Source organism: Raineyella sp. LH-20 (assembly GCF_033110965.1).
GTDB lineage: Bacteria > Actinomycetota > Actinomycetes > Propionibacteriales > Propionibacteriaceae > Raineyella.
Map to the genome: position 1 here is coordinate 2,072,887 of NZ_CP137003.1, position 922,746 is coordinate 2,995,632.

The window sequence follows — 922,746 nt, forward strand, 5'->3', positions numbered from 1 at the left end:
GCCGACAAGCTCATCGCCCGGCATCCGTACATCTTCGCGGCCGAGGACGTCCCCGACGACCTCGACGCGACCTGGGAGCAGCGCAAACGCCGGCTGAAGGGACGGACGTCCGCCTTGGACGGCATCCCGCAGCAGCTGTCCGCGATGCACCGGGCGAACAAGGTGATCGGCCGGGCCGCCTCCCACCAGGTCGACCTGGCCGGCCAGGGCGTCGACCTGCCGACCGACCCGATCGACGCCGAGGAACTGGGGCGTACGATCCTCGGCCTGGTGAGCCGGGCCCGGGCCGGCGGCGTCGACCCCGAGCAGGCCACCCGCGACGCGTTGCGCCGCCTCGAGGCGGCGGTGGTGCGCGCGGAAGCGGCTGAGGGCGCCGAGCCCGTCGGGTCGGCGGTCGTCGCGGACACCGAGACCGACTCCGAGGATCTCTGACCCCGAGGGGGTCCCTCCACCGGGTGGAACCCATGTGTCTAGGCTGGGACCTGAGCGCGGGAGTGCTGCCTCCGGCAGTCCCGCCGCATGTCAGAGGCTGATCGAAAGGCAACCACCGTGGCAAGCATCGAATTCATCGACGCCCGCGAGATTCTCGACTCGCGCGGCAACCCGACGGTCGAGGTCGAGGTCATCCTCGACGACGACACCCAGGGCCGTGCCGACGTCCCGTCCGGCGCTTCCACCGGACAGTTCGAGGCGGTCGAGCTGCGTGACGGCGATGCGCGCTACGGCGGCAAGGGCGTCCTGAAGGCCGTCGAGAACGTCATCGAGCAGATCGCTCCCGAGCTGCTGGGCCTCGAGGCCTCCGAGCAGCGCCTGATCGACCAGGCCATGATCGAGCTGGACGGCACCCCGAACAAGGCCAAGCTGGGCGCCAACGCGATCCTCGGCGTCTCCCTGGCCATCGCGCACGCGGCCGCCCAGTCGGCCGACCTGCCGCTCTACCGCTACGTCGGCGGCCCCTCGGCGCACATCCTCCCCGTGCCGATGATGAACATCCTCAACGGTGGCGCGCACGCCGACTCCGACGTCGACGTCCAGGAGTTCATGATCGCCCCGATCGGCGCCTCCACCTTCCGCGAGGCCCTCGAGTGGGGCGCCAGCGTCTACCACGCCCTCAAGAAGGTCCTCAAGGACAAGGGACTGTCGACCGGTCTGGGCGACGAGGGCGGCTTCGCCCCGAACCTGCCGGCCAACGTCGCCGCCCTCGAGCTGATCTCCGAGGCCATCGTGGCCGCCGGTCTGAAGCCGGGCGAGGACGTCGCGATGGCTCTGGACGTCGCCTCCTCCGAGTTCCACAAGAACGGTGCGTACGTCTTCGAGGGCTCCGAGAAGACCGCCGACGAGATGATCGCCATCTACGAGGAGTGGGTCGACCGCTTCCCGATCGTCTCCATCGAGGACCCGCTGGACGAGGAGGACTGGGAAGGCTGGAAGAAGATCACCGCCAAGATCGGTGACAAGGTCCAGCTGGTCGGCGACGACCTGTTCGTCACCAACGTCGAGCGCCTGCAGCGCGGCATCGACGAGAAGGCCGCCAACGCCCTGCTGGTCAAGGTGAACCAGATCGGTTCGCTGAGCGAGACCCTCGACGCGGTCGACCTCGCCCACCGCAACGGCTTCCGCACCATGATGTCGCACCGCTCCGGCGAGACCGAGGACGTCACCATCGCCGACCTCGCCGTCGCCTGCGGCTGTGGCCAGATGAAGACCGGCGCCCCGGCCCGTACGGACCGCGTCGCCAAGTACAACCAGCTGCTCCGTATCGAGGAGGAGCTGGACGAGGCCGCCGAGTACGCCGGCCGCAGCGCCTTCCCGCGTTTCCAGGCGTGATTTCCTGACCTGATCGGCCACACTGGAGGACGTGGCGGAGCAGGGACAGACCAGGACGGGAGCCGGACCGGACCGAGGGGCACCTCGGGATCGGGCCGGCTCCCGTTCGTTGTCCGCGGGGGAGGGCTCCGGCGACCGCGACCGCACCGGCTCGTCCGGCTCGTCCGCCTCGTCCGCCTCATCCGATCCCGGTCGTCCCGGCGACGGCTCCGCTGACCGGGCCCGTCCGGGCGGTCCCAGCGCCGCCCTGCGGCTGGTCCTGCTGGGCACGGTGGTCGGGGTGCTCGTCATCTCCGCGGCGGCCAGCTTGCAGATCTACTTCCGCCAGCAGCGCCAGCTGGCCGAGCTGAGCGTCGAGATCACCCAGCGCCGGCAGGCGATCGACGATCTGAACCGTCAGATCGCCGCCTGGGACGACCCTGCGTACGTCCGCCAGCAGGCCCGGCAGCGTCTCGGCTGGGTGATGCCGGGGGAGACCGGCTACCGCGTCATCGGCGCCGACGGCAAGCCTCTGGAAGGCGCCCGGCTGGACAGCCAGCGCTCCGACCAGGCCACCCCGGCCACCGACGCGTGGTGGATGAAGATGTGGGGCAGCACCACCACCGCCGACCGTCCGACGCCGGCGACCGATGTGCCGGTCGGCACGTCGACCCCGGATGCCGCCGACCCGACGGCATCGCCTGCGGCCGACAGCGGGAGTGCCGGCAAGGGCCCGAGCGGCTCCCGTACGCTCACCTCGGTGCCGGAGACCGGGCCCACCCCCTGAGCGGGCCCGCTCCCTTCCGGTGCCTGGTGCCCGGTGCTCCGAGCCGTCGGGCGCCGCGGGTGTGTCGGGGGTGTCGGCATCGGGCCCTGTGGTCGCATCGGGTGCAGTGGTCGCATCGGGTGCAGTGGTCGCATCGGGTGCAGTGGTCGAGGCGGCCCGGCCGTACGCCGACATGGGAGACTGGGCGGCATGGTCGAACCGATGAGTCCCCACGACGAGCAGCTGATCGCCGCCCAACTCGGCCGGATGCCGCGGGGCGTGGTCGGGGTCGCCTGGCGCTGCCCGTGCGGCAAGCCCGGTGTCGTGGCGACCGAGCCGCGGCTGCCGGACGGCACTCCGTTCCCGACCACGTACTACCTGACCTGCCCGCGGGCCACCGCCGGTTGCTCGACTCTCGAGGCGTCCGGGTTGATGACTGAGATGACCGATCGGCTCGGCGCCGACCCCGACCTGGCCGCCGGCTACCGACGGGCCCACGAGGCCTACCTGGCCGATCGCGAGGCGCTCGGCCACGTCGAGGAGATCGACGGGATCAGCGCCGGCGGGATGCCGACCCGGGTCAAGTGCCTGCACGTGCTCGCCGGCCACGCGCTGGCCGCCGGACCGGGGGTCAACCCGCTGGGCGACGAGACGCTGGCGGCGCTGGGCGAGTTCTGGGCGCACCCGTGCCTGACGGACGGGGCGGCCAGCGCTGTCGCGGCGGGGGACGCCGGTTCGCGGCCCGACAGCGCGGAGGGAGACGCCGGTCCGCAGACCGACAGGGCGCCGCGGCCCGACAGCGCGGAGGATCGGGCCTGATGCGGGCCGCGGGGATCGACTGCGGGACCAACTCACTGCGCCTGCTCCTGGTGGAGCGTGCTCCGGCCGGCGGTGCGCCGGTCGAGCTCTCCCGCCAGCTGCGGATCGTCCGGCTCGGGGAGGGGGTCGACGCCACCGGCGCGTTCTCCGCGGCCGCGCTGGACCGTACGTTCGTCGCGCTCGACGAATACGCCGCCCTGATCCGGGAGGCCGGGATCGACCCGGCACACATCCGGATGGTGGCGACCTCCGCTGCCCGCGACGTCTCCAACCGCGACGTCTTCGCGGCCGGGGTCCGCGAGCGGCTCGGTGTCGAACCCCTGGTGATCTCCGGTGACCGGGAGGCCGAGCTGTCCTTCACCGGGGCGGTCCGCGGTCTGCGCGCGGCAGGGGTGGAGGTCGTCGGCCCGGTGCTGGTCACCGACGTCGGCGGCGGTTCGACCGAGTTCGCCCTGGGGGACCCCGACGGCGCGGTCGACTTCCTGGTCTCCCTCGACATCGGGTCGGTCCGGCTGCGGGAACGTACGCTGCCCGGCGACCCGCCGGACGCGGCACAGCTCCGGGCCACCCGCGACCTGGTCGACACCGCGCTCGACGCGACCGGCATCGACTTCGGGTCGGTCCGCGAATGGGTCGGCGTCGCCGGCACCGTCACCTCCTTGATGGCCGCCCACCTGGAGCTGCCGGCGTACGACCGTGACGCCGTCCACGGCGCCCGGATGCCGCTGCCCGCGCTGCGCGCGCTGGCCGACCGGTGCTGCGCAAGTACGGTCGCCGAGTTGTGCCGGATCCCGTCGCTGCACCCGAAGCGGGCCGAGGTGATCACCGCAGGCGCGGTGATCCTGGAACGGATCTCCCGCCGGCTCGACGTGCCCGGGCTGCTGGTCTCCGAGACCGACATCCTGGACGGGGTGGCCGCTTGGGCGTTGCGCGGCGACTGACCGCCCCGACCGTACGATTCGTCGTCAGCGATCCGTCGGTAGGATCCACCGGTGCCGGGATCCGCGGAGGACGTACGATCCGGCCTGACGGCCCCCGTAGCCCAACGGCAGAGGCAGGCGGCTTAAACCCGCCACAGTATGGGTTCGAATCCCATCGGGGGCACCTCAGGCGTCCTGGCCGTTGACGTTCCTGTTCGCCGGATCAGCTGTCGGGCTCGCTGTCGTCAACAGTCCTCTGATGGCGCTACGGGATCCCGAGGGTGCGGCGGAGGAGCTGCGCAGGATCCGTCGGGTCCACTGACCCCGTCGTCGTTCCTTCCTCGGGGGCCGCCGAGTCCGGCCGCTTCACGACGCTGTTCGGTCCGCGGTGCGACTCAGCCCAAGGTGCGACGCTCGACGGCCGACCTCTGCGTTCCGTTCATGCGTTGGTGCGTGATGACACACACGAACGCATCGACAGAACGCATGACCGCAGGGAGGCGAGGATGTGGGGTGGCTGCGCCGGCCAGGGGGTACGTGTCGGGCGCCCGATCAGCCCCGCGGCGACATCCGGCCGCTGAGGTTCGCCATGCGCCCGAGCTCGTCCAGGTCGAGGCGTACATTGCCGCTGGCGTCGGCGGTGCAAGAGCGCAGCAACCCGTCGAGCCGGCGGATGCCCGTCCTTGGGTGCGTCCCGATGAGACTCCGGTCACAAGAATCTGGTCCGCCCTCTTGCGCCCGTCTTCTCTGTAGCCCAGAATCATGTTCTGAACAGCAGAGTCGAAGGAGATTCTTGTATGCGTGATCAGGAAGCCGTTCTGGAAGCGGTGCGGGCGGGCATGCTGCCTGCGCACATCTACAACGACCGCGAAGTCTTCGAGGCGGAGAAGGATGCCGTCTTCAGCCGCGCCTGGCTCTTCGTGGCCCATGAGTCGGAGATCCCGAACGTCGGGGACTACGTCGTCCGCCGGGTCGTGGACAACTCGTTCATCGTCGCCCGTGGCAACGACGGTGAGGTACGCGTGATGTTCAACATGTGCCTGCACCGGGGCATGCAGGTCTGCCGCGCCGAGGTCGGCAACGCCTCGCACTTCCGCTGCCCCTACCACGGCTGGTCCTACCGCAACGATGGCCGGATCGTCGGTCTGCCCTTCCACCAGGAGGCGTACGGCGGCGAGGAGGGCTTCGCGCGCAAGGGTCAGACCCTGCTGCAGGCCCCGTCGGTCGATTCCTACAACGGTCTGATCTTCGTCAGCATGGATCCGGACGCCGAACCGCTCGAGGACTTCCTCGGCGACTACCGGTTCTACCTCGACTTCTACACCAAGCAGAGCGCCGACGGCGTGGAGGTGCGCGGCCCGCAGCGCTGGCGCGTCAAGGCCAACTGGAAGGTCGGCGTGGAGAACTTCGCCGGCGACATCTACCACACCCCGCAGACCCACATGTCGGTCGTGGAGATCGGCCTGTTCCGCGAGCCCAAGGCGGAGAAGCGCAAGGACGGCACCACCTACTGGGCCGGCAACGGCGGTGGCACCACCTACAAGCTGCCGCAGGGCACCCTCGAGGAGCGGCTGGCGTACGTCGGCTACCCCGACGAGATGATCGCCCGGATGAAGGAGACCTGGTCGCCCGAGCAGCAGGACATCATCGGCGAGAACGGCTTCATGATCTCGGCGTCCTCGCTCTTCCCGAACCTCTCCCTGGTCCACAACTGGCCCAAGGTCGAGGACTCCGACGACGTCCTGCCCTTCGTCTCGCTGCGTCAGTGGCAGCCGATCAGCGAGAACGAGACCGAAGTCCTGTCCTGGTTCCTGGTCGACAAGAACGCCCCGGAGGAGTACAAGAAGCTCTCCTACAAGGCGTACCTGATGTGCTTCGGATCGTCCGGCATGTTCGAGCAGGACGACATCGAGAACTGGGTCTCGCTGACCAACACGGCCGGCGGCTCGATGGCTCGCCGCCTGCACCTGAACGGCCGGATGGGCATCAAGATGGACGGCTCCGAGGTCGTCGCCCCGCTCGGCCCCGACAAGTGGGCCGGTCCGGGGGTCTCCCACGTCGGCTACGGCGAATACAACCAGCGCCACCTGCTGGACTGCTGGGCCGACCTGATCGAGCAGGGCCCGGCCGACGCCGGCAACGTCTCCCTCGGCGGCGCGATCCGCGGCACGATCGCCGGCACGACCTGTGACACCGACTGTGACGACATCGCCAACACCGAAGAGAAGATCGAGGTCGCGAAGTGACGACTCATTACCCCATCGACGGCACCCGCTCCCAGCTCGGCGGCTACGCGTCCACCACGACCCGGGTCGGTGTGACCCTGGCCTTCGACGATTCCCGCCACCTCGCCGCCCAGCGCTGGATCGTCGACGAGGCGCACCTGCTCGACCAGCAGCGCTACGAGGAGTGGCTCGACCTGCTCACCGAGGACGTCCACTACTACATGCCGGTCAAGGTGACCACCGCCTTGGGCGCCGGCTTCGACACCGCGACCGAGATGGCGCACTACGACGAGAACAAATACTCGCTCTCCCGGCGGGTGGCGCGCTTCGCCACCGAGCATGCCTGGACCGAGGACCCGCCGTCGCGGCTGCGTCACTACGTGACCAACGTGCGCACCTTCGCCACCGCCACCGACGACGAGATCATCGTCGACTCCGCCGAGCTGCTCTTCCGCAGCCGCGGCGACATGAACGAGCCCTCGATCATCTCGGCCGGTCGCGAGGACCTGCTGCGGCAGACCGCGGACGGCTGGCGCCTCGCGCGTCGTCATATCGCGGTCGACGAGTCGGTGCTGCGTACGCAGAACCTGGCGATCTTCCTGTGAGGCAGTGATGAAGAGACTTGAATGGGAAGGCGAGGAGGAGGACCGTCAGGCGGCGCTGCGTGCGGCGCAGCAGCGGGCCGAGTTCCTCGAGCATCAGGTCGGTGAGCCGCTGGTGATCTCCAACGAGTTCGCCGAGATCCGGGTGATCCGGGTGGAGACCCGCAACGGTGCCCGGCTCATGATCGACTCACACAAGTCGGGCCAGTGGATCACCCTCGATCCGCTCGAGCTCGAGGCGCTGACCTGGCAGAGCACCGCCACGATCTCTGCCATGGTCGGCCACCCGTTCGGGTCGCTCATCGCGGAGGACCAGTGACCGGCTGGCTCGAGGGCCGCCGGGCGCTGGTCGTCGGCGCCGGTTCCGGCATCGGCCGGGCCGTCGTCGACGCCTTCCGTGCCGAGGGTGCGGCGGTGGCCGTGCTGGAGAAGGACGAGGCGAAGTGCCACGCGCTGGCCACCGAGCTGTCGGACGTGCCGGTGGTCCAGGGCGACGCCACCACCCGGGAGTCGAACGACGAGTCTGTGGCGGTGGCCGTGGGGCGCTTCGGCGGCCTCGACGTGCTGGTCAACTGCGTCGGCATTTTCGACTTCTACCGAGGCCTCGGTGACCTCGACGCGGACCTGCTGGACGACGCCTTTGCGGAGATGTTCTCGGTCAACGTCAAGTCCCACCTGCACGCGGTGAAGGCGGCGCTGCCGGCGTTGCGGGAGTCGGGCCGAGGGTCGGTCATCCTGACCGAGTCGACGTCGGGCTACTACCCGGGCCGCGGCGGCATCCTCTATGTGGCCTCCAAGTTCGCCGTACGCGGTGCGGTGACCTCGCTGGCGTACGAACTCGCACCGGAGATCCGGGTCAACGGCGTGGCGCCGGGCGGCACGCTCAACACCGACCTGCGCGGCCTCGACTCCCTGGGCCTGAAGGAACAGGTGCTCGGGAACGCTCCCGGCCGCGCCGAGGACCTCGCCGCCCGCACCCCGCTGCACGTCGCGCTCAGCGGGCAGGACATGGCCTGGAGCTACGTCTACCTCGCCTCCGACCGCGCCCGGGGCATCACCGGCGGCGTCGTCCATCCCGACGGCGGCATGGCCGTCAAGCGCTGAGCCGATCGATCCCGCATCGCGCCGGCGACATCCCCATCAGGAATTCAGAAGGAGTACGTCAGATGATCAAGGTGGCTGCCGACCTCGAGGCATGTCAGGGCTACGCGAACTGCATCGTCGCGGCCGAGGACATGTTCGATATCGACGACGACGGCAAGGTGATCCTGCTCAGGACCACCATCCCGGAGACCGACCGGGCGCGGGTCGAGGAAGCGGCGCGCACCTGCCCGGTGTCCGCCCTGTGGCTGGAGGACGAATGAGCCGCACCGTCATCGTCGGCGGCTCGGTCGGCGGCGTCCGCACCGCTCAGGCGCTGCGATCGGAGGGCTACACCGGCGAGATCGTCCTGGTCGAGGCCGAGTCGCAGCTGCCGTACGACAAGCCGCCGCTCTCCAAGGCACTGCTGCTGGGGACACAGACCCCTGAGGACGTCGCGCTGCTGACGGCCGAACAGGCCGCCGCCGACGACATCGAGCTGGTGCTGGGGGCACGGGCCACCGGCGTGCGTCGTACGGAGCGCCTGCTCGAGATCGCCGGCCGCGAGCCGATCGCGTACGACCATCTGGTGATCGCCACCGGCGCCGAGGCGCGCCGCGGTCCATGGGGCGTCCGGCCGGGCATCCATGTCGTCCGTACGCTCGACGACGCCCGGGAGCTGCGAGCCGATCTCGACGCCGGTGGTCCGGTGGTCGTCATCGGGGCCGGCTTCATCGGGGCCGAGGTGGCCGCCACCGCCCGCACGCTGGGACTCGAGGTGGTCCTGGTCGATCCCCTCCCGACGCCGATGAACCGTGCGATGGAGCCCGGGATCGGGGACATCGTCATCGGGCTGCACCGGCGGCACGGGGTCGACTGCCGCTTCGGGCGCTCGGTCGCGACGATCGAGGGTGAGCGGGGCGCGTGGATCGTCACCCTGGACGACGGCTCCTCGATCCGGGCCGGGAGCGTCGTCGTCGGAATCGGCGCCGCGCCGGCGACCCGATGGCTCGAGGACAGCGGGCTCACCCTGCAGGACGGCATCGTCTGCGACGCGACCCTGCGCTCCGTCGACGACCCGGCCATCCATGCGGTGGGCGACATCGCCCGCTGGACCGAGGCCGGTGGCACCGGCACCGCACGGGCCGAGCACTGGACCAACGCCGTCGACCAGGCGGTCTGTGTCGCGGCGGCCATCGCCCATCCCGACACCCCACCGCGCGAATACCACCTGGCGGAGTACGTCTGGACCGACCAGTACGACTGGAAGATCCAGGTCGTCGGCCGGACCACCGGTGCGGCGCGCGGTCTGGCGATCGGCGAGGACGACGGTGACCGGTTCGCCGTCGGGTACGGTGACGCCGACGGCGGCTTCGTCGGGGCCGTGGTGGTCAACTGGCCCCGCGCGCTGGTGACGTTCCGCAAGGCGCTCAAGCATCCGTCGTCCCTGGCCGACGTGATGGCGGCCGTTCCCGGAGTGACCGAGGTCAAGGAGGTGTCCCAGTGGTGACGTCGAGCGCGTACGGCGACCTGACCACCGCCCGGGCGGAGATCGCGGCCGCGTGTCGGGTGCTGGCGGCGCGGGGTCTGGCCGACGGCATCCTCGGGCACATCAGTCTGCGGGTCGGTGAGGACGCGATCCTGGTCCGCTGCCGCGGGCCGCGCGAGCGCGGGCTCGGCTTCACCACTGCCGAGGACATCCGGCTGGTGACCCTTGACGGGGCCGCGCTCGGTGAGGGGGAACTGGACGGCTACTCGGTGCCGAACGAACTGCCGCTGCACGCCGAGGTGCTCCGGGCCCGCCCGGACGTCGAGGCGGTCGTCCACGCCCATCCACCGGCCGTCGTGGCCGCGGACCTCGCCGGGATCCGGATCCGCCCGATCGTCGGCGCGTACGACATCCCCGGGACGCGGCTCGCCGCCGGCGGGGTGCCGGTCTATCCGCGCGGCGTCCTGGTCCGCAACCAGCGCCTCGCTCTGGAGATGACCGCGGCGATGGGGGAGCGGCCGGTGGTGCTGCTCCGGGGCCACGGACTGACCAGTGCGGCGGCGAGCGTGGAGCAGGCGGTGCTGCAAGCGGTGAGCGTGGACACCATCGCCCGTCTCTCGCTGACCATCACCGCCTCCGGCGGCACCCTGCTCGATCTGCCCGACGAGGACATGGCGGAGCTGCCGGATCTCGGCGCGGGGTTCACCACCGGAGTCGCCTGGCGACACGAACTGGCCCGGGCCGAGGGATCGCTCCGGCAGGCCGACTGACGACCGACGACCTCACGCAGGGAGGGGGGCAGGTGATGGCGACAGCTAGGCTGCAGCCCGTGACCACATCCGCGGATGCCTTTCCGTCGGCCCCCGAGTACACGGAGGCGCCGCAGTACCCGATCGAGTCGGTGGACAACGCGCTCCGGCTGCTGCTTCTGCTGAGCACGCGGCGGTCGCTGCGGCTGACCGACGCCAGTCACTACCTCGACGTCGCCTCCTCCACGGCGCACCGACTGTTGGCGATGCTGCAGTATCGCGGCTTCGTCCACCAGGACCCGGTGTCCCGGGCGTACGAACCGGGGCCTTCGCTGGATCGGATCGCGTTCGCCCTGCTGCGCCGACTCGACATCCGCGAGCAGGCCCGGCCGACCCTGGAGCGGCTCAACGAACGCACCGGGGAGACGGTGCATCTCGGGGCGCTGGACGGCACCGAGGTGCGCTTCCTGGAGTCGATCGAGAGTCCGCGTGCCGTACGGGTCGGCTCGAGGCTGGGACGGATCCTGCCGGCGCACTGCACCTCCACGGGCAAGGCGATGCTGGCCGGGCTCAGCGAGGTGCAGCTGCGGGTGCTCTATCCGAGCGAGCAGCTGCCCCAGGTCACCTCCCACTCGCTCGCGACCCGGACGGACCTGTTGGCCGAGCTCGCCCAGGTGCGCGCCCGAGGGTACGCGTCGAGCGCGGAGGAGAGCGAGGACGGGGTGTGCTCCGTCGCGGCCGCGGTGCCGAACAGCATCCAGCCGGTGGCGGTCAACGTGTCCATCCCGATCAACAGAATGACGCCGGCGCGCCTGGAGGAGCTCGCCGAGCTGGTCCGCGATGCAGCCACCGAGATCGCGGCAGAACTCAACTGATCCCTCCCGCGGTGTTCCAGTGATCCCTTCCACCGGCACACTGATCCCTTCCACGCTCCTCCACTGACCCTCCGCCCCGGGGGGCCTCGACCGACTCTGCCGGGGGCTCGACCGCCCTGCTGACGGGCCGCCGGGGTGGCCGCCCTCGGTCGCTCGGCCCTCCGCCGGGCCGACTCGACCTCCGTCCGCCAGAGCTGTGCGACGTCGTCGCACAGCCCTGAGCCGTTTTCTGCACACCAGAGATCTATGGGCCATGGCGGCCTGTCCTGTTGGTTCACCCTGAAAGAACAGGCTGTTGACGTGTGGTGCATGTCACACCTATAACAGAGGGCAGTTCTTCAGAGAGGAAAAACTACGGTGGTCTTTCGAGCCTTCCCGCGACGCAGGACAACAGCCTGCGTCGCGCTGACCGGGTCGCTCCTGGCATTGGCCCTCGGTGGCTGTGCCGCGACGACGGCCCACGGTCAGGATGACTACACGATCGGTCTGATATCGAGCCAGACCGGCCCCGGGAGCCAGCTCGGTGTCGGGGAACTGCGGGGCGCCCAGCTCGCCGTCGAGCACCTCAACGCCGAGGGCGGCGTCAACGGCCACAAGGTGCGGCTGATCAGCGCCGATGACCAGAGCAACCCGTCCCAGACTGTCCTCCAGGCCCGCAAGATGCTGGGGCACGTCGACGGGCTGATCGGCTCGTCCACCTCCGGCCCGTGCAAGGCCATCGCACCCCAGGCGATCCGTGGTCAGATCGTCGACTACTGCCTCTCGCCCGGCATCAAGCCGGCCGGTTACCAGTGGTCCTCCAGTGCGGCGACGATCGACCTGGCCCGGGAGCTGGTCGACCACTGGCACGGGCAGGGGATCACTCGGATCGCCCTGCTCAGCACCACGGACGCCTCCGGGATCGACGGCGCGGACTCGGTCAAGGAGGCGATCAAGGAGACCCCGGGGATGGAGCTGGCCACGGCCGCGACCTTCACCCCCGACGCGGTTTCGGTGGTCTCCCAGGTGCAGCAGATCTCTGCGTCGAAGCCTCAGGCCGTGGTGGTCTGGTCGACCGGTGCCGGTGCCGGCGTGGCCTTCCAGGGCATGGCGCAGGCCGGTCTGGACCTGCCGGTGGCGACCACGGACGGCAACCTGACGTACGCCTTCCTCAAGCGGATCAAGGCCTTCCTGCCGGACCCGTTGCTGATCCCGGCCACCCGGGACTTCTGGGTCGACTCGGCCTGGACCGATCCGACGGTCCGGGAGCTGGAGGACAAGTACCACGCGGACTACCTCACCAAGTACGGCGAGCAGCCCGACTTCGGCCCCGGTGTCGCGTACGACGCGGTGCTGGTGATGGCGCACGCCATCGACAAGGCCGGCGGCGACCACACCAAGGTCAAGGGGGCGCTGGAGAGCACCCAGGGCTTCCCGGGCGTCGTCGGCACCTACTCCTTCTCCGCGAAGGACCATCGAGGACTGACACAGAAGGACGTGGGCATCGTGCAGGCGACCAAGGACGGTTTCAGCTACCTGGGAGGTGGCGGCGAATGAGCGGCTTCATCGAAGTTGTACTGGGTGGCCTGATGGCGGGCTGTGTCTACGCCCTGATCGCCACCGGCATGTCGGTGGTGTACTCCATCAGTCGGATCATCACCCTCGCCCAGGGCGGTTTCGTCGTCCTCGCCGCCCTGACCGGCGCCTCGCTGCACAACCGGCTCGGCATCCCCACGCTCGCCGTGGTGCCGATCGTGATGGTGGTCTTCGCCGTCGGCATGGCGCTCCTCGACGTGGTCGTGATCCGGCCCGCCGCCAAGCGCGCCACCCCCGACCGTCTGTTGCTGGTCACTGTCGGCATGCTGCAGGCCGTCGGCGGTCTGCTGCTGATCGGCTGGGGCAACCTGCCGTACACGATGCCCGCGTTCACCGGCACGCAGCCCCTCGTCTGGGGCGGCATCCACCTTCCCACCCAGTACTTCTGGATCGTCGGCTCGCTGGTCCTGGTGGTCGTGGTGATGCTGCTCCTGCTCGCCAGGACCGAGCTCGGCCTGGCGATGCGGGCCACCGCGGAGAACCCGATGGCGGCCCGCCTGCAGGGCATCCGGGTCGAGCGCATGCGCCTGCTCGCCTTCGCCATCGCCGGTGCGGTGGCCGGCCTGGCCGGCTGCGTCATCCTGCCGATCACCTTCCTGCAGTTCACCACCGTGACGCCGTACGCCGTGGCCGGGTTCATCGCCGCCGTCGTCGGTGGCCTGGGCAGCATCTCCGGTGCCGTCATCGGAGGTCTGCTGCTGGGTCTGCTCCAGGGCGTCTTCAGTCGCTACTGGAACGCCGACCTGGCGCAGCTCACCGCCATCGCGATCCTCGTGGTCGTGCTGGTCCTCCGGCCGCAAGGCATCCTCGGAACCGCGGAAAGGGTCCGCCGATGACGACCACCACGACCTCGCCCTCGCCGGCCCCCACTGCCGGTGTGAACGTCCCGCCCTCCCGGGGCACCCTGTCCGTACGGTGGGGAGGCGGTGTGCTCGCGGTCATCGTGATCGCCCTGTTGCCGCTGATCTTCCCGTCCCAGACCAGCTTGCTGGTCACCGTCGGGATCTTCTACCTGGCCACCATCGGTCTGACCCCGCTGGTCGGTCAGTCCGGCCAGGTCTCCCTCGGCCAGACGTTCTTCATGGCCATCGGCGGCTACGGCGCCGGCCTGCTGACCCTGAAGCTGCACTGGCCCACCGCGGTCGCGGCCATCGTGCTGGCCGTCGTCTGCGGTGGTCTGGCGCAGGCGTTCGGCGCCGCGTTCCTCCGGCTGCGCGGCTACTACTTCGCGCTCGCCACCCTCGGCCTCGCCGTCGCGACCGCCTCGATCAGCTCGGCCTGGATCGGGGTGACCGGTGGCCCGTCGGGGATGACCGGCATCCCGAGTCTCAACCTCTTCGGCTGGACGGTGTTCTCCGACCGGGCGAACTTCTACGTTCTGCTCGTCCTGGGCCTGATCGCCGCCTGGGTCACCACCAACATCCGCACCTCGCAGACCGGCCGGGCGCTCGCGGCGGTCGGCAACGATGCGGTCGCTGCCGGCATGCTCGGCATCCAGGCCTCCCGCTACAAGGCGTCCGCCTTCGGCATCGCGGCCGTGACCGCCTCGCTGGCCGGCAGCCTCTACGCCTACTACCTCGCCTTCTTCTCACCCGACATCGTGTCGGTCACCGCCGCCTTCGGCATCGTGATCATGGTGGCCATCGGTGGCTCGCGCAGCGTCGTCGGCCCGCTGGTCGGCGCGCTGGTGATCCAGGGGCTGCCGCAGGTCGGCCAGACCTTCACCACCTGGGAGCCGCTGGTCGCCGGCGTCGTCCTGATCCTGGTGATGACGTACTTCCCGGCGGGTCTGTGGGGCGCCATCCGCACCGGCGTCGCGGCGCTGGCCCGGCCGGTCACCGGTCGTACGAACAAAGGAGGGGACCGATGAGCACGCTCCTGGAGGCGCGCGACCTGAGTCGTAGCTTCGGCGGCGTGGCGGCCGTACGCAACGCCGACGTGGCCGTCGACGAGGGGACGATCCGCGCCGTCATCGGCCCGAACGGCGCCGGCAAGACCACCTTGCTCGACCTGATCACCGGCTTCACCAAGCCCGACAGCGGCACCGTCACGTTCGCGGGCAAGGACATCACCGGGCGCTCGCCGCGTGAGCTGCCGGAGCTCGGGCTGATGCGTACGTTCCAGTCGGCGCGCCTGGTGCCGTCGCTGACCGTCAGGCAGAACGTCATGCTGGGCGCCTATCGGTTCACCCGGGCCCGCTTCCTCTCCGACGCGTTCCAGCTGCCGCGGTCGCGGCGCGAGGAGCGCGAGCTGGCGAAGCGGGCCGACGAACTGATCGACCTGATGGACCTCCAGCGGTTCCGGGACGCCTCAGCGAAGACCCTGCCGGCCGGCGTCCAACGGCTGGTCGAAGTGGCGCGCGGCCTCGCTGCGGCGCCGACCCTGCTGCTGCTCGACGAGCCGGCGGCCGGTCTGGACGACACCGAGACGCGCGAGCTGGCGGACGTGCTGGTCGCGGTCCGCGACGCCGGGGTGTCGATGCTGCTGATCGAACACAACATGGGGCTGGTCCTCTCGGTCAGCGACCGGGTGACGGTGATGGACGCCGGACGCGTCATCGCCGAGGGCCGGCCGAGCGAGATTCGCGAGGACCCGGCGGTCCTCAAGGCCTACCTGGGGGTGGCGGAATGATCGAAGTGAAGGACCTCACCGCGAGGTACGGCCAGCTGGCCGCGCTGCGCGACGTCGGATTGACCCTGGCCCCCGGCGAGGTGGTCGCCCTGCTGGGCGCCAACGGCGCCGGCAAGACCACCCTGCTGCACAGCGTGGCCGGCCTGCACCGCACGCTCACCGGCCAGATCCTGTTGGACGGCAGGGAGATCACCGGCCAGGAGGCGGCGGAGTCCACCCGGCAGGGCATCTCGCTGGTGCCCGCCGGTCGGCAGGTCTTCGCCGGCCTCACCGTACGGCAGAACCTGCAGCTCGGCATGCACGGCGCCAGGCTGTCACACGCCGACAAGGAGCACCGGATCGTGGACGCGATCGCGATGTTCCCGATCCTCGGTGAGTTCGCCGACCGTCCGGCAGGCCTGCTCTCCGGTGGTCAGCAGCAGATGCTGGCCATCGCCCGGGCCTTGGTGCGCAAGCCGGCGTACCTGCTGCTCGACGAGCCGTCGCTGGGTCTGGCGCCGCAGATCGTCAGCCAGATCCTGCACGCCGTCGGCCTGCTCACCCAGGACGGCATGGGGATCCTGCTGGCGGAGCAGAACGCCACCGCGGCGCTCGGTGTCGCCGCTCGTGGTGTCATCCTCGAGAACGGTGTCGTGATGCGCACCGATGCGGCCAGGGTGCTGCTCGACGACCCGGAGGTGAGCAGCCACTACCTCGGCACGGTCGAGGAGGAGGCCGCCGGACGCCGGCGCCGGGTGCTGCCGCCGGACATCCTCACGCCGATCCTCGGCTGAGCCCGATCCGACCCGCCGGCCATCGGTCCGCCGGTCGGGTCGTGGACAACAGGCCCCCTCTCCTCGCCCATCGGGCGCGGGGGAGGGGGCCCGTTCGGTGTCCGGAGGGGTTGCCATCCTGCTACTCAGCGCTACTATGTAGTGGTAGTCAATGAAACTGAGTAGTGAAGGAGGTGACCCATGGGCAAGCAGGTGACCGAGATGCTCAAGGGCACCCTGGAGGGCATCGTCCTCGCGATCCTGGCCGTACGCCCCGCGTACGGCTACGAGATCACCGCCTGGCTGCGGGACCAGGGGTTCGCCGACATCGCGGAGGGCACCGTCTACGCCCTGTTGGTCAGGGTCGAACAGCGCGGCCTGGTCGATGTCGAGAAGGTCCCCTCGGAGAAGGGGCCGCCGCGCAAGGTCTATTCCCTGAACGATCAGGGCCGCGACCACCTCGACGAGTTCTGGAGGACCTGGAGCTTCCTCTCCGAACGACTGGAACAGCTCCACAAGGGAGGCAACTGAGATGGCACCGAAGTGGCTCGAGCTGGTCACCGGATCGCTCGAACAGAAGAAGCAGTACAAGCAGCTCCGCACCCGGATGGATGCGCTGCCGGCGCCGTACGCCGCGGCGGCCAAGGCACTCCACCGCTACTTCATGAGCGGTGCCGCCGGGATCCCCGAGGACGATTCGGTGGTGACGATGATGCGCGACTTCGTCGAGCTGTGGGAACGCGCCGCCGCCGACGGCACCCCGTTGCGCGACATCGTCGGGGAGGATCCGGTCGAGTTCGCCGACCTGTTCGCCCAGGCGTACCTCGGCAAGCGGTGGATCGACAACGAACGCGCCCGGCTGACCCGGGCGATCGAAGCCCTCGAACAGACCGACGGAGGAGAGCAACCATGACCACGACAGCCATCCGGGTGGCAGGCCTGGAGAAGTCGTACAAGAAGCTGGAGGTGCTTCGCGGCGTCGACTTCGAGGTCGCGCGGGGCAGCATCTTCGCCCTGCTCGGCGCCAACGGCGCGGGCAAGACCACGATCGTCCGGATCCTCGCCACCCTGCTCCGGGCCGACGCCGGAGAGGCGTCGGTGAACGGTTTCGACGTCGCGACCCAGGGTGTCGACGTACGGGCCTCGATCAGCCTCACCGGGCAGTTCGCCGCCGTCGACGAGATCCTGTCCGGCCGGGAGAACCTCGTGCTCGTCGCCCGCCTGCGGCACCTTCCCGATCCGGGGCGGGTGGCCGACGACCTCCTCGCGCGCTTCGGGTTGGCCGAGGCGGCGACTCGCAGGGTCGCGACCTACTCCGGCGGGATGCGCCGCCGGCTCGACATCGCGATGAGCCTGATCGGGGATCCGCCGGTGATCGTCCTCGACGAGCCGACCACCGGTCTCGACCCGCAGGCCCGCCTCGAGGTGTGGCAGGCCGTCCGGGGCCTCGCCGCCCGCGGCACCACGGTGCTGCTCACCACCCAATACCTCGACGAGGCCGAACAGCTCGCCGACCGGATCGCGATCCTGCACGGCGGTCGGATCATCGTCGACGGCACCCTGGCCGAGCTCAAGCACCTGCTCCCGCCGGCCACGGTCGAATACGTCGAGAAGCAGCCGACCCTCGAGGAGATCTTCCTCGCCGTGGTCGGTGAGGACACCGCCGATCCGGCCGGACCCGCGGCGATCGGAGCGTCGACCGCGACCGCCCCGTCCGTACCCACCCCTGAGGAGCGACGATGACCACGCACGCCATCGGCGACACGGCTGTCCTGCTGGGACGGTCACTGCGTCACATCTCCCGCAGCCTGGACACCATCATCACCACGACGATCATGCCGATCGCCTTCCTGTTGCTGTTCGTGTACGTCTTCGGCGGCGCGATCAACACCGGCACCGGCACCTCGTACGTGAACTACCTGCTCCCGGGCATCCTGCTGATCACGATCGCGTCGGGCATCTCCTACACCGCGTTCCGGCTCTTCACCGACCTGCAGAGTGGCATCTTCGAGCGGTTCCAGTCGATGCCGATCGCCCGCGCGTCGGCGCTGTGGGCGCACGTGCTGACCTCACTCGTCGCCAACCTGGTCTCGCTGGTGGTGGTCGTCGCCGTCGCCCTTCTGATGGGCTTCCGGTCGGGGGCCGGGGTGGTGGGCTGGCTCGCGGTCGCCGGGATCCTGGCCCTCTTCACCTTCGCCCTGACCTGGGTCGCCGTGATCCCCGGCCTCACCGCCAGGTCGGTGGACGGTGCGAGCGCGTTCTCCTACCCGCTCGTCTTCCTTCCGTTCATCAGCTCGGCCTTCGTACCGACCGGCTCCATGCCGGGCCCGGTGCGCGCCTTCGCCGAGCACCAGCCGGTGACCTCCATCGTCGACACCCTCCGGGCCCTGCTGGCCGGTCAGCCGGTGGGTGGCGACATCTGGGTCGCCCTCGCATGGTGCGTCGGCGTCCTGGTCGTCGCGTACGTCGTGGCGACCCTCACCTACCGCCGCAGGATCTCCTAGCGATCCTGGTCCTGCGGCGGACCCAGACCGACCTGGCGCCGGTGACGGGCTCCCGTCACCGGCGTCAGTTGTGCAGGACCGCCCGCGAGCGGAGTGCGCCCCGGGAGAGCAGGTCGAGGGCCCGGTCGGCCTCGCTCATCGGGAAGCGCTCGGTGACCGTACGGATCTTCCCCTCGGCGGCCAGCCGGAGGACCGTACGCATCTGGTCGCGGCTGCCGAGGATGGAAGCCTTGATGGTCTGGCCCTGGTTGAAGGGGAAGCCGGTGAGGTTCAGCGGGACGGCGGTGACCAGGGTGCCGCCCCAGGCGAGGGTCTGCAGTGCCTGTGCGGTGACGGCGTCGGAATCGGCGAAGGTCAGCACGGCCTGCGCGGTGCCGGCGATCGCTGCCAGCGCGTCGGGATCGGTGGAGTCCACCCCGCGGGTGGCGCCGAGATCGAGGGCGACGGCCAGGTGTTCCGGGGTGCGGCCGACGGCGATCACGTCCGCCCCGGTGAGCCGGGCGAACTGGACGGCCATGTGGCCGACGCCGCCGAGCCCGAAGACGGCGACGGTGTCGCCCGGGCCGACATCGAGCTTGTCGACCACGCCGTACGCGGTGATGCCGGGGCAGAAGAGCGGTGCGGCGTCGATCAGGTCGAGGCCCGCCGGGACGGCGTACGTGTGGGCCGCGGTGGCGAGCATGAACTGGCCGTAGCCGCCGTCGACGTGCTCACCGGTGATGACCCGCCGGTGGCAGAGGTACTCGCGCCCGCTGGTGCAGTATTCGCACTCCTCGCAGGTCCACCACAGCGGCTGGACCCCGACCGAGTCCCCGAGCGCGAACTCGGTCACTCCGTCGCCGAGGGCGGCGACGTGGCCGGTGACCTCGTGGCCGGGGACGATCGGGTGGATCGCGGGGATGCCGTCGTCGGCCCAGTCGCCCTCGATCATGTGGAGATTGGAGCGGCACACACCGCAGGCCACCACCTCGATCAGCAGCTGGCCGGGGCCCGGATCCGGGCGGGTCGTCTCGCGCCACTGCAGGGGATGGGTGGCGATCGGGGCCGGTGTGTCGAGGGCGTTCGCATACATGGAGGTCATGGCTCGACGGTAGGGGGCCGGCCGCGATCATGCGCTGTGAAATGCGTCTCGTGTCGCCGCCCTGGTGCTCCGGGGTCCTCGCGGTGGCCCTGCCTGACGCGGGTCCGGCGCCTGCCGCGGGTCCGCTGGAAGGGCTGTGGTGGGCCGACGACATGGCGGCCTTCGCGGCATCGCGGGACAAGTCCCGGTGGGACTGGACCCTGCTGATGATGGTGCCGGAGTGGATCGACCAGGAGATGTTCGCCGCGGCCGTCGCAGCCGCCGGAGCCAAGAACCGGCCGGATCGGCTGGGCGACGTACGGCTGGAACGACTCGCCGAGGGGCTGTGCGTCCAGACCCTGCACGTCGGGTCCTTCGACGACGAGGCGGCGGTGTTGGCGCGGCTGCACGACGAGTTCATCCCCGAGCAGGGATGGGCCAGGGTCGGCCGACATCACGAGATCTACCTCAGTGACGTCCGCAAGGTCGCCCCCGAGAAGCAACGTACGATCCTCCGGCAGCCGGTCGGCCCACCGGAGTCCGGTCAGGCCTGAGGTGCGCCCCGGAACCTCCCTGCACGGCCTCCCTCACACACAAACGCTCAGCTCTGCACCTCGCCCACGCGTTGGTGCTGAATGACGGACACATGTGCACGGGCGACGCGCAGAGGTCGTCGAATGTGTCTGAGCCGGTGGGCAGGATGAGCTGCTCCGAGCCCCACGTGCCCGGCCTCTTGTCACTCTTGTTGTACATCTGTGTACGAGTTATCGTGGTGGCGTCCCGTCCGATGCTGTCCGAGACCGTGGAGGTGTGATGGCGACGACCCCGACCCTGCCGGCGCCCGAACGGGCCGACGGCCCCAAGCGCGCTGACGCGCGGCGCAACATCGAGGCGATCCTCGAGGCCGCGACGGACTGCCTCAGCATGGATCCGGACGCCAGCGTCGCGGCGATCGCCCGGGCTGCCGGGGTCGGCCGGGTCACCCTCTACGGGCATTTCGCCGGCCGGGCCGACCTGGTCGATGCGACCGTCGCCCGGGCGATCGAGCGCGGCGATGCGGTGCTGGCCGCGGTGGACCTCGACGGTGACCCGACGGAGGCGCTGGTCCGGCTGATCCGGCAGAGCTGGTCGCAGATCGTACGGATCGGTGCGCTGATGACGGTCGCCAGTGCGACGCTGTCGCCTGAACGCATGCTCGAGTTGCACCGCCGCCCCGCCTCGCGGGTGGAAGGGCTGATCGAACGCGGGCGGACGGCAGGAGTGTTCCGGGCCGACCTGCCGGTGTCGTGGCTGGTCGGCACCCTGCACCGGGTGATGCACGGGGCGGCGGAGGAGATCGCGGCGGGCCGGCTCGACGCCGACGCCGCCGGCTGGACGATCGCCGCCACGGTGGTTGCCGCCTTCACCCCACCCGGGCGGCCGGTGCCGCGGATCGACAGGAGGTGACGCCATGGCTGACACTGACACCCGCCTCGCCGCGGTGGCGCGGCGCTGGCCGACCGTGGTCGGCGTCGTGTTCGCCGCCCTGATGATCGGACTCTCCGCCGGCCGGGCCACCGAGGTGCTCACCGCAGCCGCTTTCGTCTATCTCGGCTCCGCCGCACTGGGTCACCGGGCGGCGGCGTGGCCGCTGTTCGGCCTGACCTTCGTGCTGATCGGGGTCGGCTTCGCCGTGCCCGGGTTCTCCCCGTTCTGGACGATGCTCGGACTCGGCGCGGCCCTGGTGGTCTACGGGGTCATCCGGGGAGCGCTGCGGCCGGGCTGGGGGCTGCCCCTCCAGACGGCGGCGATGGTGGTGGTCGCCGCGTTGGCCCTCGCCGCGATGGTCACCGGTCTGCCCTGGGCGGCGCTGATCGTCGCGGCCGGTCTGCTCGCCCATGCCGGGTGGGACGTCCACCATCTCCGTACGCAGCGGGTGGTCGCGCACTCGATGGCCGAGTTCTGTGCCGCGCTCGACACCGTGCTCGCCGTGGCTCTCGCCGTGACGGCGTGGGCCTCCTCGTGACGGCGTGGGCCTCCTCGTGACGGCGTGGGCCTCCTCGTGACGGCGTGGGCCTCCTCGTGACGGCGTGGGCCTCCTCGTGACGACCCTCGCCGCCTGACGGTCCGGCGGTATCCGGCGGGTATCCGCCGCGATCAGCCGGCGAGCAGCCGGGCCAGCGCGGCCTCCGCGTCGGGACTGCCGGCGTCGGCGAGGCGTTGCAACTCGATCAGATCGCGCTGAGCCACCGCCCGGCGGGTGAGCAGCCGACCGGCCTGCAGACTGCCCTCGTCGAGCAGCTCGGAGAGCTCGGTCAGGTCGTCACGGGCGTCGGCCAGGTCCGCGAGCCGGTCGAGCGCCTGCTCGTTGCCCTCGTCGGCCAGAGCGCGCAACGTCGCGTGGTCGAAGGTGTTCCCGGTCATGCGTGGTCCTCCTGCCGGTTCGCGACCGTTCCAGGGCGAGCAGACTCGTCCTCACGGCCATACCTCCACGGTAATCGCCGAGCTGACGTCGGCGCGGGCGGCCCCGGGGACAGGGGACCACACTCGGCGATGGGTCGGTCAGGCCGGCGATCCCGGGACGTACGCTCCCGGTCCCGATCCCTGACGCCGGTGCCAGTCCCGATCACGACCAGACACCCGAGCTGCCCCGTCGGTGCGAGCCGACCAGATGGGTGTCGAGCACGCCGACCGATTCCATCAGGGCGTACATCGTCGTCGGGCCGACGAAGCGGAACCCCTCCCGCCGCAGTGCCCGGGCCAGTCCCTCCGACTCCGCCGACGTGGTCGGTGCCTCGGACAGCGTGCGCGGGGCGGGCGTCTGCGCCGGCCGGAACGACCACACCAGTGCCACCAGTCCACCGCGCTCCCGGAGCGCGACGGTGGCCCGGGCGTTGGCGATCGTCGCCTCGATCTTGCGGCGATTGCGGACGATCCCCGGATCGGCCAGCAGCCGCGCCACGTCCGCCTCGGTGTAGCCGGCGACCCGATCCGGGTCGAAACCGTCGAACGCCGTGCGGAAGGCCGGGCGCTTGCGCAGGATCGTCAGCCAGGACAGGCCGGACTGGAACGCCTCCAGGCTGAGCTTCTCGAACATCCCTCGCTCGTCGCGGATCGGGACGCCCCATTCGGTGTCGTAGTACTCCCGCAGCAAGGGGTCGGTGGCGGCCCACGCCGGGCGGGCCAGGCCGTCCTCGCCGACCACCAGGTCGGGGGAGACGGGGACGGGGCCGGTCGCGGGGGTCGCCATGGCCCGATCGTACGTGCCGCTCGCGCCGTGGATCGTACGCCCACACGCCCCGCGCCGTGGATCGTACGCCCACACGCCCCGCGCCGTGGATCGTACGCCCACACGCCCCGCGCCGTGGATCGTACGCCCGTGCCCGCGCAGCGGATGCCCGGTGCCCCGCCGATCCGCCGCCGACGGTGTGACCCACAATGTCCCCATGCCCATCCTCAACAAGGACATGACCCTCTGCATCTCGCTGTCGGGCCGGCCGTCCAACCTCGGCACCCGGTTCCACAACTACCTGTATGACCTGCTGGGCCTCAACTACATCTACAAGGCCTTCTCCACCGACGACATCGAGGGAGCGATCCGGGGCGTCCGCGCCCTGGGCATCCGCGGCTGCTCGGTGTCGATGCCGTTCAAGGAGGCCGTGATCCCGCTGGTCGACGAGATGGAGGAGTCCGCGGCGGCGATCGAGTCGGTCAACACCATCGTCAACGACGGTGGCCGGCTGTCGGCCTCCAACACCGACTACGAGGCGGTCGCGAGCCTGCTGCGCAGCCACGCGGTCGATCCCGGCCTGCCGGTCCTGGTGCGCGGGTCGGGCGGGATGGCCAAGGCCGTCGTGGCCGCCTTCCGGGGTGCCGGCTTCGACGACCTCACGGTGCTGGCCCGCAACGCCACCGCCGGTCCCGCCCTCGCGGCGAAGTACGGCTACCGGTGGACCGCCGAGGACCCGGCGCCAGGGGCCCAGGTGCTGGTGAACGTCACCCCGTTGGGGATGGACGGCCCGCAGGCCGACGTCCAGTCGTTCTCGGACGCCCACCTGGCCGCCGCGAGCGTGGTGTTCGATGTGGTCGCGTTCCCGGTGGAGACCCCGCTGATCCGCGCCGGCCGGACGCTGGACAAGCAGCTGATCACCGGGGCCGAGGTGGTCGCGCTGCAGGCCGCCCGGCAGTTCGAGCGCTACACCGGGGTGGCCCTCACCCCGGAGCTGGTGGCCGAGGCCTCGGAGTTCTCCCGGGCGCAGTGACCAGCGGATCGTACGGCTGACCGGCCCGGCGCGCCATGCCGGGCCGGCGCCGCCTCAGGGGTCCTCCGGGTTTGTCCCGGGTCCGCGGCACGTCCTCCCGGAAGGGGCTGCCGGCTCCGTACCATGGGTCGCGTACCGCCCGAACAGCCTGACCAAGAAGGAATCACGCGCATGCGTACCAAGAACCCCGTGCTCAATCGCTCGGCCTCGTTCAACCCCCGGGCCGGATACCAGGGCTCGGTTCCGCAGTACCAGGGCCAGGGCTTCGATCCGTACGCGGCCCTGCAGACCGTCGACCGGATGACGATGGACGACGTGATCACCAAGACCGCGCTCACCCTCGGGACGGTCGTCCTGACGGCGGCGGCGTCCTGGTTCCTCGTCCCGGCCGCTCTGGTCGGTGTCGCCTGGATCGGGTCGGCGATCGCCGCCCTGGTGGTCTCCTTCCTGGTGGTCGGCCGTCGTGGCGTACGCCCCGGCATGGTCGTGGCGTACGCCGCCCTCGAGGGTGTCTTCATCGGCATCTTCTCCCGGTTCCTCGAGGCGATGTTCCCGGGCATCGTGGTGCAGGCGGTGGTCGCCACCTTCGTCGTCGCCGGTCTGGTGCTGGCCAGCTACAAGATCTTCAACCTCAATCGCTTCGCCAACCGGATCTCCCGCGGCCTGCTGATCGCCACCGGAGCCCTTGCGGTCGTCTACCTGGTCAACTTCGTGCTGTCCCTGTTCGGCGTGCACACCGGCCTCATCGGCTTCGGACCGCAGGCCGGCGGACTGGCCTTCCTGGTCACCGCGGTCGCCATCGTGCTGGCCACGATGAACCTGCTGGTCGACTTCGCTGCCATCGAGGACGGCGTCCGCAACGGTGCCCCGGCCGACCAGTCCTGGGTGGCCGCCTTCGGTCTCACCGTCTCGATGGTGTGGCTCTACACCGAGCTGCTCCGCCTGCTCTCCTACTTCCGGCAGAGCTGACCCCGGTCCGCGATGGACTTCAACGAGAACGCCCGGCTGGATCCCTCCCGGTCCACGTCCGGTGGTGGGAGCGGTGGCGGACGGATCGCGGTCGGGGGCGTCGGCGGCCTGGTCCTCATCCTCGTCGCGCTGTTCTTCGGCATCGATCCGGCGAACATCCTCGGCAGCCAGACGATCGACCCGACCAGCAGCGTCTCCACCGGAGCGAACACCCTGCAGAAGTGCACGACGGTCAAGGACATCGAGACCACTCCGCAGTGCCGCTTCGTCGCCTACCAGAACTCGCTCGACCGCTACTGGGGCAGCGTGGTGCAGGGCTACACGCCGGCCGAACAGTTCGTGATGTTCTCCGGCCAGGTGCAGACCGGCTGTGGCACCGCGACCTCGGAGGTCGGTCCGTTCTACTGTCCCGGCGACGAGAAGGTCTACCTGGACGAGTCGTTCTTCAGCACGCTCGAGCAGCAGTTCGGCGCCACCTCGACCCGAGCGGTCGAGGCGTACGTGATGGCCCACGAGTACGGCCACCACGTGCAGAACCAGATCGGCGTCCTCGGCCAGGTCAGCCGGGGCGGCACCGGGGCCGACTCGGCCGCCGTCCGGTCCGAGCTGCAGGCCGACTGCTTCGCCGGCGTGTGGTTCGCCAACGCTGCCAAGGACACCCAGGGGCCGATCGCGCAGGTCAGCGAGCAGGACATCAGGGAGGCCCGGGCCGCCGCCCAGGCCATCGGCGACGACAGGATCCAGCAGAACACCACCGGCCGGGTCGACCGTGAGTCGTGGACCCACGGCTCCTCGGCGCAGCGGGAGAAGTGGCTGCTGCAGGGCTACCGGTCCGGCGACCCGAACACCTGCGACACCTGGTCGGCGCGCACCCTGTGACCGTTCCCGCCACGTGATCAAGTACCTCGGGTCCAAGCGCACACTCGTCCCCGTCCTGGGCCGGCTCGCCGAGGCCGTCGGGGCGCGGACGGCGGTGGACCTCTTCACCGGCACCACCCGGGTGGCGCAGGAGTTCTGCCGGCAGGGGGCGTACGTCACCGCGGTGGACACCGCGGCCTACTCCGAGGTGTTCGCCCGGACGTACGTCGAGGCGGACGCCGCCGCGGTCGATGTCGCGGCGGTGCAGGCGGCGATCGACGAGCTCAATGCGCTGCCGGGGGTGGACGGCTACGTGACGGAGACGTTCTGCCACCGCTCCCGGTTCTTCCAGCCGCACAACGGGCGGCGGATCGACGCGATGCGGACCGCGATCGATCGGCACTGGGCCGGCACCCCGCTGTGGCCGGTGCTGGTGACCAGCCTGATCGAGGCGGCCGACGCGGTCGACTCGACGGTGGGGCTCCAGATGGCCTACCTGAAGCGGTGGTCACCGCGCTCCTACCAGGACATCCGGCTCGAGGTGCCGGCCTTCACCCCGGGGACCGGGCGGGCCGTCCGCGGCGATGCCATGACGGTCGCCGGGGCACTGCCACCGGTCGACCTCGCCTACCTCGATCCGCCGTACAACCAACACCGCTACTACACGAACTACCACATCTGGGAGACGCTGGTCCGCTGGGACGAGCCGGAAGTGTACGGGGTGGCGTGCAAGCGGGTCGACTGTCGCGACGAGGCGACCAAGAGCCCGTTCAACAGTCGTCGGACGATGGCATCGGCGCTGGCCGCGGTGATCGGTGACCTGCGGGCGGACGTGATCGCGGTGTCCATCAACGACGAGTCCTTCGTCAGCCGCGCCGAGGTGGAGCGGATGTGCCGTGACCGGGCCGAGCACGTCGAGGTGCTGGCGTACGACGCGCGGCGCTACATCGGCTCGGTGATCGGGGTGTACGACGACAAGGGCCGCAAGGTCGGTCGTCCCGGCGCCCGGTCGACCACCGAGTTCATCGTGCTGGCCGGGGACCGCGACCGGATCGCGGCGAGCGAGGCCATCGCCGGGGGGTGCAGAGCAGGGCGCTAGGGTGATCCGCATGAGTGAGGAGCACGAGGTCCTGACGTATCCCGATTTCGGCATCGCCGTCCGGGAGGTCGCCCAGATGATCGTCGACGACGGATTCATCCCCGACATCATCATGTGCATCGCGAGGGGTGGGCTACCCTTCGGCGGCGCCCTCGGCTACGCCCTGGACATCAAGCAGATCACCGAGATGAACGTCGAGTTCTACACCGGTGTCAACGACCGCCTCCCGACGCCGATCCTGCTGCCGCCCAGCCCTCAGCCGCACGACCTGCGCGACCTCAAGGTGCTCATCGCCGACGACGTCTCCGACACCGGCACCACGCTCAAGTTCACCCAGGACTTCCTGCAGCAGTACGCGGCCGAGACGCGTACGGCGGTCATCTACGAGAAGCCGCACACCCGCCTGCACGCCGACTTCGTCTGGCGCTACACCGACCGCTGGATCGACTTCCCGTGGTCGACCCTGCCGCCGGTCACCCGCCGCAGCCGGGCCGAGGCCGAGGCGTCCGCGGGAGCCGAGGCTGCGGAGGCCCGGGAACCTGAGGCCGACCCGGCCTGACCCCGGCCGGCCGCAGACGACCCGGTCCTCCCGGACCGGTCAGCGTACGACCGACGCCCGGTCGGATCCCCACCGACAAGGGATCCGACCGGGCGTCGGTGTCGTACGGGCCGCGTGGTCGTCCGGCGACCGTACCGGCCGGGCCGTTCAGAGCGCGGCGATGATGTCCTGCACCCGCTCCTTGGCGTCGCCGAACAGCATCTCGGAGTTGTCGCGGAAGAACAGCGGGTTCTGCACGCCCGCGTAGCCGGGGTTCATCGAGCGCTTGAACACGATGACCTCCCTGGCCTTCCACACCTCGAGCACCGGCATCCCGGCGATCGGGGAGTCCGGTTCGTCGAGCGCCGCCGGGTTGACCGTGTCGTTGGCGCCGATCACCAGCACGACGTCGGTGTCGTCGAAGTCGCCGTTGATCTCGTCCATCTCCAGGACGATGTCGTACGGCACCTTGGCCTCGGCCAGCAGCACGTTCATGTGGCCGGGCAGCCGGCCGGCCACCGGGTGGATGCCGAACCGCACCTGGACGCCGCGGTCGCGCAGCTTCTGGGTGAGCTCGGCCACCGGATACTGTGCCTGGGCGACAGCCATGCCGTAGCCCGGCGTGATCACCACCGACCGGGCGCCGGCCAGTTCGTGGGCGACGTCGGAGGCGCTGGTCTCGCGGTAGTCGCCGTACTCGCGGGCCTCACCGCTGCCCTTGCTCGTTCCCTCGCCGAACCCGCCGAGGATGACCGAGACGAACGACCGGTTCATCGCCTGGCACATCAGGTAGGACAGGATCGCACCGGAGGAGCCGACCAGGGCGCCGGTGACGATCAGCAGGTCGTTGCCGAGCATGAACCCGGCGGCGGCCGCGGCCCACCCGGAGTAGGAGTTCAGCATCGAGACGACGACGGGCATGTCGCCGCCGCCGATCGAGGACACCATGTGCCACCCGAGGAGCAGGCCGAGCACGGTCATCAGGATCAGCGGCAGCAGGCTCGGGGCCAGGACGAACCAGACGCCGAGGGCGACGCAGACCACCAGAACGAGCAGGTTGATCAGGTTGCGGCCGGGGATCATCAGGGCCGTGGACTTGAGTCGCCCGCTCAGCTTGCCGAACGCGACCAGCGATCCGGTGAGGGTGTAGGCGCCGATCAGCACCCCGGCGAAGACTTCGATCAGGTGGGCGACGGAATAGTCGGCGTCGACCTCGAGGAAGGAGTTGAAGCCGACCAGGACGGCCGCCAGACCGACGAAGGAGTGCAGCATGGCGATCAACTGGGGCATGCCGGTCATCTCGACCGTCCAGGCACGCCAGGTGCCGATGACGGCGCCGATCAGCATGGCCGAACCGATCAGAGCGGCCGTGATCATGAAGCCGCGCGGTGCGGTGGTCACCGCCTGGGTGATCACGCCACCGAGAGCGATGAACATGCCGAGCATGCCGGCGACGTTGCCCAACCGGGCTGTCTCGTGGCGGGACAGTCCGGCCAGGGCGAGGATGAACAGGACGGCCGCGATGATGTAGGCGGCCGGCACCATGGAGGTGAGTTGCATCGCTCAGGCCTTCCGGAACATGGCGAGCATCCGGTTGGTCACCAGGAAGCCACCGAAGACGTTGATGGATGCGACCAGGATCGCCACCCACGACAGGATCGTCACGGGCACGCTGGAGCTGCCGACCTGCAGCAGCGCACCGACCATGATGATGCCCGAGATGGCGTTCGTCTCGGCCATCAGCGGGGTGTGCAGGGCGTGGGTGACGTTGGAGATCACGTAGAACCCGACGAACACCGCCAGCATGAGGACCATCCAGTGCCCGAGGATCCCGAGCGGTGACAGCCCGCCGATGATGAAGAAGATCACCATGGCCAGTCCGGCCGCCACGAGGTTACGGGTCCGCTTGCGTCGGGCCAGCTCGGCCGGGGACTCCGTCGGCTTCGCGACCTCGGCTGCGGGCGTCGCGACCGGGGCGGGGGCCGCGGCGGAGACCTTCACCGGTGGCGGCGGCCAGGTCACGGCGCCTTTGCGGGTGACTGTCATCGACCGGACGACCTCGTCGTCGAAGTCGAGGACGAGCCGGCCGTCCTTCTCCGGGGTGACCAGCTTCAGCAGGTTGACCAGGTTGGTGCCGAGCAGCTGGGACGCCTGCCGGGGCAGCCGGCCGGCCAGGTCGGTCCAGCCGATGATCGTCACCCCGTTGTCGGTGACCACCTTCTCGTCGGCCCGGGTCAGCGCGGTGTTGCCGCCGGTGGAGGCGGCCATGTCGACGATGACACTGCCGGGCTTCATCGCCGCGATCATCTCGGCGGTCAGCAGGATCGGGGCGGCCTTGCCCCGGATCTGCGCGGTGGTGACGATGATGTCGGCGGTGCGGGACTCCTCGGCGTACATCCGGGCGGCGAGCTCGGCCTGGTCGGCGGTCATCTCCTTGGCGTAGCCGTCGGAGGAGACGTTCGTGTCGACCGCGCCGACCTCGACGAAGGTCGCGCCCATCGACTCGATCTGCTCACCGACCTCGGGGCGTACGTCGAACGCCCGCACCTGGGCTCCCATCGAGCCGGCGATGCCGATCGCGGCCAGACCGGCGACGCCGGCGCCGACCACGAACACCCTCGCCGGGGGCACCTTGCCGGCGGCGGTGACCTGGCCGGTGAACATCCCACCGTAGGCCTGGGCGGCTTCGATCACCGCGCGGTAGCCGGCGATGTTGGCCATCGAGGACAGCACGTCGAGTGCCTGCGCGCGGGAGATCCGGGGCACGGCGTCGAGCGACAGCGCGCTGATCCCGGCCTCGGCGTACCGTTCGGCCACCTCGGGATGCAGGGCGGGGGAGAGCATCGACACCAGGGTCGCTCCGGGGAGCATCAGGGCGAGTTCCTCGTCGGTCGGCGGATTGCACGCCAGCACGACGTCGGACGCCCAGACCTCGGGGGCCTCACCGAGTCGGGCCCCGGCCTCCGTGTAGGCGGAGTCGGGGAAGTCGGCGCGCTGACCGGCTCCTCGCTCCACCACCACGTCGTAGCCGAGCTTGAGTAATTGCGGGACAGTTGACGGAGTCGCCGCCACCCGGGTTTCGGATGGTGAGGACTCCCTGGGCACTCCGATTTGCACCGTGGACCTCCTTCAGCACTACGAAGCGTAGTGGACGTACGCAGTGTTCGCTAACTCACTGTCCTGGCCCCTTGCGGAGGCGGTCTGCCGGGGGCAGGACAGGCGTTGCTGACCACCACTATTCCGCAGGTCACAACGGGCCTGCAGGCAGGTCGGTCAGCCCTGCCGAGGCGGTGTCGTGTGGTCCGGCTCCCGGGCGTCATCCTCCGCGGGGTCATCGCTCCCGGGTGTCACCGCTCCCGGGTGTCACCGCTCCCGCGTGTCATCGTCCACGGGGTCACCACCGAGTGCCGGCAGGCCGATCCCGGCCAGGTGGGCGCCGACGAACTGCAGCACCACCACCGACCAGGGGTCGGCGACGTACGTTCCCGCGTCGATCGCGGTGGCCCGGTCCGGCGACCAGTGGTTGGCGGACGACTCGGCCCATGGTGCGGTGTCGATGATCCGCTTCCAGGCCCCGCCGTCGGCCTCCGGCACCCGGAACTCCTGGCGGTGGTCGGTCATGTTGACCAGCAGCGTGTAGTCGTTCCCGCCCACCGAGGAGCCGTCGATGCCGAGGGTCAGCGCCCGGTCGGCCGGCGCCGGCCAGTCCTGCAGGTCGGTGCGGCGGAAGACGTAGCTGACGTCGCCGTTGTCGACGGTGAGATCGCCCCAGGCACGTTGCCGCAGGCCGGGGTCGTCGCGGCGGATCCTGGCCACGGCGGCGGCGAAGGTGAACAGCGGGTTCGAGCCTTCACCCGCGGTCCGGCCGACCACGTCGTGGTAGTGGTACGCCTCCGGATGCCGCGGATCGACCGGCAGCAGGGTCGGCGCCTCGGACACCGCCTGGGCCCAGTTGTTCCAGATGCCGACCGTGTTGAGGGCCCACGGGTTGTTGTTGCCGTTCTGCGTACGGCCGTACTCGTCGCCGGAGACGACCATCGGCACGCCCCGGGAGAAGAACAGCAGCACCCAGAAGTTGCGCCATCGGGCCCGCCGCAGCGCGTGGTCGCCACCGGAGTCCCAGGAGTCGTTCGTGTCGGTCCCGCCGTCGGACGGGCCGAACGGGAACGGCTGGTCGTTCCGCTTCGCGTTGTACGAGACCAGGTCCATCATGGTGAAGCCGTCGTGCGCGGTGACGAAGTTGATCGACCGCTGCGGTCCGCCCTGGTCGGCGAAGTGGTGGTAGTCGCCGTTGAGCATCGCGGTGAACGTCGCGGCGTCGCCGTCGCCCTTGGCGTACCGGCGGATCGCGTCGCGATATCGTCCGTTCCACTCGGCCCAGCCGGGCGGGAAGTTGCCCACCTCGTAGCCCCACAGGTCCCAGGCCTCGGCGATCACCTCGACCTGCCGGGCTTCCGCGAGGGTGGCGATCGCCTCCAGCAGCGGGTGCTGCGGGAAGAACCGCTTCTGGTCGGCCCAGTCGTCGGGTCGCCACTGCAGCGGCGTACGTCCCAACACCGGGGCCAGGTCGAAGCGGAAACCGTCGACTCCCATCACGTCGGTCCAGTAGGCCAGCGCATCGGTGACCAGGTCGCAGGCCGCCGGGGAGGAGAAGTCCACCTGGTTGGAGGTGCCGGTGGCGCCGTCCACCAGGACATGATCGCCGGTCATCACGTAGTACTCGCCGGCCGCGAAGCCGCCCAGGCTGGTGAAGCCGGTGGTCTGCGGATCGCCGTGCCAGCAGCCGCCCTCGGCGGTGTGGTTGAAGACGACGTCGAGGTAGATCTCCAGTCCGGCGTCGTGGAAGGCGCGGACCATCTCCTTGAACTCGCGGGTCGGCCCACCGGGCGACTTGTCGGCGCTGTAGTCCCGGTTGGGTGCGAAGTAGGCCATCGTCATGTAGCCCCAGTGGTTCGACCCGCCCTGGGTGTCGCCGAGGTCGTCGGAGTCGGTCTGCTGGACCGGCAGCAGCTCGAGCGTGGTGAAGCCCAGGCCCTTGAGGTAGGGCGCCAGCAGCGCCGCCGCCCGGTAGGTGCCGCGCAGCCGGTCGGGGATGTCGACCACCTCCTCGAAGCCGGGCAGTCCGCCGAGCAGGTCCCCGAGCTGGGCCGCGGAAGGATGCAGGGTGAGGTTCTTGACGTGGGCCTCGTACACGGCGGCCTTGTGGGCGGGCAGTCGCGGACGCTGACCGGACGAGGTGTCGTCGACCACGACGACCCCCTTCGGCGCCCACGGCCCGGTGTCGGCCTCCCGGCGTGGCCGACCGTGGAAGTCGTCGCCGCCGGTGCCCCAGCATCCGCTGTCGCCGCCGATGTCCTCGATCACCGGATCCATCGGGGCGTGGGTCACTTCCCGGGCGTACGGGTCGAAGAGCACCTTGTTGGGGTTGAAGCGGTTGCCGTCCTCGTCGATGTCGGCGAGGAAGCCGACGCCGCTGCCCGGCGTCCACGCCGGATCGTACGGCCAGTTGCGTCCCCAGCAGCGGAAGGCGTAGAGCGCGCCGTGGCCGAGACCCTCCACCTTGCCCGCCAGACCCCGGTGGCGTCGCGGACCAGTTCCACCGCGTCCTGGGCGGCACTCCCCAGCGGCGTGGAGTAGCGCTCGAGCAGCACTCGGGTGGCGGCCGGGGCGTGCACCGCCACGGTGGTGAGATCGGGGGTGGTGAGTTCGGTGGTGAGATCGGGGGTGGTGAGTTCGGCGGAGGTGGCAGCGAGGGCGGTGGGGCCGGTTCCGGGGACGACGTGGGCGCCGAGGGGCCAGTCCCCGTCGGCCCAGCGGTCCCGATCGACAGCGCGCATCAGGCTCATGGCGCCCACGGTGCCATTCCGGCGGCGTCCCGTCGACTACGGGACGTCGGCGTGTCCGGCGTCTGTCGGATCTGGCCGATCAGGACGCGCTCATCCGGCCCGCCCGGTCGAGCCGCGCGTCGTCGTCGACGACAGGCGGATCGCTCGGTCCGCTCGGCCACTCGGTCCGACAATTGCTGATGCCGGGTGTGTGCCGCCTGCGGCGGCGTTCAGGCGCAGGTCACGCCGGTGGCGTGGATCGGGCAATAGCCGCCCGGATTCTTGATCAGGTACTGCTGGTGGTAGTCCTCGGCGTACCAGAAGGCCGGTTCTCCCGACGCCTCGTCGAGGCGGGTGATCTCGGTGGTGATCTGCCCGTAGCCGGCGTTCGCGTACGCCTCGGCGTACGCGGCGAGCAGCCGGCGGGCGACCTCCTCCTGGGCCTCGGAGACCGGGAAGAGGGCGGAGCGGTACTGGGTGCCGACGTCGTTGCCCTGGCGGTAGCCCTGGGTCGGGTCGTGCGCCTCGAAGAACTGCCGCACCAGCGCCTCGTACGTCACCCGCTGCGGGTCGTACGCGACCCGGACCGTCTCGGCGTGGCCGGTCCGCCCGGTGCAGACCTCCTCGTACGTCGGGTTCGGGGTGAAGCCACCCTGGTAGCCGACGGCGGTGTTGGTGACGCCGTCGGTGGCCCAGAACATCTTCTCCTCGCCCCAGAAACAGCCGAGCGCGAAGTAGCCGATCTCCGAGCCCTCCGGGGTGGCGTCGTCGGGCACGCCGAACACCAGGTTGTCCGGAGCGGGCGAGGGCAGGATCCGCTGCGTACGCCCCCGGAGTGCCTGCTCGCGGGTGACCATGGTCGGCTCCGGTCGCTGGAAGAGGAACATGCCCCGAGGGTACGTTCTCGCTCGCGCCGCGACCAGGGCCACGCCGCCCGGTCAGTCGTACATCGCGATGAACCGACCGATCACCCCGCCGGTACGCAGCGCGTCGATGGCCGCGGGGATGTCGGCCTGGGTGATGTGGTTCATCGGCGGGGTGAGGGCGCCGGCGCGCATCAGCTCGTAGATGCCGGCCAGGTCCTCGACCGTCCCCGACTTCGAGCCCTTGATGGTCAGCTGGTTGATGATCAACGGGTAGGTGTTGATGGTGGCCTCGAGCTTGCCCATCCCGACTTGGACGAACGTGCCGAACTCGGCCAGGGTCTCGATGCCCTGGGCGGTGGTGGTGCCGAAGCCGGCGTAGTCGACGATGAGGTCGAGATCCTTGTCCTTGAACGCGGTGATCGTGTCGGCGACGTCGGTGAGACCGATCTCGCCGGCGAGTTCGCGGGTCTTGGGGGCGACCTCGGCCGCGTAGACCTCGGCGCCGGTGAGCACCGCGACCCGGGCCCCGATGTAGCCCAAGCCGCCCAGGCCGATCACTCCGACCTTCATCCCCGGACGGCAGCCGCCGGTCGTCATCATCGCGTGATAAGCGGTCAGCCCGGCGTCGGTGGCCATCGCCCCGAGGTCGTACGGCACCTCGTCGGGGAGCCGCACCAGATTGGCCTCGGTCGCCAGCAGCCGGGGACCGAATCCGCCGTCCCACTGGCCGTAGCCGATGGCGTCCCCGTCGGGCATCACCGGCGCGACGCCGACGCGGTCACCGACCTGCCAGCCGTCCATGCCGTCGCCGACCTCGGTGATCACGCCGGCGTTCTCGTGGCCCATCGTCCGCGGGAGCACCGGGAACAGGGGCATCCAGCCCGGATCGTCCAGGGCGGTCACGTCCGAGTGGCAGACGCCGGCCGCTTTCACCTCCACCACCACGGTCCCTGGGCGGGCCTGTGGTTTGGGCACGTCGTTGAGTTCGAGCGGGGTGTCCGTCCCGGTGAACTGCCAAGCCTTCATCGGAGTCTCCTTCGACGCTGTGGCCCACCCGGTGGTCGCCGACCACGCGGAGCGGCGGGTGGACCGCGCCCACGGGCTCCTTCAGGATACGGGTGGGGGGATCACCTGGCTGGCCTTTCACTGCCCTTTCACCTGCCACTGCCGTTTCAGCTGGCCCTTCACGGAGCTGTCCGGGCCCCTGGCGGCGACGTGACGGGGACGACGCCAGGATGCCCCCTGGGGCATCCCGTCGAGTCGCTACGATCCAGCCATGGAGCTCACCGCCAACCTCGTCCCGCTCGCCCGGCTCGTCGGCACCTGGGCCGGCGAAGGCGCCGGGGAATACCCGACCATCGCCCCGTTCACCTACCACGAGGAGATCACCTTCGCCTTCGTCGGCAAGCCGTTCCTCGTCTACACCCAGCGCACCCGCGCCGCCGACGGCAGCCCGCTGCACATGGAGACGGGCTATCTGCGCCACACCGGCGACGGACACCTGGAGTTCGTCCTCGCCCTGCCGACCGGCCAGGTCGAGTTGGCCGAGGGCGCGCTGCGCACCACTGAGGACGGTCTGACGGTCGAGTTGGACGCCCAGGTCTGGGCGACCTCGACCGCCAAGGACGTCTCCGCCACGCGGCGTACGTACCGGATCAACGGTGACGTCCTGGAGACGGTGCTCGACATGGCCGCGGTCGGCCGGCCGATGGCCCGCCACCTGGAGTCCCACCTGGTGCGCACCGCCTGAGGGACGTCGCGTCCGCCGGGAGATGGCCGGACGCGGACCGGGGCCGACGGCGGACCGGGGTCGGCCGCGGGGTGCGACGCTGTCAGGAGCGGTGCCGCAGGTCCCAGTCGACCGGCGTGCCGCCCTGCTCCGCCAGCAGGGCGTTGGCCCGGCTGAACGGCCGGGACCCGAAGAAGCCGTTCCGGGCGCTGAGCGGTGAGGGATGGGCGCTCTCGATCACCGGCACAGGCGTCAGCAGCGGCGCCAGGTTACGGGCGTCGCGCCCCCACAGGATGGCCACCAGCGGTCCGCCGCGCCGGGCGAGGGCCCGGATCGCCGTCTCGGTGACCTCCTCCCAGCCCTTGCCGCGGTGCGAGGCGGGCTTGCCGGGCTGGACGGTCAGGCACCGGTTGAGCAGCAGCACGCCCTGCTCGAACCAGCCGGTGAGGTCCCCGTTCGGGGCGGGCGCGATGCCGAGGTCGGCCTGCAACTCGGCGTAGATGTTGCGCAGGCTCGCCGGCAGCGGCGACACGTCGGGGGCCACCGAGAAGCTCAGCCCCACCGGATGGCCCGGCGTGGGGTACGGGTCCTGGCCGACGATCAGCACCCGGACGTCCGCCAGTGGGCGGCTGAACGCGCGCAGCACCCGGTCGCCCGCCGGCAGGTAGCCACGTCCTTCGGCCATCTCGGCGCGCAGGAAGTCACCCATCCGGGCCACCACCGGTTCCACCGGGGCCAGCACCTCGGCCCAGTCGGGTGCCACCAGGTCGTGGAGCGGAAGACGGGTCATCGTACGGTCTCCTTCGGGGGCGCGGTCGGGGTCCGGCGCGGCATCCGTACGGAGGCGAGCGCCGCCAGGCCCATCAGCAGGGTAGCCGTGACGTACGCGAACGGGATGCCGGCTCGGTCGGCGATGACTCCGGCGAGCACCGGGCCGAGGATCTGACCGGTGTCGGAGGCCATCGAGAAGACCGCGACCGGCGTCCCGGAGCGGGGTCCGGCGATGTCACCGACCGTCGCGGCGGGCGCGGTCCCCATCAAGGACACCGCCAGCGCATTGACGCACAGCACGAGGATCAGGGTCCAGATGTCGGGGACGAACGCCACCGCCAGCATCGCCACCGCAGCGATGATGCTGCCGGCGATCATCGCCGGGCGCCGGCCCACCCGGTCGACGAACCGGCCGGCCGGCCGCAGCGCGACGGTCTGGACGACCGAGGCGACCGCGATCGCCAGACCGGTCCAGACCGGATCGCGATGCAGCACCTCGACGACCAGCACCGGAGTGAGGGAACTGCGGATCCCGAGCGAGCTCCAGCCGTTCGCGAAGTTGCACACCAAGGCGGCCTGGTAGCGCGAGTCGGCGAGGATCTGCCGGAACGGCCGACTGTCCGACCGCGCCGTCCCGGGGGCGCCGTCGGGGTCCGTCGTCGGCCGTGGACCGCGCAGCCGGAGCAGACCGACGAGCGCAGCGGCGACCAGGGTGGCGGCATAGAAGTAGAACGGGGCACGGATCGAGACTGCCGCGAGCAGGCCGCCCAGCGCCGGGCCGGCCATGTTGCCGATCAGGAAGCCGGTCTGGAAGGTGCCGGTCGCCCGGCCGCGGTGGGAGTCCGGCACCGAGCGGATCAGCAGGGTCATCGCGGAGACGGTGAACATCGAGGAGCCGATGCCCCCGGCCGCCCGGAACAACAGGAGTTGTTCGTACGACTGGGCGGCGCCCATCGCCGCGCTCGAGGCCGCCACGATGAGGATGCCGACCGCGAGGACGGTCCGTTCGCCGGCACGTCCGATCATCCGGCCGGTGAACGGGCTGGTGACCAGGCGCATCACCGCGAAGGCCGAGACGACGAACCCGGTCTCCACCTGACCGACGCCGAAGGACCGGGCGAACACCGGCAGGACTGGGATGACGACCCCGAAACCGACCGCCACGAAGAAGGAGATGACCGCAAGCACGTACACGTCGGCCGGCAGGCGGCCGGCGCCGGTGCGCGGTGCAAAGGTGGGAGGGGTCACTGGGGGCATGTTAGTGCGCCGGGCGGTGGGGTCGGATGCCGGCGGGGCGGGAGCCGGACGGGCCGGGTCGCCGGATGGGGCGGTTGCCGGATGGCCCGGTACGGAGGCCGGCACGGTGACGGGTAGCTTTGGGGATGCCACACCAGCGACGTTCCAGGGAGTCACCGCGTGGACCAGATGACCGACCAGGAAGCTGCGGAACCTGCCGCAGGAGCCCCTTCAGGGGCCGCGGCCACCGTGCCCGAGCCACCGGACGCCATCGACCGGCAGCGCGGTGGGCCGGCGGGGGGCGGCACGGGATCGGGTGAGGTGGGATCGGCAGCCTCCGTGCCCGGCCCGATCAGGGTCGCGGCATCGTGGATCTGGCGGCTGTTGCTGATCGGTGTCGGGATCTTCGCGCTGGGCAATCTGCTGCGCTACTTCTCGGGCCTCACCGTTCCGCTGGCGGTCGCCCTGCTGCTCGCCGCGCTGCTCACCCCGGCGAAGGCCTGGCTGGTGCGCCGCGGCATGCCCCAGGCGTTGGCGGCGGCGCTCACCCTGGTGGTCGGCCTGGTGGTCGTCCTGGCGGTGCTGTCGGGGATCGTCCTGCAGGTGGTCGGCCAGGGGCCCACTCTGGTGAGTTCCTCCCAGGCCGGCGTGATGAAGCTGATCGACTGGCTGAGCAACGGCCCGTTGCAGCTCGCCCCGGAGCAGGTCCAGGGTGCGATCGGCCAGATGTCGACGCAGATCCCGCAGCGGCTCGAGGGGTGGGCGGGCCAGATCCTCGGCGTCGCGGCCGGCGTCGGCTCGTCGGTGGCCAGCTTCTTCGCCGGGATGTTCACCGCCCTGTTCGCGCTGTTCTTCTTCCTCTACAGTGGCCGGTTCCTGTGGGCCTCCTGCCTGCGGATCGTGCCGAAGCGGGCCCGCCCGGCGATCGACCGCGGTGCCACCCTGGGCTGGCGAGCACTGATGGACTACGTACGGTCGACCGTCCTGGTGGCCGCCGTCGACGGCATCGGCATCATGATCGGGGCCTTCGCCCTGCAGGTGCCGATGGCCGGAGCGATCGGTGCGTTGACCTTCCTGGCAGCCTTCGTGCCGATCGTCGGTGCCGTTGTCGCCGGGGCGATCGGCGTGCTCATCGCGCTGGTCACCAAGGGCTGGGTCGCCGCGCTGATCATGCTCGGCGTGGTGATCGTGATCCAGCAGCTGGAGGGGAACGTGCTCCAGCCCTTCCTGATGGGCAAGGCCGTGTCGCTGCATCCGCTGGCCATCCTGCTGGGCATCAGCATCGGCGTCACCCTCGGCGGGATCGCCGGTGCGGTGGTGGCCGTGCCGGTGGTCGCGTTCGTCAAGGCCTTCTCCGACTCGTTGGGCGCACGCGACTGGTTGCGGCTGGCACCTGCTGCCGATCTGAGGCTGGGGCGTCACGACATCGTGGCCAGTAACGCCCTGGGCGGGGGCACCGAGGAGACGCTGCGGCGGCAGCTGGATCCGACCGCCCCCACCACCGCCGACCTCGAGCGCCGGCAGCGTCGGTCGCGGCGGACGCCGAAGGACTGAGCCACCCGGATCGTACGGCCGGGACCGGACCCTGAGCCTGCCCTGATTCGGTCCGAGCCGGGGTGGGGTGCGCCGACCGGCGCTCCTATGGTTGACGCATGGACACCCCTGACCTGAGCCGGATCCTGGCAGACCTGGCCGCCGGCACGATCGACACCGCGGAGGCCAGCCGGCGGATCGAGGAGCTCCAGGGCGGCGCGTCGCGACCTGCGGCACCGGCACCCGACGACGCCGGCCAGTCCGGGGCCGCCACCGGCGGTGGGGCCGAGGCCGCGGGCCCGGACGCCGACGGCCCGACCAGCAGCGGCACGTCGAACGATGCCGGCACCGGTGACGGCGCGGCTGCCACGGCAGCCGGATCCCACGACACCTCGGGGAGCGGCCCGTCCAGCGCCGAGACCTGGGCCCAGACGGCCAGCGCCGCGCAGGCTGCCGGCGACTACCTGCGTGACGTCTTCCGCAGTGCCCGCCAGGCCGCGGTCAAGGCGGCCGACGCGGCCGCCGAGGCGGCGGGGAGTCGCCCGCGCAGCGGCAATCCGGAGAGCCCCACCACCGAGGCGGGTGGTGCGGCCGGTCGGCCGACCGGCGTGCAACGGGTGTCGGTCCGGGTGACCGGCAAGCGGGTGCGGATCGTCGTCGACCCGTCGGTGACTGCGTGTCACGTGACCGGCGACCATGTCCTGCGCCGCCACCCCGATCTGATCGAGGTCACCGCCGAGGGCGACTTCCGACCCCACCTGAGCGGGGTGAAGCTGCTGCCGTTGCCTCGCCGACTCGACGACCTGTGGCGGGCGGGACGCGGGGACGGACTGTTGATCCGGGTGAATCCGGCGATGGTGCTCGACGTCGAGGTGACCGCCGGCAACCTGCACCTGTCGAATGTGCCGCGACTCGGCCGGGTGCGGCTCACCGCCGGCGGTGCGAGCATCGAGGGTTTCGAGGTGGTCGAGGACGCCTTGCTCCAGGCGGCGATCGTCCAGATGAGCGGGACCGTACGCTCGGGCCGGTCCCGGATCCGGGTGGAATCGGGACAGCTCTCGCTGCGCCTCGGCGACGAGTCCAACGTGACGGTGGTCGCCGACTCGCAACTGGGGCGGGTCACCTGGTCCGGGCAGCACACCGGCTCGGGTGACCAGGTGGTGATGGGCAACGGCTCGGCCCGACTCGACGTGGGCGTGGTGATGGGCCACGCCGGGGTGAAGATCGGCGGCGACCCCGCGTCGGAGGCCTGATCCCGGCCGGCGCTGAGACTGGCCGCCGAGCCGCGCAGGGCAGGGGCCCCGGGGACAGCAGTGGCTGAGGGGTGGCAGTGACGGAGTGGTGGCCGTGGCGGAGGGGAACAGCACGAGGGGCGTACGACCCGGTGATGACAGACACCGGACCGTACGCCCCTCACTGTCCAACCCTCAGAGCTGTCGACCCCTCACGGTGTTGATCCACGCTGTTGACCCCCGAGGCTGTTGACCCCGGGAGCTGGCGAGCCCCAGCGGTGCGGCCCCCGAACGGTGCGGGGCCCCGACCGTGTGGTGGGGCCCCGTGGGTGTCAGTGCGCTTCGATGTTGAGGATGGTGACGCTCGCGATGGCGCCTGTGGGGGTGTCGAACTGGACCGCCTGCCCGACCGCCGCGCCGAGGACGGCCTGGCCGATCGGGGACTGCGGGCTGTAGACATCGGTGTCGGACAGCGAGGGATCCAGCTGTGCGTTCTCGCGCGACCCCAGGAAGAACGACTCTGTGTCGTCCTCGTCGCCGTCCCAGGCGATCGTCACGACGGTGCCGACGCCCACCACATCCGTGTCCGCGGGGCCCTCGCCCACCTGGGCGGTGCGCAGGATGTGCTCGATCTCGGTGATCTTCGCCTCCTGCTGGCCCTGCTCCTCACGCGCGGCGTGATAGCCGGCGTTCTCGGAGAGGTCGCCCTCTTCGCGGGCCTGGGCGATCTTCTTCGAGATCGCCTCCCGGTTGCCCTTCAGTGCCTCCAGGTCGGCGGTGAGCTTGTCGTAGGCCGCCTGGGTCAGGAACACGGTGTCGGTAAGGTTCTCTGCCATCCCCGCAGTCTAGCCCACCCCTGTGACCCCGCCCCGGGATCGGGTCGCCGATCGGCCGGTCGGCGCACCGGGATCTCAGGCCAGTCGACAGCCCGCCACCGAGATCGCGTCGGCCCGGCGTACGGTCCGCAGGGTGCCGTCGACGGTGACCACTTCCTGGTCGGCGGGGGGGACGGTGATCTCGGCGTCGCCGATGTGCTCGTAGTTCTGTGCCTGGGCGCGCACCGTGCAGACCGCGGCGCGATGCGGATCGGTCCGGGCGACCTGCAGCGTGAAACCGGCCTGTTGGTCGTCGATCACCCAGTGTGCGGTCAGTGTCGCCTCCACCGGCGGTCGCTGGGAATTGTGGAGGGCCAGCTGCAGGTACCACCCCAGCGCCACCACGACCGCGACGGCGATCACCACGCGGAGCAGGGTGGCCCGGCCGGCCCCGCCCGGATAGCGGCGCGCGATCCGGGCGATGTCGGCGGGGTCGTCGGTCAGTGCCCGGATGCTCGTACGTGCCACCCGCCCATTGTGCCCCGCGACCAGGCGGCCGGGCGCCGCGCGGAGCGGCACGGACCCGAGCCACCCGGCACGGCCGGTGAGGCGGACCGGCGGGGGCGCGCCCGATCAGGTCGGCGTGGCAGGATGCACAGCGTTGCGATGGACCGGGAAGGACAGGGCTGGAGGGAGTGTCGATGAGCACACGGCAGGAACCGCACGAGGACCATCCGAGCGTCGGAGGGTGGAGTCCTGCGCAGCGGGTCGACGCGCTCGGCCAGCGGCTGCGCCTGCTGCATGTCCATGCCCACCCCGATGACGAGTCCAGCAAGGGTGCCGCGACGACGGCCCGCTACGAGGCCGAGGGCGTCGACGTCGTCGTGGTGACCTGCACCGGCGGGGAGATGGGCGACGTCCTCAACCCGGCGATGGACCGCCCCGAGATCGTCGCGGACCTGGCCGAGGTGCGACGCCGCGAGATGGATGCGGCCCGCGACATCCTGGGGATCGACCAGATCTGGCTCGGTTACCACGACTCCGGACTGCCCGAGGGCGATCCGCTGCCGCCGCTGCCGGAGGGGACGTTCGCGACCCTCGACCCTGCCGAGGCGGCTCGGCCGCTGGTCGGGATCATCCGGCGGCTCCGCCCGCACGTCGTCACCACGTACGACGAGAACGGCGGCTATCCGCATCCGGACCACATCCAGACCCACCGGGTGGCGATGGAGGCGGTCCGGCAGGCGGCCGATGAGTCGCTGCACCCCGAGCTGGGCCCGGCCTGGCAGGTGCCGAAGGTCTACTACCAGATGACCCTCACCGCGGGCCGTTGGCGGGCGCTGAACGACGCGATGAAGGCGCACGGCCTGGAGGGGGCGTACGACGAGCGGCTCACTCATCGCCCCGTGGACGAGGCCTACCAGCGGCGCATCACCACCCGGGTGCCCTGCGCCGACTACTTCGAGGTGCGCAACCGGGCGCTGCTCGCCCACGCCACCCAGATCGACCCCGACGGGATGTGGTTCGCCTGCCCGCTGGAGATTGAGAAGGAGGCGTGGCCGACCGAGGACTACGAGCTGGTGATCAACCACACCGACGCCACTGTGCCGGAGGATGACCTGTTCGCCGGGATCGCGGCGCCTCACCCGACCGTCCGCTAGGGTCGGGGCCATGCTTCAGCTCGAGGTCAACGGCGGTGCGGCGAGCGGCTCGACCGAGATCATCGTCTTCGGGGTGCTCGCTCTGGCCATCGTGGCGATCGGGCTGCTGCTCTTCCGCTCGCTGCGGAAGATCGACGTGCCGTACGCCGCCGACCTGCGACAGGGCGGGGGACAGCCCGGCGCGCCGGAGTCGACCGGCTCCGGCGAGGCGAGCGGGGACTCCGGCGAGGAGAGCGGGCCACACGGTGCCGACCGACCCGACGGCGCCGAGGAGGCCGACCGGCCACACGGTGCCGAGCACGCCGTGGCGCCCGAGGAGACCGATCGGCCCGACACTCCCGAGGAGCGTCCACAGCAGGGCTGACCGCTCGGCGGGATCCTTCGTACGCCTGCGCGTCTCGTACGCCTGCGCGAGCGTGGTGCTCGACGTGGTCGCGTCCGCCCGGTGTGGGACGGCAGGTGGGTCCCCGCTCGTACGCGACAACACGACGAGGGGTGCATGCGGTGTTTCAGCAGTGTTACTTGGTATTTCAGTGCTGTTAAACCCTTGCCGTTCCACGGCGGATGGCGGCCCTGCCGCCGGCCGGCGCTACGCCGCCGGGCGCTAACGTGTGGGGCGTATCGCCGCCCGGGTGGTACGAACCAGATGGGACAGCCATGCGACATCTCTTCGATCGGCATCGTCGTGCCCCGGCCGTTGTGGCCCTGACGGCGATGCTGCTCCTGCTCGCCGCGCCGTTCGCGCGAGCGGCGACGCCCGCACCGAACCCGAACAACAAGCCGGCGCAGGGCAGGCACTACGTGATCGGCACCGACACGACCTTCGCCCCCTTCGAGTTCCGCTCGGAAAGCGGCGAGATGGTCGGGATCGACATGGACCTGCTCCGCGCCATCGCCAAGGACCAGGGGTTCACCGTCGACATCCGGTCCCTGGGCTTCGATGCCGCGGTGCAGGCGCTGCAGTCCCGTCAGGTGGATGCCGTGATGGCCGGCATGTCGATCACCGATGCCCGCAAGCAGGTCTTCGACTTCTCCGATCCGTACTACGACTCGGGCGTCCAGTTCGCGGCGTCGAAGTCCTCGTCGGTGGCTTCCATGGAGGATCTGCGCGGCAAGCGGGTCGCGGTCAAGACCGGCACCGCGGGGGCCGACTACGCCGAGTCGGTGAAGGCACAGTACGGCTTCACCACGGTGGCGTTCGGCCAGACCGCCGACATGGTCAACGACGTGAGCGCCGGCAGCTCGGCCGCGTACGTCGACGACTTTCCGGTGGTCGCCTACTCGATCCAGCAGGGTGCGCCGATGAAGCTGATCGGTGACAAGGCGCCCGCCGGCTCGTACGGTGTGGGCGTCAACAAGGGGACCGACCCTGAGCTGATCGAGGCCTTCAATCAGGGTCTGGCGAACGTCCGGGCCAACGGCCAGTACGACCAGATCCTCGCAAAGTACCTCGGCGAACAGGGTGCCACCGAGCGTTCCGGGTTCTTCACCCTGCTCGCCGACACGTTCCCGACCCTGATGAAGGGTCTCGGGATCACCGTCGCCGCTGCTGCCTTCTCCCTCGTCATCGCGATGGTGCTCGGCATCGTCTTCGGCTTCCTGAAGGTCTCCGGCAACGCGGTGCTCTCCGGTCTCGCCTCGGTCTACGTCTGGATCTTCCGGGGCACCCCGGTGCTGGTCCAGGTGTTCTTCTTCTACTTCGGCATCCCGGCGGTCACCGGGGTGACGCTCACCGCGCTCACCGCCGGTGTGATGACGCTGAGCCTCAACGCCGGTGCGTACATGACCGAGATCGTCCGCGGCGGCATCCAGGGCGTCGACCGCGGCCAGATGGAGGCGGCCAGGTCGCTCGGCCTGCCGTACCTGAAGTCGATGCGCAAGGTGGTCCTGCCGCAGGCGATCAAGATCATGACGCCCTCGTTCATCAACCAGTTCATCATCACCCTGAAGGACACCTCGCTGCTGGCGGTGATCGGCCTCGCCGAGCTCACCTACATGGGCCAGCAGATCATCGCGCGCAACTTCCGCTCGTTCGAGATGTGGCTGATCATCGGCGTCATCTACTTCATCGTGATCGGTCTGCTGACGGTCGCGTCCAACCAGGTCGACAAGAGGTTCAACAAGTGAGTACTGCACAGGAGCCCGCCGGCGCCGGCACCACGGGACCGAATCGCCGGCCACTGTCGGAGCGGCCCGACATCATCGTCGTCACCGACCTCGCCAAGTCCTTCGGTGACAACCACGTCCTCCACGACATCGATCTGACGATCAAGGAGGGCGAGGTCGTCGCGATCATCGGCCCCTCGGGCGCCGGGAAGTCCACCTTCCTGCGCTGCCTGAACAAGCTGGAGGACGTCACCTCCGGCCACGTCCTCGTCAACGGCCACGACTTGACCCTGAAGGCCACCGATCTCGACGTCGTACGGCAGGACATCGGCATGGTGTTCCAGCACTTCAACCTGTTCCCGCACATGTCCGTGCTGGAGAACGTGATGCTGGCCCCGGTCGAGCTGCGCCGGGCCGGTCGTGAGGAGGCCCGCGGCCAGGCGATGGAGCTGCTGGCCAGGGTCGGACTGAGCGAGAAGGCCGACGCTCGCCCCGGCCAGTTGTCCGGCGGCCAGAAGCAGCGGGTGGCGATCGCCAGGGCGCTGGCGATGCGGCCCGACATCATGCTCTTCGACGAGGCCACCAGCGCGCTGGACCCGGAGATGGTCGGTGAGGTGCTGGCGGTCATCCGGGATCTGGCCGATCAGGGCATGACGATGGTCCTGGTGACCCACGAGATGGGCTTCGCCCGTGAGGTGGCCGACCGGGTGGTCTTCATGGCCGACGGAGTCATCAAGGAGCAGGGCACCCCGGAGGACATTTTCGACCGGCCGCAGGACCCGCGGACCCGCGACTTCCTCAGCAAGGTGCTCTGAGCCCGGCGCAGACGTCGACGAACACCCCGTCCAGCTGGGTGGGCTGACCGTGTCCCATCCCCCACAGCACGCGCAACGCGCTGTGGGGGATGAGGCGGTGCAGCTCCTCGGCCTCGGCCAGCGGGATGACGTCATCCTCGTCGCCGTGCAGGATGGCCGTCGGGACGGTCACCCGGGCGAGGTCCGCCGACCAGTCGGGGGTCCGCGCCATCGCCAGGTCCTGCCGACGCTCGCCGGCGGGATCGTGGTCGCGGGCGTAGAGCCGGTGGCCGAGCCGGATCAGCGCCTGCGGGTCGTACGGGTAGAGCGAGCCGCCCAACGGCAGGACAGAGTTCACGAAGTCCTCCACCCACTCGGCCTCGGCGGGGAGGGGCCACCCGCTCTCCTCGTCGGATGTCGGCGTCTGCGCGCTCCTCGACGCCGCCCGTCCGCTGCGGGCGGCGGTGTAGAACAGGCCGAGCGCGGCCGTCAGGTGCGGATGGCGCAGGGCGACGAGTTGGGCGACCATGCCGCCGAGTGACCGTCCGCAGATCGTCGCCGGTTCCCCGCCGAAGATCTCGATCAGTCCGGCGACGTCGTCGGCCATGGCCGTCAGGTCGTACGCCCGGCCGGGGAACTTCTGTGAGTGCCCGGCGTCCCGGTTGTCGACCCGGACCACCCGGAAGCCGCGCGCCGCCAGGTCCACGCAGAACGCCCGCGACAGGCTGATCAGCTGCGCACCCCTGCCTTCCAGCTGCACCTGCAGCGGGGCGTCGGGGGTCCCGAACACCTGGATGCAGAGCCGGGTGCCGTTCATCGCCTCGACCAGCGTGTCGATCCCCTCCGGGATGTCGTGCACAGGCCCGTCCCACACCGGCAGCTGGTTCATGGCGCCGACGCTACTCCGGCGATGTCGGACCCGCCGGGCACAATGACGACCGTGACGAACTCGCTGACCATCCGCCCCGCCGTCCGCACCGAGCGGCGGACCGGGCGTCTCGGCGCCCGCGAGGTGCCGATCGCCCACTACGTGGCGTTGCTGGTCGACGGAGTGCCGCTCGATGTCGCGGTCGTCCACGGCGCCGGGCTGGTCACCCCGCTGCAGGGATGGTGGCTGCTGCGCACCTCGCCGGTGCTCGACGAATTGGCCGGTCGCACCGAGGACTTGCGACTGCCCAGCGGGTTCGCGCCGATCCGGTACCTGGCGCCGGGGCGGGTCCCGCTGCTGGTCTGTCCGTACGACGACGACATCGCCTGCGGCTGGCTGACCGCCCGGGTGTCGCTCGACGAGCGCCGAGCGACGTGGACCGACTTCCGGTGGGAGAACGGCGGCACCGGCCGGGCCGCGCCGGTCCGGGGTCTGCCCGCACGGCTGACCTTCGAGCGGGACGCCTATCTGGCGACCCTCTCGCGGGCGCGGGAGCTGGTCGCCGAGCTGCCCGAGGTCGACCCCGACGGCTCCTGGCGCGACGACGAACCAGTGCCCGGGGTGCCCGTCGGTCTGGAACGGGCCTGGGGCGCCTGGGCCCGCTGGCGCCACCGCGGGGTGACCCGATGAGCGGCGGACGGGCGACGGATGCATCGATCGGGGATGCCTCGACCGCGGACGCCGAGGCGTCCCGACACGGTCTGCCACCTGGCCCGGAGCCGGCGGATCCGACGGAGTGGGCCACGGAGACCGCGGCGCTGTACGCCGCCGAGGACCGGCTGATCCGGTGGATCGAGGACGGGAGCGTACGTCTCGACGGGATGACCTGGCTGCCCGAGCCCGACCCGCTGTTCCGTGACGTCCGGGAGGTGGCCCGCTTCTGTGATGCGGCGTGTGATCGCCTCGGGGTGCCGCGGGTGGACGTACGCGCCCGGAAGGGCCCGACCCGGGCCGAGTACCGGGCACCGTTGATGGAGATCGCCGTGCCCACCGCGGAGGTCGGCGGCGCCTGGGCCCTGCGCGGACTGATCGTGGTCCACGAGTTGGCCCACCACCTGGTCGCCGTCGGCGGGACCCAGCAGGGCGGACCGCATGGGGAGTCGTTCCGGCTGCGGATGACGCACGCACTGGAGGTGCTCGGGTTCCCCGGGCAGGGCCGACTGCTCGGGCTCGCGCTGGCGACCGATCATGCGCCGGCGGAGCAGACGGTGTGGCGCGAGCGGATCGCCGCGATCCTGCGCCAGGCGGAGGCGACGACGCACCGGGCGGAGGCCGAGACATTCGTGAGTCGTGCCCAGGAACTGGCCACCCGGCACGCGATCGACCTGGCGCTGCTGCAGGCCCGGGACCGAGCCGCCGGCGAGGCCGCGCAGGGCGCGGAACTACCAGAGGAACAGAGCGTGGTGATCGGCCGGCCGGGCCAACGCTGGCTGCGCCTCTACTGCAGTCTCTTCATGGCGGTGGCCCGGGCCAACGACGTCGAGTTCCTGCTGGCCCGCGACTCCACCCGGATGTACGCCCACGGGATGCCGTCCGACATCGCCATGACGGTCGCCCTCTATGAGTCGTTGCGGGCCCAGATGGTCGCCGCCGGGACCCGCTGGATGGCCACCGGGGCGTGGAAGCAGACGACCACCCGGCGCCGGAACGGGCGTCGCGTCGAGGAGGTGCCGGTGCACTGGTCGACCGCGAAGACCTCCTTCTACGAGGGCTTCGTCGTCTCGATCGCGGAACGCCTCGACGAGTCCCGTCGTCGTGCCGAGGAACAGGCCGACCGGGCGGTGTCCACCGGTGCCGGTGTCCCGCCGCCCGCCGACCCGGCAGGCACGCACAGCACTGCGCTGCACAGCACGGCCATCGTCCTGGCCGCGAAGCGGGAACAGGTGCGGGCCTTCCACCAGCAGGTGGTCGACCGGATCCGTCCCGGACGGTGGCGCGGCAACGACCGCGGCCCGTCCGCCTGGTCCGAGTCCGGGGCCAGGGCCGGCCGGGAGGCCGGTCAGCGCGCGGCGGTCGGCCGGGCCCGGGGCGAGTTGCTCGGCCCGCCCGGGGAGCGCCGCCGCTAGGCCGGCGGCATGGCGAACAGCCCAACCCGCGTGGTCCTGGCCAGGGTTCGCGGTAGACGTTGGGCGCTCGCTCCCTTGCGAAAGAACCTCATGCGACGACCTCGGGGCATGCGGTGCGGGTGATGTCGTGCAGCGTCTCGACGATGACCTCTACGTCGGCATCGGGGAAGAAGTAGTCGGGGCCCGTGGGGGCGTGGTCGGTGTAGGGAGACTCGAAGAGGCGCTGAGGCTCCATGACACCGTTCTTGGTCAGCTCGTCGACGATGAGGTTGACGAATCGGATCTGGTCGGCGGTGAACTTGGTGCCGTCGAGATAGCGCTCGAATGCTTCGATGGCAGCGGCGTGGTCGAGCCCGACGAGACCGCGGACGAAGACACCGAGGCCGCCGGTCTGCTGGTTGGCCCAGGCGATCTCGGCCTCCTGGCCACCGGAGGCGACGAGCATCTGCTCCAGCGCGGTCAGGTCGGCCGGCGTCAGCTGTTTGTTGCGGCGCAGGCGTTGGAGTGCGAGGGCGTCGAGGTGCCCGCGGAGGTACGCCTCCGCCTTCGCGCGGAACCGCTCGAAGTTGGTGCCGGGCGTGATGCCGGGGAGGGCGACTTCGACACCCGTACGGAGGGTGTCCTCGAAGTCGGTGTACACCGGATTGCGCGCCGTCTTCTCGATGAACCGCACCAGCCCGCGCAGACGTAGGCGGGCGACCTCCAGCATGGGGAGGGTGACGTCGATCCACCACTGGTCACCGGCGACGGATTCCAGCAGCACCGCCTGCGCGGCCACCGAGGGGATCGCGGTCTTGCCCAGGAGTGCGGCGGCGATGTTCTGGATCGTGTCGCGGAGGCGCTCGGCGAGGGCGGTGTCGTCGTCCAGTTGGGCGAGCTGGCGCTGCAGCACCAGCAGATCGAAACGTTTGGCATCCTCGTCCTCGTCGTGGACCGAGGACGGCAGCCCGGCCAACGTCCACGCGACCTCGGCATCCTCACGAGTCAGGGCCGCCCACGCCGAGGCATCAGCGAACCGCTGGACGGCCTGTCGGTGCTTGCGGACCACGAAGTTGTCGAGGGTCATCCCGGCGACGATCTCGTGCAGTGTCGCCGCCGTCGAGGTCCGCAGGTCGGGCTGGTCCTCGCCCAACGCGGTGATCAGTCCGAGTCGGGCCTCGAAGAGCCGCTGCGAGAGCGACTTCTGGAGCTGTCCCTCGGAGCCCGGCAGGTCCTGGCCGAAGTACTCGAGGTTGCCGCAGAAGTCGAAGACGAGGAAGTCCCGCTTGTCGTCCCCTGGGCCGAACAGGTCAGGGCACAGCCCGGTGCCGCGGCCGATCATTTGCCAGAACTTCGACTTCGATCGCACCTGTTTGAAGAACACCAGGTTGACGACCTCGGGGACGTCGATGCCGGTGTCGAGCATGTCGACGCTGATCGCGATGTGGGGCGCTTTGTCCTTGATCGAGAAGTCGTCGATGAGCGATTGGGCGTACGGGGTGCCGTGGGTGATGACCCGCGCGAAGTGACCGGCGAGTTCGGGGTAGGCGAGGTTGAACCGCTGCTCGATGAATGCGGCGTGGCGCTGACTCTTGGCGAAGATGATCGTCTTGCCGAGGCGGTCGCCGCCGGCCACCGCGTAACCCTGCGTCATGAGCGTTTCGAGGACCTTGTCGACGGTGTCCTCGTTGAAGAGGAATCGATTCAGCTCCTCGGCGCCGACTTCGTCAGGCGGATCGTCCTCGCCCCAGTCGAGGGCGTCCCACTGGTCCTTCTCCTCGTCGGTGAGGTCGTCGTACCTGATGCCCGAGCGGAGGAACTGCGTACCGACGCTGAGTCCCTTGGGCGGCACGAGATAGCCGGCGTCGACCGCTTCGTCGAGGCCGTACACGTCGGTGGGGACGCCGTCTTCGAGGTGGAAGCGCCGGTAGGTGTTGTGGTCGACCTCGTCCTTCGGGGTCGCGGTCAGGCCCACGAGCATCGCGTCGAAGTAGTCGAAGATCGCGCCGTACTTCGCGTACACCGACCGATGGGCCTCGTCGATGACGATCAGGTCGAAGTAGCCCGGCCCGAAGCGGCGCAGCCCGTCGTCGGTCTCGTCGATGAGGTTCATCATCGTCGGGTACGTCGACACGTAGACCCGCCCGTCGGTGACCTTCTCGGTCACGAGGTTGACCGTGGTCGAGCCGGTGAGGTGCTGCTTGAAGGCGTTGGCGGCCTGATTGACCAGGGCGGTGCGGTCGGCGAGGAACAGCACCCGCTTGACCCAGTTGGCCCTCTGTAGCAGGTCGACCAGCGCAATGACCGTACGGGTCTTCCCAGCGCCGGTGGCCATCACCAGCAGCGCCTCGCGCTGCTTGCGGTCGAACGCGTCGCCGATCGCCTTGATGGCCCGCACCTGATAAGGCCGTCCGGCGATGTCGGTGTTCACGGTCGCGGTCGAGAGCGGGAGCTTGGTCTGGCGGCGCTGGATCAGCAGTTCCAACTCGTCGCGGGTGTAGAAGCCGTCGACTTCCCGCGGCGGGTAGCCGCCGGCGTCGTCCCAGATTCGATGCTCGTAGCCACTGGTGTAGAAGATGACCGGCCGCCGGCCGAACCGGGCCTCGAGGCAGTCGGCGTACAGCGTGGCCTGCTGCTGGCCCACCTCGGGGGACTTCGTCGTACGTTTCGCTTCGACCACGGCGAGCGGTAGACCGTCGGCACCCCAGAGGACGTAGTCGACGTAGCCCTTGCCTTCGGCGTTGGGCATGCCGGTGACTTCGTACTCCCGGTCGCGCGGCTGGTCCAGTGGCCAGCCGGCTTCGTGCAACAGCACGTCGATGAACAGGTCGCGCGCGTCCGCCTCGCTGTAGTCCCGGTCGTCCGGCTTCGCGGCCGCCTGCGCAGCGGCGATCTGGGCTTTGAGGGCAGCGATCTCGGACTCATTGGCGGCGAGAAGTTCGTCCTTCTCTGCCAGCGCTGTGGCGTGCGCCTCGTCCTGGGCCCTGAACTTCGCCGCGAGCCGTACGACCTCCTCGCGTGACAGCGGGGCGGCCTTCGCGGCGAGAGTGGGATCGAAATGGACCTGGAGCGGGACGACGTCCGGGTGTGGGGAGTGGTGATACGACGTCCACACCATGACGTGGAATAGCTCCCGCAGCACCGCAAGCGACACGTCGGGACGGATCTGGCGGTTCTCGTGCACCGCCGTGTTCGCGAGGCGGCGGATCATGGTCAGCTTGTCGGTGATGCCCTGCGGCACCTGTGCCTTGAACCCCGGATCGCCGATCTTGGCTGCCAGGTCGTTCTTGTAGGGCGTACGCAGCGAAAGGACGTCGTAGAGATAGGAGACGACCCCCTCGACGACGCGGCGGGCATAGAAGCAGGCCGACCGAGGGTCGGAGGCGAGGTAGGACTCGGCGCGGACGCAGTCGGCATGCACCGACGGGAGCGTTTGGCAGACGAAGCTGAAGTTGGTCACACGGGCCCGGCTTCGTTGAGGGCGCGTTCACCGACCGTGCCACGCAGCCTGTCGGACGCGACGACGTCGACGGCACGACGTTCGGTGCGGGGGGCCATGGAGAAAGCGTAACGAATGGTCGTCATGACTACTCGAAAAAGTCCTCGTCGATCTCGACGATCTCAATGCGCTGCTTGACCTGAACGCCAACACCGTAGCGGATCATCAGGCGGGCGAGGCGCTCTCCGTCGATAAGGATCACCCGGGTGGCAACGGACTCGGCGTAGGTGATAGCTGTCCGAGCGAATCTGCTCGTCGTGATGAAGACACCCTGGTTGGCTTGGTTGCCGGCCAGCGCTCCGACGAAGGCCTGGATGGCCTCGCGGCCCACGGGATTGTCGGCGCCGTAGCGTTTGGCCTGTACGTAGATCCGGGACAGACCGAGGGCATCCTGGTCGATAATCCCGTCGATGCCGCCGTCGTTCGAGAGTTGGGTACGGGTGGCTGTGCCCTCGGCACCGCCATAGCCCATCGCCATCAGAAGGTCGAGGACCGCCTGCTCGAAGAACACGGGGTCTTGGGCCAGAATTCGGGTGAGGAGTTGGTTTGCCACGTCCGCGGTGATGCGGGCGAGACCGGACGCGATCTGCTCCTCGGGATCGAGCACGGAGTCTTCCTCGTCGGCGGATTCGATGGGCGATGTCGTACCGGGGAAAGCCTCCGACCCGAGTTGCGCCACTTTAGTGACCACCCTGGAGAGTATCGAGGATTTCTTGGGCATCGGGTGGGATGGCGGGCGGGATGGTGATGGTTTGGGTGCCGGTGTTGATGACCGCTGAGTGCAGGGGCCGCAGGATCTGCAGGAACTTCTTGACCGAGACACCGGTCCGGGCCTGGATCGTGCGGGCGATGGCGAGGGCGGCGAACACGACGGTGAGGTGGGCCTCGATCGAGTCGCGGGTGTGGTGGAAGATCGGGCGGGCGGCCAGGTCGGATTTGGCCATCCTGAACGACGCCTCGACGTGCCACAGGTCCCGATAGGCCGCGACGACCGCCGGCCCGTCCAGCGTCACGGCAGGGATGTTTGAGACGTACCCTTTGAAACCCGCGGCTGCGCGGGCGCGCTCGACCAGGGGCCAGTCCACGCCCTTGGTGGCGCCCTCGAGCTTGATGAAGCGGTGTTTTCCGATGGGTGCTTTGCCGGTGGCGATCTTCTCGGCGCGTTCGATCTGCTTATTCAGCGTTTGCTGGTCGCGCCGGGCCCTGGCGGCGAGGTAGTGCCAGACGACCCGGCGGTCGCGCCGGTCCTTCCCGACACCCATCGGGCGGGTGACCTCGAACGTCGCACCGTCGGCCAGGTAGTTGCCGTGGGCCTCGAAATGGTCCTCCAGCTCCGCGGGAGCCTTCGATTGCCGGGCGGCGACGATGAAGGAGAAGCCGGCGTCCTCCAGCGCGTTCAGGTTCGCCGCCGACAGCATGCCGGCGTCGGCGACCACGACCAGATCACTGACCTGGTGGCGGGCCTGGAACGCTTCGATGACGGGCAGGAGGGTGGTCGTCTCTGCTTTGTTGCCCTCGAAGACGTGCAGGTCGAGGGGAAAGCCGGAGGGGTCGACCAGTAGTCCGACGGTGATCTGCGGGTCGACGCGGCGTTCCTTGGACATGCCGACCTTGCGCAGCGAGTCCTCGTTCTCGGCCTCGAAGTACAGCGTGGTCACGTCATACATGACCAAGGCCACAGCACCATGGGCGCTGACGTGGCTCCAGCAGGCCGTCGCAAGCTGGTCGCGGTAGTCGCCCTTGTTGATCCGCGGCAGAGCCCGGGTGATCGTGCGCAGCGAGGCCGGCGTGATGCCCAGCCCCTCCAGGACCCGGATCGAATCGGCCTTGCTGGTCGGTTCCACGACCCTCGCCAGGACCAGCTGGCGGAAACACTCATCGGCCAGGACGTCGAACCCGAGGTGGTCGTAGACCCCGACGAGCGCTTCCCACAACACCGTGGAAGCGGTCGACTCGACCACTGCTTGGCCGGGCGGGCGACCCGCAGGCTCCCAGCCTAGATCGAGCTGGTCCTGGCCCAGCGCCAATCGTTCGCGGGCGACCTGCAACAGCAACTCGAGTTCGGCCTGGTCATGGGCCGAGCCGATGTGGTCGATACCGAGGCGCTGCTTACCGCGCTTGTGCACGATCTGGACCGCGGTCGCTCCGGACGCGGTCTTCACCTTCCGCACGAACGACCCCACCCCGACAGGCTACCGGGGCGACTTCTTAGTGCACACTTCCCGAGACGTAAGCCCTAGTCACCAGCACATCGGTCCTCAAAAACAGGCAGGGTGGCGCAAGTCGGGTCCGATGTGGGTGATGCGTGGGGATATCCGGGCAGCGCTCGCAGGTGCTTCTCGGTGATCCCGTCGGGGTGCTCCGCCAGAAGCTCTCGACCGGCATCGGTGATCCGATAGTTGCCGCGCGTAGGACGTTCGACCGCACTCACTCTGGAGAGATAGGACAGTGCCCAGTTGCCACGATTGCGGTATTGCTGCTGGCCGGACGGGATCAGAATCTGGCGCTGTTCAGCTGTGACACCGAGCAGGTCGGCTGCAGCCTCGACGATCTCTCGCGCGCGCTGCACCTCCCCGTCGGAGAGAACCCGCAAGGAAGGTGCCATGTACTGATCCCAGGTGGGAACGGTCATCAGAGGTCTCCTCGGAAGGCGCGGGACTGGAGAGAAGCGAAGAGTTCCTCACAGTATGTGAGGGCACGCGCGGCGATGGAGCGCTGGCTGGTCATCGCAGCGACACGCTGGGCGAACTCGTGCTGAGAGTCGGAGGTGGGGTACAGAACCCGAATTGATTGGAACGACGACTTGTTGACGAGACCCTTCATGCCGCCCGTCGACTTCGCGCGGACAAGTTGAGGCGACACCTTGAGCTGGCCGAGAAGGAACGCCGCCATCACGCGCGGAGACGGCAGGATGGCGTTGATCTGTTGGTTGAAGGCCACGTCGCGGTCAACAAGCGAGGCCTTGCCGATGCTCGTTGGACTTCCAGCGATGCACGTCACGAGGATGGAGCCTGTCGGCGCGATCCGAGCCCTTGCCCGACCATGCTCCGACAGCCACTCGTCAGCGCGTGTTGCGGTGTCGCCGCCCAAGTTGTCGGACTTGATCCACTCAATGGACTGCCCGAAGTTGCTCGCTTCGGCCCGCGACGGGGAGTTTCCCGTGACGACTTCCGCAAGATCACCGATGGCGGCTGTCGGCAACCCGCGGCTGTTCGTGACTGGGTCGCCGAACATGTCATGGAACATGGCCTGAGTGAGGGAATCGAGGTGCGCGAGGACCTGGCGGCGCTTGGTCCGCAGGGCGTCGGCTTGGTCGAGGATCGCGGCGATTCGGCGCTGCTCGGTAAGGGATGGCAGGGGAACCGGGATCTTCTCGGTCGTCTTTCTCGACAGCTCCTTGAATGTGGCGCCGTTGCCAAGTGACTGGAGGTAGTCGGTCTTCGACCTCAGCCAGTGATACAGGTACTTCGCGTCGAGACCGGGCCCGGGCACCAAGCTCTTGAATCCCTGATTTGTCGCCATCGGGACCGTGTTGATAGCGACGTGCCCGATCGGTGCGCGCGAGCTGAGGAGCACCGAGCCCTTGGGCAAGATGGTTGTCGCGCAGCTTCGGACGCCAGCCTGGGTGATCTTCCGCGGGGTTGTCGAGATGTACGCCCCGTCGAGTTTGCTGAGGTCTGCGGGAGTAGCCCATTCGACGTCCCCGTCCCAGAACTCAGCGACGCCGGTTTTCGGAGTCGCGCCGGAGACAACCTCGGCAATCTCGCCGAGGGCAACGGTCTTCACGAGAGAGTCGCCTTCAGCTTGGCGAGGCCCTGGGCGATCTCGCCCTCCAACTGTTCGATGTCGGCGATGATCTCAAGCGGCGGGCGGTGCTCGACCTCGTCGTACTCGATCTCCTTGTAGCGGTTCAGGGAGAGGTCGTAGCCCTGGGCGACGATGTCGGCCTTCGGGACGAGGAAGGACTGCTCGGTGCGGGCCCGGTCCTTCTCGCCAGCGAGGTCGCCCCAGCGGGTAAGCACATCGGGCAGGTCGTTGGCCTCGACCGGGTTGCGCTTGTCGTCCAGGGAGAAGCCGTCGGCCCGGACGTCGTAGAACCAGACGTCGTCGGTGCCGCCGGAGTTGGTCTTGGTGAAGAGCAGGATCGCGGTCGAGACGCCTGCGTACGGCCGAAAGACGCCGGAGGGCAGCTTCACGACGGCGTCGAGCTTCTGGTCCTCGACCAGCGTTTGACGAAGCGTCTTGTGGGCCTTCGACGACCCGAAGAGTACGCCGTCGGGCACGATGACCGCGGCTCGGCCGCCGGGCTTGAGCAGTTTCAGGAAGAGGGCGAGGAACAGCAACTCGGTCTTCTTGGTCTTGACGACCCGCTGCAGGTCCTTCGAGGTGGCCTCGTAGTCCAGTGACCCGGCGAAGGGCGGATTGGCGAGGATCAACGTGTACTTCTCGGCGTCCTCGCTTGCGCCCTCGGAGAGGGAGTCGCGATAGCGGATGTCGGGGGAGTCGATGCCGTGCAGCAGCATGTTCATGCTGCCGATGCGCAGCATCGTGGAGTCGAAGTCGTAGCCGTGGAACATCGACGCGTGGAACTGTGACCGTTGGGCCCGATCGAGCAGGGCCTCGGCATGGGTGTGGCGGACGTACTCGCTCGCGGCGACGAGGAAGCCGGCCGTGCCGCACGCCGGGTCGCAGATCTCGTCGCCGGGCCGTGGCGCGGTCATCCGAACCATCAGGTCGATGATGTGGCGCGGCGTACGGAACTGCCCGTTGACGCCGGCCGCGGCGATCTTGGCAAGCAGGTACTCGTACAGGTCGCCGTTCGTGTCCCGGTCGGCCATGGGAATGTCGGCGAGCATGTCGACGACCTTGCTCAGTAGCGCCGGGGTCGGGATGGTGAAGCGCGCGTCCTTCATGTGCCCGCTGTAGGTCGTCCCGTCACCCAGGCCGCGCAGGAACGGGAAGACCTGGCCGGCGACGGTCGTGTACATCACCTCGGGCGAAGAGTTCTTGAACTGGCTCCAGCGCAGGTGTTGCTGGTTGGGCCGGAACACCGGACGTGCGATCTCGCCGCCGGTGACGCGGGCCTTCTTCTCGGCCAGCGTCTGGATGTCGTCGAGGCGGCGGATGAACAGCAGGTAAGTGATCTGCTCGATCACTTCGAGCGGGTTGCTGATGCCGCCGGACCAGAAAGCGTCCCAGATGCGGTCGATCCTGCTCCTCAGCTCACCGGTGATCACGACGGAACCTTATATCCCGCATGCGGCCGCTCGTCCGGACGCGGGGTGGTTGCCGTCCCGGCGAGCCGACGGCGTGCGGGGCGAGGTTGGTGCGGCGCTGGGGCTCAGCCTCCTGTGGATCTCTCGGGCGCACATCTCCCGGGTGATGTCGGTGCTGACTGGGAGACTTCAGGCATGAGAGAGTCCACGCCGTCGAACCCGGAGCGTGACAGCAGCCCTTCATGTCGCCCACCGACGGGCGCGCCTGCAACGGGGGAGGACTTGGTCGAGCAGTTGTCGTCGCTCATCGACCAAGCTCGCGAGGCGATCGCCTCGTACGCCAACGCGACTCTGACGATGACCTACTGGCGGGTGGGCGCGATCATCGACTCCGAAGTGCTCAACGAGGAGCGGGCTGAGTATGGGGCGCAGACTCTGGTGACACTGTCACAGGAATTGACCGCTCGCTTCGGTAGGGGCTTCGACGAGCCGAACCTCAACCGGATGGTCAAGTTCGCCAGGTTGTTCCCCGACACCGAGATTCTGGTGACGCTGTCACAGAAATTGAGTTGGTCTCACTTCTTAGCACTCCTGCCTCTGCGGAGTGCCGATGCCCGGGGCTTTTACGCTCGGGAAGCAGCTGCTGGGCGATGGACTGTCAGGGAGCTGCGACGTGCGATCCAGCGGAAGGCCTACGAGCGTCGCGAGATCGCCGATTCCCAGATCGGGCCAGGCTCGATGGTTCCGGTCGACACCTTCAGTGATCCGTACCTGCTCGACTTCCTTGGTCTCCATGATGGCTTCGCCGAGGCAGACCTGGAGGCGGCGATCCTGCGGGACCTGGAGGCGTTCCTACTGGAGGTCGGCACCGGCTTCACGTTCGTCGAACGCCAGAAGCGCATGGTCATCGATGACAAGGACTTCCATCTCGACCTACTGCTCTACCACCGGTCGCTGAAGCGACTGGTCGCCGTCGAACTCAAGATCGGTGAGTTCGATGCGCGGCACGAAGGCCAGATGAAGCTCTACTTGAAATGGCTCGACCGGTACGAGCGGAAGGAGGGGGAGGAGGCGCCGATCGGCCTGATCCTCTGCACCGAGGCCAGCCGCGAACAGATCGAACTCCTGGAGATGCACAAGGACGGCATCGTCGTAGCCGAGTACTGGACCGCACTGCCGCCCAAGCACGAACTTGAAGCGCGGCTACAAGCCATGCTCCGCAGCGCCCGCGAGCGGCTCGTGCGACGTCAGCTGCCATCGCAGCTCGGCGTCGACTGAGCTGTCCAGTTGGCGGCTGGACAGCTCATCCCGCAGATTGTGGTGACGCTGGCACACACCACAATCTCCGTCACCTCGCCTCCCGTCGCTGCTGTGGCTGGGAGGAGAAGGTCGGTGGTGAGCTGAGGCCGACCCCTGAACTAGCATCACTGAACGACAACCCCGCGAGCTCGCACTGGTAGGAGCGACAGGACATGGCGAACAGACTGGCCGGCGCGATCAGCCCGTACCTGCTCCAGCACGCGAGCAACCCCGTGGACTGGCAGCCCTGGGGAGCGGAAGCGTTCGAGGAAGCCCGTCGGCGCGACGTACCGATCCTGCTGTCGGTCGGCTACGCGTCCTGCCACTGGTGCCACGTGATGGCCCACGAGTCGTTCGAGGACCGCCAGACGGCCCGGCTGATCAACGAGCACTTCGTCGCCGTCAAGGTCGACCGCGAGGAACGGCCCGACGTCGACGCCGTCTACATGTACGCCGCGCAGGCGCTGAGCGGGCAGGTCGGCTGGCCGATGACCGTCTTCTGCACCCCCGACGGCGAGCCGTTCCAGGCGGGCACCTACTACCCACCGGAGCCCCGCCAGGGCATGCCGAGCTTCCGGCAGCTGCTGGACGCGGTGACCCGGGCCTGGACCGAGCAGCGCGACGCCGTCGTCGACTCCGCCCACGAGGTGGTCGACCACGTCACCAACAGCACGGTCCTCACCGCGGCGATGATCCCGGCCACCCTGGGCGCCGAGGACGTCGAGATGGCGTGGGACCGGCTGCTGCCGGAGTACGACCCGGTTGACGGTGGGTTCGGCCGGGCGCCGAAGTTCCCCACCGCGATGGTGCACGAGGCGCTGCTGCGGATCTCACAGGCCGATGCCCTGCCGCGCCACCAGCGTGAGCAGGCCGCCGAGATGGCCTTCGATTCGCTCGAGGCGATGGCCCGCGGTGGCCTGTGCGACCAGATCGGCGGCGGGTTCCACCGCTACAGCGTCGATGCCCAGTGGGTGGTGCCGCACTTCGAGAAGATGCTCTACGACAACGCGCTGCTGCTGCCGGCGTACGCTCACGCCGCCACCCTCGTCAAAGGCCCGCGGAAGGCCCTGTTCACCCGGGTGGCCGACGACCTGGTCGACTGGCTGGTCCGGGAGATGACCACCCCGGAGGGTGCCTTCGCCGCGGCCCTGGACGCCGACTCCGCCGACCCGCTCGGCCAGCCGAGTGAGGGGGAGTACTACATCTGGAACCCGGCCCAGATCCAGCAGATCCTCGGCGACGCGGACTACCACGACGTGCTGCGGATGTTCCACGTCACCGATCCGGGCACCTTCGAGGGCTACGCCTCCACGCTGCAGCTGCCGGCCGACCCCGAGTCGTACGGCGCCGGTGGCGTACGCCTCTACCAGCGGGCCCGGGCCGTGCTCGCCGAAGTGCGGCAGCACCGTGCCGCACCCGCTAGGGACGACAAGGTCGTCGCCTCCTGGAACGGCTGGATGGTGTCGGGGCTGGTCCGTGCCGCCCGGTGGCTCGACCGCCCGGCCTGGCTCCAGGCGGCACGGCGGGCCGCCGAGGTGGTCTGGGACGTCCATCGGGTGGACGGGCGCCTGCGCCGGGTGAGCCGCGACGGCGTGGTCTCCGAGGCGCCCGCGACGTTGGACGACCACGGTGCCCTCGCGGAGGCGTACGGCCTGCTCGCCGAGGCCACTGGGGAATCCGTCTGGGCGGACCGTGCCCGGGACCTGGTGGCACTGGCCGAGGAGCACTTCGCTGCCGGTGACGGTGGTTGGTGGGACACCGCCGACGACGCTGCCGGGCTGTGGATGCGACCGCGGGCGATGGACGACAACGCGACCCCGTCAGGGGCGTCGGCGATGGTGGCGGCGCTGCGTCAGCTCACCCGGGTGACCGGCGAGGAGACGTACGACGCCCGGGCCGACCGGGCGGTGCGCACCCAGGCACAGCTGCTGCGGACCGCGCCGCGGTTCGCCGGGACGGCACTGGCCGACACGGTGGACCGGCTCGTCCAGGACGCCTGAGTGCCCCGGGACGCCTGAGTGCCCCGGGACGCCCGCCCGGGCAGTGTTTGATCGAGCTGGGCCTGATCGAGCTGGGCCTGATTGAGCTGGGCCTGATCGAACGTCAGGCCCGGGCGATCGCCAGGCCGATGGCCACCGCGTGGCAGATCGCGGCCACCGCGGTGGCGGCGTGGAAGATCTCGTGGTAGCCGAACCATCGGGGGCTCGGGTCGGGTGACTTGCGGGCGTAGACCACCGCGCCCGCCGTGTACACCAGACCGCCGGCCATCAGCAGGACGACCACACCCGGCCCGCCGACCCGCCAGAACGTCGGCAGCCACCACACGGCCGTCCAGCCCATCACGATGTAGAGCACGGTGTAGAGCCAGCGCGGCGCGGAGAGCCAGAAGACGCGGAACAGCACGCCCAGCACCGCGGTCCCCCAGACGATCGACAGCAGCAAGACGCGGCCGGTCCCCTGCAGCATCGTCACCGCCAGCGGGGTGTAGGTGCCGGCGATGAAGACGAAGATGTTGGAGTGGTCCAGCCGGCGCAGCACCGCAGTGGCCGCGGGGCTCCAGTAGAACCGGTGGTAGAGCGCCGAACAGCCGAACAGCTCCAGCGCGGAGAGCATGTACACCGCGACGGCAGCGCGGACCGGCAGATCCGGCGCCCAGATCAGCAGGCCGATGCCGGTGAGCAGCATCAACGGCGCCATCACGGTGTGGATCCAGCCGCGGACCACGGGCTTCGCCGGACCGGCGAAGTCGACGGGCCGGGTGAGTTGGGGTCCTGGCATCGAACGCCTCCTGAGGCTACGTGCCCGTAGGCTACGGACTCGTAAGTTACTGTAGTCGGCGGGGGGCCGGATCCGAATCGGTCCGCAGCATCGACCTCGTTAGGCTTGACCCATGTCCCGACTCGACAGCCTCCGTGAGCTGGTCGACCGACTGCACCCCGCCACCTTGCTGTACTCGACCTACGAGCACCGGCTGACGGCGGAGCTCGATCCGACGGCCCTTCCGCAGCACGTGGCCGTGCTGGCCGACGGCAACCGGCGCTGGGCACGGGCGAACGCGCCGGGTCAGCCGCTGGTCACCGGCTACCGGGCGGGGGCGGCGAAGCTGGAGGAGTTCGTCGAATGGTGCGACGAGGTCGGCATCCCGGTCGTCACCCTGTGGGTGCTGTCGACTGACAACCTGCGCCGCGCGGCGTCCGAGGAACTGGAACCGCTGCTGGAGGTGATCGCCGACCTGGTGGAGGGCATGGCCGCCACCGGACGCTGGCGGGTGCAGCCGGTCGGGGCGCTGGATCTGCTGCCGTGCGCCGTGGCCGACCGGCTGCGGGCGGTGGAGCGGGCCACCGTCGACTCCGACGGCATGCACATCAACGTCGCGGTGTCGTACGGCGGCCGTCAGGAGCTGCGTGACGCGGTCCGCGAGCTGCTGCGGGAGAAGGCTGCCGAGGGTCGTACGATCCAGGAGGTCGCCGAGACCCTCGACATCGACGAGATCGGCGAGCACCTCTACACCGCCGGCCAGCCGGACCCGGACCTGATCATCCGCACCTCGGGGGAGCAGCGGCTGTCGGGCTTCCTGATGTGGCAGTCGGCGCACAGCGAGTTCTACTTCTGTGAGGCGCTGTGGCCCGACTTCCGCAAGGTCGACTTCATCCGCGCCCTGCGGTCGTACGCCCAGCGGGAGCGCCGCTACGGTCGCTGAGCGGCGTCGTACGCGTCGGCGGCCGGCGTTGCACCTGCCGGCGTCTCACCGGTCGACGCCCCAACGGTCGGGACGTCAACCGTGACGTCAACCCCGGACCGATGACGGTCCTGTGACGGTCCGGTGGGTGCCGGATTAACGGCTGGTGAAATTCCCGCCACACCGACGCCGTGAACGTCGACAGGTTGTCCACGTGGCTACGTTGTTCGTACGGGCGGAGGGGAAGCCACCCGTACGGAAGGAACATTGATGACCCCCTGCGGACCATCGATGCGGGACCTTTCCGAAGGCACCGCGGTCTTCCGGCCATCCACGTAGCTGCATGGCCGGGCGTGACTGGCGCGCGGCCATGTCGGAAGGGAAACATCGTGCACGAGACCACCTCAGCCGGGCGTCGCACCTACGTGATCGACACCTCGGTGCTGCTCAGTGATCCGCGGGCTCTCTCCCGATTCGAGGAACACAACGTCGTCGTCCCGATCGTGGTGATCACCGAGCTGGAGGCGAAACGCCACCATCCGGAACTGGGCTACTTCGCCCGGGCCGCGCTGCGCTTCCTGGACGACCTGCGGGTGCAGTACGGCCAACTGGGCGCCCCGGTGCCGGTCAACGACCAGGGCGGGACGCTCCACGTCGAGCTCAACCACACCGATCCCGAGCGGCTGCCGGTCGGCTTCCGGCTGGGCGACAACGACTCGCGCATCCTCGCCGTGGCGATGAACTACCAGGCCGAGGGTGCCGACGTCACCTTGGTCTCCAAGGACCTGCCGCTGCGGGTCAAGGCGTCCGCGGTCGGTCTGGAGGCCGACGAGTACCGCAACGAGCTGGTCACCGACACCGGCTGGACCGGGATGACCGAGCTCGATGTCGCCCCGGGCGATCTGTCCCGCCTCTACGAGGAGGGGACGATCGATCTCGACGCGGCCCGCGAGCTGCCCTGCCACACCGGTCTGGTGCTGCTCGGCGGCGGGTCCTCGGCGCTCGGCCGGGTCACCCCCGGCAAGCAGGTCCGGCTGGTCCGCCCCGAGGTGCAGGCCTTCGGGATCCACGGCCGCTCGGCCGAACAGAAGATCGCCCTCGACCTGCTGCTCGACCCGAGCGTCGGCATCGTCTCGCTGGGCGGCCGGGCCGGCACCGGCAAGTCCGCGCTGGCGCTGTGCGCCGGCCTGGAGGCGGTGCTGGAGCGCGGTCAGCACGAGAAGGTGGTCGTCTTCCGGCCGCTGTACGCGGTGGGCGGCCAGGAGCTCGGCTATCTGCCCGGCAGCGAGGGGGAGAAGATGGCGCCCTGGGCGCAGGCGGTCTTCGACACCCTCGGCGCGGTCGCCCATCGCCACGTCATCGACGAGGTGCTCGACCGCGGGCTGCTGGAGGTGCTGCCGCTGACCCACATCCGCGGTCGTTCCCTGCATGACGCCTTCGTGATCGTCGACGAGGCGCAGTCGCTGGAACGCAACGTGCTACTGACCGTGCTCAGCCGGGTGGGCCAGAACTCGCGGGTGGTGCTGACCCACGACGTCGCCCAGCGTGACAACCTGCGGGTCGGCCGGCACGACGGCATCGTGGCGGTGGTCGAGAAGCTCAAGGGCCACCCGCTGTTCGCGCACGTGAAGCTGAACCGCTCCGAGCGGTCGCCGATCGCCGCCCTGGTCACCGAACTCCTGGAGGATCCGCTGGTGTGACCGATCTCATCACCGAGGTCGTCGCGCCCTGATACTGCGGGGTGATGGTGCCGCCCGGAGCGTTCATCCTGGCGGCACCATCACCGGCCCGGATTTGATAACAGTTCGGTAAATGTCACAGGATGGTCACGATGAATGTACGTCGTGCCCCCCTGCTGGCGACCGCAGCCGCGTCCGGTGTCCTGGCCGCGGCCGTCGCGGTACCCCTGGTGCTGAACCGACAGTCGTCCCTCGAAGCCGTCCCGGCCCCACCGGTGGTCGCCGCTGCCGCGACCGACGCGCCCACTCCCACCGCCGAGGATCTCGCGGCGCGGGCCGCTCAGGACTCCCGCGACCTCGACCGTCCGGCGGTGGACCGGATCGCCGGGGACCGGGTCGCCGCCCAGCAACAGTTGGCCGCAGCGATCGGTGCCAACCAGCAGGCGTTGAGCGACCAGGCGAAGGCCGACGCGAGAGCGGCCGCGGAGAAGGCCGCCAAGGCAGCGGCCGCCAAGGCTGCGGCGAGCAGCGGAGGATCGTCCTACACCGGCGCGCCCCGTGACATCGGCCGGACGATGGCCCAGGCCGAGTTCGGCTGGGGTGCGGCACAGTTCCAGTGCTACGACCAGATCATCATGCACGAGTCGGAGTGGAACCCGAAGGCGACCAACCCGTCGTCCGGGGCGTACGGCATCCCGCAGGCGTTGCCCGGCTCGAAGATGGCCTCCGCCGGATCGGACTGGCGCACCAACCCCGTCACCCAGATCCGCTGGGGGCTGGGCTACGTCAAGGAACGCTACGGCACCCCGTGCCAGGCCTGGTCGTTCAAGTCGGCCCACGGCTGGTACTGAGTCGGGTCAGTAGGGGAGCCCGCAGCCGCTGTCGATCAGCGGGCCGACAGCGAGCCGGCTCCCGGCGGGGACGGCTGTCATCCCACCAGGGCATTCCGCAGCATCGCCGCGGCGTCCCGTGGGCGAGCGGCCTGGGTGATCGCCCGGACCACCACCACTCGCTCGGCGCCGGCGGCGCGCACCTGGCCGACCCGCTCGACGTCGATGCCGCCGATCGCGAACCACGGCTTGTTCCCGATCTCGGCCGCATCGGCGACCAGGTCCAGCCCGACCGCCGGGCGGCCGGGCTTGGTGGGCGTCGCCCACACCGGCCCGACACAGAAGTAGTCCAGCCCCGGATCCTCGGCTGCCTCGCGTGCCTGGGCGAGGCTGTGGGTCGAGCGGCCGATCACCACCTCCGGACCGAGGACCGTACGGGCCTGCGCCGTCGTCAGGTCGCCCTGCCCGACGTGGAAGACGTCGGCGCCGACCAGCAGGGCGATGTCGGCCCGGTCGTTCACCGCGAACATCCGACCGTGTTCGGCGGCGATCCGGGCCAGAAGCCCCAGGGCTGCGATCTCCTCGCGCGCCTCCAGCCGCTTGTCCCGCAGTTGGATGATGTCCACGCCGCCCTCGTACGCCGCGTGGAGGAAGGCCTCCAGGTCGCCCTGCTCGGTGCGTGCGTCGGTGCACAGGTAGAGCCGCGCCGCGTCCAGCGCGGCCAGCCGGTGGGAACGGGGGGATCGAGGGGGGAATGGGGTGGGGGTCGGCGACGAGGTCACGGGCCTATAGTAGGGAGGACTTCCGCGGGAGCCCCACGAGATGAGGGCTGAGAGGGCCACGTGCCGACCGCTGCACCTGATGCGGATCATGCCGCCGTAGGAAAGGAATGCTCGTGGGTGAGCAGAGTGCTGGCGATCCCGGATCGCAGCCGACCAGTGGGGCGCGCCCGGCTCCCGGGTCACGTTCCGTCATCGTCGTGGGCGCCGGCATCATCGGCCTGACGACCGCCTGGGAACTCCTCGACGCCGGATGGGCGGTCACCGTCTGCGACCCCGACCCGATGTCGGGCGCCAGCTTCGCCGCTGCGGGGATGCTCGCGCCGGCCTCCGAAGTGGTCTGGGACCAACCCACCCTCTACGGCCTGATGGTTTCCGCCGCCCAGCTGTGGCCCCGGATTGCCGGGCGGGTCGCTGCCGCGGTGGGACGCCCGGTCGGACACCTCACCACGGAGACGCTGGTCTGCGCCGGCGACGGCGCCGATCGGCGGGCACTGGCCGACCTCGTCGTGCTCCAACGCCGTCTCGGCCTGGACGTCGAGGAGATCTCCTCCTCCGCCGCCCGCGCCCTCGAGCCGGCCCTGGGACCGGGCGTGGTCGGCGCGGTGCATATCCCCGACGACCACCAGGTCGATCCTCGCCGGATGATGGCCGCCCTGCTGGAGGTGCTCGAGCAGCGTGGCACCGTCGTCCGGCAGCGGGTGGACGGAGTGTGGTGGACCGGGCCGGAGAGCGGCGGGGAAGCGGGCGCCGCGCGGCGGGTCGGTGGCGTACGCCTCGCGGACGGCCGCACCCTCGCAGCCGACGAGGTGCTCGTCGCCGCCGGGCTCGCCTCCGGAGACCTGACCGGGCTGCCGGACGACCTGGACCTCCCGTTGCGCCCCGTGTGGGGCGACATCCTGCGGGTGAGGGTGCCCGAGCGGCTGCGACCGCTGATCACCCGTACGATCCGCGGACTGGTGCACGGCGTCCCCGTCTACCTGGTGCCGCGCGAGGACGGCACGGTGGTGATCGGCGCGACCTCGCGCGAGGACGGCCTGTCCGGCCCGAGCGTCGGCGGGGTGTACCAACTGCTCCGTGACGCGCAGCGCCTGGTCCCCGGGGTGCTGGAGTGCGAGGTGCTCGAGGTCACCGCCCGGGCCCGGCCCGGCACCCCCGACGACGTGCCGTTGATTGGTCGGGTGGCCCCCGGCCTGACGATCTCCACCGGGTACTTCCGCCACGGCATCCTGCTCAGCGCCCTCGGCGCCCGCCTCGGGGCCGATCTGGTGACCGGCCGCGGCACGGAACCGGAGACGGCCGGTGCGGTCCACCCAAGCCGCTTCGCCCAGGCGGCGGGCCGATGACCACCACCGTGAACGGGGAGGCGTACGTTCCCCGGGACGGGGAGACCGTCCTCGACCTCATCGCCGCCCGCACCGGCCGTCCGCTCGGGCCCGACGGCCGCCCGCTCGACGGCGACCGGCTCGGGCTGGCCGTCGCGATCGATCGGGCCGTGGTGCCGCGCGGCAGCTGGGCCCGCACCCTGCTCGCCGACGGCCAACAGATCGACATCGTCACCGCCGTCCAGGGCGGCTAGGAGCACCATGACCACCGCGTCCGCCGGCCCTGCCGGCGATCCCCGCGTCCCTGCCGATGATCCAGGTCTCCCGGTCGGCGACGCGGCCGCCTCGCTCGTCCTCGGCGGGCGGTCCTTCGGCTCCCGCCTCGTCATGGGCACCGGCGGCGCCACCTCGATGGCGACCCTGGAGAAGGCGCTGGTCGCCTCCGGTACCGAGCTGACCACCGTCGCGATGCGGCGGTACGGGACGGGCGGCCGCGAGTCGATCTTCGCGCTGCTCGACCGGCTCGGGATCAGCGCCCTGCCCAACACCGCCGGCTGTTACACCGCCCGCGACGCGATCCTCACCGCCGAACTCGCCCGCGAGGCGCTGGAGACCGACTGGGTGAAGCTCGAAGTGATCGCCGACGAGGACACCCTGTTGCCTGATCCGGTGGAGCTCTCCCGGGCCGCCGAGGACCTCGTCGGGCGTGGGTTCGTCGTGCTCGCCTACACCAACGACGACCCCGCCCTGGCCCACCGGCTGGAGGACCTCGGGGTCGCCGCGGTGATGCCGGCCGGCGCTCCGATCGGCACCGGTCTGGGCATCCTCAACCCGCACAACATCGGTCTGATCGTCTCCCGGGCCGGGGTGCCGGTCATCCTCGACGCCGGCATCGGCACCGCCTCCGACGCCTGCCTCGCGATGGAGCTCGGCTGCGACGGGGTGCTGCTGGCCACCGCGGTGACCCGGGCCCAGGATCCGGTCGGGATGGCCACAGCGATGCGGGCGGCGGTCGACGCCGGTCACCGGGCTCGGCTCGCCGGCCGGATCCCGCGACGTACGCTGGCCCTGGCCTCCAGTCCGCTGGAAGGGCTGGTCACCGGATCCCGCGAGGAGGACGCGTTGTGAAGCCACTCGTCGAGCCCGGCGCGCCGCTGAGCGCGGCCGAGGCGGGCCGCTACGCCCGCCATCTCACCCTGCCCGGTGTCGGGGAGGAGGGGCAGCGCCGGCTGCGGGCCGCCCGCGTCCTGGTGATCGGTGCCGGGGGTCTGGGCGCGCCGACCCTGCTCTATCTCGCCGCCGCCGGGGTGGGCACCCTGGGCGTGATCGACGACGACGTCGTCGACCTGTCCAACCTCCAGCGCCAGGTGCTGCACCGCACCGAGGACCTCGGCCGGCCGAAGGCCGAGTCGGCCCGCGACGCGCTGCTCCGGCTCGATCCCGCGCTGCACGTCGAGGCGTACGTGGACCGTCTCGACGGCGACAACGCGCTGGAGCTGTTCGGGGCGTACGACCTCGTCCTCGACGGGGCGGACAACTTCGGCACCCGCTACCTGGCCAACGACGCCGCCGAACTGACCGGCACCCCGCTGGTGTGGGGGTCGATCTTCCGGTTCCAGGGACAGGTCAGCGTGTTCTGGCCCGGTGAGGGGCCGATGCTGCGGGACCTGTTCCCGGACATCCCGCCGGCCGGGTCGGTGCCGTCCTGTGCGGACGGCGGCGTCTTCGGTGCGCTGTGTGGGTCGATCGGGTCGGCGATGGCCACCGAGGCGATCAAGGTGATCTGTGGCCTCGGGGAGCCGCTGGTCGGCCGGGTGCTGGTGCACGACGCGCTGCGCGCCGAGCAACACACCCTGCGGCTCGTCCCCGACCCGGACCGCCCGCCGGTGACCGAGCTGACCGAGGCGATCGAGGCCTGCGCCGCGACCGCCCAGCCGCGGGTCGACTCCGTCACCGTCACCGAGGTGGCCGCGGCCCGCCGTGAGGGCGCCGCCCCGGTGCTGCTGGACGTCCGTGAGGAGTGGGAGCGCCGGATCGTCACCGTGCCGGACGACCGGTGGGTGCCGCTCGACCAGGTGCGTACGGGCGGCTGGGCGTCGGTCGCCGCGGCGGTGGACGGCGCCCGCGAGGTGATCGTCTACTGCCGGTCGGGCGTACGGTCGGCGCAGGCCGTCGGCGTGTTGCAGGACCAGGCTCCCGACGGGGTGCGGGTGCGGAACATGACCGGGGGAGTGCTGGCCTGGAGCCGGGAGTTCGGCGGACCGGCGTACTGACGGGGCTTCGGGAGCGGCCGACTCTGATAGCGGAGCTGGCCTCGGCAGACCGGCGTATCGGCGTATCGAGAGGCCGGCGTACCAAGAGACTCGTGCTGCGGTGTGCACTCTCGCCCGCGCGTGTCGACCACCAGACAGACACACGTGCGTGGGCGAAAGTCACGGGCAGACGCAGTGGTGGAATCGGCCGGGCCACGGGCCACGGGCCACGGACCATCGACCATCGACCACGGACGACAGTGGCGCCTTCCGGCCGATCTGTGATGATGGGACGTATGGCCGATCACACCGTCAGCCCGCAGGTGTCCCCGCGGAAGATCAAGAAGCCCAAGACGATCCGCGACATGTTCCTGTCGTTGGCCGTGATCATCGTGCCGCTCCTGCTGCTGACCTGGCTCTACACCAACAATCTGCCGGACTATCCGGTGCAGGCGGTCGACCCGGCGCCGGTGGTGGCCCAGGCACGTGAGGAGGCCCCGTTCCCGATCTACGCGCCGGCAGGGCTGCCGATCGGCGAGGGTGGCTGGACCGTCACCCAGGCCTCCTGGGTACCCCGGGGCGGTCAGGCGCGCGCCGGCGCGGGGGTCTCCGGCACCGACGAATGGCTGTGGGGTGGCCTCGACCAGTCGAAGATCTACTACGCCGTCAACCAGTCCGACGACGAGCCCCGTACGGTCATCCAACGGGTCAGTCGTGACGGGAGCCCGGACGGGTCCTCGGCGGTCGCCGGCCAGCAGTGGGAACGGTGGCGTTCGCCGGACGGCCGCACCCGGGTACTGGTGCTCCGCGAGGACACCTACACGCTCACGGTGACGGCCGATGCGCCGTACGAGGGGCTGGAGGCATTGGCCTCGACCCTCAGCACCGACTGACGAGACCCGGTTCGACGCGACACGGTTTGACGCGATCCGGTTCGACGCGACACGGTCGTCGCCTCCCGCCGGACGTGCTACTGCTCCCCGGCGGGGGAGCGCCGATCCCTGGCAGCGTCGATCCGAGCCCGCGCGCCATCCAGCCAGGACTGGCAGACGTCGGCGAGGTGCTCGCCGCGCTCCCACAGCGCCAACGACTCCGACAGGCCGGCCCCGCCGGACTCCAGCTTCTGCACGATCTCGACCAACTGGTCACGGGCCTGCTCGTAGCTCAGCTCCTCGTGACGCTGTTCCTCGTGACGCTGGTCACCCACCGGGCGTTCACTCATCGAACCGTCCCTCCTCGAATCCCTCGTCGTCGAACCCGTCCGGACGACCGTCGATCTCCACCACCTGCACCACCATCGTGCCGTCCGCGAGATGGGCGGTGAGGCCGTCGCCTTCGTCGATCTCGGCGATCGAGGTCACCGGCCGTTCGTCGGCGTCGAGCAGGATGGCATAGCCCCGCTCCAGCGTCGAGCGCGGCGACAGCGCTCGTCCCCGCTGCCGGGCGTGGTGCAGACTGATCTCCTCGGTGCGCAGCCGGCCCTCCACGGCGCGCAGGGCACGCTCCCGCAGCGCCGTCAGTCGCTCGGCGTGCAGGTCCAGTGTGCCGGTCGGCGCGCGCAGCACCGGTCGGGACCGCAGCGCGGCCAACTGCTCGGCCCGGCCGGTCACTGCCCGCTGCACGGCCCGATCGAGGCGTCCGCGGACCGTGCTGAGGTGGCCGAGCTCAGTGGCCGCGTCGGGGACCACCCGTTTGGCGGCGTCGGTGGGGGTGGAGGCCCGCAGGTCGGCCACCAGGTCGAGGATCGGCTGGTCCGGCTCGTGGCCGATGGCGCTGACCACCGGGGTCCGGGCGCGGGCGACCGCACGCACCAGGCCCTCGTCGCTGAACGGCAACAGGTCCTCCAACGACCCGCCGCCGCGAGCGATGATGATCACCTCGACGTCCGGCTCGGCATCGAGGTCGGCCAGCGCGGCCATCACGCCGGTGGCGGCCTGGGGGCCCTGCACCAGGGTGTGGCGTACGGTCACCTCGACCGCCGGCCAGCGGCGGCGCATGTTGTCCAGCACGTCGCGCTCGGCGGCCGAGTCGGCGCCGGTGATCAGTCCGACGCGGCGGGGCAGGAACGGCAGCGGCTTCTTGTGCAGCGGGTCGAAGAGGCCCTCGGCCTGCAGCATCCGCTTGAGCTGCTCGAGGTGGGCGAGCAGCCGGCCCTCCCCGGACGGGCGGATCTCCATCAGCTCGTACGTCAGCCGCCCACTCTTGTACCAGTAGCGGGGCCGGACCCGGGTGACGACCGTGGTGTTGACGGTCAACGGCCCGGCGACGTCGAGCACCGCGACCGGGCAGGACGCCTGGACCGACACTTCCTCGGTCAGATCGCGCAGGGTCAGGTACGCGGAGCCGTTGCGGTGCCGGTTGAGCTCGATCACCTGGGCCTCGACCCACACCTCGCCGAGGCGCTCCACCCAGTTCCGCACCGCCTGCGCGATGGTGCGCAGGGGCTGCGGGTTCTCCGGTGTGGAGGTCAGCTTCCGGTCGGCAGGCACGAGGCTCACCCTACGACGACCCGCCTACACTGACTGCCATGACGACTCCCCCCACGCCCGACCGGACCCCCGCCCCGCAGCCGGCGGCCGCGAAGCGGGTCGTGGTCGCGGCGCCGCGCGGCTACTGCGCCGGCGTCGACCGCGCCGTCCAGACCGTCGAGAAGGCGCTGGACGCGTACGGGGCACCGATCTACGTCCGCAAGCAGATCGTGCACAACAAGCACGTCGTGGAGACCCTGTCGGAGCGCGGCGCGGTCTTCGTCGACGAGTTGGACGAGGTGCCGGACGACTCGCTGGTGATCTTCTCCGCCCACGGCGTCTCGCCGACGGTGAAGTCCGAGGCGGAGGCGCGGGGGCTGCGGACCATCGACGCCACCTGCCCGCTGGTGACGAAGGTGCACCACGAGGCGAAGCGCTTCGCCCAGCAGGGCGTGCAGATCCTGCTCATCGGCCACAGCGGCCATGAGGAGGTCGAGGGCACCTCCGGTGAGGCGCCGGAGCACATCACCCTGGTGGAGCATCCGGCCGACGTCGACCAGCTGGTCGTGGCGGATCCGGAGAAGGTGGCCTGGCTGTCGCAGACCACGCTGAGCGTCGACGAGACGATGGAGACCGTCGACCGGCTCCGGGCGAAGTTCCCGCAGCTCATCGACCCGCCGAGTGACGACATCTGCTACGCCACCCAGAACCGCCAGTCGGCGGTCAAGCAGATCGCCGCACACTCCGATCTCGTCATCGTCGTCGGGTCGGCCAACTCGTCCAATTCCGTCCGCCTCGTCGAGGTCGCGCTGGAGTCCGGCGCCCGGGCTGCGCACCGGATCGACAAGGCGGAGGAGATCGACCCGGCCTGGCTGGTCGGGGTGTCGTCGGTGGGCGTGACCTCGGGTGCCTCGGTGCCGGAGAACCTGGTCGAGGGCGTGCTGAGCTACCTGCAGCAGCAGGGGTTCCCGCCGGCCGAGCAGGAGCAGCTGGTCGAGGAGACGCTCACCTTCGCGTTGCCGCACGAGTTGCGTACGTCGCGTCGGGCCGCCCGCGGCTGAGACGTCGGCCGCCCGACGAGCCGACCGCCCGACGAGCCGCGCCGAGCCGGCCCCGCGGCCGCCCCACGAGCCGATCGACCGACGAGCCGATCACCAGGAGTCCCGAGCACCCGCCCAGGAGGGGTCATGACAGAGCAGTCGCCCGCACCGATCCAGATCGTCCATCCGCGCGACGTCGTGCTCGCGCCCTCGGGCGGGCTCAGCGTCCGGCGTACGTTGCCGGACCGGCACCGCTCGTTGATCGGTGCCTGGTGCTTCCTGGACCACTTCGGCCCCGAGGACCCGGCCGTGCACGGCGGCATGCGCGTCGCGCCGCACCCCCACACCTCGCTGCAGACGGTGACCTGGCTGTTCTCCGGTCATGTCGAGCACCGCGATTCGCTCGGCACCAGGATGGTGGTCCGGCCCGGGCAGCTCAACCTGATGACCGCCGGGCGGGGGATCAACCACTCCGAGTACTCCACCCCGGACAGCCCGGTGCTGCACGGCGTCCAACTGTGGACCGCTCTTCCGCACGATGTGCGGCTGTGTGAACCGCGGTTCGACCATTTCGAGCCGGAGCCCTTCGAGATCGGCGACCACCGACTGAGCGTCTTCCTCGGTCAGCTGGCCGGCGGGTCCTCGCCGGTCGGCACCTTCAGCCCGTTGGTGGGTGCCGAGATCGTGCTCGGCGAGGGGGAGCTGACCCTCGAGATCGAGCCGAGCTGGGAGTACGGCCTGCTGGTCGACAGCGGTGCGATCAGTGCCGACGGCGAGCCGATCGGCGACAACGAACTGGGCTTCGTCGCCCCCGGGCGCGAGCGTCTCGTGCTGCGGCGGGAGTCCGCCGGTGCGCGGCCCACGCGCGTTGTCCTGATCGGTGGTGCGCCGTTCGGGGAACAGATCATCATGTGGTGGAACTTCGTCGGGAGCACACACACCGAAGTGGTCAACTACCAGGCGAACTGGCAGGCGGCGATCGGGCACAGCGACGGCCGTGGCACCAATCCGCGCCAGTTCGGCCCGATCACCGCGCTCACCGACGGAGAGCGGCCGATCCCGGCGCCGCCGCTGCCACCCGGGCACCTGCGCCCCCGCGGCTGACCTCGGACGCCGCCGACGTCGGCGGTTCAGCCGCCAGCGACCAGGAAGCGGTACGCCGGGCTGTTCGCGGTGAGTCGTTCGCATTCGATGGGGGAGGCGTCCATCCGGGCGAGCAGTGCGGCCAGGTCGGTCGGTTCGCTCAACTCGATCCCGACCAGCGCCGGGCCCAGCTCCCGGTCGTTGCGCTTGACGTACTCGAACAGGACGATGTCGTCGTTCGGGCCGAGCACCTCGTCGAGGAAGGCCCGCAGTGCACCCGGCTCCTGGGAGAAGTTGACCAGGAAGTAGTGCTTGCGGCCCTCCCACACCAGGGAGCGCTCGATCACCTCGGCGTACCGCGACACGTCGTTGTTGCCGCCGGAGACGATGGCAACGACGGTCTGGTCCTGGCCGACCATCACGCTGGTGCGCAGCGCGGCCGTCGCCAGCGCCCCGGCAGGCTCGGCGATGATGCCGTCCACCTGGTACATCTCCAGCATCTCCGAGCAGACGGCGCCCTCCGGCACATTCACCGTCAGCGGGCGGCGCAGGGCGGCCACGGCGTACGTGCAGTCGCCGACCCGGCGGACGGCGGTGCCGTCCACGAAGGTGTCCAGATGCTCCAGGTCCACCGGCCCACCGGCGGCGAGGGCAGCCGCCAGGCTCGCCGCACCGGTCGGTTCGACCGCGATCACCCTGGTGTGCGGGGCGCGTTCCCGCATCCAGGTGAGGATCCCGCCGAGCAGGCCACCGCCGCCGACCGGCACCAACAGGATGTCGGGGGCGCTGCCGAGCTGTTCGACGATCTCCTGGGCGACGGTGCCCTGACCGATGACCGTCCGGGGGTCGTCGAAGGCCGGGACGATCGTCGCCCCGGTGCGCTCGGCCTCGGCTGCGGCGTACGCGGCCGCCTCGTCGTACGTCCGGCCCCTCAGCACGACATCGATCATGTCGCCGCCGATCTCGACCATCCGGTCCCGCTTCTGGCGGGGTGTGCCGGTCGGGCAGACGATCCGTCCCCGGATGCCCAGCGCGCGGCAGGCGAACGCCACGCCCTGGCCGTGGTTGCCGGCGCTGGCGCAGATCACGCCGGCGGCCCGCTCGGCCTCGCTCAGGCCGCTGATCAGGTAGTAGGCGCCGCGCAGCTTGTAGGAGCGGACCGGCTGGAGGTCCTCCCGCTTGACCCACACGTCCGCGCCGGTGCGGTTGCTCAGCCGCTCGTTCCGCTGCAGCGGCGTACGGCGGACGACGCCGCTGAGCCGGGCGCTGGCCTCCTCGACCGCGTCGGCACCGACGCGGATCCCGTTCCACTGGAAGGTCGGGGGTATCTCCATGGTCACCGGCCCATTGTGCTCTCAGCTCGCCTCATCGCTCAGCAGGTCGGCCGTGGCGTCGAGGCGGGCCGGCGGCCGGCCGGTCCGCTCCGCATCGGGGGAGTGGCCGATGACGTCGTCGAGCGACGGGCCGACGCCCTCATCCTGGCCGGTGCCGATGACGTCGGCGCGGGAGTCGGCGAGGAGCTCGGGGGCACTGGGGGTGCGCAGCGGTTCGTCCACCGGCGCGGGCGTGGCGAGGGTCTCGCGGGAGACCTGCAGATCGCGCATCCGCCGGGCGCTGACCAGCACCCGGCTCTCCAGGGACCCGACCGCCGCGTTGTAGGATCGGACGGCGTTGCCGAGACCGCGGCCGATCCGGTCGACGTGGTCACCGAAGGTGGCCAGCCGCTCGTACAGCTCGCGGGCGATGGCGTACACCTCGGCGGTCGAGGAGGCGAGGGCGACCTGGCGCCAGCTGTGGCTGATCGTCCGGAGCATGGCGATCAGGGTCGCCGGGGTCGCCAGCACGACGTCGCGGGCGGCGGCGTACTCGTGCAGGTCGGGCGCCTGTTGCAGTGCGGCGGCGAGGAAGGCGTCCGAGGGCAGGAACAGCACCACGAACTCGGGGCTCAGCCCGGCCAGCCGCCAGTAGCGCTTGGCGCCGAGCTGGTCGATGTGGGTGCGCACGTGGCGGGCGTACGTGCTCAGCAGCTCGTCGCGGGCCGGCGGATCGTCGGTCTCCATCGCGTCGAGGAAGGCGGCCAGCGGCACCTTGGAGTCGACGAAGACACAGCGCCCGCCGGCCAGGTTGACCCGCATGTCGGGCCGCAGCGTGCCCTCCTTGGTGGGGATCGAGACCTGCAGGTCGACGTCGCAGTGCTCCACCATCCCGCTGATCTCGACGACCCGCAGCAGCTGGGTCTCCCCCCAGGCGCCGCGGACCTGCGGCTTGCGCAGGGCGGTGGCCAGCGCCGCCGTCTCCCGGCGCAGGTGCTCCCCGGTCGTCCGCACCTCGAGCACCTGGTGGCGCAGGTCGGTGGTCATCGCGACCCGTTCCTTCTCCACCTCGGTGAGCCGCCGCTCCAGCCGGTGCAGCGACTCCTGCAGCGGCTGGAGCACCTCGGCGGTCGCCGACATCCGCTGATCCGCCGCCCGGTCGGCACTGAGTGCCTGGCGCTCCAGCGCATCGGCCGACAGCGCCCGGAAGCGCTGGGCCAGGGTCTCGTCGCCCTGACCGGCCGGGGCCATCCGGCGGGGCAGCAGGCGGCCGGCGGCCAGCGCGAGGAGGAGCCCGGCGAGCAGGCCGATGACGATGCCGAGAACGAGGGAAGTGGGGTCGAGACCCGTCGTGATCATGGGGCCAGTCTGCTGGGTGCCGCTGACATCGCCGCGAGGGCGCCACCGACGCGGCGACCGGAGGGGGTTGAATGGGGACCATGCCGACGACCACGCCCCCGGATGCGCACGCGCTGACCCACCTGGACGACCTGGGCCACTTCGTGCAGGCCGCCCCCAGCCCGTTCCATGCCGCGGCGGAGGTGGTCCGGCGGCTGGACGTGGCCGGGTTCGTCCGTCAGGACGAGACCGAGGTCTGGGACGCCGCGCCGGGCGGTCACTACCTGGTCCGGGGCGGGGCGGTGGTGGCCTGGCGGATCCCCGAGGGGGCGGGCGCGCACTGCGGGTTCCGGGTCGTCGGGGCGCACACCGACTCCCCGGCGCTCCAGGTCAAGCCGGCTCCGGACAGCGCCTCGGTGGGCTACCAGCTGGTCAACGTCGAGGTGTACGGCGGCCTGCTGCGCAACTCGTGGCTGGACCGCGAGCTCGGCCTCGCCGGCCGGCTGGTGACGACCACCGGCCAGGAGCTGCTGGTGCAGACCGGGCCGTTGATGCGGATCCCGCAGCTGGCCATCCACCTCGACCGTACGGTCAACGACGGGCTGGTGCTCGATCCGCAACAGCACCTGCATCCGGTCTGGGCGGTCGGCCGTCCCGGGGCGTCCGTGCTGGGTCATGTCGCCGCGTTGGCCGGGCTGGCGGCGTACGACATCGCGGGCTTCGACCTGCGTAGCTTCGACGTCCAGCCCCCGGCGACGTTCGGAGCCGAGGGGGAGTTCCTCGCCTCCGCCCGGCTGGACAACCTGCTCAGCGTCCACGCCGGCGTCACCGCCCTGCTCGACGCCCCGGCGACGCCGGGGGAGATCCAGGTGCTGGCCTGCTTCGACCACGAGGAGATCGGATCGGCGACCCGCGCGGGGGCCGCCGGGCCGCTGCTCGAGGACGTCCTGGTCCGCACCGGTCACGCGCTCGGCGCCGACGTCGACGGCCTGCACCGGATGTACGCCCGCTCCAGTGTGGTGTCGAGCGACGGCGGGCACGCGGTGCACCCGAACTACCCCGAGCGGCACGACCCCGCGCACCAGCCGGTGCTGAACGGCGGCCCGCTGCTGAAGGTCAACGCCTCGCAGCGCTATGCCACCGATGCGGCGGGCGCGGCCCTGTGGACCCGGGCGTGCCGGGCCGCAGGGGTGAAGGGGCAGGTCGTCGTCTCCAACAACTCGGTGCCCTGCGGGTCGACGATCGGCCCGATCACCGCCACCCGGCTGGGCCTGCTCACCGTCGACGTCGGCGCCCCGATCCTGTCGATGCACTCGGCCCGCGAGATGTGCGGGGCGACCGACCCGTACGCCCTGCGGCGGGTGCTGGCGGCCTACTGGACCGGTGCGTGAGCTGTGAGCGGCGTACGGCGACGGTCGCGGTGCCCCCGGCACTGCGGGAGCCTCATGCTAATGTCGCATCACCCGGCCCCGGAACACGCCGAGGGGCTTCCTGACCGACCGATCTGGAGCGTTCATGACTGACTACGATCCGTCCTGGAGTGGCGACTGGGAGGCCGATCCCGCCCACTCCACCATCCGTTTCACGGCCCGCCACGCCATGGTGGCCAAGGTCAGTGGCACCTTCGACGACATCGAAGTGAAGATCCACGCGGATGCCGAGCGGCCCGAGCAGTCCACCGTGTCGGTGCGGATCGGCGTGGCGAGCGTGAACACCCGCAACTCCCAGCGCGACGACCACCTGCGCAGCGCGGACTTCTTCGACGTCGAGAAGTACCCCTACATCACCTTCGTCAGCACCTCCATGGAGGAGGTCGACGACATGGCCTTCATGGTGACCGGCGAGCTGACGATCCGTGACATCACCAAGACCGTGGTGATCCCGGTCGACGTGATCGGCGTGGCCAAGGACCCGTTCGGCGCCGGGATCCGCGCCGGCTTCGCCGGCAAGCGTCGGATGAACCGCCGCGATTTCGGACTGGAGTGGAACGTGCCGCTCGACACGGGCGGCGTGCTCGTCTCCGAGAAGGTCGAGCTCGACTTCGAGATCAGCGCCATCAAGACGGGGCCCTCCGCGGGCGCCGGTCAGTGACCTCGGCCGACTGATCACTGAAAGGGAGACGATGGCCAGCATCGAAGACTTCGAGCCACAGAACATCCGTCGCAAGGAATTCAGCGTTCGGATGCGGGGCTACGAGACGACCGAGGTGACCGACTACCTCGCCGATCTCGCGGACCTCATCGAGGACCTGCAGGACGAGAACGCACGACTCGTGCAGACCAATCGTGATCTGCGCGCCGAGCTCGAGTCGTACGGCGGGACCCCGCCCGAGGGCGCTGCACCGGCCCCGGCGATGTTCTCCGCGCCCTCACCGGCCCCGGTCGAGCCGGGTGTCTCGGCCGGCGGCCAGGCCGAGGCCATCCTCACCCGGGCGCAGCAGATGGCCGACCAGCTGATGGCGGACGCCGAGGTCGAGGCGCGCCAGCGCGTCGCCGACGCGGCGGACGTCGACCTGGTCGACTACGTCCGGACGTACGCCCGGGTGACCCACGACCAGATGAAGGGCGTCGTCGACCAGCTCAACCAGCAGCTGGACCGGCTGCACGACCTGGCCAGCCGCGACGCGCACGGTGCCGCCTGGGACTCCACCCACCAGAGCTGAGCGTACGAGGACCCCGCGGATGATCCGCGGGGTCCTCACTCGTTCTGGTCCGTGGGCCCGTGGGCCCGTGGGGCGTGCGTGTTCGGCGTATGGGTCTTCACGCGTTCGGGTCAGCACGCGTCACGACGCCGGCTGGAGGTGACGATCGGCGGACCGGACGAGCCGCTCCGGGGCGTTTCGGGGCCCGCATCGGTCGGCCGGAGGGGCTGCTCGCCTCGGCTAGACTGACCTGTCGTGGCACTCACCATCGGAATCGTCGGTCTCCCCAATGCGGGCAAGTCAACGCTGTTCAACGCGCTGACCCGCAACAACGTCCTCGCGGCGAACTACCCGTTCGCCACGATCGAGCCGAACGTCGGTGTGGTGGGGGTGCCGGATCCGCGGCTGAAGGTGCTGGCCGGGATGTACGGCTCCGCGCGGATCCTGCCGGCGACGGTGTCCTTCGTCGACATCGCCGGGATCGTCAAGGGAGCCTCCCAGGGCGAGGGCATGGGCAATGCTTTCCTCGCCAACATCCGTGAGGCCGACGCGATCTGCCAGGTGACCCGGGTGTTCGAGGACGCCGACGTCACCCACGTCGACGGAGCGGTCAACCCGGGCAACGACATCGACACGATCACCACCGAGCTGATCCTCGCCGACCTCCAGACGCTGGAGAAGGCCATGCCGCGCCTGGAGAAGGAGGCGCGGATCAAGAAGGAGTCCAAGCCCAAGTACGAGGCCTGGCAGCAGGCGTACGCCACGCTCTCGGAGGGGATCGGGATCAACGCCGCGGGTCTCGACCTGGAGCCGCTGCGCGAGCTCTTCCTGCTCACCGCCAAGCCGTTCATCTACGTCTTCAACTGCGACCAGGACGAGCTGGGCGACGAGGACATGAAGGCCCGGATGCGGGCGCTGGTGGCGCCGGCCGAGGCGATCTTCCTGGATGCGAAGTTCGAGTCCGAACTGGTCGAGATGGATGAGGACGAGGCCCGCGAATTCCTCGCCGAGATGGGCGTCGAGGAGCCGGGTCTGGATGTGCTGGCCCGCGTCGGGTACGCGACGCTGGGGCTGCAGTCCTACCTGACCGTCGGCCCCAAGGAGGCCCGCGCCTGGACCATCCACCAGGGCTGGACCGCCCCGCAGGCCGCCGGGGTGATCCACACCGACTTCGAGAAGGGCTTCATCAAGGCCCAGATCGTCTCCTTCGACGACTTGGTCGAGGCCGGCTCCGAGGCCGAGGCCAAGGCCCGCGGGAAGCTGCGGCTCGAGGGCAAGGACTACGTGATGCAGGACGGCGACGTGGTGGAGTTCAGGTTTAACGTCTAGCGTTATTGACGCGTCGCGTTATATGATCCCTGTGTGATCAGGTCGTTCGGTAACAGGGACACCGAACGACTGTGGCGTCGTGACCGCGTGCCGTCGATCGATCCTCGGATCCACTCGACGGCATTGCGCAAGCTTCGCCAGGTGGGATCCGCTGAGTCGCTCGATGACCTTCGGACTCCACCCGGAAACCGGCTCGAGGCGCTGAAGGGCGATCGAGCCGGACAACACAGCATCAGGATCAACGACCAGTGGCGGATCTGCTTCGTGTGGACGGACGCTGGACCAGAGGAGGTGGAGATCGTTGACTACCACTGACAAGATTCCCCCGATTCACCCGGGTGAGGTCCTCATGGAGGACTTCATCAAGGGCTTCGAGATCACGCAGAACAAGCTTGCTGTTGCGATTGGGGTGCCGCCGCGGCGGATCAATGAGATTGTGCATGGGAAGCGTGGGATCACCGCAGATACCGCGCTGCGCCTGGGGCGTTACTTCGGCGTCTCTGCGCAGTTCTGGCTCAACCTGCAGACGCGGTATGAGCTGGACCTGGCTGAGGATCGCGCGGCTGAGCAGATCGCGGCGATCACGCCGCTGAGGGCCGCGTGACCCGCTACGAGACCGTACGTCGTCGCGGTGTGTCGATCGCGGTCACTGATCTGGGCGGTGATGGACCGGCGGTGCTGCTGCATTCGTGAAGCCGCCGGGGCTCGTCCTGAGGCCGGACGACTCTTTCGCATCCGGGTGGTTTCCAGCGGTCATCGCAACAGCGGGTGTTTTCGGGAGGCTAGCAGGTCCGCGAAGAGTTCTGCTGGTGTTCGGTCGCCGAGGATCATGCGGGGCCTGGCATTGAGTTCCTGCTCGACGCGGGCGAGGTCGTGGGGGGTGTGGACCGACAGGTCGGTCGACTTGGGGAAGTACTGGCGCAGCAGCCCGTTGGCGTTCTCGTTGCTGCCGCGCTGCCATGGGCTGGCGGCGTCGCAGAAGTAGACAGGGATGCCGGTGTCGCGGGTGATGTCGAGGTGGCGGGCCATCTCGGTGCCTTGGTCCCAGGTCAGGCTCCTGCGCAAGGGTGCGGGAAGGGCCCCGAGGCTGGCAACGAGGGCGGCGTGCAGGGTGGCCGAGTCCTGGACGGGTAGGTGGAGCAACTTGACGTAGCGGGTCTGACGCTCGACCAGCGTGCCGATCCCGGAGCGATGGTTCGGCCCCACGATCAGGTCACCTTCCCAATGCCCCGGCTGTGAGCGATCCTCCGGCTCGAACCCACGGTCGTGGACACTCACCATCGGCGCCGCAAACCGTCGCCGGGACCGGACAGGTCGGGTATGGCCGCGCCGGTGATCCCGCCCGGTCCGCAACGGAGACGGCTCGGGTCGGCGCAGCAGACCGGTCTCGGGCCGGTAGATCGCCTGATAGATCGCCTCGGTTGAGATCCGCATCCCCGGCTCCTCAGGATGCGCGTGGGGCAGGGCGCGGCTGATCTGCTGGGGACTCCACCGCTGGCGCAGCTTGTCGCGCACGAACTCGCCAAGTCCCGCATTGAGCGTGAGCTTCAGGGACCGTGGCCGGCGGCGACGGGCGGCGGCCACTGCGTGAGCGTGGAAGGGACGGTACTGGCCGGTCGGGTGCAGGTTGCGGCGCAACTCGCGACTGATCGTCGAGGGCGAGCGCCCCAGCTCTTTGGCGATCGCGGTCGGGCCAAGTCCGATGGAGGCCAGGTCAGCGATCTGGACCCGCTCCTGTTCGGACAGAAACCGGGACGAGATCACTCGTGTCGACAGGGGCTCCAACGGTGGCACGACCTTGACGGTGCCATCCTTCAACCTGATCGTGGTGCCGTTCTTCCAGTTGTGGCCTGTTGTCCTGCACACACCGACCTCGCGACAGGCAGCGCGCATCGACCAGCCCTCGGCCAACAACTCCATGAACCGGCGACGAGCCAGCGACTTCGGCCGCCGACCAGGCCCCTTAGGGACACGACGAGTAGACAACGAGACCTCCAGATGACGTCACGTTGCGACCACCGGTAGAAACCACCCCGTTGAATACTGGAGTCAGGCGTGCTCGTGTCGCCTCTTCCTCGCGGCTCGGCTGCGGGTCGAAGTGCCGCCGGGCCCGAGGACAGCGTCCGCCGGCCATCCTCCCGAGTGCTTGCGCGAGGGAGCAACGAGCATTGCGGTGGGGAGCGAGATGTCGTCTCAAGACCGGATCCAGCAGCGTCGTCGATACCTGATGTGCCGGCCGGACCATTTCACGGTCAGCTACGAGATCAATCCGTGGATGCACCGGGCGCATCCGACCGACACGTCCAGGGCGGTGCGGCAGTGGCAAGCGCTCCACGACACGTACGTGGGGCTGGGGCACCAGGTCGAACTCATCGATCCGATCCCGGGCCTGCACGACATGGTCTACACCGCCAACAGCGGACTGGTCATCGACGGCGTGGCTCTGGGCTCAAGATTCAGCGTCAGCCAGCGTCGGGGTGAGGAACGCCCGTTCCGGGAGTGGTTTGCGGCCCACGGGCTCGATGTCGTCGAGCCCGTCGCGACGCAGGAGGGCGAGGGGGACCTCATGCTGGTGGGCGAGACGATCCTCGCTGGCTACGGCTTCCGGTCCCAGCTGAACAGCCACGCCGAGGTCGCGCGCGTGTTCGGGCTCGAGGTGGTCTCGCTGCGGCTGGTCGACCCGGTCTACTACCACCTTGACACCGCCCTGTGCGTTCTCGACCCGGTGCAGGGCCCGGGCGGTGTCGAGCGGGCGAACATCGCCTACCTGCCGTCGGCCTTCGACGAGCGCGGTCGGGCCGACCTCGTCGAGCGTTTCCCCGACGCGATCCGGGTGCCCGCCTCGGTGCCCGCGACCCTCGAGATGAACGCGATCAGCGATGGCCGCAACGTGGTGCTCTCGCCGCACCCCAACAGTTTCGTCGCGCAGTTGCGCGAGCGCGGCTATCACCCCGTGCCGGTCGATGTGTCCGAGCTGCACCTCGGCGGTGGCGGGGTCAAGTGTTGCACCCTGGAATTGCGAGGAGCCAGACCATGAGCACGACGACGAACCCTGACACGCCGACGGCGCGCTTCATCCACGAGGAGGAGGAGCACCTGGCGCGCAACTACGACCCGTTGCCGGTGGTCGTGTCGACCGCGGAGGACGTCTGGGTGACCGATGTGGAGGGCAAGCGCTACCTCGACCTGCTGTCCGCCTACTCGGCACTGAACTTCGGGCACCGCCATCCCGAGCTGGTCAAGGCGGCCGTCGATCAGATCGGCCGGCTCACTCTGACCAGCCGGGCGTTCCGCAACGACCGGCTCGGCGCCTTCGCCACCGCCCTTGCCGAGCTGTGCGGCAAGGACCTTGTGCTGCCGATGAACACCGGCGCGGAGGCCGTCGAGACCGGCATCAAGGCCGCACGCGCCTGGGCCTACCGGGTCAAGGGAGTGCCTGCCGACGCCGCGCGGATCATCGTGGCGGCGGGCAACTTCCACGGCCGTACGACCACGATCGTCGGGTTCAGCGACGACCCGGTGACCCGGGACGGGTTCGGGCCGTTCACGCCCGGTTTCGTCACCGTGCCGTACCAGGACGCCGCCGCGATCGAGGCGGCCATCGACGAGAACACCGCCGCCGTGCTCATCGAGCCCATCCAGGGCGAGGCCGGCGTCATCATCCCGCCGCCGGGCTATCTGCGGGCGGTCCGCGAGCTGTGTACGCAGCACAACGTTCTCCTCATCGCCGACGAGATCCAGTCCGGCCTCGGCCGTACGGGCACGACGTTCGCGTGCGACCGCGAAGGCGTCGTCCCCGACCTCTACCTGCTGGGCAAGGCACTGGGCGGCGGCATCCTGCCGGTGTCGGCCGTCGTCGGTGACCGCGACGTCCTCGGGGTGTTCAGTCCCGGCGAGCACGGGTCGACCTTCGGTGGCAATCCGGTCGCCGCGGCGGTCGGGCTGCGCGTGGTCGAGCTGCTCCGCACCGGCGAGTTCCAGGAACGCGCGGCGACGCTGGGTCACCACCTCCAAGGCCTGCTCGACGCGCTGCTGGGCCACGGCCTCACCGAGGTCCGCGTGGCCGGCCTCTGGGCGGGCGTCGATGTCGAACCGTCGCGCGGCACCGGCCGCGACGTGGCTGAGAGACTGCTGGCCCGCGGCGTGCTGGTGAAGGACACGCACGCCCAGACCATCCGCCTCGCACCTCCGCTGACGATTCGGGTCTCCGACCTGGACTGGGCGGTCGAACAGCTGGAGCTCGTCCTGCAGGCGCGGTGACGGCCCCGAAGGTGATGACCGGATCCCGCGCCCTGACCTCCCCACCGTGGTTCACTGACGCCATGGATGACGACGTCCGGCGCGAACTGGCGCCCACCGGCGTGTTGCGCGCCTCGATCAACCTGGGGAACCCGGTGCTGGCTCAGGGCAGTCCGTCGCATCCCTCCGGGGTGACCGTGGATCTGGCCAGGGAGCTCGGCCGACGACTGGACGTACCTGTCCAGTTGGTCTGTTTCGACGCGGCGCGCAAGTCCCTGGCCGCGGTGGTCGACGGCGCGGCTGACCTGTGCTTCCTGGCGATCGACCCGGCCCGTGCCGAGGTCCTCGCCTTCACCGCGGCGTACGCCCTGATCGAGGGGGTCTTCGCCGTGCCGCAGGACTCCTCGATCCGGACGGTGGAGGACGTGGATCAGCCGGGGGTGCGGATCGGGGTGAAGCAGGGGTCGGCCTATGACCTGTTCCTGTCCCGGGAGCTCCGGTTCGCGGAGATGGTCCGCGGTGCGGAGGGCACCACGGTCTTCCGCGATCACGGGCTGGACGTGGCCGCCGGGATCCGCCAACCGATCACTGCCTTTGTGGCCGCCGGCCCGGGTCTGCGCCTGATCGAGCCGCCCTTCATGCAGATCGAGCAGGCGGTCGCGGTGCCGGCGGGTCGTACGGCGTCCGCGGTGCGATGCGTACGTCGCTTCGTCGAGGATGTGAAGGCGTCCGGATTCGTCGCCGATGCGCTGCGGCGTTCCGGGCAGGACATCGCGGTCGCGCCCGCGGTTGACGGGTGAGCTCGGTCCTTCCACCTCAAGGGACTGGTCGTCGAACGGGCGGGTGGTGAGTGCCGAGCTGTCCTCTGATCGGCGGAACGAGGCCGAGTCCCGATGCAGGTCGTCGCGGCAGGCCGGGCGCCGGACCGGCGTCGTGGAGCTGGTCAGCTGATGGATCCGGTCGGGTCGAACCCGTACCGCGCGCCGCTCGGCGCGATCGCGCCGAGGACGTCGAGATGTGCGGGCGACAGGCACACGTCGGCGGCGGCGAGATTGTCCTCGAGGTAACGGCGGCGCTTGGTCCCCGGGATGGGGATCACGTCCTCGCCCTGCGCCAGTAGCCACGCCAAGGCCACCCGGCCCGGGGTGACGCCCAGCTCGTCCGCGATCGCCCGGACGGTGGCAACGGCGGCGACGTTCGCGGTGACGTTGGCACGGCTCCATCGGGGCAGGAACCGACGGTAGTCGAGCAGCGGCAGGTCCGTCGTGGCGGCCGGCGATCCGGTGAGCATCCCCCGTCCGAGCGGGCTGTAGCAGACGACGGCGATGCCGAGTTCGCGTGCCGTCGGGATGACCTCGGTCTCCTTGTCGCGCGAGAACAAGGACCACTCCAGTTGGGCTGCGGCGATCGGGTGGGTGGCGTGCGCTCGTCGGAGTTCGTCCGCGGTCACCTCGCTGACACCGATCTCTCGCACCTTGCCTGCGGCGGCTGCTTCCGCCAGGGCTCCGACGCTCTCCTCGATCGGGACGCAGGGGTCGACCCGATGCAGATAGTAGAGGTCGATCCGATCCGTGCCGAGACGGCGCAGCGACGCATCCACGGCTCGCCGGATCCGGTCTGGTCGGGCATCGACTCCGCGGGGGACTCCGACGCCGGGGACGGTGAGGATGCCGGTCTTCGACGCGAGCACCACTTCGTCCCGGTACGGTGCGAGGACCGTGCCGATGAACCGTTCGTTGTGGCCGCTGCCGTACATGTCGGCGGTGTCGAACATGGTCACGCCCCGATGCACCGCGTGCACGAGGGTGGCTGCGGCCTCGACCGGGTCGGGTCTGCCGTACACAGCGCTCATGCCCATGCAGCCCAGTCCCAAGCGGTTCACCTCGAGCTGGCCGATCCTCGTCATGGTTCCTCCTCTGATAATGCGAGTCACCACTCGCATATCGGGAACAATATGAGCGACCGCTCGCATCGTCAAGAGGGCGCCTAGAATCTCGACGTGGATTCCACTCCAGAGCGCCTCGTACGCCGCCAGGCCCGTGGTCTGGCGCGCATCGAAGCGCTCCTCTCGGCCGCCGCTCGCGTGTTCGCCCGCGACGGCTACGAGCGCGCCAGTACCAATGCGATCGCCGCCGAGGCCGGAGTGTCGCCAGGCACCTTCTACCAGTTCTTCAGGGACAAGCAGTCGATCGCCATCGCCCTGGGGCAGCGGTATGCGGCCGCGCTCGATGAGGCTCATCGGGCGGCGTTCGTCGGGATCGACCTGCAGGTGGCCGACCTGCGGACCCTCCTGGACCGGGTGCTCGATCCGATGGTCGCGTTCAAGGAGAAGCATGCCGCGTACGTGACCCTGTTCGCGCGACCGGACACCCCCGGTCTGCTCGGCGGCCCGGTGGCGGACGCCGAGTCGGCGTTCGAGCGGCGCGTCGCAGAGGTTCTGCGGAGCCGTGATCCCGCGCTGGATGCGGACGACGCAGCCACGGCGGCCCGGACCGTGTTCGCCGTCATTCGGGGTGGCATCGCGGGCCTGCGTGTCGGGTCGTCCGAGCTCGCCGAGCTCAAGACGGTGATCGTCGGCTACCTCCATGAACGCGGTATCCGCTGACCGCCCAGGGCGGCACTGATCCGTGATGCGTGCTCGCGCCGGACCGTCCGGCGCGAGCACGTACGCTCCGGCTTTCTCAGGCGGTGATGTTCTCCAGGTCGGCGAGCAGCGAAGGATGGGTCGGGGTCCATCCCAGCATGTCCCTCGTCCGCCGGCTGGACGCGGGCTGGTCGGCGGCGAAGATCGGCCCGAGCGGCCCGAACGTCTCGGCCGGAACGGCAACGACCGGGAGTCCGAGCCGTCGGCCGATGACGTCGACGATGTCGCGGATCCGATCACCCTCGTCGTCGACGGCGTGCCAGGACGACCCGGCCGGCGCCTTCTCGAGTGCGAGACGGAAGAGTGCGGCGGCATCGGCCGCATGCACGGCGGGCCACCGCTGGGTGCCGTCGCCCGGGTAGGTGGCCGCGCCGTTCTCGCGCGCGATCTGGGTGAGCAGCCCGGCGAAGCCGCCGGTGCCGTCCTTGTGGACCGTACGAGGCAGTCGGACCGCCGAGGCGCGGACGCCGTGCCCGGCGAGACTCAGCGCGGCAGTCACGGCGCGGCTGCGGCCGCCGACCGGGCCGTCGAGCGAGAGCGGGTCGTCCTCGGTGGCGGGCCGTCCCTCGGCGACCGGGGTCCCCGAGCAGGTGACCAGGGGACGGTTGCTGCCGACGAGCGCTGCCCCGATGACCTCCAGGGCGGCCGCCTCCTCGGCGATGCCGGCAGCGAGCGCCTCCGGGCTGCTGAAGTCGTTGCTGAAGGCGAGATGAATGACGCCGTCGACCCCGGCGATGGCGGCTCGGAGGACGTCGTGGTCAGCGAGGCTGCCGCGGACCGGTTCTGCTCCGGCGGCCCGCAGCTTCTCGGCAGATGCCTCCGAGCGCGCGAGAGCGAGGGCCTGGTGGCCGTGGTCGAGGAGTTCTGTGACGACCGCCGAGCCGATCAGGCCGGTGCCGCCGGTGATGAAGACGCGCATGGGATCCCTCCAAGTGATGTCAGCGTGTGACATGACTCTAGCACGGTGATGACAGGATGTGACATCACTTAGGATGGAAGCATGGGTCGATGGGAGCCGGATGCCGCCGGGCGGTTGCGCGCCGCAGCGCTGGAGTTGTTTACTGCCGTGGGCTACGAGGAGACGACCGTCGCCGCGATAGCTGACCGCGCCGGCGTCACGTCCCGGACCTTCTTCCGCTACTTCGCCGACAAGCCCGAGGTCTTGTTCGCAGGCTCGGAAGGCCTGGAGGTGGCGATGGCGGCCGCACTCGCGGCCGCTCCCGAGGACGCCTCGCCCCGGGCCGCTCTGGATGCGGCCCTCGACGAGGCCGCGGCACTGCTGGTGGAGCGCTCCGACTTCGCCCGGCGCAGGCACGCCGTGATACTGCGCAATCCGGCGTTGCTGGAGCGCGAGACGATGAAGATGGCCAGGCTGACCGAGTCCCTCGCCGCGGGTCTGCGCGATCGCGGCGTCACGGACCCGGTCGCGACCATGATGGCCCACGCCGGCGTCGCGGCGTTCCGTGTCGCCTTCAGCGCGTGGGTCGACGAGCCGGCGATCGACCTGCGGCACACCATGGCGGACAACCTGGGCGCTCTCGCCCGGTACATCGGCTCCAGTAACCCTTGACAGGGATCAGACCGGTTCCGCAAGGTGGGGCCATGGCACGCGTGATGCAGTTCGACCATGTCGGGATCACCGTCGCGGACCTCGAGGCGGCCACGGCGTTCTTCGCCGGACTCGGTCTCGAGGTCGAGGGCCGCACCTTTGTGGAGGGTGAGTTCATCGACACGGTCACCGGCATCCCGGACTCGCGGACCGAGATCGTCATGCTGCGGCCGCGTGGTGGCGGGACCGGGGTGGAGCTTTCGAGCTTCGTCAGGCCCGACCACACTCCCGGATCACCCACCGCGATGGCCAATGAACTGGGGCTGCGCAGTGTCTGCTTCGAGGTCGATGACCTCCGGGCGGCCCTCGACGGTCTGGCCGCCGAGGGATACGGGGTGATCGGCGGGATCGGTGAGTACGAGAGCACCTGGCGGATGGCGTACGTACGTGGACCGGAAGGAATCGTGGTCGCGCTGACCGAGCGGATCGACTGACGTCCGATGCGTGCCCGCTCCCCACGACGCGTGCGGGCGAGCGGGTCGGCGGTCGAGGTCGGTCAGGCGGGTGGGAGCTTCCCGGGGTACGGGACCTCGGGCCGCAGTGCCTGCAAGCGGGCGATCTCCTGCCGGGTCAGTTCACCACGGCGGGCCCGGGCGGCCAGGGCCATCGACTCGCGATCACGGGAATGGTGCCCAGGTGTGTGCCGCTGCATGATCACCCATGCGTACACCGCCCGCTGCTCGGCCGAACTGCCCCGGTATCTGCCCACCATCCAGAGCAGCACGATGAGGAAGGCGACACCTGCCAGCAACAGCATGACCCCCGCGCCGGGTTCCCTCTCGCATCCACCGCGAGGGCAGGTCGCCGACTCCGGCGCGAAGAGGATGAAGAGACCCCCGCCGAGACAGGCGACACCGAAGAGCGCCAATAACACGAACTGGCCGACCCAGTATCCGGTGCCTCGGTATGCGTCCTTCGGCCTGTCCATCGCCACCCTTTCGAGTCCGGTGAGCTCCTGGACCCGAACCCTACCGTCGGAATGTCAGGTGGATCGTGCCGCTCTCGGCCGTCTCGGCGGTGACGTCGTAGCCGGATTCGAGACCGCGCAAGCCATCCCACAGGCGGATGCCGCGACCGAGCAGGATGGGCGCGATCGCGACGTGGAGCCGATCGACCAGCCCTGCCTGGAGGAAATCGCGTACGACGGTGGCTCCGCCGCCGACGCGTACGTCCTTGCCGCCGGCGGCGTCGAGCGCCCGGTCGAGTGCCTCGTGCGGTGATACCGCGAGGAAGTGGAAGGTCGTGCCACCGGCCATCTCGATCGAGGGCCGCGGAGCGGTGTGGGTGAGGACGAACACCGGGGCCCGGAACGGCGGCTCGTCGCCCCACCAGCCCCGCCAGTCCGGGTCGTCGGGGAAGTCGTGCAGACCGAACATCCCCGCGCCCATGATCTCGGCGCCGACCTCGGCGAAGTAGGCCCGCGCGTATGTGTCGTCGACGCCGGTCGTGCCCTCACCCGAGGTGTCGTGCAGGACGCGTTCGCGGAAGGTCCTGGTCGCGGCGTACGCGCCGGTCAGGCGCTGCCAGTCCTCACCCATCGGATTCTCCGGGTTCTCCGGCGTCTGATCGGTCGTGGTGACAAATCCGTCCAGTGAGATGTTGAGATCAACGCGAACGGCCATCGGAGCCTCCAGCCCGGTGTTGGGTGATGCGCATCACGATACTGACGGCTCCCGGGGCGTCAAGGGTGTCGTACGGTGCCCGCGGCCTCGAGCAGGTGACCCGCTGCCGAGCCTCACGGCTGCCGGTGACGGCATGGAACGATGTGCCCATGCCGAACTACTCCCGCACCGAGATCGTCGACGCCAAGCCTTCCGACATCTTCGCCATCCTTGATGACGTGACCCGTACGCCCGAGTGGCTCACGCGCTGCACGCAACTGGACAAGCTGTCGGAAGGGCCGACCGCCGTGGGCACCCAGCTGACGTACCACTACAAGGACGGCAACCGCACCGGCGTCATGGACGGCGCCGTCGTGGCTCGGGAGCAGGACCGCAAGCTGACGCACCGATTCACCGACTCCATGATGGACGTCACGGTCGATTTCGATGTCGAGCCCGGCCCGACCGCCGACCAGACCAAGCTCACCCACACGATCACGATCGCCACCAAGGGCTTCGGCAAGATCTTCACCCCGATGATCAAGCGGCAGCTGCCCGGCCAGACCATCGGCGCGATGACGGCGCTGAAGGCCCTGGCGGAGTCAGCACAGGCGTAGTCGCGACCCGCTCGGACGACCGACGGATGGCAGGCCCTGGACGACCTCGTCGCGTACGGTGAGGATCGTGGACGTTCTGGGCGTGGTCGAGGGAACCACGAGCTGGGGTGAGCTGGTCAAGAGATCGCAGATCACCCGGACCGCACGGTTTCTCGACCTGACGGTCAACGGCGTGCCGCTGCGTGATCAGGTGGGCACGGAGGTTGTGCCGCCCGACAACTGCACGCCCCTCAGGTCGGAATGGCTGCTGAGCGAGGGGCTGGCCTGGCTGGACCAGCTGGCGGATCCGCACCGTGATGGGCAGTCGGACGGACGCGTCGCACTCTTCGTGTGTGGGCTCTGTGGCGATCCGGACGACGGGGTGATGAGTGTCGAGATCACGCGGGCCGACGCTGTCGTCCACTGGCGGAAGTTCGGGTGGGAGAACTGGGAACCGGGCGTTGAACTCGTCGATGGGGCGCCGGAGTTCTCCTTCGCGGCCGAGGCGTACGACGAGGTGCTGCAGGCCCTTCGGGTACGGGTGATCGAACGCAGCGTCGAGATCCCTGTGTCGGGGCATCTGTGGTGGAAGACGGAGCGCAGGGTCGTCATCGACGTGTGACGCCTCGTCACCAGATGCGTGGCGTGTCGTCACGCTGGATACGGCAGACTCACGGTCCGTGATGACTTCCCGCCGTCGGCGTCGGCCCGCCGTCGTCTGTCTCGTCGCGATGATCGTTCTCGCTGTGGCCGGGTGCGCGCCAGCACTCGAGGGTGACGCCTTGTCGCCGTCGGCGGACGGCGTGGGTGCGCCGTCTGTGGCGGACGATCCGGGAGACGGCTCCGACGACTGGGTCGTCCTGACGTTCCGGGGCACCGAGGAGGTCGACGACCAGCTGATGGCGGCCCTGGAACAGACCGAGCATGAGGCAGACGAGGCGCTCCAGCGTGCCGGCGTGGGAGCGATCGACGGCAACGAGATCGGGGACCACGAGTATCAGCTGTACTTCGTCGGGAAGGACCGCGACGAGATGTGGCGGATCCTTCGCCCGGTCGTTGATCGTGCGCCGGTGGCCTGGGAACGGGCGGAACTGAGGCACACCCTCGACGATCCGCAGCCGTGGGTGGTGGCCCACCCCTAGATGGTCCCCCAGGTGGTGCGGCGGTCGCCGCGCCGGCGATCGCTCAGACGTCGGGTCGCTGCGGGACGTCGGGTCGCTGCGGGACATCGCGCAGCAGCGGGACATCGGGTTCCTGCCGGGCGTCCGGTGCCGGCAGGCCCAGCACACCCATCAGCGCTGCCACGTCCCGGCCCGCCTGATCGGCGTCGGCGGCGGTCACCACCAGGCCGTACGCCGCACGGAGCGCCCGGAAGAGATCCTCGAGAGTGAGCGCGGGGTCGACTGATCCAGCCTGCCGGGCCTCGTCCAGCAGTGGCGCGATGACGACCGTCAGACGTTCCCGGGGCGGTGCGGCGACGGCCGTACGATTCGCCTCCACCGCCGTCTCGACGAAGGCGACGTCGGTGACGATGAGGGCCACCACCTCGCGCCAGACGCGATCGAAGAGGTCCGGCCCGCCGGATGCGGCGGTCTGTTCGATCCGGGTCAGATTCTCGTCGACCACGGCCAGCGCAAGGGCCATCCGGGTGGGGAAGTGCCGATAGAGCACGCCCTGCCCGACGCCCGCGTCCTGCGCGATCGCGGTGAGCGGGACGCGGAACCCGCGGGTGGCGAAGAGGCGACGGGCAGACTGCAGGATCGCCGTACGGTTCTCCGCCGCCGCGGCCGGACCTCGGTTCGCTTTCGCCCGTCGCTGTTCCATTCCCTGGACTATACCCAACCGGACACCGTCATCCGGTAATGACCGACCGATCAGGGACAGGGTGGTTCGACGATGGCAGACACAGGGGATGAGACGTACGACGTTCCCGGTCCCGGCTCGACCATCGGCCCGGCCTCGGTCGTCGGCGTGCGCGGCGCCCGCCGGATGGCGAAGGAGGCGCCGGTCGGCTGATCGCCGGCGGGACGCGCGGTCGGTTCGTCGCCGGGCAGGCGTGCCCTCCGCGCCGGGGCACCCGTGCCCGTCCGCCGGGAAGGTGACTCGCCGTCGGCAGGGGTAGGGTCCCGGGGTGACCGAAGACGAAGAGATCCCGTGGGCGATGCAGCTCGTCGTACGCCGCGACCGGCACGTCCCGACCCGGGAGGTCGACGTGGCCGAGGCGGCCGCCCGGGCCGTCGTCACCCTGCTCGCCGACGAACGTACGGCGCCCGGCGGGCCGTGGTACGACGCTGTCGCGTACTGGTCGGACGACCGGATCCGCAAGCTCGTCCGCCGCGCCGACGGAAAGCGCTGGGACGACGTCCAGGCCCTCGCCGGGGTCACCGTCACCCAGCCGGGACCGGACGGCCATGCCACCGCGGCGGTCCGTGCGTTCGTGCCCGGACCGGTGCGCCCGCTGCCCCGCGAGCTCGACAAGCTGCAGGTGTCCGGCACGCAGTTCGCCCCTGCCGGGGAGAGCCTGACCGCGGATGCTGTTGTGGTGATCGAGGTCAGTCCGCTGATCGAGCTGACCAGCGGCAAGCTGGCCGCACAGTGCGGTCACGCCGCTCAGCTCGCCTGGGAAGCGATGGACGTGGCGACCCGGCGGCGGTGGCGGGCCGACGGCTTCCGGGTGCGGCTCGACCGCCCCGACCCGGCCGCCTGGGCGGCCACCTCGCGCCCCGTCTCCGTGATGGACGCCGGCTTCACCGAGCTCGACGGGCCGACGGAGACGACCCGGGCCTGTTGGTGACCGCGGGACGACCATGCGGCGGGTCTGGTGGGTCGCGGGACGGCCATGGGGCGGAACCGGTGAGCCGAATCTGACCTCTCAGCCGGACGTGAAGCCTGGTCGCTCCGGCAGATCCGCGCCAATCCGTGGATCCGGTCCCTGGGCCGGGCGATGGCTGCGGCTGAGCCGCCAGGATCGGCTCACAGCACGTCGGCCGGTCCCGCTACGGTTGGTCTCCGGGGGTCCTGACTGGAGGCATCAGGTGACAGACGACGACCGGCGCGACGAGCAGATCCGTGCGACGGATTTCCGGGCTGTTTTCCGGCGGCATGCCGGTGGCGTCGCCGTCGTGACAGCCATCGGTCCCGACGGTCCACGCGGTTTCACCGCCACATCGGTGGTCTCCGTATCGGTGGAACCGCCCTATTTCGCCTTCTCGGTCAACGCGTCCTCGTCGTCGCGCGCGGTGATCGAGGCCGCCGACAGTGTCGTGGTCAATCTGCTTGCTGCCGGTCAGGCCGATGTCGCCGCGCGGTTCGCCGCCCCCGCCCAGGACCGGTTCGCCGGGATCGCCACCGAGACGCTGCCCGGTGGCGACGTGGTCCTCACCGGCGCGGTCGGCTGGGTGCAGGGCCGGATCGAGCAGCGGATCGATATCGCCGGAAGCCTGTTGGTGGTCGTACGGGTCCTGCACGCCATGTTGGGGCCGCAGGCCTTTCCCCTGATATACGTCGATCACGCCTACCACCGGCTGACCGAGGACACCCGGATCGGCTGATCCGTCCGCGATGATCCGCCCTCGATCGACCCGCCTCCGGCTGATCTGACGGGTGCTTCGGCCAGGGAGCAGGGTCGTACGGTGCCGGCCCAGGTGCTTCGTGTCTGCCCTCAGCGCACGCCTGCCCTCAGCGCACGCCTGCCCTCAGCGCACGCCTGTCCTCAGTGCTGGGCGGCGAGCGCTGCCGTCCGCTCGAGCGTGGCCGGGAACAGGACGTTGTTCTCCCGGTGGATGTGCAGATGCAGGTCGCGCTCCATCGCGGCCAGCTCGTCGTACAACGCCCGGTAGGAGCCGCAGCCGTCCTCGGGAGTGCGGTAGCCGTCGGTGATCGTGTGCAGCTCCATGACGATGTCCCCGACGACGTCGTGCTCCTCGATCAGGGCCGCGACCAGGACGTCGAGCGGGCCCTGGACGGTCGCCGGTGCCTGACCCGTACGTTCCAGTCGGGTGATCGCCGGGAAGACCACCCGCTCCTCGCGCGTCAGGTGCGCCTCGAGATCCGCCTCCGCGGTCAGGAAGAGAGAGCGCACCCGGGCGAGCTCGGGATGTCGTTCGCCGTGGACCCGGGTGACCTTGTCGGCGAGCGCGTGCAGCCGCGGCATCTCCTCCCACAGGTACGCGTGGTGGGTGTCGACGATGTCGTGGGCGAGTGTGGACAGCGACGTGTCGGCGGCATCCGGACGGGAGCCCGGCGCCTCGCCGGTCGACGGCGCGGCGGGCAGAGCGAGGGCGTCCGCCACTTCGGCCAGGTCCAGTCCCGCCTCGGCCGCCGCGGCGGTGAGCGTACGGTCCCCGTGGCAGCAGTAGTCGAGCCCGAGGTCCTCCAGCACCCGGGCCCGCCGGGTGTCCGCGGTGACGAGCGCGGCGAGCGTCGCCCGCAGGTCGATCGGGGCGGCGGTGAGGCGGTCGGGCTCCGGTCCGCGGCGGGACGGGCCGGCGATGGTCGAGCCGCGCCCGTGGGTGGTCGAGCCAGGGTCGTGGGTGGTCGGGGTGGGTTCGGGGGTGAGGTCGGTGGCGGTCATGGGTCCATCCGTTCCAGGCGTGTCATGGTGGCCGGCCGACTCTGCGTCGCCCGGGCACTTCCGACAGTAGGCAGCTGCCGCCGCCGGATCCTTGACGTACGTCAAGGGGCTTCCATCGCCTCCTGACCGTCCGGTCGGCTGGGCGGGAGGCTCAGCGCAGGACGGCGCCGGCCTCGGCCATCTCGGCGAGTGCGGCGCGCCCGCGGGCGGCGTCCACCGCGGCGATCTGGTCGGTGAGCACGGTGACGGCGAAGCCCTCCTTCAGGGCATCCAGCACCGTGGCACGGACGCAGTGGTCGGTGGCGACGCCGACGACGGTGAGGTCGGTGATGTCGCGCTCCCGCAGCGCGGCGGCGAGCGGCTGGTCGTCGCCGGTGGTGCCCTCGAAACCCGAGTAGGCCGCCTTGTGCTGGCCCTTGCGCACCGCCAGTCGGGGCAGGTCGACGTGTTGGGCGAGGGTGGTTTCGATCAGCGGGGCGAGTTCGGCGCCACGGGTCCCGGCCTGGCAGTGCACCGGCCAACTGTCGACGTAGTCGGGGGTCGCCGACCAGTGCGGGCCGGGATCGATGTGCCAGTCCTGGGTGGTGACCAGCAGCCGGTAGTCCGCGGCGTGCGCGGCGAGATGGGCGCGCAGGTGCTCGTACGCCACGGTGGCGCCGGCCACCCCCAGGGAGCCGCCCTCGGTGAAGTCGTTCTGGGCGTCGACGATCAGGAACGCCATGGCTGACATACCTGGAGTGTAGGTCGGCCGGAGGGGTCATCGGCGTCCCCCGACCGATGACCGTGACCGGCGGTCGGACAGCGCCGAGGGTGGTCGTACGGGGACCGGCGTGCTACAGGATCAGCGGCACGAACGCGTACAACCCGTGATGGGTGTCCATCAGGCGCCCCGATTCCTCGCGGCGGATCCGGTGCATGACCGATGCGACCGGGATCACCATCACCCCACCGGGGGCCAGCTGGTCGACGAGCTCCATCGGCAGTTCGTCCGCGTCGGCCGACACCAGGATCCGGTCGTACGGCGCGCCGTCCGGCCAGCCGAGCCGGCCCGGGACAGCCTGGTGGATCTCGACCCACGACATGTCCAGTGTCGCCAGGGTCGCGGCGGCCCGGCCGGTCAGATCGGGCACTCGCTCGACCCCGATCACCCGGCCGGACGGCCCGACCAGGCGGCCGAGGATCGCGGTGGTCCACCCCGAGCCGGCGCCCACATCGAGCACCGACCCGCCGACCGGCACCTCGAGCAGTTCCACCATGGCCGCCACCGTGGACGGCTGGGAGTTCGTCTGGCCGTGACCGATCGGCAGCGGGGCGTCGATGTCGGCGTACGGCTGGGCTGCCGGCGGGAGGAACGGGACGCGACCCAGCGCGCGCATCACCCGCAGGATGTCGGAAATCGTGGCCACGGTGCTCACAAGGTCCATAATGGCCGCATGCCGGAAGCCCCCGAGCTCGACGCCGCCGCGGCCTTCCTGCGGGAACGCACCGTGGGGCGGACGATCGAGCGTATCGACCTCGGCTCATTCTCCGTGCTGAAGACGGCCGACCCGCCGCACACCGCCCTGGTCGGTGCCCGGATCACCGACGTCGGGAGGCGCGGCAAGTTCCTGCTGCTGAGTTGTGCGGACGCAGGGTCGGCGGCGGATGCGGACGTCCACCTCGCCGTCCACCTGGCCCGCGCGGGTTGGCTGCGCTGGCACGCCACCAACCCGAAGACAGTGGTCAAGCCCGGCCGCGGCCCGCTGGCCCTGCGGCTGGTGCTGGACTCCGGGTCCTCGGTCGACGTGACCGAGGCCGGCACCAAGAAGGGTGTGGCGGCGTACGTCACCGCCGACCCCGCGACGCTGCCGGAGATCGCGCGGCTCGGACCGGAAGCGGGTCGGCTGTCGGTCGAGGACCTGGCGGCGATCCTGGCCGGCACCGGGTCCCGGATCAAGACGGTGATCACCGACCAGGCACTGATGGCAGGCATCGGCAACGGGTTCTCCGACGACATCCTGCACGCGGCGCGGCTGTCGCCGTACGCGACGGCGAAGGCGCTCGACCTCGACGAGGTCACCCGACTGCACACCGCGATCGGGCAGGTGCTTGGCACCGCCGCCGAGGCGATGGCGGGGCGTCCGCTGGACCGGATCAAGGACATCAAACACGCCGGCTATCGGGTGCATGCCCGCACCGGGGTGCCGTGCCCGGTGTGCGGCACCGACATCGCCGAGGTCTCCTTCGCCGAGCGGTCGCTGCAGTACTGTCCGACCTGCCAGACCGGGGGCCGACGGCTCAGCGACCGGCGGATGGACCGGTTGCTGAAGTGACCCTCGCTCAGTTCCCGGCGGTCCCGGTCCGGCTCCGCCGGGCCTGGCGCAGGGCACGCAGGTCCTCAGCCAGCGGACGGTACGTCGCCACCAGCAGCACCAGGGCGGTCGGCACCAGGAACGCGAACCCGATCCACAGGTAGCCGGCCGCACCGATCACGCCGCCGAGGAAGAACAGTCCGACCAACGAGGCGAGCATCCCGAGCTTGTTGCGGTCACCGACCACCGGGTCGGCGTCCCGGAGCCGGTTGCGGTAGGCGAACTTGCCGAGCTCGATGCCGATATCGGTGACCATCCCGGTGACGTGGGTGGTGCGGATCTGGGCCCCGGAGATCTTGGTGATGGTGGCGTTCTGCAACCCCATGGTCAAGCACAGCACCGCGATGAACACCAGACTGCGGTGTTGCCAGGTGAGTTCCTCGGCGAGCAGCCCGAACAGCAGCATCAGCCCGCCCTCCACCAGCAGCACGTTGGCGTAGCGGCTGTGCATCCCGCGGCGGCGGCCCCAGTTGAAGATCACCGCGCAGGCCATCGCCCCGACGACGAACGACGAGATGGCGACGACCCCGCTCAGCACCACCGCCGGGCGCCACATCACGATGGCATCGGCCACCGTGGCGGTCAGCCCGGTCATGTGCGAGGTGTAGAAACTGACCGCGACGAAACCGACCGAGTTGAGGATGCCGGCCACCAGCGCCAGCAGCAGCGCGAGATGGCGGTTGAGCTCGGGTGTACGGCGGGCCCCGGCCACCTCCAGCAGGTAGTCGGCCACTCGGGTCCTCACATGCGCTCCCTCTGCCCGGTGTGATGCTGACGACATTGTGACGCCTGGGGATCCCGCGGAACAGCCCCACGTGCCACCCGCACCGGATCGGCGCCGGCACGGATGGTCGCGTGGACGTGTCAGGCGGAGACCTCCCGCAGCACGAGGTCCAGCGTCTCGGTGAACCGGTCGACGTCGTGGGCCGCGAAGGGCAGCGGTGGGCGCAGTTTCAGGACGCTGCCGTGCGGCCCGCAGACCGAGGTGAGGATGTGGTGCCGGAGGAGGGCGTCCACCGTCTGTCCCGCCAGCCGGCCGTCCGGCGTCTTCGAGAGCGGATCGGTGACCAGCTCCAGGCCGATGAACAATCCGTCGCCGCGGACGTCCCCGATCGTCGCGTGCCGATCCTGGAGCTCGCCCAACTGGGCCCGGAAGTAGGCGCCCACCCGGGCCGCATTCTGCTGCAGCCCCTCCTCACGGATGATGTCGAGGACCGCCTGGGCCGCGGCGATCGCCGCGTCGGTGCCGCCGAACGTGTTGAAATAGGGCACCTGTGCGGCGAAGGTGGCCAGGACATCCGCCCGCGCTACTACGGCGGCCACCGGGTAGCCGTTGCCCATCGGCTTGCCCATGGTCACCACATCGGGGATGACACCGTGTCGGCCGAACCCCCAGAACGAGGTGCCGGTGCGGGCGAAACCCGGCTGCACCTCGTCGGCGATGAACAGACCACCCGCGGCCCGTACGGCGGACACCGCCCCCGTCAGCAGGCCGGTGGGGGAGGCGTACACCCCATCAGAACTGAAGATCGTGTCGACGATGAGGGCCGCGGGCCGCACGCCCCGCTCGGCCATCTCGGCGAGCGCACCTTCCACCGCTGCGGTGAAGCCGGCCGCCGCGCCCTCCGGCCCGGCGTGGTAGCTGTCCGGTGCGGGCACCGTCCAGACGTCGGGACCCAGCGGCACGCCGGAGCCCAGGGCCGGCGAGATGCCGGTGACGAGGTCGGTGTTGCCGTGGTAGGCCTCCTCGGTGATGATGATGCCGCGTCCGCCGGACGCCGCCCGGGCGATCCGGAGGGCGAGGTCGTTGGCCTCCGAGCCGGTGCAGGTGAACATGACCTGGTCGAGCTCCGCAGGCATCGTGGCGAGCAGGTCCTCGGCGTAGTCGAGGATCGGCTCGGCCAGATACCGGGTGTGGGTGTTGAGCGTGGCGGTCTGGCGGGCGATCCGCTCGGCGACGCGAGGATGGGCGTGTCCCACGCTGGCCACGTTGTTGTAGACGTCCAGGTACTCGGTGCCGTCGGCGTCGAACAGGTGCACGCCGGCTCCGCGGACGAGGTGCACGGGCCGACGGTAGAACAGGCGATATGCCGGCCCGAGCACCCGTCGGCGGCGTTCGATCAGCTCACCGGTCTCGTCGCCGGTGGGGGTGTCGGCCCGGTACGTGTTCGCGTCGAGGATCGTCGAACGGTGCGCTGGCATCTGTCTAGCGCTCCTTCGTCTCGTCGAGAATGACCCGGCCCAGGCGTTCGTAACGCGCAGGGGAGACCCGCTTGAGGACGAGGGCCCAGACCACGCCGGCGACGGCCACACCGACGACGATGTACGGCGTCGCCGCGAAGACGGGGCTTCCGGCCGCAGCGCCCGCCGCGAACTTCGCGTTGGCCATCAGCAGGTAGACCACGTAGATCATGCCGATGGCGCCCAGCCCCGGAGCAACCAGCGTGCGGAACCAGTGCCGCGTCTCAGGGTGGTTCCCGCCGATGTGGAAATAGCCGATGACGGCCACCGCTGCGGCGGCCTGCACGATCATGATGGCGCTGGTGCCCAGGATGGCCATCAGGCCGTACAACGCACCGTACGGATCCTGCCGAGTGACCGCGAAGAGCACCACGATCACGGTCGCGACGGCGGTCTGCACGAACCCCGCGACGAAGGGGGAGCCGTGCACCGGGTGAGCGCGGCCGATCGTACGGGCCAGTCCGGGGGCGATGTCCTCGCGGCCCAGGGCGTAGAGATACCGCGCGGCACTGTTGTGGAAGGCGAGGCCGCAGGCGAAGGAGCCGGTGGCCAGCAGGATGTGGAAGACGACGACCGCCCAGTCGCCGAGGTGCTGCTGCACCGGCAGGAAGAAGATGTCGCCCGCGGTGGCGGAGTCCTGGGCGAGGGCGACCGCCTTCTGTGCGCCGACCCCGACGATGCCCAGCCAGGACACGAGGACGTAGAAGACGCCGATGCCGACCACCGAGCCGATGATGGCGATCGGGATGATCTTCTTCGGGTTGCGTGACTCTTCGCCGTACATCGCACTGGACTCGAAGCCGACCCACGACCAGAAGGCGAAGAACAGGCCGATACCCGCCGAACCGGTGGCGGCGATCGTCCCGGCGCCGTTGGCGGCGGGAACGGTCCGGTGGAGATCGACGAAGGCGTTCAGGGGATTGAGCGAGGCGAGGGACCAGCCTTCCGGGCCGCCGCCGGCGACGAGGACGGAGATCGCCATGGCTGTCAGCATGAGGATCTCGGTCACCAGGAAGACACCCAGGACCTTGGCCGCGAGATTCACGTCGTAGTAGCTCAGCAACGCGTTGGCGGCGAGCATCAGCAGAGCGAACACGATCCACGGGACGGTCAGCCCGAACAGCGTCTCGACCAGTCCGCTGGTGAAGAAGGCGAAGATGCCGACGAGTGAGGCCTCGAAGACCATGTAGGCGACGGTGGTGAGGAGACCGGCGCTGAGCCCGGCGACTCGGCCCAGTCCGTGGGAGATGTAACCGTAGAACGCCCCGGTCGCGGTGATGTGCCGCGACATGGCGGCATAGCCGATGGCGAAGAGCGTCAGCACGATCGTCGCCACGAGATAGCCGGCAGGGGCTGCGGCGCCGTTGCCGAAGCCCACGGCGATCGGCACGTTGCCGACCATCGCCGTGATCGGTGCTGCCGTGGCGACGGACATGAACAGGACGCCGACGAGCCCGATGGCGTTCGGCTTCAGGCGCTGTGGTTCAGCGAGCGCCTCACCTGACGGTGGTGCGACGATGACGTCGGTATTGGTCATTGCGTCCTCCATTATTTGGTCTGGCCGGTCCCTGGCGTCACTGTGGTGGAGTTCTTTCCATTTTGTCAAATTGGCAGTTCTGGACGGTGGGCCCAGTGTTTCCGTGGTGTAACAGCGGGGGCTGATGCGTTACGAATACGGAAATCCGGTTACGAGTCCGTGAAGGAGTGGCCTATTTGGTATCGCTGACTTTGTTAATGGTCTGCTGCTCGGTTTCTATGGAGCCATGGTCGTCACGCCGGAACGCGAATATGCCGCCTTCGCCCGCGCTGCCCTGCCCAGATACGGGTTCGGGGCCCGGGCCCACGTCGAGTTGCTCAGCCTGAGTGAGAACGGCACCTTCCTGATCAGTGAGGGCGCGCGTCGCCTCGTACTGCGGGTGCACCGTCCGGGCTATCACACGCGTACGGCCATCGAGTCGGAGCTCACCTGGATGCAGCGGATCCGCGAGGACTGCGGCATCGCGACGCCCGTCGTCATCCCCGCACTGAGCGGCGAGGCGGTGACGACGGTCGAGTGGGCCGGTGAGCGACGTGAGGTGGACGCCGTCAGCGTCATCGACGGCCGTACGGGCGAGGAGTGCGGCTGTCCCGTCCCGTACGAGGAACTGGGCAGGATCAGCGCCCTGATGCACCTGCACGCCGAGCACTGGCCGCTGCCGGACGGATTCGAACGGTTCCGCTGGGACTTCGAGAGCTCACTCGGGCCTGCCGCGCGCTGGGGACGACTCACCGGCGCGCCGGGCGTCGAGCGGGCGGACAATGCCGTGCTGGCCGGCGCCGTGGCGAGTATCGAGAGGGCCCTGCGCGACTACGGATCAGGTCGGGACCGGTTCGGGCTCGTCCACGCCGACCTGCGGATGGCCAACATCATGGTCGACGCGCGGGGTGGGATCACGGTCATCGACTTCGACGACTGCGGCTTCGGCTGGTACCTGAGCGATCTGGGCTCGGTGGTCTCCTGGGTGGAGCACGAGGCCGAGACCCCGGACATCGTCGCGCGGTGGCTTCGCGGATACCGGCCGGTGCGGCCCCTCGGGGACGAGGACCTCGGCATGATCCGCGTCTTCGTCATGATGCGCCGTCTGATGTTGACCGCCTGGCTCGGCACCCACCCGGCTTCGCCTCCGGCGAAGGCGCTCGGGACCGACTACGGGCGCGGCACTGGGGCACTCGCCGCACGTTTTCTCGACGACCCTGACTGGTTCCGCTTCGGTGACCGTGCCCTCGCCGCCTGACCGGCTGCCGGTGTCCGCCCGCCCTGTGTCCGCCCGCCCTGTGTCCGCCCGCCCTGTGTCCGCCCCGTACGACACCCTTCTTCTCGACCGCATCCCACGCCCGCCCGACCTCTAGGAGCCCTCATGTTGTTCGACCTCGCCGACCGTCGCGTCCTCGTCACCGGTGGATCCAAGGGCATCGGACTCGGCATCGCCACGACGTTCGCGAAGGCGGGAGCGGCGGTGGCGGTGACCGCGCGCGGTGAGGCCGACCTCGCTGCCGCAGCCGAACGCCTCGCGGCGGCGGGCGCGTCCGAGGTCGTCACGGTCGCAGCGGATGTCGCCGACCGGGCCTCGACCCGGGCGATGATCCGCGAGGTGGTCGAGCGACTGGGAGGCCTGGACGTCCTGTGCGCGAACGCCGGGGTCTTTCCCGAGGCTTCGCTCGCGACCATGACCGAGGAACAACTCGACGACGTGGTGGCGGTCAATCTCAAGGGGACGGTCTGGTCGGTCCAGGCCGCGGCACCGGCTCTGGCGATCTCCGGACGCGGACGGGTCATCATCACGTCGTCGATCACCGGGGCGATCACCGGCTATCCGGGATGGGCCCACTACGGCGCCACCAAGGCCGCACAGCTCGGATTCATGCGCACCGCAGCCCTCGAATTGGCGCCCCACGGGATCACGGTGAACGCTGTGCTGCCGGGCAACGTCCTCACCGAAGGCCTGGTCGGCATGGGGGAGGGCTACCTCGCCGCGATGACGCGTGCGGTGCCCCTCGGTCGGCTCGGCACGCCCGAGGAGGTCGGTGCGACCGCGGCGTTCCTCGCGACGACCGAGGCCGGCTACCTGACCGCGCAGGCGATCGTGGTCGACGGCGGTCAGATCCTGCCGGAAACGCCAGAGGCCATCCTGGCCTAGAGTGAACGGGTGGCATCCGAGAGCGAAGGCGGCCCCGTCGCCGAGGAGATCCGTCGGCGCATCCTCAGGATGATCGCCGCGGGGACTCTCCCGCCGGGGTCCCGCCTCGGGTCGGAACGGGAGGTCAGTGAGCGCTTCGGCGTGTCGCGGGTGACCATTCGCAGCGCGATCCTTCCGCTGACCCGGGCCGGGGTGCTGGAGCGTCGTACCGGGCGCTCCGGGGGCACCTTCGTCCGTTCCGATGTCATGGGTCGGGAGGCCGCTGAGCAGCTGGGACTGCCCGAGCGATTGGCCGCAGGCGGCCACAGCGCGTCATCGACGGTGCTGGCGACCCGTCGTGCCCCGGCCACCCCGCTGGAGGCAGAGGCACTCCGGGTGCCGGTGGGCGAGGAACTGGCCGTCATCGAGCGGCTGCGCAGCGCCGAGGGCATCCCGCTGTCTCTCGACCGGGCGCATTTCCCGCTCGCCCTGGCTCCCGACCTGCTCGACCAGCCGCTGAGCGGATCTCTCTATGTGCTGCTGCGCGACCGCTACGGCCTCCGGCCCGAGAAGGTCGAGGAGGAGATCATGGTCGTCGGGGCCAGCCGGCGGGAGGCCAAGTTGCTGGAGGTCGCCGAGCGGTTCCCCTTGGTGCAGGTCGTACGGGTCGCGGAGGATGCCTCCGGCCGGCGCTTCGAGTATTCGGAGGACCTCTTCCGGTCGGATCGGGTGCGCCTGATCGCCCGCCGCTCCGGCGGTCGGACACCGGTGGAGTCGCGGTCCGCCGACGGTCTGATCGAGCTCACCGTCGCGCCGTGACCTCGCACAGCCGGCGGTGACCCGGAGTTCGAAGCCGTGGTGGGTCACCGCGCGGACCACTACGGTGGAGGCATGCGGGAACAACAGGAGCGGCCGATCGGCTACTGGGCCAAGCATCTCGACTCCCTGATCAACCAGGCGTTCGAGCAGGCCCTCCATGACGACGACGTGACCCGCCGTCAGTGGCAGGTGCTCAGCACGCTGTCCTGGGGCACCCGGACCGTCGCGAGTCTGCGCGAGACGCTCGGCGCGTTCCGCTGCGACCAGGAGGACTCGTTGGAGACCGCGCTGGAGGTGCTCTCCACCCGCGGCTGGATCGACGACGACGGCACAGTGCTGTCGCTCACCGAGCCCGGCGTGGCCGCTCACGACACCATCGGCGGTCACGTCGACCGGGTCCGGCAGAGCCTGGCGCGCGGGATCAGCAGCGCCGACTACCGCACCACCGTGGACACCCTGCGTCGGATGTGCGACAACCTGGCGGCAGGGACCCCGGAGGCGGACTGAGCCGACCGGTCGACCGTCGTGCCGACGGTGGGTGACAACGCCGGCTCCACGGGCCCGTCGCCCGGGAGGCCACGGGTCGGACTGGTGCTCAACCCGCTGGGCCGCCGGGCCGACCGTGCCCGCCGCGAACTCGCCGCGGCACTCGCGGCGGCCGGCGCACCGGCCCCGACCGTCCTCACCACCACCGTCGAGTCACCCGGCGCCGAGCAGACCCGACGGCTGCTCGCCGCGGGCGTGGACCTGGTGGTGGTCGCCGGCGGTGACGGCACCGTCCGTGAGGCGGCCCGGGTGCTCGCCGGGACCGACGTCGCCTTGGGCATCCTGCCGACCGGGACGGCGAACATCGTCGCCCGCAACCTGCGGCTGCCGCGCCGCGACGTACGCCTCGCGACGGCGATCGCCTTGGGTGCCGGCGAGCTGCGGATGGACCTCGGGCGGGCTCGGATGACCATCGCTGCCGGGGGAGTGGTCGAGTCGGTCTTCCTGGTGATGGCCGGGATCGGCCGTGACGCGCAGACGGTGGCGGCCACCGGCGCACGGCTCAAACGGTGCCTCGGCTGGCTGGCCTACTTCGCCGCCGGGATCCGCCACGCGGTGTTGCGGCCGCTGCCGATGGTCGTCGAGCTCGACGGACACCCGCGGCGCGCGCGGACCTGGACGGTGCTCTTCGGCAACCTCCCGCGCATCCCCGGCGGGATCGCCGTCTTTCCCGACGCCGTACCGGACGACGGGGTGCTGGAGACGCTGGAGGTGCCGCTGCGCGGGCCCCTCGACTGGGCCGCCGTGGCGTGCACCGGCCTGTTCCACCGCCCCCGTCGGACCCGGGCGCTGGCATACGGTCGGGCCTCGGCCGCCCGGGTCACGCCGCCCGGGCCGCTGCCGGTCCAGCTCGACGGCGATGTGGTCGCCGACGTCGTGGACCTCGAGGTGGGGCTGCTGCCGTCAGCGCTGACCGTACGATGCCCGCCGCACCGACCTCGGTCAGGCGACCCTAACCGTACGACATTGTCCGGATAAGCCGCGAATCAGCTGTGAGACGACTCACAGATCCCTACACTGAGGATCACTCCAGCGCCACGATCCCTCGGGTGGGCCGTCGGACACGGTGTCCACACTCGCACGGGAGGTCGCCATGTCCACTGTCATCCCTGACCGGTTCGCCGGTCGGACCATCATCGTGACCGGTGCCGGCTCCGGCATCGGGAGGGCCACCGCCACCAGGCTGGTCGCCGAAGGGGCGTACGTCGTCGGGGCCGACCTCTCCGAGGAGCGGCTCGCGGCGGTGGCAGAGGACCTCGGGTCGCCCGGTTTCCGGTATGTCGTCGGGTCGATCACCGACCAGCAGATCGTCGACCGGATCGTCGCCGAGGCCGGCCCGGAACTGTGGGGTCTGGTCAACAACGCCGGGATCATGGACGACTTCCTCTCCGTCGCGGAGATCGACGACGCCACCTGGCAGCGGGTGTTCGACGTCAATCTGACCGCGATGATGCGGATGAGCCGGGCGGCGATCCCGGTGATGTTGACCCGCGGGGCGGGGGCGATCGTCAACATCTCCTCCGAAGCCGGCATCCGGGCCGGCGCCGCGGGGGTCGCCTACACCGCGTCCAAGCACGCGGTGATCGGGCTGACGAAGTCGACCTCGCTCTTCTACGCCCGCAAGGGGATCCGCTGCAACAGCGTGGCGCCCGGTGGGGTCGCCACCAACATCCAGGCCAAGATGGAGAGCCCGGGCTTCGCCGAGGTGATCGCGCCGTTGCTCGGCGCGATGATGCCGCCGACGGCGACCGCCGACGACCTGGCGGCGGCGATCACCTTCCTGCTCAGCGACGACGCCGCGAACGTCACCGGCACGGTGCTGATGTGTGACGGCGGGTGGAGCGTGATCTGAGGCGGGGCAACGGCGGCGGAGCCGACCGGCCGGAGGCGGCAGGAACGCCGGACGGCGCCGGGGATCCCTCCCCGACGCCGTCCTGGTGTCGTACGGTGCTGCGGCCCGGAGCCTCAGCCGGCCTCGCCTTTCGGCTCAGCGTCGCTGGGACCGGTTCGGCCTTGCGGCTCGGCTTCGCCGGCCGTGGTCAGCCCAGTTTCGCGATGATCTCGTTGAACGTGGCCGACGGGCGCATCACGGCGGTGGTCTTCGCGTCGTCGGGGCGGTAGTAGCCGCCCAGGTCGACCGGGTGGCCCTGCACCGCGATCAGCTCGGCGTCGATCTGCTCGGCCTTGTCCGCCAGTTCGGCGGCGACCGGCGCGAACGCGGCCGACAGCTCGGCGTCCTCGGTCTGCGCCGCGAGCTCGCAGGCCCAGAAGTTCGCCAGCCAGAAGTGGCTACCGCGGTTGTCGATCTGGCCGACCTTGCGGGCGGGGCCCTTGTTCTGGTCGAGCAGGGTCTCGGTGGCCTTGTCGAGGGTCGCGGCGAGCACGCCGGCCTTCGCGTTGCCGTTGGTCGCCTCGTGGCGGAAGGACTCGGCGAGCGCCATGAACTCGCCCAGCGAGTCCCAGCGCAGGTAGTCCTCGGCCAGCAGCTGCTGGACGTGCTTCGGGGCCGAGCCGCCGGCGCCGGTCTCGAACAGGCCGCCACCGGCCATCAGCGGGACGACCGACAGCATCTTCGCGGAGGTGCCGACCTCGAGGATCGGGAACAGGTCGGTGTTGTAGTCGCGCAGCACGTTGCCGGTCACCGAGATGGTGTCCTCGCCGCGACGGATCCGCTCCACCGAGTACTGGGTCGCCTCGACCGGGGACATGATCTCGATGGTCAGCCCGTCGGTGTCGAACTCGGGCAGGTACGCCTTGACCTTCTCGGCGATGTTGCGGTCATGCGCGCGGGTCGGGTCGAGCCAGAAGATCGCCGGGGTCTGCGAGGCACGGGCCCGGGTGACGGCCAGCTTGACCCAGTCCTTGATCGGGGCGTCCTTGGCCTGGCAGGCGCGCCAGATGTCGCCGGCCTCGACCTGGTGCTCGATCAGGACGTCACCGGCGGCGTTGACGACCTGCACGGTGCCGTCGGCCGGGATCTCGAAGGTCTTGTCGTGGGAGCCGTACTCCTCGGCCTTCTGGGCCATCAGACCGACGTTCGGCACCGAGCCCATGGTGGTCGGGTCGAAGGCGCCGTGGGCCTTGCAGTCCTCGATGACGGCCTGGTAGACGCCGGCGTACGAGGAGTCCGGGATCACCGCGAGGGTGTCGGCCTCCTTGCCGTCCGGGCCCCACATGTGGCCGCCGATCCGGATCATCGCCGGCATCGAGGCGTCGACGATCACGTCGGAGGGGACGTGCAGGTTGGTGATGCCCTTGTCGGAGTTCACCATCGCCAGGGCCGGGCCGTCGGCCAGCTCGGCGTCGAAGGACGCCTTGATCTCGGCCCCGTTCGACAGCGCGTCGAGACCGCCGAGGATGGCTCCCAGGCCGTTGTTGGCGGACAGGCCGGCCTCGTCGAGGGCGGCGCCGTACGCGGCGAAGGTCTTCGGGAAGAAGGCCTTGACGACGTGGCCGAAGATGACCGGGTCGGAGACCTTCATCATGGTGGCCTTGAGGTGCACCGAGAACAGCACGCCGTCGGCCTTGGCTGCGGCGACCTGCTCGGCGAGGAACGCGTCCAGCTTCTTCGCGCTGAGGAAGGTGCCGTCGACCACCTCGCCGGCGAGCACCGGCAGCGACTCTTTGAGGACGATCTCGCTGCCGTCGGCGGCGACGAGCTTGATCTGCAGGACGTCGTCGGCCGGCAGGATCACCGACTTCTCGTTGGCGCGGAAGTCGTCGGAGCCCATGGTCGCGACCCGGGTCTTCGACGCGGCGGTCCAGGCGCCCATCGAGTGCGGGTGCTTGCGGGCGTAGTTCTTGACCGCCAGCGGGGCGCGCCGGTCGGAGTTGCCCTCGCGCAGCACCGGGTTGACCGCGGAGCCCTTGACCTTGTCGTAGCGGGCGCGGGCGTCCTTCTCGGCCGCCGTCTGCGGCTCGTCGAGATAGTCGGGCAGCGCGTAGCCGAGGGCCTGCAGCTCCGTCACCGCGGCCTTGAGCTGGGGGACCGACGCGGAGATGTTCGGCAGCTTGATGATGTTGGCCTCGGGGGTCTTCGCGAGCTCACCGAGTTCGGCCAGCGTGTCGGCCACCTGCTGGTCCGCGGGCAGCAGATCGGCGAAGGCCGCCAGGATCCGGGCGGACAGCGAGATGTCACGCGTCTCGACCTGCACACCCGCCGTCGAGGCGAAGGCCTCGATGACCGGGAGCAGGGAGTACGTGGCCATCAAGGGCGCTTCGTCGGTGTGGGTGTAGATGATCGTGGCCATGTGCTGGGCATCTCCCTGGGGTCGTACGGGTGCGTTGCGGACGCTCTTGGCTGGGTCAGGTTATCCGAAAGGCCCCCGACGGACCGTGCCATAGCGGCGTGATGTGCCGTACGGCAGCAGCGTCCGGTGTGATGTCACCCGTTGTCAGGCCCGGGGAGCCAGCACCAGGTTGTCGATCAGCCGCGGTGCGCCGACCCGTACGGCCAGCGAGGCCAGCGCGCCGACCGCCGGGTCGACGGCGGTCAGTTCGGCCAGGGTGCGCGGATCGGCGACGCTGACATAGTCCACCACGGCCCGTGGCTCGGCGGTGATCACGTCGCGGAGGATGGTCCGCAGCGCCTCCGCATCGCCTTCGCCGTCGGCCCAGGCCCGTCCGGCCGCCTGCAGGGCGCGGGAGAGCACCAGCGCGGCCGGCCGGTCGGCGGCGGCGAGGTAGGTGTTGCGGCTGCTCATCGCCAGCCCGTCCGGCTCCCGGACGATCGGGCAGGCGACGATCTCGACCGGCAGGCCGAGGTCGCGGACCAGCTGGCGGATCACCGCGACCTGCTGGGCGTCCTTCTGGCCGAAGTAGGCCCGGTCGGGGGCACACAGGTGGAACAGGATGCTGATGATCGTCGCGACGCCGCGGAAGTGGCCGGGCCGGCGGGCGCCCTCCAGCACGTCGGCGACGCCGCCGGGGGTGACGTACGTGTCGAAACCGGCGGGGTAGACGTCCTCGACCTGCGGGGTCCACACCAGGTCCACCCCGGCGCCGTCCAGCAGCGCGAGATCGTGGTCGAGGTCGCGCGGGTAGGCCTCGAGGTCCTCCGACGGCCCGAACTGGGTCGGGTTGACGAAGATCGACACCACGGTGGCGTCGTTCTCCTCGCGGGCCCGGCGGACAAGGCTGAGGTGGCCCTCGTGCAGGAAGCCCATCGTCGGCACCAGGCCGACACTGCGTCGACCGACGCCGCTCGGACGGGCCGCGCCCGCAACGGTGATGTCTCCGCCGGCCGTGTCCGGTCCCACCTCCAGCTCGGCCCGGGCAGTCCGGAGCTCCTCGCGTGTGGTGACGACCTTCATCCCTCTGCCTCCTGCTGGTTCGCTGTTCACCGCTCCTGGTGCAGGACCGGCGGGTCCCGGCTCGGTCGGTCGCCGATGTCGGATCCCTCGGCCCGGGGCGCTCAGGCCTGTCGCTCGGTGGGCCGGTCGAGACCGGCGAGGGCCTCGGCCAGCACCTGCGGGTCCATCCCCGCGCTGTTCTGCTCGGTCGGGAACGCCCCGGAGCGTACGTCGTCGGCGTACGCCTGCAGACCGCCCACCACCTCGTCGCCGAGGGTGCGGTAGCGGCGGGTGTGGCGGGGGACGAAGTCGCTGAACAGGCCGAGCAGATCATGCCAGACCTGCACCTCCCCTGAGCACCGGGGACCGGCACCGATGCCGATCGTCGGGATGTCCAGTCGGGCGGTCACCTCGGCGGCCAGCGGTGCGGGGATCAGTTCCAGCACCACGGCCCATGCCCCGGCGTCCTGCAGGGCGAGAGCGTCCTCGATCAGGGCCCGGGCCGCGGCGGACTCCTTCGCCTGGACCCGCATCCCGATCTGGTTGACCGACTGCGGGGTGAAGCCGAGGTGGCCCATCACCGGGATCCCGGCCTGGACCAGGCGGCGTACGGTCGGGGCGATCGGTCGGCCGCCCTCCAGCTTGACCGAGGAGGCGCCGCCCTCCGCGAGCAGCCGCCCGCCGTGACGCAGCGCATCGGTCTCGGTGGCGGACGCCAGGAACGGCAGGTCCGCGACGACCAGCGGGGTGGCACAGCCGCGGACCACGATGCGGGTGTGGTAGACCATGTCGTCCACGGTGACCGGCAGCGTCGAGTCGTGACCCTGGATCACCATGCCGAGGGAGTCACCGACCAGGATCATCGGGACGCCGGCCCGCTCCACCAGTTGGGCGCTGGTGTAGTCGTACGCGGTGATCATCGGGACGCGCTCACCGCGCAGGTACGCCGCCCGGATGTCGGCGATCGAGGTGCGCATCGTCAGGCCAGCGCCGCCGGCATCGGGCCGTGCAGTGCCATCGGATCGTTCACGTCGGTGATGACCCGGGCGATCGAGTTGTCGGTGGAGTCGACCAGCACGACCTTCGGGTGCCAGCCCTCCGGGACCGGATCGGTCACCTGGGTGTAGGCCATGATGATGACCAGGTCACCGGGCTGCACCAGTCGGGCCGCCGCACCGTTGAGCTGGATCTCGCCCGAGCCACGGGCACCGGCGATGGTGTACGTCTCGAGACGCTCGCCGTTGTTGAGGTCGACGACCTGGACCCGCTCGAAGGGCAGGATGTCCGCCGCGTCGAGGAGGTCCTCGTCCACGGTGATGCTGCCGACGTAGTCGAGGTCGGCCGCCGTGACCCGTGCGCGGTGGATCTTGCCACTGACCATCGTCCGGAACCGCACGTGTGTACCTCTCTGCCGTGTGGTGTTCGGATCGAGTTTACGTGCTACTCCCAGGATGATCGGCGCAGTCCCGCAGGGCGGCATCGCCGTGGGCCGGCGGGGCGGCATCGCCGTGGTCCGGCGGGGTGGGGTCGCCGTGGGCCGGCGGGGTGGGGTCGCCGTGGTCGTGTCGGGCGGGCGCATCGGGGTCGCGGAAGGCGGCGTCGATCGCGGCCAGGGTGGCCGGGTCCATTCCCCGCGCGACCAGCAGGTCGTGTGCCGCCAGTCCCACGGCGCGGTAGAGCGCCGCGGTGTCGGGGCGGGCGGCGAGGGCGGCCAGATGGCGGCGGATCGTGCCGACGTCGCCGCGGACCGCCGGGCCGGTGAGTCCAGCGGGCAGACCGACATCCTGTAGTCCGTCGAGGGTGCTGCGGACCAGGGGGAGCAGAGCATCCAGCGCGCTGCGGGCGTCGAGCCCGCAGTCCTGCAGCAGCCGGGCCGCGTGGTCGACCAGGACGACGGTGTAGTTGGATGCCATCGTCGCCGCCGCGTGGTAGCGGGCCCGGTCCTCCGGGCGCAGCAGCACCGGACGGCCGCCCAGGGTGGTGGTCAGCTCGGCCAGGACGTCGCGGAGGCCGGGGTCGGCCGTGATGCCCCAGGTGACACCGGGGGCGATCGGGGTGTCCACGGTGGCGAAGGCCTGCATCGGGTGCCAGGCGCCCAGCCGGTGGTCGGCGGCCAGCGGCGCCAGGGGAGTGAGGTCGAGGGCGCCCGAGCAGTGCACCACCCCGTGTCCGGTGGCGGGTCCTTGTTCGTCGCCGGCCTCGTGTTCGTCGCCAGCTTCGTGTCCGGCGGTCGATCCGTGTCCGGCGGCCCGGGCCGCAGCGTCGGTGGCGAGCGCGTCGGCGACCGGTCCGATGGCGTCGTCGCTGACCGCCAGCACGGTCAGGTCGGCGTCCAGCGCGCGGGTCCGCTCCGGGCTCCTGGCCGACAGCATGGTGACCGGCACGCCGCGAGCGGCGAGGGCGGTGGTCAGGGCGTGGGCGAGCCGGCCGGTGCCCAGCACGGCAACGGTCACCGCGGGGGCCGGGGAGGCCTGTGTCGTCATTGCCGTCCTCGGGGCATCGTCCTCGGGGACGCTGTCATCGGCCCTGTCCGTCCTCGACCGCGGCGGGCGTACGGGCGGCGAGCGCGGCGGCCCGGATGTAGCTGGCTCCGGCGACGACGTGCAGGGCGGACCCGGCCCAGATCAGCAGTCGGCCGAAGATCGCCGCCGGCGGGTAGAACGCCAGCGCGGCGATCAGGGCGACGATGCCGATGAAGAGCACTGCCGTACGGAACTTGCCGAGCAGGTGCACCTTGATCCGCCCCCTCGCCGCGGCCCGACCCGCAAGCAGGCCCGTCGTCAGATCGGTGACGACGACGATGCCGACCGGCCACCACGAGACGTGGCCGCCCAGGGCGAGGGCGAGCAGCACCGCGCCGATGCCGATCCGGTCGGTGAGCGGGTCGAGCATCTCGCCGGTGCGGCTCACCTGGTGCAGGGCACGTGCCAGGAAGCCGTCCACCCAGTCGGTGGCGGCCCACAGGGCGAGCAGTCCGACGACCAGCGGGCTGTCCCCCGGTGTACGCACCAGCAGCCAGCACACCGGTGCCAACAGCAGCAACCGGAGCAGAGTGACGGCGTTGGGCAGAGTCAGCCAGTCGGGTCGGGCGGAGGTGGTGGGCGTGGGGCTCACGCCTCCCGTCACGGGGTGCGGGTCCATGCGCCCATTGTGGTCCGCGGGCGGTCAACCGGTCAGAGTTCCGGGGTGACCTGCTCGAATCGCTGCTGCCACTGGGTGTTCTCCCGGACCCACAGGGCGGTCCGGAGTGTGGCGGTGGTCGCCTGCGTGGCGCGGCTGAGCAACAGCACCTCGTCGGCACGCAGTCGACGCGCCTCGAGGATGTCGAGGCTGCAGACGTCGGGGGAGAGCACTCCGCTGAGCACGTCGCCGCGGTGGTCCAGGGTGCCGTCCGCGCGGACCCGGAACCACCCGGGATGCAGCAGACCGGCCCACTGTGTCGGGTCCTCGGCGGGCTCTGCGCTGTGCAGCCAGCGCTCCAGTTCGGCGACCTGGTCGATCTCGGGCAGGTCCAGCTCGGGCTCGGCGCCGGAGAAGAGATCGGGCTGCAGGTAGTCCTCCTCGAGTTCGGACTCGTCCTGCTCCTCGCCCCCGGAACGTACGGCCGCGGAACGTACGGCCGCGGAACGTACGGCCGCGGAACGTACGGCTGCGCCGGCCGTCGGATACCCCGGTCCCGGGTCGGGCTCGCGGCTCTGCTGGTAGGCGGTGGCGGCGGCCCGGGCGCGGGTGTCGGCCGCCTCGTTCAGGGAGTGTCCGTTGTGTCCGCGCACCCATTCGAAGGTGACGTCACGCCCCTGCATCGCCTCGTCGAGGGCCTTCACCAGGTCGACGTTCAGGACGGGTTTGCCGTCGGCCTTCTTCCAGCCCTTCTTCTTCCAGCCCTTGGTCCACTTGGAGATCACGTTGATCGCGTACTGGCTGTCGCACAGCACGTGCAGAGGCTCGTCGACGTGCGCGGTCTGGTGCAGCAGGTCGAGCACCGCCATCAGCTCGCCCATGTTGTTGGTGCCCCGGGGCCAGCCTCCGCTGGCCCAGCAGTCGTCATCGACGTACCAGGCCCAGCCGGCTGGTCCTGGGTTGCCGAGCGAGGATCCGTCCGCCGCTGCTGTGATCGTCACGGGGCCGATTCTCACACATCGCACCGACACCCGGCCCTGACGAGCCTGCTCGGCCGGGGCACAGAATACGGCTCGCCGTCGCCGACAGTTCGCGGACGGTTCGAGCATTCTTCACGGAGATGTGGAAAGAATGTCGTGTGAGTACTGATGGACCTCGCCGTTCGCCCCACCCCGTGGAGTCGACGGCGTACGGACCCTCCGACGACATCTCGGCGCGGGCCGGCGGGGATCAGGCACCGCGGCGGTGGGCCGAACGTCGACCCTGGCGCGACATCCTGACCTCGGTCGGTCTGGTCTGCATGGCGATCGTGTTCTTCGAGTCGGTGGCGGGCATCCTCCCCGACGGGACGATGTTCTGGCTGATCACGCCCGTCCGGGCCGTGCTGATCGTGGGTCTGGTGGCGATGGCGCTGGTGGTCCCACATCCCTCCGCGTGGCGGACCTGGCTCGACATCCCGCTGCTCGTTCTGGTGCTGACCAGCCTGGTGGCGTCGTTCGGCCGGACCGAGAGCATGGCCGCCTGGCGATGGCTGCTGACCGAGGTCGGGCTCTACTACCTGGTCGTGATGGTGCGGCGCCAGCACCGCGACAGCCACCGTGCAGGACTGGTCCTCGTGCTCGTCGGCGTGGCCACCGCGGGGGTCCTCGCCCTGCAACAGGCTGCGAGCCAGACTCCCACGGGCTTCTGCCGTGCTCCGGGCCAGGGCATGGCCGACGGCTGTGAACAGCCCGGCGCCCTGGTCCGGGTGGTCGGCACGTTGAACAACCCGAACCTGCTGGCGGCCTTCCTGCTGCTCTTCCTCCCGCTCGCCTGGCTCGCGGTCGACGAGTGGCTGAACAGTGCGAGCCGGCTGGCCGGGGTCGTGCTGGTCGCCCTCGGCTACCTCGCCCTGGTGCAGACCTGGTCGCGGGCCGGTCTGGCCGCCGGCATGCTGGGGATCGTCGCCCTCTTCACCCTGGCCCGGCCTACCGGCCGTCGGCTGCGGATCGGCGGAGGACTGTTGGCCGTCGGACTGGTGGTCGCGGTCGCCATGGCGATCGTCTCCGGGGCGGGTGTCCGTACGAAACTGTGGACGGCCGCCCTCTCGCTGGCCGTCCACCATCCGTTGGGCGTCGGACTGGGGCGGTCGGGAGCCCTGCTCACCGAGGCCGTCCCGGATTCCTTGCAGTTCCAGCACGCCCACGACACCTGGCTGAACTGGCTGGTCGAGGCCGGCTGGCTCGGTTTCCTCGCGGTGATGGCGATCACCGCCCTGGTGTGCTGGCGGGTGTGGCGCTCGACCGTCGAGGGGTCCAGGATCGCCGCCGCGCTGGGCGCCGGGCTGCTCGGCTTCGGTCTGATGAGCCTCACCGACCACCCTGCCAACGCGTTGCGGATCGCCCTGGCCCTCGCCTTCGCGATCGGCCTGGTGATGGCCTCCCCGGTGGCGGACCAGCGGATCCTGGTCCGGCCCTCCGATGTGGTCGTACGCCCGGAGGACCGGGAGCCCGTCGCCGCCCAGGTCTCGGTGCCGGTCACGGCCCAGGTCCCGGTGCCGGTCACGGCCTCGATCCCCGCTCCGGACGACCGGGGCCGTGCACCTGAGGACCTGGCCGATCCCTACCGTGACGTCCCGAGTGGGCGGCGCGACGACATCCCTGGCGGACAGCGTGACCTCGGTGCGCAGGGCGACCCGGGCGGGCAGTGGGACACCGAGGCTTGGCAGCCGACTGTCCCCGGCGGTGACCACCGGGAGGTCGCCGCCGGGCGGGACCCGTACGCCGCGGTCGAGGACCACGGCTGGACCGAACCGGCGCCCATGGTCGCACCCGCGCAGGTCCAGCCCGTGCAGGCCGAGCCAGCCTGGGGTGAGCAGGCTGCGGTCGAGCAGACGTGGGGTGAGCAGACGTGGGGTGAGCAGACGTGGGGTGAGCAGACGTCGGCCGAGCCCGGCTGGGGCGAGCAGGCTCCGGTGGAGGAGACGTGGGGTGAGCAGGCTCCGGTCGAGCACACCTGGGGTGAACAGGCTCGTGGTGGATCCTCCTGGGGCGAACCGACCTGGGGCGGATCGTCCTGGAGTGATCCCGCTTCCACCGATCCTTCCTGGAGTGATCCGACCTGGACCGATCCTGGCTGGAACGATCCCTCCCGGGCCGAACCCGCCGGCTTCGAGCCCATGCCGACCGCCTCGCGCGCCGAGCCCACCCGCGCCGAGCCCACCGGTGCCGGGCACGCCTGGGGAGAGCCCGCGCCGGTCGAACCGGCACGGACCGAGCCCGTGCCGGCGTACGCCTCGTGGGGTGCTCAGGCACCTCGATCCGCGCCCGTCGAGCCGTCACGGCCTGCACAGAGCCCGGTATCGTGGGGTCGACCCGACGATCCCGAGTCGTGGGCCCGACACGGCGCCCACCGCGCCACCGAGCGGAACCGGCCGCGGGGTGGCCGGGACGGCGGCTGGCGAGGCTGACCGGAGACCGCTCCTCTGGGCGTGCCGACCCAGGAGACTTGCTGCGGAGGGTGAGGGGGTGAGGGATATCGAGATCAACTGCATCGCCGCCAGCCGGACCTGGCGGGGCGGCGTGGTCGTCGACGACGACGTACGCCCCGATGAGGTGGCCGCGGAGATCCGCGACCCCGACAACCTCGTCTGGATCGACCTGTTGCGCCCGGACGTCGGCGAACTCGCGGTGCTGGTCCACGAGCTCGGCCTGCCCTCGACGGCCGTCGAGGATGCCTTGGCACCGTTCGAGCGTCCCAAGGTGTCACGGCATGAGGACTACCTCTTCTTCACCGTGTACGCGACGCGCCTGAAGCCGCACGACCATCTCGACCCGACGAAGGGTCGGATGGAGTTCAGCAGGGTCTCCGGCATCATGACGCCGCACGCCCTGGTGACGATCCGCCTCGACGACGGCTTCGACATGGCACGGGCGGAGCAGAGCTGGCGCGAGGACGTGGACCTGATGCAGTACGGCGCCGGAGCGCTCGTGCACGGCCTGCTCGACGTGGTCGTCGACGGACATTTCGACACCATCCAGGCGCTCGACGACGAGACCGAGCAGCTGGAGGACGTCCTGTTCGGCGCGAGCCACCCGAACGCCGGCTTCATCCGGCAGCTCTACGGGCTGCGCAAGGACCTTGTCGACCTGCGCCGCGTCGTCCTGCCGATGCGTGAGGTGGTGAACGGGGTGCTGCGCCACCGCACCGGCGACCACCCCGAGCTCGACTCCTGGTACGACGACCTCTACGACCATGTGCTGCGCGCCGCCGAATGGACCGAGTCGCTCCGTGACATGGTGGCGACGATGTTCGAGACCCACCTGTCCCTGCAGGACTCGCGGCTCAACCAGATCATGAAGAAGCTCGCCGGTTGGGCCGCGATCATCGCCGTCCCGACGGCGATCACCGGCTGGTTCGGCCAGAACGTCCCCTACTGGGGGTTCAACCAGCCGTGGGGCGTCGGGCTCAGTGTGGGGCTGATCCTGGTGTCCTCTGTCGGGCTGTATCTGCTCTTCCGGCTCAACGACTGGGTGTAGATGAGTCGCGGACACTTCTACGCGGACGGCGACATCGCCGAGATCTACCGCTGGTTCGCCGCCGAGGCGGCCGCCACGTCGCCGACCTGGCAGGCGGTCTCGGAGTGGGTCGCTCGGACCGCGTCGATCGCCGACCGTCTTGCCGGGCTGCCCGGCATGAAGCGCCAGCCGCAGCTGTTCCTGGCTGCGCTGCGCCGACTCGACGCGCCGCTGACCCCGGGTCCTGCACTCGAGGGCTGGATCGCCCACCATTGGGACGCGGTGCAGCGGACGATCCTCACCCACTCCACCCAGACCAACGAGGTCGGCCGGTGTGCCGTCCACCTGCCGCTGCTCGCCGGGCTGGCCGCGGAGTCCGGGCCGATCGCCCTGGTCGAGGTGGGATCCTCGGCCGGTCTGTGCCTGCTGCCCGACGCGTACGCCTATCGCTACCGCTTCGACGATCGGCCCGAGCTGACGCTGGGGGCGGGCACACCGGTGATCCCGTGCCGGATCAGCGGGGCCACCCCGGAGCAGGTGACGTACGCCTCGCCGGCCATCGCCTGGCGGTGCGGGATCGACACCGCTCCGCTCGACCCCACCGACCCGGAGGTCGCCGCCTGGCTGCGGGCGCTGATCTGGCCAGGACAGGCGGAGCGCGAGGACCGCCTCGCCGCCGCGCTCGCGACGGCCACCGCCCTCGGCGCCGCCACGGGTCGGCCGCCGGTGCCGGTGGTGACCGGCGACGCCCTGGAGGCCCTGCCCGACGTGGTCGCCGAGGCCCGCAGGCATGCGGACACCGTGGTGGTGATGCACACCGCCACCCTGTCGTACGTGTCCCGTGACCGTCGGGCCCGCTTCGGAGCACTGGTCGGTGGACTCGGGGCGCGCTGGATCTCCTGTGAGGGGGAGCGGGTGGTGCCCGAGGTCCGTGACCGGCTGGCCTCCGGGACGTACGACGGGCCGCCCTGTTTCGTGCTCGCCCTCGACGGTCGACCGTTGGCCCGGGTGGGCCAGCACGGCGGCTGGATCGACTGGCTCTGAGCATCGGCGTCCCGAGGAGGCACCGCCCGGCGCGGGTGCCGCCGGCATCCGGCGGATCCTGGCCAGCCCGTCCTCGGGTCTGCCCGGCGGGCGGTGTGCGGGGTCACACTGGAGGCATGACCGAGTACGTGGTGAAACGCATCCACGACGATCCGGAGGCCACCGACGGCCTGCGGGTGCTCGTCGACCGGCTCTGGCCGCGGGGCATCGCGAAGGAACGCGCGGCGTTGGACGACTGGGCCAAGGACCTCGCCCCGTCCCCGGAGCTGCGGATCTGGTTCGACCACCGGGCGGACCGGCTGGAGGAGTTCTCCGCTCGCTACCGCGGCGAGCTGGACGCCCGGCCGGAGGCCGCCGGACGGGTGGCGCAGTGGAGTTCCCTGGGACGGGTGACCCTGCTCTACGCCGCGAAGGATCCGGTCGTCAACCACGCCGTGGTGTTGCGCGACTGGCTGGTCGAGGCCGCGTCGGATCGACCTGCCGACCCGACCTGACCAAAGGGCGACCCGACCTGACCAAAGGGCTTGGGGGATCCTCCCGGGTGTCCCCTGAGTGCGAAATCGGTGCCCGGCGGGAATGATGGGGGCATGATCTGGCGCTGGTTGGTGAACTCCCTCGCCGTCGCGGCCGCTACCTATCTGGTGGCGGGCATCACCGTGACCGCACCCGACACGACCGGCATCGTGCTCACTGTGGGCCTCGTCGCGCTGTTGCTGGGCGCGGTGAACACGGTCGTCAAGCCCATCCTCGCGACCCTCACCGGTTGCCTGGTGGTGGTGACCTTCGGACTGTTCCTGCTCGTCGTCAACGCGCTGATGCTGATGCTCACGTCCTGGCTGGCCGGACTGGTCGGTCTGGGCTGGCACGTCGACGGCTTCGTGCCGGCCTTCTGGGGGGCCCTGGTGATCTCGATCGTCAGCTTCCTGCTCGGTGCCTCCCCGTGGCGCCGGGAGCGGGCATGAGCCATCGCTGCGCCGGGGGGCGGCACCCGACGGCCCGGCCGCACCGGATCGCCGCCGATCGGCCGAGGGAGTCGATGACCGGCTGGTGTGCCTACCGCGGCGGGCTATCCCTAGACCCGGACGCCGCCTGTCGGCACCACTGGCTGTTGCTCACCGGATGGCTCAGGACGGACACCGAGTGGTCACGGGAGCGGGGACGCCGCTAGGGTCGGTCCTGCCGGTCGAGTGACCGGCCGGTGCCCGCGTGGGTGCCCGCTCGTAGGAAGGTGGCGGCGTCGTGCTCGTGCTGTTCGACTTCGGGGAGGTCCTCGGACTGCCCCAGACGCCCCGCGATCGGGTCCGGATGGCCGCCGTCGCCGGTGTCGAGCTCGAGGCGTTCAACCATCGCTACTGGGCGAAGCGCCAGGCGTACGACAAGGGCGACCTGACCGCGGGGGAGTACTGGCACGCCATCGCCGGCCGCGGCCTGGCCGAGGAGACCATCGAGGAGCTGGCCCAGCGCGACATCGACAGCTGGCTGCACCTCTCCGAGGCGGTCGTGGCGCTGCACGCCGACCTCGTGGAGCGGGGGATCCCCACGGCGCTGTTCTCCAACGCCCCGGTGTCGATCGCGGACGCCATCGACGACCTGCCGGAGCTGTCCACGATGCAGGCCCGCCTCTACAGCTGCCGGATCCACCTCGCCAAGCCCGATCCTGCGGCCTACCGTGCGGCGTGCGAGGAACTCGACGTCGCTCCCGAGTCGGTGATCATGATCGACGACCGGCCGGTCAACTGTGAAGGTGCCCGTAGCACGGGGATGCAGGCCGTACGGTTCCGCAACCCCGAGCAGTTGCGCGCCGATCTGGAGCCACTCCTCGTCGGCTGACCCCGCGGCGTACGACATGGGACACTCGGCACCATGACTGGAGCGGACACCGGCGGAGTGGCGCCGTCCCGGGCCGAGCGCCTCGACCGGCTGCCCTACACCCGACAGCACCACCGGCTGCTGATCGGCTCGGGCGTCGGCTGGGCCCTCGATGCGATGGACGTCGGCCTGATCTCGTTCGTGATGGCGGCCCTCGCCGTCGAATGGCACCTCGGCGCCACCACCCTGTCGGTGATCGGGTCGATCGGCTTCGTCGGCATGACGATCGGCGCGGCCCTCGGCGGTCTGCTCGCCGACAGGTACGGCCGGCGGCAGGTGTTCGCCCTGACCCTGCTGGTCTACGGTGTGGCGACCGGGGCCGCCGCGCTGTCCTGGTCGGTGGCTGCGCTGGTCGCCTTCCGGTTCGTCGTCGGGCTGGGGCTCGGTGCGGAACTCCCGGTCGCCTCGACTCTGGTCAGTGAGTACGCGCCCCGCCGGATCCGTGGCCGGATGGTGGTGTTCCTCGAGGCGTTCTGGGCGATCGGATGGATCCTCGCCGCACTGGTCGGCTACTTCATCATCCCGGCCTTCCCCGGCGGATGGCGCTGGGCGCTCACCGTCGGCATCGTGCCGACCGTCTACGCACTGGTGGTCCGCTGGGGCCTGCCTGAGTCCGTGCGCTTCCTGGAGCAGCGTGGCCGTACGGCAGAAGCCGAGCAGGCGGTCCGACGGTTCGAGATGTCACCGCCGATGCTGCGCGGCGTCCGGGCGCCACGGGAGCTGCCGGCCGATGTCGACGACATCCGGGCCGGGTCGATCTGGACCCGGCCGCTGGCCGGGCGGACGGCGGCGTTGTGGGTGGTGTGGTTCACCATCAACCTGTCGTACTACGGCGCCTTCACCTGGCTGCCCACCCTCCTGCTCGGCCGTGGTTTCACCCTCACCCGGTCCTTCGAGTACACCCTGTTGATCACCCTGGCCCAGCTGCCCGGCTACCTCGCCGCGGCCTGGTTGATCGAACGGTGGGGACGGCGGATCACCCTCGCGGTCTTCCTGCTCGGTTCCGCCGTCGCGGCGGTGACCTTCGGGCTGGTGTCGGTCGGCGCTCGGCCGGCCGTCGGGGCGGTGCTCGGCGCCGGTGCCATGCTGTCGTTCTTCAACCTGGGCGCCTGGGGTGCGCTCTACGCCATCGGCCCGGAGCTCTATCCCACCCGGCTGCGCGGGACCGGCACCGGGGCGGCGGCCGCGTTCGGGCGGATCGCCTCGATCCTGGCTCCGCTGTCGGTGCCGGTGTTCCTCCGCTGGGGTGGGGAACCGTACGGCTTCGTGCTGACCTTCGCGGTGTTCGGGGTGGCCTTCCTGATCGGCGCGGTCGCGGCGGTCACGTTGCCCGAGCAGCGCGGGCGGACCCTGCTCTGAGGTGCGTCGTCCGGGGTCGGTGGGAGCCGATCGGGCCGGCCGGCGGGGCGCGGTGTCGGAGGCCGGAACGGCCGAGGCGCGACCACAGGCCGACGTACGTTCGCTGTCCTTCGTGCGAGGAAGCCGCTGGTGGCCCCGAAAAGCCACATCCCGTGAAGGTTTCTGTGCCAATCGGGTAACAAGATGTGACGTAGGAGACAATCATCTCGACGTGGGGCGATCGTCCCGGTAACGTCCGCTGCAGCCCGAGGGTCCGTGCCGTGTACTACAGTCCACGTACAACCTTCGTACCGTCCGGAGGTCGTGGAGAGAGCTGCCGGACGAGGCAGTGCAGGACACCCGACCGACCGTCCGGGTGCGCGGACTCGGTGCCAAAGGGGGCGCCGAACCTAGGAGGAAGTTCATGCGTCGAAAAGTTCGTGTGGCCACACTCGCAACAGTGGCCGTCGTATCCATGCTGGCGGCCGCGTGCAGCGGTGGCGGTGGCACCAGTTCAGCCGCCGGCGGCACGGGGGGTGAGATCACGGTCCGCGGGTGCACCCCGCAGAACCCGCTGGTGCCGGCCAACACCACCGAGACCTGTGGCCACTACGTGCTGACCACCCTGTCATCCCAGCTGGTGCACTACAACGTCGACACCGCAGCGCCCGAGATGGACCTGGCCCAGTCGATCGAGACCACCGACAACCAGACCTTCACCGTCAAGCTGAAGCAGGACCGCACCTTCCACGACGGCACCCCGGTGAAGGCCCACAACTTCGTCGATGCCTGGAACTACGACGCGTACGCCCCCAACGGACTGAACGGCAGCAGCTTCTTCGAGCCGATCCAGGGCTTCGACGATCTCCAGTGCCCGACGACCGACACGAAGTGCGCGACCCAGAAGCCGGCCGCGGACAAGATGTCGGGCCTCGCTGTGGTCGACGACTACACGTTCACCATCAAGACGACCGAGCCGGTCTCGAACCTCGCGCTGCGGCTCGGCTACGACGCCTTCGCGCCGCTGCCGGATTCCTTCTTCAAGGATCCCAAGGCGTACGAGGCCAAGCCGATCGGCGCCGGCCCGTACAAGTTCGTCTCCCAGGACGCCTCGAACATCGTGGTGGAGAAGGATCCCGCCTACAAGGGCCAGTGGCCCGGCCACACCGACAAGATCACCTACCGGATCTACCAGTCGACCGATGCGGCGTACGCCGACGTGGTGGCCAACAACCTGGACGCCACCGACGAGGTGCCGACCGGCATGCTGGTCAACGACCAGTGGAAGAGCGATGCGGCTGACCGCAACCTGACGGCCAAGGAAGGCGTCATCCAGGTGGCCGCCTTCTCCCCGGTGGACGAGCAGTTGAAGAACCCGACGCTGCGCAAGGCGATCTCGATGGCGATCAACCGGCCGGAGATCACCAAGCAGGTCTTCCTCGGCACCCGCGCCCCGTCCGACTCCTGGGTCGCGCCGACGGTCGACGGCTACAAGGCCGGTGCCTGCGGTGACACCTGCACCTACAACCCGGACCAGGCCAAGGCGCTCTACCAGCAGTCCGGCGGCTACCAGGGCACCCTCACCCTGGCGGTGAACGGTGACGGCGGCCACAAGCCGTGGGCCGACGCGACGTGCAACTCGATCAAGAACACCCTCGGCCTGGACTGCCAGGTGATCGTGACGCCGGACTTCAAGACCCTGCTCGACCAGATGGAGAACCGCGAGCTCAAGGGCATGTTCCGCTACGGGTGGCAGATGGATTACCCGTCCATCGAGGACTTCCTCACCCCGATCTACCAGACCGGCGCCTCGTCGAACTACTTCAACTACTCCAGTGCGGAGTTCGACGGCCTGTTGAAGGCGGGGAACACCGCGAAGACCTCGACCGAGGCGAACGCGAAGTGGCAGGAGGCCGAGCAGGTGCTCGTGAAGGACCTGCCGACCGTGCCGCTGTGGTCCACCACCCGTCCGGTGATCTGGTCGACGAACGTGACCAACGTCAAGGTCGACCCGTTCGGCGTGATCGTCTACTCGGCTATCCAGAAGAAGTGACGCCGGGTCCACGGTGATTCCCTGACCCGTGACGCATCGGCCCGCCGGGACCACACCCGGCGGGCCGGTGCGTGCACCATCCGACCGCGGCCCGATCCGGGCCGCGGTGTGGGTGGGGACACGGTGGCGTACGCCGCGGATCTGCGCGTACGCCGGGGATTCCGCCCGGTTCGAGAGGAGCAAGCATGGGTACCTACATCGTCCGCAGGTTGTTGCAGATGATTCCGGTGCTGATCGGGTCGACGTTCCTGATCTTCCTGATGGTCTTCGCACTGCCCGGCGACCCGGTCGCCGGGCGTTGTGGCGAGCGGGCCTGCCCGGAGGCGTACGTCGCGAAGTTCACCCAGGACTACCACCTGGACAAGCCGGTCCTGGTCCAGTACGGCTACTACGTCGGCAAGCTGGTCCGCGGTGACCTGGGCACCAACTTCTACGGCAACTCGGTGCTCCACGAGCTCGCGGTCCGGTTCCCGACCACCCTGCGGCTGGCCGTCATCGCGATCCTGTTCGAGATCGTCGTCGGCATCGGCGCCGGGGTCTGGGCCGGGATGAGACGTGGGCGGTGGCCGGACACCGTGGTGACGATCGGCAGCCTGCTGATCATCTCGGTCCCCATCTTCGTCATCGGCGCTCTCGCCCAGCTGATCTTCGGCATCAAGCTGGGGATCTTCCCGGTGACCTCGACCTCCGGAACGTGGTGGCAGTTGCTGTTGCCGGGTCTGGTGCTCGGATCGGTCTCGGTGGCGTACGTCGCCCGGCTGACCCGGACCAACCTGGTCGAGAACCTGCGGGCGGATTACGTACGCACCGCGAAGGCGAAGGGCCTGGGACGCGGCCGGTCGATCGGTCTGCACACCCTGCGCAACTCCCTGATCCCGGTCGTCACCTACATCGGCGCCGACTTCGGCGCCTTGATGGGCGGCGCGATCGTCACCGAGCGGATCTTCAACATCAACGGGATCGGTAGCTTCATCTTCCGCTCCATCTCCCAGCGTGACGGCGTGTCGGTGGTCGGCGCGGTGGTGATGCTGGTCTTCGTCTACCTGCTCATGAACCTGCTCGTCGATCTGCTGTACGGCGCGCTCGACCCGAGGATCAGCCATGAATGACCGTCAGGACCTGGCCGCGACCGAGCTGGAGGACGACCGCCGGTCCGCCTTCGCCCCGCAGGACCGGGTGGCCGTGCTGGAGGACGCGATCATCCCCTCGGCGGGCGACGCCGACCTCGGCCAGGCGCGGTCGTTGTGGTCCGACGCCTGGTACGAGATGCGCAGTCGGCCGCTGTTCTGGATCTCTGCGGCGCTGATCCTGTTGGTGGTGCTGATGGCGATCGTGCCGCAGCTGTTCACCTTCTTCAGCCCACAGCCGGACCCGCAGTACGCCGACCTGTCCAAGGCGCGGCAGGCGCCGTCGGCCCGGGCCTGGTTCGGGTTCGACGCCCAGGGCTACGACGTCTATGCGCGGACCATCTGGGGTGCTCGTTCCTCGATCCTGGTCGGTCTGGGGGCCACCCTCGCGACCACCCTGATCGGTGCCGTGATCGGCATCTTCGCCGGCTACTTCGGCGGCTGGTGGGACATCATCCTGTCCCGGCTGGGCGACGTCTTCTTCGCCATCCCGCTGCTGCTGGGCGGCATCCTCGCCCTCTACACCTTCCCCAACACTCTGGACACGCCCTACCTGGTGATGGTCGCCAAGGTCGTCCTGGCGCTGGGTATCCTCGGCTGGCCGAACATCGCCCGGCTGATGCGCTCCTCGGTGCTGCAGGTCAAACCGCACGACTTTGTCCAGGCCGCTCGGGCACTCGGTGCGAAGCCGGGGCGGATCGTCTTCTCCCACATCCTGCCCAACGCCATCGCCCCGGTGATCGCCGTGGCGACGATCAACCTGGGCATGTACATCGCGCTGGAGGCGACGCTGTCCTTCCTCGGCATCGGCCTGGCACCGCCGGCCATCTCCTGGGGTGTGGCGATCTCCGACGCCTCGGGGATCGGGCTGGTCCGGTCGACCCCGCACATGCTGCTCTTCCCGTCCCTGTTCCTGTCCGTCACCGTGCTGGCGTTCATCCTGCTCGGCGAAGTCGTCCGTGACGCCCTCGACCCGAAGCTGCGCTGAGAGGAGCGAGCCATGACCACCACGAACCCCCCGGCCACGCCGGCCACCCCCGTCACTTCCCCTGCTCCCACGCTGCCGGCCGGGCCTGCGGCCGCGGCCGTGCCGACCACGCCCGGCACCCGCGCCGCCCGGCGCCGACAGCGCCTCACCCGGGCCTGGACCCCGGTGGACCGTACGTTGCTGCAGGTCGAGGACCTGCACGTCGAGTTCCGCACCCGTGACGGCATCGCCCGGGCCATCAACGGGGTGAGCTTCGATCTGCACCAGGACGAGACGCTGGCCGTGCTCGGCGAGTCCGGGTCGGGCAAGTCGGTCACCGCCCAGGCGGTGATGGGCATCCTCGACTCACCGCCGGCCTTCGTCACCGGCGGTGCGGTGAAGTACTGCGGCACCGACCTGCTCACCCTCGACGAGAAGGTGATGCAGACCGTCCGTGGTGCCGAGATCTCGATGATCTTCCAGGACGCGCTGAGCTCGCTGAACCCGGTCTTCACCGTCGGGTGGCAGATCGCCGAGATGTTCCGCGTGCACCGCGGGATAAACCGTCGCGACGCCGAGGACCAGGCCGTCCGGTTGATGGAGCGGGTCCGCATCCCGGCGGCCCGGGAGCGGGTGCAGAACTATCCGCACCAGTTCTCCGGCGGCATGCGCCAGCGCATCATGATCGCGATGGCGATCGCGCTGGACCCGCACGTCCTGATCGCCGACGAGCCCACCACCGCCCTGGACGTCACCGTGCAGGCCCAGATCATGGACTTGCTGAAGGAACTGCAGGCCGAGTCGCACATGGGGCTGATCCTGATCACCCACGACCTCGGCGTGGTCGCCGACGTGGCCGACCGGATCGCGGTGATGTACGCCGGCCGGCTGGTCGAGAAGGCCGACGTCTTCAACCTGTACCGCGATCCGGCCCACCCGTACACCCTGGGTCTGCTGGAGTCGATCCCGCGCCTCGACCAGCAGGGCGAACGGCTCACCGCCATCGGCGGCCTGCCACCGAACCTCACCCGGATCCCGGCCGGTTGCCCGTTCAACCCGCGCTGCCGGTTCGCCACCGACATCTGCCGGGTCGGCCAGCCGCCGGAGCTGCTCGAGGTCGCCGCCGGACGGCGGGTCGCCTGTCACCACTACGACCACGTGCTCGGCCAGGGCCTGCTCGAGGCCGACCAGCGCACCGAAGGGGGCACCCGATGAGCGCCGAACCGATCCTGAGGGCCGAGGGACTGAAGAAGTACTACCCGATCCGCAGGGGTGTCACCCGCCGCCGGGTCGGCGACGTCAAAGCGGTCGACGGAGTCTCCTTCGAGCTGTTCCCGGGCGAGACGCTCGGCGTGGTGGGGGAGTCGGGGTGTGGCAAGTCGACCCTCGGTCGTCTGCTGGTCCAGCTCGAGCAGCCGACCGAGGGGAAGGTGTGGTTCGAGGGCCGCGACATGTTCTCGCTGTCCGCCGACGCGCTGCGCCGTGCCCGCCGCGACATCCAGATCATCTTCCAGGACCCGTACACCTCGCTGAACCCGCGGATGACGGTCGGCGACATCATCGGCGAGCCGCTGGAGATCCATCCGGAGGTCACCCCGAAGGGCGGTCGGCGCCGACGCGTCCAGGAACTGCTCGATCTGGTCGGGCTCAACCCCGAGCACATCAACCGCTACCCGCACCAGTTCTCCGGCGGGCAACGCCAGCGGATCGGCATCGCCCGGGGCCTCGCGGTCAACCCGAAGGTGATCGTCTGCGACGAGCCGGTGTCCGCCCTCGACGTGTCGGTGCAGGCCCAGGTGGTCAACCTGCTCCAGGACCTGCAACGCGAGCTGGGTCTGGCGTACGTGTTCATCGCCCACGATCTCTCGGTGGTGCGCCACATCTCGGACCGGGTCGCCGTGATGTACCTCGGCAAGGTGGTGGAACTGGGCGACGAGCACCAGATCTACGAGCGGCCGACCCATCCGTACACCCAGGCGCTGCTGTCGGCCGTGCCGGTGCCGGACCCGTCGGCCCGGGAGACGAAGCAGCCGATCCTGCTCACCGGCGACGTGCCCTCGCCGGCCAACCCGCCGAGCGGCTGCCGGTTCCACACCCGGTGCCCGCTGGTCCAGGCGCACCCGGAGTTCCTGGAGCGTTGCAGCACCGAGGAACCGCCGCTGGACCTGCACGACGACGAGACCGGCCGGCACCCCAGCGCCTGCCACTTCGCCCGGCGGTTGGTGGACGCCTAGGCTGGCGGGCGTGACTTCCACCACGCCTGCCGCTGACCGCCGACTGATGCTCGTCCACGCCCATCCCGACGATGAGGCGCTGATGACGGGCGCGACGATGGCGTCGTACGCCGCCGACGGGGTGGCGGTGACCCTGGTGACCTGCACCCTCGGGGAGGCGGGCGAGATCGTCAGCGACGATCTCGCCCACCTCGCCGACGGGGGGCCCGATGCCCTCGGCCGGCAGCGGCTCGGCGAACTGGGCGAGGCGATGGCCGCGCTCGGAGTGACCGACTTCGTCCGGCTCGGCGGCGACCACCGATTCCGGGACTCCGGGATGGCCTGGGCCCCCGACGGGACGGCGACCGTGGCCGACACCACCGACGAACGTTCCTTCCACGCCGCCGACCTCCTGGAGGCCGCCGACGAGCTGGTGCCGCTGATCCGGGATCGCCGCCCGCAGGTGCTGATCACCTACGATCAGTTCGGTGGCTACGGCCACCCCGACCACGTCAAGGCTCACCGGGTGGCGACGTACGCCACGGCCCTGGCGGCGGTGCCCAGCTACCGCCCCGACCTGGGCGCACCCTGGCAGGTCCGACGGCTGCTGTGGACGGCGATGAGCAGTTCCCAGATCGCCCGCGGCATCGCCACGCTCGACGCCCGAGGCCTCGCCGAGGTGCTCGACGGCATGCCCACGGATCCGTCCTCGCCGATGCTCAGCAGTGACGACGAGATCGCCGTCGAGATCGACGCCCGCGCGCAGGCGGGAGCCAAGCTCGCGGCCCTGCGCGCCTACCGCAGCCAACTGCGCGCCGACGAGGGCTTCCTGAGCCTGCCCGAGGACATCGCCCTGGAGTTCTGGGGCCGGGAGCACTACCGGTTCGCCGGCGGTGAGCCACTGCCCGCCGGAGGGTGGGCCGACGACGTCTTCGCCGGCCTCTGACCGATCGGCAGAGCCCGGATCCGTGGGGCCTGATCGTCGCGACTCGGATTCGTTGGATCCGAATTCGTTGGGATCCGGATTCGTTGCGACTGGGTCACAAGTGGGCTGTGGGCCGGCCCTGAGGCTGTGACGAAGCACAGCCTCACCTACGATGTGGCAGTCCAGAGTCGTCCGAGAGGAACTCCCCGCGCATGTCCATCGATCCGAGCGTGAGAGACCGTCGAGTGCGGATCACCGCGATTGCCGCCGGAGGTGTCGTCGCCCTGCTGGGGGCGACCTACCTGGCGACGTACGCCATCGCGGGCGACGCCGTCCCGCGGTCGGCGACCGTCGCCGGGGTGGCGATCGGCGGCCAGAGCCCCGACCAGGCAGCTCGCACGCTGGAGGACGCGCTGGGGCCGCGGGCCACGGCGCCGGTGACGTTGTCCGTCGGTGACTTCTCGGTCGCGGTCGTCCCGGCCGACGCGGGCCTGTCCGTCGACGCGCCCGCTTCCGTCGCCGCCGCCGGGGCGGGCCGGAGCTGGGCGCCGGGCCACATCTGGAAGGCGCTGACCGGCGGCGGAGAGACCGCTCCGGTGCCGGCGATCGACCGGGCCGCGATGGACCGGACGACCACGCAGGTCTCCGACGACGGCAAGGCCGATCCCCGCAACGCGACCCTGACGTACGACGACAACGCCCAGCCCCAGATCGAGCCCGGCGTGCCCGGTCGGACGATCTCCCCGGCCGCCGTCGAGCGTGCCCTGGTCTCCGCCTTCCCGGTGTCGAACGCCGCCACGCTCGACGCCGAGGCACCCGAGCCCGAGGTGAGCACTGAGGAGGCGGAGCAGGTCCGCCGCGACTGGGCGGATCCGGCGGTGTCCGGGCCGGTGACCGTCAACGCCGGAGACGCGGGCAGCTTCCAGGTGACCCCGGCGATGATCGCCTCCTCGACGTCGTTCGTGGTGCAGGACGGCACGTTGGCTCCGCGGCTCGACGCCAAGCGCCTGGAGACCGCCACCAAGCCGGCGGTCAAGCAGCTCAAGGGCGTCCAGGAGGGGCAGGACGCGACCTGGCAGCTCGGCGCGGGCAAACCGACCATCGTGCCGTCCAAGGACGGGCGGGGCGTCCCCCGCGACGAGCTCGTCAAGGTGCTCCAGCCGGTGTTGACGGCGCAGGGCGACCAGCGTCGGGCCTCGGTGACCGTCGGCTCGGTGCCGGCGGCGTTCACCACCGAGGATGCCCAGAAGGCCGACGTGGCCGGTGTCATCGGGCAGTTCACGACGTACTTCCCGCACGCCGACTACCGCAACACCAACCTCGGCCTGGTGGCCAGCAAGATCAACGGGTACGTGGTGCTGCCCGGCGAGACGTTCTCCCTCAACGACGTCGTCGGACGACGGGACGCCGCCTCGGGCTTCGCCGACGGCTGGGTGATCCAGGGCGACCGTGAGGTCAAGGAGGTCGGCGGTGGCGTCTCGCAGAGCGCCACGACGATCTTCAACGCTGCCTTCGCGGCGGGCCTGGAGGACGTCGAGCATCATCCGCACACCCTGTACTTCGACCGTTATCCGGCCGGCCGGGAGGCGACGGTCTACTACGGCTCCCTCGATCTGCGGTTCCGCAACGACACCGACCATGTGGTGGTGATCGAGGCGCATCGGGTGGCCTCCACCCCCGGGAGCCAGGGGTCGCTGACGGTGAAGCTGTGGGGCGACTCGCCGTACGACAAGGTGATCACCTCGGACCCGGTGAAGTCCGGCTTCACCACCCCGGGCAGCAAGACGATGAGTGGTCCGGACTGCAGTGCCCAGCCGGCCTTCCCGGGTTTCACCGCGAGCTACTACCGCGCCTTCATCAAGGACGGCGTGGAGGTGAAACGGCAGAACTACACCTGGAAGTACTCCACCGGCGACGCGATCACCTGCTCCTGAGTCCGTACGCGGTGAACCCCGGCAGGAGCCGGTCACAGCCGCGCACCTGGACGTTGCGGGCGTCCCGGTAGGCCGCCCAGCGGGCCAGTGCGGTGACGACCTGCTCGGCCCGATCGCCGTCGGCCAGTCGGACAGTCGCCCACTCACCGACGACGATGGCGCGGCCCACAGCGGTGCCGAGCGCACAGGCGGCCGTGCCGTCGCCGGTGTCGTATGCCTCCGGCCGCTGCGTCGGGACGTCGCCGCCCAGCAGGTCGCCGAGCCGCGCCACCTGGCACAGCTCTCCCGACCCGCGGTCGGCAGCGTCTCCACCGTCGGGGTCGGGGTCGTCGGCGCCGGGGTGGGGATCGGGGTCGTCAGCGCCCAGTCGCCGGTCGATCGCCATCCTGTCGAGCAGCACCCGGTCGGCCGCCTGCGGGTCGCGGCCGCGCGGCACCTGCGGCACTCCGCGCCAGGACTCGAGGCTCGGCCAGCCGAGCAGTCGGGGCGTGAGGGTGCGGTCGAGAAGTGTCAGGCCCTCGGGGTCCATCCGGTGCACGTAGCCGATCAGTTCGCGTGGTCCTCGATCGTCGTGCCAGCGCAGCGCGATGCGCTGCCCGGGGACCGGCAGGTCACCCATGACACACTCCTCTCGTCCGGCGGTGACGCGCAATACTAAAGTCAGCGTGACGGGCGGTTGGGTCGACCGACCGGCGAGGCTGGGCGGTGTCCCAGGCCCGTCACTACCATCGTGCCCCTCGGGCACTGTGAAATAGAGGAGCTCATTGTGACGTACATCATCGCGCAGCCCTGTGTCGACGTGAAGGACCGTGCCTGCGTCGACGAGTGTCCGGTCGATTGCATCTACGAGGGCGATCGCATGCTGTACATCCACCCTGAGGAGTGCGTGGACTGCGGCGCCTGCGAGCCCGTCTGCCCGGTCGAGGCGATCTTCTACGAGGACGACCTGCCCGAGGAGTGGAAGGACTACTACGACGTCAACGTCCACTTCTTCGACGGGCTCGGGATGCCCGGCGGCGCCGCCAAGCTCGGCCCGCTGGCAAAGGACCACCCCGCGGTCACCGCGCTGCCGCCGCAGAACAAGGACTGACCGGCGGCTCGTACGGGCGTACGCCTCCTCCTGGGGGCGTACGCCCGCGTCGTCTCGGCGGGCGTGCGGCCGGAGCAGGTCGCAGGAGCAGGCCGGCAGGAATCAGCAGCAGGGGCAGGTCCAGCCGGAGACAGCGGCCGCGGGGGACCGGATCGGCCGGAAACAGCGGCCGCACGGGACGGTGGCGGCACCGTCGTATGATCGGGCGGTAGCCGACTGCCGACGTACGCCCCGCGGACGCCCTGACCCTGAGGACCGACCTGACATGACCTCCCGACCGAGCCCTGCGCGCACCACGATGCCGACGGGACGGACGGGCCGGCGCCGCGTCGCCGACGTGCTGCCGGACTTCCCCTGGGACACCATCGCCGGAGCCCGGGCGACCGCCGCGGCCCACCCGGACGGGATCTGCGATCTGTCGGTGGGCACCCCGGTGGACCCGACCCCCGAGCTGGCCCGCCGCGCACTGGCGGACGCCGCCGACGCGCATGGCTACCCGACGACGATGGGCACGGCCGCGCTGCGCGACGCGATCGTCGACCAGATGACCCGCCGCTGGGGTGCGGTGGGGCTGGGCCGCGAGGGAGTCCTGCCGGTGATCGGCACCAAGGAACTGGTCGCCTGGCTGCCGACCCAGCTCGGGCTGGGCCCCGACGACACCATCGTGGTGCCTGCGGTGGCCTACCCGACCTACGCCGTGGGCGCCCGGCTGGTCGGTGCCCGGATGGTCCCGGCGACCGACCTGGACTCGCTGCGGGCCACCCTCGGGGATGTCCGGCCGGCGCTGATCTGGCTCAACTCGCCGTCCAACCCGACCGGCGAGATCCTCGACGCCGCCGCCATGCGCGGCTGGGTCGGGTACGCCCGGGAGACCGGTGCGGTGCTCGCCTCCGACGAGTGCTACGGCGAGTTCGGCTGGGACGCCGAGCCGTGGTCGGTGCTGCACCCCGAGGTCTGCGGGGACGACCACGCCGGGCTGCTGGCCTGCCACTCGCTGTCCAAGCGATCCAACCTGGCCGGCTACCGGGCCGGGTTCGTCGCCGGTGACGCCGGGATCGTGCAGGACCTGCTGGAGCTGCGCAAGCACACCGGGATGATGATGCCCGGACCGGTCCAGGCGGCGATGGCCGCGCTGCTCGGCGACGATGCCCACGTGGCCGCGCAGCGCGAGCGCTACCTGGCCCGTCGGGCCGTGCTGCGCCCCGCCCTGGAGGCCGCCGGCTACCGGATCGACCACTCGGAGGGGTCGCTCTACCTGTGGGCGACCCGCGGTGAGGACAGCCGTACGACACTCGACCGGCTGGCCGCCCTGGGCATCCTGGCGGCTCCGGGCGACTTCTACGGCACCGCAGGCACCCAGCACGTACGGATCGCCCTCACCGCGACCGACGAGCGGATCGCCGCTGCGGCGGCCCGGCTCACCGCTGCTGTCTGAGCGTCGGACGACTCCGACACTGGCGCCCGACCCGCCGCGGGATTGGCCGGCCGGGGCGGGCTTCGTTCTTCCTGGCGTCCTCGGGTCCCTGGCATCCTCGGGTCCCTGGCGTCCTCGGGTCCCTGGCGTTTGTTTGGGTTCCGGGCGTGGTCTCGGCTCGTGGGCGTGGTCTCGGCTCGTGGGCGTGGTCTCGGCTCGTGGGCGTGGTCTCGGGTCGCGGGCGTGGTCTCGGCTCGCGGGCGTGGTCTCGGCTCGTGGGCGTGGTCTCGGATCGCGCGGGGGCCGGGGGTGTTTCGGGTCTGGCGGTGCCTCGGATCCCCGATCATTCTCGGGTTGGCCGACGGTAGAAGTCTTCCCCGACGCTATTCGGCCGTAGAAGGTCGGGGTTCCTTGCGAGGGTCGGGGTTCCTGGGCTTCGTCGGGCACCGTAGCTTCGTCGGGCACCGTAGCTTCGTCGGGCACCGCAGCTTCGTCGGGCACCGCAGCTTCGTCGGGCACGCACGACTCGTACGACCAGAAGCAGTGCCTCATGATCGGCCCTCGATGAGCAGCGTGCCTCAGGCGCGGGGCGTTGCCGAGCCGCTCGGGGCCAGGAAGGTCACGGTGACCGTGCGCGCGCCGCCGGTGGCGGTCACCGTGGTCCACTCCGGCAGCTGACCGGCGGCCCACTGCCACTGCCGGTCGCCCAGAGTCACCGTGGACACTCCCGATGTGTTCGCGTTGACCACCGCGTGGGAGGCGATCGCCCAGGCCTGTTCGTCCGACGTCCCGGTCGCGGTCAGCGTGGTGCCGTCCGCGCTCACCTTCGCGGTCACCCCGAGCGCGCGGCGCATCGAGGTCGCCAGTCCGGAGGGATCGGCCGCGGACGGCGACTGGTAGCCGCAGGTGACGCCCGCAGGGGTCTGGCCGGAGAGCACACTGGCGATCGTCCGGGCGTTCTGCTCGTGCTTGCGGTAGGCCTCGGGGTGGCCCGACCGCTGCACCGTCTGGGCCACGGTGGTGATGTCGCCGGTCTGCCAGCCGTCGACCTTGACCAGGCCGGTGTAGAACGCGTCGGTGGCGTAGTACGGGTCGAGGATCTGGTCCCGACTGCCCCAGCCCTGCGAGGGACGCTGCTGGAACAGCCCGACCGAGTCCCGATCGCCGTAGTCGAGGTTGCGGATGCCGGACTCCTGGTAGGCCGTGGCCATCGCGATCGACCCTGCTCGGGGAGGCAGCCCCCGCGCGACCGCTCGGCCGACGATGATGCCGGCGTAGTGGGCCTGCTCGGGGTCCAGCACGGTGGTGGCGTCCCCGATGGAGAGCCGACAGCGGGGCTCGAGCGGCGTGGGCTGGATGTACTCGTTCGCCCGCAGCCAGACGATGCCGCCGACCAGCCCGACCAGGACGACGAGCACCATCACCCCGGCCGCGACACCGCAGCCGCAGCCGGTCCGCCGCTCCCGGCCGGTCCGCCGCGCCCGCCCGGCCCGGTGGGACGGGTCGGAATGGCCGGCCGGGCCGGGGGCGTCATCGGTCGCGGGACTGGGCCAGGGCACGGACGTGACGTCGGGGATCGTACGGTCCGGGTCGTAAGGCTGACCGGGGGAGGACATCAGTTCGCGTGCAGTGCCGCGTTCAGCTCGACGGTGCGGCCCTCGCGGGAGCGCACCTGCACGGCGCCGGTGAGTGAGTTGCGGATGAACAGCAGGCCGTCCTGACCGGACAGCTCGGCGGCCTTCGCGGTGCCGCCGTCGGGCAGCTGGACCTTGGTGCCCGCGGTGACGTACAGCCCGGCCTCGACCACGCAGTTGTCACCCAGCGAGATGCCGATGCCGGAGTTCGCGCCGAGCAGGCAGCCCTTGCCGATCGACACGCGTTCCTTGCCGCCGCCGGAAAGGGTGCCCATGATCGAGGCGCCGCCGCCGATGTCGGAGCCGTCGTCGACGACGACGCCCTGGGAGATCCGGCCCTCCACCATGGAGTGGCCCAGCGTGCCGGCGTTGAAGTTGACGAAGCCCTCGTGCATCACCGTGGTGCCCTCGGCCAGGTGGGCTCCCAGCCGGGCCCGGTCGGCATCGGCGAGGCGTACGCCGCGGGGGACGACGTAGTCGATCATCCGCGGGAACTTGTCGACGGAGAAGACCGTGACGTGACCGAGCCGGGCGCGCAGCCGGGCCCGGGTGGCCTCGAAGTCCTCGACCGCGCACGGGCCGGCGGAGGTCCACACGACGTTCGGCAGCACCCCGAAGATGCCGTCGAGGTTGATCGTGTTGGGCCGCACCAGGGTGTGGCTGAGCAGGTGCAGCCGCAGGTAGGCGTCCGCGGTGTCGGCCGGGGCGGCGTCAAGATCGATCACGGTGAGCACCGCCTCGGTGCGGACGCCACGGGCCTCGTCGGTCACGATGCCGGCGGTCACCGACGCCGGCGCACCCGCGCCGTCGGGCTCGCCGAGCGCCGGAGCGGGGTACCAGGTGTCGAGCACCTGACCGGAGGCGTGGACGGTGGCCAGACCCCAACCATGGGCCGTACGTGCGGTGTCACTCATGGCCCCGACTCTACCGAGTCGGGCCCAGCCGACACGCACCGCGAGCACCCCTCGGAGCTGTGCTTCGGCCGTGACCCGAGGACCCGGTCACGGACCCCGGCGCGGCCGGCCGGGTAGGGTGCAGCCATGGCCCTGGACCTGCGCGCGGACGTCATCGACCTGCTCGGCACGATCGTCGACATCGAGTCGGTGAGCGGCCACGAGGGCCCGCTGGCCGACGAGGTCGAGGAGGCCTTGCGTGGCTGCGCCCACCTGGACGTGGTCCGCCTGGGCGACACCGTCATCGCCCGCACCCTGCTGGACCGCCCCGAGCGGGTGATCGTCGCCGGCCACCTGGACACCGTGCCGCTGGCCGACAACCTGCCGTCGCAGCGACGTACGGTCGACGGTGAGGAACGGATGTACGGCCGCGGCACCTGCGACATGAAGGCCGGCGTGGCCGTGGCCCTCTCCCTGGCGGCGGAACTCGAGCGGCCGACGCGCGACGTGACCTGGATCTTCTACGACAACGAGGAGGTCGAGGCCTCCCGTAACGGGCTCAACACCGTCCAGCGGGAACGACCCGACCTGCTGCAGGCCGACTTCGCGGTGCTCGGGGAGCCGTCCGGGGCCCGCGTCGAGGGCGGCTGCCAGGGCACGATGCGCTTCACGGTGACGCTCGCCGGCGTCGCCGCCCACTCGGCCCGTGCCTGGCGCGGTGTCAACGCCATCCACCTGGCCGGCGACGTGCTGGCGCGCCTGGCGGCGTACGTCCCGCGACGGGTCGTCGTCGACGGTCTGGAGTACATCGAGGGGCTCAACGCCGTGCGGATCGCCGGCGGGACGGCCGGCAACGTCATCCCCGACCGCTGCACCGTGGAGATCAACTTCCGCTTCGCGCCGGACCGTACGCCGGAGCAGGCCGAGCGCTTCGTCCGCGACTGGTTCGAGGGGTATGAGATCGAGGTGACCGACCTGGCGCCGGGGGCGCGGCCCGGGCTGGACCTGCCGCTGGTCCGTGACTTCCTCGGTGCGGTCGGCTCGGCGCCGGCGCCGAAGTACGGCTGGACGGACGTCGCCCGGTTCTCCGCGCAGGGCGTGCCGGCGGTGAACTACGGTCCCGGGGACGCCCTCAAGGCCCACCAGGACGACGAGTACGTCGCACTCGGGGCGGTCCGGCAGGTCCGGGCGGCCCTCGCCGCCTGGCTGGGGGAACGGTGACGGTGACCGGACATCGGCGGGCGAACGACGGCGACCTGCAGACGATCGTCCGGCCGGCGGAGAGGGTGATGTCAGGGGGTCGGCGATGATGCCCTGGCTGTTGGTCGGCCTCGCCGTGGTGGTGCTGGTGCTGACCGTCCCGGCCGCTCGCGGCGCCTTCGGCGAGATGCCCGAACCGCCGGTGGTCGACGACCCGCCGACCTCCCCGGCTGCCCCTGACTTGCCCGATGCAGGATAATAGGACCGGTTTGTACGTTCCAACGAGGTGAGGATGCACGATGGCAGCTATGAAGCCCCGGACCGGCGACGGCCCCATGGAAGTCACCAAGGAAGGCCGGGGGATCGTCATGCGGGTCCCGCTCGAGGGGGGCGGCCGGCTGGTGGTCGAGATGAACCCCGCTGAGGCGTCCGAACTCGCTGGAGCACTGGCTGCCGTCGTCGGCTGACCATCGTCGCGGGCGCCCGCCGTACGGCTGCGGCCCCGCCACCGCGCAGGCCCCGGGTCTCGACCCGGGGCCTCGGCATGCCCGCCCGGTCCGCTCCAGCCCCGTTCCGGACGGGCTCACGGCGAACGTCGGAGCTCAGCCTTGGACGGCCCGCAGCTCCGGGTGTGCCGCGTAGTACTCGATCGCCTGCTGGTAGACCTCGACGGTCTGCCGGGCGATCTTCTCCCAGGAGAACACCTCCACCGCCCGACGACGACCGGCCTTGCCCATCGCCTCTGCCCGCGCCGGATCGCGCACCAGGTCGTTGAGTCGGGCCGCGAACTGTGCCTCGAAATCCTTGACGTACGCCGGGTCGCCGGCCTGCGCCGGGTCGTACGGCACCAGCAGGCCGGTCACCCCGTCGTCGACGACCTCCGGGATGCCACCGACGGCACTGGCCACCACGGCGGTCTCCGAGGCCATCGCCTCGAGGTTCACGATGCCCAGCGGCTCGTAGATCGACGGGCAGGCGAACACCGTGGCGTGCGCCAGCACCTGACGTACGCTCGGCCGCGGCAGCATCTCCTTCACCCACGTGACGCCGCCGCCCCGCACCTCCTTCAGGTGGGTGAAGGCCTCGTCGAACTCGGCGGCGATCTCCGGGGTGTCCGGAGCGCCGGCCAGCAGCACCAGCTGGGTGCCGGGATCGAGCTGCTCGGCCGCCCGGACCAGGTGCACCAGGCCCTTCTGCCGGGTGATCCGGCCGACGAAGGCGACGTACGGTCGGGACAGGTCGATGCCCAGGCCCTCGACGACGTCGGTGTGCGGGTCCGGGGTGAACTCCTCGGGGTCGATGCCGTTGAGCACCACGTGGACCTTCTCGGGGTCGAGCTCCGGGTAGGCCGCCAGGATCGACCGACGCATGCCCTTCGACACGGCGATCACTGCCGAGGCGCCGTTGTACGCGGTCCGCTCCGCCCAGGAGGACAGGTTGTAGCCGCCGCCGAGCTGCTCCCGCTTCCACGGGCGGTCCGGTTCCAGCGAGTGGGCCGACACGACGTGGGGGATCTCACGGAAGATGCCGCCCAGGTGACCGGCCAGGTTCGCGTACCAGGTGTGGGAGTGCACCAGGTCGAGCCGATCCGGCAGGGCCGCCACCATGGACAGGTCTGCGCCGAACACCCGCAGGGCGGCGTTCGCCCCGGCGGGGTGGTCCTCCGCGTGCGCGGTGGCCCCCTCGCGGGGCTCGCCCATGCACTGGACGTCGACGTCGATGAACGCACGGAGCTGGGGGACGAGCTGCTGGACGTGCACCCCGGCACCCCCGTAGATGGTCGGCGGGTACTCCCTGGTCAGGACCGAAACACTCAGGCTCATGGAAGGATGCTCGCACACCTGGACGGCCGGTCCGCAGGGGTCCGGACAAGTCCGCCTGCACTCTCGGCAAATCGCTTGTCCGTGGCCTGCTGTGGTCATAGGTTCATGCCATGACGTCCCGCCCCAAGGTCTTGTCCATCGTCCTTGCCGGTGGTGAGGGCAAGCGACTGATGCCCCTCACCCTCGATCGCGCCAAACCGGCCGTCCCCTTCGGGGGCACGTTGCGTCTGATCGACTTCGTCCTGTCGAACCTGGTCAACTCCAACCTGCTCCAGGTCGCGGTCCTGACCCAGTACAAGTCCCACTCGCTCGACCGTCACATCACGCTGACCTGGCGGATGTCCCAGATGCTCGGCCAGTTCATCACTCCGGTGCCCGCCCAGCAGCGGCTCGGTCCGCACTGGTACCAGGGCAGCGCGGACGCCATCTACCAGTCGATGAACCTGATCAGGGACGCGGACCCGGACTATGTCGTGGTGTTCGGGGCGGACAACATCTACCGGATGGACATCCAGAAGATGCTGGAGGCGCACATCGACTCGGGTCTGGGGGCGACCGTGGCCGGCATCCGGGTGCCGCGGGCGGAGGCGAGCGCGTTCGGCATCATCGACGCCGCGCCGGACAAGAAGATCCGCGAGTTCCTGGAGAAGCCGGCCGATCCGCCGGGTCTGCCGGACAGCCCGGACGAGTCGTTCGCCTCGATGGGCAACTACATCTTCACCCGGTCGGCCCTGGTCGCCGCCCTGGAGGCCGACGCCGCCGACGAGAACGCCCGCCACGACATGGGCGGCGACATCATCCCGGCGTTCGTCTCGAAGGGCGAGGCGCAGGTCTACGACTTCACCGAGAACAGTGTGCCGGGGGCGACCGAGGAGGACCTCAACTACTGGCGGGACGTGGGCACCATCGACGCGTTCTTCGACGCGCACATGGATCTCGTCGCGGTGAAGCCCAACTTCAACCTCTACAACGACGACTGGCCGATCTTCAGCTACCAGCGCCAGTTGCCGGGGGCGAAGTTCACCCTGCGCGGCACCGCCGAGGACTCCATCGTGTCGGCCGGCTGCATCATCTCGGGCGGCGACGTCGACTCCTCGGTGCTGTCGCCGAAGGTACGGGTCGACAAGTGGGCCAAGGTCGAACAGTCGATCCTGATGGACAACGCCAGGGTCGGCCGCAATGCGGTGGTCCGTCGCACCATCCTGGACAAGAACGTGGTGGTGGAGAGGGGTGCCGAGGTCGGCATCGACCACGAGGCCGACCGGGCCCGCGGGTTCACCGTCTCCGCCGGAGGGATCACCGTGGTGCCGAAGGACTGCGTGGTCCGGGCGGTCTGACCGTCCGGCGTTGCAGCTGCGGGACATGCGTGGGCCCCATCCGATCCGGGTGGGGCCCACGGCCATGTCGTGCGCACGAAGCGGTGGCGTACGTACGAAGCGGTGGCGTACGTACGAAGCGGTGGCGTGCGTACGAGGCGGTGGCGTACGTGCGAAGCGGCGTACGCCACCGGGTCAGGAGGCGCGGCGGGAAGCCACCAGCAGGCCGTTGCCGACCGGCAGCAGGGCCGGCACCCACGCGTCGTCCATCGAGGAGACGGCGTCGAGGGCCTCGCGGATGACGATGGTCTCGTTGTCCTCGTTCTCCGGGTCGGCCACCAGGTTGTACCAGAGGGCGTTGTTGACGACCAGGACACCGTCGGGCCGCAGCAGCCGCTGGGCCTGCTCGATGTACTCTCCGCAGTCGAGCATGTCGCCGTCGACGAACACCAGGTCGTACGCCGCGTCGGACAGCTTGGGCATCACGGTCAGTGCGTCGCCGCCGATCAGCCGGATCCGGTTGGACGGGATGCCGGCGTCGCGGAACATCCGGCGGGCGACCCGCTGGAGCTCGGAGTCGGAGTCGATGCTGGTCAGCACGCCGTCCGGCGCCATGCCGGCGTACAGCGCCAGCCCGGACACGCCGGCACCCGAGCCGATCTCGACCACCGAGCGGGCCCGTGCGGCACGGGCGAGGAAGGTCAACGTGCTGGCCACGCCCGGGCTCACCGGCACGGTGTCCAGCTGCTCGGCAGCCTCCCGGGCACGAGCGATCTCGGAGCGTTCCCGGTGGAAGCCCTCGGCGTACGCCCAGGTCGCCTCGTCCGGGCCGGACACCGGCGCGCCCGCCGCGGAGCGCGCGTCGTCCGCGGTCGACTCGGCGGGGCCGAGCACCGGCGGGGTGTCGGGGGCGGTGGGGGCGAAGATGTCGTGCATCCGATCGGAGCTCGCGGTCTTCCGTGTGGACCCCGCACCGGCGGCAGGCGTCTTTGCCGCCGAACCCGTGGCGGCAGCCTTCTGGGTGGTCTTGCGAGTGGTCACGCGCCCAGCCTAACCAATGAGGGCCGCAGCGGAAGGGGGACGCGCGCCCGGAGAGGTATCCGGTCGCGGTCCACGGGGCGTCCCGGACGACCCGTCCCGCCGGTCCCACGGCATAGAATCGCGCCATGACCGACCCCACGCACACTGCCACCGAGCCGCCTTTCGGCCGCCTGCTGACCGCCATGGTGACGCCGTTCGACGACAAGGGCGACCTCGACCTGGCCACGGCCCGGGCTCTCGCCGCGCACCTGGTGGACGACCTGCGTCACGACGGTCTGGTCATCAACGGGACCACCGGGGAGGCCCCGACCACCACCGACGAGGAGAAGGCGGCACTCATCGCAGCCGTCGTCGCCGAGGTCGGCGACCGGGCCCGGATCGTCGCCGGAGTCGGCACGAACTCCACCCGGCACACCTGCGAGCTGGCCCGCCAGGCGGCGGCCGCCGGGGCGGACGGCCTGCTGGTCGTCACCCCCTACTACTCCCGCCCCCCGCAGGAGGGCCTGCTGGGCCACTTCCGCACCGTCGCCGACACGACCGACCTGCCGGTGATGGTGTACGACATCCCCAGCCGGGCCGGCATCCCGGTGCAGACCGAGACCCTGGTCGCGCTGGCCGAGCACCCCCGGATCGTCGCGGTCAAGGACGCCAAGGGACAGATCGTCGAGTCGGCGAAGGTCATCGCCGCCACCGGCCTGGCCTACTACGCCGGCGACGACGCCATCACCCTGCCGTTGCTGTCCGTCGGCGGAGTCGGTCTGGTGGGCACCTCGACCCACTTCACCGGCGTGCTCGCTCGGCAGATGATCGATGCCTGGGCAGCCGGTGACGCCGCGACGGCGCTGCAGTTCCACCAGCAGGCCCTGCCGGTCTTCACCGGGGTGTTCGCCGCCCAGGGGTGCAGCATGGTGAAGGCGACGTTGGCCCGCCAGGGACGCCCCGTCGGCGGCCTGCGCGCCCCGCAGATGCTCCCCGACGACGACCTCGTCGAGGCGTACGTCGCTGCCCTCCGCGCCGTCGACCTCTTCTGACCCCGACACGATGACCGCCCCCGACGGCGACAGCGACGCCGCCGCGCCCCGTGGCGGCACCCGGGCCGGGACCCTGGCCCTCGCCGCGGTGACCGCCGTCGTCGTCGCGGTGCCCGCCGGGTACGCCGGCGCCCACCTCGGCGCGGGGGCGGCCGAAGCACCCTCACCGTCCGCCCGGGCGACCCTGTCCGTCCCGGGGAAGGCCTCGACCGTTCCGGGTCCGACCGGATCATCGAGCATCGCGGGCACCGATCCGACGCTCGCCCAGGACACCGCCCCCGGCCCGGCCACCCTCGACGCCGCGGCGCTCGCCCCGGACGCGCTGCACTCCACCGTGGCGATCCGGGCCACCGGCTCCAGCGGTGAGGGCACCGGCTCGGGGATCGTGCTGGCAGGGGGACGGGTGGTGACGAACAATCACGTGATCGCGGTCGCCGCGCGGGGCGGGCGGATCGAGGTCACCGGCGCGGACGGTCGGCACACCACTGCCACGGTGATCGGCACGACCCGGGCGTACGACTTGGCGCTGCTCGCGGTGGACCTCTCCGCCCTCGGCGACGCGGTCACCCCGGCACGTCTCGGCACCGCGACCGGGCTGACCGTCGGCCGGCCGGTGATCGCGGTCGGCGCGCCGTACGGTCTGCAGGGGACCGTCACCGCCGGCATCGTCTCGGCGATCGGGCGTCCGATGCAGGTGGCCGATCCCACCGCCGGGACAGATGCTCCCACCGCCTACATCGATGCCATCCAGACCGATGCACCGATCAACCCGGGCAACTCCGGCGGTCCGCTCCTCGATGCCGGCGGACGGGTGGTCGGCATCAACTCCGCGATCCTCACCGCCGACGGTGCGCCGGCACGCAGCGGGAGCGTCGGCCTCGGCTTCGCGATCCCGGTGGACGAGGCGGTGCCGATCATCACCGCCCTCGCCGCCGACGGCAAGGTGTCCTATCCGGTCCTCGGCGCCGCGGCGGAGGCGACGGCCGACGGTGTCGGCGTACGACTTAGCTCGGTCGACGCCGGCGGGCCGGCGGCCGCCGCCGGCCTGCGGGCCGGGGACGTCGTCACGACGTTCGGCGGGGTCCAGGTGGGCGACGGCACCGCGCTGATCGTCCAGGTCCGTCGGCATCGGCCGGGGGACACTATGGCCGTTGACTACCGGCGGGACGGGTCCGCCGGGCAGGCACTGGTCACCCTCTCAGGCCGGGTCGGATAGGTTAGGGCCGTGTTCGGACTGGGTGCGGGTGAGATCGCGGTCATCGTCGTCCTCGCGGTGATCCTGTGGGGCCCCGACAAGCTTCCCGAGCTCGCCAAGAAGGCGGCTCGGCTGATCCGCTTCTTCCGTCAGGTGGCCAACGACGCCCAGGTCACCGTCCGCAACGAGCTCGGCCCCGGCTTCGAGGACTTCGACATCACCGACCCCAAGGGCTCGGTGCGGCGCTACGTGATGAAGCAGGGCGGGCTGGACGGTGTCCAGGACCTGGTGCAGACGCTGCGCGAGGCGTCGGACGAGCTCGACGAGGCGGCCGCGGACTTCCGTCGCACCATCGACACCGACGGCGACGGCGTGATCAGCCCCGACGAGGCCGAGGCCGCCGGGCTCACCCTGCCGGGTGCCCCGTTCGACTCCGAGGCCACCTAGGCCGTCGACACTCTCAGCGTCGACACACTCGGGCCGGGACAGCCACCGGATCGTCCGCGTCGCGGAAACGCAGAGGCCACCCGGGTCCTGACGACCCGGGTGGCCTCGTGACGATCAGCCGCGGACAGGCGTGACGCCCAGCTGGACGCCGGCCAGCCCGCGCGACTCCTGCGCCAGCTCCCGGGCGACCGTCTCGATCACCGTGGCGGCCGGACCGGCCGTCTCCGACCCGACGACCGGGGTGCCCTCGTCGCCCCCGGCGCGCAGCGCGAGGTCCAGCGGGACGCGGGCCAGCAGCGGCACCTGGTAGCCCAGCCGGGCCGACAGGGTCTGCGTCACCGTCTCGCCACCACCGGTGCCGAAGACGTCGACCTCGTGCACCTCGCCGCAGTGCGGACAGGTGGTCTCCAGGAAGGACATGTTCTCGATCACACCGATCACCCGCTGGTGCAGCATGTCGGCCATCGTGCCGGCCCGTTCGGCGACCTCTGCGGCCGCGGCCTGCGGGGTGGTCACGACGATCACCTCGGCGTTCGGCAGCTTGGCGCCCAGCGACATGGCGACGTCGCCGGTGCCCGGCGGCAGGTCGACGACGAGGAAGTCGAGGTCGCCCCAGTACACGTCGGCGAGCATCTGTTGCAGTGCCCGGTCGAGGATCGGGCCGCGCCAGGCGATCACCTGGTCACGGCTCTGCTTGAGCATGCCGATCGACATCACCGCCAGGTCGCCGTACGGCACCGGCATGATGTACTCCCCGACCATCGTCGGCTGGGAGTCGGCCAGGCCGAGCATCGGCGGGATGGAGTGGCCGTAGATGTCGGCGTCGAGGATGGCGACCTTCTTGCCCGCCCGGGACAGGCCGAGGGCGAGATTCGCGGTCACCGAGGACTTGCCGACGCCGCCCTTGCCCGAGGAGATCAGCAGCACCCGGGTGAGGCTGCCGGGCTTGGCGAACGGGATCTCGTGCTGCTGCACCCCGCCGCGGAGCTGGACGTTGAGCTCCTTGCGCTGCTCGTCGGTCATCACCCCCAGGTCGACCTTCGCCCCGCCGACCCCCGGGATGCCGCCGACGGCCCGCTGGACGTCGGCGCTGATGGTGGTGTGCAGGGGGCAGAACTGGACGGTCAGCAGCACGTGGACGGTGACCACGTCGTCGGCGTCGATCTCGATCCGGGGGATCATGCCCAGCTCCATCAGCGGGCGTTTGATCTCCGGGTCCATCACACGTGACAGCGCGGCCCGGACGGCCGGCATCAGGGGGTGGTCCGGAGGGGTGGTCACGACATCAGACATGGTCCACAGGCTAACCGGTGGGTGCAACGGGCCTCAGGGCCGGTCGGATGGCGTACGCTCCTCGACCGTCCGCCGCTCCTCGTCCAGCTCGGCGAGCAGCTCGCGCAGCTCGTTGCGCAGCTCGGTGCGGACGTAGTCGCGGGTCGCCAGATCGTTCACCGAGGAACGCAGGGCGGCGATCTCCCGGGCCAGGAAGTCGGTGTCGGCCCGGCTCTGCGCGGCCTGCTTGCGGTCCTCCGCGAGGCGTACGTGGTCCCGGTCGGTCTGCCGGTTCTCCGCCAGCAGGATCAACGGGGCCGAGTAGGACGCCTGGGTGGAGAAGAACAGGTTCAGCAGGATGAACGGGTAGGGGTCCCACTTCAGGCCGAAGATGCCGACCACGTTGAGGGTGCACCAGATGATCACGAAGATCGTCATCCACGCCAGGAAGGCGGGCGTGCCCATCCACCGGGCGAACGTCTCGGCGAACCGGCCGAAGGCGTCGCTGTCCTCCGAGGCGGTGCGCCGCCAGCGCGAGCGGCCGGGCGTGTTCAGCCGATCATCGGCCATCGGTGGTCCCCTTTCCGGCGGACCGGGAGCGGCGCAGCTCGAGGTCGCGGGCCACTCGGTCGGCGGCCCAGTGTGCCTCGCTCGGGGCGAGGCCGTCCATCTGGTCGCCGCGCCAGTCGTCCGGCAGCATCGCGTCGAGCACGTCGTCGACGGTCACCGCACCGAGCAACTGGCGGTCCTCGTTGACGACCGGCGCGCAGACCAGGTTGTAGGTGGCGAAGTAGCGGCTCACCGTCGAGATGTGCGCGCCCGGTTTCAGTGGTTCGAGGTCGCTGTCGACCAGCCCGGACACGTAGAGCGACGGGGGCTCGCGGAGCAGTCGCTGGATGTGGACGGCGCCGAGGAACCGGCCGGTGGGCGCCTCGAGCGGGGACCGGCAGACGTAGACCATCGCGGCCAGGGCGGGGGTGATGTCCTCGGCCCGGACCCGGGCCAGCGCGGTGGCGACGGTGTCGTCGTGGGCGAGGATGATCGGCTCGGGCGTCATCAGACCGCCGGCGGTGAACTCGTCGTACCTCATCAGCCGGCGGACGTCCTGGGCCTCCTCGGGCTCCATCCGGTCGAGCAGCTGTTCGGCCACCTCCGGGGTGAGCTCGGCGACCAGGTCGGCGGCGTCGTCGGGGTTCATCTCCTCGAGGATGTCCGCCGCGCGCTCCACCTCCAGAGCCTGGATCAGCTCGACCTGGACGTCCTCCGGCAGCTCCTCGAGGGCGTCGGCCAGCGACTCGTCGTCCAGGGCGGCGGCGATCTCCTCGCGGCGCTCCGGGGTCATGTCGTGCAACTCCCGGGCGACGTCGGCCGGTTTCATGTCCTCCATCCGGGCGAGCACCTCCCGGGTGGACCGGCCGGCCCCGACGACGAACACGTCGACGTCGCTCCAGTCGACGATGGTGTCGTACGTACGGCGGGCGAACGGCCCGCTCGAGGAGCGCAGCGCCACCTCGTCGATCTCCCAGTCGTGGGACCGGGCCTGGCGGATCGACACGTCGTACACCCAGGACGGCTTGTCCGCCCCGCGGCGGCGCACCGGCGAGTCGAGCAGGTCCTGCTGGATGAGGATCTCCGAGTCGCGCCGTTCGAAGCGCCGGGTGTTGAGCACCCCCGAGATGGTCACCTGCAGCGCCGAGATCGTCCGGACCCGCACCATCGGCACGAACACCCGGTGCTGGGCGAAGAGCTCGACGACCAGGCCCTTCGCGCGCGGCGCCCGCCCGGCGGATCTGACCTGGACGACGACATCGCGGACGATCCCCAGCTTGTCGCCGGCGGTGTCCAGGACAGGCAATCGGCGCAGCCGGGAGACGAAGATCGAGGTGCTGCTGGCGCTCACGTGGGGGAGAGTACCGTGCTCCACCGCCCGGGGCCTAGGGTTGGGGTGTGACGACCGCAGACAGCCCCGCCATCCGCCGCACCGTTCTCGCGGTGCCGGGGTCCAGTGACCGCTTCCTCACCAAGGCTCTCGGGATGGGGGTCGATGCGGTCTTCCTCGATCTGGAGGACGCGGTGGCGCCGGCGGCGAAGGCCGAGGCCCGCAGCCGCGTCGTCGAGTACCTGCACCGCGAGTGGACCGCCCCGACCGTCACGGTCCGGGTGAACGACTGGACCACCGAGTGGACGTACGCCGACGTGATCCAGGTCGTCCGGGACGCCGGGTCCCGGATCGACGCCCTGGTGCTGCCGAAGGTCCAGGGGCCCGACCACATCCGTGCCCTCGATCTGCTGCTGACCCAGGTGGAGCGGACCCACCACCTGCCGGTCGGCCGGATCGGCATCGAGGCGCAGATCGAGGACGCCCGCGGCCTGCTCAACGCCGACGCGATCGCCGGCGCCTCGCCGCGGATGCGGTCCCTCGTCTACGGGCCGGGCGACTTCGCCGCCTCGATGGGCATGCCGAGCCTCAACGTCGGCGCCCAGCCGGCCGGCTACGAGCTCGCCGACGCCTACCACCATGTGCTGATGTCGATCCTGGTCGCCGCGCGCGCCCACGGCATCGCCGCCATCGACGGGCCGTACGTCGCGATCCGTGACGTGGAGGGCTTCACCGCAGCCGCCCGCCGGTCCGCGGCGCTGGGCTACGACGGCAAGTGGGTGCTGCACCCGGCCCAGGTGGAGGCGGGCAACGAGGTGTTCTCGCCGGACCAGGCGGCGTACGACCGGGCCGAGCGGATCATGGCCAGCTACGCCGAGGCGACGTCCGCGGCCGGCGGGGCGGTGGGTGCGATCGTGGTGGATGATGAGATGGTCGACGAGGCGGGCATGAAGCTCGCCGCGGTCGTGGCGGCGCGGGGTCGTGCCGCGGGTCTGACCGCTTCCCCGGTCGAGGAGGTCTGAGATGTCGTTGCCCCCTCCGCCCGGTGGGCTCAGGTCACCCTTCGAGCTCGAGTTCCCCCAGCTGCTGGGGACGTACGCCACCTACGAGGAGGCGCAGCGGGCCGTCGACTACCTGTCAGACCACCACTTCCCGGTGCAGAACCTGTCGATCGTGGGCACCGACCTGCGGTCGGTCGAGCGGGTCACCGGCCGGCGGGACTGGGTCACGGTGGTCAACCGCGGCCTGGCCAACGGGCTGTCGATCGGCCTGCTGTTCGGCATCATGGCGATGATCTTCTACCCCCCGCAGTCGAACCCGTACTTGCTGGCGGCCATCGGGGTGGGCGTGGGCGTGGTGATCAGCGTGGTGTTCGCGCTGATCGGCTACGCGTTCACCCGCGGCAAGCGGGACTTCACCTCGATCACCCAGACGTTCGCCACCCGCTACGAGGTGCTCTGCGAGCACAAGGTGGTGACCAAGGCCCGCGAGCTGTTGGCGCAGATGCCGGGAGGGCGACGCCTCGGGCCGCAGTGACCGGAGCGGGCCCAGCCGGCGCGGGGAGAATGACCCCATGGATGCGCTTCGTCCGTTGGAGCTGTCGACCTGGTCGCGTCGGGAGTACTTCGAGCACTATCGACACCGAGTCCCCTGCACGTACGCCCTGACGGTCGACCTGGACGTCACCAGCATGGTGACGGCGCTGCGTGCGACGCGCCGGAAGACCTACATCGCACAGGTCTGGGCGCTCGCTTGGGTCGTGAACCAGCATGACGAGTTCCGGATGGGGCTGACGGAGCAGGGCGCCCCGGGCGTGTGGGACACCGTCCATCCGGCCTTCACCGTGTTCAATCCGGACCGTGAGTCGTTCGCCAGCGTGTGGACGCCGTTCGACGCAGACTTCGCCGCCTTCCATGAGCGTGCTGCCCAGGTGCTGGCGACTTACCGTACGGCGACGTCGCTGTTCCCCCAGGAGGACGTCCCGCCCAACGTCTTCGACATTTCGAGCCTGCCGTGGATCTCGTTCACCGGGTTCTCGCTCCACATCAAGAACGTCTGGGACCACTTCCTTCCGATCTTCACGCTCGGCAAGTACACCACGCACGGCGATCGGACTCTGCTGCCGCTGTCCGTCCAGGTCAACCACGCCGCGGCAGACGGATTCCACACCGCCCGACTCGTCCAAGAACTCCAGACACTGCTCAGCCGGCCGAGCTGGATCACCTGACATCGGGTGCGGGGTGCGGTGCCAGGCGGGAGGCGTTGCGGATGGTCCCCATCTTGACTGAATCGAACACTCGTTCGATCATGGAGGGGTGTCCTCCCGTGCCGCGACCGCAGCCTCGCCGTCCCCGGAGCTGATCCGTCAGCTGCGGGCGCGGACGGACGCCGCCGTCGACCGGGCCCCGCAGCGGGTGTTCGCCGTGCCCTCAGGGCTCAGTGGGCTGCTGCCCGACGCGGGACTGCGGTCGGGCTCGGCCTACACCCTGGACACCGCCGGCGCCCTGTTGTTCGCCCTGCTGGCCGAGCCGTCCCGGGCCGGTGCCTGGTGCGGGCTGGTGGGCCTGCCGGAGGTGGGGGCGGAGGCGGCCGCCCAGGCCGGTGTGGTGCTGGACCGGCTCGCCCTGGTGCCCCGGCCGGGGGACCGATGGCTGGCAGTGGTCGCCGCGCTGGCCGAGGTGATGGGCGTGATCGCCGTACGTCCCGGCGGCGCGGTGCGTCCGGCGGACGCCGCCCGGCTGGCGGCACGTCTGTGGGACCGGGAGGCGACGCTGCTGGTGGTCGGGGAGTGGCCGCGGGCCGAAGCGTCGCTGCGGGTGGAGGCACCGCACTGGTCCGGCGTGGGTGCCGGTCACGGCTACCTGACCGGGCGGGAGGTGAGCCTGACCGTCACCTCCCGGCGGGTCCCCCGGCCGCGGAGCGTACGGCTGCTGCTGCCCGGCCCCGACGGCCGACTGGACACGGTGGTGCCGCCGGCCACCGCAGTCGGGCGGCTGAAGGCGGTGGGGTGATGGCCGTGACGCGTTCGGGGCAGCCAGCGGCTGGACCTTCGGGGCGGCTGGTGACCGGGGTCCCCCCGGTGCGTTGTGGTGTGCTGTGGTTCCCCGAATGGCCGGTGACTGCGTGGGCCCAGGCCGAGGGCGGCGGTGTCAAGGGCGGCGGTGTCAAGGGCGGCGGTGTCAAGGGAGGTGGGGTCAAGGGAGGTGGGGTCAAGGGAGGTGGGGTCGAGCGAAACGGTGCCGACGCCCCGGTCGCCGTGGTGGAGGCCAACCGGGTGGTCTCCTGCTCCGCGGCCGCCCAGGCCGAGGGCGTCCGCCGGGGCCAGCGGCGTCGGGAGGCCCAGGCCTGCTGCCCGACGCTGCGGGTGGTGGCGGCCGACGTCGACCGGGACCATCGGCTGTTCGCGCCGCTGCTGGACCTGCTGGAACAGGTCAGTCCCGGCGTCCAGGTGATCCGTCCGGGGCTGGTGACGCTGCGGATGCGTGGCCCGGCCCGGTACTACGGCGGTGAGCAGCCGGCGGCGGCCGCCCTGTTGGCTGCGATGGACGGCGCCGGGGTGACCGGGGTGCGGGCCGGTGTCGCCGACGGGATGTTCACCGCCGAGCAGGCCGCTTACGAGTCGGCCCCGCGCGGCCCCGCGGCCGAGCCGACCCGGGGCGGCGCGGGCGAGCCCGGGCCGATCTGCATCGTGCCCCCGGGGGCGGCGGCCGAGTTCCTGGCGCCGCTGCCGGTGAACCGGCTCGGCGACGCCGAACTGGCCGAGTTGCTGCCGAAGCTCGGCATCCGGCGACTGGGAGAGTTCGCCGCCCTGGAGGTCCGGACGGTGCGGGATCGCTTCGGCGAGCGGGGCGTACGGCTGCACGCCCTCGCCGGTGGCGGGGACTCCCGCATCGTGCAGCCCCGCACCCCGCCGCCGGTGCTGACTCGTACGGTCGAGTTCTCCCCTCCGTTAGAACTGGTCGACCAGGTCGCCTTCGCCGTCCGGGCGGGCGCCGAGGACTTCGTCGCCGGACTGGCGGAGCACCAGCTGGTGTGCACCGAGCTGAGGGTGGAACTGACGGCCGAGGAAGGCGAGCGGGCCGAGCGGGTGTGGGTGCATCCCGCGGCGTTCGACCCGGCGGCCGTGGTCGACCGAGTGCGCTGGCAGCTGCAGGCCGCCGCAGGGAGCCGGATCACCAGCCGGGTGATGCGGGTCCGGCTCGAACCGGTCGCGGTGGACGACAGCGCCCACCACGCACCGGGGCTGTTCGGCACCGGTCCGGACGAACGGGTGCACCACGCGCTGTCCCGGGTGCAGGCGATGCTGGGGGCGGACGGCGTGGTCACCGCGGTGATCGGTGGTGGTCGGCGGCTGGCCGAGCGCCAGGTGTCCGTCCCGTGGGGGGACCGCGCGATGCTGCCCCTGCCGGCGGATCGGCCCTGGCCGGGGCATCTGCCGGCCCCGCTGCCGGCGACCGTGTTCGAGGAACTGCCGGGCGTGATCGTCCTCGCCGCCGACGGCTCCGGGGTCGGGGTGGACGGACGTGGTGCCGTCTCGGCTCCGCCCGCCGTGCTGGTCGAGGGCGGTCGGCGGCGGCCGATCGTCGCCTGGGCCGGCCCGTGGCCGCTGGACGAGCACAGCTGGGACCCCGTCCGTCGGCACCGGGCCCACCGGTTCCAGGTGGTCGACGACGCCCAGATCGCCTGGCTGCTGGTGTGCGACGACGACGGCGGCTGGTGGGCCGAGGGGAGGTACGACTGATGGGCTTCCACAACCCGCCGATGCCCTGGGCCGACCTCGAACGTACGCTCAGCGACCGCCCGTTCCCGCCGACCGGGATCGACGTCCCCTACTCCCGCAAACGCGGCCGCTACCGCCCGCCGCCGGTCGACCGGCCGACGGACCCGGTGCCGTACGCGGAACTCCACGCGCATTCGTCCTTCTCCTTCCTCGACGGCGCCTCCGCACCGGCCGATCTGGTCGTCGAGGCCGAACGGCTCGGGCTGTCCGCGCTGGCCCTCACCGACCACGACGGGCTCTACGGGATCACCCGGTTCGCCGAGGCCGCCGAACCCACCAAGGTGAGGACCGTCTTCGGCGCCGAGCTGTCCCTGGAACTGACCGCGCCCCAGAACGGTCGGCCCGATCCGGAGGGCAGCCACCTGTTGGTGCTGGCCGCCGGCGAGGAGGGCTACCACCGGCTGGCCCGGGCGATCACCCATGCCCAGCTCACCGGCGCCGAGAAGGGACGACCGGTCTACGACCCGACGGAGCTCGCGGACGCCGCCGACGGGCACTGGACGGTGCTGACCGGCTGCCGCAAGGGAGCGGTCCGCCAAGGACTGCGTACCGGTGGGGCCGTGGCGGCCGGACGAGAACTGGACGCCCTGGTCGACCTCTTCGGCCGTGAGCGGGTGTACGTGGAGCTGACCGACCACGGCCACCCGCTGGACTCGACCGACAACGACGCGCTGGCCGCGCTCGCCGCCGACCGTGGGCTGCCCACCCTGGCGACCGGGAACGTGCACTACGCCACCCCCGCGCAGCACCGGCTCGCGCAGACCGTCGCGGCGATCCGGGCGAACCGGAGCCTGGACGACCTGGACGGCTGGCTGCCGGCCGCCGGGACGGCCTTCCTGCGCTCGGGGGCGGAGATGAACCGGCTGTTCGCCCGCTACCCGGGGGCGGTGGAGCGCACCGTGGAGCTCGCCGACGAGCTGGCGTTCCCGCTGCGACGGGCCAAGCCGGCGTTGCCGAGGCAGGAGGTGCCGGAGGGCCACACCCAGATGTCGTGGCTGCGGGAACTGGTCCACCGGGCGATCCCGGAGCGTTATCCACGGCTGGACGATGCCGGCCGGGCGCGGATCGAGCGGGAACTGGCGGTGATCGAAGCGAAGGACTTCCCCGGCTACTTCCTGATCGTGCACGACATCGTCGCCGAGGCCCACCGCCGGGGCATCCTGTGCCAGGGCCGGGGATCGGCCGCCAACTCCGCGGTCTGCTACCTGCTGGGCATCACCGCGGTGGACTCCATCAGGTACGACCTGCCCTTCGAACGCTTCCTGTCGGCACTGCGGGACGAGGAACCCGACATCGACGTGGACTTCGACTCCGACCGTCGCGAGGAGATCATCCAGTGGGTGTTCGACCGCTACGGGCGCGAGCGCGCCGCCCAGGTCTGCAACGTCATCCAGTACCGGCCGAAGAACGCGATCCGGGACGTCGCCAAGGCTCTCGGCTACTCGCCCGGCCAGCAGGACGCCTTCGCCCGCCAGGCCGACCATTGGTCGCTGCCCGGACAACCGGGACAACAGGGGTCCCCGGGACAACAGGGACGGTCGGCGTCCCCCGGACAGCCAGGACGGTCGAGGGGCTCGGACGCGTCCGCCGAGCAGTCGTCCGGCGTCCCGCAGAGCGTGCTCGACCTGGCCGACCAGCTGCTGAAGGCCCCCCGGCACCTGGGCATCCACTCCGCCGGAATGGTGCTCACCGAGCGCCCGGTGGGGGAAGTGGTGCCGATCGAGCACGCCCGGATGCCCGGTCGGACGGTGATCCAGTGGGACAAGGACGACGCCGCATGGATGGGGCTGGTGAAGTTCGACCTGCTCGGCCTGGGCATGCTCGCCGCCTTGCAGCACTCCTTCACACTCATCCGCGACGGCACCGGTGAGGACTGGGGGCTGGCGAGCATCCCCAAGGAGGAGCAGGAGGTCTACGACATGCTCTGCCGGGCCGACGCCATCGGGGTGTTCCAGGTGGAGTCCCGTGCCCAGATGGGGCTGCTGCCCCGGCTACGACCCCGCCGGTTCTACGACCTGGTGATCGAGATCGCCCTGATCCGGCCCGGGCCGATCCAGGGTGGGGCGGTGCACCCGTTCGTCCGCCGCAAGCTCGGCCAGGAGCCGGTCACGTACGCCCATCCGAAGCTCGAGCCGGTGCTGAAGCGCACCCTCGGCGTGCCGATCTTCCAGGAGCAGCTGATGCAGATGGCGATGGCGGTCGGGGAGTGTAGCGGTGAGGACGCCGACCTGCTGCGCCGGGCGATGGGCTCCAAGCGGGGGATCGAGCGGATCGACTCCCTGAAGAAGAAGCTCTACGACGGGATGGCCGGCAACGGCTTGGTCGGTCCGGCCGCCGATCATCTCTACGCCCAGATCCAGGCGTTCGCGAACTTCGGCTTCGCCGAGTCGCACTCGTTGAGCTTCGCGCTGTTGGTGTACGCCAGCTCCTGGCTCAAACTGCACTACCCGGCCGCCTTCCTGGCCGGGCTGCTGCGGGCCCAGCCGATGGGGTTCTACTCGCCGGCCACGCTGACCGCCGACGCCCGCCGCCACGGGGTGGAGGTTCGGCGGCCCGATCTGCGGTGCTCGGGGGTGGACGCCGGGCTGGAGCCGCTGGATCCGGGCCCGCTCGACCCGGCCCCGCTCGATCCGGGCCCGCTCGACCCGGGCCCACTCGATCCGGGCCCACCCCAGGGTCGTCGTGCCCCCACCGGCCTCGACTCCTGCCTCGACCCCGAGCAACCACCGGTGGGGGAGTACGACCCGGCCGCCCCCGACACCGGTGCGGAGCACCGCCGGGACGGCAACCTCGCCGTACGCCTCGGCCTGGCGGGGGTCCGCGGGATCGGCCGGACGGTGGCCGGTCGCATCGTCGCCGCCCGCGACGCCGACGGGCCGTACGCTTCCCTGGAAGACCTCACCCGCCGGGCCGGCCTGACCGAGGAACAGCTGTCCGCGCTGGCCACCGCCGGGGCCTTCGACGGTCTCGGCCTGACCCGTCGGCAGGCGCTGTGGCGGGCCGGCACCGCCGCGCTGGACCAGGCCGGGACACTGCCGGGCCTGGTCACACCGCTGCAGCCACCGCTGTTCGGGCCCCCGACCGGCCTCGAGACGCTCGCCGACGACCTGTGGGCGACCGGGATCTCGACCACCGACCACCTGCTCGCCCATCTGCGGGCGCGTCTCGACGAGCAGGGCGTACTGACCTCGGCCGCGGCGCGGGCCGCCGAGGCCGGTCGACGGGTGCGGGTCGCGGGGTTGGTCACCCACCGGCAACGGCCGTCCAGCGCCTCGGGAATCACCTTCGTCAACCTCGAGGACGAGCACGGCATGGTCAACGTCATCTGCTCGGCCGGGGTCTGGACCCGCTACCGCCGGCTGATCCGTGAGGCCCGGGGACTGATCGTCCGCGGCATCCTCGAACGGTCGGCCGAAGGTGTCACCAACCTGGTCGCCGACCATGTCGAGCCGCTGCCGGTCACCGTCCGCCACACCTCGCGCGACTTCCACTGACGGCGCCGGGCGGATCACCGGGCGGCTCGGTCACCGACGTCCGGGCCCCGCCTCGAGGCCCCGCCGTCTCACAACCAGTTGTTGCGCCGGAACAGCACGAACAGGGTGCCCATCAGGGCGATGATGACGCCCCAGAGGATGAAATAGCCGTACACGTAGTGCAGTTCCGGCATGTTGTCGAAGTTCATCCCGTAGATGCCGGCGATCAGGGTGGGCACCGCAGCGATGGCGACGAAGGCCGAGATCTTGCGCATGTCCTCGTTCTGGCCCACCGACAGCCGGTTGAGCGAGGCGGCGAGGATGGTGGACAGCACTTCGTCGTACGACTGGATCGCTTCACGAGCCTCGGTGTGGTGGTCGGCGACCTCACGGAAGTACGCCTGCGCCTCCGGCGGGATCGCCCGGTACGGCCGGGTGGCCAGGTTGTGCAGTGGCACGCCGAGCGGCGCGACCGCCCGCTTGAACTCGATCAGCTCACGCTTGATCTGGTAGATCTGCTCCACCTCATGGGCCCCCTCCGAGGAGAAGACCGCCGCCTCCACCTCGTCGACGTCGTCCTCGAAGTCGCCGACGACCTGCTGGTAGTCGTCCACGACGGTGTCGAGCACGCCGTAGAGCACCGAGGCCGGGCCGTGCAGCAGCCGATCCGGGTGCTTCTCCATGGACTTCCGCAGCCTCTTCAGCGAGGTCTGTGACCCACGCCGTACGGTCATCACGAAGCCGGTGCCGACGAAGACCATGATCTGACCGGTGGTGACGATCTCCGAGGTCTCCGGGCGTTCCCGCTGCGGCACGTACGCCACCGTGGAGACCACCAGGAACAGGGTCCGGCCGAACTGCTCCAGCTTGGACCGGGTGTGGCCCTCGACCGCGTCCTCGATGGCCAGCGGGTGCAGGTTGAACCGGCGGGCGAGCCCTGCCATGTCCTCGTCGTCGGGGTCGTGCAGGCCGAGCCAGACGAACCCCTCGTCGGCCAGGGCGTGCGCGGTGGCCTCCGCCAGGCTCTCGCAGTCCTGTCGGGTGCCGTCGACGTACCAGCCCCAGTTCACCACCGAGTCCGGGATCTCCTGCGGGAAGTCGACGCCGTCCCAGTCGCCGCGCCGGCGTTCCGGGAGCGTACGGGGCGGGTCCATCGGTCCCGGGGACGGCAGGCCGGGGGCCATCGGAGGGCGCTGGCCCGGGGCGACCGGGCGGCGGACGGGGAACAACGACCAGGTCATCTCTATCCCTCCAGCAGCGGTTCCATCCAGGCCTCGATCTCCTCGGGTCTGCGCGGCAGCGTGTCCGAGAGCACTCGAGGGCCGTCGGCGGTGATCAGGACGTCGTCCTCGATCCGTACGCCGATGCCGCGCAGTTCCTCGGGCACCAGCAGATCGGTGGACTTGAAGTAGAGCCCGGGTTCCACGGTGATGACCATCCCCTCGCGCAGGGTGCCGAGCCGGTAGTTCTCGTTGCGGGCCTGGGCACAGTCATGCACGTCGATGCCGAGGTGGTGGGAGGTGCCGTGGACCATCCAGCGCCGGTGCTGGCCGCCCTCCTCGGAGACCGACACCTCGGGCGTCACCGGCAGCAGACCCCAGGCGTACAGGCGCTCGGCGAGGACGGTGATGGCGGTCTGGTGCACGTCCTTGAAGGTGGTGCCGGGACGGCAGACGGCGATGGCGGCGTCCGCAGCGTCGAGGACGGCCTGGTAGACCTTCCGTTGGGCGTCGCTGAACCGGCCGTTCACCGGCAGGGTCCGGGTGATGTCGGCGGTGTAGAGGGTGTCGACCTCGATGCCGGCGTCGATCAGGATCAGGTCGCCGTCGCGGACCTCGCCGTCGTTGCGGATCCAGTGCAGGGTGCAGGCATGGTCACCGGCGGCGGCGATGGTGTCGTAGCCGACGGCGTTGCCCTCGTGGCGGGCGTACAGGCCGAAGACGCCCTCCACCCAGCGTTCCCCGCGGCCCTTGGCGACGGCGTCGGGGAAGGAACGGACGACCTCGGTGAAGGCGGCGGCGGTGCGGTCGCAGGCCAGCTGCATCTGGTCGACCTCGAAGGCGTCCTTGGTGAGTCGCAGCTCGGACAGGGCGGTGGCCAGTTCGTCGTCCGGGGAGGACTGCTCGCTGTCGGCCGTCCACCGGACGCCGTGGTCCTCGCGCAGCGTGTCCACCTGGGCGGTCAGCTCGGCGTCGGCCTCGCGGACGATCCGGATCCGGGTGGAGCCGGCGTTCTTGGCCAGGGCCGCGGGCAGCTGGTCGATCGGCGCGCAGGCCAGTCCGGTCATCGCCGCCATCTCGTCCAGCGACTCGCGCTGGCCGACCCACATCTCGCCGTAGCGGGAGCTGGCGTAGAACTCCTCGTCCGTCCGTGGGGCGCGGGGCTTGAAGTAGAGCGTCGCCTCGTGGCCGCCGTCGGTGGGCTCCAGCACCAGGACGGCGTTCGGCTCCCGGTCGGTGCCCAGCCCGGACAGGTGGGCGAAGGCGGAGTGCGGCCGGAACCGGTAGTCGCAGTCGTTGTTGCGGACCTTCAGGCCGCCGGCCGGGACCACCAGCCGCTCACCGGGGAAGGCCGCGCCGATGGTGCTGCGGCGGACCGCCGCCGGATCCGCGGCGGGCAATCGGTCCGGAAGATCGGAGGAGTACGGGGCCCACCCGTCGACGATGAACGTGCGGAACGCCTCGGAGAACGGGCTCTGGCGGTTCGGCAGCTTCTCGGTGGTGGTGACCTCGTCTTCAGCCATGGCCCCCATTCTGACACCGGGCCCGGAGGAGCCGGCCCTGCCACGTCCCCGGAGAAGGGCGTCGTCGCCCGGAGACGGCGTCGTCCCTGGGGAAAGACGTCCGTGGTGCGGGGGCGGCGTACGGTCGCGGGTCGATAGAGTGGGAAACCACATCGGAACAGCGGAGGACGAATGGCGATGAAGGCCCCGGCGAGCGCACAGCGCAGGCTCCTTGACCTGAACAAGGTCGACACCACCCTCCTGCGGCTCGCGCACCGGCGGAAGCATCTGCCCGAGCATGCGGAGGTCCTGCGCATCCAGGCCGAGCTGGCCACCATCGACGACGAGCTGACCGCCGCCGAGACGGCGGTCGCCGACGGCGAACTGGCGCAGCGGCGGGCCGAGGCGGACCTGGAGCCGGTGCGGGAGCGCCGCGCGCGCGACCAGGCGCGGATCGACGCCGGGGACGTCGACGCGAAGGCCCTGCGCGGGCTGGTCGACGAGGCGGCCCACCTCGACCGGCGGATCGGGGAGCTGGAGGACCTCGAGCTGGAGGCGATGGAGCAGCTCGAGCAGGCCACCACCGTCCGCGACGAGGTGGCCGGACGCCGCGCCGGGCTGGACGCCCGGCTCAAGGAGGCGGTGGCGGCCCGGACGAAGGTCGCTCAGCAGATCGACACCGAGGCCAAGGGACAGCTGGCGGTCCGCGCCGGCTACGTGGCCGAGGTCCCGGGCGACTTGTTCGCGCTGTACGAGAAGATCCGCCAGCATCTCGGCTCGGGGGCGGCCGCCCTGGTGGCCCGCCGCTGCGAGGGGTGCGGATTGGAGGCCAACGCCTCGGACCTGCGGTCGTACGCCGCGGCCGCCGCCGATGACGTGGTGCGGTGCGCCGAGTGCGGCCGGATCCTGGTCCGCACCGCGGAGTCCGGCCTCTGAGCTCTGGCGGCACGGCGGGTGAGCCCTGGCGACTCGGCGGTGTGAGCCCCGCCGGCATGGCAGTGTGAGCCCCGCCGGGACGGCGGTGTCGCCACCCCCGCGCGTAGGGTGGGCACATGCCAGCGCGCCATCTCAACCTGCATGGCGTCGTCCCGTCCGCGCTCGCCGAGGGGGTCGCCCGCCTGCAGTCGCGGCTTCACATCCCGGATGCCTTCCCCGCCGATGTCCTGGCCGCCGCCGACGAGGCCGCCCGGGCGCCCAGCCTGCCGACCCTCGATCGTACGGACCTCGACCTGGTCACCATCGACCCGCCGGGCTCGCGCGACCTCGACCAGGCGGTCCACATCACCCGGGATGGCACCGGCTACCTGGTGTCGTACGCGATCGCTGACATCGCCGCCTTCGTCCGGCCCGGCGATCCGATCGACACCGAGGCTCATCGTCGCGGGCAGACGTTCTACGCCCCGCACCGACGGTTCCCACTGCACCCGCCCGTCCTGTCGGAGGGGGCGGCGAGCCTGCTGCCGGGCGAGGTGCGCCCGGCATTGCTGTGGCAGATCAGGTTGGACTCCGACGGGGCGACGGTGGAGAAGCATGTCGGCCGGGCCCTGGTCCGGTCCCGCGCCCAGCTCAGCTATGACGAGGTCCAGATGGAGCTGGACACCGACCGGGCGGACGACTCCCTCGACCTGCTCCGGGAGGTCGGCCTGTTGCGCGAGGAGCGTGAAGCGGCGCGCGGCGGGGTCAGCCTCAACATCCCGGAGCAGGAGATCGAGGTCCGTTCCCCCGGCCGCTGGCGGTTGAAGTTCCGTCGCCCGGTCCGGATCGAGGACTGGAACGCCCAGATCTCGCTGCTCACCGGGATGTCCGCGGCCCGGATCATGCTCGACCACAAGGTCGGCATCCTGCGTACGCTGCCGCACGCCGAGCCGACCGCGTTGTCCAAGCTGAGGCGTACGGCGGCCGCCCTGGAGATCCCCTGGCCGACCGGCCAGCCGTATCCGGAGTTCGTCCGGACCCTGGACATGCAGCGGCCCGAGGACGCGGCGATGGGGTATGCCGCAACGATGCTGTTCCGTGGCGCCGACTACGACGCGTTCGACGGGACCCATCCGCTGCTCGACGTCCACGCCGCCCTGGCCACCGAGTACGCCCACGTCACCGCACCGTTGCGTCGTCTCGTCGACCGCTACACCGAGGAGACCTGCGTGGCGCTGTGCTCCGGGCGGCCGGTGCCGGAGTGGGTGCTCGCGGCGTACGCACGCCTGCCGGAGGAGATGAACGCCTCCAACAACCGCGCCGCCACCTTCGAGCACGCGATCATCGACATGACCGAGGCACTCACCCTCTCCGGTCGGGTCGGCCAGGAGTTCGTCGGCACGGTGATCGAGCTGCGCGGGAAGGCCCCGGAGCGGGCACGGGTGATGATCAACAAGCCGGCCGTCGAGGCCGACGTGGTCGGCACCCCGCAGCTCGGCGAGCGGCTGCGGGTCCGGCTCGACCGGGTCGACGTCGCCCAGGGGCGGACGGAGTTCAGCCTCGTCGAGCACGTGCTGGGCCCCAGCCGCCCGCGCGGGTGAACCGACCGGTCGGCGGACGGGCGGGGATGGCGTAGACTGGTCCGTCGGACGAGTCGGGCGGACGGCCGCGGCACGCGAGTGCTGAGGAAAGTCCGGGCTCCACAGAGCAGGGTGGTGGGTAACGCCCACCCGGGGTGACCCGCGGGACAGTGCCACAGAAAACAGACCGCCCGCCTTCACGGCGGGTAAGGGTGAAACGGTGGTGCAAGAGACCACCAGCACCCCAGGTGACTGGGGTGGCTCGGTAAACCCCACCCGGAGCAAGACCAGACAGGGAGCGTTCGAGGGCTGCTCGCCCGAGCTCCCGGGTAGGTCGCGCGAGGCCGCTGGTGACAGCGGTCCAAGATAGATGGTCGTCGGCGCCTTCGGGCGTCACAGAACCCGGCTTATAGCCCGGCTCGTCCCCACACCTTGCCCAGACGGGTCAAGCAGCGGTGCATGAACCTGCACACCCCTGTGCATACGTGGTTCGGCGGCATCAGGCCTCACGTCGCTGTAGTTTCTGCACATGGACTGCCTGCGGGCGCCCCTGCCCAGCAGCAAATGGAGTTCCGGCGGCAGGACTGCGCAGGAGAGGACGACCAGGACCAGGGTGGGGACCAGGAGTAGTTGGCATGTACCGGGGGGATCGGGCGGCGATGGTTGGCCGGGTGGCTGATCGAAGACTGAGAATTTCGGCAACCAGCTTGCCGGATCCAGGTGTTTAGCGTTGACTAAACACGGCGAACGTGAAGTGCACGTCGGGCTGGCTGTCCGAGTCGTAGCGGTCGTCCTGCCGGACGGATCGTGTCCGTTCGACGAGTACATCGAAGGCCTTCCGGTACGCGCGAAGGCTGCGCTGGACAGCAGACTGGAGATGTACTCGCAGGTCGGTCGGTTGCGACTCACCGACCAGATGAATCGGGTGGAGGCCTCCGGGCAGAAGTCAAGAGGGAAGCGAGCTGGGGAGACACTGTGGGAGATCAAGCATGCCGACGGCCCGGGCCGGCGGCTCTACGGATACCGGGTGGGGAGTACGTTCGTCATCACCCATGGTTCCGACAAGCGGCATCAGAAGAAGCTTGCCGCCGAGGTCAAGCTGGCTCAGAAGTACTACGAAGGGTGGTGCAGTGATGTCCGTCAGGGATGAGGGTGCCGACTACCAGGAGATGGTCGCTGAAGAGCGCCTGGTCGGTGATGTCACTGAGCACATCGCCGAGGCCATGGAACAGCGAGGCGTCAGCAAGGCCGATCTCGCGAAGCTCTGTGGCGTCGGGCGATCTGCTATCACCCAGCGCCTGACAGGCCGGACCAACCTGACACTTCGCATCGTCGCCAGCACCTTGTATCGTCTCGGCTTCGGACTCGAAGTCGCCCTCGTCGATCGTCAGCACGAGAACCGCACGACAAGGCTCCGCGACTATGAAGCCGAGTTCGCCTTCGCTGAAGACCGTGCCATCGATGGATCTGATGGCGTCGTTGTCAGACTCCCTGGGATCCCTTGGGAGGCGCCAGTCACCGGTCAGCGTGGCACTCAAAGGAGTGAGCAGCTTGCCTGGTGACGGAGACGAGCAAGCCGCCGTACCGCTCGGGGCCAACCTGCTGCTCTGTCGATATGCCGAAGCGAACGATGGTCTCCTCACCATTGTCGGTGGCGGCATCATGGTCGCTCCGTCGCCCGGCTCCCCTTGGTACCTGGCTGGATCGATCGATATTCCGAGCCGTTCAGTGGCGCAGGGTTTCCATCTCCGCTTGCTCGGTCCAGACCGACTTCCGGTAATCGGTGAAGGCGGTGCCTTCATCGAGGCACGCGTCAGGGTCTCTTCCGGCAACCCACAGGATTCACCGCCGGACGATGGTCGCATGCTGAGGATCCCCCTCGTGGTCCCGCTCCCCACGACTGAGCACTTTCCCGCCGCCGATTCTCTGGGGGAGATCCAGTACTGGGAGTTCTCGGGGGAAGCGATCCGCAGCGTCCTGCTTCCCTTCCGTATGTCATGGACCGGTCCGGGGGAAGAGAATCAGGATCCGGATGAGGATGACCGGTGATCCGCCGGGAGGACAGCCCCAAGTCTTCGGCACCGTGCATGGACCTGAACCGTCGGCCGTGGTTCATCCCGAAGCGCCAGAGCAAGTAGTGCAATGTGGATCGTCGCGGGTGGCCGGGTGAATGAGGGTGAGTCAGCAGTCCGACGTGGCGGGCTTCCAGGATGCGCAGTGAGTGGTGCTGGGTCCGATGATGCCGGCGTGCCGCGCGACGAGGGTCGTCACGTTCGGTCGGGTCCGATTGAGGGCATCGGTCGCATCACTCGGAATGTGGTGCTTGGTCTGCGCCTCTCCCAGAGTCCAGTTGGAGACGCTGGTTCTGAGAGGTTGCACGCGTCTGTGTTCGTGCCGGTCCCGCCCTGCAGAACCTGAGACCGTTAGGCTCCGGCTATGAACAGGGAGCGTTGGGGAAACGTCGGCCTCGTCGTTCTGGCCGTGGTGACCGTGGCGGCCGTGGTGTTGACCTTCCTGAAGATGGAGCGCGCCACCGCCGAACCGGCGACGGCCCTGCCCGCACCGACCGCCTCGTCCGCCGCCACCCGCCCGCGGGCGGTGTTCCTCGGCGATGCCTACACCACCGGCACCGGCAGTGACGGGACCCGATGGACGACCCTGGTGGCCGAGCGGATGGGCTGGGACGAGGTCAACCTCGGCCACGACGGCACCGGCTATGTCACGTCCGTGACCGGCGACCTGGCCAAGAAGTACTGCGGTCTCGACCGCTGTCCGTCGTACGGCGAGACGGTCGACGACGTGGTGGCGGCGAAGCCGGACATCGTCGTGGTCTCCGGCGGCCGGGTCGACGGGACGAGGAAGGTCTCCTCGGCGGCCGCAGCCTTGTTCGCCGATCTCAGTTCGAAGGTGCCGGCGGCCCGCGTCATCGTGGTCGCGCCGTTCTTCGACGATGACCCTGTCCCGGCCTGGTTGACCGCGCAGGCGAGCGCACTCGAGGCTGCCGCGGCCGAGGCGGGCGTCGACTACATCGACGCCGGGCAGCCGCTCACCGGGCACAGCGAGCTCCTGTCGGGCGATGGGGTCCGGCCCAATGCACAGGGCCACGGGGCTCTCGCCGATGCTGTTGCTGAGAAGCTCGGCGACTGACCTGTGGGATCCGGCAGGCGAAGACACAGTAGGCTCACAGGTCATGGGGTTGGGGCTGAAGACGCGCGCCCGGCGGATGGCCGAGGCGATCGCGTTCTCCGGGATGGTCAGCATGCGATCGAGGTGGAAGGTGCTGCGTCGACTCGGCTGGTCCGGGATCGGCCCCGCGCACATCCGCGACGGCTGCTACATCAACGGCACCGACCTGACCACCGCTCCGGGCTGCTACTTCAACCGCGAAGTGCTGATCGACTGCTCGGCCGCGGTGACGCTCGGCAGTCACGTGCAGATCGGTCCCCGGGCGATGATCATGACCGCCACCCACCAGGTCGGCGAACAGTGCATGCGGGCCGGAGCGCCGGATCCGCGGCCGATCACCATCGGTGACGGCGTGTGGATCGGAGCGGGCGCGATCGTCCTCCCCGGGGTGACTGTCGGGGACGGGTGCATCATCGCCGGCGGCGCGGTGGTCACGACGGACTGCGCGCCGGACGGCCTGTACGCCGGCTGCCCGGCCGTACGGCACAAGGACCTGCCGGTCGCGAGCCACGGGGAGTAGGCCTGCAGTCCGGACCGCGGGTCGGCCGGCGGCTAGCTGGTCGGCCGCAGACGCGTACGGATCGCTTCGTCGACCTGGTCCTGGGTGGGCAGCCCGGCAAGGCCTCGGTCGGTCCGGTAGACCCGGCAGGCCAGGTCGTCGGTGCGTCGCCCGGGGAACAGGTCGACGCCGTCGACCAGGATCGTCGGGGAACCGGCGAACGCCACCGCGGCCGCCTCGGTTCGGGTCTGCAGGACGACGTACTCGACATCCACCTCGGCATGCCCGGCGGCGTCGAGGGCGCGACGGATCATCGCGCCGGCCTCGGCCCAGTTGGGGCATTCCTCGATGTGCAGCACCTGCACCGTCGGCCCGGCGCCCCCGGTCGGGGAGGGCTGCGGGGGAGTCGGGTCGTCGGTGGGCATCGGGCTGTCGGTGGGTATCGGGGGTGGGCCGATCAGCCGAGCTGGGCCAGCGCGGCGGTGAGGTCCGCGGCGGACAGCGGGGAGCCCTCGATCGTCCGGGCGATCCTTCCCTCGTCGAGGACCAGCACCCGCCGGCAGCTGCGTGCCAGCTCGTCGACGTCGGTGGAGATCAGCAGCACCGCGGCGCCGTTCTCGGCGGCGTCGGAGAGCTTGCCCCGCAGCACGGCACGGGCGTCGAAGTCGAGGCCGCGGCCCGGCTCGTTGACGATCAGCACGTCGGCGTCCTGGGTCATCAGTTCGTCCAGCAGGACCATCTGCTGCTGACCACCCGACAGGGTGGAGCCGGCTTCCTCCGGCTTCACCCCGTGGCGCAGTGCGCGGCGGCCACGCAGCCGCTTGGTGGCCGAGTGGAGCTTCTCGAGGGCGCCGAGGATGGTCGCGATCCCGTCGACCTCCGATTCGAAGCTGGAGCCGTCGGCCCATCCGCCGGTCATCATGGCGCGGGCGACGGACCGCTTCCGCTCCTCGCCGGTCTCCTCGTCAGGACCGGCCAGGTAGGCGATCTTCAGCAGGGCGGCGTCCTCCGCGGACGAGATGGAGCGGTTGTAGCCGTTGATCCGCAACGTCCGGAAGGTGCCGGGGGCACGGCCGTTGAGGGCTCCGACGATCGCATCCTGCCCGGCCCGGCGCGGCCCGGTGATCCCCAGCACCTCGCCGGAGAAGACGCTGAACGAGATGTCGTGGACGGGGTGACCGCTCGTCCCGGGGGCGTCCAGACCGGCCACTTCGAGGACGACCTGCTGGGACTCGTCGACCGACTCGTCGGCGTACGTACGCCCGTCGTCGGAGGCGATCGCGCGTCGACCGCCGCCGACGGGGGCTGCGGGCGCTGCCGGGCTCGGCGAGGTCGGGGTGGCGGTGGAGGCCGGCTCGGTGAACCAGGCCGGGGTCGTCTCGGCCGCCGGGGCGTCGATCCGGGCCGGCGCGGCCTTCGTCCAGGTGGTGGTCGGCGCGCTCGGGGTCGCCCACATGGTCGTGGAGGCGGCGACCGGCTGCGAAGCCGCCGGCTGTGAGGGAGCGACCGGCGCAGGGGACGGTGCGTACGACGTCGACGAGGGCGTGTACGTGGGCGAGAAGGTGTGACCCGGGGTGAACCCGCGGGCCGACTCCGTGTGAGTCGGCCCGCTGTGGGTCGACTCTGTGTGGGTCGACCCTGTGTGGGTTGGCTCGGCGTGGGGCAGGTCGGTGGGGGAGGGGTCGGTGAGCGGCGGCAGGGCGCGGGTCGGCGAGGCGGTCTCGGTCTCGGCCTCCTCGACGGCGAACTCTTCGTCCAGCCGGTCGGGGAACCAGGCGCGGCGGGCCGCGCGGGTGCGCATGTGGGCGGCGATGTCCTCGGCCGACACCTGCCGCGGATCGAGGACCTCGGGGACTCGGCCGTTGCGGACGACGGCGATCCGGGAGGCGACCGCCTGCACCTCGTGGAGACGGTGGGACACGTACAGCACGGACCGCCCCTGGCGGGTCAGTCGGCTGATGATGAAGTGGAGCTGGTCGATCTCCTTGACGTTCAGCGTCGCCGCGACTTCGTCCATGATCACCAGTTGGGCGTCCTCGGCCAGCAGCCGGACGGCCTCGACGAGGCCCTGCTCGGCGTGGGCGAGCTCGCCCAGCGGAGTGTCCGGGTCGAGGCCTACGGCGGCGTCGTCGAGCAGCCACTGGGCCGGCCGGATCAGGGCCCGCTGGGGGCGGTCGGCCTGGTAGGTGTTGCGGAAGATGGCGCGGGCGACCGTCAGCGTCGGGTCCAGGCTGAAGTCCTGCTGGATGATGCCGACTCCGCGCGACTGCGCGTCGGTGGCGTCCTTGGGCCAGTACGGCGCGTTGTTCAGGCGCATCGTCCCACCGTCGGCCTGCAGCAGACCGGAGAAGACCGACATCAGTGTGGACTTGCCGGCGCCGTTCTCACCGACGATGCCGACGACTTCGCCACGCCCCACTGACAAGTCGACACCGTCGAGGACGCGATTGCTGCCGTAGGACTTGGTGATGCCGACGATGTCGAGGAGCGTGTCCACGCGTTGTCCTCCTGGGGAAGCTGGATGCCTGGGGCGGGTCGGGGTGCTCCGATGCGCGCCGGGCCCAATCTAGTCGACTCGGCCCGGGTCAGCGATCCCCGGCCGGGTGGTCGGCGACCGTCAGCACCTCGGCACCGTCGTCGGTGACGACGAGGGTCTGTTCGAACTGGGCACAGACGCTGCCGTCTTTGGTCAGGACGGTCCATCCGTCGTCCCATTGGTACCAGTCGTAGCTGCCCAGCGTGATCATCGGCTCGATGGTGAACGTCATCCCCGGCTCCATCACGGTGGTGGCGAACGGTGAGTCATAGTGCGGGATGACCAGGCCGGAGTGGAAGGCGGTGTGCACGCCGTGGCCGGTGTAGTCGCGGACCACCCCGTAGCCGAACCGCTTGGCGTACTTCTCGATCGCCAGGCCGATCACGTTGATCCGGCGTCCCGGCTTCACCACCTTGATCGCTCGGTCCATCGCCTCCTTCGTACGGTCGACCAGGTCGACCACCTCGGGGGCGACGTCACCGCAGAGGAAGGTGTAGCAGTTGTCGCCGTGCACGCCGTTCTTGTACGCGGTGACGTCGATCTTGACGATGTCACCGTCCTCCAGCGGTCGCTGGTCGGGGATGCCGTGGCAGATCACCTCGTTGACCGAGGTGCAGATCGCCTTGGGGAAGCCCCGGTAGTTGAGCGCCGACGGGTAGGCGCCGTGGTCGCACATGTACTCGTGGGCGATCCGGTCCAGCGTGTCGGTGGTGACCCCGGGGGCGACCGCGCGGCCTGCCTCGTGCATGGCGTTCGCGGCGATCCGGCTGACCTCGCGCATCTTCTCGATGGTCTCGGCGCTCTGCACGTCGGAGCCCGTGTAGACGTCGATCGTGGGGTCGTCCTTCGCCTTGGCGGCGTACTCGGGACGGTCGATGCCGGCCGGCACATGAAGGACTGGGGTCACGGGGAACTGCTTCACGGGCGTCACGTGGGACAGGGTACTCGGCTGGTCGGCGGCATCCGGGGCCTCGCTGCGGCCGACCGGCGGGTGTTCGGGGTGGGGTCGGCGTCGACGCGACACGCCGGGCGGGACCCGGTGGGATGCTGGAGACAACGGCACGTCGACGCGCCGTCACCCGTCGTCAGGAGGGCACCGTGACCGAGGTGGAGGACACCTGGTGGTACTGCATGAAGCACCACGCGGTGGAACGTTACGAGGGATGCCGCTCGGCCGACCGGCTCGGTCCGTACTCGACGCGCGATGAGGCGGTCCATGCGCTCGAACGTGTCCAGGAGCGCAACGAGGCCTGGGACGAGGACCCGCGCTGGAACGACGAAGAGGACGAGGACGAGCGCGGCGACCGGTAGCTGGGCGGTCAGCGGCGCCAGGGATCGTCCGACCCACCGGTCTGCGGGGCGTACGTCTGCCGGTCGTACGACTGTGGGCCCTGTGCCGGCGGGGCGTACGACTGCCCCGGATAGGACTGCGGGATGTGCGGTTGCTGTGCGTACTGCTTGGACGGGTACTGCTCGGGTGGGTACTGCTGAGGCGCCTGCGGTTGCCGGGCGTACGTCTGCGGGGCCGGTGGCTGTCGGGCGTACGGCGCCGGGGCGCCGGACGGGGACGGATAGCCGACGCCCTGCCGGTCGGTGGCCGCCGGATCGGGAGGTGGGGTGTCGCGGATGGCCGGCATCTGGATGGTCGAGGCGGAGTCCTCGTCCCACTGACCGACGGAGACCAGTGCCAGGCCGCCACCCAGCGGGACCACGCGCGGGTCGCTGATCGGCGGTGACTGTGGTGACGGCGGTTCGGGGCGGACCGGGGCGCTCTGGCCAGGTCTCGACGCGGGGGCCGGTGACGCCGGACCTGCAGCCGCCGCTGCGGTGGACCCGGACCACGAGGGGCCCGAGGATCGGCGGGCCGTGGTGACACCTGGGTAGGCGGTCGGTGCCGGTCGTGCGGAGGGCGCCGGTCGTGCGGAGGGCGCCGGTCGTGCGGAGGGCGCCGGTCGTGCGGAGGGCGCCGGTCGTGCGGAGGGCACCGGAGACGCAGAAGGTGGCGGGTAGCCGGCCTGCGCCGGGTAGGGCGGTGCCGGTCGGTAGCCGGCGGGGACCGGGGTCGCCGATGTCGAGGGGCGCGGGAACGTCGTGGCATGAAGCGCCCACGGCCCGACCACCGTCTCCCGGCCGCGGGCCTGGGGACGAGGCAGCACGGCCCATGGCGCGGGACGATCGTCCCGGCTGTGGCTCCATCCCGGAAGGCGCCTCTGGATCACAGCACGACTCTACCCGGGGACCTCCCCCGGGGGTCTCCGGGCAGCCGGCCGGACCGTTCTCCGGCATGCCGCATTCCGTTGACCGTCACACCCCGCAGGTCGTCACACCGCTGAAACACAATTAGCGGCAGACTGTCAGCATGGACAAGCAGACCGAGTACGTGCTTCGTTCGCTCGAGGAGCGCGACGTCCGATTCGTCCGACTCTGGTTCACGGACGTGTTGGGGTTCCTGAAGTCCGTCGCCATCGCACCCGCCGAATTGGAGGGGGCGTTCGACGAGGGGATCGGTTTCGACGGATCAGCCGTCGAAGGCTTCGCCCGGGTCTACGAGTCCGACATGGTCGCCCACCCCGACCCCTCGACCTTCCAGCTGCTGCCGTGGCGCGAGGAGGCCGGTGGGACCGCTCGGATGTTCTGCGACATTCGCCACCCCGACGGGTCACCGTCGTGGGCCGACCCCCGCTACGTGCTCAAGCGTGCCCTGTCCCGTGCCTCGGACATGGGCTACACGTTCTACTGCCACCCTGAGATCGAGTTCTTCCTGATCGAGGCCGACCGCCAGCCGGGCCGGGAACCGACGCCGATCGACCACTCCGGCTACTTCGACCACACCGCGCAGCCCCAGGGCACCGACTTCCGGCGGGCCGCGATCACCATGCTCGAGCAGATGGGCATCTCGGTCGAGTTCTCCCACCATGAGGCGGGGGCGGGACAGCAGGAGATCGACCTGCGCTACGCCGATGCGCTGTCGATGGCCGACAACATCATGACCTTCCGGGTGGTGGTGAAGGAGGTGGCGATGAGCAAGGGTGTCCGGGCGACGTTCATGCCCAAGCCCTTCACCGAGGAGCCCGGATCGGGGATGCACACCCACATGTCGCTGTTCGAGGGGGACAACAACGTCTTCCACGACGCCTCGGCGGAGTACAACCTGTCCAAGACCGGCCGGCACTTCATCGCCGGCCTGCTGGCGCACGCCGCCGAGATCACCGCCGTCACCAACCAGTGGGTCAACTCCTACAAGCGGCTGGTGCACGGCGACGAGGCCCCGTCGTTCATCAGCTGGGGACGCAACAACCGGTCGGCACTGGTCCGGGTGCCGATGTACAAGCCGACGAAGGGCAGCTCCGCCCGGGTCGAGCTGCGCTCCATCGACTCGGCGGCGAACCCCTACCTGGCGTACGCCCTGACGCTGGCGGCCGGCCTGGACGGCATCGAACGGGAGCTCGAACTGCCCCCGGAGGCCGAGGACGACGTGTCGTCGCTGACCGCCCGGGAGCGTCGGATGCTCGGCATCAGGACCCTGCCGCGCAGCCTGGAGGAGGCCATCGAGGTGATGGAGGGCTCCGAGCTCGTCGCCGATACGCTCGGCACCCACGTGCACGAGTTCTTCCTGCGCAACAAGCGTGCGGAGTTCGATGCCTACCGACACCGGGTGACCGCGTTCGAACTCGACACGATGCTGCCCAACCTCTGACCGAGCGATACAGACTGAGGCGATACGGCCCGGGCCGAGGCGATACGGCCCCGGCCTCTGCGCCGCCGGGCCGCTGACCGAGGCCGCACCGCAGCGCTCACCAGCTGCCCGGTCGCTCCGCTGTCCGTCCCGACGGGGCTCAGCTGACCAGCGGCAGCAGGGGCGACAGGTCGGTGCGCAGCCCGGACGCGACGATGGCGTGCTCGGCCACAGCCTCGCCCCAGTCCCGACGGCCGGTCATCACCCGGAGGAACGTCGTCGGGTCGGTCTCGATCACGGCCGGCGGCGTGCCGCGGGTGTGAGCGGGCTCGGGGATGACCACCCCACCCGGCGTGGCCCGGGCCGGGTCGCCGATCTGCACCGCCGCGTACGGCGGGACGCGCACCTCGATCGCCTTGCCCGGCGCCCGGGCGGCGAGGACGTCCGCCAGGGCTCGGGTCGCGGTCGCGGTGGCGTCGGACGGCGGGGGCGTCACGGTCCGGCCGGCCTGCTCCAGCGTGCGTGCCAGGTCGTCGTGGAGGAGCACGATCTCCAGGGCCCGGACCCGCAGGTAGTCGAGCAGGCTGAGCTGGCCGGCGCCGGTCCCGACCAGTGGGGGCAGGTCGCCGGCGCCCAGCAGGGCGAGGACGTCCGCGATGACGGCGACGAGCTGGGGAGCCAGCACCGTGCCCGGGTCGCTGCCCGCAGTGTCCACCGCCAGCTCGTAGCGGCGCTGCGTCGTCGAGGTCAGGTGTGCGGCATAGCGTTCCAGGGTGACCGGGCGGGTCGCCGCGGGGCACTGCAGCTGGGTGACGACCTGGGTCAGCCGCCACAGCGACCCCGCGCACAGCAGGCGTACGTCCCAGCCGGGCCGGACCGCGGGCAGCAGGTGGTCGGCCGGTTCGAGTCCGGCGACGACGTCCTGCACGCTCCGCAACGCTGCGGCGAGGGTGTGCCGCAGCTTCTCGGTCTGGCGCTGGGTCTTCATCGTCGATGCCACCCGATCGACGCTACCGTGGCCGAGTGTCGGTCGTGTGGCGATGCGGAAAACGAGGGTCGAACGAGTGCCGTCCGGCGGTGCGTCGGCACGCGGGAGGGCGTGCGGCACGTCGCCGTCCGGCGGGGCGAGGGGACGTACGATGCGAGGCATGGATCGGCTGGAGACGAGGGTGGGACGGCTGGCGCGGCTCGGCTTCGCCGAGGCGGGCCGCGCCGAGAAGCTGCTCAGTGCCTGGCCCCACGGTGCGGACGCCTGCATCGACCTGCTGGCCGACGCGGCCGATCCCGACCTCGCGCTGACCGGACTGCACCGTCTGGTCGAGGAGGACCCCGATCTGCCCGAGCGGATGACGGACGATCCGGACCTGGCCCGGCGCCTCATCCAGGTGCTCGGCGCCAGCCTCGGGCTGCAGCTCCACCTGATCCGGTTCCCCGGCGACATCGGCGAGTTGGCCGGCCGACTGGAGCGTACGCCCGCCGCCGCGCTGCGAGCGGATCTGCTGTCCGCCGTCGGCGCCGACGAAGGGGCGGTGGCCCCGGTCGCTGACCGGCTGAGCGGCGACGAACTGCGGATCGCCTACCATCGGGCGCTGCTGCGGATCGCTGCCCGCGACCTGTGCGCCACGGACCCGAGTGCCGTCCAGCCGTCGGTCTCCGCGGAACTGGCCGACCTTGCCGACGCGGTGCTGGAGTCTGCGCTGGCCATCGGGCGCGGAGAGATCGGCGCCGAGGAGTCCGCTCGGATCCGGCTCGCCGTGATCGCCCTCGGCAAGACCGGCGCCCGGGAGCTCAACTACGTTTCCGACGTCGACGTGCTGTACGTCGTCGAGCCGGTCTGTGACGCCGCCGGTGCCCCGCTGGTCGGCGGCGACGCCCTGGCGACGCTGGGGACGAAGCTGGCGTCGGCGTTGCAGCGAGTGTGCTCGGCCCACTCGGGGGTCGGCACCATCTGGCCGGTCGACGCGGCGTTGCGGCCGGAGGGCAAGGCGGGGCCGCTGGTCCGTACGTTGGCGAGCCACCGCACCTACTACCAGAAGTGGGCCAAGGCGTGGGAGTTCCAGGCCATGCTCAAGGCCCGTCCGGCCGCCGGTGACCTGCCGCTCGGGCAGGCCTTCGTCGATCTGGTCGCGCCGATGGTGTGGCAGGTCGGTGGCCGCGAGGGCTTCGTCCACGAGGTGCAGGCGATGCGCAAGCGGGTCGTCCGCCTCATCCCCGCCAAGGAGCAGGGCCGGCAGATCAAGCTCGGCGAAGGGGGCCTGCGCGACACCGAGTTCACCGTTCAGTTGCTCGAGTTGGTGCACGGGCGGGTCGACGACAGGGTCCGCCAGGCAGGCACCCTGTCCGGCCTGGAGGCGCTGGTCGAGCACGGCTACGTTGGGCGCGAGGACGGCGCGGAGATGGCGGCGGCCTACCGGTTCCAGCGCACCATGGAGCATCGGGTGCAGCTCTACAAACTGCGACGTACGCACCTGATCCCCGAGGACGAGGCGGACCTGCGCCGCCTGGGCCGGTCCCTCGGGTTCCGCCGTAATCCGGCCGAGGAGGTCGTTCGGGCGTGGCGGGAGAGCACTCGCCAGGTGATCGGACTGCACCAGCGGGTGTTCTACTCCCCGCTCCTGGAGGCGGTGTCGCGGATCGCCACCGAGGAGTTGCGGCTCACCGCGGATGAGGCCGAGGACCGGCTGCGCGGTCTCGGCTACGCCGATCCGCGGGCGGCGCTGGCGCACCTGGCGGCGCTCACCCAGGGGATGACCCGGCAGGCCGAGATCCAGCGCCAGATCCTGCCGGCGATGCTCGGCTGGTTCGCCGACGGTCCCAACCCGGACGCCGGGCTGCTGGCGTTCCGCAAGGTCTCCGAGGGGCTCGGCCGGACCTCCTGGTATCTGCGGGCGCTGCGGGACCGCGGCGCGACGGCCGAACGCCTGGCGCTGATCCTGTCGACCAGCCGCTACGCCACCGACATGCTGTTGCGCTCGCCGCAGTCGGTGCAGATGCTCGCCGACGAGGCCGAGGAGCTGCCCCGGCCGTTGGAGAAGCTGGTCGCCGACTTCACCGCGACGGCGCTGCGCCACGACGACGCCCGGTCGGCGGCGGATGCGATCCGGGCATTGCGGCGGGCCGAACTGCTGCGGGTGTCGATGGCCGACATCCTGCACCGGATCGACGTCGAGGATGTCGGTGACGCCCTGTCCACGGTGGCCGCAGCCACGCTGGAGGCGACCCTGCAGGTGGTCGCCCGGGAGGCTGCGGAACGCGGCGAGCCGCTCCCGGCGATCGCGGTGATGGCGATGGGCCGGTGGGGCGGCGGTGAGATGTCGTACGCCTCCGACGCCGACTGCATGTTCGTCATGGAGGACACCGACGACCCTGAACTGCAACGGCGCGCGATCGCGGCGATCACCCGGCTGCGGGAGGTGTTGCGCCGGCCCGGCGCCGATCCGGCGCTGGAGATCGACGCCGACCTGCGTCCGGAGGGCAAAGGCGGGCCGATGGTCCGCTCGCTGGAGTCCTTCCGCGCCTACTACCACCGGTGGTCGTCCACCTGGGAGGCGCAGGCGCTGGTCCGGTGCGCCGTCGGTGCGGGTGATCTCGCACTCGGCGAACGGCTGCTCGCCGAGATCGCGCCGTTGCGCTGGCCGGAGGGCGGGCTGACCGAGGCCCAGGTGCGCGAGATCCGTCGGCTCAAGGCCAGGATGGAGGCCGAGCGGCTGCCGCGCGGCGTCGAGCGGTCACGGCACACCAAGCTGGGTCCCGGCGGTCTCAGTGACGTCGAGTGGGTGGTGCAGCTGATCCAGTTGCAGCACGCGTACGAGCATCCGGAGCTGCGGACCACCCGGACCTTGCCGGCGCTGCGGGCGGAGCGTGACCTCGGGCTGATCAGTGCCGCGGACGCCGCGGTGCTGGAGGAGGCGTGGCTGTTGGCCAGTCGGATCCGCAACGTCATCATGCTGGTCAGGGGGCGGGCGTCCGACACGCTGCCCACCGACGGGGCGGACGCGGCGGCGGTGGCGGCGACGATGGGCTTCGAGGGATCGGGCCCGTTGAAGGCGCACTACGGCGAGGTCACCCACCGGGCGCGGGGCGTGGTCGAACGGCTGTTCTGGGGCGACTGAGGGGCGCGGGGCGGCGTACGACCACGGACATTGCATCGGGGGGAATGGCGGTGAGGGGGAAAATGCATCGGGGGCCGGCGCCGTCCTGTGACGGCCCGGCCCCCGACGACTGACGTAGGGATCAGGATTTTGCCTTGTGGTCGCAGTTCGGGCAGGTGCAAGCGGCTACCGTCGCTCCGCATCCGCACTGACACAGCGGCTCGGCATTCTTCGTGCTCTCACTCATCCGGTCCCCTTTCGTTGCGCCCTGCAGTTGTCCCAGTCTGCATCGGATACGGGGTGTCGGCGCGGGATGTGACCGGACTCTCGCTGCGGTCGCCCGTGGTGGTCGCCGGCCCGCCGGGGCGGCGTCCCGTCGTCCGGCACGGTCGGCCGCCGTGTGGTCCGGGGGTCCCTGGTGGACCGGGGTACCGTACGGGGGCGACAGCCTTCTCGCCGTCGATCCCACCCCCCAGGAGATCGTCATGACCATCGCAGTCCTCGGCACCGGCCGGGTCGGGCGCACCCTCGCGGCCGGCCTCGCGGGGCTCGGCCACACCGTCGTGGTCGGCACCCGTGACCCCGGCACTACTCTCGCCCGCACCGGCCCCGACCGGATGGGCACCCCGCCGTACGCCACCTGGGCGGCGGAGCACCGCGACATCCGGCTGGCCACCTTCGCCGCGGCCGCCGCAGAGGCGGAGATCGTGGTCAACGCCAGCAACGGGGCAGCGTCCCTCGACGTGCTGGCGCTGACCGGCGCCGACAACCTGGCCGACCGGCTGCTGATCGACGTCGCCAATCCGCTGGACTTCTCCGCCGGCTTCCCGCCGACCCTGCTGCTGAAGGACACCGACTCGCTCGCCGAACGGATCCAGCGGGGCTACCCGCGGACCCGGGTGGTGAAGACGCTCAACACCCTCACCGCCGACCTGATGGTCCACCCCGAGACGCTGCCCGAGGAGACGACCGTCTTCGTCTCCGGCAACGACGCCGACGCCAAGGCGACCGTCACCGCCCTGCTGACCTCCTTCGGACACACCGACGTCGTCGACCTGGGCGACATCACCACCGCCCGCGGCACCGAGATGTGGATGCCGCTGTGGCTGCGGCTGGCGGGCGCGCTGGGGACGCCCTACTTCAACCTGAAGATCGTCCGCTGACCGGTCACTCCCGCAGGTCGAAGCCCAGGTCGAGCACCGTCGCCGAATGGGTCAGCGCGCCGACCGAGATGTAGTCCACCCCGGACGCACCGTACGCCGCCACGTCCGCCAGCGTCAGGCCACCGCTCGCCTCGGTGCGGACCCCTGCCGGGTGGGCGAGGTCGACGGCGGCGCGTGCGGTCTCGGCGTCCATGTTGTCGAGCAGCACCAGCTGGGCGCCGGCCTCGATCGCCTCGGCCACCTGGGCGAGGGTGTCGCACTCCACCTCCACCGCGATCTGCGGGGCGTGGCGGCGGACGGCGGCGTACGCGGCGGCCACCGATCCTGCGGCAGCGACGTGGTTGTCCTTGATCAGGGCGGCGTCGCCGAGGCCCATCCGGTGGTTGACCCCACCCCCGCAGCGCACCGCGTACTTCTGCAGGACGCGCAGCCCCGGCACGGTCTTGCGGGTGTCACGGACCCGGGTCGGGGTGCCGGCCAGGGCGTCCGCCCAGGCGGCGGTGGCGGTGGCCACGCCGGACAGCTGGCAGAGCAGGTTGAGCATGCTCCGCTCGCCGGTCAGCAGGGTGCGCAGCGGGCCGCTGGCGGTCAGCACCCGGTCACCGGGCCGGACCCGGTCACCGTCGGCCGCCACCAGGTCGACCTGCACCGTGGTGCCGTCGCGGTGGGCCTGGGTGTGCAGCACGGCGGCCGCGACCGGCACTCCGGCCAGGCAGCCGGGCTTGCGGGAGACGACGTCGGCGGTCCCGGTGGCCTCGGGCGACAGGGTGGCCTCGGAGGTGACGTCCGGTCCCCAGGAGAGGTCCTCGGCGAGCGTACGATCCGCCACCTCGGCGACGTGCCGGGGATCGAGGCCTGCGGCGGTGAGCGCCGCAGTGATCGTGTCGGGCCAGGGGAAGATCGCGGTCATGCCAGTGCCTCCAGGGGGAGCGTACGGGTGGGGAGCGATGCGTCGGCGAGTGGCTGCCGGGTCACCACGGGGGCGCCGTCGGTGCCGAGGGCGAGGCACAGATGGTGCTGCCAGTCCGCGACCGGGTCGGGATGGTCGGCCCGCCGGTGGCAGCCGCGCGACTCGGTGCGGGTGATCGCGGCGGTGGCGACCAGGGTGGCCACGGTGTGCAGGTTGGTCATGTCGAGGATGGCGTCGTCGAGCACGCCCCCGCCCGGCCGGCCCGCGGTTTCGAGCGTCGGCAGCGCGGCGAGGTCGGCCAGGGCGCCGTCGAGCGCCGCAGCGGTCCGGGACACCTCCACCCCGCGATCCATCACAGCGCGCAGCCGGTCGCGATGGGCCGGGTCGACCAGCGGGGCGAGGCTGGGGGAGCCCGGGCGGTCGCGGCCCGCACCCTGGTGGGCGAGGCCCGGCGCAGCCGGCGGGAGGGTGGCCCCGGACGGACGCGACGCGGCCGGCCGTAAGGTCCCACTGCGCCAGTCGGTGGCCAGCAGGGCGCCGACCCGGTCGCCCGCGACCAGGCCCTCGGTCAGCGAGTTCGAGGCGAGTCGGTTGGCGCCCTGGACGCCGGTCGCGGCCACCTCGCCGACGGCGTACAGGCCGGGCACGTCGGTGTGGCCGTCGAGGTCCGCCGCGACGCCGCCGCACAGGTAGTGGGCGCCCGGCCGGACCGGGATCGGGGTGGTGACCGGGTCGATGCCGCGCTCGCGGCACATCGCCAGGATCGACGGGAAGCGCTCGCTCCAGGTCCGCTCGCCGAAGCCGCGCCCGTCGAGGAGCAGGTGGTCGGCCCCGGTGCGCGCCATGTGGGCCTGCATCGCCGCCGAGACGACGTCCCGGGGAGCCAGATCGGCCAGCGGGTGCAGCCCCGCCATCACCCGACGCCCCGCCTGGTCGATGATCACCGCGCCCTCGCCCCGGACGGCCTCGGAGACCAGCACACCCCGATCACCGGGCACCCGACGGGCAGGGTCGATCCACAGCACGGTGGGGTGGAACTGGGTGAACTCCATGTCGCGGACGGTGGCGCCGGCCCGGTAGGCCATCGCGATGCCGTCGCCGGTGGCCACCGTGGGATTGGTGGTGAGCGGCCAGACCTGGCCGATGCCTCCGCTGGCGAGAACGACCGCGGCGGCCGACCAGTCTCCGATGGTCCCGTCGTCCTGACGGACCCGGACCCCGCGCACTCGGCCGGCCGGATCGGTGAGGACGTCGACCGCGCGCAGGTGCTCCAGCACCTCCACCGAGGAGCCGGGCGCGCCGATCGCCCGGCGCAGGGCGGCGGACAGCGCCCGCTCCACCTCGTGGCCGCTCGCGTCACCGCCGGCGTGCAGGATCCGGCGAGCGTGGTGGCCGCCCTCCAGGTGCAGGTCGTACGCTCCCTCGGCGTCCCGGTCGAACCGGGCGCCGAGCCGGACCAGTCGGCGGATCGCCGCCGGGGCACCGTCGACCAACTCGCGGACGGCGGCGGGCTCGCACAGACCGGCTCCGGCGACCAGGGTGTCCTGCACGTGGCAGTCGGCGGAGTCGGTGGCGTCCCAGACCGCGGCGAGGCCGCCCTGGGCCCAGTCGGTCGAGCTGTCGGCGAGGCCCGCACGGGTGAGCAGCACGGTCGGCACGCCGGCCGCGGCGAGGTGGACCGCGGCGGACAGACCGGCCGCCCCGGACCCGACGATGACCACCCCGGTCGAGCGCTGCCAGGCAGGGCGGGGGGTGGGGAGACGTACGGTCATCTCACTCGCCCCGCCCGGTCCGACCGATGGCGACCATCCGCTCCACGGCGGCACGAGCCTTCGCCGCGACGCCTGCGTCGACCTCGACCTCGTCGGTGCCGTTGCGCAGGCTGGCGAGCAGCTTCTCCGGGGTGATCATCGCCATGAACGGGCAGGCCGCGCGCGGGTTGACCGGCTCGAAGGTGGTGCGCGGGTTGGCGGCCCGCAACTGGTGCAGCATGCCGATCTCGGTGGCGACCAGCACCTTCTCGGCCGTCGCGGTCCGGGCCAGGTCGAGCATCCCGCCGGTGGACAGCACATGGGTGCGTTCTGCCGGGAGCTCGCCGGACTCGGCCAGCCACAGCGCGCTGGTGGTGCACCCGCACTCGGGGTGCACGTAGAGCTCGGCGTCCGGGTTGGCATGCACCTTGTCGACCAGGGCGGACGGGGAGATGTCGGCGTGGACGTGACACTCGCCGAGCCAGACGTGGATGTTGTCGCGGCCGGTCATCCGGCGGACGTGGGCGCCGAGGAACTGGTCGGGGCCGAACAGCACCGGGGTGTCGGCGGGGATCGAGGAGACCACCTCGACGGCGTTCGACGAGGTGCAGCAGATGTCGGTCTCGGCCTTCACCGCCGCGGTGGTGTTCACGTACGACACCACGACCGCACCGGGGTGCTCGGCCTTCCATGCGCGCAGCTGGTCGGCGGTGATGGTGTCGGCGAGCGAACACCCGGCCTGCGCGTCCGGGATGAGCACCCGCTTGTCCGGGGCGAGGATCTTGGCCGTCTCGGCCATGAAGTGCACCCCGCAGAAGACGATCGTGCTCGCGGCGGAGGTCGCGGCGATCCGGGACAGTGCCAGCGAGTCGCCGACGTGGTCGGCGATGTCCTGGATGGGAGCGGCCTGGTAGTTGTGCGCCAGGATCACGGCGTCCTGCTCGTCGGCGAGTCGCCGCACCTCCGCGCGCCAGGCGTCCCCGTCGGGGGAGGCCCAGGTGCGCCGGTCGGGGCCGAGGTCGGTGATGGTCACGGATACTCCTTCGTTCGGTTTTCGACTATAAGGCGAAAACTGAGGTGAACTGTAGCATGCGATCCGTGGGTGTCGACAAGGAGTCTGGCCGCGGACCGCTGCGGGACGATGCGGGGGTGGCGAAGTACCGGCACGAGGCGATCGCCGCGGTGCTGCAGGTCCGGGTCGATCCGGTCACCGGGGCGATGGTGCTGTCGGTACTGGCGACCCGCCGCCGACGGGCGCCGTACGCTCGGCAGTGGGCGCTGCCCAGCGGGCCGGTGGAGGTCGACGAGACGATCGGGCAGAGCGCCCGCCGGCACCTGGCGGCGAAGGTCGACCTTGCCGAGGTCGCACATCTCGAGCAGTTGGAGACGCTGAGCGACCCCGGCCGCGACCCGTACGACCGGACGATCGCCACCGCCTATGTGGGGCTGGTGCCGTGGACCAGCGACCCGGCGCTGCCGGCCGCGGCGGGCTGGCTGGCGGTCGACGCGTTGCCGGCGATGGCGTTCGACCATGCCGCGGTGGTCCGCCATGCGGTGGCGCGGATGCGTGCGAAGCTGTCGTACACCAACATCGGCTTCGCGCTGGCGCCGGAGGAGTTCACCATGGCCCAGTTGCGCGACGCGTACGCCGCGGCCCTCGGCCACGAGGTGAACGCGACCAACCTGCAGCGGATCCTGGTCCGGCGGGGACAGCTGGTGGCGACCGGCTCGTTGTCCGTGCCGGGCAGCGCCGGTGGGCGACCCGGGAAGGTGTTCCGGTTCGCGACCCGCGGGCTGACGGTGACCGACCCGTTCGCCACCCTGCGACCGGCGGGGGCGGCGGGCCACGGCGCGGCGCCCGGAGACTGACTGAGTCCTGCTGTTGTCGGCCTGCTGTTGTCGGCCTGCTGTTGTCGGCACGGTGGCTTCCTGCAGGGTGCAGTGGAAGGATTGGTCCATGACGGAGGCGACATCGGAGCACAGGAAGTTCGGCGCCGGGGCTCTCGGGAGCAAGGCGGGCAGCTGGACGTCGGAGAACGGCCATGTGAAGACCACCCATGGCCACGACAGGTCCGATCGCGGCCGCTCTGACAACGCCGAAGCGGGCACTGGACACGACGCGGATGGGCACGGTGTGTCGGGCGACGGGAAATCCTCCGGCGGCGAGAAGTCCGGCAACGGCAAATCGGGGAACGGCAAATCCGGGAACGGCAAGTCCGGGAACGGCAAGTCCGGCAACGGTAAATCCGGGAACGGTAAATCCGGCAACGGCAATGGCAAGAACGGCAAGCACAAGGTGATGGATCGCAAGATCTACGAGTCCGAACTGCTACGTCTCCAGGCCGAACTCGTCGAGATGCAGGAGTGGGTCAAGACCACCGGCCAGCGGATGGTGGTGATCTTCGAGGGGCGCGACGCGGCGGGCAAGGGCGGCGCGATCAAGCGGGTCAGTGAGTACCTCAACCCGCGCCTCACCGAGATCGTCGCCCTCCCGGCCCCCACCGAGCGGCAGCGTACGCAGTGGTACTTCCAGCGCTACATCGAGCACCTGCCGGCCGCCGGGGAGATCAAGCTGTTCGACCGCTCCTGGTACAACCGCGGCGGTGTCGAGCGGGTGATGGGCTACTGCACCCCCGACGAGTACGTCCGGTTCCTGCGTCAGTGCCCGATCTTCGAGCGGATGCTGGTCGAGGACGGGATCATCCTGCGCAAGTACTGGTTCTCGGTCTCGGCGGAGGAGCAGTACCGGCGGTTCGAGTCGCGGCTGACCGACCCGATGCGGCGGTGGAAGCTGTCGCCCACCGACATCGAGTCGCTGACGAAGTGGGAGGACTACTCGCGGGCGAAGGACGAGATGTTCGTCCACACCGACCTGCCGGAGTCCCGCTGGCACGTGGTCGAGTCGGAGGACAAGCGGGCGGCCCGGATCAACATGATCGCCCATCTGCTCGCCTCGGTGCCGTACGAGCACGTCGAGCACCCGAAGCTCACCCTGCCGAAGCGTCCCGAGTCGACCGGCTACCGGCGGACCGACCGGGAGCTCCAGCACGAGGTGCCGGACTACGCCGCGAGCCTGACCGACGAGAACGTCCCGTCGCCGTACGAGGACCCGGAGGACTTCGCCCGGTGAGATCGGCCGGATGACGCCTGTCGGGCCCACCCGGAAAGGGCGGACCCGACAGGGGCGCGATATCTCGATGTATCGGCGGCGGGGCGACGCGGCCGACGGGTCGGATCAGTTCGCCGGCTGTGCGGAGAGTTCCCGGTCGAGGAGATCGGCGACGGTGCCCGCGGGCCCCCATCCGAAGGCCGTCCGGAAACGTACGTCGTCGACCAGGAAGTCGCGGTCACTGAGATAGGCCATGTCGTTCGAGGCCCGCACCAGTGGGCTGACCCAGCCGGCCACGGTCAGCACCGCCGGCGGGAGCACCGCCGGTACGACCTCGTGCCCGGACCGCTGCGCCAACATCCCGCAGATCTCCCGGCCGGTGACCGGCTCCAGCGCGGGCAGCAGCCAGGTCGGCTGCGACGTACGCTCCTCGCAGGTGGCCAGCGCGACCAGGGAGCGGGCGACCTCGTCGGCGGAGGCGTAGCTGTGTGTCGTGTCCGGGTCACCGATCCAGGCCAGCCGGGTGCGGCGGTCGCCGGCGCGGCCGGCCTTCTCCAGGGTGCTCCACCGGAGCAGGGTGGTCTCGACGCCCGGGCCGAGGAAGTCGGCCGCGCGTGCCACCGTGATCGGCGTCCCGTCCGCGACGGCTGTGGTGAGGATGTCGGCGACCTCGGCCCGGACCCGACCCATCCGGGAGCAGGGCGCGAACGCCGTCTCCTCGGTGATCGGCGCGGTGGTCTCCCCGTACGGGTAGCAGTTGTCGAGCCAGACCATCGGGACCTCCGCGGCGCGGACGGCGGCGATGACCGACCGGGTCAACGGACTCCACTGTGCGGTCCAGGTGGCGATGTCGTAGTGGAGACCGAGGGTGGCGACGACGACGTCGGCGCCGCGTAGGGCGGTGGCGAGCTGGTCGGGGTCGGCGGCGTCGACAGCGCGCCAGTCGACAGGCGGGGCGGTCGGCGGGCGGCGGGAGATCCCCACCACCTCGTGGCCGTCGTGGTGGGCGGTCTCGATGACACGGGCACCGATCTGGCCCGTGGCGCCGATGACGGCGATGCGCATGGTTGTGTTCCTCTCAGGGAGTGTCGGTGGGGCTGGGGGTCGCCACGCAGCAGGTCAGGTCGCCGAGGCACCGGTGGGTCAGCGATACGCCGGCGGCGAGCGGTGGACGAAGGGACGTGAGGCGGGGTCTGCCGGCGGGGGAGAGCAGGCGTCCGTTGGCGAGCTTGGTCAGGGCCTCCACCGCGGTCCAGACTGCCAGGTCGGAGGGTCCGTCCCCAAGGAGGGGAACGTACGGGCCGGCGGTGTCCCGGGCGCCGGCGTCGGCGCGGGCGTGGTCCCCCTCGTGGTCCGCGCACAGCAGGGCCCGTTCGGCCGGGGTGAGCACCAGGGGCAGTGCCGACCGGATCGAGTCGCCCCGGCCCTCCGCGCACAGGTCGAAGCCGATCCCGCCGTCCCGATCCGCCGGGCTGGCGGGACTCACCGCGAGCCCGACCCGGCCGGCCTCGTGGGACGCCGAGACCCGGTGGCGCCGGGTGCCGTCCCGCCCGACGATCTCGAGGAGCGTACGGTCGACCACCTCGATCCGGACCGGCGGGGCGCCCGACCCGGCCAGGGCCCCGGCGAGGCGCCCGAGCAGGGCCGGGTTGTCGGGCCAGTGACCGGGCCGGTCGGGAACGATCACCACGATCGCCCGACCGACCCGGGCCACCGTCACGCAGACGCGCCGACGAGGGTGGCGTCGGAGATCTCGGCCAGCGCCTCGAGGGCGGCGTCCAGGTCCTCCCGGGTGTGCATGGCGGTCACGAACACCCGCAGCCGGGTGAGCCGTTCGGCCACCGCGGGCGCCAGGATCGGGTTGATGCTGATCCCCTTGCGGTAGAGGGCGTTCGCCACCCGGAGCGTACGGGCCGAGTCGCCGTAGATCACCGGCACGATCGGCGTGCCGGCGCCGTCGCCCCAGTCGAGACCGAGCCGGTCCACGCCCGTCCGGAAGTAGTCGGCGTTCGCCAACAGTCGCTGCACCCGCTCGGGTTCCCGGCGCAGCACCCGCAGGGAGGCCAGCGCGGCGGCGGTGTTGGCCGGCGACAGGCCGGCGCTGAAGACCAGGCTGGACAGGTTGTAGCGGAGGAACTCGACGAACCGGTGCGAGCCGCCGATGTAGCCACCGCAGCTGGCCATCGACTTCGACAGGGTGCCCATCAGGATGTCCACCTGCGAGGGCGAGACGCCGGACGCCTCACAGATGCCGCGGCCGGTCGCCCCCATGGTGCCGAAGCTGTGCGCCTCGTCCACCATCAGCAGCGCGCCGTAGCGTTCCTTCAGCGCGACGATCTCCGCCAGCGGGACGGTGTCGCCGTCCATGCTGTAGGCGCCCTCGACGCAGATCAGCGCCCGCCGGTAGCTGCCGCGGCGACGTGCCAGGGCGGTGCCGAGGGCGTCCATGTCGTTGTGCGGGAAGCTGTGCCGGGCGGCCCCGCTCGCCCTGATGCCCTGCTGGATGCTGTCGTGGGCCAGGCTGTCGTGGAAGACGATGTCACCGGCGGCGACCACCTGCGGCACGATCGACGCGTTGGTGGCGTGCCCGCCGACGAGCACCACCGCGTCCTCGCTGCCGAGGAAGTCGGCGATCTCGTGCTCCAGCTCGTCGTGCAACGGCCGATTGCCCGACAGGATCCGGGCGGCGGAGACCGAGGTGCCGTAGCGGTGGACGGCGTCGACGACCGCGGCCTGCACCTGCGGATCCTCCGACATGCCGAGGTAGTTGTACGAGCTGAACGAGATCATCGGGTGTCCCTCGATCTCGGTGTGGTTGGAGATGATCCCGTCGTGCGGCAGGTAGTAGGGGACCAATGCCTCGGTGGCCGCGAACTCCGCCTGCTTGCGTTCGAAGGCCGCCAGCTCCGGGAACGAGGCCAGGGTGCGCTCGCAGCTGTCGGGCAGTACGAAGGCCTCCGGTGCCGGGTGGGCGTCCATGTCCGGGGTCGGGCCGCTGCTCGCGCCGACCACCCGGGCCAGTTCCGCGGTGAGGTCGTCCAGGGTCCGTACGTTCTCCAGGGCGAGGTCGGTGGCCCGCAGGTCGGGCACCTGCTGGGACAGCCGGCGCAGCGTGTCGGCCATCAGCAGGGAGTCGAAGCCGAGGTCCTCGGCGAGCCGGCCGCCGCGGGCGATCTCGGCGATCGGGGACGAGGAGGCCTCGGCCATCGCGGTGAGCAGGGCGGTGCGGATCGCCTCGAGCGACACCGCGTCGGGCTGTGCCGCAGGTGCCGCAGCAGTCGTGGGGAGCGGGTCCGCGATCGGGAGGCCGCGGGTGGTGATCCGGGAGCGGTCGGCGGTGGTGTCGTGGGCGGTGGCCGTGGGGGCCGTGGGGGCCGTGGTGCGCTCGGTGCTGCCGGTCATCCGGGGCGTCCTGTTCGCGGTGGGGACGGGGTGTGCGGGCTGGGTCGGCGCCGGATCGTCGGCGCGGTGCGGCGCGACGGCGGACAGCTTGATCACCGAGTGCCGGTCGAGGCGTACGTCCTGCAGACGCCAGCGGGCGGCGACGCCGCTGTGGGCGAGCACCGGGGCGAGGTGGATCCCCGGCAGCGTCACGAACAACCGGGCCAGGCCATGCAGCACCGCGTCGCGGTTGTCGTTGGTGCCGCCGAAGCCGACACCGACGAAGGACGACTCGGGATGGTCGTGGCGCAGCATCCTGAGCAGCGACTCCCCGCCGGACAGCTGGACGACCACGTCCGGCGCCGCGGCGAGGATCTCGACGCCCGCTGCCCGGAAGTCCACCGGTGTGGTGACCTGGTCGGCCAACCGCTCCCGGATCGCCGCCGGGTCGGTCTCGGCGTGTCCGGACACCGTGGACACGAAATGCCCGGTGGGGGCGGCGAGGGCGGCGTCGTCCAGCAGCGCGGCGAAGTCGGGCCGGCTGGCGGCCATCAGCGGCGTGTGGAAGGGCCCCTGGGCGGGCAGCGGCGTGGCGAGGATGCCGGCCGCGCGACAGGCCTCGACGTACGGCTCGAAGGCCTCCTTGGTGCCGCCGTACACCGTCTGGTGCCCGTCGTTCCAGCAGGTCGGATACACACCGGGAGCCGACTCGGCCAAGGCGGCGGCCTCCGCACCGGAGCAGCGCAGCGCGACCATGCCGTACTCGCCGTCGGACAGCTGGGCGCGCATGATCCGGCCGCGTTCCGAGGCGAGGCGTACGGCCTCCTCGGCCGTCAAGCCGCCGACGGCGTGCAGCGCGGAGAACTCACCGACGCTGTGCCCGGTGGCCAGGCCGGGACGTACGCCCAGCCGGGCGAACAGTTCGGTCGCCGCGACGCCGAGCACGGTCAGCACGGTCTGGGCGGCATCGGTCATGTTGATCGCTGTGTTGTCGAGAGGCGCGCTGTCGAGAGGCGTACGGTCCTCGGTCTCGGGCCAGCCGGCCGTCATCAGGGGCTGCAGGCCGGGGACGACCGACGAGTCGAGGAGTTCGGCGCAGCGATCGGCGAACACCGGGTCGAGGGTGGCCAGGATGCGCTGGTCGCCGACCCGCTGGGCGCCCTGACCGGGGTAGAGGAAGGCCACCCGCTGCGGGGTGTCGGTCACCGTGGCGGCGTACCAACGCCCGGAGTCGGCGGCGTCGGTGGGATCGGCGGGGTCGTCGGGGAGGTCCGGCAGGTCGGGGAGCAGGTCGATCGCCCGGTGCAGCGCCCGGCGGGTCTCACCCACCGTGGACACGACGACAGCGAGACGGTGTCGACCGGGGGTGGCGACCGCGAGGCGCGACTGCAGGTCGTCGAGGGAAGCGGAGTGGTTGGCGTGGTCGTCCAGGGAGGTCAGGACGGTCTCGCAGCGGGCCCGCAGGTCATCGGTGGTGGCGCCGGAGAGGAGCAGGAGGGAGGAGTGCGTCGGGTTCATCTCTGGGTTCCTTCGGGATGGGAGACGAGCAGGTGGCCGTTGGCCCCGCCGAATCCGAAAGAGTTGATGGCGATGCGCCGTACGTCGCGGTGGCGGTCGCGGTGGCCGGCCACGTGCAGCCGGGTCGACGCGAGGCCGGGGTGCACGCCGGTGCGCACCGGCGGCTGGGGCGGGACGATCTGGTGGCGGATCATCTGCACGGCTTTGACCGTCGACAGGGCACCGGACGCGGCCAGGGTGTGCCCGGCGATGGCCTTGACCGAGCCGATCGGCAGGCCGGGGCCGTCGGGGTCGGGATCGGTGCCGGAGACCGAGAGGATTTCCTGGGCGTCACCGACGGTGGTCCCGGTGCCGTGACCCTCGATGTAGTCGACCGGCAGCTCCCCGCCGGCGCGGCGCCGGGCGGCGCGGATGGCGCGCACCTGTCCCTCGCTGGTGGGGGTCATGATGCCGGGCGCCCGGCCGTCGGAGCTGGCGCCCCAGCCCTCGATGACGGCGTAGATCGGGTCGTTGTCGCGTCGGGCGGCGTCGAGGTTCTTGAGCAGCAACAGGGCGCCGCCCTCCCCGAGGGTGAAGCCGTCGGCCGCAGCGGTGAAGGGCCGGCAGGTGCCGGTGGGGGAGAGGGCACCGACCTGGGCGAAGCCGATCAGGACGTCCGGAGTCAGCGCCACGTAGACGCCGCCGGCGAGGCACTCGTCGACCTCACCGGACTCGATCAGGGTGCAGGCGAGGTGGATCGCGGTGAGGCCGGAGGAGCAGGCGCTGTCCACGGCGAACGAGGGCCCGTTGAGGTCGAACTGCTGCTGGACCACCGAGGGGATGATGTTGTTCAGCACCCCGGACATCGAATAGCCGCCGATCCGCTGGATCCCGGACGAGGCCGCGGTCATCAGGCCCTGCTCCACAGCGGGATCGTCGACCCCGAAGGAGCCGTCGGCGGTCATCCGGGCGATGACCGGGGCGACCGTGACCAGCCGGTAGTCGTTCGAGCTCACCCCGACGATGGTCGCGATGCCGCGCCCGGCCACCGACTGCGGCGTCCGGCCGGCCCGGTCGAAGGTCTCCCGGGCGAGGGTGAGGGTGAGGCGCTGCTGGGGATCCATCCCCCGGGCCCGGGCGACCGGGATCCCGAAGCCCGCACGGTCCCACCCGTACGGATCCTCCAGCGCGGCCATGGTGTTGGTGTAGGAGGTAAACGGACGGCTGCGTTCGTGCGAGAGGACGGAGTCCTCGCGCCATCGATCGAAGGGGGCGGGGGCGAACTGCGGCACCGCGCCGGCCACGATCTGCCAGAATTCGTCGGCGTCGGAGGACCCGGCGGAGCGTGCGGAGAAACCAACCACTGCAATCATGCGATTCTCGATTCTGGAGCGCGGACGAGCCACTCCTGCGCACCGCGGTGGTGGCCCCGGGGACATTCGGGACGTGCACGCCACTCCGTGTGGCCCTGCACCGGAGGCGACGTCGCAATCCACAGACGGGTCTACCGAGGCAAGGTGAACGTACTCAACCGGTAGTTGACGCCCCTGTGACGGGCGAGCCAACTCGGCTTGGTCACACGATCGGCGCGAAAGGTGTCCGAAAGGTCGCTGTGGAGCGGAGCGGCGGGGTGGTACGCGCTGCTGCGGGAACCTGTGGGTCGACTGGGAGTCGGCCGCGAGGGTCTCTCAGGAGCGTCTGGCGGTCGTTACCAGCCGTCTCGGTGGCCGGCGGGAGGCGCCTGGCGATGACGTCATCGGCGCCTGCCGGAACAGGGATGCAGTGGGTCGTACGACGACGAAAACGGCGGCTGACACTGGACGACGCCGAGAAGCGTTTCCAGGGTCAGCCGCCGTTTCGGCGACTACCGGCAGGGGCTGAGAGCCCCCTGATCAGATGTCGAAGTACAGATCGAACTCGTACGGGTGCGGGCGCTGACGCAGGGCGGCGATCTCGCCCTCCTTCAGCTCGATCCAGGTCTCGATCAGGTCCTTGGTGAACACGTCGCCGGCGAGCAGGTACTCGTGGTCCTCGCGCAGCGCGTCGAGGGCGCCCTCCAGGGAGGCCGGGACGGTGGCGATGTCGGCGTGCTCCTCGGGCGGCAGCTCGTACAGGTCCTTGTCGATCGGCTCCGGCGGCTCGATCCGGTTCTGGATGCCGTCGAGGCCGGCCAACAGCATGGCCGAGAAGGCCAGGTACGGGTTGGACGACGGGTCGGGGCAGCGGAACTCGACGCGCTTGGCCTTCGGGTTCGGGCCGGTGATCGGGATGCGGATGCAGGCCGAACGGTTGCGCTGCGAGTAGACCAGGTTGACCGGCGCCTCGAAGCCCGGCACCAGGCGGTGGTAGGAGTTCGCGCTCGGGTTGGTGAAGGCGAGCAGCGACGGGGCGTGGGTCAGCAGGCCACCGATGTACCAGCGGGCGATGTCGGACAGGCCGCCGTAGCCGTTCTCGTCGAAGAACAGCGGCTGGCCGTCCTTCCACAGCGAGGAGTGCACGTGCATGCCCGAGCCGTTGTCGTTGAAGACCGGCTTCGGCATGAAGGTGGCGGTCTTGCCGGCCTCCCACGCAGTGTTCTTGATGATGTACTTGAACTTCATCACGTCGTCACCGGCGGACTGCAGCGTGTTGAAGCGGTAGTTGATCTCCTGCTGACCGGCGTTGCCGACCTCGTGGTGGGCCCGCTCGAGGGTCAGCCCGGCGCCCTCGAGGTTGCGGACCATGTCCTGGCGCATGTCGGCGAAGTGGTCGACCGGGGCCACCGGGAAGTAGCCGCCCTTGGTCTTCACGTGGTAGCCACGGTTGCCACCCTCCTTGGAGGTGCCCGTGTTCCAGGCGGCCTCTTCGGAGTCGATGTGGTAGTAGCTCTCGTGTGCGTTGGTGTCGAAGCGCACGTCGTCGAAGATGTAGAACTCGGCCTCGGGGGCGAAGAACGCGGTGTCGGCGACGCCGGTCGACTTCAGGTAGGCCTCCGCCTTGCGCGCGATGTTGCGCGGGTCGCGGCTGTAGGGCTCCTTGGTGATCGGGTCATGGACGTAGAAGTCCAGGACCAGCGTCTTCGCCTTGCGGAACGGGTCGATGTAGGCGGTCGTCGGGTCCGGGAGCAGGGCCATGTCCGACTCGTGGATCTTCTGGAAGCCGGTGATCGAGGAACCGTCGAACGCCAGGCCTTCCTCGTACGCGTCCTTGTCGAACGACTTGGCGGGGACCGCGAAGTGCTGCATGACGCCGGGGACATCGCAGAACCGGACATCGATGACCTCGACGTCCTGCTCTTTGATATAGGCCAACAGGTCGTCAGCTCCCTGGAACATTGCGCCTCCGAAGGGGTAGGTAGTGGTGAACTGCGTGAACAGCCTAGGAATCACGGATTTCTCGGTCGTTGCACGACTATTGCGGACATGTTACGGCTGGCGTGTCCGCGCGTGATCGATCGCACCATGTCGGCAGCACCATTCGGCACGGCCGACCGTGATCAGCGGGCTGGTCAACAGCACCGTACGCCCCGACGGCGCAGGTAGCCTGTCCGGGTGACCAATACCACCCCTGGCACCACTCGTGACGAGGACTACCCCGGCCGTTCCCTGGGCCTGCCCGCTGACGGGCGCGGCGCACTGGCGTCCTGGGGGCAGCGGATCACCGCCCTGGTCCTCGACTGGGCGGTGGCGATGCTGGTGGCTTCGCTGATCACCTGGGGGGCGGTGCTGTCCAGCACCGGGCCGGAGAAGTTCGCCACGCTGATCGTCTTCTTCGTCGAGAAGGCGCTGCTCACCGGGCTGACCGGCTCCAGCCTCGGCCAGCTGATCGTCCGGATCGGGGTCACCCGGACCGACGGGCAGCCGATCAGCTTCTGGGTGGCGATCGTCCGCACTCTGATGATCTGCGTGGTGATCCCGGCGGTCGTCATCGGGGCGGACCGGCGCAGCCTCAACGACATGCTGTTGCACACGATGGTGGTGAAGCGGCGCTGACCCACCGGTGCGGGCGGGGGCCAGCGCCGCTCCTCGGGTCAGGTGGACTGTACGTACGCGACGAGGTGGTCGCGCTCCTGGCGCAAGTCGTCCAGGTGGGCCTTCACGACGTCACCGATGCTGACCAACCCGCTGAGCCGGCCGTTCTCCACCACGGGCACGTGGCGGACGCGTTGGTCGGTCATCAGCGCGGCAAGGGCTTCGACGTCCTCGTCGGGTGCGCAGGTGTGGACGTCCGTGGTCATCAGATCGCTGATCGGGGACTCGGGGGCGACGATCCCGAAGGCGTGGGAGATGTCGCGTTCGGAGACGATGCCGGCGATGGCGCCGGCGGGGTCGGTCACGACGACGCAACCGATGCCGTGGTCGCGGAGGACGGTGACGGCGTCGGCGACTGTCGCTGTCACGGCAAGGGTGAGAACGGTGTTCCCCTTGCGTCGGAGCAGGTCGCGGATCTTCATGGCTCAGGGTAACCCGCGCTCGCCAGTGTGGTCCAGATCACGTTTGGGTGACAGTCTTCGGGCCCGACGGGGTCCTCGGGGCAACCCCGGGCACCGCTGGGCGGGCCCATGGATCCCGTGTCTGGCGGACGCCGCGGAGCCGGTGGGCCTTGGCGGCGTTGGCATCCGCGGTGGTTCCCGCGTTTCCTGGCGGCGTTGGCATCTGTGGGTGGCGTTGGCATCCGCGGTGGCCCTCGCCTCCCCGGTGGATCTCGCATTCCCCGACGATTCTCAGGCTCCGCGATCTTGCGCGGGTACCCCGACCGTATTCGGTCGGGGTACCCGCCGTACATCGGGGTAGCTGAGATTCGTCGGGGTACCTGAGAATCGTGGCGGTGGCGACTGCTGCCGGGGTCGGGCGCCACTCCTGGCTGTCTGGCCGGCCAGGTATGTCGCCGCCCGGTGGCCCTCTCGCCGGTAGCGTCTCGGTATCCGGAAGAGTGTGGAGGTATCCATCATGTCCACCGACACCCACGACACTGGCATCGACAAGGCCCGTGCCGTCATCCGTACGGCCTGGGGGATCAGCGGTCTCGTCGCGCTCGTCATCGGCCTACTGATCCTCGTCTGGCCGGGCAAGACAGCCGCCGTGGTCGCCGCGATCATCGTCGTCTACGCCATCATCACCGGCCTGGTCTATCTGGGCCTCGGGATCTTTGCGCAGCGGTTTAGCCCGCTGGCGCGGATCGGCCACGCCGTGCTCGGCGTCCTCTTCATCGCCGGCGGCGTGGTCGCCCTGATGAACCTGCGGACGACCACCGTGGTCCTCGCGCTGTTGCTCGGCATCATGATCGGCATCCTCTGGATCGTCGAGGGTGTTGCGACGCTCACCCTGCTGGGCGGGGTGCAGTCGGCGACCTGGGTCATCGTCTACGCCGTGATTTCGATCCTCGCCGGCATCACCCTGCTGTTCTCCCCGGGCTACGTGCTGACCCTGTGGTGGCTGCTCGGCATCTGGCTGGTGGTGATGGGCGTGGTCCACATCGTCCATGCCCTGCGGACCCGGGCCGTACCCGCCTGATCCGCGCGCGGGCGACGAGGGGGCGTACGCCGCCAGCGGTCCCTGCTTGGTGTCTGGGTCGGCCTGGTGTCTGGGTCGGTCTGACGTACTGGGCCGACCTGACGCACTGGGGCCGACCTGACGCACGGGGCCGACCCGACGCACGGGGCCGACCCGGCGTTCCCGGTCGCCCGGTGCTCCTAGTCGAAGAGGACCGACAGCTCCAGCCAGCGCTCCTCCAGGGTCTCCGCCTCGTCCTCCAGCCGGGTGATCGTGGCCATCTCCGAGGCGAGGCGCTGATAGTCGGACTGGTCGAGGTCGGCGAGCTGCGTACGCGCCGCGGCCGCCTGTTCCCGTAGCCGTTCGACCCGCCGTTCCAGCGAGGTGAGCTCCTTCTCGGCTGCTCGTAGCTCCCGGCCGGAGAGGCCGCCCGCCGCCGAGGTGTCGGCGTCGCGCTGCCCGGTCCGGGGTGCGGGACCGGCGGCCTCGGCTTCCGCCTCCTGGGCCGCCCGCAGCTTCAGGTACTCGTCGACCCCTCCCGGCAGGTGGCGTAGCCGGCCGTCGAGGACGGCGTACTGCTGGTCGGTCACCCGCTCCAGGAAGTACCGGTCGTGGGAGACCACGATGAGGGTGCCCGGCCACGAGTCGAGCAGGTCCTCCAGTGCGGCGAGCATGTCGGTGTCCAGGTCATTGGTCGGCTCGTCGAGGATCAGCACGTTGGGCTGGTCGAGCAGGATCAGCAGCAGCTGCAGTCGACGCTGCTGACCGCCCGACAGGTCCTTCACCGGGGTCGAGAGCTGGGCACCGGAGAAGCCGAGCCGCTCCAGCAGCTGTGCCGGTGTCAGTTCCTGGGCCTTGGATCCCGATCCGAGGGTGTACGTCGTCCGCAATCGGCCGATCACCACCCGGACCGGCTCGTCGAGGAACTCCTCGAGCTCGTCCAGCCGCTGGGTGAGGGTGGCGGTCTTCACGGTCGTGCCGCGCTTGACCCGACCGCCGGTGGGCGGCACCGACCCGTCGATCAGCCCCAACAGGGTGGACTTGCCGGCGCCGTTGACACCGAGGATGCCGGTCCGCTCGCCGGGCGCCAGCCGCCACTCCACGCCGCGCAGCACCTGCTTGTCCCCGTACGCCACGGAGACGTCCAGCAGGTCGACGACGTCCTTGCCGAGCCGAGAGACCGCGAGCGACTGCAGCGCGACGGTGTCCCGGATCGGGGGGACGTCGGCGATCAGGGTGTTGGCGGCCTCGATGCGGAACTTCGGCTTCGAGCTGCGCGCCGGTGCGCCGCGGCGCAGCCAGGCGAGCTCCTTGCGGGCCAGGTTCTGCCGGCGAGCCTCGGTGACGGCCGCCTGCCTGTCGCGCTCGACCCGCTGCAGGATGTACGCGGCGTAGCCGCCCTCGAACGGCTCGACGATCCGGTCGTGCACCTCCCAGGTCGTCGTACACACCTCGTCCAGGAACCACCGGTCGTGGGTGACCACCAGCAGGCCACCGGCGTTCGCCGCCCAGCGGCGCTTGAGGTGGTCGGCCAGCCAGGTGATCGCCTCCAGATCGAGGTGGTTGGTCGGCTCGTCGAGGGCCAGCACGTCCCAGGTGCCGGCCAGCAGCGCGGCCAGCGCCACCCGTCGGCGCTGGCCACCGGACAGCGTGGCGAGGGCGGCGCCCCAGTCCAGGTCACCGAGCAGGCCGGCGATGATGTCGCGGATCCGCGGGTCGCCGGCCCACTCGTACTCGGGCGCGTCGCCGACCACCGCATGCCCGACCGTCTCGTCGTCCGGCAGCGTGTCCGCCTGGTCCAGCACACCGATGCGTACGCCGTTGCGGACCGTCACCCGGCCCCCGTCCGGCGTACGGCGCCCGGCGAGCATCGCGAGCAGGCTGGACTTGCCGTCGCCGTTGCGGCCGACGATGCCGATCCGGTCGCCCTCGTTCACCCCGAGGGTGACCGCGTCGAAGACCAGCTTGGTCGGATATTCCAGGTGAAGGGCCTCGGCCCCGAGCAGATGCGCCATAACCCCTCAAGAGTAGTCAGGGGCGAGGACGGTCAGGCGTGGCCGCCGACCGGTCGTTCCCCAGCGCGGTCCGGCCGACGGATGAAGAACGCCGGGACGATCGCCAGCGTGCTGAGGATCGCGCCGACCAGGAACGCTGCGCGGATCCCCGCCGCCTCGGCGACGATCGGCTCGGTGCCGCCGCTGCCCCAGCGGGCGGCGGTGGCCGCCATGGTGGAGATGAACAGCGCGGTGCCCGCCGCGCCGGCCACCTGCTGGACGGTCGACACCGTCGCCGACCCGTACGCGTAGAGACGCTGGGGCAGCGACCCGAGGCTCGAGGTGAACAGCGGGGTGAAGATCAGCGCCAGGCCGATGCTGAGCACCACGTGGGCGGCGAGGAACACCGGCCACGGGGTCCCCGGCGCGCTGATCCGGGTGAACGTCCACAGCACACCGGCCACCAGAACGGTGCCGGGCACGAGCAGCGGCAGCGGGCCGACCCGGTCGAAGATCCTGCCGACGAGCGGCGCGAGCAGCCCCATCACCAGACCGCCCGGCAGGAGCAGCAGGCCGCTGTCCAGGACGGTCATCCCCAGCACGTTCTGCAGGAACATCGGCAGCAGGATCAGGGTGCCGAAGAGCGCCATCATGCTGACCACGAACATCGTCACCGAAACGGCGAACGTCGGGACGCGGAACGTACGCAGGTCCAGCAGGGCCCGGTCGGCCCGTTGCAGCGTCAGCTGGCGCCAGATGAACAGGCCGAGCGCCAGCGCGCCGATCGCCAGCGTGCCGATCAGGGTGATCGGCACGCCATCGCCGGTGGAGGCACCGAGGCTGCTCAGGCCGAACACCAGCCCGCCGAAGCCGAGCGCCGACAGCACCACCGAGGGCACGTCGATCGGCGCGTGCTCCGGCTCGTTGACGTTCGGCATCCGCAGGGCGCCCACCACCAGGGCGGCCAGCGCGATCGGCAGCACCAGGACGAACATGAAGCGCCAGCTCAGCACACTGAGGACCAGCCCGGAGATGGTCGGGCCGATGGCGGGTGCCACCGAGATGACGATGGAGATGTTGCCCATCCGCTGTCCGCGCACCTCCGGCGGCACCAGGGTCATCACCGTGGTCATCAGCAGCGGCATCACGATCGCCGTCCCGGTCGCCTGGATGATCCGGCCGGCCAGGAGCACTTCGTGCCCGGGCGCGGCCGCTGCCACCGCGGTGCCGAGGGAGAAGAGCGACATCGCGGTGATGAACAGCCCCCGGGTCGGGAACCGCCGGATGAGCATCCCGGTGACCGGGATGACGGTGGCCATCGTCAGCATGAACGCGGTCGTCAGCCACTGCGCCGCCACCGCGGTGACGTGCAGGTCGATCATCAGGCGCGGGATCGCCACCCCCATCACCGTCTCGTTGAGGATGACGACGAACGCGGAGACGAGCAACAGGTTGATCACCAGGTTGTCGCGCCGGGTGGTGGATCCGGGGTCGGCGGAGCTCGACCGGGAACGGAGGGCGGTCTGGGACACGGCTGGTACTCCAGGGATCGGGCCACGGGTGGGGACATCCGGCTCATCCGCCGAGGCGGGATGCTGGGCCGGGGCCTCGACGCTGAGGAGAAACGGACACCACGGCCGGTGTGGCGCCGGCCGATGTGACGCAGACAACTCTACAGGGCGGTGCAGACACCACGGATCCCCGTCGCCCCCGCCCGTCGTCGCATCCCGGAGGCCGCATCCTCGCGGAGGTGGCGCCGGCCTGAGGGTCATCGGTGGGCCGCCCGGAACGCCGATCCGCGTGTGCCGGGCGTACGTCGCTCGGCACACGCGGATCGTGGCAGCAGAGGGTGTGTCCGGGGTCAGCGACCGCGCAGGGCGCGCCGGCTGCCCTTCACCTGGCGGGCGTTGGTCGGCATCGGGCCCTTCGGCATGGACATCCGCGGACGGATGGCGTCGAGTGCCTTGACCCGCGAGGAGACCTCGGTGATCTGGTACTTGTCCAGTGCCTTCGGCAGCTTCCGGATGTACTTGGCGAGGTCGTCGAGGGAGACCTGCCCGTCGCGGTCGCCCATCTGGACCACCCACACCGGCAGGTCGGTGACGAGCTGGGCGTGCTTGCGCTCCTCGGAGGCGAGCAGGATCTTGAGGCGGCCGGGCTCGCCCTCACCGATCAGCACCACGCCGGACGGGCCGATCACCCGGTGCACCAGGTCCTGCTGGCGGGTCCCGGTGATGCCCAGCTCGTGTGTCCACACCTTGTCGTTGAGCATGCCGAGGGCTGCGGCGGCGGAGCCGACCTGCCCGCGGGCCTGCTCCAGGGTGGCGTGCTTCATCCGCCGGGTGAGGACCAGCACGGCCAGCACCAGGCCGGCCATCACGCCGGTGATGATCCACATCACCCATCCGCCCCGGAGCAGGGCGGCGACGATCACAGCGACCAGGATCGGCGCCACGAACGCGCCGATCATCCACAGGGGGAGCTGCTTGTCGACCTTGGCCGTCGCCTTGTAGGCGTAGACGATCTGCTTCCACCAGCCCCAGTCGCGGGGGTCGTCGCTGGAGCGCTTGCGCTCCTTCTCGGCGCGGCGCGCGGCCTTCTGCTTGGCGGCCAGCTCCTTCGCGGCCTCACTCTTGGCCATCAATCATCACCTTGCTGTCGTGCTCTCGGTTCGGTCGTCGGCGTGTCCGCCGGTGCCGGGCGGTGCCCAGCCGGAAGACGATGGGCCCGGACGTACGTCATGGTGCGGTCCCCGGCGATCGTCGCACCGATCGTACGGGACGCGGACGGTGCCGTACGCCACGGACCGACGGGTCGGTCAGGCGTTGCCGCTACTGGTCGGGTTGACGCCGTGGATCTTCATCACGGCGCCGCCCTGGCCACGCGCCTCGGTGGCCTGACGATACAGCCGTCCGGCACGGTAGGAAGACCGGACCAGCGGGCCGCTCATCACACCGGTGAAGCCGATCTCGCGGGCCTCCTCGGCGAACGCGTCGAACCGTTCCGGGGTGACCCACCGGTCGATCGGGTGGTGCCGCTCGGACGGGCGCAGGTACTGGGTGATGGTGATGATCTCGGTCCCCGCCTCGTGCAGTTCGCGCAGGGCCTGGGAGACCTCGTCGTCGGTCTCGCCCATGCCGAGGATCAGGTTGGACTTGGTGACCATCCCGGCCGACCGGGCCCGGGAGAGCACGTCCAGCGACCGCTCGTAGCGGAAGGCGGGACGGATCCGCTTGAAGATCCGCGGGACGGTCTCCACGTTGTGCGCGAACACCTCCGGCTGGGCGTCGAAGACGGTCTGCAGCGCGGCGGGATCGCCCTGGAAGTCGTCGACCAGCAGCTCGACACCACAACCGGGGATCAGTTCGTGGATCTGGCGGCAGGTCTCGGCGTACAGCCACGAGGCGCCCTGCGGCAGGTCGTCGCGGGCGACACCGGTCACCGTCGCGTAGTGCAGCCCCATCGTCTTCACCGACTCGGCCACCCGGCGCGGCTCGTCACGGTCGTACGCCGCAGGCTTGCCGGTGTCGATCTGGCAGAAGTCGCAGCGTCGGGTGCACTGGTCGCCACCGATCAGGAAGGTGGCCTCGCGGTCCTCCCAGCATTCGAACTGGTTGGGACAGCCTGCCGACTGACAGACGGTGTGCAGTTGTTCGGCCGCGACGAGGTCTTTCAGCTCGCGGTAGTTCGGGCCGAACTTGGCGCGGGTCCGGATCCACGACGGCTTGTCCTCGATCGGGGTCTGCGCGTTGCGGACCTCGAGACGAAGCATCTTGCGTCCCTCTGGTGCGATGGTCACCCGCGAGAGTCTACCCGGTGGGGTCGGATCGGCCGGGTCCGCTCGTGCCGCCCGGGGCCGGCTCAGCCGGTCAGGCCGTACGTGACGGCGGGGCTCAGACGGTCAGGCCGTACGTCACGGCCGGGGCTCAGACGGTCAGGCCGTACGTCACGGCCGGTGCTTCGTCGCCGCTCGGGGCGGCTGGACGGCGGTGGTGGGCGGTCTGCGGGTTGTCCGCGTGTTCCTCGCCGACGTCGGGGGAGGCCTCGTACGGCTCGTAGCGGAGCATCTGGTCGAGGTGCGGTCGCACCCGCGCGGCGAGGTCCGCGAGGCTGGGGGAGGACCCGAGCTCCCGGGCGATGCTGGTGACGCCGGCGTCGCGGATGCCGCAGGGGATGATCCGGTCGTACCAGCTCATGTCCATGTCGGCGTTGAGGGCGAAGCCGTGCATCGTGGTCTTGCGGGAGACCCGGATGCCGATCGCGGCGATCTTGCGCTCCGGCTGGGGCGCGATGCCGCGGGCCGGATCGCCGGCGGTGGCGCCGAGCCACACGCCGGTGCGGTGCGGCACCCGGCCGGCGGTGATCCCGAGCTCGCCGAGCGTACGGATCAGTGCCTCCTCCAGCCGGCGGACGAAATCGACGACGCCGATGCCGTTGGCCGGCAGCTTGACGATCGGGTAGCCGACCAGCTGGCCGGGGCCGTGGTAGGTGATGTCCCCGCCGCGGTCGACGTCGATCACCGGCGTCCCGTCGGTCGGCCGGTCGGCGGGATCGGTGCGCTTGCCCGCGGTGTAGACCGGATCGTGCTCGAGCAACAGCACGGTGCCGCGATCGCTGCCGTCGACCACCCGGGCGTGCAGCTCGCGCTGCAGCTCCCAGGCCTGTGCGTAGTCGGTCGTCTCCGTACGCTCCGGCCACAGGCCGAGCGTGCGGTAGGTGATGCCGAGGGGGGAGACGATCGAGACGTCGGCGCCGGGCACATTGATCGGGGAGGCGGACATGCGGCCGAGTGTACGCGGCGGCCTCGCCATCTCCCTGGCATGCGGGCGCCGGTGGTACGGCGCCTGGTGCCCTCCGAACGTCCGACGTCGAGCATCGAGCATCGAACGTCGAACGTCGAGCGCTGAGCCGCGCTGGGGCGTACGGACGTGATGGTCCTCGTACGGCTCGGAACGGAGACACCGGTGGCCGGCACCGTCGGTCACTGACCAACCGCGCGACCGGGCACGCGGATCGTGTCGGCACGTCGTAGCCTGCGACTGTGCTGATGATCGGGCTGACCGGCGGGATCGGATCGGGCAAGTCGACGGTGGCCCGGCTGCTCGCCGAGCGGGGGGCGTTGGTGGTCGACGCAGATGCCCTCGCGCGGGAGGTGGTCGAGCCGGGGACGCCAGGACTGGCGGCGGTGCGGACCCGTTTCGGGGCCGGTGTCGTACGGTCCGACGGGTCGCTGGACCGGGCTGCGCTGGGGGCGATCGTGTTTGCCGACCCGGCCGCCCGCCGCGACCTGGAGGCGATCACCCATCCGTTGATCCGGGAACGTACGCGGGGGATCATCGCCGCGGCACCGCCTGGCACCGTCGTGGTGCACGACATCCCGCTGCTGGTGGAGACCGGGGTCGCCAGCAACTATCACCTCGTGGTGACGGTCGATGTGGACGTCGAGGAGCGGGTGCGGCGGCTGGTCTCGTCGCGCGGGCTGGCGGAGGATGACGCGCGCGCCCGGATCGCCCACCAGGCCTCTGAGGCTGAGCGGCGCGCCGTCGCCGATGTGGTGATCGACAACAACGGGGCGCCCGATGCCGTGGTGCCCCAGGTCGACGCGCTGTGGCGGCGCCTCATTGCCTTCGAGGGGAACCTGGGCGCCGGTCGCCCCGCCGTGCCGACCGCTGTGGGCACGGAGCCCACCGGTGCCACCGAGAGGGGTGCTGGGGCGGCCGGTGCCACCGAGGGAGGCGTGGCTGCCACTGAGAGGGCCGCGGCTGGTGCCACTGAGAGGGGGGCCTACGAGGCGCAAGCCGCTGTCACGGCGGATGCCGGGAGCACTGAGCGAGACGTCAGTGGGGTGCGTGCTGCCGCGGTGGTCCGGGTGTTGGCGCGGGTCGCTCATCGGCTGGGGCCTGTGGTCGGGCCGGACGCCACGTACGACAGCATCCGGTCGGCGGACGCGCCGGTGACGGGCGCCGGTGAGGTCGATGACCCGGTGGCGGATGAGGTCCTCGACCTGGTGGTCCGGGTGCCCGACCTCGAGTCCGTTCCGTGGGATCGGGTGGGGAAGGCATTGGTCCTGGCCGGCTTGGTGGAGACAACCGACGGCACGTACGCATCGGCTGATCCTGGGCTTCCGGCACGACTGAGGGTCCTCGCCGCCCGGTGAGCCGTGACCCGGCGGAGCACTGCCGACCTCTGGCGTCTCGCGCCTCCCTCAGCCCCGTGTCCGTCTGCTTGTCTGCTTCCTCGGCCCCCTGCCTGTCGCATGCGCGCCTTGGCCTCGCAGGGGTGATGCGTTGTGCTCATGCGTTGGTGTTGGAAGACACGCACCAACGCATGAGCACAACGCAGAGGTGGGAGACGCAGCCTCGTCAAGCGCAACGCTCGCTCGTGCCACGGGAGTGGTGGGTCGGTCGGTGTCGCTCGTGTCACCGCCGTGCCCGGTCGGTCGGTCGGTCGGTGTCGCTCGTGTCACCGCCCTGCCCGGTCGGTCGGTGTCGCTCGTGTCACCGCCCTGCCCGGTCGGTCGGTGTCGCTCGTGTCACCGCCCTGCCCGGTCGGTCGGTGTCGCTCGTGTCACCGCCGCGCCCGGTCGCCGGCCTCATGTTGTCCGCTGTCACCCGCAGCGCTCGCAGAGCATGCGTCGTCCGTTCCATCCTCGGCGGCGTAGCGTGATGTCCAGCACGCCGGCGACGGCACAGGGCCGAGTCATCACGTCGCTCCAGCCGAACCGAAGGGTCACCAGGCCGTTCGCGGCGCTGACGTTGTCGCGGTGGAAGTCGCGGAATCGGTCGGGTCCCCAGTGCCCCAGACGGCCGTCGAGTTCGACCACCACGCAGTGCTCGTCGTACAACAGGTCGTGGACGTGCCCCGATCGTGCCGCCTGTCGGATGCCGGACGGCAGGCCGTGCGGCCGCAGGACCCGCTCGTCGAACCGATACTCGAGCACGCTGTGGAGGCCGGAACTGTCCCGGACCATCTCCAGGAGGAGTGACTGCCCGCTCCTGGGACGTCGTTCGAGGACCGCGATGAGGCCGGCTTCGGTGGTCAAACGTTGGCCCAGGGCGCGGGTCACCACGTCGATCATCTCGCCGGCACCCAGCTCGGGGCACAGATCGGCCAGCAGGTGTTCGATCGGGATGGTCGCCGGATCGCCGAGGGATCTCCCCAACCTGCCCTGACCGTCCTGGTGGAAGAGCCACCTCCCCGTCGGCCGTCGTGCCCGTCCCTCGGGCACCCAGACGTCGATCACCGGCGGCAGCGTGGTCGAGGTGGCCAATCCCAGCAGATGCGCGGCTGCCCACCCGCCGATGGCGGACCCGGCGCCACCGCGGATGAGGCCCGCCAGGCACAGGTCCGTCACGGTGGGATCGGTGGCGCGGGCCAGGACAATGCCCCGGGTGAGGCGGTGCCACGTGCCGTCTCGCACATAGCGGCGGATCGAGGCGTACGGAAGGCCCTGCTCGAGAGCCTGGGCGACGGTGATGACGTCGTGCTGATGGCGGGCGATCTCGCGAAGTTCCGCGCAGGGGACGGCAGCTGGTCTCATGCCTGGAGGGTGGGCCAGTGGGGTGCGTACGGGGACGATCGGGCCGTCAGCTGTGGACGGGGACAATCGGGCCGTCAGCTGTGGACAACTGGAGCCGATGCAGACGTGCGGAGGCCTTCCCAGCGAACTCGAGCGATGCCGGGTGCTCGCGGGGCTGGTCGGCATCGACACACCGGCACCACTTATGCGTTGTGCTCATGCGTTGGTGGGTGTCATTGAGCACCAACGCATGAGCGCAACGCATGAGCATGTCGCTCTGGCCCGATGCGGTGGCGAGGTGCCGCAGTCCCGAGGGTGATGCTGCCAGAGGACGACGCGGTCGCGAAGGCGATGCAGGAGCTGACAGCGATGCTCCGGGCCCGAACGGCCAGGGATGACACAGGGCCCCGGGGATCACTCCCGGGGCCCTGCTGCGTCAGGTCGATGCTGCGGTCAGGCCTCGACGCCGAACTCTGCGCCGAAGTCGCCGTCCTCCAGGCGGTCCTTGATGGCCACCAGGAAGCGGCCCGCGTCGGCGCCGTCGATGATCCGGTGGTCGTACGACAGATTGAGGTACATCATGTCGCGGATCGCGATGGTCTCACCGAGGTGCTTGTCGACCAGCACCACCGGGCGCTTGACGATGGCACCGGTGCCCATGATCGCGGACTCGGGCTGATTGATGATCGGGGTGTCCCACAGAGTACCGACCGAGCCGTAGTTCGTGATGGTGAAGGTGCCGCCCGACAACTCGTCCGGCGAGACCTTGCCCTCGCGGGTACGGCTGCCGAGATCGCCGATCGCCTTGGCGAAGTCGGTGACGGTGAACGCCCCGGCGTTCTTGAGCACCGGGACCATCAGGCCCTTCGGGGTGTCGACGGCGAGGCCGAGGTTCTCGTTGGCCGGGTAGCTGATCGTCTTGTCGTCCATGTTCACGCTGGCATTGACGATCGGGTACTGCTGCAGGGCCTCGACGGCGGCCTTCGCGATGAACGCGAGGTAGGTCAGGCCGACCCCGTGCTGTGCCTTGAAGCTGCTCTTGATCTGGGCCCGGAGCCGCGAGATCAGGGTCAGGTCCACCTCGACGGTAGCGGTCAGCTGGGCGGCGACGTCCTTCGAGTCGCGCATCCGGCGGGCGATCGTCTGGCGGATCCGCGACATCTTCTCGGTGGTGCCGCGCAGCGGCGAGACCTCGCGAGCGGCGGCCTCGACCGGGGCGGCGACCGCGGCGGCCGGAGCGGCCGGAGCCTTGGCGGCGGCGGCCGCGGCCAGGACGTCCTGCTTGCGGATCCGGCCACCCACGCCGGTCCCGGCGAGGGCCGTCAGATCCACGTCGTGCTCGGCGGCCAGCTTGCGGACCAGCGGCGTGACGTACGCGGCCTCGGCGACGTCACCGCCCGCAGCGCGCGGGGCGGCGACCGGGGCGGCAACCGGTGCGACCGGGGCGGCAACCGGTGCGACCGGGGCGGCAACCGGTGCGACCGGGGCAGGGGCGACCGGTGCCGCAGCAGGGGCGGGGGCGACCGGGGCCGGAGCCGCGGGGGCGACCGGGGCCGGAGCCGCGGGGGCAGCCGGGGCGGCGGTGGCGTCGCCGATGACGGCGAGGACTGCGCCGACCTCGACGGTTTCGTCCTCGGCGACGCGGATCTCGAGGATGGTGCCGGCGACGGGGGAGGGGACCTCGGTGTCGACCTTGTCGGTGGAGATCTCGACGATGGGTTCGTCGATGGTGACGGTGTCGCCGACCTTCTTGAGCCAGGTGGAGACGGTGCCCTCGGTGACGGACTCACCGAGCGCGGGCAGGGTGACCTGGGTGCCCTGGGCGGGAGCGGCCGGGGCCGCAACCGGTGCCGCGGGGGCGACGGGGGCCGGAGCAGGGGCGGGGGCGACCGGAGCCGGAGCCGCGGGGGCGGCAGCCGGAGCCGCGGGGGCGGCAGCCGGAGCCGCGGGGGCGGCAGCCGGAGCCGGGGCGACCGGGGCAGCGGTGGCGTCGCCGATGACGGCGAGGACTGCGCCGACCTCGACCGTCTCGTCCTCGGCGACGCGGATCTCGAGGACCGTGCCGGCGACCGGTGAGGGGACCTCGGTGTCGACCTTGTCGGTGGAGATCTCGACCAGCGGCTCGTCGACGGTGACGGTGTCACCGACCTTCTTGAGCCAGGTGGAGACGGTGCCCTCGGTGACGGACTCACCGAGCGCCGGCAGGGTGACCTGGGTGCCCTGGGCAGGCGCAGCAGGCGCGGCAGGTGCAGCGGGTGCAGCGGCCGGGGCCGGTGCCGCGGGGGCCACCGGCGCAGCCGGAGCGGGGGACTGCGCCACCGGAGCAGGAGCGGCCGGAGCCGGCGCGGAGCCGGCCTCGCCCGGTTCGCCGATCACGGCCAGGACTGCGCCGACCTCGACGGTCTCGTCCTCCGCGACGCGGATCTCGAGGACCGTGCCGGCCACCGGTGAGGGGACCTCGGTGTCGACCTTGTCGGTGGAGATCTCGACCAGCGGCTCGTCAACGGCGACCGTGTCACCGACCTTCTTGAGCCAGGTGGAGACGGTGCCCTCGGTAACGCTTTCCCCCAGGGCCGGGAGAGTTACAGAAGTCGACATGATCGCTTTGGACTCCTTCGGAACGGTGACGACGCAGTCAAGTACGTCGTTACCCTACCCGCAGGCGCCCGGACCGCGAGCGACGTTCCGATGACTCACCGGGGCGTCCTGCATCCCGGCACACCGCGCCGTGGTGCCGATCGACGCCGATCGCGACGCCGTGACGGCCGGTCATTCCATCGTCAGGGCGAGGTCCACGAGGGTCCGTACGCCGGCACCGGTGCCGCCGGTCGAAAGGTGCCCGTCCGCGGCGCCGTCCCGCCAGGCCGGGCCGGCCACATCCAGGTGGGCCCAGTTGCGCTCACCCGCGAAGTGCTCGAGGAACGCCGCCGCCACCTGCATGCCGAGGTAGCCGTCGGTGGCGGACGAGGCGAGGTCGGCGTACGGCGTACGCAGCTTCTCCCGGGCTTCGTCGGTCAGCGGCAGCTGCCACATCGCTTCGCCGCTGGTCTCGGCGGCGTGCAGCAGACGTCCGGCCACCGTGTCGCTGCTGGCGACCAGGCCGATCGTGTTCAGGCCCAAGGCCCGCATGCACGCCCCGGTGAGGGTGGCGATGTCGACCACCAGATCGGCGTCGTCGGCGGTCGACAGGGACAGGCAGTCGGCCAGGACCAGCCGCCCCTCGGCGTCGGTGTTGGTGACCTCGACCGTGGTGCCGTCGTGCATCGTCAGCACGTCCGAGGGGCGATAGGCGGTCCCGGACGGCATGTTCTCGGCCATCCCCGCGTAGGCGATCACCTCCAGTCGCAGTCCCAGGTCGGCGATCGCCCGGGTGGCGGCCATCACGGCGGCCGCGCCACCCATGTCGCACTTCATCGTGAGCATGCCGGCGGCCGTCTTGATGTCGAGTCCGCCGGCGTCGAAGGTCATCCCCTTGCCGACCAGCACCAGTCGCTGGGTGGCACCGTCGGGGGCGTACGAGGCGCGGACCACTCGAGGGGCGTGCGCCGAACCGGCGCCGACCGCGAGAATGCCGCCGACCCCTTCAGCGGCGAGCTGCTGCTCGTCGCGGACGGTCACCTCCACCGCACTCCCGTCGAACCAGTCGACCACCGCCGCGGCGAACGTCTCCGGGTAGAGCAGATTCGCGGGGGTGTTCACCCAGTCGCGGGCCCGTGCGACGGCGGTGCTGGTGGCAGCGGCCAGGCGGAGCGCCGGAGCGTGGTCGTCCGCGTACGCGTCCAGCACGACGACCTCGGCGATCTTTGCGGCGGCGACCTCGCCGACCGGGCGGATCGGGTCGTAGGTGCCGAGCACTGCGCCCTCGGCGGTCGCCCGGACCGCGTCGAAGGCCGAGATCGGCATGACCACCGCATCCTCGTGGAGGGACACTGCGACGCGTACGCCGTCCCCTGCGGCGACCCCGCCGCTGATCGTACGCAGCGCCGCCCCGGCCGCCCGCCGCAGCACTTCGGAGGTCGGCGTGACGGAGCCGAGGCCGACCGCGACCACGCGGGTGCCCCCGGCCAGTCGGCCCAGTGCGGTCACACTGCCGATCTCGGTGCGCTTCTTCGGCCCGACCGCGAGCAACGCGAGGTCGAGAGTCGAGGTGTCCACCCCGTCGGGCAGCCCGTAGACGGTGCCCCGGTCCTCGGCGAGCCGTGTCCCCACGACCAGGTAGTCGATGCTGTCGGGCAGTTCCTCTGCCAGACGGAGCCCGGGCAGGGTGGTGATGTTCACGGTGGGTCCTCTCAACAGCAGCGGCCGTCGACGTCCGCCGGGTCCGTCCCGGAGCGTACGGCGGTGCGGGCGGAATGACCGGCGCACCGCTCCGCCACGCTAGTCCGTCGGCGGGACGGTGCCCGCTGGGGGTGCCACTATCGGCCCGGGGATGTCGCGATCCGGCCCGGGGGCCTCACTGTCGGTGACGGGGCGGTCAGGCGCTGAGGGCCATCGGCCCGTACACGACGACGTCCCCGTCGAGCAGGGTGACGGACTCGACGCCGGCCTCGTCCAGGTCGGTCCAGTGTTCGGCGAACCACGCCTCCGCGGCCGCCTGGGTGGCGAAGGAGGCTCCGAGCCCCACGGCGGTGTTGGTGTCGGCATCGAGTGCCGGGTCGGTGGTCCAGGTGAAAGACATGGTCACCTCAGATCTTGTCGCCGCGGCGGACACGGGGGGCGGGCATCCGCCAGCGGCGGAGCTGGAGGCAGCGGTTCATCCCGTACATGAACAGCCCCCGCTTGGGATGGCCGGGGTGACGCTCCTCGAGGATCTTGGTGAACTGGCGCCACATGAAGGCGATGTCGATCAGCACGGCCAGCACGATCAGGTAGAACAGGGCCATCACGTAGTTCGCCAACTGCGGGGTCTTGCCGACGAGCAGGCTGGCCGCCAAGGTGACCAGCAGCAGCGGCATGACGATCTCGCCCAACCGGAACCGCGAGTCGACCACGTCGCGCATCAGGGTCCGGCCGACGTCGGAATCGCGCTTGCGGACGTCCTCCTGGCGGGCCCGCCGGTCGGCCTCGATGTCGCGTTGGCGGCGCTCCTTCTTCGTCAGCGAGGGGTTGACCCGGGCCTTGCGAGCGGCCTCCGCCTCCTTGCGGGTGGGGGTGGGGCCTTCCTTCTTCCGGTGCGCGGTGGGGACCGGCGCCACCGCCTGCGCATCGTGCGCGGCGTCCTTCTTGGCGGAGTCGTCTTTCTTGCTGAACAGTCCCACGTCGGCCCTTCTCGTCCGTCCTGCGCTCCCGGGACGCACGCGGCTGACGTACGCCCTGTCCCGACCCGCCACCGTCGGCGGTGGATGGTCCGTCCTCAAGAGTAGCGGGCCACGCGGTGGGCATCGTCGTCAGGACGGAGCCGTGCCGAAGAGGTGTCTGCGTCGCCCGGCTCAGGGACCTCACCCCCTGGGCCCCGAACCGGAGGCCGGGGGCTCGTGTGTCGGCTCCCGAGCCCCTAGGCTGGACGGCGTACGTACGACCCGAGAGCCCAACGGAAGGACCAGGGACCGTCTATGAGTGGCATCTTCCAGAGAATCTCGACGATCTTCAACACCAAGGCGAACAAGGCCCTGGATCGGATGGAAGACCCTCGCGAGACCCTCGACTATTCCTATGAGCGTCAGCTCGAGCTGCTCCGCAAGGTCCGCCGGGGCGTCGCCGACGTGGCGACCAGCCGCAAGCGCATCGAACTGCAGGCCAACCAGCTCGGGCAGCAGGTCGACAAGCTCGACCAGCAGGCCCGCCGGGCACTCGAGATCGGTCGGGAGGATCTGGCCCGCGAGGCGCTGACCCGCAAGTCCGGTCTGGCCTCCCAGCTCACCGATCTTCAGGCCCAGCATGCGCAGTTGCAGGAGGAGGAGGAGAAGCTCGTCCGCGCCTCCCAGCGTCTGCAGGCCAAGGTCGATGCCTTCCGCACCAAGAAGGAGACCATCAAGGCCACCTATTCGGCGGCGGAGGCGCAGACCCGGATCAGCGAGGCCTTCTCCGGGATCGGTGAGGAGATGGGCGACGTCGGCCTGGCCATCCAGCGGGCCGAGGACAAGACCCTGCAGCTGCAGGCCCGGGCCGGCGCGGTCGACGAACTGCTCGCCTCCGGTGCCCTCGACGACGTCACCGGGTCGGCCCAGGACGACCTCACCCGCGAGCTCGACCAGCTGGCCTCCACCTCCCAGGTGGAGAACGAACTGGCCGCGATGAAGCAGCAGCTCGCGCTCGGGCCGTCCACGCCGGCACAGCAGGCGATCGGACAGGGGCAGGGCTACCGGGCCGGTCAGCCGCAGCAGCTGCCTCCGGGGCAGGCCCAGCAGGTGCCGCCGCCCACCCCGCAGGCGTCTCCGGCCCCGCAGGCGTCCCCCGCCCAGCAGGTGCCCCCGGCCCAGGCTCCCGAACAGTCGTGGACCGTACGTGCGGAGCAGGTGCCCGACACGACGGTGCCGGCCCAGGGCCAGCCGTTCGGCCAGCCCACTCCCGCCTCCCCGAATCCGCCGCGGCCAGAGGAGCAGCAGTGATCGTCCGCATCCTGAACGAAGGCCAGTTCCGACTCTCCGAGCAGGCGCTGACGGCGCTCAACTCCTTCGACGACGACGTCGAGCGGGCCCTCAACAGTGAGGACCAGGCCGCGTTGACCGCGGTGCTGAAGGCCCTGCTCGAGGACATCCGGACCCGCGGGGAGCGGGTGCCGGACGACGAATTGGCCGACTCCGACCTGATCCTGCCCGACGCCGAAGCGACCCTGGCCGACGTCCGCGCATGGTTGAGCGACAGCGAAGAAGGGCTGATCCCTGACTGATCCTGTCGTGGGCGGTCGCCCGACGCGCGTCGCATTCGTCACCGACCGGATCGGCACGCTGTCGGCGGCCGAGGCCGGGGAGTCGTTGGCCGCCGGCTGGATGTCCCGGCGGCCGGACGACGACCTGGTGGTGGTGCCGCTCGGTGCATCCGGTGCTGGCCTGGCGGAAGCGTACGCCGCACTGGTGCAGCGTCCCGTGTCGGTTGCGCCGGCGGTCCGGGCGACCGGGGCCGATCGGCCGGCTGCCGACGCCACCCTGTTGCTCGAGGTGGCCGGGCCGGAGGCGGTCCTGGTCGCCGTCGAGTCGGCCCCCGCTGCCCGGGTGCCGGGTGTCGATCCCAGCAGGGAGGCCAGCTCTTGGGCCTGGGGCGAGGCGATCGCCCGGGCCCTCGCCGAGCATGAGGACGTACGTCGCCTCGTCGTCGACCTCGGCGGCATGCGGGCACGGGACGGCGGCGCGGGATTGCTCGCCGCCCTCGGCGCGACCGCGGACGTCCCGCTGGACCGGGGCATCGCCGGCCTGACCGGGCTCACCACGCTCGACCTGACCGCGCCCCGGGCGGCGTTGGCCGGGATCGAGGAACTCGTCGCGGTCGTCCCGGCCGACCAGGCCGATCGCGTCCTGCTCGGCATCCAGGGGGTCACCTCCCTGCACGGAGTGGTGCTGCGGGAACAGGGACTGCCCTGGGACCCTGCGGACCTCTTGGCGGCCGACGCCACGCTGCAGCGCCTGGCCGCACTGGCCTCCCCTCGGCGGACCGATGCCCCCGGTCTGGGGGCCTGTGGCGGTGTGGCGTACGCCCTGGCCGCCCTCGGTGCCACCGTCACCACCGGCCCGGCCTGGCTCGCCGGTCTGACCGGGCTGGAGGAGACCCTGGCCGCTGCCGATGTCGTCGTCACCGGCAGCGGGGCGTACGACTTCGCCCATCGCGGCGGGGAGACGGTCGAGGCGGTCGTCGGGATGGCCGGTCGGGCGATGCGGCCGGTGGTCGCGGTGGCCGGCTACGTCACCATCTCCGCCCGTGAGATGAGGGCGCACGGCCTCGACGCCGCGTACGCCGTCCACGACGGGGTGCCCGGAGCCAGCGTGCTCGTCGACAGGGCCGACCTGGAGCAGATGGGCCGACGGATCGCCCGCACCTGGGCCGGCGCGACGCCCCCGGGGGTTGGAACCCCCGGGACCGCGTCCTAGACTGAAGTCCGCGGTTGCCCTGTCAACCAGATGTCGTCAACACCCCGGATCCAGACGGACCGGCAGCACCACCGATGACGGCCAGCACCGATCGTCACGACCGCGACCGGACGGCCGGAGGAGAAGCGATATGACCGTGCAGAACGAGACCCTGGCCCAGCAGGGCGTCATCCTGACCACCGAGGCCGCCGCCAAGGTGAAGTCCCTCCTGGCGAGCGAGGGGCGCGACGATCTCGCCCTGCGGATCGCCGTGCAGCCGGGCGGTTGCTCCGGCCTGCGCTACCAGCTGTTCTTCGACGAACGTGAGCTGGAGGGCGACATCGTCACCAGCTACGACGGCGTGAACGTGGTGACCGACCGGATGAGCGCGCCCTATCTGGGTGGCGCCACCATCGACTTCATGGACACCATCGAGCAGCAGGGGTTCACCATCGACAACCCGAACGCGCAGAGCTCCTGCGCCTGCGGCGACAGCTTCCACTGATCCACGCCATTCCGGCACGTGCCGGATCCTGGCACGTACCACACGCGGGGTCCCGCCCATTTGGGCGGGACCCCGCGTCGTCCAAGTCACAGTCCGGCGCTATTACCCGACATTGACCGTGATTCATGTCACTTCGAAGCGGTACGGTGAGCGGGAACGATGACGAGTCCGCATCGACGCCAGCCGCCGATGCCGTACTCAGTTACTGTGGGACAGACCGAAAGTGGCAGCAGGGTTGTGCCCTGCCGCCTGGGTGTGATCGGAAGGGTGTGACGTGGGTCTGAAGGGATGGCGGCGGCCACGAACGTGGGCTGCCCTCGGTGCCTCGGGGCTGGCGATGCTGCTGGCTGGGTGCGGCGACGCGCAGCAGGGAGCTGGTCAGGGCCGGAACTTGGGTCTGCCCGAGGCTGCGAGCGATCGTGCTCCGGCCATGGGGCAGATGTACGTGGGCTCCTGGATCGCCGCTTTCATGGTCGGCGCCCTCGTGCTGTCGATCCTCATCTACGCCCTGATCCGCTTCCGGCGGCGTGATCCGCAGGAGGTGCCGCGCCAGGTCCGCTACAACCTGCCGCTGGAGTTCGTCTACACCCTGGTGCCGATCATCATCGTCTGTACGCTCTTCTTCTACACGGTGAAGACGCAGAACCTGGTCCAGGCCAAGGCCGACTCGACCAAGGTCCACCAGATCGACGTGGTCGGCTTCAAGTGGTCGTGGGCCTTCAACTACGTCGAGGAGAAGAACCCGGCGGTCGGCGCGAACGTCAACGCCATCGGCACCATCGAGTCGCCGCCCACCCTGGTGCTGCCGGTCAACGAGCCGGTGCGGTTCCACCTCTACTCGCCCGACGTGATCCACTCCTTCTGGATCCCGGCTTTCTACTACAAGCTGGACGTGATCCCGGGACGGTCGAACACATTCGACGTCACCCCCACCAAAGTCGGGACGTACGCCGGTAAGTGCGCCGAACTGTGCGGCACCTACCACTCCGCGATGATCTTCAACGTCAACATCGTCCCGGTCGAGCAGTACAACGCGTATCTCAAGGGGCTGCAGGCCGAGGGCCGTACCGGTACGTTCTACGGTCCGCTGCAGGCCAACCCCCAGCTCCAGAAGGAGGGCAACTGACGATGACGACTCTCGCACGCGTCGCCACGACGTCTGAGACCCGTGAGAAGCCCGCCGTCTCCGCCGGCGCGCGGATCATGGAGTGGCTCACCACGACCGACCACAAGCTGCTCGGTCACATGTACCTGATGGTGGCGTTGTTCTTCTTCGCCGTCGGTGGTGTCCTGGCCCTGTTCATGCGCGCCGAGCTGGCCAACCCGGGTCTGCAGTACCTCAACTACGAGACCTACAACCAGTTCTTCACGATGCACGGCACGATCATGCTGCTGATGTTCGCGACGCCCGCCTTCGCAGGCTACGCCAACGCGCTGATGCCGCTGCAGATCGGTGCTCCGGACGTCGCCTTCCCGCGGCTGAACTCGTTCTCCTTCTGGCTGTACGTCTTCGGCTCGATCACCGCCTGCCTCGGCTTCTTCACTCCTGAGGGTGCGGCGAGCTTCGGCTGGTTCGCGTACGCCCCGCTGTCGAACTCGATCAACACCCCGGGCGCCGGCGGCGACCTGTGGACGGCCGGCCTCTACCTGCTGGGCCTGTCGTCGATCATGGGCTCGGTCAACTTCGTCACGACGATCATCACCCTGCGCGCGCCGGGCATGACGATGTTCCGGATGCCCATCTTCACCTGGACGGTCTTCGTCACCGGCATCCTGGTGCTGGTCACCTTCCCGGTGCTGGCCGCCGGCCTGATGGTGCTGTTCGCCGACCGTACGCTCGGGACCCAGCTCCTGGATGCCGCGAACGGTGGCCCGCTGCTGTGGCAGCACCTGTTCTGGTTCTTCGGTCACCCCGAGGTGTACGTGCTGGCGTTGCCGTTCTTCGGCATCACCTCCGAGATCGTGCCGGTGTTCAGCCGCAAGCCGCTGTTCGGCTACGTCGGCCTGGTCATCGCGACCATCGCCATCGGTGGCCTGTCCTTCACCGTGTGGGCGCACCACATGTTCGTCACCGGTGCGGTCAGCCTGCCGTTCTTCTCCTTCATGACCTACCTGATCGGCGTGCCGACCGGTGTGAAGTTCTTCAACTGGCTGGGCACCATGTGGGGCGGTTCGATCTCGCTCGACACCCCGATGCTGTGGGTGATCGGCTTCATCACGACGTTCCTCTTCGGTGGTCTGACCGGCATCATGCTGGCCTCCCCGCCGCTGGACTTCCAGATGTCCGACTCCTACTTCGTGGTGGCGCACTTCCACTACACGCTGTTCGGCACCGTCGTCTTCACCTTCTTCGCCGGTCTCTACTTCTGGTGGCCGAAGTTCTTCGGACGCATGCTGAACGAGACGTGGGGCAAGATCCACTTCTGGCTCACCTTCGTCGGCTTCCACACCACTTTCTTGGTGCAGCACTGGCTGGGCATGGAGGGCATGCCGCGGCGCTACGCGGACTACCTGGTCACCGACCACTTCACCACGCTGAACCAGATCTCCACCGTGGGCGCCTTCATCACCGGCATCTCGCTGCTGGCCTTCGTCTGGAACCTGTGGATCTCCCGCAACAACCCGCGGGTCCAGGTCGACGACCCGTGGGGCTGGGGCCGTTCGCTCGAGTGGGCCACGTCCTGCCCGCCGCCGTCGTTCAACTTCCTGTCGCTGCCGAAGATCCGCTCCGAGGCGCCGGCCTTCGACCTGCACTACCCCGAGATCGCTCGTACGGTCCACGGCCACAGCCTGGACGATGAGCCCGTCGTCGCGACCAAGGAGGTCACCAAGTGAAGGCCGAACAGTGGGTGTTCTGGGGGATCGCGATCTACCTGGCCATCATGAGCCCGGTGTATGCCCTGTCCACCTGGATGACCGAGGGATACGTCGAGATCATCGGCACCGTCGTGCTGATCCTGACCTTCATCTTCACCGCGATGATCGCCGGGTTCATCGCGATCACCGGTCGCCGGATGGATGCCCGCCCGGAGGACCGGATCGATGCCACGATCGCCGAAGGCGCCGGACCGATCGGCTTCTTCGCCCCCGCGAGCATCTGGCCCTTCTGGTGCGCACTGGTCGTGATGCTGATGTTCCTCGGCTGGATCTTCGGCTACTGGCTGACCATCATCGGTGCCGGGATCGGCGTGTGGGCGGTCGCCGGCTGGTCGCTGCAGTTCTACCGCGGGGACTACGCCCACTGACGTACCTCAGCTGCTGACCTCACGAAGGGGCCCGGACGGATCGACCGTCCGGGCCCCTTCGGTCGTCTACGGAGCCGAGGGCGGTGCCGGTCACCAGCTCTGCAGCAGTGGGCGTCCCTCCTCGTATCCGGAGGAGGACTGGACGCCGACCACGGCACGTTCGTGGAATTGCGCCAGGTTACGGGCACCGGCGTACGTGCAGCTGGAGCGTACGCCCGAGGTGATGAAGTCCAGCAGATCCTCCACGCCGGGACGCCGCGGATCGAGGTACATCCGCGAGCTGGAGATGCCCTCCTCGAACAGGCCGGCGCGGGCCCGCTCGAAGGCGCCCGTCCCATGCGTACGGCTGCGGACGGCTCGGGACGAGGCCATGCCGAAGCTCTCCTTGTAGAGCCGCCCCTCCGGATCCACCTGCATCTCGCCGGTCGACTCGTGCGTCCCGGCGAACCAGGACCCGATCATCACCGAGCCGGCGCCGGCGGCGAGGGCGAGGGCGACGTCACGGGGGTGGCGTACGCCGCCGTCGGCCCAGACGGCCCGGCCCTCGGCGCGGGCGGCCTCGGCGCATTCCAGCACGGCACTGAACTGGGGGCGGCCGACACCGGTCTGCATCCGCGTCGTGCACATGGCGCCCGGCCCGACGCCGACCTTGAGCACATCCGCGCCGGCGGTGATCAGGTCGAGGACGCCGGAGGTCGTGACGACATTGCCGGCGACGATCGGCACCCGGACACCCGTACGCTCGACCACCTCGTCGCGGACCGTACGGACCGTTTCGAGCGCCTGCAGCATCCGGTCCTGATGTCCGTGGGCGGTGTCGACGACGAGGACGTCGGCCTCCGAGGCCAGCAGGGCGCGCGTACGGCCCTCGACGTCTCCACTGATCCCGACGGCGGCGCCGACCATCAGGCGGCCCTTCGCGTCGACGGCCGGCTGGTAGATGGTGGCCCGGACGGCGCTCTTGCGGGTCATGATGCCGAGCAGCACGTCACCGTCGGTGATCACGGCGACATCGAGGTGGTGGTCCTCCAGCGCTTCGAACACGGCGGTGGGGTCGGTGTCCGGCGGGAGGGTGAGGAAGTCGGTCCGCATCACCTCGTGTGCCTGGGCGAAGCGGTCCACGTCGGAGGCGTTCTGCGGCTCCAGCAGCCCGACGGCCCGGCCGTCCTCGATCACCACGGCCACCCCGTGCGCGCGCTTGTGGATGACCGCCATGGCCTGCCCGACCGTCGTGTCGGAGGTGACGTGGATCGGTGTGTCGAAGACGGTGTGAGCACGTTTCACGCGACGGATCGACCGGTCGATCTGGTCGGTCGGGATGTCCTGCGGAAGGATCGCGATGCCACCACGCCTGGCCACCGTCTCCGCCATCCGTCGGCCGGCGATGGCCGTCATGTTGGCCACGACGATCGGCAGGGGAGTGCCGATGCCGTCGGTGCTGGTGAGGTCGACGTCGAAGCGAGAGGTGACGTTGGAGCGGCTGGGCGCCATGAACACGTCGCTGTACGTCAGGTCGAACGTGGGCTGCTCGGTGAGGAATCGCACGGGCCCATTCTTGCCCATCGCCCCCAGGGCGCCACGTGTTTCGACGGGAGAGCCGCGGCACCGGCAGGAACCACAGGGGCCCCCGCCGTGTGGCGGGGGCCCCTGTGAAGGCCTTGCGGACGCTCAGTGTTTCTCAGAGCCCTCGAGCTCACGCTCGGGTGCGGCGGGTGCGGCGGCGACCTCCGGCTGGGCCGGGGCCTCCTCCACCTCGTGCTCGCCGTGGGCGTGGGCGGCCTCCAGCTCGTCGCGGGTGGGGTGCGGCAGGTTGCTGCCGGACCACCACTGCGAGGCGCGGGCGCGAGCTGCAGAGACCTGCTTGCCGTCGCGCTGCACACCCCGGGCGTCGGTGTCCGCACTGCGGTCGAGCGCCGGAGCGTGGTCGACGGAGGTGAGGGCGTACGCCTCGTCGTGGCTGATCGGCACGTGCGCCTCGTAGTAGCCGCCCTCGGCGTTGCGACGCATGTCGCCGGACGCCGAGCCGTGCAGCAGTCGCTCCTGGTCGCTCTTCTTCATGCCCAGGCAGATGCGCTTGGTGACCCAGAAGGCGATCACCGGCACGACGAAGATCGCGAACCGTAGGAACCAGGAGATCGCGTTGAGCGACAGCTTGAAGTGCGTGGCGATCAGGTCGTTCGCACCACCGAACTGGAGCAGCAGCATGAAGGTGATGATCGCGACGCCGAACGCGGTCCGGGTCGGATTGTCCTGCGGGCGCTCCAGCAGGTTGTGCGGCTGGGTGTCACCGGTGAACCACTGTTCGATCCAGGGCCACAGGGCCATCACGGTGAAGAAGGCGCCGAGCAGGATCACGCCGGGGATGAAGATGTTCCAGGACCAGGTGGTGTGACCCCAGTGGGACTCCCAGCCCGGCATGATCCGGACCGCACCCTCGACCCAGCCCATGTACCAGTCCGGCTGGGAACCAGCGGTGACCTGCGCGGGGTTGTACGGGCCGTAGGTCCACACCGGGTTGATGGTGATCAGGGCGCCGAACAGGGCGAGGGTGCCCCAGGTGAGGAAGAACAGCCCGCCGGCCTTGGCGATGTACACCGGGAAGGCCGGCTCGCCGACGACGTTGCTCTCGGTTCGCCCGGGGCCCGGGTACTGGGTGTGGTGGTAGTAGGAGACCAGCCCGACGTGGGCGGCCACCAGCGCGAGGATCAGCGCCGGGATCAGCAGGATGTGCACCATGTAGAGCCGGGAGACGATCAGGTCGCCGGGGAACTCGCCGTTGAAGACGAAGAACTCGACCCAGGTGCCGACCAGCGGGATGGAGCGCATCAGGCCGTCGGCGAACCGCAGGCCGGTGCCGGACAGCAGGTCGTCGGGCAGCGAGTAGCCGGAGAAGCCGCCCATGGTGGCCAGGAAGAGCAGCCCGACGCCCAGGATCCACTGGATCTCACGAGGCTTGCGGAAGGCTCCGGTGAAGAAGACCCGGGCCGCGTGGACGAAGGCGGCGGCGACGAAGAGCAGGGCGGCCCAGTGGTGCATCTGGCGGAGCAGCAGGCCACCCCGGATGTCCATCGAAATATGGATCGTGGACTCGAACGCCTGGGACATCATCATGCCCTTCATCAGCTGGTACGAGCCGTTGTACTCGACCTCAGCCATGGAGGGCTTGAACCACAGGGTCAGGAAGACACCGGTGATCAGCAGGACCACGAAGCTCCACAGCGCGATCTCACCGATCAGGAAGGACCAATGGTTCGGGAAGACGTAACGCAGCACGGCCTTCCCGATACCGGCGATGCCCGACCGGTCGTCCAGCCATCGGGCCGTCCCGCCCTGGTTGACCAGGGCGGGGGGCAGGTCGATGTCCTTCGCCGACGCGGTGCGCGTGGTGGTGGCCGCGTCGCCCGGATTGCGGGGTTCAGAGACGGATGCGGGCTTGGCCATCACGCGTCACCTTCCTGGAAATCGTTGCGCGAATCGCGTTCGAAGAAGCTCGGCCCCACCGGAACAGTGAAGTCCTGTGTCGCGATGAGGTAGCCCTCGGTGTCGACACCGATCTTGAGCTGGGGGAGCGAACGGGCCGCCGGCCCGAACACCACCCGGCCGGAGTTGCCGAGGTCGAAGGTCGACTGGTGGCAGGGGCACAGCAGGTGGTGCGTCTGCTGCTCCCACAGCGTGATCGGGCAGCCGACATGGGTGCAGATCTTGGAGTAGCAGAGGATGCCGGACACCTGCCAGTCCTTGCGGGAGGCCGGGATGTTGATCGAGGCCGGGTCCATCCGGACCAGGATGATCGACGACTTGGCCTTCTCCTGCTGGTACTCCACCTCGTGGTAGTCCTGCAGGTTCTCTGGCTGGGCGTTGATCAGCTGGCCGATCTCGACGTCGGCCGCCTTGATCGGCTTCCAGGTGATGTCGTTGACAAGCCGGATCGGCTTCTGCGGGGTCGCCTCGGCGAAGATGGTCCGCTCGATCGTCTGGGCACGCTTGCGGCCGGTCGGCCACGGACCCATGTCGGCGAGGGTGACCACGAGCGGCAGGGCGAACAGGCCCAGCGCGCCGCCGAGGCTGGCGAGGATGACCTTGCGCCGGGCGACGCCCGAGGCGCGGATGCCTTCACTCAGCGTCACCAGGGCGTCGGTGCGGGCCTCCTCGGACGAGGGCGGGGCGTGGCGCTCCTGGGCGACCTCGTCGTCGTCCATCAGGTTGCGACCCCAGGTGACGGCACCGACACCGATCAGGAAGATCGCCAGGCCCATCGTGGTGCCGAAGACCACGTTGTGGAGGCTGCTGTGGAACGAGCCGATCTTGATCTGGACGTCGAGCGGGATGGCGAAGTACGCCACGACGGAGGCCAGGGCGGACAGCGCCGACACCGCGAACGCCACGACGACGCGGCCCTCGGCGTGCTTCGCCGCGTGCGGATTGGTCGAGACCCAGCTGGGGGCCTCGACCCCCAGGCCCGGATCGTCCACCGGTCGCTGCTGGAGCTGGTTGGTCGTGTTGTCGTTCACTTGGAGCGTGCTCCCTTCGAGGTGACCCAGACGGCGAGCACGATCAGGCCGCCGATGCCCGCGACCCAGGCCCACAGGCCCTCGGTCACCGGGCCCATGCTGCCGAGGGACAGGCCGCCACCACTGCTGCCGGCGCCTCCGTTCACGCTCTTCAGGTAACCGATGATCTCCTGGGCGTCCTGGTCGGAGATGACGTTCTTGGAGAAGACCGGCATCTGCTGCGGGCCGATGCGCATGGCTTCATAGATGTGCACCGAGTTGACGTTGGCCAGGGTGGGGGCGAACTTGCCGTTCGGCAGCGCGCCGCCCTTGCCGGTGATGTTGTGGCAGGCCGAGCAGTTGGTGCGGAACAGCTCGCCGCCGCGGGCGATCTGCTCGTCGGTCAGGTTCGTCGGGTCGATGACCGTGGCCTCCGGGATCGCGGGGCCGGGGCCCAGCGTCGCGACGTACGTCGAGATCGCGGAGATCTCAGCCTGCGAGAACTCAGTCTTCTTGCGTGGCGCCTGCTGGCCCGGACGGGCCATCGGCATCCGGCCGGTGCCCATCTGGAAATCGACGGAGGCGGCGCCGACACCGACCAGGGACGGGCCCTGGGTGGTGCCCTCACCGTTCATGCCGTGGCAGGAGGAGCAGGAGACCTGGAAGAGGGCCTTGCCCTCCTCGGCCTGCTGGGACAGGCCGGGGGCGGCGGAGACCCGGGTGCCCGGCATGACGAGCGCGTACACGGCTCCGACCAGGAACAGGGCGAGCACCAGGATGAGTGGCTTGGCAGCCGGGTGTCGCCTCCGCGTGGACAGATACTTCACAGCAATGTGCCTCTCTGTGGGGTGTGGTCCGTGACGCTCGTCAGTGCAGGAAGTAGATCACCGAGAACAGGATGATCCACACCACATCGACGAAGTGCCAGTAGTACGAGAGGGCGATCGCGCTGACCGCCTGCTCGTGCGTGAAGGTCCGCGCGAGGTAGGTGCGGGCCGTGATGAACAGGAAGCCGACGAGGCCACCGAGCACGTGGAGGCCGTGGAACCCCGTGCCGAAGAAGAAGACCGAGCCGTACGCGAACGACTGCGGGGTGAGGCCCTCGGAGAAGAGGGTCGCGTACTCCATGATCTGACCGGAGATGAAGAAGGCACCCATCACGAAGGTGAGGGTGTACCACTCCCGCATGCCCCAGCCGGCGATGTTCACCAGCGACCCGGTGCGCTTCACGCGCCCGTGCTCGGCGGCGTGGACACCCAGCTGGCAGGTGATCGACGAGGCCACCAGCACGATGGTCACCGTCGTCGCCTTCGGGATGTCGAGCCACTCGGCCGGGGTCCAACCACCCGTACCGGCCGCCGCGTGGATGTTGCGCATGTTGAAGTACGCCGCGAAGATCGCGGCGAAGAACATGAGCTCGGACGCCAGCCAGATCCACATGCCCACGGCGAGCGGATCGGGGCGGCCCGGCAGACCGCGGAGTCGGGTGTTCGGGACGGAATGGAGGGCTCCGGTGGGAATGGCCCGCCCGGTGCCCAGCAAGTCAGATGAAGAAGCCACGTGTGCATTATGGCCGGAATCACTCTCCGGCGCTCCTCCTCCGGAGTGACGGGGCAGTTTGGTTGGGTGATCGTTACAGGAACCGGTGTGATGTAGGACGATCTCTGTGGTGACGGCGAGCACAATGTGTTCGCCGTCACTTCTGGCGCGGCGTGATATTTGCCGTCAGATGGCACGGAGGCGTCGGCGACAGGTCGGGCGGCGGTCGGAGCAGGGCGGTCGCGGGGCTGACGCTACGATGCATCTGTTTGCTGGAGCCGAGTCCCGAGGAGGGCAGATGAGCGCAGACGCGTCCGCCGCAGACAAGACGGTGACGGTCCTGCTGTACTCCGATGACCGTCAGGTCCGTGAGAGCCTGAAGCTGGCGCTGGGGCGCCGGGTGGCCGCCGATCTGCCCGAGGTCGTGATCGTCGAGACGGCCACGCACGCCGCGGTCGACCACGCCATGCGCGAGGGAGGTGTCGATCTCGCGATCCTCGACGGGGAGGCCGCGCCGGCGGGCGGGATGGGCATCTCCAAGCAGTTCAAGGAGGAGATCGCGGACTGCCCGCCGATCCTGCTGCTGGTGATCCGCAAGGACGACGCATGGCTGTCGGCATGGTCGCTGGCGGACGCCGTCGAGCGGTACCCGATCGACCCGGTCGCGTTCCCGTCGACCGTCGCCGACCTGCTGCGTCGGCGACTCCAGGCCACCGGCGTCTGAACCATCCGGCGCCCGGGGGAGTCGCCCCCGGCGCCGGCCCAGCGGCCCGCGCTCCGGTGACGGGTCGCGATCACCCGAGGAGGAGTGACATGACCACGAGGAGTCACAGCTGGCCGGACGTACTGACCGGCCTCCTCAACGGCGAGGACCTGACATCCGAGGCGACGGCCTGGGCGATGCGCGAGATCCTCGGGGGCAACGCCACCCCGGTGCAGATCGCCGGGTTCGCGGTGGCCCTGCGGGCGAAGGGGGAAACGGTCGAGGAGGTGACTGCGCTCTCGGACGTCATGCTGCAGTTCGCTCGCCCCGTCCATGTCGAGACCCGTGCGGTGGACGTCGTCGGGTCGGGCGGCGACCGTGCCAACACGGTGAACATCTCGACCATGTCAGCCATCGTCGCCGCTGCGGCGGGAGCCAAGGTCGTCAAGCACGGCAACCGGGCCGCGTCGTCGCTGTGCGGCACCGCGGACTGTCTGGAGGCGCTCGGCCTGGTCCTGGACCTCGCGCCGGAGAAGCAGCAGCAGGTGATGGACGAGGAGGGGATCGTCTTCCTCTTCGCGCCGCTCTACCACGGCTCGCTGAAGTACGCCGCGACGTCCCGGCGGGAACTGGGCATCGCCACGATCTTCAACTACCTGGGTCCGCTGTCGAATCCGGCCCGCCCACAGGCCCAGGCCATCGGGATCGCCAACGAGACGATGGCCGGTCTGCTGGCCGGAGTGTTGGCCGCCCGGGGCAACCAGGGCATGGTCTTCTACGGCGGCGACGGGCTCGACGAGCTCACCACCACCACGTCCTCGACGATCTGGCTGATTCGCGACGGCAGGGTCGTGCCGACCCACCTCGATCCACTGGATCTGGGGATCCCCCGCGCCCAGAAGTCCGATCTGGTGGGCGGCAAGCCCGCGGTGAACGCGGAGATCGTCCGGGAGACGTTCGGTGGGAAGCCCGGGGCCGTCCGCGACATCGTCGTGCTGAACGCGGCAGCCACGATCCTGGCGTACGACGGCCCGGATCTCGAGGCGGACGTCACCGAGCAGTTCCGGGCGTACGTCGATCGTGCCCGGGAGGCTATCGACAGTGGCCGCGCGCTGGCCCGGCTGGAGAGCTGGGTGGCGACCACCCGGCGGCTGGCCGCCGAGCACTGAGCGCCCGGACGGCGGCCCGGCCGAGGTCTGAGCCGCCCGGCGGCCGGCGCGCGGCGTCGGCCGGCTGCCGGTCGTCAGCCGAGCGGTCCCGTCGCGTCGAGCAGTACGGACGCGACGGGGCCGAGCCACATCCAGGGACCGTACGGGAAGGGGCTGCGGCGACCGGTCAGTGAGCGGGCGATGCCCCACAGCGCCCCGAGGAGGCTGCCGGCGAGTAGTGCCACCCACCAGCCGGTCCACGACACCGACGCGCCGAGGGCGCCGATCAAGGGGCTGATCCGTACGTCACCGAAGCCGAGGCCGTGGCCGAGGCGCCACAGCACCAGATAGAACAGGGCGGACGCCAGGGCTCCGAGGAGCACCCGTGCGGTCTCGGCGGACCGGACGGCCTCGGTGGGCCCTCCGGGGTCGGTCAGGGCCGAGACGGCGATGGCTACGGCGGTCAGGATCCAGACGACGCGGGTCAGGCGGAGCGGCAGCCAGGTGGTCCGCGCGTCGACGGCGACCAGCAGGGCGAACAAGGACGACCACACCAACCACAGCGGCAACCACCCGGCGGGCGCCAGGGTGAGTGCTGTGAGCGACGCCGCGGCGGTGAGGCCGCCACAGGTCAGGGCGAAACCGGGGGTGGCGAGATCGGGGTAGTGCGGGGGAGCATCGTCGGTGATCTCGGTGATCTCGGTGATCTCGGTGATCTCGGTGATCTCGGTGATCTCGGTGATCTCGGTGCGGGGAACGGGTCCGCTCGTGGGGACACCGCCACCAGCGAGGACGGTGGCACCCGGCGGGGTGGGATGACCCACAGGAGTCGGATCGGCTGCGGCAGCGGGCTCCGGCAGCCGGCGCAGCACCGGGCCGGTCAGCAGCGCGACCAGGCCACCGATCGCCAGCGCTCCGATGACCGGGACGACGATCGGCGGGATCGCGAGCAGGGCGATCGCGAGCAGGGGCGTGATCATGGGCGCGGTGGCCGAGGACGTACGGCCCGTCGGGACGTCCCGGATGAGGACGGCCGACGGAGGCGGTGGGGGACGGCAGACGAGGGGCGGGGGGCCATGGTGGTCCCTCCGCCCCTCATGACCGCAGATCCGCGGGTCAGCGGGTGGCCTTGGTGAACCCGGCGGCCGAGGCAGCCTCCTCGGTGGCGAACCACACGTCGGTGACGGTGCGCTCGTAGGAATCGGATCCGGGCAGGTGGTACTTCATCGAGCGCGGGTTGCCCTTGATGATGTACTCCGCCGGCGGCTTGGTGCCGACGAACGAGTCGGGGCCATAGCTCGTCGCAGTGTCGGTGGACACCGCGCGGTCCGCCTCGGTGATCCCACCGCCCTCACCGATCATCTCTGCCTCGGCCTCGGCGGTCTCGTCGTCCATCTCGTCCGACACCTCGACCTCCTCGGCGGGGGCGGGCTCCTCGGCGGGGGCGGGCTCCTCCGGACGTGCCGGAGCCGGCGGGGTCGGCTGGTAGTTCTGCCAGGCGTCCTCCTTGGGGGAGCCGAGCTTCTTGGCGACGAGGATCCCGATGCCGATCAGACCGGCCAGCACCAGCAGCACCTTCCAGGTGCCACCGCCCTTGCGGCCTTCGCGCGCCGCGAGCTTCTCCTCGGCGAGGGCGAGCTTGGCCTGTGCCTTGGCGAGCTTCGCAGCCGCCTTGGACTCCTTGCGGGCCTTCCGCCGGCCCTTCGCGGGCGCCGGCGCCGGGTCGACAGCAACGGCCTGCGAGGCGACGGTCTCACCGGCGACCGCCTCGGCCGCCTTGTCGAGGAGCTTCTCGGCGCGAGGGACGACATCCTCCTTGATCCGGGTGGCGGCCTCCTCGGCGAGCGGGCCGACGGCGAGCAGGGCCTGCTCGAGGCGAGGAGCCAGCGTGTCGAGGGTGCCGCGGGCACCGGCAACACCACGGGCCTTGGCCTCGCGGGCGACCGGCGCGAAGCGCGCCTGGGCCTCCTGGGCGACCGGTGCCAGCCGGGCCTGGGCCTCCTGGGCGTACTCAGTGATGATCTCCTGGGCCTGTTCGGCCAGCGGGGCGAGGCGGGCCTGCGCCGTCGCGGTGAACGGGGCGATCCTGGTCTGGGCGTCCGCGACGCGCGCGGCCCCGATCTCACGGGCCTGATCGATGTACGGGGCGGCCGCCTTGATGGCCGCGTCGACAGCGTCGACGCCGACCTCGGTGAGGGACTTCGGCGTCTCGGCCTCGACGACCTTCTGGGTGTTGCTCTTCACTCTTACCTCCGAATTCGTCTGTCAGCGCCTGTCACGTCCGGGCCGCTCGGACCCGGGGACGGGCGGCGCCCCTCGGCGTAGCTCCAGCCTAGCGACCGCCATTCCACATCCGACAGATTCAGGGAGGCTTCTTCGTGGAAACGCCACAATCCGGTGCCCCGACCTCGCGGACGCGACGGGCCCCCGCATCGATCGCGGCACGGCGGTGCTCCCGTCGCCGTTGCCCGCCGCGAGGGGCGTGACAAGATGGACAGGACATGACCGTGTCGTCGGGTCGCCACCCGCCGACCCGACGAAAGGCAGCTCGTGGGCAACTCCACTGCAATCCTGCACACCAACCATGGGGACATCTCCATCACCCTGTTCGACGACATGGCGCCGAAGACCGTGGCCAACTTCGTGGGTCTGGCCGACGGGACCAAGGAGTACGTCGACGCGAAGACCGGTGAGCGGGTGACCGGGCGGTTCTACGACGGGCTCGGCTTCCACCGCATCATCCCGGGCTTCATGATCCAGGGTGGCTGCCCACTCGGCACCGGGACCGGCGATCCCGGCTACAAGTTCGCCGACGAGTTCCACCCCGAGCTGGCCTTCAACAAGCCCTACCTCCTGGCGATGGCCAACGCCGGCCCCAACACCAACGGCTCGCAGTTCTTCATCACTGTGGACCAGACCCCGTGGTTGAACCGCAAGCACACCATCTTCGGGGAGGTCGCCGACGAGGCGTCCCGCAAGGTCGTCGATGCCATCGCGGCGGTGCGGACCGGCCGCGGTGACCGTCCGGTCGAGCCGGTGGTGATGGAGTCCGTCGAGATCGTCGCGGGCTGACCCGACCGTGTCCCAGCCGATGGGGAGCCCGGGCCTCGACGGCCCGGGCTTCCGCCCCTGTTACCGGCATCCCGACCGGATGACCGGCATCACCTGTCAGCGGTGCGGACGGCCGATCTGCGGTGAGTGCATGATCCCGGCCTCGGTCGGGTTCCAGTGCCCGGAGTGCGTCGCTCGCGCCCGGTCCCGGGAGCGGGCGACCCGTACGACGGCGCGGCGGACCCATCCCGCCGGGCAGGGCACGTTCGCCACGCTGGCCTCGCAGAGCGGCACCATGCTGCTGCTCGGCCTGATCGTCGTCATCCAGGCGCTGGACAGCATCCTGTTGGGTCGGGTCTCGCGTCTGCTCGCCTACTTCGGCCAGGCCGTGCTGGCCGGCGAGGTGTGGCGCCTGGTGACCCATGTGCTCGTCTCCGGCGGGATCCTGGCCCTGGTGATCAACGGCTTCGTGCTGTGGATGTTCGGCCGGACGATGGAGATGATGTGGGGTCGGTGGCGCTTCCTGGCGACCTACTTCCTGGCTGGTCTGGGCGCTGCGGCGTTGATGCTGATCGCCGGGCCGACGGGCGCGGTCCTCGGTGGCGCGTCGACCTCGATCATCGGGCTGCTGGCCGCGAACGCAGGGGCCAAGTTCCATGACCGGGAGGATGCCAAGGCGGACCTCATCCTGCTCGCCATCCTGATCGCGTTCAGCGTCTTCAGTGCCCCGGTGATGGTGATCGCCGACGTGGGGGCGATCCTGGCCGGCGGCGCGTGCGGCTGGCTGTGGTCCACTGCTCCCGGTCCCGGCTCCGGGCGTCGACGTGGATCGCTGACCCGCTCCGACCACCTGCACCTGACGGGTGCGCTGGTGATCCTCGGGGTCTGCCTCGTGCTGGCGGGGGTGGCGTTCTTCGTCCGTTGACGTCGTCGTCAGGGGCGGGGCGTCGGTGCATACGGCGGCACCCCGCCCCTCACTCCGAGGTGGCCCTCACTCCGACGTGGGCAGGACGGGAACCAGCTGGCAGGCAGGGACAGATCAGCGGGATCAGAGGGGATCAGTTACCGAGGCTGAAGGCCGCTTCGAGGTCGTGCTTGGAGAAGGCACGGAAAGCGATGTGCGTCTCGGTCGAGATGATGCCGCCGACCTTGTTCAGCCGGTCGGAGACCACCGCCGACAGATCGTCCAGCTCGCGGACCCGGACCATCGCCACCAGATCGATCGTGCCGGTGACGGAGTAGACCTCGGTCACACCATCGAGATCGGCGATCTCCTGGGCGACCTCGGGGATGCGGTCGGTCTCGGCGTTGACGAACACGATTGCGGTGACCATGGCCGTCATCCTAGTGCGCGCCCGACCGCCGCGGCGGGGACGGGCGTCGATCCCTCATCCTCCAGCGCGTCGCCCACGACGCCGGTGCGTATGGGGGGCGGTCCGTCATCGCGGGGATCCGCCGGGACCGGGACCGTGTCTCCGCGCAGCCCGGCCAGCACCTGCGGCAAGGCGTCCGGGGTGACAGTAGCCCGCAACGGCCACATCCAGTCGCCCTGGATGTCGATCAGGCGCACGCCGGGTTCCTCCAGCCACGACGCGATCAGCCCGGTCTCCTCGGGGATCGTCGCGTCACCGCGCCGGGCCGCCGGGACGGACTCGGCGAGCAGGACGGCCTCTTCGGCCACCCTGACCGCGGACTCGCCCGGGCGGGTGCGAGCCGCGCCGGCCAGCCGCCCGTGCCGGATCACGTGGATCTCCCATCCGGGGCGTCCAGCCGCGCCTGCCGGCGCGAAGGTGTCGGTGGTCCGACGGGCGGCGACGAGCTGTGGGCAGTCGACCAGCGAGGCGATCCGGTGGTGTCGGCGGCTGGTGTCCAGGTAGTCCTGCAGACGGGCGCGCACCTCGTCGGCCTCCTCGTAGCGTTGCTGGTCGCTCAGCGGCCCGATCCGGTCGGCGTGGGCCCGCACCACGGCGGCCACGTCGCCGGCCATCGCGGTGACCACGTCCCCGACCACCAACGCGTAGTCCTCCCGGGATATCCGGTGGTCGCACGGGGCCGGGCAGCGTCCCATCTCGGCGAGGGCACAGGCGGCGGTGGGGCGACGTACGCTCAGTCGGGTGGTGCAGCGGCGGACCGGGAACGCCTCCTGCAGCGCCTCGACCACCGGCTGGGCGGCCTCGCGGCCGGGGAACGGGCCGAACCGCACCTTGTCCCCGGGATCGCGTACGACCGAGAGCCGCGGGTAGGCCTCGTCGGTGAGCACGATCCAGACCGGATGGGCCGCTCGCTTGGAGCGGCGGTTGTAGCGCGGTTGGTGGGCGGTGATCAGGCGCACCTCGCGCACCCTCGCCTCCAGCGGCGTACGACACTCGACGCAGTCGACCCCCTCGGCCTGCCGGATCATGTCCTCCATCCGGGCACGCCGCTCCGAGGCGGTGAAGTAGCCCTGGACCCGGCGGCGGATGTCCACGCTGGTGCCCACGTAGAGGATCTCCCGCGGTCCGTCATCGGGCCGCTCACACGCGGCCGGCCCGAGGGACCGGTCCGGCGGGGTGGCGGGCACCAGCGCCGGCGCGGCCGGATCCGTCGCCGGGTCCGTTGTCCGGGGCGTACGCCGGTCACCGCGGTAGAACCAGTAGACGCCGGGCGCGTGCGGCAGGTCCTTGGCCCACGGGGCGCGTTGCCGTCGGGCAGGGGAGACCGGCCGCATCATGGCGACCAGGTCCTCCAGGGTGGAGACCCCGCGATTGCCGACCCGGGCGATCAGGTAGTGCAGCAGGTCGACCGTCGCCCGGACGTCCTCCAAGGCCCGGTGGGTCGGGGTGGTGTCGGCCCGCACATGGGCGGCCAGGGTGCCCAAGGCGTAGTTGCGCACCTCGGTGCGGGGGATGATCTGGCGGGCCAGGGCCAGGGTGTCGAGCACCTGGCGGGGCTGCCAGGGATAGCCCAGCGCGTCGCACCCGCGCCGCAGGAAGCCCATGTCGAAGCGGGCGTTGTGCGCGACCATCACGCAGCCACGGCTGAACTCCAGGAAGGCCGGCAACACCATCGGCAGGGTCGGTGCGCCGCGCAGCAGCCGCGGCGTGATGCCGGTCAGCGCACTGATCTCCGCCGGGACCGGGCACTCGGGGTCGACCAGTGTCTGGAACTCCCCGACGACCTCGCCCGCCCGCACGTGGGAGGCGCCGATCTCGGTGATCGCCGCGTCGCGGCCGGTGCCCGTCGTCTCCAGGTCGACCACGCAGAAGTCGACCGCCGCCAACGGCTCGCCCAGGTCACCGAACGACGGCTGCAGGTCGTCGGTGATCCGGGGAGGACCGTCGAGGGGGAGCTGGGTGATCACGGACAGCAGGCTAGGCGGGGCCTCTGACATCGGGCCGTACGGCTCGGCGGGCGATCTCGCTGGCCGGACACCTATCCTGGGGGCCGACGCGACCGTACGGCGAGGAGGACGGGTGCACGCAGGATCCGCGCGGGACCGGGGGAGATGGGCGCTCGTCGTCGGGGCGCTGGCCCTCGGCGCGGTGTCGATCACCCTCGCGCCTGCTCCGGTGATCCCTGGGCGCGATCGGACCGTGGCGCCCTTCCTCGCCCGGACCGATCCCCGTCCGATGACGACGCGGCGACTCCCCGACGGGACCACGGTCGCCTGCGCCGCCGGCGCCGACTGCGCGGTGTGGGCCGCCGCGATGACCCGCGCCGAGGAGGCGCTCGACCCGTTGCTGCCGGCCCGGCCGCCGGTCGGGGACGTCACGGTGGTGGCGCCGACGTCGGTCGTTCAGGCGGCGCTGCTCGGGGTGGCGATGACCGCGCGACCGGCCGCGACCACGCTGATGGTCGACGACGATCTCGTCGCGCGCGGGTTCGCGCCGGCCGACCAGCGGGGACGGACCTGGATCGTGGTGAATCCCGACATCGCCCGGGCCGGTGGCGATCTGCCGACGCAGGTGCTGACCCACGAACTCGTCCACGCCCGCACCCGGGCGCCGGAACTCACCGGGCCGCTGTGGGTCGAGGAGGGCTATGCGGTCGCCTTGACCCACCGGGCCCTCGGCCCGCAGGCCGGACCGGTCCGGCCGCCGTCGGCCGCCGGTGACTGGCCGTCCGACCGGTGGCCGCCGCGCACCACCGACGACTACGGTGTCGCCGGACAGATCGTCACCGACCTCGCCGCGCGCATCGGGTGGGACGGCGTGGCACGCTGGTACGCGGCATCGGAGGCGGGCGCCGGATCGCTCGCCGCCGCCGGGGCGGAGCTCACCCGCCCGGACGGCCCCGCGATGCGAGGGTGAGGAGACAGACATGCCCACTGCGGACCAGCGGACGGCCATCGGGATCGACATCGGCGGATCCAAGGTCGCCGCGGCGGCGGTGGCTCCCGACGGACAGATGCTGGGGCGTCGTACGATCCCCACGCCCACGGACCGGGCGGACGCCGTCGAAGAGGTGATCGTCGAGCTGGTCGATGCGCTGGCGGGGGAGCATGCCGCCTGCGCGGTCGGGATCGGCGCTGCCGGCTGGGTGGACGAGACCCGTCGGAAGGTCCGGTTCTCCCCGCACCTGGCCTGGCGCAACGAGCCGCTGGCCGATCGTCTCGAAGCGCGACTCGACCTGCCGGTCGTGGTCGACAACGACGCCAATGCCGCGGCCTGGGGCGAATACCGGTTCGGCGCCGGCCAGAGCAGCGAGTCTTTCGTGATGATCACCCTCGGGACCGGGATCGGCGGCGGACTCGTCCTCGACGGCGAGGTCCACCGCGGCCGCTGGGGTGTGGCGGGCGAGTGGGGCCACCTGTGCGTCGTCCCCGACGGCCAGATCTGCCCGTGCGGCAACCGGGGCTGCTGGGAGCAGTACTGCTCCGGGGAGGCGCTGCGGCGCGAGGCGGTCGCCCTGGCTTGGACCGGTTCGCCGCGGGCGCTGCCGCTGCTGGACCGCGTCGGGGGCGACCCGGCCGCGATCCGCGGATACCACGTCACTGCCGCCGCCCTGGACGGCGACCCGGCCTGCGCAGAGATCCTCACCGGGGTCGGCGAGTGGCTCGGGCGTGGCCTGGCCGGCCTGGCCGCGATCCTCGACCCGGAGCGGTTCGTGATCGGCGGCGGCGTCAGCGAGGCCGGCGACATGCTGCTCGACCCGGCCCGCACGGCGTACGCACGGCACCTGACCGGGCGTGGTTTCCGGCCGATGGCCGAGATCCTCCCGGCCCGGCTGGGGAACGACGCCGGGCTGGTCGGCGCCGCGGACCTGGCACGGCGTGGGGCGTGCGCCGGCTGAGCGCCGGCCTCCGGTCGGTACGTACGACCGGCTGACCGGAAGCGGAAGCCGCCACTCAGCGCCGGGCGACGAACCGGTCGAAGAAGGCCGCCGTCCCGGTCCGGATCTGCGGGGCGTCGTTGTCGAGGGTCGCCACGTGGTAGGAGTCCTCGAGCATCCGGACGGTCAGGTCACACGGTGCGGTCCGCAGCACGCCCAGCGAGGTGTCGTCGACCACGTGGTCGACGGTCGAGCGGAACAGCAGCGTCGGTGCGGTCAGCCGGTCCAGGTGCACGGTCACGTCGCGCCACAGCGCGCGCAGTGAGTTCGCCGCCGCCAGCGGCGTACGGTCGTACGCGAACTCACGGCGTCCCGGCTTCTTGATGTCGCTCGCGATCCCGGCGATCGAGCCGATCAGGCGGGACAGCACCGGCAACAGCACGTACGTCGGGTCGGACGTGCCCAACGAGGGGTTGACCAGGGCGACGGCCGGGATCTCCGGATGCTGCTCGGCCAACCGGACGGCCAGTGCCCCACCCATCGACAGACCGCCGACGAACACCACGTCATGGTCAGTCGCGAGCCGGACGTACTCCTGCTCCACGCGGTCGTACCAGTCGGTCCAGACGGTCCGGGCCATCTCTTGCCAGGTTGTGCCGTGGCCGGGCAGACGCGGCACCGCGACGTCGTAGCCGCGGGCGGCGAGCCCCTCCGCCCAGAGACGCAGCGACGCGGGGGTGCTGGTGAAGCCGTGGCAGAGCAGCACCGCCCGGGCGCCCGGGGCCGGACGTACGGACGACACCGTCGCACCGGACGCCGTGGCGTCGGACACCGTGGCGTCGGGCACCGGGGTGTCGGCTGAGGGGGCGTCGGCTGACGAGCTGCCGGCGCGATGGGCTCCGTCCACCGCGTGCAGGCGATAGCCCCACGCATCGGGGTCCACGGTGACGACCGGCCGGACTGGGCGGGTGACCATGGTCCGACTGTAGCCGGACCAGCCCACGCCGGCCGGACGACGATCGGACCACCGCCGACGGGGTCCGATTGGATAGGCTGAGTCGTCCCTAGATCCGTTGCCGCAGCGACGCACGGGTCGGCCCTGACCACCGGAGGTGTCCGTGTCCGAGATGGCGTACTCACTCTTCAAGCGGCTGCTGTTCCGCCCGGCGATCGCCGGGCTGTGGCGGCCGTGGGTCGAGGGCGAGGAGAACGTCCCCGCGGTGGGGCCTGCGCTGATGGCGAGCAACCACATCTCGGCCGGAGACACCGTCATGCTGCCGGCGATGATCCGCCGCCGGATGGTCTTCCCGGCCAAGTCCGAGGCCTTCCACGGCAAGGACATCAAGTCCCGGGTGGTCGCCTGGTTCCTCAAGGCCGTCGGCATGCACCCGATGGACCGCTCCGGCGGTCGGGCCAGCGCCGAGAGCCTCGCCGAGGTCTCGGAGGTGCTCGGCCAGGGTGACCTGCTCGGCATCTACCCGGAGGGCACCCGCTCGCCCGACGGCCGGCTCTACAAGGGCAAGACCGGCGTCGCCCGCCTGGCGCTGGCGTCCGGTGCCCCGGTGATCCCCGTCGCGATGATCAACTCGCAGCTCGTCAAAGGCCCCTTCGGCATCCCGCTGATGCGCAAGCCCGGGATCAGGATCGGCCGGCCGCTCGACTTCTCGGAGTATCGCGGACGCGACAACGACCGCGAGGTGCTGCGCTGGATCACCGATCGGGTGATGGCCGCCATCGTGGAGCTGTCCGGGCAGGAGTACGTCGACGTCTACGGCACGAGCGTGAAGTCGGGCAACTTCACTCCTGAGCAGCTCGCCGCCAAGGTGCAGGCCCGGCCCGGGATCGGCGCCCGCAAGCCGCCGATCGAGGTCCCCGGACCCGCCTCCCAGGGCTGATCCCGCGCCGGCACCGGCGCCTGCCGAGGGCGGGTCCGTCCCGGTCGTCGGGGTGTCCCGTCCGGCGCCCACGATTCCCGGGACGACGGAGGAGCGTTGGCGTTTCCGCCTAGACTCGTCCGCGTGTCTGATGCATCACGAATCCCCTCCCTCGGTCAGCTGCACGCCATGAACCCTGCCCAGCAGCCGAGCTATGCGGATCAGGCCGAACTGGCCGACGTCATCGCCCAGCTGCGGACCCGCCCGCCGCTGGTGTTTGCCGGGGAGTGCGACGACCTGCGGTCCAAGCTCGCCGCCGTCGCCCGCGGCGAGGGATTCGTCCTGCAGGGCGGGGACTGCGCAGAGACGTTCGCCGGAGTCACCGCGGCCAACATCCAGAACAAGCTGCGTACGCTGCTGTCAATGGCTGTCGTGATGACGTACGCCGCCCAGGTCCCGATCGTCAAGATCGGCCGGATCGCCGGGCAGTACGCGAAGCCGCGCTCCAAGGACACCGAGACCCGCGCGGGCGTCACCCTGCCCGCCTACCGCGGCGACGCGGTGAACGGCTTCGACTTCACCGCGGAGTCCCGTCGGCATGACCCGAAGCGACTGCTGGAGACGTACAACTCGTCCTCGGCGACGATGAACCTGGCCCGTGCCCTGCTGACCGGTGGTTTCGCCGACCTGCGGACGGCCCACTCCTGGAACGCCGACTTCGTCCGGTCCGCCCCGGTGAACGAGCGTTACACCGAGCTGGTCGGCGAGATCGACCGCGCGCTGGCGTTCATGGTCTCCTGCGGCATGGACGCCGAGGCGATGCACACCGTCGACTTCTTCTCCTCCCACGAGGCGCTGCTGCTCGACTACGAGCACGCGATGACCCGAATCGACTCGCGTACGCACACGCCGTACGACGTGTCCGGCCACTTCATCTGGATCGGCGAGCGCACCCGCCAGCTCGACGGCGCCCACGTCGAGTTCCTCCGGCACCTGCGCAACCCGATCGGCATCAAGCTGGGCCCCAGCACCTCGGCGGCGGACGCACTGGCCCTGGCGGACAAGATCGACCCGGACCGTGAGCCCGGCCGGCTCACCCTGATCACCCGGATGGGGGCCGACAAGGTCCGCACCGTGCTGCCGCCGGTGATCGAGGAGGTGATGGCGTCGGGACGCCAGCCGGTCTGGATGTGCGACCCGATGCACGGCAACACCTTCACCACCGACAACGGCGTGAAGACCCGCGCGTTCTCCGACGTCGCGGACGAGGTCGACGGGTTCTTCGGCGTGCACGAGCAGTGCGGCACCTGGCCGGGCGGCATCCACATCGAGCTCACCGGTGACGACGTCACCGAGTGCGTCGGCGGTGTCGACGAACTCGGCGAGGACGACCTGGGCGAGCGCTACGAGACCCTCTGCGATCCGCGGCTCAACCGCAACCAGTCGCTCGAACTGGCCTTCACCGTCGCGCAGCGGCTGACCGAGGGGCGGATCAAGCGGGCCAACCCGGTCCAGGAGTACACCCCGAAGACGTTCTGAGTCGTGGTCGGTCAGGAGGGACAGCGGATGGCCGCACCGTTCCGGATCCTCACCGTCTGCACCGGCAACGTCTGCCGGTCCCCGGTCGCCGAGTTCCTGCTGCGCCACGCACTCGGCCCGGGGGTCGAGGTGGCCAGCGCCGGCGTCGCGGCGCTGGTCGACGCGCCGGTGGATCCGCCGATGGTGGATCGTCTGCGCACCGGTGGGGTGGTCGACACCGCGGGCTTCCGGGCCCGTCGCCTCACCGCGGCGATGATCCAGGAGGCGGACCTGATCCTCGCGATGACTCGCGACCACCGGGCCGACGTGGTGACCGAGGTGCCGCAGGCGTTGGGACGTACGTTCACCCTCACCGAGTACGCCGCGATCCTCGCCCGGTGGGCGGACGGTCGGACCTTCTACACGGTCCGGACGTCGGACCGACTGGCCGAATTCACCGCGGAGGCGGCCCGGCTGCGAGGCACCGTACGGTTCGACGCGCCGGCGGAATACGACGTCCCCGATCCGTTCCGGGCGGCGCCGGAGGTCTACGACCTGGCGTACGACCGGATCGGTGCGGCCGTCGCCGCCATCGCGGCCGTGCTGCGCCGGGACAGCGGCCCCGGCGGGACGGGCGTGCCGGGGACGGCCCCGAGGAGAGCGATCGAGGTCGAGCCGGACTCGATGACTGCGCCCTCGGGAGAAGGGCCCGCGGCGCGGCCGCGGCCGGAGATGCCCCGGGAACCCGTGGCGGAGCGGTCGGATTCAGGCCAGGGCGGGCTTCGCGGCCTGTTCCGGCGCCATCGTCCGTGACCGCGTCTGGGCGGCGACGTCGGTCGCCGCTGCCCGCACGCTGGTCGGGTCGGTCAGGTAGCTGTTCATGTGGACGTCGAAGCCGTGCAGCATGTTCGACGGCGACGCGCTGGACACGGTGAAGTCGCACACCGAGTCACCGGTGTTGCAGACCGTGTGCCACCGATCCGGATGGTCCCAGAAGGTGTCCACGTCCGAGGTCGTCGGGCGGAAGCGGTTGCCGGCCATGAACGGTGCGGCGTACGAGATGCCGTAGTGCGCAGGCCCGGTGGCAGTGGTGCCGTAGAGGTGACCGGAGTCATCGGGGAGACGGTCGGGATCGGCGATCGCCAGGACTCCGTCGATCCGGTCCATCAGGCCCGGACCGTACGCTTCGGGGTGGGCGGCCATGTCGGCCATTGCCCGATGGGTGACGATCGCACCCTGTGACTTCCCGGACAGCACGTAGTGCTCGGTGGGGCAGCCGGCCGACCGCTCGGCGAGCACCGCTTCGAGCTTCGTCACCCCGGTGTCGATGCTGCGGAAGAAGTCCTGCGAGGAGTACGGGGACGCCAGGGTGGTGACCGGGGTCGAGGGGTAGTCGATCGACATCGCCGAGGCGGCGTGGCCCGGGATCTCCAGCCGGTACTGCTGCCACGCCAGGGCCGACTCGGGGCCCATCCCGTAGAGGCTCGACTCCGGCGTCTCGCCGGAGCCTCGTACGCCGATGAACATCACGTCCTGGCACGGGATGACAGTGGTCATCTCGGGGGCCGGAGCCGTCCGCGTCGCCGCATCCGCAGGCAATGCGACGACCGCACCGTAGAGCGCGAGACCTGCGCCGAGCCCGGCCGCCACGCGGCGACGCCGACGACGCCTGAGGGACTTCCGCTCGAGGGCGGCGGACCGATCGGGACGGCGCACGTCGGCGAGGGGGGTGAAGCGGATGAAGCGGGGGAGGCGCACGCAGTGTTCCTGTGGTCGGCGCGGGCGTGTGCCCGGGGCGAGGCCCCGGTGCCCTGGTGAACGTCTGTGATCAGAGTACGGGGGCAGATCGCCGAACAACGAATCGTCACCGGCCGGTGGCACAGGAGAGACTCAGGAAAGGCTGTCGGTCGACCGCGGTCGGTGCCCGGCCCGCGCGGGCTCGGCACCGGGATGTGACGTGAATCACCATGGCGGTGGCACGCCGGGAGGCGGTGTCAGGTCAGGAAGAGGGGATCAGGTCAGGAAGAGGGGATCAGACCAGGAAGAGGGTGATGACGCTCCCCTTCGCGATCATCGCGCCGGGATCGGAGGACGTGCGGGCGACGTAGCCCAGACCGAGGTAGTTGACGTCGACCGGCTGGGTGGTGGACTGGAACCCGGCCTGCGCCAGCGCGTTCTGGGCCTGCTGGGTCGACATCCCCTTGACGTCCGGAACCGGCGCCTCCGGAGCCCCCTTGGAGATGGTCAGCGCCACGGTGTCACCGCGGTACAGCGTGCCGTCGGACGGCGTCTGGCCCATCACCTTGCCGGCCGCCACCTGGTCGGAGAAGTCCTCCCGAGTGACCACCCGCAGGCCCTTGCCCGCCAGCGTCGCCACGGCGTCCTTGGCGTCCCGGTTGTACCAGGTGGTGATCGTGATCGGCTCGCGGCCCTTGGAGACGGTCAGGTCGATGGTCGTGTCGGGCCCGACCGAGGTGCCGGGCTGTGCCGAGGCGGAGGTCACCAGGCCCTGGGCGGTGTCCTCGCTCCAGGCCTCGGTCACCCGGCCGACGGTCAGGTGGGCGGCGCGCAGTGCGTCCTGGGCGGTGGCGATGTCCTTGCCGACCACGGCGGGCACCTCGTAGCGTTCCGGCCCCTTGGACAGCACGGCGGTGAGGGTGCCGCCCCTGGCGATGTTCTCACCCTGGGCGGGGACGGTCCCGATCACCCGACCCGCCGGCACTGTCTCGGAGAACTCCTCGGTGGTCGCGAAGGTCAGCCCGGCCGCTTCGGCGGCGGCCTCCGCCTCCGGCTGGGTGAGGCTTGCCACCGCGGGAGTGGCCACGTAGCGGCCGGCGGCGAGCCACCACACGCCGACGACGAGGGCGACGGCGGTCGCCAGGGTGAGGGCCATCGACGTCAGGCGCCGGGCGCGGCGGCGACGTGTCTCGCGGGCGATCTCGTACGCCCCCGAATCGGCCCATCGGGTGTCGTCCATCGCCGGGCGGTCGGGCCCAGAAGGCTCCGCCGTACGGGTCCCGGTCCGGGGAGCGGCCGAGGCGGCGGTCCTGGGCGCGGTGGTCGTGGTGGTCCTGGTCGGGACGGCGGTCCGGACCGAGGTGGTCGATGCTGCGGTGGTCGATGCTGCGGTGGTCGGGGCTGCGGTGGTCGGGGCAGCAGTGGTTGGGGCAGCAGGAGTGGTCGGGACGGCAGCAGTGGTCGGGGTGGTGCCGGACGCGGTGGTGCGCCGTACGGTCAGGTCGACCTCCGGCGTCTCGGCCGGTGCCGGGCCATCCACCGCGGGCGCGGCCGAGGCCGCGGTCGGTTCGGCCGCCGCCGCGACCGCGTGGGCGGCCGCCAGTGCAGCCAGGGCCCGCCGGGTCGGCGTGTACTCGATGTCGACCGGCTCGGTGTCGTCGAGGGAGTTCGGATCCGAGAGCAGGGTGGTGAGGTGCGGGTCGTGCATGATCCCCGACGACAGGGCCTTGCGGGCGCGCCGCACCCCGTCGAGGAAGGCCCGGGCGTCGCGCGGCCGGCGGTCGGGGTCGCGCGCGGTGGCGGCGCGGACCAGGGCGTCCAGGTAGGGCGGGATGCCGTCGGGGGACCGGCGCCAGTCGGTGTCGACCCAATCCGACGGCTTCGGGACGTCGCGGTGGACGTGGGCGTACGCCACCTGGATCGGCGTGTCCCCGGTGTGCGGCTTCTTGCCGGTCAGCATCTCGAAGAGCATGATGCCGGCCGAGTAGACGTCGGAGCGGGTGTCGGCGTAGCCGTGCTCGACCAGTTCCGGCGGCAGGTAGGAGACGGTGCCGACCAGCAGACCTTGGGTGGCGGCGGCCGACTGGGCCGTCACGGCCCGCGCGAGGCCGAAGTCGGCGACCTTCAGCAGCCCGCGGCGCGAGATCAGGACGTTCTCCGGCTTCATGTCGCGGTGGATCAGACCGGAATCGTGGGCGGCGGCAAGCGCCGACAGGATCGGGTCGATCAGGTCCAGCGAGCGGGTCGGGGTCAGCGGAGCATCACGGCTGACCAGCCGGCGCAGCGTCGAGCCCTCCACCAGCTCCATCACGATGTACGGGCGGCCGAAATCGTTGCCCTGATCGAAAACAGAGACTATGTTGGGGTGCGACAGGCGCGCGGCCGCCCGGGCCTCGCGATCGAAGTTCCTGGCGAAGTCCTGGTCGTCACCCAGATCCTCGTGCATCACCTTCACCGCGACCGTACGGTCGAGCCGCCGATCCTCCGCACGGTAGACGGTGGCCATGCCGCCGCGCGCAAGGCGCGCGACGATCTCGTAGCGATCGTCCAGTGCCCGGCCGATCAGGGGGTCGACGACAGTGCTCGAATGGGTCACGTCTGCTCCTAACACGGTCGAAAGGGGAAGGGGCCGTGTCAGCCTCGACTCAAGAGTCTAGAGGTGGGGTCGAGAGTCTCCCGGGTAACGACACGGGGAAAACTCACAGGGTTCACTCAGGCGTCGGCTCTCCGTCAGCTCGGGGAACGCCTGTCCGGCGGCGCGTCAGAGGCTGCGGCGGACCGCGGCGTGGGCCAGGCCGATGAGCGCCGTACGACCCTCGTCGCCGATCGGTGCAGCCTCCAGAGCGGTGAGGGCACGGTCCAGATGCGACTCGATGTCGGACTCGACCTTGTCCCGGGCGCCGCTGGCGACGATGATCTCGCGCGCCTCGGCGATGCCCTCCTCGCTGAGGTCGGGGGAGCCGACCAGGCTGAGCAGCCGGTTGCGGCCGGCGTCGCGGGAGCCGGCCAGGGCGTACGCGAGCAGCAGGGTGTGCTTGCCCTCGCGCAGGTCGCCGCCGGACGGCTTGCCGATCACGCCCTCGTCGCCGAACACGCCGAGCAGGTCGTCGCGGTACTGGAAGGCCCGGCCCAGCGGGGAGCCGTACGCGGCCAGCGCTTCCTGGGCGGCGTCGTCGGCCCCGCCGAGCGCGGCACCGAATTGGACCGGTCGGCGCACCGAGTAGCGGGCCGACTTGTACTCGACCACCCGGCGGACCTGCTCGATATTGTCCTGCAGCCGGTCGGGGCGCAGATGCTGGGCCTGGGCCACCACGTCGAGGAACTGCCCGCAGGTCACCTCGGTGCGCATCGCGGTGAGATACGGCAGCCCGCGCTGCAGCGACTCGGGGGACAGGCCGGCCGCGTGCACCATCTCGTCGGACCACATCACCAGCAGGTCGCCTAGAAGGATCGCCCCTGCCCGGCCGAACTGCTCGCCCGAGCCGGCCCAGTCGTGAGCATCGTGCAGATCGGCGAACTGCAGGTGCGCGGCGGGCACGCCACGGCGGGTGTCGGAGTTGTCCATCACGTCGTCGTGCATCAGCGCAGACACGTGCAGCAGCTCCAGGCTCGCTGCGGCCCGGACCAGGGCGGCGTACGCCTCGTCGTCCGGTCGCCCGGCCGCCGCCACGTAGCCCCACACGGCGAACGCCGGGCGCAGCCGCTTGCCGCCGCCGGTGAACACCTCGGCGAGGGAGGTCATCGGGTCCAGCTCGGTCCCGATCGCGGCCAACACCTGTCGCTGCTCGGTGAGGAAGCCGGTGAGGGCGTCCTGCACGTCCTGACGGAACGGCGCGGCGAGCGGCTGGGCGGGATCGAGTCGGTTGACCACGGACTGAGCCTAGGACGTCGGCCCGGAAACGGCCACATTATGGTGTGCGCCATGGAGCCCCGGACGATCGACGAGATGCTGCGCGCTGGTGACCGTACGCTGCATTCCTTCGAGTTCTTCCCGCCGAAGACGCTCGAGGGCGACGCGATGCTGTGGCAGTCCCTGCGCGAGCTCGACGCCCTCGAGCCCGACTTCGTCTCCGTCACGTACGGTGCCAACGGCTCGCGCCGCGACATGACCGTCACCATCACCGCCCGGTTGGCCCAGCTGATGAACGAGCGGCTGGCCCGCGACCCCGAGGCCCACGTGATGCAGGTGATGGGACACCTGACCTGCGTCAGCCAGCCGATCGACGAACTCGCCGAGGTGATCGACAAGTACGCCGAGGCGGGGATCGACCACATCCTGGCGATCCGCGGCGACATGCCCGGCGGACCGAGTGCGCCCTGGGTGCGCCACCCGCACGGGCTGGACAATGCCACCGAACTCGTCCGGCTGATCCGTCGGCGCAACCCGGCCGCGGTGATCGGCGTGGCGGCGTTCCCCGACCTGCATCCCGACCGGCGCGATGCGGCGCTGGACGCCCGGATCCTGGTCGAGAAGCAGGAGGCCGGGGCGTCGTTCGCGATCACCCAGCTCTTCTTCGAGCCGGACCGCTACTTCGAGCTGGTCGACCGGGTCCGCGCCCTGGGCTGCGACCTGCCGATCATCCCGGGCATCCAGCCGGTGACCAATCTGGGCCAGATCGAGCGTTTCGCCGAGCTCTCCGGCGCGGCGCTGCCGGACCGGATCGTCGCGCGGCTGCGGGCCGTCGGGGACGACCCCGACGCGGTCCGTCGGGTCGGGGTGGACATCGGTGTCGAGCTGTGTGAGCGGCTGTTGGCCGGCGGTGCGCCGGGGCTGCACTACTTCACGCTGAACCGGTCCCGGGCGACCCGGGAGATCTTCTCCCGGCTGAAGCAGGGCGTTCCCGGGGCCTGAGCGGTCCCGGCGGCGCACGCCGGGCCCGATCGGGCCGATCGGGCCGGCGACCGGTCCGCCCCGGGGCAGGCCCCCGAGCCAAGGGCCCCGGGTCAGACACCTGCCAGCACGGTCACATGGTTGGCGACCGCCAGCCCTCCCATGTTGTGCACCAGGCCGAGGTGCGGCTGCGGCAGCTGCATCGCCCCGGCGGTACCGGCCAGTTGTCGGGCCACCAGCACGTGCTGGGAGACACCCGTCGCGCCGACCGGATGTCCCTTGGCCTTCAGCCCGCCGGACACGTTGACCGGCAGCCGACCGTCGGGCTCCACCCAGCCCTCCTCGATCGCGCGCCGCCCCTGTCCGGGCGCCGTGAGCCCGAGCATCTCGTAGGCGACGAGCTCGGCGATGGTGAAACAGTCGTGCACCTCGGCGAGGTCGAGATCGTCGAGGGAGATGCCGGCCATCGCCAGCGCGCCGGCGACGGCCCGGCGGCCGCCGGCGAAGTCGGTCAGGTCGCGCCGGTCGGTCTCCAGGGCGTCGTTGGCGTGGCCGATACCGACGATGGTGGCCAGCGGACGGGCTGGGTCCCGGCGCAGGACGAGGGCGGCCGCCCCGTCGCTGACCAGCGAGCAATCGGTGCGGCGCAGCGGCCCGGCGACGATCGGGTTGCGGTCCGACACCGTACGGCAGAACTCGTAGCCGAGGTCCTTGCGCAGCTGTGCGTACGGGTTGGCGCAGCCGTTGCGGTGGTTCTTCGCGGCGATCCGGGCGAGGACGTCGCCGAGCCAGTCCTCCGCGTGGTAGCGCTGTGCGTACGCCGTGGCCACCTCGGCGAAGCTGCCGGCGAACCCGGTCGGCGAGTCGGTGCCGGCCCGGAGCAGGTCCGCGCCGAGCAGCGCGCGGGCCACCGTCGGGCGGTCGGCGTGGGTCATCTTCTCCACCCCGATCACCAGCACGGTGTCGGCGAGGCCGGAGAGAATGGCCCGGACGGCCTGGTGCACAGCGGCCGAGCCGGAAGCACAGGCGTTCTCCACCCGGGTCATCGGCTTGCCCCACAGCCGGGGCTCGCGACTGATCGGCAGCGAGGACGGAAAGGCGAACGGGGTGAGGCCGCTGTTGAACTGGGAGACGTACACCTCGTCGATCTCCTCCGGTTCGAGGCCCGCATCGGCGATCGCCGCCACGGTCACCTCGCCGACGAGGCTGTCGACGGTCTCATCGGTCAGCTTGCCGAACGGGGTGTGGGCGGTGCCGACGATGCCGATGCGGACCGGCAGGGTGGTCGATGCGGGCATGGTGCTCCTCGGGTCGGGATGATCGGGTCGGGATGATCGGGGCGGCCTGGAATGGTCGGGACGTCGGCGGGAACGGCCGGAGGACGGCCGGACAGGGATCGGCGTCAGAGCGTGATGCCGTACCGGTGGAGTTTCCGGTAGAGGCTGGACCGCGACACCCCGAGCTGGTGGGCGGCGGCCTGCCGGTTCCCGCGGGACGCGTGGAGCGCGGCGGTGATCGCGTCGCGCTCGGCGGTCTCGAGCGGCGTCAGCGGGCGGTCCTTGCTGGTGTGGCAGTAGCTCGGCAGGTCCTCGGCGCGGATCTCGCCGACCGGCCGGTGGGTCAGGGCGTGCTCCAGTGCTTCGCGCAGCTGGGTGACGTTGCGCGGCCAGGCGTAGCGGGCGATCGTACGGTGCGCCTGCGGTGACAGGCGCACCCGACGGTTCGGTGCGAGCTGGCTGAGCAGTCGGGTGACGATGGTGTCGAGGTCCTCCGGCCGACTCCGCAACGGCGGCACGGTCACCGCGGTGGTGAAGTGGTCGAGCAGCGCCCGGAACGGCAGGTCGGCGTCGAGCCGGGCGTCCGAGAGCGTCACCGCCACGCTGACCCGTCCGCCGGTGCCGGCCAGCACCGGGAGCAGCCGGTCGAGCACCGCGACCCCCGCGGGGGTGGCCTGGTCGATGTTGGGGACGATGCACAGTGTCGGCTGGTGACTGGTCGGCAGCGTGTCGAGGTCAACGTCGACCGGTGCCGCGTCGTCCAGCTGGGCCGGATCGATGGTCATGCTCCGGCCGCTGGGATGCGTCGCGTGGAAGACCTCGGCGACCAGGGTGAACTTGCCGGACCCGGTCTCGCCGAGCACGATCGTCGGCTCCCCGTTCGCCAGCGCGGCGCGCAGCTGTTCGCCGGCCCGCCGCCAGGCCGGGGCCCGGCCGTCGACGATCGGGACGTACGGTCGGCGCAGGTCGTCGACGAGCTTCCGGGCGCGCGGATCGGGTGCCGCGACCGCCACATCGGGCAGGCGTTCGATGGTGAATGCCTCGCCGCCGGGGGCGCCGTCGCCACCGGCGCGCGCGTCGCCGACGGTCGACACCGGGCTGCTGTCGAGGCCACCCGGGGACGTCGGCTCGCTCGGGCGGGGGATCGCCGGATCGAGCACCTCGACGATGACGACCAGACCGGCGGTCTGGCCGCCGGCCAGGATGCGGGTGCCGCGCAGCCGGATCCGTCGCCCGGACGACAGCTCGATCGTGTCGCTGGCGCGGTCGCGACGAGTCATCACGAAGGAGGCGTGGCGGCGGATCGCCCGCTGTTCCTCGCCGGAGAACAGCCCCTCGGCCGCCGCGTTCAGCATGGACGTCGACTCGCCGAAGGCGAACACCGCCTGCCGGGTGGCCCGGGCGTCCGCCCGGACGTACGTCTCGAACAGCGCCTGCTGGGCCTGGCTGCGGTCGAGCAGCAGGTTGCGGCTGATGTCCTTGGCGGCGGACTTCACCAGTGTGTGCATCAGCGGGCTCCAGGAGCCGGCCAGGGTGGACAGGTCGAGGATCCCCTCGACCCGGCCGGTCAGCGGATCGATGATCGGCGACCCGGTGCAGGCGAACGCCTGGAGCTGCTCGGAGTAGTGCTCCGGACCGACGATCGACACCGGCTGTCCCGACTCGATCACGGTGCCGACGCCGTTCGTGCCGACCGAGTCCTCGGCGTACGCGAAGCCCGGCAGGAAGTCGACCCGGTCGAGCATCCGGCCCACCCGGTGGGAGGAATCGCGGCGCTGGATGATCCGGGCGTTGCGGTCGGTCAGGGCGATCACCACGTCGACGTCGGCGGTGTCGTCGTGCAACTGGGTGAGCACCGGCTCGGCGCAGCGGGCCAGCCGGCAGCCCGGGTCGAAGTCCGGCGCGAACGGCGCGTCCCAGCGTGCGGCGTCCACTCCGGCGGCCCGGCTGCGCTGCCAGGACGCGGCGAGCAACTCGGGCACCCCCGGGTCGGCGGGCTCACCCCGCTCGAGGAACTCGACCCGCGCCGACGCGATGCGGCGCAGCCGGTGGTCAGCATCCGGCATTGTCACCTCCTTGTGACGAGCCCGCACTGTGACGTGCGGCACAACCATGGTCGCTGCCTGAGGGTCGCCAGACCAGTCGGAACGGTGTCCCAACTTGGGACATGGCGCCAGGTGTGAACCCCATCACGCTGGAGAGCACCGTCACCGACGCCGGTCCGCCCAGAGGGCGTCGCGTGCCGACCACACACCTGACCCGAGGAGAGGGCATGGACACCCTGATCAACATCGACAACGGCGGAACGCTCACCGACATCTGCGCGTGGGACGGTGACGCGTTCACCTTCACCAAGACCCTGACCACACCGCAGGACCTCTCGGACTGCCTGTTCACCGGCCTGGAGAAGGTCTCTGCGGCGCTCTACGGTGAGGCCGATCTGGAGCGACTGCTGCACGGCACCCAACACCTCCGCTACTCGACCACCCAGGGGACGAATGCCCTGGTGGAGCGCCAGGGACCGATGATCGGCATCCTCACCACGATGCCGGGACTGGCCGACCTGATGCGGGGGAGCGACCCGGAACGCGAGCTGTTCACCGGGCTCGTCGGCGACCGGCACGCCCGGATCGATCTCGACGCGGGCAGCGCGGAGGAGGCCGACCGCGAGGCCGTCCGCCTGGTCACCCGGCTCACCACCTTGGGTGCCGGGCGGGTGGTGGTCGCGGGACACAGCCAGGAGGAGGAGCACCGGCTGCGCCACGTGCTGCTGCGCAGGTTCCCCCGCCACCTGCTCGGCTCGGTGCCGCTGCTCTATAGTTGGGACCTCGCCGGCGACCGCAACGACGCCCGCCGGGTGTGGTCGTGCGTGATCAACTCCTTCCTGCACCCCACCATGGAGCGGTTCCTGTACGGCGCCGAACGCCGACTGCGGTCCTACCGGGTGGTCAATCCGCTACTCGTCTACCGCAACGACGGGGCCTCGTCCCGGGTGGCGAAGGCGGTGGCGCTGAAGACCTACTCCTCGGGGCCGCGGGGTGGTCTCGAGGGCACCGCGGCGCTGGCCCGGGTCTACCGGCTGGCACACACCGTGATGATGGACATCGGTGGCACCACCACCGACGTCGGTGTGGTGCAGGGCGGTCGGGTGGCACCCGACGAGCGGGGCACCGTCAAGGGGGTGCCGATCTCCTACCCGATGAGCAACGTGCACTCCAAGGGCGTCGGTGGCTCCTCGGTGATCGCCGTCCGCGACGGGGTGATCACCGTCGGCCCGCGGTCGGTCGGCGCCACCCCCGGCCCGGCCTGCTTCGGTTTCGGCGGGCGGCAGGCGACCATCACCGATGTCAACCTGTTGCTCGGCGTGCTCGACCCCGACACGTACATGGACGGCACCTTCCGCCTGGATCCGGAGCGATCCCGCGCGGTCATCACCGAGACCATCGCCGCGCCGTTGGGCATCCCGCTCGAGGACGCCCTGATCCGGATGGAGCAGGCCTACTTCGCGGCGCTGGCGGACAGCTTCGCCCACGTCGTCACCCCGGAGACGACGCTCGCCGCCTTCGGCGGTGCCGGACCGATGAGTGCCGCCGGCGCCGCGCGGATCGCCGGCGTCCGCGACGTGCTCATCCCCCGTACGGCCGCGGTGTTCTCCGCCTTCGGCATCTCCTTCTCCGACATCGGGAAGTCGTACGAGGTCGGCGTCCCGGTCCCGACGACCGAGGCGGTCCACGCCGCCCACGACGATCTCGTGGCGCGCGCCGAGCGGGACATGTTCCAGGAGGGATACGCCCTGGAGGACTGCCGACGTACGTGGACCCTGACGATCGAGGAGCCGGACGGCACCCTCGTCGAGTCGCGCGACTACCACCCGGGAGACCCGATCGACGCCGCCGGACGCCAGGTGTCCCTGCGTCTCACCGCCGCGGCACCGCTGCCGCACCCGGTGCTGCCGGACGACCGGGCGGTCGACGCCCGGACCGCGGCGGCCCACGACACCCGGCAGGTCCGCTCGGCCGCCGACCAGGTCGACACCGTGCCGGTGCACGTCCTTGACGACCTGCGGCCGGGCGACTCCGGGGCTGGCCCGGCGATCGTCGAGGGCCCCTTCTTCACCGCCCGCGTGCTGCCCGGCTGGGACTTCCGGGTCACCGCCGCCGGCGACCTGCTGCTCCGCGACGCCCGCTGAGCGAGCCCGATCCACCAGAGCCCGATCATCCGACCAGAAAGGACCAGACCATGCGAGTGCCCATGACCGAGTACCTCGTCATCGACCTCGACACCGAACGGTGGGTGTGCCGCGTGTGCTCCCATGACATCGGCGACGCGCGAGGCGACTACAAGCGCGGCACCCTCGTCTACGACCGCGATCCGCGGGAGATCCACCAGCCGATCATCGATCCGGACCGCTACGAGTACACCTTCTCGCCGGACCCGGCGTTCTGCCGGATCCTCGAGTACTACTGCCCCGGCTGCGGCACCCAGATCGAGGCCGAATACCTGCCGCCGGGCCACCCGCCGACCGTCGACATGCTCATCGACGTCGACGCGCTGCGCGGTCAGTGGGAGATCCGCGGCGTGGACGCCGAAGCCGTTCACAACTACGGCCCCGGTGACGATGCCGAGCGCAGGACCCCGGTGCCGCAGTCGCTGGGTCACCTTCACTGAACGGCCCGCAGACCACCATCACTCCAAGGAGACCCCATGAAGCGTATCTCCGTCGACATCGGCGGCACGTTCACCGACTGCTTCTTCGTCTGGGATCAGCAGTACGTCGAGGCCAAGGCCCTGACCACCCACCACAACCTCGCCCTCGGCTTCAACGAGGCACTCGACCTCGCCTGCTCGCGCGCCGGGCTCGACCGGTCCACCGTCCTCAGCGGCGTCGACTCCGTCCGCTACGCCACCACGCTGGGCACGAACGCGCTGATCGAGCGCAAGGGACCGAAGGTGGCAGCGATCGTCACCCACGGTTTCGAGGACACCATCCCGTTGTCCCGCGGCCGAGGCTACGGCGAGGGCCTGGACCAGGCCCTGCAGCAGAACCTCCCGGCCGCCGAGCGGCCCGAACCGATCGTGCCGCGCCGGCTGATCCGCTCGGTGAAGGAACGGGTCGACTCCGCCGGCCGGATCGTCGCCCGCCTCGACCCCGAGGACGTGCGGACGGTGCTGCGCGAGCTGGTCGACGCCGGCGCCGAGGCGATCGTCGTGTCCCTGGTCAACGCCACCGAGAACCCGGCGCACGAACTGGCCGTCCAGGAGATCTTCCTCGACGAGTTCCCGGCCCACGAGCTCGGCGCCATCCCGATCCTGCTCGGCCACCAGGTCTCGGGCCGCAAGGGCGAGTACGTACGGTCCACGTCGACGATCATCGACGGGTTCCTGCACGAGATCATGTTCCACGCCCTGTCGCAGCTGTCGAACAACCTGCGTGGCTCCGGCTACGACAAGCCGATGCTGGTCATCCACAACTCCGGTGGGATGGCGCAGATGAACTCGACCGACGCCCTGCAGACCATCCACTCCGGCCCGATCGCCGGGGTGGGCGCTGCCGAACACCTCAGCGCCGAGACCGGGCTGGGCCACGTCATCTCCACCGACATGGGCGGCACCTCGTTCGACATCGGCCTGGTGCCGGAGGGCGGGGTGAAGCACTACGACTTCCTGCCGACCATCGACCGGTGGCTCGTGTCGGTGCCGATGGTCCACCTGGACACCCTCGGCGCCGGCGGCGGCTCGATCGCCAGCTATGACCGGATCCACCACTCGATCAAGATCGGCCCCGAGTCGGCCGGCTCCAACCCGGGCCCGGCCTGCTACGACCGCGGCGGCCTGCGGCCCACCGTCACCGACGCCGACCTGCTGCTCGGCTACCTCGACCCGGACAACTACGCGAACGGCTACATCAAGCTCAACCCGCGCCGTGCCCGGTTCGCCATGGAGGAGGCGCTCTGCGATCCGCTCGACCTCGACGTCCTCGACGTCGCCCGGTCGATCAAGGACGGGGTCGACGAGCAGATGGCCATCGGCATCGGCAAGGAACTGCGGGTCCGGGGCTACCTGCCGGAGGACTTCACCATGCTGGCGTACGGCGGCAACGGGCCGCTGCACGCCTGCGGCATCGCCCGGCACGCCGGCATCTCCCGCGTGCTGGCGCCGCCCTTCTCCTCGGTGTTCTCCGCCTGCGGCGCCGGCAACATGAAGCAGCTGCACTTCCACGAGCGCGGCGTCCACGTGACCTTCTACAACGCGACCACCCGCGGCCTCTACGACGACTACGCCGAGTTCAACGCCGTGGTGGAGGACCTGGAGGCCCTCGGCCGGGAGGACCTCGTCCGCCAGGGGTTCGCCCCCGAGGACGTGCGCTACCGCCTGGAACTGGACATGCGCTATGGCAACCAGCTGCTCACCCAGGCCGTCACCGTCGAGGACATCGACCGGGTCCGTGGCGTCGGTGACGTGCTGCACATCATCAAGAAGTTCGGCGACGTCTACAGCCACCGGTTCGGGGCGAGCAGCGCCGCCCCGGAGGCCGGGATCCGCTGCAACACCATCCGGGTCGCGTCGTACGTCGCTGGCGACGTCGTCCGTTTCGACTCGCTCGACGCGGGCGGCCCGCGGACGGTGCCCGAGCCGGTGTCCCGACGAGACGTTGTCTTCATCGGCATCGACGGCCACATCGACACGGCCGTCTACGACGACAGTGCGCTCACCCCGGAGCACGTCATCCCGGGACCGGCGATCGTCACCACCCAGAACACCACCTTCCTGGTGGAGCCGGGCTGGCGCCTCGAGCCGACCCGCCAGGGCGCGGTCTGGTTCCTCCAGGACTGACCGCCACCTCCACCGACCGTCGCAGCGCAGGTGCGCCGGCACCGCGTACGCCACCACCGCGTACGTCACCCGTGTGCATCAGAACCGCGTGCATCTGCATCTGCATCTGCATCAGAACCGTGTGCATCACATCGCGTGCATCAAAACAAAGGAGTCTTGATGACCATCACCGACGACACTCCGACCACCGTCCTCACTGCGCAGGAGCAGCAGTGGGTGGACGAGTTCATGGACGAGACGACCCTGTTCCTGGGACCGGATCCCGAGATCATGCGCAGTCACAGCATCGCCGACCGGACACCCCGCGAGGACGAGGCCGTCGCCGCCGGCGTCGACCGCCTGGTGGTCGAACGGATCCGCAAGCGGATCGCCGGAGCCCTCGACGAGGGCTACGAGATGTGTGAGGCCCAAGGGGCGGCGCCCGGCGCGAAATGGGGCGACCTCACCACCGCGATCTACACCGCCCAGGGCGACGTCTCCTACCTCTCCTGCCACGGCGTCATCGCCTTCAGCGCGATCCTGCACCACCCGATCCGCTACATCATGAAGTACTGGAAGGACGAGCCGACCGTCGGCATCCACCCCGGCGACGGCTTCATCCACAACGACGCCCGGTTCGGCAATGTCCACAACACCGACCAGTCGATGATCATGCCGGTGTTCCGCGACGGTGAACTGATCGCCTGGGTGGCCGCCACCATCCACGAGGGGGAGAACGGCGCCTGCGAGCCGGGCGGCATGCCGTCCGGCTCCGAGACACCGTTCGACGACGGGCTGCGGATGAGCCCGTTCAAGATCGTCGAGCAGGGACACCTGCGGCGCGACCTGCTCACCTTCCTGCAGCACTCGGTGCGCGATCCGAAGCTGCAGCTCGCCGACCTCAAGGTCAAGATGACCGCGGTCCGCAAGATCATCGACCGGATCGACCGGCTGATCGACGAAGTGGGCGTGGACGCCTTCATCGCCGCGCTGCGGATCACCGTCGAGGACGTGGACGTCGAGGTGCGCCGGCGGATCGCGGAGCTGCCCGACGGCACGTACCGGATGGACCAGTTCATGGACTCCACCCTCAAGGAGAACATCCTGATCAAGTTCGCCTGCGAGATCACCGTCAAGGGCGACCACATGACGGTCGACCTGCGCGGCACCGGCCCGGAGATCCTCAACCGTGCCATCAACTCCCCGCTGTGCTCGGTGAAGTCGATGATGATGCAGGCGATCCTCGCGTTCTGGTGGCCCGACCTGCCGCGCTGCACCTCGGCGATGAGCTGCATCGACATCGTCTCGGACGAGGGCAGCTGGGCCGACGCGTCGTACGACGCTCCGATGGGCCAGTCGCTGCAGGCGTCCTTCCGCGGCTTCTCCGCCCTCCAGGCGCTCTACAGCCGAATGTCCTTCTCCACCCCGCACAAATACAGCAACGTGGTGGCGAACTGGTTCAACCAGATCAACACCTTCCTGTGGGGTGGCATCACGCAGCACGGCGACGTCGTCGGCAACCTGTGCGCCGACCTCAACGGCATGCCGGGCGGCGCCAAGCCGTTCCGCGACGGCGAGGACGCCGTCTCCCCGCTGTTCTGCGCGATGGCCGACACCGCCGAGCAGGAGGTGATGGAGGAGGAGGTGCCGTTCATGCAGCTGGTGTCCAAGCGCCTGGTCCGCGACAACATGGGCTTCGGCAAGTTCACCGGTGGGATGGGCTACGAGATGATCGTGGCCGCCGAGGGCACCCCGCAGTGGGGCTTCATGACGGTCACCTCCGGCGCGAAGTTCTCCTCCATCTACGGCATGTACGGCGGCTACGGCTGCGGGACGTACCCGCTCGCGATGGTGAAGGGGACCAACGTCTACGAGCACATCCGCCAGGACAACACGAAGTTCGACCTGTCGATGTCGAAGGTGATGAACGAGCGCCCGTTCCCCGAGGGCCGCTACTCCACCTACCACATGGGCCTGCAGTTCGACCTGGCCAAGGACGGCGAGCTCTACATGATCGCCCAGGGGGCGGGCGGCGGCTACGGCGATCCGTTGGAGCGTGACCCGCACGCCGTGATCAAGGATCTGGAACTCGCCCGGATCAGCCGGAAGGTCGCCGAGGACATCTTCGTGGTGCGCTACGACCCGGCCACCCTCCGTCTCGACGTGGACGGCACCCGGGAGGCCCGGGCGGAGGCCCGTCGGGCCCGGCTGCGCCGCGGCCGGCCGTACGACGAGTTCGTGGCGGACTTCGTCACCGACGAGCCGCCGGCCGACCTGGCGTACTACGGCTCCTGGGGGCCGGACCACACCGCGATCACCGCGACCATCTTCGGGATCGACGGCCCCGAGCGGGTCACCGCCCCGCTCGGCGAGCTCCCGCCGGTGATGGTCCCGGACCGCCGCGAGGTGAAGATCGCCCAGCTCGAGCAGCGCCTCGCCGAGCTGGAGACCAGGCACGGCGAGAAGGTGCACCGCCTCGTCTGACCCGCTGACCGGTGCCGTCGGTCCCCAGCGGCCGCGGCACCGGTCGGGCCCCCACCATCGCCCCACCGCACCCTCCCGGGAGGACAACGTGACCAGCTCCTTGCAGTCGCTCATCGCGGAGCGACCCCGTGGCCGCCGGCGGCCACTCCTGATCGACCATGACGCCTACGCGACGGCGGTCCTCCGCCAGGGCGCCGCCGTCCCGTGGACGGACGCTCCCGCCCTGGTGAGCCACCTCGCCCAGGTCACCGGCCTGCTCGACCCGGACGCCGTGTGGGTCGACATCGCCGCCCTCTACCGCGCGCGCTGCGCCGAACAGCCCGAGGTGGTCGCCGCGATGGGCGCCCGCTCCCGGCCCGGCGTCGCGCTGCGTACGCTGCTCGGCGACCAGCCCGGCACCGGACTCCTCGTCGACACCCTGCGGACGATCGCGGCGACCAGCCATCGTCCGCTCGTCCTGTCCCTGCCCTCGCCGGCGCGCTGGCTGCTCTGGGCGCACCAGGTGGCAGGCACGCCGCTGGAAGGGGTCGATGAGGAGCGCGCCGACGCCGCCTCGGTCTATCTCGCCGAATGGCTCGGCCACCTCGGCGAGCTGCCGGTGGCCCTGGTCGTCCTCGACGCCCGGGCCGAGGACGACGTGCCCGGAGCCGTGGAGCCGGAGTCGCTCGCCGCGTACGCCTCCGTGACGAACGTCGCCGGCCACTTCGGCTGGTCGATCGCCCTGCGGACCGACCGGGGCCTCGAGCTCGCCGAGACCGAGGCACGGGTCGCCGTGCTCACCGAGGCGTTCTGGACCGGTGCCGACGAGGTGCCCGAGGCGGACGCGCTGGTCGCCCCGATCCCGGCATCCGCCGTGCCCGAACAGGTGCTCGACCGCCTCGCCCGGCTGTCCTGATCCCCAGATCGGGGGCCGTACGCCCCCCAGGCCGTACGCCCCCCAGGACGATCGAGGGCCGTACGACCCTGAACGAACCAGAAAGGAACGAAGGAGATGGACAAGACCGTTGTCGAGGCCGCCCCGGCGGTCACCGCCGTACGATCCGGGGCGATGCTCGCCGCCGGAGGGTTCGGCGTGTGCGGCATCCCCGCGGTGCTGCTCGCCGCGCTCAGCCGCACCGACGTCCGTGGACTCACCCTGGTGTCCAACAACTGCGGCATCGAGGGCACCGGCACCTCCCTGCTGCTGGAGAACCGGCAGGTGCACCGGCTGATCGCCTCGTACGTCGGGGAGAACAAGGAACTCGAACGCCAGTACCTCGCCGGGGAGGTGGAGATCGAACTGAACCCCCAGGGCACCCTGGCGGAGCGGTTGCGAGCCGGCGGGGCGGGCATCGCCGCCTTCTACACCCGGACCGGCGTCGGGACCGTCGTCGCCGAGGGGGGCATGCCGATCCGCTATGCGGCCGACGGCTCGGTGGCCCTGGCATCGGCGCCGAAACCCACCGAGCTGCTGCCCTGGGACGGCGAGGACCAGGTGTTCGTCCGCGAACTCGCCCTGCGTCCCGACGTCGCCCTGGTGCGGGCCTGGCGGGGCGACCGGTTCGGCAACCTGGTCTTCCGGGAGGCGGCGCGCAACTTCAACCCGCTGTGCGCGATGGCCGCCCGGCACACGATCGCCGAGGTGGAGGAGCTGGTCGAGCCCGGGGAGCTGGATCCGGACGCGATCCACCTGCCGGGGGTGTTCGTCGACGCCGTGCTGCCGCTCACCCCGGAGCAGGCCGCCGACAAGGTGATCGAACGCCGGGTCGTCCGGCCCCGCCCGGACGGACGGCCAGGGACGACCGTTACCGCCGGAGCGTACGCCGGACCGCTGGCCACCGTGGGGGTCGCATCATGAGCTGGACACGCGACGGGATGGCCGGCCGCGCCTCCCAGGAGTTGGCCGACGGCGACTACGTCAACCTCGGCATCGGGCTGCCCACCCTGGTGCCCGGCCATCTGCCGGACGGGGTGCACATCGTGCTCCAGTCGGAGAACGGCATCCTCGGCCTGGGGCCCAGCCCGTACCCGGGGGAGGAGGACCCTGACCTGATCAACGCCGGCAAGGAGACGGTGACCACGGTCACCGGGGCGAGCTTTTTCGACTCGGCGATGAGCTTCGGGATGATCCGTTCGGGCCGGATCGACGTCGCGATCCTCGGCGCCATGCAGGTCAGCGAGCGCGGCGACCTGAGCAACTGGGTGGTCCCCGGGAAGCGGGTCAAGGGGATGGGCGGGGCGATGGACCTGGTGCACGGCGCCCGCCGGGTGATCGTGCTGATGGAGCACCTGACCAAGGACGGCGCGCCGAAGCTGCTGCGCGAGAACACCCTGCCGGTGACCGGGCGCAGGGTGGTCCGCCGGATCATCACCGACCTCGCGGTGCTCGACGTCACGCCGGAGGGCCTGCGTCTGGTCGATCTCGCCCCGGGCGTCGATCTCGCCCGGGTCGTCGCCGCCACCGAGGCGCCGGTGCTGGTCTGAGCCAGGGGCCCGGTCGGCTCAGCGCGTCGCGCTCTCCAGCGCGGCGCGCCACGGGCCGGGCTCCAGCGGCGCCCCGTTCGGCACCAGGTCGAGCGTCATCAGCCGCTGCGTCGGGCGGGTGAGGGCGACGTAGAGGATCCGCGTCCCGCCGATGTGCTCGGCAATGATCTCGTCGGGGGCGATCACGATCACCGCGTCGTACTCCAGGCCCTTGGCCTGCAGGGTGTTGACCACCGCGATCCGGGCACCGAGGGACTCGTCCAAGCCCTGTCCGACCAGTTCCTCGATGTCGTACAACCGCGACGGCGGGGTGATCACGCCGATCGTCCCCTCGACCTGCCCGCCGAGGTCGGTGAGCGCCTGCTCCAGGGTCTCGGCCAGCTCGCCGCGGTGGATCGTCCGCAGGTCGGGGTCGACACCCGTGGAGCGTACGGCCCGCGGCAGGTCCGCATCGGGGACGTCGCGGGTGACCACCCGGGCAGCCAGGTCGAAGACCTCCGCAGGGGAGCGGTAGTTGGTGCTCATCCGGAACGTCCGCCGCTGCCCGAGCCCGACCAGCGCCTCGATCTCGGCGTCCAGCTCGTGGCGATCCGGCCAGGAGCTCTGCGCCGGATCACCGACGATGGTCCAGGACGCCTGCGCCCCGCGGCGCCGCAGCATCCGCCACTGCATCGGGGTGATGTCCTGCGCTTCGTCGACCAGCACATGGGCGTACGTCGTGAAGCGGTCCGCGTACGGGTCGTCGGAGCGCTGGCGGGTGAGCCGGTCGGAGACCGTCACGATCTCCTGCACGGTGGCGCCGGCGGAGAGGAACAGCGGCTCGTCGGGATCCTCGTCGAGCGGGGTGCCGAGCAGGGCGACCAGCTCGTCGAGCAGTGCCGCATCGGCGACCGACCAGTCCTCGTGGCCCTCCTCGCCGAGCTCGGCGAAGGACTCCAGCAGAGTCCGCTGCTCGGTGGCGTCGAGGATGCCGTCGGCCACCCGGGCGACCACCTCCGGGTAGGAGAGCCGGCGCAGCTCGCCGGTGGCGTGCTGGGTGGGCCACCAGGTGTTCAGCGCATCGACGAACGCCGGATGGTCGGTGACCAGGTCCGGAAACTCCTCACGGTCGATGGTGTGGTCGTCGGGCATCAGATCCCAGAGTGCGGCCACCATCGCGTCCCGGCCGGCCCGGCGGGCGTGGTTGGCCTTCGCCTGGCGGATCGTCTGGCGGCGCAGGCCGAGCAGCGCCCGGCCGGTCAGCCGCAGCGCGTTGCCCTTGACAGTGAGCAGCAGGTCGCGGTCGAGCTTCGGCTGGTGGCCGGTGCGACCGATCACCTTGACCGTGGCAGGCACCTGGACCAGCCGGGTGAGCACATCGACCATCCGCACCGATCCCTTGATCGCTGCGGCGGCGGAGGCGTCCGTACGGTGCGACGCGATCGGCAGCACGTCGGAGGGGATGTTGCCCACCGACCGCAGCGTCACCGCGTCCTCGCCCAGTGACGGCAGCACCCGCTCGATGTAGGTCATGAACACGTCGGAGGGGCCGACGACCAGCACCCCGCCCTGCTCGAACCGGCGACGGTGGGTGTAGAGGAGATACGCCGCGCGGTGCAGCGCCACCACGGTCTTGCCGGTGCCGGGGCCTCCGGCGATGATCGTCACGCCCTGGTGCGGTGCCCGGATCGCCTGGTCCTGCTCGGCCTGGATGGTGGCGACGATGTCGCGCATCTGGTGGCCTCGGGCCCGGGTCAGGGCGGCCAGTAGGGCCCCTTCGCCGATCACCGGCAGGTCCGCCCGGGCCGACGACCCGTCGAGCAGGTCGTCCTCGATGCCGATCACCCGGTCGTCGCGGCAGCGCAGCACACGGCGACGGATCACGTCCATCGGATCGGCGGCGGTCGCCCGGTAGAACGGCTCGGCGGCGCGGGCGCGCCAGTCGATCACCAGCGGTTCGTAGTCGTCGTCGTGGACCCCGATGCGGCCGATGTAGTCGGTGTCGCCGTTGGTGAGGTCCAGCCGGCCGAAGACCAGGCCGTCGTGCTCGGTCTCCAGGACCGCCAGCCGCCGGGCCGCCTGGTAGGCGAAGACGTCCCGTTCGTAGACACTGGTCGCGTCCTCCTCGCGGAGGTAGTCGCCACGGTCGCTGGTGTAGTGCGATGCCCCCGCCTCGGCGGCTCGCTGCGCATCCTGGGTGGCGATGGCCAGGCGTTCGTAGACCTTGTCCACGTGGGCCTGTTCGACGGCGAGCTCGCGGGCCAGGTCCGACGAGATGTCATGAGAAGTCAAGTGCGTTTCGTCCTTACCGGGAGTGACTCTGAAGTCTAGCCCGACGGGCTGACGCCACGTCGCCGCGGTCCGCCCCAGATCACTGGTCCTTGTTCGAGGGGTGGGTGTCCTGGCCGGTGAGGTCGAAGTGGGCGTCGTACGTGGCGAGGGCCGCAGACATCAGGACGCCGGCCAGGTCGTCGCCACCGCGCCCCCAGGGCCCGGCCGAGTACAGCCGCTCGCCGAGCCGGACGGGCAGCCGACGCAGCCAGGAGTCCGCCCCGTTCCAGCCGGGACCGGCCGCCGGGTCGGCCGTGGCGGCCCCCCAGTCGTGGACGAGCGTACGGTCCGCGGTGGCCCAGCTGACCTGCCGTGCAGTGTGGTCGACGGTTTCGGCGACGCCGTCGGTGATCGGGGCGTCGGCCGGTCCGGTGGCCGGGCCCTCCGGTCCGCCGGCGGGCGAGGCGGTGTACGTACGCCGGGGTCGCAGCACCGGGGTGAGGGTCCGCACCTGTCGGGCGGCGCGGGTGCGCAGGCCGTACGTCGCCGTCGGGTCGTGCAGGCCCTCGGTGAGCACCACCGCGTCGGGGCGTACGTCGGCCGGCAGCAGTTCGCCGACCGGGACACCGTCCGACCCGTCGACGGGGCCGGCCAGCAGCATGCGCCCGTCGGGGTGCCGGGTCGATCCGTCGAACCGCACCTGCTGATCGTGCCTGACCACCTCGACACCCCGGGCGGCCAACCGGGCCTCCAACAGGTCGAGCAGCCGTTCGCTGCCGGCGGGCCGTCCCTCGGTGTCGACGACCGTCCAGCGGCCGAACGTACGCTCCACGTTCAGCCGGCTCGCGACGAAGGCGGGCGTCCGGGCCGGGTCATGGCCCTGTCGCCAAGCGCTCGCCTCGACCAGGGCGCGCAGATGGGGGTGGGGCTGGGTGGCGGCCAGATCGGCCACCGTACGCCCCCACATCAGCGTCTGCCGGTGCGGACGGAGCTGGCGCCCGGACACCAGGGAGGTTTCCAGTCCGAGGGTGCGGACCCGGTGCCAGACCGGCTCCAACGAGTCGACCAGGTCGCGCCAGGCCTCGGCGACCGGCTCTCCGTAGACGGCGACCATGCGATGGAACTGTTCCCCGCGGTCCCCGCCCAGGATGAGTTCCTCGCCGCCGGCGAAGACGTGCCGGGTCGGCGGCGCCGGCACCAGGTCGAGCCCGGCGCGGGCGAGCTCGGCCGGCAGGATCCGGCCGGACTTCTTGAACAGGTCGCGCCACGGCGCAGGGAGGGTGAGCACCTCCGGCAGGCGGCCGGGGCCGTCGGGTCGATCGGGACGCCAGTCGGCGCCCAGCCGTTCGGTCCGGTGGAGCAGCGTCACCCGGTGGCCGCGCTTGGCCAGCCGGGCCGCCGCGGCCATCCCCGCCAGCCCGCCGCCGACGATCACGACGGACCGTCGCGGTGCGGGGTCCCTGGGGACGGCCGGGGGCCGGGTCACTTCAGGGCCGCAGCGACCGTGGCCACCCACAGCTCGGCCCCCTGTGGGGTCGGTCGGGCGCCGATCACCAGCTCGGGGAGCGGGACGGTGGACTGGGCGAAGGCCGTGTGGACGTCGACGGCGGGCAGACCCAGCCGGTCCGCGGTGCGGGCGAGGTTCCTCATCCGGGTGTCCTGCAGGCTGGTGGTGGCGGTCTCCGGGTTCTGCAGCATCACCAGCCCCAGTGGGGTCTGCTGAGCCGTGACGGCCTGCCACAGTGCGGTGACATCGGCATCGAAGGTCGCCGGGTCGTCCTGGTGGCCGAGGTTGAGGATGACGATGTCGGTGGGCTGTGGGTAGAGGCTCGCGAGGTCAGTGGTGTCCTTCGGAGCGGTCGCGCTCAGGTAGGAGGCGTTCCAGACGTCGACGGTCGGCCCGTTGGCCGCCAGGGTGCGTGGTGCGGCGTAGCCGGTGCCCCGGCTGTACTCGTGGTAGACGACCGTGTGATCGGCGCCGAGGGTGTCCCGGGCCCACAGGAACACCCAGCCGTTGTCGCCGGCGGACGAGTCGTCGCCGAGCACGGTGATCGACAGTGGCTGGCCGTCACCGAGGCGGGCCTTGACCCTGCCGATGCCCTGGCCGAGAGCGCCTGCACCGGTGACGCCGCCGGGCGTCGGCGTGGCCGTTGGCGAGGAGTCCGGGGTGGTCGGTGCGGTGGCGGTCGCCGCAGTGGAGGGGGGTGTGTCGGGGTCCGGCTCCGCCGAAACGGCGCCGCCGATCGTCCCACCGGTCGCGAGCGCGGTAGCGGCCACGACGACGGCGATGACGACGGCGACGACGACGATTCCGCTGATGGCGGTGTTCCTGACGTTGTCCCCGGGGTGCATGGCCCCGATCGTACCCATCTGGTCCGACAGTGGTCCGGACCATGAGCAGCCGTCGGGCGGAGTGTCTGACCGGACCCGTACGCTCCTTCTCGATCGAACAATTGTTCGATAAAATGGGTTGAGGTGGTCCGTCGGGCGGTCGGACCGAGCCTGATGCGAGGGGAGTCGACGATGAGGAAGTACGACGAGCCGATCGAGGCGTGTTTCGGTGCGGGCAGTTTCTCCACGCTGGAGGTGGAGCTTCCCGGACTTCCGGCGGAGTTCCGCTGGCGGAGTCACACCTGGCGGATCCGGGAGGTCGAGGGGCACTGGGCGCTCGCCGATCCCTGGCAGGAGTGGGGCCGGGTGGGGGTGTTGGCCGAGCACTGTGACGTCTGGCAGGTCCGTGCCCGTGACCCCTGGCGGGAGCGGGAGGGCGTCTTCCAGATCTACCGCCACCACGCCAGTGGCCGGTGGTCCCTGCTCGCGGTGGTGGACTGAGATGCGGCGCCAACACCTCGCACCGGCGGGCGCGCGACGGCCCGGGGAGTCGGGGACGTCGACGGGCCGACTGGGTAGGCTCGGACCATCTGCAGCACCGATGCGGTGCTTCTCCCGACGAAGGACGCGCCATGACCCGACCCGACCAGCCGATTGCGACACCTTCCCCCCTCGCAGTCGACAAGAAGCGTCGGTCCTTGGGCGGTCTGTTCACTCTCCGGGTGATCCTCGAACAGGCACACGTATGGCAAGGAGATCGGCCGGCAGAGGAGATCCGGGTGGTCGACCTCGGTGGCGGCGCCGGGGGCATGGGGGTGCCGCTCGCCCGCGAGGGGTACGACGTGACCGTGGTCGATCCGAGCCCCAACGCCCTGGCGTCCCTGCAGCGCAGAGCGGCGGAGGCCGGGCTGTCGGGTCGGCTCCGGGGGATCCAGGGGGATGCCGCCGATCTGGTCGACCTGATCGGCCCGGGGATCGCGGACCTGGTCACCTGTCACGAGGTCCTCGACGTGGTCGAGGACAAGCCGGCAGCCATCCGGGCGATGGCGACGGTGCTGCGTCCCGGCGGGGCGGTCAGCCTGCTGGTGCGGCAGCGGTACTCCCGGGTGATGCACAAGGCGCTGGCCGGCAACTTCGCGGAGGCCCGGGCGGCACTGGCCGATCCCGCTCGACTCGACCAGGGGCGGACCCGTGCTCTGGTGGAGGAGGCGGGCTTCACCGTGGTCGAGACCCGGGGGATCGGTGCCGTGCTGGGGGCGGTCAACGAGGAGTTCCTCGATGTGCCGGGGGCGCGCTCCGAATTACTCGCTCTGGAGGACGAGATCAGTCGTACGCCGGACATGTGGTCGCTGGCGACCCAGTTGCACGTCCTCGCCTCTCTCGGCTGACCCGCTCACCTGCGTCGGCCGGCTGGGCCGGCTCGGCCCGGGAGGGTCCGGGAAGTCCCCCGGTCCTGGGTGACCGGCGGGGGCCCCAGTGACCGGGCGGGTGATCGCCCATCTCGACCTGGACGCCTTCTACGCGTCGGTCGAGTTGCGGCGTCGTCCCGAGTTGCGCGGCCGGCCGGTCTTCGTCGGTGGCCAGCACCGCGGTGTGGTCCTGTCGGCCAGCTACGAGGCCCGCGCACGAGGGATCCGTTCGGCCATGCCATCGACGACGGCCCGGCGGCTGTGCCCCGAGGCGATCGCCATCCCGCCGGACATGGAGGCGTACGTCGAGGCTTCACGGGCCGTGTTCGCGATCCTGGACACCGTCACCGACCTGGTCGAGAGCGCCTCGGTCGACGAGGCCTACCTCGACCTGACCTGCACCCGGAGCCGCCTCGGTCGACCCGACCTGGTCGTCGCCGACCTGCGGGCGAGGATCCTCGCCGAGCAGCGACTGCCCTGTTCCGTCGGCCTGGCGCCCAATCCGTTCGTGGCGAAGATGGCCTCGGTCGCGGCCAAACCCGACGGGATGCTCGTCGTCCCCCCGGCCCGGGTCACCGATTTCCTGTGGCCCCTGCCGGTGGCGCGGATGTGGGGGGTGGGGGAGTCCACCGCCACCGGCCTGCACCGGCTCGGCCTGCGGACCATCGGTGATCTGGCACGGGCCTCGCCACAGACCGTGCAGCGGGCGTTCGGATCGCACCAGGGTGGCAAGCTCGTCGCACTCGCCAATGGCCGGGACCCGCGGCGGCTCGCCGATCGCCGACCCGAGGAGAGTGAACGCAGCGTCGGTGCCCAGGAGACCTTCCCCGTCGACGTGGACGACCCGGTGGTGGTCCACCGGGAGCTGCTGCGGCTGGCGGAGCGTACGGCGTCCCGTTTGCGCCGGGCACGGCTGCTCGGCCGTACGGTCACCATCAGCCTGCGGTTCACGGACTTCACCGGCCTGACCCGGTCGATGACGCTGCCCGAGCCGACCGATCTGACCGACGAGATCCATCGCCGGGCGGTCGTGCTGTACGAGAGGGTCGGCCGGCCGCGGGCCCGGGTGCGCCAGGTCGGGATCCGGCTGACCGGGCTGCGGGCGGCTGCGACGGTGAGCCTGCAGACCGACCTGTTCGCCCCCGAGCACGGCTGGCGCGAGGCGACGGTCGCGATCGACCGTGCCAACCTGCGATTCGGTCCGAAGACGGTGCAGCGGGCGTCGTTGACCCGCGCCTGGTGACGGATCAGATCGAGGGGATGGGTGGGACCGACGCTGCGCCCGTGCGTGGAAGTCTTCCCCGGCCGTCATCGGCCGGACCGCTGGTGGTGCGGTGCGCCGCGCCGCAGCTAGGCTGGGGATCCGCGATGCCGTTCCGGTACGGCCTGGCGGGCACTAAACTGTAGTCAGAAGGCGCCGGGGGGCGGCGATCGCCGTTCCTTCGAGCACCCCTAGGACGGTCGGAGGTAGTGGTGGCCCTCTCAGAGCACGAGCAGCGGCTGCTCGAACAGATGGAAGCTGCCTTTGCTGCCGAGGATCCCAAACTCGCGGACACCCTCAGCGGCAACAGTGGGCGACGCGTCGAGACCCGTATGGCCATCGGCGCAGGTCTTGCGTTCGTCGTCGGCGTCGTCCTGTTGCTGGTCGGGATCAGCGTGCCGAACCTCTGGTTGATCAGCGTCCTCGGTTTCCTGGTGATGCTCGCCGCCACGGTCGTCGGACTGAGCGCGTGGCAGAAGCAGGATGCGCTGTCCCAGCGCAAGAAGGGGCGCGCCAAGGTGCGGGTGAGCGCCGAGGACCGGCGCATCATGAACAAGTTCGAGGAGCGGTGGAACCGTCGCCAGGAGGGCAACGATCACTGATCGGGCGCCGGGCACCCCGGCCGACGATCCACCCGAAGACGCGAGTGCCGCACGCTGACGCGAGCACCGTACGCCACCCCGCCCCATGATCGTCGCGGGTGATCCCGACGATCTGATCCCCGTGATCGCCGTCCGTCGACGCTTGCCCGGCACGGTCCGCACTGCGCCCGGCCGGGCCGACCCGCTTGACGTCCCGTAGGAGCCCGCACAGGGCTTCGACGGGACGTCTGTGCTGTCCGGGTCCCGTCTGCGCAGTTCAGGGCGTCCGTTCGGTGCGTCCGTGCTGCCTGGCACGGCCGTGCGTCGGGACGGGCCGCCGACCGATCCGCCCGCCGACGGGGTCCACGACCGTTGAGGCATGGCCGCCCCGGACGACCGCCCCCGGCGTCAGGAGCGGTCGGCGCGCCGGCGGGCGATCATCGCCGCCACCCGGCGGCGCAGCGCCGACCAGGCCAGCGACTGTCCGAGGGCGTGCCACCACGATCTCGGCCACCACTCGCCGATCAGGCGGGCGTCCCAACTGGTATCGGTTCGCAGGCCGTCACGGATGGTCCCCACCATCGCGGCGAGGTCACCCGAGTGGACTGCGCCCTGCGCATAGCGCGATCGTTCGACCTGCCGAGACAGTGTGACCAACGCCACGGCGGCGTCCTCGGGCAGCACTGCAGCCGCCAGTTTGCCGACAGCCCGCGGCGACCCGGAGGGCCAGCCGTGACCGTAGTCGACGAAGCTGTCGCGCAGCTCCTCCCAGGCAGCGTCGACCGCTTCCTGGGAGGAATCCACGCCACTGCCCGCCACCGGGGTGAGGCGACGTGTACGCAGCCGATGACGCAGCAGGCCGGGCAGGGAGAGGATGCCGGTGATCAGCGCCAGCAGGACGATCGCCACACCGATCCGGGCGAGGATCGCCAGGACGTCCACCACTGGCCTGGCCGGGGCCACCGGTGCCGGTGACGGTGACGCAGAGGCCGATGCCTCGGGAGTCACCTCCGGGGTGGGCTCTGACGCCGGCGTCGGGGTGGGTGTCGCGTCCGGCTGCTCGGGTGCGGTCATGGTCCAGGCCGGCGGCACCGCGACACCCGGAGTCGGCTCGAACCGCACCCAGCCGACACCTTCGAAGTAGAGCTCCGGCCAGGCGTGCATGTCGTGCAGGGTGACGGCGTATCCGTCGCCCTGCTTGGTGCCCGGCAGCCAGCCGACGGCCACCCGGGAGGGGATCCCGACGATCCGCGCCATCGCCGCCATCGAGCCGGCGAACTGCTCGCAGTAGCCCTTGCGGTCCTGCAGCAGGAAGCGCTTCATCGCGTCGTAGCCCGTGCCCGGTTGGGGCTCGAGGCTGTAGGTGAACTGGTCGCTGCGCAGGTACGCCTGGATCGCGGCGGCCTTCAGCGCCGGTGTCGGCTCCGCCTGGGTGATCTTCAGGGTCAGGTCGACGATCTCCTGCGGCATGTCCTGCGGCACCGTGGCGGTCAGGTTCGCATCGCTCGGGCGCCCGGCCATCGCCGTCGACAGGGTGGCACCGTCCGGCGTCGGATCGACGCTGGTGACGTCGTACGACAGGTTGCGGGTGGCCGCCGTACGGTCCTGACCGGTGGCGACCACGACGAGCGAGTCGGTGCCGAAGGCCCACTGCCCGTTGGCCTCGAACCGCTTGGGGGCGTACGGCAGCGGCAGGTACTCCGAGCGGAAGTCGCCGATGGTCACCTGGGTGCGGACGTCCTGGCCCGGGGTGTCCTGACCGGGCGGCGGGGGAAGGGTGTTGCCCTGGGTGAGGTGGAAGGACGCGTTCTGCCAGCCCTTGCTGTCGAAGACCGACAGCGAGGCCATCCGCAGGTACTCCCCGTCCGGGGCGGTGGTGGTGTAGGACAGCACGTCGGTGTCGGCGGGCTGGGACAGGTTGCGCCGCATGTCGAGCATCGGGTCGGCGAGTTGGACCGGACCGGTGTCCTGGTTGAGCTGTCCGCCGTTCAGCTGGTGTGACGGCGGCAACGGGACGAAGACCCCGATCAGCAGGGTCGCGGCGAGCGCGGCGACGGCGACGACGGTGCCCATCCGCGCTGCCAGCGGCGTGATCCGGCCGGTGAGGCGTACGGTCCGCTCGAGGTGGCGTGGCCACTTCTCAGCGGAGTTGATCCCGTCGGCGAGCAGGATCCACAGATAGCCGAGCGCCAGCGCGACGACCGTCCACCAGGGGATGTCACGCAGCAGGCCGACCGCTCCGATGAGGTAGAGGGTGACGGACGGCAGGACCGCCCAGGCCGGCCGATCGACGCCCTCGGCGAGCAGATCGGTGAGCAGGGTGGTGACGCCGACCGCGCCGACCAGGAGCATCGTCAGACCGGGATTGGCGATCATCGGCGTGGTGTGGGTCGCCATGTGCTGTACGCCCTCGGCGAACAGGCCGGGCAGGCCCAGACCCGGACCCGCCAGGGACAGCGAGATGGCGAAGAGGTACACCGCCAGCAGCACCAGCTGGGCCAGGAAGACGATTGCGTCGTTGATCCGCATCCGGCGCAGCCACAGGCCGATGCCGCCGATCAGTACAGCGAGCGGGATCGCGCTGATCAGATACGACGGATCCTGGGTGAACGGCAGCAGGATCAGGGCTGCGAGGAGCGATGCGCCGACGACGGCGCCGGCGGTCCGGACGAGAGGGCGGATCACAGCACCTCTCCCATCCGGGTCATCCTCACCCAGGCGTCGTTGACCGACATCTGCGAGGTCACCCGGACGACCCGCCAGCCGGCCTCCTGCAGCAACGTGACCGCCCGGTCATGGTCCTCGAGGACGGTCGCCGGCGTACGTTCCGCGCTGCCGTGCTCCGACGCGTCCGTGCCGGTCGCGCCGTTCGCCCAGCCGTCGACATCCAGCACCCAGGCCATCGCGTACGCCTGGTTGCGGTGCATCTCGACCAGCTGTGCGGCGTCGGACGAGGACATCAGGCCGAGCACGGCGATCGTCATCTGCGAGCCGACACCTCGCAGGGTGGCCTCCGCGGCGCGGCTGAGATCGGTGGCGTCCGCCAGCGTGACGTCGGTCAGCTGGGTGATCGCCTCCCGACGGCTGGTGGCCTTGCCGAGGTCGCCCAGCTGCGGGTCGGCCAGCGGGCCGTCGGCGCCGAACAGGGTGATCACGTAGCCCTCGGCGAGGAAGTGCACCGCCAGCGACGCCGTCAGCGACACCGCCCACTCGAAGGAACTCTGTGGTCCGCTGCCCCGATGGGCCTGGGTGCGGGAGTCGAGCAGCACCGTGGCGCTCGGGTCCCAGGCCTGCTCCTCCTGGCGCACCATCAGTTCGCCGTGCCGGGCGGTGGAGCGCCAGTGGATCCGGCGTACGTCGTCGCCGCGGACGTAGTTGCGGACGAGGATGTCGTCCTGGCCGGACAGGCCGAGCCGTTGTGGGCGCGCCTCGCCGGTGCTGCCGGTGCCGCCGGCGTTGCCCATCGAGTCGAGCGGGACGATCCGGGGGGTCACCATCACCTCGCTGGTGGCCGTGAACCGCCGGTCCAGGGCGGCCATCCCGAACGGATCGGACACCCGCACCAGTAGCGGTCCGGTGCGGAACCGGCCGCGCTGGTTGCCGGTGAGTGTGTAGGTCACCTCCCGGCTCCACTCCGCCGCGAGGTTCTGCAGGGTGAAGCGGGGGCGCGGACCCAGTGCCGCGGGCACCCGGTCCTCGAAGCGGAGCACCCCCACCGGCAACCGGCCGTGCCGGTCGAGGGCGAGGGTGCCCGTCATCTGCTCCCCGATGGCGGCCCGTCCCGGGGCGACCTTGCGTTCACAGGAGAGCTTCAGTCGCGTACGGTCCACGAAGACCGCCGCGGCCAGCGGCAGGAGGAACAGCAGCAGTCCGAGCAACAGCGCGTCGCGCTGGCCGAGCAGGACCGACACCGCGGCGAGCACAGCGCCGACGGCAAAGGTCACCTTGCCGCGCAGCGTCATCAGGGCCCAGGGATTGCGCAACGCCAGGCGCATCAATCAGCTCCGGTCGGGGATCGAGACCGACCGTACGCAGCTGCCGATGATGTCCTCGACGGAGCGCTGGGCCAGCTGGGCCTCGGTGGAGGCGAGCACGCGGTGGGCCAGCACCGGCACGGCAAGGGCGGCGACGTCGTCGGGGGTGACGTAGTCGCGCCCGGAGATCGCGGCCAGGGCACGGCAGGCGCGGAGCAACTGCAGGCTGGAACGCGGCGACGCACCGAGCCGCAGGTCCCGGGTCGACCGGGTCGCCCCGACCACCTGGACGATGTAGCGCTCCAGCGCCGGCGCGACGTACACGGTGCCGACCGCCTGGACCAGGCCGCTGATCGTCTGCCCATCGGTCACCGGCCGCAGATCGGCCAGCGGCGGACGCCCGCCATGGTTGCGGAGCATCTTCACCTCGGCCTCCTCGGCCGGGTACCCCATCTCGATCCGCGCCATGAAGCGGTCACGCTGGGCCTCGGGGAGGGGGTAGGTGCCCTCCATCTCGATCGGGTTCTGGGTTGCGATGACCATGAAGGGGCTGGGCAGCGCGTACGTGGTGCCGTCGGCCGACACCTGCCGCTCCTCCATCGCCTCGAGCATCGCGGACTGGGTCTTGGGTGAGGCCCGGTTGATCTCGTCGCCGAGCACGATGTTGGCGAAGATGCCGCCCTGCTTGAACTCGAACGCCCGCGTCGCCTGGTTGTAGATGGACACGCCGGTGATGTCGGTCGGCAGGAGGTCCGGGGTGAACTGCACCCGGTTGACCCGACAGTCGATGGCCTTGGCGAGGGCCTTGGCCAGCATGGTCTTGCCGACGCCGGGCACGTCCTCCAGCAGCAGGTGGCCCTCGGCGAGCATCACCACGAGCGCAGTGTCGATCGCGCCCCGCTTGCCCTCGATGACCGTCTCCACGGCGTCGCGCACCCGGCCCATCACGGTCGCGACCTCGGCGAGCGTGTGGCTGCCGGTGACGACGGGCCGGGAACCGGTCGGGTAGCCGGCCATGCTCTGGGCGGCGGTGGCCGGCGAGTAGGCGGACGCGGCCGGGCGGCCGGTCGTCGCGGGCCGGGTGGCCGCTGCCGGCTGGGTGAGGCCGCTCTGTCGGGGGACGGCCGGCTGCGGTGCCGTCGGGTAGCCGGTGGTGGCCGAGTGGGCGGTGCCGGTCGGCCGACCGGTGGGAGGAGGGGCGGGGGTCGTACGCCCGGCGCCGGTGGTCGGGGTGGTGTAGCGGGTCGCCGGGGGCGTTGCCGAGCCGGTCGAGGTCGGCGTCCACGGCGCCGGAGCGGCCGAGCGCTGGGGCGCCGGAGCGGCCGAGCGCTGGGGTGCCGGGGCGGCCGAGCGCTGGGGTGCCGGGGTCGCCGAGCGCTGCGGGGACGGTGCGGCGGAACGCTGCGTCGCCGGGCTCGCCGACCACGGGGACGCGGGGGCCGCGGAACGCTGGGGAGCCGGGGTCGCCGAGCGCTGCGGGGCGGGTTGCCCCTGGTCGCCGAACGGGGTGGAGCTCACTGTGCCTCCCAGGGTCGTGAGGTGTGTCGCCTCCTCACCCTACATGCCACCTCGCCGCCGGGCTCGGTCGCGATTCCGTCGACGGCACCCGTCGTAGTGACGGTGGTGGGCGGCCGACACGCCGGGACATCCCGCAGTCCCGGGGCGGGACGGCGGCCCGTACGTCCGGGTTTCGGCGGGGCCGGCCGGGGGAAGCGGTGGGGGACGGTGGGGCGTGAGGGTGGCCAGGTGGAGGGAAATGGCTTAAGGTGGAGGAAAGTGGAGGACGGTGGTCCAGAAGGTCGGGTCAGGGGGTGGCCGATATGTTCCTCGGCACGTTCACCCCGAAGCTCGATGAGAAGGGCCGCTTCGTCCTACCGGCGAAATTCCGCGAGGAGCTCCAGAACGGGATCGTCGTGGCCCGGTCGCAGGACCGGTGCCTCACGATCGAGACCGTCGAGGCGTTCACCGCACGGACGAAGGAGTTGGCAGACGCCCCGATGACGGTCCGGCAGGTCCGCGAGTACCAGCGCATGCTGGCCGCGACCGCTTTCGACCAGGTCCCCGACAAGCAGGGACGCGTGACGATCCCCCCGAACCTGCGTGTCTACGCAGGACTCGACAAGGACATCGTCATCACCGGAGTGATCAACCGACTCGAGATCTGGGACGCCGCCGCGTGGGAGGAGTACTCCACCGAGCACGAATCGGCGTTCGCCGAGATGAACGAAGAAGTTTTCCCGGGGGCCTAGGCCGCCGGGGGATCGGGACAGGCCGTACGGTCCGGCCCCGACCCGAGGGGTGAGCACCCTGACACAACTTCCCCTGTGTCAGGTGGCACTTCCCGCGCCCCTCGGGTCGGAACCAGGTCGTACGGCCGTCCGCGTCGAAGGCGCGGAGAGCATACGAGCGAGGGCAACCGAAGGGCAGGACCGACAGCATGGCTTCCACGCGGCGACCCGACGCGACCCCCGACGGCGCGAACCCCGGTGACACCGGGCCCGGCCGGGCCCGCCCGGAGGCCGTCCATCTGCCGGTGATGCGTGACCGGATCGTCGCGCTGCTGGCCCCCGCCCTGGAACGCCCCGGCGCGGTGGTCGTCGACTGCACCCTCGGCCTCGGCGGCCACACCGCGGCCCTGCTCGACGCGTGCCCCGAGGCACGGGCGATCGGACTGGACCGCGACCCCGACGCACTGGCCACCGCGGGGGAGCGGCTCGCCCCCTACGGCGACCGGGCGACGCTGGTCCGCGCGGTCTACGACGAGATCGGCACCGTGCTGGCCGACCTCGGGATCGCCCGGGTCGACGCGGTGCTCGCGGACCTGGGTCTCTCGTCCCTGCAGATCGACGCCCGCGACCGCGGCTTCGCATACGCGGTGGACGCCCCACTGGACATGCGGATGGGACAGCAGGGATCGACCGCCGCCGACGTGGTCAACACGTACAGCGTGCCGCAGCTCGCCCGGATCCTGTCGCGCTACGGCGAGGAGCGGTTCGCCGACCGAATCGCCCGCGCCGTCGTCGCGGCCCGGGAGGAGGCGCCGTTCACCACCTCGGCCCGGCTGGTCGAGGTGATCGCCGGCGCGATCCCGGCGGCGGCCCGACACACCGGGGGCCACCCCGCGAAGCGCACCTTCCAGGCATTGCGGATCGAAGTGAACCGCGAACTCGAGGCGCTGGAGGGGATGCTCCCCGCAGCTCTGGACAGCCTCGCCGTCGGCGGGCGAATGGCCGTGCTGGCCTACCACTCGCTGGAGGACCGCCTGGTGAAGCACGCCTTCCGCGACGTCTCCACCAGCAAGGCCCCCCGGGACCTGCCCGTCGTGCCCGACGAACTGCAACCCACCTTCGCGCTGCTGACCAAGGGGGCCGAGAGGCCCTCCGACGAGGAGATCGCCACCAACCCGCGTGCCGCCTCGGCGCGACTACGAGCCGTCCGACGTATCAAGGAGGAGTCCCGATGAGTGCCCTGCTCTCCCCGGCCGCCTGGGGATCGCGGTCCGGCTTCGCCGCCGCCGCCCAGCGCCGCCGCGCGCAGTTGCGGGTCGTCCCGCGACTCGCCGCCCGGATCTCCCAGCGCTCCTTCTGGGCCCTGCTGGTCGCCGTCGTGGTGGTCGGCACCTCGCTGCTGCTGATGCTCAACGTCACCCTGCAGAACCAGGCTTTCCGTCTGCGGACGCTGGCCGCGCAGGAACAGGTCCTCCAGAACGAACAGGCCGACCTCCAGCAGGAGCTCTCTCGCACCTCGTCGTCTGCCCGGCTGGCCCAGCGGGCCGTCGACATGGGCATGGTCCCGGACTCCGAGCCGGGCTTCGTGACGGTGCCCAGCGGCACGGTGGTCGGTGACGCCAAGCCGGCGACCGCCGGTGGACCGTACGCCGGGCTGCGGACCCCCGTCACTCCTGTCACCCCGGTCACCACGCAGCCGCCGGCCGACCAGCCCTCGGCATCCGCGACGCCGCAGGCGGACGGCACGGCCCAGCCCCAGCTCTCGGCTCCCCCCTCGCCAGGAACCGGAGCGGAGTCCCCGTCCGCCTCGACCCCCACCACGGACCAACAGCCCGTCGCATCGACCCAGGGGTGATGACGATGTCGGACAACCCCGTGTCGGACAACCCCGTGTCGGAGAACCGGGTGCCGGAGAACCGCCACCGTGGCGCCGCCTCGCACGGACGTCCTCGGCCGGCCGACGCCGACCGTGAGCCTGGTGCTGGGCGCAGGAGCAGGGACGGTCGCGGGAACAACGACGGTCGTCGGAGCAACGACGGTCGTCGGAGCGGGGCCGGCCGTGGGCGGGCGTCGTCCGGCGAAGGTGCTCGTACCGACCGGGGCGAGGGGAGCCGTCGGCAGGACGGCCGCGGCGCGGGCAGCCGCTCGGCGGCGGGGCAGGCCCGCTCCGCCGGCGACCGCGGCCGGGCCACCTCGCGTCGTTCGGCAGCGGGCGACCGCACCGCGACCAGCGACCGGATGTCGGGGAACCGCAGCGGATCGGACCGTCGGCAGGCCGAGGACCGCCGGCGTCCCGACCGGACCCGGGCGGACCACCACCGGGCGGACCACCACCGTGCTGATCACCACCGTGCTGATCACCACCGTGCTGACCACCCCCGCACGACCCAGAACCGTACGAACCAGGAACGTACGGACCAGCGACGTTCTGATCAGCACGCAGATCAGCGTCGTACGGCCCACCCCCGCTCCGACCAGCACCGTTCCGGTCGCCGTCCTGTGCACCACCGGTCGGACCGGGGTCGGGTGGGTGGCGCCGGCCGATCCACCCTTCAGGCCCTGCTCCGCAAGCCGTTGGGCCGGGGACGCACCCCCGGGCGGATCAAGTGGTTGGTCGTGCTGGTCGTCTGCGCCACGATCTTCTCCAGCGGCCGATTGATCCAGATCCAGGGCCTCGACCCCCAGGCGTACGCCGCGCAGGCCGCCTCCCTGGTCAAGCGCAGCCAGCCGCTGCCCGCCGTCCGTGGGACGATCACCGACCGCAACGGGCAGGTGCTCGCCGAGTCCAGTCCGGCGGTCGACATCACCGCCGATCCGACGGCCACCGGCCCGCACGCCACCACCATCGCCGGGATCCTGGCCACCCATCTCGGCGGGAGCCCGGCCGACTACCTGGAGCCGCTCACCCGGCCGAACACCCGCTACGTGATGATCAAGCGGCAGGTGCCGGCCCACACGTACGACCTGATCCGGGCCGACCTCGCCACCGCCGGTGACGACAAGCAGTACGCCGGCGGCATCTGGACCTCGACGAACTCGATCCGCACCTATCCGGGCGGGTCGGTCGCCTCGAACGTGGTGGGAGTCCTCAAGCAGGACGACGACGGGGTCTACCGCAGCGGTGCGTACGGCTTCGAGTACGCCCGGGACACCCAGCTGGCCGGCAAGGACGGCCGGGAGGTCTACCAGGCGTCGCCGGCCGGCACCCGGATCCCGCTGGGCACCAACGAGATCACCCCGGCCGAGAACGGGACCAGCTATCAGCTCACCCTCGACTCGGAACTGCAGTGGACCACCGAGCAGTCGCTGAAGAAGGTCGTCGACTCCAGCAAGGCCCACTTCGGGTACGCCATCGTGATGAACGTCAAGACCGGCGAGATCCTCGCGATGGCCAACTACCCCTCGTTCGACGCCTCGGACCTCAAGAAGGCCAAGGCCGACGACATGGGCAACCGGGCGATCAGCGACTCCCTGGAGCCCGGGTCGGTGGAGAAGGTGCTCACCTTCGCCGCGATGGCCGACGGCGGCTGGATCACCCCGGACACCGAGGTGCACGTGCCGGCCTCGCTGAAGTCCGCCGACCTGACCATCACCGACTCGGAGGACCACGGCGACCTGCGGCTCACTGCGACCGGCGTGCTCGCCCAGTCCTCCAACATCGGCACCGTGCAGCTGGCCCGCCAGATGCCCAAGGCCGACCTGATCAGCCACCTGCAGAACTTCGGGCTCGGCCGCAAGACCGGTGTCGAACTGCCCGGTGAGGCCTCCGGCTGGGCCCCGAAGACGACCCTGCCGGACTACTCCCGCGACCAGGTGGCCTTCGGCCAGGGCCTGTCGGTGACCGGCCTGCAGCTCGCCTCGGCGGTCGCCGGGATCCTCAACGACGGCGTCTACAACACCCCGACCATCGTCGCGTCGGCCACCGACGCGAACGGCAAGACGGTCGCCGTCGACCGGCCCCAGCCGCGGCGGGTGATCAGCGAGCAGGCCTCGCAGATGGTCACCCAGATGATGGAGGCCGTCACCGGCAACGGCGGCACCGGCGCACAGATGACCCTGCCCGGCTACCGCTCGGTCGGCAAGACGGCGACGGCGCAGCGCTACGACCAGACCTCCGGCAAGTACGTCGGCTACACCGCCGGCTACATCGGCGCGGCCCCGGCCGAGGACCCGCAGATCCTCACCTACGTCGTGGTGGACAACCCGGTCAACGGGCACTACGGCTCCACCGTCGCCGGCCCGGCGTACAAGGAGATCATGCAGTACGCCCTGCCGCGCTACGGCGTGCTGCCGTCGACCACCAAGGCCCCCGTCGCCAAGCTCGACTGGTGAGGATGCACATGTCGTACGCCCCCGCCGCCCGCTGGGCGGATCGCCTCGGCCGTGCCCGGATGGGTACGGTCTGACTGTGCCGCTCTCCACCGGACCGCTGCGTCCTCGTTCCACCTGCCCGACCGCGCTGGCGGCGCTCTGCGCCCTGGCCGACGACCTGGGACACCCGGCTGCGCTGCGCGACGCCGACCCGCAGGTCGTCGTCGGCGGCATCACCCTGGACTCCCGCCAGGTCCGTCCCGGTGACGCGTACGTCGCCTTGGCCGGCACCCGCACCCACGGCATCCGATTCGCCGCCTCGGCCCTCACCCAGGGCGCGGTGGTCGTCCTCACCGACCCGACCGGGGCCGGTGACCCGGCCGCCGAGGGCCTGCCGCTCGTCGTGGTGGACCGACCCCGCACAGTGATGGCCCACTGGGCCGCCGAGGTGTACGGCCGGCCCGCCGACCAGCTGGCGATGTACGGCATCACCGGCACCAACGGCAAGACCACCACCGCCGTCCTGCTCGCCGCCGGCCTGACTGCCGCCGGACGTACGGCCGGCACCATCGGCACCCTCGGATTCCGGGTCGGTGACCAGTCCCTGGACGCCTCCCGCACCACCATCACCACGCCGGAATCGGTCGACCTGCACGGCCTGCTCGCGATGATGCGGGAGGCCGGCGCCGATGCGGTCGCGATGGAGGTGTCCTCCCACGCGATGGTCTTCGAACGGGTCGAGGCGGTGCCCTTCGCCGTCGCCGCCTTCACCAACCTGGGCCGCGACCATCTCGACTTCCATCCGACGATGGAGGACTATTTCCAGGCCAAGGCGAGCCTGTTCCGCCCCGAGCACACCCGCGCCGCGGTGATCAGCATCGACGACGAGTGGGGCGCCCGGCTCGCCCGGGAGACTCGCAGCGTGCTGGACCAGGTGTGGACGACCAGCTTCGACGACCCCTCGGCCGACTGGTACGCGCACCGGGTGGAGCCACTGCCGGCCGGCGGTTCCCGGGTGTCGGTCCGCACCCCGGCCGGCCCGCTCGACCTGGAGGTCGGCCTGCCGGGGCTCTTCAACGCCCGCAACGCCGTCACCTGCGCGGCGATGCTCGCGATGACCGGGGTCGATGTCCGGGCCGCGCTGCCCGGACTGGCCACCGCCCAGGTGCCCGGTCGGATGCAGACCGTCGATCTCGGCGATGCCGCGCCGCTGGCCGTCGTCGACTTCGCGCACACCCCGCAGGCGGTCGCCTCGGCGCTCGAGGCACTCGCCCAGCGCGCCACCGGCCGGCTGATCGCGGTCCTCGGCTGCGGCGGCGACCGCGACCACGAGAAGCGAGGCCCGATGGGGGCCGCCGCCGCCACCTGGGCCGACCTCGTCATCGTCACCGACGACAACCCGCGCTCCGAGCAGCCGCCGGCCATCCGCACCGCGGTCCTCGCCGGTGCCACCGAGGCGCTGCGCTCCGGGGCCGTCGACGCGGCGCGTCCGGGTCACGCCCGCACCGTCGAGGTCATCGACGGTGGCGACCGCGCCGACGCCATCACCATCGCACTGCGGCTCGCCGGACCGGACGACACCGTCGCCGTGCTCGGCAAGGGCCACGAACAGGGCCAGATCGTCGGGGAGCGCGTCATCCCGTTCGACGATGTCGAGGCTATCCGTACCGCTTGGCGCACCATGGAGGACTGACCGTGCAACCCCGTTCCCTGACCGAGATCGCCACCGCGATCGGAGCCCACCTCGTCCCGCCGGACGGGGACGGGGCCGCCCTCGAGGACGTCCTCGTCGGCCCGGACGTGGTGATCGACTCCCGGCGGGCCACCCCGGGAGCGCTGTTCGTCGCCTTCCCCGGCGAACGGGTCGACGGCCACGACTACGTGGCCGCAGCGGCGGCCGGCGGCGCCGTCGCCGCGGTCACCCAGCGGCCGGTGCCGGGCGGCGTGCCGTGCCTGGTCGTCGACGACCCGCAGCGTGCCCTGGCGGCCCTGGCCCGGCATGTCGTCGACACCAGTGCGGGGCTGTCGGTGGTGGGCGTCACCGGCTCTTCCGGCAAGACCTCGACCAAGGACCTGATCGCCCAGGTGCTGCGCACCGCGGGGCCGACCGTCGCCCCGGTGGGCTCGTTCAACAACGAGATCGGCGCCCCGCTCACCGCCACCCGCTGCGACGACGCCACCCGCTACCTGATCACCGAGATGGGCGCCCGCGCCCTGGGCCACGTCGCCTACCTCTGCTCGATCACCCCGCCCACGCTCGGCGTGGTGCTCAACGTCGGTCACGCCCACCTCGGCGAGTTCGGCTCCCAGGACGTCATCGCCCGGGCCAAGGGCGAGCTCGTCGAGGCGCTCGGCGAGGACGGCTGGGCGGTGCTCAACGGGGACGACCCCCGGGTCAGCGCGATGGCCACCCGGACCCGTGCCCACATCGCCCGGTTCACCGTGGGGGAGCGGCCCACCGACGGTGGCGAGATCCTGGCCTGGGCCACCGACGTGGCGGCCGATGAGCTGGATCGGCACCGCTTCACCCTGCACCTGGAGAGCCGTGGCGCCACCGGGGAATTCCCGGTCGCCCTGGGCCTGCTCGGTGCCCACCAGGTGCCGAACTCGCTGGCGGCGGCCGCTGCGGCGTACGCCCTGGGCCTGGACGGTGCGCAGATCGCCGCGGCGCTGTCCGGTGCACGGGCCCTGTCGCGCTGGCGGATGGAGTTGCACGAGCGCGCCGACGGCGCCGTCATCCTCAACGACAGCTACAACGCCAACCCGGACTCGATGGCCAGCGGACTGCGCACCCTCGCCCGGCTCGGCGCTGCCCGGCGGGCCCGGGACCCGCAGGCCCGGACCTGGGCACTGGTCGGCGACATGCGTGAACTCGGCCCGGACGCTGCGGAGGAACACCGCCGGATCGGTGCGCTGGCGGCCGAACTGGGCATCACCGACCTGGTCGCCGTGGGCGACTTCGCCGCTGACATCGTGCGTGGCGCTGGCGCCGCGAACGGTGGCATCCGGGCGTCGGTGGCACCTGATAAGTTCGCCCTGATCGCCGCCGCGACGCCTCTGGGTGCCGCGGATGTGGTCCTGGTGAAGGCCTCCCGCGGGCTGGCTCTGGAGACGGTGGCCGACGAGCTCGCCGGCGCGACGGATGGTGACGAGACTGGAGGCGTACGGTGACGACGATCTTGCTGGCCGGTGCGATGGCCCTGGTGGGGACCCTGCTGGGCACCCGGGCGGCCATCGGAGTGCTGGTGCGCAAGGGCTACGGGCAGTTCATCCGTGACGACGGGCCGACCTCGCACCACACCAAGCGCGGCACCCCGACGATGGGCGGGATCGTGATCATCATCGCGGTCGTCCTCGCCTACGGCCTGGCCCACCTGATCACCTGGCAGCCGCCGTCGGTCAGCGCCCTGCTGGTGTTGCTGCTCTTCGTCGGCACCGGCATCGTCGGCTTCCTCGACGACTGGATCAAGATCTCCAACAAGCGGTCGCTGGGCCTCACCCCGTGGCAGAAGCTGGCCGGCCAGACCGCTGTCGCGGTGGTCTTCGGCGTGCTCGCCCTCAACTTCCCCGACGAGCGCGGCGTCACCCCGGCCTCTCCGTTCGTGTCGTTCCTGCGGGACATCCCCTGGCTGGGCCTGCCGCTGGTGCTGGCCGCCGTCTGGTTCCTGATCCTGATCCTCGGCACCTCCAACGCGGTCAATCTCACCGACGGACTCGACGGGCTGGCCGCCGGCGCGTCGACGATGGTCTTCGCGGCGTACGCGCTGATCAACCTGTGGCAGTACAACAAGTCCTGCGCCTGGGACGGCGCCGCCTCGGCGACCTGCTACAACGTCCGCAACCCGCACGACCTCGCGGTCGTCGCGGTCGCTCTCGCCGGCGCCTGCTTCGGCTTCCTGTGGTGGAACGCCAAGCCGGCGAAGATCTTCATGGGTGACTCCGGGTCGCTGTCGCTGGGCGGCGCGCTCGCCGGGCTGGCGATCTGCAGCCGCACCGAGCTGCTGCTGGTCATCCTCGGCGGCCTGTTCGTCATCATCACGCTGTCGGTGATGATCCAGACCAGCTGGTTCAAGTTCACCAGATGGCGCACCGGCACCGGGCGGCGGGTGTTCAAGATGGCGCCGTTGCAGCACCACTTCGAGATGCTCGGCTGGTCCGAGGTGACCATCGTGATCCGCTTCTGGATCATCGCCGGCTGTTTCGTCGCCCTCGGCATCGGCATCTTCTACGGCCAATGGGTGACCGGATTGGGGCTCCAGTGAGTCGCGTACGTCCCGACTGGATCGGCACCGCCGGTCGCTTCTCGGCCTGGCCGCAGGCCCACGTCGTGGTCGCCGGGCTGGGCACCTCGGGCTTCGCCGCCGCCGACGCGCTGCTGGAGTTCGGCGCGCAGGTGACGGTGCTGGACGAGTCCGACCGGACCGAGATCGTCGAACGGGGCACCATCCTCGAGGTGCTCGGCGCGGACGTCCGGCTCGGCGCCGGTTCGACGGCGACCCTGCCCGACGACGTCGACCTCGTCGTCACCTCGCCGGGCTGGCGGCCCACCACGCCGCTGCTGGCCCAAGCCGCCCTGCGCGGCGTGCCGATCTACGGCGAGGTGGAGCTGGCCTGGCGTCTTCAGGACCCCGACCGGGCCCCCGCCTGGCTCGCCGTCACCGGCACGAACGGCAAGACGACCACCACCCAGATGCTGGAGTCGATGCTGCAGGCCGCCGGACTGCGGGCGGTCGCCTGCGGCAACATCGGCAAGCCGGTGATGGAGACCGTGCTCGACCCGGAGCCGTACGACGCTCTGGCCGTCGAACTGTCCAGCTTCCAACTGCACTGGTCGAACAGCCTCGCGCTGCACTCGGCGGCCGTCCTCAACGTCCACGAGGACCACCTCGAGTGGTATCCCTCGATGGCCGAGTACGCCGCCGACAAGGCCCGCATCTACCAGCGGGTCACCCACTCCTGCGTCTACAACGTCGCCGATCCGCAGACCGAGCGGATGGTCGAGGACGCCGAGGTCGCCGAGGGCGCCCGGGCGATCGGTTTCACCCTCGGCATCCCCGGGCCGTCGATGGTCGGCGTCGTCGATGACCTGATCGTCGACCGGGCCTTCGTGGAACAGCGCCGGACCTCCGCCCTGGAGCTCGCCGCGGTCTCCGACGTGCAGCCGTACGCCCCGCACAACGTGGCCAACGCGCTGGCCGCTGCCGCCCTGGCCCGTTCCTACGGGGTGCCCGCAGTGGCCGTACGCGACGGCCTGCGCGGCCTCCACCTGGGTGGCCACCGGATCCAGACCGTGGCCGAGAGCGGCGGCGTACGCTACGTCGACGACTCCAAGGCGACCAACCCGCATGCCGCCCACGCCTCGCTGATGGCCTTCGACCCGGTCGTCTGGATCGCCGGCGGGCAGGCCAAGGGGACGGCGTTCGACGACCTCGTCGCCGGAGTGGCCGGACGGTTGCGCGGGGTGGTGCTGCTCGGCATCGACCGCGAGGTGATCGCCGAGGCGCTGCGCCGACACGCGCCCGACGTTCCGGTGGAAGTCTTCGATTCGACGGACACTGAGGTCATGGCTCAGGTCGTGGCCGCCGCCGCGCGGATGGCCAGGCCCGGCGACACGGTCCTGCTGGCACCCGGATGTGCCAGCCGGGACATGTGGCCGGACTACGCGGCCCGCGGCGACGATTTCGCCCGCGCGGCACGGGGATTGGGCCAGGCCTGACCAATTGTCGGGCCGTGACCACCAGGTGACCGGCACGACGAGGAGGACGACAGGGCATGGCCTTCGAGACACGCAATCTGGCCGACGGCACCCGGGGCTGGGTCGCCGACACCACGGCCACCGTGCGTGGCTGGCTCGACCACCCGCGGGCGAGCCAGGCGCTGCTGCTCACCTCGGTGGCCCTGCTTCTCTTCATGGGCACGATGATGGTGCTGTCCGCATCCAGCGTGCTGTCGTACACCCGCTACAACGGCAACTCGTACACGATCTTCCTGCGCCAGGAGGGGTTCGTCATCGCCGGGGTGATGTCCGCGGTGCTGCTCGCGGTACTGCCACCGGAGCGGATCCGCCGGATCTCGGTGCTGCTCGTGCTGGCCAGTTTCACCGGCCTGTTGCTCACCTTCACCCCGCTGGGGATGACCGTCAACGGCAACCGGAACTGGCTGGTGATCGGGCCGATCCAGGGCCAGCCGTCGGAGTTCGCCAAACTGGCCATCGTCTGGTGGGGGGCGCTGTTCCTCGCCGACCACGACCGTGAGCTGGACCAGCTGCGCCGGATCCTGCCCTACCTCAGCGTCTCCGGGCTACTGATCGCACTCACCGTGCTGCAGGGCGACCTCGGGTCCTCGGTGGTGATGGCGGCCATCGTCGGCACAGTGCTGTGGGTGGCCGGCGTCCCCCTGCAGATCTTCCTCGGCATCGGCGGCACCGCCGCGGTGGCCGTCGGCATCCTGATCGTCACCACGCCCTACCGGGTGATGCGGATGGTCGCCTTCCTCCGGCCACCCTCGGGCATCACCGACGCCAACTACCAGGCGATGATGGGGACGTACGCCCTCGCCTCCGGCGGCTGGTGGGGGCACGGACTCGGCGGCAGTGTGCAGAAGTGGGGTGGCCTGCCGGAGGCGCACACCGACTACATCCTCGCCGTGATCGGTGAGGAACTCGGGCTGTGGGGCACCCTGTCGGTGGTCGCCCTCTTCGCCATGCTGGGCTGGGCCGGCATCCGGATCATGCGCCGGTCGGTCCGCCCCTACCAGCGATTCCTGGCGGCCGGCGCCACCGGCTGGATCCTCTTCCAGGCCTTCGTCAACATCTCCGTCGTGCTGCGGGTCTGGCCGGTGATGGGGGTGCCGCTGCCGTTCATCTCGGCGGGAGGGACGGCGGTGGTCGCTACGCTGATGGCGGTGGGCCTGCTGATGTCGTGCGCCCGGACCGAACCGGGCGCCATCGCCGAACGCGAGCGGAGGGCCCGCGCCCGGGCGCACCAGCACAACATCGGCCGGGTCAGTGCGGTGGTCGACGGCCGGGGCGGCCCGGTCGACGGTGCCACCGGATCGAGTGCGGAACGTAGGAGCAGGACCGAGGGACGCGGCACCGCGGCGTCCGGAGGACGTCGTCAGAAGGGAACGGGAAGAACCAGATGACCAGTGTCGTGCTCGCCGGAGGTGGCACCGCCGGCCACACCTCGCCGCTGATCGCCACCGCGCATCGTCTGCGCGAGCGTGAGCCGGGCGTGTCGCTGGTGGCCATCGGGACCCCGAAGGGCCTGGAGTCCAGGGTGGTGCCGGCCGCAGGGCTCGATCTCGAACTGATCGATCCGGTGCCACTGCCGCGGCGGCTGACCACCGATCTGGTCAAGGTGCCCTACCGGCTGCGGCGTGCGGTGAACCAGGCCCGCCGGATCCTCACCGGCCACCGGGCCGACGTCCTGGTCGGATTCGGCGGCTACGTGTCGATGCCGGCCTATCTGGCCGCCCGCGAGCTGAAGATCCCGATCGTCGTCCACGAGCAGAACGCGATCCCGGGGCTGGCGAACAAGGTCGCCACCCGGCTGACCGACCGGATCGCGGTGACCTTCCCCGGCACCCCGCTGCGCCATGCGCGGGTGATCGGGATGCCGCTGCGCAGTGAGATCACCGAGCTCGACCGGGAGACGGTGGCCCGGGCGGCCCGGGTCGAGTTCGGGCTGGAGACGGGGCTGCCGACGGTCTTGGTCAGCGGCGGGTCGCAGGGGGCCCGCAGCATCAACACGGCGATCGCCGGTGCCTACCCCGAGCTGATCGCCCGCGGGATCCAGGTGCTGCACGTGCTGGGGCCGAGGAACTTCCGCGACGACATGGTCCCGGTCGTCGACGAGGCGACCGGCGCGTCCTACCGCCCGGTGGCGTACGTCGACGCGATGGAGAAGGCGTACGCGGTGGCCGACCTGATGATCGGCCGGTCCGGTGCCGGCACCGTGATGGAGACGATCGCGGTGGGGCTGCCGTCGGTGCTCGTGCCGCTGCCGCACGGCAACGGTGAACAGGCCCGCAACGCCGACGCCCTGGTGGCGGCCGGCGGCGCCATCCGACTGCCGGACGAGCGGTGCACCGGCGACGCCCTGGTGGACCTGGTCGGGCCGCTGGTCACCGACCCGGAGCGGCTGGCCCGGATGCGGGCGGCCGGGCGAGGCATGCTGCCCGGCAACGCCGCCGACCTGCTGTGCGACATGATCCTTGAGGCGGCGCGCCGATGAGTCTGGTGACGCCCGTTGAGCTGGCCGACCCCCGCGAGCTCGGTCCGGTCCACTTCATCGCCGTCGGCGGCGCCGGGATGTCCGGCATCGCCGCGCTGTACGCCGACCTCGGGTTGGTCGTCACCGGCTCGGACCGGGTCGACTCGGCCAACCTGGAGATGCTGCGCGGCCATGGCGTACGGACCTATCTCGGCCACGACCCGGACCAGCTCGGACAGGCCCGCACCGTGGTGGTCTCCTCGGCGGTCAAGGAGGACAACCCCGAGCTGGCCGAAGCACGCCGCCGCGGTCTGAGAGTCTGGCACCGCAGTGCCGCTCTCGCCGCGCTGATGATGGGCCGTCCCGGCGTCGCCGTCGGTGGGACGCACGGCAAGACGACCACCTCGGCGATGATCGCGCACCTGCTCGTCGCCACCGGTGCGGACGGCGGCTACGTCGTCGGTGCACCGCTGGCCACCGGGGAGAGCTCCCGTCTCGGCGCCTCCGATGCGCCGTTCGTGGTCGAGGCCGACGAGTCGGACGGGTCGTTCCTGCAGTACCCGGCCCGGATCTGTGTGGTCACCAACGTCGAGGCCGACCACCTGGACAATTGGGGCACCCCCGAGGCGTACGCCGACGGGTTCGTCCGGTTCGCGGCCGGCGCGACCGAGCTGGCCGTGGTCAACGTCGACGGGCCCGGCGGGGTGGCCCTGGCCGCCGCGCTGGCCGGCCACCCTCACCTGACGTACGGCAGCGTGGCGGACGCCGATGTCCGGATCACTGAGGTCACTCACGACGCCGGCGGTGTCCGCGGCGTCGTCGGGCTGCCGGGCGGCGCGGTCCGGGTGTCGCTCGGCGTCCCCGGCCTGCACAACCTGGCGAATGCCACCGCGGCGCTCGTGGCGACGACTGCCCTGGGGATCGACCCGGCGGCGGCCGCGACGGCGCTGGCCGACTTCCGGGGAGCCCATCGCCGTTTTGAGCAGGTCGGGACGGTCGACGGCATCCGGGTGGTGGATGACTACGCCCACCACCCGACCGAGATCGACGCTGTGCTGGCCGCCGCCCGGGACGCCGTCGGGACGGGACGGGTGGTGGCCTGCTTCCAGCCGCACCTCTACTCCCGCACCCGCGACTTCGCTCCGGCGTTCGGCCGGGCACTGGCCGCCGCCGATGAGGTCGTGCTGATGGACATCTACGGCGCCCGTGAGGACCCGATGCCCGGGGTGACCACCGCCCTGATCGGGGACGTGACGGCCGAGGCACTGGGCGCCGGACGGGTGCACCCGGTGCACTCCCACCGGGAAGCGGCCGAGACCCTCGCCGGACTGGCCCGGCCCGGCGACCTGGTGTTGACCATCGGGGCCGGCGATGTCACCACGGTGGGCCCGGACCTGCTCCGTACGCTGACCGGCTCGGGACGGTGATGGCGCGGGGCCCGGCCGACCGCTCCGGGGCCCGCGCGGATCGCGGTCGTGGGGCGGATCGGCGGGACGGTGTCGCCGATCTGACCGGGCCGATCCGGCTGCGCCGCGAGCGGGCCGTCCGACGGCAGCGGCGCCGGCTGGCGGTCGGCCTGGTGCTCAGTGTGCTGGTGGCCGCTGGGGTGTGGGTGGCCGCGTTCTCGCCGCTGTTCGCCACCCAGACGGTGGACGTCCGCGGCACCGCGCTGCTCACCCGCGAGCAGGTCGTCCGCACCGCCGCGGTGCCGACCGGCGTCTCCCTCGCCCGGCAGGACACCGCCGCGATCGCCGCGCGGGTCCGCACCCTCGCGCCGGTGCGCGACGTCTCCGTCGTACGCTCCTGGCCCGGCACGATCACTCTGGTGATCACCGAACGCACCCCGACGGTCGTCTTCCCGGTGGACGGCACCTTCCTCCTGGTCGACGCGGACGGCCAGGCGTACGCCCAGGTGTCGACCGCGCCCAAGGGCGTCCTGCAGGCCGACGGTCGGGCGGACGACCCGACCGTCACCGCCGCGGTGGGTCGCGTCGTCGCGACGCTGCCCCCGGCGATCCGCAACCAGGTGCGTACGGTGCGGGCCGACTCGCCGGCGGCGGTGACCCTCGGTCTCGACAAGGGCCGGACGGTCGTCTGGGGCGGCCCGGAGGACGCCGAGCTCAAGGGTCAGGTGCTCGACGCGCTGCTCAAGCAGGCGAGCGGGGCGAAGGTGTACGACGTCTCCGCGCCGGCCTTCCCGGCCACCCGCTGACCTCGACGGGGACGGTCGTTCGCGGCGCGACAACGGCGGACATTCCTAGAGTTGAGGTTGAGACTCTCGGCGAGTCGACAGGGGCCTTGTGGACTTTGCTGCTGCGATCCTCCTAGCCTGAACAGCAGCCTGGGGTGGCAGCGCGCCCCAGAGCTCGGACAGGTGAACGGTGTCCGGCCCATCCTCCGAGGGCGCGTCGGGCTTCCCCTCACCGGGAGACCTGTTGGAGTCCAATATCAGAAGCGAGGCGGGAACCCCGTGGCGAGTGCATCCCAGAACTACTTGGCCGTGATCAAGGTCGTCGGTGTCGGCGGCGGCGGTGTCAACGCCGTCAACCGGATGATGGAGGCCGGGCTCCAGGGAGTCGAGTTCATCGCCATCAACACGGATGCCCAAGCACTGCTGATGAGTGACGCCGATGTCAAGCTCGACATCGGCCGTGAGCTGACCCGCGGACTCGGTGCCGGCGCTGACCCGGACAAGGGTCGTCAGGCCGCCGAGGACCACGCCGACGAGATCGAGGAGGCGCTGAAGGGCGCCGACATGGTCTTCGTGACCGCCGGTGAGGGCGGCGGCACCGGGACCGGTGGTGCACCGGTCGTCGCCAGGGTCGCCCGCGCTCTCGGCGCACTGACCATCGGGGTGGTCACCAAGCCGTTCAAGTTCGAGGGCAAGCGGCGTAGCCGTCAGGCCGAGGACGGCATCGCGACGCTGCGCGAAGAGGTCGACACCCTCATCACCATCCCGAACGACAAGCTGCTGGACATGACCGACCAGCAGGTCGCCATCCTCGATGCGTTCCGCCAGGCCGACACCGTGCTCTACCAGGGCGTGTCGGGCATCACCAACCTGATCACCACCCCGGGCCTGATCAACCTCGACTTCGCCGACGTGAAGTCGGTGATGGCGAACGCCGGTTCCGCGCTGATGGGCATCGGGATGGCCCGCGGTGAGGACCGGGCCCGGATCGCCGCCGAGATGGCCGTCTCCTCCCCGCTGCTGGAGGCCAGCGTCGACGGCGCCCACGGCGTGCTGTTGTCCATCGCCGGCGGCTCCGACCTGGGCCTGTTCGAGGTCTCGGCGGCCGCCGACCTGATCGAGCAGTCCGCTGCGGACGACGCGAACATCATCTTCGGCACGATCATCGACGACTCCCTCGGCGACGAGGTGCGGGTCACCGTCATCGCCGCCGGCTTCGACGGGGGAGAGCCGCCGAAGCGCGAGCAGGGCGTGACCCGCCGGACTCAGGAGTCCGCGCGTCCGGTCACCCCCCAGCCCGCCGCCCGACCGGACCGGCCGAGCCCTGCCCCGGAGCGCTCCCAGCCGGCGGCGCCCGCCCCCGCACCGGCCCGCGGCGAGGCCCGCAACGGCTTCGGCCCCTCCCCGTCGGCGCCGCAGAACGACCTCGCCGACATCGACCTGCCCGACTTCCTGGGCTGACCGTCGGTCCGTGTGGGACTTCCTCAAGCGCCCCGGCAGCGGGCCGGCGTACGGGATCGGCGTCGGCTTCACCGACCGTGACGGCGGAGTCACCCCGGCGTCCGGATCGCTCAGCTTCGGCGCCCTCGACGGCGGGCCGGCGGCACGTGCGGAGAACTTGCGCCGGATCCGCACCGACGCCGACCTGGACCGGGTGGTGACCCTGCACCAGGTGCACTCCGCCGCGGTGCACGTCGTCGACGAGGACTTCCTGGCCGGCTGGCGGGAGGATGCCCAGCCGGAGGGCGACGCCCTCGTCGCCGGACCGGGACTGCGGAGGACGGCACTGGCGGTGCGCGCCGCGGACTGCGTCCCGGTCGTGTTGGCCGATCCGCAGGCGCGGGTGATCGGGGCGGCACATGCCGGCCGGGCCGGGGTGCTCAGTGGGATCGTCGCAGCCACCGTCGAGGCGATGCACCGGCTGGGTGCACGGGAGCTGACCGCGTGGGTCGGCCCGCACATCCACGGTGAGTGCTACGAGGTGCCGGCGGAGATGGCCGAGGCGGCCGCCGCGCAGGTGCCGCAGACCCGGGGCACCACTCGCTGGGGGACTCCGGCGATCGATCTCACCGCCGGGGTGCGGGCCCAGCTGCGGGCCGCCGGCGTCTCGGTGGCGTACGTCGGCCCGTGCACCCTGACCGCCTCCTCGCTGCACAGTCATCGTCGCGACGGCGCGGCGGCCGGTCGCCAGCTCGGGCTGGTCTGGATCGCCTGACGGGCCGCGGGCGGGCGTGTCGCCGTCGGGTTCCCCGGGGGATCGGAGTCGCACGGTATCGTCCTTGAATGATCGGACGACACTGATCGATCGGATGCCGTGCACGCCCGGTGCACCCCGCAGCGGACGACTCGGAGGAAGGATCTCGGATGGCTCAGTGGGTGAAGCGCGCCAGCGAGTGGATCGGCCTCGGCCCTCGGGAGACCGATCGCTACGACGACTACGACGATGAGCTCGCCCACGACCGCGGCGACGAGCGGGTGCTCGGTGACGACTACGGCGACGAGTCCGAGACGTACGAGGACAGCGGGGCGTACGAGGAGCTCTACCACCAGGACATGGACGACGTCGACGAGCCGTCCCCAGAGCACACGGAGGTCACCGAGATGGTCCCGGCACGTGGTCCGCAGGGGCGTACGCCCGCCGTCGTGTCGGCCCCGGTGCATCCGGACGAGCCGGAGCAGTACCGCGAGCGACCGGTGGAGCCGTCCCGTACGGCCGACATCAACCGGATCATCTTCATCACCCCGAAGACGTTCAACGAGGCCCGCAGCATCGGGGAGAACTTCCGCGACGGCTTCCCGGTGATCATCAACCTGTCCTTCATGGAGCACGACCACGCCCGGCGGGTGGTGGACTTCGCGTCCGGCCTGATCTTCGGGCTGAACGGTTCCATCGAGAAGGTCGACAACGGTGTGTTCCTGCTCTCACCGCACAACGTGCGGGTGACGACCGAGGACAAGCAGCGTATTGCGGAGGGCTTCTACAATCAGAGCTGACCACTCACTCTGCTGATCGGAACCCCATGCTGACCACTGTCGGTCTCGTCATCTACGCCGTGCTGTGGCTCTTCATGGCGATGCTGTTCGTCCGGATGATCCTGTCCTGGGTGCCCCTGCTGGTCCCGCAGTGGCGCCCGAAGGGCCTCGTCCTGGTGGTCGCCGAGACCACCTACAGCGTCACCGATCCGCCGCTGAAGTGGTTGGGCCGGTTCATCCGCCCGGTCCGGATGGGCGCCATGGCCTTCGACGTGTCCTTCCTGGTGCTCTATTTCGTGGTCTGGCTGCTGATGCGGCTGAACGCCGCCTTCCTGATCGCCGCCTGACCTTCCCGCACCGCCGACGTGTGGACCGCAGACATCCGGACGGCCGACCTCTCGGGCCGTCGACCGGCAGGAACGGCACGCCAGGACGGCCTCAGGTCAATAACCTTCAGGTGATGCGTGAGGGTTTTCGCCGGTCCGGTTGCGGCCCGCGCCGGGGCTGAATACGGTAGCCACGTACAGACGGACGCTACCTGTTGGGGTAGGCTTTTGGGCCGACCGCAGTAGCCGCGCCGAGGCGGGCCAATGCTTTCCGTTGGACATCCGGTCCACTGGACGATTTCGAGGTGAACGTATGACCACACTGACGCTTGACGAAGTGCGCAACACAAAGTTCCACATGGCTCGGCGTGCTGGCTACGAGGTGACCGACGTCGACCTCTTCGTCGATCGGGTGGAGGCGTCCTTCGCGAAGCTGGTGGAAGAGAACGAGATGCTGCGGCGTCAGGTCGAGGCGCTCCAGCTGGCGGCCGAGAACGCCGCCGAGGCCCAGCAGGCCACGTCGCAGTTCCAGCCGGTGGTGGAGGTGCCCGCGCCGGCGCCGATGATGGCCCCGACGCCGATCCCCGCTCCGATCGCGCCGGCCCCGCTGATCCAGGGTGGCGTCGAGCGGATCGTGGTCACCACGTCGGCCGAGGCCAGCCCCGCCGTGGTCCGCCTGGTCCAGATGGCGACCGAGCAGGCCGAGCGCCTGGTCACCGAGGCCGAGGCCGAGGCGCACAGCACGATCGAGAGCGCCAACCGTCAGGCCGCCGACACGATCGACACCGCCAACCGCCAGGCCAACGACACCGTCGCCTCGGCCAACCGGCAGGCGAACGAGACGGTCGACATCGCCAACCGCCAGGCACACGAGATCAGCACCGACGCCCAGACCCGCGCCGACCGGACCGAGTCCGAGGCGCGGATCAACGCCGAGCGGCTGTTCGCCGATGCCCAGAACCGCGCGAACAACCTCGACAACGAGGTCAACATGCGTCGTGCCGAGCTGTTCAGCGGTCTGGAGGACGAGCGGGATCAGCTGCAGCGCAACGTCGCCGAGCTGCGGTCCCACGAGAGCCAGTTCCGCGCCAGCTTCACCGACCACCTGCGCAAGCAGCTGGCCGCGCTGGAGAGCACCTCGTTCGAGGGGGGCAGCCGGCCGATCCTGGCCCAGAGCCACGATCCGCGCCAGCCGATGAGCCAGCCCAGCTCCGCCACCCCGCGCCTCGACGCGCTGATGGGCGGCAAGTAGACGGTCGCGCGGTCAGCATCACTCGGGCGTACGCTCCGGCCGTCGGAGACGGTACTGGTGACGGCCATCGGAGATGATGCTGGTGACGGCTGTCGGAGACGGTACTGGTGACACGCCACGACGATGACACGCCACGGAGGGCCCCGCAGCTGCGGGGCCCTTCGTGTACTCTCGGCCCACGAGTTCGTACGGAAAGAGACGAGACCTTACTATGCCCACCACTGACGCAGCGCTGCCGGCTGATGACATGGCCTGGCGCGATGCCCTCGATCCCGCTGCCTTCCCTGTGGAGCCGGACGAGGACCCCTGGACCCTCGAAGAGCTCCAGGAGGTGGTCGACGAACTGGTGTCCGACATCAAGCGCCAGCGACAGATCATCGAACAGACCCAGGCGGAGCTGGTCGGCATCCGCGACGGTTCCGACGTGACCGGCAGGGACCCCGCCGATGTCGGCTCCGCGAACTTCGAGCGGGACCACGAGATGTCGTTGGTCCGCAACTCCGAGGAGTTGCTCGACCAGTCGGAGCGCGCGTTGGCGGCCATCAAGCGCGGCTCGTACGGTCGCTGTGAGAACTGCGGCCAGCCGATCGGCAAGGGCCGGCTGCAGATCATCCCGCGGGCGACGCTCTGCAAGCCCTGCAAGGAGCGGGAGGAGCGGCGATAGTGCCGCAGCCGACGCACACCGGGGTCGTCACGCCGTGGCGCGCCCGGACCATCCTGCTCGGGGTCGCTGTGGTCGGGGTCGTCCTCGACCAGGTGGCCAAGCAGGCCGCGGTCGCCGCCCTCGTCCCGGAGCGGCCGGTGCCGCTGGTGGGGCGTCTGCTACAGCTCTACCTGATCCGTAACTCGGGGGCCGCGTTCAGCCTCGGCGAGGGGGCCACCTGGGTCTTCGCGCTGCTGGCCAGCCTGGTGCTGGTCGGGCTGCTGGTGGTCGTGCTGCCGCGGGTCCGGCACTGGGGCTGGGCGGTGGCGTTCGGCCTGCTCGGTGCGGGCGTCGCGGGCAACCTTGTCGACCGGGTGGTGCGCCCCCCGGCCGCGTTCCGCGGTCATGTGGTCGACTTCCTGATGCTGCCGCACTGGCCGATCTTCAACGTGGCCGACATGATGATCGTCGCCGCCGCCGCGGTCATCATCGCGCTCAGCTTCTTCGGGCATCGGGGCCCGACCGGCCGGGCGTACGACCGGGACGACGCGAAGGTCACCGCATGAGGTCACGGGTGCTGCTGGTGCCGGACGGCCTCGAGGGTGACCGGGTCGACGCCGCCGCTGCGCGGATGCTCGGCCTGTCGCGCAGCTACGTCAGCGACCTGATCGCCGAGGGGGCGGTACGTCTCGACGGCGACGCGGTCGCGAAGTCCGACCGGGTACGGGGTGGGGCGATGCTCGAGATCGACCTGCCGGACGAGGATCCCGGTGTCCGGGTGATCCCGCGGACGGTCGAGGGCATGCGGATCGTGCATGACGACCGCGACATCGTCGTCGTCGACAAGCCGGCCGGTGTCGCCGCCCATCCTTCGCTCGGCTGGGACGGGCCGTCGGTGGTGGAGCACCTGGCGGCGGCCGGCTTCCGGATCTCCACCTCGGGCTCGCCCGAGCGCCAGGGCATCGTCCAGCGCCTCGACGTGGGCACCACCGGACTGATGGTGGTGGCCAAGAGCGAGATCGCCTACACCGTGCTCAAACAGGCCTTCCGGGACCGTACGGTCGACAAGACCTACCACGCCCTGGTGCAGGGACACCCGGACCCGTTCTCGGGGACGATCGAGGCGCCGATCGGGCGCCATCCCGGCCACGAGTGGAAGATGGCGGTGGTCGCCGGCGGACGACCCAGCGTGACCCACTACGAGACGCTGGAGGCGTTTCCGGGGTCGACGCTGCTCACCATCCACCTGGAGACCGGGCGGACCCACCAGATCCGCGTCCACATGGCCGCGATCCACCATCCGTGCGTCGGCGACCCGCTCTACGGCAGTGATCCGGTGCTGGCCGCCCGCACCGGGCTCGACCGGCAGTGGCTGCACGCGGTGCGGTTGGGGTTCACCCATCCGACCCGGGGGGAGTACGTCGAGTTCAGTTCGCCCTATCCCGCCGACCTGGCGCAGGCACTGGAGGTCGTGGCCCGGGACTGACAACGCCCGGGGCCAGGCCGTACCGGCGGGGCGCAGGCTGTACCGGCGGGGCGCAGGCTGTACCGGCGGGGCGCAGCATCCCTCGGGATTTGGTGCAGCATCGGACAAATGACGGCCCGGTCTGCCGGTGTTCAGGCGGCTCCGATAAGGTCGGACCGTGCGTAGAGCAAAGATCGTGTGTACTTTGGGCCCGGCATCCTCCGACGCCGACCGGCTCTTCGAGATGATCACGGCGGGCATGGACATCGCCCGCTTCAACATGAGCCACGGCTCCTATCCGGAGCACGAGGAGAGGCTCAAGAACCTCCGCGAGGCGGAGGCCCGGGCGGAGCGGCCGATCGGCCTGCTCGCCGATCTGCAGGGGCCGAAGATCCGCCTCGGGACCTTCGCCCACGGCACCGTCACCCTGACGGCCGGCCAGGAGTTCATCGTCACCACCCGGGACGTCCCCGGCGACGAGCACATCGTCAGCTGCACCCACCCGGGTCTGCCCAACGACGTCCACTCGGGTGACCAGATCCTGGTCGACGACGGCAAGATCCTGATGGTGGCCAAGGAGGTCACCGACACCGACGTGATCTGCACCGTCATCGTCGGCGGCCCGGTCTCCGACCACAAGGGCTTCAACCTGCCCGGTGCGTCCGTCTCCGTGCCGGCGATGAGCGAGAAGGACGCCAACGACCTGCGGTGGGCGCTGCACAACGGCTTCGACATGATCGCGCTGTCGTTCGTCCGCACCGCCGCCGACGTCGATCTGGTCCGCCAGGTGATGGCCGAGGAGGGGCGTACGGTCCCGGTGATCGCCAAGCTGGAGAAGCCGCAGGCGATCGAGAACCTCGACGACATCATCGACGCCTTCGACGCGTTCATGGTCGCCCGTGGTGACCTCGGCGTGGAGCTCCCGCTGGAGGAGGTGCCGCTGGTGCAGAAGGAGATCATCACCAAGGCCCGCCGCTGGGCGAAGCCGGTGATCGTCGCCACCCAGATGCTGGAGTCGATGATCGGCAACCCGCGCCCGACCCGGGCTGAGGCCTCCGACGTCGCCAACGCCATCCTGGACGGCGCCGACGCCGTGATGCTGTCCGGCGAGACGTCGGTCGGCAAGTATCCGGTCGAGACCGTGGGCACGATGGCGAAGATCGTCGACTCCACCGAGGTCCACGGGATGGAACAGATCTCCTCCATCGACTGGGACCCGCACACCACCGGTGGCGTGATCTCCAAGGCAGCGGTCGACGTGGCGGAGCGGGTCGGCGCCGCCTACCTGGTGGCCTTCACCCAGTCGGGTGACACTGCTCGCCGGATGGCGCGGCTGCGGCCGCGGATCCCGATCGTCGCGTTCTCCCCGCTGCTCAAGACGCAGCGTGAACTGACGCTGTCGTGGGGGCTCCGCACGGTGCTCACCGCGACGGTCGAGGCCACCGACGACATGGTCCGGTTGGTCGACCGGACCCTGAAGGAACAGGGCCTGGTGCAGGACGGCGAGCGTGTCGTCATCGTCGCCGGTACGCCGGCCGGGCGACCCGGCCGGACGAACTCGCTGCGGGTCCACAAGATCGGCAGCGTGTAGGAACCCGGCGGCGTGTAGGAAGATGAAGACGGACGCGGGGCCGAGGCCCCGCGTCCGGTGGTGCCGGGAAGGGGAGTCGAACCCCTACGTCCTGTGAGGGACAGACGGGTTTGAGCCGTCCGCGTCTACCATTCCGCCACCCCGGCGCACGAAGGATCACTATACCGGATCCACTCGAACCGCTCCGGCGTCCGCGCCGGAGCCTCATGACAGGTGATTTCACGATGACGACAAGCGATAACACCCCCCTCGACGGCGAGGAGGACGTCGCCGCGGCTGCCGGGGAGACGGCACCGGCGGCTGCGAAGAAGACACCGGTCAAGAAGGCCGCGGCCACGAAGGGCGCCGCGAAGAAGACCGCCACCAAGAAGACCGCGACCAAGAAGGCGACCGTCGCTGAGGAGGCCGCGCCGGCAGCTCCGGCGAAGAAGACCACTCGCAAGGCGGCGGCCAAGAAGACCGTTGCCGCGGTGACCGAGACGGTTCCTGAGGCCCCGGCGACGCCCGCGCCGGCTGAACCCGTCAGCGAGCCGGCCGAACCCGTCAGCGAGCCGGCGTCCGTGCCTGCTGCGGCCGAGGTGACGGAGACCACCGCCCTCTCGGTCGAGGACCTGATCGCCGCGGCGTCCACTGCCGCCGGAAGCGAAGGGGCCTCGAAGACCCGTGTGGTGGTGGCCGAGGACGAGGCGCTGATCCGTCTCGACCTGGTCGAGCTGCTCCGCGACGAGGGCTACGACGTGGTCGCCGAGGTCGGCGACGGCCAGGCGGCGGTCGAGAAGGCCCGCGAGCTGCAGCCCGACCTGGTGGTGATGGACGTACAGATGCCGCGGATGGACGGCATCTCGGCCGCCACGATCATCGCCGGCGAGCGGATCGCGCCGGTGGTCATGCTCACCGCCTTCAGCCAGCGCGAGCTGGTGGAGCGGGCCCGGGAGGCGGGCGCGATGGCGTACGTCGTCAAGCCGTTCGAGGCCTCCGACGTGGTGCCGGCGATCGAGATCGCGCTGGCCCGGTTCCAGGAGATCCGTGCGGTCGAGGCCGAGGTCGAGGACCTGGAGGAGCGGCTGGCGTCCCGCAAGGCCGTCGACCAGGCCAAGGGCCTGCTGCAGACCGGCATGGGGATGACCGAGCAGGAGGCCTTCCGGTGGATCCAGAAGACCGCGATGGACCTGCGCCGGCCGATGCGTGAGGTGGCCGAGGGCATCATCTCCCACGCCAAGAAGCCGAAGAATCAGTAGCGCTGCCGGTGGCCACGGGTAAAGTCGCCGCGTGGCCACCACGACAGCACCCAGCATCCCTGCGACGACGACCGAGGACGACCGGCCGAAGCTCTTGCTGATCGACGGTCACTCCGTCGCCTACCGGGCGTTCTTCGCGCTGCCGGTGCAGAACTTCTCCACCAGCACCGGCCAGGCGACGAACGCCGTCTTCGGATTCACCTCGATGCTGATCAATCTGCTGCGCGACTGGCAGCCCACCCATCTCGGTGTCGCCTTCGACGTCTCCCGGCACAGCTTCCGCACCGAGGCGTACGAGGACTACAAGGCCACCCGCAACGCTTCTCCGACGGAGTTCCGCGGTCAGGTCGAGCTGATCAAAGAAGTGCTCGACGCCATGCGCGTCCCGCACCTGGAGAAGGACGGCTTCGAGGCGGACGACCTGCTCGCCACCCTCGCCACCCGGGCCGAGCGGGACGGGATGGACGTCCGCGTCTGCACCGGTGACCGGGACAGTTTCCAGCTGGTCACCGACCGGGTACACGTCCTCTACCCCCGCAAGGGCGTCTCGGACCTGCTCGATCTCGACCCGGCCGGGGTCGAGGAGAAGTACCTGGTCACCCCTGGGCGCTACCCGGAGCTGGCCGCGCTGGTGGGGGAGTCCTCGGACAATCTCCCGGGCGTGCCGGGGGTCGGACCGAAGACCGCCGCCAAGTGGCTCAGCCAGTACGACGGCCTGGAGAACCTGTTGGCCCGGGTCACCGAGGTGAAGGGCAAGGCCGGGGACAATCTGCGCGACCACCTGGCCGACGTACGACGCAACCGTGACCTCAACCGGCTGATCCGCGATGTCGAGATCGATGTCACTCCGGCCGATCTGGAGCGCCACGCCGTCGACCGTGAGGCGGTGCATCAGCTGTTCGACCAGCTCGAGTTCCGGGTGCTCCGCGACCGGCTCTTCGACCTGCTGCCTGCTGAGGACGCGGCCGCCGCAGACCGTCCCGCGACCCTCGACGTGGCCGACGACACGCCCGCCGCGGGGACGCTGGGCGACTGGCTGGCCGCCCACACCGCGGACGGTCCGAGCGGTCTCGACGTGACCGGCCGGTGGAGCGCCGGCACCGGGGACATCGTTTCGCTGTCCGTGGCCGGAGCCGACGGGCACGCGGTGACGGTCGATCCCACCGAGCTGTCGCCGCAGGACGAACGGGCGCTGGCCGACTGGTTCGCCGATCCGGCCCGGCACAAGGTGATCCACGACGGCAAGGGCCCGCTGCTGGCCTGCTGGGCGCGGGGCTGGGCGCCCGAGGGTCTCTGGTCGGACACCGCACTGGCCGCCTACCTGCTGCGGCCCGACCAGCGGACGTACGATCTCGCTGATCTGGTCAGTCGATCGCTGCACACCGAGCTCGTCGTCGACGAGGCCGGCCAGGCGCCGGCACAGCTGGCCCTGGACCTGGGCGACGAGACCGACTCGGCCGGGCACCAGGCGCGGATCCGGGCCGAGGCGGTCCGCCGGCTGGCCGGGGCGCTGGAGGAGGACCTGGACAGCCACCAGGCGACCGGCCTGCTGCATGACGTCGAACTGCCGCTGATGCGGGTGCTCGCCGGGATGGAGCGCACCGGCGTCGCCCTGGACACCGGCCTGCTCGACGGACTGCACGGCGACTTCGACGCCCGCGTCCGGCGGGCGGCCGACGAGGCGTACGAGGTGCTGGGTCACGAGGTCAACCTGGGGTCGCCCAAGCAGCTGCAGGCGGTGCTGTTCGACGATCTCAAGATGCCGAAGACGCGACGTACCCGGACCGGCTACACCACCGATGCCGAGGCGCTGCAGACCCTCTACGAACAGACCGACCACCCGTTCCTCGCCCACCTGCTCGAGCACCGCGACGCGATCCGGCTGCGCCAGACCGTGGAGGGTCTGCAGAAGGCAGTGGCCGACGACGGGCGGATCCACACCACCTTCCTGCAGACCGTGGCGGCGACCGGACGACTGTCGAGCACCGACCCCAACCTGCAGAACATTCCGGTCCGTACCGAGGAGGGCCGGCGGATCCGTGAGGCGTTCGTCGTCGGCGACGGGTACGACTGCCTGCTGACCGCTGACTACTCGCAGATCGAGATGCGGATCATGGCCCACGTCTCGGGCGACGACGCGCTGATCGAGGCCTTCCGGTCGGGGCGGGACTTCCACGCGGTGACCGCCTCGCATGTGTTCGGTGTCCCCGCCGACGAGGTGACCGGCGCCCAGCGCGCCAAGATCAAGGCGATGAACTACGGCTTGGCGTACGGCCTGTCCGCGTTTGGGCTGTCCAACCAGCTGCGCGTCCCGGTCGCCGAGGCCAAGGAACTGATGGCGGACTACTTCGCCATCTTCGGCGAGGTGCACCAGTACCTCACCGGCGTCGTCGACGAGGCCCGCCGGTCCGGCTACACCGCCACCCTGCTCGGTCGCCGCCGCTATCTGCCCGACCTGACCAGCTCCAACCGGCAGCGCCGCGAGATGGCCGAGCGGATGGCCCTGAACGCGCCGATCCAGGGATCCGCGGCCGACATCATCAAACTGGCCATGCTCCGGGTCGACGCCCGGCTGCGGGAGGCGGGCCTGGCGTCCCGGATGCTGCTGCAGATCCACGACGAACTGATGTTCGAGGTGGCGCCGGGGGAGCAGGACCGGGTGGAGGCGCTGGTCCGCGAGGCGATGGGGTCGGCGATGGATCTCGCCGTGCCGCTCGACGTCTCGGTCGGCAGCGGCCGGTCCTGGCACGAGGCTGCGCACTAGCCGCGCTCGAGGTCGCGGTGCAGTGCGGGGCGGAGGGCCACGTCGGCTCACGCCTCCCGGCACCGTGACACCTCCCGGCACCGCATCGCGTGGACGGGAGGGGGCGGATTGACCTCCCGGAGACCCCCGAGGTAACCTTGTCTCGCGTTGTGGCCTGCGTGTCTTCGGACGGAGTGGGACGCGCTCGTACGGGGTTCCTGGGTTTGACCGACAGAAGATGTCCACGTTTGTTGAGTTGATCGCTGGCCCGGTGTGAACAGGGCCGCCAGCGTGACGCATCACCATCCACACCGGAGCCCTACTACATGACCTCCTCCCTTGAGGCTACGCCTCAGGTCGCTGTCGACGACTTTGCTTCCGCAGACGAGTTCGCTCAGGCAGTCGACGGCACTATCAAGTACTTCAACGACGGTGACATCGTCACCGGCACCGTGGTCAAGGTCGACCGTGACGAGGTCCTCCTCGACATCGGTTACAAGACCGAGGGTGTTATCCCCTCCAAGGAACTCTCCATCAAGCACGACGTGGACCCGTTCGAGGTCGTCCAGGTCGGCGACGAGATCGAGGCTCTCGTCCAGCAGAAGGAGGACAAGGAGGGTCGGCTCATCCTGTCCAAGAAGCGGGCTCAGTACGAGCGCGCATGGGGCACGATCGAGCAGATCAAGGAAGAGGACGGCGTGGTCACCGGTCGGGTGATCGAGGTCGTCAAGGGTGGCCTGATCGTCGACATCGGCCTGCGTGGCTTCCTGCCCGCGTCGCTGGTCGAGATGCGTCGTGTCCGTGACCTCCAGCCGTACGTCGGCCAGGAGCTCGAGGCGAAGATCATCGAACTGGACAAGAACCGCAACAACGTGGTCCTGTCCCGTCGCGCCTGGCTCGAGCAGACCCAGTCCGAGGTCCGCCACAACTTCCTCAACCAGCTCCAGAAGGGCCAGATCCGCAAGGGTGTCGTGTCCTCGATCGTCAACTTCGGCGCGTTCGTCGATCTCGGCGGCGTCGACGGCCTGGTGCACGTTTCCGAGCTCTCCTGGAAGCACATCGACCACCCGTCCGAGGTCGTCGAGGTGGGCCAGGAGGTCACCGTCGAGGTCCTGGACGTCGACATGGACCGCGAGCGTGTCTCCCTGTCGCTGAAGGCGACCCAGGAGGATCCGTGGCAGGCGTTCGCCCGTCTGCACCAGATCGGCCAGATCGTCCCCGGCAAGGTCACCAAGCTCGTCCCGTTCGGTGCGTTCGTCCGCGTCGAGGAGGGCATCGAGGGCCTGGTGCACGTGTCGGAGCTGGCCGAGCGCCACGTCGACATCCCCGAGCAGGTCGTGTCGGTCAACGACAAGGTCATGGTCAAGATCATCGACATCGACCTCGAGCGTCGCCGCATCTCGCTGTCCCTCAAGCAGGCCAACGAGAGCATCGACATCAACGCCGAGGACTTCGACCCGACGCTCTACGGCATGGCCGCCTCGTACGACGACCAGGGCAACTACATCTACCCCGAGGGCTTCGATCCGGAGACCAACGACTGGAAGCCGGGCTTCGAGGAGCAGCGGGCCGCGTGGGAGTCGCAGTACGCCGAGGCCCAGCGCCGCTGGGAGCTGCACAAGCAGCAGGTCGTCGAGGCCGAGAAGGCCGAGGCCACCGCTGCGGTGGATTCGGGCACCTCGTACTCCAGCGCCGTCCCGGAGTCCGACGAGCCCGCCGAGGGTTCACTGGCCTCCGACGAGGCCCTGCAGGCCCTGCGCGACAAGCTGACCGGCTCGCACTGAGCGTACGGTCCGGCTCGTACGGTCCCGGCTCGACCGGGTCACCGCGTGACACCGATCGGGTCCACGGCTGAGTGGTGTGCATGATCGACGAAGGCCCCCGCCTTGGGCGGGGGCCTTCGTCGTCCCCAGAGAACCGCTGCGCTCCTGTGGGGGTGCCCCACGGCACCGGCCTCAGACACAAACGCTCAGCTCTTCACTCCGCCCGTGGGTTCCTGCTGAATGACAGACACCTCTGCACGGGCGAGCTGTAGAGGTCTGCGAAGGCGTCTGAGGGCACCGCCGTGAGTGGTGTCGGCACTGTGTGTGGTGTCGGCACTGTGTCTGGTGTCGGCACGGTGGTGTCAGCACGGTGGTGTCAGCACTGTGTCTGGTGTCGGCACGGTCCCGGGTGTCAGTGCTGCGTCTGGTGCCACCCGCGTCTGAGGCACCGCCCGGGCTTGGGGGAGGCCAGTGGCCCGGGGGTCGTGACGGTGCGGCCAGCCCTCAGGTGCGTCCCATCCGCTGCGCCCACAGGTCGGCGGCGGCCGTTGTCAGTGCCGACGCGTACGCTCGGAGCATGCGTCCGGTCAGTCACATCACCCGTCGTGTCGCCCCGTTCCACGTCGTCAGTGATTTCGAGCCCGCGGGCGACCAGCCGCAGGCGATCGACGAGTTGCAGCGACGGCTCGACGCTGGGGAGAAGGACGTCGTCCTGCTGGGCGCCACCGGCACCGGCAAGACCGCGACAGTCGCCTGGCTCGCCGAGCGGCTGCAGCGGCCGATGCTGGTGATGCAGCCGAACAAGACCTTGGCCGCCCAGTTCGCTTCCGAGCTGCGCAACTTCTTCCCCGACAACGCCATCGAGTACTTCGTCTCTTACTACGACTACTACCAGCCGGAGGCGTACGTCCCGCAGACGGACACCTACATCGAGAAGGACTCCTCGCTGAACGAGGAGGTGGAGCGGCTCCGACACTCGGCGACGAACTCGCTGCTGACCCGCCGCGACGTCATCGTGGTCGCGACCGTCTCGGCGATCTACGGCCTCGGTACGCCGCAGGAGTACGTCGACCGGATGCTCACCCTGACGGTCGGCGAGGAGTACGAGCGCGACGACCTGATGCGGCGGCTGGTCGAAATGCAGTACGCCCGCAACGACCTGGCCGGCACCCGCGGCACGTTCCGGGTGCGCGGCGACACGGTCGAGATCTTCCCGATGTACGAGGAGTACGCGGTGCACGCCGAGTTCTTCGGTGACGAGCTGGAGTCGCTCTCGACGATGCATCCGGTGACCGGGGAGGTGCTCAGCGAGGACCACGAGATGTACGTCTTCCCGGCGACCCACTACGTCGCCGGTCCGGAGCGGATGAACCGCGCGCTCAAGGGGATCGAGGCCGAGCTCGACCACCGGCTCGTCGAACTGCACGACCAGGGGAAGCTGGTCGAGGAGCAGCGACTGCGGCAGCGGACCGGCTACGACATGGAGATGATGCGCCAGATCGGCACGTGTTCGGGCATCGAGAACTATTCGCGGCACATCGACGGCCGCGGTGCCGGCACACCACCGAACTGTCTGCTCGACTACTTCCCGGAGGACTTCGTCCTGGTCGTCGACGAGTCGCACGTCACCGTCCCGCAGATCGGCGGCATGTACGAGGGCGACATGTCCCGCAAGCGCACCCTGGTGGACTTCGGCTTCCGGCTGCCCAGCGCGATGGACAACCGGCCGCTGAAATTCGACGAGTTCGTCGAACGGATCGGGCAGACGGTGTACCTCTCCGCCACCCCAGGAACGTACGAGCTGGAGCGGTCCGATGGTGTGGTCGAGCAGATCATCCGGCCGACCGGCCTGGTCGACCCCGAGGTCATCGTGAAGCCCACGAAGGGCCAGATCGACGACCTGATCGGCCAGATCAGGGAACGTACGGCCCGCGGGGAGCGGGTGCTGGTCACCACGCTCACCAAGAAGATGTCCGAGGACCTCACCGACTACCTGCTGGAGCACCAGATCAGGACCCGCTACCTGCACTCCGAGATCGACACCCTGAAACGGGTGGAGTTGCTGCGTGACCTCCGGTTGGGAGCGTACGACGTGCTGGTCGGCATCAACCTGCTCCGGGAGGGCCTCGACCTGCCCGAGGTGTCGCTGGTGTCGATCCTCGACGCGGACAAGGAGGGCTTCCTGCGCTCGGATCGGTCGCTGATCCAGACGATCGGCCGCGCGGCCCGCAATGTGGCCGGCCAAGTGCACATGTACGCCGACCGGATCACCCCGTCGATGCAGGTCGCGATCGACGAGACCAACCGGCGCCGGGACGTGCAGATGGCCTACAACCGGTCGCACGGCATCGATCCGCAGCCGCTGCGCAAGAAGATCTCCGACATCACCGAGATGCTCGCCCGGGAGGACGCCGACACCGACGAGCTGATGGCCCGGACGACCGGCCGCGGGTACCACACCCTGGACGGGCCCACGTCCCCGGCCGTCGAGTCCGGGGCGGTCCGGGACCTCTCCGGGGTGCCGTCGATGGAGCTCGCCCAGTTGGTGCAGGACCTCACCACGCAGATGCACGAGGCGGCCAAGGAACTGCAGTTCGAGGTCGCGGCCCGCCTCCGCGACGAGATCGCCGAGCTGAAGAAGGAGCTGCGCCAGATGGTCGAGGCCACCAGGTGACCGGGCCCGCCGACGCGGTCGACTGGGACCGCCGCTACGCGGAGCGTGACCATCTCTGGCGCGCCGATCCGCACGAGGTGGTGGCGTCGATCGCCACCGGCCTGACGCCGGGCCGGGCGCTCGACGTCGCGGCGGGGGAGGGGCGCCACGCGATCTGGCTCGCCCAACGCGGCTGGGAGGTCACCGCGATCGACTTCTCTGCGGTGGGCCTGGCCAAGGGTGAGGCGGAGGCCCGGCGGCGCGGACTGGAGATCACCTGGGTCGTTGACGACATCACCACCTGGGAGGCGCCGCACGACTACGACCTGGTGTTGGTCTCCTTCATGCACGTGACCGCCGACGTGTTCAGCACGCTCCGCGAGTACGTCGCTCCGGGCGGGCATCTGCTCGTCGTCGGACACGCCCGCCGCAACCTCACCGATGGCGTCGGCGGGCCACAGGATCCGGCCATGCTGCTGGATCCCGACCAGCTTCGGGCCGCGGCGGGCGACCTCACCGTGCTGCGACTCGAGGAGGTCACCCGGGAGACGCCCGACGGCACCGCCATCGACATCGTCCTCGACGCCTACCGGGACTGAGCCGGGCGTCGGGTCACGGCCCCAGGGCGGTGTCGGGTCACGGGCTGCGGACCAGCGGCGGTCACCGGCCGCGATCACTGGGCGCAGATCACCACCCGCAGATCACCACCCGCGGCGTCGCCACTCGTCGAGGTGCGGCCGCTCCCGGCCGATCGTGGTGCTGTCGCCGTGCCCGGGGTGCAGCACCGTCGGGTCGGGGAAGCGGTCGAAGACCTTGCCGACGGCGTCGCCGAGGAGAGTGGCGAAGTCCTCCGGCGAGTGGGTCCTGCCGAGGCCACCGGGGAAGATCGCGTCGCCGGTGAGCAGATGAGCCGGACCGGTCTCGGGGGTGATGACCAGGGCGATCGACCCCGGCGTGTGGCCCACGAGCCCGATCACCGCCAGGTCGAGGTCACCGCACTGCACCCGATCGTCGTCCCACAGGCCGGTCTGGACGGTGCCGGTCCGATCCTGGATGTCCGTACGGTCCGGCTCGCCACAGACCAGCCGGGCACCGGTGCGCGCGGCCATCTCGGCGAGCACCCGGACGTGGTCCGGATGCCGGTGGGTGGTGACGATGACCCCGACCGTACGCCCCGCGAGCACCTCGCCGAGCCGGTCCGGGTCCGCAGCGCAGTCGACCAGGACGACCGGCCCGTCACCACGGGCGATGACGTACGCGTTGTTGTCGGTCGGTCCCACCGAGACCTTGGTGACCGTGGTCCCGCCGAGGTCGATCACCAGTGCCGGCCCGCCGGGCGTGACGTGGAACTCGGGGGAGCCGTGGGGCGCCGGGGAGAGGGGATCGTGGGGACCGGAATCGGCCGCGGGCGTCACCACCTGGGGACCTCGACCTCGTCGGCGCCGGAGACCGCGTCCGCGCCCAGTCGGCCGGCCAGCCAGCCGAGCAGACGCTGGGGGGTGCCGGAGACCTCGACGACAGCACCGGGCTGCTGTCCGGACGCCGTGCCGGGCTCGGCCGTGGCCTGCTCGGCGGTCGTGCTGGGCTCGGGTACCGCGTGCTCGGCGGCCGGGGTCAACCACTGCCGACCGTCCGACGCCACGAGGCGCAGCGCCGGCGCCCCGGGCTTGTGGCCGATCCGATCGACGGCCCAGTCCATGATGACGGCGGCGACCACCGGATCCAGGTCGTCGAAGCCTGTCCCGATCTCCAGGTCGATGTGATGGAGGACGACCTCGGCCAACCGACCCAGTGGCAGCGTCGCCACCGGCACCCGGGTGTCCCGGAAGGGCACCTGCACGGCCCAGTCCGTCACCTCGTCGAACGCCTGCTCCAGGCGACCGCAGGCGGTGTCGAGATCTTCCTGGATCTGCAGACCGGTGCGGCCGGCGCCGGTGCGGATGCCGGCGTCACGGGCCTCGGGCGACGGGTACAGCGCGACGTCCTCACCACGCAGGGCGCCCTCCACCACGCCACGGAGGGCATCGGCGTGGCGGGCGATGTGGGCGGCCAGTTCGGCGCGGCTCCAGTCGGGGAGAGCACTGGGCCGCGCCCAGTCCTCGTCGCTCACCTGGATCGTGGCGCCCAACAGGTCGTGGGTGGCCGTACGGAGGGCGGGGCGTACCTGGGAAAGGGTCTTGAGGCCGGGGCTGTCGGTGCTCACCGGTCCACCCTAACCACAGGCCGCCGGCGGCCTCCACACACGGTCGGACACTCCCCGACGATTCTCAAGATCCGCGATCTTCGGCGGGAGCACCGATCGTATTCGGTCGTGCTCCCGCGGAGCACCGGGGTTGACGTGAATCGTCGGTCGGGCTGAGAGTCGTCGGGGTTCGCGGTCGCCGGTTCGTTCGGGTCGACCACCGGCCGCCGATTGTGCCCGGACGCCGTACCGCCGCTCAGTCCATCCGGCCGGGTGCCGCATACCGCCGGGCGTGGGCCAGCGCGATCCCCAGCAGCTCACCGGCCAGGTCCGGCGGGCGGCCGCCCTTCGGCCAGGCGACCTGCAGCGGTCGGGACAACCTCAGGTCGGCCACGACGACCGGGGTCACCCGTCCGGTCCGGATCCACGGGGCCGCGTCGAGGCCGCCGACCACCCCTGGGGCCCGGCCCGCAGCGACCGCGGCGAGCACAGCGGAAGCCGTCGCGGCCTCCTGGCGCGGCGGAACCGGGTCGTACGCCGCGAGCGCACGGTCGACCGCCCGGCGGGTCGACGTGTCGGTGGTCTGCAGGACGAGGGGCGTACGGGCCAGCTCCGCGACGGGGACCGGGGACTCGCGGCGGGCCCACCGGTGGTGCGGGGCGACGGTGACGACCAGCCCCTCGGTGCCGAAGGTCAGCACCTCCAGCCCGGCGGCCCGGGCCGGTTCCTCGGTGAATCCGAGGCTCGCCTCGCCGTGCGCGACGAGATCCAGCACCTGGCGGGAGTCGGCCACGGTGAGGTCCACCTCGACCTCGCCGGCCGCGGTGACGGTGGGGCTGGCCGTCGGCGCGCCGCTGCGGTACCACTGCGGCGCCCGGGCCCGGGTGGTGCTGCGCAGCTCGGCGACCCACATCGGCAGCAGGTGTTCGGCGATCAGCGGCGTCGCAGCGACGGCGACCCGGGCGGTCCGCTCCCGGCGCAGCAGCGCCACCCCGTCGACCAGGGTCTGCGCCTGACCGAGCATGCTGCGCGCCCAGGTGACCACCAGCGCCCCCTCCGGGGTGAGCGTCGAACCCTGCGGCGTACGGTGCAGCAGGTCCAGGCGGAGCGTACGTTCCAGCGTCCGCAGCGTACGGGAGGCGTTCGGCTGGGCCATGTCGAGTGCCCGGGCGGCAGCGCCCACACTGCCGTGCTCGGCCACCGCGACCAGGAGTTCGAGGGCGTCCGGGTCGGGCCAGCGATGCGTCATCGGCGCCGACCCGCCGTCGTACGTCGATCGCTGCGCCCCGCCCGGTTCACCTGCGCCTTCCGCTCCTGCGGTGACGGCGCAGGGACGGCCGTGGTACGTCGATCGGTGCGCACCGCCCGGATCAACTCCACTGTCCGTCGACGAACGAGGTGGCCGAGGTCCTGACCTCGACGATGCCGTACGTTGCGCCCGGGCACTTCTCCGCCCAGGCCAGTGCGGTGGCCCGATCGGGGACGTCCAGGACGAACACGCCCATCAGCGGTTCGGTGGCCGGGGCGAACGGTCCGTGTCGGGCGTCCACCGCCCAGGTCCGCCGGGTCAGGCTGGTCCCCTCGGCGGGCGAGGTCAATACTTCCGCGGCGACCAGCACACCGGCGGCCTCCAGTTCCCGGCCGTACGCCCCGAACGCCTCCTGCATCGCGGCGATGGCCTCCGGTGATACTTCGCCGGGCTTCGGCTCGGCATTGTTCAGCAGCAGCACGCAGCGCATGATGACCTCCTTGTCTCCCAGGGTGACCCCCGTCGGCGGTGCTGGCAATGGTGTCGGTTCTGCAATGGTGTCGGTCCTGCAATGGTGTCGGTCCTGCAGTGGTGTCGGTGCTGGCGATGCCGCCGGGGCGGACGGGGCTGCTACGGCGGCCTCCACGGCTCCGGCGGTGTGACGCGGTCGGGCCGCCCGATCCCCGGATCTGGCCCTGGAACGCGGTCATGATGGAGGCATGGCTGTTCCGCTGCAAGGACCTGACGTGGTCGAGTACCCGGTCGTCGTCGAAGGCGCCCCGGCTCCCGCAGTGTCGCGTGGGCTGTGGCTCGTGAAATGGCTTCTCGCCATCCCCCATCTGATCGTCCTCTGCTTCCTCGCGATCGGCGCGGTCTTCGTGTGGATCTGGGTGCTCGTCTCCATCCTGGTCACCGCGGAGTACCCCCGGTGGGCGTTCGACTACCTGCTGGGCGTCATGCGGTGGGCCTGGCGTGTGCAGTACTACATGTACGACGTCGCCGCCACGGACATCTACCCGCCGTTCACCCTGGCCGACCGACCGGACTACCCTGCCCGCCTCGACGTCCGCTACCCCGAGCGACTCTCCCGTGGGCTGGTGCTGGTGAAATGGTGGCTGCTGGCCATCCCGCACTACATCATCCTGGCCGTGCTGTTCGGCACCTCGATCGGGAGCACCTCCAACGACGAGGGCGTGCGCGTCAACTGGCCCGGCGTGGTCCCGATCCTGGTGCTGATCGCGCTGATCGCCCTGCTGTTCGGCGGGCGGTATCCCCAGCAGCTCTACGCGCTGGTGATGGGCTTCAACCGCTGGAGCTGGCGGGTCTCGGCGTACGCCCTGCTGATGACCGACCAGTACCCGCCGTTCCGGCTCGACCAGGGGCCGTACGAGCCGGGTGGTCCCCATCTCGGCGAGGGTGCCACGGCGCCGTCCGCCGCCGGTCCCGGAGAGGGGGACGCGACACCGCCTGCCCAGTGATCGCGGGGGCCCGTCGCGCATGCCGCGGGCCGCCTGGCGTGAGGATCCGGAGTGTCAGAGGTCTGTGCATAGGATTGCCGGGTGAGCCCAGTTGATACGTTCGACACCCGCTCCTCCGAGTTCGCGTCGGCCCCCGAGCCGGGTGCGCCGGGGGAGCCCGCGGTGTTCGGCAATGCTGCCGCTCGTCCCGCGGCCGTTGCCGGGCTGGATCGCATCGTCGTCCGCGGGGCCCGCCAGCACAACCTGCGCAATGTCTCGTTGAGCCTGCCACGGGACGCGATGATCGTCTTCACCGGACTGTCCGGGTCGGGCAAGTCGAGCCTGGCCTTCGACACCATCTTCGCCGAGGGCCAGCGCCGCTACGTCGAGTCGCTGTCCTCGTACGCCCGGATGTTCCTCGGCCAGATGGACAAGCCGGACGTCGACTTCATCGAGGGGCTGTCCCCGGCCGTCTCGATCGACCAGAAGTCGACCAGCCGCAACCCGCGCTCGACCGTGGGCACCATCACCGAGGTGTACGACTACCTGCGCCTGCTGTGGGCCCGTGCCGGGCACCCGCACTGTCCGGTCTGCAGCGCCCCGATCAGCCGCCAGTCGCCCCAGCAGATCGTCGACCGGTTGATGACTCTGGACGAGGGCACCCGGCTGCAGGTGCTCGCCCCTGTGGTCCGCGGCCGCAAGGGCGAGTACGCCGACCTGTTCCAGCAGCTCACCACCCAGGGCTACGCCCGGGTCCGGGTCGACGGCGCGCAGCACCAGCTCACCGACCCGCCAACGCTGGCGAAGCAGAAGAAGCACGACATCGACGTCATCGTCGACCGGGTGGTGGTGAAGCCGAGCGCTCACCGCCGGCTCACCGACTCGATCGAGACCGCCCTGGGCCTCACCCAGGGTGTGGTGGCGATCGATTTCGTCGACCGCGACACCAAGGATCCCGACCGCGAGGTCCGGTTCTCCGAGCATCTCGCCTGCCCCAACGGGCACGACGTCAACATCGACGAACTGGAGCCGCGCCAGTTCTCCTTCAACTCGCCGTGGGGCGCCTGCGCCGAGTGCGGCGGCATCGGCACCCGGATGGAGGTCGACCCGGATCTGGTCATCCCCGACGACCAGCTGTCCATCGCCGCCGGCGCGATCGCCCCGTGGGCCGGGTCGCACACCAGCGACTACTTCATGCGCCTGCTGCAGGGGATGGCGAAGGAGGAGGGGTTCAGCCTCGACACCCCGTGGCGGGAGCTGCCCGCCGAGGTGCAGGGGCTGGTGCTGGGCGGCCACGGCGCCCCGGTCTATGTCTCCTACCGCAACCGATTCGGCCGGGAGCGCAAGTACACCACCTCGTACGAGGGTGTGGTGCACTGGATCGCCCGCCGCCACGACGATGCTGAGACCGACACCGCCCGCGACCGGTTCGCCGGGTACATGCGCGAGGTGCCCTGCACCGCCTGCAAGGGCGCCCGGTTGAAGCCGAGTTCGCTCGCAGTGACCGTGGGCGGGCGGTCGATCGCCGAGGTCGCCGACATGGCGATCACCGACGCCGCCGACTTCCTGGCCGGCCTGCAGCTCAGCGAGCGGGAGACCCAGATCGCCGAGCGGGTGGTCAAGGAGATCGGGCTACGGCTGCAGTTCCTGGTCGACGTCGGCCTGGACTACCTCACCCTGTCCCGCTCGGCCGGCACGCTGTCCGGCGGCGAGGCCCAGCGGATCCGGCTGGCCACCCAGATCGGCGCCGGACTGGTCGGCGTACTCTACGTCCTCGACGAGCCGAGCATCGGGCTGCACCAGCGCGACAACGCCCGGCTGATCCAGACCCTGGAGCGGCTGCGCGACCTCGGCAACACCCTGATCGTCGTCGAGCACGACGAGGACACCATCCGCGCCGCCGACTGGGTGGTCGACATCGGCCCCGGCGCCGGTGAGCACGGCGGCGACGTCGTCGTCTCCGGACCGTACGAGGAGCTGCTCGCCAACCACCAGTCGCTCACCGGCGCCTACCTGGCCGGTCGCCGCTCTATCCCGATGCCCGGGGTCCGCCGGCCCCGCTCGGCCGGACGTGAGCTGATCGTCCGCGACGCGTACGAGAACAACCTGCAGCACGTCACGGTGACCTTTCCGCTCGGCACGATGACCGTCGTCACCGGGGTGTCGGGGTCGGGCAAGTCCACCCTGGTCAACCAGATCCTCTATCGCTCGCTGGCCAAGCAGCTCTACGCGGCCAAGGCGGTGCCCGGCAAGCACCGAGCCGTGCAGGGCGTCGACCAGATCGACAAGGTGATCCACGTCGACCAGTCACCGATCGGCCGCACGCCGCGGTCCAACCCGGCGACCTACACCGGGGTGTTCGACCAGGTCCGCAAGCTCTTCGCCGAGACCCCCGAGGCGAAGATGCGCGGCTACGGTCCCGGCCGGTTCTCGTTCAACGTCAAGGGCGGCCGGTGCGAGGAGTGCCACGGCGACGGCACCCTGAAGATCGAGATGAACTTCCTGCCCGATGTCTACGTGCCGTGCGAGGTCTGCCACGGCGCCCGGTACAACCGGGAGACGCTGGAGGTGCACTACAAGAACAAGACGATCGCCGAGATCCTCGACATGCCGATCGAGGAGGCGTTGGAGTTCTTCGAGCCGATCAAGCGGATCTCCCGGCACCTGCAGACTCTGGTCGATGTCGGCCTGGGCTACGTACGTCTCGGCCAGCCGGCGACCACCCTCTCCGGCGGCGAGGCGCAACGGGTGAAGCTGGCCGCCGAGCTGCAGCGCCGGTCGACCGGGCGTACGGTCTACGTCCTCGACGAGCCCACCACCGGCCTGCACTTCGAGGACATCCGCAAGCTGCTCGGGGTGCTCGGCCGGCTGGTCGACCAGGGCAACACGGTGATCGTCATCGAGCACAACCTCGACGTGATCAAGTCCGCCGACTGGATCATCGACATGGGCCCGGAGGGCGGGCGCCGCGGCGGGTCGATCGTCGTCGAGGGCACCCCCGAGGAGGTCGCCGACTGCGAGGACTCGTGGACCGGCCGCTACCTGCGCCCGATCCTGGGGCACGCCCGGACTACTTGACGCCCTTCACGACGATCTCGTCGCCCTCTTCGGCGAAGGTGGCCCGGGTCAGGCCGGTCGGCGCCGGGCCCTCCAGGACCTTGCCGTCGGCGACCGCGAAGTACGAGTTGTGGCACAGGCAGTGGATCCGATGGTCCGGGGTGATCTGGCGGACCGGGCAGCCCGCGTGGGAGCAGACGTCGGAGAACGCCTCGAACTGGCCCGCGACCGGCTGGGTGATCACGTAGCCGTCGTCGGGGTAGATCACGCCCGACCCGACCGGGACGTCCGACTTCTTCACACGCAGCTGGCGGTTGTTCTTCGTCCGCGTCCGGGCGTTCCCGCCGGTCGGGTCCGCACTGCAGGCCGACAGACCCAACGGGGCCGCCACGGCGAGGCCTCCGGCGAGCGTGAAAACGGTGCGGCGCTGCGCTTGCATCCAGTTCCTCCTGGGTGGTGGCGACCGGTTCCCCGGCAATGTGGGCCCGATGGTAGCCGGTGCCACCTGATCGTGCCCGGCGCGGACCGTGCCGCGGCACTCTTGTGAAGAACTTCACATGAGAGAAGGGTCACGGAGCTTCTACTACATCCCGTCATAGCCTGGATACATCGGCCGTCTGACATCTCTCGCAAGGAAGCCAGGATCACATCATGACGGATCACCTTCGCCTGCCGCGGGCCTCGGCCCGCCGCACCTCACCGAGTTTCCCTCCGCATCGGCGGATCGCCCTCGTCTCCACCGTGGCCCTGTTGGCCACCACTCTCGCCGGCTGCAGCGCCGGCGGTGGGGGCGCGGCCGCCTCAGGAGGTGAAAGGATCGGTGGCGAGGCGAATCTGTCGCTGCCCGATCTGTCCCAGGTCGGCTTCCTGGGCGGTGTCGACGGGCGGATCCTCCTCGCCGTCGGCCTGGTGGTCTGCCTGTTCGGCCTGCTGTTCGGCGTCGTGACGTACGCCCAGCTCCGCAAGCTGCCGGTGCACCGCTCGATGCACGAGATCTCCGAGCTGATCTACTCCACCTGCAAGACCTACTTGCAGACCCAGGGTCGCTTCCTGCTGATCCTGTGGGTGATCATCGGTGCTGTCATCTTCGCCTACTACAAGTTCCTCGTCGGCTTCGGCTGGGGACGGGTCGCCATCGTCCTGCTGTTCAGCCTGATCGGCATGGCCGGGTCGTACGGCGTCGCCTGGTACGGCATCCGGGTCAACACCTTCGCCAACTCCCGGGCGGCCTTCGCCTCGCTGAAGGGCAAGCCGCACCCGGTGCACTCGATCCCGATGCGCTCCGGCATGTCGGTCGGCATGGTGCTGATCTCGGTCGAGCTGTTCATGATGCTGTTCATCATGCTGGTGCTGCCGGGGGAGATCGCCGGCTCCTGCTTCATCGGCTTCGCCATCGGCGAGTCCCTCGGCGCCTCGGTGCTGCGGATCGCCGGCGGCATCTTCACCAAGATCGCCGACATCGGCTCCGACCTGATGAAGATCGTCTTCAAGATCAAGGAGGACGACGCCCGCAACCCGGGCGTGATCGCCGACTGCACCGGTGACAACGCCGGCGACTCGGTCGGCCCATCCGCCGATGGTTTCGAGACGTACGGTGTCACCGGCGTCGCGCTGGTGACCTTCATCCTGCTCGGCGTCCACGACGTCGCCGCCCAGGTCACTCTGCTGGTGTGGATCTTCGTGATCCGCGCGGTCCTGGTGATCGCGTCGGCGGTGTCCTACTTCATCAATGCCGCGATCACCCGGTCGCGCTACGCCGACGCCGACCGAATGGACTTCGAGGCGCCGCTGACCAGCCTGGTCTGGCTCACCTCGCTGATGTCGATCGCCTTCACCTTCCTCACCAGCTGGGCGCTGATCCCCGACCTCGGTGCGGGCCTGTGGTGGAAGCTCGCCACGATCATTTCCTGCGGCACCCTGGCCGGCGCCCTGATCCCCGAACTGGTCAAGGTCTTCACCTCCACCAAGAGCCGCCACGTCCAGGAAGTGGTGAAGTCCTCCCGGCAGGGCGGGCCGTCGCTCAACATCCTGTCCGGTCTGGTCGCCGGCAACATGTCCGGCTACTGGCTGGGCGTCGCGATCATCGGCCTGATGGGCGTCGCGTACGGCATCTCGACGACCGGTCTGGACGCGCTGATGCTGGCGCCGTCGGTGTTCGCCTTCGGGCTGGTGGCCTTCGGGTTCCTCGGGATGGGCCCGGTGACGATCGCCGTCGACTCGTACGGTCCGGTCACCGACAACGCCCAGTCGGTCTACGAGTTGTCGACCATCGAGGAGATCGACGGTATCGACGACGAGATCGAGCGTGACTTCGGCTTCCGGCCGGAGTGGGAGAGCGCGAAGCTGATGCTGGAGGAGAACGACGGCGCCGGCAACACCTTCAAGGCGACCGCCAAGCCGGTGCTGATCGGCACCGCCGTCGTCGGCGCCACCACGATGATCTTCTCGATCATCATGGGCCTGACGAACGGGATGACCGAGGGCATCGAGAACCTGTCCCTGCTGCACCCGCCGTTCCTGCTCGGCCTGATCACCGGCGGCGCCGTCGTCTACTGGTTCACCGGTGGCACCATCCAGGCCGTGACGACCGGCTCGTACCGTGCGGTGGAGTTCATCCGGGACAACATCCGCCTCGACGACACCATCACCCGGGCCAGCGAGACCGACTCCAAGAAGGTCGTCGAGATCTGCACCCAGTACGCCCAGAAGGGCATGCTCAACCTCTTCCTCGGCATCTTCTTCGCGACCCTCGCCTTCGCCTTCGTGGAGCCCTACTTCTTCATCGGCTACCTGATCTCGATCGCGGTGTTCGGCCTCTACCAGGCCATCTTCATGGCGAACGCAGGTGGCGCCTGGGACAACGCCAAGAAGATCGTCGAGACCGACCTGCACGCCAAGGGCACCGCCCTGCACGACGCGACGATCGTCGGCGACACCGTCGGCGACCCGTACAAGGACACCTCGTCGGTCGCCCTCAATCCGGTGATCAAGTTCACCACCCTGTTCGGCCTGCTGGCCGTGGAGCTCGCGGTGGCCCTTACCGGCCGCGGGCTCGGAGCCCTGGTCACTGTCCTCGCCGTGATCTTCTTCCTCGCCTCCGCGTTCTTCGTCCGCCGCTCCTTCTACGGCATGCGGATCACCACGGCCCTGGAGGACACCGGCGCCGAGGAACAGGAGACCGAGCAGCCGATCGCCGAGCGCGCCGCAGCACCGGCCCTCGAGGTCGTCCGACCGTCGGCCGATGTCGCCGAACCGGGCAGCGACCGTGCCGCGGTCCCGGTGCCCCGCCGCGGCGCGCCGACCGACCGACCCACCGACCCGATCCGGAAGGGATGAGCGCCATGTCTGTTCCTCCGAAGGCCCCCGCCAACGCGACCAAGCGGATCGCGGTCAAGTTCGGCGCACTCAGCCACGAGCCGCTGGTCGATGCCGACGGCGACGTCATCGGCAGGGGTGCCGGGCCCACGCTGGTCCGCCGCCTGCTGCGGTTGTTCCCCGACCCCGTCCTGATCGGGCCCGAGGAGCGCCGCTGCCGCGGGTTCGTCCAGATGCCGCTGCAGTTCGTCGACGGCGACAGCACGGTCGTGATCAACATGGACGTCCTCGACTCTCCGCTGGTGTGGACGGTGCTCAAGGAACGCGCACGCACGCCCCAGGTGATGAATTTCCTGTGGCAGAACGTGTCGGAGTACCCGGAGACCGTCCGGCAGGCCTCGTTGGGGCTGTCCTTCGGGCTCTTCCCGACCTTCGCCAACTCGGAGCGCACCGCGACCGAGGTGCGGGAGGTGCTGGACACCTGGACCGTCCCGGCGCTGGCGGAGAAGGCGGTGATCGGCTGGGAGAACCTGGGCATCCACCTGCAGCGGGTCCGCCCGCGCACCGCCACCAAGATCCCCGTCGTGCTCTACCCGGCGGTCACCCTGGCGGCCCGCAAGCGGCCGGAGCTGTTCCTGCGGGTCGTCTCCGCGGTCGCGGCCCGTACGCCCATCACGCTGGAGATGCGCCTGCTGGAGAAGGATCTGGTCACCGAGAAGGCGATGCGGATCTCCCGGGAGAAGTGGACCTGGGTCGGGCCGATGGCGTCCCGGGAGGACTACTGGGACCGGCTGGCCCACACCACCGCGTTCCTGGCCACCTCGCTGGACGAGTCGTACGGTCTGCAGTACCTGGAGGCGCTGGCGGGCGGCGCGATCGGCGTCTTCCCGAACCTGCCGTGGGCCCGTGCCCTGCTGCCGGAGGGCTACCTCTACTTCTACGACACCGAGCAGCAGGCCGAGGAGATGCTCTTCCATGCGGTGACCGATCCGGAGGGATGCCGTCGGGAGACCGCAGCCGCCGCCGGCGACATCGACGCGTGGATCCGCAGCAGGCACAGTGACGACAGCTTCGAACGGGCGATCGCCCGGTGCACCGCCACCTGGTTCGGCGCCTGAGGACCAGGGTCACGGTCAGGGAGCCGGGCGTGACCCTCGACGGACGGGCGGGGTCGGTCCTGGGGGGCCGGTCCCGCCCGCCCGTCCGTCCCGTCCGGGGTCACTGCCCGCACCTATGCTGGGCGTCATGGCCGATCCGTCCACCTACCGCCCGGCGCCCGGGTCGATCCCGCTGGAGCCGGGGGTCTACCGGTTCAGTGACGCCCACGGCCGGGTGATCTACGTCGGCAAGGCCAAGTCGCTGCGCCAGCGGCTGAACTCCTACTTCGCCGACCTGTCGAATCTGCACCCCCGCACCCAGGCGATGGTCACCACGGCCGCCCGGGTCGACTGGACCGTGGTGCAGAACGAGGTGGAGGCGCTGGGCCTCGAGTACACCTGGATCAAGGAGTACGCCCCGCGGTTCAACGTGATGTACCGCGACGACAAGTCCTACCCGTGGCTGGCGGTGACCTGGTCGGAGGAGTACCCCAGGGTGTTCGTCGGGCGCGGCAAGAAGCGCCGGGGCTGGCGCTACTTCGGACCGTACGGCCACGCCTGGGCCATCCGGGAGACCGTCGACACCCTGCTGCGGGTCTTCCCGATGCGTTCCTGCACGGCCGGCACCTTCCGCGCCGCCCGGGCGGCCGGCCGGCCCTGCCTGCTCGGCTACATCGGCAAGTGCGTCGCACCGTGCGTGGACCGGGTGACCGCCGAGGAGCATCGGGCCGTCGCCGACGACTTCTGCCAGTTCATGGCGGGCCGATCCACCGGGCTGGTCCGGCGGCTGGAACGGGAGATGGCCGAGGCCGCGGGCAACCTCGAGTTCGAGCGGGCCGGGGTGCTGCGTGACGACATCGCCGCGCTCAACCTGGCGATGGAGAAGAACGCGATCGTCCTCGGCGACGGCACCGACACCGACGTGATCGCGATGGTCGCCGAGGAGCTCGAGGTCTCGGTGATGGTGTTCCACGTCCGCGGCGGCCGGGTCCGCGGGCGCCGCGGTTGGGTCGCGGACCGCACCGCCGACCAGACCGAGCCGGAGCTGGTCGGCAGCTTCCTCACCCAGCTCTACGGTGCCGCCGGGGAACTGGAGGTGACCGACGGGGAGGTCAACGGCGAGGCCCGGCCGATCCCGCGGGAGGTCCTGGTGCCGGTGCTGCCCGATGACGCCGAGGTCTACACCGACTGGCTGTCCGAGCGGCGCGGCAGCCGGGTGTCGCTGCGCGTCCCGCAGCGCGGGGACAAACGCACCCTGATGGACACGGTGACCCGCAATGCCGAGGAGGCGCTGGCCCGGCACCGTACGAAGCGCTCGGTCGACCTCACCGCACGGACCCGGGCGCTGGAGGAGATCCAGGAGGCGCTGTCGTTGCCGACTCCGCCGCTGCGGATCGAGTGCTACGACATCTCCAACCTGCAGGGCACCAACGTGGTCGCGTCGATGGTGGTGTTCGAGGACGGCATGTCACGCAAATCGGAGTACCGGCGCTTCACCATCAAGGGGGTCGAGGGGCAGAACGACGTCGCGTCGATGTACGAGGTGATCACCCGCCGGTTCAGTCGGATGCTGCAGGAGCAGGAGCTGCTCACCGGGGAGGGGGACGGCCCGTCGCTGGTCGACCCGACCACCGGCAAGCCACTCCGGTTCGCGTACGCCCCCTCGCTGGTGGTCGTCGACGGCGGACCGCCGCAGGTCGAGGCGGCACGACGTGCCCTCGACGATCTCGGCATCACCGACGTCGGACTGTGCGGTCTGGCCAAGCGGCTGGAGGAGGTCTGGCTGCCGGAGGAGGACTACCCGGTCATCCTGCCGCGGACCTCCGAGGGCCTCTATCTGATGCAGCGGGTCCGCGACGAGGCGCACCGGTTCGCCATCACCCACCATCGGACCCGGCGGAGCCGGTCCATGCTGGAGTCCATGCTCGACGACATCCAGGGCCTCGGCCCCGGGCGCCGGGCCACCCTGATGAAGGAGTTCGGGTCGGTGAAGAGACTGCGGACCGCCACCGAGGACGAGATCCGCGCCCTGCCGGGCTTCGGACCGGCCACCGCACGGGCCGTGGTCGCGGCGGTCGGCGCCGCGCCGGCCCGCGAAGTGCTCAACACGGCCACCGGCGAGATCACCGAGGAATGAGCGCAATGACGACGGAAGCAGTGGGGATGGACCCGATATTGAATAATGGCCCCGTGGCAGCACAGGAACAGGAGCAACGGGTCCTCATCGTCACCGGCCTCAGTGGAGCGGGCCGGTCCTCTGCGGCGAACGCCCTGGAGGACGCCGGGTGGTACGTCGTCGACAACCTGCCGCCGAAGCTGCTGCCCGAGCTGACCCGGATGCTGGGCGCCGCCGGGATCCACAACCTCGCCGCCGTCCTGGACGTCCGCAGCCGTGCCCTCTTCGCTGACGTCATGCCGGCCCTGGCCGAGATCCGGTCGACCGGGCTCGACATCGACCCGGAGATCCTCTTTCTGGAGGCCAACGACGAGGTGATCGTACGACGCCAGGAATCGGCCCGCCGCCCGCACCCGTTGCAGGGCTCCGGCCGGTTGCTCGACGGGGTGAAGGCCGAACGGGCCCAGCTCGGCGCGCTGCGCTCGGTCGCCGACCTGGTCATCGACACCTCCAACCTCAACGTGCACCAGCTGCGCGACCGGGTGTCGCACGCGTACGGCGGGGAGGAGCGGAAGTTCCGCGCCACCATCGTCTCCTTCGGCTTCAAGCACGGTGTGCCGGTCGACGCCGACCTCGTCCTCGACGTACGCTTCCTGCCCAACCCGCACTGGATCCCGGAGCTGCGGCCGATGACCGGGATGGACCAGCCGGTCCGTGACTACGTGCTCTCCCAGGACGGGGCGGGGGACTACCTGGACCGGGTCGAGGGGCTGCTCACCGAGATCGTCATCCCCGGCTACTGCCGCGAGGGCAAATGGCTGATGACCATCGCTGTCGGCTGCACCGGTGGACGCCACCGGTCCACCTCGATGGCCATCGACCTCGGTCGTCGACTGGGCCTGCGGGGCATCCCGACCTCGGTCGTGCACCGGGATGCGGAGCTGCTCTGACATGCTGGCCGCAGATCTGGGATTCGACCGTCGCCCCGCCGTCACGGCACTGGGTGGTGGGCACGGGCTCTTCGCCAACCTCTCCGCCCTGCGGCGGATCACCGACCGGCTCACCGCGGTGGTCACCGTCGCCGACGACGGCGGGTCCTCCGGCCGACTGCGCCGGGAGTTCGACATCCTGCCCCCCGGCGACCTACGGATGGCGCTGGCGGCGCTCTGCGGGGACGACTCCCAGGGCCGGCTGTGGGCGGAGATCCTGCAGTCCCGTTTCGCCGGCCACGGACCGCTCGGCGGGCATGCCATCGGCAACCTGCTGATCGCCGGCCTGTGGCAGAAGGTCGACGCCGTCACCGGCCTCGACATGGTCGCGTCGCTGCTCGGCAGCCGCGGTCGGGTGTTGCCGATGTCCGCCGTCCCGCTGGAGATCGAGGCCGATGTGATCGGCTACGACCCGCTCCACCCCGACGAGATCAGCGTGCTGCAGGGGCAGGCCCGGGTCGCCACCACCCGTGCCGAGGTCGCCGGCATCCGGCTCGTTCCGGAGGGCCCGCCGGCCGTGCCGCAGACCCTCCAGGCGATCCACGAGGCGGATTGGGTCATCCTCGGGCCGGGCTCGTGGTTCACCTCGGTGATCCCACACCTGCTCGTCCCCGACCTCGCCGACGCCCTGGTGCACACCCGGGCCCGCCGCATCCTCACCATGAACCTGCGGCCCTCCGGCGAGACCTCGGGCTTCACGCCGTCGCGTCACCTCGAGGCGCTGGCCGATCACGCCCCGCAGCTGCGGCTCGACGTGGTGCTCGCCGACCCGCGGTTCGTCGGCGACGACCGGGGCCACCTGGAGGGGTTCGCCCAGTCGTTCGGCGCCGAGCTGGTGGTCACCGACATGGCCATGCGCGACGGCACGGCCCGCCACGATCCGCTGCGGCTGGCCGCGGCGTACTCCGAGATCATGGGCCTGTAGCCGGCGTACGGCCCCCCGAACGGGGGTGATCGGGCCCCGGCGGCACTTGGCCTGCGGCCCGCGACCGTCGCTGTGGGAGCATGGGGCAATGGCGATGACCCAACAGGTGAAGGCAGAACTGTCGACGGTCCAGGTCACTCGGACGGCGTCCCGCGTCGCAGAGACGGCGGCGGTGCTCCGCTTCGCCGGCGGTCTGCACCTCGTCGGGGGACGGATCGTCATCGAGGCCGAGCTCGACACCGGAGCGGCCGCCCGCCGGCTGCGGTCCGCCATCCAGGAGGTGTTCGGCTATCCCACCGAGCTGGTGGTGGTCAACGGGTCGGGCCTGCGCAAGGCGACCCGGTACGTCGTCCGGATGACCGCTCACGGCGACGACCTCGCCCGCCGGACCGGTCTGATCGATCCGCACGGTCGTCCGGTCCGGGGGCTTCCGCCGCAGATCGTCGGTGGTGACCTGGAAGCGGCGGTCGCCGCCTGGCGGGGCGCCTTCCTGGCCCACGGGTCGCTGACGGAGCCGGGGCGGTCGATGGCGCTGGAGATCACCTGCCCGGGCCCGGAGTCGGCGCTGGCGCTGGTGGGCGCGGCGCGCCGGGTCGGGATCGGCGCCAAGGCGCGGGTGGTCCGGGAGATCGACCGGGTCGCCATCCGTGACGGTGACGCGATCGCGGCGATGCTCACCCGGCTGGGGGCGCACGAGTCGTTGTTGGCCTGGGAGGAGCGTCGGATGCGCCGGGAGGTGCGGGCCTCCGCCAACCGGCTGGCCAACTTCGACGACGCCAACCTCCGCCGGTCCGCCCAGGCCGCGGTGGCGGCCAGCGCCCGGGTCGGCCGGGCGCTGGAGATCCTCGGCACCGAGGTGCCGGAGCACCTGCGGCGCGCCGGCGAACTGCGGATGGAGAACAAGCAGGCCAGCCTCGAGGAACTCGGCCGGCTGCACGAACCGCCGCTGACCAAGGACGCCATCGCCGGCCGGATCCGCCGCCTGCTCGGGATGGCCGACAAGCGGGCCGTCGAGCTGGGCATCCCGGACACCGAGGCCAGCCTCACCCCGGAGATGCTCGACGAGGAGCAGTGACGGGCGTGAAGGAGCGGTGACGTACGTCCCCGTGGCGTACGACCGTGCATCGAAGGGCCCGGCGAGACCGGGTGCAGGTTCAGCGGGCGGGACCTCAGTAGGCCCGGGGCATCCCGGCGGTGTCCGGGGCCCGGTCGCCGAGGATGTGGGCGACCTGGGTGCGGCCCGCGGTCAGCAGCAGACCGGAGTCGCTGCTCGGGTTGACCATGTCGGCGCCTTCGTCGGCCCAGTACTTCGCCTCGTCGGCGTCGGCGCAGTAGATCGCCATCTTCAGCCCGTGCTGGTGGCTGCGGGCCAGGATGGTGCGCACCATGTCGACGATCTGCGGCGCCATCGGCCCGCCGGCCGTCAGTCCGATGCTGAGGGCGAGATCGTTCGGCCCCACGAAGACGCCGTACAGGCCGGGGGTCGACATGATCGCGTCCATGTTGTCGTACCCCTCCTTCGACTCGATCTGCGGCCAGACCTGGATCACCTTGTCGGCCTCCTGGAAGTACGTCGGGCCGGCGTAGAGGGTGCCGCGGGTCGGGCCGAGCGAGCGAGTGCCCTTCGGCGGATAGAAGCACGCCCGGGACACCGCCTCGGCCTGCTCGCGGGTGGCGACGTCGGGCACGATCACGCCGTACGCCCCGGCGTCGAGCAGCCAGCCGATCTCCCGCGGGTCCTGGCCGGGGGAGCGGACGAACGGGCTCGCCGACCCGGCGGAGACGGCCTGCAGCATCGACATGATCGCGTCGCGGCCGAACATGCCGTGCTGGGCGTCGATCGTCACCGAGTCGAAGCCCGCATGGGAGAGGATCTCGGCGATGTAGGTCGACTCCATGGTGACCCAGGCGTTGACCGCTGTGCGGCCGGAACAGATGGCGTCGTCGACCCTGTTCGTGCGGAGCATCGATGGTCCTCTCGGCATGCGGTGGATCAGGGCCTGTGGCCCGCCGACCGACGTGGTGGCGATGCGACCCCGCCACATCTTATCGGTGATGGGAGGGGGGTACCCCGGGTACCGGGCGGTCAGGGCGGGTTTATAGGCTTGCCTTGTCCGTCAGGGTGGACGGGCTGATCCTCATCCACCAGTCGTCTTTTCTAGGAGACACACATGACCGTCAAGGTTGGCATCAACGGTTTCGGCCGTATCGGCCGCAACTTCTACCGAGCCCTGGTCGCCTCCGGCGCGGATGTCGAGGTGGTCGGCGTCAACGACCTGACCGACAACCAGACCCTCGCCCACCTGCTCAAGTACGACTCGATCCTCGGCCGCTTCGAGGGCGAGATCACGTACGACGACGAGTCGCTCACGGTCAACGGCCACAAGATCATGGCGTACGCCGAGAAGGATCCGGCCGCTCTCCCGTGGGGCGAGATCGGTGCCGACATCGTCATCGAGTCGACCGGCCGCTTCACGGACGCCACCAAGGCCAAGGCCCACCTGGAGGCCGGCGCCAAGAAGGTCATCATCTCCGCCCCGGCGAAGAACGAGGACAAGACCATCGTGATCGGCGTGAACGACGCCGAGTACGACCCGGAGAAGCACACCATCATCTCCAACGCGTCGTGCACCACGAACTGCCTCGCCCCGATCGCCAAGGTGCTGAACGACGAGTTCGGCATCGTCAAGGGCCTGATGACGACCATCCACGCCTACACCGCCGATCAGAACCTGCAGGACGGCCCGCACAAGGACCTGCGCCGCGCCCGCGCCGCCGCCCTCAACATCGTCCCGACCAAGACCGGTGCGGCCCAGGCCGTCGCCCTGGTCCTGCCGGAGCTCAAGGGCAAGTTCGACGGGTACGCCCTCCGCGTCCCGACCCCGACCGGCTCGGTCGTCGACCTGTCCTTCGAGGCCGGCCGCGAGACCACCATCGAGGAGGTCAACGCCGCGGTGAAGAAGGCCGCCGAGGCCAACCCGACGGTGATCGCCTACACCGAGGACCCGATCGTCTCCAAGGACATCGAGACCGACCCGCACTCGACCATCTTCGACTCCGGGCTGACCAAGGTGATCGGCAACCAGGTCAAGATCGTCACCTGGTACGACAACGAGTGGGGCTACTCCAACCGCCTCGTCGACCTGGCCGTCCTGGTCGGCTCCAAGCTCTGAGCTGATCGGTCCCCGGCCGACAGTGCACATCGCAACGGGGTTGGCCATCGGCCAGCCCCGTTGTTCGCACCCGGCCTCGTTGTCGCACCCCGCTGTTCCCACACCCCTGAGGAAGGTACGAAGTGAAGTCAATCGAAGATCTGGGTGATCTCCAGGGCAAGCGGGTCGTGATCCGCTGCGACCTGAACGTTCCCCTGGACGGTGACACCATCACCGACGACGGCCGCATCCGTGCGTCGCTGCCGACCCTCACCGCGCTCCGGGAGGCCGGTGCCAAGGTCGTCGTCCTGGCTCACCTCGGCCGCCCCAAGGGCCAGGTGAACCCCAAGTACTCGCTGGCCCCCGCCGCGAAGCGGATGTCCGAGCTGCTCGGCGTCGCGGTCCCGCTCGCCGGTGATGTCGTCGGCCCGGAGGCCGAGGCACTGGTCGCCCAGATGGCTCCCGGTGACGTCGTGATGCTGGAGAACGTCCGCTACGAGCCGGGCGAGGAGTCCAAGGACGAGGCGGAGCGCCAGGCGCTCGCCGACAAGTACGCCGCCTTCGGCGACGTCTTCGTGTCCGACGGCTTCGGCGTCGTGCACCGCAAGCAGGCCTCGGTCTACGACCTGGCCAAGAAGCTCCCGAACGCCGCGGGCCGACTGGTCAAGGCGGAGATCGACGTCCTCAAGCAGCTCACCGAGGAGCCGGCCCGTCCGTACGTCGTCGTCCTCGGCGGCGCGAAGGTGGCCGACAAGCTCGCGGTGATCGACAACCTGCTGAAGACCGCCGACACCTTGGTGATCGGTGGCGGCATGGCCTACACCTTCCTCAAGGCCAAGGGCTACGAGGTCGGCACCTCGCTCCTCGACGAGGAGAAGGTCGAGGTCTGCAAGGAGTACATGGAGCGTGCCGCGGCCGAGGGCAAGCAGCTCCTGCTGCCCGTCGACACCGTGGTGTCCCCGGCGTTCCCGTCGGGTGACGGCCCGTTCGCGTCGACCGTGATCGACTCGGACAAGCTGCCCGCCGATCAGATGGGCCTCGACATCGGCCCGAAGAGCGCCGCGCTCTTCGCCGAGGCGATCAAGGGCGCCAAGACGGTCTTCTGGAACGGCCCGATGGGTGTGTTCGAGGTGGCCGGCTTCGCCGATGGCACCAAGGCCGTCGCGCAGGCCCTGACCGAGGTCGACGGCCTGTCCGTCGTCGGTGGCGGCGACTCCGCTGCCGCCGTGCGCGAGCTCGGCTTCACCGACGACCAGTTCGGTCACATCTCCACCGGTGGCGGCGCCTCGCTGGAGTACCTCGAAGGCAAGACCCTGCCCGGCCTCGACGTCCTGGGCTGAAGGAGGAATCACTGATGGCAGCACGCAAGCCCCTGATGGCGGGCAACTGGAAGATGAACCTGGACCACTTCGAGGCCACCACCGTGGTGCAGAAGCTGGCCTGGGCCCTGGCGGACGCGAACTACGATCCGGAGCAGTCGGAGGCGGTCGTTCTGACCCCGTTCACCGACATCCGGTCCGTGCAGACGCTGATCGAGTCGGACAAGCTCCCGCTCGGCTTCGGCGCGCAGGACATCTCCGAGCACGATGCGGGTGCGTACACCGGTGAGGTGTCCGCGACCATGCTGAAGAAGCTCAACTGCACGTACGTCGTGGTCGGTCACTCCGAGCGGCGCCAGTACCACGCCGAGACCGACGCGATCGTCAACACCAAGTCCCGCAAGGCGCTCGACGCCGGCATCACGCCGATCGTGTGCGTGGGCGAGGGCCTCGACATCCGCAAGGAAGGGCGCCACGTCGCCTACACCGTCGCCCAGGTCGAGGGTGCGTTCGCCGGCTGGACTGCCGACGAAGTGGCCAAGGTCGTCATCGCGTACGAACCCGTCTGGGCCATCGGCACCGGTGAGGTCGCCACCCCGGCCGACGCCCAGGAGGTGTGCGCGGCGATCCGTGCCAGCCTCGCGACGTCCTTCGGCGCCGATGTCGCCGACGCCGTCCGGGTGCTCTACGGCGGTTCGGTGAAGGCCGGCAACGTCAAGGAGATCATGGCCCAGCCCGACGTCGACGGTGCCCTCGTCGGCGGCGCCAGCCTCAAGGCGGAGGACTTCGCGCCGATCGTCACCTTCTACGCCTGAGCGCAGCACCTGATCCGGCGTCCGTCGGCTGGCGCAGGTCGACGTACGCCGGCTGGCGTGCGGCACGGGGATTGTGCCGCGGCCCGGGTCCTCAGGCCCGGGTCATCAGGCCCGAGGCGGGTGCCCGGTTCGCCGGGTGCCCGCCTCTGTCGTGTCCGAACGGTTCCCGTGATGCTCGGGGAGCATCGCTGAACGGACAGACACATTTGCAGAGCTCTACATTTCGCCCGTGCAAAGTTGCGCGTCATTCGGCACCTTTGCACGGGCGAGAGTGCTCACTGTTCTCAGCGTGGGAAGGATGGGCGTTCCCTACCTATGCCCCGGGAAGGACGGGCGTTCCCTACCTATGCCCGGGGAAGAATGGGCGCTCGCTGTCCACACTCCATCGGGCGCGGACGAGGCCATCCACAGAAATGGCCGTAGCGATCCTGTCGCCGCGTACGCGTCTCACCCTTCAGACATGAGACCGCTTGCTCGTCCGTCCGACACTCTGTCCGGCATCATCCGCAGCCAGAACGGCATCATCACTGTACGTCAGGCGCTCGACGAGGGGTTCCCGTACGCCTCCATCCGTCGTCAGGTCCGCTCCGGCAACTGGCAGCGTCTGACGCAGGGGGTCCTGCTGGCCGGCCAGGCCGACCCCACCCTGGAGCAGCTCTGTGCCGTCGGCGTGATCCGGGGCGGTGCGAGCGCCGCCATCGGGGGCTGGGCCGGTGCCGGACTCTGCGGACTCAGGGTGACAAGCGAGTTGCCGACAACCATCGACGTCTGGGTGCCTGAGGGGCACAACCGGCGCCCGACAGGCAGCTGGCGCTTCCATGAGGACGGCCAAGGGAGGCTGGCCGGTGCCTCCGGACGGCCACCGGTCATCTCCGTCGAGCATCTGATCTGTGACCTGACCATCGATCTCAACGAAACCGAGATCATCGACCTGGTGACCAACTGCCTGAGCCGGCGTCTGACGGACGAACGTACGCTCATCGCGGTGGTGGACCGTCGGCCGCGACTGTCAGGGCGCAGGTTCCTCATTGACCTTCTGCACGACAGCGGAGGTCTCGACAGCGTCCTCGAGTATCGGTTCGACGATCGGGTGCTCAAGCCCCACGATCTCCCGACGGGAGCACGGCAGGCGGCCCGATCCGGCTTCTTCCATGACCTCCTGTACGAGGCATTCGCGCTCATCATCGAACTGGATGGGCGGCTGGGGCACACGGGGTCGGCGAAGTTCCGCGACTTTCGACGTGACAATGTCGGCGCGGTGAACGGTCGAGTGACCCTGCGCTACGGCTGGGACGACGTCATGTCCCGACCATGTGCCGTGGCCGGCGAGCTTGCCACCGTGCTCCGCAGGCAGGGTTGGCAGGGCCGTCGTGCCTACTGTCCCCGTTGTCGATGACTCCTGATGCGGAAGTCGGGTGCCTGATAGTGGTGTAGCGCGGGTTGCCGGGATCGTCCTCGAGTGTGTGGTGCGGCGGGCTCACGGGTGACCCGTGCCGGGTGTCGCGTGGCTCGTGGACTCGTCTCCTGTGGATGGACGTGAGGTGGCTCTCATCCCTGTGGACAAGTCGTCTCAGGGGCTTGTTGTGGACCACCTGTGCGACAGGCTGTGCGGAGCGCGAGTCGAAGGGGATGAGACGTGGCGTCGAGACGTGTCTGCGGGTTGATGGTGGCGTGGGTGATGGTCGGTGCTGCCGGCTTGTTGGCCGGTTGTGGCGGTGGTCCTGGGGTGGCGCCGAGTCCGACGCCGTCCTATTCGTGTACGCCGGATCCAGGGGGCGCGCCGTGTACGCCAGAGCTGGCTGCGGCGCAGGCTGAGGAGGCCAAGGCGTACGAAGAGGCGATCTTCGTGTACCAGGAGTTCACCAAGGAGCGAAGCAGGGTCGCGATGGCGGGTGGGAGTCCCACGCCTACGCCGACGATGGAACGGTTGGCTTCAGGATCCTATCTTGAGATCATCTCATCGTTTCTGGCGTCGGATTATTCGGAAGGGGTGTCTTCCAGTCGACCGGTGGAAATCGTCTACGTGCACGGAATGAACTATTCGGGAGACTCGTTGCAGTTGAAGGTCTGTGAGGATGGGACAAAGATCGAGAACCTTGATCGGCAGGGTCATTCTCTAGGAATGGGAAGCAAGGGAGTTATCCTTCTGGACCTCAGTCGCATGGAGGGGCAGTGGGTGATCGTGAGGGGAATCTCGTTGGAGGGGGAGTCGTGTATGTGAGAGCCGGCGGGATTGTCGTTCTTGCAGGTGTTCTCATGTTGTCTGTCCGGCCGGATGTGGCCCACGCGTCCCCCGTCCTTACGGACACTTTCAGAGATCAGTTTGTGGAGCTGTCCGATGATCAATCAGCAATTGGCACCGTTCGCAGTGGCGGTGTCCCGGTTAAGGGGGTAGGTGAATCTCGGGATGGTGCTGGCGGGTCCGCGGGGCCTTCATCTCCAAGGTTCCATTCTAGAATCGAGTGGCGGGCGGGTGTTGATCCGTCGTCGGTGTCGGGTGAGGAGTTGCGTCGGCGGTTGTTGGAGCATCAGCGGGCGTATTTGGGGTTGACGGATTCGTCGGATTTTCGGTGGAACAATGTGGTTCCGTTGGATCCGCCATCGGTGGGGGCGGTCGATCCGGCGGTGCTCGCGCGGCAGGCATCGGCGACGTTGCGGCTTCCCGGGCAGACGGTGCGGGTCGGGCCGGATCCGTCGTTGAATGAGTGGAACATGCTGGCGGTCGGGTTTCCGGTCTGGTTGTGGTGGGAGGGTGACAGCACGACCAGTCAGACGGTCACTCTGGACGGTGTGAGGCTGGAGATGGTTGCTCGTCGTCAGTCGTCGTCGTTCGAGATGGGTGACGGCACCACTGAGACGTGCGCGGTGTCGACGCCGTGGGTGGCGGGGGCGCGGCCGCCGGGGTCTCCGTCGCCGACGTGTGGTCATGTCTATACGGAGCCGGGTGTTTACACGATCACCGCGACGCATCACTGGCAGTTGTCGTGGACGGCGTTGGGCCGGTCGGGGGTGTTGCCGATGTCGAACACGTCGTCGGCCGAGCTTGAGGTCGGGGAGCTGGCCGCCGTCATCGTCGAACGCTGACGACCCGGGCAAAGGACGCATCTGGTGTCGGCATCGGAACGGGGTTCATGACGCCTCCAGAGCAGGCGGTTGTTTCCGGCTTGGCGTCGTACACCACTCTGTCGGGGATCACTGGCATCCCTGTGATGTCCACTTACCGCGCCCGTGTCGGCTACTGATGATGCTGACCGGACCCGGCCCGGCCACCTCAATGCAGGACTGACCACTCCGGGCATCTCACGCATAATCGGCCAGCTCTACGTTTCGCCCGTGCAGACGTGTGCGTCATTCAGCAACTTTGCACGGGCGAAACCACCCAGCAGGCGAGTGTCAATGAAGGTTGACATACACTCACCTGTCAACTACGGTTGACGCATGACCGATGACGTGACGCTGGTGCGGGAGGCCGCCGGGGACGACCCGGGGCGAGGGCTGCGTGCGGTCCGGTCGCTGCGGGTCCTGGCGGATCGTCTGGAGGCGCTCCAGGTGGCGCGGGCGCGGCGGCTGGGCTGGTCGTGGCAGGACATCGCCGACGAACTCGGCGTTTCCCGCCAGGCGGCGCACAAGAAGCATGGGAGACACGATGTTTGAGCGATTCACCGAGGAGGCTCGTCGGGTGGTTCGGCGTGCGGAAGGTGTGGCCGACGAGCTCCGATCCGCTGAGATCGGCCCAGGGCATCTGCTGGTCGCCCTGGTGGAGACCTCGCCCGCGGTGCGGACTGCGCTCGTCGCCAGCGGCGCCGACCCTAGGGCCGTCATCGCGACGGGGCGTGAGGTGCTGCGGGCCGGCGGCCTGGACTCGGAAGCCTTGGCGAGTCTGGGTGTCGATCTGGAGCAGGTCCGCCAGCAGGCGGACGCCGTGTTCGGCGACGGCGCACTGGATCGGGTCGGACGGGGTGGGACCGGACGGTCGAGATTCGATCGCAACGCCAAGAAGACTCTCGAACTCGCGCTGCGGGAGACGATCCGCCTGCAGGACCGGACCATCGAGTCGCGCCATCTCTGTCTGGCCGTGCTCAGGGAGGGTGGCGAGGGCCGAGTCGTGCTGGAGCGGTCCAGCGTGGACTCGGCGACGCTACGGTCCGCTCTGGAGACGCCACAGCCGCCGACGTCGGCGTGATGAGAGGCCCGCGCGGCGGATCGTTGTCGTACGGTGGCTGGTGGCTGGTAGCAGTACCACCGGTGAGATCGTCGGCTCGTACGGTGCTGCTACTGGTGACCGGGCCGGGGGCTGAGATCGACGGCGATCGGCGTCGTCCGTGGTGACCGCCGTTTTCTGAGCGGGATCACTGCTGGGTTAGGGTTGTCGTCATGTGGTGGCCCATCCTGACGCTCTCCATCGTGCTCGTGGTCCTGAGCGTGATCCTGACCGGGTTCATTCTTCTGCACAAGAACCGTGGTGGTGGGTTGTCCGACCTGTTCGGTGGTGGCATGTCCACCTCGATGGGCGGATCCTCGATGGCCGAACGCAACCTCGACCGACTGACCCTCGTCATCGGCATCATCTGGTTGGCGTGCATCGTCGCGCTGCTGGTCCTCTACCGGCTCCATCCGGGCCTGTGACCGGCCGTACGACAAGTTTCTGGGACAGGGAGAACAACAAGTGATCGGTGGTAGCGCGATCCGCGGGAGCCGCGTCGGGGCCGGACCGATGGGGGAGGCCGATCGCGGCGATGCCGCCCCGCGCCGGTACGTCTCCTACTTCTGCGCGAACGGGCACGAGACCCGGCCGGCCTTCGCGGCCGAGGCCGAGATCCCGGTGGAGTGGGACTGCCCGCGGTGCGGGCTCCCGGCGAACACTGACGAGCTCAACCCGCCCCCGCCGCCCAGGACTGCGGTCTACAAGACCCACCTCGCGTACGTGAAGGAGCGTCGCTCCGACGACGAGGCCAAGGAGATCCTCGCCGAGGCGCTGCAGTCGCTGCGTGCCCGGCGCGCCGCAGGCGAGGTCATCTACTGATCTCTGGGCTGACCCCGCCGCGGGCCAGTGACGAGCGCCGCCGGGCCCGATGCCTGGCGGCGCTTTGTCGTCCCTGGGGCCTTGCCGGCGAGGCCGGTCGGCTGCTGCGCTCAACCGACCGCCGCGCCGCGGTGCTGGCCGACCCAACGGCCGACCTCGCCCGTGGTCAGGCCAGCGTCGCGCCGCGGTCAGGCCAGCGTCGCGCCGCGCCGGGACAGGTCGAGGGCGCACTGGCCGTTCTGGCGGACCATCTCGGCCAGCACCTCGGCCAGCACCACGTCGTCGTCCATCCGGCGCAGTTCCTCGGTGATCAGTTCGTCGACGTTGCGACGCCGCAGGGCCACCTTGCGCTCGGGCTGACCGGGCATCCGGTAGGCGGTGTCATCGAGGCCGGTGCGGACGATCTCGACCGCTCCCGCCGGGGTCTGCAGCCGGGCGGCGGTGATGCCGGGGCCGGCGGTCTGGATCACGGTGACCTCGACGCCCAGTTTGAGCCCGAGCCAGGCGGCGAGCAGACTCGCGGGGGCGTTGTCGGTGCCGGCCTCGACGGTGGCGGAGGTGACCGGCTGGCGGACCTGGTCGAGGGCGGCGGCGAGCAGCGCCCGCCACGTCGTCGTACGGGTCCAGGCGAGGTCGGTGTCGCCGGCCGAGTGGTAGTACGCCCGGTCGATGATCGCCTGGGTCGGGTTCACCGCGCCGAGGGCATCGGTGATCCGACGATTGGCCAGCTTGCCGATCCGGTCGGTGAGCAGGTCCTCGGGGGCCTCATTGGGCCACCACACCACCACCGGCAGATCGGGGACCAGGAGCGGGCGCAGCACCGAGCCGGGGTGTTCCACGGTCCGCCCCCGCATCGTGATCACGATGACGTCGCCGCGCGCCTCGGTCTCGGTCGCGGTGTGGATCGAGGCGTCCAGCCCGTCCGGGGCCTCCGGGTCGCGGATCACGATGAGGATCCGCGAGGGGTGCTCGCGGTTGGCGGCCAGCGCGGCGTTGTAGGCCTCCCAGTAGTCGTCGCGGTCGGTGGCGACGATGAACGTGTGCACCATGCCGCTGCCGGCGTTGCCCATCTCGTGGTGGTGGTGGAGCAGGGCGCCGGACACCTTGCTGGCGGTGGTGTTCTTCATTTCGATGGTCATGTCGACTCCTCCTCAGCAGCGGATGGTCAGGGCCGGCGCCAGGCGACGCCGTCGCGGGCGAGCATCTCCCGGGCGGATGCCGGCCCCCAGGTGCCGGGCCGGTAGATCTCGGGCTGGGTGTTCAGGCCGGCCCAGTAGTCGAGCACCGGGTCGAGGATCCGCCAGGACTCCTCGACCTCCCGGCTGCGCGGGAACAGCGGCGGATCGCCGAGCAGCACGTCCAGGATCAGGCGTTCGTACGCCTCGGGGCTGGACTCGGTGAAGGAGGATCCGTACTCGAAGTCCATGTTGACCTCGCGGACCTCCATCTGTGTGCCGGGCGCCTTGGCACCGAACCGCAGGGTGACCCCCTCCTCGGGCTGGATCCGCAGCACCAGGGCGTTCGCCCCGAGGGTGGAGGTGTCGTGCGCGTTGAACGGGACGAACGGCAGGTGCTTGAACTGCAGCGCGATCTCGGTGACCCGGGTCGGCATCCGCTTGCCGGTCCGCAGGTAGAACGGGACCCCGGCCCAGCGCCGGTTGTGCACATCGACGCGGATCGCGGCGTACGTCTCGGTGGTGGAGTCGGCCGGAATGCCGTCCTCCTCCAGGTAGCCCTTGACGAGCTCGCCGCCGGACCAGCCGCCGTCGTAGATGCCGCGGGCGGTGTGCTGGTCGAACCGGCGGGTGGCGCTGGTGGCCTCGAGCACCTTCTCCTTCTCGGCCCGCAGGGCGTCGGCGCCCATCCCGGTCGGCTCCTCCATCGCGGTGAGCGCGAACAGCTGCAGCAGGTGGTTCTGGATCACGTCCCGGGCCGCCCCGACGCCGTCGTAGTAGCCGGCCCGCCCGCCGATGCCGATGTCCTCGGCCATGGTGATCTGGACGTGCGACAGGTAGTTGTTGTTCCACAGCGGCTCGAACATGGTGTTCGCGAAGCGGAGGGCCAGCAGGTTCTGCACGGTCTCCTTGCCCAGGTAGTGGTCGATCCGGAACACCTGGTTCTCCTGGAAGGCCGACGACACCACCCGCTCCAGCTGCTGGGCGCTGGTCAGGTCGTGGCCGAACGGCTTCTCGATCACCACCCGCTTCCAGGAGGTGTCGGACTGCTCGGCCAGGCCGTGCTTCTTCAGCTGGTCGATCACCACCTCGAAGAATTTCGGCGGCACCGACAGGTAGAATGCGTGATTGCCGCCGGTGCCCTGGGTGCGGTCCAGGTCCTCCAGGGTCGTCTTCAGCCGGTCGAACGCCTCGTCATCGGTGAACTCGCCCTGGACGAAGCGGATGCCCGCCAGCAGCTGCTGCCAGACCTCCTCGCGGTAGGGCGTCCGGGCGTGCTCGCGGACCGCCTCACCGACCACCTGGGCGAAATCCTGGTCCACCCAGTCGCGGCGGGCGAAGCCGACGAAGGCGAACCCCGGCGGCAGCAGCCCCCGGTTGGCCAGGTCATAGACGGCGGGCATCAGCTTCTTGCGGGCCAGGTCGCCGGTGACGCCGAACATCACCAGGACCGAGGGGCCGGCGATCCGGGGCAGCCGCCGGTCACGCTCGTCGCGCAGTGGATTGAGATAGCGGGAGACATCCTGTGGCGGTGCCACCACAGCGCTGTCCTGGGTCATTGTTCTCCTTCACGTCGAGGCGTCCACGTCGGAGGGTCGTCCCCACCGCAGATTTGCTTCAGTGTTCAACAACTCTAGTGTTCACCACCAGGGCGACCGGGAGCCGTCCCGCTGGGGGCATGGCGTCGTGTCCGTCAATCAGTCAATCAGAGTGTCCGTCAGTCAGCTGGTGTCCGCAGCCGGGGACGCCACAGGGGCCGGCACCCATCGTGCCAGCCCCTGCGTTCCCTCGGTGAGGGTCAGGCCCACTGCGTCCCTCGGTGAGGGTCAGGCCCACTGCGTCCCTCGGTGAGGGTCAGGCGTCGTCGAGGGCGGTCCGGACCGTCTCGATTAGCTCGTTCCAGGAGACGATGAACTTCTCCACGCCCTCGGTCTCCAGCACCCGGTAGACGTCGTCCAGGTCGATCCCGGCGGCCGTCAGTGCGTCGAAGACCTCCTGGGCCTCGGCGTAGTGACCGGTGATGGTGTCCGGCTGGGTCTCCCCGTGGTCGGCGAAGGCCATCATCGTCTTCTCCGGCATCGTGTTGACGACACCGTCGACGACCAGGTCGGCGACGTACATGGTGTCCGGGTAGGCCGGGTTCTTCACGCCGGTCGAGGCCCACAGCGGTCGCTGCGGGTTGGCGCCCCGGGCCGCCAGCGCCTGCCAGCGGTCGGAAGCGATGGTCTCCTCGAACAGCTTGTACGCCAGCCGGGCGTTGGCCAGGCCGGCCCGTCCGGCGAGCGACGCGTCCGCCCCGGCGGCCTGCAGCCGCTTGTCGATCTCGGTGTCCACCCGGGACACGAAGAACGAGGCGACCGAGTGGATCGTCGACAGGTCCTTGCCGGCCGCCGCGGCCTGCTCCAGACCGGCGACGTACGCGTCGATGACCTGCTGGTAGCGCTCGACGGAGAAGATCAGCGTGACGTTGACGCTGATGCCCGCGGCGATCGTCGCGGTGATCGCCGGCAGGCCCGCGAGGGTGGCCGGGATCTTGATCAGCACGTTTTCCCGGTCGACCGCCGCATGCAGCTCGGCGGCCTGGGCCACGGTGGCCTCGGTCTCGTTCGCCAGGCGGGGGTCGACCTCGATCGACACCCTGCCGTCGAAGCCCTTGGAGGCGGCGTACAGGTCGGTGAAGAGATCGCAGGCGGCGCGGACGTCGTCGGTGGTGGCGGCCCGGATGACTGCGTCCACGTCGGCGCCGGCGGCCTTGAGCTCGCGCACCTGGGCGGCGTACGCATCACCGTGCGACATCGCGCCGGCGAAGATCGTCGGGTTGGTGGTGACCCCGCTCACCGAGTCGTTGTCGATGAGATCCTTGAGATTGCCCGAGGTCAGCCGGGCGCGGGACAGGTCGTCGAGCCAGATGGACACCCCGGCGTCGGCCAGGGACTTCAGTCGTGCATTCATGGTGCTCCTTGGTGAGGATGCCGGAGGGGGATCAGGCGCCGAGACGGGCCGGGCCGGAAGCCGCCCGACGGTTCGTCAGCGCAGGGCCCGCGGCCGCGGCGGCCAGCGACTCCTTGGCCGCGGCGACGACGGCCTCGGCGGTGATGCCGAACTTCTCGAACAGCAGGCCGCCGGCGGCCGAGGCTCCGTAGTGGTCCAGGCCGACCGTACGACCGGCGTCGCCGACCAGTTCGCTCCAGCCCAGCGGCAGACCGGCCTCGACGGCCACCCGCGCGCGGACGTCGGTCGGCAGCACGGCATCGCGGTAGGTGTCGTCCTGCTCGTCGAACCACTCACGGCACGGCATGGAGACGACGCGGGCCTTGACGCCTTCGCCGGCCAGCTGCTCCTGGGCGGCCAGTGCCAGCTGGACCTCGGAGCCGGTGCCGATCAGGATGACGTCCGGAGTGCCCTCGCAGTCCTTGAGGACATAGCCGCCCTTGGCCGTCTCGGTGGCCGGGGCGTACCCGTCGGTGCCGCGCGGCACGATCGGCAGGTTCTGCCGCGACAGCACCAGGGCCGCCGGCCGATCGTTGTGGCGCAGGATCTGGGCCCAGGCCTGGGCGGTCTCGTTCGCGTCGGCGGGACGTACGACGTCGAGGCCGATGATGGCGCGGTAGGCGGCCAGGTGCTCGATCGGCTGGTGGGTCGGGCCGTCCTCGCCGACACCGATGGAGTCGTGGGTCCACACGTAGGTGACCGGCAGCTTCATCAGGGCCGCGAGCCGGACCGCACCGCGCATGTAGTCGGAGAACACGAAGAACGTGCCGCCGTAGACGCGGGTGTCGCCGTGCGCGGCGATGCCGTTGAGGATCGACCCCATGGCGTGCTCGCGGATGCCGAAGTGCAGCACCCGACCGTACGGGTTGCCGGTGAACTTCTTCGACTGCCGGTTCTCCGGCAGGAAGCTGGGCTGCCCGTCGGGGGTGGTGTTGTTGGAACCGGCGAGGTCGGCCGAGCCGCCCCACAGCTCGGGCAGCACCGGGGCGAGAGCGGACAGCGTCTTGCCCGAGGCGGCACGGGTGGCGATGCCCTTGGCGTCGGCGGCGAAGGTCGGCAGCGCCTCCTCCCAGCCCGCCGGCAGGTCCTTGGCGGCCAGCCGGTCGAAGAGGGCCTTGTTCTCCGGGTTGGCCGCGGCCCAGGCGTCGAACGCCTGCTGCCATGCCTGGTGGGCCGCCTGGCCACGGGCGACCAGACCGCGGGTGTGCGCCAGCACCTCGTCCTCGACGATGAAGTGCTGGTCGGGGTCGAAGCCGAGCAGCTCCTTGGTGGCGCGGATCTCGTCCTCGCCGATCGCGGAACCGTGCACGCCGCCGGTGCCCTGCTTGTTCGGGGCCGGCCAGCCGATGATGGTCCGCAGCCGGATGAACGACGGCTTGTCGGTGACCGCCTGGGCGGCGAGGATCGCCCGGTGCAGGCCCTCGACGTCCTCGACGTAGTCCTCGCCGGGCTTGCGCCAGTCGAGCGTCTGCACGTGCCAGCCGTACGCCTGGTAGCGCTGGGCGACGTCCTCGTTGAACGCGATGACCGTGTCGTCCTCGATCGAGATCTCGTTCTCGTCATAGATCACGATCAGGTTGCCGAGCTGCTGGGTGCCGGCGATCGAGGAGGCCTCGCCGGAGACGCCCTCCTCCAGGTCGCCCTCCGAGCAGATCACGTACACCCGGTGGTCGAAGGGGGACGTGCCGGGGGCCGCGTCGGGGTCGAACAGGCCGCGCTCGCGGCGGGCGGCCATCGCCATGCCGACGGCGTTGCTGATGCCCTGGCCCAGCGGGCCGGTGGTGGTCTCGATCCCGGCGGTGTGGCCGTACTCGGGGTGACCGGGGGTCTTCGAGCCCCAGGTGCGGAGCGCCTCGAGGTCGGACAGCTCGAGCCCGAAACCGCCGAGGTAGAGCTGGACGTACTGGGTGAGGGAGGAGTGGCCCGCGCTCAGCACGAAGCGGTCACGGCCGACCCAGGCGGTGTCGCTCGGGTCGTGCCGCATGATCTTCTGGAACAGCGTGTACGCGACGGGAGCGAGGCTCATCGCCGTGCCCGGGTGGCCGTTGCCCACCTTCTGGACGGCGTCGGCGGCCAACAATCGTGACGTGTTCACCGCCTTCTCGTCGGAAGCGCTCCATTCCAGGGCACTGGTGGTGGAGGTAACGGTCATTCTGCGTCCTTTCGGCCAACCCTTCGGGACGTCCCGGCGTAGGGTGTCCCCGACATCACACCCCTGAGCCTACGCACGTCCCACGAGCGGTCGTCACCGGGCTGCCGTGAGATCGTCGCCCGCACCGGCCGGGGCGGGACGTGCGTGCCCCTCGGTCGTGTGCCGGCGATGGAACCGACACTGGGTGCGGCGCGCCTTCGCAGGTAGGGTGAGCCGAGCAGGTCCGGGGGTCGCGGACCTCCGGAAGGGAAATGTGTCAGTAGTGGACGCCCAGTCGAGGCCGGACTCCCCGGATGCAGGAGCTCTCACGGCCCCCGCGCGCGCCGGATTCATGGATGTCGTCGGGGCGTACGTACGGCTCACGAAACCTCGGGTCATCGAACTGCTGCTGATCACCGCCGTGCCGGCCATGTTCTTGGCCGCCCGCGGTCTGCCGAACTGGCAGGACGTGCTGGTGGTGCTGATCGGTGGGTACGCCGCAGCCGGCTCGGCCAATGTCTTCAACAACGTGTACGACCGCGACATCGACGAGCAGATGCGCCGGACCCGGCGACGGCCGATCCCGCGTCACGAGATCTCCGGTCCGGCGGCGCTGGCCTTCGGCGTGGTCCTCGGGATCGTCGCGCTCGCGGTGCTCGGCCTGGGGGGCAACCTGTTGTCCGGCGCGCTGGGTCTGGCCGCGATCCTCTTCTACGTCTTGGTCTACACCATGGTGCTGAAGCGGCGGACCGCCCAGAACATCGTCTGGGGCGGCATCGCCGGCTGCTTCCCGCCGCTGATCGCGTGGACGGTGGTGACCGGCTCGATCGGCTGGGCGCCGCTGGTGATGTTCCTCATCGTCTTCTTCTGGACCCCGCCGCACACGTGGGCGCTGGCGATCCGCTACCGCGAGGACTACGCGACGGTCGACGTGCCGATGCTGCCGGTGGTCCGGCCGGCCCGAGTGGTCGCCGACCAGATCCTCGTCTACTCCGTGATCACCGTGGTGGTCACCCTGGTGCTGTGGCCGGTCGGGGGCACCGGCTGGCTCTATCCGGCCGTCGCCCTCGCGGGCGGGGCGGCCTTCCTCGGTGAGGCGATCGCGCTGTGGCGACGGGCTCGTCGTGGCCTGACCGACGCCGCGCTCAAGCCGATGCGACTGTTCCACTGGTCGAATTCCTACCTGGCGCTGGTCTTCCTCGCCCTGGCGATCGATCCGCTGATCTTCTGACTCTGTCGTCCGTGCTGCGTCCCGCCGGGTGACTCCGCCGGACGTCGGCGGCGAGTGCTTCGCAATCGTCCCGGAGCGTCGGATGGTCCGGTGGTGTGGTTTCTCGTACATCCTGTGGAATAATTGCGCGCAGGTCGGGGCGCCGCCGGTGCCCCGGGCCGGTGAGGCAGTGCCCGTGGTGACAGCGCGGGCCCCGCTCCCTGAGACCGCGACGACCGGATCGACCGCGGCGGGGTAGGCGGGCCGCCGTCTCCCGGAGACCACCAGCTTTGTGACGCGTCGTGTGTCGTCCGCCCGCCGAACCATCGGTGCCGGCGCCGGAGACCCGCCGCGACACCTGTCACCGGTGCGGACGCCGCACCGGGTGAAGGAGAGCCATGCTCGAGAACGAGCAGACCGCCGCATCGTCGGCCGATACTGCACTTCCGCTTGATACTGCACGTCCGCTCGACGACGGACTGCCGAAGCCGCCGGCGGGACGCCGGTCCCGTCGCCGCCCTGCCGGACCGCCCGCGGAGGCCGCTGCGCCGGCCGAGCGGACCGCCGAGGTGGCGCCGGTCGAGACCCCAGCTGCCGAGGTGGTTGCCGCGGAGCCGGTCGAGGAGGCCGAGACTGCCCCGGCCGCTGAGTTCGTTGCCGCTGAGCCGGAGGTCGCCGCCGACGAGTCCGCCGTCGAGGCGGATGCCGAGGCGAACGAGTTGATCGAGATCGAGGCGGTGGCCGAGCACGCCGACGAGGCCGCCACCGAGCAGCCCGACGACGAGACCGAAGCCACCCATGAGACCACCGCGCTCGAGGCCGAGGCTGAGCCGACCGAGGGCGAGGACGAAGAGGCCGACGAGGGCGAGGAGACCCAGGCGTCCACGGCGCCCCGTCGTCGTCGGCGCCGCCGTGGGGGCCGTCGACGCCATGGGGGAGAGGGCGGCCAGGCGACCGCTGACACCGAGGAGTCCGACGAGACGACCGAGGGCGAGCAGCCCGTCGCTGTCGGCCAGGCCGCTCCGGAGGCCGCTGCCGAGGGCGTCGCGAGCGAGACCACCACGGCGGAAGCCGCCACGACCGAAGGCACTACCGAGCAGGGTGAGGCCGCCGCTGACCAGACCGCGGTCGCCGAGCAGGCCGAGGCCGCCGAGCAGGGCGAGGGGGAGGCTGCCTCCTCCGGGTCGTCCCGTCGGCGTCGGCGTCGGCGCCGCCGTCGCGGTGAGGATGCCAGCACCGGGTCCGAGGACGATCCGCCCGAGGTCGTCGTCAAGGTGCGCGAGCCCCATGCGGCTGCCGGCGATCAGATCCGCGCCGTCGAGGGGTCGACCCGTCTGGAGGCCAAGCGTCAGCGCCGTCGGGAAGGACGCGCCGCGGGCCGCCGCCGCGCACCGATCGTGTCCGAGTCGGAGTTCCTGGCCCGGCGGGAGTCCGTCACCCGCCAGATGGTGGTGCGCCAGGGCGAGGAGTACTCCCAGATCGCCGTCCTCGAGGACGGCGTGCTCGTCGAGCACTACGTCGACCGGGAGTCGTCCTCCTCGCTGATCGGCAACATCTACCTCGGCAAGGTCCAGAACGTCCTTCCGTCGATGGAGGCCGCGTTCATCGACATCGGCCGCGGCCGCAACGCCGTGCTCTACGCCGGTGAGGTCGACTGGGACGCGTACGGTTCCGGCCACTCCGAGCGGCGGATCGAGAACGTCCTGAAGTCCGGCCAGACCGTCGTCGTGCAGGTGACCAAAGACCCGGTCGGGGCCAAGGGTGCCCGACTGACCAATCACGTCTCCCTGCCGGGTCGGTACGTGGTGTACGCCCCGGGCGGCCACCTGTCCGGCATCTCCCGCAAGCTGCCCGACGTCGAGCGTAAGCGGCTGAAGCACATCCTCGCCGAACTGATCGAGGAGGGCGCCAGCGTCATCGTCCGTACGGCGGCCGAGGGTGCCACCCAGGAACAGCTCGTCCACGACGTCAGCCGGCTCAAGTCGCAGTGGGACACCATCGAGAACCGTGCCAAGCACGGCGGGGCGCCGCAGCTGCTCTACAGCGAGCCCGACCTGACGATCCGTACGGTCCGCGACCTCTTCACCGAGGACTTCGCCGAGCTCATCGTCGACGGTGACGGCGAGGACGACGACGCGTACGACACCCTTGCGGACTACTTGACCCACACCGCGCCGCACCTGGCGGATCGGGTCGTCCACTGGGACCGTGCGGCGAAGGGCGACGTCTTCGCGCACTACCGCCTCGACGAGCAGATCGCCAAGGCACTGGAACGCAAGGTGCACCTGCCGTCCGGCGGTTCGCTGGTCATCGACCGCACCGAGGCGATGACCGTCATCGACGTCAACACCGGCAAGTTCACCGGCCACGGCGGCAATCTCGAGGCCACCGTCACGGCGAACAACCTGGAGGCGGCCGAGGAGATCGTCCGTCAGCTGCGGCTGCGTGACGTCGGCGGCATCATCGTCATCGACTTCATCGACATGGTGTTGCCGAGCAACCGCGAGCTGTTGCTGCGCCGGCTGGTGGAGTGCCTCGGCCGGGATCGTACGCGTCACCAGGTCTCCGAGGTGACCAGCCTCGGGCTGGTGCAGCTGACCCGCAAGAAGATCGGCACCGGTCTGGCCGAGGCGTTCACCGAGCCGTGCGAGGTGTGCAACAACCGCGGCTACCTGATTCACGACATGCCGGTGGCCACCCAGGCGCCGGCCGACGGCGGTGACCGACAGGGCCGCAACAGCCGCAAGCGCAGCCGTGGCAAGTCGACCGGACAGGCCTCCGTGCCGACCCCGGCCCCGGCCAAGGAGACCGAGACCGAGCAGGTCTCCGTCGAGGCCCGGGCGGCGGCACAGGCGGCGATGAACGCTGTGGCGCACGCCGGGTCCAAGCCGAAGGTGGCCGAGCCGGCCGTCGAAGCCGAGGATCGTACGGCTCCCGCCGCTCCGGCCACGGAGGGACACCTCGAGCAGGCGACGGAGACCGCGGTCGAGGCCGTGGCCGAGGCGCTGACCGGCGCCGGCACGAGCTCGCGGTCGCGGCGCTCCAGCCGATCGCGGGGGAGCCGTCGCCCGGCCGGGGCGCCGGGTGCCGCGGCCGAGGAGGTGTCGTCCGCGGCCGGGTCGTCCGAGCCTGTGTCGTCCGATACGGGCGAGGCTCGGACAGCGGTGCCGCAGCCGGTCGCGGCCGAGGCGAGGGTGACGCCGCTGCCTGAGGCTCCCGCGACGGTGCCCGCCACCGAGGCCCCGGCCAGCGGCGGCACGGCTCCGGCCGACGCCCTGGCGGAGATCGTCGCGGCGCTGGTCGCCGGCGGTGAGGAGGCTCCGGCGCTGATCGACGCGGCCCCGGCGGAGGCACCGGCGGCGAAGAAGTCGACGACCCGCACGTCCGCGGCGAAGAAGTCGACCGCCAAGACGACTGCGAAGAAGTCGACCGCCAGGAAGGCCACGGCCAAGAAGGCTGCCAGCGGGAAGGCCCCCGCCGAGGCGGCTGTCGAGAAGGCGGTCACCGAAGCAGCTCTCGAGACCGTGACCGTGGTGACGCCGGAGGACGCGCCGGCGGTCGAGAAGCCCGCCGCGAAGAAGGCGGCGGCCAGGAAGACGACAGCCAAGAAGGCGACGGCCAAGAAGGCGACGGCACGGAAGACGACGAAGCGGGCCGCCGCCACTCCGGCGACCGAACAGCCGGTCACCGGTCAGGCGGCCGAGCCGGACGCGGCGTCCCCGACCAGCACGGAGTCCACGGAGGCTGCTGCCACGTCGCGGCGTACGACCACCAGGAGCACCCGGAAGACGGCGGCGAAGGCCACCTCCGGGTCAGGCACCCGCAGCCGGGCCCGCAAGGCCGCCGCCGACCCGACGGACGCCCCGGCGGCGCTCTCGACGGACGCTCCGGTGCAGGACGCCTTCGTGCCGGCACCGGTGACCGAGCCGGTGCAGGACGCCTTCGTGCCCGTCCAGCCCGTGCTCGACCCGCCCGAGGGCGGTTCGGACCACTGATCGGTTGATCGGTTTGACCGGGACGTCCCCGACTGCGTAGTCTTGATCCTCGGCGCATTCAGGACCTCAGGGCTTCGCAGCCGGGGGCGTTCCGATCGCCGCACGACGGATTGAGGGCAGCCGGGTCGACGACCCGTGCTGCGTACGTCTCCGGGCCCCCGCGCGGGATGCGGGCACGGCGGGACACGGTCCGGGTGAGACAGATTCGACGAAGAGAGAAGGTTCAGGCGTGTACGCGATCGTGCGCAGTGGCGGCCGCCAGCACAAGGTTGCCGTGGGTGATGTTGTCGAGATCGACAAGGTCGCCGACGAGGTCGGTTCCACCGTTCAGCTCCAGCCGCTGCTGCTGGTCGACGGCGAGACCGTGACCTCGGATGCGGACGCCCTCGGCAAGGTCGAGATCACCGCCGAGGTGCTCGCCGAGACCAAGGGCCCGAAGATCCGGATCCTGAAGTTCAAGAACAAGACCGGTTACACCAAGCGCCAGGGGCACCGTCAGCGGTACACCCAGGTCAAGGTCACCGACATCAAGGCCTGAGGGAGGACCGAGCATGGCACACAAGAAAGGCGCGTCCTCGACGCGCAACGGTCGTGATTCCAACGCGCAGCGCCTCGGCGTGAAGCGTTTCGGTGGCGAGTCCGTCAACGCGGGGGAGATCATCCTGCGCCAGCGCGGCACCCACTTCCACCCCGGTGACGGCGTGGGCCGCGGCAAGGACGACACCCTGTTCGCCCTGGTCCCCGGCAAGGTCGAGTTCGGCACCCGTCGCGGGCGTCGCGTGATCAACGTCAAGCCGGTGGAGGTCGCCGCTGTCGCCGAGTGAGCGACACTGGCACCACCAGCAACGGAAGGGCCGCCCCTGCGGGGGCGGCCCTTCCCGCATTCACCCCGCCGTCACCACACTTTTCCCACTGCAGTCGCTCCGGCGTACGCGCGCTCCTCGGCCCGCCCCCGCTGCGTTTCCCCTCTGCCCGCCGCACCGCCCTTGGTAGGCTGGCGGCCCGTCCCCTCCCCATCCGCCGGCGACCTCGGGTTGCCGCACCCTCCCAGTCAGGAAGCCCCATGGCCATTCCCTCCTTCGTCGATCGCGTCACCCTCGAGGTGGCCGGCGGAAACGGGGGCCACGGGTGCGCCTCCATCCACCGGGAGAAGTTCAAGCCGCTCGGTGGGCCCGACGGTGGCAACGGCGGCGACGGCGGCTCGGTCGTGCTGCGGGTCGACCCAGGGCTGACCACGCTGGTGGAGTTCCACCGCCAGCACAAGCGCCATGCCGGCAACGGCGAGCCGGGCCGCGGCGACCACCAGAACGGCGCCAACGGCGACGACATCGTGCTGCTGGTGCCGCAGGGCACGGTGGTCACCGACGTCGCCACCGGCACGATGATGGCCGACCTGTCCACGCCGGATGCCCAGGTGGTCGTCGCGCAGGGCGGCAAGGGCGGCCTCGGCAACGCCGCGCTGGCCTCGTCCACCCGCAAAGCCCCCGGCTTCGCCCTGCTCGGCGAGGACGGCGAGGCCCACGAGGTCGTCCTGGAGCTCAAGGTCGTCGCCGACGTCGGCCTGGTCGGCTTCCCGAGCGCCGGGAAGTCGTCCCTGATCGCGGCCATCTCCGCCGCCCGCCCGAAGATCGCCGACTACCCGTTCACCACCTTGGTGCCCAACCTCGGCGTCGTCGTCGCCGGCGACACCACCTACACCGTCGCCGATGTCCCCGGCCTGATCGAGGGCGCCTCCGAGGGCAAGGGACTGGGACTGGACTTCCTGCGTCACATCGAGCGCTGCGCGGCGATCGTCCACGTCATCGACTGCGCCACCTTCGAGCCGGGTCGCGACCCGGTGAGTGACCTGGAGATCATCGAGGGCGAGTTGCACGCCCACGGCGGTCTGGAGGACCGCCCTCGCCTGGTCGCGCTGAACAAGATCGACGTCCCCGACGCCCGCGACCTGGTCGACCTGGTCCGCGCCGACATCGAGGAGCGTGGCCTGCGGGTCTTCCCGATCTCCACCAAGACAGGGGAGGGTCTCAAGGCGCTCCAGTTCGCCATGGCCCAGCTGGTGGAGGAGCGCCGGGCGAACCAGCCGGCGCCGGCCGCGCCGCGCATCGTCCTGCGGCCGCAGGCCGTGGGGGAGACCGGGGAGCAGTTCACCATCCGCCGGATCGGTGACGGCAACGGCGGTTTCCTGTGGCGGGTCCGCGGCGCGAAGCCGGAACGCTGGGTGCGCCAGACGGACTTCAAGAACGCCGAGGCGGTCGGCTACCTGGCCGACCGGCTCAATCGCCTCGGCATCGAGGAGGCCCTGCTCGACCGTGGTGCGGTCGCCGGCGACGCCGTCGCGATCGGTGGCGACGATGCGGTGATCTTCGACTTCGCGCCCCAGCTCGAGAGCGGTGCCGAGATCCTCGCCCGCCGCGGGCGTGACCAGCGGCTCGAGGAACAGCGGCCGGCCGTCGGCCGGCGACGGGAGAAGGACGCCGCCTACCACGCCGCGCAGGACGAGGAGGCGTACGTCTTCGGCCCGTGGACCGTCCCGGATCGACCGGAGCCGGAGGAGGACGACGAGCCGGCCGAGGGCGGCGCCCCCGACACCCAGGCGGAGCGGTCCGCGACCCAGCCGGAGCAGACCGCCGCGCAGGACGGGGAGCACGAGGAGCCCGAGCGGTGAGCAACGGCGTCGAGACGTCCCTCGACCGATCCACGCTGTCCTCGTGCGATCGGCTGGTGATCAAGGTGGGCTCGTCCTCCCTGACCCGCGCCGACGGCCACCTGGACGTGATGCACATCGCGATGCTGGTCGACACCATCGGCGCCGCCCGAGCCCGGGGCCAGGAGGTCGCCCTGGTGTCGTCCGGCGCGATCGCCGCCGGCCTGCTGCCGTTGGGGCTGAGCCACCGACCGTACGATCTGCCGACCCAGCAGGCTGCCGCGGCGGTCGGGCAGGGCCAGTTGCTGGAGCTCTACACCGCGCTGTTCCGTCGGTTCGGGCTGTCCGCCGCCCAGGTGCTGCTGACCACCGGCGATCTGGAGTACCAGGAGCGCTACCACAACGCTCGCGAGACGCTGGACCGGCTGCTGGAGCTCGGGGTGGTGCCGATCGTCAACGAGAACGACACCGTCGCCACCCAGGAGCTGCGGTTCGGGGACAACGATCGCCTCGCCGCGCTCACCTCCCACCTGCTGCATGCCGACGCCCTGCTGCTGATCTCCGACGTCGACGCCCTCTACACCGCTCATCCGGAGACGCCGGGTGCCCGGCGGATCGGTCTGGTCCGGTCGGCCGACGAGCTGGCCGGGATCGACATCTCGCGGCGCGGCAGCACCGTCGGCACCGGCGGGATGGTGACCAAGCTCGAGGCGGCCCGGATCGCCACCGGCGCCGGGATCGCCGTCGGGCTGACCGACCTGGAGCATCTCGCGAGCCTGCTCTCCGGGGAGGACGTCGGGACGTTCTTCATGCCCACCGGCAAGCGTCGCCCGGCCCGGCTGCTGTGGCTGGCCCACATCAGCGACCCCGACGGCGCGCTGGTGCTCGACCAGGGGGCGGTCCGCGCCGTCGAACAGCGCAAGGCGTCCCTGCTGCCGGCGGGGATCACCGCGGTGCGTGGCACCTTCGACGTGGGCGACCCGGTCGACCTCGTCGACGAGCGCGGCACCGTCGTCGCCCGTGGCCTGGTCAACTACGCCTCCGCCGACCTGAAGAGCATGATCGGCCACCACACCTGGGACCTCGCCGCCTCGTACGGGGAACGCTTCCAGCGGGCCGCCGTGCACCGGGATTCTCTGGTGGTGCTGCGCTGATGCGACGGGGGTCGGTGCGGCGACAGGGGGCGGGGCGGCGGCGGGCGCGGAGCGCGCGACTCCGCGTCGGGACCCTCCACCCGGCCACCCGCGCTCCCCGGGTCACCCGCGCTCCCCGGGTCACCCGTGCTCCCTGGATCACCCGTGCTCCCCGGGTCGCTCTGGCGCTGCTCACCGGCACGGCCCTGGTGATGCTCAGCGGGTGCGGCCGGCCGGGCGCCTCGCCCACCCCGTCCGGCTCGGCGGACGCATCCGGTCAGGGCACGTTCGTCGTCGCCGCGGCGGTCGACCCGCTGGCGCTGGACCCGGCCCTGGTCACCGATCCGGACAGCCTGCGGATCGCCCGACAGATCTTCGAGACGCTGGTCACCCTGCCGGACGGGGCGGGCGCCGCCACTCCGTCGCCCACCGCCGGCGCCACTCCCGGCGGTGCGACGCCGACCCCGACGGCCGCGACCGCACCGGCCCAGGTGGACAACGCCGTCGCTCCCGGTCTGGCCACCGCGTGGACGGCGAGCCGTGGCGGACGTACGTACACCTTCACCCTGCGCCAGGGCGTCACCTTCCAGGACGGCACTCCGTTCGGCCCCGCCGCGGTGTGTGCGAACGTCGACCGTTGGCTCACCCTCTCCGGGCGGGCCGCCGACCCCGACGTCTCCGCGGTCTACCAGGAGGTCTTCGGTGGCTTCATCGACGCTCCCGGCACCCGGTTGGCCGGCTGCACCGTGCTCGGCACCCAGCAGGTGCGGATCGACCTCACCGGCCCGATGCCCGGGCTGCTCACCCAGCTGACCCGCCCGCAGTTCGGCATCCAGAGTCCGACCGCGATGGCGACGTACGGGGCGTACGACACCGGTGGTGATCCGCGCGCCACGGCGTACGCCACGGCCCATCCGACGGGCACCGGACCGTTCCGGTTCGGCGCCTGGGAGGCCGGGGTCCAGGTCGTCCTGCTCCGCAACGCCGACTACTGGGGCGCGAAGGCGACGGTCGAACGGGTGCTGGTCAAGACGATCAACGATCCCAAGGCGCGCGGCGACGGGCTGGTCAAGGGCACCGTGGATGCGTACGACCAGATCACACCGCTGGAGGCCGGCTCGCTGACCACCGACCCGAAGGCCGGCACCAGGGTGCTGCCGCAGGCCCAGCGCGACCTGACCTACCTCGGCATCGACCGCAGTACGAAGGCGATGCAGGACGAGCGGGTCCGGCGGGCGGTCGCGATGGCGATCGACCCGAAGGCGCTGGTGGTGCGCACCATGCCGCCCGGTTCCGAGGTCGCCGACGACCTGGTGCCCGGCCGGTCGCGCGAGCGGGCGTACGCGTACGACCCGCAGCAGGCCCGCCGGCTGCTCGACGAGGCCGGCGCGACGGCGCTGACGGTCCGGATCGCCTACCCCAGCGGGGTGCAGCAGAGCTACCTGCCCGCCCCCGAGGACCTCTACGTCGCCGTCGCCGACCAGTTGAAGGCCGTCGGGATCACCGCCGAGCCGGTGGCGATGTCGTGGCCGGCGTACCTGCAGATGCTCGGCACCCCGGCCGGCAGCGCCAACCGGCCCGACCTGCAGCTGATGGGCGTGGCGATGGACACCCCCGAGCCGTCCTCGACGGTCGCCCAGTTGGTGTCGGCCGGGGCGACGGAGTTCGGCCTGGACCCGTCGTGGACCTCCGACACGCTCGCCGGTCTGGCCGCGCTGCCCGCCGGCACCGAGCGCGATGCCGCGATCGTCGCCGCTGAGGACCATCTGGTCACCGATCCGGTCGTCGTGCCGTTGGCGGCACCGGCCGACCGGGTCGCCCTCGGCCGGCGGGTCAAGGAGTTCGCCGTCCGGCCGTACGCCGACGAGGTGTGGACCTCGGTCCGGCTCGGAGGCTAGCGGATATCCTGTCCGGCATGGAGTTCCGTGACCAGGCCCTTGCCGCTCGTGACGCCGCCCAGGTGCTCGCCGTGACCCCGACCGGGGTGAAGAACGCCGCCCTCCACGCGATGGCGGACGCACTGCTGGCGGACACCGAGCCGATCCTGGCCGCCAACGCGGAGGACGTCCGTACGGCGGAGGCGAACGGCACCACGGGTGCGATGATCGACCGGCTGCGGCTCACCCCGGAGCGGATCGCCGGGATGGCCGACGGGCTGCGTCAGATGGCCGGCCTGGCGGATCCGGTCGGCGACGTGGTGCGCGGCTGGACCACCGACAACGGGCTGCGGATCCGCCAGCTGCGGGTGCCGTTCGGCGTGATCGGGATCATCTACGAGGCCCGGCCCAACGTCACCGCCGATGCCGGTGGCATCTGCCTGAAGTCCGGCAACGCGGCCCTGCTGCGCGGCTCGTCGTCCACGTACGCCTCCAACCTCGCGGTCGTCGCTGCCCTGCACGCCGGTCTGCGCAGCGTCGGGCTGCCCGAGGAGGCCGTCCAGCTGGTCGCCGGTCCCCGCGAGGTCACCGACCAGATGATGACCGCCCGCGGTCTGGTCGACCTGCTCATCCCGCGCGGCGGCGCTGGGCTGATCAACCACGTCGTGCAGGGCTCCACGGTGCCGGTGATCGAGACCGGCACCGGCAACTGCCACCTCTACGTCGACGCGGCCGCCGACCTCGACATGGCGTACGCGATCATGGTCAACGCGAAGACCCAGCGGCCCAGCGTGTGCAACGCGCTGGAGACCCTGCTGGTGCACCGCGACGTCGCCGACGCCTTCCTGCCGCGGGCCCTGTGGGGGCTGGGGGAGTGCGGCGTCACGGTCCACGGCGACGAGCGGACGGCCGGCTACAGCGGCGCGGTGGTGGCGGCCCAGGCGGGCGACTTCGACGAGGAGTGGTTGTCGCTGGATCTGTCGGTGAAGGTGGTCGACTCCCTCGACGAGGCGATCGGGCACATCCGCCGCTACACCTCGGGGCACTCGGAGACGATCATCACCGATTCGCGGACGGCGGCCGACCGGTTCGTCGCGGCGATCGACGCGGCCGCGGTGCTGGTCAACGCCAGCAGCCGGTTCGTCGACGGCGGCGAGTTCGGCTTCGGGGCCGAGATCGGCATCTCCACCCAGAAGCTGCATGCCCGCGGCCCGATGGCGCTGTTGGAGATGACGTCGACGAAGTACGTGGTGGAGGGCGAGGGCCAGGTCCGGAGCTGACCGCGGCGCGGGGGTAGGGGCCCGGTCGGCTCCCGGTGGAACGTACGCGTCCCGCCTCCGGGCCCCGGTGGGACAGGGCCGACGTGTCCCGCCACCGGATCCGGCCGGGACACGATCGGGCCGAGCCGCTAGCATGACCGGCATGACCAATGCGCTGGTACTCCTGCAGGCGGGCGAAGGCCTCGTCAACCCGCTGCCGCTGCCCGAGTGGGCCTTCTTCGCCATCCCGTTCCTGATCCTGGTCGGGCTGATGCTCGCCGTCCAGCTGATCGGCCGGACCCACCCGCACAGCTGACCACTCGGTTGGCCACCACGCAGACCGGCCTGGCGCGCCGCCGTGACGTCATGTACGGACGGCGGTATCGCCTGGGGGTGATGGGCGGCACGTTCGACCCCATCCACCACGGCCACCTCGTCGCGGCCAGTGAGGTCGCCGCCCGGTTCGCCCTGGACGAGGTCGTGTTCGTCCCGACGGGCACGCCGTGGCAGAAGAAGGACCGCAAGGTCTCCTCCGGCGAGGACCGCTACATCATGTCGGCGATCGCCACCTCGTCGAATCCGCGCTTCACGGTGAGCCGGGTCGACATCGAGCGGCCCGGCGACACGTACACCGTCGACACGCTGAAGGATCTGCGGGCCGAACGGGGCGACGACGTCGACCTGTTCTTCATCACCGGTGCCGATGCGCTGGGCCAGATCGTCACCTGGCGCGGCGCCGACGAGTTGTTCGACCTGGCCCACTTCATCGGCGTCAGCCGCCCGGGCACCTCGCTTGCCCAGCCGTCGGTGGACAATCTGCCGTCCGATCGGATCACCCTGATCGACGTGCCGGCGCTGGCGATCTCCTCCACGGACTGTCGCCACCGGGTGCGGGACGGGCTGCCGATCTGGTACCTCGTGCCGGACGGCATCGTGAACTACATCAACAAACGTGGTCTCTATCAGGAGTTGTGATTTCTTGACCGCCACCGAGCGTTCCGTTCATCTCGCCCGGGTCGCCGCCCAGGCCGCCGCCGACAAGCTCGCCACCAACCTCGTGGCGTTCGATGTCTCCGAGCAGCTGGCGATCACCGACATCTTCCTCGTCGCCACCGCCGCGAACGACCGCCAGGTCGGCGCCGTGGTCGATGCGATCGAGGAGGCGTTGCACCGCGAGGACGTGAAACGTACCCGGATCGAGGGGGACCGGGACCAGCGCTGGGTGCTGGTGGACTTCCTCGACCTCGTCGTCCACGTCATGCAGCCCGACGAGCGGGCTCTCTACGCGCTGGAGCGGCTGTGGGGTGACTGCCCCCGGGTCGAGCTCGCCGTCGAGGAGACGCGGTGACCGCCTCCCGGCTGATCATCTGGCGGCACGGCGAGACGGACTGGAACCTCACCGGCCGCTTCCAGGGCCACCACGACATCCCGCTCAATGCGGTGGGTGAACAGCAGGCCCGGACGGCTGCGCCGTTCCTCGCCGAATGGGAGCCGACCTCGATCGTCTCCTCCGACCTGGCCCGGGCCCGTGGCACCGCCCAGGCCCTGGCGGACATCACCCACCTTCCGGTCTCCGTCGACGAGCGGCTGCGCGAGATCAATGTGGGCGACTGGGTGGGTCGTACGATCCTCGAGATCATCGAGGAGGACCCCAGCATCGGCGTGCGGATGCGCAACGGGGAGGACGTCCGCCGGTCGGAGACCGGAGAGACCTCCACCGAGATGGGGGAGCGGATCGCCGACGCGCTCGTCGACATCGCCGAGGCGGCTGAGGACGGCGAAACCGTCGTCGTGGTCACCCACGGCATGGCGGCGCGGATCGGCTCGGTCTTCTTCGTCGGCGGAACGTACGTCGACACCCGTCTGCTCGGCGGCGTACGCAACTGTGCCTGGATCGTGATCGACACCGGCCGGGACGGCGTGTGGCGGATCCGGCAGTACAACGTGCACGTCTGAGCAGAGGGCCGGCCGGAACGGCACCGACCGGGCGCGGTGGCGCGTGACGGGAGTGCTGTCCGGGCGGCCTCGGCGGGCACGGATGCCCTCGGATCGGCGATTTGGCGCGGTGGGGGATTCGCGCTAAGGTTCTCTGGTCGGTCCGCGCAGGACGGGCACCCGCAAGGGGCATTGGCGCAGTTGGTAGCGCGCTTCCATGGCATGGAAGAGGTCAGGGGTTCGAATCCCCTATGCTCCACTCTCTGTTTGCTCGGACGTTTCCGGGCGGCCGGAGGTCTCCGTACGGAGGTATCCGGGGCATTGGCGCAGTTGGTAGCGCGCTTCCATGGCATGGAAGAGGTCAGGGGTTCGAATCCCCTATGCTCCACCCTTTTGACCGATGTTTCAAACCCCCGACATTCAACATGTCGGGGGTTGAGTTCGTTTCGGCTTCTTGTTGGCATCGCTGGAGCCAGGGTCCGCGCGGTGGGCCGAGCCGCCGTCGCCCTTCGCGCGCCGCTGCGCAGCCTGCCCGGTAGCTCGCCGATCACGTCGTACATCTGTGACGGGCTAGCGAGGGCGCGCGTCGCGTGGGCGAGCGTGCGTAGCGCCTGCCGGGTCTCTTTGCCGTCAGCCCGCGGATCATCGAACGTCGGCATCTCGTACCTCCAGCCGAGCGGAGGAGAGGTCGTACGCCGTCCTCGCGGCGAGGCGGAGGGTCGGAACCGACGAGTGTCCGTACGCGCCGGTAACGTCTTGGGCGTGGGGCACAAGGAACCAATGACAATCGCGACAGCGCTGAAGCTGGTCCAGAAGAACGAACTGATCCTCCCGGCCATTCAGCGTGAATACGTGTGGAAGCCGTCGCAGGTGATCAAGATCTTCGACTCTGTGCTCCGCGGCTACCCGGTCGGCAGCTTCTTGTCGTGGAAGGTGCTGCCGGAGACGGTGAGCAAGTTCAAGTTCTACGGCTTCCTGAAGGACTACAGCGGCTTCGACAAGAAGCACAACCCGGTCGTCGACATCCCGACCGACCGCGAGGTGATCGCGGTGCTGGACGGCCAGCAGCGCCTCACGTCGCTGAACATCGGGCTGCGCGGCACCTACGCCTACCGCAACCCGCGGGCGTGGGCGAACAAGGCGTGGTCCTACCCGGAGCGGCGGCTCTACCTGAACCTGCTCGGCGAAGCGCCCGAGAACGAAGCGGGGCTGAAGTACCACCTCGCGTTCCTCACGAGGGCGCAGGTAGAGCAGGCCGTCGAGGACGACACGAAGAAGTGGTTCCCGATCAGCGACATCTTCGAGGCCGGCGAGGCGTTCCAGATGGCGCAGATCCCGGTGAAGTACGGCGTCGGCAATGACGCGAAAGCCGTCGAGATGATCAGCGTCCTGTGGCAGGAGGTGCACCACAACCAGAGCCTGCACTTCTACGAGGAGAGCGATCAGGACATCGAGCGCGTGCTCGACATTTTCGTGCGCGTGAACTCCGGCGGCACCGTGCTGTCGTATAGCGACTTGCTGATGTCGATCGCGACTGCCCAGTGGAAGGAACGAGACGCCCGCGCGGCGGTCCACGACCTTGTCGATGCGCTGAACGCGACCGGGCAGGGCTTCGGATTCTCGCAGGACACCGTGCTGAAGTCCGGCCTCGTGCTCGCCGATGTCGGCGACGTCGGGTTCAAGGTGAAGAACTTCACCACAGCGAACATGGCGACCCTTGAGGCGAAGTGGGATGACATCAGCACGTCCCTGCGCATCGCCGCTGAGCTGCTGGCCGACTTCGGTCTCTCCGGCGGCACCCTGACCGCCGACAGCGTGCTCATCCCCGTCGCGTACTACGTGCACCGCCGCGGGCTCACGCCCGCCTACCGTGTCTCCGACAAGAAGGATGACCGCGAGGACCGTGCCGCGCTGCGCTCGTGGATACTGCGCTCGCTGATCGTTCGCGGCGTGTGGGGCTCCGGCCTGGACACGCTGCTGCGCGACCTGCGGGTGGTCATCCGTAGGGACGGCGCCGACCGGTTCCCGTTGGCAGAGATTGAGTATGTGATGGCGCTGCGCGGCAAGTCGCTGGAGGTCACCGACGCACTCGTCGAGGACGTGCTATCTCTCGGGTACGGCGGTGGCCGCACCTGGGCGGTGCTCGCGACCCTTTTCGATCACGTCGACACCCGGATGCAATACCACGTCGATCACGTCTTCCCGAAGTCGCAGCTCGACGCCCGAGTGCTGAAGGCCGCTGAGAACGCGGACGGTAGCCGCCGCTACAGCGACGCCGTGGTCAACGACCTGGTCGACAAGCGCGACCTGCTCCCAAACCTCGAACTGCTCCCTGGGCCGGAGAACGTCGGCAAGTCCGACGCCGCGCCCGACACGTGGCTTGCCGAGCACTACGCCGGTGCCGACGAACGAGCGGCGTTCACCAAGGCGAACGCGCTGCCAAGCGTGCTGCCGCACGATGTCGACGACTTCTTGGCCTTCTCCACCGCCCGCCGCGAACTGCTCATCACCCGCGTCAAAGACAAGCTCAAAACCCAGGGCGCCGCGGTCGTATCGCCCGTCGAGACAACCGTGCCGACCGACATCGACGCCGAACTCGGCGAGGGAGACCTCGATGACTGACGTCGCTCCCTGACGGAGCGGACCTTCAGCCTGGTAGGTGCTCCGCGCACAACCCGATGCGCTGCTGCTCGTCGTTGTCGAGGTGGGCGTCGCAGCGGATGCACGCCACGCCGCGGAAGACCTCATTCGGCTGGTCTGGGTCGGCTTCGACGGGCGTGGTGTCGTACGCTTCCGCGAAGCGTGTGGTCAGGTGCGGATGCCGTCGGCCGAGAACCCGGTGGAGTTCCGCTTCGGTGCGGGCCGGATTGCTCTGGACGGCGGCGAGGAGGCCGACCCCCTTGCGATAGGCGTTCTCGGTAAGGCGCAGCGCCATGAAGTAGTCCGGGTTCACCGCGCTCATCTCGTGCGCGGCCAGGTCGGCGAGGGCGAAGTCGTCCACGTCAGTGGTGATTAGGTACCGCGCGCCGGCTTCGATCGCGTCGGCGATCACCTGACGGTCCTTCGGGTCGGTCGTCAACCCGTTGGTAGTGGATGCGGTCGGGGAGAGTTCGGTTTGGAGGATCGTCGCGCGCACCGTCGACGTCGGCATCGACTGGCCGCGTGCGTGATCGTCGGCTTCGGCCTCGACGTAGGCCGACCACGTCCACCTCAGCCCGTCGGCCATCGTCCCGGCGATGATGAGGGTGCGGGTGACCGGCGAGGCGAGCGTGTTGGCGTCGAGGAAGAGGAGCGGTGACTCACTCACCGAACAGCTCGGCCTCGATGTCGGCCGCGGACGCCTGGGCCATGCGGAGCATCAGATCGTCGCTGAAGCGCTCGTACTCGGCCAGCGTGATGCGGTGGTGGGTGCCGACCTTGATGGCCTTGAGGTCGCCGTCGAGAATCCGGCGGCGGACGGTCGAGCGGGACATCCCGAGGCGCTTGGCGACCTCGCCCGGGGTGAGCATCTCGACGCGGCTCGACAGGTCGACGACTTCGCCCTTGGCGCGCGCGGCGTCGAGGAACGCGCGTACGCGTGCCCAGTCGTCGTCGCTCAGGTGTGACGGGTTCACCGTCAACGTGTCGCTCATGCCACCATCGTAGCCGGTCGTGGACACTTGATCGAGAATATCTGTCCAGGCAGTCATGGCTCACACCACGCTGCACGGCGGCAGCGCCCGCGACGCCGAACTGCAAGACCACTCGTGGCGCTTCGCGAAGGGGTAGGCCTCGGACAGCGCGGTGAGAGCGATCGGAGCGACGCTGGCTGACCGGATGGAATCCCCGGCGCTGAACGCGTCGCATTCCGGGCACAGCTGCCGGTCAGCACCAGCGACAAGCGCCCCGATTTGCCGTAACCCGGGCCGTTCGCCCAATTCGCCGTCCGGCCATAAGTTCTGACCCCGGTCTTACCTCTGGTCGTTAGCGTCGTCAGCGTCCGACCTCCAACGACAAGGGGAGACATCGATGAATACCTCATTCAAGCGCACCACCGCTCTGTTCGCCGTCGGCCTGGCTGTGCTGGCCGTCAGCCCTGCCGCGGCTGTGGCAGCGCCCAAGAAGGATGCGCCCGCCAATGCGCCCGTGCAGCAGCAGACCGCCGAGAATCTGCTGACCGCCATGCAGGGCGAGGCGTACGCGAACGCCAAATACCTCGCCTTTGGCGACATCGCCCGCAGCTCCGGCGACAACAAGGTGTCCCACCTGTTCACCAAGACCGCCAAGGTCGAGGTGGGCCAGCACTTCGCCGAACTGGCCGATGAGGCCAGCTTCGTCGGGTCCGTCGAGCAGAACCTGCAGGCCGCGATCGACGGCGAAAGCTACGAAACCACCACGATGTACCCGACGTTCGCCCGTGAGGCGGCGGCCGCCGGCGACACCGCAGCGGCCGAGCTGTTCACCGAGATCGGCGCCGACGAGACCACCCACGCGCAGAACTTCCAGGCCGCCCTGGACTCCCTCACCACCGGAGCCAGGGTGCCGGCCGGGCCGACCGCCTCGCGCGCGGCCGTGGTGGCGGGCGGGTCCGGCGCCTCGGCCGGGACCCTGGCCAACCTCGACACCGCGATGCACGGCGAGTCCTTCGCGTACGCGAAGTACATGGCCTACAGCGAGCAGGCCCGCAAGTCCGGCCACGCCGCGATCGCCCGCCTGTTCGAGCGTACGGCCGAGGTCGAGCTGACCGAGCACTTCCGCGAGGAGGGCAACCTGTCCGGTCTCGCCGGCGACACGGTCGCGAACCTGACCAGCGCCATCGACGGCGAGTCGTACGAGACGACGACCATGTACCCGACCTTCGCCCAGCAGGCGATCGAGGCCGGAGACCTTTCTGCGGCCTCTCGCTTCCTGGAGATCGGCGCCGACGAGGCCGACCACCGCGACGCCTTCGCGAAGGCGCGGGCGAACGCCACCGACTGACCCCGGCAGGTGACGGGCACCGCGCAGGGATCCGTGCGGTGCCCGTCCGCTCGGCGTACGGTCCTCTCCGGCGATGCACGCCCACTGGTCGACCTCAGTGAGCCCGTCCCTGCGGCGCACGGTCCTCGTGACACCAGCCGTCATTACGATCGGCGCCATGCGGCTCCTGGTCATCGAGGACGAACGGACCCTGGCTGACGGGGTCCGGAAGGTGCTGCGACGAGAGGGACACGCGGTCACCGTCGCCTACGACGGTCCGTCGGGGGAGTCCTTGGCGCTGACCGGAAACTTCGCGCTGGTGCTCCTCGACCTCATGCTGCCGGGCAAGAGCGGGCTGGAGGTGCTCGGCACGGTGCGTCAGCGCCTGCCGACCCTTCCGGTTATCGTGCTGACGGCCCGCGGCACGGTCGCCCAGAAGGTCGAGGGGTTGGACCGTGGCGCCAGCGATTACGTCACGAAGCCGTTCTCGCTCGAGGAGCTGCTGGCCCGGGTGCGCGCGCAGCTGCGCGGCCCCAACCAGCCCGTCTCGTCCGCCCTGGACGACGCCGGCATTCATCTCGATCTGCGCACCCGTCGCGTGCAACGCTACGGGCACGACGTGCATCTGACGACTCGCGAGTTCAACCTGTTGGCCTTCCTGATGCGCCATCCCGACCAGGTGCTGTCGCGCAAGCAGATCCTCAACGCGGTCTGGGGGCTCGACTTCGACCCGGGCACCAAGGTGCTGGAGGTGTACATCGGCTACCTGCGCCGCAAGCTCTGCGTCGACAACGGCGGCCCGCTCGGTGAATGGACCAGCCGCGGTGGGGACCCGTCGCCGATCGAGACGGTCCGGAGCGTCGGCTATCGGCTCTCGACCCGCCATGCGTAGCCGCCTGACGCACCTGGGACTCCGCGCCCAACTCGCCCTGGCCATCGTGGTCGTCACCGTGGTCGGCGTCACCGCCAGCTTCCTCGCGCTCTACGCCGACACCGGCCGGCACATGAGCGCCCAGATCGACTCCGACCTCGAGCGGCAGCTGCGCGAGTGGAACCAGTTCCGTGCCGAGGGCGAGGCCGCGGGGGTGACCGACCTGCGCTCGTTGGCGCGGCGCTTTCTCGAGAGGCAACGCCTCGACCCCGCCTCGCTGATCGTCGTCTTCGACGTCACCGGCGGGCCCGTCATCACCGACAACGCACCGGTGGTCGAGCTCGAGCGGCAGCAGACGGTCCGTGATCACGCACATGTCGGGCTGATCAACGCTCCGCCGGGGCGGTCGTCGGTCGAGGTCGCCGGCGTGGGTGCCATGCGGGTGCTCGTCGAGCCCATCGAGGCGTCCGGCGGACAGGCCGGGGTGTTTCGCGTCGCCGATTCGGAGCGGCCGATCGAGCGTGCGCGAGCCAGCCTGCGACAGACGTTCGTCGTCGTCGGGTCCATCACCACGGCGCTTGCGGCCGTGGCCGGGCTGTGGCTCGCCGGGGTGATCGCCGCGCCGCTGCGACGTATGGCCGGAATCGCCCGCGACATCGAGGCGGGCGACATGTCGGTGCGCGCCGGCGCCGACGCGTCGGGCCGCGAGGTCGAGACCCTGGCGTCCGCGTTCGACGGCATGCTGGACCGGCTGGAGCAGTCCTTCACTCGGCAGCGCGACTTCGTGTCGGATGCCTCCCATGAGCTGCGCACTCCGTTGGCCGTGCTGCGGACCCAGGTGGAACTGCTGGAGTGCGACCTGACCGGACGTCCCGAGCACCGCAGCACGGTGGCGCTGCTCCGGCGGCTGGACGAGATCGACCGGCTCGTCGGCGACATGCTCACCCTGACGACGGTGGAGGCGGGGCAGCTGGTCGAGCCCCGTGCGGTGGATCTCGACGACTACTTCGAGGACCTGCGGCGGGACCTTCCGCTGTACGGCGACCGCCGGTTCTCGGTCGAGGCCGTCGGGGGAACGCTGGACGTCGATCCGGAGCGCCTGACCCAGGTCATCGGCAACATCGTGCGCAACGCCGTACGACACACGCGGGCCGGCGACACCATCGCCGTCCGTGCCCGGGCGTACGACGGCCTGCTGGACCTGGCGATCAGCGACACCGGGCCGGGCATCCCGCCGGACCAGCTCACCCACATCTTCCAGCGCTTCCACCGGGTCGACGAAGGCCGTTCGCGGGATCGCGGTGGAAGCGGGCTCGGTCTGGCGATCGCCCGGGCCATCGTCGAAGCGCACGGCGGGCACATCCGTGCCGAGTCACCACCCGGCGAGGGCGCCACCTTCCGGATCCAGCTGCCGCATTACCACCGCTGACAGCCGTACGGGAGTGGATCTGACCTGCCAAGGTGTGATCTCGGGCACAGGGTGTTCATGTTGGCGCCTGGCGCATGTCATCGGGTTGTCATCCAGCCGCTACTTATGCGCTTTTAAGTTTCCCTGGTAGTTCACCCGCGCACCCCATGACTCCAGGAGGTCAGAGCTCGATGGCTCTCACTCGTAGAAGCGTCCTCAAGGGCTCGGCGATCAGCGCCGGCCTCGTTGCCTTCTCCGGCATCGCCCAGGCTCCGGCGGCGATGGCCGCCCCCGGCAAGATCGCCAGCGGCACCGGCACCGTCAATGCGTTCGGCGACCTGATCACCGACCCGAACGGCCTGCTCGACCTGCCCCGCGGCTTCAGCTACAAGGTCGTCTCCAAGGTCGGCGACATCATGCCCGGCGACGGCCGTCGCCTGCCGGACCGCTTCGACGGTGCCGCCGTGTTCGCCGGCGCCGACAAGTCGCTCGTCATGGTGCGCAACCACGAGCAGTACGACGCACCGACCACCGCTGGCATCGCGGCCCAGGATTCGGCCGATCCGGAGTTCGTCTATGACGCCGGCGCCCGCCTGGTGAACGGCACGTCCATCTACGCTGCCAACGGCGGCACCAGCACCGTGACGCTCGACAAGCAGGGCGCCACGGTCGATGAGTACGTCAGCCTGGCCGGCACCTACTCCAACTGCGCCGGCGGCGCCACCCCGTGGCACACCTGGCTGTCCTGCGAGGAGACCGAGTCCCCGAAGATCGGTCAGAACGGCGCCACCAAGGCTCACGGCTACGTGTTCGAGGTCGACCCGTTCGACAAGGACAACAACAAGAACCCGTTCCCGCTGAAGGCGCTCGGTCGCTTCCCGCACGAGGCCGCGGTCGTCGACCCGCGCACCCTCGAGGTCTACCTGACCGAGGACGCCTCCGGTCCGTTCGGCCTGTTCTACAAGGCCATTCTGGTGTCGCCGAAGGCGCAGTACGGCGGTCTCCGTGGCGATGGTGACCTCTACGCCATGAACTGCTTCCTGAACGGCACTCAGCAGCCGACGCTGCACCCGTTCTCGAAGGTCGGCACCGTGCTCGACGTCGAGTGGGTCAAGATCCCGGATCCGGACGCCACCACCACCTCGACCCGCAAGCAGCTCGCCAACGACCAGGTCACCCGCAGCCAGAAGATCGAGGGCGCGTGGTTCGGCAACGGCAAGGCGCACTTCGTCGTGTCCTTCGCCGACGGCTTCCACGAGGGCCAGGTCTGGGCGTACGACCCGATGACCTCCACCCTCGAGCTCGAGGTCTACTACCCGACCGTCGTCGCCGGTGGCGGCGCCGAGGACTCGGTGCCGGACCGTCCGGACGGCATCACTGGTTCTCCCTTCGGTGGCCTCATCATCTCGGAGGACTCCAACGGCGGCCAGAACGTCCTCGCCGTGGCTGAGGACGGCAGCACCTCGCTGCTCGCCCGCAACCGGCGCGACATCATCAAGCCGACCGCCGAGGGCATCTCGGAGATCACCGGCGTGACCTTCTCGCCCGACGGCAAGACGCTGTTCTTCGCCTTCCAGGAGCCGGGCATCACCTTCGCCGTCTCCGGCCCGTTCGCCCAGATCAAGCACTACAAGTGATGCGGTGCTGACCCGGTCGCCGGGTCAGCACTGATCTGCGGAGTCTCCCTGAAGGGGTGGGCCCCGAGCGCCGCCAGGCTGGACGTCTGGCGGCGCTCGTGCTTCCTTTCCGGTGGCCTGCGGCCGTGCGAGCAGGGGTGTTCCGACCGTCGCGGCTCGGCGCTGTCGTCACAGTGCCGGCATGTGTCAGGCTGGGCCCATGGATCTGAGCAATCTGGGCAACATGATTTCCGGTGAGAACGGCAACCCGATGGAGGCCCTCGGTGGTCTCCTCCAGTCGGCGAACATCCAGGATGCGGGCCCGGCCCTCGACTGGGCCCGTACGGTGCTCGAAGAGCGGCACATCGATCCCGCGGACATCCCGCAGGTGATCGCGGCGCTGCGTGAGGCCAACCCCCAGCTCGAGGAGCAGGCGGCCGGGCTGGTCGCCCAGCTCCTCGGCAGGTAGCACCCGCGGAGCGGCCCCGTCGTCCGGATCGTCCGGGGGCGGGGCCGCCTCGGGTCTGCCGGTGGCAGGTGGAGCCGCGCACACTGGAGATGAGGTGGCTGCCACGTCACATCGGTCACGTCTGCCGGCACCGCCGGAGAGGAGCTCATCATGAGTGGGAGCCAACCCGTCCTCGTGGTCGGGGCCACCGGCTACGTCGGTGGCCAGGTGGTCGACGAACTGCTGGCACGGAACAGACGCGTACGGGCGCTGGTCCGCCCCGGGACCGACGCCGGCCGGCTCGAGGCACTGGGCGTCGAGGTCTCGCGCGGCGACATGCTCGATCTCGGGTCGTTGGAGACCGCGATGACCGGTGCGGACGCCGTGGTCACGACTGCCGCCGGATACACCCGCGGGCTGCCGAACGCCGACGAGGTCGACACCATCGGCCAGGCGAACCTGGGGACGGCCGCCGCCCGTACGGGTGTCCGGCGGTTCGTCCTGACCAGCATCCTCACCTGCGACCAGACCCCCGAGGTCCCCCACTTCTGGCACAAGAAGCTGGCCGAAGACCACCTCGAGGCGATCGGGATGCCGTTCGTCGCGCTGCGCCCGGGCGCGTTCCTCGACAACTTCACCCGCTACGGTGCCGACCCCTTCGCCACCGGACGACTGATCCCGACAGGGCGGCCCGACGCGGTGATGACCTTCGTCCGCACCGCCGACCTGGCCGGCTACCTGGCCGAGGCGGTCGACGCACCCGGCGTCGATGGCGAGCGCATCGACATCGGCTGGACCCGCCCAGTCTCCGCGTCCGAGGTCGCCGAGATCGCCTCCCGACTCCTCGGCCGGCGGATCGAGGTGGGCGCCGCGGCGGACCTGCCACGACCGGCAGGCGGTTCGGGCGGCCGGACGTGGACGATGACCGCGGACATGCAGGCGATGATCGACTGGTTCGACAGTGGCAAATACGTCGCCGACCCCACCCGACAAGGCCAGGTGTTCGGCACGGTGCCGACTCCCGAAGAGGCGATCGCCAGGTTCCTCGTCGGCCTCGGTCACGAGGTACGCGGCTGACATGACACCTCATCCGGAGGGGCCGGATCGACACGTCCTTCGCGTCGACCGGTTCGGAGCAGCCCCGTCCCCGAGCGGGGAGACCCTCTCACACCGCCGGCTCCTCGGGTGCGCGCTCGTGCAGGTCACCCATGCCTCGGTCGGCATCACCGATGCGATGGCGGTGCGGGGAGACTACGTGCTGCACCCGCTGCCGGGGTTCGTCCCCGGCTACGACGTCGTCGGCACCATCCAGTCCCTCCCGGCAGGCACCGACACCGGATTCGCCGTCGGGCAGCGGGTCACCGGCATCCTGCCCCGGATGGGCGCCCACGCCACCCTCGTCGCGATCGACCCCTCCCTGCTGGTGCCGGTGCCGGACGGTCTGGACAGTGCCACGGCCGCGACGCTGCCCTTGGATGCAGTGACCGCGAGCCTCGCCCTCCGGGCACTGTCCCCGGATCGGGGTGCCGTCCTCGTCCAGGGTGCCGGCGGCGCCGTCGGCGCCTGGGCGGTGCAGATCGCCCGCGCGGCCGGTCGTACGGTCTACGGCACCGCCTCGACGCGCTCGGGCCCGCTGGCCGAACACCTCGGGGCAACGGTGGTCGACTACCGCGACCCGACCTGGATCGACCGGGTGATCGCCGCGTCTGGGGGTGGCGTCGCCGGGGTGATCGACCACACCGGTGACCGCTCGATCCGGCGCGCCGTCCGCGGCGACGGCAGGATCGTACGGATCGCTTTCGGCGGAGTCCCGGGCCGGCAGCGCGCGGCCGCCGCGAGGGGTGCCCTCCTCACCGGCCTGCACCGGTTCGCCCGCCCGAGTGAGCGGATCGTGTCCGTGCCGGTCAGCGTCGCCGTCCACCGAGCCGGCTACCGGCAGATCCTCGGCGAGGTCCTCCGCCGGGTGAGCACCGGGGAGCTGACCGCCCCGCGACCACAGGTGTTCCCGCTCCGTGACTACCGGTCGGCGCTGTCGGCGGCCGCGGCCGGTGAGCCGGGCGTCAAGGCTGTGCTCGCGTCGGACGACTGAGCGTACGTCGACCGACCCGTGGAGCGGCGAGACCGGCCGTGGACCGTCCGGTGCTTGACTGGGGCCATGGATGCTCGAACCTGGTTCACCACCGCTGCGGCGGGCTATCTGCAGGTCGTCGAGCGGATCGATCGATCCGCCCTCGGCGATCCCGGGCTGGGGGAGTGGGACGTACGCTCCCTCCTGGGGCATTCGGCGCGGGCCTTCGTGACCATCGAGTCCTACCTCCGACCCGGGCCGACCACCCCACCGGAGCTGTCCACAGCCGCTGACTATTTCATCGCCGTACGTGCCACCTCCGCTGATCCGCAGGGGATAGCTGAGCGCGGACGACAGGCAGGCATCGCCCTCGGCGAGGATCCGGTGGCGGCCGTCCGGGCGATCGCGGATCGCGTCATCCCCCTGGTCGAGCGGACCCCCGACGACTGCCTGGTCGAGTGCCCGTTCGGCACCATGTGGCTGAAGGGTTACCTGCCGACCCGCGCCTTCGAACTCACCGTGCACGGCATCGATCTGGCCCGCGCCACCGGTCAGCCGGTCCCGGCCGCCCTGGTGGAGGCGACTGTCCCGGCGATCGCCCTCGGCGCGGCGATGGCGCCGGCCGAGCAGCGGATCGGACTGGTGCTGGCGATGACCGGACGGAGTGGGCTGCCGAGCGGCTTCAGCGTGCTGTGAGCCCTGTCGGGGGCCGGTGAGCCTCGTCGGCCTGGTCGGTCGTCCGGACGACCAGGCCCTCGGCGGTCGACTCGACCCGGCAGGCGGTCAGGTCGGCGATGACCTGATCGGCGGCGCTGAGTTCCGCAGCCGGGTGGGACGTCGCGACCGCCAGCACCTGGGCGCCGGCGGCGCGCCCGGCGCGGATCCCGGCGGGGGCGTCCTCGACGACGAGGCAGCGGCGGATGTCGAGGCTCAGGGTTGCGGCGGCCAGCAGGTAGCCCTGGGGATCGGGCTTGCCGACCGCGACATCCTCCGCCGAGACCAGCACCTCGGGCGTCGGCAGGCCGGCCGCCGCCAGCCGCGCCAGCATGAGGCGTCGCGACCCGGAGGTCACCGCCGCCCACCGATGTGCGGGCAGCAGGGGCAAGAGTCGCTGCGTCGCGGGCAGGGCGATCACGTCGCCCAGATCGGCGAGTTCCATCTGCTCCAGTTCGATCACCGCGGCCGCACGGTGCTCCGCGGGCAGCAAGTCGGCGATGGTGTCCTCGCTGCGCCGACCGTGGCAGACGCGCAGGATCTCCTCGGCGTCGAAGCCGTGCGCCCCGGCCCAGGTGCGCCAGGTGCGAGTCACCGCCGCCGTCGAGTCCACCAGGGTGCCATCGATGTCGAACAGGATGGCGTCGACGTGAAGAAGCATGCTGTGAGCCTAGGTGAGGCGGTCGTGCAGCCGGTCGGGAGGCGCTGCTCGTCCCGGCGGATCGTCGGGCCGCCGTGATCGCTGTGCCGCCGTGATCGCATCGCGTTGCGCCGCGCTGAGCGGTTTCACCGCTTCGCGTACGGTGACTCCGGAAGCCCGCCGGGCGCGGGGGAGCAGCCAGTCGAACACCAGCTCCGGGCGTCGGCGGCCGGTGTCGCGGAGGACCCAGCCGATCGCCTTGCGGACGAAGAACTCCTTCTCCTCCAGCATGGTGTCGGCATAGCGGGCGAACCGGTCGAAGTCGCCGTCGCCTCGACGCAGGGGGCCCAGGAGGGCCAGCAGGGCAGAGCGGCGGATCCAGAAGTCGTCGTCGGTGGCCCAACGATCCACCACCGCGCTCAGCGTCGGGTCGTGCTCGACGAGCGAGCCGACCACCGACGCGGCAAGTCTGTCCACCAGGGCCCAGGTGCCCGACGCGCGCAGCAGCCGCTCGAGCAGTGCGATGTCGTCGGCCCGCAGCAATCCGACGGACGCGACCAGCACCTCCACCGCGGCCGCCCGACGCTCGTGGACCGGGACCGCCCAGAGCGCCTCGACCAGCGCGATCAGGTCGTCGTGCGCGAGCCGGCCCCGCCCGACCAGGGTGCGTACGGTCGCACGGATCGCCGGCATCGGGGTGCCGTAATGCTCCAGGTCGCTCTTGAGGTAGGCCTTCTCGGCGGCCGCCCGCCCGGGGCGGGCCTGGGCCCGCAGTGCCGCGTCGATCTGTTCGGCCAGGGCGAGGGGATCGGTCACCCGGCGTGCTCGGCGCCGCGTTCGATCCGCAGAGCACCCGACGGGCAGCGGCCGACGACCTCGATCACTCGGGCGGCGCCCTCCGGGGTCGAGGCCGGGGCGAGGTTGATCCACGGGCGAGCCGCAGTGTCGAACACCTCAGGCATCCCGCGGACACATTCCGCCGCGTGCTGGCAGATCTCCCCGTCGAACGAGACATCGACGAGCGGACCGGTGTAGAGCTTGCGTGTCACGCGGTCAGGCTAGCAAGCAGGCGAGGGGTGGGAGGGCCGAACGGCGGCAGGGGTGGACGGTGAAGCATCCCGTCGCTCAGTCCTTCCGGCGGCCGCGTAGGAAGTAGAGGATCGGGCCGATGAAGTCGATCGCGATCACCGCGGCCCAGACGCCCTTGCTGCCTCTGACGTCCTTCGCAGGGCGGCGGGCCAGATCCGCCCACGCCGTCGCGGCCAACGAGAGCTGGACCGAAGCCAGTGCCAGCATCGCCGCCTGCTGTCCCTTGGTGAGGTCCCGCCAACGCTTCTTCGCCATCACGTCCCCCTTGTCGAGATGCCTCCATCCTGGCACCGTGAGGCGTCGGGCGGGACGCTATCTCTCCGACTCAGCCCAGAAACGCTCCAGACGGGCCCCGAGCGGGCCGGCCACCTGCATCGGCAGCGCGGCCATCGCCGCCTCGTACGCCTCGACGTATTCCAGGCGCCCCCGTACGGTCCGGAAACGACCGATCCGGTGGCTTCGGCCGGCGGGAGCGCCGCCACGGAGGTCGCTCATCGCGGCGGCGGGGCCCAGTGAGCGGTGGTTTCGGTGACCGGCGCGCTCGCAACGGCCATCGCATCGGACTGGAAGACGCCACAGCGGTTCCACCGCTGCCACGTCACACCTTCGCCGCGGATGATCCGCAGGATGCTACGGGCGAGTGCCTGGAACTCCACGACGTCGACGAGATAGAGGACGCACCACGCCCCGGGAGCCAGGAGCAGGAGATTCAGGTTCTGTCGGCGTTCCGGGTCGGTCAGCACCTGGAGGGTGACGAGCACGGCGGTGAGCCCCGCGTAGAGGAGGATCGGCGCGTAGTCCTGGGTGTGCGCGGTGTACCAGAAGAAGATCGCGAGCAGCGCCCACTCGAGGAGCAGCAGCGCTTCCGAGATCACGGCGACAGGCAGGATCAGCAGCGTCAGTGGTGCACTGTGATGGCGCCGGAGGCTGAAGAACAGCCAGCGATATCTGGCGAACGTCAGCAGCCGACCGTACTTCCACCGGAGGCGCTGCCGGCTGAGACCGCGAAGATCCTCGGCTCCTTCGGTGTAGACCACGGCGTCCGCTGCGTAGGCGATCGCGTAGCCGGCCGCCTGGATCCGGGTGGACATCTCGATGTCCTCGGTGATGATCGAGGGATCGAACCCTCCCACCTCGTCGAAGACCCAACGCCGGTACGCCGCGGCCGCGCCGCCGACGATGTAGATCGAGTTGAGCAGCGAATCAGCCTTCTTGAAGTAGAAGCCGTAGAGGTACTCGAGCTGCTGCACGAGCCCCAGCGTGTGGCTTCGGTTCCCGATCTTCACGTTGCCGGCGACCGACATGACCCGCTCGTCCTCGAAACGCCGGACGATGTTGGTCAGGGCGTCGGCCCGGAGCACGCTGTCGGCGTCGACCGTCATCACGATCTCGCCCGACGCGAGGCCGATCCCGTGGTTGATGGCCGTCGCCTTGCCTCCGTTCGGTTGGACGTCGTAGATGATCGGGATGCGGTGTCCGGAGAGCTGGTGTTCGTGCAGGAAGGCCCGCATCACGCGGTCCGTCCCGTCGGTCGACCCGTCGTTCACGACGATCAGTTCGACGTCGGGGTAGCGACTCGCGAGGACGGATCGTACGGTGGTGAGGATCCCGACCTCCTCGTTCCAGGCGGGCACGATCACCGAGATCCGGGGCTGGTAGGTGCGTGCCCTCCGAGCGGGCGTCCGGCTGCACCGGGCGCGCCACCACGCCGTCAGTTCGTACCAGGGGGCCACGCAGATCTGGACGAGGTACTTGAACAGGCTGGGGATGAACAGCAGGAAGATGACCAGACGCAGGGTTGCGTACTCGTCGGTGGGCCGTGCGTGGTGGGTGAAGGTGAGGACGGCCAGTGTGGCGGTGACGACGTAGGTGCCGAGGACCAGAAGGGCCCGCCCCATCAGCGCCTTCCTCCGGCGAGCGGCCCGTCGTCACGGGTGGACGGCGTCGGCTCGGGCACAGGACGAAGGCGGGACTGCATGGCGCCATCGTAATCTTCCCGTGACCTTGGCCACGGCAGATGTCGCTGTGAAGTCCCCCTGAACGGCGGTCCTTGACTGGCGTTTCCTGAGCGTGCCCGGTCCTGTGCGATGGCCCCGGCCCTGATCAGAGCCGGGGCCATCGCTTCTGTCATCGCAGGTCGAAGCGATCCAGCTCCGACACCTTCACCCAGGCCGCGACGAAGTCGCGGACGAACTTCTCCTTGGCGTCGTCGCTGGCGTACACCTCGGCGACGGCGCGCAGCTCGGAGTTCGCACCGAAGACCAGGTCGACACGGGTGCCGGTCCAGGTGGCCTCGCCGGTGGTCGCATCGGTGGCGCGGAACGTCCGGGACTCCTCGTCCGCCGGCGCCCAGACCGTGTTGAGGTCGAGCAGGTTGACGAAGAAGTCGTTCGTCAGTGTGCCTGGCCGATCGGTGAGGACGCCGTCGGAGGATCCGTCCCAGTTGGCCCCGAGCACCCGCAGCCCGCCGACCAGCACGGTCATCTCCGGGACGGTCAGGGTGAGCAGATTGGCGCGATCGACCAGCAGGTGCTCGGCCGGCATCCGGTGCACGCCCTCCTTGAGGTAGTTGCGGAAGCCGTCGTGGCTGGGCTCCAGGTAGCCGATCGCCTCGAGGTCGGTCTGCTCCTGCACCGCGTCCGTACGACCCGGGGTGAACGGCACCTGCACCGTGACGCCGCCGGCGGCGGCCGCGGTGCCCACCGCGACGTCCCCGGCCAGCACGATCAGGTCGGCCAACGACACCTGCTTGCCGGTGTTCTGCTCGGCCTGCGTGGTGTTGAAGTCGCGCTGGATCGCCTCCAGGGTCTCGAGCACCCGGGCGAGCTCGCCGGGACGGTTGACCTCCCAGCTGCGCTGCGGTTCCAGGCGGATCCGGGCGCCGTTGGCGCCGCCCCGCTTGTCGCTGCCCCGGAAGGAGGCGGCCGAGGCCCAGGCGGTCGACACCAGGTCGGCGACGCTCAGCCCGGACGCCAGCACCGCCCGGCGCAGCGTTTCCAGGTCACCGGCGTCGATCAACTGGTGGTCACGGACCGGCAGTGGATCCTGCCAGATCAGGTCCTCGGTCGGCACCTCGGCGCCGAGATAGCGGGACTTCGGGCCCATGTCGCGGTGGGTGAGCTTGAACCATGCCCGGGCGAACGCCTCGGTGAACGCCTGCTGGTCGTCCTTGAACCGCTGCGCGATCGGCCCGTAGATCGGATCCACCCGCAGCGCGACGTCGGTGGTGAGCATCCGCGGCTCGCGGCGGCCCTCCGAGTGGGCCATCGGCACCATGTCCTCGCCGCCCTGCTTCGGTCGCCAGTGGTAGTGGCCGCCCGGTCCCTTGACGACCTCCCACTCGTACGCGTAGAGGATGTGCAGGAACTCGTCGTCCCAACGGGTCGGGTGGTAGGTCCAGGTGACCTCGATGCCGCTGGTGATCGTGTCGTCGCCGGCGCCGGTGCCGTACGAGTTCTTCCAGCCCAGGCCCTGCTGCTCCATCGGAGCCGCCTCGGGGGCCGGGCCGAGGTGCTCGGCGTCCGGCGCGGCGCCGTGGGTCTTGCCGAAGGTGTGGCCACCCGCGATCAGCGCGACGGTCTCCTCGTCGGTCATCCCCATCCGGGAGAAGGTCGTACGGATGTCCTTGCCGGCGGCCAGCGGGTCGGGCACCCCCTCGGGACCCTCCGGGTTGACGTAGATCAGGCCCATGTGGGTGGCAGCCAGTGGCTTGTCGAGCTCCCGGTCGCCGGTGAACCGTTGATCGTCGGCCAGCCAGGTCGGCTCGGCGCCCCAGTAGACGTCGTCGTCGGGCTCCCACACATCGGGGCGGCCACCGCCGAAGCCGACGGTCTGCAGGCCCATGATCTCCAGGGCGACGTTGCCGGAGAGCACCATCAGGTCGCCCCAGGACAGCGCGCGGCCGTACTTCTGCTTCACCGGCCACAGCAGCCGGCGCGCCTTGTCAAGGCTGATGTTGTCCGGCCAGCTGTTCAGCGGGGCGAACCGCTGCTGGCCGGTGCCGCCACCTCCGCGGCCGTCGAAGACGCGGTAGGTGCCGGTGCTGTGCCAGGCCATCCGGATGATCAGCGGCCCGTAGTTGCCGAAGTCGGCGGGCCACCACGGCTGCGAGGTGGTGAGCACGCGGGCGATCTCCTGCTTCACCTCGGCAAGGTCCAGGCCGAGGAAGGCCTGCTTGTAGTCGAAGCCGGGATCCATCGGATCGGCTTCCTGCGGATTCTTCGCCAGGATCTTGAGATTGAGCCGGTGCGGCCACCACGACGGATTGGCCGAGGCTTCGGTGGGGTGGGGCAGCTGGGGGATCGGGTCGTCGGACATCGTTGTCAGCCTTTCGTACGAAGGGGTGCTCACGGGCGGTCGGCGGAACCGGAGGGGGACAGGGGGAACGTACGGCCGGTCGGTGTCGTACGGTCGGCCGTCGCAGGGTCGACGGGAGGCGTACCGTCGGCCGCCGCGGCGTCGGCCAGGGCGGTCTCGCACCCCGAGCACACCCCGCGGAAGGTGACCTGCGCCTCGAGGACGCGCATCCCGTGGGTCTGCGAGGGGGTGAGGCAGGGGGCCTGGCCGATGACGCAATCGAGGTCCTCGATCCGGCCACAGACCACGCATTGGATGTGGTGGTGGTTGTCGTGGACCCGGGTCTCGTAGCGCGCGCTGGTCGAGGCGGGGAGGTCGACCCGCCGGACGAGGCCACCCGCAGCCAGGTCCCGGGTGATGTTGGTGATCGACTGGACCGACAGGGTGGGGAACCGCTCGGTCAGCCCCGTGAGGATCTCGGCGACCGAACTGTGCGGATGCGCCTCCAGGTGGGTGAGCGTGGCCAGACGGCCCGGGGTCACGCGCAACCCCGCGCGGTGCAGGTGCTCCTGCCACTCGCCGACACTCGTCCCGGACGACGTGGTCACGACTCCATAGTCGGACCACATTTGAAGGATGTAAAGATACGAATCCCGGCGATCTGGGGGGCTGTGGACGCGACGCCCGGGCCGGACCCGGAGGCCGCCCTCGACCGGGTCGAGGCTCCCCTCGAGGGGACCTGACGCGGTGACCTCGCACAGGGTGACGGCAGCACAGTGACCTCGGCAGAGTGACCTCGCCACAGTGACCTCGCCACAGTGACCTCGCCACAGTGAGCTCCGCACGCTGAGCAGCGACGGGGTCGGCCGTCCTCGGACGACCGACCCCGCTGCCTTGTGGTCCGGGTCCCCGGGCTCAGATGCCCGCAGACGTCACTGCCCGTAGACGTTCTGGTAGCGGTCGTAGAGCCGGTCGATGTCGGCCTGCTGCATCGGTACCGGGGTGCCGAGCTGGCGGGCGAAGTGCACCGTACGGGCGACGTCCTCGAGCATCACGGCGGCCTTCACGGCCTCACGGGCGGTCGCGCCGATGGTGAACGGACCGTGGTTGGCCATCAGCACCGCGCGGGACCGGCTGGCGCGCAGGGTCTCCACGATGCCCTGGCCGATCGAGTCATCGCCGATCAGCGCGAAGGGACCGACCGGGATCTCCCCGCCGAACTCGTCGGCCATCATCGTCAGCACGCAGGGGATCGGCTCGCGTCGGGCCGACCAGGCGGTCGCGTAGTCGGAGTGGGTGTGGACCACACCGCCGATCTCCGGCATGTTCCGGTAGACGTACGCGTGCGCGGCCGTGTCGGACGAGGGCTTGCGGTCACCCTCGACCAGAGTGCCGTCGAGATCGCAGACGACCATCGCCTCGGGGCTGAGGTCGTCGTACGAGACGCCGGACGGCTTGATCACCATCAGGTCGGCCCCCGGGACCCGGGCGGACACGTTGCCCGCGGTCCACACGACCAGGGCGTTGCGGGGGAGCTCGGCGTGCAGGTCGGCGACCTCGGCCTTGAGGCGGTCGACGACGGCGCGCAGCTCGTCGGGGACCCCGGCAGGGGCTGTCGTGCTGGGCGCGGGGGTCTGGGACATGGGTGCCTCCCTGTGCCGGGCTCCGATGCCCGGTCTCGTGTGTGGGTCCGGGACGGAGGGCCCCTGCCCAAAGGTCCGGGGGGCTGTTCCTCCGCTCATGTGAACGGTAACATTGTCGTCGTACGAGGTCCAGTGCACCTCTGTGCGGAACGTGTGTGCTGGCGTGGCATGCTCGTGTCGTCGGTGGACGTCGTGCCGCCACCACCAGGAACGACCAGGAGGATCAACGATGATCGACCCCATCACGGACCAGGCCCGGGAGGCCATCGCCGCGGGGAGGGCGGTGCTCGGCATGGAGCTGGGCTCGACGCGCATCAAGGCCGTGTTGATCGGCCCCGACCACGAGCCGATCGCGGTGGGTAGTCACGCTTGGGAGAACCGGTTCGTCGATCGCCGTTGGACGTACGCCCTGGAGGACGTCTGGGCGGGCGTACAGGCCTGCTATGCCGACCTCGTCGCCGACGTACGCCGCCGTTTCGACCTGGAACTGACCGGCCTCGGTGCCCTGGGCGTCTCCGCGATGATGCATGGCTACCTGGCCTTCGACGAGGCGGGGGAGTTGCTCGTCCCATTCCGGACCTGGCGCAACACCTCCACCGGGCGGGCAGCCGACGAGTTGACCGAGCTCTTCGACTTCCACGTGCCGCAGCGCTGGAGCATCGCCCACCTGCGCCAGGCGATGCTCGACGGCGAGGAGCACGTCTCCCGGGTCGCTCAGATCACCACGCTGGCCGGCTACGTCCACTGGCGGTTGACCGGCCGGCGGGTGCTCGGCGTCGGTGATGCCAGCGGCATGTTCCCGATCGACTCCTCGACCGGGACGTACGTCGCCGGGATGGTCGACCGGTTCGACGAGGTGGCCTCCGCGGAGGGCATGCCGTGGCGGCTCGGGGACCTGTTGCCGACCGTGCTGTCGGCCGGTGAGGACGCCGGCACGCTGACGGCGGACGGTGCGCGGCTGCTCGATCCGACCGGCGCGTTGCAGCCCGGTGTCCCGATGTGTCCGCCGGAAGGCGATGCGGGGACGGGCATGGTCGCCACCGGCTCGGTCGCGCCACTGACCGGCAACGTCAGCGCCGGCACCAGCATCTTCGCCATGGTCGTCCTGGAGCGCGAGCTCAGCCAGCGCTATCCCGAGCTCGACATGGTCACCACCCCGTCGGGTCACCCGGTCGCGATGGTGCACTGCAACAACGGTGCCAGCGAGGTCGACGCCTGGGCCGGGGTCTTCGGGGAGTTCGCCACCGCACTGGGCGCGCCCGCCGAGCCGTCGCGGGTGTTCGAGACCCTGTTTCGGGCGGCGCTGTCCGCCGACGCCGATGGGGGCGGTCTGGTGACGTACAACTTCCTCTCCGGTGAGCACAACGTCGGCCTGGCGGAGGGCCGCCCGATGGTCGTCCGGACTCCCGACAGCACGCTCAACCTGGCCAACTTCATGCGGGCCCAGCTCTTCGGCATGCTTGGCACGCTGCGGCTCGGGATGGACGTGCTGACGGCCGAGGGCGTACGAATCACGTCGATGTACGGCCACGGGGGCTTCTTCCGGACCGAGGGTGTGGGGCAGCGGATCCTCGCTGCGGCGCTTGATGCGCCGGTGACGGTCGGGTCGAGCGCGGGTGAGGGTGGGGCCTGGGGTATCGCGGTGCTGGCGGCTTTCCTGCGTGACCGGGCTGGCGATGAGTCGCTGCCGGACTATCTGCGGACGACGGTTTTCGCCGGGGCTCAGCTGGCGGCGATGGACCCCGATCCGGCCGATGTTGCTGGTTTCGCCGCGTTCATGGAGCGCTTCCAGCGCGGTCTGGACGTCGAACGAGCGGCCGTCGAGCGGCTCTGACGCGGCAGGAGAGATCCGCCCGACCGTCACCGATCGGCCGGGCGGATCCCCTCGGTATCACCTCCAGAATGCAGCGAGCTGCTCGGCACAGGCCCGGCCTTGCCGGTAGCCGGCGCGGGCAGCCGCCGGACGCAGCGACAGGTCCATGGCATGGGCGCCGAACAGGTGCTCGGAGTCGTCGTCGGGGACGATCGTTTCGACCCGGCTGCCGTGGGCTCGCAGGTCCTCGACCTGGGTGGACAGGTGCGTGCCCCACTCCTGGGGGTGGAGCGATCGGCCGCCGAAGGGCGACAGCACCAGCACCCGGGCATATCCGGCTGCCAGATCGGCATTCTCGGCGTTGGAGCGGTAGCCGCCGTCGATGTACCGGCCCTCGCCGGTGGCGTACGCGAAGCTGCTGGAACAGCTGGCGGCCACGGCGTCCACCAGGTCGACCCCACTGTGGCGGTCGAACACGACGGGTGCACCGCTACGGGCATCGACCGCGGTGATCAGCAGCGTACGTTCCGGCCAGTGCCGGCCGGGCAGGCGCGCGGCGACGGTTTCGCGCCAGCCCTCCTGTCGGGAGCTGCCCTGCGCGGCAGCCGCCTCGAGCGCGGCCACACCCATGCGGCGGCGCAGATCGGCAGCATCGTCAGCGGCAGCGATGATGGCTCTCAGCCGCTCCAGATGGTCGGTCACCGGTCGATTGCCCACGCGTCCTCCGGCGGATCCGCCCGGGCCGGTGGGTTGCCGGGGTGCGGCGTCGAGGATGGCGGCCAGCAGTTCGGTGGGGGAGGCACCGGTGAGCTGCGCCGCGGCCGTGGATCCGGCCGACGTCCCGATGGTCAGATCGGCCCCGGTCACGTCCAGTCCGGCCTCGAAGAGACCGGCGATGACGCCGATCAGCCAGGCGTTGCCCGTGGATCCTCCGCCTCCGAGGACCAGGGCTCGTTCGCCTCCGGGCACTCGCCCGGTGGCGTCGACCTGCGGCTGGTCCTGGTCGGACGTCGGTCGGTCGGAACTCGTCGTCGTAGCGCCGTACGGAGTGGGAGTAGGTGTGGTGTTCATGGGAGTCGCCCTTCGCGAGGTGCCTGTACGGGCGCTCCCGGTGTGGCGACTACCTCAGTCGCGCGATCGTGGCTGGCGGGGGAGCACCCACTGCGGATACAGCGTTCATGGGACTCACCTCCTGCCGATGGATCACGATCGTCGAAAACGTAGCATGCCGGTGACGCGACGTGCCACCGTCGGCGGGTCCCGCCCGGCGTCCGCTGGGGTGCCGGCGTCCGCTACACCGCCCGGGTGGATTCCCGGATGACCAGGGTGGGGTCGATCCGGCGCGGCATCGCCGGGACGTCCTCCCCGAGCAGCGCCAGCAGCACGGTGACCCCGGCGACACCGAGCGTCTCGAAGTCCTGATGGATCGTCGTCAGGGGCGGGCGGAAGTGCGGGCTCTCCGGGATGTCGTCGAAGCCCACCACGCTGATGTCCTCGGGGATCCGCAGTCCTCGATCCGACAGAGCGTGGATGAGTCCCAGCGCCATCTGGTCGTTCGCCGCGAAGACCGCGGTCAGGTCGGGGATCTCCAGCAACTGGTCGGCGGCGGCATAGCCGGCGTCCGGGCTCCAGTCCCCGCGGGCGGGCGTCGGCGTCGGCAGGCCGGCCTGCTCGAGGACGAAGCGCCACTCCGCCTCACGGGCGCAGGAATCGAGCCAGTCCCTGGGGCCGGTGACGTGGCCGATGACACGGTGGCCCTGGTCGAGCAGGTGCTGGACCGCGAGCCGGGCGCCCTTGGCCTGGTCGACGCCGACCCGGGGGAGTCCGAGGTCGCGGGCCGGGTCGTCGGCCCGGCCGGCGAGCGAGCCCAGCAGCACGCAGGAGTCCGGCAGGTCCAGCTGGCCGAGGGACTCGAGCGTCTCGGTCCGGGGCACGATCACCACCAGCCCTTCGACGTCCTGCCCGGTGAGGAAGTCCACGCCCTCCCGGAAGTCCTCGATCGAGTCGGGGGTGACCGTGTAGGTGGTGGACGAGTAGCCCGCCTTGCGGGCGGCGACCTCGCTGCCGCGCAGCATGCTGATCGGGCCGTAGTGGCTCGTGGACTCGATGATCATCCCGATCCGGCGGGTGCGCCCGTGGGCGAGGGCCCGGGCGACGGCGCTGGGTCGATATCCGAGTTCGGCGATGGCGGCCTGGACCCGTTCGCGGGTCTCCGGCCGGATCTGCGGGCTGTCGTTGATCACCCGTGACACGGTCTGGTGCGACACCCCCGCCACGCGGGCGACGTCGCGCATGCTCGGTGCCCTGCCACCCTCAGCCGGCATCGTACGATCCTCTCCCTGACGGTGCGGGCCCCGGGTGTCAGTCGACGCCGGGACCCGCAGGCTTCTTGTCACATTACGCGATACCGGCCGGCGTCGGGCCTCCACGGAAGGTCGACTCCAGATGCAGGGTGCGCTCGAAGACCGGCATCGTCGTGTGCTCGTCGATCAGGGCGATCTCGACCCCGGCCATCCGGGCGAAGTCGACGAACACCTCCGGCGTCAGCGCCGTGCTCATCACCGTGTGGTGCGCCGCCCCCGAGGCGAGCCACGCCTTCGCCGAGGTGACGAAGTCCGGCCGAGGCTGCCACAGCGCGCGGCCGACGGGCAGCTGGGGGAGTGCCGCCCGGGGCTCGACCAGATCGATGGCGTTGGCGATCAGCCGGAAGCGGTTGCGGACGTCGACCATGGCGACGACGACGCCCGGGCCCGGGTCGGCCGTGAAGACCAGCCGGCACGGGTCCTCCTTGCCGCCGATGCCCAGCGGGTGGATCTCCAGGGTGGGCCGATCTGTGGTGAGGTTGGGTGAGACCTCGAGCATGTGCGCCCCGAGGATCACCTCGTCGCCGGGGGTGAGGTCGTAGGTGTAGTCCTCCATCAAGGAGGCGCCGCCGGGCAGGCCGGCGCCCATCACCGCGGCGAGGTGGATGAGGATGGCGGTCTTCCAGTCACCCTCGGCGCCGAACCCGTAACCGTCGGCCATGAGTCGCTGCACACCGATACCGGGCAGCTGACGCAGCGTGCCGAGGTCCTCGAAGCTGTCGGTGAACGCCTGGAAGCCCCCCTCCTCGAGGAAGTCCCGCAGGCCCAGCTCCTGCTGCGCGGCGACTCGGAGCGACTCGCGGCGGTCGCCGTCGGGCCCCAGCTCGGGAACGACGTCGTAGAGCTCGTCGTACTCGGCGACCAGCGCGTCGATCCGCTCCTCGCTCACCGCGTCGACGCGGGCGATCAGGTCGTTGACCGGCCAGGTGTTGATGGACGCCCCGAAGACGGTCTCGGCCTCGGTCTTGTCACCCTCGGTCACGGCCACATAGCGCATGTTGTCACCGAAGCGGGCGACCTTCATCCCCCGGAGGGCGGCCAGGCCGGCGGCGGCCCGCGACCAAGCGCCGATCTCGGCGGCGACGCGCTGATCGGACGCGTGGCCGATGACCGACTTCCGCTGCACGCCGAGGCGGGACAGGATGTAGCCGAACTCACGGTCGCCGTGCGCGGACTGGTTGAGGTTCATGAAGTCGAAGTCGAGGTCGGCGTACGGCAGCTCGATGTTCGCCTGGGTGTGCAGGTGCAGCAGCGGCTTCTGGAGCGTACGCAGCCCGCGGATCCACATCTTCGCCGGCGAGAACGTGTGCATCCAGGTCATCACGCCGATGACTTCGGGGTCGGCATTGGCCTCGCGGACGGCCTGGACGATGCCCTCGGTGTCCTTGAGGACGGGCATCCAGACCACCTCGACGGGGATCTCCGCGGCGGCGTTGAGCTGGGCGACGATCGCCTGGGACTGCTCGGCCACGCGCCGCAGCACATCCTCCCCGTACAGCTCCTGACTGCCGATCAGGAACCAGACCTTACGCGTCGAGAGATCCGCGATGATGCTTCGTCCGGGCATGGGAAATTTCCTTCGTCAGATGGGTGCACCGTGGCCGGGGGTCTCGGCCCGCTCCGTGCGGGCGGCCGTGCCGCGGCGACAGAGGCCGCCAAAGGGTCCCGGCAATGATGGTGGTGCAGCCACAGGGTGCGCGTCGCGGCGGCCCTCGGGCGGGTCGCGCGGCGCATGACTGACTCCCTTGTCCGGACCCTTGTAGGGCCTGCGTCATCCAGGATGTTACCGGTAACATTTTGTGGGAGTCAAGCGTCGGTCGACGGTCGTCCGCCGCGGCTCGGCGGGGTGCAGCCCCTCGCGTTCGGTGGATGAACCCGTCCGGTAGCGTCGCTCTGCGGTCGCAGCGGAGCCGGATCGGCGCCACCTGCAGTCCCCTCTCGCGCAGGGCTTGACAGAGCCCGGGTGCAGGGTGTGAAAATACTGCTACAGGTCGATGTTACCGGTAACATGGTGACATCGGACCAGGACGGCCCGGGTTCCCGCGGACCGCTTCAGGGGTCGAATGTCGCCGTCGCATTCGCGAGCGTGTGCGGTGGAGTCAATCGATCCCGCGACCTACCACTCGTTCCGACACCCTCCTGTCCAGCGCTTCGACGAACGGCCGGTCCTGACCGGCCCTCGCTCGAGGATCTGGCTCGGGGCCAAACAAGCCGGCCGTCCCGTGCAGTCAACGTGCCGGACCGCCACCTGCCGCCTCCTCGCTCCGGGGCAGTAGGCACGACCCACCGCCTCCCCGGGGGATCCCGGGCAGGCTCGATCCGATCTCGCAACGATGCGTGATCGGGGAAAGAGAGCAATCATGCGCAAGCTTCTTGCGATCATCCTCGCGGGAATCATGGCCCTCGCCATGGCCGCCTGTGGCCGGTCCACGGACTCGGCACCCGCGGGCTCGACCACGACGAAGGGGACGATCGGTGTGGCGATGCCCACCAAGACGTCCGAACGCTGGATCAAGGACGGCGACAACATCAAGAACGCCCTCGAGGCGGCCGGCTACAAGGTGAACCTCCAGTACGCCAACGACGACATCCCGACCCAGGTGACCCAGGTCTCCGACATGGTGACCAAGAAGAACCAGGTCCTCGTCGTCGCCGCCATCGACGGTGTGGCCCTCAAGGGTGCGCTCAAGGACGCCAAGGACGCCGGCATCCCGGTGATCGCGTACGACCGCCTGCTCCGTGAGACCGACGCGGTGGCCTACTACACCACCTTCGACAACTACAAGGTCGGCGTGCAGCAGGGTGAGTCCCTGGTCAAGGGACTCGAGGCCAGCGGTGCCCCCAAGCCGTACAACGTCGAGGTCTTCGCAGGCTCTCCCGACGACAACAACGCGACCTTCTTCTACAAGGGTGCGATGAGCGTCCTGCAGCCGAAGATCGACTCCGGTGAGCTCAAGGTCCGCTCCGGTGAGACCGACTTCAACACCGTGGCGACCCTGCGCTGGGACGCCGCCACCGCCAAGAAGCGGATGGAGAACCTGCTGACCAAGTCGTACACCTCGGCTGACGTCAACGGTGTGCTGTCCCCGTACGACGGCATCTCCCGCGGCGTCATCGCCGCCCTCAAGGGCGCCGGCTACGGCTCCGGCGGCAAGAAGCTCCCGGTGGTCACCGGCCAGGACGCCGAGCTCGAGTCGGTGAAGAGCATCCTCGCGGGTGAGCAGTACTCCACCATCTTCAAGGACACCGGCAAGCTCGCCGACGCCACGGTCACCATGATCCAGCAGATCGCCAGCAGCCAGACCGTCACCACGAACGACACCTCCTCGTACAACAACGGCGTGAAGGTCGTCCCGACGATGCTCCTCGACCCTGTCTCCGTGGACAAGTCGAACATCCAGCAGGTCCTGACCGACGCCAAGTACTACACGGCCGACCAGCTCAAGTAGTCCGGATTCCGTACGGCCGGGGGCTGTGACCCGGCTCCCGGCCGTACCGGAAACCACGTCGGCACCACGAGGAAGGCATCATGACCGACACCCTCCTGTCCATGCGCGGCATCACGAAGACGTTTCCCGGGGTCAAGGCCCTGTCCGACGTCAATCTCGAGGTGCGCCGGGGCGAGATCCACAGCATCTGCGGCGAGAACGGCGCGGGTAAGTCCACCCTGATGAAGGTCCTGTCCGGGGTGCACCCGTACGGCACCTACACGGGCGAGATCGAATACGACGGCCAGGAGTGCCACTTCCGCAACATCCGGGAGAGCGAGCACGCCGGCATCGTCATCATCCACCAGGAGCTCGCCCTGATCCCTGAGCTCACGATCACCGAGAACATGTTCCTCGGCAACGAGCACGCCAAAGGTGGCGTGATCGACTGGCAGGAGAACCGGGCTCGTGCCCTGAAGTACCTCCGGATGGTGGGCCTGGACGAGAGCCCGGACACGCCTATCCGTGGCATCGGCGTCGGCAAGCAGCAGCTCGTCGAGATCGCCAAGGCGCTCGCCAAGGACGTGAAGCTGCTCATCCTCGACGAGCCCACCGCCGCCCTCAACGACACCGACAGCACGCATCTCCTCGGCCTCCTCAAGGGGCTGCAGGCCGAGGGCATCACCAGCATCATGATCAGCCACAAGCTGAACGAGATCGAGCAGATCTCCGACTCGATCACCATCATCCGCGACGGCCACACCATCGAGACCCTCGACGTGGAGGCCGGCGAGGTGAACGAGGACCGTATCATCCGCGGGATGGTCGGCCGCGACCTCCAGCACCGCTACCCGCCGCACGAGTCGCACGTCGGCGAGGTGATGTTCGAGGTCAAGGACTGGACCGTCGCCCACCCCGACGATCCCCACCGACTCGTGGTCAAGCACGCCAACCTGTCGATCCGCCGCGGCGAGATCGTCGGCCTGGCCGGCCTGATGGGTGCGGGGCGTACGGAGTTCGCCCGCAGCCTGTTCGGGCAGAGCTACGGCCACAAGGTGTCCGGCGAGGCCCGTCTCGACGGGCGGCTGCTCAAGCTGCGCTCCGTCGAGGGAGCGATCGAGGACGGTCTGGCGTACGTCACCGAGGACCGCAAGGTGCTCGGCCTCAACCTCATCGACACGATCCGGCGGTCCATCCCGTCCGCGAAGCTCCGCAAGATCTCCCAGCGCGGCGTCCTCAACGCCAACCTCGAGATCAAGGCCGCCAACGAGTACCGCACGTCGCTGCACATCAAGGCCCCCTCGATCGAGGAGGGCGTCGGCAAGCTGTCGGGCGGCAACCAGCAGAAGGTCGTCCTCGGCAAGTGGATCTTCACCGACCCCGAGATCCTCATCCTCGACGAGCCCACCCGAGGCATCGACGTCGGGGCCAAGTACGAGATCTACGAAATCATCAACAAGCTCGCGGACTCCGGGAAGGGCGTGCTCGTGATCTCCTCCGAGCTGCCGGAACTCCTCGGCATCTGCGATCGCATCTACACCCTGTCGGCCGGAGTCATCACAGCCGACGTCCCGCGTGAGAACGCCGACCAGGAGACTCTCATGCGCTACATGACCCAGCGAAAGGCCGATTGACATGGCAAAGATCAGCTCCGAGACGGGGAGCAGCGGGACCTCGGTCCTGAAGAAGCTCCGCGACGCGGTCGGTGGGGGCGGCCTCCGCCAGTACGGCATGATGATTGCCCTGGGCCTGCTCGTCCTCCTCTTCCAGTTCCTCACCAACGGGCTCTTCCTGCAGCCTCGCAATGTCACCTCGCTGCTGGTGCAGAACGGCTACGTCCTGATCCTCGCCATCGGCATGGTGATGGTGATCATCGCCGGCCACATCGACCTGTCGGTCGGCTCGGTCTGTGCCTTCGTCGGCGCCACGGTCGCCACGAGCATGTACTCCTGGCACTTCCCGTGGCCTGCGGCGATCCTGCTGGGCCTGGCGCTCGGCATCCTGGTCGGCATCTGGCAGGGCTTCTGGGTGGCGTACGTCGGCATCCCGGCCTTCATCGTGACTCTGGCGGGCATGCTGCTCTTCCGCGGCCTCGACCTGATGATCCTCAACGCCCAGTCGATCCCGGTCCCGGAGGCGTTCCAGAAGATCGCCAACGGCTACCTGCCCGAGGTCGGCCCGAACACCGGCTACCACAACATCACCCTGCTGCTCAGCATCCTTGCCGTCGTCGCCATGGTCTGGTTCGAGTTCCGCCGCCGGGCCGACCTCAAGCAGCACGAGATGCCCCTGCCGTCGATGGTCGGCTCCGTGATCAAGCTGGTCGTGCTCGGCGCCCTCATCATGATCTTCGGCATGCTGCTCGCCTCCTACCGTGGCGTGCCCGTTGTCGGCCTGATCCTCCTCGCGCTGGTCATCGCCTACACCTTCGTCACCCAGCAGACCGTCACCGGGCGCCGCATCTACGCGGTCGGTGGCAACCGGCACGCGGCCGGCCTGTCCGGTGTCGACACGAAGAAGATCGATTTCTTCGTGATGGTCAACATGAGCTTCCTCGCCGCGATCGCCGGCATGGTCTTCACCGCCTATCTCAACGCGGCCAATCCCAAGGACGGCCAGAACTTCGAGCTGGATGCCATCGCCGCCGTGTTCATCGGTGGTGCCGCGGTCGCCGGCGGTGTCGGCACCGTCGCCGGCTCGATGATCGGTGGTCTGGTGATGGGCGTGCTCAACCTCGGCCTGGCCAACATGTCGGTCGACTCCAACTGGATCCAGATCATCAAGGGCCTCGTGCTGCTGGGAGCGGTCGCCTTCGACGTGATCAGCAAGCTGCGCGGCAAGTCGAGCTTCATCGACATGATCATCAGAGCCGTCGGCGGGGGCCGCGGCGGATCCGCCGAGACCGGCCCGGCCCTGGGCTTGCCGGCCACCGGCTCGGAGACCGGTGAGACCCCGGTCAAGGGCGACGGTGCGACCGTCAACACCGTCAGCGGGTTCAAGAGGATCAACGGTGCCTCGGCCGGTGCGACCCGGCGCAAGCGGGAGACCGCGGGTCGCTGACGGCCTCGCTTCCTCCGCTCCATGACGATGGCCACCCGGGCAACCGGGTGGCCATCGCCTGTCGGTCGGATGGTGGACCATACTCATTTCTGCGGTGCAGAAAATTGGAAAGGTGATCCGTACCGTATCGAGGCCTGTCAGCCGCTCGTCCCGATGACCCGGACTCCGACCCGGCGCGCCAGGTCCCCGAGACGACGATCGACGGTGAGGAGAGTGGCCGCGGCGCGCCGGGTGGCGACGACGTAGAGCAGGTCGTAGACCGGATGGTCGAGGCGCACCGATTCACTCAGGGCCTCTGCGCCGAGTGTCGACAGTGGCAGGAGGTCCGTGACGAGGTCGAGGGCATCGGCCAGTCCCGTCAGTGCCCGGTCGAGGTCGAGTTGGCCTGCTCGGACGTACTTCCACAGCGCGTTCCCGACCTCGGCGGACAGCAGATCGGGAGCGATGACCGCGTCCGCGGAGCTGAGCGCGGGGGTGATCAACCCGGCCTTCGGCCCGTTGAGAACGACGTGGACGGCAGCGCTGGCGTCGAGCACGACGATCATCGATCGCGATCCTCACGGATCAGATCGGCAGGCTCCGTCAGCCCTTCCCAATCCATTTGCGGCTGAGCCGCCAATCTGTCGAGCAGCGCCTGACGTCGCGCACGATCGGTCGCGGTCACCTGCAGCGCCTTCCGCAGTTCGACGACGGTCTGCTGGGCGACACTGCGGTGTTCCGCTGCGGCGGCGCGGACGAGTGCAGTGTGGACGTCCTCCGGCAGATCGCGGACCTGAAGCGATGTCATCGCCCCTCCTCTGGTAGGTCAGCTAGGTCAGCTAGTCAGCGATGCCAACTATGCAATCATCCTGCGTCACGCATGCGCGGCGGACAAGAGCGCTCCGGCCCGGCTGGGGTTGCCACGAGCGCCGTTCGCTGTCGTGTGACGCCCGCTCCCGATTACGCTCGAGGTCGTGGACAGTGTCACGCTGCGGCTGCCGTTCACCGGGCGCTGGCGGGCGCTCAACAGCCCTGCTCGCCGCGTGCCCAGTCACGGCAGTGCGCTCTACGGCGAGAGTCATGCGATCGATTTCGTCGCGGTCGACGAGAGGGGGCGTACGGCCGCGATCCGCGACTGGCGGACCGTCCTCGCCACTGAGCCTCCGGAGCGGTTCGTCGGTTTCGGCCGCCCGATCCTGGCGCCGGTCGCCGGTCGGGTGATGGTCGCCCACGACGGTGAGCCCGATCACGCCGCCCGGCGCTCCCAGCCGGCGCTGCTCCGGTACGCGCTCGGCCAGGCCGGACGGATCCGCCAGGGGGTCGCGGTGATCGCCGGCAACCACGTCATCCTGCACGACCCGGCCAGCGGAACGTACGTGGCCCTGGTCCACCTGCGGGCCGGGTCACTGGCGGTGCGCCCGGGGGACGAGGTCGCGGTCGGCCAACTCCTGGGGGAGTGTGGCAACTCCGGCAACTCCACCGAGCCGCACGTTCACGTGCAGGTGATGGACGCCCTCGACCTGCGGGTCGCCCGCGGCGTGCCGCTGCTCTTCGCCGACTTCCGGGAATGGCCGGCGGGCCGTCGCCGCGCCGTCGACCGCAGCGCCTGGATCCCCGCCGAGCGGTCCGTCATCGCGCCCCTGTGAGTCGGTCGGTCCGCTCAGCGCTGACCGGGATCGTCAGGGACGTCGGCGTCGGGGAGGGGCATCCCTCCCTCGGAATCCTCTTCCGGACCGCTCATGGCGTCCGCCACAGCGAGTCGGTGATAGTGCCGGTTGCGGGTGCTGAGGACAGCCGAGGCCAGCACGGCCGCGAGGACGGAGGCGGTCAGGATCGCGGCCTTCGCGTGGTCGTGGGCCGGCTCCCCGGGCACGAAGGACAGCTCGGCGACCAGGAGGGAGACGGTGAAGCCGATCCCGGCCAGTTGTCCGACGCCGACCAGATCGATCCAGCGCACGGTGGGGTCGAGGCGTACGCGCATCACCCGGGTGACCAGCCAGGTGGTGGCGAGGATGCCGACGGGCTTGCCGACCACCAGCGCCGCGATGATGGCGAGCGTCACCGGATCCCGCAGTGCCCGGACCATCCCCTCGGCACCGCCGAGCGTGACCCCGGCGGAGAAGAAGGCGAACAGCGGGACGGCGACCCCTGTCGACAACGGCCGGACCTGGTGCTCGATCGTCTCGGCCAGCCCGGGCCCGGTGAGCGACGCGCGGTCACGGCGATGGTGCAGCACCGGCACGGTGAAGCCGAGGAGGACACCGGAGATGGTCGAGTGGATGCCGGAGGCGTGCATGAAGCCCCAGGCGACCGCGCCGATCGGCAACAGGATGAACCACACCGCAGCCGGGTGGTCGCCGAGCCACCGGCGCCGCAGCTGGGCGAGCAAGCCGTACGCCGCGATCGTCACCAAGGACAGCGCCAGCGGAACGAGGTGGATCCGGTCGGTGTAGACGATCGCGATGATGCCGATCGCGATCAGGTCGTCGACGACCGCCAGGGTGAGCAGGAAGATCCGCAGCGAACTCGGCAGATGGGAGCCGATCAGGGCGAGGACTGCCACGGCGAAGGCGATGTCGGTCGCGGTGGGGATCGCCCAGCCGTGGCGCAGCGCGGGGTCACGCCCGAGGAGGGCGAGGTAGATCAGCGCCGGCACCGCGACGCCGCCGGCCGCCGCGACGATGGGGGTGATCGCGGTGCTGAGGCGGCGCAGGTCACCGGCCATGAACTCGCGCTTGAGCTCCAGGCCGACGAGGAAGAAGAAGACGGTGAGCAGACCGTCAGCGGCCCAGGCACCGAGGCTCAGGTCGAGGTGCCATGGCGCGTAGCCGAGGGTGAGGTCGTGCAAGGCGTGGTAGCTGCCGGCGGCCGGTGAGTTCGCCCAGAGCATCGCGATCGCGGCCATCGCCACCAGCAGACCTCCGCCGACCGTCTCCTTACGGAGGAGCGTGATGATCCGCAGCGTCTCGGTCGTGCTCCCGCGACCCGGGAACAGACCGGTCCAGTGGGCGAGTCGTGAGTGGTGAGCCGGGCGAGCCATGGGGCTTCCTTCGGGGTCGGTCGACAAGGAGACTGTCGACCAGGCTTCCCGACGCACCGGGAATACATCCTAGATCGCGTACGACTCAGATCGCGTACGACTCAGATCGCGTACGACTCAGATCGCGTACCACGCCGCCGACCCCAGGCCGTGATGATCGCCCGGGCGGATCGGCACCGCCCGGGCGTCGGGGCTTTCGTCAGAACTCGTCGATGACCAGCTTCTTCATCGCCAGCATGTGCTGGTAAGCGTTCGGGCGGGCCATCAGCGTGCCCATGTCGGCCGGGACGACCTGCCAGCTGACGCCGAACTGGTCCTTGCACCAGCCGCATTGTTCGGACTCGGGCACCTTCGACAGTTTCTCCCAGTAGTGGTCGATCTCGGCCTGATCGGCGCAGCTGATGCTGAACGACACCGCCTCGTTGAAGGTGAAGTCCTGGGGTGCGCCGGAGTCCATCGCGGCGATCCAGACCCCGCCCAGTTGCACGTCGCCGAACATCACCGAGCCGGCGGCCGCCGGACCGGTGGCCTCCGGGTAGGGGACGAGCAGTCCACGACGGGCATCGGGGAAGACCGAGAGGTAGTAGTCCATCGCCTCGGCGGCCCGGTTCTGGGCGGTGTGACCGAACAGCAGGCACGGCATGATGCTCGGCCGCCAGTCGCCCTCGGGATCGCCCATGATCAGCTGCCAGCTGAGCCCGTACTTGTCCTGCACCCACCCGTAGTGCGGGCTGAACGGATACTCGCCCAGCGGCATCAGCTCCTTGCCACCCTCGAGCAGGGCGGCCCACAGCTCGTCCAGGTGCTCCCGGGCCTGGGGATCCCGGCCGGTGTCGAAGCCGACGAAGAACGACGTCGCCGGAGTGAAGGAGAACTCCGGGCCGGCATTGATGGCGCTGAACGGCTGACCGGCCAACTCGAACTCGACGACCAGCGGCTGGCCGGCGAAGTCCTTCTGGAAGTCCGGCAGGCCCTCGGTCGGGTAGCGGACGACGCTGGTGATCCGTGCCTCGGGAAACACGGAGGTGTAGAACGTGGCGGCTTCTTCCGCGACGTGGTCGAACCACAGGTTCGGGACGATCTTCTGCACGGCCACTCCTCGGGGCTCGGCGATCAGGTCTGTCCTCGACACTACGCGAGGGTGCCGGACAACGGCAGGGGGCGGCTGCTGTGGATCGCCCGGGGCTTCACGAACCGTTCATCGGGTCGGTCGAGATCGTAACGCTGTCGTCATCCGACGACTGCCGGTGCCGCGGTCCGCCGCCTACTGTCAATCGTTGTCAGTACGCAGATCGCAGGAGGAATCGGCATGTCGCTCATGGAAGACTTCGCCCAGGTGTCCCGCTTCGGAGCCGGGGAAGACGGTTCCGTCGAGCGACAGGCAGCCGGGCCGGCGGACGGTGAGCAGCGGCGATGGTTGTGCGACCGACTGGTCCGGGCCGGGGCCAGTGTCGTCGTCGATCCGGTCGGCAACATCTTCGGGCTCTTCAGCTGGATCGACGGAGCCGACTGGGTCATGTGCGGGTCCCACCTGGACAGCCAGCCCAACGGCGGCCGGTACGACGGGGCCTATGGCGTCGTGGCCGCGGTCAATGCTGCGGAGCAGCTCAATCGCCGGGTCCGGGCCGGCGACCTCGTTGCGGTGCGCAACCTTGTGGTCGTCGACTGGACCAACGAGGAGGGCGCACGGTTCCAGCCGAGTGTGATGGGCAGCTCGGTGCACTGCGGTCTGCTGCCCATGGAGGAGGCCCTGGGATCCACCGACGCGTCCGGCGTCACGCTGCGCGAGGCACTGTCCGGGATCGGGTTCCTCGGGGACGAGGAGTTCACCGGCACCACCGTGCGCTACGCCGAGATCCACGTCGAGCAGGGCGATCGGATGGAGCGCCAGGGGCTCGACATTGCGGCCGTGAGCGGCAACTGGGCCGCCGGCAAGTACGACATCCGGATCACCGGGGAACAGAGCCACACCGGATCCACCCCGATGCCCCAGCGGAGGGACGCCTTGGTGGGGCTGGCCAGAGTCATCGCGGCGATCGATGACTTCGCCCGACGTCACGAGGAGCAGTTCCATGCCTCCGCGACCGACGTGGTGACCTTCCCCCACTCCCCGAACGTGGTGACGTCGGTGGCCTCGGCCCACCTCGAGCTGCGCAGCGCCGAACTCGACACCGTGCTCCGCGCCGAGCGATGGCTCGAAGAACTACTGTCCACGATCGCCGCCGAGTACGGGCTGACGATCGACGTGGTGCGGCGCTCCGTTCGTGGGTCCGACGTGCTGTGGCCGGAGGGCGTCGAGCTGACCCGTTCCGTCGCCCGGTCCCTCGGCTTCGCCACCGGAGAACTGCGGACGATCGCGGGCCACGATGCCGTCGTCGTGGCCCGCGTGATGCCGACGGTGCTGATCTTCGTGCCCAGCAGTGGCGGGCACGCCCACTCGCCCAAGGAGCACACCGATCCCGCCGACCTCGAGAACGGCCTGGCGACTCTGACCGGTGTGCTCGCCGAGCTCACGGCAGGGTACTGAGCCCTCTCGCGGCGCGGGCCTGTCTCCACAGCTGTGCTATCCCGTGAGGCGTGGTGCCTGCCAGCGTCTCGGTCAGCAGCGCTCCGGGCACGGCACCACCGGGAGCGCTGGGCACCAGCAGGGTGGGTAGGCCGGCCGCGACGGCGCTATGGGCGCCGGTGGGCGAGTCCTCGACGGCCAGGCAGTCCTCCGGCCGCAGCCCCAGGGCGTCGACGGCGGTGAGGTAGGCCTCGGGGTGCGGCTTGCCGTGCCGCACCTGATCCCCGGCGACCACCGCCCGGAACGGTGACGGTCCCTGGACCGCCAGTGATGCCAGGAACACGTCGATGATCGCCCTGGAGGACATCGAGACCAGGGCCATCGGAGTGCCGGCCGCCCCCAGCTCGGAGAGCAGCGACTGTGCCCCCGGCCGCCAGGGGGTGCCGTGCGAGGTCAGACGCTGCTGGACCGCCGTGCTGATCTCCCTCATCACGCGCTCCTCGGGGAGCCCCACACCCAGGCCGATCACGACGCGGGCCGTGTCGATCAGCGACAGGCCGACCAGCGCGGTCTCCTCGTCGACCCCGAGCTCGCCGCCGTGGGCGCGGACCAGTTCCTGGCACGCCTCGATCCAGTAGGGCTCGGTGTCGACCAGGGTGCCGTCCATGTCCCACAGCACGGCCGCAGGTCCTTGCCGGGGCTTGAGAGCATCAGTCGCAGAGGTCATCTCACTCCTTGGATGGTGGGATACGAGTGTGCCCGGGCCTGCTGCCACCGGCGGAGCGCGTGTCGGGCGATCGCTTCCAGTTGGCGCCGTACCGCTGGGTGTGGACCCGGGTTCGGTCGGCCCGGAACAGGTCATGGGCCAGTTCGAACGGGGCGTCGTCCATGTCGTACGCGATCCTTCGGATCTCGATCAGCGGGTGTCCGATGGACACCTCCAGCAGCATCGCCTGGTCGGCGTCGGCGAAGGCGACCTCGAGGGTCTCTTTGGCCGTCGAGGTCCGGGTCGCGTAGTGCTGCTCCAGGATGCCGTAGAGCGAGCCCGTGTAGTCGTGGGTGGCGATGCCAGGGAAGCGGCGTGCCGGCATGGTCGACCTCTCCAGCGACCAGGGCCGGCCGTCCACGACCCGGAGTCGTTCGAGTCGGAACACCCCCGTCCCGGGCTCGATGTCGAGGTTACGGCACTCGTACGGTGTCGCGAGCGCGATGTCGCCACGGATGATGTGCGTCTCGACGCTCTTGCCTTGCTGGCGGAGCAGAGCGGGCACACTCTCGGTCGTGTTGAGCTGGCGCTGGATGCGGCCGTCGTCGGCGAACACTCCGCCGGTGCGCCCGGTGGCCCGGCGGATGCGGTGCTCCGCCTCCAGCTCGTCGAGCACCCTGCGCAGCCGTTCGCGGGTGGTGCCGAGGGCGGCGGACAGCTGCCGCTCACTGCCGACGCGCTCCCCGGGATGGAAGCCCGCCTCCCGGATCAGGCGCAGGAGCGCGTACTTGACGTCGTCTGTGGACGAAGCCTCACGTGGTGGCACGGGGTCCTCCCGTCGGTGGGGTGAGAGCCGGCCCGGTGTCGGCCCTGCGTCGAGGGCACCAGACCGGCTGCGAGCCTTCCCGGTCCTCCGGCGACCCGAGGGGCAGGGACGGGCCGGAGGACCAGGAAGGGGATCAGTGTCCCAGTGCAGTCAGGGATTCATCCAGGGCGTCCGCGACCCACATCACGTCCTCGGCGGAGAAGGGCAGCGGAGGCCTGAGCTTGAGCACGTTCCCGAACGGCCCTGCGACCGACGTCAGGACGAACCGGTTCCGCAGCTCCTCGATCAGGTCGAGGGCGAGGGACTTGTCCGGCTGCCGGCTCTCGGCATCCCGGACCAGCTCGAAGCCGACGAACAGGCCCGCCCCTCGGACGTCACCCACCACGTCTGGATGCTCCCGGGCGACCCCGCGCAGCGCTTCAAGAAACCGGCAACCGACCTCTTGGGCGTGCCGCTGCAGGTCCTCGTCCTCGATCACGTCGAGGACGGCCTGGGCAGCGGCCATCGCGACCGGGTTGCCCCCGAAGGTGTTGAAGTACGGCACCTGGTCGCTGAACGCCTGCAGCACCTCGTTGCGGCCGAACAGCCCCGAGACCGGGATCCCGTTGCCCATCGGCTTGCCGGTGGTGACGAGGTCTGGGACCAGGCCGTGGCGCTGGAAGCCCCAGAAGGACTCCCCGGTCCGGGCGAAGCCCGGCTGGACCTCGTCGGCGATGAAGATCCCGCCGTTGGCATGGACGAGGTCGATCGCCTCGCGGAGCATGCCGGGCTCGTTGGGCAGGACGCCGTCGGAGGAGAAGATCGAATCGGCGAGGAACGCGGCGAAGCCGACCCCGGCGCGGCGCAGGTCGTCGATCTGCGCCTGCAGCTCCAGGGCGAACCGGTGCCCCAGGTCCTCGGCGCCGTGGCGATAGGGATCCGGCGCCGCGACGGTCCTCGCCTCCGGGGAGAGCCGTTGGCCGCTGCCGAGCGCCGGTGAGAGACCGGAGGTGAGTTCGCTGGTGCCGTGGTACGCCTCGCGGGTGACGATGATGCCCCGGCCGCCCGTGTACAGGCGGGCGACGCGGACGGCCAGGTCATTGGCCTCCGACCCGGTGCACATGTACATCGCCCGGTCGACCGGGGACGGCATGGTGGCCATGATCCGCTCGGAGTAATCGAGGATCGTCTCGTGCATGTAGCGCGTGTGGGTGTTCAGCGAGCTCATCTGCCGTGTCACCGCCTCGATGACATGCGGGTGGCTGTGGCCGATGCTCGCCACATTGTTGTACACGTCCAGGTAACGGTGTCCCTCCGCGTCCCACAGGTACTGTCCTCGACCGCGCACGAGGTGGACCGGCTTGCGGTAGAACAACCGATAAGCACCGCCGAGGAGACGTTGGCGACGCTCGATGAGCGCGCGTTCCGCGGCCGGAACGGACGAGAAGTCCTCCTCCCGGAAACTGTTGGTGTCCATGATGGTGGATCTGGTAGCCACACGTCCTCCAAGAATCCTTCGACCTGATGGTGCCGGCCCGGCGCATTCTCGGCGGACGGGTCGGAATCGTTTCGTGTCGAGTTGTGTGCACCGATGTCGAGCCGGTCGTCACGCCCGTGCTCGGTGGCTGAGTGGACATGATGGCTCGGCCGGGATTCGACACCGGTGCTGCTGAGTGTTTCGCGCCGCGGGATCGTGGGTCCAGTTGATTCGGGCGGAAGAGGTGATGTCAAAAGTGTTGTTCCCGTCGGCGTCGGTCGGGGGCCGCCAGGTGTCGTTGGGGTAACGTACGAACGCCTTCCTGTTAACGGTGTGTTACCCGCCTGCGGGGCGGCGAGGAATCAGGTGAGGACTTGTCCTCGGCGTCTCCATTCGTATAGTGTTCGGGCAGTCGCTGATCGTGGGTCCAGCTCCTTCGGGTTAACCAGACAGAAGGAGTCACGATGTACGCCACTCTCCCGTGCCCTCCGGGGCGCGTCCGCCCAGATGCGGGTGGACGCCGACTTCGGCAGTCCGTGCGTCCTGTCGGGAGGCCCTGACATGAAGGAATTCGCTCGTTCCCTGTCGCCGCGGTCGATCATGACCGGATCTATTGCGCTGTACGCCGTCGTTCTCGTGATGGTGTTGTTCCCGCCGGCCTACATGTCAGTGAGTGGGATGCGTAATCCGGTGATTCTCGGCCTGCCCTTCGTCGTCTTCTACTACATCTTCAACGCCGCCCTCCTGGGCGTCGGCCTGACCGTTCTTTACCACGTCGAAGATCTCCGTGGCGAGCTTGATGAGCGCCGCGTCCAGGAAGGGGAGTGAGTCCCATGGCCGTTTCTCTCGGAATGCTTACCGTTTTCTACCTCATTGTCATCGGGATTCTCTACACCACTCGACGCAAGGAGGTGACGAAATCCTTCTCCGAATATGCCGTCGGTGGTCGCGCGTACGGGCCGTGGTTCGTGGCGATGTCGTACGTCAATTCCTGGTGGCCGGGGTCGACCTTCATCGCCTTCTTCGGCATGGCGGCCGGTGCCGGAATCTTCGGGTTCTACGGTCTCGCCTATTCCACCCTCGGTGTCGGCCTGATGTACTTCCTGGCCACTCGGGCGTGGCGCTGGGGGGCCGCGTACGACCTGCAGTCCCAGCCCGACCTGCTCGGGAAGCGGTTCGACTCCCATGCGGTGCGGGTGATCTCCAGCGTGGTCGGCGTGATCGCGGTCTTCCCGTGGGTCGTGCTCGGGATGCAGGCACTCGGCGAACTGTTCCACGTCGCCAGTGGCGGCACCTGGTCGGTCGCCGTCAGCCTTGTCGTGGGCATCGCCGTGATCGTCATCCGCCAGATCTGGACGGTCAACATGGGCATGCGCGGTCTGATCATGACCGACATGTTCCAGGGCATCGTCGCCTACGGCGTGTCCACCCTGATCGGGGTCATCATGCTGACCGGCATGGGCAACAGCCCGATCTCGCTGTCGACGCTGGCCACTGTCCCGGAGAAGTTCCTCAGGATCCCCGGCGACGGGGGCACGTACGGCCCGCTCTACTGGTTCGCCCTCATCTTCACCGGCGTGATCGGTGCCCTCTGCTGGCCGATGAGCTTCCAGCGCATCTACACCGCCAGCAGTGTTCGTGCGGTCAAGGCCTCCACGACCCGGACGATGCTGATCAGCGGCGTGTTCTACACCGTGCTGATGCTCGTCGGGATGGCAGCCGTGAGCGTCCCCGAGGTCGCTGCCGACCCGCAGGGTGGTTGGTTCACCCTGCTCGACAAGTTCGGCGGCACCTGGTTGACCGGCCTCGCCGTGGTCACCGTCTTCGCCGCCGCGATGGGCCACATCGACGGCTCCGTCCAGGTCTCCGGACTACAGATCGCCAACGACATCGTCCAGCGCCCCGGCAGGCCCCTGTCGGACCGTCAGCTGACCTACATCGCCAAGGGCAGCATGGCTGCCTTCATGCTGCTGGCGACCGTGGTGGCCTTCAGCACCTTCAACATGACGCGTCTCCAGCTGCTCGCCCAGATCTCCTACCAGCTGGTCGTGCAGATCTCGGTCCCGCTGTTCCTGGGCATCTTCTGGCGCGGCGGCAACAAGTACGGCGCGGCCGCCGGCATGGTCCTGGGGTCGCTCGTCGCCTCCATCATGACCTTCTTCTTCCCCGACGACATCCCCGCGCTCGGCAGCCTCACCGGCGGCATCGTGGGGCTGGTGGTCAACCTCGTGGTCTACCTCGTGGCGTACGCCGTGATGGGCCAGACCGCCGAGGAGCGCGTGCGGGTCGCGGAGTTCTTCGAGGCGGCGCAGCATCCGGCCCATAGGGTCGGCGCGGCAGCGGTGGCCGAGCCGGTCCTGGTGGCCAGCGGGGCCGACGAGGTGCACGAGGAGCGGGAGTCGTGATGTCGATCCGCGTGGCCGAGCAGATGAGTGCGCGTTCGCTGACCCGGCGGTTCTCCACCGGGGAGCTGACTCCCCGTGACGTCGCCGAGCAGCAGTTGGCACGGATCGCCGAGGTCGATCCCACCCTGCACGCGATGGCCTTCGTGGCCGAGGGGCCTGCGCTGCAGGCCGCCGACGCCGCCACCGAGAGGTGGCGGCTCGGCCGGCCGCGGGGGCCGATGGACGGCGTCCCGGTCACCATCAAGGACAGCATCCGCGCTGAGGGGATGCCGTGGCGCCACGGCACCCTGCCCAATGCCGACCTGCCGACTGATCGTACGGACGCGCCGCCCGCCCGGGCCCTCAAGGAGGCCGGGGCCGTCATCCTCGGCAAGACCGCGATGCCCGACCTGGGCATGATGGCCGCGGGCGTGAGCTCGCTCTACGGCGTCGTACGCAACCCCTGGAAGCTCAGCTGCAACACCAGTGGCTCCAGCGCCGGTGCGGGGGCTTCGCTGGCCGCAGGCATCGGTGTGGCGGGGATCGGGACCGACATCGCCGGGTCCGTGCGCCTCCCCGCGGCGAGCAACGGTCTGGTCGGGTTGAAGCCGACCCAGGGGCTGATCCCCCATCTGGCCCCCAGCACCATGCGGTCCGCAGGTCCGATGGCCCGGACCGTGGACGATGCCTGGGACCTGCTGGACGTCATCACCCGGGCCGATCCGCGCGACAACTGGAGCCTGCCCGCACTGCCGGACAACCGGCGGGACCTCGGGCCGGCGGGTGTCACCGGCCTGCGGGTCGGGGTGCTCACCGATCTCGGCTACGGCATCCCTGCCGAGGGGCCGGTGATCGAGACCGTCGAGCGTGCGGCCCGGGTACTGCGGGCTGCGGGCGCGGAGGTCGAGGTGATGGCACCACTCTTCGACCACGACCCGTACGACCCGCTGGATCGGGTGTTCCAGGTCCGCGCGGCCGCCGAGATCGCCGGCCATGGGCACGCCGGTCGGTTGGTCCATCCGGCGGTGCGCGAATGGTCACGGCCGGGGGCGACGCAGTCCGCCGTCGATCACGCCGCCGACCTGGCCGCCATCGAGGCGGAACAGCAGCGGGTGACCCTCGCCACCTCGGTCTACGACGTCGTCCTGTCGCCGGTCCTGCCGGTGGTGTCGTTCCCTGCCGAGTCGGTCGGTCTGGACGAGGACCGTCCGCTCTACCACTGCGGCTTCACCGCGTGGTTCAACCAGACCGGCCAGCCGGCCGCCACGCTGTGCTACGGCCTCCACCAGGGTCACCCCGTCGGGGTGCAGATCATCGGGCAGCGGTTCGCGGATTACCGGATCATGCGGCTGGCCCGCTGGCTGGAGCAGAACCGCCCGTTCGAACTGGTCTTCCCCACCGACCCCCAGGAGTGACATGTCCCTCATCGACACCTTCGAGACCCAGTCGGTCGAGGAGATCCCTCCGCTGGCCAGCCCGAGCTGGTGGGGTGCGGACTCCATCCGTCGGCGGGTCCGGCTCGCGGACGGTGGCTCCGTCCTTCTCCGGCAGATGCATCCGGACGCCCGGGCGTACGCCTCGCCGGCCGTGGTGGTCGCGGCGGCCAGGGCCGCGTCGGAGTCAGGACTGGGGCCGCGCGTCCTCGCCTCCGATGCCGCCACCGGAGAACTCGTGCTGGAGGACCTCTCCGACCGGATGCGGACGGCCACGATCGACGACTTCCTCGATGGAGCCGCCCTGCAGCGGCTGGCCGATCTGTTGGGTCGGATCCGGGCCGAGATCACCGTGCCGGCTCCCGCCGCCACGGTCTTCGACGACATCCGCGGGCTGCAACGGTTGATCGGTTCCGCAGCGCCGGCTCTGCCGCGCGACATCGCGTGGATGGCCGCACGGGTCGCCGACCTGGAGGCCTGGGTGGAGGGTCGGACGGGGGAGCGGCGGTTCTGCCACAACGTCGGCGACGTCTCCAACATCCTGCTGTCCGACGATCGGATGGTGGCGGTCGACTGGGACCTCGCCCGGTGGGCGGACCCGCTGCAGGACATCGGCCTGATGCTCGACGAACTGGCGTACCTGCCGCTGGAGCCGGAGGACGTCTTCACGACCCTCCACCAGGGGTGGGACCCCGTGGCGTACGCCACCGCCCGCGCCTTCGGGATCGCTGAACACCTCCGGCAGGGCTTGATCGGTGTGGTCCGTGACCTGCGGGAGCCAGGGACCATCGAGTACAGCAAGTTCGCCGACTGGCACTTCCTGCACCTGCGGGAGGCGCTGCTCGACCGACGTCACGACGGGTACGTCGCGGCATGACCGCGCGGCAGAACGTCCGATTGGAAGCACCAGGAGGCACGAGATGACGGAATCAGCACAGGCCGAGGCGGCGGCACCCCACGCGGTGGCGACCGGACGAAGGGTCGGCGACGCCCGGACACCGGAGGAACGACGCGTCGAGGAGGCCATCGCGGCTATCGCGGAGTGGCGGTCGGCGGAGGTGTCCTTCTGTCCGGTCAGCGGGGGCATCTCCAACAGCAACTGGCGGATCGACGTGGTCGGCGACCCGGTCGCCTACTTCCTGAAGATCCCCGGCGAGGGCAGCGAGGAGTACATCGACCGGGTGAACTCGCACGAGGCGGCCCGCCGGGCAGGCGCGATGGGTATCGGGCCCCGGGTGGTACACGTCGATTCCGAGACGGGGGTGGAGGTGATCGAATTCCTCGAAGGTTATCGGGCCTGCACCAACGCAGACCTCAAGAACATCGACATCGCACGGAGGATCATCGGGCGGCACCGGGAGTTCCAAGCCAGCGGGCTGTTGCCGCACACGAAGACCGTCTTCGACACCATCGACGGCTATGTCCAGCAGATCCACACGCTCGGGGTCCGGCTGCCGAACTTCGCCGGCCGGGTACTGGCCGAGTACGCGAGTGCCCGGGACGCGTTCATGGCCTCGGGCCTCGACATCGTGCCCTGTCACAATGATCCGATGCCGGGCAACTTCCTGGTCGCGGAGGGTCGACCGCTGCGGATGATCGACTTCGAGTTCGCGGCGAACAATGAGCGGGCGTACGAACTGGCGGTGATGACGACCGAGTTCTTCTACGACGAGCCGACCTTACTGGCCTGCGTCGAGGAGTTGTACGGTGAGACGTCCTGGAAGACCGTGGCCCGGGTCCGGGTCGCCGGTGCGATGGCGGACGTCAACTGGGGCCTGTGGGCCTTTCTGAAGCGCCAGTACGACACGTCCACGTTCGATTACTACAAGTACGGTGCCTGGAAGCTCGATCGTGCCCGGGCCACAATGAACGACGTGCGATGGGGGCAGTGGCTGCACTCCCTGTGATCGATCGTCAGGACGCAGGGATCGCACGACCGGGACCTTGCGGGGGTGCACCTCTGTGTAGAACGTGTGTGCAGGCGTGGCATGCTCGTGTCGTCGGTGGACGTCGTGCCGCGACGACCAGGAACGACCATGTTCGAGACGCTGTTCCGGGCGCTGTCTGGTGACGCCGGTGGACCCCCATCCGGCCGATGTTGCTGGTTTCGCCGCGTTCATGGAGCGTTTCCAACGCGGTCTGGACGTCGAACGGGCGGCCGTCGAGCGGCTCTGAGCGGGGCGGCGGTCGACACCAGCATCGGTGTGCGACGGTGCCACGCCTGTCACCGCTCCGCGGTCGCCCAGTAGGCGAGATATGACCGGTGCAGCCAATCGTCCACCCACCGCCGGTCGGGCTCATCGGGGACCGACGCGTCCGCGCCGGCCGCCACGAGCCGTGCCTCGGACTCCTCGAGCGCGGCCAGCACCTCCGGCAGCGTCACCTCGCCGTGGCGGACCGCGCGGAGGAACGTACGATCCGGCTCCGGCACGGGAAGGGTGATCCGCCCCGTACGCAGCAGTTCGACTCCCTGGACGCCGAGCCGGAGCGCGTGCATCGCGAACTTCGTGTCATAACCGTGGACGGCGACGAGCTCGGGCCGGTTCGTGTGTGCCCCTGACTCGCCCAGCATCGCCGCCTTCTGGCTCTCGAGGTAGCCGAGGAACCGGGCCGCCGCGAGTTTCGAGACGAACCGGTGGGCGTTGTCCACCAGTTCAGCGCCGACGCTGTTGCGGAACACGGTCTCCTCGTCCGGGACGAAGAGCGCGAGCAGCACCGTCGGGTTGCCGGCGAGCGCGAGGCGGCACCATTTCCGGGCCGAATAGACGACGACGTCGAGATCGCCGTGGCCCGAGCGGTTCGCGAGTCCGCCGGGCCTGTCCCAGGCCGTGTGCCGCTGGTACTGCTCGAACTCGACCTCGGCATCGCTGTCGATCCCGCGCGGGACACGAGCCAGGCCGGTGACGAACGCGCGGGGCTCCAGGCAGATGCCCATCTCGTCGCGATCGTCCTGGCCGCTGATGGACGTGCCGTGCACACCCGAGCCCACCTGCACGCGCAGGATCAGTCCTGCCTCGGCGATCGCTCGCGCTTCCTCGGAGGCATGCGGATGGTCGAAGCCGGCCGGCAGTGACCGGCTGCCCAGGATCTCGATCGAGTTCCCCACCCACGGAACGTTAGCGCCTCGGGCCGACGGCCGACCGGCCGGACCGACCCGGAAACAACGAATGGCCCGAACCTACGCAACGTAGGTTCGGGCCATTCCGATGTCCTGGGACATCACATCGTGGCGGGGAGAGGATTTGAACCTCTGACCTCTGGGTTATGAGCCCAGCGAGCTACCGAGCTGCTCCACCCCGCGTCGGCAACGAAGAGGAACTCTACCCCGGCGTCGGTCGGAAACCAAACCGGCGACGATCATCCTGTGTGTTGGCCCATCCGTGTGTTGGCCGCCCACCCGCGAGGTCCTGCACTGCCAGCACCTCCTCACCACCTCGGCCAAGGACAGGGCCGGTGGCGGGGAGCACATCTCGCTGCACCGGGTCAGACACATTCGACGACCTCTGCATGTCGCCCGTGCAGAGGTGTCTGTCATTCAGCACCAACGCACGGGCGAGGTGACGAGCTGAGCGTTTGTGTGTGAGGGAGGGGCTGACGGAGCCTGCGTAGCAAGGTTTCGCGGCCGACCCGACGTGAGGAACCGCTCCGGGGCACCGGGCCGGGTGAAATCGACAGGAGTGATGTGCGGCCATCATGGCGTGCCGAGGTCGACCGCCAGGATCCGGTCGTCGTCGGCGGCGGGGGTTCCGCGGCCGTCGGTGTTGTTCGTGAGGATCCACAGTCGACCGTCCGGCGCCACCGTGACGTCGCGGAGTCGGCCGTACGTGCCGCGGTAATGATCGGTGGCCGTGCCGGGGGAGGCCACCGGCACCGTGCGGAGCACCTGTCCGCGCAGATTCGCGATGAAAAGGGTGTCGCCGGCCCGAGCCAGGCCGCTGGGACTCGCCTGGTCGGTGCGCCACTGCTGCACCGGGTCGCGGAAGCCCCGGTCCGTCCCACCGCGGCCTTCGACGACCGGCCAGCCGTAGTTGCCGCCGGGGACGATGACGTTGAGCTCGTCCCAGGTGTTCTGGCCGAACTCGGTGGCGAACATCGTCCCGTCACCGGCCCACGCCAGGCCCTGGACGTTGCGATGCCCATAGCTCCAGATCAGCGACCCGGCGAACGGATTGTCCGGCGGCACCGCCCCGTCGGGCGTCATCCGCAGGATCTTGCCGCCGAGCGACGTACGGTCCTGGGCCAGGGTGTTCTGCCCGCTGTCGCCGACGCCGGCGTAGAGCATGCCGTCAGGGCCGAAGGCGATCCGCCCACCGTTGTGGATCCCTCCGGACGGCAGATGGTCGAGGACGGTCTCCACCGGCCGACCGAGTCCGAGGGACCCGGCTGCGCCGGTGAGGGGGAAGCGTTGGATCCGGTTGCCGTGCTGGCCGGTCGAGTAGACGTAGAGGCGTCGCTGCGGGTCGACCGCCAGGCCGAGCAGGCCGCCCTCGCCGCCGTGCACCACTCCGGGGACGGTGCCGACCTCGCGGTGCGACCCGTCGGCACCGATCTCGAGGATCCGGCCGGTATCGCGTTCGCTGACCAGCGTGACGCCGTCGACGAAGACGATCGACCAGGGTGCGTCCAGCCCTGAGGTGACGGTCGCCGGTCGTCCGCGGGGGACGAGTGCGCCCGCCTGCCCGGAGGATGGCGACGCGGTGACCTTGGTGGACGGCGTCGTCAGGGGTGTGTCGGAGGCCCCTGGCGTACGCGGCGTACAGCCGGCCAACAGGCCGGCGAACAGTGCGACGAGGGCGACGCCCGCGACGGTGGGCCGGAGCGGGATGCTGGTCGTGACTGCTCGGGTGGATCGAACCGTCATGGGTCGAGTATCGGACCGAACGGCGACTGCGCGGGAGGGCCGACGGTCAGTTCACCCGGGCACTGGACGATCGATGCGTACCAGGAGTGGCTCGTGGGGCAGTTGTCGGCCGCGCTGCCGGCGCGCTGAGCCTGCGCTGAGGAAAGGGGTGAGCGCCGTACGTCCCGACACGCGCGAGCGCATTGACCGTCTCAGTGAGGGCACCCTAACCTGAAGGGAGGATCTGGGCTGCCGGCGGCGGCACGGATCACCTCCAGTTCCTCCGGGATGCGCTTCGCTGCGCTCCATGGGCCCTCGGTGGGGAGGTCGGTGTGACACTCTCGGCGCTTCGGTCCGGTGCGGCGGTGCTCCCGGACAGTGATCTCACCTCGCGCGGTCCACCGGGCGTCGACGGATCCTGGTCAACGGGGGAATCTCCCCGGCCCTGGCGGAAGGGCGCCTTCCGTGTGGTCCCAGGGTGTCGTCCGTCGACCGTGACCGGACGGCGATGACATCGCCCGCACCCCCCAGGTTGGAACCGCCATGTCCAAGAAACTCATCAAGCTCGTCATTGCGACCGTCGCCGCGCTCGTCGCGGTCCTCGGCTTCGCCGCGACCTCGGCCTATGCGGCCGAGCACTACGTCAAGGGCCCCACAGTCACCGTCAGCGGCAACAGCCTCGTCGTCTCCTGGAAGGCCGCCGGCCTGGGGAACACGGTGGAAACCGCCGACTTCGCCCTCACCGGCACGGTGACCGCGACCGCTCAGTGCTTCACCAAGAGCGGCAACCCCGTGAACGGTGTCCCCAAGACCGACACGACGACCGTCAACACCACCGGGACCTTCCCGGTCCGCAACGGTCAGGTGACCGGCTCCTTCACCGTGTCGCCGTTGACCACCCTCACCTGCACCGGCAAGCAGGAGGTACGCATCCTCAGTGTGGCGTACGACCTGACCCTGACCGGTGACTCCCTGCCACCCGTCCATCTGAGCAACTGACCCCCCCGATGACCCGCTCGACCGAGCGGGAACAGCAGGCTGGGCACGACGCCGGCCGCGGGAAGCCCTCGCGGCCGGCGTTCAGTCCGTCCCAATCAACTGCAGCATCCGGCTGCGATCGGTGGCGTACGTCAGGGTGAGGTCACGCAGATCGATCGCCTCGCCGTCGTACAGCGTCCCACTGGCACGATCGGTGCCGGCCGTCGCGGTGAGTGAGACACCCCGCTGCCCGTCCTTGCGTCTTTCCGGCAGCAGTGTCACTGAGGCAGCGCCGTCAAGGAGTGCGAGGGCCATCCGGCGGCCGCCGAGGCGGTGCTGGTCGAGGATGTCACCCGCCTGGCGGACGGTGAGCACGCCGGTCAGCCGGGGGCGGGTCGCCCACCACCCGGCCCAGGCACCGGCAGCGAGCAGGACCAGGAGGAGCGCCACACCCGCCAACTGTGTGACCCGGCTGTGAGTGAGGGCTGCCCAGCGGGTGCCGGCGCCGGGCACAACGGTCAGAGACGCCGGGTCGGCGGCGAGCGTCGGGGCCCAGGACATCCCCAGATCGCCGGTGATCACGGCCTGCCAGGGGCTGGTCACCGTGCCGCTCAGCTGCAGCGGCACGGAGGTCCCCGGTGCGGCAGAGGTGGTGACCTGCACCTCGGTGCTGACGGTCGCCCCGGCGGGGATGTCCACCGATTCGGCGGCCCCGGTGACGGTCACGGCCGAGGCGGGGTCCGCGGCCAAGGCCAGCCCGGTGATCTGCAGCGGGATGACCGGATCGGTGTTGTGCAGGGTGATCGTCACGCCGTGCGGCGCGGCGTCGCTGGTGACCCGGAGCGGCTGCTCGAGGACGGCCCGGACCGGGTCGGCGAGGTGGCCCTGCAATCGGCCGGATGCGGCCGCCTTCATCACGTCGGTGGACACCTGCGGCAGGTAGGTGCCCAAACGGGCCGAGGGCACGTCGGTGACGTTGCTGAACACCTGCCGGAGGACGGTCGCATCGGTGTTGGAGGTCAGTGCGATGGCCAACGGGGCGATGTCGTGGCGCTGCTGCAGGGCGCTCGCCCGCTGCTTGAGCGCCGCCCACCCGGGGGTGTCGGCGGTGGCGTACGCGGACCCGGGGGAGGTGTCGATCCTGCCGTCGGTAAACAGCAGCACGGCGCCCTGTTGGCGCAGGTCGCCCCGCTCCATCAGGTCGACTGCCGAGCCGAGTGCGGCGCCGATGTCGGTGGCGGTGCCCGACGGTGTCGCCGGCAGCGACGACACGATCGTCTGTGGATCGGCACCGATCGGGGTCAACCCGCGCCGCACCTGCGGAGCGGAGTCGAAGGTGATCACCGCCAGACGGTCATCCGGCGCCAGGGAGCCGACCATGTCGACGAGGCCGGACCGTACGAGCTGGTAGCGGCCCTGGTCGATCATCGAACTCGACGTGTCGACGATGACGACGTAGTCCGCCGGCTCCTGGGTGATCGACAGCGCCGACAGCACGTCGGGCAGCGCAGCCTGCTGTGGTGGCGTGGCCGATGGCGGCGCGGCGGCGGCCGGCGGGATCACGGGAGCGACGGACGTCAGCAGCAGGGAACCCAGCAGGGCGGCGCCGACCACGGCCGGGCCGAGCACGGTGGGCCTGAGTACGGGGCGCCTGAGTACGGCGGTAGCGAGCAGGCGGATCATCCGTCGCTCGGCGTCCTGGCGCCGCCCGCTGTGCTGCGTCATGTCCGTCCCCCTGCCCCATTGTTGGCGGCAGGCTAGCAGTCGGTGCGCGGCGCCGACAGGTCCACCAATCTTGTGATGAGCTGTGAGAAGACGCCGGAAACCTGTGATTCAAGCGGGAACCTGTGATTTTTCAAAGACGGTTGACGGGTGCCTGTGATTCACGTCAATCTTTCCTCGACCCCCTATTCGGGGGGGAGCTGTAAATGGGGGGTCGTTCTCGACCCGGAACAGACAAAGGGGACAGCTATGACCAAGTTCGCTGCATTCGTCAGTACTACCCTGTTCATGCTGAACAGCCGCCTCGAGAACAAGGACAAGGGCGCCACGATGGTCGAGTACGGCCTGCTGGTGGCCCTGATTGCGATCGCTGCGATTGTCGGAGTCACGGCGGTCGGGACCGACTTGTTGGCCTTGTTCAACAGCGTCGCCGCGAAACTCTGAATCCGGTCGAACATCCCAGGGCGGGTGGCCTCGCCGCCCTTCCTTCGAATTGCGTCACTGCAGGGGGGATGATGCGGCAAGCGGATCGCGGGGCCGAGATGGTGGAATTCGCTCTCCTCCTGCCCGTGCTGATGGCGTTGGTGTTGGGCATCATCGAGTTCGGATTCGCCCTCTTCGCCCAGGCATCGCTGGCGGGGGCGGCGCGTGAGGCGGCCAGAGAAATGGCTATCCACAACGACGCCGCCCAAGCACGAACGGCGGCAGTGAACGCGGCTGCACCCGCGGTGACCCTGCCTGCCGGTGAGGTGGGCATCACGGCGGACTGTCCCTCGGCGGCCGGCCAGGTCGTGGTGGCGATCGACCACCCGTACGTCGGGCTGACCGGCTGGCTACCCGCCGGGATCGTCCTTCATGGCCGTGGGGTGATGCGATGCGGTGGCTGAGCCGCGGGCCGGCGACCGATCGCTCGATACCGGACCGCTCGACGCCCGATCGTGGTGCCACCGCCGTCTTCGTGGCCATCTGCATGGTGGTCCTCGTCGGCTTCACGGCGCTCGCGGTGGATGTCGGGGCGATGTGGAGCGACAAGCAGCAGTTGCAGAACGGTGCCGACGCCGGTGCGCTGGCCATCGCCCAGTCGTGTGCAGGCGGGGACTGCAATTCTCCGGTGAGCGCGGCCGGACAGGCCGCGAGCTATGCCGGATCCAACAAGCTCGACGCGAACGCCGCCGGCGTGGTGACGGATCTGAACACCGCCGCCCACTACGTCACGGTCCGCGACTCCAGCACCCGCCGGCTCTGGTTCGCGCCCGTCATCGGGATCGACACCGCCGACATCGCGGCGACTGCGACCGCGCGGTGGGAGAACACCTCGGGCGGCAACTTCCTGCCACTCGCGTTCTCGCTGTGCGCGTTCTATGCCCAGACCGGCGCCGTCGTCGGGGATCCGATCCCGAGCGGCACCGAGATGACTCTTCTGCTCAAGTCCAAGAAGGACCAGAGCGCCGCCATCACCGCGGAGAACGTGGACGGCCAATGCCTGCCCAATACGTCGGCGGCGCACAACGAGGTTTCCGGCGGATTCGGCTGGCTTCAGCCCGACGGGGGTGCTGGGACGTGTCTGCGCTCGGTGAAGGTCGGCGACTGGGTCGCCTCGAAGCCCGGCGGATCGGTTCCCTGCTCGATCGGCGACACCTTGCAGGGGAAGACCGTGGAGATCCCGATCTTCAACGATTGCCGTCGCGACGCCAAAGGAAATTGCCTGAGTGGCAACAATGCCGCCTACCTCGTCTACGCCATCGCCGGTTTCGAGGTGACCGGCTATTGCTTCAGCCCGCGTACCGACGAATGGAATGCTCCGGTCTGCAATGACAGCAATCCCTGGATCAGTGGTCGATTCGTGACCTTCACCTCGCCCGACTCATCGTCCCCTTCTGATCCCGGTGCCCCCGACCTGGGCGCGAACCAGGTCGCTCTCATCAACTAGGAACCCAGAGACCCGAGCATGCACACACGCCGCATCGTCGCCGCCATCGTCGCGGGAGTCCTGACGATCCTTGCCGCCGCCGTCCTCATCCTCTACGTCGGTGGCGCGGACCGCCGCGCCACCCGGGCCCTGGAGCCGCAGTCGGTCCTGGTCGTGGTCGCCCCGGTCGCCAGGGGCACCGCGGCCGATGCGCTGGGCAGCGCCGTCCAGGAGAAGCAGCTGCCCGGGTCGGCCAAGGCAGAGGACGCGGTCGCCAGCGTGGCGGACCTCGGGAAGAGGATCGCGGCGGTGGACCTGGTCCCTGGCGAGCAGGTGTTGGCCTCGCGTTTCGTCGACCCGGCCGCCCTGGAGTCGGCCACGGTCCCGGACGGTCTGCAGGAGGTCAGCGTCCTGCTGACCTCCGAACAGGCGTACGGTGGCCGGCCGGCCCCGGGGGACCGGGTCGGGGTCTTCCTGTCGTCGAACGACACCCCCAAGCCCACCCGGCTCGCCCTCGGCAACACTCTCGTCACCCGGGTGCAGGGCGGTGTCCAGTCCTCGGCGAAGACGGCGGCGGGGACCGCGGCGGCCGTGCAGCCGAGCTCCGCGCCCGAGGTCAAGGTGATGGTGACCCTGGCGGTGAGCACCCACGACGCTGAAAAGGTGGTCTGGGCGGCCGAGCACGGCAGCATCTGGTTGTCCCTGCAGAACAAGGCCACCGACACCACCGGATCGAGCACCGTCACCTCGGAGAACTTCAGCAAATGAGCCACTTCCTGGTCATCACCGACTCCGCGGACCTCAGCCAGAGCGTCGCCTACGCGGCCGGCGTGCAGATCGGCGCGATCCCGGCCACCCCGATGCCGGCCCGCCCGGAGGAGCTGCCCGGCTACGACGCGGAGCGGCCGGTCGTCGTCCTGGATGCCGGTCCGGACGCCGACGCCGCGCTGCGGCTGACCGCCGGCTGCACAGCGGTCGGGATGGTGGTCGTGCTGGCCTCGGAGGAACCGGAACGGATCGGCTTCGCGGCCCTCAAGGCAGGGGCCGCCGATGTGATGTCGGTCTACGCCTCCATCCCCGAATTGCGTGCCTCGCTGGCCCGGGCCGACCGACTGGCCACCGAGCGGGCGTACGCCACGGCCGGCCAGCAGGGCGCAACGACGGAACCGCCGAGGCCGCAGGGCCGGGTCGTCACCGTGGCCTCTCCCAAGGGCGGGGTCGGCAAGACGATGGTGGCGACCAACCTGGCCGTCGGGCTGGCCCGCCGGTATCCGCAGTCGACGGTCCTGGTCGACCTCGACGTCCAGTTCGGGGACGTGGCCACCGCGCTGGGGCTCTCCCCGCGCTACAGCCTGGTGGACGCCACCCACGGTCAGACGCCGTCGGATCCGCTGGCGCTGAAGAGCCTGCTCACCCAGCATTCGACCGGACTGTACGTGATCCCTGGTTCCGAGTCGCCCGGCGCATCCGAGGCGGTGGGCGCCCGTGAGATCGGCCTGCTGCTGCACACCCTGGCCGGCGCCTTCCGGTACGTGATCGTCGACACCGCGCCGGGCCTCAACGAGCAGACCCTCCAGGCGCTCGACCAGTCCAGCGACCTGGTGCTCGTCACCAGCCTGGACGTCCCGGGCGTACGTGGCCTGCGCAAGGAGATCGACACGCTGCGCCAGGTCGGACTGATGCTGTCGAGCCATCATCTGGTGCTGAACTTCGTCGATCCGCACCGGGGCATCACCGTCAAGGACGTCGAGGCCAACGTCGGGGAGACCATCGACGTGACCCTGCCGTTGGCCAAGGAGGTCCCTCTGTCGGTCAATCAGGGCGTCCCGCTGCTGCAGGGCAACGGCCGCGATCAGGCGACCAAACAGCTCACCCATCTCGTCGAGCTGGTCAGTGCCGACAGATCTGCCGTCGGGCGGACCTCGCGATGGAAGGGGACCCGCGGATGAGACTGTCCGATCGTCTGGCGGCGGCCCATTCCCGGCCGACCGCCCCGTTCGGCACCACGCCCTCCGGCAGCACGGCGTCTGACAGCACGGCGTCCGACAGCAGCCTGTCCGACGGTGCTGCGCCGGACACCGCGGCTGCCGACGACGCGAGGGCGTTCCTCGCCCGGGAGACGCCGGCGCCCGCCCCCCGGCCACCGGCCCGCGGGCTCGGCGACCATGCTCCGACGTCGCTACCTCCCCGGCGTGCGGCGGGCCCCGACCCGCTGGCGCAGCTGAAGTCGGCTGCGGCCGACACCCTCTACGAGCGTCTCGGCGCTCGACTGAGCGACCCGGCGATGGACGAGGAGACTCTGCGGTCATTGGTCCGCAACGAACTCGACTCGATCGTCGAGGCGTCCGCCACGCCACTGACCGCTTCCGAACGGCGGCGCGTGATCGAGGAGGTCCAGGCCCAGGTGCTCGGCCTCGGCGTCCTCGAACCACTGCTGGACGACGACACGATCACCGAGATCATGGTCAACGGACCGGACCGGATCTACGTCGAACGTGCCGGCCGGATCAGCCGGGCCGAGGCCCACTTCCAGAGCGAGCGGGACCTGCGCCGGGTGATCGACCGGATCGTCTCCCGCGTCGGCCGCCACATCGACGAGGCGACGCCGCTGGTGGACGCACGCCTCGAGGACGGCTCCCGGGTCAATGCGATCGTGCCACCGCTGGCGGTCAGCGGCCCCACGCTGACCATCCGGAAGTTCTCCACCGACGTGCTGACCGTGCCCGACCTGATCGGACTCGGCACCCTCGCGCCGGAGACCGCCGAACTGCTGGAGGCCTGCGTCCGCGCCCGCCTCAACATCATCGTCTCGGGCGGCACCGGCACCGGCAAGACGACGATGCTGAACGTCCTGTCCTCGTTCATCCCCGACGACGAGCGGATCATCACCATCGAGGACACCGTCGAGCTGCAGCTCCAGCAGCACCACGTCGTACGCCTCGAGGCCCGCACCGCCAACACCGAGGGGCGCGGGGCGATCACCATCCGCGATCTCGTCCGCAACTCCCTGCGGATGCGGCCCGACCGGATCGTGGTCGGTGAGGTCCGCGACGCCGAAGCCCTCGACATGCTCCAGGCGATGAACACCGGCCACGACGGGTCCCTGTCGACCGTGCACTCCAACTCGCCGCGCGACTCGCTCGCCCGCCTGGAGACCCTGGTGATGATGGCTGGCATCGAGCTGCCGCTGCGTGCGATCCGCGAGCAGATCTCCTCGGCGGTCGACCTCATCGTGCATCTGTCGCGTCTCCGGGACGGCACTCGGCGGGTGGTGAACGTCACCGAGGTCCTCGGCATGGAGGGCCAGACGATCACGTTGCAGGACATCTTCGCGTTCGACTACGCCGCCGGGGTCGATCGTGACGGCCGGTTCCGCGGCCATGTCCGCCCGACCGGCGTACGTCCCCGGTTCATGGACCGGTTCGACGAACTCGGCCTCTCCGTCTCGCCCGCCGTGTTCGGCGGATACCCGCCCCGGTAGGTGTCATGGGACTCACCGACTCTCCGGCCCTGCTGTGGCTGGGCCTCGCCCTGCTGGTCGTCGCCCTCGGCCTCGGCGCCGCCGCGCTCGCCCCGCGCCGCTACACCCTGCCGATGTCGCGGCGTCGCCCGGACGTCCCGCCACCACCGGGCGTCCTCGCCCGGCTGACGTCGACGGCGACCGACGGTGTCGGCCGGCTGATGGCCGGTCGCGGCAGCGGTCTGCAGGATGTCCTCTACCTGGCCGGGATCCGCGCCGACGCACGGGAGGTCGGGGTGCTGGTGCTGTCCAGCATGGTGGTCGCCTTCGCGATCGGGCTGATCGGCGCCAACGCCTTCCTCGGCCTGCTGCTGGCAGTGCTGGTGCCGCTGGTGTTCTGGCTCGTGCTGGTGAGTCGTACGAGTCGACGCCGCTCCGCCTTCTCCGAGCAGCTCGGCGAGGTGCTGCAGACCCTCGCCGCCAGCCTGCGGGCCGGCACCTCCCTTCCGCAGGCGATGCAGGTGGTCGCCACCGAAGGCGACGAACCGTCCCGGTCGGAGTTCACCCGGGTGGGCAACGAGCTGCGGGTCGGCCGGCCGATGAGCGACACGCTCGAGGCCGTGGCCGCCCGGATGCAGAGCCAGGACTTCTCCTGGGTGGCCCAGGCCATCGCGATCAACCGCGAGGTCGGCGGCAACCTGGCCGACGTGCTCGACGGCGTGGCCGGCACCATGCGGGAACGGGCCGCCCTGCGCCGCCAGGTCGACGCTCTCAGTGCGGAGGGCCGGATGTCCGGCTGGGTCCTGATGGCCTTGCCGATCGGTGTCTTCCTGCTCGTCTACGTCATGAACCCCACGTACTTCGCGCCGTTGTTCGGTACGCCGATCGGCTGGCTGCTGATCGCGGCGGCGGTGGTGCTGATGATCATCGGCGGCATCTGGCTCAACGCGATGACCAAAGTGAAGTATTAGGAGTGACGATGCCAGCGATCATGGCCGTGTTCGTCGTCCTCGCCAGCGCGGGGTTCGGGCTGTTGACCTATCTTGTCGTGGCTGGGGCGGATCCCGTCCGGCAACGCGCCCTGAGCAATCTCCGGCAGGGGCTGGCCCCGCAGGACCGCGGTGACGTCGCGCCGCGCCGGCTCTCCGGTGACGGGCAGGGACGCGCCGGGGTCGCGTTGCTGCCGAAGGGGGAGTTGCGCCTGCTCGACCGCCTGCTCTCGGAGGCCGGCCGCCCGGCGAGCTGGCCGCTCGACCGGGTCGTGTCGGTGAAGATCTGGGCCACCGTGGTCGCCGCTCTCCTCGCCGTCCTCCTCTTCCTGCGGAACCCCGCCGGCAACACCTTCGTCCTCGGGATCGTCCTGGTCGTACTGGTCTACGCGATCCCCGAACTGCGGCTGTGGAGCATCGGGATCGAGCGCCGGGAGTCGATGGGCAACGAACTCGCCGACATCCTCGACCAGATGAGCATCGCCGTCGAGGCCGGGCTCGGCTTCGAGGCCGCGCTGGTGCGGGTGGCCACCAACAGCGACAGTGTGCTGGCCGGAGAACTACGGCGCACCGCCCAGGACATGCAGGTCGGCCAGCCCCGCCGGGACGCCTATCTCGCGCTGGCCGCGCGGACGAAGGTCCCGGCGCTGCGCCGGTTCATCCGGACCATCATCCAGGCCGAGGAGAGCGGGCTCGCGCTGCGCGACGTGTTGCGTACGCAGGCCGACGAGATGCGCCTGATCCGCCGGCAGCGGGCCGAGGAACGGGCCCAGCGGATCCCGGTGAAGGTGATCTTCCCGCTGACCTTCTGCATCCTGCCGGTGTTGTTCATCGTCATCCTCGGACCGGCGGTGCTCAACATCATGGCGGCGTTCTCGTGACCCTGACCGCCGCCGCTGCTGCCGCCGCCGCGGTCCGGCCGGTGCTGGCCGCCGGGCTGGCGCTGCCGGCCGGGTGGGTCATGGCCGGCTGGGGCCGCCGGGTCTGCGACTCCGACAGTCACTGGCTGCGGGGCTGGGTCGTCGCGGCGGTCGCGGCGGCCCTGGCGTGGGTCGCGGTCGGGCTCGCCGGGTCCTGGTGGGAGGCGGTCCCGTTCTGGATCCTCGGCGTCGTCAGTGCCCTGCTGATCTGTTGCGACCTGGCCGTCATGCGGCTGCCGGACCCGATCATGGGGTGGGCCTATCCGGTCGTCCTCGGCACCTTGACGATCGCTGCAGGGGGCAGCGAGCAATGGCTGCGGCTGGGGCGGGCCTTACTGGCCGGAGTGCTGTTTCTGGCGTTCTATCTGGTCAATGCGCTGGTCTTCCCCCGCGGGATCTACCTCGGCGATGTGAAGTTCGCCGGTCTGATCGGTGCCTGGCTCGGCTGGTTCGGCTGGCTCCACCTGGTCTGGGGCGCGCTGCTGGCAGCGATCCTCGGCGGTGTGGTCGGCCTGGTGCTGATCCTGCTGCGACGGGGCGGCCTGAGGACCGAGTACCCGTACGGTCCGATGATCGCGGCCGGCGCCTGGATCGCCGCCGTCTGGCTGATCTGACGGCACGACGACCGGCGCCGGCCAACGTGGATCCTGCCGGCGAGCGTCGCCGGAGCGAGGCAGCCGCGATCAGGCCGCCTCGACCAGCTCCAGGAACCGCCGGTGCAGCCGGTCGTCGGCAGTCAGCTCGGGATGGAAGGACGTCGCCAGCAGCCTGCCGTGGCGTACGGCCACCACCGGCCCGTCGGCACCGGTCCGGGCCAGCACCTCGACGTCCGGGCCGACCTCGACCACCTGTGGTGCCCGGATGAACACCGCCGGGAACGCCGGCCCCGCCAGCCCCTCGATCGGGAGATCCGCGGTGAACGACGCCAACTGGCCGCCGTACGCATTGCGGCGGGCGGTGATGTCCAGCCCGCCGACGGTGGCGAAGCCGGTCAACGCCTGCCCGTCCTTGACCCGCTCGGCGAGCAGGATCAGCCCGGCGCAGGTGCCGAAGATCGGCAGCCCGGCGGCGCGGCGTACGGCCAGCTCCTCGAACAGCCCGACTTTCGCCGCGGCCCGGGCCATCGCGGTGCTCTCACCGCCCGGCAGCACCACCCCGTCGACGCCGTCGAGCTGATCCGGCGTACGGATCTCGCGGGTCTGCGCGCCGAGGGCGGTGAGCATCGTCACGTGCTCGCTCACCGCCCCCTGCAGTGCGACGACGCCGATCGTCGTCACCAGCCACGCTCCGCCAGCCGGTGCGGTGCCGGGACGTCGGCGACGTTGATGCCCACCATCGCCTCACCCAGACCGCGCGATGCCTCGGCGATCACCTGCGGGTCGTCGAAGTGGGTGGTCGCCCGGACGATCGCCGCGGCCCGCTTGGCCGGGTTGCCGGACTTGAAGATGCCCGAGCCGACGAAGACGCCGTCGGCGCCGAGCTGCATCATCATCGCGGCATCGGCCGGGGTGGCGATCCCGCCGGCGACGAACAGCACCACCGGCAGCTTCCCCTGGCGGGCGACCTGACGGACCAGCTCGTACGGTGCCTGCAGTTCCTTGGCCGCGACGTAGAGCTCGTCGTCGGACTTCGCGCCCAGCGCCCGGATCTCGCCGGTGATCGTGCGCAGGTGCTTCATCGCCTCGGAGACGTCACCGGTGCCCGCCTCGCCCTTGGAACGGATCATCGAGGCGCCCTCGGTGATCCGGCGCAGCGCCTCGCCGAGATTGGTGGCACCACAGACGAACGGCACCTCGAACTGCGTCTTGTCGATGTGGTTGACGTAGTCGGCGGGGGAGAGCACCTCGGACTCGTCGATGTAGTCGACCTTGAGCGCCTGCAACACCTGGGCCTCGACGAAGTGACCGATCCGTGCCTTCGCCATCACCGGGATCGACACCGCCGCGATGATGCCCTCGATCAGGTCCGGGTCACTCATCCGGGCCACCCCGCCCTGGGCGCGGATGTCGGCGGGGACACGCTCCAGCGCCATCACGGCGACAGCACCGGCCTCCTCGGCGATCTTCGCCTGCTCGGGGGTGACGACGTCCATGATGACGCCGCCCTTGAGCATCCGGGCGAGTCCGGTGTTGACCGTCACACGGTCGGCGGTGGTGGTTGCGGTCATGACTGGGTTCCTTGTGGTCGACGGCTGGGAGGGGCGCGACAGCGGTGCGGCGGACGCGCCTCCGCCATCCTGGCGTGCCCAACTGGCCCAGGCCAGAGCCACTTCCGCGATAGTTCAGTGGGCCAGTTCTGGGTAGGCTGGGCCCATGAGGCGTGAGGCGGCGGATTTCCCGGTGGTGCTGGACCGCGACGGCGGCGCCTCCTTGCCGGTGCAGCTCGCGGCGGCCGTACGCTCCGCCGTCGCCGCGGGAGTGCTGTCACCGGGCACCGCCGTCCCCTCCACCCGGGCGCTCGCCGCCCGGCTCGGCGTCTCCCGGGGCACCGTCGAGGCGGCGTACGAGCAGCTCGGCGCCGAGGGCTACCTGGTCGCCCGGCCACGGGCCGGCACAGTGATCGCACCGGGGGTGGCCGCCGCACCGATCGGGGCGAGCACGCTCGCCCGCTCCGGTGTCGGCGCCGCCGGAAGAGGCAGGGCCCCCGGACGTGTCGGCGGCGGCACGGGAGCCATGGCTGGTCGGGGCATGGCAGGTCGGGGCATGGCGGGTCGGGGCATGGCGGGCCGCTCCGGCGACGCGGCCCCGCCGGGTCCGGCGACCGGCGGGAGCACGGAGTTCCTCGATCTCGGCCCCGGCCACGAGGCCACCTCCCCTCTCGGTGATGCCGCCTGGCGGTCGGCCTGGCGGCGGGCCAGCTCCCCGTCGTCCCCGCCGGGGCGGCCGGATCCGGCCGGCGTCGCCGACCTGCGGCGGGCCATCGCCGAGCACCTGCGGCTGATGCGGGGGATGGCTGTCGCGGCCGACCAGGTCGTGGTGACCGCCGGCGCCCGCGAGGGCCTCGGACTGTTGCTCGCCGCGCTGTTCCCCGATCGGGACCGGCGCACCCGGGTGGCCGTCGAGGACCCGGGATTCACCGGACTGCGGCGGTTCCTGGCCCGCCAGCCGGTGGCCACCGTTCCGCTGCCCGCCGACCGGCTGAGTGAGGCGGACGGCTGCGACCTGGCCATCGTCACACCGAACTACCAGTACCCCGACGGGCGCTCGATGGGAGCGGCGACCCGCAGCGGAGTGCTGTCCTGGGCGGCCCGCACCGGCACCCTGATCCTGGAGGACGACTACGACAGTGAATCGCGTTACCTGGGGCCGCCGCTGCCCACTCTCTTCGGACTCGGTGGGGACGCGCCGGTGGTCCAGCTCGGCACGTTCTCCTCGGTGCTGTCGCACGACATCGGCACCGGCTACCTGCTGCTGCCGCCCGAGCTGGTCGAGGTCGTCGCCGCCACCCGCGCCGACCTCGGCAGCCCGGTCGCCGCGGTGACCCAACGCGCGGTCGCCAGCTACCTCGCCGACGGCGGTCTGCGCCGCCGGATTCACCGTAACCGTCGCCGTCTCACCGAGGCACGGGCCGTCGTCGCCGCCCATCTGGTGTCACTGCCCGGCGCCATCGACGGGGGTCGGCTGCTGGTCCTGCCGATGGACGCGACCGCCGCGGCGGCGGTCGCCAGGGCCTGCCGGGAGAGGGGCGTACGGGTCGGCGACCTCGCCCAGGGCTGGGCCGGCACCGCCCACCGGACCGGGATCATCGTCGACTACGGCGGCGTCGACGCCGCCGACCTGGACCGGGCACTGGACCTGCTGACCGCCGTCCTCGCCGATGTCCGCACCGGTGTCCGTCACGGTGCGGGCGGCACGCTGTCGGTGCCCGACACTAGGCTCGCGCCGTGAGCACCCGACGCCGTCCGCGGTCCACCACCGCCCCGATGATCGATCCGGTCGATCCCGCCGATCTGGAGCCGGGGGAGGCCACTGAGCTGACCGCGGGGCGTGGTGACCTGACGGGGCGTACGTACGCGGACCTCGACCTCGACACGCTCGATCTGACCGGTCGTGACCTCGACGGTTGCCGGCTCGACGGGCTGACCGTCGGCCGCTGGGGGCTGACCGGCTCGGCGGTGGTCGAGGTGGTCGGCGACCGGCTGGACGTCACCACCCTCGACGCACACCGGCCCGACTGGCGTGACGTCGTGGTGCACCGCAGCCGGATCGGCTCGGCGGAACTGACCGACGGCCGGGTCCGGTCCGTACGATTCACCGGCTGCAAGATCGGCTTCCTCAACCTGCGCGGCAGCGAGGTCGCCGATGTCGAGTTCGTCGACTGCGCCATCGAGGATCTCGATCTGGTCCGGGCGGACGTCACCCGGGTGGCCTTCGCCGGCAGCCGGATCGGCCGGCTCGACCTCACCGGCTCCACCCTGCGCGACCTCGACCTGCGCGGCGCCGACCTCGGCGACCTGGTCGGCTGGGAGGAGCTGCGCGGGGTCACCGTGTCCACCGCACAGCTCCACGAACTGGCACCACTGCTGGCCGAACGGCTCGGCATCCGGGTCGATGTCTGAGCCGGCACCCTGGAGGACCTCTGAGTCCCCGGATCCCTCCGCTTGCCGTGGACCCGTTTTCCGTGCTGGCGGCCGGTCCCCCTATGCTGGGCGCGGATAACGATCTCGGGGTGGGGAGATACATGAGGAACGTCCGTTCTGCCGGACTGGCGGCGATCGCGGCGCTGGTGACCCTGGCGGTCGCCGGGTGCGCACCGAAGGTCACCGCAGCCGTCCCGGCACCGCTGGCGACCGAGGAGCCGGTCGTCCGGACCGACGCCACCCCCACGCCGACGGCCACCCCGGCCGCAGCCCGTACGGCGACCGCCCTGCCGGCGGCCGCGTTCAAGGCGACGCCCACGCCGACCCCCTCAGGTGAGGCGACCATGGACGCCGCCGCCAACGCCGCTGCGGCGGCGAAGAAGGCTGCGGCGGACAAGAAGACGGCCGGTGACCGGATCGCCCCGGCCAACACCGATCCCCGCTGCGGCTACGGCACCGTGATGTGCGTGTCGAAGGCGGCCCGGAAGCTCTACTTCATGAAGGACGGGCAGATCGTCACCACCGTCGACGTACGGTTCGGCAAGGAGTCCGACCCGGAGCGGCGCACCCGCGAGGGGAACTTCCTGGTGTTCCGCAAGGAGGTCCAGTGGACCTCCAACCTCTACGGCTCGGAGATGCCGTACGCCATGTTCTTCTCCGGTGGCCAGGCCGTGCACTTCTCCTCGGACTTCGCGGCGCGTGGCTACAACGGCAACTCCCACGGGTGTGTCAACGTCCGGGACAAGGCCGCATTGGCGGCGATCTTCGACCAGGTCGAGGTCGGCTCGACCCGCGTCGTCGTCTACTGAGCCCTCGTCCCCGGGCCCGCCCGGCCCTGCTGTCCGGACCGCGCACACGGAGGTGACCGCCCATGGGGTGGATCAGCACGATCGTCGAGTGGGTGACCCGACTCATGCAGACGATCGGCGGACCGGGCGTGTTCCTGGCCATCCTGCTGGAGAACGTCTTCCCGCCGATCCCGAGCGAGGTGATCCTGCCGCTGGCCGGTTTCACCGCCGCCGGGCCGGACGCGCCGTACGGTCTGGTGGAGGCGATCGTCTGGGCCAGCGCCGGTTCCCTCACCGGGGCACTGCTGCTGTACTGGCTCGGTGCGGCGATCGGGGCCGAGCGGCTGCGCTGGATCGCCGAACGGATCCCGCTGGTCGACGCCCACGACGTCGACTCCTCGATCGACTGGTTCACCCGCTACGGGTCGTTCGCCGTCCTGATCGGCCGGCTCGTTCCGGGCGTACGCTCCCTGATCTCCATCCCGGCGGGCATCGACCGGATGCCGCTGCTGAAGTTCTCCGCCTTCACCGTGCTCGGTAGCGTGATCTGGAACACCGCTCTGGTCGTCGCCGGCTATCTGCTGGGCGACAATTGGCACGCCGTGTCGGAGTGGATGGATCGGTTCTCCACCGTCGTCTACGCCGTCCTGGGGGTGGCGTTCGTCGCGCTCACGGTCTGGCTGGTGCGGCGCGCCCTGGTCCGGCGGGCCGTACGTCGCCGCGACAGCTCGGACACCGACGACACGCACTGACGCTGCAGGTCGGCCGGCAGTCACACGATCCGCACGACGCCGAGCCGACGTTCGATCCGTCCGCGATCACCGGACCCGTACGCCTCACTCGATCCGTAGCCTCTGGATCCGTCCGCCTCACTCGATCCGCAGCGCGGCGACGGCCTCGTCACGGTCGTTGCGCAGCACCAGGGTGAGCGGTCCGGTCGGCGCGGCGAAGGCGATGCTGCCGCGCAGCGTCTCGCCCGCCGCGATCACCCCGGAGTCCATCGGCTGGCCGCCGGAGAGATCGGACTCAGGCAGGTAGCGGTAGCCGGTGTCGTCGTACGCCAGGAGGATGTAGGACTGGTAGCCGCTGGTGGCGGCCAGGACGACGTCGAATTCGGTCAGGCCGTCGTGTCGCCGGTGATCGGTCACCGCCAGCCGCCCGGTGCCCTCCGAGGATTCGTAGTCGATCCACCTGCCGGATGACGGCAGCCCGGTCGGAACGGGCAGGGAAGTGGTCGAGCGCGCGCCTGCTCCGCTCGGCGGCCGTCCGCGCGCCGGTCCGGCGGGTGTGCTCCCGGTCGCGGTGACCGGGGCGGGGGAGGGATGGTCCAGCCGATCACCGATCGCGGCGGCGGCGATCACCAGCGCGATCAGCACGGCGCCGGTCAGGTACGTACGGACGCGGGCGCTCGATCCGTCACGAATGGCCACCGTTGGAGTCTAGGCGTCCACAGGCTCCCGGCGCCGGGAGAGGTTGTCCACAAGGTCGGCCCGATCCGTCCGCCGCTGACATCGTACGTCCCACCCTGCGGGCATGGACCCCCACACCGACCCGGGCATCGACCCGCGCATCCAGGATCCCGTCACCGACCCGAGCGGGAGCGACCTCGTCGTGCTGCGGCCGCACGGCCTGCAGGGCATGCTGGCGACCGTCCCCTACCTGCTCGGCTTCCACCCGCACGACTCGCTCGTGGCCGTGCTCTTCGACGATCGCCGGGTGGTGGTGACCCTGCGCCTGGACAGCGAGGTGCTGTGCGCCGAGCCCGGCGGTGTCGATGCCTTCCTGCGCCACCAGTTGGACCGGCTGGCGGCCACCGGTCTGTTGTTGGTGGCCTACACCGACGGGCCTGCGCCGGACGTGGCGGAAGCGCTGGCCGGGTTGTCGCTGGCGCTCGAAGCCGCCGCCCTCAGCGATCCCGCCGCCCCCGAGGTGCTGGAGGCCGTCCACGTCGCCGGCGGCCGCTACCGCTCGGTGACCTGCAGCGACGAGTCCTGCTGTCCACCCGACGGGTTCGACTACGCCGACGTCCTCTCCGATCCCGCCGCCGCGGAGGCCGTCGTCCACGGTCTGCCCGCCTGGTCCGATCGTGAGGAACTGCGCGCGACCGTCCGGCCTCTCGACCGTGACGACGGGGACGATGGGGACGACGAGACAGACGAGGGCGAGCTGGACGGTTTCCGCCGTGCTCTGGTCCGCACCCTGACCCGGATCCGCGGGGTCGCGGGCGGGGCTGCGGCCGAGGAGATGGACCGTGCTCTCACCGAGATCGAGGAGACCGGCGCCGATCCGGATCCGGGACAGCTGGGCCGGCTGGTCGCGCTGGCGGCCCGCCCGGAGGCCCGTGACGTGGCGACGCTGCGGATCGAACGGGGCTCGGCCGGGCTGTGGTCGCGGGTGTGGGCGGCTGCGGCGCGCCGGAGCAGCGGCCTGGAGGCCGCCGCTCCGTTGGGCCTGGTCGGGGTCGCCGCCTGGGCCCGGGGGGACGGGGCGCTGGTCTGCATCTGCCTGGAGGAGGCCGAGAAGGTCCTTCCGGACCACGGCCTGGTCGCTCTGCTTCGCAATGTCGTCGAGCACGGCCTGCACCCGGACGAGTGGCACCGGATGCGGGCCCGGAGTCTGGCCCGGTTCGGTCCGCTGGGGCCGGCCTCCGCCGGTGACCGAGGGCGGGGTGACGGGCGGGCCGTGGGCTAGAATCGCCGGGTGCCTGAGGACATGACGACGTATGACGCGGTAGCCGCTCAGGAGCGCTGGCAGGCGTTCTGGGAGCAGAACGGGACCTTCGTGCCCCTCGACGACGGTGCGCGGGAGCGACGTTATGTCCTTGACATGTTCCCCTACCCGTCGGGCGACCTCCACATGGGACACGCCGAGGCCTTCGTGATGGGTGACGTCGTCGCCCGCTACTGGAAGCTGCGCGGCTACGACGTCATGCACCCGATCGGCTGGGACTCCTTCGGCCTGCCGGCCGAGAACGCCGCGATCAAGCGCAACGCGCATCCGGCCGAGTGGACGTACAAGAACATCGAGACGCAGGCCCGCTCCTTCAAGCGCTATGGGCTGAGCCTCGACTGGAGCCGGCGGCTGCACACCTCGGACACCGACTACTACCGGTGGACCCAGTGGCTGTTCCTGCGCTTCTTCGAGCGTGGTCTGGCCTATCGCAAGGACTCGATGGTCAACTGGTGCCCCAACGACCAGACGGTGCTGGCGAACGAGCAGGTCGTGCAGGGCCACTGCGAGCGTTGCGGCGCCGCAGTCACCAAGCGCAAGCTCAACCAGTGGTACTTCCGGATCACCGACTATGCCCAGCGGCTGCTGGACGACATGGCCCAGCTGGAGGGCCACTGGCCCGACCGGGTGCTGGCGATGCAGCGCAACTGGATAGGCCGCTCCGAAGGCGCGTACGTCGACTTCGCCGTGGAGGGCCACGACGGCCCGGTGACGGTCTTCACCACCCGCCCCGACACTCTGTTCGGCGCGACGTTCTTCGTGGTTGCCCCCGAGTCGGAGTTGGCCGACCAGATCTGCGCACCCCAGCAGCGTGCCGCCTTCGAGGAGTACCTCGAGGCGACCAAGCGGATCTCCGACATCGAGCGGCAGTCCACCGAGCGACCCAAGACCGGCGTGTTCCTCGGCCGCTACGCGACCAACCCGGTCAACGACGAGAAGCTTCCGGTCTATGCGGCCGACTACGTGCTGGCCGACTACGGCACCGGCGCGGTGATGGCGGTGCCCGCCCACGACCAGCGCGACCTCGACTTCGCCCGCACGTTCGACATCCCGGTCCGGATGGTCGTCGACACCGGGCAGCCCGACCCGGCCGAGACCGGCATCGCCACCGCCGGCGACGGGACGTACGTCAACTCCGGCGCTCTGGACGGCCTGACGGACAAGACGTCCGGTGTCACGACGATGATCGACCGCCTCGAGGCCGCCGGCCGTGGCCAGCGGGCGATCACCTACCGGCTGCGCGACTGGCTGCTCAGCCGGCAGCGCTTCTGGGGCGCCCCGATCCCGATCGTGCACTGCCCGGCTTGCGGCGACGTCGCCGTGCCGGACGACCAGCTGCCGGTCGAGCTGCCCGACCTGCGCGGTGAGGACCTCGCCCCGAAGGGCACCTCGCCGCTGGCCGGACCGGCCGCGACGGCGTGGCGGGAGGTCGCCTGCCCCTCCTGCGGTGGCCCCGCCGAGCGGGACACGGACACGATGGACACCTTCGTCGACTCCTCGTGGTACTTCTTCCGCTACTGCTCCCCGGGCTTCGCCGACGGACCGTTCGGCACCGACGAGGTCGCCCGGTGGATGCCGGTCGACCAGTACGTCGGTGGCGTGGAGCACGCGACCCTGCACCTGCTCTACTCGCGGTTCTTCACCAAGGTGCTGTACGACCTGGGGCTGGTCACTTTCACCGAACCGTTCCGCCGGCTGCTCAACCAGGGCCAGGTGATCAACGAGGGCAAGGCGATGTCGAAGTCCCTCGGTAACGGCGTCGATCTGGGTGAACAGATCGACCGGTTCGGGGTGGACGCCATCCGCCTCACTGTCGTCTTCGCGGGCCCGCCCGATGAGGACATCGACTGGGCCGACATGTCGCCGGCCAGCTCGCTGAAGTTCCTCCAGCGCGCCTATCGCCTCGCTGCCGAGGTGACCTCCGCGCCCGGCACCGATCCGGCCACCGGTGACGCGGCGCTGCGCCACGTCACGCACCGCACCATCCAGGACGTCACTCAGTTGCTCGACGACCAGCGGTTCAACGTCGTCGTCGCCCGGATCATGGAACTGGTCAACGCCGCCCGCAAGACCGTCGACAGCGGTGCGGGAGCCGGTGACCCGGCCGTTCGCGAGGCCGCCGAGTTCGTCACCGTGGCGCTGAGCACGATCGCCCCGTACGTCGCCGAGGAAATGTGGGAAGCCCTGGGCGGCACCCCGTCGGTGGCGAACGCGAGCTGGCCGACCGCCGACCCGGCGCTGCTGGTGGTCGACACCGTCACCTGCGTCGTCCAGGTTCAGGGCAAGGTCCGCGCCAAGCTGCTCGTGGCGCCGACCGTCTCCGACAGCGAGCTGGAGACGCTCGCCCTGTCCGACCCCGGCGTCCGGCGGTCCCTGGACGGTCGCGAGATCCGCAAGGTGATCGTACGGGCCCCGAAGCTGGTGAGCATCGTCCCGGCCTGACCCGACCGGCCACCGACTCCCGGGAACGATGCGCGCCGGGAGTCGTGGATCACTTGTTGTGTGCACCATTGACCCGAGCGGGCTGGACACGTTTTGTACGATGATGTTGTGACTAATTCCGGAGCGGACGCCGACGACAGCGCCGTGGTGGCGATGGGCCCGTTGCCCGCGGCCGTCGCGACACCGCTGTCCAGCGCCCGCGCGGCCGTCCTGGCCCAGCTGGCCGAGGCGGACGGGCAGCCGTTGCGGGCCCAGCAGATCGCCAAGGCCCTCGGCCAGCACGTCAACACCACCCGTGAACACCTGGAAGGCCTCGTCGCCGACCACCTCGCGGAGGCGACCACCGAGGCGCCCCGCGGGCGCGGTCGGCCCGCGACCCTCTACCGGTCGATGCCGGGCGGACAGATGTGGCCGATCGGTCGCCAGTACGCCGCACTGGCCGACGTGCTGGTCGAGCAGGTGCTCGAATCGGTGGACGATCCGCAGCAGGCGGCCTTCCGTGCGGGCCAGCGGTGGGGACGCAAGTTGCTGGACGGCGTGCCCGAGGACGCGACCCCGCAACAGGCGGTGGACCGGCAGCTCGCCGAGGTCGGGTTCGCACCCGAGCGTACGGCGCCGGGGGAGTGGCATCTGCACCGCTGCCCGCTGCTGGCGGCGGCCCGTCGACACCCGGAGGTCGTCTGCAATGTCCATCGCGGCGTCGTGGCAACGATGCTCGAAGGACTGGGTGAACCGTCCGAGGTGAAGATCTTCCCCTTCAGCGAGCCCGGTGCCTGCCGCGTCACTGCTCTCCCGACGCCGACCCTGGTGACCGAGCCGACCCTGGTGACCGAGCCGACGTCGACGGACCACCCCGCCGAAGAGTCCGCGTCGGCCTGACCTCGTCCGGGTCGCCCTCGTCCACAGGCCCGACCTGACCCGGAGAACTGTCCACAACACCGGATGCCCGCCGGCCGTGATCGGGCGGCGGGCACCACACTCGGTCATGAGCCGACGACTTCCCCAACCCTCCGCCGAGGCGACCCGGCGGCGTCTGGCGGGTCTGCTGGAGACGTCCCCCGACACGGCCTGGGAGGACACTGCCGCGTTCGATCCTGATGGGCCTGGTCGGCCCGGTCACGACCGGACCGACCGTGACCGGGGGCAGGACGCGGACCAGGCCGGAGTGGGGCTGCGCGGAGCTGCCCGGTGGCGCCGGGAGACTGTGCTCGTCGTCAGTGTGATCCTGCTGCTCGGCATCCTGCTGGCCGGGTTCACCCTGTTGCGCTCCCGCCCGATCGCTGTGCCGGCCGACGCCGCGGCGACCGCCGGAGCGGCCGGCCTTGGACTGCCGATGGCGGGGACACCGACGGCCGCTGCTTCGACTGCTGGCACCTCCGGGACACCGTCCGCCAGAGCGTCGATCGCGGCGCATGTCATCGGGGAGGTGCAGCGGCCCGGACTCGTCGCCCTGCCGCAGGGCGCCCGCGTCGACGACGCCATCACCGCGGCCGGTGGGCTGACCTCGCGGGCGGACCCCGGCGACCTCAACCTCGCCCAGCCGCTGCAGGACGGTCAGCAGGTGGTCGTCGGATCGGCCGGTCGACCCGGGGGAGAGGTCCGGGGACCCGCGACGGCGTCCGGGACAGGGACCTCCGGTGGGGGAACGGGCGGTGACGGTCAGGGCGTGGCGGCGCGGATCAATCTGAACACGGCTTCCGCCGTCGAGCTGGAGGAACTGCCCGGCGTCGGCCCGGCCACCGCCAAGAAGATCATCACCTGGCGGGAGCAGAACGGCGGCTTCCGCACCGTCGAGCAGTTGCAGGACGTCCAGGGGATCGGGCCGAAGACCTATGCCGACATTGCGCCGCGCGTCGTCGTCTGACCGTGCGGCCCGGGCCGGTGCCGACCTGCGGCTGGTCCCGACGGCGCTGGCCGGCTGGGCCGGTGGTTGGCTCGGCACCTCCGGTCGGCCCGGCTGGCAGCTCGCCGGGCTGGTCGCCGCCGTTGCCCTGCTGGTCCTGGCCCGGATCACCCGGCGATGGTCCCGGGTGCCGGCCGCGGCGGCCCTGTTGGGGTGTCTCTTGATCGGCGGGCTGCACGGTCTGGCGGTCGGCACCGGCCCGGTGCGTACGCTCGCCGGCGACCACGCCGGGGCGGACCTCCGGCTGGTTCTCCTGCATGATCCGGTGCGGATCGCCGCCCCGGTCAAACCGGACGGATCCGACGGCTCGGCCGGATTGGTCTGGGTACGGGCCCGGGTCGTCGGCCTCCGCACCCCGCAGGGGAACGTGCGGGTCCGGGCACCTGTCCTGGTGACGATCCCGGCTGACCAAGCTTCGGCGTGGCGCGATGCGGTTGCGGGCAGCACCGTGACCGTACGGGGCACCCTGGCCGTCCCGGAGCCGGGATCGGATCTGGCCGCCATGGTCCGGGCCTCCGGGCCACCGACCCTGTCGGCGGCCCCGTCCTGGGACCAGCGGGCCGTCGCCCGGGTCCATGACGCCTTGCGGGCGGCGGTCGCTGACCGCGATCCACGGGCCCGGGCACTGGTGCCGGCCTTGGTGGTCGGCGACACCGGCCTGGTCGACGCGACGATGGAGGCCGAGTTCCGCGACGCCGGACTCCTCCACGTGATGGCGGTCTCCGGGAGCAACCTGACCCTGCTGCTCGCCTTCCTGCTCACCGGGGCGAAGCTCCTCGGCCTGCGCGGCCGGGCGCTCCATGGTCTCACTGCGGTCGGCGTGGTGGTGTTCGTCGCGCTGTGTCGGACCGAGCCGAGCGTGCTGCGGGCGGCAGCGATGGGCACGGTCGCCCTCTCGGCACTCGTCGCCGGTGCCGCCGATGGTCCACGCCGCGGTCTGCGATCGCTGTCCGCCGCGGTCCTCGGCCTGCTCGTGGTGGATCCCTGGCTGTCCCGCTCCGCCGGGTTCGTGCTGTCGACCGCCGCCACCGCCGGGATCGTGCTCTGGGCGACCCCGTGGGCCGACCGGATGACCCGGTGGGCGCCCCGATGGCTGGCCGAGGCGGTGTGTGTCCCGCTCGCAGCCCAGCTGGCGACCGGACCTTTCGCCGTGTCGCTGTCGGGGTCGGTGAGCGCGGTGGGACTGTTGGCCAACCTGGCCGTTGGCCCGTTCGTGGGCCCGGCGACGGTGGCCGGGTTCGCTGCGGCGGGGCTGGGCGTGGTGTGGCCGCAGGGAGCCGTGATCGTCGCCTGGCCGGCGGCCCTGGCCGCCCGCATCATCGCGGCGATCGCCGCCACCGCCTCCGCGGCACCTGGGGCGACGCTGTGGTGGCCGCCGGGCGCGGTGGGCGTGGTGCTACTCGCGGTCGCCGGCGCCGTGGCGGTGATTGCCGCCCCGGCCTGTCTGTCCCGCTGGTGGGCATCGCTGCTGATGGCGGTGCTGATGGTCTCCCTGGTGCTCCGCGGATCGGTACGACCAGGCTGGCCACCACAGGGATGGGCGGTCGCGGTGTGCGACGTCGGCCAGGGTAACGCCGTCGTCCTGGCGTCCGGTCCGGGGGAGGCGGTGCTGGTGGACACCGGTGACGACGCAACGGCCGTCCTCGGCTGTCTGCGCCAGCTCGGCATCCAACGGCTCTCCCTGCTGGTGCTCAGCCACCTGCACGCCGACCACGCCGGGGCGCTGCCGCAGGTGCTCGCCCAGCTGCCGGTGATGGCGGTCGTCACCGCCCCTGGACAGTATCCGGAGACCGGTACGGTCCCGCATCTGGTCTCCTCGGCCGGCGACGTCGTCCGGGTGGGGGCAGTGACCTGGGAAGCCCTTGCGCCACCGTCCGGCCGGCCGCCGTCGAGCGATCCGGCCGACGAGAACGACGGCAGCCTGGTCGGGCGGGCCAGCGTCGGCGGCCTGAGCATGCTGCTGCCCGGTGACCTGCAGGCCGACGGGCAAGACCGATTGTTGCGGGCCGGCGCCGACGTCCGGGCGACGGTCCTGGTCGTCCCGCATCACGGGTCCCGCGACCAGTCGCGGGACTTCCTCCGGGCCACCGGAGCACGGCTCGCCCTGGTCAGTGTGGGCATCGACAACCCGTACGGTCATCCCCACCGCCAGACCCTGGACACCCTCACCGGCCTGGGCATGGGCATCGTCCGGACCGATCAGGGCGGTCACCTCGCCATCAGCTGTCGGGACCAGCGGTGTCGCGCTGTCCCCCTCCACTGAGCACCGTCCGCCGAGCACCGTCCACTGAGCACCGTCCGCCTGGGCCACGCCGGGGTGCGGGTGTCAGTGGAGGCTGCGATAGTGGGTGGGTGGCCACCACCAGACAGCTCCGCGTCGACGACCTGGGATCTCCGTACGGCACTGTCGTGCTGGTCCAGGGGCCGGAGGAGCTCTTGGCGGATCGTACGGTCGAGCAGGTCCTCACCGCCTGCCGGACGGAGGACCCGGGCGTGGAGGTCGCCCGCACCAGCGCCACCGGCCTCGAGGGTGGCGACCTGACCCAGATGATCTCCGGCTCACTGTTCGCGACCCACTCCGCCGTCGTGGTGGACGACCTGGCCGATGCATCGGACTCCCTGGGGCAGGCGTTGCTGGCGGCCGCCGCGCACCCGTCCCCTGACATCGCGTTGGTGCTCGTCCACCGCGGCGGCAACAAGGGCAAGGGCCTGGTCGACAAGCTGAAGAAGGCCAAGGTGGCGCACTTCCCGGTGGCGCCGCTGAAACCTCGGGAGTTGGTGGGCTTCGTCGAGCACGAGGCCCGTGGGCGGGGCGCCCGACTCGACCCGCAGGTGGCCCAGCAGCTCGTCGACACCGTCGGGACCGATCTGCGTTCCCTGGCCGGGGCGGTCGACCAGCTCGCCCAGGACGCCGAGGACGGGCTGATCCGTGAGGACCTGGTCCGGCGCTTCTTCCAGGGCCGGGCCGAGGTCAAGGGGTTCTCGATCGCCGACGCCGCCCTGGCCGGGCACACCATCCGCGCCCTGGAGGAGCTCCGCTGGGCGATGGCGTCAGGCACCCCACCGGTGCTGATCACCAGCGCGATGGCCTCGGGGGTCCGCGGCCTGGGGCTGCTGAGCGGCGTCCGCGGCCGCGGTAACGACAATGAGATCGCCGGCGACATCGGCGTGCCCCCCTGGAAGCTACGGATGATGCGCCAGCAGCTCCAGCGCTGGGACCAGCGACGGCTGGCCCGGGCGGTCCGGCTCGTCGCCCGCGCCGACGCCGACGTCAAGGGCGCGGCCGACGATGCGGCCTATGCCCTGGAGACGATGGTGCTGACGATCAGCCGACTCGCCGAGCGCTGATCTGCCGATCTGGCCGCCCGACGCCATGCGGCGCGCTGCGCCGGCCGATCACCGCGGCGGCGAGGATCCCGCCGACGACCCCACCGAGATGCGCCTGCCAGGAGACCCCGGAATCGGTCGGCAGCACGCCCCAGATCATCCCGCCGTACACCACGACGAGGCCCACGGCGATGAGGATCTGCCGCCAGTCCCGGGTCCACAGGCCACGGAGCACCAGGTAGGCGAACCAGCCGAAGATCAGCCCGCTCGCCCCGGCGATGTACGCACCCGCAGGGGTGAAGGCCCAGGCGAAGAGCCCGGACACGACGACGATGAGCAGGGTCGAGACCACCCATTGGACCCGGCCGGAGACGTAGACCAGCCAGCCGAGGACGAAGAACGGGACGGTGTTGGAGAGCAGGTGCTCCCAGCCGAAGTGCAGCAGCGGAGCGGTGAAGATGAACAGCAGCGCCTGCGGGTCGCGGGCGTGGATGGCGAAGATGTCCAGCAGGTTGCCGCTGAGCATGTCCACCGCCTCGAGCAGCCACAGCAGGACGACCCAGCCGAGCATGAATCGGGCCGCCGCCCACGCCGTGACCGGGCGTCGGGCGACCGTCGTCGGCGTACGGGGGACGGGCCACTGACCACCGGGCATACTCATGGGTCCAGTCTGCCCGTCGGGGTCAATGGGGGACATCCCGGAGGACGCCAGCGGGACGGGCGCGAGAGACGACGACACTGCGAGGCGGTCGGGGAGCAGGGACGACCCGCCGGACGAGTGGGTCGACAGAGCGGGCGAGTGCGGAGTGCGGGGGGACGACGAACAGCGCCCCGACCTCCGAGGATCGGGACACTGCGCGACGTCTGTCCGTCCGAGGGATCCACCGCGACGACAGGTCGTCGGAACGGGTGGATGCCGTCGGACCGAGACGGACCGCAGGTCAGGCAGCCAGCGAGGCGGCCTTCTTGGCGATCGACGACTTGCGGTTCGCCGCCTGGTTCTTGTGGATGACGCCCTTGGTCACGGCCTTGTCCAGCTGACGGAGGGCGACACGAGCGGCCTCCTGGGCCTTCTCGGTCTCGCCGGCCGCGACAGCCTCGCTGAAGCGACGGGTGTAGGTGCGCAGGGCGGACTTGACCGCCTTGTTGCGCTGACGAGCCTTCTCGTTCGTCTTGATGCGCTTCTGCTGGGACTTGATGTTTGCCACGGGGCAGGCCTCTGTACTCTCGGACGTTAGGGATCTGGGTGATGTGTGCCAGTTCCCCGGAACACAACGCAAGCAAGTACCTTACCAGCCGCCCGGGAATCCGCCAAAAGAGCGCGGCGGAGGGTCTGCCGCCGGCCGCGGTGCCCGGCTGCGGTGCGATGCCACGTGCGATGCCCGGTCCCGGGAGGGTGCCCGGGCGTCGGCACCGTGAGAGACTGGGGGTCGCCCCGTACGCCCTCGACCAGGAGAGTCCATCCCACCGTGACTGACAGTGTTCTCGAGCCCGGCCGGACCGACCCGTCCCTGCTGCGCAACTTCTCCATCATCGCGCACATCGACCACGGCAAGTCCACCCTCGCCGACCGGATGCTGCAGCTCACCAAGCTCGTCGACGAGCGCAGCATGCGGGCCCAGTACCTGGACCGGATGGACATCGAACGCGAGCGCGGCATCACCATCAAGTCCCAGGCGGTACGACTGCCGTGGAGCGTCGACGGACGGACGTACGCGCTGAACATGATCGACACCCCAGGCCACGTCGACTTCACCTACGAGGTGTCCCGGTCGTTGGAGGCCTGTGAGGGGGCGTTGCTGCTGGTCGACGCCGCCCAAGGCATCGAAGCGCAGACCCTGGCGAACCTCTACCTGGCGCTCAACGCCGACCTGGAGATCATCCCGGTCCTCAACAAGATCGACCTGCCCGGCGCCGAGCCGGACAAACATGCCGAGGAACTGTCCGGCATCATCGGCTGCGACCCCGACGACGTCCTGCGGGTCTCCGCCAAGACCGGCGTGGGCGTGCCCGAGCTGCTGGACCGGATCGTCGAGAAGGTCCCCGCCCCGACCGGCGCCGCGGACGGCCCGGCCCGGGCGCTGATCTTCGACTCCGTCTACGACGTCTACCGCGGCGTGGTGACGTACGTCCGGGTGGTCGACGGAGCGCTGCGGTCGCGCGAGAAGATCCAGATGATGTCCACCGGCGCCACCCACGAACTCCTCGAGATCGGCGTCATCGCGCCCGAGCCGACCAAGGGCACCGCTCTCGGCGTGGGTGAGGTCGGCTATCTGATCACCGGGGTGAAGGACGTCCGCCAGTCCCGGGTCGGCGACACGGTGACCTCGGCGGCCAAGCCGGCGACCGAGCCGCTGTCGGGCTACCAGCACCCCAACCCGATGGTCTACTCGGGTCTCTACCCGATCGACGCCTCCGACTACCCGGAGCTGCGCGAGGCCCTCGACAAGCTGCAACTCAACGACGCGGCGCTGGTCTACGAGCCGGAGACCTCCACCGCACTCGGCTTCGGCTTCCGGGTCGGCTTCCTCGGTCTGCTGCACATGGAGATCGTTCGCGAGCGGCTGGAACGCGAGTTCGGCCTCGACCTGATCTCGACCGCCCCGAACGTGGTCTACCGGGTGGAGATGGAGAGTGGCGAGGAGCGTACGGTCACCAATCCGTCGGAATACCCGACCGACGGCAAGATCGCCGCGGTGCACGAGCCGGTGGTCGACGCCACCATCCTGGCGCCGGCCGAGTTCATCGGCACCATCCTCGAGTTGTGCCAGACCAAGCGCGGTGTCCAGCAGGGGATGGACTACCTGTCCTCGGATCGGGTGGAGATCCGCTACACCCTGCCGCTGGCCGAGATCGTCTTCGACTTCTTCGATCAGTTGAAGTCGCGGACCAAGGGCTATGCCTCACTGGACTACCACGAGTCGGGGGAGCAGGAGGCCGACCTGGTGAAGGTCGATATCCTCCTCCAGGGCGAGCCGGTCGACGCGTTCTCGGCGATCGTGCACCGCGACAACGCGTACGCGTACGGCACGATGATGGCTTCCAAGCTCAAGGAACTCATCCCGCGTCAGCAGTTCGAGGTGCCGATCCAGGCCGCGATCGGCGCTCGCGTGATCGCGCGGGAGACCATCCGCGCGATGCGTAAGGACGTCCTCGCCAAGTGCTACGGCGGCGACATCAGCCGCAAGCGCAAGCTGCTGGAGAAGCAGAAGGAGGGCAAGAAGCGGATGAAGACCATCGGTCGGGTCGAGGTGCCGCAGGAAGCCTTCGTCGCGGCGCTCTCCACCACCGAGGCCGAGAAGAAGGACAAGTAGCCCACCGCCCGGATGCCAGCCCCGGGGCTGGTCACAGCGACCGGGGTGGCGGCGGCGGTCGTCGCTGTGTTGGAGACCACTGAACGGCGTGCCATCCGGCTTCGTTCGGCCCGGCCGCCGTGGCAAGGTGGACGGACGGGGGCCAACGGCGGTCCGGACCTTCAGCAGCCCACCGCGTCGCCGACGGCGCGGGGCAGAGTGACACGGAGTGCATCATTTCCACGACGACCGGCCGAGGCAGCGACACCACGCACACCGACACCACGCGCACCGAGCACTCAGGTGATGAGCGCATACGTACGGTTCACGCGCGTACGGATCGTGCAGGAACGGATCGTGTCAGCGCGGTCGGCACCGGTCAGGGCGCCGACGGCGCGATCCCGGCTCCCGCCCCCTTCGGCGCCGCGCCCGCGTCCCCGGTCGGCGCCGGCCGGCGGCCGCGTACGGCCCGCTCTGCCGTGCCGGAACCGGAGACGGTGGTACGCCCGGCGCAGCCCGCGCCCGCCGGAGGCACCGGCAAGGAGAAGGACAAGGACGCCGGGTGGAACCGACCCAAGGTGACCAGCGTCCTCGCCGGTGCGGCGGCCGCCGCCACCTCCACCCTGATCGGCGGCCACCTCGGGGCGGCCGGGACGGTGATCGGGGCGGCGCTGGCCAGCATCATCACCACCCTGGCGCTCAACCTCTACGAGAACACCCTGCGCAGGGGCACCCACCGGGTGCGGAGCGCCTGGCGGCGGCGTCACCGCGACCTGGCCGACGGCACCCCGGACGCCGCCGGCGCGACAGGTGCCGCGACGGCCGGCGGCGACGAACGGCCGCCGTTCAGGATCAGCCGGCGGATGGTGGTCGTCAGTGGGCTGACCGCTCTTGCCGCCACCGTCCTCGGACTGGGCGTGATGATCGGGCTGGAGCACGGTTCGGCCACCCCGATCACCCCCGGCACCAGCAAGCTGGCCGGCACCGGCACGGCATCCCGGAACACCTCCACCGACACCTCGACCACCGGTCGGGACCGGCCAGGCGACACCACCGGATCCACCGGCACCGGCGAGGCCGCCTCGACGAGGCCCACGCCGTCGACGGTCGCCACCCCGTCCCGGCCCTCGGCGAGCAGTGGGACCGGCACCGGATCCTCCGGTAGCACCTCCGGCACGGGCATCACGGGGTCCGGCACCACCGGCGGTACCAGCGGCGGCACGGATTCCGGCACCGGGTCGGGCACCACGGGGTCGGGCTCGGGCACCTCCGGCGGCATCGGCGTCACCGGGACCGGCGGCACCACCGGCTCCGGATCCACAGGCTCCGGCAGCACCGGCTCGGGGACCGCGGGGTAGCACGCGTCAGGTCGTTCCGGGGCCGGAGCTTCGACCGCGGGTTAGCATGGCGACCATGCCCGGCCCGCCTCGACATGTGCACCTGCTCTCGATGCACACCTCGCCGCTGGCTCAGCCCGGGGTGGGTGATGCCGGCGGCATGAACGTGTACGTCGCCCATCTTGCCGCCGAGTTGGCGGCCGGCGGCATCCCGGTGACCCTGTGGGCGGCCAGGCTGAGCGAGACCGATCCGCCCCGACGCCGACTCGCCGACCGCCTCGAGGTGCGCCACGTCACGCTGCCCGGGCTCGCGGACCCCGACAAGAACCAGCTGCGCCACCACGTCGGCGCGTTCGCGGACGCGATCGTCGCGGGCGCCGGCGACGGGTCGGGGCAGGTCGTGCACGCCCACTACTGGCTGTCCGCGGTGGCCGGGGCCGCGGTGGCCGATCGGCTCGGGGTGCCGCTGGTGACGAGCCTGCACACCAGCGCCCTGGTGAAGAACCTGCACGCCTCGGTCGGCGAGACCCCCGAGCCCGACTTCCGGATCGCGGGGGAGCGCTACGTCGTCGGTGCCTCCGACGCCCTGGTGGTCAACACCCCCACCGAGGCGCGCCAACTGCACGAGCTCTATAGGGCGCCGGTCGAGAGCCTGCACGTGATCACCCCGGGCATCGACCCGCACATCCACCACCCGGCGCGCGAGGATCCCCGCGACGCCGTGGACGCTGCTGCGGCCGCCGACGCTCGGGTGGAGATCCTGATGGCCGCCCGGCTGCAACCGCTCAAGGGGCCCGAACTGCTGATCGAGGCGATCCGGCTGCTCGCCCCCGACCGGCTCCCGGTGCACCTGACGATCGTCGGCGACGGCGACCCCGACTACCTGGCCCACCTGCGCCGCCTGGTCGCCCGCTACGCGCTGGACGCGTCGATCAGCATCGTGCCGGCCGTGCCGGGCCCGCTGCTGGCGGACCGGATGCGGGCCGCGGACATCGTCGCCGTGCCGTCCTCCTCGGAGACCTTCGGCCTGGTCGCCCTGGAGGCCCAGGCCTGCGCCACCCCGGTCGTCGCCAGCCGCATCGACGGGCTCACCGATGCCGTCCGTGACCGTCGGACCGGGGTGTTGGTCGCGGACCGTACGCCTCGGGCCTGGGCCGACGCGCTCCGTGCGCTGGTCCTCGATCCCGCCCGGCGCCGCGCCCTCGGCAGGGCCGGGGCCGTCCGGGCCGCCGGGATGACCTGGGCGGTCACCGCCGAGCGGATCGCCACGGTCTACGCGTCGGTGCTCCGTCACGGTCACCACGCGGCCGTCCCGGTGTCGACCGCCGACGTCCCGGCCTGCTGCTGACCGCGCCGCCGACCGGTCGCACCTGGCTGACGCCCCCCTTACAGGGTCGCCCCCGTCGCCGGTGGGTGTGAGGGCTGGGACGCGACACGGCGGCCACCCGGGGACCCGGATGACCGCCGTGCGCCGTCGGACCGGCCGACGCGGTGGCTCAGTGCTCGCGCTCACCGCGGATGAACGCCTCGAGGTCCGCCCGGGCGATGTCATCGGCACGCTGCTCCGGCGGGGACTTCATCAGGTAGGCCGCGGCCGAGGTCAGCGGACCGCCGATGCCGCGGTCCAGACCGATCTTCGCGGCCCGGATGGCGTCGATGATGACGCCGGCGGAGTTGGGGGAGTCCCACACCTCGAGCTTGTACTCCAGGCTGATCGGCGCATTGCCGAAGCCGTGTCCCTCGAGCCGTACGAACGCGAACTTGCGGTCGTCCAGCCAGCCGACGTAGTCGGACGGGCCGATGTGGACGTCCTTCTCGGCGAACTCGTGCTCGACGTTCGAGGTGACCGCCTGAGTCTTGGAGATCTTCTTGGACTCCAGCCGGTCGCGCTCCAGCATGTTCTTGAAGTCCATGTTGCCGCCGACGTTCAGCTGGTACGTACGGTCGACGACGTAGCCACGCTGCTCGAACAGGTGCGCCAGCACCCGGTGGGTGATGGTGGCGCCCACCTGCGACTTGATGTCGTCGCCGATGATCGGCAGCCCGGCGTCGGCGAACTTCTGCGCCCACTCCGGGGTCCCGGCGATGAAGACGGGCAGGGCGTTGACGAAGGCACAGCCGGCGTCGATCGCGCACTGCGCGTAGAAGCGGTCGGCCTGCTCGGAGCCGACCGGCAGGTACGAGACCAGGACGTCGACCTCGGCGGCCTTCAGCGCGGCGACGACGTCGACCGGTGCGGCGTCCGACTCGGTGATGGTCTCGCGGTAGTACTTGCCGAGGCCGTCCAGGGTGTGGCCACGCTGCACGGTGACGCCGGTCGGCGGCACCTCGCAGATCCGCATGGTGTTGTTCTCGCTCGCGTCGATGGCGTCGGCCAGGTCGAGCCCGACCTTGGCGGCATCGACATCGAAGGCAGCGACGAACGTCACGTCGTTGACGTGGTAGTCGCCGAAGCAGACATGCATCAGGCCGGGGACGGTGTCGCTCGGGTCGGCGTCACGGTAGAAGCGCACGCCCTGGACCAGGGACGACGCACAGTTACCGACGCCCACGATGGCGACACGGATCGGGTGTTCGGACACGTTTCTCCTTGCTGTACGAGGCCCGCACCCGCACTCGGTCCCGGGCACGGTGGGCCCCGGTCGATAGGAAGCTCCGACAGTGGAGTATTCCATGCGCGGCGCGGGGCGGCAGAATGGTCCGGACGAGAGAGGAACACCCCGATGCCATCCACGCTGCCCGACGGCGATCCGGTGCCCGCGGACGGAACACTGCCGGTGTCCGCGCTCGCCGACCTGGCCCGGCGGCCGTTCGAGATCTACCTCCACGTGCCGTTCTGCACCACCCGGTGCGGCTACTGCGACTTCAACACCTACACCGCCGACCAGCTCGGCACCGCCCCGGGCGCCACCCGCGGGACGTACATGGACGCTGCCCTCACCGAGCTGGCGCTGGCCCGCCGGGTGCTCGGGCCCGACGCCCCGGCGGTGTCCACCGTCTTCGTCGGCGGCGGGACGCCCACCCTGCTGCCGGCCGGCGACCTGGTCCGCTTCCTCGACGGCGTACGTGACACCTTCGGACTCGCGGCGGGGGCCGAGGTCACCACCGAGGCCAACCCGGAGTCGATCGACGCCGAGGGGCTCGCCGAACTCGCCGAGGGCGGCTTCACCCGGATCTCCTTCGGCATGCAGTCCGCCGACGAGCAGGTGTTGCGGCTGCTGGATCGGGTGCACACGCCCGGCCGGGCCGCCGAGATGGTCGGGCTGGCCCGTGAGGCCGGCTTCCGGCACGTCTCACTCGACCTGATCTACGGCACGCCGGGGGAGAGCATCGACTCCTGGCGGCGCAGTCTGCGGACGGCGCTGGCCGCCGGCCCCGATCACCTGTCCGCGTACGCGCTGATCGTCGAGGAGGGCACCCGTTTCGCCGTCCGGGTGCGGCGCGGCGAGATCGCGATGACCGATGACGACGACCTGGCTGACAAGTATCTGGTCGCCGAGGAGGAACTGACCGCCGCCGGCCTGTCCTGGTACGAGGTGAGCAACTGGGCGCGGACCCCTGACGATCGCTGCCACCACAACCTCGGCTACTGGCGGGCCGCCGACTGGTGGGGGATCGGTCCGGGCGCGCACAGCCACATCGGCGGCGTACGGTTCTGGAACCGTAAGCACCCCGCGGCGTACGCCCGGGCGCTGGCCGAGGGACGTACGCCCGCGCAGGGCCGCGAGATCCTCACCGCCGAGCAGTGTCGGGTGGAGCGGGTGCTGCTCGAGCTGCGGCTGGCCGACGGACTGTCGCTCGAGGTGCTCACCGCGACCGAGGCCCGACGGGTGCCCGACCTGGTCGTCCGCGGGCTGGCCAATGTCCACGAGGCTGCCGGACAGGAGCAGCTTGTCCTCACCCTACGCGGACGCTTGCTGGCCGACGGGATCGTTCGCGACCTGTTGGATTGAGGGGTGCGCGGCGGATCGTCCATCAGCGGGCAGGGGACGTTCTCGGGTGATCGGCAGCGTGGCGTGGACGATCCAGGTGTCGTCGTGAGGCCCGACGTCGGCGGTGCCGCTCCAGGCGCGGGCGCGTTCGCAGATGCCCTGGATGCCCAGGTGCGCGGCGGGGGTCTGGGGGGCGGTCGCGCCCAGTCGAGAGACGACCTCGATGGTGACGGTGCTATCGCTTGTGGTGAGGCCGATGCTGCAGGGGGAGTTGCGTGGCGAGTAGCGGATGATGTTGGTCACCGACTCCTGCAGGATGCGCATGACGGCCAAGGAGAGGGCTCGGGGGACCGCGGTGGTGGAGTCGATCCGCGTGGTCGGGGTGCGTCCACTGTTGCGGAGTGCCTGGGCGAGGTCGCTGACCTCCGCGGCTAGGTCGAGTGGTGGACCCGGAAGGGCGCCGCGTGGGCCGATGGCGGATCGGAGTTGCACGAGGAGGCCGCCGAGGTCGTAGAGGCCGTCGGCGGCTTGGGTGGTGACGCGGTTCAATGCTTCGGCCAGTTGCTGGGGCGGGTCCGTGGGGAAGTAACCCACTGCGGTGTCGTGGATGGTGGTGAGTCGGTGGGAGAGGATGTCGTGGAGGTCGCGGCTAAGGGTGGATCCTTCTTCTTCGGCGGTGGCGCGTGCTCGCCGTTCTTCATCTTCAACCCTTACTTATGTCAAAGAGACAAACCCGGATTCGATCGGTACGGGCTGTTGGCAGGGGCGCGGTTATAATACGAGCGGCGTGGAGGTCTGGAACGGGATGGGGTGTGGTGACGGCGCCTACACGGTTCACTGGGGGAACGTGATGTCTGTTCCTTCTGTGAAGGTCTCGGCCGTCGGTGTGGTTGGGTTTTCTGGTTCGTTCAGGCACTGATCTGTTCCTGTCGAATATTTCGACAGGATGGTCTCCTGGGCGCCGGGGGTGCGGGCGCATCCTCGGCACCCTTCCAGGGTCGGATTGGCGGTGGAGGGAAGAATGGGGTGGCGACGTTTCGTTACTTTCGGTGGGATTCTGTTGATCCTTAGTGTTGTGATGATGTGGTTGTCCGTTGTGGCCGCGGGCACGCAGTCTCCGCCGCTGATCTACCCCTTCTGGGTGAGTACTGTCGCCACTTGGAGTGTGCCGCTGGCGCTCGCCATAGGAAATATGCTTCTCGGTATTGGGATCATCCTCGGCGGGGTGTCCAGGGCCGGATGGTCAAGGCGGTCGGTGGTGGTCGGCGTCGCTCTACTGGTGGCATACATCCCCCTTATGCGTTTGGTCAGTTCTGTTAGTCTGGCTGCTGCCTTGCCACTGTGGCTCGTGGTGGCGGGCCGGCTCGCGGCCTCGTTTGCACTTGCCAGTGGCACGACACTGCTCGCCGTGGGAATCGTGTTGGCGCGACTCCATCGGACTTGATAGCCGCGCGGGCAGAGACTAAGTGCGGGGGCCGAGCGCGTTCTGCAATCCGCTCGACCCCACTTATGCGGACCAGGGTCGCGGGCGCGACATCACCTGGGCGGCCGTTCCCGGTGATGTCCCGACGCCGACGCCGCCGGCAGACGTCCTTGTCCTAAGGATGATTCGGGGCGACTGAGTCTGTGCCGGGATAGCCTTTCGGCGACAACCGGGTGTCGACCGCCACAGCCGTCGGACACGGGCATAGCCTCTGACCATGCCCACGAGCAGATACCCCACCGACGTGCTGGCCGCCGGAGCCCAGCGGAGCCGGCGGACGACGCCCTCCCGTGACGAGGTGGTGCGGTCCGGGCTGGTGATCGAGGATCCCGCCAGCGGTTTCTGCGGCGCCGTGGTGCGCTGGGAGAACGGTCTGGTGGTCCTGGAGGACCGCAAGGGCCGCCGTCGCTCGTTCCCGGTCGGCCCGGGCTTCCTGCTCGAGGGTGAGCCGGTGACCCTGAAGTTGCCGCGGCGCACCGGCGCCCGGCCCACCCACACCCGTTCCGGCTCACGGGTCGGCCCGACGGAGTCCGCCAAGGTCGCGTTGCCCAGCCGGATCTACGTCGAGGGCCGCCACGACGCCGAGCTGGTCGAGAAGGTCTGGGGCGACGACCTGCGCCACGTCGGCGTCGTCGTCGAGTACATGGGCGGCATGGACGACCTGCCGGCCATCGTCACCGAGTTCGCACCCGGCAAGGGCCACCGGCTGGGCGTGCTGGTCGACCACTTGGTGCCCGGCACCAAGGAGTCGCGGATCGTCGAGCAGGTCGCTGCCGGCCCGTGGGGCGACTACGTGTTCGTCACCGGCCACCGCTACATCGATATCTGGGAGGCGGTGAAACCCTCCCGACTGGGGATCAAGGAGTGGCCGCGGATCCCGCGCGGCACCGACTGGAAGCACGGGGTGTGTGCCGCGATGGGCTGGCCGCACAAGGACCAGGCCGACATCGCCCGGGCCTGGCAGCTGATCCTGTCCCGGGTCGGCAACTGGAACGATCTCGACCCCGGCCTGCTCCGCGAGGTCGAGCGGCTGATCGACTTCGTCACCCAGGACCACCTCGACACGGAGAGCTGACCAGCTGGCGCGGTGGATCGCCCCGCCGCGGCGGCCGGGTCGCGGCTGCGGCTGCGGCTGCCGGCAGTGGGCGGCTGCCGGCGGCAGTGGCTACCGCGATGGGCTGCTGTCCCGGCCGGCGTGCCGTGTGAAAGGGTGGAGGCATGGTGGCACCCCGCGAGCTCTCCACAGACCAGATCCTCGAGATCATCCAGCAGGTCGCCGACGAGGTGATCCGTCCCCGGTTCCGCGCCCTCAGCAGCGACGAGATCGCCGAGAAGGGGCCGGGTGACCTGGTCACCGTCGCCGACCGGGAGTCGGAGCTGCGACTGACCGAGATCCTGTCCCACGCCTACCCGGACGCCCTGATCATCGGCGAGGAGGCCACCGCCGCCAACCCGGGCCTGCCGCCGCACCTGCTGGGCGCTGCCCACGGCTTCACCATCGATCCGGTCGACGGCACCAAGAACTTCGTCGCCGGCAAGGAGGACTACGCCGTGATGATCGGCGAGGTCCGCAACGGCCGCACGGTCCGTGCCTGGATCTGGCAGCCGGAGTACGCCACCGCCTACGTCGCCGTCCGCGGCGAGGGGGTCACCCGCAACGGCGAGCAGATCACTCGCGGGCTCCCCACCGTGGACCCGGCCGGCTGGCGCGGCCGTTCGGCCCGAGTGGTGATCCAGGAACGTACGGCCGACGCCGCCCTGCCGCAGATCACCACCAGTGCGTTGTGCTGCGGCGTCGACTACCCCAAGCTCGTCGCCGGCGAGACCGACTTCATCGTCTACGGCCGCCCCCGCCCGTGGGACCACGTCCCCGGCCTGCTGATGGTCGAGGAGATCGGCGGCACCGCGCTGCTCACCGACGGTTCGGCGTACGTCCCCGGGGTGGACGGCTTCGGGATGGTCGTCGGCGCCACCGAGCCGCTCGCCGCCTCGGTGCGCACCGCACTCGGCGGGCGCCTCGGCACCCGGCCGACCCCCGTCCAGGCGGAGTGAGACGCTCTCCGCCGATCCCGCTGTCATGACGCTTTTGTACATTTCAGCGATCTACGTACGCTGGGCCCATGACGGAGATGACCGTGAGCGAGGCTCGGGCGCGCCTGGCCGACGTTGTGGACGAGGCTCGTGTCGCGCATGACCCGGTGTTCCTGACCAGGCGCGGCCGGCGGGTCGCCGCTGTCATCGACGCCGAGCAGCTGGAGCAGCTGCTGGAAGACGCTGAGGATCTGGCTGATATTCAGGCATCCGCTGAAGCTCGCGCTGAGATGGTCGACACCGGCGAGGCGGCGATCCCGTGGGATCAGGTCAAGGCCGACCTCGGGTTGGTGTGACAGCACCGATGTATCGGATCGAGGTCGCGCCGGCCGCTGCGCGTCAGCTCCGCAAGCTCGACCAGGTGGCTCGACGCCGCGTTCAGGCCGCGATCGAGCTGCTTGCCGGCGATCCCCGCCCGCCCGGCGCCAAGACGCTCGTGGGCGGTGAGGGGGAGTGGCGCGTCCGTACCGGCGACCACCGCATCGTCTACGAGATCCACGACCAGGTGCTCGTCGTTCTGGTCCTCGCGGTCGGCCACCGCCGGGAGGTCTACCGTCACCGGTGATCCGACGTCGGGCCCGCGCAGCTCAGTCCTCCCGGACGTCCTTACGGATGATCGGCAACTGGTCACGCGGGGCGAATCCTCGGGAGGCCAGCAGGTCGTACGCGGCGCGGACGCCCGGCGCGATCCGTTCCCACGGGAATGGCCAGTCGCCGCGCTGCTCGGCGTCCTCGTAGCGGACCCCGTCGGAGACCAGGTTGGTCACCTCGCCGAGGATCGAGGCGATCCAGCCGCGCTGCAGCGTGACGTCGGCCATCGTCATCGGCACGCCGTGCCCTGGGTAGGCCAGCCAGTCCGGCCGCAGCATCAGCCCGATCAAGTGGTCCAGGGCACCCGGCCACCGCTCCGGGTCGGCATCGGCACCGACCTGCGGGCCCGCAGGCTCGACGATGTCGCCGGCGAACACCAACCGAGCGTCCGCCACCACGGCGATGACGTCGTGGTCGGTGTGCGCTCGTCCGACCGAGATCAGCTCCACCACCCGGTCCCCGAGGCTCACCGCCCGGACCACCCCGAAGGTCCGGTTCGGCGCCGGCAGGTCCACGGCGGTCACCCCGTACGGTGCCAGGTCGGCCAGCAGTGCGGGGTCGGCGAGATGACCGCCCAGCTGTTCGTGGGCGAAGATCGGCAGGTCGCGGAACGCGGCCAGACCGCCGACATGGTCGTAGTGGGCGTGGGTGAGGGCGACCGCGATCACCGGCACGCCGGCCACCTCCGCGGCGGTGCGCCGGATCTGCGCGCCCTGGGCCGGAGTGCTGCCGGTGTCGATGACCAGGGCGCCGGCCGAGCCGGCCACCAGGCCGATGGTGACCGCCTCCGGATCGGCGACGGCGCGCCAGGTGCGATCGCCGATCGCTTCCCAGGGGCCGAGGGCGGCGGAGGGAACGGCGGGGGACGGTCCAAGGCTCATGGCGCTAGACTGGCACTCGGAGTGGCGGAGTGCCAATACCGCTGCGAGGCACCAGTTGGGTGAGGAGGGGACATGCTCGACGACCGCAAGCTGACCGTGCTGCGCGCCATCGTCACCGACTATGTCTCCAGCCAGGAGCCGGTCGGATCGAAGGCGCTGGTCGAGCGCTACCGACTGGGCGTCTCGCCCGCCACGGTCCGCAACGACATGGCCGTCCTGGAGGACGAGGGCTACATCGCCCAGCCGCACACCAGCGCCGGCCGGATCCCGACCGACAAGGGATATCGGCTGTTCGTCGACCAGATCGGCGAGATCAAGCCGCTGTCGGTCGCCGAACGACGGGCGATCGAGACGTTCATGTCCGGTGCGATCGACATGGACGACGTCGTCGCCCGGACCGTACGGCTGCTGGCCCGGCTCACCCACCAGGTCGCGATCGTCCAGTATCCGGTGGTGTCCTCCACCGTGGTCCGCCACGTTGACCTGATCCGGCTCAGTGGCGACGACCTGATGCTGATCGCGGTGACGTCGAACGGCCGGGTCGAGCAGCACACCCTGGCGCTGAGCGTGGACGAGCCCCTGCTCGCCGAGATCCGTACGAAGCTGGCGGCCGCCGTCGTCGACCGCTCGACCCAGCGGGCCATCGAGGCGCTGGGGACGGTCGACGAGGAGTTCCGCCCGGAGGATCGGCCGGCGGCCCGGGTCGCCGTCTCCACCCTGCTGGAGCTGCTCGGCACTCCGCCGAGCACCCGGGTGGTGGTCGGCGGGGTGCCCAATCTGGCCCGGTTCGCCAGCGAGTTCGAGTCGACCGTCGGCCCGGTGCTGGAGGCGCTTGAGGAGCAGGTGGTGCTGCTCAAGTTGCTCGGCGAGGCCGCGACCTCCGACGATGTGCTGGTCCGGATCGGGGAGGAGAACCCCTACCAGGGTCTGCAGTCCACCTCGATGGTGGCCAGCGCCTACGGCAGCCAGCAGGATGTCTGGGCAACCCTCGGTATTGTCGGACCGACCCGGATGGACTATCCGTCGATGATGGCGTCGGTGCGAGCTGTCGCACGCTACGTGGGCCGTTTCCTGGCCTGAGGATGACGAGGATATGAGCAAGGACTACTACGAGATCCTGGGCGTGGGCCGGGACGCCGACGCGGAGGCGATCAAGAAGGCCTACCGCAAGCGCGCCATGAAGGTGCACCCCGATGTCGCCCAGACCGACGACGCCGCCGAACAGTTCAAGGAACTGAACGAGGCGTACGAGGTGCTGAAGGACCCGCAGAAGCGGGCCGTGTACGACCGCGGTGGGGACCCGATGGGCCACGGCGGGATGGGCGGCGGCTTCGGCGGGATGGGCGGCTTCGGCGGTGCCGGCGGCTTCGACTTCACCGACCTGATCGGGTCGATGTTCGGCCAGGCCACCTCGCGCGGTCCGCGGTCCCGGGTCCGCAAGGGCCAGGACGCGCTGGTCGGGATGGGTCTCACCCTCGCCGAGGCGGCGTTCGGCGCCACCAAGCCGCTCCAGGTCGACACTGCGGTGCTCTGCTCGCGGTGCAGCGGCTCCGGCTCGGCCGAGGGCAACGCCCCGGTCACCTGCCGCACCTGTCACGGCAGCGGCGAGATCACCCAGGTGCAGCGCTCCTTCCTGGGTGACATCCGCACCTCCTCGCCCTGCCCGACCTGCCGTGGCTACGGCACCGTGATCCCCGATCCGTGCCCGGAGTGCTCCGGTGAGGGGCGGGTCCGCACCACCCGTACGCTCAACGTGAAGGTGCCCGCCGGGGTGGACACCGGCAACCGGATCCACCTGGCGGCCCAGGGCGAGGTCGGCCCCGGCGGCGGCCCGGCCGGCGACCTCTACGTCGAGCTGCAGGTCGCGCCGCACGAGAACTTCGTCCGCAAGGGCGCCGACCTGGAGACCGTCGTCCGGGTCCCGATGACCGCCGCCGCGCTGGGCACCTCGGTGAAGGTGCCCACCCTGGACGCCGAGGTGGAGGGTGCCTCCCCGGAGGAGTCGCTGGTCGACGTCGAGATCCCGGCCGGCACCCAGTCCGGCACCCGGGTCACCGTCCGCGGCAAGGGCGTGCCGAAGCTACGGTCCAACGGACGCGGCGACCTGGGCGTCACCTTCCTGGTGCAGACCCCGACCAAGCTGGACCCCGAACAGCGCGAGCTGCTGCACCAGCTGGCCGATCTCCGCGGCGAGCACGAGGTCAAGCTCGGCCACGCCAAGGAGAAGGGCTTCTTCGGCAAGCTGCGTGACGCCTTCGAGGGCTGAGGTCCACCGGTGACCGATCCCGTCTTCCTGCACGAGTTCGCCGCCTCTCCCGCCCTCGGTGACGTCGTCACCCTGGCGGGGGAGGAGGGCCATCACGCGGCCGCGGTCCGCCGGGTCAAGGTCGGTGAGACCGTCGTGCTCTCCGACGGCGCCGGCCGCGGGATCCGCGGCGAGGTGGCGGCGGTCGCCAAGAAGAGCATCGACGTACGGGTCGACGCGCTGCTGAACGCCCCGCGTCCGGCGGTCCGCTGGGTCGTCGCCCAGGCCCTCGCCAAGGGCGGCCACGACGAGCAGGCGATCGACATGATGACCCAGGCCGGAGTGGCCGAGGTCGTGCCGTGGCAGTCCGCGCGCGCCATCGTCCGGTGGGCCGGCGACCGGGCGGTCAAGGGCGCGGAGAAGTGGCGGCGTACGGTCCGCGAGGCGGCCAAGCAGTCCCGCCGGCTGTGGGTGCCCGAGGTGCACGAGGTGGTCGACACCGCCGGCCTGGCGATGCTGGTCGGCACCGTCGACGCGGCGTACGTGCTGCACGAGTCGGCCGACCGGTGGCTGGCCTCCCTGGACCTGCCGCGCACCGGCAGCGTGCTGCTGGTCGTCGGCCCCGAGGGCGGCATCGCCCCCGACGAACTGGACGCCCTGGTGGCGGCCGGCGCGGTGCCGGTGTTGGTCAACGACGGTGTGCTGCGCAGTTCGAGCGCCGGCATCGTCGGACTGGCTCAGGCGCAGGCGATGGTGGCCCGGGCGAACGGCTGACCCGCCCGGATATCATGAGGCGGCTGCACCTGCCGCCGTTCACGTCCGGGGAGGAATCCTGACCAGTCTGCCTGCCGATCCTTCGGCGTTCGGTTTCCGTCGCGAGGCCGAGCTGGACAACGGACGGGGACGTACGGGGGTGATCTCGACCCCGCACGGCGAGATCCGCACCCCGGCGTTCGTCGCGGTCGGGACGAAGGCCACCGTCAAGTCCGTCACCCCCGGCCAGGTGGAACAGCTCGGGGCGCAGGCTGTGCTCGCCAACGCCTACCACCTCTATCTCCAGCCGGGCGCCGACATCGTCGACGAGGCGGGCGGTCTGGGCAGCTTCATGAACTGGCCGGGGCCGACCTTCACCGACTCGGGCGGCTTCCAGGTGATGAGCCTGGGCGCCGGATTCAAGAAGGTCCTGGCGATGGACACCACCGGCCTGCAGAACGACGACGTGATCGCCGACGGCAAGACCCGGCGCGCCTTCGTCGACGAGGACGGCGTGACGTTCTTCTCCCACCTCAACGGCGACCAATTGCGCTTCACCCCCGAGGTGTCGATGCAGATCCAGCACCGGCTGGGCGCCGACATCATGTTCGCCTTCGATGAACTGACCACGCTGATGAACACCCGGGAGTATCAGGTGGGGTCGGTGGAGCGGACCCGTCGCTGGGCGCAGCGATGCCTGGTCGAGCACCGGCAGTTGACCGCGGAGCGGGTCGGCAAGCCCTATCAGGCGCTGTTCGGGGTGGTGCAGGGCGCCCAGTACGAGGACCTGCGCCGGTCTGCCGCGCGGGGCCTGGCCGAGATGGCGGTCGACGGGCGGGGATTCGACGGGTACGGGATCGGGGGTGCGCTGGAGAAGGCGAACCTCGGCACCATCGTCGGCTGGGTCAGCGACGAACTGCCCGCCGACAAGCCGCGGCACCTGCTGGGCATCTCCGAGCCGGACGACTTCTTCACCGCGATCGAGAACGGCGCGGACACCTTCGACTGCGTCCAGCCGTCACGGGTGGCGCGCAACGCGGCCCTCTACACCCGCGACGGCCGGTTCAACATCACCCGGGCGGAGAATCGGCGCGACTTCGGACCGATCGACCCGGACTGCGACTGCTACACCTGCACCCACTACTCGCGGGCGTATCTGCACCACCTGTTCAAGGCCAAGGAGATGCTCTCGGCGACCTTGGCGACGATCCACAACGAGCGGTTCACCGTACGCCTCGTCGACGACATCCGTACGTCCCTCGAGGAGGGCCGCTTCGCCGAGTTCCGCGACGAGGTGCTCGGCCGGTTCTACCCGAAGCGCCACCGGCACCACTGACGACCGCACGGTTCGAGAGCACGGACGGACAGCACGGTCGAACGGCACGCTCCGACAGCACGGTCGAACAGCACCGCGGGCAGGACCGGACGACGCTGGGCGCCCCGTCCGGTCCGGCCCCGGTGTCCCCCCATGGATCCGGGAGGGACGGCCGGACCTGTCAGGGTCGGGTCGCCAGGTCCAGCAGCTCCAGGATGTGGTGGTAGGTCTGCCCGGTCGCCCGGGTCATCCCCACCTCGCAGGTGCGGTTGGCGGAGGCGTACGCCGTCCGCCCGGTGCCCTGCCCGACCCGGGCCGCCACCTCGGCCGCCTCGCCCGTCGTCGCCGAGGCGGTGAGCTCCGGGTGGAGCATGCCGCGGTCGCCGGCGAAGGCGCAGCAGCCGGTGGCCACCGGCACGATCACCGACGAGGCGATCTTCTCGGCGATCGCGCGGGCGGCGGCGTTCAGGCCGAGGTGGGTCATCGAACAGGTGTTGTGCAACACGACGGTGTCGTACGGGTGGGTCACCACCAGGTCGTCGAGCAGCCGGTCGGCGACGAACTCGACGGCGTCGATGATGGTCAGCTCTCCGTACGCCTGGTCGGGATCGGTGTGCTGGAACTTCAGCACACCCTCGGTGCAGGAGGCGCCGTCGACGACGACCGGCAGCCGGCCGTGGTCAGTGGCCTCCCACAGGATCGGCAGCGCCTTCTCCCGCATCGTGGCATGGCCGCGGGTGAAGCCCTTCGACGACCACGGGGTGCCGCAGCACAGCCCGTTGATCCCCTCGGGGATGTCGACGGCGGTGGCGGTCCGGGCGAGCAGTGCGTCGATCGCCGGGCCCACGCCCGGGCCACCCTCGGCGGCACCGAACAGGCTGTGGATGCAGGCCGGGAACCACACCGCCGCCGGTCCGGTGGACGTCCGGGGCGTACGCCGCTTCCCGCCGCGCGGCAGGTCGGAGGTCCAGCGCTGCAGGTTGTCGGTGCCGACGACGGCCCGGCCGAGGTCGGTGACACCGGTGGCCACCGGCGGGACTGCTGCGGCGACGTTCATCGCCACCCCGCCGATCGCGGTGAGCCCGCCCCAGTTACGGGCCAGGGCGTTCCAGGCGGCCTGGGAGGCGTTGCCGTGTCCCTCGGCGCGCAGCCGGCGGACCAGGTCGGCGGTGTTGATGTCCAGCGGGCAGTTGACCGAACACAACCCGTCGACCGCGCAGGTCTCGATGCCCTGGTAGCGGTAGCTCTTCGTCAGCTCGTCGGCCAGGGCGGTGTTGCCGGCCTGCCGGGCGGCGGTGATCTCGCGGCGCAGCGCGATCCGCTTGCGCGGGGTGAGGGTGAGGTCGCGGCTGGGGCAGATCGGCTCGCAGTAGCCGCACTCCACGCAGCGGTCCACCTCCTCCTCGACGGTGGGGGACTGCTTGAGGTCCTGGACGTACGCCCGCGGGGTCTCCGACAGCACCACACCGGGGTTGAGCACCGCGTCGGGGTCGCACAGCTGCTTGACGGCGACCATCACCTCGTACAGCTCCTGGCCGTATTGGCGGGCGACGAAGGGGGCCATGATCCGGCCGGTGCCGTGCTCGGCCTTCAGCGAGCCCTGGTGGCCGAGGACGACGTCGACCATGTCGTCGGTGAACGCCTCGTAGCGCGCGGTCTGCGTGCCGCCGGCGAACTGCTCGTTGAGCATGAAGTGGATGTTGCCGTCCTTGGCATGACCGAAGATCACCGAGTCCTGGTAGCCGTGCCGGACGAACAGCTCGGCCAGCTCGGAGCAGGTCTGGCCGAGTGCGCCGACCGGCACCACGACGTCCTCCAGCAGGGCCGTGGTGCCGCTCGGCCGGTTGCCGGCGACGGCGGCGTAGAGCCCCTTGCGGACGGTCCACAGCTCGGCCGCCTTCCGGGCGTCCTGGGCCATCCCGAACGGCACCGCGAGGTCCAGTGCGTCGGTGACCGGGCGGGCGGCGGCGATCTTGTCGGCGAGTTCCTGCTGGGTGTGCCCGTGGAACTCGACCAGCAGGGCCGAGTGGTCCTTGACGTGCAGGTCGGTGATCGCCCGCGGGCTGCCGGACAGCGTCTGGGCGACCCGCAGGCTGACCGAGTCCATCAGCTCGACGGTCGCGAATCCGGACGCCACCAGGTCGGGCAGCGCGGTCATCGCCCGGTCGATGGTGTCGAAGACCATCAGGCCGGTGGTGACCTGCGGCAGCACCTCGACCGTACGCAGCGTCGCTTCGGCGACGAAGCCGAGCGTGCCCTCCGAACCGATCATCAGGTGGGCCAGGATGTCGACCGGACGGTCGTGGTCGAGGAAGGAGTTCAACCCGTAGCCCATGGTGTTCTTCATGGAGAACTGCTGGCGGATCGTGTCCACCGAGTCCTTCCGGGATCGGACCCGGTCGCGCAGCCCGTCGAGACCGGCGTACAGCGCCGGCTCCAGTCGACGCAGCTTCTCCTCGGCGTCCGGCGCGCCGGTGTCGAGGACGGTGCCCGAGGGCAGCACCAGCACCATCGACTCCAGTGTCCGGTAGGTGTTGAACTCGGTGCCACAGGCCATCCCGGAGGAGTTGTTGGCCACCACACCACCGATCGTGCAGGCCACCTCGGAGGCCGGGTCGGGACCGATCTTGCGACCGTACGGCCGCAACACGGTGTTGACCGCCCGGACCGTCGCGCCGGGCTGCACCCGCACCCGGGCGCCGTCGTCGAGCACCTCGATGCCGCGGAAGCTGGCCCGGGTGTCGGCCAGGATGCCGCGGCCCTGGGCCTGACCGGACAGGCTGGTCCCGCCGGATCGGAAGGTGAGCGGCAGGCCACCGGCCCGGGCCGTACGGAAGAGGGCGCCGATGTCGTCGGCGGACCGTGGGGTGGCCACGATCTGCGGCACGACGAGGTAATGGGAGGCATCATGTGCCAGGGCGCGTCGGTCGAACTCACTGTCGGAGTACATCCCAGCGGATCCGAGCAGGGTGGGGTGGTCGTGCGCCGTCGCCGTCGTCGTCATAGGGGTCTCCTGGTCATCGTTGACTGACGAAGACGAGCGTACCCTGATGGTCTGACCAAAGGAAGAGATGGTCAGACCATCAGGGGTGATGTCCTCGGCCGGGCTCAGGGAACGGTGATCGGCCGGGAGTCGGAGGCGTCCGCTGGGGTGGGTGCGACGACCGGGACGGGCACCCGGATCGCACCGGGGACCGGGTGCACCCACACCCGGTGGGCCGCGTCCAGCCCCTCCCGGACCGCCTCCCGGCGGGTCAGGGCGACCAACGCCGGGGTGGTCGACCCATCCACCTCGACCTCGACCTGGACCTCGAAGCCCACCCGGTTGATCCGGGTCACCCAGCCACCGCGTTCGCCCGTCCGATCGGTGGGATGGGTGCTGATCCCGAGGTCGTGCGGGCGGATCAGGGTGTCCTCGTAGGTGGTCACCGGCCCGAGGAAGCCCATCACGAAGGCGTTGGCGGGTGCGTCGTAGAGCTGGTCGGAGGTGCCCACCTGCTCGATGCGGCCCTGGTTGATCACCACCAGGTGATGCGCCACCTCAAGGGCCTCCTCCTGGTCGTGCGTGACGAAGACAGTGGTGACATGCACCTCGTCGTGCAGGCGGCGCAGCCAGTCGCGCAGTTCCTTGCGGACCTTGGCGTCGAGCGCACCGAACGGCTCGTCGAGCAGCAACACGCGGGGGCTGATCGCCAGTGCGCGGGCCAGGGCCATCCGCTGGCGCTGGCCACCGGACAGTTGGGAGGGCAGTCGGTCGGCGAACTGCTCGAGGTGGACCAGTTCCAGCATCTCTGCGACCCGGGCGCTCACCTGGTGCTTCGGCTGTTTGCGGATCCGCAGGCCGAAGGCGACGTTTTCGGCGACCGTGAGGTGGCGGAAGGCGGCGTAGTGCTGGAAGACGAAACCCACGTCGCGCTTCCGCGCCGGCACCCCGGTGGCGTCGACCCCGGCGATCGCGACGCTGCCGGCGTCGGCGTGCTCCAGTCCGGCGATGATCCGCAACAGGGTGGACTTGCCGCCACCACTGGGGCCGAGGAGGGCGGTCAGGTCGCCGGTGGGGATGGTGAGGTCGATATCGGTCAGGGCGTTGAAGTCGCCGAAGTGCTTGGAGACTCCGCGGATCTCGATGCTCATGCTCGGTTCTCCTGGGACGGGCGCAGCACCGCCACCACGATGAGCGCCACCAGGGCGATCACCGTGAGCAGCAGGGCCGCGGTGTAGGCGGTGGTGGCGTTGGCCACCCCGAACTGCTGGTAGCGCTCCTCGACCAGCAGGGTGGCGGTCTGGGTGCGGAACGCCACACCCCCGGACACGATCTTCACCGCGCCGAACTCGCCGAGCGCCCGGGCGAAGCTCAGCACGACGCCGTACACGACGGCCCACTTGATGGTGGGCAGGGTGATCAGGGTGAAGACCTGCCACGGGCCGGCGCCCAGACTCTCGGCGGCCTGCTCGGCGTCGGTGCCGGCCTCGATCAGCACCGGCACCACCTCGCGGATCACCAGCGGCAGACAGACGAAGGTGGTGGCGAGGACGATGCCGGGCGGGGCGTAGATGATCTGCAGGCCGGCGTCCTTGAGGAACGGGCCGAACCACCCGGTGGTCCCGCCGTAGACCAGCAGCAGGGCCAGGCCGACGACCACGGGGGAGACCGACATCGGAAGGTCGACGAGAGCCGACAGCACCCGGCGCCCCGGGAACCGGTGCCGGACCAACAGCAGCGAGATGCCGACGCCGAACACCGTGTTGAGGGCCACCGCCCACAGCGCCGAGACCAGGGTGAGCTGGAAAGCGAACACCAGCGCCGGGTCGCGCACGGCGGCCAGCACCGGGCCGACGCCGTGGGAGAACGTCCGGGTCCCGACCAACAGCACCGGCCAGATCACCAGCAGCGCCAGATAGAGGACGACGACGGCCCGCAACAGATAGCGCGACCAGGGGCGCCCGGACGGCATCGTACGCGGCGTGGTGTGGCGTCCGGGGCGTACGGCGGCGCCGGCCGTCCGTACCGAGGTGTCAGTCGTCATGGTGGGTCACCCTCCGGGAGAAGACGTCGAGCAGGACGATCGCCACCAGGGCCACCAGCAGCAGCACCGAGGCCACCGCCGCCGCGCTGTGCAGGTTGTCGCCCTCGATGTAGCCCAGGATGCGGACGGCGGCCACCTCGGTGTGCATCGGGAGGTTGCCGGACAGCAGCACCAGCGAACCGAACTCGGACAGCGCCCGGGCGAACGACATCGCCGCGCCGGAGGTGACGGCCGGCACCAGGCTCGGCAGGACGATCCGGCGGAAGACGGTCAGTGGACCGGCCCCCAGGGAGGCGGCGGCCTCCTCCGCCTCCGGCTCCATCTCGAGCAGCACCGGCTGCACCGTCCGCACGACGAAGGGGAGCGTGACGAAGAGGAAGGCCAGTGCCACCGCCATCCGGGTGTTCGCCCAGTTGAGGCCCAGCGGCGACTGCGGTCCGTACAGACTGAGCAGCACCAGGCCGGCGACGATGGTCGGGAGCGCGAACGGGAGGTCGATGACGATCTCCAGGATCCGCTTGCCCGGGAAGTCGTCGCGGACCAGCACCCAGGCGACGAGGGTGCCGATGACCACGTTGATCGCCGTGATGATCAGGGCGACCACCACGGTGAGGCCGATCGCGGCCGCGGTCTGTGGGTCCCGCAGCGCGGCCCAGTAGGCGCCCCAACCGCCCTCGGCGGCTTTGACCAGCACCGCGGTGAGCGGGAGCAGCACCAGCAGGCTGAACCAGATCAGGGCGATGCCCAGCCCTGTCCCGGAGACCCGGTCCAGGGTGCTGACCAGGACCGGGCCCCGGTGCTTGCGAGTGCCCCTGGGGCGACGCGGGGCCCGGTCCTGCGCTGCGGCGGCGACCTCGGTCACTTGGTCTTGCCCGTCTTCTGCTGGATCTTCGGCACCAGGCCGGTGGCGTCGGCGAAGAACTTCTTGTTCACCGCCGACCAGCCGCCCAGGTCGTCATTGATGGTGAACAGCTTGGCCGGCGTCGGGTACGGGTTCTTCGGGTCGTTGGCACCCGGCACCTCGGGGACCTTCACCCCGGAGAGGACCGGACGGAAGCCCTTCTTGGCGAACTCGACCTGACCCGCCGGGCTGAGGACGAAGTCCAGGTAGGCCTGCGCCGTGGGGTTGGCGGTCTTCGTCACCGCGCCCGGGTTCTCGATCAGCAGGGTGTTGTCGGGCACCAGGTACTCGAAGGTCTCACCGGACTGGCGGGCCAGGATGGCCTCGTTCTCGTAGGAGATGAGCACGTCGGCGGTGCCCTGCAGGAAAGCGTTGGTGGCGTCACGGCCGCTGCCGGGCAGAGCGACGACGTTCTGGAAGAACGAGGTGAGGTACTCCTCGGCCTGCGCCTCGGTGCCGCCCTGGCTGATCACCTGCTGGTAGGCGGCCAGGATGTTCCACCGCGCGGAGCCGGAGCTGGCGGGGTTGGGGGTGACGATACGGATGCCGGGCTTGACCAGGTCGGCCCAGCCGGTGATGTTCTTCGGATTGCCCTTGGGAACGACGATGACCACCACGGAGTCGGAGACGATGCCCTTGGTCGGGCCGCTCTTCCAGGTGGCGTCGACCAGACCGGCGTCGACCAGGCGGGTGACGTCGCCCTCGAGGGAGAAGTTGACGTAGTCCGCGGCCAGGCCGTTCACCACGGCCCGGCTCTGGTCGCCGGAGGCGCCGTACGACTCCTGCCAGACGACCCCCTTGCCGGCGTCGGTCCTGGCGAACGCCGCCTGGGCGGCGTTGTTCGCCTCCTTGGGCACGGCGAAGCCGACCAGGTGGAGGGTGGTGGTGGCCGCGGAGCTCGAGGCGCCGCCCGGCGAGGCCGCGCCACCGACGCAGCCGGACAGGGTCAGTCCGGCGGAGGCCAGACCGGCGATGGAGAGCAGGGTGCGGCGGGAGACGGTCGGTTGCATGGGAGGACCCTTCGCTCGGCGCCCGGGGGGGGAGCGCATAGTTTCTTAATCCACTAGGTTTGATGGCCTATTTGAAAAACTTATACATCACGTCGGCGTCCCGCCGCAATCCGGTGTTCGGATGTCCCTGGCAGACGGCACCCGACAGAAGGGGGCACACTGGGGTATGGCCACCTACAACGACGAAACCAGCACGGACCCCTCGGAGGTCGTCGACCAGCTCGACCCGGAGCAGAGTCTGGTCGAGCGTGACGTCGCGGACCCACTCGACGAGGGGATCATCGCCCCCGACGACTGGTCGGGCGCCATGACCGAGGCACTCGAAGGGCCCGAGGGGCTGCGCGATCGGATCAAGCGGGAGGACCCCGGGCGGGAGCGCTTCGAGGAACCCGACTGGAACGGCACGGGTCTCGACGAGAGGGACTACCGGCGAGCCGGCCGGCTCGTCGACTACAAGGACGGGTACGACGGTGAGGACCGGGAGTCCGGCCTGATCGGGCACGACGTCGGCCTCTCCGGAGGAGCGGCGAGTGCCGAGGAGGCCGCTGTGCAGATCATCGACCAGGACGAGCTGGAGGAGTCCGAGCGTCGCGACGACTGAGGGTGACGGGAAGGGCGCGGTGACGGAGAGTCCGACTACGATGGGATCATCCGGTCGTCCCGTCCCGGGACGCCGCGTCCGGCGACCTTCGGAGGCATCCTGTCCAGCGTACGCACCCTCGACGTGATCGACGACGACAAGGGCCGGGGGGTCCGTACGCTCGTCGTGCCGGCGTCCATCGACATGGTGTCGGTGCTCGGCCCTCGCGACGAGTTCCTGCGGATCCTCGAGCGGGTGCTCGACGCCGACATCCACGTCCGGGGCAACGAGATCCACCTGTCCGGCGACGAAGCCGCGCTGCGCGCGGGCACGGAGGCACTGACCGAGATGGTCACCATCATCCGCACCGGTCAGGGGCTGACGGCGGACGCCGTCGAGCGCCTGGTGGGGATGCTCGCGGGGGAGACCGAGGTCCGTCCCGCCGACGTGCTCACCCACTCGATCCTGTCCAACCGCGGCCGGACCATCCGCCCGAAGACCCTCAACCAGAAGCACTACGTCGACGCGATCGACCGGCACACGGTCGTTTTCGGCATCGGCCCGGCGGGCACCGGCAAAACCTATCTCGCGGTGGCGAAGGCGGTCCAGGCACTGCAGCGCAAGGAGGTCAACCGGCTCATCCTCACCCGTCCCGCGGTGGAGGCCGGCGAACACCTCGGCTACCTGCCCGGCACGCTGAGCGACAAGATCGACCCGTACGTACGGCCGCTCTACGACGCCCTGCACGACATGGTCGATCCCGACTCCATCCCGCGGCTGCTCACCGCCGGCACCATCGAGGTGGCCCCGCTGGCGTACATGCGTGGTCGTACGCTCAACGACGCGTTCATCATCCTCGACGAGGCGCAGAACACCACCGCCGAGCAGATGAAGATGTTCCTCACCCGGCTCGGCTTCGGGTCGAAGATGGTGATCACCGGTGACGTCACCCAGGTCGATCTGCCGGGTGGCCAGCGATCGGGCCTGCGGGTGGTCACCGACATCCTCCACGACGTCGAGGACATCGCCTTCTGTGAGCTGACCGCCAAGGACGTCGTACGGCACCGGCTGGTCGGCCGGATCGTCGCCGCGTACGACCGATTCGAGGCCGTCGGCGCGCAGGACCGCCACAATCAGGACCAGAAGAAGGGGACCCCACGCCGGTGAGCGTCGAACTGAACAACGAGTCAGGGATCGAGGCGGATGAGCAGGGGCTGGCCACGCTGGCCACCTGGGTGCTGGCGGAGTTGCGGATCCATCCGCAGGCCGAGCTGTCGATCGTGCTGGTCGACGAGGAGACGATGGCGGCCTACCACGTCAAGTACATGGACCTTCCCGGTCCGACCGACGTGCTGTCGTTCCCGATGGACGAGTTGCGCATCCCCGAACCGGACGAGCCGGAGCCCGAGGGGCTGCTCGGCGACATCGTGCTGGCCCCGGCGGTGACGGCGCGCCAGGCCGCCGAGAACGACCGGACGCCGGACCAGGAGGCGGAGTACCTGCTGGTGCACGGCATCCTGCACCTGCTCGGCTACGACCACGCCACCCCCGAGGAGCACGCCGAGATGTTCGGACTGCACGACCGCCTGATGGCGGCGTACGAGGAGCATCGGGCGGGCGGGAAGGGCGCATGAGCGAGCCGGACATCGTCCAGCTGGTCCTCGCCCTCGTCTTCGCCGTCGCGGCGGGATTCCTCGCCGCGATCGAGTCCGCGCTGCACTCCTTCTCCCATGCCAGGGCCCAGAACCTGGTCGAGGAGGGGGTGAGCGGCGCCAAGCGGCTCGAACTGATCACCGAGGACCCCGCGCCCACCGTGAACGCGATCCTCTTCATCCGGACCATCCTCGAGGTCACCGCCATCGTGCTGGTGGCCCGCGTGGTGGTGGACCTGCAGCTGCGGGACTGGGCCGAGCTGCTGTTGGCGATCGGGTCCATGGTGGTCGTCTCGTTCATCGCCTGGGGGGTCGCGCCGCGTACGCTCGGCCGTCAGCACGCCGACGGCATCGCCACTCGCACCTCGGGCCTGGTGATGCTGCTGACCACCGTGCTGGGGCCGATCCCGCAGCTGCTGATCGCCATCGGCAACATCCTCACCCCCGGCCGTGGCTTCGACGACGGACCCTTCTCGTCGGAGGCCGAGTTGCGGGAACTGGTCGACAAGGCCGAGGAGTCCGACGTGATCGAGGCCGGCGAGCGCCGGATGATCCACTCGGTCTTCGAGCTCGGCGACACCATGGTCAAGGAGGTGATGGTGCCGCGGACCGACATCGTGTCGATCGAGGACAACAAGACGCTGCGCCAGGCGACCTCGTTGGCCCTGCGGTCCGGTTTCAGCCGGATCCCGGTCGTCGGCGAGGGCGGACTGGACAACGTGGTCGGCATCGTCTTCCTCAAGGACCTGATGAAGCGTACGTACGACAACCCGCAGGCCCAGACCACCGAGCGGGTCTCGTCGCTGATGCGCCCGCCCACCTGGTGTCCCGACTCCAAGCCGGTCGACGACCTGCTGCGGGAGATGCAGGCCACCCACTCGCACCTGGTGATGGTGGTCGACGAGTTCGGTGGCACCTCAGGGCTGGCGACGATCGAGGACATCCTCGAGGAGATCGTCGGCGAGATCGTGGACGAGTACGACGCCGAGATCGCCCCGGTCACCAGGCTCTCCGAGGGCCGCTACCGGGTCTCGGCCCGGCTGGCCGTCGACGAGCTGGGGGAGTTGTTCGGGCGCAAGCTGGACGACGAGGACGTCGACACGGTCGGCGGCCTGATGGCCAAACTGCTCAACATGGTGCCGATCGCCGGCTCCGTGGTGCGCTGGGAGGGCCTGGAGCTGGTGGCCGAACGCGCCCAGGGCCGGCGCAACCAGATCGGCACCGTGCTCGTCACCCAGGTGGGGGACGACACAGACGCGGGTGACGAGCGGGGCACCTCGGCGGTGTTCCGCTCGGCGCAGGAGACGGAGGACGAGTGATGGACGCACCGACCAGCAGCGGCGACCGCCGCGGGGACGAGGGCGGCTACCGTTCCGGCTTCGTGTGCTTCGTCGGCCGGCCGAACGCCGGGAAGTCGACACTGACCAACGCCTTGGTGGGGCAGAAGATCGCCATCGCCTCGGACAAGCCGCAGACCACCCGCCACGTCGTCCGCGGCATCATCACCCGGCCCGACGGGCAGCTGGTGCTGATCGACACGCCGGGCCTGCACCGGCCCCGTACGTTGCTGGGGGAGCGGCTCAACGACCTGGTCCGCGACACCTGGTCCGAGGTCGACGTGGTGGCGGTGTGTCTGCCGGCGAGCCAGCGGATCGGCCCCGGCGACAGCTACCTCGTCGAGCAGCTCGCCCGGCTGCGCAACCGGCCCACGCTGGTGGCGCTGGCGACGAAGTCCGACCTGGTCAGTGGTGACCGGCTGCGCCAGCACCTGATGGCGATCCAGGCGCTGGAGGAGAAGCTCGGCATCAGCTGGGCGCACATCATCCCGGTCTCCGGGCTGACCGGCGACCAGGTCGCCGAGGTCGGCGACGTCCTGCTCGGCCTGCTGCCGCCCGGTCCGCAGTACTACCCGGACGACGAGTTCACCGACGAGCCGGAGGAACAGCTGGTCGCCGAACTGATCCGGGAGGCGGTGCTGGAGGGTGTTCGCGACGAGCTGCCGCACTCCATCGCCGTGATGGTCGACGAGATGCGGATGCGCGCCGATCGTCCGGAGGACAAGCCGCTGCTCGACATCTACGCCTCGATGGTGGTGGAGCGTGACTCGCAGAAGGGCATCGTGATCGGGCACAAGGGGGAGCGGCTGCGTCAGGTGGGCACCGCGGCCCGCCAGCAGATCGCGCACCTGCTCGGGGTGCCGGTCTACCTGGATCTCAAGGTCAAGGTGATGAAGGACTGGCAGCGCGACCCCAAGTTCCTCAACCGGCTGGGTTTCTGAGCCCGTCGGCCGACTGCTACGTCGCGCCCCGTACTGTCCGCCCTGTCCGTACGTCTCGTTCGTCTCGTTCGTCCGCCGCGGGCGGGGCGGACAGGGCGGACGGGGCGTCGTCGGGGGTGGCCGGGACGATAGGCTGACGCTCATGTCCAAGGTTCTGACTTCCCTGCCGGTCGGCGAGCGCGTCGGCCTCGCTTTCTCCGGAGGTCTCGACACCTCCGTCGCCGTCGCCTGGATGCGTGAGAAGGGCGCGATCCCGTGCACGTACACCGCTGACATCGGGCAGTACGACGAGCCGGACATCGCCTCGGTGCCCGGTCGCGCCGGGGCGTACGGCGCGGAGATCTCCCGCCTGGTCGACTGCCGTGAGGCGCTGGTCGAGGAGGGCCTGTCCGCCCTCCAGTGCGGCGCCTTCCACATCCGGACCGCGGGCAAGGCCTACTTCAACACGACGCCGCTGGGACGTGCGGTGACCGGCACGCTGCTGGTCCGCGCGATGAAGGAGGACGGCGTCAACATCTGGGGCGACGGCTCCACCTACAAGGGCAACGACATCGAGCGGTTCTACCGCTACGGCCTGATGGCCAACCCGCAGCTGCAGATCTACAAGCCCTGGCTCGACGTCGACTTCGTCAACGAGCTGGGTGGCCGCGACGAGATGTCGCAGTGGCTGGGCGAGCGGGACCTGCCGTACCGCGACTCCAAGGAGAAGGCCTACTCCACCGACGCCAACATCTGGGGCGCCACTCACGAGGCCAAGCAGCTCGAGATGCTCGACGCCGGTCTGGACATCGTCGAGCCGATCATGGGCGTCAAGGCCTGGGACGAGAATGTCCAGGTGGTCACCGAGGAGGTGACGGTCCGCTTCGAGCAGGGCCGTCCGGTGGAGATCAACGGGCAGACGTTCGCCAGCGCGGTCGAGCTGGTCCTGGAGGCCAACGCCATCGGTGGCCGGCACGGCCTGGGCGTCTCCGACCAGATCGAGAACCGGATCATCGAGGCCAAGTCCCGCGGCATCTACGAGGCCCCGGGCATGGCGCTGCTGCACATCGGCTACGAGCGGCTGCTCAACGCGATCCACAACGAGGACACCGTCGCGAACTACCACAACGAGGGCCGTCGCCTCGGCCGGCTGATGTACGAGGGCCGTTGGCTCGACCCACAGTCGCTGATGCTGCGCGAGTCGCTGCAGCGCTGGGTCGGGTCGGCGATCACCGGATCGGTGACCCTGCGGCTGCGTCGTGGTGACGACTACACCATCCTCGACACCGAGGGCCCGGCACTGAGCTACCACCCGGAGAAGCTCTCGATGGAGCGGGTCACCGACGCGGCGTTCGGCCCGGAGGACCGGATCGGTCAGCTCACCATGCGCAACCTCGACATCGCGGACTCGCGGGCCCGCCTCGAGCAGTACGCCCAGCAGGGCATCGTCGGCGGTGCCACGGCCGAGTTGGTCGGCGCGCTGGAGAGCGGCGCCTCGACCGCGATCGCCGGTGGCAACGGGCCCGACGACGACAGTGAAGCGCTCGATCGCGCCGCCTTCGACCAGGGCACCGACTGACAGTGCTGGTCGTACGGATCGTCTGATCGTACGGATCGCGCGATCCGTAGGAGGCGGACGTGGCGAAGCGGCCCGCGGGTGGAAACCCGCGGGCCGCTCGCCGTTCCGCTGCCCCCCAGCAGCGGAGGCGTGGGGGGTCAGGAGAGAGTGATCTTCTTCTCCGCGCTGAACAGGCCGCCGCTCACACCGAGCTCGGTCGGCTGGACGTCCTTGGGGACGTCGAACACCAGCAGCCCCTTGACGCTGTTGCCCGGATTGATCTGCTCCAGGAACGTCGTGTTCTGGTCGTTGGCGTAGATCTCCGCCATGGTGTCGGTGCTGTACTCGTTGCCGTCCTTGTCGTAGAGCTTCACGAGGCTCGAGGTGAACGTGCTGGCGGACTTGCTGGTGTTCTTCACCGTGACGCTGACCAGGACGTACTGCCCCTGGGCCTTCTGGTTGAGGTACTCGTTGCCCACCTTGCTGACGCCCTTCTGCACCTTGGTGACGGTGTACTGCAGGTCGTTGGTGTCGACCGGCTGGTTCATCGCGAAGGTCTGCTCGGACGGCTTCTCCGGCGCCTTCTCAGGCTGCGCGGCGACCTGCTCGCCGGCCTGCTGGGTGGTCGCCTGGGTGGGGGCCTGCGATGGCGTCGAGCCGGCGGTCGTGTCACCGCCCTTGTTACCGTTCGCGGCGATGACGATGAAGACGATGGCGACGAGGATCCAGACCCAGACCCGCTGGTACCACTTCTTCCTCGGCTTGACGGGCTGCTGCGGCGGGGTGGGCTGGCCGGGGACCTGCTGGAACTGCGGGTTCGGCTGCTGGGGGAAGGGGGGCTGGGACATCGGGGGTCTCCTGTTTCGTGCTGCCTTGTCTCGTCGTGCTGACAGGTTCCATGGAACCGGGAGAGACGGCGGTGCCACATCGGCCGACCGGGTCCGCCCGCTCATCACTTCAGGTGCGGCGGAGGCGTCGATATCAACCGATCGGCTGATCCCGGGGCCAGGAATCGAACGTATGATCAGCTTCGTGCTGAGCCGATCCGAACCATCCGCCACCCTCGCGGCCGACCTCCGAAGGGCCGTCCCCTGGACGGTCGTCGGCCGTGTCGCCTGGACCGTCCTCGGCGGTCTGGTGGGGATCCTCGCCTGTCTGGTCGCCCTGGTCGGCTCCCTCAGCGTGGTGCCCGGCTACCAGACGAGCGCGGACGTCGGCGGGCAGCTGACGGGCCTCGGCGCCTTGGTGCTGCTGGCCTGGCTGCTGGCGATGTTCACGATCTTCGTCCGTCGGAGCCAACCCTGGGTGCCGGCGGCGGCGGGCGTGGTGCTCGCCGTGGGTCTGCAGCTCGACAGTCTGCTGTTGCTGCTCGGTGGGGCGGCGGTCGTCCTGCACCGGGACCGCCGGCAGGGGGTGATCGCCTCCGTTGTCGCCGGAGCCATCACTCTGGTTGCCGGGCTGCGTGACGGCCTGCGACCGTGGGGTCACACCGCGTGGGTGTTCGCGCTGGGGTCGGATCCGTTGGCCGCTCCTGACCGGGGTCTCCAGCTCGGTGTCAGTGTGGGCATCGCCGTCGGCGCCGGCGCTGTGGTGCTCGGCACCGCGTGGCTGATCCGCTCCCGCCGGGATCTCGGAGCCACCCGCCGGGACCTCGGGGCGACGGAGCAGGCGCGGGCGGTCGCCGAGGACCGCAGCGAGCAGCTGGAGACGACCGCTGTCCGGCTGGCGGAGCGGGAGCGGTTGGCCCGTGAAGTGCACGACTCGCTGGCCCACCGACTGTCTCTCATCTCGCTGCACGCCGGCGCGCTGGAGGAAGCCGCGCAGGACAGCGATCCGTCGGTCGCCGACTCCGCTGAAGCGCTCCGCGACAGCGCGCACCGCTCGCTGGAGGACCTGCGCGACCTTGTCAGCACGCTGCGTGAGCCGCCGGCTTCGGGCCGTCCGGCGGTCGCCGGTGATCCAGCCCCAGTGCCGCCGATCGGGCTCGCCGCCCTGCCTGAACTGGTCGACTCGGCGCGGGCGTCCGGTGTCTGCATCGAGGCCACCATCATGGTCCAGGACGCCGACGAGGCCACCGACCTGCTCAACCGTGCCGCCTACCGGATCGTCCAGGAGGCACTGACCAACGCGGTGAAACATGCGCCGGGACAGCCCGTCCGGATGGAGCTGACCGCCGGGCCGACGATCGGGGTGCACCTCGCTGTGCGCAACCCGCAGGGCCTGGATGCCGGTCTGCCGGGCTCCGGCAGTGGGCTGATCGGGATGCAGGAACGGGCTGCGCTGCTCGGCGGGATCCTGACCGCCGAGCCGGACGGACGGGGGGAGTTCGTGGTCGAGGCGTCACTGCCGTGGCAGACCGATCGAGCACCTGATCGACTCGGTCAGCCCGGGTGACCCACAGGAGACGGGGGAGTGTCAACAGGAGACCGGGGAGTGTCATAGGTCCCTCCTAGAGTCATCACCGTGGCACACACAGAGGGGGACATCCGGCCGATCCGGGTGATGGTGGTGGACGACGACCCGATGGCGCGCAGCGCGATCCGGGCGATCGTCGAGGCTGATCAGGGTCTGATCGTGGTCGCCGAGGCATCGGAGGGCGGTGAGGTGATCGACCGCGTACATGCGCACCATCCGGACGTGGTCCTGATGGACCTCCACCTGCCGACGGTCAACGGCGTCGCCGTCACCGCCCGACTGCTGCGCGGGGTCAATCCGCCCAAGGTGATCGCGTTGACGTCGGTGGATCTCGACAGGTACGTCTTCGACGCCCTTGAGGCGGGCGCGAGCGGCTTCCTGCTCAAGGACGTCGCGCCCAAGGATCTGCAACAGGCGATCCGTACGGTCCATGCGGGGGAGTCCGTGCTGTCGCCGCGCAGCACCAGCCATGTCATCCGGCACTTCGTCGATGTCGCCCACCGCGAGCAGAACCTGGAGGCTGCACGCGGGGTTGCGCGGCTGACAGCCCGCGAGTTGGAGGTTGCCCTCCTCGTCCACGAGGACCTCAGCAACGACGAGATCGCCCGGCGGCTGTGCTGCAGCGCGGCGACCGTCAAGACCCATCTGAGTCACGCGATGGCGAAGCTCGACGCGTCGACCCGGCTTCAGGTCGCGTTGTTGATCGAGCGGGCGGCCCCCATGACACCGGTGCTGGGCGCCGGCCGGATGGGATGACCGGTTGACAGCGTTGATCCATCGACTAGAGTCACTGACGTGGCACAGGTCCTGATTCTCCTTCCTTGCCGCAGCGAGGCCTACTGAGGTCGGCCTCCTCGCTGCGGAGTCGATGCGCGCCGTCCGCCACTCATGACAGCGAGGAAGAGATGACCACCCACACCGTTCCCCAGGCCCCCGTCGCCGACCCGTCGATGACCGTCCCGGGTCAGTTCGGCACCGTTCCGCAGACCCGCCCGGTGCAGCAGCCCAGCGGGATGCCGATCCAGCGCTACCAGGCCTTCGAGCCGGTCCCGCTGCCGGACCGCACCTGGCCCGACAAGAAGCTGACCGCTGCTCCGCGCTGGCTGTCCACCGATCTGCGCGACGGCAACCAGGCCCTGATCGACCCGATGACCCCGAGCCGCAAGCAGAAGCTGTTCGACATGCTGGTGCGGATGGGGTACAAGGAGATCGAGATCGGCTTCCCGTCGGCCTCCCAGACCGACTTCGACTTCGTCCGACAGCTGATCGAGCACGATGCGATCCCCGACGACGTCACCATCACCGTGCTGACTCAGGCCCGCGAGGACCTGATCGAGCGCACCGCCCAGTCCCTGCAGGGCGCTGCCCGGGCGAACATCCACATGTACAACGCGCTGGCCCCGATGTTCCGCCGCGTCGTCTTCCGGATGGACGAGGACGAGGCGAAGGACCTGGCCTGCCGTGGCACCGACCTGGTGATGAAGTACGCCGAGCAGTACCTGGGCGACGTACGGTTCGGCTACGAGTACAGCCCGGAGATCTTCACCCAGACCCCGACCGACTACGCCATCGAGGTGTGCAACGCGGTGATGGACCGCTGGCAGCCGGATGCCGACCGGGAGATCATCCTCAACCTGCCGGCCACGGTCGAGATGTCGACGCCGAACGTGTACGCCGACCAGATCGAGTACTTCTGTCGCCACATCAACCATCGCGAGTTCGTCACCGTCTCGCTGCACGCCCACAACGACCGCGGCACCGCCGTCGCGGCGACCGAGCTGGCGCTGATGGCCGGCGCCGACCGCGTCGAGGGGTGCCTGTTCGGGCACGGCGAGCGCACCGGCAACGTCGACCTGGTCACCATGGCGATGAACCTGTTCAGCCAGGGCATCGATCCGATGATCGACTTCTCCCAGATGGACGAGATCCGGCGGACCGTCGAGTACTGCACCGGCCTGCCGGTCCATCCGCGCCACCCGTACGCGGGCGATCTGGTCTACACCGCCTTCTCCGGTTCCCACCAGGACGCCATCAAGAAGGGGCTGGAGGATCTGGAGAAGAAGGCCAAGGCGGCCGGCACCACCGTCGACCAGGGTGGCTGGGAGGCTCCGTACCTGCCGATCGACCCGCACGACGTCGGTCGTACGTACGAGGCGGTCATCCGGGTCAACTCGCAGTCCGGCAAGGGCGGCATGGCGTATCTGATGAAGGCCGACCACAAGCTGGACCTGCCGCGTCGTCTGCAGATCGAGTTCTCCCGCGTCGTTCAGCAGGCCACCGACGTCTCGGGCGCCGAGATCAGCTCCCAGGAGCTGTGGGACATCTTCGACCACGAGTACATCCAGACGGCCGGCCCGCTGCAGGTGCTGGGGGTCCGCACCCAGAACAACGGGGTGGACACCATCGACGCCACCGTCCGGATGGACGACCAGGAGCTGGAGATCCACGGCGAGGGCAACGGCCCGCTGTCGGCGTACGTCGATGCGCTGTCCAGCTTCGGCACCCGCTCGGTGCGGGTGCTCGACTACACCGAGCACGCGATGGCCGCCGGCGGCGATGCCAAGGCGGCGGCGTACGTCGAGTGCGAGATCGGTGACGGTGACGACGCCCAGATCATGTGGGGCGTCGGCATCCACGAGAACATCATCACCGCCTCCCTGCAGGCGGTCACCCACGCGGTCAACCGCGCCATTCGCTGACGGCACCGCACCCCTGACTCCGGGCCGTCGCCACCCCCGACCCAGCCCGGAAGCACGAAGCCCTGCCTCCCACGAGGAGAAGCAGGGCTTCGTGGCGTCCGGAGGGGATCGCCGCGCGGCTCAGCCAACCGCATGGCCCGGACGGGAGGTCACTCGCCCTGGACCAGCCACAGGTCGGGACCGAAGATCTCGTAGAACACCTGCTCGGCCGGGTGGCCGGAGGCGATCAGCTGGGAGCGGACGGCCTTGAGGAAGGGCAGCGGGCCGCACATCACGACGTTCGCGTCGGCGGGGACGGCCACGCCGGACAGGTCCATCAGGCCCCGGTGGTCGCCGTCGGCGCCCTCCTCGAACCAGGTCTCGATCCGGGCGTTCGGCAGGGCGTCGACCAGTGCTGTCATCTCGTCGGCCAACGGCCAGTCGGCGGACGTACGGTCCGCATGCAGGACGATGATCTCGCGCTGCGACTCGCGCTGCTTCAGGGCGTCCAGCAGGGCGAGCATCGGGGTGACACCGATGCCGGCCGAGGCGAGCACCAGCGGCACCGTCACCTCGCGCAGCACCAGGTCGCCGTACGGGTTGGACAGATCGTAGACGTCGCCGACCTGCAGCTTCTCGTGGATCAGCGGGGTGACCTCGCCGTTGGGGTCGAGCTTGACCGCGATCCGCCGGGCGCCTGCGGGGGAGGGGATGAGGGTGAACTGGCGCGCCTGGCGGGTGCCGTCCGGGGTGGGGACCTGCAGCGAGACGTACTGGCCGGGCCTGGCGTCGGAGACGGCGGTGTCGTCGGCGGGCGCGAAGGAGATCACCGCGACGTTGCCGCCGGTCATCTCCTTGCCGGTCACCGTCCACGGCGCGAACGGCCGGTCGTTGGCCTGACTCGCGTAGAGGTTCTTCTCCATCGAGATCAGTGCGTGGCCCATCAGCCAGTACACCTCGGTCCAGGCGTCGACGACCTCCGGGGTGGCTGCGTCGCCGAGGTCGGCGGCGATGGCGCCGAAGAGGTGCTCGTACACCGTCGGGTACTCGTCCTCCTGCAGGCCCAGCGAAGCATGCTTGTGCGCGATCCGCGACAGCACCGTCTCCGGGTAGGAGTCCGGGTGGGTCAGCAGCCAGGTGGCGAAAGCGACAATGGAACCGGCCAGTGCCTTCGGCTGCTCACCGGTGAGCTGGTTGGAGCGACTGAACATGCCGTCGAGCAGATCGGGACGGGCGCCGAACATCCGCTGGTAGAACTTCGGGGTAATGAAGGGGATGCGTTCGGCGACGACGGGCGCGGTGGCCTCGATGATCGGGCGGGAGGTGTCCGACAGCATGGGGTGATTCTCCTTCGTTGGGAATGCCCGGAACCCTAATCGATTGACACGGTGTGACCGTCGAAATTATTCGTGACTCAGGTCACACTAACGACTGGGCTAGGGTCGGCGACATGGACGTCAAGGACCTGCTCATCGACGGAATCGAACGCAGCCAGGAGGCGTGTCGCGCGGTGTTGCGCGGGTTGACGGCCGACCAGGCGAACACTCGCCCCGGTGGCGACCACAACTCCATCACCTGGTTGGTGTGGCACATTGCACGCGAACAGGATGTGCAGATCGCACCGCTGGGCGGCACACCCGAGGTGTGGACCGGCCAGGGATGGTTCGAGCGGTTCGGTCTCGACCTGCCCGCCGCGTCGATGGGATACGGCCACGACACGGCTGCCGTCGGCAAGGTCGTGGTGTCCGACACCGCCCTGCTGACCGGTTACCTGGACGCCGCGGTGGAGGCCACGAAGGCGTACATCTCCTCGCTCACCGCGGACCGGCTCGACGACATCGTGGACGAGCGCTGGGACCCGCCGGTCACCCGCGGCGTCCGGTTGGTCAGCATCATCGACGACGCCGCCCAGCATGCCGGCCAGGCGGCGTACGTCCGGGGCCTGCTTTTCGGTTGAGCCCGGAGGTGGCCGCCCGGCTCAGGCGCGTCGGGTCAGGGCAGGCACATCATGGTCTGGGCAGGGTCGGGGCGCCCAGGGCAAGGTCGGCGCGGTCAGGCCAGGGTCGGCGCGGTCAGGCCAGGGTCGGCGCGGTCAGGCCAGGGCGCCGTCGTCGGGCTCGGCGTCCTCATCCTCAGGGATGACGTCGGTGCGTACGCCCGGTGCCACCGGCTCGGCCAGGGCGTACGGAGTCTTGGTGACGTGCAGCGTGTTCGGTCGGGCGCTGGTGGAGTGGTCTCCGCCGGACCGGTCACTCCCGACCTGTCCGGCGGGGGCGGGCATGCCCTGTGTGGGGTCCTCGATGGTGGGCTTCTCGGTGGTCGACCGCGCGACGTTGGGGCGCTCGACGTTCGGCACGGCCCCGCCCATCCGGCGGTCCCGGCCGGCGTAGGACTCGATCGCCGCCCATAGGTCGCGGCGGTCGACGTCGGGCCACAGTGTGTCGAGGAAGACCATCTCGGCGTACGCGGACTGCCAGACCAGGAAGTTGGAGGTGCGCTGTTCGCCCGAGGAGCGGATGAACAGGTCGACGTCGGGCACGTCCGGCTCGTCCAGGTAGCGGTGGAACGAGGACTCGGTGATGTCCTCCGGTCGTAGCTTGCCGTCGCGGGCCAGCCGGGCGATCTTGCGGGCCGCGTCGACGATCTCGGCCCGTCCGCCGTAGTTGACGCAGAACTGCAGGGTCAACGTCGTGTTTTCCCGCGACTGGTCCTCCGCGGACTCCAGCTCACGGATCACCGACCGCCACAGCTTCGGACGCCGGCCCGCCCAGCGCACCCGGATGCCCATCGCGTCCATCTCGTCGCGGCGGCGGGCGATCACGCTGCGGTTGAAGCCCATCAGCCAGCGCACCTCGTCGGGCGAGCGCTTCCAGTTCTCGGTGGAGAAGGCGTACGCCGACACGTACTTCACGCCGATCTCGATAGCTCCGGCCAGCACATCCATCAGCACGGCCTCGCCGCGGGCATGCCCTTCGATCCGCTTCAGGCCCCGCTCTTTGGCCCAGCGGCCGTTGCCGTCCATCACGATCGCCACGTGGCGCGGCACCTTGTCGGCCGGGATCTGCGGGGGACGGGCACCCGACGGGTGAGGTGGCGGAGGGACCGGCGTACGAGTCGACATGGGCCAAGCCTAGGACCGGTGTCGACGCGGTCGCGCCATCCGGGTTGCGCGCAGGCCGGTGGCGCCCGGAGCGTTGTCCACAGACATGCCTGCTGCTGTCCTGTCGGGCCGTCCGCGGCCCACCCTCTGGTCGTGAACTGGAGCGTCTATCACGACCCGACGATCTGCCGGGATGGGTTCGTGCTGCTCGGGGGTGTGCCCGAGGTCTCCCCCGCGACTCTCAAACGGGCTGTCCGCCGGGACGGACTGATTCGTGCCCTGCCGGGCGCGTATGTCCTGCCGGAGCGGGAGGATGACCTGGCTGTGTGGCTGCGTGTTGTGTGTCAGGTCCATCCCACCGCGATCATCAGCGGCCGGGCGGCATGGGAGCTCGGCACCCAGACAACACCCGCGTTGGCCTGGCCGGCGCGCGACCGAACGGTGGTGGTCGTGGATCGAATCAACCATCCTGACGGTGGCCCCTTTCGGTTCCGGAAAGCGCGACCGGCCCGAGCGCTATGTCATGTATCACCGCGGTGTCCGCGCTGTGATGCCGGTCTACGCGGCAGCGGAGTTGCTCGCTCAGGACGAAGGTGCTGCGGCCTGCGAGTTCTTGCGGCGCACTCGAGGGCGTGTCGGGGGCGACGCCTTGGCGGGCCTCGGAGAAGCGGTGTCAGCGATGGCGCGGGTGCCTGGGCATCGGGAGCGGAAACGGATGCTCGCCGAACTCGCGCCGTGGTCCGTCCTGGAGTTGCGCCTCCACAGGCTCCTCCGGGCCGCAGGTCTCACCGGCTGGGTGACGAACCACCGGTTGCTGCTCGGGCCGCGCTGGGTGTACGTCGATGTGGCCTTTCCCGACTTCCGGGTCGCGATCGAAGCCGACGGGCGCGAGCACCACAGCCAGGCCGCGGACTTCGAGGGTGATCGGGCGCGGTGGAACCTCCTTGCCGCTGACGGATGGATCGTCCTGCGGGTCAGTTGGGCAATGGTGCAGGAGGGGCATGGAGTGATAGCTCAGCTCCGGGCCGCGCTTGCGCGGAGATCGTGAGCCGAATCTGGCGGCTCAGATCACGGGATGCGATCGGGACCGCGAGAGCCACGCGATGGCGCGGATCGATGATCTCTGGATCGGGGCGGCCCGTGCGAGCCGCCAGATTCGGCTCACGTGCGAGGCGTGCCGGTCCCCGGCAACAGGGAATTCGGGGTCCGAAACCTTAGAATGGGGCGGTGCCGACCTATCGCGACCAGGCGGTGGTGCTGCGGACGCACAAGCTCGGCGAGGCTGACCGCATCATCACGCTGCTGACGCGTGCCCACGGCAAGGTCCGCGCGGTGGCCCGCGGGGTGCGGCGGACCGGCTCGAAGTTCGGGGCGCGGCTCGAGCCGTTCAGCCATGTCGATCTGCAACTCGCCACCGGCCGCAGCCTGCACTACGTCGACCAGGTGGAGACGGTCCAGGCGTACGGTGCCCGGCTGGCCGCCGACTATCCGTCCTGGACGGCAGGGGAGGCGATGGTGGAGACCGCCGACAAGTTGGTGGGGGAGGAGCACCAGCCGGCCCTGCAGCAGTATCGGCTGCTGGTCGGTGCCCTGGCGGTGCTCGTTCGGGGCACCAGTGACGGGCCGAGGCCTGCGGCGATGGTGCTGGATTCCTACCTGCTGCGGTCGATGGCGGTCGCCGGCTACGCCCCCACCTTCACCGACTGCGCCTCCTGTGGGGCGCCCGGGCCGCACACGGCCTTCTCGCCGGCGGTCGGCGGGGTGGTGTGTCGCTTCTGCCGGCCGCCCGCCAGCGCGCATCCGCAACCGGCGACCCTTGACCTGCTCAGCGCCCTGCTGGTGGGGGACTGGCCCGCCACCAGTGCGGTGGAGGCCACCGTGCAACGTGAGGCGAGCGGGCTGACCGCGGCGTTCGTCAACTGGCACATGGAACGCGGGCTCCGCTCGCTGTCCCTCGTCGAGCGGTAGCGCTGAGCACCGCCGACGGCAGTGCTCAGCCGACGGCATCCACCTCGTGGCCCTCGGGGGCCGTCATCCCGACGACGCCCGGGTGCTCGGGATCGATCGGCAGGATCGCGTACGCGGCCCGGATGTGGGTCTCCATCGCCTCGGCCGCCCGGCGCGGGTCGCGGGCCGCCAGTGCCTCGTACACCGCTTCGTGGTCGGCCAGCGTCTGGTGTCGGAAGGCCGGCCAGTCAGCCATCTGCTTCTCGGCCGTCACGATCGGGCGGCGCAGTGATTCCCGGATCGCGATCGTCATGTCGGTGGCCAGGGTGTTGTGACCGGTGTGGGCGATCGCCACGTGGAAGCTGGTGTCGAGATCGTTGAAGTCGTCCGGATCGTCGACGGTGGCCATCTGGTCCAGCGCCTCCCGCAGCCCTTTCAGCTCCTCGTCGGTAATGTCGCGGCAGGCGGCGGCGATGGTGGTCCGTTCCAGCGCGATCCGCACTTCCGTGACGTCCTCGACCGGGAAGTCGGCCAGGGCGACCTGGAGGCGGAGCACCTTCTTCAGCGCCTCGGTGCGCAGGGCGGCGACCCGAGTGCCACCGCGGGGGCCCACCGAGGCGGTGAGCACGCCCTGGGCGACCAGGGCGTGGATGGCCTCCCGGACGGCCGCCCGGCTGACTCCCAACTGGGTCGCCAGGTCCCTCTCCGGCGGAAGCTGCTGGCCGACCACCAACTCTCCGGCGAGGATCGCCTCCTCGATGTGCGACAGCACCACTTCGTAGGCACGACCGCCTGTGGCCACGTCACTGCCCTCCGATCCGTTCACCGGGCCAGTCTATCGGGACCGCCTTGACCTTTGGTCAGACCAAATATTACTGTGCTCAGTGATGGTCAGACCAAAGCTGATCTGCGACTTCGTCGGACATGAGGACAAAGGTGTTCCCTATGGCTACTTTCCAGCCGACGCTCGACCCGTTGGGTAGCGTCACCGCCTCCGCACTGGTGGCGCTCATCCCCATTCTGGTCATGCTTCTCACCCTCGGCGTGCTGAAGTGGAAGGCCCATCTCGCCGGTCTCGCCTCGCTGTTGGCCGCCCTCCTGGTGGCCGTGCTCGCCTTCCGGATGCCGGTCGGCCTGGCCGGTCTGTCGGCCCTGCAGGGCGCCGCCTTCGGGATCTTCCCGATCACCTGGATCCTGCTGGCCGCGATCTGGATGTACGACATCACCGTGGTCAGCGGCCGGTTCGAGGACCTGCGCTCCACCTTCTCGCTGATCAGCGACGACCCCCGGGTGCTCGGCATCCTGGTTGCCTTCTGCTTCGGCGGCCTGCTGGAGGCACTCGCCGGCTTCGGTGCGCCGGTGGCGATCACCTCGGTGATGCTGGTGGCCATCGGATACTCCCCGCTGCGGTCGGCGCTGACGGTGCTGCTGGCCAACACCGCCCCGGTCGCGTTCGGCGCCATCGCGACTCCGATCATCATGGCCGGCAACGTGTCCGGTCTGGACTACCACCGGATCGGTGCCTTCGTCGGCCGCCAGACGGCGATCCTGGCCCTCATCGTGCCCTTCCTGATGCTGTTGCTCATCGACGGACGCAAGGGACTCAAGCAGATCTGGCCAGCCGCCCTCGTCATCGGCGGTGTCTTCTCGGCCGCCAAGTGGGTCACCTCGAGCTACGTGTCGGTCGAACTGACCGACGTCATCGCGTCCCTGCTCGGTATCGCCGCCGGCGTCATCCTGATGCGCTTCTGGAAGCCGGCCGGGTCGGCCGAGGCGCGGGAACGGATCGCCCGGCGGATGACCGGTGAGCCCGCCTCGGTCCTGACGAAGGAGCCCGCCGTGGCCGATCCGGCGGAGCCCGCCGGTGGCCGGATCGCCCGGGTGACCGGTGAGCCCGCCTCGGTCCTGACGAAGGAGCCCGCCGTGGCCGATCCGAAGCAGCTCACCGGCGGCCGGATCGCCATGGCGCTGGTGCCCTACATCCTCGTCGTCGTGCTGTTCTCCCTCAGCAACCTGGTCCACCCGATCCAGCACGCGCTGGCCTCGACCGACATCACCTTCGGATGGCCGGGCCTCGGTGGGCACATCCTCGACGCCAGCGGCGCCAAGGTCGGTCGGACCAACTTCAAGCTGGGCCTGCTGTCCTCGCCCGGCACCCTGCTGGCCATCGTCGGCATCATCACCGCGGCGATCTACCGGGTCCATCCGCGTGCCGTGCTGGGCTCGCTGGGCCGCAACCTGAAGAAGCTCCGCTTCACCGCGCTCACCATCGTCTCGGTCGTCGCCCTGGCGTACGTGATGGACTTCTCCGGCCAGACCGTCACGATCGGCACCTGGATCGCCGGCACCGGCGTGGTGTTCGCCTTCCTGTCGCCGATCCTCGGTTGGCTCGGGACGTACGTCACCGGCTCCGACACCACCGCGAACGCACTGTTCGCCGGCCTGCAGTCCACGGTCGGCAAGCAGATCGGCCTGGACCCCTTCCTCACCACCGCGTCCAACGCGTCGGGTGGAGTGCTCGGCAAGATGATCAGCCCGCAGAACCTCGCCATCGCGGCCACCTCGGTCGGGCTGATCGGCCAGGAGTCGCTGATCCTGCGGCGCATCATCGGCTGGAGCCTCGGCCTGCTGGTGGTGCTGTGCCTGCTGGCCGGCCTGATGTCCACCCCGATCCTCGGCTGGCTGCTGCCCGCCTGATCCCCCATCCCTCATCCCCGTTCTCATCCCTGTGAAGGAGAGACAATGACGTCCCCATCCTCCGTTGGCCTTCCCGGTGCCGGGAAGACGGTGGCGCTCTTCGCCACCTGCGCCAACGACGTGATGTTCCCCGACACACCGAAGGCCGTCGTGGGCCTGCTCGAGAGACTCGGCTGCACGGTCGTGTTCCCCGAGGAACAGACCTGCTGCGGCCAGGTGTTCACCAACACCGGCTACTACCCCGAGGCCCTGCCGAGCGTGAAGACGTACGTCAAGGCGTTCGCGGACTACGAGTACATCGTCGGCCCGTCCGGATCCTGCGTCGGTGCCGTCCGCCACCAGCACGCGATGCTGGCCGAGGAGGCGGGCGACCACAGGCTGGCCGGTCAGGCCGCCGAGGTCGCCTCGCGCACGTTCGACATCTCCGAGTTCCTGGTGAACGTGCTCGGCGTCACCGACGTCGGTGCATACTTTCCGCACCGGGTGACGTACCACCCGACCTGCCACTCGGTCCGGGTCGCCAAGGTCGGCGACGCGCCGCTCCAGTTGCTGCGCGCGGTCCGCGGACTGCAGCTGATCGAGCTGGAGTTCGCCGAGCAGTGCTGCGGTTTCGGCGGCACCTTCTCGCTGAAGAACCCTGACGTGTCCCGGGCGATGGTCAACGACAAGGCCCGGCACGTGATGGAGACCGGTGCCGAATATCTGGTCACCGGTGACAACCTCTGCGCCCTCAACATCTCCGGCGTCATCCACCGCAACCGCGGTGGGGTGAAGCCGATCCACCTGGCCGAGATCCTCGCCCACACCGAAGGAGGCGACGGCAAGTGACCGCCACCCAGCAGCCGCCCCGCGACAAGGACGGACGACTCACCCCCGCACCCCCGGAATGGACGACGCGTCCCGCCCCGCCGTTCCCCGAGGCCGCAATCAAGGGCCTGGAGAATCAGGTCCAGCGCGCCAACCTGCGTCACGCCACCGGCACCATCCGGGCCAAGCGGGCCCGGGTGGTCGCCGAGGTCGACAACTGGCAGGACCTGCGCGCCGCCGGCGAGGCGATCAAGAACCGTACGTTGCGCCACCTCGACCAGCACCTGGAGACCCTGGAGGCCTCGCTCACCCGGGCCGGCGCGACCGTGCACTGGGCCCGCGACGCCGCCGACGCCAACCGCCTCATCGTCGACCTAGTGAAGGCGACGGGGGAGCGGGAGGTGACCAAGGTGAAGTCCATGGTCACCCAGGAGATCGGCATGAACGAGGCGCTGGAGGAGGCCGGGATCGCCGCCTGGGAGACCGACCTCGCCGAGCTCATCGTCCAACTCGGTCACGACTTCCCCAGCCACATCCTCGTCCCGGCGATCCACCGCAACCGTGGCGAGATCCGCGAGATTTTCCGCGAGGAGATGGGCGTCTACGGCACTCCGGCGCCGGAGGGCCTCTCCGAGCAGCCGCCGGAGCTGGCCGGGGCAGCCCGTACGCACCTGCGCAACAAGTTCCTCCGCACCAAGGTCGCCATCTCGGGGGCCAACTTCGCGGTCGCCGAGACCGGCACCTTGGTGGTCGTCGAGTCCGAGGGCAACGGCCGGATGAACCTCACCCTGCCCGAGACGCTGATCTCGGTGGTCGGGATCGAGAAGGTGCTGCCCACCGTGGCCGACCTCGAGGTCTTCCTGCGGCTGCTGCCGCGCTCGTCCACCGGGGAGCGGATGAACCCGTACACCTCGATGTGGTCGGGGCCCACCGAGGGGGACGGCCCGCAGAACGTGCACGTCATCCTGCTCGACAACGGCCGCACCAACGCCCTGAAGGACCCGAAGGGTCGCGAGGCGCTGCGCTGCATCCGCTGCTCGGCCTGCCTCAACATCTGCCCGGTGTACGAGCGGGTCGGCGGCCACGCGTACGGCTCCGTCTACCCGGGCCCGATCGGTGCCATCCTCAACCCGCAGCTGCGCGGGGTGGACAATCCGATCGACAAGTCGCTGCCGTTCGCCTCGTCGCTGTGTGGGGCGTGCGCCGAGGTCTGCCCGGTGAAGATCCCGATCGCCGACCTGCTGGTGCACGAGCGGCACCGGGTGGTCGAGGAGAAGAAGCGGCACCAGGTCAACCAGTTCGAGCCGGCGATGATGAAGGCGGCCAGTTGGGTGATGGCCGACCACAAGCACCTGGAGGCCGCCGGCACGGCGAGCTCGCTGGCCGGCAAGCTGCTGCCGATCCGGACGATCGGGCCGCTGCCCGGTCCGCTGTCGCGATGGACCCAGAACCGTGACGTCCCGATGGTGCCGGCCCAGACGTTCCGGCAATGGTGGCAGGAAAACCGCGGGTCGAAGGAGAACCATGATGAGCGCGCGTGACGACGTGCTGGCCCGGGTGCGGGCCTCGCTGACCGATGTGACCGAGCCGGACGGTCCGGTGACCAACTGGGCGTACGGACAGCCCACCCCGATGGCCGACGTGGTGGCCCGGTTCGACCAGACGGTGACCGACTACAAGGCCACCGTGGTGCGCTGCCCCGCGGCCGAGGTGACCCGCGAAGTGGTCCGCGGGCTGGCCGAGACCGGAGCCCACAGCGTGGTCCTGCCGGCCGGCTGCGACGAGCAGCTGCGCCGTACGCTCGAGATGGCGGCGGACCTGACCGTACGGGTCGACGACGGCTCGCTCACCGCAGCCGACCTCGACGCCACCGACGCCGTGGTCACCGCCAGCGCCGTCGGGATCGCCGAGACCGGCACCATCGTGCTCGACCACGGCCCCGGCCAGGGCCGCCGGGCGCTCTCGCTGGTGCCCGACCGGCACATCTGTGTGGTCCGCAGCTCCGATGTGGTCTCCGACGTCCCCGAGGCCGTCGCGCGGCTGGCGGCGTCGGTGCGCGACGGCCGACCGCTGACCTGGATCAGCGGCCCGTCGGCCACCTCCGACATCGAGCTCAGCCGGGTCGAGGGCGTGCACGGGCCACGCCACCTGTGGGTGATCCTGGTCGACGGGTGATTCTGGCCGACGAGTGAGCGGGGGGCGCCGGCGACCAGCCAGCCGCCGGCGCAGCCTCCGGGCGTACGGCCGACTCAGGGGCGTACGCCCGACTCAGGGGCGGGCGGCCCAGCACTGCGCACACACGCCGTAGATCTCCAGATCGTGGCGGACGTCGTGGAAGCCGTGCTGGGTCCCCACCCGCTGGGTCCAGGCGAGCACATCGGGGTCTTCGATCTCGACCGTACGCCCGCACCGGGTGCAGACCAGGTGGTGATGGTGATGGTCGCTGGTGCAGCGGCGGTAGGCCAGCTCGCCGTCGACGGTCCGCAGCGCGTCGAGATCGCCGGTGTCGGCCATCGCCTGCAGGGTGCGGTAGACCGTCGTCAGCCCGACCTGGTCGCCCCGCTCCCGCAGCCGGTCGTGCACCTGCTGCGCCGTACAGAACTCCTCGGACTCGTCCATCGCCCGGCGCACCGCTTCGCGCTGCCGGGTCGTCCGCTGCCCCACGGCCATCCTGCCGCCTCCTGTGTCAGTGTTCGTCATAGTGGTCGCCGTGCATGGCATGCCGGTGACCGTCGTGCACGTAGTCGAGATGGTCGCCGTGACGCACCGTCGGGTGGTGGCACTCGGGACCGCCGTGCACGTGCGGGTGGCCCTCGCCCCGCTCCTGCTCGTGCGGCGGGGGAACGACCTCGACGACCACCGGCAGCGCCCGGCCGGCCCGGCGGCGCCGGGTGAGTGCCGCGCCGATCGGCAGCGACACGATGAACGTGGCGATGGCGATCAGCACGATCAGGGCACCCGGCGGGGCATTCCAGTAGTACGAGCCGAGGACGCCGCCGGTGGCGGCGACCACCCCGATGCCCATCCCGACCACCATGGTCAGCCAGAAGCCGGTGACCAGGTTGCGGCCGGCGGCGATCGGGACGACCATCAGCGCGCTCACCAGCAGCAGGCCGACCGTACGCATCGACAGCGAGATCGCCACCGCGGCGAGCACCACGGTCAGATAGTTGTAGAACCGGACCGGCAGACCGAGGGTGCGGGCGTACTCCTCGTCGGTCGCCACCGCGAACAGCCGGTCGGACAGCCCGATCGAGATCACCAGGGCGCACAGGGCGAGCACCACGATCATCAGCAGGTCGGCGTCGCTGATCGTGGTGATCGAGCCGAAGAGGTACTGGGTCAGGCCGCCTGCACCGGCGAGGCCCGACAGGAAGACGCCACCGGCCAGCCCGCCGTAGAAGAGGATGGCCAGCCCGACGTCGCCGGAGGCGCGCTGGTGCTGACGCAGGTACTCGATCAGCACGGCGCCGAGGATCGCGACGGTGATCGCCACCGGCAGCGGGGTGGCGCCGGCGAGCAGCGCCACGCCGACGCCGGCGATCGCCACGTGGCCCAGACCGTCGCCGAGCAGGCTGAGCCGCTTCTGGACGATGTAGATGCCGATGGTCGGCGCGATCAGGCCGGTGAGCAGGGCTCCGAGGAGCGCCCGCACCATGAACGGATAGCTGAGGATCGTGCTCATGCGTCGCCCTCTTCCTGCTCCGGACCGGACGGGTAGGCCGGGACCCAGTCGTTGTGGGAGGAGATGTGCTCGGGCGGATGGTGGTGCACGTGGGGGAGCCCGGGGTCGAACCCGGCCCCGTCGTACACCAGCCGGCCGTCCTGCAGCAGCAGACTGCGCCCGACCAGATCGGCGAACGGGCCGTGCTCGTGCAGCACGACGAGCACGGTGAGCCGCCGGTTCGCGGTGAGCGTACGCAGCAGTTCGGCGAGCGCTCGCTGGGTGACGACGTCCACGCCGGCGAGCGGCTCGTCCATCACCAGCAGGTCCGGATCGGTGGCCAACGCCCGGGCGATCAGGGCACGCCGCCGTTGTCCGCCGGACAGATGGGCCAGCTGGGTGCCGGCCTTCTGGGTCAGGTCGACCTCGTCGATGGCACGCGCCACCGCCTGCCGGTCGGCCCGGCCGGGCGGCACGAAGGGACGTCGCAACGGTAGCCGGCCGGCGGCGACGACCTCGCGGACCGTCGCGGTGAGCAGCCCGGCGTCCACCAGCTGGGGGACGTAGCCGACCCGGTGCCAGTCCCGGAACGACTCCTGGCGTACGCCGAACAGCTCGATGGAGCCGCGCTGATGGGGGACCAGGCGGAGCACGGCCCGCAGCAGGGTGGTCTTGCCGGAGCCGTTGGCGCCGAGCAGGGCGACGAACTCGCCGGCGTGGATGTCGACCGAGACGCCGCGGACGATCGGCAGACCGCCCAGCGAGACCGAGAGATCACGCAGGCCGACGACCGGCGGCGCAGTGCCGTCGGTCGTCGGCAGGTCGTCGGTGGTCATCGGCAGCCGTTCGCGGTCCGGAGGGACTGCAGGTTCGCGCGCATCACCCCAAGGTAGTCGGCGCCACGGGCGGTGTCCGTCGGCCGGGCCTCGATCGGATCGAGCACGTCGGTGCGCAGTCCGGCGTCGCGGGCGATCGCCTGGGAGACCGCCGGCGACACCGCGGTCTCGTAGAAGATCGTGGTGATGCCCTCGCGCTTGGCCATGTCCTGCACCTCGGCGATCCGCGCCGCGGTCGGCTCGACGGTGGCGTCCAGCCCGCGGATGGAGATCTGCTGCAGGCCGTAGCGCTGCGCCAGGTAGCCGAAGGCCTCGTGGGAGGTGACGAAGCCGGTCCGATCGCAGCTGGCGAGCCCGGCCTTGTACTCCGCGTCGACGGCGGTCAGGGCGGCGGTCACCGTGTCGGTGTTGGCCCGGTAGGTGTCGGCGCCGGCCGGGTCGATCGCCGTCAGCTTGTCGCGGACGGCGTCCGCGACAGTGACCAGGGCGGTGGGATCGAGCCACAGGTGCGGATCGGCCGCCGCGTCGTGGGCGTCGGTGGGGGTCTCGGTGTCGTGTCCGTCGGGCGACTCGGTGGTGTCGAGGTTCTGCACCAGGGTGCGGACGTCCAGCGCGGTGCCGTGGACACCCTGCCCGACGGCGGAGTCCACCGCGGCCTGGAAATGGGACTCGTAGAGGATCAGGTCGCCCTTGATCGTGACGTCGGCGACCTGCTGGGGGGTCAGCTCGAGGTCGTGGGCCTCGCCGCCGGGCGGCAGCAGTCCCTCCACCGTCACCCGGTCGCCACCGATCTGCTCGGCCAGCCACTCGTACGGGTAGATGGCGGCGACCACCTGGGTCTTCCCGGTGTCCGGAGCGGCGGATGGGGAGCCGGTGCAGGCGCCCAGCAGGGCGATGGCGGCGAGTGCGGAGGCACCGCCGAGGAGGCGCGAACTGTTCATGAAAACCATTCTCAACAAACTGGGGATGAATGTCAAAACCACGTGGGTCGGCTACGCTGACCCACGTGCTGGTGATCCATCGCTTCCGGGTCCCGGAGGGCGGCGCGGCGGAGTTCGCAGTCGTCGCCGGGATCGCCGTCGACCACTTCCGTTCCCGCCCCGGGGTGGCCGGCGTCGACCTGGTCCGCAACCTCGACGATCCACAGCTGTGGGCGTTGGTGTCGCGGTGGGACGACCCGGGCAGTTATCGCCGGGCGATCGGCGGCGCGGCGGCGACGTACGCCCTGATGCCGGTGATGGCGTACGCCCTCGACGAGCCCACCGCCTACCTGCCGGCCGAGGAGCTGGGGGAGAACGTCCCGCGGGGGCAGGTCGGCTAGGCTGGCCGGCGGTGGTATCAGCCGGATGCCCCCGGACGACAGACGGAGTGAACACACGTGGCCCCGAGCAAGCTCGACAATGTCATTTCCCTCGCCAAGCGGCGCGGCTTCGTTTTCCCCAGCGGCGAGATCTACGGCGGCACGAGGTCGGCGTGGGACTACGGGCCCTACGGTGTCGAGCTGAAGGAGAACATCAAGCGCCAGTGGTGGAAGTGGATGGTCACCGGGCGCGAGGACATCGTCGGACTGGACTCCTCGATCATCCTGCCCCGTGAGGTCTGGGTGGCCTCCGGTCACGTCGGCGTCTTCACCGACCCGCTCACCGAGTGCCTGTCCTGCCACAAGCGCCTGCGGGCCGACCACCTGCAGGAGGAGTACGCCGCCAAGCACGGCGTCGACGATCCCGACACGGTGCCGCTGGCCGAGATCAACTGTCCGAACTGTGGCGTCAAGGGCCGGTGGACAGAGCCGCGCGACTTCAACATGATGCTGAAGACCTACCTCGGCCCGGTCGAGGACGAGTCCGGCCTGCACTATCTGCGCCCGGAGACCGCCCAGGGCATCTTCGTCAACTTCAAGAACGTGATGACCGCGGCGCGCAAGAAGCCGCCGTTCGGCATCGGCCAGGTCGGCAAGTCCTTCCGCAACGAGATCACCCCGGGCAACTTCATCTTCCGCACCCGCGAGTTCGAGCAGATGGAGATGGAGTTCTTCGTCGAACCGGGGACGGACGAGGAATGGCACCAGTACTGGATCGACAACCGCCACCAGTGGTACGTCGAGCTCGGCATCGACCCGGCCAACCTGCGCTTCTACGAGCACCCCAAGGAGAAGCTGTCGCACTACTCCAAGCGGACCGTCGACATCGAATATCGGTTCGGCTTCCAGGGCTCCGACTGGGGTGAGCTGGAGGGTGTCGCGAACCGCACCGACTTCGACCTCGGCACCCACACGCAGCACTCCGGCACCGTGCTGGACTACTTCGACCAGGCCAAGGGTGAGCACTACACGCCGTACGTGATCGAGCCGGCGGCCGGACTGACCCGCTCGCTGATGGCCTTCCTCACCGACGCGTACGTCGAGGACGAGGCGCCGAACGCCAAGGGCGGGGTGGACAAGCGCACCGTGCTCAAGCTCGATCCGCGGCTGGCGCCGGTCAAGGTGGCGGTGCTGCCGCTGTCCCGCAACGAGTCGCTGACCCCGAAGGCCAAGGACCTCGCCGGCTGCCTGCGCAAGCACTGGAACGTCGACTTCGACGACGCCCAGGCGATCGGCAAGCGCTACCGACGCCAGGACGAGATCGGCACCCCCTACTGCGTGACGGTGGACTTCGACACCCTGGAGGACCAGGCGGTCACGGTCCGGGAGCGCGACACGATGTCCCAGGAGCGGATCGCGATCGATCAGGTGGAGTCCTACCTGGCCGACAAGCTGATCGGCTGCTGAGCACGCCGGACCTGGTTAGACTCCACGACATGGCGAAATCGTCGGATCCGGCCGTCGAGGCCGAGAAGATGCGGGAGATGAGCCGGTGGCTCGACGCGGCGAGCGCCGAGCTGGGCCTCGATCCCGCCGTGGTGGACCTGGTGCGGACGCCGATGCTCGACATGATCGCGGCGGTCGCCCACGGTCCGACCCGTCCGGGCGCGCCGATGACGGCGATGCTGGTCGGGCTGGCCTCCGATCCGGACGACCCCTCGGAGATCCTCGAGCGGGTGGCCCGGATCACCGCGCTGGCCGCCGACTGGGCACCGGGCGGTGAGCCGCAGGGCTGACGCTCAGGGAACGTACGGTCCGAGCCGGGTCTCGGGGCGGTCCTCCAGGACCACCCGGACCCGGCTCGCGTGCACCTCGTTCATCGGCGGAAGCCGGTCGATCGGGAAGAACCGGGCCTGCGCGGTCTCCTCGTGGTCGGGCCGTGGCTCGCCGGACACCCACCGGCAGCGGAACGTGTGGTCGATGTACTGCGTCTGGTCGCCGTTCTCGTAGGTGATGACGTCGGTGACGGTCACCCAGGCCAGCCGCTCGATCGCCGCGACCACCCCGGCCTCCTCGCGCACCTCGCGCAGCGCCGCCGCGTACGGCTGTTCACCCGGGTCGATGATCCCGGCCACCGGGGTCCACAGACCGTTGTCGGTCCGTTGGATCAGCAGGGTCTCGGGGCCCTCCGGGCCGTCCCGCAGCACCACTGCGGTGCATCCGGACAGCCAGAGCAACTCGTGGCCCAGTTTCGCCCGCTGGCGGAGGATGAACTCGGGGGTGGCCATCAGCGCAGCCCGGCCACCAGGTCGAGGCCGACCGCGTCGAGGTCCGCGACGACGACGTCGGCCAGCGCCAGGGCCTCGGGGGCCGGCGGGAAGTCCGGCCGGGGCACGGCGATCACCGCCATCCCGGCCGCTGCCGCGGCGCGCAGACCGTTGCTCGAGTCCTCGATCGCCACGCACTCCCGCGGATCGGCGCCGAGCAGCGCACAGGCCTGCAGGTAGCCGTCGGGGGAGGGCTTGCCCCGTCCCACCTCCTCGGTCGAGACGGTGGCGGCGAACGCGTCGGCGATGCCCAGGGCGGCCAGGCTGACGTCGATCAGCCGGCGCGGGGAGGAGGAGGCCAGTCCCACCGGCCACCGTCCGGCGAGCCGCCGGACCGCCGCGACCGCGCCCGGGAGGACGGGAAGGTGATCGGCGTAGCGTACGGCCAACGCCTCGATGGTGCGCTGCGCCGCCTGTTCGGGGGTGCCGCTCAGTCCGACGGTGTCGACCAGGTAGCGGGACCACTCGGCGGTGCTCATCCCCATCATGGCGGCGGTCGCCCCGGCCGGCCAGGCCAGCCCCTCGTCGGCGGTCAGGCCACGACGCACCGTGTCCCAGATGCTCTCGGTGTCGGTGAGGACACCGTCCATGTCGAACACGACTGCGCGAGGGCTCATGGGTGCCATCCTGTCATGCCGTCATCAGCGGCCTTGCGGGACCGCCACGTACAATCGCCCGGTGCCGCCGACCACCCCGCCCGCCCGCGCCCTGCGCCTGTCAGCTCCGTCCCGACCCGACGCCGTGGTCGTGGACGCTCCGGTCGTGCTCGCCCCGATGGCCGGAGTGACCACCGCGGCGTTCCGGGAGCTGTGCGCCGAGCAGGGCGCCGGGCTGTACGTGTGCGAGATGATCACCTCCCGCGGCCTGGTCGAGCGGGACCGCAAGTCGCTGGAGATGCTGGCCTTCTCGCCCGCCGAGAAGGTGCGGTCGGTGCAGCTGTACGGGGTCGACCCGGCCATCATGGCGGCGGCGACCGAGATCCTTTGCGGGGAGTACGGGGTGCACCACGTGGACCTCAACTTCGGCTGCCCGGTGCCCAAGGTCACCCGCAAGGGCGGCGGTGGGGTGCTGCCGTGGAAGCGCGACCTGCTCGGCGAGATCCTGCGGGCCACCGTCCGTGCCGCGGACCGCTACGGCGTGCCGGTGACGATGAAGACGCGGATCGGCATCGACGCCGACCATCCCTACTACCTCGACGCCGGCCGGATCGCCGAGGATGCCGGCGTCGCGGCGATCTGTCTGCACGGGCGTACGGTCGCCCAGGCCTATGCGGCCGATGCCGACCGGGACGCGATGGCCGCCCTGGTGGACCACGTCTCGATCCCGGTGCTCGGCAACGGGGACATCTGGGAGGCCGCCGACGCGCTGGAGATGGTGGCGCAGACCGGTGTCGCCGGGGTGGAGGTCGGCCGGGGCTGTCTCGGTCGGCCCTGGCTGTTCCGTGATCTGGCCGACGCGTTCGCCGGCCGGGTGACGCGTACGGTGCCCTCCCTCGGAGAGGTCGCTGCGATGTTCCGCCGCCACGGGGAGCTGCTCGCCGGGCTGCTGGGGGAGCGGCGGGGCCTCACCGACCTGCGCAAGCATGTCGCCTGGTACTTCAAGGGGTTCCCGGTCGGCGGTGACGTACGCCGGGGACTTGCCATGGTCTCGTCCTTCGTCGAGCTGGACGACCTGCTGGGGCGGCTCGATCCCACTGTCGCCTTCCCGGACACCGCGATCGGTGCGCCGCGCGGCCGCCAAGGCACCCCGCGTGAGCACGTGGCCATGCCGGAGGGCTGGCTCGACGACACCTGCGGCCTCGGCCGGGACCTGTCCGCCGCCGAGTTGGGCGTCTCGGGCGGCTGAGCGGGGGCACTGTCAGCGGCTGCTGGCAGGATGGGAGCCATGGACGTCGAGGACGTGTCGGTCGATCCCTCAGTGCCGCTGCCGCGCGCGCAGCAGTGGGCCCGCACGATGGGAGGCCACGACAACGGCGACCGGTTGGTCCGGGCGCACGCCGACTCCGCGGCGCCGATCGGCCGCGGTGCGGTGATCGACCGGGAGACCCGGGAGGCCCGGGAGCGGGCCACCCTGCGCCCGGGAGCGGCTCTCTCGCACGGCGCCGGCGACCGACCCCGGGAGGAGGAGCCGGATCCGGAGCGCACCTGCTTCGAGCGGGACCGGGACCGGATCGTGCACGCCACCGCGTTCCGCCGGTTGGCCGGCAAGACCCAGGTGGTCGTCCACCCCACCGACCACCAGCGCACCCGGCTCACCCACGCCCTCGAGGTCACCCAGGTCGCCTCCGCGATCGCCCGCGGAGTGGGGGCGAATGTGGCGTTGACCGAGGCGATCGCCCTCGGCCATGACTGCGGCCACGGTCCCGGCGGGCACGCGTCCGAGGACGCTTTCGACCCGTACCTCCCGGAGGGCTACGATCACGGCCCCTGGGGCGCGGATGTCGCGCTGACCGATCTCAACCTGTGCGCCCAGACCTCCGACGGCATCCGCAACCATTCCTGGTCACGACCCGCCCCGGGCACCATCGAGGGGGAGATCGTCTCCTGGGCGGACCGGATCGCGTACTGTGCGCACGACCTGGAGGATGCCGCCCGGGCCGGGATCGTCGCCGTGGCGGACGTCCCGGCCGAGGTGGCCGCTGTCTGCGGACGGGACCGGAAGGCCCAGATCCGGACCTTCGTCCGGGCAGTCGTCCGCACCGTCAGCGAGCACGGGGAGGTCGCCATGGGGGCCGACGAGGCCGCCGCGCTGGCCGGCCTGCGGTCCTTCAACTACGAGCGGATCTACACCCGTCCCGACTCGGTCGCCCAGTCCCGGGCGGTGGTCGACGTGCTCCGGGCGCTGGTCGATCACTACGCCCACCGTCCCGAGCTGCTGCCGTCCGCCCCTGACGCGCCCGCCGACTCGCCCGAGGTGGTGCGGGCGGCGATCACCTGGATCGGTGGGATGACCGATCGGTACGCCTTCGGGGTGGCGACCCGGGTGTTGCGCTGGGACCCGGGCAGACTGCCGAAAGCAATACGGGATTTCGCCTAGGTCTCGCGGTCTGGCGCCATAGGTAGTGTTCCGGGTAGACGAACCCCGTTCCGTCCTCAGGAACATCTGTGGCCTGTGTCGTAGGTGTGCAGGAGAGTCGTGGGTATCGCACGAGGCTCCGTCCACAGGGACGGGCCAAGGGCATCGACGCGAAGGAGCGCCATGACGACGGTGACTGTGCACCCGACCGGCGAGGTGGTCGAGGTGCGTGACGGTGAGACCATCATGGGCGCCTTCTACCGCACCGGGTACGCGATGCGCATCGGCTGCAAACGAGGTGGTTGCGGCTTCTGCAAGATCGACGTGCACGAGGGCGACTTCGTCTACGAGCGCCCGGTGTCGGACGAGGTCGTCACGCCGGAGGAGGCAGCCCAGGGGGTGTGCCTTCCCTGCCGCGCCGTGCCGAGCCAGGACATGGTCGTCGAGTTCCGGGAGAACTCGTTGCGATTGGTCAACCCCCTGATGCGCTACATGCTCTCCGGCAAGGAGTCCTCGGCACACCAGCCGAGGACTCGTGTCCCGGTGTGACTTACCTCTCGTCACGCCCCCGATCACATCCGTCCACCTAGCATCCGAATCAGTACCGCCACGACAACGAAGGAGTTCCCTCATGGCGATCATGCGAATGGGCTATGCCCATGTCAGGGTCACTGACCTGGCAGAGGCCCGCCAGCACTACACCCAGACCCTCGGCCTCAACGAGGTCGCGGCGGCCGACAACAAGGTGTACTTCAAGGGCTGGGACGAGTGGGACCACCACTCGGTCGTCCTCGAGGAGGGCGGCGTCGGCCTGGTGAAGTTCGGCTTCAAGGCCCAGTACGCCGACGATCTGGCCGACATCGAGAACAAGGCCCAGGCCTTCGGTGCCACCACCGAGCGCATCTCGAAGGGTGAGGAGCTCGAGGTCGGGGAGATCCTGCGGATCCACACCCCGTCCGGCCACCTGTTCGACGTCTACCACGACATCACCTCCGGTCAGTCCGACGTCGGCAACGTCAACCCGGAGGCGTTCCCGCGCGACCTGCGCGGCATCGGCGCCCCGGCCCTCGACCACGCGCTGATCACCGCTGAGGACGTCGGCCAGATGGAGCGCTTCCTCCACGACGTCTTCGGCTACTGGACCGCTGAGAAGGTCGCCACCTCGCTCGACCCGGCCGATCAGCACAACATCGCCATCTGGATGACCGCGTCGAACCAGATCCACCAGCTGGCCGTCCTCGAGGGCCCGCAGTCGAAGCTGCACCACTTCGCCTTCCGCCTGGAGGAGGGCTGGGAGATCACCCGCGCCGCTGACCTCTTCGCCATGGACGACGTGCCGATCGACATCGGCCCGACCCGCCACGGCATCACCCGCGGCAAGACCGTGTACTTCTTCGATCCGGCGGGCAACCGCAACGAGGTGTTCGCCGGCGGCTACTACTCCTACCCGGACCGCCCGATGGTCACCTGGACCCCGGACGCCCTGGGCAAGGCGATCTTCTACCACGCCCGCGAGCTCAACGAGCGCTTCACCACCGTCCTCACCTAGTCGGCCTGCCCGCATCGGTGCCCGGGGACCACAGGGTCTCCGGGCACCGATGCGGCCACCCGCCGTTCCGTACGTCAAGGAGTCCTGCCATGTCCCTCACCCGTCCGCAGACCGTCATCTCGCTCGACGGTGCCCGCGCCGCCATCGCCGGTGCATTCGCCAGGGCCACCGAGCTGGGCGTTTCCGTCAACATCGCCGTGGCCGATCTGGGGGGCAATCTGGTGAGCTTCGACCGGATGGACGGCGCGCCGTTGATGTCGGCGTCGATCGCGCAGGACAAGGCGGTCTCGGTGGTCTCCTTCAACGGCCTGCCCACCCACGGGTGGTCGGAGTTGTTCGCCGGTGACGACGACTCCGTCGGCCAGGGCATCCCGCTGCGCCCGGGCCTGGTGATCTTCGGGGGTGGCATCCCCATCGTGATCGACGGCGAACTCGTCGGGGCGGTGGGCTGCTCCGGCGGCTCCTCGGAGGAGGACCGGGCGATCGCCGAGGCGGGTGCCGCCGCCGTCCTCGATCGATGACGAGCATGGCCGCGAACCAGCCCGCCGAGAGCAGGACCTGGGCGGTGACGACCCTCGCGCGGTCCCGTGGTGATCGCCAGGAGACCCGCCAGGGGGAGCTCAAGTCCGTCGGGACCGCCCTCGACGTGCTCGAGTGCTTCTCCGTGGACGGGGAGCTCGGCGTCTCCGACATCGCCCGTCGACTCGACATCGCCAAGAGCACGGCCCACCGACTGCTCAGCACGATGGCCTCGCGGCGGATCGTCGAACGCAATCCCCGCACCGGGCGCTATCGGCTCGGGATCCATCTCTTCGAGCTGGGGCACCTCGCCCAGGCGCGGTTCGACCTGCGCCAGGTCGCCATGCCAACGATGCTGGAGCTGAGCCGCCAGACCAACTACGTGGTGAACCTGTCGGTGCCCGACGGCGCCGACGTCGTCTTCATCGAACGGCTCGAGATCGGCGCCGGCGCCAAGGTGCTGGCCAGCTCCGGCCGCCGACTGCCCAGCCATGTCACCAGCTCCGGCAAGGTGATGGCCGCGTACAGCCCGGAGGCGGCCCACGCGCGCAGCGAGGCGGGGTTCCCGCCCCGGGTGAGCCACACCATCCGCAGCCTCGCCGAGTGGGAGGCGACCCTCGAGGAGGTGCGCCGACTCGGCTACGCTCACGCCGACAACGAGTCGTACGAGGGCATTTCGACCGTGGCGGTGCCGCTGCTCGACCTGCAGCAGCAGGCGTACGCCGCGCTGTCCCTGCTCGGCCCGACCGAGCGACTGGCGCCCCAGGTGCCGACGCTGGCCAGGTTGCTGCATACCGCAGCCCAGCGGATCAGCCGCTCCCTCGGCCGCTGACCCGCACCCCGCACCACCGACAACCGACGGAAGGAGACGAACGTGGATTCGATCAGCCGGACCAGTGCCGCGGAGGCGCTGCTCGAGGCCAACCGCAGTGGGGTGTCGATCCCGCCGTTGCGCGAGACCTACCCCGACCTCACCATCGAGGACGCCTACGAGATCCAGATGCTGACCGTACGCAGCTGGCTGACCGAGGGACGCACCGTCGGCGGCTACAAGGTCGGCCTGACCTCCCCGGCGATGCAGAAGCAGCTGGGCGTCGCGCAGCCGGACTTCGGCCACATCTTCACCGACCAGTTCTATCTGGAGAACATGCCGATGGACCTGAGCGGGCACATACTGCCCCGGGTCGAGCCGGAGATCGCCTTCGTGCTGAAGGAGGACCTCCGCGGCCCCGGCGTGACCTTGGTGGACGCCCTGCGCGCGGTCGACTTCGTCCTGCCCGCGCTCGAAGTGGTCGACTCCCGGGTCCGCGACTGGGACATCAAGATCGGTGACACCGTCGCCGACAACGCCTCCGGCGGCGGTGTCGTGCTCGGTTCCACACCCTGCTACCTCGGCGACCTCGACCTGCGGCTGGTCGGCTGCACCATGCACAAGAACGGCAAGGTCGTCGGCACCGGCGCCGGTGGCGCCGTCCTCGGCTCGCCGATCAACGCGCTGGTCTGGCTCGCCAACACCGTCGGCCCTCTGGGCACCACGCTGGAGGCAGGCAAGGTCGTCCTGCCCGGCTCGGTGACGAAGATGGTCCCGGTCGGCCCCGGCGACCGGGTGACCGCCACCTTCGGCGGGCTCGGCTCGGTGACCGCCGTGATCGCCAACACCTCGAAGGAGAACTGACCGATGGCCTGGGACTACGAGAGCGTCGCCGCGGAGCTGCTCGCCTGCGAGGACGAGATCCGCGAGCGTGAGCCGATCAGCGACGAGTGGCCCGAGCTGGCCGGCGACATCGCCGGGGCGTACGCCATTCAGGACGCGAACCTGGCCAAGCGCCTGGCCCGCGGCGAGAAGCTGATCGGCGTCAAGCTGGGGCTGACCTCCCGCGCCAAGCAGCAGCGGATGGGTGTCGACACGCCGTTCGTCGCCTGGCTGACCGATGCGATGATCCTGCCCGCCGGAGACCCGGTGCCGCTGGACCGGCTGATCCATCCGCGGATCGAGCCGGAGCTGGTCTTCGTGATGAAGGACCGCCTCGAGGGACCCGGTGTCACCGCAGCCCAGGCGATGGCCGCAGTGGGCCAGGTGCAGGGGGGTGGCGAGGTGATCGACTCCCGCTATCGCAACTTCCGGTTCACCGCTGGCGACGTCATCGCCGACAATGCCTCCTCCGGCCGGTTCTCCACCGGCCCGATCGCGGTCCGGCCCGAGGACATCGACCTGTCCACCGAGGCCGTCCTGGTCGAGGTCGACGGCCAGATCGTCGACTCCGCGACCGGTGCCGCGGTGCAGGGCCACCCCGGCGAGGCGCTGGCGCTGGCCGCCAACGACCTGGCCAAGCGCGGCCTGGCGATCGAGCCCGGTTGGATCGTGTTGACCGGCGGCATCACCGACGCCTACTTCGCGACCGCCGCCGGCTCCATCGCCTTCCACTTCACCAACCTCGGGTCGGTCCACTTCCACGCGGACGGTGAATGATGCCTCTCGTCGAATGCACCCTTGTCGAGGGTCGTACGCCGGAACAGCTCCGGGCGCTGATCACCGAACTGACCCAGGCGGTGATGACGTCGGTCGGGGCACCGCAGCAGAGCATCCGGGTCATCGTGCGCGAAGTCCCGAAGACGCACTTCGCCGCCGGTGACGAGACCATCGCCGAACGTCAGGCCCGGCTGGCCGCCGAGCAGGGCTGACGCCACCCCGATCTCCGCCCGACCAGCACAGACAGGAACCATCCATGCACAAGGTCATCACGCCGCGTAACGTCGCCAACTTCATCAACGGCCAGTACGTCGAGACCGGCAACACCTTCGACGTCCTCTACCCGGTCACCGGCGAGGTCACTGCACAGGTCCACGCGGCCGGGCAGGCAGAGGTCGACGCGGCGGTCGCCGCCGCCCGCGCCGCCCTGAGCGGTCCGTGGGGGAAGCTCACCACCGACGAGCGGATCGGGCTCGTCCTGGACATCGCCGACGGCATCACCAAGCGGTTCGACGACTTCCTCGAGCTCGAGGTCCTCGACACCGGCAAGCCGTACTCGGTCGCCTCCCACGTGGACATCCCGCGCGGCGCGGCCAACTTCAAGGCGTTCGCGCACACCCTCAAGGAGCACGCCACCGAGACCTTCCGGATGGACACCCCGGACGGCAACGGCGCGTGGAACTTCGGGGTGCGCCGACCGCGTGGCGTCATCGGCATCATCTCGCCGTGGAACCTGCCGCTGCTGCTGATGACCTGGAAGGCCGGCCCGGCCCTGGCGATGGGCAACACCGTCGTGGTGAAGCCCTCCGAGGTCACCCCGTCGACCGCATCGCTGCTCGGTGAGGTGATGAACGCGGTCGGCGTCCCGGCCGGCGTCTACAACGTGGTCAACGGCTTCGGCGCGACCGGTGCGATGCTCACCTCGCACCCCGACGTCGACGGCATCACCTTCACCGGTGAGACCGTGACCGGCTCCATCATCATCAAGGCGACCGCCGACACACTGAAGGCCACCTCGATGGAGATGGGCGGCAAGAACGCCGGCATCGTCTTCGAGGACGCCGACCTCGACCTGGCGGTCAAGGAGCTCGGCCGCTCCTGCTTCCTCAACACCGGTCAGGTCTGCCTCGGCACCGAGCGGGTGTACGTCCACGAGTCGGTCTTCGACGAGGTCCGCGACCGGCTGAAGGACTACGCCGAGAACCAGCTGGCGTACGGCTACCCGGACGACGCCGCGATGAACTTCGGCCCGGTGGTCTCCGACGAGCACCGCGACAAGGTGCTGTCGTACTACCAGCTCGCCGAGGAGGAGGGCGCCACCGTCGTCACCGGTGGCGGCGCGCCGACCTTCGGCGACGAGCGGGACGGCGGCTCGTGGGTGCAGCCGACCATCTGGACCGGCCTGGCGCACGACTCGCGCGTGGCGACCGAGGAGATCTTCGGCCCGGCCGTCGCGCTGATCCCGTTCTCCGACGAGGACGAGGTGATCAAGCTGGCCAACGACACCAAGTACGGTCTGTCGGCGACCTTCTTCACCCGCGACATGTCGCGGGCCCTGCGGGTCGCCCCGCAGCTCGAGGCCGGCATCGTCTGGGTGAACTCCTGGTTCCTCCGCGACCTGCGCACCTCGTTCGGCGGCATGAAGCACTCCGGCATCGGCCGTGAGGGCGGCGTGCACGGGCTGGAGTTCTACACCGAGATCTCCAACGTCTGCATCAAGATCTAGTCAGCAGCACCACCCGCCGGAGGGCGGCCCCGCGCGGGGCCGTCTTCCGGTCGTCTTCCGGTCGTCTTCCGGTCGTCTTCCGGTCGTCTTCCGGCCGGCACCCTGGCAGACTGCGGTCCATGACACGACCTGCGAACCTCGAGGCGATCGAGGCGGCCGGCGGCATCGGCTGGGACGACTGGTGTCGTTGGCTGGACGACCGCGGCGGCCGTGACCTCGACCACGGCGCACTGGCGGCGCTGGCCGCGGAGCGGCTGACCGGTGGGCCCGACAATCCCTTGTGGTGGGCGCAGTCGGTGGCGGTGGCGTACGAACAGCAGATCGGCTGCCGGCTGCCGGGACAACGCCCGGACGGGACGTTCTTCGTCTCGGTGACCCGTACCCTCCCGCTGGAGCCGGAGGCCGCGATGACGGCGTGGACGACGTACGTCGCGGAGGGCGGGTCGATCGTCGGATCCACACTCGCCGGGTCGACCCTCGCGGAGGATGCCCGCACCAGCGTCACGCCCAAGCGGCGCTACTGGCGCACGTCCTTCACCGACGGGTCGAGCTTCCAGATCGCTGTCGAGGCCGCGGCGGGCGGCAGTCGGGTGACCGCCACCCAGGAGCGGCTCACCACCCCCGAGGCCAAGGAGCGGTCCCGGCAGATCTGGCGGACGGTGCTCGCCGCTCTCTGAATCACCGTACGGCCGGATGCGGCTCGGCAGGGGAGCACCGGGGAGCAGCGGGACCGGAGGCTCAGGGACGCAGGATGCCCCGCAGGTCCGGCGGCAGCAGCCGGCCGGCGCTGGCCAGTCGCTCGACCAGCACCGCGACGCCGGCGTTGGCGGCCATGATCCCGATCAGCACCAGCACCTGGGAGGCACCGGCCTGGACCGGGGAGCCGCCGCCCAGCAACACGCCGATGAATGCGCCCGGCAGGGTGACCAGGCCGACCGTACGCGTGGTGTCGATGTTGGGCACCAGCGCCTCGGCCGTGCCCGGATGGATGATCTGGCGGATGGCCCACGGCCGCTCGAAGCCGAGCGCGAGCGCGGCCTCGTACTGTCCGCGCTGCTCCCGCAGAGCGGGGAAGGCGCGGCGGGTGACCAGGGTGTGGGCGTTCATCGCGTTGCCGACGATGATGCTGACGATCGGGATGATCGCCGCACCGTTCCACGGGGCAGCCCTGGACAGGAAGACCACCGCCGAGACCGGCACCACCCCACCGGCGATGGCCAGCGCCACCCAGGGGAGCGCGTTGCGTACGCCGGCCCGGCTCGCCGCCGTCCAGGTGGCGATGCAGAACATCAACAGTACGAACAGCAGTGCCGACCAGACGTAGCGGACCGCGCCGACGATGACGAATGAGACGACACCCAGCTGCAGGACCGCGCGCACCGAGGCGATCACCTGCTGGCGCCCCAGGCCGAGTTCGCCGAGGCGGGACAGCAGCACCGACAGGAGGACCAGGGCCAGCAGCGCGATGGCCAGCCCCCAGCCGAGATCGACAGTCACGCCGTCACCCTACCCACCGCAGGCGGACAGGGCGGCGAGCATCACCTCCCGACGAGGGTGACCTTGACCTGGCGGGTGCCCCCGTTGCGGCTGACGTCGAGGGTGACGGCGTCGCCGACCTGCTGGCTGCGCACCCGCGCCGCCAGGCTGACCGAGCCGGTGATCGGCACCCCGTCCATGGCGGTGATCACATCGCCCTCGGTGATGCCGGCCTGCGCGGCCGGCGACCCGGAGGTGACCGACTTGACCTCGGCGCCCACGACCTGCTGGCCGTCGACCGTGCCGACGCCGTCGGCCGTGGTGACACCGAGCAGCGGGGTGGTGGCGGAGCCCTTGGCGATCAGTTCCTGGGTGACCGACCGCACCTGGTCGGCGCGGATCGCGAAGCCGATGCCGATGTTGCCGGACTGGCTGCCCGACGAACCGCCGAGGGTGGCGATCGAGGAGGTCAGGCCGATCAGCTGACCGGAGGCGTTCACCAGGGCGCCACCGGAGTTGCCCGGGTTGATCGCGGCCGAGGTCTGGATCGCGTCGGTGACGACGGTGGAGTCGGCGGTCTGGTTCTGACCCTGGCTGAACGGCGACTGCGGCTGCTGCTGCTCGCTGGTGGAGGACCGGACCGGCCGGTGCAGGGCGGAGACGATGCCGGTGGTCACACTGCCGGACAGGCCGAGCGGATTGCCGATCGCCATCACCGGGTCGCCGACCGCGACCTTCGACACGTCACCGAAGGCGATCGGCGTCAGGTCCTTCGGCGGATCGGTCATCTTGATCACGGCCAGGTCGGTGCCCGGGTCGGTCCCGACGATGGTGGCGTTGTAGATGGTGTTGTTGTTGAGCGTCACCTGGATCTGCCCGTTCTGGCCGCCGCTCACCACGTGATTGTTGGTGGCGATGTGGCCCTGGACATCGAGGATGACGCCCGATCCCTGCGCACCGCTGGATCCGCTGCTCACCGTGATGGACACCACCGCCGGCTCGACAGACTTCGCCACGGTCGCCCAGTCGACGGCGTTGCCGTTGCCCTGGACGACCGGCGTGGTGGTGCCGCCGCCCTGGACGACCTGGCCGCCGGTGCCGGTGACGGCAAGGGTGGCCGCCGAGCCGACGCCGCCGCCGAGCAGGGCGCCGACGAGCACCAGGGCGACCAGCCGCCCCGAGCCGTTGCGCGTCCTGCGGCGGGTCTGCAGCGGGCCGGGGGCCTGCCCGGGGGCGGGCGGTTGCCACTGCGGGGAGGCCTGCCACGGCTCCGCGTACGGCGGCTGACCGTACGGTGCCTGGGCCCGCCCGGCCTGGGGCTGGCCGGCGGGCTGCCCGGCCTGGGGCGGCCCGGACGGCGATGACCCGGCCGGTGGCTCGAACGACGGGGAACCGGGGCGCTCCGACATTGTTCTCCTCCAAATACGCAGAACGTTGTTGGTGACCACCATGTTCGCCGCTGATTCAAGGAGCCTGATCGTTCCCTGTGCGCCGCTTGAGAACCGGGGTCGCCGGCCGGCCACGTAGACTGACGCCTTGTGGCAGGCCGGATCAATGAGGAGGATATCGCCCTGGTGCGGGAGCGCGCCCGCATCGACGACGTGGTGAGTCCGTACGTGACACTGCGCCGGGCGGGAGCGGGGTCGCTCAAGGGGCTGTGTCCGTTCCACGACGAGAAGACGCCCAGCTTCCAGGTCACGCCCGCGCGGGGGCTCTACTACTGCTTCGGGTGTGGTGAGGGCGGCGACGCGATCACCTTCCTGCAGAAGAAGGAGAACCTGTCGTTCGTCGAGGCGGTGGAGCGGCTGGCCGACCAGGTCGGCGTCCAGCTGCGCTACATCGACGACGGTGGACGGAGCTCGGACGCGGGCAATCGCCGCCGGCTGACCGAGGCGAACCGGCTGGCCGCGGAGTTCTTCGCCGAGCAGCTCACCACCCCCGACGCGCTGGTCGGGCGACGGTTCCTCGACGGGCGTGGCTTCGACCGTCAGGCGGCCGAGCACTTCGGCATCGGATTCGCCCCGCGGGGTGGGCGGGACCTGCACGGGCACCTGCGCCAGCGCGGGTTCCGCGACGACGAGTTGGTCCGCGCCGGGCTGATCCGGGAGAACGGCGGCTGGGACTTCTTCCAGGGCCGGCTGATCTGGCCGATCCGTGATGCCGGGGGCGTGGTGCTCGGCTTCGGGGCGCGGCGACTGTTCGACGACGACCGGATGCCGGCCAAGTACCTCAACACCCCCGAGACCAGCGTCTACAAGAAGTCGCACGTCCTCTACGGGCTCGATCTGGCCCGCCAGCCGATCGCGAAGAAGTCCCAGGCGGTCGTCGTGGAGGGCTACACCGACGTGATGGCCGCGCACCTGTCCGGGGTGGACACCGCCGTCGCGTCCTGCGGCACCGCGTTCGGCGACGACCATGCCCGGATCCTGCAGCGGCTGATCGGCCAGACCTCGGCCACCCAGGGTGAGGTGGTCTTCACCTTCGACGGCGACGCCGCCGGCCAGGCCGCCGCCCTCAAGGTCTTCAAGGGCGATCGCAACTTCATCACCCAGACGTACGTCGCCGTGGAGCCGCACGGCTGGGATCCGTGCGACCTGCGGATCAACGAGGGCGATGCGGCGGTGCGGGAACTGATCGGCCGGCGCGTCCCGCTGTATCGCTTCGTGATGGACAACGTCCTCGCCGAGTACGACCTCGACCGTGCCGACGGGCGGGTGGCCGCACTGCGGGGCGCGGCTCCGTTGGTCGCCTCGATCCGGGACCGGTCCCTGGTGGCGGCGTACGTCCACGAACTGGCCGGCATGCTGGGGATGGACCTGGAGGAGGTCCGGCGCGAGGTGGCCCGGGCCGAGCGGACCGGCCCGTCGGGCGCCGGCCAGACACCGGGCGGCCAGGCCGGGGGCGGCCGGTCGCGAGGCGCTGCGCCGGTCGAGCCGGTCGTGGCGCCGGAGCCGCCGACCCCGGACAGGGAGGGGAGCGCTGGCGCGGAGCGGGTGCTGCCGCTGCCCGATCCGCGTGACCCGGGCCTGGTGATCGAGCGGGGCACGGCGCAGCTGCTGGTCCAGGTGCCGTGGATGTTCAGCGCCGATTGGGGCGGGTTGGAATCGGACGATTTCGCCCACCCGACCTACCGTCGGATCGCGCAGACCGCGCGCCTGGTGTTCTCGATGTACGGCGATCCGAGCGGTGCGGTGCCCGACCGGTTCGATTCCACGGCGTGGATGCAACTGCTCCGGGAGGGCTGCGACGATGCCAACGCCGAGCAGGTGCTGATCGCCCTGTCGGTGGAGCCGCTGCTGCGGGAGCCGGATCCTCGCTACGCCGATGCCTACGCCGCACGGCTCCAGTTGCAGCGGGTCAACGAGGCGATCGTCACGCTGAAGGGCCGCATGCAGCGGACGAACCCGATCGAGCACGCCGAGGAGCACCGTGGGATGTTCACCGACCTGCTCGCCTGGGAGACCGCCCGCAAGGATCTGCAGGCCCGGTCGGTGGCCGTCCCGGACTGATCGACGTACGGCAGCGCCCGTCACGACCCCTTGACCGGCGGAACGGTCCACAGCCGAGGCTTGACCGTGATCCGGTTGTCCACAGCGGTCGACCCGGTGGGTGCGACACGCCGACAGTGGTCAGAGGGTGGGGACATGACCCACGCCGGCACCACAGCGCCCGCCCATCCTCCGTCGCCAGCGAGCCCGCGCCACCCACCCCGACTCACCGCGCAGGAGGAAGGCGACCTGGCGAGGACGATCGAGGCCGGGGTGTTCGCCCGCCACCTGCTGGAGACGCGGACGTCCTGTCCGTTCGCCACGCCGGGCGACCTGCGGGCGGTCGTGGAACGGGGGGAGCAGGCCCGGGAGCGCTTCCTGGCCGCCAATCTCGGCCTGGTCATCCATGTCGTACGCCGCGACGCCGGCGGCTCCGCCCAGGACCGCGACGACCTGATCCAGGAGGGCTGTCTGGGGCTGGCCGAGGCGCTGGCGGGCTTCGACTGGGCCAGGGGGACGCGGTTCTCGACCTGGGCGGTGCCCTACGTCCGTGGTCGGATCGCGGAGGCTCGCCGCCTGGATCGCGGTGGCATCCGGATCCCGGTCCGGCGGCTGCGGGCGGCCGCCGCGGCAGGCGAGCAGGTGGTGACCACCGCCTCCATCCACGGCGTGGAAGAGCTGGAGGCGACCTGGTGGCGCGACGACACCGCAGTGGGCGACGACGAGCCGGGTGCGGTGGAGCTGGCGGACGGTTGGCGGGAACTGACCCGCCGGGAGCGGGCGGTGCTCACCCATCGCTTCGGGCTGGCGGGTCGGCAGGCCCGGACCCAGACCGCCACTGCGGCGGCCCTGGGGATCCCGGTGAAGACTGTCCGGCTGGTCGAGGCCGCGGCGCTCGAGCGGCTGCGGGAGGTGTGCCTGGCCGGGCGATGAGGCGCACACGCAACGGTCGTCGTCACGAGGCCCGTCCTGCGGACGGCGTCGCCACGGCGGCACGCCGAAGCGAGTGTGAGATCGGTTGCATCGATTGACAGGTCGGTGGCTCTCCTCAAGACTCACAGGCAGAACATTGGTCTAGACCAAGGATGGTCAGATGGACCTGGGGAGTGTCGGCACGGACTTCTGCCTGAAGGCGCCGTGTGCTGCGCGAGACCGCGCGCCGCCGCTGATCAGCAGGTTCTGTGATGCCCTCCGAGAATTCCGCCTGTCGCAGTTTCACGCGCCCCGCCGTGGCGGCGGTGGCGACCCGAGCCCGTGACCGACAGGCCCGCACTCACTTCGGCTCGGATCCACAACAGATCACAGGATCCAAAGGAGGAACTGTGCTCACATCCCTCTCCATCAGCAACGTCTTCTGCCGGCGCACCGGGGCGATCGTCGCCGCCGTCGCACTGGTCACCGGGCTGTCCGCCGGCATCGCGCCGACCGCTGTCGCCGCCGAGCCTGACCCCGCGTCGGCCACCGTGCCGTACGAGGAGGTCCCGGCGCCGTCGGCGCCCGTGATCGGCGGCTACCTGCTGCAAGGCACACCCAACTTCTCGACCATCGACATGTCGGTCGTCACCGACTTCCAGTGGGCGTTCTCGACCATCACCGACCCCGCCCTGGGCGATGCCGGAGGTAGGTGTACGACAGCGAGCCAGGCCGGCATCGACGCCGTCCTGGCGCAGCGCGCCAAACAACCGGACCTCAGGGTCATCCGTTCGATCGGCGGCTGGGGAGCACGGTACTTCTCCCAGGTCGCCCGGACACCGGAGTCGCGCGAGAAGTTCGTCAGTTCGTGCATGGACGCCTTCATCACGAATGGCGTCGCCGACGGGTTCGATCTCGACTGGGAGTTCCCGACCGCCGGTGGTATGCCGGACATCGGCTACGACGCGAACGACCGGGAGAACATGAACCTGCTGGTCAACGAGTTCCGCAAGCAGCTCGACGCGTACGCCGACGCCAACGGACTCAACCGTCGCGACTTCTGGATGACGGCCGCGCTTCCTGCCGGCCGCTGGCAGGACAGCGGCAACGGGGTCACCGGTGCGCCGTACGACGTGCTCAAGAGCTTCGACCTGGACTTCCTGGGCAAGGCCCTCGACTCGATCAACATCATGACGTACGAGATGGGCACGGGCTACGTGCCGGTGTCGATGCCGAACCAGCCGCTGTACGCAGACCCGAAGGACACCACGGGCGATCCGTACAACTCCGGTGACGCGATGATCCGGCTGTTCATCGACCAGGGTGTCGCACCGAACAAGATCACCTGGGGCGCGATGTTCACCGGCGGCCGCGGCTTCGTCGTCGGTGACACGACCAACGGCGGCATGTGGCAGCCGTGGACGGCGACCGGATGTGGCTCAGGGACCAACGCCGTGAACTGGGCCAACGCGCAGCGTGACGACCGTAGTGTCCTCGTGTACTGGGACGACACCACCAAGAACCAGTGGTTCTTCGACCCGGTGCAGAAGCGTGTCTGCTCTGCTGAGTCCCCGCAGACGCTGGCCCTCCGGGCACAGTACGCGAAGGATATGGGCCTGAACGGGTTCTTCTCCTGGCAGCTGAACTCCACCTCCGGCTCCAACAACGCCGAGCTGCGCTCCGTGGCTCGCGTGTTCTACCCGCAACTCGTCCACGAGCCCGCTGCACCGACCGTCACCGGCACGCCGGTGGCCGTGGCCAACGGTGTCGAGTTCAACGGCGAGGTCGCACGCGTCACCGGTTCGTCGGCCTCCGCGCTGACCGCCGTGATCAACTGGGGTGACCTCACGCGGTCGACGGCCACCGTCGTGCCGCTCGGCAACGGCCAGTTCTCCGTACGCGGACAGCACACGTACGCCAAGGCCGGGAACTACACGGCGACCGTGGCGACGATCGACCCGGCGTATATCAACTCCGTGACGGCCAACACGCAGGTGACTGTGGGTGCCGTTTCGGCTCAAGCGAAGTGCGTCGGAAGCAAGGTGCATCTCGCGGTGTAGGGGCTCAACCCGGTGGACGGAAGGGTCTCGGCCCGGATCGCGACCCCGTTCGGTGTGAAGACCTACCCGGTGATCCAGCCGGGCAAGGTCGCGGAGCAGGCGTTCAACACTCGTCAGGACGCGGTCGATGCAGGCACGGCGAGCGTGGTCGTGACGAGCGGCTCCGGAGCTGACGCCACAACGATGACGTTCGACGTCCCGTATGCGGCGGCCTCCTGCGACTGAGTCCTCGCCGCCCAGTGACGCACCAGGGCTGAACACGATGCCCGTTGCACTGTTCCTCTGTCCAGGAACAGTGCAACGGGCATCCGTGTTCCACGGAAGGTTTCGGACGGGGTGTTCCATGCTGATCCTGCGTTATCGTGTTGGTCTGCCTCGCCGGATGACAATGCGCAGGAGGATTTGATGTCCGAATCGCAGAGCAGCTCCGAACTGAAGTACATCGTGGTCAAACGGCACCTGCTGCAGATGATCGAGGGGCAGGAACCGGGGGCGATGCTGCCGACGGAAAGGACGTTGGCTGAGCAGTTCGGCACGTCGCGCACCACCGTTCGGCAAGCTCTGAACGAACTGGTCGCGCAAGGTCGGATCGTTCGGCGGCAGGGCTCCGGCACTTTCGTGGCCGGCGCCAAGATGGAGTGGCCGCTGTATGCGGCGAGCTTCACCGAGCAGGCGGCCGCCAATGGGATGGTGGCGATGTCGCGCATCCTGGGATCCGCGCGCGAGCCGGCCACCCCGGAACGAGCGGCTCAGCTGGAGATCGACGCAGCGGCCCCGATCTGGCGGCTGGATCGACTGAGGATGGCCGACGGTGTTCCGATGTGTGTCGAGACATCCGTCCTGTCGGTCGATCGCTTCCCCGGCTTGGTGGACAGTCTTGCGGCGGACGGTTCCCTTCACCGCCTGCTGGCGGAGCAGTACCAGGTCCAGTTGACCTGGGGCGAGGAATCGATCGAGGTCGAACCGGCGGGCACTCGTGAGGCGGACCTGCTGGGGATCGACGTCGGGGCCCCCTTGTTGGTCATCCACCGCACCAACTACGACGAGCAGGGCATTCCGATCGAGTCGGGCACCAGTTGGATGCGGGCAGACAGGATCATCTTCATCGCCCACCTGATCGTGGGCAAGGATCACGAGAGTGCCTGGTCGAGGCGCCATCATTGACCGATGACGGCCTCTGCCGGCGCGCTGGGGCTGCTTCGTGAGGTGGGCCTGGCGGGCCGATGACCCGTACGGATCGACGCCGCGGCGCGGCACGCCATCCTAGACTGGAGTATCCGCTTCGATCGAGGAGGCGCCATGTCTGCTCCACGGAATGCGTTCCTGCAGGTGCTCTACTCGGTCTTCCTCGGGCTGATGCTCGTGGCCTTCGTCGGGGTGGGGGTCAACACGTTCTATCCGGGTCCACCGATCCCGAGCATGGACGGCCAGGCCGTCCAGGACGCCTACCAGCGCTCACAAGCCGTCTGGGCCCTCAACACCTCGATCATCCTGGTCGTCTGCGCCACGGTCATCATGGTGCTGTCCCTGGTCCGCAGCGACCGGCTGCCGGTGCTCTCCAACGGGATCCTGCTCGGCGGGGTGTTCACGATGGTGTACAGCGTCATCATGACGCTGCAGGGCCGCCAGTCCGGTCTGCGCTTCGCCGTCGTCGGGGTCGCCCTGCTGGTCACCCTGCTCGTCGGCTATCTGTTCTTCGTCCGCGGTCGGCAGCGTCGCGCGGCGGTGGAGGAGGGCGCCGTGGAGGGCGCTGTCGCTGGTGGGGCACCCTCCGGGGTGCTCGAGGCGCGTCTGGCGGCCCTGGAGCACCGCTTCGAGGCGATGGGGGCGGCGTGGCGCGACGATCGACCGGGTCCCGCGTGACGGACGACATCGCGAGACCCCAGAAGCATGGATCATGGTGCGCGTATGTTGCACGCTCGAGAAACGAAATCGCCCCGACAGGGTGTTTACCCTTGTCGGAGCGTGTTTTCGGTGGCTCCCCCGACTGGACTCGAACCAGTAACCCTTCGATTAACAGTCGAATGCTCTGCCAATTGAGCTACGGAGGATCAGGTGCCAGCCGCGCTGGCGCCGAGAATGAACACTAGCACCGGCGTGGCGGACCGACCAAATCGAGGGCCGCTCGTGCCGCTCCCGGACCGTCAGGCGTCGTACGGGTCGTAGTCGGCCTTCAGCTCGGCGAGTGCCGTCTCGGCCGCCTCGCGTGCGCCGGGGTCGGACCAGTGGGTGCCCTTGTTGAGCGAGGCGTGCCATTCCAGCACCGCGGGCTCGGCTCCCAGCACGCGGCGGCCGACCACCACGACGCCGTTCTTGGTGCCGGGCACCGATACCTGGCGGCGGACCATGATGCTGGCCTCGACCCGTTCCTTGAACAGCTCCGGAAGGCTCCTGGGCTCCTCGAGGGGGAGTTCGCCGCGGTGGCCGTCGTAATCGACCCAGCTGAGCCGGCGGATGTCCTTGTCCCAGCCGCCCCGTACGATCCGGTGCCAGGCCAGCACCTGCCAGCCGGTGCCGTCGTCATAGACCAGGTGACCAGGGAAGCCGAGCGCGTAGCGCTCGCCGTACCGTCCCCAGGCCAGCATCCTGCCTGCGTCCGCACTCCCGGGACCTGCCGCGGCCACCGCGGCGGCGGCCGCGCGGCGTACGTCGGCCGGGAGGCTCTCCCGCCGCCACCTCATGCCGTTGCCCCGGTCTGCGGCGCCGATGCTGGGGCCGGCGCCTGTGCCGGCGCGGGAAGCGCGGCCAGGTCGTCGAGGAACGAGGTCGCCCAGGCCTCGATATCGTGGGTGAACACCTGGCGGCGCAGCGCCCGCATCCGCCGGCGCTTGTTTTGGACGGTGTCGTTCATCGCGAGAGTCATCCCATGTTTCATGCTGTTGATGTCGTACGGATTGATCATGTACGCCTGCCGCAGTTCGCCGGCGGCTCCGGCGAACTCGCTGAGCACCAGCGCCCCGTTGGTGGCGCTGCGGCAGGCGACGTACTCCTTGCAGACCAGGTTCATCCCGTCCCGCAGTGGGGTCACCACGCAGATGTCGGCCGCGGTGTACATGGCGGTCAGCTCGGGACGCGCGACGGAGGTGTGCAGGTAGGTGATCGCGGGACGGCGCAGGTCTCCCAGGTCGCCGTTGATCCGGCCGACGAGCATGTTCACCTCGTCGCGCAGCCGCTTGTACTCCTCGACCCGCTCCCGCGAGGGGGTGGCCACCTGCAGGAAGGCCGCCTTCCTGGGGTCGATGACCCGTTCGGCGACCAGCTCGCCGTACGCCCGGAGCCGGTGGTAGATGCCCTTGGTGTAGTCGAGCCGGTCCACACCGAGGAAGAGCACCTCCGGGTCGCCCAGCTCGTGGCGCAACTCGCGGGCGCGGTCCTGCACGGCGCGGGTCTGCGCGAGCGACTCGAAGCTCTTCGCGTCGATCGAGATCGGATAGGCCTTCGCCCGGGTGGATCGTCCCGTCGGCAGCGTGATCACCTCGCGGTGGGTCTCCAGCTTGAGGCGCTGGCGGGTGATCCGGATGAAGTTCTGTGCCCCGCCGGGGGTCTGGAAGCCGATGATGTCGGCCCCGAGCAGGCCTTCGATGATCTGGCGGCGCCACGGCAGTTGTTGGAACAGTTCGATCGGCGGGAACGGGATGTGCAGGAAGAAGCCGATCCGCAGGTCGGGCCGGCGCCGGCGCAGCATCTGCGGCACCAGCTGGAGCTGGTAGTCCTGCACCCAGACGGTGGCGCCGGGGGCAGCGGCCCGGATCGTCGCCTCGGCGAACCGCTCGTTGACGGCGTGGTAGGCGTCCCACCATTCGCGGTGGTACTCGGGCTTCGCCACGACGTCGTGGTAGAGCGGCCACAGCGTCCCGTTGGAGAAACCCTCGTAATAGTCCTCGATCTCCGCCGCGCTGAGCGGCACCGGCACAAGGTGGTAGCCGGTGTAGTCGAACGGGTCGATCGCCTCGCCGGGGACGCCGGGCCAGCCGACCCACGCGCCGTGGCGCTCCTGCATCACCGGCTCCAGCGCGGTGACCAGACCGCCGGGCGACGTACGCCAGGCGACCGCTCCCTCGGCGTCGGTCGTACGGTCCACCGGAAGCCGGTTCGCCACGACGACGAAATCGGCCCGTTGGTGCTCGGCTGTTGCCTCGGACATCGTGACCATCCTCCCGTCGGTGCCACCCAATCTATCCTGTGCCGTAGCGATCCATCCCGTGCCAGAGTGGGGCCATGGACAAGATCGAGGCCGTGCTCGCCGCGCCGGACCGTACGGTCCTCGCGCTCGACTTCGACGGCACCCTGTCGCCGATCGTTCCCGATCCCGAGCGGGCGTACGCACATCCGGCGTCGATCGCCGCGCTGCGGCGGATCGCGCCGCACCTGCTGCAGGTGGCCGTGATCACCGGCCGGCCCGCCTCCCAGGCGGTGGCGCTCGGCGGACTCGCCGACGGCGCCGGCCTGGAACACCTGGTCGTGATGGGCCAGTACGGCGTCGAGGTGTGGGAGGCGGCCACCGGGCAGGTCGTCGCGCCGCCGGTGCCCGACGCTGTTGTCGCGGTGAAGGCCGCCCTGCCGGCCCTGCTGGCCGCCGCCGGGCACCCCGAGGCCTGGGTCGAGGACAAGGGGAGGGCGGTCGCGGTGCACACCCGGCGACTGGCCGACCCCGAGGGTGCGCTCGCCGACCTCGCCGCTCCGGTGGCGGCACTGGCCCACGACCACGGGCTGCGGGTGGAACCGGGCAAGAACGTGCTGGAGATCCGGGCGGGCGGCTTCGACAAAGGTGATGCGGTGCGGGCCCTGGCGGCCCGGCTCGATCCCGCGACGTTCGTCTACGCGGGCGACGACCTGGGCGACATCGCCGCGTACGATGCCGTGGCCGCCCTGCGGGAGCAGGGGCGTACGACGCTGTTGGTCTTCCCCCGGATGCCCGGCGAGGACAGTCCGCTCGCGGAGCGGGCGGACATCATCCTGGCCGGGACCGACGGGATGGCGGAGTGGCTGACCGCGCTGGCCGATCGGCTGGGGGCCGCAGGGACGCCGTCCTAGGCCCCTAGAATCGTGGGGACGTGCCAGTAGCTCAGCCGGTCAGAGCAGCGGACTCATAATCCGTCGGTCGTGGGTTCAAGCCCCACCTGGCGCACCATCGTTCGGCCCAGTCGGCGCGGACCGGACCGAGTGGCCCATGGCGGACCGGACCGAGTGGCCCATGGCGGACCGGACCGATGGGACACTCAGGTTGCAGGTCTGATGTTCTGGTTCACGTGGAGGAAATTGTCGGGATCGTACACGGCCTTGATCCGTGCGAGTCGGGCGAAATTGGCGGCGTAGTTGTCCTCGATCCGCGCCTGGTCGTCCCGGTCCTGGAAGTTGATGTAGCCACCGGGCTCGGAATACTGATGCAGTGCAGCCCAGTAATCGCGGACCCATTGGACATTCTTCGCGTTCTCCGATTCGTCAGGCCACTGACCGGCGATCACCGGAGCGAAGCGAACACCCCGATAGGGGAACGCCGTCGCGTCCGATGCGACACGCTGCACCGCCCCGTCGATCGGATAGAAGTGGTTCGCCGAGTGCGCCGTGGGGATCCCCGGCGAGTACTCGACGGCGACGCGTAGCGCGTCGTCGGTCAGCGACGCGAGGAAGTCCGCCTTCCAGTAGCCCTGGAGCCCCCGCACCCCGTTGAGCCCGTCGAACATCGTATTGAGAGCCGGGTAGGGCATGGGAGCGAAGAACGATCCGAGGACCGGGGCCGCGTCGAGCATCGGCTTCCAGTGAGCCGGTCCCTCATCGACGGACCCTGTCCACATTCCCGCGACGACCGCGACGGGCCGGTTGTGCCACTCCTCGGGCAGGAACGGCACCGGTGGACCCTGGTGGAATCCGAGGAAAGCCCCCATCTCCTCCGGTTCGGACGCGAGCCATGCGCGATAGGCCGCTCCCGCCTCCACGCCCCTCGCGGCGTCGTAGAAGATCAGTCCCACGTGCACCATGTCCAACGGATGCACCTCGAACTCGAACGAGGTGACGATTCCGTAGTTGCCGCTCCCGCCGCGCAGGGCCCAGAACAGGTCGGGGTGCTCTTCCTCGTTGGCGTGGACGAAGGTTCCATCGGCGAGCACGACGTCGGCGGACACGAGGTTGTCGCAGGCGAGTCCGTACTTGCGTGCGAGGTATCCGATCCCTCCGCCGAGCGTGAGCCCCGCGACCCCGGTCGAGCCGATGATCCCGCCCGTGCTCGCGAGCCCGAAGGCGTGCGTGGCGTGGTTGTAGTCGGCCCAGGTGGCGCCGGGCTCAACCCAGGCACGCCTCGACACGGGATCCACCCGTACCCCGCGGTGCGCCGAGAGGTCGAGGACGAGCCCGCCATCGACCGTCCCGAACCCCGGCGCGCTGTGCCCACCGCCCCGGACGGCGAGGTCCAGCCCACCTTCGCGTGCGAACCGGACCGCGGCGATGACATCGGCGACCTGCGACACTCGCAGCACTGCGGCGGGACGTTTGTCGATCATCCCGTTGAACACGTGCCTCGCAGACTCGTACCGATCGTCCCCGGGCTGGATGAGGTCACCTCGTACCGTGTCGCGGAGAGGATCGAAAGATGTGGACATGATTCCTCCTCAGGGAAATGAGCGACGACGACCGATCCCTGTTCCCTCGGCCCGAGTCTCTCGCGCCCGGCTCAACTGTCCGGTGCTACAAGTGTGAAATGATGTGATCTGCAACATAGGCGGAATCGTTCAATCCCGTGGCTCGACGGTGTAACCGGTCGACCAGCAACACGCAGAGGGTGGCGAAACCGTCCCGCCCAATCTCGGGTGCGGACCGACGGGCACTATTTGCCCCACTTTGCGGGCATGTCGGCATTTCTGGGACCGTGATCGCCGCCGACCGCACCCCAGCAATTCTTTCGGCGGCACGAAGCTTCGTCGAGGCGCGGGGATTCGAGAATGGCGAGTGGGGCTGGTGGTCGGCGGTGACCCTTACCCCGCCTCGACTGGCGCAGCGAGCCGCCGCAGGATCGGGCGCAGCTCCTCGGCGAAGAGGTCTGGGGTGTTGAGGTAGGGCGCATGGTGTCCGGTCACGGCCTGATTCCCGGTGATGGTCGCGCTGGGGCCTCCCAGACGTTCGATGAGGATGGACTCGATCAGCCCGGCAACGGGCAGGCCGTCCGTGCTGTGCAGGAAGTCGACCGGCACCCGGCTGGCGCGGATCGCATCCGTGTCAGGATCGTTCGTGACGAACTGCTCGAACTCCCGACCGAACAACGTGTCACCGTTGCCGCGCATCCGTTCGCGGGTGTCGGGCTCCAGATCAGCCCAGGCCTGCGCGCTCACCTGTCCACTGATGAAGAGTTCCACGGCGGCTCCGGGATCGGTCTGGGCCAGTTGGAAGATCGGCGCGAAGGGATTCGGGCCCTCCGCCGGCGGGAGCAGGCCCATCAGAGGCGGCTCATGGACGATCGCGGCCCGGACGACCTCCGGATGGCGTGCGATCAGGCTGAGGGTGATGATCGCTCCGCCGCTGGTGCCGAAGGCGACCGCCCGATCGATGCCGCAGTCGCGGATCAGGGCTGCGGCGTCGTCGGCCTGCGCGGCCATCGTCGCGGATGCCGGGTCCTCGCTGCCGGCCCGGCTCCGTGAGTTGCCTCGCCGGTCGTACGTGATGATCGTGAACTCGTCGGCGAGGGCCTCCGCTGTTCGACGGAACTGTCCGGCGTCGCCGGTGGCACCCGTGATGAACAGGACTGCCGGGCCCTTTCCGCGCACTTCGCGATAGAGATCGGCCGTCGTGTTGATGGTGGACATGGTGCCTCCTGTGATCTAGATCACACTGTCGGCAATAGTGTAAACCGGCTCTTCATAATCCGGGGTGTAGGTGGGGTCTGAATCCGCCGGCTTCGAGCAGGCAGCGGGCGATGTAGTTGGTGAGGTTGCGGAAGCCGAGGGCTGATCCTCGCAGGTGTTCCAGCCGACCATTGATGGCCTCGGTGGGGCCGTTGCTGGTGCCCGGGCGCTCGAAGTAGGCCAGGACGTCGGCGGCGCGCTTCTTCATCGTGCGGCCGAGGGTGATGATCTCGATCAGCGAACCGGGGACGCCGCTGCTGATGGCCTCGATCACGGCCTGCATACGGGTGCGGCCCTGGCCGGGGTCGGGGTCGCGGTAGGCCGCGATCATCCGCTGGTAGATGGCCCAGGTGGCCTCGACCTCGACGTGCTCATCGCCGGCGAACAGGGCCTGGATGCGTGTCTTCTGTTTGTCGGTGAGCAGGTCGATGCCGGTGTGCAGGGTCCGTCGGGCCGAGTAGAGCGGGTCGCCGGCCCGGCCGCGGTGACCGTGGAGGGCCTGCTGGACCCGGCGCCGGCAGGTATCGAGAGCCTCGGCGGCCAGGCGGACCACGTGGAAGGGATCCATCACGGCGATCGCGTCGGGCAGTTCCTCGCTGGTGGCGGTCTTGAACCCGCTGAAGCCGTCCATAGCGACAACCTCCACCCGGTCGCGCCAGTCCTGGTCCTGTTCGGCGAGCCAGGCCTTGAACGCCTGCTTGGAGCGGCCCTCGACCATGTCGAGCAGGCGAGCGGGACCAGTTCCGTCGCGGACCGGGGTGAGGTCGATGATCACGGTGACGTACTTGTCGCCGCGACGGGTGTGGCGCCACACGTGCTCATCGACCCCGATCGCCCGCACCCCGTCGAGGCGGGCCGGATCGGCGATCAGGACACGGCGTCCTTCGGCCAGGACCGCGGTATTCGCGGTGTTCCACGAGACCCTCAGTCCTTCGGCGACCCGTGCCATGGACAGGTGTTGGCAGACGATCCCGACCAGGGCCCACCGCAGTCCTGCACGGGAGATCTTGGCCCGCGGCTGGGCCGCCTTGGTGGTGTCCTGGCGCCACACGTGGCCACACTCGGTGCAGCGGTAGCGCCGAACGGTGACCAGCAGCGTGGTGGGGCGCCACCCGAACGGCTCGTGCGCCAACCGCCGCAGGACCGTATCGCGCGCCACGCCCTGACAGCCGCACCGCCCACACCAGTCGTCGGGCTCGACGACCCGGCAGGCCAGAACCGTGTGGTCGGACTTCAGGAGCTGGGCGGTGACTTCCAGGCCGAGGTCGTTCAGGCGAGTGAAGGTGGTCAGGTCGGGGCATGTGAAGGTAGCGTCAGGCACGTCGAGGTCTTCTGGATGGGCTGTGTGAGAACTCCCATCTTCGGAAGGCCTCGACCCCTCTCCGGCCCCGACGCGCCGCCCAGCCTCAAGCAGCCCCTACACCCTCAACTGCGAAGAGCCTGTAAACCCGCCCAGCATCGAGGTACTGAGGGCCGCCTGAGGGGCCACCTCCCCGAGTGGGGTGATGGGAGCAACGTCACGTCGCATGGCCCGGGATTCCGCGCACCGCGACTCGGTTCTGCCCAGTAGTGTGCCAAGTGCCCCAGTAATGCCCTCTACTATAGACGCCGAAGATGATGGTGAAACTAATCAATTTTCGTGTTATGCATATTCGAATCGCATGAATTCTTAGAACCGTTGGCGTGATCATTCTTGTCATCCTGAGCGTCACTGCATTTGTTGCTGCGGGTGTACAGGTTAAAGCTGGGGAAGTTGGCGAGTGGGGAACCTTCACTGTTGCCACTGTTAACTGCTCAACGAAAGTCTGTACAGTTGTGGGCGACTTTAAGGGGGTGAAGTATGTCAAGGCGAACATTATTTTGGGTAATGAGGCTGGTGAGGATGTTGGTGACCAAGTGGCTGCGTGGTACTCGCCTAGCGAAGGCCGCGATGGTGCCGTTATCAGCTCAGTGGTGCCGGAGCCGGGTGGACCGATCGGCACGGCGGCCATCGTGGTGGGGGCGGCGTTCACCCTGCTGCGGTTGAGGGGGCGAATCGACCCAGAGGGTCGGCAGGCGGCGCTGTGCGGCCTTGCTGTGTTGGAGGCGGGCCGGCTCCGCACCTGGGTCGGCCGGGTCCGGTACTGTTTGGGCGAACCTTGCACCGAGGGGGTCAGGGGCGCGGGCGGGTCTTCCCGCCCAGTTCTCCGCGTTGTCCCCTCGGGAAGTTCTCCCTGTAAAGGACAGGCCTGCCTGTTCGTGTCGTGGCTGCCTTCGGGCGCTTCGCTGGAGGCCTGCAGCCGGTCAAGGAACGGTCGACCGGCTCCGCCGCCGGGGAATGGCTGCGACGCGGGCAGGCAGGTGGCCAGGGACGCCGCGTCGCAAGGAGCGTGGGAGTCGTACGAGCGTGGGAACGGAGTAGGGGCGAGATGAGGGAGTTCACGGCGGGGCTGTTCGGCCGGCGGGTCACCCTCGCTCCGTGGGAGCGGGCGGTGACGCACCGCGACGGTGTGATCAGCCAGGAGCTCGGCCCGGGTCGCTACCGGCTGCCGCGACGGACCACCGCGATGATCCTCGACGTTCGTCCACGTCAACTGGTCGTGAACGCACAGGAGATCCTGACCACCGACGCCGTCAGCGTACGGGTCAGCGCGGTCGCGGACGTGACAGTCACCGACGCGCGCGCCGCAGTGACCGAGTCACCGGATTGCGACGCCGTCCTGTACCAGGCGATCCAGTTGGCGTTGCGAGAAGCGATCACCACCCGGACGCTGACCGAGGTCCTCGCCGATCGTGCCGCGATGTCGTCAGCACTGCTCACCCCGGCGCGGTCGGCCGCCACGCGTGTCGGACTGGACGTGTCGATGGTGGCTGTGCGCGACCTGACCTTGGCCCAGGATGCCCGCGCCGTGCTGGCGGAGGCCGCCCTGGAGGCCCAGCGGTCCAAGGCCGTCCTGGAACGGGCGCGCGCCGAGGTCGCTGCGACACGGGCGATGGCCAATGCTGCCCGGATCCTGGCCGACAACCCGGCCCTGCTGCAGCTTCGGATGGCGCAGTCCCCGGGGGCCACCGTCGTGGTCAACACCGGGATCGCGCAGCCAGCGAACGCCATACAGGCCGACTGAGCCGGGGACGCCCACGACGCGGCTCTGAGCCACCTCGGGTTGGCCTGCAGCGGCCGTCATGACAGCCCGGTGACCGACCACGTCGGGGTGTCGCCACCGTGACCAGGTCGGGGTGGCGCCACCGGGGTGCACCGCGGCCGGCGACTCCTCCTGCCCGCCACCGCGGTCTGCGGGCCCGCTACTCCTGCACTGCGGCGGTTCCGCCGGTCCAGGCGGGCGGGACGTACGCGCAGGTCGGGTCGGAGGCGAGCGGGTCGCCGAGCATCGCGTACGCGCGGGCCCGCGAGCCACCGCAGATCCAGTTGAACTCGCACGCGCCGCACTTGCCGCTGTACTCCGACGGCTTCCGCAGCGCCTGCATCATCGGGGCCTCGGCATAGATCTCGTGGAACGGGCGGTCCCGTACGTTGCCGCAGTCGAACGGCAGGAACCCGCTCGGGTAGACGTCGCCGATGTGGTCGATGAAGGCGAAGCCGTTGCCGGAGTTGACGCCGATCGCCGGTCGTGGCGGCCGACGGTGGCCGCCCTCACCGAGCAGCTCGACGGTGCGTGCCATCAGTCGGGCGTGCAGCGGGCCCGTCTCCGGCAGTGGCAGCCCGGCCTCGAGCGCGTCGTCGCGCTGGATGGCGACCCGCCGGTAGGTCTGGCCCTCGGTGGTCTTGATCGCGATCCGGTCGGAGATGTCGTGCAGCCAGTGCATGACGTCCTCCATCTCGTCGGGCGAGAGGCACTCGAGGTTGGATCCGCGCCCCATCGGGACGAGGAACAGCAGGTACCAGAGGTGAGCGCCCATGCCCATCACGGTCTGGACGATCTCCGGCAGTTCGTCGCGGTTGTTGCGGCAGATCGTGGTGTTCACCTGGAACCGGAAACCGTGCTTGACCACCAGCTTCGCGGCCTCCAGCGTCGCGTCGAAGGTGCCGTCGATGCCGCGGAAGGAGTCATGGGTCGCCGCCGTGGCACCGTCCAGGGACAGTGAGAACGCCTTGACCCCGGCCTCGCGTACGGACGCCAGCCGTTCGTCGGTCAGCAGCGGTGTCACCGACGGCGACAGTGCGATCGGCAGGCCGGCCGCGGTGCCGTACGCGATGAGTTCCTCCAGGTCGGGACGCTCGAAGGCGTCACCGCCCGAGAAGATAACGATCGGCCGCGGCGTGCCGTAGGCGGCGATGTCGTCCAGCAGCGCCTTGCCCTCCGCGGTGGTCAGCTGTCGCGGATCCGCGCGGGTGAACGCGTCCGCGCGGCAGTGCCGACAGGCCAGCTGGCAGGCGCGGGTCACTTCCCAGACCAGGACGTGGGGACGTTCCCCGGCGTCGTGGTGCAGTGTGCGGACGACTCCCGGATGTGCGGCCGTGTGCATCGACATGCTCCCTACGCTACAGGTAGTACGTAGAGCGCCGTACATGCTGTTGCGGCGTCCGGTGCGCCCTGCGGCACGGCGTGTCGCAGGCGTCAGCCGTCCAGGTCGTGCAGCGGCTCGTGGCCGGTGACGGCCTCCGGCACGTGCGGCTCCGGGCGGGGGATGGGCTTCATCCGGTGCGGGATCCGGTCGCGTGCGTAGGTGATGTCGTGATAGCCGTGCTCCAGCGGCCGGCCGTTCTCGTCCAGCGAGACCATCACGATCCGGTCGACGGTGATGATCGACTCGCGGGTCACCATGTTGCGTACGTTGCACCGCAGGGTCAGCGAGGTGCGGCCGAACTTCACCGGGAAGATGCCCAGCTCGATGATGTCGCCCTGCCAGGCCGAAGACACGAAGTTGATCTCGGACATGTACTTGGTGACGACGCGTTCGTTGCCGAGCTGGACGATCGTGTAGAGCGCGACCTGTTCGTCGATCCAGGAGAGCAGGTGGCCCCCGAAGAGGGTGCCGTTCGCATTCAGGTTCTCGGGTCGGACCCACATCCTGGAGTGGTAACGCATCCGCGGCTCGTCCATGGGCCTCAGTCTAGGGACGGTGGACCCGGATCCCCTCGTCGGGTGCCGCGCCCGTGCCATCCGTCCAGCGTCGTCCGATCAGGCGGGTGTCTGACCAGGGGGGTGTCTGACCAGGCGGGCGTCACGGGCGCCGGCCACTGTCCGTCCGGCCCGCCCGGCTGAACCACTGCAGGATGGTCCGGCCCACTCCGTCGTCCGCGCACGGACGGTCGACGGCCTGTCCGACCTCGGCCAGCAGCGGGTGGGTCGGCGGCATCACGTACGCCTGGCCGGCCCAGCTCAGCATCCCCAGGTCGTTCGGCATGTCCCCGAAGGCGGCCACGTCCTGACTCCCGACGCCGAGCGTGGCGCAGTAGCGGGCCAGCATCGCCGCCTTGTCCACGCCGCGGGCGCCGACCTCCACCAGCACCCGGTCGCCGGCCGCCACCCCGGCGGTCGACCAGGTGAGCGTCAGGGCGTCGCCGGCCACGTCCCGCAGCACGGCCAGCACGGCGTCCAGCGGCGTGTCGTACGTCTGCACCAGCACCTTCAGCACCGGGCCGCCCGGCAGCAGGTCCTCCAACGGGGCGCATCGATAGCCCGGCACCTCCGGCGGGGACTCCATGTACCCCGGCTCGTACCCGAACGCGTCGGGCCGCTGCAGCCCTAGGGTTGCCCCCGGCAGGGCCTCCCGGACATGGGCCCCCAGTGCCGCGATGAGGTCGGGGGCGATGTCGACCACCTCGGCGATCTCGCCGGTCGCGGCGTCGTAGCGGATCGCGCCGTTGCAGCCGATCACCGGGGTGTGGGGCAGGCCGAGGTCGACGATGGGCTGCATCCAGGTGGGCGGGCGTCCGGTGGCGAAGACGACGTGGACGCCTTCGTCGAGGGCGGTCCGGACGGCGCGGGCGTTGACCGCCGAGACGGTGCCGCCGGGGCGCAGGAAGGTGCCGTCGAGGTCCGTCGCGATGAGACGAGGGATCACAGTTTCGACCTTTCGGGGTTGCCCGATCCCGAGGTGGCCGGTGACGGGGACGCCGAGGACGGGGACGGCGAGGCCGACCGGGGTGACGGGGTGGGCGAGGGCGAGGCCGACGACGGCGAGGGAGACGCCGACGACGGCGACGGCGAGGCCGACTGCGGCTGCGGCGGCGGCGGGCTCTGCGGCGGCTCGTTGCGGAACAACAGGATCGCCACCAGCACCGCGATCGCGGCCACCAGCACGGTGAGCAGCCAGGCAACGAACAGCGACACCCAGCCCGCCCGGTCGTGACGGCCCGGCCACGGCAACGGCCACTGCGACGTACGTCCCGGCGCGGTGTCGTCGGCCCAGGGCAGGCGGTAGTCCGGCCCCGCGACGGGCGTCGCGGAGGGAAGGGCGAGGGCGACATCGGCCAGGATCGACGCGGCCAGTGCGGAGCGGTCCGCGGGCAGCGCCACCCACGGAGCGTCGGGCACACCGTCGTCGACCGGGGCCTCGGCAGGGATGAGCCGGGAGGTGTGCCGTCCGGTGTCCTGGCCCTGGCCCCCGCGGGCGATCACAAGGTCGACATGCAGCGGATCGATCCGCCCGGTGAACCGGTCACGGGCTGCTCTGTCGGCCGCCGCCCCCTGCGACAACAGCACCAGCACCACCGCACGGTCGCCGGCGCGCTCCATGTCGTCGCCGCGGTCCGGCGTGCTGTCGCCGTCCTGTGCGCCGTCGCCGTGCTGGGGACCGGCGTGGGCGGCGTACGCCACGCCGGCCGGACCGGACTCCAGGCGGGCGTCCAACCAGAACCCGCCGACACGCGGCGGGTCCTCGGGCCGCAGCGGCCGGGCGAGCGGCCCGGGCCCGTGTGCGGAGGCGGAGGGTGCAGTCATCGGCCCCATCACATCACACCGGCCAAGCCTGGCGAGGCGAGGCCATCCCCGATCCACACCAGATGCGCTCCCGGCCTGCCCCGGTCCGGACGGCTGCCCCACCCGGGTCCACGACCGGAGGTCCGGCTTGAGTGGTGGCCGATGATGGACGTGCGGTCTGCGAGGATGGTCCGGACCTGAGGACGGGAGACATGCGGTGGACAACCAGGAGGCGGCCCGACTGATCGACGAGGCCCTGACGCAAGTGCGGCGGGTCATCGTCGGCCAGGAGCACATGGTGGAGCGACTGATGGTCGCCCTGCTCGCGCGCGGGCACTGCCTCCTCGAGGGCGTGCCGGGCACGGCCAAGACCCTGGCCGTACGGACCTTCGCCACCGTCGTCGGTGGCGACTTCGCCCGGGTCCAGTTCACCCCCGACCTGGTGCCCTCCGACATCGTCGGCACCCGGATCTACAAGCCGTCCCAGGAGGGCTTCGACGTCGAGCTGGGCCCGATCTTCGTGAACTTCCTGCTCGCCGACGAGATCAACCGGGCGCCCGCCAAGGTGCAGTCGGCGATGCTCGAGGTGATGGCGGAACGCCAGGTGTCCATCGGCGGCACCACCTTCCCGGCCCCCAAGCCCTACATCGTCATCGCCACCCAGAACCCGATCGAGTCCGAGGGGGTCTACCCGCTGCCGGAGGCCCAGCGCGATCGGTTCCTGCTCAAGGTGGACGTCCCCTACCCGCACGGGAACGAGGAGTTCGAGATCCTGCGACGGATGAGCGTCGACGCCCCGGTGGCCCGGCCGGTGCTCGACAACGCGTCGGTGCTCGCCCTGCAGGACCGCACCAACCACGTCTTCGTCCACCGGCTCGTCGCCGAGTACATCGTCCGGCTGGTGCTCGCCACCCGTTCCCCGGCCGACTTCGGGATGCCCGATCTGGCGGAGGTGATCGCGATCGGCTGCTCGCCCCGGGCCACCCTCGGCCTGGTCGGCGCCGCCCGCGCCCTGGCCCTGATCCACGGGCGCGACTACGTATTGCCGACCGACGTCCAGGCCGTCGCCCGCGACGTGATGTCGCACCGCATCCAGCTCGGCTTCGACGCGGTCGCCGACAACATCGACCCCGCCGAGGTGATCGACCGGGTGACGGCGATGGTCCCGGCCCCGACCCCGGTGTGGGACCAGCCGGCACCGGTCCCGAGCGGCTCCGACCCGCGCGCCGCTGCCTTCCCGCAGCCGGGGTTCCATGGCTGACGGGCCCGCGTCCTCCCTGGTCCGGCCGCCGGACCGTCCGACCCTGCCGTTGGACCGGCTCGCCCCGGAAGCCGCCCTGCGCCGTCTCGAGCTGACCGTCGTACGCCGCCTGGAGGGCTTCCTGCAGGGCGACCATCTGGGTGTGCTGCCCGGCCCGGGCAGCGATCCGAACGACGCCCGGCCCTACCTGCCGGGGGAGGACGACGTCCGCAAGATCGACTGGCCGGTCACCGCGCGCACCCGGATCACCCACGTCCGCGACACCATCGCCGACCGCGAGCTCGAGGTGTGGGCGCTGCTCGACGTGACCCCGTCGATGAACTGGGGCACCGCCGGCGTCACCAAGCGGGACCTCGGGATCGCCGCGATGGCCACCTTCGGCTTCCTCTCCCAGCGGATGGGTGACCGGTTCGGCGGGATGGTGATGCGCCCCGGGGACGTACGTCTGATCCCCGCCCGCTCCGGCCGGACCGCTCTCTACGGTCTGCTGCGGTCCCTGCTGGAGGAGCCGATCGTCCCCGACGACACCGACCCGGGTCTGCCGCTGTCCCGCGCCATCGACGAGCTGGGCCGGGCCCAGCGCCGCCGCGGGCTGCGGATCGTCGTCTCCGACTTCCTCACCCCCGGCGACACCGAACTCGACCTCGAGGCGCCGCCGGAGTGGGAACGCGCGCTGCGCCGGCTGTCGGTCCGCAACCAGGTGATCGCCGTCGAGGTGATCGACCGGCGTGAGATCGAGTTCCCCGATCTCGGCGACATCCTCGTACGGTCTCCGGAGACCCCGTTCGAGCGCTACGTCAACACCGGTGACGTACGCCTGCGCCGGGCCATGGACGAGGCGGCGGCCCGGCAACGGGAGCGCACCCGGCTGGCGCTGCGCCGCTCCGGCGTGGGGCACATCGTGCTGCGGACCGACGGCGACTGGGTCGCCGAGATCGCTCGGTTCGTGCTCGGCTACCGGCGCACCGCAGCGGTGCTGCACCGCCCGCCCCGCGGGGTGGCCCGGTGATCCCGGGACGGAGCACCCGGTGAACGGGCCGGCGGAGTTCTTCCGCAATCTCAGCTTCGGCGACCCGTGGCGGCTGCTGTTCCTGCTGGTGATCCCGGTGCTCGTCGGCCTCTACGTCTGGGCCTGCCGGCGGCCCGGACGGCGCGGCGTACGTTTCACCACGACCGCCCTGCTCGACCTGGTCGGCGGGCGACGCTCGCAGTGGCGGCGCCACCTCGCGGTCGCCCTGTCCCTGCTGGCGCTCGGCGCCGGCGTGGCCGGCTGGGCGCGGCCGACCACGATCGCCGGTGTTCCCCGGGAACGTGCCACCGTGGTGCTGGTGATGGACGTCTCGTTGTCGATGGAGGCCAAGGACGTCGAGCCGAGCCGGCTGCAGGCAGCGGTCAGCGCGGCCACCGGTTTCGTCGACGCGATCCCGCCCCGCTACAACGTCGCCCTGGTCACCCTCTCCGGTGCCCCCGCCGTCGTCGTCCCGCCGACCCTCGACCACGCCGCCGTCACCCGGGCCCTGGCCGGGCTCAAGCCGCAGGAGTCCACCGCGATCGGCGACGCCATCCTCGCCGGCCTGAGAGCACTCGAACAGGCCCCCCGCGACCCGGCCCAGCCGGACAAGCTCGCCCCCGGCGCCATCGTGCTGCTCTCCGACGGGGACAGCACCGCCGGCACCAGCGCCGTCCAAGGGGCGCAGCGGGCGGCCGAGGCGAAGGTGCCGGTGCACACCATCGCCTTCGGCACCGAGAACGGCTACGTCGACGTCGACGGCAAGCGGGAGTCTGTCCCGCCGGATCCGGCCGTGCTGGCAGAGGTCGCCAGGATCACCGGCGGCCAGACGTTCACTGCCGACAACACCCGTCGCCTCGACAGCGTCTACCAGGACATCCGCTCCGAGGTGGGCACCGAGAAGAAGTCGAGTGACGTCAGCTCCACCTTCGCCGGGTATGCGATGATCGCGGCGGTGCTGGCGACCCTGGCGGCCATCACCCTGGGAGCGCGGCGCCGATGATCCCGTTGATCCAGTTCCTCTCCCCGGGCCGACTGTGGTGGCTGCTGCTCGTCCCGCTGCTGCTCCTCATCCACCTCGTCGTGTCCCGACGATCCGCCGGGGGCCGGGGCGGGCACGACCCACTGCTCGCCTCGCTGCGGGTCGAGCGCGGCTGGCAGACCCATCTCGCTGTGCTGCTCGCCGTGCTCAGCCTGGTCGCGCTCACCGTGGCGTTCGCCCGGCCGAAACAGGACGTGATGGTCCCCCGCGAGCGGGCCACCATCGTCGTCGCGATCGACGTGTCGCTGTCCATGCAGGCCGACGACGTCTCGCCGACCCGGCTGGCCGCGGCGAAGGACGCCGCGACCGAGTTCGTCCGCTCGCTGCCCGCCACCTTCAACGTGTCGTTGGTGTCCTTCGCCGGCACCGCGACCATCATCGTGCCGCCGACCCAGGACCGCGGGGTGGTCACCGCGGCGATCGACGGACTGCGCCTGCAGCCGTCCACCGCGATCGGCGACGGCATCTACACTTCGTTGTCGGCGCTCAGCCAGGTGCCCCCCGACCCGCAGCACCCGGACGATCCGCCACCCGCCCGGATCGTGCTGCTCTCCGACGGCTTCACGACCATCGGCCGCCCGGCGGCCCAGGCGGCCGACCAGGCGCGCAGTCAGGCGGTGCCGATCTACACCATCGCGTACGGCACCCTCACCGGGTCGATCGTGATCGAGGGCAGCCGCCAGCCGGTCCCGGTCGACTACAACGAGCTGGCGACGGTCGCCCGGATCTCCGGTGGCAAGGCCTACCGCGCCCAGACCGCCGGCCAGCTCAAGGAGGTCTACCGCGACATCGGTTCCTCGGTCGGCAAGGAGGCGGTCGCCGTGGACGTCTCCAACCGCTACGTCGGCGTCGCCACCGCCTTCGCGCTGCTGGCCTGCCTCGGCGTGGTGTCGCTGGCCGCCCGGTGGCCGTGAGTTGCCCGGTGGCCGTGAGCCGCCGGCGGCCTCGGTAGGGTGCCTGCCATGGTGGACGTACGCAGCAACCTGGCGGAGGTGCGGGCCCGGATCGACGCGGCCTGCCGTACGGTCGGACGTGACCCCGGCGAGGTGCGGTTGCTGCCGGTCAGCAAGACCCACGGCCTCGACCTCGTCCGACAGGCGTACGACGCCGGCTACCGTCGGCTGGGGGAGAACCGGGTGCAGGAGGCGCTGGCCAAGTGGGAGGCCAGCCAGGACTGGCCGGGCATGGAGTGGGCGATCATCGGCCACCTGCAGACGAACAAGGCGCGCGACGTGGCTCGGTTCGCCGCCGAATTCCAGGCCCTCGACTCACTGCGGTTGGCCCGCGAGCTGGATCGGCGCCTGCAGGCGGAGGGACGGGCCCTGGACGTGCTGATCGAGGTGAACTCGTCCGGTGAGCCGCAGAAGTCCGGCGTCGCGCCCGAGGACGCCGCGGCGCTGGCCGCCGAACTGCGGGCGTACGACGCACTGCGCGTACGAGGGCTGATGACGGTCGCCGTGCACTCACCCGTCGCCGCCCGGGTCGGCGCGTGCTTCGAGGCGATGCGTACGCTCCAGGAACGCCTCCGCCAGGACGATCGGGCCGCCGGCAGCTACGACGAGCTGTCGATGGGCATGTCGGGCGACTTCGAGCTGGCGATCGCCCACGGTGCCACCTGCGTGCGGGTCGGCCGGGCGATCTTCGGGGAGCGGGCGTCCCGGTAAGGGACGCGGACGACTGGCGCGGTGGCCCCCGGTCGGCAAGAATAGGGGCTGTTCCGACGTGGACGCGAGAGTGCTGGGGAAGGCGTGTCTCGTAACCAGGGAGGAACGACATGACGAATACGCGGGGCGTCCTGTACGTCCACTCCGCACCGTCTGCACTGTGCCCGCATGTCGAATGGGCCGTCGGCGGTGCTTTCGGTGTGCCCATCCACCTGGATTGGCGGCCACAACCGGCCGAGCCGGGACTGCGGCGTACGGAGTACGCCTGGGCCGGTCCGGTGGGTCTCGGGGCGAAGGTGACCTCCGCGCTGAACGGTTGGGACCACCTGCGGTTCGAGCTGACCGAGGAACCGACCGCCGTCACCGACGGGCAGCGGTGGATGTGGACCCCGCGGCGGGGGATGTTCCGGGGCCAGGTCGGCATGAGCGGTGACATCGTGGTGCCCGAGGAACGGGTCCGCTGGGCGCTCGGCCAGGACGATCCGGCGACCGCGCTGACCGAACTGCTGGGCGAGCCCTGGGACGCCGAGCTGGAGGCGTTCCGTTGGGCGGGGGAGGGCGCTCCGGTGCGCTGGATGCATCCCGCGGTCTGAGCCGCCCCGTATGCCCACGGTGGCACCTTGCCCGGCCGTGGGCAGACGACACGACCCCCTCGCCCGGAGCATCCGGGCGAGGGGGTCGCGCGCTGTCGGTCCGGTCAGCCGGGTGCCGGCCGGACCGGTGCTGATCAGCCCTCGGTGATGTTGGCGGTGGTGAAGGCCAGCGCCACGTTGTGGCCGCCGAAGCCGAACGAGTTGTTGATCGCGGCGATCTCACCCTGCGGCAGCTGACGTGCCGTGGTGGCGATGTCGATGTCGAGGGAGTCCTCGGGATCCTCGAGGTTGATCGTCGGCGGGACGATGCGGTCCTTCAGCGCCAGGACGGTGAACATCGACTCCATCGCGCCGGCCGCACCGAGCAGGTGGCCGGTCTGCGACTTCGTGCCGGTGAAGATGACGTCGTCGGTCGCTGCGCCGAGCGCGGCCCGCACCGACAGCACCTCGGTGAGGTCACCGGCCGGGGTCGAGGTGGCGTGCGCGTTGACGTGCTTGATGTCGGAGGGCTGCAGCCCGCCGTCCTGCACGGCCTGCCGGACTGCCTCCGCCTGGCCGAAGCCCTCCGGATCCGGGGCGACCATGTCGTACGCGTCGGAGGTGACGCCGGCACCGGCGAGGGTGGCGTAGATGGTGGCGCCGCGGGCCAGGGCGTGTTCCAACGACTCCAGCACCAGTACGGCCGCGCCCTCACCCAGGACGAACCCGTCACGGTTCTTGTCCCAGGGCCGGGAGGCCTTCTCCGGCTCGTCGTTGCGGCGCGACAGGGCCTGCATCTGGCCGAAGGCCGCGAGCGGCAGCGGGTGGATGACACCTTCAGCACCGCCGGCGACGACCACGTCGGCGCGGCCCAGCCGGATGATGTCCAGGCCCTGCGCGATCGCCTCGTTGCCCGAGGCGCAGGCGGAGACCGGGGTGTGGATGCCGGCCCGGGCCCGCAGCCGCAGCCCGACCGACGCGGCCGGGGCGTTGGCCATCAGCTTGGGGATGGTGAACGGGCTCACCCGGCGGTGGCCCTTCTCCTTCTGCACGTCCCACTGCCCGATCAGGGTGTGCAGGCCGCCGATGCCGGTGCCGATCGACACGGCCAGACGGCGGGGATCGACCGTGTTCCCCTCGCCCAGATCGAATCCGGCGTGCTGCCAGCCGGCAAGGGCGGCGACGACACCGAGCTGGGTGGAACGATCCATCTTGCGCGCCTCGACCCGGTCGATCAGCTCGGCGGGATCCACGGCGGCCTCTGCGGCGATCCGGGTCGGCAGGTCCTGTGCCCAGTCGTACGACAGCGCATGGACACCCGACGTGCCCTTGACGACGTTGGCCCACGTGGTGGCGGCATCTCCGCCGAGAGGGGTCGTGGCACCGAACCCGGTGACGACAACGGTGGAGGACATGGTTCAGGGTCTCCTAGCGATCGCGGGAAGTGTTCTGCTGGCGTGGGGCCGACCACGGCCGGCCCCACGCCGGAGGCGTACATGTCAGGACGCCGGAGGCGTCACCTCAGGCACGCCGGAGGCGTACGTCCCGTACGCCCGAGGCGGACGTCAGTTGGACGCGCGCTCGATGTAGGCGACGGCGTCGCCCACGGTCTTGAGGTTCTTGGACTCCTCGTCGGGGATCGACACGCCGAACTTCTCCTCCGCGGCGTAGATGATCTCGACCATCGACAGCGAGTCGATGTCCAGGTCGTCGGTGAAGGACTTGTCGAGCTGGACGTCCTCGACCGGGATGCCCGCGACCTCGTTGACGATTTCGCCCATGGCGACGGTGATCTCTTCGGTGGTAGCCATACTTCTCTCCTTGGTGGGTGGCTTGGTCAGGTTGGAAGGTATCAGGGCAGGACGATGACCTGGCCCGAATAGACCAGCCCGGCGCCGAAGCCGATGATGAGACAGGTCTCACCCGAGTGCACCTGGTCGTCGGCGTACAACGCCTCGATGGCCATCGGGATGGACGCGGCCGAGGAGTTGCCGGTGTTGGCGATGTTGTGCGACACCAGCACCGACTCGGGGAGCTTGAGGGTGCGCACCATCGCCTGGGTGATCCGGTCGTTGGCCTGGTGCGGGACGAAGACGTCCAGTTCCTCCGGTGCCAGACCGGCCGCGGCGAGAGCCTGTTCGGCGTAGTGGCACACGGTGAACGCGGCCCACTTGAAGACCGGGTTACCGTCCATCACCAGGACTGGCATCTCGCCCTTGGCGATCGCCTCCGGCCAGTGCGGCACCTGCTGGATCAGGTGGCCCTGCTCGGCGTCCGACCCCCACACCACCGGGCCGATGCCCGGCTCGTCGGAGGGGCCGATGACCGCCGCGCCGGCGCCGTCACCGAAGATGAAGGCCGTCGAACGGTCCTCCTTGTTGGTGAGGTCGGAGAGGCGCTCGACACCGATGGCCAGCACGTACTTCGCGGCGCCGGCGCGGACCAGCGCGTCACCCTGGGCGATGGCGTACGAGAAGCCCGCGCAGGCGGCCGAGATGTCGTACGCCGCGGCCTTGCTGCCCAGGTCACCGGCGACCACGCAGGCCAGACTCGGGGTCTGGGAGAACCAGCCGACGCTGGCGACGACGATCGCGCCGATCTCCTCGACCGGCACGCCGGAGCGCTGGATCGCCTTCTTGGCGGCCTCGGCGGCCATGTACTCGACGGTCTCGTCGCCGGTGGCCCAGTGCCGGGTGGAGATCCCCGACCGGGTGCGGATCCACTCGTCGGAGGACTCGATCCAGGTGCAGACCTCCTCGTTGGTCACGATCCGCGAGGGGGAGTAGCCGGACATCCCGTAGATCCGGGAGAAGGGCGATCCTTCGGACGCCTTGATCGCGTGACGGGGAGAGAAGGTCATCGGGTCGCCTCCGTGGCATCGGTGGGGTCGGACGGGGTGTGCTCGGCGACGAACGCCCGGGCGGCGGGCAGTTCGTCAGGGGTGTTCAGGGCGAAGACCTCGACGCCCTTGAGGTTGCGCTTCGCGATGCCGGTGAGCGTACCCGCCGGCGGCAGCTCCAGCAGACCGGTGACACCGAGCTCACGCAGGGTGGCCATGCACAGGTCCCAGCGGACCGGCGCCTCGACCTGCCCGACCAGGCGCTGCAGCATGTCGGCGCCGGACGCGACGACCTGGCCGTCGCGGTTCTGCAGCAGCCGGGTGCTCGGGTCCTGCGGGGCGACGGCCCGGGCCAGCCGCTCCAGGCGGGCGGTCGCCGGGGCCATGTGCCGGGTGTGGAAGGCGCCGGCGACGCTGAGCGGGATGATCCGGGCGCGTTGCGGGGCGTTAGCCTTCAGCGCCTCCAGCTCCTCGACGGTGCCGGCGGCCACGATCTGCCCGGAGCCGTTGTGGTTGGCGGGGGTGAGCCCGGCGGCCTCGATCGCCGCGAGCACCTCGTCCTCCTTGCCGCCGATCACGGCCGCCATCGACGTGGGACGTACGGCCGACGCTTCGGCCATGCCCTTGCCGCGCTCGCGGACGAAGACCATCGCCTGCTCGGCGGACAGCACGCCGACGACGGCTGCGGCGGTGATCTCACCGACCGAGTGGCCGGCCACCGCACCGATCCGCGCGACGTCGTCGGCGGTGGGGAAGAGGGCGAGGGTGGCCACCAGGCCAGCAGCCACGAGCAGCGGCTGGGCGACGGCGGTGTCCCGGATGGTGTCCTCGTCCGCCTCGGTGCCGTAGTACTCGAGGTCGAGACCCGAGACCGCCGACAGCCAGTTCAGTCGGTCGGCGGCGACCGGGTCGGTCAGCCATGGTCGGAGGAAGCCTGGTTTCTGGGCACCCTGTCCGGGCGCGACGACTGCGAGCACGCTCCCACTCTCCCGCCTCGGCCCGGTCGGCCGCCGGATGCCGCGCACGAAATCGGGCGTCCCAAGTTTGTCGGAATCCCACAAGTCAGCGCCCGACGGGCCAGGGTGTGACAGGTCAAGGGATGACAGGTCAGGCGCCGTGGTCGCCGAGCAGTCGTCCGAGGGTGAGAGCCAGTCGCAGGGTGTACGAGTCCCGCGGATCGGTGGGCGAGTAGCCGGTCACCTCGTGGATGCGCTTGAGCCGGTAGCGGACGGTGTTGGCGTGGACGAACAGCGCGCGGGCCGAGGCTTCGATGGACAGTCCCTCGTCGAGGAAGCAGGTGAGGGTCTCCAGCAGGCCGCCGCCGGACTCGACCAGCGGGCCGTACACGTCGCGGGCCAGCGCCCGGCGGGCGTGCCCGTCGCCGGACAGCGCCCGCTCGGGCAGCAGATCGTCGGCGTGCACCGGTCGGGGGGCGGCCGGCCAGCCGGGTGCCCCCCGCAGCCCGGACAGCGCGGCTCGGGCACTTCCGCCGGCCTCGGCCAGCCGGTCCACCCGTGGCCCGACCACCACCGGTCCGTCGCCGAACCGTTCGGCCAGCGGACCGACGACCGACAGCGGGTCACCGTCGGCGGTCAGCGCCGGCCCGCCGAGGACGACGACCAGACGGTCGCTGTGCACCGCGGCCAGACAGTCCAGCCCACGGGTGCGGGCCATCCGGCGGGTGTCCTCGATCTTGGTCTCGGCCTCCGTGCCCGGTGCGGCGCCGACCATCACCAGCGCCCCGACGGTCGAGCGCCAGCCGAGGGTGGCGACCCGCGACATCACCGCGTCGTCCACCTCGCCGCGCATCACCGCGTCGACGACGGTCGCCTCCTGGCGGACGTCCCAGGCGCCGCGCACCTCCGCCGCGGCCGCGTACACCTCGGCGGCGGCGAAGGCGACGTCACGGCTGTACTCGTTGAGCGCCGCATGCAGGTACGGCCGGTCGGCCCGCGGCATCAGCTCGTCGATCTGGGCGTCGACGGTGTCGATGATGCTGCGGGTCAGATCGACCGTCTGCTTGAGCGACACCTGCCGGGACAGCTCCCGCGGGGCCCGGTCGAAGATCTGCACCTGCCGCTCCGAGCCCCCCTCGCCGAACCAGTCGATGAACCCGTCGACGCCCGAACGGGCGACCAGGGTGACCGAGGCCCGGTGCTCCGGGCTGAGACGCCCGAACCACTCGTAGCGCGAGTCGACCGCGGTGATGGCCGCGGTGGTCATCTTGGCCGCCACCTGGCGCAGGCGACGGGCGATCGAGGCGCGGGAACGGGTCGAGGGGAGCTGGATCCAGGTCAGGGCCATGATCAGGCGCCGGCGCCTTCCTGGGCGACCTGGGCCACCGCGGTCGGGTCGTCGATCCGGTACCGGGCGAACGCCTCGGCGGCGGCCCCGGCACGGTACCCGCCCTGGGCCTCCAACGCCTCGAGTGCCGCGACCACCATCGACTGGGCGTCGATCTGGAAGAAGCGCCGCGCCGCGGCACGGGTGTCGGCGAAGCCGAACCCGTCGGCCCCCAGGGAAGTGAACGGCCCCGGAACGTACGGTCGGATCTGTTCCTGCACGGCACGCATGTAGTCACTGACCGCGACGACCGGCCCGGTCGTGGTCGACAGCTTCTGCGTGACGTACGGGACCCGCCGCTCGGAGGCCGGGTGGCCGAGGTTCCACTTCGCGCAGGCCAGCGCGTCACGGTTCAGCTCGTTCCAGGAGGTGACCGACCAGACGTCGGCGTCGACCTGCCACTCGTCCCGCAGGATCTGCTGGGCGACGAGTGCCTGCGGCACCGAGACGCCGGAGGCGAGCAGACGCACCCGGGCGTAGCCGTGGTCCTCGGCCCGCCGGAACAGGTGCAGGCCCTTGAGCACGCCTTCGACGTCGAGATCGGCCTCCGGGCCGGGCTGCTGCACCGGCTCGTTGTAGACCGTCAGGTAGTAGATGACGTCCTCGCCGTTCGGGTGCTCCGGGTCGTCGTGGCCGTACATCCGGCGCAGGCCGTCGCGGACGATCAGCGCGACCTCGAAGCCGAAGGCCGGGTCGTAGTGGACGACCGCCGGATTGGTCGAGGCGAGCAGCGGGGAGTGGCCGTCGGCGTGCTGCAGGCCTTCGCCGGTCAGCGTCGTACGCCCCGCCGTGGCACCGATCAGGAAGCCGCGGGTCATCTGGTCGCTGGCCGCCCAGATGAAGTCGCCGACCCGCTGGAAGCCGAACATCGAGTAGAAGATGAACACCGGGATCATCGGCTCGCCGTGGGTGGCGTACGCGGTGCCCGCCGCCGTGAACGAGCCCAGGCCGCCGGCCTCGGAGATCCCCTCGTGCAGCAGCTGACCCTGGGCGGAGGACTTCCACGCAAGCAGCAGCTTGCGGTCGACCGACTCGTACGTCTGACCGTGCGGGTCGTAGAGCTTGGCGGTCGGGAACATCGAGTCCATGCCGAACGTACGGAACTCGTCCGGCGCGATCGGTACGATCCGGTTGCCGATCTCCGGATCGCGCATCAGGTCACGGAGCAGCCGGACGAAGGCCTGCGTGGAGGCGACCTTGGCCTTCGGGTTGCCCGGGGCCATCAGTTCCTTGTAGACCTCGTCGCCGGGCAGCTTGAGGGCCCGGGGGTGCACCCGGCGCTCCGGCACCGGGCCGCCGAGGGCCGCGCGACGCTCCCGCATGTACTGCATCGCCGGCGAGTCGTCGGCCGGCTTGAAGTACGGCGGGTGATAGGCGTCCTCGAGGGCGGAGTCGGGGATCGGCAGGTGCAGCCGGTCACGGAAGGCCTTGAGATCGGCCGAGGTGAGCTTCTTCATCTGATGGGTGGCGTTCTTCGCCTCGAGAGCGTCGATCGTCCAGCCCTTCACGGTGTGCGCCAGGATCACCGTCGGCTGACCGACGTGGTCCATGGCTGCCTGGTAGGCCGCGTAGACCTTGCGATAGTCGTGGCCGCCGCGGCCCAGCCGCTGCAGCTGCTGGTCGGTGTAGCCCTCGACCATCCGCTTCAGCTCGGGGGTGTCGAAGAACTTCTCCCGGACGTACGCTCCGTCGGAGATCGAGTAGGTCTGGAACTGGCCGTCCGGCGTGCTGTTCATCTTGTGCAGCAACGCACCGTTGTGGTCGGCGGCGAGCAGCGGGTCCCAGTCGCGCGCCCAGAGGACCTTGATGACGTTCCAGCCGGCGCCCCGGAAGAAGGACTCCAGCTCTTGGACGATCTTGCCGTTGCCGCGGACCGGCCCGTCGAGCTGCTGCAGGTTGCAGTTGATGACGAAGGTGAGGTTGTCCAGCTCCTCGCGGGCCGCCAGGGCGATCGCGCCGAGCGACTCCGGCTCGCCCATCTCGCCGTCACCGAGGAATGCCCAGACGTGCTGCTGGGAGGTGTCCTTGATGCCGCGGTTGTGCAGGTAGCGGTTGAACCGGGCCTGGTAGATCGCGTTCAGCGGGCCGATGCCCATGGAGACGGTCGGGAACTCCCAGAACTCCGGCATCAGGCGGGGGTGCGGATAGGACGAGAGGCCGTTGTGCGGGCCGCGCGACACCTCCTGGCGGAAGCCGTCCAGGTCGTACTCGGTGAGCCGTCCCTCGAGGAAGGCCCGGGCGTACATGCCGGGGGAGGCGTGTCCCTGGAAGTAGACCTGGTCGCCGCCGCCCGGGTGGTCCTTGCCGTGGAAGAAGTGGTTGAAGCCCACCTCGTAGAGGCTCGCGGCGCTCTGGTACGTGGCGATGTGCCCGCCGACCTCGAGGCCCTTGCGGTTGGCCTTGGAGACCATCACCGCGGCGTTCCAGCGCAGCGCCCGGCGGATCTCCCGCTCGGTCTGCTCATCGCCCGGGAAGAGCGGCTCGTCGGCCGTGCTGATCGTGTTGATGTAGTCCGTGGACCGCAGGGACGGCAGGCCGACCTGCCGCTGGCGGGCGCGGGCGAGGAGCTCGAGCATGATGTAGCGAGCTCGGTGGGGGCCCTTCTCCTCGAGGAGCCCGTCGAAGGAGGAGATCCATTCCTCGGTCTCTTCGGGGTCAACGTCGGGAAGCTGGCTCGGGAGGCCCTGGGCGCTCAGCGCTGGGCGGTCACCGCGATTGGCCATGCATCGTCCTATCCGTTCGTGCCGACCTTGGTCGTCGTCATTGTGTGATCAGGCAAAGACTAAGGAGCTTTCGCAGGCCTTACCAGCCTAGTGGTCCACGTCCTGCGGTGTCCGGAGGGGAGTCGACCGTCCGACGGCCGGGGTGACGTGACGTCGGGCCCGGGGTCTGGCAATGTGGTGTCCACACTTCTTGTGTGTGTTTGACGTACCACCGAAAGGGGACATCTCCGTGGCCAGCGACGCCGCAGGCCGTTTGGGCCTTGCCGCCGGCCAGCTCGTCCAGGAGCTGGGCTGGGATGAGGACGTGGACGACACGTTGCGCATCGCCATTGAGGACGCCGTGGACGGCGAACTCGTGGAGGACGCCGTCGAGGCGGTCGATGTCGTGTTGTTGTGGTGGCGGGAGAACGACGGCGACATCGCCGACGGCCTCGTCGATGCCCTCACGGACCTCAAGACCGACGGCGTGATCTGGTTGTTGACACCGAAGGTCGGACGCGACGGACACGTGGAGCCGGCCGACATCGCCGAGGCGGCGATCACCTCCGGGCTGGCCCAGACCTCCACCACGAGCAGCGTCTCGGGTGACTGGAGTGCGAGCAAACTGGTCCGACCCCGGGGTGGCCGGCGCTGATGGAGCAGCAGGTCCCCGTCGTCGGGGCGACGGTCCCGGGCTTCCGTAGCCGTGACCAGCACGGCCGGGATTTCGACCTGCAGGCGTGGCGTGGACGGCCGGTGCTGCTGTTCTTCTTCGCCTTCTCGTTCAGTTCGGTGTGTCGCACCGAACTGGAGGCCCTGCGTGACATGGCCTATCTCTTCGACGCCGCCGACTGTCGGCTTGTTGCGGTGTCGATCGACACGACCTTCGTCCTGCGCGAGATGGACCGCCAGCTCGGCCTGGAGTTCACCCTGGTCTCCGACAACTGGCCGCACGGGGCGATCGGCCGGGCGTACGGGGCCTTCGACGACAAGATCGGCTGTGACCGGCGGCACTCCTACCTGATCGGTCCCGACGGCGTGCTGGCCTGGTCCAAGCAGGTCGACCTGCCGACGGCCCGCGACGTGGGCGAGCACCTGGAGGCGGTGCACTCCCACTTCCCGCTATAGTGGGCGCCTGCCCTGAGGGCGCATAGCTCAGTTGGTAGAGCGCCTGCCTTACAAGCAGGATGTCATCGGTTCGAGTCCGGTTGTGCCCACCCATGTGTCCTCATGCGGACACCCGACATCGCCGGATGCGACGTGTCGGCGTTCCGTCTCCCTGCTCCGCGTCATCCAGCCGTTCGTCGGTGGCGAACGGATCCGAAAGGATCACTCACCGTCGACTTACCGTCGCCGACCTCCCCGACGGGGGCGCCGGAGCCCTGCGCGACGGCCCCGGGGTCATCCATCCGGTCCGCCAGCGGCGACATGCCCGCAATTGGCGGTCTCCGAACTGCCTGGCGACCCGGGCCCCGGGAGCCAGCTCAGGGTGCTACCCGCAACGGTGGATCCCGCTGCCCTCGACGCGGCCCTGGCGAACTTCCGCGACGTGGTCGTTCCCGGGCTGCGACGGCTCGAGGGATTCCTCGGCGTCCAGCAGCTCGTCGACCGGGCGACCGGGCAGGGGATGACCGGCACCGTCTGGACGGACGCCGCCACCATGGAGAACGGGTGGGAAGCGACCGCCCCGGTCCGGGCGGACATGGCGGCGCGCGGCGTCGTCTTCGGGGAGCCGTCCCGTCGCGAGGTGATCTTCAGCTACCGTCACTGACCCTGCTGTCTTCTCCGACGCCCGGTGCGGACTCCGGGACGGACGAGCGGCCGGTGGCCGGGCATCCACGCCTCTGGTCACCGGCCGTCGTATGTCGGGGAATCGGGTCAGTACCCCGTCAGAGCACCCGCATCCGCTCGGCGTTGATGTAGACGCCGGAGGAGGTGGGTTCCTCGGTGCCCTCGACGCGGTAGACCTTGGCCTCGGTGTCCTCGGCGAGGAACGCCTTGGGCTTGCCGCCGACCCAGTGGATCGCCGCACCGTCGTCGACGCCGTAGCCACTCGGCAGGGTGCCCTCGCCGATCGCCTCGGCGAAGATCGGGGCCCGCTCGCCCTCCGAGTGGTAGTGCGAGCAGAACGAGCCGGGCAGAGCGCCCAGGCCGCCTCGCCAGGCCATGATCGGGCCGAACGAGTCGGTCGTGCAGCCCTCGTAGAAGGCCCCGCCGCCGGCGGCGTAGCCGGCGATGACGACATCGCGGTCCGAGTCGATGATCTTGCGCACCTTCGTCGACACCCCGTGCGCGTTCCACAGGGCGATCAGGTTCACCGTCAGCCCGCCACCGACGACGATCACGTCGGCCTCTTCCAGACGCGACACCGAGCGTGCGGCGTCGTGCCAGAGGGTCGCCACGATCGGCCGGATCCCGAGGGCACCGTACGCCGTGAGGAAACGGTTGATGTAGCGCGGATCGTCCGCCGACGCGGTCGGCAGGAAGCAGACCACCGGATTCGGCTTGCCCGCGAGGTCCACCACGTACTTGTCCAGCTTCGTTGCTGCGCCGGTGGGCGAAGTGGAGAAGCCTCCGCCCCCCATGGTCACGATGTGAGTCGTCATGATGTCACTTTCTCATGGAGCGGGCTCGCGCCCGAGTCGAGTGCCGTCGGCGGCACGGCCGTTTCATCCCGCGCATCAGCAGCATCCTGATGACACGTCGCGCTCGTGGAATCGGTCCCGGGCCCGCCAGAATTCCTGCTGGCTCATCGGCGGGTGATCGCCGTGGTCACGCCGATGACGGGCCAGGTACTTGTCGTACGCCGACTCTCCGGAGAACTCCCGCACCCACCATCGTGCCGCGGCGTACGTCTCCCGCAGGACGCAGGTGAGTCCGGCGGGGTCAGTGCTCGCCATGCCGGCGCCCCGGGATCAGGTCGGGGTCGCCGACGACCGCGTACTCGGCGACCAGCTTCTTCTCCAGCGCGGTGGCGACCAGGCCGCTGGGCGCGTAGAAGTTCGACTCCTGGTGCGGGTCCTCCGAGGTGCTGGTGTCATGGGTGCGCAGCGTGGTGAACACTCGCACCGCGGCGAACACCAGGACGGCCGCGACCGCGGCCAGGAAGATGATCGACAGCGTCCCTTGGATGAAGGTGTTGCGGATGACCTCGTGCTGCACCTGGGCGACGTCGGCCTTTCCGGCCGCGGTGGCCTTGTCGTACGCCACCCGGGCGACACTCCACTGCTTCCAGTAGCCGATCGCGGGGTCGGAGGAGAAGATCTTCTGCCACGACGCCGTGAAGGTCGTCGCCACGTCGAAGGCCAGCGGCACCAACGGGATCCACACGTACCTCACGAAGCCCTTGCGGACGACCATCACGGTCACCACGATCAGGGCCACCGCCGCGATCAACTGGTTGGCGATGCCGAACAGCGGATACAGCGTCTGGATGCCGCCACGCGGATCGGTGACCCCCATCAGCAGCAGCGAGCCCCACGCGGCGACGACCACGGCAGTGGACAGCCAGGCGCCGGGTCGCCAGGACGGATCGCGGAAGCGGGGGACCAGGTTGCCGATGGCATCGGAGAGCTGGAAGCGAGCCACCCGGGTGACCGCGTCCACCGCGGACAGGATGAACAGCGCTTCGAACATGATCGCGAAGTGGTACCAGAAGCCCATCATCGTCCGCCCGCCGGCGAACCGGTGGGTGATGTTGGCGATGCCGACCGCCAGCGTCGGCGCGCCGCCGGTGCGGGAGACGATCGACGGTTCACCGACGTCCTTGGCGACCTGACGCAGGGCGTCGCCTCCGGTGAGGGTGACCGGGGTCCCGTTCTCGTCGGTGGAATCCCAGCGGGCCTCGATCGGGTTCCCCTTGGCGTCGGTGACCTTGAGGTTGTGCACCGCCGCAGCGGCGACGTCCTCCTTGCTGGTGCCCTGCGTCGCCACGACCTGGGGGCCGGCCAGGGTGTTGATCGTGGCGGCCGAGGTGTTCATCGCGAAGTAGATGCCCTGGTTCAGTGAGACAGCGGCGGCCAGGGCCATGATCGCGACGAAGGACTCCATCAGCATGCCGCCGTACCCGATCATCCGGACCTGCGACTCCTTCTGGATCATCTTCGGCGTGGTGCCGGACGACACCATCGCGTGCATGCCGGACAGCGCCCCACAGGCGATCGTGATGAACAGGAAGGGGAACAGCGTGCCGGCGAACGCAGGACCTGCCGTGTTCGAGGCGAACTCGGTCACCGCCGGCATCTGCACGATCGGGCGTACGACGATGATGCCGACCGCCAGGACGACGATGGTGCCGACCTTCATGAAGGTCGAGAGGTAGTCACGCGGGGTGAGCAGCACCCAGACCGGCAGCACTGCGGCGAAGAAGCCGTAGATGACCATCCACACCACGAGCGCGGTGGGGGACAGGTGGAAGAAGCCGGCCAGCGGGCTGGTGGAGACCCAACGCCCCGAGATGATCGCGACGATCAGCAGCACGAAGCCGGCGATGGACACCGAGGTGATCCGGCCGGGCTGGACGTATCGCAGCCACAGGCCCATCGCGATCGCCAGCACGATGGTGCACGCCACCGAGAAGACGCCCCACGGACTGTCGGCGAGCGCGTTGACGCAGACCAGAGCGAGCACGGCGAGCACGATCATCAACATCACGAAGACGATCACCGTGGCGATCGCACCGCCGATCCGCCCGATCTCGTCGGTGGCCATCTGGCCGAGTGAGCGGCCGCCGCGGCGCATCGAGAAGGACAGCACCAGCATGTCCTGGACGGCTCCGGCGACGACCACACCGAGGATGATCCACAGCGTGCCCGGCAGGTAGCCCATCTGGGCGGCGAGGACGGGGCCGACCAGTGGTCCGGCGCCGGCGATGGCGGCGAAGTGGTGACCATAGAGGACCACGCGATTGGTCGGGTCGAAGTCCTTGCCGTTGTTGATCCGTTCACCCGGCGTGGCATTGCTGTCGTCCGGCCGCATGATGGCCTTCTGGATGAACAGTGCATAGAAGCGGTAGCCGATCGCGTACGTACAGACGGCGGCCACCACGAACCAGATAGTGTTCACCCGCTCGCCGCGGACGATCGCCAGCATCGTCCAGCCGACGGCGCCCAGCACCGCGATCACCACCCACAGCACGACCTTCTGCCAGGTCCATCTGGTGTGCGGACGGGTCCCGACAGGGACACCGTCGCGGTTGCGGATGATGACGGATTCTTCTGCGGTCGTGTAGTCCGGCCGGGTGGGTGTCGGCGCTGACATCGCTGTCGCCTCTCTTGTGGGTTGGCGGCCGTCAGCCTAGTGACGGGTCCCCGGGCCGTCCGTCGCCGTTATACACTTCACATTCGTGGCTGCCGAAGACATCAACGAGACCATCACCGACCTCGAACATGCCCTCGGGCAGATCGAAGCGGTGTCCGATCCGGCTGCCATGAAGGGCGAGATCGCCGAGCTGGAGAAGCAGGTGTCCGCCCCCGACCTGTGGGACGACCAGGAGAACGCCCAGCGGGTGACCTCGCGGCTGTCCGCTCTGCAGGCCGAGGTGAAGCGGCTCAGCGGGCTGCGGCAGCGGCTGGAGGACCTCGAGGTGATGGTCGAGCTCGCGGTGGAGGAGAACGACCCCTCGGTGCTCGACGACGCCCGCCAGGAGGCCGACGCGCTGCGCGAGACTCTCGACGCGCTGGAGGTGCGGACGCTGCTCTCCGGGGAGTACGACGAGCGTGACGCCGTCGTGACGATCCGCTCGGAGGCCGGCGGCGTCGACGCCGCGGACTTCGCCGAGATGCTGATGCGGATGTACCTGCGCTGGTGCGAGCGGCACGGCTATCCGACCGAGGTCTACGACGTGTCGTACGCCGAGGAAGCGGGCATCAAGTCGGCCACCTTCCAGGTGAAGGCACCGTACGCGTACGGCACCCTGTCGGTCGAGCAGGGCACCCACCGGCTGGTCCGGATCTCCCCGTTCGACAACCAGGGTCGTCGCCAGACGTCGTTCGCCGGCGTCGAGGTGCTGCCGGTGGTGGAGGAGACCGACCACATCGACATCCCCGAGCAGGACATCCGGGTCGACGTCTTCCGCTCCTCCGGACCGGGCGGGCAGTCGGTCAACACCACCGACTCGGCAGTGCGGATCACCCACCTGCCGACCGGCCTGGTGGTCTCCTGTCAGAACGAGAAGTCGCAGATCCAGAACAAGGCGGCCGCCCTGCGGGTGCTCCAGGCCCGACTGCTGGAGAAGGCCCGCAAGGACCGCGAGGCCGAGATGAACGCGCTCAAGGGCGACGGCGGCAACTCCTGGGGCTCCCAGATGCGGTCGTACGTCCTGCACCCCTACCAGATGGTCAAGGACCTGCGGACCGACCACGAGGTGGGCAACCCCGACGGCGTGTTCGACGGCGACATCGACGGCTTCATCGACGCCGGCATCCGCTGGCGCAAGCAGCAGGAACAGCTCACCGCCTGAATCCCCTCGCCTTGAATCCCCTCGCCTTGGATCTCCGGGTGGTGTGACGCGCCGGACCGGAGACGGTTACCCGGTGGAGCGGAAGTGCGGCCCTAGACTCAGGCTCGGGCCACCCTTCCCCCTGTCCCCAGCCCGGCCCGTCGCCCATGATTCGCTTTGACAATGTCAGCAAGAAGTACCCGGGCCAGGCGCACGTGGCCCTGAGGAACATCACCCTCGACATCGACGCCGGCGAGTTCGTCTTCCTGGTCGGCCGTTCCGGCTCCGGGAAGTCGACCTTCGTCCGACTGGTGCTGCGCGAGTTGCGTCCGACCCGAGGCACGGTCTACGTCGACGGGAAGGACACCTCCGGGCTGCCCGCCTGGCGGGTGCCGCGACTTCGGCGCCGGATCGGCACCGTCTTCCAGGACTTCCGCCTGTTGCCCGGCAAGACCGTACGGGAGAACGTGGCCTTCGCCCTCCAGGTGACCGGCTACTCCCGGCGCGACATCCGGACGATGGTGCCCGAGTCGCTGGAGATGGTCGGCCTCGCCGACAAGGGGGAGCGGCTCACCGACGAGCTGTCCGGCGGTGAGCAGCAACGCGTCGCGATCGCCCGGGCGGTCGTCAACAAGCCGGCCATCCTGATCGCCGACGAGCCGACCGGCAACCTGGACCCCACCACCAGTGTGGGGATCATGAAAGTCCTCGACCGGATCAACCGACTCGGGACGACCGTGGTGATGGCCACCCACGACTCGACCATCGTCGACCAGATGCGCAAGCGGGTGATCGAGCTCGACGACGGGGACCTGGTCCGCGACCAGGGCAAGGGCACCTACGGATTCCAGGCCTGAGGAGGGGACCATGCGTCTGCGTCACATCCTGTCGGAGACCTTCTCGGGGGTCCGCCACAATGCCTCGATGATGGTCGCGATCATCGTCACCATGTGGGTGTCGCTCACCCTCTTCGGGGGCAGCCTGCTCGCCGCCCAGCAGATCCAGCTGATGAAGGGGCGTTGGTACGACAAGGTCGAGATCTCGATCTTCCTCTGCACCAAGGACACCGCCGGGAGCAGCTGTACCCCCGGCCAGGACGTCACCCCCCAGCAGGTCACCGCGATCGAGCGGGCGCTGCGCACCGATCCGGAGGTCAAAGAGGTCTTTCATGAGACCAAGCAGCAGGCGTACGACGACTTCGTCGCCTCCTATCGCAACAGCCCGCTGAAGGACTCACTGAGCGTCGACCAGATGCAGGAGTCGTTCCGGATCAAGCTGGTGGATCCCGAGCAGTACCGCACGGTGGTGACCGCGGTGGGCGGGATGCCGGGGGTGCAGAACATCCAGGACCTGCGGGACATCTTCGACCCGTTGTTCCAGTGGCTGCGGACGGCGCAATGGGCGGCGCTCGGCACCAGCGCCCTGCTGCTGGTGGCCGCCGGACTGCAGATCGGCAACACCATCCGGCTGGCCGTCTTCGCCCGCCGCCGGGAGATCGGCATCATGCGCCTGGTGGGTGCTTCCAATTCCTACATCACCCTGCCGTTCGTCCTGGAGACCCTCGTCGCCGGTGTCACCGGAGCAGTCCTGGCCGGCGGGACATTGGTCGCCGGGGTCTATTCCCTGATCATCCGAAACGCTGAAGTCTCGATTCAGACTTTGCCCTGGATTGGATGGCAGGAAACGGTTTTCGCGGTATCGGGGCTTGCCATTGTCGCGATTTTGCTCTCTATCATTCCCACGTTGATCGCAACCACCAAGTATCTGCGCGTGTGATGGGGCACGGCGTGCGGAGGGACAGGGGACTACAGTGACCATGCCTTCACCGGCCCGCCGTTGGGGCCTCAGAATCGCGGCTGTCGGACTGGCCGCCGCCCTGGGCCTGGGATGCGCGATCCCGGCCTCCGCCGATCAGCTCGATGACCGCAAGCAGCAGCTGAACGGCCAGATCTCCTCCGCCGACGACGCCGTCGAGGAGTCCAGCAAGGCGCTGCAGGACGCGATCGCGACACTCAAGGCATCGCAGGGCGACCTCGCCGCCGCGCAGGCCGCCCTGCAGTCCACCCAGGACCAGGTCACCGCCGCCAAGGCGGAGGACGCCCGGCTCGCAGCGGAGCTGCGGGCCGCCCAGGCCGCGCTCGACGAGGCGACCGCCGCTGTCGAAGCAGGACAGCAGGCCATCACCACACAGCGTTCGACGATCGGCGAGATCGCTCGCGACCAGGTCCAGCAGCAGCACAACCTGATGGGCGTGGCGGTCCTCCTGCAGAACGGCTCCACCGCCGGCCTGCAGACCCGGATCCAGCTCTCCACCACGATGATGGAGACCAACTCCGCGCAGCTGGATCGGCTCAACCAGCTGCAGGCCCAGCTCGAGGCAGCCCAGGCGGCGAAGGCGGAGGCCACCGCCAAGGTCGCCGCGGACCGCGCGGCGGCCGCCCAGGTGGTGGTGTCGCTGAACGCCCTGCAGGCCACCCAGGCCGATCAGCAGGCCACGGTGAGTGCCGCCGTCGACGCCAACCGGACGGCGCAGGAGGCGGCCCAGGCCGAGGTGGCCAAGGACACCCAGGCCTACCAGGACCTGTCCGCCGAACGGGACAAGGTCAACGCCGACATCGCCGCTCGTGACGAGGCGGCCCGAAAGGCCGCCGCGGCGCAGGCCGAGGCGGATCGCAAGGCCCGTGAGGCGGCCGCCGCCACGTCCTCGTCGTCCAGCAGCGGCGGCTCCGGCAGCAACGCCTCCGCCGGCAGCAAGTCCAACTCCTCGGGCGCCGGCTCCAGCACCCGGGCGTCGTCCTCCGGGCTCGCCGCCCCGATCGCGGGGGCCCGGATCACCTCCTCGTACGGCATGCGGGTGCACCCGATCACCGGGGTCTACAAGCTGCACGACGGCACCGACTTCGGTGCCGCCTGCGGGACCCCGATCCGCGCCGCCGCCTCCGGCAAGGTGACCCAGCGGTACTACAACGGGGGCTACGGCAACCGGCTGTTCATCGACCACGGCTCCCTCGGCGGGGTCCGCACCACCACGTCGTACAACCACCTGTCGAAGTACGCCGTGTCGGTGGGCCAGACGGTCAAGCAGGGACAGGTGATCGGCTACGTCGGCAAGACCGGCTACGCGACCGGCTGCCACCTGCACTTCATGGTGTGGCGCAACGGCACGATGGTGAACCCGGGGTCCTACCTCTGACCCCCTCTCGGGTCGGTCGCCCTTTCCCAGCGGTCTTCTCCACACGCGGTGCCCCGTCATCCCGGGGCACCGCTTGTGGTTTCTGGGATGATGGGCCCATGGTCAAGGAGACGGGGACGAAACTGGTCGCCCAGAACAAGAAGGCGCGCCACGACTACACGATCCACCAGACGTACGAGGCCGGGATCGTCCTGCAGGGCACCGAGGTGAAGTCGCTCCGAGAGGGCCACGCCTCGCTCGTCGACTCCTTCGCGACCGTGGACGACGGCGAGGTGTGGCTGCGCCAGGCGATGATCCCCGAGTACAGCCACGGCACCTGGACCAACCATTCGGCGCGGCGCACTCGCAAGCTGCTGCTCAACCGCAAGGAGATCGACCGGCTGCGGCGCGACCTGGGCACTTCCGGGACCACGCTGGTGCCGCTGAAGCTCTACTTCAAGGACGGCTACGCCAAGGTGGAGATCGGGGTGGCGACGGGCAAGCGGGAGTACGACAAGCGCCAGACACTGGCCGAGCGGGACGCTCGACGCGAGACGGACCGCGCGCTCGCGGCCCGTCGGAAGGGCCGGCGATGACCGCCCTGCCGCGCCGCGGAGGACGCGGTCGTGGACCGGCCAGGCTGGTGGCGGCGCTGCTCGCGGTGCTGGTCGTCGTCGCGCCGTTCGCCCTGGCGACCCCCGCACGTGCCGCGGGGGACAGCATCGACTCGTACGCCCTGGACTACGTCGTCGGCACGGACGGGACGGTGGCGGTCACTGAACGGCTCGTCTACCGTTTCGGCACCAGCTCGGGCCGGCACGGCATCCAACGCCAGCTGGTCGCCCGGGAGCCGGAGAAGGACGATCCGCGCCAGGACGTCGTCTATCGCTACGACAACATCCAGGTGAGCAGCCCGGACGCGCCGGCTGCCGTCACCACCTCCACCGTGACCTCGTCCACGGACCCCCGCCGGGAGGACCTGCTGATCCGGGTCGGGGATCCCAACCGTACGGTCACCTCCGCCACCGCCACCTACCAGCTGACATACACCATCACCGGCGCGATGCGCGGCCAGCAGGCGTACGACGAGTTCTACTGGGACGCCGTCGGCACCGGATGGACCACCACCACACTGAACGACATCGCGGTGAGCGTGACGGTGCCCGGCGGGGCGACCGACAAGGCGTGCTACGCCGGCGGCAGCCAGAGCAACGCCCCGTGTGACAGCGTCAGCATCGACAACGGAGTCCTCCACGCCGCCCAGTCGACCCTCGGCCCCGGGGAGGGAATGACCGTCTCGGCACAGATCCGCTCCGGCCTGGTCTCCGACAACCGGCCCCACCTGGCGCCCAGCGCCTCGGTGCAGCAGCAGCGCGGATTGATCGCCGCCGGCGGGGTCACCGCACTGGTCGCCGCCCTCTCGGCGCTGGTCGGCGCCCGGATCGTACGGTCCCGGCGCGACCTGCGCTTCCTCGACCTGCCGCCGGGGGTGCTGCCGCCACCGGGCGCCGAGGGACGGGTCGGCGCCTCGCCGCGCGACCTCACGGTACCGGTGGCGTTCGCGCCGCCCCCGATCACCGTCGCCGAGGCGGGATACCTGCTGGACGGGACGCTCGACACCCGAGAGACCGCCGCCACGCTGATCGCCCTGGCCGTCCGGGGTGCGGTGACCATCTCCGGTGACGAGCGCAGCGGCTATCGGATCACCCTCGTCGATCGGCGACGGGCCGAGGCGAATCATGAGGCGGCGCTGCTCTGGTCGTTGTTCGCCGCGGACGAGGCAGGGGCGACCGTCGACCTCGGCCAGCGCGGGGGCATGACGGCCGCCCACGATCGGATGGTCACCGATGTTCGTCGAGAAGTGGGCGAGCGGGGATGGTTCGTCCGGCTGCCCCGGGTGCCGGGCGGCGGGATCCATGTCAGCGGATTCAGCCGGGGGTGGCTCGTGCTCGCGGCCGGAGGGGCCTTCGTCGGCGCCGCGGGGGTGGCTCGGCTGCTCTTCCTGCTGCCCCTGCTGCCGATCATCGTGGCCGCGGTGGTGGTCCGCCGTCGGCTGCGGCGCGGACAACGGACGCCGGTCGGCCGGGCGCTCACCGACCAGACCGAGGGCTTCCGGGAGTACCTGGCGACCGCCGAGGCCGACCAGCTCCGCTTCGAGGAGGGCGAGGACATCTTCTCGCGCTACCTGCCGTGGGCGATCAGCTTCGACCTCGCCGACCGCTGGGCACGGGTCTGCCAGGACCTGGTGGCCGCCGGACGCCTCCCCGAGATCCAGCCCACCTGGTACATCGGGCAGTTCTACCTGCCGACCTTCTCCTGGATCGGTTTCACCGACGCCGTGGCCAGCACCGTCGCCCCGCTGCCCCCGGTGTCGAGCGGTGACACCGGCTTCGGCAGTGGCGGCTCCGCGTTCGGCGGCGGGGGCGGGTTCGTCGGCGGTGGCGGCGGTGGAGGCGGCGGCGGGTCCTGGTGATCCGGCGCCCGCGGTCGCCGGGTGACGGGTCCCTGACCGGTCGTCAGGGACCCTTTCAGGGCTGCACCCCATTGGGGTCCGTCGCCGCCCGGTGGCATCGTGGAGGCATGACCCCGGCGTACGAACACCCCAGTCTCAACCTCCTCGTCTCCGACGAGCAGCGGGACCGTGCCGTCGACTGGCTGCAGCGTGCCTACGCCGACGGCCGCCTGACGGAGGTCGAGCTCGACCAGCGTCTCGACCAGGTCTTCGCGGCGCGGACCCGCAAGGACCTCAATCTCGCCTTCTACGGGCTGGTCCAACCCACCGCCACCTCCCAGGCCCTCGGCACCCACCCGGCGTACGCACCGTTGGTGAGTGCCCAGGCACGGGACGGCGCAGGCCGGGGGATCGCTGCTTTCAGCTATTTCTCCGCGCTGTTCACCTGGATCTTCGGCCCGCTGATCGGCTATCTGGTGGCGCCGATGGGGTCGGAGGCCAAGCGCCAGGCCGCCAGTGCCTTCGACTTCACTCTGATCAGCACCGGCGGCATCATCGCCGGCGGCATCCTGTCGGAGATCTGGTCGCCGCTGGGCATCATCGCCGGCATCTCCGCGCTGGCCTGGTTCCTGCTCATCATCGTCGGGGGCGCCAAGGCCGCCGCCGGGGAGCCGTGGGAGAACCCGCTGATGAAGCTGGTCCCGATCCGCATCCTGTCGAAGCCCGAGCCGCGGGCGATCGGCAGGTGAAGTATCCCGGCGCGGCCGGAATGCCGGCCGGGTCGGATGCGTTATGATGACAGCCTGCCGTGGCGGCCTCGCCTCAGGGCGCGGTGACGCGGCAGGACAACTCAACAGGGGATGATCGGTTTCGACATGGGAGTGTTGTCCCAGGAGAAGCGGGCCGAGGAGCCAGGGTCAACTCGTTAACGACCCCTGGAAACCAATAAGTGCCAACAACAAGCGCACTGACTTCGCTCTCGCTGCCTGAGCAGTGACCGAAGGGTCAGCCCGGGAGTGTTCCCGGCTCGGTGTCTGGCCTCAACAAGGGAACTCACCCGTCACTTCGCGTCACAGGGCGTGATGGGGACATTTACTGTGACTGGGCTCGTCCACCACTTGCCGACGTGAGGGTGGGAGCCGAGCAGAACACCTAGTCGGCTGCGCCCGGAGAATGTCTGAGCTGCCTCCTATGGACCGGGGTTCGATTCCCCGCATCTCCACCACCCTTGTTGACGTGGAACGGGCGTCCTGCTGTGGCGGGACGCCCGTTCCACGCGTCCGGGCACGCCACATAGAATCGCGCCGTGCCCGACTTCCTGGTCCTCCCTGCCGTGATCGTCGCCGTCACTCTGCTCGTCGCAGCCGTCGGGAAGTGGCGCCGCCCGGATCTCGGACAGATCGCCTTCCGCGGCGCCGGCCTGCCGGCCTGGATCAGCTCGCCCTTCGTCCGCCGCTGGCATCCCGTCGCCGAACTCCTGATCGGCCTCGGCCTGATCGTGCTGCCGGCCCCCTGGGCCCTGCTGCCGGCGATCGCCGGTGCCGCCCTCGTCACCGCCTACCTGGTGCTGGTCGTCCTCGCCGTCCGGGCCCCCGACCCGGTCTCCTGCGGCTGCTTCGGCGCCGAGGACACCGCCCCGGTCTCCGGGCGGACACTGGCCCGCAACATCGTGCTGGAGGCCGCCGCGGTGGGAGCGGTCGTCGATACCGCCCTCGGCGGCACGGTCATCGCCCGGCTCGGGTCCCCGACCGTGTGGGGGTGGCTGCTGGGCGCCGGCCTGGCGGTCGCCGTGGCGGTGCTGGCCGTCCCGTCGGGTCCGGGCGTTCCGGTGCCCGACGAGGAGCCCGTCCCCGGGGAGACCGACGGCGACGACGATGACGACGAGGTCTGGGAGGACTATGTCCGCACCGAGATCCCGGAGGCCACGCTGCAGGACCCGGACGGCCGCCAGGTGCCGCTGCGGGGCATGATCCACCACGGCGCGCAGCTGTTGCTCTTCCTCTCCCCGGGCTGCGGGTCCTGTGCCGGGATCGCCCGCGACCTGCCCCGCTGGCGGGCCCGGGATCTGCCCCTCGACATCCGGGTCGTGGTCTCCGCGGGGGTGCTGGGCATGCCGGGCACACCGGCCTGGGTGGAGACCGCGATGGTGGACACGACGGGGGACGCCGTACGTACGCTCGGCGTGAAGGGCACCCCCGGCGCGGTGCTGCTCGGAGCCGACGGGCTGCTCGCCGGAGGACCGGTGGCCGGATCCGCGGCGGTGCGCGACTTCTACGTGCAGATCGCCGGACAACTGGAAGAAGCGGCCGACGTCTCCTGACCCGGGCCACAATGGTCGGGTGGAAGTACGTCGGCCGAGGCGCGGTGACCTGCTGGTGTCGACCGTCGACGTGCGCGACGGCGGCGTGTTCGAGCAGTCCGTCATCTTCCTTGTCGACGCCGACGACGACGGGGCCCTGGGCGTGGTGCTCAACAAGCGCGCCGACCTGGCGCTGGAACGGGTGCTGCCCGACTGGGCCGAGGTGGTCAGCGTGCCGCGGGTGCTCTACCAGGGCGGACCGGTGCTGCCCGAAGGCGCGGTCTGCCTGGCGAGCGTGAAGGACCCCGAGGAAGAACCTCCCGGCTGGCGTCCGGTGGTCGGCCGGATCGGCCTGCTGCATCTCGACACGCCGGTCGAACTGGTCGTCGACACGTACGACGACATCCGGATCTTTGTCGGCTACGCAGGGTGGTCGCCGTGGCAGCTGGAGACCGAGATCGGCCGGGGTCTGTGGTACGTCGTGCCCGCCGCTTACACCGACGTCTTCGGGCACGCCCCGTGGACGCTGTGGCGTGAGGTGCTCCATCGACAGGGTGGGGACCTGGCCCTCTACGCGACCTGGACCGAGACGCCTCACCTCAACTGACCGGCCGGACGGTGCGACAGGGCCGAAACGGCGACCATGCCGGGCGGGGTATCGCGGTGAGATTAGGATGGTGACGACCGGCGGAGGACAAGGAGTACCGACTGTGGCGTACGGAGCCCGGCCTGCGGTGTCGCGGGCGACGATCCTGGTGGTCGACGACGATGCGGCGCTCGCCGAGATGCTGCAGCTCGTGCTCCAGCAGGAGGGCTTCGGGACCACCTGGGTCGGCCGCGGCGACGAGGCGATGGAGACCCTGCGCGCGGTGAACCCGGACCTGGTGCTGCTGGACGTGATGCTGCCCGGCAAGGACGGGGTGGAGATCTGCCGGGAGATCCGGGCGGAGTCCGACGTGCCGGTGGTGATGCTCACTGCTCGCTCGGACACCACGGATGTGGTGGCGGGCCTGGAGGCCGGGGCGGACGACTACATCGCCAAGCCGTTCAAGGCCAAGGAACTGATCGCCCGGGTGCGCACTCGCCTGCGGCGGCTGCCCACCGAGCACCCCGCCGAGACACTGACCATCGGCGACCTGCAGATCAGCGTCGAGTCCCACTCCGTGCGCCGGGGCACCCAGGAGATCCCGCTCACCCCGCTGGAGTTCGACCTGCTGCTGGCACTGGCTCGCAAGCCCCGTCAGGTGTTCAGCCGCGAGGTCCTGCTGGAACAGGTGTGGGGCTACCGCCACGCCGCCGACACCCGGCTGGTCAACGTCCACGTGCAGCGGCTGCGCTCCAAGATCGAGCAGGATCCGGAACACCCACAGATCGTGCTCACCGTCCGTGGTGTCGGATACAAGGCCGGCCCGACGGTCGAGCGGATCGACTGACCCGATGGCCCCCGGCATCCCCACCCGGGTGGGCGGGGCGATCCGGTGGTTCGCCCGGGCGTTGCACGGCTTCTTCACCCATCCGCTGGACGTGTGGCGCGGCTCGCTGCCGATGCGGGTGGTGACCAGCACCGTGCTGGCCTCCACCGCGGTCCTGGTCGCAGCCGGCTTCCTGCTGATGCAGCAGGCGAGCGACGGGGTGATGCAGGGCAAGCGCCGGGCGGCGATGGCCGAGGCGGAGGTCGCCTTCGACTCCGCGCAGACCCAGATGCTCACCAGTGACCTGGCCGCCGGCAACATCAACGAGATCCTCAGCAAGGTCACCATCGACCTGGCCAAGCGCGGCACGGTCAGCGGCCAGTACCACGTGCTCGTGCAGGGCCCGGTGTCGAGCTTTCGATCCGGCGGGATGCAGCCCGATTCCGTCCCGGCCGGGCTGGCCGACCAAGTGTCCCGGTCCACCGGGGTGTGGGCGGCGCCCACGCTGATCGCGTACGAGGACGGGCACACCGAGTCGGGCTGGGCGGTCGGCTCGGCCCTGAACGCGCCGGGTGCCGGGCGCTTTCCGGTCTACCTGGTGTTCCCGCTGACCCAGGAGACCCAGACGCTCCAGGTGCTGCGCGGCGCGGTGATCACCACCTGGGTGATCCTGTTGCTCGGCCTCGGCCTGGTCGCCGCGTTCGTCGCCCGCCAGGTCGTCATCCCGGTCCGGGCGGCCCGGGAGGCGGCCGAGGCCCTCGCCTCGGGCAACATGGCCGACCGGATGCCGGTCCGCGGCACCGACGACGTCGCCCGCCTGGCCGCCTCGATGAACAACATGGCCTCGGAACTGCAGACCAGGATCAGCCAGCTGGAGAACCTGTCACAGGTCCAGCAGCAGTTCGTCTCCGACGTCTCCCACGAGCTGCGTACGCCACTGACGACGATGCGGATGGCCGGCGACTTCATCTACGAGGCGCGCGAGGACTTCGACCCGGCGACCCATCGCTCGGCCGAGCTGCTGCACGACGAGTTGGACCGGTTCGCCTCGCTGCTCGACGACCTGCTGGAGATCTCCCGGTTCGACGCCGGTGCCGCGGTGCTCAGCACGGCGAAGGTCGACCTGGTGGAGATCGTCGAGGCGGAGGTCGACGCGCAGCGCCCGTTCGCCGAGAGCAAACGGACACCGCTGGTGGTGCGCGCGGAGGATGCGGCGTACGCCGAGGTGGATCCGCGTCGGATCCAGCGGGTGCTGCGCAACCTCATCACCAACGCGATCGAGCACGGTGAGTCCCGACCGATCGAGATCACCGTAGTGGGGGACGAGCGGTCGGTCGCGGTCACCGTCCGCGACCACGGCGTCGGGTTCGCCGCGGACCAGGCCCGGATGGTCTTCCACCGGTTCTGGCGGGCCGACCCGTCGCGGGCACGTACGGTCGGCGGGTCCGGTCTCGGCCTGGCCATTGCGATGGAGGACGCCCGGCTGCACGGCGGCTCCCTGAACGCCTGGGGGCGGCCCGGCCAGGGAGCGCAGTTCCGGCTCACCGTGCCTCGCCGGCCGGGCGGGCTGGTGGAGGTGTCACCGCTGCCGGTCGTGCCCGCCGACTTCCTCGAGGCCCAGGCGCACGCGGCGGCCCGGGAACTGCCCGCGGCGCGCCTTGCACCGACGGCGTCGGCGGCCGACCCAGCACAGGAGGCGGAGGAATGACGAGGATCGACGGGGGCGGTGCGCGTCGTACGGCCCGTGTCCTTCTCGCACTGGTGCTCGCCACCCTGCTGGGCGGCTGCGTGTCGGTGCCCAGCAGCGGGCCGGTCATCCGCGGTGACCAGTCGAGTGCCCGGTCCACGTCTCAGGTCGAGATCGCCGCCCAGCCGCCGGCGGTCAACAGCTCGCCGCGCGCGGTGGTGGACGGCTTCCTGCAGGCGATGGCGGCGTACGAACCCGACTATGCGACCGCCCGGCTCTATCTGGCACCCTCGGTCCGCGACACCTGGCAGCCGATGTCGGGGGTGACCGTCTATGCCGACGGGCACGCCGTCACCGAGGCCGGCGGCACGGTCACCCTGAGCGCGCCGGTCACCGGCCGGGTGGATGCCCGCGGCGCCTTCACCCCCGTCAAGGACAGACTCACCACCGACTTCGGTCTGCAACGCGGCTCCGACGGGCAGTGGCGGATCACCGATCCGCCCGAGGGGCTGCTGGTCTCCCAGTTCATCTTCGACAACTTCTTCCAGCACCCCAGCCTCTACTGGCCCGAGCCCGGCGGCCAGTACCTCGTCCCCGACCCGATTTCGCTGGCTCAGGGGCGGCGTACGGCGACCACCCTGGTCCGCGCCCTGTTGGCGGGGCCAGGGGACTGGATCGCACCCGCGGTGTCCAACGCCGTCCCGGCCGGGACGACGCTGCGCAACGACGTCGGGGTGGGTGCGGACGGCGTGGCCACCGTCGATCTGAGCGGTCCGATCGACACCCTCGACACAGCCCAGCGGCGTCTGTTGGCGGGCCAGCTCACCTGGACACTCGCCCAGCTGCCGACGGTGACCGGGGTGAAGGTCCTGCACGACGGCGCCGCGTACGCCCTCGGCGACCTGACCGGGCAGAACTCCGTCGTGCCGGTCGGCTCGTTGCCGAACCTGGCGCCGGTGCCGCCCGGCCTCGACAACCATCTCTTCGCCATCGACGACCACAAGGTGGTCAGGGTCGACCAGAGCGACCAGACCAGCACCGTCGTCCCGATCCCCGGCCCCTTCGGTCAGAGCGGAACCGACCCCGAGGGCCTCGCCGTCACCGCGTCCGCGGACACCGTCGCGGTGGTCACCGAGGGCGGTACCCGGCTGACCACCGTCGACCTGGCCGCCGGCACCACCTCGGGGACCTTCGCCGGGTTCACCCGGCTGCTCCGCCCGCAGTACGCGCGTACCGGCGAACTGTGGCTGGTGTCGGGGGAGCCCGGCCAGCAGAAGATCCAGGTCGCCCAGGGCGACCGCATCGTCGGCGTCGACGCCGGTGACCTGACCGGCACGCGGATCAGCAACTTCCGGATCTCTCCGGACGGTGTCCGGATGGCGCTGGTGATCGAGCGCGACGGTCACACCGTGCTGGCTCTGGCCCGAGTGGATCGCCAGGGAGGGAGCCTGCGGGTCGAGGGCCTGCAGGTCATTCCGCTGGCCCTGAGCGGGCAGTCGCAGCTCACCTCGGTCAGCGACGTCGGCTGGTCGGGCCCGATGGGGTTGGTCGTGCTGGGCAGCGGGCAGGAGAGCACCCAGCCCAGCCCCTACCGCCTCGACCTGAGCACCGTCGCGGTGCAGCAGATCGGCCAGCCGGACGGGTGGCAGGCGCGCTCGATCGCGACCCTGCCGAACCCGGAGAGCACCCGGATGGTGATCGTCGGGGACCGGACCGGCGCCTGGCGTTACGAGGACGTCGCCATCTGGCCACACCTGTCGGCCACGATCACCGCGGCGGCCTACCCCGGCTGAGGACGTCAGGGGATCAGTCCGGCCGAGGACACCCACCCGGGCCGGCCGGAACGCAGCCGCCAGGACGGCGTTGTCCACAGCCTTCGCGCAGCCATCGGGCGGTGTCCCCAGGTCGGGCCGTGCCAGCCGCCGCAGCGCTCGAGCGAACCACACCGACGGTATGACGCTGGTCGAGGCGGCGGCGGATCTGCTGCTGGGCAGGACCTGCGCCGGATGCGGGCGCCCCGGCCCGTCGGTCTGCCCGCGGTGCGAGGCGTGGGTGCTGGCGTACGGTCCGCGGATCGTACGCCCCCGACCGACGCCGCCCGGCCTGCCGATGACGGTGGCCGCCGCCCCCTACGTCGGGCCGATGCGGGGCCTGATCCACCGCTACAAGGAGGGGTCGGCCTGGGGGCTGGCCGGCCTGCTCGGTGACCGGCTCGCCTGGGCGGTGCTCACCCTGCTGCACCGTTGCGCGGAGGACGGGCTGTGGGTGCCGGGACCGGTCGTCCTGGTGCCGGCGCCCTCCCGGCGGAGCGCGGTGCTGCGCCGCGGGAGCGATGTGACGGCACGGCTGGCGGCGTGTGCTGCGGTGCGGGTGAGCGCCGCCACCGGTCTGCCGGTGGTGATGCGCCGGCTGGTACGGATGCGCCGCCGGACCGCCGACCAGGCCGGTCTGGACGCCGCACAGCGAGCCGCCAACCTGCGGGGCAGTCTGGCGACGACGGCACGCCCGATCCCCGACGCGGTGGCCGTCCCGATCGACGACGTGATCACCACCGGCGCCACCATGGCCGAGTCGGCGCGGGTGCTGCGATCGGCCGGGGTCCGGGTGCTCGGAGCGGCGACAGTGGCCGCGACACCGCGCCGGCCCTCGGTCAGTGCGGCTCCTCGGCCAGCCGCCGTCGCGCCGCCGTGACGAACAGGCCGGCCCGGCCGGCCCGCCAGCCGGTCCACACCCCTGGGCCGGTGGCCCGGGCGTCCGCTTCGGTGAGCGCGGCCAGCAGCTCCAGCACCTCCGAGTCCTCGTGGACGATGCCGAGCAGCCGGTCGACGGCCGCCGGCTCGTCGGGATCCTCCCGGGACGCCAGCGCTGCCAGGGCCAGGTGGTCGTGCACCAGGCCGACGATGGTCCCGGCCGTGTCGGGATCGACGCCGAGCCGGGGCAGCGCCTCGCCGGCGAGGCGGGCCCCGGTGGTGCTGTGGTCGCGGGCGCCGGCGACCTTGCCGATGTCGTGGAACAGTGCGGTGAGCAGCAGGAGGTCGGGCCGACCGACCCGATCGGTCAGCCGGGTCGCCTCGATGACGCACTCGATGCTGTGACGATCCACGGTCCACCGGTGCACGCTGTTGCGCTGGTGGCGCGACCGGATGGCGTCCCAGGCGGGGATCCAGCGGCTGATCAGGCCGGCGTCGTCCAGGGCGTCCCAGACCGCCAGCAACGGCCGGCCGGTGCCGAGCAGGTCGACGAAGGACGACAGGGCAGCTGCCGGCCAGGGGGTGGGCAGGTCCGGCGTTCGGTCGGCGAGGTTGCGCGCGGTGATGTCGGAGATCGGCAGGTCCTCCGCTGCGGCGTGCCGGGCCAGGACCAGCGGGAGCATCGGGTCGTCCTGGTCGGCCCCCTTGCCGAGGACGACCTCGCCCTCGTGGACATAGCAGCCGTCGCCGAGGGCACGTAGCTCGGGCTTGCGGCGCGGGATGCCGCGACGGGGTGCTCGAGCCTGGAGAGCGCGGCGCAGCGTCGTCTGGAGCTCGTGGGCGACGGTGTGACCGCCGGCGGAGACCCGACGCAGCATCTCGTCGGTGTCCAGCCCGAGCCGGTCGGCGACCGCGTCGTGCTCCTGCAGCACCAGTTCGTTGCGGGCCCGCCCGGTGACCACCTGCAGCGCGTCGCGAGTGTCCAACAGCAGGTGGTGGGCGATCTCGGCCCGCTCGTGGGCGTAGTCGGCGAGCCAGGAGGCGGCCAGTGCCCGCAGCACGGTCATGTCCCGCAGGCCCCCGTTGCCCTCCTTGAGGTCGGGATCCAGCGTCTGGTCGAGGTCGCCGTTGCGGGCGTGCCGGGCCCGGATCGACTCCTCCAGCTCGGGTAGCCGTTTGCGGGCGTCGGTGCGCCAGTCGGCGGCGAGCACGCTGCGCAGCGTACTGACGACCCGGTCGTCGCCGGCCAGGCAGCGTACGTCCAGCGCGGAGGCGGCGGTGGCGAGGTCGACCCGGGCAGCGGCCCGGGACTGGTCGATGGTCCGGACGGCATGGTCCAGCCCGAGGCTGCTGTCCCAGATCGGATACCAGAGACGCTCGGCGATCTCGGCGATGGCGTCGCGGCCGAGACCGCACTGGCGGTCGAGGAGCAGCTCCAGGTCGAGATCGCTCAGTGGGCCGGACTCCCGGCGGGCCAGGCTGCCGGAGCAGGCCAGGGCGATCCCGGGGCCCGGCTCGATCGGTTCCGGATGGCCGGTCGTCGCGGCGACCCACAGATCGCGGAGCCACCCCTCGGTGAGGGCGGCGATGTGAGCCCTGGACAGCGCACCGGCGCCCCGGCCCGAAGGACGCGGGGCGCCGGCGATGGTCAATCGCTCGGAGCGGACCGTGGAGGTGTCGGCCATGTCAGATCACAGGGCCTGTTGGCCCCGTTCACCGGTGCGGACCCGGATCACGTCCTCGACCGGGAGGGTCCAGATCTTCCCGTCGCCGATCTTGCCGGTGTCGGCCTCGGTGACGATGGTCTGGACGACCCGGTCGACGTCGGCGTCCTCGAGGACGATCTCCAGGCGGATCTTCGGGACGAAGTCGACGGTGTACTCCGCGCCCCGGTAGACCTCGCTGTGGCCGCGCTGGCGGCCGTAGCCGGCGACCTCGGTGACGGTCATCCCGGAGACGCCCAGCGCGATCAGGGCATCTTTGACCGGGTCGAGACGGTGCGGCTTGATGATGGCGGTGATGAGCTTCATGACAGGTGCTCCTTGCTGGTGAGGCCCGTTCCGTGGCCGACGTGCATGGCCGAGCCACCGGCCGGGGCGGTGAAGTCGTATGCCTGCTCGGCGTGGGTCACGATATCGATCCCGACCCGTTCGGTCTCGTCATCGACACGGATCCCCATGGCCTTCTTGATCACGAGGGCGATCACGAAGGAGAGCACGAAGGAGTAGACCATCACAGAGAGTGCCCCGACGACCTGGCGGCCGAGCTGAGCGAAGCCGCCGCCGTAGAACAGTCCGGCGACCCCGGCGGGGGAGGTGGGGTCGGCCAGCAGGCCGATCAGGATGGTGCCGACGAGGCCGCCGACCAGGTGGACACCGACGACGTCGAGGGCATCGTCGTAGCCGAGCCGGAACTTCAGCGGGACGGCCAGCGCACACACCGCACCGACCAGGATGCCGAGCAGCAGGGCGCCCAGCGGGGAGACCGAGTGAGCGGCGGGGGTGATGCCGACCAGACCGGCGACCATGCCGGAGGCCGCGCCGAGGGTGGTGGCGTGCCCGTCGCGGATCCGCTCCACGAGGAGCCAGCCGATGACCGCCGCGGCGGTGGCGGCCAAGGTGTTGACGAAGGCGGTCGAGGCGATCCAGTTGGCACCGAGGGCCGAGCCCGCGTTGAAGCCGAACCAGCCGACGAACAGTAGAGCGGCGCCCAGCATCACGGAAACCAGGTTGCCAGGACGGATCGGCGTCCTGCCGAAGCCCTGGCGCTTGCCGAGGACGATCGCCAGGGCCAGACCGGCCGCGCCGGCATTGATGTGGATGGCCGTGCCACCGGCGAAGTCGATCACCTTGAGCTGGTTGGCGATCCAGCCGCCGACGACGCTGCCGTCGGCGGAGCTGAAGGCGAACACCCAGTGCGCCACGGGGAAGTAGACGACGGTGGCCCAGATCAGCGAGAACACCACCCAGGCGCTGAACTTCATCCGGTCGGCGACGGCTCCGGAGATCAGCGCGACCGCAATCACGGCGAACGCGGCCTGGAAGGCGACGAAGGCCAGCGCCGGCACCGTGCCGGCCACCGCGTCCTTGCTCATCAGGCCGTTCAGCCCGAGGGCATCGAGCGGGTTGCCGAGCAGGCCGAGGCCGCCCAGCGAGTTCCCGAACGACGTCGAGTACCCGAAGAGCACCCAGAGCACGCCGACTCCGGCGAGGGAGACGAACGACATCATCATCATGTTGAGTGTGTTCTTCGTACGGGTCATGCCGCCGTAGAAGAGAGCGAGGGCCGGCGTCGTCATCAGCAACACCAGCGCGGCACTGATCAGTACCCAGGCGGTGTCGCCGGAATCGATGGGTGTGGTCATGGCCATCAGTGAACAGGCCGTCTGTTTCCACGGATCTGCGGTTGTGTTACGGCCTGATGAGGGATGCCGGCCTGATGTGTCGATCGGATGTCGGCCCGCCCGTGGGGCCGGCGTGACGTGGTTCGGGGCCCGGCGACCCTCGGTGTGACATAGGTCGAACACGCTGGTGGGGACCCGACGGCACGAGTACCGTAGGTGCATGGCACCGGTTCCCCACTGATTCCGGCAAGGCAGGATCCCCAGAGGTCCTGCCTCAAGGCGAGGGGGGACGCGGTGCTTTTCCCATTGTCAGGACCGATGCCAGCCCGTCGTACGGGCGGTCGGTCGTCGCTGAGACTGGAGGTTGCCATGGACGTCAACGTCACTGGCCGGCACACCAAGGTGCCCGAGGACTACAGGCTGCACGTACTGGACAAGATCGGAAAGATCGAGCGTCTCAGGGATCGCGTGATCCGAGTGGACGTCCAGCTCTCCTCCTACGGGACCGAGAAGCAGCCCAACCAGACCTACCGCACCGAGATCACCCTCCTCTCCAAAGGCCCGATCGTCCGCGCCGAAGCCGCGGACGCCGACAGGTTCGCCTCCTTCGAAATGGCGATGGACCGGCTGCGCGCGCAGCTGCGGCGCGCGTCCGATCGTCGCAAGGTGCACCACGGACGTCGTCGGCCGACCGCCCTCTACGAGGCGGCCGCCGAGCTGCCCGAGCTGGGCTTCGCCCCGGCCGAGGAGAGCGGCGAGCCGGAGACCCGTACGGTCGCCGGCATCGAGGTGACGGGTGAGGGCCCGCTGGTGGTGCGCGAGAAGTCGCACCCCGGGACCCCGATGACGCTGGCTCAGGCGTTGGACCAGATGGAACTGGTCGGACACGACTTCTTCCTGTTCCAGGATGCCGAGGCGGGCGTGCCCAGCGTGGTCTACCGCCGCAAGGGCTACAGCTACGGTGTGCTGCGGCTGGACGGTGAGGCGTCGTCGGAGAACGTCGGCTGAACAGTCCCGGGAGCCGCCGCCGCGGTCTCCCGGAGCGACGAGGGGGCCGGTCCACACGGACCGGCCCCCTCTGTCTGTCCTGCGATCTGTCTACCCGGTGATCCGTCTACCCGGCGACCTGTCTGTCGCAACCCGGCGAGCACCGGTGTCCGTACGATCGCCGGGCGGTAGGGATCGGGGTCAGTCGAGTCTGGTCTCCGTACGATCGCCGGACCACTCGGTGTGGAAGGTGCCCTCGGCGTCGGTGCGCCGATAGGTGTGGGCGCCGAAGAAGTCGCGCTGGCCCTGGATCAGGAAAGCGGGCAGCCGCGGCGACCGGGCGCTGTCGTAGTAGGCCAGGGCCGAGGAGAAGACCGGCACCGGGACGCCGGCGGTGATCGCCCGGGCGAGCGTACGTCGCCAGCCGTCCTGCGCAGCGGCCATGTCAGTGACCAGCGAGGGGGCCTCGAGCAGGTTGGTGAGATTGCCGGCGGCGTACTCGTCGGAGATCCGGCCGAGCAGCCGGGCCCGGATGATGCAGCCGGCGCGCCAGATCTTGGCGACCGCGGCCACGTCGATGTCCCACCCGTACTGCTGGGCGCCGACCCGGATCAGGTCCAGGCCCTGGGAGTAGGCGACCACCTTGGACGCCCACAGCGCCTGGCGGACGTCCTCGACGAAGGCGGCCCGGTCCTCCACCGCGATGGTCCCGTCCGGCCCGACGAGCCGCGGCGCCAGCGCGGCGCGCAGGTCGGCGGAGGAGGACACCGCCCGGGCGAAGACGGACTCGGCGACCGCGTTCACGTCGACTCCGAGCTCCAGGGCGATCTGGGCGGTCCACGAGCCGGTGCCCTTCTGACCGGCCGCATCGACGATCATGTCGACCAGCGGGCGGCCGGTGGCCGCGTCGACCTGGTCGAGCACCTCGGAGGTGATCTCGATCAGGTAGGAGTCGAGTTCGCCGGTGTTCCACTCCCGGAAGGTGTCGGAGATCTCCGGCACGGTCAGGCCGGCGGCGCGCAGCAGGCTGAAGGCCTCGCCGATGCCTTCCATGTCGGAGTACTCGATGCCGTTGTGCACCATCTTGACGAAGTGGCCGGCGCCGTCGGTGCCGATGTAGGTGCAGCAGGGTTCGCCGTCGTACTTCGCGGAGATGTCCTCCAGCAGCGGGCCGAGGAACTCGTAGGAGTGTGCCGAGCCGCCGGGCATGATCGAGGGGCCGTTCAGTGCACCCTCCTCGCCGCCCGAGACGCCGACACCGACGAAGTGGATGCCCCGGTCGCGCAGGGCGACCTCGCGTCGCTGGGTGTCCTTGTAGAAGGCGTTGCCGCCGTCGATGAGGATGTCGCCGTCCTCCAGCAGGGGGGCGAAGGTCTCGATCGTCGCGTCGGTCGCGGCGCCGGCTTTGACCATCATCATGATCCGGCGGGGCTTCTCCAGTGCGGCGACCAGTTCCTCCGGGGTCCGGGCGGCGATGAAGCCCGCCTCGGCCCCGTGTTCGGCCATCACCTTGTCGGTCTTCTCGACGCTGCGGTTGTAGATGGCGACCGTGTGGCCGTGGGCGGCGAAGTTCCGCGCCAGATTGGACCCCATCACCGCCATCCCGACGACTCCGATGCTTGCCAGTTCACTCATGAACAGCTGCCTTTCGTTGCGTTACTCCCGACCCGCCCGCGGGCGCCGGGCCGTCACCAGTCTGACATCCGCCGCCGAAGGGCATGCCGTACCCTCGGAGACGACGCGCCACCACACGAAGGAGTAGCGATGGAGCACGAGCAGATGGAGGAGCTGACCCTCGAGGCCTGCTGGGAGGTGCTGGCGGAGGAGTCCGTCGGCCGACTGGCGTACGAGCTCGACGGCGAGGTCAGCATCGTCCCGATCAACCATGCGGTTCGCGACGGGCAGATCGTCTTCGAGACCGGACCCGGGTCGAAGCTGCTCGGCATCGACGCGCAGGGCACGGTCGCCTACGAGGTCGACCGGATCGAGGAGCAGGAGAGCACCAGCGTCGTCGTCCGGGGGTTCGCCGCCGCGTTGGAGGGAGACGAGGCAGCGGCCGCGGCCAGCGGTGTGCACCCGTGGATCGAGGGGAACAAGACAGAGGTGATGGCGATCGTCCCGTCCAGCGTGACCGGGCGCCGCTACCACTACCACCGCGGGTGACGACGGGTCGGCAGAGCTTCGCCGACCCCCTACGATGGGGTACGTCCGCCCGACGGGCGGACGCCCCAGACGTTCCCGTGAGAAAGCACTGATTCCGTGGCAGTCCTGGACAAGATCCTGCACATGGGCGAAGGCCGTATCCTTCGTCGGCTCAAGACCGTCTCGGAGCGGGTCAACCTGATCGAGCCGGACTTCGTCGCGATGGACGACGCCGAGCTGCGGGGCCAGACCAACGACTTCCGCCAGCGCCTCGACAACGGCGAGTCGCTCGACTCGATCCTCCCCGAGGCGTTCGCGACCGTCCGCGAGGCCGCCAAGCGGGTGATGGACAAGCGTCACTACGACGTGCAGATCCAGGGCGGTGCGGCGCTGCATTGGGGCAGCATCGCGGAGATGAAGACCGGTGAGGGCAAGACGCTGGTCTCGACCCTGCCGGTCTACCTCAACGCCCTGACCGGCGAGGGCGTCCACGTCGTCACGGTGAACGACTACCTGGCCCGCCGCGACGCGGAGTGGATGGGCCGGGTGCACCACTGGCTCGGGCTGTCGGTCGGCACGATCCTGGCCAACATGGATCCGGAGGAGCGTCGCCGGGCCTACCGCTGCGACATCACGTACGGCACCAACAACGAGTTCGGCTTCGACTACCTGCGCGACAACATGGCGCTCACCCTGGACGCCTGCGTGCAGCGCGGTCACCACTTCGCCATCGTCGACGAGGTGGACTCGATCCTGGTCGACGAGGCGCGTACGCCGCTGATCATCTCCGGCCCCGCCGAGGAGAACCGGCAGTGGTATCCGGTCTTCGCCGCCCTGGCCGCCCGCAAGCTCACCGTCGACCGGGACTACGAGGTCGACGAGAAGAAGCGTACGGTCGCGATCCTCGAGCCAGGCATCGACCGGGTCGAGGATGAGCTCGGCATCGACAACCTCTACGAGTCGGCCAACACCCCGCTCATCTCGTACCTGAACAACGCCATCCGGGCCAAGGAACTGTTCAAGAAGGACAAGGACTACGTCGTGCTGAACGGCGAGGTCCTGATCGTCGACGAGCACACCGGGCGTACGCTGCCCGGTCGCCGCTACAACGAGGGACTGCACCAGGCGATCGAGGCGAAGGAGCGGGTCGAGGTCCGCGACGAGTACCAGACGCTGGCGACGATCACCCTGCAGAACTACTTCCGGATGTACGACAAGCTCGCCGGGATGACCGGCACGGCCAAGACCGAGGAGTCGGAGTTCCAGAAGATCTATGGCCTGTCGGTGCTGCCGATCGCGACGAACAAGCCGCTGATCCGGCTCGACCAGAAGGACCTGATCTACCGCACCGAGCTGGCGAAGTTCAAGGCGATCGTCACCGAGGTCAGCGAGCGTCACGAGAAGGGCCAGCCGGTGCTGATCGGCACCGCGTCGGTGGCCAAGTCCGAGGTGCTGTCGGCCCTGCTGACTCAGGTCGGGGTGCGCCACGAGGTGCTGAACGCCAAGAACCACGAGCGTGAGGCGGCGATCGTCGCCGAGGCCGGACGCAAGGGCGCGGTGACCGTCGCGACCAACATGGCCGGCCGTGGCACCGACATCATCCTCGGCGGCAACTCCGAGTTCCTCGCCGACAAGGCGCTGCAGGACCGTGGCATCGACCCGCTGGAGAACTCCGCGGAGTACGAGGCGGACTACCCCGAGGTGCTGAAGGCGTTCGAGGAACAGTCGAAGGCCGAACACGAGGAGGTCGTCGCGCTCGGCGGGCTCTACGTGCTGGGCTCGGAGCGCCACGAGTCGCGGCGGATCGACAACCAGCTGCGCGGTCGCTCCGGCCGGCAGGGTGACCCGGGCGAGTCCCGGTTCTACCTGTCGCTGGAGGACGACCTGATGCGGCTGTTCAAGTCCGACATCGTCGACTGGGTGATGCAGGCGCTGCGGATCCCCGACGACCAGCCGATCGAGAACAAGCGGGTCTCGAAGTCGATCCAGCAGGCGCAGGAGCAGGTCGAGTCGCAGAACTTCGAGATGCGCAAGAACGTGCTGCGCTACGACGACGTGATGAACCGTCAGCGCCACGCCATCTACGGCGACCGACGCAAGGTGCTGGAGGGCGCCGACGTCTCCGAGCGGCTGCGCGCCGCGACCGACGAGGTGGTCGAGGGCTACGTCCGCGGGGCCACCGCGACGGGCTTCGCCGAGGACTGGGACCTGGACGCGCTGTGGGCGCAGGTGCGCACCCTCTACCCGGTCGGCCTCAACATCGAGGACTACCGCGGCGTCAACATCAGTTCGGCCGAGCTGGTCGAGGACTTCCAGAACGACGCCCGCGAGGCGTACGACGCGCGAGAGACCCATCTCGGCGCGGAGACCATGCGTGAACTGGAACGCCGGGTGCTGCTGACGGTGCTCGACCGCAAGTGGCGCGAGCACCTCTACGAGATGGACTACCTGCGCGAGGGCATCGGCCTGCGGGCGATGGCGCAGCGCGACCCGCTGGTCGAGTACCAGCGCGAGGGCGCCGAGATGTTCACCGCGATGATGGACGCCTTCATGGAGGAGGTGGTCGGCTACCTGTTCAACCTCGAGGTGCAGGTGGTCGAGCAGCCGACGGTGGGGATCGTCCGCGACGAGCAGGGCCAGCCGATCGTGGTCGGGGCCGCCGCCGGCGTTCCGGCGGCGAGCCCCGCGGCCGCACCTGCCGCACCTGCTACCCCGGCCGTGCCGGTCGCCCAGGCGGCCCCGACGGCAGGCGGTCGGATCCGGTCGACCGGGTTGGCTGAGCGCGCCGAGTCGCCGCTGGCCTACTCGGCACCCGACGAGGGTGGCGTGGCCCGGCAGAGCAACGAGACCCGCACCACCGTCCGCGGCCACGGGCCGTCGGCGGAGGACCCGTACGCGGGGGTCGGCCGCAATGACCCGTGCCCCTGTGGGTCGGGCAAGAAGTTCAAGTACTGTCACGGACGCAAGGGCGGGTCGGGCGCGACGGCCTGACCTGAGGCGGCCCGCGGCGGGCCGGCGATCCACCCCAGGTGGCAGCAGTGCCATCGGTCGGCGTACGGCTCGATCCGTGCGGTGAGCACCCGCAGCGGGGCCCAGTCCTCGCCGCGGGCCGGCCGACACCCGATGACGATCTCGGCGGCCCGGTCGCCGACCACCTGGACGTACGGAGGACCGGTCCGGATCGGGTGGCGGTGCACCGCCCGGGCGAGCATCACCAGGTCGGTGAGCACCGTCTCGGTGCTCCACCGGGCCAGCTGGTGCGGGCCACGCCGACCGGCCAGGATGTCGACCAGCGCCGACGTGCAGGCCTCGCCTGCGCGAGCCAGCATCCGGGCCCGCGCCGAGCTCGAACAGGGGCGCGGGCCGGTGGGCAGGGTGTCGAACAGGCCCGGTTGGGCGACCTGTTCCTCCGGCGGTCCGGACAGGTCGAGGCGGGGTGGACGGGACTCGGGCAGCAGCAGGGTGAGCACGCCTCCACGGTGCCGGTCGTGGCGTACGCCCGGAAGGCCCGGACAACACATCTGTGGACAGAGTGCCGGACGGACAACACCCGGTGGCTGCGCATCCCACCGACCGCTCGGGGCACTAGCCTGAGGCCATGGCCAAGGCACCCACCACCCGGACCGTCTACCTGCCCTCGGGGCCCGGGACGACGGAGGAGTTCCGTCGATCCGGACGCCTGGACCACGCTGAGGGCATCAGCGTCGACGTGGCGTACGCCCGCCGCCGCGACCTGGACCTGGCGGTGTCGGACGACGAGGAGGAGGCCGACTTCTGGGCCCTCACCGACGCGGCGATGCGCAGCCTGGCCGACTCGCTGAGCGGCCCGCGGTTCGTGGTGGCGGTCCGGGTCCGTCCCGACCAGCTCGTGGCCGACCCGGAGGTCGGGTCGGGCCGGGTCACTGTGTCGGACGTCGCCTGGTCGCAGGTCAGCGCCCTCTTCGTCGACGAACCGGCGGCTCTGCCCGCCGTCGCGGCGGCGCGGGCCGCGCGGACGGTGCCGGACACCTTCGCCGAGCACGTGGCGGTGCTGGTCGCCGAACACGACCTGCTCTGGTATGCCCCTGACGAACTCGACACGCTGCTCGGCTGAGGGCCCGGGCCGGTGAGGAGAGTCAGGCCAGGTAGCGCCGGGCGACCGTCTCCTGCACCTCGATGCCCGCGGTGAGGGCAGGCGCGGCGGCCTGTTCGAGCTTGCGGCCGACCAGCGGCAGCTTCACCACCAGGTCACCGGAGACGACGATCTGGCTGCCGCCGAGCGCGGGGGAGAGCACCGCGGCGCCGGTCATCCGTCCGGGGGTGCCGGGCACGTCCACGACCAGGTCGGCGGTGCGGGTGCCGTCGGCCGATGCGTCGCCCCACAGGTAGGTCTCGACGACGGTGATGGTGTCACCGACGAACTTCCGCGCCAGCTCCGGTGCCGGCATGCTGCGTGACATCCGGGTGCGGTGACCGTTCGCCTCGACCTCGTACCTCACGGCGCCACCGATCCGGCAGACCTCCTCGAGGAAGGCGCGGTCGATCTGCATCGCGAAGACGCGGGCCGGATCGGCGGGGAACAGTGCGGTCGCGGAGATCTGCATGGGACCCATGGTGCCACCCCCTACGATGAGGCACATGACCGTCCCGGGCCGCATCGACCTGCACACCCACTCCTCCGTGTCGGACGGGACGGACCGCCCGGCGGAGGTGGTCCGCGCGGCCGCCGACTGCGGCCTGGCCGTCGTCGCGCTGACCGACCACGACACCTGGGACGGCCTGGACGAGGCCGCACGGACGGCCGCGGAGATCGGGCTGGAGTTCGTCGGCGGCCTCGAGATGTCCTGTGCCCACCACGGCAGCTCGGTCCACCTGCTCGGCTACGGAGGGGACCGGACCGACCCGGCTCTGGTCGGCGAACTGGCCCGGATCCGCGCCGGCCGGACGGGGCGGATCCCGGCGATGCTGCGCCGGCTGGCCGCGCTGGGCATGCCGCTGACCGAGGAGGAGGTGGCGGCCCAGGCTCGCGACACCCCGTCGATCGGCCGTCCCCACGTGGCCGATGCCCTGGTCGCCCGCGGCTACGTCGCCAGCCGCGACGAGGCGTTCGCCGGCTACCTGGCCGAGGGCGGGCCGGCGTGGGTCGACCGCTACGCCCCGGACATCTTCACCGGCGTACGTACGCTCCGGGCGGCCGGGGCCGTCCCGGTCATCGCCCACCCGTGGGGGCGGGACTCGAAACGGGTGCTGGCGCTGGACGTGCTGGGCGAGCTGTTGGCGGCCGGGGCGGCCGGCTGGGAGGTCGACCACGTCGAGCACGGACCGGAGGACCGGCGGCGGCTGCGGGCGTACGGCGCGGAGCACGGGGCGCTGATGACCGGCTCCAGCGACTACCACGGGAGAGGGAAGACCCACAATCCGCTGGGCTGTGAGGTCACCGACCCGGAGCAGTACGCCCGATTGCGGGAGATGATGGGCGACTGAGCCGGGCCGGGTCTCAGTCGAGCTCGAGGAAGTTCTGCACCAGCGCGCGGGCGGTCGCCTCGGGCCGATCTTCGGCCGGATGGTCCGAGCAGCCCTTGAGGACCACCGGATCGGCGCCGAACTTCCGCGCCATCGCGACCTGGGCATCGACCGGCCAGGAGTCGGAGTGCTCCCCGTACACCACGTGGAAGTCGATCCCGGTGGCGCACAGCTGCGCGGAGCGGTCCGGGGTGTGCTCGACCGCGTCGATCATCGCCGTCACCGCGTGCGGGTCGGTCCGGGCCACGCGCTCGTCGACGAATGCCGAGGGATGGTCCACCGTCAGCCCGAGCAGGTCGAGGAACTCCCGGTGGATCTCCACCAGAGGACGATGCTCGGCGAGCGCGTCCTCGACGTAACCCAGCGGGCGGGTGCGCCCCAGACCGCCAGGGCCGGAACTCACCAGGGTGACCGAGTCCCAGAAGTCCGGTTCCAGCAGGGCCGCCTCCTCGGCGACCAGTCCGCCGAAACCCTGGCCGACGAGATGGACCGGGATGTCCGAACCGATCTCGTCGACCAGGTCGATGACGTCCTCGGCGAAGACTTCCAGCGAGAACGGGCCGGGGGAGGTGGACTCGTAGCAGCCGCGCAGATCCAGCGCACACGCGCTGAAGCCCTCCTCGGCCAAGGCCGGCAGGACGGTGTCGAAGTCCTCCTTCGACCCGAAGATGCCGTGGATCAGGATGACCACGCCCCGCTCGTCGTCGGGACTGCAGAGGTGCAGCGCCAGCGACGTGCCGTCGTCGAGGTCGACGACGGCCGTCTCGACCGGCCAGCTGGGCGACTCGGTCATCCGGGCCTCATTCCGCCGGCGGCGGGGCCGTCGCGGCGCCCTCACTCTCGCGTCGGATCCGGCGGCGACGGCGTCGGCGAGGAGCGGCCTCACCGGTGCCGGCCTGGGCCGGCTCGGCCGTGGCGCCGTCGGTGGGCTGGACACTGGGCCCGGTCGAGGTGGTCGAACCGGTCGAGTGGGACGGGGACCGATGGGCCGGCTTGTGGCCGCCGGAGGACCGACCGGACCCCTTGCCGCCGGTGCCCTTGCCGGACCCGGCGCCGCCCCGGTGACCGGCCGAGCCGCTGGTCGGCCGCGGCGGGCCGACCCGACCGGAGGTCTCCGGGTCGATGTCCAGATCGGTGAACAGATGGTCGGACGTGGAGTAGGTCTCCTGGAGATCCGCCAGGTCGAGCCCGAGGGTCTTGTTGATCACCTTCCACCGGGTCACGTCGGCCCAGTCGACCAGGGTGACCGCGACGCCCTCGGCCCCGGCGCGGCCGGTACGACCGATCCGGTGGACGTACGTGCTGGAATCCTCCGGGCACTCGTAGTTGATCACGTGGGTGACACCGGTGACGTCGATCCCGCGGGCGGCGACGTCGGTGGCCACCAGGACGTCGATGCGGCCCTCGCGGAACCGGCGCAGCGCCTGTTCGCGGGCGGCCTGGGTGCGATCACCGTGGATCGCGGCGGCGGCGAAGCCCCGCTCGCACAGGTCGTCGGCGACGCGTTGCGCCTCGCGCTTGGTCCGGCAGAAGATCATCACCCGGTCGCGGTCCTTCGCCTGCAGGACGCGGGCGACCAGCTCGGGCTTGTCCAGCGGGTGAGCCTGGTAAATGAACTGCCGGGTGGCCGGGACGGTCTGCACGTCCTCCTGGTGCTCGGCGCGGATGTTCACCGGCGCGTGCAGGTGGGCCCGGGCGAGCGCGACGATGGGCGCCGGCATGGTCGCGGAGAACATCAGGGTCTGACGGTTCTTCGCGGTCTTCGACATCAGCCGCTCGACGTCGGGCAGGAAGCCGAGATCGAGCATCTCGTCAGCCTCGTCGAGGACGGCGATCCGCACCCGGGACAGGTCCAGAGCGCGGCGGTCGGCCAGGTCGAGCAGCCGGCCAGGAGTGCCCACCACGACGTCGATGCCGTCGGCGAGGGCCTCGAGCTGCGGTTCGTACGGCGTGCCGCCGTAGACGGTGAGGATCCGCGCGGTGGTCCGCGCGGAGGCGGTGCTGAGATCCTTGCCGACCTGGTTGGCCAGCTCGCGGGTGGGGGCGATGACCAGCGCCTGCGGGCTGGTGCCGTGCCCGTCCTCGGCGTCGACCGGCAGATCGATGCGCTGGAGCAGCGGCAGCCCGAAGGCGAGGGTCTTGCCCGTGCCGGTGCGAGCCTGCCCGATCAGGTCGGTGCCCTGGAGGGCGATCGGGATCGCCATCTCCTGGATCGGGAACGGATGGACGATGCCGTGCTCTGCGAGGGCCTCGCAGAAGGCGGCATCGATCCCGAGATCCGTGAAGGTTGTGGTGTTGTCTGTCAGGGCTCTGGCCTTTGCAGTCGCGGGCGTCGCGCACGGTCGGTGGGACACCCTGCTTGGACGCGCTCTTCGGCTCGGCACGCCCGGGAGGTACGGTGACGACGCCGAGCGCCCTGACGAGCGTTCGGTGACGACGCCGAACGCCCTTGGGGACGTTCAGAAGCGGCCCCACGGCGGGGCTCGTCACGCGGCCATTCTAGCCCAGCGGCCCGCCGTGCCCCGGACAGCGATCCTCAGAGGCTGCCGAAACCGACCGGACGGGCGTTCGGCTGCCCGATCTCGACGTACGCGACGGCGTCGGCCGGGATCAGCACCTGGCGACCGTGGGTGTCGGTCAGGGACAGCAGGGTGCCGTCCGCGAGGGCCTTCTCGTACGTCGCCCGGAACGCGTCGACCGTCTGGTCGAGGTCGACGACGACCTCGCGGGCAAGATTCTTGACGCCGATCTTGATCTCCACCGGTGTGCCTCTCTGCTCGGATGTGGCTGCCCTCCACCGTGCCACACCGGGGCGTCCGGGACGAAAGCCGTTCGCTGTCGGCGGAGTCTGCACCCGCCGGCACCGCGCACGGGCGGGTCGGCCGGGCAATGTCAGTGGCCTCTGCTGGGATGAGCACGTGGACGCAAGTGGACCGGCGAACGTGATCGCACCCGCGCAGGGACAGGCATCGTGGGTGACCCCGGCGCCTCCCGACGCGGCCGGTCGAGTGGACGCCGGACCGGTCCTCGATCCGGCACAGCAGGTGCTGGTCGAGCACCGGCGCGGACCTCTCCTCGTGCTCGGCGCCGCCGGGACCGGCAAGACGACGGCGCTGGTCGAGGCGGCGGTCGCGGACGTCCGTGACCGCGGGATCGCGCCGGAGCGTGTCCTGGTGCTCACCTTCTCGCGTGCTGCCGCGCGGGGTCTCGCCGAGCGGATCGCCGAGCGGCTCGGCGAGACCGGGGCGGCTGTGCCGGTCCTCAGCATTCACGGCCTGTGTCACGCCCTGTGGGCCGAAGCACACCGTGACGATCCCTGGCGGGTGCTGACCGCGCCGGAGCAGGAACTGCGACTGCGGGAGGTGCTGGAGGGATCGTCCGCGCCGTGGCCCGAGGACGTCCGAGCGGCGGTCGGCACCCGGGTCTTCGCCCGCGAGCTGCGCGATCTGGTGGCCCGGGCCCGCCAGCTCGGTCTGGACCCCGCCGACATCGCCGGGCTCGGGAGGGCCGACGACAGGCCCGCGTGGGTGCGGGCCGCGGGTCTGTTCGAGGAGTACCTCGACGTGCTCGATGCCGAACGAGTGCTCGACTACGACGAACTGGTGCACCGGGTGCGGATCCTGCTGGCCGATCCGCGGTCCGGGGACGCCCTGCGGGAACGCTGGGACCATGTGCTCGTCGACGACCTGCAGGATGCGGTGCCCGCCCATGCGGCACTGCTGCGCGACCTGGTGCCGGCCGGGTCGTCGGCCGGTTTGCTGGTGACGGCGGATCCGGATCGCGCGGTGTATTCCTTCCGCGGTGCCGACGGCAGCGTAGTCGCGCGTTTCCCCAGCGCTCATGCCGATGCCGAGGGACGGCCTGCGCCGGTGCACGTCCTGGGCACCGACCACCGACGCGGTGACCTGCTCACCCGAGTGGTGCACGCGCCGATGTCTCGTCGGCCGCGGCCGGTGACGCTGCCGGACTGGCGGGATCCGGTCCCGGGACGGCGACCGGCGGGCATGGCGAGGCTCCTGCTGTGCGCGGACGATCGGCAGGAGGCGCAGACGGTGGCGCAGGTGCTGTTCGCGGCCCACGAGGAGCGCGGGGTCTGCTGGCACCGGATGGCTGTCGTGGTGCGCTCCCGCGGGACCGAGGAGGCGCTGCTGCGCCGCCGGTTGGTCAGGGCCGGGATCCCGGTGGCGGTGGCCGACGACACGCCCTTGATCGACGAGCCGGCCGTCCGGGTGCTACTGGAGGTCCTGACGGCGGCGCTAGGCGCCGAAGAGGTCGCGACGGAGACGGTGGAGCGGTTGGCTCTCGGCCCACTGGGTGCCCTCGATCCACTGGACCTGCGCCGGCATCGGCGGCTGGTGGCCTCCTCCGTGCCGGCCGAGCCGCCGGTCGGCCTGCTCCGCGTGCAACGGCGGTTGGATGCGGTCCGCGATGCGGTCCGGGTGACCCGGGAGGCGATCGCGACCGCGGGCAGCGCCGAGGAGGTGCTCTGGGCGGCCTGGCAGGCCACCGACTGGCCGCAGCGGCTCCGGAAGACGGCGCTCGGCGGCGGGCCGGACGCCCGACGGGCGGATCGCGACCTCGACGCGGTGCTGACGCTGTTCGATTTCGCCGCGCGCAGCGGCGCCCGGCGCGGCAGGGGAGCCGCCGAGGACCTGGTCGAGGAGGTGCGTCACCAGGAGATCGCCGTCGACGCACGGATGACCCGGCGGTTCCAGCCGGACGCCGTGGAGGTCCTCACGCCGCATCGGTGCGCGGGTCGGGAGTGGGACCTCGTCGTGGTGGCCGGGGTGCAGGAGGGGGTCTGGCCCGCCCAGCGACGGAGTCGGTCGTTGTTGGGGGCCGACCGGTTGGGTCCGGAGGGGCTGATCCCGCCGATGACCGCCGGTGAGGTGCTGGCCGAGGAGCGCCGGCTGTTCCACCTGGCCTGCTCCCGGACGCGCGACGCACTGGTGGTCACCGGTGTCGCGGACGACGGGGAGGCCGGGCCGCCGTCCCGCTTCCTCGCCGAACTCGGTCTGGAGGCGACCGCGCCGGATCCGGACCGCGGGCCGTCGCCGAGCGCCGCCTCGCTGGTCGGTGAGCTGCGGTCGGTGGGGGCTGACCCGTCGCAGAGCCCTCTGGTGCGTGACCAGGCCGCGGCGGCACTGGCCCGCCTCGCCGACCAGTTGCCGTCGGCGGCGCCCCGCACCTGGTGGGCGGCACGGGAGACGACCCACCGGGCGGAGCCGATGGTCGCCCCCGACCAGCCGGTCGTGCTCTCACCGAGCGGCGTGGATGCTCTGCGCCGCTGCCCGCGGCGATGGTTCCTCGAGCGACGGGGCGGGGCGACGGGGACGACCGGCGAGGCGGCGGCGGTCGGCACCCTGGTCCACGAACTCGCCCGGCGGGTAAGCCAGCGGGAGATCGCACCGGGACAGCTGCGCGACGCGTTCGACGAGGCATGGGCGGCCATCACGGCGGGCCCGGCCTGGCGACAGGACGCCCGTCGCGAGCGGGTGTGGAGCATGGTGGAGGCCTGGCGGTCCTGGGACGCCGGCCGGCCGGAGGGCACCCTGGTCGGGGTCGAAGCCGGCTTCCGCTGCGACCTGCCGGTCGAGCTCCCCGACGGGCGCTCCGACCGGGTCGAGGTGCACGGCAAGGTGGACCGCCTGGAGATGATCGACGGCCGCCCAGTCGTCGTGGACTACAAGACCGGGCGCAAGGCCACCGCCGGCCAGGTCGCGACACTGGGACAGCTGGGCGTCTACCAGCTGGCGGTCCGGGCGGGGGCCTTCGACGAGCTGACCGGCGGGGCGCACCATCGACCCGGTGCCGCCCTCGCGGTGTACCTCGACGCAGGAGCCGGCGATCCCAGAGCGGCCACCCTGAGCCAACCTTCGCTCGACGACGTCCCCGTCCCGGAGAAGCTCCCTGACGGCCTCGACCTGGGCACCGCGCCGGACTGGGCCACGGCGGCGGTGGCGGAGGCGGTGCGGATCGTACGGGACGAGGACTTCCGGGCTCGTCACGGAGCGCACTGCCGGGGCTGCCCGTTCAGCGCCGAATGCCCCCCGAGAGGAGCCCGGCGATGACGACGGTCGACGGTCCGGCCCTGTGTCGGCTGGTCGGCATCCCGTTCTCAGCCGAGCAACTCGCGGCGATCACCGCGCCGCTCGAGCCCGGGGTGATCATCGCTGGGGCCGGCACCGGCAAGACGACGGTGATGGCGGCACGGGTCGTCTGGCTGGTCGCATCCGGTCTGGTCCGGCCGGAACAGGTCCTCGGCCTGACCTTCACCCGGCGGGCCGCCCGGGAGCTGGGGAATCGGATCCGGGCCTCCCTGGAGGGCGCCGGCCTGCTCGGGACGGCCGAGGAGTCCGGCGGGCCGACGGTGGCGACGTACGACGCATTCGCCGGGACGCTGTGCGCCGAGCACGGGCCTCGGCTCGGGGTGGAAGGCGACCTTCGCCTGGTCGACGACGCGGAGCTCCATGCCCTGGCGGACCGGGTGGTCGCCGAGGGCCGGGTCGCCGCGCCGGGGCTCGCCGACCTGTCAGTGGCCACCGTCGTCGAACGGGTGGTGGCGCTGAGCGGGGAGATGCTCGCGAACGGTGTGACGATCGAGCGGCTCCTCGACCAGTGCCGCGCCTTCCGGGCCGAGCTCGAGGAGGTGCCGCTGTATCGGGGCAAGCCGTACAAGGACGTGGTCGACGCCCTCGGGGTGGATCGGGCCCGACGGGAGCTGGTCGGCTTCGTCGGCGACCTGTGGGCGGCGAAGGCCCGCGACGGGGTGGTCGAGTTCGCCGACCGTACGGCACTGGCCGCCCGGTTGGCGACCGAGGTGGCCGGAGTCGGCCGCGGGCTGCGCGAGGAGTTCCGGGTGGTGCTGCTGGACGAGTATCAGGACACCTCCGCGGCGCAGACCAGCATGTTGGCCGGCCTGTTCTCGGGCCCCGACCCTGCCCACGGGCGGGGATTCCCGGTCACCGCCGTCGGCGACCCCCTGCAGGCCATCTATGAGTGGCGCGGGGCGGCGGTCGGCACCATCGCCGGGTTCCCCGGCCGATTCCCGGCCGCCGACGGCACTCCGGCACGACACTTCACGCTGCGGACGAACCGCCGCTCCGGCCATGCGATCCTGGCGGTCGCCAACGAGGTGTCGGCGCCGCTGCGCGCCACGGGCGGACCGGCCTGCCCCGAGGCGTTGATCGGACCGGACCGGGCTGCGCCGGGGGAGGTCACCGTTCATCGGGCGCTCAGCTGGGACGATGAGCTGGACCACATCGTCCGTACGCTCCTGGAGGAGCACCAGCGGGGGGTCGGCTGGGCCGACATCGCGGTGCTGGGGCGCCGTCGGGCCGATCTCGCCGTGCTGCACCGCGTCCTGGACGACGCCGGCATCCCGTCGGTGCTCGTCGGGCTGGGGGGTCTGCTGGAGTTGCCGGAATGCGGTCAGGTGATCGCCGTGTTGCGGCTGCTGCACGACGTCACCGACAATCTGTCCGCGGTGACCGTGCTCGCCGGTCCCCGCTGGCGCCTCGGGTCCCGCGACCTGGCCGCACTGGCGCACCGTGCGGCGCTGCTGGCCGGGGAGGGTCAGGATCCGTGTCTGCTGGACGCCGTCGATGACCCGGGTCCCGCGGGACTGTCCGCCGAGGCCCGGGCACGGGTGGCGGTGCTCTCCGCGGAGTTGGCGCGGCTGCGGGCCCACGCCGGGGATCCGATCAGCGAATTGGTCGCCCGGGTGGTCCGTGCCCTCGGGATCGTCCCGGAACTGCTGGCCGGTCGGGGCAGCGATGGTGCCCGGCAGGTGGACGCCCTGATCGAGGCCGTCGAGGAGTACGGCTCGCGGCGAGCCTCGGCCGGGCTGGCCGGTCTGCTGGCCTGGTTCGACGCCGAGATCCGGGTCGGGCGGGGCATGGAGCAGTCCCCACCGCCGGCCCAGGACGCCGTCACGCTGCTCACCGTGCACGCGTCGAAGGGGCTGGAGTGGGACGTGGTGCTGCTGCCCGCCGTGGTCGACGGTGTCTTCCCCAGCACACCGACGCCGGCTGACTGGACCCGCTCGGCGCAGGTGCTGCCGTTCGAACTGCGCGGGGATGCCGACGGCCTGCCGCACCCGGTCGAGATGACCCGGACGGGCTTGAAGGAATGGCGCGACGAACTCAAGGATCTCGCCCGCGACGGCGAACGACGGCTCGGCTACGTCGCGGTGTCGCGGGCCCGTCACCGGCTGCACGTCTCGGGTCATCGCTGGCACCCGGACGCCGTGACCGAACGCCGCGAGTCGCCGTTTCTTCGGGCCGCCCGTACCGCGCTGGGACAACCGGACGACGCGCCGGAGGACACGGCGGCGGCCAACCCGTACGCCGAGCGCGGTGCGGACGACCTCGGCGCGGGGCGGGCGGTCCCTCCGGGCAGCGCCGCGCCGGATCCTGGTGATCCGGGTGCCGCGGTCGCTCCCGGCTGGTCCGGTGCGAGTGCCGGTGACACCGTTCCGGAGGCTGTCCGCGACCTCGCCCTGGCGGTGGACCGCTGGCGGGGAGTCCTCGCCGACGGCGGCCGACCCGCCCCGCCACCGGAGGCCGACAGCGCCGCCCGGGCCGAGCGGTGGCGTCGCGACGGGGACCGGATCATCGCCCGGTTGCGGGCACGGCCCTCACCGGTCGATGTGGAAGGTCCCGGCCGGCTCTCGGTGACGGAGATCGTCCGCGGCATCGCCGACCCGGAGGCGCTGCGCGAGCAGGTGCGCCGCCCGATGCCCGTCCAGCCGTCACGGCGGGCGACGCTGGGCACCCGCTTCCATGCCTGGGTGGAGGAGCGGTTCCGCCACCAGGGCACCCTCGACATGCAGTTCGAGGAGGCGGAGGGGATCGCCGTCGGCCGTCAGCGGTCCGAGGCCGACGATGCGATGCTGGCCGAGTTCGACCTGCTGTGCCGAGCGTTCCGGGCGGGCCGGTTCGCCGACCGCCAGCCGCTGGCCCTCGAGTTGCCGTTCGCCCTGTCGCTGGGCGGACGGCTGGTGCGCGGCCGGATCGACGCCGTCTACCGCCAGCCTGCGGGGGCGGACACCGACTACCTGGTGGTCGATTGGAAGACCCACCGCGGCGGCACGGCCGATCCGCTTCAGCTGGCTCTCTACCGGCTGGCGGTGGCCAGGGTGTACGGCGTGGAGGTGGACCGGATCGCCGCCGGCTTCTACTACGTCCGCCGCGACCGGTTCGACCTCGCCGAGGACCTGCCCACCGTCGACGAGCTGGTCGCCGACGTGGCCCGGCTCACTGCTGTGCTGGGCCGGGAATAGGCTGGCGCCGTGATGGACTGGTCGGTGGCGAGCATGTTGGACCGCAGCGAGGAGCATCGGGACGACGCCGGGTGGGTGCACCGGCAGTGGCGCTCGTCGGACGCGCTGCTGCTGCCGGTCGGCCCGGGCGGACGGCTTCCCGTCGCGCCGGGACCCGCCCTGCGCTACGCGGCGACCGCCGGTGATCTGGATCCGGCCACCACCCATCTGCTCGGCGTGCTGGACGGCCATGCGGTGTTCTGCCGGGTCGTCGACGAGGTGACCGGCGAGACGGCGATCGTCCGCGAGATCGGCCACCGACTCGCCGAGGGCCAGGCCGAGGTGGCGTTCTGTGCCACCTCGCTGGCCAACTGGCATCGGATCGAGCCGCGCTGCGCCGCTTGCGGTGCCCTCACCGAGCCGCGCCGCGCCGGACTGATGCGGCACTGCCCGGCGTGCGGCCGCGACACCTGGCCACGGACCGACCCGGCCGTCATCGTCGCGGTGACGAACACCGACGACGAGATCCTGCTGGCCCACCAGCCGGTCTGGGCGGCGGGCCGGGTCTCGGTGCTGGCCGGGTTCGTCGAGACCGGGGAGTCCCTGGAGCAGGCGATCCACCGCGAGATCCTCGAGGAGGCAGGCGTCCGGCTGGGCGAGGTGCGCTACGTCGCCAGCCAGCCGTGGCCCTTCCCGCGCTCCCTGATGCTCGGCTTCCGGGCCACCGCGGTGACCACCCGGATCACTGTCGACGCCGAGGAACTGGCCTGGGGACGTTGGTTCAGCCGGGCCGACGTCCGGGCGGGTCGGGCCGACGGCAGTCTGGTGCTCCCGCCGGGCTCCTCGATCGCCCGCCGGCTGATCGAGGACTGGCTCGGCGAGCAGGCCTGAGCCGCGGGTCAGCGGTCTCCGTCCCGGCCGCCGGCCAGCCCCGACGCGCGGTTGGCCCGCCGGCAGACCGCCTCCCGCAGGGCGGCGCGGGTGCCGTACAGATGGACCGCCCCCGAGGCGCGGGTGATCGCCGTGTAGAGCAGTTCGCGGGTGAGCAGCGCCGATCCCTCGTCGGGCAGGATCACCGAGACCTCGTCGAACTGGCTGCCCTGCGCCTTGTGGATGGTGCTGGCATACATCGGGACCAGTCCGGTGAGTTGCACCGGGGCGAGGAACCGTACGCTCCGCTCGTGCAGGTCGGCCAGCGCGAGCCGTCGGCCGGCCGGGGTGGCGACCACGGCGCCGACGTCCCCGTTGTAGACCTGCAGGGCCCTGTCGCGCCGGGTCACCAGGAGCGGCTCTCCGATCGCCGTTGTCTCCTCCCCGGCGCGTCCCAACCAGCCGCGGGCGATCCGGTTCCAGGTGGTCACCCCGGCCGGGCCGCGCCGATGGGCGCAGAGCAGGCGGTGACGATTCAGCTCCGCGAGCGTCTCCGCGGCGTCGCCCTGCTCGGCGAGGCGCTCCAGCTCCGACCCCCACGCCACCATCCGCTGCCGCAGGGTGGCGTACGCCGCATCCTCCGGGCCTCGCGAGACGGGGGTGAAGACGACGTTGTCACCCGGGCCCAGCCCGTCGATCAGGGTGTCGACACGGTCGGGATCGCCGTCCCGGATCGCCAGGGCGAGGTCGGCGATCCGGCCCTGGAACCGCCAGGTGTGACTCAGCCCCACCAGCCCGGGGCGGGCCAGGGCGGGTCGGTCGACCGGATCGACCAGGCTGTCCAGCAGCTCCCGGGTCGTCGTCGTGGCGCGTCCGGTCGGGTCCTGAGCGCGCACCAGGGCGCCGATGTCGGAGAACACCGCGCCGGCCTCCACCGAGGCGAGCTGGTCGGGGTCGCCGACGAGCAGCAGCCGGGCGTCCGGGCGGGTCGCCTCGAGCAGCCGCGCCATCAGCGACAGCGACACCATCGACATCTCGTCGACCACGATCAGGTCGTACGGCAGCGGCATGGTGCGGTCGTGGGCGAAGCGCGTCGTGCTGTCGCGCCGCCAGCCCAGCAGGCTGTGCACCGTGGTGGCGTGCAGCCGGATGAGCCGCTGGACCACCGCCGGGTCGGCGTCGCCGACCGTGGCCAGGGCGTCCTTGATCGCCTCGCCCATCCGGGCGGCCGCCTTGCCGGTGGGGGCCGCCAGGCCGATGTGCAGGTCGGGTTCCAGCGTCGCGAGGACCACCAGGATCCGGGCAATGGTGGCGGTCTTGCCGGTGCCGGGGCCACCCTGCAGCACGCACAGCCGGGTCGCCACGGTCGTCGCGGCCGCCGCTCGCTGGTGGTCCGGCTCCCCGGGGGCCAGGCCGGTCGGTCCCTCGACCCGCGGGAACACCGCCCGCAGGGTGGCGGCGATCCGGTCCCGGTCCGCCCCGACCATCGGGGTGCTGCGGCGCAGGTCGACGTCGGCGCGGACCAGTTGCTCGTCGCGCCAGTAGCGATCCAGATACAGGAGACTTCCCACCAGCCGTAGTGGTCGTCCGGGCGGCCCGTCGACACCGACGCTGACCAGCGGACTCGCCCGCAGGCAGGCCAGCCAGTCCGCCAGGTCCGGCCAGTCCAAGGCGGAGACGTCGACCGCGTTCTCGTCGCTCTCGAAGATCGCCTCCTTGACGCCGGCGAGGTCGATGCACACCGAGCCGGCGCGCACCGCACGGATCGCCAGGGCGATGGCCAGCGGCACCCGGGGGTCATCCGCTCCGCCGAGGAACGCCAGCTGCTGGGCGGCCTGGACATCGGCGAAGCCGAACACGCCGGCTGCGTCGAACGCGGCGACCAGTCCGGTCCCGATGACGCTGGTGGACCCCGTGGTGCTCGTCATGGCAGCGGCCTCCCGTCGGTGATCAGGTCGGCGATCTCGACGACCAGTGCGGCCGGCGGACGCCAGGCGAACACCCCGTACGGCACGTCGCCGGCCGTCGGCGTCCCCGGGCCGACCATGCCGCGCAGGAAGAGGTAGCGGATCCCGCCCAGGTGCTCCTCGGGACGGTAGCCGGGCAGCCGCCAGCTGAGGAACCGGTGCAGGGCGACCGTGTAGAGCAGCGCCTGCAGCGGATAGTGTGCGGCCGCCATCGCTCCGGCCAGTGACCCCGGAGCGTACGCCGCCAACGGGAGCAGACCGTCACTGGGCGGCCCACCCAGCCAGTTCGTCTTGTAGTCCACCACCACGAACCGCGGTGTGGCACCGCCCACCCGCAGCACGGCGTCGATGCTGCCGGTGAGGAAGCCTCGCAGCGTCTGGTCACCCAGCCCGGGGGCGCGCAGGTGCGCCGGATAACCGACGCCGGCCAGCGGGTCGTCCGCCGGCAGGTGGCGGTCCAGCGCATCGGCGATGTCGGCGAGCAGGGAGGCCTCCCCGGGCCGGTCGCCACCGCCCAGCGGCAGCTCGAAGTCGAGCTCGCTGAGCCGGTCGCCGAGAGCGACGTCGGCCAGACTGGTCGCGGCCAGTTCGCCGCCGAGCGGCGTACGGGTCGCCGCGTCCAGCGCGGCCGCGAGCGCGGCCGGGTCGAGTCCGTCGACCGGCGAGCTCGCCACCGCGCCGTCGACGAGCCGGGTGAACGGCGTGCCGGACGGGTCCCAGGCCTCGAGCACCGCGTGGACCAGGGTGCCGAACCGTGCGCCGGTCGGCAGCAGCCCCCACGGGGAGGTCCGGCCGGCCGCTGGATCGGTCGCGTCCGCGGCCCCGCCTGCCACCGCCCTGCCTGCCACCGCCCTGGCGGCATCGGCGACCGCGGTGTCGCTCGGCGGGACCGACGATCCGTCCAAGGCGGGCTCGTCGTCGGCCCGCACGCCGTCGAAGAGGGGAGCGTCAGGAGTTCGGTCGTGCTGGGCGGCGGTCAGACCGGTGTAGGAGGTCCGCCGCCAGGCAGTGTCGAGGGGACGGTCGAACCGGCGGAGCAGCAGCGGCGGCGCCGGCTCCGGTGCGGTCGGCGGCGGAAGCGGCTCGGTGTCGTCGGCGACGTACGCCACCCGTACCTCGGCCAGCGGCGGCGGTGCCTGGTCCTCCAGGGCGGCGACGACCCGGGGCAGCGTGCCGTCGACGGCCCGTTCGCCGAACAGCGCCCGGTGCAGCGGGGCGGCCGGCGCGTTCTTCTCGTGCGGGGCCCACCAGGCGATCACCTGGGAGGCGGCACGGGTCATCGCGACGTAGAGCACCCGGAGCTGTTCGCCGGCAGCCTCGTCCAGAGCGATCCGATGACGGGCCCGCGACGACGGGTCCCGCCGCCCACCGACGTCCACCATCCGATCGCCGGCCCGGTCATGCACGGTGAACGCCTCGGGCACCACCTCGTCCTTGGCGGCCGGCCGGACGTCGGTCATGTCGGGCAGCAGCACGATCGGGAACTCCAGCCCTTTGGCGGAGTGCACGGTGAGCACCTGGACGGCCTCCGCCTCGGTCTCCAGCCGCAGCGAGTGGTCGTCGTCCCCCGACCGGCCGGCCGCCGACATCGCGTCGTCCAGCCACGCGAGCAGGCGCCGCGGGGCGAGATGCCCGTCGGTCTCCGCCTCGTGCAGCAGCTGGCCGAGATGGCGCAGGTCGGTGATCTCCCGCTCCGACCCGGTCCGGCTGATCGACCCGGCCGCCAGCTGCCCCTCGTCCAGGGCGGCCTCGAGCACCGCGGTCACCCCGCACTCCTGCCATCGCCGCGCCCATGTGCGGGCGCGGATGAACAGCACGGAGCGCTCGTCCTCGCCGGCACGGATCAGGTCCTCGAGTCCCCAGCCGACGAACGGCCCCAGGGCGAGCCGGTGGACAGCGGCCGGTTGCGGATCCAGCAGCGTCGCCAGCAGGTCGCGCCAGGCGGTGGCCGCCGGAGACCTGAGCACGCTGTCGGCCCCGTTCAGCACGGCCGGGATGCCGTGGCCGATGAGCGCCCGGGCCATCCGCTCGGCGGCGATGTTGGTGCGGACCAGCACGGCGATGTCGCGGGGCCGGACCGGCCGGGCGCTGCCGCCGTCGTCGAGCGTGGTGCCGTCGGTGAGCAGCCGGGTGACCACCGCGACGGCGTCGCGGCGGATCCGCTCGCGCTGGGCGCTGACGCTGCGGTACGTACGCGACAGTCGGCGCAGCTCCATCCCGGGGCACGGCGTGCCCACCGGATCGTGCAGTCGTGAGCCCTCGTGACAGGCCCGCACCGGCACCAGGGTGATGTCCGGGTCGCCGAGCGCCGTGCCGCCGAGGACCGCGTCGACGGCGCGGACGACGCTCGCGTCGGAGCGCCAGTTGGTGGTCAGCGTCAGCCGCCGGTCGGCCGCCTGGGCGGCGGCCAGGTAGGTCTGTACGTCACCGCCGCGAAAACCGTAGATCGCCTGTTTGGGATCCCCGATCAGGAACAGGTCGCTGTGCCCGTGGAAGGCGGTCTGCAGGATCTCCCACTGCCGGGGATCGGTGTCCTGGAACTCGTCGACCATCACCACTCGGTAGGCCTCGCGCAGTCGGGCCGCGGTGGCGGTCGCGGTGGCGGGCTGCCGCAGCGCGGCGGCGAGTCGCCCGATCAGGTCGTCGTACGTGTAGAGCCCCCGGGAGATGAGCCGGCGCTCCACTTCCCGACGGGCCCGTCCGGCGAAGTCGACCCGGGCGGCGACGGCGGGATCGTCGGCCGGATCGGGCACGATCGGCGCTGCCGGTGTGGCCATCGCGGCGGCGACCAGGGTGCGGGCGACCTCCGGGGAGAACGGCGGATCGGCCAGGCCGCCGTACATCGACAGGTGGAGGTCGTCGGCGACCTCGGTGGTGATCGCGTGGTGGTCGGCCAGCAGGGCGGTGCCCGTACGATGCCCGGACAGGAGACCGAGGCGGTCGAGCATCGATCCGGCGAACTCATGGATGGTGGCGATCGTGGCCGCGTCGAAGTCGGTGCGGGCCTCGACGAGCCGGTCCCGGGTGGTCGCGGACGCGTCGGCGCGCAGCGCCTGCCACAGCGGGTCCTCGTTCGGTGCGGCAGGGGTGTCGAGGACCCGGACCGCCTCGGTCAGCCGGGACCGCACCCGGGCACGTAGTTCGCGGGCCGCCTTGCGGGTGAAGGTGATCAGCAGGATCGAGCGCAGCGGGGTGCCCCGGGCGACCGAGAGGACGACCAGGGAGGCGATGGTGTGGGTCTTCCCGGTGCCGGCGCTGGCCTCCAGCAGGGTCGTTCCACCCGGCAGCGGCGCGGCGAGGTCGAGCCGGTCGGCGCTGTCGACCGGGGCCGGCCCGGGGGAGGGCGGTGCGGGGGAGAGGAGCGGGGTCTCGGGCACGGGATTCATTGACTGGGGGTTCATGGACAGGGGGTTCATCGGCGCTGTTCGGCCTCGTCGAGCGGGGACCACAGGCCCCGGGCCAGGTCGGCGATCCAGTCGGGCTCGTCGCCGATCGCCGGCAGCTGCGCCGGCCGGGGGGCCCGGACCAGTGCCTGTAGGTCGCGGCCCCACAGCAGCTCCCAGTTGGCGTCGCGCTCCTGGTCCCAGGCCTGGAGCAGGGCCCGGTGGCCCCACAGATCGGACCCGCCGGTCCCGGGACGGACGCTGCTCTGCAAGGCAGCGCCGGTCCGCAGCGGCAGCGGCAGCGGGGTGGTCAGCCCGACGGTCGCCACCTGCACCCACCGGTCGAGCAGGAAACGGGCGGTCCGCGAGTCGGGGGCGGCCAGGTCGAGCAGGTCGTTGCGGCCGATCAGCTGGGCCCGGGGCCGGTCCACCGCCCCGGCTGCGGCCAACGCCAGCAGGTCGAACCAGGCGCGCAGGCGGTGCCTGGGGCCGATCCGACCGTACGCCACGGAGACCACGGTGGCGCCCCGGGTGGTGACGTCGGCGCTCAACACCCGCCCCTCGGCGAGCGGGACCCGGACGTGTCGGGTCTGCGGAGCCTCCGCCCGAACAGCGGCGGACTCCCGCAGGATCCGGTCGACGGTGCCTCGGATCCGGTCCAGGACGGCGGCTCCGGCGGCGCCCGGCGGCAGCGTGCCGCGCAGCTGTTCAGCGCGCAGGGCGTCATCCAGGCCGTCGCCGCGGAGGGTGGCCTCCAGCACGCGGCTGCCGCAGGCCCAGACACCGAGTCCGTCGAGCTCGAGCGGCATCGTGTCGGCGGGTTCCTCCTCGTCGCTCCACCGGGTGAAACCGGCGCGTCGGCGCAGGAAGGCACGCGCCGGGTGGAGCAGGACGTCGACGACGTCGGCCAGCGGCACCACTGCGTCGTCCCATTCCCAGGCCGGGATCTGCAGCCGGTGGGCGAGCGGTTCCGCGGTCGTCCGGTCGCGGACCGGCGGCAGTGCGGTGAGGGCGCGGGCGCCCGCCGCGGCGGCCGGGTCGAAGCCGGACACCGCGGAGGCCCGGAAGGGTGCCGCCGCCGGGTCGCCGAACGACGTCGGGGCGTACGGCTGCAACGGGTGACGGGCGACCAGCACCTCCTCGATCCGGGCGTCGTCGGACAGGGCGAGCATCGGCCGCAGCGCGTCGAGCAGGTCGCTGACGACCACCGCGGGGGGCCGGGTCTCGCCGGTGCGCGGATCGGCGCCGGTCCAGGTGAGCACCAGATGCTGGCGGGCGGCGCGGACCAGGTCGAGGAAGAGCTGACGGTCGTGGTGCCGCGGACCGGGCACCGTCGGTTCGGGAGCGAGGTCGACCAGGTTGTCGCCGTCGGCGCGCTCCGGACGCGGCAGACGGCCGTCGTCGAGACCGGCCAGACAGACCACCCGGTAGGGGACGTGCCGGGCGGGGGTGAGCGAGCAGACGGTCATCGCGCCGGAGCGGAACGCCGAGCGTGGCACCCGTCCCCGTACGGCGTCGTCGATCAGGTCGAGCAGGTCCTCCAGCACGAGCGTCGGGGCGTCGGCGGGGGCCGCGTCGGCAACCTCTGCCAGGATCCGCCAGGCGTGGTCCAGCTGCCAGGCCCGGTCGGGGGCGGGGGTCATCAGCCGGTCGATCGCGTCGCGGCAGATCGTCGCCCACTCGGCGGCGGTGTGCGGCTCGGCGGCGGTGCGGGCGAGCCGGATCAGCCGGGCCATCAGTTCGGCGACCGCACCGACCACGTCGATGTCGGAGGAACCGACGTCGTCGAGCGGCAGGCCGCTGCGGACGGCGTACGACCCGTCCTCGGTCATCGCGATGCCGACCAGCATCCGGTTCAGGCCGCTCAGCCAGGTGTTCGCCCCGACGCCGGCCAGGCCGAACCGGTCGCGGTGGGCGGCGTTCATGCCCCACCGCACGCCTGCGGCGGCGATCAGGTCGTGGGCGCGGGCGACGTCGTCCTCCTCGAGGCCGAAGTGGCGGGCCACCGGGTCAGCTGCCAGGAACGCCTCCAGTTCCGTTGCTCCGGCACGGCCCCTGCCCATCGCCAGGGCCTCGACGAGGCGGTTGAGAAGGTCGTTGTGCTCGCGTCGGTCAGGGTCGGCGAACCGCACCGGGATCGCCCGGGCCGGATGGCCGCCGCCCGGCCGCTCCGGATCGGTCGTGGCGAAGGCCGCCTCCAGGACGGGCAACAGGGTCGGATCGGCACAGGCGATGAGAACGTCGCGTGGTTCCAGCGTCGGATCGTCAGCCAGCAGTCCGCAGACCACGTCGCGGAGCACCTCCGCCTGGCGGTCAGGGCCGTGGCAGGAGTGCAGGGAGATGCTGGTGTCGTCGGACGCCGGCGGTGCCGGGGGGCCGACCTCGCCGGCGGCCAGGTCGTGGTGCAGCCGGTCCAGCACCGTGCGTCCCGCGGCCTCCGTGCCTCCCGCCTGCGGCGTGCGGTGCCTGTCGGCTCCGTGCTCCACCACCCCCGCGCCCGCGTCGAGCAGGGCGGTCACGGTGGCCGCTGACTCGTGGTCGAGGACCGCGGCCAACGGATGGCGTGTGTCGCCGGTGGAGGCGCCCGGCAGCCAGATCCGCACCTGGTGCGCGCCGGACAGTGCGGTGAGCAGCCGGACCTCCGGGGCACTGAGGGCACCCGGGGCCCAGCAGTCGATCGTGGCAGGGACACCGGGCAGTGGGCCGGCCGCCAGCGTCTCCTCGGCCAGCGCGATCCGGGACACCGGGTCGGGCACCGCCGCGGTCTGCGGCCGGGCCAGCAGGGCGCGCCAGAGCGGAGGCTGCCAGGCCAGATCGTCGGGCACCCCGGCGTCCTGCCCTGCCGCCCAGGCCGTCAGCAGCGCGGGCCGGCGCCGGGCGTAGTCGAGCAGCACCTCGGCGACGTGGCGGGCCAGCCAGACGGTGCCACCGTCGGCCCGCTGAGCCTGCTGCCAGGACCCCAGCGTGGTGTCCCGCCAGCGGTCGGTGTCGGCGAGCAGAGCCGCCACCTGCCAGCCCAGCCGTCCGGGCCGCCAGGGATCGGTGTCCGGGTCGACGCCCGCGGCCCGCGCGGTCGTCTCCCGTAGCCAGGCGCCCAGCGGCGGCATCGCGATGCCCGCGGAGATCCCGAGCGTACGGGTCAGCCGGTGCGCCAACCAGCGCTGGGTGCCGGGCCCCTCACAGGTGATCAGCAACTCGTCGAACACCCCGGCCGGCGGCGTCGCGAGGGCGCCGGACAGGGCGTCGGCGAGCACCTCGGCAGCCGCCCCGAGATGGAGCGTGGGTCGGCCGGTCGGCGAGGAGTGGGTCATGATGGCCACCACCCTAGAGGAGCGCTGTGACACCGGCGCCGTACGTGACACCGGATGTCGTGGCAGACCGGAGCCGCCGGGGGAGATCGACGTGGGCGGGGTGTCGGCGTCGCGTCCTACAGTGTGGGGCATGCCCGCCGCCCCGTCTGCCGTCCCGTCCGCCGAGTCCCTCCTCGATCAGTTGGACCCCGAGCAGCGCGCCGTGGCGAGCGGCCTGACCGGCCCGATGGTGGTGATCGCCGGAGCCGGCACCGGCAAGACCCGGGCGATCACCCACCGCATCGCGTACGGCTGCGCGGTCGGTGCGTACGCCCCCACCCAGGTGCTGGCGGTGACTTTCACCACCCGAGCCGCGGGTGAGCTGCGCGGCCGGCTCCAGCAGCTCGGGGCGCGCGGCGTGCAGGCCCGGACGTTCCACTCCGCGGCGCTGCGGCAGGCGCAGTACTTCTGGCCCAAGGCGTACGGGCGGGCACTGCCGCCGCTGGCCGACAACCGCTACGGCATGGTCATCGAGGCTGCGCGCCGGCTGCGGCTGGAGACCGATCAGGGGACGGTACGCGACCTGCTCGGCGAGATCGGCTGGGCCAAGGTCTCCAACGCCGATGCCGAGAGCTATCCCCAGGTGGCCCGGCGGGCCCGCCGCGAGGTGTCCGGTCTGGAGCCGGAGACGATCGCGCGGGTGTTCGCCGGCTACGAGCGGCTCAAGGTCGACCACGGGGTGATCGACTTCGAGGACATCCTGCTGTGCTGCGCGGGGATGCTGGCCGAGCGCCCGGACGTGGCCGAGGAGGTCCGGCGGACCTACCGGCACCTGGTCGTCGACGAGTACCAGGACGTCTCGCCGCTCCAGGAGGCGCTGCTCACGCTGTGGCGCGGCGAGTCCGACGAACTCTGTGTGGTGGGTGATCCGTCCCAGACCATTCACTCCTTCGCCGGCGCCCGGGCCGACTATCTGACCGGGTTCACTCGGCGTCACCCGGGGGCGACAGTGGTCCGGCTGGTCCGCGACTATCGCTCGACCCCCGAGGTGGTCGACGTCGCCAACCGGGTGATCGGCCACAGTGGCCGCCCGCAGGCACTGGTCGCCCAGCGGCCGACCGGCCCAGCGCCGGTCTGGGCGGAGGCCACCGACGAGGCGGAGGAGGCCGCCGGGATCGCCGGCTGGCTGGCCGGACTGGCCGAGCAGGGCGTGGACTGGCGGGAGATGGCGGTGCTGTTCCGGATCAACGCGCAGTCGCCGCAGCTCGAACAGGCCCTCGACGCGGCCGGCATCCCCTACCTGGTGCGCGGCGCCGAGCGGTTCTACGAGCGGGCCGAGGTGCGCCAGGGGATCGGTCTGCTGCGGGCCCAGGCCCGCACCGGCCAGGTCGACGGCATCGGTGCCCTCGACCAGGCCAAGGCCCTGCTGGAGCCGATCGGCTGGCGCGAGACAGCTCCGTCGGGCTCCGGCTCGCGGCGGGAGAAGTGGGAGTCGCTCGCCGCCCTGGTCGACCTGGTCCGCGACGTCCTGGCCGAGCAGCCCGAGGCCGACCTGGCCACCGTTGCGGAGGTGCTCGACGCCCGTGCGGCGGCCGACCACGCGCCGATCGCGCACGGCGTCACCCTGTCGACCTTCCATGCGGCGAAGGGCCTGGAGTGGGACGCGGTCGCGCTCAGCGGGGTGCACGAGGGGTCGGTGCCGTTCGTGCTCGCCACCGGCCGGGACCAGGTCGATGAGGAGCGCCGGCTGCTCTACGTCGGCATCACCCGGGCCCGCCGGCACCTGCGGGTGTCCTGGTCGCGGGCCCGCTCCGGCACCAACGGTCGCCGCCGGCCGTCCCGCTTCCTCGATGGGGTGCTGCCGGACGGTGCCACGGCGACGCCCGAGACCACCCGCCGCGGGGCCGGTGGTGGCCGGCGCCGCAGTGCGCTCAGCGCGACCTGCCGGGTGTGCGGGCTGGCGCTGCACGACGCGGCCGAGCGCAAGCTGGGTCACCACCACGACTGCGAGGTGCCGTACGACGAGGCGACCGCGGACGCGCTGCGGCGCTGGCGGCGCCAGGAGGCGAAGACCCGCAGCCTGCCGGCGTACGTGATCTTCACCGATGCGACCCTGCTGGCGCTGGCCGAGACCCGTCCCGCCGACGAACGCGCACTGCGCGCGGTGCGTGGCATCGGGGCGGGGAAGATCGAGCACTACGGCGAGGCGGTGCTGAGGATCGTGGCGGACCCGGCCAGTGTCGACGACGACGGGGTGCTCGCCGGCACCGAACCGACGGCCTGACCCGCGCGTCGGGCGAGGATCAGGCACAGCCGCAGGACGGGTGCGCCCGCCAGGCCCGCCAGTGCTGACGCCAGTCACGGGTGTCCAATTCGACCGTACGGTCGGCCAGGTCGGGCCGGCCGCCGGCGGCCCAACAGGCCAGCTGGTTGAGCACGGTGGAGATCGTCCAGTCGTGCAGCGCCGCTGCGTACGGTGCCTCGGCCCCGGTCATCACGGCACGTTGTTCGATCCAGGAACCGTCGCGCGCGGCCCGGACCAGGTCGCCGCAGACCAGACAGGACGTCCGCCCGGGCAGCACGAAGGGGCCGACCAGGACCCCCTCCGGCCGCGGTCGCACCACGACATGGGGATCGTCGGCGCGCATCAACGCCTCGACCAAGGCAGGGTCCGGCTCCAGGCAACCCGGCGCGACGACGGTGGGGGTGCCTGGCGGCAGCGGTCGGCGGTCCAGCGTCGCGGCCACCAGGATCCGCTCCCGGAACGGTCCCCGTGCCAGGCCCGGAAGACCCGTCGGGGCGATCACGTGCACCGTCCCGACACCGGCCTCGAGGAGTCGGGTGGTGAGGTCGGTGAGCAGCGACGGTGCGGCGACCACCCTGACCACCGGGACAGTGGCCAGCGCGCCCGGCTGTGGGCCGTCCACAGCAAGCAGCCCGGCCGTCCGCAGAGTTGTCACCACGTTGTCCACAACCCACGGGGCCAGGTGCCACCGGTCGGCGAGGTCGCGGAGAGAGTGTTCCCCGGTCAGCTCGGCCAGCATTCTCGACGTCCCGGGCGGAGCACCGCCGAGCCGCACCCCGCGATCTGCGTCACATCCCACCTGCACCGTCCCGTCCCTCAGTTCGAGGACCGGCACCCCGGCCAACAGCCGTGGCCGCGCCGTCGCAGAGCACGGGGAGAGGGTGTCCAGGAGATCGTCCATGCCCACCACGATCCCCCCGACGGGCCCACCGAGGGGGCTATGACAAGGGGACGGACAACACTCCGGGGTGAACGGACAACACCGGAGGAGGGAGGGATCATCACCGCCGCGGAGACGATCCCGGACAGGCGGAAGGCCCTCACGCTATCGATGAGATTCGCCTTCCCCTGCGAACCATCGACCACGGAGGGCCTCCTCACGCCAATCTAGGCGGCCGCGGCCGAGCCCGTCAAGGCCGCCCGGGCACCACCCGCTGTGACAGTCGTCATCGGACCGGCCGGACGGCGTGGCCGGAACTGCTGCGCTCGCTTGTCCACGGCTGTGGAAAACTCTGTGGACGGATTGTGGTCAACATGTGGACGGCGGGTGGACACCTGAGGGTCACCCCTTGGTATGACGCCGTTCACCAGGTGGACATCTTCGGTCGGCCCAGTCCGGGCTCAGTGCCCGTCCTGATCGGGGTCGGCGTCGGTGCCACGGTCCCGGTCGGCCTCGCTGAGCAGCCGTTCCAATTCCGCATCGAGGTCGTACGCCTCCGGTGCGGGCTCCGGCTCGCCGCCGTGCTGGTCGACCTCCCCGGCGACGAACCCCAGTGGGTCGTCGAGCCCGGCGGCGGTCGGCAGGTGATCGGGATGCGTCCACAGGGCGTCGCGGCCCTCGGTCCCGCGCGCCTCGCGCAGAGCGGCCCACAGGTTGGCCGCGTCCCGCATCCGGCGGGGCCGCAGCTCCAGCCCGACGACGGTGTTGAGCGCCTCCTCGGCCGGGCCGCCGGTCGCTCGGCGGCGCCGCAGCGTCTCCGCGAGGGCCGGTGCGGTGGGCATCCACCGACCGGTGGCCTGGGTGACCGTGTCGTCGACCCAGCCCTCGATCAGTGCCAGCAGGGTCTCCAGCCGCTCCAGCACCGCCTGCTGCTCGGGCGTACGCACCGGCTCGAAGAGGCTGCCCTGCAGCTTCTCGAAGGCCACCTGGAGCGCCCCCAGATCCATCGAGGAGGGGTCGAGGTCGCGGTACATGTCCTCCATCGCGGACATGTCGATCCGGATGCCCGCGGCGTACTGTTCGAACAGCGACAGCAGTTGCGGTCGCAGCCAGCCGGCGGCGGCGAACAGCCGCTGGTGCGCCGCCTCGCGCAGCGCCAGGTACACCTGGATATCGGTGGGGGACTGGTCGAGGCCCTCGGAGAACTCCGTCACATTGGTCGGCACCAGCACCACTGCGCCGTCGTCACCGAGCGGCAGCCCGATGTCGGTCAACCCGAGCACCTCAGAGGCCAACCGCCCGAGCGCCTCGGCGACCTTCTGGCCGTACATCATCGCGCCGCTGGTACGCAGCATCGGCTGCAGCAGACCGGCCATCTGGGCCAGCTCGGCGGGCTGCTCCTCACCGGGACCGGCCGACAGCAGCGCGTCGGCCAGTGCATCGGCAAAGCTCGTCGCCACCGGGGCGATGATCCGCTGCCACACCGGCAGGGTCGAGGTGATCCACTCCGCGCGGCTCCACACCTTGGGTGCCCGCTCGGTGGCCGGGAAGGATGTCGAGCGGTCCAGCCAGCCGTCGGCGATCCGGGTCGCTTCGGCCAGGCTCTCGCGCTGCTCGCGCGAGGGTGACGGATCCTCCCCGCGCTCGGCACAGACCCGCCGGGCGATCGTGCTCACCTGGCGCCAGTCCACCTGCCCGGGCTGCACCGGGGCGCCCGCGCCGGCCGGGTTCACGAAGCCGGCATAGCCGGCGGTCGGTCCGGGCGCGCCGGCCGCGAACATCTGCCCGAAGGCCTGCTGGAGCTGCTGCATCATCGCGGCGAGGTCCGGCGTGCCGCCGGGCCCGGCGCCGGGCAGGCCCAACCGGCGGAGCAACTCCTCGAAGTCGTTCTCCGGCTTGCCCTCGTCCGGGTCGTTGTCGTCGCGGCGAGGATCGTCGGCCATGCTGTCACTCCTGCTCGTGGGGCATCCTGACTTGCGTCCATTGAACCGCATCCGGCCAAGCCTGTCCGGGGCGGCCGGAGCCACGCGCGAGGTGGGTACAGTCGTGGGCATGCTGCGGACGAGTGCACGGGTGACGACCGAGCCGCTGGTGGTCGACGACCTGCTGCGTACGGTCGCGGATCGTACGGTCGGCGGTCTGGGGATGTTCGTCGGGCTGGTCCGCGACCACGACCCGGCCGGCCCCGGCGCCACCGTGCAGTGGCTGGAGTACTCCGCCCACCCGACCGCCGAGGTCACCCTCGCCGCGCTGGTCGACGAGGTCGCCGGGACGTACGACGTCCTCACCGCCGCGGCCGAACACCGGGTGGGACGGCTGGCCGTCGGCGACATCGCCGTCACGGTCGCCGTCGGCGCCGCGCATCGGGCCCCCGCGCTGGCTGCCTGCCAGGTGCTGATCGACCGGATCAAGACCGAGGTGCCGATCTGGAAACGGCAGGCGTTCGACGGCGGCGTGACCACCTGGGTCGGTCTGTGAGCTCCCGCGGTGGGCGGCGTTCCCCGCTGGGGCGCGCCGGCGGCTGGCTGCGCCGGACGTTCGGCGACACCCCGACCACGACCGCGGCGGCCGCGGTCACCTTCGTCGTGCTGGCGATGGTCCTCGCGCTGGTCCCGGTGCCGTACGTGACGTGGAGTCCGGGACGGACCATGGACGTGCTGGGCCCGGCCGCCTCCGGCCAGGGTGAGGCAGTGGCGATCAGTGGGCTGACCACCTACCCGGCCGACGGCCAGCTCCGGCTGACCACCGTCGGCGTGACCCGTGCCGACTCCCGGATCACCCTGCCCGCTGCACTGGCCGCTCAGTGGTTGCCATGGCGCGAGGTGCTGCCCCGCGAGGCCGTCTACCCGGCGGGGACCACCGAGCAGCAGAGCACCGCCGAGAACACCCGGATGATGGACACCGCCCAGCAGTCGGCGATCGTTGCCGGGCTGCGCAGCGCCGGCGTCACGGTGACCGAGGTGACCACGGTCGTCGGGGTGACCGACCGGACCCCCGCCGACGGTCGCCTCGAGCCCGGCGACACCATCACCACGGTCGACGGGGTCGCCGTCACCTCGCCGGGCGACGCGACGGCCCGGATCCGGGACCGCCGGGTCGGTGACTCGGTCCGGATCGGCGTGCTGCGCTCCGGGACCCGACACGACGTCACCGTGCCGACCGTCGCCGGCACCGACGACCCGGGCCGGCCGAGGATCGGCGCGACCATCGGCGTCGGGTACGACCACCCCGGCACCGTCACCTTCGGCATCGACCCGGCGATCGGCGGGCCCAGCGCCGGTCTCGTCTTCGCGCTGGCCATCCGCGACCGGCTGACACCCGGAGACCTCACCGCCGGCCGAGTGGTCGCCGCGACCGGCACCATCGACCCCGACGGCACGGTCGGCTCGATCGGCGGCCTGCCCGCCAAAGTCGCCGGCGCCCGGGCCGCCGGCGCCACTCTCTTCCTGATCCCGCGCGGCAACTGCGACGAGGCCGTCCGGCTGCGCACCGACCTGCCGCTGGTCCCTGTCGACAGCCTGCAGCAGGCGGTCGATGTCCTGTCCCGGCCGCAGACCCCGCTCGCCGAGCTGCCCCGCTGTTCCTGATCCCTGTTCCTGACTCTCGAGGAGGACCACGATGACCGACCCCGACACCCCGCCGGCGGACGCCGCCCCGACCGACCCCGCCCCGACCGACCCCGCCCCGACCGACCCCGTCTCGTCCGACGGCGTGTCGACCGACGGCGCCGACGCCCTGGTGGCCGCCCTGATGGAGATCGAACGCCACGTCTCCTCGCTCGGCTGGGACCAGCCGGCTCGGCTCTTCGCGCTGGTCCGTACGGCTGACCTGGTCGCCGCCGAACCGCACCTCGCCGAGGCCCTCGATGCGGAGCACCGTCCGGCCGACGCGCTCAGCTCGATCGAGCAGGACTCCTGGCACGCCGGTGAGGACGTCGTGGCGTCCCTGCAGGAGATCGCCTGGCCGGAGACGGTCGAGGGCTGTGCCCTGGCGATCGAACGGGCGTTCCTGCCCTCCGACGCCGAGGCCGACATCCCCGAGGATGCCGAGGAGGCGGCCCGCTACGTCGCCGAGCATCCGCGCCGCCAGGACATCCGCGTGGTCGCCGGGGTGCTCCGCTCGGGAGAGCAGCAGAGCCTGGCCCGGTTGGCCTCCGCGCCGGAGGACCTGCTCGGTGGCCCCGAGCTGGCCCCCGGGCTGTCCGCACTGCTCAGCCGTACGCTGGACTGATCTGCTGGGGGCCCGCCCCTAGGATGGGTGCGGCGGTCCGGATCCCGCCGCAGCCCTGCCCGATCGACGATCCGGACGTCGCCGTCCGTCCCACGTTCCGAGAACAAGGAAGTGTCCCGTGAGCACCGCCTCTCCGACCCGCCCCCGTCGCAGGCCGCACCCGTTGCTGATCACCCTGGTCACGGTGGCGGTGCTGCTGGTGGTGCTCGCGGTGACGGCGAACATCTGGACCGACTTCCTGTGGTACCGCAGCCTCGGCTACTCAGAGGTGTTCAGCACTCGGCTGCTCGCCGCCGTGCTGATGTTCTTCGTCGGCCTGGTCGTGATGGCGGGGCTGGTCATCGGCAACGGGCTGATCGCGCTGCGGTTGCGGCCCCGCACCCGACCGACCGCGCAGAGCAGCCTGCTGGAGACCTACCGGCACGTGATCTTCAGCGGCCGGTTCCGGTCGGGGCTGTTCGTCATCGGCGGCATCCTCGGCCTGTTCGCCGGGTTCGGCATCTCGGGCAACGTGGACACGGTGCTGGCCTGGGTGCATCGCACCCCGTTCGGCGGACAGGACGCCGGCTTCGGCCTGGATCCGGGGTTCTACGTCTTCGACTACCCGTTCTGGCGGATGACGCTGAACTTCCTGATCACCTGCCTGGTGCTCAGCGGCCTGGTCGCCCTGGTGATCCACTACCTGTCCGGCGCACTGCGACTGGAGCGGGGCGTACGGTCCACCTCCGGCGCCCAGGTCCACCTGTCGGTGCTGATCGGCGTGGTCCTGCTGGTGTACGCGGGGCTGCGGGTCTTCGACCGGTACGCGCTGCAGCTCGGCACCGGGCAGCTGGTCACCGGCATGGGCTACACCGACGAGCACGTACGATCCACCGCGCAGCTCATCCTCGCGGTGATCACCGTCGTGTGCGCGCTGCTGTTCTTCGCCAACGCGGCGCTGCGCCGCTGGCGGGTGCCGGTCGCCTCGGTGGTCCTGCTGGTGCTCTCCGGGCTGATCCTCGGGCTGATCTACCCGGCCGTGGTGCAGGCCTTCTCGGTGACCCCGGACGAGCCGGACAAGGAGAAGCCGTACATCGAGCGCAACATCGCCGCCACTCGGCAGGCGTTCGGGCTCTCCGACGTCGAGGTCCAGGACTACACGGCGGTGACCCAGACCTCGGCCGGCCAGCTGCGCGCCGACGCGGAGGCACTGCCCGGCATCCGGCTGATCGACCCGAAGGTGGTCGCGCCGGCGTACGAACAGTTCCAGCAGGTGCGTGGCTTCTACCAGTTCCCGAAGACCCTCGACGTCGACCGCTACACCGTCGACGGCCAGGAGAGCGACGTCGTGGTCGCCGCCCGCGAGATCGACCTCAACGGGCTGGACTCCAAGAGCTGGAACAACATCCACACCGTCTACACCCATGGCTACGGCATGGTCGCCGCCTACGGCAACCGCCGCCAGACCGAGGGCCAGCCGGACTGGCTCGAGAAGGACATCCCGCCGACCGGCAAGCTCGACGAGGAGCAGTCGCGGGTCTACTTCGGCCAGCTGTTCACCGACTACTCGATCGTCGGCGCCCCGGCCGGCACCGCGCCCGTCGAGCTCGACACCCCCGGCGGCGGGGACCAGAGCGGTGGCTCGAAGATGTTCACGTACGACGGCAAGGGCGGCGTGGCGATCGGCAACATGGTCACCCGGGCGCTCTACGCGATCCGGTTCGCCGACCCCAACATCCTGCTGTCCGACCGGGTGAACGCGTCCTCGCGGATCATCTACAACCGCACGCCGACCGAGCGGGTCAAGGCGGCCGCGCCGTGGCTCACCGTCGACTCCAACATCTATCCGGCGATCGTCAGCGGCCGGCTGGTGTGGATCGTCGACGGCTACACCACCTCGAACACCTACCCGAACGCGCAGCGGGTCAACCTCACCTCGGCCGTCTCCTCGCAGCGTCCCACCGACACCGGGCTCGGCCTGGGTGGGCCGTCGGTCAACTACATGCGCAACTCGGTGAAGGCCGTCGTGGACGCGTACGACGGCACGGTCAGCCTGTACGCCTGGGACCAGTCGGACCCGATCCTGCAGACCTGGGAGAAGACCTACCCCGGCCTGATCCAAGGCCGCGACCAGATCTCGCCGGAGCTGCTCAACCACCTGCGCTACCCGGAGGACCTCTTCCAGGTGCAGCGCGAGGTGCTCGCCCGCTACCACATGACGGACCCGCACCAGTGGTACCAACGCACCGACCTGTGGCAGATCCCCGACGACCCGGTGCTCGGCACCGGCAACAAGGAGCAGCCGTACTACCTGTCGGTGAAGTGGCCCGGTGACCAGAACCCGGTCTTCAGCCTGACGTCGGTGTACGTCCCGAACGCCCGGTCCAACCTCGCCTCCTACATGGCGGTGAACGCGGACGCCGCCAGCCCGCAGTACGGCCAGATCAGGATCCTGCGGATGTCGGACCAGACCCAGATCGACGGTCCCGGCCAGACGTTCAACGCGATGACGACGAACGAACAGGTCGCCACCCGGCTGCGCCCGTACCTCAACCAGGGCTCCGCCAGCGCGTCGTACGGCAACCTGCTGACCCTGCCCGTCGGCGGCGGCCTGCTGTACGTCCAGCCGGTCTACACCGAGCGGCAGGGGGCGACCGGGGCCTACCCGGCGCTGAGCTTCGTGATGTCGCGGTTCGGCAACTCGGTCGGCATCGGCACGACCCTGCAGCAGTCCCTCGACCAGGTGTTCGCCGGTGATGCCGGCGCCACCACCGGCGAGTCCGGCGGACCGGCCCAGGCGACCACCGGCACGGCCACCCCGCCGTCCCAGACGCCCGCCGGATCGGGCGCTGTAGGCACCGTCGACCAGGCCGCGTTGCAGCAGGCCATCACCGACGCCCAACAGGCGTTCGCCGACGCGGACAAGGCGCTGAAGGCCGGCGACCTCGGCACCTACCAGAAGCGGACCCAGGACGCGCAGGCCGCGGTGGCGCGGATGCGCCAGGCGATGGGCGGCTAGGCCGCTCCGCTCCCCGTGCGGCCGGCGCCGCGGGGGCGTCAGTCCAGGACGTCCTCCGGCCGGACGACCTTGTCGGGGACGATCCCCTGCTCGGCCAGCGGGCCGAGCAGGGCCCCGGCGTCACCCGCCACCACCAGACTCATCGCCGCCGGGTCGACCACCTCGGTGTAGGAGACGGTCGCCGACGCCGGCGTCACCGCACGGATCCGGGCCAGGTGCTCGTTGACGTAGCCGAGCGGGAGGCCGTTCAGCAGCGTCGAGGCCGTCTGCTCGACCATGCCGGCCGCGGTGGCCAGGTGCAGCGGCAGCAGACCGACGGAGTAGGCGACCGCGTCGTCCACCTCCTGATCGGTGAGCGGAGCGCCGTCCAGTGACATCAGCTGCCGGGCGGCGGCCACCGTGGGGGCGGCGACCTCGGTGCGGAAACTCGAGGTGACCGAGTACGCCCCACCGGCGCGGAACGGCAGCAGGCCCATCGAGATGCCGTACGTGTAGCCCCGTTCCTCACGGAGCACCCGGTTGAGCCTGCTCCAGAAGGCGCCGCCGACGGCGTGGGTCGCCACCCGCAGGTCCGCCCAGCGGGGATCCGTACGATCCGGGGCCGGGCCGCCGAACGCCACGTCGGCCTGCACCGCTCCCGGTCGATCGGCGAGCACGACGGCCGGCGGTGCGGGCAGCGGAGGAGCGTACGTGGCCGCCGGCAGTCCGGGCCCCGACCAGCCGCCGAAGGCCGCCTCGACCAACGGGACCGGGTCGGTGCCGGCGAAGTCACCGCCGAGGACCAGCGTGGCCCGGCCAGGGTCGAACCGGGCGGCGTGGAAGGCCTGCACGTCCTCGGGGCGGATCTGTTCCACGGTCTGCCGGGTGCCGCCGGACGGCCGTTGGGCGCGGCTGTCGGGGTCGAAGACGACCGCCCGCAACAGCAGCGGGGTGAAGGACGCCGGCCGGGACAGCACCTGGTCGATCTGCGCCAGCCGCAGCGCGACGTGCCGTTCGACGTCGTCGGCGGCCAGGGTCGGCCGGACGACCGCCTCGGCGAACAGGGCCAGCGCCCGGTCGAGATGGGTGATCGGCACCTCGAGGTGGACCCGCAGGCCGGCCTGGGCCACAGACAGGGACAGGACGGCGCCGGCGTTGGCCAGCGCCTCGGCGAATGCCGGGCCGGGGTGCGGGCCGGTGCCCTCGTCCAGGCATCGGGCGGCGATGGTGGCGACGCCCTCCAGCCGACGGGGCTCGGTGGCCAGCGGCACCTCGAGCACCAGGGCGGCGGAGACGACGTGCTGGCCGGGCAGGTGGTGCACGGCGACGCGCATCCCGTTGTCCAGTCGCCGCACGGTGGGCAGCGGGGCCTGCCAGGGCGAGGCCTCGGTCGTCAGCGGTCGCGGCCGGGGCGGAAGGCGAAGGAAGTCGAAGCTCATCGGGCACCGCCGTTCAGGCTCATCGGGCACTCCCGTGCAGGGCTCATCGGGCACTCCCGTGCAGGGCTCATCGGGCACTCCCGTGCAGGGTGGAGTGGTAGGCGAGGGTGGCCCGCTGCTCGGGCCGGAGGTGGCGGCCCGGAGCAGCGGCGATCTCGTCGTCGGAGAGGGCGAGCACCTCCGGCAGCCGCCGATTCAGCAGGGTCGGGTCGTCGTACAGGGTCGCATAGCCGGACAGCAGGTCGGCCCGGTCGGCGACCGAGGCGAGGTCCTGCAGGGTGACCAGCTCGTGCTGGGCGCGGGCCCGGGCGAGTTCCTGGGGCGTCGGACCTGCGGCCAGGTAATCGGTGAGCACTTCGCCGACCGCTTCCTCGAGCTGGGCGGCGGTGGTGCCCTCCCGGGCCCGGGCGACCACGAAGCCGAGCGAGGTGCCGTCGATCAGCCCGACGGTGCCGCTGCCGGCGGACTCGGCCAGACCACCGTCGCGGACCAGGGCCCGGTGCAGGCGGGAGGTCTGCCCGTCGCCGAGGATGTCGATCGCCAGGCCGAGGGCGTCGTACGCCCGGGTGTCGAGAGCGGGCAACCGCCAGCTCAGGTAGACGGCGTCGGCCGGCACCGGCTGCTCGAGGTCGATCCGCGGAGTGCCGCCGAGCGGCGGCAGCGGACCGTGGGCCGGGCGTTCGCCGAGGACCCGCGGGGCGATCGGGGAGAAGTAGTGGTCGGCCTTGCGCCAGGCCTCGTCCGGGGTGACGTCGCCGACGATGGACAGCACCGCGTTGCCGGGCAGGTAGTGCGCCTGGAAGAAGATCCGGACGTCGTCGAGGACCGCGGCGTCGAGGTCTTCCATCGAGCCGATCGTCGGATGGGCGTACGGGTGGCGATCGGGGAACGACAACGCCAGCAGGTGGCGGAAGGAGTCACCGTACGGCACGTTGTCGTAGCGCTGCCGCTTCTCCTCCTTGACGACGTCGCGCTGGTTGTCCAGGTTCGTCTGGTCGAGGGCGGACAGCAGGGTGCCCATCCGGTCGGCCTCCAGCCACAGCGCGAGGTCGAGGACGCCGGCCGGGCCGCTCTGGTAGTAGTTGGTGCGGTCGAACGAGGTGGTGGCGTTGGCGGTGGCGCCGGCGGCCTCCAGGATGGCGATGTGCTGCGCCGATCCGACGTGGCCCGACCCCTGGAACATCAGGTGCTCGAACAGGTGGGCCAGCCCGGTGCGGTGCGGTCGCTCATGGCGAGAACCGACGTCGTACCACAGGTTGACCGCGATCGTCGGGGTGGCGTGGTCCGGACTCACGACCACCCGCAGCCCATTGTCGAGTCGGCGCTCGTGGACGGGATAGTCGAGGTGGACGGACGGATCGGCCATGACGGCCATCACACCACATCCGCGTCGATCCGTGGGCCAGGTCCGTGCCCGGCGTGCCCGATGGTGGTCAGTCGGCCGATCCCGGACGGTCGATCCGGTCAGTCCGCGGTCGCACACGCCCCGGTGACCTGAAGGTCGCCGACGCCGTCGTCGAAGCCGACGCGGGCGGTGAACAGCTTCCCCTCGGGAGGACCGGAGTACCACTCGCCGTGCAGCGGTTCCGGCGCTGCGGTCAACCCCTGTGCGGACCAGGCGTCGACGATCTGCTCGGCGACCGCCTCGTTGGCCTGGGTGATCGACAGGAAGTCGACGTTGTCGGTGGCCGACGCGGGGTCGCGGGTGGTGAACCGCCCCGTCAGGGCCACCGACCGTCCGGTGGTCCCGGCGCTGTCGGTGCACGCCGAGGTGGAGATCGCCAGGGGACGGGGCCACCGCAGGTCGGCGCCACCGGCCCGCTGGGCCGCTGTCATCAGTGCGGTGAGTCGGGCGGTGACCGCGGCGGCGGAGACGGTCGCGACCGGCGTGGGGGAGGGCGGCGTGGGGGAAATGGCGGCGGGGACCTGCTGTCGGGCGTACGTCGGGAGAGGCTCCGGGACCCGTTCCGCGGCGATCCGGCCCCGTTGCACCGCCTCGGTCGGCGGGTGCGGGAAGGCTGCCGCGAACCCGGCGGTGGCCCCTGCGAGGACGGTCGCGACGGCCACGATCGTGGTGGCGTACGTCGCCCGTCGGCCGGCCCGGTCAGCTGAGACAAGGCGGCCGTCGGGGCCGGGCAGCCCGTCGGGGATGAGCAGTCCCTCCGGGACGGGGCGCCACCAGTGCCAGGCCAGCACCAGGCAGAGCGCGGTGAGGGTGAGGCCGGCGACCAGCGCCGGGCCCCACCACAGCGGCAACAGCGGTCGGGCGATGTCGCCGCTCAGGCACCAGCGTTGCGGCGGGAAGATCGTCTCACTGACCACCACGCGCTCGGAGGAGATGCCGAGGGCCGTGGCACACGACTCCGCCGCGGCGTAGTCGGTGTGCCTGACCCACAGCCAGGCCGCTGCGGACCAAGTGATCGCGCCGACCTCCACTGCTGCCAGACCCCACCAGGCGGCACGCCGCCGGCTCGCGGTCGCCGGCCCACCGGTCGGCAGACCGCGGGACGTACGGCGGGCCCGCCCCGTCACCAGCACGGTGGCGCCACCGGTGCCGACGCCCCATCCGAGGACGGCCGGGACGAAGGTGCCGTGCACTGCGCCGCCGACGAGCACCGCCGCACCGACGAGAGCGACCAGGCCGGCGGCGACCGTCCCGGCGACGGTCGGTGACACCCGGTCGGGGCGACGACCTCCGGTCGGCCACGCAGCGAGGGCCGACACCGCGGAGGCGGCCAGCCCGGCGACGACCGAGGCGGCGATCACCGGAGGCAACCACACCGGGGCGAAGACGACCGCGATGACGAGCAGCGTGCCGGCCTCCTGCACATCGTCGAGGTGCAGCGGATGCGCCGCGGCGGCACCGATCGCCAGTCCGATCGGTGCCAGGAGCGCCAGCATCGGCCCGAGCCAGAGCGCGTGACCGACCGTACGCAGGGGTGGGGTGCCGGTGTTCACCCTCACATCCTGCCCGCGCGACCTCGGCCCCTTGACTCGCGGCGCCACCTCAGTCCTCCTCTGATGTTCCATAGGGCAGGCCTATGACGAGTCGGAGGACACCAGCTACCGGTGCGGCCCGGCACGGTCCCGGCGCGGCTGCCGGAACGCACGAGCCGGAACGCACGGGCCGAACGCACGGACCGGAACGGACCGCCTCAGGCGACCAGGAATCCGCCGACCACCAACGGTCGGATCCGGAAACGAAGAACGCCTGAACCTACATTCCGTAGGTTCAGGCGTCCGCGATGTCGTGACACATCACCATCGTGGCGGGGGCAGTGTGTGGTCTCAGGACATCGGAATGGGGTGTCTCACGACATCGGAATGGTGCTGTCTCGGGTCATCGGCATGGCTTGTGGTCTGTGCCCGGTGGATCGGTCAGGGTGCGTCATGTCGATGCGTCGTCTGGTCATCACCGCCGTCTTGTCGGGCTTGTCGCAGTCCGAGGTCGCCCGGGCCTACGGGGTGTCCCAGGGCTGGGTTTCCCGCCTTATGGCCGCTTACCGTGAACACGGCGAGGATGCCTTCGAACCCGCCTCGCGTGCGCCGCACACGTCACCGAACGCCACCCCACCAGCGGTGGTCGAGTTGGTCATCACCGTGCGTCACCAGTTGTCCGAGGCGGGGCTGGACGCCGGAGCGGACACGATCGCCTGGCACCTCGCCCATCACCACAACACGCGTCTGTCGCGCGCGACGATCCACAGGATCCTCACCCGTGCGGGGGCCGTCACGGCCCAGCCGCGGAAGCGTCCGAAGAGTTCCTACACCCGTTTCCAGGCTGACCAGCCCAACGAGTGCTGGCAGTCCGATTTCACCCACTACCGCCTCACCCGCCCCGACGGGAGCCCCGGACGCGATGTGGAGATCATCACCTGGCTCGACGACCATTCCCGCTACGCCCTTCATGCCACAGCGCATATCGCGATCACCGCTCGGATCGTGCGTGACACGTTCCGCCAGGCCGGTGACCGGCACGGATACCCCGCTGCGACGCTGACCGACAACGGCCTGGTCTATACCGTCCGGCTCGCGTCCCAGGCCCGACGCGGCGGGCGAACGATGCTTGAGAACGAGTTACGTCGTCGCGGCATCGTCCAGAAGAACGGGCGACCAGCCAGCCCGACGACCCAGGGCAAGGTCGAACGCTTCCAACAGACGATGAAGAAATGGCTGACCGCCCAACCCGAACAGCCCGCCACCATCACCGGCTTGCAGACCCTGATCGACGCGTTCATCGAGGAATACAACCACCACCGCCCGCACCGGTCCCTGCCGCACCACGCGACCCCGGTGACCGCCTACACCGCCCGACCGAAAGCCGCCCCCGGCACCGACCGCAGCCGCGACACCCACGACCGGGTCCGCCACGACCGGGTCTCCAAAGCCGGCTCGATCACCCTGCGTCACGACGGCACCCTCTACCGCATCGGGATCGGGAAGACCTACACAGGAACCTACGTCCTGGCCCTCATCCACGACCTCGACATCACCGTCATCAACGCAGCCACCGGCGAAATCCTGCGTGACCTGACCCTCGACCCCACACGCCTCTACCAGCCCATCAACCAACCCCAGAAACAACGAATGGCCCGAACCTACGCACCGCAGGTTCGAGCCATTCCGATGTCCTGAGACATCACATCGTGGCGGGGGCAGGATTTGAACCTGCGACCTCTGGGTTATGAGCCCAGCGAGCTACCGAGCTGCTCCACCCCGCGTCGGCAACGAGTCAGTACTGTAGTCCGCATCCGGGCCGTAGGCAAATCGCCGCCGCCACCCCTTCTCACCTGGCCGCACTACCGTGGCTCCATGATCGAAGGCTTCTCCATCGGCCATCACACGGCCCGGGGCGACGGCTGGCTCACCGGGACCACCGTCGTGCTGGCCCGCGACGGCGCCGTCGGCGGCATCGACGTGCGCGGCGGCGGTCCCGGCACCCGGGAGACCGACCTGTTGTCGCCCACGGCGATGGTCCACGACATCCACGCCGTCGTCCTCACCGGTGGCAGTGCGTACGGGCTGGCCGCCGCTGACGGGGTGATGCACGGGCTGGGGGAGCGCGGGATCGGGTTCCCGGTGCCGACGCCCCAGGCCGATCCGCCGACGGCGGTGGTGCCGATCGTGCCCGCCGCGGTCATCTTCGATCTCGGCCGGGGCGGGGTGACGGCGCACCGGCCCGACGCCGGCTTCGGCGCCCGGGCGTTGGCGGCGGCCCTGGCCGCCGACCTCGACCCGGATGGACGGCCCGCGGTCGGCTCGGTCGGCGCCGGCACCGGCGCGGTCTGCGGTGGCCTGCGCGGCGGCTTCGGTTATGCGGAACGTACGGCCGGGCCCTACCGGGTCGGCGCGGCGCTGGTGCTCAATGCCTCCGGCCCGGCGGTCGACGTACGGACCGGCCGTCCCTGGGCGGACACCCTCCACACACTGCCCGCCCCCCGCTCTGACCAGCGGGCCGCGATCGCCGAGGCACTCAGCCGGGTGCCGTCCTTCCCGCTCAACACCACCATCGCGACCGTGCTCACCGACGCACCGCTGGACCGGATGGCGGCCACCAAGACCGCTCAGGTGGCCCACGACGGGCTGGCCCGCGCGGTCCGCCCGGTGCACCGGATGATGGACGGCGACACCATCTTCTGCCTGGCCTCCGCCCGGGTCGACGCCGCCCCGGACCCGCGCGGGCTGTTCGATGTGCTGCTCACCGCGGCCGCCGACGTCGTCGAGGAGGCCTGCCTGGGGGCACTGCTGGCCGCCACCACGGCCGGCCCCTGGCCGGCGTACGCCGACCTCGTCCCTGAGGTGCGACGCCCGCCACAGTGACACGTGGGAGGATGGCTCCCGGACATCCGAGGTCCGGACCGGAGGGGTGAGGTGGGCATGCGTCGTCGACTGGGGCTGGTGGTGGCCGTGGTGACCGGACTGGCGGTGATGCTGGCCGGCTGTTCGGGCCCGGGCGCACGCTCCTCCGGGAACCGACTGCCCGCAAACACCCTGGTGATCGGCGCCACCGCCGAACCGCCGACGCTCGACCCGACCGTCAACAATGCCGCGGCCATCCCGCAGGTGCTGCTCTACAACGTGTACGAGACCCTGGTGAAGGTCGACGGCACCGGCCAGCTGCAGGGCCTGCTGGCCAAGGACTGGACGGTCAGCCCGGACCGCCGTACGTACACCTTCCACCTCCAGCCCGGCGCGACCTTCGCCTCCGGACGACCGGTCTCCGCGACCGACGTCAAGTGGAGCATCGAGCGGATCGTCAGCGCCGACACCAGCAGTGTGCTGAAGACCCAGATGGCCGTGGTCGACACGGTCACCGCGGTCGACGATCACACCGCCGAGGTCACCCTGAAGCGCCCGTCGAACAGCTGGCTGTGGAACATGAGCTCCACCGCCGGGATCGTCATCGACTCGCAGTCCGGCGCCGATCTCGCGACGACGCCGGCCGGCTCCGGGCCGTACGCCCTGAAGGCCTGGGCCAAGGGGTCGCAGATCGAGTTGGTGCGCAACGGCACCTACTGGGGCACCCGGGCCGGCGTGGACGCGGTGACCTTCCGGTACTTCACCGACGCCAACGCGATGAACGCGGCGATGCTGTCCGGCGACCTCAACGTGATCTCCAACGTGCAGGCGCCGCAGGCCCTGGACCGGTTCTCCGACACCTCGAGGTACACCGTGATGCAGGGCACCACCAACGGCGAGGTGGTGCTCGGCATGAACAATCTCAATCCCGCACTGAAGGACGTCCGGGTCCGCCGGGCGATCACGTACGCCATCGACCGCAAGGCGCTGCTCGCCTCGGTCTGGAACGGCAAGGGGACGCTGATCGGCTCGATGGTGCCGCCCACCGACCCCTGGTACGAGGACCTGGCCGGCGCCTACCCGTACGATCCGGCCAAGGCGAAGGAACTGCTGAAGGAAGCCGGCTACGAGAACGGCCTCACCCTGCGGCTGCGGTTGCCCACCCTGGCGTACGCCACCGGCGCCGGTCGGTTCGTGCAGAGCCAGCTGGCCGCGGTGGGGATCACCGTGGTGATCGACGAACTCGAGTTCCCGGCCCGATGGATCGACGTGGCGATGCGGCAGAGCGACTACGACCTGACCATCGTGGCGCACGTCGAACCGCGGGACATGGTCAACTTCGCCGACCCGTCCTACTACTGGCACTACGACTCGGAGACGTTCCGTGGCCTGATGGCCGCCGCCGACGCGGGGACGCCGCAGGAGTACATCGACGACCAGCGGGCCGCGGCCAGGGTGCTCTCCGACGACGCTGCCGCCGACTGGCTGTTCCTGCTGCCCAACCTGGTCGTCACCACCCCGCAGGTGACCGGCCTCAACGCCAACGCCACGTCCCTGAGCTTCGACGTGACCCGGGCCGCGGTGGGGAGCTAGCGGGTGGTGTCCACACCGGTGTCCGGCCTGCCGCTGCGGGTGGTGCGACGCCTGGCGGTGTTCCTGGTGAGCGTCCTGGTGGCCTCGGTGCTGGTGTTCTGGGTCGGCTCCGCGCTGCCCGGCAACGTCGCCCAGGTGGTGCTCGGTGTCCAGGCGACCCCGGACGCGGTGGCCCGGCTGCAGCACGACTTCGGCCTCGACCGACCCTGGCCGGTGCGCTACCTGTTCTGGCTGGGCGGGCTGCTGCACGGCGACCTCGGCCGGTCCTACCTCACCGGCGAGCCGGTGCTCTCCCAGGTGGTCCCGCGGTTGGAGGTGACCGGGTGGCTGGTCGGCCTGGCGATGCTGTTGGCCGTGCTGCTGGCGGTGCCGGCCGGGATGTGGGCCGCGGTCCGGCGCCGGCACGCCGACGGGTTCGCCGTGTCCGCGCTCTCCCAGGTCGGTCTGGCGGTGCCGGGTTTCTGGCTCGGCATCCTGGCCAGCCTGGTGTTCGCCGTCCGGCTCGGCTGGCTGCCGGCCAACGGCTACCTCCCGCTCGCCGACGGCATCGGCGGCTGGGCCGCCCACATGGTGCTTCCGGTCGTCTCCCTGGCCCTCGTCCAGGCCTCGGTGCTCGCCCGCTACGTACGATCCGCGACGATCGAGGTGCTCAGGGAGGACTACTACCGCACCGCCCGGGCCGGCGGCTGGCGTACGGTGCCGGCGTTGCTGCGGCACGGCCTGCGCAACGTCGCGCTGCCGGTGGTGACCGTGATCGGCCTGCAACTGGCCACCCTGTTGGCCGGGGCGATCATCATCGAGTCGGTCTTCGCATTGCCCGGACTCGGCCGGCTGCTCCTCGATGCGGTGGCCCAGCGCGACCTGATGGTGGTGCAGGGCATCGTGCTGCTGCTGGTCGTCGCGGTGCTGGCGATCAACGCCCTGGTCGACCTGTCGTACGCCCTGCTCGACCCGCGGCTGCGTTCCGAGGGGCGGGATCGCGGATGAAGCGTGCCTCGTTGGTGGCCGGGGCCGTGCTGGTCACCGCCACCCTGCTCACCGCCCTCGTCTCGCTGGTCGCGACGCCGTACGATCCGGTGGCCGTGGTGCCCGGCGACCTGCTGGCGCCGCCCGGGCCGGCGCACTGGCTCGGCACCGACGGCTACGGCATCGACATCCTGTCGCGGATCATGGTCGGTGCCCGGATCGCTGTGGCGGTCGGCGTCGTCGCGGTCGCGATCGCCGCGGTCATCGGCGTCCCGCTGGGGGTGCTGGCCGGTTCCGGTGCGGTCCGCCGGGGGGAGGGCGCCCGCACCGGCTGGGTGTCCGGCCTGGTGATGCGGGCCGGTGACATCCTCTACGCCTTCCCGGCGATGCTGCTGGCCATCATGGTGGCCGCGGTGTTCGGCGGTTCCACTGCGACCGCGATGGTGGCGATCGGCGTGGCGAACATCCCGCCGTTCCTGCGGGTCGCCCGCGCGGCCACGCTCCAGGTGATGGTGTCCGACTTCGTCCTGGCGGCCCGCGGCGCCGGCACCGGGCCGGTCGGCATCGCCACCCGGCACGTACTGCCCAACATCGCCCCGGTGGTGGCGGTGCAGGCGTCGATGGCCTTCGGCATGTCGATCCTCTCCGAAGCGGCGCTCAGCTACCTCGGCCTGTCGACCCCGCTGCCGACGCCGACCTGGGGCCGGATGCTCAACGAGGCGCAGGCCTACCTCTACACCGACCCGATGCTGGCGGTGTGGCCCGGCCTGGCGATCGGCCTGGCGGTGCTCGGCTTCAACCTGCTCGGTGACGGCCTGCGCGACCTGCTGGACCCCCGGCTGCGGGAGGCGGTCCGATGACCGGACCACTGGTGCAGGTGCGCGATCTGCGGATCGGCTTCGGCCGACGCGGCCGCGAGGTGGTGCACGGCCTGTCGTTCAGCATCGCGCCCGGACAACGGGTCGGCCTGATCGGCGAGTCCGGCTCCGGCAAGTCCGTCACCGGACTGGCCCTGCTCGGCCTGTTGCCGGAGACCGCGCGGGTCAGCGGCAGCATCCGGCTCAGCGTCCCGAGCTCGGCAGACGGCGACCCGGTGGGCGGCGACCCGGTGGGCGGAGCGCAGCAGACCGTGGAGGTCACCACCGCGACCGACCGGCGGCTCTCCCGACTGCGCGGCGACACGTACAGCATGATCTTCCAGGAGCCGATGACCGCGCTCGACCCGACGATGCGGATCGGGCGCCAGCTCGGCGAACTGGTCGCCCTGCACGGCCACCGCGGCGGCGACACCCGCGCCCGGGTGCTGGAGATGCTGCGGACGGTCGCGCTGCCGCAGGTGGACCGGATCGCCGACAGCTATCCCCACCAGCTCTCCGGCGGACAACGCCAGCGGGTGCTGATCGCGATGGCGCTGGTCAACGACCCGATGCTGACGATCTGCGACGAGCCGACCACCGCACTCGACGTCACCTCCCAGGCGACCGTGCTCGGCGTCCTCGACCGTCACTTCGCCGAGCACCACGCTGCGACGCTGTTCATCACCCACGACCTGGCCGTGCTGGCCCGGGTCGTCGACGTGGTGATGGTGATGGTGGACGGATACCTGGTGGAGGCCGGGCCGCTGCCGGAGGTGCTCGCCGACCCGTGGCATCCCTACACCCGCGGACTGGTCGCCACCGGTCGCCTCGACCGGATCGCCCCCGGTGCTCGGCTGCCCACCGTCGCCGACCACTTCGACCGGACCGCGCCGCTCGACGGACTCGAGGGTGTGCCGGACGACTGGCACCACCGCGCCCGGGTGCCGGGCCGACCAGGAGGGACGCCATGAGCACCCCGGAGGACATCACCGTCGGTGAGGGGCCGCTCTACCGGGTGGCCGACGTGGTCCGGCGCTACGGCCGTGCCGAGCAGGCGGCGGTCGACCACGTCACCTTCGACGTACGCCGCGGCGAACGCCTCGGCATCGTGGGGGAGTCGGGGTCGGGCAAGTCCACCCTGATCCGGATGATGGCCGCACTCGACCGGCCCACCAGCGGCACCATCACCTTTCGCGGCACCGAGCTGGCCGACCGTCCCGAGCGACGGCTCGGCTTCCTGCGGGCCTCGGTGCAGATGGTCTTCCAGGATCCTCGGACGTCCCTCGATCCGCGGATGACCGTCGGTGACGCCATCACCGAACCGCTGCGGTCCCGGCGCGTACGGGGCCGTGCCGCGGTGCCCACCGACCGGCGCGCCCGGCTCGCCGAGGTGATGTGCCAGGTCGGTCTCGATCCCGCCGACGCGAGGCGGTTCCCGCACGAGTTCAGCGGCGGGCAGCGCCAGCGGATCGCACTGGCCCGGGCACTGGCGCCGCGGCCGGAGGTGCTGATCGCGGACGAGCCGGTGTCCGCGCTGGACGTGTCGGTCCGTGCGCAGGTGCTCAACCTGATCAGCGACCTGGTGGCCGCCGAGGGCCTGACCCTGGTGTTCGTCAGCCACGACCTCGCGGTCGTCCGCCACCTGTGCGAGCGGGTGGTGGTGATGACCGCGGGCCGGGTGGTGGAGGACGGCCCGGCCGAGCAGGTCTGGAGCGCCCCGCGCCACCCGTACACCCGCGAGCTGCTGGCCGCCGTCCCGCGCCTGCCGGAGTGACCCCCGCCGGAGTGACCCCCGCCGGAGTGACCCGAGCGGCGACTGTTCTGCCGGAGTGTTCGGTACGGCCATCATTTTCGCTTGTCAGAGCGCTAATACCTTTTTGATATGAGCGGAGGGTCGTGTTCCACCTGCCGTCCTCCTAGACTCCGTGAGCGTGAAGGCACTTCTTCTGGAGAACATCCACCAGTCAGCGGTCCAGGCCCTCGAGGGGTTCGGGATGGACGTCCGGCTCGAGAAGGGCGCGATGGACGAGGCGGAGCTCATCGCCGCGTTGGACGGCGTCGACCTGCTCGGCATCCGCTCCAAGACCCAGGTGACCCGCCGCGTCCTCGAGGCGCGTCCCGATCTGATGGCGGTCGGTGCGTTCTGCATCGGCACGAACCAGATCGACCTGGCGGCGGCCACCGACACCGCCACCGCCGTGTTCAACGCGCCGTACTCCAACACCCGCTCGGTCGTCGAGCTGGCCATCGCCGAGATCATCGGGATGGCCCGCCACCTCACCGACCGCAGCGCCGAGCTGCACCGCGGCGAGTGGAACAAGTCGGCCAAGGGCTCGCACGAGGTCCGCGGCCGCAAGCTCGGCATCGTCGGCTACGGCAACATCGGCTCGCAGCTGTCGGTGATCGCCGAGGCGATGGGCATGCAGGTGTACTTCTACGACGTCGTCGACCGGCTGGCGCTGGGCAACGCGCACAAGTGCACCTCGCTGCAGCAGCTGCTGGAGACCGCCGAGGTGGTCAGCCTGCACGTCGACGGCCGCGAGGAGAACACCAATCTCTTCGGTGCCGAGGAGTTCGCGATGATGCGCGACCGGGCACTGTTCCTCAACCTGTGCCGTGGTTTCGTCGTCGACCTCGACGCGCTGCGTGACAACCTGCTGTCGGGCCACCTCGCCGGTGCCGCCGTCGACGTCTTCCCCGAGGAGCCGAAGAAGAACGGCGAGCCCTTCACCTCGGTGTTGCAGGGCATTCCGAACGTCATCCTCACCCCGCACGTCGGTGGGTCGACCCAGGAGGCCCAGGAGGACATCGGCCACTTCGTCTCGGGCAAGCTGCTCGACTACGTACGCTCGGGCTCGACGAACATGTCGGTCAACATGCCGCAGCTGCACATCGACAGCCACGTCGACCACGCCCGCCTGCTGCACCTGCACAAGAACGTGCCGGGCGTGCTGGCCAAGGTCAACGGTGTGCTCGGCGAGCACGGCGTCAACATCGAGCGCCAGCAGCTGTCCACCCGCGGCGAGCTCGGCTACGTGGTGACCGACACGCTGACCCCGCTGGACCGTGACCTGATCGACGGCCTGCTGGAGATGCCGGAGACGATCCGGCTGGCGACCATCGGCTGATCCGGCCAGATCCGGCCGGCGTCAGCCCAGACGCGACAGGACGGCCCGGTGGAGCAGCCCGTTGGAGGCGACGGCGCTGCGGCCCACCGGGCCGTCCTGTCCGTCGAGGTTGGTGAACCGGCCGCCGGCCTCGGTGACGATCAGGCTGCAGGCGGCCATGTCGTGCAGCTCCAGGTCGGGCTCCGCGGCCACGTCGACCGCCCCCTCGGCGACCAGCATGTACGACCAGAAGTCGCCGAACCCACGCACCCGCCAGATGTCGCGGGTCAGCTGCACGAAACGGTCGCCCCGCTCGAGGTCGAACCACCCGGCCAGCGAGGAGAACGACAGCGAGGCGTCACGCAGCTCGCCGACGGCCGAGACCCGGCAGGGCGCCGCGTGCCGGCCGAGCACCCGGGTCCAGGCGCCCTCGCCACGCGCCGCCCACCAGCGTCGGCCGAGGGCCGGTGCGCTGACCGCGGCGGTGACCACGTCGGGCCCGTCCATCAGCGCGATCAGGGTGGCCCACACCGGCACGCCGCGGACGTAGTTCTTGGTGCCGTCGATCGGGTCGATGATCCACCGGCGACGGGCGTGCCCGGTGTCCGCCCGCTCCTCCCCGTGCACCGCGTCCTCGGGCCGCAGCCCGGCCAGCAGCTCCCGCAACTCGTCCTCGACGGCCAGGTCCGCATCGCTGACCGGCGTCAGGTCGGGCTTGGTGGCCACCTCCAGGTCGAGAGCGAGGAAGCGGGCCAGCGAGATCTTGTCCGCGGCATCGGCCAGCAGCAGCGCCACCCCGAGGTCGTCGTTGGCGGGGAAGGCAGGGGAGGACGTCGCGCTCATGGGGCCCAGCGTATCGGCGAACGTCGCCTGCCGCTGTGGACGGCCGGCGCCGACCGTACCGATCAGCCGCGGTCGTGGCGGTGGGCCAGCATCCGTCGGTAGGACGCCACCCGCACCTGCGAGACCGCGCCGGCGGCGACCGCCGCATCCAGACCACAGTCCGGGGCGCCCTCCTCGTGGGTGCAGCCTCGAGGACAGTCGAGGGCGTGCTCGGCCAGGTCGGGGAAGGCCTCGATGATCGCTTCGGGACGCACATGGGACAGCCCGAAGGATCGTACGCCCGGGGTGTCGATCACCCAGCCGGCGTGCTCGGGCAGTTCCAGCGCGACCGCCGAGGTGGAGGTGTGCCGGCCTCGGCCGGTCACCGCGTTCACCTGGCCGGTCTGCCGGTCCGCCGCCGGGATCAGTCGATTGACCAGGGTCGACTTGCCCACCCCGGAGTGGCCGACCAGGACGCTGGTGCGGCCGGCCAGCTCCGCCTGCAGCGGCGCCAGGGACGCCTCGGGGTCGATCACCACGACCGGCACCCCGAGCGGTTCGTACGCTGCCCGCAGCTCGTCGGGGGAGGCCAGGTCGGCCTTGGTCAGGCACAACAGAGGGTGGATCCCGGCGTCGTACCCGGCGACCAGGATGCGGTCGATCATCCCGGTGCGCGGCGGCGGATCGGCCAGCGCGGTGACGATCACCAGCTGGTCGGCGTTGGCGACGATCGGGCGCTCGTACGGATCGTCGTCGTCGGCCGTCCGCCGCAACACGCTGGTCCGCTCCAGCACCTCGACGATCCGGGCCAAGGTGCCCTCCTCGCCGGAGACGTCGCCGTCCAGGTGGACCCGGTCGCCGACGATGACACCCTTGCGGCCCAGCACCCGCGCCTTGGTCGCGGTCACCTGGGCCGCGGCGGCGGGCACCTGCGCCTGCCGATCCTCCAGGATGCAGGCGTAGCGGCCCCGGTCGATGCCGATCACCCGGCCGATCGGCTTGACCGAGTAGTCCGGCCGATCCTTGGTCCGCGGCCGGCTGCCCTTGCCCGGCCGGTCGAAGCCGGCGTGCTCGTCGGCCCGGATCCCGTAGCGCGGCGTCACCGGCCGCTTCCGGTCGCCAGCGACCACCAGGCGGCGGGGAAGCTCGGCATCGTCTTGGAGGTGCAGCCGATGTCGTCGATCATCACCCCGGACACCACCAGGCCGAGCAGCGCCCCGGCCTGTGCCATCCGATGGTCGGCGTACGCGCCCCACGGGCCGCCGTGCAGCACCGCCGGCCGGAACGCGAGACCGTCCAGGGTCTGCTCGACATTGGCGCCGAGGCTGCGGAAATCGGCCTCCAGGGCGGCCAGTCGATCGGTCTCGTGACCGCGGATGTGACCGACCCCGCGGATCCGGGTGGGCCCGTTGGCGAGGGCGCCGATCGCCGCCACCACCGGGGTGAGCTCGCTGGCGTCGGACAGGTCGATGTCGAAACCGTCGATGTCCCAGTGCCCCGGGCCGGAGACCGTCAGGGTGCCGGTGCGCCCGTCGCCGGACGGCTGCAGGTGCACCCGCGCGCCGAGCTGCTCCAGCAGCGGCAGCAGCAGGGCGCCCGGCTGGTTGGTCTCCAGCGGCCAGTACGGGACCCGGATGGTGCCGTCGGTCAGGACGGCCGCGGCGAGGAACGGGGCGGCGGTGGACAGGTCCGGCTCGATCGCGATGTCACCGGCCCGGATCGGGCCGGGTGCGACGATCCAGCGCGCCGGCTCCGGCTGGCTCACCTGCACGCCGTGGTCGCGCAGGATGTCGACGGTCATCTGGATGTGGGGGAGCGACGGCAGCGTCGGGCCGACATGGCGCAGGTCGATGCCGTCGCGGAACCGGGCGGCGCTCAGCAGCAGGCCGGAGACGAACTGGCTGGAGGTGCTGGAGTCGATGATCGCCGGTCCGCCGGGCAGGTCCGGACGCCCGGTGATGGTCAGCGGGATCGCCACCGCCTGGTCGGGGACCCCGGCGCCGAGGTCGATCAGTGTATCGAGCAAGGGGCGGATCGGACGGGCGGACATCGCCTCGTCACCGTGGATGTAGGTCCGTCCCTCCGCCATCGCGGCGATCGGCAGCACGAAGCGCGCCACCGTCCCGGCCAGGCCGCAGTCGATGTCCCCGGTGCTGACGAACCGACGCGGTGGCAGCACCCGCCACACCGCCGAGGTCAGGGGACGCGACTTCTGGGCGCACAAGCAGCCGAAGGCTTCCTCCTCCCCGGTGTCGTCGACGAAACTGGTGTGGATCCGCACCCCGAGCGAACGCAGCGCGTCGCGCATCAACTGGGTGTCGCGGGCGTCGAGACCGCCGGTGATGCTGGAGGGGCCGTCGGACAGTGCGGCCACCACCAGTGCCCGTGCGGTCGCCGACTTCGACCCGGGGATGACGACCTCGCGGTCGAGCGCGTGGCGCAGTTTCGGGGCCGCCCAGAAGCCTTCGGTGGTCAAAGCACTCGCATCCATGGAGTCACGAGGCAAGGCGGGACTTCGTCTCCGTCGCGGCTGCGCGTACGTCTCCGCGGCCACCGCGGGCGGACGTACGGGTGGCCTTGAGGGCGGCCTTCCGGTCGGCCTTGCCGACCGTGCGGGACGTACGACCGGCGGACTGCGGACGCCCGCACGCCCGGTGGGAGCGGTAGCCGAGTCCCGGACGGCCCTCGGTGTCCTGTGCGGCCAGCAACACGCCGCCGGTCAGCGCCACCTTGGCGAGCACGTCGGGGTCGGTGAACGCCTTGCGGCCGAGGCTCCCGGTGGCGATCAGGTCCTGCAGGTTGCAGGCGGCCAGCACCAGGGCGCCGTAGCGACGGCCGATCCCGGTGGACAGACCGATGCCGCCGAGCACCTGGGCGACGCCGCGGAGCCGGGCCCACGTCACGGTGTCGTCCGGCACCCGCTCGGCGATCGGGTCGGGGGCGACCCGTCGGAGCAGCGGGGCGATCCGGTCGCGCAACATCTCGGCCTGGACGGAGGTGGAATCGGGGTCGGTGACGGCCTTGACGCCCTGGGAGATGAAGACGCTCGCCAGCATCGTCCGGGCCACTGCGCGCGAAAAAGCCATGCCCCATTCTTACTGCCGACGGGTCTGGAGACCAACCGGGCCACGCCGTTACGGTGAGGACATGTGTGGCAGGTACGCATCGAGTGCCGAGGTGGACGAACTCGTCGAGGAGTTCGGCGTCGTCGAGGTCGCCGAGGGGGTGCCCGGACCGTCCTGGAACGTGGCGCCGACGGATGTCGTGCGGGCGGTGGTCGAGCGCCACGACGTACGTTCCCTGGTGCCGATGCGGTGGGGCCTGGTGCCGTCCTGGGCGAAGGACACCCGGGGCGGGGCCCGGCTGATCAACGCCCGCGCCGAGACGGCGGGCGACAAGCCGAGCTTCCGGTCGGCCTACCTGCGGCGGCGCTGCCTGGTGCCGGCCGACGGCTTCTACGAGTGGGAGAAGGTGGGCTCCGGGCGCCGGCCGTGGTTCATCCATCGCACCGACGGACGGCCGCTGGCGATGGCTGGGCTGTGGGAGGTCTGGTTCGACGACCGACTCGCCACGGACGATCCGGCGCGGGTGCTGGTCACCTGCACCCTGCTGACCACCGCCGCGACCGACGAGCTGGGCCGGATCCACGACCGGATGCCGGTGACGGTCCGTCCCGAGGTGTACGACGCCTGGCTCGACCGTGACCTGCAGGACCGTGAGCAGATCGCCGGACTGCTGACGGGTGATCCCGGCGCCGGGATCACCGGGCACCCGGTGTCGGCCGCGGTCGGCAAGGTCTCCAACAACACCCCCGACCTGGTGGCGCCGCTGCCGGTCGACGACGAGGCACCGGCCGACGACGAGGGGCAGGGGGAATAGACCGGCCCGTCGGACCGTTCCAGACAGCGTGAGCACAGCCCTCCTCGACCCTGCGACGCTGCGGCCCCTTCCGGCCGCGGTGGTACGGATGCGGCTAGGCTCGGTACCGATGATCGAGCCCCAGACCGACGGACCCGCCGACGAGGCGCCTGCCGGCGGGTCAGCCCTCGTGGCCCCGCCGGACGCCGACGTCGCCGGGATCGACCCGGCCACCGAGACCCCGGAGGAGCGTGCGGCCCGGTTCGAGCGCGAGGCGATGCCCTACCTCGACCAGCTGTATGGCGCGGCGCTGCGGATGACCCGCAACGCCGCCGACGCCGAGGACGTGGTGCAGGACGCGTACGCGAAGGCGTTCGCGTCGTTCCACCAGTTCCGCCCCGGCACCAATATCAAGGCGTGGCTCTACCGCATCCTCACCAACAGCTACATCAACGCCTACCGCAAGCAACAGCGGCGCCCCCAGATCAGCGGCGGTGAGGAGGTCGAGGACTGGCAGATCGCCCGGGCCGCCGACCACGACTCGACCGGGCTGAAATCGGCTGAGACCGAGGCGATGGAGCGGATCCCGGACGGCGACGTCAGCGATGCGCTGGCTCAGCTGAGTCCGGAGCGTCGGATGGCGGTCTACCTGGCCGACGTCGAGGGATTCTCCTACAAGGAGATCGCCGAGATCATGGGCACTCCGATCGGCACGGTGATGAGTCGGATCAACCGTGGCCGCAAGCAACTGCGTGACCTGTTGGCGGACTACGCCCACGAGCGGGGCCTGGGACGCTCCCGGGAGGAAGAGTCATGACCGAGATGGACTGCCGGGCCAGTCGTGACCTGATCTGCGCCTTCCTCGACGGCGAGTTGGACGTCGACGTCGCGGCCGCCGTCCGTGCCCACCTGGCGGCCTGCCCGGACTGCGAGGACGTCTACCGGATCCAGCGGACGGTCAAGGGCCTGCTGCACCGCAGCTGTGCCCAGAATCCGGCGGCTCCGACCGGACTACGGGAACGGGTCTGGGCGGCCGTCGTGGCGCAGTGCGGTTCCGGAGCCGAGGTGACCGTCAACGCGACCCGGACCACCATCTCCACCACGATGCACGACGCCGCAGGGGTGCTGGTCCGACGGACGACGGTAACCGGGACCCTGGTCCGCACCACCTACCGCCCGTCGCCCCCACCGGTCGAGGACCCCACGGCGACCGAGCGAGGCCCCGCCGCCGAGTGAACGCCCGAGCGGCGCCACCCCAGCACTCCGGAGAGACCAGCACCCCGGAGAACGGACCAGCCCCCGGATCGTCAGCGACGATCGTCGGGGGCTGGTGCGGTCTCGGCCTGGGACTCAGGCGTTGGGGCGCTTGCCGTGGTTGGCGCCCTTCTTGCGACGCGCGCGGCGCTTGCGGCCGGTCTTACCCATGAGGGCCTCCCTGTGGTGTGCGATGGCGGTCGTCGACCCCGGCCGACGTCGACGGAGTCGCCGCCGGTACAGGACAACACGGCATTTTCGCACGTCCCACCCCCCTCACGGCAAATCCGTCCCGGCGCGGGTGGCCCCGGCGGGTCCCCCGGCGGGGGACGCAGGGTCGTCCGGACGTGGACGCGTAGGCTGTGCCCATGCCGCAGATGTCCACCCTCCTCGCGACCCATACCGACCTGGATCCCCGGTCCGTCGAGTGGCTGCGATCACTGGTGAACGAGTGGCACCTGCTCGCCGACCTCTCGTTCTCCGACCTCATCCTCTGGGTGCCCGACCGCGACCCCAACCAGATGTGGGCGGTCGCCCAGATCCGGCCGACCACCGGCCCCACCGCCCTGCTCGACGACGTCGTCGGTGACGTCGTCCGCTATGACCCGGACTCGCTCGCGCTGCAGGCGTACTGGTCGGCGGAGAGTTGCGAGACCAGCGACAACAAGCTGGCCAGCGGCATCCCGGTCGACATGCACGCCGTCCCGCTGGTCCAGGACGGCAAGGTGATCGCCGTCGTGGAGCAGCACACCAACCAGATGGGCGTACGGGCCAACGGTGCCCTGGAGGATGCCTACATCGCCATCGCCGAGGTGCTGCGGGAGATGCTGCTGCGCGGTGAGTTCCCGCTGCCCGGGACCCGGTCGCACCCGACCCGATCGCCGCGGGTCGGCGACGGGTTGATGTGGATCGGCCCGCAGGGCGAGTACCGCTACGCCACGCCCAACGCGGTCTCGGCGTACCGTCGCGCGGGCCACCTGGGCGACATCGTCGCCGCGACCCCGATCAGCTTCCGCGACGAGCTCGGCGGCGACGAGGAACTGCACCGACTGCTCACCGGACGGGAGGCGGTGGAGCGGGAGGTGACCGTGGAGAGCGTCGCCCTGCGGTTCCGCTTCACCCCGCTGCGCAACGCCGACGGAGGCTCCGCGGGCGCGTGTGTGCTGCTGCGCGACATCACCCAGATCCATCGGCTGGACCAGCAGCTGATCACCAAGGACGCCACGATCCGGGAGATCCACCACCGGGTGAAGAACAACCTGCAGACCGTCTCGGCGCTGCTGCGGATGCAGGCCCGCCGGGTCAGCTCGGAGGAGGCCAAGCAGGCCCTCGCCGAGGCGATGTCGCGGGTCTCGTCGATCGCTGCCGTGCACGAGGTGCTGGCCCACTCGTTCGACGAGGATGTCGCCTTCGACGATGTCGCCGACCGGATCCTGGCGATGGTCGGTGACGTCGCGACCCCGGGGTCACCTGCCCGGGTCCGCCGGGAGGGAAGCTTCGGCAAGGTCTCCGCGGTGGTCGCCACCAACCTGTCCCTGGTGGTGACGGAGCTGTGTCAGAACGCCGTCGAGCACGGTCTCGGCGGTCAGACCGGGGAGGTGCAGGTGGTGCCCACGCGGGCCGATGGGGTGTTGGTCGTACGGGTCCTCGACCCGGGGCACGGACTGCCGGACGGTTTCGATCCGGCCCGGACCACCAGCCTGGGGCTGGGGATCGTCGAGACGCTGGTGGCCGACATGCACGGCACGTTCAGCCTGAGCAACCGCCCCGAGGGTGGGGTCGAGGCGATGGTCCGGGTGCCCGCTCCCGATCTCTGAGCGAGCTCCGGGGGGCCGGAACGGGTCAGGCGGTACGGACCCGGGAGCGGGCCTTGCGGCGCTTGAACGCCCGACGCTCGTCCTCGCTCATCCCGCCCCAGACACCGTGGTCCTGGCCGGCCTCGAGGGCCCAGGCGAGGCACTCCTCCCGGACGGTGCACCGCTGGCAGACCTTCTTCGCTTCCTCGATCTGGAGGAGTGCGGGCCCGGTATTGCCGATGGGGAAGAACAGCTCGGGATCTTCGTCCAAACAGGCAGCCTCGTGGCGCCAATCCATACCGATTTCCTACTCCCTGATCAACGAACCGGATACAGCCTCAAGCTTCGCAACGAAACCCGAGGGGCACAAGCCCCTCGTCTCCCATCCTGAACGGCCGTCGTGGGAGGCGGACGCCCTGGGAGGCGGTCATTTCGGAAGACAAAGCGGCCGGTCCGGATGCCGGCCCCCGGGGGCCCCGGGGAAAAACCGTGGGCTAGTCTAGGTGATTCCTGAGCATTCAACCAGACCTTGTGATGGCAATCACAATCTCGACGCCGTGCGGTGGTCGGGCGGGCTAAGCTGTGCCAGTGACCTCTGTCCTCTCTGTCCTGCGCACCCGTTGGGGTGGCGCTCCCGGCACGCTGCGTCTCGTGGCCGGCCTGCTCGCGGTCCAGACCCTCGGGTTCGTCTCCTTCGGGGCGTACGAACTCGGTCAGTTGCAGGCTGGGCGGGTGGTGTCGGGTCTGGTCACGGCGTTGCTGCTGGTGGCCTGGGGGGTGGCCCTGGCGTTCGGGGCGTACGCCCTGCTGGCCGGCCGGGTGGCGGCCCGTGGACCGGTGCTCGCGGCACAGCTGATCCAGGTGCCGACCGCGTGGAGCTTCCGGGGCGGGGAGACGACCTGGGTGATGGTGGTGCTCGGCCTCACCTCGCTGCTGGTGCTGGTCCTGGTGCTGCTGCCGGTGTCGACCCGCTACCTCGTCGGTTCGCGGGTGCCGCGCCGGCCCTGATCCCCGGATACGACAAACCCGGATGCCACCAAGGGGGTCCGTTCCCGATCGGGAACGGACCCCCTTCGTGATGTCCGTGCTGCGTGGGCCGGACGGACGTGGGTCGGGAGGACGTGGGTCGGGAGGACTCAGTCCTCCGGATCACCGTCCTCGCCTTCGTCGTCCAGCCGTGCCAGCCAGGTGGCCAGGCGCTCCACCGGGGTCTCGAACTCCGGATTGAGGTCGACGAAGAACCGGAGCTGCTCGGCGAGCCACGCGAAGGAGACCTGCTCCTCCCCGCGGCGCGCCTCGAGCTCCTCGATGCCCCGATCGGTGAAGTACACCGAGGTCAGCCCCGCGGTGCGAAGGCGGCGTCCATCAGGACCTGCTCCTCCGCGTCGTGACGCTTCTTGCTGCCGACCGCGGTGGTCGCCGAGGCCGGACGGGCGATGGCCGGGATGGCCGACCAGTCACGGCTGGAGTCCTTGGCGGCCAGGTCGGGCAGCATCTGGTTGTGCAGGAACGGCCACGGTCCCTGGTTGACCGGCTCGTCCTGGACCCAGCGGATGTCGGCGACGTGCCGGTAGGGCGCGAGCACGGCCAGCAGCGCCTCGGTGGACAGCGGGTAGAGCCGCTCCACGGTGACGATGGCGACCTTGCCGTTGAGGCCCTTCTTGTCGCGGGCGTGGACCAGTTCCCAGCGCACCTTGCCCGAGCAGATCAACACCTGCTCGACCTGCGACGGGTCGGTGATCGACGGGTCGGCCAGGGCGTGCTCCCACCGGCCGTGGGTGAAGTCCTCCGGCATCGAGGTGGCCAGCTTGTTGCGCAGCATGGACTTCGGCGTCGGGACGATCAGCGGGCGGTGCCAGCCGACGAGCGCGTGCTGGCGCAGCAGGTGGAAGTAGTTCGCCGGGGTCGAGGGCTGACACACGGCCATGTTCTCCTCGGCGCACATCTGCAGCCACCGCTCGATCCGGGCGGAGGAGTGGTCCGCGCCCTGGCCCTCGTAGCCGTGCGGCAGCAGCAGCACGACGCCGGACTTCTGGCCCCACTTGGTCATCCCCGAGGCGATGAACTCGTCGGAGATGGTCTGGGCGCCGTCGGCGAAGTCGCCGAACTGGGCCTCCCACATCACCAGGGCGTCGGGGCGGGCCACCGAGTAGCCGTACTCGAAGCCCATCACGGCGTACTCGCTGAGCAGCGAGTTGAAGACGTGGAACTTGCCCTGGTCGTCGGTGAGGTGCTTCAGCGGCACCCAGGCGTCACCGTTCTCGGAGTCGATCACGGCGGCGAACCGCTGCGAGAAGGTGCCGCGTCGGGTGTCCTGGCCGGTCATCCGGACCGTACGACCGTCCATCAGCACCGAGCCGATGGCGAGCAGCTCGGCGGTCGCCCAGTCGATCGGGCCCTGCATGATCGCGGCGGCACGACGCTCCAGCTGCGGCCGCACCTTGCGGTGCGGGGTGAAGCCCTCCGGGTAGTCGACGTACGCGTCGGCGACCCGCTTGAGCACCTCGGGGCTGACCGCGGTGCCCTGGACGAACTCGGACTTCGTCGGGTAGTCGGGCGTGGTGCTGTAGGCGGTGTCGGTGCCCTTGTCCTCGCGGACCTCCTTGAACACACTCTCCAGGCGCTCGTGGAACCGGTCCATCACGGCCTCGGCGTCCTCGATGGAGATCAGCCCGCGGCCGATCAGCGACTCGGCGTAGAGCTTGCGGGCCGAGCGCTTGTTCTCGATCATCCGGTACATCGTCGGCTGGGTGAAGCTCGGGTCGTCGCCCTCGTTGTGCCCGCGCCGGCGGTAGCAGATGATGTCCAGCACGACATCCTTGTTGAACTCGCGGCGGAACTCGTACGCGAAGCGGGAGGCGCGGACCACGGCCTCCGGGTCGTCGCCGTTGACGTGCAGGATCGGCACGTCGTAGCCCTTGGCCATGTCCGAGGAGTAGTACGTCGACCGGCTGGAGTCGGGCGAGGTGGTGAAGCCGATCTGGTTGTTGACGATGATGTGGATCGTGCCACCGGTGCGGAAGCCGCGCAGCTGCGACATCTGGAAGGTCTCGGCGATGACGCCCTGACCGGCGAACGACGCGTCGCCGTGCAGCAGCACCGGCAGCACCGGGAACTCGTAGCTGCGGTCGAGCATGTCCTGCTTGGCCCGGGCGATGCCCTGCAGCACCGGGTCGACGGCCTCCAGGTGGGAGGGGTTCGCGGCGACGGAGGCGCGGATCGTCGAGCCGTCCATCGCGGTGAAGACGCCCTCAGCGCCCAAGTGGTACTTGACGTCGCCGGAGCCCTGCACGGAGCGGGGGTCGAGGTTGCCGTCGAACTCGCGGAAGACCGAGCCGTACGACTTGCCGACGATGTTGGTCAGCACGTTGAGCCGGCCGCGGTGCGGCATGCCGATGGCGACCTCGTCGAGGCCGTCCTGGGCCGCCTGGTCGCAGATCTCGTCCAGCGCCACGATGGCCGACTCGCCGCCCTCGAGGGAGAACCGCTTCTGGCCGACGTACTTGGTCTGCAGGAAGGTCTCGAACAGCTCCGCCTCGTTGAGCTTGTCGAGGATCCGCAGGTGCTCCTCACTGGGGATCTGGGTGTAGCGGCGCTCCACCCGGTCCTGGATCCAGCGGCGCTGCTCGGGCGTGCCGAGGTGCATGTACTCGATGCCGACCGAGCGCGAGTACGCGTCGCGCATCGTGATGATGATGTCGCGCAGCTTCATGAAGCGCTTCTGGTCCGGGCCGAGACCGCCGACCGCGAACGATCGGTCGAGGTCCCAGATGGACAGGCCGTGGGTCTCCAGGGCGAGGTCCGGGAACGAGCGCTGGTGGTACTCCAGCGGATCGGTGTCGGCCAGGTAGTGGCCGGACGTCCGGTAGGCGTTCACCAGGTCCATCACACGGACCTGCTTGGAGATCGCATCCTCGTGCTGGTAGCCCTTGTCGGTCGTCCACTGGTACGGGGCGTACGGAATGCGGAGCGAGGCGTAGATCTTCTCGTAGAAGTCGTCGGCGCCGAGCAGCAGGTTGTGCAGCCGGTTGAGGAACTCACCCGACTGGGCGCCCTGGATCACCCGGTGGTCGTACGTCGAGGTGAGCGTGCAGATCTTGCCGACGCCCATCTCCTCCAGGCGCTCCGGGTCGGACCCCTCGAACTCCGGCGGGTAGGCGATCGAGCCCATCCCGATGATGGCGGACTGGCCGTTCATCAGCCGCGGCACGGAGTGGTGGGTGCCCATCGGGCCCGGGTTGGTCAGCGAGACGGTGGTGCCGGCGAAGTCGTCGACGGTGAGCTTGTTGGCCCGGCCCTTGCGGACCAGCTCCTCGTACGCGGCCCAGAACTGGGCGAAGGTGAGCGTCTCGGCGGCCTTGATGTTGGGCACCAGCAGTTGGCGGGTGCCGTCCGGCTTGGGCAGGTCGATGGCCAGGCCGAGGTTGACGTGCGGATTCTCCACCAGGGTGGGCTTGCCGTTGGTCTCGTCGTAGGCGTTGTTCATCGCCGGCACCGACTTCACCGCCTGGACCAGGGCGTACGCGATGACGTGGGTGAAGCTGATCTTGCCGCCGCGCGCCCGGCGCAGGTGGTTGTTGATCATGGACCGCTGGTCGATGAGCAGCTTCATCGGAACCGTACGCACCGAGGTGGCGGTCGGCACGCTGAGGGAGAGATCCATGTTCTTGGCGGTGCGCATCGGCGCACCCTTCATGACCGTCCGCACCGGCTCGTCGGTCCCGGCATCGGGGCGCAGCGACGGGTTCGGCGGATCGGCCGGCACACCGGAGTCCTGACCGGAGCGGACCGGGCGGGGACCGGACCGCACCTGGTTGGGTCGCTCCACGCGGGACGACTTCGGCGCGGTCGCCGCGGCGGTGACCGCCGGGTCGGAGGCCGCCGCCGGGGTGGGCGGAACGGTGGTCGGCGAGCCCTGCACCACGGGGGTGACCTGGGCGGGGGCGGCCGGAGCGGGGGCCTGCACCGTCGGAGCGGCCGGGGTGCGCGGAGCTGGCTGGGCGGGGGCCGCGGATGCTGCCTCCCCTCGAGCGGTGAAGAACGCCTGCCAGCTCGCGTCGACCGATGTGGGGTCGGCTCGGAATCGGTCGAGCATCTCCTCGATGAGCCAGTCGTTGGCTCCGAAGTCAGCAGAGCTGGTGGTGGTGTGTGGTTCGGGCGCGGGGGCCACGGTCGCCTTCTTCCGTCGCGAGTCGGTCACTTCGTGGGACGGCGCGTGAACGAGTGCTCGCTGCGGGAGGTCTGATGACCCGTCCACGGCGGCGTGCCCCACATCCGGTATCCCGAGGCGGACCCGGCGATACCTCTGCCGATCGTAGCCGAAAGCGACCACTCTGCCATGTGGTGTGCAACGTGAGGGGACGGGGGGTGGGTCAGCGCGGTTTCCGTACGTCGCTGCGGTCGTCCGGGTCGTCCGGGTCGTCCGGGTCGTCCGGGTCGACGGCTGCGGTGCGGTCGGCGCCCAGCAGGGACCAGGCGCGGCCGAAGGCCATCACGGTGAAGGCCAGCATGCCGATGTTGCGGACCGCCAGCACCAGCGTCATCAGGGTGCGGCCGGTGCCCGGGCCAGCGTCGGTGAGCCAGCCGTAGAACAGCGGGAAGATGAGTTGGGTGAGCACCGCCAGCACCAGCGGGAGCACCAACAGGCCACGATCCGTCGCGGCCGCCCGGCCGGAGCGGGAGAGGACCAGCACGGCGAGCGGGCCACCGAGCCAGATCAGGTACTGCGGGCTGAAGGTCTTGTTCGTGACGATCATCACGGCGATCACGGCCGTCATGATCATCGCGTCGGTGTAGAGATCGTGGCCGCGGGAGAGCCAGGCCCGTACGCCGAGCGCAAGGATCGCCAGCCCGCCGACGACGGTGGCCACGCTGGCGACCGTGAGCAGTGGCCCGACCCCGGGGCCGAACACCTCGTACGCCTGGAAGGAGGAGAACTGGATGACGTAACGGCCGGGGTGGGCCAGCACGTTGACCATCGCCGGGGTGGCCCAGACCGACTCGATCTGCAGCCCGCGACCTCCCTGCCAGGTCAGCGGCGACACCAGCCGGTCCCAGCCGCCGGCCACCAGGCTGAGGACGACCAGCACGACCCCGGTGGCCACGAAGCCGATCCAGACCGCGGTCCGGCTGCGTCGCCGACCGAACAGGCCGGTGATCAGCAGGGCCGGCCAGAGCTTGATCGCCGCCCCGACGGCGACCAGCCCGCCGGACACCCCCGGCGCGCGGGCGAGCAGCAGCAGGGCGACCGCGGCCAGGACCGACGGCAGCAGGTCGAAGCGGGTGTAGACGAGGGGGCCGATCAGCAGGATGAAGACCATCCAGTAGTACGCCGCCGCGGTCGACCCGGCCCGACGCCCCCGCACCCACAGCCAGGCCGTGAGACCCGCATCCAGCAGCCCCATCAAGGTCATGAACAGTGCCACGTACGCCGTCTGCCCGTGTCCGCCGAGGAGCTGGGGGAGCTGTAGCCACCAGACCACCGGCGTCGGGTACTCGACCAACGTGTGGGCGAGACCGGCCGTAGGAAGTCCGGTGATCTTGGTGAAGTAGTAGTAGACGTCCCACCAGACAGTGAGCTCCGCACCGAAGAACAGTGCCAGCAGGGTGAGCCGGGAACCGAGCCAGAGCAGGGCCGCGCCGAGTGCCGGGCCGACGGCCGAGCGCTGGGCGGACGTCGTCGCCCCGTCGGCCGATGGGCGTCGGGCGGAGGTCGCGGTCTCAGGGGGCGTCACGGGACCCTAGGCTACCCGCCGGTGCTGACGGTGCCCGGCGTACGCCGGGCTATGGATGTCGGTGGGACGCAGGAGGCGAGCCGAGAAAAAGCGACCAGCAGTGGCTCCGGGGACCGGATCCCGGGGAGGCGTCATCGGCCCGGAAACGCGCCGACGCCGGGTCGATGACCCGGCGTCCGATGGCGCCCCCAGTAGGATTCGAACCTACGCTCCCGCCTCCGGAGGGCGGTGCTCTATCCCCTGAGCTATGGGGGCCGGTCGCCTGTCCGGGCTTCACCCGGCCGCGGCAACTGGAAAAGAATAGCACCACTTCCGGGCTGCTCTGTCCACCCGGGCCGTCCGGTGGCGTCCATCGGTCGCGCCGCGGTGTGCTCCACGGCGTGTCGCTGGCAGAGTAGGGCCCATGACGCATATGCACGTCGCCGGCTCGATCCACGCCGACACCATCGTTCCCGGCCCCCAGTGGCTGCGCGTCCCCGAGGACGTCAACGCGCTGCTGCCCGTGCTGTGGAGCACCACGGTCACGCGCGGGGACGACGGGATCCTGAGCGTTGGCGGCCTGCCGGTCACCGAGATCGCCGAGCGATGCGGCACCCCGGTCTACATCCTGGACGAGGTGGACTTCCACCAGCGCGCCCGGGCGTTCGTGGAGGCCTTCGAGGGCTGGGACGTCTATTACGCCGGGAAGTCGTTCCTCACCACCGCGGTGGCCGGGTGGGCGCTCGCCGACGGCCTGCACGTCGACTGCAGCACCGGCGGTGAGCTGACGGTGGCCCTGCGTGGCGGGGTGCCGGGGGAGCGGATCGGTCTGCACGGCAACAACAAGTCGGAGGCCGAGATCGCGATGGCGCTCGACGCGGGCGTCGGGCGGATCATCGTCGACTCCTTCGACGAGATCGCCCGGCTCGGCCGGATGGCGGCCGAGCGCGGCGTACGCCCCCGGGTGATGGTCCGGGTGACGACCGGCGTCGAGGCGCACACCCACGAGTACATCGCCACCGCCCACGAGGACCAGAAGTTCGGCTTCTCGATCGCGTCGGGCCAGGCCAAGGACGCGCTGCGCGCCTGCGAGGCCGATCCGCACCTCGAGCTGATCGGGATCCACTCCCACATCGGCTCGCAGATCTTCGAGACCCACGGCTTCGAGGTCGCCGCCCGCCGGATCATGACCCTGCACGCCGAGGTCGCCCGCGAGTTCGACCGGGAACTGCCCGAGATGGATCTCGGCGGCGGCTTCGGGATCGCGTACACCTCGCTGGACAGCCCGGAGAGCCCGCAGCAGCTGGCCGCCGCCCTGCGGGACATCGTCGAGGAACAGGCCCACGAACTCGCCGTGCAGGTGCCACGGATGTCGATCGAGCCGGGACGCGCCATCGTCGGGCCCACCACGATGGCGCTCTATCGGGTCGGCACGGTCAAGCAGGTGGTGCTGGACGCGGGAGCGGTCCGTACGTACATCTCCGTCGACGGCGGGATGAGTGACAACATCCGTCCGGCCCTGTACGGAGCGGAGTACTCGGCGACGCTCGCCGGCCGCGCCTCCTCGGCCGGTGCGATGCTGTCGCGGATCGTCGGCAAGCACTGCGAGGGCGGCGACATTCTGGTCCGCGACGAGTTCATGCCGGCCGACATCGTGCCGGGCGACCTGGTCGCGGTGCCCGGGGCGGGCGCCTACAGCAGGGCGATGGCGTCCAACTACAACATGGTCGCGCGCCCGCCGGTGGTCGCCGTCCGCGACGGGGAACTGCACACCCTGCTCCGCCGGGAGACCCTCGACGACCTGCTCGCGCTCGACCTCGGTTACCACCCGGTACCGTGAGACGACCGGGTACGGTGAATCGGGGATTTCGCGCCGATCCACCAGTGCCGACCCCGGCAGTGCTGACCCAGGCAGCGCCGACCCAGGCAGCGCCGACCCAGGCGAAGCCCGATCCGATCGAACCAGTGAGGTTGACAGATGAATGAACCGGTGGGGCGCCCGCTGGGCGTGGCACTGCTCGGCTGTGGCGTGGTCGGTGCGGAGGTGGCCCGTCAGCTGCTGACGTACGCCGACGACCTCGCGGCTCGCGCGGGTGCCCCGTTGCGCCTCGTCGGGATCGCCGTCCGCCGCGCCGACCGGGAACGCCCCGGACTGCCGGCCGAGCTGTTCACCACCGACGCGCCCGGTCTGATCGCCCGCGACGACGTCGACCTGGTGGTCGAGGTGGTCGGCGGCATCGAGCCGGCCCGGTCCTGGATCCTGCAGGCGCTCACCAGCGGCAAGTCGGTCGTCACGGCCAACAAGGCGCTGCTCGCGGAGGACGGCCCCACCCTGGTGGCCGCTGCCGACGACCACGGGACGGATCTCTACTACGAGGCCGCGGTGGCCGGGGCCATCCCGATCGTCCGGCCGATGCGTGACTCGCTGGTCGGTGACCAGGTCACCCGGGTGATGGGCATCGTCAACGGCACCACGAACTTCATCCTGGACAAGATGCACACCGCCGGCGCCGGCTTCGCCGAGACGCTGAGCGAGGCGCAGGCGCTGGGCTACGCGGAGGCCGATCCCACCGCGGACGTCGAGGGCTACGATGCGGCGGCCAAGGCGGCGATCCTGGCCACCCTGGCGTTCCACACCAGGGTCACCCTGGACGACGTCTACCGTGAGGGCATCACCGACGTGTCCCGGGCGGACATCGCCGCGGCGGAGTCGCTGGGCATGGTGGTGAAGATGCTTGCCATCTGCGAACTCGAGGAGCTGCCGGACGGCGGCCGGCGGGTCTCCGCCCGCGTCCATCCGGCGATGCTGCCGGCGCATCATCCGTTGGCGTCGGTCGGCGGGGCGTTCAACGCGGTGTTCGTGGAGACCGAGGCGGCCGGCCAGCTGATGTTCTACGGCCGCGGCGCCGGCGGTGCGCCGACCGCGTCAGCCGTGCTGGGTGACCTGGTGACGGTCGCCCGCCACCGGCTCGTCGGCGGCCGCGGCGCCCGCTCGGCGGTCTACCAGGACCTCGAGATCGCGCCGATCGGTGACGTCGTCACCCGGTTCCACATCGCCCTCGAGGTGGAGGACACCGTCGGGGTGCTGGCCAAGGTCGCCCAGGTGCTGGCCGCCCACAATGTCTCCATCATGACGATGCGCCAGGAGGATGCCACCGGGACCGCCCGGCTGGTGCTCGGCACCCACACTGCGCGCAATGCCGACGTGGAGGCGACCGTGGACGAACTGGTCGCCATCCCCGAGGTCTACGAGGTGACCAGCCTGATGCGGGTGGAGGGCCGCTGAGATGCGGATCGTCGTACGCGTCCCCGCCTCCTCCGCCAACCTCGGACCGGGCTTCGACTGCATGGGGATGGCCCTCGACTGGTTCGACGAGGTCGCCCTGACCACGCAGGAGTCCGGTATCGACGTCGACGTCACCGGTGAAGGGGCCGAGGATGTCCCGCGGGACGCTTCCCACCTGATCGTGTCGACCTTCTTGGTCGGCCTGGAGTCGCTGCAGGTCGCCCCGCCGAGCGGCCTGGTGCTGCGGGCCCACAACTCGATCCCGCACGGTCGTGGCCTGGGATCGTCGTCGGCGGCCATCACCGCCGGTCTGCTGCTGGCCTGGGCGTACGCCCATCCGACCGCACAGCCCGACCGGAAGTGGATGGAGCGGATCGGCACCCGGCTGGAGGGCCACGCCGACAACGTCGCCGCGGTGATCCTGGGCGGTCTGGCGATCGCCTGGGGGAGTGCGGACACCGGGCGCGCCGTCTCCGCGCCGCTCTCCGGCGACCTGCGGGCGTTGGCGTACATCCCGCATCGTGCGGTGCCGACCCGCCGGGCGCGTGAGGCGCTGCCCGAGCAGGTCAGCCACGCCGACGCCGCCGCCAACACCGGACGGGCCGCACTGCTCGTCCATGCCCTGGCGCAGCGGCCCGACCTGCTGCTGGACGCCACCGAGGACCGTCTGCACCAGCGCTACCGTGCGGCGCTGATGCCCGAGTCCGCCGCACTGGTCGCCGACCTTCGGGCCCGGGGGCATGCGGCGATCATCTCCGGGGCCGGTCCGACCGTCGTCGTCCTGGGCACCGAGGAGATGCTGGACGAGTTGGCCCGTACGCCGTTCCAGGGCTTCGACCGGCGGCTGCTGCACGTCGGCGGTCCGGCACACATCGTCTCGGTCTCCGAGGACTGAACCGTACGGATCCGACTGGCGCGGTTCCTCCCGCCGAGTTGGCCGCGGAAGCTCGCGCACCGCCTCACATCCCTGCATGGCCTCACATCCCTGCACCGCCTCGCCTCCTTGTACGGGCCCGCATCCCTGCATGGCCTTCCTCACGCACAAACGCTCAGCTCTTCACCTCGCCCGTGCGTTGGTGCTGAATGACAGACACCTCTGCACGGGCGAGGTGTAGAGGTCGTCGAATGTGTCTGATCGCCGTCCGGTGTACGGGCTTCGGATCGGGTGCTAGGCTGTGTCCAGCGCATCGCCCGGTCTGGGCGAAGTAGCGTGCCCGGATCATCGCGATCTGCCCGGTGGCGTCCGCACTGCAAACTCACGCATCCCTCGGTCACCACCGCTCGGTCCGCTGATCATCGTGGGCACACGTGGCGCGATCCCTGATCCCCTGAACGGACGTCCCGGACGGGCCTTTCTGGAGCATCGCGGCACGATCCGAACCAGAGGGCCGTGGCAGGCCCAGGCCGGTGTGACGTCAACAGGGCGTCCCGGCCCCGGAAAGGAATCCCGTGACCGAAACGTCGAACGCGACGACCCCGGTGGAGAACGCGCCGAAGACTGCCAAGCGCGCCTCCGGTGGCCTCGAGGCCAAGGTGCTGCCCGAGCTTCGTCAGATGGCCGGCGGCCTGGGCGTCAAGGGCACCTCGGGCATGCGCAAGGCCGACCTGATCGCCGCGATCCGCTCCGCACAGTCCGGGGCGGCCGCACCGTCCGGACAACCCACCGGCGGTCGGCCCGCGGAAGCCGCCCCGCCGAGCGGCCGGGGCAGTCGCCGCGCGCAGGGCGCCCCGGCGAAGGAACAGCCCGCCGCCGATCGTACGGAGCGCCGCGGCAACGGTGAGGGCTCATCGGCCGGCGAGGCCACCGAGCGTCGTACGTCCCGTCGGCGCACTGAGACCACGGAGACCGCCGCCCCGCAGCACGAGCAGGCACCCGTGGAGCGTGAGCGGCCCCGGGCCGTCGAACCGGAGCGGACGACTGCCGAGCGGACGCAGGGCGAGCGGACCCAGGGCGAGAGGACCCAGGGTGAGCAGGCCGAGGCTGAGCGGCCCCGCGGACAGCGCCCCGAGAGCCAGGCGCGTACAGATGGCCAGGGCCGCCCGGAGGGCCAGCGCCCGGCCCGCGAGCAGCGTGAGGGTGGTGCGAACCGTCAGGATCGCGAGCAGCGCGAGGGCGGTGCGAACCGTCAGGACCGCGAGGGGGGCGCCGGCCGTCAGGATCGCGAGCAGCGCGAGGGCGGTGCGAACCGTCAGGACCGTGAAGGGGAGGGTGGCGGCCGCCGGAGCCGGCGGCGTCGCGGCCGCGATCGGCAGAACCGTCGGACCACCGGCGGTGGGCGCAGCGGCGGCATGGACCGCTACGAGAACGAGCCGACGGTGTCCGAGGACGACGTCCTCACCCCAGTCGCGGGTGTGCTCGACGTCCTCGACAACTACGCCTTCGTCCGCACCTCCGGCTACCTTCCTGGGCCGGACGACGCGTACGTCTCCCTCGGCATGGTGAAGAAGTACGGCCTGCGCAAGGGCGATGTGGTCACCGGCGCGCTGCGTCAGCCCCGGGAGGCGGAGCAGCACAAGGCGAAGTTCAACCCGCTGGTCCGGATCGACTCGATCAACGGATCCGAGCCGCCGGCGATGCGGGACCGACCCGAGTTCAGCAAGCTGACGCCGCTCTACCCGGACGAGCAGCTGCGCCTGGAGTCCGATCCGGCGAACATGACCGGCCGGATCATCGACCTGGTCGCCCCGGTCGGCAAGGGCCAGCGTGGCCTGATCGTCTCGCCGCCGAAGGCGGGCAAGACGTTCGTCATGCAGTCGATCGCCAACGCGATCACCAAGAACAACCCTGAGGTCCACCTGATGGTCGTGCTCGTCGACGAGCGCCCCGAGGAGGTCACCGACTTCGAGCGTACGGTCTCCGGCGAGGTGATCTCCTCCACCTTCGACCGCCCGGCGGACGACCACACCACCGTCGCCGAGCTGGCCATCGAGCGGGCGAAGCGGCTCGTCGAGCTGGGCCGTGACGTCGTCGTGCTGCTGGACGGCATCACCCGACTGGGCCGGGCGTACAACCTGGCCGCCCCGGCGTCCGGCCGCATCCTGTCCGGTGGCGTCGACTCGGCCGCCCTCTACCCGCCGAAGAAGTTCTTCGGCGCGGCGCGCAACATCGAGGACGGCGGCTCGCTGACGATCCTCGCCACAGCGCTGGTGGAGACCGGCTCGAAGATGGACGAGGTGATCTTCGAGGAGTTCAAGGGCACCGGCAACATGGAGTTGCGGCTGCGGCGGGAGTACGCCGAGAAGCGGATCTTCCCGGCGATCGACGTGGTGCAGTCCGGCACCCGGCGTGAGGAGCTCCTGCTCGGCACCCATGAGCTGGCGATCATGTGGAAGCTGCGCCGGGTGCTGTCCAACATGGATGGCCAGCAGGCGCTGGAGATGCTGTTGAAGCAGATGAAGAAGACCCAGTCCAACGCGGAGTTCCTGCTGCAGATCTCGAAGAGCACGCCCAACCGGGACGGGTTCTGAGCCGCCGGGAACATTTGGCGGACCTGTGGCGTTTGCGGCATAGTTGTCCCTTGGTCCGGTTCACGCCCTGCAGGTCACTCCAACCTGAGCGGACGACCCGGCGCCACCCACACGACAAGGAGAATCACCATGAAGCAGGGGATCCACCCCGACTACCACGAGACGAAGGTCGTCTGCACCTGCGGCAACACCTACACGACTCGTTCCACGGCCCCCGGCGGCGAGATCCGCGCCGACGTGTGCTCGGCCTGTCACCCCTTCTACACCGGCAAGCAGAAGATCCTCGACACCGGCGGCCGGGTCGCCAAGTTCGAGAAGCGCTACGGCAGCTTCAAGAAGGGCAAGAAGTAGTTCTTCGGTGACGCCGGGGTGCAGCGATGCTGCGCCCCGGCGTTCGTCGTTCCCGCCCATCGCTCCACGTACGAGACCAGGAGACACATGTCCGAATCCTCCGACCGTCTGCCGTCGCTGCTGGCCGCGGTCGCCCCGCTGAGGGAGGAGTACCGAGAGGTCGAGACACGGATGGCTGACCCGGCGGTGCTGGCGGACCAGCGGGCGATGCGGCGACTGGGTCGGCGCTACGCCGAGCTCGGGCCGGTGATCCGGGCCGCCGACGAGCACGACCGGGTGAGCGAGGACCTGGCGGCCGCCCGGGAACTGGCCGCCGAGGACGCCGGGTTCGCGGCGGAGGCCGAGACACTGCAGGCCCAGCTGCACGAGGTGGACGAGCGGCTCACCACCCTGCTCGCGCCGCGCGATCCCAACGACTCCCTGGACGCGATCGTCGAGATCAAATCGGGGGAGGGCGGCGAGGAGTCGGCGCTCTTCGCCGGCGACCTCTTCGGGATGTACCGGCGCTTCGGCGAGGCGCGCGGCTGGAAGATCGAGGTGCTGGACGCCCAGGACACCGACCTGGGAGGCTTCAAGTCGGTCACCTTCGCGGTCCACGCCCCGTCGGCGGGCGACCCGGACCGGATGCCGTACGGCACCCTGAAGTTCGAGGGCGGGGTGCACCGGGTGCAGCGGGTGCCGGTGACCGAGTCGCAGGGCCGGATCCACACCTCGGCGGCGGGCGTGCTGGTGATGCCTGATGTCGAGGACGACGAGTCGATCGAGATCGACCCCGACGACCTGCGGATCGACGTCTACCGGTCCAGCGGCAAGGGCGGACAGGGGGTCAACACCACCGACTCGGCGGTCCGGATCACCCACCTGCCCAGCGGGATCGTGGTGACCTGTCAGAACGAACGCTCCCAGTTGCAGAACAAGGAACAGGCACTGCGCATCCTGCGGGCCCGACTTGTCGCCCGGGCCGAGGAGGAGTCCGCCGCCGAGGCGTCCGCCGCCCGGCTGTCGCAGGTGCGGACGGTCGACCGTTCCGAGCGGGTGCGTACGTACAACTTCCCGGAGAACCGGATCGCCGACCACCGCATCGGCTACAAGGCGCACAACCTCGACCAGGTGCTCAACGGCGACCTCGGCCCGGTGATCGAGGCCCTGCAGGCTGCCGATACCGCCGAACGGCTCCGATCGGCCGGCGCCTGATGCCCGACCGGCCCTCGCCCGTCCGTGCCACCGTGGTGGCCCGCCGCGGCGCCGACCGGCTCCGTGGCCACGTCGCCTCTCCCGAGGTCGACGCCCGTCTGCTGCTCGCCCACCTGCTCGGCGTCCGGCCGGGTGACCTGGTGATGGCCGATCCACCCTCCGCGGAGCGGCTGGAGCACTACCGGGAGCTGCTGGAGCGTCGCGCCGCCGGTGTGCCGCTGCAGCACCTCACCGGCGAGGCGTGGTTCCGCACCGTACGGCTGGCGGTGGGACCGGGCGTGTTCGTGCCGCGGCCGGAGACCGAACTGGTCGCCGGGGCGGCGATCGAGGCGGCCCGGGCGGTGCAGGCACAGGGGCGTACGCCACGGGTGGTCGAGCTGTGCGCCGGGTCGGGGGCGATCAGCGCCGCGCTGGTCGACGAGGCGCCCGGCTGCCGGGTGGTGGCGGTGGAGATCGACCCGGCCGCCGTCGAGTGGACCCGGCGCAACCTCGCCGGGACCGGTGTCGAGGTACGCCTCGGTGACCTGGCCGACGCCGTGCCCGAGTGGGACGGCACCGTCGACGTGGTGGTGGTCAATCCGCCGTACGTCCCGTCGGGGATCAGTGAGGCGCTGCCGGTCGAGGTCACCGGCCACGATCCCGCGATCGCGGTCTTTTCGGGCGCGGACGGCCTGGACGCGATCCGTGCGGTGGAGCGGACCGCCCGTCGTCTGCTGCGCCCCGGCGGGGTGCTGGTCTGTGAACACGACGACAGCCAGGGCCTGTCCGCCCCGGCGATCTTCTCCGGGGTCGCCTGGCGCGGGACCGTCGACCATCCGGACCTGTCCGGCCGGCCGCGGTTCGTGTCGGCGACACGCACGCAGGTGGCAGGATGATGCGCGTGAGCGACATGTCGGACGACAGCAAGGACATCGCATCGGGTGCGGTCCCGCCCGCCCCGCAGCCGCGGATCGTCGACTGCCGGGTGGGCGACCCCGGGCAGGCGTTGACGGCCGCGAAGGAGGTCATCGCCGACGGGCGGGTGATGGTGATGCCGACCGACACGGTCTACGGGATCTGCGCCGATGCCTTCGACGCGTATGCCGTGCAGCGGCTGCTGACGGCCAAGCGGCGGGGCCGGGAGATGCCCCCGCCGGTGCTGATCAGTGACGAGGGTGTGATGACGGCTCTCGCGACCGACGTCCCGCCGGCTGTCCGCACGCTGGTCGCGAGGTTCTGGCCCGGCCCGTTGACGGTCATCTGCACGGCGCAGGCGAGCCTGAAGATGGACCTGGGGGAGACCAAGGGCACCATCGCCCTGCGGGTGCCGGACAACGACCTGGCTCGGCAGGTGCTGCGGCGGACCGGCCCGCTGGCCGTCAGCAGCGCGAACGTCTCCGGCCGGCCGCCGGCGACGACGGTCGAGGAGGCGGCGGAACAGCTCGGCCTCGATGTCGCGCTGTATCTCGACGGGGGCCCCACACCCGGGCCGGTGCCGTCGACGATCGTGGACTTCACGGCCTATCCCGAGGGCCGGGTGGTCCGGGAGGGCATCATCACCCTGGACCAGCTGCGCGAGGTCTCGCCGGGCGTACGCGCCCTCGACGGCGCCGAGGCGGAGGAGCCGGAGGCGACGGCGCCCGAGGAAGCCGAGGCGACCGCCGAGTCGGCGCCGACCGGGGCTGCGGAGGTGACCGAGAAGGCGGACGCTGCCGAGAGGGCCGAGGCCGCGGAGAAGGCCGAGGCTGCCGAGGCATCCGACCCGGAGCCGTCGGAGACGACGACGTCGGTGGCCGACGAGCAGACCACCGACGAGCAGACCGCGCGATCCGCGACGGAGACCACTGCACCCTCCGACGCCGACGCCGCTCCGGCCGAGGACCACCGGACCGCCTAGCGATGCGTGAGTACATCCTCGTCCTGCTGGTGGCCGCTGCGGTCACCTACCAGCTGAGCGGGTGGGCGCGTCGGGCGGCCATCCGCTTCGGGGCCGTCGCCAAGGTCCGGTCCCGGGACGTCCACGTGGTGCCGACGCCCTACTTCGGCGGAGTGGCGATGCTCGTGGGGGTGGCCGCAGCCTTCCTGCTGTCGATGAACCTGCCGTTCCTCGGTCGACACGAGATCGTCCGCCACGACGCCACCTGGATCCTGGTCGCGGTCGCGGTGCTGTGTGCCGTCGGGGTGCTGGACGACCTGTTGGACATCAGCGCCCTGACGAAGTTCGCCGGCCAGGTGCTGGCGGCCGGGATCGTCGTCCAGGCGGGCGTACGGATGCTGTGGATCCCGTTGCCCGACCGGATCATCTCGTTGGACACGGCGAGTTCGATCGTGATGACGGTCTTCTTCGTGGTGGTCTGCACCAATGCGGTCAACTTCGTCGACGGCCTGGACGGCCTGGCGGCCGGGGTGGTCGGCATCGGTGCGGCGGCGTTCTTCACCTACTCCTACATCCTCGCGGTGGAACAGGACCTGGTCCGCGCCACCACGGCCAGTGTGGTGTCGGTGGCGATCGTCGGGGTCTGTCTGGGTTTCCTGCCGCACAACGTGCATCCGTCGAAGATGTTCATGGGCGACTCCGGCTCGATGCTGCTCGGCTTCCTGCTGGCCACCTCGACGGTGAGCCTGACCGGCCAGTTCGACTCCTCCAAGCTCGAGGCCGGCGGCGGTGACCTGCTGCCGGCCTACCTGCCGTTGGTGCTGCCGATCGCGATCCTCGGGTTGCCGCTGCTCGACCTCGTGCTGGCCTGGATCCGGCGTGCCAACCAGGGCAACTGGTGGTTCGTGGCGGACAAGGGCCACCTGCACCACCAGTTGCTCCGCCGGGGCTACACCCACCGCGGGGCGGTGGCGGTGATGTACCTGTGGACCGCACTGTTGTCCTTCGGGGTGATGACGATCGGTCTCACCCGCAGTGCGGTCCTGATCGTCGTCTGGTGCGCCGCCGCGGTCGCGGTCGTGGTGGTCACCCTGGGGCCCGGCCCCCGACTGCTCGGGGTCGCGACCCGGCATCGTACGGATCGGCCCGCAGCGACCCCGTCGACGGCCGGCCAGCCCCCTGCTCCGCCGGCCTCCGGACCGCGCCGTGCGGCACGGCGCAGACGGTGACCAGCACTTTGTGCTACGTTTCACAAGCTGATGTCGGACGGCATCGCAAGGGGCCTCCAAGGGAGTGGGAAGCACCGCAGGATGAGTACGGTCATGGCGATGGATGAGCACGTGGAGGGCGACGCGTCGTCCTCTGCTGATCGCCCCGTCAGCCGTACCGCCACCGGGGTCTCCACCGTCCTGGTCCGCCGGCTGCTGCTGGCCGGCCTGATCGGCGGCCACCTCGGCCTGCTGGTCGCCACGCTCGTCGCCGGTCTGGTCGGTGGGGGAGTGGCCGCCGCCTCGGCCGCGGTCGGTGCCGTCCTCGCGATCCTCTTCTTCAGTCTCGGCCAGGCCGTCGTGCTGCGTTACGCCGAGCGGGAGGGCGCCGTGCTGCTGGTCGCGGCCCTCGTCTCGTACGGCATCCGGGCCTCCGGACTGGCCGGCGCCGTGGCCCTCTACGAGGCAGCCGGACTGGACCTGCTCGACCGCACCGCCACCGCCGCGGGCATGGTGGCCACCGTGCTGCTGTGGACAACGGTGGAGGTGGTCACTTTCGCACGGATGCGCATTCCTGTATATGACCTCGGTTACACCGAGCAGCCGCGAATGAACCGGGAGTGACGCCGCGACATGCCAACTGATAGTGTCCGAGGCGCGCTGAAGGACGAGGAGGTCGACAACGTGGGTATCCGGCGCCGTACGCCTGGCAAGCCCGAATCCTCGTTGCTTCCCCCCGGCGAACCGGTCGGGATGGAGACGGGACTACGTATCCTGTCCTACCTCGCGTCGGGCCTCATCCTCTATGGGGGGCTCGGCTGGCTCGGCGACAAGTTCCTGGGCACTGCCTTCCTGCTGCCCATCGGGCTCATCATCGGTCTGGTGCTGGCCATGTTCGTGATCATCAGACGATACAACCCCGATCCCGGCGACAAGCCGACGAAGTAGTAGTCCGGATGGAGACCATGACGTACGACATCGAAGTTGAGGAGGAACGGTGGGTCCGTTGACACTGCCGGCCCTGGTGGGAGCGCTCGTCCCGCTGGAAGGCGGACACTATGAATCCCCCGGCGTGAAGGACTTCCGGTTCTTCTGTGAAGCCACTGCCCCGAGCGCGACCAACCCGGGCAACGTCGCGGGTTGTACGTTCGGCATCGACTGGATGAACAAGCCGTTCTGGCAGGCGATCATCGGTGCGGCGCTCGTCATCGTGCTGTGGTTCATCGCCTCGCGCAACCTGAAGCTGGTCCCGAGCAAGGGCCAGTTCTTCTGGGAGTACGTGTACAACTTCATCCGCAACGGCGTGGCCCGCGACATCCTCGGCCCCGAGTACCGGCGCTACCTGCCGTACCTGCTGGGTCTGTTCAGCTTCCTGCTGGTGAACAACTGGTTCGGTGAGACCTTCGTCTTCATGCTGCCGACGTTCTCCAACATCGGCTACGCCTGGGCGCTGGCCATCATGTCCTGGGTCATCTACATCGGTGCCGGCATCCACAAGCACGGGTTCGGCCACTACATGAAGATGCAGCTGATCCCCGAAGGCGTCCCCGTCTACCTGTACCCGGTGATCATCCCGCTGGAGTTCCTGTCGAACTTCATCACCCGGCCGCTCACGCTCGGCTTGCGTCTCTTCGCCAACATGTTCGCCGGCCACCTGGTCGTGATGGTGTTCGTGATCGGTGGTGCCTACCTGCTGACCCTGCCGCACAACGCGTTCTACAACGTGTCGGGCGCGGTCTCGCTGATCTTCAGCTTCGCGATCCTCTTCCTGGAGCTGTTCATCGGATTCCTGCAGGCCTACATCTTCACCGTCCTGACCGCGCAGTACATCCACTCCTCCCTCGCCGAGGCGCACTGACGCCGAGGCGGTTCCGCCCCTCCCACAGTTCTCTTCTCACTGCAACCGAACCCTGAGAAGACCATCCGAAAGGAACGAGAATGACCCCGTTGGAAATCGCTGGCAGCATGAACATGCTCGGCTACGGCCTTGCCACCCTCGGCCCGGCCATCGGCGTGGGCTGGATCTTCGCCTCCGTCATCAACGGCACCGCCCGTCAGCCTGAGGCCCGTGGCGCCATGATGAGCACCGCGTTCATCGGCTTCGCCGTGGTCGAGGCCCTGGCCATCATCGGCATCGCCCTGGCGTTCGTCCTTCAGTGATGATTTCCATGGTGCCGATGGAACTCGACCTCGGCCCCCTCCTGCCCACCCACAACGCGGAGATCATCGTCGGGTTCATCCTGATGGTGCTGGTCTTCCTGGTGATGTGGAAGGCCGTCGTGCCGGCGTTCGAGAAGATGTACGCCGAGCGCGCCGCGGCGATCCAGGGTGGCATGGACAAGGCCGAGAAGGCCCAGGAAGAGGCGCAGGCAGCGCTGGCCGACTACAAGGCCCAGCTCGCCGAGGCCCGTACGGAGGCGGCTCGCATCCGCGAGGACGCCAAGAACCAGGGCGCCCAGATCATCGCCGAGATGCGCGAGCAGGCGAACGCCGAGGCGGAGCGGATCGTCGCGACGACCGCGGCGCAGATGGAGGCCGAGCGCAAGCTGGCCATGGGTGAGCTCCGCAACGAGGTCGGTGGCCTGGCCACCACCCTCGCCGGACGCATCGTCGGGGAGTCCCTCGATGACGACGAGCGGGCCCGCCGTACGGTCGAGCGCTTCCTGGCTGATCTGGAGTCGCAGACGGAGACGGAGAAGGCATGAGCCCCCAGACGGATCGCAACGAGCCACGGCTGAGCAGCCTGGACCTGGCCCTGGACGCGCTGAACATGCATCCGGCGCTGGCTGAGGAACTGTTCTCGATCGCCGACCTGTTCGGTTCGGACCCGGCGCTGCGGCGCGCGGTCACCGATCCCGGAGCTCCGGTGGAGGCTCGTCAGCAGCTCGTCGTCCGGTTGCTGGACGGAAAGGTCTCGCCCGAGGCCGTCGCCGTCCTGCGGCAGGCCGTCGGTCTGCGCTGGCGCACGGCGGGGGAGTTCGTGTCCGCCGTCGAGCGCCAGGCGATCCGGTCTGCTCTCGCCCAGGCACAGGTCACGGGTCAGCTGGACCAGGTGGAGGACGAGCTGTTCCACCTGAACCGGACCGTGGCCGGCACGGCGGAACTGCGTGATGCCCTGTCCAACGACCGGCGGCCGCTGGCCGACCGTCAGGACGTGGTGGCCGGGCTGCTTGCCGGCAAGGCCGCACCGGCGACGGTCGTCCTGGCCCGCCGTGCGGTGGGCGCCCGGGCGCGCACCTTCGCCCACACCATGGACGGCTACCTCGACCTGGCGGCGGCGCAGCGCAGTCGTGCCGTCGCCACCGTACGGGTCGCGCGGCCGCTGACGGCCGAGCAGACGGTTCGCCTGCAGGCTGCCCTCAACCAGCAGCTGGGTCGCCCGGTCAGCATGCACGTCGTCGAGGATCCCTCGGTCCTCGGGGGCGTCCGCGTCGAGGTCGGCGACGAAGTGATCGACGGGACCGTGGCGTCGCGCCTGGACGAGGCCCGCAAGCTGTTCTCCTGACGAGCAGCGCCGGCCGTCGCCCGGGTGACACCGGACCCAGAACTACGAGACTCACAGACAACGAGAACAAGGACGCAGAAGATGGCGGAACTTACTATTCGTCCGGAGGAGATCCGGAACGCACTGGACCAGTACGTCCAGCAATTCACTCCGGAGACCTCCTCTCGTGAAGAGGTCGGCACGGTGGTCACCTCGGGCGACGGCATCGCCCGCGTCGAGGGCCTGCCCTCGGCGATGGCCAACGAGCTGCTGCGCTTCGAGAACGGCACGCTCGGCGTCGCCCAGAACCTCGAGGCGCGTGAGATCGGTGTCGTCGTGCTGGGTTCGTCCGAGGGCATCGACGAGGGCCAGACCGTACGCCGCACCGGCGACGTGCTGTCCGTCCCGGTCGGCGAGGGCTACCTCGGTCGCGTCGTCGACGCGATGGGCAACCCGATCGACGGACTGGGCGAGATCACCGGCATCGAGGGCCGTCGTGCCCTGGAGATCCAGGCCGCCGGCGTGATGGACCGCCAGGAGGTCCGCGAGCCGCTGCAGACCGGTATCAAGGCCATCGACTCGATGACCCCGATCGGCCGTGGCCAGCGCCAGCTCATCATCGGTGACCGTAAGACCGGCAAGACCGCCATTGCCATCGACACGATCATCAACCAGAAGGCCAACTGGCAGTCCGGCGACCCGAAGAAGCAGGTGCGCTGCATCTACGTCGCGATCGGCCAGAAGGGCTCGACCGTCGCCGAGGTGCGCGGCGTGCTGGAGCAGGCCGGCGCCCTCGAGTACACCACCATCGTGAACGCCCCGGCGTCCGACCCGGCCGGCTACAAGTACATCGCCGCGTACGCCGGTTCGGCCATCGGCCAGCACTGGATGTACCAGGGCAAGCACGTCCTGATCGTCTTCGACGACCTGACCAAGCAGGCCGAGGCCTACCGCGCCATGTCGCTGCTGCTGCGTCGTCCCCCGGGCCGCGAGGCCTACCCCGGTGACGTGTTCTTCCTGCACTCCCGCCTGCTGGAGCGTTGCGCCAAGCTGTCCGACGCGCTGGGCGGCGGCTCGATGACCGGTCTGCCGATCATCGAGACCAAGGCCAACGACGTCTCGGCCTACATTCCGACCAACGTGATCTCGATCACCGACGGCCAGATCTTCCTGCAGTCCGACCTGTTCAACGCGAACCAGCGCCCCGCCGTCGACGTCGGCATCTCGGTGTCCCGCGTCGGTGGTGCGGCCCAGACGAAGGCGATGAAGGGTGTCTCCGGCACCCTGAAGATCGACCTGGCCCAGTACCGCGACCAGCAGGCGTTCGCGATGTTCGCGTCCAGCCTCGACGATGCGACGAAGCGGCAGCTGGAGCGCGGCGCCCGCCTCACCGAGCTGCTGCGCCAGAAGCAGTACTCGCCGTACCCGATGGAGCAGGAGGCCGTCTCTGTGTGGGCCGGCACCACCGGCAAGCTGGACGAGGTCCCGGTCGCCGACGTGCTCCGCTTCGAGAAGGAGTACCTCGAGTACCTGGGTCGCAACACCGCACTGCTGACCACCATCCGCGACAGCGGCAAGCTCGACGACGAGGCCAAGGCCGGCCTGGAGCAGGCGCTGGCAGGGTTCCGTCAGGAGTTCCGCACCAGCGAGGGCAAGCCCCTGGGCACCGAGCCGGAGCCGAAGAAGATCGGCGACGAGGACGTGGAGCACGAGCAGATCGTCGTGAAGAAGGCCTGAGATGGCTACCCTTCGCGAACTCCGTGATCGGACCAGGTCGGTCCAGACCACGAAGAAGATCACCCGGGCGATGGAGCTCATCGCCGCGGCGCGGATCCGCAAGGCCCAGCAGGCCGCCGAGGCTGCCGACCCGTACACCCGCGAGCTGACCCGGGCGATCCAGGCCGTGGCCAGCCGCCCGGACCTGGACCACCCGCTGCTCACCGAGCTGGAGCACCCGAAGCGGTCCGCCGTGCTGCTGGTGACCTCCGACCGAGGGCTGGCCGGTGGCTACTCGACCAACGTCCTGAAGGCGGGGGAGTCCGTACGGCACTACCTCACCGTCAAGCACCACCGGGAGATGGAGACCTACATCACCGGCAAGAAGGGTGTGGCGTTCCACGAGTTCCGCCAGCGGACGATCAAGCAGTCCTGGGAGGGTTTCTCCGACGCCCCGACCTATCGGGACGCCGACACCATCTCCCGGGTGCTGCTGGATGCCTTCCTCACCCCGACCGAGGAGGGTGGCGTCGACGAGATCTTCCTCGTCTACACCCGCTTCGTGTCGCGGGTGAAGCAGGTGCCGCAGATCATCCGGCTGCTCCCGCTGGAGGTGGTCTCCGAGGAGGAGGCGGCCGAGCGGGCCGAGAGCGGTGCGCTGATGACCGAGCTGCACCACGCGCCGGTGTACCAGGAGGACCGGGTCGAGAATCCGTTCGACTTCGAGCCGAGCCCCGAGGGTGTCCTCGACACCCTGCTGCCGCTGTACATCGGCAACCGTGTCTACCACGCGCTGATGCAGGCGGCGGCCTCCGAGCTGGCCGCACGTCAGGCGGCCATGAAGTCGGCCACCGACAACGCCAACGAACTGATCCGAAACCTGACGCGCGAAGCCAACCAGGCACGCCAGGCGGCGATCACCCAGGAAATTACCGAGATCGTGGGTGGCGCCGCCGCGCTGTCCGAGAGCGCGTGAGAGCGAGTGAGTGAGAAATATGACTGCGATTGCTGAACAGAACGCCGAGGTGAAGCCCGGCGCCACCGGCCGCGTCGTGCGTGTCATCGGCCCCGTCGTGGACGTCGAGTTCCCGCCGGACGCGATGCCGGAGATCCTCAACGCGCTGACCCTCGAGGTCGACGTGATGGGCGAGAAGAAGACGATGACCCTCGAGGTGGAGCTGCACATCGGTGACAACACCGTGCGCGCCATCGCCCTGAAGCCGACCGACGGCATCGTCCGCGGCCAGGAGGTCACCGACACCGGCGCGCCGATCTCGGTGCCGGTCGGCGACGTCACCAAGGGCAAGGTCTGGAACGTGACCGGCGACGTCCTCAACGTCGATCCGGCCTCGTTCGAGGTGACCGAGCGCTGGCCGATCCACCGTGACCCGCCGCCGTTCGACGCGCTGGAGTCGAAGACCGAGCAGCTCTACACCGGCATCAAGGTGCTCGACCTGCTCACCCCGTACGTCAAGGGCGGCAAGATCGGCCTGTTCGGCGGCGCCGGCGTGGGCAAGACCGTGCTGATCCAGGAGATGATCTTCCGCATCGCCCACAACTTCGGTGGCACCTCGGTGTTCGCCGGTGTGGGCGAGCGGACCCGTGAGGGCAACGACCTGATCATGGAGATGGACGAGGCCGGCGTGCTCAAGGACACCGCCCTGGTCTTCGGCCAGATGGACGAGCCGCCGGGCACCCGTCTGCGGATCGCCCTGTCCGGTCTGACGATGGCGGAGTACTTCCGCGACGTCCAGGGCCAGGACGTGCTGCTCTTCATCGACAACATCTTCCGGTTCACCCAGGCCGGTTCCGAGGTGTCGACGCTGCTCGGCCGGATGCCCTCCGCGGTGGGTTACCAGCCGAACCTGGCCGACGAGATGGGCGCCCTGCAGGAGCGGATCACCTCGACGCGTGGTCACTCGATCACCTCGATGCAGGCGATCTACGTGCCGGCCGACGACTACACCGACCCGGCCCCGGCGACCACCTTCGCCCACCTGGACGCCACCACCGAGCTCAGCCGGGCGATCGCCTCGCGCGGTCTGTACCCGGCCGTGGACCCGCTGTCCTCGACGTCGCGCATCCTCGACCCGCAGTACGTGGGCCAGGCGCACTACGACGTGGCCACCCGGGTGAAGCAGATCCTCCAGCGCAACAAGGAGCTGCAGGACATCATCGCCATCCTCGGTATCGACGAGCTGTCCGAAGAGGACAAGATCACCGTCAACCGGGCCCGGCGGATCCAGCAGTTCCTGTCGCAGAACACCTACACCGGCGAGAAGTTCACCGGTGTGCCCGGCTCGACCGTGGAGATGCCCGACATCGTCGAGTCCTTCCGGATGATCTGCGACGGCGAGGTCGACCACATCCCCGAGCAGGCGTTCTTCAACGTCGGTGGCATGGACGACGTCTACCGCGCCTGGGACAAGATGAAGAAGGAAGGCTGAGCGATGGCCACGAGCACCCTCCACGTCGAGGTTGTCTCGGCCGAGCGCAGCATCTGGTCGGGCGAAGCGGTGAACATCATCGCGCGCACCGTCGAGGGCGACATCGGCATCCTTCCCGGTCACTCCCCGCTGGTCGCGCTGCTGCAGCCGTCCGCCGTGGAGATCTTCACCCTCGAGGGCAATCGTGAGGTCGTGGCCGTGGACGGCGGATTCATCTCCGTCGCCCAGGGCCGGGTCTCGGTGCTGAGCGCGTTCGCCCGCCTCGGCCACGAGATCGACCAGCACGAGGCCGAGCAGGAGTACGCGGCGGCTCGCGAGCGGATGGAGCACGAGTCCGACGACGAGGCCACCCGCCAGCACTTCAACCGGGCCCGCGCCCAGGTGCGCGCCGCGGAGAAGTACACCGGCCAGGCGAGCCCCGAGCTCGCAGTCTGACCTGTCACGGGTCGGCCGGGGATCTGTCCCGGCCGATCCGTGCTGGCATCCAGTCCGGGAGTTCTGGATCGGCACGGGCATCAGTAGAATGTGCCCATGTTTCTGGCCATCCTCAAGTTCTGCCTCGTGGCGCTTGTCGTACTGGCCATCCCTGTCCTGCTTCTGCTGGCACGCCGGATCTGGTTGGTCCGCGCGGTAGGCGCCTTCGACTGCAGCATGATCCTCGAATCCGCGACTCCGGGCACCCGTTGGGTGTCCGGAGTCTGTCGTTTCCGGGGGGAGGAGCTGTGGTGGTATCCCGACTTCGGCCTGTCCTTCTCGCCGCGACAACGTTTTCCTCGCGATCGTACGATCGCCCTGCCCAGCCGTCCCCTGGAGGGTATCGGACCCTCCTCGGAGTTCGCCGACTACCGGGTCGTCCCGCTGAGCCGCAAGATCGGCGGCGGAACGGCCGTCTGGGACCTGGCGATGGCTCCCGCCGCAGTGATGGCCGTGCTGAGCTGGCTGGAGGCCGCGCCCCCGGGGATGGGGCACCGTCGGCCGCAGATGCCCCCCGGGGTCACCTCCGGCTCCTAGTCGTCCTCGCCGGTGGGGCCCTGCTCGGTGGGCTCCTGCGCCGCGGGGACATCGGTCGGCCGCTGCTCATCCAGGGCGTTGGCATGCTCGGTGATCCGGGCCCGGCGACGCAGCGCCCGCCGGTCCTCGGGGACGCGCTCGCCACCGGGCACCCAGAGGATGTCGCCGGACTCCCCGTTCACGACCCGGGTGAGGATGAAGAGCAGGTCGGACAGCCGGTTGAGGTAGGTCACCGCCAACAGGTTGATCCCGCCGGCGGTCTCCGACCCGTCCGGAGCCGCCTCGGTGCCGTACGTCGCGACCGCGGCCCAGGCGCTCCGCTCCGCGCGACGGGCGACCGTACGGGCCTGGTGCAGTTGGGCCGCCGCCGGGGTGCCGCCGGGGAGGATGAAGGACGCCAAGGAGGGCAGCTGTTCGGTGAACTCGTCGCACCAGGCCTCCAGCTGGTCGATCGAGGCCTGCTCGATCCGCAGCGGCGCGTAGCGGGGGTGCTCGGTCAGCGGGTTGGACAGATCGGCCCCGACGTCGAACAGCTCGTTCTGCACCCGCCGGAGCACCGTGGCGACCCGGTCGGGCATGCCGCCGGTGGCCAGCGCCACCCCGATGATGGCGTTCGCCTCGTCGACATCGCCGTACGCCATCACCCGCGGATCGGTCTTGTCGGCCCAGGACATGTCGGACAGCCGGGTCCGGCCGGCGTCGCCGGTGCGGGTGTAGATGCGATTGAGGTTGACCATGCGGCCAGCCTAGGGGATGGGCAGGATAGATTCCTGTGGGCCGTACGTGGCGTGCTGTGAGCTGGGTGAGAGGGTGGACAGATGCGGGCTCGATCGTTCCGGAGGCTCGGAGTCGTGGCGGCGGTGGGCGGACTGGTGATGGCGGCGAGCGGCTGCGCCCCGTCCGCGCCGGGGGCCTCGGCCCCATCGGCGACCGGCCTGCCGCGTGACGTCGCCTCGGTCGACCCGAGCGGCGCGTCGTCCTCGGACGGGGAGCGTACGGTCACCTGTGCGTATCGCCGCGACGGCGAGCCGGCCCGTCCGGTGGATCCACCGGAGGCGAGTGCACCGGCGGACGGCACGACGGCCGTCACTCTGTCGTTCGCCGTCGGCAACGTCACCATCACGATGGACCGCGCCCAGGCGCCCTGCACGGTGAACAGTGTCGAGTCGCTGGCGAGCCAGGGCTTCTACACCGGCACCCGGTGCCATCGGCTGGCCGACAACGGCCTGTTCATGCTCCAGTGCGGCGATCCGACCGGCACCGGGGGTGGCGGCCCGGGCTACCGCTTCGCCGACGAGGTGGATCCGAAGGCCGTCTATCCGGCCGGCACCGTGGCGATGGCCAATGCCGGCCCCGACACCAACGGCTCGCAGTTCTTCCTCGTCTACCAGGACTCCCCGCTGCCGCCCGCTTACACCGTCTTCGGCCACCTCGACGAGGCCTCGACCGGCGTGGTCACCAAGATCGCTGCTGAGGGCCAGGACGGCTCGTGGGGGGACGGCACCGGCCGCCCGAACAACCTCGCCGCCATCACGGCCGTACGCCTCGGCTGATCGCCGTACGCCGGCAGAGCCCCCGCCCGGCAGAGCCCCCGCCCGGCAGAGCCCCCGCCCGGCAGAGCCCCCGCCCGGCAGAGCGCCGTACGCCCCGATCGATCGGCAGCGATCAGCGCGGGGCGACCGAGCGGGCCGGCTGCGCCACGAATCGCTCCACGGCGGCGGTGAAGACCTCGCGCTGCTCGGTGTGCACCCAGTGGCCGGAGTCCTTGATCGTCAGCTGGCGGGTGGCCGGGAAGTACCGACGCATGATCGGCGCGTACTCGGGCAGCACATAGTCGCTGTTCGCCGCTTTGATCCACAGCGTCGGGCCGTCCCAGGACCCGTCGACCCCCTCGGGCCAGCCGAGGATCCGGTCCAGTTCGGCGGCCAGCACGGCGATGTTCGGCAGCCAGGACCAGGAGCGGCCGGTGCGGGTCAGATTCTGCAGCACCCACTCGCGGATCCCGCGGTCGGGCAGCAGCGGGCGGAGGATCTCGGAGGCGGTCTGCCGGTCGGGCAGCCGGTCCAGGTCGATCGTACGGATCGCCGCGATGATGTCCTGGAACTGGCGATGACCGGTGTAGGCCACCGGGGACATGTCGGCGACGACCAGCCGTTCGACCAGCTCGGGGTGGCGCAGCGCCACCAACATGGAGATCTTGCCGCCCATCGAATGCCCGACCAGGGTGACCGGCTCGCCGCCGACCTCGGTCGAATCGGCCAGCCAGTCGGCGAGGATGTCGGCGGTCTGCAGGTAGTCGAAGTGCTCGGTCCACAGCGACCGCCCGTGGTTGGGCATGTCCAGCAGAAGGGTCCGTGCACCGTGCAGGCCCATGTGCTTGGCGATCTGGGCGAAGTTGCGGCCCTGGCCGAGCAGGCCGTGGCAGAACACCACCAGGGGCCCCTCGGCGCCGAAGCCGATGGAGAACAGGGACGGGACGGTGCTCATGGGCGGCGGCTCCAACAGGCGGTGTGCCAGTGCCGGCGCTCGGCCACGGCACTGTCGGCCCCGGGCACGGGGTCGTGCGGCCAGACGACGAGGTGGGGCGTGCCGGGCCGGATCTCATGATCGCAGCCGGGGCACCGATAGCTCTTCACGGCGTTCTGCCCGGCCATCGTCCGGACCACCCACCGGCCGTCGGCCTTGCGGTCCTCGCGCGCGTGACTGCTGCCCAGCGGGCGCGGCGCTCGCAGGTGTTTGCTCGGCCGCCGCTTCATGGTCCTCCCAGCACGCTCGGATGTCGCGGCCCAGCATAGTCAGGTAGCGTGAAGCGGTGCGTTTGGTGATTGCTCGTTGTCAGGTCGACTACTCCGGGGCGCTGACCGCCCATCTGCCGATGGCGAATCGGCTGATCATGATCAAGGCGGACGGATCGGTGTCGGTGCACGCCGACGACCGGGCGTACAAGCCGCTGAACTGGATGAGTGCTCCCTGCACGATGACGGTCCGGGAGGCCGAGGAGGACGAGGCCGCCGTCGTCGAGGACTTCGACGACGAGATCCTTGAGGTGTGGACCGTACGCGGTGCCGGCAAGGAGCCGTCGCGGCTGCAGATCGCGATTGCGGAGATCCTCCACGACAGCGAGCACGAACTCGGCGTCGATCCCGGCCTGCAGAAGGACGGCGTCGAAGCCCACCTCCAGGAACTGCTCGCCGAGAACCCGGAGACCTTCGGGACCGGCTGGTCCCTGGTCCGGCGCGAGTTCCCGACCGCGATCGGACCGGTCGACCTGTTGTGCAAGGACGCCGACGGGGCGTACGTCGCCGTCGAGGTCAAGCGGCGCGGGGAGATCGACGGAGTGGAGCAGCTCACCCGCTACCTGGAGCTGATGCGCCGCGACCCGCGGCTCGGGCACGTCGAGGGCGTGTTCGCGGCCCAGCAGATCAAGCCGCAGGCCCGGGTGCTGGCCGAGGACCGTGGCATCAGCTGCGTGACGGTCGACTACGACGCCCTGCGCGGCATGGATCACGCCGAGGACCGGCTGTTCTGACCGCACGGCTGTTCTGACGTACGGCTGTTCTGACGTACCGCTGGCTGACCCTGGGCCGCCGGGGCCCGGATCGCCGATCCCGGCCGGACGGCTCAGCGGGTCGCGGACCCGTCGCCTGCTGCCGGGATCGGGCGGACCGCGGTGGGGGCGTCGTCGGTGACCGGACGGATCTGCGTGGGAGCGTCCTCGGCGGGGACCTCGTCGGTGGGAGCGTCCTCGGTGGTCGCGTCCTCAGCGGTCGGGGCAGCCGGGTCGGTGGACTCCGTCGCGGTGGTCGGTTCGATCCGCTGGATCCGCGTGGTCAGTTCGGCAGCCTCGGGCGACTCGCCGGGTCCCACCGGTGCCGGCGCGGCGGCCGCCAGGCGTTCCGCGGTCTCCCGGTCGAGCACCACGGTCGCCTCCTCGGCCACTTCCGGCTCGTCGGTCTCGGCGGGCAGTTCGATCACCGGATCGCGGCTCAACTCGTCGAGGGCGCCGAATTCCATGTCCGGGAAGTCGTCCGCGGTGGTGCCGGCGAGGGTGGACAGGTTCGACAGCTGGGCCAGGATGGCGTGCTTGCGCTGGGCGAGCATGTCGGTCTCCCGGCGCAGCCGGCTCTGCCGCTCGGCCCACCGGTCGGCGACCGTCAGGCTCGCCATCTCGGCTTCCTTGTGGGCCTGGTTGACCACCTGCTGCCCCTCCCGGGCGGCCAGCACCTTGACCTGCTCGGCCTCGGCGAGCGCGTCGGTCCGCAGTCGCTGGGCGCGCTCGGTCTCCTCGGCGATCGAGCCGATCAACGCCTCGTGGCGGGCCGTCGCATCCGCGAGCATCCGCGCGGTCTGCTCCTGCACCCGCTCCTTCTCCTGGATCAGGGCGGTCAGCGTCTTCTCCCGCTCGTCGGCGAGCTCGGCGCGGATGGCCCGGACCTCCTCGGTCACTTCGTCGCGCAGCCGAGCGGCCTCCGTACGCGCGGAGTTCTGCAGCAGCGACGACTCGGCGCGGGCCTCGTCCCGCAGCGCGGCGGCCCGGGCGCTGGCCTCGGCCACGATGGTCCGCTGCTGCTCCTCGGCGCGGGCGATCGTGCTCCGGGCCTGCTCCTCGGCGGCCTCGACGGTCGCCCGGGCCGACGCAACCGCCGCGTCACGGCTCTCCTGGGCGGCCCGCTCGGCTTCGGCCACGATCGACTTCGCCTCGATCTCCGCGCCCGAGCGCACCAGTTCGGCCTGCGCATCGGCCTGACCGGTGACGTCGGCGGAGTGCTGCCGTGCGGTGGCGACCAACGCGTCGACGTCGGTCCGGGTGGTGGCCAGGATCTGCTGGGTCTCGGCCTCCCAGCGGTCGCGCAGCTGGCGGACCTCGGCCAGCGTGGTGGTCCGCAGGTCCTCCGCGTCGCGTTCGGCATGGTTGCGGATGTCGGCGGCGTGCTGGCGGCTCTCGGCGAGGATCTGCTCGGCCTGGGAGTTCGCCCGGTCGGTGATCTCGCGGGCCTGCGCCTCAGCGGTCGACAGCATCTGGGTGGCGTGGGTGCCCAGGTTGGTGAAGTCCATCTGGACCGGCCGGTCCAGCTCGGAGCGCTGCTGGTCCACCGTACGGCGCAACTCCCGCTGGATGCGCTTGAGATCCGCGATCTGCGCCTCCAGTGAGCGGAGGTACTCGTCCACCGACGTCTTGTTGTATCCGCCCCAGGCGGCGGTGGGGAAACTTCCCACCGCGCTGGCGGTCTCATCGAAGAGGTCGAGTCCCTCGTTGTCCGCTGGCACTGGTGTCTCCTGTCCGTACGTGGGCGACTGGTCCCCAGGCTACCCAGCGCCGGGGACAAAACGACGAACCACCGCGCGGTGGCCGCAGGAGGCCGGTGCCGGGCGGTGGTTCATCGGGGTGTCGGGCCGAGGCCCGCTCAGGCGATGGGCAGGAAGCCTTCGGGCTCCGCCGGGCGCTCGACGAGCTCCAGCAGCACGCCGCCGGTGCTCTTCGGGTGGCAGAAGTTGATCCGCGAGCCGTACGTGCCGTGCCGCGGTGCGTCGTAGAGCATCTTCACGCCGCGGGCGGTGAGGATCTCGGCGGCCTTCTCGACGTCGGCGACGCGGTAGGCGACCTGCTGGATGCCACCACGGCCGGCGTTCTTGGCCAGCCACTTGCCGATGGTGGACTCCTCGGTCAGCGGCGCCAGCAGCTGGATCTCGGCGTCACGGTCGGTGAAGTCGTGGCCGTTGGTCGCCAGCATGACCTCCTCGACGCCCTGCTCCTCGTTCTTGCCGCGGAAGACCACGTGCCAGCCGAAGACCTCGGTGTGCAGCTTGATGGCCGCTTCCATGTCGGGGACCGCGTAGCCGACATGGTCGACGCACAGGAAGATGTCCTTGTTGTCGGATACAACAGATGACTCGCTCATGTCTCCAAGCTTTCCACAGCGCGCGTCATGTCCGACCCGGGGGGTCCCGGGGCCGCCGACCGCGGGCGGACTAGGCTGGCGACGATCACCCCACCTTCGTACGCGACACCGGAAGGACGTGCCCCGTGGCCCGTACCCAGCCCACCGTGCCCGAGCTCATCGCAGGAGCCCGCCAGCGCAAGCCTCGGGCCCTGGGACGTCTCATCACGCTGATCGAGAACAACTCCGGGTCGTTGCGTGAGGCGATGGAGCTGATGGCCCCCGACACCGGGCACTGCCACATCGTCGGCATCACCGGGTCGCCGGGTGTCGGCAAGTCGACCAGCACCTCGGCGCTGGTGAGCGAGCTGCGCGCCCGCGGCCAGCGGGTCGGCGTGCTCGCGGTCGACCCCTCCTCGCCGTTCTCCGGCGGGGCAGTGCTGGGCGACCGGATCCGGATGCAGAAGCACTCCCTCGACCCGGAGGTCTACATCCGGTCGATGGCGACCCGTGGTCACCTGGGCGGGTTGTCCGCGGCGGCGCCCCAGGCGCTGCGGGTCTTCGACACCGCCGGCTTCGACACAGTGATCGTGGAGACGGTCGGGGTGGGGCAGTCGGAGGTGGAGATCACCCAGACCGCGGACACCGTGCTGGTGCTCAACGCTCCCGGGATGGGCGACGGGATCCAGGCGGCGAAGGCCGGCATCCTCGAGATCGCCGACATCTTCGTGGTCAACAAGGCCGACCGGGACGGCACCCAGGCACTGATCCGCGAGCTGCGCAACATGGTCGCGCTGGCCAAGCTCGGTCCCGACGAGTGGAAGCCCCCGATCGTCCGGACGGTGGCCAGCCAGGGGGAGGGGATCGCCGAGTTGGTCGACCAGATCCAGGAGCACAAGGAGCACGCCCAGAAGACCGAGGCCTGGCAGGCGCGCCGGCTGGATCGGGCGCGCGCCGAGGTCGAGGCGCTGGCGCTGGGCAACGTACGTCACCGGTTCCTTCGTCAGGGACGGGCGCATTTCGACGCGATCGCGGCCGATGTCCGCGACGGGAAGACCGATCCGTACGCCGCGGCCGACGCGATCCTGGAGGATCTCTGATCCACCGACGACGTCCGGCGTGAGGGCTCCGGACATGCCACACCGAGTCGGCTGTCGAACAGCGTCCTCGGTGCGGGTTCAGGGGTGGATGAGGGTCAGCGGAACAGGTAGCGAGCGACCTGGTCGAGGGTCATGCCACCTTCGGAGGCGGTGAGCAGGCGGTTGGTCCGTACGACGTAGAGGAAGTACGGGGCGGCGAGGGTGGAGACGCAGGTCTTCGTGAGCCGAAGGCCTTGCTGGGTGGCCTCGAAGGAGAGTCGCTGCTCCACGAGGCGGTCCCAGGCGCTGGGTGGGGGCGCTGGGCGGCGCGAGCGGACGTGTGGCCGGATCGGTGCTGTCAGAGTCATGGTGGTCACCCCCGTTCGGCGGACTCGAGGCGATGAGCGTGTGCCACGTCTGTGCGTTGATCAAAATGTTACCAGTGAGACTGTGGGCGCCTAAGACCCTCGGTCCTGTGAATTGGCTCATTCTACGCCGGACCGGCGTGTTGCTCCCAGGAAGAGGGCGGCATCCGGTAGATATAGGGACGCTCCATGTCCTCGTCCCGATCGGAGGTCGACGTGCTGAATTGGGTGAGGAAGGTCCTGCTGGTCCTGGTCATCGCGTTCGCCGTCTTCTACCTGTTCACCAACCCCCAAGGGGCGGCGGCAGCCGTTCGGGGGTTCTTCGGCCTGTTCGGCTCCATCGCCACGTTCTTCACGGCCCTCACCCAGGGCTGAGCGGGACCCTGCGATGCGCCGCGGGGGCTTCGCGGATCGCGTGCTCGATCCGCGTATCGACGACCACCTGATTTCCGACGAGGGTGAGGTCGTCATCGACGAGGTGATGCATCACTGGGTGGTGATGGTGAAGCCGGTCCTGATCGTGCTGCTGGGCGTGGCGGTCATCCTGCTGATGCCGTACGTCGGCGACCTGTGGTGGTTCTTCCTGCTGGTCGGGCTGGTCCCGGCGACGTACGGGCTCTACCGGATCCAGGTCGAGTTCATGGACCGCTTCGTGATCACCAACATGCGTGTCTTCCGCGTCCACGGGGTGTTCAACCAGCAGATCGCCACCGTCCCGATGTCGCGGATCCTCGACATCAGCGTCCACAAACCGCTGCTCGGCCGACTGCTCGGCTACGGGCACTTCACCTTCGAGTCGGCGGCGCAGGACCAGGGCCTGCGTGACATCCGCTACGTCGCGCGTCCCGACGAGCGGGACCTGACCATCCAACGGGTGATCCAGCGCTCCGGCCTGCGCAAGGACTTCAAGGTCGCGGTCGTCGACGAGGACGACGGCACCTGATCCTGCCCCCTGCCCGGACAGCGGAACCTGCTCGGTCAGCGCCGCCCGGCCAGCCGGTGCCGCCGGCCCTCGAGCACCAGCCGGTGCCGCCGGCCCGAGAACGCGGTCGACCGACGGGTGTCGATCGGCGGCGTCAGTTGGTCGTCCTCCGCCGGCAGGCCTGCGGCGAGCCGCCGGGCCCGGGCGAGCTCCGCGTTCAGCACACCACCGATGATCAGCGCCAGATTGCAGACCCACAGCCACATCAGCATCACGATGATCCCCGACAGCGTGCCGTAGTTGAGGTCGAGGCGAACGTACGCGAGGGACGCATACTCGGTGAGCGCCCAGGATGCGACGGCTCCCAGCCCGACCGCGACGACCGCGCCCGGGACCAGCCAGCGGGCGCCCTCCTGCCGGACGTTGGGGGCCGTACGGTAGACGATCATCGCGGCGAACAGCGAGACGACGACCAGTGCCGGCCACCGCAGCGCGTTCCAGATCCGCAGCGACGTGTCGGGGATGCCGAGTAGGCCGCCGACCGCGCCGACCGCCTCCGGGCCGGCGATCAGCAGCACTGCGCTCACCGAGGCGGCCACCACCAACGCGAGGGTGGTGAGGTACTGCAACGGCGGCAGCACCAGCAGGCGTCGGCCCTCCATCACCTCGTAGACCCGGTTGAGCATCCGGGCCAGCGCACCCAGGTAGAGACTCGCCGTCGCCACCGTGAAGAGCACCACGATGATCAGCGGGAGCGGCGGCAGGGACGACTCGGCGAAACCGCGCAGCGGCGCGGCCAGGGCACTCGCGACGCCAGCCGGCGCCACGGCGGAGAGCACCTGCAGGATGAGGTCGACGACCCGGTCGTCCATGCCGACGAAGCTGACCAGGTCGACCATCACCATGAAGGCCGGGACGAGGGCGAGCACCGCGTAGAAGGTCAGTGCGGCAGCCAGGTCGACGCACTGCAGTCGCAGCACGCCGTCGACGGATCGCCGGACGGCGTACCACCAGAGGTGGCCGTGGAGATCGCCCCAGGTCCGGGGCAGTGGGTCATGGGACGGCAGGCCAGCACGGCGGCCGGGCCCGACAGGCCCCGCGCCGGGCATGTGCACCATGGCTCAGTTCCTACCATGAGTGCACACCCCGGCGCGATCGACCCACCGGACGGCGGGGTGGGTCAGGCCGACAGCACCGATGACACCAGTGCCTGGGCCTCCTGCTGGACCTGCGCCAGGTGCTCGGCGCTGATCATCGACTCGGCGTAGATCTTGTACTTGTCCTCGGTGCCGGACGGCCGGGCGGCGAACCAGGCGTGCTCGGTGGTCACCTTGAGTCCGCCGATCGGCGCGCCGTTGCCGGGGGCCTCGGTGAGGATGGCGGTGATCGGCTCGCCCGCCAGGGTGTCGGCGGCGACGTCGGCCGGGCTGAGCGCCTTGAGCCGGGCCTTCTGCTCCCGGGTGGCGTCGGCGTCGGTGCGGGCGTAGTACGGCCGTCCGTGGGCCGCGACCAGGTCCGCGTAGAGCTCGGAGGGCGTCCGCCCGGTCACCGCGAGGATCTCGGCGGCGAGCAGGTCGAGCAGGATGCCGTCCTTGTCGGTGGTCCAGGTGCTGCCGTCCGTGGTCAAGAAGGAGGCGCCGGCCGACTCCTCACCGCCGAAACCGACCGTGCCGTCGCTCAGCCCGGGGACGAACCACTTGAAGCCGACCGGGACCTCCACGAGCGTACGGCCGATGTCCTCGGCCACCCGGTCGATCATCGACGAGGAGACCAGGGTCTTGCCGATGCCGCAGTCGGCAGGCCACTGAGGGCGGTGCGTGTAAAGATACTGGATGGCCACCGACAGGTAGGCGTTGGGGTTCATCAGCCCGCCGTCCGGGGTGACGATGCCGTGCCGGTCGGCGTCCGCATCGTTGCCGGTGGACAGGTCGAACCGGTCCCGGTTGCGGATCAGCGATGCCATCGCATGGGGGGAGGAGCAGTCCATCCGGATCTTGCCGTCGGTGTCCAGCGTCATGAACCGCCAGGTCGGGTCCACCTCGGGGTTGACGACGGTGAGGTCGAGTCCGAGGTGCTCGGCGATGTACTGCCAGTACTGCACCGACGCGCCGCCCATCGGGTCGGCGCCGATCCGGATCCCGGCCGTACGGATCGCGTCCAGATCGACGATGCTGGCCAGGTCCTGGCAGTAGGGCGTGCGGTAGTCGAACCGGGTCACCTGCGGCGCCGCCTGGTCGTACGGCATCCGCTTGATCGGCGACGGATCGGCGATCAGGGCGTTGGCACGGGCGGCGATCACCGAGGTGGCGTCGGTGTCGGCGGGGCCGCCGTGCGGCGGGTTGTACTTGAAGCCGCCGTCCCGCGGCGGGTTGTGCGAGGGAGTGACCACGATGCCGTCGGCCGGAGGCTCGTCCGGCCCCTTGTCCCGGTTGTGCACCACGATCGCGCGGGACAGCGCCGGGGTCGGGGTGTACTCGTCCTCCTGCTCGGCACGGACGTCCACGCCGTTGGCGACCAGGACCTCGATCGCGGTGCGCCACGCCGGCAGCGAGAGGGCATGGGTGTCCTTGGCGAGGTAGAGCGGGCCGACGAAGCCCTGGGCGGTGCGGTACTCGACGATCGCCTGGGTGATGGCGGCGATGTGGGCGTCGTTGAACGCCCCGTCGAGGCTGGCACCACGGTGCCCCGAGGTGCCGAAGACGACCTGTTGGTCGGGATTCGTCGGATCGGGGGCGATCGTGTGGTAGGCGGACAGGACCTTGTCGACGTCGATGAGGTCCTCCGGAAGGGCCGGTTGACCAGCGCGTGCGTGAGCCATGGGTTCATCATGCCCCTAGTAGGCTGGGCGCGGCAGACGACCCACGGAGCCGTACGGCGGGGACGGCACACCCGGACCGGACCACAGCACGTGGGCAGGCACCCGACGACGAGGAGCACCGAACAGCGATGACCAATTCCACCTTCAACCGTCCGGGAGCCGTGGACCTGTCCGCCCTCGCCCAGCAGCCGGCGCCCTCCGGTCGGCGGGGGACCCGCAACTCCTGGGTCATGGAGGTCGACGAGTCGACCCTCGAGGCGACCATCCGTCGGTCACTGCAGCACCCGGTGGTGCTCGAACTGACCTCGTCGCGGGTCCCGGGGACCGACCGGCTGGCGGCAGACCTCGCCGGGCTGGCGAACGCCGCCGAGGGCCGCTGGCTGCTGGCCCGGGTGGACTGTGACGCCCACCCGCAGATCGCCGCCGCGCTGCAGATCCAGGCGGTGCCGACCGTGGTGGGGTTGCTCGCCGGCCAGGCCGTGCCACTCTTCCAGGGGATCCTGCCGCACGACGACATCGCTGCGGTGATCGACCAGCTGCTCCAGGCGGCGCTGGCGAACGGGATCGCCGGGCGTGCCGAGCCGATCGCCGTCCCGGACGACCCGGCCACCGCACCGGTCCGCGACGCCCGCTACACCGAGGCTGACGAGGCGGTGGCCCGAGGCGATTTCGCGGCCGCCGAGGAGGCCTTCGACGCCTTGCTGCGGGCCAACCCGGCGGACAGCGAGGCCCGGCTCGGCAAGGTCCAGGCGGGCTTGTGGGCGCGCGCCGGGCAGGTCGACGCGGCCGGGGTCGAGGCACGGCTGGCGGCGGATCCGACCGACGCCGGCGCGGTGCTGGACGCCGCCGATCTGGCGATGGTGCAGGGCCGCGCCGCCGAGGCGTTCGCCCTGATCATCGGGCTGATCCGGACCACCGTCGGGGACGACCGGGAGCCGCTGCGGCGCCGCCTGCTCGACCTCTTCGAGACCCTCGATCCGGCCGATCCGGCGCTGGTGAAGGCCCGTCGCGACCTGGCGACCGCGCTGTTCTGAGCCGCGTGCCCCGGAACTGATCGCCCCGGAACTGAGCTGATCTGACCCGAGGATGGGTCCCCGCGGGCTTCCATGGGGCTGCCCTATGGAAGCCCGCAGGCACACCGGCGCCGGAGCCGCAGGGTCGGCCACGCGTACGGTGGACGACCCCGCGAAGCCGGCGGGGCGCGCAGCCCGCTCAGCCCTCGATGATGTTCGCCGCGCGGTGGGTGAACCACACCGCGGCCAGTGGCGGAACGACGACCGTGGCGCTCTGCCGCAGACCGTTGTTGGAGATCTCCTCGGTATGGATCTCGCCGAGGTTGCCCCACTCACCGGTGCCGTCGTACGCCGGGGAGTCGGTGTTGAGGATCTCGGTCCAGGCACCCGGCATCGGCAGCCCGATCCGGTAGTTGGTGTGCGGCACGGGGGAGAAGTTGACCACCGCGGCCAGCGCGTTCCCGGTGCGGTCGAACCGCAGGAAGCTGAACACGTTGGCAGCGGCGTCGTCGGCGTTGATCCAGCGGAAGCCGGCCGGATCCTGATCGAGTTCCCACAGCGCCGGGGTGGCCTTGTAGGCGGCGTTCAGGTCCTTGACCAGTTGCTGCAGGCCGTGGTGGCCCCAGTGCGGCTGGGCCAGCCAGTCGACACCCTGCTTGTCGTTGAACTCGCCGCGCTGGCCGAGCTCGCAGCCCTGGAAGATCAACTGCTTGCCCGGGTGGGCCCACATGAACGAGTAGTAGGCACGCAGCGTGGCGAACTTCTGCCAGTCGTCGCCGGGCACCTTGCCGAACATCGACCCCTTGCCGTGCACCACCTCGTCGTGGCTGATCGGCAGCACGAAGTTCTCCGAGTACTGGTAGACCATCGCGAACGTCATGTTGTTGTGGTGGTACTGCCGGTGGATCGGCTCGTGCTCGATGTAGCGCAGGGTGTCGTTCATCCACCCCATGTTCCACTTGAACCCGAAGCCGAGACCGCCCTGGTCGACCGGCTTGGTGATCCCGGGGAAGGAGGTCGACTCCTCGGCGATCATCACGCAGCCGGGCTGGCGCTCGTACAGATGCCGGTTGACGTAGCGCAGGAAGTCGATGGCCTCCAGATTCTCGTTGCCACCGTACTGGTTCGGGATCCACTGCCCGTCCTCGCGGGAGTAGTCCAGGTAGAGCATCGAGGCGACGGCGTCGACCCGCAGACCGTCGACGTGGAACTCGCTCAGCCAGTAGAGGGCGTTGGAGACCAGGAAGCTCTTCACCTCGTTGCGGCCGAAGTTGAAGATGTAGGTGCCCCAGTCGGGGTGCTCACCCAGCCGGGGGTCGGCGTGCTCGTAGAGGGCGGTGCCGTCGAACCGGCCGAGTGCCCACTCGTCCTTGGGGAAGTGACCGGGCACCCAGTCCATGATCACGCCGATGCCGGCCTGGTGCAGCCGGTCGATCAGGAAGCGCAGGTCGTCCGGGGTGCCGAACTTCGACATCGGGGCGAAGTAGCCGGTGACCTGATAGCCCCACGAGCCGGAGAACGGGTGCTGGGCGACCGGCATGAACTCGACGTGGGTGAAGCCCTGCCACTTGACGTACTCGACCAGGTCCTCGGCCAGCTCCTGGTAGGTCCGGCCGGGCTTCCAGGAGCCGAGGTGCACCTCGTAGACGCTCATCGGGGAGCGCCACAGCTCGGTCTTCGGCCGGTTCTCCATCCAGCCCTGGTCGTGCCAGGGATAGTTGTCGACCGCGACGATGGAGGCGGTGTTCGGCGGGCCCTCGGCCTTGCGCGCCATCGGGTCGGCCTTCTCGTGCCACTCGCCGTCGGCTCCGAGGATCCGGAACTTGTACAGCGCTTCCTCACCGATGCCCTCCACGAAGCCGCCCCAGCAGCCGGTCCCGGGGATCAACCGCAGCGGATCGGCACCGCCCTGCCACTGGTTCCAGTCACCGATGACCTGGACCTGCTGGGCATTCGGTGCCCAGACCGCGAACCGGGTGCCGTGCAGGGTGCCGCGCTGGTCGTCCTCGACGGTGCACAGGTGCGCCCCCAGCCGGCGCCACACCTCGGTGTCGCCGCCCTGGTGGAACCCCTCCAGGTCCCACCCCGTCAGCCCTCCAAAGTAATCGTGCATGACCTACTTCTCCTCAGGGTTCGGTGACTGTCCGCCGCTCGGGTCGGACGACGGTGAGGCGAGCTCGGCGACCGCCGCGAGTGGGATCTCCACCCAGTCGGGACGGTTGCGGACCTCGTAGACGACTTCATAGACGGCTTTGTCCGCTTCGTACGCCCGCAAGACTGCCAGATCGGACGTGGCCGGGGGACCGCCGCAGTATCCCGACAGGAAACCGGTACGGCATCGTTGCCGCCAGGTCCGTGCGAGGGCTGCGGATGCCGGGCGGGCCGCGGCGGACGCGTAGTCGAACGAGCGCAGCATCCCGGCCACGTCGCGCCACCGGGAGTCCGGCGCCCAGCGCTCCGCGAGCGTCTTCAGTGGCTCGCCCTCGAAGTCGATCACCCGCCAGCCGTCGGTGGTGCGGAGCACCTGGCCGAGATGGAAGTCGCCGTGCACGTGCTGGGCAGGGACCCTGCGCCCGGCCAGGACGGCGAACGCGGTCCGCAGTGCGGGGGCGTACGGTCGGAGCGCCGGAGCGGTCCGTTGCGCGGTGTCGAGGCGCTCGGTCATCGCGGCGGCGAGCGCATCCCCGTCGAGGTCCTCGGTGGGGAACTGCCGGGCCAGTCCCTCGTGAACCAGCCGGAGCGTACGTCCCAGAGCCTCGGCCTCGGTGGAGAAATCGGCGCCGGCCGCACAGGCGTCGAGGGCGAGCCGCCAGCCGTCGTGGGCGTCGTGGAAACGCTCGGTCAGCATCGCCAGGTCGGCGCCGAGCACCTGCCGCCCGTCGGTCCATCGGGCCTCGGACCAGCCGTACAGCACCGCGGTGCCGCCGGCGGCGTCGCGGCCCAGCGCCTCGTGCACGACGATGTCCAGGTTGTGGCCGATCTCCAGACGGCGGAACACCTTGAGGATCAGTGCCTCGCCGTAGAAGACCGAGCTGTTGGACTGTTCGCCGGTGAACGGGCGCGGCCTGAGGTCGGCGGCGGGCAGCGGCACCAGCAGATGGTGGTGGATCGCGCCGGTGTCCGACGACGGGTGGAGGTCCGACGGGCCGGCGGAGGGGGCGGCCGACCCGGCCAAGGCCGTCAGCACGGCCGCCATCGCCTCGGGGTCGCGGGTGGCGTCGGCGACCTCCAGCGGGTCGGCTGCGCCGGTCACCGACGTGTCGTGACACGGGCCGTACGCCCCCGGTGCCTCCGCCGGTCCGGGACGGCGAACGGCGAGCAGGAACTGGTAGGTGTCGGTGGCGACCGGGTGGACGTCGTCGTGGGCGACCACCACCAGCACCGAGCGCACCCCGACCAGGGCCCCTGGGGCCGGATCGTCGCGGTGGACCGTCCACGGCAGCGGAAGGACCCGCACCACCCGGACCGGCCGTCCCTTCCCCGCGAACCACCGCGCCCCGGCCATCACCCGGAGGGCGAGATCAGCGAACCCCTCGGCCATGTCCCACCTCCTCGAGGTCGCGCCCGTCGTCGGTCTCCCCATCATCGGCGCGGTGCCGAGGCGTCACGGCCGGTTCCGGGTGTGTTCCCGACGACACCGGGACCGTGGCCGGGGCCTCCTCCAGCACCAGCCAGGAGAAGCCGTGGCCGGGCAGCTGCAGGGTGTAGGGCTCGTCGCCGATCGGCGGATGGACCTCGGCCCGGGCCAGCCGCCGCGGCGTACGCCCCCGGAAGGCCGACAGATCCAGGGTGACCTGCTGCGGCTCGGGGGAGAGGTTGTTGAGACACAGCACGGTCTCGGCGTCGTCGTGGCGCAGGAAGGCGAAGACCGCCCGGTTCTCCCCACCGAGGTCGGTGAAGTCGCCGGTGCCGAACACCGGATGGGCGCGGCGGATCACCAGCATGGCACGCACCCACTGCAGCAGAGAGCCAGGATCCATCATCTGCGCCTCGACGTTGACGGTCGACCGGTCGTAGGTCGGGTCCACGATCAGCGGCAGGTAGAAGTCGGACTCCGGCGCCGTGGAGAACCCGGCGCCGTGTGCGTCCCGCCACTGCATCGGAGTGCGGACACCGTCGCGGTCGTGCAACCAGATGTTGTCGCCCATGCCGATCTCGTCGCCGTAGTAGAGGCAGGGCGAGCCGGGCAGCGCCAGCAGCAGGGCGTGCAGCAGCCGGACCCGGGCGTGGTCCCCGTCGACCAGGGGCGCCAGCCGCCGCCGGATGCCGATGTTGCAGCGCATCCGCGGGTCGGGGGCGTACTCGGCCCACATGTACTCGCGGTCCTCGTCGGAGACCATCTCCAGGGTGAGCTCGTCGTGGTTGCGCAAGAAGGTGCCCCACTGGCAGCCCTCGGGGATGGCCGGGGTGTCGGCGAGGATCTCCGAGATGCAGGTCCGGTCGGCCTGCCGCAGGCCCATGTAGAGCCGGGGCATCACCGGGAAGTGGAAGGCCATCTGACACTCGTCCCCCTCGCCGAAATACTCGACGACGTCATGCGGCCACTGGTTCGCCTCGCACAGCAGCAGCGTCCCCGGGTAGTGGTCGTCCAGCTCCTTGCGGACGGACTTGAGGAGGGCATGGGTGCCGGGCAGGTTCTCACAGTCGGTGCCGTCGGCCTCGACCAGGTAGGGCACCGCGTCGAGCCGGAACCCGTCGATGCCCATGTCGGCCCAGAACCGCAGCGCGGAGAGCATCTCGTCGAGCACCCGGGGATTCTCGAAATTGAGGTCCGGCTGGTGGCTGTAGAAGCGGTGCCAGAAGTACTGTCCGCGCACCTCGTCGTAGCTCCAGTTGGACTCCTCGGTGTCGACGAAGATGATCCGGGCGTCGAGGTACTCCTCCGGCTGGTCACGCCAGACGTAGTAGTCGCCGTACGGTCCGTCCGGGTCGCGCCGGGACTCCTGGAACCACGGATGGGCCGCCGAGGTGTGGTTCATCACGAAGTCGATGATGATCCGGATGCCCCGCTCGTGGGCCTTCTCGACGAACCCGCGGAAGTCCTCCAGAGTGCCCAGCTCCGGCATCACGTCGCGGTAGTCCTGGACGTCGTAGCCGCCGTCGGCCAAGGGCGAGGGGAAGAACGGCGGCAGCCACAGGCAATCGATCCCCAACCACTGCAGGTAGTCGAGACGCTCCGCGAGCCCGGCCAGGTCGCCGATCCCGTCGTGGTCGGAATCGGAGAAATTCCGGATCATCACCTCGTAGAACACCGCGGTGCGGAACCACCCGGTGTCGGCCGCCGCCGTCATGGTGGACTATCCGCCGTCAGTCGCGCCGTGGCTCGGCCGAGATCACCGCCAGCACGTGGGCCGGCTGCTGGGGAGTGAGCCGGACGTAGTCATGGGCACCCCAGTCGTACTCCTGGCCGGTCAGCTCGTCGCGGACCCGCAGCGTGTCGCCCTCGGAGAGGCCGAAGATGCCCATGTCGAGGTGGATCGTCGACTCCTGGGTGTGTTCCGGGTCGAGGTTGATCGCCACGATGACGGCGTCCTGGCCCTGAGGGGTGTCGGCGGTCTTGACGTACGCGATGACCTGCTCGTTCTCCGAGTTCTGGAAGCGTACGTTGCGCAGCTGCTGGAGCGCCGGATGGGCCCGGCGGGCGTTGTTGAGCTTGCCGATCAGCGTCGCCAGGTTGGGCTGCTGGTGGAAGTCACGCGGCCGGTACTCGTACTTCTCCGAGTTCAGGTACTCCTCCGAGCCGGGCCGGACGGCCTCGTGCTCGAAGAGTTCGTAGCCGGAGTACATCCCCCAGCTGGGCGAGCTGGTCGCGGCCAGCACCGCCCGGATGGTGAATGCCGCCTGCCCGCCGTACTGCAGGAAGGCGTGCAGGATGTCGGGGGTGTTGACGAAGAAGTTCGGCCGCACCCAGGCGGAGGTGTCGTACGCCAGCTCGTTGACGTACTCCTCGATCTCCCAGCGCTCGGTCCGCCAGGTGAAGTAGGTGTAGCTCTGGTGGAAGCCGATCCGTCCCAGCGTCTGCAGCATCGCCGGGCGGGTGAACGCCTCGGCGAGGAAGAGCACCTCGGGATTGGTCGCGCGGACCTCGGCGAGCAGCCAGGCCCAGAAGTCGATCGGCTTGGTGTGCGGATTGTCGACCCGGAAGATCGTCACGCCGTGGGAGATCCACAGCCGGACGATCCGCAGCACCTCCGCGTAGATCCCCTGCGGGTCGCGGTCGAAGTTGATCGGGTAGATGTCCTGGTACTTCTTCGGCGGGTTCTCGGCGTACGCGATGGTGCCGTCGACCCGTTCGGTGAACCACTCCGGGTGCTCGGTGACCCAGGGATGGTCGGGCGAGGCCTGCAGCGCCAGGTCGAGGGCCACCTCGAGGCCGAGCTCGTGGGCCCGGCTGACGAACCGGTCGAAGTCGTCGAAAGTGCCGAGGTCGGGGTGGATCGCGTCGTGACCGCCGGCCGGCGAACCGACCGCCCAGACCGATCCGGGATCACCGGGCTCCGGGGCGAGCGTGTTGTTGCGACCCTTACGGAAGGCCGTGCCGACCGGGTGGATCGGTGGCAGGTAGACGACGTCGAAGCCCATCGCCGCGGCGTCCTCCAGCCGTTCCATCGACCCGGCGAAGGTGCCGGAGTGCCAAGTGCCGTCGGCGTCCTGGTAGGCACCCTGGGATCGCGGGAAGAACTCGTACCAGGCGGAGAACAGTGCCCGCTGGCGATCCACGAACACCGGGTACTCCGGGGAGGGGGAGACCAGCAGCCGCGGGCCATGGGTGCGCATCGCGCGGCGTACGCCACTGCTCTCGATCAGCTCGATCAGCTCGTCGGCGGGACGCTCGGCGAGCAGCGCGATCGAGGTGCCGCGCAGGATGGCGGCGTCGCCGCGCCGGCCGGCCTGTTCGGCGCGCAGACCGGCGCCCTCCAGCAGCAGCCGGCCCTCGGCGCAGACCAGCTCGACGTCGATGCCCTTGGCCAGTTTGATCCGCGCGTTGTGCAGCCAGGTGGCCCACGGGTCGTCCCAGCCCTCGACCCGGAACCGCCAGGCTCCCTCGGTCGGCAGACTGATCCATGCCTCCCAGCCGTCCAGGCCCGGCGTACCCCACGGCGCCATGTCGGTGCGGATCTCCTGACCGTCGGGGCCGACCGCGATCACCGAGGCGTTGACCGCGTCGTGGCCCTCGCGCCAGATCGTCGCGCGGACCGGGAAGGACTCACCGACCACGGCCTTCGCCGGGTAGGCACCGCCGGCGATCACCGGGGACACCTCGGTGACCGGGATCCGGCCGATCCGGGCGCCGACGGCCGGGGTGCCGGGATCGACGGCCGACACAGCGGCCCGCGGCGCGACGGGTGCGGGCAGGTCCCGGGAGAACGCCTCGGCGGTGTGGGCGGCGGCCGGCGCGCTCGTCCGGACGGGTCCGGCCGTCTCGGTGGGCTTCGCGGTCTCGGTCCGCTTGGCGGCGGCGGTGGGCTTCGTGCCCGACACCGTGGCCGCGGTGCGCGTGGATGCCGACTTCTTGGCGGACTTCTTGGCCGCCGGGCGCTTGGCTGCCGAGCTCTTGGTCGCCGAGCTCTTGGTCGTGGAGCTCTTGGCCGCGGGGGTCCTGGGGGTCGCCGTGGGTGCGGTGCCCTCGGCGTCCGTGGCGGGCGAGATCGGGGTGCTGGACTCGTCGGAAGGCTGCTGCGGGGTCACGGGACCAACCTAGCGGGGACCGGGCCGCCGGCACAGGCACAACCTGCAGGACGTCATCGGGTCGTCGTCAGGATGCCCCTCGGCCGGGTCCTCGTTGTGGTCAGCAACACAGGACTCGATCCGCGGGTGTAGCGTCGGTAGGGTTTGCGCCGTGCGAGCTATTCGACGTTTCATCGTTCATCCCGTGCTTCCCGAGCCGCTGAAGCCGCTCGAGGACCTGGCCCGGAACCTCTGCTGGTACTGGAACGAGCCGACCAAGGAACTCTTCCGAGCGATGGATCCCGCGCTCTGGGAGGCCACCGGCCAGGACCCGCGCAAGCTCCTCTCCCGGATCGACGCGAGGCGCCTCACTGCGCTCGCGGCGGACGCTCGGTTCACCCGCAAGGTCGAACAGGCCCGGCGCGACCTCGAGGACTACCTCACCGGGGACCGTTGGTACCAGCGGTTCGCCGCGGAGAACGAGGGCGCCCCGGAGCGGATCGCCTACTTCTCGGCCGAGTTCGGCGTCGCCGAGGTGTTGCCCCAGTACTCCGGCGGTCTCGGCATCCTGGCCGGTGACCACCTGAAGGCGGCCTCGGACTCCGGCATCCCGATCATCGGCGTCGGCCTGTTCTACCAGCACGGCTACTTCCGGCAGTCGCTGGACGCCCAGGGCTGGCAGCAGGAGCGCTACCCGATGCTCGCCCCGCTCGACCTCCCGCTCACGCTGCTGCGCGACGCGGACGACCAGCCGGTGACCGTCGAGGTCCCGCTGCGCCAGGAGACCTACCGGGCCCAGATCTGGGTCGCGAACGTCGGCCGGGTGCCGCTGCTGCTGCTCGACTCGATCGTCGACGGCAACTCGGACGCCGCCAAGGCCGTCACCGACCGCCTCTACGGCGGCGGGGTCGACCATCGGCTGGCCCAGGAGGTGCTGCTGGGCATCGGCGGCGTCCGGGCGTTGCGCGCGTACTGCCGGATCACCGGGGAGCCGAGCCCGACCGTCTACCACGCGAACGAGGGCCACGCCGGCTTCCTCGGCCTGGAGCGGATCCGCGAGTACATGAACGACGGCATCGACGTCGACACCGCCGTCGAGCGCACCCGGGCCGGCTCGCTGTTCACCACCCACACCCCGGTCCCCGCCGGGATCGACCGGTTCCCGCGTGACCTGGTCGCCGACCAGTTCCGCAACTTCGGCCCGCTGCCGCTGGACCGCATCATGGCGTTCGGCACCGAGGACTATGTCGGGGGTGACCGCGGCGTGTTCAACATGGCCGTGCTCGGCTTCCGGCTCGGACAGCGCGCCAACGGCGTGTCCGAGCTGCACGGTGAGGTCTCCCGGCAGATGTTCCAGGGGCTGTGGCCGTCCTTCGACGTCTCGGAGGTGCCGATCGGCTCGGTCACGAACGGCGTCCACCACCGGACCTGGATCCACCCCGATCTGCTCGAGCTGCTGGCCACCCCCACCTCGGACAGCGACACGGTGATCGACGGGTACGACTGGTCCGGCCTGGACCGCGTCGACGACACCACCATCTGGTCCCTCAAGCAGCGGATGCGTGGTGGCCTGGTCCGGATGGCCCGGGAGCGGCTCGCCGCGTCACTGAAGGCGCGCGGGCTGTCCGGCAACTCCGAGTGGGTCGAGCGGGCCCTGGACCCGAACATCCTGACCTTCGGCTTCGCCCGGCGTGCCGCGTCGTACAAGCGGCTGACACTGATGCTGCGCGATCCGGAGCGGCTGAAGCGCCTGCTCAACGACCCGGAACGGCCGATCCAGATCGTCATCGCCGGCAAGGCCCACCCGGCCGACAACATCGGCAAAGGCCTGATCCAGGAGATGGTCCGCTTCGCCGACGCCGCCGACGTCCGCGAGCGACTGGTCTTCCTGCCCGACTACGACATGTCGCTGGCCCGGCCGCTCTATCCGGGCTGTGACGTGTGGATCAACAACCCGCTGCGACCGCAGGAGGCCTGTGGCACGTCCGGGATGAAGGCCGCGATGAACGGCGCCGCCAACCTGTCGGTCCGTGACGGCTGGTGGGACGAGTGGTACGACCCGAAGTTCGGCTGGGAGATCCCCTCGGTGGAGAACGTCGCCAGCGCCGACCAGCGCGACGCCCAGGAGGCGGCGGCGCTCTACGACATCATCGAGAACGAGATCGTCCCGCGGTTCTACACCCGCGACGCCAACGGCCTGCCGACGGCGTGGATCGCCATGATCCGCGACATCATGTCCGGCCTGACGCCGAAGATCCTCGCCTCCCGGATGGTCCGCGAGTACACCGAGACGATGTACCTGCCCACCGCCCGATCCTCGGCGAAGATGACCGAGGCCGGCGCCGCCGCCGAGACCGCCGCGTGGAAGCAGCGGATCCGCACCGCGTGGCCGCAGGTCAACGTCTCCCGGGTCGAGGGCCTGGACGCCGGGTCGCGCGCGTTGGGCTCCGAGCTGAGCCTGAACGCCGTCGTACGCCTCGGTGAACTGACCCCCGACGACGTCGAGGTGCAGATGGTGCTGGGCATGGTGGACGACGACGACGAACTGCACGAGATCGTCATCCATCCGGCGCTCGCCGGGGACCGGGTCGACGGTGGGGTGCGCTACTCCGCGGTGATCCCGCTGGAATCGGCCGGCTCGGTCGGCGTCACCTGTCGGGTCGTCCCCAAGCGGGACGGTCTGGCCACCATCGCCGAGATGGGCCTGGCGACGGTGTCGACGGACTGAGGGGTCGACGGACTGAGGGGTCGACGGACTGATCTGGACTGATCCGGACTGATCCGACGAGGAGTGGCCGGTGCCCGAGGGGGCACCGGCCACTTCGCGTGTCAGGTCAGCGGGTCGGTCGGTCGACTCGTCGGCTCGGCGAGCGGCGGACCGTCAGGAGCCCGGCCAGGGTTCAGACCCCGACGCCGAGTGCCTCCGCGCCGGAGGGCGCGGGATCGACCGGGTCGTCGGCGCTGTCGTCACCCACGGCGGGCCCGTCGGTGCCAGGTCCACCGGCCGCGGTCGGGGTGCTGGCCGCCCCTGCAGGCGTCGTGACGGACGCCGGCCGGTCGGGCAGTTCGACCTGGAGGACCACCACCGTGCGGGCCGGGATCCGCAGCCGGGTGTCGGCGGGCAGCCGCCCGTCGGGCAGCTCGTCGGGCAGCCCGGTGTGGGCCACCACCTGGTAGCCCAGCGCCCAGGGACCACCCGGCAGCGGCACGTCCTCCGGCTCCTCGCCGCCGTGGATCCAGACCAGGAAACCCTCCTGGAGGTCGGAGACGTACATCCCGAGGGTGCGGCGGCTGCCGTCGCGCCAGTCCTCGTCGTCCATCTCGACGTCCTCGCCGTCGAACCAGGCGAGGTTCTTGCGGCCGAGCTCGGCGCCGGTCGCGTCCACCACGAACTCGCCGTTGCGCCAGTCCTGCGGGCGCAACACCGGGTGCGCGGCGCGCAGCCCGGTGAACGTACGCGTCACGTCGAGCACGTCGCCCCAGCTCTCGGCGGTGTCCCAGTGCACCCAGGAGATGGGGGAGTCCTGGCAGTAGGCGTTGTTGTTTCCCAGTTGGGTCCGGCCGATCTCGTCGCCGGCGGTGATCATCGGCACCCCGGTGGCGATCAGCAGGTTCGCCATCATGTTGCGCACCTGGCGGTGGCGCAGCGCGACGATCTCCGGATCGTCGGTCTCGCCCTCCACGCCGCAGTTCCACGACCGGTTGTCGTCGGAGCCGTCCCGGTTGGCCTCGCCGTTGGCGTTGTTGTGCTTGACGTCGTACGTCACCAGGTCGCGCAGCGTGAAGCCGTCGTGGGCGGTGACGAAGTTGACCGAGGCCTCCGGCCGGCGTCCGGAGTGCTGGAAGAGTTCACCGGAGCCGGACAGTCGGGTGGCGAGTTCCTGCACCCCGTGCACCGCGTTGCGCCAGAAGTCGCGGGTGTGGCCGCGGAAGCGGTCGTTCCACTCGCTCCAGCCCGGCCCCCAGGCGCCGACCTGGTAGCCGTACGGGCCCATGTCCCACGGTTCGGCGATCATCTTGATGTCGCGCAGCACCGGGTCGGCGGCGACCAGCTTCTTGAACGGGTGGTCCTGAGCGACGTAGTGCTTCTCGTTGCGGATCAGCTCGGTGGCCAGGTCGAAGCGGAAGCCGTCGACGCCCATCTCGGTCACCCAGTAGCGCAGCGAGTCCATGATCATCTGCAGCACGCCGGGCTGGGAGGTGTCGACGGAGTTGCCGCAGCCGGTGACGTCGTAGTCGTTGTGCAGGTCGGAGGTCAGCCGGTAGTAGGCGCCGTGGTCGAGGCCTCGCCAGGCCAGCGTCGGGCCCTCGTGCCCGCCCTCGCCGGTGTGGTTGTAGACCACGTCGAGGATGACCTCGATGCCGGCCTCGTGCAGCGCACTGACCATCGCCTTGAACTCCGCGACCTGCTCGCCACGGGTGCCGACCGAGGCGTACGCCGCATGCGGGGCGAAGTAGCCCAGGGTGTTGTAGCCCCAGTAGTTGGACAGCCCCCGGCCGACGATGAACGGCTCGGAGACGAAGTGGTGGACCGGGAGCAGCTCGATCGCCGTCACGCCGATGTCGACCAGGTGCTGGATCACCGCCGGGTAGGCGATGCCGCCGTACGTGCCACGCAGGTGCTCGGGGACCGCCGGATGCAGGTGGGTGAGGCCCTTGACGTGAGCCTCGTAGATCACCGACTCCGTCATCATCCGCCGCCGGGCGACCGGGGTGGGCGGCGGGGTGTCGGCCACCACGACGCTGAGCGGCACCGAGGCGAAGGAGTCCATCGGATCGGGTAGGTAGTCCGACTCCGCGGTGTGGTCGAGGATCGGCCCCGAGTAGTCGACGCCGCCGGTGATCGCCCGGGCGTACGGGTCGAGCAGCAGCTTGGCCGGGTTGAACCGCTCGCCGGTCTTCGGTGACCAGTCGCCGTGCACCCGGTAGCCGTACTGCTGGCCGGCGACCACGCCGGGGACGAAGACGGTCCACACGCCGTCCTCGTTCCTGTCCATGTCGTGGTTCTGCTGGGAGCGGTCGGCAGCTACGAGCGCCAGTTCGACCCGGGTGGCGCGGGGCGCCCACAGGCTGAAACGGGCACCGCCGGCGAGCAGACGTGCGCCGAGCACGCTGGAGTCGATCGGGGCGGTGAGTGTGACGCCACTCATGGAAGACGTCCTCCTGGTCGGGTGGGGGCGGTCCGTCGGGCCGGTGGCCCGCCGGGGTCCGTCCCGCCGGGGCTGGGTCCCGGGGCGTACGTCGGCCCGGTAGGCTGCTGCGTCGCCGTCTGTCCTGACAGTCGGACTGCGGGACCTTCCCCTCGGGGTCACCACGGACCGGGTCCGGACAAACGCCAGGCAAGGATACCGTACAGAGGTGATTCCTGGGATCCGTAGCGAGCAGCGGCGTGCCGATTCCGAGCGCCAGGTCGGTCGCGAGCGCCGTGTTTACCTTGATCATGCCGCCACCAGTCCGCTCACCCCGGGCGCCGCGCGGGCGATGGCCGCGCAGCTGGACCTGGTCGGCAATGCGTCCAGCCTGCACACCAGCGGCCGGGCCGCCCGCCGGGTGCTGGAGGACGCCCGGGAGGAACTCGCCGCGGCCGTCGGCGCCCACCCGTCGGAGGTGGTCTTCACCTCCGGCGGCACCGAGGCCGACAACCTGGCCGTGCACGGCTCCTGGATCGCTCGCCGGACGGCCGGTCCCGGCGAGGTGGCGGGCCGTCCCCGGGTGGTGGTCAGCGCGATCGAGCACCATGCGCTGCATGACCTGGTGCCGGCCCTGGAGCGCGACGGCGCGGAGGTCGTCCGGCTGCCGGTCCGCCCCGACGGAGTGGTGGATCCCGACGCGATCCGGGCCGCCCTGGCCGGGCAGCCGGGCCGGGCCACCGCGGTCGGCTCGCTGATGGGGGTGAACAACGAGACCGGCGCCGCGCAGCCGGTCGACGTGCTCGCCGAGGCGTGTCGTACGGCCGGTGCCTGGTCGCACTCGGACGCGGTGCAGGCCTTCGGTCACGTCCCGTTCGATTTCGCCGCCAGCGGTCTCGATCTGGCGTCACTCTCGGCACACAAGGTGGGCGGGCCGGTGGGGATCGGCGCGCTGCTGGTCCGCCGTGGCGTGTCGCCGGCGCCGATCGTCTTCGGCGGCGGGCAGGAGCGCGGCGTACGCTCCGGCACCCTGGCCCCGGTGCTGGCGGTCGGCTTCGCGGCCGCCGCCTCCGAGGCCGCTGCCGAGCTGTCCGCCCGGGCCGCCCGCTGGGGCCGGCTGCGCGCCCGACTGCTGGCCGGTCTGGCCGGTCTGCCCCGGGTCCGGCCGCTGCTGCCGCCGGCGGCCAGCCCGGCCATCCTCACCGTCGCCTTCGAGGGCTGCGAGGCCGACGACCTGCTCCTGCTGCTGGATGCTGCGGGCATCGACGCCTCGGTCGGGTCGGCCTGCAGCGCCGGGGTGAGCGACACCAGCCACGTGCTGCTGGCGATGGGGATGCCCACGGCGGCCGCCCGGTCCTGCCTGCGGTTCTCCTTCGGCGCGACCAGCGGCGAGGGCGACGTGGACGCGCTGCTGGCGGCCCTGCCCGACGCCCTGGCCAAGGCCCGCCGGGCGCTGGGTGGGGGAGCTACCATCGACGCGCACTGATGGTGGGATCACGGATCCGACGGGACCGGACGGGAGGAGCACGGCGATGAAGGTGCTGGCGGCGATGTCGGGAGGTGTCGACTCGGCGGTGGCGGCGGCGCGGATGGTCGATGCGGGCCACGACGTCACCGGCGTCCACCTGGCCCTGTCCCGCAATCCGCAGTCCTTCCGCAGCGGTGCGCGTGGATGCTGCTCGCTGGAGGACGCGCACGACGCCCGCCGGGCGGCCGATCTGCTGGGGATCCCGTTCTATGTGTGGGACCTGTCGGCGGAGTTCCGGGCCGACGTGGTCGAGGACTTCCTCGCCGAGTACCGCGCCGGGCGGACGCCCAATCCGTGTCTGCGCTGCAACGAGTCGATCAAGTTCGCCGCCGTGCTGGCCCGCGGACTGGCCCTCGGCTTCGACGCGGTCGTCACCGGCCACTACGCCCGGCTGCTCGACGGGCCGGACGGCCCCACGCTGCACCGGGCGGTCGACCCGACCAAGGACCAGTCGTACGTCCTCGGTGTGCTGGACGCCGCCCAACTCGCCCACTCGCTGTTCCCGCTCGGCGACTCGTACAAGACCGACGTGAGGGCGGAGGCGGCCGAGCGGGGGCTGGCGGTCGCCCGCAAGCCTGATTCGCACGACATCTGCTTCATCCCCGACGGGGACACCGGCGCCTTTCTCGACCGCGAGCTGGGCACCGCCGAGGGGGACATCGTCGACCAGGACGGCACCGTCGTCGGCCACCACCACGGCGCGCACCGGTTCACCGTCGGTCAGCGCCGCGGCCTGCACCTGGGGATGCCTGCCGATGACGGGCGGCCACGCTACGTCCTCGACATCAGCCCGGTGGACAACCGGGTCGTCGTCGGGCCGCACGAGGCACTGGCCGTCGACACCATCACCGCGATCCGGCCCAGCTGGGCCGGTCCGGCCCGGCTCGGCGACTGGACTGGCCGGGCCCAGGTGCGGGCCCACGGCGACCAGTTGGCGTGCACGGTGTCGGCGGAGCCGACCGGGGTCGTGGTGACCCTCGACGAGGCGGCGTACGGCATCGCCCCCGGCCAGGCCGTGGTGCTCTACGACGGTGACCGGGTGGTCGGCGCGGCCACCATCGACGCCGCCGGCCGGCGGGGCTGAGGGTGGACGGACGATGAGCGTCACGCACAGCGGGGTCGGGTCGTGGCCGGGGCAGGACGTCGCGGCCGCCGTACGCCTCACCCTCGGTGAGCTGCCCGACGGGGCGTATCTGCCCGAGCTCCCCGGCCGCGGCCCGGGCAGCGACATGATCGGGCGGGCGCTCGGCGCGCTCGGGGCGCTGGACGGGGTGGGGGCGGACCTGCAACCGAGCGGCTGGCGGCTGACCGAGGGGACCTCGCTGCTGCAGCGGCGGGCGTACGCCACGTTGCGTGACGACCTCGACCTGCTCGAGGAGCAGGCCCAGGGCTTCGCGGGGCCACTGCGGGTCCCCCTCACCGGACCGCTGACGTTGGCGGGGAGCGTGGAGCTGCCCCGCGGCGGCGCGGCGCTCGGCGACTCCGGCGCCACCCGCGATCTGCGCGACGCGCTGGCCGAGGCCTCGGCCCGCCTGGTCGGCGAGGTCGCCCGACGGGTGCCCGGCGCGCAGGTCGGCCTGCAGTGGGACGAACCGCTGCTCGGGGCGATCCGGGCGGGGACCGTACGGACGGCGTCCGGACTGCGCCGACTGCCGGCCTGGGGCAGCCAGGAGGTGATCGGGCACCTCCGCCCACTGGTGGAGCAGGTGGTGGCGGCCGGCGTCGACCCGGCGCGCACCCTGGTGCACTCCTGCGCCCGGTCGATCGGGATCAGCGACCTCGTCGCGGCCGGGGTCGGCGGCGTCGGGCTGGACGTCGACATGCTGGGCACGGCGGACCTGGACGCGATCGCCGGCCTGCTGGAGGTCGGCAGGGTGCTGCATCTCGGGGTGGCCCCCAGCGCCGTCGCCGACGTGCTGCCGACCGTGGACGCATTGGCCCGGCGGGCCCTGCGGGTGCTGCGGCCGCTGGAGCTCGGGCCGGTGATCGCCGATCGTGTGGTGCTGACCCCGGCCTGCGGGCTCGCCGGCTGGACCGTACGTCCGGCGACCGCACTGCTGCGCCGACTCGGCTCGGCGGCGGCGATCGTCGACGAGGAACTGGCCCGCTGACTACATTGGGGCGGTGACCGAACAGCGCCCCGACCCCGCAGCCACCGCCGACGAGGACGCCCGGGAGCGTCATGAGGTCCTCGCCGGCGAGATCGTCGACCATCGTCACCGCTACTACGTGCTGGACGCGCCGACCATCTCGGACGGCGAATTCGACGCGTTGCTGCGTGAGCTCGAGGCGTTGGAGGAGCGCTATCCGGAGTTGCGGACCCCGGACTCGCCGACCCAGCAGGTGGGGGTGGCCCCGTCGGTGGCCTTCGCGCCGGTGGTGCACCTGCAGCCGATGACCAGCCTGGACAACGTCTTCAGCCAGGAGGAGCTGTTCGCCTGGGTGGACCGTACGATCGACCGGCTGGGGGAGCGGCCCGGGGCCGGGGCCTTCGTCTGCGAACTGAAGATCGACGGCCTGGCGGTCGATCTGGTCTATGAGAACGGTGCGCTGGTCCGCGCCGCCACCCGCGGTGACGGGAAGGTCGGCGAGGACGTCACGGCCAACGTCCGGCGGATCGAGGCGATCCCGCAGACCCTGGCCAGCCGCGACGGGCACCCGGTGCCGGCACTGCTGGAGATCCGCGGCGAGGTCTACCTCTCGCTGGAGCAGTTCCGGCGGATCAATGAGGAACTGGTCGAGGCCGGCCGGGCGCCGTTCGCCAACCCGCGCAACAGTGCGGCCGGGTCGCTGCGGCAGAAGGACCCGAACGTCACCGCGTCGCGCCGGCTCGGCTTCACCGCCCACGGCTGGGGCGCCACCTCCGACGAGCCGGGCACCCGGCTGGAGCTGGCCCGGCAGTCGCACGCGTACGAGGTGCTCGCCGACTTCGGCCTGCCGGTCAGTCAGTACTCCCGGGTGGTCGACACCACCGAGGAGATCTGGGCGTTCGTCGAGGAGGTGGCGGCGCGTCGCCACGACTTCGTCCACGAGATCGACGGTGCGGTGGTGAAGATCGACGAGCGGGGCTTGCAGGACCGGCTCGGCTTCACCTCGCGTGCCCCGCGGTGGGCGATCGCGTACAAGTACCCGCCGGAGGAGGTCACCACGACGTTGCTCGACATCCGGGTCAACGTCGGGCGGACCGGGCGGGTCACTCCGTACGCGGTGATGGAGCCGGTGCTGGTCGCGGGTTCGACCGTGGCGCAGGCGACCCTGCACAACGCCACCGAGGTGGTCCGCAAGGGCGTGCTGATCGGCGACACCGTGGTGCTGCGCAAGGCCGGCGACGTGATCCCCGAGGTGCTCGGACCGGTCGTCGAGCTGCGCGACGGCACCGAACGGGCGTTCGTGATGCCGACGCACTGTCCCGAGTGTGGCACCGCACTGGCGTACGAGAAGGACGGCGACGCCGACATCCGCTGTCCCAACCAGCGGTCCTGCCCGGCCCAGCTGCGCGAGCGGCTGTTCCACCTGGCCTCCCGCGACGCGCTGGACATCGAGGTGCTGGGCTGGCAGGGCGCCGACGCCCTGCTGGCCGCCGGGCTGCTCACCGACGAGGGGGACCTGTTCGATCTGACCGCCGAGGATCTGGCCGGCACGGCGTTCTTCACCCGTGCCAGCAGGGCCAAGGAACGGGCCGCCGGGGCCGGTGCCCGGGTGTTGTCGGCCAACGGTGAGAAGCTGCTGGCGAATCTCGAGGCGGCGAAGACCCGGCCCTGGGCGAAGTACCTGGTGGCGCTGTCGATCCGGCACGTCGCCAAGGGGAACGCGCCGGACATCGCCGCCGCCTTCCCGACCGTGGAGGCGCTGCGCGACGCCAGCGAGGAGGACCTGGCGGCCGTCGAGGGCGTCGGTCCGTCGATCGCGGCGGCGATCCGGGACTGGTTCGCCACCGATTGGCGGGCCGACATCATCCGCAAGTGGCAGGCCGCCGGCTGCGTGTTGGGGACGTACGGTGCCCCCGTGGCCGCCGCCGAGCCGGAGATGGCGCAGACCCTGGCCGGGTTGACCGTCGTGGTGACCGGCACGATGCCCGGTTACAGCCGCGACGGCGCGCAGGAAGCCATCGTCGCCCGGGGCGCGAAGGCCGCCGGGTCGGTGTCGAAGAAGACCGACTTCGTGGTGGTCGGTGAGGGCGCGGGCTCGAAGGCGGAGAAGGCTCGTACGCTCGGGCGGCCGATCATCGCGGCTGAGGACTTCCAGCGGTTCCTGGACGAGGGGCCGGACGGGGTGACGCACCCCGCCGAATAGGGCGGCGGCGGAGCGTTGCGGTCGGGAGGCTGGCCGGAGTCCACGAATAAGTAATCGTACGTGTGTCCGAGGAATTGTCTGACCCTTGCTTTAGCGTGGGGGTCATGGATGAGGAGTGTGTGCCGGCGTTGCCGGGTCTGGCGGATTGGCTGGGGTTGTGCCGTCCGCCGGTGGCGTTGCCTGTCGCTGACGGTGCGGACCTGGTCCGTGACGGGGTCATGGTCGTCCTCGCCGATGGTGAGGGGGATCCGGTGGCGGTGACCGCCGGGTACGGTCTGCCGGAGGATCCCGCGGATCATGTCGGCCAGTTGGCCGAGGTGGAGGCGTTGATCCGGTTCGGGGAGATCCGCAAACTCGCCTTGATTGCGGATCTGGTCGAGGCGGCCGGGCCGGTCGACCGGGAACAGGTGGTGGCGTTGGGTGGGGAGGGGACCCCGGTGGTGCCGGAGTTCCTGCATCTGGAGGTCGGTGGGGCGTTGGGATTGGCGCCGGACCGGGCCCGGTTGGTGATCTCCGACGCGTTGGATCTGAAGTGGCGTCATCCTCGGTTGTGGAATCAGATGGTCCACGGTCACATTCCGGTGTGGCGGGCGGTGCAGGTCGCTCGCCGGTGTCACCGGCTGCCGTCGCGAGTGACGATCTGGATCGATGATCGGATCGGTGAGGTGGTGCCTGGGCTGTCCTGGGCCCGGGCTCAACGCCTGCTGGAGGGGGAGATCGCCGCTGCTGACCCCGCCACGGCAGACCGGGAGGAACAGGCTCGTCATCGGCGTCGGCTGGGTGTCTATCCCCGTCCGGGGACGGGCGGGGCTTGTGACGTGTTCGGTGTGCTGGATGCCGCCGATGCGGTCCAGCTCGACCGGACTCTGGCGGTGATGGCGGCCCAGCTCGCTCGGGCTGGGGACGGTGATGATGTGGACACTCGCCGCGCCCGCGCCCTGGGGATCCTCGCCCGTGGCGGCCGTCCTGATCAGACGCCGGTGGTGCATCTGTATGTGCACACGACTCCGGACGCCGACCTGGCCCGGGTGGAGGGCCACGGCCCGCTCGGCCGGACCGCTCTCGCCGGGCTGCTCACCCACAGCAGAGTGCGGCTGACCCGGGTGATCGACCACGCCCACAGTGTTCCGGTGGATGCGTACGAGGTGCCCGAGCGGATGCGCGAACAGTTGACACTGGCTCAGCCGGTCGAGGTCGTCCCGTACGGCACGATTACCGCGCGTCGGGCCGATATGGACCACACCGTCCCGTGGGGGCGCGGCGGGCCTACCTCACCGGCGAACCTGGGCCCGCTCGGCCGGACCGCGCACCGGGCAAGAACCCACGGCGGGTACCGGCTGAGTCAGCCTCGACCCGGTGAGTGGCACTGGCACACGCCTCGTGGGCAACACTTCATCGTCACCAACCACGGCACCACCCGCATACGCCAATGAACCGCCACCACGAATGAGCTGGCGGAGCGCCATAAGCTGAAGGGGTGGCGCGACGCATCTTCTCCGACCCCGACCTGCACGGCGACGTCCCTGATCGGGTGCGCCCGCGGCTCGGGGAGTGGGGTCCTGCCCTGGTGCCGACGACCCGCCGCAAGAGTCGTCAGCGGGTCCTCGTGGTGGTCGGGTTCACCGTGGCCACGGTCGTGATCGTGGTGGTGTGGTGGTTGTTCTACTGGATGATGACCGGCAAGGGCGCGTTGATCTGACCCGACCGACGAGCAGCCTGCCCAGCACGGCCTGCCCAGCACCGCCTACCCAGCACCGTCTACCCCAGCAGGCCGGCCAGGCCGCTGCCACCCCAGGCCAGCAGGGCGAACCGCAGCCCGCGGCCCAGTGACATCACCAGGCCGAAGCTCCACCCCGGGATCGGTGAGGCCCCCGCGACCAGCACCACCGGGTAGAGCGGCGGGAAGCCGACCACGGCTGCGGCGAAGACCAGCGGCAGCCCGGCGCGGGTGTCACCGACCAGCCGCAGCGACACCCGTACGGTGCGCGACCACCAGCGGCGGATCGGTCCCAGATCCGCCTCGTGACGGACCGGGGTGGCTCCGCCGCCGGCCGTCCCACCCGGACCGTCCACAGCCGGAGCATCAGCAGCGAGCATCGCGCCGTCGCCCGTCGCCCCCTTGGGTCGCCGCGGGTGGAAGAACGGCAGGTCCTTGCCGCGGCGCACCCCCCAGAACATCGCCATCTTGCCGATGCCCTGGCCGAGCGTCAGTCCGAGGATCGAGGCGACCGAGCCGGCCGGATGCAGGGCACCCGCGGCGACCGCGTACGCCTCGGCGTTGGCCACCGGCACGACGGCGCCCACCAGCCCGTACACCAGCGCCGCCAGGAAGCCGGTGAACCAGCCCGCCCCGTACGGCAGCGGCAGCTCCGGCACGGATCAGTCGGCCAGGGCCGAGAGGTGGCGCAGCCGTGCGATCTCGGAGGGCAGCCAGACCGGCCCGCCGGTCCGACCGACCAGGATGGCGCGGTCGGTGCCGATCGGCGCCCAGGCCAGGGCCGTGTCGCTCCAGGCCGGCACCCACCCGGCCGACATCTCCGCCGACCCGGCCTTCGTGAGGTCGCCGACCCGTCCCAGCACGTCGGCGTCCAGGTCGGGCGCCATCGGCGTGGCGTACGTGACGGCGGCGTCCGCCTCCCGCTCGACCAGCACGCTCCACTGGCAGTGGAAGACGGCGGGGGCGCTGTCGACCAGCACCTCGGCGGCGTGCTCGGGATCGCGCGTCATCTGCTCCAGCGTCTCCAGGTCGCTCTGCAGGGTGCCGCCGTCGTAGTGCCGCGAGATCCACAGCACCTCGACCCCGGTGATCTCCTGGCAGGCGCTGACCACGGTGTCGGGCAGCACGCCGGTCGGGATCTCCAGCATGAAGTCGTCGATGCCGTGGCCGTCACGGCTCTCCACGATCTCGATCGCCTTGATGTCGCAGCCGACGAGGCCGACGGCGGAGGCGACGGCGCCGAGGGCACCGGGTCGGTCGGGCATGGACACTCGCATCAGGAACACAGCAGCATTCTCCCCTCCGGACCGCCTGCCGCGGCAAACCGGAGGACTTCGGCGACAAAGGTGTCACACAGTGTTCACATCGCCGATGCCACCGACGTCCCCGCGATGGTCCCGGCACGGTCGCCCGGCGGGCGGTGTCGGTGGTCGGCTCTAGGATGAGCGGTGCGGACATGAGATCCCCGGACCCAAGGAGTAGCACCGTGGCGTTGAGCCAAGACGAGGTCGCGAAGCTGGCACAGCTGGCCCGCATCGACCTCTCCCCGGAGGAGCTGGCCCATCTGGCCCCCCAGCTGGACGTGATCCTCGAGGCGGTCGCCCGGGTGACCGACGTGGCCACCGATGACGTCGCGCCCACCTCCCACCCGGTCCCGATGACGAATGTCTTCCGGGCCGACGAGGTGCACGACTCGCTGCCTGTGGAGGAGGTCCTGGCGATGGCGCCGGACCGGGAGGACGACCGTTTCCGGGTCCCGCGGATCCTGGGAGAGGAGCAGTGAGCATGGACGCCAGCACGCTGATCACGGCGAGCGCGACCGACCTGGCCGCAGCGATCGCCGGCGGGGAGGTCTCCAGCGTCGAGGTCACCCGCACCCACCTGGACCGGATCGCCGCCGTCGACGGGGTGGTGCACGCCTTCCTCAGCGTCGATGAGGAGGGTGCCCTCGCCCAGGCCGCGGCCGTCGACGCCCGGATCGCCGCCGGAGAGCAGGTCGGCCCGCTTGCCGGTGTGCCGCTCGCCCTGAAGGACGTCCTCGCCCAGAAGGGCATCCCGACGACCGCCGGGTCGAAGATCCTCGAGGGCTGGCGCCCGCCGTACCACGCCACGGTGACCCAGCGTCTGCTGGACGCCGGCATCGTCATCCTCGGCAAGACCAACCTGGACGAGTTCGCGATGGGCTCCTCCACGGAGAACTCGGCGTACGGGCCGACGAACAACCCGTGGGACCTCACCCGGGTGCCGGGCGGTTCGGGGGGCGGCTCGGCCGCGGCGCTGGCGGCGTTCGAGGCGCCGCTGGCGATCGGCACCGACACCGGCGGCTCGATCCGCCAGCCGGCCGCCTTCACCGGCACCGTCGGGGTGAAGCCGACCTACGGCGGCACCTCCCGCTACGGTCAGATCGCGCTGGCCTCCAGTCTCGACCAGCCCGGCCCGTGCGGTCGTACGGTCCTCGACACAGCGCTGCTGCACGAGGTGATCGCCGGCCACGATCCGAAGGACCAGACCTCGCTGGACGCCCCGGTGCCGCCGGTGGTGGCAGCCGCCCGGGCGGGCGACGTGAAGGGCCTGCGGATCGGTGTGGTGAAGGAGTTGGGCGGCGAGGGCTACGCGCCCGAGGTCGAGGCAAACTTCCGCGCCACCGTGGACCTGCTGTCCGGCCTGGGCGCCGAGATCGTCGAGGTGTCCTGCCCACACTTCGAGTACGCCCTCGCGGCCTACTACCTCATCCTGCCGAGCGAGGCCTCCTCCAACCTGGCCCGCTTCGACGCGATGCGCTACGGCCTGCGGCTCGGGGACGACGGCACCCGCTCCACCGAGCAGGTGATGGCGCTGTCGCGCGAGGCCGGGTTCGGCGCCGAGGTGAAGCGGCGGATCATCCTCGGCACGTACGCCCTGTCGGCCGGCTATCGCGACGCCTTCTACGGCTCCGCGCAGAAGGTCCGCACCCTGGTCCAGCAGGACTTCACCGCCGCGTTTGCCCGGGCGGACGTCCTCGTCTCGCCGACCACGCCGACCGCGGCCTTCCGGTTGGGGGAGCGGGTCGACGATCCGATGGCGATGTACCTCAACGACTTGTGCACCATCCCGACGAACCTGGCCGGCAACGCCGCCGGGTCGTTCCCCACCGGGCTGACCACCGACGGCCTGCCGATCGGCTTCCATGTGATGGCGCCCCACCAGGCCGACGACCGGCTCTACCGGGTCGGCGCCGCGCTGGAACGTACGCTGACCGACCGCTGGGGCGGTTCGCTGCTCGACCGTGTCCCGGTGCTCGCCCCGACCGCAACGACGACGGAGGTCACCCGATGAGCGAGCCGATCCTGTCCTACGACGACGCCCTCGAGGCGTACGAGCCGGCGATCGGCCTGGAGGTCCACGTCGAGCTCAACACCGCGTCGAAGATGTTCTGCGGTTGCTCCACCGCGTTCGGCGCCGCGCCGAACACCCACACCTGCCCGGTCTGCCTCGGCCTGCCGGGCTCGATGCCGGCGATCAACGCCAAGGCGGTCGAGTCGGCCATCCGGATGGGCCTGGCGCTGAACTGCTCGATCGCCGAGTGGTGTCGGATGTCGCGGAAGAACTACTTCTACCCCGACATGCCGAAGGACTACCAGACCAGCCAGTACGACGAGCCGATCGCATACGACGGTTACCTGGACGTCGAGCTGTCCGACGGCGAGGTGTTCCGGGTCGAGATCGAGCGGGCCCACATGGAGGAGGACGCCGGCAAGCTGACCCACCTGGGTGGCGACACCGGCCGGCTGCACGGTGCCGACTACTCACTGCTCGACTACAACCGGGCCGGGGTGCCGCTGATCGAGATCGTCACCCGGCCGATCACCGGCGCCGGGGCCCGGGCCCCGGAGGTCGCCCGCCGCTACGTGGAGACGATCCGGGACCTGATGCGGGCGCTCGGCGTCTCGGACGTCCGGATGAACGAGGGCTCGTTGCGCTGTGACGCCAACGTCTCGCTGCGCCCCTGGGGCCGGCAGACGCTCGGCACCCGCACCGAGACCAAGAACATCAACTCCTTCCGGTCCATCGAGGGCGCGGTGGCGTACGAGATCCAGCGGCAGGCCGCAGTGCTGCAGGACGGCGGCACCGTCGAGCAGTGCACCCGCAACTGGCTGGAGCACCTCGGCGAGACCTCCTTCGGTCGGTCCAAGGAGGAGGCGGAGGACTACCGTTACTTCCCCGAGCCCGACCTGGTGCCGATCGCACCGAGCCGGGAGTGGGTCGAGGAACTGCGGGCCACCCTGCCGGAGCACCCCACCAAGCGGCGCAACCGACTGCAGGCCGACTGGGGCTTCAGCGACCTGGAGATGCGCGACGTGGTCAACGCCGACGCGCTCGACCTGGTCGAGGCGACGGTGACTGCCGGCGCACCCGCCCAGGCCGCCCGCAAGTGGTGGACCACCGAGTTGGCCCGGCGAGCCAACGAGGCCGGCGTGACGCTCGACGAGGTCGGCGTCTCCCCGGCCCAGGTCGCCGCGGTCCAGGCGTTGGTCGACGCCGGCACCATCAACGACAAGCTGGCTCGCCAGGTGTACGACGGCGTGCTGGCCGGCGAAGGGGAGCCGGCCGAGGTGGTGGCCGCCCGTGGCCTGGCGGTCGTCTCGGACGACGGGGCGCTCGGTGCAGCGGTCGACAAGGCCATTGCCGCGAACCCGGACGTCGCCGACAAGATCCGTGGTGGCCGGGTGCAGGCGGCCGGCGCGCTGATCGGCGCAGTGATGAAGGAGATGCGTGGCCAGGCCGACGCGGCCAAGGTGCGCGAGATCATCCTCGAACGGTTGGGCTGAACCATGGCGACCGATCCCATCCTCCCCGCGGAGGTCGCGGCACTGCTCACCCGCACTCCAGACGGCCTCGTCCCGGCGATCGCCCAGGACGCGACCGACGGCCGGGTGCTGATGATGGCCTGGATGAACGACGAGGCGCTCGCCCTCACCCTGACCACCGGACGCGCTACGTACTGGTCGCGTAGCCGGCGCACGCTGTGGGTCAAGGGGGAGGAGAGCGGCCACCGGCAGTGGGTGCGCCGGGTGGAGCTCGACTGCGACGGCGACACCTTGCTGTTGCAGGTCGAGCAGGAGGGCGCGGCCTGCCACCTCGGCACCCGGTCCTGTTTCGACACCCATCTCCTCGACGCCCGCGTCATCGACCTGCACGGCCCCGGGGACTCCGATGAGTGAGCTGCCGATCAGTCCGAGCCCCGAAGGTTTCCGCGAGCAGGCCCGGACCAGCCGGGTCATCCCGGTGTGGACGAAGGTGCTCGCCGACACCGAGACCCCGGTCGGTCTCTACGCCGCGCTGGCCCGCGACGAGCCGCACACGTTCCTCTTCGAGTCCGCCGAGGATGGCGTCTTCTCCCGCTGGTCGATCATCGGGGTCCGTAGCGGCGCGACGCTGACCGAACGCGACGGCCGTGCGGTCTGGACCGGCCGGCCGCCGGTCGGCCTGCCGACCGAGGGCGAGCCGCTGGAGGTGCTGCGGGAGTCCCTCCGGGTGCTGCGCACCGGCCGGCCCGAGGGGCTGCCGCCGTTCGTCAACGGCTTCGTCGGCTACCTCGGCTACGACATCGTGCGCCGCCTGGAGCTGCTGCCCGACGAGAACGTCGACGACCTGCAGGTGCCCGAACTGGTGATGATGCTGGCCACCGATCTGGCGGTGCTCGACCACCGCACCGGCGAACTGTGGTTGATCGCCAACGCGATCAACCACGACGCGACCGACGAGCGGGTCGACGAGGCGTACGCCGACGCGGTGGCGCGGGTGCGGGCGATGGCCGGTCGGCTGGCCGAGCCCGCGCAGCCGCTGGTCCGGGCGGTGGACGACTCGGTCAGCGCACCCGAGGTGATCGAGCAGCGTACGCCGGAGCAGTTCGAGGCGGCGGTCGAGGCAGCCGTCGAGGAGATCCGGGCCGGCGAGGTCTTCCAGGTGGTGGTCTCGCAGCGCTTCGACATCTGCACCCAGGCCGACCCACTGGACGTCTACCGGGTGCTGCGCCGGATCAACCCCAGCCCCTACCTCTACCTGCTACGGCTGGACGGCTTCGACATCGTCGGGTCCAGCCCGGAGGCGCTGGTCACCGTCACCGATCGGGAGGCGGTCACCCACCCGATCGCCGGCACCCGGCCCCGGGGGCGCACGCCCGCCGAGGACGTCGCCCTGGAACAGGAGCTGCTGGCCGACGAGAAGGAACGTGCCGAGCACGTCATGCTGGTCGACCTGGGCCGCAACGACCTGGGCCGGGTGAGCGTGCCGGGCACCGTCACGGTGATCGAGTTCATGAAGGTCCGCCGCTACTCGCACGTGATGCACCTGGAGGCCGGCGTCACCGGGCGGCTGCGCGACGATGTCGACGCGGTCCAGGCGGTGCTGTCCTGCTTTCCGGCCGGGACACTGTCCGGGGCGCCGAAGGTGCGGGCGATGGAGATCATCGACGACCTGGAGGTGAGCCGGCGCGGGGTGTACGGCGGGGTGGTCGGCTACTTCGACTTCGCCGGCAACGCGGACGTGGCGATCGCGATCCGTACGGCCCTGATGAAGGACGGCACGGCGTACGTGCAGTCCGGTGCGGGGATCGTCGCCGACTCGGTCCCGGCCAACGAAAACCAGGAGTGCCGCAACAAGGCGATGGCCGTGGTCCGGGCGATCGCCACCGCCGATGCCTGGCGCGGACTGGGCGGGGCCCCGGCATGACCGCCCGCTGGCGGACCGTGGCGTACGGTGCCCTGCTGGTCGGCACCGTCGGTGCGTTCGCGACCGGCGCCCAGGCGTGGTGGCAGGCGGCGGCCGGCGGCAGCACCGCCCCGCTGACCGGCACCGTCTCCAGTGGCAGTCTCAGCCAGGCGCTGGCCGTGGTCACCGTCGCGGGTCTGCTGCTCTCCCTCACCCTCGCCGCCCGCGGCCGGCAGATCCTCGGCGCCGTGCTGTTGCTGGCCGGCGCGGGGATGGTCGCGGTGGGCGTCGCTCGGCCCCGGCCGGCCGCGGACGTGGTCGCCGAGGCACTGCGTACGGTCACCCTCTCGGTGGAGTACACCCTGACCGGCACCGCGTGGCCCTGGATCTATGCCGCCTCCGGGCTGCTGGTCGCCCTCGGCGGCGCCCTGCTGACCGTGCTCGCCCCGCGCTGGGAGACCCGCCGCTCCCGCTTCGAGCGGGGTGCCGGGCCGGTCGACCTCGACGATGCGACCGCCGTGTGGAAAGCACTGGACGCAGGCGTCGACCCGACCTCCGGTTCTGCGCTACCCTCGGCGGAGCAGGAAGCGCCCCACGAAGCGTCACCGGACAGGGAGAATCAAGGATGAGTCACAGCGCGATCGGGCACGCCCCCGAGGAGAAGTACCACCACGGCAAGTCGCCGGCCTCGTACGCGTTCTCCATCATCTTCATGGTCGCCGTCGTCGTGGCCGTGGTCGGCATGGTGCCGGCCCCGAACCTGACCCTGCTGATCATCGCCGGCGTCATCGCGCTGGCCGCCTGGATCACCTGGGCCGCGCTGCGCGGGATGGGGCGCGACAACGTCTAGGACGCACTGAGCCGAGATCCATGGGCGCCCGGGCCGTCGGTCCGCGGCGCCCATCGATGTTTCGCGGCCATCAGCCCGGCGCCCACGGCTGTTCCACTGCTCGGGACGTCAGGGCCGGTGGGGTAGAACTGACAGGTGAACGGAAGGGAGAGCCGCATGGGTGTGCTCGACGAGCTGAACCAGGGGGCCCGCTCCGACATGGAGGAGCGCCGGGCGCTCACCACGCAGGACGAGCTGGTGCGTCGGATCGAGGCGCTGCCGCCGACCCGGGACCCGCTGCCCGCCTTCCGCGCGCCCGGGATCGCGGTGATCGCCGAAGTCAAGCGGTCCAGCCCGTCGGCCGGTGCGCTGGCGGAGATCGCCGATCCGGCGGCCCTCGCCGAGGCGTACGCCCGGGGTGGCGCGGACGCCATCTCGGTGCTCACCGAGCGGCATCGCTTCGGCGGCACCCTGGACGACCTCGTCGCCGTCCGGGCCCGGGTCGACATCCCGGTGCTCCGCAAGGACTTCATCGTCGACGCCTACCAGCTCTACGAGGCACGGGCCGCCGGGGCGGACCTTGCCCTGCTGATCGTCGCCTCGCTCACCGACACCGAGCTGGCCGCCCTGCACGCCACCGCCCTCGACCTGGGGCTCACCCCGCTGGTCGAGGCGCACACCGCCGACGAGGTCCGCCGCGCCGTCGACCTCGGCGCGGTGCTGATCGGCATCAACAACCGCAACCTGAAGACCCTCGAGGTGGACACCGCGACCTTCGGCCGGCTCGCCCCGCTGGTCCCGGCCGGCATCGTCCGGGTCGCCGAGTCGGGCGTCCGCACCCCAACCGACGTCCGGGCCTTCGCCGAGGCCGGCGCCGACGTCGCACTGATCGGTCAGGCCCTCGTCACCGGCGGCGACCCGGTCGCCGGGGTCCGCGCCATGAAGGAGGCCCACCGTGGCTGACACTGCGTCCACCGAGACCGTACGCACCGAGACCGTACGCAATCTTGCCGGGCAGCGGCCCTGGGACGGCCGCCCGATGCCGGACGCCCGCGGCCACTTCGACCGACTGGGCGGCAAGTTCGTTCCCGAGGCGCTGTACGCCGCCCTCGCCGAGCTCGAGGAGGCGTACGAGGACGCGCTGCGCGACTCCGACTTCGCCGCCGAACTGGAGGACCTGCGGGTCAACTACGCCGGCCGTCCCACCCCGCTGACCGAGGCGAAGCAGTTCTCCCGGCACTGCGGCAACGCCCGGATCGTGTTCAAGCGCGAGGACCTCAACCACACCGGCTCGCACAAGATCAACAACGTCCTCGGCCAGGCGCTGCTGACCCGGCGGATGGGCAAGAAGCGGGTGATCGCCGAGACCGGCGCCGGCCAGCACGGTGTCGCCACCGCCACCGCGGCCGCCCTGATGGGGCTGGAGTGCCGGATCTACATGGGCAAGGTCGACACCGACCGGCAGGCCCTCAACGTCGCCCGGATGCAGTTGCTCGGCGCCGAGGTGATCGCCGTCGAGTCCGGCTCGGCGACGCTGAAGGACGCGATGAACGAGGCGATGCGCGAGTGGGTCGCCACCGTCGACCACACCCACTACCTGATCGGCACCGTCGCCGGTCCGCACCCGTTCCCGAAGATCGTCCGCGAGTTCCAGCGGGTCATCTCGACCGAGGCCCGCGGCCAGTTCCTGGCGACGTACGGCCGACTACCGGACGCCGTCTGTGCATGCGTCGGCGGAGGCTCGAACGCGCTCGGCTCCTTCGCCGACTTCATCCCGGACGGCTCGGTCGCCCTGTACGGCTTCGAGGCCGGTGGCGACGGGGTGGAGACCGGCCGGCACGCCGCCTCGATCACCGGCGGGTCGGTCGGCGTGCTGCACGGCACCCGGACCTACCTGCTCCAGGACGAGGACGGCCAGACCCAGGAGTCCCACTCCATCTCGGCCGGACTCGACTACCCCGGCGTCGGCCCGGAGCACTCCTACTTGCACGACCAGGGCCGGGCGACGTACGAGCCGGTCACCGACACCGAGGCGATGGAGGCCTTCCGGCTGCTCACTCGGACCGAGGGCCTGATGCCGGCGATCGAGTCGGCGCACGCCGTGGCCGGCGCGATGCGGCTCGGCCGACGGCTCGCCGAGACCGACCCCGACGCCCGACCGCTGATCATGGTCACCCTCTCCGGCCGCGGGGACAAGGACGTCCGGACCGCCACCCGGTGGTTCGGGCTGACCGGCCAGGTCGATGCGACCCAGGGCGGCGACCCGGTGGAGCTGCCCGAGGACGTCGCCGCCCACGCCGACCCGCGCCCCGAGGAGATGTGAGATGACCGCACCCGGCAACTGCACCCCGGCCTTCGACCGCGCCGCAGCCGAGCGCCGCGCCGTGTTCATCGGCTACCTGCCGGTCGGCTACCCGACCGTCCCGGGATCCCTCGACGCGATGCGTGCCCTGGTCGACCCCGGCGACGGGCCGGGCGCCGACATCGTCGAGATCGGCATCCCGTACTCCGACCCGATGATGGACGGGGTGACCATCCAGCGCGCCGCCACCCGCGCGCTGGAGCGGGGGGTCCGGGTCCGCGACGTGCTCGCGGCGACCGAGGCGGTCGCCGCCGCCGGCGCGATCCCGTGCGTGATGTCCTACTGGAACCTGATCGAACAGTACGGCTGCGACGCGTTCGCCCGTGACTTCCGCAACGCCGGCGGCGCCGGGGTGATCACCCCCGACCTGACGCCCGACGAGTCCGACGACTGGATCCCGGCCACCGACGCCCACGGCGTCGACCGGATCTACCTGGTCGCCCCGTCCTCCACCGACGAGCGGATCCGGCTGACCGCCGACGCGGCCCGCGGCTGGCTCTACGCCACGGCGGTGATGGGCGTCACCGGCGCCCGGGACACCACCTCGGACGCCGGCCGGGTGCTCACCGAGCGGGTCCGGGCGCTCAGCCCGGACACCCGGGTCGGGATCGGCCTGGGCGTCTCGAACGGTGCGCAGGCGGCGGAGATCGGGGCGTACGCCGACGCCGTCATCGTCGGTTCGGCGCTGGTGCGTACGCTGCTGGACGCCGACGACGCGGGTCGTCCGGATGACCTCACCGCTCTGCGCGCGCTGACCGCCGACCTGGCCGGCGGGGTCCGCACCGCCCGCTGAGGGCCGCCTCGCGGCGCACTGGCTAGAGTGTCCGTGGCCCCATGACGCGCCGGGCGGCGACCCGCCCGGCGTTGACCCGAAAGGCGACCCGATGACCCTGCTCCCGTTCACCTCGACGGCGCTGGTGCCCCTGTCGATCCCCAGCCCGCCGCAGGGGGTCTGGGAGCTACCGATCCCGGGCACCGGCCTGGTGCTGCCGATCCGGGCGTACGCGCTGTGCATCCTCACCGGCATCGTCGTCGCCTGGATCATCGCGTCCCGCCGGTGGAAGGCCCGCGGTGGCAGCCAGGACACCCTGGAGACCGCGATCCTGTGGGCGGTGCCGGTGGGCATCATCGGCGCCCGGCTCTACCACGTGATCACCGATCACCAGCTCTACTTCGGTCCCGGCCGGCACCCGATCGAGGCCCTCTACATCTGGCGCGGCGGCCTGGGCATCTGGGGCGCTGTCGCCGCCGGCGCCTTGGCCGTCTGGCTGGTCTGTCGCCGACGGGGCGCCTCGTTCGCCGCGATGGCGGACTCCCTCGCCCCCGGCGTGGCGGTGGCGCAGGGGATCGGGCGCCTCGGCAACTGGTTCAATCAGGAGCTCTTCGGTCGTCCCACCACGTTGCCGTGGGGTCTGGAGATCGACCCGCTGCACCGGCCGGCCGGCTACGAGCAGTACGCCACGTTCCAGCCAACCTTCCTCTACGAGCTGATCTGGGTGCTGTTGGTCGCCCTGGCACTGGTGCTGCTCGACCGACGCCTCCAGCTCGGCCACGGTCAGGTCTTCTGGCTGTACGTGGTGCTCTACACCTTCGGACGGTTCTGGGTCGAGGGCCTGCGGATCGACACCGCCAACCACATCGGCACCTGGCGGATCAACGAGTACGTCTCCCTGGTGGTGTTCATCGGAGGGATCGTCGCCTTCCTGATCACCCGCCGCCGTCACCGCACCCGGGAGGACCCCGAGACCGTCGACCCGCGGGGTGCTCGTGCGTCGGAGGCGCCGGCCGCATGAGTGCCGCCCGTTCCGCCGTCGCCACCGCGACCCGTCCGCCGGCCGGACCGGCGTCGGGTCCCACCACCGCCGATACCTGGCTCGTCGTCGCCGTCCTGGCGCTGCCGGTGGCCCTCCTCATCGCCGCGGACCGGCTGCTGCTGGGGTGGTCGCTGCGGGACTCCGGGCGGCTGGACCTGCCGGCCCTCGCCCCGCTGGCCGGGGTGGGTCTGGTGCTGCTGACCCGGCGCCGGCTGCCGGGGCTGCGGACCCGGTTCGACCTGCGGATCACCCTCCGGGTGGTGCGCCGCGGCGTGGCGCTGCTGCTGATGGCGATCGCCACCATGGTGGTCTGGAACCAGCTCTGCCTGATGTTCGGTTGGCTGCCGGCCCAGCGCATCGATCTCGACGCCGGGTTGCCCTTCGCGGTGCGGGTGGTGGCCTACCTTCCGCTCGCGTTGGCCCAGGAACTCGCCTGGCGCGGCATCGTCCGACCGACCTTCGGTGCGGCGTACGGCTGGTTCCTCGGCTCGCTGGCCACCGGCCTGACCTGGGGGGTGCTGAGCGGGCCGACCTGGCGGTTCGGGGTGGCGTACGGGCTGCTCTGGGTGGTCGCCGCGATGGGCTGGTCGGTGATGATCGGCGCCGTGGTGGAGGAGATGCGCCACGGGCAGCTGCTGGTGGCGAGCCTGTTCCACTGGGGGCTGCTGGTAGCCCTCTACCTGTTGCTGCCCGAGGAGGCCGGCGTGCTGAAGGCCGCCTGGGTGATCGCCCTCAGCGCGGTGATCGGCGGGGTGGCGACCGGCTGGACGTACGTGCGCTCCCGCCGGGCCCGCGGGATGTCGCCGTACGGCCGCGGATGACCCGCGCCGACGACGCCCGGCGCAGATGACGACTGTGTTACAGAGCCGGTCAAATTGTGTTACACGTCCCGGCAGCTATTTACAGAGCCGCTTCCTTGGTCGATTATGTGTCCTTGGAACACTGCCGCCGCGCAACGGAGCCGACGGCCGTCCCACATCCGCACGGTCTCGCCGGTTGGTGGCCACCTCGCCGCCGACCAGGTCACCGTTCACCGCCCGTTCTCACCGTTGAGGTGACGACGCGGCCTGTCCGAGGGGAAGAACATGGCTCCTGACAGTGCGCTCCAGGCACGGGAGGGCATCGCCGGCTCGGGTCTCTATGACCCGATGTACGAACATGACGCATGTGGCGTGGCCTTTGTCGCCACCCTGAGCGGCGAACCCTCTCACCGGATCCTCGAACAGGGCCTCGAGGCCCTGCGCAACCTCGACCACCGTGGCGCCACCGGCGCCGACGAGGCGGCCGGCGACGGTGCCGGCATCCTCCTCCAGGTGCCCGACGCGTTCCTGCGCGAGGTCTGCGACTTCCCGCTGCCGGCTCCCGGAACGTACGCGGTGGGCATGGCGTTCCTGCCGGCGAAGGAGTCCCGTCGCGACGCGGCCCGCCGCGAGGTCGAGCAGATCGCCGTCGAGGAGGGCCTGCGGGTCGTCGGCTGGCGTCCGGTGCCCGTCGTCACCGACACGCTGAGCCCGATCTCCCTGCACGTGATGCCGCACTTCGAGCACCTGGTCGTCACCCCGGTGGCGGGCGGCCGGACCGGGGTCGAGGTCGACCGGGCCGTCTACGGTCTGCGTCGGCGTGCCGAGCGTGAGGCCGAGGTCTACTTCCCGTCGCTGTCCGCCCGGACTCTGGTCTACAAGGGCATGCTGACGACGATGCAGCTGGAGGAGGTCTTCCCGGAGCTGCACGACGAGCGGATGGCCTCGGCGCTGGCCGTGGTGCACTCCCGCTTCTCCACCAACACCTTCCCGGCGTGGGAGCTGGCCCACCCGTTCCGGATGGTCGCCCACAACGGTGAGATCAACACCGTCCGTGGCAACAAGAACTGGATGCGCGCCCGCGAGGCGCTGCTCGACACCCCGCTGATCCCGGGCTCGTTGGATCGGCTTTTCCCGATCTGTGAGCCGACGGCCTCCGACTCGGCGTCCTTCGACTCGGTCGTCGAACTGCTCAACCTGGCCGGCCGCAGCCTGCCGCATGCGGTGCTGATGATGATCCCGGAGGCGTGGGAGAACAACCACGACATGCCGCAGGAGGTGCGTGACTTCTACGCGTACCACGCTTGTCTGATGGAGCCGTGGGACGGCCCCGCCTGTATGACCTTCACCGACGGCACCCAGATCGGCGCCGTGCTGGACCGCAACGGTCTGCGCCCCGGCCGCTACTGGATCACCAACGACGGCCTGGTGGTGCTCGCCTCGGAGTCCGGCGTGCTGGACATCCCCGACCACGACGTCCGTGCCAAGGGCCGCCTGAAGCCCGGCCAGATGTTCCTCGCCGACCTGTCGGAGCACCGGATCGTCCCTGATGAGGAGATCAAGGCGGGGCTCGCCGCCCGGGCGCCGTACGGTGAGTGGCTGCGCGACGGCCGGCTCAACCTCTCCGAACTGCCGGTGCGCGAGCACATCGTGCACACCCACGCCTCGGTCACCCGCCGCCAGCAGGTCTTCGGCTACACCGAGGAGGAGCTGCGCAAGGTCCTCGCACCGATGGCGAACACCGGTGCCGAGCCGATCGGGGCGATGGGCACCGACGCCCCGATCCCGGTGCTGTCGCAGCGACCGAAGCTGATGTTCGACTACTTCGTCCAGCACTTCGCCCAGGTCACCAACCCGCCGTTGGACGCCATCCGCGAGGAGCTGGTCACCAGCCTGTTCAACACCATCGGCCCCGAGCAGAACCTGCTCCAGCCGACCCCGGCGTCCTGCCGCCAGATCGTGCTGCCCTTCCCGATCCTCAACAACGACGAACTGACCCAGATCGTCCGGATCAACCAGGACGGCACGCTGCCCGGCTACCAGTCGCACGTGCTGCGTGGGCTGTACTCGATCGAGGCCGGCACCGAGGCACTGGAGGCCCGCCTCCAGGAGCTGTGTGAGGAGGCGTCCGCGGCGATCGCCGGCGGCGCCCGGATCCTGGTGCTCTCCGACCGGCATGCCAAGCAGGAGTGGGCGCCGATCCCGTCGCTGCTCTTCACCGCGGCGATCCACCACCACTTGGTCCGGGAGAAGACCCGCACCAAGGTCGGCATCGTCGTCGAGGCCGGCGACGTCCGCGAGGTGCACCACGTCAGCACCCTGATCGGCTACGGCGCCGCCGCGGTCAACCCGTACCTGGCGTTCGAGACCGCCGAGGACCTGGCCCGCACCGGCACCTTCGTGACCGTCGCGCCGGAGAAGGCCGTCGCCAACGTCGCCAAGGCTCTCGGCAAAGGCGTGCTGAAGGTGATGTCCAAGATGGGCGTCTCCACGGTGGCCTCCTACACCGGCGCACAGATCTTCGAGGCCGTCGGACTGTCCCAGGAGCTGGTCGACCAGTACTTCACCGGCACCACGTCGAAGATCGGCGGCATCGGGCTGGAAGAGGTCCACCGGCAGATCCGTGCCGGCCACGACGTCGCCTACCCGGTGGACGGCATCCCGCTGGCCCACCGGCGGCTGCAGATCGGCGGCGACTACCAGTGGCGCCGCGAGGGCGAGGACCACCTCTTCGACCCGGAGACCGTCTTCCGGCTCCAGCACTCCACCCGCAACCGGCGCTACGACGTCTTCAAGCAGTACACCGACCGGGTCAACGACACCTCCGAGCGGCTGATGACGCTGCGAGGCCTGCTGAAGTTCCGCCACAACCGCCAGCCGATCGACATCGACGAGGTGGAGCCGATCGAGTCGATCATCCGGCGGTTCGCGACCGGCGCCATGTCGTACGGCTCGATCTCCCGGGAGGCGCACGAGACGCTGGCGATCGCGATGAACCGGCTCGGCGCGAAGTCGAACACCGGTGAGGGCGGTGAGGATCCGGACCGGCTGCACGACCCGGAGCGCTGCTCGAAGATCAAGCAGGTCGCCTCCGGCCGCTTCGGGGTGACCTCGGAATACCTGTCGTACGCCGAGGACATCCAGATCAAGATGGCCCAGGGCGCCAAGCCCGGTGAGGGCGGCCAGCTGCCCGGCCAGAAGGTCTACCCGTGGGTGGCCTCGACCCGGCACTCGACGCCGGGCGTCGGCCTGATCTCGCCGCCGCCGCACCACGACATCTACTCGATCGAGGATCTCAAGCAGCTGATCCACGACCTGAAGTGCGCCAACCCGGTGGCCCGGATCCACGTCAAGCTCGTCTCCGAGTCCGGCGTCGGCACGGTCGCGGCCGGCGTGGCCAAGGCGAAGGCCGATGTGGTGCTGATCTCCGGCCACGACGGTGGCACGGGTGCGGCGCCGCTGACCTCGATCAAGCACGCCGGCACCCCGTGGGAGCTCGGCCTGGCCGAGACCCAGCAGACGCTGATCGCCAACGGGCTGCGCGACCGGGTGGTCGTCCAGGCCGACGGCCAGATGAAGACCGGCCGTGACGTCGTCGTCGCCGCCCTGCTGGGTGCCGAGGAGTTCGGTTTCGCGACCGCTCCGCTGGTGGTCGAGGGCTGCGTGATGATGCGGGTCTGCCACCTGGACACCTGCCCGGTCGGCGTCGCCACCCAGAACCCGGAGCTGCGGGCGAAGTTCACCGGTCGACCGGAGTTCGTCGAGACCTTCTTCGAGTACATCGCCGAGGAGGTCCGCGAGATCCTCGCCGAGCTCGGTTTCCGCACCCTGGAGGAGGCCATCGGCCGTTCCGACCAGCTGGACACCCGCTCCGCCGAGGACCACTGGAAGGCGGCCGGCCTGGACCTCAGCCCGGTGCTGTTCCAGCCGTCGGTGCCGGAGACGACCGCCCGTCGCCACGTCGTCGACCAGGACCACGACCTCGACAAGCAGCTCGACATGGAGCTGATGGACCTGGTCGCGCCGGTCCTCGCCGCGGCCCGGGAGGGGCGCACGCCGCAGCCGGTCCGCGGGACGATCGCGGTGCGCAACGTGCACCGTACGGTCGGCACGCTGCTCGGCCACGAGATCACCATGGCCACCGAGGGCCGCGGGCTGCCGGACAACACCGTCGACATCACCCTCACCGGGTCGGGCGGGCAGAGCTTCGGCGCCTTCATCCCGAAGGGGCTCACCCTGCGGCTGGTCGGCGACTCGAACGACTACGTCGCCAAGGGCCTGTCCGGCGGTCGGGTGATCATCCGGCCGCAGGCCGACGCGACCTTCGTCGCCGAGGACGAGATCATCGCCGGCAACGTGATCGGCTACGGCGCCACGTCCGGTGAGCTGTTCCTGCGCGGCCAGGTCGGCGAGCGCTTCTGCGTCCGCAACTCCGGCGCCACCGCGGTGGTCGAGGGCGTCGGCGACCACGGCTGCGAGTACATGACCGGCGGCACCGTGGTGGTGATCGGCCCGACCGGGCGTAACTTCGCGGCCGGCATGTCCGGCGGCGTGGCGTACGTCCTCGACCTCGACCCGCATCGGCTGAACACCGAGCTGGCCGACCCGAAGACGCTGGACGCCACCGACATCGCCCTGGTCCGTACACTGTTGGAGCGACACCGAGTGGAGACCGGCTCGGCGGTCGCCGACCGGCTGCTCAGCGGTGAGGCCGCCGACACCGTGATCGGGGAGCGGTTCACCAAGGTGCTGCCCCGTGACTACGCCCGGGTCCTCGCGGCTCGGGCCCAGGCCGAGGCCGACGGCCTCGACGACGATGCGACCACCGCCAGGATGATGGAGGCGACCCGTGGCTGATCCCCGTGGTTTCATGAAGTTCCCGCGCGAGCACCCGCAGCGGCGCGATGTCGAGGAACGGGTGAAGGACTGGAACGAGGTCTACCCCGGCGGCCCGGCCGCGGCGTTCCTGCCGATCATCCCGACGCAGGCGGCCCGCTGCATGGACTGCGGCATCCCGTTCTGTCACTTCGGCTGCCCGCTCGGCAACATCATCCCGGAGTGGAACGACCTGGTGTGGCGCGACGACTGGCAGGCCGCGTCCGACCGACTGCACGCCACGAACAACTTCCCGGAGTTCACCGGGCGGCTGTGCCCGGCGCCGTGCGAGACGGCCTGTGTCGTCGGCATCAACGACGACCCGGTGGCGATCAAGGGTGTCGAGGTCTCGATCGCCGAGCGCGCCTGGGACGACCGGCTGATCCAGCCGCAGGCCCCGGACTGGCACACCGGCTACACGGTCGCCGTGGTCGGGTCGGGCCCGTCCGGCCTGGCCGTCGCCCAGCAGCTGACCCGGGTGGGCCACACGGTGGCGGTGTTCGAGCGGGCCGACGTGCCGGGCGGTCTGCTGCGCTACGGCATCCCCGAGTTCAAGATGGAGAAGTCCGTCCTGGACCGTCGGATCCGGCAGATGAAGGACGAGGGCACCATCTTCCGCACCGGTGTCACCATCGGCACCGACATCACCTGGACGCAGCTGAAGTCGCGCTACGACGCCGTCGTGGTGGCGATGGGCTCGACCAAGCCGCGTGACCTGCCGGCGCCGGGCCGCGAGCTGGAGGGCATCCACTTCGCGATGGACTACCTGCCGCAGGCCAACCGGGTCGCCCGGGGCCGTACGGTCGAGAACCAGATCGTGGCCACCGACAAGCACGTCGTGGTGATCGGTGGCGGCGACACCGGCTCGGACTGCATCGGCACCGCGCTGCGCCAGGGCGCCGCGTCGGTCACTCAGCTGGAGATCTTCCCGGCCCCCGGCGAGGACCGGCCGGCCCACCAGCCGTGGCCGACCTACCCGGCGGTCTGGCGGGTCTCCACCTCCCAGGAGGAGGGCGGCGAGCGGGTCTTCGAGACGTCGACCACCGAGTTCATCGGGGACGAGGCGGGCCATGTCCGCGAGCTGCGGCTGGTCGAGGTGAAGCCGAACGGCTCCGGAGGGTTCGTCCCCGTCGAGGGATCGGAGCGGGTGATCCCGGCCGACATGGTCGTGCTGGCGATGGGCTTCGTCGGCCCGGAGGCGGAGGACCTGGTCGACCAGCTCGGGGTGAGCCTGGACCGTCGCGGCAACGTGGTGCGCGACGACGACTACATGACCGGTGTCGAGGGCGTCTTCGCCTGCGGTGACGCCGGCCGTGGCCAGTCGCTGGTCGTCTGGGCGATCGCCGAGGGCCGCTCCTGCGCCGCTGGCGTGGACGCCTTCCTCAGCGGATCGACCAAGCTGCTGCGTCCGATCGGTCCGCAGGTGCGCCCGATGGTGCTCTGACCGCTCAACCTGCGGGTCGACCCACTTGGTCATCCGCTTCGCCCGCGCGATGGTGTCTGTCGTTCAGCACCGTCGCGCGGGCGAACTGCATTGGGGGTGGGGCCAGCGGGGGGTATCGCGGGGTGGGTTCAGCGCGGGTGGGTTCAGCGCGGGGTGGCGCGGCGGACGACCAGGTAGCCGGCCGCGCCGGCGAGGGCGGCGACGGCCAGCACCAGGCTGAAGATCCCGGCGACACCGAGCCCGGCGAACCACCTGATCAGGGCGGGCCACGCCCGCAGCCAGGTGAGCACGGCGACGGCGGCCAGCAGGGCCCCGGCCAGCGACAGCCCGACGGTGAGCACGCCGGTGACCCGCCACCGCATGTAGCAGGTGGTCAGCGCCGCGCCGACGAGGAGCGCGGTCAGGCTGAGCGTGAAGGTGGCGTACGCCCCGAGCCACCAGGGCAGGCCGTGGTACCACAGGGCGTCGAAGACGACGGTGTGGGTGCCCCAGCCACCGGTCACGAGCTCAACCACCCGGAGGGCTGCGAAGGCCAGCGCGAACACGGCCGAGAACACGGTGAACGCCAGCGTGGTGCCCAGCCAGTAGTCCCGGCGGGTCGCGCCGATGCCGAGGGCGAACTGGAGGGTGGTCGCCACCGCCTGGACGCCGACCACGATGAGGTACCAGATCGGCGACAGCACCGCCCAGCTGTACCTCATCCCCTCCTGCATCGCCGCCGGGTCGACGCCGCCGGCGTGGACGATGATCAGGGCGATGGCGATGCTGAACAGCAGGGCCGCCGCGATGATGATGGCCGGGGTCCAGCCCAGGACCCACAGGTCGACGAACTGGAGTCGGGTCACCCGGACGATGTGCTGCAGGGGGCCGGGGGAGCGGTGCGTGTCGGTCTCGCGGGAGGTCGGGCGGGTGATGGCTGTCATGAGGTACGTCCTTGTCGGGAGCCGGCGGTCCGATCGATGAGGAGCTGTTGCAGGGTCACCGGTTCTGCGCTGAGGCCGGCCGCCGCGGCGGGGCCGGCGAGAGCGTCGTACGACTCGCCGACGGTGGCCCGGGCCAGCGGGCCCGTGCTGTGCCGGGCGAGCACCGTACGACCCTCGACGAAGCGGTCGACCGCCGAGGTGGCGCCGGAGACGACGGTGGTCGACCCGCGAGCGACCTCGGCATCGGCGTCGAGGAGGAGACGGCCCCGGTCGATCAGCAGGATGTGGTCGAGCAGCGGCGAGATCTCGTCGATCAGGTGGGTGGAGATGACGATCGTCCGCGGCCGCTCGGCATAGTCGGCCAGCAGCACGTCATAGAACAGTTGGCGGGCCACCGCGTCCAGCCCCAGGTAGGGCTCGTCGAAGAAGGTCAGCGGTGCCCGGGAGGCCAGCCCGACGATGATGCCGACCATGGACAGTTCGCCGCGGGACAGCTTCACGATCGGCCGGCGCAGCGGGAGGCGGAAGCTGTCGACGAGCGAGGCAGCCAGGTCGGCGTCCCAGCCGGGGAAGAACCACGGCGCGACCGCGAGGACGTGGCGCGCGTGGAACGAGGTGGGGTATTTCTGCGCCTCCGCGACGAACGACACCCGGCCAAGCACCCGGGGGTTCTCCGCCGGGGACTCGCCGAAGACCTCCACCTCCCCGTCGTCGGGGAAGATCTGGCCGGTGAGGACCTGCATCAGCGTGGTCTTGCCGGCGCCGTTGCGGCCGAGCAGGCCGACGATCCGCTGCGCCGGCACGGCGAGGTCGAGCCGGTCGAGGGCGGTGAGCTCGCCGTAGCGCTTGGTGAGTCGGTGGGTGCGGATGACGGGCGCCACCGTGGTGGTGGACATGGCGTCACACTCCTGAGGACTGGTCCGCCGGCAGGCCGCCGGCGGTGTGATGGATGAGCGCGGTGAGGTCGTCCAGGCTGATGCCCAGCCGTCGGGCCTCCGCGAGCAGGGGGCGTACGTACTCGTCGGCGAAGGCAGCTCGGCGTCGGCTGCGGAGCCGTTCGGTGGCACCAGGGGCGACGAACATGCCGATGCCACGGCGCTTCTCGACCAGACCGCCCGCCAGCAGTTGGTTGACGCCCTTGCCGGCGGTCGCCGGGTTGATCCGGTAAAAGCCGGCCAGCTCGTTGGTGGAGGGGATCTGGTCGCCCTCCTTCAGCCCGCCTTCGACGATCTGGCGTTCGATCTCCTGGGCGAGTTGCAGGTAGAGGGGCTGGGAGTCGTCCACCTCACCTCCTTGGTTCATTACTTATGTAACTAAGTAAGCATCCAGGAGGGCCGGGTGTCAAGTGGGTGTCAAGGCCTGGCCGGCCGTCCTGTGGCGGGATTCGTCGTCTGGTGGGCGGACCGGGCGTTCGTTTGCCGGTCGACACCGACGTTTCTCAGGTCCCCCGACGGTCCGCGAGAACCCCGACGTTCTACGGCGGAACAAGGTCGGGGTTGCCGGCAAGCGTCGGGGAAGTTGAGAACCGTCGGGGAAGTCGCGAACCGTCGGGGTCCTGGCAGTCGTCGGGGTACTGGGTGCTGGAGGATCGTCAGGGTGCTGGAGAGTCGTCGGGGTGCCGGAGGATCGTGGACCAGTGGGAAGTTGCCGTTGCCGTTGCCGTTGCCGTTGCCGTTGCCGTTGCCGTTGCCGCGGGGCGCTCAGGTGATGCGAAACCCCGCTGATGGAGCACCATCAGCGGGGTCGACGCAGGACGGCGGTCGGGGGCTCAGCCCTTGGCGTCCCAGCTGTCGGGGCCGCGGCGGACTGCCCGACGCAGCGCGGCCCGGGCGGCCGGCAGGTCGCGGTCGAGGTCGCCGAGCTGGGCGCCGAACAGCACGCCGTACGTGAACGTCGGCTCGCCCGCCGCCGCGGCGGCGTCGGCCAGCCGCAGCAGCCGCTCCCGGGCGACCACGGCGTCGTTCATCTCGCCGAACACCTCGGTCACCGCCTCCCAGTCCCGGGCCGAGGACGCGGCATCCTCCCCGTAGACGGCGGTGAGCGCCTCGCAGGCGTAGCGGACGACCTTGGACTTCTTACGGACGTCGTGCAGCGCGGTCAGCCGCTCCGCGCCCGCGGTCTCCTCGGCGGTGGTGTGGGCCTTGCGGACCCGGCGGATCGCCCGGTCCACCAGTGGGATCGCCCGCTCCGACACCCGCGCGTCGGCGACCTGCTCCAGCGGTGGGTCGGTCAGCCAGCGGCTCAGCGCGACCATCAGGGCGGTGTAGCGATCGTCCCTCAGGCAGGCCGCGACACCGGCCAGGGCCTGCTGGTGGGTGGCCTCCAGCTCGTTCTCCATCCGGGCCCGGACCGGGCCGATCACCGACTCGGGCGGCAGCGCGTCGAGTCGGTCCAGCAGCTTCGCCTTCTGCACCTCGGCGTCGCGGGCGTGGCCGAGCTCGGTGGCGTACCACTGCAGCTCGTCGCGCAGCGTACGGACCGCCTCGGTGTCGAACAGGTCGTCGAAGACCCGCAGGATGCTGCGCAGCCGCCGTGAGGCGACCCGGGCCTTGTGTACGGCGTCGGGGGCATCGACCGCGACCGCTTCCTCGCGGCCCTGCAGCACCCCGACGTGGGTCGCCAGAGCGGCCAGCACCGTACGGGACAGCAGGTCGGCCGGGGAGGGGACGTGGGCCGCGGCCTGCGCCGGGGCGTCGCCGAGAGCCTGGTTGATCTTGGCCGGGGAGGTGGCCGGCACGATGCCGGCCCACTGGAAGCGTTCGGTCACCGCGTCGAGGAAGCTGCGATCGCCCTCGAGCAGCTCGACCTCGATCTCCCGCCAGGTGGTCTCCTGGCCGGGGGTGCCGGGTAGCGCCAGCCGGCTCGCGGTCACCGTGTCGTCGGCCAGCTCGGCCAGCGGGGTGCCGGTGGCCGGGTCGGCGAGGATCCGTACGGTCCGGACGGTCTGCAGGCGGGCGACCGGCACCAGCGGGACGGCGCCGACCCGCTCACCGACCGCGGCGCGCAGCGCGCGCGGCACCACCAGGGGATCGGGGCTGGCATCCAGCGGCACGTGCAGCTCGGTGCGGGTGCCCTCCACCGGCGGGAGCTTGACGTGCCAGGCGGCGTCGGCGCCGCCGGTGCGCCGGCGCAGAGTGACCCGGGCGCGGTTCAGGTCGTACGTCGGGGAGTCGAAGTAGGTGGCGTCGAGGTGCAGGACCTGCGGCTCGCCCATCGTGGCGAGGCCGTCCAACCCGGGCACTCGGGCGCCGGGGAGGAGCGCGAACTTGCGTTCGGTCTCGGCCTTCACCTGGGGGCCGGACGCCGGGTCGGTCTGGACTTCGGACACCACTGCTCCTCATCGACGGGGAATGCCAGTCTACCGGGCTACTCTGGTCCCTGCCCGTCCGCTCGATGCCCAGGAGGTGGCAGCCGCCCGATGGCCGGTTCGCTCGACGATTCGTTCGTCCATCTGCATGTCCATTCCGAGTTCTCGATGCTGGACGGCGCCGCGCGGGTGCCCGACATGTTCCAGCGCGCCGAGGAACTCGGCATGCCGGCGATCGCCGTCACTGACCACGGCAACATGTTCGGGGCGTACGAGTTCTGGAAGACGTCGAAGAACTTCGACGTCAAGCCGATCATCGGCTGCGAGACGTACATGACGCCGAAGACGCACCGCTCGGAGCGCAAGCGGGTGCAGTGGGGCGACGGCACCGGCGACGACGTCTCCGCCAAGGGCGCCTACACCCACATGACGCTGTGGTCGGAGACGACCGAGGGCATGCACAACCTGTTCCGGCTCGAGTCGTACGCCTCGATCGAGGGGTTCTTCTACAAGCCGCGGGTGGACCGCGAGCTGCTGCACCGCTACGCCAAGGGCTTGATCGCCACCACCGGCTGCCCGTCCGGCGAGGTGCAGACCTACCTGCGGCTGGGGCAGTACGACAACGCCTTGGCATCGGCCGCGGAGTTCCGCGACATCTTCGGCAAGGACAACTTCTACGTCGAGATCATGGACCACGGGCTGGACATCGAGACCCGGGTCCGCGAAGGCCTGATGCGGATCAGCAAGGAGCTGAACCTGCCGCCCGTCGTCACCAACGACTCGCACTACGTGTCGAAGGACGACTCGCACGCCCACGACGCCCTGCTGTGCGTCTCGGCCGGGGCCCACCTGGCCGACACCAACCGCTTCCGGTTCAACGGCGACGGCTACTACCTGAAGTCCCCCCGGGAGATGCGCGAGCTGTTCCGCGAGATCCCCGAGGCCTGCGACAACACCCTGGCGATCGCCGAACGCTGCGAGATCGGCTTCGACAACGCCATCGGCAAGTTCATGCCGCACTTCGACGTGCCCGCCGGCGAGACCGAGGAGTCCTGGTTCATCGCCCAGGTCAACCAGGGGCTGCACGACCGCTACCCCGACGGGATCAGCACCGAGGTGCGCGACCGCGCCGACTACGAGATCGGCGTCATCCAGCAGATGGGCTTCCCGGGCTACTTCCTGGTGGTCTCCGACTACATCAAGTGGGCCAAGGCGCAGGGCATCAAGGTCGGCCCGGGCCGTGGTTCCGGTGCCGGCTCGATGTGCGCGTACGCCCTGCACATCACCGAGCTGGACCCGATCCAGCACGGCCTGATCTTCGAGCGCTTCCTCAACCCGGAGCGCATCTCGATGCCCGACTTCGACATCGACTTCGACGACCGTCGCCGTGGCGACGTGATCCAGTACGTCACCGACAAGTACGGCGCCGACAAGGTCAGCGCCATCGTCACGTACGGCACCATCAAGGCCAAGCAGGCGGTCAAGGACGCCGGCCGGGTGCTCGGCAAGCCCTACTCGCTCGGCGACCAGATCACCAAGGCGATGCCCGACCCGGTGATGGGCAAGGACGTCCCGCTGCAGAAGCTCTTCGACGACAAGCACGAGCGCTACCTGGAGGGCCAGGAGTTCCGGGCGTTGTACGACGCCGAACCGGAGGTTCGTGAGGTCGTCGACACGGCGATGGGCCTGGAGGGCCTGAAGCGGCAGTGGGGCGTGCACGCCTGCGGCATGATCATGTCGTCGGAGCCGATCATGGACGTCGTCCCACTGATGAAGCGGGAGCAGGACGGCCAGATCATCACCCAGTTCGACTACCCGTCGTGCGAGTCGCTGGGCCTGATCAAGATGGACTTCCTGGGCCTGCGCAACCTCACGATCCTCGCTGACGCGCTGGAGAACATCACGCTCAACCAGGACCAGGAGGTGGTGCTGGAGAAGCTCACCCTGGACGACCCGGCCACCTTCAAGCTGCTGCAGGCCGGCGACACGCTGGGTGTGTTCCAGCTGGACGGCGGGCCGATGCGGGCGCTGCTGCGCTCGATGCAGCCCGACTGCTTCGACGACATCTCCGCCGTCGGTGCGCTCTACCGCCCGGGCCCGATGGGTGCCGACTCGCACAACAAGTACGCCCGACGGAAGACCGGCAAGGAGCCGGTGGAGCCGATCCATCCGGAGCTGGAGGAGCCGCTGAAGGACATCCTCGGCGAGACGTACGGTCTGATCGTCTACCAGGAGCAGGTGATGGCGATCGCCCAGAAGCTGGCCGGCTACACCCTGGGTGGCGCCGACATGCTGCGCCGGGCGATGGGCAAGAAGAAGAAGAAGGAGCTGGACGCCCAGTTCGAGACCTTCAAGAACGGGATGCTGGAGCGCGGCTACTCCGAGGAGTCGATGCAGACCCTCTGGGACATCCTGCTGCCGTTCTCCAACTACGCGTTCAACAAGGCCCACTCCGCGGCGTACGGCCTGGTGTCCTACTGGACCGCCTACCTCAAGGCGAACTTCCCGGTGGAGTACATGGCCGCACTGCTGCAGTCGGTCAAGGACGACAAGGACAAGATGGCGGTCTACCTCGGCGAGTGCCGGCGGATGGGCATCGAGGTGCTGCCGCCCGACGTCAACGAGTCCGCCGCCCAGTTCACCCCTGTCGGGGACGCGATCCGCTTCGGCCTCACCGCGGTCCGCAACGTCGGCGAGCACGTCGTCGAGGAGATCATCGCCACCCGCCGGGAATGCGGCCGGGCCTCGTCCTTCAACGAGTTCCTCGATCAGGCGCCGTTGGCGGTGTGCAACAAGCGGCTGATCGAGTCGCTGATCAAGGCCGGCGCCTTCGACTCGATGGGGCACCACCGCCGCGGGCTGATGGAGTGCTTCGAGGAGGCGATCGACAAGATCACCAGCCGCAAGCGCAACGAGGCGAACGGCCAGGACGACCTGTTCGGGGTGTTCGGCGCGGAGTCCGACGAGGCGGACCCGACAGCCGTCGTGGTGCCGGACCTGGAGGAGTGGGACAAGCGGACCAAGCTCGCCTTCGAGCGGGAGATGCTCGGCCTCTACGTCTCCGACCACCCGCTGCAGGGCATGGAGCCGGTGCTCGCCCGGCTGTCCGACAGCGGGATCGAGCAGATCCTCGACGAGGACGGCCCTAAGGACGGGGAACAGATCACCATCGCCGGGATGATCACCCAGGTGGTCCGCAAGCAGAACAAGCGCGGCGACCTGTGGGCACTGATCTACGTCGAGGACCTCGGCGGCTCGATCGAGGTGAAGTGCTTCAACAAGGTCTATCAGCTCGTTGCGCCGATCCTCGCCCCGGACACCATCGTCCAGGTGAGGGGGACCGTACGCCGCGAGGAGGAGACGGTCTCGATCTTCGCCCGGGAGGTGACGCTGCCCAACATCAGCGACGACCCGCACGGCCCGATCGTCATCACCATCCCCGCGGTGAGCTGCACCCCGCCGCGGATCGAACAGCTGCGCGACGTGCTGGCCGCCCACCCGGGCGCCACCGAGGTGCGGGTCCGGCTGCGCGGCAGCGGCGGAACAAGTGTCTGGCGGGTCCAGCCGGGGCTGCGGGTCGACGCCTCGGTGTCAGTGATGGCCGACCTGAAGGCGCTGCTCGGGCCGGCGAACGTGAGCGCCGCCGGATGACCCGTCGCTTCCCGCACCGCGGCTGGCCGGAGGCGGCGTACCTGCTGGCCGCGGTGGCCCTCGGCGGGATCGGTGGGGTGGTGTGGCGGACGACCACCCCGCTGCCCGGCTACACCGTCCAGCCGGACGGCCAGGCACTGATCAGCGAGCTCGGGCTGACCCAGCTCTTCGTCGCCGATGCCCGGTACGCGGTGATCGGGATGGCCGGTGGGTTGCTGATGGGGCTGCTGGCGATGCTGGTGCTGCGGCGCCGCGGCTGGTGGGTGGTCGTCTGGACCACCGGCGGGTCGGTCCTCGCCGGGCTGGCGGCCTGGGGTGCCGGCGTGGTCGGGGCCGTGCCGCTGAAGGATCGGCTGGCGCACGCCACGGCCGGCCGGACCGAACCGGTCGACCTGGTCCTGCACTCTCCGGTGGCGGTGCTGCTGTGGCCGTTCGCGGCGATGCTGCTGGTGCTGCTGTGGAGCGCGTTCACCGCGGAGCCCGGGCAGTCGCCGCGCCCGCGACGTTCAGCGCAGGGTCCTGCGCAGGGTCCAGCGCAGGGTGTGGGGCACTCAGTCGAGGGTGCGGATGGTGGCCACCCGGGCGTCGAGCAGCCCGACCAGGTCGGCGGGCGCGATCTCCAGCTTGAGTGACCGCTTGCCCGCCGACACGTACATGGTCTCCTGTGTCAGCGCGGAGTCGTCCACCACCGTGAGCAACCGCGTGCGCTGACCGAGTGGCGAGATGCCGCCCACCACATAGCCGCTGGACCGCTCGGCGACCGCAGGATCGGCCATCTGGGCCTTCTTGGCGCCCACCGCGCGGGCCAGCGCCTTGAGGTCGAGGTGGTGACTGACGGGGACCACGCCGACCACCAGTCGCCCGGAGCAGTCGGCGATCAGCGTCTTGAACACCCGGTCCGGGCTCACGCCCATCTGACGGGCCGACTCCGGGCCGAGCTCGCCACGGGCGTGCATGTCGGCGGCATGCTCGTGCAGCGTATGGGCGATCCCGGCCCGGACCACCGCCTGCAGGGCAGGGGTGCCGGTCGCCTCGTGGGTCTTGGAGTGCTTGGCCATGTGGTCGATGCTGCCACTGTTCCTCGTCGGCCTCGGTCTGGCGTCAGGACGCGGCTGGACCGCGGCCCACGGTCACCTCGTCGGCTCAGCGCAGCAGATCGACCAGCGCCACCAGCGCCGGCGCGATCACCAGGGCGGGCAGCAGGTTGACCACCGGCACCTTCCGGGCGTTCAGGATCCGCAGACTGAGCCCGACCAGGATCAGGCCGCCGACCGCGGACAGCGCCATCAGGTGGGCCTCGGGCAGCGCGCCACCGATGGTCCAGCCGACGAGCGTGATCAGCCCCTCCACGACCAGGATCATCCCGGCCGAGGCCAGCACCCCCAGACCCAGGGCCGCGGCGAAGGCGATCGCGCTGAACCCGTCGAGGACGGACTTGACCAGCAACTGCTCCGGCCCGCGCCCGAGCCCCTCGGTCAGCGTCCCGAGCACGGTGAGCGGACCGACGCAGAACAGCAGCGAGGCGGAGACGAAGCCGTTGACGAACCGGTTGGCAGCGCTCGGCCGGCCGTCCGGATCGCCGCCGGGTGTCGCACCGCGACCGACCACGCGCCGGCGCACCCAGTGACCGAAGGCGTCCAGTCGTTCCTCGAGGTCGAGCAGCGACCCGAGCACCCCGCCGATCAGCAGAGCACCCAGCACGATCAGCACCGGCGCGGTCGAACCGACGGCGTCGCGCAAGGCGGGGGAGCGCACATCGGCGGCGGACAGGGCGCCCAGCAGCAGGGTGATCAGGCCCAGCGCGTCGACGACCGTACGTTGCGTACGTTCCGGCAGACGGCCGCCGATCCACAGGCCGAGCGAGGAACCCAGCACCACGGTGACCACATTCGCGAGGGTTCCGAAGCCGATGAACACGGACCGTAGACTAGCCGGGTGCTGAACATTGTCGATCTTCGTGACCAGGTGGATGCCGCGGTGGACTACGCCACCATGGTGCCCCGCGCCCCCTTCGACGTGACCGCGGCGCTGGACATCGTCGCCCCGGTCTGCCAGGACGTGGCGACCCATGGTGTCGAGGCGCTGCAGCGGCTGTCGGAGAAGTTCGACCACGTGGTGCCGGAGCATTTCCGGGTGCCGGCCGAGGCGCTCCAGCACGCGCTCGACGGGCTCGATCCGCTGGTCCGCCAGGCGTACGAGATCGCCATCGAGCGCCGGCGGGTGGTCGCCTACCAGGAGCTCGGCCCCCAGCAGGTCGACGTCGAGGTCGCCACCGGCGCGGTGATCAGCCAGAAGATGATCCCGGTCAACCGGGTCGGCCTCTACGTGCCCGGCGGGCGGGCGCCGCTGGCGTCCTCGGTGATCCACAACGTCGTCCCGGCGCAGGTCGCCGGGGTGGCGCAGATCGCCGTCACCTCCCCGCCGCAGGCCGACTTCGACGGTCTGCCGCACCCGAACATCCTGGCCGTCTGCGCGCTGCTCGGTGTCGAGGAGGTGTACGCGGTCGGCGGCTCCCAGGCGGTGGCGATGTTCGCGTACGGCGTGCCCGGCCTGTGCCGGCCGGTCGACATGATCTGCGGCCCGGGCAACATCTACGTCGCCGCGGCGAAGCGTTATGTCCAGGGCAGGGTCGGCATCGACTCCGAGGCCGGACCGACCGAGATCGCCATCGTCGCCGACGAGACGGCGATCGCGAGCCACGTCGCCGCGGACATGGTGTCGCAGGCCGAGCACGACCCGATGGCCGGCTCGGTGCTGATCACCGACTCCGCGGACCTGGCCGCCCGCGTCGACGCGGTGATCGCCACCCAGGCCGCACAGGCCCGGCACGCCGAGCGGATCGGCCAGGCACTGAAGGGCGAACAGTCCGGCATCGTGCTGGTCCGCGACATGGACCAGGCGCTGGCCGTCGCCGACGCGTACGCCGCCGAACACCTGGAGATCCACACCCGTGACGCCGAGGCGCTGGCCCAGCGGGTCACCAACGCCGGGGCCATCTTCATCGGCACCTGGTCGCCGGTCTCCCTCGGCGACTATCTGGCCGGCTCCACCCACGTGCTGCCGACCGGCGGTGGCGCCAAGCACTCCTCGGGGCTGAACGTGAAGTCCTTCCTGCGCGCGGTGCACCTGATCCGTTACCAGCAGGGCGCCACCGACGCGGTGGCCAAGGATGTCATCGCCTTCGCCGAGTCCGAGGACCTGCCCTCCCACGGCAACGCCCTGCGGGTGCGGGTCGAGGACCCCGACGGGAGCCGGTCGTGACCGCGCGCGCCGCCGCCGACGTCCGCCTCGCGGACCTGCCGTTGCGCCCCGAGCTGGTGGGGGAGGAGCCGTACGGCGCCCCGCAGCTCGACGTGCCGGTGTGTCTCAACGTCAACGAGAATCCGTACCCGCCGAGTCCGGCGGTGATCGAGGCGATCGGTCAGGCGGCCGCCGCGGCCGCCGGGTCGATGAACCGCTACCCGGACCGTGAGGCGCTCGCGCTGCGGACCGGGCTGGCCGGCTACCTCAACCGGAGTGGCTACGCGCTGACCGCCGACAACATCTGGGCGGCCAACGGGTCGAACGAGGTGATGATCCATCTGATGCAGGCCTTCGCCGGACCGGATCGTACGGTGATGACCTTCCCGCCGACGTACTCGATGTATCCCGAGTACGCCCGCGACACGCACAGCCGCTACGTCACCGTGCCGCGGCGGGCCGACTTCACCCTCGACCTGGACGCCGCCCTGGCGGCGATCGCGGCCGAGCGCCCCGACCTGGTCATCGTCTGCTCGCCGAACAACCCGACCGGCACCAGCACCGACCTCTCCGTCATCGCCCGGCTGTGCGACGCGACCGACGGCATCGTGGTGGCCGACGAGGCCTACCAGGAGTTCGCCCGCGCGGGCACCCGCTCGGCGCTGGACCTGCTGCCCGATCACCCGAACCTGGTGGTCAGCCGGACCATGTCGAAGGCGTTCGCGTTCGCCGGCGGCCGGCTGGGCTACCTGGCCGCGGCGCCCGCGGTGGTCGACGCCTGCCGGATCGTCCGACTGCCGTACCACCTGTCGGCGATCACCCAGGCGGTGGCCACGGTCGCCCTCGACCACGCCGACGAGATGCTGTCGCGGGTCGACGACCTGCGCACCGAGCGCGACAAGCTCGTCGTCTGGCTGGGCGAGCGGGGTCTGGCGACCGCCGAGACGGACGCGAACTTCGTGCTGTTCGGCCGGTTCGTCGACCGGCATGCGGTGTTCCAGGCGCTGCTGGATCGCGGTGTGCTGATCCGCGAGGTCGGCCCCGAGGGCTGGCTGCGGGTGAGCGCCGGCACCCCGGCCGAGATGGATGCCTTCCGCACCGCCCTGCTGGAGGTCCTGCCCGATTGCCCCCGGATCACCGAGGAGTGAAGTGACGATGACCAGCCGCACCGCCGAGATCACCCGCGAGACCTCCGAGTCCTCCGTCCACGTCCGGATCGACCTCGATGGGCGGGGACGCACCGAGATCAGCACCGGGGTGCCGTTCTACGACCACATGCTCACCGCGCTGGGCAAGCACGGCCTGTTCGACCTGACCGTCCGGACCACCGGCGACGTCGAGGTGGACGCCCACCACAGCGTCGAGGACACCGCGATCGTGCTCGGCCAGGCGTTCCTGCAGGCGCTGGGCGACAAGAAGGGCATCCGCCGGTTCGCCGACGCGTACGTCCCGCTGGACGAGGCGCTCGCCCATGCCGTCGTCGACGTCTCCGGCCGGCCGTACGCGGTGGTCTCGGGGGAGCCGGACGGCCAGGCGTACGCGCTGATCGGCGGCGGGAACGGCGCGGTGCCGTACGCCGGGTCGATGACCCAGCACGTGCTGGAGACGTTCGCGGCGAACGCACAGATCTGCCTGCACCTGCGGCTGCTCGCCGGCCGCGACCCGCACCACATCGTCGAGGCGCAGTTCAAGGCCTTGGCGCGGGCGCTGCGCGACGCGGTGGCGCTCGATCCGCGCGTCGAGGGCGTGCCGTCCACCAAGGGTGCGCTGTGACCGGCGCGGTCGTACGTCCCACGGTCGCGCTGCTCGACTACGGGTCGGGCAACCTGCGCTCGGCCTTCCGGGCGCTGGAGGCGAACGGTGCCGACGTGACACTGACCGCCGACCGGGAGATCTGCCTGGCCGCCGACGGACTCGTCGTGCCGGGGGTGGGGGCCTTCGCCGCCTGCATGGAGGGCCTGCACGCCGTCGGTGGCGACGAGGTGATCCGCACCCGGGTCGCCGCGGGCCGGCCGGTGCTGGGCATCTGTGTCGGCCACCAGATCCTCTTCGACCGCGGCGTCGAGCACGGTCGCGACGCCGGCGGGGTCGGCGCGCTGCCCGGTGTGGTGGAGCGGCTGGCGGCCCAGCGGCTGCCACACATGGGCTGGAACACCGTCGAGGCCGCCGAGGGAAGCACCCTCTTCGCCGGCGGTGAGGATGCCTGGTACTACTTCGTGCACAGCTACGGCGTGCATGCCGGTGACGACCTGCTCGGCGTGCCGGGTGTCCGCGTCACGTACGCCACCCACGAGACCGACCGGTTCGTCGCCGCGGTGGAAGCCGGGCCGCTGTGCTCGACGCAGTTCCACCCGGAGAAGTCCGGCGAGGCCGGGGCGCGGCTGTTGCGGAACTGGCTGGGGAGCCTGCCGGTCGGCTGACCACCGCAGCACGCCCGGGTGCTCGGTGATGTCAGGACCCACCGCCCGGCGGCTGACCACCCGAGGCCGCCGGGTCGGGTAGGCTGCCGCGTTGTGAAGCCTTTGGAACTACTTCCCGCCGTTGACGTACGCCACGGACAGGCAGTCCAGCTGGTCCAAGGGATCGCCGGCACCGACAAGCGCTTCGGGGATCCGCTCGCCGCGGCTCGCCGCTGGCAGCAGGCCGGCTCCGAGTGGCTGCACCTGGTCGATCTCGACGCCGCATTCGGCGAGGGCGACAACGCCGACATCCTGGCCGAGGTGGTCGCCGCCGTCGACATGAAGGTCGAGATGTCCGGCGGCATCCGCGACGACGCCTCGCTGGAGCGGGCACTGTCCACCGGCTGCACCCGGGTCAACATCGGCACCGCGGCACTGGAACAGCCCGCGTGGTGTGCCGAGGTGATCCGTACGTACGGCGACAAGATCGCCATCGGACTCGACGTCAAGGGTGACCGGCTGGCCGCCCGTGGCTGGACCCGCGAGGGCGGCAACGTCTTCGAGGTGCTCGACCGCCTCGACAAGGCCGGCTGCGCCCGCTACGTGGTCACCGACGTCCGCTCCGACGGCATGCTGTCGGGCCCGAACCTGGAGTTGCTCGGCGCGATCTGCGCCCGCACAGACTCCCCGGTGGTCGCCTCCGGCGGCGTCTCCAGCCTGGAGGACCTGCGCCAGCTCGCCGGCCTGGTCTCCATCGGTGTCGAGGGTGTCATCGTCGGCACCGCGCTCTACCTGGGCAACTTCACTGTCGAGGAAGCCCTGGACCTCACCCGCAGCATTTCGGCCGCCCTCGAGCAGTAGGACAGACGCGTTGACGATTTCCACCGACATCCCCGAGGTCGTCGGGCCGCCGCCGCTGGGCGGCCGGCTGCGTGACCTGCTCGCGGGCAAGAAGATCGTGATGACCGGCGCGACCGGCTTCATCGGCGAACAGCTGCTCTGGAAGATCCTCACCGAACTGCCCGACACCACCCCCGCGGTGCTGGTCCGCCGCAAGGGCTCCGCCTCTGCCCGCGACCGGGTGATCACCCTGGTCGGCAAGGCGATCTTCCGCGACCTGGTGAAGGCCGCCGGCGGCAAGGCCGAGCTGGTCGACTCCCGGATCGAGGTGATCGAGGGTGACCTGCCCAACGTCCCACCGCTGCCGCGCGACCTCGACGTCGTGCTGCACTGCGCCGGCGACGTCTCCTTCGACCCGCCGATCGACAAGGCCTTCGCCACCAACACCGTCGGCACCCGGGCGCTGATGGACGCGATGCTCGCCGCCGTCACCGACGCGTCCGGCGCGCTGACCAAGGTGCCGCACTACGTGCACGTCTCGACCGCCTACACCGCCGGTCGGCGCCGCGGGGTGATCCCCGAGGCACAGCACGTCCACGACATCGACTACGACACCGAGACCACGTGGGGCCTCAAGCTCAAGGAGACCATCGAGGTCGAGTCGCGTACGCCGGAGCGACTCACCCGGCTGCGCCGCCAGGCCGAGCGGGTGCACCGCAAGGCCGGCTACCTCACCACCGCCCGCGACACCGAGCAGCGCCGCCAGGACTGGGTGCACGACAAGCTGGTCGAAGCCGGCACCGAGCGGGCCCGCTCGCTGGGCTGGACCGACTGCTACACCTTCACCAAGGCCCTCGGTGAGCGGGTCGTCGCCGATGTCGGCCGCCACATCCGGGTGTCGGTGGTCCGGCCCGCGATCGTCGAGTCCTCGCTGACCTACCCCTATCCGGGATGGATCGAGGGCTTCAAGATGGCCGACCCGATCATCCTGGCGTACGGCAAGGGCAACATGCCCGAGCTGCCCGCCTCGCCGGACTCGGTGATCGACATCGTGCCCTGCGACATGGTCGTCAACGCCACCCTGGCGGTCTGCGCCACCGAGCCGGAGATCGGCAAGCCGGTCTTCTACCACGTCAACTCCGGGGCCCGGAATCCGCTGACCTTCGCCGACCTGTACGACCACGTACGGTCCTACTTCCTCGAGCACCCGCTCACCCCGGGTGGCCGGGGCGCCGCCCACCTGCCGACCTGGAGCTTCCCCGGCGCGCAGCGGGTCGATCAGCTGCTGAACACCTCGACGAAGGCCTACCAGTTCGCCGACATGGCGCTCAAGATCGCCCCGCGCGTCGAGGTCTTCCGCCGCCTGGCCCGCGATCTCGACAAGGGCGGTGAGCAGATCGCCTTCCTCCGGCGCTACCTCACCATCTACGGGGAATACCTGCGCTCCGAGGTCACCTACCTCGACGACAACACCCTGGCCCTGCACAACCAGCTCGACCCGGCCGACGTCGAGGCCTTCGCCTTCGACTCCTCGGTGTACGACTGGAAGGACTACATCGAGGGCATCCACTGCCCGGCGGTCACCAAGCCGGTGCGCCGGATGGAGGAGCTGAAGCGGCGCCGCAACGCCCGCCCGGCGACGTACCGCGAGCTGACCCCGGCCAAGCAGCCGGGCACAGTGCTGGCCGCGTTCGACCTCGACGGCACGGTGCTCAACTCCGACGTCATCCGCAGCTACCTGTGGGCCCGGCTGCCGGAGCTCGGCCGCTGGGGCCGGACCAAGGAGGTCGCCGCGCTGATCCGCGACCTGCCCGGCTATCTGTGGACGGAGAACCGCGACCGCGGTGCCTTCCTGCGCGCCCTCTACCGCCGCTACCGCGGCGCCGATCTGTCCGCGCTGGAGGAGTTCGTCGACCGTGAGCTCACCGAGGTGATCATGGACCGGCTCGCCCCCGAGGCGATCCGCCGGGTCCGGGAGCACCGGGAGGCCGGGCACGTCACGGTGCTGCTCACCGGCACCATCCGGCCCTTCACCCGCCCGCTGGTGCCGTTGTTCGACGAGATCGTCGCGGCCGACCTGGCCACCGACGCGCAGGGCCGCTGCACCGGCTATCTGACCGGGCCGCCGCTGGTGGGGGAGTCCCGGCCGGCGTGGCTGCGCTACTACGCGGCGACCCACGACATCGATCTGACCGCCAGCTACGCGTACGCCGACTCGCACGCCGACGAGTCGATGCTGCGCGCGGTCGGCAACCCGGTGGCCGTCAACCCCGACGTCCCGCTGATGCGGGTGGCGCAGGCCGACCACTGGTCCATCGTGGAATGGAGCTCCCACAGCGCCGGGAGCCGCAACCGGCCGCGCGGCCGCTAGACGAGGAGAACGCCACATGTCACGACCGGGATTCATCCTCGAGGTCGAGAAGCGTACGCCCCCGCTGCTGATCGGCGACGGCGGTGCGGGCCGGCTGGCCACCCTGCCGCTCGGCACGCAGGTGGTGTACCCGAACGAGCACGACGTCAGCATCCTGGACGTCGACCAGGCGATCGGCGACGTGCTGCACGCGCCGATCGGGTCGGAGCCGCTGGCCGACCGGCTGGGCCCGGGCAGCACGCTCACCGTGGTGGTCACCGGTCTCGAGGTGGCGCCGATGGGCCAGGACATCCGGGGTCGGCTGGTCGAGCGGGTGCTCGACGTCGCCGCCTCCCGCCGGGTCAACGACGTCCGGGTGCTGATCGCCGTCGGCGCCGGCCGACGGCTCACCCGGTCCGAACTCGTCACCGTGCTGGGCCAGCGGGTGGTCGACGCGCTGGGCCCGGACGACCTGATCCGCCAGCACGACCTGGCCGACCCGGCCGGCGTCGCCGATCTGGGGCTGACCACCGCCGGGGAACCGGTGCTGGTCAACCGCCGGCTGGCCGAGTCCGACCTCGTGGTGACGGTCAACGTCGCCCGGGAGGCCGATGACGCCGGCGCGGGCTTCCTCGCCGGCGGGGTCGTGGCGCTGGCCACCCTGGACGCCTGCCACGGCTTCGGCGCGGTGGAAGGGGCCTCGGCGCGGGTCGCCGCGGTGCTCGCCGAGAAGCTGCCGCTGTTCGCCATCGACGTGGTCACCGACCAGGCTGATGTCGCGCCCGCGTTCGACTACCTGGGCCGCCGGGAGTGGGAGTGGAGCGTACGCCAGCGGGTGGCGCTGCGACTGGCCCGCCAGGCCGAGGGAGTGGCCCGCGAGCGGCTGCACCGGGCGATGTGGGAGGCCGGTCAGGCACGCCGCACCGCCGTGATCGCCGCCGGCGTGCCGGCCCGGGTCGCCGAGGTGAGCCTGCGGGTGCTGGCCGACCAGCAGCTGGTCCAGCTGCCGGCACCGGTCGACGTGCTGATCACCGGGGTGCCGGGGCGGACCCGCTACAACGCCGGGACCACCGTCGATCCGCTGACCGCGGCCTGGTCGGCACTGCGCGGACTGGAGCGGCCGGGCACCCCGCTGCGCCCGGGCGGCGCGGTGATCGTCTGCCACCCGCTGCGCCAGGATTTCTCCAGCACCGAGCACCAGGCCTCGGGTGACTTCTTCGCCCAGGTGCTGACCCGGACGACCGACCCGGCGGTGGTCAACGCCGAGCACGAGCGCCGCTACGCCGAGGACGAATGGTACGGCCACGTCCACCGCGATCAGCACGCCTACGCGGGTATCCTGCCGGTGTACCAGTGGTATGCGATCTCCCGGGCCCGCGCCCACTGCGGCGACATCGTGTGGGTCGGCGCGGACCGCGAGAGCGCGGCCCGGATGGGCATGCGGGCGGCGACGACCCTCGCCGACGCCCTGGAGATCGTCTCGAACCGGATCGGCCCCGATCCGCAGGTGGCCTACCTGCACGCCGGGGCGACGATGGTCCCTGATGTCGTGGAAGGACGGGGGTGACACAGCATGAGCGCTGACCAGCCAGCCAGCACCGGTATGTCGGCCAGCACCGGTATGTCGGCCAGCACCGGTATTTCGGCCAGCACCGACATCGCCGGAGGACGGGTGCCCGACCCCGGTGGGGAGCAGCCTCCCGCCACCGGCTGGGCCGACAGGTTCGCCGGAAGGACGGCAGCAGCCGTCGAGAGCGGTGCCGCGCCGTGGCGCCGCCGCTGGGCGCAATCGGCGCCCACCACCCCCGAACACTCCCGCATCTGGGGCTGACGCCCCGGAGCGTACGAACGACAGGAGCACCCATGAGTGGGCATTCCAAGTGGGCCACCACGAAGCACAAGAAGGCCGTCATCGATGCCAAGCGCGGCAAGCTCTTCGCCAAGCTGATCAAGAACATCGAGGTCGCCGCCCGCGTCGGCGGCGGTGACCCGGCCGGCAACCCGACCCTCTACGACGCCATCCAGAAGGCGAAGAAGACGTCGGTGCCGAACGACAACATCGATCGCGCCGTCAAGCGCGGCTCCGGTGAGGGCAGCGACGCCGTCAACTACGAGACGATCATGTACGAGGCGTACGGCCCGGCCGGCATCGCCCTGCTGATCGAGTGCCTCACCGACAACCGCAACCGCGCCGCCTCCGACGTCCGGGTGGCGATCACCCGCAACGGTGGCACCGTCGCCGACCCGGGGTCGACCTCCCGGATGTTCCAGCGCAAGGGCGTCGTGTCGGTCGCCAAGAAGCAGGACGGCAAGGAGATCAGCGAGGACGACCTGCTCGAGGCCACCCTCGAGGCCGATCCCGAGGACGTCCAGGACGGCGGCGAGTCGTTCCGGGTGATCAGCGATCCGAATGCCGTGGTCGACGTCCGCAAGGCGGTCCAGGCGGCCGGCTACGACTACGACTCCGCCGAGGTGGAGTTTGTGCCGGACTTCACCCAGCAGGTGAATCTGGAGACCTTCGAGAAGGTCGAGAAGCTCGTCGACGCCATCGACGACCTGGACGACGTCCAGAACGTCTACGGCAACTACGAGCCCGACGCCGAGGCGCTGGCGTCCCTCTCCGAGGACTGAGGCCCGGCACAGCGTGCGCGTCCTCGGCATCGACCCGGGCCTGACCCGGTGCGGCTTCGGCGTCGTCGACGGCGACCGGTCCCGCCGGTGCACCCTGGTCGACGTCGGGGTCTTCCGTACGCCGGTCGACCTGGACACGCCGCGTCGCCTGGTGCAGCTCGAGCAGGAGATCGAGGCGAAGCTGCGTGAACACCGGCCCGACGTGGTCGCGATCGAGCAGGTCTTCGCCCAGCACAACAGCCCGACGGTGATGGGCACCGCGCAGGCCGCCGGGGTCGCCATGCTGGTCGGCGCCCGGCACGGCCTGCCGGTGCGGCTGCACACCCCCTCCGAGGTGAAGGCGGCCGTCACCGGCTCGGGGCGGGCCGACAAGAAGCAGGTGGGGCTGATGGTCAGCCGGATCCTCGGGCTGGCCGAGGCGCCGCGGCCGGCCGACGCCGCCGACGCGGTGGCGCTGGCCGTCTGCCATGTCTGGCGGCTCGGCGTCGAGCCGGCCACCGGAGCGGTGTCCACCCCGACCGGATCGGGATCGCCGAACCGTTGGCAGCAGGCCGTCGACGCCCACCGATCCACCCGTACGACCTGGAAGGAGACCTCGCGGTGATCGCGCACCTCACCGGGACCGTGACCGCGGTCCGGCCCACCTCCGCCGTGCTCGACGTCGGCGGCCTGGGCCTGGAGGTGCAGTGCACCGCGCGGGCGCTGTCCGGGCTGCGGCCGGGGCAGTCTGGTCACGTGGAGACGTCCCTGCAGGTGCGCCAGGAGGTGTTCACGCTCTTCGGGTTCGTCGACCCGGTGGAGCGGGAGGCCTTCGAGATGCTGCTCGGGGTCAACTCGGTCGGCCCGAAGCTCGCCCTGGCGATCCTCTCCCTGCTGGAGCCGGCCGCGCTGGTGGCAGCGATCCGGGCCGAGGACGTGCACGCCCTCACCAAGGTGCCCGGGGTGGGCAAGAAGTCCGCCGAGCGGATCCTGGTCGAGCTCAAGGACAAGATCGTACGACTCGGTGTCGAACCGGCACCGGGCGCGCCGACACCCGCGACGCCGGAGCGGCCGCTGTGGCGCGAGCAGGTCTCCAGCGGCCTGCAGGGGCTCGGTTGGCCGGCGAAGGACGCCGAGGCCGCCTGCGACGCGGTCGAGCCGATGGTCGTCGAGGATCCGGCGATCGGTGTGGCCGTACTGATGCGGGCGGCACTGCGCTCGCTGGCGAAGTGAACCGGGAGAAGCTGGCGTGACCGACCGGGGAGCCATCGACCCGCACGCCTCTCCCGAGGAGAGCGCGGTCGAGGCCGCGCTGCGTCCGAGCCGGCTGACCGACTTCGAGGGCCAGCCTCGGGTGAGCGCCCAGCTCGGCCTGGTGCTCGCCGCCGCCCGTCAGCGTGGCACCACCCCCGACCACGTGCTGCTGTCCGGCCCGCCCGGCCTGGGCAAGACGACGCTGGCGATGATCATCGCCGCCGAGATGGGCGTCCCGCTGCGGATCTCGTCCGGACCGGCGATCCAGCACGCCGGAGACCTGGCGGCGATCCTGTCCGGACTCGTCGAGGGCGAGGTGTTCTTCCTCGACGAGATCCACCGGATGTCCAAGCCGGCCGAGGAGATGCTCTACCTGGCGATGGAGGACTACCGGGTCGACGTCGTCGTCGGCAAGGGCCCCGGCGCCACCGCGATCCCGATCGAGATCCCGCACTTCACGCTGGTCGGCGCCACCACCCGGGCCGGCCTGCTGCCGGGGCCGCTGCGGGACCGGTTCGGGATGACCGCCCAGCTGGAGTACTACGCGCCGGCCGACCTGGAGCACATCGTCCAGCGCTCCTCGCGGGTCCTCGACGTCCCGGTCGAGGCGGACGCCGGCGCCGAGATCGCCCGCCGCTCGCGGGGCACACCACGGATCGCCAACCGGCTGCTCCGCCGGGTGCGGGACTATGCCCAGGTGCACGGCGACGGCGTCGTCGACCGTCGGATCGCCCGGGCCGCCCTCGACCTCTACGAGGTCGACGAACTCGGCCTGGACCGGCTCGACCGTGGTGTGCTGTCGGCGCTGTGCGCCCGGTTCGGCGGCGGCCCGGTCGGCCTGTCCACCCTGGCGATCGCCGTCGGGGAGGAGCCCGACACCGTCGAGGAGGTCGCCGAACCCTTCCTCGTCCGGCTCGGCTTCATGATGCGTACGCCGCGCGGACGCGTCGCCACACCGGCCGGTTTCGCCCACCTGGGGCTGAGCGCCCCGGGCGAGGGCGACGGCGCGCCTGCGCTGTGGGACTAGACTCGCCCCGTCCACCCCGACCAGGACCCCGATCAGGAGAACTGAGACACATGAATGGTTCCGTGAGCACCCTGCTGATGATCGTGCTCTTCGTCGCGCTCGGCTACTTCATGCTGATCCGCCCCGGGCGCCAGCAGGCGAAGAAGCAGGCCGAGCTGATGAAGGAGCTCGCCCCCGGTGCCCGCGTCCAGACCCAGATCGGCCTGTACGGCACCCTGGTCGAGATGGGCGAGGTCCAGGCACGCATCGAGGTGGCCCCCGACGTGGTGATCACCGTCGACAAGCGACTGATCTCCGGGGTGACCCCGCGCAGCCGCGACGAGTTCCACCAGTATCCCGACGACGCCGAGCTGGCGGCCCCGGCGGACACCGCGCTCGAGGCGGCCCCGACCGACGTGGCCGAGGACGTGCCGTCGGGCGTCGCTGAGGACGTGCCGTCGGGCGTCGCCGAGGACGTGCCGTCGGGCGAGACGACTCCGGACACGACCGGCGACCAGTCCGGCCCCGACGACGACCAGCCCGGCACCGGCGCCCGGAACGCCTGAGCCCGGCCGATGGCGACGAAGTCCGTACGCTCCTCGCAGCCGGTTCACCCCTGGCGGCCGCTGCTGGTGGTCGTCGTGGTGCTGGCGGCCGTCTACGGCACCATGGCCGGCCTGGGCGGCTGGCTGCCGAAGCTCGGCCTGGACCTGCGCGGCGGCACCACGATCACGCTGACCGCTGCCAACTCCACCGGCTCGGGCCAGGTCGACAAGACCAGCCTGGAGCAGGCCCGGACGATCATCCAGCAGCGTGTCGACAGCCTCGGTGTGGGTGAGTCCCAGGTCACCACGTCCGGCAACGACCAGATCACCGTCAGCGTCCCCAACGTCAGCCAGGACCGGCTGCGGGACATGGTCGGACAGACCGCGCTGCTGAACTTCCGAGTCGTCTACTACGGCCAGACCGTCGCCGCCCCGTCGGCCTCGCCCAGCGCCGGGTCCACCCCGCAGGCCGCCGGCACCCCCGAGCCGACCCCGCAGGGCAACAACCTGCCGACCGCGCCCGCCGCGACCACCCCCGCCACGCCCACGCTCAGCCCCTCGCCCTACCCGTCGGTGGCGGGCAGCGGCACGGCGCAGGACAAGGCGCTCGGCTGGCAGCCGACCGAGCAGGACTTCGCGAACTTCCAGGCGTACAGCTGCGGCCAGCCGGTCAACGACGTCGCCGACCAGCCGTTGATGACCTGTGACCGGGAGGGAACGACCAAGTACCTGCTCGGGCCGACGGTGGTCAGCGGCAACCAGGTGACCACCGCCTCGGCGGGCATCCCGCAGAACCAGCTGCAGTGGGTCGTCAACCTCGAGTTCGACTCGACCGGGGCCAAGCTGTTCTCCGACGCCACCAGCCGGCTCTCCCAGGGCGTGCCGTCCCAGCAGTTCGCCATCGTCCTCGACGGTCTGGTGGTCTCCGCTCCCCAGGTCAACGAGCCCATCCCGAACGGCCGGGCCCAGATCGACGGCGGCTCGTCCGGCTTCACCCAGGAGGCAGCGCAGAACCTCGCCTCGGTGCTGAAGTACGGCGCCCTCCCGCTCTCGCTGACCATCGACTCGGTGGACACGGTCTCCCCGGTCCTCGGCGGTGAGCAGCTGCGCGGCGCACTGATCGCCGGTGCCCTCGGCCTGGTGCTGGTGGCCGCGTTCGCGATCGCTGTCTACCGCAGCCTGTCGTGGGTCGTGACGGCCACCATCGTGCTGGCCATGGCGCTGACGTACGGTCTGATGGTCCTGCTCGGGCAAGGCCTGGGCGTGGCACTGAACCTGCCCGGTGTGGCCGGTGCGATCGTCGGCATCGGGGTGACCGCCGACTCGTTCATCATCTTCTTCGAACGGATCAAGGACGAGGTCCGGGCCGGGCGTACGCTCCGCTCGTCGGTCGAGACGGGCTGGGTCAAGGCGCGGGGCACCGTGCTGATCTCCGACGGCGTGCAGCTGCTCAGTGCGCTGGTGCTCTTCGTGCTGTCGATCGGTGCCGTCCGCGGCTTCGCCTTCATCCTGGGGCTGACGACGATCATCGACATCGTCATCACCTTCCTGTTCACCAAGCCGATGATGACCCTGCTGATGCGCAGCCGCTACTACGGTGAGGGCCGACCCGGCTCGGGGCTGGAGCCGGCCCTGATCGGCGTCGACACGCTGCCGATCCGCCGACGCCGCACCCGGACCGTCACCGACACCGCTGAGGAGGCCTGATGGCTGCTCCGTTCCGTGCCCTCGTCCGCCTCTCCCACGGCGAGAACGTCTTCGACCTGCTGTCGAAGCGGCGCCGCTGGTACGTGCTGAGTGCCGTCGTGCTGGTGATCTGCCTGGTCGGCATCGGCGTCCGCGGGCTCAACCTCAGCATCGAGTTCCGCGGCGGCTCCGACTTCCGGGTGCCGCATGCGGTGACCGCGACCACGGTCACCGACGCCGGGCAGGTCGTCACCGGCACCGGGCTGCCCGAGATGTCGGACGTCATCGTCACCACCATCGGCGCGAACACCGTCCAGGTGCAGACCCGTTCGCTCACCAGCCCGGAGGTGACCCAGGTCCGCGGCGCCCTGGCCCAGTGGGCCGGCGTGCCGTCGGACCAGGTCTCCTACAGCCTGATCGGAGCCTCCTGGGGCCAGCAGATCACCCAGAAGGGGACCATCGCGTTGGTGGTGTTCCTCGTCCTGGTCGGTCTGGTGATCGCCATCTACTTCCGCGACTGGCGGATGGCGGTCGCCGCGATCGTCTCGGTGCTGCACGACCTGGTGGTCACCGTGGGTGTGTACGCCTGGGTCGGCTTCTCGGTCACCCCAGCGACGCTCACCGCGCTGCTGACCATCCTCGGCTACTCCCTCTACGACACGATGGTCGTCTTCGACCGGGTGCGGGAGAACGTCCACGAGCTGCCGTCGCGTCGCGAGACGTACGGCACCGCGGCCAACCGCAGCCTCAACGAGGTGCTGCTCCGGTCGATCAACACCACCATCATCGGTGTCCTGCCGGTGCTGGCCCTGCTGATCGCCGGGGTGTTCGTGCTGGGCACGGGCCCGATCAAGGACCTGTCGCTGGCGATGTTCGTCGGCATGATCTCCGGTGCCTACTCGTCGATCTTCATCGCCACCTCCCTGCTGGTGGACATGAAGGAGCGTACGGCGGAGATGCGCGACTGGCGGCGCAAGCTGGCCCGCCACGAGGAGCGCGAGCGGCAGCGCGACGCGGCCGAGGAACTCGCCGCGACCAGCCCGGTGCCGGTGGTGGTGGGTGTCGACGTGACGGAGGGCGCCGCCCAGGCGGACCCGGAGCCGCCGGCCCCGGTGGCGCCGGGGGAGCGTCACCAGCCGCAGCACCGCACCCGCACCGAGCGCCGGCGTGGGCACTGAAGGGATCCCGAGATGACCTCGACATCACAGACCTCCGCCGGTGTGCCCGCGACGTCCGCGGACCGGCGCCGGCTGATCGCCTCGCTGATCCGCGACATCCCCGACTTCCCGATCGAAGGGGTGGGCTTCAAGGACATCACCCCGCTGCTGGGTGATCCGACCGGTTTCCGGGCCACCATCGACGAACTGGTCGCGGCCGCACCGGCCGACATCGACGTCGTGGTCGGCATGGAGGCCCGCGGGTTCATCGTCGGCGCACCGGTCGCGGTGGCGCTGGGCGCCGGATTCGTGCCGGTCCGCAAGCCCGGCAAGCTCCCGGCAGAGACGTACGAGGTCAGCTACGACCTGGAGTACGGCACCGAGACGTTGACCATCCACACCGACGCGATCCGCCCTGGCTCCCGGGTGCTGGTGGTGGACGACGTGCTCGCCACCGGCGGCACCCTGGCGGCGACCGCCGGGCTGATCCAGCGCTCCGGCGCGGAACTGGTGCACGTGGCGGTGCTGATGGAGCTCGCCTTCCTGCACCCGCGGGCCCGGCTGGCGGACGCCGGACTGGGCGACACCGAGATCACCGCACTGGTCACCGTCGACGCCTGACGCGCGGCGTGGGACGGGCCGTCCAGCAGCTGACCAGTTGGTATCACGACCACGGACGACCTTGCCGTCACGGCTAGACTCTCAGCCCATAACTAGGTGACTCCGGGAGGAGGACGCCGTGAGTGACGAACTGTTGCCCGTGGTCGTGAACGATGCACCGCGTCTGTCGATGCGGCAGCGTCTTGCGCGCCTCGGCACCCGGACTTCGCAGCCGAATGTCCTCGATCCGCTGTTCCAGGCGATCCGCGCCTCCCACCCGCGGGCCAACCTGGGGCTGGTCGAGCGCGCGTACCTGACCGCGTCCCGGCATCACGAGGGCCAGAAGCGGAAGAGCGGCGACCCGTACATCACCCATCCGCTCGCCGTCGCGACGATCCTCGCCGAGCTGGGCGCGGCGGAGGAGACGATCTGCGCCGGCCTGCTGCACGACACCGTCGAGGACACCGACTACACCCTGGAGCAGGTCACCGCCGACTTCGGCCCGACCGTCGCCCTGCTGGTCGACGGCGTGACGAAGCTCGACAAGGTGACGTACGGCCCCTCGGCGAAGGCCGAGACGCTGCGCAAGATGATCGTCAACATGAGCCAGGACATCCGGGTGCTGGTGATCAAGCTCGCCGACCGGCTGCACAACATGCGTACGCTGCACTTCCTCCGCCCCGACAAGCAGAACCGGATCGCGTCGGAGACCCTCGAGGTCTACGCCCCGCTGGCCCACCGGCTCGGCATGAACACCATCAAGTGGGAGCTGGAGGACCTGGCGTTCTCCACCATGCAGCCGAAGCTGTACGACGAGATCGTCCACCTGGTCGCGCAGCGGGCACCGTCACGGGAACGGTTCCTCAAGCAGGTCACCGAGGCCATCGAGGCCGATCTGCACCGCGCCGGCATCAAGGCGACGGTCACCGGCCGGCCGAAGCACTACTACTCGATCTACCAGAAGATGGTGGTCCGCGGCCGCTCGTTCGAGGACATCTACGACCTGGTGGCGCTGCGGATCATCGTCGACTCGATCCAGGACTGCTACGGCGCGCTGGGCGTCCTGCACGCGCGGTGGAACCCGCTGCCGGGGCGGTTCAAGGACTACATCGCGATGCCGAAGTACAACATGTACCAGTCGCTGCACACCACTGTGCGGGGCCCCGAGGGCACCCCGGTGGAGTTCCAGATCCGCACCTGGGACATGCACCGGCGGGCCGACTACGGTGTGGCCGCGCACTGGAAGTACAAGGAGGGCAAGGGCGACCGCTCCGACCCGAACGAGTTGAACTGGGTACGGGCGCTCAACCAGTGGCAGCGGGAGACCGAGGATCCGGAGGAGTTCCTCGACGACCTGCTGTTCTCGATCAACACCGACGAGGTCATCGTCTACACCCCGAAGGGCGACATGCTCACCCTCCCGGTGGGCGCCACCCCGGTGGACTTCGCCTATCAGGTGCACACCGAGGTCGGCCACCGCTGTATCGGCGCCCGAGTGAACGGCCGGCTGGTGCCACTGGAGTCGAAGCTGCAGACCGGCGACCGGGTGGAGATCCTCACCTCCAAGGCCGAGGGGGCCGGACCGTCACGCGACTGGCTGGAGTTCGTCGCCAGTCCCCGCGCCCGGGCGAAGATCCGCCAGTACTTCAGCCGGGAGCGCCGCGACGAGGCGATCGAGAGCGGCAAGGAAGCACTCGCCCGGCAGATGCGCCGGATGGACATGCCGATGCAGCGGCTGCTGACCATCGAGCACCTCACCGAGGTCGCCGCCTATTTCCGCGTCGCCGACGTGAACGGCCTCTACAAGGCGGTCGGCGAGGGGAGCATCTCGCCGCAGGCGGTGTGTCAGCGGCTGGTGGAGATCGCCGGTGGGCCGGAGGAGGTCGCCGAGGAGACCAGCGAGGACTCCATCGTCCTGCGCCGGCCGCGGGCGGTCCCGACGTCCAGCGAGACGGGCGTGATGGTGCACGGCGACAAGGGCGTGTGGGTGAAGCTGGCGCGCTGTTGCACCCCGGTACCGGGCGACGACATCATCGGCTTCATCACCCGGGCCTCGGGGGTGTCGGTGCACCGGCGCGACTGCACCAACGCCCGCAACCTGCTGGAGCAGGGGGCAGAACGGATCGTCGAGGTGTCCTGGGCGCCGACCGCGGCCAGCCTGTTCCTGGTCACCGTGCAGATCATGGCGCTGGACCGCAGCGGTCTGCTCTCCGACGTCACCCGGTCCATCGCCGAACAGCACATCTCCATCACCTCGGCGAGCGTCAACACGCACCGGGACCGCACCGCGCGGATCACCATGTCGTTCGAGACGCCGGACCCGACGCACCTCGACCACGTGATGAACGCGATCCGCCGGGTCCCCGGCGTCTACGACGTGAGTCGCGTCCGCGCCTGAGACCCGGCGGGTCAGGGTCGTCTCGCCGTCAGGCGCCGAAGTCGTGCGCCGCCCGCTCGGCCTGCTCCAGCCACGTCTGGTACGTGGCGATCGACTCGCGGTACTCGCGGGTCTTCTTCGCGTCGCCCCGGGCCTCGGCCTTGGTCGCCTTCGCGGTCAGGTCGTCGATCTGGGCCTGGATCTTGCGTGCGGTGTCGGTCGCCAGCTCACGCGCCTGCGGGTCCGTACGCTTCCACTCGGCGGCCTCACGGTCGCGGACGGCCTGCTCGATCTTGTGCAGCCGATTGTCGAGGCCCCGGATGGCGTCGCGCGGCACCTTGCCGATCTCGGTCCACTTGTCGAGCAACTCGCGGTAGAGCTCCTTGGCGCGACCGAGGTCCTGGTCGGGGTGGATCTGCGGCTCGAACTGGTCGAGCAGTGCCTCTTTGGCCACCTGGTTGCCGTGGAACTCCTCGTCCTGCGCATTCTGCGCGGCGTTGCGAGCGTCGAAGAACCGGTCCTGCAGCGCCCGGAACTGCTTCCACAGCTTGTCGTCGATCTCCCGCTGGGCGGGACCGGCGGCCTTCCATCGCTGCATCAGGTCGCGGAAGTCACGCGACGTCTGGCCCCAGTCGGTCGAGTCGGCCAACGGCGTCGCTTCGGCGATGATCGCTTCCTTGGCGGTGCGCGCCTCGTCGCGCTTGGCGCTCTGCTCGGCGAACTGGTGCTTGCGGCGGCGGGTGTAGGTGGTCCGCGCGGTGGAGAACCGGTGCCACAGCGCATCGTCGGTCGCCTTGTCGATCCGCGGCAGCGCCTTCCACTGGTCCAGCAGCGTACGGAACCGATTGACCCCGCCACGCCAGTCGCTGCCGGCGGCGATCTTCTCGGCCTCCGCGACCATCGCCTCCTTCGCTGTGCGGGTCTCCTCGTTCTGCGCGGCGCGGGCGGCCTTGCGCTCCTCGTTCTTGGCCTCCACCAACGGGCTCAGCGCGTCCAGCCGGGCCTCCAGTGCGGCCAGGTCACCGACCGCCGCGGCGTCGTGGACGGTCGTCCTCACCTGGGCGATCCGCTTGCGGGCGTCATCCGGGGTCAGGGCACCGCCCTTGAGCCGGTTCTCCAGCAGCTCGACCTCCACGGCGAGGTTCTCGTAGCGGCGGACGTAGAACGCGAGAGCCTCGGACGGGTCCGCACCGGCCACCTGGCCGACGGCGCGTTCGCCGTCCGGTGTGCGTACGAACACGGTGCCGTCGGTGTCGACGCGACCAAAGGAAGCTGGCCCTGTCATCTCGCTCATGGGGTACATCTTGCCGGATATGGTGGCCGTTGTGTTCATCGCGTCATTTCCCGCCGGGCCCTGGCAGACCAATTGCTACCTGGTGGCCCCGGCGGACGCCGGCCCGTGCCTCGTCCTCGACCCGGGAGTCGGCGCGTACGACACGGTGCGGGCACTGGTCGAAGAACACGGCCTGGCGCCGCAGGGCGTGCTGCTGACCCACGGGCACATCGACCACCTCTACAGCGCCGCCGACGTCTGCGCGACGTACGACATCGGCTGCTGGATCCACCCCGCCGACCGGGCCCGGCTGACCGACCCGTACCTGATCCCGGGTGCCCGCGAACTGGTCGAGCGGGCGCTGGGGCAGGCCCACGACTTCGCCGATCGCGAGCCGGCCGTCGTCCACGAGGTCGCCGACCACGACCGCTTCGGCCTGGCCGGCCTGGAGATCGAGGTGCTGCACGCCCCCGGGCACACGCCCGGCTCGGTGCTCTATCGGGTGGCCCCGGCCGACCGGCCGCTGGTCTTCACCGGCGACGTGGTGTTCGCCGGCAGCGTCGGGCGGGTCGACCTGCCCGGAGGCGACGGTGCGACGATGGGTCGTACGCTCCGCTCGGTGGTCCTCGGCCTGGCCGACGACACGGTGCTGCTGCCGGGCCACGGCGGCCAGACGACGGTGTCCCGGGAGCGGGCCTCCAATCCGTACCTGACGAACGAGGGACTAACCTCGTTCTGACCCGCCGTGAGAGGCGCCCCGATCCAGAAAGGCCTGTGCCCGCATGAGCCGCCCCAAGCCGATGTCCGGTTTCCCCGAGTTCCTCCCGGCCGAACGGATGGTCGAGCTCCATGCGTTGCGGATCCTGACGTCGACCTTCGAGCTGCACGGCTTCGCCTCGATCGAGACCCGGGCGGTCGAGCCGATGGACCAGTTGGCCCGCAAGGGGGAGATCGACAAGGAGATCTACGTCGTACGACGTCTACAAGGTCTGAACGACGGCCTCCAGGGCCCCGAGGGCGACATGGACGGCGACGATCTCGGGCTGCACTTCGACCTCACCGTGCCGTTCGCCCGTTACGTGCTGGAACACGCCGGACACCTGGTGTTCCCGTTCCGCCGCTACCAGGTGCAGAAGGTCTGGCGTGGTGAGCGCCCCCAGGAGGGCCGCTACCGCGAGTTCCTGCAGGCCGACATCGACATCGTCGGGCAGGGCACCCTGGCCGACCACCACGACGTCGAGATCCCGCTGGTGGCCCTCGACGCGTTCGAGAAGCTGCACGTCGACCTCGGCATCCCGCCGGTGGTGCTGCACGTCAACAACCGCAAGCTCTCCGAGGGCTTCTACCGCGGGCTCGGCATCGAGGACACCGCGGCGGTGCTGCAGCGGGTCGACAAGTACGACAAGATCGGTCCGGACGCCGTCGCCGAGACCCTGATGGACGAGGTCGGCCTCGACCCCTCCCAGGCGGCCAAGTGCGTGGCTCTGGCCGGCATCGCGACCACCGACGAGTCGTTCGTCGACCAGGTCTGCGCGCTGGGCGTGGAGCACGAATTGCTCGACCGGGGGTTGGCCGACCTGGCCGCCGTGGTGCGGGTCGCCGAACGGCAGGTGCCCGGCCGGATGCTGGCCGACCTGAAGATCGCCCGCGGGCTCGACTACTACACCGGCACCGTCTACGAGACCCTGCTGCAGGGTTCGGAACGGATGGGATCGGTCGCCTCCGGCGGCCGCTACGACGCACTGGCCTCCGACGGCAAGGTCACCTTCCCGGGGGTCGGCTACTCGTTCGGTGTCACTCGCCTGCTGGCGCCCATCCTGGGCCGCGGAGAGCTCACCTCGAGCCGTACGGTCCCGACCTGCGTATTGGTCGCCGTGGACAGCGAAGAGACCCGTGAGCGGGCGCTGCGGACGGCTGACCAGCTGCGTCGCCGCGGCATCCCGACGGAGGTCGCACCGAAGGCGGACAAGTTCGGCAAGCAGATCCGCTACGCCGACCGGCGGGGGATCCCCTTCGTCTGGTTCGGTGCCGGGGAGCACGACGAGGTCAAGGACATCCGCTCCGGCGACCAGGTCACTGCCGATCCGCAGGCCTGGCTGCCGCCGGCCGAGGACCTCTTCCCGCGCACCGTACGGGGCTGAGAGGGCCACGTCTGCGGGCTGGTCAGGCCAGCTCGTCCGCCGAGAGCGGGATGCTGGCCCGGACCACCCAGCGATCGCCTTCCGGTCCGGCGGAGAATCCGCCGCCGAGCAGATCGATCCGTTCCGCGATCCCGCGCAGCCCCCAGCCGCTGGGGCCGCGTCGGAGGTCGGGGGAGGGCGTCCTGGTCCCGAGCGGATTGGTCACCATCAACACCACCTCCTCAGGGGTGAGGCGGATGGTGGCCTGGCACGGGCCGCCCGGTGCGGCGTGCTTGACGATGTTGGTGCTGGACTCCTGCAGGATCCGGATCAGTGTCCGGGTGAGCGTCGCCGGCAGCTCGTCGACCTCCGCCGGCACCTGGCAGGTGGTGGTGTGGCCGAGATCGGTGAGCTGGAGACGCAGTTGGTCCGCCACTCCGACCACCGAGGTGTCGTCGTTGAGGTGTCCCAGATCGGACTCCTCGGACCCGTTCTCGCGGAGCAGCCCGACGAGCAGACGCAACTCGTAGAGGGCCGAGTGGGTGGAACGCTTGACGCTGTCCAGCACCTGGTGGAGCTCGGCGGGGTCGTCGGTCCGGGACCGGCTGGTGATCTGCAGCGAGATGATCGACAGCTCGTGGGCGACGACGTCATGGAGTTCACGGGCCAGAGCGGCGCGCTCGTCCTCCCGGATCCGCAGGTTCTCCTCACGCAGTTCCTTGAGCTGGCGTCGGTCCGCTGCCCGCGCCGACTGGAATCCTCGCACGGCGGTGCCGATGGAGCCGGCGACGAAGAACATCAGCAGGACCGGCCAGAAGAGTTGGTGCCACGCCGCTCCGTGCCGGGCACTCGCGGCCACCAGCCACCCGAGGAAGACGACCCAGGTCGCCGTGGTGAACGGCCATCGGGTCGTCATCGGGGCCAGCAGAATGATCAGCGTGCCGGTGATGATGCCGGTGACATCGTCACCCGTGGTGAGAATCACCGGGATGAGCGGTGCGCACGCCAGCACTGCCCACGTCGTTCGCCACAGCGTGAGGTAGAGGGCGAGATACATCAACACGACGCCGGCCGCGTCCATCAGGCCGTTGCGGTTGAAGAATTCCGCAGCACCGCCCGCCAGAGCGCGGGCGACGTCATCGGCCAGGCTGACCGTGAGAAAGACGGCCAGCGACCACCGAAGCCACGGGCTGAGCGATGTACTCGTCAATCGTCGCCGCCAGCGGCTGACGAATCCGGAAGCGGCCGCCGCCCTTTCCACCCCCGTCACCCGCAGATACCGATCGAGCTGGGAAACGGAAAGGGCTGCCAACGACCTCGTCTGAGCCTCGAAACGTGCTGCCTCGAAACGTGCTGCCTCGAAACGTGCTGCCTCGAAACTCTGCGTCTCGGAACGCTGCGTCTCGAAATCGGCCGTGACCGGCCGTACCTCAGGCGATAGGTCAGAAGGCACAGGCGATCGGGAGCCAACCGCAGAAAGCGTCCCGGAGACCGGTCGGCTGGACACTGCCGCCGCCTGTCGTACCTGCTGCCAGGGAGGTGGGGGCCGATACGACCACCAGAGTTGCTCCGATCACAAGGATCTGCTTCAAGGTTTTCATCGGACCCCACCTTCCTGAACTGACAGCACCCCCCGGCGCCGTTCATCATCTTGGTCGACTGCATCGCCGGGCACCATCGCCTTTCGGATAGTTTTCCGCGCTCTAGTCTAGGAAGGTGGGACGGACGAGGATTCTTGTGGTGGACGACGAAGCAGTCGTACGCGATGCGTACCGGCACCTGTTCGGGGATGCCGAGGACTGTGAGGTGATCGCTGAGGCGAGGGACGGCCGGGAGGCGGTCGCCCGGTACGAGGAGGTCCGACCCGACGTGGTCCTGATGGACCTCAAGATGCCGCGGATGTCCGGAGTCGAGGCGATGACCGAGATCGGCCGGCGTCATCCGGACGCGTGCATCGTCGCGGTGACCAGCTTCGCGTCGCTCGACTACGTGGTCCCGGCGCTGCGGGCCGGAGCGGCCGGTTACCTGGTCAAGGATGCCGGCGCCGATGAACTGGTGGACGGCATCCGCCAGGCGCTCGCCGACGAGATGCCGCTGTCGCCGCGGATCGCCCGGGCCCTGGCACGGAGCATCGCCGAGACCCCGTCCGAGCCGGCGCCGAAGAAGCCGAAGGTCACCTTCATGGCACCGACCCAGCGGGAGCAGGAGGTGCTCGACCACCTGGCCCAAGGCCAGTCCAACAAGGACATCGCGATGGAGCTGTCCATCTCCGAGGCGGCCGTCAAGGCCCATCTACGTCACCTCGGCGACAAACTCGGCGTACGGTCGCGGACCCAGATCCTGGTGTTCGCCTACCGGCACGGATTGGTCAGCCCCGAGCCGGTGCGCTGACCGGGGAGCGGTCCGGCGACCGATCGGCGGTAGGCTGGGGGGCCGTACGCCCCGACCGCCCCTGGAAGGACCATCTGTGATTCGTACCCATGACGCCGGCACCCTGCGCGCCGCGCACGCCGGTCAGACCGTCACCCTCGCGGGTTGGGTGGCCCGCCGACGTGACCACGGCGGGGTGGCGTTCATCGATCTGCGCGACGCCAGTGGCGTCGCCCAGGTGGTCGTCCGGGACGAGATCCTGGAATCGTCGGGCGCGCACGACCTGCGCAACGAGTACTGCATCACGGTCACCGGTGTGGTGGAGGAGCGCCCCGAGGGCAACGCGAACCCGGACCTGCCGACCGGTGAGATCGAGGTCGCGATCAGCGAGCTCGAGGTGCTCAACCCGTCCGCGCCGCTGCCGTTCCAGATCGACGAGCACGTCACCGTCGGTGAGGAGGCGCGCCTCCGCTACCGTTACCTGGACCTGCGCCGGCCCAAGCAGGCCGCCGCGCTCCGGCTGCGATCGAAGGTGTCGCAGGCGGCTCGTGGAGTGCTCGCCGACCACGACTTCGTCGAGCTCGAGACGCCGACGCTGACCCGCTCCACCCCCGAGGGGGCCCGCGACTTCCTGGTCCCGGCCCGGCTGGCGCCCGGCTCCTGGTACGCCCTGCCGCAGTCCCCGCAGCTCTTCAAGCAGCTGCTGATGGTCGCCGGGATGGAGCGCTACTACCAGATCGCCCGCTGCTACCGCGACGAGGACTTCCGGGCCGACCGGCAGCCCGAGTTCACCCAGCTCGACCTCGAGATGAGCTTCGTCGACCAGGACGACGTGATCGCGCTGGCCGAGCAGCTGATGGTGGCGATCTGGAAGCTGATCGACGTCGACCTGCCCACGCCCTTCCCGCGGATGACCTACGCCGACGCGATGAACCGGTACGGCTCGGACAAGCCGGACCTGCGCTTCGACCTGCAGATCACCGAGATGACCGACTACTTCAAGGACACCACGTTCCGGGTGTTCCAGGCCGCGTACGTCGGTGCCGTGGTGATGCCCGGTGGCGCCTCCCAGCCGCGTCGCCAGTTCGACGCATGGCAGGAGTGGGCCAAGCAGCGCGGGGCCAAGGGCCTGGCGTACGTCACGGTGGCCGAAGACGGCGCGCTGGCCGGCCCGGTCGCCAAGAACATCACCGAGGCCGAGCGGGACGGCCTCGCCGCCGCCACCGGCGCGCAGCCCGGCGACGCGATCTTCTTCGCTGCAGGAGGTCGCAAGGCCTCCCAGGAACTGCTCGGTGCCGCCCGACTGGAGATCGGCCGCCGCACCGGGATGATCGACGAGAACGCCTGGAGCTTCCTCTGGGTGGTCGACGCGCCGCTGTTCGAGCCCGCCACCGAGGCCGTGGCCGCCGGTGACGTAGCCGTCGGTGAGGGCGCCTGGACCGCGGTGCACCACGCCTTCACGTCGCCCAAGCCGGAGTCGATGGACACCTTCGACACCGATCCGGGCTCCGCACTGGCGTACGCGTACGACATCGTCTGCAACGGCAACGAGATCGGTGGCGGCTCGATCCGTATCCACCGCCGCGACATCCAGGAGCGGGTCTTCGCGGTGATGGGGATCGGCGAGGAGGAGGCCCAGGAGAAGTTCGGCTTCTTGCTCGACGCGTTCAAGTTCGGCGCGCCGCCGCACGGCGGCATCGCCTTCGGCTGGGACCGGATCGTGTCGCTGATGGCGCACACCGAGTCGATCCGCGACGTGATCGCCTTCCCGAAGTCGGGCAACGGCTACGACCCGTTGACCGGTGCTCCGGCGCCGATCACCCTCAAGCAGCGCCGCGAGGCGGGCGTCGACTCCAAGCCCAAGGACAAGGCCGACAAGGACAAGGCGGCGGCGAAGGCCGACGGTGCGACGGAGGCCACCCCGGCCACCGAGCCGGCTGTCACCGCCCGCTGAGGCTCCGGCGGCGTCCCCGCGGCCGAGGAGGGTGCGGCGGACTAGGCTGGCAGGGCCATGGCACCTGACCTCTTCTCCGACACCGACGAGCCCTCCGCCGACGACCGCGGGGGGACGCTGAGCTGGGCCGGCTCCGGCCAGCAGCCGCTCGCCGTCCGGCTCCGGCCGCGTACGCTCGACGAGATCGTCGGGCAGGACCACCTGCTCACCCCCGGCTCCCCGCTGCGCCGGTTGGCGGCCGGGGAGCCGGGGTCGGTCTTCCTGTGGGGGCCGCCCGGAGTCGGCAAGACCACCATCGCCGCGGTGGTGTCCCGCTCGACGAACCGGCGGTTCGTCGAGATCTCGGCCGTCACCGCAGGGGTGAAAGAGGTCCGCGCCGAGCTCGACCTCGCCAAGCGTGAACTCGCCCGCGGCAATCCCACCGTGCTGTTCGTCGACGAGGTGCACCGCTTCTCCAAGGCCCAGCAGGACGTCCTGCTGCCCGCCGTGGAGAACCGGCTGGTCACCCTGATCGCCGCCACCACGGAGAACCCGAGCTTCTCGGTGATCTCCCCGCTGCTGTCCCGCTCCCTGTTGCTCACCCTCCACCCGCTCACCGACGAGGGGGTCGGCGTGCTGCTCGACCGGGCGCTGGACGACGAGCGCGGACTACGGACCCCGGCCGGCGGCGGTTACACGCTGACCGACGAGGCGCGGGCGGCACTGCTGCAGATGGCCGGCGGTGACGCCCGGCGGGCACTGACCTACCTGGAGGAGGCCGCCGCCGGGGCGACGGCTCGCGGGGACGACACCATCGACCTGCCGGCGCTGGAGCAGGCGGTGGACCGCGCCGCCGTACGGTACGACAGGGGCGGCGACCAGCACTACGACGTGATCAGCGCGTTCATCAAGTCGATCCGTGGCTCGGACGTCCAGGCGGCCCTGCACTACCTGGCCCGGATGCTGGAGGCGGGGGAGGATCCGCGGTTCATCGCCCGGAGGTTGATCATCTCCGCCAGCGAGGACATCGGGATGGCGCAGTCCTCGGTGCTGCAGACCTGTGTCGCCGCTGCCCAGGCCGTGCAGCTGATCGGCATGCCGGAGGCGCGGATCACCCTGGCGCACGCGACGGTCGCCTGCGCGATGGCCCCCAAGTCGAACGCCGCCTACCTCGGCGTCGCCGCGGCGCTGGCCGACGTCCGCGCCGGGAAGGGCGGCCCGGTGCCGCTGCACCTGCGCGATGCGCACTACCGGGGCGCGGCGGCCCTGGGACACGGGAAGGGCTATCTCTATGCACACGACGCGCCGCACAGCGTCGCCCGCCAGCAGTACCTGCCCGATGACCTGACCGACGCGGCCTACTACGTGCCGACCCGCAACGGGGCCGAGGCGGCGATGGCCGACCGGCTGGAGGTGCTCGAGGAACTGCTGGGCAAGCGGCCCGGCCGGCGGACCTAGCCGCCGTCCGGCGCGACGAACTCGACCGCACTGTCGGTCGAGGCCTGCAGCCAGGACCGGATCGCGTCGACGCCGGCGGACGAGGGGAGGGTCGCCAGGTAGTCGAGCACCATCTCGCTGTCCCGCCACGGGGTGACATAGAGCTCGCCGGCGGGCGCCATCGACGGCACACCGCCGAGCACCCGACGCAGCGGCCGCTGCTCGGTGGTGGCGAACTCCAGGAACCAGCACTGCGGGACGTACGCCGACGAGGGGTCGACGGGGTCGACGCCCACGCGGACCACCAGGTCCCTGTCGCGGTGCTGGGCCATCGGGACCTCGTCCACGACGGTCTGGGTCCAGCCGGCCGCCAGGAGCCGCTCCAGCCAGTCCTCGGGCGCCCGCCGGGGCGGGGTGGCCCCGTCGGCCAGTTCGCCGGTCCATTCGAAGCCGGCGGCGTACGCCGGCCAGGCCAGCAGACCGATCCGCTTGTTGAGCTCGACCAGCATGGTCGCTGCGCTCACCCCGTCCAGCGCCAACACGTCGGCGAGATCGGCCGCGGCGGGTCCGACCAGGTGGAAACTCTGCGAGTCGTGCAGCCGCCAGAACGACACCAGCCAGGAGCGGGCCGCCGGCCACTCGCCGCCCAGGTCGGCCGGCGCGGGCAGCGGCGGACGCACCTGCAGCACACGGATGCTCAGGCCGTCCGGCCGCCGCCGGTACACGCCGGGATACTCGTGGTAGGAACCGTGTTCCCAGCCCGGGAAATCCGCGGTCCACGTGGGGCTCACCATGGCTTCACACTCTATTGGCTGTGTGCGGGCAATGGTGGAACCGGGTTGTAGGGTCGACCCTGTTGAATTCGCTCCATCTGCACTCGACACGTTGTGACATACGGAGGTACCTGATGACCGTCGGTGGCATCGCCGGCCTGCTCGCCGCTGTGGCGGCCCTGCTCCTGGTGGCAGTCCTCGCCCGCCCGTTGCTCAAGCTGGGCAGGGTGCTGGAGGAGGTGCGCCTCGTCGTGCGTGACTTCGGTCACTCGCTGGTGCCGATCATGACCGAGCTGCGAGGCACCGTGACGGCGGCCAACTCGGAGATCGAGAAGGTCGGCCTGATCACCGAGGACGCCTCGAAGGTCACCGCGAACGCCACCACCGTGGCGCGCAACGCCGCCGAGCTGACCACCCTGTTCCGGGCCACCGTCGGTGGGCCGCTGGTGAAGGTCGCCGCCTTCAGCTACGGGCTGCGCTCGGCCGCCGGTCGTCGCGGCAAGGGCGGGGCCCGGTGATGGCCGGTCGACTGCGCAACGCGCTGTGGTTCGTGGTCGGTGCGGCCGTCGCGACGGTGGCCGTCGTGGTGGGCCGCAAGGTGGTCGCGGCCAACCAGGACACTCCTGCCCTGGCACGGGTGAACGAGTTCATCGACGACGTACGGCGGGCCTCCGCCGAGCGCGAGGCGGAGATCCGTGAGGCGCTGAACATGCCTGAGGAGGGCGACGAATGAAGACAGCCGACATCCGTCGGAGGTATCTCGACTTCTTCGAGAAGCGGGGCCACACCGTGGTGCCGTCGGCGCCGTTGGTCTACAACGATCCGACGCTGCTGTTCGTGAACGCCGGCATGGTGCCGTTCAAGCCGTACTTCATCGGCGACGAGGTCGCCCCCTTCGACCGCGCCGTCAGCGCCCAGAAGTGCGTCCGCACACTGGACATCGAGGAGGTCGGCAAGACCACCCGGCACGGCACCTTTTTCCAGATGCTGGGCAACTTCTCGTTCGGTGACTACTTCAAGGAAGGCGCCGTCGAGTACGCCTGGGAGCTGGTCACCGGCTCGCAGGCCGACGGCGGCTTCGGGTTCGACGGGGACCGGATCTGGACCACCGTCCTGCACGAGGACGACGAGGCGTTCGAGATGTGGCGCGCCGTCGGTATGCCGGCCGAGCACATCCAGCGTCGCGGGCTGAAGGACAACTACTGGCACATGGGGGTGCCCGGTCCGGGCGGCCCGTGTTCCGAGATCTACATCGACCGCGGGTCGCAGTACGGCCCGGACGGCGGGCCGGAGGCCGACGAGGACCGGTTCCTGGAGATCTGGAACCTGGTCTTCCAGACCCAGGACCTGGTCGAGGTGCGCTCGAAGACGGACTTCGACGTGGCGGGCGACCTGCCGAAGAAGAACATCGACACCGGCGCCGGGCTGGAGCGGATCGCGTACCTGCTGCAGGGCAAGCAGAACATGTACGAGATCGACGAGGTGTGGCCGGTCATCGCGCGCGCCGCCGAGCTGGCCGGCAAGACCTACGGCGCCGACCACGTCGACGACGTCCGGCTGCGGGTCGTCGGCGACCACGTACGCTCCGGGCTGATGCTGATGGCCGACGGAGTCTCGCCGGGCAACGAGGCGCGCGGCTACGTGCTGCGTCGACTGCTGCGCCGGGCGATCCGGGCGATGCGGCTGCTGGGTGTGCAGGATCCGGTGCTGGGTGAGCTGCTGCCGATCAGCCGGGACCTGATGACCGTCTCCTGGCCCGAGGTCGGTGCGAACTGGGCGCGGATCAGCGACGTGGCGTACGCCGAGGAGGACACCTTCCGACGCACCCTCACCTCCGGCACCCAGATCTTCGACGTGGCGGTGCAGAAGGCCAAGGACGCCGGCGAGGCGACCCTGTCCGGCGCGGCCGCGTTCCAGCTGCACGACACGTATGGCTTCCCGATCGACCTCACCCTGGAGATGGCCGAGGAACAGGGCCTGTCGGTCGACCGCAAGGGCTTCCAGAGCCTGATGCAGGAACAGCGGGACCGGGCCAAGGCGGATGCCCGTGCCAAGAAGGGTGGCATGGTCAGCAACGACACGTACCGCGAGCTGCGGGCGTCGGGCGAGACCACCTTCACCGGCTACACCGAGCTGGTCACCGGGTCGACCGTTCGTGGCCTGCTCCGCGACGGACAGACCGTCGGTGAGGCGCAGGCGGGGGAGACCATCGACCTGGTGCTGGCGGAGACCCCGTTCTACGCGGAGTCCGGCGGTCAGGACGCCGACCTGGGCATCATCACCGGCGACGGGCTGCACCTGGACGTCCTGGACGTCCAGCGCCCGGTCCCCGGTCTGGTCGTGCACACCGTGCGGATCGGCGAGGGTGAACTGCACGTCGGCCAGTCGGTCGACGCGCGGGTCGATCCTGCCCACCGGCTCGGCTCCCAGCAGGCGCACTCGGCGACCCACCTGGTGCACGCCGCGCTGCGCGAGCTGGTCGGCCCGACGGCGGTGCAGGCCGGCTCCTACAACAAGCCCGGCTACCTGCGCTTCGACTTCAACTCCACCCAGGGCCTGTCGAAGGACCTGCAGCAGGCGATCGAGGGCCGCACCATGGAGGCGATCCACGACGACCTCGCGGTGACCACCCAGATGATGAGCCTGACCGACGCGAAGGCGGCCGGGGCGATGGCGATGTTCGGCGAGAAGTACCCCGAGCGGGTGCGGGTCGTCGAGATGGGCAGCCCGTGGTCGCTGGAGCTGTGCGGCGGCACCCACGTGTCCCACACCTCCCAGATCGGGCTGGTCGCGATGACCGGCGAGTCGTCCATCGGATCCGGCATCCGCCGGGTGGAGTTCCTGGTCGGCCCGCAGGCCTTCGACCACTTCGCGGCCGAGCGTCAACTCGTGCTCGGTCTGGCCGACACGCTGCGCACGCAGCCCGACCAGCTCGCCGAGCGGGTCGCCCGGATGGCCGAGCAGCTCAAGGCCGCCGAGAAGGAGATCGCCGCCTACCGCGCCAAGGAACTGCTGGCAGCCGCCGGCTCGTTCGTCGACCGCGCGGTGCGCCTCGGTGACGTCACCCTGGTGGCGGAGACCGTCGAGGGCGTGGCCGCCGGTGACCTGCGCACCCTGGCCACCGAGATCCGCGGACGGCTCGGCGAGACCCCGGCCGTGGTCGCCCTGGTGGGCGGCACCGAGAAGCCGGCCGCGGTGGTCGCCACCACCGCCGGCGCCCGCGACCTCGGCCTGTCGGCCGGTGACCTGATCCGCCTCGCCGTCGCCGCGCTCGGCGGCAAGGGCGGCGGCAAACCAGACCTGGCCCAGGGCGGCGGCACCGACGCTGCGGGGGCCCCGGCGGCGTTGGCGGCGGTCCGAGCGGCCGTCGAGAAGGTCGGCGCCGCTCGATGACGGTGCGTCCCGGCGTCCGACTCGCCCTCGACTGGGGCGACGCACGCATCGGCGTGGCGGCCTGCGATCCGGCCGCCACGCTGGCCTACCCGGTGCGGACCGTGCAGGTCCGGGGCGACGAGAACGCCGCGATCGGCGAGATCCTCGGTCTCGTCGACGAGTACGGGCCACTGCTCGAGGTGGTGATGGGGCTGCCACGTACGCTCAAGGGCAAGGAGGGGCCCGCCGCGCAGAAGATGCGCCGGCGGGCCGCCGTGCTCCGGCGGCGCCTCGACGCCACCACCGGCCTGCGCCTGGTCGACGAGCGGATGACGACCGCAGCCGCCAGCAAGGACCTGCACGCCGCCGGCCGCAACACCCGGGCCCAGCGGTCCGTCATCGACCAGGCCGCCGCGGTGGCCATCCTCGAGTACGCCCTCTCCGCCGAACGAGCCACCGGCACCCCGTCCGGTGAACTCGTGCCCCCCGACCCGGGAGACGCCTGATGAGTCATTTCCTCGATCAGCCCGACCAGCCGCGCCCGCGTCGCGGCGGCCCCGCACGCCGTGCCGTCGACTCACGCCGCCGGCGCGGATCACGCGTGGCCGGCGTGATCCTGCTGGTGGTCCTCGTCCTCGTCGTCGGGCTGCTCGGTGCCGGCGGCTGGTACGCGGCCGGCAAGCTCGGGCTCCGCGCCCCCGACTACGCCGCCTCCGCCACGCCGGGTGCCGCAGTCACCGTGAAGATCCCGGACGGCGCCAGCCTGAAACAGATGGGCACGATCCTCGCCGACGACGGCGTGGTGAAGTCGGAGGCAGCCTTCGTCCGGGCGGCGAAGGCGAACAGCAAGGCGACCGCGATCCAGGCCGGCAGCTACCGCTTGACCAAGGGCCTGCCCGGCGCCGAGGCCGTCGAGGCGCTGCTCGATCCTAAGAACCGGATCGCCAAGCAGATCACCCTGCGCGAGGGACTGACCCTGGAGAAGCAGCTCGACGCGATCGCCGAGCAGAGCGGGATGGCCCGCCAGCAGTTCGCCGACCTCGCCAAGGATCCGGGCGCGTTGGGCGCCCCATTGTACGCCAAGACCCTCGAGGGCTTTCTGTTCCCCGACACGTACGAGTTCGGCGACAACACCACGCCCCAGCAGATCCTCACCGCGATGGTCGACGAGTACAACCAGACCGCCGGCCAGGTCGGCCTGGAGCAGGCCTCCGGCACGCTGGGGCACACCCCTGCCGAGATCGTCGCGGTCGCCTCGATCGTCGAGGCCGAGGCCCGCAACCCCGACGACCGGCCCAAGGTGGCGCGGGTGATCTACAACCGTCTCGAGCGCGGGATGCCGCTGCAGATGGACTCGACGGTGAAGTACCTCACCGGGCTGGACGGCAAGGTCACCACCACCGACAAGGACCGTGCCCAGCAGAGCCCGTACAACACCTATCTGCACGCAGGCCTGCCGCCGACCCCGATCGACGCCCCGGGCAAGGCCTCGCTCGACGCCGCCGCGCACCCGGCCGACGGGCCGTGGCTGTACTTCGTCACCGTCAACCTGCAGACCGGGGAGACGAAGTTCGCCAGCACCCTCGCCGAGCACAACCAGTACGTGGCCGAGTTCCAGTCCTGGTGCGCGACGGATGCGGCGAAGGGCATGTGTTGATATGCACCGCTGTGCCGTGCTCGGCTCGCCGATCGGGCATTCGCTGTCGCCGGTGCTGCACCGGGCGGCGTACGACGCCCTCGGCCTGACCGACTGGACGTACGAGGCGTACGACGTCGACGAGGCGGGCCTGGCCGGCTTCGTGGCCGGCCGTGGCCCGGAATGGGTCGGACTGAGCCTGACGATGCCGCTCAAGCAGGCGGTGCTGGCGCTGGGGGAGCCCAGCGAGGTGGCCCGGATCGTCGGGGCCGGCAACACCCTGGTCTTCGACCACGCCGGCGGCCCGCACCACGTGGAGAACACCGACGTCACCGGGATGACCGCCGCGCTGTCCCGGGCCGGGGTGGCCACGGCCGACACGGCGCTGCTGATCGGCGCCGGCGCCACCGCGCGCTCCGCACTGGCCTCGCTGGCCCCGCTGGGGGTGCACACGGTGACGGTGATGGCGCGCTCGGCGGACCGGGCGCACGCCAGCCTCGACCCGGTCGCCGCGCATTTCGGGCAGCGGATCGAGGTGATCGACTGGGCGGCCGTCCCGGCGGTCGCGCCCGCGGTGACGATCGCCACCGCCCCGGCCGCCCTCGAGGAGGACACGGCGGAGCGGATCGCCGGGCTGTCCGGCGTGGTGTTCGACATCATCTACGACCCGTGGCCGACGGTCCTGGCCGAGGCGGCGCTGCGGGCCGGCGGCACCGTGCTGGACGGGATGGACCTGCTGGCCGCCCAGGCGGTCGACCAGGTGCGGCTGATGACCGGGCGCGAGGTGGCCGTCGAGGTCCTGCTGTCTGCCGGTCGGGCGGCGTTGGCCGCCCGTCGGGAGGGATGAGAGAGTAGCCCCCATGGTGCGATGGTTGACGGCCGGAGAGTCCCACGGACAGGCGCTGGTGGCGGTCCTGGAGGGGATGCCCTCCCACATCCAGGTGACGTCGCAGGACATCGCCGACGCGCTGGCCCGCCGGCGGCTCGGCTACGGCCGCGGCGCCCGGATGAAGTTCGAGGCCGACACGGTCACCATGATCGGCGGCGTACGCCACGGCGAGACGCTCGGATCGCCGGTCGCCATCGAAGTCGGCAACACCGAATGGCCCAAGTGGGAGACGGTGATGTCGCCCGACCCGGTCGATCCGGAGGTCCTCGCCGACCAGGCGCGGGCGGCGAAGCTGACCCGGCCGCGTCCCGGTCATGCCGATCTGGCGGGCATGCAGAAGTACGACTGGGACGAGGCGCGGCCGCTGCTGGAGCGGGCCTCGGCCCGGGAGACAGCCGCCCGGGTGGCGCTGGGCCGGGTCGCGGCGAACTTCCTTGAGCAGGCGTACGGCATCACCGTGCTGTCCCACGTCGTCGAACTGGGCCCGGTGCGGGCCCCGGGCGGCATCTACCCGACGATCGAGGACCTGCCCCGGATCGACGCCGACCCGCTGCGCTGTGCCGATCCCCAGACGTCGGACAAGATGGTGGCCGAGGTCGACGCCTGCCAGCAGGCGGGGGACACCCTCGGCGGGGTCGTCGAGGTGCTCGCCTGGGGCGTGCCGGCCGGGATCGGCTCGCACGTGCACTGGGACCGGCGGCTCGATTCCCGCTTGGCCGCCGCGCTGATGGGCATCCAGGCGATCAAGGGGGTCGAGGTCGGCGACGGCTTCGAACTGGCCCGGGTCCGTGGCTCGCAGGCGCACGACGAGATCGCGCCCGGCCCGGACGGCATCCACCGGCTGTCGCACCATGCCGGCGGCACCGAGGCCGGGATCAGCACCGGCGAACTGCTGCGGGTGCGGGCGGCGATGAAGCCGATCGCCACCGTGCCGCGGGCGCTGCGCACCCTCGACACCACCACCGGGGAGCCGGCGGTGGCCCACCACCAGCGGTCCGACGTGTGCGCCGTGCCGGCGGCGGGGGTGGTCGCCGAGGCGATGGTCGCCCTGGTGCTGGCCGACGCGTGCCTGGAGAAGTTCGGTGGTGACTCGGTCGCCGAGACCCGGCGCAACCACCGGGCCTACCTCGCCGACGTCGCTGCCCGAGGGCTGGCGGTGCACGAATGATCACCACGCTCACCCGTCCGCTGGTCCTGATCGGCGCCCCCGGCGCCGGCAAGTCCACCGTCGGCCGGCTGCTCGCCGAGCGGCTCGGCTGCGAGTTCCTCGACGTCGACGACGTGATCGAGGAGCGCGCCGGCCGCCCGATCCGCGACATCTTCGCGTACGACGGCGAGGCGACCTTCCGGGCGATGGAGAGCGCCGTCACGCTCGAGGTGCTCGATCGCCCTGCGGTGATCAGCCTCGGTGGCGGTGCTCCGATGACCCCTGCCGTCCGGGACGGGCTGGCCGGCCACACCGTGGTGTGGCTGGAGGTCGGGCCCGGGCAGGCCGCCGACCGGGTCGGCCTGAACGTCGCTCGCCCGCTGCTGCTGGGCAATGTCCGCGGGCAGCTGCGCGCTCTGCTCGAGGAGCGTCTGCCGACGTACGCCGCGGTGGCCACCCACCGGGTCGTCACCGACGACCTGACCCCCGACGAGGTGGCGTCCGCCGTCCTGGCGGCGGTCGGCGGGCCGGCCACGATCGAGGTGCACGCCGACGACCCGTACGTCGTCGAGGTCGGCCCCGGTGTGCTGGACCGGGTCGCCGCCCTGGTCGGCGACACCCGCCAGGTGGCGATCCTGCACCCGGCCGTGCTCCGCTCGGTGGCCGGACGCGTCGCCGAGGCCGTCACCGGCGAGACGCTGTTGATCGAGCTGCCGGACGGTGAGGAGGCCAAGACGGTCACCGTGCTGGCCGACTGCTGGGACCGCCTCGCCGCGGCCGGCTTCACCCGCTCCGACCTGGTGATCGGGCTGGGCGGTGGCGCGACCACCGACCTGGCCGGCTTCGTCGCGGCGTCGTGGCTGCGGGGGGTCCGCTTCCTCACCCTGCCGACCACGGTGCTGGCGATGGTCGATGCCGCCGTCGGTGGCAAGACCGGGATCAACATCGCCGCCGGGAAGAACCTGGTCGGCGCCTTCCACGAGCCGATCGGCGTGCTGTGCGACACCGACCTGCTGCGCACCCTCGACCCGCGCGAGCTGCGGTCGGGGATGGCCGAGGTGGTCAAGTGCGGCTTCATCGCCGACCCGCGGATCCTGGAACTGGTCGAGGCCGACATCACCGACGCTCTGGCGCCGGCCGGCCCGGTGCAGACCGAGACCATCCGGCGCGGCATCGCCGTGAAGGCCCGGGTGGTCTCGGGTGACCTCCGGGAGCGGACCAGCACCGCCGACCGGATCGGCCGCGAACAGTTGAACTACGGCCACACCCTGGCCCACGCCATCGAGCAGCGCGAGCACTTCCAGTGGCGCCACGGCGAGGCGATCAGCGTCGGGATGGTCTTCGTCGCCGAGGTCGCCCAGCGGCTGGGGCTGATCGACGAGGCGCTGGTCGCCCGGCATCGTACGATCCTCTCCGCTGTCGGCCTGCCGACGACCTACCAGCCCGACGCCTGGCCGGAACTGCGCGCGACGATGGCGCTGGACAAGAAGACCCGCGGCGACATGTTGCGCCTGGTGGTGTTGCGCGGGCTGGGGGATCCGGTGATCGCCGAGGGTGTCGACGAGGGCCTGCTCGCGGAGGCGTACGCCGCCACCTGCCGGTAGTCGGCTACGGTACGGGAAATGGCCGACTACGACATCCGGACCCTGCCCGCCGGCGACGACCTGACCGAGGAACTGGCCGGCTGGCGTCGTGCCTGCGCGCTCGGTTTCCTCGGACCGGAGGACGACGACGGGCACCTCGAGCTCTGGAACCGGCTGCGGGTCGCCGACGCGATGACCCTCGTCGGCGCCTACCCGGAGCACCCGCTGCCGGGTCTGCCGCCGCAGGTGCCGGTGGCCACGTACGGCGCGTTCACGAAGACGCTGAACACCGGTGGTCACCTCGAACCGATCCACCTGATCACCGACGTCACCGTCCGGCCTACCCATCGGCGCCGCGGCCTGCTGCGGGCGATGATGACCGCCGACCTCCGTGAGGCTGCGGCGGCCGGTCTGCCGCTGGCCGCGCTGACTGCGTCGGAGGCAACGATCTACGGGCGCTTCGGCTTCGCGTCGGCGACCTTCCGTCAGGCCATCGAGCTGGACACCCGCCGCACCGGTCTGCCGGCGCCCGCGGCATCCCGGGTCGAGATCGTGGACGCCGGCTCGGCGGCGCCGCTGCTGCGCGAGGCGTTCGGCCGGTTCCACGCGGCCTCCCGCGGTTCGATCGATCGCCCGGCCTACTACGACCTCCACCTGACCGGCCGCTGGGACGGCCAGACCCGCGCACCGAACCCCGGCGTACGGGTCGCGGTGCACTACGCCGACGACGACCGACCGGACGGCCACCTCGTCTACACCATTGATGAGAAGGCGGCGACGGCGGTCGTCCGTGACCTGGTGGCGGCCGATCCCGCGGTGGAGCTGGCCTTGTGGCACTTCGTGGCGTCGATCGACCTGGTCCGGACGGTGACCTGTCGAAGTCTCGGCCCGGCCAGCCCGCTGCGCTGGGCACTGGCCGACAGCCGTGCGCTGACCACCACCGGCTGTGCCGACTTCATCTGGCTCCGCGTGCTGGACGTGGTGCGGGCGCTGGAGGTCCGCGGCTGGGACGCGGCCGGCACGGTGGAGTTCGCGGTCACCGATCCGCTCGGCCACGCCGCGGGCAGCTGGCGGCTGGACATCGGCGACGACGGTGCGCAGGTCACCCCGATCGCCTCCGCCGACCTGACGATCAGCGAGCGGGCGCTGGCGGCGATGTACCTCGGCGCCACGGACGCCCGCGTCCTGGCCGCCTCCGGTCTGATCACCGGCCCCGCCGGCCGGGTGGCGGAGCTGGGCCGGCTCTTCCGCACCGACATCCCGGCGCACTGCCTCACCGGTTTCTGACGGCAGAGGCTGCGCCGTTCCGGACCGATTGGGCGATGCTGGGGCGTACGACTACACTGGGCCGACGGCCCGCCCGGCCGGGTGGTCCGTGTGACGGTGGCGAAAGGCATAAGCGTGGCTTCCACGAATGACATCAAGAACGGGATGATCCTCGACCTGGACGGCCAGCTGTGGCAGGTCCTGTGGTTCCAGCACCACAAGCCGGGCAAGGGCAACACCGTCGTCCGTACGAAGATCAAGAACATCATGACCGGCAAGATCGTCGACAAGACGTTCAACTCCGACACCAAGGTCGACACCGCCACCGTCGACCGGCGGGACATGCAGTACCTCTACAACGACGGCGAGAACTACGTCTTCATGGACGTGACCAGCTTCGAGCAGCTCGAGCTGACCCCGGAGGTCGTCGGCGACGCCAAGGACTTCCTGCTGGAGGAGAACACCGCCACCGTCGCGATCCACGAGGGCACCCCGCTCTACATCGAGCTGCCCGCCTCGGTCGAGATGGAGATCACCTACACCGAGCCCGGCCTGCAGGGCGACCGCTCCACCGGCGGCACCAAGCCGGCCACGATCCAGACCGGCCGCCAGATCCAGGTGCCGCTGTTCCTCAACGTGGGCGACCGGGTCAAGGTCGACACCCGCAACGGCGACTACCTCGGCCGTCTGTGACCGGGAGCGCCCCTCGCCATCCTTCGTCCACCCGGCACAAGGCCCGCAAGCGCGCCCTCGACATCATGTTCGAGGCGGAACTGCGCGGCCGGTCCGTGCTGGCCACGCTCACCGAGCGTGCGGACGCCGCCGAGCCTCCGGTCCGCGAGTACACCGCTGAGATCGTCCGCGCCTTCGACGACCACGCCGACGACGTCGATGCCAGGATCAGCGCCGCACTCGACAAGGACTGGTCGCTGGACCGGATGCCGCTCGTCGACCGGACGGCCTGCCGGATCGCCGTGACCGAGATGCGCTACCTCGACCTGCCGATCGGCGTCGCGGTCACCGAAGCCATCGCCCTGGTCGAGGAACTCTCGACCGACGAATCGCCGACATTCGTCAGTGGCGTCCTGAACAACGTCGTCCTCGACTGACCGATCCCGAAAGGACCCGTCCTCCTATGCCTGCCGCCCGTCACCGCGCATTGCTCGTCCTGGAGGATGGTCGACACTTCGTCGGCACGTCCTTCGGGGCCGAAGGGGAGACCTTCGGCGAGGCGGTCTTCTCCACCGGCATGACCGGCTACCAGGAGACCCTCACCGATCCGTCGTACCGCAACCAGATCGTCGTCGCGACCGCCCCACAGATCGGCAACACCGGCTGGAACGACGAGGACAACGAGTCCGACCGGATCTGGGTCGCCGGCTACGTCGTCCGCGACCTCGCCCGGGTGCCGTCCAACTGGCGCTCCCGTCGCAGCCTGGAGGAGGAGATGCGCGCCCAGGGCACCGTCGGCATCGCCGGCGTCGACACCCGCGCGCTGACCCGCCACCTGCGCGAGCGCGGCGCGATGCGGACGGCGATCTCCACCACCGAGACCGACCCGCAGGCCCTGCTGGCGCGGGTGCTCGCCCAGCCGTCGATGGCCGGGCAGAACTTGGTCGGCGATGTCACCACCGGTGAGCCGTACGTCGTCGGGGCGGTCGGGGAGAAGAGACTCACTCTCGCTGCGGTCGACCTCGGCATCAAGTCGATGACGCCGCACCGGCTCGCCGAGCGCGGCGTGGAGACCACCGTCTTCCCGGCCGATGTGACGTACGACCAGCTGATGGCGATCCACCCGGATGGGGTGTTCTTCTCCAACGGGCCCGGCGACCCGGCTACCGCCGACGCCCAGGTGGCGCTGCTGCAGCAGGTGCTCGCCGCCGGCACGCCGTTCTTCGGCATCTGCTTCGGCAACCAGCTCTTCGGCCGCGCCCTGGGTTTCGGCACCTACAAGCTCAAGTACGGCCACCGCGGGATCAACCAGCCGGTGCAGGACCTGTCCACCGGCAAGGTCGAGGTGACCGCACACAACCACGGGTTCGCCGTCGACGCGCCACGTCACGGTGCCACCGCCACGCCGTACGGTGAGGCGCGGGTGAGCCACGTCAATCTGAACGACGACGTCGTCGAGGGCCTCTCGCTGCACGCCACGGACGGCCGGCTGACCGCCTTCTCGGTGCAATACCACCCGGAGGCCGCCGCCGGACCACACGACGCCAGCTACCTGTTCGACCGTTTCGTCGCCCTGATGGAGGCCTGAGAATGGGACGCCGCACCGACATCGCATCGATCCTCGTCATCGGCTCCGGCCCGATCGTCATCGGCCAGGCCTGTGAGTTCGACTACTCCGGCACCCAGGCGTGCCGGGTGCTGCGCGAGGAGGGCTACCGGATCATCCTGGTGAACTCCAACCCGGCCACCATCATGACTGACCCGGAGTTCGCCGACGCGACCTACCTGGAGCCGATCACCCCCGAGTTCGTCGAGAAGGTCATCGCCCGCGAGCGGCCGGACGCCCTGCTGCCGACCCTGGGCGGCCAGACCGCGCTGAACACCGCCGTCGCCCTGCACGAGAACGGCGTGCTGGAGAAGTACGGCGTCGAGCTGATCGGTGCTTCGATCGAGGCGATCCAGCGCGGTGAGGATCGCGAGCAGTTCAAGGCGATCGTCGAGGCGCTGGACGTGCCCGGCCCGAAGGCCGAGGTCGCCCGCTCCCGGATCTGCCACACGATGGACGAGTGCCTGGCGGCCGCCGAGGAGCTCAGCTACCCGGTCGTCGTCCGCCCCTCGTTCACCATGGGCGGGCTGGGCTCCGGCTTCGCGTACGACGCGGCGGATCTGCACCGGATCGCCGGCGCCGGCCTGGACGCCAGCCCCACCACCGAGGTGCTGATCGAGGAATCGATCATGGGCTGGAAGGAGTACGAGCTCGAGGTGATGCGCGACCACGTCGACAACGTCGTGGTCGTCTGCTCCATCGAGAACGTCGACCCGGTCGGCGTGCACACCGGTGACTCGATCACCGTCGCGCCGGCGATGACGCTGACCGACCGCGAGTACCAGCACATGCGCGACGTCGGCATCGCCATCATCCGCGCGGTCGGCGTCGACACCGGCGGCTGCAACATCCAGTTCGCGATCAACCCCGCCGACGGCCGGATGGTCGTCATCGAGATGAACCCGCGGGTGTCCCGCTCCTCGGCGCTGGCCTCCAAGGCGACCGGTTTCCCGATCGCGAAGATCGCCGCCAAGGTCGCCGTCGGCTACACCCTCGACGAGATCCCCAACGACATCACCGCCGAGACGCCGGCCTCCTTCGAGCCGACCCTCGACTACGTGGTGGTCAAGGTGCCGCGGTTCGCGTTCGAGAAGTTCCCGTCCGCCGACGACACCCTCACCACCCACATGAAGGCGGTCGGCGAGGTGATGGCGATCGGCCGCAACTTCACCGAGGCCCTCGGCAAGGCGCTGCGGTCGATGGAGGACGACAAGGCGCCGCTGGACGTCGCCGGCGCCCTCACCGCCGGCGCGGCGGAGTACCTCGCGCTCGCCGCCCGCCCGCACGACGGCCGGATCAACGACGTCTACCGGGCACTGCGCGCCGGCGCCACCCCCGAGCAGGTCTTCGAGGCGACCAAGATCGACCCGTGGTTCATCGACCAGCTGGTGCTGATCACCGAGGTCGTCGAGGAGGTCCGCCAGGCGGCCGAGCTGACTCCCGACGTGCTGCTCCGGGCCAAGCACCACGGCCTGTCCGACGCCCAGATCGGCGCCATCCGCGGCCTGCGCACCGACGTCGTCGCCGGTGTCCGCTGGGCGCTGGGCATCCGGCCGGCGTACAAGACGGTCGACACCTGCGCAGCCGAGTTCGCGGCGCGTACGCCCTACCTCTACTCCTGCTACGAGCTCACCGGACGCGACTCCGAGGTGTCCCCGCGGGAGAAGCCGGCGGTGATCATCCTCGGCTCGGGGCCGAACCGGATCGGCCAGGGCATCGAGTTCGACTACTCGTGCGTGCATGCCTCGATGACTCTGCATGAGGCCGGCTACGAGACGATCATGGTCAACTGCAACCCGGAGACCGTCTCCACCGACTACGACACCTCCGACCGGCTCTACTTCGAGCCGCTGACCCTGGAGGACGTGCTGGAGATCTACCACGCCGAGGCCTCGGTCGGCCCGGTCGCCGGGCTGATCGTCCAGCTCGGCGGGCAGACCCCGCTGAAGATGGCGCAGGCACTCAAGGACGCCGGAGTGCCGATCGTCGGCACCAGCCCGGAGTCGATCGACCTGGCGGAGGAGCGCGGTGCGTTCGGCGCGGTGCTGGAGGAGTCCGGCCAGCTGGCGCCGAAGTACGGCACCGCCCACTCGTTCGAGGAGGCCTCGAAGGTGGCCACCGAGATCGGCTACCCGGTGATGGTCCGCCCGTCGTACGTCCTCGGCGGGCGGGGGATGGAGATCGTCGACAGCGAGGACGGCCTGCGCGAGTACATCGGCCGCGCCGCGGCGATCTCCCCCCAGCACCCGGTGCTGATCGACCGGTTCCTCGACGACGCCACCGAGATCGACGTGGACGCGCTCTACGACGGCACCGAGCTCTACCTCGGCGGCGTGATGGAGCACATCGAGGCGGCCGGAGTGCATTCGGGCGACTCCGCCTGCTCGCTGCCGCCGGCCACCCTCGGTCAGGAGGTCATCGACGAGATCCGCGTCGCCACCCGGGCGATCGCCGAGGGCGTGGGCGTCCGTGGCCTGATCAACATCCAGTACGCCCTGCAGGGCACCACCCTGTACGTGCTGGAGGCCAACCCGCGGGCCTCCCGGACGGTCCCGTTCGTGTCGAAGGCGACCGGCACCCAGCTGGCCAAGGCCGCCGCCCGGATCATGCTCGGCGCCTCGATCGCCGAGCTGCGGGCCGACAGCATGCTGCGCGCCGACACCGACGGGGCGGCGATCTGGCCGGGCCTGCCGATCGCGCTGAAGGAGGCGGTGCTGCCGTTCAACCGGTTCCGCACCCCCGGCGGCCAGTTCGTCGACACCGTGCTCGGACCGGAGATGAAGTCCACCGGCGAGGTGATGGGGCTCGACGACGACTTCGGCACCTCCTTCGCCAAGGGCCAGATCGCGACGTACGGCACGCTGCCGACCGGCGGCACGATCTTCGTGTCGGCGGCCAACCGGGACAAGCGCACCATGGTCTTCCCGATCAAGCACCTGGCCGACATGGGCTTCCGGATCATGGCGACCGGTGGCACCGCGTCGGTGCTGCGCCGCCACGGCGTCGACGTGGTCGAGGTGCGCAAGGCCAGCGAGGGCACCGGCCCGCACGGCGAGCCGACCGTCACCGACCTGATCAACGCCGGCGAGGTCGACCTGATCTTCAACACCCCGCACGGCTCCACCCAGGCCGGCGGCCAGCCCCGCAAGGACGGCTGGGAGATCCGCACCGCGGCAGTGCTGCACAACGTCCCCTCGGTGACCACCGCGCAGGGCCTGTCGGCCGCGGTGCTGGGCATCGAGGCGCTGCGCAACGGCGGCATCGGCGTACGGTCCCTGCAGGAGTGGGAACGGATCACCGCCGACATCGTCACCGCCCACACGGTGACCACCACGGACACCGCCGTCCCCGCGGTCGTCGGGGCCTGAGATGGCGGCGCACCTGCCCGGGGCGCTCGTCGACGCGGCGTACGATGCCGTCGGTCGGCCGGTGCTGTTCCGGCTCGGCGGGGGCGACCCGGAAGTCGCCCACGAGACCACGCTCGACTGGCTCGCCTGGTGGGGCCGTACGCCGGCCCGCCGGGCGATCCTCGAGCTGGCGTTCGGCAGCCAGGGCCGTCCGGTCGACGTCGCCGGGATCCGGTTCGCCGGGCCGGTCGGCCTGGCGGCGGGGATGGACAAGGACGCCCGGGCACTGATGGCCTGGGCCCGGCTGGGCTTCTCCCACGTCGAGTTCGGCACCGTCACCGGCCGGCCACAGCCGGGCAATCCGCAGCCGCGGATGTATCGGCTGAAGGACAGCCACGGTGTGATCAACCGGATGGGCTTCAACAACGCCGGGTCCGCGGCGATCGCGGCCCGGCTCGAACTGGCCGGCATCCGCCGCGGCAATCTCGCCGCCGGAATGCCGGTCGGGGTGTCGATCGGCAAGACCAAGGTCGTCCCCCTGGCGGACGCGGTCGAGGACTACCTGTCCTCGTTGCGGCGGCTGGTGCACCTGGTCGACTATCTGGCCGTCAACGTCTCCAGCCCGAACACCCCGGGACTGCGCTCCCTGCAGGGCGCCGAGGAGCTCTCCGGGCTGGTCCGGTCGCTGGTCGCCGAGGCCGCTGTCCAGGCCGAGGAGTCGGCCCAGTCCGCGCTGGGCCCGGTGCCGGTCTTCGTGAAGATCGCCCCGGACCTGGAGTGGTCGGCGATCGACGAGGCGCTGGAGGTCTGCGAGGCGGCCGGAGCCGCCGGGGTGATCGCCACCAACACCACGCTGACCCGCGACGGGCTGGCGCCGCAGGACCGGCCGACCGGGGCGCAGGCCGGTGGCCTGTCCGGCGCCCCGCTGACCGCCCGCGCGCTGGACGTGGTGTCGTACGTCACCCGTCACACCAGCCTGCCGGTGATCGGCGTCGGCGGCATCATGACCGCCGACGACGCGCGGGCGATGCTGCAGGCGGGTGCGGCGCTGGTGCAGCTGTTCACCGGCTTCATCTACCGCGGACCCGGCCTGGTCCGCGACATCAACGCACTCAGCGGACTCACGGAGCGAGACTGACATGCCCGACACCAGCTACGCCGCCCGGCTCACCGCCGTCACCACCGCCCGCGGACGGCTCTGCGTGGGGATCGACCCGCACCCGGCCATCCTCGACGCCTGGGGCCTGCCGCGCACGGTCACCGGCCTGGAGACCTGTGCCCGCGGGATGGTCGAGGCGCTGGGGGAGACGGTGGCGGTGTTCAAGCCGCAGTCCGCTCTGTTCGAGGAGTACGGGTCGGCCGGGATCGCCGTGCTGGAGCGGGTGCTGGCCGACATCCGGGCCGCCGGCGCCGTGTCGGTCCTCGACGTCAAGCGCGGCGACATCGGCTCCACGATGGCCGGCTACGCCCGCGCCTACCTGGTGGATGACGCCCCGCTGGCCGCCGACGCCATCACCGTGAGCCCCTATCTCGGCTACGGGTCGCTGCAGCCCGCGCTCGACCTGGCGGTGGCGAACGGCCGCGGGGTGTACGTCCTGGCCCGCACCTCTAACCCGGAGGGTGACCACGTCCAGCTGGCCGCAGGTGCCGACGGGCGTACGGTCGCCCAGCAGATCGTCGATGCCGCCGCCGCGACCAACCGGGAGGAGCTGAACGACGGGATGGGCCCGGTCGGGTTGGTGGTCGGCGCCACCCGGCTCGACACGGGTGTCGACCTGGACGCCTTCAACGGGTCGATCCTGGCCCCCGGGATCGGCGCCCAGGGCGGGAAGGTGAGTGATCTGCCGACGATCTTCGGGGCCTCCCTGGGCCATGTGCTGCCGACGACGAGCCGCGGCGTGATGGGTGCCGGACCGGACGCCGAGGCGTTGCGTCGGGCCGCACGCCAGCAGGTCAGCTTCATGGTCTAACCTGCTCCCGTTAGCAGGGCCGGAGACGTGATTTCGAAAGGGGCCACGGTGTCGATCCCACCCTTGAGCGAGGAGCAGCTGCAGGACGCCCGTGCGGCAGCTGCGCGGGCTCGCCGGGAACGTGCCACGATCAAAGCGAAGGTCAGGGCGGGTGAGCTCAGCGTCGGGGACGTGCTCGAGCTGGCCGCCGCGGACGATATCATCGCCCACATCCGTGTGGTCGACCTGCTGAAGTCCGTCTCGCGGGTCGGTCCCAAGCGTGCCGAGGCTCTGATGGCCCGGTTCGACATCGCCTCCGGAAGGAGGCTGCGCGGCTTGGGGCGTCATCAGATCGCTGCCCTGAAGAAGGAGTTCTCGTGACGGTTGGCCCTGGTCGAGTGGTCGTCCTGTCGGGTCCCACAGCAGTCGGCAAGGGCACCGTGATGGCGCGCTTCCGCGAGCTGCACCCCGAGGCGTACGTCTCGATCTCGGCGACCACCCGACCGGCCCGGCCGGGGGAGCGGGACGGGGTGCACTACTGGTTCGTCAGCGATGCCGAGTTCGACGAGCTGATTGCCTCGGGCGGCCTGCTGGAATGGGCCGAGGTGCATGGCGCGGCGCGCTACGGCACGCCTCGACGGCCGGTCGACGAGGCGGTCGCCGACGGACGTACGGTCATCCTGGAGATCGACCTGCAAGGGGCACGCCAGGTCAAGGAGAACTGCCCGGACGCGTGCTTCGTCTTCCTCGCGCCGCCGAGCGCGGAGGAACTCGTCCGCCGGCTGCAGGGCCGGGGGACCGAGACGGCTGAGGAACAGGCGCGGCGGCTGGAGACGGCCGCCACCGAGATGGCGGCACGTGACGAGTTCGACGTCGTCCTGGTCAACGAGGATGTCGAGCGGACCGTCGCCGAGCTGGTAGAGTTGTGTGGTCTGTGACACCGTCGGTGCCACGCTCCTAGGTTGCAGAGGCTGATCTTGACTACTGAATCCACGCCCCCGGGAATCACGAACCCCCCGATCGACGACCTGCTGACGCGGGTGGACTCGAAGTACCGCCTGGTGCTGTTCGCCGCGAAGCGTGCTCGCCAGATCAACGCCTACTACGCCCAGCTCGGCGGTGGGCTGCTCGAGAACGTCGGCCCGCTGGTCGAGACCGAGATCCAGGAGAAGCCGCTGTCGATCGCGCTGCGCGAGATCAACGAGGGCCTGCTGGAGTTCACCGAGATCGATCCCGAGGCCGAGGCCGCTGCCCAGCAGGCCGCCTTCGGCGAGGACTTCATGGAGGGCGACTTCGGGTCGTACGACTTCGGTGACGGTCTTGACGCCGGCGAGGGCTTCGATCTGCCCGCCGCGGAGCCGGGCGCCGACACGCCGGCCGACAAGCAGGAGTGACCTGCGGTCATGGCTCGGGTCATCCTCGGCGTCGCCGGAGGCATCGCTGCCTACAAGGCCTGTGAGGTCGTCCGCCGGCTCCGTGACTCGGGCCATGACGTCCGCGTGGTGCCCACCGCGAACGCGCTGAATTTCGTCGGCGCCACCACGTGGGAGGCGCTGTCCGGCCACCCCGTCGCCACCGACGTGTGGAGCGGGGCCGCCGAGGTGCCACACGTACGCCTCGGCCAGCAGACGGACCTGGTGCTGGTCGCCCCGGCGACGGCCGACCTGTTGGCCCGCGCGGCCGCCGGCCGAGCCGACGACCTGCTCACCAACATCCTGCTCACCGCCCGGTGCCCCGTGGTGATGTTCCCCGCGATGCACACCGAGATGTGGCTGCATGCCGCGACCCGGGCGAATGTGGCGACCCTGCGCGAACGAGGCGTGGTGGTGGTCGACCCCGACTCCGGGCGCCTGACCGGCGCCGATTCCGGCCCGGGCCGACTGCCCGACCCGGTGGACATCCGGGCGGTGGCCGAGACTCTGCTGGAGAGGCCGGCGCTCGCCGGCGCCGCCGCGGCGCGTGATCTGGCCGGTCTGCGGGTGGTCGTCTCCGCCGGTGGCACCCAGGAGCCGCTCGACCCGGTGCGCTTCCTGGGTAACCATTCCTCCGGCCTGATGGGCATCGGCATCGCCCGCGCCGCCCGGCTGCGTGGCGCCGAGGTGACCCTGGTGGCCGCCCGGATGGACCACGAGCCGCCGTCCGATGTCGAGGTGCGCCGAGTGGTCTCGACCGGCGACCTGGCCGAGGCCATGCAGGACCTCGCGCCGGCGGCCGATGTGGTGATCATGGCTGCCGCGCCGGCCGACTTCACCGCCGCCCGGCCCGCCGAGCAGAAGATCAAGAAGGACGACCAGAAGGGCCTGACCCTCGACCTGGTCCAGACGACCGACGTGCTGGCGACCCTGGCGGCCGCGCGACCCGCCGGCCAGACGATCGTCGGCTTCGCCGCAGAGACCGCGAAGAGTCGTGCCGACCTGGTGGCGCTCGGCACGGCGAAGCTGGCCCGCAAGGGCGCCGACCTGCTGGTCTGCAACGACGTGAGCGGTGGCAAGGTCTTCGGCGACGCCGACACGGCGGTGGTGATCATCGACCGCGCCGGGATCGTCGCCGAGTGCGCCGGCAGCAAGGACGTGGTCGCCCACTCGATCGTGGACGCGGTGTTGGTGGACCGTACGCGCTACGTCAGGGCCTGACGGCGCTCCTCCCCGCCGCCGGGCGGCCGCTTCTCGCCAGTGGATGCGTACGCCGGTTCGAATGTCAGAGGTCTCCCGTAGCGTGGAAGCATGATCGGAGATCACGAGCGTCCCTGGCGGGACGGCGGCGATGCCCTGGGGTGGGTGTCGCCGGACGGTGCCCTGCCCGCCGATCCTGTGCAGACCGGTGACCATCTCCGGGCACTGCGGGCTCTGCGCGCCGGGGTGGAGGCCAGGGAACTGGTCCTGGTGGCGCATCTGTGCGACCAGGCGCCGCCGCCCCGCGAAGAGGACGCCGTCCTCCCCGGACGCACCACGATGGTCCCCGGCGGTGCCGACGGGACGCCGAGGATCCCGGAGTTCCTGCACCTGGAGCTCGGCCCGCTGCTCGGGACCACGCCGTACGCCGCTCGGCGGTTGATCGCGGACGTGTTGGATCTGCGCCATCGGCTGCCGCGGTTGTGGGCGGCCGTGCTGGGCGCTGACGTGCCGGTCGCGGTGGCCCGTCGGATCGCCGCCCTGTGCGCCACCCGAGGCCTTTCGTGCGAGCAGGCGCGGGCGGTGGACGAGGCGCTCGCCGGCCGGTTGGGCGGACTCGGGTTCGGCCGGGCGATGGCCCTGGCAGAGGCCGAGGTGATCCGCGCCGACCCCGAGAAAGCCCGTCGCCAGGAGGAACGCGCCCGCACTGGGCGTTGCTTCCGGCTCGGGCGTGCCGATGATTCCGGGACCCGGACGGTCTTCGCCCGGATGAACGCTGCCGATGCGATCCATCTGACGGCGATGGTCGGCCGGCTGGCTGACGTGTTCGCCGAGACCGGCGACCAGCGCCCGAGTGGCGAACGGGAGGCCCGGGCTCTCGGTCTGCTCGCCACCCCGGCCCGCGCCGTGGCGGTCCTGGCCGGGGCCGCCACGCCGCAGCCGGCGCTGCTCGGCGAGGGGGATCCCGACCTCGGCGAGAGGACGGCCTGGAGCGACCCGCGGGCGCTGGCCACGGTCGCCGACGCGCTGGCCGGTGTCGATCCCGATCGACTAGCCCCGCCGGTGCGCCTCTACGTGCACACCTACGCGGATCACCTGGACGCCGACGACCTGGCCCGGGTCGAAGGCGGCCGGGCCACCCTGGTCGGTGACCTGCGCGGGCTGCTGGCCGACAGCCGGGTGCGGCTCACCCAGGTGATCGACCACCGCGAGTCGGTGGCGACCGACGCCTATGAGGTGCCGGCGGCTGTCCGGGAGCAGCTCCTCACCGCCCAGCCGTTCGAGGTCTTCCCGTGGTCGACGCGCCGGTCGCGGCGACTCGACCTGGACCACACCCGTCCGTTCCGCGCGGGCGAGGCCGGGCAGACGCAGCCCGACAACCTCGGGCCACTGAGTCGTACGGTCCATCGGGCCCGCACCCACGGCGGATTCGCGCTGGCGCAGCCGGTGCCCGGCCTGTGGCTCTGGCGAACGCCCCTGGGCGGGGTGCACTCGGTGTCGAACCGCGGTGCCCGCAGCTGGAGTCGACAGCACAGCACGTTGGAGATCATCCTGCTGCACCAGTGGCCGAGACCTTCACTCGGCCGATCGTCACCCGACCCGTAGCAGCGCCAAGAACATCGCATCGGTGCCGTGGCGGTGCGGCCACAGCTGGACGAACCGCTGGCCGCCCCACGGATCGGCACGCCCACAGGCAGGGACCTCGGGCAGGAACGCCGGCGCGTCGAGCACCTCGACAACCGTCCTCTGGGCGCCGAGCTCATCGACGACCGTCTGTACGACGTCCTCGGTCTCCGAGGGGTGCGGCGAACAGGTGACGTACGCCACCACGCCGCCCGGCAGGGTGGAGCGGATCGCGCTGACCAGCAGCTGCGCCTGCAGCGGGACGAGGTCGTCCACGTCCTCCGGCTGGTGGCGCCACCGCGACTCGGGGCGGCGGCGCAACGCGCCCAGACCGGTGCACGGCGCGTCGAGCATCACCCGGGCGAAAGCACCGGCCCGCCAGGCGGGCCGGGTGCCGTCGGCACAGATCACGCCGGGACGGGGTCGATAGGCGCGCAGTGCCTGCGCCACCAGGCCGGCGCGATGTTCGGCGACCTCGGCTGCCAGCACGTCCTCGCCCCGGGCGCGGGCCAGCCCGGTGAGCAACGCCGCCTTCCCCCCGGGGCCGGCACACATGTCCAGCCACCGGCCGGCCGGGGCCTCCACCCGCGACAGCGCCAGCGCGACCAGCTGAGACCCCTCGTCCTGCACCCCGGCCCGCCCGTCCCGGACGGCGACGAGATCGCCCGGGTTGCCGACCCCAACCGCGCCGTACGGGGACCACCGGGTGGCGGTCGCGCCCGCCGCGACCAGGTCGTCCCGTTCGGTCAGCCCGGGCCGGACCACCAGGGTCGGCCTCGGGGCGACGTTGTCGGCCTCCAGGGCGGCTGCGGCCTCCTCGCCCAACAGATCGGCGTACGTCTGGGCGATCCAGCGCGGATGATGGGTACGCAGCGCCAGCCGTTCCACCCCGCTGGTCCCCGCCGACAGCCGGTCGACCCACGCGTCGAGGTCATGCGCGGCGACCTTGCGCAGCACGGCGTTCACCAGACCGGTGACCCGCTCGCCGATCGCGGTGCCGGCGAGATCGACGGCGCTGTCCACCGCGGCCCGGGTCGGGATCCGCATCGACAGCACCTGATGGGTGCCCAGCCGCAGCACGTCGACGGCCGCCGGCTGCAGCGACGACAGCGGCCGGCCCGCAGCGGCCTCCAGGATCGCGTCGTACGTTCCCTGCAGGCGGCTGGAGCCGGCGACCAGCTCGGTGGCCAGTGCGGCGTCGCGTTCGTCGAGGTGGCGCCGGTCGAGGATCTCGGCCAGGGCAAGATTGGCGTACGCCCCGCCGGCGTGCACCGCCCGCAGCGCGTCGAACGCGGCGCGGCGGGCCGGATCGACCGGCCGGCGCGGACCGCGGCGCGCGCCGGTTCGACGGGGAGGCCGGCTCACCGGTCGAACCGGATGTCGTCGGTGTGCAGGCCGCGGGCCCAGTCGGTGGCCACCATCGCCCGCTTGCCGGCCGGTTGGACGCGGAGCAGTTCGAGCTGTCCACTGCCGGTGTGGACGTGCACGCTGCGCCGGTCGCGTTCCACCAGGCCGGGTGTGGTGGAGGGACGGTCGGTGGGCAGTGCCTCGTGCACCCGGAACTTCTGGCCGTCCAGCGTGGTCCAGGCGCCGGGCGCGGGGGTGCAGGCGCGGATCCGGCGGTCCAGCTGCTCGACCGGCGCGGTCCAGTCGAGGTGCGCGTCCTCGGTGCCCAGCTTGGCGGCGTACGTGCCGCCCTCAGTGGCCTGTTCGACGCACCGGGCGGTGCCGTCCTCGAGCCGGTCCATCGTCTCGGTCAACAGCGCAGCGCCGGACTCCGCCAGGCGGGCGAGCAGGTCGCCCGAGGTCTCCCGCGGCCCGATCGGGGTGCGCAGGGTGCCGCAGACCGGGCCCGCATCCAGCGCCTCGACGATCCGGAACGTCACCGCGCCGGTCTCCTGCTCGCCGTGCAGGATCGCCGACTGCACCGGCGCCGCGCCGCGGTAGGCGGGCAGCAGCGAGAAGTGCAGGTTGATCCACCCGTGGGTCGGAATCTCCAGCAGCGAGGGAGGCAGCAGGGCGCCGTACGCCACGACGGGGCAGCAGTCGGGGGCGAGGTCGCGCAGCTGCTGGTGGAACTTCGCCTCCCGCGGCCGGGCCGGCTTCAGCACCGGAATGCCCAGCTCGGCGGCGCGCGCCGCCACCGGACTCGGACTGAGACCGCCGCCGCGGCCCCGACGGGCGTCCGGTCGGGTCACCACCGCAACGACGTCATGGCGCGAGGCGACCAGGGCATCGAGACTGGGCAGGGCGACATCCGGGGTACCGGCGAAGACGAGGCGCACCAGCGGAGTCTATCGTCTGCCCGCCCGGCCTCAGCCGCTCCGCCTAGCCGATCCGCAGCGGATCGACGACGATCCGGACGGCCCCGGGGTCCTTGTGCGCGGTCCGCAGGGACTGCACGTCGCGGACGGCCTGGACCGTCGCGGCCCCCTCGGCCAGTGGCGCCCGTACGGTCAGCCGCCAGGTGTCGCCGAGGGTGCCGTCGGGTTCCAGCACCGGTGCCGGCCCCCACACCTCGACGTCGTCCGGCGGGAGCAACCGGCCGGCGATCCCCTCCACGCCGACCTGGTCGCCCTCCACCACGACCAGTCGGGTGACGGGCGGGAAGCCGGCCTCCCGGCGGTCCGCCAACTCCCGGGAAGCAAGACCTGCCGGATCCAGCCGGATCAGCGCCTGCACTGCGGGATGCTCGGCGGCACCGACCACGAGCACCGAGCCGCCGTCCTCACCCGGCCGGACCAGAGCACAGACGTGCAACCACCGGCGCAACGACTCCTCGGCGGCTCTCAGGTCCGCCCGCACCAGGGGAGTGTCGGCATCCAGCAGGACGGCGGCGGCGTAGCCACCCTCGGCCGGCGGCTCGGCACCCGGGGTACAGATCACCAACGCACCGCGATCGTCGACGCTGTCCAGGATGTGCCCCGCATGCGACCGGCGCACCGGCACCTGGGGGAACGCCCGGCCGAGCTCCTCGGCGGTCCGCTCGGCACCGACCACCGGAGCACGCCAGCGTGTCGCGCCGCACTCCGGGCAGCTCCAGTCCTCCGGCCGGGCGCCGCACAGGCCGCAGATCAGGCCGTCCTCGCGGCCGTGCAGCGGCCCCCCGCAGTGGCTGCAGCGCAGCTGGGTGTGGCACTGGGCGCAGGCGACGACCACCTGGTAGCCGCCGCGCGGCACCTGGATCAGCACCGGTCCGGCGGCCAGTCCGGCCCGGATCACATCGAAGGCGTCGTGCGGCAGCCGACCCAGCTGGTCGGGGCGGTCCCGGGGTGTCCGTACGACGGCGGAGACCTCGCGCTGGTCGTGGCCGGACAGCGCGATCGGGTGCAGCCAGCCGCGCTCGACCAGCGCGTGGGCCTCGGTGCTGCGGCCGTGGCCGGCGAGCATCAGGGCGGCTCCGGCCCGCTGGGCCCGCAGGGCGGCGACCTCCCGGACATGCGGATAGGGCGCACGCGGCTCGCCGAGCAGGTCATCGCCCTCGTCCCACACACCGACGAAACCGAGGTCCTCCACCGGCGCCCAGACCGCGCCGCGGGTGCCGATCACCACCCGGGCCTGGCCCCGCAGCGCGGCGAGGAAGCTGCGGTACCGGGCGGCCGGGCCGGACTCGGCGGTCAGCGTGACGAAACCGCTGTCGGAGAACGCCACCCGGCAGGCTTCCGCCAGCCGGGCGAGGTCGCGGGCGTCGGGGACGACGAGCACGGCGCCGCGCCCGGCGGCGACCGCGGCGGCCGCCCCGGCGACCAGCCCGGCCGCCCAGTCACCGATCGGGTCCGGGGTCGGCGCGACCTGCCAGAACGCCCGGGGCGCCCCGCCGAGGCCGATCGCGTCGAGGAACGCGGCACCGGCCGGATAGCGGCCCAGCGGGTGGGGTGCGGCCAGGGCACGGCGGGCGTCGAGCGGGGGCCGGTGCGGTGGCTCGGCGCCCTCCGCGGCGGCGTGGCGGGGTGGCACCGCGAGGCGTACGACATCGGCGAAGGACCCGCCCCAGTGGTCGGCGACGGCACGGACCAGCCCGGCGATCTCGGCGGTGAGCACCCGCTCGTCCGACACCACCCGGGCCAGCTCGGACAGCTGGTGCAGCGCGGTGCCGGGACCGAGGTCGTCACCGTCGATCCGCTGCACGACGAAACCGTCGCGCTGCTGACCGGCGAACGGCACCCGGACCCGTACACCCGGCAGCGCGGTCGCGGCCTGGGCCGCGGTCACCCGGTAGTCGAACAGCCGATCGAGGTGCAGCAACGGCATGTCGACGGCCACCCGGGCCACCGGCTGCTCCACCACCTCGTTCATGCTCCGATCCTAGGAGTGCGCTCAGACACTAGACTCTGCCGCGTGGGAATCCAGATCACGCCGAGCATCCTCGCCGCCGACTTCGCCAATCTCGACCGTGACATCGCGGCGGTGCCCAGCGCCGATGCGATCCACGTGGACGTGATGGACAACCACTTCGTACCCAACCTCACCATCGGCCTGCCGGTCGTCGAGGCGATCCGCAAGCACACCACCCACGAGCTCGACCTGCACCTGATGATCATGGATCCCGACCGCTGGGCGCCCGAGTACGTCGAGGCGGGAGCGGAGTCGGTGAGCTTCCACGTCGAGGCCGCCGCCGCGCCGGTGCGGCTGGCCCGCGAGATCCGCGCCCTCGACGCGAAGGCCGCCCTCGCCGTCAAGCCGGCCACCCCGATCGAGCCGTACGCCGACCTGCTCGGCGAGTTCGACAAGATCCTGATCATGACCGTGGAGCCCGGATTCGGGGGCCAGGCCTTCCTCGACATCGTGATGCCGAAGGTCCGCCGCACCCGCGAGCTGATCGCCGGCACCGGCCGCCAGATCGCCCTGCAGGTCGACGGGGGCATCTCCGAGCGGACCATCGACCAGGCGATCGCCGCCGGCGCGGACGTCTTCGTGGCCGGTTCGGCCATCTACGGCGCCGACGACCCGGACGCGATGATCCGGTCCCTGCGGGCCCGCGGCGACGCCGAGATCCACCACAACCACGTGCACTGAATCCGAACCGACACCGACGACGAGTCAGGACGACATGCGATACATCTCCACCCGTGGCGGCGCCGAGCCGCGTACGTTCTCCGACATCCTGCTGGAGGGCCTGGCGCCCGACGGCGGGCTCTACCTGCCGGAGGAGTACCCCCATCTGACCCCCGAGCTGCTCGAGCAGTGGCGTACGGTGCTCGCGGAGCAGGGCTACGCGGCCCTGGCCACCGAGGTGCTGGGGCTGTTCATCGACGACATCCCGGCCGAGGACCTGCGGGCCATCTGCGAGCGGACGTACACCGCGGAGGCCTTCGGCGACACCGCGGTGATCTCGCTCGGCGACCTCGGTGACGGACTGCTGCTGGAGGGCCTGTCGCACGGGCCGACGCTGGCGTTCAAGGACATGGCGATGCAGCTGCTCGGCTCGCTGTTCGAGTACGAGCTGGACCGGCGCCACCAGGAGCTGAACGTGCTCGGCGCGACCAGCGGCGACACCGGCTCCGCCGCCGAGTACGCGATGCGCGGCCGGGCCGGGATCCGGGTGTTCATGCTGTCCCCGAAGGGCCGGATGAGTGCCTTCCAGCGGGCGCAGATGTACACCCTGGACGACGACAACATCCACAACATCGTCATCGACGGGGTCTTCGACGAGTGCCAGGACCTGGTCAAGGCGGTCTCCGCCGACGCCGACTTCAAGCGCGACGCCCACATCGGTGCGGTCAACTCGATCAACTGGGGCCGGCTGGTCGCCCAGGTCGTCTACTACGTCGCCGGCTACCTGCGGGCCACCACCTCGGGTGGTGAGGAGGTCTCGTTCGCGGTGCCGACCGGCAACTTCGGCAACATCTGCGCCGGCCACATCGCCCGCCAGATGGGCCTGCCGATCCGCCACCTGATCCTGGCCACCAACGAGAACAACGTGCTGGAGGAGTTCTTCCGCACCGGCGTGTACCGGCCGCGCAGCGCCGACGAGACGGTGAAGACCTCCAGCCCCTCGATGGACATCTCCAAGGCGTCCAATTTCGAGCGGTTCGTCTTCGACCTGGTCGGCCGTGACCCGGAGCGCGTGCTGGACCTGTTCACCGCCAAGCTCACCCGACTGGGACAGTTCGATCTCAGCGACGACCCGCTCTTCCCGCAGTGCGCCGAGTGGTACGGCTACCGCAGCGGGGCGAGCACCCACGCCGACCGACTGCGGACCATCCGCGAGGTCTGGGAGGACCGCGGCATCCTGATCGACCCGCACACCGCCGATGCGGTGACCGTCGCCCGCCGGCTGCAGGAGGAGGGCGAACGGGTGATCGTCCTGGAGACCGCGCAGCCGGTGAAGTTCGGCGAGACGATCCGTGAGGCGCTGGGCGAGGCCCCCGAGATGCCCGAGGCGTACGCCCGGCTGACCACGCTGGAGCACCACGTGGTGGAGCTGCCCGGCGATGTCGACCAGCTCAAGGCCTACATCGCCGGCAACATCGGCTAGACCTGGCCCAACGACAGCAGATCGTCGAGCACCCGGCGCAGGTAAGCGGCCGCATCGGGCAGCACGCGGTCGCCGACCGCCGTGCCGCGGACGGTGAGCACCTGCCCGGGCGTTCCGGCCGGGCCGGGCACGGTGTCGATCACCTCGTAGCGGCCTTCGCCGTCGGCGACCAGCGGGATCCAGCCGCCCGGCCAGAGGCGTACGCCGACCAGGTCGCGCGGATGGGCCAGCACGTTCAGGGCATGCCCCCGCTGGAGCTCACGGAACCTGCGCAGGCTGCGGTGCTCCTCGACGATCCGCGCCACCGGCAGCAACTGGCCGCCGGGCCACCCGCCCGGCTCGGACCCGTCGTGGCGGAGCAGGGAGGTCCGCAGAGCCGACGGGAAGGTGACGCCGATGCTCTGCTCGGCCCACGCGATGTCGGAGGCGTCCGCCCCCGGCCGCAGCGGGGCCAGACCCGACGCGTCGGCGTGGGCGGCTTCGATCCGGGTCCACAGATTGTCGAGTTCCATGCGCCCATTCTGGTCGGTCAGGCGCGTCCGCCGCTCACTTCTTGTCGTCCCGGCGGCGCAGGAAGCGCTCGAACTCGGCGGCGATCGCCTCTCCGCTGGCCTCCGGCTCCTCGGTGGCGTCCTTCTCCGACTCGAGCATCTGGACGTACTGGGCGATGTCCTCGTCGGCCCGGACCAGCTCGTCCACCCCGTTCTCCCAGGCGGCGGTGTCGGCGACGAAGGACGACCAGTCGGCCCGCAGGTCGAGCAGCGCCTCCACCCGGCGGGCCAGGGCCAGCGAGGCCTTCGGCTGGGGTGGCTCGGAGACATAGTGCGGCACGGCGACCCACAGCGCGGTGGTGTCGATGCCCGCCTCGACCATCGCCTGGGTCATCACGCCGGTGATCCCGGTCGGGCCTTCGTACTCGGACACCTCCATGCCGAGCTCGCGGGCGTGCTCGGCGGTGAGCGGCGACCCGGACACCGGGAACGGCCTGGTGTGCGGGGTGTTCGCCAGCATCGAGCCGAGGACGACCCCGCGGGTCACCCCGACGTCCTGCAGAATCGCCAGGATCGTACGGGTCAGCGTGCGCCAGCGAAGGTTGGGCTCGGGTCCGGTCACGGTGACCACGTCGATGTCCGGCAGGTGCACCAGGCCGATGCTGATCGCCGGCCAGGCCACCTCGCGGCCACCCTCCTCGTCGACCACGGCGGTCAGTGGACGGTTGGTCTGGTAGTCGAACCAGTCCTCCTCGTCGAGGTCGGCCAGGTCCTCGCCCGGATAGGTCTGCAGCAGGTGGTCGGCGACGGCACTGGCCGCATCGCCCGCGTCCCCCCAGCCGCCGAACGCCACCAGGGCGACGGGGGCGGAGCGGGTCGGATCGGCGGGGGCTGACGTCATGACAGGCAGGCTACCCGTTCCGCCCACCCCTCCACCGCGTGAGAGCAGGGGCGTGCGGGGGGCCCGCCACGTAGAGTGGCCCGGTGACCACCACATCATCCGCTCCGTCGAGTCTCCGTGCCGCGCTGGCACACCGTGTCGTTGTTGCCGATGGGGCGATGGGCACGATGCTGCAGCAGTACGACCTCGGCTTGGATGACTTCGAGGGCTACGAGGGCTGCAACGAGATCCTGTCGGTGACCCGGCCCGACGTCGTGCGGGAGATCCACGCGGCCTACTTCGCCGCCGGCTCCGACGCCGTCGAGACCAACACCTTCGGCGCCAACCTCTCCGCGCTGGGGGAGTACGGCATCGCCGACCGGATCGCCGAACTGGCGGAGGCTGCCGCGGCGGTGGCGCGTGAGGCCGCCGACGAGTGGTCCACCCCCGCGCGCCCGCGCTGGGTGCTCGGCAGCGTCGGCCCGGGCACCAAGCTGCCGACGCTGGGCCACGTACGGTTCCGTGACCTGCGCGACGCGTACGAGGTGCAGGTCGCCGCGATGCTGGCCGGCGGCATCGACGGGGTGCTGATCGAGACCGCCCAGGACATCCTGCAGGCCAAGGCCGCGGTGATCGGCGCCAAGCGCGCCATCACCGCATCGGGCCGCGACGTCCCGGTGATCGTCTCGGTCACCGTCGAGACCACCGGCACGATGCTGGTCGGCTCCGAGATCGGCGCCGCGCTGGTCGCCCTGGAGCCGCTCGGCATCGACATGATCTCGATGAACTGCGCCACCGGACCGGCGGAGATGCGCGAGCACCTGCGCCACCTCGCGGACAACTCGCGGATCATGGTCGGCTGCATGCCCAACGCCGGGCTGCCCGAGCTCGCCGCCGACGGCGCCCGTTACCCGCTGCAGCCGGGCCAGCTCGCCGACGCGTTGGACGAGTACGTCAACGACTTCGGGCTGTCACTGGTCGGCGGGTGCTGCGGCACCACGCCGGAGCACATCCGCCAGGTCGTCGAGCGCGTCGGCGGGCGCGAGCTGACCCCGCGGCCGTTCCGCCCGGTGCCCAGCGCCTCCTCGCTCTACACCGACGTGCCGTTCCGGCAGGACATCTCCTACCTGGCGATCGGCGAGCGGACCAACGCGAACGGCTCCAAGGCGTTCCGCGAGGCGATGCTGGCGGAGAACTGGGACGAGTGCGTCGGCATCGCCAAGTCGCAGAGCCGCGGCGGTGCGCACCTGCTCGACCTCTGCGTCGACTACGTGGGCCGCGACGGGCGGGCCGACATGGACGAGCTGGCCTTCCGGTTCGCCACCGCGGTCACCCTGCCGATCGTCCTCGACTCCACCGAGCCGCCGGTGATCGAGGCCGGCCTGGAGCGCCTCGGCGGCCGGTCGGTGATCAACTCGGTCAACTACGAGGACGGCGACGGCCCGACCTCCCGGATGGCCCAGGTGATGCCGATGGTGAAGGAGCACGGTGCCGCCGTCGTCGCCCTGACCATCGACGAGGAGGGCCAGGCACGCACCGCCGAGTGGAAGGTCCGGGTCGCGAGCCGACTGATCGAGGACCTCACCGGCCGCTGGGGGATGCGGCTCGGCGACATCCTCGTCGACACGCTGACGTTCCCGATCGGCACCGGCCAGGAGGAGACCCGCCGCGACGCGCTGGAGACGATCGAGGCGATCCGCGAGATCAAGCGCCGCTACCCGGAGGTGAACACCACCCTCGGCGTGTCCAACGTGTCCTTCGGACTGGCCCCGGCCGCCCGGGTGGTGCTCAACTCGGTGTTCCTGCACGAGGCGATCGAGGCGGGGCTGGACTCCGCGATCGTCCACGCCGCCCGGATCATGCCGATGAGCCGGATCCCCGAGGATCAGCGCCGGGTGGCGCTCGACATGATCTACGACCGGCGCACCGAGGACTACGATCCGCTGGCCAGCTTCCTGGCGATGTTCGAGGGGGTCACCACCGCCGACCAGCGCGCCGAGCGCGAGGCCGCGATGGCCGCCCTGCCGGTGGGCGAGCGGCTCACCCAGCGGATCATCGACGGCGAGTCGAAGGGCATCGAGGCCGACCTCGACGAGGCGATGGCCGACACCGCGCCGCTCGACATCATCAACACCTTCCTGCTGGACGGGATGAAGGTCGTCGGTGAGCTCTTCGGGTCCGGCCAGATGCAGCTGCCGTTCGTGCTGCAGTCCGCCGAGACGATGAAGTCCGCCGTGGCCTACCTCGAGCCGCACATGGAGTCGGACGCCGGCGCCGGCAAGGGCACCATCGTGCTGGCCACGGTCAAGGGCGACGTGCACGACATCGGCAAGAACCTGGTCGACATCATCCTCACCAACAACGGCTACGAGGTGATCAACCTCGGCATCAAGCAGCCGGTGCAGGCGATCATCGACGCCGCCGTGGACCACCACGCCGACGCGATCGGGATGTCCGGGCTGCTGGTGAAGTCGACCGTGGTGATGAAGGACAACCTGCTCGAACTCAACTCCCGCGGCCTGGCCGGACGTTACCCCGTCCTGTTGGGCGGTGCGGCGCTCACCCGGTCGTACGTGGAGCAGGACCTGCAGGGGCTGTTCGACGGCGAGGTGCGCTACGCGAAGGACGCCTTCGAGGGTCTCGCGTTGATGAACACGGTGATGGACGTCAAGCGTGGCGTGCCCGGTGCCGCCCTGCCCGCCCCGCGCGAGCGGCGGGTGCAGGCGGTGGACCGGCCGGACCGTCCGGTGGCGGAGGTGCCGGCGCGCTCCGACGTGGCGTACGACGTGGACGTCCCGATCCCGCCGTTCTGGGGCACCCGGATCGTCAAGGGCGCCCCGCTGCGGGAGATCGTCGAGTGGCTCGACGAGCGGGCCACCCTGATGGGCCGCTGGGGGCTGCGTGGCACCCGCGGCGGCGCATCGTACGAGGACCTCGCCGAGCGCGAGGGTCGGCCGCGGATCCGCCGACTGCTGGACCGGATCCGTACGGACAACCTGGCCGAGCCCGCCGCGGTCTATGGCTACTTCCCGGTCTACTCCGCCGGCGACGAGGTGGTGATCCTCGACCCGAGCACACCCGAGGACCTGGATCGTACGGTCGGCCGGTTCAGCTTCCCGCGCCAGCAGCGGCCGCGCTTCCTGTGCATCGCCGACTTCTTCCGCGACCGGGCGCTGGCCGAGGCGAAGGGGCCGGACGTGATGCCGCTGCAGCTGGTGACGATGGGCGCGGCGCTCTCCGAGGCCACCGGCCGGCTGTTCGCCGCCGACGCCTATCGCGACTACCTGGAGCTGCACGGGCTGGGCGTTCAGCTCGCCGAGGCGATGGCCGAGTGGATGCACGCCCGGGTCCGCGCCGAGCTGGGGCTGGGCGGTGAGGACACCACCGTCGACGCGATGGTGCGCGACCAGGCCTACCGCGGCTCGCGCTACTCCTTCGGCTACGGAGCCTGCCCCGACCTCGAGCAGCGAGCCGTCATCGCTCGACTGCTCGACGCCGACCGGATCGGGGTGAGCCTGTCGGAGGAGTTCCAGCTGCACCCGGAGGAGTCGACCGACGCCTTCGTCGTCCACCACCCGGAGGCCAAGTACTTCAATGCTCGATAACGGCAATGCTCGATAACGGCAGGCACGCTGACACCGGATGGACCCTGCCCGCGCTGACCCCGGACGGGACGGGCGGGCGGCCCGCCGCCTGTCTGTGGGACTTCGACGGGACGCTCGCCGACACCGAGCCGATCTGGATCGGCGCCGAGTACGAGCTGATGGAGATGCTGGGCGGGGAGTGGAACGAGACCCACGCCCGCCGGTTGATCGGCGCGGACCTGACCGACTCGGCCCGCTACATGCTGGCGCTGGCCGGTCGCGACGACCTCACCCCGAGGTGGGTGGTGGAGTGGATGGTCTCCCGGGTGACCGACCGGATCCGGGCCGCGGACGACCTGGAGTGGCGGCCCGGGGCGCGCGACCTGCTCGCCGCCTTGGCCGCGGACGAGGTGCCCTGTGCGCTGGTGTCCTCGTCCTGGCGGCCGGTGCTGGACGCTGTCCTGGAACGGCTGCCGGCGGGCACCTTCCGGGCCGTGGTGGGCGGTGACGAGGTGACCGCCGGCAAGCCGGCCCCCGACCCGTACCTGCAGGCCGCCCGGCTGCTCGGCGTCGCCGCGGAGGACTGCCTGGTCTTCGAGGACTCGGTGACCGGCAGCACCGCCGGCCAGGCCTCGGGCGCCTGGGTGATCGGTGTGCCCAATCTCATCCCGCTGCCGGTGATGCCGCGGCGTACGGTGCTGCGGACGCTGGAGGGCATCACCCCGGCGGCGCTCTACGCGATGCGCGGGGCGGCGATCACCGCACCGGCCCTCAGCGGGGACCGGCCGTGACTCGGCGCAGGCGCGGCGCGCTGCCCGCCGTGCTCGCGCTGCCCGCCGTGCTCGCGTTGGCCGTCGCGGTCGCGGCGGCCGGGTGCACCCCCCAGGCCGCGCCGCCGGCGCCGCAGATCGGCCAGGCGGTCCCGCACGAGTCGCCCAGCCCCACGCCGACCCCGCGGCCCGACCGCGACTTCACCGTTGGCACCACTGACGCGATCATCGCCACCGATCCGGTGGCGATGACCACCGGCGGCTCGCAGACCCTGGCGTTCTCGGTCTTCCAGCGGCTGATGACCACCCCGGCGGGCAACGACCTGCTGAAGCCCGACGCGGCGCGCGACTGCATCTTCCAGCAGGCCACCGTCTACACCTGCACCCTGCTGGACGGGCTGCGCTTCCAGTCCGGCCGGCCGGTCACCTCGTCGGACGTGAAGTACTCCATCGAACGGGCCCAGCGGCTCGGCGCCGCCGACGCGGGGGCCGCCCAGCTGAGCTCGATCAGCGCGATCGACACGCCCGACCCGCAGACCGTACGTTTCGTGCTGGCGTACGCCGACACCGACATCGGCTACGCGCTGGCCACCCCGGCGGCATCGATCGTCGATCCGGACGTCTATCCGGCCGACCGGGTGATCGACGCCGCCACTCGACCGGTCGGCTCGGGGCCCTACCGCGTCACCGCCAGCGGCGGCGGCACCTGGTCGTTCGGCCGCTACGAGGGCTACCAGGGCTACGCGCCGGCCTCCATCGTCCGGATGCTGCTGAGGGAGTACGACAGCTCCGCCGCCCTGGAACAGGCGATGATCTCCGGCGACGTCGACGCCACCTGGCGCGGACTGTCCGCCGCTGCGGTGGCCCGCCAGCGGGCCGCCGCGACCGCCGACACCGACGGGGAGACCGCCCAGCCCGTCTCCGGTCTGCACCCGGTGACCATCGCCGGCTCCCGCGTGCTGCGGCTGGCCTGGAACCTCGGCTCCCGCTACGCCGGCGACGCCGGGGTGCGCGGGTTCGTCAGCCAGGCGGCCGGGGACCGGCGGACGCTCACCAGTCTGCTGCCGCTCGGCGTGGTCGGTGCGCGGACCGGGATGTTCCCGGCCGGCGGCATCCCGGCCCTCGACACGCCGAACGGTTCACCGCTGCCGCTCACCCTCGGCTACGACCCGCGGATGCCCGACGGGGCGGACCTGGCCGCCGAGCTGGCCCGCTCCCTGGACGCCACCGGGAAAGTGACGGTCACCATCGTCCCGAACGCCGCCGGCGCCGACACCGGCTCGGCCGACCTGCAACTGCTCGACGAGCGGGCCACCAGCTGGACCGCCCGCGCCTGGCTGCAGCGGCCCCTGTCGGTCACCTCATCGCCGAACGCCCGCGAGATCGGGACCGTGCTCACCCGGGGCCTGCCGTCCGCCGACCCCGCCACGCACAAGGCCGCGGTCGCCCAGCTGCAGTACTTCGCGGCCGAGGACGCGTACGTCACGCCGCTGACCCAGGGCGACGAGGTCGTCTTCGTCCGCGACGGCTGGTCGGTCGACACCGGGCGGATGGGCCCGGGCTGGCAGCTCGACCTGGCGGCCTTCACCAAGAACCCCTGATCCTGAACGACTGTGGAAGGACACACGTGACCGGAAACGACCCCCACTGGTCCGGCGTACGACTGGGCCCGCTCGAGGCGGGGGAGCGGGTCGCCCTCTCCGATCCCAAGGGACGGCGGCACTCCATCGTGCTGCAGCCCGGCGGCTCCTTCTTCACCTCCCGGGGCGAGATCCGCCACGACGCGCTGATCGGCGGACCGGACGGGGTCACCGTGGAGTCCAGCCTCGGCCAGACGTACGTCTGCTTCCGGCCGCTGCTGGAGGAGTTCACCGTCACGATGAAGCGCGGCGCGGCGGTGATCTACCCCAAGGACGCCGCGATGATCACGATGTTCACCGACGTCTTCCCCGGCGCCCGGGTGCTGGAGGCCGGCGTCGGGTCCGGGGCGCTCACCCTCTCGCTGTTGCGGGCCGTCGGGCCGACCGGAGTGGTGCACTCCTACGAGCGGCGGGCGGAGTTCGCCGCCGTCGCCGAACGCAACGTCACGAACTTCTTCGGCGTACGCCCCGACACCTGGCAGCTGCACCACGGCGACCTCACCGAGGCGATCACCGACGACGAGGTGGACCGGGTGGTGCTGGACATGCTCGCCCCGTGGGAGTGCCTCGACGCGGTCACCGCACGCCTGGTCGGCGGCGGCCTGCTGTGCTGCTATGTCGCCACCACCACCCAGATGGGTAGGGTGATGGACACGATGCGCAGCACCCGCTGCTACACCGAGCCCCGGGCGACGGAGACGACGATCCGGTCCTGGCATGCCGAGGGCCTGGCGATCCGGCCCGGTCACCAGACCTCCGGTCACACCGGCTTCCTGGTGATCGCCCGCCGGATGGCGCACGGCGTGGACGCGCCGTTGCGCAAGCGCCGGCCGGCCCCCGGGGCGTACGGTCCGGACTACCACGGCCCGATCCCGCCGGGGGTGCCGGCGGCGGAGGAGGAGAGCGATGAGTGAGCCGACCCCCGAGCGCCAGCAGGCCGAGATCTACCGGTTGCGCGACGAGGTCCGTACGCTCACCGACCAGTCCCGCCGGCTGGCCCAGGAAAAGGGGTCGGCCGACCGCCGGGTCGCCCAGCTGCGCACCGAGGCGCGCGGGCTGCTCGACCAGAACGCCCGGCTCACCGACCTGCTCGGCCAGACCCGCGACCAGCTGGTCCGGTTGAAGGAGAAGGTCGACGAGTTGCGGCTGCCGCCGTCGTCCTTCGGCCTGGTGACCGGACTGCCCGGCGGCCAGGTCGCCGACGTGACGATCGGCCAGCGCCGGCTGCGGGTGCAGGTCTCGCCCGCGCTGGAGATGTCGACGCTGCAGGTCGGCAGCCAGGTGCTGCTCAACGACGTCCCCCAGGTGATCGGCGTCGCCGAGGCGGCGCTCACCGGAGAGCTCGCCACCGTCAAGGAGCCCCTCGACGACGGCCGAGTGCTGGTCACCACCGGCACCGACCGCGAGGAAGTGCTGCACCGGGCCGCGGCGCTGGAGGGCCAGCAGCTGCGGGTCGGGCAGTCGCTGCTGGTCGACACCCGCGCCGGCATCGCGCTGGGCCGGGTGCCGACGACCGACGTCGCCGACCTGATCCTCGAGGAGACCCCGAGCGTCGGCTACGAGGACATCGGTGGCCTCGGCCCGCAGATCGAGCAGATCCGTGACGCCGTGGAGCTGCCGTTCCGGCACCGCGACCTCTTCGGGGCGTACGACCTCACCCCGCCGAAGGGCATCCTGCTCTACGGCCCGCCGGGGTGCGGCAAGACGATGATCGCGAAGGCCGTCGCGCATTCGCTGTCCGGGGAGGGCGGCGCCGACGGGCGGGCGTACTTCTTCAACATCAAGGGCCCCCAGCTGCTCAACAAGTACGTCGGCGAGTCCGAGCGCCAGATCCGGGTGGTCTTCCAGCGCGCCCGCGACAAGGCCTCCGACGGCGCCCCGGTGGTGATCTTCTTCGACGAGATGGAGTCGATCTTCCGCACCCGCGGCACCGGTCTGTCCTCCGACGTCGAGACGACGATCGTGCCGCAGCTGCTCGCCGAGATCGACGGGGTGGAGCAGCTGGCCAACGTCATCGTGATCGGCGCCTCCAACCGGCAGGACATGATCGACCCGGCGATCCTGCGACCGGGCCGCTTCGATGTGAAGATCCGGATCGAGCGGCCCGACCGGGGCGCCGCCGAGGAGATCTTCACGACCTATCTCACCGACCGGGTGCCGATCCGGGCGGGGGAGACCCGCCCGGCGATGATCGACGCCGCCCTCGACCGGCTCTACGCCACCGACACGGCGGCCGAGGTGTTCGAGGTGACGTACGCCTCCGGCGCCACCGCGATCATCCACTCCGGCGACCTGGTGTCCGGGGCACTGATCGAGTCGATCGTCGCCCGGGCGAAGAAATACGCCATCAAGGACGTGCTGGCCGGCGGCCCGGCCGGGATCAGCGTCGAGCACCTGCTGCGGTCGACCCGCACCGAGCTCTCCGACAACACCGACCGGCCGACCACCGACCCGGCCGACTGGGCTCGGGTGCTCGGCACCGACCAGGGCGAGCACGCCGGTGAGGCGATCGTCGCGGTCCGCCCGCTGCGGCACGCCGAGCCGCTCCCCGGTCCGGGCACCGGCCAGTACCTGTGAGTCCCACTAGGGTGGGACGGGTGAAAGCTGCGTACGTGCTGGTGGCGGACCTGGTCTGCGTCGTCCTCTTCGCCCTGGCCGGGCGGGGTGCCCACGGGGAGGGGACCGGGCCGGCTGCTGTCGCGCTGACCGCCTGGCCGTTCCTGGTCGGCTACCTGGTGACCTGGGCGGCGATCCGCGCCTGGCGCGGGCCGCTGCGGGTCCGCACCGGGGCGGTGCTGATGGTCGGCACCGTGCTGCTCGGGCACCTGCTGCGGGTGGCTTTCGGCGGCACGACGCACTGGTCGTTCATCCTGGTCAGCGTCATCGCGCTGACCGTCCTGCTGGTGGGCTGGCGGCTGGTCGCCCGCCTGGTCGTCCGGCGGCGGTGATGGCGGGCGGCGTGCCTGCCTCTCGCGTGCACGGCCTGGAGACCGAGTACGGCATCAGCCTGCTCGGCGTGCCGGCCGCCGAGGCACCGCACCCGATGTACCTGGCCAACCATGTCGTCCGCAGCTACCTGGAGTCGATCGGCTTCGGGGTGGGGCGCTGGGACTACACCGCCGAGTCGCCGCTGATCGACGCCCGCGGCTTCACCCTGCCGCGGGAGCGGGCGAGCCTGGAGCAGCTCACCGACATCGACCAGGGCCTCGGCAACGCGATGCTGGACAACGGCGCCCGGCTGTACGTCGACCACGCCCACCCGGAATACTCCGGGCCGGAGGTCCGGACCGCGCGTGACGCGATCGTCTGGGACCGGGCCGGTGACGCCATCATGCTCGAGGCGACCCGGGTGGCGTCGGCGGCGATCGGCCACGAGATCCGGCTCTACCGCAACAACACCGACTCCAAGGGCGCGTCGTACGGCACCCACGAGAACTACCTGGTCGCCCGTGGCGTGCCGTTCGCCCGGATCGTCCGCGACCTGACCGGCTTCCTCGTCTCGCGCACCGTGGTGATCGGCGCCGGCCGGGTCGGCATCGGCCAGAACGGCCAGACGGCGGGCTTCCAGCTGGGCCAGCGGCCGGACTTCTTCGAGACCGAGGTGGCGCTGGAGACCACCGTGCACCGCCCGATCATCAACACCCGCGACGAGCCGCACGCCCTGCGCCGGCTCTGGCGCCGGCTGCACGTGATCACCGGCGACGCCAACCAGGCCCAGGTCGCCGGCTGGCTCAAGGTCGGCACGGCCGCGCTGGCGGTCCGGCTGGTGGAGGCCGACCGGGCCCCCGACCTGCGCCCGCTGCGCCCGGTGGACGCCTTCCGGGCGATCTCCCACGACCCGGACCTCACCGCGACGGTCCCGCTGCAGGACGGCCGCGCGGTGACTGCGCTGGACATCCAGCAGGCCTGGCTGGACGGGTGCCGTACGCTGCCCGACCTCGGCCCCGAGGACCTGGCCCTGCTGGACGCCTGGCGGCAGGTGCTCGACGACCTGCGGGTGGACTGGCGGCGGACCGCCGACCGGCTCGACTGGGCCGCCAAGCGGCTGCTGCTGGAGTCCTACCGGGCCCGGGACGGTCTCGGCTGGGACGACCCGAAGCTGGCGCTGGTGGACCTGCAGTACGCCGACATCGACCCGGCCCGCAGCCTGGCGCTGAAGCTGGAGCGGGCCGGCCGACTGCGCACCCTGGTCACCCCGGACGAGGTCGCGGCGGCGCGGCGGACGCCTCCGACGGACACCCGGGCGTGGGCCCGCGGCCGGATCGTCGGCCGGTTCGTCGACCAGCTGCTCGGCGCCGGCTGGGACGGGCTGACCTTCAGCGGCGCGGACGGTCGGGGGATCGTCCGTCTGGAGTTGCTCGACCCGCTCGGCGGCACCCGCGACCTGACCGAGGAGCGGATCGTCCGGGCGACGCGCCCTGCGGATCTGGTGGACCTCTTCCCCGGCGCGTACGGCGGATAGACTCGGTCTGCCCCTGGTTGCGGAAGGAGACCGATGTCCGAGCAACAGCACGCGCAACACCGTGCCGAGGAGACGGCCGAGGAGGCCGAGACGTTGGCCCCTGCGCGACAGCAGCAGGACGAGGGCTTCGACGCCCTGCTCGACGAGATCGACGCCGTCCTGGAGACCGACGCGGAGGAGTTCGTCCGCGGCTTCGTGCAGAAGGGCGGACAGTGAACGACCGGATGACCAGCTCCTTCACCGAGCTGCTGGCGCAGGTCGCGCCCGACCTGCTGCCCTCCCGACGGACGCCGAGTGGCCCGGCCGACGGGCTCACCCCGCACGGCACCACCATCGTCTCGGCGACCTTCCCGCACGGTGTGGTGATGGCCGGCGACCGGCGGGCGACGATGGGCAACATGATCGCCCAGCGCGACATCCAGAAGGTGTACGCCTCCGATGAGTTCTCGCTGGTCGGCATCGCCGGCGCGGCCGGGCTCGCGGTCGAGATGGTGCGGCTGTTCCGGGTGGAGCTGGAGCACTACGAGAAGATCGAGGGCGCCCCGCTCTCCCTGGACGGCAAGGCCAACCGGCTCGCCGCCCTGATCCGTGGCAACCTCGCCAACGCCCTGCAGGGCCTGGCGGTGGTGCCGCTGTTCGCCGGCTGGGACCCGGCCGGCGGCCTGGGCCGGATCTTCTCGTACGACGCGACCGGCGGGCGCTACGAGGAGACCGCCTTCCACTCGGTCGGGTCGGGCTCGATCTTCGCCCGCGGCTCGCTGAAGAAGCTCTATCGCCCCGACCTGGATCTGCAGGGGTGTGCGACCGTCGTGGTGCAGGCGCTGGTCGACGCCGCCGACGACGACTCCGCCACCGGTGGCCCCGACCTGATGCGCCGGATCTACCCGATCATCATGGTCGCCGGACCGGACGGGGTGCACCAGCTGTCGGAGGAGGAGATGACCGCCATCACCGACCGGGTGATCGAGGGCCGGCGTCACCGGCCCGACGGTCCTGCGGCCCCGCTGATCTGATCCCCGCCGAGCTGAGGAGTAGTCCCATGAGCATGCCGTTCTACGTCGCGCCCGAGCAGCAGATGAAGGACCGCTCGGACTTCGCCCGCAAGGGCATCGCCCGCGGCCGGGCGGTGGTGGTGCTGCGCTATCGCGACGGCATCTGCTTCGTCGCCGAGAACCGTTCGCTGGCCCTGCACAAGATCTCCGAGATCTATGACCGGATCGCGTTCGCGGCGGTCGGGCGCTACAACGAGTTCGAGCAGTTGCGGATCGCCGGGATCCAGCAGGCCGACCTGCGCGGCTACGCGTACGACCGCTCCGACGTCACCGGGCGGATGCTGGCCAACGCGTACGCCCAGTTGATCGGGTCGACCTTCTCGTCGGGGGCCGAGAAGCCCTTCGAGGTGGAGCTGGTCGTCGCCGAACTGGGCGACGACCGGGCCGGCGACCAGATCTACCGGTTGACGTACGACGGCTCCATCGCCGACGAGGAGCATTTCGCGGCGATGGGCGGCGCCACCGAGACCATCGCCGAGGTGGTCCGCCGCGGGATCGACCCGCAGGCCGACCTCGCCGCCGCCGTCCGGCTGGCGGTCCGGGCGCTGGCGGCCGACACCTCGGCGCCGGCGCCGCGGGAGCTCGGACCGGACTCGCTGGAGGTCGCCGTGCTGGACCGGACCAGGCCGCGGCCGCGGAAGTTCCGCCGGCTGGGCCGGTCCGCGATCGCCGAGGTGCTGGCCGAGAAGGAGTCCCAGTGAGCGACGCCACCTCCCTCGACGTCACCGCGCTCGACCCGACGGTGGTGATCGGGGCGGGCCTGCTGGGTGCCTCGATCGGTGCTGCGCTCACCCGGGCGGGGGTGACTGTGCACCTGTCCGATGCGGTGCTGTCCCATGCCCGGGTCGCGGCGACGCTCGGTGCCGGCACCACCGCCAAGGCGGAGCCGGCGGCCGTACGCCTCGTCGTGGTGGCCACCCCGCCGCGTTCCCTGGCCGCGGTGATCGGCGAGGCGCTGGACCGCTACCCGAACGCCGCCGTCACCGACGTCGGCTCGGTCAAGGGCCGGGTGCTGCGCCAGCTCCAGGCGACCGGTCGCGACCTGTCCCGCTACCTGGGCTCGCACCCGATGGCCGGCAGTCAGCATTCCGGCCCGGTCAGTGCCAGCGCCGACCTCTTCGAGGACCGCACCTGGGCGGTCACCCCGCACCGCGAGGTGACCGAGGCGACGGCCGACCGGGTCCGGGCGCTGATCCGGCTGTGCGGCGCCCGGTACGTGGCGTTCACCCCCGACGAGCACGACCGGGCCGTCGCGCAGGTGTCGCACCTGCCGCAGCTGGTGTCGGTGCTGATGGCCGATCACCTGCTCGGCATCCCCACCTCCCACCTCGCGCTGGCCGGCCAGGGGCTGCGCGACGTCACCCGGATCGCCGGCTCCGACCCGGGCCTGTGGGAGCAGATCATCGCCGGCAACGTCGACGCGCTGCGCCCCGAGCTGGAGGAGGTGCGCGGTCACCTCGACGAGATGATCGCCGCCCTGGACGACCCGTTGCACAAGGTCCGGCCGATCCTGCAGCGTGGGGTGAACGGCACCCGCCAGATCCCCGGCAAGCACGGGGCGCCGGCGATGGAGTACGCCCGGCTGGTGATCGAGATCCCGGACACCCCCGGTGCGCTGGCGCAGCTCTTCCGCGACATCGCCGACGCCGGGATCAACATCGAGGACATCGACATCCAGCACGACCTGGTCCGCCAGGTGGGCTATCTCGAGGTGTCCGTGGAGCCCGGCCATGTCCATGAGGTGGCCGAGGCGATGAAGGCAGCGGGCTGGCGGCTCACCTAGCAGCCTCCCCGGCGTACGTCATGTGGCGTCGCCGAACCTTCGCCCGACGGCCACCTGCAGGACATGTGGGCGTCGGGAACTGTCGACCAGGAAAGTTAGGGTGATCAGCGTGGTAGTCGTGGCCATCGACGGGCCGAGCGGGTCGGGGAAGTCCTCGACCTCACGGGCCGTCGCCGAGCACTTCGGGTGGGCCTATCTCGACACCGGGGCGATGTACCGGGCGGTCGCCTGGGCGTGGCTCGACTCCGGCATCCCACTGGAGGACCCGGAGGCGATCGTTGAGATGGTCCGCGGCGCCCGGCTGCAGATCACCACCGACCCGGCCGCGCCCGGCATCGCCGTCGGCGGCACCGATGTGACCGCGGCGATCCGCGACCCGCGGGTCTCCGCCGAGGTCTCCAAGGTCTCCTCGATCCAGGGCGTCCGTGACGAGCTGATCGCCCGGCAGCGGGCGCTGATCGCGGCGGCCGAGGGCGGCATCGTGGTGGAGGGCCGCGACATCACCACCGTCGTCGCGCCCGACGCCGACCTGCGGATCCTGCTCGTCGCCGACCCGGCGGCCCGGGTCGCCCGCCGGGCCGCTGAACTCGGCGGCCGGGTCACCGGCGCCGAGGTGACCGACCAGGTGATCCGCCGCGACCGGGACGACTCCCGGGTGACCGCCTTCACCGAGGCCGCCGACGGCGTGACCGTCATCGATTCCACCGACGACGACCTGCCCACCGTGGTGGCCCGGGTCGTCGGCCTCGTCGAGCAGACGCTCGCCGAGGAGCACTGACCGAGAGGACCTGCCATGACCGTGGACACCCGGATCGTCCCGTCGGCCCCGCCGACCGTCCCGGTGTCCATGGTGGGGCTGCCGGCCGCCGACCGGCTGGCCGCGCCCCGCGGCGGGGCGCTGCGCCGGCTGGTCGTCCCCGCCCGGGCGGTGGTCCGCGCACTGTGGGACGTACGGGTGCACGGCGCCGACCTGGTGCCCGCCGAGGGGCCGGTGATCCTGGCCTCCAACCACATCGCCACCCTGGACGGACCGCTGGCGGTGCTGATGTCGCCGCGGCGACGGACGTACGCGCTGGCCAAGCGGGAGCTCTTCCGCGGCGCCGTCGGCGGGGTGCTGGAGCGTTCCGGGCAGATCCCGATCGACCGTGACGTGCCGGTGGACCGTACGGCGGTCGATCGGTGCATCCGGGTGCTGCGCGACGGCGCCGCGCTGGCGATCTTCCCCGAGGGGATGCGGGACACCGGGGAGTTCGCCTGGATCCGGTCGGGGGTGGCCTATCTGGCGATGGTGACCGGGGCGCCGGTGGTGCCGGTCGCGATGCTCGGCACCCGCCGGGTCGGTGGCAGCCCGCACGGCACGCCACCGCTGCGGTCGCGGATGGATGTCGTCTTCGGTGCGCCGCTGCCCGTCGCACAGGTCGGTTGGCCGCGACGCCAGGCCGCCGTACGCTCGACGGCGGAGGAGCTGCGGGTGGTCCTGGCGGCCCACGTCCGCCAGGCCGCCGCGCGCACCGGCATGCCGCTGCCCGGCGTCCCGCGCGACCGGATCGCCCAGCGCTGAGGCGGCGTTCGGTGGGGTGCTGCACTAGGCTGTGTCGGTGACCGAGAACCAGAAGCCCGTCGTCGCCATCGTCGGACGCCCCAACGTCGGCAAGTCGACGTTGGTGAACCGCATCATCGGCCGGCGGGAGGCCGTGGTCCAGGACGTTCCCGGGGTCACCCGCGACCGCATCTCGTACGACGCCACCTGGAACGGCCGCGACTTCGTCGTCGTCGACACCGGCGGCTGGGCCTCCGATGCGAAGGGTCTGGCGGCCCGGATCGCCGAGCAGGCCGAGCTGGCGATCAATGCCGCGGATGCGGTGGTGCTGGTGGTCGACGCGACGGTCGGCACCCTCGACGAGGACGAAGCCGTGGTGAGCGTGCTGCGCCGCTCCCGCAAGCCGGTGGTGCTGGCCGCCAACAAGGTCGACGACCAGCGCACCGAGGCCGAGGCCGCCGCGATGTGGAATCTCGGTCTGGGCCAGCCCTGGCCGGTGTCGGCGATCCATGGCCGGGGCACCGGCGACCTGCTCGACGCCATCGTCGACGTGCTGCCGGAGCGGTCCGCCGTGCCGGAGGAGGCGGAGGGCGGCCCGCGCCGGGTGGCCATCGTCGGCAAGCCGAACGTCGGCAAGTCCTCGCTGCTCAACCGGCTGGTCGGCACCCAGCGCTCGGTCGTCTCCGACATCTCCGGCACCACCGTGGATCCGGTCGACGAACTGGTCGAGGTCGGCGGCGAAGTCTATCGCTTCATCGACACCGCCGGTCTGCGCAAGCGGGTCAAGGAGGCCTCCGGCCACGAGTACTACGCCTCATTACGTACGGCCGGGGCGATCGAGCGGGCCGAGGTGTGCGTCGCGGTGATCGACGCCTCCGAGGAGGTCTCCGAACAGGACCTGCGGATCCTGTCGATGGTCGAGGACGCCGGCCGCGCCCTGGTGATCGCCTTCAACAAGTGGGATCTCACCGACGAGGAGCGCCGCCGCTACCTGGATCGCGAGATCGAGCGTGACCTGGTGCAGTTCCAGTGGGCCGACCACGTCAACATCTCGGCGCTGACCGGCCGCAACGTGGTCAAGCTGCGCACCGCGATCGACACCGCGATCGAGGGCTGGGAGACCCGGATCTCCACCGGCCGGCTGAACGCGTTCCTCGGCCGGCTGGTCGCCGCTCACCCGCACCCGCTGCGCGGCGGCAAGCAGCCGCGGATCCTCTTCGGCACCCAGGCCCAGGCCGGCCCGCCGACGTTCGTGCTGTTCACGACGGGGGAACTGGACGCGGGCTACGTACGTTTCGTGGAGCGCCGGCTGCGCGAGGACTTCGGTTTCCGCGGCACCCCGGTGCACGTCGAGGTGCGGCCGCGGGCCAAGCGGTCCTGAGGCCGGGCGCTCAGTCGTCGTCGACGCCGCGGGCGACCAGCGCCTCGCCCATCGCGTCGGCCTCGCGCAGCGCCCGGACGACCAACGGGACGGCGAAGGCCTTCCAGCTCGTCCCGACGCCCCGGGCCAGTTGGGCCTCGCGCACCTGGGCGGCCAGGTCGGCCACCAGCGGGACACACCGGATGCCGAGGGTGAGCATCAGGCCGATCCGGTGCGGATCCACCCCGAAGCGTTGCAGCGGACCGGCCACCCGGACGACCGCGTCGATCAGCGCCGACGTCGGCGTGGTGAGGGTCACCAGGGCGGCGGCGAGCACCAGCAGGACGATGGTGAAGGTCACCACCACGGCACGCTGCCAGGAGGCGGCCCAGACGTGGTAGGCCGCGGTGAAGGCCAGCAGCCACAGCATCGGCCGCAACTGGCGGACGATCACCCGCGGGCCGATGCCGGCCACGGCGTACGCCCCGACCAGGACGGCGACCAGGGCGAGCACCAGCCACCAGTAGGTGAGGAACACCGAGGAGGCGCCGATCGCCAGCAGGGCGAGGAGCTTCAGGCCTGCCGGGATCCGGTGCAGCACGCTGCTGCCGGGCCGGTAGAGGCCGAGGGTGGACTGCATCACACCGCCATCAGCTCCCGGTAGTGGGCCAGGGCGACGGCCGGGGCGTCGTCGGCGACCAGCCGGCCGTCGTCGAAGACCAGCACCCGGTCGAACGACTCCAGCAGGTGCAGGTGGTGGGTGACCAGCAGCACCGACTGCTCCAGCCCGGCCACCACCTCGCCGATGATCCGGGCGTTGCGCAGGTCGAGCAGAGTGGTCGGCTCGTCCATCACCAGGATGTCGGGTCGGGTGACGAGGACCGACGCGAGGGCGAGCAGCTGCTTCTGCCCGCCGGACAGCAGGTGGGCCGGATGGTCGGCATGGCCGGCCAGGCCGAAGCGGTCCAGCAGCTCACCGACCCGGCGGTCCACCTCCTCCTTCGGCAGCTTGCTGCGGCGCAGCCCGAAGGCGACGTCCTCGGCGACCGTCGGCATGATGATCTGGTTGTCGGGGTCGGTGAAGAGGAACCCGACGTGCTTGCGGATCTCCCGGGCCTGGGAGGCGGTGTCGCGGCCGTCGACGAGGACCTTGCCCTTGCTGGGGACGATCAGGCCGTTGACCATCCGGGCGAAGGTCGACTTGCCGGAGCCGTTGTGCCCGACGATGCCGACCCGGCGCTCGGTCAGCCGCACCGACAGATCCTTCAGGACCGTACGGGCGGTGGGGCCTTCGCCGTACGTGTGGGTGACCTGGTCCGCCTCGATCAACACCGTTCGACCACCATGGCGATGCCCTGACCGGAGCCTGCCGAGACGGCGGCCAGGCCGAAACGCCCTTGGCCCCGGCGGACGAGCTGGTCGAACAGCCGGGCCATCAGCACCGCGCCGGAGGCACCCCACGGATGGCCGAGGGCGATCGCGCCGCCCTGGCGACAGATCTGTTCGGGGTCCAGCCGCAGCGCCGAGCAGGCGACCAGCACGTTGGAGGCGAAGGCCTCATCGAACTCGATCGCGTCGAACTGCTCCAGCTTCAGCCGGGTGGCGTAGAGCACCTTCTCGATCGCGGGGACGATGCCCCAGCCGACCCGGGCGGGATCGCAACCGAAGGTGGCGCTGGCGGTGACCCGCAGGCCCGGCCTGCGGAGCCGGCGCTGGCTGCCGCCGTCGATCATCAGCACCGCGGCGGCGCCGTCGTCGATCACCGACGGGTCGGCGTCCTCCCAGCTGAGGTCGTCGGTGCTCACCCCGCCGACCGGGACGATCTCCTGGTCGAACAGGCCCTTGTCGGCGGAGGCGGCGGCCCGGGTGCGGGAGCGTTCGGCGTACGTCCGGCGCTGCTCGCGGGTGATCCGGAACTCCTCGGCGAGGGCGTGGGCGGCGTCGGCCATCGCCGGGTCGACCGGGGCGTCCGCCTGCGAACCGGACTCCACCCCGCCGGCGATCATGTAGCCGGGCGTGTTGACGGAGACGAGCTTGTCGGCGGCGTAGTCGATGGCGGACAGCCCGGAGGCCCGGCCGCGCTCCACCGACATCGCCGGCACCTCGACGGGCACCCCGGCCAGCTGCAGCGCGTCGCGGCCGAGGCCGACCCGGCCGAAGGCGTGCCCGATCACGACGTCACGCAGCAGCTCGGGCTGCGGGCAGGCCTGGTAGAGGCGCTCCAGCAGGGGAGCGAGCAACTCGGCGGAGGTGAACGGCGCCAGTGGGCCGCCGTTGTGGGCCTGCGGTGTCCGGACGGCGTCGATGATGACCGCGTTGTTGATCACTTCATCCTCCAGGGCATGACGACGGGGACGGGGAAGGCCCGATGCCTGCACCCTACCGCCCGCTCCGGTGTCGCCATCCGGTGCCGTCACTCAGGCCTGGACGCCCTGGGTGGCGTCGTCGGCGCCGGGGCGAGTGCCGCGCCAGGGCAGCAGGCCGGGGTAGGCCGCGTGGACGCCCTTGGCGATCAGGGTGGCGGCGACCACCTTGATCGCGTCGCCGATCAGGTAGGGCACGTTCGCGGCGATCGCGGCCACCAGGGACAGGTGGGCGACGGCCATCATGCCGGTGAGGCCGAAGGCGTACATCAGCACCATGCCGCCCAGCACGTTGATCAGCAGTCCCCAGCCGATCGAGTACGGGGCGCCCTTGCGGTAGGTCGCCCAGCCGATCGCTCCGGCGCAGACGACGTAGCCGACCAGGAAGCCGACGGTCGGGCTGGCGAACACGCCGATGCCGCCGCGGCCGCCGGCGAGCAGCGGCAGGCCGATGGCGACCAGGGCGATGAAGAGCAGCTGGGAGAGCAGGGCGCGGCGGCCGCCGAGGATGGCGCCGGCCAGGATGATGCCGAACGACTGGGCGGTGATCGGGGCGGGGGAGAAGGGCGTGTAGAACGCCGGGATGAGACCGAGGGCGGCAGTCACGCCGGCGAAGACGGCGATCAGCGCGAGGTCACGGGCGGGGGTGCGGGGATGAGCCACGTCGAGTCCTTGGGTCGGGGGGGCGGACACCGTGAGTGTAAGGTTCCCGGCCGCGCGACTTGTACACCGTTCAGGTGGTGAACAGTGTTCAGGTGGTGCTCATGTCGCCGCTCACCATCCCGGCCCGGTCGAACGCCTGGGCGGCCAGCCAGCGACCCAGCGCGATCTGTTCCTCGGCGCGATGGAAGTCCAGGGTGCCGAGCGAGTCGCGGGGGACCGTGACCAGGACGTCGGGCGGGAACGAGGCCAGCTGGTAGCGCTGGACGATCGTCTGCATCGTCTCCAACGACATCGTCATCACGTCGGTCGTCCGCAGTCCCGGTGGCATCTCGCCGAACAGGTCCTCCACCGACGGCGCGGAGTCGGCCAGATGGTTGCGTCCGCGGCCGGCCATCAGGGAGGCGAGCGTACGCAGCGGCTCGGCCTCCATCAGATGGCCCATCGTCTGGCGCAGTCGGCCGGTCCACTCCTCCTCGGGCTGCTCGTCGGCCGAGGTCTGGACCGGCAGCGCGGCGCCGCGGTGCGGCTCGTACCCGTCGAGGCTGACGGCGAGGGTGATGTCGGCGGGGGCGGAGGCCAGCACGCTGACCGGCACCTGGTTGAGCACCCCGCCGTCGACGAGCAGGCGCCCGTTGAGGACGACCGGTGGGAAGACCCCGGGGATGGCGATGGAGGCACGTACGGCCGGGTTGATCGGCCCCTCCTGGAACCAGACCTCGCGACGGGTCCACAGGTCGGCGGCCACCGCGGTGAACGGGATCGGCAGGTCCTCGATCCGGGGCACCTCGATGATCTCGGCGACCCGCTGGAGCACCCGGTCGATCTTGATGGTGCTCGGGCCGCGAAGGTTCGGATCCAGCAGCCGCAGGACCTCGCGTTGCGTACGCAGCTCGAGCACCCAGTCGGTGAAGGTGTCGAGGTGGCCCGAGGAATAGAGCGCGCCGACGATGGCGCCCATCGACGTGCCGGCGATCCGGGTGACCCGGTAGCCGCGGTCCTGGAGCTCGGCGAGCACCCCGATGTGCGCATAGCCGCGGGCGCCCCCGCCGCCGAGGGCGATGGCCACGTTGGTGCCGGACGTGTTCCCTGTCGCCGGGTTTTGGATCCCTGTTGCCACGGATCGATCCTAGGCGACCCGGTGTCTCCGATTGGCGTGATCAGGGCCGAGGTAGTAGGGTTGCCACTCGTGACCGCGGCGGAAACCGGGGTTCCACGGGCTGTAGCGCAGCTTGGTAGCGCACCTGACTGGGGGTCAGGGGGTCGCAGGTTCAAATCCTGTCAGCCCGACATTGTGATGTGTCACGACATCGCGGACGCCTGAACCTACGGAATGTAGGTTCAGGCGTTCTTCGTTTTCTGCGTGGTGCTGGTGGTCTGGCCGGTGGGTTGGTAGTCGCGGGTGGGGTCGATGGTGAGCTCGCGCAGGATTTCGCCGGTGGTGGCATTGATGATGGTGACGTCGAGGTCGTGGACGAGGAGTTTGACGCAGGTTCCGGCGTGGGTTCGTCCGATGCCGATGTGGCGTAGCTGGCCGGCGATGCGCAGGGTGACTGCGCCGGTCTTGTCGATCTTGTCGGTGCGGATCCGGTCATGGCTGTCGCGGGTGCGTGCGTCGGGGGTCGGGGAGGCTTTCGGTCGGGCTTGGTAGGCCGCGGCTGGTGTGATCTGTCCGGGCAGGGAACGGTGGGGCCGGTGGTGGTTGTAGGTGTCGGTGAAGGCGTCGATCAGGGCCTGTAGCTGGCCGATGGTGGCGGGTTGGTGGGGTTGGGCGGTCAGCCATTTCTTCAGGGTCTGTTGGAATCGTTCGACCTTGCCCTGGGTCTGCGGGTGGCCGGGTTGGCCGTTCTTCTGGGTGATGCCCAGGATGGCGAGTTCGTGTTCGAGGTGGTTGCGCCCACCGCTGCGTCCGTGACCGGCCAGCCGGACGGTGTAGACCATGCCGTTGTCGGTCAGGGTCGAGGCGGGGTAGCCGTGGCGGGCGGCAGCGGAGCGGAAAGTGTCGACCACGATCGTGGCGGTGATGCGCCGGTGGGCGCTGCAGTGGAGCAGATAGCGGGAGTGGTCGTCGAGCCAGGTGATGATCTCGACCCCGGTGCCGGGTGATCCGTCGGGGCGGGTGAGGCGGTAGTGGGTGAAATCGGACTGCCAGCACTCGTTCGGTTGGTCGGCCTGGAAACGGATGTAGGACGATCGTGGTCGCTTGTTCGGCTGGGGCTCGATGGCGTCGTTGCGGCGCAGGATCCGGTGGATCGTCGCGGTGGAGACGGTCGTGTCGTGGTGGTGGGCCAGGTGCCAGGCGATCGTCTCGGCGCCGGCATCGTGTCCGGCCCGGGTCAGTTCCCGGCGCAGGCGCAGGATCAGTTCGACGGTGGCTGCCGGTGTCGCGGTCGGGGTGGTGTGGGGTCGTCGGGAGTGTGGGGTGAACGCTGCCTCGCCCTCAGTGCGGTAGCGGGCGAGGAGTTCGTAGACCCAGGAACGCGACACGTCGTAGTCCGCGCAGACCTCGGGGACCGGACGGTGAGCGAGGACGACAGCGGTAATGACCAGACGCGCTTTCGACATAACCACCACACACCACAGGCGTCCGCGATGTCGTGACAGATGTGTCCGGAATCTCCTGACTGAACCGCCCCGGCATGTCCGGAGACTCGCTGGTTTGACTCCTCAGCTTGCTGCTGAGGGTTGTTGTTGAGCGTAGTGGGCCTGCTCGAGAACGACCGGTGGCATGTCTCCGCAGTACTCGTTGAGGCGGCGGTGGTTGTACCAGTCGACCCACTTTGCGGTGGCGATCTCGACGGCGTTCACGTCCCTCCAGGGTCCCTGCCGGCGAATGACCTCGGTCTTGTACATCCCGTTGATGCTCTCGGCCAGGGCGTTGTCGTAGCTCGATCCGACGGCGCCGGCTGAGGGGGTGATGCCGGCGTCGGCGAGGCGTTGGCTGTGGGCCAGGGAGAGGTATTGGCTGCCGTGGTCGTGGTGGGCGACCAGGGCGGTGAAGTCGGCACGGTCCTCCCGCTCACGCACCCAGATGGCCTGCTCGACCGCGTCGAGGACGAGGTCGGCGGTCATCGTGGTAGCGGCCCGCCAGCCGATAATCCGGCGGGCGTAGGCGTCGACGACGAACGCCACGTAGGTCCAGCCGGCCCAGGTCGACACGTAGGTGAAGTCGGCGACCCACAACCGGTTCGGCGCGAGCGGCTCGAAGTTGCGATTCACCAGGTCGGCCGGCTTGGGCCCGATCCCGGCGATCGTTGTCCGTTTCACCTTGCCGCGGACCACCCCGGCCAGCCCCGCCTGGCGCATCAGCCGCTCGATGGTGCAGCGGGCGACGGGTATGCCTTCCCGGTTCAGCGCCAGCCACACCTTGCGGGGTCCGTACACCCCGAAGTTGTCGGCATGGATCCGCCGGATATGTGCCAGCAGCACCTCGTCGCGCTGCTCGCGCTTGGAGGGCAGCCGGTCGCGCCACTCGTAGTAGGTCGACGGGGCGATCTTCACACCATGCTCGGACAACACGGCACAGATCGGCTCTACCCCCCATCGCAACCCACCGGTGGCGGGCTGGTGGTCGGCGTGCTCGCGGATGAAGTCCACGATCACTGCCCGGGCCGGTCGAGCTCGGCCGCGAAGAAAGCCGACGCCGCCTTCAGGATCGCGTTCGCCCGCCGCAACTCGGCGTTCTCCCGCTTCAACCGCTTGACCTCGGCCGACTCCTCCGACGTGACCCCCGGCCGGGCGCCCTGGTCGACCTCGGCCTGCCGCACCCACTTACGCACCGTCTCGGCCGTGGAGATCCCCAGCAGCTCCGCGACCCGGGCCATCGCACCCCAATCGGTGTCCTGATCCGGCCTGATCTCGGCATACATCCTCACCGCCCTGGCCTTCAGCTCAGCCGGATACCTCTTCGACGTGTTCCCTGCCATGACTCCAACCTTCCCAAGGTTCGGAGTCTCCGGACATGCCGGGGCGGTTCAGTGTTGTGCGGAGTTCTGTGGGGGTCGATGTCAGAGGCGTGGTGTCTGCTGTCTCTCGAACGGAAGCATGGTTGCGATTCGATCAGACGTTCGCTACAGTTTTCGTACGTAGGTTCGACTCAGGGAGATGGCGATGACTGCTGTGGTGCGAGAGGCCCGGGTGGGGGTCGGCGTGAACACTGCCGGGCCGACTGTGGCTGGTGGGACGTCCTGTGCGGCTGGGACCCGTGGGGTCGAGGTGGATGGGGGTCGGATCCGTGTGGGGCAGGCACCCGCGGGGTGGTCCTCGGGTGCACGGCGGTGTCTGCTGGTCGATGACCTGTCGTCAGGGCATGTGGCGGCCGGTGTGGGACGGGTGACCTGGGTGGGGTCCGGAGTTGTGGCCGATGGCCGTCGCGCCTCGGTGGGCCGCGGCCGCTCCGGCGTGTCGGACGACGGCTTCGACGGTGTGCGGGTCGGTGTGACCGGCGTCTACCTGTCGAGGCTGGGGGCGCGATGCGAGGTGGTCTTCGATGCCGTGTCATCCGTCGCCCTGCTGGTGTTGATGGCGATCTCTGCGGTGGTGGTTGCAGTGGTTGTGGTCGGGGTGATGGCGGGCTACATCGTCTGACGATCTGCCGGTCCGGTCGGGCGGTGCGCCGGGGGTCATGTGGGCGAGGTGTGGCTGCTGGTTGAGGGAACTGTCGGCTCGACCGCTGGTACTGGTTGACCGCCTGGTGGCGCCGTTCTGGCGAAACGCCGAGCCGTGTGGTGAAGATGCGTTCGTCACGGGTGCAGGCGTTGCGACGCGGCTGTGTTGGCGGGTTGATCTATGGGGTTGCGAGTTCTATGATCACAATATCTAGTAGTTACAGATGTGTGGTTCACCCACAGATTGTGGTTGTTATCCACCTGTTGTCCACACGTGATCAACAGGACCCACTCCCGGCTTCGTGTCTGGGGGGAGCCTGACCGGCGGATCAGCCACCAGGGCTGACCGGAGAAGGGGGAGACGTGAACTGTCCGTTCTGTCACCACAGTGACACGCGTGTTCTCGACTCCCGTGCTGCCGAGGACGGCCAGAGTATCCGTCGTCGTCGCCAGTGTCCGGAGTGTGGTCGCCGGTTCAGCACCGTTGAGCAGATGCAGCTGTCGGTGAGCAAGCGGTCGGGGGTCGTCGAGCCGTTCGATCGCAGCAAGGTCGTCCAGGGTGTCCGCAAGGCCTGCAAGGGTCGACCGGTCACCGAGGATCAGCTCGCTCGACTCGGCCAGGAGGTCGAGGACGCGATCCGTGCCAGCGGTCAGACGATCGTCCCGTCGCACGCCGTCGGAGTGGCCATCCTCGGTCCGCTCCGGGAGCTCGACGAGGTCGCCTACCTGCGGTTCGCCAGTGTCTACCGCCAGTTCCAGTCCGTCGAGGATTTTGAGGCCGAGATCGCCGCCCTGCGGGCGGGGTCGAGCTCGGTCGTCGTCAGCACGTCGTAACCTCCATCCATCAGAAGAGGGGTCACCCATGTCCGAAACCACCCGTCCGTCGACCAGTCGGTCGCGGTCGGCCCGTCCCAAGTCCGGCAAGGGGACGGGCCTGACGATCGCGCGGGTCTTCAGCTCCGAAGGTGTCCACCCGTACGACGAGGTCACCTGGGAGAAGCGTGACATCGTCCAGACGAACTGGAAGACCGGCGAGAACGTCTTCGAACAGCGCGGCGTCGAGTTCCCCGATTCCTGGAGCATCAACGCCTCCACCATCGTCACCACGAAGTACTTCCGCGGTGCCGTCGGAACCGATGCCCGCGAGGCCAGCCTGAAGACCCTGATCGACCGGGTGGTGAACAAGTACCGCACCACCGGCGAGCAGGAGGGCTACTTTGCCACGCCGGAGGATGCCGGCGTCTTCGCCGACGAGCTGACGTGGATGCTGCTGCACCAGTACTTCAGCTTCAACTCGCCGGTGTGGTTCAACGTCGGCACCACCGCCCCCCAGCAGATCAGCGCCTGCTTCATCCTGTCGGTCGACGACTCGATGGACTCGATCCTCAACTGGTATGCCGAAGAGGGCCGCATCTTCAAGGGCGGCTCCGGCGCTGGGGTGAACCTCTCCCGGATCCGCTCGTCGAAGGAGCTGCTGAGCTCCGGTGGCACCGCCTCCGGCCCGGTGTCGTTCATGCGTGGCGCGGACGCCTCCGCGGGCACCATCAAGTCCGGCGGTGCCACCCGTCGGGCTGCGAAGATGGTCGTCCTCGACGTGGACCACCCCGATATCGAGGAATTCGTCGAGACGAAGGCGCGCGAGGAGGACAAGATCCGCGCCCTGCGGGACGCCGGGTTCGACATGGACCTGGACGGCAAGGACATCGTTTCGGTCCAGTACCAGAACGCGAACAACTCGGTGCGGGTCTCCGACGAGTTCATGCGGGCAGTCGAGGACGGCGACGAGTTCGGTCTGCGGGGTCGGCTCAGTGGCGACGTGATCGAGACCGTCGACGCCCGCGGCCTGTTCGGCAAGATCGCCCAGGCGGCGTGGGAGTGTGCCGATCCCGGGTTGCAGTACGACGACACCATCAACGACTGGCACACCAACCCCGAGACCGGCCGGATCACCGCGTCCAACCCCTGCTCGGAGTACATGAGCCTGGACAACTCGTCGTGCAACCTGGCGAGCCTCAACCTGCTCAAGTTCCTGACCGACGACGACACCTTCGACGTCGCGCGGTTCGTCAAGGCGGTCGAGCTGATCATCACCGCGATGGACATCTCGGTGACGTTCGGCGACTTCCCGACCGAAGCGATCGCCGAGACCACTCGCAACTACCGTCAGCTCGGCATCGGGTACGCCAATCTCGGTGCGCTGCTGATGGCGACCGGCCACGGCTACGACTCCGACGGTGGCCGGGCGCTCGCCGCCGCGATCACCTCCCTGATGACCGCCACCGCCTACCGCCGCTCGGCCGAACTGGCCGCCGTCGAAGGCGCGTACAACGGGTACGCCCGCAACGCCGACGCCCACCAGCGGGTGATGCGCAAGCACCAGGCCGCGAACGACGAGCTGCGTACGGTCAACGCGATGGATGCGGCGGTGCACCAGGTCGCCACCCAGGAGTGGGAGCAGGTCGTCTCGCTGGGAGCCCAGAACGGCTTCCGCAACGCCCAGGCCTCGCTGCTCGCACCCACCGGCACCATCGGCTTCATGATGGACTGCGACACGACCGGCATCGAGCCTGACTTCTCGCTGGTCAAGTTCAAGAAGCTGGTTGGCGGCGGCTCGATGCAGATCGTCAACCACACCGTCCCGAAGGCCCTTGCGAAGCTCGGCTACGCCGAGGAGACGATCGAGGCGATCGTTTCCTACATCTCCGAGCACGGTCACGTCGTCGACGCCCCCGGGCTCAAGCCGGAGCACTACGAGGTCTTCGACTGCGCGATGGGGCAGCGGGCGATCCGGCCGATGGGTCACGTCCGGATGATGGCCGCGGTGCAGCCGTTCCTGTCCGGCGCCATCTCCAAGACCGTGAACCTGCCGGAATCGGCGACGGTCGAAGACATCGCCGACGTCTACCTGCAGGGCTGGAAGCTCGGTCTGAAGGCCCTGGCCGTGTACCGCGACAACTGCAAGGTCGGACAGCCGCTGTCCACCGGTGCGAAGGCGGACAAGGCCGACGAGGTCGCCGAGCCTGAGGTGCAGATCGAGTACCGCCCGATCCGCAAGCGGCTGCCGAAGAAGCGCCCGAGCTTCACCACCTCGTTCACCGTCGCCGGCGCCGAGGGCTACATGACCACCGGTTCCTACCCGGACGACGGCCTGGGTGAGATCTTCCTGAAGCTGGGCAAGCAGGGGTCGACCCTGTCCGGCGTGATGGACGCCTTCTCGATCGCGGTCTCGATCGGCCTCCAGTACGGTGTGCCGCTGACCACTTTCGTGCAGAAGTTCACCAACCTGAAGTTCGAGCCGGCCGGCATGACCGACGACTCCGACATCCGGATGGCTCAGTCGATCATGGACTACATCTTCCGCCGCCTGGCGCTGGACTACCTGTCCTTCGACGAACGAGCCGAGCTCGGCATCTACACCGCTGCAGAACGGGCCCGCTACCTGGACACCGGCAGCTACCAGGACGATGCCGACGCCGATATGGCGGACCTGCCGGCCAGCCGGCCGACGAACCGCCCCTCCTCGATGCCGACCCTGCTGGTGGCTCCGCTCACCTTGGGCTCAGCCGGCTCGTCGGCCGGCACCGGTGCCGCCGCTCCGGTGGCACCCGCGCCGGCTGCCCGCCAGAAGGCATCGGAGGCGGCCCCCGAGGCTGTGTCGGGCGGTGACCGGTCCCCGCACGACGCGCACACCAGTGCCGAACTGATGGAGGAGCTCACCGGCACCTCGGTCGATGCTCCGCTCTGCCTGACCTGTGGCACCAAGATGCGCCCCAGTGGCTCCTGCTACGTCTGCGAGGGCTGCGGCTCGACCAGCGGCTGCAGCTGAGTAACGGTTGCACGCGGTGCGCCGATGAGGCCCCACTCCGGATCTCCGGAGTGGGGCCTCGCCGCTTCTGGGGAACGCTCGGCCAACCGCCGCGGAGGCGCTACGATGATGCAGAATCAACATACCCCTAGGGGTATCTAACGGAAAGCGCGCCATGATCAAGAACATCGGCAACACCGACCGTCTCGTCCGCTTCACGCTGGGCCCGATCCTGATCGTCGTGGCCTTCGTCCTCGGCATCACCTCCGTCTTCGGCATCGTGGCCGCCGTCCTCGGCGTCCTGCTTGTCGCGACCGCCGCCGTGCGGACCTGCCCCGCGTACCTGCCCTTCGGGATCCGCACCACCCCCAGGAGCTGACCCCAGGACCGACTCGTGCAGGGTCATTCCCAACGGATGTCATCCGGCACCTGATCCGGCCGCCAGCCGCGCCAGATCGGGTGCCGGAACCTCCCCGACGAGGTGAATTCCCCGTACGCGACCTCCGCCACCAGAACGGGCTCGACCCAGTGCACGCCCTTGAGCTCCTCTGCCGGCACGGCAACCGCTGGGACGTCCCGGGCGAGTGGAGTCAGCAGTACCCGAGCCTCCTCGCGGGTCCTGTCCCCGAAGCCCGACCCGACCCGTCCGCTGAACACGAGCTCTCCGGACGGGTCGGGCACCGCCGTCAGGACCGCCCCGAGATCCTCGGTATCGCCGATCGGGCGCCAACCGATCACCACCACGTCCTGGGTGCGCCGGTGCTTGACCTTCAGCCAGTCGGCCGAGCGTACGCCCGACCGGTAGGGCGACGACCGGCGCTTGGCGACGATCCCCTCCAGTCCGAGCTGCTCCGAGGCGGACATCGCCGCGCTCGCTGATCCGAGGTGGGCCGGCGGGACGAGGACGCTGTGTCCGCCGGGGCTCTCCACGTTCCCGCGGGAACGCCCCCGCTCCGTTCCGTCGGGCGACAAGACCTCTTCCAGCAGTCGGCGGCGGGTGTCGTACGTCTCCCCGGTGACGTCGCGCCCGTCGACCTCCAACAGGTCGAAGACCATCAGGGTGACCGGCACCTCGGCCCGCAGCCGAGCGACATCGCCGGTGCCGGTGAGGTTCATCCGTCGTTGCAGCAGGCCGAAGTCGGGATGCCCGGCCGCCCCGATGGCGACCACCTCTCCGTCGACGACCAGATCGCCGCGGGCCAGCGTGCCGAGCTCGGCAAGCTCCGGGTAGGTGGCCGTCACGTCGCGGCCGGTCCGACTGGTCAGCCGTACGTGACCGCTCGACGACCTGGCGATCACCCGGATGCCGTCCCATTTCATCTCGTACGCCCAGCCCTCCCCGGACATCAGGCCGAGCGTCCCCGACGTGGCGAGCATCGGCGCATACGTCGCCTCCGGCTGGTCCGGCGGATGGCTGGTACCGCCGGACGGTCGGTCCGAGGGAGACTCGCCGTCGCGGTGGGGCGATGTATCGCGGTGAGGCGACGTGCGGGGGTGGGGCGACGTGCGGGGATGGGGCGGATCGTCGGCAGGGGAGGCATCGACCGGGCGGCTCTCACCGACCGCCCGAGCCGCCGGCAGGCCCACCGGATCCAGAGGACCGGGACCGCGCTGCAGCCGGTCCAGCACGTCGCTCATGGTCAGCTGGGCCAGGCCCGGATCGTCCAGCTCGTCCCATTCCCGGGGCGCGGCGACGGTCGGCACCAGCCGCCCCCGCAGCGACCACGGGCAGATGGTCGTCTTGCGGGCGTTGTTCTGCGACCAGTCGAGCAGCACCCGGCCGGTCCGCAGCGAACGGCGCATCTCGGAAACGACCAGCGTGGGCAGCTCCTGCGCCAAGGCGTCCGCCAACGCGCGGGCGACGGCGCTCACCTCGTCGGACGAGGCAGTGCCCGGCAGACCGGCGTAGAGATGCAGACCCTTCGACCCCGAGGTGACCGGGGTAGCGGTCAGGCCCATGTCCGCCAGCACCGCACGGGCCTCCCGGGCGACGCGTACGCATTCCGGGAGCCCGACGCCCGGCCCTGGATCGAGGTCCAGCACCAGCCGGTCGGGCGGGTCGGGCTCCCCGTCCGGACCGAACCGCCACTGCGGAACGTGGATCTCGAGGGTGTCCACCTGGGCCAGCCAGGCCAGCGTCGCGGTGTCGTTCACCAGCGGGTAGGTGATGACGCGCTCGGTGTGCGGGATGTCGCGGCGTGCCACCCACGAGGGGGCGCCCCGCTCCAGCTGCTTGGTGAAGAACGCCTGCCCTGGTTCCTCGGCCGTCCCGACGCCGTGCACCCAGCGCTTGCGGGTGGCGGGGCGGTCCCGGGCCCAGCCGATCAGCCGTTCGGCGACCGCCAGGTAGTAGTCGAGGACCTCGCCCTTGCGGGTGCCCGTCGAGGGGTAGAGGACCTTGTCCGGGTTGGTGAGCGTGATCGTCCGCCCCTCGACCTCCACCCTCCGGGGCCGGCCGGCCGTCGCACCTCTCGAGCCCGCCATCGCACCTCTCGAGCCCGCCATCGCACCTCCCGAGCCCGCTGTTACAGGCCACTGTATGTTCCCCAGATCACATCTGTCGGGTTCAATGGAGTCATGAGGTCGATGTGGGCAGGGGCGATCGCCTTCGGACTGGTCAACGTCCCGGTGAAGCTGTACGCCGCCGCGTCCTCCCACGACGTGCCGCTGCACCAGGTGCACGACGCCGACGGTGGTCGGATCCGCTACCAACGCCGCTGCGAGGTCTGCGGCGAGGTCGTCGCGTACGAGCACATCGACAGGGCGTACGAGGCGGACGGCAAGCGGGTCGTGCTGACCGAGGAGGAGCTCGAGGCGCTGCCGGCCGAGGCCGCCCACGAGATCCAGGTGCTGCAGTTCGTGCCGAGCGAGCAGATCGATCCGCTCACCCTCGGCGCCGCGTACTACCTGGAGCCGGACAAGAAGGCCGCCAAGCCCTACCTGCTGTTGCGGTCGACCCTGGAGCAGACCGCCCGGACGGCGGTGGTGAAATACGCCCTGCGGCAGCGCACCCGGCTCGGGGTGCTGCGGGTGCGCGGCGACCTGATGGTGCTGCAGTCGCTGTTGTGGGCCGATGAGGTGCGCGAACCGGAGTTCGCCGGCAAGGCGCCGACCGCGGCGGTGACCGAGGCGGAGCAGGCGATGGCCAACCTGCTGGTCGCCCAGCTCTCCGAGGACTTCGACCCCGCCGCGTACGTCGACGACTACCAGGTGCAGCTCAAAGAGTTGGTGGAAGCCCGGCTGGCCGCCGATGAGGGGGTCATCGTGGCCGGCCCGGCGCCATCATCGACGGCGGAGGAGGGCGGCGAGGTGATCGACCTGATGGCGGCGCTGCGGGCCTCCCTCGAGCGCAAGCGCGGCGGGGCGGACAAGGGTGCGGCCGACGCGGGTGGGGCGAACAAGGTCGTCTGACAGCGGGCGTGATTTGCCCGGATCGTACGGTCCCGCGTCCGTACGATGGCACCATGACAGCCTCTGCGGGCGCAGGGTCGGGGGACCCGTCGACCGGAGTTGAGGCAGGGCTGCTCGACCGCGCCCGCCTGCTCCCGGGGTTGGTCGTCCTGCGCCACTACGAGCGTCGATGGCTGCGCGGCGATCTGATGGCCGGCCTCACTGTTGCGGCCTATCTCGTCCCGCAGGTGATGGCGTACGCCGGGGTCGCCGGACTCCCGCCGGTGACCGGGCTGTGGGCGATCGTCGGACCGCTGGTGGTCTATGCGGTGCTCGGCAGCTCGCGGCAGCTGTCGGTCGGGCCGGAGTCGACCACCGCGCTGATGACGGCGACCGCGATCGCGACCCTGGCCCCGGACGCCGACCCGGGGCAGCGGGCGACGCTGGCGGCCGTGCTCGCACTGACCGTCGCGGTGATCTGTCTGATCGGCTGGGCCACCCGGCTGGGCTTTCTCTCGGAGTTCTTCTCCCGACCGGTGCTGACCGGCTACATGACGGGGATCGCCGCGTTGATGATCGTCGGTCAGCTCGGCCGGCTCACCCGGATCGCCACCGACGGGCGCAGCACCTATCTCGAGGTCCGCAGCCTGCTGACCAACTGGGTGCAGCTGCACTGGCAGACCGCCGTGCTGGCCGGCGCCGTGCTGGTCACGCTGCTGCTCCTGGACCGTCTGCTGCCTCGCTGGCCGGGGCCGCTGCTGGCGATGGCGGCCTCGGCAGCTGTGGTGGCGTGGTTCCACCTGACCGGCGTCGGCATCCGGGTCGTCGGCGCGGTGCCGGCCGGCCTGCCGCCATTCGGCCCCCCGGATCTGACCGGCATCCCGTGGCGGGAGATGGTCCCGGTCGCCGTCGGCGTGGCTCTGGTCGGCTACACCGACAACGTCCTCACCGGTCGCTCGTTCGCGGCCCGGCAGGGCGAGGAGACCGACCCGGACCAGGAGTTCCTCGCCCTCAGCGCGGCGAATGCGGCGGCTGGTCTGACCGGCGGTTTCCCGGTCAGCAGCAGTGGGAGCCGTACGGCGCTCGGAGCGATGATGAACAGCCACACCCAGCTCGCCTCCCTGGTCTCCTTGGTGTGCGTGCTGGCGACGTTGTTCGTCCTCGGGCCGGTGATCGCAGCCTTCCCCTCGGCCGCCCTCGGCGCCGTCGTGGTCTTCGCCGCGCTGAAGCTGATCGACCTGCGGGAATGGCGCCGGGTGGCACGGTTCCGCCGCAGTGAGCTGGTGCTGGCGCTCCTCACCACCGCCGGGGTGCTCGCGTTCGACGTGCTGATCGGCATCGCGATCGCCGTCGGCCTGTCCATCCTCGACCTGCTGCGGCGACTGACCACTCCGGCGGAGGCGGTGCTCGGACGGGTCCCTGGCACCCCCGGGATGTACGACACCGCCGCCACCCCGGAGGCGCAGCCGGTGCCCGGCCTGGTCGTCTACCGGTACGACGCGCCGCTGTTCTTCGCCAACTCGGTCGATTTCCGTCGCCGGGCACTGCAGGCGGCGTTGTCCGCCGAGACACCGACCCGCTGGTTCCTGCTCAACGCCGAGGCGAACGGCGAGGTCGACCTCACCGCCGGCGACGAGATGGAGCAACTGCGACGGATGCTGGACGAGCACGGCATCCGGTTCGCCATCGCACGGCTCAACGAGGAGGCGCTGGCCCAGCTGGAGCGGGCCGGGATCATCGATGCGGTGGGTCGTGACTACGTCTTCCCGACCCTGCCGACAGCGATCGCGGCCTTCGAGCGGTGGGCGGTCAGTCATCCGGTCGAGGAGCGCACCGACCCGGAGCCGGGTGCGGAGGAATGACCGGCCCTGGCACCGGCCCACCGATCCGCAGGAGCAGGCCCCGGGCGGCGGCGGGCGGGCCTGCTCAGGACCGTACGGGGGAGCGCCGGCCCTGCCGGGTGATGGTGCTACTTCCAGGTGATCGCCGGGGCGCTGCCCTGGAGGTCGGCGACGAACTGCGCGTCGTAGCTGTAGTCCTGCCGGACGACTCCTTCGACGCCCCCGCTGGTGGCCGCCGCTTCGAGGCGGTAGTGCAGCGGCACCTTGCCGGTGGCGCCGCCGCTCGCAGCGTCGAACGTCACCTCGGCCTTCGGCCACGGGTCATCGAGCAGGATGTAGGTGATCGTCTCCGGTCGAACCGTGATGGCGGCCCCGGTGGTGATCGCGATCGGGCATCCCGCGGGGGTCAGCGACTTCTGGCCGAGGCAGCCCGACAGGGAGTCGCGCGCGGCCTCGGTGATCGCGGTGCGTGCCTGGGTCGACAGTCCCGGTGCTCCACCGCTCCAGTGCTGGGCCTCGGCGCCCAGCGGATCGGGGGCGGTGACGACCAGGTCGGGCTCGGCGAGGGTGACGAAGGTCGAGCTCGTCGCGATCCGGTAGGTGCCGGGGAACAGGTCCACGGTCGGGGAGTCGGGCAGCGCGCCGAAGACGGTGCGCGGCGGTGCCCCGGCGGCCCCCAGGTCGACCCGTGAGGTGACGGCTGTCATCTTCCAGGCGGTGCCCACCCGGGAGACCGGCAGTGCCAGGTCGACGGCCTGTCCGCCCACTTGGTAGTGGGCGGCGACGGTGCCGGTGTCGCCGATGACCCGTCGCCCGCGATCCTGGGCGATGGTCGCCTCACCGACCCGGATGCCGCTCACTCCGCCCTTGTCGCGCGCCGCCCGCAGCGTGTCGTCGGTCAGCAGGGAGGCGTTGCGCGGGCGCTCCGCCGCCGTGTCCAGGGCGGTCGCCGCCTTTGCGTCCCGCAGCGCGCCCAGATAGGTCTCGGTGACCGCACGGGCGGCCGCCTGGTCGGCGGCCAGCTGGGCGTCGTAGCGCCGGCCGGCGAGGTAGTGCCAGAGCAGGAACGAGGCGCCGCCGATCAGCACCAGCGCCACTACCGCACCGGTCAGCACGACGGGCAACCGATGCCGTGATGGGCTGCTCGTCGCCCGTCGGGGCCGGCCGGAGGCCGGCGAACCGGGGCCGGGGCGCCGACCGGACGGTGGTGGGGGTCCGGCGGGGGACGTCCGGCGGGGGCCCGGCGTGGGGGCGCCGACCGGGGGCAGCACAGCCGTCGGTTCAGGAGCGGGGGTGGGGTGTTGCGGTCCGCGGCCGGAGGTGGGGGTCCGCGGTCCTGCGCCGGGCTCGGTCCACCGGTTCGGTGTCCCGCCCGGCGCCGGCGTGTGCGCCGGGTCGGCTCCGAACGGGGCTGCCGGAGGCAGTCCCCGTCGCCCGGAGGGCGGGGGCGACGGCTGCTGGGGAGCTGTCATGCCGCCAGTATCGCAGGAACCCGTCGGCCGATCGCCACCGCGCCGGATCCCGCCGCGGTGCCGCGGCCGGTCCCGTCGGCGCCCGGTCGGGCCCTACAGTGAGGCGGGTGCAGGGTGTGTTGTCGGGCTTCTTCGTGATCGCCGCGGTGGTCGCCGTCGGCTATCTCCTGGCGCACCTGGGGGTCTTCACCGAGCAGACCCAGAACACCCTCGGCACGCTGTCGTTCTACGTCGCCATGCCGGTGCTGTTCGTGACGATGATGGCGGACGAGGACCTCGGCGCCGTCCTGTCGGTGGACCTGATCGCCTCGTTGGTGTCGATCGCCGCGATGATCGTGGTCTGGATGGCTGCGGCCCGGTTCGTCTGGCGGCTGCCGATGGCCGAGACGGTCGTCGGTGCCTTCGCCTCGGCGTACGTCAATGCGGGCAACCTCGGCCTGCCGATCGCGGCCTACGTCCTGGGGTCGCCGACCCGTGTCGTGCCGGTGATCCTCACCCAGTTGCTGTTCCTCCAGCCGCTCGGACTGGCGCTGCTGGACCTGAGCACCGGCACCGAGACCCGCTTCACCGTACGGGCCTTCGTCGGGCGGTACGTCCGCAACCCGCTGACGATCGCCACCCTGGTCGGCGTGCTGCTGTCGGTCACCGGCACCGGGATCCCGCCGCTGCTGGCCACCCCGATGACGATGGTCGGGGCGATGGCCGTCCCCGGGGTGCTGATGGCCTTCGGCATCTCGCTGCGACTGGGGCCGCGGCCGGATCGTACGGCCGGCCGGATGCTCGCCTTCCAGACGGTGCTCAAGCTCGTCGCGATGCCGCTGGTGGCCTGGGCCTTCGGCCGGTTCGTGATGCATCTCGACCGGCCGGACCTGTTGGCGGTGACGATCATGGCGGGCCTGCCGACGGCACAGAACGTGTTCGTGGTCGCGACCCGCTACGACCGGGGTGTGGTGATGGCCAGGGACGCGATCTTCGTGTCCACGCTGCTCTCGGTGCTGAGCATTTTCGGGCTCGCAGCACTGCTGTCGTGACGTGCCCCCGTTGGTGCGCTAGTTTCAGGCCGTGCCCCAGTACGGAGACTTCGACCTCGATCGCAGCATCGCCCAGGCCTGGGACGAGTTCGAGCTGCGTCTCGCCGAGGTGATCTCGGTGATCGACGACTCGGCGGACTTCACCATCGGGTGCGTGGCCGTCGACGAGAGCCAGGTCCCGTACGTCACGTTCACGGCGCTGGACCGTACGACGATCCGTGCCGAGGCCTCCAGCAACGCGGTGCTCGGCGAGGACTACCAGCTCGGCTCGGAGCAGCTGGCGTTGATGGAACGACTCGGCTGGTCCGCCCCGACCATCGAGGGGCCTCGGCCGACTGCGAACTTCTGGATCGAGCTGGACCAGGAGGCCTCCGACCGGCTGGCCGCCGCCGCGGTCGGGGCGCTGCGCGACGTGTTCGGGGTGCAGCATCCGGTGTTCCTGGCGCCCGACCACCTGGCCGAGGTGCTCACCCCGCGAGCGGAGCCGCTGTCGGGCAGCGAGTTCGACGCCGAGGACGTGATCGCGACGATCCCGGTCAACACCCGCCATCTCAACGAGATGATCGAGGCCGAGCTCACCGACATGTTCGGTCACGCCCCGCTCCGTGACCACGAGGGCGACATCGCCCTGCGGGTCGGTTCGGCGATGCTCTTCCTGCGGCTCTCCCGCGACGGGCGGGAGCTGATCCTGTTCTCGGTGATCGTGCACGACGTGGCCGGACGGTCCCGGGCCGCGGAGGTGCTCAACGACCTCAACGCCGATGCCCGGATGGTGAAGTTCCATCTGGTGCGGGACAAGGTCTTCGCCAGCCTGTCGGTGCTGACCCACCCGTTCGTCCCGGCTCATCTCCACCAGGCGGTACGGATCATGAGCGACATCGCGGACGGGATCGACGATGAACTCGCCCACAAGCTGGGGGGCCATACGACGTTCGAGGTCGAGTGAGGCCGGTCGGCTCCAGTACCATCGGACGAGGAAACGGAGGAGGACTATGCACGAAGGCATGTTCGCGGCCCTCGATCCCGAGGACTGCCGCGTCCTGTTGCGGACCCAGGAGGTCGGCCGGGTGGCCTGGACCTCCCCGGTGGCGGGACTGCTGGTCCTGCCGGTGAACTACGTCGTACGGGACGATCTCGTGGTCTTCCGGACCTCCCGTTCGTCGGTGCTCGCCGAACTCGCCGAAGGCCGCGAGGTGTCGTTCCAGGTGGACGACATCGACGTGTCGACCGGCAACGGGTGGAGCGTGATGGCCCAGGGCGTGTCGTCCTCGCCGACCGAGGCGGACCGGCTGGAGGCGCTGCGGGTGGACGGCCCGACGCCGTGGGCCAAGGGTGATCGTGATCTCTTCGTCACACTGGAGTTGAGGACCATCAGCGGACGCGTGGTGGACCGCGAAGAGAAGTGACAAACTCGACAGCAGAGCGACAACAGGAGGCAGTGATGACTGAATCAGTTTCGCGTCGGCGTGGAGTGCTGGTCGGTGTCGACGGATCCCCGGATGCCAACCGAGCCCTTTCGTACGCCCGGGGGGCGGCGGAGTTGCGCGGGGACGATCTGGTGATCGCCCATGTCGTCGATGATGCGATCCTGGCCGGTGCCTGGGGTGTCGTCTACGACCCGTCCGTGCTGCACGAGGCGGGCATGCAGGTCGTCACCGAGGCGTCCGAGGCGGTGCAGGCCGAAGGCTTCCCCGCCGACCGGATCCACACCGAGGTGATCATGGGCAACGCCGCAGCGGCCCTGACCCGGCTCTCCCGCGATGCCGACCTGCTGGTCGTCGGCCGGCGGTCCCTGTCCGGCCTGGAGCGGATCTTCGTCGGCTCCACCAGCGTCGGCGTCGCCGCGACCGCCCACTGCCCGGTGGTGATGATCTCGGCGGCCTCCTCGCCGACCGCGACCGGCCGGCTGCACCGGATCGGTGTGGGGGTCGACGCCACCGCGAACGGTGCCGCAGCGCTCGCCGCGGCCTTCGCCGAGGCGGACCGGCGCAAGGTCGACCTCGAGGTCATCCACGTCTGGGACGTGCCGGGAGCGGTCCGCCGCACCGGTGACAAGGCTGTCGACGTGGCCGGGGCGGCCGCCGAGGGCGGCGTCCAGGCGCTGCTGGCGCCGCTGCAGAAGCGCTACCCGGGCGTCAAGGTGACCGCGCACGTGGTCCAGGGCCACCCGGTCAAGGAAATGGTCGCCCGGTCCAAGGAGCTCGACCTGCTGTGGCTCGGCGTGCACACCACCGCCGGCTTCGGGGTCGGCGGTGTGGTCCGCGGCGTGATGGCTCACGCCGAGTGCCCGCTGGCGCTGATCCGTGACCGCGCCGAGGACACCGGGCCGCTCGACGAGGAAGAGATCCGGGGAGGCCAGCCCTCCTGACCCCCACCATCACCTTCCCCGCAGAGCTGCCGATCAGCTCGCGGGTGGACGACATCGCCGCTGCCCTGTCGCGGTCCCAAGTGGTCATCGTGGCCGGGGAGACGGGTTCCGGCAAGACCACACAGCTGCCGAAGCTGTGCCTGCGGCTGGGGCGTACGCGGATCGCGCACACCCAGCCGCGGCGTCTTGCCGCCCGGACGGTCGCCGAACGGATCGCCGACGAGATGGGCGTCGAGCTCGGCGACGAGGTCGGCTACCAGGTCCGCTTCACCCGCAAGGCACAGCGGGAGACCGCGCTGACCGTGATGACCGACGGCATCCTGCTGGCCGGGATCTCCCACGACCGCGACCTGCGCTCGTGGGACACCGTCATCATCGACGAGGCACACGAGCGGTCCCTCAACATCGACTTCCTGCTCGGCTATCTCAAGCAATTGCTGCCCCGCCGACCCGACCTCAAGGTCATCGTCACGTCGGCGACCATCGACACCGAGCGGTTCAGCAAGCACTTCGACGACGCCCCGATCATCGAGGTGTCGGGACGTACGTATCCCGTCGAGCTGCGCTACCGCCCGTTGGTCGACAACGGTGCGGTCGACAGTGTCGAGGGGGACGGGCATGCCGCCGACGACGCGGCCCGGGCGGCGGTCGAGAAGGACCAGAACGAGGGCATCTGCGACGCGATCCGAGAGCTCGCGGGCGAGGGGACCGGCGACATCCTGGTCTTCCTGTCCGGCGAACGGGAGATCCGCGACGCGGCCGAGGCGATCGAGGACCTGAAGCTGCCGCGCACCGAGGTGCTCCCGCTGTACGCCCGGCTGTCCGCGGCCGAACAACACCGCGTGTTCACCCCGCACACCGGACGTCGGGTGGTGCTGGCCACGAACGTCGCCGAGACCTCGCTGACCGTGCCGGGGATCCGCTACGTGGTGGACCCGGGCACCGCCCGCATCTCGCGGTACTCGGTCCGTACGAAGGTGCAACGGCTGCCGATCGAGCCGGTCTCGCGGGCCTCCGCCGACCAGCGCGCCGGCCGCTGCGGCCGCGTCGCGCCCGGCATCTGCATCCGGCTCTACTCCGAGGACGACTACCTGGCGCGGCCCGAGTTCACCGAGCCGGAGATCCTGCGCACCAATCTCGCCTCGGTGATCCTGCAGATGGCCGAGGCGAGGCTGGGTGACATCGAGGGCTTCCCGTTCGTGGAGGCACCGGAGTCGGCCCAGATCACCGACGGCATGCGGCTGCTCGACGAGCTGGGGGCGCTCACCGAGCAGACCACCCGGTCGCGGCCGCGGCTGACCCGGCTGGGCCATCGCCTCGCCAGGGTCCCGCTCGACCCGCGGATGGGCCGGATGTTGCTGGCCGGGGAACACTACGGCTGCCTGCGCGAGATGATCGTCCTGGTCGCCGGGCTGACCATCCAGGACCCCCGGGAACGACCCCGCGAGCAGCGGGAGAAGGCCGACCAACTGCACCGGCGGTTCTGGGCGCCGATGGCCACCGCCGGGGAGACCGGACCGAGCGCCGCCACCCCTCGGGGTGAGCGTGACGGTGCGGACGGCCGACGCGACGCCGAGGACCGACGCGGAGGACACGGGACCGACGACCGACACGGGGCCGACGACCGACACGGGGCCGACGACCGACAAGGGGCCGACGGACAGCCCACCCCGGATCCGGACGGCTCCGACTTCGTCGCTCTGCTGCGGCTGTGGGACTACCTGACGGCCCGCCGCCGGGAGATGTCGGGCAACGCCTTCCGGCGGATGTGCCGCGACGAATACCTCAACTACCTGCGGATCCGCGAGTGGCAGGACCTGCAGAACCAGCTCCGTGACATCTGCCGCGACCTCGGGATGCGTCGCGGTGACCAGCCGGCGGACGCCGACCGCGTCCACATCGCGGTGCTCACCGGCCTGCTCTCCCACGTCGGTCTGGCCGACCTCAAGGACGAGAAGAAGAACCGCCCCCGGGACGGCAGGGGTCGGGTCCGCCGCGGGCCGCGGGAGTACCTGGGTGCCCGCGGCACCCGGTTCGCGATCAACCCGGGCTCGGCACTGGCCAAACATCCGCCCGAGTTGGTGATGGCCAACGAGCTGGTCGAGACCAGCAGACTGTGGGCCCACACTGTGGCCGGGATCCGCCCCGAGTGGGTCGAGGAGGTCGGCGGCCACCTGCTCAAGCGTCACTACGCCGAGCCGCACTGGTCGATGCGCGCCGGCCAGGCGGTGGCGTACGAGACGGCGAGTCTCTACGGCGTGCCGGTGATCGGGCGGCGCCAGGTGTCGTACGCCCGCGTCGACCCGGTCGCTGCCCGGGAGATCTTCCTCCGCTCCGCCCTGGTCGAGGGGGAGTGGCACACCCGGCACCATTTCTGGTCGCGCAACGAGGAGACCCGCCGGCGGGCCGAGGAGCTCGAGGAGCGCACCCGCCGCCGTGACATCGTCGTCGACGACCAGGCGATCTACGACTTCTACGACGCCCGGATCCCGGCCGACGTCTGCACGGTGGCGGGCTTCGACGCGTGGTGGCGGACCAAGCGGCGCGAGGAGGACGGCTTCCTCGACCTGACGCTGGAGGATCTGGTCCAGGACACCGCCGACCTCGGCCGGGCCGGTGACTTCCCCGACACCTGGCAGGTCGGCGACCACGCGCTCGACGTCGAGTACGTGTTCGATCCCGGTGCCGGCGCCGACGGCGTGAGCGTACGGATCCCGCTGCCGATCCTCAGCCAGCTGCCGACCGCACCGTTCACCTGGCAGGTCCCTGGGCTCCGCCTCGACCTCGTCACCCAACTGATCCGCTCGCTGCCCAAGGCGCAGCGCACCCGGGTCGTCCCGGCCCCCGACTGGGCCCGGCGCCTGCTCGCCGAGCTGGCCGACGATCTCGCGACCGGCGACCTGGACCCGGCGGTGACGTCGCTGACCACCGCGCTCGGCCGCCGGCTCGCCGCCGACGTCGGACTGCGGGTGGCCCCCGGCGACTGGGATGTCGCCAAACTCCCGGACCACCTGCGGGTCACCTTCGTAGTGGTCCGCTCCGACGGCGGTGCCGGCGCGTCCGGTCGCTCGACCTCCGGCGAGGAGGTCGAGCTGGCCCGCGGCAAGGATCTCGCCGCGCTGCAGCAGGAGCACACCCGCACGGTCGCCGCGACCCTGTCGAAGGCGTCCCGCGCGGCCGGGCACACCGGATCGGTCAGCTGGCGGTTCGGCACCCTGCCGCGTGAGGTGACCGTCGAACGGCTCGGCACCCGGGCCATCGGCTATCCGGCACTCGCCGACGAGGGCAGCACGGTCGGCAGCGTCGTCCAGGACACCGCCGACCACGCCGCGAGCAGTCACCGGATCGGCCTGCGCCGGCTGGTGCTGGTCAACACCCCCGATCCGACCCGCTGGGTGGTGTCACACCTGTCGAACCCGGACAAGTTCGCCCTCGGCTCCAGCCCGTACGAGGCCGTGCCGGCGCTGCTCGCCGACGCCCGGCTCAAATCGGTCGGTGACCTGATCACCCGGGCGGTCGACCCGGCAGAGGTCCGCGACGAACCGGCCTTCGCCGCACTGTGCGACACGGTCCGCCAGGACAACGCCGACCACATGCGCCACGTGGTGGCGATCGCGGCCGAGGTGCTGCGGGCCGACCAGCAGATCAGCATCGCCCTGGCCTCGGTCGGCGACGCCGACGTCCGGGCCGATGTCACCGAACAACGCGCCAACCTGGTGTTCCCCGGCTTCATCGCCGCTACCGACGACCCGTACTACGAACGACTGCCGGTCTATCTCAAGGCGATCGCCGCCCGGCTGGCGTCCCTGCCCGGCGCGCCGGTCCGCGACCGTCAGGCGATGGAGACGGTGAACGTCCTGGAAGACGCGTACGCCGACCTCTGTGCCCGCCAGGCCCCTGGACGGCTTCCCCCCACCGTGGAGGAGATCGGCTGGATGCTGGAGGAGTTGCGGGTCAGCCTCTTCGCCCAGACCCTGGGCACCCGGATGACGATCTCCGCCAAGCGGGTCCGCAAGGCGATCGAGCGCGCCTCCGCCGGCACGGCCGTGCTCGCGTTGTGAACGACCCCGACCCGGGCGACGCGCCGGGTGGGGGCTGACCGGTGCGGCGGGGGACCGGGTGGCTGGGGGGAGGATGCATGACGTCGTACGGTGCCGCGTCCGCTTGAGCCGCCCCCGCCCGTGGCACGCCGGGTAGTGTGGGGAGCATGTCCGCCTCCCCTCCGCTCTACCGGCTGAACCCCGACGGGTGGGCCGACCTGGACGGGAAGCACCCGGTCCTGGTGCTGCTGCTCGACGGGGCGGGCAGTGCCGGTCAGCTCCAGGAGCTCGTCGGCGAGCATCTCCTGGAGCACTGTGCCCACCGTCCGCTGGTCCGCTTCGACCTCGACCTGCTCACCCAGTACGCCGATCGGCGCCCGACGCTCGACTTCGAGGACGGGCGCTTCACCCGGGCCCCCTCGCCGGAGCTGGTGCTCTACGCGATGACCGACGCGGCGGGGGAGACCTTCCTCGCCCTGATCGGGCCTGAGCCGATGTTGCTGTGGGAGCGGGCCGTTGCCGCCCTCGTGGAGCTGATCGCCGGCCTCGGCGTACGGCTCACGGTCGACGTCTCCGGCCTGCCGATGCGCGTCCCGCACACCCGGCCCCCGCAGGTGTTCACGCATTCCCCGGACCCGGAGCTGGTGCTGCGGCCGTGGGACGCGTTCCGGGGTGCGCTCTCGGTGACCGCCACCTTCGGTGCCTATCTGGAGGCGGTGCTCGCCGAGAAGGGGCAGCGGACGATGGGCATCGACGTGTGCGTGCCCTACTACCTCGGCAAGTCGGAGCACGTGGCGTCGGCCCTGGCAGCCCTCGAGATGATCCAGGCGTCCTGTGGCCTCAACCTGCTGCCCGGGTTGTTGGAGGACCAGGCGGTGGCGAACCGTGCCGACATCGACGCGCAGGTCGCGGCCACCGAGAACGGTCCGGCGGTAGTGTCCATCCTTGAGTCGAACTACGACGAGTTCCGCACCCTGGTGGGTGATCTGCCGAGCGCGGACGAGCTGGCCGCCGAGTTCGAACGTTTTCTGGCCGAACACGACCGTCGCCGCGACACCGGGGACGGTGACACCCCGGAAGGATGATCGGTGCCCAAGAGCATCCATGAACTCGTCGACCTGATGCGCTTGGAGGAGATCGAGTTCGGTCTCTACCGCGGTCGGAATCCGCAGTCGGGACTGCAGCGCGTGTTCGGCGGCCAGGTGCTCGCTCAGGCCCTGGCTGCGGCCTACCGCACAGTGCCGCTGGAGCGTCGGGTGCATTCGCTGCACGCTTACTTCCTGCGGCCGGGCCAGTACGACGCCCCGTTGATCTACTACGTGTCCCAGGAGCGCGACGGCCGTACGTTCACCACCCGCTCGGTGACCGCCCGCCAGCACGGCAAGCAGGTCTTCCGGCTGTCGGCCTCCTTCAAGATCCCCGAACAGGGCCTGGAACATCAGGACTCGTTGCCGCCGGACATCCCCGGCCCCGATGAGTGCCCCCGTCTCGACGGCGGCCCCGAGACCGAGCGGGTCTATCGCCGGCTGGGCTTGCCGTTCCTGGACGTCGATGCCGAGTGGGGCGTCCTCGACATCCGCTGGGTGGGCGAGGCACAGGAGCACGCCGCGCACCCCTCCGCCCAGCGCTTCTGGTACCGGACGAACGGCCGGATCCCCGACGTCGGCACCGACCCGGTGGTCAACCAGCGGCTGCACGACTGCATCCTGGCGTACCTCTCCGACGTGTCGCTGCTGACCACGACGCTGGTCACCCACGGGCTGAGCTTCAGCCCGGAGCTCCTGGCGGTGTCGCTCGATCACTCCACCTGGTTCCACCGACCGTTCCGGGTGGACGACTGGATGCTCTTCGAGCAGGTCTCGCCCTCGGCGTCGATGGCGGTCGGGCTCGCTCTCGGCCGGGTCTTCCAGAACGGCGAGCTGGTCTCCACCCAGGCCCAGGAAGGCCTGCTGCGCAAGGCCTGACGGGACGGGCCCAGCGCCACGCGTCGGCGCCCAACCCCGGACTGCGGCGGTCAGGCGGTGCCGATCGGGCAGGGAGGCGCCGGGCCGGGACGTGGATCGGCGGGGGACGTGGATCGGCCGGGGTGGGCGGTGCGATGTGCACCGGCCACCCCGGCCGTTCTCCCTCTCGTAGCGACCGACCAGACGTCGGTTGTCAGGCAGCCATCTCCTCGCTGCGGACCCGCAGCTGGGTGATCGCGTGCCGTTCGATCTGGCGGACCCGCTCGGCGGTGATGCCCCAGACCGCGCCGATGTCGGCGAGCTTGGCCTGGCGGCCGTCGAGCAGTCCGTAGCGGCGGCGGACGACATCGGCGGAGCGGTCGTCCAGGGTGGAGAGCAGTTCCTCCAGGTACGCGTGGTCCTCGGCGTCCAGGACGACCTCGTCGGGGCCGGGCATCGGCTCACGGGCGATCAGGTCACCCAGCGCGGTGTCACCGTCCTGCTCCACGGGCGCGTCGAGGCTGACATGGTCGTGACCGAAGCGGATCAGGTCGACGACCTTCTCCTCCTCCAGCCCCATCTCCGCGGCGATCTCCGCCAGCTCCGGCTCGCGCCCGAGGGCACGCTCCAGGGTGCGGCGGACGGCGCCGACCTGGTTGACCTGCTCGGCGACATGGACGGGCAGTCGGACGATGCGGCCTTGCTGGGCGATCCCCCGGGAGATCGACTGGCGTACCCACCAGGTGGCGTACGTGGAGAACTTGAATCCCTTGGTGTAGTCGAACTTCTCGACCGCCCGGATCAGGCCGGTGTTGCCTTCCTGGACGAGGTCGAGCAGCGGCATCTGGCCGCGGCCGTATTTGCGGGCGACCGAGACGACCAGGCGAAGGTTGGCCTGGACGAACCGCTGCATGGCGTCGTGCCCCTCGGCCACCAGGAACTCCAACTCCTCGGTGGTCGGGCGGCGCAGGGTCATGCCCTCACGCTCGGCGACGGCGGCACGACGATCGGCCGTGGTGACGTCGCCGGACAGGATGTGCTCGGCGTACAGCCCGAGCTCGATCTTCTTCGCGAGGGCGACCTCCTCGTCGGCGCTCAGCAGCGGGGTCTTGGCGATGCCGTCGAGGTAGAGTCCGACCGCGTCCTTGCCGTCGATGCCATCACTGGTGCGTGTGCGCGTCGTAGCCACAGGGGGCCCCTTTCCGTTGCCTACGGAACATTGAACGTCCCTCAGCGTGGAATTCATTCCCGAGGTCACCCTGAGCCGACCCTGATCTGGTGCTGTGACCGGTCAGGGTTGACCCGTCAATGATATGCCGGGCGACCAACGAGCGTCCGGCGGAACGGGGGATCAGGCGTCGACGACGGTGATCACCCAGGCCAGTTCCCGGGCACGTTCCGCCCACCCTTCGTAGCGGCCGGAGACCCCGCCGTGGCCGGCCTCCATCTCCACCCGCAGCAGGATGTCGGCGTCGTCGTTGCGGGCGGTGTGCCGCAGCGCCGCCACCCACTTCGCCGGCTCGACGTACGCCACCCGGGTGTCGTGCAGCCCACTGGTGGCGAGGATCTTCGGGTAGTGCTGGGCGGCGACGTTCTCGTAGGGGGAGTAGCCGGCCAGGTAGTCGTAGACCGTCGGGTCGGTGAGCGGGTCACCCCACTCCTCCCACTCGGTGACGGTGAGCGGCAGCTCGGGCTTGAGGATGGTGGTGAGCGGGTCGACGAACGGCACCTCGGCCAGGATGCCGGCGAAGGCGTCGGGTGCCAGGTTGGCGACCGCGCCCATCAGCAGGCCGCCGGCGCTGCCGCCCTCGGCGACCATCCGCTCCGGGCAGGTGTAGTGCGCCGCGACCAGTTCCCGGGCGCAGGCGACGAAGTCGGTGAAGGTGTTGGCCTTGTGGAGCAGCCGGCCGTCGTCGTACCAGGTGCGCCCCAGCTCGCCGCCGCCGCGGACGTGGGCGAGTGCCACCACGAAGCCGCGGTCGAGCAGGGACAGCCGGGAGATGCTGAACTCCGGGTCGATGCTGATCTCGTACGCCCCGTAGCCGTAGAGCAGGGCGGGGGCGGTGCCGTCGAGGGGGACGTCGCGGCGGTGCACGACCGAGATCGGCACCTGGGTGCCGTCGTCGGCGGTCGCCCACAGCCGGGACTGCTGATAGTCCTCCGGGCGGTAGGGGCCGTGCTCGGGGTGGTCGAGGACGGGCGTACGGCGCAGCACGTGCACCTGGGCATCGGTCAGTGCGCCGGCGGGGGACAGGTCGCACTCCACGACGGTCTGTGGGTCGACCAGCGAGGTGAAGACGGCCCGGACCCGGTGCGGGCGCAGCTCGGGCAGCGGCAGCGCCTGCACGGTGGCGGGTCCCTCGGCGCCGACGCCGGCCAGCGTGGCGGCGATCGAGCGGCCGGGCAGCAGGTCGGCGCGGGCGGGCTCGGCAGCCTGCACCTGCCAGGCACCGGTCGGCACGACGTACGCGTCGAGGGCGCCGTCGTGACGCACGTGGATGACCTGATGGGTGGCGTACGCGTCGACGCCGAGGATCCGGACGCCGGGGCACGGCCGGACCACCGGGGTCCAGTCCGCCAGCGTACGGGCGGTGAACGGGGCGGCGGCGACGGCGAAGTCGATCGCGCGTTCCTCGCCCAACGTCGCGTTGTGGGTGATCCACAGCCGATCCTGGCCGACCTCCACCTCGTACTCGACACCGGGGGTGCGGGGCAGCACCACCTGCGGCGTGGCGTACGGGTCGTCGGCCGACAGCAGTGCGCACTCGGTGCTGTCCTTGCTCGCCGAGGTGACGACCACCCAGCGGCGATCGCGGGAGGCATCCGCCGACAGCCAGTACTTCTCGTCGCTCTCGGTCAGCACCACCCGATCGTCCTCGGCCGGGGTGCCCAGCTCGTGGACGACCACCTGGAACGGCCGCCAGGCCTCGTCGCAGCGGGTGTAGACCAGCGCGTCGTCGCCGGCCCAGACGCCGCCCCAGGCCGCCTCGGGCAGCGTGTCGGACAGGTCGTCGCCGGTGGTCAGATCGCGGAACCGTACGGTGAACCGCTCGTCCCCGGTGGTGTCCTCCGACCAGGCGAGCAGGGTGCCGTCGGGAGAGGTGTCGAGCAGGCCGACTTGGTAGAAGTCGTGTCCCTCGGCCCGTTCGTTGAGGTCGAGCAGCACCTCCTCCGCGTCCGGGGCGTCGGCCGGCCGTGGCGGCAGCTCGTCGGGGCCGGCGTCGGTCCGCAGGCGTACGTGGACCGGGTAGCTGTCACCCTCCACGAACCGGCGGTAGTACCAGTAGACGACCGGGCCGCGGTCGGTCTCGTGCACCACCCGCACCGGCACGCTGAGGTCGGTCTGCTGGGTCCGGGCGGCGATGTCGGCGACGATCGACCGGCGCAGCTCCTCCTGGTCCGCGGTGCACGCGTCGAACCAGTCGTTCTCCGCCCGCAGGTAGGCCGTCACCGCCGGGTCGTCGTCACGCAGCCACTCGTACGGGTCGAGAACGGTGCGGCCGTGGTGGGTGCGCTCCCGGGGGAGACGCGCGGCGCGGGGTGCGCCGCTCGGACGGGTGTCAGCGGAGTCGAACACGGGCTCCACCCTAGTGCGGGCGTTCGTGCAGCGGATCTGGGATTCCTTTGCGCCGGGACCCCGTGGGCCAGAATCATGGGAGTCATGGGAGCCGAAGTCGAGATCCGGACCTTCGACCGTCGTGATCGCAGTCGCTACCGGCGCAAGGTGGGCCGGGACGTGGCCGTGCTGGGCCGCCTGCTGGAGGAGGTGGACTTCGTCACCGAGCCCAAGCTGGCGGGCCTGGAGGTGGAACTCAACCTGGTCGACCAGCGGATGCGCCCGGCGATGGTCAACGCCCAGGCGCTGCACGCCATCGCCGACGAGGACTTCACCACCGAGCTCGGCCGATTCAACATCGAGCTGAACGTCGAGCCCCGAGCGTTGGGACCGCGCGGGCTGAGCTCGTTCGAGCAGGCGGTCGCCGATACCCTCGCCCGGGCCCAGGCACAGGTGGACGCCGCCGGGCTGGCCGGCGGCCCGTCGATCGTGATGATCGGCACGCTGCCGACCCTCGAGCCGCGACATCTCGACATCGTCAACATCTCCGCGGGCGGTCGCTACCTGCTGCTCAACGATCAGATCCTCGAGTCGCGCCAGGAGAACCTGGTGATCGACATCCGGGGAGCCGAGCACCTCGTCATCGAGTCCGACTCGATCATGCCGGAGGCCGCCTGCACCTCCACCCAGGTGCACCTGCAGGTGAGTCCGGCGGAGTTCGCGGCGCACTGGAACGCTGCACAGGCGGTCGCCGGGGCCCAGCTCGTCGTCGGCGCGAACTCGCCGTTCCTCTTCGGGCGCCATCTGGTGGCCGAGACCCGGGTGCCGCTGTTCGAGCAGAGCACCGACACCCGAAGCGCCGAACTCGTCGAGCAGGGCGTACGGCCCCGGGTGTGGTTCGGTGAGCGGTGGGTGGACTCGATCTTCGACCTGTTCGAGGAGAACCGGCGCTATTTCCCCGCCCTGCTGCCGATCACCGGCCCGGAGGACCCGGAGGCCGAGCTGGAGGCCGGGCGGGTGCCCCGGCTGCCCGAGCTGAGCCTGCACAACGGGACCATCTACCGCTGGAACCGGCCGATCTTCTCCGCCCCGGACGGCCGTCCGCACCTTCGGGTGGAGAATCGGGTGCTGCCGGGTGGCCCCACGGTCGTCGACACCATCGCCAACGTCGCGTTCTTCGCCGGGCTGGTGCACGCGTTGGCCCATCAGGACTCCCCGGTCTGGGCGGCGATGTCGTTCCGGGCCGCCGAGGACAACTTCCGCGCCGCGGTGCGCGACGGCATCCGCGCCCAGCAGTACTGGCCGGGCGTCGGGCAGGTGCCGGGCCACGAACTGGTGGTCCGGACGTTGCTGCCGCTGGCCGCCGAGGGTCTGGCCGACCGCGGGGTGGCGGGGGAGGAGATCGATCGACTGCTCGGGATCGTGGAGCAGCGGTGCATCCTCGGCCGCAACGGGGCCGGCTGGCAGGTCGCCGAGGTCGCCGCCCGGGAGGCGGACGGAATGGACCGCCGGGCCGCCCTGAGGGCTATGCTCGCCTCGTACGTCGACCTGATGAGGTCGAACGTCCCCGTCCACGAGTGGCCATTGTCGTCCGGATGATGTCGAGGCGGCGTTCGGGGAGCGCCGCGCAACGAGCACGGAAAGGCCGTTCCAGCGTGTGTACCGTGGTGGCCCATTCTTCGTCGGACGAAGGGCGAGCAGCGCTCGCCCACGCGGTGGCCAGAGCGCGCCACCACCACACCGTCCTGCACGTGGTCAGTCGTGAGCCGGCCGTCCCGGACGATGTCCGGGATCTGCTGGAGGGCCTGACCTGGGAGTGGGAGCAGTGCGGGCCCGGCGACGATTTCGCCGACCAGTTGCTGCGCGCCGCCTGCGCCTCCGACGGGAGCGACGACTGTGGTGCGCCCGCCATCGTCATCGGCCTGCGGCGGCGTACGACCGAGGGACGGTTGTTGCTCGGGCACACCGCCGAGCGCGTGCTGCTGGAGGCCCCCTGCCCGGTGGTGACGGTGAAGTGTGGTTGGGTGGAGCCGTCGACGGGGGCCGGAGCCTGACTGTCCCCGGTCCCGGTCTCGTACGTTCCGGTCTCGTACGTTCCGGTCTCGTACGTTTCGGTCTCGTACGGTCCGACCACGGACGGTTCCGGCCGACGGCGGCGTGCCTGCCACCGCCATTAGGACGCGTTTGCCCCGTCGTGTCACAATGGCCTGCAGGTCTGCGCATCGACCGGTCTGGTTCTGCGCGCCCGTGTGTTCCGCGACACCGAGCAGAGAGGTTGTCTGTGTCATCAGCTGCTGAGGAAAACTCCTCCGAACCGACGGTGGGGGGGCCGCAGGGCGCCGCACGCAAGGCGACGGCTCGCAGGACCACCGCGAAGACGACCAGCGGGACCGGCGGTACCACGAAGGCGGCTGCCGGCCAGGGCACCCCGGTGAAGCGGGCTGCGGCCAAGAAGACCACCGTGAAGAAGACGGCCAAGCGGAGCACCGCGAAGAAGGCCGCCGGCACCGCGGTCGAGGCGACCCGGGTGGGTGACGAGGTCGAGATCACCATCGGCGGCGGCCAGAAGGGCCGTCACCTCGACGAGGTCGACGACAAGGACTTCAAGGTCGAAGAGGCCGAGGTCGACGAGAAGCAGATCAACGAGGAAGAGGGCTTCAGCCTGGCGGAGTCCGACGACTCCGACGAGCCGGAGGTCCAGGTCACCGTCGCCGGCGCCACGGCGGACCCGGTGAAGGACTACCTGAAGCAGATCGGCAAGGTCGCGCTGCTGAACGCGGCCCAGGAGGTCGAGCTCGCCAAGCGGATCGAAGCGGGCCTGTTCGCCGAGGAGAAGCTCGGTGAGGACGGCGGCAAGCTGGGCCCGAACGACCTCTCCGACTACGAGTGGATCGCCAACGACGGCCACAACGCGAAGAATCACCTGCTCGAGGCCAACCTGCGCCTCGTGGTCTCGCTCGCCAAGCGCTATACAGGTCGCGGGATGCTCTTCCTCGACCTGATCCAGGAGGGCAACCTCGGCCTGATCCGCGCGGTTGAGAAGTTCGACTACACCAAGGGCTACAAGTTCTCCACGTACGCCACCTGGTGGATCAAGCAGGCCATCACCCGCGCGATGGCGGACCAGGCCCGGACGATCCGCATCCCGGTGCACATGGTCGAGGTGATCAACAAGCTCGCCCGTGTCCAGCGGCAGATGCTGCAGGACCTCGGCCGCGAACCCACGCCGGACGAGCTGGCCAAGGAACTCGACATGACCCCGGAGAAGGTCATCGAGGTGCAGAAGTACGGTCGCGAGCCGATCTCCCTGCACACCCCGCTGGGCGAGGACGGCGACTCCGAGTTCGGTGATCTGATCGAGGACTCCGAGGCCGTGGTGCCTGCTGACGCGGTGAGCTTCACCCTGCTGCAGGAGCAGCTCCACGACGTGCTCGACACCCTCTCGGAGCGGGAGGCCGGTGTGGTCTCGATGCGCTTCGGCCTGACCGACGGCCAGCCCAAGACGCTGGACGAGATCGGCAAGGTCTACGGCGTGACCCGCGAGCGGATCCGCCAGATCGAGTCGAAGACGATGTCGAAGCTGCGCCACCCGTCGCGCTCCCAGGTGCTGCGGGACTATCTCGACTGACCCGCGGCACACGCTGACCCCAGACGCCGGACTCCCCGTCACCCGAGAGGGTGACGGGGAGTCCGTTGAGTGTCGGTGATGTGACCTTGCGGCGGACCGGGATCAGGACAGCAGGTGCGTCTCGTCCTGGATCCGGGCGGCCACCCTGGCCAGCGCTTCCGCGTGTTCCTTGGCGTGATGTGCACAGAAGAGGAGTTGTCCGCCGCTCGCGAGAGTCACCCGGAGGTAGGCCTTCGAACCGCAGCGATCACAGCGGTCGGTGGCGGTCAGTGCGGGATCCTGGACCGTGGTGGTCGTCGTGCTCATGGTGGGCCTCACTTTCTCCGGCCGAAAGGCCGGTGCGCCGGGGCGGAGAACTCGGTCGTGCCGCGGACTCGTGGTCGAGCCGTTCTGTCGGGATGCGCTGTCGATGAAACGTCCGGCAACACGTCCTTGTTCCCTCTGAGAGTACCGCCGGGACCAAGGAGACGAAGCGGCGGCGATGACGGGTGTGTCTCGATCTGACGACGGTACTGTCTCGGTCCGGTGACGGTCGGTCTGGCGCGCCGGCGACCGGGAGTCAGTGATCGCCAAAACTTCCATAGGGCAGCACTATGGAAAAATGGCGGAACACTGCTGACCCCCGGCCGTTCCCCCCGGCCGTTCCCCCCGGCCGTTCCCCGCCGACCGTTCCGCTGCCGTCGTGCCCCGGGGTGAGCGAAGTTGGTGACCCGGCGGGAGTTCCTTGACGGGGGTGTCGCGACGGTGGACGCCGTCTGGTCGTCCGCTGCCGTTCCGGTGCGTCCGCGGTCCGCCGAGCATGTCGTCCCGGGGTGGCTCGGGAGGCGGACGGTAGGCTCGGTCCGTGCCGACCTCCGTCAACGATCCTGCTTCCCGCGCCGCCGAGACCCGTACGTACGACGCACACAGCCTCACCGTGCTGGAGGGGCTGGAGGCCGTTCGCAAGCGGCCCGCGATGTACATCGGCTCGACCGACACCAAGGGCCTGATGCACTGCCTGTGGGAGATCATCGACAACGCGGTGGACGAGGCGCTGGCCGGTTTCGGTGACGCGATCGAGGTCACCCTCGCGGCCGACGGCTCGATCATCGTGGTCGACCACGCCCGTGGCATCCCGGTCGACACCGAGCCGCGGACCGGGCTTAGCGGTGTCGAGGTGGTCCTCACCAAGCTGCACGCCGGTGGCAAGTTCGGCTCCGGATCGTACGGTGCCTCCGGTGGCCTGCACGGCGTGGGCGCGTCGGTGGTCAATGCCCTGTCCAGCCGGCTCGACGTCACCGTCACCCGCAGCGGCGTCCGGTGGGCGATGTCGTTCCGCCACGGCACCCCCGGCAGTTTCGACGGCGACGGCCCGGATGCGGCGTTCACCCCGGGCGGCGGGCTGGTCAAGGCGGGCCGGGCACCCAAGGGCGCCACCGGCACCACGATCCGCTACTGGCCCGACCACAGCATCTTCCTCAAGGAGGCCAAGCTGTCGGTGCCCGACCTGCACGCCCGGGCCCGGCAGACCAGCTTCCTGGTGCCCGGGCTGCGGATCGAGGTGACCGATGCGCGGGGCGCCGAGCCGCAGGTCGAGGTCTTCCACCATGAGGGCGGCATCTCGGAGTTCTGCGACTTCCTCGCCCAGGACCCGCCGCTGACCGACGTGATCCGGCTGCAGGGCCACGACACCTTCGAGGAGACGGTGCCGGTGCTCGACGAGCGCGGCCACATGACCCCGACCGACGTCACCCGCGACCTCGGCGTGGACATCGCCCTGCGCTGGGGCACCGGCTACGACACCATCACCAAGTCCTTCGTCAACATCATCGCCACCCCCTCCGGTGGCACCCATGTCCAGGGCTACGACCGGGGCCTGGTCCGGGCCATCGGCAAGGCGCTGGAGGGCACCCGGCTGCTGAAGAACGGCGACGAGGTGGCCAAGGACGACGTCCTGGAGGGGCTCACCACGGTCGTCACCGTACGGCTCGCCGAGCCGCAGTTCGAGGGACAGACCAAGGAGGTGCTCGGCACCCCGGCAGTCACCCGGATCGTCGCCCGGGTGGTCGAGTCCGAGCTGGGGACGTTCTTCTCCTCGACCCGACGCGATGACAAGCAGCAGGCTCGGACCGTGCTGGAGAAGGTGGTCGCGGCCTCCCGTACCCGGGTGCAGGCCCGGATCCACAAGGAGGCCCAGCGGCGCAAGAACGCACTGGAGTCGTCCACCCTGCCGGCCAAGCTCAAGGACTGCCGCAGCAACGACGTGGATCGCTGCGAGCTGTTCATCGTCGAGGGCAACTCGGCGCTCGGCACCGCCCAGCGGGCCCGCAACGCCGAGTACCAGGCGCTGCTGCCGATCCGCGGCAAGATCCTCAACGTCCAGAAGGCGTCGATCACCGACATGCTGAAGAACGCCGAGTGCGCCTCGATCATCCAGGTGGTCGGGGCCGGGTCGGGGCGTACGTTCGACATCGACGCCAGTCGCTACGGCAAGGTGATCTTCATGGCGGACGCGGATTCCGACGGGGCGCACATCCGGACTCTGCTGGCCACGCTGTTCTTCCGCTACATGCGCCCGATGATCGAGCACGGTCACGTCTACAGCGCAGTGCCGCCGCTGCACCGGTTCGAGCTGACCAATCCGAAGAAGGGCCAGGAGAAGTACCTCTACACCTATTCGGACGCCGAGTACGAGCGCAAGCGCGCCGAGCTGACCAAGAAGGGCACCCGGTTCAAGGAACCCCAGCGCTACAAGGGCCTGGGGGAGATGGATGCCGATCAGCTGATGGAGACCACGATGGATCCGCGGCATCGTACGTTGCGCCGGCTGACCCTGGAGGACGCCGCGGGGGCCGAGGAGGTGTTCGAGATGCTGATGGGCAGCGAGGTGGCGCCGCGCAAGGAGTTCATCATCGATGGCGCCTACCGGCTGGACCACGAGCACATCGACGTCTGAGCCGTCCGAGTCAGTGCTGCAATGACGGGGCGCACGACGGGTCGTGTCGGATACAGGGCCACAGCTCTACGTTTCACCCGTGCAGATGTGCGTGTCATTCGGCAACTTTGCGCGGACGAAGCTCCTGTGCACGGAGCCAGGCCTCGAGATTCGCCAGGGTCGAGGCGAAGGCCGTCGTGTGGTCGGCGCTGTCGATCCCGTCCGGCACATCGGTGGCGGTGATGGTGACCAGACTTCCCGACGGGTGCGGCGCCACTGTCCACGTCATGGTCATCGTCCCGGCGAACCGTGGGTCGTCGGCGACGAAGTCGGCCTCCTCGACCACCCGGCTCGGGGCCTCGATCGCCACGAACCGGACCTCGGTGACGTCGGTGTTCGCTCCGGACTTGCCGGGCACGGTGGGATCGTCGTAGCGGAGCACCATCCGGTAGCCGCCGCCGGGCCGGGCGTCGAACCACTCGAACCGGCCGGTCATCCCGGCCGGCGGGAGCCAGACCGCTCGGGCCTCGGCGTCCAGCAGGGCGGCGAAGATCTCGTCGGGGGTGGCCTCGATGACGGCCCGTCCGGTGTCGGTGTGCGGCATCACATCACTCTAGGCCACCTGATGTGGTGGAAGTCACATTCGCTCCGGCCGTAGCGGCAGACTGATCCGATCCGCCCGCCGTCGCCCTCGATGAGTCTCCGGGGTGAGACATGCACCCGCTACCATCGCAGGCGGGCGCGAGCTTGCTCTCACTTCCGAGGCATCGCGCCGGAGGGGAGTCGCGATGTCCGGTCACTCTCGCCGACCCGGGGCCGCCACCCGTCCGGGACGCGTCGTCGAGATCGTCTGCCTGGTCGTGCTCGCGCTCATCGTCGTCTCGCAGCTGCTGCGGCCGTCACCGCGGGACGCAGCGATCTTCGCGGGCCTCTTTGCGATCACTCTCCTCGGCGCTCTGGGGGCATTGCCGTTGCCGAGCATCCGGCTGCCGGAATCGCATCGGGGCATCGTGATCGCGGAGTCGCTCCTGGCCGCCGTGCTCATCGCGGCCGGGCTGGCCCTGGTGATCGCCCCGCGCTCCGGCCCGGTCGACCTCGGTGTGGTCGCCGCCCTGGGTGTCGTTGCGGCGCCGCTGGTGTGGGGACGACGCGATGATCTCGCCGCGGCGCTGGACGTGGTCCCCGACGGCGAGCGAGTGCCGCTCAGCCGGGCGGGACTCGCCTGGGCCGCGCTGGCCGCCACCCTCGGGCTCTGGGAACTCGGTGCCTTCCTGCTCGGCTTCACCCGGACCCCGGACCCACCGCCGGCGGTGAGCGACCTCGTCGACCCGCTGATGAACGGGCCGCTGACCCGCGCCGCCGTGGTCGTGGTCTGGCTGCTGGTCGGCCGGGAGCTGACCCGGCTGGCGTGGCTGAGCGGCTCACGCGGGCCAGCCCCGGCCGGCCGGCCGGGCCCGGATGGAGCTGACTCGTCGGGGACCAGGTCCTCGGGTGGCGGGCAGCGGAGGAGTGATCGGCCGGATGGCGGCGCCGGGGAGGGTGGCCGACGGCAGGACGACTCCCGAGATGACCGCGGATGAGCAGCGTGGTCACGGTCGGGGCCTACGTCGTGATCGTCCTGCTGGGGGTGCTGCTCGCGTCGTACTCCCGGCGGCACCCCGAGCACATCGCCCCGCTGCACCGACTGCTCAGCACGGTCTTCGCCTCGCGGGCCACCAGGATCCTGCTCGTCGGCTTCTGGTGGTGGCTCGGCTGGCACTTCCTCGTCGGCCCCACCCTCGATCCCTGACGGAGGCATCCCGGCGAACGGTCGGCATCGCGGAGGGCAGTGGACGAGGGCGTCGTGCAGCTCACCGGTCGGTCCGACAGCCGCCCGTCCCGCCGGGCAGCCGATGGCGGTGCCGTGCCACGAACCGATACACCGCCTGTGCCACCTGGCGGGCTCCCGGCGCTCGGAGGAGCCGCCCGATCGGCATCGCCGCCGGGCCACCGTGGGAGAGCACCTCGGCGAAGGCCATCGCGCCGCCCGCGGTCCGGCCGTCGTCATGCTGCCGGGACGTTCAGTAGCGCTGCGTCAGCCGGCCGGAGTCCACGTCGTAGTGGAAACCGCCGACCAGGACGTCGCGGCCGACCAGCAGCGGATGCGTACGCAGCAGCGCCACGTCGAAGCGCAGGCCGGCCTCCTGGTCCGGTGTGCTGCCCAGCACCATCCCGGAGATGTCCGCGCCGGTGGCGTGGTGCACCTTGTCGGCCAGGAACTTGTCGTCCCCGGAGCCGACCGCGCAGCGGCTGTGCGGCACCACCATGATCCGGTCGACGTTGAGCAGGTGGACACCGAGGATGCAGCCGATCAGGGCGTCGTGGGTGACCCGACCACCCGGCGTACGGAGGATCTTGGCGTCGCCGAGCCGCAGCCCGATCATCTGCAGCGGGGTGATCCGGGAGTCCATGCAGGTGACCATCAGGACACCCGCCTTGGCGATGCCGTCGAACCCGCCGTCGGTGAAGGCCTCTGCGTAGTGGGCGTTGTTCTCGAGCAGGTCGGCGAAGTCCGCGGGGTGCATGGCGCCGACCCTACTCCGGGAGACCGGGACCACCCTCCGGGGCCGCGGGACGTGGACCGGCCGCCGCGGCCGGGAAGGTCCGGCTGCCGATCGCCAGGATCGGCTGGGCCAGCGGATGCCCCGAGCCGTCGCGGCGCCCGTCGGCGGGCGGCAGGTCGATCGGCGCCCCCGAGGCGGCGCAGGCGATGGCCGGCGCCGGTCCGGCCCAGGCCGACGCCAGCTCGTCCTCACCCTTGAGGAACCGATGGCACCGGACGCCCTGGGTGGCCCGGCCCTTGCCCGGGAACTCCTCGAACCGGGCCACCTTCACGCTGCCGGCCTCCGCGCCCAGCAGCGCGCCCGACGCCGCGGCGAGGGTGACCACCACCGACCCATCAGCCGGCACGACCCCGAAGAACACCACCCGGGCGCCAGGATTGAGCTTGACACCGGCGACGCCGCCGCCGGTCCGTCCCTGGGGTCGTACGGCGCTCAGCGGGAAGTGCAGCAGCTGGGCGTCGGAGGTGACGAAGCACAGCTCGGCGTCGGTGCGACCGCCCAGCCAGGCCGCCCCGGTGACCTCGTCACCGTCCTCGAGCCGGATCACCTCCCACTCGGACCGGGTGAGGATCTCCGGCCGCACCACCTTGACCACCCCACGGCGGGTGCCGACGGCCAGCCCGGGGGAGTCCGGGTCGAGCGGCACCAGGGCCCGGAACTCCTCCCCGGGCTCCAGCGCCAGCAGTTCCGACAGCCGGGAACCGCCCTGCAGGTTCGGGGCGGCGGCGGTGGGGGGCAGCACCGGCAGGTCCAGCGCGGACAGCTTGTGTACCAGCCCGGTCGAGGTGACCACCCCGATCTCCGAGCGGGCGGTGGTCCGGACCACCGCCGTGATGACGTCGTGCCCGGTGCGGGGCCCCTCGGCGGGCAGCGGATCCGCGGTCGAGGTGCGGGCCAGCAGCCCGGTCGCCGAGGCCACCACCCAGCACGGGTCGTCGCTGATCTCCAGCGGGCCGGCGGCCGCCGTGGCAGAGACCCCGGCGGAGGAGAGCAGCACGGTGCGGCGGGCGTCCCCGTACGCGGTGGCGACCGCGGTCAGCTCGTCGCCGACCAGGGCGCGCAGCTTCTCGTCGGACTCGATGATCTCGGTCAGTGCCGCGATCCGGGCGGTCAGCTCGTCGCGTTCCCCCTCCAGCTCCAGCCGGGAGAAGCGGGTCAACCTGCGCAGCTGCATGTCGAGGATGTACGTCGCCTGCACCTCGGTGAGGTCGAAGGCCTCGATCAGTCGGGCCTTCGCCTCGGCGGCATCCTCCGACTGCCGGACGATGGCGATCACGTCGTCGATGTCGAGGATGGCGATCAGCAGGCCCTCGACCAGGTGCAGCCTCTCCTCGGCGCGGGTCCGCTGGAACAGCGAGCGGCGCAGGATGACGTCGAGACGGTGGTCGAGGTAGACCTGCAGGGCCTCGATCAGGCCCAGCGTCCGCGGCTGGCCGTCGACCAGCGCGACGGTGTTGATCCCGAAGGAGTCCTCCAGCTTCGTCCGGCGGTAGAGCTGCTCCAGCAGCGCCTCCGGGTTGAAGCCGTTCTTGACCTCGATCACCAGCCGGGTGGGGTGCTGCAGGTCCGCGAGGTCCTTGACGTCGGAGACGCCCTGCAGCTTCTTGCCCTGCACCAGCACCTTGATCTGCTCGATGATCTTCTCCGGCCCGATCATCGGCGGCAGCTCGGTGACGACGATCCCCTGACGCCGCGCGGTGAGCTGCTCGATCCGGGCGTTGGCGCGGATCCGGAAGGTGCCCCGGCCCGACTCGTACGCGTCCCGGATGCCCTCCAGGCCGACGATCGTGCCGCCGGAGGCGAAGTCGGGGCCCGGGACGAACCGCATGATGGTGTCGAGATCGGCGTCGGGGTGGCTGAGCAGGTGCCGCAGCGCGTGCACCACCTCGATCAGGTTGTGCGGCGGGATGTTCGTCGCCATGCCGACCGCGATGCCGGTGGAGCCGTTCACCAGCAGGTTCGGGAAGGAGGCCGGCAGCACCGCCGGCTCGGTCTCGTGACCGTCGTAGTTGGGCCGGAAGTCGACGGTGTCGAGGTCGAGCCCCTCGGTCATCGCCAGGGCGGCCGGCGCCATCCGGCACTCCGTGTACCGCATCGCGGCGGGTCCGGCGTCCAGGGAGCCGAAGTTGCCGTGGGAGTCGACCATCGGCAGCCGCATCGCCCAGGGTTGGCCGAGCCGGACCAGCGCGTCGTAGATGGCGCTGTCGCCGTGCGGGTGGTACTTGCCCATCACCTCGCCGACCACCCGGGCGCACTTGACGTGGGCCCGGTCCGGGCGCAGGCCCATCTCGTTCATCGAGTAGAGGATGCGCCGCTGCACCGGCTTGAGGCCGTCCCGGGCGTCGGGGAGCGCCCGGGCGTAGATCACCGAGTAGGCGTACTCGAGGAACGACGACTGCATCTCGTCGGAGACGTCGACGTCGATGACGTGTTCCTCGAACTCCTCCTCGTCGACGGTGCTGCTCCTGCGAGCCATCGCGGTCCTTCCCTTCTGCCCCGGCGGGTCGACGTGGGTGGCGGACGTCCCGTCCGGGCTCCCGGGACCCGCGTCGACAAGCGGAATTGTCGCTGTTGCGGGGCCGTCCTCCGCCGACCGGAGCTACGGCGTGTCGGTGCGGGGCGTCTCCGGGTCCTGCTCGGACAACGCCGCGTCCAGCTTCACGTGGATCTCCCAGCCGTCCTGGCCGGTCACCCACGGGACGGAGTGCGTACGGTCCATCTGCTCGCTCTCCAGGGAGTCGAGGGTACCGTGTGCCAGCACCTGCTCCGCCGGGGTGAGCTGGCGGATGGCCACGGCCCGGACATGGTCGGGGAAGTCGTGGCTGAACCTGCCATAGATCGCCGGGTCGTGCTGGCCGTCGTCACCGATCATCACCCAGCGGATGCCGGGGAAGTCACGGGCGAGCTGTCGCACTTCCCGCTCCTTGTGCGCACGCCCGGAGCGGAACCAGCCGGTGGAGGTGGGGCCCCAGTCGGTGAGCAGCATGGCGCCGAGCGGGAAGCGGCGCGAGTGCAGGAACCGGGTCAGCGTCGGGTGGGTGTTCCACGAGCCGGTGGACACGAAGACCAGCGGGGCACCCGGGTGCTCGGCCAGCAGGTCCCGGTAGAGCCGGGCCATCCCGGGCACCGCCTGGCGCGCCGACTCGTGCACCACGAAGGAGTTCCACGCGGCGAGCATCAGCCGCGGCAGCATGGTGGAGATGATCGTGTCGTCGATGTCGGAGATGATGCCGAAGTCGACCGAGGGGTCGATGATCTGGACCTCGCCCGTCGTCCGCCGGCCGTCGAGGGTGGAGTACTCGATCCGCTGCCACCCGGGGGGCAGAGTGCCGTTCTCGAGGCGTACGTCGATGTAGCCCGACCGGTCGGTCGGCACCTCGACGGGGCCACGGGAGGTGTGCACCACGATGGTCCCGCGGACCACCGGTTGGGCGAAGAAGTTGCGCCAGCCCCGGCGCCTCAGCAGCTCCCGGCCGATCACGCCGGCAGCGGACCGACCCGGCGCCAGGGTGAGGCGGGCCATCACCCGGACGAACGTCGGATCCCCGTAGCCGGTGTAGGCGACGACGCGTTCCTTCCAGCCGAGCCGGCGCAGCATGCGGCCCATCGCCCGGTTCAACGCCTCCTCGACGCGGGCAGCGAAGAACGATCGCGACATGGCCCCGACACTACACACCCCCGACCGGAACGGGGACCCGGCGGTCGGTCCCGCGGACCTGGGGTGATCGACCGGATCCTTCGCACACCCCGGTGGATCGGGCCGGGTGTGCGAAGATGACGGGGTGAGTGGACCGGAACAATTGACGGGCACGGACGAGCTGCGCCTCGCGATCGAGGCCTGCGGGTACTTCCCGGCCCTGATCTTCGACAGCGTGATGCTCTCGCTGGGCGAGGAGGCGATGGTCTCCTACGTCGTGCAGCATGAACCGACCATCACCCCCGACGGCATCCACCGGCACGTGACGGTCGCCGTGCTCACCCCGACCCGGTTGATCATCAACCACACCGACGACGCCGATGCCACCGTCGGCTTCGGGGCCCAGGCGGCCTCGACCAGCGAGGTGGTCGGACTGCGGCGGGTCGCCTCGGTGAGCCTCAGCCGGATCGTCAACGAGCCGAGCCGCTACCGGCCCGACGGTGCGTCGGTGCAGGAAGCCCTGCTCACGGTGGCCTGGGGCTTCGCCTCCCGGATCGACCTGGAGCCGGCCACCTGCGACAACCCCGACTGCGATGCCGATCACGGCCTGACCGGTCAGCTGGTCGGCGACGACCTGGTGCTGCGGATGAGCAGCGACGCCGACGGAGCCCAGGGGGTCGACCAACTGGTCCGCTTCGGCCTCGCCCTGCAGCACTCCACGAACATCGCATGACGCGGCTCGCGGGCCCGGTGCACCCTGCGGCCGACCAGTTGACCCTGCCGCAGTACGGCCGAGGAGCGCTGTGTGACCTGCTGCCGGCGATCGGCGCCCGGCTGGGCCTCGGCGGGCACGACCCGCTCGGGCTGCCGGAGGGCGACCGGTGGGTGGTGGTGCTGGTCGACGGTCTCGGCGCCCTGCAGCTGGCCGACCATGCCGACCACGCTCCCTACCTCGCCTCGCTGCTGCGCGGTGAAGGGGAGCATGCCCCGGTCGACGGTTTCACCACCGGACTGCCGTCGACCACGGTGACGAGCCTGACCAGCCTGGGCACCGGGCTGGTCCCCGGCCGGCACGGCATCGTCGGCTACTCGGCCCGGCATCCGCGCACCGGTGCTTTCCTCAACATGCTCACCTGGGAGGGCGAGGACGATCCGCTGTCCCTGCAGCCGCACCCGACCCTGCTGCGGGCCTTCGCCGACGCAGGTGTCGCGGTCGGCGCGGTGGCCCCGGCCAGGTTCGAGGACTCCGGCCTCACCCAGGTGGCCCTCGCCGGCCCGCAGTTCCATCCGATCCACGACGAGCGTGACGAGGAGCGCCGGGTGGAGACGATCGTGGCAGCAGCCACCGCTGGACCTCGCAGCCTGGTCTACGCGTACGAACGGGAACTCGACCACACCGGGCACAGCCGCGGCGTCGACTCCGGTGAGTGGCGCCACCAGCTGCGCCGGATCGACGCGATGGTGGAACGTCTCCGCGACGAGCTGCCGGACGACGTACGGCTCGTGATCACCGGCGACCACGGGATGCTCGACGTCCCCGAGGAGCACCGCCTGGTCGTCGAGGATGTCGCTGCCCTGCAGGGTGACGTCGAGCTGGTCGCCGGCGAGGGCCGGTTCCGTCAGCTCTATACCGCGCCGGGGCGTGCCGGCGCGGTCGCCGAACGGTGGCGCCGGGAGCTCGGACCGCACGCGCTGGTCCGCACCCGCGAGGAGGCCGTGGCCGACGGATGGTACGGCGACGTCGACCCGGCGGTGCTGCCCCGCTACGGCGACGTCGTGGTGGCGATGCTCGAGGACTGGGCGGTGATGACCCGTACGCTGCCCGGCGAACTCGCGCTGGTCGGCATGCACGGCTCGCTGACCGCCGCCGAGATGTACGTCCCGCTGGTGGTCGACTGATGGCCGAACTGGTCTTCTTCTCCGGCGTGATGGAGTCCGGCAAGTCGACCCTGGCCCTGCAGATGGACCACACGATGACCACCGGCGGGCGCCGCGGTCAGGTGTTCACCTGCGATGACCGGGCCGGCCGCCGGGTCGTCACGTCCCGGCTCGGACTGAGCCGGACGGCCGTGGAGGTGACCGACGGGTTCGACTTCTGGGGTCACGTCATCGCCGCGCTCACCCACGGGGAACGGCTGGAGTACCTGATCTGCGACGAGGCCCAGTTCTATCGGCCGACGCACATCGACCAGCTGGCCCGGATCGTCGACGAGCTCGGCCTGGACGTCTACGCCTTCGGACTGCTGACCGACTTTCGCACCGAGATCTTCCCCGGCTCCCGTCGCCTGGTCGAGCTCGCCGATCGGCTGGAGACGCTGCAGGTCACCCCGCTGTGCTGGTGCGGTGCCAAGGCCACCACGAACACCCGTACGATCGACGGCTGGATCGTCACCGAGGGGGACCAGAAGGTGGTCGGTGACATCATCGCCGGGGCTGACGGTGCTGACGGTGCTGCCGGGGCTGACGGTGCTGCCGGTGAGGTCGGTGCCGGGGTGATCGGGTACGAGGTGCTGTGCCGCAAGCACCACCGGTCGGGCACCACCCGCAAGGTGGTCGCGCTCGGCTCGGCGGCCGAACCGCTCCCGTTGGCGTCACCCGATCAGGAGACGTTGGCGATGTCCGACCTGCCGGGGGAGGACTGACCTGCCGGGGGAGGACTGACCGGCCGGTCCGGTCAGGAATCCTGGTCGGGACCGCTGCCGAAGACGATCTCGTCCCAGCTCGGCACGTGTGCCCGCTTGCGTGACGTCCGGCGACGTGGTGCCGGCGGGGTCTCGTGGTCCATCAACGGTGGTTGCTCGCTGTCGGGTCGGGACCGGCGCTGCGCACCGGAGCGTGACGCGCCCCGGTTCGAGGGACGCGGCAGATCCTCGTCCTCCGGAACGTCCTCGTCGCCGTCGTCCTCGGGGAGATCGGGCACCAGGCGCGGACCGGAGTACTCCTCGCGTTCCCCGTCGATGCCCCGGAGCATGCTGAGCGTGTCCTCGTAGCCGGACAGGGTGTCCTCGTAGGTGCTCATCATCTCGTAGAGCGTGTCCATCTCGTTCGGGCCGTCGTCGTCCCAGTCCTCGTCGAAGTCGTCCTCCGGCGCCATCCGGGCACGACGCTGCTCCTCGGTCAGTTCGAGGGTCGGCTCGGTGTCCAGATCGAGCGGCGGCAGCGGCTGCTCGCCGAGCATCCAGCGGGCGTCCTCGTTGGCGGCGACCGAGTAGCGCGCGTCGACGTCGAAGTTGAAGACCGCCCGGCGGCCCCCGTCGTCGGCGGGCAGCTCGGCGATCACCTGCCAGCGGCGGCGCTCCACCCGGGCGGCGGACCATGCCACCTGCCGCGGGTCGAGGTCCAGTGCGCGGAGCCGTTCGGTGACGACGGCCTCCAGCCCGCGATGGGCCGGCGAATCGCCGGCGCGACGTACGTTGGTCTCCCGGGCCAGGTCGGCGATGTGAGCACGCTCGGCCAGGATCGGGACGGCGTAGCCGGCGAGGTCGGCGGGCTCCACCCCGGCCTCCCGGGCGACCTCCTCGACACTCGACCCGGACCGCAGGCGGTCCTGGATCTCGCGCAGTGTCAAAGAGCTGTCCATGCGGGCCAAGATACCCCGTGGACGGTGGCGACCCGGCTCAACCCTCAACCTAAACTCACGGGGTGAGCTCTCCGCTGTCCCGCTACGACGCCGTTCTGCTGCTCTCCTTCGGGGGACCGGAGCGTCCCGAGGACGTCGTGCCGTTCCTGCGCAACGTCACCCGCGGCAAGGACATCCCGGACGAGCGGTTGGAGGTCGTCGGCGGTCACTACCGCCGGTTCGGCGGCCGCAGCCCGATCAATGACCAGAACCGTGCTCTGCTGGCCGCCCTGCGTGCCGAGCTGGACGGCCGCGGGATCGACGTGCCGCTGGCGTGGGGCAACCGGAATTGGGCGCCGTACGTGGCGGACGTCCTTGCCGATCTCGCGGCAGGAGGCGCCCGCCGGGTGCTGGTCCTGACGACCAGCGCCTACCCGTCCTACTCCGGCTGCCGTCAGTATCTGGAGGACGTCGAGCGGCACTGCCCGCCGGGGCTGAAGGTCGACACCGTGGCGCCGTACGCCCTCGAGGAGGGGTTCGGCACCGCCAACCTCGACGCGGTGCGGGCCGCGCGGGCCGCGTTGGTGGCACAGGGACACCCCGACCCGTACGTGCTGTTCGTCACCCACTCCATCCCGGTGGCGATGGCCCGCACGTCCGGTCCGGCCGGCTCACCGGAGCGCGAGGGACACACCGGCGGGGCGTACGTCGCGACGCTGGAGACGGTCGCCGAGCGGATCCTGGCGGGTCTGGAGGCCGAGCTCGGCAGCCGACCGGCGTACGGCATCGGGTACTGCTCGCGGTCGGGGCCGGCCTCGGTGCCGTGGCTGGAGCCGGACGTCAACGACGCCCTGCGGGCGCTGGCGGCCCAGGGCGTGGAGGCGGTCGTGGTCGCGCCGATCGGCTTCGTCAGCGACCACATGGAGGTCGTCTACGACCTGGACGTGGAGGCGGCGGCCACGGCGGGGGAGCTGGGACTGGCGGTGCGCCGGGCGGCCACCGCCGGCACGCATCCGGCGTTCGTCGCCGGCCTGGTGGACCGGCTGGTCGCCACCGCAGTGGCCCCGGGGCCCGGTTGCCCGGTCGACTGCTGCCCCCGGCCGGTCCGCCCGTCCCGTTCCGTGGCCCGCTGACGTACGACGACCTGCTCGTCCGCCAGGATGTCCTACCGGATGTCGTGGCGGCCGGGCGATGAGACGAATCCGACCGGTCCCAGCACTTGACAGGCATGGTATGAATGCCCCTGTATTGGTCCACGAGGTGGCCCCGCAACGACTGCAGGGGCCGTGATGGGGAAGGCAGGAATGGCCACTGATTACGACGCTCCTCGCAAGAACGAGGAGGATGTGAGCGAGGACTCGCTCGAAGCCCTCAAGAACCGTCGCAACGACCAGCAGTCGGGCAACGTGGACGAGGACGAGGTGGCGGCCGCGGAGTCGTTCGAACTCCCCGGCGCAGACCTCTCCCATGAGGAACTGACCGTCAAGGTGCTGCCCAAGCAGCAGGACGAGTTCACCTGTGCGAGCTGTTTCCTGGTCCGCAAGCGCACCCAGATCGCCAAGATCGACGGCGATCTGATCTACTGCACCGACTGCGTCCGCGGCTGACGTCGCGGGCCGTGGCCGGTGCACGTCGGGTCGGCAGACACATCGGGTCGGCGGGCACGGCGGCAGCCTCCGAAAGGGCTCAGGTGATCACACCTGAGCCCTTCGTGCTGCGCTCAGATCTTGACGGCGATCCGGTGCGGCTTGGTCCGGGCACCCCGGGACAGCAGGTAGCGGGTGCCGATCCGCTGCGCCGCCACCTGGGCGACGGCCAGTCCGGCAGCGCTGGCCAGCGCCCACAGGATCGCCGCGGTGGCGTCGGCCTCCGGGTCGGTCGGCTCCGGCGGCTCCTCGCCGGTGACATAGCGCCATCCGGCGGTGAGCAGCTTGTGCGTCACCACCGTCGCCGCGGCGCCTGCGGCCGCGGTGTAGACCTTGTACACGAGAGCGTCGGCGATGGCCATCGGGTTCCCTTCACACGAGCGGGCGTTGGGTCCATCCTAGGGCGGCGGTGCCGTGCCGGGGCAACGAGATGATTAGGTAGGTCCGTGGCATATCGCGAACGACTCCTGCTGTCGTGGTGGTGGATCGTGGTGATCGCCGGGGTGATCCTGTCGGTGGCGGTGGTCTACTTCGTCTACCAGCCGCCGGGGATCGCCGGGGCCATCACGCTCGCGCTGGTGGCCCTCGCCGTCGGCGCCGCGGCCGCGGGCAGTGCCCGGGTGGCGGTCGAGCCGGACGGACTGCGGGCGGGCCGCAATCTGCTGGAGTGGCCGTACGTCGCGGAGGCGCGCGCCCTGAGCGCCGACGAGTCGCGGGACCGGATGGGGGCCGGTGCGGATCATCGCGCCTTCCTGGTGGTCCGGCCCTACATCCGTCGGGTGGTCGAGGTGACGCTGGCCGATCCGGCCGACCCGCACCCGTACTGGCTGGTGAGTTCGCGCCACCCCGAGGAACTCGCCGATGCGATCCGGCGGGCGGCGCACCGATGAGCCCGGCGGAGGGGCAGACCGCGGAGGAGCGTACGGTCGCGGTCCGGATCGTCCGGCTGGACCCCGACCTCCCGTTGCCGACGTACGCCCGGGCACTCGATGCGGGCGCCGACCTGCACGCCGCCGAGGACGTGGAACTGGCCCCGGGGGAGCGCAGCCTGGTCGGCACCGGCATCGCCCTGGCGATCCCGCCGGGCACCGCCGCCTTCGTCCACCCGCGGTCCGGGCTGGCGGCCAGGGAGGGGCTCAGCATCGTCAACAGCCCGGGTACGGTGGATGCCGGATATCGTGGTGAGGTCAAGGTGTGCCTGATCAACACCGACCGGCATCGTACGATCCGGATCCGTCGCGGTGACCGCATCGCGCAGCTGGTGATCCAGCCGGTGCTGCGCGCCGCGTTCACCGAGGTCGACGAACTGCCGACCTCGGAACGGGGCACCGATGGACACGGTTCGACCGGCACCCGGTCGTCCGCACGACAGGAGAACGCATGATCTTCGGACGCAAGCGCAAGGCCCGCGACCACGGTGCGGACCCGGAGGAGGAGCGCCCGGACCCCACCGCCGACACCGACGGATCGAGCACCGCTGACCTCGCCGGGCCGGGCGCCGCGGGCACTGACGGATCCGGCACCGCCGCCACCGACGAGGCCGCCACCGATTGGCGTGGCGCCGCGCCGGATGATCCGTGGGTGGCGGTGGACGCCCGCGACTGGCGCCAGGACGGCCCCTTCGACATCGACGAGGTCGACCTGGAGGGCGATCCGGTGGGCCGGATGGACCTCGGGGCGATGGTCATCACGCCGATCGACGGCATGGAGGTGCGGTTCCAGGTCGAGCAGAGTTCGGCCCGTGCGACCGCGGTGCTGCTGTTGCACGGCGAGTCGGCGATGGAGCTGAGCGTCTACGCGGCACCACGCAGCGGGGGACTGTGGGCCGACGTCCGCCAGGAGGTCGCCCAGCTGGCCCGCCAGCAGGGCGGCACCGCCGAACTGGCCGAGGGGCCGTTCGGGGTCGAGGTCCGCCGGATGATGCCGGTGGCCACCCCGGACGGCCAGCAGGGCCTGCAGCCGACCCGGATGCTGATGATCGAGGGACCGCGCTGGGCGCTCCGGGCGGTCGTCTACGGCCGGGCCGCCATCGACTACGCCGACGAGGCGGTCACCGCCGAACTGCGCGAGGTGCTGCGCGACACCGTTGTCCGCCGCGGCGACCTGCCGATGCCCCCCGGCAGCATCATGGCGCTGACCCTGCCGCCGGAACTCGACGAACAGATCCGTTCGGCCACCCAGGCCGAGACCCCGGCCCAGCCGGAGGCGCCGACCGAGGACGATCGACGTACGCTGCCCGATCCGAGCGGCCAGTCGACCGCGATCCAGGGCTGACATGGCGGAGGACACCGTCAGCACGCTCGGGGTCGGCAACGCCCCGGAGGTCGGCAGCATCGTCGGACCGGTCGACGTCGGCCCGGTCGCCCACGGCGGCCACTGTGTCGCCCGGCTCGACGGTCGGGTCATCTTCGTCCGCCACACCCTGCCCGGCGAATCGGTCCGGGTGATGCTGACCGACACCACGCACGACCGGTTCTGGCGCGGCGACGCCGTCGAGATCCTCCGGGCCGCCCCGGGGCGGGTGACGCCCCGCTGCCCGGTCGCCGGACCCGGACAGTGCGGCGGCTGCGACCTCCAGCATGCCGACCCGGCGACCCAGCGGCAGCTGAAGGCCGCGGTGATCCGCGAACAACTGGCCCACCTCGCCGGGATCGAGACCGACGTCGAGGTCGAGCCGCTGCCCGGCGGTGCTTTCGGCTGGCGCACCCGGATGGCGTACGTCGCTCGCGACGGCCGCGCGATGATGCGGATCCACCGCAGCAACGACCTGGTCGAGGTGCCCGCGGGAGGCTGTCCGCTGGCCGTCTCCGCCCAGCCTGATCCGCAGCTGCTGGCCGCTGGCCTTGACGGCGACGACGACCACGCGTTGCGGGTGGTCACCGCGGCCACCGGAGCCAGCACGGTGCTCGTCGACGGCATCGTCACCGACGGCCCCCGCGATCTCGTGGAGCGGGCCGCCGGGCGCGACTGGCGGGTGGACGCCGACGGCTTCTGGCAGGTCCATCCGTACGCCGCGGACACCCTGGTGGATGCGGTGATGGAGGCGCTGGCGCCGGTCGCCGGCGAGCGGGGCTTCGACCTTTACTGTGGTGTGGGACTCTTCGCCGGGGCGCTCTCCGACGCAGGGGTGCAGATGTGGGGCGTCGAGGTCGACCGGCGGGCGATCGAGCTGGCCCAGACCAACGTCCCGACGGCACGGTTCACCGCCGGCCGGGTCGACCGGCTGCTGCGCCGGATGCCCCGGGCCACCGACCTGGTGGTCCTGGATCCGCCGCGGACCGGCGCCGGCAAGGACGTCATCGATGCGGTCGCCGACCGCAATCCGCGGGCCATCGCCTACGTCGCCTGCGATCCGGCGGCGCTGGGCCGCGACCTGGGCCGGCTCCGCCGACAGGGCTACGAGCTGGCGTCGCTGCGGGCGTTCGACCTGTTCCCCAACACCCATCACGTGGAGTGTGTGGCCACCTGCGTGCCGGCCTGAACCGGTGACGTGCTGGCCTGCACCGGCCCAGCCGCTGCGGTTCGGCTGAGCCGGCCAGGGCTCAGTGGTGCATCACCCGGTGCGCCAGTCGGTTGCCGATCACCTGGGCGAGCTGGACGATCACGATGATCACCACGACCGCGAGCAGGGTGACGGCGTAGTTGAACTGCTGGTAGCCGTAGGTGATCGCCAGGTCCCCGAGGCCGCCGCCACCGATGTAGCCGGCGACCGCGGACATGTCGACCACACCGATGAAGACGAAGGTGTAGCCGAGGACCAGGGGCCCAGTGGACTCCCTGACCACCACGTCGAGCAGCACCCTGGTCCGGGAGGCGCCCATCGCCCGGGCGGCCTCGACCAGCCCGGCGTCGATCCCGACGAGGTTCTGTTCGACGATGCGGCCGACCACGACCGAGGCCATCAGGGTCATCGGGAGGATCGCCGCTTGCGTTCCCACCGAGCGACCCGTCAGCGCGAGTGACAACGGTTGCACCAGGGAGATGAAGATGACGAACGGGATCGGCCGCACGACGTTGACCAGCAGGTTGACAGCGGCGAACAGCACCCGGTGCTCCAGCAGGTTGCCCGGTCTGGTGGCGTAGAGCAGGATCCCGATGAGGGTCCCGACCACCGCCCCGATCAGCATCGTCAGGGACACCATCTGCAGGGTCTGCGCCACGGACTGCCCCAGGAGCGGTCCCATGACGGTCCAGTCGATCATCGTCGTCCGCCCTTCACCTCGAGGCGGTCAGGCGTGGCGACGAGAGCGGTGCCGCCCGGTCGTGGTGGCGCCGCATCAGCGTCGGGCGTCACGGCCGGCCAGACCGTCACGCTGGTGCTCGCCGCTAGGTCGTCGACCAGTGCACGGACCGCGTCGGGTGGCCCGTCGAGTGCATAGGTCAGTGACCCGTACGGGCGCTCGGTGATCTCGACCACCGAGCCGAAGACGACGCCGCTGCTCACGCTCCGGTGGCGCGCCAGCGTCTCGAGCACCTGCTGCTGCGCGGACGGGCCGGCGGACGCGGCAGCGGAGTCGACGATGGACACCGTCACGAACGTGCCGGGATGGTGGGCCCGGAGCCGGTCGATCGTGGCCGGGGTCGGTGCGTCCTGGATCGTGGACTCGATGAAGCGTCGGGTCTCCGGGAACCGGGGGTGGGCGAAGACGTCGTAGACCGGGCCGTGGTCGAGCAGGCGGCCGTGTTCCATCACGGCGACGGTGTCGCAGATCGAGCGTACGACGTGCATCTCGTGGGTGATCACGACGATCGTGGTGCCCGTGTCGCGGTTCACCCGCTGCAGCAGCTCGAGGACCTCCGTGGTGGTGTTCGGGTCCAGGGCACTGGTGGCCTCGTCGGCCAGCAGGAGGGACGGCCGGGTGGCGAGTGCCCGGGCGATCCCGACCCGTTGCTTCTGGCCGCCCGACAGCTGCCCGGGGAACCGGTGTGCTGCCCCGGACATGCCGACGTAGGCGAGCAGTTCGGCGACCCGGCGGGATCGCTCGGCCCTGTCCCAGCCGGCGATCCGCAGCGGGTACTCCACGTTCTGCTCGACCGTTCGCGATCCCAACAGGTTGAACTGCTGGAAGACCATGCCGATGGACGAGCGCAGGCGCCGCAGCTCCCGCTCGGTCAGCGACGTCACCTCGCGCCCGCCGACCTCCACCACACCGCTGTCGGGCAGTTCGAGGGCGTTGATCAGCCGGACGAGCGTCGACTTCCCGGCCCCGGAATACCCGATGATCCCGGTCACGCTACCGGCCTCGATGTCGAGACTGACGTCGTCGACAGCAGTGACCGCAGCGGCGGTCGAGGAGCGCCGTTGGGGCGTGAACGTCCTGGAGACGTGACGAAGGCTGACGATGGCCGTCACAGGGGTCCTTCCGGGGCAGAGGAGTCGGAGATCGCGGGAGTGCGCGTCACTGCTTGGATGCGATGCGCTGCTGGATCGTCGCCAGGCTGGCCTGGAGGGCGGCCGGGTCCTCCTTGAGGAAGGTTCCGGACCCCAAATCCTTGCGGACGGCTTCCTGGACCGTCGGATCGTGGTAGATCGCCGCGATCTTCAGCAGGGTCGGGTTGTCCTTGTCCTCCGGTCGCGCCACGAAAGCGTTGAGGTACGCCGCGGAGGCCTCGGCGGTCGGGTCGTCCTTCGCGAGGATGAGGTCCTGGGAGAGGCTGGCCGCCGTGGCGTAGTTGTTGTTCACGATGGCGCCGTCCAGCGAGTCGAGGTTCTGGGCGGTGACCTTGGCGTCGACCGGGACGACCTTCACCCGGGAGGCCGACGGGTCGATCTCGGCCGGCGTGGAGGTCGAATTGGCGCCGCCCCTGACCGTGATCAGGCCCGCCTGCTCCAGGACGACGAGGGAGCGCGACAGGTTGGTCGGGTCGTTGGGCACGGCGATCTGCCCCCCGCTGGGGATCTCGGCGAGACTGTGGTGCTTCTTCGAGTACAGCGGCAGCGGGTAGATGGCGGTCGAGCCGATCGGCTGGAGGGACTTGCCGTTCTTCACGTTGTACGTGGCCAGGTACTGCAGGTGCTGGAACTCGTTGAGGTCGAGCTGCTTCTGGTCCAGCGCCGGATTGGGCTGGTTGTAGTCGGAGAAGTTCTGGAACTCGACGGTGACGCCGGTCTGCTCTTTCACGGCGCGGGCGTAGACCTGCCAGTAGGGCTCCGCTCCGTCGGAGACGCCGATCCTGACGGTCTTCAGGTCGGTGGGCAGGCCCGCGGCCTTGGGCTCGGTGGCGTTCCCGGCGCTGCAGGCGGTGAGCAGCGCCAGGGACACGGCGACGACGGCGGCCTTCAGCAGGGCGATGGGCTTGGGCATGGTTTCTCTTCCTGTTCTTCTCGGGTGTTTCCCGGTGGGAGTGGGGGCGGTCAGTTGCCGGCGTACGCGCCGCGGTAGCGGGCGGCCGGGTGGCGATCGGGGAGCCGGTCGGTCCCGAAGATCCTGTGGCGCAGGGTGCCCGGCGCGTACGCCAGCTTGGCCAGGCCACGACGCTGGAGCGTGGGCAGCAGCAGGCGGTTGAACTCCTCGTACGTGCCGGGCAGGCGCCAGTTGATGACGTTGATGCCGTCCACGCCGGCGTCGCGGTAGTCGGCGAGGACGTCGGCGATCTGCTCGGGGGTGCCGCTGACCAGTCCGCGGCGCACCCGGCTGTTCACCAGGTCGCCCAGGGTGGGTTCGCGGCCGTCGACGGTCGCGCTCACCCAGTCGACGTGCCCGCGCCCGCCGTTGTTGGCGATCGCCCGCAGCGGGGTGTCGTCGGGCAGGTGCGAGCCGTCCGGCAGTGTCCCGAGGGCGGTGTGCAGCTGGTAGCCGAGGACCGACGCGTACGCCTCGTAGTCGGCCAACTTGGCCTCGACCTCGGCCTGATCCTCGCCGACGACGAAGGTCAGGCCCTGGAAGAAGCGCAGGTCGTCGGGCCGTCGGCCCAGCTCGGTGGCCAGGCGTCGCGTGGTGGCGATGTGCTCCCGGGCGACGTCAGGATCCGGAGTGGTGATGAAGACGGCCTCGGCATGACGAGCCGCGAAGGCGATGCCCCGAGCTGATCCGCCCGCCTGGAAGAGCAGCGGAGTGCGCTGCGGCGACGGTGCGACCAGATGCGGCCCCTCGACGCTGTACCGCGCACTGCGGTGGTGGATCTTGTGCACCTTCGCCGGGTCGGCGTAACGATTGCCCACCCGATCCAGCACGACCGCGTCCTCGTCCCAGGATCCCTCCCAGAGCTTGTAGAGCACGTCGAGGTACTCATCGGCCCAGTCATAGCGAGCGTCGTGGTCCACCAGGCCGGGCAGGTCGAAGTTGCGCGCCGCGTTCTCCTGGGTGGAGGTGACGATGTTCCAGGCCACCCGTCCACCGGTGAGGTGGTCGAGGGTGGAGATCTGCCGGGCGAAGTTGAACGGCGGGTTCTGCATGATGTTCGACGTGTAGGCCAGGCCGATGTGCTCGGTGGCCAGCGCCAGCGCGCTGAGCAGCACCGCGGGGTCGTTGGACGGGATCTGCAGACCCTCGGTCACGTTGTCGGCGAATCGGCCGTCCGCAGGCCCGTAGAGGCCGGTGACGTCGGCGAAGAACATCGCGTCGAAGAGACCCTGCTCGAGCGTACGGGCCAGATCGACCCAGAACCGCAGGTCGTTGAACTCGACCTGGTGCGCGTCGGGGTGACGCCACTGTCCGTGGTGGATGTGGCTGGGAGTGTTCATCAGGAAGGCGTTGAAGGCGAGAGGGTGGTCGGCCATCGGGAGGTCCTGTCGGCGGGATCGGAGTGGGGCCGTACGGTGCGGGCGTCGTCCGTACGACGGTGGGTGGCTGGCCGCACCGCTCAGGTGCGGCCACCGCACGGTCAGGCGGGTGGGCGGTCAGGCGGTGGGCGCCGGGGCCGTCAGGACCGGTGGGATCGGGGCCAGCGCATTGTGGATGAAGGCGCTCACCGGGACGCCGTTCAGCGCGTGGTCGCCCACGGCCAGGGTCTGGTGGAAGCCGGGGTTGTTCGAGCCGATCGTGCGGGCGTTGCGCCACAGCCGGTCCAGCTGCCGTCCGCTGGCCGTCGCCGAGGCGCCGCCGACCTCGAAGATCTCGGAGGTGATCCGCAGGACGTCCTCGATGACGACCGGCCACAACTGCGCGACGTACGCATCGACGTCATCGAAGACGGCCTCGTCCAGGTGCCCGGCCTGGTGCTGGTCGAGGGCGCTGCCGATCCGACGGGCCGCCTCGACGACGGCGGCGCGCACCAGGCCGGTGCGGCCCCGGACGGAGCCCACAGCGTGCAGGGCGGCCGGGTCCTGGGTGGGGGCGACGGTCGGGTTCCAGGCGTTGCGGCCCTTCTGCCGGAGGAAAGCGATGATCTCGGCCGTCGCCGCCTCGGCGATGCCGACCAGGCCCGCCAGCAGGTCGATCTGGTAGATCGGCCAGATGAGGGTCTGTTGGCTGCCGAGCGGCACGAAGAACCGGGGGTCGACCGGCACGTCGACGAAGGTCGTGGTGCCCGAGGCAGTGAGCCGCTGCCCGAAACCGTCCCAGTCGTCCACGGTGGTGACACCCGGGTCGTCCGTCCTGGCCGCGAGATGGATCAGGGTGGTGTCGCCGTCCGCGCCGACCAACTCCGCGGTGACCCGTGTCCAGTCGGAGTAGAGGGTCCCGGTGGTGTAGTACTTTGTGCCGCTCAGCAGGAATCGGCCGTCGGTCTCGACCACCCGGGTGGAGGGATTGCCGTAGTTGCCGGTCTTCTCCGTCTCCGCGTTGCCGACCAGGGCTCCGGCCGCGATCTCCTGGATCCAGAACGCCCGGAAGTCCGCGTCCGGCGACACCAGCACGTCCTCGACGAATCCGATGTGGCCGCGCAGTGCCTGGGCGATGTTGCTGTCGGCGGTCGCGACGTCGATCAGCACCTCGACGAGCTGCTCGAAGGAGGCGCCGAAGCCACCCCGGTCGGCCGGGATCCTCAGCCGGCCGAAGCCGACGGCGGCCAGCTCACGGATCTCGTCGAACGGCAGGGTCCGGTCCCGTTCCCGGTCGACCGCACCGGCGTGGATGCGCGCCAGCACCGGCGCGAAGTGCGCCCGCAGCTGGTCGGTGGTGAGCGGGGTCTGCAGGATCTCGGTCATCGGGGTCTCACTTTCGGGCGGAGCAGGGGCTTCGGATGGCGGGGTTTCCGGTGGAGTGGGCTTGTGGTGGAGCGGGCTTGTGGTGGAAGCAGCGGCGGGACGGGGCGTGGCCCGCACCCGACCGGCAGGGTGGTCAGCTGCCGACCGGGAACCCGCTGTCCGGGGCGGCGGCCGCAGCGCTGCTGCTGGTCGTAGCCGTAGCCGCAGCCGCGCCCGCACCGGGGGCGGTCCCGACCGTGTACTGGACGGCGCGATGGCCGCCGTTGAGCAGGTGCGATCCGGCGAGCCGGGCACGGTAGATGAGCGGGTTGTGTTGGGCCAGGACCCGCGCGTTGCGCCAGTGCCGGTCCAGTCCGCGCGCCCTGCTGGTCTGCGAGGCGCCGCCGACCTCGAACAGCTGGGTCGCGGCGCGCAGCACACTCGGCGCGATGGCGAGCTGGGCCTGGTAGGCGCTGATGTCGATCGCCGTGTAGTCGTCGTCGGTCGCGATGCCCGCCGCCACGCGGTGCTGGACCTCGGCCAACTCGTCGACGAACGCCAGGAAGACCGCGCGCGCCGCGTACGCGGCGGCCGACAGCTCGCCGATGACCTGTTGCACCTGGGGGTCGTGTCGCGGCAATGGGGTGTTCGCGTGGCTGTAGGAACGGGTCCGGCCGGCCACGTACGCCGTGGCGTCGCGGACGATCGACTGTGCGATCCCGGCGAGGTTGGCCAGGTGGACGGACTGGGCCAGCGCCTGGGCGTGGCTCGCCGCCGTGCTGTAGGGGCTCGGCACGACCTCGTCGGCGGCGACCGGGACGCCGGTGAAGACTGTCGTGCCGGACGCCGTCAGTCGCTGGCCGAAGCCGTCCCAGTCGTCCGTCATCGTGACGCCGGGCGCGTCCGACGGGACGAAGGCCCACACGCTGCGCCCCTCCTCGTCCTCGGCATGGACCTGGATCCAGTCGGCGTACAGACTTCCGGTGCTGTAGTACTTCGTTCCGTCCAGCCGGTAGGCGTCGCCGTCGTGGGACACCCGGGTGGTGACCTGACCGGCCCGGTTGTCGACCTCGGTGACGGCGTTGCCGACCACCGCTCCGGCCCCGATCCGGTGCAACCACCGGGCGCGTCGTTCGTCCTGCGGAGCGACCAGAAGCTGTTCGACGCACAGCAGATGGGCCCGCAGGGCCTGCACCAGGTTGGGATCGGCGGTGCCGAGCTCGATGACGAAGGGGTAGAACTCCGCCAGTCCGAGGCCGGCCCCGCCGAACTCCGTCGGGATCCGCAGGGTGGTGTAGCCGGCGGCGCGGAGCCGGTCGATCGCGTCGTGGTCGATCACGTGGTCGGCTTCCCGGGCGACGGCGCCGGCGGCGAGCTCGTTGAACACCGGGATCAGGCGCTGTGCCGCGGCCAGCAGCGCGGGGCGAGGGGCGGGGCCGGTGAGGCGGCGGAGCTGTGCGGTCATGGGGTTCTCCAGGGGTGGGAAGAGGGTGGGAGCCTCAGCGGGGCGGACCCGCTGGTCGGGAGCGGTCGGGACCGGGTGGGTCAGGGTCGGGCGATCCCGGCGAGCTGGGAGGTGATCGACTCCAGGCGGTCCGAGGCGGTGGACAGGTCGCCGCCGATCCGGAACCGGCTGCCGCGATGCTCCGTCGGCAGCCGGTCGCCGCGTCCGAACAGCTTGTGACGCAGCGTTCCGGGGGTGTAGGCGGTCTTGTAGCGCCCGAGCTTCTGCAGCTCCGGCACCACGAACTCGACGATGTCCTCGAACGTGCCGGGCGTGATGGCGTACGCCAGGTTGAAGCCGTCGACGTCGGTCTCGTCCTGCAGCGCAGCCAGCCTGCGGGCCACGGTGGCTCCCGAGCCGACGAGGATCGGTCCGAATCCGCCCACACCGATGTACTCGCTGAAGTCCCGGACCGTCCACGGACGGCCGTCCTCCCGCCGGGCGCCGAGGATGGTCTCCACCGCCGACCGGATGGCGTTGGACTCCACGTTGCCGACCGGCTCGTCCAGGTCGAACCGTGACAGGTCGACCCCGGTCCATCCGGACAGCAGCACCAGCGCACCCTCCGGATCGGCGTAGCGGCGGTACTCCTCGAACTTCGCCCACGCCTCCTCATCGGTCGCGGCCGTGATGATCGTGTTCATGGCGAAGACCCGGATGGCCTGCGGGTCCCGTCCGGCCGCCAGGGCGGCGGCCCGGACCTTCCGGACGCTGTCGCGCATGATGCCGACGGTCGGTGAGCTGATGAAGACGGCCTCCGCGTTCTCGCCGGCGAATGTCACGCCCCGTGGCGAGGTGCCTGCCTGGTAGACGACCGGCATCCGCTGTGGGCTCGGCTCGGTGATCGCGATGCCGGGCACGTCGAACCAGCGGCCGTGGTGGTTGATCGCGTGGACCTTCGCCGGGTCGACGAACCCCTTCTCGCCGTCGTCGAGCACCGCGTCGTCCTCCCAGGAGCCCTCGAGCAGCTTGTAGATCACCTCGAGGTACTCGTCGGCATGGTCGTAGCGCTCGTCGTGGGACATCTGGTCGCGGTGACCCAGGTTCTGTGCCGCGGAGGGGAGATAGCCGGTGACGACGTTCCACCCGACCCGGCCCTCGGTGAGATGGTCGAGGGTCGCCAGGCGCCGGGCGAACGGGTAGGGGTGCTCGTACGCCGTGCCCGCCGTCACCCCGAAGCCGAGGTGCTCGGTGACCGCTGCCATGGCCGAGACCAGCAGGATCGGATCGTTGACCGGGACCTGGGCGCCGGTCCGCAGCGGACCCTCGTTGGTCGCCCCGTACACGTCGTACGTGCCGAGGACATCGGCGAGGAAGAGGCCGTCGAACAGGCCCCGCTCGAGGGTGCGGGCCAGGTCGGTCCAGTAGCCGAGGGTGGTGTACGTACGGGCCCGGTCGTCGGGATGACGCCACAGGCCGGGGGACTGATGGGCGACGCAGTTCATGTCGAACGCGTTGAAGAGGATCTCGCGCCCGGGGGTCCGGGCGGGTCGGTCGGTCATCGGGGCCTCTGTCGTGGTGGATCAGGTGTCGGCGGGCCGGCAGGTGCTGATGGGGACGGGTGCTGCTGGGGCAGGTGGTTCTGGGCAGGGCGGTGCTGGGCGGAGGACCGCTGGACGGCTGCGGCGGGCGAACGCGAGGCCGAGCGCGATCACAGCGTCCCGGTGCGTGGCGGTCGTTCGCCGGTGAGCCGGTGTCTGCCGAGGTGCTGGTACTTCCAGCGCACCGGGTCGTGCAGCGTGTGGGTGCGGGCGTTGCGCCAGTGCCGGTCATAGTCGTACGTACGTCCCGCGGCGCGGGTGCCGGAGATCTCCAAGCCGCCCTCGGCCGCCGCCAGGGCCGCCTCGGTGGCGAGGATCTTGAGTGCCGCGACCGCCAGGGTCGCCTCGGTGGCCAGGTCTTCGTCCGGGGTCGCCTGCACGGCGTCGACCGCCTCGGCGGCCACTCGCAGTTGGGCCGTGGCGGCGCGGAGTCGCACCTCGAGCTCGCCCACCCGCTGGATGGTGAGGGGGTCGTCGACGGCGCGTGCCACCGCGGCCTCGTGATGCGGGCGCGCCGTCGTCCGGACGAACGCCGCCGCCTCGGCCAGTGCCCCCTCCGCGATCCCGGCGTCAATGGCGCCGTGCAACAACTGGGCGTACGCCCCGTAGCCGTACGGTCCGGACACTGCACGAGCGCGGCTGATCACCCGGTGGGCGGGCACGGCGACGTCCTCGAGGTGCACCTGGCCGCTGGCCGTGGTGCGCTGGCCGATGCCGTCCCAGTCGTCGATCACGGTCACGCCCGGGGCGTCGCGAGGCACGAAGGCGACCACCTGTTCATCGGTGTCGGCCAGGCCGGCGAGTACCGGGATCCAGGTCGCGAACAAGGCGCCGGTGGCGTAGCCCTTGCGGCCGGTCAGCCGGTAGCCGCCGGCGGCGTCCGGGCTGAGCCGGGTGGTGACCGAGAGAGCGGTCGGACCACCGAGTTCGGACTGGGCGTTGCCGAGCCGGGCTCCCTGCAACACGGCGGAGAAGATCTCCTCCTGCAGGTCTCGTGGCGCGGCAAGTCGCACCAGGTTGAGGTACACGAAGTGGGAGTGAGGGATCTGGGCGATGTTCGGATCGGCGGTGGCCAGGATCCGGAGCACCTCGGCCACGGTCGCGGCGCTGGCGCCGGGGCCGCCGAAGGCTGTCGGGACTCCCAGCGCCAGGAGGCCGCTGGCGCTCAGGGACTCGATCTCCGTTGCCGGGAGCTCCCGGTGGAGGTCACGGTGCGCCGCCCCGTCCGTGTACGTCGCCGCGAGGCCCCGGGCGATCGTCCGTGCGCTGTCCGCATCGAGGACGGGAACGGTCGGCGCGTCCTGTCCGGTCCTCGGCGGGATGTCGGTCGTCGTCATGTCCGGGCTCAGAGCGCCGCAGCGAACGGTACATGGCTGACCGGTGCGGCGCCGGCCCGGCCGGGGTGCTTCCACAGGCCGCGCTCCTCGAGGATCGGCAGGACACCCTCACCGAACCAGTAGGCCTCCTCGAGATGCGGGTAGCCGCTCAGCACGAACTTCGTCAGGCCCAGCTCGGCGTACTCCTCGAGTCGGTCCGCGACCTCGGTGTGCGACCCGACGAGCGCCGTGCCGGCGCCGCCGCGGACGAGTCCGACGCCCGCCCACAGGTTGGGGGAGACCTCGAGTCCGTCCTTGGTGCCCTGGTTGAGGTCCAGCATCCGTCGCTGTCCCTCGGACTCGGAGCGTCGGAGCCCTGCCTGCACCCGGGCGATCTGCTCGGGGGAGACACCGTCGAGCAGCCGCTGGGCCTCGGCCCACGCCGCCGCCGAGGTGTCCCGGGTGATCACGTGCAGCCGGATGCCGAACTCCACGGTGCGGCCCCGTTCCTCCGCGAGACCACGGATCCACTCGACCTTGCGCCGCACCGCCGCGGGCGGTTCGCCCCAGGTCAGGTAGACGTCGCAGTTGTCGGCGAAGACAGGCCCCGCCGGCCCGGAGGATCCGCCGAAATAGAGCGGTGGCCGCGGGTCGGGCCGGCGCTGCAGGGTGGCGTCCTCGATGTCGAAGTACGCGCCCCGGAAGCTGACCGGCTGGTCGGACTCCCAGAGCTGGTGCACGATCCGCAGGAACTCGTCGCAGCGGGCGTACCGGCTCGCCTTGTCCTCGTGGTCGCCGTAGGCCCGCTGTTCGTGCGACTCGCCGCCGGTGACCACGTTGAGCAGCAGCCGCCCCCCGGACTGCCACTGGAAGGTGGCGGCCATCTGGGCGGCGAGGGTAGGGCTGATCGCCCCGGGCCGTAGGGCGATCAGGAACTTGATCCGCTCGGTGATGCCCGCGAGCATGGCGGCCGTCACCCAGGCGTCCTCGCACCAGGCGCCGGTCGGCACGAGCAGGCCCTCGAAGCCCAGGTCGTCGGCGGCGGTGGCGATCCGGGACAAGTAGCTGAGGGTGGCCGGGCGATCCTTCGAGGCGGTCCGGGCCGGCTGCCCGTGGCCGCCGCCGACGATCCCGCGGGAGTCTCCGTAGGTCGGCAGGAACCAGTTGATGTCGAGCATGGTGGGGTCCTCTCGGTGTCAGGCGGCGGCGGAGACGTACGGCAGGGCGGCGGAGAACGCCTCGACGGCGGCGTCGAGCCGTTCGACGGCCGATTCGTGCAGGCGTACGGTGCCGTCCGGCTGGACCGTGATCTGGGTGTCGGTGACGAGGTGGCTCTGCACGACGTGGCGGGCGCCGAGGGCCTGGAGTACCGGCCGCAGGGCGTAGTCGAGGGCCAGAGCGTGGGCGAGTGAGCCGCTGGTCGCCAGTGGCAGCACGGTCTTGCCGTCGAGCGCCGCCTGCGGCAGCAGGTCCAGCCAGGCCTTGAGGGCTCCGGAGAAGGAGGCCTTGTAGACCGGTGTGACGATGACCAGGCCGTCGGCCCCGGCGACTGCGTCTTGGCTCGCCCGGATGGCCGGATCTCCGAAGTCGGCGTGCAGCAGCGCGTCGGCCGGCAGGTCCCGGACGGAGAGGTGGTCCACGTGGTGGCCTTCGCCGGTCAGCTGGGTGCCGACGAGCCGGGCGAGGGCGTTTCCGCGGGAGGTGGCCGACGGACTGCCGGAGACGGTGAGCAGCTGGGTCATGGGGCGCCCTTTCGAGGGAGGCGGTGGGCTTCGTGACCTCGACGCTAGCGGGAACAATAAGGTGAGTCAATACATCAGTAAAGATGTAGGAATAAGAGGTGAAATCGGTGTGTGGATGCGGTCGGCTGTGCCGGGTCGCGGCACGCAGGGGTAGAGGTGGCACGCAGGGGTAGAGGTGGCACGCAGGGTAGAGCTGAGGCTCGGTGGTTCGCCCAGGTGTCAGGTGGGGGCGAGGCTCAGTGGTTCCGCCCAGGCATCAGGGTGGAGGTGGTCCTCAGTGGTTCGCCCAGGCGTCCCCGTCAGTGGTCAGGTCGGTGACCAGTTGGTTGAAGTCGCCGCTGGTCAGTTGCGCGAGCGTGGTCGAGTCGAGGACCGCCCGCAGCGACGCCCGGACGGCGACCCACAGTGTGGGTAGGTGCTCGGTGGCGCCGCGGTACTCGGTGTCCTGCGGGCGCAGGCCCCGGACCTCCCAGAGGGGGCCGTCCACGGCGCGCATGATGTCGCCGATCGTGATCGTGTCGGCGCCGCGCCCGAGGAAGTAGCCGCCGCGGGAGCCGCGCAAGCTGGTGATCAGACCGGCTCGGCGCAGGTCGGCGAAGATCGCCTCCATGAACTTGCGGGGCAGGTCCTCCTGCTGGGCGACGGAGTCCAGGGTGATCGGCTCGGCCGGATCGGCGGTCGACAGGTGCACCATCGCGCGGACGGCGTACTCGGTGCGCGCAGAGAGGTTCACAGCCGCATAGTAGTTGACCGGCTCATCGTCCGGGGGATGCGCTGTCCGGCGGGAGCCTCGATCCTGGCGGGCGGAGAGGCGGCTCGGACATTCTCCTGTCGGACCGACGCGGCGATGCCGGCCGGAGGCGTACGTGGGCCGCGTTCCGTCGTCGGGCCGGCCCACGTACGCTCCGCACGGGTCAGTCGGCCACCGGTAGGTAGACCTGCGCCCCGTGGTCGAGGAACTCCGCCGACTTCTGCGCCATGCCCGCTTCGATCGCCTCGACCGACGTCAGTCCGTGGCTCTCGGCGTAGTCACGGACGTCCTGGCTGATCCGCATCGAGCAGAACTTCGGCCCGCACATCGAACAGAAGTGTGCGCTCTTGGCCGGCGCGGCCGGCAGCGTCTCGTCGTGGAACTCCACCGCGGTGTCGGGGTCGAGTCCGAGGTTGAACTGATCCTCCCAGCGGAACTCGAATCGTGCCCGCGACAGGGCGTCGTCGCGGGCCTGTGCGCCGGGGTGCCCCTTGGCCAGGTCGGCCGAGTGGGCGGCGATCTTGTACGTGATCACGCCGACCTTCACGTCGTCGCGGTCAGGCAGCCCGAGGTGCTCCTTGGGGGTGACGTAGCACAGCATCGCCGTGCCCGCCTGGGCGATCATCGCCGCCCCGATCGCCGAGGTGATGTGGTCGTAGCCCGGGGCGATGTCGGTTGCCAACGGGCCGAGTGTGTAGAACGGCGCCTCGTCACACCACTCCTCCTCGCGGCGTACGTTCTCGACGATCTTGTCCAGCGGGACGTGTCCGGGGCCCTCGATCATCACCTGGACGCCCCGTGCCTTCGCGATCCGAGTGAGTTCACCCAACGTCCGCAGTTCGGCGAACTGGGCCTCGTCGTTGGCGTCGGCGATCGACCCGGGACGCAGCCCGTCGCCGAGAGAGAAGGTGATGTCGTACGCCGCGAGGATGTCGCACAGCTCGGTGAAGTGGGTGTAGAGGAACGACTCGGTGTGGTGCGCCAGGCACCACGCCGCCATGATCGACCCGCCGCGGGAGACGATCCCGGTGACCCGGCGGGCGGCCAGCGGGACGTGCCGCAGCAGCACTCCGGCGTGCACCGTCATGTAGTCGACGCCCTGCTCGGCCTGTTCGATCACCGTCTCGCGGTAGAGCTCCCAGGTGAGGGCGGTCGGGTCGCCGTCGACCTTCTCCAGGGCCTGGTAGATCGGCACGGTGCCGACCGGCACCGGCGAGTTGCGCAGGATCCACTCCCGGGTGAGGTGGATGTCGCGCCCGGTGGACAGGTCCATGATCGTGTCGGCGCCCCAACGGGTGGCCCACACCATCTTCTCCACCTCGTCGGCGATCGAGCTGCGGACGACCGAGTTGCCGATGTTCGCGTTGACCTTCACCGCGAACCGCTTGCCGATCACCATCGGCTCGGCCTCGGGGTGACGGTGATTGGCCGGGATGACGGCCCGGCCCGCCGCCACTTCGGAGCGTACGAGCTCGACCGGCAGCCCCTCGCGCGCCGCGACGAAGGCCATCTCCGGGGTGGTCACCCCGTTGCGGGCCCAGGCGAGCTGGGTGCGTACCGGGGGAGAGGCGGGGTCGGCGGGATCGGCCGGGACGGCCTCCGGTCGCGACCAGTCGTCGCGCAGGCGGGGCAGGCCCACCGCGAGGTCGTGCACCTCGCCCGGACCCTGGTAGCGCGTGTACGGCCCCGAGGTGTCGTACACGTCGAGATGCTCACCGTTGGTCAGCTCGATCCGGCGGGCCGGGACGCGCAGGCGCTCTCCGGCCGGACCACTCGCCTCGAGGCAGGTCTTCCGACTGCCCCGTACGGGACCGATGGTGATGTCGCTGACGGCGGCAGCGGTGGAATGGGCGTCGCCCATGATGTGACTCCCTTCGCCGGCATTACCCGGGCAGGTTCAGCGGTCGACGCCCGTTGCCGACGTCCTCTCAGCCCCTGCCGTGGAGCTCCCGCACAGTGTTGTGCCCTTCAGCCTACGAGAGGTCGAGGTGTCGACCGGACCGCGGGACGGGATTGCCGGGACGCCTGCGCGCGCCCTGGTCTCGTGGTTGGATCGGACTTGCACGGGAACCGTGATATCTTGACGTCAAGAGAAACCTGTCGAGGGAGCGTACATGAGCGTCAACAGCCTGGGTGCCAAGGCCGGCCTGGAGGTCAACGGCACGAACTACGAGATCTTTCGCCTGGACGCGGTAGAGGGTTCCGCGCACCTTCCGTACTCCCTGAAGGTCCTGCTGGAGAACCTGCTGCGCACCGAGGACGGCGCCAACATCACCGCCGAGGACATCAAGGCCCTCGCGGCGTGGGATCCGGACGCCCAGCCGAGCAAGGAGATCCAGTTCACCCCGGCCCGCGTGATCATGCAGGACTTCACCGGCGTGCCGTGCGTCGTGGACCTGGCGACCATGCGCGAGGCGATCACCGACCTCGGCGGCGACCCGGCCAAGGTCAACCCGCTCTCCCCGGCGGAGATGGTGATCGACCACTCCGTGATCGTCGAGCACTTCGGCACCCCCGAGGCCTTCGCCCAGAACGTCGACGTCGAGTACCAGCGCAACCGCGAGCGCTACCAGTTCCTCCGCTGGGGCCAGACCGCCTTCGACGACTTCAAGGTCGTCCCCCCGGGCACCGGCATCGTGCACCAGGTCAACATCGAGAACCTCGCCCGGGTGGTCTTCCCCCGTGAGGTCGACGGCGTCCTGCAGGCCTACCCCGACACCTGCGTCGGCACCGACTCCCACACCACCATGGTCAACGGCCTCGGCGTCGTCGGCTGGGGTGTGGGCGGCATCGAAGCCGAGGCCGCCATGCTCGGCCAGCCGGTCTCCATGCTCATCCCGCGCGTCGTCGGCTTCAAGCTGACCGGTGCGCTCAACGAGGGCGTCACCGCCACCGACCTCGTCCTCACCATCACCGACATGCTCCGCAAGCACGGTGTGGTCGGCAAGTTCGTCGAGTTCTACGGTGAGGGCCTCGCCTCCATCCCGCTCGCCAACCGCGCCACCATCGGCAACATGTCGCCGGAGTACGGCTCCACCATCGCCGTCTTCCCGATCGACGACCACACCATCGACTACCTGCGTCTGACCGGCCGCTCCGAGGACCAGATCGCCCTCGTCGAGGCGTACGCCAAGACCCAGGGTCTGTGGCTCGACACCACCCACGAGGCCAAGTACTCCGAGTACCTCGAGCTGGACCTGTCGACGGTCGTCCCGTCGATCTCCGGCCCGAAGCGCCCGCAGGACCGCATCCTGCTGTCCGAGGCCAAGGCCAAGTTCGAGGCGACGGTGCCCTCCTACACCGAGGACCCGAAGGCCACCGTGCCGGTCACCCTGGCCGACGGCACCTCCTTCGAGCTGCCGAACGGTGCGGTGACCGTCGCGGCGATCACGTCCTGCACCAACACCTCCAACCCGTCGGTCATGCTCGGGGCGGCGCTGGTGGCCAAGAAGGCCGTCGAGAAGGGCCTGGCGCCGAAGCCGTGGGTGAAGACCTCGGTCGCCCCGGGCTCGCAGGTCGTCACCGACTACTACGAGAAGTCCGGGCTCCAGCAGTACCTCGACACGCTGAAGTTCAACACCGTCGGCTACGGCTGCACCACCTGCATCGGCAACACCGGCCCGCTGATCCCCGAGGTCTCGGCGGCCGTCAACGACAACGACATGGCGGTCACCGCGGTGCTCTCCGGCAACCGCAACTTCGAGGGCCGGATCAGCCCCGACGTGAAGATGAACTACCTCGCCTCGCCGATGCTGGTCATCGCGTACGCCCTGGCCGGCACCATGGACATCGACCTGAACAACGAGCCGCTCGGCCGTGACAAGGACTGCAACGACGTCTACCTGCGCGACATCTGGCCGACCCAGGCCGAGATCGACGAAGTCGTCGCCTCCTCGATCTCCCCGGAGATGTTCACCAAGGACTACGCCGACGTCTTCAAGGGCGACGAGCGCTGGCGCGCACTGCCCACCCCCGAGGGAAAGACCTTCACCTGGGACCAGGACTCCACCTACGTCCGCAAGGCCCCCTACTTCGACGGCATGCCGGAGACCCCCGAGCCGGTCGGCGACATCAAGGGCGCCCGCGTCCTGCTGAAGCTCGGCGACTCGGTGACCACCGACCACATCTCGCCGGCCGGCAACATCAAGGCCGACTCCCCGGCGGGCAAGTACCTCGCCGGTCACGGGGTGGAGCGCAAGGACTTCAACTCGTACGGTTCCCGTCGTGGCAACCACGAGGTGATGATCCGCGGCACCTTCGCCAACATCCGGCTGCGCAACCAGGTCGCCCCCGGCACCGAGGGCGGCTTCACCCGCGACTTCACCCAGGCCGAGGGCCCGGTGACCACCGTGTTCGACGCGTCGGAGGCCTACCGCGCCGCCGGCACTCCATTGGTCGTCCTGGGCGGCAAGGAGTACGGCTCCGGTTCCTCGCGTGACTGGGCCGCCAAGGGCACCATGCTGCTGGGCGTCAAGGCCGTCATCGTCGAGTCGTACGAGCGCATCCACCGCTCGAACCTGATCGGCATGGGCGTTCTCCCGCTGCAGTTCCCGGCCGGCGAGTCGCACGAGTCGCTGGGCCTGACCGGTGAGGAGATCTTCGACATCTCCGGTGTCGACGAGCTCAACAACGGTGTCACCCCGAAGACGGTGCACGTGACCGCCACCCGTCCCGACGGCTCGGTCGTCGAGTTCGAGGCCGTCGTCCGCATCGACACCCCCGGCGAGGCCGACTACTACCGCAACGGCGGCATCCTGCAGTACGTGCTGCGCCACATGAAGGCCGCTGCCTGATCCGGCAGTGCTGATCGGGCGCCTGGTCAGGCGACCGGATCCGCAGTGATCGTGGCGACCGGGGCCGGTCGGGTGGGAGACCACCCGGCCGGCCCCGGCCGTCTGTCGGGGCTCAGCCAGTCGTCCTCCGGGGGCGCCGGCGGTCCGTCGTACGGCGCCGACACCGTCGTCGTGGACCCCCCGGGCGTTCCCGCGGGAACGTTTCCGGTGAGCAGCGTGCCGGATCGGGCGGCGTGACGTTCCCGCGGGAACGTCGACCCGGTGCCCTTCCCGCCGAACAGGTGCCGGACAGCGACCGACCGCGGCGCTAGCGTGGAGCCGTGACGCCGCGCATTCCGAGCCACGACGCCGGTCTGGCCCCCACCTTCCGTGACTTCGTCGACGCCCTGCGGGTGGGTGACCCGCGCGTGGTCGAGCGCTTCTTCGTGCCCGGTGAACAGACCCTGCTCGGCCGCGCCGGCGGCATGGTGGTGGGGTTCGCCGCCGTGGTGGAGGCGGTCCGAGCCGATCCGCTGCCGGTGATCGAGGACCTGGTGCAGACCCACCAGCGCGAGATCGGGCCGGCGGGCACCCTGATCACCCTCACCCACCGCGCCCCCAGCGGCGGGCGCGGCGTGATGACCCTGCTGTGGGAGCGCACCGCCGAGGGCTGGCGGATCGCCTCCGCTCAGGTTGACGCGCCGTTGCCGGCCCTCGATCCGCGGATCTGGCGCGAGGCCGGCTCCCCACTGGTCGACCCGCTTGGATCCGGCCCGCTCGACGGACGGGGGGTGGCCGTCGCCGACGTGATCCGGGTGGCGGGACACCGGACCGGGCTGGGCAACGCTGCGGTGCTCGCGGCCTCGACACCGGCCGCCGGATCCGCCGCTGTCGTCACCGCCACCCTGCGGGCCGGCGCTCACCTGGTCGGACTGGCCCAGCTCGAGGATCTCGCCCTCGGCGGCACCGGCGCCGGCGGGGCGGGCATGCCGATCAACGCCCGGGCGGTCGACCGGATCCCGGGTGGGGCGATGTCCGGGGCGACCGCCGCCGTCGCCCACGGCCAGGCTGACATCGCCCTCGGCACCGACAGCGGCGGATCCCTGCTGGTGCCGGCCGCCTATCAGGGCCTCTTCGGTCTGCGGTCCACCCACGGTGCGGTCTCGACCGACGGTGTGACCACCCTCGCCCCGTCACTGGATGCCGTCGCCTGGGCCACCCGTGACCTGGCCACGCTCGCCGCCGTCACCACGACGCTGCTGGCGGAGTCCGGCCGACGCGAACCCGACGAGGTGCTGCTCTGCCCCGACCTGCTCCGGATCGCCGACCCCGACGTCCTTCGCGCCATCGACGCGATCACCGGCCGCTGGGACAACGAGGTGGCGCCGCTGCGGATGATCGACCTGCCCCGCAGCACCGTGGCAGGCTGGGGCGACACGTTCCGCGACGTCCGTGATCTCGAGGCGGCCGGACAGTACGGCGACTGGGCGCTCGCCCATCCCGACGACCTGGGCCAGGAACAGGAGGCGGCGCTGCGCTCCGGGCGGGCACTGGCGACCGACGGCGCCGAGCGGGTGCGCCGCGCCCAGGCCGCCGCCCGGGCCTCGGTCGCCGAAGCGGTCGGCAACGGCGTGCTGCTCGTCCCGGCCACCGCGACGGTCGCGCCTACCCGCGACCTGGGCGGTGCGGCCGGGCGCCGCGGCCGGCATCGTACGGCCCTGTTGTCGGCGATCGGCCCGCTGGGCGGCCTCCCCGCGGTGACCATCCCGCTGGCCACCCGCCGCCGTCTGCCGGTCGGACTGAGCCTGGTCGGCCCGCTGGGCAGCGACCATGCCCTGGTCGCGCTCACCCGGCGGCTGCTGGCCGGGGAACGGACGGTGTTCGCCTAGGCTTGCGGGGGTGCCCGCCCTCCTCACCTCACCCGCCGTCCGGCTGGGACTGTCGGTGTCCGTGGCGACCGGCCTGTACGGCATCTCCTTCGGCGCCCTCGCGGTCGCGTCCGGCCTGTCGGTCTGGCAGACCTGCGCGCTGTCGCTGCTGATGTTCACCGGTGGGTCGCAGTTCGCCTTCATCGGGACTCTCGCCGGCGGCGGAGCAGGCGCCACGGCGACGCTGGCCGCCACCCTGCTGGGCGTACGCAACGCCGTCTACGGCGTGTCGATGAACGCCCTGCTCCGTCCCCGCAGGTGGCGCCGGTTCGCCGCCGCGCAGGTGACGATCGACGAGTCGACCGCTGTGGGATCCAGCCAGGTCGAGCCGATCGAGGTGCGGCGGGGCTTCTGGACCGCCGGTCTGGGGGTCTTCGTCCTGTGGAACGTCTTCACCCTGGTCGGGGCGCTGATCGGCGCCGGGCTGGGCGACCCGCGGACCTGGGGCTTGGACGGAGCGGCGGTGGCCGCCTTCCTCGGGTTGTTGTGGCCGCGGCTGCGTCGCCGCGAGGCCGGCTCGATCGCGGTGGTGTGTGGCCTGGTCACCGCCCTGGCCACGCCCTTCGTGCCGGCCGGGATCCCGGTCCTGGCCGCGGCGCTGGTGGCGGTGCTGTGGGCGCTGTGGGGGCCCGGCCATCCGCGTCTGACGGGGGAGCAGCGATGAGGACGGGGGAGCAGCGATGAGTCTGTGGGGATGGGTGCTGCTGGCCTGCCTGGCGGCGTACGGCCTGAAGCTGTCGGGCTACCTGATGCCGGACCGGGTGCTGGAGCATCCGTCGATGACCCGGCTGACGACGGTGCTCACCATCGGGTTGCTGTCCGCCCTGGTGGTGATGAACACCTTCGCCCGCGGCACGGCACTGGTGCTGGATGCCCGGGTGGTCGCCCTCGGGGTCGCCGCGGTGGCGCTGGCACTGCGCGCCCCCTTCCTGGTGGTGGTGATCCTCGGCGCGGTCGCCGCCGCGCTGACCCGCCTGCTCGGCTGGGGCTGACCCGCCTGCTCGGCTGGGGATCACCCGCAGCGGTTGGGCTACGGAGTGACCGGGGCGGACCGAACGACCAGGGCCGCCCCGGCGCTTCGCGGCGTCACTCCAGCCGGAGGAAGGCCCGCACCCCCCAGCCGCGGAGCACCATGAACAGCAACAGGTCCAGGGTTGCGGCAGCCACCGCCATCGCGGCCAGGCCGCTGGTGGCGCCGAGAGCTCGGCCGGTCAACAGGCCGACCGCCGTCAGCACCACACCGGCGACGCACCCGATCACCATCGCCACCAGCACGCTCACGCTCTGCTTGACCACCACGGCGTCGCTGGGGGCGTCCAGGACCGGCCAGCGCAGATTGGTGACCAGACCCGCCTCTGCCACCAGCACCGTGGCCAGTGCGCCGACCAGCAGGAGCAGCGCCCCGTCCAGTAGGCCCGCGCCGGTCACCACGGCCAGCACGACGCCCGCCAGGAGCAGGGCCGGCAGCACGACCAGCACGTTGAGTGCGCCCTTCGCCGCGAGCACCAGCTGGGGCGCGATCGGCGCTCCGCGCAGGATCCACAGCCGATCGCCCTCCAGCGAGATGCTCGGCGCCGTCGTACAGGTGAGGACGACCGGCACGACGAGGACGGCCGCGCCGAGCACCGCCAACGGCACGCCCATCACCTGCGCCATCGACCCGACCTCGGCCGGGAACCCACCGGTGACGACCAGCCAGCCGGCGCCGACAAGGAGCAGGACGACTCCGAAACCGCTGTTCACCAGGTAGACGGTGCTGGTGAAGAAACGGTGGGTCTCCCGCCGCAGCAGCGCCGCGAAAGGCGAACGGACCACCAGCCCGGCCAGATCGGCCCGGCCGCGGCCATGGGCCGTCGGTGCAGTGTCGCGTCGCCCGGCCAGCAGCGGAACGTACGCCACCGAGACCAGCCAGGCGACCGCTGCCGGTGGCACGACGCCCACCACCAGCAGGACGCCGGCGGCCCGGGGCGACCCGTCGAGGGCCAGGTCACGCAGCGCCATGAACACCGCCGCCCAGGTGCCCAACACCGTGCGGACCGCGGTGGGATCGGCGAGGAGCAGGTCCTCGACGTGGCGGATGCCGGGGGCGAGGGCCAGTGTCGCCGCGACGATGACCAGCAGGATCGCGATGTTGGCCACGACCCGACCGCGGCGCCGCGGGGCGGCGACCGTGAACACCAGGGCGATGGCCACCGACACCGCCGTGGTGGCCAGCGCCAGCAGGATCGTGCCGGCGAGGAGCGCCGGCCAGTACCAGGCCGGCACCGCGACATGGCGGGCGCACACCAGGCCGGTCGGCAGCACCGAGACCACCATCAGCAGGACGTTCTGCGTCGCGACCGCCGCCAGCTTCGCCAGCGCGATCGTGCTCGGGCGGATCGGCTGGGCGAGCAGCAGGGTGTCGTCGCGGCCGCCCAGCACCGACCGGCTGACCCCGAAAGCACTCGCCGAGACGGCGCCGAGCGCGGTCACCGCCGGCATGATCACCAGCACGAGGTCGGCGGAGCGGGACTCGACGAGCAGCTGGGCGACGCCGGCGGAGTAGAGCCCGCTGAAGGCGGCGGTGATGAGCACCACGATCGACACCAGGACGGCCACCGACCAACGACGCCGGGTCTTCGTCCGACCGCCCATCCCGACCAGCAGGGCCCACAGCTGGACCCGGGTGAGCGCCAGAGCCGGGGTCATCGCCGATCCCCCTGCAGCTCGAGGAAGACGTCCTCCAACGAGGCGTCCCCGACCACGGCGGCGGTCGGGCCGGAGACGACCAGCCGCCCGCGGCGGATGATCGCGATGTCGTCGCACAGGGTCTGGGCAACTTCGAGGATGTGGGTCGAGAAGAGGACCGCCCCGCCGTCGGCGCACAGTGCCCGCAGGTGGGTCTTGAGAGTGTGCGACGCCACCGGGTCGAGGCCGAGGAAGGGCTCGTCGAGCAGCAGCAGGCGCGGGCGCCGCAGGAAGGCGCTGATCAGGGCCAGCTTCTGCTTCATGCCGTGGCTGTAGCCGCCGATCACGCCTCCGAGGTCGTCGGTGAGTTCGTACGCCGTGGCGTACGTGGCGATGCGCTCCCGGCGCTCGGCGCGCGGGATCCGGTGCAGGTCGGCGATGAACCCGAGGAAGTCCAGTCCGGTCATGAAGTCGTACAGATCGGGGTTGTCCGGAAGGAAGGCGGTGGCGCGCTTGGCCGCGATCGGATCGTCGTGCAGGTCGTGGCCGTCGATGGTGATGGTGCCCACGGTGAAGGACAGGATGCCCGCCGCAGCGCGCAGGGTGGTCGACTTGCCGGCGCCGTTGTGGCCGATGAAACCGGTGATCCGACCGTCGGGGACGGTCAGGGTCAGATCGTCCACCGCCAGCGTGCTGCCGAAGCGATGGGTGAGGTGCGAGATCTCCAGCATCAGGGCCTTCCTTGGTCTGCAGCGGGCCGTCGCAGCGGACCGTCCGTGGGGTGCTTCGTCGTGTTGTACGTGGTGGGGCGTACGGGGTGATCGTGCATCGGTGGCCGTACCGGGTCACTTGTCGTGCCGGATCGCTCGTCGTGGGTGGGCGTCCCGGGGTCGTACGTCCCGGGGTCGTACGTGGTGCTGCTGGGCGACGCACGATCCAAAGAATATCGGACGACCAGTTAGCTTGCGATACATAATAGCTGGAGATTTGATGTTCGATCGACGGGTGCCTCACTGTGGGCGGCTTCGTCGACCGTCGCCCGGCGACCGGCGACCGGCGGTGTCTGCCCACCGCTCTACTGTAACGAACAGATGTACGATTAGGTTGAGGGGGTGCCATGGCGGCGATACGACAAGGGGAGTGGCGACCGGGGCAGGGTCGTCGGCCGGCGGACGGCCGGATGTCTGATCACTCCGGAGCGGATGGTCGAGCCTCCGGCAGGCAGCGAGGACCGTCGGAGCCGCCGTTCCTGCCCACGGCCTGGCCCCGGGCGGTGCGGCCGCCGGGGGAGGAGGACTGGGAGCGCAGCGCGGTGGCCTTCCTGCTGGACTGCTGTCCGGCGGACTTCCGCGGCTATGCGCTGCTGCGGCGCCATCCGGTCGTGCTCGCGCAGTTCGCCGCCCAGGTGGTGGAGGCGCAGGTGGCAGCCTCCGAGGAGGGTCTGGCGAGGGCCCGGGTGAGCCTGCGCGACGAGGTCGAGCCGCCCGTCGTCGAGGAGGCGGTGCGGATCTGGCGCGAGGAACTTGTCCGGCTGCGGGCGGTGCGGATCGGCATCGGTCTGGTCGACGACGCGCTGCGCGGCACCACCTTCGTGCCGAAGATGTGAGTGTGCCGGTGGCCCCATCGAAAGTCGAGTATCCACGGGGTGGCCCCTTAGACTGATCTGCATGCCACTGTTGGAGAGGATCCAGGGTCCGGCGGACCTGCGAGACCTGACCCGCACCCAGATGGACGAGTTGGCCACGGAGATCCGTGACTTCCTCATCACCCATGTGAGCCGCACCGGCGGTCATCTGGGGCCCAATCTCGGCGTGGTCGAGCTGACCCTGGCAGTGCACCGCACCTTCACTTCGCCGCACGACCCGATCGTGTTCGACACGGGTCACCAGAGTTACGTGCACAAGATCCTCACCGGCCGCCAGGACGGCTTCGACCAGCTCCGTCAGTTCGGCGGCCTCTCGGGATACCCGAGCCGGGCGGAGTCCGGACATGACTGGGTCGAGAACTCCCACGCCTCGGCCGCGCTGTCCTGGGCCGAAGGCATGGCCAAGGCGCTCAAACTCAAGGGCGAGACGGATCGTACGGTCGTCGCCTTCGTCGGTGATGGGGCGCTGACCGGTGGCATGGCCTGGGAGGCCCTCAACAACATCGCCGTCCAGGACGACCTGCGCCTGGTCATCGTGGTGAACGACAACGGGCGTTCCTACACCCCGACCGTCGGCGGACTGGCCCAGCACCTCGCCGTGATGCGCACCGATCGCCGCTACGAGGACCTGCTCGACATGATCAAGCGCAACGTCAGCCGGACCCCACTGGTGGGTCGGCCGGCGTACGAGCTGTTGCACGGCCTCAAGATCGGGCTCAAGGACGTCCTGGCGCCGCAGGGCCTCTTCGCCGACCTCGGTCTGAAGTACGTCGGGCCGATCGACGGCCACGACGAGCCCGCCCTGGAGCGCGCTCTGGCGCAGGCGAAGGACTTCGGCGGGCCGGTGATCGTGCACTGCATCACCCAGAAGGGGCACGGCTTCCGGGCCGCGGAGCAGAACGAGGAGGACCGGTTCCACGCGATCGGCCAGATCGATGCGCACACCGGTGAACCGCTGTCCAGCATCGTCACGGCCACCTGGACCGACATCTTCGCCGAGGAACTGGTCCGGATCGGCGGCCGGCGCGAGGATGTGGTGGCGATCACCGCGGCGATGCTGCACCCGACCGGTCTCAACCGGTTCGCGGCGACCTTCCCGGATCGTACGTTCGACGTCGGGATCGCCGAACAGCATGCGGTGACCTCCGCAGCGGGGATGGCGGCGATGGGCCTGCATCCGGTGATCGCGGTCTACTCGACCTTCCTCAACCGGGCCTTCGACCAGGTGCTGATGGACGTCGGCCTGCACCGTGCCGGTGTCACCTTCGTCCTCGACCGGGCCGGGATCACCGGCAGTGACGGCGCGAGCCACAACGGCATGTGGGACATGTCGGTGTTCCAGGTCGTGCCGGGCCTGCACATGGCCGCGCCGCGAGACGCCCAGCGGCTCCGCGAAGCCCTCAACACGGCGGTCGACATCGACGACGCCCCGTCGCTGGTCCGCTTCTCCAAGGACAAGCTGCCGGACGACATCGACGCGATCAGCCACCACGGCGCGGTCGACGTGCTCTTCGCCTCCGAGGGGCGGCCGCGGGTGCTCGTCGTGGCGTACGGCCAGTTCGTCGGCACCGGTCTCGACGTCGGTCGGCGCCTCACCCAGCAGGGCATCCCGGCGACCGTCGTCGACCCGGTCTGGGCGCTGCCGGTCGGCGATGACCTGCTCGACCTGGCCGCCGACCACGACCTGGTGGTCACCATCGAGGACAACTGTGTCGTCGGCGGCGTGGGTGCCCGGCTCGAACAGGCGATGACCGATCGGGAGATCACCACGCCGATGCAGGCGTTCGGGATCCCTGATCGCTTCCTGGCCCAGGGGTCACGAGGTCAGCTCCTGGCCGATCTCGGACTGACCGGCCAGGAGATCGCCCGCTCGGTGGTCGAGCACATGCTGCGGCTGGACCTGCCGCCGGTGGAGCCGGCGATCGATCGGAGCCGGCTGAAGGACACGCAGTAACAGCCGACCGCCTCAGGCGGCAGCGGACGCTCAGCCGGCCAGCGCCGCGGCCAGTGGCTCCCGGGTGAGTTCGCGCTGCCACCGTCGGGCGCCGGCGGCAGCGAGCAGTTCGTCCACGGCGACCGGGCTGATCGAGCGCGGCGGCTGCCAGCACAGCTGGTGCCAGGTGTCGGGGGCGAGCAGGTTCTCCGGCGGCAGGGTGTGCTGCTCGGCCACCCGGTGCAGCGCCTCCCGGGCGGTCGTGAAGCGTGCGTACGCCTCCGGGTTGTGGCCCTGCCAGGTCCGCGGGGCGCCGTGGCCGCGGCGCGGAGGGCGGACCGCCGGGTACTCCTCCGGAGCCATCGTCTCCACCCGGCGCACCGCGTCGGACCACACGGTGAGGTAGCGCTTGGCCACCCCCTTGCGGAAGCCGGAGAGGTCGGCCAGATTGCCGGCGGTGAGTCCGGGCCGGGTGGCCGCGGCGATGATGACCCGATCGTTGAGGATCCGTCCCGGTGCCTTGTCCCGACGGGCGGCGATGCCTTCGCGGGCCGTCCACAGCTCGCGGACGAGCGCGAGCTGGCGGCGTCCGTGCACGTCGTGGAGGCCGGAGACCCGTCGCCAGGGCTCCTCGCGGGCGGGACGGCGCCGCTCCGCGTCCTCGACGAGGTAGGCGAACTCCTGGCGGGCCCACTCGTCCTTGCCCGCGGCGACGAGCTCGGTGGCCATTGCGTCGCGCAGTTCACCGAGCAGCTCGACGTCGAGGGCGGCGTACGCCAGCCAGTCCTCCGGCAGCGGCCGGGTGGACCAGTCCGCCGCCGAATGCTCCTTGAGCAGGTGCACTCCGCAGAACTGCTCGGTCATCGCCCCCAGCGACACCTTCGGGTAGCCGAGCAGCCGTCCGGCGAGCTCGGTGTCGAACAGCCGATCCGGTTTCAGCCCGACCTCGACCAGACAGGGCAGGTCCTGGGTGGCGGCGTGGATCACCCACTCCGCGTCGGCGACCGCGTCGCGCAGCCCGGACAGGTCGGCCAGCTCGTCGTCGGGGGCCAGTGCGACCGGGTCGAGCAGATAGGTGCCGGCCCCCTCGCGGCGCAGCTGGATCAGCCAGGCCTTGGGGGAGTAGCGGAAGCCGTGCGCCCGTTCGGTGTCGATGCCGAGGGGGCCCCGGCCGTCGGCGAGGGCGGCGATCATCGCCTCGTAGCCGGCATCGGTGTCGGTGACCGAGGGGGTGCCGTCACGCGGGGTGAGCAGGGTGGGCAGTTCGTTGTCGGGATCGTCCATGTCACCGTCCATGTCAGCGTTCCTGCCGACGCTGTCGCAGCGGTGTCATCATCACGACCCCCTCGGGCAGGGGAGGGATGCCGCAGAGGTCGCAGAGCAGCTCGGCGAACGCGTCCAGGTGGGCGGCGATGCCGCCGCCGTCCGCGTCGAGCCGCGGGGTCCAGGACGCCCGGATCTCCATCTCGGCCTGCAGCGGCGTTTCCTCGAGTGCCCCGAAGGAGCGGCCCCACATGCAGGCGACGTTGCCGCTCGGTGCGACGTACGTCGCCTCGTGGGAGGCGAGAGCGTCCAACAGCCAGGACCAGCCGACCTCGGCGAGCAACGGGTCGGTCAGCATCTCCGGGTCCACCTCCCCCTTGGCGTACGCGACGACCCGGAAGCTACCCTGCCAGGAGTCGACGCCGTCGGGGTCGTGCAGGATCACCACGCGCCCGGTGCCGAGGTCCTGGTCACGGTGCGTGAGGTCCACCGTGATCGCGACGGCGTACGGTGCGACCCGCTGCGGCGAGGGGATCTCCTCGATCGTCACACCGGCACGCCACTGGTGTGTCCGCAGATCGGCAACCACCCGTTGGAACGGGGTCGGTGCTGCCGTGGGATCAGGATGAGCTGCCACCCCTGTAGGGTAGGCTGCCCGGGCGCCGGACTCTTGAGCGACTCGCCGGGTCCCGAGGGGTGGCACGGCAGGGCGCCGTGCTCGGGGTGACGTACGCGGGGGGTGCCGTACGCGAGGGCCGCGGTGCGGGACGGACGACCGGCAGGTGGTCGGTGCGGCATGCGAGGATGACCCGGTGACTGAAACCCCCAGCCTGCTGTCCGCTGCCGCCCGACAGCAGGGCAACGCTCTCCCCGTGTGGTTCATGCGCCAGGCCGGGCGGTCCCTGCCGGAGTACCGGGCCGTGCGTGAGGGCGTGCCGATGCTGGAGTCGTGTCGCCGCCCGGAGCTGGTGACCGAGATCACCCTGCAGCCCGTACGGCGTCACGACGTGGACGCCGCGATCTTCTTCTCCGACATCATGGTGCCGCTGGCGGCCGCCGGGGTGGACCTCGAGATCAAGGCCGGGGTGGGGCCGGTGATCGCCGAGCCGATCCGTACGGCGCAGCAGATCCGCGACCTCCCGGACCTGGACCCGGAGTCGATCCCCGACATCGCCGAAGCGATCCGTACGATCCGCGCCGAGCTCGCCCCGCACAAGGCACTGATCGGCTTCGCGGGGGCGCCGTTCACCCTCGCTTCCTACCTCGTCGAGGGCGGGCCCAGCAAGGACTATGCGCGGACCAAGGCACTGATGGCCGGTGAGCCGCTGCTGTGGGACGAACTGTGTGAGAAGCTGGCCCGGATCTCGGCCACCTTCCTGCGGGTGCAGATCGACGCCGGCGCCCAGGCCGTGCAGCTCTTCGACTCCTGGGTCGGCAGCCTCGCCCCGTACGACTACGCGACGCGGGTCCAGCCGCACTCGGCCCAAGTGCTGTCCCGGGTGGCCGACGTGCCGCGGATCCACTTCGGCGTCGGCACCGGGGAGTTGCTGCGGCTGATGGGTGGCGCCGGGGCCGATGTCGTCGGCGTCGACTGGCGGGTGCCGCTCGACGAGGCGACCCGCCGGATCGGTCCGGGTCGCGCGGTCCAGGGCAACCTCGACCCAGCGCTGCTGTCGGCGCCGTGGGAGGTCATCGCGGAGCGGACCCGCGACGTCATCCGGGCCGGCGCTGCCGCTCCCGGTCACATCTTCAACCTCGGCCACGGGGTGCCGGCCACCGCCGATCCCGACGTGCTGACCCGACTGGTGGCCTTCATCCATCAGGAGGGCCCGGCCCTGCGGGCCGAAGCACTGGCCCGCTGACCCCCGTCCACTCTCCAGAAAGGCATCGCCGTGAAGAAGGCACGCGAGATCAACGACACTATCCGCTACACCATGTGGTCCGTGTTCCGGCGGACCGACCCGACCATCGGGGTCGAGGCGGCCCAGGAGGCGCTGGCCGCACTGGCCGGCTACCAGGAGGAGGACGCCGATCTGGTGGTCCGTGGCTGGTACGACGTGTCGGGCCTCCGCGCCGACGCCGACCTGATGGTGTGGTGGCACGCCCCCCAGGTGGAGACCCTGCAGGCCGCGTACAACACGCTGCGCGCCTCGCGGCTGGGCCGTACGCTCGAGCCGGTCTGGTCGCAGGTCGCGCTGCACCGTCCCGCCGAGTTCAACAAGGGCCACGTCCCGGCCTTCATGGCCGAGGAGGAGGCGCATCCGTACCTGGTGGTCTACCCGTTCGTCCGCTCGCTCGAGTGGTACCTGCTGCCTGACGAGGAGCGTCGCCGGCTGCTGTCCGAGCACGGCATGATGGCCCGCGATTACCCCGATGTCCGGGCGAACACCGTCTCGTCGTTCGCGCTGGGCGACTACGAGTGGATCCTCGCCTTCGAGGCGGACGAACTGCACCGCATCGTCGACCTGATGCGTCACCTGCGGGGCGCCGAGGCCCGTCGGCACACCCGTCTGGAGGTGCCCTTCTACACCGGGCGCCGCTACGACCTGATCGAGCTGGTCGACCGCTGGGATCCGGCGCTCTGAGCATCCTTCACACATCGGGTGAGCTCGCGGCGTCGGCCGCCGGCTCACCCGATCGTTGTGCGGCGCCGATCGTTGTGCAGGCCCGATCGTTGTGCAGGCCTGCACCGGCCGGTCAGTCGCCGGACGGTCGGTCCGTCTCCTCGAACGTCAGCGAGATGCTGTTGATGCAGTAGCGCAGGTCGGTGGGGGTGTCGAAGCCCTCGCCCTCGAAGACGTGGCCCAGATGCGAGCCGCACCGTGCGCAGCGCACCTCGGTGCGTCGCATGCCCAGGCTGTCGTCGACCAGCTCGACGATCCGGTCCTCGGCCAGCGGTGACCAGAAGGCCGGCCACCCACAGTGTGCGTCGAACTTCTCCGTGCTGCGGAACAGCTCGGCGCCGCAGGCGCGACACCGGTAGACGCCGGTGGCGGTCGTCGTCTCGTACTCGCCGGTGAACGGTCGCTCGGTGCCCGCCTCGCGCAGCACGTGGTACTCGGCGGGGGAGAGTCGGGCGCGCCACTCCTGGTCCGTCAATGTCAGGGTCGGTTCCTGGGGATCCCGGGGTGTGGACGTCATGGCGGCCAGTGTAATCCGGCTCACTGTCGGGTCAGGTGCGACGCAGGCGCCAGAGTGCCTCAGGCGCCGATGGCGTGCAGCTCGGGGGACAGGTCGAGGTCGTCGCCGGCCTCGACCTGCGGCACCAGGCTGCCGAAGTCGATCAGATCCATCGCGCCCACCACGTAGCGGTGCATGGCCAGCTCGGCCACCTCCGGGCCTGCGGTCATCGGACGGCTGACCACGACCGCGCCGGCGCTCAGTGCTGCCTCCGCCTGGTGTGCCCACAGATCCGAGGTGCTGAGGAACCACGACCCCACCGCCACGTGCCGGCGGCCCTGGTTCCACAGGGTCTGGATGGCCTCCTCGACCGACGGTCCGGTCTCGTCGACGTACGCCGTCACGCAGGCCAGCTTGTGGTGCATGCCCCACTGGCGGGTGCGGCGGGCCAGCAGTGCGCGGCTGCGTACGTCCTGGGTGCCCGAGGTGGAGAGCACCAGTCCGTCCAGTTCGGTCACGTGGTGGTCGCTGAGGGCCTGGCGCAGCGTACGGTCCAGCATGGTCAGCAGGATCGGCTCCGGGCCGATGGGGCGCGACAGCTGGACCCGCAGATCGGGACAGGCCGACTCGACGCGGGCGATCGCCGCACAGACGACGGCGCTGGCGCGGTAGGCGCAGCCGACCTCGAGCGGCACGAAGACGATCTCCTCGGTGCCGAGCCGGGCCAGCTTGCTGGCCACCTGGACCGGAGAAGGCCCCGATCCGCCGAGATAGGCCGCCCGTACGACCAGCTCCGGGCACCTGGCCATGAGTTCGTTCCGCATCGCATGGGTGATCTCGGCGATCTGGGGATCGCTGTGGCCATGGGCGAGCAGGACGAGGGCCGGGGCCGTCATTGCCGGTTCCTTTCCCCCCCGAGCCTCCGGATGCTCCGGACGTGTGGCCGGGGAGTATTGGTCAGGAGCGCCGTCCTGGGACGGCGTCTCACAAGGTGGATAGGAGAACTGTGACCCGGAATTCACGGGTAATGCAAGTTGCCGTATCACCTGCTGGGACCAGTGCTCACAATGTGGTCAACATGACACTGTGGGAAGGAGAATCCGCGGCCGGCCTGTCGAGGGTGTGCCTCGGGCCGACCCGGCCGGGCAGATCATGCCCCGAGGTGTGCTCCTCCGGGATCACCCGGAGGAGCGTTTCACCTGGCCGGAACGCCTTTCGATGGTGGGCGGTACTGGATTCGAACCAGCGACCCCTTCGGTGTGAACGAAGTGCGCTACCACTGCGCCAACCGCCCGTGCGAGAGCCAACAATAGCCACGACTCGACCGGGTCGCCAAATCGGCGGTGGGTGGTGGGCGAAGTTGCATCGGTGTAACTCGCTCTGGTAGACATCTCTTCGCCGAACGGAGACGGGCGGCGCGATGTCGGGAGCGGGTGCCGACGGGAGGCGGGATCCGGGCGATGAACGGATTTGGCCCCTCGAAGTCGGACTGCTAGAGTTCCTGATCGCGCCTCGGTCGCCGGGGTGCTGGTGATGAAGGTGACCCGTACGGGTTGCACGATTCGCTGCGGACGTGGCTCAGCTGGTAGAGCATCACCTTGCCAAGGTGAGGGTCGCGGGTTCGAATCCCGTCGTCCGCTCGGAGAGGGTCTCGCCCTTGGGAAACCCCAGCAGGATCTGACGCCTGCGAAGCACCGGGATCACCCGGAGCGCGGTGTCGCCCCGGGTGGGAGTTCTTCACCTGGTGGAGTGGCCGAGAGGCGAGGCAACGGACTGCAAATCCGTGTACACGGGTTCAAATCCCGTCTCCACCTCGGGCGGTTGGCGCAGCGGTAGCGCGCTTCCCTGACACGGAAGAGGTCGCTGGTTCGAACCCAGTACCGCCCACCACAGAGGGCCCCGGGGTGATCCCCGGGGCCCTCAGCTGTTCCGCGCCGACGTCGCGCGGTCGGACCGGTCAGACGATGGTGCCCCGGATCATGTCCGAAATGCCGGGGACGCCGTCGCGCACGACCGCGGTGGCGCGGGTGTAGACCGGAGCGTCCGGCTTCGTCACGTACGGCAGCACCTTGATCTCCTGGCGCAACTCAGCCTTGGTGTAGACCGTCTTCTGGTAGCCGCGGCGGGTGTTGGCCAGCTTGAGCCACGGGCTGGCGGCCATCCGGTTCCGGGCCGTCGCGTCCTGTTCCGAGCCGTCGCCACCGGAGGTGATCGAGGTCGCCATGAAGTCGGCCCCGACGACCGGGGAGTCCGCCTCGTCGAAGTTGACCAGCAGGTCGGAGGCCATGTTCCAGTGGCCGTTGCCGGCCATGTGGACGAAGTTGGTCACGCCGAGGTCGTGGACCTGGCTGAGCAGGTGGGTGCGATACCAGGCGTAGCCGTCCCACGGATCGTTGGGCACGTTGACGGCGTCCCCGGCGGCCGCGTCCTGCTGAGCCATCTGGACCGGGTCCGCCATCACGCGCCACCGCGCCGACCTGTCGGCCAGGCCGTTGAGCAGCCACTTCTCCTGGGCGGCGCCGAGCATGGTGCGGCCCGGGAGCCAGCGATCGGTCACGTTGGTCTTCGGATCGTTCTGGAAGGAGCGGTACTGGCGGGTGTCGACCATGTGCACGTCGGCGAGGCGGCCGAAGCGCAGGTGGCGGTACGCCTGCACGTCCGGCCCCACCGGACGCTGGGCCTTGCGGACCGGCAGGTTCTCGTACCAGGCCTGGAGGGCCCGAGCGCGGCGCGCCAGCCACACCTCGCGGTCCTGGTCGGCCTCCTTGTCGATCTCGGACCTGTCGGCGGCCCAGTTGTTCTCGACTTCATGGTCGTCGAAGACGCACATGAACGGAGCCGACCGGCGAGCCAGGATCAGGTCGGGATCGGCGTTGTACTGCCCGAAGCGGACGCGGTAGTCGGCCAGGTCCCAGATCTCCTTGAGCGGGGCGTGCGGGCGGCCGATGGTGCCCGCCGCGCCGCCCTCGTAGATGTAGTCACCCACGTGCAGGACGAGGTCGACCTGCTCGTCGGCGATGTGGCGGAAGGCGGTGAAGTAGCCCGCGGGAAGGTTCTGGCAGGTGGCCAGCACCGAGGTGAACGACGCGATATCGGCATCGGGTGCCGGCGCGGTCTTCGTACGACCCACCATGCTGACCTCGTTGCCCACGCGGAAGCGGTACCAGTACTCACGGCCTGGCTCCAGGCCGTCGACCTCGGCGTGCACCGAGTGGCCCCATCGCGGGGTGGCCAGCTCGACCCCACGGCGCACGACGCCGTGCGAGGAGAACGCCTCATCGGTCGAGATCTCCCAGCTGACCGGGATCTCCTGGAGCGGATCGCGCAGCCCGCCGAAGCCGTCGAGGGCGGTGGGCTCCGGAGCCAGCCGCGTCCAGAGCACGACACTGGTGGGCCACGGATCACCCGAGGCGACGCCACAGGCGAACGGATCCGACCCGACGCGCGGGTCCGCCGACGCCACCAGCGGCGGAGCCATCGTCATGGCGCCGGCCGCCGCGCCGGCGATCAGCAGGGAACGGCGGGACAGGGACAAGGACATGAGAACCTCCCGGGAGAACGTGATCGCCCGGGACGCTAGAGACGACAGGTGGCGTCCCGATGAACGGTGATCGAGGTTGCCGTGAATCTCCCGGGACGGTCCGCCACCCGCTCGCCCTCACCAGCGCACGCGCAGCCCCGGCTGCAGCAGCGTCAGCACCTTCTCCTGGCCGAACGGCTCCAGCAGCCCCTCGACGCCGCGTCCCAGCTCCGGCACGGCGGCCAGCGGTCCGCGGTGCGGACGCGGTGAGGGGCGCCACACGGGTGCCGAGGCAGGCAGCCCGGCCAGCTCCCGGGCCCGCTCGACGGCGGCCGTACGATCCCCGAAACGGTCGATCAGACCGACCCGCAGTGCATCGGCGCCGCTCCAGATGCGGCCCTGCCCGATCGCGTCGATCTCGTCGTGGTCCCGATGACGCCCCGCGGCCACCTCGTCGACGAACCGGTCGTACACGTCGACGACCATGGCGTGGAGGAAGGCCCGCTCGTCATCGGTCAGCTCGCGGGCGGCGGAGAACATCAGTGCCCGGTCATCACCCAGCCGGTCGATGGCGATGCCGTGGCGCTGCAGCAGGTCACGCAGCACCGGCCGCGCCATGATCACCCCGATCGATCCGGTCAGCGTGAAGGGACTGGCGACGATCTCCCGCGCCCTCGAGGCCACGTAGTAGCCGCCCGACGCGGCGACATCGTCCATCGAGGCCACCACCGGGACCTGCGCGGTGGCGATCTCGCGGCTGATCAGATCGGAGGCCACCGCAGACCCCCCGCCGGAGTTGACCGACAGCACGATCGCCTTCGTCGACCGATCGGCCTTGGCGGTGCGCAGTTGGCCCACGACCGTGTCCGACCCGCAGGTCGGGGCGGAGAACGGGGTGCCCGGACGGCTCGGACCGGAGACGATCATCCCCTCGACCCGCACCACCGCCACCCGGTCCGCGCCGGCCGCGCGGCGGATCAGCCCGACGGTGCGCCGGGACGCCCGGTCGACCGTGGGCAGAACGAACTCCAGGGCACCCATCCGTGCCGCCGGGTCGATCTGCACGATCTCGTCGTCGTACGCCACCCGATCGATCACTCCGGCGGCGGCCGCCTGTTCGGCGGTGACCAGGTCGGCGCTCAGCCAGCCGGCCACCTGATCGAGCGGCAGCCCGCGATCCGCAGCCACCCGGGCCGCCCACTGGTCGCGGACGGTGTCCAGGTAGGCCTGCAGTTGCTCGCGCTCGGCATCGTCCATCGAGTCGTCGGTGAAGGTCGAAGCCGCCGACTTGTAGCGCCCGATCCGTTCGGTCTCGAACCCGACACCGTGTGCTCCGAGGAAGCCGCCGAGATAGGTGCGCTCGGCGGCCGGGCCGGTCAGCAGCACGCTGGCCGACGGGGGAGCGGTGATCTCCCGCGCGGTGCGGGTGAGCAGCAGGGTGCCGGCGCTGATCGTGGGCAGGGATGCGACCACGTGCTTGCGCGCCGCGAGCGTGGCCAACAGTTCGGCGATCGCGTCGAGTGTTGCGGCCCCGACGGTGAGCGTGCCGACGCGCACCAACACGTGGGAGATGTGGTCGGAAGCGCCCAGCCGCTCCACCTTCGTGTGCAGCGCCTCGAACGACTCGGTGCCGGCCAGCAGGCTGCGCAGGTTCAGGGTGGAGTGCTCGGGATAGGCGCCGCGCAGGTCCACCACCGCCCAGTCTGGGCGGGGCTGGGAGCTGGGGCGGGCGGTGTCGCTGATCGTACGGACGGCGGCGGCGAGACGATCGGTGAAGTCAGCCATGCGTCCAGCGTACGAGCGGCCCGGGCGCGACCTGCTGTGGGAGGCGCGCCGATTTGCGCCGGCTCCGGACGGTCGGCTAGAGTTTCTCAACGCCCCGGGGGGAATCCGGGGCAGCGAGTGATGATGGTCGCCCCGGCAGGGGCTGCCGGCATCCATGCGGACGTGGCTCAGCTGGTAGAGCATCACCTTGCCAAGGTGAGGGTCGCGGGTTCGAATCCCGTCGTCCGCTCGGAGCGGATCCCGCCCCCGGGGCGGATCCGTACGGCCTCAGCACGTACGGCCTCCCTCAGGCGAAGATCCTTCGACGGTGGAGTGGCCGAGAGGCGAGGCAACGGACTGCAAATCCGTGCACGCGGGTTCAAATCCCGTCTCCACCTCGGGCGGTTGGCGCAGCGGTAGCGCGCTTCCCTGACACGGAAGAGGTCGCTGGTTCGAACCCAGTACCGCCCACCATGCTGCAGGAGCCCCCCGGACGTCCCGGGGGGCTCTTCTCTTGTGCGGGCTCGACCTCACCGCTGACGGACGAACCGGCTCCCGCGGCGCGACACCGGACGCTCGGCCTCAGGTCTCCCGCGAGGTCGTCCGGGCGGCCGGCCAGCACCCGGTCAGACGAGCCGTTCGGGTTGCCGGCCGTTGCCGACGGCGTGCAGATAGCGCAGGATCTGGCCGTACGACTCGATCATCCCGACCTTGACGTAGGGCATGTCGATCTCGTGGCAGTACTCCTCGACGATCGGCTGGGCGTCTTTCAGATGAGCCCGCGGCATCGACGGGAACAGGTGATGCTCGACCTGGTAGTTGAGACCGCCCATGAAGAAGTCGACCAGGGGTGAGCCGATGATGTTGCGGGATGTCGGCACCTGCTTCTGCAGGTGGTCGCGCCTGGTCTGCTGCCCCTCGGGCATCTCCATTCCCTTATGGTTCGGTGCGAAGACCGACGCCAGCAGGAAGCCCCAGATGCCCTGGTGGACGACGATGAAGGCGAGCACCTGCGGCGGTGAGAGGAGCCACACCAGCAGGCCCAGATACAGCGACCAGTGCAGCGCCAGCAACGCCCCCTCCACCGCGCGGGTTCCGCGGGGCCGGCGCACCAGCCAGCCGATGGCCTCGACCTGCAGCAGCCACCCCTGGAAGGTGAGCAGGGGGAAGAACAGGGCGGCCTGGTGGCGCGACACCCACAAGCCGAGCCCAGTCTTCTTCGCGTGCTGGCGCTCCGACCAGGTGATGATGCCCTCGGCCACGTCGGGATCGAGACCCTCGTGGTTCGGGTTCGCGTGATGGCGGTCGTGCTTGTCGTTCCAGTAGCCGAAGCTGACACCGAGCAGAATGTTCGCCGCCACCAGGCCGACCCGATCGCTCACGGAGCGTGGGCCTGGTAGCTGCCGGTGGCCCGCATCATGGACGACGAAGCTGACCTGTCCCCAGGTGATCGCGAGCAGCGGGGCCAGCAGCAGCGTCCACCAGCTACCCGCCAGCAGGGCCAGGCCGGCGACGACGGCGGCGAGGACCATCACCAGGGCGACGCCGGTGACCAGGTAGTAGCGGGTCGTCCCGGCCATCAGGCCACGGGCCTTGATCCGCTTGATCAGGGGTCGGAAGGAGCTCTGCCGAAGCCCGTCCGGAGGAGGGACGGGGGCCGTTGCCGGTCCGACCGGTGCTTCCAGGTGTGTCGTCATACATCGAGTCTCGGCTCCTGGGCCGGGGCGAGCACTGGGGGCAGCACCCGGATCACCAGGGGTGCTGGCACCCCTGTCACCACGAACGGGGCCGTCCGCCCTGGACGGCGCGAGATGATGGAGCAATGAAGCGGCGACTGCAACTGACCCTGGTGGCGCTGATCGCCGCGCTGCTCTCGGTGGTCTGCCTGATCCCCGGGGTGGTCGTCCTGGTCAGCCTGCCGCTCACTGTGTTGTGGGTGGGCATCCCGCTGCTGATCGGTGCCGTCTGGGTCGGTCGCCGGCTCCTCAACGCCCACCGCAGCGGTGCGGGCTACGTGCTCGGCCGTGACGTGGCGCGTCCTTACCGCTCCGAGAGGCCGCAGCACCGCGGGTTCTTCGTGGTCGTCCGTGCGCTGCTGACCGACGAGGCGACCTGGCGCGACCTGCTGTGGATCGGTGTCAACGCCACCGCCGGGCTGTCCCTGGTGCTGCTTCCTCCGGTGTTCCTCGCCGGTGCGGCGGCCGCCGTTCTGCTGCCCCTCGTGGCGCTGACGCCGTGGGTGGTCCCTCTCGCCGACTGGTGGCTGCAGGGCCTGGTCGGCTGGCTCCTGGCCGCGGGCCTGCTGACGGCATGGTGGTACGCGACACCGCCATTGGTCCGAGCCTGGGCCACGATCACCAACGCCATGCTCGGACCGTCGCGGACCGCCGTCCTCAGCAGCCGGGTGGCCGCCCTGACCACCAGCCGGGCCGACAGCGTCGACTCCGCGGCCCAGGAGATCCGCCGGATCGAGCGGGACCTGCACGACGGGGTCCAGGTCCGCCTGGTCAGTCTGGGGATGACCGTCGGCCTGGCGGAGGAGCTGATCGCCGCCCACCCCGAGCGGGCCCGCCGACTGCTCGAGGAGGCCCAGGACTCGGTGACCGCCACACTGCAGGACTTGCGGCGCCTGGTCCACGGGATCCATCCGCCGGTGCTGGCTGACCGCGGTCTGGTCGGCGCGGTCCGCGCGCTGGCCCTCGACCTGCCGCTGGACATCGACGTACGCGTCCGCGGATTCGGTGCCGACGAGTCGGCCAGACTGCCCGCTCCGGTGGAGGCCTGCGCCTACTTCGTCATCTCCGAGGCGCTCGCCAACGTCGTCAAACACTCCGGCGCCGACCGCGGCGACATCGCGTTGGAGCTGGGGCCCGGCACCCTGCGCGGGGTGATACGTGACGACGGACGAGGCGGCGCCGAGGAGAGCCGGGGCAGCGGACTCAGTGGCATCCGCCGCCGGCTGGCTACCTTCGATGGGACACTGGCGGTGACCAGCCCACTGGGTGGGCCCACCATCCTCACCATGGAGCTGCCGTGCGTGCCTTAGTCGCCGAAGATCATGCGCTCCTCCGGGCCGGACTGATCCAGTTGCTCGAGGCCCATGACATCGAGGTGGTCGAGGCCGTCGCGGACGAACCGTCGCTGGTCCGGGCGCTCGGGCGTCCCGACATCGACGTGGCCATCCTGGACGTACGCCTTCCACCGACCGGGACCGACGAGGGCCTGCGGGCGGCCGTGCAGGCCCGCCGCCGCCGTCCGGGCCTGCCGATCCTGGTGTTGAGCCAGTACGTCGAACAGCTGTACGCCCGGGAACTGCTCGCCTCGGAGGAGGGCGCCGTCGGCTACCTGCTCAAGGACCGGGTCGCCAACGTCCACCAGTTCATCAGCTCCGTACGTCAGGTCGCCGCCGGTGGCACCGTGATGGATCCCGAGGTGGTCGCCCAGCTGCTGCGGCGTCGTGGCGCCCCGCTCGCCGCCCTCACCCCACGGGAACGTGAGGTGCTGGAGCACATGGCGCAGGGCCGTTCGAACGCCGCGATCGGGGACGCCATGTCGATCACCGAGAGGGCGGTCGGCAAGCACATCGCGAACATCTTCGCCAAGCTCGACCTGGTCTCCTCCGACGATGACAACCGCCGGGTGCTGGCGGTGCTGGCCTACCTGCAGCGCTGAGCGCGGGCGGTCGCGCCCCACGGCGGGACCGACCGGGCCACCCTCGGGGCCGGACCCGGCGAGCTGCAACACAACCCCCATCGACCCGTAACGCGGGTGTCACAGATGGTCACCAGACTGAGGGGCAGGCCGGTCGGTCAGTCACAGGAGGCTTCCGATGACGCACTCGGTGCTCGCCCTCGTCCACGGTGTCACCACCGGTCACGAAACCGCCCACCTGGGCACCCTGGGCCCCGCTTTCGAACGGCGCGGGCTCGGAGTGCGGATCGCGTCCTTCACCGCTGCCGAGCATCCGCCCCGGCTCGATCACGGCATCCGGATGCTGGTGGTGATGGGATCACTCGACTCGGTCCTCGATCGGGACGTGCCCTGGCTGGACCGCGAGTCCCGCTACATCGCCGAGGCCGTCGGCCGGGGTGTCCCGGTGCTCGGCGTGTGTTTCGGTGCGCAGCTGCTGTCGCGGATCCTCGGCGGACGCGTCGTGCGTGCCGAGAGGCCAGAGACCGGCCTGGTCCCGGTCGAATCCATTGACACCGAGCAGATCCCGGGCGGTCGGTGGTACTCCTTCCACCACGACCAGATCATCGCCCCGTGCGATGCGCAGGTGCTGGCCACCAGCGCCGAATGCGTCCAGGCCTTCCGGCACGGGCCGCATCTGGGCGTCCAGTTCCATCCCGAAGTGACGCCGCGGACCCTCGACAGCTGGCGCGACGGATTCGTCGGCCGCGCGGGCGGGCCGGGGGAGGAGGCCGGCCGGCTGCTGGTGGAGCACTCGCGCGAGGTGACCGCCGAGGCACCCGCACTGGCCCGGCAGGCCGAGCAGTTGGTCCGTGGCTTCGTCCGCCACGCCAGGCTGGCGGCCGCCGCCTGACCCCTCGCCGTCCCCTCTCGTGCCGGAAGTCCCTCCGACCGGCCTGTCCGCTGGGATCCTCCGGCGGCCCGGCGCGGTAGGCTCGGGGACCGACGCCACCGGCGTCCCCGACCATGAGCCTGCCCGGCCGCATACCCGGTATGTGTGCGACATCCGGGCGGGGAGAGAGGAAACCGCCGTGTCCATCACTGTGTCCCTGGTCCGGTCGTCCGACACCTCGAGCGAGGTCCTCGACGACGGCACCACGGGTCTGGACCTGTTCGGCGAGGATCGTACGATCGTCGCCTGCCGCGTCAACGGGGAGATCAAGGATCTCCACCTCCCCGTCCCCGACGGGGCGACCGTCGAACCGGTCCTGATCGGCAGCCCCGACGGGCTCAACATCCTGCGCCACTCCTGCGCGCACATCGCCGCCCAGGCCGTGCAGAACCTGCACGAGGAGGCCAAGCTGGGCATCGGCCCGCCGATCACCGACGGTTTCTACTACGACTTCCTGGTAGACGAGCCGTTCACCCCCGAGGACCTGAAGGCCCTCGAGAAGCAGATGCAGCGGATCATCAAGGAGAAGCAGCGCTTCCACCGTCGGGTCGTCACCGACGAGGAGGCCCGTACGGAGCTCGCCGACGAGCCGTTCAAGCTGGAACTGATCACCGACAAGGGGTCGGCCAGCACCGAGGACGGCTCGGCGACAGAGGTCGGCGCCGGTGAGCTGACCATCTACGAGAACGTCCGCCGCAACGGCGAACGCGCCTGGGAGGACCTGTGCCGCGGCCCGCACGTGCCGCACACCGGCTACGTCCCGGCCTTCGCGCTCACCCGGTCCTCGGCCGCCTACTGGCGGGGTGACCAGAAGAACCAGCAGCTGCAGCGCCTCTACGGCACCGCCTGGCCGTCGCGGGACGAGCTGAAGGACTACCAGACCCGGATGGAGGAGGCCGCCAAGCGCGACCACCGCAAGCTGGGCACCGAGCTCGACCTGTTCTCCTTCCCTGAGGAGATCGGCTCCGGTCTGCCGGTCTTCCACCCCAAGGGCGCGCTGATCAAGATGCAGATGGAGAACTACTCCCGGCAGCGTCACCTGGAGGCCGGTTACTCCTTCGTCTCCACCCCGCACATCACCAAGGGGCACCTGTTCGAGACCTCCAAGCACCTCGACTGGTACGCCGACGGCATGTACCCGCCGATGCGGGTCGACGAGGAGCGCGACGCGGACGGCACGGTGGTCAAGCCGGGCGTCGACTACTACCTCAAGCCGATGAACTGCCCGATGCACAACCTGATCTTCGAGTCGCGCGGGCGCTCCTACCGGGAACTGCCGCTGCGGCTGTTCGAGTTCGGGTCGGTCTACCGCTACGAGAAGTCTGGTGTCGTGCACGGCCTCACCCGGGCCCGCGGCTTCACCCAGGACGACGCCCACATCTACTGCACCCGCGAGCAGATGAAGGACGAGCTGACCCGCCTGCTCACCTTCGTCCTCGACCTGCTCAAGGACTACGGCCTCGACGACTTCTACCTGGAGCTGTCGACCCGTGACCCGGAGAAGTCGGTCGGCGATGACGCCACCTGGGAGGAGGCGACCCGTACGCTCGCCGAGGTCGCCCAGGCCTCCGGCCTGGAGCTCGTCGACGATCCGGGCGGCGCAGCCTTCTACGGCCCGAAGATCTCGGTCCAGGCCAAGGACGCGATCGGACGGACCTGGCAGCTGTCGACGATCCAACTGGACTTCTTCGAGCCGGGGCTGTTCAACCTGGAGTACACCGCGGCCGACGGCTCCCGCCAGCAGCCGGTGATGATCCACCGGGCACTGTTCGGGTCGATCGAGCGGTTCTTCGGCGTGCTGCTGGAGCACTACGCCGGCGCGTTCCCGGTGTGGCTGGCGCCGGTCCAGGTGGTCGGGATCCCGGTCGCCGGTGAGTTCACCGAGTACCTGGAGCAGGTCGCCGACACGCTGCGGGCCCGCGGCGTACGCGTCGAGGTGGACTCCTCCGACGACCGGATGCAGAAGAAGATCCGCAACGCGCAGAAGCAGAAGGTGCCCTACATGCTGATCGCCGGCGGGGAGGACCGGGAGGCCGGTGCCGTCTCGTTCCGCTACCGCGACGGTCGGCAGAAGAACGGTGTCCCGATCGACGAGGCGATCACGGAGATCGTCGACGCGATCGAGCGCAAGGTCCAGGTCTGAGCAGATGGCGGTGCAGCGGGAGCGCCCGGAGGCGCCGGACGGACCGTCGGTCACCGTCGACGCGTCGACGCTGGCCGGCGATCCGGACGTGTTCGATCGCCTGTGGGTGGCGCATCGCCAGGCGTACGTCAGCGGTGACAAGCACCCGCTGGCGGACGCCGGCGACCCCTGCCCGTTCTGCACCGCCCCCCTCGGCTCGGACGAGGACGGGCTGATCGTCCACCGCGGCAGGGTCGCGTACGTCATCCTCAACCTGTACCCGTACAACGCCGGCCACCTGATGGTGTGCCCCTACCGGCACGTGGCCGACTACACCGATCTGACGGTGGAGGAGGTGCTGGAGATCGCCGAGCTGACCCGCACCGCGATGACTGTGCTGCGCTCGGTGAGCCGGCCGCAGGGGTTCAACCTGGGGATGAACCAAGGCGAGGCGGCCGGCGCAGGCATCGCCGCGCACCTGCACCAGCACGTCGTGCCGCGGTGGCGCGGGGACACCAATTTCTTCCCGATCGTGGCGCGGACGAAGGCGATCCCTCAGCTGCTCGGCGAGACCCGTCGGTTGCTCGCCGCAGCCTGGCCCGGTCCGGCGGGACGGACCTGCTGATGCTCGAGCGGTTCCGCCACGGCTGGCGCCGGGTGATGACACCTCCTGCCCGGCTGCTGCTGGCCTGGGGCGTCCACCCGAACACCGTCACCTGGGTCGGCACTCTGTGCCTGGTGCTGGTGGCGTTCGTCACGGTCCCGTTCGGCTGGCTGTGGCAGGGCGCACTGGCGATGGGCGTGCTGGTGATGTCGGACTCGGTCGACGGCCAGATGGCCCGCCTCAGCGGCCAGCAGTCCAGCTACGGGGCCTTCCTCGACGCGACCCTGGATCGCGTCAGCGATGCCGCGGTGATGACGGCGACGATGATCCACTTCGTCCGCACCGGCGACCCGGCCTGGCTGGTCGGTCTGGCCGGTTGGGCCATCGCGATGGGGCAGATCACGTCGTACGTCAAGGCTCGGGCCGAGGCCGAAGGGTTCCGTGCCAACGTCGGCATCGCCGCCCGGGCGGACCGGCTGGTGGTGATCCTGCTCGGTCTGCTGCTGTCCGGGCTGGGTGTGCCGTGGGCGGCAGAGGCCGCCGTGGTGCTGCTCGCGGTCGCGGGCACCATCACCGTCGGACAGCGGCTGTCCACCGTCCACGCACAGGCTGAGATGCTCCCGGACCGGTGAACGCCAGCGTGATCACCGGACCGGCACCGGTGCAGACAGTCGACACCACGGATCGCCGGACACCGTGGTGGGTCATCGCCGCGATGGCCGTCGCCGGCGCGTTGACGATGCGCCTGGCCTTCCCGCAGCCCGGCTGGTGGCCCCTGTTGGTGCCGGGACTGGCCCTCGTGCTCGGCTCGGCCGCGATCCCGGCCCGCCCGCGGTCGGCCGCGCTGGTCGGCCTGCTCAGCGGTCTGGCCTTCTACCTGCCGCTGGTGCACTGGGCCACCCTCTTCCTCGGCTGGCTGCCGTGGGCCGCCCTGGGCGCCGTGATGGCCCTGTGGTGGGCACTCGGCTACGTCGCGATCTTCTGGCTGCACCGCTGGGCGCGCCACGCCTGGCCCGGGCCGGTCGGGCGCTGGCTGCTCACCCCGCTGGTCACCGCCGGGCTGTGGACCGCCCGGGACGTCGTGTCGAGCTCCTGGCCCTACCGCGGGTTCGCCTGGGGACGGCTCGCGCAGGCACTGGCCTGGAGCCCGCTGGTGGACCTGGTCGGCTGGCTCGGGCTGGCCGGCACCGGTTTCGTCCTCGCCCTGGTCGCCGCGGCTGCCGTCCCGGGCGCCCGGCGACTGGTCCGTCGTGACGTACGTCCCGCGCACCGGGCGCTGCCGCTCACCGGGTGGCTGGCGCTGGTCGTCCTGCTGGTCGCCGTGCCGGGCTACCCGTCGGTGACGACCGGGACGATCCGGGTCGCCGGCATCCAGGGCGGCGACGAACGGGCCGGCTATTTCATGGGCGGCCAACCGGGTGACGTCCTCGACGCCCACCTGCAGGCGACCGCCCTGGTGCCCGCTGACGCCCACCCGGACGTCGTCGTCTGGCCCGAGGGGGCGGCGGAGTGGGACCCGTCCCACTGGCCGTCGCTGCAGAGCCGGTTCGACGCCCTGTCCGCCCGGCTCGGCGCGCCGCTGCTGCTCGGCTCGGCGACGGACCGGAACGGCCGGACCTACCAGTCGGAGTACGTCTGGCCCTCGACCGGCGGCACCCGGGAGATCTACGACAAGCGCAATCCGGTGCCGTTCGGGGAGTACGTGCCCGACCGGGAGGTGTACGACAAGATCGTGCCGGGCCTGATCGGCCTGATCGGGCGGGACCTCCAGCCGGGCACCGGTCCGGCGGCGCTCGCACTGACCACCCGCGACGGTCGTCCGGCCGACGTCGGTGTGGCGATCTGCTACGACATCATCGACGACGCGCTGGGCCGCGAGTCGGTCCGCGAGGGCGCGCAGTGGCTGGTCTCACCGACCAACAACGCCGACTTCGGCCGCACCGACGAACTCGACCAGCAGCTCGCGTTCGCCCGGCTGCGGGCGGTCGAGACGGGGCGGTCGCTGGTCCAGGTCTCCACCGTCGGGCACACCGCCGCCTTCGGCCCGGACGGTCGCGTGCTGGCGCAGGTCCCGTGGTACACGCCGGAAGCGATGGTGGTGGACGTGCCGCTGTCGACGACGATCACCCCGGCCGTACGGTTCGGTGCGGTGATCCAGCTCACAGGTGCCGCGGTCGGTCTCCTCGGCCTGCTCACCTGCGCGGTGCTGGCGAGCAGGATCCGGCGCGGAGGCCGCCGAGAGAGCCACTCGGAATCGCCTAGGCTGTCGGTGTGAACGGAGGGCGGACGGAGCGGGGGGCGACCGCGCGCACCGACAGCATGGATCTGCTGCGCGAGATCCAGGCCAGTGCGGTGGACCCCGACTACACCCGTGAACGTGCCTGGGCCCAGGGCGGTCGAGCGCATCGCTGGGCCCAGCTTCCGGTGTTCGCCGCCGCGGCGGCGCTGTTCGCGATGTCGATGGTGCTGACGACTCGGGCGGCCCCGCAGATCCAGACGGACCGGGCCGCCATGGTGACGGCGATCGAGGCCACCCAGAAGCAGCAGGACCAGCTCCGCCAGGAGATTGCGGCCACCCGCGCCGAGACGTACGCCCTGCAGCAGAAGGGCCTGGCCAGTGACGCCGGGAACGCGCGGATCGCCGGCCAGGTCGAGCAGCTCTCCATCCCGACCGGAGCGGCTCCTGTGGTCGGGCCTGGTCTGGTCATCGTGGTGGACGACGCGTCGACCGGGGCGGCCGACGCCCGGGTGATCGACACCGACCTGCAGCAACTGGTCAACGGACTGTGGCAGGCAGGAGCCGAGGGGATCGCGATCAACGATCACCGGCTCACCGGACTGACCGCCATCCGCGGAGCCGGCGACGCGATCACCGTCGACTATCGTTCCCTCACCCGGCCGTACACCATCGCGGTGATCGGCGACCCCAACAGCCTCCAGCAGACCTTCATCACCACCGACGGTGGTGTCTGGTGGAACTACCTGGAGAAGAACATCGGTATCCGCATGACCATCACCCGGCAGAAGAAGGTGCAGCTGCCGGCCGCGACCAGGGTCACGCTCCGCCAAGCGAAGGGAGGCACCCCGTGATCCCCATCATCGGGCTCGTCGTCGGCATCGTCCTCGGGATCATCTTCCAGCCAGACGTCCCGGCCGCCCTGCAGCCGTACCTCCCGATCGCGATCATCGCCGCGATGGACGCGATGTTCGGCGCGTTCCGGGCCTGGCTGGAGGGACGATTCAGCGACCGCGTCTTCGTCGTGTCGTTCTTCTCCAACGTGTTGATCGCCGCCCTGATCGTCTGGGTGGGCGACCAGATCGGTGTCGGCTCGCAGCTCTCGACCGGCGTGGTGGTGGTGCTCAGCATCCGCATCTTCACCAACGTCGCCGCCATCCGACGGGTCATCTTCCATGCGTGATGAGGAGATCGAACGCCCCGAACGGGACGAAGGGGCCGAGGGGCCGGCCGATGCCGAGCTCGGGCAGGACCGGCCGCAGGACGACCGGGTCGCTCCGTCGACCGACGAGTCGGACGCACCGGTCGAGGATCTGGACGCGTCGGTCGAGGATCCGGATGGGCCGGCCGCGGAGACGTCCGAGTCGGACCAGGACACAGCCGCGCCGGGCGAAGACACACCCGCGCCGGGCGATGAGTCGGACGAGCCGGACGAAGCTCCGGCGGGGGACGACCTTCCGGAGAACGACGAGCCCACAGCGACCGGCATGACGCCGGAGCCGAGCGAGTCTGCCGAAGGGGGCGACCTCGGTCCGACCGGGGAGGAGCCCGGCGCAGCGGCCGAGGAAGCACCGGACGCAGGCCTCGCCCCGCAGGACAGTGTCGAGGCCCCGCAGGACAGTGTCGAGGCCCCGCAGGGCAGTGTCGAGGCCCCGCAGGACAGCCTTGACGCCGAGGTCGCCGCGTACGATACCTCCGTCGACGCCGCCGCAGGCGATGCGGCATCGGCGACCGTCACAGCGGCCCCTCCGGCGTCGGAGACGCCCGACGAGGCCAGCCCGTCGCCGGTGCGCCCCACCTTTCGGGACTGGCTGCGGCCGGAGCGCACCCAGGTGGTGGTGGCGATCCTGCTCGCCGTTGTGGCCTTCGCCGTCGTCACCCAGATCCGCAGCCGCGGCCAGGTCGACTCGTACAGTTCCCTGCGCCAGTCGGACCTGGTCGGCATGCTCGACGGGCTCAACCAGGAGTCCCGGCGGTTGCAGAACGAATTGGAGTCCCTCCAGGCCGCCCGCGACCAGCTCCAGTCCGGCCAGGATAACGAGACGCTGGCCCGCGCCCAGGCCGAGGACCGGCTGACCGCGCTGGGCATCCTCGCCGGCACCATCCCGGCCCAGGGGCAGGGGATCACCATCACCATCACCGATCCCCAGGCCAAGGTGAAACCGGCGATGATCCTCGACGCCCTCGAGGAGATGCGCGACGCCGGCGGCGAGGTGATGCAGATCAACGGCCGGATCCGGGTCGTGGCCAGCACCTGGGTCGGCAGCGGCGCCTCGGGGATCGTCGTGGACGGCCAGGCGGTGTCGACGCCGATCACCCTCGAGGTGATCGGCGATCCGCACTCCCTGGAGGAGGCGGCCCGGTTCCGCGGCGGCCTGGTGAGCCAGATCACCGACCCGCGGGTCGGTGGGCAGGTGACCATCACCAAGTCGGATAACCTGACGATCACGTCCCTGCACACCGCGCGGTCCCCGCAATTCGCCCGTACGGATCCGAACGCCGACACGGGGACGGGCAAGGGCAACTGACCCGGGCGTTACGCGCGTGTTTCGGCGCCCCGTCGGCTTACCGGCGCCCCCGGACTCTCGGCGTTAGGCTAAGGTTCAGTGTTCAGCGACGAAGGTCACCCAGACCCAGGAGGACGGATGGAGCTCCCCGAAGACCTCAAGTACAGCGAGGAACACCTGTGGGTCCGGTCGGGGAACGGCCGGGCGGTCCGGATCGGTTTCACCGAGTACGCCGTCGACCAGCTCCGCGAAGTCGTCTCCATCGACCTGCCGACCGTGGATGACCTCATCGCCGCCGGTGACGTCGTCGGTGAGGTGGAATCGGTGAAGGCCGCCAGCGACATCCTCTCGCCGGTCGCCGGCACGGTCACCCACGTCAATCCCGATCTCGATACGAACACCGCCCTGGTGAACGACGACCCGTACGGTGACGGCTGGCTGTTCGAGGTCGACCTCAACGACGACGACGGCGTCGACGACCTGCTCGACGCCGATGCGTACGCCGACCTGATCGAGTCCTGACTGCTCACCCTCGAGACCAAGGAACTGACTGACATGTTGTGCCCCTCCTGCGGCCACCTGAACACCGAAGGCAGCAAGTTCTGCTCGCAATGCGGCGAGCCGTTGGTCACGGCGTCCGAGACGACCAAGGTCATCCCGGCGTACACCGAGGACAACGACACCGACGAGCTCAACTCCGAGGAGAAGGCGGCGGTCACCGCGCTGCCGACCGGCTCCTCGCTGCTCGTCGTCCGCCGCGGCCCGAACGCCGGCGCCCGCTTCCTGCTGGACCGTGACGAGATCACCGCGGGCCGCCATCCACGCTCCGACATCTTCCTCGACGACATCACCGTGTCGCGCCACCACGTGACGTTCCTCCGCCGTCCGGAGGGCATCCTGCTGCGTGACGTCGGCAGCCTCAACGGGACGTACGTCAACCGGACGCTGGTCGATGGCGACATCCTCCTCAAGGACGGGGACGAGGTGCAGATCGGGAAGTTCCGGATGATCTACTTCACCGGCGGACGTGGCTCCCGCTGATGACGGAGGCCCGACACTCGATCGGGTGGGTGGTCAAGGAACTCACGCCCGAGTTCGCTGATCTGTCGATCTCCAAGATCCGCTATCTGGAGACCGAAGGACTGCTCAGCCCCGAGAGAGCTCCCTCCGGATACCGCAAGTATTCGGAGGGGGATGTCAAGCGCCTGCACTACATCCTCACCATGCAGCGGACGCACTACCTGCCGCTGAAGGTCATCCGCGAGCACCTCGACCAGATCGATCGGGGCCTCACCCCGCCCCGGATCGAGACCCCCAGTCCCGGTGTCCCCGATCCACCGCCCGAGCCGGTGGCCCCGCCCCCGCGCCGCCCGCTGAACGGCGCCGACCCTCGGAGCGATGATCCTCGCGGTGTCGATCCTCGCGGTGTCGACTCTCGCGCGGCCGGCGACCCGCCGACACGTCCCGCCGAGCACCGCAAGCGGCGCCCCGTACGGCTCAGTCGCGCGGAACTGATCGAGAAGTCCGGCCTGGCCGAGCCGATCCTGGCCGAACTCGAGCGGCTCCTGGTCATCACCCCCCGGCGCGGCACGCACTACTACGACCAGGACGCCTTCGCCGTGGCGGTGGCGGCCAAGCAGCTCGCGACGTTCGGCATCGATCCGCGACACCTGCGCCAGATCAAGATCGCCGCCGACAAGGAGGTCGGGTTGATCAACCAGGCCACCGCCGCGCACACCCGACGGGGCAGCTCCCGCCAGACGATCGAGGAGCTCACCCGGCTGATCAACGTCACGCACCTGGCGATGGTGCGCTCCGGGGTGCAGCGCGAACTCGGCTGACGCCACCGTACGATCCTCCCGGCCGGAGGGCTGGCGCCGGGGACGCCCGCGGGTAGGGTGGGGCCATGCGCGAGATGGACGTGGTCGGAGTTCGGGCCCAGATGCCGAACAACGAGCCCATCGTGTTGTTGCGGGAGGTCGGTGGCCACCGGATGGTCCCGATCTGGATCGGCTGGAACGAGGCGAACGCGATCGCCGAGGCCCTCGAGGGGCTGCGCCCGCCGCGTCCGCTGACCCATGACCTGATGATCGACACCCTCACCGGCCTGGGGCACGCCCTCAAGGAGGTGCAGATCACCGAACTCGAGGGCGGCACCTTCTACGCCGTCCTGCTGGTCGACGGAGTGGAGATCAGCGCCCGTCCCTCCGACGCCATCGCGCTGGCCCTGCGCTGCCAGGCCCCGGTCTACTGCGCCGAGGATGTCCTCGAGGTGGCCGGCTTCGAGGAGGAGGAAGAGGCCGAGGAGGAGGTCGAGAAGTTCCGCGAGTTCCTCGACCACGTCAGCGCCGACGACTTCGAGGACGAGCACGGGGACGGGCCCGGCGAGGACGAGGGGCCCGGCGGGGACGAGGGGGACGACCAGCGGGGCGATGACGACCCGCCGGGGGATGCCGACGACGACGGCCCGGCGTAGAGTCTGACCTGAACCCTCAACCCGTCCCTCAGCTTGAGGCACCGGGTGGGCGTGTCGCCGTACGGCGCACCGCCACGTCCGCGTGCCCTGATTAGTGTCAACGTCGTCAGCTCGAGAGCCGAGCAGGTCATCGGAAGGCGGAGAACATGAGCAGCACGGCGGACACTCCGACGTCTCGCACCGAGACCCCGCTCGCCCAGGCGACGCTCTTCGACGGTGACTTCGCGCCGGTCCCCGAGGACGTCGGATTCCGTGGTCCGGTCGCCGCCAAGGCCGCCGACATCACCTACCGCCAGCTCGACTACTGGGCCCGGATCGGCCTCGTCACGCCCGGCGTCCGCAGCGCGAGCGGGTCGGGCAGCGCCCGGCTCTACAGCTTTCGCGACATCCTCCTGCTGAAGGTGATCAAGCGGCTGCTCAGCGCCGGCGTCTCCCTGCAGCAGATCCGTACGGCCATCGACTACCTGCGTGATCGCGGGGTGGAGGACCTCACCGAGGTGACGCTGATCAGCGACGGCGTCTCGGTCTACGAATGCACCCGCGACGACGAGGTGATCGACCTGCTCAAGGGCGGTCAGGGCATGTTCGGCATCGCCATCGGGTCGGTGTGGCGCGACGTGGAGGGATCCCTCGCCGAGCTGCCGGCCGAACGCAACGCCGAGGAGACCCCGACCGTCGTGCCCGGCGACGAGCTCGCCGCCCGGCGTCGCCGCCGTCAGGCCAGCTGACCCTCGACCGGCTGCCCGAGGGCCCGGAGGACGCGGTGATGACCAGGCTGAAGGAGGTGCCGGCCCGCGCGAAGCGGGTGCCCTGGATCGCGCACCTGCTGCGGATGCAGCACCGCTACGGCACCCGGCTGGGCGACCAGTTCGCCGGGGCGATCACCTACTTCTCGGTGCTGGCACTGGTGCCGCTGTTGATGATCACCTTCGCCGCGATCGGATTCACCCTCACCGTCGTACGTCCCGACCTGCTCGTCCTGGTCGAGGAGTCGATCACCCGCCAACTGTCCGGGATCGGGCCCGACCTGCAGCGGACGATCTCCGGGATCGTCCGCAGTTTCCTGGTCAACTGGGGCACCATCGGGCTGGTCGGTCTGCTGTCCGGGATCTACTCGGCCTCGGGCTGGGCGGGCAACCTGAAGAACGCGATCCGCGCCCAGACCCGACAGCAGTTCGACCTCGCCGGGCACAAGCGCGGCATCCTCGCGGAGACCGCGGTGAACGTCGCACTGATGCTGGGACTGCTGGTGCTGATCCCGCTCACCATCGCCCTGGCCAACGCCTCGACCACGCTGACCGACCTCCTGCTCCAGCTGATCGGCGGGGAGGGGATCCCCGGTGTGGGCGCGGCGCTGCGTCTGGTGGGGATCCTCGCCACCGCGGCGGCCGGCTGGGTGCTCTTCGTCTACCTGCTGACGGTGTTCCCGGAGGAGAGATTCGCCTTTCGGGTGACCTGGCGCGCCGCCCTGATCGGCTCGGTGGGGCTGGGTCTGCTGTCGTACCTGACGAGTTTCCTGGTCGCCGCCTTCACCGGCAACGCGGCCGCGGCACTGTTCGGCCCGGTGATCGTGCTGATGCTGTTCCTCAACCTGTTCGCGAGGTTGATCCTCTACGTCGCCGCCTGGATGGCGACCGCCGTCCAGCAGGCCAATCCGCTCCGCGTGCAGGACATCGACGCCCCGCTGGTGGGTGCGGCCGCGAGCCCGCCTGCCCCGCCCGGTGTACCGGACACGGCCCCGCCCGGTGTACCGGACATGGCAACGGTCGGCGGCGCCGACGACCGGGTCGCTGCGGCCGCCGCCCCGCCACCCGGCAGCATCCAGGTCAGCCGCAGGATGGCCGTACGCAACGCCCGGCTCGCGCTGCGCACCGGATGGATCACCGGTGCCGTGGCAGGGATGGGGGTGGGCACCCTGCTGGCCGCGGTGGCACGTCTGGCGCGTCGGCACTGAAGCTCCCGCTGGAAGACCGAGCGCAGGCCCGGCGACGCGCAGGAGATGGCGTACGAGGTCGCGTACGTCGACCGTCCGCCCAGGTCGGGACATGGGCGGGGCGGGACATGGCCGTGGATCGGGACATGGCCGTGGGGCGACCGCCGCAGCGGCCGCCCCACGAGCGAAAGGTCCCGCAGGCCGCGGATCAGTCCTGCAGCGGCTTGGTGGACTTCGGCATCGGCTGGCCGATCTGGCGCAGCATCTCGGTGAACCACTCGCTGGTCACGTCGAACGGCTTGCCGCCCTTGATCCGCTCGAACTCGATGGCGCGCAACTCGTCGTCGTGCTCCTCGTCGTTGCCGATCACGCCGGGCACCTTGCCCAGCGCCGACTCCACGGCGAGATCGCACATCGAGGAGATCAGGTCGACGTCCCACTCGACCGGAGCGGCGGACCGGGAGTAGTAGCCGGACTTCTGGACCAGCACCTTCTCGGCGCCGATCCGCTCGGCGAACTGGCTGGCGAACCAGTTGCCCGGGTTGATCTTGTCGAGCTTGACGTGCCCGAAGGCGTCCCGCGGCACCTCCTCGCCGGACTCCTCGAGCTCCTGCACGATGCCCTCGACACCGGCGCCCTCGGACAGGAAGATCGTCACGTTGCCGACCCGGTCCATGATCTCCTTGAGGCGGGCCGCCTCGTCGTCGATGCTGAACTCGTCCTCGGGGACGTACACGGCGTGTACCTCCCAGGCCTCGCGGCTCAGCCCGATCTCCGGCAGCCAGGCGCGGGTGTCCAGCCAGTTGCGGTACTCGCGGGCGGTGGCGGCGGTCAGCCAGCCGCAGTGCCGGCCCATCACCTCGTGGACGATGAGCTCGCGACCGACAGAGTTGTGTTCCGCGATGATGTTGCGGGCGAAGACCGCGCCCATCTCGGCGGCGGTCTGGGCGCCGAGCGACTGACGGATCGGCACGATGTCGTTGTCGATGGTCTTCGGCAGACCGACCACGGTCAACTCGTAGTCGTGCTCGTGCAGGTAGGCGGCCAGATCGGCCGCGGTGGTGTTGGTGTCGTCCCCACCGATCGTGTGCAGGATCTCGACACCGTCGGCGACCAGGCGATCGGCCGCGACCTTGAGAGCGTTCTCCCCGGGCTGGATCAGACCGCGCTCGAGCAGGTCCTTCTCATTGGTGAGCTTCACGCGCGAGTTGCCGATCGGCGACCCGCCGTACGTGTGGAGCAGACCGGCGCTCGCTCGGACGGCCGGCGTCACCGTGAGGAAGTCCCCCTGGAGGAGACCCTGGTATCCGTGCTTGTACGCGATGATCTCGCGCTCGGGGGCGATCTCGGTGTAGCGCTGGATGAGACCGCCGATGGCGGAGGACAGGCAGGGGGCGAAGCCACCGGCCGTCAGCAGAGCTACCTTGCCCGGCATGTGAATACCTTTCGTTCGTGAACGGGACGCGACAAGCCTAAAGCGCGCCCGTCCGGCCGGGAGGGGCGGGGTGGCCGTGGCCGCCGCGCCACGAACCGTCGGCGTGCCATCATGCCGATGTCGCGGGTGGGGGACACCGCGCAGAACACCGGGGGGATCCGATGACGACGTACGCAGCCGGCCCTGGGCCGGCCCGACCAGGGCGCCGCGACCAGCGGGGGCACGCCCTGTCGGTGATGGTGCTGCTGGTCACCGTGGCGCTGGGACTGATGGCCGGGCTGGTCGTCGACGGGGGCCAGCAGGTGACCGCGATGCGACGGGCGACCGCCGTGGCCGAGCACGCCGCCCGGGCCGCCGCCGACGCGGCGGCGGCCTCGGCACTGGAGGGCGGGCCCGATCCGCAGGCGGCCGGGGCGGCGGCGTCGGCGGTGCTGGCGGCCGAGCCGGAGGTCACCGGGACGGTGACGATCCGGCCGGGTCGGCGGATCCGGGTCGAGACCCGGGCCGAGCGACCCACCGTGTTCCTCTCGGTGATCGGCATCGGTAGCGTCCACGCCAGTGCGTCGGCCTCCGCCGATCTGGTGCGGATCGGCTGAGCGACCCGTACGGTGCCTCAGCCCAGGCTGGCGGCCATCCGCGAGATCGCCTCGGTGAGGATCTCCGGGGAGGTCGCGAGGTTGAGGCGTACGTGTCCGCGGCCGATCGACCCGAACGCCGGGCCCGGGTTGAGCGCGACCCGCGCCGAGTCCAGGAAGTGCCGGTAGGGATCGGCCAGCCCCAGCGCCGTGCAGTCCAGCCAGGCCAGATAGGTCGCATTGCCGGGCAGCTGGGTGACCGCCGGCATCGTCGAGGCCAGCAGCCGGTCCACCAGGGCCCGGTTCGCGGCGATCTCGCTGCGCAACTGGGTGAGCCACGGCCGGCCCTCGTCGAGCGCGACGGTGTGGCTCAGCACTGCGAGGTGGCTGGCCGCCCCACGGGCGGCGTCGTACGGCACCGCCGCGAGGTCCTTCGTCGCGGCCGGGCCGGCGACCATCACGGCGGCCTTGAGGCCGGCGAGGTTCCAGGCCTTCGAGGCGCTGAAGAGGACCAGCGCGTCCTCCGAACCGGGCATCGACAGATAGGGCACGTAGTCGATGCCGGGATCGGTGAGCGGGGCGTGGATCGCGTCGACGATCACCCGGATCCGGTGTTCCGTGGCCAGCCGGGCCACCGTCGCCAGGTCCTCGGCGGAGTGGGCGCGGCTGGTCGGGTTGTGCGGGCTGGCGAGCAGGTAGGCGGAGGGCCGTACGCCGAGACGCCCGGAGAACGCCGCCTCCAGTGCGGCCAGATCGAGGCGGCCGTCGGCAGCCATCGGCACCTCGAGCAGTTGACGTCCAGTGCCGGTGACGGCGGCGAAGAACGGTGGGTAGACCGGCGGATCGACCACCACGTGGTCACCGGGTCGGGTGGTGACCTCGATGGCGTTGCGGATGCCGCCCATCACGTCGGGCATCAGGCCGATCCTGGCCGGGTCGAGTTCCAGCCCCCACTGGTCGGCGGCGAACCGGGCGACCGCCTGCTCGTAGACCGGACCGGACGGATAGCCGGTGTCGCCGCGGTCGATCGCCTCGTGCAGGGCGGCGGCCACCGGGGGAGCCACCCGGCAGTCCATCTCCGCGACCCACAGCGGGAGGACGTCCGGCGGGTAGCGGCGCCACTTCATCGACGTGCGGGTGCGCAGCTCGGCCAACGGAACAGTGAGGATCTCGTACGTCACGCCCAGCAGACTAGTGCGCCGACCCGCACAGTGACGGCAGACCGACGGTAGGCTGTCCCTCCATGGCGAAGTATTTCGACGTCCACCCGGTCAACCCGCAGTCCCGGTCCATCCAGCAGGCGGTCGACATCCTGCGCGGTGGTGGACTCGTGGCCTACCCGACCGACTCCTGCTACGCGCTCGGCTGCCGGATGGGCAACAAGGAAGGCCTCGACCGGATCCGACAGATCCGCAAGCTGGACGACAAGCACCACTTCACCCTCGTCTGCTCCAACTTCGCGCAGCTGGGTCAGTACGTCCAGATGGACAACGCCGTCTTCCGCGCGGTCAAGGCCGCCACCCCCGGCCCGTACACCTTCATCCTGCCGGCGACCCGCGAGGTGCCCAAGGCGATGGTGCACCCGAAGAAGCGTACGGTCGGCGTCCGGGTGCCCCAGCACGTCACCGCACTGACCCTGCTCGACGCGCTGGGCGAGCCGCTGATGTCGAGCACGCTGCTGCTGCCGGGCTTCGAGGAGCCGCTGACCGACGGCTGGCAGATCAAGGAGGAGCTCGACCACCAGGTGGACGCGGTGATCGACTCCGGCGACTGCGGCGTCGAGCCGACCACCGTGGTGAACTTCACCGGTGACGAGGTCACCGTCGACCGGATCGGCGCCGGGGACCCGACCCCCTTCGAGTGATCCGGACCGGCCGACCCCGGCGGGTGGCTGGGCCGCCCGGGCCGGCGGGTGGCTGGACGGCCGGTGCTCGGCGTCCGGTCAGTGCCGCAGCTGCTCGATGTAGCGCAGCGAGTTCGGCTCGCACCGCGCCTCGGTCGCGATCCGCATCGGCGCGATCCGGCCGCGGTCGCGCAGCTCGTAGAGCTTCGGGACGACCCGGTCGCGGACCGTGGTGGGGGACAGGGTGTTGAGGTAGATCTTCGTGCCGCCCTCGAACCCGGCCAGGTTCGACACCCGCCACTTCAGCATGATCCGCCACGGCATCGGCTCCAGCACATCGATCGGGCGGTGGTACCACTCCTCGTTGCTGGGCACGTCGACGCCGGTCGCTGCATGGCAGGCGTGCAGCAGGTCCGACATCGCCCGGACCTCCTCCTCGGTGGCCTTCCACGGCACCGGTGCGGCGCTCTTGGAGTAGACCTCGAGGGTGGGGTAGCGGTGCCCGAACCCGGCGAAGGCGACCGCGTGGTCGTTCTCGGCGACCACCAGATTGTGGTAGCCGGCGTAGTTCACCGCGGCCTCGTTGTAGAGGTTCGGGTTGGCCCGGATCCGCTCGATCTCCAGCTCGTTGTTGACGCCCCGCTCGTCGATCGCCACCAACTGCTTGTGCAGGTGGTCGAAGGAGGCGCCGGCCGGCTTGAGCCAGTTCTGGAACGCCGCCACGTAACGTACGTAGCGGTTCGCCGCGTAGAGACGCTTCATCGCCTCGACGGTGAAGGTCATGTACCGGTAGTGCTCCTCAGCGGTGAGGGTGCCCGACGAGGCGAGGCCGGTGTCGTCGTACGCCCCGTCGGTGAAGTGCCGCCGGGCGACGATCACGTCGTGGCCGCCGCCGAAGAAGCCTGCCGCCTGGGCCCGTCGCTCGTCCTCGGACAGCGCCGCCCAGTCGCTGTTGGAGAGCCCGGCGGCGCGCATCCGGGTCTGCACGATCCGCAGGACGTGGTCGCGGCCGAGCGTGGTGGCCAGGTAGTCGTCCATCCGGCGCTGCAGGTCGGCGGGCATGTCGTAGCCGTAGTTGGCGCGCCAGTAGTCGTACGACACGATCTCGAACAGGTTCGGGATCCGGCGGAACTCGGCGACAGTGTCGTGGAGGTGGTCGGCGCCGACCCCGTCGAGCTGGCGCCAGCCGTCGCCGTCGCGGACCATCCGGGACTTCTCCGGCGGGGTCTCGAGGTAGCGCTGCTCGCAGAACGCGCACCAGCGGCCGTGGTCCTCGGTACGCAACGGCTGCGGCGAGGGGTGGCTGATGCCCAGGGGGCGGTGCGCCCGACCCGGCACGGTCCACACCTCGGTGCCGCTGAACGGGTTGACCTGCTTGATCGTGCCGTCAGCCATCTCCTGCATGAGCTGTGCGGACGGAATGAGCACTGCTGAGGACATGTCCCCTCCTGTTCCCCTGCCTGGTGGCAGCCGCCAGCCTAGCGAGGCGGCCCCGCGGAACTAGCCGGTGGTCAGCCCGGGGACCCGGTGCCCGCGGATCTTGCGGAGCCGGAGGGCGTGTGCCGCCAGCGCCTCGTCCTCGGCCGACACCGGCCGCCACTGCGGGATGTCGCACAGCCGACCGTCCGGGCCCCGGACACCGTAGGTGATCGCACAGTGGGTGGTGAGCTCCCGCTGGTCCGTGCGGGGGTCGCCGGACCGGACGTGCACCGAGATGTCCATCGTCTTGCGGTTGGTCCGCAGCAGCCGGGCCTCGAGCTCGACGACATGGCCGATGTGGATCGGCCGATAGAACCGTACGCCGCCGGAGTAGACCACGGTCGGCGTCATCCCGGACCACTGGCTGGCGCACAGCCAGGCCGCCTGGTCGATCCACTCCATCGCGGTGCCACCGTGCACCTTGCCGCCCCAGTTCACGTCGGTCGGCTGGGCCAGGAAGCGGGTGACGACCTTCGGGGCGGTCCCGTCGGCGGTGTAGGCCTGGCGGGCCATCTCGTCCTCGATCTCCTTGCGGATCCCCGCCCGGCCGACGGCCGCCTTGGCGTGCGCCCGTTCCCGGGCGGTGATCGGATCGAACTCCGCGACCGGCACCGAGTGCCCCTGGCCGTCGGTGGCGACGAAGATGACCAGACAGTTGGTCGCCTCGGCCCAGCGCAGCGTCTTCGGATCGGAGTGGCGTACGGTGCACTGGATGTGCATCGACGTGCGCCCGGTGTAGACGATCCGTGCCTCGACCTCCACCAGGTGTCCCGACGGGATGCCGTGGCGGAAGGAGACGTGGCCGACGTACGCGGTGACGCAGTAGTGACCGCTCCAGCTCGCGGCGACGGCGTACGCCGCCTTGTCGATCCACTCCAGGATCCGCCCGCCGTTGACGATGTCCTCACCGTCGAACAGGACGTCGGTCGGGGCGGCGAGGAACCGCAGGGTCTCCACGGGGGATCGGGTGGGCACGGGACTGCTCCGTTCTGCTGACTGCGGCTCACTATCTCAGGCGGCCCTGCGCGGCGGCGGGGGGTCGTGCCGTCGCGGGAAACGACCTTCCGGAGGTCAGGCTCGCCGTGCGGTGGCCGTCCGGAGGGGGGCCGGATGTCCGGGGCGGTCTCCCGGCCCGGGCAGGGAGTGGGTCAGTGCCGGCCGGCGGCCCGCAGTCGTCGGCGGGACAGGTAGATGCCGACCAGGCCGATCAGGTAGATCGGCGCCTGGGTGGCGAGCGCCACGGTGTACGCCTGTCGGCTGTCGTGCCCGTCGGTCGACACGGCGTCCAGGACGAGACCGATCACCAGGATGCTCACCAGACAGGCGATGAACCCGCCCATGATCACCATCCCGGTGCCGGTCCCGACCCGCTGTGGCGGCTGGGAGGTGCGGATGTAGTCGAAGCCGATGTTGGAGCCGGGCCCGCCCAACGCCAGGGCGACGATCAGGACCACCAGCATCCCCACCGGAGGGACGCCCGGCCACAGCAGGGTGATCGTCCAGCAGACGACCTGCAGCCAGACCAGCAGCAGCGCTACGTCGGCGCGCCGGCGCGGATGTCGGGCGGTGATCCGGCCCACCACCGGGCCGGCTGGGATGGCCACCAGGACGAAGAAGGACAGCAGCGTGCTGGCCAGTGCCGGGGAGTAGCCCAGCCCGGCGGTGAGGTAGGGGAAGCCCCACATCAGCGGGAACAGCATCGCCGAGAAGCAGGTGCTGAAATGCACCCAGAAGCCCGCCGCGGTGGATGGCGTGGTGACCACCGCGCGGACACTGGTCAGCAGTGCGGCGGGAGAACCGGACGTGTTCGGCCGCCACTGGCCGGATGGGGCGGTGCGGCCGAAGACCCCCATCAGCACGGCGGCGATCACCGAGGCACCGGCCGCGGCGAGGAAGGCGGTCTGCCAGCCGGCGTTCTCCAGGACGGCGCGGAACGGGATGGCCGACAGGATCTGGCCGGCCTGGCCGATGAGGCCGGTGAGCTGGGTGAGGATCGGCACCTGGTGGGGCGCGAACCAGGCCGGGACGAGGCGGATCACCGAGTTGAACGTCATGGCGTCGCCCAGGCCGACCAGGATGCGTCCGATGATCGCGACCGGGACCGAGCCGGTGACCCCGACCAGGAGTTGTCCGACGGCCATCAGGACGGCGCCCACGGTGATCACCCGGCGCGAGCCGAACCGGTCGAGGGCCAGCCCGACGGGCACCTGGGCCGCGGCGTACACGGCCAACTGGAGCACCACGAAGACCGACACGATCCCGGCGCCGGCGCCGAAGTGGTCGGACGCCTCGATACCGGCGACGCCGAGGGTCGACCGCTGCATCACCGCGACCGCGTAGACGACGATTCCGATCACCCACACCGACCATGCCTGACGACCCGCCACGGGCCCCATCGTCGCACCACCTGGTGACGACGCGGTGTCGGCCGGGCGGCGCGTCGGCGGATGGTGGCGGTCGGATCGGGCGAGGGCATTCTTACCGGCCGGCCGGGGAGACGGTGTTCGTGAAAATTTCCATAGGTTTGCCCTATGGAAATTTCGTCGGAGGTACCCGGGGGGCCGAAGGCGGCCGTCAGTAGGTGATACAGGTCAGTAGGTGATACCGAAGTCCTCGTAGCGGACGGTGGGGGTGCGGATCTCCCGCTCGAGCCGCTCGACCTGCCCCGGCGTCATCGAGGACTTGAGCGTACGCAGCAGTTCGATCACCTGGGCGTGGGTGCCCTGGGCAATGATCTCGACGGTCCCGTTCGGCCGGTTGGCGACCCAGCCGACCAGCCCGATCCGGGCCGCCTGGCGTTCGGTCCAGAAGCGGAATCCGACGCCCTGCACATGGCCGTGCACCACCGCGTGCAGCTCTTCCAGGGGCCGTTCTCTCATGTTCCGAGCCTAGAGGCATCGCCGGCGGCGTCGGGGCGTTCTGGGGGCTGTGTTCAGGGGGCTACAGGGGCCGGGATGTCCGACACGTTCGGGGCCGAAGGGCCCGGTCCGACATCTGGGGTACGACGTGGTCTGGGGTACGACGTGGTCCGGCGCCGGGATCGTCGGACACGATCCCGGCGCCGGAACATCAGTCAGCCCTGGCCCTCGGCCGGAGATGTCAGTGGAGCAGGCCGATGGTCGCGGGGTAGCGGTAGAGCTCGCCGCGGTTGGCGAGGATCGCTCCGCGGATGTGGCACCACAGGGTCATGACGCCGGCGACGATCCACAGCACGACCGCGAAAGGGGCGAGGACGACGGTGAACAGCAGGATCCAGGCGACGACATTCATCACCCAGGCCCAGACATTGAAGTTGAACGAACCGGCAGCGGCGTTGCGGACGAAGTCACTGCGGTCCTTGTAGAGGAACCAGACGATGAGCGGGCCGACGAAGCTGAGCCAGCCGGCGCTCACGATCATCGCGATGATCGCCGACAGGTGGGCCAGGATCGCGACCGAACGTTCCTCGCCAGTGGTCATCGAGGGGGAGTGGCCGATGCGGGGATCGTACGGGCCGGCCGCGTACGGCGGGGCGCCGGACGGTCCAGTGCCGTAGGGATTGGAGCCGTAGGGGTTGGTCTGCATGCGTCCATGGTGACCCAGCGCAACGCCGTACGCAGCGCTCACGGGGGTGGATTCCGGGCGTGCTCGGGGTCGGGCCCGGGCGGTCCTGCGCCCGGGTGAGATCCTGCGCCGGCCAGTGCACTGCGGATGTTCGGCGCATGCGACGATGCACGGCGAGCCCTGCAGTCACTCGGCCAGCGCTCCTCGGGTGCTCGGCATGGTCAGGCCCTGCGATGTCTCTTGCGCCGAGCGCGGATCGGAACGGGTCCCGGCGAACTACAGTGAGGAAGCGGGGCGTACGCGCGGGCCTGGCGTACGCGCTCTGGAGGAGTGGCGACGATGGACGCAATCACACAGTCCAGGACATCCACCGGCACGGACGTGCACCGGCTCACCGCGGACGACGCACTGCGGACGTTCGGCCCCGGCGACCGCGGGCTCGCGTCGTCGCAGGTCGCCGAACTGCTGGCCCGGCACGGACCCAACGTCCTGCGCGAACAGGCACGTCGACCGCTGGTGCTCGTCTTCGCTGCCGAGTTCACCAGCCCGATGGCCATCCTGCTGTGGGTCGGGGGACTGGTGGCGCTGCTCGCCGGGATCGTCGAACTCGGGATCGCCATCGTCGTGGTGAACGTCGTCAACGGGGTCTTCGGGTTCTGGCAGGAGTATCGCGCGGAGCGGGCCACCGAGGAACTCAAGAAGCTGCTGTCGGGCCACGTGACGGTGGTCCGTGACGGCGAGGTGCGGGAGATCCCGACCCAGGACCTGGTGCCCGGAGATCTGCTGGTGGTCGCGGAGGGCGACCGGATCGGTGCCGATGCCCGGTTGGTGGAGGCCAGCGACCTGCAGATCGACCAGTCCGCGCTGAGCGGCGAGTCACGAGCGGTGCACAAGGACGCCGGTCCGGTCGCCGAGGACCTGCCGGCGGCGCAGCTGCACAACATGGTCTTCGCCGGAACGAGCGTGATGAACGGCGACGGCCGGGCCGTGGTGACCGCCACCGGGATGGCCACCGAGTTCGGCCGGATCGCCGACCTCACCCAGTCGGTGCGGGAGGAACCGAGTCCACTGCAGAAGGAACTGGGCCGACTGACCCGGCAGCTGTCGGTGCTGGCGCTCGGTCTGGGCGCCCTGTTCGTCGTGGTGGCGGTGGTGTTCGTCGGTGAGCCCTGGGCACGGGCGTTCGTCTTCGGGCTGGGCATGGTGGTCGCCTTCATCCCCGAGGGGCTGCTGCCGACCGTCACGCTGTCGCTGGCGATGGCGGTCCAGCGGATGGCCAGGCGCCATGCGCTGGTGAAGAAGCTGTCGTCGGTGGAGACCCTCGGCTGCACCACAGTGATCTGTTCGGACAAGACCGGCACGTTGACGCAGAACGAGATGACCGTCACGGACCTGTGGGTGCCGGGAGTCTGGTACGCGGTGGACGGACGTGGATACGCACCGGAGGGGATGATCCACCGACAGGACCCCGTCGCCACCGGAAGCACCACCGGGACCGCGACGACCACGGACGATCGGGCCACAGTCGGCCCGGCCGGCGCTGCACCGCAGGACACTGCCGCACCGCTGGCCAGCACCGCACCGCAGGATGCCACCGCGACGACGGACCCTGCGCTGCGTACGCTCCTCGAAGCGGCCGGCCTGTGCAACAACAGCGCGGTGCGACCGCCGGCCCCGGACGAATCCCGGTGGACCGTCCACGGCGACCCGACGGAGGCCTGCCTGCTCGTCGTGGCCGCCAAGGCCGGCCTGGACCCGGAGGCCCTGCAACGGGAGCGCCCACGACTCCGGGAACTGGCGTTCGACTCCCGACGCAAGCGGATGACGACGATCCACCAGGCGGACGGGCGCCGGCTTGCGTACGTCAAGGGAGCCCCGCAGTGCGTGCCGCCGCAGTGCTCGTGGATCGTCCGCGACGGCGTCCGGCGGGAGATGACCGAGGCGGACCGGGCCGAGATCACCGCGGTGAACGACGGGTTCGCCCGTCGTGGGCTGCGGGTGCTCGCGGTCGCGGTGCGTACGGTCGACGTCGTCGCCGACCCGGCCACGTACACGGTCGACGAGGTCGAGCGGGAGCTGACCTTCCTCGGCCTGGTGGCGATGGAGGACCCGCCCCGCGAGGGGATCGCCGAGGCGGTCGCCACCTGTCACCGGGCCAGCATCAGGATCATCATGATCACCGGCGACTACGGCCTGACCGCGGAGTCGATCGCCCGCAGCATCGGCGTCGTCCGCGGCGCTGACGTCCGGGTCGTCTCGGGGACCGAACTGGCGCGGATGTCCGAGGAGGACCTCGTCGAGGCGCTGCGTGGGGAGCTGATCTTCGCCCGGGTCGCGCCAGAACAGAAGTTCCGGGTCGTCGCGACCCTCCAGTCGATGGGGGAGATCGTCGCGGTCACCGGTGACGGCGTCAACGATGCGCCGGCCCTGAAGAGGGCCGACATCGGGATCGCCATGGGCCGCACCGGCACGGACGTGTCGAAGGAGGCCGCCGACATGATCCTCACCGACGACCACTTCGCCTCGATCGTGACGGCGATCGACGAGGGACGCGGGGTCTACGACAACATCCGCAAGTTCCTCACCTACATCCTGACCAGCAACATGGCCGAGGCGGCTCCGTCGGCGGTGTTCCTGGTGTCCCGCGGCGTCGTCCCGCTGCCGTTGACGGTGATGCAGATCCTCACCATCGATCTCGGCACCGACCTGCTGCCGGCCCTCGGTCTGGGCACCGAGCGCCCCGAGTCCGATGTGATGGACCGGCCACCTCGGCCTCGCAGCCAGCGGCTGATGGACCGGCGGGTGCTCGGCCTGGCGTTCGGCTGGTACGGCCTGCTGGAGGCGGTCTTCGCACTGGTCGGGTATCTGGTGGTCAACGTCGCCAACGGCTGGCCGGCGGTCCCGTTCGCGGCCGACGGGGAGCTGTACGCCAGGGCCACCACGATGACCCTGGCGGCGATCATCTTCTGTCAGATCGGCGCCGTGCTCGGCTGCCGTACGACGTCGGTGTCGTTGTGGACGATCGGGATCTTCTCCAACCGCCGGATCGTGTGGGGCATCGTGGCGGAGATCGTGCTGCTCGCCGCGCTCAGCTATGTGCCGCTGCTCCAGGGGGTCTTCGGCACCGCACCGTTGCTGCTGGCCGACTGGGCGGCGCTGGCCGTGCTGCCGGTGGCGATGGTGCTGCTCGATGAGGTACGGCGCGGGTACGTACGCCACCAGGGCCGGGTCGCCGAGCGGGAAGCCCCCGCCGTGGCGCCCCGGCCCCGGTGAACGGAGCGGGCGGAGCAGGTCACTGGACGACGACGTCGCCGACCATGCCCATGGTGTCGTGGAGCATGCAGAGGTAGTGATAGGTGCCGGGCTGCGTGAAGGTCACCGTGAACGTCGACGGGACGCCGGCGAACGTGTTGTACGGCGGTGGCAGCATCAGGCCGGAGGACAGGGCGCCGCCGGAGTAGGCCGAGGGATCGCCGTGGGGCGCCAGGTCCGCAGGTTCGGGCCCGAACGTCACCGTGTGCGGGATGGGGACCCCGCTGTTGCGTCCCATGTCGAAGGTCACCTGCTCACCGGTGCGGATGTACACCGTCGGACGGATGAAGCGCATCACCAGCGCGGTCTGGTCCGCGGCGCCGACGAAGACGTGGTGGTTGTCGGCGGCCGCCTGGGCCTTGGCCCGGAGCCGGACGCCGTCGGACCGTACGGTGGCGGCGATCTTGGCGGCCTGTGCGTCGTAGTTCTGCTGGGTGGACGGGTACGGGGTGCCCGCGGGTCGTACGTGCACGGTGCCGACCATCATCGCGCCGTGGACGTAGCAGACGTAGTGGTAGTCACCGGTGCCGGTGAACGTCAGGTTGTAGTGCTGGATGTCCGCCGGATCGGTCGACATCACGCCGGAGTTGCGGAACTGGCCGGGTGCGGAGATGGTCGTCTGCGGGGTGGGCGTGACCATGTACCCGATCGCGGGATCGAAGGGCACGGCCGGGGTGCTGGCGGTGAAGAAACTGACGGTGTGGATCTCCATCGAGTTGGCGACCCAATGGACGGTGTCGCCGACGTTGATCGAGATGTCCTGAGGTGCGAACGCCATGCCCTGGATGGCGCCGTCCTGGGACTGCTGGCCGACCTTGACGGTCCAGGTCACCGGACTGGTCAGTGGCGGGGCGGCCTGTGCGGGCGCGGTGCCGACGGCGAGGAGGAGGGTCGTCACGAGCGCGACCAGGACTTTGAGGAACGGCGACCGTACGCCGCGGGGGGTATGGACGGGCATCAACTGCTCCCTCCGGGAGTGGCACCGCAGGGGTGCCGAGTCGGATGTGCAGCCCGGTTGTCCGGTTGGCGCGCACGCGACGGCGACCGGGCGGACGCAGACCCTAGGACAACGCTAAGTATGAGCTGCGTCACAATCGTTCACCTGTGGGGGAGCCATGTCCATCGGATTTCCGGTCCTGCAGAGGGGCGGATCCTTAGCGTGGGCTCAGTGGTGGTGAGGCGAGAAGGGGCGCGCCGGGTGGGGCGGGATCGTCCGGCAGCGCCGGCAACCGGCGGATCTCGGCCAGCGACAGGCTCTCGTCACGCAGGGCGTCGATCATCCGCTCCCTCGTGCATGGTCACGCTTCGGTGATGAAGCCGAGTTCGCGGGCCTTGCGGACCCATCGCGCGGCCGTCTCGTACGACCTGTTCCATCTGGCCTGGACGGCCTTCATCCCTTGCTGGCGCCACACGTCGGCGACCAGGCGGTAGTGGTCATCGGGGAGCGCTGGTCCGCCGCGTCGTCCCGTCGGCACGCGCGGTGCGATCCGGGTGCGCTGTTCAGGGGTGGGAGCCGTATCGTCGTGGCCGTCGTGGCCGTCGCGCGGTGTCGTGACACTCCTGTCATTAGTCAGAGTCTCGCCGTTCATAGTGGCAGAAATGGCGGCACTGTCATTCGGTATCTTGACAGTGTTTGGCAGACCGAGGAGCTGCCACAGTTCGTCGAGCCACCGGTCGATGTTGGTCGCCTCAGCCATGGCGCTGGGGGAGATCGGCTGACCGGGCCGCGCCGTCATGGTCAGCTCCGTGGCGGCGACGCTGCCGTTCACCAGCTCGGAGGTGATGACCAGGTGCGGACGATCGGCCCTGGGCATGTCGAGCTCGATCACCAGAGGAGAGGGGAACCGTACGTCGCCGATCTGCTGGAGGTCGGACAGCCGGTAACTGACGATGCACGTCGCACCATCCGACAGGGTGACATGCCGCGAGTACAGGCCGCCGCCCGCCGCAAGCATCGTGATCACGTCGTTCTTGTTGGCGCTCACGGCCTTCATCCCCTGACGCTCGGTGGCTTCGGTGCACACGGTCACTGATCTGGTCGAAGTCTGCCCACGGTCGAGCATCATGTCAAATGACACTGACGGAGTCACCAACGATTCCCGCAACACTGACACAGTGACAGCACTAATCGATGACAGACGCGGGCTGCCGGCCGGTGGAAACCGCTGCCCACCACGCCTGCCAGGCACGCCATTGAATCAATGTCAATTATTAGTCAGTCAATGTCAATCGGTCGCGGAATGTCATTAATCTCTTTGGAATAGTGACATTGGGTGACAGTGTCAGTGTCGATGGAGAATGTTCGGGACCGGGTGGTCAGGCGAGATGTGGGGGAGTCGGCCGGCCGCGTGGAGGTTGGTCTGGGTTGTCAGGGGGTCGGGCGCTCGACGAGCCACGTTGCCGCCGCGGATGAGCATGGAACCGGGGGAGTCGCGGCAGCGATCGCGGGTCGGACGTGCCGCACCGGCAGGTGTGGCCTGTGGTGCGGATCCGACGGTCGTTCGACGCCTGAGCACAGGTGGCGTGTACCGAGTATCGCGAGGGGGGAGTAATCGAAGGCTTCGGCTGAGCGGCCGGAATACCAGGTTGTCGTGGGAAGTGTGCGGAGGTCTGCTGGTGCCTGGGTGCCGTATCGTCACGTCCCAGATCAAGGTCCGAAGTCATATGCGCCGACAGGCGGGCACGTCAGTGCTGTGGACCTGGTCGTTCGTGGGCATCGGCATTGCCATGGCCTGAGCATTGAACCGCCCCGGCATGTCCGGAGACTCCGAACCTTGGGAAGGTTGGAGTCATGGCAGGGAACACGTCGAAGAGGTATCCGGCTGAGCTGAAGGCCAGGGCGGTGAGGATGTATGCCGAGATCAGGCCGGATCAGGACACCGATTGGGGTGCGATGGCCCGGGTCGCGGAGCTGCTGGGGATCTCCACGGCCGAGACGGTGCGTAAGTGGGTGCGGCAGGCCGAGGTCGACCAGGGCGCCCGGCCGGGGGTCACGTCGGAGGAGTCGGCCGAGGTCAAGCGGTTGAAGCGGGAGAACGCCGAGTTGCGGCGGGCGAACGCGATCCTGAAGGCGGCGTCGGCTTTCTTCGCGGCCGAGCTCGACCGGCCCGGGCAGTGATCGTGGACTTCATCCGCGAGCACGCCGACCACCAGCCCGCCACCGGTGGGTTGCGATGGGGGGTAGAGCCGATCTGTGCCGTGTTGTCCGAGCATGGTGTGAAGATCGCCCCGTCGACCTACTACGAGTGGCGCGACCGGCTGCCCTCCAAGCGCGAGCAGCGCGACGAGGTGCTGCTGGCACATATCCGGCGGATCCATGCCGACAACTTCGGGGTGTACGGACCCCGCAAGGTGTGGCTGGCGCTGAACCGGGAAGGCATACCCGTCGCCCGCTGCACCATCGAGCGGCTGATGCGCCAGGCGGGGCTGGCCGGGGTGGTCCGCGGCAAGGTGAAACGGACAACGATCGCCGGGATCGGGCCCAAGCCGGCCGACCTGGTGAATCGCAACTTCGAGCCGCTCGCGCCGAACCGGTTGTGGGTCGCCGACTTCACCTACGTGTCGACCTGGGCCGGCTGGACCTACGTGGCGTTCGTCGTCGACGCCTACGCCCGCCGGATTATCGGCTGGCGGGCCGCTACCACGATGACCGCCGACCTCGTCCTCGACGCGGTCGAGCAGGCCATCTGGGTGCGTGAGCGGGAGGACCGTGCCGACTTCACCGCCCTGGTCGCCCACCACGACCACGGCAGCCAATACCTCTCCCTGGCCCACAGCCAACGCCTCGCCGACGCCGGCATCACCCCCTCAGCCGGCGCCGTCGGATCGAGCTACGACAACGCCCTGGCCGAGAGCATCAACGGGATGTACAAGACCGAGGTCATTCGCCGGCAGGGACCCTGGAGGGACGTGAACGCCGTCGAGATCGCCACCGCAAAGTGGGTCGACTGGTACAACCACCGCCGCCTCAACGAGTACTGCGGAGACATGCCACCGGTCGTTCTCGAGCAGGCCCACTACGCTCAACAACAACCCTCAGCAGCAAGCTGAGGAGTCAAACCAGCGAGTCTCCGGACATGCCGGGGCGGTTCACATCGGCATCGAGCGTGAGGCTCGTGCCTCGACGGTCCGGGACGAGCCGGAGGTCCCGGTTGATGAGTCTGGGCGTGTTGGTTGATGAGTCTGGGCGTGTTGGTCCAGCCGAGGGATCTGCTGTTGCCTGAAGTCGTCGAAACGGATGTCCGATAATGCACATTATGTCAGAAACGAAAGGGTGAAGCTCGGCTGGAGGGCTGAATGGCTCCCCCTCGGGTGCCGTTGTGCCCATAGCGCCGTTGCGTCGCGTCACCTCGGAACGCCGCCCGTCCCGCTGGATCGCCGCCCGGACGACCTCCTGTCGAACCGTGCGGCCGCCGTGCTCCTCCTGGATGGCTGCCGGCCGATCGCTCCAACATCTGGATTCGGATGGATTCGGACCAACGTCCAGATTCGGCCGACCGAATTCGAACGGCGTTCGAATCGTGTCGATGTGGTGGGTCCGGCGCCGTGGCCGTCCTGCGTGGTCCCGGTGCCCGGTCCCCGTGGTGACGTCGTCGTACGGGCGGATCGGTGTCGAACGAGCGCCCGGGACGCCGAGGTGCGGTGTCGTTCGTACGCCCCTCCGTCCCGGCCGGACGGGTCGCGACTCTAATGTCGTAGTACTGCACAAGGACGACGCGGCGTGGCGAGGCCGGGCAACTGCCGCGCCGGCTGTGCGGACGGGCTGTCCGCTGCATCGTCTGGCTGCCTGGTGCAGGAGGTGGACTACCGGGACTCATGGCCGGGCGACAGCGCGGCGGGCCGCCACACGGATGGCGGCCGGTCGAGATCGCTTGCCGGCAATGTACCGCTTCCCCCTGGTCCGCCACCACGGGCCGCGCGTCGACTCGTACGACTCCCCTGCGGTCGGTGTGCAGCCGCGGCTGGCAGTGTCTGACCGGTGCGCTTGAATCGTCCATGTGTGCGGATCGACCCGGAGGGTGACGTGTCCGCATCAGGAATCGGTCCGCCACCAGGCGTCCCGGCGGAGTACGAGCGTGATCGGTCGTCGTCCTCGACGAGGCACGACGATGAGGACACTGTGAGAACTGGAGGAGAAGACGATGGTGGCACCGCCAAAGGCCCTGCGTATCACCCTGGGGGCGGCGGTCGACCGCTATCTCGATGCCGTCGCAGCCCAGGTGACAGTGGGCAACCTCTCCCCTGCCACCCGGGACAATTACGCCGCAGATCTGGCGGACTTCACCGGGATCGTCGGTGCTGATGTCGTGGTGGACGACATCAGCGGCCAGGACGTCGACACGGCCATCGCCCGTTTCGGCTCGCTCCCCGATCGGCGCTTCGTCGACCCGGCCCGCAAGCGGGCCCCGGGAATCAGCGTGGCGACCCAACGACGCTTTCGCCAGTCCGTGTCGAAGTTCTTCAGCCACGCGGCCCAGAACGGGTGGGTGCAGCTCTCCCCCATGCAGTGGTCGGTCCTCAATCCGACCGTGCGTGGCGGGCTGCGGACCGCGCGGACGGCGTTGACCGGTGACCAGGCCCTTGCCCTTCTCGAGTACGGGCCTGGTGAGCCGGAGTCCAGCGCAGTTCGTCCCCATGAGCGCAACTGGGCCAGGGACCGGTTCGTCCTGTCCGTGCTGGCGGTCCTCGGGCCTCGGGTCTCGGAGCTGTGCGGGGCCGATCTGGAGGACATGTGGACGGAGGACGGTCAGGTGATCTGGCGGATCGAGGGCAAGGGTGGCAAGGTCCGCAAGGTCCCGCTCTCCCCCTGGCTCGCCGAGCGGCGGGATGCCTACCTCGCCGTACGCCCCGCCCCCGGCCCCCAGCTGAGTCCGGAACAACGGGCGGATGCCTCCCGGGCCCTGGTCCGCACCGGCCGTGGGGCCCGCTTGGATCCCAGGGATGTCCAACGGTTGCTGCGCCGTGCCGAACAGCGGGTCCAGCTGGTGGCCCCGGAGCGAGCCCGGGAGGTGACGCCCCACGCGCTGCGCCACACGGCGGCGACGATCATGTTGTCGGCCGGCTGGGACGTGAAGCTGGTCGCCCAGATGCTCGGTCATTCCTCCATTGCCACGACTGGCCAGTACCTCGACGAGCTGCCCGGCGAGCTTGCGGCCGCTGTGGCGGCCAACCCGTTGTCGGTCTCGTGATCTGCCGGACCGCAAGAGACAGTGCCCACGCCAGGTCGTGGCGCAGTATTCCCCGCTCCTGCCAGAGGCCGTCCCTGGCGAAGCGAAGATAACAGGCTTGGGCACCCCCTCCCCTTGGTGCTTTTGGGGCGCGGCGCGGGACCGACGTGCGGGTGGTACCGGAGGGGCAGCGGGGCGGATGTCGCGCAGGCCTGTTATTATCGCGAGGTGCTGATGCTCTCGCCCTCCGATCGCGTCCTGGCTGTGCTTCCCGACCTGGTGGATGAGCTGTCCCGCCAGGCCTCCTCCTCCACCACCCGCCAGCGCGAATGGGCCATCACCGCCGCCCTGGACCACTACACCCGAGGCGCCGGAGTGAAGGCCATGGCGCGGGTCACCATCGAGGACCTGCTCTCCCCCGACGCCGTACAGGACTACCTGCGGGCCGCCGCTGAGGGGAGCCTGCGCCAGCGCGCCCACGGCAACCAGCGCGCCACGCCGGAGTCACCACGGACCGTACGGGCCAGGGCCTCGGCACTGCGCTGGTTGGCGGCGTGCACCCAGCAGCCGGCCCCGGCGGCCGTACACGACGCCACACCCTTGGAGGAACTGACTGCACACACGGCAGAGCACACGGTCCTGACGGTGCGCGCACTGCGCCACCAGAACAACGCGTTCATGAGCAGGGCTGCCGCAGCCATCGCCCTCGTCGCCGCCGCAGGGATCTCCAGCGAAAAGCTGATCGAGCTGCGCACCGAGGACCTGCGGACCACCGTCGACGGCGCCTGGCTGCGTACTGAGGCTGTCGATCCACTCCCGTCGGCCTGGCAGAGCGAATCCGACACCGGTGAGGTCTACGCCCGGATACCCGCCTGGGGCTGGGGTGCGGTGAAGGCCTGGTTGGGCCACCGGCAGCGCCTGGTGAATGCCCTGGAAGGCAGCGACCACGGGGCGCTGTTCGTCACCTGCGCGCCGAACGGGCGCCACGTGCCCCCGGGGATGCCGCTGCACGCCCGAGGGCTGGTGCGAGCCCACCAGCGCGCAGTGGGCAGCCTGGCCACCCTCGAGCCCGACATCGATGCCCCCCAGCGACTCTCGACCGTACGCCGCCTGGCCTGGGCCTACTGGATCACCCCAGCTCCCGTACCAGGACCTCGCTGAGAGAGCGCGAACGCTGCAGGTGCGCCGACAGGTCCTGGCACTGTGCCCGCAACCGGGCCACCTCGGCACGCAGCTCCTCGTTCTCGACTTGCAGCGCCGCCAATTCCTCCGATCGCGGCGACGCCGCCTGGCCACCACCGCGGACCGCCGGCGACCGGTCAGGAACGCCCTGGGGGCCACGGGGACCGGGCCCCCGGCGCGGCGAGCGGTGCTCCTGATACTCCTGCACACCGTCGGCACGGAACAGCCAGCCGGACCCGCCCTCATCGCGGACCGCAGGCAACACGCCGTCGCGGGCCAGCGAACGCACCCGCTGCGGAGAGACCTGGAGGATCGTCGCTACGTCGGCGGTGGTCAGCAACTCGGTCACGAAACAATCGTGCCATGCCCCTGTCCGCCCGCGCGGTCGAGGTTTCCCCGTGAACTCTCCGAGATCCGCCGGTCCCGGCGGGACAGCAGACGCCGCACACGGACAGCCTCGGAAGCCCATGCCGTGCGGGTGGCTCGAGGTCCACGGCGCCCAGCAGCCGGCCCGCCAGCGAAAGTTTCGTACGAAACGCGACCGCAATACGTACGGTCCATCGTCGAACGTTTCGCGGACGGGAAGGTTTGCGGTTTCGCCTTCTTTCGCACCCACCCCTGCCTGGCGTTCACTGCTCGGCAGGTCGGAGCTCCTTCGAAGGTTCGCACCTGTCCGCGCTTTCGGCATTCGCAGGTTCGGCACAATTTGCGAAACTTTCGCCGCTGGCGCGTCTGCTGCCTGCTATTCGCCCGCGCTCGATGCGGCATGCCGCTCGTCGCCGAGGAGCCGTTGATCCGGGGGGCGGCCTTCGGGCTCCAACTCCGGGAAGCACAGGGAGCTGCCGTTCTTCGAGGCGGCGTCGGCGGTGCGGTTCTTCGAGCGGCACCTGCGGGCATGACGTCCACGGTGCCCCCGGGCAGGTGACCTTCAGCCGACGCCGCCTGCTCCCCTGGCAGTCCTACGCTGCGAGGGTGACCGAAAACCAGCGCACGAGCCGGACCGCCGGCGAGCCAGCCCGAGACGGACGAACCGACGCCGCGGACTGGGCGGACAACCTCGATGTGATGCGGGAGGAGATCATCGCGGGCGTCCTGGCACTCCCGCTGGCAGAGCGGCGGGTGTCACGACTGCCCAGTGGCTGGTCCCCGATCGAACTGCTCAGCCACGTCCTTCACATGGAGCGGCGGTGGTTCGTCTGGGGATTCCTCGGCGAGCAGGTCACCGCACCGTGGGGTGACTGGAATGTCGACGATCCTGCCGCTGGGCCCGGCGCCAACGGGGTGGCCCCGAGGTGGACGGTCGACGAGGACGCGACCGCGGAGTCCCTGGTCTCGGACCTGCGCCACATCGGCGCGCGAACGCGGGCCGTGCTGACCAGTCACGCACTCGACGCCAGAGCGCACATCGGGGGACGGTTCACCGACGATCCGCCCACCCTCGGATGGATCTGTTTCCATGTCCTGGTGGAGTATGCACGGCACGCCGGCCAGTTCGATGTGGTGCGGGAGCTGGCGGCGACCGCGGTCTGACACTCTGAGGCCTCCGGGCCACGGCGCCGTACGGTCGTGCTCTTGTTCGGTCGACCTGCCGCGCGCATGCTGGAGCGGTATCGGTCGCTCGGCCGACGGAGATGTTCGGTCGCCGGGGATCTGGGCGCAGGTCCGGTGGAGGCCACCATGAGCAAGCAGTCGGTCGTCGTCTCCGCGGTGTCCGTCGCGGTGATGGTGGTCCTCATCGTCGGCGTGGACCTGGCGTTCTTCCGGGATCGATTCTGGCTGCGACTGATCGCCAACATCGGGATCGTCCTGGTGTTCGTGGCCTGCTATTTCCGCTTTCTGAAACACTGACCCGCGCGGGAGACTTCTCCTCCGGGCGCTGTCGCGGGACACAGCCTCCGGCCGGCCGCTGAGCGCTTCCGTCGCGGCGGCCCTCCGGTAGATTTGAGGTACGCCGTCAAAGGGGAGGCCGACGCCGATGCCCTGGTTCCTGTGGTTGATCCTCGCTGCGGCCCTGGGGGCTGCCGAGGTCTTCACCCTCACCTTCGCCTTCGGGTTGCTCGCCGCCGCCGCTCTCGTCGCGGCGGTCGTGGCCGGCCTCGGCGGCGGGCTGTTGGCCCAGGTCCTCGCCTTCGCCATCTCGGGCGCCCTCGGCCTGTTGGTCATCCGCCCCATCGCCCGGCGTCAGATCACGGCTCCCCCGCTGTCCCGCGAGGGCAGTGAGGCGTTGATCGGGCGCAGCGCGGTGGTCCTCCAGGAGGTCACCGCCACGCAAGGCCTGGTCAAGATCGCCGGCGACGAATGGTCGGCCAGGTCCTTCGACGAGACCCAGGTCATCCCGGTCGGGGCCACCGTCGAGGTCCTCGAGATCGACGGCGCACGGGTGGTCGTCTATCCCCGTGAACTCCTGCCGTGAGCGACGGCGTGAAGTCACACCTGCAGTGAACAGAGGTGGAGAGCAATGGAATGGGTGCTGGTCCCGATCATCGTCGTGGCGATCCTGGTGGTCTTCCTCGTCCTCGGGAGCGTACGGGTCGTCCCGCAGGCCCGCCGCTACATCATCGAACGCTTCGGCCGTTACCGGGCGACCCTCCAGCCCGGGTTGAACTTCATCGTCCCGCTGGCCGACCGGGTGAACAGCCGGCTGGACATCCGTGAGCAGGTGTTCACCTCGCCGCCGCAACCGGTGATCACCGAGGACAACCTCGTGGTGAACATCGACACGGTGCTCTACTACCAGATCACCGAGCCGCGCGCGGCGGTCTACGAGGTGGCCAACTACCTGCAGGCGATCGACCAACTGACGGTGACGACGCTGCGCAACGTGATCGGAAGCATGGACCTCGAGCGTACGTTGACCTCTCGCGAAGAGATCAACGCGCAGCTGCGGACGGTCCTCGACGACGCGACCGGCAAGTGGGGCATCCGGGTGAACCGCGTGGAGATCAAGGCGATCGACCCGCCGCCGACCATCAAGGAGGCGATGGAGAAGCAGATGCGCGCCGAACGGGACAAGCGGGCGGCGATCCTGCACGCCGAGGGCGAGAGGCAGTCCAAGATCCTCACCGCCGAAGGCACCCGTCAGCAGTCGATCCTCGAGGCACAGGGCGACCAGCAGGCCGCCATCCTGCGTGCCGACGGCGAGGCCAAGGCCATCGACCTGGTCTTCCAGGCCGTCCACCGCAACGATGCCGACCCGAAGGTGCTGGCGTACAAATACCTGGAGACGCTGCCGCAGCTCGCCGCAGGTGACAACAACACTCTCTGGGTCATTCCCGGGGAGCTGACCAAAGCGATCGACGCGGTCACCCAAGCGTTCGGCGAGCACGCTCCTGCCGAGGCCCGGCCGCCGGCCGTGGGTGGCACCATCGGTGCGTACGGCGAGCAGGCTCCCGGTGTCGAGGCGGGATCCGGCGCTGGACCGGAGGGCGGCGAGGAGGGTGACACCCGCGCGCTGACGGCCGGGTCGCAACCGGCCTACGACATGGTGCCCACGGCCGAGCGGGTGGCCGAGATGGCGCAGGCCGCGGTCAACGACGCCAAGGCTGCGGCGGCAGCCGCCGAGCGGGAGACGCCGGCCGAGTGAGGCGGCGACATCGCCTGATGTCGGTCGCCGTGAGGTTCTCCTAGGCTGGGCACACCCGGATGGACAGGAGCTCGATGTGGCCGACCCGACGTCGCTGACCGACCCGCTGCTGACCGACGTGATGGCCGAGCTGGGCGATCTGGAGGACCCGAGGATCCGTGCGGTGAACGAGCGCCACGGTGACGACCACGGGGTGAATCTGACCCAGCTCCGGACCGTGGCGAAGCGGCTGAAGGCCCAGCCCGAGTTGGCACGCCGGCTGTGGGCGACCGGCGACACCGCCGCCCGGCTGCTGGCGGTGCTGATCTGCCGCCCCAGGGCGTACGCCCGCGAGGAGCTGGACGCCATGCTCCGCGAGGCTCGTACGCCCAAGGTGCAGGACTGGCTGGTCACCTACCTGGTGAAGAAGAGCCCCCGTGCCGAGGACCTGCGGCTGGTCTGGTTCGCCGACCCGGATCCCGTCGTGGCGAGCGCCGGCTGGGCGCTGACCACGGAGCGCGTCCGGAAGAGGCCCGATGGTCTCGACCTCGGTGGACTGCTCGACACCATCGAGGCCGAGATGAAGGGCGCGCCCGAGCGGCTGCAGTGGGCGATGAACGAGTGCCTCGGCACCATCGGCATCGAGTTCCCCGACCACCGGAAGCGCGCCATCGCCATCGGCGAGCGGCTGGAGGTCCTCAAGGACTACCCGACTCCGCCGGGATGCACGTCGCCGTACGTTCCGCTCTGGATCGACGAGATCGTCCGCCGGCGGTCAGAGCCGGCCTGACCGCCAGGGCCCGCACCGCACCGGACGCCCGGTGTCCGGGTCGTGCCGCTGGTGCGCGTCGGACGGCAGCTCCGGCCAGCCATTGGCTGTCGGGCATCAGACCGTACCCGTCGTACGCGTTCCGGATCGGGAAGGGGGCCGGACGACACACCACGGGTACGGTCTGGCTCGGTGTTGCGGGTCTCAGAGGCGGCCTTGGGCGTCCGTCCCCCTCGGGATCGGCGTCATCCGGGTGACGACCGTCGGGCTGGCGAGCAGTGCCTCGACGTCGCCGTTCAGGATGCCGACGGCCGCACCGCGTGCGTGCGCGGCCAGTGCCTCCGGGCTGCTCCACTTCTCGATCATGGTGATGGTGCCGTCCTCCGCGTCGTGGATCGCGTAGAGCTGGCAGCCGTCGTCCTCGCGGTGTACGGCTTCGATGCCGGTCTGCATGGCGGCCACCAAGTCGTCCTTGCGACCGGGCAGCGGATGGAAGACGGCGGTGACGACGACAGTCATGATTCTCCTTCGGTGCCGCGTCCGACAGTGGACGACGGCGTCGGTGCGACGCTACGCCCCCGCAGACACAGGCGAAGCGGCACCCCCCGATCCTTCGGCCGGCGGATCGTAGACCGTACCGGTGGTGTGCATTCCCTCCCGGTCGCCCGTGCGCGAATGCACACCACGGGTACGGTCTGGCTCAGGCGGTGTGGGGCCCCGCCGGACGATCGCCGAGACCGTGGGCGTGCGGTCGGCTGACGCCGCGGAAGGCGGAGTGCTGCACCGGGGTCAGGTCGTAGCCGGTTTCGGAGTGTTCGGCGAGGTCGATGCCGGTCATCTCGGCCTCGGTGCTCACCCGCATGCCCATCGTCCGCGAGACGACGGTGGCGAGCAGCCAGGTCATCACGAAGGAGAACGCCCCGACCACCAGGACGGCGACGGCCTGCCGCCAGAGCTGGCTGACGCCCCCGCCGTAGAAGAGCCCGCGGACGTGGGTCGCCGTCCGCGGATCGGCGAGCAGACCGACCCCGAGGGTGCCGACGACACCGCCGACCAGGTGCACGCCGACCAGGTCGAGGGAGTCGTCGAGGCCGAAGCGGTACTTCCAGCTCACCGCCCAGGCGCAGATCGCGCCGGCGAGCAGGCCGATCGCCATCGCGCCCAGCGGGCTGACGGAGCCACCGGACGGAGTGATCGCGACCAGACCGGCGACCGCGCCCGAGGCCGCGCCCAGTGAGGTGGCGTGCCCGTCGCGGCGCTTCTCGACCAGCAGCCAGGCCAGCATCGCCGCGCAGGGGGCGAGCAGGGTGTTGACCCAGATCAGCGCGGCCCAGGTGCCGGCGACCAGCGCCGAGCCGGAGTTGAACCCGAACCAGCCGAACCACAGCAGCCCCGCGCCCAACATCACCAGGGTCATGTTGTGCGGACGCATCGGGGTCGACCCGAAGCCGAGGCGACGCCCCAGCACGATCGCCAACGCCAGTCCACCGGCACCACAGGCGACCTCGATCGCCGTGCCGCCGGCCAGGTCGACGGCGTGCAGGCGGTTCACGATCCAGCCGCCGTGCGGGGCGGTCAGCCCGTCGGCGGCGAACACCCAGTGGGCCACCGGGGCGTAGACGACGACCAGCCAGAGCACCGAGAGCAGGGTCCACGAGGCGAACGTCGTACGTTCGGCGATGGCACCGGACAGCAGCGCCACCGCGATGATCGCGAAGCAGCCCTGGAACGCCGCGAAGGCCAGCGCCGGGACCGTGCCGACGGCGGGATCGCCGTTCACGTACGCATCGAGGAAGGCGAACTGCACCGGATTGCCCAGCACCCCGCCGAGGGAGTTGCCGAACGCTTCGCTGTAGCCGATGACCGCCCAGGCAACCCCTACGGTCGCTATGCTGACGAAGCTCATCATCACCATGTTGAGGACGCCCTTGGCGCGGACCATGCCTCCGTAGAAGAAGGCCAGTCCCGGGGTCATCAACAGCACCAACGCCGCGCTGGTGAGGAGCCACGCAGTGTCGCCTGTGTTGATCTCGTGAACCACCTGCTCAGCCTCGGTGGCACGTGTTTCCGGGATGTTCAGACTCTGTTACAGCCGCGTGTTCGTGACGTTACGACCTCGCGTTGCCGGTGTTACGGTGACGTTTCCTCGGCGGGCACGAGGTGCCGGTGCGGGGCGGACGTGGTCGTCTCACTCGCGGAACTTGAGCACCTCGGTCACCGGCACCGACCGGGTGTCGTGCGCGGTGGCGAGCCGCACCACCACGTACGCCCCCACCGCGAGCCCGGCCATCACCGCGACGTCGCGCGGGGTGACGAAGAACGGGATGCCGAGCGGCAGTTGGACAGTCATCAGCCGCCAGACCCGGCTCATGATCACCACTGCCACCGGGATGGCCACCGCCATGCTGCCGACCACCAGCCACAGGTAGTTGTCGAGATAGAGCCGGGCCACCTGTCGGTCGCTGTAGCCGAGCGCCTTGAGCAGCGAGATCGAGTACCGCTGCCGGGCGACGACCATGCGGATCAGCACGTACAGGACCACGACCATGATCAGCATCGACGACCAGGTGACCAGCGAGACGATCCGGGAGAGCAGCGCGTTGAACTTCACCACCCCGGCGAGCATCTCCTCGCGGGTGGTGTGACTGAGCACCCGATCGGGGTCGAGGTCCAGCGGATGGTCCGACAGCAGGGAGTTGTAGTAGGGCTCGGTCGCTCCCCCGGCCGTGGCGGCCATCCGCTCCGCGGCCACCGGGACCGCCGGGTCCAGCAGCGCTTCGGCGTTGGCCGGCGTGGTGAAGCCGAAGGCGATCGCGTCGTAGTCGGCGATCCGTACGACCCGGAAGGCCCAGTTGAGCGACCTGCCGTCGCTCAGGGCGATGGTGTCGCCCACCCTCAACCGGTACTTCTGCGCGGCCGCCTTCGACAGCACCAGGTCGTGCTGGCCCAGTCCGCTCACGTCGACCGGGAAGTACGTGTCGCCCGGCTGGATGCCGAGCACGGTGAGCGCTTTTCCTCGACGCCCGTCGGCGCCGAGCACCTGCATCCCGACCGCGACGGCCGGATGGGCGCCGGGCGGCACCTGCGTCAGATCGGGAAACTGCAGCGTGTAGTAGTCGTGGAAGGTGAGGTCGGCCTCGGCCCGGGCCAGGTAGGCGTCCATCGAGGTGCGCATCCCGAGTCCGAACGCCATCAGCAGGGTGCACAGCAGCAGGCCCGCCGCGATCAGCAGGTAGCTGCCCAGGGTCCGCAGGCCCTGCCGCACCCGGAACATCGTCACGAACGGCAGCCGGTCCAGCCGCAGCGGCAGTGCCGGGCCGGCCGATGCCTGGGGGCGCAGCAGCTCCTGGGTCGGACGGGCCAGCGCGGCGCGGACGACCAGGACGTTGACCAGTGCGACCAGGGCGAGCGGGCCCGCGATGGCCCCCGCCACCAGCGGTGCGGACGGCTCGACCGACACCGCGGGGATCGAGTAGTAACCGGTGACCAGGCCCAGGGAGGGCGCCATCAGTCGGCCGAGGACCGTGCCGAGCGACGAGCCGACCGCCGTGACCGCCAACGGCAACACCAGGTAGGAGCGCAGCAGCGACGCCCCGGTCGTTCCCATCGCCGAGAGGGTGCCGATCACCACCGCGTCGCGCAGGATCCGGTCCCGGGAGAACTCGGCGAGGACATACGCGACGAGCAGCATCACCAGGATCGTCGACACCAGCGTCACGACCAGGGTGGTGCGGGCGTCCGAGGTGGCCCCGGTGATCCGCGGATTGTCCGCAGCGGGCAGGAACAGCGACATCGCCGGCACGCTGAGCGGCACCCCGGAGGCACTGGCTGCCTCGACCGCCCGCGGGACGTACGGATTACGGGCCACGCCAGGATCCAGTGACACCCGCTGCAGCTGCCGGCGCAACTGGTCCTGGGTGCCACCCTCCAGCAGGTAGCCGTACGCCGACACCACGTCGCGCGGATGGGCCGCCGCCAGCGCCTCGTACGTCACGGGATCGACCACCATCAGCGCGAACCCGAGCGGGTCGCTGGTCTGGCCGGGGGTCGGGCTGGCCAGTGTGTAGTCCGGCAGGCTGCCGATGCCGCTGATCCGCAGCGGCCGACCGTCGACGCTCACCGTGTCGCCGACCTGCAGGCCGTGCGCGGCGGCGTGCTGCTTCTCGACCATCGCCTCCGCCGGGCTGCTCGGCAGGGTGCCGGCGTCGAGGGTCGGCCGGCTGACCGCCTGGTCGGCACGGAAGACGCGGACGGTGGTGGCCCGGTCGCCGGAACGGCCCGGCACGTCGACGTAGGGTGTGGGCACGATCCGCGCGCCGACGGCCTCGGCGTCGGCGAGTTGCGGGGCGGTGAGCGGGGTGTCGGTGATGAACATGCCGTCGGCGAGCTGTCCTGCGCGTGCCCCGAGCGCGATCCCGCGCAGGGTCGCGGTCGAGGAGGCGAGCAGTCCGACGACGAGGCCCAGTCCGACGGTCAGCAGCACCGCGATCGCGGTCCAGCGGGCCCACGTGGTCCGGAACCCGCGCCACTGGTGGCGGACGGTGAGCAGGACGGTCGCGGCGGTCATCGGTCGAGACTCCGGCTCACCAGTCGAGGTCGGCGACGGGGCGCGGGGCAGGGTTGGCCTCGTCACGGACGACCCGGCCGTCCTGCAGTTCGATGACCTGGTCGGCGATCGCGGTGATCGCCTCGTTGTGGGTCACCATGATCAGCGTCGCGCCGTAGCGTCGGTGCACGTCCTCGAGCACCTCCAGCATCTGCTGTGAGGTGTGCCGGTCCAGTGCGCCGGTCGGCTCGTCGCACAGCAGCAGGTCGGAGCCTTTGACCAGTGCCCGGGCGATGGCACAGCGCTGTTGTTGGCCGCCGGACAGTTGGGCGGGGAACTTGTGCTGGTGCTCGGCCATCCCCAGGTGTTCCAGCAGGTCGTCGAGGTCGAGCGGGCGGCGGACGAGCTGGGCGGTGACCTGGATGTTCTCCCGTACGGTCAGGTCGGGCACCAGGTTGTAGAACTGGAAGACGAAACCGACGTGGCGCCGCCGGTAGCGGGTGAGCTCCCGGGACGACAGCGAGGTGACGACCTGGTCGGCCACCCGGATCGTGCCGGCGTCCGGGCTGTCCAGGCCGCCGATCGCGTTGAGCAGGGTGGACTTCCCCGATCCCGAGGCCCCGACGATGATGCAGCGTGCGCCCCGGGCGACGTCGAAGGACACGTCGTGGAGCACCTCGACCCGTGACTCCCCCACGCCGAAGTGGCGTGACACTCCCTCGACGCGGACATGGGCCGCGGTGGTCTGCTCGTTCATCCCGACCAGTGTTCCACCCGACGCCCGGTGTGCCGCCTGTCGGCGACGAGGTGGCAGCACCGATCAGCACTCGACAGCACCGATCAGCACTCGACAGCACCGATCAGCACCCAACAGGGATGGACACGCTCCCGGAGGCTCGCCGTCGCCCGACGTTCAGGATTCCTTCAGGAATCCGCCATCCTGCAGCACTAGCGTCCCGGCGTCCCCGACGAATGGAGCATCATGCCCAGCTTTCGCCAAGCCTGGGCCGCCGCCGTGGCGCTCGCGCTGCTCGGCACCGGCACCGGCCTCGCCGCGCCGGCCCGCGCCGCCGACCCCCTCCCCCGCATCCCCGGCCGGGCCGCCACCGCGGACTCGGTGACTCTGGCCGTCATCGGCGACTACGGCAGCTGCGGTGTCGACCGGTCCTGCGACAACGAACAGGCCGTGGCCGACCTGGTGCACTCCTGGAACGCCGACGCCATCCTCACGGTCGGCGACAACACCTACCAGCAGGGCCTGCCTGCAGAGATCGTCAAGGCCCAAGCGCCGTACAAGGCCGACATCGACGCGGGCCGGTTCTTCCCCGTGATGGGCAACCACGACTACGGCAACGGCTGCAGCCCGGAGTCGGTGCAGCCCAGCCTCGACTACTTCAGGGTGCCGGCCGCCTTCGTCGCCGGTTTCGGCAACGGGCTGGTCGACTTCCTCAATCCTGACGCCAACTGCCAGACCGGCGACAACCCGGCCATCCTCGGCGCGTACCAGGCCGCCATCGCCTCCTCCACGGCCGCCTGGCAGCTGACCGGTGCCCACCAGCCGGTCTTCTCCTCCGGCAAGGCCGGCAACAACCCCGATCGTGCCTGGGTGCTGCAGCCGGGAGTCGACCTGGTGCTGTCGGGCCACGACCACCACGCCGAGCAGATCACCACCGCCGACGGCTACCACCTCGCGATCACCGGCAACGGTGGCGACGGCATCACCCCTCTGTTCGGCGCGACGACCGGCAGTGTGTACCGCGACGCCTCGTACTTCGGGGCGATGCGGCTGACCGTCACCCGGGACGCGCTCACCGCCGAGTTCGTCGGCACCGACCGCCAGGTCCACTACTCGTACACCCTCAAGAAGGATGCCGCGGGGAGGGCGTACGTCGCCGAGCACTCCCCCTGGCAGGACCCGGCCACCGGCGGGAACAACGCCAACCCGGTCCCGGCCACCGACCGGGTGTCCTTCGACACCGCAGCGGGCACCTCCGACGGACTGAGCGCCGTGGCGTACGAGGACGGCCCCTTCCAGCAGGCCACCGTCGACGGACGCAATGCCCTCCAGCTGACGACGAACCCTCGCGGCGGCGCCAACTACCTCTATCTGCACGCCGACGATGCGAAGCTCAGCGGCGGTCCGTACAACGCCACCGCGACGGTCCAGTACCGCTCCGAGGTCGCCGGAAGCTTCTCCCTGCAGTACGACAACACCGCCACTGGTTCCGCGTACAGCCCGTCGACGAGCGTGACGATCGCCCCCGACCAGGTCGGCCAGTGGCGTACGGCGACCATCCCGCTGCCGAACATCTCCTTCACCAACCGCCAGAACGGCGCGTCGGACATCCGCCTGCTCGCTCCGGCCAATCTTCCGCTGGCCGTGTCCGGCATCTCGCTGGCCGTCGAGCAGATCCCGTCGGCAGGCACCGGCCCGGCCGTCGACGCCGTGGAGATGCGGATCGGTTCGGAGCCCGACGGCCTGACCTGGATCCCGTACGAGTCGGGTCCGGCCCACGAGATCACCGTCGACGGGCGCCGCGCGCTGCAGATCGACCGCAACACCTTCAACTCGGGCAACAACCTCTACCTGGGTGTCGACGACCGCTACGTCATCGGCGGGCCGTACACGGCGATGGCGACCATCGAATACCGCTCGCCGGTCAGCGGCTCCTTCGTGCTGCAGTACGAGAACAAGGCCACCGGCCAGGCGTACCAGTCGACCGACCGGGTGCAGATCCGTCCGGAGGCCGTCGACCGCTGGCAGGTCGTCTCGCTCAGCATGAACAGCGCCATGTTCCAGAACCGCCAGAACGGCAACGCCGACATGCGCCTGGTCGGGGCCAGCAACCTTCCGCTGGTGATCGGGTCGATCCGGGTCGACCTGCTGACCACCCCCGCCCAGGTCGCCGCCCGCGACACCGTCGCCGCTGCGGAGAAGGCCGCCGCCCCCACCGGTGGGATCCGCACCGACGCCCAGCTCACGGCGGCCCAGCAGGCGCTGGCCACCGCGCAGGAGAAGGTCGCTTCCCTGCCGGCCGGCCAGCTGCGTACGCGCTTCGAGGCCCGGCTCGCCGCGGTGACCTCCACGGTGCAGGCCGCCGCCGAGGAACTGCGGATCAAGGCCGCCATCGCCAAGGCCACCACGCTGCTCTCGGGGATCACCACCGCCGACCTGACGACGGCCCCGGCCCTGGACGGCGCGATCACCGACCTGGCCACTGCCCGCGACCTGATCGCCTCGGTCCCCGCCGAGCGCCGCGGCACGCTGCCGGCCGACGCGAACACGGAGCTGGTCAGGATCGGGGACGCCATCGCCACGTATGTCCGTGACCAGCACGGCGACCAGCCGACGCCGATGAGTGACGGATGGCTGACCACCGTGGTGGACGCGCAGTACACCCGTGGGGGCGCGGACGGTCTCAAGGGCCGGGTGCAGTCCCTGGTGAGCCGCACCGCCACCGGTGAGCGGGTGAACGACGCGATCGCGGCCTACCTGGCCGGTCGCTGACCTTCGATTCATCGAGGGCCGCGCCACACCGGCGTCTCCGGGCGTCCGGTGTCGGGCATCGGGTGCGACGATGAGGCCATGTCTGACGTACGTGTGAGAGTGGCCGGGCCTGCCGACCTCGAGGCCTTGGTCGAGCTGCGCGCCGAGATGTTTCGCGCGATGGGGACATCGGACACATGCGGTCCGTGGCGGGTGACGGCCCGCCAGTGGTTCGCCGACCGCCTCGATCACCCGGACTACCGCATCATGGTGGTCGAGGCGGCGGGAGGCGTCGTCGCGTGCGCGGTGGGCGCCATCCGGGACGCCGCCCCCTCCCCTGCCAGTCCGGATGGTCGGGACGTCCTGGTGAGCAATGTCTGCACCGCAGAGCCCTTCAGAGGGCTGGGCTACGGGCGGGCGGCGTTCGACGCGGTGCTGGCATGGGCTCGCCGGACGGGCGTCGGTCGCGCCGAGCTGATGGCGACCGAGGCCGGTCTGCCCCTCTACGAGCGCGCCGGCTTCGTGGCGCAGCAGTGCGTGGCGATGCGGGCCACGCTGTGCTGAAGCGGGCCGTTCGTGGGTGGCCTAGGCTGCCCCTGTGACTGAGGGAACGATCCGTACGGTGGCGGTGGTCGGCGCCGGGGCGATGGGGGCCATGTACGCGGCGCACTTCGCCGAGGCCGGGCTGGAGACCTGGCTGGTCGCGAGTGGCGAGCGGGCCGAGCGGCTGCGCTCGACCGGCCTGACCGTCAACGGGGAGCCGCTGCACGCCGAGGTGGTCGATCCGGCGCTGACCGCCGACCGGACCGCGGATCTCGTCCTCATCGCCGTCAAGCACCGGCAACTGGCCGAGGCCATCGCCGAGGTCGCCCCGCTTGTCGGCGATCAGACCACTTTCCTGTCTGTCCTCAACGGGCTGGACAGCGAGCAGGCCATCGCCGCGGCGTACGGCAGCGAGCGGGTGCTGTTGTGCATCGCCCTGGCCATGGACGCCCAGCGCGACGGTGACCGGGTCATCTTCCGCCAGCCGGGGCGCCTGGCGATCGGCGTGGGGTCCGGCCTCGGGACGGCAGAGCGGCTGCAGGCGACGCAGCAGGTGCTGGACCGGGCCGGACTGGTCTGGGTCGCACCGGTGGACATGCCCCACGAGATGTGGTGGAAGTTCCTGGTCAACGTGGGCATCAACCAGGCATCCGCGGTGCGACGGGAGCCGTACGGCGCGTTCCAGCACGACGGACCGGGTCGCTCGCTGATGCTGGCGCTGATGGACGAGGTGATCGCCGTGGCCCGGCCGGAGGGCATCGACCTGGGCGAGGCCGACCTGGCCGCCTGGGACCGAGTGCTCGCCGGTCAACCGCCCCAGGGCCAGACCTCGATGTACCAGGACGTGCTCGCCGGCCGACCCACCGAAGTCGACATCTTCGCCGGCCACGTAGTCGCCCTGGGCGCCCGGCACGGCATCCCGACCCCCTACAACCAGGCGATGCAGTGGATCCTGGCCTGAGAGGGGCGGCTCAGCGGGCCTGCGGAAGCTTCACCCCACGGCCACGCCGTGGATTGGACGGCGGTGGGACCACCGGCCCGATGTTCCCGTCGGGAGCCTGGTCGAGATCCACAATGACTGGCGCGTGGTCGCTCGGCCCGGTGCCCTTCCGGGCGGCCCGGTCCACCCACGCGGCGGCGACCCGTGTCGCCACCGGGGCGGAGGCCAGCACCAGGTCGATCCGCATCCCCAGATCCTGGTGGAACATCCCGGCGCGGTAGTCCCAGTAGGAGAACACCCGCTCGGTCGGCCAGTGCGCCCGCACCACGTCGGTGAGCCCGAACGCCGCGAGGCGCTCCCTCTCGGGCCCGGTGACGTGGGTCTGACCCTCGTACGCCGCGGGATCGAACACGTCGGCATCCGTCGGGGCGATGTTCATGTCACCGCACAGCAGCACCTCGGACGGCCCGCCGGCCACCGCCGTCGCCAGCGCGTCGAGCCACGCCAGCTTGTAGGCGTAGTGGTCGGAGCCGACCTCGCGCCCGTTCGGCACGTACAGGCTGTGGACCCGCACACCGCCACAGGTGGCGCTGATCGCGCGCGCCTCGGGACGTCCCTCGAAGTCCGGTTGGCCGGCGAATCCTGTCTCGACCTCGTCCAGTCCGACCCGGGACAGCAACGCGACCCCGTTCCACTGGCCCTGGCCGTGGTGGGCGATCTGATAGCCCAGCTCCGCCAACGGTGCGGCGAGCAGGTCGGTGAAGGCGTCGTCGGACAGTTTGGTCTCCTGGAGACAGACGACGTCCGGGCGCCGCTCCTCCAGCCAGGGCAGCAGCCGGGGAATGCGCTGCTTCACCGAGTTCACGTTCCAGGTGGCGATCCTCACGGACCCGACGCTACCGCCGATGGACGCGACGCGGAACGGCTCACCGGCTCGGCGAGGGGCGGGGACGACAGGATCCCGCGGGCCCGGCCCTGCGTGTCGCCGCGGGCGCGGCGCAGCTCAGGCCTGGTCGATGGCGCGCAGCGTCTCGCTGGTCCCCGACACGATCAGATGATCGCCCGCGTCGATGCGGCGATCATCGGAGGGCCGGTGGTCGTAGCGGCGTGATTCCTCGATGATCGCCAGGGTGAAGATGCCACGGGCACGCAGGGCACCCACCGTCGTCCCGACGAGCCGGCTCGACGGGACGACCTGCACCTCCTCGATGGAGAAGTCCAGTTCCGTGTTGGACATCGCGGCGTCGATGAAGTCGACGACTGCGGGACGTACGGCGAGCTGGGCCATCCGACGTCCACCCATCACGTACGGCGACACGGCCCGGTCGGCGCCGGCCTGCTGCAGCTTGGCGATGCCTTCCGTGGAACTCGCGCGGCCCACGATGAAGAGGCCGGGATTGAGCGAGCGGGCGGTCAGGACGACGAAGACATTGTCCGGATCGGAGTCGACGCAGGTGACCAGGCCACTGGCCCGCTCCACCCCGGCGCTCACCAGGGTCTCGTCGGCGGTGGCGCTGCCCGGGACGATCGGGATGCCGGCCTCCGCGGCCCGGGTGGTGGAGGCCTGGTCGACGTCGACCACCACCACCTCGTGTCCGGCCTCCAGCAGCTCGCGGACCACCATCGACCCGACCCGCCCGTACCCGCAGACGATGTAGTGACCGCTGAGTCGGTCAACTCGCTTCTGCATCCGCCTGGCCCTCCTCGTTCCGGTCATCGCCCGTTGCATCAGTGCGTCGGCCATCACGCCGACGGTCCCGAAGACGACGCCCACCGAGACGAAGGACAGCACGATCGTCCAGATCTTGCCGACCGGGTCCATCGGGTGTTCGCCGCTGAAGCCCACCGTGGCGAGCACGTTGACCGCCATGTAGAGGCTCTCGAAGAAGGTCCAGTCGGGCTGCGACCAGTAGAAGCCCAGCGACCCGACCAGGGTGACCACCGCCATGATGCCGACCCACACCACGATCACCCGCACCGCCGGGTCGCGGGTGACGCTCCCCCCGGGGGCGCTTCTCCATGGCCGCGATCCTATGACACAGGGCCTTCGCAGCCCGTGCCGTGTCGACATCAGCGAGCCGGCGGGCGCCGTCCCCACGGCGGGCGGCGGCGTCCCGGCGACGTTATCGAATCGCCGTCGTACGGTCGACGTCCAGCGCCGACACCCGTGCCATGCTGGGGTCATCCGGACGTCTCACACCGTGGCGTGACGCCACCTGCCGAAGGACTCTGACATGGGGATCGCCGCCCGCGCGCGTGCCGCACTTGCCACTGTGGCTGTGGCCGCACTGCTCGTGACGGGATGTACGCCGTCCCGGACGGCCTCACCGGGTGCCACCGCCGAGCCGACAGCCACCGCGTCCGCGCTCTCTCCGTCTCCGTCGCCGTCCGCGTCGGCCCCGACACCGTCGCCCACCCCCACCGGGGCCACTCCCTCGCCGCGACCGACCGCCGGACCGGCGATCCTGGAGCGCGGCGACTCCGGTCAGCAGGTCCGTGACCTGCAGGCCCGGCTCAAGCAGATCGGCTGGTTCTCCGGGTCCGTCACCGGCTACTACGGTGACGCGACCGTCACGGCGGTCAAGGGCTTCCAGACCAAGCGTGGTCTGCCGGTCACCGGTGCGGTCGACCAGACCACCCAGGATCGGCTGCGGGCGATGACCCACACGCCCACGGCTGCTGAGCTCGCCGACAGCTCGTCGGGCCGCGGGACCAGCACGGCCGGGCTCGACCCGCGGTGTCTGACCGGTCGGGCCATCTGCATCAGCAAGTCCACCCGCAAGCTGGTGTGGGTGGTGGACGGCCAGCCCCAGCTACGGATGGACGTACGGTTCGGCTCGGAGCTGACCCCCACTCGTGAGGGCTCGTTCCAGGTGGAGTGGAAGTCCCGGGACTGGGTCTCGACGCTCTATCACACCCCGATGCCGTACTCGATGTTCTTCTCCGGCGGTCAGGCGGTGCACTACTCCTCCGACTTCGCCGCACGCGGCTACAACGGGTCGTCGCACGGCTGTGTCAATGTCCGCGACTACAACGGCATCGCCACCCTCTACAGCCAGGTGCGCGTCGGCGACAAGGTGATCGTCTACCGCTGACCTCGACCGACACCTCAACCTGAGGTTGAGGGTTGAGACTTGAGGGTTGCTGGGGCAGGCGCTGCCGCGACACGTTCTCCTTTGTCGTGGCGCGGTGACCGAGGACATGGCGGTGACCCCCGGAGTCGTGACGGACGTCTCCCGAGGACATGACCGTCGGGGCTCCCCCGGGACGGACGTGACCTCCGGGACGCGCAATGATGGCCTCGTCCGACGCCGGCCTCGCTCCTCGTGCCCGTTCCGGGGTGACGCAGGGGCTCGCCCGGTCCGCGCGGAGTGTCTTGCCCGAAAGGAAGAGCCATGCCCCACCCGTCCGACCTGCCCACTGCCGCTGCCACGGACGACCGTCCGGTCGGCTCCGACAGTCGTTCGCCGCTGCTGCGCAGTGAAGACTGGTGGTCGGTGTGGGTGGGCCTTTTCCTCGTCGTCCTCAGCGTCCTGCTGTGGGCGCTGGGCGGCAGCATCGCGGCGATCGCCCCGCAGATCGCGAAGTGGAGTTCGTTCCCGGCGCTGGGCGCCCAGCTCGGTGGTCATGCCGTCACCATCGTCGCCCTCTATGTCGTCCTCGGCGCGCTGTTCACCCTGGTCGCACAGTTCCTCCGGATCCGTACGGCGCACTTCGTCGCCGGGTTCACCGCCCTCTTCCTGGGCGCGGTGGTCATCACCATCGTTGCCACCTGGTCATGGGCGAGCGCCTACAACCTCGAGGCGCCCCTGGTCGCCCTGGTGGTGGGCCTGCTGGTCGGCAACCTCGCCCCCGCCCCGGCCTGGCTCGACTCCGCCCTGCGCACCGAGCTCTATGTGAAGGTGGGCATCGTGCTGCTCGGGGCAACACTCCCCTTCACCCTCATCGTGAAGGCCGGCCCGGTCGCCTTCGTCCAGGCCACGGTGATCGCGCTGGCGACGTTTCTGGTGATCTACGTCGTCGGCACCCGGCTGCTCGGTCTCGACCAGCGTTTCGCCGCGACCCTCGGTGCCGGCGGATCGATCTGTGGCGTGTCGGCCTCCATCGCCGTCGGCTCGTCGGTCAAGGCGAAGAAGGAACAGGTCTCGGTCACCATCTCGCTCGTCGTGGTCTGGGCGGTGGCTGCGATCTTCCTGCTGACCGCCATCGCGAAGGCCCTCGGTCTCCATCCCGGGGTGGCCGGCGCCTGGATCGGGTCCTCGGAGTTCGCCGACGCCGCCGGTATCACCGCGGCCAGCGCCTTCGGGGAGCAAGGGTTGGCCGCGTTCACCCTGGTCAAGGTGGTCGGGCGGGACATCTTCATCGGCATCTGGAGCCTGATCCTCGCCGTGATCGCCATCACCTACTGGGATCGGCGGGATGCTGCGGCTGCCGGCGCGCCGCGGCCCCGGGTCGATGTCGCCCAGATCTGGCACCGGTTCCCGAAGTTCGTCCTCGGCTTCTTCGTGGGCTCGATCGTGCTGACCGTGTTGATCCTCGCGGTGGGAACAGCCGGCTCGGCCGCGGTCACCACCGACGTGATCAACCCGATCAAGGACATCAGGACCTGGGTGTTCACCCTCACCTTCCTGTCGATCGGTCTCACCACCCGGTTCCGCGATCTGACCTCGGTGGGCTGGCGTCCGCTGGCGGCTTTCAGTGCGGGTGCGGTGGTCAACATCCTGTTGGGCTTCGGGCTGTCGGCCGGTGTACTCGCCGGCTTCTGGTCCTCGCTCTGAGCAAGAGGACGTCCACCGCCATGAGACCCGACAACACGGTCTGCCGGGCCCGGATCATCGTCACCCTCGACCTCCCCGGCGGCGTCGGGCATGGCACCGCGGATCCCGCCGGGCTGCTCCGCGACCTTGCGGCGGCACGGGCGCGAATCGACCGCACGGAGGCGGTCGTCCGGGCCCTGGCCGACGCGGTCCCCGACCTGCAGGTCCGCCACACCCGACGCATGGTGGAACTGTCCACGTACGCCGCCGAGCTGGGCCGGGTCGAGACGATCCTGCGCGCGGCGGGCGCATTGCCACGGGAGTATCGCGTCGACGTCGAGTACTCACGCATGTGGGGCATGGTGTAGCGGTCGTGGGGACACCCGGTCAGTCGTGACAGCCCAGCACGCCGTACGGCCCCTCGCCACACCGGTGAGGTGCGACGAGGGGCCGTACGTTCGCTCGCGGTCAGCAGACCGTCGGGGGCCGCGTGGCTCAGCCGTACGCCACCTGTCGGTCGACCGCCCGACAGATCAGGCGCCCGACAGATCAGGCGCGGCCGGATGCCGCCCGGCGCCGGCGGGTGGTCGAGTCGATGATCACGGCCAGCAGGGTGACCAGGCCGGTGATGATGAACCGGATGGCCGAGTTGAGGTCCAGCAGGTCCAGGCCGTTGCTGATCGACTGGATGACGAAGATGCCCAGCAGTGCAGAGTAGGCCGAGCCGCGTCCACCGAAGAGGCTGGTCCCGCCGATCACCGCCGCAGCGATCGCGTTCAGGTTCACGTCACCGGTGCCGGTGCTCTGGTTCGCTGCCGCCAGGCGAGCGGCGAAGAGGACACCGCCGAGCGCGGCGAAGCTCGAACAGGTCATGAACACCGTCAGGTAGACCCGGCGGACGTTGATGCCGGCCCGTCGTGCCGCCTCGATGTTGCCACCGACGGCCATGATCGTACGGCCCCACTTGGTGCGCCGGATGACGAAGTCCATGATCGCGATCACGACCACGAACAGCACGAACATCAGCGGCACGCCACGGTCGCGGTCCAGGACGAGGGTGATCACGGCGAGCACCGCGGCCAGCAGCACCGCTCTCGTGACCACGATGCTCACCGGCACGGTGGACAGCCCGGCGACACTGCGGTGGCGGTTGGTGTTGAGCCCGGCCGCCAGGCTGACCAGGGCGGCCAGGACCGCCAGCAGGTAGCTCAACCAGGCGGGTAGGAACGTGCCGTTGGCGAACTGCACCAGGGCGGAGTCGAACGGGATGTTGACGGTGCCCTGGTTGCCCAGCACGAGGAGCTGAACGCCGAGGAAGGCGAGCAGGCCGGCCAGCGTGATGACGAAGCTCGGCACTCCGAACCGATTGAACACCACCCCGTACACCAGGCCGATCACGGTGCCGGAGAGCACCGCGAGCAGCACTGCGACGAGCAGCGGCAGGCCGGTGTTGACGAACGTCACGGCCACCACGGCGGCGGTGAGGCCCGACACCGACCCGACCGACAGGTCGATCTCGCCCAGCAGCAGGACGAAGATGATGCCCAGCGACAGGACGCCGATCGGCACCAGCTGGATCATCAGGTTGACCAGGTTCTGCGCCGAGATGAACGCCGGCGCCAGGATCGAGAAGATGACCCAGATCAGCACCAGGCCGATGACCACCGGCAGCGAACCGACGTCGCCACCGCGGAGCCGCAGGCCCTGGGCCTTCACCCAGCCCGCGATGCCCTCTTCCTGGATGAGGCGTTCGTCCTGCAGGTCGGCCGGCGGGATGGCCGGCGGGAGCTCCCCCGGCATCTCGGCGAGATCCCTGCGGGACGCACGCCGCGGCCCCGCCGGCCTGGCCGGTCCCGACTTCTCGGTGCTCATCGCTGGCTCCCTTCCTGGGGCGCGGCATTGCCGGGTTCGCCGCCGGCGTCCGGGCGCATGTTGTTGACGGCACCGGTGATGGCCGCGACGATCTGTTCGACCGTCGTGTCGGCCACCCGGTACTCGCCGTTGTTGCGACCCAGCCGCAGCACGACGACCCGGTCGGCGACCGCCATCACGTCGGCCATGTTGTGGCTGATCAGGATCACCGCCAGGCCGCGGTCCCGCAGCCGGCGGATCAGGTTGAGCACTTCCGCGGTCTGGGCGACGCCGAGGGCGGCGGTGGGCTCGTCGAGCATCACCAAGCGTGGCTCGCCGAGCAGGGCGCGGGCGATCGCCACGGTCTGGCGCTGGCCGCCGGACAGGCTGGCCACCGCGATGCGGACCGAGGGGATCTTGGCGCTCAACTCACGCAGCAGCCCCCAGGACCGCTTCTCCATCGCCACCTCGTCCAGCACCGAGGCGTGGGTGACCTCGCTGCCGAGGAAGAGGTTGGAGACGACGTCGAGGTTGTCACACAGTGCCAGGTCCTGGTGGACGGTGGCGATGCCGAGTTTCTGCGCCTGGGCCGGCGAGTGGATGTGCACTTCTTCGCCGTTGAAGAAGATGTGGCCCTCGTCGGCGAGGTGGACGCCGGCGATCGCCTTGATCAGTGTCGATTTCCCGGCACCGTTGTCACCGACGAGGGCCACCACCTCGCCCGCCCTGGCATGGAACTCGATGTCACTGAGCGCCTGCACGGCGCCGAACCGCTTCGCGATGCCCGTCATCGACAGGACCTCGGGCGGGGAGGTGGTGGTCATGGTCGTCTGCTCCTGTGATCCGGTCGGCTACTGGAGTCCTGCTGCCTTGCAGGCGTCGGCGTACTGCGTCGTGCAGATCTGCGCGACCGTGTAGAAGCCGTCCTTGACGACGGTGTCCTTGATGTTGGTCTTGGTCACCGCGACCGGGGTGAGCAGCGTCGCCGGGACTCCTTCCTGGGTGGACGAGGAAGCGGCGGGCTTGCCCGCGGCGAGCAACGCGGCGTTCTTGGCCGCGTCCTGGGCCTGCGGCTTGATCGCCTTGTAGACGGTCATCGCCTGGTCTCCGGCGAGGATCCGCTGGATGCCGGTGAGTTCGGCATCCTGGCCGGTCACCGGGACGATCGGGGAGACGCCGCCGGCCTTCAGGGCGGTGATCACACCACCGGCGGTGCCGTCATTGGCGGCGTACACGCCGACCAGGTTCGGCTTGACAGTCGTCAGCTGGCTCTCCATGAACGCCTGTGCCTTGTCCGGGCTCCAGTCGGGAGTGTCGTACTCGGCCTTGATGGTGAACCCCGCGGTGTCGAGGACACTGTGGGCGCCCTTCTTGAAGTCGGCCGCGTTCGCATCGGTCGGCGCACCGTTGACCATCACCAGGTCGCCGGAGGTCTTGCCCGCCTTGTGCAGGATGTCCACCAGGGTGGTCCCCTGCAGCTTGCCGACCTGCTGGTTGTCGAACGAGACGTAGTAGTCCGAGCCGGCGACGAAGCGGTCGTACGCGATCACCTTCACGCCCTTGGCCTTGGCCTGGTTGACGATGGTGACCGCCGACTTGCCGTCGACCGCGTCCAGCACCAGTACCTTGGCGCCCTGGGTCATCGCGGATTCGGCCTGTTGCTGCTGCCTGGCGGCGTCCTGGTTGGCGTTGTTGTAGATCAGGGTGCAGTTCGCGCACTCGGTCTTCAGCGCCTCTTCGAAGTACGGCTTGTCGAAGGTCTCGTAGCGGGTCGTCTTCGTCTCCGGCAGCAGCAGGGCGATCTTCGCCGCACTGCCGCCGGCCGGAGTGCTGGCACCGGGGGTGGCCTGGTTGCCACCGCAACCAGCGAGTGTCGCCAGGGACAACCCGGCGGCCAACCCCACAGCCGCCAGTCGGGTGAGTCGATTGTTCATTCGAACTCCTCAATCCGGGGATGGCGGACGGCCTCGTTGCCGCCGCACCGTTCCACTCTATGGACCTTCGTGCGGAATGTGGCGAAAACGACACAATCCGTTATCCGGCACGGCGTGGCGCGGGATTCGCCGGTCGTGTCGCGGGACTGCGACCGGCGACGGGTCAGATTAGGCTGACCTCATGAGCGAGACGACGGTCCTGTCGGTCCCCGGCCCCAGCGGCGTCCGCGAGATCACCCTGACCAGTCCGGGCAAGGTGTTGTGGCCCGCCGCCGGCCCCGGCGGCACCGGGTTCACGAAGCGCGACCTGGCCGACTACCTGCTGACGGTCGCCGAGCCATTCCTGCGGCTCAACGGCGACCGGCCGATGACGCTGCAGCGCTTCCCCGAGGGAATCGAGGGCGAGGAGTTCTTCTCCAAGCGGCCGCCCCAGGGCACTCCCGAGTTCCTCCGCCGGGTCACCTGCACCTATCCGTCGCGACGCCGCCACGACCAGCTGGTGTTCGACGAGCCGGCCGCGCTCGCCTGGGCTGCGCAGGTCGGCACGATCACCTTCCACCCGTGGCCGGTGCGGACCGCGGACCTCGACGATCCCGACGAACTGCGGATCGACCTGGATCCCCAGCCCGGCCGGGGCTTCCGGGACGCCGTCGAGGCAGCGGTGGCGCTGCGCGAGGTGATGGCCGAGGTCGGTCTCACCGCGTACGCCAAGACCTCCGGCAACCGGGGCGTGCACGTCTACGCCCGGATCGCGCCGACCCACGAGTTCCAGCAGGTCCGCCACGGGGTGATCGGGATCGCCCGGGAGCTCGAGCGGCGGCTGCCCGACCTGGTCACCACCTCCTGGTGGAAGGAGGAACGCGGCGAGCGGATCTTCGTCGACTTCAACCAGGCCAATCGGGATCGTACGATCGCCGCCGCCTACAGCCCCCGCCCGCGGCCGGACGCCACCGTCTCGACCCCGCTGACCTGGGCCGAGCTGGCCGACGCCACGCCGACGGACTTCACCGTCCGTACGGTCCCCGATCTGCTCGCCGACCGGCCGTGCCCGTGGTCCGACATCGACGACCATGTCGGGGACGTCGCCGGCGCGCTGGCGCTCTGGGAGGCGGATCTGGCCCGCGGACTCGGCGAGCTGAACTTCCCACCGGACTACCCCAAGATGCCCGGCGAGCCACCGAGGGTGCCACCGAGCAAGCGGCGCACCGACCGGCCCGACGCCGACTATCTGGCGCCCAAGGCGGAGCGGGATGCCGAGTGGGGGACGCCGATCGTGCCCCCGTACGGTCCGATGCTGGCCAAGCCGGTGAAGCAGCTCCCCCGCGGCGAGGTGCTCTACGAGCCGAAGTGGGACGGTTTCCGCTCGATCATCTGGCGCTCCGGGGACCGGGTGGAGATCGGCAGCCGCAACGAACGGCCGATGACCCGCTACTTCCCGGAGCTGGTCGAGGCGGTGATCGCGAACTTCCCCGACCACTCTTGCATCGACGGCGAGATCGTGATGATCGACCCGAGCACCGGCGACCGGCTCGACTTCGACCTGCTCCAGCAGCGCATCCACCCCGCCGCGTCCCGGGTGCGCAAGCTTGCCGCGGCGACACCGGCCAGCTTCGTGGCGTTCGACCTGCTGGCATTGGGGTCGGTCGACTACACCGTACGGCCCTTCGCCGAGCGCCGGGCGGCGCTGGAGGAGGCACTCGCCGGCGCCCGGCCGCCGATCCACCTCACCCCGGCCACCCGGGACCGTGACCTGGCGGCCCGCTGGTTCGACGAGTTCGAGGGGGCGGGGCTCGACGGGGTGGTCGCCAAGCCGCTGGATCTGCTGTACCAGGAGGACAAGCGGGTGATGTTCAAGTACAAGCACGACCGTACGGCCGACTGCGTCGTCGCCGGCTACCGGCTGTACAAGGACCGCACCGACGCGGTCGGGTCGCTGTTGCTCGGTCTCTACGACGAGGAGGGCACGCTGCACCACGTCGGGGTGATCGGCGCCTTCCCGATGGCCCGCCGCGAGGAGCTGTTCGGCGAACTGCAGCCGCTGGTGACCACGTTCGAGGACCATCCGTGGGCGTGGGAGCAGCCGGCCGAGACCACGCCCGACAACCGCGACCAGGAGACACCGCGCTCCCCGATGGCGGCCGCGGGATCCCGCTGGAACGCCCGCAAGGACCTGTCCTTCACACCGCTGCGCCCGGAGCGGGTGGTCGAGGTGCGCTACGACCACATGGAGGGACCACGCTTCCGGCACACCGCCCAGTGGGTCCGTTGGCGAGAGGACCGTACGCCCACCTCGTGCACCTTCGCCCAGCTGGAGGAGCCGGTCAGCTACGACCTGGGGGCGATCCTGGGCCTGGCCTGAGCGCCAGGTCGAGGACGAACCGGGCCACCGGTGCGGTGATCGACCGAGCCCGGTCGGCCGGGTCGTCGGCCTTGCGGGTCGGCCCGAGACCGTGCACCGCGCCCTCGATCTCGGTGATCGTCACCGGCGCGTCCGCCCGGACGTCCGCCAGCGCGGCGCGCAGCTCGGCGGGATGCCCGAACGGGTCGCGTGTCCCCTGCACCACCAGCACCGGACCGGGCACCGCGGCCAGTTCGGCGACCCGTGAGGCGGCGGGCCGGCCGGGCGGATGCAGCGGGAAGGACAGCGCCACCACCCCACGGGCCGGCGGCGCGTAACATCGGCAGGCCACCCGGGCGCCGGCACTGCGCCCGCCCACGACCAGCGGCAGGCCCGGCCAGCGCTCGACGGCCACGTCCAGCGCCGTACGCCACGCCTCGTCGAGTCCGCCGGCCGCCCCGGCGACGCGCCGGCCGGCGGTCCGCCACGGCTGCTCGAAGCGGGCGACCGTGATGCCGCCGGGCGGCAGGGCGTCGGCGAGCGCGGCGAGGTCGAACGTGTCGATCCCGCCGCCGGCGCCGTGGCCGAGCAGCAGGATCGCCCGCGGCTCGGCGGCCTCGTCGAGGACGAGCCGTCCCGGGCCCCGAGGGGTGTCGATGTCGAGGGTGGTCATCCGGTCTCCTCCCGGGATCGACCGATCAGCGTACGCCGGGCGGGCGCAGCCCGTACGCCGACTCGATCACGAGCGAGGCGATCAGCCGCTCGACCGCCCCAGCGAGGTCGTCCTCGGCGCGGTCGGTGCGGCGGCGGGCCAGTTCCGTGGTGGTCGGCGCCGTACGCTCCACGGTCGCCGCCCACCAGGTCGGCGGATCCGTCGAGGCATCCTCCGCGCCCCCGGCGGCGGCGTGCCCGTGCACCATGATCGTCAGCAGCCGGGCCACGCCGACCGGATCACCGACGCCGACGTCAGCCAGTCCTGACACCAGCGACTCCTGCCAGGCGATGCCGTCGGGGCCGCGCGGTGTCGTCCGGATCGGCAGGTCCGCCAGCCACCGATGGGCCTGCAGCACCCGCCAGCGCGCGTCGCACCAGTCGTGGATCCGATCGGCCAGCGCCCCGGTGAGTCCGGGTGCCGGGCCCAGCGCGACGTCGGCCATCAGCTCCAGCAGGGTCTCCTTGGAGTCCACATAGCGGTAGAGGGCGGTGGTGGTGAGGCCCAGTTCCCTGCCGACGACCTGCAGGGTCAGTCCGGACAGGCCCTGCGCGTCGGCGACGCGGATGCCGGCCCGGGCGACCTCCGCCACGGTGTAGCGCCGCTTGGGGCCCGGAGCGTCTCCGCCGATCCCCCAGAGCGCTCCGAGGGCGGGCCATGACGTCGCCGACGAACTGTGCATGGCGTTCACTCTAGTCGGGGCGATGAGTGAATGTGGTTCACAGTCACCACACGGGTGGTGAACGACGCTCACAGTTTGACCATGGGGTGACGCCGGTGAGGCCGCGGGCGTAGTCAGGCCGCAGGGGCGGGTCAGGCCGCGGGGGTGATCAAGGGGTAGTCAGGCCGTGGGGGTCGGCGCCTCCGGGCGGTGGCGCGCCGCCGGCCCGGTCCCACGCAGCCCGAACCAGCTGACCAGGCCGCCGAGGACCAGCAGCGCGGCGGTGACGTACGTCGCGAGGCGGTAGCCCGCCGTGAGCAGGTCCGGGTCGCGGTAGTCCGCACCGGAGAGTCCCACCACCGCCGGCAGCGCCGCGATCGCAAGCAGGCCGCCGGTCCGGGCCACCGCATTGTTGATCGCGCTGGCCGCACCGGCGTACTGCTCGGGGGCGGCGCCCAGCACCGCGGCCGTCAGTGGTGACACCAGGACGGCGAGGCCCAGTCCGAAGACGCTGGTGCCGACCAGCACGCTCCCCCACCCGGAGCCGGCGCCGACCCGGGACAGGATGAGCACCCCGACGGCGACGACCATCGGCCCGACGGTCATCGGCCGGCGCGGTCCGAGTCGCTGTGCCAGGGTCGCCATCGGTGCGGAGAGCAGCATCAGGGTGATGGTGATCGGCAGGGTGGCCAGCCCGGAGTCGCGCGGCGAGAAGCCGGCCGTGTTCTGCAGCTGGAGCACCAGGAAGAACAGGACCGCGCCGAGCGCCCCGTAGACCAGGAAGGTCATCAGGTTGGCCGAGGTGAAGACCCGTGAGGAGAAGAGCCGCAGCGGCACCAGCGGATAGTGTGCGCGGCGTTCGACCAGGACGAACGCCACCACCCCGGCCGCGATCGCCACGGCGACCACGGTCACCAGCAGCGCGGGCCACTGGGCGCCGTCGATGAGGACCCAGGTCAGCGCGGCGAGCACGACCGACGTGAGCCCCGCGCCGGCGAGGTCGAAGCGGCCGCCCGCTGCCTCGTCGCGGCTCTCCGGGACCACCGTCCAGCCGGCCAGCACGACGATGACGCACAGCGGGAGGTTGGCCAGGAAGATCCACCGCCAGGACAGGACGTCGAGGATCCAACCGCCGAGGAACGGGCCGATCGCCACGGCGATCCCCGAGACGCCGGCCCAGGTGCCGATCACCGCCGGCTGGTCCTCCTCGCGGAAGGAACTGCGGATGATCGCCAGGGCCCCGGGGGTGAGCAGGGCGGCGCCGACGCCCTGCAGCACCCGGGCGGCCACCAGCCAGCCGGTCGCCGGCGCCAGCGCGCAGGCGAGCGAGGCCAGGGCGAACCAGGCGATCCCGACCAGGTAGACCAGCCGTCGGCCGAGCCGATCTCCCAGGCTGCCGCCGACCAGGATCAGGGCGGACAGCGACAGGGTCAGGCCGTTGTTCACCCACTGCAGGCCGTCGAGGGAGCTGGTGAGCTCGCGTCCGATGGTCGGCAGGGCGATGGTCACCACGGTGGTGTCGAGCATCGTGATGCCCGAGCCGAGGGTGACCGTGGCCAGGGTGATCAGGCCGCGGCGGGACCGGCGGGCGTACGGTGCGACGGGCGTCCGCTGTCCGGGGCGAGGAGACGCGGCAGGAGACTCAGTGGGGTCGGACACGGTCCAGTGTCGGTCGCCGCGGCGAAGGCAGGCAAGGCCACGACGATCATCACGTGTGCTGGCGGCGAAGGGCTTCCCGGCCGCACGCGTGAGGAACCGCGGGCTGACCTCAGCGGGCTCCAGTGGCGGCCGGGTCAGTCACCGTCGGGGGTCTCGCGCTCGATGTCGAGGTGGACCTTGGCCAACGTGCCGCCGATGGCGGCGGCCGCCGCCAGCACCGGGGCGGTGACGACGGCGAGTGCTCCCCCGGCCAGGCCGATGGTGAGCGGGACGCTGAGCAGTTCGCGGCCCTCGGCGTTGCGGATGATGACGCGGCGCGCGTCGGCGTCCGAGTAGAGCTTCTTGATCGTCCGGGCCAGCTGATCGCCGGCCACCTCGACCTTCTCGATGAACGTACGTCCGGGTCTGTCCATGCTGGGACGCTATCAGGCCCGGGGCGGTCCCGGCCGGCGATGTGGGCGGCGGGCCGACGGGTGTCTCATGGCATCATCGAGCCGGGGTAGATCACCAGCAGGTGCCCGATCCACCACCACTGGAGCACCAGCCCGAGCAGCACCACGACCGAGACCTTGACCACCACGAAGCGCTTGCCCCAGCCGAGGAACCCGATCACCGGGAACAGTAGCGGGAAGCACAGCAGCAGGTAACGCAGCAGCCCGAAGTTGGGCCCGGTGACCAGGGCGAGGAACAGCGGGTAGCCCCAGAACCAGGTGCGGATGTCGAGGCCCCAGCCGCGCATCATCGGCAGCATCGAGATGACGACGGCCGCGACCAGCGCGACGACGATCAGCGCGGGGAACCACCAGCCGAAGATCTTGTACGTGCCGATGAACCAGGCGCCGATGCTGGTGTCCTCGACCCGGGAGCTGCCGCCGGTGGGGACACTGGAGATCAGCCCGGAGGTCAGTGACCAGGTCATCGCGCCGGCCACCGAGACCAGCCCGAGGACCGTCAGGGAGATCCGCTCGCCCCAGCCGAAAGGATCCTCCGTGCGGTGGCGCCAGCGGGCGATCAGGTGGACCAGTGCGACCAGGCCGAACGGTGGCGTGATGATGCGGACCAGACTGAGCGCGACGATCGCGACGGTCGCCCACAGGTAGCGCCGCTTCGACAGGAACAGGAACGCGGTGACCAGCAGCAGCAGGCCCATCGCCTCGCTGTAGGCCGCCTGCAGCAGCGGGGCGGTGAGGAAACTGTTGAACAGCACGATGCCGGCGCCCGCGTAGAAGGACCCCTTGCGGTCCGCCAGCAGGCGGAACAGCAGGATCATCGCGGCGGCGCCACAGATCACGTTCACCACGGTGGCGGCGACCGGGAAGGACAGCCCGGTCTGCATCACCAGTCGGGTGATCAGCGGGAAGCCCGGCGGGAAGGCCCAAGTGTGGTAGATCTCGTACGGCGAGTTGCCGGACGGGCTCACCCCGCCGTAGCCGTCGCTGGCGATGTAGCGGTACCACTGCCCGTCCCAGTTGGTGATCACGCTCCAGTAGCCGGGGTGGGCGGGCAGCGGGCCGTACATGAAGGTGTCGCGGGTGCTGGCCGGCATCGCCACCTGCCGCCCGGACAGGTAGCTGATCGCCACGGCGGCGTAGAGCCGGAACAGCAGGAACACCGTGACGGGGAACCAGATGCCGAACCACCGGGTCCTGCTCCTCGTACGTTGCAGGGTGGTCGTGCCGGGGTCGATCGGTCCGGGCACTGCTGTCATGACGATGTCGATTCCCTTCGGTCGTGCCTCTGCTGAGCCGTTCGCCACCCCGACGGAACGCGGTGGACCGCCGTCGTCCGGCTCTCGCCGTGCCGGTCCCCGCGGGCCCGAGTCCCGGGCATCCTATCGAAGCTTGTGGTCCCGGCCGCCCTCGACGACCCGTCCGACCGTACGATGACCGATGTGTCAGCTCCAACCCGTACCTCCGTCGACCGCGTCGATCCGCCGGCCCACGACCATCTGCGTCGCAACCTCGCGAACCGGCACATCCAGCTGATCGCCATCGGCGGCGCGATCGGCACCGGCCTGTTCATGGGATCCGGGAGGACGATCGCGCTGGCCGGCCCGTCGATCCTGCTGGTCTACGTGATCATCGGCGTGATGCTGTTCTTCGTCATGCGGGCGATGGGCGAGTTGCTGCTGCACAACCTGGAGTACGCGTCCTTCCAGGACTTCGCGGCCGACCTGTTGGGGCCCTGGGCCGGGTTCGCCATCGGCTGGACCTACTGGCTGAGCTGGGTCTTCACCGGCATGGCCGACATCGTCGCCATCACCGGCTACTGGAAGTTCTGGGTCGGCGACCTGTCCGCCGCGATCGGGCTGACCGTGCTCACCCTCGTCGTGCTGCTCGCGCTCAACCTGCTCACCGTGCGCCTGTTCGGCGAGATCGAGTTCTGGTTCGCGCTGATCAAGGTGCTGGCGATCACCGCCCTGGTCGCCGTCGGCGCGACGATGCTGATGCTGCACTTCACCTCGGCGAACGGCATCCACGCCTCGGTGACGAACCTGTGGAACCACGGCGGGGTCTTCCCGACCGGGCTGCCCGGCTTCTTCGCCGGCTTCCAGATCGCCGTCTTCGCCTTCGTCGGCATCGAGCTGGTCGGCGCCACCGCCGCGGAGGCCCAGGACCCGGTGCGTACGCTGCCCAAGGCGATCAACTCCATCCCGGTGCGGGTGCTGCTGTTCTACGTGCTGGCGTTGGCGGCGATCATGGTCGTCACGCCGTGGCACCTGGTCGATCCGGGCACCTCGCCGTTCGTGAATCTGTTCACCCTGATCGGCTTCGGCGGCGCGGCCGGCGTGATGAACTTCGTCGTCCTCACCTCCGCCGCCTCGTCCTGCAACTCGGGGATCTACTCCAGTTCCCGGATGCTCTACGGGCTCGCCCAGAAGGGCATGGCGCCGCGCTGGCTGGGCTCCCTCAACGCCCGTGACGTGCCGGCCACCGGCCTGTGGATCTCGGTGGTGCTGATCGGCGCCTCCCTGGTGCTCACCGCCAACGAGTCGGTGATGGGCGCCTTCACCGTGGTCACCTCGGTGGCGGCGACGCTGTTCATCGTGATCTGGAGCCTGATCCTGATCAGCTACCTGCGCTACCGCACGGTGCGTCCCGAGGCGCACATCACCTCGCCCTTCCCGATGCCGCTGGGCCGGGTGATGTCGTGGGTGGTGCTGGTGTTCTTCGTCTTCGTCGTGGTGCTGCTCGCACTGCGGCCCGAGACGCGTCAGCCGCTGTTCGTCGCGCCGGTCTGGTTCGTGGTGCTGGCCCTCGGCTGGTGGATCGTCCGCCGCCGCGCCGCCCGACGGGTGCAGGCGATGGGAGAGCTGGAGGAGGAGGCCCAGGGGTGAACGGAGTCGACAGGGAAGGTCCGTCCGGGGCCGGCGGCCCCTCGGGGCCCAGGCCGGGGTTCCGCCTGGGCCGGTGGGTGGCGTACGTGACCCTCGGGGAGAGCATCGGCTTCCTGGCGCCCGTTGTCGGGTTCGCGGTGGGGGTGCTGGGTCTCGGCTTCGGGCGGGACACCTATTGGATCGGCGTCGGCGGTCGGCCATCCTTCGTGGGCACCATGATGGTCTACGGATCCGACCTCGGCGCGCAGTACCTCACGATGATCCTCGCCGGAGCGGTCGAGGGTGCCTGCCTCGGCGTCGCCCAATCGGCCGCCCTGCGTCGAGGCCAGGTCGCCGTGTCCCGGGCGGGCTGGATCGTCGCGACCGCCGTCGGCGCGGCGGTGGCCTGGGCGATCGGCATGCTTCCCTCGACCCTGTCCGATCTGGGCCTGCCGCCCTTCGGGGGTGGGCCGGGCGGCAGCGTCGCGGTGATCATCGCCACGATCGTCGGCGCCCTGGTGCTGCTGGTGGCCATCCCGGCGCTGCAGTGGGTCGTGATGCGCCGCGTGGTGGGTCGCGCCTGGCGGTGGATCCCGCTGAACATGGCCGCCTGGCTGGTCGGCCTGGTGTTCCCGTTCCTGCCCTCCCCGTTCATCGACTTCTTCACCCCGCTCCCCGTCCTGGTGGTGGCGTACGCGGTCGCCGGCGTCGCGATGGCGGCGACGGTGGCGACCCTCACCGGACTGGGCCTGCGCCGGATGCTGCGGACGGCCCGCTGACCGAGGCCCGGGAGGGCGGTGACCGACCGGCCGGGATGAGCGGGCTCAGACCGGGTCGGTGTGGTGGGCGAGGCCGAGGATCTTCATCGTCCGCGGGTCACGGACGCCGCCGAAGTAGCGCTCCAGCACCTGACGGAACACCGGGCCGCCCGGATTGGCCGCTGCAAAGAGGGTCATCGAGGAGCGCAGCTTCATCGCGTCGACCCGGCCGAGCAGGTGCTCGGCGGTGGTGGCCGGACCGTCCGCGACGGCCCGGGCGGCCTCCAGCAGACGGTGCTCCAGGACGGGGTGCTGGAGATAGGCCCGGGCCTCGTCGAGGCCGGAGATCGCATAGCGTTCCGCGGTCGCGCTGCGGCCCAGACCGGCGACCTGCGGGAAGACGAACCACATCCAGTGGCTGGTCTTGTGGCCCGCGCGCAACTCGGCGAGGGCCTGTTCGTAGACGCCGTCCGCTTGGGCGCGGACGAATCGCTCCAGGTCGTACGGATCGGTGGTGGCCATGGCCCAATTCTGCCTGTCGGACCGCGGCACGGCCCGGTGTTGGGTGGACTTCCTCGGCCTGCGCCCGGACGCTTCTGCGCCGTACAGTGGAAAGACGCCCAGCGTCGGGTGCCTCCGGGAGAACCGAGTCGCCATGAGAACACCAGCCTCACCGACACCACCAGCCTCGCCGACAACACCAGCCTCGCCGAGACCCCGAGTCGCGCGATGAGGACCACCGTGCCGTGGGAACGGTTGGGACGCCTGGTCTCCGCCGCCGGGTCGGCCACTCTGGAGGTGCGGACACCGCTCGACGGGAGCGTTCTCGGCACCGTCCCGCGCTCCGTCACCGCCGATGTGGCCGAGGCGATCCTGCTGGCCCGGGCCGCACAACCGGCGTGGGCGGCGCGTACGCCACGGTCCCGCGCCGCGGTGATGGCCCGGTTCGGCCGACTGGTGCTCGACCACCGCGACGAGATCCTCGATCTCACCCAACTGGAGTCCGGCAAGAGCCGCCTCGATGCGTTCGAGGAAGTCGTGGACGCCGCCCGGACGGCGAGCCACTACGCGCACGTGGCACCCGACCTGCTCCGTCCGCAGCGCCGGCCGGGGGCCGTGCCGGTGCTCACTCGGACCGTCGAGTTGCGCCGGCCCAAGGGCGTGGTGGGGGTGATCAGCCCGTGGAACTATCCCTTCACGTTGGCCGTCTCCGATGCGATCCCGGCGCTGCTGGCGGGCAACGCGGTGGTGCTCAAGCCCGACTCCCGCACCCCGCTGACCGCCCTGTACGGCGTGGCGCTGCTGCGGGCCGCCGGGCTGCCCGACGACCTGCTGCAGGTGATGGTGGGGCCGGGGGCCGAGCTGGGGCCGGCACTGATCGAGGGCATCGACCACCTGATGTTCACCGGGTCGACCGCCACCGGACGGGAGGTGGCCCGTCGGTGCGGCGAACGGCTGATCGGCCTGACCGCCGAGCTCGGCGGGAAGAATCCGCTGATCGTGCTGCCGGACGCCGATCTGCGCCGGGCGGCGTCCGGGGCCGTACGGTCCGCTTTCGCCAACGCCGGCCAGTTGTGCATCGCCGCCGAGCGGATCTATGTGCACCGGGCGGTGTACGACGCCTTCCTGACGGCGTTCCTCGCGGTGGTCGGCCGGCTCCGCCTCGGGGTCGGCCTGGACTGGCGCCACGACATGGGGACGCTGGCCTCCCCGGCACAGCTGGAGCGGGTGACCGTCCAGCTGCACGACGCGGTCGCCCGGGGCGCGACAGTGCTGGCCGGCGGCCACGCCCGCCCCGACCTGGCCCCGTGGTACGTCGAGCCCACCGTGCTGGCCGACGTGCCGTCGGAGGCGACGATGGCGTGCACCGAGACCTTCGGCCCGGTGGTGTCGGTGCAGCCGGTCGCCGACCTCGAGGAGGCGATCGTCCGGGCGAACGACAGCGAGTTCGGCCTGTCGGCCAGTGTCTGGACCGCCGCAGGACGGGGCGAGGCGGTGGCCGGTCGGCTGGACGTGGGCGCGGTGACGGTCAACGAGGGCTACTCGGCGGCGTGGGCCTCCCATGCCGCGCCGATGGGCGGCTGGAAGGCCTCCGGGCTGGGCCGCCGGCACGGCGTGGAGGGGCTGCTCGCCTTCACCGAGAGCCAGACCGTCGCCACCCAGCGGCTGCTGCCGTTGGAGCCGCCGCCCGGCCGCCGTGGCGCCGCCCTCGCGTTCGTCACGGGGATGACGCCGGGGATCCGCCTGCTGGACCGTTTCCGCTGACCGGTCGCGGTGGTCGTGGTGGTCCTGGTGGTCGTGGTGGTCCTGGCCGGAGCCTGCGGGCGACCAGGTGGGCGCAGCCCAGCGAGGCGTACGTCACCACCAGCAGCAGCGGCACCGTCCACAGCGGGGCCGCGGTGAGCTCCCAGGCCATCGCGGCCGCGAACAGCGGGGCCCGCTGGGTGACCGCCAGCACCCCGGCGGCGCCGATCAGTGCCCACAGCGCCACCGAGGCCTGTCCTCCACCGGCCCGGACGATCCAGGCCGCCGCCCCGCCGGCCGACGCACCCGTCGCCAGCGCCGGGGTGAGCAGGCCACCGACCGCCCCGGAGCGTACGTACAGGCCGGTGACCAGCGGCTTGAGCACCAGCAGCAGGAGGAAGCCTGTCGCCGATCCCCCGCCGGCGAAGGCGGTCTGCATGATCTCCTGCCCATTGCCCGGCAGGTCGGGCACCGGCACCGACAGGGCACCGAGCACGGCACCGGTGACCCCGATCGCCACCGGCAGTCGCCACCCCGCGCGGGGCCGGCGACGTTCGGCGACCCCGGCGAGCGTCGCGAAGCCCAGGCCCAGCAGCGCCGTCAGCGGCACGGCGACCAGCGTCCACCACAGGGCGCCGAACTGGGGCGCGGCGGCGGGGAAGTCGTAGGTCGGCCGCACCGAGACGACCGGCCAGGCGACCACCGTCGCGATCGCCGACATGGCGGCGGTGACGATGATGGTGAGCGGGGTCCAGCGGACCAGCAGGACCTCGAGGGCGAACAACGCCCCGGCGACCGGGACGTTGTAGACGGCGGCCAGGCCGGCGCCGGCCGCGGCGGCCAGGATCGTCGGGCCCAGGTCGGGTGCCAGGCCCCCACTGCGGGCGATGTGTTGGGCCAGCACCGCGGAGGTCTGGCGCGGCGCGCCCTCGCGTCCGAGCGAGCCCCCCGAGCCGACCAGGAGGATCTGGAGCAGAGCGTCGGCGGTGGTGCGCAGCACGCCCATCCGGCGGGCCGGGTCGTGCAGGGCGGTGCGCAGTGGCACCAGGTGTCCGCCCCGGCGCAGGGTCCACCAGCCGAGGCCGGCGAGGATCCCGCCGAGGGCGGGAGCGAGGATCCGGCGCCACGGCGCGGCGGCCTGGACCAGGGACGTGCCGTGCCGGCCGTACGCCGCGAGTTCGACCAGGTGCATCACCGCCACCATCGCGGCGCCGACCAGACCGGCGGTGATCCCGCCGAGCACCACGACGGCGACGGCGGTGAGGGTGGGGCGATGCCTGTGCTGACGATTGCCGTCCGTACCGGCCATCGGAACTCGCCTCTCTGGTCGGGAGTCGGCCGGCTCGGGGTGGCTGCCGGGTCAGGACTCCTTGATGTACTCGCGGGCCACCGCGACGGCCCCGACCGCGGTCCCGTCAGGGGCGTTGATGACCGCGAACGTCATCGTGACATACACCTTGCCGCCGTCGACGGTCAGCCCGCGGGTGCGACGGGGCTTGCCGTCAGTGGCCAGGTGGCCGGTGGACATCGCGGCGTCGAAGCCGTGCCAGTGGTCGGTCCGGAGCCGCTCCGGGATGATGATCTCCACGCTGCGGCCGATCGCCTGGTCGGCGGTGAAGCCGAAGAGGTCCTCGGCCTTGTGGTTCCAGTGGGTGATGGTGCCGGCCACGTCGACGACGATGATGCCGTCCCCGGCCTGGTCCAGCGCGGCGGCGGTGAGGTCGGGCTCGGCGAGGGGCTGCGTCGGGTCGGTCATGGGCGGGGTCCTCTCGCGGTGAGCGGGCGCCGGGGCGGTCGGGTCGCCGGGCGCGATAACTCCGGTAGTGGTGTGTTTAACTCGGAGTCTGGTGTCCCCGGCGGCGAGCGTCAAGGCAGGGTTCCGGCGTGCCGGCCGGTCGTGGGGCACGTACGTTCATCGGCCCCGTACGCTCATCGGCCCCGTACGCTCAGCGGTCCAGGACGCAGTTCGCGCACCCGCTGCCACAGCACTCCCGCTCGGGGGACTTCAGGTCGTACACCAGGCGGGCGAGTCGGTGCTCGAGGTTCTTGCGGATCACCTTCATCCGGCGGCCAGGATCGGCCTCCTCCTCAGGCGGCTCGATCGGCCACACCTCGTACGACGGGCGGATGCCCGGCGGGAGCGGCACGTAGCCCTGGGCGTTGCGGAAGCCGAGGACGATGACGCGCTGGTGGTGGTCGAGTTCGGCGAGGTCCACCGGTCGGGGCGGAGCCAGCGGCACCGGGTATCGCGAGGTCTCGACCGCGGTGCGGACCTGGGGAGTCACCGCGTCGTACGCCACCACGTTGGCGCAGGCGGTGGTGTAGTCGCCGTCGGAGCGGCTGCGGGCCAGTGCCTCGGCCAGCTGCGCGATGCCCTCGGTGTCGGTCCCGACGAAACAGACCGTGGCCATCACGACGCACCTCCTCGATTCCTCCCTCCAGCGTAGGTGCGCCAGACTGTCGGTTGTGGACGACCTCGTCATCGCGCCCGGCCCCGGCCTGCCCCGGGGGCTGGTCATTCCCGCCGCGCTGCTCAGCGAGCGGTTCACCCATGCCTCGGGGCCGGGTGGCCAGGGGGTCAACACCGCCGACTCCCGGGTGCAGCTGGCGTTCGATCTCGCCGAGCTGGCCGCTCTCGGGATCGACGAGGCCCGGCTCGACCGGGCGCTCGGGCGACTCGCCGGGCGGCTGACCGGCACGGTCCTCACCGTGGACGCGGCCGAGTTCCGTTCCCAGCACCACAACCGGCGCGCAGCCCGCGACCGACTCGCCGGACTGCTGCGGACAGCGCTCGCCCCGCCCCTTGCGCCGCGTCGTCCGACGAAGCCGACCAAGGCCTCCCGACGCCGGCGTCTGGAGACCAAGCGGCGGCGCGCCGAGGTCAAGCGCGGTCGGTCCCGGCCGACCTCGGATTCCTGACCGCGTACGGCCAGGTGCCGAGACCGGGGCCGTCGGCGGGCCGGTGGGCGGGGCGGACACAGGGCGAGCACAGTCCAGGGTGTCTAGGGTGGCGTACGTTCGCCTTCCCACACCCAGATCGGAGTCCCCCATGGGAAACGCCCTTGCCCGTACGCTCCTGCGCCTCGCCGGCCCGACCCTGATCGGCGCCGGTGGCGCCGCCTGGTACGTCATCACCCGTGAGCTCAAGGCCCAGAAGATCGAGGTCCACCCCGACTCGCCCAGTCTCCAGGGACGTCCGGTCGCCGGCCCGGTGACCGCCTTCGCCCAGGCGGCCGTGATGGAGAAGCATGCTCTCGCCATCGGCGGCGGTCGAACCTTCGCCGAGATCAGCGAGGAGTGGATCGAGGCCACCGAAGCCGGTGACGAGGAACGTGCGGCCGAGCTCTCCGGCACCCGCGAGACCGTGATGCAGGCCAACCTGCTGCGCGCCTCGCTGTTCACCTCGGTGCTCGCCTATGGCGTATCCGCTCTGACC

At 70.6% G+C, this 922,746-nt stretch carries 810 protein-coding genes, 18 tRNA genes, 2 other RNA genes, 16 pseudogenes and 2 riboswitches (2 of these 848 cut by a window edge); of the genes and pseudogenes, 540 read left to right on the top strand and 306 right to left on the bottom strand.

All coding sequences use genetic code 11. The features are described 5' to 3' along the window. The 24 genes and pseudogenes from R0146_RS08995 to R0146_RS09105 all read left to right on the top strand — a co-directional run. Positions 1–432: the 3' portion of a nucleoside triphosphate pyrophosphohydrolase gene (locus tag R0146_RS08995; protein ID WP_317692360.1), read on the top strand. It extends 231 nt beyond the left edge of the window; the window shows 432 of its 663 coding nt (coding positions 232–663); its start codon lies beyond the left edge, outside the window; its stop codon occupies positions 430–432. 117 nt (positions 433–549) lie between these two features. After that, the gene (eno, locus tag R0146_RS09000; protein ID WP_317688883.1) at positions 550–1,827 is read left to right on the top strand and encodes a phosphopyruvate hydratase; all 1,278 of its coding nucleotides are present in this window, start codon (positions 550–552) and stop codon (positions 1,825–1,827) included. A gap of 31 nt (positions 1,828–1,858) precedes the next feature. Further along, the gene (locus R0146_RS09005; RefSeq protein ID WP_317688885.1) at positions 1,859–2,593 is read left to right on the top strand and encodes an FtsB family cell division protein; all 735 of its coding nucleotides are present in this window, start codon (positions 1,859–1,861) and stop codon (positions 2,591–2,593) included. A gap of 189 nt (positions 2,594–2,782) precedes the next feature. Next, positions 2,783–3,262, top strand: a pseudogene (locus R0146_RS09010) (DUF501 domain-containing protein); the annotation flags it as partial. Positions 3,263–3,390: 128 nt separating this feature from the next. Further along, entirely contained in the window at positions 3,391–4,332 is a 942-nt protein-coding gene (locus tag R0146_RS09015; RefSeq protein WP_317688886.1) for a Ppx/GppA phosphatase family protein, read from the top strand. A 90-nt stretch (positions 4,333–4,422) separates the two neighbouring features. Continuing rightward, positions 4,423–4,495 (top strand) — tRNA-Leu (locus tag R0146_RS09020). Positions 4,496–5,108: 613 nt separating this feature from the next. Continuing rightward, complete coding sequence (locus R0146_RS09025) at positions 5,109–6,557, top strand: aromatic ring-hydroxylating dioxygenase subunit alpha (protein ID WP_317688888.1); 1,449 nt, start codon at positions 5,109–5,111, stop codon at positions 6,555–6,557. After that, a complete protein-coding gene (locus R0146_RS09030) occupies positions 6,554–7,141 on the top strand; it encodes a 3-phenylpropionate/cinnamic acid dioxygenase subunit beta (RefSeq protein ID WP_317688890.1) in 588 nt (195 codons plus the stop codon). The genes R0146_RS09025 and R0146_RS09030 overlap by 4 nt, the downstream gene beginning before the upstream one ends. Positions 7,142–7,148: 7 nt before the next feature. Beyond that, the gene (locus R0146_RS09035) at positions 7,149–7,457 is read left to right on the top strand and encodes a hypothetical protein (protein WP_317688892.1); all 309 of its coding nucleotides are present in this window, start codon (positions 7,149–7,151) and stop codon (positions 7,455–7,457) included. Beyond that, positions 7,454–8,242 (top strand): 3-(cis-5,6-dihydroxycyclohexa-1,3-dien-1-yl)propanoate dehydrogenase, encoded by a 789-nt coding sequence (gene hcaB / locus R0146_RS09040; protein WP_317688895.1) that lies wholly within the window; start codon positions 7,454–7,456, stop codon positions 8,240–8,242. Before R0146_RS09035 ends, hcaB begins: the two co-directional genes overlap by 4 nt. 62 nt (positions 8,243–8,304) lie before the next feature. Beyond that, entirely contained in the window at positions 8,305–8,502 is a 198-nt protein-coding gene (locus tag R0146_RS09045; protein WP_317688897.1) for a ferredoxin, read from the top strand. After that, positions 8,499–9,728, top strand: coding sequence for an NAD(P)/FAD-dependent oxidoreductase (locus R0146_RS09050; RefSeq protein WP_317688899.1), 1,230 nt, complete (start codon positions 8,499–8,501; stop codon positions 9,726–9,728). The genes R0146_RS09045 and R0146_RS09050 overlap by 4 nt, the downstream gene beginning before the upstream one ends. Continuing rightward, positions 9,722–10,477, top strand: a complete 756-nt coding sequence (locus R0146_RS09055) for a 3,4-dihydroxyphthalate decarboxylase (protein WP_317688901.1) — start codon at positions 9,722–9,724, stop codon at positions 10,475–10,477. Before R0146_RS09050 ends, R0146_RS09055 begins: the two co-directional genes overlap by 7 nt. A 59-nt stretch (positions 10,478–10,536) precedes the next feature. Further along, complete coding sequence (locus R0146_RS09060) at positions 10,537–11,331, top strand: IclR family transcriptional regulator (protein ID WP_317688903.1); 795 nt, start codon at positions 10,537–10,539, stop codon at positions 11,329–11,331. A 357-nt stretch (positions 11,332–11,688) separates the two neighbouring features. Beyond that, the gene (locus R0146_RS09065; RefSeq protein WP_317688905.1) at positions 11,689–12,867 is read left to right on the top strand and encodes an ABC transporter substrate-binding protein; all 1,179 of its coding nucleotides are present in this window, start codon (positions 11,689–11,691) and stop codon (positions 12,865–12,867) included. Then, a complete protein-coding gene (locus tag R0146_RS09070) occupies positions 12,864–13,742 on the top strand; it encodes a branched-chain amino acid ABC transporter permease (protein WP_317688908.1) in 879 nt (292 codons plus the stop codon). The genes R0146_RS09065 and R0146_RS09070 overlap by 4 nt, the downstream gene beginning before the upstream one ends. Beyond that, entirely contained in the window at positions 13,739–14,776 is a 1,038-nt protein-coding gene (locus R0146_RS09075) for a branched-chain amino acid ABC transporter permease (RefSeq protein WP_317688910.1), read from the top strand. The genes R0146_RS09070 and R0146_RS09075 overlap by 4 nt, the downstream gene beginning before the upstream one ends. Beyond that, positions 14,773–15,300 (top strand): annotated as a pseudogene (locus R0146_RS09080) (ABC transporter ATP-binding protein); the annotation flags it as partial. The gene R0146_RS09075 and the pseudogene R0146_RS09080, both read left to right, overlap by 4 nt. A 144-nt stretch (positions 15,301–15,444) precedes the next feature. After that, positions 15,445–15,537 carry an ABC transporter ATP-binding protein C-terminal domain-containing protein gene (locus R0146_RS16180; protein WP_411567193.1) on the top strand — a complete coding sequence of 31 codons (93 nt, stop codon included), beginning with the start codon at positions 15,445–15,447 and terminating at the stop codon, positions 15,535–15,537. Further along, the gene (locus tag R0146_RS09085) at positions 15,534–16,310 is read left to right on the top strand and encodes an ABC transporter ATP-binding protein (protein ID WP_317688915.1); all 777 of its coding nucleotides are present in this window, start codon (positions 15,534–15,536) and stop codon (positions 16,308–16,310) included. The genes R0146_RS16180 and R0146_RS09085 overlap by 4 nt, the downstream gene beginning before the upstream one ends. 180 nt (positions 16,311–16,490) lie before the next feature. Continuing rightward, positions 16,491–16,820 (top strand): PadR family transcriptional regulator, encoded by a 330-nt coding sequence (locus R0146_RS09090; protein ID WP_317688918.1) that lies wholly within the window; start codon positions 16,491–16,493, stop codon positions 16,818–16,820. 1 nt (position 16,821) lies between these two features. Then, complete coding sequence (locus R0146_RS09095; RefSeq protein WP_317688920.1) at positions 16,822–17,202, top strand: DUF1048 domain-containing protein; 381 nt, start codon at positions 16,822–16,824, stop codon at positions 17,200–17,202. After that, complete coding sequence (locus tag R0146_RS09100) at positions 17,199–18,032, top strand: ABC transporter ATP-binding protein (protein WP_317688922.1); 834 nt, start codon at positions 17,199–17,201, stop codon at positions 18,030–18,032. The genes R0146_RS09095 and R0146_RS09100 overlap by 4 nt, the downstream gene beginning before the upstream one ends. After that, positions 18,029–18,793, top strand: a complete 765-nt coding sequence (locus R0146_RS09105; RefSeq protein ID WP_317688924.1) for an ABC transporter permease — start codon at positions 18,029–18,031, stop codon at positions 18,791–18,793. The genes R0146_RS09100 and R0146_RS09105 overlap by 4 nt, the downstream gene beginning before the upstream one ends. A gap of 64 nt (positions 18,794–18,857) precedes the next feature. Here R0146_RS09105 and R0146_RS09110 read toward each other — a convergent pair whose 3' ends face one another. After that, positions 18,858–19,874: an alcohol dehydrogenase catalytic domain-containing protein gene (locus R0146_RS09110; RefSeq protein ID WP_317688927.1), complete on the bottom strand. Its 1,017-nt coding sequence runs from the start codon at positions 19,872–19,874 to the stop codon at positions 18,858–18,860. A gap of 83 nt (positions 19,875–19,957) precedes the next feature. Between R0146_RS09110 and R0146_RS09115 the strand changes: the two genes are divergently transcribed. The 3 genes from R0146_RS09115 to R0146_RS09125 all read left to right on the top strand — a co-directional run bounded on the left by R0146_RS09115 (position 19,958) and on the right by R0146_RS09125 (position 21,858). Beyond that, positions 19,958–20,407, top strand: a complete 450-nt coding sequence (locus R0146_RS09115; RefSeq protein ID WP_317688929.1) for a GyrI-like domain-containing protein — start codon at positions 19,958–19,960, stop codon at positions 20,405–20,407. Positions 20,408–20,666: 259 nt separating this feature from the next. Next, on the top strand, positions 20,667–21,299 hold the full coding sequence (locus tag R0146_RS09120; RefSeq protein WP_317688931.1) for a TetR/AcrR family transcriptional regulator: 633 nt from the start codon (positions 20,667–20,669) through the stop codon (positions 21,297–21,299). Between the two features lie 4 nt (positions 21,300–21,303). Then, positions 21,304–21,858: a hypothetical protein gene (locus R0146_RS09125; RefSeq protein WP_317688933.1), complete on the top strand. Its 555-nt coding sequence runs from the start codon at positions 21,304–21,306 to the stop codon at positions 21,856–21,858. Positions 21,859–21,989: 131 nt separating this feature from the next. Here the strand turns inward: R0146_RS09125 and R0146_RS09130 are convergent, their stop codons facing one another. Together R0146_RS09130 and R0146_RS09135 are read right to left on the bottom strand one after the other, a co-directional pair. Continuing rightward, positions 21,990–22,256, bottom strand: a complete 267-nt coding sequence (locus R0146_RS09130; protein WP_317688935.1) for a hypothetical protein — start codon at positions 22,254–22,256, stop codon at positions 21,990–21,992. Positions 22,257–22,458: 202 nt separating this feature from the next. Beyond that, a complete protein-coding gene (locus R0146_RS09135; protein ID WP_317688937.1) occupies positions 22,459–23,280 on the bottom strand; it encodes a DNA-3-methyladenine glycosylase I in 822 nt (273 codons plus the stop codon). Here R0146_RS09135 and R0146_RS09140 point away from each other — a divergent pair. The 5 genes from R0146_RS09140 (at position 23,279) to R0146_RS09160 (ending at position 27,579) form a co-directional block, all read left to right on the top strand. After that, positions 23,279–24,094, top strand: a complete 816-nt coding sequence (locus R0146_RS09140) for a shikimate 5-dehydrogenase (protein WP_317688940.1) — start codon at positions 23,279–23,281, stop codon at positions 24,092–24,094. The two genes, R0146_RS09135 and R0146_RS09140, sit on opposite strands and share 2 nt — an antisense overlap. A 171-nt stretch (positions 24,095–24,265) precedes the next feature. Further along, positions 24,266–25,063, top strand: a complete 798-nt coding sequence (locus R0146_RS09145) for a Bax inhibitor-1/YccA family protein (protein WP_317688942.1) — start codon at positions 24,266–24,268, stop codon at positions 25,061–25,063. Between the two features lie 12 nt (positions 25,064–25,075). Further along, complete coding sequence (locus R0146_RS09150) at positions 25,076–25,942, top strand: KPN_02809 family neutral zinc metallopeptidase (RefSeq protein WP_317688944.1); 867 nt, start codon at positions 25,076–25,078, stop codon at positions 25,940–25,942. Between the two features lie 13 nt (positions 25,943–25,955). Next, positions 25,956–27,020 (top strand): DNA adenine methylase, encoded by a 1,065-nt coding sequence (locus tag R0146_RS09155; protein WP_317688946.1) that lies wholly within the window; start codon positions 25,956–25,958, stop codon positions 27,018–27,020. 10 nt (positions 27,021–27,030) lie between these two features. Next, on the top strand, positions 27,031–27,579 hold the full coding sequence (locus R0146_RS09160) for a phosphoribosyltransferase (protein WP_317688948.1): 549 nt from the start codon (positions 27,031–27,033) through the stop codon (positions 27,577–27,579). Between the two features lie 147 nt (positions 27,580–27,726). On the opposite strand, the gene pntB is transcribed toward R0146_RS09160, so the two are convergent. The 5 genes from pntB to R0146_RS09185 all read right to left on the bottom strand — a co-directional run bounded on the left by pntB (position 27,727) and on the right by R0146_RS09185 (position 35,275). Next, a complete protein-coding gene (gene pntB, locus R0146_RS09165; protein WP_317688949.1) occupies positions 27,727–29,118 on the bottom strand; it encodes a Re/Si-specific NAD(P)(+) transhydrogenase subunit beta in 1,392 nt (463 codons plus the stop codon). A gap of 3 nt (positions 29,119–29,121) precedes the next feature. Continuing rightward, complete coding sequence (locus tag R0146_RS09170; protein ID WP_317688950.1) at positions 29,122–30,675, bottom strand: Re/Si-specific NAD(P)(+) transhydrogenase subunit alpha; 1,554 nt, start codon at positions 30,673–30,675, stop codon at positions 29,122–29,124. A 246-nt stretch (positions 30,676–30,921) separates the two neighbouring features. Then, positions 30,922–33,117, bottom strand: a complete 2,196-nt coding sequence (locus R0146_RS09175; protein WP_317688952.1) for an alpha-amylase family glycosyl hydrolase — start codon at positions 33,115–33,117, stop codon at positions 30,922–30,924. A 496-nt stretch (positions 33,118–33,613) separates the two neighbouring features. After that, on the bottom strand, positions 33,614–34,270 hold the full coding sequence (gene msrA, locus R0146_RS09180; RefSeq protein ID WP_317688954.1) for a peptide-methionine (S)-S-oxide reductase MsrA: 657 nt from the start codon (positions 34,268–34,270) through the stop codon (positions 33,614–33,616). 51 nt (positions 34,271–34,321) lie between these two features. After that, complete coding sequence (locus R0146_RS09185; protein ID WP_317688956.1) at positions 34,322–35,275, bottom strand: zinc-binding dehydrogenase; 954 nt, start codon at positions 35,273–35,275, stop codon at positions 34,322–34,324. A gap of 250 nt (positions 35,276–35,525) precedes the next feature. On the opposite strand from R0146_RS09185, the gene R0146_RS09190 reads away from it, so the two are divergent. Continuing rightward, positions 35,526–35,999 (top strand): heme-binding beta-barrel domain-containing protein, encoded by a 474-nt coding sequence (locus tag R0146_RS09190; RefSeq protein ID WP_317688958.1) that lies wholly within the window; start codon positions 35,526–35,528, stop codon positions 35,997–35,999. An 82-nt stretch (positions 36,000–36,081) separates the two neighbouring features. Here the strand turns inward: R0146_RS09190 and R0146_RS09195 are convergent, their stop codons facing one another. Together R0146_RS09195 and R0146_RS09200 are read right to left on the bottom strand one after the other, a co-directional pair. Further along, entirely contained in the window at positions 36,082–36,768 is a 687-nt protein-coding gene (locus tag R0146_RS09195) for a uracil-DNA glycosylase (RefSeq protein ID WP_317688961.1), read from the bottom strand. Further along, complete coding sequence (locus R0146_RS09200) at positions 36,765–37,997, bottom strand: MFS transporter (RefSeq protein ID WP_317688964.1); 1,233 nt, start codon at positions 37,995–37,997, stop codon at positions 36,765–36,767. Before R0146_RS09200 ends, R0146_RS09195 begins: the two co-directional genes overlap by 4 nt. A gap of 237 nt (positions 37,998–38,234) precedes the next feature. On the opposite strand from R0146_RS09200, the gene R0146_RS09205 reads away from it, so the two are divergent. Together R0146_RS09205 and R0146_RS09210 are read left to right on the top strand one after the other, a co-directional pair. Beyond that, entirely contained in the window at positions 38,235–39,539 is a 1,305-nt protein-coding gene (locus R0146_RS09205; protein ID WP_317688966.1) for an AI-2E family transporter, read from the top strand. A gap of 98 nt (positions 39,540–39,637) precedes the next feature. Continuing rightward, entirely contained in the window at positions 39,638–40,771 is a 1,134-nt protein-coding gene (locus R0146_RS09210) for a hypothetical protein (protein ID WP_317688968.1), read from the top strand. Between the two features lie 311 nt (positions 40,772–41,082). On the opposite strand, the gene greA is transcribed toward R0146_RS09210, so the two are convergent. Together greA and R0146_RS09220 are read right to left on the bottom strand one after the other, a co-directional pair. Further along, the gene (gene greA, locus R0146_RS09215) at positions 41,083–41,586 is read right to left on the bottom strand and encodes a transcription elongation factor GreA (RefSeq protein ID WP_317688970.1); all 504 of its coding nucleotides are present in this window, start codon (positions 41,584–41,586) and stop codon (positions 41,083–41,085) included. A gap of 75 nt (positions 41,587–41,661) precedes the next feature. Continuing rightward, the gene (locus R0146_RS09220; protein WP_317688972.1) at positions 41,662–42,093 is read right to left on the bottom strand and encodes a DUF4307 domain-containing protein; all 432 of its coding nucleotides are present in this window, start codon (positions 42,091–42,093) and stop codon (positions 41,662–41,664) included. Between the two features lie 173 nt (positions 42,094–42,266). Between R0146_RS09220 and mca the strand changes: the two genes are divergently transcribed. From mca to R0146_RS09240, 4 genes are all read left to right on the top strand, one after another. Continuing rightward, positions 42,267–43,226, top strand: a complete 960-nt coding sequence (mca, locus tag R0146_RS09225; RefSeq protein ID WP_317688974.1) for a mycothiol conjugate amidase Mca — start codon at positions 42,267–42,269, stop codon at positions 43,224–43,226. A 10-nt stretch (positions 43,227–43,236) separates the two neighbouring features. Further along, positions 43,237–43,590 (top strand): hypothetical protein, encoded by a 354-nt coding sequence (locus R0146_RS09230; RefSeq protein WP_317688976.1) that lies wholly within the window; start codon positions 43,237–43,239, stop codon positions 43,588–43,590. 293 nt (positions 43,591–43,883) lie between these two features. Continuing rightward, on the top strand, positions 43,884–45,353 hold the full coding sequence (locus R0146_RS09235; protein ID WP_317688978.1) for an ABC transporter substrate-binding protein/permease: 1,470 nt from the start codon (positions 43,884–43,886) through the stop codon (positions 45,351–45,353). A 71-nt stretch (positions 45,354–45,424) separates the two neighbouring features. Next, a complete protein-coding gene (locus R0146_RS09240) occupies positions 45,425–46,147 on the top strand; it encodes an amino acid ABC transporter ATP-binding protein (RefSeq protein ID WP_317692361.1) in 723 nt (240 codons plus the stop codon). Here the strand turns inward: R0146_RS09240 and R0146_RS09245 are convergent. Then, entirely contained in the window at positions 46,131–47,015 is an 885-nt protein-coding gene (locus tag R0146_RS09245) for an alpha/beta fold hydrolase (protein ID WP_317688981.1), read from the bottom strand. The genes R0146_RS09240 and R0146_RS09245 overlap by 17 nt on opposite strands. A 51-nt stretch (positions 47,016–47,066) precedes the next feature. Here R0146_RS09245 and R0146_RS09250 point away from each other — a divergent pair, with 51 nt between their 5' ends. Further along, the gene (locus R0146_RS09250; RefSeq protein WP_317688983.1) at positions 47,067–47,684 is read left to right on the top strand and encodes a hypothetical protein; all 618 of its coding nucleotides are present in this window, start codon (positions 47,067–47,069) and stop codon (positions 47,682–47,684) included. Next, the gene (locus R0146_RS09255; RefSeq protein ID WP_317688985.1) at positions 47,681–49,120 is read left to right on the top strand and encodes a DUF7168 domain-containing protein; all 1,440 of its coding nucleotides are present in this window, start codon (positions 47,681–47,683) and stop codon (positions 49,118–49,120) included. The genes R0146_RS09250 and R0146_RS09255 overlap by 4 nt, the downstream gene beginning before the upstream one ends. A gap of 88 nt (positions 49,121–49,208) precedes the next feature. On the opposite strand, the gene R0146_RS09260 is transcribed toward R0146_RS09255, so the two are convergent. From R0146_RS09260 to R0146_RS09285, 6 genes are all read right to left on the bottom strand, one after another. Next, positions 49,209–52,559 carry a DEAD/DEAH box helicase family protein gene (locus R0146_RS09260; protein WP_317688986.1) on the bottom strand — a complete coding sequence of 1,117 codons (3,351 nt, stop codon included), beginning with the start codon at positions 52,557–52,559 and terminating at the stop codon, positions 49,209–49,211. Between the two features lie 127 nt (positions 52,560–52,686). Then, positions 52,687–53,289 (bottom strand): restriction endonuclease, encoded by a 603-nt coding sequence (locus R0146_RS09265; RefSeq protein ID WP_317688988.1) that lies wholly within the window; start codon positions 53,287–53,289, stop codon positions 52,687–52,689. Beyond that, a complete protein-coding gene (locus R0146_RS09270; protein WP_317688991.1) occupies positions 53,279–54,781 on the bottom strand; it encodes an IS1634 family transposase in 1,503 nt (500 codons plus the stop codon). Before R0146_RS09270 ends, R0146_RS09265 begins: the two co-directional genes overlap by 11 nt. A gap of 53 nt (positions 54,782–54,834) precedes the next feature. Beyond that, positions 54,835–55,230, bottom strand: coding sequence for a winged helix-turn-helix domain-containing protein (locus R0146_RS09275; RefSeq protein WP_317688993.1), 396 nt, complete (start codon positions 55,228–55,230; stop codon positions 54,835–54,837). Next, the gene (locus tag R0146_RS09280) at positions 55,230–56,384 is read right to left on the bottom strand and encodes a restriction endonuclease subunit S (RefSeq protein ID WP_317688996.1); all 1,155 of its coding nucleotides are present in this window, start codon (positions 56,382–56,384) and stop codon (positions 55,230–55,232) included. The genes R0146_RS09275 and R0146_RS09280 overlap by 1 nt, the downstream gene beginning before the upstream one ends. Next, complete coding sequence (locus R0146_RS09285) at positions 56,381–57,835, bottom strand: type I restriction-modification system subunit M (RefSeq protein WP_317688999.1); 1,455 nt, start codon at positions 57,833–57,835, stop codon at positions 56,381–56,383. The genes R0146_RS09280 and R0146_RS09285 overlap by 4 nt, the downstream gene beginning before the upstream one ends. 174 nt (positions 57,836–58,009) lie before the next feature. On the opposite strand from R0146_RS09285, the gene R0146_RS09290 reads away from it, so the two are divergent. Together R0146_RS09290 and R0146_RS09295 are read left to right on the top strand one after the other, a co-directional pair. After that, a complete protein-coding gene (locus tag R0146_RS09290) occupies positions 58,010–59,092 on the top strand; it encodes a PDDEXK nuclease domain-containing protein (protein WP_317689000.1) in 1,083 nt (360 codons plus the stop codon). Positions 59,093–59,286: 194 nt separating this feature from the next. Further along, complete coding sequence (locus tag R0146_RS09295; RefSeq protein WP_317689002.1) at positions 59,287–61,113, top strand: thioredoxin domain-containing protein; 1,827 nt, start codon at positions 59,287–59,289, stop codon at positions 61,111–61,113. 103 nt (positions 61,114–61,216) lie between these two features. Here R0146_RS09295 and trhA read toward each other — a convergent pair whose 3' ends face one another. Continuing rightward, positions 61,217–61,891, bottom strand: a complete 675-nt coding sequence (trhA, locus tag R0146_RS09300; RefSeq protein WP_317689004.1) for a PAQR family membrane homeostasis protein TrhA — start codon at positions 61,889–61,891, stop codon at positions 61,217–61,219. Positions 61,892–62,003: 112 nt separating this feature from the next. Between trhA and R0146_RS09305 the strand changes: the two genes are divergently transcribed. From R0146_RS09305 to R0146_RS09315, 3 genes are all read left to right on the top strand, one after another. Continuing rightward, positions 62,004–62,813 carry an isoprenyl transferase gene (locus R0146_RS09305; protein ID WP_317689006.1) on the top strand — a complete coding sequence of 270 codons (810 nt, stop codon included), beginning with the start codon at positions 62,004–62,006 and terminating at the stop codon, positions 62,811–62,813. 368 nt (positions 62,814–63,181) lie between these two features. After that, entirely contained in the window at positions 63,182–64,492 is a 1,311-nt protein-coding gene (locus tag R0146_RS09310; protein ID WP_317689008.1) for an RNA 5'-3' helicase PhoH2, read from the top strand. 131 nt (positions 64,493–64,623) lie between these two features. Beyond that, positions 64,624–65,322 (top strand): aggregation-promoting factor C-terminal-like domain-containing protein, encoded by a 699-nt coding sequence (locus R0146_RS09315; protein ID WP_317689010.1) that lies wholly within the window; start codon positions 64,624–64,626, stop codon positions 65,320–65,322. Positions 65,323–65,399: 77 nt separating this feature from the next. Here R0146_RS09315 and thiE read toward each other — a convergent pair whose 3' ends face one another. Continuing rightward, positions 65,400–66,083 (bottom strand): thiamine phosphate synthase, encoded by a 684-nt coding sequence (gene thiE, locus R0146_RS09320; RefSeq protein ID WP_317689012.1) that lies wholly within the window; start codon positions 66,081–66,083, stop codon positions 65,400–65,402. A 14-nt stretch (positions 66,084–66,097) separates the two neighbouring features. Beyond that, positions 66,098–66,204, top strand: a riboswitch (TPP riboswitch). Here thiE and thiO point away from each other — a divergent pair. The 5 genes from thiO to R0146_RS09345 all read left to right on the top strand — a co-directional run bounded on the left by thiO (position 66,197) and on the right by R0146_RS09345 (position 70,550). Next, positions 66,197–67,426 carry a glycine oxidase ThiO gene (gene thiO, locus R0146_RS09325; protein ID WP_317689014.1) on the top strand — a complete coding sequence of 410 codons (1,230 nt, stop codon included), beginning with the start codon at positions 66,197–66,199 and terminating at the stop codon, positions 67,424–67,426. Its footprint overlaps the riboswitch before it by 8 nt. Further along, entirely contained in the window at positions 67,423–67,659 is a 237-nt protein-coding gene (gene thiS / locus R0146_RS09330) for a sulfur carrier protein ThiS (protein WP_317689015.1), read from the top strand. Before thiO ends, thiS begins: the two co-directional genes overlap by 4 nt. 7 nt (positions 67,660–67,666) lie before the next feature. Continuing rightward, entirely contained in the window at positions 67,667–68,533 is an 867-nt protein-coding gene (locus R0146_RS09335) for a thiazole synthase (protein WP_317689017.1), read from the top strand. Next, positions 68,530–69,678 carry a molybdopterin-synthase adenylyltransferase MoeB gene (gene moeB, locus R0146_RS09340; protein ID WP_317689019.1) on the top strand — a complete coding sequence of 383 codons (1,149 nt, stop codon included), beginning with the start codon at positions 68,530–68,532 and terminating at the stop codon, positions 69,676–69,678. The genes R0146_RS09335 and moeB overlap by 4 nt, the downstream gene beginning before the upstream one ends. A gap of 275 nt (positions 69,679–69,953) precedes the next feature. Beyond that, entirely contained in the window at positions 69,954–70,550 is a 597-nt protein-coding gene (locus R0146_RS09345; protein ID WP_317689022.1) for a DUF4245 domain-containing protein, read from the top strand. A gap of 77 nt (positions 70,551–70,627) precedes the next feature. Here the strand turns inward: R0146_RS09345 and R0146_RS09350 are convergent, their stop codons facing one another. After that, a complete protein-coding gene (locus R0146_RS09350; protein WP_317689023.1) occupies positions 70,628–70,879 on the bottom strand; it encodes an exodeoxyribonuclease VII small subunit in 252 nt (83 codons plus the stop codon). Further along, positions 70,872–72,146, bottom strand: a complete 1,275-nt coding sequence (xseA, locus tag R0146_RS09355; RefSeq protein ID WP_317689026.1) for an exodeoxyribonuclease VII large subunit — start codon at positions 72,144–72,146, stop codon at positions 70,872–70,874. The genes R0146_RS09350 and xseA overlap by 8 nt, the downstream gene beginning before the upstream one ends. 38 nt (positions 72,147–72,184) lie before the next feature. Here xseA and R0146_RS09360 point away from each other — a divergent pair, with 38 nt between their 5' ends. Beyond that, positions 72,185–73,186, top strand: coding sequence for a 4-hydroxy-3-methylbut-2-enyl diphosphate reductase (locus tag R0146_RS09360; protein WP_317689028.1), 1,002 nt, complete (start codon positions 72,185–72,187; stop codon positions 73,184–73,186). Positions 73,187–73,312: 126 nt separating this feature from the next. After that, positions 73,313–74,269: a pirin family protein gene (locus R0146_RS09365; RefSeq protein ID WP_317689031.1), complete on the top strand. Its 957-nt coding sequence runs from the start codon at positions 73,313–73,315 to the stop codon at positions 74,267–74,269. A gap of 26 nt (positions 74,270–74,295) precedes the next feature. On the opposite strand, the gene ilvA is transcribed toward R0146_RS09365, so the two are convergent. Further along, entirely contained in the window at positions 74,296–75,582 is a 1,287-nt protein-coding gene (gene ilvA / locus R0146_RS09370) for a threonine ammonia-lyase IlvA (protein ID WP_317689033.1), read from the bottom strand. 21 nt (positions 75,583–75,603) lie between these two features. Next, a complete protein-coding gene (locus tag R0146_RS09375; RefSeq protein WP_317689036.1) occupies positions 75,604–76,920 on the bottom strand; it encodes a DNA recombination protein RmuC in 1,317 nt (438 codons plus the stop codon). A gap of 80 nt (positions 76,921–77,000) precedes the next feature. On the opposite strand from R0146_RS09375, the gene R0146_RS09380 reads away from it, so the two are divergent. From R0146_RS09380 to R0146_RS09405, 6 genes are all read left to right on the top strand, one after another. Then, the gene (locus R0146_RS09380; protein ID WP_317689038.1) at positions 77,001–78,290 is read left to right on the top strand and encodes a M18 family aminopeptidase; all 1,290 of its coding nucleotides are present in this window, start codon (positions 77,001–77,003) and stop codon (positions 78,288–78,290) included. A 124-nt stretch (positions 78,291–78,414) separates the two neighbouring features. Beyond that, positions 78,415–78,990, top strand: coding sequence for a YceI family protein (locus R0146_RS09385; RefSeq protein WP_317689041.1), 576 nt, complete (start codon positions 78,415–78,417; stop codon positions 78,988–78,990). A gap of 31 nt (positions 78,991–79,021) precedes the next feature. Continuing rightward, positions 79,022–79,561 (top strand): DivIVA domain-containing protein, encoded by a 540-nt coding sequence (locus tag R0146_RS09390; RefSeq protein ID WP_317689043.1) that lies wholly within the window; start codon positions 79,022–79,024, stop codon positions 79,559–79,561. Between the two features lie 234 nt (positions 79,562–79,795). Continuing rightward, the gene (gene ychF, locus R0146_RS09395; protein WP_317689046.1) at positions 79,796–80,869 is read left to right on the top strand and encodes a redox-regulated ATPase YchF; all 1,074 of its coding nucleotides are present in this window, start codon (positions 79,796–79,798) and stop codon (positions 80,867–80,869) included. A 33-nt stretch (positions 80,870–80,902) separates the two neighbouring features. Further along, complete coding sequence (locus R0146_RS09400) at positions 80,903–81,184, top strand: type II toxin-antitoxin system RelE/ParE family toxin (RefSeq protein WP_317689047.1); 282 nt, start codon at positions 80,903–80,905, stop codon at positions 81,182–81,184. Beyond that, a complete protein-coding gene (locus tag R0146_RS09405) occupies positions 81,171–81,473 on the top strand; it encodes a HigA family addiction module antitoxin (protein ID WP_317689049.1) in 303 nt (100 codons plus the stop codon). The genes R0146_RS09400 and R0146_RS09405 overlap by 14 nt, the downstream gene beginning before the upstream one ends. A gap of 149 nt (positions 81,474–81,622) precedes the next feature. Here the strand turns inward: R0146_RS09405 and R0146_RS09410 are convergent, their stop codons facing one another. Further along, complete coding sequence (locus tag R0146_RS09410) at positions 81,623–82,762, bottom strand: IS30 family transposase (protein ID WP_411567194.1); 1,140 nt, start codon at positions 82,760–82,762, stop codon at positions 81,623–81,625. 292 nt (positions 82,763–83,054) lie between these two features. Here R0146_RS09410 and ddaH point away from each other — a divergent pair, with 292 nt between their 5' ends. The 3 genes from ddaH to R0146_RS09425 all read left to right on the top strand — a co-directional run bounded on the left by ddaH (position 83,055) and on the right by R0146_RS09425 (position 85,908). Continuing rightward, entirely contained in the window at positions 83,055–83,906 is an 852-nt protein-coding gene (gene ddaH / locus R0146_RS09415) for a dimethylargininase (protein ID WP_317689053.1), read from the top strand. After that, entirely contained in the window at positions 83,903–85,129 is a 1,227-nt protein-coding gene (rocD, locus tag R0146_RS09420) for an ornithine--oxo-acid transaminase (RefSeq protein WP_317689055.1), read from the top strand. Before ddaH ends, rocD begins: the two co-directional genes overlap by 4 nt. 62 nt (positions 85,130–85,191) lie before the next feature. After that, positions 85,192–85,908 (top strand): transporter substrate-binding domain-containing protein, encoded by a 717-nt coding sequence (locus R0146_RS09425; RefSeq protein ID WP_317689057.1) that lies wholly within the window; start codon positions 85,192–85,194, stop codon positions 85,906–85,908. Between the two features lie 143 nt (positions 85,909–86,051). On the opposite strand, the gene R0146_RS09430 is transcribed toward R0146_RS09425, so the two are convergent. Next, complete coding sequence (locus R0146_RS09430; protein WP_317689060.1) at positions 86,052–87,014, bottom strand: aldo/keto reductase; 963 nt, start codon at positions 87,012–87,014, stop codon at positions 86,052–86,054. Between the two features lie 93 nt (positions 87,015–87,107). Here R0146_RS09430 and R0146_RS09435 point away from each other — a divergent pair, with 93 nt between their 5' ends. After that, positions 87,108–87,713, top strand: a complete 606-nt coding sequence (locus tag R0146_RS09435) for a TetR/AcrR family transcriptional regulator (protein ID WP_317689062.1) — start codon at positions 87,108–87,110, stop codon at positions 87,711–87,713. 76 nt (positions 87,714–87,789) lie between these two features. Here R0146_RS09435 and R0146_RS09440 read toward each other — a convergent pair whose 3' ends face one another. Then, the gene (locus R0146_RS09440) at positions 87,790–88,671 is read right to left on the bottom strand and encodes an SDR family oxidoreductase (protein WP_317689064.1); all 882 of its coding nucleotides are present in this window, start codon (positions 88,669–88,671) and stop codon (positions 87,790–87,792) included. Positions 88,672–88,752: 81 nt separating this feature from the next. Here R0146_RS09440 and R0146_RS09445 point away from each other — a divergent pair, with 81 nt between their 5' ends. Then, the gene (locus tag R0146_RS09445; RefSeq protein WP_317689065.1) at positions 88,753–89,322 is read left to right on the top strand and encodes a TetR family transcriptional regulator; all 570 of its coding nucleotides are present in this window, start codon (positions 88,753–88,755) and stop codon (positions 89,320–89,322) included. A 32-nt stretch (positions 89,323–89,354) separates the two neighbouring features. Continuing rightward, positions 89,355–89,795: a VOC family protein gene (locus tag R0146_RS09450; protein WP_317689066.1), complete on the top strand. Its 441-nt coding sequence runs from the start codon at positions 89,355–89,357 to the stop codon at positions 89,793–89,795. A 62-nt stretch (positions 89,796–89,857) separates the two neighbouring features. Here R0146_RS09450 and R0146_RS09455 read toward each other — a convergent pair whose 3' ends face one another. Together R0146_RS09455 and R0146_RS09460 are read right to left on the bottom strand one after the other, a co-directional pair. Further along, a complete protein-coding gene (locus R0146_RS09455; protein WP_317689067.1) occupies positions 89,858–90,118 on the bottom strand; it encodes a hypothetical protein in 261 nt (86 codons plus the stop codon). Positions 90,119–90,329: 211 nt separating this feature from the next. Beyond that, complete coding sequence (locus tag R0146_RS09460) at positions 90,330–90,983, bottom strand: dihydrofolate reductase family protein (RefSeq protein WP_317689068.1); 654 nt, start codon at positions 90,981–90,983, stop codon at positions 90,330–90,332. Positions 90,984–91,132: 149 nt separating this feature from the next. Here R0146_RS09460 and R0146_RS09465 point away from each other — a divergent pair, with 149 nt between their 5' ends. From R0146_RS09465 to R0146_RS09475, 3 genes are all read left to right on the top strand, one after another. Next, positions 91,133–91,579, top strand: a complete 447-nt coding sequence (locus tag R0146_RS09465; RefSeq protein ID WP_317689070.1) for an SRPBCC family protein — start codon at positions 91,133–91,135, stop codon at positions 91,577–91,579. Between the two features lie 67 nt (positions 91,580–91,646). Continuing rightward, positions 91,647–92,180, top strand: coding sequence for a hypothetical protein (locus R0146_RS09470; protein ID WP_317689072.1), 534 nt, complete (start codon positions 91,647–91,649; stop codon positions 92,178–92,180). Between the two features lie 181 nt (positions 92,181–92,361). Further along, a complete protein-coding gene (locus R0146_RS09475; protein ID WP_317689073.1) occupies positions 92,362–92,700 on the top strand; it encodes a hypothetical protein in 339 nt (112 codons plus the stop codon). 43 nt (positions 92,701–92,743) lie between these two features. Here R0146_RS09475 and R0146_RS09480 read toward each other — a convergent pair whose 3' ends face one another. Beyond that, on the bottom strand, positions 92,744–93,382 hold the full coding sequence (locus R0146_RS09480; RefSeq protein WP_317689074.1) for a TetR/AcrR family transcriptional regulator: 639 nt from the start codon (positions 93,380–93,382) through the stop codon (positions 92,744–92,746). A 337-nt stretch (positions 93,383–93,719) separates the two neighbouring features. Here R0146_RS09480 and R0146_RS09485 point away from each other — a divergent pair, with 337 nt between their 5' ends. Both R0146_RS09485 and R0146_RS09490 read left to right on the top strand, forming a co-directional pair. Beyond that, positions 93,720–94,352, top strand: coding sequence for a peptidyl-tRNA hydrolase (locus R0146_RS09485; RefSeq protein WP_317692362.1), 633 nt, complete (start codon positions 93,720–93,722; stop codon positions 94,350–94,352). A gap of 241 nt (positions 94,353–94,593) precedes the next feature. Beyond that, positions 94,594–95,109, top strand: coding sequence for a flavin reductase family protein (locus R0146_RS09490; RefSeq protein ID WP_317689076.1), 516 nt, complete (start codon positions 94,594–94,596; stop codon positions 95,107–95,109). A gap of 260 nt (positions 95,110–95,369) precedes the next feature. On the opposite strand, the pseudogene R0146_RS09495 reads toward R0146_RS09490, so the two are convergent. The 3 genes and pseudogenes from R0146_RS09495 to R0146_RS09505 all read right to left on the bottom strand — a co-directional run. Beyond that, positions 95,370–96,131, bottom strand: a pseudogene (locus R0146_RS09495) (DUF542 domain-containing protein); the annotation flags it as partial. A 151-nt stretch (positions 96,132–96,282) separates the two neighbouring features. After that, positions 96,283–96,861, bottom strand: a complete 579-nt coding sequence (locus tag R0146_RS09500; RefSeq protein WP_317689079.1) for an isochorismatase family protein — start codon at positions 96,859–96,861, stop codon at positions 96,283–96,285. 103 nt (positions 96,862–96,964) lie between these two features. Further along, positions 96,965–97,546 (bottom strand): protein-L-isoaspartate O-methyltransferase family protein, encoded by a 582-nt coding sequence (locus R0146_RS09505; protein ID WP_317689080.1) that lies wholly within the window; start codon positions 97,544–97,546, stop codon positions 96,965–96,967. Between the two features lie 18 nt (positions 97,547–97,564). Between R0146_RS09505 and R0146_RS09510 the strand changes: the two genes are divergently transcribed. Beyond that, positions 97,565–98,443, top strand: a complete 879-nt coding sequence (locus R0146_RS09510) for a DNA-formamidopyrimidine glycosylase family protein (protein ID WP_317689081.1) — start codon at positions 97,565–97,567, stop codon at positions 98,441–98,443. 7 nt (positions 98,444–98,450) lie between these two features. On the opposite strand, the gene R0146_RS09515 is transcribed toward R0146_RS09510, so the two are convergent. The 3 genes from R0146_RS09515 to R0146_RS09525 all read right to left on the bottom strand — a co-directional run bounded on the left by R0146_RS09515 (position 98,451) and on the right by R0146_RS09525 (position 102,260). Further along, a complete protein-coding gene (locus tag R0146_RS09515) occupies positions 98,451–99,227 on the bottom strand; it encodes a YoaK family protein (RefSeq protein WP_317689082.1) in 777 nt (258 codons plus the stop codon). A 119-nt stretch (positions 99,228–99,346) separates the two neighbouring features. After that, positions 99,347–100,684 (bottom strand): aspartate aminotransferase family protein, encoded by a 1,338-nt coding sequence (locus R0146_RS09520; RefSeq protein WP_317689083.1) that lies wholly within the window; start codon positions 100,682–100,684, stop codon positions 99,347–99,349. Between the two features lie 4 nt (positions 100,685–100,688). After that, the gene (locus R0146_RS09525) at positions 100,689–102,260 is read right to left on the bottom strand and encodes an APC family permease (RefSeq protein WP_317689084.1); all 1,572 of its coding nucleotides are present in this window, start codon (positions 102,258–102,260) and stop codon (positions 100,689–100,691) included. 226 nt (positions 102,261–102,486) lie between these two features. On the opposite strand from R0146_RS09525, the gene R0146_RS09530 reads away from it, so the two are divergent. From R0146_RS09530 to R0146_RS09555, 6 genes are all read left to right on the top strand, one after another. Continuing rightward, positions 102,487–103,497, top strand: a complete 1,011-nt coding sequence (locus R0146_RS09530) for a phosphotransferase enzyme family protein (protein ID WP_317689085.1) — start codon at positions 102,487–102,489, stop codon at positions 103,495–103,497. A 123-nt stretch (positions 103,498–103,620) separates the two neighbouring features. Further along, the gene (fabG, locus tag R0146_RS09535) at positions 103,621–104,400 is read left to right on the top strand and encodes a 3-oxoacyl-ACP reductase FabG (protein WP_317689086.1); all 780 of its coding nucleotides are present in this window, start codon (positions 103,621–103,623) and stop codon (positions 104,398–104,400) included. Between the two features lie 9 nt (positions 104,401–104,409). Then, positions 104,410–105,198: a GntR family transcriptional regulator gene (locus tag R0146_RS09540; RefSeq protein WP_317689087.1), complete on the top strand. Its 789-nt coding sequence runs from the start codon at positions 104,410–104,412 to the stop codon at positions 105,196–105,198. 72 nt (positions 105,199–105,270) lie between these two features. Continuing rightward, positions 105,271–105,705, top strand: a complete 435-nt coding sequence (locus R0146_RS09545; RefSeq protein WP_317689088.1) for a winged helix DNA-binding protein — start codon at positions 105,271–105,273, stop codon at positions 105,703–105,705. A gap of 27 nt (positions 105,706–105,732) precedes the next feature. Further along, on the top strand, positions 105,733–106,722 hold the full coding sequence (locus tag R0146_RS09550) for a diacylglycerol/lipid kinase family protein (protein ID WP_317689089.1): 990 nt from the start codon (positions 105,733–105,735) through the stop codon (positions 106,720–106,722). A 115-nt stretch (positions 106,723–106,837) separates the two neighbouring features. Continuing rightward, positions 106,838–107,596: an SDR family NAD(P)-dependent oxidoreductase gene (locus R0146_RS09555; protein ID WP_317689090.1), complete on the top strand. Its 759-nt coding sequence runs from the start codon at positions 106,838–106,840 to the stop codon at positions 107,594–107,596. A 187-nt stretch (positions 107,597–107,783) separates the two neighbouring features. Here the strand turns inward: R0146_RS09555 and R0146_RS09560 are convergent, their stop codons facing one another. The 7 genes from R0146_RS09560 to R0146_RS09590 form a co-directional block, all read right to left on the bottom strand. Continuing rightward, positions 107,784–109,994, bottom strand: coding sequence for an NADP-dependent isocitrate dehydrogenase (locus tag R0146_RS09560; RefSeq protein ID WP_317689091.1), 2,211 nt, complete (start codon positions 109,992–109,994; stop codon positions 107,784–107,786). Between the two features lie 144 nt (positions 109,995–110,138). Continuing rightward, the gene (gene panC, locus R0146_RS09565; protein ID WP_317689092.1) at positions 110,139–111,056 is read right to left on the bottom strand and encodes a pantoate--beta-alanine ligase; all 918 of its coding nucleotides are present in this window, start codon (positions 111,054–111,056) and stop codon (positions 110,139–110,141) included. Positions 111,057–111,157: 101 nt separating this feature from the next. Continuing rightward, positions 111,158–112,012 (bottom strand): 3-methyl-2-oxobutanoate hydroxymethyltransferase, encoded by an 855-nt coding sequence (gene panB / locus R0146_RS09570; RefSeq protein WP_317689093.1) that lies wholly within the window; start codon positions 112,010–112,012, stop codon positions 111,158–111,160. Positions 112,013–112,014: 2 nt separating this feature from the next. Beyond that, the gene (gene panD / locus R0146_RS09575; RefSeq protein ID WP_317692363.1) at positions 112,015–112,416 is read right to left on the bottom strand and encodes an aspartate 1-decarboxylase; all 402 of its coding nucleotides are present in this window, start codon (positions 112,414–112,416) and stop codon (positions 112,015–112,017) included. Positions 112,417–112,468: 52 nt separating this feature from the next. Then, positions 112,469–113,518, bottom strand: coding sequence for a Rossmann-like and DUF2520 domain-containing protein (locus R0146_RS09580; RefSeq protein ID WP_317689094.1), 1,050 nt, complete (start codon positions 113,516–113,518; stop codon positions 112,469–112,471). 34 nt (positions 113,519–113,552) lie between these two features. Then, complete coding sequence (locus R0146_RS09585) at positions 113,553–114,176, bottom strand: CDP-alcohol phosphatidyltransferase family protein (protein ID WP_317689095.1); 624 nt, start codon at positions 114,174–114,176, stop codon at positions 113,553–113,555. Between the two features lie 32 nt (positions 114,177–114,208). Then, positions 114,209–115,156 carry an RNase H family protein gene (locus tag R0146_RS09590; RefSeq protein ID WP_317689096.1) on the bottom strand — a complete coding sequence of 316 codons (948 nt, stop codon included), beginning with the start codon at positions 115,154–115,156 and terminating at the stop codon, positions 114,209–114,211. A 137-nt stretch (positions 115,157–115,293) separates the two neighbouring features. Here R0146_RS09590 and R0146_RS09595 point away from each other — a divergent pair, with 137 nt between their 5' ends. The 14 genes from R0146_RS09595 to R0146_RS09660 all read left to right on the top strand — a co-directional run bounded on the left by R0146_RS09595 (position 115,294) and on the right by R0146_RS09660 (position 132,121). Next, entirely contained in the window at positions 115,294–117,603 is a 2,310-nt protein-coding gene (locus R0146_RS09595; protein ID WP_317689097.1) for an O-antigen ligase family protein, read from the top strand. A gap of 58 nt (positions 117,604–117,661) precedes the next feature. Continuing rightward, entirely contained in the window at positions 117,662–118,672 is a 1,011-nt protein-coding gene (locus tag R0146_RS09600; RefSeq protein ID WP_317689098.1) for a magnesium transporter CorA family protein, read from the top strand. After that, positions 118,673–119,695, top strand: a complete 1,023-nt coding sequence (locus tag R0146_RS09605; protein ID WP_317689099.1) for a DUF2332 domain-containing protein — start codon at positions 118,673–118,675, stop codon at positions 119,693–119,695. It begins immediately after the preceding gene. Positions 119,696–119,811: 116 nt separating this feature from the next. Then, positions 119,812–120,189, top strand: coding sequence for a DUF488 domain-containing protein (locus R0146_RS09610; RefSeq protein ID WP_317689100.1), 378 nt, complete (start codon positions 119,812–119,814; stop codon positions 120,187–120,189). Positions 120,190–120,282: 93 nt separating this feature from the next. Next, positions 120,283–120,657 carry a phage holin family protein gene (locus R0146_RS09615; protein ID WP_317689101.1) on the top strand — a complete coding sequence of 125 codons (375 nt, stop codon included), beginning with the start codon at positions 120,283–120,285 and terminating at the stop codon, positions 120,655–120,657. A 277-nt stretch (positions 120,658–120,934) separates the two neighbouring features. Next, positions 120,935–121,525 carry an HAD family hydrolase gene (locus R0146_RS09620; RefSeq protein ID WP_317689102.1) on the top strand — a complete coding sequence of 197 codons (591 nt, stop codon included), beginning with the start codon at positions 120,935–120,937 and terminating at the stop codon, positions 121,523–121,525. Between the two features lie 33 nt (positions 121,526–121,558). Continuing rightward, the gene (locus tag R0146_RS09625; RefSeq protein ID WP_317689103.1) at positions 121,559–122,923 is read left to right on the top strand and encodes an MFS transporter; all 1,365 of its coding nucleotides are present in this window, start codon (positions 121,559–121,561) and stop codon (positions 122,921–122,923) included. A 439-nt stretch (positions 122,924–123,362) separates the two neighbouring features. Beyond that, positions 123,363–124,955, top strand: a complete 1,593-nt coding sequence (locus tag R0146_RS09630) for a peptide ABC transporter substrate-binding protein (RefSeq protein WP_411567134.1) — start codon at positions 123,363–123,365, stop codon at positions 124,953–124,955. Between the two features lie 185 nt (positions 124,956–125,140). Next, positions 125,141–126,064 (top strand): ABC transporter permease, encoded by a 924-nt coding sequence (locus R0146_RS09635; protein ID WP_317689105.1) that lies wholly within the window; start codon positions 125,141–125,143, stop codon positions 126,062–126,064. Next, the gene (locus tag R0146_RS09640; RefSeq protein WP_317689106.1) at positions 126,057–127,070 is read left to right on the top strand and encodes an ABC transporter permease; all 1,014 of its coding nucleotides are present in this window, start codon (positions 126,057–126,059) and stop codon (positions 127,068–127,070) included. Before R0146_RS09635 ends, R0146_RS09640 begins: the two co-directional genes overlap by 8 nt. 12 nt (positions 127,071–127,082) lie before the next feature. Beyond that, positions 127,083–128,264, top strand: a complete 1,182-nt coding sequence (locus R0146_RS09645) for an ABC transporter ATP-binding protein (RefSeq protein ID WP_317689107.1) — start codon at positions 127,083–127,085, stop codon at positions 128,262–128,264. Further along, a complete protein-coding gene (locus R0146_RS09650; RefSeq protein WP_317689108.1) occupies positions 128,261–129,283 on the top strand; it encodes an ABC transporter ATP-binding protein in 1,023 nt (340 codons plus the stop codon). The genes R0146_RS09645 and R0146_RS09650 overlap by 4 nt, the downstream gene beginning before the upstream one ends. Positions 129,284–129,293: 10 nt before the next feature. After that, positions 129,294–130,208, top strand: coding sequence for an N-acetyl-1-D-myo-inositol-2-amino-2-deoxy-alpha-D-glucopyranoside deacetylase (gene mshB, locus R0146_RS09655; RefSeq protein WP_317689109.1), 915 nt, complete (start codon positions 129,294–129,296; stop codon positions 130,206–130,208). A gap of 191 nt (positions 130,209–130,399) precedes the next feature. Beyond that, positions 130,400–132,121, top strand: coding sequence for a VanW family protein (locus R0146_RS09660; RefSeq protein WP_317689110.1), 1,722 nt, complete (start codon positions 130,400–130,402; stop codon positions 132,119–132,121). Here R0146_RS09660 and R0146_RS09665 read toward each other — a convergent pair. Continuing rightward, complete coding sequence (locus R0146_RS09665) at positions 132,108–132,740, bottom strand: hypothetical protein (RefSeq protein WP_317689111.1); 633 nt, start codon at positions 132,738–132,740, stop codon at positions 132,108–132,110. The genes R0146_RS09660 and R0146_RS09665 overlap by 14 nt on opposite strands. 147 nt (positions 132,741–132,887) lie before the next feature. On the opposite strand from R0146_RS09665, the gene fdxA reads away from it, so the two are divergent. Both fdxA and dapC read left to right on the top strand, forming a co-directional pair. Further along, positions 132,888–133,211, top strand: a complete 324-nt coding sequence (fdxA, locus tag R0146_RS09670; RefSeq protein WP_317689113.1) for a ferredoxin — start codon at positions 132,888–132,890, stop codon at positions 133,209–133,211. Between the two features lie 298 nt (positions 133,212–133,509). Beyond that, positions 133,510–134,646: a succinyldiaminopimelate transaminase gene (gene dapC / locus R0146_RS09675; protein WP_317692364.1), complete on the top strand. Its 1,137-nt coding sequence runs from the start codon at positions 133,510–133,512 to the stop codon at positions 134,644–134,646. A 557-nt stretch (positions 134,647–135,203) separates the two neighbouring features. Here the strand turns inward: dapC and R0146_RS09680 are convergent. Together R0146_RS09680 and dapD are read right to left on the bottom strand one after the other, a co-directional pair. After that, positions 135,204–136,241: a hypothetical protein gene (locus R0146_RS09680; RefSeq protein WP_317689115.1), complete on the bottom strand. Its 1,038-nt coding sequence runs from the start codon at positions 136,239–136,241 to the stop codon at positions 135,204–135,206. Continuing rightward, positions 136,241–137,173 (bottom strand): 2,3,4,5-tetrahydropyridine-2,6-dicarboxylate N-succinyltransferase, encoded by a 933-nt coding sequence (gene dapD, locus R0146_RS09685; RefSeq protein WP_317689117.1) that lies wholly within the window; start codon positions 137,171–137,173, stop codon positions 136,241–136,243. The genes R0146_RS09680 and dapD overlap by 1 nt, the downstream gene beginning before the upstream one ends. A 126-nt stretch (positions 137,174–137,299) precedes the next feature. On the opposite strand from dapD, the gene dapE reads away from it, so the two are divergent. The 3 genes from dapE to R0146_RS09700 all read left to right on the top strand — a co-directional run bounded on the left by dapE (position 137,300) and on the right by R0146_RS09700 (position 138,819). Then, positions 137,300–138,373 carry a succinyl-diaminopimelate desuccinylase gene (gene dapE, locus R0146_RS09690; RefSeq protein WP_317689121.1) on the top strand — a complete coding sequence of 358 codons (1,074 nt, stop codon included), beginning with the start codon at positions 137,300–137,302 and terminating at the stop codon, positions 138,371–138,373. Between the two features lie 85 nt (positions 138,374–138,458). Next, positions 138,459–138,611, top strand: a complete 153-nt coding sequence (locus tag R0146_RS09695; protein WP_317689123.1) for a hypothetical protein — start codon at positions 138,459–138,461, stop codon at positions 138,609–138,611. A gap of 40 nt (positions 138,612–138,651) precedes the next feature. Then, a complete protein-coding gene (locus R0146_RS09700; protein ID WP_317689125.1) occupies positions 138,652–138,819 on the top strand; it encodes a DUF3117 domain-containing protein in 168 nt (55 codons plus the stop codon). Positions 138,820–138,954: 135 nt separating this feature from the next. Here R0146_RS09700 and glgA read toward each other — a convergent pair whose 3' ends face one another. Continuing rightward, the gene (gene glgA, locus R0146_RS09705; protein ID WP_317692365.1) at positions 138,955–140,169 is read right to left on the bottom strand and encodes a glycogen synthase; all 1,215 of its coding nucleotides are present in this window, start codon (positions 140,167–140,169) and stop codon (positions 138,955–138,957) included. Between the two features lie 116 nt (positions 140,170–140,285). Here glgA and glgC point away from each other — a divergent pair, with 116 nt between their 5' ends. After that, the gene (gene glgC / locus R0146_RS09710; RefSeq protein ID WP_317689128.1) at positions 140,286–141,512 is read left to right on the top strand and encodes a glucose-1-phosphate adenylyltransferase; all 1,227 of its coding nucleotides are present in this window, start codon (positions 140,286–140,288) and stop codon (positions 141,510–141,512) included. A gap of 174 nt (positions 141,513–141,686) precedes the next feature. On the opposite strand, the gene R0146_RS09715 is transcribed toward glgC, so the two are convergent. Then, positions 141,687–142,532, bottom strand: coding sequence for an O-methyltransferase (locus R0146_RS09715; RefSeq protein WP_317689131.1), 846 nt, complete (start codon positions 142,530–142,532; stop codon positions 141,687–141,689). Between the two features lie 125 nt (positions 142,533–142,657). Between R0146_RS09715 and dapA the strand changes: the two genes are divergently transcribed. The 3 genes from dapA to R0146_RS09730 are packed head-to-tail and all read left to right on the top strand — an operon-like array spanning position 142,658 to position 145,205. Beyond that, positions 142,658–143,563, top strand: a complete 906-nt coding sequence (gene dapA / locus R0146_RS09720) for a 4-hydroxy-tetrahydrodipicolinate synthase (RefSeq protein WP_317689134.1) — start codon at positions 142,658–142,660, stop codon at positions 143,561–143,563. Positions 143,564–143,573: 10 nt separating this feature from the next. After that, complete coding sequence (locus R0146_RS09725) at positions 143,574–144,779, top strand: S1C family serine protease (RefSeq protein ID WP_317689136.1); 1,206 nt, start codon at positions 143,574–143,576, stop codon at positions 144,777–144,779. 9 nt (positions 144,780–144,788) lie between these two features. Beyond that, on the top strand, positions 144,789–145,205 hold the full coding sequence (locus R0146_RS09730) for a Sec-independent protein translocase subunit TatB (RefSeq protein WP_317689138.1): 417 nt from the start codon (positions 144,789–144,791) through the stop codon (positions 145,203–145,205). Positions 145,206–145,319: 114 nt separating this feature from the next. Here R0146_RS09730 and R0146_RS09735 read toward each other — a convergent pair whose 3' ends face one another. Genes R0146_RS09735 through R0146_RS09745 form a run of 3 tightly spaced genes read right to left on the bottom strand, consistent with a single transcriptional unit; the run spans position 145,320 to position 148,377 of the window. Then, the gene (locus R0146_RS09735; RefSeq protein WP_317689140.1) at positions 145,320–146,498 is read right to left on the bottom strand and encodes an Mrp/NBP35 family ATP-binding protein; all 1,179 of its coding nucleotides are present in this window, start codon (positions 146,496–146,498) and stop codon (positions 145,320–145,322) included. 33 nt (positions 146,499–146,531) lie between these two features. Next, positions 146,532–147,047 carry a DUF1003 domain-containing protein gene (locus tag R0146_RS09740; protein WP_317689142.1) on the bottom strand — a complete coding sequence of 172 codons (516 nt, stop codon included), beginning with the start codon at positions 147,045–147,047 and terminating at the stop codon, positions 146,532–146,534. Next, a complete protein-coding gene (locus R0146_RS09745; RefSeq protein WP_411567135.1) occupies positions 147,037–148,377 on the bottom strand; it encodes a magnesium transporter MgtE N-terminal domain-containing protein in 1,341 nt (446 codons plus the stop codon). The genes R0146_RS09740 and R0146_RS09745 overlap by 11 nt, the downstream gene beginning before the upstream one ends. Positions 148,378–148,424: 47 nt before the next feature. Between R0146_RS09745 and R0146_RS09750 the strand changes: the two genes are divergently transcribed. The 6 genes from R0146_RS09750 (at position 148,425) to R0146_RS09775 (ending at position 156,630) form a co-directional block, all read left to right on the top strand. Then, positions 148,425–149,378, top strand: coding sequence for an HpcH/HpaI aldolase/citrate lyase family protein (locus R0146_RS09750; RefSeq protein WP_317689144.1), 954 nt, complete (start codon positions 148,425–148,427; stop codon positions 149,376–149,378). Position 149,379: 1 nt separating this feature from the next. After that, positions 149,380–149,892, top strand: coding sequence for a YflT domain-containing protein (locus tag R0146_RS09755; RefSeq protein WP_317689146.1), 513 nt, complete (start codon positions 149,380–149,382; stop codon positions 149,890–149,892). A 37-nt stretch (positions 149,893–149,929) separates the two neighbouring features. Then, complete coding sequence (catA, locus tag R0146_RS09760; protein ID WP_317689148.1) at positions 149,930–150,583, top strand: type A chloramphenicol O-acetyltransferase; 654 nt, start codon at positions 149,930–149,932, stop codon at positions 150,581–150,583. Positions 150,584–150,671: 88 nt separating this feature from the next. Beyond that, complete coding sequence (locus R0146_RS09765) at positions 150,672–151,367, top strand: DnaE2-dependent mutagenesis accessory factor ImuA' (protein ID WP_317689149.1); 696 nt, start codon at positions 150,672–150,674, stop codon at positions 151,365–151,367. A gap of 50 nt (positions 151,368–151,417) precedes the next feature. Continuing rightward, complete coding sequence (locus R0146_RS09770; RefSeq protein ID WP_317689151.1) at positions 151,418–153,097, top strand: DNA polymerase Y family protein; 1,680 nt, start codon at positions 151,418–151,420, stop codon at positions 153,095–153,097. Further along, positions 153,097–156,630 carry an error-prone DNA polymerase gene (locus R0146_RS09775; protein ID WP_317689153.1) on the top strand — a complete coding sequence of 1,178 codons (3,534 nt, stop codon included), beginning with the start codon at positions 153,097–153,099 and terminating at the stop codon, positions 156,628–156,630. Before R0146_RS09770 ends, R0146_RS09775 begins: the two co-directional genes overlap by 1 nt. Before the next feature lie 68 nt (positions 156,631–156,698). Here R0146_RS09775 and R0146_RS09780 read toward each other — a convergent pair whose 3' ends face one another. Beyond that, positions 156,699–157,850 (bottom strand): magnesium and cobalt transport protein CorA, encoded by a 1,152-nt coding sequence (locus R0146_RS09780; protein WP_317689155.1) that lies wholly within the window; start codon positions 157,848–157,850, stop codon positions 156,699–156,701. A gap of 2 nt (positions 157,851–157,852) precedes the next feature. Next, entirely contained in the window at positions 157,853–159,361 is a 1,509-nt protein-coding gene (locus R0146_RS09785) for an aminopeptidase P family protein (protein ID WP_411567136.1), read from the bottom strand. A gap of 168 nt (positions 159,362–159,529) precedes the next feature. On the opposite strand from R0146_RS09785, the gene R0146_RS09790 reads away from it, so the two are divergent. The 8 genes from R0146_RS09790 (at position 159,530) to R0146_RS09825 (ending at position 165,532) form a co-directional block, all read left to right on the top strand. Continuing rightward, positions 159,530–160,267 carry a zinc ribbon domain-containing protein gene (locus tag R0146_RS09790; protein ID WP_317689159.1) on the top strand — a complete coding sequence of 246 codons (738 nt, stop codon included), beginning with the start codon at positions 159,530–159,532 and terminating at the stop codon, positions 160,265–160,267. A gap of 116 nt (positions 160,268–160,383) precedes the next feature. Beyond that, complete coding sequence (locus R0146_RS09795) at positions 160,384–161,847, top strand: RNB domain-containing ribonuclease (RefSeq protein WP_317689161.1); 1,464 nt, start codon at positions 160,384–160,386, stop codon at positions 161,845–161,847. 49 nt (positions 161,848–161,896) lie between these two features. Continuing rightward, positions 161,897–162,252, top strand: an RNA gene (gene rnpB / locus R0146_RS09800) — RNase P RNA component class A. Between the two features lie 328 nt (positions 162,253–162,580). Then, positions 162,581–162,976: a type II toxin-antitoxin system RelE/ParE family toxin gene (locus R0146_RS09805; protein WP_317689163.1), complete on the top strand. Its 396-nt coding sequence runs from the start codon at positions 162,581–162,583 to the stop codon at positions 162,974–162,976. Further along, on the top strand, positions 162,960–163,388 hold the full coding sequence (locus R0146_RS09810) for a helix-turn-helix domain-containing protein (protein WP_317689165.1): 429 nt from the start codon (positions 162,960–162,962) through the stop codon (positions 163,386–163,388). Before R0146_RS09805 ends, R0146_RS09810 begins: the two co-directional genes overlap by 17 nt. Then, entirely contained in the window at positions 163,369–163,875 is a 507-nt protein-coding gene (locus R0146_RS09815) for a hypothetical protein (RefSeq protein WP_317689167.1), read from the top strand. Before R0146_RS09810 ends, R0146_RS09815 begins: the two co-directional genes overlap by 20 nt. 387 nt (positions 163,876–164,262) lie before the next feature. Then, positions 164,263–164,973 (top strand): SGNH/GDSL hydrolase family protein, encoded by a 711-nt coding sequence (locus R0146_RS09820; RefSeq protein WP_317689169.1) that lies wholly within the window; start codon positions 164,263–164,265, stop codon positions 164,971–164,973. Positions 164,974–165,016: 43 nt separating this feature from the next. Beyond that, a complete protein-coding gene (locus R0146_RS09825) occupies positions 165,017–165,532 on the top strand; it encodes an acyltransferase (RefSeq protein ID WP_317689171.1) in 516 nt (171 codons plus the stop codon). A 32-nt stretch (positions 165,533–165,564) separates the two neighbouring features. Here R0146_RS09825 and R0146_RS09830 read toward each other — a convergent pair whose 3' ends face one another. From R0146_RS09830 to map, 3 genes are all read right to left on the bottom strand, one after another. Then, positions 165,565–165,936: a DF family (seleno)protein gene (locus R0146_RS09830; RefSeq protein WP_317689173.1), complete on the bottom strand. Its 372-nt coding sequence runs from the start codon at positions 165,934–165,936 to the stop codon at positions 165,565–165,567. Positions 165,937–165,968: 32 nt separating this feature from the next. After that, on the bottom strand, positions 165,969–168,008 hold the full coding sequence (locus R0146_RS09835; protein ID WP_317689175.1) for an ATP-binding cassette domain-containing protein: 2,040 nt from the start codon (positions 168,006–168,008) through the stop codon (positions 165,969–165,971). An 88-nt stretch (positions 168,009–168,096) separates the two neighbouring features. Continuing rightward, positions 168,097–168,855, bottom strand: coding sequence for a type I methionyl aminopeptidase (gene map, locus R0146_RS09840; protein WP_317692367.1), 759 nt, complete (start codon positions 168,853–168,855; stop codon positions 168,097–168,099). Positions 168,856–169,145: 290 nt separating this feature from the next. On the opposite strand from map, the gene R0146_RS09845 reads away from it, so the two are divergent. Beyond that, positions 169,146–169,358: a hypothetical protein gene (locus tag R0146_RS09845; protein WP_317689177.1), complete on the top strand. Its 213-nt coding sequence runs from the start codon at positions 169,146–169,148 to the stop codon at positions 169,356–169,358. 8 nt (positions 169,359–169,366) lie between these two features. On the opposite strand, the gene R0146_RS09850 is transcribed toward R0146_RS09845, so the two are convergent. Further along, positions 169,367–169,759 (bottom strand): hypothetical protein, encoded by a 393-nt coding sequence (locus R0146_RS09850; RefSeq protein ID WP_317689179.1) that lies wholly within the window; start codon positions 169,757–169,759, stop codon positions 169,367–169,369. A 647-nt stretch (positions 169,760–170,406) separates the two neighbouring features. On the opposite strand from R0146_RS09850, the gene glnA (R0146_RS09855) reads away from it, so the two are divergent. Beyond that, entirely contained in the window at positions 170,407–171,744 is a 1,338-nt protein-coding gene (gene glnA / locus R0146_RS09855) for a type I glutamate--ammonia ligase (protein WP_317689181.1), read from the top strand. Positions 171,745–171,883: 139 nt separating this feature from the next. Here glnA (R0146_RS09855) and R0146_RS09860 read toward each other — a convergent pair whose 3' ends face one another. After that, the gene (locus R0146_RS09860) at positions 171,884–172,723 is read right to left on the bottom strand and encodes a sterol carrier family protein (RefSeq protein WP_317689183.1); all 840 of its coding nucleotides are present in this window, start codon (positions 172,721–172,723) and stop codon (positions 171,884–171,886) included. A 148-nt stretch (positions 172,724–172,871) separates the two neighbouring features. Between R0146_RS09860 and R0146_RS09865 the strand changes: the two genes are divergently transcribed. Both R0146_RS09865 and R0146_RS09870 read left to right on the top strand, forming a co-directional pair. Further along, positions 172,872–175,835, top strand: coding sequence for a bifunctional [glutamine synthetase] adenylyltransferase/[glutamine synthetase]-adenylyl-L-tyrosine phosphorylase (locus R0146_RS09865; protein WP_317689185.1), 2,964 nt, complete (start codon positions 172,872–172,874; stop codon positions 175,833–175,835). A gap of 464 nt (positions 175,836–176,299) precedes the next feature. After that, a complete protein-coding gene (locus R0146_RS09870; RefSeq protein ID WP_317689187.1) occupies positions 176,300–176,977 on the top strand; it encodes an NADPH-dependent F420 reductase in 678 nt (225 codons plus the stop codon). Between the two features lie 4 nt (positions 176,978–176,981). Here R0146_RS09870 and nadC read toward each other — a convergent pair whose 3' ends face one another. From nadC to nadA, 3 genes are read right to left on the bottom strand one after another with little or no spacing between them, the layout of a single operon-like run. After that, positions 176,982–177,887: a carboxylating nicotinate-nucleotide diphosphorylase gene (gene nadC / locus R0146_RS09875; protein WP_317689188.1), complete on the bottom strand. Its 906-nt coding sequence runs from the start codon at positions 177,885–177,887 to the stop codon at positions 176,982–176,984. Next, positions 177,884–179,659, bottom strand: coding sequence for an L-aspartate oxidase (locus tag R0146_RS09880; protein WP_317689190.1), 1,776 nt, complete (start codon positions 179,657–179,659; stop codon positions 177,884–177,886). Before R0146_RS09880 ends, nadC begins: the two co-directional genes overlap by 4 nt. A gap of 1 nt (position 179,660) precedes the next feature. After that, the gene (gene nadA / locus R0146_RS09885; RefSeq protein ID WP_411567195.1) at positions 179,661–180,665 is read right to left on the bottom strand and encodes a quinolinate synthase NadA; all 1,005 of its coding nucleotides are present in this window, start codon (positions 180,663–180,665) and stop codon (positions 179,661–179,663) included. A 71-nt stretch (positions 180,666–180,736) separates the two neighbouring features. On the opposite strand from nadA, the gene R0146_RS09890 reads away from it, so the two are divergent. Both R0146_RS09890 and ppk2 read left to right on the top strand, forming a co-directional pair. After that, positions 180,737–181,507: an NUDIX hydrolase gene (locus tag R0146_RS09890; protein WP_317689194.1), complete on the top strand. Its 771-nt coding sequence runs from the start codon at positions 180,737–180,739 to the stop codon at positions 181,505–181,507. Positions 181,508–181,595: 88 nt separating this feature from the next. Continuing rightward, a complete protein-coding gene (ppk2, locus tag R0146_RS09895) occupies positions 181,596–182,768 on the top strand; it encodes a polyphosphate kinase 2 (protein WP_317689195.1) in 1,173 nt (390 codons plus the stop codon). Between the two features lie 105 nt (positions 182,769–182,873). Here the strand turns inward: ppk2 and R0146_RS09900 are convergent, their stop codons facing one another. The 5 genes from R0146_RS09900 to glnA (R0146_RS09920) form a co-directional block, all read right to left on the bottom strand. Beyond that, positions 182,874–183,812: an NAD(P)H-binding protein gene (locus R0146_RS09900; RefSeq protein ID WP_317689197.1), complete on the bottom strand. Its 939-nt coding sequence runs from the start codon at positions 183,810–183,812 to the stop codon at positions 182,874–182,876. 13 nt (positions 183,813–183,825) lie between these two features. Continuing rightward, positions 183,826–184,467: a hypothetical protein gene (locus R0146_RS09905; RefSeq protein WP_317689199.1), complete on the bottom strand. Its 642-nt coding sequence runs from the start codon at positions 184,465–184,467 to the stop codon at positions 183,826–183,828. After that, positions 184,464–187,646, bottom strand: a complete 3,183-nt coding sequence (locus R0146_RS09910; RefSeq protein WP_317689201.1) for an aminotransferase class I/II-fold pyridoxal phosphate-dependent enzyme — start codon at positions 187,644–187,646, stop codon at positions 184,464–184,466. The genes R0146_RS09905 and R0146_RS09910 overlap by 4 nt, the downstream gene beginning before the upstream one ends. Continuing rightward, complete coding sequence (locus R0146_RS09915) at positions 187,643–188,998, bottom strand: beta-ketoacyl [acyl carrier protein] synthase domain-containing protein (RefSeq protein WP_317689203.1); 1,356 nt, start codon at positions 188,996–188,998, stop codon at positions 187,643–187,645. Before R0146_RS09915 ends, R0146_RS09910 begins: the two co-directional genes overlap by 4 nt. A 519-nt stretch (positions 188,999–189,517) precedes the next feature. Beyond that, positions 189,518–190,939, bottom strand: coding sequence for a type I glutamate--ammonia ligase (gene glnA / locus R0146_RS09920; RefSeq protein ID WP_317689206.1), 1,422 nt, complete (start codon positions 190,937–190,939; stop codon positions 189,518–189,520). Between the two features lie 216 nt (positions 190,940–191,155). Between glnA (R0146_RS09920) and R0146_RS09925 the strand changes: the two genes are divergently transcribed. Beyond that, positions 191,156–191,596, top strand: a complete 441-nt coding sequence (locus R0146_RS09925) for an RDD family protein (protein WP_317689208.1) — start codon at positions 191,156–191,158, stop codon at positions 191,594–191,596. Between the two features lie 38 nt (positions 191,597–191,634). Here R0146_RS09925 and R0146_RS09930 read toward each other — a convergent pair whose 3' ends face one another. Further along, on the bottom strand, positions 191,635–192,057 hold the full coding sequence (locus R0146_RS09930; protein ID WP_317689210.1) for a CBS domain-containing protein: 423 nt from the start codon (positions 192,055–192,057) through the stop codon (positions 191,635–191,637). Between the two features lie 496 nt (positions 192,058–192,553). On the opposite strand from R0146_RS09930, the gene R0146_RS09935 reads away from it, so the two are divergent. Further along, positions 192,554–193,117: an HdeD family acid-resistance protein gene (locus R0146_RS09935; protein ID WP_317689211.1), complete on the top strand. Its 564-nt coding sequence runs from the start codon at positions 192,554–192,556 to the stop codon at positions 193,115–193,117. 179 nt (positions 193,118–193,296) lie between these two features. On the opposite strand, the gene R0146_RS09940 is transcribed toward R0146_RS09935, so the two are convergent. From R0146_RS09940 to lipB, 5 genes are all read right to left on the bottom strand, one after another. After that, a complete protein-coding gene (locus tag R0146_RS09940) occupies positions 193,297–195,111 on the bottom strand; it encodes an ABC-F family ATP-binding cassette domain-containing protein (protein WP_317689212.1) in 1,815 nt (604 codons plus the stop codon). A gap of 32 nt (positions 195,112–195,143) precedes the next feature. Continuing rightward, positions 195,144–196,622 (bottom strand): DHA2 family efflux MFS transporter permease subunit, encoded by a 1,479-nt coding sequence (locus R0146_RS09945; protein WP_317689214.1) that lies wholly within the window; start codon positions 196,620–196,622, stop codon positions 195,144–195,146. Positions 196,623–196,951: 329 nt separating this feature from the next. Further along, positions 196,952–197,731, bottom strand: a complete 780-nt coding sequence (locus tag R0146_RS09950) for a DUF4191 domain-containing protein (protein WP_317689215.1) — start codon at positions 197,729–197,731, stop codon at positions 196,952–196,954. Positions 197,732–197,908: 177 nt separating this feature from the next. Further along, positions 197,909–198,862: a lipoyl synthase gene (gene lipA, locus R0146_RS09955; RefSeq protein ID WP_317692368.1), complete on the bottom strand. Its 954-nt coding sequence runs from the start codon at positions 198,860–198,862 to the stop codon at positions 197,909–197,911. Between the two features lie 154 nt (positions 198,863–199,016). Beyond that, positions 199,017–199,871 (bottom strand): lipoyl(octanoyl) transferase LipB, encoded by an 855-nt coding sequence (lipB, locus tag R0146_RS09960; RefSeq protein ID WP_317689216.1) that lies wholly within the window; start codon positions 199,869–199,871, stop codon positions 199,017–199,019. Between the two features lie 266 nt (positions 199,872–200,137). On the opposite strand from lipB, the gene coaE reads away from it, so the two are divergent. Continuing rightward, positions 200,138–201,247: a dephospho-CoA kinase gene (coaE, locus tag R0146_RS09965; RefSeq protein ID WP_317692369.1), complete on the top strand. Its 1,110-nt coding sequence runs from the start codon at positions 200,138–200,140 to the stop codon at positions 201,245–201,247. Between the two features lie 450 nt (positions 201,248–201,697). Here the strand turns inward: coaE and R0146_RS09970 are convergent, their stop codons facing one another. The 5 genes from R0146_RS09970 to R0146_RS09990 all read right to left on the bottom strand — a co-directional run bounded on the left by R0146_RS09970 (position 201,698) and on the right by R0146_RS09990 (position 207,867). Next, positions 201,698–202,630, bottom strand: a complete 933-nt coding sequence (locus R0146_RS09970; protein ID WP_317689218.1) for a type IV toxin-antitoxin system AbiEi family antitoxin domain-containing protein — start codon at positions 202,628–202,630, stop codon at positions 201,698–201,700. Positions 202,631–203,062: 432 nt separating this feature from the next. Further along, positions 203,063–205,207 (bottom strand): 2-oxoglutarate dehydrogenase, E2 component, dihydrolipoamide succinyltransferase, encoded by a 2,145-nt coding sequence (gene sucB / locus R0146_RS09975; protein WP_317689220.1) that lies wholly within the window; start codon positions 205,205–205,207, stop codon positions 203,063–203,065. A gap of 171 nt (positions 205,208–205,378) precedes the next feature. Then, positions 205,379–206,887: a leucyl aminopeptidase gene (locus R0146_RS09980; protein ID WP_317689222.1), complete on the bottom strand. Its 1,509-nt coding sequence runs from the start codon at positions 206,885–206,887 to the stop codon at positions 205,379–205,381. Positions 206,888–207,083: 196 nt separating this feature from the next. Beyond that, positions 207,084–207,293 (bottom strand): hypothetical protein, encoded by a 210-nt coding sequence (locus R0146_RS09985; protein ID WP_411567137.1) that lies wholly within the window; start codon positions 207,291–207,293, stop codon positions 207,084–207,086. A gap of 1 nt (position 207,294) precedes the next feature. Next, positions 207,295–207,867 (bottom strand): DUF3043 domain-containing protein, encoded by a 573-nt coding sequence (locus R0146_RS09990; RefSeq protein WP_317689224.1) that lies wholly within the window; start codon positions 207,865–207,867, stop codon positions 207,295–207,297. A 294-nt stretch (positions 207,868–208,161) separates the two neighbouring features. On the opposite strand from R0146_RS09990, the pseudogene R0146_RS09995 reads away from it, so the two are divergent. From R0146_RS09995 to R0146_RS10025, 7 genes and pseudogenes are all read left to right on the top strand, one after another. Next, positions 208,162–208,908 (top strand): annotated as a pseudogene (locus R0146_RS09995) (PspA/IM30 family protein); the annotation flags it as partial. A 245-nt stretch (positions 208,909–209,153) separates the two neighbouring features. Beyond that, the gene (pspAA, locus tag R0146_RS10000; RefSeq protein ID WP_317689226.1) at positions 209,154–209,438 is read left to right on the top strand and encodes a PspA-associated protein PspAA; all 285 of its coding nucleotides are present in this window, start codon (positions 209,154–209,156) and stop codon (positions 209,436–209,438) included. 7 nt (positions 209,439–209,445) lie between these two features. After that, positions 209,446–210,630 carry a glycerate kinase gene (locus R0146_RS10005; protein ID WP_317689227.1) on the top strand — a complete coding sequence of 395 codons (1,185 nt, stop codon included), beginning with the start codon at positions 209,446–209,448 and terminating at the stop codon, positions 210,628–210,630. A 130-nt stretch (positions 210,631–210,760) separates the two neighbouring features. Continuing rightward, the gene (locus tag R0146_RS10010; RefSeq protein ID WP_317689229.1) at positions 210,761–211,114 is read left to right on the top strand and encodes a HesB/IscA family protein; all 354 of its coding nucleotides are present in this window, start codon (positions 210,761–210,763) and stop codon (positions 211,112–211,114) included. Between the two features lie 337 nt (positions 211,115–211,451). After that, a complete protein-coding gene (coxB, locus tag R0146_RS10015) occupies positions 211,452–212,240 on the top strand; it encodes an aa3-type cytochrome oxidase subunit II (RefSeq protein WP_317692371.1) in 789 nt (262 codons plus the stop codon). Continuing rightward, a complete protein-coding gene (ctaD, locus tag R0146_RS10020; RefSeq protein WP_317692372.1) occupies positions 212,237–213,949 on the top strand; it encodes an aa3-type cytochrome oxidase subunit I in 1,713 nt (570 codons plus the stop codon). The genes coxB and ctaD overlap by 4 nt, the downstream gene beginning before the upstream one ends. Beyond that, a complete protein-coding gene (locus R0146_RS10025; protein ID WP_317689231.1) occupies positions 213,946–214,359 on the top strand; it encodes a cytochrome c oxidase subunit 4 in 414 nt (137 codons plus the stop codon). Before ctaD ends, R0146_RS10025 begins: the two co-directional genes overlap by 4 nt. 90 nt (positions 214,360–214,449) lie before the next feature. On the opposite strand, the gene R0146_RS10030 is transcribed toward R0146_RS10025, so the two are convergent. The 5 genes from R0146_RS10030 to R0146_RS10050 form a co-directional block, all read right to left on the bottom strand. Further along, positions 214,450–215,922 carry a GuaB1 family IMP dehydrogenase-related protein gene (locus tag R0146_RS10030; protein WP_317689233.1) on the bottom strand — a complete coding sequence of 491 codons (1,473 nt, stop codon included), beginning with the start codon at positions 215,920–215,922 and terminating at the stop codon, positions 214,450–214,452. Between the two features lie 105 nt (positions 215,923–216,027). Beyond that, positions 216,028–217,800: a cytochrome bc1 complex cytochrome b subunit gene (locus R0146_RS10035; RefSeq protein WP_317689235.1), complete on the bottom strand. Its 1,773-nt coding sequence runs from the start codon at positions 217,798–217,800 to the stop codon at positions 216,028–216,030. After that, entirely contained in the window at positions 217,800–218,870 is a 1,071-nt protein-coding gene (locus tag R0146_RS10040; RefSeq protein ID WP_317689237.1) for a cytochrome bc1 complex Rieske iron-sulfur subunit, read from the bottom strand. The genes R0146_RS10035 and R0146_RS10040 overlap by 1 nt, the downstream gene beginning before the upstream one ends. Further along, positions 218,867–219,676 (bottom strand): cytochrome bc1 complex diheme cytochrome c subunit, encoded by an 810-nt coding sequence (locus R0146_RS10045; protein WP_317689239.1) that lies wholly within the window; start codon positions 219,674–219,676, stop codon positions 218,867–218,869. Before R0146_RS10045 ends, R0146_RS10040 begins: the two co-directional genes overlap by 4 nt. Before the next feature lie 40 nt (positions 219,677–219,716). Then, on the bottom strand, positions 219,717–220,295 hold the full coding sequence (locus R0146_RS10050) for an aa3-type cytochrome oxidase subunit III (protein ID WP_317692373.1): 579 nt from the start codon (positions 220,293–220,295) through the stop codon (positions 219,717–219,719). Between the two features lie 391 nt (positions 220,296–220,686). Here R0146_RS10050 and R0146_RS10055 point away from each other — a divergent pair, with 391 nt between their 5' ends. Next, positions 220,687–221,112 carry a response regulator gene (locus R0146_RS10055; protein ID WP_317689242.1) on the top strand — a complete coding sequence of 142 codons (426 nt, stop codon included), beginning with the start codon at positions 220,687–220,689 and terminating at the stop codon, positions 221,110–221,112. An 89-nt stretch (positions 221,113–221,201) separates the two neighbouring features. After that, entirely contained in the window at positions 221,202–222,260 is a 1,059-nt protein-coding gene (gene trpD, locus R0146_RS10060; RefSeq protein ID WP_317689244.1) for an anthranilate phosphoribosyltransferase, read from the top strand. 74 nt (positions 222,261–222,334) lie between these two features. On the opposite strand, the gene R0146_RS10065 is transcribed toward trpD, so the two are convergent. Together R0146_RS10065 and R0146_RS10070 are read right to left on the bottom strand one after the other, a co-directional pair. Next, positions 222,335–223,219 carry a prepilin peptidase gene (locus R0146_RS10065; RefSeq protein ID WP_317689246.1) on the bottom strand — a complete coding sequence of 295 codons (885 nt, stop codon included), beginning with the start codon at positions 223,217–223,219 and terminating at the stop codon, positions 222,335–222,337. A gap of 136 nt (positions 223,220–223,355) precedes the next feature. Beyond that, complete coding sequence (locus R0146_RS10070; RefSeq protein ID WP_317689249.1) at positions 223,356–224,483, bottom strand: sunset domain-containing protein; 1,128 nt, start codon at positions 224,481–224,483, stop codon at positions 223,356–223,358. Positions 224,484–224,789: 306 nt separating this feature from the next. Between R0146_RS10070 and R0146_RS10075 the strand changes: the two genes are divergently transcribed. Beyond that, a complete protein-coding gene (locus R0146_RS10075; protein WP_317689251.1) occupies positions 224,790–225,311 on the top strand; it encodes a peptidylprolyl isomerase in 522 nt (173 codons plus the stop codon). 19 nt (positions 225,312–225,330) lie between these two features. Then, the gene (locus tag R0146_RS10080) at positions 225,331–226,215 is read left to right on the top strand and encodes a rhomboid family intramembrane serine protease (RefSeq protein WP_317689253.1); all 885 of its coding nucleotides are present in this window, start codon (positions 225,331–225,333) and stop codon (positions 226,213–226,215) included. Between the two features lie 133 nt (positions 226,216–226,348). On the opposite strand, the gene R0146_RS10085 is transcribed toward R0146_RS10080, so the two are convergent. Together R0146_RS10085 and R0146_RS10090 are read right to left on the bottom strand one after the other, a co-directional pair. Then, complete coding sequence (locus R0146_RS10085; protein WP_317689255.1) at positions 226,349–226,624, bottom strand: Lrp/AsnC family transcriptional regulator; 276 nt, start codon at positions 226,622–226,624, stop codon at positions 226,349–226,351. A 5-nt stretch (positions 226,625–226,629) separates the two neighbouring features. Continuing rightward, a complete protein-coding gene (locus R0146_RS10090) occupies positions 226,630–228,630 on the bottom strand; it encodes a DEDD exonuclease domain-containing protein (RefSeq protein WP_317689257.1) in 2,001 nt (666 codons plus the stop codon). A gap of 112 nt (positions 228,631–228,742) precedes the next feature. Between R0146_RS10090 and R0146_RS10095 the strand changes: the two genes are divergently transcribed. Beyond that, positions 228,743–229,579, top strand: coding sequence for a hypothetical protein (locus R0146_RS10095; RefSeq protein ID WP_317689259.1), 837 nt, complete (start codon positions 228,743–228,745; stop codon positions 229,577–229,579). Positions 229,580–229,589: 10 nt separating this feature from the next. Beyond that, complete coding sequence (locus R0146_RS10100; protein WP_317689261.1) at positions 229,590–230,561, top strand: ROK family glucokinase; 972 nt, start codon at positions 229,590–229,592, stop codon at positions 230,559–230,561. 55 nt (positions 230,562–230,616) lie between these two features. Here R0146_RS10100 and R0146_RS10105 read toward each other — a convergent pair whose 3' ends face one another. After that, positions 230,617–231,516, bottom strand: coding sequence for an alpha/beta hydrolase (locus R0146_RS10105; RefSeq protein ID WP_317689263.1), 900 nt, complete (start codon positions 231,514–231,516; stop codon positions 230,617–230,619). A 151-nt stretch (positions 231,517–231,667) separates the two neighbouring features. Here R0146_RS10105 and R0146_RS10110 point away from each other — a divergent pair, with 151 nt between their 5' ends. From R0146_RS10110 to R0146_RS10120, 3 genes are all read left to right on the top strand, one after another. Next, positions 231,668–232,435: a lysophospholipid acyltransferase family protein gene (locus R0146_RS10110; protein WP_317692374.1), complete on the top strand. Its 768-nt coding sequence runs from the start codon at positions 231,668–231,670 to the stop codon at positions 232,433–232,435. 168 nt (positions 232,436–232,603) lie between these two features. Then, positions 232,604–233,953, top strand: coding sequence for a class II 3-deoxy-7-phosphoheptulonate synthase (locus R0146_RS10115; RefSeq protein WP_317692375.1), 1,350 nt, complete (start codon positions 232,604–232,606; stop codon positions 233,951–233,953). Positions 233,954–233,980: 27 nt separating this feature from the next. Then, complete coding sequence (locus R0146_RS10120) at positions 233,981–234,745, top strand: arsenate reductase/protein-tyrosine-phosphatase family protein (RefSeq protein WP_317689265.1); 765 nt, start codon at positions 233,981–233,983, stop codon at positions 234,743–234,745. Here the strand turns inward: R0146_RS10120 and R0146_RS10125 are convergent. The 3 genes from R0146_RS10125 to R0146_RS10135 all read right to left on the bottom strand — a co-directional run bounded on the left by R0146_RS10125 (position 234,698) and on the right by R0146_RS10135 (position 239,540). Further along, entirely contained in the window at positions 234,698–235,690 is a 993-nt protein-coding gene (locus R0146_RS10125; protein ID WP_317689267.1) for a cutinase family protein, read from the bottom strand. The two genes, R0146_RS10120 and R0146_RS10125, sit on opposite strands and share 48 nt — an antisense overlap. 274 nt (positions 235,691–235,964) lie before the next feature. Next, positions 235,965–238,265, bottom strand: coding sequence for a Stk1 family PASTA domain-containing Ser/Thr kinase (locus tag R0146_RS10130; RefSeq protein WP_317689269.1), 2,301 nt, complete (start codon positions 238,263–238,265; stop codon positions 235,965–235,967). A gap of 165 nt (positions 238,266–238,430) precedes the next feature. Beyond that, the gene (locus R0146_RS10135) at positions 238,431–239,540 is read right to left on the bottom strand and encodes a polyprenyl synthetase family protein (RefSeq protein ID WP_317689272.1); all 1,110 of its coding nucleotides are present in this window, start codon (positions 239,538–239,540) and stop codon (positions 238,431–238,433) included. 51 nt (positions 239,541–239,591) lie between these two features. Here R0146_RS10135 and R0146_RS10140 point away from each other — a divergent pair, with 51 nt between their 5' ends. After that, positions 239,592–240,521, top strand: coding sequence for a methylenetetrahydrofolate reductase (locus tag R0146_RS10140; RefSeq protein ID WP_317689275.1), 930 nt, complete (start codon positions 239,592–239,594; stop codon positions 240,519–240,521). Positions 240,522–240,613: 92 nt separating this feature from the next. Here R0146_RS10140 and R0146_RS10145 read toward each other — a convergent pair whose 3' ends face one another. Together R0146_RS10145 and R0146_RS10150 are read right to left on the bottom strand one after the other, a co-directional pair. After that, on the bottom strand, positions 240,614–241,798 hold the full coding sequence (locus tag R0146_RS10145; RefSeq protein WP_317689277.1) for a thiolase domain-containing protein: 1,185 nt from the start codon (positions 241,796–241,798) through the stop codon (positions 240,614–240,616). A 104-nt stretch (positions 241,799–241,902) separates the two neighbouring features. Then, positions 241,903–243,843, bottom strand: a complete 1,941-nt coding sequence (locus R0146_RS10150) for a sigma-54-dependent Fis family transcriptional regulator (RefSeq protein WP_317689279.1) — start codon at positions 243,841–243,843, stop codon at positions 241,903–241,905. A 206-nt stretch (positions 243,844–244,049) separates the two neighbouring features. Here R0146_RS10150 and R0146_RS10155 point away from each other — a divergent pair, with 206 nt between their 5' ends. From R0146_RS10155 to R0146_RS10185, 7 genes are all read left to right on the top strand, one after another. Then, entirely contained in the window at positions 244,050–245,966 is a 1,917-nt protein-coding gene (locus R0146_RS10155; RefSeq protein ID WP_317689282.1) for a hydantoinase/oxoprolinase family protein, read from the top strand. Between the two features lie 50 nt (positions 245,967–246,016). Then, positions 246,017–246,445 (top strand): acetone carboxylase subunit gamma, encoded by a 429-nt coding sequence (locus R0146_RS10160; protein WP_317689284.1) that lies wholly within the window; start codon positions 246,017–246,019, stop codon positions 246,443–246,445. Between the two features lie 36 nt (positions 246,446–246,481). Next, on the top strand, positions 246,482–248,611 hold the full coding sequence (locus R0146_RS10165) for a hydantoinase/oxoprolinase family protein (protein ID WP_317689286.1): 2,130 nt from the start codon (positions 246,482–246,484) through the stop codon (positions 248,609–248,611). Between the two features lie 159 nt (positions 248,612–248,770). Next, a complete protein-coding gene (locus R0146_RS10170; protein WP_317689288.1) occupies positions 248,771–251,074 on the top strand; it encodes a hydantoinase B/oxoprolinase family protein in 2,304 nt (767 codons plus the stop codon). A gap of 88 nt (positions 251,075–251,162) precedes the next feature. After that, entirely contained in the window at positions 251,163–251,969 is an 807-nt protein-coding gene (locus R0146_RS10175; RefSeq protein WP_317689291.1) for a hypothetical protein, read from the top strand. 96 nt (positions 251,970–252,065) lie between these two features. Beyond that, positions 252,066–252,911, top strand: a complete 846-nt coding sequence (locus R0146_RS10180; RefSeq protein ID WP_317689293.1) for a CoA transferase subunit A — start codon at positions 252,066–252,068, stop codon at positions 252,909–252,911. Then, complete coding sequence (locus R0146_RS10185) at positions 252,908–253,537, top strand: 3-oxoacid CoA-transferase subunit B (protein WP_317689295.1); 630 nt, start codon at positions 252,908–252,910, stop codon at positions 253,535–253,537. The genes R0146_RS10180 and R0146_RS10185 overlap by 4 nt, the downstream gene beginning before the upstream one ends. An 18-nt stretch (positions 253,538–253,555) precedes the next feature. Here R0146_RS10185 and R0146_RS10190 read toward each other — a convergent pair whose 3' ends face one another. From R0146_RS10190 to R0146_RS10200, 3 genes are all read right to left on the bottom strand, one after another. Further along, positions 253,556–255,781, bottom strand: a complete 2,226-nt coding sequence (locus R0146_RS10190; RefSeq protein WP_411567196.1) for a HelD family protein — start codon at positions 255,779–255,781, stop codon at positions 253,556–253,558. A gap of 106 nt (positions 255,782–255,887) precedes the next feature. Beyond that, positions 255,888–257,222, bottom strand: a complete 1,335-nt coding sequence (locus R0146_RS10195; protein WP_317689298.1) for an NAD(P)-binding protein — start codon at positions 257,220–257,222, stop codon at positions 255,888–255,890. 47 nt (positions 257,223–257,269) lie between these two features. Beyond that, the gene (locus R0146_RS10200) at positions 257,270–258,139 is read right to left on the bottom strand and encodes an SGNH/GDSL hydrolase family protein (RefSeq protein WP_317689300.1); all 870 of its coding nucleotides are present in this window, start codon (positions 258,137–258,139) and stop codon (positions 257,270–257,272) included. A gap of 171 nt (positions 258,140–258,310) precedes the next feature. On the opposite strand from R0146_RS10200, the gene R0146_RS10205 reads away from it, so the two are divergent. The 4 genes from R0146_RS10205 to R0146_RS10220 all read left to right on the top strand — a co-directional run bounded on the left by R0146_RS10205 (position 258,311) and on the right by R0146_RS10220 (position 261,390). Beyond that, positions 258,311–258,619 carry a DUF6504 family protein gene (locus R0146_RS10205; protein WP_317689302.1) on the top strand — a complete coding sequence of 103 codons (309 nt, stop codon included), beginning with the start codon at positions 258,311–258,313 and terminating at the stop codon, positions 258,617–258,619. 131 nt (positions 258,620–258,750) lie between these two features. Beyond that, complete coding sequence (locus R0146_RS10210) at positions 258,751–259,506, top strand: methyltransferase domain-containing protein (RefSeq protein ID WP_317689304.1); 756 nt, start codon at positions 258,751–258,753, stop codon at positions 259,504–259,506. An 88-nt stretch (positions 259,507–259,594) separates the two neighbouring features. Further along, positions 259,595–260,770 carry a DNA polymerase IV gene (dinB, locus tag R0146_RS10215; protein WP_317689306.1) on the top strand — a complete coding sequence of 392 codons (1,176 nt, stop codon included), beginning with the start codon at positions 259,595–259,597 and terminating at the stop codon, positions 260,768–260,770. A 230-nt stretch (positions 260,771–261,000) separates the two neighbouring features. Then, on the top strand, positions 261,001–261,390 hold the full coding sequence (locus tag R0146_RS10220) for an SCO2097 family morphological protein (protein ID WP_317689308.1): 390 nt from the start codon (positions 261,001–261,003) through the stop codon (positions 261,388–261,390). 387 nt (positions 261,391–261,777) lie between these two features. Here the strand turns inward: R0146_RS10220 and R0146_RS10225 are convergent, their stop codons facing one another. The 3 genes from R0146_RS10225 to R0146_RS10235 are packed head-to-tail and all read right to left on the bottom strand — an operon-like array spanning position 261,778 to position 266,360. Continuing rightward, entirely contained in the window at positions 261,778–264,054 is a 2,277-nt protein-coding gene (locus tag R0146_RS10225; protein ID WP_317689310.1) for a transglutaminase TgpA family protein, read from the bottom strand. Continuing rightward, positions 264,051–265,364 carry a DUF58 domain-containing protein gene (locus R0146_RS10230; RefSeq protein ID WP_317689312.1) on the bottom strand — a complete coding sequence of 438 codons (1,314 nt, stop codon included), beginning with the start codon at positions 265,362–265,364 and terminating at the stop codon, positions 264,051–264,053. Before R0146_RS10230 ends, R0146_RS10225 begins: the two co-directional genes overlap by 4 nt. 3 nt (positions 265,365–265,367) lie before the next feature. Next, complete coding sequence (locus R0146_RS10235; protein ID WP_411567197.1) at positions 265,368–266,360, bottom strand: AAA family ATPase; 993 nt, start codon at positions 266,358–266,360, stop codon at positions 265,368–265,370. A gap of 803 nt (positions 266,361–267,163) precedes the next feature. On the opposite strand from R0146_RS10235, the gene mraZ reads away from it, so the two are divergent. From mraZ to pyk, 21 genes are all read left to right on the top strand, one after another. Further along, positions 267,164–267,592 carry a division/cell wall cluster transcriptional repressor MraZ gene (gene mraZ / locus R0146_RS10240; RefSeq protein ID WP_317692377.1) on the top strand — a complete coding sequence of 143 codons (429 nt, stop codon included), beginning with the start codon at positions 267,164–267,166 and terminating at the stop codon, positions 267,590–267,592. 188 nt (positions 267,593–267,780) lie between these two features. Then, complete coding sequence (gene rsmH, locus R0146_RS10245; protein ID WP_317689314.1) at positions 267,781–268,806, top strand: 16S rRNA (cytosine(1402)-N(4))-methyltransferase RsmH; 1,026 nt, start codon at positions 267,781–267,783, stop codon at positions 268,804–268,806. Then, positions 268,803–269,426, top strand: a complete 624-nt coding sequence (locus R0146_RS10250) for a cell division protein FtsL (RefSeq protein WP_317689316.1) — start codon at positions 268,803–268,805, stop codon at positions 269,424–269,426. Before rsmH ends, R0146_RS10250 begins: the two co-directional genes overlap by 4 nt. A gap of 746 nt (positions 269,427–270,172) precedes the next feature. Continuing rightward, on the top strand, positions 270,173–271,903 hold the full coding sequence (locus R0146_RS10255; protein WP_411567198.1) for a peptidoglycan D,D-transpeptidase FtsI family protein: 1,731 nt from the start codon (positions 270,173–270,175) through the stop codon (positions 271,901–271,903). Positions 271,904–272,060: 157 nt separating this feature from the next. Next, positions 272,061–273,575, top strand: a complete 1,515-nt coding sequence (locus R0146_RS10260) for a UDP-N-acetylmuramoyl-L-alanyl-D-glutamate--2,6-diaminopimelate ligase (RefSeq protein ID WP_317692378.1) — start codon at positions 272,061–272,063, stop codon at positions 273,573–273,575. A gap of 2 nt (positions 273,576–273,577) precedes the next feature. After that, on the top strand, positions 273,578–275,053 hold the full coding sequence (locus R0146_RS10265) for a UDP-N-acetylmuramoyl-tripeptide--D-alanyl-D-alanine ligase (protein WP_317689321.1): 1,476 nt from the start codon (positions 273,578–273,580) through the stop codon (positions 275,051–275,053). Then, on the top strand, positions 275,050–276,144 hold the full coding sequence (mraY, locus tag R0146_RS10270) for a phospho-N-acetylmuramoyl-pentapeptide-transferase (RefSeq protein ID WP_317689324.1): 1,095 nt from the start codon (positions 275,050–275,052) through the stop codon (positions 276,142–276,144). The genes R0146_RS10265 and mraY overlap by 4 nt, the downstream gene beginning before the upstream one ends. Continuing rightward, positions 276,141–277,598 (top strand): UDP-N-acetylmuramoyl-L-alanine--D-glutamate ligase, encoded by a 1,458-nt coding sequence (murD, locus tag R0146_RS10275; protein WP_411567138.1) that lies wholly within the window; start codon positions 276,141–276,143, stop codon positions 277,596–277,598. Before mraY ends, murD begins: the two co-directional genes overlap by 4 nt. A 56-nt stretch (positions 277,599–277,654) precedes the next feature. After that, the gene (gene ftsW, locus R0146_RS10280) at positions 277,655–279,025 is read left to right on the top strand and encodes a putative lipid II flippase FtsW (protein WP_317689326.1); all 1,371 of its coding nucleotides are present in this window, start codon (positions 277,655–277,657) and stop codon (positions 279,023–279,025) included. Beyond that, positions 279,022–280,116, top strand: coding sequence for an undecaprenyldiphospho-muramoylpentapeptide beta-N-acetylglucosaminyltransferase (gene murG, locus R0146_RS10285; RefSeq protein ID WP_317689328.1), 1,095 nt, complete (start codon positions 279,022–279,024; stop codon positions 280,114–280,116). Before ftsW ends, murG begins: the two co-directional genes overlap by 4 nt. Continuing rightward, complete coding sequence (gene murC, locus R0146_RS10290) at positions 280,113–281,522, top strand: UDP-N-acetylmuramate--L-alanine ligase (protein ID WP_317689330.1); 1,410 nt, start codon at positions 280,113–280,115, stop codon at positions 281,520–281,522. The genes murG and murC overlap by 4 nt, the downstream gene beginning before the upstream one ends. Further along, positions 281,522–282,307, top strand: a complete 786-nt coding sequence (locus tag R0146_RS10295) for a cell division protein FtsQ/DivIB (protein WP_317689332.1) — start codon at positions 281,522–281,524, stop codon at positions 282,305–282,307. The genes murC and R0146_RS10295 overlap by 1 nt, the downstream gene beginning before the upstream one ends. 258 nt (positions 282,308–282,565) lie before the next feature. Further along, positions 282,566–283,747: a cell division protein FtsZ gene (gene ftsZ / locus R0146_RS10300; RefSeq protein WP_317689334.1), complete on the top strand. Its 1,182-nt coding sequence runs from the start codon at positions 282,566–282,568 to the stop codon at positions 283,745–283,747. Between the two features lie 10 nt (positions 283,748–283,757). Beyond that, positions 283,758–284,501 (top strand): purine nucleoside phosphorylase YfiH/LACC1 family protein, encoded by a 744-nt coding sequence (locus R0146_RS10305; RefSeq protein ID WP_317689338.1) that lies wholly within the window; start codon positions 283,758–283,760, stop codon positions 284,499–284,501. 149 nt (positions 284,502–284,650) lie between these two features. Further along, a complete protein-coding gene (locus R0146_RS10310) occupies positions 284,651–285,280 on the top strand; it encodes a cell division protein SepF (RefSeq protein WP_317689340.1) in 630 nt (209 codons plus the stop codon). A gap of 26 nt (positions 285,281–285,306) precedes the next feature. Beyond that, on the top strand, positions 285,307–285,606 hold the full coding sequence (locus tag R0146_RS10315; RefSeq protein ID WP_317689343.1) for a YggT family protein: 300 nt from the start codon (positions 285,307–285,309) through the stop codon (positions 285,604–285,606). Positions 285,607–285,898: 292 nt separating this feature from the next. Then, positions 285,899–286,837, top strand: a complete 939-nt coding sequence (locus tag R0146_RS10320) for a DivIVA domain-containing protein (RefSeq protein WP_317689345.1) — start codon at positions 285,899–285,901, stop codon at positions 286,835–286,837. Between the two features lie 211 nt (positions 286,838–287,048). Further along, positions 287,049–287,501, top strand: a complete 453-nt coding sequence (locus R0146_RS10325) for a TraR/DksA family transcriptional regulator (protein WP_317689347.1) — start codon at positions 287,049–287,051, stop codon at positions 287,499–287,501. Next, entirely contained in the window at positions 287,501–288,046 is a 546-nt protein-coding gene (lspA, locus tag R0146_RS10330; protein WP_317689348.1) for a signal peptidase II, read from the top strand. The genes R0146_RS10325 and lspA overlap by 1 nt, the downstream gene beginning before the upstream one ends. Beyond that, entirely contained in the window at positions 288,043–288,966 is a 924-nt protein-coding gene (locus R0146_RS10335; RefSeq protein WP_317689349.1) for an RluA family pseudouridine synthase, read from the top strand. The genes lspA and R0146_RS10335 overlap by 4 nt, the downstream gene beginning before the upstream one ends. A 157-nt stretch (positions 288,967–289,123) precedes the next feature. Beyond that, positions 289,124–290,536: a pyruvate kinase gene (pyk, locus tag R0146_RS10340; RefSeq protein WP_317689352.1), complete on the top strand. Its 1,413-nt coding sequence runs from the start codon at positions 289,124–289,126 to the stop codon at positions 290,534–290,536. A 58-nt stretch (positions 290,537–290,594) separates the two neighbouring features. Here the strand turns inward: pyk and R0146_RS10345 are convergent. Continuing rightward, positions 290,595–290,682: transfer RNA gene (locus R0146_RS10345), tRNA-Leu, on the bottom strand. 465 nt (positions 290,683–291,147) lie between these two features. Between R0146_RS10345 and R0146_RS10350 the strand changes: the two genes are divergently transcribed. The 5 genes from R0146_RS10350 (at position 291,148) to R0146_RS10370 (ending at position 299,532) form a co-directional block, all read left to right on the top strand. After that, positions 291,148–291,774 (top strand): ANTAR domain-containing response regulator, encoded by a 627-nt coding sequence (locus tag R0146_RS10350; RefSeq protein WP_317692380.1) that lies wholly within the window; start codon positions 291,148–291,150, stop codon positions 291,772–291,774. A 31-nt stretch (positions 291,775–291,805) separates the two neighbouring features. Then, positions 291,806–294,538, top strand: coding sequence for a DNA polymerase I (polA, locus tag R0146_RS10355; protein ID WP_317689354.1), 2,733 nt, complete (start codon positions 291,806–291,808; stop codon positions 294,536–294,538). A gap of 305 nt (positions 294,539–294,843) precedes the next feature. Then, the gene (gene rpsA / locus R0146_RS10360) at positions 294,844–296,301 is read left to right on the top strand and encodes a 30S ribosomal protein S1 (RefSeq protein WP_317689357.1); all 1,458 of its coding nucleotides are present in this window, start codon (positions 294,844–294,846) and stop codon (positions 296,299–296,301) included. 556 nt (positions 296,302–296,857) lie between these two features. Continuing rightward, positions 296,858–298,954 (top strand): excinuclease ABC subunit UvrB, encoded by a 2,097-nt coding sequence (uvrB, locus tag R0146_RS10365; RefSeq protein WP_317689360.1) that lies wholly within the window; start codon positions 296,858–296,860, stop codon positions 298,952–298,954. Then, positions 298,951–299,532 carry a class I SAM-dependent methyltransferase gene (locus R0146_RS10370; protein WP_317689362.1) on the top strand — a complete coding sequence of 194 codons (582 nt, stop codon included), beginning with the start codon at positions 298,951–298,953 and terminating at the stop codon, positions 299,530–299,532. The genes uvrB and R0146_RS10370 overlap by 4 nt, the downstream gene beginning before the upstream one ends. Positions 299,533–299,634: 102 nt before the next feature. Here the strand turns inward: R0146_RS10370 and R0146_RS10375 are convergent, their stop codons facing one another. The 4 genes from R0146_RS10375 to R0146_RS10390 form a co-directional block, all read right to left on the bottom strand. Further along, entirely contained in the window at positions 299,635–300,351 is a 717-nt protein-coding gene (locus tag R0146_RS10375; protein WP_411567139.1) for an MBL fold metallo-hydrolase, read from the bottom strand. Beyond that, a complete protein-coding gene (locus R0146_RS10380) occupies positions 300,345–301,136 on the bottom strand; it encodes a maleylpyruvate isomerase family mycothiol-dependent enzyme (RefSeq protein WP_317689364.1) in 792 nt (263 codons plus the stop codon). The genes R0146_RS10375 and R0146_RS10380 overlap by 7 nt, the downstream gene beginning before the upstream one ends. Before the next feature lie 235 nt (positions 301,137–301,371). Continuing rightward, a complete protein-coding gene (locus R0146_RS10385; protein ID WP_317689366.1) occupies positions 301,372–302,364 on the bottom strand; it encodes a LysR family transcriptional regulator in 993 nt (330 codons plus the stop codon). 121 nt (positions 302,365–302,485) lie between these two features. Next, entirely contained in the window at positions 302,486–302,854 is a 369-nt protein-coding gene (locus tag R0146_RS10390) for a YciI family protein (RefSeq protein WP_317689368.1), read from the bottom strand. 229 nt (positions 302,855–303,083) lie between these two features. On the opposite strand from R0146_RS10390, the gene R0146_RS10395 reads away from it, so the two are divergent. After that, positions 303,084–303,842 (top strand): DUF4389 domain-containing protein, encoded by a 759-nt coding sequence (locus tag R0146_RS10395; protein ID WP_317689370.1) that lies wholly within the window; start codon positions 303,084–303,086, stop codon positions 303,840–303,842. Positions 303,843–304,046: 204 nt separating this feature from the next. Beyond that, positions 304,047–306,878, top strand: a pseudogene (gene uvrA / locus R0146_RS10400) (excinuclease ABC subunit UvrA); the annotation flags it as partial. Positions 306,879–306,891: 13 nt separating this feature from the next. Here the strand turns inward: uvrA and R0146_RS10405 are convergent. Further along, a complete protein-coding gene (locus R0146_RS10405; RefSeq protein ID WP_317689372.1) occupies positions 306,892–307,317 on the bottom strand; it encodes a QcrA and Rieske domain-containing protein in 426 nt (141 codons plus the stop codon). Between the two features lie 212 nt (positions 307,318–307,529). On the opposite strand from R0146_RS10405, the pseudogene R0146_RS10410 reads away from it, so the two are divergent. The 6 genes and pseudogenes from R0146_RS10410 to whiA form a co-directional block, all read left to right on the top strand. Next, positions 307,530–310,016 (top strand): annotated as a pseudogene (locus R0146_RS10410) (sodium-translocating pyrophosphatase); the annotation flags it as partial. Between the two features lie 203 nt (positions 310,017–310,219). Next, positions 310,220–311,311, top strand: coding sequence for a glycosyltransferase family protein (locus R0146_RS10415; RefSeq protein WP_317689376.1), 1,092 nt, complete (start codon positions 310,220–310,222; stop codon positions 311,309–311,311). A 127-nt stretch (positions 311,312–311,438) separates the two neighbouring features. Further along, a complete protein-coding gene (uvrC, locus tag R0146_RS10420; RefSeq protein ID WP_317689378.1) occupies positions 311,439–313,427 on the top strand; it encodes an excinuclease ABC subunit UvrC in 1,989 nt (662 codons plus the stop codon). Positions 313,428–313,453: 26 nt separating this feature from the next. Beyond that, a complete protein-coding gene (rapZ, locus tag R0146_RS10425) occupies positions 313,454–314,356 on the top strand; it encodes an RNase adapter RapZ (protein ID WP_317692382.1) in 903 nt (300 codons plus the stop codon). Between the two features lies 1 nt (position 314,357). Then, positions 314,358–315,320: a gluconeogenesis factor YvcK family protein gene (locus tag R0146_RS10430; RefSeq protein WP_317689380.1), complete on the top strand. Its 963-nt coding sequence runs from the start codon at positions 314,358–314,360 to the stop codon at positions 315,318–315,320. 88 nt (positions 315,321–315,408) lie between these two features. Then, positions 315,409–316,395, top strand: coding sequence for a DNA-binding protein WhiA (whiA, locus tag R0146_RS10435; protein ID WP_317689382.1), 987 nt, complete (start codon positions 315,409–315,411; stop codon positions 316,393–316,395). 94 nt (positions 316,396–316,489) lie between these two features. Here the strand turns inward: whiA and R0146_RS10440 are convergent, their stop codons facing one another. Next, positions 316,490–317,287, bottom strand: a complete 798-nt coding sequence (locus tag R0146_RS10440) for an HpcH/HpaI aldolase family protein (protein ID WP_317689384.1) — start codon at positions 317,285–317,287, stop codon at positions 316,490–316,492. A 204-nt stretch (positions 317,288–317,491) separates the two neighbouring features. On the opposite strand from R0146_RS10440, the gene gap reads away from it, so the two are divergent. The 10 genes from gap (at position 317,492) to R0146_RS10490 (ending at position 325,629) form a co-directional block, all read left to right on the top strand. Beyond that, positions 317,492–318,493 carry a type I glyceraldehyde-3-phosphate dehydrogenase gene (gap, locus tag R0146_RS10445; protein WP_317689386.1) on the top strand — a complete coding sequence of 334 codons (1,002 nt, stop codon included), beginning with the start codon at positions 317,492–317,494 and terminating at the stop codon, positions 318,491–318,493. Between the two features lie 122 nt (positions 318,494–318,615). Continuing rightward, positions 318,616–319,812 carry a phosphoglycerate kinase gene (locus R0146_RS10450; RefSeq protein WP_317689388.1) on the top strand — a complete coding sequence of 399 codons (1,197 nt, stop codon included), beginning with the start codon at positions 318,616–318,618 and terminating at the stop codon, positions 319,810–319,812. A 14-nt stretch (positions 319,813–319,826) separates the two neighbouring features. Next, positions 319,827–320,606 (top strand): triose-phosphate isomerase, encoded by a 780-nt coding sequence (gene tpiA / locus R0146_RS10455; protein ID WP_317689390.1) that lies wholly within the window; start codon positions 319,827–319,829, stop codon positions 320,604–320,606. A gap of 298 nt (positions 320,607–320,904) precedes the next feature. After that, positions 320,905–322,002, top strand: a complete 1,098-nt coding sequence (locus R0146_RS10460; RefSeq protein ID WP_317689392.1) for a type IV toxin-antitoxin system AbiEi family antitoxin domain-containing protein — start codon at positions 320,905–320,907, stop codon at positions 322,000–322,002. 240 nt (positions 322,003–322,242) lie between these two features. Continuing rightward, the gene (locus tag R0146_RS10465; RefSeq protein ID WP_317689395.1) at positions 322,243–322,827 is read left to right on the top strand and encodes a hypothetical protein; all 585 of its coding nucleotides are present in this window, start codon (positions 322,243–322,245) and stop codon (positions 322,825–322,827) included. Between the two features lie 296 nt (positions 322,828–323,123). Then, a complete protein-coding gene (locus R0146_RS10470; protein WP_317689397.1) occupies positions 323,124–323,690 on the top strand; it encodes a hypothetical protein in 567 nt (188 codons plus the stop codon). Positions 323,691–324,044: 354 nt separating this feature from the next. Further along, the gene (locus tag R0146_RS10475) at positions 324,045–324,260 is read left to right on the top strand and encodes a helix-turn-helix domain-containing protein (protein ID WP_317689399.1); all 216 of its coding nucleotides are present in this window, start codon (positions 324,045–324,047) and stop codon (positions 324,258–324,260) included. After that, positions 324,253–324,789: a Clp protease N-terminal domain-containing protein gene (locus R0146_RS10480; RefSeq protein ID WP_317689401.1), complete on the top strand. Its 537-nt coding sequence runs from the start codon at positions 324,253–324,255 to the stop codon at positions 324,787–324,789. The genes R0146_RS10475 and R0146_RS10480 overlap by 8 nt, the downstream gene beginning before the upstream one ends. Positions 324,790–324,980: 191 nt before the next feature. Continuing rightward, a complete protein-coding gene (gene secG / locus R0146_RS10485; protein WP_317689402.1) occupies positions 324,981–325,232 on the top strand; it encodes a preprotein translocase subunit SecG in 252 nt (83 codons plus the stop codon). A gap of 40 nt (positions 325,233–325,272) precedes the next feature. Then, positions 325,273–325,629, top strand: coding sequence for an RNA polymerase-binding protein RbpA (locus tag R0146_RS10490; RefSeq protein ID WP_317689404.1), 357 nt, complete (start codon positions 325,273–325,275; stop codon positions 325,627–325,629). Positions 325,630–325,817: 188 nt separating this feature from the next. Here R0146_RS10490 and R0146_RS10495 read toward each other — a convergent pair whose 3' ends face one another. The 4 genes from R0146_RS10495 to tkt all read right to left on the bottom strand — a co-directional run bounded on the left by R0146_RS10495 (position 325,818) and on the right by tkt (position 331,947). Further along, entirely contained in the window at positions 325,818–326,768 is a 951-nt protein-coding gene (locus tag R0146_RS10495; protein ID WP_317689407.1) for a glucose-6-phosphate dehydrogenase assembly protein OpcA, read from the bottom strand. A 26-nt stretch (positions 326,769–326,794) separates the two neighbouring features. After that, the gene (zwf, locus tag R0146_RS10500) at positions 326,795–328,363 is read right to left on the bottom strand and encodes a glucose-6-phosphate dehydrogenase (protein ID WP_317689409.1); all 1,569 of its coding nucleotides are present in this window, start codon (positions 328,361–328,363) and stop codon (positions 326,795–326,797) included. A 295-nt stretch (positions 328,364–328,658) separates the two neighbouring features. Continuing rightward, on the bottom strand, positions 328,659–329,756 hold the full coding sequence (gene tal, locus R0146_RS10505) for a transaldolase (RefSeq protein ID WP_317689411.1): 1,098 nt from the start codon (positions 329,754–329,756) through the stop codon (positions 328,659–328,661). Between the two features lie 31 nt (positions 329,757–329,787). Further along, complete coding sequence (gene tkt, locus R0146_RS10510; RefSeq protein ID WP_317689413.1) at positions 329,788–331,947, bottom strand: transketolase; 2,160 nt, start codon at positions 331,945–331,947, stop codon at positions 329,788–329,790. A gap of 208 nt (positions 331,948–332,155) precedes the next feature. Here tkt and R0146_RS10515 point away from each other — a divergent pair, with 208 nt between their 5' ends. From R0146_RS10515 to R0146_RS10585, 15 genes and pseudogenes are all read left to right on the top strand, one after another. Then, positions 332,156–333,157, top strand: coding sequence for a heme o synthase (locus R0146_RS10515; RefSeq protein ID WP_411567140.1), 1,002 nt, complete (start codon positions 332,156–332,158; stop codon positions 333,155–333,157). A 377-nt stretch (positions 333,158–333,534) separates the two neighbouring features. Then, positions 333,535–335,910 (top strand): annotated as a pseudogene (locus tag R0146_RS10520) (Rne/Rng family ribonuclease); the annotation flags it as partial. A gap of 1,450 nt (positions 335,911–337,360) precedes the next feature. Next, complete coding sequence (gene rplU / locus R0146_RS10525; RefSeq protein ID WP_317689415.1) at positions 337,361–337,669, top strand: 50S ribosomal protein L21; 309 nt, start codon at positions 337,361–337,363, stop codon at positions 337,667–337,669. 13 nt (positions 337,670–337,682) lie between these two features. After that, positions 337,683–337,955 (top strand): 50S ribosomal protein L27, encoded by a 273-nt coding sequence (gene rpmA, locus R0146_RS10530; protein WP_317689417.1) that lies wholly within the window; start codon positions 337,683–337,685, stop codon positions 337,953–337,955. Positions 337,956–338,194: 239 nt separating this feature from the next. Continuing rightward, positions 338,195–339,796, top strand: a complete 1,602-nt coding sequence (gene obgE, locus R0146_RS10535; protein WP_317689419.1) for a GTPase ObgE — start codon at positions 338,195–338,197, stop codon at positions 339,794–339,796. Then, positions 339,793–340,929, top strand: coding sequence for a glutamate 5-kinase (gene proB / locus R0146_RS10540; protein WP_317689421.1), 1,137 nt, complete (start codon positions 339,793–339,795; stop codon positions 340,927–340,929). The genes obgE and proB overlap by 4 nt, the downstream gene beginning before the upstream one ends. 14 nt (positions 340,930–340,943) lie before the next feature. Further along, on the top strand, positions 340,944–342,806 hold the full coding sequence (locus R0146_RS10545) for an ABC transporter substrate-binding protein (RefSeq protein WP_317689423.1): 1,863 nt from the start codon (positions 340,944–340,946) through the stop codon (positions 342,804–342,806). A 17-nt stretch (positions 342,807–342,823) separates the two neighbouring features. Continuing rightward, positions 342,824–344,065, top strand: a complete 1,242-nt coding sequence (locus R0146_RS10550) for a glutamate-5-semialdehyde dehydrogenase (protein ID WP_317689426.1) — start codon at positions 342,824–342,826, stop codon at positions 344,063–344,065. Positions 344,066–344,207: 142 nt separating this feature from the next. Next, positions 344,208–344,360, top strand: a complete 153-nt coding sequence (locus tag R0146_RS10555) for a hypothetical protein (RefSeq protein WP_317689428.1) — start codon at positions 344,208–344,210, stop codon at positions 344,358–344,360. A gap of 50 nt (positions 344,361–344,410) precedes the next feature. Beyond that, positions 344,411–345,019, top strand: coding sequence for a nicotinate-nucleotide adenylyltransferase (nadD, locus tag R0146_RS10560; protein WP_411567199.1), 609 nt, complete (start codon positions 344,411–344,413; stop codon positions 345,017–345,019). Positions 345,020–345,023: 4 nt separating this feature from the next. Next, entirely contained in the window at positions 345,024–345,392 is a 369-nt protein-coding gene (gene rsfS / locus R0146_RS10565) for a ribosome silencing factor (protein ID WP_317689432.1), read from the top strand. Beyond that, positions 345,389–346,000 carry a histidine phosphatase family protein gene (locus R0146_RS10570; RefSeq protein ID WP_317689434.1) on the top strand — a complete coding sequence of 204 codons (612 nt, stop codon included), beginning with the start codon at positions 345,389–345,391 and terminating at the stop codon, positions 345,998–346,000. The genes rsfS and R0146_RS10570 overlap by 4 nt, the downstream gene beginning before the upstream one ends. Before the next feature lie 165 nt (positions 346,001–346,165). Next, positions 346,166–346,238, top strand: a tRNA-Ala gene (locus tag R0146_RS10575). 56 nt (positions 346,239–346,294) lie between these two features. Beyond that, positions 346,295–346,367, top strand: a tRNA-Ala gene (locus R0146_RS10580). A gap of 374 nt (positions 346,368–346,741) precedes the next feature. Then, positions 346,742–348,601, top strand: a complete 1,860-nt coding sequence (locus tag R0146_RS10585) for a DUF262 domain-containing protein (protein ID WP_317689437.1) — start codon at positions 346,742–346,744, stop codon at positions 348,599–348,601. Between the two features lie 25 nt (positions 348,602–348,626). Here the strand turns inward: R0146_RS10585 and R0146_RS10590 are convergent, their stop codons facing one another. Together R0146_RS10590 and R0146_RS10595 are read right to left on the bottom strand one after the other, a co-directional pair. Next, a complete protein-coding gene (locus R0146_RS10590; RefSeq protein WP_317689439.1) occupies positions 348,627–349,205 on the bottom strand; it encodes a PIN domain-containing protein in 579 nt (192 codons plus the stop codon). 73 nt (positions 349,206–349,278) lie between these two features. Beyond that, positions 349,279–349,611, bottom strand: coding sequence for a helix-turn-helix domain-containing protein (locus tag R0146_RS10595; protein ID WP_317689441.1), 333 nt, complete (start codon positions 349,609–349,611; stop codon positions 349,279–349,281). A gap of 376 nt (positions 349,612–349,987) precedes the next feature. Between R0146_RS10595 and R0146_RS10600 the strand changes: the two genes are divergently transcribed. From R0146_RS10600 to R0146_RS10635, 8 genes are all read left to right on the top strand, one after another. After that, entirely contained in the window at positions 349,988–350,938 is a 951-nt protein-coding gene (locus R0146_RS10600; RefSeq protein WP_317689443.1) for a ferritin family protein, read from the top strand. Positions 350,939–351,011: 73 nt separating this feature from the next. Beyond that, positions 351,012–351,809, top strand: a complete 798-nt coding sequence (locus R0146_RS10605) for a response regulator transcription factor (protein WP_317689445.1) — start codon at positions 351,012–351,014, stop codon at positions 351,807–351,809. Further along, entirely contained in the window at positions 351,802–353,217 is a 1,416-nt protein-coding gene (locus tag R0146_RS10610) for a sensor histidine kinase (RefSeq protein ID WP_317689447.1), read from the top strand. The genes R0146_RS10605 and R0146_RS10610 overlap by 8 nt, the downstream gene beginning before the upstream one ends. A 170-nt stretch (positions 353,218–353,387) precedes the next feature. Beyond that, positions 353,388–354,833, top strand: a complete 1,446-nt coding sequence (locus tag R0146_RS10615; protein ID WP_317689449.1) for an alkaline phosphatase PhoX — start codon at positions 353,388–353,390, stop codon at positions 354,831–354,833. A 199-nt stretch (positions 354,834–355,032) separates the two neighbouring features. Further along, positions 355,033–355,281 carry a hypothetical protein gene (locus tag R0146_RS10620; protein WP_317689452.1) on the top strand — a complete coding sequence of 83 codons (249 nt, stop codon included), beginning with the start codon at positions 355,033–355,035 and terminating at the stop codon, positions 355,279–355,281. Between the two features lie 150 nt (positions 355,282–355,431). After that, positions 355,432–356,337 carry an SDR family oxidoreductase gene (locus R0146_RS10625; protein ID WP_317689455.1) on the top strand — a complete coding sequence of 302 codons (906 nt, stop codon included), beginning with the start codon at positions 355,432–355,434 and terminating at the stop codon, positions 356,335–356,337. Between the two features lie 118 nt (positions 356,338–356,455). Then, positions 356,456–357,349 (top strand): zinc-binding dehydrogenase, encoded by an 894-nt coding sequence (locus R0146_RS10630; protein ID WP_317689458.1) that lies wholly within the window; start codon positions 356,456–356,458, stop codon positions 357,347–357,349. 66 nt (positions 357,350–357,415) lie between these two features. Continuing rightward, on the top strand, positions 357,416–358,024 hold the full coding sequence (locus R0146_RS10635) for a maleylpyruvate isomerase N-terminal domain-containing protein (protein ID WP_317689460.1): 609 nt from the start codon (positions 357,416–357,418) through the stop codon (positions 358,022–358,024). On the opposite strand, the gene R0146_RS10640 is transcribed toward R0146_RS10635, so the two are convergent. The 9 genes from R0146_RS10640 to R0146_RS10680 form a co-directional block, all read right to left on the bottom strand. Continuing rightward, the gene (locus R0146_RS10640; RefSeq protein ID WP_317689464.1) at positions 358,011–358,703 is read right to left on the bottom strand and encodes an HAD-IA family hydrolase; all 693 of its coding nucleotides are present in this window, start codon (positions 358,701–358,703) and stop codon (positions 358,011–358,013) included. The two genes, R0146_RS10635 and R0146_RS10640, sit on opposite strands and share 14 nt — an antisense overlap. Positions 358,704–358,712: 9 nt before the next feature. Continuing rightward, complete coding sequence (locus R0146_RS10645) at positions 358,713–359,498, bottom strand: DNA alkylation repair protein (protein ID WP_317689467.1); 786 nt, start codon at positions 359,496–359,498, stop codon at positions 358,713–358,715. Continuing rightward, positions 359,495–359,731 (bottom strand): (4Fe-4S)-binding protein, encoded by a 237-nt coding sequence (locus tag R0146_RS10650; protein WP_317689469.1) that lies wholly within the window; start codon positions 359,729–359,731, stop codon positions 359,495–359,497. Before R0146_RS10650 ends, R0146_RS10645 begins: the two co-directional genes overlap by 4 nt. A 76-nt stretch (positions 359,732–359,807) precedes the next feature. Continuing rightward, positions 359,808–360,026 (bottom strand): PLDc N-terminal domain-containing protein, encoded by a 219-nt coding sequence (locus R0146_RS10655; protein ID WP_317689471.1) that lies wholly within the window; start codon positions 360,024–360,026, stop codon positions 359,808–359,810. A gap of 57 nt (positions 360,027–360,083) precedes the next feature. After that, complete coding sequence (locus tag R0146_RS10660) at positions 360,084–360,266, bottom strand: hypothetical protein (RefSeq protein WP_317689474.1); 183 nt, start codon at positions 360,264–360,266, stop codon at positions 360,084–360,086. Next, a complete protein-coding gene (locus tag R0146_RS10665; protein WP_317689476.1) occupies positions 360,263–361,669 on the bottom strand; it encodes a glycosyltransferase family 2 protein in 1,407 nt (468 codons plus the stop codon). The genes R0146_RS10660 and R0146_RS10665 overlap by 4 nt, the downstream gene beginning before the upstream one ends. A 229-nt stretch (positions 361,670–361,898) precedes the next feature. Next, positions 361,899–364,088 (bottom strand): catalase/peroxidase HPI, encoded by a 2,190-nt coding sequence (gene katG / locus R0146_RS10670; protein WP_317689478.1) that lies wholly within the window; start codon positions 364,086–364,088, stop codon positions 361,899–361,901. A gap of 29 nt (positions 364,089–364,117) precedes the next feature. Further along, positions 364,118–364,675: a Fur family transcriptional regulator gene (locus R0146_RS10675; RefSeq protein ID WP_317689480.1), complete on the bottom strand. Its 558-nt coding sequence runs from the start codon at positions 364,673–364,675 to the stop codon at positions 364,118–364,120. Positions 364,676–364,999: 324 nt separating this feature from the next. Further along, a complete protein-coding gene (locus R0146_RS10680; protein WP_317689482.1) occupies positions 365,000–365,710 on the bottom strand; it encodes an L-ribulose-5-phosphate 4-epimerase in 711 nt (236 codons plus the stop codon). 229 nt (positions 365,711–365,939) lie between these two features. Here R0146_RS10680 and R0146_RS10685 point away from each other — a divergent pair, with 229 nt between their 5' ends. Beyond that, positions 365,940–367,544, top strand: coding sequence for a xylulokinase (locus R0146_RS10685; protein WP_317689485.1), 1,605 nt, complete (start codon positions 365,940–365,942; stop codon positions 367,542–367,544). A 57-nt stretch (positions 367,545–367,601) separates the two neighbouring features. Here R0146_RS10685 and R0146_RS10690 read toward each other — a convergent pair whose 3' ends face one another. From R0146_RS10690 to araA, 3 genes are all read right to left on the bottom strand, one after another. Further along, positions 367,602–368,594, bottom strand: coding sequence for a patatin-like phospholipase family protein (locus R0146_RS10690; RefSeq protein ID WP_317689487.1), 993 nt, complete (start codon positions 368,592–368,594; stop codon positions 367,602–367,604). 221 nt (positions 368,595–368,815) lie between these two features. After that, on the bottom strand, positions 368,816–369,847 hold the full coding sequence (locus R0146_RS10695; RefSeq protein WP_317689490.1) for a LacI family DNA-binding transcriptional regulator: 1,032 nt from the start codon (positions 369,845–369,847) through the stop codon (positions 368,816–368,818). Positions 369,848–369,920: 73 nt separating this feature from the next. Continuing rightward, positions 369,921–371,453: an L-arabinose isomerase gene (gene araA / locus R0146_RS10700; protein WP_317689491.1), complete on the bottom strand. Its 1,533-nt coding sequence runs from the start codon at positions 371,451–371,453 to the stop codon at positions 369,921–369,923. Positions 371,454–372,246: 793 nt separating this feature from the next. Here araA and chvE point away from each other — a divergent pair. The 3 genes from chvE to mmsB all read left to right on the top strand — a co-directional run bounded on the left by chvE (position 372,247) and on the right by mmsB (position 376,374). Further along, positions 372,247–373,335 carry a multiple monosaccharide ABC transporter substrate-binding protein gene (gene chvE / locus R0146_RS10705; RefSeq protein ID WP_317689493.1) on the top strand — a complete coding sequence of 363 codons (1,089 nt, stop codon included), beginning with the start codon at positions 372,247–372,249 and terminating at the stop codon, positions 373,333–373,335. Between the two features lie 80 nt (positions 373,336–373,415). Beyond that, positions 373,416–374,948 (top strand): multiple monosaccharide ABC transporter ATP-binding protein, encoded by a 1,533-nt coding sequence (mmsA, locus tag R0146_RS10710; protein ID WP_317689495.1) that lies wholly within the window; start codon positions 373,416–373,418, stop codon positions 374,946–374,948. A gap of 1 nt (position 374,949) precedes the next feature. Then, positions 374,950–376,374: a multiple monosaccharide ABC transporter permease gene (gene mmsB, locus R0146_RS10715; RefSeq protein WP_317689498.1), complete on the top strand. Its 1,425-nt coding sequence runs from the start codon at positions 374,950–374,952 to the stop codon at positions 376,372–376,374. A gap of 137 nt (positions 376,375–376,511) precedes the next feature. Here mmsB and R0146_RS10720 read toward each other — a convergent pair whose 3' ends face one another. Then, on the bottom strand, positions 376,512–376,919 hold the full coding sequence (locus tag R0146_RS10720) for a type II toxin-antitoxin system VapC family toxin (protein ID WP_317689501.1): 408 nt from the start codon (positions 376,917–376,919) through the stop codon (positions 376,512–376,514). Next, positions 376,916–377,161, bottom strand: a complete 246-nt coding sequence (locus R0146_RS10725) for a FitA-like ribbon-helix-helix domain-containing protein (RefSeq protein ID WP_317689504.1) — start codon at positions 377,159–377,161, stop codon at positions 376,916–376,918. The genes R0146_RS10720 and R0146_RS10725 overlap by 4 nt, the downstream gene beginning before the upstream one ends. A gap of 166 nt (positions 377,162–377,327) precedes the next feature. On the opposite strand from R0146_RS10725, the gene R0146_RS10730 reads away from it, so the two are divergent. Then, positions 377,328–377,999 carry a peptidoglycan DD-metalloendopeptidase family protein gene (locus R0146_RS10730; protein WP_317689506.1) on the top strand — a complete coding sequence of 224 codons (672 nt, stop codon included), beginning with the start codon at positions 377,328–377,330 and terminating at the stop codon, positions 377,997–377,999. 14 nt (positions 378,000–378,013) lie between these two features. Here the strand turns inward: R0146_RS10730 and nhaA are convergent, their stop codons facing one another. Beyond that, positions 378,014–379,393 (bottom strand): Na+/H+ antiporter NhaA, encoded by a 1,380-nt coding sequence (gene nhaA, locus R0146_RS10735; protein WP_317689509.1) that lies wholly within the window; start codon positions 379,391–379,393, stop codon positions 378,014–378,016. Between the two features lie 199 nt (positions 379,394–379,592). Continuing rightward, positions 379,593–380,483: a VOC family protein gene (locus R0146_RS10740; protein ID WP_317689511.1), complete on the bottom strand. Its 891-nt coding sequence runs from the start codon at positions 380,481–380,483 to the stop codon at positions 379,593–379,595. A 219-nt stretch (positions 380,484–380,702) separates the two neighbouring features. On the opposite strand from R0146_RS10740, the gene R0146_RS10745 reads away from it, so the two are divergent. Then, positions 380,703–381,920 carry a Zn-dependent hydrolase gene (locus R0146_RS10745; protein WP_317689513.1) on the top strand — a complete coding sequence of 406 codons (1,218 nt, stop codon included), beginning with the start codon at positions 380,703–380,705 and terminating at the stop codon, positions 381,918–381,920. Here the strand turns inward: R0146_RS10745 and R0146_RS10750 are convergent. The 3 genes from R0146_RS10750 to R0146_RS10760 form a co-directional block, all read right to left on the bottom strand. Beyond that, positions 381,904–382,626 (bottom strand): HAD family hydrolase, encoded by a 723-nt coding sequence (locus tag R0146_RS10750; protein WP_317689515.1) that lies wholly within the window; start codon positions 382,624–382,626, stop codon positions 381,904–381,906. The two genes, R0146_RS10745 and R0146_RS10750, sit on opposite strands and share 17 nt — an antisense overlap. A gap of 1 nt (position 382,627) precedes the next feature. Then, entirely contained in the window at positions 382,628–383,431 is an 804-nt protein-coding gene (locus tag R0146_RS10755; protein WP_317689517.1) for a GntR family transcriptional regulator, read from the bottom strand. Positions 383,432–383,564: 133 nt separating this feature from the next. After that, a complete protein-coding gene (locus R0146_RS10760; protein WP_317689520.1) occupies positions 383,565–384,887 on the bottom strand; it encodes an aspartate aminotransferase family protein in 1,323 nt (440 codons plus the stop codon). Positions 384,888–385,448: 561 nt separating this feature from the next. On the opposite strand from R0146_RS10760, the gene R0146_RS10765 reads away from it, so the two are divergent. The 5 genes from R0146_RS10765 to R0146_RS10785 are packed head-to-tail and all read left to right on the top strand — an operon-like array spanning position 385,449 to position 390,611. Then, positions 385,449–385,715 carry a hypothetical protein gene (locus tag R0146_RS10765; RefSeq protein WP_317689523.1) on the top strand — a complete coding sequence of 89 codons (267 nt, stop codon included), beginning with the start codon at positions 385,449–385,451 and terminating at the stop codon, positions 385,713–385,715. A gap of 23 nt (positions 385,716–385,738) precedes the next feature. Further along, the gene (locus tag R0146_RS10770; protein ID WP_317689525.1) at positions 385,739–387,292 is read left to right on the top strand and encodes a sodium:solute symporter family protein; all 1,554 of its coding nucleotides are present in this window, start codon (positions 385,739–385,741) and stop codon (positions 387,290–387,292) included. Next, positions 387,292–388,686 (top strand): amidase family protein, encoded by a 1,395-nt coding sequence (locus tag R0146_RS10775; protein ID WP_317689528.1) that lies wholly within the window; start codon positions 387,292–387,294, stop codon positions 388,684–388,686. The genes R0146_RS10770 and R0146_RS10775 overlap by 1 nt, the downstream gene beginning before the upstream one ends. Before the next feature lies 1 nt (position 388,687). Continuing rightward, positions 388,688–389,581, top strand: a complete 894-nt coding sequence (locus tag R0146_RS10780; protein ID WP_317689531.1) for a phosphotransferase family protein — start codon at positions 388,688–388,690, stop codon at positions 389,579–389,581. A gap of 43 nt (positions 389,582–389,624) precedes the next feature. Beyond that, positions 389,625–390,611 carry a choline kinase family protein gene (locus R0146_RS10785; RefSeq protein WP_317689533.1) on the top strand — a complete coding sequence of 329 codons (987 nt, stop codon included), beginning with the start codon at positions 389,625–389,627 and terminating at the stop codon, positions 390,609–390,611. A gap of 317 nt (positions 390,612–390,928) precedes the next feature. Here the strand turns inward: R0146_RS10785 and R0146_RS10790 are convergent, their stop codons facing one another. The 3 genes from R0146_RS10790 to R0146_RS10800 all read right to left on the bottom strand — a co-directional run bounded on the left by R0146_RS10790 (position 390,929) and on the right by R0146_RS10800 (position 393,565). After that, positions 390,929–391,810, bottom strand: coding sequence for a nucleotidyltransferase domain-containing protein (locus R0146_RS10790; RefSeq protein WP_317689536.1), 882 nt, complete (start codon positions 391,808–391,810; stop codon positions 390,929–390,931). A 121-nt stretch (positions 391,811–391,931) separates the two neighbouring features. Beyond that, positions 391,932–392,005, bottom strand: a tRNA-Met gene (locus R0146_RS10795). Positions 392,006–392,395: 390 nt separating this feature from the next. Continuing rightward, positions 392,396–393,565: a PQQ-dependent sugar dehydrogenase gene (locus tag R0146_RS10800; RefSeq protein ID WP_317689538.1), complete on the bottom strand. Its 1,170-nt coding sequence runs from the start codon at positions 393,563–393,565 to the stop codon at positions 392,396–392,398. 522 nt (positions 393,566–394,087) lie between these two features. On the opposite strand from R0146_RS10800, the gene R0146_RS10805 reads away from it, so the two are divergent. Continuing rightward, positions 394,088–394,543 (top strand): hypothetical protein, encoded by a 456-nt coding sequence (locus R0146_RS10805; protein WP_317689540.1) that lies wholly within the window; start codon positions 394,088–394,090, stop codon positions 394,541–394,543. Between the two features lie 81 nt (positions 394,544–394,624). Here the strand turns inward: R0146_RS10805 and R0146_RS10810 are convergent, their stop codons facing one another. Next, complete coding sequence (locus tag R0146_RS10810) at positions 394,625–396,247, bottom strand: vWA domain-containing protein (protein WP_317689543.1); 1,623 nt, start codon at positions 396,245–396,247, stop codon at positions 394,625–394,627. 246 nt (positions 396,248–396,493) lie between these two features. Here R0146_RS10810 and R0146_RS10815 point away from each other — a divergent pair, with 246 nt between their 5' ends. From R0146_RS10815 to R0146_RS10855, 9 genes are all read left to right on the top strand, one after another. Further along, on the top strand, positions 396,494–396,688 hold the full coding sequence (locus tag R0146_RS10815) for a Flp family type IVb pilin (RefSeq protein WP_317689546.1): 195 nt from the start codon (positions 396,494–396,496) through the stop codon (positions 396,686–396,688). A 98-nt stretch (positions 396,689–396,786) separates the two neighbouring features. Then, positions 396,787–397,131: a TadE/TadG family type IV pilus assembly protein gene (locus tag R0146_RS10820; RefSeq protein ID WP_317689548.1), complete on the top strand. Its 345-nt coding sequence runs from the start codon at positions 396,787–396,789 to the stop codon at positions 397,129–397,131. Next, a complete protein-coding gene (locus R0146_RS10825) occupies positions 397,119–398,174 on the top strand; it encodes a pilus assembly protein TadG-related protein (protein ID WP_317689550.1) in 1,056 nt (351 codons plus the stop codon). Before R0146_RS10820 ends, R0146_RS10825 begins: the two co-directional genes overlap by 13 nt. Before the next feature lie 18 nt (positions 398,175–398,192). Then, positions 398,193–398,921 (top strand): Flp pilus assembly protein CpaB, encoded by a 729-nt coding sequence (locus R0146_RS10830; RefSeq protein WP_317689552.1) that lies wholly within the window; start codon positions 398,193–398,195, stop codon positions 398,919–398,921. Then, positions 398,918–400,102, top strand: coding sequence for a CpaE/TadZ family protein (locus tag R0146_RS10835; RefSeq protein WP_317689555.1), 1,185 nt, complete (start codon positions 398,918–398,920; stop codon positions 400,100–400,102). The genes R0146_RS10830 and R0146_RS10835 overlap by 4 nt, the downstream gene beginning before the upstream one ends. After that, positions 400,099–401,634, top strand: coding sequence for a TadA family conjugal transfer-associated ATPase (locus R0146_RS10840; RefSeq protein ID WP_317689557.1), 1,536 nt, complete (start codon positions 400,099–400,101; stop codon positions 401,632–401,634). The genes R0146_RS10835 and R0146_RS10840 overlap by 4 nt, the downstream gene beginning before the upstream one ends. Positions 401,635–401,639: 5 nt before the next feature. Continuing rightward, positions 401,640–402,584, top strand: a complete 945-nt coding sequence (locus tag R0146_RS10845; protein ID WP_317689558.1) for a type II secretion system F family protein — start codon at positions 401,640–401,642, stop codon at positions 402,582–402,584. Between the two features lie 8 nt (positions 402,585–402,592). Beyond that, a complete protein-coding gene (locus tag R0146_RS10850; protein ID WP_317689560.1) occupies positions 402,593–403,483 on the top strand; it encodes a type II secretion system F family protein in 891 nt (296 codons plus the stop codon). Continuing rightward, positions 403,480–404,136 carry a prepilin peptidase gene (locus R0146_RS10855; RefSeq protein WP_317689562.1) on the top strand — a complete coding sequence of 219 codons (657 nt, stop codon included), beginning with the start codon at positions 403,480–403,482 and terminating at the stop codon, positions 404,134–404,136. The genes R0146_RS10850 and R0146_RS10855 overlap by 4 nt, the downstream gene beginning before the upstream one ends. Before the next feature lie 69 nt (positions 404,137–404,205). On the opposite strand, the gene pdxT is transcribed toward R0146_RS10855, so the two are convergent. Beyond that, positions 404,206–404,799, bottom strand: coding sequence for a pyridoxal 5'-phosphate synthase glutaminase subunit PdxT (pdxT, locus tag R0146_RS10860; RefSeq protein WP_317689564.1), 594 nt, complete (start codon positions 404,797–404,799; stop codon positions 404,206–404,208). Continuing rightward, positions 404,796–405,689, bottom strand: coding sequence for a pyridoxal 5'-phosphate synthase lyase subunit PdxS (gene pdxS, locus R0146_RS10865; protein WP_317689566.1), 894 nt, complete (start codon positions 405,687–405,689; stop codon positions 404,796–404,798). Before pdxS ends, pdxT begins: the two co-directional genes overlap by 4 nt. 145 nt (positions 405,690–405,834) lie before the next feature. Between pdxS and R0146_RS10870 the strand changes: the two genes are divergently transcribed. The 4 genes from R0146_RS10870 to R0146_RS10885 all read left to right on the top strand — a co-directional run bounded on the left by R0146_RS10870 (position 405,835) and on the right by R0146_RS10885 (position 409,641). Beyond that, positions 405,835–407,409 carry an aminotransferase-like domain-containing protein gene (locus tag R0146_RS10870; RefSeq protein WP_317689568.1) on the top strand — a complete coding sequence of 525 codons (1,575 nt, stop codon included), beginning with the start codon at positions 405,835–405,837 and terminating at the stop codon, positions 407,407–407,409. Further along, on the top strand, positions 407,406–408,080 hold the full coding sequence (locus R0146_RS10875) for a pentapeptide repeat-containing protein (RefSeq protein ID WP_317689570.1): 675 nt from the start codon (positions 407,406–407,408) through the stop codon (positions 408,078–408,080). Before R0146_RS10870 ends, R0146_RS10875 begins: the two co-directional genes overlap by 4 nt. Positions 408,081–408,202: 122 nt before the next feature. Next, positions 408,203–408,910 (top strand): L,D-transpeptidase, encoded by a 708-nt coding sequence (locus R0146_RS10880; RefSeq protein ID WP_317689572.1) that lies wholly within the window; start codon positions 408,203–408,205, stop codon positions 408,908–408,910. 62 nt (positions 408,911–408,972) lie between these two features. Further along, on the top strand, positions 408,973–409,641 hold the full coding sequence (locus tag R0146_RS10885) for a DedA family protein (RefSeq protein ID WP_317689574.1): 669 nt from the start codon (positions 408,973–408,975) through the stop codon (positions 409,639–409,641). Between the two features lie 117 nt (positions 409,642–409,758). Here the strand turns inward: R0146_RS10885 and R0146_RS10890 are convergent, their stop codons facing one another. Further along, positions 409,759–410,319 carry a hypothetical protein gene (locus tag R0146_RS10890; RefSeq protein WP_317689576.1) on the bottom strand — a complete coding sequence of 187 codons (561 nt, stop codon included), beginning with the start codon at positions 410,317–410,319 and terminating at the stop codon, positions 409,759–409,761. A 103-nt stretch (positions 410,320–410,422) separates the two neighbouring features. On the opposite strand from R0146_RS10890, the gene R0146_RS10895 reads away from it, so the two are divergent. The 6 genes from R0146_RS10895 to holA all read left to right on the top strand — a co-directional run bounded on the left by R0146_RS10895 (position 410,423) and on the right by holA (position 419,312). Next, positions 410,423–411,580 carry a DUF4192 domain-containing protein gene (locus R0146_RS10895; RefSeq protein ID WP_317689578.1) on the top strand — a complete coding sequence of 386 codons (1,158 nt, stop codon included), beginning with the start codon at positions 410,423–410,425 and terminating at the stop codon, positions 411,578–411,580. Between the two features lie 21 nt (positions 411,581–411,601). Further along, a complete protein-coding gene (gene leuS / locus R0146_RS10900; RefSeq protein ID WP_317692384.1) occupies positions 411,602–414,061 on the top strand; it encodes a leucine--tRNA ligase in 2,460 nt (819 codons plus the stop codon). A gap of 108 nt (positions 414,062–414,169) precedes the next feature. Further along, positions 414,170–414,940, top strand: a complete 771-nt coding sequence (locus R0146_RS10905) for a helix-turn-helix transcriptional regulator (RefSeq protein ID WP_317689580.1) — start codon at positions 414,170–414,172, stop codon at positions 414,938–414,940. A 106-nt stretch (positions 414,941–415,046) separates the two neighbouring features. Beyond that, a complete protein-coding gene (locus R0146_RS10910; RefSeq protein ID WP_317689582.1) occupies positions 415,047–415,925 on the top strand; it encodes a helix-hairpin-helix domain-containing protein in 879 nt (292 codons plus the stop codon). Further along, positions 415,894–418,227: a ComEC/Rec2 family competence protein gene (locus tag R0146_RS10915; RefSeq protein WP_317689584.1), complete on the top strand. Its 2,334-nt coding sequence runs from the start codon at positions 415,894–415,896 to the stop codon at positions 418,225–418,227. The genes R0146_RS10910 and R0146_RS10915 overlap by 32 nt, the downstream gene beginning before the upstream one ends. Positions 418,228–418,316: 89 nt before the next feature. Next, entirely contained in the window at positions 418,317–419,312 is a 996-nt protein-coding gene (gene holA, locus R0146_RS10920) for a DNA polymerase III subunit delta (protein WP_317689586.1), read from the top strand. On the opposite strand, the gene R0146_RS10925 is transcribed toward holA, so the two are convergent. Both R0146_RS10925 and rpsT read right to left on the bottom strand, forming a co-directional pair. Continuing rightward, positions 419,290–419,862, bottom strand: coding sequence for a rhomboid family intramembrane serine protease (locus R0146_RS10925; protein ID WP_317692385.1), 573 nt, complete (start codon positions 419,860–419,862; stop codon positions 419,290–419,292). The two genes, holA and R0146_RS10925, sit on opposite strands and share 23 nt — an antisense overlap. 370 nt (positions 419,863–420,232) lie before the next feature. Next, positions 420,233–420,499: a 30S ribosomal protein S20 gene (gene rpsT / locus R0146_RS10930; RefSeq protein ID WP_317689589.1), complete on the bottom strand. Its 267-nt coding sequence runs from the start codon at positions 420,497–420,499 to the stop codon at positions 420,233–420,235. Between the two features lie 261 nt (positions 420,500–420,760). Here rpsT and lepA point away from each other — a divergent pair, with 261 nt between their 5' ends. From lepA to R0146_RS10945, 3 genes are all read left to right on the top strand, one after another. Next, positions 420,761–422,605, top strand: coding sequence for a translation elongation factor 4 (lepA, locus tag R0146_RS10935; protein WP_317689591.1), 1,845 nt, complete (start codon positions 420,761–420,763; stop codon positions 422,603–422,605). Between the two features lie 458 nt (positions 422,606–423,063). Further along, complete coding sequence (locus R0146_RS10940) at positions 423,064–423,942, top strand: hypothetical protein (protein ID WP_317689593.1); 879 nt, start codon at positions 423,064–423,066, stop codon at positions 423,940–423,942. A 55-nt stretch (positions 423,943–423,997) separates the two neighbouring features. Then, a complete protein-coding gene (locus tag R0146_RS10945) occupies positions 423,998–425,269 on the top strand; it encodes a glycosyltransferase (protein ID WP_317689596.1) in 1,272 nt (423 codons plus the stop codon). Between the two features lie 148 nt (positions 425,270–425,417). On the opposite strand, the gene R0146_RS10950 is transcribed toward R0146_RS10945, so the two are convergent. Next, entirely contained in the window at positions 425,418–426,503 is a 1,086-nt protein-coding gene (locus tag R0146_RS10950; RefSeq protein WP_317689599.1) for an inositol-3-phosphate synthase, read from the bottom strand. A gap of 141 nt (positions 426,504–426,644) precedes the next feature. Between R0146_RS10950 and hemW the strand changes: the two genes are divergently transcribed. Continuing rightward, on the top strand, positions 426,645–427,874 hold the full coding sequence (gene hemW / locus R0146_RS10955) for a radical SAM family heme chaperone HemW (RefSeq protein ID WP_317689601.1): 1,230 nt from the start codon (positions 426,645–426,647) through the stop codon (positions 427,872–427,874). Here the strand turns inward: hemW and R0146_RS10960 are convergent. Beyond that, positions 427,824–428,498: pseudogene (locus R0146_RS10960) on the bottom strand (sensor histidine kinase); the annotation flags it as partial. The gene hemW and the pseudogene R0146_RS10960 overlap by 51 nt on opposite strands. Positions 428,499–429,547: 1,049 nt before the next feature. Here R0146_RS10960 and R0146_RS10965 point away from each other — a divergent pair. The 4 genes from R0146_RS10965 to R0146_RS10980 all read left to right on the top strand — a co-directional run bounded on the left by R0146_RS10965 (position 429,548) and on the right by R0146_RS10980 (position 431,992). Beyond that, positions 429,548–430,411, top strand: coding sequence for a DUF3097 domain-containing protein (locus R0146_RS10965; protein ID WP_411567200.1), 864 nt, complete (start codon positions 429,548–429,550; stop codon positions 430,409–430,411). A gap of 143 nt (positions 430,412–430,554) precedes the next feature. Further along, positions 430,555–431,388, top strand: a complete 834-nt coding sequence (locus tag R0146_RS10970; protein ID WP_317689605.1) for an inositol monophosphatase family protein — start codon at positions 430,555–430,557, stop codon at positions 431,386–431,388. A gap of 68 nt (positions 431,389–431,456) precedes the next feature. Further along, positions 431,457–431,723 carry a type II toxin-antitoxin system Phd/YefM family antitoxin gene (locus R0146_RS10975; RefSeq protein ID WP_317689607.1) on the top strand — a complete coding sequence of 89 codons (267 nt, stop codon included), beginning with the start codon at positions 431,457–431,459 and terminating at the stop codon, positions 431,721–431,723. After that, the gene (locus tag R0146_RS10980) at positions 431,720–431,992 is read left to right on the top strand and encodes a type II toxin-antitoxin system RelE family toxin (protein WP_317689609.1); all 273 of its coding nucleotides are present in this window, start codon (positions 431,720–431,722) and stop codon (positions 431,990–431,992) included. Before R0146_RS10975 ends, R0146_RS10980 begins: the two co-directional genes overlap by 4 nt. A 22-nt stretch (positions 431,993–432,014) precedes the next feature. On the opposite strand, the gene R0146_RS10985 is transcribed toward R0146_RS10980, so the two are convergent. Next, on the bottom strand, positions 432,015–432,899 hold the full coding sequence (locus tag R0146_RS10985; protein ID WP_317689611.1) for an MBL fold metallo-hydrolase: 885 nt from the start codon (positions 432,897–432,899) through the stop codon (positions 432,015–432,017). 72 nt (positions 432,900–432,971) lie between these two features. Here R0146_RS10985 and hrcA point away from each other — a divergent pair, with 72 nt between their 5' ends. The 4 genes from hrcA (at position 432,972) to tgt (ending at position 437,233) form a co-directional block, all read left to right on the top strand. Beyond that, on the top strand, positions 432,972–433,979 hold the full coding sequence (gene hrcA / locus R0146_RS10990) for a heat-inducible transcriptional repressor HrcA (RefSeq protein WP_317689613.1): 1,008 nt from the start codon (positions 432,972–432,974) through the stop codon (positions 433,977–433,979). 13 nt (positions 433,980–433,992) lie between these two features. Then, entirely contained in the window at positions 433,993–435,165 is a 1,173-nt protein-coding gene (gene dnaJ, locus R0146_RS10995) for a molecular chaperone DnaJ (protein WP_317689615.1), read from the top strand. A 9-nt stretch (positions 435,166–435,174) separates the two neighbouring features. Continuing rightward, the gene (locus R0146_RS11000; RefSeq protein ID WP_317689617.1) at positions 435,175–435,918 is read left to right on the top strand and encodes a 16S rRNA (uracil(1498)-N(3))-methyltransferase; all 744 of its coding nucleotides are present in this window, start codon (positions 435,175–435,177) and stop codon (positions 435,916–435,918) included. A 67-nt stretch (positions 435,919–435,985) separates the two neighbouring features. Then, a complete protein-coding gene (gene tgt / locus R0146_RS11005; RefSeq protein ID WP_317692386.1) occupies positions 435,986–437,233 on the top strand; it encodes a tRNA guanosine(34) transglycosylase Tgt in 1,248 nt (415 codons plus the stop codon). A 160-nt stretch (positions 437,234–437,393) separates the two neighbouring features. Here tgt and R0146_RS11010 read toward each other — a convergent pair whose 3' ends face one another. The 5 genes from R0146_RS11010 to R0146_RS11030 form a co-directional block, all read right to left on the bottom strand. Continuing rightward, entirely contained in the window at positions 437,394–440,216 is a 2,823-nt protein-coding gene (locus tag R0146_RS11010; RefSeq protein ID WP_317689619.1) for an FAD-binding and (Fe-S)-binding domain-containing protein, read from the bottom strand. A gap of 104 nt (positions 440,217–440,320) precedes the next feature. Further along, on the bottom strand, positions 440,321–441,346 hold the full coding sequence (locus R0146_RS11015; RefSeq protein WP_317689620.1) for a sulfate/molybdate ABC transporter ATP-binding protein: 1,026 nt from the start codon (positions 441,344–441,346) through the stop codon (positions 440,321–440,323). Then, positions 441,343–442,239: a sulfate ABC transporter permease subunit gene (locus R0146_RS11020; RefSeq protein ID WP_317689622.1), complete on the bottom strand. Its 897-nt coding sequence runs from the start codon at positions 442,237–442,239 to the stop codon at positions 441,343–441,345. Before R0146_RS11020 ends, R0146_RS11015 begins: the two co-directional genes overlap by 4 nt. After that, positions 442,229–443,101 carry a sulfate ABC transporter permease subunit CysT gene (gene cysT / locus R0146_RS11025; RefSeq protein ID WP_317689624.1) on the bottom strand — a complete coding sequence of 291 codons (873 nt, stop codon included), beginning with the start codon at positions 443,099–443,101 and terminating at the stop codon, positions 442,229–442,231. The genes R0146_RS11020 and cysT overlap by 11 nt, the downstream gene beginning before the upstream one ends. Then, positions 443,098–444,150: a sulfate ABC transporter substrate-binding protein gene (locus tag R0146_RS11030; protein ID WP_317689627.1), complete on the bottom strand. Its 1,053-nt coding sequence runs from the start codon at positions 444,148–444,150 to the stop codon at positions 443,098–443,100. The genes cysT and R0146_RS11030 overlap by 4 nt, the downstream gene beginning before the upstream one ends. Before the next feature lie 121 nt (positions 444,151–444,271). Between R0146_RS11030 and R0146_RS11035 the strand changes: the two genes are divergently transcribed. The 6 genes from R0146_RS11035 to argG all read left to right on the top strand — a co-directional run bounded on the left by R0146_RS11035 (position 444,272) and on the right by argG (position 450,218). Further along, the gene (locus R0146_RS11035) at positions 444,272–444,751 is read left to right on the top strand and encodes a DUF5709 domain-containing protein (RefSeq protein ID WP_317689628.1); all 480 of its coding nucleotides are present in this window, start codon (positions 444,272–444,274) and stop codon (positions 444,749–444,751) included. A gap of 183 nt (positions 444,752–444,934) precedes the next feature. After that, positions 444,935–445,897, top strand: a complete 963-nt coding sequence (locus R0146_RS11040; RefSeq protein ID WP_317692387.1) for a PhoH family protein — start codon at positions 444,935–444,937, stop codon at positions 445,895–445,897. Continuing rightward, positions 445,894–446,364: an rRNA maturation RNase YbeY gene (gene ybeY / locus R0146_RS11045; RefSeq protein ID WP_317689630.1), complete on the top strand. Its 471-nt coding sequence runs from the start codon at positions 445,894–445,896 to the stop codon at positions 446,362–446,364. Before R0146_RS11040 ends, ybeY begins: the two co-directional genes overlap by 4 nt. Further along, positions 446,361–447,701 carry a hemolysin family protein gene (locus R0146_RS11050; RefSeq protein ID WP_317689631.1) on the top strand — a complete coding sequence of 447 codons (1,341 nt, stop codon included), beginning with the start codon at positions 446,361–446,363 and terminating at the stop codon, positions 447,699–447,701. The genes ybeY and R0146_RS11050 overlap by 4 nt, the downstream gene beginning before the upstream one ends. Continuing rightward, positions 447,701–448,660, top strand: a complete 960-nt coding sequence (era, locus tag R0146_RS11055) for a GTPase Era (RefSeq protein ID WP_317689632.1) — start codon at positions 447,701–447,703, stop codon at positions 448,658–448,660. The genes R0146_RS11050 and era overlap by 1 nt, the downstream gene beginning before the upstream one ends. A gap of 142 nt (positions 448,661–448,802) precedes the next feature. Further along, positions 448,803–450,218 (top strand): argininosuccinate synthase, encoded by a 1,416-nt coding sequence (argG, locus tag R0146_RS11060; protein WP_317689634.1) that lies wholly within the window; start codon positions 448,803–448,805, stop codon positions 450,216–450,218. Between the two features lie 137 nt (positions 450,219–450,355). On the opposite strand, the gene R0146_RS11065 is transcribed toward argG, so the two are convergent. Continuing rightward, on the bottom strand, positions 450,356–451,045 hold the full coding sequence (locus R0146_RS11065) for a DUF4352 domain-containing protein (protein WP_317689636.1): 690 nt from the start codon (positions 451,043–451,045) through the stop codon (positions 450,356–450,358). Between the two features lie 184 nt (positions 451,046–451,229). On the opposite strand from R0146_RS11065, the gene R0146_RS11070 reads away from it, so the two are divergent. From R0146_RS11070 to leuA, 3 genes are all read left to right on the top strand, one after another. Further along, positions 451,230–452,591 carry a sensor histidine kinase gene (locus R0146_RS11070; RefSeq protein WP_317689638.1) on the top strand — a complete coding sequence of 454 codons (1,362 nt, stop codon included), beginning with the start codon at positions 451,230–451,232 and terminating at the stop codon, positions 452,589–452,591. A 69-nt stretch (positions 452,592–452,660) separates the two neighbouring features. After that, positions 452,661–453,368, top strand: a complete 708-nt coding sequence (locus R0146_RS11075) for a response regulator (RefSeq protein WP_317689640.1) — start codon at positions 452,661–452,663, stop codon at positions 453,366–453,368. A 257-nt stretch (positions 453,369–453,625) separates the two neighbouring features. Next, positions 453,626–455,311: a 2-isopropylmalate synthase gene (leuA, locus tag R0146_RS11080; protein WP_317692388.1), complete on the top strand. Its 1,686-nt coding sequence runs from the start codon at positions 453,626–453,628 to the stop codon at positions 455,309–455,311. A 149-nt stretch (positions 455,312–455,460) separates the two neighbouring features. Here leuA and R0146_RS11085 read toward each other — a convergent pair whose 3' ends face one another. Then, entirely contained in the window at positions 455,461–456,627 is a 1,167-nt protein-coding gene (locus tag R0146_RS11085) for a globin domain-containing protein (protein WP_317689642.1), read from the bottom strand. Between the two features lie 113 nt (positions 456,628–456,740). Between R0146_RS11085 and R0146_RS11090 the strand changes: the two genes are divergently transcribed. Continuing rightward, positions 456,741–457,247 carry a mycothiol transferase gene (locus R0146_RS11090; protein WP_317689644.1) on the top strand — a complete coding sequence of 169 codons (507 nt, stop codon included), beginning with the start codon at positions 456,741–456,743 and terminating at the stop codon, positions 457,245–457,247. Positions 457,248–457,625: 378 nt separating this feature from the next. Here R0146_RS11090 and R0146_RS11095 read toward each other — a convergent pair. Beyond that, positions 457,626–458,411: pseudogene (locus tag R0146_RS11095) on the bottom strand (isoprenyl transferase); the annotation flags it as partial. A gap of 454 nt (positions 458,412–458,865) precedes the next feature. Here R0146_RS11095 and R0146_RS11100 point away from each other — a divergent pair. Beyond that, positions 458,866–459,438, top strand: a complete 573-nt coding sequence (locus R0146_RS11100; RefSeq protein WP_317689647.1) for an endonuclease domain-containing protein — start codon at positions 458,866–458,868, stop codon at positions 459,436–459,438. Positions 459,439–459,617: 179 nt separating this feature from the next. Next, positions 459,618–460,358, top strand: coding sequence for a DNA repair protein RecO (gene recO, locus R0146_RS11105; RefSeq protein ID WP_317689649.1), 741 nt, complete (start codon positions 459,618–459,620; stop codon positions 460,356–460,358). A gap of 25 nt (positions 460,359–460,383) precedes the next feature. Here the strand turns inward: recO and R0146_RS11110 are convergent, their stop codons facing one another. Further along, positions 460,384–461,163 (bottom strand): FadR/GntR family transcriptional regulator, encoded by a 780-nt coding sequence (locus tag R0146_RS11110; protein WP_317689651.1) that lies wholly within the window; start codon positions 461,161–461,163, stop codon positions 460,384–460,386. 110 nt (positions 461,164–461,273) lie between these two features. On the opposite strand from R0146_RS11110, the gene R0146_RS11115 reads away from it, so the two are divergent. The 4 genes from R0146_RS11115 to R0146_RS11130 are packed head-to-tail and all read left to right on the top strand — an operon-like array spanning position 461,274 to position 466,016. After that, on the top strand, positions 461,274–463,034 hold the full coding sequence (locus R0146_RS11115) for an L-lactate permease (protein ID WP_317689654.1): 1,761 nt from the start codon (positions 461,274–461,276) through the stop codon (positions 463,032–463,034). 45 nt (positions 463,035–463,079) lie between these two features. After that, a complete protein-coding gene (locus R0146_RS11120) occupies positions 463,080–463,862 on the top strand; it encodes a (Fe-S)-binding protein (protein ID WP_317689657.1) in 783 nt (260 codons plus the stop codon). Beyond that, complete coding sequence (locus tag R0146_RS11125) at positions 463,859–465,382, top strand: LutB/LldF family L-lactate oxidation iron-sulfur protein (protein WP_411567141.1); 1,524 nt, start codon at positions 463,859–463,861, stop codon at positions 465,380–465,382. Before R0146_RS11120 ends, R0146_RS11125 begins: the two co-directional genes overlap by 4 nt. Continuing rightward, the gene (locus R0146_RS11130) at positions 465,369–466,016 is read left to right on the top strand and encodes a LutC/YkgG family protein (RefSeq protein ID WP_317689658.1); all 648 of its coding nucleotides are present in this window, start codon (positions 465,369–465,371) and stop codon (positions 466,014–466,016) included. Before R0146_RS11125 ends, R0146_RS11130 begins: the two co-directional genes overlap by 14 nt. Positions 466,017–466,109: 93 nt before the next feature. On the opposite strand, the gene R0146_RS11135 is transcribed toward R0146_RS11130, so the two are convergent. From R0146_RS11135 to R0146_RS11150, 4 genes are read right to left on the bottom strand one after another with little or no spacing between them, the layout of a single operon-like run. Then, entirely contained in the window at positions 466,110–466,511 is a 402-nt protein-coding gene (locus tag R0146_RS11135; protein ID WP_317689660.1) for a Fur family transcriptional regulator, read from the bottom strand. 16 nt (positions 466,512–466,527) lie between these two features. Next, on the bottom strand, positions 466,528–467,526 hold the full coding sequence (locus R0146_RS11140) for a metal ABC transporter permease (RefSeq protein WP_317689663.1): 999 nt from the start codon (positions 467,524–467,526) through the stop codon (positions 466,528–466,530). Next, positions 467,523–468,341, bottom strand: coding sequence for a metal ABC transporter ATP-binding protein (locus R0146_RS11145; RefSeq protein ID WP_317689665.1), 819 nt, complete (start codon positions 468,339–468,341; stop codon positions 467,523–467,525). Before R0146_RS11145 ends, R0146_RS11140 begins: the two co-directional genes overlap by 4 nt. Continuing rightward, positions 468,338–469,282: a metal ABC transporter substrate-binding protein gene (locus tag R0146_RS11150; RefSeq protein ID WP_317689668.1), complete on the bottom strand. Its 945-nt coding sequence runs from the start codon at positions 469,280–469,282 to the stop codon at positions 468,338–468,340. Before R0146_RS11150 ends, R0146_RS11145 begins: the two co-directional genes overlap by 4 nt. Positions 469,283–469,311: 29 nt before the next feature. Between R0146_RS11150 and R0146_RS11155 the strand changes: the two genes are divergently transcribed. From R0146_RS11155 to R0146_RS11165, 3 genes are read left to right on the top strand one after another with little or no spacing between them, the layout of a single operon-like run. Next, on the top strand, positions 469,312–469,662 hold the full coding sequence (locus tag R0146_RS11155; RefSeq protein WP_317689669.1) for an antibiotic biosynthesis monooxygenase family protein: 351 nt from the start codon (positions 469,312–469,314) through the stop codon (positions 469,660–469,662). 57 nt (positions 469,663–469,719) lie between these two features. After that, positions 469,720–471,108, top strand: coding sequence for a glycine--tRNA ligase (locus tag R0146_RS11160; protein ID WP_317689670.1), 1,389 nt, complete (start codon positions 469,720–469,722; stop codon positions 471,106–471,108). Positions 471,109–471,137: 29 nt separating this feature from the next. Then, complete coding sequence (locus R0146_RS11165; protein ID WP_317689672.1) at positions 471,138–471,437, top strand: DUF6457 domain-containing protein; 300 nt, start codon at positions 471,138–471,140, stop codon at positions 471,435–471,437. A gap of 3 nt (positions 471,438–471,440) precedes the next feature. On the opposite strand, the gene R0146_RS11170 is transcribed toward R0146_RS11165, so the two are convergent. Continuing rightward, positions 471,441–471,929, bottom strand: coding sequence for an NUDIX hydrolase (locus R0146_RS11170; RefSeq protein ID WP_317689674.1), 489 nt, complete (start codon positions 471,927–471,929; stop codon positions 471,441–471,443). Then, positions 471,929–472,585, bottom strand: coding sequence for an HAD family hydrolase (locus R0146_RS11175; RefSeq protein WP_317689676.1), 657 nt, complete (start codon positions 472,583–472,585; stop codon positions 471,929–471,931). Before R0146_RS11175 ends, R0146_RS11170 begins: the two co-directional genes overlap by 1 nt. A gap of 61 nt (positions 472,586–472,646) precedes the next feature. Here R0146_RS11175 and dusB point away from each other — a divergent pair, with 61 nt between their 5' ends. From dusB to R0146_RS11230, 11 genes are all read left to right on the top strand, one after another. Further along, the gene (dusB, locus tag R0146_RS11180) at positions 472,647–473,813 is read left to right on the top strand and encodes a tRNA dihydrouridine synthase DusB (RefSeq protein WP_411567142.1); all 1,167 of its coding nucleotides are present in this window, start codon (positions 472,647–472,649) and stop codon (positions 473,811–473,813) included. A gap of 108 nt (positions 473,814–473,921) precedes the next feature. Next, positions 473,922–475,004: an HD domain-containing protein gene (locus R0146_RS11185; protein ID WP_317692391.1), complete on the top strand. Its 1,083-nt coding sequence runs from the start codon at positions 473,922–473,924 to the stop codon at positions 475,002–475,004. Between the two features lie 162 nt (positions 475,005–475,166). Continuing rightward, positions 475,167–475,532, top strand: coding sequence for a 2Fe-2S iron-sulfur cluster-binding protein (locus R0146_RS11190; RefSeq protein ID WP_317689678.1), 366 nt, complete (start codon positions 475,167–475,169; stop codon positions 475,530–475,532). An 82-nt stretch (positions 475,533–475,614) separates the two neighbouring features. After that, positions 475,615–476,532: a catechol 2,3-dioxygenase gene (locus R0146_RS11195; RefSeq protein WP_317689680.1), complete on the top strand. Its 918-nt coding sequence runs from the start codon at positions 475,615–475,617 to the stop codon at positions 476,530–476,532. A gap of 89 nt (positions 476,533–476,621) precedes the next feature. Beyond that, positions 476,622–477,053 carry a GlcG/HbpS family heme-binding protein gene (locus tag R0146_RS11200; RefSeq protein ID WP_317689683.1) on the top strand — a complete coding sequence of 144 codons (432 nt, stop codon included), beginning with the start codon at positions 476,622–476,624 and terminating at the stop codon, positions 477,051–477,053. 5 nt (positions 477,054–477,058) lie between these two features. Continuing rightward, the gene (locus R0146_RS11205) at positions 477,059–477,883 is read left to right on the top strand and encodes an IclR family transcriptional regulator (RefSeq protein WP_317689685.1); all 825 of its coding nucleotides are present in this window, start codon (positions 477,059–477,061) and stop codon (positions 477,881–477,883) included. A 42-nt stretch (positions 477,884–477,925) separates the two neighbouring features. Beyond that, positions 477,926–478,726: a 2-keto-4-pentenoate hydratase gene (locus tag R0146_RS11210; protein ID WP_317689687.1), complete on the top strand. Its 801-nt coding sequence runs from the start codon at positions 477,926–477,928 to the stop codon at positions 478,724–478,726. 3 nt (positions 478,727–478,729) lie between these two features. Beyond that, a complete protein-coding gene (locus R0146_RS11215) occupies positions 478,730–479,521 on the top strand; it encodes a 2-keto-4-pentenoate hydratase (protein WP_317689689.1) in 792 nt (263 codons plus the stop codon). Continuing rightward, entirely contained in the window at positions 479,521–479,733 is a 213-nt protein-coding gene (locus R0146_RS11220) for a 2-hydroxymuconate tautomerase (protein WP_317689692.1), read from the top strand. The genes R0146_RS11215 and R0146_RS11220 overlap by 1 nt, the downstream gene beginning before the upstream one ends. Positions 479,734–479,777: 44 nt before the next feature. Beyond that, positions 479,778–481,247, top strand: coding sequence for a 2-hydroxymuconic semialdehyde dehydrogenase (locus R0146_RS11225; RefSeq protein WP_317689694.1), 1,470 nt, complete (start codon positions 479,778–479,780; stop codon positions 481,245–481,247). Positions 481,248–481,366: 119 nt separating this feature from the next. After that, positions 481,367–481,924 carry a hypothetical protein gene (locus R0146_RS11230; RefSeq protein ID WP_317689696.1) on the top strand — a complete coding sequence of 186 codons (558 nt, stop codon included), beginning with the start codon at positions 481,367–481,369 and terminating at the stop codon, positions 481,922–481,924. Between the two features lie 61 nt (positions 481,925–481,985). On the opposite strand, the gene R0146_RS11235 is transcribed toward R0146_RS11230, so the two are convergent. Further along, the gene (locus tag R0146_RS11235) at positions 481,986–482,708 is read right to left on the bottom strand and encodes an ABC transporter permease (protein ID WP_411567201.1); all 723 of its coding nucleotides are present in this window, start codon (positions 482,706–482,708) and stop codon (positions 481,986–481,988) included. A gap of 77 nt (positions 482,709–482,785) precedes the next feature. Further along, complete coding sequence (locus tag R0146_RS11240) at positions 482,786–484,132, bottom strand: S1C family serine protease (protein ID WP_317689700.1); 1,347 nt, start codon at positions 484,130–484,132, stop codon at positions 482,786–482,788. Positions 484,133–484,261: 129 nt separating this feature from the next. Here R0146_RS11240 and dnaG point away from each other — a divergent pair, with 129 nt between their 5' ends. The 6 genes from dnaG to R0146_RS11270 all read left to right on the top strand — a co-directional run bounded on the left by dnaG (position 484,262) and on the right by R0146_RS11270 (position 491,046). Next, the gene (gene dnaG, locus R0146_RS11245; protein ID WP_317689702.1) at positions 484,262–486,232 is read left to right on the top strand and encodes a DNA primase; all 1,971 of its coding nucleotides are present in this window, start codon (positions 484,262–484,264) and stop codon (positions 486,230–486,232) included. Positions 486,233–486,367: 135 nt separating this feature from the next. Then, positions 486,368–487,144, top strand: coding sequence for a sigma-70 family RNA polymerase sigma factor (locus R0146_RS11250; RefSeq protein ID WP_317689704.1), 777 nt, complete (start codon positions 486,368–486,370; stop codon positions 487,142–487,144). 389 nt (positions 487,145–487,533) lie between these two features. Next, entirely contained in the window at positions 487,534–489,183 is a 1,650-nt protein-coding gene (locus R0146_RS11255) for a glycoside hydrolase family 18 protein (RefSeq protein ID WP_317689706.1), read from the top strand. Positions 489,184–489,195: 12 nt separating this feature from the next. Then, positions 489,196–489,408 carry a hypothetical protein gene (locus R0146_RS11260; protein WP_317689708.1) on the top strand — a complete coding sequence of 71 codons (213 nt, stop codon included), beginning with the start codon at positions 489,196–489,198 and terminating at the stop codon, positions 489,406–489,408. A 180-nt stretch (positions 489,409–489,588) separates the two neighbouring features. Next, positions 489,589–490,347, top strand: coding sequence for a GntR family transcriptional regulator (locus tag R0146_RS11265; protein WP_317689710.1), 759 nt, complete (start codon positions 489,589–489,591; stop codon positions 490,345–490,347). A gap of 135 nt (positions 490,348–490,482) precedes the next feature. Then, positions 490,483–491,046 (top strand): hypothetical protein, encoded by a 564-nt coding sequence (locus R0146_RS11270; RefSeq protein WP_317689712.1) that lies wholly within the window; start codon positions 490,483–490,485, stop codon positions 491,044–491,046. Between the two features lie 112 nt (positions 491,047–491,158). On the opposite strand, the gene R0146_RS11275 is transcribed toward R0146_RS11270, so the two are convergent. From R0146_RS11275 to R0146_RS11285, 3 genes are all read right to left on the bottom strand, one after another. Next, a tRNA-Asn gene (locus R0146_RS11275) sits at positions 491,159–491,234 on the bottom strand. Between the two features lie 93 nt (positions 491,235–491,327). Continuing rightward, entirely contained in the window at positions 491,328–491,864 is a 537-nt protein-coding gene (locus R0146_RS11280; RefSeq protein WP_317689714.1) for a hypothetical protein, read from the bottom strand. Beyond that, the gene (locus R0146_RS11285; protein WP_317689716.1) at positions 491,861–493,327 is read right to left on the bottom strand and encodes an alpha,alpha-trehalose-phosphate synthase (UDP-forming); all 1,467 of its coding nucleotides are present in this window, start codon (positions 493,325–493,327) and stop codon (positions 491,861–491,863) included. Before R0146_RS11285 ends, R0146_RS11280 begins: the two co-directional genes overlap by 4 nt. Positions 493,328–493,401: 74 nt before the next feature. On the opposite strand from R0146_RS11285, the gene otsB reads away from it, so the two are divergent. Then, positions 493,402–494,217, top strand: a complete 816-nt coding sequence (gene otsB / locus R0146_RS11290) for a trehalose-phosphatase (protein ID WP_317689719.1) — start codon at positions 493,402–493,404, stop codon at positions 494,215–494,217. 20 nt (positions 494,218–494,237) lie between these two features. Next, positions 494,238–494,314 (top strand) — tRNA-Ile (locus R0146_RS11295). Between the two features lie 88 nt (positions 494,315–494,402). Here the strand turns inward: R0146_RS11295 and R0146_RS11300 are convergent. The 3 genes from R0146_RS11300 to R0146_RS11310 all read right to left on the bottom strand — a co-directional run bounded on the left by R0146_RS11300 (position 494,403) and on the right by R0146_RS11310 (position 498,336). Next, on the bottom strand, positions 494,403–495,779 hold the full coding sequence (locus R0146_RS11300; RefSeq protein ID WP_317689721.1) for an FAD-binding oxidoreductase: 1,377 nt from the start codon (positions 495,777–495,779) through the stop codon (positions 494,403–494,405). Between the two features lie 372 nt (positions 495,780–496,151). Then, the gene (locus R0146_RS11305; RefSeq protein ID WP_317689723.1) at positions 496,152–496,976 is read right to left on the bottom strand and encodes an alpha/beta fold hydrolase; all 825 of its coding nucleotides are present in this window, start codon (positions 496,974–496,976) and stop codon (positions 496,152–496,154) included. 52 nt (positions 496,977–497,028) lie between these two features. Beyond that, positions 497,029–498,336 carry an ISL3 family transposase gene (locus tag R0146_RS11310; RefSeq protein WP_317689725.1) on the bottom strand — a complete coding sequence of 436 codons (1,308 nt, stop codon included), beginning with the start codon at positions 498,334–498,336 and terminating at the stop codon, positions 497,029–497,031. Positions 498,337–499,423: 1,087 nt separating this feature from the next. Here R0146_RS11310 and R0146_RS11315 point away from each other — a divergent pair. Continuing rightward, entirely contained in the window at positions 499,424–500,119 is a 696-nt protein-coding gene (locus R0146_RS11315) for an SPFH domain-containing protein (protein ID WP_317689727.1), read from the top strand. Positions 500,120–500,297: 178 nt separating this feature from the next. On the opposite strand, the gene R0146_RS11320 is transcribed toward R0146_RS11315, so the two are convergent. From R0146_RS11320 to R0146_RS11335, 4 genes are all read right to left on the bottom strand, one after another. Then, positions 500,298–501,485 carry a TIGR04053 family radical SAM/SPASM domain-containing protein gene (locus R0146_RS11320; RefSeq protein WP_317689729.1) on the bottom strand — a complete coding sequence of 396 codons (1,188 nt, stop codon included), beginning with the start codon at positions 501,483–501,485 and terminating at the stop codon, positions 500,298–500,300. An 86-nt stretch (positions 501,486–501,571) separates the two neighbouring features. Continuing rightward, positions 501,572–502,057, bottom strand: coding sequence for an acyl-CoA thioesterase (locus tag R0146_RS11325; protein WP_317689731.1), 486 nt, complete (start codon positions 502,055–502,057; stop codon positions 501,572–501,574). 121 nt (positions 502,058–502,178) lie between these two features. Next, on the bottom strand, positions 502,179–503,021 hold the full coding sequence (locus R0146_RS11330) for an HAD hydrolase family protein (RefSeq protein ID WP_317689733.1): 843 nt from the start codon (positions 503,019–503,021) through the stop codon (positions 502,179–502,181). Further along, on the bottom strand, positions 503,018–503,899 hold the full coding sequence (locus tag R0146_RS11335; RefSeq protein ID WP_317689736.1) for a hypothetical protein: 882 nt from the start codon (positions 503,897–503,899) through the stop codon (positions 503,018–503,020). The genes R0146_RS11330 and R0146_RS11335 overlap by 4 nt, the downstream gene beginning before the upstream one ends. Positions 503,900–504,095: 196 nt before the next feature. On the opposite strand from R0146_RS11335, the gene R0146_RS11340 reads away from it, so the two are divergent. The 6 genes from R0146_RS11340 (at position 504,096) to R0146_RS11365 (ending at position 509,447) form a co-directional block, all read left to right on the top strand. Further along, complete coding sequence (locus R0146_RS11340) at positions 504,096–505,139, top strand: AAA family ATPase (RefSeq protein ID WP_411567143.1); 1,044 nt, start codon at positions 504,096–504,098, stop codon at positions 505,137–505,139. After that, positions 505,132–506,148, top strand: coding sequence for a DUF58 domain-containing protein (locus tag R0146_RS11345; protein ID WP_317689738.1), 1,017 nt, complete (start codon positions 505,132–505,134; stop codon positions 506,146–506,148). The genes R0146_RS11340 and R0146_RS11345 overlap by 8 nt, the downstream gene beginning before the upstream one ends. 19 nt (positions 506,149–506,167) lie before the next feature. Then, entirely contained in the window at positions 506,168–507,151 is a 984-nt protein-coding gene (locus R0146_RS11350) for a VWA domain-containing protein (RefSeq protein WP_317689740.1), read from the top strand. Next, positions 507,148–508,104 carry a VWA domain-containing protein gene (locus tag R0146_RS11355; RefSeq protein WP_317689742.1) on the top strand — a complete coding sequence of 319 codons (957 nt, stop codon included), beginning with the start codon at positions 507,148–507,150 and terminating at the stop codon, positions 508,102–508,104. The genes R0146_RS11350 and R0146_RS11355 overlap by 4 nt, the downstream gene beginning before the upstream one ends. A gap of 51 nt (positions 508,105–508,155) precedes the next feature. Beyond that, on the top strand, positions 508,156–508,854 hold the full coding sequence (locus R0146_RS11360; protein ID WP_317692393.1) for a YggS family pyridoxal phosphate-dependent enzyme: 699 nt from the start codon (positions 508,156–508,158) through the stop codon (positions 508,852–508,854). A 110-nt stretch (positions 508,855–508,964) separates the two neighbouring features. After that, the gene (locus R0146_RS11365; protein ID WP_317689745.1) at positions 508,965–509,447 is read left to right on the top strand and encodes a DUF3145 domain-containing protein; all 483 of its coding nucleotides are present in this window, start codon (positions 508,965–508,967) and stop codon (positions 509,445–509,447) included. 134 nt (positions 509,448–509,581) lie between these two features. Here R0146_RS11365 and R0146_RS11370 read toward each other — a convergent pair whose 3' ends face one another. The 6 genes from R0146_RS11370 to aceE all read right to left on the bottom strand — a co-directional run bounded on the left by R0146_RS11370 (position 509,582) and on the right by aceE (position 517,331). Continuing rightward, the gene (locus R0146_RS11370; protein WP_317689746.1) at positions 509,582–510,841 is read right to left on the bottom strand and encodes a beta-ketoacyl-[acyl-carrier-protein] synthase family protein; all 1,260 of its coding nucleotides are present in this window, start codon (positions 510,839–510,841) and stop codon (positions 509,582–509,584) included. A gap of 150 nt (positions 510,842–510,991) precedes the next feature. Further along, on the bottom strand, positions 510,992–511,237 hold the full coding sequence (locus R0146_RS11375; RefSeq protein WP_317689748.1) for an acyl carrier protein: 246 nt from the start codon (positions 511,235–511,237) through the stop codon (positions 510,992–510,994). Positions 511,238–511,278: 41 nt separating this feature from the next. Then, positions 511,279–512,286 carry a beta-ketoacyl-ACP synthase III gene (locus R0146_RS11380; RefSeq protein ID WP_317689750.1) on the bottom strand — a complete coding sequence of 336 codons (1,008 nt, stop codon included), beginning with the start codon at positions 512,284–512,286 and terminating at the stop codon, positions 511,279–511,281. Further along, a complete protein-coding gene (locus R0146_RS11385) occupies positions 512,283–513,242 on the bottom strand; it encodes an ACP S-malonyltransferase (protein ID WP_317689752.1) in 960 nt (319 codons plus the stop codon). The genes R0146_RS11380 and R0146_RS11385 overlap by 4 nt, the downstream gene beginning before the upstream one ends. 130 nt (positions 513,243–513,372) lie before the next feature. Beyond that, positions 513,373–514,569 (bottom strand): PucR family transcriptional regulator, encoded by a 1,197-nt coding sequence (locus R0146_RS11390; protein ID WP_317689753.1) that lies wholly within the window; start codon positions 514,567–514,569, stop codon positions 513,373–513,375. A gap of 2 nt (positions 514,570–514,571) precedes the next feature. Beyond that, on the bottom strand, positions 514,572–517,331 hold the full coding sequence (gene aceE / locus R0146_RS11395; RefSeq protein WP_317689755.1) for a pyruvate dehydrogenase (acetyl-transferring), homodimeric type: 2,760 nt from the start codon (positions 517,329–517,331) through the stop codon (positions 514,572–514,574). A 172-nt stretch (positions 517,332–517,503) separates the two neighbouring features. Between aceE and R0146_RS11400 the strand changes: the two genes are divergently transcribed. The 4 genes from R0146_RS11400 to R0146_RS11415 all read left to right on the top strand — a co-directional run bounded on the left by R0146_RS11400 (position 517,504) and on the right by R0146_RS11415 (position 519,081). Further along, a complete protein-coding gene (locus tag R0146_RS11400) occupies positions 517,504–517,965 on the top strand; it encodes a DUF3052 domain-containing protein (protein WP_411567144.1) in 462 nt (153 codons plus the stop codon). Then, positions 517,965–518,438, top strand: a complete 474-nt coding sequence (locus R0146_RS11405) for a redoxin domain-containing protein (protein ID WP_317689760.1) — start codon at positions 517,965–517,967, stop codon at positions 518,436–518,438. The genes R0146_RS11400 and R0146_RS11405 overlap by 1 nt, the downstream gene beginning before the upstream one ends. Positions 518,439–518,454: 16 nt before the next feature. Beyond that, positions 518,455–518,527 (top strand) — tRNA-Val (locus tag R0146_RS11410). Between the two features lie 287 nt (positions 518,528–518,814). Continuing rightward, positions 518,815–519,081 carry a hypothetical protein gene (locus R0146_RS11415; RefSeq protein WP_317689761.1) on the top strand — a complete coding sequence of 89 codons (267 nt, stop codon included), beginning with the start codon at positions 518,815–518,817 and terminating at the stop codon, positions 519,079–519,081. Between the two features lie 118 nt (positions 519,082–519,199). Here the strand turns inward: R0146_RS11415 and R0146_RS11420 are convergent, their stop codons facing one another. The 3 genes from R0146_RS11420 to R0146_RS11430 form a co-directional block, all read right to left on the bottom strand. Further along, positions 519,200–519,916 carry a Type 1 glutamine amidotransferase-like domain-containing protein gene (locus tag R0146_RS11420; RefSeq protein ID WP_317689763.1) on the bottom strand — a complete coding sequence of 239 codons (717 nt, stop codon included), beginning with the start codon at positions 519,914–519,916 and terminating at the stop codon, positions 519,200–519,202. Positions 519,917–519,991: 75 nt separating this feature from the next. Beyond that, on the bottom strand, positions 519,992–520,210 hold the full coding sequence (locus tag R0146_RS11425) for a YbdD/YjiX family protein (RefSeq protein ID WP_317689765.1): 219 nt from the start codon (positions 520,208–520,210) through the stop codon (positions 519,992–519,994). After that, on the bottom strand, positions 520,197–522,569 hold the full coding sequence (locus R0146_RS11430; protein WP_317689767.1) for a carbon starvation CstA family protein: 2,373 nt from the start codon (positions 522,567–522,569) through the stop codon (positions 520,197–520,199). The genes R0146_RS11425 and R0146_RS11430 overlap by 14 nt, the downstream gene beginning before the upstream one ends. Before the next feature lie 85 nt (positions 522,570–522,654). On the opposite strand from R0146_RS11430, the gene prfB reads away from it, so the two are divergent. The 14 genes from prfB (at position 522,655) to R0146_RS11500 (ending at position 537,462) form a co-directional block, all read left to right on the top strand. After that, positions 522,655–523,770: a peptide chain release factor 2 gene (prfB, locus tag R0146_RS11435; protein ID WP_317689769.1), complete on the top strand. Its 1,116-nt coding sequence runs from the start codon at positions 522,655–522,657 to the stop codon at positions 523,768–523,770. 146 nt (positions 523,771–523,916) lie between these two features. Next, entirely contained in the window at positions 523,917–524,606 is a 690-nt protein-coding gene (gene ftsE, locus R0146_RS11440) for a cell division ATP-binding protein FtsE (protein WP_317689771.1), read from the top strand. Positions 524,607–524,622: 16 nt separating this feature from the next. Then, the gene (gene ftsX / locus R0146_RS11445) at positions 524,623–525,525 is read left to right on the top strand and encodes a permease-like cell division protein FtsX (protein WP_317692394.1); all 903 of its coding nucleotides are present in this window, start codon (positions 524,623–524,625) and stop codon (positions 525,523–525,525) included. A gap of 40 nt (positions 525,526–525,565) precedes the next feature. Next, positions 525,566–526,942 (top strand): M23 family metallopeptidase, encoded by a 1,377-nt coding sequence (locus R0146_RS11450; protein WP_317689774.1) that lies wholly within the window; start codon positions 525,566–525,568, stop codon positions 526,940–526,942. Between the two features lie 98 nt (positions 526,943–527,040). Continuing rightward, a complete protein-coding gene (smpB, locus tag R0146_RS11455) occupies positions 527,041–527,517 on the top strand; it encodes an SsrA-binding protein SmpB (protein ID WP_317689776.1) in 477 nt (158 codons plus the stop codon). After that, positions 527,514–529,394 carry a DUF2207 domain-containing protein gene (locus R0146_RS11460; protein ID WP_317689778.1) on the top strand — a complete coding sequence of 627 codons (1,881 nt, stop codon included), beginning with the start codon at positions 527,514–527,516 and terminating at the stop codon, positions 529,392–529,394. The genes smpB and R0146_RS11460 overlap by 4 nt, the downstream gene beginning before the upstream one ends. Positions 529,395–529,501: 107 nt before the next feature. Then, a complete protein-coding gene (locus R0146_RS11465) occupies positions 529,502–530,122 on the top strand; it encodes a DUF1707 and DUF4870 domain-containing protein (RefSeq protein WP_317689780.1) in 621 nt (206 codons plus the stop codon). A gap of 107 nt (positions 530,123–530,229) precedes the next feature. Then, positions 530,230–530,598, top strand: a transfer-messenger RNA (tmRNA) gene (ssrA, locus tag R0146_RS11470). Between the two features lie 81 nt (positions 530,599–530,679). Then, positions 530,680–531,693 carry a MauE/DoxX family redox-associated membrane protein gene (locus tag R0146_RS11475; protein WP_317689782.1) on the top strand — a complete coding sequence of 338 codons (1,014 nt, stop codon included), beginning with the start codon at positions 530,680–530,682 and terminating at the stop codon, positions 531,691–531,693. A gap of 19 nt (positions 531,694–531,712) precedes the next feature. Continuing rightward, entirely contained in the window at positions 531,713–532,279 is a 567-nt protein-coding gene (locus tag R0146_RS11480) for a YqgE/AlgH family protein (RefSeq protein WP_317689784.1), read from the top strand. A 103-nt stretch (positions 532,280–532,382) separates the two neighbouring features. Next, a complete protein-coding gene (gene mtrA, locus R0146_RS11485) occupies positions 532,383–533,105 on the top strand; it encodes an MtrAB system response regulator MtrA (RefSeq protein WP_317689786.1) in 723 nt (240 codons plus the stop codon). 4 nt (positions 533,106–533,109) lie between these two features. After that, on the top strand, positions 533,110–534,792 hold the full coding sequence (mtrB, locus tag R0146_RS11490) for an MtrAB system histidine kinase MtrB (RefSeq protein ID WP_317689788.1): 1,683 nt from the start codon (positions 533,110–533,112) through the stop codon (positions 534,790–534,792). Then, positions 534,789–536,564, top strand: coding sequence for an LpqB family beta-propeller domain-containing protein (locus R0146_RS11495; protein WP_317689790.1), 1,776 nt, complete (start codon positions 534,789–534,791; stop codon positions 536,562–536,564). The genes mtrB and R0146_RS11495 overlap by 4 nt, the downstream gene beginning before the upstream one ends. A 160-nt stretch (positions 536,565–536,724) precedes the next feature. Beyond that, the gene (locus R0146_RS11500) at positions 536,725–537,462 is read left to right on the top strand and encodes a ComF family protein (RefSeq protein WP_317689792.1); all 738 of its coding nucleotides are present in this window, start codon (positions 536,725–536,727) and stop codon (positions 537,460–537,462) included. Here R0146_RS11500 and R0146_RS11505 read toward each other — a convergent pair. The 3 genes from R0146_RS11505 to R0146_RS11515 are packed head-to-tail and all read right to left on the bottom strand — an operon-like array spanning position 537,422 to position 540,825. Continuing rightward, complete coding sequence (locus tag R0146_RS11505; RefSeq protein ID WP_317689794.1) at positions 537,422–539,146, bottom strand: [protein-PII] uridylyltransferase family protein; 1,725 nt, start codon at positions 539,144–539,146, stop codon at positions 537,422–537,424. The genes R0146_RS11500 and R0146_RS11505 overlap by 41 nt on opposite strands. A 6-nt stretch (positions 539,147–539,152) precedes the next feature. Beyond that, positions 539,153–539,491, bottom strand: a complete 339-nt coding sequence (locus R0146_RS11510) for a P-II family nitrogen regulator (protein ID WP_317689796.1) — start codon at positions 539,489–539,491, stop codon at positions 539,153–539,155. Further along, positions 539,488–540,825, bottom strand: a complete 1,338-nt coding sequence (locus R0146_RS11515) for an ammonium transporter (RefSeq protein ID WP_317689798.1) — start codon at positions 540,823–540,825, stop codon at positions 539,488–539,490. Before R0146_RS11515 ends, R0146_RS11510 begins: the two co-directional genes overlap by 4 nt. Positions 540,826–541,173: 348 nt before the next feature. Here R0146_RS11515 and hpf point away from each other — a divergent pair, with 348 nt between their 5' ends. Continuing rightward, on the top strand, positions 541,174–541,812 hold the full coding sequence (gene hpf / locus R0146_RS11520; protein ID WP_317689800.1) for a ribosome hibernation-promoting factor, HPF/YfiA family: 639 nt from the start codon (positions 541,174–541,176) through the stop codon (positions 541,810–541,812). A 180-nt stretch (positions 541,813–541,992) separates the two neighbouring features. Here hpf and gndA read toward each other — a convergent pair whose 3' ends face one another. Beyond that, complete coding sequence (gene gndA, locus R0146_RS11525; protein ID WP_317689802.1) at positions 541,993–543,426, bottom strand: NADP-dependent phosphogluconate dehydrogenase; 1,434 nt, start codon at positions 543,424–543,426, stop codon at positions 541,993–541,995. Between the two features lie 129 nt (positions 543,427–543,555). Between gndA and R0146_RS11530 the strand changes: the two genes are divergently transcribed. Together R0146_RS11530 and secA are read left to right on the top strand one after the other, a co-directional pair. After that, positions 543,556–543,954, top strand: coding sequence for a pyridoxamine 5'-phosphate oxidase family protein (locus R0146_RS11530; protein ID WP_317689804.1), 399 nt, complete (start codon positions 543,556–543,558; stop codon positions 543,952–543,954). A gap of 105 nt (positions 543,955–544,059) precedes the next feature. Beyond that, positions 544,060–546,924: a preprotein translocase subunit SecA gene (gene secA / locus R0146_RS11535; RefSeq protein WP_317692395.1), complete on the top strand. Its 2,865-nt coding sequence runs from the start codon at positions 544,060–544,062 to the stop codon at positions 546,922–546,924. On the opposite strand, the gene R0146_RS11540 is transcribed toward secA, so the two are convergent. After that, complete coding sequence (locus R0146_RS11540; RefSeq protein ID WP_317689806.1) at positions 546,888–547,403, bottom strand: Rv3235 family protein; 516 nt, start codon at positions 547,401–547,403, stop codon at positions 546,888–546,890. The genes secA and R0146_RS11540 overlap by 37 nt on opposite strands. Before the next feature lie 128 nt (positions 547,404–547,531). On the opposite strand from R0146_RS11540, the gene R0146_RS11545 reads away from it, so the two are divergent. Beyond that, positions 547,532–548,026, top strand: coding sequence for a DUF6912 family protein (locus R0146_RS11545; RefSeq protein WP_317689809.1), 495 nt, complete (start codon positions 547,532–547,534; stop codon positions 548,024–548,026). Between the two features lie 22 nt (positions 548,027–548,048). Here R0146_RS11545 and R0146_RS11550 read toward each other — a convergent pair whose 3' ends face one another. Further along, positions 548,049–548,516, bottom strand: coding sequence for a DUF2505 domain-containing protein (locus tag R0146_RS11550; RefSeq protein WP_317689812.1), 468 nt, complete (start codon positions 548,514–548,516; stop codon positions 548,049–548,051). A gap of 34 nt (positions 548,517–548,550) precedes the next feature. Between R0146_RS11550 and R0146_RS11555 the strand changes: the two genes are divergently transcribed. Continuing rightward, the gene (locus R0146_RS11555) at positions 548,551–549,396 is read left to right on the top strand and encodes a PHP domain-containing protein (RefSeq protein ID WP_317689814.1); all 846 of its coding nucleotides are present in this window, start codon (positions 548,551–548,553) and stop codon (positions 549,394–549,396) included. A gap of 13 nt (positions 549,397–549,409) precedes the next feature. On the opposite strand, the gene R0146_RS11560 is transcribed toward R0146_RS11555, so the two are convergent. The 3 genes from R0146_RS11560 to R0146_RS11570 all read right to left on the bottom strand — a co-directional run bounded on the left by R0146_RS11560 (position 549,410) and on the right by R0146_RS11570 (position 552,196). Next, positions 549,410–550,228: an alpha/beta fold hydrolase gene (locus R0146_RS11560; protein ID WP_317689816.1), complete on the bottom strand. Its 819-nt coding sequence runs from the start codon at positions 550,226–550,228 to the stop codon at positions 549,410–549,412. Between the two features lie 7 nt (positions 550,229–550,235). Further along, a complete protein-coding gene (locus R0146_RS11565) occupies positions 550,236–551,819 on the bottom strand; it encodes a DEAD/DEAH box helicase (RefSeq protein ID WP_411567145.1) in 1,584 nt (527 codons plus the stop codon). Positions 551,820–551,971: 152 nt separating this feature from the next. Next, positions 551,972–552,196 (bottom strand): DUF3107 domain-containing protein, encoded by a 225-nt coding sequence (locus tag R0146_RS11570; protein ID WP_317689821.1) that lies wholly within the window; start codon positions 552,194–552,196, stop codon positions 551,972–551,974. A 157-nt stretch (positions 552,197–552,353) separates the two neighbouring features. Between R0146_RS11570 and R0146_RS11575 the strand changes: the two genes are divergently transcribed. The 3 genes from R0146_RS11575 to nudC are packed head-to-tail and all read left to right on the top strand — an operon-like array spanning position 552,354 to position 559,588. Beyond that, on the top strand, positions 552,354–555,506 hold the full coding sequence (locus R0146_RS11575) for an ATP-dependent helicase (RefSeq protein ID WP_317689824.1): 3,153 nt from the start codon (positions 552,354–552,356) through the stop codon (positions 555,504–555,506). Next, the gene (locus R0146_RS11580) at positions 555,503–558,718 is read left to right on the top strand and encodes an ATP-dependent helicase (protein ID WP_317689826.1); all 3,216 of its coding nucleotides are present in this window, start codon (positions 555,503–555,505) and stop codon (positions 558,716–558,718) included. Before R0146_RS11575 ends, R0146_RS11580 begins: the two co-directional genes overlap by 4 nt. A gap of 12 nt (positions 558,719–558,730) precedes the next feature. Further along, a complete protein-coding gene (nudC, locus tag R0146_RS11585) occupies positions 558,731–559,588 on the top strand; it encodes an NAD(+) diphosphatase (protein ID WP_317692396.1) in 858 nt (285 codons plus the stop codon). An 8-nt stretch (positions 559,589–559,596) separates the two neighbouring features. Here the strand turns inward: nudC and recD are convergent, their stop codons facing one another. From recD to R0146_RS11600, 3 genes are read right to left on the bottom strand one after another with little or no spacing between them, the layout of a single operon-like run. Further along, the gene (recD, locus tag R0146_RS11590; protein WP_317689829.1) at positions 559,597–561,495 is read right to left on the bottom strand and encodes an exodeoxyribonuclease V subunit alpha; all 1,899 of its coding nucleotides are present in this window, start codon (positions 561,493–561,495) and stop codon (positions 559,597–559,599) included. Then, positions 561,492–564,911, bottom strand: coding sequence for a UvrD-helicase domain-containing protein (locus tag R0146_RS11595; RefSeq protein WP_317689831.1), 3,420 nt, complete (start codon positions 564,909–564,911; stop codon positions 561,492–561,494). Before R0146_RS11595 ends, recD begins: the two co-directional genes overlap by 4 nt. Before the next feature lie 35 nt (positions 564,912–564,946). Next, positions 564,947–568,228, bottom strand: coding sequence for an exodeoxyribonuclease V subunit gamma (locus R0146_RS11600; protein ID WP_317692397.1), 3,282 nt, complete (start codon positions 568,226–568,228; stop codon positions 564,947–564,949). A gap of 130 nt (positions 568,229–568,358) precedes the next feature. Between R0146_RS11600 and R0146_RS11605 the strand changes: the two genes are divergently transcribed. Further along, on the top strand, positions 568,359–570,491 hold the full coding sequence (locus R0146_RS11605; protein WP_317689834.1) for an ATP-dependent DNA helicase UvrD2: 2,133 nt from the start codon (positions 568,359–568,361) through the stop codon (positions 570,489–570,491). Positions 570,492–570,510: 19 nt separating this feature from the next. On the opposite strand, the gene R0146_RS11610 is transcribed toward R0146_RS11605, so the two are convergent. Continuing rightward, positions 570,511–571,413, bottom strand: coding sequence for a bacteriocin biosynthesis cyclodehydratase domain-containing protein (locus tag R0146_RS11610; protein WP_317689836.1), 903 nt, complete (start codon positions 571,411–571,413; stop codon positions 570,511–570,513). Between the two features lie 440 nt (positions 571,414–571,853). Beyond that, a complete protein-coding gene (locus R0146_RS11615; RefSeq protein WP_317689838.1) occupies positions 571,854–573,335 on the bottom strand; it encodes a zinc-dependent metalloprotease in 1,482 nt (493 codons plus the stop codon). Between the two features lie 109 nt (positions 573,336–573,444). On the opposite strand from R0146_RS11615, the gene R0146_RS11620 reads away from it, so the two are divergent. The 4 genes from R0146_RS11620 to R0146_RS11635 all read left to right on the top strand — a co-directional run bounded on the left by R0146_RS11620 (position 573,445) and on the right by R0146_RS11635 (position 578,620). Next, a complete protein-coding gene (locus R0146_RS11620) occupies positions 573,445–573,870 on the top strand; it encodes a molybdenum cofactor biosynthesis protein MoaE (RefSeq protein ID WP_317689840.1) in 426 nt (141 codons plus the stop codon). After that, positions 573,867–574,979, top strand: coding sequence for a YlbL family protein (locus R0146_RS11625; RefSeq protein ID WP_317689842.1), 1,113 nt, complete (start codon positions 573,867–573,869; stop codon positions 574,977–574,979). The genes R0146_RS11620 and R0146_RS11625 overlap by 4 nt, the downstream gene beginning before the upstream one ends. Positions 574,980–575,010: 31 nt before the next feature. After that, positions 575,011–575,622 carry a PPA1309 family protein gene (locus R0146_RS11630; protein ID WP_317689844.1) on the top strand — a complete coding sequence of 204 codons (612 nt, stop codon included), beginning with the start codon at positions 575,011–575,013 and terminating at the stop codon, positions 575,620–575,622. Between the two features lie 118 nt (positions 575,623–575,740). Then, complete coding sequence (locus tag R0146_RS11635) at positions 575,741–578,620, top strand: UPF0182 family membrane protein (RefSeq protein WP_317689847.1); 2,880 nt, start codon at positions 575,741–575,743, stop codon at positions 578,618–578,620. Between the two features lie 38 nt (positions 578,621–578,658). Here R0146_RS11635 and R0146_RS11640 read toward each other — a convergent pair whose 3' ends face one another. The 3 genes from R0146_RS11640 to R0146_RS11650 form a co-directional block, all read right to left on the bottom strand. Next, a complete protein-coding gene (locus R0146_RS11640) occupies positions 578,659–580,038 on the bottom strand; it encodes a M16 family metallopeptidase (protein ID WP_317689849.1) in 1,380 nt (459 codons plus the stop codon). A 67-nt stretch (positions 580,039–580,105) separates the two neighbouring features. After that, a complete protein-coding gene (locus R0146_RS11645) occupies positions 580,106–581,404 on the bottom strand; it encodes a M16 family metallopeptidase (RefSeq protein ID WP_317689852.1) in 1,299 nt (432 codons plus the stop codon). Positions 581,405–581,502: 98 nt separating this feature from the next. Next, positions 581,503–582,996 (bottom strand): hypothetical protein, encoded by a 1,494-nt coding sequence (locus tag R0146_RS11650; RefSeq protein WP_317689855.1) that lies wholly within the window; start codon positions 582,994–582,996, stop codon positions 581,503–581,505. A gap of 438 nt (positions 582,997–583,434) precedes the next feature. On the opposite strand from R0146_RS11650, the gene R0146_RS11655 reads away from it, so the two are divergent. Next, on the top strand, positions 583,435–584,673 hold the full coding sequence (locus R0146_RS11655; protein ID WP_317689858.1) for an integrase core domain-containing protein: 1,239 nt from the start codon (positions 583,435–583,437) through the stop codon (positions 584,671–584,673). Between the two features lie 12 nt (positions 584,674–584,685). Here R0146_RS11655 and R0146_RS11660 read toward each other — a convergent pair. Then, a tRNA-Met gene (locus R0146_RS11660) sits at positions 584,686–584,759 on the bottom strand. Positions 584,760–584,850: 91 nt separating this feature from the next. Between R0146_RS11660 and R0146_RS11665 the strand changes: the two genes are divergently transcribed. From R0146_RS11665 to serA, 7 genes are all read left to right on the top strand, one after another. Further along, positions 584,851–585,858: a P1 family peptidase gene (locus R0146_RS11665; protein ID WP_317689860.1), complete on the top strand. Its 1,008-nt coding sequence runs from the start codon at positions 584,851–584,853 to the stop codon at positions 585,856–585,858. A 57-nt stretch (positions 585,859–585,915) separates the two neighbouring features. After that, positions 585,916–587,430: an ABC transporter substrate-binding protein gene (locus R0146_RS11670; RefSeq protein WP_317689862.1), complete on the top strand. Its 1,515-nt coding sequence runs from the start codon at positions 585,916–585,918 to the stop codon at positions 587,428–587,430. 6 nt (positions 587,431–587,436) lie between these two features. Continuing rightward, positions 587,437–588,417 carry an ABC transporter permease gene (locus R0146_RS11675; RefSeq protein WP_411567146.1) on the top strand — a complete coding sequence of 327 codons (981 nt, stop codon included), beginning with the start codon at positions 587,437–587,439 and terminating at the stop codon, positions 588,415–588,417. Further along, the gene (locus R0146_RS11680; RefSeq protein WP_317689865.1) at positions 588,414–589,256 is read left to right on the top strand and encodes an ABC transporter permease; all 843 of its coding nucleotides are present in this window, start codon (positions 588,414–588,416) and stop codon (positions 589,254–589,256) included. The genes R0146_RS11675 and R0146_RS11680 overlap by 4 nt, the downstream gene beginning before the upstream one ends. Then, positions 589,253–590,224 carry an ATP-binding cassette domain-containing protein gene (locus R0146_RS11685; protein WP_411567147.1) on the top strand — a complete coding sequence of 324 codons (972 nt, stop codon included), beginning with the start codon at positions 589,253–589,255 and terminating at the stop codon, positions 590,222–590,224. The genes R0146_RS11680 and R0146_RS11685 overlap by 4 nt, the downstream gene beginning before the upstream one ends. After that, positions 590,221–591,027: an ABC transporter ATP-binding protein gene (locus tag R0146_RS11690; RefSeq protein ID WP_317689867.1), complete on the top strand. Its 807-nt coding sequence runs from the start codon at positions 590,221–590,223 to the stop codon at positions 591,025–591,027. The genes R0146_RS11685 and R0146_RS11690 overlap by 4 nt, the downstream gene beginning before the upstream one ends. Positions 591,028–591,184: 157 nt before the next feature. Further along, positions 591,185–592,381 (top strand): phosphoglycerate dehydrogenase, encoded by a 1,197-nt coding sequence (serA, locus tag R0146_RS11695; RefSeq protein WP_317689869.1) that lies wholly within the window; start codon positions 591,185–591,187, stop codon positions 592,379–592,381. Positions 592,382–592,402: 21 nt separating this feature from the next. Here the strand turns inward: serA and R0146_RS11700 are convergent, their stop codons facing one another. The 4 genes from R0146_RS11700 to R0146_RS11715 all read right to left on the bottom strand — a co-directional run bounded on the left by R0146_RS11700 (position 592,403) and on the right by R0146_RS11715 (position 596,268). Continuing rightward, positions 592,403–593,203: an inositol monophosphatase family protein gene (locus R0146_RS11700; protein WP_317689872.1), complete on the bottom strand. Its 801-nt coding sequence runs from the start codon at positions 593,201–593,203 to the stop codon at positions 592,403–592,405. Between the two features lie 62 nt (positions 593,204–593,265). Next, on the bottom strand, positions 593,266–594,285 hold the full coding sequence (rsgA, locus tag R0146_RS11705; protein ID WP_317689874.1) for a ribosome small subunit-dependent GTPase A: 1,020 nt from the start codon (positions 594,283–594,285) through the stop codon (positions 593,266–593,268). Then, complete coding sequence (gene aroA / locus R0146_RS11710; RefSeq protein ID WP_317689876.1) at positions 594,282–595,673, bottom strand: 3-phosphoshikimate 1-carboxyvinyltransferase; 1,392 nt, start codon at positions 595,671–595,673, stop codon at positions 594,282–594,284. Before aroA ends, rsgA begins: the two co-directional genes overlap by 4 nt. 4 nt (positions 595,674–595,677) lie before the next feature. Continuing rightward, the gene (locus R0146_RS11715; RefSeq protein WP_317689878.1) at positions 595,678–596,268 is read right to left on the bottom strand and encodes a DoxX family membrane protein; all 591 of its coding nucleotides are present in this window, start codon (positions 596,266–596,268) and stop codon (positions 595,678–595,680) included. Between the two features lie 61 nt (positions 596,269–596,329). On the opposite strand from R0146_RS11715, the gene R0146_RS11720 reads away from it, so the two are divergent. The 3 genes from R0146_RS11720 (at position 596,330) to R0146_RS11730 (ending at position 598,276) form a co-directional block, all read left to right on the top strand. Continuing rightward, positions 596,330–597,061, top strand: coding sequence for an SOS response-associated peptidase (locus tag R0146_RS11720; protein ID WP_317689880.1), 732 nt, complete (start codon positions 596,330–596,332; stop codon positions 597,059–597,061). 109 nt (positions 597,062–597,170) lie between these two features. Further along, positions 597,171–597,857, top strand: coding sequence for a sigma-70 family RNA polymerase sigma factor (locus R0146_RS11725; RefSeq protein ID WP_317689882.1), 687 nt, complete (start codon positions 597,171–597,173; stop codon positions 597,855–597,857). Beyond that, positions 597,854–598,276: a zf-HC2 domain-containing protein gene (locus tag R0146_RS11730; protein WP_317689884.1), complete on the top strand. Its 423-nt coding sequence runs from the start codon at positions 597,854–597,856 to the stop codon at positions 598,274–598,276. The genes R0146_RS11725 and R0146_RS11730 overlap by 4 nt, the downstream gene beginning before the upstream one ends. Positions 598,277–598,390: 114 nt before the next feature. Here the strand turns inward: R0146_RS11730 and R0146_RS16185 are convergent, their stop codons facing one another. Then, a complete protein-coding gene (locus R0146_RS16185) occupies positions 598,391–598,465 on the bottom strand; it encodes a 50S ribosomal protein bL37 (RefSeq protein WP_369797015.1) in 75 nt (24 codons plus the stop codon). Between the two features lie 197 nt (positions 598,466–598,662). Between R0146_RS16185 and R0146_RS11735 the strand changes: the two genes are divergently transcribed. After that, the gene (locus R0146_RS11735) at positions 598,663–600,111 is read left to right on the top strand and encodes a sensor histidine kinase (RefSeq protein ID WP_317689886.1); all 1,449 of its coding nucleotides are present in this window, start codon (positions 598,663–598,665) and stop codon (positions 600,109–600,111) included. A 25-nt stretch (positions 600,112–600,136) separates the two neighbouring features. Here the strand turns inward: R0146_RS11735 and R0146_RS11740 are convergent, their stop codons facing one another. After that, entirely contained in the window at positions 600,137–600,388 is a 252-nt protein-coding gene (locus R0146_RS11740) for a WhiB family transcriptional regulator (RefSeq protein ID WP_153572968.1), read from the bottom strand. Between the two features lie 290 nt (positions 600,389–600,678). Here R0146_RS11740 and R0146_RS11745 point away from each other — a divergent pair, with 290 nt between their 5' ends. Next, a complete protein-coding gene (locus R0146_RS11745; protein WP_317689890.1) occupies positions 600,679–601,098 on the top strand; it encodes a hypothetical protein in 420 nt (139 codons plus the stop codon). Positions 601,099–601,226: 128 nt separating this feature from the next. Here the strand turns inward: R0146_RS11745 and R0146_RS11750 are convergent, their stop codons facing one another. From R0146_RS11750 to R0146_RS11765, 4 genes are all read right to left on the bottom strand, one after another. Then, on the bottom strand, positions 601,227–601,421 hold the full coding sequence (locus tag R0146_RS11750) for a DUF6104 family protein (protein ID WP_317689892.1): 195 nt from the start codon (positions 601,419–601,421) through the stop codon (positions 601,227–601,229). 5 nt (positions 601,422–601,426) lie between these two features. Next, positions 601,427–605,260 carry a multifunctional oxoglutarate decarboxylase/oxoglutarate dehydrogenase thiamine pyrophosphate-binding subunit/dihydrolipoyllysine-residue succinyltransferase subunit gene (locus R0146_RS11755; protein ID WP_317689894.1) on the bottom strand — a complete coding sequence of 1,278 codons (3,834 nt, stop codon included), beginning with the start codon at positions 605,258–605,260 and terminating at the stop codon, positions 601,427–601,429. Positions 605,261–605,462: 202 nt separating this feature from the next. Then, positions 605,463–606,824 (bottom strand): glycosyltransferase 87 family protein, encoded by a 1,362-nt coding sequence (locus R0146_RS11760; protein WP_317689896.1) that lies wholly within the window; start codon positions 606,822–606,824, stop codon positions 605,463–605,465. A 180-nt stretch (positions 606,825–607,004) separates the two neighbouring features. Then, positions 607,005–607,079: transfer RNA gene (locus tag R0146_RS11765), tRNA-Arg, on the bottom strand. Between the two features lie 148 nt (positions 607,080–607,227). Between R0146_RS11765 and lysA the strand changes: the two genes are divergently transcribed. From lysA to R0146_RS11865, 20 genes and pseudogenes are all read left to right on the top strand, one after another. Beyond that, positions 607,228–608,643, top strand: coding sequence for a diaminopimelate decarboxylase (gene lysA, locus R0146_RS11770; protein ID WP_317689898.1), 1,416 nt, complete (start codon positions 607,228–607,230; stop codon positions 608,641–608,643). 138 nt (positions 608,644–608,781) lie between these two features. After that, the gene (locus tag R0146_RS11775; protein ID WP_317689900.1) at positions 608,782–610,089 is read left to right on the top strand and encodes a homoserine dehydrogenase; all 1,308 of its coding nucleotides are present in this window, start codon (positions 608,782–608,784) and stop codon (positions 610,087–610,089) included. Position 610,090: 1 nt separating this feature from the next. Then, positions 610,091–610,984: a homoserine kinase gene (gene thrB / locus R0146_RS11780; RefSeq protein ID WP_317689902.1), complete on the top strand. Its 894-nt coding sequence runs from the start codon at positions 610,091–610,093 to the stop codon at positions 610,982–610,984. A 584-nt stretch (positions 610,985–611,568) separates the two neighbouring features. Beyond that, positions 611,569–613,557, top strand: a complete 1,989-nt coding sequence (rho, locus tag R0146_RS11785) for a transcription termination factor Rho (RefSeq protein WP_317692399.1) — start codon at positions 611,569–611,571, stop codon at positions 613,555–613,557. Between the two features lie 129 nt (positions 613,558–613,686). After that, positions 613,687–613,908: a 50S ribosomal protein L31 gene (gene rpmE / locus R0146_RS11790; protein WP_317689904.1), complete on the top strand. Its 222-nt coding sequence runs from the start codon at positions 613,687–613,689 to the stop codon at positions 613,906–613,908. 87 nt (positions 613,909–613,995) lie between these two features. Next, on the top strand, positions 613,996–615,102 hold the full coding sequence (gene prfA, locus R0146_RS11795) for a peptide chain release factor 1 (protein WP_317689905.1): 1,107 nt from the start codon (positions 613,996–613,998) through the stop codon (positions 615,100–615,102). Then, positions 615,102–615,977: a peptide chain release factor N(5)-glutamine methyltransferase gene (gene prmC, locus R0146_RS11800; protein WP_317689907.1), complete on the top strand. Its 876-nt coding sequence runs from the start codon at positions 615,102–615,104 to the stop codon at positions 615,975–615,977. Before prfA ends, prmC begins: the two co-directional genes overlap by 1 nt. Positions 615,978–615,991: 14 nt before the next feature. Further along, on the top strand, positions 615,992–616,978 hold the full coding sequence (locus tag R0146_RS11805; RefSeq protein WP_317692400.1) for an L-threonylcarbamoyladenylate synthase: 987 nt from the start codon (positions 615,992–615,994) through the stop codon (positions 616,976–616,978). Between the two features lie 2 nt (positions 616,979–616,980). After that, positions 616,981–618,012 (top strand): annotated as a pseudogene (locus R0146_RS11810) (glycosyltransferase family 4 protein); the annotation flags it as partial. A gap of 273 nt (positions 618,013–618,285) precedes the next feature. Next, the gene (locus tag R0146_RS11815; protein ID WP_317689910.1) at positions 618,286–618,789 is read left to right on the top strand and encodes a hypothetical protein; all 504 of its coding nucleotides are present in this window, start codon (positions 618,286–618,288) and stop codon (positions 618,787–618,789) included. Between the two features lie 60 nt (positions 618,790–618,849). After that, the gene (locus R0146_RS11820; protein WP_317689913.1) at positions 618,850–619,113 is read left to right on the top strand and encodes an AtpZ/AtpI family protein; all 264 of its coding nucleotides are present in this window, start codon (positions 618,850–618,852) and stop codon (positions 619,111–619,113) included. Between the two features lie 73 nt (positions 619,114–619,186). Further along, positions 619,187–620,023 (top strand): F0F1 ATP synthase subunit A, encoded by an 837-nt coding sequence (atpB, locus tag R0146_RS11825; protein WP_317692401.1) that lies wholly within the window; start codon positions 619,187–619,189, stop codon positions 620,021–620,023. Positions 620,024–620,103: 80 nt separating this feature from the next. Next, a complete protein-coding gene (gene atpE, locus R0146_RS11830; protein WP_092609532.1) occupies positions 620,104–620,325 on the top strand; it encodes an ATP synthase F0 subunit C in 222 nt (73 codons plus the stop codon). A gap of 8 nt (positions 620,326–620,333) precedes the next feature. After that, complete coding sequence (locus R0146_RS11835) at positions 620,334–620,870, top strand: F0F1 ATP synthase subunit B (RefSeq protein WP_317689917.1); 537 nt, start codon at positions 620,334–620,336, stop codon at positions 620,868–620,870. Continuing rightward, complete coding sequence (locus R0146_RS11840) at positions 620,867–621,670, top strand: F0F1 ATP synthase subunit delta (RefSeq protein WP_317689919.1); 804 nt, start codon at positions 620,867–620,869, stop codon at positions 621,668–621,670. The genes R0146_RS11835 and R0146_RS11840 overlap by 4 nt, the downstream gene beginning before the upstream one ends. An 81-nt stretch (positions 621,671–621,751) precedes the next feature. After that, positions 621,752–623,386 carry a F0F1 ATP synthase subunit alpha gene (atpA, locus tag R0146_RS11845; protein WP_317689921.1) on the top strand — a complete coding sequence of 545 codons (1,635 nt, stop codon included), beginning with the start codon at positions 621,752–621,754 and terminating at the stop codon, positions 623,384–623,386. Position 623,387: 1 nt separating this feature from the next. Then, complete coding sequence (locus R0146_RS11850; RefSeq protein WP_317689923.1) at positions 623,388–624,341, top strand: F0F1 ATP synthase subunit gamma; 954 nt, start codon at positions 623,388–623,390, stop codon at positions 624,339–624,341. A 19-nt stretch (positions 624,342–624,360) separates the two neighbouring features. Then, complete coding sequence (atpD, locus tag R0146_RS11855; protein ID WP_317689925.1) at positions 624,361–625,812, top strand: F0F1 ATP synthase subunit beta; 1,452 nt, start codon at positions 624,361–624,363, stop codon at positions 625,810–625,812. Positions 625,813–625,815: 3 nt separating this feature from the next. Continuing rightward, on the top strand, positions 625,816–626,247 hold the full coding sequence (locus tag R0146_RS11860) for a F0F1 ATP synthase subunit epsilon (protein ID WP_317689928.1): 432 nt from the start codon (positions 625,816–625,818) through the stop codon (positions 626,245–626,247). 96 nt (positions 626,248–626,343) lie between these two features. Next, complete coding sequence (locus R0146_RS11865; RefSeq protein WP_317689930.1) at positions 626,344–626,823, top strand: DUF2550 family protein; 480 nt, start codon at positions 626,344–626,346, stop codon at positions 626,821–626,823. A gap of 128 nt (positions 626,824–626,951) precedes the next feature. Here the strand turns inward: R0146_RS11865 and R0146_RS11870 are convergent. Beyond that, positions 626,952–627,560: pseudogene (locus R0146_RS11870) on the bottom strand (cob(I)yrinic acid a,c-diamide adenosyltransferase); the annotation flags it as partial. An 81-nt stretch (positions 627,561–627,641) separates the two neighbouring features. On the opposite strand from R0146_RS11870, the gene R0146_RS11875 reads away from it, so the two are divergent. Then, a complete protein-coding gene (locus tag R0146_RS11875) occupies positions 627,642–628,376 on the top strand; it encodes a peptidylprolyl isomerase (protein WP_317689932.1) in 735 nt (244 codons plus the stop codon). Positions 628,377–628,488: 112 nt separating this feature from the next. On the opposite strand, the gene R0146_RS11880 is transcribed toward R0146_RS11875, so the two are convergent. Further along, positions 628,489–629,310, bottom strand: coding sequence for an alpha/beta fold hydrolase (locus tag R0146_RS11880; RefSeq protein ID WP_317689934.1), 822 nt, complete (start codon positions 629,308–629,310; stop codon positions 628,489–628,491). A gap of 325 nt (positions 629,311–629,635) precedes the next feature. On the opposite strand from R0146_RS11880, the gene nucS reads away from it, so the two are divergent. After that, positions 629,636–630,352 (top strand): endonuclease NucS, encoded by a 717-nt coding sequence (nucS, locus tag R0146_RS11885; RefSeq protein WP_317689936.1) that lies wholly within the window; start codon positions 629,636–629,638, stop codon positions 630,350–630,352. A gap of 92 nt (positions 630,353–630,444) precedes the next feature. Here the strand turns inward: nucS and R0146_RS11890 are convergent, their stop codons facing one another. Both R0146_RS11890 and mce read right to left on the bottom strand, forming a co-directional pair. Then, complete coding sequence (locus R0146_RS11890) at positions 630,445–632,091, bottom strand: DivIVA domain-containing protein (RefSeq protein ID WP_317689938.1); 1,647 nt, start codon at positions 632,089–632,091, stop codon at positions 630,445–630,447. Between the two features lie 137 nt (positions 632,092–632,228). Further along, a complete protein-coding gene (gene mce / locus R0146_RS11895) occupies positions 632,229–632,723 on the bottom strand; it encodes a methylmalonyl-CoA epimerase (RefSeq protein WP_317689940.1) in 495 nt (164 codons plus the stop codon). A gap of 125 nt (positions 632,724–632,848) precedes the next feature. On the opposite strand from mce, the gene meaB reads away from it, so the two are divergent. Then, positions 632,849–633,802, top strand: a complete 954-nt coding sequence (meaB, locus tag R0146_RS11900) for a methylmalonyl Co-A mutase-associated GTPase MeaB (RefSeq protein ID WP_317689942.1) — start codon at positions 632,849–632,851, stop codon at positions 633,800–633,802. 95 nt (positions 633,803–633,897) lie between these two features. On the opposite strand, the gene R0146_RS11905 is transcribed toward meaB, so the two are convergent. Further along, positions 633,898–634,071 (bottom strand): hypothetical protein, encoded by a 174-nt coding sequence (locus tag R0146_RS11905; RefSeq protein WP_317689944.1) that lies wholly within the window; start codon positions 634,069–634,071, stop codon positions 633,898–633,900. A gap of 264 nt (positions 634,072–634,335) precedes the next feature. On the opposite strand from R0146_RS11905, the gene R0146_RS11910 reads away from it, so the two are divergent. Continuing rightward, the gene (locus tag R0146_RS11910; protein ID WP_317689946.1) at positions 634,336–634,521 is read left to right on the top strand and encodes a hypothetical protein; all 186 of its coding nucleotides are present in this window, start codon (positions 634,336–634,338) and stop codon (positions 634,519–634,521) included. Positions 634,522–634,561: 40 nt separating this feature from the next. Then, complete coding sequence (locus R0146_RS11915) at positions 634,562–635,089, top strand: PH domain-containing protein (protein ID WP_317689949.1); 528 nt, start codon at positions 634,562–634,564, stop codon at positions 635,087–635,089. Positions 635,090–635,124: 35 nt separating this feature from the next. Here R0146_RS11915 and R0146_RS11920 read toward each other — a convergent pair whose 3' ends face one another. Next, on the bottom strand, positions 635,125–636,186 hold the full coding sequence (locus R0146_RS11920) for a YihY/virulence factor BrkB family protein (protein WP_317689952.1): 1,062 nt from the start codon (positions 636,184–636,186) through the stop codon (positions 635,125–635,127). Positions 636,187–636,248: 62 nt separating this feature from the next. Then, positions 636,249–637,886, bottom strand: a complete 1,638-nt coding sequence (pgm, locus tag R0146_RS11925; RefSeq protein WP_317689954.1) for a phosphoglucomutase (alpha-D-glucose-1,6-bisphosphate-dependent) — start codon at positions 637,884–637,886, stop codon at positions 636,249–636,251. A 128-nt stretch (positions 637,887–638,014) separates the two neighbouring features. Here pgm and R0146_RS11930 point away from each other — a divergent pair, with 128 nt between their 5' ends. Beyond that, entirely contained in the window at positions 638,015–638,920 is a 906-nt protein-coding gene (locus R0146_RS11930; RefSeq protein ID WP_317689956.1) for a tetratricopeptide repeat protein, read from the top strand. Between the two features lie 178 nt (positions 638,921–639,098). Here the strand turns inward: R0146_RS11930 and glgB are convergent, their stop codons facing one another. Genes glgB through R0146_RS11950 form a run of 4 tightly spaced genes read right to left on the bottom strand, consistent with a single transcriptional unit; the run spans position 639,099 to position 646,588 of the window. Next, positions 639,099–641,012, bottom strand: coding sequence for a 1,4-alpha-glucan branching protein GlgB (gene glgB / locus R0146_RS11935; protein WP_317689958.1), 1,914 nt, complete (start codon positions 641,010–641,012; stop codon positions 639,099–639,101). Between the two features lie 3 nt (positions 641,013–641,015). Further along, positions 641,016–642,440 (bottom strand): maltokinase N-terminal cap-like domain-containing protein, encoded by a 1,425-nt coding sequence (locus R0146_RS11940; protein ID WP_317689960.1) that lies wholly within the window; start codon positions 642,438–642,440, stop codon positions 641,016–641,018. Further along, on the bottom strand, positions 642,421–644,190 hold the full coding sequence (gene treS, locus R0146_RS11945; protein WP_317689962.1) for a maltose alpha-D-glucosyltransferase: 1,770 nt from the start codon (positions 644,188–644,190) through the stop codon (positions 642,421–642,423). Before treS ends, R0146_RS11940 begins: the two co-directional genes overlap by 20 nt. Positions 644,191–644,206: 16 nt before the next feature. Then, on the bottom strand, positions 644,207–646,588 hold the full coding sequence (locus tag R0146_RS11950) for a maltotransferase domain-containing protein (protein ID WP_411567148.1): 2,382 nt from the start codon (positions 646,586–646,588) through the stop codon (positions 644,207–644,209). Between the two features lie 184 nt (positions 646,589–646,772). Here R0146_RS11950 and glgP point away from each other — a divergent pair, with 184 nt between their 5' ends. Further along, positions 646,773–649,295 (top strand): alpha-glucan family phosphorylase, encoded by a 2,523-nt coding sequence (gene glgP / locus R0146_RS11955; RefSeq protein ID WP_317689964.1) that lies wholly within the window; start codon positions 646,773–646,775, stop codon positions 649,293–649,295. A gap of 172 nt (positions 649,296–649,467) precedes the next feature. Here the strand turns inward: glgP and glgX are convergent, their stop codons facing one another. Next, complete coding sequence (gene glgX / locus R0146_RS11960; RefSeq protein WP_317689967.1) at positions 649,468–651,717, bottom strand: glycogen debranching protein GlgX; 2,250 nt, start codon at positions 651,715–651,717, stop codon at positions 649,468–649,470. A 331-nt stretch (positions 651,718–652,048) separates the two neighbouring features. Between glgX and R0146_RS11965 the strand changes: the two genes are divergently transcribed. The 6 genes from R0146_RS11965 to R0146_RS11990 all read left to right on the top strand — a co-directional run bounded on the left by R0146_RS11965 (position 652,049) and on the right by R0146_RS11990 (position 659,216). Beyond that, a complete protein-coding gene (locus R0146_RS11965) occupies positions 652,049–653,182 on the top strand; it encodes a cysteine desulfurase family protein (protein WP_411567149.1) in 1,134 nt (377 codons plus the stop codon). A 46-nt stretch (positions 653,183–653,228) separates the two neighbouring features. Continuing rightward, the gene (gene mnmA / locus R0146_RS11970) at positions 653,229–654,308 is read left to right on the top strand and encodes a tRNA 2-thiouridine(34) synthase MnmA (protein WP_317689970.1); all 1,080 of its coding nucleotides are present in this window, start codon (positions 653,229–653,231) and stop codon (positions 654,306–654,308) included. Positions 654,309–654,321: 13 nt separating this feature from the next. Next, a complete protein-coding gene (locus R0146_RS11975; RefSeq protein ID WP_317689972.1) occupies positions 654,322–655,335 on the top strand; it encodes a uroporphyrinogen decarboxylase/cobalamine-independent methonine synthase family protein in 1,014 nt (337 codons plus the stop codon). A gap of 13 nt (positions 655,336–655,348) precedes the next feature. Then, entirely contained in the window at positions 655,349–657,517 is a 2,169-nt protein-coding gene (ligA, locus tag R0146_RS11980; protein ID WP_317689974.1) for an NAD-dependent DNA ligase LigA, read from the top strand. A 104-nt stretch (positions 657,518–657,621) separates the two neighbouring features. Further along, on the top strand, positions 657,622–658,950 hold the full coding sequence (locus R0146_RS11985; RefSeq protein WP_317689976.1) for an HNH endonuclease signature motif containing protein: 1,329 nt from the start codon (positions 657,622–657,624) through the stop codon (positions 658,948–658,950). A 44-nt stretch (positions 658,951–658,994) separates the two neighbouring features. After that, on the top strand, positions 658,995–659,216 hold the full coding sequence (locus R0146_RS11990; protein ID WP_317689978.1) for a hypothetical protein: 222 nt from the start codon (positions 658,995–658,997) through the stop codon (positions 659,214–659,216). A 59-nt stretch (positions 659,217–659,275) separates the two neighbouring features. Here R0146_RS11990 and R0146_RS11995 read toward each other — a convergent pair whose 3' ends face one another. Further along, a complete protein-coding gene (locus tag R0146_RS11995) occupies positions 659,276–659,893 on the bottom strand; it encodes a hypothetical protein (protein WP_317689980.1) in 618 nt (205 codons plus the stop codon). Positions 659,894–659,896: 3 nt separating this feature from the next. Next, the gene (locus R0146_RS12000; RefSeq protein WP_317689983.1) at positions 659,897–660,499 is read right to left on the bottom strand and encodes an ACT domain-containing protein; all 603 of its coding nucleotides are present in this window, start codon (positions 660,497–660,499) and stop codon (positions 659,897–659,899) included. A gap of 191 nt (positions 660,500–660,690) precedes the next feature. Between R0146_RS12000 and gatC the strand changes: the two genes are divergently transcribed. From gatC to R0146_RS12070, 14 genes are all read left to right on the top strand, one after another. Further along, on the top strand, positions 660,691–661,017 hold the full coding sequence (gatC, locus tag R0146_RS12005; RefSeq protein ID WP_411567150.1) for an Asp-tRNA(Asn)/Glu-tRNA(Gln) amidotransferase subunit GatC: 327 nt from the start codon (positions 660,691–660,693) through the stop codon (positions 661,015–661,017). 2 nt (positions 661,018–661,019) lie between these two features. Continuing rightward, positions 661,020–662,549, top strand: coding sequence for an Asp-tRNA(Asn)/Glu-tRNA(Gln) amidotransferase subunit GatA (gene gatA, locus R0146_RS12010; RefSeq protein ID WP_317689989.1), 1,530 nt, complete (start codon positions 661,020–661,022; stop codon positions 662,547–662,549). Further along, the gene (gene gatB / locus R0146_RS12015) at positions 662,546–664,042 is read left to right on the top strand and encodes an Asp-tRNA(Asn)/Glu-tRNA(Gln) amidotransferase subunit GatB (RefSeq protein WP_317689991.1); all 1,497 of its coding nucleotides are present in this window, start codon (positions 662,546–662,548) and stop codon (positions 664,040–664,042) included. Before gatA ends, gatB begins: the two co-directional genes overlap by 4 nt. 3 nt (positions 664,043–664,045) lie before the next feature. After that, the gene (hisI, locus tag R0146_RS12020) at positions 664,046–664,435 is read left to right on the top strand and encodes a phosphoribosyl-AMP cyclohydrolase (RefSeq protein WP_317689994.1); all 390 of its coding nucleotides are present in this window, start codon (positions 664,046–664,048) and stop codon (positions 664,433–664,435) included. Further along, positions 664,428–665,945: an anthranilate synthase component I gene (locus R0146_RS12025; RefSeq protein WP_317689996.1), complete on the top strand. Its 1,518-nt coding sequence runs from the start codon at positions 664,428–664,430 to the stop codon at positions 665,943–665,945. Before hisI ends, R0146_RS12025 begins: the two co-directional genes overlap by 8 nt. Continuing rightward, positions 665,942–666,553, top strand: coding sequence for a Trp biosynthesis-associated membrane protein (locus R0146_RS12030; protein WP_317689998.1), 612 nt, complete (start codon positions 665,942–665,944; stop codon positions 666,551–666,553). The genes R0146_RS12025 and R0146_RS12030 overlap by 4 nt, the downstream gene beginning before the upstream one ends. Further along, entirely contained in the window at positions 666,550–666,774 is a 225-nt protein-coding gene (locus tag R0146_RS12035; protein WP_317690000.1) for a hypothetical protein, read from the top strand. The genes R0146_RS12030 and R0146_RS12035 overlap by 4 nt, the downstream gene beginning before the upstream one ends. Positions 666,775–666,930: 156 nt before the next feature. Further along, entirely contained in the window at positions 666,931–667,716 is a 786-nt protein-coding gene (gene trpC / locus R0146_RS12040) for an indole-3-glycerol phosphate synthase TrpC (RefSeq protein WP_317690003.1), read from the top strand. Between the two features lie 76 nt (positions 667,717–667,792). Further along, entirely contained in the window at positions 667,793–669,076 is a 1,284-nt protein-coding gene (gene trpB, locus R0146_RS12045; RefSeq protein WP_317692404.1) for a tryptophan synthase subunit beta, read from the top strand. 1 nt (position 669,077) lies between these two features. Next, positions 669,078–669,908, top strand: coding sequence for a tryptophan synthase subunit alpha (trpA, locus tag R0146_RS12050; RefSeq protein ID WP_317690006.1), 831 nt, complete (start codon positions 669,078–669,080; stop codon positions 669,906–669,908). Between the two features lie 121 nt (positions 669,909–670,029). Continuing rightward, the gene (gene lgt / locus R0146_RS12055) at positions 670,030–670,908 is read left to right on the top strand and encodes a prolipoprotein diacylglyceryl transferase (RefSeq protein WP_411567202.1); all 879 of its coding nucleotides are present in this window, start codon (positions 670,030–670,032) and stop codon (positions 670,906–670,908) included. Further along, positions 670,905–671,750: a hypothetical protein gene (locus R0146_RS12060; RefSeq protein ID WP_317690010.1), complete on the top strand. Its 846-nt coding sequence runs from the start codon at positions 670,905–670,907 to the stop codon at positions 671,748–671,750. Before lgt ends, R0146_RS12060 begins: the two co-directional genes overlap by 4 nt. A 264-nt stretch (positions 671,751–672,014) precedes the next feature. After that, positions 672,015–676,586 carry a glutamate synthase large subunit gene (gene gltB / locus R0146_RS12065; RefSeq protein WP_317690012.1) on the top strand — a complete coding sequence of 1,524 codons (4,572 nt, stop codon included), beginning with the start codon at positions 672,015–672,017 and terminating at the stop codon, positions 676,584–676,586. Beyond that, positions 676,579–678,048, top strand: a complete 1,470-nt coding sequence (locus tag R0146_RS12070; RefSeq protein WP_317690014.1) for a glutamate synthase subunit beta — start codon at positions 676,579–676,581, stop codon at positions 678,046–678,048. Before gltB ends, R0146_RS12070 begins: the two co-directional genes overlap by 8 nt. A 143-nt stretch (positions 678,049–678,191) precedes the next feature. Here the strand turns inward: R0146_RS12070 and R0146_RS12075 are convergent, their stop codons facing one another. The 4 genes from R0146_RS12075 to R0146_RS12090 form a co-directional block, all read right to left on the bottom strand. After that, positions 678,192–678,971 (bottom strand): hypothetical protein, encoded by a 780-nt coding sequence (locus R0146_RS12075; protein WP_317690015.1) that lies wholly within the window; start codon positions 678,969–678,971, stop codon positions 678,192–678,194. After that, a complete protein-coding gene (locus tag R0146_RS12080) occupies positions 678,968–679,867 on the bottom strand; it encodes an ABC transporter ATP-binding protein (protein ID WP_317690020.1) in 900 nt (299 codons plus the stop codon). Before R0146_RS12080 ends, R0146_RS12075 begins: the two co-directional genes overlap by 4 nt. A gap of 4 nt (positions 679,868–679,871) precedes the next feature. Further along, positions 679,872–680,255: a GntR family transcriptional regulator gene (locus R0146_RS12085; RefSeq protein ID WP_317690022.1), complete on the bottom strand. Its 384-nt coding sequence runs from the start codon at positions 680,253–680,255 to the stop codon at positions 679,872–679,874. Between the two features lie 484 nt (positions 680,256–680,739). Then, positions 680,740–682,299, bottom strand: coding sequence for a CYTH and CHAD domain-containing protein (locus tag R0146_RS12090; RefSeq protein WP_317690025.1), 1,560 nt, complete (start codon positions 682,297–682,299; stop codon positions 680,740–680,742). 90 nt (positions 682,300–682,389) lie between these two features. Here R0146_RS12090 and dnaE point away from each other — a divergent pair, with 90 nt between their 5' ends. Together dnaE and R0146_RS12100 are read left to right on the top strand one after the other, a co-directional pair. Then, positions 682,390–685,929 (top strand): DNA polymerase III subunit alpha, encoded by a 3,540-nt coding sequence (gene dnaE, locus R0146_RS12095; protein ID WP_317690028.1) that lies wholly within the window; start codon positions 682,390–682,392, stop codon positions 685,927–685,929. Further along, positions 685,926–686,561: a hypothetical protein gene (locus R0146_RS12100; RefSeq protein ID WP_317690030.1), complete on the top strand. Its 636-nt coding sequence runs from the start codon at positions 685,926–685,928 to the stop codon at positions 686,559–686,561. The genes dnaE and R0146_RS12100 overlap by 4 nt, the downstream gene beginning before the upstream one ends. Here R0146_RS12100 and ybaK read toward each other — a convergent pair. Continuing rightward, positions 686,481–686,987, bottom strand: a complete 507-nt coding sequence (gene ybaK, locus R0146_RS12105; protein WP_317690032.1) for a Cys-tRNA(Pro) deacylase — start codon at positions 686,985–686,987, stop codon at positions 686,481–686,483. The two genes, R0146_RS12100 and ybaK, sit on opposite strands and share 81 nt — an antisense overlap. A gap of 85 nt (positions 686,988–687,072) precedes the next feature. After that, entirely contained in the window at positions 687,073–687,846 is a 774-nt protein-coding gene (locus R0146_RS12110; protein ID WP_317690034.1) for a DUF554 domain-containing protein, read from the bottom strand. 18 nt (positions 687,847–687,864) lie between these two features. On the opposite strand from R0146_RS12110, the gene hisD reads away from it, so the two are divergent. From hisD to R0146_RS12195, 17 genes are all read left to right on the top strand, one after another. Continuing rightward, positions 687,865–689,190: a histidinol dehydrogenase gene (gene hisD / locus R0146_RS12115; protein WP_411567151.1), complete on the top strand. Its 1,326-nt coding sequence runs from the start codon at positions 687,865–687,867 to the stop codon at positions 689,188–689,190. Then, positions 689,187–690,317 (top strand): histidinol-phosphate transaminase, encoded by a 1,131-nt coding sequence (locus tag R0146_RS12120; protein ID WP_317690036.1) that lies wholly within the window; start codon positions 689,187–689,189, stop codon positions 690,315–690,317. The genes hisD and R0146_RS12120 overlap by 4 nt, the downstream gene beginning before the upstream one ends. 7 nt (positions 690,318–690,324) lie before the next feature. Next, positions 690,325–690,942 (top strand): imidazoleglycerol-phosphate dehydratase HisB, encoded by a 618-nt coding sequence (hisB, locus tag R0146_RS12125; protein ID WP_317690038.1) that lies wholly within the window; start codon positions 690,325–690,327, stop codon positions 690,940–690,942. Then, positions 690,939–691,589, top strand: coding sequence for an imidazole glycerol phosphate synthase subunit HisH (gene hisH, locus R0146_RS12130; RefSeq protein ID WP_317690040.1), 651 nt, complete (start codon positions 690,939–690,941; stop codon positions 691,587–691,589). Before hisB ends, hisH begins: the two co-directional genes overlap by 4 nt. Before the next feature lie 93 nt (positions 691,590–691,682). Continuing rightward, a complete protein-coding gene (gene priA, locus R0146_RS12135; protein WP_317690042.1) occupies positions 691,683–692,429 on the top strand; it encodes a bifunctional 1-(5-phosphoribosyl)-5-((5-phosphoribosylamino)methylideneamino)imidazole-4-carboxamide isomerase/phosphoribosylanthranilate isomerase PriA in 747 nt (248 codons plus the stop codon). A 10-nt stretch (positions 692,430–692,439) separates the two neighbouring features. Beyond that, positions 692,440–694,779, top strand: coding sequence for an SDR family oxidoreductase (locus tag R0146_RS12140; RefSeq protein ID WP_317690044.1), 2,340 nt, complete (start codon positions 692,440–692,442; stop codon positions 694,777–694,779). Between the two features lie 16 nt (positions 694,780–694,795). After that, entirely contained in the window at positions 694,796–696,325 is a 1,530-nt protein-coding gene (locus R0146_RS12145; protein ID WP_317690046.1) for a lactate racemase domain-containing protein, read from the top strand. A gap of 6 nt (positions 696,326–696,331) precedes the next feature. After that, positions 696,332–696,589 (top strand): hypothetical protein, encoded by a 258-nt coding sequence (locus R0146_RS12150; RefSeq protein WP_317690048.1) that lies wholly within the window; start codon positions 696,332–696,334, stop codon positions 696,587–696,589. Positions 696,590–696,621: 32 nt separating this feature from the next. Continuing rightward, positions 696,622–697,389, top strand: coding sequence for a YebC/PmpR family DNA-binding transcriptional regulator (locus R0146_RS12155; protein WP_317690050.1), 768 nt, complete (start codon positions 696,622–696,624; stop codon positions 697,387–697,389). A 13-nt stretch (positions 697,390–697,402) separates the two neighbouring features. After that, positions 697,403–697,993: a crossover junction endodeoxyribonuclease RuvC gene (gene ruvC / locus R0146_RS12160; RefSeq protein ID WP_317690052.1), complete on the top strand. Its 591-nt coding sequence runs from the start codon at positions 697,403–697,405 to the stop codon at positions 697,991–697,993. Continuing rightward, the gene (gene ruvA, locus R0146_RS12165) at positions 697,990–698,601 is read left to right on the top strand and encodes a Holliday junction branch migration protein RuvA (RefSeq protein WP_317690053.1); all 612 of its coding nucleotides are present in this window, start codon (positions 697,990–697,992) and stop codon (positions 698,599–698,601) included. The genes ruvC and ruvA overlap by 4 nt, the downstream gene beginning before the upstream one ends. 16 nt (positions 698,602–698,617) lie before the next feature. Then, positions 698,618–699,649, top strand: a complete 1,032-nt coding sequence (ruvB, locus tag R0146_RS12170) for a Holliday junction branch migration DNA helicase RuvB (RefSeq protein ID WP_317690056.1) — start codon at positions 698,618–698,620, stop codon at positions 699,647–699,649. A 62-nt stretch (positions 699,650–699,711) separates the two neighbouring features. Then, positions 699,712–700,194, top strand: coding sequence for a preprotein translocase subunit YajC (yajC, locus tag R0146_RS12175; protein WP_317690060.1), 483 nt, complete (start codon positions 699,712–699,714; stop codon positions 700,192–700,194). A 63-nt stretch (positions 700,195–700,257) separates the two neighbouring features. Beyond that, positions 700,258–701,880, top strand: a complete 1,623-nt coding sequence (secD, locus tag R0146_RS12180; protein ID WP_411567203.1) for a protein translocase subunit SecD — start codon at positions 700,258–700,260, stop codon at positions 701,878–701,880. Further along, a complete protein-coding gene (secF, locus tag R0146_RS12185; RefSeq protein WP_317690065.1) occupies positions 701,880–703,037 on the top strand; it encodes a protein translocase subunit SecF in 1,158 nt (385 codons plus the stop codon). Before secD ends, secF begins: the two co-directional genes overlap by 1 nt. A 12-nt stretch (positions 703,038–703,049) precedes the next feature. Next, a complete protein-coding gene (locus R0146_RS12190; protein WP_317690067.1) occupies positions 703,050–703,637 on the top strand; it encodes an adenine phosphoribosyltransferase in 588 nt (195 codons plus the stop codon). Between the two features lie 169 nt (positions 703,638–703,806). Beyond that, a complete protein-coding gene (locus R0146_RS12195; protein ID WP_317692406.1) occupies positions 703,807–706,014 on the top strand; it encodes a RelA/SpoT family protein in 2,208 nt (735 codons plus the stop codon). Positions 706,015–706,042: 28 nt separating this feature from the next. On the opposite strand, the gene R0146_RS12200 is transcribed toward R0146_RS12195, so the two are convergent. Continuing rightward, a complete protein-coding gene (locus tag R0146_RS12200) occupies positions 706,043–707,287 on the bottom strand; it encodes a DUF349 domain-containing protein (RefSeq protein WP_411567152.1) in 1,245 nt (414 codons plus the stop codon). A 31-nt stretch (positions 707,288–707,318) separates the two neighbouring features. On the opposite strand from R0146_RS12200, the gene R0146_RS12205 reads away from it, so the two are divergent. Continuing rightward, on the top strand, positions 707,319–708,005 hold the full coding sequence (locus R0146_RS12205; RefSeq protein ID WP_317690071.1) for an MBL fold metallo-hydrolase: 687 nt from the start codon (positions 707,319–707,321) through the stop codon (positions 708,003–708,005). 43 nt (positions 708,006–708,048) lie between these two features. Next, on the top strand, positions 708,049–709,407 hold the full coding sequence (gene hisS, locus R0146_RS12210; protein WP_317690073.1) for a histidine--tRNA ligase: 1,359 nt from the start codon (positions 708,049–708,051) through the stop codon (positions 709,405–709,407). Positions 709,408–709,429: 22 nt separating this feature from the next. On the opposite strand, the gene R0146_RS12215 is transcribed toward hisS, so the two are convergent. Next, positions 709,430–710,596, bottom strand: coding sequence for a sensor histidine kinase (locus R0146_RS12215; protein WP_317690075.1), 1,167 nt, complete (start codon positions 710,594–710,596; stop codon positions 709,430–709,432). Further along, positions 710,523–710,783, bottom strand: a pseudogene (locus R0146_RS16190) (hypothetical protein); the annotation flags it as partial. The gene R0146_RS12215 and the pseudogene R0146_RS16190, both read right to left, overlap by 74 nt. 343 nt (positions 710,784–711,126) lie before the next feature. Between R0146_RS16190 and R0146_RS12220 the strand changes: the two are divergent. The 3 genes from R0146_RS12220 to R0146_RS12230 all read left to right on the top strand — a co-directional run bounded on the left by R0146_RS12220 (position 711,127) and on the right by R0146_RS12230 (position 715,147). Then, complete coding sequence (locus tag R0146_RS12220; RefSeq protein ID WP_317690077.1) at positions 711,127–711,777, top strand: response regulator; 651 nt, start codon at positions 711,127–711,129, stop codon at positions 711,775–711,777. A gap of 76 nt (positions 711,778–711,853) precedes the next feature. After that, complete coding sequence (gene aspS, locus R0146_RS12225; protein WP_317690079.1) at positions 711,854–713,710, top strand: aspartate--tRNA ligase; 1,857 nt, start codon at positions 711,854–711,856, stop codon at positions 713,708–713,710. Between the two features lie 57 nt (positions 713,711–713,767). Next, positions 713,768–715,147, top strand: a complete 1,380-nt coding sequence (locus tag R0146_RS12230) for a replication-associated recombination protein A (protein ID WP_317690082.1) — start codon at positions 713,768–713,770, stop codon at positions 715,145–715,147. Here the strand turns inward: R0146_RS12230 and R0146_RS12235 are convergent. After that, the gene (locus tag R0146_RS12235; RefSeq protein WP_317690084.1) at positions 715,144–715,920 is read right to left on the bottom strand and encodes a hypothetical protein; all 777 of its coding nucleotides are present in this window, start codon (positions 715,918–715,920) and stop codon (positions 715,144–715,146) included. The two genes, R0146_RS12230 and R0146_RS12235, sit on opposite strands and share 4 nt — an antisense overlap. Before the next feature lie 113 nt (positions 715,921–716,033). Here R0146_RS12235 and R0146_RS12240 point away from each other — a divergent pair, with 113 nt between their 5' ends. The 21 genes and pseudogenes from R0146_RS12240 (at position 716,034) to R0146_RS12340 (ending at position 737,583) form a co-directional block, all read left to right on the top strand. Beyond that, a complete protein-coding gene (locus R0146_RS12240; RefSeq protein WP_317690086.1) occupies positions 716,034–716,417 on the top strand; it encodes a DUF948 domain-containing protein in 384 nt (127 codons plus the stop codon). Further along, entirely contained in the window at positions 716,417–716,632 is a 216-nt protein-coding gene (locus tag R0146_RS12245) for a hypothetical protein (protein WP_317690088.1), read from the top strand. The genes R0146_RS12240 and R0146_RS12245 overlap by 1 nt, the downstream gene beginning before the upstream one ends. Continuing rightward, on the top strand, positions 716,629–719,292 hold the full coding sequence (alaS, locus tag R0146_RS12250) for an alanine--tRNA ligase (RefSeq protein WP_317690090.1): 2,664 nt from the start codon (positions 716,629–716,631) through the stop codon (positions 719,290–719,292). The genes R0146_RS12245 and alaS overlap by 4 nt, the downstream gene beginning before the upstream one ends. Continuing rightward, positions 719,289–719,777, top strand: coding sequence for a Holliday junction resolvase RuvX (gene ruvX / locus R0146_RS12255; RefSeq protein ID WP_317690092.1), 489 nt, complete (start codon positions 719,289–719,291; stop codon positions 719,775–719,777). The genes alaS and ruvX overlap by 4 nt, the downstream gene beginning before the upstream one ends. 95 nt (positions 719,778–719,872) lie before the next feature. Next, complete coding sequence (mltG, locus tag R0146_RS12260; protein ID WP_317690094.1) at positions 719,873–720,928, top strand: endolytic transglycosylase MltG; 1,056 nt, start codon at positions 719,873–719,875, stop codon at positions 720,926–720,928. A gap of 1 nt (position 720,929) precedes the next feature. Beyond that, the gene (locus R0146_RS12265; protein WP_317690097.1) at positions 720,930–721,754 is read left to right on the top strand and encodes a shikimate dehydrogenase; all 825 of its coding nucleotides are present in this window, start codon (positions 720,930–720,932) and stop codon (positions 721,752–721,754) included. A gap of 13 nt (positions 721,755–721,767) precedes the next feature. Further along, positions 721,768–722,964 carry a chorismate synthase gene (gene aroC / locus R0146_RS12270; protein ID WP_317690100.1) on the top strand — a complete coding sequence of 399 codons (1,197 nt, stop codon included), beginning with the start codon at positions 721,768–721,770 and terminating at the stop codon, positions 722,962–722,964. Further along, positions 722,961–723,458 (top strand): annotated as a pseudogene (locus R0146_RS12275) (shikimate kinase); the annotation flags it as partial. The gene aroC and the pseudogene R0146_RS12275, both read left to right, overlap by 4 nt. A gap of 27 nt (positions 723,459–723,485) precedes the next feature. Next, positions 723,486–724,547 carry a 3-dehydroquinate synthase gene (aroB, locus tag R0146_RS12280; protein WP_317692407.1) on the top strand — a complete coding sequence of 354 codons (1,062 nt, stop codon included), beginning with the start codon at positions 723,486–723,488 and terminating at the stop codon, positions 724,545–724,547. An 18-nt stretch (positions 724,548–724,565) separates the two neighbouring features. Next, positions 724,566–725,813 carry a GNAT family N-acetyltransferase gene (locus R0146_RS12285; RefSeq protein ID WP_317690102.1) on the top strand — a complete coding sequence of 416 codons (1,248 nt, stop codon included), beginning with the start codon at positions 724,566–724,568 and terminating at the stop codon, positions 725,811–725,813. A 114-nt stretch (positions 725,814–725,927) separates the two neighbouring features. Then, positions 725,928–726,485: an elongation factor P gene (efp, locus tag R0146_RS12290; RefSeq protein WP_317690104.1), complete on the top strand. Its 558-nt coding sequence runs from the start codon at positions 725,928–725,930 to the stop codon at positions 726,483–726,485. Next, the gene (nusB, locus tag R0146_RS12295; RefSeq protein ID WP_317690106.1) at positions 726,482–726,901 is read left to right on the top strand and encodes a transcription antitermination factor NusB; all 420 of its coding nucleotides are present in this window, start codon (positions 726,482–726,484) and stop codon (positions 726,899–726,901) included. The genes efp and nusB overlap by 4 nt, the downstream gene beginning before the upstream one ends. A 26-nt stretch (positions 726,902–726,927) precedes the next feature. Then, a complete protein-coding gene (carA, locus tag R0146_RS12300) occupies positions 726,928–728,052 on the top strand; it encodes a glutamine-hydrolyzing carbamoyl-phosphate synthase small subunit (RefSeq protein WP_317690108.1) in 1,125 nt (374 codons plus the stop codon). Positions 728,053–728,054: 2 nt separating this feature from the next. Beyond that, complete coding sequence (carB, locus tag R0146_RS12305) at positions 728,055–731,438, top strand: carbamoyl-phosphate synthase large subunit (RefSeq protein ID WP_317690110.1); 3,384 nt, start codon at positions 728,055–728,057, stop codon at positions 731,436–731,438. Between the two features lies 1 nt (position 731,439). Further along, positions 731,440–732,555 carry a quinone-dependent dihydroorotate dehydrogenase gene (locus R0146_RS12310; RefSeq protein ID WP_317690112.1) on the top strand — a complete coding sequence of 372 codons (1,116 nt, stop codon included), beginning with the start codon at positions 731,440–731,442 and terminating at the stop codon, positions 732,553–732,555. A gap of 1 nt (position 732,556) precedes the next feature. Next, positions 732,557–733,387, top strand: a complete 831-nt coding sequence (pyrF, locus tag R0146_RS12315) for an orotidine-5'-phosphate decarboxylase (protein ID WP_317690114.1) — start codon at positions 732,557–732,559, stop codon at positions 733,385–733,387. Positions 733,388–733,435: 48 nt separating this feature from the next. After that, a complete protein-coding gene (gene mihF / locus R0146_RS12320) occupies positions 733,436–733,747 on the top strand; it encodes an integration host factor, actinobacterial type (RefSeq protein WP_317690116.1) in 312 nt (103 codons plus the stop codon). Next, positions 733,744–734,304: a guanylate kinase gene (gene gmk, locus R0146_RS12325; protein ID WP_317690118.1), complete on the top strand. Its 561-nt coding sequence runs from the start codon at positions 733,744–733,746 to the stop codon at positions 734,302–734,304. Before mihF ends, gmk begins: the two co-directional genes overlap by 4 nt. 36 nt (positions 734,305–734,340) lie before the next feature. Beyond that, entirely contained in the window at positions 734,341–734,760 is a 420-nt protein-coding gene (rpoZ, locus tag R0146_RS12330) for a DNA-directed RNA polymerase subunit omega (protein WP_317692408.1), read from the top strand. Positions 734,761–734,769: 9 nt separating this feature from the next. Beyond that, the gene (coaBC, locus tag R0146_RS12335; protein WP_317690121.1) at positions 734,770–735,999 is read left to right on the top strand and encodes a bifunctional phosphopantothenoylcysteine decarboxylase/phosphopantothenate--cysteine ligase CoaBC; all 1,230 of its coding nucleotides are present in this window, start codon (positions 734,770–734,772) and stop codon (positions 735,997–735,999) included. A 90-nt stretch (positions 736,000–736,089) separates the two neighbouring features. Then, positions 736,090–737,583, top strand: a complete 1,494-nt coding sequence (locus R0146_RS12340; protein WP_317690123.1) for a 13E12 repeat family protein — start codon at positions 736,090–736,092, stop codon at positions 737,581–737,583. Here R0146_RS12340 and R0146_RS12345 read toward each other — a convergent pair. Genes R0146_RS12345 through R0146_RS12355 form a run of 3 tightly spaced genes read right to left on the bottom strand, consistent with a single transcriptional unit; the run spans position 737,569 to position 741,897 of the window. Then, a complete protein-coding gene (locus tag R0146_RS12345) occupies positions 737,569–738,966 on the bottom strand; it encodes an RsmB/NOP family class I SAM-dependent RNA methyltransferase (protein ID WP_317690125.1) in 1,398 nt (465 codons plus the stop codon). The two genes, R0146_RS12340 and R0146_RS12345, sit on opposite strands and share 15 nt — an antisense overlap. Beyond that, on the bottom strand, positions 738,963–739,886 hold the full coding sequence (fmt, locus tag R0146_RS12350; RefSeq protein WP_317690127.1) for a methionyl-tRNA formyltransferase: 924 nt from the start codon (positions 739,884–739,886) through the stop codon (positions 738,963–738,965). Before fmt ends, R0146_RS12345 begins: the two co-directional genes overlap by 4 nt. 43 nt (positions 739,887–739,929) lie before the next feature. Further along, entirely contained in the window at positions 739,930–741,897 is a 1,968-nt protein-coding gene (locus R0146_RS12355; protein ID WP_317690129.1) for a primosomal protein N' family DNA-binding protein, read from the bottom strand. Between the two features lie 42 nt (positions 741,898–741,939). Here R0146_RS12355 and rpe point away from each other — a divergent pair, with 42 nt between their 5' ends. Both rpe and thrC read left to right on the top strand, forming a co-directional pair. Beyond that, entirely contained in the window at positions 741,940–742,617 is a 678-nt protein-coding gene (gene rpe / locus R0146_RS12360; RefSeq protein WP_317690132.1) for a ribulose-phosphate 3-epimerase, read from the top strand. 34 nt (positions 742,618–742,651) lie between these two features. Then, positions 742,652–744,079, top strand: a complete 1,428-nt coding sequence (gene thrC / locus R0146_RS12365) for a threonine synthase (protein ID WP_317690134.1) — start codon at positions 742,652–742,654, stop codon at positions 744,077–744,079. On the opposite strand, the gene R0146_RS12370 is transcribed toward thrC, so the two are convergent. Continuing rightward, a complete protein-coding gene (locus R0146_RS12370; RefSeq protein WP_317690135.1) occupies positions 744,076–744,591 on the bottom strand; it encodes an SMI1/KNR4 family protein in 516 nt (171 codons plus the stop codon). The two genes, thrC and R0146_RS12370, sit on opposite strands and share 4 nt — an antisense overlap. A 34-nt stretch (positions 744,592–744,625) precedes the next feature. After that, the gene (locus tag R0146_RS12375; RefSeq protein ID WP_317690136.1) at positions 744,626–745,471 is read right to left on the bottom strand and encodes a PAC2 family protein; all 846 of its coding nucleotides are present in this window, start codon (positions 745,469–745,471) and stop codon (positions 744,626–744,628) included. A gap of 83 nt (positions 745,472–745,554) precedes the next feature. On the opposite strand from R0146_RS12375, the gene metH reads away from it, so the two are divergent. The 14 genes and pseudogenes from metH (at position 745,555) to der (ending at position 761,662) form a co-directional block, all read left to right on the top strand. Next, positions 745,555–749,055, top strand: coding sequence for a methionine synthase (gene metH, locus R0146_RS12380; protein ID WP_317690137.1), 3,501 nt, complete (start codon positions 745,555–745,557; stop codon positions 749,053–749,055). A gap of 5 nt (positions 749,056–749,060) precedes the next feature. Next, positions 749,061–749,825 (top strand): HAD family hydrolase, encoded by a 765-nt coding sequence (locus tag R0146_RS12385; RefSeq protein WP_317690138.1) that lies wholly within the window; start codon positions 749,061–749,063, stop codon positions 749,823–749,825. Further along, the gene (locus R0146_RS12390) at positions 749,822–751,405 is read left to right on the top strand and encodes an ABC transporter substrate-binding protein (RefSeq protein ID WP_317690139.1); all 1,584 of its coding nucleotides are present in this window, start codon (positions 749,822–749,824) and stop codon (positions 751,403–751,405) included. Before R0146_RS12385 ends, R0146_RS12390 begins: the two co-directional genes overlap by 4 nt. Positions 751,406–751,470: 65 nt before the next feature. Further along, positions 751,471–752,358 (top strand): annotated as a pseudogene (locus R0146_RS12395) (tRNA (adenine-N1)-methyltransferase); the annotation flags it as partial. Next, positions 752,351–754,021, top strand: a complete 1,671-nt coding sequence (arc, locus tag R0146_RS12400; protein WP_317690140.1) for a proteasome ATPase — start codon at positions 752,351–752,353, stop codon at positions 754,019–754,021. The pseudogene R0146_RS12395 and the gene arc, both read left to right, overlap by 8 nt. Before the next feature lie 20 nt (positions 754,022–754,041). Beyond that, positions 754,042–754,392, top strand: a complete 351-nt coding sequence (locus R0146_RS12405) for a DUF3054 domain-containing protein (protein WP_317690141.1) — start codon at positions 754,042–754,044, stop codon at positions 754,390–754,392. Positions 754,393–754,403: 11 nt separating this feature from the next. Next, positions 754,404–755,906, top strand: coding sequence for a depupylase/deamidase Dop (gene dop / locus R0146_RS12410; RefSeq protein ID WP_317690142.1), 1,503 nt, complete (start codon positions 754,404–754,406; stop codon positions 755,904–755,906). 33 nt (positions 755,907–755,939) lie between these two features. After that, entirely contained in the window at positions 755,940–756,122 is a 183-nt protein-coding gene (locus tag R0146_RS12415) for a ubiquitin-like protein Pup (RefSeq protein WP_317690143.1), read from the top strand. An 8-nt stretch (positions 756,123–756,130) separates the two neighbouring features. Then, positions 756,131–756,919, top strand: a complete 789-nt coding sequence (prcB, locus tag R0146_RS12420; RefSeq protein ID WP_317690144.1) for a proteasome subunit beta — start codon at positions 756,131–756,133, stop codon at positions 756,917–756,919. Between the two features lie 26 nt (positions 756,920–756,945). Further along, the gene (prcA, locus tag R0146_RS12425) at positions 756,946–757,659 is read left to right on the top strand and encodes a proteasome subunit alpha (RefSeq protein ID WP_317690145.1); all 714 of its coding nucleotides are present in this window, start codon (positions 756,946–756,948) and stop codon (positions 757,657–757,659) included. Beyond that, a complete protein-coding gene (locus R0146_RS12430; RefSeq protein WP_317690146.1) occupies positions 757,656–758,741 on the top strand; it encodes a prephenate dehydrogenase in 1,086 nt (361 codons plus the stop codon). The genes prcA and R0146_RS12430 overlap by 4 nt, the downstream gene beginning before the upstream one ends. Before the next feature lie 100 nt (positions 758,742–758,841). Further along, positions 758,842–759,519: a (d)CMP kinase gene (gene cmk, locus R0146_RS12435; RefSeq protein ID WP_317690147.1), complete on the top strand. Its 678-nt coding sequence runs from the start codon at positions 758,842–758,844 to the stop codon at positions 759,517–759,519. Between the two features lie 15 nt (positions 759,520–759,534). Continuing rightward, complete coding sequence (locus tag R0146_RS12440; RefSeq protein ID WP_317690148.1) at positions 759,535–760,302, top strand: lysophospholipid acyltransferase family protein; 768 nt, start codon at positions 759,535–759,537, stop codon at positions 760,300–760,302. Between the two features lie 37 nt (positions 760,303–760,339). Beyond that, positions 760,340–761,662, top strand: a complete 1,323-nt coding sequence (der, locus tag R0146_RS12445; RefSeq protein ID WP_317690149.1) for a ribosome biogenesis GTPase Der — start codon at positions 760,340–760,342, stop codon at positions 761,660–761,662. A gap of 10 nt (positions 761,663–761,672) precedes the next feature. On the opposite strand, the gene R0146_RS12450 is transcribed toward der, so the two are convergent. The 5 genes from R0146_RS12450 to R0146_RS12470 form a co-directional block, all read right to left on the bottom strand. Continuing rightward, entirely contained in the window at positions 761,673–762,281 is a 609-nt protein-coding gene (locus tag R0146_RS12450) for an energy-coupling factor transporter transmembrane component T family protein (RefSeq protein WP_317690150.1), read from the bottom strand. Beyond that, entirely contained in the window at positions 762,281–762,973 is a 693-nt protein-coding gene (locus R0146_RS12455) for an energy-coupling factor ABC transporter ATP-binding protein (RefSeq protein ID WP_317690152.1), read from the bottom strand. The genes R0146_RS12450 and R0146_RS12455 overlap by 1 nt, the downstream gene beginning before the upstream one ends. Beyond that, positions 762,967–763,968: a thiolase family protein gene (locus R0146_RS12460; RefSeq protein ID WP_317690153.1), complete on the bottom strand. Its 1,002-nt coding sequence runs from the start codon at positions 763,966–763,968 to the stop codon at positions 762,967–762,969. The genes R0146_RS12455 and R0146_RS12460 overlap by 7 nt, the downstream gene beginning before the upstream one ends. A gap of 90 nt (positions 763,969–764,058) precedes the next feature. After that, complete coding sequence (locus tag R0146_RS12465) at positions 764,059–764,697, bottom strand: biotin transporter BioY (RefSeq protein ID WP_317690154.1); 639 nt, start codon at positions 764,695–764,697, stop codon at positions 764,059–764,061. Positions 764,698–764,755: 58 nt separating this feature from the next. Continuing rightward, positions 764,756–765,784: a patatin-like phospholipase family protein gene (locus tag R0146_RS12470; protein ID WP_317690156.1), complete on the bottom strand. Its 1,029-nt coding sequence runs from the start codon at positions 765,782–765,784 to the stop codon at positions 764,756–764,758. A gap of 96 nt (positions 765,785–765,880) precedes the next feature. On the opposite strand from R0146_RS12470, the gene R0146_RS12475 reads away from it, so the two are divergent. After that, a tRNA-Pro gene (locus R0146_RS12475) sits at positions 765,881–765,954 on the top strand. 51 nt (positions 765,955–766,005) lie between these two features. On the opposite strand, the gene R0146_RS12480 is transcribed toward R0146_RS12475, so the two are convergent. Beyond that, positions 766,006–767,229 carry an IS481 family transposase gene (locus R0146_RS12480; protein ID WP_317690158.1) on the bottom strand — a complete coding sequence of 408 codons (1,224 nt, stop codon included), beginning with the start codon at positions 767,227–767,229 and terminating at the stop codon, positions 766,006–766,008. A 102-nt stretch (positions 767,230–767,331) separates the two neighbouring features. Continuing rightward, positions 767,332–768,590, bottom strand: a protein-coding gene (locus R0146_RS12485) for an IS3 family transposase (protein ID WP_317690159.1) whose coding sequence is annotated in 2 segments (ribosomal slippage) — positions 767,332–768,302 and positions 768,302–768,590 — 1,260 coding nt in all. Because the reading frame shifts where the segments join, the coding sequence is not laid out codon by codon here. A gap of 415 nt (positions 768,591–769,005) precedes the next feature. Here R0146_RS12485 and R0146_RS12490 point away from each other — a divergent pair. The 4 genes from R0146_RS12490 to R0146_RS12505 all read left to right on the top strand — a co-directional run bounded on the left by R0146_RS12490 (position 769,006) and on the right by R0146_RS12505 (position 773,455). Further along, entirely contained in the window at positions 769,006–769,251 is a 246-nt protein-coding gene (locus R0146_RS12490) for a hypothetical protein (RefSeq protein WP_317690160.1), read from the top strand. A gap of 383 nt (positions 769,252–769,634) precedes the next feature. After that, positions 769,635–770,105 carry a transcriptional regulator NrdR gene (gene nrdR / locus R0146_RS12495; RefSeq protein WP_317690161.1) on the top strand — a complete coding sequence of 157 codons (471 nt, stop codon included), beginning with the start codon at positions 769,635–769,637 and terminating at the stop codon, positions 770,103–770,105. 28 nt (positions 770,106–770,133) lie between these two features. Beyond that, positions 770,134–773,097, top strand: coding sequence for a vitamin B12-dependent ribonucleotide reductase (locus tag R0146_RS12500; protein WP_317690162.1), 2,964 nt, complete (start codon positions 770,134–770,136; stop codon positions 773,095–773,097). Between the two features lie 154 nt (positions 773,098–773,251). Next, positions 773,252–773,455 (top strand): YgaP family membrane protein, encoded by a 204-nt coding sequence (locus R0146_RS12505; protein ID WP_317690163.1) that lies wholly within the window; start codon positions 773,252–773,254, stop codon positions 773,453–773,455. Positions 773,456–773,478: 23 nt separating this feature from the next. Here the strand turns inward: R0146_RS12505 and ligD are convergent, their stop codons facing one another. Continuing rightward, positions 773,479–775,560, bottom strand: a complete 2,082-nt coding sequence (ligD, locus tag R0146_RS12510) for a non-homologous end-joining DNA ligase (RefSeq protein ID WP_317690165.1) — start codon at positions 775,558–775,560, stop codon at positions 773,479–773,481. Between the two features lie 93 nt (positions 775,561–775,653). Between ligD and R0146_RS12515 the strand changes: the two genes are divergently transcribed. Further along, positions 775,654–776,487 carry a non-homologous end joining protein Ku gene (locus R0146_RS12515; RefSeq protein ID WP_317690166.1) on the top strand — a complete coding sequence of 278 codons (834 nt, stop codon included), beginning with the start codon at positions 775,654–775,656 and terminating at the stop codon, positions 776,485–776,487. 53 nt (positions 776,488–776,540) lie between these two features. Beyond that, positions 776,541–778,328: a SulP family inorganic anion transporter gene (locus R0146_RS12520; protein WP_317690168.1), complete on the top strand. Its 1,788-nt coding sequence runs from the start codon at positions 776,541–776,543 to the stop codon at positions 778,326–778,328. 107 nt (positions 778,329–778,435) lie between these two features. Here the strand turns inward: R0146_RS12520 and R0146_RS12525 are convergent, their stop codons facing one another. Further along, the gene (locus R0146_RS12525) at positions 778,436–779,422 is read right to left on the bottom strand and encodes a hypothetical protein (RefSeq protein ID WP_317690169.1); all 987 of its coding nucleotides are present in this window, start codon (positions 779,420–779,422) and stop codon (positions 778,436–778,438) included. A 464-nt stretch (positions 779,423–779,886) separates the two neighbouring features. On the opposite strand from R0146_RS12525, the gene R0146_RS12530 reads away from it, so the two are divergent. The 7 genes from R0146_RS12530 to R0146_RS12560 all read left to right on the top strand — a co-directional run bounded on the left by R0146_RS12530 (position 779,887) and on the right by R0146_RS12560 (position 789,182). Beyond that, a complete protein-coding gene (locus tag R0146_RS12530) occupies positions 779,887–780,810 on the top strand; it encodes an AEC family transporter (protein ID WP_317690171.1) in 924 nt (307 codons plus the stop codon). 31 nt (positions 780,811–780,841) lie between these two features. Then, the gene (locus R0146_RS12535) at positions 780,842–781,756 is read left to right on the top strand and encodes a T3SS (YopN, CesT) and YbjN peptide-binding chaperone 1 (protein WP_317690172.1); all 915 of its coding nucleotides are present in this window, start codon (positions 780,842–780,844) and stop codon (positions 781,754–781,756) included. Positions 781,757–781,802: 46 nt separating this feature from the next. Beyond that, positions 781,803–782,216, top strand: a complete 414-nt coding sequence (locus R0146_RS12540; RefSeq protein WP_317690173.1) for a pyridoxamine 5'-phosphate oxidase family protein — start codon at positions 781,803–781,805, stop codon at positions 782,214–782,216. 35 nt (positions 782,217–782,251) lie between these two features. Further along, complete coding sequence (locus R0146_RS12545; protein WP_317690174.1) at positions 782,252–783,178, top strand: universal stress protein; 927 nt, start codon at positions 782,252–782,254, stop codon at positions 783,176–783,178. Then, complete coding sequence (hrpA, locus tag R0146_RS12550) at positions 783,175–787,239, top strand: ATP-dependent RNA helicase HrpA (RefSeq protein ID WP_317692409.1); 4,065 nt, start codon at positions 783,175–783,177, stop codon at positions 787,237–787,239. Before R0146_RS12545 ends, hrpA begins: the two co-directional genes overlap by 4 nt. Before the next feature lie 146 nt (positions 787,240–787,385). Next, complete coding sequence (locus R0146_RS12555; RefSeq protein ID WP_317690175.1) at positions 787,386–788,303, top strand: PAC2 family protein; 918 nt, start codon at positions 787,386–787,388, stop codon at positions 788,301–788,303. A 3-nt stretch (positions 788,304–788,306) separates the two neighbouring features. After that, complete coding sequence (locus tag R0146_RS12560) at positions 788,307–789,182, top strand: acyl-CoA thioesterase (protein WP_317690176.1); 876 nt, start codon at positions 788,307–788,309, stop codon at positions 789,180–789,182. Positions 789,183–789,375: 193 nt separating this feature from the next. On the opposite strand, the gene R0146_RS12565 is transcribed toward R0146_RS12560, so the two are convergent. Together R0146_RS12565 and R0146_RS12570 are read right to left on the bottom strand one after the other, a co-directional pair. After that, entirely contained in the window at positions 789,376–790,350 is a 975-nt protein-coding gene (locus R0146_RS12565) for a sigma-70 family RNA polymerase sigma factor (RefSeq protein ID WP_317690177.1), read from the bottom strand. 162 nt (positions 790,351–790,512) lie between these two features. Further along, a complete protein-coding gene (locus R0146_RS12570) occupies positions 790,513–792,738 on the bottom strand; it encodes a S9 family peptidase (RefSeq protein WP_317690178.1) in 2,226 nt (741 codons plus the stop codon). Between the two features lie 84 nt (positions 792,739–792,822). On the opposite strand from R0146_RS12570, the gene R0146_RS12575 reads away from it, so the two are divergent. From R0146_RS12575 to R0146_RS12585, 3 genes are all read left to right on the top strand, one after another. Beyond that, positions 792,823–794,316, top strand: coding sequence for a glutamate-cysteine ligase family protein (locus R0146_RS12575; protein WP_317690180.1), 1,494 nt, complete (start codon positions 792,823–792,825; stop codon positions 794,314–794,316). 65 nt (positions 794,317–794,381) lie between these two features. Then, positions 794,382–794,771 (top strand): universal stress protein, encoded by a 390-nt coding sequence (locus R0146_RS12580; RefSeq protein WP_317690182.1) that lies wholly within the window; start codon positions 794,382–794,384, stop codon positions 794,769–794,771. 221 nt (positions 794,772–794,992) lie between these two features. After that, a complete protein-coding gene (locus R0146_RS12585) occupies positions 794,993–796,345 on the top strand; it encodes an RNA polymerase sigma factor (protein WP_411567153.1) in 1,353 nt (450 codons plus the stop codon). Positions 796,346–796,447: 102 nt separating this feature from the next. On the opposite strand, the gene R0146_RS12590 is transcribed toward R0146_RS12585, so the two are convergent. Continuing rightward, positions 796,448–796,651, bottom strand: a complete 204-nt coding sequence (locus R0146_RS12590) for a DUF7455 domain-containing protein (protein WP_317690185.1) — start codon at positions 796,649–796,651, stop codon at positions 796,448–796,450. Positions 796,652–797,189: 538 nt separating this feature from the next. Between R0146_RS12590 and R0146_RS12595 the strand changes: the two genes are divergently transcribed. Further along, the gene (locus R0146_RS12595; protein ID WP_317690186.1) at positions 797,190–799,280 is read left to right on the top strand and encodes a DNA gyrase/topoisomerase IV subunit B; all 2,091 of its coding nucleotides are present in this window, start codon (positions 797,190–797,192) and stop codon (positions 799,278–799,280) included. A gap of 94 nt (positions 799,281–799,374) precedes the next feature. Here R0146_RS12595 and R0146_RS12600 read toward each other — a convergent pair whose 3' ends face one another. After that, positions 799,375–799,863, bottom strand: a complete 489-nt coding sequence (locus R0146_RS12600) for an SRPBCC domain-containing protein (protein ID WP_317690187.1) — start codon at positions 799,861–799,863, stop codon at positions 799,375–799,377. Positions 799,864–800,047: 184 nt separating this feature from the next. Between R0146_RS12600 and R0146_RS12605 the strand changes: the two genes are divergently transcribed. Together R0146_RS12605 and R0146_RS12610 are read left to right on the top strand one after the other, a co-directional pair. Next, the gene (locus R0146_RS12605) at positions 800,048–800,839 is read left to right on the top strand and encodes a hypothetical protein (protein ID WP_317690188.1); all 792 of its coding nucleotides are present in this window, start codon (positions 800,048–800,050) and stop codon (positions 800,837–800,839) included. Continuing rightward, positions 800,836–801,048: a DUF6186 family protein gene (locus R0146_RS12610; protein WP_317690189.1), complete on the top strand. Its 213-nt coding sequence runs from the start codon at positions 800,836–800,838 to the stop codon at positions 801,046–801,048. The genes R0146_RS12605 and R0146_RS12610 overlap by 4 nt, the downstream gene beginning before the upstream one ends. Positions 801,049–801,109: 61 nt before the next feature. On the opposite strand, the pseudogene R0146_RS16195 reads toward R0146_RS12610, so the two are convergent. From R0146_RS16195 to R0146_RS12625, 4 genes and pseudogenes are all read right to left on the bottom strand, one after another. After that, positions 801,110–801,289 (bottom strand): annotated as a pseudogene (locus R0146_RS16195) (DCC1-like thiol-disulfide oxidoreductase family protein); the annotation flags it as partial. A 30-nt stretch (positions 801,290–801,319) separates the two neighbouring features. Next, entirely contained in the window at positions 801,320–801,823 is a 504-nt protein-coding gene (locus R0146_RS12615; RefSeq protein WP_317690191.1) for a beta-class carbonic anhydrase, read from the bottom strand. Positions 801,824–801,833: 10 nt separating this feature from the next. After that, positions 801,834–804,338: a DNA gyrase/topoisomerase IV subunit A gene (locus R0146_RS12620; RefSeq protein ID WP_317690193.1), complete on the bottom strand. Its 2,505-nt coding sequence runs from the start codon at positions 804,336–804,338 to the stop codon at positions 801,834–801,836. A gap of 123 nt (positions 804,339–804,461) precedes the next feature. Further along, complete coding sequence (locus R0146_RS12625) at positions 804,462–805,520, bottom strand: App1 family protein phosphatidate phosphatase (protein ID WP_317690194.1); 1,059 nt, start codon at positions 805,518–805,520, stop codon at positions 804,462–804,464. 124 nt (positions 805,521–805,644) lie between these two features. Here R0146_RS12625 and R0146_RS12630 point away from each other — a divergent pair, with 124 nt between their 5' ends. Genes R0146_RS12630 through R0146_RS12640 form a run of 3 tightly spaced genes read left to right on the top strand, consistent with a single transcriptional unit; the run spans position 805,645 to position 808,141 of the window. Further along, entirely contained in the window at positions 805,645–806,232 is a 588-nt protein-coding gene (locus R0146_RS12630; protein WP_317690195.1) for a DUF5998 family protein, read from the top strand. Continuing rightward, positions 806,229–807,398 carry an alkaline phosphatase family protein gene (locus tag R0146_RS12635; protein WP_317690197.1) on the top strand — a complete coding sequence of 390 codons (1,170 nt, stop codon included), beginning with the start codon at positions 806,229–806,231 and terminating at the stop codon, positions 807,396–807,398. The genes R0146_RS12630 and R0146_RS12635 overlap by 4 nt, the downstream gene beginning before the upstream one ends. Beyond that, complete coding sequence (locus R0146_RS12640) at positions 807,398–808,141, top strand: thymidine kinase (protein WP_317690199.1); 744 nt, start codon at positions 807,398–807,400, stop codon at positions 808,139–808,141. The genes R0146_RS12635 and R0146_RS12640 overlap by 1 nt, the downstream gene beginning before the upstream one ends. A gap of 32 nt (positions 808,142–808,173) precedes the next feature. Here the strand turns inward: R0146_RS12640 and sepH are convergent, their stop codons facing one another. Further along, positions 808,174–809,127: a septation protein SepH gene (sepH, locus tag R0146_RS12645; protein ID WP_317690200.1), complete on the bottom strand. Its 954-nt coding sequence runs from the start codon at positions 809,125–809,127 to the stop codon at positions 808,174–808,176. 14 nt (positions 809,128–809,141) lie between these two features. Between sepH and R0146_RS12650 the strand changes: the two genes are divergently transcribed. Continuing rightward, positions 809,142–810,191: a ferrochelatase gene (locus tag R0146_RS12650; RefSeq protein ID WP_317690202.1), complete on the top strand. Its 1,050-nt coding sequence runs from the start codon at positions 809,142–809,144 to the stop codon at positions 810,189–810,191. Between the two features lie 171 nt (positions 810,192–810,362). Beyond that, positions 810,363–810,665 (top strand): DUF4193 domain-containing protein, encoded by a 303-nt coding sequence (locus R0146_RS12655; protein ID WP_317690203.1) that lies wholly within the window; start codon positions 810,363–810,365, stop codon positions 810,663–810,665. Between the two features lie 113 nt (positions 810,666–810,778). Here the strand turns inward: R0146_RS12655 and R0146_RS12660 are convergent, their stop codons facing one another. Then, complete coding sequence (locus tag R0146_RS12660) at positions 810,779–811,066, bottom strand: DUF4235 domain-containing protein (RefSeq protein ID WP_317690204.1); 288 nt, start codon at positions 811,064–811,066, stop codon at positions 810,779–810,781. Between the two features lie 84 nt (positions 811,067–811,150). On the opposite strand from R0146_RS12660, the gene R0146_RS12665 reads away from it, so the two are divergent. The 4 genes from R0146_RS12665 to R0146_RS12680 are packed head-to-tail and all read left to right on the top strand — an operon-like array spanning position 811,151 to position 814,185. Beyond that, a complete protein-coding gene (locus R0146_RS12665) occupies positions 811,151–811,594 on the top strand; it encodes a DUF3093 domain-containing protein (protein WP_317690206.1) in 444 nt (147 codons plus the stop codon). Then, positions 811,591–812,088 carry a dUTP diphosphatase gene (dut, locus tag R0146_RS12670; RefSeq protein WP_317690207.1) on the top strand — a complete coding sequence of 166 codons (498 nt, stop codon included), beginning with the start codon at positions 811,591–811,593 and terminating at the stop codon, positions 812,086–812,088. The genes R0146_RS12665 and dut overlap by 4 nt, the downstream gene beginning before the upstream one ends. Then, a complete protein-coding gene (locus R0146_RS12675) occupies positions 812,085–812,978 on the top strand; it encodes a DUF3710 domain-containing protein (protein WP_317690208.1) in 894 nt (297 codons plus the stop codon). Before dut ends, R0146_RS12675 begins: the two co-directional genes overlap by 4 nt. A 1-nt stretch (position 812,979) precedes the next feature. Next, positions 812,980–814,185, top strand: coding sequence for a class I SAM-dependent RNA methyltransferase (locus R0146_RS12680; protein ID WP_317690209.1), 1,206 nt, complete (start codon positions 812,980–812,982; stop codon positions 814,183–814,185). Between the two features lie 61 nt (positions 814,186–814,246). Here the strand turns inward: R0146_RS12680 and R0146_RS12685 are convergent, their stop codons facing one another. From R0146_RS12685 to thiC, 12 genes are all read right to left on the bottom strand, one after another. After that, positions 814,247–814,888, bottom strand: coding sequence for a methionine ABC transporter permease (locus R0146_RS12685; RefSeq protein WP_411567154.1), 642 nt, complete (start codon positions 814,886–814,888; stop codon positions 814,247–814,249). Between the two features lie 14 nt (positions 814,889–814,902). Then, complete coding sequence (locus R0146_RS12690; RefSeq protein ID WP_317690211.1) at positions 814,903–816,057, bottom strand: methionine ABC transporter ATP-binding protein; 1,155 nt, start codon at positions 816,055–816,057, stop codon at positions 814,903–814,905. A 46-nt stretch (positions 816,058–816,103) separates the two neighbouring features. Beyond that, on the bottom strand, positions 816,104–817,009 hold the full coding sequence (locus R0146_RS12695) for a MetQ/NlpA family ABC transporter substrate-binding protein (protein ID WP_317690212.1): 906 nt from the start codon (positions 817,007–817,009) through the stop codon (positions 816,104–816,106). Positions 817,010–817,059: 50 nt separating this feature from the next. Then, positions 817,060–818,424, bottom strand: coding sequence for an NtaA/DmoA family FMN-dependent monooxygenase (locus R0146_RS12700; RefSeq protein ID WP_317690214.1), 1,365 nt, complete (start codon positions 818,422–818,424; stop codon positions 817,060–817,062). A 120-nt stretch (positions 818,425–818,544) separates the two neighbouring features. Beyond that, positions 818,545–819,792, bottom strand: coding sequence for an acyl-CoA dehydrogenase family protein (locus R0146_RS12705; protein ID WP_317690216.1), 1,248 nt, complete (start codon positions 819,790–819,792; stop codon positions 818,545–818,547). Between the two features lie 133 nt (positions 819,793–819,925). Continuing rightward, positions 819,926–821,236: an acyl-CoA dehydrogenase family protein gene (locus tag R0146_RS12710; RefSeq protein WP_317690217.1), complete on the bottom strand. Its 1,311-nt coding sequence runs from the start codon at positions 821,234–821,236 to the stop codon at positions 819,926–819,928. An 80-nt stretch (positions 821,237–821,316) separates the two neighbouring features. Next, on the bottom strand, positions 821,317–822,777 hold the full coding sequence (locus R0146_RS12715) for an LLM class flavin-dependent oxidoreductase (RefSeq protein ID WP_317690219.1): 1,461 nt from the start codon (positions 822,775–822,777) through the stop codon (positions 821,317–821,319). A gap of 149 nt (positions 822,778–822,926) precedes the next feature. Beyond that, entirely contained in the window at positions 822,927–824,153 is a 1,227-nt protein-coding gene (locus R0146_RS12720; RefSeq protein ID WP_317690221.1) for an SfnB family sulfur acquisition oxidoreductase, read from the bottom strand. 8 nt (positions 824,154–824,161) lie between these two features. Next, positions 824,162–825,310 (bottom strand): LLM class flavin-dependent oxidoreductase, encoded by a 1,149-nt coding sequence (locus R0146_RS12725; protein ID WP_317690222.1) that lies wholly within the window; start codon positions 825,308–825,310, stop codon positions 824,162–824,164. 18 nt (positions 825,311–825,328) lie between these two features. After that, positions 825,329–825,874, bottom strand: a complete 546-nt coding sequence (gene ssuE, locus R0146_RS12730; RefSeq protein WP_317690223.1) for an NADPH-dependent FMN reductase — start codon at positions 825,872–825,874, stop codon at positions 825,329–825,331. Between the two features lie 274 nt (positions 825,875–826,148). Then, positions 826,149–826,607, bottom strand: coding sequence for an RrF2 family transcriptional regulator (locus tag R0146_RS12735; RefSeq protein WP_317690225.1), 459 nt, complete (start codon positions 826,605–826,607; stop codon positions 826,149–826,151). Positions 826,608–826,788: 181 nt separating this feature from the next. Beyond that, complete coding sequence (gene thiC / locus R0146_RS12740; RefSeq protein WP_317690227.1) at positions 826,789–828,486, bottom strand: phosphomethylpyrimidine synthase ThiC; 1,698 nt, start codon at positions 828,484–828,486, stop codon at positions 826,789–826,791. Further along, a riboswitch (TPP riboswitch) is annotated at positions 828,477–828,588 on the bottom strand. Its footprint overlaps the gene before it by 10 nt. A gap of 151 nt (positions 828,589–828,739) precedes the next feature. Here thiC and acnA point away from each other — a divergent pair. The 4 genes from acnA (at position 828,740) to R0146_RS12760 (ending at position 834,317) form a co-directional block, all read left to right on the top strand. Beyond that, a complete protein-coding gene (gene acnA / locus R0146_RS12745; protein ID WP_317690229.1) occupies positions 828,740–831,418 on the top strand; it encodes an aconitate hydratase AcnA in 2,679 nt (892 codons plus the stop codon). Between the two features lie 320 nt (positions 831,419–831,738). After that, positions 831,739–833,286 carry an amidase family protein gene (locus tag R0146_RS12750; protein ID WP_317690230.1) on the top strand — a complete coding sequence of 516 codons (1,548 nt, stop codon included), beginning with the start codon at positions 831,739–831,741 and terminating at the stop codon, positions 833,284–833,286. Positions 833,287–833,296: 10 nt separating this feature from the next. Then, positions 833,297–833,989 carry an AzlC family ABC transporter permease gene (locus R0146_RS12755; protein ID WP_317690232.1) on the top strand — a complete coding sequence of 231 codons (693 nt, stop codon included), beginning with the start codon at positions 833,297–833,299 and terminating at the stop codon, positions 833,987–833,989. Between the two features lie 16 nt (positions 833,990–834,005). Then, on the top strand, positions 834,006–834,317 hold the full coding sequence (locus R0146_RS12760) for an AzlD domain-containing protein (RefSeq protein ID WP_317690233.1): 312 nt from the start codon (positions 834,006–834,008) through the stop codon (positions 834,315–834,317). Positions 834,318–834,411: 94 nt separating this feature from the next. On the opposite strand, the gene R0146_RS12765 is transcribed toward R0146_RS12760, so the two are convergent. Together R0146_RS12765 and R0146_RS12770 are read right to left on the bottom strand one after the other, a co-directional pair. Next, positions 834,412–836,013: a hypothetical protein gene (locus R0146_RS12765; protein ID WP_317690234.1), complete on the bottom strand. Its 1,602-nt coding sequence runs from the start codon at positions 836,011–836,013 to the stop codon at positions 834,412–834,414. Continuing rightward, the gene (locus R0146_RS12770; protein ID WP_317690235.1) at positions 836,010–836,723 is read right to left on the bottom strand and encodes an ABC transporter ATP-binding protein; all 714 of its coding nucleotides are present in this window, start codon (positions 836,721–836,723) and stop codon (positions 836,010–836,012) included. The genes R0146_RS12765 and R0146_RS12770 overlap by 4 nt, the downstream gene beginning before the upstream one ends. Before the next feature lie 449 nt (positions 836,724–837,172). On the opposite strand from R0146_RS12770, the gene R0146_RS12775 reads away from it, so the two are divergent. Further along, a complete protein-coding gene (locus tag R0146_RS12775) occupies positions 837,173–837,598 on the top strand; it encodes a hypothetical protein (RefSeq protein ID WP_317690237.1) in 426 nt (141 codons plus the stop codon). A 61-nt stretch (positions 837,599–837,659) separates the two neighbouring features. Further along, positions 837,660–839,591 (top strand): 1-deoxy-D-xylulose-5-phosphate synthase, encoded by a 1,932-nt coding sequence (gene dxs, locus R0146_RS12780; protein ID WP_317690239.1) that lies wholly within the window; start codon positions 837,660–837,662, stop codon positions 839,589–839,591. A gap of 30 nt (positions 839,592–839,621) precedes the next feature. Here the strand turns inward: dxs and R0146_RS12785 are convergent, their stop codons facing one another. Together R0146_RS12785 and R0146_RS12790 are read right to left on the bottom strand one after the other, a co-directional pair. Continuing rightward, the gene (locus R0146_RS12785; RefSeq protein ID WP_317690240.1) at positions 839,622–840,866 is read right to left on the bottom strand and encodes an HRDC domain-containing protein; all 1,245 of its coding nucleotides are present in this window, start codon (positions 840,864–840,866) and stop codon (positions 839,622–839,624) included. Between the two features lies 1 nt (position 840,867). Then, complete coding sequence (locus tag R0146_RS12790) at positions 840,868–841,470, bottom strand: DUF3000 domain-containing protein (protein ID WP_317690241.1); 603 nt, start codon at positions 841,468–841,470, stop codon at positions 840,868–840,870. A 175-nt stretch (positions 841,471–841,645) separates the two neighbouring features. Between R0146_RS12790 and hemE the strand changes: the two genes are divergently transcribed. Continuing rightward, positions 841,646–842,695, top strand: coding sequence for a uroporphyrinogen decarboxylase (gene hemE, locus R0146_RS12795; protein WP_317690242.1), 1,050 nt, complete (start codon positions 841,646–841,648; stop codon positions 842,693–842,695). Positions 842,696–842,719: 24 nt separating this feature from the next. Continuing rightward, on the top strand, positions 842,720–843,418 hold the full coding sequence (hemQ, locus tag R0146_RS12800; protein WP_411567204.1) for a hydrogen peroxide-dependent heme synthase: 699 nt from the start codon (positions 842,720–842,722) through the stop codon (positions 843,416–843,418). A 112-nt stretch (positions 843,419–843,530) separates the two neighbouring features. Here the strand turns inward: hemQ and msrB are convergent, their stop codons facing one another. The 3 genes from msrB to R0146_RS12815 form a co-directional block, all read right to left on the bottom strand. Continuing rightward, the gene (msrB, locus tag R0146_RS12805; RefSeq protein ID WP_317690244.1) at positions 843,531–843,974 is read right to left on the bottom strand and encodes a peptide-methionine (R)-S-oxide reductase MsrB; all 444 of its coding nucleotides are present in this window, start codon (positions 843,972–843,974) and stop codon (positions 843,531–843,533) included. Positions 843,975–844,033: 59 nt separating this feature from the next. Next, complete coding sequence (locus tag R0146_RS12810) at positions 844,034–844,849, bottom strand: sirohydrochlorin chelatase (RefSeq protein ID WP_317690246.1); 816 nt, start codon at positions 844,847–844,849, stop codon at positions 844,034–844,036. A 323-nt stretch (positions 844,850–845,172) separates the two neighbouring features. Next, positions 845,173–845,247: transfer RNA gene (locus tag R0146_RS12815), tRNA-Val, on the bottom strand. A 273-nt stretch (positions 845,248–845,520) separates the two neighbouring features. Between R0146_RS12815 and R0146_RS12820 the strand changes: the two genes are divergently transcribed. The 3 genes from R0146_RS12820 to R0146_RS12830 all read left to right on the top strand — a co-directional run bounded on the left by R0146_RS12820 (position 845,521) and on the right by R0146_RS12830 (position 845,843). Further along, positions 845,521–845,593, top strand: a tRNA-Gly gene (locus tag R0146_RS12820). Between the two features lie 103 nt (positions 845,594–845,696). Then, positions 845,697–845,767, top strand: a tRNA-Cys gene (locus R0146_RS12825). A 1-nt stretch (position 845,768) separates the two neighbouring features. Continuing rightward, positions 845,769–845,843: transfer RNA gene (locus R0146_RS12830), tRNA-Val, on the top strand. A 67-nt stretch (positions 845,844–845,910) separates the two neighbouring features. Here R0146_RS12830 and R0146_RS12835 read toward each other — a convergent pair. Together R0146_RS12835 and sppA are read right to left on the bottom strand one after the other, a co-directional pair. Then, a complete protein-coding gene (locus R0146_RS12835) occupies positions 845,911–847,494 on the bottom strand; it encodes an alkaline phosphatase D family protein (RefSeq protein ID WP_317690247.1) in 1,584 nt (527 codons plus the stop codon). Positions 847,495–847,611: 117 nt separating this feature from the next. Beyond that, positions 847,612–849,258 (bottom strand): signal peptide peptidase SppA, encoded by a 1,647-nt coding sequence (gene sppA / locus R0146_RS12840; RefSeq protein ID WP_317690248.1) that lies wholly within the window; start codon positions 849,256–849,258, stop codon positions 847,612–847,614. Between the two features lie 156 nt (positions 849,259–849,414). Between sppA and R0146_RS12845 the strand changes: the two genes are divergently transcribed. From R0146_RS12845 to R0146_RS12855, 3 genes are all read left to right on the top strand, one after another. Then, positions 849,415–849,487, top strand: a tRNA-Gly gene (locus tag R0146_RS12845). A gap of 77 nt (positions 849,488–849,564) precedes the next feature. Continuing rightward, positions 849,565–849,635: transfer RNA gene (locus R0146_RS12850), tRNA-Cys, on the top strand. A gap of 1 nt (position 849,636) precedes the next feature. Next, positions 849,637–849,711, top strand: a tRNA-Val gene (locus tag R0146_RS12855). A 152-nt stretch (positions 849,712–849,863) separates the two neighbouring features. Here the strand turns inward: R0146_RS12855 and R0146_RS12860 are convergent. Further along, positions 849,864–850,934: a fatty acid desaturase family protein gene (locus tag R0146_RS12860; protein ID WP_317690249.1), complete on the bottom strand. Its 1,071-nt coding sequence runs from the start codon at positions 850,932–850,934 to the stop codon at positions 849,864–849,866. A 125-nt stretch (positions 850,935–851,059) separates the two neighbouring features. Here R0146_RS12860 and R0146_RS12865 point away from each other — a divergent pair, with 125 nt between their 5' ends. The 16 genes and pseudogenes from R0146_RS12865 to R0146_RS12940 all read left to right on the top strand — a co-directional run bounded on the left by R0146_RS12865 (position 851,060) and on the right by R0146_RS12940 (position 865,718). Continuing rightward, positions 851,060–852,283 (top strand): sensor histidine kinase, encoded by a 1,224-nt coding sequence (locus tag R0146_RS12865; RefSeq protein WP_317690250.1) that lies wholly within the window; start codon positions 851,060–851,062, stop codon positions 852,281–852,283. Continuing rightward, on the top strand, positions 852,271–852,909 hold the full coding sequence (locus tag R0146_RS12870; protein ID WP_317690251.1) for a response regulator: 639 nt from the start codon (positions 852,271–852,273) through the stop codon (positions 852,907–852,909). The genes R0146_RS12865 and R0146_RS12870 overlap by 13 nt, the downstream gene beginning before the upstream one ends. A 157-nt stretch (positions 852,910–853,066) precedes the next feature. Then, positions 853,067–853,780: a type 1 glutamine amidotransferase gene (locus R0146_RS12875; protein ID WP_317690252.1), complete on the top strand. Its 714-nt coding sequence runs from the start codon at positions 853,067–853,069 to the stop codon at positions 853,778–853,780. Between the two features lie 178 nt (positions 853,781–853,958). After that, positions 853,959–855,962, top strand: coding sequence for a threonine--tRNA ligase (gene thrS, locus R0146_RS12880; RefSeq protein WP_317690253.1), 2,004 nt, complete (start codon positions 853,959–853,961; stop codon positions 855,960–855,962). A 4-nt stretch (positions 855,963–855,966) separates the two neighbouring features. Beyond that, positions 855,967–856,566 (top strand): HIT family protein, encoded by a 600-nt coding sequence (locus tag R0146_RS12885; protein ID WP_317690254.1) that lies wholly within the window; start codon positions 855,967–855,969, stop codon positions 856,564–856,566. After that, complete coding sequence (gene pgsA / locus R0146_RS12890) at positions 856,566–857,177, top strand: phosphatidylinositol phosphate synthase (protein WP_317690255.1); 612 nt, start codon at positions 856,566–856,568, stop codon at positions 857,175–857,177. Before R0146_RS12885 ends, pgsA begins: the two co-directional genes overlap by 1 nt. Beyond that, positions 857,174–858,820 (top strand): apolipoprotein N-acyltransferase, encoded by a 1,647-nt coding sequence (gene lnt, locus R0146_RS12895; protein WP_317690256.1) that lies wholly within the window; start codon positions 857,174–857,176, stop codon positions 858,818–858,820. Before pgsA ends, lnt begins: the two co-directional genes overlap by 4 nt. Beyond that, positions 858,817–859,635, top strand: a complete 819-nt coding sequence (locus R0146_RS12900) for a DUF881 domain-containing protein (RefSeq protein ID WP_317690257.1) — start codon at positions 858,817–858,819, stop codon at positions 859,633–859,635. The genes lnt and R0146_RS12900 overlap by 4 nt, the downstream gene beginning before the upstream one ends. Then, complete coding sequence (locus R0146_RS12905; protein ID WP_317690258.1) at positions 859,632–859,964, top strand: small basic family protein; 333 nt, start codon at positions 859,632–859,634, stop codon at positions 859,962–859,964. The genes R0146_RS12900 and R0146_RS12905 overlap by 4 nt, the downstream gene beginning before the upstream one ends. Then, positions 859,957–861,309, top strand: coding sequence for a DUF881 domain-containing protein (locus tag R0146_RS12910; RefSeq protein WP_317690259.1), 1,353 nt, complete (start codon positions 859,957–859,959; stop codon positions 861,307–861,309). The genes R0146_RS12905 and R0146_RS12910 overlap by 8 nt, the downstream gene beginning before the upstream one ends. Before the next feature lie 117 nt (positions 861,310–861,426). After that, a complete protein-coding gene (gene gcvH, locus R0146_RS12915) occupies positions 861,427–861,810 on the top strand; it encodes a glycine cleavage system protein GcvH (protein ID WP_317690260.1) in 384 nt (127 codons plus the stop codon). Then, positions 861,811–862,329: a double zinc ribbon and FHA domain-containing protein gene (locus tag R0146_RS12920; RefSeq protein WP_411567205.1), complete on the top strand. Its 519-nt coding sequence runs from the start codon at positions 861,811–861,813 to the stop codon at positions 862,327–862,329. It abuts the gene before it with no gap. Further along, positions 862,329–863,129 carry a transcriptional regulator FtsR gene (locus R0146_RS12925; protein WP_317690262.1) on the top strand — a complete coding sequence of 267 codons (801 nt, stop codon included), beginning with the start codon at positions 862,329–862,331 and terminating at the stop codon, positions 863,127–863,129. The genes R0146_RS12920 and R0146_RS12925 overlap by 1 nt, the downstream gene beginning before the upstream one ends. A gap of 65 nt (positions 863,130–863,194) precedes the next feature. Further along, positions 863,195–863,647, top strand: a pseudogene (locus R0146_RS12930) (bifunctional nuclease family protein); the annotation flags it as partial. Between the two features lie 263 nt (positions 863,648–863,910). Further along, positions 863,911–864,492: a helix-turn-helix domain-containing protein gene (locus R0146_RS12935; RefSeq protein WP_317690263.1), complete on the top strand. Its 582-nt coding sequence runs from the start codon at positions 863,911–863,913 to the stop codon at positions 864,490–864,492. A 38-nt stretch (positions 864,493–864,530) separates the two neighbouring features. Further along, positions 864,531–865,718 carry a YhjD/YihY/BrkB family envelope integrity protein gene (locus R0146_RS12940; RefSeq protein ID WP_317690264.1) on the top strand — a complete coding sequence of 396 codons (1,188 nt, stop codon included), beginning with the start codon at positions 864,531–864,533 and terminating at the stop codon, positions 865,716–865,718. A gap of 187 nt (positions 865,719–865,905) precedes the next feature. Here the strand turns inward: R0146_RS12940 and R0146_RS12945 are convergent, their stop codons facing one another. Further along, positions 865,906–867,132, bottom strand: a complete 1,227-nt coding sequence (locus tag R0146_RS12945) for a pyrophosphate--fructose-6-phosphate 1-phosphotransferase (protein ID WP_317690265.1) — start codon at positions 867,130–867,132, stop codon at positions 865,906–865,908. 161 nt (positions 867,133–867,293) lie between these two features. Here R0146_RS12945 and R0146_RS12950 point away from each other — a divergent pair, with 161 nt between their 5' ends. Then, positions 867,294–867,728, top strand: coding sequence for a pilus assembly protein (locus R0146_RS12950; RefSeq protein ID WP_317690266.1), 435 nt, complete (start codon positions 867,294–867,296; stop codon positions 867,726–867,728). Between the two features lie 17 nt (positions 867,729–867,745). Here the strand turns inward: R0146_RS12950 and R0146_RS12955 are convergent, their stop codons facing one another. Further along, the gene (locus R0146_RS12955) at positions 867,746–868,888 is read right to left on the bottom strand and encodes a MalY/PatB family protein (RefSeq protein WP_317690267.1); all 1,143 of its coding nucleotides are present in this window, start codon (positions 868,886–868,888) and stop codon (positions 867,746–867,748) included. Positions 868,889–868,950: 62 nt separating this feature from the next. Between R0146_RS12955 and R0146_RS12960 the strand changes: the two genes are divergently transcribed. After that, positions 868,951–869,571, top strand: coding sequence for an L-threonylcarbamoyladenylate synthase (locus R0146_RS12960; protein WP_317690268.1), 621 nt, complete (start codon positions 868,951–868,953; stop codon positions 869,569–869,571). Positions 869,572–869,649: 78 nt separating this feature from the next. Here R0146_RS12960 and R0146_RS12965 read toward each other — a convergent pair whose 3' ends face one another. The 5 genes from R0146_RS12965 to R0146_RS12985 all read right to left on the bottom strand — a co-directional run bounded on the left by R0146_RS12965 (position 869,650) and on the right by R0146_RS12985 (position 874,593). Then, positions 869,650–870,990 (bottom strand): DUF4921 family protein, encoded by a 1,341-nt coding sequence (locus tag R0146_RS12965; RefSeq protein ID WP_317690269.1) that lies wholly within the window; start codon positions 870,988–870,990, stop codon positions 869,650–869,652. Positions 870,991–871,050: 60 nt separating this feature from the next. Further along, a complete protein-coding gene (locus R0146_RS12970) occupies positions 871,051–872,004 on the bottom strand; it encodes an acyl-CoA thioesterase (protein WP_317690270.1) in 954 nt (317 codons plus the stop codon). Positions 872,005–872,177: 173 nt separating this feature from the next. Continuing rightward, on the bottom strand, positions 872,178–873,386 hold the full coding sequence (locus tag R0146_RS12975; RefSeq protein WP_317690271.1) for an MFS transporter: 1,209 nt from the start codon (positions 873,384–873,386) through the stop codon (positions 872,178–872,180). 234 nt (positions 873,387–873,620) lie between these two features. Continuing rightward, on the bottom strand, positions 873,621–873,908 hold the full coding sequence (locus tag R0146_RS12980; protein WP_317690272.1) for an acylphosphatase: 288 nt from the start codon (positions 873,906–873,908) through the stop codon (positions 873,621–873,623). A 220-nt stretch (positions 873,909–874,128) separates the two neighbouring features. Then, positions 874,129–874,593: a DUF4870 domain-containing protein gene (locus tag R0146_RS12985; protein ID WP_317690273.1), complete on the bottom strand. Its 465-nt coding sequence runs from the start codon at positions 874,591–874,593 to the stop codon at positions 874,129–874,131. A 318-nt stretch (positions 874,594–874,911) separates the two neighbouring features. Here R0146_RS12985 and R0146_RS12990 point away from each other — a divergent pair, with 318 nt between their 5' ends. Continuing rightward, entirely contained in the window at positions 874,912–877,845 is a 2,934-nt protein-coding gene (locus R0146_RS12990) for a cation-translocating P-type ATPase (RefSeq protein ID WP_317690274.1), read from the top strand. Between the two features lie 19 nt (positions 877,846–877,864). On the opposite strand, the gene R0146_RS12995 is transcribed toward R0146_RS12990, so the two are convergent. From R0146_RS12995 to R0146_RS13005, 3 genes are all read right to left on the bottom strand, one after another. Then, a complete protein-coding gene (locus R0146_RS12995; protein WP_317690275.1) occupies positions 877,865–878,842 on the bottom strand; it encodes a cupredoxin domain-containing protein in 978 nt (325 codons plus the stop codon). A 196-nt stretch (positions 878,843–879,038) separates the two neighbouring features. Further along, positions 879,039–879,164, bottom strand: a complete 126-nt coding sequence (locus R0146_RS13000; protein WP_317690276.1) for a hypothetical protein — start codon at positions 879,162–879,164, stop codon at positions 879,039–879,041. Positions 879,165–879,182: 18 nt separating this feature from the next. Next, positions 879,183–879,869 (bottom strand): hypothetical protein, encoded by a 687-nt coding sequence (locus R0146_RS13005; RefSeq protein WP_317690277.1) that lies wholly within the window; start codon positions 879,867–879,869, stop codon positions 879,183–879,185. 806 nt (positions 879,870–880,675) lie between these two features. Between R0146_RS13005 and R0146_RS13010 the strand changes: the two genes are divergently transcribed. The 3 genes from R0146_RS13010 (at position 880,676) to R0146_RS13020 (ending at position 885,212) form a co-directional block, all read left to right on the top strand. After that, positions 880,676–881,934, top strand: a protein-coding gene (locus tag R0146_RS13010) for an IS3 family transposase (protein ID WP_317690159.1) whose coding sequence is annotated in 2 segments (ribosomal slippage) — positions 880,676–880,964 and positions 880,964–881,934 — 1,260 coding nt in all. Because the reading frame shifts where the segments join, the coding sequence is not laid out codon by codon here. A gap of 1,091 nt (positions 881,935–883,025) precedes the next feature. Further along, a complete protein-coding gene (locus R0146_RS13015; RefSeq protein WP_317690278.1) occupies positions 883,026–884,072 on the top strand; it encodes a tyrosine-type recombinase/integrase in 1,047 nt (348 codons plus the stop codon). Positions 884,073–884,279: 207 nt separating this feature from the next. After that, positions 884,280–885,212 carry a hypothetical protein gene (locus R0146_RS13020; RefSeq protein WP_317690279.1) on the top strand — a complete coding sequence of 311 codons (933 nt, stop codon included), beginning with the start codon at positions 884,280–884,282 and terminating at the stop codon, positions 885,210–885,212. On the opposite strand, the gene R0146_RS13025 is transcribed toward R0146_RS13020, so the two are convergent. Then, positions 885,181–885,582: a helix-turn-helix domain-containing protein gene (locus tag R0146_RS13025; protein ID WP_317690280.1), complete on the bottom strand. Its 402-nt coding sequence runs from the start codon at positions 885,580–885,582 to the stop codon at positions 885,181–885,183. The genes R0146_RS13020 and R0146_RS13025 overlap by 32 nt on opposite strands. Before the next feature lie 623 nt (positions 885,583–886,205). On the opposite strand from R0146_RS13025, the gene R0146_RS13030 reads away from it, so the two are divergent. The 5 genes from R0146_RS13030 (at position 886,206) to R0146_RS13050 (ending at position 889,585) form a co-directional block, all read left to right on the top strand. Then, on the top strand, positions 886,206–886,763 hold the full coding sequence (locus tag R0146_RS13030; RefSeq protein WP_317690281.1) for a mycothiol transferase: 558 nt from the start codon (positions 886,206–886,208) through the stop codon (positions 886,761–886,763). Between the two features lie 147 nt (positions 886,764–886,910). Next, positions 886,911–887,081: a hypothetical protein gene (locus R0146_RS13035; RefSeq protein ID WP_317690282.1), complete on the top strand. Its 171-nt coding sequence runs from the start codon at positions 886,911–886,913 to the stop codon at positions 887,079–887,081. Between the two features lie 127 nt (positions 887,082–887,208). Further along, on the top strand, positions 887,209–887,646 hold the full coding sequence (locus R0146_RS13040; protein WP_317690283.1) for an NfeD family protein: 438 nt from the start codon (positions 887,209–887,211) through the stop codon (positions 887,644–887,646). A 45-nt stretch (positions 887,647–887,691) separates the two neighbouring features. Beyond that, a complete protein-coding gene (locus R0146_RS13045; protein WP_317690284.1) occupies positions 887,692–888,816 on the top strand; it encodes an SPFH domain-containing protein in 1,125 nt (374 codons plus the stop codon). Between the two features lie 76 nt (positions 888,817–888,892). Then, a complete protein-coding gene (locus R0146_RS13050; protein WP_317690285.1) occupies positions 888,893–889,585 on the top strand; it encodes a DNA alkylation repair protein in 693 nt (230 codons plus the stop codon). 183 nt (positions 889,586–889,768) lie between these two features. On the opposite strand, the gene R0146_RS13055 is transcribed toward R0146_RS13050, so the two are convergent. The 4 genes from R0146_RS13055 to R0146_RS13070 form a co-directional block, all read right to left on the bottom strand. Continuing rightward, complete coding sequence (locus tag R0146_RS13055) at positions 889,769–890,083, bottom strand: putative quinol monooxygenase (protein ID WP_317690286.1); 315 nt, start codon at positions 890,081–890,083, stop codon at positions 889,769–889,771. Between the two features lie 181 nt (positions 890,084–890,264). Further along, positions 890,265–891,605: an ammonium transporter gene (locus tag R0146_RS13060; RefSeq protein WP_317690287.1), complete on the bottom strand. Its 1,341-nt coding sequence runs from the start codon at positions 891,603–891,605 to the stop codon at positions 890,265–890,267. Between the two features lie 147 nt (positions 891,606–891,752). Then, a complete protein-coding gene (locus R0146_RS13065; RefSeq protein WP_317690288.1) occupies positions 891,753–894,131 on the bottom strand; it encodes an ABC transporter permease in 2,379 nt (792 codons plus the stop codon). Between the two features lie 16 nt (positions 894,132–894,147). Next, the gene (locus tag R0146_RS13070; RefSeq protein ID WP_317690289.1) at positions 894,148–894,867 is read right to left on the bottom strand and encodes an ABC transporter ATP-binding protein; all 720 of its coding nucleotides are present in this window, start codon (positions 894,865–894,867) and stop codon (positions 894,148–894,150) included. Positions 894,868–895,092: 225 nt separating this feature from the next. On the opposite strand from R0146_RS13070, the gene R0146_RS13075 reads away from it, so the two are divergent. From R0146_RS13075 to R0146_RS13085, 3 genes are all read left to right on the top strand, one after another. Beyond that, entirely contained in the window at positions 895,093–897,618 is a 2,526-nt protein-coding gene (locus R0146_RS13075; RefSeq protein WP_317690290.1) for a metallophosphoesterase, read from the top strand. A 78-nt stretch (positions 897,619–897,696) separates the two neighbouring features. After that, complete coding sequence (locus R0146_RS13080) at positions 897,697–898,161, top strand: GNAT family N-acetyltransferase (RefSeq protein WP_317690291.1); 465 nt, start codon at positions 897,697–897,699, stop codon at positions 898,159–898,161. Between the two features lie 34 nt (positions 898,162–898,195). Further along, complete coding sequence (locus tag R0146_RS13085; RefSeq protein WP_317690292.1) at positions 898,196–899,101, top strand: ketopantoate reductase family protein; 906 nt, start codon at positions 898,196–898,198, stop codon at positions 899,099–899,101. Between the two features lie 10 nt (positions 899,102–899,111). Here the strand turns inward: R0146_RS13085 and R0146_RS13090 are convergent, their stop codons facing one another. Both R0146_RS13090 and R0146_RS13095 read right to left on the bottom strand, forming a co-directional pair. Then, on the bottom strand, positions 899,112–899,966 hold the full coding sequence (locus R0146_RS13090; RefSeq protein ID WP_317690293.1) for an exodeoxyribonuclease III: 855 nt from the start codon (positions 899,964–899,966) through the stop codon (positions 899,112–899,114). A 117-nt stretch (positions 899,967–900,083) separates the two neighbouring features. Then, positions 900,084–901,052, bottom strand: a complete 969-nt coding sequence (locus R0146_RS13095) for a potassium channel family protein (protein ID WP_317690294.1) — start codon at positions 901,050–901,052, stop codon at positions 900,084–900,086. Positions 901,053–901,314: 262 nt separating this feature from the next. Between R0146_RS13095 and R0146_RS13100 the strand changes: the two genes are divergently transcribed. From R0146_RS13100 to R0146_RS13110, 3 genes are all read left to right on the top strand, one after another. Continuing rightward, positions 901,315–902,175 (top strand): L,D-transpeptidase family protein, encoded by an 861-nt coding sequence (locus R0146_RS13100; protein WP_317690295.1) that lies wholly within the window; start codon positions 901,315–901,317, stop codon positions 902,173–902,175. A 300-nt stretch (positions 902,176–902,475) separates the two neighbouring features. Further along, entirely contained in the window at positions 902,476–903,858 is a 1,383-nt protein-coding gene (locus R0146_RS13105; RefSeq protein WP_317690296.1) for a YeiH family protein, read from the top strand. Positions 903,859–903,878: 20 nt separating this feature from the next. Then, positions 903,879–904,205, top strand: coding sequence for a hypothetical protein (locus tag R0146_RS13110; RefSeq protein WP_317690297.1), 327 nt, complete (start codon positions 903,879–903,881; stop codon positions 904,203–904,205). 181 nt (positions 904,206–904,386) lie between these two features. Here the strand turns inward: R0146_RS13110 and R0146_RS13115 are convergent, their stop codons facing one another. The 3 genes from R0146_RS13115 to R0146_RS13125 are packed head-to-tail and all read right to left on the bottom strand — an operon-like array spanning position 904,387 to position 907,622. Further along, positions 904,387–905,709 carry a sugar ABC transporter permease gene (locus tag R0146_RS13115; protein WP_317690298.1) on the bottom strand — a complete coding sequence of 441 codons (1,323 nt, stop codon included), beginning with the start codon at positions 905,707–905,709 and terminating at the stop codon, positions 904,387–904,389. Continuing rightward, positions 905,706–906,512, bottom strand: coding sequence for an ATP-binding cassette domain-containing protein (locus tag R0146_RS13120; protein ID WP_317690299.1), 807 nt, complete (start codon positions 906,510–906,512; stop codon positions 905,706–905,708). The genes R0146_RS13115 and R0146_RS13120 overlap by 4 nt, the downstream gene beginning before the upstream one ends. A 27-nt stretch (positions 906,513–906,539) precedes the next feature. After that, complete coding sequence (locus R0146_RS13125; protein ID WP_317690300.1) at positions 906,540–907,622, bottom strand: sugar ABC transporter substrate-binding protein; 1,083 nt, start codon at positions 907,620–907,622, stop codon at positions 906,540–906,542. Positions 907,623–907,803: 181 nt separating this feature from the next. Between R0146_RS13125 and R0146_RS13130 the strand changes: the two genes are divergently transcribed. Then, positions 907,804–909,981: an ATP-dependent DNA ligase gene (locus R0146_RS13130; protein WP_317690301.1), complete on the top strand. Its 2,178-nt coding sequence runs from the start codon at positions 907,804–907,806 to the stop codon at positions 909,979–909,981. Here the strand turns inward: R0146_RS13130 and R0146_RS13135 are convergent. The 5 genes from R0146_RS13135 to R0146_RS13155 all read right to left on the bottom strand — a co-directional run bounded on the left by R0146_RS13135 (position 909,944) and on the right by R0146_RS13155 (position 914,700). Then, entirely contained in the window at positions 909,944–910,633 is a 690-nt protein-coding gene (locus tag R0146_RS13135; protein WP_317690302.1) for an alpha/beta hydrolase family protein, read from the bottom strand. The genes R0146_RS13130 and R0146_RS13135 overlap by 38 nt on opposite strands. A gap of 25 nt (positions 910,634–910,658) precedes the next feature. Beyond that, positions 910,659–911,354: a TetR/AcrR family transcriptional regulator gene (locus R0146_RS13140; RefSeq protein ID WP_317690303.1), complete on the bottom strand. Its 696-nt coding sequence runs from the start codon at positions 911,352–911,354 to the stop codon at positions 910,659–910,661. Positions 911,355–911,513: 159 nt separating this feature from the next. After that, positions 911,514–912,992: an MFS transporter gene (locus R0146_RS13145; protein WP_317690304.1), complete on the bottom strand. Its 1,479-nt coding sequence runs from the start codon at positions 912,990–912,992 to the stop codon at positions 911,514–911,516. Between the two features lie 134 nt (positions 912,993–913,126). After that, entirely contained in the window at positions 913,127–913,405 is a 279-nt protein-coding gene (locus tag R0146_RS13150) for a DUF4342 domain-containing protein (protein ID WP_317690305.1), read from the bottom strand. 65 nt (positions 913,406–913,470) lie between these two features. Next, a complete protein-coding gene (locus R0146_RS13155) occupies positions 913,471–914,700 on the bottom strand; it encodes a hypothetical protein (protein WP_317690306.1) in 1,230 nt (409 codons plus the stop codon). A 174-nt stretch (positions 914,701–914,874) separates the two neighbouring features. Between R0146_RS13155 and R0146_RS13160 the strand changes: the two genes are divergently transcribed. Continuing rightward, positions 914,875–916,329 carry an amino acid permease gene (locus R0146_RS13160; protein WP_411567155.1) on the top strand — a complete coding sequence of 485 codons (1,455 nt, stop codon included), beginning with the start codon at positions 914,875–914,877 and terminating at the stop codon, positions 916,327–916,329. Positions 916,330–916,415: 86 nt separating this feature from the next. Then, positions 916,416–917,087, top strand: coding sequence for a hypothetical protein (locus tag R0146_RS13165; RefSeq protein ID WP_317690308.1), 672 nt, complete (start codon positions 916,416–916,418; stop codon positions 917,085–917,087). Positions 917,088–917,132: 45 nt separating this feature from the next. Here R0146_RS13165 and R0146_RS13170 read toward each other — a convergent pair whose 3' ends face one another. Next, positions 917,133–917,588, bottom strand: a complete 456-nt coding sequence (locus R0146_RS13170) for a DUF1810 domain-containing protein (protein WP_317690309.1) — start codon at positions 917,586–917,588, stop codon at positions 917,133–917,135. A 108-nt stretch (positions 917,589–917,696) separates the two neighbouring features. On the opposite strand from R0146_RS13170, the gene R0146_RS13175 reads away from it, so the two are divergent. Next, complete coding sequence (locus tag R0146_RS13175; protein ID WP_317690310.1) at positions 917,697–919,331, top strand: succinic semialdehyde dehydrogenase; 1,635 nt, start codon at positions 917,697–917,699, stop codon at positions 919,329–919,331. On the opposite strand, the gene R0146_RS13180 is transcribed toward R0146_RS13175, so the two are convergent. The 3 genes from R0146_RS13180 to R0146_RS13190 form a co-directional block, all read right to left on the bottom strand. Beyond that, positions 919,285–920,619, bottom strand: coding sequence for a chloride channel protein (locus R0146_RS13180; protein WP_317690311.1), 1,335 nt, complete (start codon positions 920,617–920,619; stop codon positions 919,285–919,287). The genes R0146_RS13175 and R0146_RS13180 overlap by 47 nt on opposite strands. A 51-nt stretch (positions 920,620–920,670) precedes the next feature. Continuing rightward, positions 920,671–921,066: a PAS domain S-box protein gene (locus tag R0146_RS13185; protein ID WP_317690312.1), complete on the bottom strand. Its 396-nt coding sequence runs from the start codon at positions 921,064–921,066 to the stop codon at positions 920,671–920,673. Positions 921,067–921,256: 190 nt separating this feature from the next. After that, complete coding sequence (locus R0146_RS13190) at positions 921,257–921,721, bottom strand: hypothetical protein (protein ID WP_317690313.1); 465 nt, start codon at positions 921,719–921,721, stop codon at positions 921,257–921,259. A gap of 55 nt (positions 921,722–921,776) precedes the next feature. On the opposite strand from R0146_RS13190, the gene arfB reads away from it, so the two are divergent. Beyond that, a complete protein-coding gene (gene arfB, locus R0146_RS13195) occupies positions 921,777–922,229 on the top strand; it encodes an alternative ribosome rescue aminoacyl-tRNA hydrolase ArfB (RefSeq protein ID WP_411567156.1) in 453 nt (150 codons plus the stop codon). A 130-nt stretch (positions 922,230–922,359) separates the two neighbouring features. Continuing rightward, positions 922,360–922,746 carry the 5' portion of an aromatic ring-opening dioxygenase LigA gene (locus R0146_RS13200; RefSeq protein WP_317690314.1) on the top strand. Its footprint extends 72 nt past the window's final position, so 387 of the gene's 459 nt are visible here — the first part of the coding sequence; it begins with the start codon at positions 922,360–922,362; its stop codon lies beyond the right edge, outside the window.

Excerpts from the sequence above, each read along its gene's own strand:
- R0146_RS09015 (WP_317688886.1), top strand. The coding sequence starts at position 3,391 with ATGCGGGCCGCGGGGATCGACTGCGGGACCAACTCACTGCGCCTGCTC.
- R0146_RS09025 (WP_317688888.1), top strand. The coding sequence starts at position 5,109 with ATGCGTGATCAGGAAGCCGTTCTGGAAGCGGTGCGGGCGGGCATGCTG.
- R0146_RS09035 (WP_317688892.1), top strand. The coding sequence starts at position 7,149 with ATGAAGAGACTTGAATGGGAAGGCGAGGAGGAGGACCGTCAGGCGGCG.
- R0146_RS09045 (WP_317688897.1), top strand. The coding sequence starts at position 8,305 with ATGATCAAGGTGGCTGCCGACCTCGAGGCATGTCAGGGCTACGCGAAC.
- R0146_RS09050 (WP_317688899.1), top strand. The coding sequence starts at position 8,499 with ATGAGCCGCACCGTCATCGTCGGCGGCTCGGTCGGCGGCGTCCGCACC.
- R0146_RS09070 (WP_317688908.1), top strand. The coding sequence starts at position 12,864 with ATGAGCGGCTTCATCGAAGTTGTACTGGGTGGCCTGATGGCGGGCTGT.
- R0146_RS09075 (WP_317688910.1), top strand. The coding sequence starts at position 13,739 with ATGACGACCACCACGACCTCGCCCTCGCCGGCCCCCACTGCCGGTGTG.
- R0146_RS16180 (WP_411567193.1), top strand. The coding sequence starts at position 15,445 with ATGGACGCCGGACGCGTCATCGCCGAGGGCCGGCCGAGCGAGATTCGC.
- R0146_RS09085 (WP_317688915.1), top strand. The coding sequence starts at position 15,534 with ATGATCGAAGTGAAGGACCTCACCGCGAGGTACGGCCAGCTGGCCGCG.
- R0146_RS09090 (WP_317688918.1), top strand. The coding sequence starts at position 16,491 with ATGGGCAAGCAGGTGACCGAGATGCTCAAGGGCACCCTGGAGGGCATC.
- R0146_RS09095 (WP_317688920.1), top strand. The coding sequence starts at position 16,822 with ATGGCACCGAAGTGGCTCGAGCTGGTCACCGGATCGCTCGAACAGAAG.
- R0146_RS09100 (WP_317688922.1), top strand. The coding sequence starts at position 17,199 with ATGACCACGACAGCCATCCGGGTGGCAGGCCTGGAGAAGTCGTACAAG.
- R0146_RS09105 (WP_317688924.1), top strand. The coding sequence starts at position 18,029 with ATGACCACGCACGCCATCGGCGACACGGCTGTCCTGCTGGGACGGTCA.
- R0146_RS09110 (WP_317688927.1), bottom strand. The coding sequence starts at position 19,874 with ATGACCTCCATGTATGCGAACGCCCTCGACACACCGGCCCCGATCGCC.
- R0146_RS09120 (WP_317688931.1), top strand. The coding sequence starts at position 20,667 with ATGGCGACGACCCCGACCCTGCCGGCGCCCGAACGGGCCGACGGCCCC.
- R0146_RS09125 (WP_317688933.1), top strand. The coding sequence starts at position 21,304 with ATGGCTGACACTGACACCCGCCTCGCCGCGGTGGCGCGGCGCTGGCCG.
- R0146_RS09130 (WP_317688935.1), bottom strand. The coding sequence starts at position 22,256 with ATGACCGGGAACACCTTCGACCACGCGACGTTGCGCGCTCTGGCCGAC.
- R0146_RS09140 (WP_317688940.1), top strand. The coding sequence starts at position 23,279 with ATGCCCATCCTCAACAAGGACATGACCCTCTGCATCTCGCTGTCGGGC.
- R0146_RS09135 (WP_317688937.1), bottom strand. The coding sequence starts at position 23,280 with ATGGGGACATTGTGGGTCACACCGTCGGCGGCGGATCGGCGGGGCACC.
- R0146_RS09145 (WP_317688942.1), top strand. The coding sequence starts at position 24,266 with ATGCGTACCAAGAACCCCGTGCTCAATCGCTCGGCCTCGTTCAACCCC.
- R0146_RS09150 (WP_317688944.1), top strand. The coding sequence starts at position 25,076 with ATGGACTTCAACGAGAACGCCCGGCTGGATCCCTCCCGGTCCACGTCC.
- R0146_RS09160 (WP_317688948.1), top strand. The coding sequence starts at position 27,031 with ATGAGTGAGGAGCACGAGGTCCTGACGTATCCCGATTTCGGCATCGCC.
- pntB (WP_317688949.1), bottom strand. The coding sequence starts at position 29,118 with ATGCAACTCACCTCCATGGTGCCGGCCGCCTACATCATCGCGGCCGTC.
- msrA (WP_317688954.1), bottom strand. The coding sequence starts at position 34,270 with ATGTTCCTCTTCCAGCGACCGGAGCCGACCATGGTCACCCGCGAGCAG.
- R0146_RS09185 (WP_317688956.1), bottom strand. The coding sequence starts at position 35,275 with ATGAAGGCTTGGCAGTTCACCGGGACGGACACCCCGCTCGAACTCAAC.
- R0146_RS09190 (WP_317688958.1), top strand. The coding sequence starts at position 35,526 with ATGGAGCTCACCGCCAACCTCGTCCCGCTCGCCCGGCTCGTCGGCACC.
- R0146_RS09195 (WP_317688961.1), bottom strand. The coding sequence starts at position 36,768 with ATGACCCGTCTTCCGCTCCACGACCTGGTGGCACCCGACTGGGCCGAG.
- R0146_RS09210 (WP_317688968.1), top strand. The coding sequence starts at position 39,638 with ATGGACACCCCTGACCTGAGCCGGATCCTGGCAGACCTGGCCGCCGGC.
- greA (WP_317688970.1), bottom strand. The coding sequence starts at position 41,586 with ATGGCAGAGAACCTTACCGACACCGTGTTCCTGACCCAGGCGGCCTAC.
- mca (WP_317688974.1), top strand. The coding sequence starts at position 42,267 with ATGAGCACACGGCAGGAACCGCACGAGGACCATCCGAGCGTCGGAGGG.
- R0146_RS09230 (WP_317688976.1), top strand. The coding sequence starts at position 43,237 with ATGCTTCAGCTCGAGGTCAACGGCGGTGCGGCGAGCGGCTCGACCGAG.
- R0146_RS09235 (WP_317688978.1), top strand. The coding sequence starts at position 43,884 with ATGCGACATCTCTTCGATCGGCATCGTCGTGCCCCGGCCGTTGTGGCC.
- R0146_RS09245 (WP_317688981.1), bottom strand. The coding sequence starts at position 47,015 with ATGAACCAGCTGCCGGTGTGGGACGGGCCTGTGCACGACATCCCGGAG.
- R0146_RS09255 (WP_317688985.1), top strand. The coding sequence starts at position 47,681 with ATGAGCGGCGGACGGGCGACGGATGCATCGATCGGGGATGCCTCGACC.
- R0146_RS09275 (WP_317688993.1), bottom strand. The coding sequence starts at position 55,230 with ATGACCGTTCCCACCTGGGATCAGTACATGGCACCTTCCTTGCGGGTT.
- R0146_RS09290 (WP_317689000.1), top strand. The coding sequence starts at position 58,010 with ATGAGAGAGTCCACGCCGTCGAACCCGGAGCGTGACAGCAGCCCTTCA.
- R0146_RS09295 (WP_317689002.1), top strand. The coding sequence starts at position 59,287 with ATGGCGAACAGACTGGCCGGCGCGATCAGCCCGTACCTGCTCCAGCAC.
- trhA (WP_317689004.1), bottom strand. The coding sequence starts at position 61,891 with ATGCCAGGACCCCAACTCACCCGGCCCGTCGACTTCGCCGGTCCGGCG.
- R0146_RS09305 (WP_317689006.1), top strand. The coding sequence starts at position 62,004 with ATGTCCCGACTCGACAGCCTCCGTGAGCTGGTCGACCGACTGCACCCC.
- R0146_RS09315 (WP_317689010.1), top strand. The coding sequence starts at position 64,624 with ATGAATGTACGTCGTGCCCCCCTGCTGGCGACCGCAGCCGCGTCCGGT.
- thiS (WP_317689015.1), top strand. The coding sequence starts at position 67,423 with ATGACCACCACCGTGAACGGGGAGGCGTACGTTCCCCGGGACGGGGAG.
- R0146_RS09335 (WP_317689017.1), top strand. The coding sequence starts at position 67,667 with ATGACCACCGCGTCCGCCGGCCCTGCCGGCGATCCCCGCGTCCCTGCC.
- R0146_RS09345 (WP_317689022.1), top strand. The coding sequence starts at position 69,954 with ATGGCCGATCACACCGTCAGCCCGCAGGTGTCCCCGCGGAAGATCAAG.
- R0146_RS09350 (WP_317689023.1), bottom strand. The coding sequence starts at position 70,879 with ATGAGTGAACGCCCGGTGGGTGACCAGCGTCACGAGGAACAGCGTCAC.
- R0146_RS09360 (WP_317689028.1), top strand. The coding sequence starts at position 72,185 with ATGACGACTCCCCCCACGCCCGACCGGACCCCCGCCCCGCAGCCGGCG.
- R0146_RS09365 (WP_317689031.1), top strand. The coding sequence starts at position 73,313 with ATGACAGAGCAGTCGCCCGCACCGATCCAGATCGTCCATCCGCGCGAC.
- ilvA (WP_317689033.1), bottom strand. The coding sequence starts at position 75,582 with ATGGAGATACCCCCGACCTTCCAGTGGAACGGGATCCGCGTCGGTGCC.
- R0146_RS09375 (WP_317689036.1), bottom strand. The coding sequence starts at position 76,920 with ATGATCACGACGGGTCTCGACCCCACTTCCCTCGTTCTCGGCATCGTC.
- R0146_RS09380 (WP_317689038.1), top strand. The coding sequence starts at position 77,001 with ATGCCGACGACCACGCCCCCGGATGCGCACGCGCTGACCCACCTGGAC.
- R0146_RS09385 (WP_317689041.1), top strand. The coding sequence starts at position 78,415 with ATGACTGACTACGATCCGTCCTGGAGTGGCGACTGGGAGGCCGATCCC.
- R0146_RS09390 (WP_317689043.1), top strand. The coding sequence starts at position 79,022 with ATGGCCAGCATCGAAGACTTCGAGCCACAGAACATCCGTCGCAAGGAA.
- R0146_RS09410 (WP_411567194.1), bottom strand. The coding sequence starts at position 82,762 with ATGCGCGCTGCCTGTCGCGAGGTCGGTGTGTGCAGGACAACAGGCCAC.
- ddaH (WP_317689053.1), top strand. The coding sequence starts at position 83,055 with ATGTCGTCTCAAGACCGGATCCAGCAGCGTCGTCGATACCTGATGTGC.
- rocD (WP_317689055.1), top strand. The coding sequence starts at position 83,903 with ATGAGCACGACGACGAACCCTGACACGCCGACGGCGCGCTTCATCCAC.
- R0146_RS09425 (WP_317689057.1), top strand. The coding sequence starts at position 85,192 with ATGGATGACGACGTCCGGCGCGAACTGGCGCCCACCGGCGTGTTGCGC.
- R0146_RS09430 (WP_317689060.1), bottom strand. The coding sequence starts at position 87,014 with ATGACGAGGATCGGCCAGCTCGAGGTGAACCGCTTGGGACTGGGCTGC.
- R0146_RS09440 (WP_317689064.1), bottom strand. The coding sequence starts at position 88,671 with ATGCGCGTCTTCATCACCGGCGGCACCGGCCTGATCGGCTCGGCGGTC.
- R0146_RS09445 (WP_317689065.1), top strand. The coding sequence starts at position 88,753 with ATGGGTCGATGGGAGCCGGATGCCGCCGGGCGGTTGCGCGCCGCAGCG.
- R0146_RS09450 (WP_317689066.1), top strand. The coding sequence starts at position 89,355 with ATGGCACGCGTGATGCAGTTCGACCATGTCGGGATCACCGTCGCGGAC.
- R0146_RS09455 (WP_317689067.1), bottom strand. The coding sequence starts at position 90,118 with ATGCTGTTGCTGGCAGGTGTCGCCTTCCTCATCGTGCTGCTCTGGATG.
- R0146_RS09460 (WP_317689068.1), bottom strand. The coding sequence starts at position 90,983 with ATGGCCGTTCGCGTTGATCTCAACATCTCACTGGACGGATTTGTCACC.
- R0146_RS09465 (WP_317689070.1), top strand. The coding sequence starts at position 91,133 with ATGCCGAACTACTCCCGCACCGAGATCGTCGACGCCAAGCCTTCCGAC.
- R0146_RS09480 (WP_317689074.1), bottom strand. The coding sequence starts at position 93,382 with ATGGAACAGCGACGGGCGAAAGCGAACCGAGGTCCGGCCGCGGCGGCG.
- R0146_RS09485 (WP_317692362.1), top strand. The coding sequence starts at position 93,720 with ATGCAGCTCGTCGTACGCCGCGACCGGCACGTCCCGACCCGGGAGGTC.
- R0146_RS09500 (WP_317689079.1), bottom strand. The coding sequence starts at position 96,861 with ATGTCAGCCATGGCGTTCCTGATCGTCGACGCCCAGAACGACTTCACC.
- R0146_RS09510 (WP_317689081.1), top strand. The coding sequence starts at position 97,565 with ATGCCGGAAGCCCCCGAGCTCGACGCCGCCGCGGCCTTCCTGCGGGAA.
- R0146_RS09520 (WP_317689083.1), bottom strand. The coding sequence starts at position 100,684 with ATGCCAGCGCACCGTTCGACGATCCTCGACGCGAACACGTACCGGGCC.
- R0146_RS09525 (WP_317689084.1), bottom strand. The coding sequence starts at position 102,260 with ATGACCAATACCGACGTCATCGTCGCACCACCGTCAGGTGAGGCGCTC.
- R0146_RS09530 (WP_317689085.1), top strand. The coding sequence starts at position 102,487 with ATGGTCGTCACGCCGGAACGCGAATATGCCGCCTTCGCCCGCGCTGCC.
- fabG (WP_317689086.1), top strand. The coding sequence starts at position 103,621 with ATGTTGTTCGACCTCGCCGACCGTCGCGTCCTCGTCACCGGTGGATCC.
- R0146_RS09545 (WP_317689088.1), top strand. The coding sequence starts at position 105,271 with ATGCGGGAACAACAGGAGCGGCCGATCGGCTACTGGGCCAAGCATCTC.
- R0146_RS09555 (WP_317689090.1), top strand. The coding sequence starts at position 106,838 with ATGTCCACTGTCATCCCTGACCGGTTCGCCGGTCGGACCATCATCGTG.
- R0146_RS09560 (WP_317689091.1), bottom strand. The coding sequence starts at position 109,994 with ATGGCCACGATCATCTACACCCACACCGACGAAGCGCCCTTGATGGCC.
- panC (WP_317689092.1), bottom strand. The coding sequence starts at position 111,056 with ATGAAGGTCGTCACCACACGCGAGGAGCTCCGGACTGCCCGGGCCGAG.
- panB (WP_317689093.1), bottom strand. The coding sequence starts at position 112,012 with ATGCGCACCTCGATCGCCGACATCCGGGCGGCGTACCTGCGCGGTGAG.
- panD (WP_317692363.1), bottom strand. The coding sequence starts at position 112,416 with ATGGTCAGTGGCAAGATCCACCGCGCACGGGTCACGGCGGCCGACCTC.
- R0146_RS09580 (WP_317689094.1), bottom strand. The coding sequence starts at position 113,518 with ATGACGACACAGGCCTCCCCGGCCCCCGCGGTGACCGTTGCCGTGCTG.
- R0146_RS09585 (WP_317689095.1), bottom strand. The coding sequence starts at position 114,176 with ATGGACCCGCACCCCGTGACGGGAGGCGTGAGCCCCACGCCCACCACC.
- R0146_RS09605 (WP_317689099.1), top strand. The coding sequence starts at position 118,673 with ATGAGTCGCGGACACTTCTACGCGGACGGCGACATCGCCGAGATCTAC.
- R0146_RS09610 (WP_317689100.1), top strand. The coding sequence starts at position 119,812 with ATGACCGAGTACGTGGTGAAACGCATCCACGACGATCCGGAGGCCACC.
- R0146_RS09615 (WP_317689101.1), top strand. The coding sequence starts at position 120,283 with ATGATCTGGCGCTGGTTGGTGAACTCCCTCGCCGTCGCGGCCGCTACC.
- R0146_RS09625 (WP_317689103.1), top strand. The coding sequence starts at position 121,559 with ATGACTGGAGCGGACACCGGCGGAGTGGCGCCGTCCCGGGCCGAGCGC.
- R0146_RS09635 (WP_317689105.1), top strand. The coding sequence starts at position 125,141 with ATGGGTACCTACATCGTCCGCAGGTTGTTGCAGATGATTCCGGTGCTG.
- R0146_RS09640 (WP_317689106.1), top strand. The coding sequence starts at position 126,057 with ATGAATGACCGTCAGGACCTGGCCGCGACCGAGCTGGAGGACGACCGC.
- R0146_RS09645 (WP_317689107.1), top strand. The coding sequence starts at position 127,083 with ATGACCACCACGAACCCCCCGGCCACGCCGGCCACCCCCGTCACTTCC.
- R0146_RS09650 (WP_317689108.1), top strand. The coding sequence starts at position 128,261 with ATGAGCGCCGAACCGATCCTGAGGGCCGAGGGACTGAAGAAGTACTAC.
- R0146_RS09660 (WP_317689110.1), top strand. The coding sequence starts at position 130,400 with ATGTCCATCGATCCGAGCGTGAGAGACCGTCGAGTGCGGATCACCGCG.
- R0146_RS09665 (WP_317689111.1), bottom strand. The coding sequence starts at position 132,740 with ATGGGTGACCTGCCGGTCCCCGGGCAGCGCATCGCGCTGCGCTGGCAC.
- dapC (WP_317692364.1), top strand. The coding sequence starts at position 133,510 with ATGCCGACGGGACGGACGGGCCGGCGCCGCGTCGCCGACGTGCTGCCG.
- R0146_RS09680 (WP_317689115.1), bottom strand. The coding sequence starts at position 136,241 with ATGTCCTCCCCCGGTCAGCCTTACGACCCGGACCGTACGATCCCCGAC.
- dapD (WP_317689117.1), bottom strand. The coding sequence starts at position 137,173 with ATGAGTGACACCGCACGTACGGCCCATGGTTGGGGTCTGGCCACCGTC.
- dapE (WP_317689121.1), top strand. The coding sequence starts at position 137,300 with ATGGCCCTGGACCTGCGCGCGGACGTCATCGACCTGCTCGGCACGATC.
- R0146_RS09695 (WP_317689123.1), top strand. The coding sequence starts at position 138,459 with ATGATGCCCTGGCTGTTGGTCGGCCTCGCCGTGGTGGTGCTGGTGCTG.
- R0146_RS09700 (WP_317689125.1), top strand. The coding sequence starts at position 138,652 with ATGGCAGCTATGAAGCCCCGGACCGGCGACGGCCCCATGGAAGTCACC.
- glgC (WP_317689128.1), top strand. The coding sequence starts at position 140,286 with ATGACGTCCCGCCCCAAGGTCTTGTCCATCGTCCTTGCCGGTGGTGAG.
- dapA (WP_317689134.1), top strand. The coding sequence starts at position 142,658 with ATGACCGACCCCACGCACACTGCCACCGAGCCGCCTTTCGGCCGCCTG.
- R0146_RS09725 (WP_317689136.1), top strand. The coding sequence starts at position 143,574 with ATGACCGCCCCCGACGGCGACAGCGACGCCGCCGCGCCCCGTGGCGGC.
- R0146_RS09735 (WP_317689140.1), bottom strand. The coding sequence starts at position 146,498 with ATGTCTGATGTCGTGACCACCCCTCCGGACCACCCCCTGATGCCGGCC.
- R0146_RS09740 (WP_317689142.1), bottom strand. The coding sequence starts at position 147,047 with ATGGCCGATGATCGGCTGAACACGCCCGGCCGCTCGCGCTGGCGGCGC.
- R0146_RS09755 (WP_317689146.1), top strand. The coding sequence starts at position 149,380 with ATGTCGTTGCCCCCTCCGCCCGGTGGGCTCAGGTCACCCTTCGAGCTC.
- catA (WP_317689148.1), top strand. The coding sequence starts at position 149,930 with ATGGATGCGCTTCGTCCGTTGGAGCTGTCGACCTGGTCGCGTCGGGAG.
- R0146_RS09775 (WP_317689153.1), top strand. The coding sequence starts at position 153,097 with ATGGGCTTCCACAACCCGCCGATGCCCTGGGCCGACCTCGAACGTACG.
- R0146_RS09780 (WP_317689155.1), bottom strand. The coding sequence starts at position 157,850 with ATGACCTGGTCGTTGTTCCCCGTCCGCCGCCCGGTCGCCCCGGGCCAG.
- R0146_RS09785 (WP_411567136.1), bottom strand. The coding sequence starts at position 159,361 with ATGGGGGCCATGGCTGAAGACGAGGTCACCACCACCGAGAAGCTGCCG.
- R0146_RS09790 (WP_317689159.1), top strand. The coding sequence starts at position 159,530 with ATGAAGGCCCCGGCGAGCGCACAGCGCAGGCTCCTTGACCTGAACAAG.
- R0146_RS09795 (WP_317689161.1), top strand. The coding sequence starts at position 160,384 with ATGCCAGCGCGCCATCTCAACCTGCATGGCGTCGTCCCGTCCGCGCTC.
- R0146_RS09810 (WP_317689165.1), top strand. The coding sequence starts at position 162,960 with ATGTCCGTCAGGGATGAGGGTGCCGACTACCAGGAGATGGTCGCTGAA.
- R0146_RS09820 (WP_317689169.1), top strand. The coding sequence starts at position 164,263 with ATGAACAGGGAGCGTTGGGGAAACGTCGGCCTCGTCGTTCTGGCCGTG.
- R0146_RS09825 (WP_317689171.1), top strand. The coding sequence starts at position 165,017 with ATGGGGTTGGGGCTGAAGACGCGCGCCCGGCGGATGGCCGAGGCGATC.
- R0146_RS09830 (WP_317689173.1), bottom strand. The coding sequence starts at position 165,936 with ATGCCCACCGACGACCCGACTCCCCCGCAGCCCTCCCCGACCGGGGGC.
- glnA (WP_317689181.1), top strand. The coding sequence starts at position 170,407 with ATGGACAAGCAGACCGAGTACGTGCTTCGTTCGCTCGAGGAGCGCGAC.
- R0146_RS09865 (WP_317689185.1), top strand. The coding sequence starts at position 172,872 with ATGGATCGGCTGGAGACGAGGGTGGGACGGCTGGCGCGGCTCGGCTTC.
- R0146_RS09870 (WP_317689187.1), top strand. The coding sequence starts at position 176,300 with ATGACCATCGCAGTCCTCGGCACCGGCCGGGTCGGGCGCACCCTCGCG.
- nadC (WP_317689188.1), bottom strand. The coding sequence starts at position 177,887 with ATGACCGCGATCTTCCCCTGGCCCGACACGATCACTGCGGCGCTCACC.
- R0146_RS09880 (WP_317689190.1), bottom strand. The coding sequence starts at position 179,659 with ATGACCGTACGTCTCCCCACCCCCCGCCCTGCCTGGCAGCGCTCGACC.
- ppk2 (WP_317689195.1), top strand. The coding sequence starts at position 181,596 with ATGACGGAGGCGACATCGGAGCACAGGAAGTTCGGCGCCGGGGCTCTC.
- R0146_RS09900 (WP_317689197.1), bottom strand. The coding sequence starts at position 183,812 with ATGCGCATCGCCGTCATCGGCGCCACGGGCCAGATCGGTGCCCGTGTC.
- R0146_RS09910 (WP_317689201.1), bottom strand. The coding sequence starts at position 187,646 with ATGAACCCGACGCACTCCTCCCTCCTGCTCCTCTCCGGCGCCACCACC.
- R0146_RS09915 (WP_317689203.1), bottom strand. The coding sequence starts at position 188,998 with ATGATTGCAGTGGTTGGTTTCTCCGCACGCTCCGCCGGGTCCTCCGAC.
- glnA (WP_317689206.1), bottom strand. The coding sequence starts at position 190,939 with ATGTTCCAGGGAGCTGACGACCTGTTGGCCTATATCAAAGAGCAGGAC.
- R0146_RS09930 (WP_317689210.1), bottom strand. The coding sequence starts at position 192,057 with ATGAAGATCCGCGACCTGCTCCGACGCAAGGGGAACACCGTTCTCACC.
- R0146_RS09935 (WP_317689211.1), top strand. The coding sequence starts at position 192,554 with ATGTCCACCGACACCCACGACACTGGCATCGACAAGGCCCGTGCCGTC.
- R0146_RS09940 (WP_317689212.1), bottom strand. The coding sequence starts at position 195,111 with ATGGCGCATCTGCTCGGGGCCGAGGCCCTTCACCTGGAATATCCGACC.
- R0146_RS09950 (WP_317689215.1), bottom strand. The coding sequence starts at position 197,731 with ATGGCCAAGAGTGAGGCCGCGAAGGAGCTGGCCGCCAAGCAGAAGGCC.
- lipA (WP_317692368.1), bottom strand. The coding sequence starts at position 198,862 with ATGCTTCGTCTCGAGGTCCGCAACGCGCAGACCCCGATCGAGGACAAG.
- lipB (WP_317689216.1), bottom strand. The coding sequence starts at position 199,871 with ATGTCCGCCTCCCCGATCAATGTGCCCGGCGCCGACGTCTCGATCGTC.
- coaE (WP_317692369.1), top strand. The coding sequence starts at position 200,138 with ATGATCGGGCTGACCGGCGGGATCGGATCGGGCAAGTCGACGGTGGCC.
- R0146_RS09970 (WP_317689218.1), bottom strand. The coding sequence starts at position 202,630 with ATGAGACCAGCTGCCGTCCCCTGCGCGGAACTTCGCGAGATCGCCCGC.
- sucB (WP_317689220.1), bottom strand. The coding sequence starts at position 205,207 with ATGTCGACTTCTGTAACTCTCCCGGCCCTGGGGGAAAGCGTTACCGAG.
- R0146_RS10010 (WP_317689229.1), top strand. The coding sequence starts at position 210,761 with ATGACCGTGCAGAACGAGACCCTGGCCCAGCAGGGCGTCATCCTGACC.
- coxB (WP_317692371.1), top strand. The coding sequence starts at position 211,452 with ATGCTGCTGGCTGGGTGCGGCGACGCGCAGCAGGGAGCTGGTCAGGGC.
- R0146_RS10030 (WP_317689233.1), bottom strand. The coding sequence starts at position 215,922 with ATGGGCAAGAATGGGCCCGTGCGATTCCTCACCGAGCAGCCCACGTTC.
- R0146_RS10035 (WP_317689235.1), bottom strand. The coding sequence starts at position 217,800 with ATGGCCAAGCCCGCATCCGTCTCTGAACCCCGCAATCCGGGCGACGCG.
- R0146_RS10055 (WP_317689242.1), top strand. The coding sequence starts at position 220,687 with ATGAGCGCAGACGCGTCCGCCGCAGACAAGACGGTGACGGTCCTGCTG.
- trpD (WP_317689244.1), top strand. The coding sequence starts at position 221,202 with ATGACCACGAGGAGTCACAGCTGGCCGGACGTACTGACCGGCCTCCTC.
- R0146_RS10065 (WP_317689246.1), bottom strand. The coding sequence starts at position 223,219 with ATGATCACGCCCCTGCTCGCGATCGCCCTGCTCGCGATCCCGCCGATC.
- R0146_RS10080 (WP_317689253.1), top strand. The coding sequence starts at position 225,331 with ATGGGGAGCCCGGGCCTCGACGGCCCGGGCTTCCGCCCCTGTTACCGG.
- R0146_RS10085 (WP_317689255.1), bottom strand. The coding sequence starts at position 226,624 with ATGGTCACCGCAATCGTGTTCGTCAACGCCGAGACCGACCGCATCCCC.
- R0146_RS10100 (WP_317689261.1), top strand. The coding sequence starts at position 229,590 with ATGCCCACTGCGGACCAGCGGACGGCCATCGGGATCGACATCGGCGGA.
- R0146_RS10105 (WP_317689263.1), bottom strand. The coding sequence starts at position 231,516 with ATGGTCACCCGCCCAGTCCGGCCGGTCGTCACCGTGGACCCCGATGCG.
- R0146_RS10110 (WP_317692374.1), top strand. The coding sequence starts at position 231,668 with ATGGCGTACTCACTCTTCAAGCGGCTGCTGTTCCGCCCGGCGATCGCC.
- R0146_RS10115 (WP_317692375.1), top strand. The coding sequence starts at position 232,604 with ATGAACCCTGCCCAGCAGCCGAGCTATGCGGATCAGGCCGAACTGGCC.
- R0146_RS10120 (WP_317689265.1), top strand. The coding sequence starts at position 233,981 with ATGGCCGCACCGTTCCGGATCCTCACCGTCTGCACCGGCAACGTCTGC.
- R0146_RS10140 (WP_317689275.1), top strand. The coding sequence starts at position 239,592 with ATGGAGCCCCGGACGATCGACGAGATGCTGCGCGCTGGTGACCGTACG.
- R0146_RS10145 (WP_317689277.1), bottom strand. The coding sequence starts at position 241,798 with ATGCCCGCATCGACCACCCTGCCGGTCCGCATCGGCATCGTCGGCACC.
- R0146_RS10150 (WP_317689279.1), bottom strand. The coding sequence starts at position 243,843 with ATGCCGGATGCTGACCACCGGCTGCGCCGCATCGCGTCGGCGCGGGTC.
- R0146_RS10155 (WP_317689282.1), top strand. The coding sequence starts at position 244,050 with ATGGACACCCTGATCAACATCGACAACGGCGGAACGCTCACCGACATC.
- R0146_RS10160 (WP_317689284.1), top strand. The coding sequence starts at position 246,017 with ATGCGAGTGCCCATGACCGAGTACCTCGTCATCGACCTCGACACCGAA.
- R0146_RS10165 (WP_317689286.1), top strand. The coding sequence starts at position 246,482 with ATGAAGCGTATCTCCGTCGACATCGGCGGCACGTTCACCGACTGCTTC.
- R0146_RS10170 (WP_317689288.1), top strand. The coding sequence starts at position 248,771 with ATGACCATCACCGACGACACTCCGACCACCGTCCTCACTGCGCAGGAG.
- R0146_RS10180 (WP_317689293.1), top strand. The coding sequence starts at position 252,066 with ATGGACAAGACCGTTGTCGAGGCCGCCCCGGCGGTCACCGCCGTACGA.
- R0146_RS10185 (WP_317689295.1), top strand. The coding sequence starts at position 252,908 with ATGAGCTGGACACGCGACGGGATGGCCGGCCGCGCCTCCCAGGAGTTG.
- R0146_RS10200 (WP_317689300.1), bottom strand. The coding sequence starts at position 258,139 with ATGCACCCCGGGGACAACGTCAGGAACACCGCCATCAGCGGAATCGTC.
- R0146_RS10205 (WP_317689302.1), top strand. The coding sequence starts at position 258,311 with ATGAGGAAGTACGACGAGCCGATCGAGGCGTGTTTCGGTGCGGGCAGT.
- R0146_RS10210 (WP_317689304.1), top strand. The coding sequence starts at position 258,751 with ATGACCCGACCCGACCAGCCGATTGCGACACCTTCCCCCCTCGCAGTC.
- R0146_RS10230 (WP_317689312.1), bottom strand. The coding sequence starts at position 265,364 with ATGCGCCTGGCGTTGCGCAATCCCTGGGCCCTGATGACGCTGCGCGGC.
- R0146_RS10235 (WP_411567197.1), bottom strand. The coding sequence starts at position 266,360 with ATGGCCGGCTACCCGACCGGTTCCCGGCCCGTCGTCACCGGCAGCCAC.
- mraZ (WP_317692377.1), top strand. The coding sequence starts at position 267,164 with ATGTTCCTCGGCACGTTCACCCCGAAGCTCGATGAGAAGGGCCGCTTC.
- rsmH (WP_317689314.1), top strand. The coding sequence starts at position 267,781 with ATGGCTTCCACGCGGCGACCCGACGCGACCCCCGACGGCGCGAACCCC.
- R0146_RS10250 (WP_317689316.1), top strand. The coding sequence starts at position 268,803 with ATGAGTGCCCTGCTCTCCCCGGCCGCCTGGGGATCGCGGTCCGGCTTC.
- ftsW (WP_317689326.1), top strand. The coding sequence starts at position 277,655 with ATGGCCTTCGAGACACGCAATCTGGCCGACGGCACCCGGGGCTGGGTC.
- murG (WP_317689328.1), top strand. The coding sequence starts at position 279,022 with ATGACCAGTGTCGTGCTCGCCGGAGGTGGCACCGCCGGCCACACCTCG.
- murC (WP_317689330.1), top strand. The coding sequence starts at position 280,113 with ATGAGTCTGGTGACGCCCGTTGAGCTGGCCGACCCCCGCGAGCTCGGT.
- R0146_RS10295 (WP_317689332.1), top strand. The coding sequence starts at position 281,522 with ATGGCGCGGGGCCCGGCCGACCGCTCCGGGGCCCGCGCGGATCGCGGT.
- R0146_RS10310 (WP_317689340.1), top strand. The coding sequence starts at position 284,651 with ATGGCTCAGTGGGTGAAGCGCGCCAGCGAGTGGATCGGCCTCGGCCCT.
- R0146_RS10315 (WP_317689343.1), top strand. The coding sequence starts at position 285,307 with ATGCTGACCACTGTCGGTCTCGTCATCTACGCCGTGCTGTGGCTCTTC.
- R0146_RS10320 (WP_317689345.1), top strand. The coding sequence starts at position 285,899 with ATGACCACACTGACGCTTGACGAAGTGCGCAACACAAAGTTCCACATG.
- R0146_RS10325 (WP_317689347.1), top strand. The coding sequence starts at position 287,049 with ATGCCCACCACTGACGCAGCGCTGCCGGCTGATGACATGGCCTGGCGC.
- R0146_RS10335 (WP_317689349.1), top strand. The coding sequence starts at position 288,043 with ATGAGGTCACGGGTGCTGCTGGTGCCGGACGGCCTCGAGGGTGACCGG.
- rpsA (WP_317689357.1), top strand. The coding sequence starts at position 294,844 with ATGACCTCCTCCCTTGAGGCTACGCCTCAGGTCGCTGTCGACGACTTT.
- uvrB (WP_317689360.1), top strand. The coding sequence starts at position 296,858 with ATGCGTCCGGTCAGTCACATCACCCGTCGTGTCGCCCCGTTCCACGTC.
- R0146_RS10385 (WP_317689366.1), bottom strand. The coding sequence starts at position 302,364 with ATGACGCATCGCTGGCCCGACCCGGACGCCCTCGAACTCCTGGTCGCG.
- R0146_RS10390 (WP_317689368.1), bottom strand. The coding sequence starts at position 302,854 with ATGCGCTGCGTGCTGCTGCTGAACAATGCCGAGCCGAAGCCCGGCGAA.
- R0146_RS10395 (WP_317689370.1), top strand. The coding sequence starts at position 303,084 with ATGGCTGTTCCGCTGCAAGGACCTGACGTGGTCGAGTACCCGGTCGTC.
- R0146_RS10405 (WP_317689372.1), bottom strand. The coding sequence starts at position 307,317 with ATGCAAGCGCAGCGCCGCACCGTTTTCACGCTCGCCGGAGGCCTCGCC.
- R0146_RS10415 (WP_317689376.1), top strand. The coding sequence starts at position 310,220 with ATGTCTGTTCCTCCGAAGGCCCCCGCCAACGCGACCAAGCGGATCGCG.
- uvrC (WP_317689378.1), top strand. The coding sequence starts at position 311,439 with ATGGCCGATCCGTCCACCTACCGCCCGGCGCCCGGGTCGATCCCGCTG.
- rapZ (WP_317692382.1), top strand. The coding sequence starts at position 313,454 with ATGGACCCGATATTGAATAATGGCCCCGTGGCAGCACAGGAACAGGAG.
- R0146_RS10430 (WP_317689380.1), top strand. The coding sequence starts at position 314,358 with ATGCTGGCCGCAGATCTGGGATTCGACCGTCGCCCCGCCGTCACGGCA.
- whiA (WP_317689382.1), top strand. The coding sequence starts at position 315,409 with ATGGCGATGACCCAACAGGTGAAGGCAGAACTGTCGACGGTCCAGGTC.
- R0146_RS10440 (WP_317689384.1), bottom strand. The coding sequence starts at position 317,287 with ATGCTCCGCACGAACAGGGTCGACGACGCCATCTGTTCCGGCCGCACA.
- gap (WP_317689386.1), top strand. The coding sequence starts at position 317,492 with ATGACCGTCAAGGTTGGCATCAACGGTTTCGGCCGTATCGGCCGCAAC.
- tpiA (WP_317689390.1), top strand. The coding sequence starts at position 319,827 with ATGGCAGCACGCAAGCCCCTGATGGCGGGCAACTGGAAGATGAACCTG.
- R0146_RS10460 (WP_317689392.1), top strand. The coding sequence starts at position 320,905 with ATGGGCGTTCCCTACCTATGCCCCGGGAAGGACGGGCGTTCCCTACCT.
- R0146_RS10475 (WP_317689399.1), top strand. The coding sequence starts at position 324,045 with ATGACCGATGACGTGACGCTGGTGCGGGAGGCCGCCGGGGACGACCCG.
- R0146_RS10480 (WP_317689401.1), top strand. The coding sequence starts at position 324,253 with ATGTTTGAGCGATTCACCGAGGAGGCTCGTCGGGTGGTTCGGCGTGCG.
- secG (WP_317689402.1), top strand. The coding sequence starts at position 324,981 with ATGTGGTGGCCCATCCTGACGCTCTCCATCGTGCTCGTGGTCCTGAGC.
- R0146_RS10495 (WP_317689407.1), bottom strand. The coding sequence starts at position 326,768 with ATGACCATCGAAATGAAGAACACCACCGCCAGCAAGGTGTCCGGCGCC.
- zwf (WP_317689409.1), bottom strand. The coding sequence starts at position 328,363 with ATGACCCAGGACAGCGCTGTGGTGGCACCGCCACAGGATGTCTCCCGC.
- tal (WP_317689411.1), bottom strand. The coding sequence starts at position 329,756 with ATGAATGCACGACTGAAGTCCCTGGCCGACGCCGGGGTGTCCATCTGG.
- tkt (WP_317689413.1), bottom strand. The coding sequence starts at position 331,947 with ATGACCGTTACCTCCACCACCAGTGCCCTGGAATGGAGCGCTTCCGAC.
- rpmA (WP_317689417.1), top strand. The coding sequence starts at position 337,683 with ATGGCACACAAGAAAGGCGCGTCCTCGACGCGCAACGGTCGTGATTCC.
- obgE (WP_317689419.1), top strand. The coding sequence starts at position 338,195 with ATGGCCATTCCCTCCTTCGTCGATCGCGTCACCCTCGAGGTGGCCGGC.
- R0146_RS10550 (WP_317689426.1), top strand. The coding sequence starts at position 342,824 with ATGGAGTTCCGTGACCAGGCCCTTGCCGCTCGTGACGCCGCCCAGGTG.
- R0146_RS10555 (WP_317689428.1), top strand. The coding sequence starts at position 344,208 with ATGACCAATGCGCTGGTACTCCTGCAGGCGGGCGAAGGCCTCGTCAAC.
- nadD (WP_411567199.1), top strand. The coding sequence starts at position 344,411 with ATGTACGGACGGCGGTATCGCCTGGGGGTGATGGGCGGCACGTTCGAC.
- R0146_RS10590 (WP_317689439.1), bottom strand. The coding sequence starts at position 349,205 with ATGGCCGACGGGCTGAGGTGGACGTGGTCGGCCTACGTCGAGGCCGAA.
- R0146_RS10595 (WP_317689441.1), bottom strand. The coding sequence starts at position 349,611 with ATGAGCGACACGTTGACGGTGAACCCGTCACACCTGAGCGACGACGAC.
- R0146_RS10600 (WP_317689443.1), top strand. The coding sequence starts at position 349,988 with ATGAATACCTCATTCAAGCGCACCACCGCTCTGTTCGCCGTCGGCCTG.
- R0146_RS10605 (WP_317689445.1), top strand. The coding sequence starts at position 351,012 with ATGCACGCCCACTGGTCGACCTCAGTGAGCCCGTCCCTGCGGCGCACG.
- R0146_RS10610 (WP_317689447.1), top strand. The coding sequence starts at position 351,802 with ATGCGTAGCCGCCTGACGCACCTGGGACTCCGCGCCCAACTCGCCCTG.
- R0146_RS10615 (WP_317689449.1), top strand. The coding sequence starts at position 353,388 with ATGGCTCTCACTCGTAGAAGCGTCCTCAAGGGCTCGGCGATCAGCGCC.
- R0146_RS10620 (WP_317689452.1), top strand. The coding sequence starts at position 355,033 with ATGGATCTGAGCAATCTGGGCAACATGATTTCCGGTGAGAACGGCAAC.
- R0146_RS10625 (WP_317689455.1), top strand. The coding sequence starts at position 355,432 with ATGAGTGGGAGCCAACCCGTCCTCGTGGTCGGGGCCACCGGCTACGTC.
- R0146_RS10635 (WP_317689460.1), top strand. The coding sequence starts at position 357,416 with ATGGATGCTCGAACCTGGTTCACCACCGCTGCGGCGGGCTATCTGCAG.
- R0146_RS10640 (WP_317689464.1), bottom strand. The coding sequence starts at position 358,703 with ATGCTTCTTCACGTCGACGCCATCCTGTTCGACATCGATGGCACCCTG.
- R0146_RS10655 (WP_317689471.1), bottom strand. The coding sequence starts at position 360,026 with ATGGCGAAGAAGCGTTGGCGGGACCTCACCAAGGGACAGCAGGCGGCG.
- R0146_RS10660 (WP_317689474.1), bottom strand. The coding sequence starts at position 360,266 with ATGAGCGACCTCCGTGGCGGCGCTCCCGCCGGCCGAAGCCACCGGATC.
- R0146_RS10665 (WP_317689476.1), bottom strand. The coding sequence starts at position 361,669 with ATGGGGCGGGCCCTTCTGGTCCTCGGCACCTACGTCGTCACCGCCACA.
- katG (WP_317689478.1), bottom strand. The coding sequence starts at position 364,088 with ATGTCCGACGACCCGATCCCCCAGCTGCCCCACCCCACCGAAGCCTCG.
- R0146_RS10680 (WP_317689482.1), bottom strand. The coding sequence starts at position 365,710 with ATGTCCCAGACCCCCGCGCCCAGCACGACAGCCCCTGCCGGGGTCCCC.
- R0146_RS10685 (WP_317689485.1), top strand. The coding sequence starts at position 365,940 with ATGATCGACCCCATCACGGACCAGGCCCGGGAGGCCATCGCCGCGGGG.
- R0146_RS10690 (WP_317689487.1), bottom strand. The coding sequence starts at position 368,594 with ATGAACACCACACCTACTCCCACTCCGTACGGCGCTACGACGACGAGT.
- R0146_RS10695 (WP_317689490.1), bottom strand. The coding sequence starts at position 369,847 with ATGCCGGCTGAGGGTGGCAGGGCACCGAGCATGCGCGACGTCGCCCGC.
- araA (WP_317689491.1), bottom strand. The coding sequence starts at position 371,453 with ATGCCCGGACGAAGCATCATCGCGGATCTCTCGACGCGTAAGGTCTGG.
- chvE (WP_317689493.1), top strand. The coding sequence starts at position 372,247 with ATGCGCAAGCTTCTTGCGATCATCCTCGCGGGAATCATGGCCCTCGCC.
- mmsA (WP_317689495.1), top strand. The coding sequence starts at position 373,416 with ATGACCGACACCCTCCTGTCCATGCGCGGCATCACGAAGACGTTTCCC.
- mmsB (WP_317689498.1), top strand. The coding sequence starts at position 374,950 with ATGGCAAAGATCAGCTCCGAGACGGGGAGCAGCGGGACCTCGGTCCTG.
- R0146_RS10720 (WP_317689501.1), bottom strand. The coding sequence starts at position 376,919 with ATGATCGTCGTGCTCGACGCCAGCGCTGCCGTCCACGTCGTTCTCAAC.
- R0146_RS10725 (WP_317689504.1), bottom strand. The coding sequence starts at position 377,161 with ATGACATCGCTTCAGGTCCGCGATCTGCCGGAGGACGTCCACACTGCA.
- nhaA (WP_317689509.1), bottom strand. The coding sequence starts at position 379,393 with ATGGCTCGCCCGGCTCACCACTCACGACTCGCCCACTGGACCGGTCTG.
- R0146_RS10745 (WP_317689513.1), top strand. The coding sequence starts at position 380,703 with ATGTCGCTCATGGAAGACTTCGCCCAGGTGTCCCGCTTCGGAGCCGGG.
- R0146_RS10750 (WP_317689515.1), bottom strand. The coding sequence starts at position 382,626 with ATGACCTCTGCGACTGATGCTCTCAAGCCCCGGCAAGGACCTGCGGCC.
- R0146_RS10760 (WP_317689520.1), bottom strand. The coding sequence starts at position 384,887 with ATGGACACCAACAGTTTCCGGGAGGAGGACTTCTCGTCCGTTCCGGCC.
- R0146_RS10765 (WP_317689523.1), top strand. The coding sequence starts at position 385,449 with ATGAAGGAATTCGCTCGTTCCCTGTCGCCGCGGTCGATCATGACCGGA.
- R0146_RS10770 (WP_317689525.1), top strand. The coding sequence starts at position 385,739 with ATGCTTACCGTTTTCTACCTCATTGTCATCGGGATTCTCTACACCACT.
- R0146_RS10775 (WP_317689528.1), top strand. The coding sequence starts at position 387,292 with ATGTCGATCCGCGTGGCCGAGCAGATGAGTGCGCGTTCGCTGACCCGG.
- R0146_RS10780 (WP_317689531.1), top strand. The coding sequence starts at position 388,688 with ATGTCCCTCATCGACACCTTCGAGACCCAGTCGGTCGAGGAGATCCCT.
- R0146_RS10785 (WP_317689533.1), top strand. The coding sequence starts at position 389,625 with ATGACGGAATCAGCACAGGCCGAGGCGGCGGCACCCCACGCGGTGGCG.
- R0146_RS10800 (WP_317689538.1), bottom strand. The coding sequence starts at position 393,565 with ATGACGGTTCGATCCACCCGAGCAGTCACGACCAGCATCCCGCTCCGG.
- R0146_RS10805 (WP_317689540.1), top strand. The coding sequence starts at position 394,088 with ATGTCCAAGAAACTCATCAAGCTCGTCATTGCGACCGTCGCCGCGCTC.
- R0146_RS10810 (WP_317689543.1), bottom strand. The coding sequence starts at position 396,247 with ATGACGCAGCACAGCGGGCGGCGCCAGGACGCCGAGCGACGGATGATC.
- R0146_RS10815 (WP_317689546.1), top strand. The coding sequence starts at position 396,494 with ATGACCAAGTTCGCTGCATTCGTCAGTACTACCCTGTTCATGCTGAAC.
- R0146_RS10820 (WP_317689548.1), top strand. The coding sequence starts at position 396,787 with ATGGTGGAATTCGCTCTCCTCCTGCCCGTGCTGATGGCGTTGGTGTTG.
- R0146_RS10825 (WP_317689550.1), top strand. The coding sequence starts at position 397,119 with ATGCGGTGGCTGAGCCGCGGGCCGGCGACCGATCGCTCGATACCGGAC.
- R0146_RS10830 (WP_317689552.1), top strand. The coding sequence starts at position 398,193 with ATGCACACACGCCGCATCGTCGCCGCCATCGTCGCGGGAGTCCTGACG.
- R0146_RS10835 (WP_317689555.1), top strand. The coding sequence starts at position 398,918 with ATGAGCCACTTCCTGGTCATCACCGACTCCGCGGACCTCAGCCAGAGC.
- R0146_RS10840 (WP_317689557.1), top strand. The coding sequence starts at position 400,099 with ATGAGACTGTCCGATCGTCTGGCGGCGGCCCATTCCCGGCCGACCGCC.
- R0146_RS10845 (WP_317689558.1), top strand. The coding sequence starts at position 401,640 with ATGGGACTCACCGACTCTCCGGCCCTGCTGTGGCTGGGCCTCGCCCTG.
- R0146_RS10850 (WP_317689560.1), top strand. The coding sequence starts at position 402,593 with ATGCCAGCGATCATGGCCGTGTTCGTCGTCCTCGCCAGCGCGGGGTTC.
- pdxS (WP_317689566.1), bottom strand. The coding sequence starts at position 405,689 with ATGACCGCAACCACCACCGCCGACCGTGTGACGGTCAACACCGGACTC.
- R0146_RS10870 (WP_317689568.1), top strand. The coding sequence starts at position 405,835 with ATGAGGCGTGAGGCGGCGGATTTCCCGGTGGTGCTGGACCGCGACGGC.
- R0146_RS10880 (WP_317689572.1), top strand. The coding sequence starts at position 408,203 with ATGAGGAACGTCCGTTCTGCCGGACTGGCGGCGATCGCGGCGCTGGTG.
- R0146_RS10885 (WP_317689574.1), top strand. The coding sequence starts at position 408,973 with ATGGGGTGGATCAGCACGATCGTCGAGTGGGTGACCCGACTCATGCAG.
- R0146_RS10895 (WP_317689578.1), top strand. The coding sequence starts at position 410,423 with ATGGACCCCCACACCGACCCGGGCATCGACCCGCGCATCCAGGATCCC.
- leuS (WP_317692384.1), top strand. The coding sequence starts at position 411,602 with ATGACGACGTATGACGCGGTAGCCGCTCAGGAGCGCTGGCAGGCGTTC.
- R0146_RS10910 (WP_317689582.1), top strand. The coding sequence starts at position 415,047 with ATGAGCCGACGACTTCCCCAACCCTCCGCCGAGGCGACCCGGCGGCGT.
- R0146_RS10915 (WP_317689584.1), top strand. The coding sequence starts at position 415,894 with ATGCCGACATTGCGCCGCGCGTCGTCGTCTGACCGTGCGGCCCGGGCC.
- R0146_RS10925 (WP_317692385.1), bottom strand. The coding sequence starts at position 419,862 with ATGCTCGGCTGGGTCGTCCTGCTGTGGCTGCTCGAGGCGGTGGACATG.
- R0146_RS10945 (WP_317689596.1), top strand. The coding sequence starts at position 423,998 with ATGCCCGGCCCGCCTCGACATGTGCACCTGCTCTCGATGCACACCTCG.
- hemW (WP_317689601.1), top strand. The coding sequence starts at position 426,645 with ATGCCATCCACGCTGCCCGACGGCGATCCGGTGCCCGCGGACGGAACA.
- R0146_RS10970 (WP_317689605.1), top strand. The coding sequence starts at position 430,555 with ATGGTGGCACCCCGCGAGCTCTCCACAGACCAGATCCTCGAGATCATC.
- R0146_RS10975 (WP_317689607.1), top strand. The coding sequence starts at position 431,457 with ATGACGGAGATGACCGTGAGCGAGGCTCGGGCGCGCCTGGCCGACGTT.
- R0146_RS10985 (WP_317689611.1), bottom strand. The coding sequence starts at position 432,899 with ATGAGCCTTGGACCGTCCCCCGCCGTTCCCTCCGCCGCCCTCGGCCCC.
- hrcA (WP_317689613.1), top strand. The coding sequence starts at position 432,972 with ATGCTCGACGACCGCAAGCTGACCGTGCTGCGCGCCATCGTCACCGAC.
- dnaJ (WP_317689615.1), top strand. The coding sequence starts at position 433,993 with ATGAGCAAGGACTACTACGAGATCCTGGGCGTGGGCCGGGACGCCGAC.
- R0146_RS11010 (WP_317689619.1), bottom strand. The coding sequence starts at position 440,216 with ATGACGACGACGGCGACGGCGCACGACCACCCCACCCTGCTCGGATCC.
- R0146_RS11015 (WP_317689620.1), bottom strand. The coding sequence starts at position 441,346 with ATGAGCATCGAGATCCGCGGAGTCTCCAAGCACTTCGGCGACTTCAAC.
- R0146_RS11020 (WP_317689622.1), bottom strand. The coding sequence starts at position 442,239 with ATGACGACTGACACCTCGGTACGGACGGCCGGCGCCGCCGTACGCCCC.
- R0146_RS11030 (WP_317689627.1), bottom strand. The coding sequence starts at position 444,150 with ATGCAACCGACCGTCTCCCGCCGCACCCTGCTCTCCATCGCCGGTCTG.
- R0146_RS11035 (WP_317689628.1), top strand. The coding sequence starts at position 444,272 with ATGTCCCTGGCAGACGGCACCCGACAGAAGGGGGCACACTGGGGTATG.
- R0146_RS11040 (WP_317692387.1), top strand. The coding sequence starts at position 444,935 with ATGGTGTCGGTGCTCGGCCCTCGCGACGAGTTCCTGCGGATCCTCGAG.
- R0146_RS11050 (WP_317689631.1), top strand. The coding sequence starts at position 446,361 with ATGAGCGAGCCGGACATCGTCCAGCTGGTCCTCGCCCTCGTCTTCGCC.
- era (WP_317689632.1), top strand. The coding sequence starts at position 447,701 with ATGGACGCACCGACCAGCAGCGGCGACCGCCGCGGGGACGAGGGCGGC.
- argG (WP_317689634.1), top strand. The coding sequence starts at position 448,803 with ATGTCCAAGGTTCTGACTTCCCTGCCGGTCGGCGAGCGCGTCGGCCTC.
- R0146_RS11065 (WP_317689636.1), bottom strand. The coding sequence starts at position 451,045 with ATGTCCCAGCCCCCCTTCCCCCAGCAGCCGAACCCGCAGTTCCAGCAG.
- leuA (WP_317692388.1), top strand. The coding sequence starts at position 453,626 with ATGCCGATCCAGCGCTACCAGGCCTTCGAGCCGGTCCCGCTGCCGGAC.
- R0146_RS11085 (WP_317689642.1), bottom strand. The coding sequence starts at position 456,627 with ATGCTGTCGGACACCTCCCGCCCGATCATCGAGGCCACCGCGCCCGTC.
- R0146_RS11090 (WP_317689644.1), top strand. The coding sequence starts at position 456,741 with ATGGACGTCAAGGACCTGCTCATCGACGGAATCGAACGCAGCCAGGAG.
- R0146_RS11120 (WP_317689657.1), top strand. The coding sequence starts at position 463,080 with ATGACGTCCCCATCCTCCGTTGGCCTTCCCGGTGCCGGGAAGACGGTG.
- R0146_RS11130 (WP_317689658.1), top strand. The coding sequence starts at position 465,369 with ATGAGCGCGCGTGACGACGTGCTGGCCCGGGTGCGGGCCTCGCTGACC.
- R0146_RS11135 (WP_317689660.1), bottom strand. The coding sequence starts at position 466,511 with ATGGCCGTGGGGCAGCGGACGACCCGGCAGCGCGAAGCGGTGCGCCGG.
- R0146_RS11140 (WP_317689663.1), bottom strand. The coding sequence starts at position 467,526 with ATGAGCACGATCCTCAGCTATCCGTTCATGGTGCGGGCGCTCCTCGGA.
- R0146_RS11145 (WP_317689665.1), bottom strand. The coding sequence starts at position 468,341 with ATGACCACCGACGACCTGCCGACGACCGACGGCACTGCGCCGCCGGTC.
- R0146_RS11150 (WP_317689668.1), bottom strand. The coding sequence starts at position 469,282 with ATGAACAGTTCGCGCCTCCTCGGCGGTGCCTCCGCACTCGCCGCCATC.
- R0146_RS11155 (WP_317689669.1), top strand. The coding sequence starts at position 469,312 with ATGTCAAAACCACGTGGGTCGGCTACGCTGACCCACGTGCTGGTGATC.
- R0146_RS11165 (WP_317689672.1), top strand. The coding sequence starts at position 471,138 with ATGGCGAAATCGTCGGATCCGGCCGTCGAGGCCGAGAAGATGCGGGAG.
- R0146_RS11170 (WP_317689674.1), bottom strand. The coding sequence starts at position 471,929 with ATGGCCACCCCCGAGTTCATCCTCCGCCAGCGGGCGAAACTGGGCCAC.
- R0146_RS11175 (WP_317689676.1), bottom strand. The coding sequence starts at position 472,585 with ATGAGCCCTCGCGCAGTCGTGTTCGACATGGACGGTGTCCTCACCGAC.
- R0146_RS11185 (WP_317692391.1), top strand. The coding sequence starts at position 473,922 with ATGGGAGGCCACGACAACGGCGACCGGTTGGTCCGGGCGCACGCCGAC.
- R0146_RS11190 (WP_317689678.1), top strand. The coding sequence starts at position 475,167 with ATGACGACGGTGACTGTGCACCCGACCGGCGAGGTGGTCGAGGTGCGT.
- R0146_RS11195 (WP_317689680.1), top strand. The coding sequence starts at position 475,615 with ATGGCGATCATGCGAATGGGCTATGCCCATGTCAGGGTCACTGACCTG.
- R0146_RS11200 (WP_317689683.1), top strand. The coding sequence starts at position 476,622 with ATGTCCCTCACCCGTCCGCAGACCGTCATCTCGCTCGACGGTGCCCGC.
- R0146_RS11205 (WP_317689685.1), top strand. The coding sequence starts at position 477,059 with ATGGCCGCGAACCAGCCCGCCGAGAGCAGGACCTGGGCGGTGACGACC.
- R0146_RS11215 (WP_317689689.1), top strand. The coding sequence starts at position 478,730 with ATGGCCTGGGACTACGAGAGCGTCGCCGCGGAGCTGCTCGCCTGCGAG.
- R0146_RS11220 (WP_317689692.1), top strand. The coding sequence starts at position 479,521 with ATGCCTCTCGTCGAATGCACCCTTGTCGAGGGTCGTACGCCGGAACAG.
- R0146_RS11225 (WP_317689694.1), top strand. The coding sequence starts at position 479,778 with ATGCACAAGGTCATCACGCCGCGTAACGTCGCCAACTTCATCAACGGC.
- R0146_RS11230 (WP_317689696.1), top strand. The coding sequence starts at position 481,367 with ATGACACGACCTGCGAACCTCGAGGCGATCGAGGCGGCCGGCGGCATC.
- R0146_RS11240 (WP_317689700.1), bottom strand. The coding sequence starts at position 484,132 with ATGTCGGAGCGCCCCGGTTCCCCGTCGTTCGAGCCACCGGCCGGGTCA.
- R0146_RS11250 (WP_317689704.1), top strand. The coding sequence starts at position 486,368 with ATGACCCACGCCGGCACCACAGCGCCCGCCCATCCTCCGTCGCCAGCG.
- R0146_RS11265 (WP_317689710.1), top strand. The coding sequence starts at position 489,589 with ATGTCCGAATCGCAGAGCAGCTCCGAACTGAAGTACATCGTGGTCAAA.
- R0146_RS11270 (WP_317689712.1), top strand. The coding sequence starts at position 490,483 with ATGTCTGCTCCACGGAATGCGTTCCTGCAGGTGCTCTACTCGGTCTTC.
- R0146_RS11280 (WP_317689714.1), bottom strand. The coding sequence starts at position 491,864 with ATGAGGTGGCGGCGGGAGAGCCTCCCGGCCGACGTACGCCGCGCGGCC.
- R0146_RS11285 (WP_317689716.1), bottom strand. The coding sequence starts at position 493,327 with ATGTCCGAGGCAACAGCCGAGCACCAACGGGCCGATTTCGTCGTCGTG.
- otsB (WP_317689719.1), top strand. The coding sequence starts at position 493,402 with ATGGACAAGATCGAGGCCGTGCTCGCCGCGCCGGACCGTACGGTCCTC.
- R0146_RS11300 (WP_317689721.1), bottom strand. The coding sequence starts at position 495,779 with ATGTCCACATCTTTCGATCCTCTCCGCGACACGGTACGAGGTGACCTC.
- R0146_RS11305 (WP_317689723.1), bottom strand. The coding sequence starts at position 496,976 with ATGTCCACCATCAACACGACGGCCGATCTCTATCGCGAAGTGCGCGGA.
- R0146_RS11315 (WP_317689727.1), top strand. The coding sequence starts at position 499,424 with ATGAGGGAGTTCACGGCGGGGCTGTTCGGCCGGCGGGTCACCCTCGCT.
- R0146_RS11320 (WP_317689729.1), bottom strand. The coding sequence starts at position 501,485 with ATGTCGATGCACACGGCCGCACATCCGGGAGTCGTCCGCACACTGCAC.
- R0146_RS11325 (WP_317689731.1), bottom strand. The coding sequence starts at position 502,057 with ATGGACGAGCCGCGGATGCGTTACCACTCCAGGATGTGGGTCCGACCC.
- R0146_RS11335 (WP_317689736.1), bottom strand. The coding sequence starts at position 503,899 with ATGACTGCACCCTCCGCCTCCGCACACGGGCCCGGGCCGCTCGCCCGG.
- R0146_RS11345 (WP_317689738.1), top strand. The coding sequence starts at position 505,132 with ATGGCTGACGGGCCCGCGTCCTCCCTGGTCCGGCCGCCGGACCGTCCG.
- R0146_RS11355 (WP_317689742.1), top strand. The coding sequence starts at position 507,148 with ATGATCCCGTTGATCCAGTTCCTCTCCCCGGGCCGACTGTGGTGGCTG.
- R0146_RS11365 (WP_317689745.1), top strand. The coding sequence starts at position 508,965 with ATGACGAATACGCGGGGCGTCCTGTACGTCCACTCCGCACCGTCTGCA.
- R0146_RS11370 (WP_317689746.1), bottom strand. The coding sequence starts at position 510,841 with ATGTCCTCCACCGTTGTCGTCACCGGGTTCGGTGCCACGACCCCTCTC.
- R0146_RS11375 (WP_317689748.1), bottom strand. The coding sequence starts at position 511,237 with ATGGCTACCACCGAAGAGATCACCGTCGCCATGGGCGAAATCGTCAAC.
- R0146_RS11380 (WP_317689750.1), bottom strand. The coding sequence starts at position 512,286 with ATGACCTTCTCTCCCCGTCACGCGATCAAGGCGTCCGAAGGATCGCCC.
- R0146_RS11390 (WP_317689753.1), bottom strand. The coding sequence starts at position 514,569 with ATGGCCCTGACCTGGATCCAGCTCCCCTCGACCCGTTCCCGCGCCTCG.
- aceE (WP_317689755.1), bottom strand. The coding sequence starts at position 517,331 with ATGGCCAATCGCGGTGACCGCCCAGCGCTGAGCGCCCAGGGCCTCCCG.
- R0146_RS11400 (WP_411567144.1), top strand. The coding sequence starts at position 517,504 with ATGTGGTGTCCACACTTCTTGTGTGTGTTTGACGTACCACCGAAAGGG.
- R0146_RS11405 (WP_317689760.1), top strand. The coding sequence starts at position 517,965 with ATGGAGCAGCAGGTCCCCGTCGTCGGGGCGACGGTCCCGGGCTTCCGT.
- R0146_RS11420 (WP_317689763.1), bottom strand. The coding sequence starts at position 519,916 with ATGACGACTCACATCGTGACCATGGGGGGCGGAGGCTTCTCCACTTCG.
- R0146_RS11425 (WP_317689765.1), bottom strand. The coding sequence starts at position 520,210 with ATGGCGAGCACTGACCCCGCCGGACTCACCTGCGTCCTGCGGGAGACG.
- R0146_RS11430 (WP_317689767.1), bottom strand. The coding sequence starts at position 522,569 with ATGTCAGCGCCGACACCCACCCGGCCGGACTACACGACCGCAGAAGAA.
- ftsE (WP_317689771.1), top strand. The coding sequence starts at position 523,917 with ATGATTCGCTTTGACAATGTCAGCAAGAAGTACCCGGGCCAGGCGCAC.
- R0146_RS11450 (WP_317689774.1), top strand. The coding sequence starts at position 525,566 with ATGCCTTCACCGGCCCGCCGTTGGGGCCTCAGAATCGCGGCTGTCGGA.
- smpB (WP_317689776.1), top strand. The coding sequence starts at position 527,041 with ATGGTCAAGGAGACGGGGACGAAACTGGTCGCCCAGAACAAGAAGGCG.
- R0146_RS11460 (WP_317689778.1), top strand. The coding sequence starts at position 527,514 with ATGACCGCCCTGCCGCGCCGCGGAGGACGCGGTCGTGGACCGGCCAGG.
- R0146_RS11465 (WP_317689780.1), top strand. The coding sequence starts at position 529,502 with ATGACCCCGGCGTACGAACACCCCAGTCTCAACCTCCTCGTCTCCGAC.
- mtrB (WP_317689788.1), top strand. The coding sequence starts at position 533,110 with ATGGCCCCCGGCATCCCCACCCGGGTGGGCGGGGCGATCCGGTGGTTC.
- R0146_RS11495 (WP_317689790.1), top strand. The coding sequence starts at position 534,789 with ATGACGAGGATCGACGGGGGCGGTGCGCGTCGTACGGCCCGTGTCCTT.
- R0146_RS11500 (WP_317689792.1), top strand. The coding sequence starts at position 536,725 with ATGACGCTGGTCGAGGCGGCGGCGGATCTGCTGCTGGGCAGGACCTGC.
- R0146_RS11505 (WP_317689794.1), bottom strand. The coding sequence starts at position 539,146 with ATGGCCGACACCTCCACGGTCCGCTCCGAGCGATTGACCATCGCCGGC.
- R0146_RS11510 (WP_317689796.1), bottom strand. The coding sequence starts at position 539,491 with ATGAAGCTCATCACCGCCATCATCAAGCCGCACCGTCTCGACCCGGTC.
- R0146_RS11515 (WP_317689798.1), bottom strand. The coding sequence starts at position 540,825 with ATGACCACACCCATCGATTCCGGCGACACCGCCTGGGTACTGATCAGT.
- hpf (WP_317689800.1), top strand. The coding sequence starts at position 541,174 with ATGGACGTCAACGTCACTGGCCGGCACACCAAGGTGCCCGAGGACTAC.
- gndA (WP_317689802.1), bottom strand. The coding sequence starts at position 543,426 with ATGAGTGAACTGGCAAGCATCGGAGTCGTCGGGATGGCGGTGATGGGG.
- R0146_RS11530 (WP_317689804.1), top strand. The coding sequence starts at position 543,556 with ATGGAGCACGAGCAGATGGAGGAGCTGACCCTCGAGGCCTGCTGGGAG.
- R0146_RS11545 (WP_317689809.1), top strand. The coding sequence starts at position 547,532 with ATGGCCAAGGCACCCACCACCCGGACCGTCTACCTGCCCTCGGGGCCC.
- R0146_RS11550 (WP_317689812.1), bottom strand. The coding sequence starts at position 548,516 with ATGCAGATCTCCGCGACCGCACTGTTCCCCGCCGATCCGGCCCGCGTC.
- R0146_RS11555 (WP_317689814.1), top strand. The coding sequence starts at position 548,551 with ATGACCGTCCCGGGCCGCATCGACCTGCACACCCACTCCTCCGTGTCG.
- R0146_RS11560 (WP_317689816.1), bottom strand. The coding sequence starts at position 550,228 with ATGACCGAGTCGCCCAGCTGGCCGGTCGAGACGGCCGTCGTCGACCTC.
- R0146_RS11580 (WP_317689826.1), top strand. The coding sequence starts at position 555,503 with ATGACGACGGTCGACGGTCCGGCCCTGTGTCGGCTGGTCGGCATCCCG.
- nudC (WP_317692396.1), top strand. The coding sequence starts at position 558,731 with ATGGACTGGTCGGTGGCGAGCATGTTGGACCGCAGCGAGGAGCATCGG.
- recD (WP_317689829.1), bottom strand. The coding sequence starts at position 561,495 with ATGACGAGCACCACGGGGTCCACCAGCGTCATCGGGACCGGACTGGTC.
- R0146_RS11600 (WP_317692397.1), bottom strand. The coding sequence starts at position 568,228 with ATGACCCACTCCTCGCCGACCGGCCGACCCACGCTCCATCTCGGGGCG.
- R0146_RS11605 (WP_317689834.1), top strand. The coding sequence starts at position 568,359 with ATGCCCGCCGCCCCGTCTGCCGTCCCGTCCGCCGAGTCCCTCCTCGAT.
- R0146_RS11610 (WP_317689836.1), bottom strand. The coding sequence starts at position 571,413 with ATGGACGATCTCCTGGACACCCTCTCCCCGTGCTCTGCGACGGCGCGG.
- R0146_RS11615 (WP_317689838.1), bottom strand. The coding sequence starts at position 573,335 with ATGGCCGACGATCCTCGCCGCGACGACAACGACCCGGACGAGGGCAAG.
- R0146_RS11620 (WP_317689840.1), top strand. The coding sequence starts at position 573,445 with ATGCTGCGGACGAGTGCACGGGTGACGACCGAGCCGCTGGTGGTCGAC.
- R0146_RS11630 (WP_317689844.1), top strand. The coding sequence starts at position 575,011 with ATGACCGACCCCGACACCCCGCCGGCGGACGCCGCCCCGACCGACCCC.
- R0146_RS11640 (WP_317689849.1), bottom strand. The coding sequence starts at position 580,038 with ATGAGCTTCGACTTCCTTCGCCTTCCGCCCCGGCCGCGACCGCTGACG.
- R0146_RS11645 (WP_317689852.1), bottom strand. The coding sequence starts at position 581,404 with ATGGCCGATCCGTCCGTCCACCTCGACTATCCCGTCCACGAGCGCCGA.
- R0146_RS11655 (WP_317689858.1), top strand. The coding sequence starts at position 583,435 with ATGCGTCGTCTGGTCATCACCGCCGTCTTGTCGGGCTTGTCGCAGTCC.
- R0146_RS11665 (WP_317689860.1), top strand. The coding sequence starts at position 584,851 with ATGATCGAAGGCTTCTCCATCGGCCATCACACGGCCCGGGGCGACGGC.
- R0146_RS11670 (WP_317689862.1), top strand. The coding sequence starts at position 585,916 with ATGCGTCGTCGACTGGGGCTGGTGGTGGCCGTGGTGACCGGACTGGCG.
- R0146_RS11680 (WP_317689865.1), top strand. The coding sequence starts at position 588,414 with ATGAAGCGTGCCTCGTTGGTGGCCGGGGCCGTGCTGGTCACCGCCACC.
- R0146_RS11685 (WP_411567147.1), top strand. The coding sequence starts at position 589,253 with ATGACCGGACCACTGGTGCAGGTGCGCGATCTGCGGATCGGCTTCGGC.
- R0146_RS11690 (WP_317689867.1), top strand. The coding sequence starts at position 590,221 with ATGAGCACCCCGGAGGACATCACCGTCGGTGAGGGGCCGCTCTACCGG.
- R0146_RS11700 (WP_317689872.1), bottom strand. The coding sequence starts at position 593,203 with ATGAGCGCGACGTCCTCCCCTGCCTTCCCCGCCAACGACGACCTCGGG.
- aroA (WP_317689876.1), bottom strand. The coding sequence starts at position 595,673 with ATGGATGCGAGTGCTTTGACCACCGAAGGCTTCTGGGCGGCCCCGAAA.
- R0146_RS11715 (WP_317689878.1), bottom strand. The coding sequence starts at position 596,268 with ATGGCTTTTTCGCGCGCAGTGGCCCGGACGATGCTGGCGAGCGTCTTC.
- R0146_RS11720 (WP_317689880.1), top strand. The coding sequence starts at position 596,330 with ATGTGTGGCAGGTACGCATCGAGTGCCGAGGTGGACGAACTCGTCGAG.
- R0146_RS11725 (WP_317689882.1), top strand. The coding sequence starts at position 597,171 with ATGATCGAGCCCCAGACCGACGGACCCGCCGACGAGGCGCCTGCCGGC.
- R0146_RS11730 (WP_317689884.1), top strand. The coding sequence starts at position 597,854 with ATGACCGAGATGGACTGCCGGGCCAGTCGTGACCTGATCTGCGCCTTC.
- R0146_RS11735 (WP_317689886.1), top strand. The coding sequence starts at position 598,663 with ATGCCGCAGATGTCCACCCTCCTCGCGACCCATACCGACCTGGATCCC.
- R0146_RS11740 (WP_153572968.1), bottom strand. The coding sequence starts at position 600,388 with ATGGATTGGCGCCACGAGGCTGCCTGTTTGGACGAAGATCCCGAGCTG.
- lysA (WP_317689898.1), top strand. The coding sequence starts at position 607,228 with ATGACGCATATGCACGTCGCCGGCTCGATCCACGCCGACACCATCGTT.
- R0146_RS11775 (WP_317689900.1), top strand. The coding sequence starts at position 608,782 with ATGAATGAACCGGTGGGGCGCCCGCTGGGCGTGGCACTGCTCGGCTGT.
- thrB (WP_317689902.1), top strand. The coding sequence starts at position 610,091 with ATGCGGATCGTCGTACGCGTCCCCGCCTCCTCCGCCAACCTCGGACCG.
- rpmE (WP_317689904.1), top strand. The coding sequence starts at position 613,687 with ATGAAGCAGGGGATCCACCCCGACTACCACGAGACGAAGGTCGTCTGC.
- prfA (WP_317689905.1), top strand. The coding sequence starts at position 613,996 with ATGTCCGAATCCTCCGACCGTCTGCCGTCGCTGCTGGCCGCGGTCGCC.
- prmC (WP_317689907.1), top strand. The coding sequence starts at position 615,102 with ATGCCCGACCGGCCCTCGCCCGTCCGTGCCACCGTGGTGGCCCGCCGC.
- R0146_RS11805 (WP_317692400.1), top strand. The coding sequence starts at position 615,992 with ATGTCGGACGACAGCAAGGACATCGCATCGGGTGCGGTCCCGCCCGCC.
- R0146_RS11815 (WP_317689910.1), top strand. The coding sequence starts at position 618,286 with ATGGATGAGCACGTGGAGGGCGACGCGTCGTCCTCTGCTGATCGCCCC.
- atpE (WP_092609532.1), top strand. The coding sequence starts at position 620,104 with ATGACCCCGTTGGAAATCGCTGGCAGCATGAACATGCTCGGCTACGGC.
- R0146_RS11835 (WP_317689917.1), top strand. The coding sequence starts at position 620,334 with ATGGTGCCGATGGAACTCGACCTCGGCCCCCTCCTGCCCACCCACAAC.
- R0146_RS11840 (WP_317689919.1), top strand. The coding sequence starts at position 620,867 with ATGAGCCCCCAGACGGATCGCAACGAGCCACGGCTGAGCAGCCTGGAC.
- atpA (WP_317689921.1), top strand. The coding sequence starts at position 621,752 with ATGGCGGAACTTACTATTCGTCCGGAGGAGATCCGGAACGCACTGGAC.
- R0146_RS11850 (WP_317689923.1), top strand. The coding sequence starts at position 623,388 with ATGGCTACCCTTCGCGAACTCCGTGATCGGACCAGGTCGGTCCAGACC.
- atpD (WP_317689925.1), top strand. The coding sequence starts at position 624,361 with ATGACTGCGATTGCTGAACAGAACGCCGAGGTGAAGCCCGGCGCCACC.
- R0146_RS11860 (WP_317689928.1), top strand. The coding sequence starts at position 625,816 with ATGGCCACGAGCACCCTCCACGTCGAGGTTGTCTCGGCCGAGCGCAGC.
- R0146_RS11865 (WP_317689930.1), top strand. The coding sequence starts at position 626,344 with ATGTTTCTGGCCATCCTCAAGTTCTGCCTCGTGGCGCTTGTCGTACTG.
- R0146_RS11875 (WP_317689932.1), top strand. The coding sequence starts at position 627,642 with ATGCGGGCTCGATCGTTCCGGAGGCTCGGAGTCGTGGCGGCGGTGGGC.
- R0146_RS11880 (WP_317689934.1), bottom strand. The coding sequence starts at position 629,310 with ATGAGCACCGTCCCGTCCCTGTTCTCCATCGGCTTCGGCGCCGAGGGG.
- mce (WP_317689940.1), bottom strand. The coding sequence starts at position 632,723 with ATGAGCGAGTCATCTGTTGTATCCGACAACAAGGACATCTTCCTGTGC.
- R0146_RS11910 (WP_317689946.1), top strand. The coding sequence starts at position 634,336 with ATGTCCTCGTCCCGATCGGAGGTCGACGTGCTGAATTGGGTGAGGAAG.
- R0146_RS11920 (WP_317689952.1), bottom strand. The coding sequence starts at position 636,186 with ATGGTGCACATGCCCGGCGCGGGGCCTGTCGGGCCCGGCCGCCGTGCT.
- pgm (WP_317689954.1), bottom strand. The coding sequence starts at position 637,886 with ATGGCTCACGCACGCGCTGGTCAACCGGCCCTTCCGGAGGACCTCATC.
- R0146_RS11930 (WP_317689956.1), top strand. The coding sequence starts at position 638,015 with ATGACCAATTCCACCTTCAACCGTCCGGGAGCCGTGGACCTGTCCGCC.
- glgB (WP_317689958.1), bottom strand. The coding sequence starts at position 641,012 with ATGCACGATTACTTTGGAGGGCTGACGGGGTGGGACCTGGAGGGGTTC.
- R0146_RS11940 (WP_317689960.1), bottom strand. The coding sequence starts at position 642,440 with ATGGCCGAGGGGTTCGCTGATCTCGCCCTCCGGGTGATGGCCGGGGCG.
- treS (WP_317689962.1), bottom strand. The coding sequence starts at position 644,190 with ATGACGGCGGCGGCCGACACCGGGTGGTTCCGCACCGCGGTGTTCTAC.
- glgX (WP_317689967.1), bottom strand. The coding sequence starts at position 651,717 with ATGAGTGGCGTCACACTCACCGCCCCGATCGACTCCAGCGTGCTCGGC.
- R0146_RS11965 (WP_411567149.1), top strand. The coding sequence starts at position 652,049 with ATGGCCGCGCAGCTGGACCTGGTCGGCAATGCGTCCAGCCTGCACACC.
- mnmA (WP_317689970.1), top strand. The coding sequence starts at position 653,229 with ATGAAGGTGCTGGCGGCGATGTCGGGAGGTGTCGACTCGGCGGTGGCG.
- R0146_RS11975 (WP_317689972.1), top strand. The coding sequence starts at position 654,322 with ATGAGCGTCACGCACAGCGGGGTCGGGTCGTGGCCGGGGCAGGACGTC.
- R0146_RS11985 (WP_317689976.1), top strand. The coding sequence starts at position 657,622 with ATGGATGAGGAGTGTGTGCCGGCGTTGCCGGGTCTGGCGGATTGGCTG.
- R0146_RS12000 (WP_317689983.1), bottom strand. The coding sequence starts at position 660,499 with ATGCCCGACCGACCCGGTGCCCTCGGCGCCGTCGCCTCCGCCGTCGGC.
- gatC (WP_411567150.1), top strand. The coding sequence starts at position 660,691 with ATGAGATCCCCGGACCCAAGGAGTAGCACCGTGGCGTTGAGCCAAGAC.
- gatA (WP_317689989.1), top strand. The coding sequence starts at position 661,020 with ATGGACGCCAGCACGCTGATCACGGCGAGCGCGACCGACCTGGCCGCA.
- gatB (WP_317689991.1), top strand. The coding sequence starts at position 662,546 with ATGAGCGAGCCGATCCTGTCCTACGACGACGCCCTCGAGGCGTACGAG.
- hisI (WP_317689994.1), top strand. The coding sequence starts at position 664,046 with ATGGCGACCGATCCCATCCTCCCCGCGGAGGTCGCGGCACTGCTCACC.
- R0146_RS12025 (WP_317689996.1), top strand. The coding sequence starts at position 664,428 with ATGAGTGAGCTGCCGATCAGTCCGAGCCCCGAAGGTTTCCGCGAGCAG.
- R0146_RS12030 (WP_317689998.1), top strand. The coding sequence starts at position 665,942 with ATGACCGCCCGCTGGCGGACCGTGGCGTACGGTGCCCTGCTGGTCGGC.
- R0146_RS12035 (WP_317690000.1), top strand. The coding sequence starts at position 666,550 with ATGAGTCACAGCGCGATCGGGCACGCCCCCGAGGAGAAGTACCACCAC.
- trpC (WP_317690003.1), top strand. The coding sequence starts at position 666,931 with ATGGGTGTGCTCGACGAGCTGAACCAGGGGGCCCGCTCCGACATGGAG.
- trpB (WP_317692404.1), top strand. The coding sequence starts at position 667,793 with ATGCCGGACGCCCGCGGCCACTTCGACCGACTGGGCGGCAAGTTCGTT.
- trpA (WP_317690006.1), top strand. The coding sequence starts at position 669,078 with ATGACCGCACCCGGCAACTGCACCCCGGCCTTCGACCGCGCCGCAGCC.
- R0146_RS12060 (WP_317690010.1), top strand. The coding sequence starts at position 670,905 with ATGAGTGCCGCCCGTTCCGCCGTCGCCACCGCGACCCGTCCGCCGGCC.
- gltB (WP_317690012.1), top strand. The coding sequence starts at position 672,015 with ATGGCTCCTGACAGTGCGCTCCAGGCACGGGAGGGCATCGCCGGCTCG.
- R0146_RS12075 (WP_317690015.1), bottom strand. The coding sequence starts at position 678,971 with ATGACAGCCATCACCCGCCCGACCTCCCGCGAGACCGACACGCACCGC.
- R0146_RS12080 (WP_317690020.1), bottom strand. The coding sequence starts at position 679,867 with ATGTCCACCACCACGGTGGCGCCCGTCATCCGCACCCACCGACTCACC.
- dnaE (WP_317690028.1), top strand. The coding sequence starts at position 682,390 with ATGGCCGGTTCGCTCGACGATTCGTTCGTCCATCTGCATGTCCATTCC.
- R0146_RS12100 (WP_317690030.1), top strand. The coding sequence starts at position 685,926 with ATGACCCGTCGCTTCCCGCACCGCGGCTGGCCGGAGGCGGCGTACCTG.
- ybaK (WP_317690032.1), bottom strand. The coding sequence starts at position 686,987 with ATGGCCAAGCACTCCAAGACCCACGAGGCGACCGGCACCCCTGCCCTG.
- hisB (WP_317690038.1), top strand. The coding sequence starts at position 690,325 with ATGACCAGCCGCACCGCCGAGATCACCCGCGAGACCTCCGAGTCCTCC.
- R0146_RS12145 (WP_317690046.1), top strand. The coding sequence starts at position 694,796 with ATGTCACGACCGGGATTCATCCTCGAGGTCGAGAAGCGTACGCCCCCG.
- R0146_RS12150 (WP_317690048.1), top strand. The coding sequence starts at position 696,332 with ATGAGCGCTGACCAGCCAGCCAGCACCGGTATGTCGGCCAGCACCGGT.
- R0146_RS12155 (WP_317690050.1), top strand. The coding sequence starts at position 696,622 with ATGAGTGGGCATTCCAAGTGGGCCACCACGAAGCACAAGAAGGCCGTC.
- secF (WP_317690065.1), top strand. The coding sequence starts at position 701,880 with ATGGCTGCTCCGTTCCGTGCCCTCGTCCGCCTCTCCCACGGCGAGAAC.
- R0146_RS12190 (WP_317690067.1), top strand. The coding sequence starts at position 703,050 with ATGACCTCGACATCACAGACCTCCGCCGGTGTGCCCGCGACGTCCGCG.
- R0146_RS12195 (WP_317692406.1), top strand. The coding sequence starts at position 703,807 with ATGCGGCAGCGTCTTGCGCGCCTCGGCACCCGGACTTCGCAGCCGAAT.
- R0146_RS12200 (WP_411567152.1), bottom strand. The coding sequence starts at position 707,287 with ATGAGCGAGATGACAGGGCCAGCTTCCTTTGGTCGCGTCGACACCGAC.
- hisS (WP_317690073.1), top strand. The coding sequence starts at position 708,049 with ATGAGCCGCCCCAAGCCGATGTCCGGTTTCCCCGAGTTCCTCCCGGCC.
- R0146_RS12230 (WP_317690082.1), top strand. The coding sequence starts at position 713,768 with ATGGCACCTGACCTCTTCTCCGACACCGACGAGCCCTCCGCCGACGAC.
- R0146_RS12235 (WP_317690084.1), bottom strand. The coding sequence starts at position 715,920 with ATGGTGAGCCCCACGTGGACCGCGGATTTCCCGGGCTGGGAACACGGT.
- R0146_RS12240 (WP_317690086.1), top strand. The coding sequence starts at position 716,034 with ATGACCGTCGGTGGCATCGCCGGCCTGCTCGCCGCTGTGGCGGCCCTG.
- R0146_RS12245 (WP_317690088.1), top strand. The coding sequence starts at position 716,417 with ATGGCCGGTCGACTGCGCAACGCGCTGTGGTTCGTGGTCGGTGCGGCC.
- alaS (WP_317690090.1), top strand. The coding sequence starts at position 716,629 with ATGAAGACAGCCGACATCCGTCGGAGGTATCTCGACTTCTTCGAGAAG.
- ruvX (WP_317690092.1), top strand. The coding sequence starts at position 719,289 with ATGACGGTGCGTCCCGGCGTCCGACTCGCCCTCGACTGGGGCGACGCA.
- R0146_RS12265 (WP_317690097.1), top strand. The coding sequence starts at position 720,930 with ATGCACCGCTGTGCCGTGCTCGGCTCGCCGATCGGGCATTCGCTGTCG.
- aroC (WP_317690100.1), top strand. The coding sequence starts at position 721,768 with ATGGTGCGATGGTTGACGGCCGGAGAGTCCCACGGACAGGCGCTGGTG.
- R0146_RS12285 (WP_317690102.1), top strand. The coding sequence starts at position 724,566 with ATGGCCGACTACGACATCCGGACCCTGCCCGCCGGCGACGACCTGACC.
- carA (WP_317690108.1), top strand. The coding sequence starts at position 726,928 with ATGCCTGCCGCCCGTCACCGCGCATTGCTCGTCCTGGAGGATGGTCGA.
- carB (WP_317690110.1), top strand. The coding sequence starts at position 728,055 with ATGGGACGCCGCACCGACATCGCATCGATCCTCGTCATCGGCTCCGGC.
- R0146_RS12310 (WP_317690112.1), top strand. The coding sequence starts at position 731,440 with ATGGCGGCGCACCTGCCCGGGGCGCTCGTCGACGCGGCGTACGATGCC.
- pyrF (WP_317690114.1), top strand. The coding sequence starts at position 732,557 with ATGCCCGACACCAGCTACGCCGCCCGGCTCACCGCCGTCACCACCGCC.
- coaBC (WP_317690121.1), top strand. The coding sequence starts at position 734,770 with ATGGCTCGGGTCATCCTCGGCGTCGCCGGAGGCATCGCTGCCTACAAG.
- R0146_RS12340 (WP_317690123.1), top strand. The coding sequence starts at position 736,090 with ATGATCGGAGATCACGAGCGTCCCTGGCGGGACGGCGGCGATGCCCTG.
- R0146_RS12355 (WP_317690129.1), bottom strand. The coding sequence starts at position 741,897 with ATGAACGAGGTGGTGGAGCAGCCGGTGGCCCGGGTGGCCGTCGACATG.
- thrC (WP_317690134.1), top strand. The coding sequence starts at position 742,652 with ATGCGATACATCTCCACCCGTGGCGGCGCCGAGCCGCGTACGTTCTCC.
- R0146_RS12370 (WP_317690135.1), bottom strand. The coding sequence starts at position 744,591 with ATGGAACTCGACAATCTGTGGACCCGGATCGAAGCCGCCCACGCCGAC.
- R0146_RS12375 (WP_317690136.1), bottom strand. The coding sequence starts at position 745,471 with ATGACGTCAGCCCCCGCCGATCCGACCCGCTCCGCCCCCGTCGCCCTG.
- R0146_RS12385 (WP_317690138.1), top strand. The coding sequence starts at position 749,061 with ATGCTCGATAACGGCAGGCACGCTGACACCGGATGGACCCTGCCCGCG.
- arc (WP_317690140.1), top strand. The coding sequence starts at position 752,351 with ATGAGTGAGCCGACCCCCGAGCGCCAGCAGGCCGAGATCTACCGGTTG.
- R0146_RS12415 (WP_317690143.1), top strand. The coding sequence starts at position 755,940 with ATGTCCGAGCAACAGCACGCGCAACACCGTGCCGAGGAGACGGCCGAG.
- prcB (WP_317690144.1), top strand. The coding sequence starts at position 756,131 with ATGACCAGCTCCTTCACCGAGCTGCTGGCGCAGGTCGCGCCCGACCTG.
- prcA (WP_317690145.1), top strand. The coding sequence starts at position 756,946 with ATGAGCATGCCGTTCTACGTCGCGCCCGAGCAGCAGATGAAGGACCGC.
- R0146_RS12440 (WP_317690148.1), top strand. The coding sequence starts at position 759,535 with ATGACCGTGGACACCCGGATCGTCCCGTCGGCCCCGCCGACCGTCCCG.
- R0146_RS12450 (WP_317690150.1), bottom strand. The coding sequence starts at position 762,281 with ATGCAGTCCACCCTCGGCCTCTACCGGCCCGGCAGCAGCGTGCTGCAC.
- R0146_RS12480 (WP_317690158.1), bottom strand. The coding sequence starts at position 767,229 with ATGTCGAAAGCGCGTCTGGTCATTACCGCTGTCGTCCTCGCTCACCGT.
- R0146_RS12500 (WP_317690162.1), top strand. The coding sequence starts at position 770,134 with ATGTCCGAAACCACCCGTCCGTCGACCAGTCGGTCGCGGTCGGCCCGT.
- R0146_RS12505 (WP_317690163.1), top strand. The coding sequence starts at position 773,252 with ATGATCAAGAACATCGGCAACACCGACCGTCTCGTCCGCTTCACGCTG.
- ligD (WP_317690165.1), bottom strand. The coding sequence starts at position 775,560 with ATGGCGGGCTCGAGAGGTGCGACGGCCGGCCGGCCCCGGAGGGTGGAG.
- R0146_RS12515 (WP_317690166.1), top strand. The coding sequence starts at position 775,654 with ATGAGGTCGATGTGGGCAGGGGCGATCGCCTTCGGACTGGTCAACGTC.
- R0146_RS12520 (WP_317690168.1), top strand. The coding sequence starts at position 776,541 with ATGACAGCCTCTGCGGGCGCAGGGTCGGGGGACCCGTCGACCGGAGTT.
- R0146_RS12540 (WP_317690173.1), top strand. The coding sequence starts at position 781,803 with ATGCACGAAGGCATGTTCGCGGCCCTCGATCCCGAGGACTGCCGCGTC.
- R0146_RS12545 (WP_317690174.1), top strand. The coding sequence starts at position 782,252 with ATGACTGAATCAGTTTCGCGTCGGCGTGGAGTGCTGGTCGGTGTCGAC.
- R0146_RS12555 (WP_317690175.1), top strand. The coding sequence starts at position 787,386 with ATGTCCGCCTCCCCTCCGCTCTACCGGCTGAACCCCGACGGGTGGGCC.
- R0146_RS12575 (WP_317690180.1), top strand. The coding sequence starts at position 792,823 with ATGGGAGCCGAAGTCGAGATCCGGACCTTCGACCGTCGTGATCGCAGT.
- R0146_RS12590 (WP_317690185.1), bottom strand. The coding sequence starts at position 796,651 with ATGAGCACGACGACCACCACGGTCCAGGATCCCGCACTGACCGCCACC.
- R0146_RS12600 (WP_317690187.1), bottom strand. The coding sequence starts at position 799,863 with ATGCCGCACACCGACACCGGACGGGCCGTCATCGAGGCCACCCCCGAC.
- R0146_RS12605 (WP_317690188.1), top strand. The coding sequence starts at position 800,048 with ATGTCCGGTCACTCTCGCCGACCCGGGGCCGCCACCCGTCCGGGACGC.
- R0146_RS12610 (WP_317690189.1), top strand. The coding sequence starts at position 800,836 with ATGAGCAGCGTGGTCACGGTCGGGGCCTACGTCGTGATCGTCCTGCTG.
- R0146_RS12615 (WP_317690191.1), bottom strand. The coding sequence starts at position 801,823 with ATGCACCCCGCGGACTTCGCCGACCTGCTCGAGAACAACGCCCACTAC.
- R0146_RS12620 (WP_317690193.1), bottom strand. The coding sequence starts at position 804,338 with ATGGCTCGCAGGAGCAGCACCGTCGACGAGGAGGAGTTCGAGGAACAC.
- R0146_RS12625 (WP_317690194.1), bottom strand. The coding sequence starts at position 805,520 with ATGTCGCGATCGTTCTTCGCTGCCCGCGTCGAGGAGGCGTTGAACCGG.
- R0146_RS12635 (WP_317690197.1), top strand. The coding sequence starts at position 806,229 with ATGACGCGGCTCGCGGGCCCGGTGCACCCTGCGGCCGACCAGTTGACC.
- R0146_RS12640 (WP_317690199.1), top strand. The coding sequence starts at position 807,398 with ATGGCCGAACTGGTCTTCTTCTCCGGCGTGATGGAGTCCGGCAAGTCG.
- R0146_RS12655 (WP_317690203.1), top strand. The coding sequence starts at position 810,363 with ATGGCCACTGATTACGACGCTCCTCGCAAGAACGAGGAGGATGTGAGC.
- R0146_RS12660 (WP_317690204.1), bottom strand. The coding sequence starts at position 811,066 with ATGGCCATCGCCGACGCTCTCGTGTACAAGGTCTACACCGCGGCCGCA.
- dut (WP_317690207.1), top strand. The coding sequence starts at position 811,591 with ATGAGCCCGGCGGAGGGGCAGACCGCGGAGGAGCGTACGGTCGCGGTC.
- R0146_RS12675 (WP_317690208.1), top strand. The coding sequence starts at position 812,085 with ATGATCTTCGGACGCAAGCGCAAGGCCCGCGACCACGGTGCGGACCCG.
- R0146_RS12680 (WP_317690209.1), top strand. The coding sequence starts at position 812,980 with ATGGCGGAGGACACCGTCAGCACGCTCGGGGTCGGCAACGCCCCGGAG.
- R0146_RS12685 (WP_411567154.1), bottom strand. The coding sequence starts at position 814,888 with ATGGGACCGCTCCTGGGGCAGTCCGTGGCGCAGACCCTGCAGATGGTG.
- R0146_RS12695 (WP_317690212.1), bottom strand. The coding sequence starts at position 817,009 with ATGCCCAAGCCCATCGCCCTGCTGAAGGCCGCCGTCGTCGCCGTGTCC.
- R0146_RS12700 (WP_317690214.1), bottom strand. The coding sequence starts at position 818,424 with ATGGCCGACCACCCTCTCGCCTTCAACGCCTTCCTGATGAACACTCCC.
- R0146_RS12705 (WP_317690216.1), bottom strand. The coding sequence starts at position 819,792 with ATGACCGAGATCCTGCAGACCCCGCTCACCACCGACCAGCTGCGGGCG.
- R0146_RS12710 (WP_317690217.1), bottom strand. The coding sequence starts at position 821,236 with ATGACCGCACAGCTCCGCCGCCTCACCGGCCCCGCCCCTCGCCCCGCG.
- R0146_RS12715 (WP_317690219.1), bottom strand. The coding sequence starts at position 822,777 with ATGACCGACCGACCCGCCCGGACCCCCGGGCGCGAGATCCTCTTCAAC.
- R0146_RS12720 (WP_317690221.1), bottom strand. The coding sequence starts at position 824,153 with ATGACGACGACCGACATCCCGCCGAGGACCGGACAGGACGCGCCGACC.
- R0146_RS12725 (WP_317690222.1), bottom strand. The coding sequence starts at position 825,310 with ATGCTCGACATCAACTGGTTCCTGCCGACCTACGGAGACTCCCGCGGG.
- ssuE (WP_317690223.1), bottom strand. The coding sequence starts at position 825,874 with ATGACCCAGCTGCTCACCGTCTCCGGCAGTCCGTCGGCCACCTCCCGC.
- thiC (WP_317690227.1), bottom strand. The coding sequence starts at position 828,486 with ATGGGCGACGCCCATTCCACCGCTGCCGCCGTCAGCGACATCACCATC.
- acnA (WP_317690229.1), top strand. The coding sequence starts at position 828,740 with ATGAGCGTCAACAGCCTGGGTGCCAAGGCCGGCCTGGAGGTCAACGGC.
- R0146_RS12760 (WP_317690233.1), top strand. The coding sequence starts at position 834,006 with ATGAGTCTGTGGGGATGGGTGCTGCTGGCCTGCCTGGCGGCGTACGGC.
- R0146_RS12765 (WP_317690234.1), bottom strand. The coding sequence starts at position 836,013 with ATGACCCCGGCTCTGGCGCTCACCCGGGTCCAGCTGTGGGCCCTGCTG.
- R0146_RS12770 (WP_317690235.1), bottom strand. The coding sequence starts at position 836,723 with ATGCTGGAGATCTCGCACCTCACCCATCGCTTCGGCAGCACGCTGGCG.
- R0146_RS12775 (WP_317690237.1), top strand. The coding sequence starts at position 837,173 with ATGTCTGATCACTCCGGAGCGGATGGTCGAGCCTCCGGCAGGCAGCGA.
- dxs (WP_317690239.1), top strand. The coding sequence starts at position 837,660 with ATGCCACTGTTGGAGAGGATCCAGGGTCCGGCGGACCTGCGAGACCTG.
- R0146_RS12785 (WP_317690240.1), bottom strand. The coding sequence starts at position 840,866 with ATGGACGGTGACATGGACGATCCCGACAACGAACTGCCCACCCTGCTC.
- msrB (WP_317690244.1), bottom strand. The coding sequence starts at position 843,974 with ATGACGTCCACACCCCGGGATCCCCAGGAACCGACCCTGACATTGACG.
- R0146_RS12810 (WP_317690246.1), bottom strand. The coding sequence starts at position 844,849 with ATGACGGCCCCGGCCCTCGTCCTGCTCGCCCATGGCCACAGCGATCCC.
- R0146_RS12835 (WP_317690247.1), bottom strand. The coding sequence starts at position 847,494 with ATGTCCTTGTCCCTGTCCCGCCGTTCCCTGCTGATCGCCGGCGCGGCG.
- sppA (WP_317690248.1), bottom strand. The coding sequence starts at position 849,258 with ATGGCTGACTTCACCGATCGTCTCGCCGCCGCCGTCCGTACGATCAGC.
- R0146_RS12860 (WP_317690249.1), bottom strand. The coding sequence starts at position 850,934 with ATGACGACACACCTGGAAGCACCGGTCGGACCGGCAACGGCCCCCGTC.
- R0146_RS12865 (WP_317690250.1), top strand. The coding sequence starts at position 851,060 with ATGAAGCGGCGACTGCAACTGACCCTGGTGGCGCTGATCGCCGCGCTG.
- R0146_RS12875 (WP_317690252.1), top strand. The coding sequence starts at position 853,067 with ATGACGCACTCGGTGCTCGCCCTCGTCCACGGTGTCACCACCGGTCAC.
- R0146_RS12885 (WP_317690254.1), top strand. The coding sequence starts at position 855,967 with ATGGCGGTGCAGCGGGAGCGCCCGGAGGCGCCGGACGGACCGTCGGTC.
- pgsA (WP_317690255.1), top strand. The coding sequence starts at position 856,566 with ATGCTCGAGCGGTTCCGCCACGGCTGGCGCCGGGTGATGACACCTCCT.
- R0146_RS12910 (WP_317690259.1), top strand. The coding sequence starts at position 859,957 with ATGCGTGATGAGGAGATCGAACGCCCCGAACGGGACGAAGGGGCCGAG.
- gcvH (WP_317690260.1), top strand. The coding sequence starts at position 861,427 with ATGGAGCTCCCCGAAGACCTCAAGTACAGCGAGGAACACCTGTGGGTC.
- R0146_RS12925 (WP_317690262.1), top strand. The coding sequence starts at position 862,329 with ATGACGGAGGCCCGACACTCGATCGGGTGGGTGGTCAAGGAACTCACG.
- R0146_RS12935 (WP_317690263.1), top strand. The coding sequence starts at position 863,911 with ATGAGCAGCACGGCGGACACTCCGACGTCTCGCACCGAGACCCCGCTC.
- R0146_RS12940 (WP_317690264.1), top strand. The coding sequence starts at position 864,531 with ATGACCAGGCTGAAGGAGGTGCCGGCCCGCGCGAAGCGGGTGCCCTGG.
- R0146_RS12945 (WP_317690265.1), bottom strand. The coding sequence starts at position 867,132 with ATGCCGGGCAAGGTAGCTCTGCTGACGGCCGGTGGCTTCGCCCCCTGC.
- R0146_RS12950 (WP_317690266.1), top strand. The coding sequence starts at position 867,294 with ATGACGACGTACGCAGCCGGCCCTGGGCCGGCCCGACCAGGGCGCCGC.
- R0146_RS12960 (WP_317690268.1), top strand. The coding sequence starts at position 868,951 with ATGGCGAAGTATTTCGACGTCCACCCGGTCAACCCGCAGTCCCGGTCC.
- R0146_RS12965 (WP_317690269.1), bottom strand. The coding sequence starts at position 870,990 with ATGTCCTCAGCAGTGCTCATTCCGTCCGCACAGCTCATGCAGGAGATG.
- R0146_RS12980 (WP_317690272.1), bottom strand. The coding sequence starts at position 873,908 with ATGAGAGAACGGCCCCTGGAAGAGCTGCACGCGGTGGTGCACGGCCAT.
- R0146_RS12985 (WP_317690273.1), bottom strand. The coding sequence starts at position 874,593 with ATGCAGACCAACCCCTACGGCTCCAATCCCTACGGCACTGGACCGTCC.
- R0146_RS12990 (WP_317690274.1), top strand. The coding sequence starts at position 874,912 with ATGGACGCAATCACACAGTCCAGGACATCCACCGGCACGGACGTGCAC.
- R0146_RS12995 (WP_317690275.1), bottom strand. The coding sequence starts at position 878,842 with ATGCCCGTCCATACCCCCCGCGGCGTACGGTCGCCGTTCCTCAAAGTC.
- R0146_RS13000 (WP_317690276.1), bottom strand. The coding sequence starts at position 879,164 with ATGATCGACGCCCTGCGTGACGAGAGCCTGTCGCTGGCCGAGATCCGC.
- R0146_RS13015 (WP_317690278.1), top strand. The coding sequence starts at position 883,026 with ATGGTGGCACCGCCAAAGGCCCTGCGTATCACCCTGGGGGCGGCGGTC.
- R0146_RS13035 (WP_317690282.1), top strand. The coding sequence starts at position 886,911 with ATGAGCAAGCAGTCGGTCGTCGTCTCCGCGGTGTCCGTCGCGGTGATG.
- R0146_RS13040 (WP_317690283.1), top strand. The coding sequence starts at position 887,209 with ATGCCCTGGTTCCTGTGGTTGATCCTCGCTGCGGCCCTGGGGGCTGCC.
- R0146_RS13045 (WP_317690284.1), top strand. The coding sequence starts at position 887,692 with ATGGAATGGGTGCTGGTCCCGATCATCGTCGTGGCGATCCTGGTGGTC.
- R0146_RS13055 (WP_317690286.1), bottom strand. The coding sequence starts at position 890,083 with ATGACTGTCGTCGTCACCGCCGTCTTCCATCCGCTGCCCGGTCGCAAG.
- R0146_RS13065 (WP_317690288.1), bottom strand. The coding sequence starts at position 894,131 with ATGACCGCCGCGACCGTCCTGCTCACCGTCCGCCACCAGTGGCGCGGG.
- R0146_RS13070 (WP_317690289.1), bottom strand. The coding sequence starts at position 894,867 with ATGAACGAGCAGACCACCGCGGCCCATGTCCGCGTCGAGGGAGTGTCA.
- R0146_RS13075 (WP_317690290.1), top strand. The coding sequence starts at position 895,093 with ATGCCCAGCTTTCGCCAAGCCTGGGCCGCCGCCGTGGCGCTCGCGCTG.
- R0146_RS13080 (WP_317690291.1), top strand. The coding sequence starts at position 897,697 with ATGTCTGACGTACGTGTGAGAGTGGCCGGGCCTGCCGACCTCGAGGCC.
- R0146_RS13100 (WP_317690295.1), top strand. The coding sequence starts at position 901,315 with ATGGGGATCGCCGCCCGCGCGCGTGCCGCACTTGCCACTGTGGCTGTG.
- R0146_RS13105 (WP_317690296.1), top strand. The coding sequence starts at position 902,476 with ATGCCCCACCCGTCCGACCTGCCCACTGCCGCTGCCACGGACGACCGT.
- R0146_RS13110 (WP_317690297.1), top strand. The coding sequence starts at position 903,879 with ATGAGACCCGACAACACGGTCTGCCGGGCCCGGATCATCGTCACCCTC.
- R0146_RS13115 (WP_317690298.1), bottom strand. The coding sequence starts at position 905,709 with ATGAGCACCGAGAAGTCGGGACCGGCCAGGCCGGCGGGGCCGCGGCGT.
- R0146_RS13120 (WP_317690299.1), bottom strand. The coding sequence starts at position 906,512 with ATGACCACCACCTCCCCGCCCGAGGTCCTGTCGATGACGGGCATCGCG.
- R0146_RS13125 (WP_317690300.1), bottom strand. The coding sequence starts at position 907,622 with ATGAACAATCGACTCACCCGACTGGCGGCTGTGGGGTTGGCCGCCGGG.
- R0146_RS13130 (WP_317690301.1), top strand. The coding sequence starts at position 907,804 with ATGAGCGAGACGACGGTCCTGTCGGTCCCCGGCCCCAGCGGCGTCCGC.
- R0146_RS13135 (WP_317690302.1), bottom strand. The coding sequence starts at position 910,633 with ATGACCACCCTCGACATCGACACCCCTCGGGGCCCGGGACGGCTCGTC.
- R0146_RS13140 (WP_317690303.1), bottom strand. The coding sequence starts at position 911,354 with ATGCACAGTTCGTCGGCGACGTCATGGCCCGCCCTCGGAGCGCTCTGG.
- R0146_RS13150 (WP_317690305.1), bottom strand. The coding sequence starts at position 913,405 with ATGGACAGACCCGGACGTACGTTCATCGAGAAGGTCGAGGTGGCCGGC.
- R0146_RS13155 (WP_317690306.1), bottom strand. The coding sequence starts at position 914,700 with ATGACAGCAGTGCCCGGACCGATCGACCCCGGCACGACCACCCTGCAA.
- R0146_RS13160 (WP_411567155.1), top strand. The coding sequence starts at position 914,875 with ATGACCGATGTGTCAGCTCCAACCCGTACCTCCGTCGACCGCGTCGAT.
- R0146_RS13170 (WP_317690309.1), bottom strand. The coding sequence starts at position 917,588 with ATGGCCACCACCGATCCGTACGACCTGGAGCGATTCGTCCGCGCCCAA.
- R0146_RS13180 (WP_317690311.1), bottom strand. The coding sequence starts at position 920,619 with ATGGCCGGTACGGACGGCAATCGTCAGCACAGGCATCGCCCCACCCTC.
- R0146_RS13185 (WP_317690312.1), bottom strand. The coding sequence starts at position 921,066 with ATGACCGACCCGACGCAGCCCCTCGCCGAGCCCGACCTCACCGCCGCC.
- R0146_RS13190 (WP_317690313.1), bottom strand. The coding sequence starts at position 921,721 with ATGGCCACGGTCTGTTTCGTCGGGACCGACACCGAGGGCATCGCGCAG.